The sequence below is a fragment of the Cupriavidus necator genome (assembly GCF_013141915.1).
GTDB classification, from domain to species: Bacteria; Pseudomonadota; Gammaproteobacteria; order Burkholderiales; family Burkholderiaceae; genus Cupriavidus; species Cupriavidus necator_B.
The window spans coordinates 112,358-1,020,640 of sequence record NZ_SROX01000001.1 but is presented as its reverse complement, the minus strand read 5'-3'; the positions used below and the strand labels follow the sequence as shown (position 1 = coordinate 1,020,640).

796 protein-coding genes, 2 tRNA genes, 9 pseudogenes and 1 riboswitch (2 of these 808 only partly in view) are annotated in these 908,283 nt (G+C 67.7%); of the genes and pseudogenes, 400 read left to right on the top strand and 407 right to left on the bottom strand.

Going from position 1 to position 908,283, the window contains the following annotated elements; all coding sequences use genetic code 11:
- Positions 1-580, top strand: the 3' portion of a protein-coding gene (locus tag E5S69_RS04535; protein WP_171513792.1) for an MFS transporter. The gene continues 725 nt to the left of window position 1, outside the view; the window shows 580 of its 1,305 coding nt (coding positions 726-1,305); its start codon lies off the left edge, out of view; the stop codon is at positions 578-580.
- A 28-nt stretch (positions 581-608) separates the two neighbouring features.
- Here E5S69_RS04535 and E5S69_RS04530 read toward each other — a convergent pair whose 3' ends face one another.
- The 8 genes from E5S69_RS04530 to E5S69_RS04495 all read right to left on the bottom strand — a co-directional run bounded on the left by E5S69_RS04530 (position 609) and on the right by E5S69_RS04495 (position 9,996).
- Positions 609-1,379: a sulfite exporter TauE/SafE family protein gene (locus E5S69_RS04530; RefSeq protein WP_171513791.1), complete on the bottom strand. Its 771-nt coding sequence runs from the start codon at positions 1,377-1,379 to the stop codon at positions 609-611.
- Positions 1,376-2,410: a phosphate acetyltransferase gene (gene pta / locus E5S69_RS04525; RefSeq protein ID WP_171513790.1), complete on the bottom strand. Its 1,035-nt coding sequence runs from the start codon at positions 2,408-2,410 to the stop codon at positions 1,376-1,378. Before pta ends, E5S69_RS04530 begins: the two co-directional genes overlap by 4 nt.
- A 127-nt stretch (positions 2,411-2,537) precedes the next feature.
- The gene (xsc, locus tag E5S69_RS04520) at positions 2,538-4,304 is read right to left on the bottom strand and encodes a sulfoacetaldehyde acetyltransferase (RefSeq protein WP_171513931.1); all 1,767 of its coding nucleotides are present in this window, start codon (positions 4,302-4,304) and stop codon (positions 2,538-2,540) included.
- Positions 4,305-4,702: 398 nt separating this feature from the next.
- The gene (locus tag E5S69_RS04515; RefSeq protein ID WP_171513789.1) at positions 4,703-5,881 is read right to left on the bottom strand and encodes a c-type cytochrome; all 1,179 of its coding nucleotides are present in this window, start codon (positions 5,879-5,881) and stop codon (positions 4,703-4,705) included.
- A 40-nt stretch (positions 5,882-5,921) separates the two neighbouring features.
- The gene (locus E5S69_RS04510; protein ID WP_236901198.1) at positions 5,922-6,764 is read right to left on the bottom strand and encodes an ABC transporter ATP-binding protein; all 843 of its coding nucleotides are present in this window, start codon (positions 6,762-6,764) and stop codon (positions 5,922-5,924) included.
- Complete coding sequence (locus E5S69_RS04505; RefSeq protein WP_171513788.1) at positions 6,758-7,816, bottom strand: ABC transporter permease; 1,059 nt, start codon at positions 7,814-7,816, stop codon at positions 6,758-6,760. The genes E5S69_RS04510 and E5S69_RS04505 overlap by 7 nt, the downstream gene beginning before the upstream one ends.
- A gap of 4 nt (positions 7,817-7,820) precedes the next feature.
- Entirely contained in the window at positions 7,821-8,837 is a 1,017-nt protein-coding gene (locus E5S69_RS04500) for an ABC transporter substrate-binding protein (RefSeq protein ID WP_171513787.1), read from the bottom strand.
- A gap of 61 nt (positions 8,838-8,898) precedes the next feature.
- The gene (locus E5S69_RS04495; protein WP_171513786.1) at positions 8,899-9,996 is read right to left on the bottom strand and encodes an LLM class flavin-dependent oxidoreductase; all 1,098 of its coding nucleotides are present in this window, start codon (positions 9,994-9,996) and stop codon (positions 8,899-8,901) included.
- Between the two features lie 191 nt (positions 9,997-10,187).
- Here E5S69_RS04495 and E5S69_RS04490 point away from each other — a divergent pair, with 191 nt between their 5' ends.
- From E5S69_RS04490 to E5S69_RS04475, 4 genes are all read left to right on the top strand, one after another.
- Positions 10,188-11,399: an acyl-CoA dehydrogenase family protein gene (locus E5S69_RS04490; RefSeq protein ID WP_171513785.1), complete on the top strand. Its 1,212-nt coding sequence runs from the start codon at positions 10,188-10,190 to the stop codon at positions 11,397-11,399.
- A 108-nt stretch (positions 11,400-11,507) separates the two neighbouring features.
- Positions 11,508-12,125 carry a cysteine dioxygenase gene (locus E5S69_RS04485; RefSeq protein ID WP_171513784.1) on the top strand — a complete coding sequence of 206 codons (618 nt, stop codon included), beginning with the start codon at positions 11,508-11,510 and terminating at the stop codon, positions 12,123-12,125.
- Entirely contained in the window at positions 12,122-13,744 is a 1,623-nt protein-coding gene (locus E5S69_RS04480; RefSeq protein WP_171513783.1) for a rhodanese-related sulfurtransferase, read from the top strand. Before E5S69_RS04485 ends, E5S69_RS04480 begins: the two co-directional genes overlap by 4 nt.
- A gap of 384 nt (positions 13,745-14,128) precedes the next feature.
- Positions 14,129-14,749 (top strand): hypothetical protein, encoded by a 621-nt coding sequence (locus E5S69_RS04475; protein ID WP_336510565.1) that lies wholly within the window; start codon positions 14,129-14,131, stop codon positions 14,747-14,749.
- A 139-nt stretch (positions 14,750-14,888) separates the two neighbouring features.
- Here E5S69_RS04475 and E5S69_RS04470 read toward each other — a convergent pair whose 3' ends face one another.
- Positions 14,889-15,185, bottom strand: coding sequence for a hypothetical protein (locus E5S69_RS04470; RefSeq protein WP_171513782.1), 297 nt, complete (start codon positions 15,183-15,185; stop codon positions 14,889-14,891).
- Between the two features lie 482 nt (positions 15,186-15,667).
- Here E5S69_RS04470 and E5S69_RS04465 point away from each other — a divergent pair, with 482 nt between their 5' ends.
- The 5 genes from E5S69_RS04465 to E5S69_RS04445 all read left to right on the top strand — a co-directional run bounded on the left by E5S69_RS04465 (position 15,668) and on the right by E5S69_RS04445 (position 23,154).
- Positions 15,668-16,201, top strand: a complete 534-nt coding sequence (locus tag E5S69_RS04465; protein WP_171513781.1) for a hypothetical protein — start codon at positions 15,668-15,670, stop codon at positions 16,199-16,201.
- A gap of 590 nt (positions 16,202-16,791) precedes the next feature.
- On the top strand, positions 16,792-17,202 hold the full coding sequence (locus tag E5S69_RS04460) for a cobalt-zinc-cadmium resistance protein (protein WP_171513780.1): 411 nt from the start codon (positions 16,792-16,794) through the stop codon (positions 17,200-17,202).
- A gap of 214 nt (positions 17,203-17,416) precedes the next feature.
- Positions 17,417-18,868, top strand: a complete 1,452-nt coding sequence (locus tag E5S69_RS04455; RefSeq protein WP_171513779.1) for a TolC family protein — start codon at positions 17,417-17,419, stop codon at positions 18,866-18,868.
- Positions 18,869-18,870: 2 nt separating this feature from the next.
- Positions 18,871-20,031, top strand: coding sequence for an efflux RND transporter periplasmic adaptor subunit (locus tag E5S69_RS04450; RefSeq protein WP_171513778.1), 1,161 nt, complete (start codon positions 18,871-18,873; stop codon positions 20,029-20,031).
- A gap of 6 nt (positions 20,032-20,037) precedes the next feature.
- Positions 20,038-23,154, top strand: a complete 3,117-nt coding sequence (locus tag E5S69_RS04445) for an efflux RND transporter permease subunit (protein ID WP_171513777.1) — start codon at positions 20,038-20,040, stop codon at positions 23,152-23,154.
- Between the two features lie 178 nt (positions 23,155-23,332).
- Here the strand turns inward: E5S69_RS04445 and E5S69_RS04440 are convergent, their stop codons facing one another.
- From E5S69_RS04440 to E5S69_RS04410, 7 genes are all read right to left on the bottom strand, one after another.
- Entirely contained in the window at positions 23,333-23,917 is a 585-nt protein-coding gene (locus tag E5S69_RS04440) for a methyltransferase domain-containing protein (RefSeq protein WP_171513776.1), read from the bottom strand.
- 11 nt (positions 23,918-23,928) lie between these two features.
- Positions 23,929-24,276, bottom strand: coding sequence for a mechanosensitive ion channel protein MscS (locus tag E5S69_RS04435; protein ID WP_171513775.1), 348 nt, complete (start codon positions 24,274-24,276; stop codon positions 23,929-23,931).
- 170 nt (positions 24,277-24,446) lie between these two features.
- Entirely contained in the window at positions 24,447-25,565 is a 1,119-nt protein-coding gene (locus E5S69_RS04430; RefSeq protein ID WP_171513774.1) for an NAD(P)H-dependent flavin oxidoreductase, read from the bottom strand.
- A 55-nt stretch (positions 25,566-25,620) separates the two neighbouring features.
- The gene (locus E5S69_RS04425) at positions 25,621-26,508 is read right to left on the bottom strand and encodes a LysR family transcriptional regulator (protein WP_171513773.1); all 888 of its coding nucleotides are present in this window, start codon (positions 26,506-26,508) and stop codon (positions 25,621-25,623) included.
- Positions 26,509-26,639: 131 nt separating this feature from the next.
- Positions 26,640-27,257, bottom strand: a complete 618-nt coding sequence (locus E5S69_RS04420; RefSeq protein WP_171513772.1) for an FMN-dependent NADH-azoreductase — start codon at positions 27,255-27,257, stop codon at positions 26,640-26,642.
- Positions 27,254-27,715 carry a GNAT family N-acetyltransferase gene (locus tag E5S69_RS04415; RefSeq protein WP_171513771.1) on the bottom strand — a complete coding sequence of 154 codons (462 nt, stop codon included), beginning with the start codon at positions 27,713-27,715 and terminating at the stop codon, positions 27,254-27,256. Before E5S69_RS04415 ends, E5S69_RS04420 begins: the two co-directional genes overlap by 4 nt.
- The gene (locus tag E5S69_RS04410) at positions 27,712-28,212 is read right to left on the bottom strand and encodes a carboxymuconolactone decarboxylase family protein (protein ID WP_171513770.1); all 501 of its coding nucleotides are present in this window, start codon (positions 28,210-28,212) and stop codon (positions 27,712-27,714) included. The genes E5S69_RS04415 and E5S69_RS04410 overlap by 4 nt, the downstream gene beginning before the upstream one ends.
- A gap of 66 nt (positions 28,213-28,278) precedes the next feature.
- Between E5S69_RS04410 and E5S69_RS04405 the strand changes: the two genes are divergently transcribed.
- Positions 28,279-28,791, top strand: a complete 513-nt coding sequence (locus tag E5S69_RS04405; protein ID WP_171513769.1) for a MarR family winged helix-turn-helix transcriptional regulator — start codon at positions 28,279-28,281, stop codon at positions 28,789-28,791.
- An 18-nt stretch (positions 28,792-28,809) separates the two neighbouring features.
- Here E5S69_RS04405 and E5S69_RS04400 read toward each other — a convergent pair whose 3' ends face one another.
- Complete coding sequence (locus E5S69_RS04400; protein WP_171513768.1) at positions 28,810-31,275, bottom strand: DUF3772 domain-containing protein; 2,466 nt, start codon at positions 31,273-31,275, stop codon at positions 28,810-28,812.
- Between the two features lie 471 nt (positions 31,276-31,746).
- On the opposite strand from E5S69_RS04400, the gene E5S69_RS04395 reads away from it, so the two are divergent.
- Positions 31,747-32,415 (top strand): alpha/beta hydrolase, encoded by a 669-nt coding sequence (locus E5S69_RS04395; RefSeq protein ID WP_171513767.1) that lies wholly within the window; start codon positions 31,747-31,749, stop codon positions 32,413-32,415.
- 153 nt (positions 32,416-32,568) lie between these two features.
- Complete coding sequence (locus E5S69_RS04390; RefSeq protein ID WP_171513766.1) at positions 32,569-33,273, top strand: BON domain-containing protein; 705 nt, start codon at positions 32,569-32,571, stop codon at positions 33,271-33,273.
- 12 nt (positions 33,274-33,285) lie between these two features.
- Here the strand turns inward: E5S69_RS04390 and E5S69_RS04385 are convergent, their stop codons facing one another.
- The 3 genes from E5S69_RS04385 to E5S69_RS04375 all read right to left on the bottom strand — a co-directional run bounded on the left by E5S69_RS04385 (position 33,286) and on the right by E5S69_RS04375 (position 37,201).
- Complete coding sequence (locus E5S69_RS04385) at positions 33,286-34,008, bottom strand: GntR family transcriptional regulator (protein ID WP_171513765.1); 723 nt, start codon at positions 34,006-34,008, stop codon at positions 33,286-33,288.
- A 77-nt stretch (positions 34,009-34,085) separates the two neighbouring features.
- Positions 34,086-35,414 carry an MFS transporter gene (locus E5S69_RS04380; RefSeq protein WP_171513764.1) on the bottom strand — a complete coding sequence of 443 codons (1,329 nt, stop codon included), beginning with the start codon at positions 35,412-35,414 and terminating at the stop codon, positions 34,086-34,088.
- A gap of 131 nt (positions 35,415-35,545) precedes the next feature.
- On the bottom strand, positions 35,546-37,201 hold the full coding sequence (locus E5S69_RS04375) for a GMC family oxidoreductase (protein WP_171513763.1): 1,656 nt from the start codon (positions 37,199-37,201) through the stop codon (positions 35,546-35,548).
- Between the two features lie 130 nt (positions 37,202-37,331).
- Between E5S69_RS04375 and E5S69_RS04370 the strand changes: the two genes are divergently transcribed.
- Positions 37,332-38,156, top strand: coding sequence for an IclR family transcriptional regulator domain-containing protein (locus E5S69_RS04370; protein WP_171513762.1), 825 nt, complete (start codon positions 37,332-37,334; stop codon positions 38,154-38,156).
- A 22-nt stretch (positions 38,157-38,178) separates the two neighbouring features.
- Here the strand turns inward: E5S69_RS04370 and E5S69_RS04365 are convergent, their stop codons facing one another.
- Complete coding sequence (locus E5S69_RS04365; RefSeq protein WP_236901197.1) at positions 38,179-39,222, bottom strand: LysR family transcriptional regulator; 1,044 nt, start codon at positions 39,220-39,222, stop codon at positions 38,179-38,181.
- A gap of 135 nt (positions 39,223-39,357) precedes the next feature.
- Here E5S69_RS04365 and E5S69_RS04360 point away from each other — a divergent pair, with 135 nt between their 5' ends.
- From E5S69_RS04360 to E5S69_RS04350, 3 genes are read left to right on the top strand one after another with little or no spacing between them, the layout of a single operon-like run.
- Complete coding sequence (locus E5S69_RS04360) at positions 39,358-40,347, top strand: Bug family tripartite tricarboxylate transporter substrate binding protein (protein WP_171513761.1); 990 nt, start codon at positions 39,358-39,360, stop codon at positions 40,345-40,347.
- Positions 40,348-40,373: 26 nt separating this feature from the next.
- Entirely contained in the window at positions 40,374-41,873 is a 1,500-nt protein-coding gene (locus tag E5S69_RS04355) for a M81 family metallopeptidase (protein ID WP_171513760.1), read from the top strand.
- Positions 41,874-41,904: 31 nt separating this feature from the next.
- Positions 41,905-42,897: a tripartite tricarboxylate transporter substrate-binding protein gene (locus E5S69_RS04350; RefSeq protein ID WP_171513759.1), complete on the top strand. Its 993-nt coding sequence runs from the start codon at positions 41,905-41,907 to the stop codon at positions 42,895-42,897.
- 47 nt (positions 42,898-42,944) lie between these two features.
- Here E5S69_RS04350 and E5S69_RS04345 read toward each other — a convergent pair whose 3' ends face one another.
- Genes E5S69_RS04345 through E5S69_RS04310 form a run of 8 tightly spaced genes read right to left on the bottom strand, consistent with a single transcriptional unit; the run spans position 42,945 to position 51,981 of the window.
- Entirely contained in the window at positions 42,945-43,580 is a 636-nt protein-coding gene (locus tag E5S69_RS04345; protein WP_171513758.1) for a uracil-DNA glycosylase family protein, read from the bottom strand.
- Between the two features lie 3 nt (positions 43,581-43,583).
- Entirely contained in the window at positions 43,584-44,408 is an 825-nt protein-coding gene (locus tag E5S69_RS04340; protein WP_171513757.1) for an IclR family transcriptional regulator domain-containing protein, read from the bottom strand.
- A gap of 37 nt (positions 44,409-44,445) precedes the next feature.
- The gene (locus E5S69_RS04335) at positions 44,446-45,603 is read right to left on the bottom strand and encodes an alpha-hydroxy acid oxidase (RefSeq protein ID WP_171513756.1); all 1,158 of its coding nucleotides are present in this window, start codon (positions 45,601-45,603) and stop codon (positions 44,446-44,448) included.
- Between the two features lie 13 nt (positions 45,604-45,616).
- Entirely contained in the window at positions 45,617-46,531 is a 915-nt protein-coding gene (gene dapA, locus E5S69_RS04330) for a 4-hydroxy-tetrahydrodipicolinate synthase (protein WP_171513755.1), read from the bottom strand.
- Between the two features lie 13 nt (positions 46,532-46,544).
- Positions 46,545-48,314 carry an ABC transporter permease subunit gene (locus E5S69_RS04325; protein WP_171513754.1) on the bottom strand — a complete coding sequence of 590 codons (1,770 nt, stop codon included), beginning with the start codon at positions 48,312-48,314 and terminating at the stop codon, positions 46,545-46,547.
- Positions 48,311-49,402 carry an ABC transporter ATP-binding protein gene (locus E5S69_RS04320; protein ID WP_171513753.1) on the bottom strand — a complete coding sequence of 364 codons (1,092 nt, stop codon included), beginning with the start codon at positions 49,400-49,402 and terminating at the stop codon, positions 48,311-48,313. The genes E5S69_RS04325 and E5S69_RS04320 overlap by 4 nt, the downstream gene beginning before the upstream one ends.
- Before the next feature lie 37 nt (positions 49,403-49,439).
- On the bottom strand, positions 49,440-50,525 hold the full coding sequence (locus tag E5S69_RS04315) for an ABC transporter substrate-binding protein (protein ID WP_171513752.1): 1,086 nt from the start codon (positions 50,523-50,525) through the stop codon (positions 49,440-49,442).
- Between the two features lie 19 nt (positions 50,526-50,544).
- Positions 50,545-51,981, bottom strand: a complete 1,437-nt coding sequence (locus tag E5S69_RS04310) for an FAD-binding oxidoreductase (RefSeq protein WP_171513751.1) — start codon at positions 51,979-51,981, stop codon at positions 50,545-50,547.
- 283 nt (positions 51,982-52,264) lie between these two features.
- Here E5S69_RS04310 and E5S69_RS04305 point away from each other — a divergent pair, with 283 nt between their 5' ends.
- Positions 52,265-53,746 carry a PQQ-dependent sugar dehydrogenase gene (locus E5S69_RS04305; protein ID WP_171513750.1) on the top strand — a complete coding sequence of 494 codons (1,482 nt, stop codon included), beginning with the start codon at positions 52,265-52,267 and terminating at the stop codon, positions 53,744-53,746.
- Positions 53,747-53,776: 30 nt separating this feature from the next.
- Here E5S69_RS04305 and E5S69_RS04300 read toward each other — a convergent pair whose 3' ends face one another.
- On the bottom strand, positions 53,777-54,787 hold the full coding sequence (locus E5S69_RS04300) for a tripartite tricarboxylate transporter substrate binding protein (RefSeq protein ID WP_171513749.1): 1,011 nt from the start codon (positions 54,785-54,787) through the stop codon (positions 53,777-53,779).
- Between the two features lie 24 nt (positions 54,788-54,811).
- Positions 54,812-55,993: a M20 aminoacylase family protein gene (locus E5S69_RS04295; protein ID WP_171513748.1), complete on the bottom strand. Its 1,182-nt coding sequence runs from the start codon at positions 55,991-55,993 to the stop codon at positions 54,812-54,814.
- A 159-nt stretch (positions 55,994-56,152) separates the two neighbouring features.
- On the opposite strand from E5S69_RS04295, the gene E5S69_RS04290 reads away from it, so the two are divergent.
- The 3 genes from E5S69_RS04290 (at position 56,153) to E5S69_RS04280 (ending at position 58,763) form a co-directional block, all read left to right on the top strand.
- A complete protein-coding gene (locus E5S69_RS04290; protein ID WP_171513747.1) occupies positions 56,153-57,061 on the top strand; it encodes a LysR family transcriptional regulator in 909 nt (302 codons plus the stop codon).
- 151 nt (positions 57,062-57,212) lie between these two features.
- The gene (locus E5S69_RS04285; RefSeq protein WP_236901196.1) at positions 57,213-57,785 is read left to right on the top strand and encodes an AraC family transcriptional regulator; all 573 of its coding nucleotides are present in this window, start codon (positions 57,213-57,215) and stop codon (positions 57,783-57,785) included.
- Between the two features lie 75 nt (positions 57,786-57,860).
- Positions 57,861-58,763 carry a LysR substrate-binding domain-containing protein gene (locus tag E5S69_RS04280; RefSeq protein ID WP_171513745.1) on the top strand — a complete coding sequence of 301 codons (903 nt, stop codon included), beginning with the start codon at positions 57,861-57,863 and terminating at the stop codon, positions 58,761-58,763.
- 5 nt (positions 58,764-58,768) lie between these two features.
- On the opposite strand, the gene E5S69_RS04275 is transcribed toward E5S69_RS04280, so the two are convergent.
- The 3 genes from E5S69_RS04275 to E5S69_RS04265 form a co-directional block, all read right to left on the bottom strand.
- Entirely contained in the window at positions 58,769-60,301 is a 1,533-nt protein-coding gene (locus E5S69_RS04275) for a class I adenylate-forming enzyme family protein (RefSeq protein WP_171513744.1), read from the bottom strand.
- 82 nt (positions 60,302-60,383) lie between these two features.
- Positions 60,384-61,592: an acetyl-CoA C-acetyltransferase gene (locus E5S69_RS04270; protein ID WP_171513743.1), complete on the bottom strand. Its 1,209-nt coding sequence runs from the start codon at positions 61,590-61,592 to the stop codon at positions 60,384-60,386.
- A 37-nt stretch (positions 61,593-61,629) separates the two neighbouring features.
- Positions 61,630-62,943 carry an acetyl-CoA hydrolase/transferase family protein gene (locus E5S69_RS04265; protein WP_171513927.1) on the bottom strand — a complete coding sequence of 438 codons (1,314 nt, stop codon included), beginning with the start codon at positions 62,941-62,943 and terminating at the stop codon, positions 61,630-61,632.
- Positions 62,944-63,266: 323 nt separating this feature from the next.
- Between E5S69_RS04265 and E5S69_RS04260 the strand changes: the two genes are divergently transcribed.
- Positions 63,267-64,433 carry an acyl-CoA dehydrogenase family protein gene (locus E5S69_RS04260; RefSeq protein ID WP_171513742.1) on the top strand — a complete coding sequence of 389 codons (1,167 nt, stop codon included), beginning with the start codon at positions 63,267-63,269 and terminating at the stop codon, positions 64,431-64,433.
- 218 nt (positions 64,434-64,651) lie between these two features.
- Complete coding sequence (locus E5S69_RS04255; protein WP_171513741.1) at positions 64,652-68,614, top strand: autotransporter outer membrane beta-barrel domain-containing protein; 3,963 nt, start codon at positions 64,652-64,654, stop codon at positions 68,612-68,614.
- Positions 68,615-68,968: 354 nt separating this feature from the next.
- Here E5S69_RS04255 and E5S69_RS04250 read toward each other — a convergent pair whose 3' ends face one another.
- The 3 genes and pseudogenes from E5S69_RS04250 to E5S69_RS32135 all read right to left on the bottom strand — a co-directional run.
- Positions 68,969-69,619, bottom strand: a complete 651-nt coding sequence (locus E5S69_RS04250; protein ID WP_171513740.1) for a DUF1345 domain-containing protein — start codon at positions 69,617-69,619, stop codon at positions 68,969-68,971.
- Positions 69,620-69,670: 51 nt separating this feature from the next.
- Positions 69,671-70,648: a Dyp-type peroxidase gene (locus E5S69_RS04245; RefSeq protein WP_171513739.1), complete on the bottom strand. Its 978-nt coding sequence runs from the start codon at positions 70,646-70,648 to the stop codon at positions 69,671-69,673.
- A 94-nt stretch (positions 70,649-70,742) separates the two neighbouring features.
- Positions 70,743-71,170 (bottom strand): annotated as a pseudogene (locus E5S69_RS32135) (formate dehydrogenase-N subunit alpha); the annotation flags it as partial.
- A gap of 271 nt (positions 71,171-71,441) precedes the next feature.
- Between E5S69_RS32135 and E5S69_RS04240 the strand changes: the two are divergent.
- Positions 71,442-71,627: a hypothetical protein gene (locus E5S69_RS04240; protein WP_171513738.1), complete on the top strand. Its 186-nt coding sequence runs from the start codon at positions 71,442-71,444 to the stop codon at positions 71,625-71,627.
- Between the two features lie 214 nt (positions 71,628-71,841).
- A complete protein-coding gene (yedA, locus tag E5S69_RS04235; RefSeq protein WP_171513737.1) occupies positions 71,842-72,717 on the top strand; it encodes a drug/metabolite exporter YedA in 876 nt (291 codons plus the stop codon).
- Between the two features lie 8 nt (positions 72,718-72,725).
- Here the strand turns inward: yedA and E5S69_RS04230 are convergent, their stop codons facing one another.
- From E5S69_RS04230 to E5S69_RS04220, 3 genes are all read right to left on the bottom strand, one after another.
- Complete coding sequence (locus E5S69_RS04230; RefSeq protein WP_171513736.1) at positions 72,726-73,418, bottom strand: GntR family transcriptional regulator; 693 nt, start codon at positions 73,416-73,418, stop codon at positions 72,726-72,728.
- Between the two features lie 127 nt (positions 73,419-73,545).
- Positions 73,546-75,159: a glucan biosynthesis protein gene (locus E5S69_RS04225; protein WP_171513735.1), complete on the bottom strand. Its 1,614-nt coding sequence runs from the start codon at positions 75,157-75,159 to the stop codon at positions 73,546-73,548.
- 107 nt (positions 75,160-75,266) lie between these two features.
- Positions 75,267-76,022 carry a TerC family protein gene (locus E5S69_RS04220; RefSeq protein ID WP_171513734.1) on the bottom strand — a complete coding sequence of 252 codons (756 nt, stop codon included), beginning with the start codon at positions 76,020-76,022 and terminating at the stop codon, positions 75,267-75,269.
- Positions 76,023-76,223: 201 nt separating this feature from the next.
- Here E5S69_RS04220 and E5S69_RS04215 point away from each other — a divergent pair, with 201 nt between their 5' ends.
- The 10 genes from E5S69_RS04215 (at position 76,224) to E5S69_RS04170 (ending at position 89,507) form a co-directional block, all read left to right on the top strand.
- Positions 76,224-77,201 carry a 2-dehydropantoate 2-reductase gene (locus E5S69_RS04215; RefSeq protein ID WP_171513733.1) on the top strand — a complete coding sequence of 326 codons (978 nt, stop codon included), beginning with the start codon at positions 76,224-76,226 and terminating at the stop codon, positions 77,199-77,201.
- A 260-nt stretch (positions 77,202-77,461) separates the two neighbouring features.
- On the top strand, positions 77,462-78,181 hold the full coding sequence (locus tag E5S69_RS04210; protein WP_171513732.1) for a GntR family transcriptional regulator: 720 nt from the start codon (positions 77,462-77,464) through the stop codon (positions 78,179-78,181).
- 313 nt (positions 78,182-78,494) lie between these two features.
- Positions 78,495-79,727 (top strand): formyl-CoA transferase, encoded by a 1,233-nt coding sequence (gene frc, locus E5S69_RS04205; protein ID WP_171513731.1) that lies wholly within the window; start codon positions 78,495-78,497, stop codon positions 79,725-79,727.
- Between the two features lie 141 nt (positions 79,728-79,868).
- Positions 79,869-80,651, top strand: a complete 783-nt coding sequence (locus E5S69_RS04200) for a fumarylacetoacetate hydrolase family protein (protein ID WP_171513730.1) — start codon at positions 79,869-79,871, stop codon at positions 80,649-80,651.
- A 38-nt stretch (positions 80,652-80,689) separates the two neighbouring features.
- Positions 80,690-82,249: a Re/Si-specific NAD(P)(+) transhydrogenase subunit alpha gene (locus tag E5S69_RS04195; protein WP_171513729.1), complete on the top strand. Its 1,560-nt coding sequence runs from the start codon at positions 80,690-80,692 to the stop codon at positions 82,247-82,249.
- Positions 82,250-82,265: 16 nt separating this feature from the next.
- Complete coding sequence (pntB, locus tag E5S69_RS04190) at positions 82,266-83,663, top strand: Re/Si-specific NAD(P)(+) transhydrogenase subunit beta (protein WP_171513728.1); 1,398 nt, start codon at positions 82,266-82,268, stop codon at positions 83,661-83,663.
- Positions 83,664-83,983: 320 nt separating this feature from the next.
- On the top strand, positions 83,984-85,330 hold the full coding sequence (oxlT, locus tag E5S69_RS04185) for an oxalate/formate MFS antiporter (protein WP_171513727.1): 1,347 nt from the start codon (positions 83,984-83,986) through the stop codon (positions 85,328-85,330).
- Between the two features lie 552 nt (positions 85,331-85,882).
- Positions 85,883-87,622 (top strand): oxalyl-CoA decarboxylase, encoded by a 1,740-nt coding sequence (gene oxc, locus E5S69_RS04180; RefSeq protein WP_171513726.1) that lies wholly within the window; start codon positions 85,883-85,885, stop codon positions 87,620-87,622.
- A gap of 40 nt (positions 87,623-87,662) precedes the next feature.
- Complete coding sequence (frc, locus tag E5S69_RS04175; protein ID WP_115664039.1) at positions 87,663-88,913, top strand: formyl-CoA transferase; 1,251 nt, start codon at positions 87,663-87,665, stop codon at positions 88,911-88,913.
- Between the two features lie 156 nt (positions 88,914-89,069).
- The gene (locus E5S69_RS04170) at positions 89,070-89,507 is read left to right on the top strand and encodes a PAS domain-containing protein (protein ID WP_171513725.1); all 438 of its coding nucleotides are present in this window, start codon (positions 89,070-89,072) and stop codon (positions 89,505-89,507) included.
- A gap of 161 nt (positions 89,508-89,668) precedes the next feature.
- Here the strand turns inward: E5S69_RS04170 and E5S69_RS04165 are convergent.
- The 8 genes and pseudogenes from E5S69_RS04165 to E5S69_RS04130 all read right to left on the bottom strand — a co-directional run.
- Positions 89,669-90,184, bottom strand: a pseudogene (locus tag E5S69_RS04165) (cytochrome b/b6 domain-containing protein); the annotation flags it as partial.
- Between the two features lie 24 nt (positions 90,185-90,208).
- Entirely contained in the window at positions 90,209-90,475 is a 267-nt protein-coding gene (locus E5S69_RS04160; RefSeq protein WP_171513723.1) for a PepSY domain-containing protein, read from the bottom strand.
- 117 nt (positions 90,476-90,592) lie between these two features.
- Entirely contained in the window at positions 90,593-91,363 is a 771-nt protein-coding gene (locus tag E5S69_RS04155) for an HpcH/HpaI aldolase family protein (protein WP_171513722.1), read from the bottom strand.
- On the bottom strand, positions 91,350-92,582 hold the full coding sequence (locus tag E5S69_RS04150; protein ID WP_171513926.1) for a type III PLP-dependent enzyme: 1,233 nt from the start codon (positions 92,580-92,582) through the stop codon (positions 91,350-91,352). The genes E5S69_RS04155 and E5S69_RS04150 overlap by 14 nt, the downstream gene beginning before the upstream one ends.
- Positions 92,583-92,584: 2 nt before the next feature.
- The gene (locus tag E5S69_RS04145; protein WP_171513721.1) at positions 92,585-94,414 is read right to left on the bottom strand and encodes an IucA/IucC family protein; all 1,830 of its coding nucleotides are present in this window, start codon (positions 94,412-94,414) and stop codon (positions 92,585-92,587) included.
- 28 nt (positions 94,415-94,442) lie between these two features.
- Positions 94,443-95,618 (bottom strand): MFS transporter, encoded by a 1,176-nt coding sequence (locus E5S69_RS04140; RefSeq protein WP_171513720.1) that lies wholly within the window; start codon positions 95,616-95,618, stop codon positions 94,443-94,445.
- Positions 95,615-97,435: an IucA/IucC family protein gene (locus E5S69_RS04135; RefSeq protein WP_171513719.1), complete on the bottom strand. Its 1,821-nt coding sequence runs from the start codon at positions 97,433-97,435 to the stop codon at positions 95,615-95,617. Before E5S69_RS04135 ends, E5S69_RS04140 begins: the two co-directional genes overlap by 4 nt.
- Positions 97,432-98,637, bottom strand: a complete 1,206-nt coding sequence (locus tag E5S69_RS04130) for an ATP-grasp domain-containing protein (RefSeq protein ID WP_171513718.1) — start codon at positions 98,635-98,637, stop codon at positions 97,432-97,434. Before E5S69_RS04130 ends, E5S69_RS04135 begins: the two co-directional genes overlap by 4 nt.
- Before the next feature lie 420 nt (positions 98,638-99,057).
- Here E5S69_RS04130 and E5S69_RS04125 point away from each other — a divergent pair, with 420 nt between their 5' ends.
- From E5S69_RS04125 to E5S69_RS04120, 3 genes are all read left to right on the top strand, one after another.
- Positions 99,058-99,564: a helix-turn-helix transcriptional regulator gene (locus E5S69_RS04125; protein WP_171513717.1), complete on the top strand. Its 507-nt coding sequence runs from the start codon at positions 99,058-99,060 to the stop codon at positions 99,562-99,564.
- Between the two features lie 259 nt (positions 99,565-99,823).
- Complete coding sequence (locus E5S69_RS32590; protein ID WP_272871699.1) at positions 99,824-99,949, top strand: hypothetical protein; 126 nt, start codon at positions 99,824-99,826, stop codon at positions 99,947-99,949.
- 19 nt (positions 99,950-99,968) lie between these two features.
- On the top strand, positions 99,969-101,249 hold the full coding sequence (locus tag E5S69_RS04120; protein WP_171513716.1) for an Nramp family divalent metal transporter: 1,281 nt from the start codon (positions 99,969-99,971) through the stop codon (positions 101,247-101,249).
- A gap of 19 nt (positions 101,250-101,268) precedes the next feature.
- Here the strand turns inward: E5S69_RS04120 and E5S69_RS04115 are convergent, their stop codons facing one another.
- On the bottom strand, positions 101,269-102,168 hold the full coding sequence (locus tag E5S69_RS04115; protein WP_171513715.1) for a manganese catalase family protein: 900 nt from the start codon (positions 102,166-102,168) through the stop codon (positions 101,269-101,271).
- A 288-nt stretch (positions 102,169-102,456) separates the two neighbouring features.
- Positions 102,457-102,990: a hypothetical protein gene (locus E5S69_RS04110; protein ID WP_236901194.1), complete on the bottom strand. Its 534-nt coding sequence runs from the start codon at positions 102,988-102,990 to the stop codon at positions 102,457-102,459.
- A 12-nt stretch (positions 102,991-103,002) separates the two neighbouring features.
- On the opposite strand from E5S69_RS04110, the gene E5S69_RS04105 reads away from it, so the two are divergent.
- The gene (locus tag E5S69_RS04105) at positions 103,003-104,280 is read left to right on the top strand and encodes an SDR family oxidoreductase (protein WP_236901193.1); all 1,278 of its coding nucleotides are present in this window, start codon (positions 103,003-103,005) and stop codon (positions 104,278-104,280) included.
- A complete protein-coding gene (locus tag E5S69_RS04100) occupies positions 104,262-104,720 on the top strand; it encodes a DUF2269 family protein (RefSeq protein WP_171513713.1) in 459 nt (152 codons plus the stop codon). The genes E5S69_RS04105 and E5S69_RS04100 overlap by 19 nt, the downstream gene beginning before the upstream one ends.
- A 55-nt stretch (positions 104,721-104,775) precedes the next feature.
- On the opposite strand, the gene E5S69_RS04095 is transcribed toward E5S69_RS04100, so the two are convergent.
- Positions 104,776-105,081, bottom strand: a complete 306-nt coding sequence (locus tag E5S69_RS04095) for a LysR family transcriptional regulator (RefSeq protein ID WP_171513712.1) — start codon at positions 105,079-105,081, stop codon at positions 104,776-104,778.
- Positions 105,082-105,185: 104 nt separating this feature from the next.
- Positions 105,186-106,127 (bottom strand): LysR family transcriptional regulator, encoded by a 942-nt coding sequence (locus tag E5S69_RS04090; protein ID WP_171513711.1) that lies wholly within the window; start codon positions 106,125-106,127, stop codon positions 105,186-105,188.
- A gap of 309 nt (positions 106,128-106,436) precedes the next feature.
- Here E5S69_RS04090 and E5S69_RS04085 point away from each other — a divergent pair, with 309 nt between their 5' ends.
- From E5S69_RS04085 to fdhF, 5 genes and pseudogenes are all read left to right on the top strand, one after another.
- Positions 106,437-107,360 (top strand): LysR family transcriptional regulator, encoded by a 924-nt coding sequence (locus E5S69_RS04085; protein WP_171513710.1) that lies wholly within the window; start codon positions 106,437-106,439, stop codon positions 107,358-107,360.
- 136 nt (positions 107,361-107,496) lie between these two features.
- Positions 107,497-107,715: a hypothetical protein gene (locus E5S69_RS04080; RefSeq protein ID WP_171513709.1), complete on the top strand. Its 219-nt coding sequence runs from the start codon at positions 107,497-107,499 to the stop codon at positions 107,713-107,715.
- Between the two features lie 632 nt (positions 107,716-108,347).
- The gene (gene oxlT / locus E5S69_RS04075) at positions 108,348-109,667 is read left to right on the top strand and encodes an oxalate/formate MFS antiporter (protein WP_171513708.1); all 1,320 of its coding nucleotides are present in this window, start codon (positions 108,348-108,350) and stop codon (positions 109,665-109,667) included.
- A 174-nt stretch (positions 109,668-109,841) separates the two neighbouring features.
- A pseudogene (locus E5S69_RS04070) lies at positions 109,842-111,546 on the top strand (NADH-ubiquinone oxidoreductase-F iron-sulfur binding region domain-containing protein).
- A 26-nt stretch (positions 111,547-111,572) separates the two neighbouring features.
- Positions 111,573-114,395: a formate dehydrogenase subunit alpha gene (gene fdhF / locus E5S69_RS04065; protein ID WP_171513707.1), complete on the top strand. Its 2,823-nt coding sequence runs from the start codon at positions 111,573-111,575 to the stop codon at positions 114,393-114,395.
- 81 nt (positions 114,396-114,476) lie between these two features.
- On the opposite strand, the gene E5S69_RS04060 is transcribed toward fdhF, so the two are convergent.
- From E5S69_RS04060 to E5S69_RS04045, 4 genes are all read right to left on the bottom strand, one after another.
- A complete protein-coding gene (locus tag E5S69_RS04060) occupies positions 114,477-115,523 on the bottom strand; it encodes an AI-2E family transporter (protein ID WP_171513924.1) in 1,047 nt (348 codons plus the stop codon).
- Positions 115,524-115,572: 49 nt separating this feature from the next.
- Positions 115,573-115,797, bottom strand: coding sequence for a DUF2188 domain-containing protein (locus tag E5S69_RS04055; protein ID WP_171513706.1), 225 nt, complete (start codon positions 115,795-115,797; stop codon positions 115,573-115,575).
- A gap of 164 nt (positions 115,798-115,961) precedes the next feature.
- Entirely contained in the window at positions 115,962-116,255 is a 294-nt protein-coding gene (locus E5S69_RS04050) for a GYD domain-containing protein (protein WP_171513705.1), read from the bottom strand.
- Positions 116,256-116,491: 236 nt separating this feature from the next.
- Positions 116,492-117,013 (bottom strand): MarR family winged helix-turn-helix transcriptional regulator, encoded by a 522-nt coding sequence (locus tag E5S69_RS04045; protein WP_171513704.1) that lies wholly within the window; start codon positions 117,011-117,013, stop codon positions 116,492-116,494.
- Between the two features lie 138 nt (positions 117,014-117,151).
- On the opposite strand from E5S69_RS04045, the gene badH reads away from it, so the two are divergent.
- Genes badH through aliA form a run of 4 tightly spaced genes read left to right on the top strand, consistent with a single transcriptional unit; the run spans position 117,152 to position 121,590 of the window.
- The gene (badH, locus tag E5S69_RS04040; RefSeq protein WP_171513703.1) at positions 117,152-117,919 is read left to right on the top strand and encodes a 2-hydroxycyclohexanecarboxyl-CoA dehydrogenase; all 768 of its coding nucleotides are present in this window, start codon (positions 117,152-117,154) and stop codon (positions 117,917-117,919) included.
- 30 nt (positions 117,920-117,949) lie between these two features.
- Positions 117,950-118,732, top strand: coding sequence for a 2-ketocyclohexanecarboxyl-CoA hydrolase (gene badI, locus E5S69_RS04035; protein WP_171513702.1), 783 nt, complete (start codon positions 117,950-117,952; stop codon positions 118,730-118,732).
- A gap of 12 nt (positions 118,733-118,744) precedes the next feature.
- Complete coding sequence (aliB, locus tag E5S69_RS04030; protein WP_171513701.1) at positions 118,745-119,896, top strand: cyclohexanecarboxyl-CoA dehydrogenase; 1,152 nt, start codon at positions 118,745-118,747, stop codon at positions 119,894-119,896.
- Positions 119,897-119,946: 50 nt separating this feature from the next.
- Positions 119,947-121,590: a cyclohexanecarboxylate-CoA ligase gene (gene aliA, locus E5S69_RS04025; protein ID WP_171513700.1), complete on the top strand. Its 1,644-nt coding sequence runs from the start codon at positions 119,947-119,949 to the stop codon at positions 121,588-121,590.
- 154 nt (positions 121,591-121,744) lie between these two features.
- Here aliA and E5S69_RS04020 read toward each other — a convergent pair whose 3' ends face one another.
- The 3 genes from E5S69_RS04020 to E5S69_RS04010 form a co-directional block, all read right to left on the bottom strand.
- Positions 121,745-122,050, bottom strand: a complete 306-nt coding sequence (locus E5S69_RS04020) for a DUF2917 domain-containing protein (RefSeq protein ID WP_236901191.1) — start codon at positions 122,048-122,050, stop codon at positions 121,745-121,747.
- A 35-nt stretch (positions 122,051-122,085) separates the two neighbouring features.
- Positions 122,086-123,105 carry an alpha/beta fold hydrolase gene (locus tag E5S69_RS04015; protein ID WP_336510564.1) on the bottom strand — a complete coding sequence of 340 codons (1,020 nt, stop codon included), beginning with the start codon at positions 123,103-123,105 and terminating at the stop codon, positions 122,086-122,088.
- 165 nt (positions 123,106-123,270) lie between these two features.
- Positions 123,271-123,885, bottom strand: coding sequence for a TetR/AcrR family transcriptional regulator (locus E5S69_RS04010; protein ID WP_171513697.1), 615 nt, complete (start codon positions 123,883-123,885; stop codon positions 123,271-123,273).
- A 339-nt stretch (positions 123,886-124,224) separates the two neighbouring features.
- Between E5S69_RS04010 and E5S69_RS04005 the strand changes: the two genes are divergently transcribed.
- From E5S69_RS04005 to fahA, 3 genes are all read left to right on the top strand, one after another.
- Positions 124,225-124,611: a helix-turn-helix domain-containing protein gene (locus tag E5S69_RS04005; RefSeq protein ID WP_171513696.1), complete on the top strand. Its 387-nt coding sequence runs from the start codon at positions 124,225-124,227 to the stop codon at positions 124,609-124,611.
- Between the two features lie 405 nt (positions 124,612-125,016).
- On the top strand, positions 125,017-126,336 hold the full coding sequence (gene hmgA / locus E5S69_RS04000; RefSeq protein WP_171513695.1) for a homogentisate 1,2-dioxygenase: 1,320 nt from the start codon (positions 125,017-125,019) through the stop codon (positions 126,334-126,336).
- Positions 126,337-126,464: 128 nt separating this feature from the next.
- Positions 126,465-127,727 carry a fumarylacetoacetase gene (gene fahA, locus E5S69_RS03995; protein ID WP_171513694.1) on the top strand — a complete coding sequence of 421 codons (1,263 nt, stop codon included), beginning with the start codon at positions 126,465-126,467 and terminating at the stop codon, positions 127,725-127,727.
- 24 nt (positions 127,728-127,751) lie between these two features.
- On the opposite strand, the gene E5S69_RS03990 is transcribed toward fahA, so the two are convergent.
- The 9 genes from E5S69_RS03990 to E5S69_RS03950 all read right to left on the bottom strand — a co-directional run bounded on the left by E5S69_RS03990 (position 127,752) and on the right by E5S69_RS03950 (position 137,686).
- A complete protein-coding gene (locus tag E5S69_RS03990; protein ID WP_171513693.1) occupies positions 127,752-128,231 on the bottom strand; it encodes a hotdog family protein in 480 nt (159 codons plus the stop codon).
- Positions 128,224-129,036, bottom strand: coding sequence for a beta-ketoacyl synthase chain length factor (locus E5S69_RS03985; RefSeq protein WP_171513692.1), 813 nt, complete (start codon positions 129,034-129,036; stop codon positions 128,224-128,226). Before E5S69_RS03985 ends, E5S69_RS03990 begins: the two co-directional genes overlap by 8 nt.
- 9 nt (positions 129,037-129,045) lie before the next feature.
- Positions 129,046-130,248, bottom strand: a complete 1,203-nt coding sequence (locus E5S69_RS03980) for a beta-ketoacyl-ACP synthase (protein ID WP_171513691.1) — start codon at positions 130,246-130,248, stop codon at positions 129,046-129,048.
- Positions 130,249-130,312: 64 nt separating this feature from the next.
- Positions 130,313-131,161 carry a polysaccharide deacetylase family protein gene (locus E5S69_RS03975; RefSeq protein ID WP_171513690.1) on the bottom strand — a complete coding sequence of 283 codons (849 nt, stop codon included), beginning with the start codon at positions 131,159-131,161 and terminating at the stop codon, positions 130,313-130,315.
- Positions 131,158-133,563: an MMPL family transporter gene (locus E5S69_RS03970; protein WP_171513689.1), complete on the bottom strand. Its 2,406-nt coding sequence runs from the start codon at positions 133,561-133,563 to the stop codon at positions 131,158-131,160. Before E5S69_RS03970 ends, E5S69_RS03975 begins: the two co-directional genes overlap by 4 nt.
- Positions 133,560-134,186 (bottom strand): LolA-related protein, encoded by a 627-nt coding sequence (locus E5S69_RS03965; RefSeq protein ID WP_171513688.1) that lies wholly within the window; start codon positions 134,184-134,186, stop codon positions 133,560-133,562. Before E5S69_RS03965 ends, E5S69_RS03970 begins: the two co-directional genes overlap by 4 nt.
- 17 nt (positions 134,187-134,203) lie before the next feature.
- Entirely contained in the window at positions 134,204-135,178 is a 975-nt protein-coding gene (locus E5S69_RS03960) for an acyl-CoA synthetase (RefSeq protein WP_171513687.1), read from the bottom strand.
- Positions 135,172-136,893 carry an AMP-binding protein gene (locus E5S69_RS03955; RefSeq protein ID WP_171513686.1) on the bottom strand — a complete coding sequence of 574 codons (1,722 nt, stop codon included), beginning with the start codon at positions 136,891-136,893 and terminating at the stop codon, positions 135,172-135,174. Before E5S69_RS03955 ends, E5S69_RS03960 begins: the two co-directional genes overlap by 7 nt.
- Before the next feature lie 49 nt (positions 136,894-136,942).
- Positions 136,943-137,686: an acyl carrier protein gene (locus tag E5S69_RS03950; protein WP_171513685.1), complete on the bottom strand. Its 744-nt coding sequence runs from the start codon at positions 137,684-137,686 to the stop codon at positions 136,943-136,945.
- A gap of 264 nt (positions 137,687-137,950) precedes the next feature.
- Here E5S69_RS03950 and E5S69_RS03945 point away from each other — a divergent pair, with 264 nt between their 5' ends.
- Positions 137,951-138,211 (top strand): phosphopantetheine-binding protein, encoded by a 261-nt coding sequence (locus E5S69_RS03945; RefSeq protein ID WP_171513684.1) that lies wholly within the window; start codon positions 137,951-137,953, stop codon positions 138,209-138,211.
- A 39-nt stretch (positions 138,212-138,250) separates the two neighbouring features.
- Positions 138,251-139,084 carry a glycosyltransferase family 2 protein gene (locus tag E5S69_RS03940; protein ID WP_171513683.1) on the top strand — a complete coding sequence of 278 codons (834 nt, stop codon included), beginning with the start codon at positions 138,251-138,253 and terminating at the stop codon, positions 139,082-139,084.
- Positions 139,085-139,149: 65 nt separating this feature from the next.
- On the opposite strand, the gene E5S69_RS03935 is transcribed toward E5S69_RS03940, so the two are convergent.
- The 4 genes from E5S69_RS03935 to E5S69_RS03920 form a co-directional block, all read right to left on the bottom strand.
- Entirely contained in the window at positions 139,150-139,326 is a 177-nt protein-coding gene (locus E5S69_RS03935) for a glycine zipper 2TM domain-containing protein (protein WP_171513682.1), read from the bottom strand.
- Between the two features lie 170 nt (positions 139,327-139,496).
- On the bottom strand, positions 139,497-140,375 hold the full coding sequence (locus E5S69_RS03930) for an NAD(P)-dependent oxidoreductase (protein WP_171513681.1): 879 nt from the start codon (positions 140,373-140,375) through the stop codon (positions 139,497-139,499).
- 359 nt (positions 140,376-140,734) lie between these two features.
- Positions 140,735-143,023 carry a cation:proton antiporter gene (locus E5S69_RS03925; RefSeq protein ID WP_171513680.1) on the bottom strand — a complete coding sequence of 763 codons (2,289 nt, stop codon included), beginning with the start codon at positions 143,021-143,023 and terminating at the stop codon, positions 140,735-140,737.
- Positions 143,020-143,958: a LysR family transcriptional regulator gene (locus E5S69_RS03920; RefSeq protein WP_171513679.1), complete on the bottom strand. Its 939-nt coding sequence runs from the start codon at positions 143,956-143,958 to the stop codon at positions 143,020-143,022. Before E5S69_RS03920 ends, E5S69_RS03925 begins: the two co-directional genes overlap by 4 nt.
- Before the next feature lie 136 nt (positions 143,959-144,094).
- On the opposite strand from E5S69_RS03920, the gene E5S69_RS03915 reads away from it, so the two are divergent.
- Together E5S69_RS03915 and E5S69_RS03910 are read left to right on the top strand one after the other, a co-directional pair.
- Positions 144,095-145,072: a 3-hydroxyacyl-CoA dehydrogenase family protein gene (locus E5S69_RS03915; protein ID WP_171513678.1), complete on the top strand. Its 978-nt coding sequence runs from the start codon at positions 144,095-144,097 to the stop codon at positions 145,070-145,072.
- Positions 145,069-145,953, top strand: coding sequence for a 3-keto-5-aminohexanoate cleavage protein (locus E5S69_RS03910; RefSeq protein WP_171513677.1), 885 nt, complete (start codon positions 145,069-145,071; stop codon positions 145,951-145,953). The genes E5S69_RS03915 and E5S69_RS03910 overlap by 4 nt, the downstream gene beginning before the upstream one ends.
- Before the next feature lie 24 nt (positions 145,954-145,977).
- Here E5S69_RS03910 and E5S69_RS03905 read toward each other — a convergent pair whose 3' ends face one another.
- Entirely contained in the window at positions 145,978-146,253 is a 276-nt protein-coding gene (locus E5S69_RS03905; RefSeq protein WP_171513676.1) for a hydroxyquinol 1,2-dioxygenase, read from the bottom strand.
- A gap of 251 nt (positions 146,254-146,504) precedes the next feature.
- Here E5S69_RS03905 and E5S69_RS03900 point away from each other — a divergent pair, with 251 nt between their 5' ends.
- On the top strand, positions 146,505-146,810 hold the full coding sequence (locus tag E5S69_RS03900) for an H-NS family nucleoid-associated regulatory protein (RefSeq protein ID WP_171513675.1): 306 nt from the start codon (positions 146,505-146,507) through the stop codon (positions 146,808-146,810).
- A gap of 20 nt (positions 146,811-146,830) precedes the next feature.
- Here E5S69_RS03900 and E5S69_RS03895 read toward each other — a convergent pair whose 3' ends face one another.
- Positions 146,831-147,250 (bottom strand): hypothetical protein, encoded by a 420-nt coding sequence (locus E5S69_RS03895; protein ID WP_236901189.1) that lies wholly within the window; start codon positions 147,248-147,250, stop codon positions 146,831-146,833.
- A gap of 231 nt (positions 147,251-147,481) precedes the next feature.
- On the opposite strand from E5S69_RS03895, the gene E5S69_RS03890 reads away from it, so the two are divergent.
- From E5S69_RS03890 to E5S69_RS03880, 3 genes are all read left to right on the top strand, one after another.
- Positions 147,482-148,171 (top strand): heavy metal response regulator transcription factor, encoded by a 690-nt coding sequence (locus E5S69_RS03890; RefSeq protein ID WP_116340733.1) that lies wholly within the window; start codon positions 147,482-147,484, stop codon positions 148,169-148,171.
- Complete coding sequence (locus E5S69_RS03885; protein WP_171513673.1) at positions 148,168-149,619, top strand: heavy metal sensor histidine kinase; 1,452 nt, start codon at positions 148,168-148,170, stop codon at positions 149,617-149,619. Before E5S69_RS03890 ends, E5S69_RS03885 begins: the two co-directional genes overlap by 4 nt.
- 118 nt (positions 149,620-149,737) lie before the next feature.
- Positions 149,738-150,148: a VOC family protein gene (locus E5S69_RS03880; protein WP_171513672.1), complete on the top strand. Its 411-nt coding sequence runs from the start codon at positions 149,738-149,740 to the stop codon at positions 150,146-150,148.
- Between the two features lie 118 nt (positions 150,149-150,266).
- On the opposite strand, the gene E5S69_RS32585 is transcribed toward E5S69_RS03880, so the two are convergent.
- Positions 150,267-150,389, bottom strand: coding sequence for a hypothetical protein (locus E5S69_RS32585; RefSeq protein ID WP_272871703.1), 123 nt, complete (start codon positions 150,387-150,389; stop codon positions 150,267-150,269).
- A gap of 66 nt (positions 150,390-150,455) precedes the next feature.
- Between E5S69_RS32585 and E5S69_RS03875 the strand changes: the two genes are divergently transcribed.
- On the top strand, positions 150,456-152,627 hold the full coding sequence (locus tag E5S69_RS03875) for a heavy metal translocating P-type ATPase (RefSeq protein WP_236901225.1): 2,172 nt from the start codon (positions 150,456-150,458) through the stop codon (positions 152,625-152,627).
- A 68-nt stretch (positions 152,628-152,695) separates the two neighbouring features.
- Here E5S69_RS03875 and E5S69_RS03870 read toward each other — a convergent pair whose 3' ends face one another.
- Genes E5S69_RS03870 through E5S69_RS03840 form a run of 7 tightly spaced genes read right to left on the bottom strand, consistent with a single transcriptional unit; the run spans position 152,696 to position 159,921 of the window.
- Positions 152,696-153,601, bottom strand: coding sequence for a polysaccharide deacetylase family protein (locus E5S69_RS03870; RefSeq protein ID WP_171513670.1), 906 nt, complete (start codon positions 153,599-153,601; stop codon positions 152,696-152,698).
- A gap of 12 nt (positions 153,602-153,613) precedes the next feature.
- On the bottom strand, positions 153,614-154,666 hold the full coding sequence (locus E5S69_RS03865) for a bifunctional UDP-4-keto-pentose/UDP-xylose synthase (RefSeq protein ID WP_171513669.1): 1,053 nt from the start codon (positions 154,664-154,666) through the stop codon (positions 153,614-153,616).
- Positions 154,663-155,604, bottom strand: a complete 942-nt coding sequence (locus tag E5S69_RS03860) for a formyltransferase (protein ID WP_171513923.1) — start codon at positions 155,602-155,604, stop codon at positions 154,663-154,665. Before E5S69_RS03860 ends, E5S69_RS03865 begins: the two co-directional genes overlap by 4 nt.
- The gene (locus E5S69_RS03855) at positions 155,604-156,596 is read right to left on the bottom strand and encodes a glycosyltransferase (RefSeq protein ID WP_171513668.1); all 993 of its coding nucleotides are present in this window, start codon (positions 156,594-156,596) and stop codon (positions 155,604-155,606) included. The genes E5S69_RS03860 and E5S69_RS03855 overlap by 1 nt, the downstream gene beginning before the upstream one ends.
- Positions 156,575-157,747, bottom strand: coding sequence for a DegT/DnrJ/EryC1/StrS family aminotransferase (locus tag E5S69_RS03850; protein WP_171513667.1), 1,173 nt, complete (start codon positions 157,745-157,747; stop codon positions 156,575-156,577). Before E5S69_RS03850 ends, E5S69_RS03855 begins: the two co-directional genes overlap by 22 nt.
- 53 nt (positions 157,748-157,800) lie before the next feature.
- Positions 157,801-158,172 (bottom strand): EamA family transporter, encoded by a 372-nt coding sequence (locus E5S69_RS03845; RefSeq protein WP_171513666.1) that lies wholly within the window; start codon positions 158,170-158,172, stop codon positions 157,801-157,803.
- 18 nt (positions 158,173-158,190) lie between these two features.
- Positions 158,191-159,921: a glycosyltransferase family 39 protein gene (locus tag E5S69_RS03840; protein WP_171513665.1), complete on the bottom strand. Its 1,731-nt coding sequence runs from the start codon at positions 159,919-159,921 to the stop codon at positions 158,191-158,193.
- Between the two features lie 463 nt (positions 159,922-160,384).
- On the opposite strand from E5S69_RS03840, the gene E5S69_RS03835 reads away from it, so the two are divergent.
- Positions 160,385-161,299, top strand: a complete 915-nt coding sequence (locus E5S69_RS03835; protein ID WP_171513664.1) for a hypothetical protein — start codon at positions 160,385-160,387, stop codon at positions 161,297-161,299.
- Positions 161,300-161,366: 67 nt separating this feature from the next.
- Here E5S69_RS03835 and E5S69_RS03830 read toward each other — a convergent pair whose 3' ends face one another.
- Both E5S69_RS03830 and E5S69_RS03825 read right to left on the bottom strand, forming a co-directional pair.
- Positions 161,367-161,678 carry an amino acid ABC transporter permease gene (locus E5S69_RS03830; RefSeq protein WP_171513663.1) on the bottom strand — a complete coding sequence of 104 codons (312 nt, stop codon included), beginning with the start codon at positions 161,676-161,678 and terminating at the stop codon, positions 161,367-161,369.
- A 186-nt stretch (positions 161,679-161,864) separates the two neighbouring features.
- A complete protein-coding gene (locus E5S69_RS03825; protein WP_171513662.1) occupies positions 161,865-162,800 on the bottom strand; it encodes an amino acid ABC transporter substrate-binding protein in 936 nt (311 codons plus the stop codon).
- Between the two features lie 274 nt (positions 162,801-163,074).
- Here E5S69_RS03825 and E5S69_RS03820 point away from each other — a divergent pair, with 274 nt between their 5' ends.
- The 7 genes from E5S69_RS03820 (at position 163,075) to E5S69_RS03790 (ending at position 169,962) form a co-directional block, all read left to right on the top strand.
- The gene (locus E5S69_RS03820; RefSeq protein WP_171513661.1) at positions 163,075-164,199 is read left to right on the top strand and encodes an acyltransferase family protein; all 1,125 of its coding nucleotides are present in this window, start codon (positions 163,075-163,077) and stop codon (positions 164,197-164,199) included.
- 277 nt (positions 164,200-164,476) lie between these two features.
- Complete coding sequence (locus tag E5S69_RS03815; RefSeq protein WP_171513660.1) at positions 164,477-165,715, top strand: GTP cyclohydrolase II; 1,239 nt, start codon at positions 164,477-164,479, stop codon at positions 165,713-165,715.
- On the top strand, positions 165,712-167,010 hold the full coding sequence (locus tag E5S69_RS03810; protein WP_171513659.1) for a URC4/urg3 family protein: 1,299 nt from the start codon (positions 165,712-165,714) through the stop codon (positions 167,008-167,010). Before E5S69_RS03815 ends, E5S69_RS03810 begins: the two co-directional genes overlap by 4 nt.
- A 72-nt stretch (positions 167,011-167,082) precedes the next feature.
- Positions 167,083-167,778: a uracil phosphoribosyltransferase gene (gene upp / locus E5S69_RS03805; protein ID WP_171513658.1), complete on the top strand. Its 696-nt coding sequence runs from the start codon at positions 167,083-167,085 to the stop codon at positions 167,776-167,778.
- A complete protein-coding gene (locus E5S69_RS03800; protein ID WP_171513657.1) occupies positions 167,778-168,458 on the top strand; it encodes a TetR/AcrR family transcriptional regulator in 681 nt (226 codons plus the stop codon). The genes upp and E5S69_RS03800 overlap by 1 nt, the downstream gene beginning before the upstream one ends.
- 34 nt (positions 168,459-168,492) lie before the next feature.
- The gene (locus E5S69_RS03795; RefSeq protein ID WP_171513656.1) at positions 168,493-169,779 is read left to right on the top strand and encodes an amidohydrolase family protein; all 1,287 of its coding nucleotides are present in this window, start codon (positions 168,493-168,495) and stop codon (positions 169,777-169,779) included.
- A 96-nt stretch (positions 169,780-169,875) separates the two neighbouring features.
- Positions 169,876-169,962: transfer RNA gene (locus E5S69_RS03790), tRNA-Leu, on the top strand.
- Between the two features lie 154 nt (positions 169,963-170,116).
- On the opposite strand, the gene E5S69_RS03785 is transcribed toward E5S69_RS03790, so the two are convergent.
- On the bottom strand, positions 170,117-171,955 hold the full coding sequence (locus tag E5S69_RS03785) for a GGDEF domain-containing protein (RefSeq protein WP_171513655.1): 1,839 nt from the start codon (positions 171,953-171,955) through the stop codon (positions 170,117-170,119).
- A gap of 252 nt (positions 171,956-172,207) precedes the next feature.
- On the opposite strand from E5S69_RS03785, the gene E5S69_RS03780 reads away from it, so the two are divergent.
- Positions 172,208-173,122, top strand: a complete 915-nt coding sequence (locus tag E5S69_RS03780; RefSeq protein ID WP_171513654.1) for a hydrolase — start codon at positions 172,208-172,210, stop codon at positions 173,120-173,122.
- A 107-nt stretch (positions 173,123-173,229) separates the two neighbouring features.
- Here E5S69_RS03780 and E5S69_RS03775 read toward each other — a convergent pair.
- Both E5S69_RS03775 and E5S69_RS03770 read right to left on the bottom strand, forming a co-directional pair.
- Positions 173,230-173,306 (bottom strand) — tRNA-Arg (locus E5S69_RS03775).
- An 80-nt stretch (positions 173,307-173,386) separates the two neighbouring features.
- Positions 173,387-175,084, bottom strand: coding sequence for an MBL fold metallo-hydrolase (locus E5S69_RS03770; RefSeq protein WP_171513653.1), 1,698 nt, complete (start codon positions 175,082-175,084; stop codon positions 173,387-173,389).
- A gap of 247 nt (positions 175,085-175,331) precedes the next feature.
- On the opposite strand from E5S69_RS03770, the gene E5S69_RS03765 reads away from it, so the two are divergent.
- From E5S69_RS03765 to E5S69_RS03740, 6 genes are all read left to right on the top strand, one after another.
- Positions 175,332-175,709, top strand: coding sequence for a short-chain fatty acid transporter (locus E5S69_RS03765; RefSeq protein WP_171513652.1), 378 nt, complete (start codon positions 175,332-175,334; stop codon positions 175,707-175,709).
- A 198-nt stretch (positions 175,710-175,907) separates the two neighbouring features.
- On the top strand, positions 175,908-177,248 hold the full coding sequence (locus E5S69_RS03760; RefSeq protein WP_171513651.1) for a short-chain fatty acid transporter: 1,341 nt from the start codon (positions 175,908-175,910) through the stop codon (positions 177,246-177,248).
- 36 nt (positions 177,249-177,284) lie between these two features.
- A complete protein-coding gene (locus E5S69_RS03755; RefSeq protein ID WP_171513650.1) occupies positions 177,285-177,581 on the top strand; it encodes a YciI family protein in 297 nt (98 codons plus the stop codon).
- Between the two features lie 47 nt (positions 177,582-177,628).
- Entirely contained in the window at positions 177,629-177,913 is a 285-nt protein-coding gene (catC, locus tag E5S69_RS03750; RefSeq protein WP_171513649.1) for a muconolactone Delta-isomerase, read from the top strand.
- 50 nt (positions 177,914-177,963) lie between these two features.
- Positions 177,964-178,743 carry a 3-oxoadipate enol-lactonase gene (gene pcaD / locus E5S69_RS03745; RefSeq protein WP_171513648.1) on the top strand — a complete coding sequence of 260 codons (780 nt, stop codon included), beginning with the start codon at positions 177,964-177,966 and terminating at the stop codon, positions 178,741-178,743.
- 232 nt (positions 178,744-178,975) lie between these two features.
- Positions 178,976-180,388: a DUF1254 domain-containing protein gene (locus E5S69_RS03740; protein ID WP_171513647.1), complete on the top strand. Its 1,413-nt coding sequence runs from the start codon at positions 178,976-178,978 to the stop codon at positions 180,386-180,388.
- 99 nt (positions 180,389-180,487) lie between these two features.
- Here the strand turns inward: E5S69_RS03740 and metE are convergent, their stop codons facing one another.
- Positions 180,488-182,866 carry a 5-methyltetrahydropteroyltriglutamate--homocysteine S-methyltransferase gene (gene metE / locus E5S69_RS03735; RefSeq protein WP_171513646.1) on the bottom strand — a complete coding sequence of 793 codons (2,379 nt, stop codon included), beginning with the start codon at positions 182,864-182,866 and terminating at the stop codon, positions 180,488-180,490.
- A 129-nt stretch (positions 182,867-182,995) separates the two neighbouring features.
- Between metE and E5S69_RS03730 the strand changes: the two genes are divergently transcribed.
- A complete protein-coding gene (locus E5S69_RS03730) occupies positions 182,996-183,919 on the top strand; it encodes a LysR family transcriptional regulator (protein ID WP_171513645.1) in 924 nt (307 codons plus the stop codon).
- Between the two features lie 15 nt (positions 183,920-183,934).
- Here E5S69_RS03730 and E5S69_RS03725 read toward each other — a convergent pair whose 3' ends face one another.
- Positions 183,935-184,276 (bottom strand): AsnC family transcriptional regulator, encoded by a 342-nt coding sequence (locus tag E5S69_RS03725; protein ID WP_171513644.1) that lies wholly within the window; start codon positions 184,274-184,276, stop codon positions 183,935-183,937.
- Between the two features lie 152 nt (positions 184,277-184,428).
- Between E5S69_RS03725 and E5S69_RS03720 the strand changes: the two genes are divergently transcribed.
- Positions 184,429-184,899 (top strand): Lrp/AsnC family transcriptional regulator, encoded by a 471-nt coding sequence (locus tag E5S69_RS03720; protein WP_171513643.1) that lies wholly within the window; start codon positions 184,429-184,431, stop codon positions 184,897-184,899.
- A 17-nt stretch (positions 184,900-184,916) separates the two neighbouring features.
- Here E5S69_RS03720 and E5S69_RS03715 read toward each other — a convergent pair whose 3' ends face one another.
- Positions 184,917-185,447 carry a riboflavin biosynthesis protein RibA gene (locus E5S69_RS03715; RefSeq protein ID WP_171513642.1) on the bottom strand — a complete coding sequence of 177 codons (531 nt, stop codon included), beginning with the start codon at positions 185,445-185,447 and terminating at the stop codon, positions 184,917-184,919.
- A 260-nt stretch (positions 185,448-185,707) separates the two neighbouring features.
- On the opposite strand from E5S69_RS03715, the gene ribA reads away from it, so the two are divergent.
- The 4 genes from ribA to E5S69_RS03695 all read left to right on the top strand — a co-directional run bounded on the left by ribA (position 185,708) and on the right by E5S69_RS03695 (position 189,726).
- Positions 185,708-186,304 (top strand): GTP cyclohydrolase II, encoded by a 597-nt coding sequence (gene ribA, locus E5S69_RS03710; RefSeq protein ID WP_171513641.1) that lies wholly within the window; start codon positions 185,708-185,710, stop codon positions 186,302-186,304.
- A gap of 68 nt (positions 186,305-186,372) precedes the next feature.
- Positions 186,373-187,716, top strand: coding sequence for a hypothetical protein (locus E5S69_RS03705; protein WP_171513640.1), 1,344 nt, complete (start codon positions 186,373-186,375; stop codon positions 187,714-187,716).
- A 167-nt stretch (positions 187,717-187,883) separates the two neighbouring features.
- Positions 187,884-188,321, top strand: coding sequence for a MarR family winged helix-turn-helix transcriptional regulator (locus E5S69_RS03700; protein WP_423766610.1), 438 nt, complete (start codon positions 187,884-187,886; stop codon positions 188,319-188,321).
- Positions 188,322-188,364: 43 nt separating this feature from the next.
- On the top strand, positions 188,365-189,726 hold the full coding sequence (locus tag E5S69_RS03695) for a serine hydrolase domain-containing protein (protein WP_171513638.1): 1,362 nt from the start codon (positions 188,365-188,367) through the stop codon (positions 189,724-189,726).
- Positions 189,727-189,807: 81 nt separating this feature from the next.
- On the opposite strand, the pseudogene E5S69_RS32245 reads toward E5S69_RS03695, so the two are convergent.
- Positions 189,808-189,939, bottom strand: a pseudogene (locus E5S69_RS32245) (type II toxin-antitoxin system RelE/ParE family toxin); the annotation flags it as partial.
- Between the two features lie 179 nt (positions 189,940-190,118).
- Between E5S69_RS32245 and uvrA the strand changes: the two are divergent.
- From uvrA to E5S69_RS03670, 4 genes are all read left to right on the top strand, one after another.
- Positions 190,119-195,980 carry an excinuclease ABC subunit UvrA gene (gene uvrA / locus E5S69_RS03685; protein WP_171513636.1) on the top strand — a complete coding sequence of 1,954 codons (5,862 nt, stop codon included), beginning with the start codon at positions 190,119-190,121 and terminating at the stop codon, positions 195,978-195,980.
- 102 nt (positions 195,981-196,082) lie between these two features.
- Complete coding sequence (locus tag E5S69_RS03680; protein WP_171513635.1) at positions 196,083-196,451, top strand: endonuclease; 369 nt, start codon at positions 196,083-196,085, stop codon at positions 196,449-196,451.
- A 33-nt stretch (positions 196,452-196,484) separates the two neighbouring features.
- On the top strand, positions 196,485-197,372 hold the full coding sequence (locus E5S69_RS03675) for an endonuclease/exonuclease/phosphatase family protein (RefSeq protein ID WP_171513634.1): 888 nt from the start codon (positions 196,485-196,487) through the stop codon (positions 197,370-197,372).
- Positions 197,359-198,081: a BON domain-containing protein gene (locus E5S69_RS03670; protein ID WP_171513633.1), complete on the top strand. Its 723-nt coding sequence runs from the start codon at positions 197,359-197,361 to the stop codon at positions 198,079-198,081. Before E5S69_RS03675 ends, E5S69_RS03670 begins: the two co-directional genes overlap by 14 nt.
- Positions 198,082-198,158: 77 nt before the next feature.
- On the opposite strand, the gene E5S69_RS03665 is transcribed toward E5S69_RS03670, so the two are convergent.
- From E5S69_RS03665 to E5S69_RS03655, 3 genes are read right to left on the bottom strand one after another with little or no spacing between them, the layout of a single operon-like run.
- Complete coding sequence (locus E5S69_RS03665) at positions 198,159-198,557, bottom strand: hypothetical protein (RefSeq protein WP_171513632.1); 399 nt, start codon at positions 198,555-198,557, stop codon at positions 198,159-198,161.
- Between the two features lie 38 nt (positions 198,558-198,595).
- Positions 198,596-198,826 (bottom strand): hypothetical protein, encoded by a 231-nt coding sequence (locus E5S69_RS03660; protein ID WP_092315677.1) that lies wholly within the window; start codon positions 198,824-198,826, stop codon positions 198,596-198,598.
- Positions 198,827-198,870: 44 nt separating this feature from the next.
- Positions 198,871-199,242, bottom strand: a complete 372-nt coding sequence (locus E5S69_RS03655; RefSeq protein ID WP_171513631.1) for a BON domain-containing protein — start codon at positions 199,240-199,242, stop codon at positions 198,871-198,873.
- Between the two features lie 483 nt (positions 199,243-199,725).
- Here E5S69_RS03655 and E5S69_RS03650 point away from each other — a divergent pair, with 483 nt between their 5' ends.
- Complete coding sequence (locus E5S69_RS03650) at positions 199,726-200,406, top strand: malto-oligosyltrehalose synthase (protein ID WP_171513630.1); 681 nt, start codon at positions 199,726-199,728, stop codon at positions 200,404-200,406.
- Positions 200,407-200,416: 10 nt separating this feature from the next.
- Here the strand turns inward: E5S69_RS03650 and treY are convergent, their stop codons facing one another.
- The 8 genes from treY to E5S69_RS03610 all read right to left on the bottom strand — a co-directional run bounded on the left by treY (position 200,417) and on the right by E5S69_RS03610 (position 221,532).
- Entirely contained in the window at positions 200,417-203,086 is a 2,670-nt protein-coding gene (treY, locus tag E5S69_RS03645; protein ID WP_171513922.1) for a malto-oligosyltrehalose synthase, read from the bottom strand.
- Positions 203,083-205,080, bottom strand: a complete 1,998-nt coding sequence (treZ, locus tag E5S69_RS03640) for a malto-oligosyltrehalose trehalohydrolase (RefSeq protein ID WP_171513629.1) — start codon at positions 205,078-205,080, stop codon at positions 203,083-203,085. The genes treY and treZ overlap by 4 nt, the downstream gene beginning before the upstream one ends.
- Before the next feature lie 219 nt (positions 205,081-205,299).
- Positions 205,300-207,843 carry a glycogen/starch/alpha-glucan phosphorylase gene (locus E5S69_RS03635; protein WP_171513628.1) on the bottom strand — a complete coding sequence of 848 codons (2,544 nt, stop codon included), beginning with the start codon at positions 207,841-207,843 and terminating at the stop codon, positions 205,300-205,302.
- Positions 207,844-207,999: 156 nt separating this feature from the next.
- Positions 208,000-210,255: a 4-alpha-glucanotransferase gene (gene malQ / locus E5S69_RS03630; protein ID WP_171513627.1), complete on the bottom strand. Its 2,256-nt coding sequence runs from the start codon at positions 210,253-210,255 to the stop codon at positions 208,000-208,002.
- On the bottom strand, positions 210,252-212,447 hold the full coding sequence (gene glgX / locus E5S69_RS03625) for a glycogen debranching protein GlgX (protein ID WP_171513626.1): 2,196 nt from the start codon (positions 212,445-212,447) through the stop codon (positions 210,252-210,254). Before glgX ends, malQ begins: the two co-directional genes overlap by 4 nt.
- On the bottom strand, positions 212,444-214,738 hold the full coding sequence (gene glgB / locus E5S69_RS03620; protein WP_171513625.1) for a 1,4-alpha-glucan branching protein GlgB: 2,295 nt from the start codon (positions 214,736-214,738) through the stop codon (positions 212,444-212,446). Before glgB ends, glgX begins: the two co-directional genes overlap by 4 nt.
- The gene (gene treS, locus E5S69_RS03615; RefSeq protein WP_171513624.1) at positions 214,735-218,088 is read right to left on the bottom strand and encodes a maltose alpha-D-glucosyltransferase; all 3,354 of its coding nucleotides are present in this window, start codon (positions 218,086-218,088) and stop codon (positions 214,735-214,737) included. Before treS ends, glgB begins: the two co-directional genes overlap by 4 nt.
- A 21-nt stretch (positions 218,089-218,109) precedes the next feature.
- Complete coding sequence (locus tag E5S69_RS03610) at positions 218,110-221,532, bottom strand: maltotransferase domain-containing protein (protein WP_171513623.1); 3,423 nt, start codon at positions 221,530-221,532, stop codon at positions 218,110-218,112.
- A 341-nt stretch (positions 221,533-221,873) separates the two neighbouring features.
- On the opposite strand from E5S69_RS03610, the gene E5S69_RS03605 reads away from it, so the two are divergent.
- Genes E5S69_RS03605 through E5S69_RS03595 form a run of 3 tightly spaced genes read left to right on the top strand, consistent with a single transcriptional unit; the run spans position 221,874 to position 223,390 of the window.
- Entirely contained in the window at positions 221,874-222,254 is a 381-nt protein-coding gene (locus E5S69_RS03605; protein WP_171513622.1) for a hypothetical protein, read from the top strand.
- 36 nt (positions 222,255-222,290) lie between these two features.
- Positions 222,291-222,743, top strand: a complete 453-nt coding sequence (locus E5S69_RS03600; RefSeq protein ID WP_171513621.1) for a PA2169 family four-helix-bundle protein — start codon at positions 222,291-222,293, stop codon at positions 222,741-222,743.
- 29 nt (positions 222,744-222,772) lie between these two features.
- Positions 222,773-223,390 carry a diguanylate cyclase gene (locus E5S69_RS03595; protein ID WP_171513620.1) on the top strand — a complete coding sequence of 206 codons (618 nt, stop codon included), beginning with the start codon at positions 222,773-222,775 and terminating at the stop codon, positions 223,388-223,390.
- Between the two features lie 85 nt (positions 223,391-223,475).
- Here the strand turns inward: E5S69_RS03595 and E5S69_RS03590 are convergent, their stop codons facing one another.
- From E5S69_RS03590 to E5S69_RS03580, 3 genes are all read right to left on the bottom strand, one after another.
- Complete coding sequence (locus tag E5S69_RS03590; RefSeq protein WP_171513619.1) at positions 223,476-223,817, bottom strand: hypothetical protein; 342 nt, start codon at positions 223,815-223,817, stop codon at positions 223,476-223,478.
- A gap of 81 nt (positions 223,818-223,898) precedes the next feature.
- Positions 223,899-224,465 (bottom strand): CinA family protein, encoded by a 567-nt coding sequence (locus E5S69_RS03585; protein WP_171513618.1) that lies wholly within the window; start codon positions 224,463-224,465, stop codon positions 223,899-223,901.
- Positions 224,462-225,055 (bottom strand): DUF421 domain-containing protein, encoded by a 594-nt coding sequence (locus E5S69_RS03580; RefSeq protein ID WP_236901187.1) that lies wholly within the window; start codon positions 225,053-225,055, stop codon positions 224,462-224,464. The genes E5S69_RS03585 and E5S69_RS03580 overlap by 4 nt, the downstream gene beginning before the upstream one ends.
- Before the next feature lie 258 nt (positions 225,056-225,313).
- Here E5S69_RS03580 and E5S69_RS03575 point away from each other — a divergent pair, with 258 nt between their 5' ends.
- The 4 genes from E5S69_RS03575 (at position 225,314) to E5S69_RS03560 (ending at position 227,780) form a co-directional block, all read left to right on the top strand.
- Positions 225,314-226,468, top strand: a complete 1,155-nt coding sequence (locus E5S69_RS03575) for a flavodoxin family protein (protein ID WP_171513616.1) — start codon at positions 225,314-225,316, stop codon at positions 226,466-226,468.
- A gap of 56 nt (positions 226,469-226,524) precedes the next feature.
- Positions 226,525-227,079 (top strand): BON domain-containing protein, encoded by a 555-nt coding sequence (locus tag E5S69_RS03570; RefSeq protein WP_171513615.1) that lies wholly within the window; start codon positions 226,525-226,527, stop codon positions 227,077-227,079.
- A 24-nt stretch (positions 227,080-227,103) separates the two neighbouring features.
- Positions 227,104-227,376, top strand: coding sequence for a BON domain-containing protein (locus E5S69_RS03565; protein ID WP_171513614.1), 273 nt, complete (start codon positions 227,104-227,106; stop codon positions 227,374-227,376).
- Positions 227,377-227,462: 86 nt separating this feature from the next.
- Complete coding sequence (locus E5S69_RS03560; RefSeq protein WP_171513613.1) at positions 227,463-227,780, top strand: hypothetical protein; 318 nt, start codon at positions 227,463-227,465, stop codon at positions 227,778-227,780.
- Positions 227,781-227,812: 32 nt separating this feature from the next.
- Here E5S69_RS03560 and E5S69_RS03555 read toward each other — a convergent pair whose 3' ends face one another.
- Both E5S69_RS03555 and E5S69_RS03550 read right to left on the bottom strand, forming a co-directional pair.
- The gene (locus E5S69_RS03555) at positions 227,813-229,189 is read right to left on the bottom strand and encodes an erythromycin esterase family protein (RefSeq protein ID WP_171513612.1); all 1,377 of its coding nucleotides are present in this window, start codon (positions 229,187-229,189) and stop codon (positions 227,813-227,815) included.
- A gap of 57 nt (positions 229,190-229,246) precedes the next feature.
- A complete protein-coding gene (locus E5S69_RS03550; RefSeq protein ID WP_116358764.1) occupies positions 229,247-229,468 on the bottom strand; it encodes a DUF2188 domain-containing protein in 222 nt (73 codons plus the stop codon).
- Positions 229,469-229,641: 173 nt separating this feature from the next.
- Here E5S69_RS03550 and E5S69_RS03545 point away from each other — a divergent pair, with 173 nt between their 5' ends.
- Positions 229,642-229,950, top strand: a complete 309-nt coding sequence (locus E5S69_RS03545) for a hypothetical protein (RefSeq protein WP_010814535.1) — start codon at positions 229,642-229,644, stop codon at positions 229,948-229,950.
- Between the two features lie 55 nt (positions 229,951-230,005).
- Here the strand turns inward: E5S69_RS03545 and E5S69_RS03540 are convergent, their stop codons facing one another.
- The 4 genes from E5S69_RS03540 to E5S69_RS03525 form a co-directional block, all read right to left on the bottom strand.
- Positions 230,006-231,364 carry an MFS transporter gene (locus E5S69_RS03540; protein ID WP_171513611.1) on the bottom strand — a complete coding sequence of 453 codons (1,359 nt, stop codon included), beginning with the start codon at positions 231,362-231,364 and terminating at the stop codon, positions 230,006-230,008.
- A gap of 152 nt (positions 231,365-231,516) precedes the next feature.
- Positions 231,517-231,741 (bottom strand): DUF2783 domain-containing protein, encoded by a 225-nt coding sequence (locus tag E5S69_RS03535; RefSeq protein WP_171513610.1) that lies wholly within the window; start codon positions 231,739-231,741, stop codon positions 231,517-231,519.
- A gap of 28 nt (positions 231,742-231,769) precedes the next feature.
- Positions 231,770-233,512 (bottom strand): FAD-dependent oxidoreductase, encoded by a 1,743-nt coding sequence (locus E5S69_RS03530; RefSeq protein ID WP_171513609.1) that lies wholly within the window; start codon positions 233,510-233,512, stop codon positions 231,770-231,772.
- A gap of 60 nt (positions 233,513-233,572) precedes the next feature.
- Positions 233,573-234,532, bottom strand: coding sequence for an MBL fold metallo-hydrolase (locus E5S69_RS03525; RefSeq protein WP_171513608.1), 960 nt, complete (start codon positions 234,530-234,532; stop codon positions 233,573-233,575).
- Positions 234,533-234,838: 306 nt separating this feature from the next.
- Between E5S69_RS03525 and E5S69_RS03520 the strand changes: the two genes are divergently transcribed.
- Both E5S69_RS03520 and E5S69_RS03515 read left to right on the top strand, forming a co-directional pair.
- A complete protein-coding gene (locus tag E5S69_RS03520) occupies positions 234,839-235,666 on the top strand; it encodes an IclR family transcriptional regulator (RefSeq protein ID WP_171513607.1) in 828 nt (275 codons plus the stop codon).
- Positions 235,663-236,493, top strand: a complete 831-nt coding sequence (locus E5S69_RS03515) for an IclR family transcriptional regulator (RefSeq protein WP_171513606.1) — start codon at positions 235,663-235,665, stop codon at positions 236,491-236,493. The genes E5S69_RS03520 and E5S69_RS03515 overlap by 4 nt, the downstream gene beginning before the upstream one ends.
- A 9-nt stretch (positions 236,494-236,502) precedes the next feature.
- Here the strand turns inward: E5S69_RS03515 and E5S69_RS03510 are convergent, their stop codons facing one another.
- On the bottom strand, positions 236,503-237,483 hold the full coding sequence (locus E5S69_RS03510; RefSeq protein WP_171513605.1) for a Bug family tripartite tricarboxylate transporter substrate binding protein: 981 nt from the start codon (positions 237,481-237,483) through the stop codon (positions 236,503-236,505).
- A 115-nt stretch (positions 237,484-237,598) separates the two neighbouring features.
- Positions 237,599-239,572 (bottom strand): PAS domain-containing hybrid sensor histidine kinase/response regulator, encoded by a 1,974-nt coding sequence (locus E5S69_RS03505; protein WP_171513604.1) that lies wholly within the window; start codon positions 239,570-239,572, stop codon positions 237,599-237,601.
- Between the two features lie 251 nt (positions 239,573-239,823).
- Here E5S69_RS03505 and E5S69_RS03500 point away from each other — a divergent pair, with 251 nt between their 5' ends.
- The 3 genes from E5S69_RS03500 to E5S69_RS03490 are packed head-to-tail and all read left to right on the top strand — an operon-like array spanning position 239,824 to position 241,837.
- Complete coding sequence (locus E5S69_RS03500; protein WP_236901185.1) at positions 239,824-240,621, top strand: Crp/Fnr family transcriptional regulator; 798 nt, start codon at positions 239,824-239,826, stop codon at positions 240,619-240,621.
- 1 nt (position 240,622) lies between these two features.
- Positions 240,623-240,976 (top strand): flagellar transcriptional regulator FlhD, encoded by a 354-nt coding sequence (flhD, locus tag E5S69_RS03495; protein WP_171513603.1) that lies wholly within the window; start codon positions 240,623-240,625, stop codon positions 240,974-240,976.
- 3 nt (positions 240,977-240,979) lie between these two features.
- Entirely contained in the window at positions 240,980-241,837 is an 858-nt protein-coding gene (locus E5S69_RS03490; RefSeq protein ID WP_236901184.1) for a hypothetical protein, read from the top strand.
- 12 nt (positions 241,838-241,849) lie between these two features.
- Here the strand turns inward: E5S69_RS03490 and gabD are convergent, their stop codons facing one another.
- The 7 genes and pseudogenes from gabD to E5S69_RS03455 form a co-directional block, all read right to left on the bottom strand.
- Positions 241,850-243,298, bottom strand: coding sequence for an NADP-dependent succinate-semialdehyde dehydrogenase (gene gabD, locus E5S69_RS03485; protein ID WP_171513602.1), 1,449 nt, complete (start codon positions 243,296-243,298; stop codon positions 241,850-241,852).
- Between the two features lie 75 nt (positions 243,299-243,373).
- The gene (locus E5S69_RS03480) at positions 243,374-243,583 is read right to left on the bottom strand and encodes a DUF3079 domain-containing protein (protein WP_171513601.1); all 210 of its coding nucleotides are present in this window, start codon (positions 243,581-243,583) and stop codon (positions 243,374-243,376) included.
- A gap of 78 nt (positions 243,584-243,661) precedes the next feature.
- Positions 243,662-243,877 carry a hypothetical protein gene (locus E5S69_RS03475; protein WP_171513919.1) on the bottom strand — a complete coding sequence of 72 codons (216 nt, stop codon included), beginning with the start codon at positions 243,875-243,877 and terminating at the stop codon, positions 243,662-243,664.
- Between the two features lie 100 nt (positions 243,878-243,977).
- Positions 243,978-245,216 (bottom strand): AI-2E family transporter, encoded by a 1,239-nt coding sequence (locus tag E5S69_RS03470; RefSeq protein ID WP_171513600.1) that lies wholly within the window; start codon positions 245,214-245,216, stop codon positions 243,978-243,980.
- 218 nt (positions 245,217-245,434) lie between these two features.
- Positions 245,435-246,856, bottom strand: coding sequence for an aldehyde dehydrogenase family protein (locus E5S69_RS03465; protein ID WP_171513599.1), 1,422 nt, complete (start codon positions 246,854-246,856; stop codon positions 245,435-245,437).
- Positions 246,857-246,885: 29 nt separating this feature from the next.
- On the bottom strand, positions 246,886-247,797 hold the full coding sequence (locus E5S69_RS03460) for a TauD/TfdA dioxygenase family protein (protein WP_171513598.1): 912 nt from the start codon (positions 247,795-247,797) through the stop codon (positions 246,886-246,888).
- A gap of 38 nt (positions 247,798-247,835) precedes the next feature.
- Positions 247,836-249,507 (bottom strand): annotated as a pseudogene (locus tag E5S69_RS03455) (GMC family oxidoreductase).
- A 173-nt stretch (positions 249,508-249,680) separates the two neighbouring features.
- On the opposite strand from E5S69_RS03455, the gene E5S69_RS03450 reads away from it, so the two are divergent.
- On the top strand, positions 249,681-250,391 hold the full coding sequence (locus E5S69_RS03450) for a UTRA domain-containing protein (protein ID WP_171513597.1): 711 nt from the start codon (positions 249,681-249,683) through the stop codon (positions 250,389-250,391).
- Positions 250,392-250,507: 116 nt separating this feature from the next.
- Here E5S69_RS03450 and E5S69_RS03445 read toward each other — a convergent pair whose 3' ends face one another.
- The 3 genes from E5S69_RS03445 to E5S69_RS03435 all read right to left on the bottom strand — a co-directional run bounded on the left by E5S69_RS03445 (position 250,508) and on the right by E5S69_RS03435 (position 253,832).
- The gene (locus E5S69_RS03445; protein WP_171513596.1) at positions 250,508-251,032 is read right to left on the bottom strand and encodes a host attachment protein; all 525 of its coding nucleotides are present in this window, start codon (positions 251,030-251,032) and stop codon (positions 250,508-250,510) included.
- A gap of 219 nt (positions 251,033-251,251) precedes the next feature.
- Entirely contained in the window at positions 251,252-252,820 is a 1,569-nt protein-coding gene (locus E5S69_RS03440; protein WP_171513595.1) for a sulfatase-like hydrolase/transferase, read from the bottom strand.
- A 34-nt stretch (positions 252,821-252,854) separates the two neighbouring features.
- Positions 252,855-253,832: a tripartite tricarboxylate transporter substrate-binding protein gene (locus E5S69_RS03435; protein WP_171513594.1), complete on the bottom strand. Its 978-nt coding sequence runs from the start codon at positions 253,830-253,832 to the stop codon at positions 252,855-252,857.
- A 96-nt stretch (positions 253,833-253,928) separates the two neighbouring features.
- On the opposite strand from E5S69_RS03435, the gene E5S69_RS03430 reads away from it, so the two are divergent.
- The gene (locus E5S69_RS03430; RefSeq protein WP_171513593.1) at positions 253,929-254,480 is read left to right on the top strand and encodes a MarR family winged helix-turn-helix transcriptional regulator; all 552 of its coding nucleotides are present in this window, start codon (positions 253,929-253,931) and stop codon (positions 254,478-254,480) included.
- A gap of 26 nt (positions 254,481-254,506) precedes the next feature.
- Here the strand turns inward: E5S69_RS03430 and E5S69_RS03425 are convergent, their stop codons facing one another.
- Complete coding sequence (locus E5S69_RS03425; protein ID WP_171513592.1) at positions 254,507-255,796, bottom strand: hypothetical protein; 1,290 nt, start codon at positions 255,794-255,796, stop codon at positions 254,507-254,509.
- A 45-nt stretch (positions 255,797-255,841) separates the two neighbouring features.
- Entirely contained in the window at positions 255,842-256,831 is a 990-nt protein-coding gene (locus E5S69_RS03420) for a Bug family tripartite tricarboxylate transporter substrate binding protein (protein WP_171513591.1), read from the bottom strand.
- 144 nt (positions 256,832-256,975) lie between these two features.
- Here E5S69_RS03420 and E5S69_RS03415 point away from each other — a divergent pair, with 144 nt between their 5' ends.
- On the top strand, positions 256,976-257,875 hold the full coding sequence (locus tag E5S69_RS03415; protein ID WP_171513590.1) for a LysR substrate-binding domain-containing protein: 900 nt from the start codon (positions 256,976-256,978) through the stop codon (positions 257,873-257,875).
- A gap of 26 nt (positions 257,876-257,901) precedes the next feature.
- Here the strand turns inward: E5S69_RS03415 and E5S69_RS03410 are convergent, their stop codons facing one another.
- Positions 257,902-258,594, bottom strand: a complete 693-nt coding sequence (locus E5S69_RS03410) for an alpha/beta hydrolase (RefSeq protein ID WP_171513589.1) — start codon at positions 258,592-258,594, stop codon at positions 257,902-257,904.
- Positions 258,595-258,769: 175 nt separating this feature from the next.
- The gene (locus E5S69_RS03405) at positions 258,770-259,711 is read right to left on the bottom strand and encodes a LysR substrate-binding domain-containing protein (protein WP_171513588.1); all 942 of its coding nucleotides are present in this window, start codon (positions 259,709-259,711) and stop codon (positions 258,770-258,772) included.
- 173 nt (positions 259,712-259,884) lie between these two features.
- On the opposite strand from E5S69_RS03405, the gene E5S69_RS03400 reads away from it, so the two are divergent.
- The 3 genes from E5S69_RS03400 to E5S69_RS03390 are packed head-to-tail and all read left to right on the top strand — an operon-like array spanning position 259,885 to position 263,167.
- Entirely contained in the window at positions 259,885-260,877 is a 993-nt protein-coding gene (locus tag E5S69_RS03400; protein ID WP_171513587.1) for a Bug family tripartite tricarboxylate transporter substrate binding protein, read from the top strand.
- 45 nt (positions 260,878-260,922) lie between these two features.
- Positions 260,923-261,942, top strand: coding sequence for a DUF1338 domain-containing protein (locus E5S69_RS03395; RefSeq protein WP_216621191.1), 1,020 nt, complete (start codon positions 260,923-260,925; stop codon positions 261,940-261,942).
- A gap of 13 nt (positions 261,943-261,955) precedes the next feature.
- Complete coding sequence (locus E5S69_RS03390; protein WP_171513586.1) at positions 261,956-263,167, top strand: PLP-dependent aminotransferase family protein; 1,212 nt, start codon at positions 261,956-261,958, stop codon at positions 263,165-263,167.
- Positions 263,168-263,201: 34 nt separating this feature from the next.
- On the opposite strand, the gene E5S69_RS03385 is transcribed toward E5S69_RS03390, so the two are convergent.
- Positions 263,202-264,032, bottom strand: coding sequence for a FadR/GntR family transcriptional regulator (locus E5S69_RS03385; RefSeq protein WP_171513585.1), 831 nt, complete (start codon positions 264,030-264,032; stop codon positions 263,202-263,204).
- Positions 264,033-264,433: 401 nt separating this feature from the next.
- Here E5S69_RS03385 and E5S69_RS03380 point away from each other — a divergent pair, with 401 nt between their 5' ends.
- From E5S69_RS03380 to E5S69_RS03350, 7 genes are all read left to right on the top strand, one after another.
- Positions 264,434-265,636, top strand: a complete 1,203-nt coding sequence (locus E5S69_RS03380) for an ABC transporter substrate-binding protein (protein WP_171513584.1) — start codon at positions 264,434-264,436, stop codon at positions 265,634-265,636.
- A gap of 111 nt (positions 265,637-265,747) precedes the next feature.
- Positions 265,748-266,605 carry a branched-chain amino acid ABC transporter permease gene (locus E5S69_RS03375; protein WP_171513583.1) on the top strand — a complete coding sequence of 286 codons (858 nt, stop codon included), beginning with the start codon at positions 265,748-265,750 and terminating at the stop codon, positions 266,603-266,605.
- Positions 266,605-267,600, top strand: coding sequence for a branched-chain amino acid ABC transporter permease (locus E5S69_RS03370; RefSeq protein ID WP_171513582.1), 996 nt, complete (start codon positions 266,605-266,607; stop codon positions 267,598-267,600). Before E5S69_RS03375 ends, E5S69_RS03370 begins: the two co-directional genes overlap by 1 nt.
- Entirely contained in the window at positions 267,597-268,373 is a 777-nt protein-coding gene (locus E5S69_RS03365) for an ABC transporter ATP-binding protein (protein ID WP_171513581.1), read from the top strand. Before E5S69_RS03370 ends, E5S69_RS03365 begins: the two co-directional genes overlap by 4 nt.
- Entirely contained in the window at positions 268,370-269,074 is a 705-nt protein-coding gene (locus tag E5S69_RS03360) for an ABC transporter ATP-binding protein (protein WP_171513580.1), read from the top strand. The genes E5S69_RS03365 and E5S69_RS03360 overlap by 4 nt, the downstream gene beginning before the upstream one ends.
- A gap of 48 nt (positions 269,075-269,122) precedes the next feature.
- Entirely contained in the window at positions 269,123-270,406 is a 1,284-nt protein-coding gene (locus E5S69_RS03355; protein WP_171513579.1) for a Zn-dependent hydrolase, read from the top strand.
- Positions 270,407-270,425: 19 nt separating this feature from the next.
- A complete protein-coding gene (locus E5S69_RS03350) occupies positions 270,426-271,916 on the top strand; it encodes a M81 family metallopeptidase (RefSeq protein WP_171513578.1) in 1,491 nt (496 codons plus the stop codon).
- Positions 271,917-272,484: 568 nt separating this feature from the next.
- Here the strand turns inward: E5S69_RS03350 and E5S69_RS03345 are convergent.
- Entirely contained in the window at positions 272,485-273,351 is an 867-nt protein-coding gene (locus E5S69_RS03345) for a LysR substrate-binding domain-containing protein (protein ID WP_236901182.1), read from the bottom strand.
- Positions 273,352-273,494: 143 nt separating this feature from the next.
- Between E5S69_RS03345 and E5S69_RS03340 the strand changes: the two genes are divergently transcribed.
- The 3 genes from E5S69_RS03340 (at position 273,495) to E5S69_RS03330 (ending at position 277,322) form a co-directional block, all read left to right on the top strand.
- Entirely contained in the window at positions 273,495-273,980 is a 486-nt protein-coding gene (locus E5S69_RS03340) for a (2Fe-2S)-binding protein (RefSeq protein WP_171513576.1), read from the top strand.
- Complete coding sequence (locus E5S69_RS03335) at positions 273,977-276,121, top strand: molybdopterin cofactor-binding domain-containing protein (protein ID WP_171513575.1); 2,145 nt, start codon at positions 273,977-273,979, stop codon at positions 276,119-276,121. Before E5S69_RS03340 ends, E5S69_RS03335 begins: the two co-directional genes overlap by 4 nt.
- Positions 276,122-276,290: 169 nt before the next feature.
- On the top strand, positions 276,291-277,322 hold the full coding sequence (locus E5S69_RS03330; RefSeq protein ID WP_171513574.1) for a patatin-like phospholipase family protein: 1,032 nt from the start codon (positions 276,291-276,293) through the stop codon (positions 277,320-277,322).
- Here E5S69_RS03330 and E5S69_RS03325 read toward each other — a convergent pair.
- The 3 genes from E5S69_RS03325 to E5S69_RS03315 form a co-directional block, all read right to left on the bottom strand.
- Positions 277,303-277,947, bottom strand: a complete 645-nt coding sequence (locus E5S69_RS03325; protein WP_171513573.1) for an HD domain-containing protein — start codon at positions 277,945-277,947, stop codon at positions 277,303-277,305. The genes E5S69_RS03330 and E5S69_RS03325 overlap by 20 nt on opposite strands.
- Positions 277,944-281,414, bottom strand: a complete 3,471-nt coding sequence (locus E5S69_RS03320) for an adenylate/guanylate cyclase domain-containing protein (protein WP_171513572.1) — start codon at positions 281,412-281,414, stop codon at positions 277,944-277,946. The genes E5S69_RS03325 and E5S69_RS03320 overlap by 4 nt, the downstream gene beginning before the upstream one ends.
- Positions 281,415-281,584: 170 nt before the next feature.
- The gene (locus tag E5S69_RS03315; RefSeq protein ID WP_171513571.1) at positions 281,585-282,511 is read right to left on the bottom strand and encodes a LysR substrate-binding domain-containing protein; all 927 of its coding nucleotides are present in this window, start codon (positions 282,509-282,511) and stop codon (positions 281,585-281,587) included.
- 102 nt (positions 282,512-282,613) lie between these two features.
- Here E5S69_RS03315 and E5S69_RS03310 point away from each other — a divergent pair, with 102 nt between their 5' ends.
- The 5 genes from E5S69_RS03310 (at position 282,614) to E5S69_RS03290 (ending at position 287,974) form a co-directional block, all read left to right on the top strand.
- Complete coding sequence (locus tag E5S69_RS03310) at positions 282,614-283,816, top strand: MFS transporter (RefSeq protein ID WP_171513570.1); 1,203 nt, start codon at positions 282,614-282,616, stop codon at positions 283,814-283,816.
- A 141-nt stretch (positions 283,817-283,957) separates the two neighbouring features.
- The gene (gene dkgB / locus E5S69_RS03305; protein WP_171513569.1) at positions 283,958-284,764 is read left to right on the top strand and encodes a 2,5-didehydrogluconate reductase DkgB; all 807 of its coding nucleotides are present in this window, start codon (positions 283,958-283,960) and stop codon (positions 284,762-284,764) included.
- A gap of 75 nt (positions 284,765-284,839) precedes the next feature.
- Complete coding sequence (locus E5S69_RS03300) at positions 284,840-285,955, top strand: alkene reductase (RefSeq protein ID WP_171513568.1); 1,116 nt, start codon at positions 284,840-284,842, stop codon at positions 285,953-285,955.
- Between the two features lie 334 nt (positions 285,956-286,289).
- Positions 286,290-286,679, top strand: a complete 390-nt coding sequence (locus E5S69_RS03295; protein ID WP_171513567.1) for a hypothetical protein — start codon at positions 286,290-286,292, stop codon at positions 286,677-286,679.
- 323 nt (positions 286,680-287,002) lie between these two features.
- Complete coding sequence (locus E5S69_RS03290) at positions 287,003-287,974, top strand: Bug family tripartite tricarboxylate transporter substrate binding protein (RefSeq protein ID WP_171513566.1); 972 nt, start codon at positions 287,003-287,005, stop codon at positions 287,972-287,974.
- A gap of 4 nt (positions 287,975-287,978) precedes the next feature.
- Here the strand turns inward: E5S69_RS03290 and E5S69_RS03285 are convergent, their stop codons facing one another.
- The 3 genes from E5S69_RS03285 to E5S69_RS03275 all read right to left on the bottom strand — a co-directional run bounded on the left by E5S69_RS03285 (position 287,979) and on the right by E5S69_RS03275 (position 291,523).
- Positions 287,979-288,881: a LysR substrate-binding domain-containing protein gene (locus E5S69_RS03285; RefSeq protein WP_171513565.1), complete on the bottom strand. Its 903-nt coding sequence runs from the start codon at positions 288,879-288,881 to the stop codon at positions 287,979-287,981.
- A 76-nt stretch (positions 288,882-288,957) separates the two neighbouring features.
- Positions 288,958-290,196: a metal-dependent hydrolase family protein gene (locus E5S69_RS03280; protein WP_171513564.1), complete on the bottom strand. Its 1,239-nt coding sequence runs from the start codon at positions 290,194-290,196 to the stop codon at positions 288,958-288,960.
- 1 nt (position 290,197) lies between these two features.
- Positions 290,198-291,523: an MFS transporter gene (locus E5S69_RS03275; protein WP_171513563.1), complete on the bottom strand. Its 1,326-nt coding sequence runs from the start codon at positions 291,521-291,523 to the stop codon at positions 290,198-290,200.
- 443 nt (positions 291,524-291,966) lie between these two features.
- Between E5S69_RS03275 and E5S69_RS03270 the strand changes: the two genes are divergently transcribed.
- On the top strand, positions 291,967-292,680 hold the full coding sequence (locus tag E5S69_RS03270) for a hypothetical protein (RefSeq protein ID WP_171513562.1): 714 nt from the start codon (positions 291,967-291,969) through the stop codon (positions 292,678-292,680).
- Here E5S69_RS03270 and E5S69_RS03265 read toward each other — a convergent pair.
- The 8 genes from E5S69_RS03265 to E5S69_RS03230 all read right to left on the bottom strand — a co-directional run bounded on the left by E5S69_RS03265 (position 292,637) and on the right by E5S69_RS03230 (position 303,524).
- The gene (locus E5S69_RS03265; protein ID WP_171513561.1) at positions 292,637-293,587 is read right to left on the bottom strand and encodes a carbohydrate kinase family protein; all 951 of its coding nucleotides are present in this window, start codon (positions 293,585-293,587) and stop codon (positions 292,637-292,639) included. The two genes, E5S69_RS03270 and E5S69_RS03265, sit on opposite strands and share 44 nt — an antisense overlap.
- A 38-nt stretch (positions 293,588-293,625) precedes the next feature.
- Positions 293,626-295,260: a glucose-6-phosphate isomerase gene (gene pgi / locus E5S69_RS03260; RefSeq protein ID WP_171513560.1), complete on the bottom strand. Its 1,635-nt coding sequence runs from the start codon at positions 295,258-295,260 to the stop codon at positions 293,626-293,628.
- Positions 295,261-295,284: 24 nt separating this feature from the next.
- On the bottom strand, positions 295,285-296,781 hold the full coding sequence (gene zwf, locus E5S69_RS03255; RefSeq protein WP_171513559.1) for a glucose-6-phosphate dehydrogenase: 1,497 nt from the start codon (positions 296,779-296,781) through the stop codon (positions 295,285-295,287).
- 44 nt (positions 296,782-296,825) lie between these two features.
- Positions 296,826-297,764 (bottom strand): ABC transporter substrate-binding protein, encoded by a 939-nt coding sequence (locus tag E5S69_RS03250; RefSeq protein ID WP_216621222.1) that lies wholly within the window; start codon positions 297,762-297,764, stop codon positions 296,826-296,828.
- 72 nt (positions 297,765-297,836) lie between these two features.
- Positions 297,837-298,847, bottom strand: coding sequence for an ABC transporter permease subunit (locus tag E5S69_RS03245; protein WP_171513557.1), 1,011 nt, complete (start codon positions 298,845-298,847; stop codon positions 297,837-297,839).
- Positions 298,848-298,927: 80 nt separating this feature from the next.
- The gene (locus E5S69_RS03240; protein ID WP_236901180.1) at positions 298,928-300,541 is read right to left on the bottom strand and encodes a sugar ABC transporter ATP-binding protein; all 1,614 of its coding nucleotides are present in this window, start codon (positions 300,539-300,541) and stop codon (positions 298,928-298,930) included.
- Positions 300,528-301,796, bottom strand: coding sequence for an ROK family protein (locus E5S69_RS03235; RefSeq protein WP_171513556.1), 1,269 nt, complete (start codon positions 301,794-301,796; stop codon positions 300,528-300,530). The genes E5S69_RS03240 and E5S69_RS03235 overlap by 14 nt, the downstream gene beginning before the upstream one ends.
- 174 nt (positions 301,797-301,970) lie before the next feature.
- Positions 301,971-303,524, bottom strand: a complete 1,554-nt coding sequence (locus tag E5S69_RS03230; protein ID WP_171513555.1) for a winged helix-turn-helix domain-containing protein — start codon at positions 303,522-303,524, stop codon at positions 301,971-301,973.
- 126 nt (positions 303,525-303,650) lie between these two features.
- Between E5S69_RS03230 and E5S69_RS03225 the strand changes: the two genes are divergently transcribed.
- Positions 303,651-304,115: a cupin domain-containing protein gene (locus E5S69_RS03225; protein ID WP_171513554.1), complete on the top strand. Its 465-nt coding sequence runs from the start codon at positions 303,651-303,653 to the stop codon at positions 304,113-304,115.
- A gap of 295 nt (positions 304,116-304,410) precedes the next feature.
- The gene (locus tag E5S69_RS03220) at positions 304,411-304,611 is read left to right on the top strand and encodes a hypothetical protein (RefSeq protein WP_171513553.1); all 201 of its coding nucleotides are present in this window, start codon (positions 304,411-304,413) and stop codon (positions 304,609-304,611) included.
- A 108-nt stretch (positions 304,612-304,719) separates the two neighbouring features.
- On the opposite strand, the gene E5S69_RS03215 is transcribed toward E5S69_RS03220, so the two are convergent.
- Positions 304,720-306,030 carry a DUF3422 family protein gene (locus E5S69_RS03215; RefSeq protein WP_171513552.1) on the bottom strand — a complete coding sequence of 437 codons (1,311 nt, stop codon included), beginning with the start codon at positions 306,028-306,030 and terminating at the stop codon, positions 304,720-304,722.
- A gap of 91 nt (positions 306,031-306,121) precedes the next feature.
- On the opposite strand from E5S69_RS03215, the gene E5S69_RS03210 reads away from it, so the two are divergent.
- Positions 306,122-306,982, top strand: coding sequence for a LysR substrate-binding domain-containing protein (locus E5S69_RS03210; RefSeq protein WP_171513551.1), 861 nt, complete (start codon positions 306,122-306,124; stop codon positions 306,980-306,982).
- 18 nt (positions 306,983-307,000) lie between these two features.
- Here E5S69_RS03210 and E5S69_RS03205 read toward each other — a convergent pair whose 3' ends face one another.
- The 3 genes from E5S69_RS03205 to blaOXA form a co-directional block, all read right to left on the bottom strand.
- Positions 307,001-307,567 carry a DUF6036 family nucleotidyltransferase gene (locus E5S69_RS03205; protein ID WP_171513550.1) on the bottom strand — a complete coding sequence of 189 codons (567 nt, stop codon included), beginning with the start codon at positions 307,565-307,567 and terminating at the stop codon, positions 307,001-307,003.
- On the bottom strand, positions 307,564-308,229 hold the full coding sequence (locus E5S69_RS03200) for a helix-turn-helix transcriptional regulator (RefSeq protein ID WP_171513549.1): 666 nt from the start codon (positions 308,227-308,229) through the stop codon (positions 307,564-307,566). The genes E5S69_RS03205 and E5S69_RS03200 overlap by 4 nt, the downstream gene beginning before the upstream one ends.
- A gap of 80 nt (positions 308,230-308,309) precedes the next feature.
- Entirely contained in the window at positions 308,310-309,149 is an 840-nt protein-coding gene (gene blaOXA, locus E5S69_RS03195) for an OXA-1206 family carbapenem-hydrolyzing class D beta-lactamase (protein ID WP_171513548.1), read from the bottom strand.
- Between the two features lie 146 nt (positions 309,150-309,295).
- On the opposite strand from blaOXA, the gene E5S69_RS03190 reads away from it, so the two are divergent.
- Positions 309,296-310,933, top strand: coding sequence for a hypothetical protein (locus E5S69_RS03190; protein ID WP_171513547.1), 1,638 nt, complete (start codon positions 309,296-309,298; stop codon positions 310,931-310,933).
- A gap of 85 nt (positions 310,934-311,018) precedes the next feature.
- On the opposite strand, the gene E5S69_RS03185 is transcribed toward E5S69_RS03190, so the two are convergent.
- Positions 311,019-311,330 (bottom strand): zf-TFIIB domain-containing protein, encoded by a 312-nt coding sequence (locus E5S69_RS03185; protein ID WP_171513546.1) that lies wholly within the window; start codon positions 311,328-311,330, stop codon positions 311,019-311,021.
- Between the two features lie 158 nt (positions 311,331-311,488).
- Here E5S69_RS03185 and E5S69_RS03180 point away from each other — a divergent pair, with 158 nt between their 5' ends.
- Entirely contained in the window at positions 311,489-312,064 is a 576-nt protein-coding gene (locus tag E5S69_RS03180; protein ID WP_171513545.1) for a M23 family metallopeptidase, read from the top strand.
- Between the two features lie 17 nt (positions 312,065-312,081).
- On the opposite strand, the gene E5S69_RS03175 is transcribed toward E5S69_RS03180, so the two are convergent.
- The 3 genes from E5S69_RS03175 to E5S69_RS03165 form a co-directional block, all read right to left on the bottom strand.
- Positions 312,082-313,413 carry a nucleobase:cation symporter-2 family protein gene (locus E5S69_RS03175; protein WP_171513544.1) on the bottom strand — a complete coding sequence of 444 codons (1,332 nt, stop codon included), beginning with the start codon at positions 313,411-313,413 and terminating at the stop codon, positions 312,082-312,084.
- 275 nt (positions 313,414-313,688) lie between these two features.
- Complete coding sequence (locus E5S69_RS03170; protein ID WP_171513543.1) at positions 313,689-314,228, bottom strand: thioredoxin family protein; 540 nt, start codon at positions 314,226-314,228, stop codon at positions 313,689-313,691.
- A 3-nt stretch (positions 314,229-314,231) separates the two neighbouring features.
- Complete coding sequence (locus E5S69_RS03165; RefSeq protein WP_171513542.1) at positions 314,232-314,933, bottom strand: cytochrome c biogenesis CcdA family protein; 702 nt, start codon at positions 314,931-314,933, stop codon at positions 314,232-314,234.
- A gap of 227 nt (positions 314,934-315,160) precedes the next feature.
- Here E5S69_RS03165 and E5S69_RS03160 point away from each other — a divergent pair, with 227 nt between their 5' ends.
- Positions 315,161-315,901, top strand: coding sequence for a response regulator (locus E5S69_RS03160; protein ID WP_171513541.1), 741 nt, complete (start codon positions 315,161-315,163; stop codon positions 315,899-315,901).
- Positions 315,898-317,211 (top strand): sensor histidine kinase, encoded by a 1,314-nt coding sequence (locus E5S69_RS03155; protein ID WP_171513540.1) that lies wholly within the window; start codon positions 315,898-315,900, stop codon positions 317,209-317,211. The genes E5S69_RS03160 and E5S69_RS03155 overlap by 4 nt, the downstream gene beginning before the upstream one ends.
- A 20-nt stretch (positions 317,212-317,231) precedes the next feature.
- On the opposite strand, the gene E5S69_RS03150 is transcribed toward E5S69_RS03155, so the two are convergent.
- From E5S69_RS03150 to sctQ, 3 genes are all read right to left on the bottom strand, one after another.
- Positions 317,232-318,521, bottom strand: coding sequence for a phosphoribosyltransferase family protein (locus E5S69_RS03150; RefSeq protein WP_171513539.1), 1,290 nt, complete (start codon positions 318,519-318,521; stop codon positions 317,232-317,234).
- Positions 318,522-318,878: 357 nt separating this feature from the next.
- Positions 318,879-319,538 carry a type III secretion system export apparatus subunit SctR gene (sctR, locus tag E5S69_RS03145; RefSeq protein ID WP_171513538.1) on the bottom strand — a complete coding sequence of 220 codons (660 nt, stop codon included), beginning with the start codon at positions 319,536-319,538 and terminating at the stop codon, positions 318,879-318,881.
- 43 nt (positions 319,539-319,581) lie between these two features.
- Entirely contained in the window at positions 319,582-320,760 is a 1,179-nt protein-coding gene (sctQ, locus tag E5S69_RS03140; RefSeq protein WP_171513537.1) for a type III secretion system cytoplasmic ring protein SctQ, read from the bottom strand.
- Positions 320,761-320,963: 203 nt separating this feature from the next.
- On the opposite strand from sctQ, the gene sctV reads away from it, so the two are divergent.
- The 13 genes from sctV to E5S69_RS03075 all read left to right on the top strand — a co-directional run bounded on the left by sctV (position 320,964) and on the right by E5S69_RS03075 (position 333,180).
- Positions 320,964-323,120 carry a type III secretion system export apparatus subunit SctV gene (gene sctV, locus E5S69_RS03135; protein WP_171513536.1) on the top strand — a complete coding sequence of 719 codons (2,157 nt, stop codon included), beginning with the start codon at positions 320,964-320,966 and terminating at the stop codon, positions 323,118-323,120.
- 1 nt (position 323,121) lies between these two features.
- On the top strand, positions 323,122-323,388 hold the full coding sequence (locus tag E5S69_RS03130) for an EscS/YscS/HrcS family type III secretion system export apparatus protein (RefSeq protein WP_018007333.1): 267 nt from the start codon (positions 323,122-323,124) through the stop codon (positions 323,386-323,388).
- Between the two features lie 75 nt (positions 323,389-323,463).
- Entirely contained in the window at positions 323,464-325,218 is a 1,755-nt protein-coding gene (sctC, locus tag E5S69_RS03125) for a type III secretion system outer membrane ring subunit SctC (protein WP_171513535.1), read from the top strand.
- Positions 325,218-326,369, top strand: coding sequence for a BON domain-containing protein (locus E5S69_RS03120; protein WP_171513534.1), 1,152 nt, complete (start codon positions 325,218-325,220; stop codon positions 326,367-326,369). Before sctC ends, E5S69_RS03120 begins: the two co-directional genes overlap by 1 nt.
- Before the next feature lie 105 nt (positions 326,370-326,474).
- Positions 326,475-326,675: a hypothetical protein gene (locus E5S69_RS03115; RefSeq protein WP_018007336.1), complete on the top strand. Its 201-nt coding sequence runs from the start codon at positions 326,475-326,477 to the stop codon at positions 326,673-326,675.
- 60 nt (positions 326,676-326,735) lie between these two features.
- A complete protein-coding gene (locus E5S69_RS03110; RefSeq protein WP_171513533.1) occupies positions 326,736-327,188 on the top strand; it encodes a hypothetical protein in 453 nt (150 codons plus the stop codon).
- Complete coding sequence (gene sctJ, locus E5S69_RS03105; RefSeq protein ID WP_171513532.1) at positions 327,185-327,982, top strand: type III secretion system inner membrane ring lipoprotein SctJ; 798 nt, start codon at positions 327,185-327,187, stop codon at positions 327,980-327,982. Before E5S69_RS03110 ends, sctJ begins: the two co-directional genes overlap by 4 nt.
- A complete protein-coding gene (locus E5S69_RS03100; protein WP_236901177.1) occupies positions 327,979-328,818 on the top strand; it encodes a type III secretion system protein SctK in 840 nt (279 codons plus the stop codon). Before sctJ ends, E5S69_RS03100 begins: the two co-directional genes overlap by 4 nt.
- A complete protein-coding gene (sctL, locus tag E5S69_RS03095) occupies positions 328,800-329,408 on the top strand; it encodes a type III secretion system stator protein SctL (protein ID WP_171513530.1) in 609 nt (202 codons plus the stop codon). Before E5S69_RS03100 ends, sctL begins: the two co-directional genes overlap by 19 nt.
- Before the next feature lie 31 nt (positions 329,409-329,439).
- Positions 329,440-330,822, top strand: a complete 1,383-nt coding sequence (locus E5S69_RS03090; protein WP_171513529.1) for a FliI/YscN family ATPase — start codon at positions 329,440-329,442, stop codon at positions 330,820-330,822.
- Positions 330,819-331,319 (top strand): type III secretion protein HrpD, encoded by a 501-nt coding sequence (locus tag E5S69_RS03085; protein WP_171513528.1) that lies wholly within the window; start codon positions 330,819-330,821, stop codon positions 331,317-331,319. Before E5S69_RS03090 ends, E5S69_RS03085 begins: the two co-directional genes overlap by 4 nt.
- Before the next feature lies 1 nt (position 331,320).
- Positions 331,321-332,127, top strand: a complete 807-nt coding sequence (gene sctT / locus E5S69_RS03080; RefSeq protein ID WP_171513527.1) for a type III secretion system export apparatus subunit SctT — start codon at positions 331,321-331,323, stop codon at positions 332,125-332,127.
- A gap of 18 nt (positions 332,128-332,145) precedes the next feature.
- Positions 332,146-333,180, top strand: a complete 1,035-nt coding sequence (locus E5S69_RS03075; protein WP_171513526.1) for an EscU/YscU/HrcU family type III secretion system export apparatus switch protein — start codon at positions 332,146-332,148, stop codon at positions 333,178-333,180.
- A gap of 128 nt (positions 333,181-333,308) precedes the next feature.
- Here E5S69_RS03075 and E5S69_RS03070 read toward each other — a convergent pair whose 3' ends face one another.
- The gene (locus E5S69_RS03070; RefSeq protein ID WP_171513525.1) at positions 333,309-334,295 is read right to left on the bottom strand and encodes a helix-turn-helix transcriptional regulator; all 987 of its coding nucleotides are present in this window, start codon (positions 334,293-334,295) and stop codon (positions 333,309-333,311) included.
- 393 nt (positions 334,296-334,688) lie between these two features.
- A complete protein-coding gene (locus tag E5S69_RS03065; RefSeq protein WP_216621190.1) occupies positions 334,689-336,005 on the bottom strand; it encodes an MFS transporter in 1,317 nt (438 codons plus the stop codon).
- Between the two features lie 532 nt (positions 336,006-336,537).
- Here E5S69_RS03065 and E5S69_RS03060 point away from each other — a divergent pair.
- From E5S69_RS03060 to E5S69_RS03045, 4 genes are all read left to right on the top strand, one after another.
- On the top strand, positions 336,538-337,143 hold the full coding sequence (locus E5S69_RS03060; protein ID WP_171513524.1) for an SRPBCC family protein: 606 nt from the start codon (positions 336,538-336,540) through the stop codon (positions 337,141-337,143).
- 204 nt (positions 337,144-337,347) lie between these two features.
- Complete coding sequence (locus E5S69_RS03055; RefSeq protein WP_171513523.1) at positions 337,348-338,298, top strand: LysR family transcriptional regulator; 951 nt, start codon at positions 337,348-337,350, stop codon at positions 338,296-338,298.
- A gap of 118 nt (positions 338,299-338,416) precedes the next feature.
- On the top strand, positions 338,417-339,220 hold the full coding sequence (locus tag E5S69_RS03050) for a putative hydro-lyase (RefSeq protein ID WP_171513522.1): 804 nt from the start codon (positions 338,417-338,419) through the stop codon (positions 339,218-339,220).
- A 163-nt stretch (positions 339,221-339,383) separates the two neighbouring features.
- Entirely contained in the window at positions 339,384-350,069 is a 10,686-nt protein-coding gene (locus tag E5S69_RS03045; RefSeq protein ID WP_171513521.1) for an LWXIA domain-containing protein, read from the top strand.
- Between the two features lie 22 nt (positions 350,070-350,091).
- Here the strand turns inward: E5S69_RS03045 and E5S69_RS03040 are convergent, their stop codons facing one another.
- Positions 350,092-351,615 (bottom strand): Fic family protein, encoded by a 1,524-nt coding sequence (locus E5S69_RS03040; RefSeq protein WP_171513520.1) that lies wholly within the window; start codon positions 351,613-351,615, stop codon positions 350,092-350,094.
- A 1,027-nt stretch (positions 351,616-352,642) separates the two neighbouring features.
- Here E5S69_RS03040 and oxlT (E5S69_RS03035) point away from each other — a divergent pair.
- The 5 genes and pseudogenes from oxlT (E5S69_RS03035) to E5S69_RS03015 all read left to right on the top strand — a co-directional run.
- Positions 352,643-353,965: an oxalate/formate MFS antiporter gene (oxlT, locus tag E5S69_RS03035; RefSeq protein WP_171513519.1), complete on the top strand. Its 1,323-nt coding sequence runs from the start codon at positions 352,643-352,645 to the stop codon at positions 353,963-353,965.
- 212 nt (positions 353,966-354,177) lie between these two features.
- Positions 354,178-354,990 (top strand): helix-turn-helix domain-containing protein, encoded by an 813-nt coding sequence (locus tag E5S69_RS03030; RefSeq protein WP_171513518.1) that lies wholly within the window; start codon positions 354,178-354,180, stop codon positions 354,988-354,990.
- A 90-nt stretch (positions 354,991-355,080) separates the two neighbouring features.
- The gene (locus tag E5S69_RS03025) at positions 355,081-355,842 is read left to right on the top strand and encodes a dienelactone hydrolase family protein (protein ID WP_171513517.1); all 762 of its coding nucleotides are present in this window, start codon (positions 355,081-355,083) and stop codon (positions 355,840-355,842) included.
- 130 nt (positions 355,843-355,972) lie between these two features.
- A complete protein-coding gene (locus E5S69_RS03020) occupies positions 355,973-356,536 on the top strand; it encodes an HD domain-containing protein (RefSeq protein ID WP_171513516.1) in 564 nt (187 codons plus the stop codon).
- Between the two features lie 50 nt (positions 356,537-356,586).
- Positions 356,587-356,835, top strand: a pseudogene (locus E5S69_RS03015) (aldehyde dehydrogenase family protein); the annotation flags it as partial.
- A 113-nt stretch (positions 356,836-356,948) separates the two neighbouring features.
- On the opposite strand, the gene E5S69_RS03010 reads toward E5S69_RS03015, so the two are convergent.
- The 7 genes from E5S69_RS03010 to E5S69_RS02980 form a co-directional block, all read right to left on the bottom strand.
- A complete protein-coding gene (locus E5S69_RS03010; RefSeq protein WP_171513515.1) occupies positions 356,949-358,103 on the bottom strand; it encodes a porin in 1,155 nt (384 codons plus the stop codon).
- A 404-nt stretch (positions 358,104-358,507) separates the two neighbouring features.
- On the bottom strand, positions 358,508-360,613 hold the full coding sequence (locus E5S69_RS03005) for an acetate--CoA ligase family protein (RefSeq protein WP_171513514.1): 2,106 nt from the start codon (positions 360,611-360,613) through the stop codon (positions 358,508-358,510).
- A 126-nt stretch (positions 360,614-360,739) separates the two neighbouring features.
- Positions 360,740-361,138 carry a Zn-ribbon domain-containing OB-fold protein gene (locus E5S69_RS03000; RefSeq protein ID WP_171513513.1) on the bottom strand — a complete coding sequence of 133 codons (399 nt, stop codon included), beginning with the start codon at positions 361,136-361,138 and terminating at the stop codon, positions 360,740-360,742.
- Between the two features lie 33 nt (positions 361,139-361,171).
- The gene (locus E5S69_RS02995; RefSeq protein WP_171513512.1) at positions 361,172-362,338 is read right to left on the bottom strand and encodes a thiolase domain-containing protein; all 1,167 of its coding nucleotides are present in this window, start codon (positions 362,336-362,338) and stop codon (positions 361,172-361,174) included.
- A gap of 68 nt (positions 362,339-362,406) precedes the next feature.
- The gene (locus E5S69_RS02990; RefSeq protein ID WP_171513511.1) at positions 362,407-363,390 is read right to left on the bottom strand and encodes a Bug family tripartite tricarboxylate transporter substrate binding protein; all 984 of its coding nucleotides are present in this window, start codon (positions 363,388-363,390) and stop codon (positions 362,407-362,409) included.
- 31 nt (positions 363,391-363,421) lie between these two features.
- Positions 363,422-363,988: a DUF2889 domain-containing protein gene (locus E5S69_RS02985; protein WP_171513510.1), complete on the bottom strand. Its 567-nt coding sequence runs from the start codon at positions 363,986-363,988 to the stop codon at positions 363,422-363,424.
- Between the two features lie 52 nt (positions 363,989-364,040).
- Positions 364,041-364,472, bottom strand: a complete 432-nt coding sequence (locus tag E5S69_RS02980; RefSeq protein ID WP_236901176.1) for a hypothetical protein — start codon at positions 364,470-364,472, stop codon at positions 364,041-364,043.
- 310 nt (positions 364,473-364,782) lie between these two features.
- Between E5S69_RS02980 and E5S69_RS02975 the strand changes: the two genes are divergently transcribed.
- The 7 genes from E5S69_RS02975 (at position 364,783) to E5S69_RS02945 (ending at position 373,813) form a co-directional block, all read left to right on the top strand.
- A complete protein-coding gene (locus tag E5S69_RS02975) occupies positions 364,783-365,802 on the top strand; it encodes a Bug family tripartite tricarboxylate transporter substrate binding protein (protein ID WP_171513509.1) in 1,020 nt (339 codons plus the stop codon).
- A 97-nt stretch (positions 365,803-365,899) separates the two neighbouring features.
- Positions 365,900-369,208 carry a LuxR C-terminal-related transcriptional regulator gene (locus E5S69_RS02970; RefSeq protein ID WP_171513508.1) on the top strand — a complete coding sequence of 1,103 codons (3,309 nt, stop codon included), beginning with the start codon at positions 365,900-365,902 and terminating at the stop codon, positions 369,206-369,208.
- 144 nt (positions 369,209-369,352) lie between these two features.
- Entirely contained in the window at positions 369,353-370,009 is a 657-nt protein-coding gene (locus tag E5S69_RS02965; RefSeq protein WP_171513507.1) for an AMP-binding protein, read from the top strand.
- Complete coding sequence (locus E5S69_RS02960; RefSeq protein ID WP_171513506.1) at positions 369,996-370,907, top strand: SDR family NAD(P)-dependent oxidoreductase; 912 nt, start codon at positions 369,996-369,998, stop codon at positions 370,905-370,907. The genes E5S69_RS02965 and E5S69_RS02960 overlap by 14 nt, the downstream gene beginning before the upstream one ends.
- A 66-nt stretch (positions 370,908-370,973) precedes the next feature.
- A complete protein-coding gene (locus E5S69_RS02955; RefSeq protein ID WP_171513505.1) occupies positions 370,974-372,185 on the top strand; it encodes an acyl-CoA dehydrogenase in 1,212 nt (403 codons plus the stop codon).
- A gap of 15 nt (positions 372,186-372,200) precedes the next feature.
- A complete protein-coding gene (locus E5S69_RS02950) occupies positions 372,201-373,361 on the top strand; it encodes an acyl-CoA dehydrogenase family protein (protein WP_171513504.1) in 1,161 nt (386 codons plus the stop codon).
- Complete coding sequence (locus tag E5S69_RS02945) at positions 373,358-373,813, top strand: MaoC family dehydratase (RefSeq protein WP_171513503.1); 456 nt, start codon at positions 373,358-373,360, stop codon at positions 373,811-373,813. Before E5S69_RS02950 ends, E5S69_RS02945 begins: the two co-directional genes overlap by 4 nt.
- A gap of 135 nt (positions 373,814-373,948) precedes the next feature.
- On the opposite strand, the gene E5S69_RS02940 is transcribed toward E5S69_RS02945, so the two are convergent.
- From E5S69_RS02940 to E5S69_RS02910, 7 genes are all read right to left on the bottom strand, one after another.
- Positions 373,949-376,381, bottom strand: a complete 2,433-nt coding sequence (locus tag E5S69_RS02940; RefSeq protein ID WP_272871698.1) for a heavy metal translocating P-type ATPase — start codon at positions 376,379-376,381, stop codon at positions 373,949-373,951.
- Positions 376,382-376,698: 317 nt separating this feature from the next.
- The gene (locus E5S69_RS02935) at positions 376,699-377,052 is read right to left on the bottom strand and encodes a copper-binding protein (RefSeq protein WP_171513502.1); all 354 of its coding nucleotides are present in this window, start codon (positions 377,050-377,052) and stop codon (positions 376,699-376,701) included.
- On the bottom strand, positions 377,049-380,219 hold the full coding sequence (locus tag E5S69_RS02930; RefSeq protein ID WP_171513501.1) for an efflux RND transporter permease subunit: 3,171 nt from the start codon (positions 380,217-380,219) through the stop codon (positions 377,049-377,051). The genes E5S69_RS02935 and E5S69_RS02930 overlap by 4 nt, the downstream gene beginning before the upstream one ends.
- Complete coding sequence (locus tag E5S69_RS02925) at positions 380,216-381,763, bottom strand: efflux RND transporter periplasmic adaptor subunit (RefSeq protein ID WP_171513500.1); 1,548 nt, start codon at positions 381,761-381,763, stop codon at positions 380,216-380,218. The genes E5S69_RS02930 and E5S69_RS02925 overlap by 4 nt, the downstream gene beginning before the upstream one ends.
- A complete protein-coding gene (locus tag E5S69_RS02920) occupies positions 381,760-383,061 on the bottom strand; it encodes a TolC family protein (protein WP_171513499.1) in 1,302 nt (433 codons plus the stop codon). The genes E5S69_RS02925 and E5S69_RS02920 overlap by 4 nt, the downstream gene beginning before the upstream one ends.
- A gap of 67 nt (positions 383,062-383,128) precedes the next feature.
- Positions 383,129-383,647: a hypothetical protein gene (locus tag E5S69_RS02915; RefSeq protein ID WP_423766609.1), complete on the bottom strand. Its 519-nt coding sequence runs from the start codon at positions 383,645-383,647 to the stop codon at positions 383,129-383,131.
- A 17-nt stretch (positions 383,648-383,664) separates the two neighbouring features.
- Positions 383,665-384,876, bottom strand: coding sequence for an acyl-CoA dehydrogenase (locus tag E5S69_RS02910; protein WP_171513498.1), 1,212 nt, complete (start codon positions 384,874-384,876; stop codon positions 383,665-383,667).
- A 261-nt stretch (positions 384,877-385,137) separates the two neighbouring features.
- On the opposite strand from E5S69_RS02910, the gene E5S69_RS02905 reads away from it, so the two are divergent.
- Both E5S69_RS02905 and E5S69_RS32875 read left to right on the top strand, forming a co-directional pair.
- The gene (locus E5S69_RS02905; RefSeq protein ID WP_171513497.1) at positions 385,138-385,986 is read left to right on the top strand and encodes an enoyl-CoA hydratase/isomerase family protein; all 849 of its coding nucleotides are present in this window, start codon (positions 385,138-385,140) and stop codon (positions 385,984-385,986) included.
- A 226-nt stretch (positions 385,987-386,212) separates the two neighbouring features.
- Positions 386,213-389,932, top strand: coding sequence for an alkyl sulfatase dimerization domain-containing protein (locus E5S69_RS32875; RefSeq protein ID WP_171513496.1), 3,720 nt, complete (start codon positions 386,213-386,215; stop codon positions 389,930-389,932).
- A 240-nt stretch (positions 389,933-390,172) separates the two neighbouring features.
- Here the strand turns inward: E5S69_RS32875 and E5S69_RS02895 are convergent, their stop codons facing one another.
- The 10 genes from E5S69_RS02895 to E5S69_RS02850 all read right to left on the bottom strand — a co-directional run bounded on the left by E5S69_RS02895 (position 390,173) and on the right by E5S69_RS02850 (position 401,022).
- Positions 390,173-391,321, bottom strand: a complete 1,149-nt coding sequence (locus tag E5S69_RS02895) for a CaiB/BaiF CoA transferase family protein (protein WP_171513495.1) — start codon at positions 391,319-391,321, stop codon at positions 390,173-390,175.
- Between the two features lie 192 nt (positions 391,322-391,513).
- A complete protein-coding gene (locus E5S69_RS02890) occupies positions 391,514-392,254 on the bottom strand; it encodes an IclR family transcriptional regulator (protein WP_171513494.1) in 741 nt (246 codons plus the stop codon).
- 80 nt (positions 392,255-392,334) lie between these two features.
- Positions 392,335-393,606 carry a CaiB/BaiF CoA transferase family protein gene (locus E5S69_RS02885; protein ID WP_171513493.1) on the bottom strand — a complete coding sequence of 424 codons (1,272 nt, stop codon included), beginning with the start codon at positions 393,604-393,606 and terminating at the stop codon, positions 392,335-392,337.
- The gene (locus E5S69_RS02880) at positions 393,578-394,744 is read right to left on the bottom strand and encodes an acyl-CoA dehydrogenase family protein (protein WP_171513492.1); all 1,167 of its coding nucleotides are present in this window, start codon (positions 394,742-394,744) and stop codon (positions 393,578-393,580) included. The genes E5S69_RS02885 and E5S69_RS02880 overlap by 29 nt, the downstream gene beginning before the upstream one ends.
- Positions 394,745-394,783: 39 nt before the next feature.
- A complete protein-coding gene (locus E5S69_RS02875; protein ID WP_171513491.1) occupies positions 394,784-395,554 on the bottom strand; it encodes a citryl-CoA lyase in 771 nt (256 codons plus the stop codon).
- Entirely contained in the window at positions 395,548-397,707 is a 2,160-nt protein-coding gene (locus tag E5S69_RS02870) for an acetate--CoA ligase family protein (protein ID WP_171513490.1), read from the bottom strand. Before E5S69_RS02870 ends, E5S69_RS02875 begins: the two co-directional genes overlap by 7 nt.
- Positions 397,704-398,204 (bottom strand): MaoC family dehydratase, encoded by a 501-nt coding sequence (locus E5S69_RS02865; protein WP_171513489.1) that lies wholly within the window; start codon positions 398,202-398,204, stop codon positions 397,704-397,706. The genes E5S69_RS02870 and E5S69_RS02865 overlap by 4 nt, the downstream gene beginning before the upstream one ends.
- A gap of 140 nt (positions 398,205-398,344) precedes the next feature.
- The gene (locus E5S69_RS02860; protein WP_171513488.1) at positions 398,345-399,508 is read right to left on the bottom strand and encodes an acyl-CoA dehydrogenase family protein; all 1,164 of its coding nucleotides are present in this window, start codon (positions 399,506-399,508) and stop codon (positions 398,345-398,347) included.
- On the bottom strand, positions 399,501-400,250 hold the full coding sequence (locus E5S69_RS02855; protein ID WP_171513487.1) for an SDR family NAD(P)-dependent oxidoreductase: 750 nt from the start codon (positions 400,248-400,250) through the stop codon (positions 399,501-399,503). The genes E5S69_RS02860 and E5S69_RS02855 overlap by 8 nt, the downstream gene beginning before the upstream one ends.
- Before the next feature lie 31 nt (positions 400,251-400,281).
- Positions 400,282-401,022, bottom strand: a complete 741-nt coding sequence (locus E5S69_RS02850; protein WP_171513486.1) for an IclR family transcriptional regulator — start codon at positions 401,020-401,022, stop codon at positions 400,282-400,284.
- A gap of 361 nt (positions 401,023-401,383) precedes the next feature.
- Here E5S69_RS02850 and E5S69_RS32745 point away from each other — a divergent pair.
- The 5 genes and pseudogenes from E5S69_RS32745 to E5S69_RS02830 all read left to right on the top strand — a co-directional run.
- Positions 401,384-402,265, top strand: a pseudogene (locus E5S69_RS32745) (MaoC family dehydratase); the annotation flags it as partial.
- Between the two features lie 156 nt (positions 402,266-402,421).
- Positions 402,422-402,847 (top strand): annotated as a pseudogene (locus tag E5S69_RS32130) (CoA ester lyase); the annotation flags it as partial.
- 83 nt (positions 402,848-402,930) lie between these two features.
- Positions 402,931-403,710, top strand: a complete 780-nt coding sequence (locus E5S69_RS02840) for a GntR family transcriptional regulator (protein WP_171513485.1) — start codon at positions 402,931-402,933, stop codon at positions 403,708-403,710.
- 173 nt (positions 403,711-403,883) lie between these two features.
- A complete protein-coding gene (locus tag E5S69_RS02835) occupies positions 403,884-404,723 on the top strand; it encodes a universal stress protein (protein WP_171513484.1) in 840 nt (279 codons plus the stop codon).
- Between the two features lie 60 nt (positions 404,724-404,783).
- The gene (locus E5S69_RS02830) at positions 404,784-405,197 is read left to right on the top strand and encodes an ExbD/TolR family protein (protein WP_171513483.1); all 414 of its coding nucleotides are present in this window, start codon (positions 404,784-404,786) and stop codon (positions 405,195-405,197) included.
- 144 nt (positions 405,198-405,341) lie between these two features.
- Here the strand turns inward: E5S69_RS02830 and E5S69_RS02825 are convergent, their stop codons facing one another.
- Positions 405,342-406,604, bottom strand: coding sequence for a DUF445 domain-containing protein (locus E5S69_RS02825; protein ID WP_171513482.1), 1,263 nt, complete (start codon positions 406,602-406,604; stop codon positions 405,342-405,344).
- Between the two features lie 32 nt (positions 406,605-406,636).
- Between E5S69_RS02825 and E5S69_RS32235 the strand changes: the two genes are divergently transcribed.
- Positions 406,637-406,981 carry an HMA2 domain-containing protein gene (locus tag E5S69_RS32235; protein WP_236901175.1) on the top strand — a complete coding sequence of 115 codons (345 nt, stop codon included), beginning with the start codon at positions 406,637-406,639 and terminating at the stop codon, positions 406,979-406,981.
- Between the two features lie 109 nt (positions 406,982-407,090).
- Here E5S69_RS32235 and E5S69_RS32230 read toward each other — a convergent pair whose 3' ends face one another.
- From E5S69_RS32230 to E5S69_RS02800, 5 genes are all read right to left on the bottom strand, one after another.
- A complete protein-coding gene (locus tag E5S69_RS32230) occupies positions 407,091-407,438 on the bottom strand; it encodes a succinylglutamate desuccinylase/aspartoacylase domain-containing protein (RefSeq protein ID WP_236901174.1) in 348 nt (115 codons plus the stop codon).
- A gap of 70 nt (positions 407,439-407,508) precedes the next feature.
- On the bottom strand, positions 407,509-408,723 hold the full coding sequence (metC, locus tag E5S69_RS02815; RefSeq protein WP_171513481.1) for a cystathionine beta-lyase: 1,215 nt from the start codon (positions 408,721-408,723) through the stop codon (positions 407,509-407,511).
- A gap of 58 nt (positions 408,724-408,781) precedes the next feature.
- Entirely contained in the window at positions 408,782-409,783 is a 1,002-nt protein-coding gene (locus E5S69_RS02810; RefSeq protein ID WP_171513480.1) for a Bug family tripartite tricarboxylate transporter substrate binding protein, read from the bottom strand.
- Positions 409,784-409,849: 66 nt separating this feature from the next.
- Positions 409,850-411,472, bottom strand: a complete 1,623-nt coding sequence (locus tag E5S69_RS02805) for a rhodanese-like domain-containing protein (RefSeq protein ID WP_171513479.1) — start codon at positions 411,470-411,472, stop codon at positions 409,850-409,852.
- 99 nt (positions 411,473-411,571) lie between these two features.
- A complete protein-coding gene (locus tag E5S69_RS02800) occupies positions 411,572-412,159 on the bottom strand; it encodes a hypothetical protein (RefSeq protein WP_171513478.1) in 588 nt (195 codons plus the stop codon).
- Positions 412,160-412,284: 125 nt separating this feature from the next.
- Here E5S69_RS02800 and E5S69_RS02795 point away from each other — a divergent pair, with 125 nt between their 5' ends.
- Positions 412,285-413,151, top strand: coding sequence for a LysR substrate-binding domain-containing protein (locus tag E5S69_RS02795; RefSeq protein ID WP_171513477.1), 867 nt, complete (start codon positions 412,285-412,287; stop codon positions 413,149-413,151).
- 1,024 nt (positions 413,152-414,175) lie between these two features.
- Positions 414,176-415,102: a LysR family transcriptional regulator gene (locus E5S69_RS02790; RefSeq protein ID WP_171513476.1), complete on the top strand. Its 927-nt coding sequence runs from the start codon at positions 414,176-414,178 to the stop codon at positions 415,100-415,102.
- A gap of 68 nt (positions 415,103-415,170) precedes the next feature.
- Here E5S69_RS02790 and E5S69_RS02785 read toward each other — a convergent pair whose 3' ends face one another.
- From E5S69_RS02785 to E5S69_RS02755, 7 genes are all read right to left on the bottom strand, one after another.
- Positions 415,171-416,151 (bottom strand): Bug family tripartite tricarboxylate transporter substrate binding protein, encoded by a 981-nt coding sequence (locus E5S69_RS02785; protein WP_171513475.1) that lies wholly within the window; start codon positions 416,149-416,151, stop codon positions 415,171-415,173.
- Positions 416,152-416,230: 79 nt separating this feature from the next.
- Complete coding sequence (gene tcuB / locus E5S69_RS02780) at positions 416,231-417,442, bottom strand: tricarballylate utilization 4Fe-4S protein TcuB (RefSeq protein ID WP_171513474.1); 1,212 nt, start codon at positions 417,440-417,442, stop codon at positions 416,231-416,233.
- Positions 417,426-418,856, bottom strand: coding sequence for an FAD-dependent tricarballylate dehydrogenase TcuA (tcuA, locus tag E5S69_RS02775; protein WP_171513473.1), 1,431 nt, complete (start codon positions 418,854-418,856; stop codon positions 417,426-417,428). The genes tcuB and tcuA overlap by 17 nt, the downstream gene beginning before the upstream one ends.
- Positions 418,857-419,153: 297 nt before the next feature.
- Positions 419,154-419,615, bottom strand: coding sequence for a RidA family protein (locus tag E5S69_RS02770; RefSeq protein ID WP_216621188.1), 462 nt, complete (start codon positions 419,613-419,615; stop codon positions 419,154-419,156).
- Between the two features lie 35 nt (positions 419,616-419,650).
- Complete coding sequence (locus E5S69_RS02765) at positions 419,651-421,099, bottom strand: aminotransferase class V-fold PLP-dependent enzyme (RefSeq protein ID WP_171513472.1); 1,449 nt, start codon at positions 421,097-421,099, stop codon at positions 419,651-419,653.
- A gap of 251 nt (positions 421,100-421,350) precedes the next feature.
- A complete protein-coding gene (locus E5S69_RS02760) occupies positions 421,351-422,022 on the bottom strand; it encodes a response regulator (RefSeq protein ID WP_171513471.1) in 672 nt (223 codons plus the stop codon).
- Positions 422,019-423,485, bottom strand: coding sequence for a cache domain-containing protein (locus tag E5S69_RS02755; RefSeq protein ID WP_236901173.1), 1,467 nt, complete (start codon positions 423,483-423,485; stop codon positions 422,019-422,021). The genes E5S69_RS02760 and E5S69_RS02755 overlap by 4 nt, the downstream gene beginning before the upstream one ends.
- A 557-nt stretch (positions 423,486-424,042) precedes the next feature.
- On the opposite strand from E5S69_RS02755, the gene E5S69_RS02750 reads away from it, so the two are divergent.
- Positions 424,043-426,052 carry a hypothetical protein gene (locus tag E5S69_RS02750; RefSeq protein ID WP_236901172.1) on the top strand — a complete coding sequence of 670 codons (2,010 nt, stop codon included), beginning with the start codon at positions 424,043-424,045 and terminating at the stop codon, positions 426,050-426,052.
- Positions 426,053-426,099: 47 nt separating this feature from the next.
- On the opposite strand, the gene E5S69_RS02745 is transcribed toward E5S69_RS02750, so the two are convergent.
- From E5S69_RS02745 to ampC, 3 genes are all read right to left on the bottom strand, one after another.
- The gene (locus E5S69_RS02745; RefSeq protein WP_171513468.1) at positions 426,100-427,488 is read right to left on the bottom strand and encodes a YncE family protein; all 1,389 of its coding nucleotides are present in this window, start codon (positions 427,486-427,488) and stop codon (positions 426,100-426,102) included.
- A 56-nt stretch (positions 427,489-427,544) separates the two neighbouring features.
- Positions 427,545-427,985: a CopM family metallochaperone gene (copM, locus tag E5S69_RS02740; RefSeq protein WP_171513467.1), complete on the bottom strand. Its 441-nt coding sequence runs from the start codon at positions 427,983-427,985 to the stop codon at positions 427,545-427,547.
- Positions 427,986-428,131: 146 nt separating this feature from the next.
- Entirely contained in the window at positions 428,132-429,325 is a 1,194-nt protein-coding gene (ampC, locus tag E5S69_RS02735) for a class C beta-lactamase (protein WP_171513466.1), read from the bottom strand.
- Positions 429,326-429,517: 192 nt separating this feature from the next.
- Here ampC and phnC point away from each other — a divergent pair, with 192 nt between their 5' ends.
- The 4 genes from phnC (at position 429,518) to E5S69_RS02715 (ending at position 432,803) form a co-directional block, all read left to right on the top strand.
- Positions 429,518-430,372 (top strand): phosphonate ABC transporter ATP-binding protein, encoded by an 855-nt coding sequence (gene phnC, locus E5S69_RS02730; protein WP_171513465.1) that lies wholly within the window; start codon positions 429,518-429,520, stop codon positions 430,370-430,372.
- 53 nt (positions 430,373-430,425) lie between these two features.
- The gene (phnD, locus tag E5S69_RS02725) at positions 430,426-431,418 is read left to right on the top strand and encodes a phosphonate ABC transporter substrate-binding protein (RefSeq protein WP_171513464.1); all 993 of its coding nucleotides are present in this window, start codon (positions 430,426-430,428) and stop codon (positions 431,416-431,418) included.
- A 105-nt stretch (positions 431,419-431,523) separates the two neighbouring features.
- Positions 431,524-432,336 carry a phosphonate ABC transporter, permease protein PhnE gene (gene phnE / locus E5S69_RS02720; protein WP_171513463.1) on the top strand — a complete coding sequence of 271 codons (813 nt, stop codon included), beginning with the start codon at positions 431,524-431,526 and terminating at the stop codon, positions 432,334-432,336.
- A gap of 5 nt (positions 432,337-432,341) precedes the next feature.
- Positions 432,342-432,803 (top strand): GNAT family N-acetyltransferase, encoded by a 462-nt coding sequence (locus tag E5S69_RS02715; protein WP_236901169.1) that lies wholly within the window; start codon positions 432,342-432,344, stop codon positions 432,801-432,803.
- A 3-nt stretch (positions 432,804-432,806) separates the two neighbouring features.
- Here the strand turns inward: E5S69_RS02715 and phnN are convergent, their stop codons facing one another.
- The 3 genes from phnN to phnF form a co-directional block, all read right to left on the bottom strand.
- Complete coding sequence (gene phnN, locus E5S69_RS02710) at positions 432,807-433,397, bottom strand: phosphonate metabolism protein/1,5-bisphosphokinase (PRPP-forming) PhnN (RefSeq protein ID WP_171513462.1); 591 nt, start codon at positions 433,395-433,397, stop codon at positions 432,807-432,809.
- Entirely contained in the window at positions 433,394-434,119 is a 726-nt protein-coding gene (locus tag E5S69_RS02705) for a DUF1045 domain-containing protein (protein ID WP_171513461.1), read from the bottom strand. Before E5S69_RS02705 ends, phnN begins: the two co-directional genes overlap by 4 nt.
- Before the next feature lie 126 nt (positions 434,120-434,245).
- A complete protein-coding gene (gene phnF / locus E5S69_RS02700; RefSeq protein WP_171513460.1) occupies positions 434,246-434,980 on the bottom strand; it encodes a phosphonate metabolism transcriptional regulator PhnF in 735 nt (244 codons plus the stop codon).
- A 178-nt stretch (positions 434,981-435,158) separates the two neighbouring features.
- On the opposite strand from phnF, the gene phnG reads away from it, so the two are divergent.
- From phnG to E5S69_RS02665, 7 genes are read left to right on the top strand one after another with little or no spacing between them, the layout of a single operon-like run.
- Complete coding sequence (phnG, locus tag E5S69_RS02695) at positions 435,159-435,704, top strand: phosphonate C-P lyase system protein PhnG (RefSeq protein WP_171513459.1); 546 nt, start codon at positions 435,159-435,161, stop codon at positions 435,702-435,704.
- A 1-nt stretch (position 435,705) separates the two neighbouring features.
- Entirely contained in the window at positions 435,706-436,323 is a 618-nt protein-coding gene (gene phnH / locus E5S69_RS02690) for a phosphonate C-P lyase system protein PhnH (protein ID WP_171513458.1), read from the top strand.
- A gap of 1 nt (position 436,324) precedes the next feature.
- Positions 436,325-437,485, top strand: coding sequence for a carbon-phosphorus lyase complex subunit PhnI (locus E5S69_RS02685; protein WP_171513457.1), 1,161 nt, complete (start codon positions 436,325-436,327; stop codon positions 437,483-437,485).
- Positions 437,482-438,384, top strand: a complete 903-nt coding sequence (locus E5S69_RS02680) for an alpha-D-ribose 1-methylphosphonate 5-phosphate C-P-lyase PhnJ (RefSeq protein ID WP_216621187.1) — start codon at positions 437,482-437,484, stop codon at positions 438,382-438,384. The genes E5S69_RS02685 and E5S69_RS02680 overlap by 4 nt, the downstream gene beginning before the upstream one ends.
- Positions 438,381-439,157, top strand: coding sequence for a phosphonate C-P lyase system protein PhnK (gene phnK, locus E5S69_RS02675; protein WP_171513456.1), 777 nt, complete (start codon positions 438,381-438,383; stop codon positions 439,155-439,157). Before E5S69_RS02680 ends, phnK begins: the two co-directional genes overlap by 4 nt.
- Positions 439,158-439,162: 5 nt before the next feature.
- Entirely contained in the window at positions 439,163-439,888 is a 726-nt protein-coding gene (gene phnL / locus E5S69_RS02670) for a phosphonate C-P lyase system protein PhnL (RefSeq protein WP_171513455.1), read from the top strand.
- A gap of 27 nt (positions 439,889-439,915) precedes the next feature.
- Positions 439,916-441,133 carry an alpha-D-ribose 1-methylphosphonate 5-triphosphate diphosphatase gene (locus E5S69_RS02665; RefSeq protein ID WP_171513454.1) on the top strand — a complete coding sequence of 406 codons (1,218 nt, stop codon included), beginning with the start codon at positions 439,916-439,918 and terminating at the stop codon, positions 441,131-441,133.
- Positions 441,134-441,212: 79 nt separating this feature from the next.
- Here E5S69_RS02665 and E5S69_RS02660 read toward each other — a convergent pair whose 3' ends face one another.
- The gene (locus E5S69_RS02660) at positions 441,213-442,046 is read right to left on the bottom strand and encodes an IclR family transcriptional regulator (protein WP_171513453.1); all 834 of its coding nucleotides are present in this window, start codon (positions 442,044-442,046) and stop codon (positions 441,213-441,215) included.
- Positions 442,047-442,224: 178 nt separating this feature from the next.
- Here E5S69_RS02660 and E5S69_RS02655 point away from each other — a divergent pair, with 178 nt between their 5' ends.
- Together E5S69_RS02655 and E5S69_RS02650 are read left to right on the top strand one after the other, a co-directional pair.
- The gene (locus E5S69_RS02655) at positions 442,225-443,220 is read left to right on the top strand and encodes a Bug family tripartite tricarboxylate transporter substrate binding protein (protein ID WP_171513452.1); all 996 of its coding nucleotides are present in this window, start codon (positions 442,225-442,227) and stop codon (positions 443,218-443,220) included.
- A 104-nt stretch (positions 443,221-443,324) separates the two neighbouring features.
- Positions 443,325-445,667, top strand: coding sequence for a cytochrome P450/oxidoreductase (locus E5S69_RS02650; protein ID WP_171513451.1), 2,343 nt, complete (start codon positions 443,325-443,327; stop codon positions 445,665-445,667).
- A gap of 3 nt (positions 445,668-445,670) precedes the next feature.
- On the opposite strand, the gene E5S69_RS02645 is transcribed toward E5S69_RS02650, so the two are convergent.
- Positions 445,671-446,177: a GNAT family N-acetyltransferase gene (locus E5S69_RS02645; RefSeq protein ID WP_171513450.1), complete on the bottom strand. Its 507-nt coding sequence runs from the start codon at positions 446,175-446,177 to the stop codon at positions 445,671-445,673.
- 179 nt (positions 446,178-446,356) lie between these two features.
- Between E5S69_RS02645 and E5S69_RS02640 the strand changes: the two genes are divergently transcribed.
- The gene (locus E5S69_RS02640) at positions 446,357-446,920 is read left to right on the top strand and encodes a hypothetical protein (RefSeq protein ID WP_171513449.1); all 564 of its coding nucleotides are present in this window, start codon (positions 446,357-446,359) and stop codon (positions 446,918-446,920) included.
- Between the two features lie 19 nt (positions 446,921-446,939).
- Here the strand turns inward: E5S69_RS02640 and E5S69_RS02635 are convergent, their stop codons facing one another.
- The gene (locus E5S69_RS02635; protein WP_171513448.1) at positions 446,940-447,845 is read right to left on the bottom strand and encodes a LysR family transcriptional regulator; all 906 of its coding nucleotides are present in this window, start codon (positions 447,843-447,845) and stop codon (positions 446,940-446,942) included.
- Between the two features lie 205 nt (positions 447,846-448,050).
- On the opposite strand from E5S69_RS02635, the gene E5S69_RS02630 reads away from it, so the two are divergent.
- The 6 genes from E5S69_RS02630 (at position 448,051) to E5S69_RS02605 (ending at position 453,642) form a co-directional block, all read left to right on the top strand.
- Positions 448,051-450,042 (top strand): FUSC family protein, encoded by a 1,992-nt coding sequence (locus E5S69_RS02630; RefSeq protein WP_171513447.1) that lies wholly within the window; start codon positions 448,051-448,053, stop codon positions 450,040-450,042.
- Positions 450,043-450,068: 26 nt separating this feature from the next.
- Positions 450,069-450,287 (top strand): DUF1656 domain-containing protein, encoded by a 219-nt coding sequence (locus E5S69_RS02625; protein WP_171513446.1) that lies wholly within the window; start codon positions 450,069-450,071, stop codon positions 450,285-450,287.
- Positions 450,284-451,186 carry an HlyD family secretion protein gene (locus E5S69_RS02620; protein WP_171513445.1) on the top strand — a complete coding sequence of 301 codons (903 nt, stop codon included), beginning with the start codon at positions 450,284-450,286 and terminating at the stop codon, positions 451,184-451,186. Before E5S69_RS02625 ends, E5S69_RS02620 begins: the two co-directional genes overlap by 4 nt.
- Complete coding sequence (locus E5S69_RS02615; RefSeq protein ID WP_171513444.1) at positions 451,183-452,649, top strand: efflux transporter outer membrane subunit; 1,467 nt, start codon at positions 451,183-451,185, stop codon at positions 452,647-452,649. The genes E5S69_RS02620 and E5S69_RS02615 overlap by 4 nt, the downstream gene beginning before the upstream one ends.
- 182 nt (positions 452,650-452,831) lie before the next feature.
- Positions 452,832-453,182: a hypothetical protein gene (locus tag E5S69_RS02610; RefSeq protein ID WP_171513443.1), complete on the top strand. Its 351-nt coding sequence runs from the start codon at positions 452,832-452,834 to the stop codon at positions 453,180-453,182.
- A gap of 124 nt (positions 453,183-453,306) precedes the next feature.
- Positions 453,307-453,642: a cupin domain-containing protein gene (locus E5S69_RS02605; RefSeq protein ID WP_171513442.1), complete on the top strand. Its 336-nt coding sequence runs from the start codon at positions 453,307-453,309 to the stop codon at positions 453,640-453,642.
- Positions 453,643-453,649: 7 nt separating this feature from the next.
- On the opposite strand, the gene E5S69_RS02600 is transcribed toward E5S69_RS02605, so the two are convergent.
- Positions 453,650-454,534, bottom strand: coding sequence for a LysR family transcriptional regulator (locus tag E5S69_RS02600; protein WP_171513441.1), 885 nt, complete (start codon positions 454,532-454,534; stop codon positions 453,650-453,652).
- 124 nt (positions 454,535-454,658) lie between these two features.
- Here E5S69_RS02600 and E5S69_RS02595 point away from each other — a divergent pair, with 124 nt between their 5' ends.
- Positions 454,659-455,090: a VOC family protein gene (locus E5S69_RS02595; RefSeq protein ID WP_171513440.1), complete on the top strand. Its 432-nt coding sequence runs from the start codon at positions 454,659-454,661 to the stop codon at positions 455,088-455,090.
- Between the two features lie 22 nt (positions 455,091-455,112).
- Here E5S69_RS02595 and E5S69_RS02590 read toward each other — a convergent pair whose 3' ends face one another.
- From E5S69_RS02590 to E5S69_RS02580, 3 genes are all read right to left on the bottom strand, one after another.
- Positions 455,113-455,436 carry a thioredoxin family protein gene (locus E5S69_RS02590; protein WP_171513439.1) on the bottom strand — a complete coding sequence of 108 codons (324 nt, stop codon included), beginning with the start codon at positions 455,434-455,436 and terminating at the stop codon, positions 455,113-455,115.
- Positions 455,437-455,560: 124 nt separating this feature from the next.
- Positions 455,561-457,867 (bottom strand): ATP-dependent DNA helicase, encoded by a 2,307-nt coding sequence (locus E5S69_RS02585; RefSeq protein WP_171513908.1) that lies wholly within the window; start codon positions 457,865-457,867, stop codon positions 455,561-455,563.
- 96 nt (positions 457,868-457,963) lie between these two features.
- Positions 457,964-458,923 (bottom strand): DNA-binding protein, encoded by a 960-nt coding sequence (locus E5S69_RS02580; RefSeq protein ID WP_171513438.1) that lies wholly within the window; start codon positions 458,921-458,923, stop codon positions 457,964-457,966.
- 113 nt (positions 458,924-459,036) lie between these two features.
- On the opposite strand from E5S69_RS02580, the gene E5S69_RS02575 reads away from it, so the two are divergent.
- Entirely contained in the window at positions 459,037-460,158 is a 1,122-nt protein-coding gene (locus E5S69_RS02575) for a site-specific integrase (protein ID WP_171513437.1), read from the top strand.
- A gap of 242 nt (positions 460,159-460,400) precedes the next feature.
- Positions 460,401-460,826, top strand: coding sequence for a hypothetical protein (locus E5S69_RS02570; protein ID WP_171513436.1), 426 nt, complete (start codon positions 460,401-460,403; stop codon positions 460,824-460,826).
- Between the two features lie 15 nt (positions 460,827-460,841).
- Here the strand turns inward: E5S69_RS02570 and E5S69_RS02565 are convergent, their stop codons facing one another.
- The 4 genes from E5S69_RS02565 to cls all read right to left on the bottom strand — a co-directional run bounded on the left by E5S69_RS02565 (position 460,842) and on the right by cls (position 463,969).
- Positions 460,842-461,024 carry a hypothetical protein gene (locus E5S69_RS02565; protein WP_171513435.1) on the bottom strand — a complete coding sequence of 61 codons (183 nt, stop codon included), beginning with the start codon at positions 461,022-461,024 and terminating at the stop codon, positions 460,842-460,844.
- Positions 461,025-461,101: 77 nt separating this feature from the next.
- Complete coding sequence (locus E5S69_RS02560; protein ID WP_171513434.1) at positions 461,102-461,425, bottom strand: hypothetical protein; 324 nt, start codon at positions 461,423-461,425, stop codon at positions 461,102-461,104.
- Between the two features lie 331 nt (positions 461,426-461,756).
- Complete coding sequence (locus E5S69_RS02555; RefSeq protein ID WP_171513433.1) at positions 461,757-462,401, bottom strand: TetR/AcrR family transcriptional regulator; 645 nt, start codon at positions 462,399-462,401, stop codon at positions 461,757-461,759.
- A gap of 131 nt (positions 462,402-462,532) precedes the next feature.
- Positions 462,533-463,969 (bottom strand): cardiolipin synthase, encoded by a 1,437-nt coding sequence (gene cls / locus E5S69_RS02550; RefSeq protein ID WP_171513432.1) that lies wholly within the window; start codon positions 463,967-463,969, stop codon positions 462,533-462,535.
- Positions 463,970-464,381: 412 nt separating this feature from the next.
- On the opposite strand from cls, the gene E5S69_RS02545 reads away from it, so the two are divergent.
- Complete coding sequence (locus tag E5S69_RS02545) at positions 464,382-465,137, top strand: response regulator transcription factor (protein ID WP_171513431.1); 756 nt, start codon at positions 464,382-464,384, stop codon at positions 465,135-465,137.
- Positions 465,138-465,143: 6 nt separating this feature from the next.
- On the opposite strand, the gene E5S69_RS02540 is transcribed toward E5S69_RS02545, so the two are convergent.
- Positions 465,144-466,997 carry an EAL domain-containing protein gene (locus tag E5S69_RS02540; RefSeq protein WP_171513430.1) on the bottom strand — a complete coding sequence of 618 codons (1,854 nt, stop codon included), beginning with the start codon at positions 466,995-466,997 and terminating at the stop codon, positions 465,144-465,146.
- 244 nt (positions 466,998-467,241) lie between these two features.
- On the opposite strand from E5S69_RS02540, the gene E5S69_RS02535 reads away from it, so the two are divergent.
- The 3 genes from E5S69_RS02535 (at position 467,242) to E5S69_RS02525 (ending at position 470,196) form a co-directional block, all read left to right on the top strand.
- Positions 467,242-468,858, top strand: a complete 1,617-nt coding sequence (locus tag E5S69_RS02535; protein WP_171513429.1) for a methyl-accepting chemotaxis protein — start codon at positions 467,242-467,244, stop codon at positions 468,856-468,858.
- 194 nt (positions 468,859-469,052) lie between these two features.
- Complete coding sequence (locus E5S69_RS02530; RefSeq protein ID WP_171513428.1) at positions 469,053-469,649, top strand: HAD domain-containing protein; 597 nt, start codon at positions 469,053-469,055, stop codon at positions 469,647-469,649.
- A gap of 178 nt (positions 469,650-469,827) precedes the next feature.
- A complete protein-coding gene (locus E5S69_RS02525; RefSeq protein WP_171513427.1) occupies positions 469,828-470,196 on the top strand; it encodes a 5-carboxymethyl-2-hydroxymuconate Delta-isomerase in 369 nt (122 codons plus the stop codon).
- Between the two features lie 241 nt (positions 470,197-470,437).
- On the opposite strand, the gene E5S69_RS02520 is transcribed toward E5S69_RS02525, so the two are convergent.
- Positions 470,438-470,896 carry an HU family DNA-binding protein gene (locus E5S69_RS02520; RefSeq protein WP_116340185.1) on the bottom strand — a complete coding sequence of 153 codons (459 nt, stop codon included), beginning with the start codon at positions 470,894-470,896 and terminating at the stop codon, positions 470,438-470,440.
- A gap of 380 nt (positions 470,897-471,276) precedes the next feature.
- Between E5S69_RS02520 and E5S69_RS02515 the strand changes: the two genes are divergently transcribed.
- Complete coding sequence (locus E5S69_RS02515; RefSeq protein ID WP_171512978.1) at positions 471,277-471,414, top strand: PepSY domain-containing protein; 138 nt, start codon at positions 471,277-471,279, stop codon at positions 471,412-471,414.
- Positions 471,415-471,518: 104 nt separating this feature from the next.
- On the opposite strand, the gene E5S69_RS02510 is transcribed toward E5S69_RS02515, so the two are convergent.
- Complete coding sequence (locus E5S69_RS02510; protein ID WP_171513426.1) at positions 471,519-472,016, bottom strand: Mpo1-like protein; 498 nt, start codon at positions 472,014-472,016, stop codon at positions 471,519-471,521.
- Positions 472,017-472,214: 198 nt separating this feature from the next.
- Here E5S69_RS02510 and E5S69_RS02505 point away from each other — a divergent pair, with 198 nt between their 5' ends.
- The 5 genes from E5S69_RS02505 to E5S69_RS02485 all read left to right on the top strand — a co-directional run bounded on the left by E5S69_RS02505 (position 472,215) and on the right by E5S69_RS02485 (position 477,548).
- Positions 472,215-472,916, top strand: coding sequence for a Crp/Fnr family transcriptional regulator (locus E5S69_RS02505; RefSeq protein ID WP_423766614.1), 702 nt, complete (start codon positions 472,215-472,217; stop codon positions 472,914-472,916).
- Positions 472,917-472,943: 27 nt separating this feature from the next.
- Positions 472,944-473,810: an arylamine N-acetyltransferase family protein gene (locus E5S69_RS02500; RefSeq protein WP_171513425.1), complete on the top strand. Its 867-nt coding sequence runs from the start codon at positions 472,944-472,946 to the stop codon at positions 473,808-473,810.
- A gap of 233 nt (positions 473,811-474,043) precedes the next feature.
- On the top strand, positions 474,044-474,808 hold the full coding sequence (locus E5S69_RS02495) for an SDR family oxidoreductase (RefSeq protein ID WP_171513424.1): 765 nt from the start codon (positions 474,044-474,046) through the stop codon (positions 474,806-474,808).
- A gap of 97 nt (positions 474,809-474,905) precedes the next feature.
- Positions 474,906-476,654: a class I adenylate-forming enzyme family protein gene (locus tag E5S69_RS02490; RefSeq protein ID WP_171513423.1), complete on the top strand. Its 1,749-nt coding sequence runs from the start codon at positions 474,906-474,908 to the stop codon at positions 476,652-476,654.
- A gap of 51 nt (positions 476,655-476,705) precedes the next feature.
- Complete coding sequence (locus E5S69_RS02485) at positions 476,706-477,548, top strand: acid phosphatase (RefSeq protein ID WP_216621185.1); 843 nt, start codon at positions 476,706-476,708, stop codon at positions 477,546-477,548.
- 29 nt (positions 477,549-477,577) lie between these two features.
- Here the strand turns inward: E5S69_RS02485 and E5S69_RS02480 are convergent, their stop codons facing one another.
- The 3 genes from E5S69_RS02480 to E5S69_RS02470 all read right to left on the bottom strand — a co-directional run bounded on the left by E5S69_RS02480 (position 477,578) and on the right by E5S69_RS02470 (position 479,034).
- Positions 477,578-478,060: a CreA family protein gene (locus E5S69_RS02480; protein WP_171513422.1), complete on the bottom strand. Its 483-nt coding sequence runs from the start codon at positions 478,058-478,060 to the stop codon at positions 477,578-477,580.
- A 24-nt stretch (positions 478,061-478,084) separates the two neighbouring features.
- A complete protein-coding gene (locus E5S69_RS02475) occupies positions 478,085-478,570 on the bottom strand; it encodes an acyl-CoA thioesterase (protein ID WP_012355963.1) in 486 nt (161 codons plus the stop codon).
- 182 nt (positions 478,571-478,752) lie between these two features.
- Positions 478,753-479,034: an HU family DNA-binding protein gene (locus E5S69_RS02470; RefSeq protein ID WP_010814166.1), complete on the bottom strand. Its 282-nt coding sequence runs from the start codon at positions 479,032-479,034 to the stop codon at positions 478,753-478,755.
- Between the two features lie 500 nt (positions 479,035-479,534).
- On the opposite strand from E5S69_RS02470, the gene E5S69_RS02465 reads away from it, so the two are divergent.
- Positions 479,535-480,737, top strand: coding sequence for an ammonium transporter (locus E5S69_RS02465; protein WP_171513421.1), 1,203 nt, complete (start codon positions 479,535-479,537; stop codon positions 480,735-480,737).
- Positions 480,738-480,954: 217 nt separating this feature from the next.
- Positions 480,955-481,809: a mechanosensitive ion channel family protein gene (locus E5S69_RS02460; RefSeq protein ID WP_171513420.1), complete on the top strand. Its 855-nt coding sequence runs from the start codon at positions 480,955-480,957 to the stop codon at positions 481,807-481,809.
- A 20-nt stretch (positions 481,810-481,829) separates the two neighbouring features.
- On the opposite strand, the gene E5S69_RS02455 is transcribed toward E5S69_RS02460, so the two are convergent.
- Positions 481,830-483,053, bottom strand: a complete 1,224-nt coding sequence (locus E5S69_RS02455; RefSeq protein WP_171513419.1) for a Bcr/CflA family multidrug efflux MFS transporter — start codon at positions 483,051-483,053, stop codon at positions 481,830-481,832.
- A 386-nt stretch (positions 483,054-483,439) separates the two neighbouring features.
- Between E5S69_RS02455 and E5S69_RS02450 the strand changes: the two genes are divergently transcribed.
- The gene (locus E5S69_RS02450; protein WP_171513418.1) at positions 483,440-484,027 is read left to right on the top strand and encodes a hypothetical protein; all 588 of its coding nucleotides are present in this window, start codon (positions 483,440-483,442) and stop codon (positions 484,025-484,027) included.
- A gap of 65 nt (positions 484,028-484,092) precedes the next feature.
- Here the strand turns inward: E5S69_RS02450 and mdoH are convergent, their stop codons facing one another.
- The 3 genes from mdoH to E5S69_RS02435 form a co-directional block, all read right to left on the bottom strand.
- A complete protein-coding gene (mdoH, locus tag E5S69_RS02445; RefSeq protein ID WP_171513417.1) occupies positions 484,093-486,720 on the bottom strand; it encodes a glucans biosynthesis glucosyltransferase MdoH in 2,628 nt (875 codons plus the stop codon).
- Entirely contained in the window at positions 486,693-488,288 is a 1,596-nt protein-coding gene (locus tag E5S69_RS02440; RefSeq protein WP_171513416.1) for a glucan biosynthesis protein G, read from the bottom strand. The genes mdoH and E5S69_RS02440 overlap by 28 nt, the downstream gene beginning before the upstream one ends.
- 368 nt (positions 488,289-488,656) lie before the next feature.
- Positions 488,657-489,028: a hypothetical protein gene (locus tag E5S69_RS02435; RefSeq protein ID WP_171513415.1), complete on the bottom strand. Its 372-nt coding sequence runs from the start codon at positions 489,026-489,028 to the stop codon at positions 488,657-488,659.
- A gap of 202 nt (positions 489,029-489,230) precedes the next feature.
- Here E5S69_RS02435 and E5S69_RS02430 point away from each other — a divergent pair, with 202 nt between their 5' ends.
- A complete protein-coding gene (locus tag E5S69_RS02430; protein ID WP_171513414.1) occupies positions 489,231-489,650 on the top strand; it encodes an RT0821/Lpp0805 family surface protein in 420 nt (139 codons plus the stop codon).
- Between the two features lie 36 nt (positions 489,651-489,686).
- Here E5S69_RS02430 and E5S69_RS02425 read toward each other — a convergent pair whose 3' ends face one another.
- Together E5S69_RS02425 and ribB are read right to left on the bottom strand one after the other, a co-directional pair.
- Positions 489,687-490,265, bottom strand: a complete 579-nt coding sequence (locus E5S69_RS02425) for a surface-adhesin E family protein (RefSeq protein WP_171513413.1) — start codon at positions 490,263-490,265, stop codon at positions 489,687-489,689.
- Positions 490,266-490,368: 103 nt separating this feature from the next.
- A complete protein-coding gene (gene ribB, locus E5S69_RS02420) occupies positions 490,369-491,076 on the bottom strand; it encodes a 3,4-dihydroxy-2-butanone-4-phosphate synthase (RefSeq protein WP_171513412.1) in 708 nt (235 codons plus the stop codon).
- A 169-nt stretch (positions 491,077-491,245) separates the two neighbouring features.
- Positions 491,246-491,404: riboswitch (FMN riboswitch) on the bottom strand.
- Between the two features lie 351 nt (positions 491,405-491,755).
- Between ribB and E5S69_RS02415 the strand changes: the two genes are divergently transcribed.
- The gene (locus E5S69_RS02415; protein WP_171513411.1) at positions 491,756-492,280 is read left to right on the top strand and encodes an acyloxyacyl hydrolase; all 525 of its coding nucleotides are present in this window, start codon (positions 491,756-491,758) and stop codon (positions 492,278-492,280) included.
- Here the strand turns inward: E5S69_RS02415 and E5S69_RS02410 are convergent.
- Positions 492,255-493,148, bottom strand: a complete 894-nt coding sequence (locus E5S69_RS02410) for a helix-turn-helix domain-containing protein (RefSeq protein WP_171513410.1) — start codon at positions 493,146-493,148, stop codon at positions 492,255-492,257. The genes E5S69_RS02415 and E5S69_RS02410 overlap by 26 nt on opposite strands.
- 192 nt (positions 493,149-493,340) lie before the next feature.
- Here E5S69_RS02410 and E5S69_RS02405 point away from each other — a divergent pair, with 192 nt between their 5' ends.
- The 3 genes from E5S69_RS02405 to E5S69_RS32125 all read left to right on the top strand — a co-directional run bounded on the left by E5S69_RS02405 (position 493,341) and on the right by E5S69_RS32125 (position 496,551).
- Complete coding sequence (locus E5S69_RS02405; RefSeq protein WP_171513409.1) at positions 493,341-494,654, top strand: hemolysin family protein; 1,314 nt, start codon at positions 493,341-493,343, stop codon at positions 494,652-494,654.
- Positions 494,655-494,958: 304 nt separating this feature from the next.
- Entirely contained in the window at positions 494,959-496,275 is a 1,317-nt protein-coding gene (locus E5S69_RS02400) for an EAL domain-containing protein (protein ID WP_171513408.1), read from the top strand.
- A 144-nt stretch (positions 496,276-496,419) separates the two neighbouring features.
- On the top strand, positions 496,420-496,551 hold the full coding sequence (locus E5S69_RS32125) for an entericidin A/B family lipoprotein (RefSeq protein ID WP_010814145.1): 132 nt from the start codon (positions 496,420-496,422) through the stop codon (positions 496,549-496,551).
- An 84-nt stretch (positions 496,552-496,635) separates the two neighbouring features.
- Here E5S69_RS32125 and E5S69_RS02390 read toward each other — a convergent pair whose 3' ends face one another.
- Genes E5S69_RS02390 through E5S69_RS02380 form a run of 3 tightly spaced genes read right to left on the bottom strand, consistent with a single transcriptional unit; the run spans position 496,636 to position 499,549 of the window.
- A complete protein-coding gene (locus tag E5S69_RS02390) occupies positions 496,636-497,280 on the bottom strand; it encodes a bifunctional 4-hydroxy-2-oxoglutarate aldolase/2-dehydro-3-deoxy-phosphogluconate aldolase (RefSeq protein ID WP_171513407.1) in 645 nt (214 codons plus the stop codon).
- A 51-nt stretch (positions 497,281-497,331) separates the two neighbouring features.
- Positions 497,332-498,267 carry a sugar kinase gene (locus tag E5S69_RS02385; RefSeq protein ID WP_171513406.1) on the bottom strand — a complete coding sequence of 312 codons (936 nt, stop codon included), beginning with the start codon at positions 498,265-498,267 and terminating at the stop codon, positions 497,332-497,334.
- A 13-nt stretch (positions 498,268-498,280) separates the two neighbouring features.
- Complete coding sequence (locus tag E5S69_RS02380; RefSeq protein ID WP_171513405.1) at positions 498,281-499,549, bottom strand: amino acid deaminase; 1,269 nt, start codon at positions 499,547-499,549, stop codon at positions 498,281-498,283.
- 225 nt (positions 499,550-499,774) lie between these two features.
- On the opposite strand from E5S69_RS02380, the gene E5S69_RS02375 reads away from it, so the two are divergent.
- The 15 genes from E5S69_RS02375 (at position 499,775) to fghA (ending at position 516,395) form a co-directional block, all read left to right on the top strand.
- The gene (locus tag E5S69_RS02375; protein ID WP_171513404.1) at positions 499,775-500,677 is read left to right on the top strand and encodes a MurR/RpiR family transcriptional regulator; all 903 of its coding nucleotides are present in this window, start codon (positions 499,775-499,777) and stop codon (positions 500,675-500,677) included.
- 2 nt (positions 500,678-500,679) lie between these two features.
- The gene (locus E5S69_RS02370; RefSeq protein ID WP_171513403.1) at positions 500,680-502,134 is read left to right on the top strand and encodes an N-acyl-D-amino-acid deacylase family protein; all 1,455 of its coding nucleotides are present in this window, start codon (positions 500,680-500,682) and stop codon (positions 502,132-502,134) included.
- Between the two features lie 57 nt (positions 502,135-502,191).
- Complete coding sequence (locus tag E5S69_RS02365; RefSeq protein WP_012355941.1) at positions 502,192-502,584, top strand: RidA family protein; 393 nt, start codon at positions 502,192-502,194, stop codon at positions 502,582-502,584.
- Between the two features lie 128 nt (positions 502,585-502,712).
- The gene (locus E5S69_RS02360; RefSeq protein ID WP_171513402.1) at positions 502,713-504,074 is read left to right on the top strand and encodes a GntP family permease; all 1,362 of its coding nucleotides are present in this window, start codon (positions 502,713-502,715) and stop codon (positions 504,072-504,074) included.
- A gap of 166 nt (positions 504,075-504,240) precedes the next feature.
- Positions 504,241-504,447: a type II toxin-antitoxin system VapB family antitoxin gene (locus E5S69_RS02355; RefSeq protein WP_171513401.1), complete on the top strand. Its 207-nt coding sequence runs from the start codon at positions 504,241-504,243 to the stop codon at positions 504,445-504,447.
- Entirely contained in the window at positions 504,444-504,824 is a 381-nt protein-coding gene (locus E5S69_RS02350; RefSeq protein WP_171513400.1) for a type II toxin-antitoxin system VapC family toxin, read from the top strand. Before E5S69_RS02355 ends, E5S69_RS02350 begins: the two co-directional genes overlap by 4 nt.
- Before the next feature lie 139 nt (positions 504,825-504,963).
- Positions 504,964-505,881 carry an aldo/keto reductase gene (locus tag E5S69_RS02345; protein WP_171513399.1) on the top strand — a complete coding sequence of 306 codons (918 nt, stop codon included), beginning with the start codon at positions 504,964-504,966 and terminating at the stop codon, positions 505,879-505,881.
- 12 nt (positions 505,882-505,893) lie between these two features.
- Positions 505,894-507,261, top strand: coding sequence for an MFS transporter (locus E5S69_RS02340; RefSeq protein WP_171513398.1), 1,368 nt, complete (start codon positions 505,894-505,896; stop codon positions 507,259-507,261).
- A 150-nt stretch (positions 507,262-507,411) separates the two neighbouring features.
- Positions 507,412-508,875 carry an MFS transporter gene (locus E5S69_RS02335; protein WP_171513397.1) on the top strand — a complete coding sequence of 488 codons (1,464 nt, stop codon included), beginning with the start codon at positions 507,412-507,414 and terminating at the stop codon, positions 508,873-508,875.
- Entirely contained in the window at positions 508,872-510,422 is a 1,551-nt protein-coding gene (locus E5S69_RS02330) for an FGGY family carbohydrate kinase (protein ID WP_171513396.1), read from the top strand. Before E5S69_RS02335 ends, E5S69_RS02330 begins: the two co-directional genes overlap by 4 nt.
- 16 nt (positions 510,423-510,438) lie before the next feature.
- Entirely contained in the window at positions 510,439-512,118 is a 1,680-nt protein-coding gene (locus E5S69_RS02325) for a glycerol-3-phosphate dehydrogenase/oxidase (RefSeq protein WP_171513395.1), read from the top strand.
- Entirely contained in the window at positions 512,115-513,665 is a 1,551-nt protein-coding gene (locus E5S69_RS02320) for an FAD-binding oxidoreductase (RefSeq protein ID WP_171513394.1), read from the top strand. The genes E5S69_RS02325 and E5S69_RS02320 overlap by 4 nt, the downstream gene beginning before the upstream one ends.
- 6 nt (positions 513,666-513,671) lie before the next feature.
- Positions 513,672-514,256, top strand: coding sequence for a glycerol-3-phosphate responsive antiterminator (locus tag E5S69_RS02315; RefSeq protein WP_171513393.1), 585 nt, complete (start codon positions 513,672-513,674; stop codon positions 514,254-514,256).
- A 177-nt stretch (positions 514,257-514,433) separates the two neighbouring features.
- The gene (locus tag E5S69_RS02310; protein WP_171513392.1) at positions 514,434-515,540 is read left to right on the top strand and encodes an S-(hydroxymethyl)glutathione dehydrogenase/class III alcohol dehydrogenase; all 1,107 of its coding nucleotides are present in this window, start codon (positions 514,434-514,436) and stop codon (positions 515,538-515,540) included.
- Positions 515,541-515,552: 12 nt separating this feature from the next.
- Positions 515,553-516,395, top strand: a complete 843-nt coding sequence (fghA, locus tag E5S69_RS02305; RefSeq protein WP_171513391.1) for an S-formylglutathione hydrolase — start codon at positions 515,553-515,555, stop codon at positions 516,393-516,395.
- Between the two features lie 10 nt (positions 516,396-516,405).
- Here fghA and E5S69_RS02300 read toward each other — a convergent pair whose 3' ends face one another.
- The gene (locus E5S69_RS02300) at positions 516,406-517,419 is read right to left on the bottom strand and encodes an AraC family transcriptional regulator (RefSeq protein WP_171513390.1); all 1,014 of its coding nucleotides are present in this window, start codon (positions 517,417-517,419) and stop codon (positions 516,406-516,408) included.
- A gap of 165 nt (positions 517,420-517,584) precedes the next feature.
- Between E5S69_RS02300 and E5S69_RS02295 the strand changes: the two genes are divergently transcribed.
- From E5S69_RS02295 to E5S69_RS02270, 6 genes are all read left to right on the top strand, one after another.
- Complete coding sequence (locus tag E5S69_RS02295) at positions 517,585-518,718, top strand: acyl-CoA dehydrogenase family protein (protein ID WP_171513389.1); 1,134 nt, start codon at positions 517,585-517,587, stop codon at positions 518,716-518,718.
- Positions 518,719-518,761: 43 nt separating this feature from the next.
- Positions 518,762-520,285, top strand: coding sequence for a CoA-acylating methylmalonate-semialdehyde dehydrogenase (locus tag E5S69_RS02290; RefSeq protein ID WP_171513905.1), 1,524 nt, complete (start codon positions 518,762-518,764; stop codon positions 520,283-520,285).
- Positions 520,286-520,530: 245 nt separating this feature from the next.
- A complete protein-coding gene (mmsB, locus tag E5S69_RS02285; protein WP_171513388.1) occupies positions 520,531-521,436 on the top strand; it encodes a 3-hydroxyisobutyrate dehydrogenase in 906 nt (301 codons plus the stop codon).
- The gene (locus E5S69_RS02280; protein WP_171513387.1) at positions 521,433-522,203 is read left to right on the top strand and encodes an enoyl-CoA hydratase; all 771 of its coding nucleotides are present in this window, start codon (positions 521,433-521,435) and stop codon (positions 522,201-522,203) included. The genes mmsB and E5S69_RS02280 overlap by 4 nt, the downstream gene beginning before the upstream one ends.
- A gap of 9 nt (positions 522,204-522,212) precedes the next feature.
- Positions 522,213-523,346 (top strand): enoyl-CoA hydratase/isomerase family protein, encoded by a 1,134-nt coding sequence (locus E5S69_RS02275; protein WP_171513386.1) that lies wholly within the window; start codon positions 522,213-522,215, stop codon positions 523,344-523,346.
- 14 nt (positions 523,347-523,360) lie between these two features.
- Positions 523,361-524,026, top strand: a complete 666-nt coding sequence (locus tag E5S69_RS02270; RefSeq protein WP_171513385.1) for a cyclic nucleotide-binding domain-containing protein — start codon at positions 523,361-523,363, stop codon at positions 524,024-524,026.
- A 48-nt stretch (positions 524,027-524,074) separates the two neighbouring features.
- On the opposite strand, the gene E5S69_RS02265 is transcribed toward E5S69_RS02270, so the two are convergent.
- The 20 genes from E5S69_RS02265 to E5S69_RS02170 form a co-directional block, all read right to left on the bottom strand.
- Positions 524,075-526,039 carry a putative Ig domain-containing protein gene (locus E5S69_RS02265; protein WP_171513384.1) on the bottom strand — a complete coding sequence of 655 codons (1,965 nt, stop codon included), beginning with the start codon at positions 526,037-526,039 and terminating at the stop codon, positions 524,075-524,077.
- Positions 526,040-526,203: 164 nt separating this feature from the next.
- Positions 526,204-527,412 carry an alanine transaminase gene (gene alaC / locus E5S69_RS02260; protein ID WP_171513383.1) on the bottom strand — a complete coding sequence of 403 codons (1,209 nt, stop codon included), beginning with the start codon at positions 527,410-527,412 and terminating at the stop codon, positions 526,204-526,206.
- A 121-nt stretch (positions 527,413-527,533) separates the two neighbouring features.
- The gene (locus tag E5S69_RS02255; protein WP_171513382.1) at positions 527,534-527,926 is read right to left on the bottom strand and encodes a hypothetical protein; all 393 of its coding nucleotides are present in this window, start codon (positions 527,924-527,926) and stop codon (positions 527,534-527,536) included.
- A gap of 78 nt (positions 527,927-528,004) precedes the next feature.
- Complete coding sequence (locus tag E5S69_RS02250; RefSeq protein ID WP_171513381.1) at positions 528,005-528,832, bottom strand: siderophore-interacting protein; 828 nt, start codon at positions 528,830-528,832, stop codon at positions 528,005-528,007.
- Between the two features lie 78 nt (positions 528,833-528,910).
- Positions 528,911-529,621, bottom strand: a complete 711-nt coding sequence (locus tag E5S69_RS02245) for a PadR family transcriptional regulator (protein ID WP_171513380.1) — start codon at positions 529,619-529,621, stop codon at positions 528,911-528,913.
- Positions 529,622-529,761: 140 nt separating this feature from the next.
- Positions 529,762-531,123, bottom strand: a complete 1,362-nt coding sequence (locus E5S69_RS02240; RefSeq protein ID WP_171513379.1) for a capsule biosynthesis protein — start codon at positions 531,121-531,123, stop codon at positions 529,762-529,764.
- 134 nt (positions 531,124-531,257) lie between these two features.
- Positions 531,258-533,393: a capsular polysaccharide biosynthesis protein gene (locus E5S69_RS02235; protein WP_236901166.1), complete on the bottom strand. Its 2,136-nt coding sequence runs from the start codon at positions 533,391-533,393 to the stop codon at positions 531,258-531,260.
- Positions 533,362-534,324 carry a KpsF/GutQ family sugar-phosphate isomerase gene (locus tag E5S69_RS02230; RefSeq protein WP_171513378.1) on the bottom strand — a complete coding sequence of 321 codons (963 nt, stop codon included), beginning with the start codon at positions 534,322-534,324 and terminating at the stop codon, positions 533,362-533,364. Before E5S69_RS02230 ends, E5S69_RS02235 begins: the two co-directional genes overlap by 32 nt.
- 94 nt (positions 534,325-534,418) lie before the next feature.
- The gene (locus E5S69_RS02225) at positions 534,419-535,027 is read right to left on the bottom strand and encodes an acyltransferase (RefSeq protein ID WP_171513377.1); all 609 of its coding nucleotides are present in this window, start codon (positions 535,025-535,027) and stop codon (positions 534,419-534,421) included.
- A gap of 12 nt (positions 535,028-535,039) precedes the next feature.
- Complete coding sequence (locus E5S69_RS02220) at positions 535,040-537,268, bottom strand: glycosyltransferase (RefSeq protein WP_171513376.1); 2,229 nt, start codon at positions 537,266-537,268, stop codon at positions 535,040-535,042.
- 2 nt (positions 537,269-537,270) lie between these two features.
- Positions 537,271-539,025: a polysaccharide biosynthesis/export family protein gene (locus E5S69_RS02215; protein WP_171513375.1), complete on the bottom strand. Its 1,755-nt coding sequence runs from the start codon at positions 539,023-539,025 to the stop codon at positions 537,271-537,273.
- Between the two features lie 3 nt (positions 539,026-539,028).
- Positions 539,029-540,162, bottom strand: a complete 1,134-nt coding sequence (locus E5S69_RS02210; RefSeq protein WP_171513374.1) for a chain-length determining protein — start codon at positions 540,160-540,162, stop codon at positions 539,029-539,031.
- Complete coding sequence (locus E5S69_RS02205; RefSeq protein WP_171513373.1) at positions 540,159-540,821, bottom strand: ABC transporter ATP-binding protein; 663 nt, start codon at positions 540,819-540,821, stop codon at positions 540,159-540,161. Before E5S69_RS02205 ends, E5S69_RS02210 begins: the two co-directional genes overlap by 4 nt.
- A complete protein-coding gene (locus tag E5S69_RS02200; protein ID WP_171513372.1) occupies positions 540,818-541,609 on the bottom strand; it encodes an ABC transporter permease in 792 nt (263 codons plus the stop codon). Before E5S69_RS02200 ends, E5S69_RS02205 begins: the two co-directional genes overlap by 4 nt.
- Before the next feature lie 786 nt (positions 541,610-542,395).
- The gene (locus tag E5S69_RS02195; protein WP_171513371.1) at positions 542,396-543,484 is read right to left on the bottom strand and encodes an MBL fold metallo-hydrolase; all 1,089 of its coding nucleotides are present in this window, start codon (positions 543,482-543,484) and stop codon (positions 542,396-542,398) included.
- 157 nt (positions 543,485-543,641) lie between these two features.
- Positions 543,642-545,087: an FAD-binding oxidoreductase gene (locus E5S69_RS02190; protein WP_171513370.1), complete on the bottom strand. Its 1,446-nt coding sequence runs from the start codon at positions 545,085-545,087 to the stop codon at positions 543,642-543,644.
- A gap of 25 nt (positions 545,088-545,112) precedes the next feature.
- Positions 545,113-545,919 carry a 4-hydroxy-2-oxoheptanedioate aldolase gene (gene hpaI / locus E5S69_RS02185; RefSeq protein ID WP_171513369.1) on the bottom strand — a complete coding sequence of 269 codons (807 nt, stop codon included), beginning with the start codon at positions 545,917-545,919 and terminating at the stop codon, positions 545,113-545,115.
- 35 nt (positions 545,920-545,954) lie between these two features.
- Positions 545,955-547,427 carry an NAD-dependent succinate-semialdehyde dehydrogenase gene (locus tag E5S69_RS02180; protein ID WP_171513368.1) on the bottom strand — a complete coding sequence of 491 codons (1,473 nt, stop codon included), beginning with the start codon at positions 547,425-547,427 and terminating at the stop codon, positions 545,955-545,957.
- A 31-nt stretch (positions 547,428-547,458) separates the two neighbouring features.
- Entirely contained in the window at positions 547,459-548,982 is a 1,524-nt protein-coding gene (locus E5S69_RS02175; protein WP_171513367.1) for a UxaA family hydrolase, read from the bottom strand.
- A 23-nt stretch (positions 548,983-549,005) separates the two neighbouring features.
- A complete protein-coding gene (locus tag E5S69_RS02170) occupies positions 549,006-550,022 on the bottom strand; it encodes a tripartite tricarboxylate transporter substrate binding protein (RefSeq protein WP_171513366.1) in 1,017 nt (338 codons plus the stop codon).
- Positions 550,023-550,166: 144 nt separating this feature from the next.
- Here E5S69_RS02170 and E5S69_RS02165 point away from each other — a divergent pair, with 144 nt between their 5' ends.
- From E5S69_RS02165 to E5S69_RS02155, 3 genes are all read left to right on the top strand, one after another.
- Positions 550,167-551,102 carry a LysR substrate-binding domain-containing protein gene (locus E5S69_RS02165; RefSeq protein WP_171513365.1) on the top strand — a complete coding sequence of 312 codons (936 nt, stop codon included), beginning with the start codon at positions 550,167-550,169 and terminating at the stop codon, positions 551,100-551,102.
- Between the two features lie 99 nt (positions 551,103-551,201).
- On the top strand, positions 551,202-551,930 hold the full coding sequence (locus tag E5S69_RS02160; protein WP_171513364.1) for an SDR family oxidoreductase: 729 nt from the start codon (positions 551,202-551,204) through the stop codon (positions 551,928-551,930).
- Between the two features lie 49 nt (positions 551,931-551,979).
- On the top strand, positions 551,980-552,576 hold the full coding sequence (locus E5S69_RS02155; protein ID WP_171513363.1) for a DsbA family protein: 597 nt from the start codon (positions 551,980-551,982) through the stop codon (positions 552,574-552,576).
- Here E5S69_RS02155 and E5S69_RS02150 read toward each other — a convergent pair.
- Positions 552,573-553,337: a TSUP family transporter gene (locus E5S69_RS02150; RefSeq protein ID WP_171513362.1), complete on the bottom strand. Its 765-nt coding sequence runs from the start codon at positions 553,335-553,337 to the stop codon at positions 552,573-552,575. The genes E5S69_RS02155 and E5S69_RS02150 overlap by 4 nt on opposite strands.
- Positions 553,338-553,741: 404 nt before the next feature.
- On the opposite strand from E5S69_RS02150, the gene E5S69_RS02145 reads away from it, so the two are divergent.
- Genes E5S69_RS02145 through E5S69_RS02135 form a run of 3 tightly spaced genes read left to right on the top strand, consistent with a single transcriptional unit; the run spans position 553,742 to position 556,342 of the window.
- Complete coding sequence (locus tag E5S69_RS02145; protein WP_171513361.1) at positions 553,742-555,175, top strand: cytochrome ubiquinol oxidase subunit I; 1,434 nt, start codon at positions 553,742-553,744, stop codon at positions 555,173-555,175.
- A 4-nt stretch (positions 555,176-555,179) separates the two neighbouring features.
- Positions 555,180-556,187 carry a cytochrome d ubiquinol oxidase subunit II gene (cydB, locus tag E5S69_RS02140; RefSeq protein ID WP_171513360.1) on the top strand — a complete coding sequence of 336 codons (1,008 nt, stop codon included), beginning with the start codon at positions 555,180-555,182 and terminating at the stop codon, positions 556,185-556,187.
- The gene (locus tag E5S69_RS02135) at positions 556,187-556,342 is read left to right on the top strand and encodes a DUF2474 domain-containing protein (protein ID WP_171513359.1); all 156 of its coding nucleotides are present in this window, start codon (positions 556,187-556,189) and stop codon (positions 556,340-556,342) included. Before cydB ends, E5S69_RS02135 begins: the two co-directional genes overlap by 1 nt.
- A gap of 19 nt (positions 556,343-556,361) precedes the next feature.
- Here E5S69_RS02135 and E5S69_RS02130 read toward each other — a convergent pair whose 3' ends face one another.
- The 5 genes from E5S69_RS02130 to E5S69_RS02110 form a co-directional block, all read right to left on the bottom strand.
- Positions 556,362-557,126, bottom strand: a complete 765-nt coding sequence (locus E5S69_RS02130) for a fumarylacetoacetate hydrolase family protein (protein ID WP_171513358.1) — start codon at positions 557,124-557,126, stop codon at positions 556,362-556,364.
- 85 nt (positions 557,127-557,211) lie between these two features.
- Positions 557,212-558,660 carry an MFS transporter gene (locus E5S69_RS02125; protein ID WP_171513357.1) on the bottom strand — a complete coding sequence of 483 codons (1,449 nt, stop codon included), beginning with the start codon at positions 558,658-558,660 and terminating at the stop codon, positions 557,212-557,214.
- A 114-nt stretch (positions 558,661-558,774) separates the two neighbouring features.
- A complete protein-coding gene (locus E5S69_RS02120) occupies positions 558,775-560,295 on the bottom strand; it encodes an amidase (RefSeq protein WP_171513356.1) in 1,521 nt (506 codons plus the stop codon).
- A 93-nt stretch (positions 560,296-560,388) separates the two neighbouring features.
- Positions 560,389-561,693 carry an MFS transporter gene (locus tag E5S69_RS02115; protein ID WP_171513355.1) on the bottom strand — a complete coding sequence of 435 codons (1,305 nt, stop codon included), beginning with the start codon at positions 561,691-561,693 and terminating at the stop codon, positions 560,389-560,391.
- 113 nt (positions 561,694-561,806) lie between these two features.
- Positions 561,807-563,027 carry a pyridoxal-phosphate-dependent aminotransferase family protein gene (locus E5S69_RS02110; protein WP_171513354.1) on the bottom strand — a complete coding sequence of 407 codons (1,221 nt, stop codon included), beginning with the start codon at positions 563,025-563,027 and terminating at the stop codon, positions 561,807-561,809.
- Between the two features lie 179 nt (positions 563,028-563,206).
- Here E5S69_RS02110 and E5S69_RS02105 point away from each other — a divergent pair, with 179 nt between their 5' ends.
- The 8 genes from E5S69_RS02105 to E5S69_RS02070 all read left to right on the top strand — a co-directional run bounded on the left by E5S69_RS02105 (position 563,207) and on the right by E5S69_RS02070 (position 572,379).
- Positions 563,207-563,953: a GntR family transcriptional regulator gene (locus tag E5S69_RS02105; RefSeq protein ID WP_171513353.1), complete on the top strand. Its 747-nt coding sequence runs from the start codon at positions 563,207-563,209 to the stop codon at positions 563,951-563,953.
- A gap of 174 nt (positions 563,954-564,127) precedes the next feature.
- Positions 564,128-566,182, top strand: a complete 2,055-nt coding sequence (locus E5S69_RS02100; RefSeq protein ID WP_171513352.1) for a LamG-like jellyroll fold domain-containing protein — start codon at positions 564,128-564,130, stop codon at positions 566,180-566,182.
- 98 nt (positions 566,183-566,280) lie between these two features.
- Positions 566,281-566,514, top strand: coding sequence for a hypothetical protein (locus E5S69_RS02095; protein WP_171513351.1), 234 nt, complete (start codon positions 566,281-566,283; stop codon positions 566,512-566,514).
- A gap of 50 nt (positions 566,515-566,564) precedes the next feature.
- The gene (locus E5S69_RS02090) at positions 566,565-568,721 is read left to right on the top strand and encodes a phosphocholine-specific phospholipase C (RefSeq protein WP_171513350.1); all 2,157 of its coding nucleotides are present in this window, start codon (positions 566,565-566,567) and stop codon (positions 568,719-568,721) included.
- Positions 568,722-568,877: 156 nt separating this feature from the next.
- Positions 568,878-569,765 (top strand): LysR substrate-binding domain-containing protein, encoded by an 888-nt coding sequence (locus E5S69_RS02085; protein WP_171513349.1) that lies wholly within the window; start codon positions 568,878-568,880, stop codon positions 569,763-569,765.
- Positions 569,766-569,904: 139 nt separating this feature from the next.
- Positions 569,905-570,606 (top strand): HAD family hydrolase, encoded by a 702-nt coding sequence (locus E5S69_RS02080; protein WP_171513348.1) that lies wholly within the window; start codon positions 569,905-569,907, stop codon positions 570,604-570,606.
- Between the two features lie 4 nt (positions 570,607-570,610).
- On the top strand, positions 570,611-571,630 hold the full coding sequence (locus tag E5S69_RS02075; protein ID WP_171513347.1) for a M14 family zinc carboxypeptidase: 1,020 nt from the start codon (positions 570,611-570,613) through the stop codon (positions 571,628-571,630).
- A complete protein-coding gene (locus E5S69_RS02070) occupies positions 571,627-572,379 on the top strand; it encodes an alpha/beta fold hydrolase (protein WP_171513346.1) in 753 nt (250 codons plus the stop codon). The genes E5S69_RS02075 and E5S69_RS02070 overlap by 4 nt, the downstream gene beginning before the upstream one ends.
- Here the strand turns inward: E5S69_RS02070 and E5S69_RS02065 are convergent.
- The 4 genes from E5S69_RS02065 to E5S69_RS02050 all read right to left on the bottom strand — a co-directional run bounded on the left by E5S69_RS02065 (position 572,365) and on the right by E5S69_RS02050 (position 575,313).
- On the bottom strand, positions 572,365-572,952 hold the full coding sequence (locus tag E5S69_RS02065; RefSeq protein ID WP_171513345.1) for a TetR/AcrR family transcriptional regulator: 588 nt from the start codon (positions 572,950-572,952) through the stop codon (positions 572,365-572,367). The two genes, E5S69_RS02070 and E5S69_RS02065, sit on opposite strands and share 15 nt — an antisense overlap.
- Before the next feature lie 208 nt (positions 572,953-573,160).
- A complete protein-coding gene (locus E5S69_RS02060) occupies positions 573,161-573,667 on the bottom strand; it encodes a copper resistance protein CopQ (protein WP_171513344.1) in 507 nt (168 codons plus the stop codon).
- Positions 573,668-574,053: 386 nt separating this feature from the next.
- On the bottom strand, positions 574,054-574,620 hold the full coding sequence (locus E5S69_RS02055; RefSeq protein WP_171513343.1) for a TetR/AcrR family transcriptional regulator: 567 nt from the start codon (positions 574,618-574,620) through the stop codon (positions 574,054-574,056).
- Between the two features lie 270 nt (positions 574,621-574,890).
- Positions 574,891-575,313: a hypothetical protein gene (locus tag E5S69_RS02050; protein WP_171513342.1), complete on the bottom strand. Its 423-nt coding sequence runs from the start codon at positions 575,311-575,313 to the stop codon at positions 574,891-574,893.
- A 353-nt stretch (positions 575,314-575,666) separates the two neighbouring features.
- Between E5S69_RS02050 and E5S69_RS02045 the strand changes: the two genes are divergently transcribed.
- The 5 genes from E5S69_RS02045 to E5S69_RS02025 all read left to right on the top strand — a co-directional run bounded on the left by E5S69_RS02045 (position 575,667) and on the right by E5S69_RS02025 (position 578,614).
- A complete protein-coding gene (locus tag E5S69_RS02045) occupies positions 575,667-576,593 on the top strand; it encodes an alpha/beta hydrolase (protein ID WP_171513341.1) in 927 nt (308 codons plus the stop codon).
- A 150-nt stretch (positions 576,594-576,743) separates the two neighbouring features.
- Positions 576,744-577,028, top strand: a complete 285-nt coding sequence (locus E5S69_RS02040; protein WP_171513340.1) for a hypothetical protein — start codon at positions 576,744-576,746, stop codon at positions 577,026-577,028.
- Between the two features lie 112 nt (positions 577,029-577,140).
- Positions 577,141-577,833: an alpha/beta hydrolase gene (locus E5S69_RS02035; protein ID WP_171513339.1), complete on the top strand. Its 693-nt coding sequence runs from the start codon at positions 577,141-577,143 to the stop codon at positions 577,831-577,833.
- Between the two features lie 57 nt (positions 577,834-577,890).
- Positions 577,891-578,259: a hypothetical protein gene (locus tag E5S69_RS02030; protein ID WP_171513338.1), complete on the top strand. Its 369-nt coding sequence runs from the start codon at positions 577,891-577,893 to the stop codon at positions 578,257-578,259.
- A gap of 109 nt (positions 578,260-578,368) precedes the next feature.
- Positions 578,369-578,614 (top strand): hypothetical protein, encoded by a 246-nt coding sequence (locus tag E5S69_RS02025; protein ID WP_171513337.1) that lies wholly within the window; start codon positions 578,369-578,371, stop codon positions 578,612-578,614.
- Positions 578,615-578,778: 164 nt separating this feature from the next.
- Here the strand turns inward: E5S69_RS02025 and E5S69_RS02020 are convergent, their stop codons facing one another.
- Positions 578,779-579,906, bottom strand: coding sequence for an AGE family epimerase/isomerase (locus tag E5S69_RS02020; RefSeq protein WP_171513336.1), 1,128 nt, complete (start codon positions 579,904-579,906; stop codon positions 578,779-578,781).
- Between the two features lie 132 nt (positions 579,907-580,038).
- Here E5S69_RS02020 and E5S69_RS02015 point away from each other — a divergent pair, with 132 nt between their 5' ends.
- Complete coding sequence (locus E5S69_RS02015) at positions 580,039-580,287, top strand: hypothetical protein (protein WP_171513335.1); 249 nt, start codon at positions 580,039-580,041, stop codon at positions 580,285-580,287.
- 240 nt (positions 580,288-580,527) lie between these two features.
- Positions 580,528-580,806, top strand: a complete 279-nt coding sequence (locus tag E5S69_RS02010) for a hypothetical protein (protein WP_171513334.1) — start codon at positions 580,528-580,530, stop codon at positions 580,804-580,806.
- A gap of 34 nt (positions 580,807-580,840) precedes the next feature.
- On the opposite strand, the gene E5S69_RS02005 is transcribed toward E5S69_RS02010, so the two are convergent.
- Complete coding sequence (locus E5S69_RS02005; protein ID WP_171513333.1) at positions 580,841-582,475, bottom strand: acyl-CoA synthetase; 1,635 nt, start codon at positions 582,473-582,475, stop codon at positions 580,841-580,843.
- Between the two features lie 209 nt (positions 582,476-582,684).
- Between E5S69_RS02005 and E5S69_RS02000 the strand changes: the two genes are divergently transcribed.
- The 5 genes from E5S69_RS02000 (at position 582,685) to E5S69_RS01980 (ending at position 588,766) form a co-directional block, all read left to right on the top strand.
- Positions 582,685-583,401 (top strand): Crp/Fnr family transcriptional regulator, encoded by a 717-nt coding sequence (locus E5S69_RS02000; RefSeq protein ID WP_171513332.1) that lies wholly within the window; start codon positions 582,685-582,687, stop codon positions 583,399-583,401.
- A gap of 119 nt (positions 583,402-583,520) precedes the next feature.
- Positions 583,521-584,165, top strand: coding sequence for an AraC family transcriptional regulator (locus E5S69_RS01995; RefSeq protein ID WP_171513331.1), 645 nt, complete (start codon positions 583,521-583,523; stop codon positions 584,163-584,165).
- A 207-nt stretch (positions 584,166-584,372) separates the two neighbouring features.
- A complete protein-coding gene (locus tag E5S69_RS01990) occupies positions 584,373-585,986 on the top strand; it encodes a hypothetical protein (protein WP_171513330.1) in 1,614 nt (537 codons plus the stop codon).
- 309 nt (positions 585,987-586,295) lie between these two features.
- Positions 586,296-586,928, top strand: coding sequence for a response regulator transcription factor (locus E5S69_RS01985; protein ID WP_171513329.1), 633 nt, complete (start codon positions 586,296-586,298; stop codon positions 586,926-586,928).
- Positions 586,925-588,766 (top strand): ATP-binding response regulator, encoded by a 1,842-nt coding sequence (locus tag E5S69_RS01980; protein ID WP_171513328.1) that lies wholly within the window; start codon positions 586,925-586,927, stop codon positions 588,764-588,766. Before E5S69_RS01985 ends, E5S69_RS01980 begins: the two co-directional genes overlap by 4 nt.
- A gap of 30 nt (positions 588,767-588,796) precedes the next feature.
- On the opposite strand, the gene E5S69_RS01975 is transcribed toward E5S69_RS01980, so the two are convergent.
- The 10 genes from E5S69_RS01975 to E5S69_RS01930 form a co-directional block, all read right to left on the bottom strand.
- The gene (locus E5S69_RS01975) at positions 588,797-588,964 is read right to left on the bottom strand and encodes a hypothetical protein (RefSeq protein ID WP_010812488.1); all 168 of its coding nucleotides are present in this window, start codon (positions 588,962-588,964) and stop codon (positions 588,797-588,799) included.
- Positions 588,965-589,227: 263 nt separating this feature from the next.
- A complete protein-coding gene (locus E5S69_RS01970) occupies positions 589,228-589,650 on the bottom strand; it encodes a VOC family protein (RefSeq protein WP_171513327.1) in 423 nt (140 codons plus the stop codon).
- A gap of 40 nt (positions 589,651-589,690) precedes the next feature.
- Positions 589,691-590,806, bottom strand: coding sequence for an NADH:flavin oxidoreductase/NADH oxidase (locus E5S69_RS01965; RefSeq protein ID WP_171513326.1), 1,116 nt, complete (start codon positions 590,804-590,806; stop codon positions 589,691-589,693).
- 89 nt (positions 590,807-590,895) lie between these two features.
- Positions 590,896-592,131 (bottom strand): YbfB/YjiJ family MFS transporter, encoded by a 1,236-nt coding sequence (locus E5S69_RS01960; protein ID WP_171513325.1) that lies wholly within the window; start codon positions 592,129-592,131, stop codon positions 590,896-590,898.
- Positions 592,132-592,292: 161 nt separating this feature from the next.
- Positions 592,293-592,901, bottom strand: coding sequence for a TetR/AcrR family transcriptional regulator (locus tag E5S69_RS01955; RefSeq protein ID WP_171513324.1), 609 nt, complete (start codon positions 592,899-592,901; stop codon positions 592,293-592,295).
- Positions 592,902-592,997: 96 nt separating this feature from the next.
- Complete coding sequence (locus E5S69_RS01950) at positions 592,998-594,341, bottom strand: T6SS immunity protein Tli4 family protein (RefSeq protein WP_171513323.1); 1,344 nt, start codon at positions 594,339-594,341, stop codon at positions 592,998-593,000.
- A gap of 89 nt (positions 594,342-594,430) precedes the next feature.
- Positions 594,431-595,831 (bottom strand): T6SS immunity protein Tli4 family protein, encoded by a 1,401-nt coding sequence (locus tag E5S69_RS01945; protein ID WP_171513322.1) that lies wholly within the window; start codon positions 595,829-595,831, stop codon positions 594,431-594,433.
- 17 nt (positions 595,832-595,848) lie between these two features.
- The gene (locus E5S69_RS01940) at positions 595,849-598,842 is read right to left on the bottom strand and encodes a phospholipase D-like domain-containing protein (RefSeq protein WP_171513321.1); all 2,994 of its coding nucleotides are present in this window, start codon (positions 598,840-598,842) and stop codon (positions 595,849-595,851) included.
- A 6-nt stretch (positions 598,843-598,848) separates the two neighbouring features.
- A complete protein-coding gene (locus tag E5S69_RS01935) occupies positions 598,849-602,151 on the bottom strand; it encodes a type VI secretion system Vgr family protein (protein WP_171513320.1) in 3,303 nt (1,100 codons plus the stop codon).
- Positions 602,152-602,303: 152 nt separating this feature from the next.
- Positions 602,304-603,131, bottom strand: coding sequence for a hypothetical protein (locus tag E5S69_RS01930; protein ID WP_171513319.1), 828 nt, complete (start codon positions 603,129-603,131; stop codon positions 602,304-602,306).
- A gap of 276 nt (positions 603,132-603,407) precedes the next feature.
- Here E5S69_RS01930 and E5S69_RS01925 point away from each other — a divergent pair, with 276 nt between their 5' ends.
- From E5S69_RS01925 to E5S69_RS01900, 6 genes are all read left to right on the top strand, one after another.
- A complete protein-coding gene (locus E5S69_RS01925; protein ID WP_171513318.1) occupies positions 603,408-604,265 on the top strand; it encodes a M15 family metallopeptidase in 858 nt (285 codons plus the stop codon).
- Between the two features lie 87 nt (positions 604,266-604,352).
- Positions 604,353-604,622, top strand: a complete 270-nt coding sequence (locus E5S69_RS01920) for a PAAR domain-containing protein (RefSeq protein WP_115664769.1) — start codon at positions 604,353-604,355, stop codon at positions 604,620-604,622.
- A 58-nt stretch (positions 604,623-604,680) separates the two neighbouring features.
- Entirely contained in the window at positions 604,681-606,174 is a 1,494-nt protein-coding gene (locus E5S69_RS01915) for a hypothetical protein (RefSeq protein ID WP_171513317.1), read from the top strand.
- An 81-nt stretch (positions 606,175-606,255) separates the two neighbouring features.
- Positions 606,256-610,215 carry a type VI secretion system membrane subunit TssM gene (gene tssM, locus E5S69_RS01910; RefSeq protein WP_171513316.1) on the top strand — a complete coding sequence of 1,320 codons (3,960 nt, stop codon included), beginning with the start codon at positions 606,256-606,258 and terminating at the stop codon, positions 610,213-610,215.
- A complete protein-coding gene (gene tagF, locus E5S69_RS01905) occupies positions 610,212-611,201 on the top strand; it encodes a type VI secretion system-associated protein TagF (protein ID WP_171513315.1) in 990 nt (329 codons plus the stop codon). Before tssM ends, tagF begins: the two co-directional genes overlap by 4 nt.
- 110 nt (positions 611,202-611,311) lie before the next feature.
- On the top strand, positions 611,312-612,082 hold the full coding sequence (locus E5S69_RS01900) for an OmpA family protein (RefSeq protein ID WP_236901215.1): 771 nt from the start codon (positions 611,312-611,314) through the stop codon (positions 612,080-612,082).
- A gap of 55 nt (positions 612,083-612,137) precedes the next feature.
- Here E5S69_RS01900 and tssA read toward each other — a convergent pair whose 3' ends face one another.
- Positions 612,138-613,229, bottom strand: a complete 1,092-nt coding sequence (gene tssA / locus E5S69_RS01895; RefSeq protein ID WP_171513314.1) for a type VI secretion system protein TssA — start codon at positions 613,227-613,229, stop codon at positions 612,138-612,140.
- Between the two features lie 250 nt (positions 613,230-613,479).
- Between tssA and E5S69_RS01890 the strand changes: the two genes are divergently transcribed.
- Positions 613,480-613,719, top strand: coding sequence for a hypothetical protein (locus E5S69_RS01890; protein ID WP_171513313.1), 240 nt, complete (start codon positions 613,480-613,482; stop codon positions 613,717-613,719).
- Between the two features lie 85 nt (positions 613,720-613,804).
- Here E5S69_RS01890 and E5S69_RS01885 read toward each other — a convergent pair whose 3' ends face one another.
- From E5S69_RS01885 to E5S69_RS01825, 13 genes are all read right to left on the bottom strand, one after another.
- Positions 613,805-614,470 carry a hypothetical protein gene (locus E5S69_RS01885; protein WP_171513312.1) on the bottom strand — a complete coding sequence of 222 codons (666 nt, stop codon included), beginning with the start codon at positions 614,468-614,470 and terminating at the stop codon, positions 613,805-613,807.
- Positions 614,471-614,534: 64 nt separating this feature from the next.
- Positions 614,535-615,674, bottom strand: coding sequence for a DUF6708 domain-containing protein (locus tag E5S69_RS01880; RefSeq protein WP_171513311.1), 1,140 nt, complete (start codon positions 615,672-615,674; stop codon positions 614,535-614,537).
- Positions 615,675-615,700: 26 nt separating this feature from the next.
- Positions 615,701-618,373 (bottom strand): T6SS effector BTH_I2691 family protein, encoded by a 2,673-nt coding sequence (locus tag E5S69_RS01875; protein ID WP_171513310.1) that lies wholly within the window; start codon positions 618,371-618,373, stop codon positions 615,701-615,703.
- A complete protein-coding gene (locus E5S69_RS01870; RefSeq protein WP_171513309.1) occupies positions 618,370-619,395 on the bottom strand; it encodes a DUF4123 domain-containing protein in 1,026 nt (341 codons plus the stop codon). The genes E5S69_RS01875 and E5S69_RS01870 overlap by 4 nt, the downstream gene beginning before the upstream one ends.
- A gap of 77 nt (positions 619,396-619,472) precedes the next feature.
- The gene (locus E5S69_RS01865) at positions 619,473-622,268 is read right to left on the bottom strand and encodes a type VI secretion system Vgr family protein (protein WP_171513308.1); all 2,796 of its coding nucleotides are present in this window, start codon (positions 622,266-622,268) and stop codon (positions 619,473-619,475) included.
- Between the two features lie 40 nt (positions 622,269-622,308).
- Positions 622,309-625,038, bottom strand: coding sequence for a type VI secretion system ATPase TssH (gene tssH / locus E5S69_RS01860; RefSeq protein ID WP_171513307.1), 2,730 nt, complete (start codon positions 625,036-625,038; stop codon positions 622,309-622,311).
- Between the two features lie 69 nt (positions 625,039-625,107).
- A complete protein-coding gene (tssG, locus tag E5S69_RS01855) occupies positions 625,108-626,199 on the bottom strand; it encodes a type VI secretion system baseplate subunit TssG (protein WP_171513306.1) in 1,092 nt (363 codons plus the stop codon).
- Positions 626,163-628,010 (bottom strand): type VI secretion system baseplate subunit TssF, encoded by a 1,848-nt coding sequence (gene tssF, locus E5S69_RS01850; protein ID WP_171513305.1) that lies wholly within the window; start codon positions 628,008-628,010, stop codon positions 626,163-626,165. Before tssF ends, tssG begins: the two co-directional genes overlap by 37 nt.
- 116 nt (positions 628,011-628,126) lie before the next feature.
- Positions 628,127-628,600, bottom strand: a complete 474-nt coding sequence (gene tssE, locus E5S69_RS01845) for a type VI secretion system baseplate subunit TssE (RefSeq protein WP_116339950.1) — start codon at positions 628,598-628,600, stop codon at positions 628,127-628,129.
- A 60-nt stretch (positions 628,601-628,660) separates the two neighbouring features.
- The gene (locus E5S69_RS01840) at positions 628,661-629,164 is read right to left on the bottom strand and encodes an Hcp family type VI secretion system effector (RefSeq protein WP_012355844.1); all 504 of its coding nucleotides are present in this window, start codon (positions 629,162-629,164) and stop codon (positions 628,661-628,663) included.
- Positions 629,165-629,258: 94 nt separating this feature from the next.
- Positions 629,259-630,749, bottom strand: coding sequence for a type VI secretion system contractile sheath large subunit (tssC, locus tag E5S69_RS01835; RefSeq protein WP_171513304.1), 1,491 nt, complete (start codon positions 630,747-630,749; stop codon positions 629,259-629,261).
- Entirely contained in the window at positions 630,742-631,257 is a 516-nt protein-coding gene (gene tssB, locus E5S69_RS01830; protein ID WP_012355842.1) for a type VI secretion system contractile sheath small subunit, read from the bottom strand. Before tssB ends, tssC begins: the two co-directional genes overlap by 8 nt.
- 36 nt (positions 631,258-631,293) lie before the next feature.
- A complete protein-coding gene (locus E5S69_RS01825; RefSeq protein WP_423766608.1) occupies positions 631,294-631,920 on the bottom strand; it encodes a tetratricopeptide repeat protein in 627 nt (208 codons plus the stop codon).
- Positions 631,921-632,178: 258 nt separating this feature from the next.
- Between E5S69_RS01825 and tssJ the strand changes: the two genes are divergently transcribed.
- From tssJ to E5S69_RS01775, 10 genes are all read left to right on the top strand, one after another.
- The gene (gene tssJ / locus E5S69_RS01820; protein WP_236901163.1) at positions 632,179-632,871 is read left to right on the top strand and encodes a type VI secretion system lipoprotein TssJ; all 693 of its coding nucleotides are present in this window, start codon (positions 632,179-632,181) and stop codon (positions 632,869-632,871) included.
- 35 nt (positions 632,872-632,906) lie between these two features.
- A complete protein-coding gene (tssK, locus tag E5S69_RS01815; protein WP_171513303.1) occupies positions 632,907-634,253 on the top strand; it encodes a type VI secretion system baseplate subunit TssK in 1,347 nt (448 codons plus the stop codon).
- Positions 634,250-635,044 (top strand): type IVB secretion system protein IcmH/DotU, encoded by a 795-nt coding sequence (gene icmH / locus E5S69_RS01810; RefSeq protein ID WP_171513302.1) that lies wholly within the window; start codon positions 634,250-634,252, stop codon positions 635,042-635,044. Before tssK ends, icmH begins: the two co-directional genes overlap by 4 nt.
- 78 nt (positions 635,045-635,122) lie before the next feature.
- Positions 635,123-637,948 (top strand): type VI secretion system Vgr family protein, encoded by a 2,826-nt coding sequence (locus tag E5S69_RS01805; protein WP_171513301.1) that lies wholly within the window; start codon positions 635,123-635,125, stop codon positions 637,946-637,948.
- 148 nt (positions 637,949-638,096) lie between these two features.
- A complete protein-coding gene (locus tag E5S69_RS01800; RefSeq protein ID WP_236901162.1) occupies positions 638,097-639,509 on the top strand; it encodes a hypothetical protein in 1,413 nt (470 codons plus the stop codon).
- Between the two features lie 7 nt (positions 639,510-639,516).
- Positions 639,517-640,590 (top strand): Imm71 family immunity protein, encoded by a 1,074-nt coding sequence (locus tag E5S69_RS01795; protein ID WP_171513299.1) that lies wholly within the window; start codon positions 639,517-639,519, stop codon positions 640,588-640,590.
- A gap of 137 nt (positions 640,591-640,727) precedes the next feature.
- Positions 640,728-640,895, top strand: coding sequence for an Imm71 family immunity protein (locus tag E5S69_RS32870; protein ID WP_171513298.1), 168 nt, complete (start codon positions 640,728-640,730; stop codon positions 640,893-640,895).
- Positions 640,820-641,365 (top strand): Imm71 family immunity protein, encoded by a 546-nt coding sequence (locus E5S69_RS32865; protein WP_171513297.1) that lies wholly within the window; start codon positions 640,820-640,822, stop codon positions 641,363-641,365. Before E5S69_RS32870 ends, E5S69_RS32865 begins: the two co-directional genes overlap by 76 nt.
- On the top strand, positions 641,262-641,705 hold the full coding sequence (locus tag E5S69_RS32860) for an Imm72 family immunity protein (RefSeq protein WP_423766607.1): 444 nt from the start codon (positions 641,262-641,264) through the stop codon (positions 641,703-641,705). The genes E5S69_RS32865 and E5S69_RS32860 overlap by 104 nt, the downstream gene beginning before the upstream one ends.
- A gap of 100 nt (positions 641,706-641,805) precedes the next feature.
- Complete coding sequence (locus E5S69_RS01775) at positions 641,806-642,243, top strand: hypothetical protein (protein WP_171513295.1); 438 nt, start codon at positions 641,806-641,808, stop codon at positions 642,241-642,243.
- A gap of 71 nt (positions 642,244-642,314) precedes the next feature.
- Here the strand turns inward: E5S69_RS01775 and E5S69_RS01770 are convergent, their stop codons facing one another.
- The gene (locus tag E5S69_RS01770) at positions 642,315-642,713 is read right to left on the bottom strand and encodes a hypothetical protein (protein ID WP_236901161.1); all 399 of its coding nucleotides are present in this window, start codon (positions 642,711-642,713) and stop codon (positions 642,315-642,317) included.
- 125 nt (positions 642,714-642,838) lie between these two features.
- On the opposite strand from E5S69_RS01770, the gene E5S69_RS01765 reads away from it, so the two are divergent.
- Positions 642,839-644,677 (top strand): bifunctional metallophosphatase/5'-nucleotidase, encoded by a 1,839-nt coding sequence (locus tag E5S69_RS01765; protein WP_216621180.1) that lies wholly within the window; start codon positions 642,839-642,841, stop codon positions 644,675-644,677.
- A 25-nt stretch (positions 644,678-644,702) separates the two neighbouring features.
- Here the strand turns inward: E5S69_RS01765 and E5S69_RS01760 are convergent, their stop codons facing one another.
- Complete coding sequence (locus tag E5S69_RS01760; protein WP_171513899.1) at positions 644,703-646,043, bottom strand: MFS transporter; 1,341 nt, start codon at positions 646,041-646,043, stop codon at positions 644,703-644,705.
- A gap of 271 nt (positions 646,044-646,314) precedes the next feature.
- Between E5S69_RS01760 and E5S69_RS01755 the strand changes: the two genes are divergently transcribed.
- Positions 646,315-646,908, top strand: a complete 594-nt coding sequence (locus tag E5S69_RS01755) for a TetR/AcrR family transcriptional regulator (RefSeq protein WP_171513294.1) — start codon at positions 646,315-646,317, stop codon at positions 646,906-646,908.
- Positions 646,909-647,016: 108 nt separating this feature from the next.
- Complete coding sequence (locus E5S69_RS01750; protein ID WP_171513293.1) at positions 647,017-648,321, top strand: MFS transporter; 1,305 nt, start codon at positions 647,017-647,019, stop codon at positions 648,319-648,321.
- A 12-nt stretch (positions 648,322-648,333) separates the two neighbouring features.
- Here the strand turns inward: E5S69_RS01750 and E5S69_RS01745 are convergent, their stop codons facing one another.
- Both E5S69_RS01745 and E5S69_RS01740 read right to left on the bottom strand, forming a co-directional pair.
- Complete coding sequence (locus tag E5S69_RS01745; protein ID WP_171513292.1) at positions 648,334-648,972, bottom strand: CDP-alcohol phosphatidyltransferase family protein; 639 nt, start codon at positions 648,970-648,972, stop codon at positions 648,334-648,336.
- Between the two features lie 7 nt (positions 648,973-648,979).
- Positions 648,980-649,270 carry an antibiotic biosynthesis monooxygenase family protein gene (locus tag E5S69_RS01740; protein WP_171513291.1) on the bottom strand — a complete coding sequence of 97 codons (291 nt, stop codon included), beginning with the start codon at positions 649,268-649,270 and terminating at the stop codon, positions 648,980-648,982.
- A 155-nt stretch (positions 649,271-649,425) separates the two neighbouring features.
- On the opposite strand from E5S69_RS01740, the gene E5S69_RS01735 reads away from it, so the two are divergent.
- Positions 649,426-651,246: an ExeM/NucH family extracellular endonuclease gene (locus tag E5S69_RS01735; protein WP_171513290.1), complete on the top strand. Its 1,821-nt coding sequence runs from the start codon at positions 649,426-649,428 to the stop codon at positions 651,244-651,246.
- Here the strand turns inward: E5S69_RS01735 and E5S69_RS01730 are convergent.
- From E5S69_RS01730 to E5S69_RS01700, 7 genes are all read right to left on the bottom strand, one after another.
- Entirely contained in the window at positions 651,198-651,665 is a 468-nt protein-coding gene (locus E5S69_RS01730; protein ID WP_171513289.1) for a DUF2127 domain-containing protein, read from the bottom strand. The two genes, E5S69_RS01735 and E5S69_RS01730, sit on opposite strands and share 49 nt — an antisense overlap.
- Positions 651,666-651,752: 87 nt before the next feature.
- Positions 651,753-652,232 (bottom strand): YbhB/YbcL family Raf kinase inhibitor-like protein, encoded by a 480-nt coding sequence (locus E5S69_RS01725; RefSeq protein ID WP_171513288.1) that lies wholly within the window; start codon positions 652,230-652,232, stop codon positions 651,753-651,755.
- Positions 652,233-652,304: 72 nt separating this feature from the next.
- Positions 652,305-652,847 (bottom strand): SRPBCC family protein, encoded by a 543-nt coding sequence (locus tag E5S69_RS01720; protein ID WP_171513287.1) that lies wholly within the window; start codon positions 652,845-652,847, stop codon positions 652,305-652,307.
- 106 nt (positions 652,848-652,953) lie between these two features.
- Positions 652,954-654,498: an efflux transporter outer membrane subunit gene (locus E5S69_RS01715; RefSeq protein WP_236901160.1), complete on the bottom strand. Its 1,545-nt coding sequence runs from the start codon at positions 654,496-654,498 to the stop codon at positions 652,954-652,956.
- Positions 654,499-654,509: 11 nt separating this feature from the next.
- Positions 654,510-657,695: an efflux RND transporter permease subunit gene (locus E5S69_RS01710; protein ID WP_171513285.1), complete on the bottom strand. Its 3,186-nt coding sequence runs from the start codon at positions 657,693-657,695 to the stop codon at positions 654,510-654,512.
- 344 nt (positions 657,696-658,039) lie between these two features.
- A complete protein-coding gene (locus E5S69_RS01705; protein WP_171513284.1) occupies positions 658,040-659,281 on the bottom strand; it encodes an efflux RND transporter periplasmic adaptor subunit in 1,242 nt (413 codons plus the stop codon).
- Between the two features lie 248 nt (positions 659,282-659,529).
- On the bottom strand, positions 659,530-660,450 hold the full coding sequence (locus E5S69_RS01700) for an alpha/beta hydrolase (RefSeq protein ID WP_171513283.1): 921 nt from the start codon (positions 660,448-660,450) through the stop codon (positions 659,530-659,532).
- 420 nt (positions 660,451-660,870) lie between these two features.
- Here E5S69_RS01700 and E5S69_RS01695 point away from each other — a divergent pair, with 420 nt between their 5' ends.
- From E5S69_RS01695 to E5S69_RS01685, 3 genes are all read left to right on the top strand, one after another.
- A complete protein-coding gene (locus E5S69_RS01695; RefSeq protein WP_171513282.1) occupies positions 660,871-661,806 on the top strand; it encodes a LysR family transcriptional regulator in 936 nt (311 codons plus the stop codon).
- 133 nt (positions 661,807-661,939) lie between these two features.
- Positions 661,940-662,512 (top strand): superoxide dismutase family protein, encoded by a 573-nt coding sequence (locus tag E5S69_RS01690; protein ID WP_171513281.1) that lies wholly within the window; start codon positions 661,940-661,942, stop codon positions 662,510-662,512.
- 126 nt (positions 662,513-662,638) lie between these two features.
- On the top strand, positions 662,639-664,216 hold the full coding sequence (locus E5S69_RS01685; RefSeq protein WP_171513280.1) for a phospholipase D family protein: 1,578 nt from the start codon (positions 662,639-662,641) through the stop codon (positions 664,214-664,216).
- Positions 664,217-664,228: 12 nt separating this feature from the next.
- On the opposite strand, the gene E5S69_RS01680 is transcribed toward E5S69_RS01685, so the two are convergent.
- Together E5S69_RS01680 and E5S69_RS01675 are read right to left on the bottom strand one after the other, a co-directional pair.
- Entirely contained in the window at positions 664,229-664,492 is a 264-nt protein-coding gene (locus E5S69_RS01680) for a hypothetical protein (protein WP_171513279.1), read from the bottom strand.
- Positions 664,493-664,620: 128 nt separating this feature from the next.
- Entirely contained in the window at positions 664,621-665,880 is a 1,260-nt protein-coding gene (locus tag E5S69_RS01675; protein ID WP_171513278.1) for a M20/M25/M40 family metallo-hydrolase, read from the bottom strand.
- A 184-nt stretch (positions 665,881-666,064) separates the two neighbouring features.
- Here E5S69_RS01675 and E5S69_RS01670 point away from each other — a divergent pair, with 184 nt between their 5' ends.
- Positions 666,065-667,156: a GlxA family transcriptional regulator gene (locus E5S69_RS01670; protein ID WP_171513277.1), complete on the top strand. Its 1,092-nt coding sequence runs from the start codon at positions 666,065-666,067 to the stop codon at positions 667,154-667,156.
- Positions 667,157-667,174: 18 nt separating this feature from the next.
- Here E5S69_RS01670 and E5S69_RS01665 read toward each other — a convergent pair whose 3' ends face one another.
- Positions 667,175-667,906, bottom strand: coding sequence for a BON domain-containing protein (locus tag E5S69_RS01665; protein WP_171513276.1), 732 nt, complete (start codon positions 667,904-667,906; stop codon positions 667,175-667,177).
- Positions 667,907-668,059: 153 nt separating this feature from the next.
- Positions 668,060-669,724, bottom strand: a complete 1,665-nt coding sequence (locus E5S69_RS01660; protein ID WP_171513275.1) for an AMP-binding protein — start codon at positions 669,722-669,724, stop codon at positions 668,060-668,062.
- A 232-nt stretch (positions 669,725-669,956) separates the two neighbouring features.
- Between E5S69_RS01660 and E5S69_RS01655 the strand changes: the two genes are divergently transcribed.
- The gene (locus tag E5S69_RS01655; RefSeq protein ID WP_171513274.1) at positions 669,957-670,643 is read left to right on the top strand and encodes an SOS response-associated peptidase; all 687 of its coding nucleotides are present in this window, start codon (positions 669,957-669,959) and stop codon (positions 670,641-670,643) included.
- 56 nt (positions 670,644-670,699) lie between these two features.
- Here E5S69_RS01655 and E5S69_RS01650 read toward each other — a convergent pair whose 3' ends face one another.
- The 4 genes from E5S69_RS01650 to E5S69_RS01635 all read right to left on the bottom strand — a co-directional run bounded on the left by E5S69_RS01650 (position 670,700) and on the right by E5S69_RS01635 (position 676,088).
- Complete coding sequence (locus E5S69_RS01650; protein ID WP_171513273.1) at positions 670,700-672,913, bottom strand: TonB-dependent siderophore receptor; 2,214 nt, start codon at positions 672,911-672,913, stop codon at positions 670,700-670,702.
- A 221-nt stretch (positions 672,914-673,134) separates the two neighbouring features.
- A complete protein-coding gene (locus E5S69_RS01645) occupies positions 673,135-673,701 on the bottom strand; it encodes a TetR/AcrR family transcriptional regulator (RefSeq protein ID WP_171513272.1) in 567 nt (188 codons plus the stop codon).
- Between the two features lie 105 nt (positions 673,702-673,806).
- Positions 673,807-675,207: a dihydrolipoyl dehydrogenase gene (locus E5S69_RS01640; RefSeq protein ID WP_171513271.1), complete on the bottom strand. Its 1,401-nt coding sequence runs from the start codon at positions 675,205-675,207 to the stop codon at positions 673,807-673,809.
- 149 nt (positions 675,208-675,356) lie between these two features.
- A complete protein-coding gene (locus E5S69_RS01635; protein WP_171513270.1) occupies positions 675,357-676,088 on the bottom strand; it encodes a glutathione peroxidase in 732 nt (243 codons plus the stop codon).
- Positions 676,089-676,340: 252 nt separating this feature from the next.
- Here E5S69_RS01635 and E5S69_RS01630 point away from each other — a divergent pair, with 252 nt between their 5' ends.
- Positions 676,341-678,113, top strand: a complete 1,773-nt coding sequence (locus tag E5S69_RS01630) for a dipeptidase (RefSeq protein ID WP_171513269.1) — start codon at positions 676,341-676,343, stop codon at positions 678,111-678,113.
- A gap of 127 nt (positions 678,114-678,240) precedes the next feature.
- Here E5S69_RS01630 and E5S69_RS01625 read toward each other — a convergent pair whose 3' ends face one another.
- A complete protein-coding gene (locus tag E5S69_RS01625; protein WP_171513268.1) occupies positions 678,241-678,720 on the bottom strand; it encodes a DUF1348 family protein in 480 nt (159 codons plus the stop codon).
- A 212-nt stretch (positions 678,721-678,932) separates the two neighbouring features.
- On the opposite strand from E5S69_RS01625, the gene E5S69_RS01620 reads away from it, so the two are divergent.
- Positions 678,933-679,646 carry a 2OG-Fe(II) oxygenase gene (locus E5S69_RS01620; protein WP_336510566.1) on the top strand — a complete coding sequence of 238 codons (714 nt, stop codon included), beginning with the start codon at positions 678,933-678,935 and terminating at the stop codon, positions 679,644-679,646.
- Between the two features lie 8 nt (positions 679,647-679,654).
- Positions 679,655-680,752 carry a bifunctional DNA-binding transcriptional regulator/O6-methylguanine-DNA methyltransferase Ada gene (ada, locus tag E5S69_RS01615; protein ID WP_171513267.1) on the top strand — a complete coding sequence of 366 codons (1,098 nt, stop codon included), beginning with the start codon at positions 679,655-679,657 and terminating at the stop codon, positions 680,750-680,752.
- Here ada and E5S69_RS01610 read toward each other — a convergent pair.
- Positions 680,749-682,485, bottom strand: a complete 1,737-nt coding sequence (locus E5S69_RS01610; protein WP_171513266.1) for an FAD-dependent oxidoreductase — start codon at positions 682,483-682,485, stop codon at positions 680,749-680,751. The two genes, ada and E5S69_RS01610, sit on opposite strands and share 4 nt — an antisense overlap.
- Before the next feature lie 208 nt (positions 682,486-682,693).
- On the opposite strand from E5S69_RS01610, the gene E5S69_RS01605 reads away from it, so the two are divergent.
- The 3 genes from E5S69_RS01605 to E5S69_RS01595 all read left to right on the top strand — a co-directional run bounded on the left by E5S69_RS01605 (position 682,694) and on the right by E5S69_RS01595 (position 685,235).
- Positions 682,694-683,425 (top strand): YceH family protein, encoded by a 732-nt coding sequence (locus tag E5S69_RS01605; protein ID WP_171513265.1) that lies wholly within the window; start codon positions 682,694-682,696, stop codon positions 683,423-683,425.
- Positions 683,426-683,614: 189 nt separating this feature from the next.
- Positions 683,615-684,517, top strand: a complete 903-nt coding sequence (locus tag E5S69_RS01600) for a patatin-like phospholipase family protein (RefSeq protein WP_171513264.1) — start codon at positions 683,615-683,617, stop codon at positions 684,515-684,517.
- A 118-nt stretch (positions 684,518-684,635) separates the two neighbouring features.
- Positions 684,636-685,235, top strand: a complete 600-nt coding sequence (locus E5S69_RS01595) for a TetR/AcrR family transcriptional regulator (RefSeq protein ID WP_171513263.1) — start codon at positions 684,636-684,638, stop codon at positions 685,233-685,235.
- 9 nt (positions 685,236-685,244) lie between these two features.
- Here the strand turns inward: E5S69_RS01595 and E5S69_RS01590 are convergent, their stop codons facing one another.
- From E5S69_RS01590 to E5S69_RS01580, 3 genes are all read right to left on the bottom strand, one after another.
- On the bottom strand, positions 685,245-685,751 hold the full coding sequence (locus tag E5S69_RS01590) for a hypothetical protein (RefSeq protein ID WP_171513262.1): 507 nt from the start codon (positions 685,749-685,751) through the stop codon (positions 685,245-685,247).
- Positions 685,752-685,960: 209 nt separating this feature from the next.
- Positions 685,961-686,671, bottom strand: a complete 711-nt coding sequence (locus tag E5S69_RS01585; protein ID WP_336510563.1) for an Hpt domain-containing protein — start codon at positions 686,669-686,671, stop codon at positions 685,961-685,963.
- 1 nt (position 686,672) lies between these two features.
- On the bottom strand, positions 686,673-687,296 hold the full coding sequence (locus E5S69_RS01580) for a response regulator transcription factor (protein ID WP_171513261.1): 624 nt from the start codon (positions 687,294-687,296) through the stop codon (positions 686,673-686,675).
- A gap of 465 nt (positions 687,297-687,761) precedes the next feature.
- Here E5S69_RS01580 and E5S69_RS01575 point away from each other — a divergent pair, with 465 nt between their 5' ends.
- Positions 687,762-689,747 (top strand): PAS domain-containing sensor histidine kinase, encoded by a 1,986-nt coding sequence (locus tag E5S69_RS01575; RefSeq protein WP_336510562.1) that lies wholly within the window; start codon positions 687,762-687,764, stop codon positions 689,745-689,747.
- A gap of 9 nt (positions 689,748-689,756) precedes the next feature.
- Here the strand turns inward: E5S69_RS01575 and E5S69_RS01570 are convergent, their stop codons facing one another.
- Positions 689,757-690,230 carry an Lrp/AsnC family transcriptional regulator gene (locus tag E5S69_RS01570; RefSeq protein ID WP_025581629.1) on the bottom strand — a complete coding sequence of 158 codons (474 nt, stop codon included), beginning with the start codon at positions 690,228-690,230 and terminating at the stop codon, positions 689,757-689,759.
- A gap of 237 nt (positions 690,231-690,467) precedes the next feature.
- On the opposite strand from E5S69_RS01570, the gene hppD reads away from it, so the two are divergent.
- The 8 genes from hppD (at position 690,468) to E5S69_RS01530 (ending at position 700,606) form a co-directional block, all read left to right on the top strand.
- Positions 690,468-691,547 (top strand): 4-hydroxyphenylpyruvate dioxygenase, encoded by a 1,080-nt coding sequence (gene hppD, locus E5S69_RS01565; RefSeq protein WP_171513260.1) that lies wholly within the window; start codon positions 690,468-690,470, stop codon positions 691,545-691,547.
- Positions 691,548-691,731: 184 nt separating this feature from the next.
- A complete protein-coding gene (locus E5S69_RS01560; protein ID WP_171513259.1) occupies positions 691,732-693,126 on the top strand; it encodes an amino acid permease in 1,395 nt (464 codons plus the stop codon).
- Between the two features lie 106 nt (positions 693,127-693,232).
- On the top strand, positions 693,233-694,429 hold the full coding sequence (locus E5S69_RS01555) for an amino acid aminotransferase (protein ID WP_171513258.1): 1,197 nt from the start codon (positions 693,233-693,235) through the stop codon (positions 694,427-694,429).
- Between the two features lie 243 nt (positions 694,430-694,672).
- Complete coding sequence (locus E5S69_RS01550) at positions 694,673-695,245, top strand: 2Fe-2S iron-sulfur cluster-binding protein (RefSeq protein WP_171513257.1); 573 nt, start codon at positions 694,673-694,675, stop codon at positions 695,243-695,245.
- A gap of 8 nt (positions 695,246-695,253) precedes the next feature.
- On the top strand, positions 695,254-696,252 hold the full coding sequence (locus E5S69_RS01545) for an FAD binding domain-containing protein (protein WP_171513256.1): 999 nt from the start codon (positions 695,254-695,256) through the stop codon (positions 696,250-696,252).
- On the top strand, positions 696,249-698,450 hold the full coding sequence (locus tag E5S69_RS01540; protein ID WP_171513255.1) for a xanthine dehydrogenase family protein molybdopterin-binding subunit: 2,202 nt from the start codon (positions 696,249-696,251) through the stop codon (positions 698,448-698,450). The genes E5S69_RS01545 and E5S69_RS01540 overlap by 4 nt, the downstream gene beginning before the upstream one ends.
- A 109-nt stretch (positions 698,451-698,559) precedes the next feature.
- Positions 698,560-699,432, top strand: coding sequence for a MipA/OmpV family protein (locus tag E5S69_RS01535; RefSeq protein WP_216621212.1), 873 nt, complete (start codon positions 698,560-698,562; stop codon positions 699,430-699,432).
- Positions 699,433-699,604: 172 nt separating this feature from the next.
- Positions 699,605-700,606, top strand: coding sequence for a Bug family tripartite tricarboxylate transporter substrate binding protein (locus tag E5S69_RS01530; RefSeq protein ID WP_171513254.1), 1,002 nt, complete (start codon positions 699,605-699,607; stop codon positions 700,604-700,606).
- A gap of 81 nt (positions 700,607-700,687) precedes the next feature.
- Here the strand turns inward: E5S69_RS01530 and E5S69_RS01525 are convergent, their stop codons facing one another.
- Positions 700,688-702,913, bottom strand: a complete 2,226-nt coding sequence (locus E5S69_RS01525; protein WP_171513253.1) for a TonB-dependent receptor — start codon at positions 702,911-702,913, stop codon at positions 700,688-700,690.
- 222 nt (positions 702,914-703,135) lie between these two features.
- Here E5S69_RS01525 and E5S69_RS01520 point away from each other — a divergent pair, with 222 nt between their 5' ends.
- The 12 genes from E5S69_RS01520 to arsH all read left to right on the top strand — a co-directional run bounded on the left by E5S69_RS01520 (position 703,136) and on the right by arsH (position 710,915).
- Entirely contained in the window at positions 703,136-703,573 is a 438-nt protein-coding gene (locus tag E5S69_RS01520) for a helix-turn-helix transcriptional regulator (protein ID WP_171513252.1), read from the top strand.
- A gap of 73 nt (positions 703,574-703,646) precedes the next feature.
- Entirely contained in the window at positions 703,647-704,054 is a 408-nt protein-coding gene (locus E5S69_RS01515) for a VOC family protein (RefSeq protein ID WP_171513251.1), read from the top strand.
- A gap of 63 nt (positions 704,055-704,117) precedes the next feature.
- A complete protein-coding gene (locus tag E5S69_RS01510) occupies positions 704,118-704,687 on the top strand; it encodes an isochorismatase family cysteine hydrolase (protein WP_171513250.1) in 570 nt (189 codons plus the stop codon).
- Between the two features lie 62 nt (positions 704,688-704,749).
- Positions 704,750-705,124, top strand: a complete 375-nt coding sequence (locus E5S69_RS01505) for a VOC family protein (RefSeq protein WP_171513249.1) — start codon at positions 704,750-704,752, stop codon at positions 705,122-705,124.
- A 181-nt stretch (positions 705,125-705,305) separates the two neighbouring features.
- Entirely contained in the window at positions 705,306-705,761 is a 456-nt protein-coding gene (locus E5S69_RS01500) for a universal stress protein (RefSeq protein WP_171513248.1), read from the top strand.
- 21 nt (positions 705,762-705,782) lie between these two features.
- Positions 705,783-706,796, top strand: a complete 1,014-nt coding sequence (locus E5S69_RS01495; protein WP_171513247.1) for a zinc-dependent alcohol dehydrogenase family protein — start codon at positions 705,783-705,785, stop codon at positions 706,794-706,796.
- A 383-nt stretch (positions 706,797-707,179) separates the two neighbouring features.
- Entirely contained in the window at positions 707,180-707,515 is a 336-nt protein-coding gene (locus tag E5S69_RS01490) for an ArsR/SmtB family transcription factor (protein WP_171513246.1), read from the top strand.
- Entirely contained in the window at positions 707,512-707,994 is a 483-nt protein-coding gene (locus E5S69_RS01485) for an ArsI/CadI family heavy metal resistance metalloenzyme (RefSeq protein ID WP_171513245.1), read from the top strand. The genes E5S69_RS01490 and E5S69_RS01485 overlap by 4 nt, the downstream gene beginning before the upstream one ends.
- 9 nt (positions 707,995-708,003) lie before the next feature.
- Complete coding sequence (locus E5S69_RS01480; protein ID WP_171513244.1) at positions 708,004-708,498, top strand: arsenate reductase ArsC; 495 nt, start codon at positions 708,004-708,006, stop codon at positions 708,496-708,498.
- Between the two features lie 36 nt (positions 708,499-708,534).
- Positions 708,535-709,029: an arsenate reductase ArsC gene (locus E5S69_RS01475; protein WP_171513243.1), complete on the top strand. Its 495-nt coding sequence runs from the start codon at positions 708,535-708,537 to the stop codon at positions 709,027-709,029.
- A 2-nt stretch (positions 709,030-709,031) separates the two neighbouring features.
- Complete coding sequence (arsB, locus tag E5S69_RS01470) at positions 709,032-710,117, top strand: ACR3 family arsenite efflux transporter (RefSeq protein ID WP_171513242.1); 1,086 nt, start codon at positions 709,032-709,034, stop codon at positions 710,115-710,117.
- Between the two features lie 33 nt (positions 710,118-710,150).
- Entirely contained in the window at positions 710,151-710,915 is a 765-nt protein-coding gene (gene arsH, locus E5S69_RS01465; protein WP_171513241.1) for an arsenical resistance protein ArsH, read from the top strand.
- Positions 710,916-710,963: 48 nt separating this feature from the next.
- Here the strand turns inward: arsH and E5S69_RS01460 are convergent, their stop codons facing one another.
- The 5 genes from E5S69_RS01460 to imuA all read right to left on the bottom strand — a co-directional run bounded on the left by E5S69_RS01460 (position 710,964) and on the right by imuA (position 718,720).
- Complete coding sequence (locus E5S69_RS01460) at positions 710,964-711,614, bottom strand: hypothetical protein (protein WP_171513240.1); 651 nt, start codon at positions 711,612-711,614, stop codon at positions 710,964-710,966.
- Positions 711,615-711,625: 11 nt separating this feature from the next.
- Positions 711,626-712,579: a 5'/3'-nucleotidase SurE gene (locus E5S69_RS01455; RefSeq protein WP_171513239.1), complete on the bottom strand. Its 954-nt coding sequence runs from the start codon at positions 712,577-712,579 to the stop codon at positions 711,626-711,628.
- A gap of 285 nt (positions 712,580-712,864) precedes the next feature.
- Positions 712,865-716,317 (bottom strand): error-prone DNA polymerase, encoded by a 3,453-nt coding sequence (locus E5S69_RS01450; RefSeq protein ID WP_171513238.1) that lies wholly within the window; start codon positions 716,315-716,317, stop codon positions 712,865-712,867.
- Complete coding sequence (locus E5S69_RS01445; RefSeq protein ID WP_171513237.1) at positions 716,314-717,879, bottom strand: Y-family DNA polymerase; 1,566 nt, start codon at positions 717,877-717,879, stop codon at positions 716,314-716,316. Before E5S69_RS01445 ends, E5S69_RS01450 begins: the two co-directional genes overlap by 4 nt.
- Positions 717,812-718,720 carry a translesion DNA synthesis-associated protein ImuA gene (imuA, locus tag E5S69_RS01440; protein WP_171513236.1) on the bottom strand — a complete coding sequence of 303 codons (909 nt, stop codon included), beginning with the start codon at positions 718,718-718,720 and terminating at the stop codon, positions 717,812-717,814. The genes E5S69_RS01445 and imuA overlap by 68 nt, the downstream gene beginning before the upstream one ends.
- Before the next feature lie 300 nt (positions 718,721-719,020).
- Here imuA and E5S69_RS01435 point away from each other — a divergent pair, with 300 nt between their 5' ends.
- The 3 genes from E5S69_RS01435 to E5S69_RS01425 all read left to right on the top strand — a co-directional run bounded on the left by E5S69_RS01435 (position 719,021) and on the right by E5S69_RS01425 (position 721,609).
- Positions 719,021-719,308: a helix-turn-helix domain-containing protein gene (locus E5S69_RS01435; RefSeq protein WP_171513235.1), complete on the top strand. Its 288-nt coding sequence runs from the start codon at positions 719,021-719,023 to the stop codon at positions 719,306-719,308.
- Positions 719,305-720,624, top strand: a complete 1,320-nt coding sequence (locus E5S69_RS01430) for a type II toxin-antitoxin system HipA family toxin (RefSeq protein ID WP_171513234.1) — start codon at positions 719,305-719,307, stop codon at positions 720,622-720,624. Before E5S69_RS01435 ends, E5S69_RS01430 begins: the two co-directional genes overlap by 4 nt.
- A 76-nt stretch (positions 720,625-720,700) precedes the next feature.
- Positions 720,701-721,609, top strand: coding sequence for a DMT family transporter (locus tag E5S69_RS01425; RefSeq protein WP_171513233.1), 909 nt, complete (start codon positions 720,701-720,703; stop codon positions 721,607-721,609).
- Positions 721,610-721,636: 27 nt separating this feature from the next.
- Here the strand turns inward: E5S69_RS01425 and E5S69_RS01420 are convergent, their stop codons facing one another.
- The 4 genes from E5S69_RS01420 to E5S69_RS01405 all read right to left on the bottom strand — a co-directional run bounded on the left by E5S69_RS01420 (position 721,637) and on the right by E5S69_RS01405 (position 726,681).
- On the bottom strand, positions 721,637-723,916 hold the full coding sequence (locus E5S69_RS01420) for a xanthine dehydrogenase family protein molybdopterin-binding subunit (protein ID WP_171513232.1): 2,280 nt from the start codon (positions 723,914-723,916) through the stop codon (positions 721,637-721,639).
- Positions 723,913-725,013 (bottom strand): FAD binding domain-containing protein, encoded by a 1,101-nt coding sequence (locus tag E5S69_RS01415; RefSeq protein ID WP_171513231.1) that lies wholly within the window; start codon positions 725,011-725,013, stop codon positions 723,913-723,915. Before E5S69_RS01415 ends, E5S69_RS01420 begins: the two co-directional genes overlap by 4 nt.
- Positions 725,010-725,552: a (2Fe-2S)-binding protein gene (locus E5S69_RS01410; protein ID WP_171513230.1), complete on the bottom strand. Its 543-nt coding sequence runs from the start codon at positions 725,550-725,552 to the stop codon at positions 725,010-725,012. The genes E5S69_RS01415 and E5S69_RS01410 overlap by 4 nt, the downstream gene beginning before the upstream one ends.
- Before the next feature lie 154 nt (positions 725,553-725,706).
- Entirely contained in the window at positions 725,707-726,681 is a 975-nt protein-coding gene (locus E5S69_RS01405; protein WP_236901210.1) for a helix-turn-helix domain-containing protein, read from the bottom strand.
- Positions 726,682-726,919: 238 nt separating this feature from the next.
- Here E5S69_RS01405 and E5S69_RS01400 point away from each other — a divergent pair, with 238 nt between their 5' ends.
- Genes E5S69_RS01400 through E5S69_RS01385 form a run of 4 tightly spaced genes read left to right on the top strand, consistent with a single transcriptional unit; the run spans position 726,920 to position 729,792 of the window.
- Complete coding sequence (locus E5S69_RS01400; protein ID WP_171513228.1) at positions 726,920-727,264, top strand: hypothetical protein; 345 nt, start codon at positions 726,920-726,922, stop codon at positions 727,262-727,264.
- Positions 727,254-727,913, top strand: coding sequence for a Dabb family protein (locus E5S69_RS01395; protein ID WP_171513227.1), 660 nt, complete (start codon positions 727,254-727,256; stop codon positions 727,911-727,913). Before E5S69_RS01400 ends, E5S69_RS01395 begins: the two co-directional genes overlap by 11 nt.
- On the top strand, positions 727,910-728,788 hold the full coding sequence (locus E5S69_RS01390) for an SDR family NAD(P)-dependent oxidoreductase (protein ID WP_171513226.1): 879 nt from the start codon (positions 727,910-727,912) through the stop codon (positions 728,786-728,788). Before E5S69_RS01395 ends, E5S69_RS01390 begins: the two co-directional genes overlap by 4 nt.
- A 5-nt stretch (positions 728,789-728,793) precedes the next feature.
- Positions 728,794-729,792, top strand: a complete 999-nt coding sequence (locus E5S69_RS01385) for an NADP-dependent oxidoreductase (protein ID WP_236901159.1) — start codon at positions 728,794-728,796, stop codon at positions 729,790-729,792.
- A 26-nt stretch (positions 729,793-729,818) separates the two neighbouring features.
- On the opposite strand, the gene E5S69_RS01380 is transcribed toward E5S69_RS01385, so the two are convergent.
- The 9 genes from E5S69_RS01380 to E5S69_RS01340 all read right to left on the bottom strand — a co-directional run bounded on the left by E5S69_RS01380 (position 729,819) and on the right by E5S69_RS01340 (position 738,425).
- Positions 729,819-730,442, bottom strand: a complete 624-nt coding sequence (locus E5S69_RS01380; RefSeq protein ID WP_171513225.1) for a 2-hydroxychromene-2-carboxylate isomerase — start codon at positions 730,440-730,442, stop codon at positions 729,819-729,821.
- Positions 730,439-731,761: an MFS transporter gene (locus E5S69_RS01375; protein WP_171513224.1), complete on the bottom strand. Its 1,323-nt coding sequence runs from the start codon at positions 731,759-731,761 to the stop codon at positions 730,439-730,441. The genes E5S69_RS01380 and E5S69_RS01375 overlap by 4 nt, the downstream gene beginning before the upstream one ends.
- Positions 731,762-731,800: 39 nt before the next feature.
- The gene (locus tag E5S69_RS01370) at positions 731,801-732,580 is read right to left on the bottom strand and encodes an aldolase (protein ID WP_171513223.1); all 780 of its coding nucleotides are present in this window, start codon (positions 732,578-732,580) and stop codon (positions 731,801-731,803) included.
- A gap of 116 nt (positions 732,581-732,696) precedes the next feature.
- Complete coding sequence (locus tag E5S69_RS01365; RefSeq protein WP_171513893.1) at positions 732,697-733,590, bottom strand: LysR family transcriptional regulator; 894 nt, start codon at positions 733,588-733,590, stop codon at positions 732,697-732,699.
- A 166-nt stretch (positions 733,591-733,756) separates the two neighbouring features.
- Positions 733,757-734,674 (bottom strand): SMP-30/gluconolactonase/LRE family protein, encoded by a 918-nt coding sequence (locus tag E5S69_RS01360; RefSeq protein WP_171513222.1) that lies wholly within the window; start codon positions 734,672-734,674, stop codon positions 733,757-733,759.
- Between the two features lie 70 nt (positions 734,675-734,744).
- Positions 734,745-735,725: a Bug family tripartite tricarboxylate transporter substrate binding protein gene (locus E5S69_RS01355; RefSeq protein ID WP_171513221.1), complete on the bottom strand. Its 981-nt coding sequence runs from the start codon at positions 735,723-735,725 to the stop codon at positions 734,745-734,747.
- A 50-nt stretch (positions 735,726-735,775) separates the two neighbouring features.
- Complete coding sequence (locus E5S69_RS01350; protein WP_171513220.1) at positions 735,776-736,723, bottom strand: hydroxyacid dehydrogenase; 948 nt, start codon at positions 736,721-736,723, stop codon at positions 735,776-735,778.
- Positions 736,720-737,403 (bottom strand): RraA family protein, encoded by a 684-nt coding sequence (locus E5S69_RS01345; protein WP_171513219.1) that lies wholly within the window; start codon positions 737,401-737,403, stop codon positions 736,720-736,722. Before E5S69_RS01345 ends, E5S69_RS01350 begins: the two co-directional genes overlap by 4 nt.
- Before the next feature lie 41 nt (positions 737,404-737,444).
- The gene (locus E5S69_RS01340; RefSeq protein ID WP_171513218.1) at positions 737,445-738,425 is read right to left on the bottom strand and encodes a tripartite tricarboxylate transporter substrate binding protein; all 981 of its coding nucleotides are present in this window, start codon (positions 738,423-738,425) and stop codon (positions 737,445-737,447) included.
- 96 nt (positions 738,426-738,521) lie between these two features.
- Here E5S69_RS01340 and E5S69_RS01335 point away from each other — a divergent pair, with 96 nt between their 5' ends.
- Positions 738,522-739,289: an IclR family transcriptional regulator gene (locus E5S69_RS01335; protein ID WP_171513217.1), complete on the top strand. Its 768-nt coding sequence runs from the start codon at positions 738,522-738,524 to the stop codon at positions 739,287-739,289.
- Positions 739,290-739,333: 44 nt separating this feature from the next.
- Here E5S69_RS01335 and E5S69_RS32225 read toward each other — a convergent pair whose 3' ends face one another.
- Positions 739,334-739,813, bottom strand: a complete 480-nt coding sequence (locus tag E5S69_RS32225) for a hypothetical protein (protein ID WP_236901158.1) — start codon at positions 739,811-739,813, stop codon at positions 739,334-739,336.
- A 179-nt stretch (positions 739,814-739,992) separates the two neighbouring features.
- Positions 739,993-740,496, bottom strand: a complete 504-nt coding sequence (locus E5S69_RS01325; protein WP_171513216.1) for a hypothetical protein — start codon at positions 740,494-740,496, stop codon at positions 739,993-739,995.
- A gap of 339 nt (positions 740,497-740,835) precedes the next feature.
- Between E5S69_RS01325 and E5S69_RS01320 the strand changes: the two genes are divergently transcribed.
- The 4 genes from E5S69_RS01320 to E5S69_RS01310 all read left to right on the top strand — a co-directional run bounded on the left by E5S69_RS01320 (position 740,836) and on the right by E5S69_RS01310 (position 742,186).
- On the top strand, positions 740,836-740,997 hold the full coding sequence (locus E5S69_RS01320) for a hypothetical protein (protein WP_171513215.1): 162 nt from the start codon (positions 740,836-740,838) through the stop codon (positions 740,995-740,997).
- A 58-nt stretch (positions 740,998-741,055) separates the two neighbouring features.
- On the top strand, positions 741,056-741,184 hold the full coding sequence (locus E5S69_RS32580; protein WP_272871697.1) for a hypothetical protein: 129 nt from the start codon (positions 741,056-741,058) through the stop codon (positions 741,182-741,184).
- 184 nt (positions 741,185-741,368) lie between these two features.
- Positions 741,369-741,737, top strand: a complete 369-nt coding sequence (locus E5S69_RS01315; protein WP_171513214.1) for a hypothetical protein — start codon at positions 741,369-741,371, stop codon at positions 741,735-741,737.
- Positions 741,738-742,048: 311 nt separating this feature from the next.
- Entirely contained in the window at positions 742,049-742,186 is a 138-nt protein-coding gene (locus E5S69_RS01310; RefSeq protein WP_171513213.1) for a hypothetical protein, read from the top strand.
- A gap of 134 nt (positions 742,187-742,320) precedes the next feature.
- Here the strand turns inward: E5S69_RS01310 and E5S69_RS01305 are convergent, their stop codons facing one another.
- Positions 742,321-745,890 carry an indolepyruvate ferredoxin oxidoreductase family protein gene (locus E5S69_RS01305; protein ID WP_171513891.1) on the bottom strand — a complete coding sequence of 1,190 codons (3,570 nt, stop codon included), beginning with the start codon at positions 745,888-745,890 and terminating at the stop codon, positions 742,321-742,323.
- Between the two features lie 118 nt (positions 745,891-746,008).
- Between E5S69_RS01305 and E5S69_RS01300 the strand changes: the two genes are divergently transcribed.
- A complete protein-coding gene (locus E5S69_RS01300; protein WP_171513212.1) occupies positions 746,009-746,944 on the top strand; it encodes a LysR substrate-binding domain-containing protein in 936 nt (311 codons plus the stop codon).
- Positions 746,945-747,045: 101 nt separating this feature from the next.
- Here E5S69_RS01300 and E5S69_RS01295 read toward each other — a convergent pair whose 3' ends face one another.
- From E5S69_RS01295 to E5S69_RS01285, 3 genes are all read right to left on the bottom strand, one after another.
- A complete protein-coding gene (locus E5S69_RS01295; RefSeq protein ID WP_171513211.1) occupies positions 747,046-750,168 on the bottom strand; it encodes an efflux RND transporter permease subunit in 3,123 nt (1,040 codons plus the stop codon).
- Positions 750,165-751,280, bottom strand: a complete 1,116-nt coding sequence (locus tag E5S69_RS01290; protein WP_171513210.1) for an efflux RND transporter periplasmic adaptor subunit — start codon at positions 751,278-751,280, stop codon at positions 750,165-750,167. Before E5S69_RS01290 ends, E5S69_RS01295 begins: the two co-directional genes overlap by 4 nt.
- Before the next feature lie 87 nt (positions 751,281-751,367).
- Positions 751,368-751,982, bottom strand: a complete 615-nt coding sequence (locus tag E5S69_RS01285; protein WP_171513209.1) for a TetR/AcrR family transcriptional regulator — start codon at positions 751,980-751,982, stop codon at positions 751,368-751,370.
- Between the two features lie 86 nt (positions 751,983-752,068).
- Between E5S69_RS01285 and E5S69_RS01280 the strand changes: the two genes are divergently transcribed.
- A complete protein-coding gene (locus tag E5S69_RS01280; RefSeq protein ID WP_171513208.1) occupies positions 752,069-753,529 on the top strand; it encodes an efflux transporter outer membrane subunit in 1,461 nt (486 codons plus the stop codon).
- Between the two features lie 34 nt (positions 753,530-753,563).
- Here E5S69_RS01280 and E5S69_RS01275 read toward each other — a convergent pair whose 3' ends face one another.
- Both E5S69_RS01275 and E5S69_RS01270 read right to left on the bottom strand, forming a co-directional pair.
- Positions 753,564-754,550 carry a tripartite tricarboxylate transporter substrate binding protein gene (locus tag E5S69_RS01275; protein ID WP_171513207.1) on the bottom strand — a complete coding sequence of 329 codons (987 nt, stop codon included), beginning with the start codon at positions 754,548-754,550 and terminating at the stop codon, positions 753,564-753,566.
- Between the two features lie 106 nt (positions 754,551-754,656).
- Positions 754,657-755,568 carry a LysR family transcriptional regulator gene (locus E5S69_RS01270; RefSeq protein WP_171513206.1) on the bottom strand — a complete coding sequence of 304 codons (912 nt, stop codon included), beginning with the start codon at positions 755,566-755,568 and terminating at the stop codon, positions 754,657-754,659.
- Positions 755,569-755,751: 183 nt separating this feature from the next.
- Here E5S69_RS01270 and E5S69_RS01265 point away from each other — a divergent pair, with 183 nt between their 5' ends.
- From E5S69_RS01265 to E5S69_RS01255, 3 genes are all read left to right on the top strand, one after another.
- Complete coding sequence (locus E5S69_RS01265) at positions 755,752-757,734, top strand: aconitase family protein (protein ID WP_171513205.1); 1,983 nt, start codon at positions 755,752-755,754, stop codon at positions 757,732-757,734.
- Positions 757,735-757,954: 220 nt separating this feature from the next.
- Positions 757,955-759,925 (top strand): alkyl/aryl-sulfatase, encoded by a 1,971-nt coding sequence (locus E5S69_RS01260; RefSeq protein ID WP_171513204.1) that lies wholly within the window; start codon positions 757,955-757,957, stop codon positions 759,923-759,925.
- Positions 759,922-760,509 (top strand): hypothetical protein, encoded by a 588-nt coding sequence (locus tag E5S69_RS01255; protein ID WP_171513203.1) that lies wholly within the window; start codon positions 759,922-759,924, stop codon positions 760,507-760,509. The genes E5S69_RS01260 and E5S69_RS01255 overlap by 4 nt, the downstream gene beginning before the upstream one ends.
- A gap of 52 nt (positions 760,510-760,561) precedes the next feature.
- Here the strand turns inward: E5S69_RS01255 and E5S69_RS01250 are convergent, their stop codons facing one another.
- The 5 genes from E5S69_RS01250 to E5S69_RS01230 all read right to left on the bottom strand — a co-directional run bounded on the left by E5S69_RS01250 (position 760,562) and on the right by E5S69_RS01230 (position 765,568).
- Positions 760,562-761,935, bottom strand: coding sequence for an MFS transporter (locus E5S69_RS01250; RefSeq protein ID WP_171513202.1), 1,374 nt, complete (start codon positions 761,933-761,935; stop codon positions 760,562-760,564).
- Between the two features lie 227 nt (positions 761,936-762,162).
- Entirely contained in the window at positions 762,163-762,789 is a 627-nt protein-coding gene (locus tag E5S69_RS01245; RefSeq protein WP_171513201.1) for a pyridoxamine 5'-phosphate oxidase family protein, read from the bottom strand.
- Complete coding sequence (locus E5S69_RS01240) at positions 762,692-764,167, bottom strand: adenylosuccinate synthetase (RefSeq protein ID WP_171513200.1); 1,476 nt, start codon at positions 764,165-764,167, stop codon at positions 762,692-762,694. Before E5S69_RS01240 ends, E5S69_RS01245 begins: the two co-directional genes overlap by 98 nt.
- A gap of 2 nt (positions 764,168-764,169) precedes the next feature.
- Positions 764,170-764,634 carry a RidA family protein gene (locus E5S69_RS01235; protein ID WP_171513199.1) on the bottom strand — a complete coding sequence of 155 codons (465 nt, stop codon included), beginning with the start codon at positions 764,632-764,634 and terminating at the stop codon, positions 764,170-764,172.
- Positions 764,635-764,782: 148 nt separating this feature from the next.
- Positions 764,783-765,568, bottom strand: a complete 786-nt coding sequence (locus E5S69_RS01230) for an AraC family transcriptional regulator (RefSeq protein ID WP_171513890.1) — start codon at positions 765,566-765,568, stop codon at positions 764,783-764,785.
- Positions 765,569-765,706: 138 nt separating this feature from the next.
- Between E5S69_RS01230 and E5S69_RS01225 the strand changes: the two genes are divergently transcribed.
- On the top strand, positions 765,707-766,564 hold the full coding sequence (locus E5S69_RS01225) for an alpha/beta hydrolase (protein WP_171513198.1): 858 nt from the start codon (positions 765,707-765,709) through the stop codon (positions 766,562-766,564).
- Between the two features lie 48 nt (positions 766,565-766,612).
- Here E5S69_RS01225 and E5S69_RS01220 read toward each other — a convergent pair whose 3' ends face one another.
- The 10 genes from E5S69_RS01220 to hisD form a co-directional block, all read right to left on the bottom strand.
- Positions 766,613-767,353 carry a UTRA domain-containing protein gene (locus E5S69_RS01220; protein WP_171513197.1) on the bottom strand — a complete coding sequence of 247 codons (741 nt, stop codon included), beginning with the start codon at positions 767,351-767,353 and terminating at the stop codon, positions 766,613-766,615.
- 138 nt (positions 767,354-767,491) lie between these two features.
- Complete coding sequence (locus tag E5S69_RS01215; protein ID WP_171513196.1) at positions 767,492-768,508, bottom strand: Bug family tripartite tricarboxylate transporter substrate binding protein; 1,017 nt, start codon at positions 768,506-768,508, stop codon at positions 767,492-767,494.
- 56 nt (positions 768,509-768,564) lie between these two features.
- A complete protein-coding gene (locus tag E5S69_RS01210; protein WP_171513195.1) occupies positions 768,565-769,587 on the bottom strand; it encodes an Ldh family oxidoreductase in 1,023 nt (340 codons plus the stop codon).
- Positions 769,584-770,519, bottom strand: a complete 936-nt coding sequence (locus E5S69_RS01205; RefSeq protein ID WP_171513889.1) for a hydroxyacid dehydrogenase — start codon at positions 770,517-770,519, stop codon at positions 769,584-769,586. Before E5S69_RS01205 ends, E5S69_RS01210 begins: the two co-directional genes overlap by 4 nt.
- A complete protein-coding gene (locus E5S69_RS01200) occupies positions 770,519-771,694 on the bottom strand; it encodes a UxaA family hydrolase (protein ID WP_018007439.1) in 1,176 nt (391 codons plus the stop codon). Before E5S69_RS01200 ends, E5S69_RS01205 begins: the two co-directional genes overlap by 1 nt.
- Positions 771,695-771,778: 84 nt before the next feature.
- Complete coding sequence (locus tag E5S69_RS01195) at positions 771,779-772,060, bottom strand: UxaA family hydrolase (protein ID WP_092312927.1); 282 nt, start codon at positions 772,058-772,060, stop codon at positions 771,779-771,781.
- A gap of 124 nt (positions 772,061-772,184) precedes the next feature.
- Positions 772,185-773,198 (bottom strand): galactitol-1-phosphate 5-dehydrogenase, encoded by a 1,014-nt coding sequence (locus E5S69_RS01190; RefSeq protein ID WP_171513194.1) that lies wholly within the window; start codon positions 773,196-773,198, stop codon positions 772,185-772,187.
- 75 nt (positions 773,199-773,273) lie between these two features.
- Positions 773,274-774,638: an MFS transporter gene (locus tag E5S69_RS01185; RefSeq protein WP_171513193.1), complete on the bottom strand. Its 1,365-nt coding sequence runs from the start codon at positions 774,636-774,638 to the stop codon at positions 773,274-773,276.
- Positions 774,639-774,727: 89 nt separating this feature from the next.
- Positions 774,728-775,513, bottom strand: a complete 786-nt coding sequence (hpsO, locus tag E5S69_RS01180) for a (S)-sulfopropanediol 2-dehydrogenase HpsO (protein ID WP_171513888.1) — start codon at positions 775,511-775,513, stop codon at positions 774,728-774,730.
- Positions 775,514-775,515: 2 nt separating this feature from the next.
- Complete coding sequence (hisD, locus tag E5S69_RS01175; protein ID WP_171513192.1) at positions 775,516-776,826, bottom strand: histidinol dehydrogenase; 1,311 nt, start codon at positions 776,824-776,826, stop codon at positions 775,516-775,518.
- Positions 776,827-777,070: 244 nt separating this feature from the next.
- Here hisD and E5S69_RS01170 point away from each other — a divergent pair, with 244 nt between their 5' ends.
- Both E5S69_RS01170 and E5S69_RS01165 read left to right on the top strand, forming a co-directional pair.
- Positions 777,071-778,084: a LacI family DNA-binding transcriptional regulator gene (locus E5S69_RS01170; RefSeq protein ID WP_336510560.1), complete on the top strand. Its 1,014-nt coding sequence runs from the start codon at positions 777,071-777,073 to the stop codon at positions 778,082-778,084.
- A gap of 73 nt (positions 778,085-778,157) precedes the next feature.
- Positions 778,158-779,132 carry a tripartite tricarboxylate transporter substrate binding protein gene (locus E5S69_RS01165; RefSeq protein ID WP_171513191.1) on the top strand — a complete coding sequence of 325 codons (975 nt, stop codon included), beginning with the start codon at positions 778,158-778,160 and terminating at the stop codon, positions 779,130-779,132.
- 51 nt (positions 779,133-779,183) lie between these two features.
- Here the strand turns inward: E5S69_RS01165 and E5S69_RS01160 are convergent, their stop codons facing one another.
- On the bottom strand, positions 779,184-780,134 hold the full coding sequence (locus E5S69_RS01160; RefSeq protein WP_171513190.1) for a LysR family transcriptional regulator: 951 nt from the start codon (positions 780,132-780,134) through the stop codon (positions 779,184-779,186).
- 92 nt (positions 780,135-780,226) lie between these two features.
- Here E5S69_RS01160 and E5S69_RS01155 point away from each other — a divergent pair, with 92 nt between their 5' ends.
- From E5S69_RS01155 to E5S69_RS01145, 3 genes are read left to right on the top strand one after another with little or no spacing between them, the layout of a single operon-like run.
- Positions 780,227-781,450: a CaiB/BaiF CoA transferase family protein gene (locus E5S69_RS01155; RefSeq protein WP_171513189.1), complete on the top strand. Its 1,224-nt coding sequence runs from the start codon at positions 780,227-780,229 to the stop codon at positions 781,448-781,450.
- Positions 781,447-782,457: an NADPH:quinone oxidoreductase family protein gene (locus tag E5S69_RS01150; protein ID WP_171513188.1), complete on the top strand. Its 1,011-nt coding sequence runs from the start codon at positions 781,447-781,449 to the stop codon at positions 782,455-782,457. Before E5S69_RS01155 ends, E5S69_RS01150 begins: the two co-directional genes overlap by 4 nt.
- Entirely contained in the window at positions 782,454-783,458 is a 1,005-nt protein-coding gene (locus tag E5S69_RS01145; protein WP_171513187.1) for a tripartite tricarboxylate transporter substrate-binding protein, read from the top strand. Before E5S69_RS01150 ends, E5S69_RS01145 begins: the two co-directional genes overlap by 4 nt.
- A gap of 39 nt (positions 783,459-783,497) precedes the next feature.
- Here the strand turns inward: E5S69_RS01145 and E5S69_RS01140 are convergent, their stop codons facing one another.
- Positions 783,498-784,559, bottom strand: a complete 1,062-nt coding sequence (locus E5S69_RS01140) for a VWA domain-containing protein (protein ID WP_171513186.1) — start codon at positions 784,557-784,559, stop codon at positions 783,498-783,500.
- A 74-nt stretch (positions 784,560-784,633) separates the two neighbouring features.
- Here E5S69_RS01140 and E5S69_RS01135 point away from each other — a divergent pair, with 74 nt between their 5' ends.
- Genes E5S69_RS01135 through E5S69_RS01120 form a run of 4 tightly spaced genes read left to right on the top strand, consistent with a single transcriptional unit; the run spans position 784,634 to position 788,649 of the window.
- Positions 784,634-785,554 carry a S1C family serine protease gene (locus E5S69_RS01135; protein WP_171513185.1) on the top strand — a complete coding sequence of 307 codons (921 nt, stop codon included), beginning with the start codon at positions 784,634-784,636 and terminating at the stop codon, positions 785,552-785,554.
- 11 nt (positions 785,555-785,565) lie between these two features.
- Positions 785,566-786,579: an AAA family ATPase gene (locus tag E5S69_RS01130; RefSeq protein ID WP_171513184.1), complete on the top strand. Its 1,014-nt coding sequence runs from the start codon at positions 785,566-785,568 to the stop codon at positions 786,577-786,579.
- Positions 786,557-787,582: a DUF58 domain-containing protein gene (locus E5S69_RS01125; protein ID WP_171513183.1), complete on the top strand. Its 1,026-nt coding sequence runs from the start codon at positions 786,557-786,559 to the stop codon at positions 787,580-787,582. The genes E5S69_RS01130 and E5S69_RS01125 overlap by 23 nt, the downstream gene beginning before the upstream one ends.
- The gene (locus E5S69_RS01120; RefSeq protein ID WP_171513182.1) at positions 787,579-788,649 is read left to right on the top strand and encodes a VWA domain-containing protein; all 1,071 of its coding nucleotides are present in this window, start codon (positions 787,579-787,581) and stop codon (positions 788,647-788,649) included. Before E5S69_RS01125 ends, E5S69_RS01120 begins: the two co-directional genes overlap by 4 nt.
- Positions 788,650-788,658: 9 nt before the next feature.
- On the opposite strand, the gene E5S69_RS01115 is transcribed toward E5S69_RS01120, so the two are convergent.
- From E5S69_RS01115 to E5S69_RS01075, 9 genes and pseudogenes are all read right to left on the bottom strand, one after another.
- Positions 788,659-789,255 carry a hypothetical protein gene (locus E5S69_RS01115; RefSeq protein ID WP_171513181.1) on the bottom strand — a complete coding sequence of 199 codons (597 nt, stop codon included), beginning with the start codon at positions 789,253-789,255 and terminating at the stop codon, positions 788,659-788,661.
- A 126-nt stretch (positions 789,256-789,381) separates the two neighbouring features.
- A complete protein-coding gene (locus E5S69_RS01110; RefSeq protein WP_171513180.1) occupies positions 789,382-790,398 on the bottom strand; it encodes a transketolase family protein in 1,017 nt (338 codons plus the stop codon).
- Positions 790,395-791,240 (bottom strand): transketolase, encoded by an 846-nt coding sequence (locus E5S69_RS01105; protein WP_171513179.1) that lies wholly within the window; start codon positions 791,238-791,240, stop codon positions 790,395-790,397. Before E5S69_RS01105 ends, E5S69_RS01110 begins: the two co-directional genes overlap by 4 nt.
- 49 nt (positions 791,241-791,289) lie before the next feature.
- Positions 791,290-792,618 (bottom strand): annotated as a pseudogene (locus E5S69_RS01100) (MFS transporter).
- A gap of 82 nt (positions 792,619-792,700) precedes the next feature.
- A complete protein-coding gene (locus tag E5S69_RS01095) occupies positions 792,701-793,450 on the bottom strand; it encodes an SDR family NAD(P)-dependent oxidoreductase (protein ID WP_171513178.1) in 750 nt (249 codons plus the stop codon).
- 160 nt (positions 793,451-793,610) lie between these two features.
- Positions 793,611-794,498 (bottom strand): LysR substrate-binding domain-containing protein, encoded by an 888-nt coding sequence (locus tag E5S69_RS01090; RefSeq protein ID WP_171513177.1) that lies wholly within the window; start codon positions 794,496-794,498, stop codon positions 793,611-793,613.
- A 105-nt stretch (positions 794,499-794,603) separates the two neighbouring features.
- A complete protein-coding gene (locus E5S69_RS01085; RefSeq protein ID WP_171513176.1) occupies positions 794,604-794,927 on the bottom strand; it encodes a hypothetical protein in 324 nt (107 codons plus the stop codon).
- A gap of 177 nt (positions 794,928-795,104) precedes the next feature.
- Complete coding sequence (locus E5S69_RS01080) at positions 795,105-796,103, bottom strand: tripartite tricarboxylate transporter substrate binding protein (RefSeq protein WP_236901156.1); 999 nt, start codon at positions 796,101-796,103, stop codon at positions 795,105-795,107.
- Positions 796,104-796,271: 168 nt separating this feature from the next.
- Positions 796,272-797,753: a PLP-dependent aminotransferase family protein gene (locus E5S69_RS01075; RefSeq protein ID WP_171513175.1), complete on the bottom strand. Its 1,482-nt coding sequence runs from the start codon at positions 797,751-797,753 to the stop codon at positions 796,272-796,274.
- Positions 797,754-797,836: 83 nt separating this feature from the next.
- On the opposite strand from E5S69_RS01075, the gene E5S69_RS01070 reads away from it, so the two are divergent.
- A complete protein-coding gene (locus E5S69_RS01070) occupies positions 797,837-798,460 on the top strand; it encodes an FMN-binding negative transcriptional regulator (RefSeq protein ID WP_171513174.1) in 624 nt (207 codons plus the stop codon).
- A 90-nt stretch (positions 798,461-798,550) separates the two neighbouring features.
- Here E5S69_RS01070 and E5S69_RS01065 read toward each other — a convergent pair whose 3' ends face one another.
- The gene (locus E5S69_RS01065) at positions 798,551-800,047 is read right to left on the bottom strand and encodes a M81 family metallopeptidase (protein ID WP_171513173.1); all 1,497 of its coding nucleotides are present in this window, start codon (positions 800,045-800,047) and stop codon (positions 798,551-798,553) included.
- A 29-nt stretch (positions 800,048-800,076) separates the two neighbouring features.
- On the bottom strand, positions 800,077-801,396 hold the full coding sequence (locus E5S69_RS01060; protein WP_171513172.1) for an MFS transporter: 1,320 nt from the start codon (positions 801,394-801,396) through the stop codon (positions 800,077-800,079).
- A gap of 171 nt (positions 801,397-801,567) precedes the next feature.
- On the opposite strand from E5S69_RS01060, the gene E5S69_RS01055 reads away from it, so the two are divergent.
- Complete coding sequence (locus tag E5S69_RS01055; protein WP_171513171.1) at positions 801,568-802,500, top strand: LysR family transcriptional regulator; 933 nt, start codon at positions 801,568-801,570, stop codon at positions 802,498-802,500.
- 34 nt (positions 802,501-802,534) lie between these two features.
- Here E5S69_RS01055 and E5S69_RS01050 read toward each other — a convergent pair whose 3' ends face one another.
- The 4 genes from E5S69_RS01050 to E5S69_RS01035 all read right to left on the bottom strand — a co-directional run bounded on the left by E5S69_RS01050 (position 802,535) and on the right by E5S69_RS01035 (position 806,569).
- A complete protein-coding gene (locus E5S69_RS01050) occupies positions 802,535-803,533 on the bottom strand; it encodes a Bug family tripartite tricarboxylate transporter substrate binding protein (protein ID WP_171513170.1) in 999 nt (332 codons plus the stop codon).
- 88 nt (positions 803,534-803,621) lie between these two features.
- Complete coding sequence (locus E5S69_RS01045) at positions 803,622-804,680, bottom strand: 3-keto-5-aminohexanoate cleavage protein (RefSeq protein ID WP_171513169.1); 1,059 nt, start codon at positions 804,678-804,680, stop codon at positions 803,622-803,624.
- Between the two features lie 53 nt (positions 804,681-804,733).
- On the bottom strand, positions 804,734-805,576 hold the full coding sequence (locus tag E5S69_RS01040; RefSeq protein WP_171513168.1) for a TauD/TfdA dioxygenase family protein: 843 nt from the start codon (positions 805,574-805,576) through the stop codon (positions 804,734-804,736).
- 12 nt (positions 805,577-805,588) lie between these two features.
- Entirely contained in the window at positions 805,589-806,569 is a 981-nt protein-coding gene (locus tag E5S69_RS01035) for a quinone oxidoreductase family protein (protein ID WP_171513167.1), read from the bottom strand.
- A gap of 161 nt (positions 806,570-806,730) precedes the next feature.
- On the opposite strand from E5S69_RS01035, the gene E5S69_RS01030 reads away from it, so the two are divergent.
- Positions 806,731-807,729 (top strand): AraC family transcriptional regulator, encoded by a 999-nt coding sequence (locus E5S69_RS01030; RefSeq protein WP_171513166.1) that lies wholly within the window; start codon positions 806,731-806,733, stop codon positions 807,727-807,729.
- A 10-nt stretch (positions 807,730-807,739) separates the two neighbouring features.
- On the opposite strand, the gene E5S69_RS01025 is transcribed toward E5S69_RS01030, so the two are convergent.
- Complete coding sequence (locus E5S69_RS01025; RefSeq protein ID WP_171513165.1) at positions 807,740-808,171, bottom strand: PaaI family thioesterase; 432 nt, start codon at positions 808,169-808,171, stop codon at positions 807,740-807,742.
- A 225-nt stretch (positions 808,172-808,396) separates the two neighbouring features.
- Between E5S69_RS01025 and E5S69_RS01020 the strand changes: the two genes are divergently transcribed.
- A complete protein-coding gene (locus E5S69_RS01020) occupies positions 808,397-809,803 on the top strand; it encodes a selenium-binding protein SBP56-related protein (RefSeq protein WP_171513164.1) in 1,407 nt (468 codons plus the stop codon).
- 77 nt (positions 809,804-809,880) lie between these two features.
- On the top strand, positions 809,881-810,465 hold the full coding sequence (locus E5S69_RS01015; protein ID WP_423766613.1) for a hypothetical protein: 585 nt from the start codon (positions 809,881-809,883) through the stop codon (positions 810,463-810,465).
- A 9-nt stretch (positions 810,466-810,474) separates the two neighbouring features.
- Here the strand turns inward: E5S69_RS01015 and uraD are convergent, their stop codons facing one another.
- Positions 810,475-810,993: a 2-oxo-4-hydroxy-4-carboxy-5-ureidoimidazoline decarboxylase gene (gene uraD / locus E5S69_RS01010; protein WP_171513162.1), complete on the bottom strand. Its 519-nt coding sequence runs from the start codon at positions 810,991-810,993 to the stop codon at positions 810,475-810,477.
- A gap of 122 nt (positions 810,994-811,115) precedes the next feature.
- A complete protein-coding gene (locus tag E5S69_RS01005; RefSeq protein ID WP_171513161.1) occupies positions 811,116-812,060 on the bottom strand; it encodes a LysR family transcriptional regulator in 945 nt (314 codons plus the stop codon).
- A 391-nt stretch (positions 812,061-812,451) separates the two neighbouring features.
- Between E5S69_RS01005 and E5S69_RS01000 the strand changes: the two genes are divergently transcribed.
- Genes E5S69_RS01000 through uraH (E5S69_RS00990) form a run of 3 tightly spaced genes read left to right on the top strand, consistent with a single transcriptional unit; the run spans position 812,452 to position 814,678 of the window.
- Entirely contained in the window at positions 812,452-813,801 is a 1,350-nt protein-coding gene (locus E5S69_RS01000; RefSeq protein WP_171513160.1) for an MFS transporter, read from the top strand.
- 1 nt (position 813,802) lies between these two features.
- Positions 813,803-814,312: a hydroxyisourate hydrolase gene (uraH, locus tag E5S69_RS00995; protein WP_171513159.1), complete on the top strand. Its 510-nt coding sequence runs from the start codon at positions 813,803-813,805 to the stop codon at positions 814,310-814,312.
- Between the two features lie 30 nt (positions 814,313-814,342).
- Positions 814,343-814,678: a hydroxyisourate hydrolase gene (uraH, locus tag E5S69_RS00990; RefSeq protein ID WP_171513158.1), complete on the top strand. Its 336-nt coding sequence runs from the start codon at positions 814,343-814,345 to the stop codon at positions 814,676-814,678.
- Positions 814,679-814,745: 67 nt separating this feature from the next.
- On the opposite strand, the gene E5S69_RS00985 is transcribed toward uraH (E5S69_RS00990), so the two are convergent.
- Positions 814,746-815,192, bottom strand: coding sequence for a winged helix-turn-helix transcriptional regulator (locus E5S69_RS00985; RefSeq protein WP_171513157.1), 447 nt, complete (start codon positions 815,190-815,192; stop codon positions 814,746-814,748).
- Positions 815,193-815,294: 102 nt separating this feature from the next.
- Here E5S69_RS00985 and E5S69_RS00980 point away from each other — a divergent pair, with 102 nt between their 5' ends.
- The 11 genes from E5S69_RS00980 to E5S69_RS00930 all read left to right on the top strand — a co-directional run bounded on the left by E5S69_RS00980 (position 815,295) and on the right by E5S69_RS00930 (position 825,930).
- Entirely contained in the window at positions 815,295-816,539 is a 1,245-nt protein-coding gene (locus E5S69_RS00980) for an MFS transporter (RefSeq protein WP_171513156.1), read from the top strand.
- Positions 816,540-816,666: 127 nt separating this feature from the next.
- On the top strand, positions 816,667-817,221 hold the full coding sequence (locus E5S69_RS00975) for a hypothetical protein (RefSeq protein WP_171513885.1): 555 nt from the start codon (positions 816,667-816,669) through the stop codon (positions 817,219-817,221).
- Between the two features lie 340 nt (positions 817,222-817,561).
- Positions 817,562-819,001, top strand: a complete 1,440-nt coding sequence (locus tag E5S69_RS00970; protein ID WP_171513155.1) for a hypothetical protein — start codon at positions 817,562-817,564, stop codon at positions 818,999-819,001.
- Positions 819,002-819,105: 104 nt separating this feature from the next.
- Positions 819,106-820,086 carry an ABC transporter substrate-binding protein gene (locus E5S69_RS00965; RefSeq protein ID WP_171513154.1) on the top strand — a complete coding sequence of 327 codons (981 nt, stop codon included), beginning with the start codon at positions 819,106-819,108 and terminating at the stop codon, positions 820,084-820,086.
- A 226-nt stretch (positions 820,087-820,312) separates the two neighbouring features.
- Entirely contained in the window at positions 820,313-821,320 is a 1,008-nt protein-coding gene (gene tauA, locus E5S69_RS00960) for a taurine ABC transporter substrate-binding protein (protein ID WP_171513153.1), read from the top strand.
- 81 nt (positions 821,321-821,401) lie between these two features.
- Positions 821,402-822,178 carry a taurine ABC transporter ATP-binding protein gene (locus tag E5S69_RS00955; protein WP_171513152.1) on the top strand — a complete coding sequence of 259 codons (777 nt, stop codon included), beginning with the start codon at positions 821,402-821,404 and terminating at the stop codon, positions 822,176-822,178.
- A gap of 10 nt (positions 822,179-822,188) precedes the next feature.
- Positions 822,189-823,064, top strand: coding sequence for an ABC transporter permease subunit (locus E5S69_RS00950; protein ID WP_171513151.1), 876 nt, complete (start codon positions 822,189-822,191; stop codon positions 823,062-823,064).
- A 90-nt stretch (positions 823,065-823,154) separates the two neighbouring features.
- On the top strand, positions 823,155-823,490 hold the full coding sequence (locus E5S69_RS00945) for a hypothetical protein (protein ID WP_171513150.1): 336 nt from the start codon (positions 823,155-823,157) through the stop codon (positions 823,488-823,490).
- Between the two features lie 98 nt (positions 823,491-823,588).
- Positions 823,589-824,266, top strand: coding sequence for a ProQ/FinO family protein (locus E5S69_RS00940; RefSeq protein WP_171513149.1), 678 nt, complete (start codon positions 823,589-823,591; stop codon positions 824,264-824,266).
- A gap of 234 nt (positions 824,267-824,500) precedes the next feature.
- Complete coding sequence (locus tag E5S69_RS00935; RefSeq protein ID WP_171513148.1) at positions 824,501-824,842, top strand: hypothetical protein; 342 nt, start codon at positions 824,501-824,503, stop codon at positions 824,840-824,842.
- Positions 824,843-824,922: 80 nt separating this feature from the next.
- A complete protein-coding gene (locus tag E5S69_RS00930; RefSeq protein WP_171513147.1) occupies positions 824,923-825,930 on the top strand; it encodes a ribonuclease Z in 1,008 nt (335 codons plus the stop codon).
- 30 nt (positions 825,931-825,960) lie between these two features.
- On the opposite strand, the gene E5S69_RS00925 is transcribed toward E5S69_RS00930, so the two are convergent.
- Positions 825,961-827,100: an acyl-CoA dehydrogenase family protein gene (locus E5S69_RS00925; RefSeq protein ID WP_171513146.1), complete on the bottom strand. Its 1,140-nt coding sequence runs from the start codon at positions 827,098-827,100 to the stop codon at positions 825,961-825,963.
- Positions 827,093-828,310, bottom strand: a complete 1,218-nt coding sequence (locus E5S69_RS00920; RefSeq protein WP_171513145.1) for a CaiB/BaiF CoA transferase family protein — start codon at positions 828,308-828,310, stop codon at positions 827,093-827,095. Before E5S69_RS00920 ends, E5S69_RS00925 begins: the two co-directional genes overlap by 8 nt.
- Positions 828,311-828,396: 86 nt before the next feature.
- Here E5S69_RS00920 and E5S69_RS00915 point away from each other — a divergent pair, with 86 nt between their 5' ends.
- Together E5S69_RS00915 and E5S69_RS00910 are read left to right on the top strand one after the other, a co-directional pair.
- Positions 828,397-829,323, top strand: coding sequence for a LysR substrate-binding domain-containing protein (locus tag E5S69_RS00915; protein WP_171513144.1), 927 nt, complete (start codon positions 828,397-828,399; stop codon positions 829,321-829,323).
- Between the two features lie 57 nt (positions 829,324-829,380).
- Positions 829,381-829,605, top strand: a complete 225-nt coding sequence (locus E5S69_RS00910) for a DUF3820 family protein (protein ID WP_171513143.1) — start codon at positions 829,381-829,383, stop codon at positions 829,603-829,605.
- A gap of 18 nt (positions 829,606-829,623) precedes the next feature.
- On the opposite strand, the gene garD is transcribed toward E5S69_RS00910, so the two are convergent.
- Positions 829,624-831,189: a galactarate dehydratase gene (gene garD, locus E5S69_RS00905; protein WP_171513142.1), complete on the bottom strand. Its 1,566-nt coding sequence runs from the start codon at positions 831,187-831,189 to the stop codon at positions 829,624-829,626.
- Positions 831,190-831,574: 385 nt separating this feature from the next.
- On the opposite strand from garD, the gene E5S69_RS00900 reads away from it, so the two are divergent.
- Both E5S69_RS00900 and E5S69_RS00895 read left to right on the top strand, forming a co-directional pair.
- Entirely contained in the window at positions 831,575-832,630 is a 1,056-nt protein-coding gene (locus E5S69_RS00900) for a cyclase family protein (protein WP_171513141.1), read from the top strand.
- Positions 832,631-832,673: 43 nt separating this feature from the next.
- On the top strand, positions 832,674-833,915 hold the full coding sequence (locus E5S69_RS00895) for an ABC transporter substrate-binding protein (RefSeq protein WP_171513140.1): 1,242 nt from the start codon (positions 832,674-832,676) through the stop codon (positions 833,913-833,915).
- Between the two features lie 216 nt (positions 833,916-834,131).
- On the opposite strand, the gene E5S69_RS00890 is transcribed toward E5S69_RS00895, so the two are convergent.
- The 6 genes from E5S69_RS00890 to E5S69_RS00865 form a co-directional block, all read right to left on the bottom strand.
- Complete coding sequence (locus E5S69_RS00890) at positions 834,132-835,634, bottom strand: tripartite tricarboxylate transporter permease (RefSeq protein ID WP_171513139.1); 1,503 nt, start codon at positions 835,632-835,634, stop codon at positions 834,132-834,134.
- 8 nt (positions 835,635-835,642) lie between these two features.
- Positions 835,643-836,149: a tripartite tricarboxylate transporter TctB family protein gene (locus E5S69_RS00885; protein WP_171513138.1), complete on the bottom strand. Its 507-nt coding sequence runs from the start codon at positions 836,147-836,149 to the stop codon at positions 835,643-835,645.
- A 71-nt stretch (positions 836,150-836,220) separates the two neighbouring features.
- Positions 836,221-837,216, bottom strand: a complete 996-nt coding sequence (locus E5S69_RS00880) for a Bug family tripartite tricarboxylate transporter substrate binding protein (protein WP_171513137.1) — start codon at positions 837,214-837,216, stop codon at positions 836,221-836,223.
- Positions 837,217-837,285: 69 nt separating this feature from the next.
- Complete coding sequence (locus E5S69_RS00875; RefSeq protein ID WP_236901153.1) at positions 837,286-838,452, bottom strand: DSD1 family PLP-dependent enzyme; 1,167 nt, start codon at positions 838,450-838,452, stop codon at positions 837,286-837,288.
- Complete coding sequence (locus tag E5S69_RS00870; protein ID WP_171513136.1) at positions 838,445-841,486, bottom strand: FAD-binding and (Fe-S)-binding domain-containing protein; 3,042 nt, start codon at positions 841,484-841,486, stop codon at positions 838,445-838,447. The genes E5S69_RS00875 and E5S69_RS00870 overlap by 8 nt, the downstream gene beginning before the upstream one ends.
- A 153-nt stretch (positions 841,487-841,639) precedes the next feature.
- Positions 841,640-842,860, bottom strand: coding sequence for a pyridoxal-phosphate-dependent aminotransferase family protein (locus E5S69_RS00865; RefSeq protein WP_171513135.1), 1,221 nt, complete (start codon positions 842,858-842,860; stop codon positions 841,640-841,642).
- A 168-nt stretch (positions 842,861-843,028) separates the two neighbouring features.
- Here E5S69_RS00865 and E5S69_RS00860 point away from each other — a divergent pair, with 168 nt between their 5' ends.
- The 5 genes from E5S69_RS00860 (at position 843,029) to E5S69_RS00840 (ending at position 847,286) form a co-directional block, all read left to right on the top strand.
- Positions 843,029-843,781, top strand: coding sequence for a GntR family transcriptional regulator (locus tag E5S69_RS00860; protein ID WP_171513134.1), 753 nt, complete (start codon positions 843,029-843,031; stop codon positions 843,779-843,781).
- Between the two features lie 121 nt (positions 843,782-843,902).
- Positions 843,903-844,187: a hypothetical protein gene (locus E5S69_RS00855; RefSeq protein ID WP_171513133.1), complete on the top strand. Its 285-nt coding sequence runs from the start codon at positions 843,903-843,905 to the stop codon at positions 844,185-844,187.
- A gap of 127 nt (positions 844,188-844,314) precedes the next feature.
- Positions 844,315-845,418 carry a malate/lactate/ureidoglycolate dehydrogenase gene (locus tag E5S69_RS00850; protein WP_171513132.1) on the top strand — a complete coding sequence of 368 codons (1,104 nt, stop codon included), beginning with the start codon at positions 844,315-844,317 and terminating at the stop codon, positions 845,416-845,418.
- 76 nt (positions 845,419-845,494) lie between these two features.
- On the top strand, positions 845,495-846,403 hold the full coding sequence (locus E5S69_RS00845; protein ID WP_171513131.1) for a 2-hydroxy-3-oxopropionate reductase: 909 nt from the start codon (positions 845,495-845,497) through the stop codon (positions 846,401-846,403).
- A gap of 13 nt (positions 846,404-846,416) precedes the next feature.
- The gene (locus E5S69_RS00840) at positions 846,417-847,286 is read left to right on the top strand and encodes a DMT family transporter (RefSeq protein WP_171513130.1); all 870 of its coding nucleotides are present in this window, start codon (positions 846,417-846,419) and stop codon (positions 847,284-847,286) included.
- Positions 847,287-847,475: 189 nt separating this feature from the next.
- On the opposite strand, the gene E5S69_RS00835 is transcribed toward E5S69_RS00840, so the two are convergent.
- Positions 847,476-847,619, bottom strand: a complete 144-nt coding sequence (locus E5S69_RS00835) for an entericidin A/B family lipoprotein (RefSeq protein ID WP_042881786.1) — start codon at positions 847,617-847,619, stop codon at positions 847,476-847,478.
- 313 nt (positions 847,620-847,932) lie between these two features.
- Here E5S69_RS00835 and E5S69_RS00830 point away from each other — a divergent pair, with 313 nt between their 5' ends.
- The 4 genes from E5S69_RS00830 (at position 847,933) to E5S69_RS00815 (ending at position 851,586) form a co-directional block, all read left to right on the top strand.
- Entirely contained in the window at positions 847,933-848,205 is a 273-nt protein-coding gene (locus E5S69_RS00830) for a DUF2188 domain-containing protein (RefSeq protein WP_171513129.1), read from the top strand.
- 203 nt (positions 848,206-848,408) lie between these two features.
- Complete coding sequence (locus E5S69_RS00825) at positions 848,409-848,606, top strand: hypothetical protein (RefSeq protein ID WP_171513883.1); 198 nt, start codon at positions 848,409-848,411, stop codon at positions 848,604-848,606.
- Between the two features lie 156 nt (positions 848,607-848,762).
- The gene (locus E5S69_RS00820; RefSeq protein ID WP_171513128.1) at positions 848,763-849,101 is read left to right on the top strand and encodes a hypothetical protein; all 339 of its coding nucleotides are present in this window, start codon (positions 848,763-848,765) and stop codon (positions 849,099-849,101) included.
- Positions 849,102-849,273: 172 nt separating this feature from the next.
- Positions 849,274-851,586, top strand: coding sequence for a VTT domain-containing protein (locus E5S69_RS00815; protein WP_171513127.1), 2,313 nt, complete (start codon positions 849,274-849,276; stop codon positions 851,584-851,586).
- Here the strand turns inward: E5S69_RS00815 and E5S69_RS00810 are convergent.
- The 3 genes from E5S69_RS00810 to E5S69_RS00800 all read right to left on the bottom strand — a co-directional run bounded on the left by E5S69_RS00810 (position 851,568) and on the right by E5S69_RS00800 (position 853,409).
- A complete protein-coding gene (locus tag E5S69_RS00810; protein WP_171513126.1) occupies positions 851,568-852,050 on the bottom strand; it encodes a DUF1579 domain-containing protein in 483 nt (160 codons plus the stop codon). The genes E5S69_RS00815 and E5S69_RS00810 overlap by 19 nt on opposite strands.
- Before the next feature lie 151 nt (positions 852,051-852,201).
- Positions 852,202-852,558, bottom strand: coding sequence for a DUF2880 domain-containing protein (locus E5S69_RS00805; RefSeq protein ID WP_171513125.1), 357 nt, complete (start codon positions 852,556-852,558; stop codon positions 852,202-852,204).
- A gap of 113 nt (positions 852,559-852,671) precedes the next feature.
- Positions 852,672-853,409, bottom strand: coding sequence for a GntR family transcriptional regulator (locus E5S69_RS00800; protein WP_171513124.1), 738 nt, complete (start codon positions 853,407-853,409; stop codon positions 852,672-852,674).
- Positions 853,410-853,558: 149 nt separating this feature from the next.
- Between E5S69_RS00800 and E5S69_RS00795 the strand changes: the two genes are divergently transcribed.
- From E5S69_RS00795 to E5S69_RS00775, 5 genes are all read left to right on the top strand, one after another.
- A complete protein-coding gene (locus E5S69_RS00795) occupies positions 853,559-855,742 on the top strand; it encodes an acetate--CoA ligase family protein (RefSeq protein WP_171513123.1) in 2,184 nt (727 codons plus the stop codon).
- The gene (locus tag E5S69_RS00790; RefSeq protein WP_171513122.1) at positions 855,742-857,055 is read left to right on the top strand and encodes a DUF1254 domain-containing protein; all 1,314 of its coding nucleotides are present in this window, start codon (positions 855,742-855,744) and stop codon (positions 857,053-857,055) included. Before E5S69_RS00795 ends, E5S69_RS00790 begins: the two co-directional genes overlap by 1 nt.
- Positions 857,056-857,067: 12 nt before the next feature.
- On the top strand, positions 857,068-858,384 hold the full coding sequence (locus E5S69_RS00785) for a DUF1254 domain-containing protein (RefSeq protein ID WP_171513121.1): 1,317 nt from the start codon (positions 857,068-857,070) through the stop codon (positions 858,382-858,384).
- Positions 858,381-859,361, top strand: a complete 981-nt coding sequence (locus tag E5S69_RS00780; RefSeq protein ID WP_171513120.1) for a Bug family tripartite tricarboxylate transporter substrate binding protein — start codon at positions 858,381-858,383, stop codon at positions 859,359-859,361. The genes E5S69_RS00785 and E5S69_RS00780 overlap by 4 nt, the downstream gene beginning before the upstream one ends.
- A 67-nt stretch (positions 859,362-859,428) precedes the next feature.
- Positions 859,429-860,451, top strand: coding sequence for a Bug family tripartite tricarboxylate transporter substrate binding protein (locus tag E5S69_RS00775; protein WP_171513119.1), 1,023 nt, complete (start codon positions 859,429-859,431; stop codon positions 860,449-860,451).
- 13 nt (positions 860,452-860,464) lie between these two features.
- On the opposite strand, the gene E5S69_RS00770 is transcribed toward E5S69_RS00775, so the two are convergent.
- From E5S69_RS00770 to E5S69_RS00760, 3 genes are all read right to left on the bottom strand, one after another.
- The gene (locus E5S69_RS00770) at positions 860,465-861,655 is read right to left on the bottom strand and encodes a M24 family metallopeptidase (protein WP_171513118.1); all 1,191 of its coding nucleotides are present in this window, start codon (positions 861,653-861,655) and stop codon (positions 860,465-860,467) included.
- A gap of 9 nt (positions 861,656-861,664) precedes the next feature.
- Positions 861,665-862,633, bottom strand: a complete 969-nt coding sequence (locus E5S69_RS00765; protein WP_171513117.1) for a Bug family tripartite tricarboxylate transporter substrate binding protein — start codon at positions 862,631-862,633, stop codon at positions 861,665-861,667.
- Positions 862,634-862,789: 156 nt separating this feature from the next.
- Positions 862,790-863,395, bottom strand: coding sequence for a TetR/AcrR family transcriptional regulator (locus E5S69_RS00760; RefSeq protein ID WP_171513116.1), 606 nt, complete (start codon positions 863,393-863,395; stop codon positions 862,790-862,792).
- 128 nt (positions 863,396-863,523) lie between these two features.
- On the opposite strand from E5S69_RS00760, the gene E5S69_RS00755 reads away from it, so the two are divergent.
- Positions 863,524-864,015: a flavodoxin family protein gene (locus tag E5S69_RS00755; RefSeq protein WP_171513115.1), complete on the top strand. Its 492-nt coding sequence runs from the start codon at positions 863,524-863,526 to the stop codon at positions 864,013-864,015.
- A gap of 24 nt (positions 864,016-864,039) precedes the next feature.
- Here the strand turns inward: E5S69_RS00755 and E5S69_RS00750 are convergent, their stop codons facing one another.
- The 5 genes from E5S69_RS00750 to E5S69_RS00730 all read right to left on the bottom strand — a co-directional run bounded on the left by E5S69_RS00750 (position 864,040) and on the right by E5S69_RS00730 (position 869,054).
- Positions 864,040-864,990: a Csu type fimbrial protein gene (locus E5S69_RS00750; RefSeq protein ID WP_171513114.1), complete on the bottom strand. Its 951-nt coding sequence runs from the start codon at positions 864,988-864,990 to the stop codon at positions 864,040-864,042.
- Between the two features lie 8 nt (positions 864,991-864,998).
- The gene (locus tag E5S69_RS00745) at positions 864,999-867,398 is read right to left on the bottom strand and encodes a fimbria/pilus outer membrane usher protein (RefSeq protein ID WP_171513113.1); all 2,400 of its coding nucleotides are present in this window, start codon (positions 867,396-867,398) and stop codon (positions 864,999-865,001) included.
- A gap of 8 nt (positions 867,399-867,406) precedes the next feature.
- Positions 867,407-868,195 (bottom strand): fimbrial biogenesis chaperone, encoded by a 789-nt coding sequence (locus tag E5S69_RS00740; protein WP_236901151.1) that lies wholly within the window; start codon positions 868,193-868,195, stop codon positions 867,407-867,409.
- 13 nt (positions 868,196-868,208) lie between these two features.
- Complete coding sequence (locus tag E5S69_RS00735) at positions 868,209-868,655, bottom strand: Csu type fimbrial protein (protein ID WP_236901149.1); 447 nt, start codon at positions 868,653-868,655, stop codon at positions 868,209-868,211.
- A 150-nt stretch (positions 868,656-868,805) separates the two neighbouring features.
- Positions 868,806-869,054, bottom strand: coding sequence for a hypothetical protein (locus tag E5S69_RS00730; protein ID WP_171513110.1), 249 nt, complete (start codon positions 869,052-869,054; stop codon positions 868,806-868,808).
- Positions 869,055-869,209: 155 nt separating this feature from the next.
- Here E5S69_RS00730 and E5S69_RS00725 point away from each other — a divergent pair, with 155 nt between their 5' ends.
- Together E5S69_RS00725 and E5S69_RS00720 are read left to right on the top strand one after the other, a co-directional pair.
- The gene (locus E5S69_RS00725) at positions 869,210-869,482 is read left to right on the top strand and encodes a hypothetical protein (RefSeq protein ID WP_171513109.1); all 273 of its coding nucleotides are present in this window, start codon (positions 869,210-869,212) and stop codon (positions 869,480-869,482) included.
- A gap of 59 nt (positions 869,483-869,541) precedes the next feature.
- Positions 869,542-870,366 (top strand): SDR family NAD(P)-dependent oxidoreductase, encoded by an 825-nt coding sequence (locus E5S69_RS00720; protein WP_171513108.1) that lies wholly within the window; start codon positions 869,542-869,544, stop codon positions 870,364-870,366.
- A gap of 7 nt (positions 870,367-870,373) precedes the next feature.
- Here the strand turns inward: E5S69_RS00720 and E5S69_RS00715 are convergent, their stop codons facing one another.
- Together E5S69_RS00715 and E5S69_RS00710 are read right to left on the bottom strand one after the other, a co-directional pair.
- Positions 870,374-871,180: a BON domain-containing protein gene (locus E5S69_RS00715; protein WP_171513107.1), complete on the bottom strand. Its 807-nt coding sequence runs from the start codon at positions 871,178-871,180 to the stop codon at positions 870,374-870,376.
- Between the two features lie 185 nt (positions 871,181-871,365).
- Positions 871,366-871,569: a hypothetical protein gene (locus tag E5S69_RS00710; protein ID WP_171513106.1), complete on the bottom strand. Its 204-nt coding sequence runs from the start codon at positions 871,567-871,569 to the stop codon at positions 871,366-871,368.
- 404 nt (positions 871,570-871,973) lie between these two features.
- Here E5S69_RS00710 and flhC point away from each other — a divergent pair, with 404 nt between their 5' ends.
- The 3 genes from flhC (at position 871,974) to E5S69_RS00695 (ending at position 874,389) form a co-directional block, all read left to right on the top strand.
- Positions 871,974-872,591 (top strand): flagellar transcriptional regulator FlhC, encoded by a 618-nt coding sequence (gene flhC / locus E5S69_RS00705; RefSeq protein WP_171513105.1) that lies wholly within the window; start codon positions 871,974-871,976, stop codon positions 872,589-872,591.
- Between the two features lie 113 nt (positions 872,592-872,704).
- Positions 872,705-873,091: a hypothetical protein gene (locus tag E5S69_RS00700; RefSeq protein ID WP_171513104.1), complete on the top strand. Its 387-nt coding sequence runs from the start codon at positions 872,705-872,707 to the stop codon at positions 873,089-873,091.
- Positions 873,092-873,510: 419 nt separating this feature from the next.
- A complete protein-coding gene (locus tag E5S69_RS00695) occupies positions 873,511-874,389 on the top strand; it encodes a lipid A biosynthesis lauroyl acyltransferase (RefSeq protein WP_171513103.1) in 879 nt (292 codons plus the stop codon).
- A gap of 6 nt (positions 874,390-874,395) precedes the next feature.
- Here E5S69_RS00695 and E5S69_RS00690 read toward each other — a convergent pair whose 3' ends face one another.
- A complete protein-coding gene (locus E5S69_RS00690) occupies positions 874,396-875,232 on the bottom strand; it encodes an IclR family transcriptional regulator (protein WP_171513102.1) in 837 nt (278 codons plus the stop codon).
- A gap of 107 nt (positions 875,233-875,339) precedes the next feature.
- Between E5S69_RS00690 and E5S69_RS00685 the strand changes: the two genes are divergently transcribed.
- From E5S69_RS00685 to E5S69_RS00670, 4 genes are all read left to right on the top strand, one after another.
- Positions 875,340-876,110: an enoyl-CoA hydratase/isomerase family protein gene (locus tag E5S69_RS00685; RefSeq protein WP_171513101.1), complete on the top strand. Its 771-nt coding sequence runs from the start codon at positions 875,340-875,342 to the stop codon at positions 876,108-876,110.
- 13 nt (positions 876,111-876,123) lie between these two features.
- Positions 876,124-877,314, top strand: a complete 1,191-nt coding sequence (locus E5S69_RS00680; protein ID WP_171513100.1) for a CaiB/BaiF CoA transferase family protein — start codon at positions 876,124-876,126, stop codon at positions 877,312-877,314.
- 20 nt (positions 877,315-877,334) lie between these two features.
- Complete coding sequence (locus E5S69_RS00675; protein WP_171513099.1) at positions 877,335-878,501, top strand: acyl-CoA dehydrogenase family protein; 1,167 nt, start codon at positions 877,335-877,337, stop codon at positions 878,499-878,501.
- A 68-nt stretch (positions 878,502-878,569) separates the two neighbouring features.
- A complete protein-coding gene (locus E5S69_RS00670) occupies positions 878,570-879,568 on the top strand; it encodes a tripartite tricarboxylate transporter substrate binding protein (RefSeq protein ID WP_171513098.1) in 999 nt (332 codons plus the stop codon).
- Between the two features lie 4 nt (positions 879,569-879,572).
- Here E5S69_RS00670 and E5S69_RS00665 read toward each other — a convergent pair whose 3' ends face one another.
- Positions 879,573-880,472 carry a LysR family transcriptional regulator gene (locus E5S69_RS00665; protein ID WP_171513097.1) on the bottom strand — a complete coding sequence of 300 codons (900 nt, stop codon included), beginning with the start codon at positions 880,470-880,472 and terminating at the stop codon, positions 879,573-879,575.
- Between the two features lie 134 nt (positions 880,473-880,606).
- Between E5S69_RS00665 and E5S69_RS00660 the strand changes: the two genes are divergently transcribed.
- From E5S69_RS00660 to E5S69_RS00625, 8 genes are all read left to right on the top strand, one after another.
- Complete coding sequence (locus E5S69_RS00660) at positions 880,607-882,160, top strand: acyl-CoA synthetase (RefSeq protein ID WP_171513096.1); 1,554 nt, start codon at positions 880,607-880,609, stop codon at positions 882,158-882,160.
- A 27-nt stretch (positions 882,161-882,187) separates the two neighbouring features.
- Entirely contained in the window at positions 882,188-883,369 is a 1,182-nt protein-coding gene (locus E5S69_RS00655) for an acyl-CoA dehydrogenase family protein (protein WP_171513095.1), read from the top strand.
- A gap of 67 nt (positions 883,370-883,436) precedes the next feature.
- Positions 883,437-884,429, top strand: coding sequence for a tripartite tricarboxylate transporter substrate binding protein (locus E5S69_RS00650; RefSeq protein WP_171513094.1), 993 nt, complete (start codon positions 883,437-883,439; stop codon positions 884,427-884,429).
- A gap of 79 nt (positions 884,430-884,508) precedes the next feature.
- A complete protein-coding gene (locus E5S69_RS00645) occupies positions 884,509-885,609 on the top strand; it encodes a CaiB/BaiF CoA transferase family protein (protein ID WP_171513093.1) in 1,101 nt (366 codons plus the stop codon).
- A 471-nt stretch (positions 885,610-886,080) separates the two neighbouring features.
- Complete coding sequence (locus tag E5S69_RS00640) at positions 886,081-887,322, top strand: NAD(P)/FAD-dependent oxidoreductase (RefSeq protein ID WP_171513092.1); 1,242 nt, start codon at positions 886,081-886,083, stop codon at positions 887,320-887,322.
- A 314-nt stretch (positions 887,323-887,636) separates the two neighbouring features.
- Positions 887,637-888,101 carry a tripartite tricarboxylate transporter TctB family protein gene (locus E5S69_RS00635; protein WP_171513091.1) on the top strand — a complete coding sequence of 155 codons (465 nt, stop codon included), beginning with the start codon at positions 887,637-887,639 and terminating at the stop codon, positions 888,099-888,101.
- Positions 888,102-888,113: 12 nt separating this feature from the next.
- Positions 888,114-889,616 carry a tripartite tricarboxylate transporter permease gene (locus E5S69_RS00630; protein WP_171513090.1) on the top strand — a complete coding sequence of 501 codons (1,503 nt, stop codon included), beginning with the start codon at positions 888,114-888,116 and terminating at the stop codon, positions 889,614-889,616.
- 124 nt (positions 889,617-889,740) lie between these two features.
- Entirely contained in the window at positions 889,741-890,076 is a 336-nt protein-coding gene (locus E5S69_RS00625) for a PadR family transcriptional regulator (RefSeq protein WP_171513089.1), read from the top strand.
- Positions 890,077-890,190: 114 nt separating this feature from the next.
- On the opposite strand, the gene E5S69_RS00620 is transcribed toward E5S69_RS00625, so the two are convergent.
- On the bottom strand, positions 890,191-890,898 hold the full coding sequence (locus tag E5S69_RS00620) for a DUF899 family protein (protein ID WP_171513088.1): 708 nt from the start codon (positions 890,896-890,898) through the stop codon (positions 890,191-890,193).
- Between the two features lie 794 nt (positions 890,899-891,692).
- Between E5S69_RS00620 and E5S69_RS00615 the strand changes: the two genes are divergently transcribed.
- Positions 891,693-892,178, top strand: coding sequence for a DUF883 family protein (locus E5S69_RS00615; RefSeq protein WP_236901148.1), 486 nt, complete (start codon positions 891,693-891,695; stop codon positions 892,176-892,178).
- Between the two features lie 185 nt (positions 892,179-892,363).
- Positions 892,364-893,053 (top strand): phosphatase PAP2 family protein, encoded by a 690-nt coding sequence (locus E5S69_RS00610; protein WP_171513087.1) that lies wholly within the window; start codon positions 892,364-892,366, stop codon positions 893,051-893,053.
- Here the strand turns inward: E5S69_RS00610 and E5S69_RS00605 are convergent.
- A complete protein-coding gene (locus E5S69_RS00605) occupies positions 893,046-893,174 on the bottom strand; it encodes a hypothetical protein (RefSeq protein ID WP_423766606.1) in 129 nt (42 codons plus the stop codon). The two genes, E5S69_RS00610 and E5S69_RS00605, sit on opposite strands and share 8 nt — an antisense overlap.
- A 69-nt stretch (positions 893,175-893,243) precedes the next feature.
- Complete coding sequence (locus tag E5S69_RS00600; RefSeq protein ID WP_171513086.1) at positions 893,244-894,623, bottom strand: serine hydrolase domain-containing protein; 1,380 nt, start codon at positions 894,621-894,623, stop codon at positions 893,244-893,246.
- A gap of 254 nt (positions 894,624-894,877) precedes the next feature.
- Between E5S69_RS00600 and E5S69_RS00595 the strand changes: the two genes are divergently transcribed.
- Positions 894,878-895,783 carry a YihY/virulence factor BrkB family protein gene (locus E5S69_RS00595; protein ID WP_171513085.1) on the top strand — a complete coding sequence of 302 codons (906 nt, stop codon included), beginning with the start codon at positions 894,878-894,880 and terminating at the stop codon, positions 895,781-895,783.
- A gap of 32 nt (positions 895,784-895,815) precedes the next feature.
- On the opposite strand, the gene E5S69_RS00590 is transcribed toward E5S69_RS00595, so the two are convergent.
- From E5S69_RS00590 to E5S69_RS00575, 4 genes are read right to left on the bottom strand one after another with little or no spacing between them, the layout of a single operon-like run.
- Positions 895,816-896,769: a CobW family GTP-binding protein gene (locus E5S69_RS00590; RefSeq protein WP_171513084.1), complete on the bottom strand. Its 954-nt coding sequence runs from the start codon at positions 896,767-896,769 to the stop codon at positions 895,816-895,818.
- A complete protein-coding gene (locus E5S69_RS00585; protein ID WP_423766612.1) occupies positions 896,766-898,430 on the bottom strand; it encodes an amidohydrolase in 1,665 nt (554 codons plus the stop codon). The genes E5S69_RS00590 and E5S69_RS00585 overlap by 4 nt, the downstream gene beginning before the upstream one ends.
- A gap of 12 nt (positions 898,431-898,442) precedes the next feature.
- Complete coding sequence (locus E5S69_RS00580) at positions 898,443-899,825, bottom strand: sodium:solute symporter family protein (protein WP_171513083.1); 1,383 nt, start codon at positions 899,823-899,825, stop codon at positions 898,443-898,445.
- Between the two features lie 14 nt (positions 899,826-899,839).
- The gene (locus tag E5S69_RS00575) at positions 899,840-900,046 is read right to left on the bottom strand and encodes a DUF3311 domain-containing protein (protein WP_171513082.1); all 207 of its coding nucleotides are present in this window, start codon (positions 900,044-900,046) and stop codon (positions 899,840-899,842) included.
- 145 nt (positions 900,047-900,191) lie between these two features.
- On the opposite strand from E5S69_RS00575, the gene E5S69_RS00570 reads away from it, so the two are divergent.
- Both E5S69_RS00570 and E5S69_RS00565 read left to right on the top strand, forming a co-directional pair.
- Positions 900,192-901,127, top strand: coding sequence for a LysR family transcriptional regulator (locus tag E5S69_RS00570; protein WP_171513081.1), 936 nt, complete (start codon positions 900,192-900,194; stop codon positions 901,125-901,127).
- A gap of 83 nt (positions 901,128-901,210) precedes the next feature.
- Positions 901,211-902,248 carry a LacI family DNA-binding transcriptional regulator gene (locus E5S69_RS00565; protein ID WP_171513080.1) on the top strand — a complete coding sequence of 346 codons (1,038 nt, stop codon included), beginning with the start codon at positions 901,211-901,213 and terminating at the stop codon, positions 902,246-902,248.
- Here E5S69_RS00565 and E5S69_RS00560 read toward each other — a convergent pair.
- The 3 genes from E5S69_RS00560 to E5S69_RS00550 are packed head-to-tail and all read right to left on the bottom strand — an operon-like array spanning position 902,245 to position 905,772.
- Positions 902,245-902,952, bottom strand: coding sequence for a sulfite exporter TauE/SafE family protein (locus tag E5S69_RS00560; RefSeq protein ID WP_171513880.1), 708 nt, complete (start codon positions 902,950-902,952; stop codon positions 902,245-902,247). The genes E5S69_RS00565 and E5S69_RS00560 overlap by 4 nt on opposite strands.
- 2 nt (positions 902,953-902,954) lie before the next feature.
- Positions 902,955-904,403 (bottom strand): amidohydrolase family protein, encoded by a 1,449-nt coding sequence (locus E5S69_RS00555; protein WP_171513079.1) that lies wholly within the window; start codon positions 904,401-904,403, stop codon positions 902,955-902,957.
- 19 nt (positions 904,404-904,422) lie between these two features.
- Complete coding sequence (locus tag E5S69_RS00550) at positions 904,423-905,772, bottom strand: uracil-xanthine permease family protein (RefSeq protein WP_171513078.1); 1,350 nt, start codon at positions 905,770-905,772, stop codon at positions 904,423-904,425.
- Positions 905,773-906,077: 305 nt separating this feature from the next.
- Here E5S69_RS00550 and E5S69_RS00545 point away from each other — a divergent pair, with 305 nt between their 5' ends.
- From E5S69_RS00545 to E5S69_RS00535, 3 genes are all read left to right on the top strand, one after another.
- A complete protein-coding gene (locus E5S69_RS00545) occupies positions 906,078-907,349 on the top strand; it encodes a molybdopterin-dependent oxidoreductase (protein WP_171513077.1) in 1,272 nt (423 codons plus the stop codon).
- 10 nt (positions 907,350-907,359) lie between these two features.
- On the top strand, positions 907,360-908,016 hold the full coding sequence (locus E5S69_RS00540) for a c-type cytochrome (protein ID WP_171513076.1): 657 nt from the start codon (positions 907,360-907,362) through the stop codon (positions 908,014-908,016).
- A 125-nt stretch (positions 908,017-908,141) separates the two neighbouring features.
- Positions 908,142-908,283, top strand: partial view of a metalloregulator ArsR/SmtB family transcription factor gene (locus E5S69_RS00535; RefSeq protein WP_171513075.1) — the 5' end (the start) only. Its footprint extends 215 nt past the window's final position; only the first 142 of its 357 coding nucleotides appear in the window; the start codon lies at positions 908,142-908,144; its stop codon lies beyond the right edge, outside the window.

Genomic DNA, 908,283 nt, shown 5'->3' with positions numbered 1-908,283 from the left:
CGCCATTGCGACGTGGCTGCCTACCTTTCTCAAGACCGAGCGCGGCTTGTCGGTGTTCGGCACCAGTTCCTACCTGGCGGTCACGATCATCGGCTCGCTGGCGGGCTACGTGGCGGGCGCCTATGCCACCGACCGCTGGGGCCGGCGGCTGACGTACATCGTATTCGCCGCCGGTGCGTTCGTCGCCGCGCTGGTCTATATGGTGATCCCGGTGTCGAACACGTCCATGCTGTTCCTGGGCTTCCCGCTGGGCGTGCTGATGCAGGGCGTGTTTGCCGGCATCGGCGCGACCATTGCCGAGTCTTATCCCAACGATATCCGCGCCACCGGCTATGGCGTTTCCTACAACGCCGGCCGCGTGATCGGTTCACTGTTTCCGCTGTCGGTCGGCTGGCTCAGTTCCGGGCACACCTCGCTGCCGACCGCGATCGCGATCGTCGCCGGGGTGGGCTATGCGATGGTCGTGATCGCCGCGGCACTGCTGCCCGAAACCACCGGCATGGACCTGGAGCAGGCTGGCGGCAGTGGCGGGCAGGAAGCGGCCGTGCCGCTGGCGCAACCAGCGGGAACGGTGGCCTGAACGTGCCGTCAGGGCGCCGCCGGCGCGGTCAGCGCACCCACGCCGACAGCGCCGGCAGCATCAGGCTGACCCCGATCCCGATCAGCACGCCGAACGCGACCCGCCGCGTGGTGGTGGGCGAGAACGGCGGCGGAAAGCGCCGTCCCAGCAGCGTGGCAAGCACCACCACCGGCACCCCCACCGCGGCCTGCAGCCAGATCGCGGCATCGAGTTGTCCCTGCCAGGCCGAGAACAGCGTGCGCACGGTCGACGTCACGGTAAAGACCAGGATCAGCGCGCAGCGGATTTCCACCGGCTTCATCGGCTGCCGGTAGAACTGGAAGATCAGCGGCGGCCCGGACACGCCGAACATGCCGCTCAGCAGGCCGCCGAAGACGCCGCTCATGAAGAAGCTGCCGTCGCCGGAGCGTTGCGGCAGCGGGTCGGGCCTGAACGCCGCGCTCAGGCCGCCGTACAGGATCACCGCGCCCAGCAGCAACTGCAGCAGCGTGGCAGCGGTGCTGCTCAGGTATTCCAGCACCAGCACGCCGACCAGCACCGACGGCAGGATGCCGATCGCGGCGGCGCCCACCGCGCGCCAGTCGATATGCTGGAACTTGCCGGGCAACGCGCACGCGCTGTTGGCCAGCGTCACCAGGCTGACCACCGCGGCCACGGTGGCCACGGGCGCCAGCCCGAGCCCGCTGGTCGCGCCCATCACGATCATGCCGAGGCCAAAGCCGGTCACCGTCTGGAAATAGGTGCCGGCGCCGAGCAGGGCCTGCAGGCCCAGCAGCGGCAACAACAGTTCTGCCTTCATGCCGCCGCCTGCTCGCCCTTCGGCGCCTGCGCCGCGGTGGCTTGCGCCTGGACCACGGTGACGGCGATGACATGGAACACATCGTCGGCGCTGCAGCCACGCGACAGGTCGTTGGCGGGCTTGTTCAGCCCCTGCAGCATCGGCCCGATCGCCTTGGCGCCGCCGACGCGCTCGGCCAGCTTGTAGCCGATATTGCCGGCCTCCAGGCTGGGGAACACCAGCACGTTGGCGTGGCCGTTGACCTGCGAGTGCGCCACCTTGCGCGCGGCGATCTCGGCGACGATGGCGGCATCGAGCTGCACGTCGCCGTCGATGGCCAGCCCCGGCCGCTGGGCGCGCACGCGCTCGGTGGCGGCGACGACCTTGTCCACGGCGGCGTGATGCGCGCTGCCGCTGGTCGAGAACGACAGCATCGCCACGCGCGGCTCGTCGTTCAGCAAGGCGCGCGCGCTGTCGGCGGCGGCCATGGCGATGTCGGCGAGCGCCTCGGCATCCGGATCGACCACCAGTCCGCAGTCAGAGAAGATCAGCCCGCCCTTGAGTGTGTGGAACGGCTCGCACAGCATCATCAGGAAGAAGCTCGACACCAGCCGGAAGCCCGGCGCCAGCCCGATCAGCTGGATCGCGTTGCGCACCACGTCGGCGGTGGTATGGGCCGCGCCCGCGACCGAACCGTCGGCGTGGCCCAGGCGCACCATCAGGTTGGCAAAGCACAGCGGGTCCAGCACGGCGCGCTTCGCCTCGTCGAGCGTCATCCCTTTCTTCTGGCGCAGCGCAAAGAGCTGCTGCGCGAACGAAGGCGTGAGCGCCGAGGTGGCGGGGTCGACCAGCGTCATGCCGTCCAGCGCAATGCCGTGGATGGCCGCGGCGGCGTTGATCTGGCGCGTGTCGCCCACCAGCACGATGCGTGCGATGCCCTCCTGCGTGGCGCGCTGCGCGGCCAGCAGGATGCGCGGGTCATCGCCCTCGCACAGCACGATGCGGCGAGGCGCGGCGCGGGCGCGCTCGATGATGCGGAGGATGGGTTTCATGGTGGTTGGCTTTGTAGAACTGAAAAAAGGGCCGGAGCCCTTGTCATGCTTGCGGTTTGCTTCCCTCTCCCGCAAGCGGGAGAGGGAGCACACTGCCCGCTAGCGAGAGGCCTGTGCAGACCCAGACTCAGACATAGTCCTTGTACTTGTCCAGGTAGCGCACCGGCTTGGCCAGCGCATCGCGGCGGAACGGGTCGCCCAGTTCGCGGGTGCACATGATCTCGATGATGGTGGTCTTGCCGTGGTTCATCTGCAGGTCGATGGCGCGCTTCAGTGCCGGGCCCACGTCTTCCAGGCGGTCCACCACGATGCCTTCCGCACCCATCGCCTTGGCGATTTCGGCGAAGCTCTGGTTGTCCAGCTCGCCCGCGACGAAGCGGCGGTTGTAGAAGTCCACCTGGTTCTTCTTCTCCGCGCCCCACTGGCGGTTGTGGAACACCACCGCGGTCACCGGGATGTTGTGGCGCACGCAGGTCATGGTTTCCATCAGGCTCATGCCCCAGGCGCCGTCACCGGCGTACGACACGGCCGGGCGATGCGGTGCCGCGACCTTGGCGCCGATGATGGTCGGGAAGGCGTAGCCGCAGTTGCCCCAGCTCATTGCCGCGAAGAAGCTGCGCGGCTTCTCGAAGCGCAGGTAGCTGTTGGCCACCGAGTTGATGTTGCCGATGTCGGTCGACACCATCACATCTTCCGGCATGGCCTTTTCCAGCTCGCGCAGCACCTGGCGCGGATGCAGGTAGTGGCCGCCGGTGGGCGTGCGCTCGTTCTTCTGCTCTTCGATCATGTCCAGGCTGTACGGGTCGCGCTCATGCGTCCACTCGTCCAGCTCCTTCTCCCACGCCGCCTTCTCGTTGGCGATTTCGGTGGCGCGGCCGTCGCGGGTGGCGTCGCAGGCCAGCGTGCGGCCAGCCAGGCGCTGGGTCAGCGCGACCGCGGCGGCCTTGGCGTCGCCGCAGATGCCGACCGAGATCTTCTTCACCAGGCCCAGCATCTTGTGGTCGGCGTCGATCTGGATGATCTTGGCGGTCTTCGGCCAGTAGTCCATACCGTGCTGCGGCAGCGTGCCGAACGGCCCCAGGCGCGAGCCCAGTGCCACCACCACGTCGGCGCGTGCGATCAGCTTCATCGCCGCCTTCGAGCCCTGGTAGCCCAGCGGGCCGCACCACAGCGGGTGGCTGGCCGGGAACGAGTCATTGTGCAGATAGCTGTTGACCACCGGCGCGCCCAGGCGCTCGGCCAGTGCCTTGCACTCTTCGATGGCATCGGCCATCACCACGCCGCCGCCGGAAATGATCACCGGGAACTTGGCATTGGCCAGCAGTTCGGCGGCTTCGTTCAGGCTCTGCTCGCCACCGGGGCCGCGGTCGAGATTCTGCGGCTTTGGGATCTCCGCGGTGATCTTGCCGTAGAAGTGATCGCGCGGAATGTTCAGCTGGGTCGGGCCCATTTCGGCCTTGGCGCGGTCGAAGCAACGGGCGGTGAACTCGGCCATGCGGGCCGGGTTGGTGACGTGGCCCTGGTACTTGGTGAACTCCTGGAACATCGGCAGCTGGTTGGCTTCCTGGAAGCCGCCCAGGCCGATGCCCATGGTGCCGGCTTCGGGGGTGACGATGACCACCGGGCTGTGGGCCCAGTAGGCCGCCGCGATGGACGTCACGCAGTTGGAGATGCCGGGGCCGTTCTGGCCGATCACCACGCCGTGGCGACCGGACACGCGGGCGTAGCCGTCGGCCATGTGGCCGGCGCCTTGCTCGTGCACCACCGGGATCAGGCGGATGCCAGCCGGTGCAAAGATGTCCATGGCATCCATGAAGGCCGAGCCCATGATGCCGAACATGTCGGTCACGCCGTTGGCGGCGAGCGTTTCGACAAAGGCTTCGGACGGGGTCATGGTCTGCGGGCCAGCCGGCACCTGGCTCTCCTTCGCGGCGGCGGAGCCACCGGAAACGGCGGGATGCGAGGTGGTTTCGAGGTCGCGCATGGCGTTGTCTCCTGATGAGGGTCTTATAAAGTGGAACTACGCGTTCCGGAAAATTGCTTGTTGGGGGAAATGTAGGCGGAAGACTTCCGTTGGTCAATAGAAAGTTTTGGTTTACGGAATGAATTCGATAAAAAATTGAGACAAATAGGCTTTGTGAGTGCTCTTTGAGGCATTTAGTGCAGCCGGAAACGTGGCAGGCAGCGCGCGGCGGCCCACGGTGCGGGCAAAGAGGCTCAGTTGTGATGGGAAAAAGGGAGATGTCGATCAGGCGGGCCGCAGGCGTCCGCCCGCGGCCCGGCGATGGCGGCTTAGTGAACGAAGCCGCCCTTGACGAAACGCACCGGCTCGGCGTCCATGCGCAGCAGCAGCGTCGTCAGCCCGTCGGTGACAGTCGAGGGCGCGCGTTGCGTGCCGGCTGACGGGCCCGACACGCAGACCAGGTCTGCGTCGGACCAGGGTTGTCCAGGCGTGCCGCGGGCACGCAGCCAGCCGGCGCGGTCAGCCAGCAGTTGCGTGCCGGCCAGACGCGCAGGCGCCTGGCCGGAAATCGCCGCGAGCATCTGCCAGGCCTGCGCGGAGGCCGCGGTGCAGCCGGCGCGGAAGGTCGGCACTTGCGCCGGCGGGCGGCCGTCCGGCGTGACCAGCACGGTCAGGAAGCGCGGATCGTCGAACGGCAGCGCGGTGGCGCTGTCGACCGCCACCAGCCGCACGCGCTGCCCGCCGCGCCATGCGGACAGTGCCACTGGCGCGGCGCCGGCGCACCGTACCGCCAACTCCGGCAACGGCAGCGGCACCGGCCAGTTGCCGGCGCTGCTGCTGCTTCCGGCCGACAGTGCCTTCATGTAATCGATCACGGCCCAGGCCTCGCTGTCACCCAGCCGGTCGCCGAATGCAGGCATGGTGGTCCGCCCCTGCCGGTCGCGCATGCCGTCCAGCACGTGCCAGAACAGTTCGCCGTCAGCGCGGCGCGCCAGCAGCGGGCTGGCCAGCGTGGGCGGCCATTGCGCCAGGCTGGCGGCGAGCGGTCCTTCGCCGCGTCCGTCGATGCCGTGGCAGCCGGCGCAATGCTGCGCATAGACCCGCGCGCCCAGGGCAATGGTGTCGACCGAAAAACCGGCCGGGCTGGCGTGGAAGCTTGTTGGCGCGGCCGGCACGAACAGCAGCGCTGCGCTGGGCCACGGCGCCGCCGCCAGCGCCAGCGCGCCGACAGCCAGGACCACGCCGCGGCGGCGGCGCCAGGCCAGGGCCAATGCCGTGGCCAGCAACGCCACGGCCAGGGCGCACAGGGTCAGGCCGACTTGGCGTGCCAGGCCGAGGTCGATCAGCAAGGTCTCGCCGGCCACGCGCCTGGCCCATGGCCACGCGGGCTGGCCGTGGCTGTCACCGGTCAGGGCCAGCGCATGCCACAGCGACAGCAGGCCGCGCTGCAGCGCCTCGATCAGCACCAGCAACACATTCAGCCATGCCTGCGGCGGCGGGCCGCTCATCGGCCGGCCCGCGCGGGGAGGTACGGCGCCGGCCGTTGCATCACCAGCTGGCGTCGAGCCCCAGGTGGCTCAGTGCTTGATGGCGCAGCGCGGTCAGCCGCGCATCGCCGCGATGGCGCGGATAGGGCAGGTCGACCCGAAGCTCGGCCGCGATGCGCGCCGGGCGCTGGCTGAACACGATGACGCGCTGCGCCAGGAACAGCGCCTCTTCCACATCATGCGTGACCAGCAGCGCCGAGAAGCGCGAGCGCTGCCACAGTTCGGCCAGGTCGCTCTGCATCGCCAGCCGCGTCAGCGAATCCAGCTTGCCCAGCGGCTCGTCCAGCACCAGCAGCCGGGGCTCGTTGACCAGCGCGCGCGCCAGCGCCACACGCTGCGCCATGCCGCCGGAGAGCTGGTGCGGGAACGCACGGGCGAAGTTCTCCAGCCCCACGCGGCGCAGTGCATCGTCGACGCGATGGCGTTGCTGCGCAAGGATGCCCTGTGCCTGCAGCCCGAGCGCGACGTTGTCCCAGACGCGGCGCCACGGGTACAGCGTGGGATCCTGGAACACCACGATGCGCGAGGGATCCGGCTCGGTGATGGGCGTGCCGTCCTGCAGGATGGCGCCCGCCGCTGGCTGGTCCAGGCCGGCGACCAGCCGCAGCAGCGTGGACTTGCCGCAGCCGCTTGGGCCCAGCAGGGCAACGAATTCGCCGGGCGCGACATTGAGGTCGACGTCGTCGAGCACCTGCAAGCGCTCGTTGCCATGGCCGAACCAGTGGCTGACCCCATGGATGTCGATACGGGCGCCGGCCAGTCCTTGCGCATCATCTTCCGCCGCCGCCTGTTGCGCGCGTCCATCCGTCCCGGCAGCTTTCCATCGCTCGACCACGCTCACCATTTCACCGTCCCCTTCTGCCAAGACAGCACGCGGTCGCGCGCGGCGAACAGCAGCGTGATCACGCCCGAGAACAGCAGCGCCATCACGATCAGCGCCGCATACATGTTGACGTACGAGGCCCAGCCCTGCGCCCAGGTCAGATACCACCCCAGCCCGGATTTCACCCCCATCATCTCCGCTGTCACCAGCACCGAGAACGACGCCCCCAGCCCCATGAACAGGCCGACAAACACCTGCGGCAGCGCTGCGGGAATCGCCACGCGCAACACCAGGAACCAGCCTGACGCACCCAGCGTGCGGGCCACGTCGTAGTAGCTCTTGTTGACGCCGGCGACACCGGACCAGGTCAGCACGGCCACCGGGAAGGCGGTCGCCAGCGCGATCAGGAACACCGCTGCCGAGTAGCTCGACGGGAAGAAGTAAAAAGCCAGCGGCAGCAGCGCGGTCGACGGCAGCGGCCCCAGCACGCGCAGCACCGGATGCACCCAGTAGCCGATGCGGCGCGACCATCCGATCGACACGCCCACCAGGAAGCCCGCCAGCCCGCCATAGGCGACGCCCAGCCCGAGCAGTTTCAGCGTGTTCAGCGCGCTCTCGCCGAGTCGCCGCCAGTCGTCGGCATATACCTCGATCAGCGCCTGCGGCGGCGCGAAGAAAGGCGTGGGCAAGATCGCGGTCTTGGCGGTCAGGACCTCCCATGCCGACAGCGCCACGGGCAGTGCCACCAGCCACGGGCCGGCGGTCCGCAGCGCCGCCAGCGGGCGTTGCGCCGCCCGAGCCCGCGGGCCGGCCAGCGCCACCAATGCCAGCGAGGCCGCGCCCGCCAGCGCCGCGATGCCCAGTTCCGCGGTATAGGCCCAGTCGCTGAAGCCCACCGCCTGATTGGGCCATTGCCACGTCAGCGCGCCGAATGCGGCCCACGCGAGCGCGGCGAGGATGCCGGTGGTCCAGACCGGGCCAGGGTTGCGTGTCGCGGCGGGCGCGTGCGGCAGGGGCGCCGCGGATGGCTGGCCTCCGAGGCCAGGGTCGAGAGCGCTTTGGCTTGTCGTCATGGCATTACCCCAGCACATTGGCGTAGACGTGCTGCGCCAGGCGTTTGGCATCGGTCGACTTCTTCAGCACGCCGATGCGGCGGAAATCATCGGCGTAGAACGCAATCTCGTCGCGCAGGTCGACGCCGGTCGGGTGGTGGGTATACGTCAGTGTGCCGTAGAGCTTGCGCAGGTCGTCCGGGTTGATCTTGGGCGAATACCTGGCAAACACCCTGGCGGCCTCGTTGGGGTTCTCGCCGACATAGTCGGTGGCCTGCACGATGGCGCGCGCCAGCGCGGTGGCGGCGGGGCGGTCGTTGCGAACCAGTTCGCCGCGCGCGCCGACCACGCAGCAGACCTTGCGCGCATATTCGCCGGTGAGGTTGGTGGCCAGCTCCACATAGGCACCGTTGGTGCGCTTTTCCAGCAGATAGAGATTGGGGTCGCCGTCGGCAATGGCCTGGATCTCGCCCTTGTCGACCGCTACGCCCAGCAGATCGGCCGGGTACTGGCGCCAGGTGACGTCCTTGTCGGGGTCGATGCCGTGCTTGGCCAGCAGGATGGTGAAGAAGTGCTTGCCCGGCGCCGCCAGGTCGCTGACGCCGACGGTCTTGCCCTTGAGTTGCTGCAGCGTGGTGACCCCCGCTGCCTTCGCCCCCACCAGGCGCACGCAGCCGCCGTGCGAGCTGCCGATGATCTTGACATCGAAGCCGGCTTCGAGCGGCTTGAGCCAGCGGTGAATCATGCCCACCGCGGCATCGGCCTTGCCGGTGGCGATCGATTCCAGCAACTGGTCGGTCGAACCGCTGTAGTTGATCAGGTCGACCTGCAGGCCGTTCTTCTCGAAGAAGCCCTTATCCTGCGCCACCACGACCGGCGTCAGGCAGAAGGAGTTCTGGTTCCACGCAAAGGTCAGCTTGCGCGGCGCCGACCAGGCCTGCCGGCCCAGGATCAGCGCGGGCGCCGCTACGGCCGTGGCGCCGGCAAGCCGCAGCACGCGGCGTCGGCGCGGGTCGGCCTGCTTGTCGTTGTTCTGGCTCATGTGGGATCCCTGTGTCGTTGTATCGTCGTTGTGTCGTCGTTGTGTCGGGCACGAGATGTGTTCACGCGGCCTTGCGCTGCGCCGCTTGCGCAGCGTCGTGCTGCGCCACCAGGGCGCGCACGCGCGGGATCAGTTCGCGGCCGTAGTCGAGCGCGTCTTCGAGCGGATCGAAGCCGCGGATCAGGAAGGTGGTGACACCGAGTTCGTAATAGGCCAGCAGTGCCTGCGCGACCTGCTCGGGCGTGCCGACCAGCCCGGTGGAATTGGAACGGCCACCGGTCTCGCGCGCGATCGCGGTCCACAGGCGCTGGTCGACGCGGTCGCCCTGTTCGGCCGCCGCCAGCAGGCGGCGCGCGCCTTCGCTCTGCTGCGGACCGCCACGGCTGTAGCCGGCCTGCACGCGCAGCGCGCGGGTGCGTTCGAGGATGCGGTCGGCGCGGGCCCAGGCTTTTTCTTCGGTCTCGGCCAGCACCGGGCGGAACGACACCGAGAAGCGCACCGTGCGGCCGTGCCGCGCGGCTTCGGCGCGTACGCGCGCGGTCAGCTCGCGCACCTGGTCGAGCGACTCGCCCCACAGCGCATAGACATCGGCATGCTTGCCGGCGACGGCCAGCGCCGCGGACGAGGCGCCGCCAAAATAGATCGGCACATGCGGCTGCTGCGCGGGCTTGACCTCGGAGAAGCCCTGGGTAAAGCGGTAGAACTCGCCTGCGTGGTCGAACGGCGCGGATTCGGTCCAGATGCGGCGCAGGATATGCAGGTACTCGTCGGTGCGCGCATAGCGCCGGTCGTGGTCGAGGAAGTCGCCGTCGCGCTGCTGCTCGCTGTCAGAGCCGCCGGAGATGAAATGCACGCCCAGGCGGCCGCCGCTGAACTGGTCGAGCGTGGCGATCTGGCGCGCGGCCAGCGTCGGCGCGGTAAAGCCGGGCCGGTGCGCCAGCATGAAGTGGATGCGCTTGGTCACGCTGGCGGCATAGGCAATGGTCAGCGTCGCCGACGGCCCGGTGGAGTGGTGCGGCACCAGGATACGGTCGAAGCCGGCCTGCTCGTGCGCCTGGGCAAACGCGCGCACATAGTCGCGATCGATCACCGGGCCTGACGGGGGATGGATCTCGGACTGCTTCTGGCTCTGGATCATGCCGATGAAATCGACGCTCATGTGCGTTCTCCTGAAATCGGTGTCGGGTGGAATGGGCTGAGGCAGAAAGTACGACAGCGGCGCCGCTTCGCTAACGAATAAAAACGACGCTCCATATTCAATAAGCATCGTTTTCGCCGGCCGGCGACGGCGCTACGCTAGGCAGCACTCGGCGCGCACCGTGCGCGCATCTTTTCCCGGAGTCCTGTCCCATGTCTTTGACGTCTGCCCTGCACCGGCTGCCCGGCAGCGATGCGCGCCCTGGCGAGGCGCTCGCGGCGCTGTCCGCGCGCTTTGCCGGCACCGCGGGCGCGCACGATGCCGCGGCGAGTTTCCCGCACGACAACTTTGCGCAGCTGCACGCCCATGGCCTGATCGCCCAGGTCGTTCCGCACGCCTACGGCGGTGGCGGCGCGAGCCTGGCGCAGGCGCGCCGCGTCGTGGCCGCGCTGGCGGGCGGCGATGCCGCGACGGCGCTGGTGCTGACCATGACCTACCTGCAGCACCGCGCGATCGCCCGCGCCGACTCGCACTGGCCGGTCTCCGTGCGCGAGCAGGTCTTTGCCAGCGCGGTGCGGGAGGGCGCGTTGATCAACGCGCTGCGCGTGGAACCGCAGCTGGGCTCGCCCGCGCGCGGCGGCCTGCCGGCCACGGTGGCGACGCGCGTGGCCGACGGCTGGCGCCTCAGCGGACGCAAGCTGTACAGCACCGGCATCCCGGCCCTGCGCTGGCTTGCGGTGTGGGCGCGCACCGACGAAGCGCAGCCGCGCGTGGGCGTGTTCCTGGTGCCGGGCCCTGCGGCCGGCATCGCCGGGGTGCGCATCGTGGAAAACTGGAACCATCTGGGCCTGCGCGCCTCGGGCAGCCACGAGACCGTGCTCGACAATGTCTGGATTCCGCCGGACCACGCGGTCGATATCCGCCCGCCCTCGGCCTGGGCCCCGACCGGGTCCAGCCAGGCGGATCTCGACGCCAATGCGGACCAGCAGGCGTGGATGGTGGTGCTGCTGGGCAGCCTCTATGACGCGGTGGCGCGCGCGGCGTCGGCCTGGCTCAATGCGTTCGTGCGCGAGCGCGCGCCCGGCAGCCTGGGTGCGCCGCTGGCCACGCTGCCGCGCGTGCAGGAGGCCATCGGCGAGATTGCCGCGCTGCTGCGGGTCAACCAGGTGCTGCTCGACGACGCCGCCGCGCGCACCGACGCGGGCGATGCGCCGGCAGGTGCCGACAGCGGCCTGCTTAAGTTCACCGTGACCGGCAACGCCATCCGTGCGGTGGAACTGGCGCTGCAGTTGTCGGGCAACCATGGCCTGAGCCGCAACCACCCGCTCGAGCGCCACTATCGCGACGTGCTGTGCAGCCGCATCCATACGCCGCAGAACGATTCGATCCTGCTCGCCGCCGGGCGCGCGCAGCTTGGCGTGTAAGCGCTGCCGCGCTGGCCATGCTATGTTTGCGGGGCAGCGCCCCGCAGAGGGCCGCGCGGCCGGCGCGTTGCGCCCGGCAACCACCACGAGACAATCCGGAGCATTCCCATGGGTAGTTCCTGCACCCCCAATGCGCTGGCGCCACTGCGCGATTTCATTACCGGCCTGGCGGCGCTGCTCGACCAGTATCCCGACGAGCCGCGCATCCTGCGTGAAGGCGGGGCCTTGCTGGCAACGCTGGTCGCGCGCGATGACTGGCTGCCCGAAGCCTGTGCCCGGCCGCACCCCGAGTACTACCAGCAGCACCTGCTGCATTGCGATTCCGCCGAGCGCTTTTCCATCGTCAGCTTCGTCTGGGGACCGGGCCAGCGCACGCCGATCCACGACCACACCGTGTGGGGCCTGATCGGCATGCTGCGCGGCGCGGAAGATGCGCAGCCGTTTGCGCTCGACAGCGCCGGACGGCCGGTTGCCAGTGGCCCGAGCGTGCGCCTGCTGCCCGGCCAGGTCGAAGCCGTGTCGCCGGCGGTTGGCGATATCCATCGCGTCAACAACGCCTACGACGACCGCGTCTCGGTCAGCATCCATGTCTACGGCGGCAATATCGGCGCGGTGCGCCGCTCGGTCTACGCCGAGGACGGCACCTGCAAGCCCTTTGTCTCGGGCTATTCCAACCAGACCCTGCCTAACCCGTGGGACCGTTCCCGCGAACTTGCCCAGTCATGACCACCATTACCGCTACGCCGGCCGCGCCGGCAATCCCGACGTATGCTCCCGAAGCCGTGCGCGAGGCGCTGCGCAACCGCGATGAGATCGCGCTGATCGACGTGCGCGAGGAAGACCCGTTTGCGCGGGAGCATCCGCTGTGGGCTGCCAACTTCCCGCTGTCGAGGCTGGAACTGGACGCGTGGGCGCGCATCCCGCGCCGCGACACGCTGATCGTCGTCTACGGCGAATACGCCGGCACTGACCTGGCGCCGCGTGCGGCAACGGTGCTGCGTGAACTGGGCTATTCCCGCGTGCATCGGCTGGAAGGCGGGCTGCGCGCGTGGATCGACGGCGGCGGCGAGGTGTTCCGCGACGTCAACGTGCCGAGCAAGGCGTTCGGCGAAGTGGTGGAGGCAAAGCGCCACACGCCGTCGCTGGCGGCCGAGGAGGTGCAGGCCTTGATCGACAGCCAGGCCGACGTGGTGATCGTCGACGCGCGCCGCTTCGACGAATACCAGACCATGAGCATCCCCACTGCCACCAGCGTGCCCGGCGCCGAGCTGGTGCTGCGCGTGCGCGAACTGGCCCCCGATCCGCACACGCGCGTGATCGTCAACTGCGCGGGCCGCACGCGCAGCATCATCGGCACGCAGTCGCTGGTGAATGCAGGGATCCCGAACCCGGTGGCGGCGCTGCGCAACGGCACCATCGGCTGGACCCTGGCCGGCCAGCAGCTGGACCATGGGGCCAGCCGCCGCGCCCCGGCCGCGGTCAGCGACGCCAACCGCGACAGCGCTCGCCGTGGCGCGCGCGAGATCGCCGACCGGGCCGGCGTGCGGCGCATCGCCCTGGCGCAACTGGACTCGCTGCAGCAACCGAGCCGCACCGTGTACCGCTTCGATGTGCGCACGCCCGAGGAATTTGCCGACGGCCACTTGCCCGGCTTCGTCAACGCGCCGGGCGGGCAACTGGTGCAGGAGACCGACCACAATGCGCCGGTGCGCGGCGCGCGCATCGTGCTGGCGGACGACGATGACGTGCGCGCCAGCATGACGGGGTCCTGGCTGGCACAGATGGGCTGGGAGGTGTGGGTGGTGGAACCGGTCGCCGCCGCGGCGCGCAGCGAAACCGGCGCCGTGGCCGCGCCGGTGCCGTCGTCCGCGCCCGTACCCAGCGTCGGCGCGGCGCAGCTGGCGGCCTGGCTGGCGTCCGAAGATGGCGCCACCGCCGTGCTGGATTTCACCGCCAGCGCCAACTACGTCAAGCGCCATATTCCTGGGGCGCACTTCGTCATTCGCGCCCAGCTGGCCGACGCGCTGCCCCGCATCGGGCAGCCGAAGCGCTATGTCCTTACCTGTGGCACCAGCCTGCTGGCGCGCTTCGCCGCCGCCGACCTGCGGCGCCTGACCGATGCGGAGGTGCTGGTGCTGGAAGGCGGCACCCAGGCCTGGATTGCCGCGGGCCTGCCGCTGGAGCACGGCGAGACGCGTCTGGCCTCCGAGCGCACCGACCGCTATCGCCGACCCTATGAAGGCACCGACAACCCGCGGGAGGCGATGCAGGGCTACCTGGACTGGGAATTCGGCCTGATCGCGCAGCTTGAGCGCGACGGGACACATGGGTTCACGGTGGTCTAGGGCGGCTGCATGCGATGCAGTAACGGCATTCCAGTGATGGGAGGCCGGCTTGGCAGTCGGGAGCACGGAGAATGACGACAAGGGACTGATACAGCGCGTTGCTCTCAATGAGACCTGTTTGCAGGCAGACATGGCAAAAATATCGCTTGGCGACGCGCGCAAGGCGACCCGGCTTAGCCATGGTGCCAGTCGGATCCCATCCAGAGCACGATGGGTAAGCGGGCCGAAGGGCGGCAGCCCAGTGAAAGGACTCGCAGCCACTACCCCTCAGATGCTCCGCCACGGCATGGTCATGTACGAGGTGCTCTACGCCTGGTGCGAGTGCTGTCAGGCAGAGCAGGGCAATTGGCTGCCGCAGATGTGAATGGGTACCCGGAGAAGGACGTGAAACGCATCATCGCCACATTGTTTTCTGCGCTGCCGGTCGTGACATTCGCAGCGACGACAGTCAACTTTGACGGCGACGCCGTCGGAGCACTCCCCCCTGGTTGGACTATCGGCTCAACGGGTGGTGGCTTTCCGAAATGGTCTGTGGAAGCAGACTCGACGGCCCCGAGTCCACCCAACGTCCTGAAGCAGAGGGGAGCGGGGACGTTCCCCTGGTGTGTGAGGAGGGGCGTTGCAATCGCTGACGGCTTCGTCGAGGTCAAGCTCAAGCCGCTCAGCGGAAAAGAGGACCAGGCCGGCGGTCTTGTGTGGCGCTGGACAAGCGGCGAGAGCTACTACCTGGCGCGCGTGAACGCTCTGGAAAACAACATTACCTTCTACTTCGTCGAGCGTGGAAGGCGAAGAGAACTCAAAGCTGTCGACGTAAAAGTGCGTCGTGGTGCCTGGCAAACGCTCCGCGCGGAATTTAGCGGAACGCACGTCCGCGTGCTTTTCAACGGCAAGCCTTACATCGAAACCGACGACCGCCATATTGCCGGGCCTGGCGCCGTCGGGGTCTGGACGAAAGCCGACAGCGTGACGGCGTTTGACGACTTCAGCTATGACGGAACGTACTAACGAGCATCGGGTGCTCAAAAGCCGGTGTACAAGTGTGAGCCGAGAAAGCGAGCACACAAGGGCTTGCGCGATGCACCCGTACCCAATTAAGGCCGTATGCGCGCGCGCCCCAGGTCGATTCGCCCAATTCTACCCAGCGTCAGTGTTTTTTGGCGTGTCTGGTAGTGTTGCGATGCATGCGATTGTCTTGGGCCTTTTCGTGACTTGAACCCTCCAAACTCCTTCGGTCCTCAGCACGCTGCAAGCCTTTGTCGCGGTCGCTGGAAAAGGAGCCATTGGAATTTATCGTAGCCGAGTTGCTAGCGTGACCAAGCGTTGCTCCACCGAAGTTGCCACCGTTATTGCCGCCCCCGCCGCCACCGCCCCGCGCAAAGGCACCAAAACTCAGGCCAATCAGCAGACTTCCGACCGCAATTACCAGTGTCTTCTTCATCATGACGTTTCCTTGTAGGTATCGAGGCTAATCCTCGTTTCGCTTCCAATATATCTTGGTGCGACTTCGGTCAGCGTAACAAACGGTAAGGGTCCGGTTGCTTCGTGCCGCCTTTCGTTGCAATGAGTGCTGCAGGTAGGGAGGGGGCTTGCGGACCTGCAGAATGTTGCTGGTCATCCAAAAGGGCTAAACCCGATACCTACGTTAACCAAAAACTTCTGCGTCAAGCGAGCGTCTTCAAAAATCAATGACTGAAAGACTTTGCGTTAATTGGGCGGCAAACGCCTTGCGCCAGAGCGTCGTTTGCCCGCGACCTGCGCGCATTCCGCGCCGGCCAGTTTCGGACCGTCATTTGCGCTAACACGCCTCATATGTGAGCCACCGACTCAGGACTGATGCTTATCAAGGCGCTTTTTATATCTGCGGCCTAGACTGACAAAAGCGCACTATCGCGCATCCTGAACACTTTGCGAAGGGACGACATCATGCAAAAGAATCGGCTGGCCCCCCTTGTTATCGCGTTATCTGCACTTGCGTGGACGCCGTTTGCGTTTTCTGCCGGCCCGCAGCAAGGCGGTCCGGAGCACGACCACAGCCACGGCGAAGCGGCTGCTGCAAGCTCGCAAAAACCACACAAATCACAAAGCCCGCAGAAAGCGCAGAGGGATGCAGCCGTGGACGCCCAAATTGCGCATCTGCGTGCCTTGCACGAGCGGCTTTCCAGAGCCAAGACGTCTGAGGAACGTCAGGCGCTGATGGCAGAGCAGGCCAAGGTTATGCAAGAGAGCATGACCATGATGCGGGCCATGCACGCAGCTCAGGCTCAAGATGGAATGAAGGGTGGCATGCAGGGCGGAGGTGGAATGCAGGGCGGCATGGGTATGGGGCAGGGAGACATGTCTGCCCACATGGGCATGCACCACGACATGATGGTCCAACACATGGAATTGATGCAGGAGATGATGCAGACGATGGTGGACTATATGGGGATGACCAGCGGCGGCATGATGCGCCGTTAGCCCCCGGGCAAATGTCGGCTGGGCGCTCCCACCGGGCGAGGCCCGAGCGGTCTTCTGATTGTCCGCGCCAGTTGCTCACCGCCCGTTGCCGGCCAGTTTCGGTCGCTCATGGGAAGGGCCCAGAGGTCCGTGTGGTCGGCTTCTGCCGCCCGTTTGGTTTCCTATGCGGCGGCGGCCGGCGCGGTAGCGGAGCTGGTCCTCGTCTCGTCAGGCACGCATAGCGGAACTAATGGGCTGCCGCCGACTTGACAACAATGCTTTTGTGGCCGCGATACTCCACGCGGACACCAGACTTTTCCCCTAGATGACTGAGTTCAGAAGCGTCTTGCCAGCCAGATTCTAGTCCAGTTCAACGAGTCCGACCCCCTTTGCCTGCAGGAGCCTGATGGCTTCATCTCTGGTTCCAGCTCTAGCCGTGGTCATTTTCGCCTCCGCTTACAACTATGTCTCGGCACAGCCTTCTATTGTCATTCTCCAAGGGAACGAACGTAACGATTCCCTGTCAATCGTAATCGTTCAGTTACAATGCTGTCCTGCAGCATCCCGGCCGGCCAAGTTCGCCCCGGTGATGCCGTCAATGCCCCGATCCCATGCGACTGTTGTTCCTGCTGCTGACCGCCATGTGCTTGTCGCTGCTCTCCTTTGGAGCAGCGGCGGACGCGCGCGCGGCGTTGCCGGGGCTGCAGCAGGCGGGGGCAGATTTGATCGACATGGCGGCGGCCCAACCTCTCGATGACCTGGGCCGCATCGTGGTGCCCGGCGATGACGGCCTGCACGACGACGATATCTGCGATGACCCGCCGCCCGGGTACTGCAATATCTGGTCGGCCGACCTGCTCGATCCGCTCGACCTGCTCGACGAGATCGAGGAATCCAGTGCGCTCTTTGCCTTGCCGCCAGTGAAGTTGCTGCTGCCTAGCGGCAACGTGGCCCAGCACCCGCCGGGCCGCGCGGACCCCCCGCCTTCGGCCTTTTTCCGGCCACCCATAGCCCTCGCCTGATCGTTTCCTGCGCCCGTGTCGCCTCGGCTGCCGCATGCAGCCGCGATGCCGCGGGCCGCGCCCCCTTGCCTGATATCGCCAGCCTGCCCGCGGCCTGACCGCGGGCAAGCGCCGCCGTTGTGCGTCCTGCCGTGATGGCGTCCCCGTGACGGCATCGCCGCGGGGCGTGCGTCAGCGTGGCGAGAGGCAGTCGTATTGCTTGCTTTCCCGACTCATGACAACAACCAAGCTGACCCTGATCGCGTCGCTTTCGCTGGCGCTTGCCGCCGCCCCGGCCCAGGCCGGAGCCCAAGGCGGGGCGTCCGCGCAGGCGACGGACGTGGCCGGTGCCGCGCCCGCTGGCCGTGCACCGCTGTCCAAACCTGCCGCCGCGCCCCTGCCGGGCGCCGCCATCCTGGCGGCCGCCGCCGTGCCGAAGCCCGCCTCCGCCGGTGCCGCCGGCGCCGTGGCGGGGCCTGCCTACTCGCTGCCCCAACTGCTCGATCTGGCGCAGTCCACCAATAAGGGCGTGGCGGCCGCCGAGGCCAATGTCGATGCGGCCAGCGCCGCCATCAGCAGCGCCAGGGCCTATCCCAATCCGCAGGTCGAGGTGATGTATGGCCGCCTGTCCGGCAAGCAGCCGGGCGTGACCAGCGGCAATGCGCCCAGCTATGCGGTAGTGCAGAAGTTCGATTACCCGCACCAGCGCAGCCTGCGCGAAGCCATGGCGACCCGCGGGCTGGAATCGTCGCAGGCGGTGCGGCAGGGCTTCCGCGCCGACCTCTCCGCCCGGGTGAAAACCGCTTACTACGACGTCCTGCGCCGCGAGAGCGAACTGCACGCCGCCGAGGAAGACCTGGCGATGATGCGCCAGATCCATTCGCGCGCACGCCTGCGCGTGGAAGTGGGCGAGGCCCCGCGCTACGAGCTGATCAAGGCCGAGACAGAATTGCTGGCGTCGCAGAAGAGCCAGCAGACCGCCGAGCTGCGCGTCAACCAGGCCAAGGCCGCGCTGCGCCAGCAGGTGGGCGGCGCCATGCCCGGCCAGTTTTCGCTGGCGGGCACGCTGGGCCAGTCGCCCGACGTGCCGCCGCTGCCGGTGCTGCGCGACACCATGACCGCCGGCAACGCCGAGCTGGTCCAGCGCCGCATGGAATTGGAGCGCGCGCAGCTGGGCGTGGATTACCAGAAGTCGCTGCTCTGGCCCGAAGTGGCGCTGCGCGCCAGCACCGACCGCCAGCCTGACAACAACGTCTCGCAGATCGGCCTGATCCTTACGATCCCGCTGTGGGATCGCCGCAGCGGCCCGGTGGGGGAGGCCACGGCGCAGGCCACGCAGGCGCGCAGCGCGCTCGAGGCGCGCGAGTTCGAGTTGACCCAGGAACTGGAAGCGGCCTACCGCCAGTACGAGATCAACCAGGCCCAGGTGACGGCGCTGGAATCGGGCATCGTGCGCGAGGCCGAGTCGGCGTTGGGCGTGGCCGAAGCCGCCTACCGCTTCGGCGAGCGCGGCATCCTGGACTACCTCGATGCCCAGCGCGTGCTGCGTGGCGCGCGCAATGAACTGATTGCCGCGCAGTACGACCTGCAGCTGGCCGCGATCCAGATCGAAAAGCTTATGTCGACTGCCCCCGGCGCCACCGCCGCGCCGGGCCTGCAGCCGACATCCAACCTCGAACAGAAATAACCATGCGTCCCAATTTCCTGCTTTCGCTGACGGCCGCCGCCGTCCTGACGTTCAGCCTGGCGGCCTGTTCCGACCAACCTGAACCGGTCGCCGAAGCGCCCAAGCTGCCGCCCGGCGTGATCCAGCCGGAGGGCAACCTGCAGAAGGGCCTGAAGGTGGCGCCCGTATCGACCTCACCGTTCAGCGAGATGCTGCGCGTGTCCGGCCGCATCGACTTCGACGAACAGCGCGTGTCGCGCATCGGCGCCAGCGTGACCGGCCGCGTGACCGACCTCCATGCCACGCTGGGCCAGGAAGTGAAGGCCGGCCAGGTGCTGGCGCGCCTGCACAGCAGCGAGCTGGGCGCGGCGCAGATGGCCTTCCTGAAGAGCGAGGCCCAGACCGAGCTGCAAGGCCGCAACGCCGAGCGCGCACGCCAGCTGTTTGCCGCCGACGTGATCGGCCGCGGCGAACTGCAGCGCCGCGAGAGCGAACTGGCGATCGCCTCGGCCGAGATGCGCGCCTACCGCGACCAACTGCGCGTGCTGGGCATGTCGGCGGCGTCGATCGCCCAGCTGGCCAAGAGCGGCAGCATCAATTCCCATTCGCCGGTGTATTCCAGCATCAGCGGCACCGTGGTCGAGCGCAACGTGGCGCAGGGCCAGGTGGTGCAGCCGGCCGACGCACTCTACACCGTGGCCGACCTGTCGCGCGTATGGGTGGTGGCCGAGGTGCCCGAGCAGCAGGCCGCGCAGGTGGCCGAAGGCCAGAGCGTTGAGATCGAGGTGCCGTCGCTGGCCAACGGCGCCGGCCGCCAGACCATTACCGGGAAGCTGATCTACGTGGGCCGCACGGTCAATCCGCAGTCGCGCACGGTGCTGGTCCGCACCGAGCTGGAGAACCGCGAAGGCCGCTTGAAGCCGGCCATGCTGGCCAGCATGCTGATTGCCGGCAAGCCGGTCGACCAGCTGGTGGTGCCGGCCGCGGCGGTGGTGCGCGACGGCAACGACGAGCTGGTCTACGTCGAGATGCCCGGCAACAAGTACCGCCTGACCAAGGTCAAGCTGGGCGCCGAGAGCGACGGCATGCGCGTGGTGCAGAACGGCGTGAAGGCCGGCGACCGCATCGTGGTCGATGGCGCATTCCACCTGGACAACGAGCGCAAACGCCTCGAGCAAGGGTAATCGACCATGATGAAATCCCTAGTCGAAGCCGCCATCAAACAGCGGCTGGTGGTGTGCGTGATCGCCGTGGTGCTGTTCTTCTTCGGCCTGCGCGCTGCCACCAAGCTGTCGGTGGATGCGTTCCCGGACGTGACCAACGTGCAGGTGCAGATCGCCACCGAAGCCGCGGGCCGTTCGCCCGAGGAAGTGGAGCGCTTTGTCACGGTGCCGGTGGAAATGGCGATGACCGGCCTGCCCGGCCTGGAAGAGATGCGCTCGCTGAACAAGGCGGGCCTGTCCCTGATTACGCTGGTGTTCACCGATGCCACCGACGTGTATTTCGCGCGCCAGCTGGTGATGGAGCGCCTGATCGAAGTAGGCGGGCGCATGCCGGAAGGCGTGTCGCCGGTGCTGGGCCCGGTTTCCACCGGCCTGGGCGAGGTCTACCAGTACACGCTGGACCGCGCCGACGACGGCAACCGCGAACTGACCCAGGAAGAGCTGGCCGAGCGCCGCATTGCCCAGGACTGGGTGGTGCGTCCGCTGCTGCGCTCGATTCCTGGCGTGGCCGAGATCAACTCGCAGGGCGGCTACGTGCGCCAGTACCAGGCGCTGGTCAACCCCGAGCGCATGCGCCACTACCAGATCTCGATCCAGCAGGTCTATGAGGCGCTGGCGCGCAACAACGCCAACTCCGGCGGCGGCGTGCTGCCGCACTATGCCGAGCAGTACCTGATCCGCGGCGTGGGCCTGGCCCGCGGCGTGGACGACCTCGGCAGCATCGTGCTCAAGGAGATCAACGGCACGCCGGTGTACCTGCGCGACGTCGCCAACGTCACCATCGGCCATGAGGTGCGCCAGGGCGCGCTGGTCAAGAACGGCCAGACCGAGGCGGTCGGCGGCATCGTCATGATGATGCGCGGGGGCAATGCCAAGGAGGTGGTCAGCCGCGTGAAGGCCCGCGTGGCCGAGATCAATGAGCGCGGCATGCTGCCGGGCAAGCTGCAGATCGTGCCGTACTATGACCGCAGCGAACTGGTCGACGCCGCGCTGTGGACCGTGACCAAGGTGCTGCTCGAAGGCGTGGTGCTGGTGGTGATCGTGCTGTTCCTGTTCCTGGGCGATGTGCGTTCATCGGTGATCGTGCTGGCCACGCTGGTGCTGACGCCATTGCTGACCTTCATGGTGATGAACGAAGTCGGCCTGTCGGCCAACCTGATGTCATTGGGGGGGCTGGCGATCGCCATCGGCCTGATGGTCGACGGCTCGGTGGTGGTGGTCGAGAACGCGTTCGAGCGGCTTGGTCACAAGGAGCCCGGACTGAGCAAGACCGAGATCCTGGTCAAGGCGGTGCAGGAAGTGGCCACGCCGGTGATTGTCGGCGTGGGCATCATCATCCTGGTGTTCCTGCCGCTGATGACGCTGTCGGGCATGGAAGGCAAGATGTTCGCGCCGCTGGCGTTCACCATCTCGATCGCGCTGGCGATCTCGCTGTTCCTGTCGATGACACTGTCGCCGGTGCTGTCGTCGTACCTGCTCAAGGGCGGCGCCGAGCATGACACGCGCGTGATCGCCTTCATGAAGCGCCACTACCTGCGCCTGCTGCACTGGGCGCTGGGCAACAGCCGCAAGACCGTCATCAGCGCGGTCGCGGCCTTCGTCGCCACGTTGCTGATCGTGCCGCTGCTAGGCACCTCGTTCATTCCGGAGATGAAGGAAGGCTCGATCGTGCCCGCGATCGACCGCGTGCCCAACATCTCGCTGGAAGAGTCGGTCAAGCTGGAGAAGGAAGCCAACAGGCTGGTGCTGGAGGTGCCGGGCGTGAAGTCGGTGGTGTCGGGGGTGGGCCGCGGCGAAAGCCCGGCGGACCCGCAGGGCCAGAACGAATCGACCCCGATCGCCAGCCTGAAGGACCGCGACCAGTGGCCAGACGGCTGGACCCAGGACGACATCGCCAATGCCATCCGCGAAAAGCTCAAGGCCATTCCGGGCGTGCAGATCGTGATGGCGCAGCCGATCTCGGACCGCGTCGACGAGATGGTCAGCGGGGTGCGTTCGGACGTGGCGGTGAAGGTGTTCGGCGATGACCTGGACAAGCTGCGCGAACTGGCGGGCGAGATCGCGCGCGTGGCCGGCGGCATTCAGGGCTCGCAGGACATCCGCATCGAGCGCGTGTCGGGCCAGCAGTACCTGTCGATCGAGATCGACCGCCAGGCGATCGCGCGCTACGGGCTCAATGTGTCGGACATCCATGACGTGATCGAGATCGCCATCGGCGGCAAGCGCGCCACCGACATCTTCGAGGGCGAGCGCCGCTTTGCCGCGGCGGTGCGCCTGCCAGAGGAGTTCCGCAACAACGTGCAGGCGATCCGGCAGCTGCTGGTCAACACCCCAGACGGCATGCAGGTGCCGCTGCAGAGCGTGGCCCGCATCGAAGTCAACGACGGTCCCGCGCAGATCAGCCGCGAAATGGCCAAGCGCCGCGTGGTGGTGATGATCAACGTGAAGGACCGCGACCTCGGCGGCTTTGTCGCCGAGCTGCAGCAGGCCGCCGGCGCCAAGGTGAAGCTGCCCGAAGGCTACTACCTCGAGTGGGGCGGCCAGTTCCAGAACATGGAACGTGCCATGGGCCACCTGAAGATCATCGTGCCGGTCACCATCGCCGCGATCTTCTTCCTGTTGTTCCTGCTGTTCAACTCGCTGCGCTTTGCCACGCTGATCATCACGGTGCTGCCGTTCGCTTCCATCGGCGGCATCATCGGGCTGTTCGTCACCGGCGAATACCTGTCGGTGCCGGCCTCGGTGGGCTTTATTGCGCTGTGGGGCATGGCGGTGCTGAACGGGGTGGTGCTGGTGTCGTATATCCGCACGCTGCGCGATTCGGGCTTGTCGCTCGATGAGGCGGTGGTGCAGGGCGCGACGCAGCGTTTCCGGCCGGTGATGATGACCGCGACCATTGCGATGCTGGGCCTGGTGCCGTTCCTGTTCTCTACCGGCCCTGGCTCCGAAGTGCAGCGGCCGCTGGCGGTGGTGGTGATCGGCGGACTGATTACCTCGACGCTGCTGACGCTGGTGATGGTGCCAACGCTGTATCGCTGGTTTGACGACCGCAAGCCGGATCCGACGCGGGATGTGCCGGTGTGAGGCGGGCTCGCTGATCTGGATAGACAGCCTGTTCGCTCCCCTCTCCCGCAAGCGGGAGAGGGAGTACCCAGGCGGTCAGTCAGGAGCCGGTGCGCTTCGCCAGTCGCTTCGCCAAAGACAACGCCCCATGCAAGTATTACCTTGCATGGGGCGTTTCTCTTTTTATAGTGCCGTGACTCTACGCCAGCCGCATCTCCAGCTGCCGCGTCCACAGTTCCAACACGAAATCCGGCTCATCGTGACTGATATGCCGATGCAGCCCAGGCTGCGCGCCGATGGCTTCATGCACGGCCTGTGCCGTGATCTGCTGCTCCGCGAACGGATGCCGGAAATGGCAGGCGACGATGACGCCGTCATCGGCCAGCGCGCCGGCCGCCATCGCCGCGACCTCGTGCCAGTCCGGCTTGGGAAAGTAGTAGCCCAGTTCGGAAAACACCATCAGGTCGAAGCTGCCTTCGGGCCACTGCTGCGGCAATTCGCCGGTCAGCACGCGCGCCTGCGGGAATGGCGCCAGCCGTTGCCGCGCCTGCTCGGCGGCGGACTCGGCCAGCTCCATCGCCACCAGCGCATCGCAGCGCGGCGCCAGCGCCGCGCTCAGGTGGCCGCCGCCGCAACCGGGCTCGAAGGCGCGGGCAAAGCGCTCGCGCGGCAGCGTGGCCAGCAGCAGGGCGCGCTTGCGCGCTTCGTACCAGCGCGTGCCGATGCCCCAGGGGTCCTGGTTGCGGCCGTACAGGCCGGCGAAATAGTCGCGGTCGACCGGCATGGCGGTAGGCCTCAGTAGCCGTAGTACGGTGCCTCGCGGTAATAACCGGAAGGCTGCGGTCCGCACGGCACGTAGGCGCGATCGTAGTCGCGGTAGCAATAGCCAGGCGGCACCGCCGGCGCTGCGTAAGAGACCGGCGCGGGGGCGTAGGTGACGGGCGGGGGCGCCACCGGTGCCGCCACCACCGGTCCCGAGGCCAGCATGGCGCCCAGCGCCAGGCCGGCCAGCGCGCCGACCGCGAGCACAGCGCCGCCGTTGGAGCCGCCATGGTGGTGGCGGCCGTGTGCGGAGGCGGAACCGGCGGCTACCAGGGACGCGGCCAGGACCGCCGCGGCGACGATGCGGGTGGAGGGGCGCATTTCGGACTCCTTGTCATGCACAGCTTGTGTTCCTGAATGATGGACGCAAATTGGCGCGCAAGGTGTTTCGGCGCCCGGGCCGACTTGTTAGCTTTGTAACCGCGGCTTTTCAGATCTGTCTTTTTTAACCCGGTGTAAGACGCGGTAAAACGGCCCGTGTCCGAAACGGCTTACCCGAAGGTTTCGGCCAGCGCCCCGAGCCCGCGCGCACTGGCGGCGAGTTCGCCAGCCAGCGCCGCAACCAGCTGCGCCGCCGGCAACGCGCGCGCCAGCGGCGCGGCCTGGCCGGCCCACTGCGCGGCAAAGTCGGCGCTGCCGTGCGCCTTGGCGGCCGCGTTAAGGGCCTTGCCGGCATCGTAGGCGGTGGGGTAGTCGGGCGCGGCGGGCGCGCCGGCCGCCGCGCCCAGTTCGGTAAAACGGTTGGCCAGGCCGCGCGCGTTGCGGCCCGAGATGGCCCGCGTCAGCACCGTCGGGCGCGTGCGCGCCTGCAGCAGGGCTTCGCGGTAAGGGACGTCGGCCACGGTCTCGGGGCAGGCGATAAAGGCGGTGCCGAGCTGCGCGGCCTGCGCGCCGAGCGCCAGCGCGGCGGCAATGCCGGCACCGTCCATGATGCCGCCTGCCGCGATCACCGGCAGGCGGGTCTGCGTCGACAGTACGCGTACCAGCGCAAAGGTGCCGAGTCCCTCGTCGGCGGCGGCCGGGTCGAACACGCCGCGATGGCCGCCGGCCTCGATGCCCTGCGCCACCACCGCGTCGATGCCGGCCGCCTCGATCGCGCGCGCCTCGTCCAGCGAGGTCGCGCTGGCCAGCAGCACCATGCCGGCTTCGCGCAGCGCGCGGATCCGGCCCGCATCGGGCAGCCCGAAATGGAAGCTGACCACGGCCGGGCGTTCTTCCAGCAGCATCGCGTGCATGGCGTCGTCGCTGACGTAGCTGCGATAGATTTCGCGCAGCGTGGCAGGCGGGGTGGCGCCGAATTCGGCAAAGCGCGGCGCGAGGTAGGCCAGCCAGGCCTGCTCGCGCGCCGCATCGGCGACCGCCGGCGCATGGCAGAACACATTGACGTTGAACGGCCCGCTGGTCAGCGCGCGGGTCTCGCGGATGGCCTTGCGCGCGGCTTCGGCGTCCATGGCGCCTACGCCAAGCGAGCCCAGCCCGCCGGCATGGGTGACGGCCGCGGCCAGCGCGGGCGTGCTGACACCGGCCATGGGCGCCTGGATGATCGGGGTGCGGATGCCGAGCCTGCGCAGCAGTGGCAGCCGGTCAGCGGTGTGGGTCGAGTCGGTCAATTTGAAGCTCCTGGGCAGGGTCGATGGCGCTGGCGCGGCGGGCGCGATGGCGGGATCAGCCATCGCGCAGTTCGCGCACGAAGGCGTCGCAGGCGTGTGTGGCATAGCCCGCACGCTTGACGATATAGGTGTGCACCGCCCGCACCGGCACGGCCTGCACGTCGACGGCGTCGCGGTGCAGCGCCAGCAGCGAGCGCGGCAGGATGGCCATCGCCGTGCCCGCACTGACGCAGGCGAGCATGGCGTGGTATGACGGCATCTCGGTGACGGCCAGGCGCTGGCGCATGTCGTCGCTGCCCTGCGCCAGCCAGTCTTCCACGCACTGGCGGTAGGTGCAGCCCTTGGGGAAGGCCGCCAGGCGGCGCAATGCCACGTCCCGCGGCCCGCGCACCTTGGGATGGCTTGCCGGCAGCACCAGCTGCAGATGTTCCGTGAACAGGTAAGTGCCTTCCAGCCCGGGGCCCAGTTCGTCCAGATCGGCCGCGCGCGCCGGCCCCGCGCCCGGATGCGCCACCACGGCGCAGTCCAGCCGGTGGTCGAGCACGGCATCGACCAGCGCGCGCGTGGTGCCGGTCCGGATCTCGATTTCTACGCCGGGCCAGGCCGCGTGGAACCGCGCCAGCGGCATCGGCAGGCGGTTGGCGGCGGCGCTTTCCATGGTGCCGATGCGCAGGCGACCCGACGGTGCGGCGCCCTGCACCGACTGCCGCGCCTCTTCCGCCAGGGCCAGCATCTGGTTGGCATAGGCGAGCAGCCGGTGGCCCTCGGGCGTCAGCAGCATGCGCTTGCTGTCGCGCTGGAACAGGGCCACGCCGAGTGCTTCTTCCAGTTGCTTGACGCGCGTGGTGACGTTGGACTGCACCCGGTCCAGCAGGCGCGCGGCGCGGGTGACGCTCTGCTCCGTGGCGACGGCGCGGAAGATTTCAAGTTCAGCCAGTTCCATCGGGTCGGGCGTGGAAGGGACAAGCGAATCGCTTCGATATTCTCGTTTAGAGAATATATCAATACAAAAAATCTTTCCACGAGAATAACGCGAGCCGCGCCCCGGCGCCGCGCAAGCCGGCTTCGCCTGCCTCAGGCCCGCGCCGTCTCCCTGGGCCAGCCTGCCGGCACCCGTACGCTGTCCAGCCCCATCTGGGCGAAGTCCGGGCCCCAGTTCATGCGTTCCATGCGCATCACTTCCACCTGCGTGATGCCGATCGCCGCGAACACGTACTTCAGGTAGGGCGTCAGGAAGTCCTGCTGGCTCCCCGGACCTTCCCGGAACGGGCGGCCGCACGAGACCACCGCCAGCACCGGCCGGTTCGCCAGCATGCCGACCTTGCCGGCCGGCGTATTGCGGAAGGTGCGGTTGGGCCGCACTACCAGGTCGATCCATGCCTTGAGCGCCGAGGGCACGGTGAAGTTGTGCATCGGCGTGGAGATCAGCACGGCGTCGGCGGCCTCCAGTTCGGCGATCAGCGTTTCGGACAGCGCCAGCGCCGCATGGTCGGCCGGGCCGCGCTGCTCAGGCGGCATCAGGCTGGCTTCGACCGTGGCACGATCCGGATGCGGCAGCGGCTGGCCAGCCAGGTCGCGCTCGATCACGCGCAGCGAGCGGTTGCCGCGCTGCCCCAGCAGGCGCGCGGCGGCCTGCCGGCTCCATGAGGCCTCGCCGCGGCTGCTGGCGCTGAGGTGAAGCAAGGTGGTCATCGGTGGTTGTCCTCCAGCGGGAAATGGAAGTGGAGCGCGCTCGCCAGCAGGCCGTTGCGGTAGTAGAAGCGGTGGCCCAGCACGTTGGCGAGCGGCGTATCCAGAACCAGCGCGTGGCAGCCGGCCTGGCGCGCCTCGTGTTTCAGGCGGTCCATCACCTGCTGCCCGTAGCCGCTGCTGCGCGCGTCCGCGTCAGTGACGAGGTCATCGACGTAGGCGTGAACGCCGCGGACCAGGTTGTCCTGCACCCGCCAGCCGGCGAGCGCAACCGGCTTGCCGTGGTCCCATAGCACCAGCAGGCGATAGCCTGTCTCCGCCTGGCGGCGCCAGCGCGCCACCAACTCATCGGCCGAGGCCAGGTGCGGGCGCAATTGCCGCATCAGCGCAAAACAGGCGGCCACTTCCGTGTCATGCTCGACATGCCGCAGTTCGGTCTGTGGGGCGGTGGCGGTGTTCATGCGGCGCTCCCTGCCGCTTGCGCGGGCGGCGGCGGGAACTGCAGGCCGGCGGCAATCCGGTTCCATGCCTGGATCGCGGCGATCGCAGCGGTCAGGTAGGGGATCTCGGCCTCGCTGAACTGCTCGCGCACCCGCGCCAGCGCCTGCTGGCGGGCGTGTTCGGCGCCAGCGCCCGCGGTGGCGCCCAGCACGGTCAGCGCCTCGGCCCAGGCCAGTGCCGCCTGCTCGCGCGCGCCATGGACGCCGGCCTCGCGCCAGACCGCGACCAGGTCTAGCTTGCGCGCGTCCACGCCATGCCGGCGCGCCAGGTTCAGGTGGAACTGCAGGCAGAAGGCGCAGCCGTTGAGCTGCGACACGCGCACCTTGATCAGCTCGGTCAACGGCTTGTCGAGTCCGGAGTCATCCACGGCGGCGCCCAGCGCGCGCAGGGCCGTGTACACGGCTGGCGCGGCGCGGATGAAGGATTCGAACGTCATGCTGGCATGCGGGTCTGGCATTCCGGGCCTCCTTGGCGGAACTGGGTTAATATCAGAGCACGAACATAATATAAGAGTTCTGACATTATGGGCAAGACCACCACCAGGCGCGGCGTCGCGGCCGCGGCTTCTACTGCGGTTCCCGCGCCCGGCGAAGGCAAGCGGGGCGAGAGCGGCCACCTTGGCTACCTGCTGCGCCAGGCCGGCGCGGCCAACCGCCTGCGCATGGAGCGGGCGCTGGCCGACCTGAACGTGACGCCGCCGCAGTTCGTGGTGCTGACCATGCTGGGTGCGTATGCAGGGCTGTCGGGCGCCGACCTGGCGCGGCTGGCGCTGCTGACGCCGCAGACCGTCAGCGTGATCGTCGGCAACCTGGAGAAGGCCGGCCATATCGAGCGCGCGCCGCATCCCGTGCACGGCCGCATCCAGACCATTGCGCTGACGGCGCAGGGCAAGGCCTTGCTGGGCCAGTGCCGCGAACGGGTCATGGCCAACGAGGCGCGCCTGGCGGCGGGCCTGACGGCGCAGGAAGAGCAGGTGATTCGCCGCTGGCTGGTGTCGCTGGCGGTGGAAGACGCCGCCGGCCCGGCCAAGGCATAGCGGCATTGCCGCGCGGCGTCAGCCGGTCGCCAGTGCGCGCTCCGGTTCCGCGCCGAACGGCGGCATGTTCTCCAGCCGCAGCGATTGCGGCACCGACAGCGAAATGCCCGCGGCGCGCAGCCGCTTGAGGATCTCGAACAGCAGGTCGCTGCGCGTGGCCGCGGCGATGCGCGGGCTGCCGACATAGCCGGTGACCGACAGCGTGATGCCGTTGGGCGCCAGCTGGCTGAACATCACCGACGGGGCCGGCACGTCGAGGATGCTTTCGTTCTCGCGGTAGACGTCCAGCAGCAGGTCGCGCAGCTGCTCGGGATCGGTGTCCAGCGGGAAGGTGAGCTGAAGCGAGGCCACCCCCTGGGTGCTGTTGCTCATGGTGACGTTGCGCAGGTTCTGCGAGATCAGCTGCGAATTGGGCACGATCACCGTGGAGCGGTCGCCCAGCTGGATCTCGGTGGCGCGCACGTTGATGCGGCGGATGTCGCCCTCGACCCCGGCGATGCTGACCATGTCGCCGACCTTGACCGGGCGCTCGGTCAGCAGGATCAGCCCCGAGACAAAGTTCTTCACGATCTCCTGCAGGCCGAAGCCGATGCCGACCGACAGCGCGCTGACGATCCACGCCAGGTTGTCCCAGCGCACGCCCAGCAGCGACAGCGTCAGCAGCACCAGCAGCACGTAGCCGACATTGCTGAACAGCGTGATCAGCGACGCGCGCAGCCCTTGCTCCATGCACAGCTTGGGCAGCAGTTCCGCATCCAGCCAGCGCCGCACCGTGCGCAGCAACCAGATGCCGACCCCCAGCGCGACCAGCGCATTCAGTATGCGCTCGGGCATGATGTTCAGGCTGCGCAGTTTTTCGCCGCCCAGCACGGTGACCAGGCTGTCTACCAGGTCAGCGGGGGTGGTGCCGAAGCCGCCGGTCAGCAGCGCCACCACGGCCAGCAGCAGCAACAGGCTGGCGCCGATGCCAGACAGGATGGTGGCGGCCTGTTCCAGGCGCGCATCGTCGACGCCGAACAGCTGCTTGATCACCTGGCCGCTGGCATGCTGGGTCGAGAACACGCTTTCGAATGTGTCGCGCGTGACCTGGGTCAGCAGGTACAGGCTGCACAGCACGATGTCGAACCAGACCAGCTCATAGGTCAGGAAGCGCGCAAAGCTGATATAGCCCGCCAGCAGCGCCACCAGCGACACGATCACGATCAGGCTGACGCCGGCGTGGATCATGCCGGCCAGCGTGGCGCGCGCTTCCGGCTGCTCGCCCGCCGCCGCCAGCTCGCTGCGCACGCGGTTGGCGCGCAGCAGCGCCGCGCCGATGGTCAGCACCACCACCAGCGAGACCAGCCCGCGTCCCAGCAGCGTGACCTGCACGCTGGTATCGGCAATGCGGTTGAGCTGTTCCAGCGTACCGGCCAGCAGCAACAGCCCGGCCAGCACCGCGGGGAACGGCTTCATCGCCAGCGCCACCGGGTCGGCCAGCGCGGGCAGCCGCCAGGACGGGTGGCGCGTGCACAGCAGGGCGCGCCCGAGGCCCGCGATCAGCGCGCTGGTCAGGGTCAGCTTGAGCAGCCCGCCGTACAGCGTCATCAGGTCCGGCGGCAGTTCATAGTTGCGCGCGAAAGCGTTGTAGACGATCTGCACCGCCAGCCCCGTGGTGGCCACGGTCGCGAGCGTGGTGGCCAGCGCCAGCGCGCTGCGCCGCAGGCGCGTGGGCGGCAGCCGGTTCAGGCAGAACCAGGCCAGCGCGCGTTCGGCCAGGCGCTTGCCCAGCAGCCACACGCCCAGCGAGAGCAGCAGCAGGGCGATGGTGGCGGCGCGCTGCGACGGCTGCCAGGCCAGTTGCGCCATCGGCACCACCTGGTCCAGGAACGCGGCCATGCGCGCCCGGTCCTCGGCGGCCGGGCTGACTATCGGCTTCCAGAACTGCGGGTTCAGGATGCTGTCCGAGCGCAGCGCCAGCTGGTCTTTCATCTGGCTGCGCTGCAGCCGCCCGATCTGGCCGCTCAGGTTGGCGATGTTCTCCTTGCTTTCGGCGGCCTGCTTCAGTTGCGCATCGAGCTGCATGCGGCGCGCGTTCAGTTCGGCGCGCTGCCGTATCACCGCCGGCGCTTCCCGGGTCATGCCATCCGTCGGCGGCGGGCCCAGCACATCGAGCTGCGCCTGCAGCTGGGCGCGCTGCGGCGTCAGCGCGGCGGACAGGCTGTCGACGTCGGCATCGAGCTTGTGCAGGGTATGGTCCAGCTCGTCCAGCTTGGTGGTGCCGTCGGGGTCGGAGGCCTGCTGCTTGATGCGGTCCTGCTCGGTCTGCAGGCGCTTGAGTTCTGCAACGGCTTCAACGTGGGTGATGGCGGGTGCTTGCTGCGCCTCGGTGGCCGAAGCGGCCTCGGATGCCGGCGCTGCCACCGCGGCGGGCAAGCTGGCTGGCATCAGATGGCATAGCGCGGCGAGCGCAAGGCCCAGTGCGAGCCGTGAAACGTTGCTCATGGCGGAATCTCGTCGATGGTGACGGCTCGCGGCGCTCCGGCATCGCCAAACGGGATGGACACGCGCGCCGCTCCAGTAGGGACGGCGGCGATCCGATGCGGGAACGGCCGGGACACCGGCGATGAACAGGCGAGGGGACCGCTGCTCGCTGGCGGTCCCTTCGGCGCATGGTGCGGCCAGCGGCCGAGGCACTCGTAAGCGGCCCTCGACTGCGGCTGGCCGGGCGGCGGGATCCGGGGCAACCGGCCGCGCCGCGACTCGCGGAATTATAGGAAAGCGCATCCGCCACCTCGCGCGATGCTGCGGCGGATCGGGCACACGGTGACAAATTGATACGCATCCGTGCGCGCGCCGGCCGGGGTGCGGTCGCCATCGCCGACATCGTTGCTGCCATCGCAGTAACATCACGGACTTCGGGCCGAGCGCGGCCCTTTGTCATCCTCTGTCTTCCTCAATATCCCAGGAGATCGCATGGCGGTTGCGTCAGGCACCGAAAAGGCAATGCTCGACGGCGAGGCCGGGCCGATTGAACTGCTGGTTGACCGGCCGGCGGGCGCTCCGCGCGGCGTCGCCGTGGTGGGCCATCCGCATCCGTTGCTGGGCGGCTCGGCCACCCACAAGGTGCCGCATCAGTTGGCCAAGGCGCTGGTGGCGCGCGGCTACCTGACGGTGCGGCCGAACTTTCGCGGCGTCGGCGGGTCCGGCGGCGCCCATGACCAGGGCCCCGGCGAGGCGCAGGACCTGCTGGCGGTGGTGGCCCACCTGCGCGACGCCCATGCCGGGCTCCCGCTGGCGCTGGCCGGCTTTTCCTTCGGCGCCTTTGTCATGGCCCATGTGGCCGCGGCGCTGGCGGCGCAAGCCGTGCCGATCCGCCACCTCGTGCTGGCCGGCACTCCTTATGGCCTGGTAAAAGGCCACCGCAGCTATGACACGCCGCCGGTGCCCGCCGATTGCCTGGTCGTCCATGGCGAGCGCGACGAGCGCGCGGAACTGGCCGCCTTGTTCGAATGGGCGCGCCCGCAGGCGCTGCCGGTGGTGGTGGTGCCCGGCGCGGATCACTTCTTCACCGGCAAGCTGCCGTTGCTGGGGCGCATCGTGGGTGGCTATCTCGACCGGCCCGCACCAGCGGCAACCGTGTAAAAACTTCGATCTTTGCCGCCGTTGCGCAGTCCGCGCCGGACGCGCGGCCGTGCCGTCGCGTGCCGCTGCGTTGCGCGCGGGTCCAACGCGAGGCATGGATGATGCTACCGATACCAGACACCGCGACACACGCGTTCAGATCGGAGGCAATCCATGAAAGACTATCCACCGTCGGAAATCAGGGAAACGTGGCGCAACCGGGGCTACGGCGAGCCCGGCGATATCCGCCAGGCGCACCACTGGCGCAGCGGCAATCCGGGCGGCTCGGGGTTTGGCTACGGGCAGGCGCGCTATGGCACGGAAGGCGGCGAGGGCCCGGAAGACCGGTACCGCCCGGGCGCCCCGGCGCGGACCGGATCGCGCCGGCTGCCCAAGAACTACCAGCGCACCGACACGCGCATCCGCGACGACCTGTGCGAACGGCTGGCGCATGCCGATGACGACGTCTCGGACGTCACGGTCGACGTCGGCTCGGGCATCGTCACGCTGACCGGCACCGTGGCCGACCGCGGCATCAAATACCGTATTGAAGAGCTGGCCGAGGACGTGCTGGGCGTCAACGAGGTCCGCAACAACCTGCAGGTGGCGCGCGGCGCGGGCGCCGCGGGTGGCGGGGTACCGGGCCAGCGGCGCCTGGGCCAGCCCGCTGGCCGGCGTCAGCCGGTGGGAGAAGTCGCCTCCAACGTGCTGTATATCGTCCAGGCGCGCGACGGGCGCTTCCTGGGCGCGGAAGCGGGCGAGGCCGTGATGGTGCCAGGGATTGCGCAGGCTGGCTTGTTCGACGATCCGGATGAAGCCCGTGCCGCCGCCCAGGAGCACTGTGCCCGCGGCTACCGCATCCTGGCCACGCGGCGCTGACGGCGCGCGCAATCAGGCGTTGGGCACGGCAGGCGCGCTGGCCGGATCCGGGTGGATCTGCATCACGGCGGCGCGCTTCTCCAGCAGGTGCTGGCGCAGGATCGACGCCAGGCGCTTGCCGTCGCGGGCTTCCAGCGCGCGGATCATCTCTTCGTGGTCATGCACGGCGCGGTCCCACTTGTCGGTCTGGTGGTTCGAGCGGAAGCGCATCGCCTTGAGCCGCCGGTTCAGCGTCAGGTAGGTCTGCAGCAAGGTCTGGTTGCGCGCCGCCGCGGCGATGCGGTCGTGAATTTCCTGGTTGCGGCTGTAGTAGCCCGGCAGGTCATTGCGCGCATGGCAGGCCAGCATGGCGTAATGCAGCGCCTTGATCTCGGCCAGTTCCGGCGCGGTGATGCGTTCGCATGCCAGCTCGCCGGCAAAGGCCTCGAGGCCACTCATCAGCTCGAACGCCTCCCATGCCTCGGCCTCGCTCATGCGCGAGACGCTGGCGCCGCGGTTGGGCGAGATCTCGATCAGCCCCTCGGCAGCCAGCACCTTGAGCGCCTCGCGCAGCGGCGTGCGCGAGATCCCCAGCGTTTCGCACAGTTCGCGCTCGTTCAGCTTCATGCCGGGCGCCAGCACGCCTTCGACGATGAAGTTGCGCAGGTGGTCGACCACGGTGTCGTGCAGCCGCTGGCGCACCACCTTGGGCAGGAGCGGGGCGGCCGCGGCGCCGGAGCCCTCCGTAGGTTGCATGCAATGTCCCTGTCATTAGCGTGGTGCCATTCTAAGACATTGCCGGCTTGCCGCAACGCTGGCGGCAAGCCGCCGGTTCAGCGCGCGGGCCCGCGCAGCGGCACGCCGCTTTCGCGCCGCGCCTCGGGGTCCGCGCGCCGCCCGATCAGCGCCACCGACAGCGCCGACACCAGTCCCGCGAAGGCCACGTAGGCGCAGATCTGCCAGGGTTGGCCGCCACCGGACTTGAGCAGCGCCGTGGCGATGATGGGCGTGATGCCCGACGCGAAGATGCCCGAGAACTGGTAGACGAACGAGATCCCGGTGTAGCGCACCCTGGCATCGAACAGTTCGCAGAACAGCGCCGCCTCCGGCCCGTACACCGCCGCGTAGAGAATGCCGAACGGCACCACGATCGACAGCCACAGCAGCATGGTGTTGCCGCCGCTGTTCAGCATCAGCCAGAACGCGGGGAAGGCCGACAGCGCAGTGATCAGCGAACCCCAGAAATACACCCGCGTGCGGCCGATGCGGTCGGACAGGTAGCCGAAGAACGGAATGAAGAAGCACATCGCGATCGCCGCCGCCATCACCCCCAGCAGCGCCTGCGTGCGGCTGATCTGCACGGTCTGGGTCAGGTAGGTGATCGAGAACACGCCGAAGATGTTGAAGAAGACCCCATCGATATAGCGCGCGCCCATGCCCTTCAGGATATTGCCGGGGTAGCGCCGCATCATGTCGACAAAGGGGATCTGCGTTTCCGCATTGCGCTGCTTGATCACAGCGAATTCCGGCGTTTCCTTGACGTTGAGGCGGATATACATGCCGACGAACACCATCCCTGCCGAGATCAGGAACGCCACACGCCAGCCCCACGCCAGGAACTGCGCATCCGACAGGGTCAGCGACAGCAGCGCGACCACGCCCGAGGCCAGGCACAGCCCGATCGCCAGCCCGATCTGCGGCAGCGACGCATAGAAGCCCTTTTTGTCCGGCGGCGCGTACTCGTACGCCATCAGCACCGCGCCGCCCCATTCGCCGCCCAGGCCGATGCCTTGCAGCACGCGCAGCAGCAGCAACAGTATCGGCGCCGCGATGCCGATGCTGTCATAGGTGGGCACCAGCCCGATCAGGAAGGTGGACACGCCCATGATCATCAGCGTGATCACCAGCATGCTCTTGCGCCCGACCTTGTCGCCGAAGTGCCCGAAGATCACGCCGCCGAGCGGGCGCGTGACAAAGCCCACTGCAAAGGTGGTGTAGGCCAGCATGGTGGCCACCAGCGGGTCGTTGCCGGGGAAATACAGCTTGTTGAAGACCAGGCCGGCGACCACGCCGTACAGGAAGAAGTCATACCACTCGATGGTGGCGCCGATCACGGACGCCAGCGCGACCTTGCGGATCGCCTTTTCGTTGGGGCTTGTCATGCTTGTCTCCTCGGGTGATGGGCGGCGTCCTCTGGAAGGATGGTTATGGACGCCGGATGCACTGCAGGGTCTGGCCTGGTTGTTATCGGCGCCTGGCCTTGGCGCTTTGCAAGCGGAACCTGCCGGGGGGCTCAGGCGGCGGTCGCCATGGGGGCCGCGAGGTCGGCGTGGTGGAACTCGCGCCGCGCGTCTGCGCGGATCAGGTCCGCGGCGCGCTCGGCCATCATCACCACCGGCACGTTGGTGTTGCCCGATACCAGCGTCGGCATCACCGAGCAGTCCACCACGCGCAGCCCGCCGATGCCGTGCACGCGCAGGCGCGCGTCGACCACCGCGAGCGGATCGGCTGCCGGGCCCATTTTTGCCGTCCCCGACGGATGGAAGATGGTGGCGCCGTACTCGCGGCAGAAGTGCAGGATTTCGTCGTCGCTGCGCACGTCGTCGCCCGGGCGGAACTCCCGCTTCATCAGGCCGCGCATCGGTTCGGTCTGCGCCACGCGCCGCGCATAGCGCACCGCCGCGATGGTGCAGCGCCGGTCCAGTTCGGCCGACAGGTAGTTGGGCTGCATCGACGGCGCCTCGAACGGGTCGGTCGAGCGAATCCGCACGGTGCCGCGCGATTCCGGACGCAGCTGGCATACGGAATAGGTGCAGCCCGAGAACGGGTGCACCATGCCGCCGGCCATGTCGGCCGACAGCGTCGAGAAATGGAACTGCGTGTCGGGCGTGGCGCTTTCCTGCGGCAAGGCCCGGCAGAACATCGCGCCCTGGTTGATGCCGATGGCCAGCGGGCCCTTGCGCATCAGCAGCCATTCCAGGCCCATGCGCGCCTTGCCAGTCAGCGTGCGCAGCTGGTCGTTGGTGGTGATGGGCCGGCTCACCTCGTAGATCAGCCGGATCTGCAGGTGGTCCTGCAGGTTTTCGCCAACGCCCGGCAGCGCATGCACCACCGGTATGCCCAGGTCTTGCAGCAACGGCGCCGGGCCGATGCCCGAGAGCTGCAGCAACTGCGGCGATTGCAGCGCGCCGGCACAGAGAATGACTTCGCGCCGCGCCCGCAAGATATAGGGCTGGCCATGCTGGGTGTAGCGCACCCCCACCGCGCGCTTGCCTTCGCACAGGATGCCGGTGGTATGCGCCTCGGTTTCCACGCGCAGGTTGGCGCGCCCGCGCGCCGGCCGCAGGTAGGCCACCGCGGTGGAGCAGCGCCAGCCGTTGCGCGTGGTCAGCTGGTAGTAGCCCACGCCCTCCTGGTCGCCGCCATTGAAGTCGGTCTTGCGCGGCAGGCCCAGCGCCTGGCCGGCGCCGATGAAGGCATCAACCAGCGGATGGCGCCGGTCGATTGAGGTGGCATTGAGCGGGCCTTCGGTGCCGCGCGTGGGCCCGGCGCCGAGGTCATTGTTCTCGAGCTTGCGGAAGTAGGGCAGGCAGTCGTCCCAGCCCCAGCCCGGGTTGCCCAGTGCCGCCCAGTGGTCGTAGTCCTCGCGCTGGCCGCGCACGTAGATCAGGCCGTTGATGGCGCTGCTGCCGCCCAGCGTGCGCCCGCGCGGCCAGTAGATGCGGCGGTTCAGCATGTTGGGATCGGGATCGGTGTAGAAGCCCCAGTTCACCTGCTTGTGGAACATGGTCTTGCCATAGCCGATCGGGATATGGATCCACGGGTAGCGGTCGGGCGGGCCAGCCTCGAGCAGGCAGACCGAATAGCGGCCGTCTTCGCTGAGCCGGTTGGCCAGCACGCACCCGGCCGAGCCGGCGCCTACCACGATGTAGTCAACGGTTTGCGACATCGTCGCTGTCTCCTTTTTTGGCCGGTAGCCGCGCAGCTAGCCGGCTTGGACCTATAATTTGAAACGTTCTGTTCCGGATTTTATTTTTCAATGCCGGAATGGAAAGCCCAATCGCGAGGAGACGCCGGTTGTGAAACAGAACATGCCAATCCCGTTTCAGAATCGCACTGCAGCAGAAGACGGGGCGGTCGAGGACGATGCCCGCAGCCTGCGCGTGCTGGCGGTGTTGACCAGCCTGGCCCGGGCGCAGCATCCGCAGACGCTGTCTCAGCTGGCGCAGCGCCTGCATGTGCCCAAGGCGACGCTGATGCGCCTGCTGGCGGCGCTGGAGCGCAGCGGCTTCGTGGTGCGGATGCCGGCGGAGCGTGGCTATGTGCCCGGGCCCGCCGCCGCGGCATTGTCGCTGCAGACGCTGCGCAGCCCGCCGCTGCTGCGCGAATGCCGCGGCATCCTGGCCCGGCTGGTGGCGCGGCTGGGCGAGACCTGCAATCTCACGGCGCTCGACGGTGACCGGGTGCTCTACGTCGAGCGCGTGGAAACGCACGAGCCGCTGCGGCTGCAGCTGTCGCCCGGCATCCATGTGCCGCTGCACTGTACCGCCAGCGGCAAGCTGTTCCTGTCAGCGATGAACCGGCTCGAACGCCAGCAGACGCTCAGCCGCCTGGAGCTTGGCGCGCACACGCCGCGCACGCTATCCGACCTGCCCGGGCTCAACGCCGAACTGGACCGGCTGGCCGCGCGCGGCATCGGCGTGGATCATGAGGAGTTTGTGCGCGGCATGTGCGCGGTGGCGGTGCCGGTGCGCGAGCCCGATGGCGCGGGGCCGGGCCGGGTGGTGGCCGCGATCGCCTGCCATGCGCCGACGGCGCGGGCCTCGCTGGAAGCGTTGCTGGCGGCGGTGCCAACGCTGCACGGCGCGGCCACGGAGATGGCGGCGGTGCTGTGCGCGCACTGAGGCGGGCCGCAAGGTTGCCCGCTCAGCGCTTGCCCACGCCAGCCGCAGCCACGGCGCGCGCGGCCAGCAGCGGCGCTGGCTCGGCCATGACAGCCTCGCCGGCCCGGCGCATGACGAGTTCGCGAAACAGGCGGGTCGGCGTGCGAGCCGTGAGTTCGTCGTTCCAGACCGCGACCACCGGCTCGACCCGGCTACCGAGTTCGAAGCGAAGCACTTTTCCTACCTTGGCGAGAGTGAGTTGCGCGGCGATGCGCTCCGGGAACACCGCCAGAAAATGACCCGCCTGCAACAGGCTGGCCGTGGCGGCCACATCGCTGGTGCGGATACCCAGCGAAGGCGCTGGCACGCCCAGCATATGGAACGCCGCATGCAGCAAGTGAAGCATGCGCGAGCCGGCCACCGGAATGCACCATTGCTGCCCGGACAGTTCACGCGCCGACAGCTTGCGGCGCGTAAGCAGCGGATGGTCCGGGCTTGCGACGATCACCACTTTCTGCGCCGGGACCACCGGCGCCGTGCGCAGTGCGGGTAACGACAGGCGCGGATCGTCATAGGCGAACAGCAGGTCCAGCGAGCCACCCACCAGCTGATCCGCCAGTTCTCCCATACCGCCTTCGATCACGCTGATCTCCACGCGCGGATGATCACGGTAGAACTCGCTCATCGCCCGCGCCAGGAAGGGCTGCACCGACATCGTCCGGAACGCGATGCGCAAGGCCCCCTGGGTGCCGGCACGCACTGCCTGCAGTGATTCGGCGAGCCGTTCGAGCTGTGCCAGCAAGACCGCCGCATGGGCCGCCATCTCCCTTCCGGGCTCGGTCAGGTGCAGGCCGCGGCGGCTGCGCTCGAACAGCGGCATGCCCACGATGTCTTCGATCTCGGCCAGGGTCTTGGACACCGCGGCGGGGCTGACATGAAAGCGTGCGGCGACGGCGGCGGCGGTTGGCATCTCGCTCAGCGCCAGCATGATGCGCAGATGGCGCAGCTTGAGGCGGCCAAGCAGGGTATGGGCGAAGGCTTCGGCGGGCATGGGACAGGTGATCACGGGCGGGGATCGGAGGCTCATTCTACAAGTTAACCATTTGCTCAACGAACAGCGATTTTTATTCGCTTTTGGTGTCGGAGCGGATCCCATATAGTCGGCGCATCACCTGATTCGTTCCAAGCCATCACGAGGCAATCAGACCTCAGGAGGAGACCCATGGAAGCCATGAGCCATTTGCGCTCGATCATGCGCGGCATGCTTGCCGGCGCAGTCTTGCTTGCGGCCACTTGCGCAAGTGCCGCACCCGCGTGGCCCGACCGGCCGCTGCGCCTGGTGGTGCCGTTTCCGGCCGGCGGTTCCTACGACATCATCGGCCGCACGCTCGCGCGCAAACTGGAACAGCGGCTGGGGCAGCCGGTGGTAGTGGAGAACATCGCCGGCGGCGCGACCGTGCCGGGCGTGTCGTCGGTGCTCAAGGAGAAGGCCGACGGCAATACGCTGCTGCTGGCCAGCGACGGCACGCTCAGTATCAATCCGTTCACGATCAAGGGCCTGCGCTATCGCCCCGAGACCGATCTGACGCCGGTGACCATCGTCAGCACCGTGCCGCACTGGATCATCACGCGCGCCGACCGCAAGGAGATGACGCTGGGTGAGCTGAAGACGCATATCCAGCGCAATCCCGGCAAGGTGTCGATCAGCATCAACGTCGTCGCGGGGGCCGCGCACCTCGGCCTGGCCGACTGGAAGCGCCGCAATGGCCTGGATTTCACTATCGTTCCGTACCGCGGCTCGCCGCCGGCCATGGCGGACCTGATCGGCGGCCAGACCTATGCGCATGTCGATGTGATCGGCTCTTCGGTCAACTACGTCCAGGATGGCAAGGCCCGGCCTCTGGCCACGCTGCAGGCGGAGCCCGTCACGCAGTTTCCCGGCCTCGAAACGCAGAAGGCGGGCGGCACGGATGCGCTGCAGGTACGCGGCAACCTGGCGCTGATGGTTAAGGCGGGCACGCCGGCTCCGGTCATCGACCGGCTCTACAAGGAAGTGAAGGCCAGCGTGCAAGAAGCGGATTTTGCCGCGCGCCTGCAGACGCTTGCCTATGAGCCGGTCCTTTCCACCCCCGAACAGGCCCGCCGCTTCCTGCAAGCGGAAACGATCCGCTACGGCGCCATTGCGCGCGCGGTCGATCTCGAATCCAACTGAACCCTTCACGCTGCGGGAGCCAGTCCATGCGTTTTGTCATTGCCCTGATGCGGCATGAAACCAATACCTTTTCGCCGATTGCCACGCCATTGAGCGCCTTTAACCGCGGCAGCACCGCCGGCCCGCTTTACGGCGACGACGCGGTGCGTGCGTGCCAGGGCACCAACAGCGCCGCGGCTGCGTTCATCGACCTGGTACGCTGCCAGGGCGACGAGTTCGTGATGCCCCTGATGGCCAACGCGGTGCCCAGTGGCATGGTGACCGCGCAGGCATTCGAGTCGATGGCGGCCAGCATTGTCGAGGCAGTACGCGCGGGCTGCGATGCGGTGATGCTGGACCTGCACGGCGCCATGGTGGCCGATGGCTATGCGGATGCCGAAGGCGAACTGCTGGCACGCATCCGTGCCGTCGCGCCCGAGGTGCCGATCGCGGTATCGCTGGATTTCCACGCCAACTTCAGCGCTGCGCTGGTTGACAACGCGACTGTGATCGCCGGCTACTGCACCTATCCCCACGTGGACGTGTACGAGACCGGCGCACGCGCCGCCCGTACCCTGATGGCGGCGCTGCGAGGCGAGGCCCGGCCGGTGTTGCTGTGGCGCACGCTGCCGATGCTCACCCACATGCTGCGCCAGACCCCGCGCGCGCAACCCATGAAGGACATCATGGAGCGGGCCATGACGGCCGAGCGCGATGGCGAAGTGCTCAACGCTTCAGTGTTCGGCGGCTTTCCGCTTGCCGATATCCCGCATACCGGCCTGGCAGTGGTGATCGTGGCGGATGCCGCCAGGATCGAAGCTGGGCGGCGCCTGCTCGACGAGCTCTGCGGCATGGCATGGGAACGCCGGGCGGATTTCGTCTTCCCGATCGAGCCGATGGCGGAATCCATCGCGCGCGCCAAGACGCTCAGCCAAGGCCCGGTCGTGCTGGTGGACCATGGCGACAACTGTGGTGCCGGCGGACCGACGGATGAAATGACGGTGCTGGGCGAAGTCCTGCGCCAAGGGCTCGAAGGCGTGGTCGCCGGGCCGTTCTGGGACCCGGGCGCCGTGGCGGAACTGATTGCCGCCGGCGTCGGGCAGTCCGTCACGCTGGATGTGGGCGGCAAGACCGACATGCCCGCGCTGGACCTGAAGGGCCGCCCGCTGCGGCTGAGCGGCCGGGTGCAGTGCATTACCGACGGCAACTACCAGGTCACCGGCCCGATGTTCACGGGCATGAAGCTGAGCCTGGGCCGCACCGTGGTGCTGGATGTCGCGGGCACGCTGGTCGTGATCTGCGAGAAGCCGCAGGAGCCGTTTGATACCGGCGTGTTCACGCACGCGGGCATCGACCTGTCGCGCCGCAAGTACATCCTGATCAAGTCGCGCCAGCACTTCCGCGCCGGGTTCGAGCCGATCGCCAGCGAGATCGTGCTGGTGGCCGGCCCCGGTGTCTGCAGCTCTGACTACAGCCAGTTTCCGTTCCGCAACCTGCGCCGCCCGATCTATCCGCTGGAAGCGCACACCGTGCCCGAAGCTGCCTGAGCGCATCCGCCGCCATCAACCGGAGTACCGCATGACCTGTTCGACCCCCTTGCGACGGCTGGCCGCCGCGCTGGCATTGGCCCTGGGTGCCAGTGCGGTTCCTGCCATGGCCGCCCCCGCCAGCGGCGACGCGCCCGTGCGCATCGTCGTCGGCTTCGCGGCCGGTGGCGCGCTGGACATCTTCGCGCGCACGCTTGCTGAAAAGCTGCGTGTCTCGCTCGACACGCCGGTCCTGGTCGAGAACCGCCCCGGGGCATCGGCGCGGCTGGCGCTGGAGAACGTCAAACGCGCGCCGCCGGACGGCAAGACGGTGCTGATCTCGCCCGCGCCGCCGTTCACTATCTTTCCGCTGACCTACAAGCGCCTGGCCTATGACCCCGACAAGGACCTGGTTCCGGTCGCCTACCTGGCCGACGTGCCGCTGGTGGCGTCTGCCAGCGTCAACCAGCCCTATCGGACCATGCCGGAATACCTGGCCTGGGTGAAGCGCAACCCGGACCAGGGAGGCGTCGGGCTGGTCACACTCGGTGGCAGCATTCATTTCGGGGTGCTGTCGCTCAGCAAGTCGATTGGCGTGCCCTTGCTGCCCACTGCCTATCGCGGCGCCGTCATGATGCTGACCGATGAGATCGGCGGCACGCTGCCGCTGGGCATCGATGCGGTGGGGGGCCAGATGGAGCTGTACCGGGCGGGCAAGATCCGTTTCCTCGGCGTCACCGGGACCCGCCGGTCGGCGCTGCTGCCTGATGTGCCAACGCTGGCGGAGGCGGGCGCGCTGGGTTTCGAGGCGGCGTCCGGCTGGTACTCGGCCTTTGTGCCGGCGGGGACGCAGCCGGCGACGGTGGCAAGGATCGAGAAGGCGCTGCTGGATGCCGTCAAGGATCCCGTGGTGCGCGACAAGATGTCGGCGCTGGGCATGGAAATGAACGGCAAGCCAGGGGATGCCCTGCGCAAGCTCATCCAGGCGCAGCGCACGCAGTGGGGCCCGGTGGTCGCGGCTTCGGGCTTTACGGCCAGCGAATGAGGCCAGTCGGCCAGGCGGGAGGGAGGGCGGCGAGTATCGCTTGCTACCTACCCCGGCTGCACAGCGCCGTGCCGCAACAGCCGGCCAACCCGCTCACGCAACATCGGCAGCACCTCGCCCTCAAACCACGGATGCTGCTTGAACCACGGCTGGTTGCGCGGCGACGGGTGGGGCAGCGGCACGAAATCGGGCGCGTAGTCCTGCCATGCCCTGACGGTCTCGGTCAGCGTCGGCTTGCGGCGCGCCCCCAGGAAATGGCGCTGCGCATACTGGCCGACCAGCAGGGTCAGTTCGATCGACGGCAGTTGCGCCAGCAGCCGGTCCAGCCACAGTGGCGCGCATTCGGGGCGCGGCGGGTTGTCGCCACCCTTGCCGCGGCCGGGATAGCAGAACCCCATCGGGATGATGGAGAACTGCGAGGCATCGCAGAACGTGGCGTCGTCGACCCCCAGCCATTGCCGCAGCCGGTCGCCGCTGGCATCGTTCCATGGAATGCCGGTTGCGTGCACGCGGCTTCCCGGCGCCTGGCCGACGACCAGGATGCGCGCGCCCGGGCCGACGCGGACGATCGGGCGCGGGCCCAGGGGCAGGTGCTGCGCACACGCGCGGCAAGCTCGCACTTCCGTGAGCAGTGCGTCAAGCGTGGCGGATGGGCCCTCAGGCGCTGGCTGGTCTGCTGGCATCGCTCATGCCGTCTGGAAACTCATCCGCTTCGCCTGCGAAATCGACATGGCCGCCACCTGCACATGCGGGGCAAGCTTGGCCTGGGCGGTTTCCAGCGTCCAGCGCGTGGACGGGACGGAGATGTTGATGGCCCCGACCGGCAGGCCGCGATGGTCGGTAATCGCGGCCGCGACGGAGATGTCGCCGACCACGGTCTGGTTCATCACCACGGCATAGCCGCGCTCGCCGGCCTCGCGCATCGCCGCCATCAGGTTGTCCGGCTGCGTCTCGGTAAAGGGCGTGATGGGCGTCAGCGCGGTGGCCCGCACCACGTCCCAGCGCTGCGCCTCGCTCAGCTTGGACAGGATCGCTATCCCGGAGGCCGTGTACACCGCGGGCAGCCGGAAGCCCACCCCGAAGTCGACATTGATCAGGTGCTGGCCGGGGAAGCGCGCCAGGAACACGATCTCGTGCCCGTCCAGTTCCTGCAGGTTGGCGGTTTCCCCCAGCGTGCGGCTGATATCGAGCAGGTACGGCGAAGCGCGCTCGACCAGGTCGTTGGAGCGCAAATAGTTGTACGACAGGCCCAGCACCTTGGAGGCCAGCCCGTACATCGCCGAATCGGGCACGCGCCGGATATAGCCGAGCTGCTCCAGCGTGTGCACCAGCCGCTGCGTCGCGCTGCGGTCAAGATCGGCCGCCCGCGCGATCTCCGCCATCGACATCAGGCGGCGGTCCGGGCCGTGGAAGGCTTCCAGCACCTGAAACGCCTTCTCCACCGAACCGACGAACAGGGACGAACGTTCGCGCCGGGCGCGCAAGCCGTTGCCTTCATGCGTTGCATCCACAAAACCTCCTGCTCGTCCTTGCTATTGTCTTGATGGTTCACAGCGCCGCCAGCCGCGCCGCATGGTCGTCCGCAAGCGCGGCCGGGTCCAGCTGCGCGGCTCGCGGTATGCCCAGCAGCCGCAGCGTGGTTTCGAATTCCGCATGCAGGATCGCCAGGACTTCGGCCACGCCGCGCGGACCGCGCGCGGCCAGCCCATACAGCGGCGCGCGTCCCGCCAGAACGCCGCGGGCGCCCAGCGCCAGCGCCTTGGCGATGTCGGCGCCACGCCGCACGCCGCCATCGACGAACACCTCCATGCTGCCCGCCGCCGCCACAATGGCCGGCAGCATTTCGAGCGCGCTGGGAGCGCCTTCCAGCTGGCGGCCGCCGTGGTTGCTGACCACGATGCCGTCCAGGCCCTGGCGCGCGGCGATTCCAGCGTCGGCGGGCGTAAGGATACCCTTGATGATGACGGGCCCGTCCCAATGCCGGCGGACCCAGGCGATGTCGTCCCAGCATAGCGCCATGTCCATCTGCCGGCTCAGGCCCGCCGCCTGCGTCTTCAGGTCTGTCGCCAGCCCGCTGCTGCGGGCCAGGTTGACCAGCTGCGGCGAGCCGCCCTGGCGCAGCATGCGCAGGCACCAGCGCGGGTGGGCCGCGAGGTCGGCCAGCAGCCGTGGCGTCCACGGCACCGGCATACGGAAGCCGTTGCGGACGTCATGGTCGCGCTTGCCGTGCACCATGGTGTCGACGGTCAGCACCAGGGCGCTGAAACCGGCGGCGCGCGCGCGCGCCATCATGCTCTCGGCGATGGCGCGGTCGCGCTGCACATAGAGCTGCAGCCACAGGTCGCCGTCGCTGGCGGCGCGCACGTCTTCGATCAGCGAAGTCGATGCGGTCGACATCACGAAGGGCAGGCCGGCGGCATGCGCGGCCCGCGCCAGCGCTTCTTCTGCCTTCGGCCAGTACAGCCCGTTCAGTCCGGTGGGCCCCACCAGCAACGGCAGGCGGTACTTGCGGCCGAAGACCTCCATGCCCGGATCGGTCTGCGTGACGTCGCGCAGGACGCGCGGGCGGAACAGCAGGGCCTGGTAGGCGGCCAGGTTGCGCGCCAGCGTGCGCCCGTCCTCGGCGCCACCCTCCAGGTAGTCGAAGGCGAAGCGCGACAGGCGGCGCCGTGCCAGTTCCCGATAGTCCTTGATCGCGGGCAGCATGGGCGTTCGCGCGTCAGGCGAAGGTGGCCTCGGCCTGCAGCCGCTGCGCCAGTTCGGCGCGCAACTGCGCCTGCAGCGCGGGCGCGGGGGCCAGCAGCGGTGCCAGCACCTTCGGCGCGGTCACGCCCACCAGGTCGAGCACGGATTTCAGCGGACCCGGGTTGGTCTCGGAGAAGGCCAGGTCCAGCAACGGAATCAGCTCGCGGTGCAGGCGCACCGCTTCAGCGGCCTTGCCGGCCACGCCGAGGTCGTAGAGGGCCCGCCAGGTGCGCGGCAGCACCGAGGCGGTTACGACCACGCCGCCCCTGGCGCCCGCCGCCATGTGCAGCGGGAACAGGCTGTCCTCGCCGCTGAACACGCTGAAGCTGTCGTCGACGCCCGCCACCACCTTGAGGAAGTGGTACATGTCGGTGTTGCAGGCCTTCATGCCGATGATGTTCTCGTGGTGCGACAGTTCGTGCAGCACCTCGGGCGCGATCGCGATCCGCGTGCGGTACGGGATCTCGTAGATCATGACCGGCACCGGCGCGGCATCGGCATAGCGCAGGAAATAGTCGCGGATGCCTTGCTGCGTCGGCGAGGTGTAATAGGGCGTCAGCACCATCAGGGCCGAGGCGCCCGCGTTGGCAAAGGCCTTGCCCGCGTCCAGTGCATCGTGGAAGCCCGGGTCGAGCACGCCGGGAATGACGGGCACCTTGCCCGCGGCGGCTTCCACGCAAACGGCCGCCATGCGGACCCGCTCCTCGCGCGACAGGGCGCCGTATTCGCCGGTGCCGCCGAGCGGCACCACGCCGGAAATACCGTTGCCAAGCAGGTAGGCCATCAGCTTGCGCGTGGCGTCCTGGTCGATCTTGTCGTCCGCCGTCACCGGCGTCGGGATGGCGGGGAAGATGCCGCGCAGGTTGGCGGCGGTAAGCTTGTGGTTCATGGGTAGGGGTATCTCAGCGCTCGGCGCTCTTGCGGCGCAGGCGTTCCGCGCAGGTGATCAGGATGGTGACGAAGACGAACAGGCAGGTAGACACCGCGGCAATCACCGGTGAAAGCTGCAGCGTCACCTCGTCCCAGAACTGCTTGGGCAAGGTGGCGCTCAGTCCGCCAGAGGCAAACAGGGCGATCGTCAGCTCGTCGAACGAGGTGGCGAAGGCGAACAGGAAGGACGAGAACAGGCCCGCGGCCAGGATCGGCAGCGTGACGTAGCGCAGCGTCTGCCACGGCCGCGCGCCCAGGCTTTGCGCCGCGAGATCGAGCCGCGTGTCGTAGTTGCGCAGTACCGCCATCATGGTCATGACGACGTAGGGCACGGCGATGACCGTATGGCCGATCATCAGGCCCAGCGAGGTGCCGACCAGCCCGACCCGGGCGAAGAAGTAGAACATCCCCACCGCGATGATCATGCGCGGAATGATGATCGGCGACAGCACGAACGCCAGCAGCAGCGACTTGGCCCGCATCTGCGAGCGCACCAGCAGGAAGGCAACCGGCGTGCCGACCAGCAGCGCCAGCACCGCGGCGCCGAGACCGACCAGCAGCGAGCGCAGCCCGGCCTGCATCCACAGCGGCGAAGCCAGCATGTCCTGGTAGTGCTGCAGGGTGAAGCCCCGCGGCGGCCAGTTCAGGCCAGAGTTCCCGGCGAACGACAGCGGGATCATCAGCAGCGCCGGCACGCTCAGAAACAGCAGCACCATCAGCACGATCGCGCGCAGCGGCAGCGAGTCGCCCGGCTGCGGTTCGCGCCGTCCGCGCGGCACCAGTGCCAGCAGCTTGTCGCTGACGGTGCCCAGCGCGCCCAGCACGTGCTCGCCGAGGCGATACAGCATGCCATCGTGCGCGCTGGGGGAGCGGGTACGGCGTTCCGCTCCCCCAGCCATCGACGATAGCCCGAGCACCTTGTCGTACAGGGCGAAGACGGCCAGCACCACCAGCAGCAGCAACACCGAGATCGACCCGGCGAACCCCCAGTTCATGGTCTGCTGCACCTGGTCGATGATCAGCTGGGCCACCATGATCTCTTTGCGTCCGCCCAGCAGCGCGGGCACGATAAAGAAGCCGACCGCGGTCACGAACACCATGATGGCGCCAGCGGCCACGCCCGGCATCGACAGCGGGAAGTAGACGCGCCAGAACGCGGTGCCGGGCCGGGCTCCCAGCGTCAGGGCCGCGCGCGGCAGGTTGCGATCGATGTTCTCCATCACCGACAGCATGGTCAGCACCGCCAGCGGCATCAGCGCGTGCACCATGGCCACTAGCACGGCCCCGAGGCTGTACAGCAGGTTCGAAGGCGCGTCCTGGATACCCGCGGCGGTCAGCAACTGGTTGACCACGCCGTTGCGGCCCAGCATCACGATCCAGGCAAAGGCCCGCACCAGGAAGCTGGTCCAGAACGACAGCAGCACCCAGAACAGCCATTTTGCCTTCCTGTCCTTGGACAGCGAAGAAATCAGGTAAGCCACCGGATAGCCGGCAACCACCGAAAGCAGCGTGGTCCACAGCGAGATCTTCAGCGTGATCAGCATCACGTCGACGTACACCGACGACGCAAACAGCTGCCGGTACTTGGCCAGCGTGAAGGCACCGTCGCTGTAGACGCTCAGCAGCAGGAGCTGGCCGACCGGATAGACCAGCAGCACCAGGAACAGCAGCACCAGCGGCGCGGCCAGCAAGGCAGGCCGCAGCCACGGGCGGCGTTGCAGGGCAAGGGCGAGGGCGGTCATACGGAATCCGGGACGGCGACAGCGTCGCCGCGCTGCCAGGTGAGCGTGACCTGCTGCCCGACCGCATGCCGCGAAGCGTCCATCGAGGTGGGGTAGGACAACACCACCGGGGTCTTGCCAGCGGCTTCGGACGCCACGTACAGCTTGGTCAGGCTGCCGGTGATCATGCTGTCCAGTACCCTGCCGCTGACGGCATTGGCGGCGGCGGTGCCATTGGCCATGGCAATGTTCTGCGGCCGCACCATGACGCGCACCTTGCCCCCGGCAGCCACCGGTGCATTGGCGACCGCGTGGGCGAGCCCGCCGCCCTGGGCCAGCGCGACCTCGACGTGGTCGCCGCGCACTTGCGTGACCGTGCCCTCGAACAGGTTCGATTCGCCCAGGAAGTCAGCGACGAACAGCGTGCGCGGGCGGAAGTACAGGTCCGACGGCGTGCCCAGCTGCTCGATCTTGCCGCCGTTCATCAGGCAGATGCGGTCCGACATCGTCATCGCCTCTTCCTGGTCGTGGGTGACATAAACGATGGTCGTGCCCAGTTCACGGTGGATGCGCTTGATTTCCAGCTGCATGTGGTCGCGCAGCTTCTTGTCCAGGGCGCCCAGCGGCTCGTCCATCAGGATGATCGAGGGCTTGTAGACCAGGCAGCGCGCCAGCGCGATGCGCTGCTGCTGGCCGCCCGAGAGTTCCTTCGGGAAGCGCGCCGCGACGTGAGGCAGGCGCACCATGTCCAGCGCTGCCAGCGCCTGGCGCTTTGCCGTGGCCGCGTCGACGCGCCGCATCTTCAGCGGAAAGGCAATGTTCTCCGCAATCGTCATATGCGGGAACAGCGCGTAGTTCTGGAACACCATGCCGATATCGCGCTCATAGGGGGCGCCATAGGTCACGTCCTTGCCATTGATCAGCAGCTGGCCGCTGTCCGGCACTGTCAGCCCTGCGATCAGGCTGAGCAGCGTGGTCTTGCCCGAGCCCGAAGGGCCCAGGAGAGTGAGGAACTCCCCTTCGGCCACTTCAAGGTCGGTGGGTGCCAGCGCGACGAAATCTCCGTAGCGCTTGCTCAGCCCGGCAATCTTGAGTTTGAAGTTCGGCATCGTGTCGTTGCTTCTGGTATCCGCTGCAGGATTCAGATCACTTGAGGATCCAGCCGTTGAATTTCTCCATCACCGCGGCCTGGTTATCGAGCCAGTATTTGGCGTCGATCTGCACGCCCGCCTTGAGGTTGTCGGCGTGGGTCGGGCAGTTCTTGGCGACGTCGGGCTTGATGTACTTAAAGGCATCGGGCTGTGTCACGCCCGCCGGGAAATATTCCACCAGCGAGGCCATGCGCTTTGGGTCGGAGGCGAACTTGATGAATTCGCGGCAGGCTTGCGCATTCGGCGTGCCGGCCAGGATGGACCAGTTGTCGACCCCCCACAGGTTCTGGTTCCAGACAATGCCGACCGGCGCGCCCGAGGCGGCAGCGCTCTGTGCGCGCGACACCCACGTTGCCACCATGTCGACCTCGCCGGACTTGAGCATCTGCTCGACCTGCGCGCCTGAGTTCCACCACACGTCGACGTTGGCCTTGATCTTCTCCAGGTTGGCGATGGCGCGGTCGACATTGAGCGGATACAGCGACGCGGTCTGCGTGCCGGCGGCCATCAGCGACTCTTCCAGCGTGTCGAACGGATGCTTGCGCAGGGCGCGGCGGCCGGGGAAGTCCTTGACGTTCCAGAAGTCGGCCCATGACGAGGGCGCCTTGCGGCCCTTGAAGGCCTCGGTGCGATAGGCCAGCACCGTGCTGTAGACGTTGGTGCCAACGCCGTAGGGCGACATGAAGTGCGCCGGAATGGTCTTGACGGTGGCATCGCCCTCCAGGCCATGCTTCTCCAGGTAGACCTTGCCGCCCTGCGTCAGCAGCAGGATCGCCGGCTGGCTGATCTTGGCCATGTCCCAGGTGTAGTTCCTGGTCTCTACCATGCTGCGGATCTGCGCCACGGGCTCGGCGTTGGCCTGCACGCCTACCACCTCGATGCCGGTCTTCTCGGTGAACGGCTTGTAATACACCGCGCTGTACGCCTTGGTGTAGATGCCGCCGTCGTCGCGCACCACGATGCGCTTGGACTGCGCGCGCGCGTATTGCAGCACGGCGGGCGCGGCCAGTGTGCCGACGCCGGCGGCAGCGACTTTGAGGGCGCGCCGGCGCGAAGCGTTGATGTGGCTGTGGTCGTTCATGCAAGCTCCCTGGTTTGCGTCAAGGTTGTGAGGGCAGGGCGGCCGGCAGCAGCCGGCCTGGGTTGAACAGGTCCGCGGGGTCCAGCAGCTGCTTGATGCCGCGCATCATGGCGATCTCGACTGCCGGCTTGAACTGCGCCATTTCGCCGGTCAGCACCTGGCCGATGCCGTGTTCGGCACTGAAGGTGCCGCCCAGTTCGTACGCCACCTGATCGATGGCATGCTTGATGCGCGCGGCGACCGCGTCGCGCTCGGGCAATGCCTGCCATTGCGCGAAAGGCACCAGCGGGATCAAGTGGACGTTGCCGTCGCCCAGGTGGGCAACCACGATGATCGGCAGGTCCGGCAGCACCGCATGCGCCGCGGCGGTGGCGCGCTCGATGAATTGCGGTACGGCCGAGACCGGCACTGCGCAATCGGTGTTCAGGCCCATGCCCGCTTTCTTGTTGCCTTCGGAGACGCTATGCCGCACCTGCCACATGGCCTCGCGCTGCCCGCCGCTGGCGGCAACCACGGCATCGTCGACCAGGCCCTCGGCCACGCCTTGCTCCAGCACTTCCTGCAACACCTGGTCGAGCAGGTCGCGCCGGCCGGTATCGGCCAGCTCCACCAGCACGTGCCACGGGTGCCTGGCAGGCAAGGGTGCGCGCCGGCCGGGCACGTGATCGAGCACGATCTGCAATTGCACGGCGTTGAGCATTTCGAAGGCGGACAGCGTGGCGCCGCAGCGCTGCTGGAAGCGACCCAGCATTTCCAGCGCCGCTTGCGGCGTGCGCACCGCCAGCCACGCCATGGCGTGCGCGGTAGGCAACGGATGCAGCTTGAGCGTGGCGGCGGTGATTACGCCCAGCGTGCCTTCGGAGCCGATAAAAAGATGCTTGAGGTCGAGGCCCGTGTTGTTCTTGCGCAGGCGGTACAGGCCGTTCCAGACCTCGCCGTCGGGAAGGACCACTTCAAGGCCGAGTACGTTGTCCCGCGTATTGCCATAGCGCAGCACGCCGGTGCCGCCGGCATTGGTGGCGATGTTGCCGCCGATCTGGCATGAGCCTTCGGCGCCCAGGCTGACCGGGTAGAGGCGGCCCTGTTCCGCCGCGGCCTGCTGGATCGCGGCCAGCACGCAGCCGGCCTCGACTTCCATCGAGTTGTTGGCGGCATCGATGGCGCGGATGCGGCGCATGCGCGCCAGGCTGATCACAACTGGTGGCATGCCCTCGGCGGCCGGCACGGCGCCGCCGCACAGGCTGGTATTGCCGCCTTGCGGCAGCACCGGTACACCGGCCACGGCGGCGGCCCGCACCACGGCCGCGACTTGCGCGGTGGTGGCGGGGAGTACCACGCACAGTGCGGGGCCGCCGTAGCGGCCGCGCCAGTCCTCGGTATAGGCGGCAACATCGGCGGGCGCGGTCAGCACCGCATCCTGTCCCAACAGGTCTTTCAGCTGCAAAACAAGCGACATGGCATGTGTCCTCGGGGCCGGTGAGAAAAATACATTCGATTGTCATAAGCATAAACATAGGTGAAATCCACATATACATAATCGCAATGCGATTAACTCAGGAAGTCGCGATTTAGGGGCGGTGCGCACGGGCGACGTACAAATGGAAGGCCGTGCCCCGCGCAGCGGCACTTTTTTCAAGCGGCGTCGGGCCCTGCGGCGAGCACCATCGATGGCAGTTGCACAGGGCTGTGGATCGGTTCTTGCGTGGCAGGCTTTGCCCGAGCCGTCACAGGAGCGCGCCATGCCGGAAGCCTTTCGCAATTCGCTTTGCCGATTCATCGTCGCCTGCTGCGTGGGCCTCGCAGCCTGCGGAGGGGGCGGAGGCGGCAGCGAGGGGGCGGGCCAGGGCGACGGGGCGGGCGGGGGCAGCGCTGGCGGCAACGGCTCGCTGGCGCTCTCGATCTCGGGCCTGCCAGCCGGTACCTCGGCGGCCATCACCGTATTGGGGCCTGGGCAGTTCCGCCAGACCGTAACCCAGTCGACCACGCTGTCCAACTTGGCGCCAGGCAGCTATACCGTCAGTGCCGCCAGCGTGCTGACGGGCAGTTCTCTGTTCAAGCCGCAGCCGCCGTCCCAGAGCATCGGGGTGGCCGCGGGCGCCCGCGCGGTGGCGAACGTGGCCTACGGTTCGCCGGAAACCGTGCAGTTGTCGCTGACGCAGGTGGCAGGCGAGTTCGCCGCGCCCATCTTCCTGACCGCGCCCGCCGGCGATGCGCGCCTGTTCGTGGTGGAACGGGCCGGCCGCATCCGGATCGTACGCGACGGCGCATTGCTGGCCACGCCCTTCCTCGATATCGCGGCGCTGACGACGACCGACGGCGAGCGCGGGCTGCTGTCGATGGCGTTCGATCCCGACTACGCGGCCAACGGCCGCTTCTACGTCTATTACACCGACACCAGCGGGGCCATCACCATCGCCCGCTACCACGTCTCGGCCGCGAATCCGGATCTCGCCGATGCCGCGGGCACGGTGCTGCTGTCGATCCCGCACCCTACCTTCTCCAACCATAACGGCGGCCAGCTCGCGTTTGGCCCGGACCGCATGCTCTATATCGGCACGGGTGACGGCGGGGGCGGTGGCGATCCGGCGGGGAACGCCCAGAACGCGGCAACGCTGCTCGGCAAGATGCTGCGCATCGATGTCGGCGGCGCGTCGGGCTACGGCGTGCCAGCCGGCAACCCGTTCATCGGCCAGACCGGCAGCCGCGGCGAGATCTGGGCGCTCGGGCTGCGCAATCCGTGGCGGTTCTCGTTCGATGCGGGGTCGTTGTATATCGCCGATGTCGGCCAGGACCTGCGCGAGGAAGTCGACGTCGCGCCGTCCACCAGCGCGGGCCTGAACTACGGCTGGAACCGGACTGAGGGCACCGCGTGCATGGGCGCGGCCACTTGCGACAAGAGCGGGCTGACCATGCCCGTATTCGAGTACGGCCACGAGGCAGGCGGCTGTGCCATTGTCGGCGGCTACGTGTACCGGGGCAGCGCCAGCCCGGCGCTGCAGGGCCGCTATTTCTACTCCGATCTTTGCACGGGCAAGCTGCAGAGCTTCATGTATCGCGACGGCATCGCCACTGAGCCGGTCGACTGGAACGTCACGGTGCCGGGCAGCGTGTTCTCGTTCGGCGTGGACAGCACGCAGGCGCTCTATGTGCTGGCCGACCCGGGCACCTCCGCGAACAGCGGGCGGGTCTACCGGATCGATGCCTCGGGCGGCACGCCCTGACGTCGCAGGGCTACCGCATCTGGCCCCGCTTCAGGCCGCGTTGGTCTTGCGGCCGACGCCCTGGATCAGCTTGTTCACGCGCGCCAGGTACTGGTCGAACATCTTGTTGGCCTGTTCCTGGCTGTCGATCGGCTGCAGCACGGTGCGGCCTTCGGCTTCCAGTTTGGCGCGGATCTCGGGCTTGGCCAGGGCTTCGCCGATCGCCTTGCGCAGCACCGCCACGCGGTCTGCCGGCGTGCCCTGCCTGACGAAATACCCGCCGCCGATGGTGTATTCGAAATCCGGCACCAGCCGGCTTTGCGAAATCAGCGGGACCGACTTGAGCGCGGGCGGCAAGGCCCGCGAGAAGCTGGTCAGGATCTTCAGCCGGCCCTGCTGCTGCATGCTGTCGAAGCTGGACTGGTAGGGCAGGATGGCGAAGTCGACTTCGCCGCCGGCCAAGCCTTGCAACGCTGGGGCGCCGCCCTTGTAGGGCACGTGCAGGAAGGTCACGCCGAGGCGCGCGGCCAGCGCATCGCCCATCAGGTGATAAATCGAATCGATGCCGACGGTGGCGTAGGTCAGCGGCTTGCCCTTGCTCTGCCGGGCGAACTCGATGAACTTGTCGAGGGTGTCCGCGGCGATGCCGTTGCGCACCATCAGCACGATGTTGGCGTCGCTGATCGGCGCGGCCAGCAGGAAGTCCTGCGGCTTGTAGCGCGCCGCGGGGTTCAGCAGCGGCGCCAGGAAGACCTCGTTGATGGAGCCATGGAAGAAGGTGTAGCCGTCGGCCGGCGCCGCCAGCACCTTGTTGGCGCCGATCAGCCCGGTGCCGCCGCCGTAGTTCTCCACCACTACCTGCTGGCGCACGCTCTTGCCGATCGATTCGCCGAAGATGCGGGCCGACGCGTCGCTGGCGCCGCCGGCGGGGTAGGGCACCACCAGCGACAGGGCCTTGGCGGGAAAGGCGTCCGCCGCAAACGCCGGCAGGCCGGCCAGTACGGATGCGCCGGCGGCCAGGCCGGCGTGTTGCAGGAAGCGGCGGCGGTTCAGTGTAGTCATGGCGATGTCTCCTCGATTCTTGTCTTAAACCAGATAGCTTTGCGCCAGGTGCGCCCACAACGCGGCGCCGACCGGCAGGGCCTTGTCGTTGAAGTCGTACAGCGGGTTGTGCACCATGCAGCCGCCGTCTTCGCCCAGGCCGTTGCCGAGCCGGATATAGGCGCCTGGCCGCTGCTCCAGCAGGTAGGCGAAGTCCTCGCTGCCCATCACCGGCGGGCGCTCGACCACGTTGTCGGCGCCCACCAGCCGGATCGCGGCCTGGCGCGCGAATTCAGTCTGCGCGGCGTGGTTGACCAGCACCGGGTATTTGCGCTCGTAGACCACCTCGGATTGCAAACGGAAGCTCTGCGCCTGCGCGGCGACGAAGGCCTGGATGCGCTCCTCGACCAGGGTGCGCACGCGCGGGTCGAGCGTGCGCACGCCGATCTTGATCGTGGCCGTGTCGGGGACCACGTTGTAGGTGGTGCCGGCCTGCAGGGCGCCGACGGTGATGACCGCCGACTTGAGCGCGTCGATCTCGCGGCTGACGATGGATTGCAGCCCAAGCACCATGCTGGCGGCGCCCTGCATCACGTCGATGCCGTGGTGCGGCATGGCGCCGTGGGCGCCGCGCCCGCGCAGCGTGACCGTGGCGCGGTCGAACGAGGCCATCGCGGGGCCGGCGATGACGCCGATCTGTCCCACCGGCAGCCCCGGCGAGTTGTGCAGGGCGTAGACCTCGTCGCACGGAAAGCGCTCGAACAAGCCGTCTTCCAGCATGCGCAGCGCGCCGCCTTCGTTCTCTTCGGCGGGCTGGAAGATCAGGTTCAGCGTGCCGTTGAAGTCGGCCGACTCGGCCAGGTAGCGTGCCGCGCACAGCAGGATCGCGGTGTGCCCGTCATGGCCGCACGCATGCATCTTGCCCGCAATGGTGCTGGCATAGTCCAGGCCGGTCTGTTCCTGGATCGGCAGCGCATCCATGTCGGCGCGGATGCCCAGCGCCTTGCCGCCTTGGCCCTTGCGCAGCGTGCCCACCACGCCGGTGGTGCCCAGGCCGCGATGCACCGCGTAGCCCCATGCCGCCAGCTGCTCGGCGACGAGATCGCTGGTCTGGCGCTCTTCGAAGGCCAGTTCGGGATGCGCGTGGATTCTGCGACGGATCGCGACGAACTCCGGCGCGAGAGTCCGGATGGATCGCTGCAGGTCGGCGGGGAGCATGGGGGTCATGGGGGCATGGGAAGGTGGTGGTTCACCGCATTCTCGCTGCAGGCGCGCGCCGAAACCATGACAACGATAGCGGTAAATCGTTGTATAAAATGCAACGATAAAAGAACGCGTGGCGCTTCCTTCAGGCGCCGCTCAACCGCCGCCGCAGGAGACCGAGACATGGAAGACGTGCTGGACCGCAAGCGGGCACTGTGCCTGCTGCAGATCATCGAAACGGGCTCGGTGCGCGGCGCCGCCGACGTGCTGGAGCTGGACCCCTCGGTGGTCAGCCGTGCCGTGGCCAAGCTGGAGCAGGACACCGGCCTGACCCTGCTTGAACGGCGCGGGCGCGGCGTGGTGGCCACCGACGCGGGACGGCTGCTGGCGCTGTTTGCGCGGCGCCAGCAGGACCTGAACGACACCTTCCTGGCCGAGGTCAACAACCTGAAGAACGCCCAGCGCGGCCACGTCGAGCTGTCCTTCGGCGAAGGCTTTGTCGACCTGGTGCTGGAACCCGTGCTGCAGGGCTTCCTGCGCAAGCACCCCGACGTCACCTGCAGCATCCAGGTGGCGGGCACCGACGAGACCGTGCGCCTGCTGCTAGAGGACCTGGCCCATATCGGCTTCGTGTTCCAGCCGCCCGACGATGCGCGGCTGCACTCGCATTACTCGCGCCTGTCGCCGATCCGCGCGCACGTGCACAAGGACCATCCGCTGGCGCGGCGCCGTCGCGCGCTGACGCTGTCGGACCTGGCGCAGCACCAGGGCGCGTTCCTGTCCGGTTCGTTCGGCGTGCGCAAGCATGTGCAGGCGGCGGAGCTGGACGAGCACATCACGCTCAAGCCGATGCTGGTGACCAACTCGTTCAAGGTGCTGTGGGAATACGCGGCGATGGGGCTGGGCTACATCCTGACGGCCCGTTCGGTGCCGCTGAAGGAACCGCAACTGCGGCAACTGGTGTCGCTGCCCATGGCCAATCCCATCCTGAACAACAGCCGCATCCATATCCTGACGCGCGCCGGCCGGCATTTGTCGCCGGTCGCGGACGGCCTGCTGCGGCACCTGGTCAAGGCGTTTCCGGCGGCGTGAAGTCGCACTGGCATGCGGCGGCGGCGAACGGAGCATTCGGGAATGGCAGAGGCGGCCAGCGCGGATTGCGGCGATCATATCTGTTGATGCCGTCCGGCCCGAGATCCGTCATATCCCCCTATCCGCCATGCACGTCCATCTGCAGTCTTCCATGCACGCCAGCCTGCAGCAGCTGTTGCTGGCGTTCCCGCTGTCGGTCGGCGCCGAGCGCGGCAGGGTGGTGGTCAGGCGGCGCGGCTACGAGCGGGTGCTGCTGCCCGGCCAGCAGGCCATCCTTGACCCGTTCGAAGCCTTTGCGCTGCACCTGGAAGGCAGTAGCGCCAGGCCCGCGGCATGCACGCTCGAGATGCTGGGGCTGAGCCCGGCACAACCGTCGGAATGCCTGCATCACCGCATTGCCAAGCGGGTTTTCCTGCAGCCGCAGTACGCCTGGAACGCGGCCTTTATCGCCGAGCGGCTCGGCATGTCGGCGGCGCAACTGCGGCGTGCGTTGTTCGCCCAGGGGACCGCGCTGACCGACCTTTGCCGCACGCAACGGCTGATGCGCCTGCTGTTCGACGTCATGGCCGGCGACGCGGCCCCTGGCGAGGCCAGGCGGCGGGTCGGGTGGCCCGCCAACGGTGATTTGGACAGCGCATTCTATGACCGCTTCGGCGTTTCGCTGGAAGCCGCGCGGCGGCTGTCCGCCGGGCACGCCGTGCCGCGGCAGCGCTCGGTGGCGTGACCCCGCGGCGCGGGCCGCGGGGGTGCAGCGCCGCGGTTTGCGAGATAATCCGGTGTTACGCCCGGGAAGGATGTCATGCGCTTTGATCTGGTCGACCTGAAACTGTTCACGCATATCGCGGAGGCCCAGAGCCTGACCGGCGGTGCGCAGCGTTCCCACCTGTCGCTGGCCGCGGCCAGCACCCGCATCAAGAACCTGGAGGAACACGTCGGGGTCAAGCTGCTGAGCCGCAGCAGCCAGGGCGTGAAGGTGACCGGGGCGGGCGAGACCCTGCTGGCCCACGCGCGCCGCGTGCTGCGCCAGCTGGAGCAGCTGAGCGGCGACCTGCAGGAATACGCGGCCGGCGTCAAAGGCCATGTGCGCGTGTTCGCCAATACCACCGCAATGAGCGAATTCCTGCCGGCGGTGCTGCGCAGCTATCTGGTCAGCCATCCGGACGTGACCATCGACATGCACGAACGGCTCAGCCCGGATATCGTGCGCGCGGTGCAGGAGGGCATCGTCGACATCGGCATCATCGCCGGCAACGTGCGCACCGAGGGGCTGCAAGTCATGCCCTACCGGCGCGACCGGCTGGTGCTGGCCACTGCGCTGAGCCACCCGCTGGCCGAGCGCGGGCGCGTGGATTTCATCGATACGCTGGACTACGACTTCATCGGCCTGCCTGAAGACAGCGCCATCCACAACTTCCTGAAGCGGGCCGCGGCGGACTTGCAGCGCAGCCTGCGCTGGCGCGTGCAGGTCAGCAATTTCGAGACCGCCTGCCGCATGATCGAGGCCAACGTGGGCGTCGGGGTGTTGCCGGAGACCACCGCGCAGCGCCATGCCAGGGCCATGGCGCTGCGCATCGTCCAGCTCGATGATGACTGGGCCGAGCGCCAGCTGCAGATCTGCGTGGCCGACCTCGACGCGTTGCCGCTGTTCGCGCGCAAGCTGGTGGACCTGCTGGTGGAAGACGGCCAGGGGCGCCAGGACTGAACTGGCTACGCCTGGCCTGCCATCAGCTGCCGCAGCTGGTGCTTCAGCAGCTTGCCGCTGGCCGTGGCCGGCATGGCCGCCACGCGCACGATCCGCTCCGGGCGCTTGTAGGGCGACAGGCGTTCGACCAGGTAGTCATGCAACGCCGGCGCGTCGAAACGCTCGCCTTGCCGGAGCTCGACGAAGGCGATCACTTCCTCATTGCCGTCCTCGGCGGGCTGGCCGATCACGGCCGACACCCGTACCGACGGGTGGGTGTTGAGTACCGATTCGACTTCGATCGGATAGACGGTGAAGCCCGAGCGGATGATCAGGTCCTTGGTGCGGCCGACGATAAACAAGGCGCCGTCGGCATCGAGCCGCCCGATATCGCCGGTGTTCAGCCACCCACCCGGCCGCAGCGCGTCGGCGGTCAGTGCCGGCGCGCGGTAGTAGCCGCGCATCACACCCGGCCCGCGGATCCAGAGCTCGCCAGTTTGCCCCGTTGGCAACGGCTTGCCGTCAGCGCCCACCACCTGCAGCTCAGCGCCCGTGACGATCTCGCCCGCGGCGCAATCGGTGCGCGGGTGGTCCATGCGTGTCACGAACATCGACCCCGCGTACTCGGTCATGCCGTACCCATGGTGCAGCGGCTGGCCGAACGCCGCTTCGACATCCTGCTTGAGCGTCGGGTCGAGCGGCCCCCCGCCGGTGTAGAGATAGCGCAGGCGCGGCGACGGCTGCAAGGCCGCGCCGGTGGCCCGCAGATGGGCCAGGATGCGGCTGAACATGGTCGGCACGCCCTGCAGCAGCGTGATCGCGCCGTCCCGGATGGCGGCGGTCAGGTCCGCCGCATTGAAGCGCGCGCACAGGTACAGGCTGGCGCCGGCGTGCAGGGTAGAGACCAGCAGCGTGCCCAGCCCGAACACATGCGACATCGGCATCACCGCGTAGGCGCAATCGTCGGCCCGCATGCGGCGCGACGCCACGGTGACATCGGCGAAGTGCAGCAGGCCGCGATGGGTGACCATCACCCCCTTGGGCTGTCCCGTGGTGCCCGACGTGTAGATCAGCGCGGCCACGTCGCGCGCCAGCGCTTCGGGCTCGCGCGCGGCGGTCCCGTCGGTGGCGCCGGCCATCAGCGGGCCCAGGCCAGGTGGGGCAATCTCCCTGGCCCGGTAATGCACGCCGTGGCGCAGCGCATCCGGCGACGCGGCGTGGGTGAACAACATCAGCCGCGGCTGGCAGTGGGCGCGGATCACTTCGATTTCGCGCTCGGACAAGCGCGCGTTGACGACCACCGGCCATGCGCCCAGCTCAGACAACGCGAATACCAGCGTGATCACGGCCAGGCAGTTCTCGGCCACCACCAGCACCCGGTCGCCGGTGCCCACGCCCTGCGACTGCAGATAGCGCTGCGCGTCCCCGATGCCGGCCCACAGTTGCGCGTAGGTGGTGGTCCGGTCTTCTTCGAAGACGGCGACATGGCCGGGGCTGTGCTCGGCCCAGTGGCGCGGGATATCGCTGATTCTGGCTTGGGGGTCGCGGTCCGGTGGCATCTTGCGGGAATCCATATAAAGGGCGGACCGTCCGGCGGGCGTGCGGCAGGAACGGGCCGGGCCGCACGCCGCCGAAGCGGGCTCAGTAGCGTTCGAACACCGCGGCAATGCCCTGGCCGCCGCCGATGCACATGGTTTCCAGGCCGTAGCGGCCGCCTCGGCGCTGCAGCTCATGCAGCAGCGTGGCCAGGATGCGCACGCCGGTAGCGCCGATCGGATGGCCCAGCGAGATGCCCGAGCCGTTCACGTTGAGCTTCTGCTCGATGGCGTCCTGGTCCTGCCAGTCCCAGCCCTTGAGCACGGCCAGCACCTGGCAGGCAAAGGCCTCGTTCAGCTCGACCAGGTCCATCTGGTCCAGGGTCAGGTTCAGGCGCGCCAGCAGCTTCTTCACCGCCGGCACCGGGCCGATGCCCATGTGCGAAGGCTCGCAGCCGGCAGCCGCCCAGCCCACCAGCGAGGCCATCGGCGTCAGGCCGAGTTCGGCGAGCTTGTCCTCGGCCACGATCAGGCAGGCGGCCGATGCATCGTTCTGCTGGCTGGCGTTGCCCGCGGTGACGGTGCCGTTCGGCATCAGCACGCGCAGCTTGGCCAGGCTCTCGAGCGTGGTCTGCGGGCGGAAGCCTTCATCACGCGTGAACGGCACCGGCTCGCCCTTGCGCTGTGGCACCTGCACCGGCACGATCTCGGCGTCGAAGCGCCCGGCCTCCCAGGCCGCGGCGGCGCGCTGGTGGCTGCGCACGGCAAAGGCGTCGGCGTCGTCGCGGCTGATGCCGTAGTCGCGCGCCAGGTTCTCGGCGGTCTCGATCATGCCGGAGATCTTGCCGAAGCGTTCCACCGGCTGCGAGCGTTCGCGGCCGCGGTCGAGGCGGTCGAAGAAGCGCACGTTGCCGGAACGGGCGCCCCAGCGCATGTCGGTGGTGTAGTACTCGATATTGCTCATGCTTTCGACACCGCCGGCGATCACCACGTCGGCGGCGCCGCTCTGCACCATCATCGATGCGGTGACGATGGCCTGCAGGCCGCCGCCGCAGCGGCGATCTAGCTGCATGCCCGGCACTTCCACCGGCAGGCCAGCCTGCAGCGCGGCCCAGCGGCCCACGCACGGCACTTCGCTGTTGGCGTAGGACTGGGCAAAGACCACGTCGTCGATGCGCGCGGGATCGATGCCGCTGCGTTCCACCACGGCGCGCACGGCGGTCGCGGCCAGTTCTTCGACCGGTACCGGGCGCAGGCTGCCGCCGAAGGTGCCGACGGGGGTGCGAAGGGGGGTGACGATTGCAGCTCTGCGCATGGAAGTCTCCTTGGAATTCGGGGGATAAATCATCAAGTTAGTCGGTCGACGCCTGCCGGGGAAGGGCAGAGACGGCGACGAAGGCCGCGCCGCACTGGCGCAGCAGCGCATGGGCCTGGCGCTCCAGGTCCGCACGGTGTTCGGGGGCAGCAAGGTCCAGCATGCGGCGCACGCGCTGCGACAGGGTCTGGCCGCGCAGGTCGGCCACGCCATGCTCGGTGACGATCAGCCCGGCATCGGCGCGGGGCGTGCTGACCGGACCGGACAATTGCGCGACGATGCGGCTCGCGCCCCTGGCGGTTGCCGGCAGTGCCACGATCGGCAGCCCGCCGCGGCTGCGCGCGGCGCCGCGCAGGAAGTCCACCGCGCCGCCCACCGCGCCGACATAGACGCCGGCGGCCACTTCGGCATTGACCTGGCCGGTCAGGTCGACCTCGATGGCGGAATTGATCGCGGTCAGCCGGTCGATGCCGGCGAGCACTTCTGGGTGGTGGGTATAGGCGGTCTCGCGCAGCTGCAGTTGCGGATTGCGATGGGCCCAGCGCCGCAGCCGTTCGCTGCCCATCAGGATGCCGCCGATGCCGATGCCGGTATCGATGCTCTTGCGTGCGTTGGTCAGCACGCCGGCTTCGGCCAGCGCGGCAATGCCGTCGCCGACCGCGCCGCTGTGCAGCCCCAGGTCGCGGCGGTCATGCAACGCTGCCACCACTGCCTCGGGCAGGTTGCCGATGCCCATCTGCAGGGTCGCGCCGTCTTCCACCCAGCCGGCGATGTGGCGCGCAATGGCTTGTTCGGCCGGGCCGGGAGCGCCGCGTTCCAGGCTGATGGGCCCGTAGCGCGCATCAACCTGCAGGTCGATCTGCTCCGCGGTGAGATAACGGCTGCCATGGGTCCACGGCACCTCGGGGTTCACTTCGGCAATGATGACGCGGGCCCGGTCGAGCGCCGCCGGCAGGTATTCATGCACCAGGCCCAGGCTGTGGCGCCCTTGTTCATCAGGCGGCGAGACCTGCACCAGCACCACGTCGGCGCGCAGCGTGCCGTGCCGGATCAGCCCCGGCAGGTGCGAATAATGGCTCGGCACGATGTCCAGCACGCCGGCACTGGCCAGCCGGCGATGCGGCCCGCTGGCGGCATAGCCGAAGAAATCGATGACGTCGGCCTGCTCCGGCTGCAGCGTATCCGACTGCCCGATGCCGACAAAGACGCTGAGCCGCCCGCCCTGCGCGAGCGCATGGCGGTGTGCCACCAGCGCGCGCGTCAGCGTCAGCGGCTCGGCGGTGGCTTGTCCCCACCAGAGGTGGTCGCCGGGGCGGATCAGGCTTTGCAGTCGGGAGGCCAGGTCGTGCATGTCCACGGGGAAACGTTAGGGCGGCACACGGCCGGAAGTGAGCCGGCATGCGCCGGATAGCCCGAAGCATGTCGCCAAAGCCGTGTTTGCGCTATTCGACAATGCCAATGGCCGGCTTTGGCGATTGCGAAAAGGCCGGAAGCGCGCCACCCGACCCGACTTAAGCCGCGTGGAAGGCGCGCTTTCGGAAAGGCTGATTGTCCAGCCGGCCGAACGCCGCGACCATTGCGGCTATCGCGAGGCATCGGCCATCCGCCGCGGCCGCCACATACCGATCGCCAAGACTGATCGCCACCGACACAGACCGACCGCAAGGCAGCGCCATGATCGAACACACCCTATCGAACAATTTCCACGAAATCCGCGATGCCATCCGTGCGCTGTGCGCGGAGTTTCCCGACGAGTACTTCCGCAAGGTGGATGAGCAGCGCGCCTATCCCGAGGCCTTCGTCAATGCGCTGACCGCGGCGGGCTGGCTCGCGGCACTGATTCCACAGGAATACGGCGGCTCCGGCCTGGGCCTGACCGAAGCCTCGGTCATCATGGAAGAAATCAACCGCTGCGGCGGCAATTCCGGCGCCTGCCACGGCCAGATGTACAACATGGGCACGCTGCTGCGGCACGGATCGACGGCGCAGAAGGAGAAGTACCTGCCGAAGATCGCCTCGGGTGAATGGCGCCTGCAGTCGATGGGCGTGACCGAGCCCACCACCGGCACCGACACCACCAAGATCAAGACGTCGGCGGTAAAGAAGGACGGCCGCTACGTCGTCAACGGCCAGAAGGTGTGGATCAGCCGCGTGCAGCACAGCGACTTCATGATCCTGCTGGCGCGCACCACGCCGCTGGCCGAGGTGAAGAAAAAGAGCGAGGGCATGTCGATCTTCATGGTCGACCTGCACGAGGCGCAGAAGAAGGGCCTGACCGTGCGCCCCATCCCCAACATGGTCAACCACGAGACCAACGAACTGTTCTTCGAGGACCTGGAGATTCCCGAGGAGAACCTGATCGGCGAAGAGGGCAAGGGCTTCAAGTACATCCTCGATGGCCTCAATGCCGAGCGCACGCTGATCGCCGCCGAGTGCATCGGCGACGGCTACTGGTTCATGGACCGCGTCACCAAGTATGTCAAGGAGCGCGAAGTCTTCGGCCGCCCCATCGGCCAGAACCAGGGCGTGCAGTTCCCCATCGCCGAGTCGTTCATCGAACTCGAGGCGGCCAACCTGATGCGCTGGAAGGCCTGTGAACTGTTCGACAAGCACGAGTCCATGGGCGCGCAGGCCAATATGGCCAAGTACCTGGCCGCCAAGGCCAGCTGGGAGGCCGGCAACGCCTGCCTGCAATTCCACGGCGGCTTCGGCTTTGCCTGCGAGTACGATGTCGAGCGCAAGTTCCGCGAGACCCGCCTGTACCAGGTGGCCCCGATCTCGACCAACCTGATCTACTCCTTCGTTGCCGAGCACGTGCTGGGCCTGCCGCGCTCGTTCTGAGGGGGGGCAGCAAAAAATAACTTAAATGGCAGGCAAGAAACAATAAATTGATTTTCGGCGTTCTTAGTGCATGCTACAGGTGGCGAATGCGGAACCCCGCTTCGCTGCCGCCTGCCGACATTCGGCATCCATCCCAGCGCTGACATTGCGGTCTGGCGGTCGCCCGCCCGCAGTGCTGGCCGCTTCTGGGACCGTAGCGTCCGTCAAGGATATGCACTATGTCAAAGGAGCAGAAGCGCCGCTGCGCCGCCCGCGATAGGAATGCCGGCACACCATGGCGGCTGACGCCGCTGGCTGCCGTGATTGCGGGGCTGGTGTACGCCGGCGGTGTGCCGGCGCAATCCAACGTCACGCCGTCAGGCACCTACGGGCCCGGCTCTTTCGATGCGGCCTTCCAGTTTTTCGGCACCGACGGGGTGATCCAGGGCAACACCACGATTTATCCGCAGCCGCCGTATCCGTTCGGCTTCGGTGGCGCCGGGGTGTCGGTGGCATCGCGGGGTTCGGCGATCATCAATCCTGACCTGGGTCCTGCGCCGGGTGCCATTGTCATCGAATCCGACTATCGGGCAGGCGCGCCCAACACCGCACTGTATGTGGCCAACGGAACGCTGACCGTCGTCGGCAGCAGCGATCCGGGGCGCCTGACCTATGTACGCGGGCATGGCCAAAGTGCGCATGGCATCTACATCCCGGGCGAGACCGGTCCCTCGCTCTTCACCGGCGCCGGCATGGTGATGTCAGCCGATGGCCCCGATGCCAACGCGATCCGGGCCTACGGAGGGTTCGCGTCGGCGGACGTGCGCAACGCCACGCTGCAGACCACCGGCAACGGGCATGGGGTGCTGGCCTGGGGCGGCGCACTGGTGAAGCTGACCGACACCGATGTCACGGTGCAGGGCGCCGGGGCCTACGGTATTTTTGCCTTTAGCGGCGCCAGGATCGAAACCGCCGGCGGCAACGTGAACACCAGTCTTGCCGGCGCCCGCGGGCTCTACCTGAACGGCGCCACGGGCACGCTGGCCGGCACCGATGTCACCACGCAGGGCACAAGTGCATACGGCATCGAGGCCGCCGGCTCGACCTTGTCCGTGACCGGCGGCACCGTCCGCACGCAGGGCAACACCGCCTACGGCCTCTACCTGTATGGCAATACGGCCACCACGCTCGACGGTGCCGCGGTCACGACCGCCGGGACCAGCGCCCACGGCATCTTTGTCAGCAGCGGCACCCTGAACGCGCTGGCCGCCACGGTGACGGCCACGGGCCCCAGTGCCCGTGGCCTGTACGTTGCGGGGGGCGCCACCGTCGTGGCGAGCCAGAGTCAGTTTGCCGCGCAGGGCGACGCCGGTATGGGAACCTGGGTCAATGGCGCCGGATCGTCGCTGACGATGACCGGGGGCGGGCTCAGCGGCGCCCTCGCCAACGGCCACGGCGCGTACGTCAGCGCCGGCGGCAGCCTGCGCGCCACCGATACGGCGATATCGAGTGCCGCCGCGGTCGGCCTCTATGCCGTCGGCACCACGGTGGAACTGACCCGCGGCACGGTGCACGGCGGCGCCTATGGTGTCTATCTGAGCGACGGCGCGACCCTGCGCGCCACCGGCACGGCAATCACCAGCGGAAGCGGGGCCACGCGCGGGGTGCAGGCCACGGCCTCGACGCTGGACTTGACCGATGTCTCGGTCAGCACAGCCACGGCGGACGACCACGCCATCTATGCGTACAACGGCTCCACTTTGCACGCGCGCAACCTCATGCTGGCGACCCAGGGCCAGAACGCCTATGGCTTGCGGCTGATCGGCGCGCCATCGGCGCAGATCGACGGCATGGCGGTGCGCACCGCCGGGGCCGGCGCGCACGGGGCCGTGTTCGAGGGCGGAGCCACTGCCTACACCGGCAGCAACTTCGATATCGGTACCAGCGGCGGCGGCATTGGCATCTATGCATGGCAAGGCACCGCACTGAGCCTGGCGGGTGGCCGCGTCGATACCGGTAGCGCCGCCAATGCCCATGGCATCTATATCAACGATGCCACGGTCGACCTCGCGCCCAACGCGCAGGGGACGGGCGTGTCCGTCACCACCGGTGGTGCCGGCGCGCATGCGGTTCGGATCAGTTCCGGTGGCCGCTTCAGTGCCGCGGGCGCATCGCTGCATGCCGCCGGGCCCGGTGCCGCCGGCATCCATCTGCTGGGTGTCGCCGACGCGGCGTCGGCCAGCGCCATTGCCAATGCCGCACCGGCACCGGCTCCGGTTGCGCCGCCGAACGACGACGGCGCGCCGGCACCGGTTGTGTCGGCGCCGCCGGTGCCGGCGCTGGCGCAAGCGTTGGGAACGACCGAGACCGTGACGCTTGCGAACAGCTCGGTGGTGTCGGACGCCGGCGCGGCGATCAGCGTCGCGGGCGGGGCTGCCACCATTGCGGCGAGCGGCACCACCATTCAAGGCGTGGCGGCGCTGCAGGTGATGGGCCGTCAGGATACGTCCGCTGGCACGCCGGTCAATGTGCCGGGCGTGGCGACGCTGAACGCCAGCGCGTCGACGCTGACCGGCGCCGCCCTGACCGGCAGCGACAGCCAGTCGACCCTGAACCTCGCGCAGGGCAGCCGCTGGAACGTGACCGCTAGTTCGGTGCTGACCAACCTCGGCAATGACAGCAGCGTGATCGACGTGCAGGCGGCGCCAGGCTTGCCGCTCGGCCGGCGGCGCTCGCTGCGGGCAAGCCCGATCCCAGGCAATGCGTACCACACGGTTACCGTCAGGGGCGACTATGCCGGCAGCAGCGGCGTGGTGGCCCTGAATACCTTCCTCGACGAGGGCGGCAGCCGGGCGCAGCAGTTCACCGATCGCCTGCTGGTCCATGGCACGGCAAGCGGCACGACCGCCATCCAGGTCAAGCCGGTCGCCACCAGCCCGGGCGCGATCACCTCGCCCACGGGCGTGGTCAATGCCAGCGAAGGGATCTCGGTGGTCCAGGTCGCCGGCAATTCCACGCCGGACGCGTTCGCGCTGAAAGGGGGCTATGTCACCGCCGCCAATTCGCCCTATGCCTATCGCCTGTACGCCTATGGCCCCGGTTCGTCGATCAGCGCGGCCGATGCCAATGCGTCGCTGGTGGGCAATGCGTCGTCGTACTGGGACTACCGTCTGCAGAGCGCCTATGTCGAGCCCGATGGCCCGGTGGTACCCGACCCCGACCAGCCGATTCCGCCCGATGCGCGGCCCGCGGTGGCGCCGCAGGTGGCGTCCTATGTCACCGCGCCGGCCGCCTTCCTGCATGCGGGCATGCTCGACCTCGACTCCCTGCACCGGCGCCTCGGCGAGGTGCGCGACGACCGCGCGCTGGCGCGGGACCAGGGGCCCGGCGAGATGTTCTTCCGCGCCTACGGCGGCAACTTCCGCTACACCAGCAACCAGCCGTTTGAACGCTACGGCTATAACGCCAGCGGCGATTACGCTGCCATCCACCTGGGCGGCAACCTGTTCCGCCAGGAAGACGAGACCGGACTCTGGCGGTTCGGCCTGGCCGGTTCGATCGGCTGGCTCCACTTTTCGCCGCACGCCGCCGACGGGCCGAGCAGCACACGCGCGACCATCTACCGCATCAGCGGCTACGGCACCTACCAGAGCAACCAGGGCTGGTACGTCGACGGGATCCTGTCAGGCGGATGGTTCGATGGCGACGTGTCGACGCAAGCGCGCGGCAAGGCCGGCGCGATGGACGGCAGCCTGTTCGCCGCGTCGATCGAAGCCGGTTATCCGTTGGCCATGCCATATGGACTGAACCTGGAGCCGCAGTTGCAGCTGATCGGGCAGCATGTCAGCTTCCGGAACAACATCGACATCGATGATCTGGAAGTCAACATCGGTTCGCAGAACCAACTGGTGGGCCGCGCCGGCGTGCGCCTGACGCGGCCGGTGACCGTCGCCGGGGGCCGCGTCACGCCATACCTCGGCTTTGACCTGTTCCATGCCTTTACCGGCGGCACCAACGTGCATGTCGGCGAGGTGCAGTTCGACTCCGGCAAACTGGGCGACGCCTACCAGTTGTCGCTTGGGGTCAACGGAATGCCGACCGGGCGGCTGTCGCTGTATGGCCGGGTCTCGTACCAGCATGCGATGGGGCGTGGCGGCATCCAGGGGTGGCTGTTCAATGCCGGCGCTCGCTATGTGTTCTAGCTTTGGCGGTTGTGCGTCGATCCGCGCCTGTCAAGGGGAATTGGCTGAGGGGTGACGTTGGCCGCGGTGGCGCTTACTTTGGCGGCGCCGTGCAGTTGTTCAATCTGCTGCGGTGTCAACTCGGCTTCGCGCGGGCAGCGGTCTGGAGCCGGTATTCCCTCGCGAACACTGTGCTCACTTTCCACCCCCCGCTTTGTACACACCGGCCAGCCCGCCGGAAATCTACTCTGGTGTCACCGCAACGATCCGGCCGCACCCGTGGGTAATCCCGCCATGCGCGGCCGCGCTTGCGCCGGAGGGATCGCGGCCGCACGACAGATGCCCCGGCAAGCGCCGCCAGCCGCGGCCTTGCCATTACAAGCCGCCCAGCGCGTTGACGGTGAAGGCCAGGATCCCCATGTTGAAGAGGAACGCGGCAAAGCAGTGGCCCAGCACCACCTTGCGCATATGGGCGCCGGTGATGGTGACGTCGGAAGTCTGGAAGGTCATGCCCAGCGTCAGGCTGAAGTAGAGGAAGTCCCAGTAGTCAGGCTCGCGCACACCCGGCACCTCCAGGCCACCGCGGTCGCCGCTGGCGCACTGCAGGTAGTACAGGTGGGCATAGTGCAGCGTGAAAACGGTGTTGGCGAACAGCCACGCGAGGGCGAGGGTGGCCACGATCAGCACGACATCGACCCAATGTGGCGTCTCGGGACGAGCGATCAGCGTGCCGATCGCGAACAGGATCACCAGCGACAGCAGCACCGAGATCGTGAGCAGCGCCGCGCGGTTGGCATCGTTGCGTTCCGCCGTGCGCCGCATCGCCGCAGGATCGGCCCGCAACAGCGGCAGCGCGGCGCCGAGGAAGACCAGCGCGGCGAGGTCGAAGCCAATCAGCAGCGCGATGCGTGCTTCCGCGCCAAGCGCCCACGCCGCGGCCGTCGCGACCAGCAGCAGGGCGCCGCACAGCAGGAAGCGTGGCGGCGCGATGCGCCCGCCGATGCCGGTTTCAGCGGAAGAGGTCATATGGCGACGCGGATGCGCGTTGCGGCAAGGCACCCAGGGTGTGCGGCATGGTCACGCTGATGCGCGGGAAGCGCCATCGGCAGGCCCCTTGCGCTCCGCCGGCGCTTCGAGCAGGTCCGCCGACGGAACGAAGAACAGGCCGCCGGTGACGGCCCGGCTGAAGTCGAGCAGCCGGTCGTAGTTGCCGGGCGGCCGGCCCACGAACATGTTCTCGAGCATTTGCTCGATCGGTGCCGGCGAACGGGCGTACGCGATGAAGTAGGTGCCGAACTCCCCCGCACCGGGGCGGCCAAACATCATGTTGTTGCGCAGGATCTTCACTTCCTGCCCGTTCTCGTCGAGCGTGGTCAGCGAGCTGTGCGAGTTCGACGGCTTGACACGGTCGTCCAGTTCAATGTCCGACAACTTCTTGCGCCCGATGATCAGTTCCTGGGCCTCGACCGGCAGCGCGTTCCATCCGGCCATGTCGTGCAGGTACTTCTGCACGATGACGTAGCTGCCGCCTGCGAACCCTGCGTCTTCCTCGCCGATCACGGTGAAGCCGACGGCTTCGCTGCCGGTCGGATTCTCGGTGCCATCGACAAAACCGATCATCGCGCGCATGTCGAAGTTGCGAAAGCCGTGCACCTCGTCGACCACCCGGACCGCGTCCCCCAGCTTGCCGAGCAGTTGCGTGGCAAGCTCGAAGCAAAGGTCCATCGATTCGGCGCGGATGTGCAACAGCAGGTCGCCCGGCGTTGCCGGGGCCATGCGCGCACCGGCGCCGAACTCGCGGAACGGATGCAGGGCGGCGGGCCGGGGCGCGCCGAAGAGCCGGTCCCAGGCCTGCGAACCGAAGCCGCAGACACAGGACAGGTTGCCGTCCGGCACGCGATGGCCGACGGCGCGCACCACCGCGGCAATGTCGGCACACCATGCGCGCACGGTGTCGGCGTGGTCGCCGCCATCGGCAAGCGTCGCCACGAGGAAGATCGCGCTGCGGGTGACGGCACTTGAAACAGCCTGGGATTCGGGGAGACGGGTGGGCATGGGAATCGGTGTGTTGGCCGGGCCAATCCGCTTGCGCGCAAACGGTAGAGCATTTCACGCGTAAGAGTACACGAACTGCCGGGCCTCTCTTGGGCCGTCTTGCCGCATGGCCGGGCAGAATTGGCTTCCTCGAAACCGAATCTTCCCGCACGATCAGCGACGCGTTGGTGTATGCGCGCACGTCATCGCGCTGGTCTTGTCGTGCTGTAGCAGCCGGTTGACCAGGCCCATCAGGAAGGACCGTGTCCGCTCCCGCCCGGATTGGCGAGAAGATGTCGACTACTGCGGCCGTGCGGCTGAAGCGGGGAGCGATGACGATGACCTTGGCCTTGTTCTTGATCTTGGCCTCGATGACCCACTTGAAGCCGACCGGGTGCGCCTCGGCCGGGTAGCCGACCAATGACGACATTGGCATGGTTGATGTCCACCCAGTGGTAGGTGTCATCGCCCCGCGTCCGAACGACGGGACTAGGGTCGAAACCGGGGCCCGTGGCAGAGCTGCGCTTGGCAGTCCAGTGCGAGGAAGCGCTGGCGTCCAATACTGGTGGTTGTCGTCATCGTAGTCTCATCGCCATTTTTTCCGCTGGCCCCCCTTGAATTGGGCCGGGGCTCTCCGCCATTTTTATGTCCGACAAGGACTGAATGCGCGCGCAGGAGACGCTGCGCAGGGGGTTGCGCAGCGGCAGTGAGTGACGTCCCCGCGTACGTACTTTCACCTAATGCTGCATTGCGACAATTCCTCTGCTACAATCAGGGAAAACCCCATGAGGGTAATCCCGAAAGGAAGGACGCCATGAACACCCAATCCGATATCAAGCTGACCGATCAACTGGAACGCCAACTCATCGAGCGCGAGCTCGGCACGCAAAGCCTGGGCTTCGCCCACGACGTAAAGCGCGCCATCGCCGCCGTGCAGTCGGTGGTCGAGCGCCTGCAAAGCCAGGCCCGCCAGGCCAAGGTGGTTTACGCCAACGGCTGAGCCCTGGCAGCAGTACGGTAGTTGCGGCCCTGCCGGGCTGCGTTGAAGAACCGGCCATACGTGCGCCCGCCCGGGTGAACGCGGCCGGTTTTGTTTTGCCTGCAGCGCTTGAGTGCTTTGTGAATAACTCTCGCAACGCTTGCCAGCGCTTTTCGTTTTGTCGCGGCGACGGACACGGCTATCTTGGATGCCTTTGCCGAACACCGTCCGACCCATGTCCCCACTGGTCCTGCTGTGCCTGCTGATCACCTATGTGGTCTGGGGCACGACTTACCTGGCGATCCGCTTTACGCTGGAGAGCTTTCCGCCGCTGTTCATGATGGGCACGCGCTTCCTGTGCGCGGGCCTGCTGCTGGCCGCCTGGCTGGCATGGCGCGGGACGCCGATGCCCTCCGCGCGGCAGTTGCGCCATTGCGCGGTGCCGGCGTTGTTTCTGCTGGTGGGCGGCATGGGCCTCACGGCCATTGCCGAGCAGACCATTTCCTCTGGCGCCACCACGGTGATGATCGGGTCGATGCCGATCTTTGCGCTGATCTGGGGGGCCTGCTTTGGCAACCGGCCGAAGTGGTTTGAGTATGTGGCGATCGCCATCGGCAGCGCCGGCATCCTGGTGCTGACCGCGGGCGCGGAGTTCCAGGTCAGTGCCGGCGGTGTGGTGGCGCTGTTGCTGGCGGTGGCGAGCTGGTCCTTCGGCTCGCAGCTGGCGCGCCGGCTGGAGTTGCCGCCAGGGGCGGCGGCATTTGCCGCCGAAATGGTGATCGGCGGCGCGGTGCTGATGGCGCTGTCGATGCTGCGGCAGGAGCCGTGGCCGTCGTCGGTCAGCGTGCAGGCCGGCTGGGCCTGGGTCTACCTGGTGGTGGCGGGCTCGCTGGTGGCGTTCTCCGCCTATATGTACCTGGTATCGACGGTCAGCCAGACCCTGGCGGCGAGCTATGTCTATGTGAACCCGCCGGTGGCGCTGGCCATGGGCGCTTGGCTGGGCGGCGAGCAGATCGCGTCGCAGACGCTGGGTGCGATGGTGCTGATCCTGGCGGCACTGGTCGTGCTGAGCCTGGGCACGCTGCGCGCGGCGCGGGCCCAGGCCGCCTGAGCGCGGCCTCAGCTACCCGACTGCTCCTGGATCCAGAGCGACAGCCGCACCTTGTAGGCCTGCTGGATGTGCCGGCGCGCGATCTGCTCGGCCAGCGCGGGATCGCGCTGTTCCAGCGCTTCCACCAATGCGATATGTTCTTCGTAGGAGCTGCGCGCGCGCCCCGGCACCGCCAGCGTGGTGCGTCCGAGCAGCGCCATGGACTCATGCAGCGAGCGCAGCGTCTTCAGCAGGTAGCGGTTGTGGGCGCAGCGGTGCAGGGTTTCATGGAACAGCCGGTTGTTCAGGGCGAGCCGGTCCGGATCGTCGGCGATGGCGAGGTCGCGCTCGACGATATCGCGCAGCAGCGAGATCTCGACGTCGGTGGCGTGGCGCGCGGCCAGCGCGGCGGCGGTGCCTTCCAGCACTTCGCGCATCACATACAGCTCGCTGACCATGCTGGCATCGAGCTGCGTGACCATCATGCCGCGGTTGGGCTCATTGACGACCAGCCCTTCGGACTCCAGCCGGGACAGCGCTTCCCGCACCGGCGTGCGCGACAACCCCAGCGATTCGGCCAGTTCCACCTCGCGCAGGCGAGTGCCGGGGGAAAGCTGGCCGGCCTGGATGGCGGCGCGCAGCTGCTGGTAGGCGCGCTCCGAGCGCGGGAGCGATGCAGCCTGGCCGCCCTCGGCGGCGCCGGCGAACTCTTGAGAAATCATGTGAGGCTGACGGATGCAGTGGAACTGTCGTAACCAGCCATCATACCCGCTCGCGCCAGCCTGACATCACGGCGTCGCAATAACGTGTAAAGCGGGCGGCCCGGCGCCAGCCCGCGCGCTCGGGGCCTCAGCCGGCGGGCGACTGGAACGGGTGGTACTGGTACAGCCAGGTTTCCGACAGCGGCTTGCCGTTCAGGCGCAGGAACAGGCGCAGGTCGACCGGCTGGGCGCCCTCGGTGGTCAGGTCGAACTGCGCGCGCCAGTGGCCGGCCACGCCGTTGGGCACGGCTTCGGTAAAGACATAGGAAAAGGTGCCGCGCGAGGCGGTCAGCACGGCTTCGGGTTTGACGCCGAAAGGCAGTTTCTCCAGCGGCGCGCCCTTGAACTCCACCATGAACTTGCGCACGCCCTTGGGCCGCGGCTGGCCGGGCTGGCCGCCGTTGCCCAGCCGCGTGGCGACGCAGCGTGCCAGCGGCGATGGGTAGGGCTCGTCGGCCGCCCAGTGCAGCCGGTAGCGCAGGCGGTAGGTGCTGCCGGCCTTGGCCGGCGCCTTCGGCACCCACATGGCGACGATGTTGTCGTGGATCTCGTCGTCGGTGCGCAGCTCCACCAGCTGCACCGAGCCGGCGCCCCAGCCATCGCGCGGCTCGACCCACAGGCTTGGACGGCGCTCGTAGTTGACGCCGTCCTGGTAGTGGTCGAACAGCCGGTCGCGCTGCAGCAGCCCGAAGCCCTTGGGGTTCTCGTCGGCGAAGGCCGAGGCGGTGGTCTGCGGCGGGTTGTTCAGCGGGCGCCAGATATGCTCGCCGGCGCCGTTCCACAGCGCCAGCCCGTCGGAGTCATGCACTTCGGGGCGCCAGTCGACGGCGGTGCCCTTGATGCTTTCCGAGAACCAGTACATCGAGGTCAGCGGCGCCAGTCCCAGCCGGGACACATCCTTGCGCAGGAACAGCGCGCACTCCACGTCCATGATCACGGCCTTGCCCCGCTGCATGACGAAGCGGTAGGCACCGGCGATGCTGGGTCCATCCAGCAGCGCGTAGACCGTGACGGTATCGCCGTTGCCCTCCGGGGTTTCGAACCAGAAGTGGGTGAAGGACGGGAATTCTTCCTGCCTGCCCGCCTCGGCCACGTCGATGGCGATGCCGCGCGCGGACAGGCCGTACTGGTACAGCTCGCCGATGGCGCGGAAATAGGAGGCGCCGAGGAAGGCGACCCAGTCGTTCTTGCGCCAGTCGCGCGTCTTCTGGTCGCCCAGGCGGCTTTCCTGGAAGCGGAAGCCGGCAAAGCCGCTGCCCGGCGGCAGCTTGTGCGCGGGACTGTCGGCCGGCATGTCGAAGTAGGCCTCGTCATAGACGATCTCGCGGGCCTTGCCGGTGCCGCCCTTGGCGCGCTCGATCACATGCATGCGCACCGGCGTGCGGAAGTAGGTGCCGAGGTGGAAGAACGTGACCGGGAACTGGCCGGGGCCGTTGGCAAAGAGCGCGTCCTCGGTGCGGAAGCGGATCTTGCCGTGGGCGTCGTAGTCGATGCGGGACAGCACCTCCGCGGGCGGCGCGGGCGGCGGCGCGTAGGGCTTGGCGGCCAGTCCGCGGGCGCGGTCGATCAGGGCGTCGAAGCCGAACGGCTGGGCCTCGCCCAGCTTGATCCGGCCGGCTGCCAGCACCGAGGGGGTGATGCCGAGGGCGGCAAGCGCGGCGGAGGCGGTGGCGGAAACCAGCAGGGTTCGGCGGTTCATCATGTGCTGAAAGCGTCCTTTTATTGTCCGGGGTTGTGCAGAACTGTAAAAGACGCCGCCGCTGCAGAAAAGTTCGGACACCCTCTGTTACAGGGGAGGGCCCCCGCGCCTCAATGTGCACCGCCTGCGGCGCGGCGCCGCCGGCGCCGCTGCCGCGCCAGCATGTTCAGCCCCTCGACCGCGGCCGAGAACGCCATCGCCGTATAGATGTAGCCCTTGGGCACGTGCGTACCGAGGCCTTCGGCAATCAGCGTCATGCCGATCATCATCAGGAAGGCCAGCGCCAGCATCACGATGGTGGGGTTGCGGTTGATGAAGTTGGCCAGCGGTGTCGCCGCGAACAGCATCGCCATCACCGCCGCGATCACGGCGACGAACATGATCTGCACATGTTCGGTCATGCCCACCGCGGTGATGATGCTGTCGATCGAAAACACCAGGTCCAGCACCAGGATCTGGCCGATGGCCGAGGCAAAGCTCTGCACCGCCTTGGCGGTGCCGCCTTCCTCGCCTTCTTCGTCCGCGGTGACATGATGGTGGATTTCGCGCGTGGCTTTCCACACCAGGAAGGCGCCGCCCGCGATCAGGATGAGGTCGCGCCATGACAGGCCCTGGCCCAGGATCGTGAATACCGGCTCGGTGAGCTTGACGATGATGGCGATGGTGGCCAACAGCGCCAGGCGCATCAGCAGAGCCAGGCTGATGCCGATCTTGCGCGCCTTCTCCCGCATCGCTTCTGGCAGCTTGTTGGTCAGGATCGAGATGAAGATCAGGTTGTCGATTCCCAGCACGATTTCCATGGCCACCAGCGTGGCCAGTGCCGCCCAGGCGGCGGGGTCCTGCAGCAATGCCAGCGACGCTTCCATGAAGGCTCCGGGATGTGAGGGCAGGGCGCGGCGGTGACTCGCTCCAGGCGCACGAAGACCTCATGTTAGCGCAGCGTCGCTTCAGCGGGCAGCTTTACGCGCGCTGACCCATGCGCGTTTGCCGAGGTTGCCATGTGCAGTCATGGAATATAGTATGTGATATATCAAAAGATCCAATCAAGCCATCAAGGAGACAGCAATATGAAAGTGTGCATCTATGGCGCCGGTGCCATCGGCGGTTATGTCGGGGCCCAGATGGCGCGGGCCGGGGCCGAGGTCAGCTTCGTCGCGCGCGGTCCCCATCTCGCGGCGATGCAGGAGCACGGCGTCAAGCTGCTGATCGACGGCGAGGAGCGCATGGCCAAGGTGCGCTGCACCAGCGATCCGCGTGAACTCGGGCCTCAGGACTACGTGTTCATCACGCTCAAGGCGCATTCCGTGCCGGGGGTGGTGGAGCAGATGCAGCCGCTGCTCGGGCCAGAAACCGCGATCGTGACCGGCGTCAACGGCATTCCTTACTGGTACTTCTACAAGCACGGAGGCGAACTGGCCGGCCGCACGCTCGAAAGCGTCGATCCCGGCGGGCGCCAGTGGCAGCGCCTGGGGCCGGAGCGGGCCATCGGCTGCGTGGTCTATCCGGCCGCCGAAATCGTCGCGCCGGGCGTGATCAAGCATGTCTACGGCAAGAAGTTTCCGCTCGGCGAGCCTGACGGCAGCCGCTCCGCCCGGGTGACAGCGCTGAGCGAGATGATGATGGCGGCCGACCTTGACGCCCCCGTGCGCGACAACATCCGCGACGAGATCTGGCTCAAGCTGTGGGGCAACCTGTGCTTCAACCCGATCAGCGCGTTGACCCACGCCACCCTGGATGTCATCACCGCCGATCCCGCCACGCGCGCGCTGTCGCGCCAGATGATGGTGGAGGCGCAGGGCATTGCGCAGCGCTTCGGGGTGAAATTCCGTGTCGACGTCGAGCGGCGCATCGACGGCGCCGGCGCCGTTGGCGCACACAAGACCTCGATGCTGCAGGACCTGGAGGCGGGGCGGGCCATGGAAATCGACCCTCTGCTGACGGTCGTTCAGGAAATGGGAAGGCTGGTGGGCGAGCCGACGCCGATGTGCGATGCCGTGCTCGGGCTGATCAAGCAGCGGGATGCGATGGCCAAGCTCGCCGCCTGAGGGGCGGGGGGCGCGACGGGTCTGCGTCCCCGTGGGCCGGGCAAGCAAAGTGGCGCTTGCCCGGCTCGCGAAGTCGGAAGGCAGGGCGATAGTGATATACCATATACGACAGACCGCGCACTGCTATTGTGCCGATGCATGTGGACCGCGCATCGTTTGATGCGTTTTCATAATGGGTCAGGCGTTTTTGCTAAGCTGTGCAGCGATGCGCAGGGCAGCCATTCCGGCCGCCTGGGCGCCGGTCTCACACGAGCTCATTCATGTCTGCGCAAAGCCAATCCATCGTCCAGCCCAACGGGCTGGCCCTGTCGGTCCAACCGATCAACGCCGGCGCCAGCCTGCGCGACCAGGCCTACGCCATGCTGCGGCAGGCTATCGCCGACGCCGACATCTACCAGTCGCGCGACGAGATCCGCCTGGACGAGCGGGTGCTGAGCGAGGCCATGGGCGTCAGCCGCACGCCGATCCGCGAGGCCATGACGCTGCTGGAGCAGGAGGGCTTCCTGCGCACGGTGCCGCGGCGCGGCATCTACATCATGCGCAAGACCAAGCGCGAGATCGTCGAGATGATCCAGATGTGGGCCGCGCTGGAAAGCATGGCCGCACGGCTGGCCACCAAGAATGCCACCGACGCCGAGATCGCGCAGCTGCGCAGCATGTTCGACAGCTTCCGCGACTCCACCCCGGCCGAGCACATCGAAGAGTATTCCGACGCCAATATCGTGTTCCACCAGGCGATCGTGCAGTTGTCGAAGTCGCAGATCATCATGGACACGATCCGCAATATCTTCATCCACGTGCGCGCAATCCGGAAGATGACCATCTCCCAGAGCGACCGCGCGGCACGGTCCATCGTGGATCACCTGCGCATCATCGAGGCGCTGGAGAAGCGGGATACCGACCTGGCGGAACGGCTGGTGCGCCAGCATTCGCTCGACCTTGCCGATTACGTGGAGAAGCACTGCGATTTTCTCGACTGAAGCGGACGGCAACGCGGGCGTGCAAAGCGGCGGACTTGGTCCGCCGCTTTGCTTTTGGGGCCGCCTCGGCGTGGTCAGCGTCATTTCGCTAAATGGTGTGTGATATATCAATGTGAAAAGCGCCTCTCTCTTTATGCCGTAGCGGCATGGAATGGCCTGCTTTTATGCCAATCCGCAGAGGTCAGCGGCGTTGTGTTGCGTCGCCTCGTCGGTATTTGCCCCTGATGCGCCAAACTCCTCTTGCTCTCTTCTGATATATCACATACCGTATGTCATCAGAGACTACAAATAGCGGAAGAGGAGACCCTTCGCAATGGAAACCAAGGCCCTGCAAGGTGTGCGCATCCTGGACATGACCCACGTCCAGGCAGGCCCGTCGGCGACGCAGTTGATGGCGTGGCTGGGCGCGGACGTGATCAAGGTGGAGATGCCGGGACGCGGCGACATCACGCGCAGCCAGCTGCGCGACGTGCCGAACGCCGACAGCCTGTACTTCACCATGCTCAATTCCAACAAGCGCAGCCTGACGCTGAACATGAAGACCCCCGAAGGCAAGGCGCTGCTCGAAGACCTGGTCCAGCGCAGCGACGTGCTGATCGAGAACTTCGGCCCGGGCGTGCTGGCGCGCGCCGGCTTCGACTGGGACCACCTGCAGGACCTGAACCCGCGCCTGGTCTATGCCTCGATCAAGGGCTTCGGCCCGGGCCCGTACGCCGACTGCAAGGCCTACGAGAACGTGGCGCAGTGCATGGGCGGCTCGGCCTCGACCACGGGCGATGCCGACGGCGTGCCGACGGTGACCGGCGCACAGATCGGCGACTCCGGCACCGGCGTGCATGCCGTGGTCGGCATCCTGGCCGCGCTGCTGCAGCGCGAGCACACCGGCCGCGGCCAGCGCGTGGAAGTGGCGATGCAGGACGCGGTGCTGAACCTGTGCCGGGTCAAGCTGCGCGACCAGCAGCGCCTGGCCAATGGCCCGCTGCGCGAATATCCCAACCAGGACTTCGGCGACCACGTGCCGCGCGCGGGCAACGCCTCGGGCGGCGGGCAGCCGGGCGCGGCGCTGCGCTGCGCGCCGGGCGGCCCCAACGACTATGTCTACGTCATCATCCAGCCGCAGGGCTGGGAGCCGCTGATGCGCCTGTGCGGGCGCGAAGACCTGATCAACAACCCGGACTACGCCACGCCCGAAGCGCGGCTCAAGCACCTGGCCGACTGCTTTGCCGTGATCGAGAAATGGACGCGCGGCATCAGCAAGTTCGACGTGATGGCGGCGCTCAACGAGGTCGACGTGCCGTGCGGCCCGATCCTGTCGATGAAGGACCTGATCGAAGACGAGTCGCTGTACCAGCGCGGCTACCTGGTCGAGCTGGAGCATCCGCAGCGCGGCAACTACGTGCAGCTGGGCTGCCCGATCACGCTGTCGGCCTCGCCGGTGCAGGTCGAGCGCTCGCCGTTGCTGGGCGAGCATACCGAGGAGATCCTCGAGTGGCTGGGACGCACGCCTGCGCAGATCGCCGCGATGAAGCTGGCCGGGGCGGTATGAGGCTGGGCTGACGTCATTCCCGCGCGCGCGGGAATGACGACTGGCGTCGCGCGCCGTCCTGCTTTTCCCTTTCTCCAAGATTCCCTGCAAACCGACATCGGCGCAGGCGGGGTCTCCCTTTGCCTGCGCAAGGAGCATGCTGTGCAAACCTGGATACGTTTTCGCCGCGCCGACGGCAGCATCGGCCATGGCTGCATCGATCCGGCCGCCCCCGACCGCGTGGTCGAATACGACGGCGACGGCTACGACGGCCCCAGCCCCACCGGCGCCGTGCATGACCGCGCCGCATTGACCCTGGTCGCGCCGTGCGCGCCAGGCAAGGTGGTGGCGTTGTGGAACAACTTCCATGCGCTGGCGCGCAAGCTGGAAAAGCCGGTGCCGACGCATCCGCTGTTCCTGCTCAAGCCTGCCACGTCGCTGGCCGGTCCGGGCGATGCCGTGCAACGCCCGAAGAGCTATGACGGCAAGATCGTCTACGAGGGCGAGCTGGGCATCGTCATCGGCAAGAAGGCGCGCAACGTGACGGTGGCGGAGGCCGGCGCCCATATCTTCGGCTACACCATCGTCAACGACGTGACCGCGGCCGAACTGATCACGGCCGATCCCAATTTCCCGCAATGGACGCGCGCCAAGGGCTTCGACACCTTTGGCTGCATCGGTCCGGCCATCGTCACCGGCTTCCACTGGAAAGCCGCCAGCGTGGTCACCCGGCTGGACGGGGTGGAGCGGCAGAACTATCCGCTGTCGGACATGATCTTCTCGCCCGAGGAACAGGTCAGCCGGATCTCGCAGGACCTGACGCTGATGCCGGGCGACGTGATCGCCGTCGGCACCTCGCTGGGCGTGGGTTCGATGAAGGACGGCGCCGTGGTCGAGGTGTCGATCGCCGGCATCGGCTCGCTGGTCAACCATGTGCGCGGCTGAGCCGGGCGCCCGATTCATTTCCTGAAACGGTGAATGCCATGCCAATGACAATCGGTGTGCCGCGCGAAGTCCACCCGGGCGAGCGGCGCGTTGCCGCCACCCCGGATTCGGTCAAGGAACTGCTCAAGCTCGGCTACCAGGTGGTGGTCGAGACCGGCGCGGGCCAGGAGGCTTCGTTCTCGGACGACGACTACCGCGCCGCCGGCGCTGCCATTGTCGACGCGGCCAGCCTCTGGGCCTCGGTCGACGTGGTGGTCAAGGTGCGCCCGCCGCAAGTCCACCCCAGCCTTGGGGTAGAAGAGGCGGCGCTGCTGAAGAAGCACGCCGCGCTGATCGGCTTTGTCTGGCCGGCGCAGCAGATGGCCATGCTGGAGCGGCTGGCGCAGCGCGGCGCCACGGTGCTGGCGATGGACTGCGTGCCGCGCATCTCGCGGGCGCAGAAGCTGGATGCGCTCAGCTCGATGGCCAATATGGCGGGCTACCGCGCGGTGATCGAAGCCGCGCATGCCTTCGGCCGGCCCTTTGCCGGCCAGATCACCGCCGCGGGCAAGATCCCGCCGGCGCGCGTGCTGGTGATCGGCGCGGGCGTGGCGGGGCTGGCGGCGATCGGCGCGGCGCGCAGCCTGGGCGCGGTGGTGCGCGCGTTCGACACGCGGCCGGTGGTGCGCCAGCAGATCGAGAGCCTGGGCGCGGAATTCCTCACCGTCGAGATCGAAGAGGACGGCAGCGGCAGCGGCGGCTACGCCAAGGAGATGAGTCCGGCCTTTATCGAAGCCGAGATGCGGCTGTTTGCCGAGCAGGCGCGCGCGGTCGACATCATCATCACCACCGCGCTGATCCCGGGCAAGCCGGCGCCGAAACTGCTCGAGGCCGCAACTGTCGGGCTGATGCGCGCCGGCAGCGTGGTGGTGGACCTGGCCGCGGAGCAGGGCGGCAATTGCGTGCTGACCGTGCCGGGCGAAAGCGTGCGCCGCGAGGGCGTCACCATCATCGGCTACACCGACCTGCCCAGCCGCATGGCGGCGCAGGCGAGCCAGCTCTACGGCACCAATATCCGCCACTTGCTGGCCGAGCTGACGCCGGGCAAGGACGGCCAGCTGGTGGTTGACATGGCCGACGAGATGATCCGCGGCGCGACCGTGCTGCACCAGGGCGCGGTGACCTGGCCACCGCCGCCGTTGACGGTGGCGGTACCGCAGCAGCAGGCGCCGGCGGAGGTGCCGCCGCCGGCCGAGGCCGTGCCGCCGCGCAGCCGCACCGGTACCACGCTGGCCGCGCTGGCGCTGGCGGCCGCCGCGCTGCTGGGCCTGGGCGCGGTCGCGCCACCGGCTTTCATGGCGCATTTCACCGTGTTCGTGCTGGCCATCTTTGTCGGCTACCAGGTGGTGTGGAACGTTACCGCCGCGCTGCACACGCCGTTGATGAGCGTGACCAATGCCATCAGCGGGATCATCGTGGTGGGGGCGCTGGTGCAGCTAGGCAAGCCGTCGCTGCTGACGGCAGTGATCGCGGGCTGCGCGGTGCTGGTGGCCACCATCAATATCGCCGGCGGCTTCCTGGTGACGCAGCGCATGCTGAAGATGTTTCAGCGAGACTAAGGCCAAGGAGACAGCCATGCCATCCGGAATCAGCAATATCGCTTACCTCGCCGCCAGCGCGCTGTTCATCCTCAGCCTGAGCGGGCTGAGCCATCCCGCCAGCGCCCGGCGCGGCAACATGCTCGGCATCGCCGGCATGGTGATCGCAGTCATGACCACGGTGCTGGCGGGCAGTCCCGACGGCATCGCCATCATCATCGGCGCGATGCTGGTGGGCGGCATCGCCGGCGCCATGCTGGCCAGGCGCGTGGAGATGACGCAGATGCCGCAACTGGTGGCGGTGCTGCACAGCTTCGTCGGCCTGGCCGCGGTGCTGGTCGGCTACGCCAACTACCTCGAGCCGACCACGCTGGCCGGCGCCGAGAAGGCAATCCACGAGGTCGAGACCTATCTCGGCATCCTGATCGGCGCGGTCACCTTCACCGGGTCGATCATCGCCTTCCTCAAGCTGCAGGGCACCATGGGCGGCAAGCCGATGCTGCTGCCGGGCCGCCATGCGCTCAACGCCGGCGCGCTGGTGGTGTGCGTGTGGCTGGGCTATGCCTTCCTCGGCGCGCCGGATCCGCAGCAGGGGCTGGTGCCGCTGGCCGCGATGACGGTGATCGCGCTGCTGGTCGGCGCGCACCTGGTGCTGGCCATCGGCGGCGCCGACATGCCGGTGGTGGTGTCGATGCTCAACAGCTACTCCGGCTGGGCCGCGGCGGCGACCGGCTTCATGCTGGGCAATGACCTGCTGATCATCACCGGCGCGCTGGTGGGCTCGAGCGGCGCCATCCTCAGCTACATCATGTGCAAGGCGATGAACCGCAAATTCCTGTCGGTGATCCTGGGCGGCTTCGGCGCGGTGCAGGCCCAGGGCGCGGCGACCGAGCAAGGCGAGGTGCTGCCGGTGTCGAGCGAGGAAGTCAGCAGCCTGCTCAAGGACGCCAGCGAGGTCATCATCGTGCCGGGTTACGGCATGGCGGTGGCGCAAGCGCAGGGCACCATCAGCGAGATCGCGCGGCGGCTGCGCGCGCAGGGCGTCAATGTCCGCTTCGGCATCCACCCGGTGGCCGGCCGCCTGCCGGGGCACATGAACGTGCTGCTGGCCGAGGCGAGGGTGCCGTACGACATCGTGCTGGAAATGGAAGAGATCAACGATGACTTCGAGAAGGCCGACGTGGTGCTGGTAGTCGGCGCCAACGACATCGTCAATCCCGGTGCGCTGGACGACCCCGCCAGCCCGATTGCCGGCATGCCGGTGCTGGAGGTGTGGAAGGCCAGGACCGTGGTGGTGTCCAAGCGCAGCATGGCGGCGGGCTACGCCGGCGTGGACAACCCGCTGTTCTACAAGGACAACACGCGCATGTGGTTTGGCGATGCCAAGGGCAGCGTCGATGCGCTGCTGCGGCAACTGGAGGAAGCCCCGGCCTGAGCGGCCTGGCGCGACTGGGACTCGCGCCGTGCAAGCCACCGCAGCCCGCTGCCCGCGGGCTGCGGTGGCTTGCTGCGTTGTGAAACCGCGTTGCTCCGCCGCCTGCCGAGGCGATTCATACCACTTCCGCTATCTATAAACGATCGTGAATAGATACGATAAAAAACTTTAAGACTAGTCAAATTAAGCTTCAGGTAGCATCAATCCACGACTTCATGTGCCGCAATGCCAGGCGACGGTCTAGTTGCGAGAAGGGCGATCCCACAACGCCCTGATGTGCCCGCCGGGGCACAAACAATACGTATCAGGAGACAAGACAGATGGCGCAATTGGAAGCATCGGCCCCCGCCGGTCACCACGACGTGAACGGGCGCGGGCTGCAGAACCGCTGGATCCAGCTTGCAATCGGGGTGGTGTGCATGGGGCTGGTGGCTAACTTGCAGTACGGCTGGACCCTCTTCGTGTCACCGATGGACGCAAAACATCACTGGGGCGCGTCCGCCATCCAGGTGGCATTTTCCATTTTCATCGTGACCGAAACCTGGCTGGTGCCGCTGGAAGGCTGGCTGGTGGACAAGTTCGGCCCGCGCCCGGTGGTGGCGGGCGGGGCCATCTGCGCAGGGCTGGCATGGGTGATGAACGCCTACGCCACCACGCTGCCGGAGCTCTATGCGGCCGCGGTGATCGCGGGCATCGGCGCGGGTGGCGTTTACGGGACCTGCGTCGGCAACGCGCTGAAGTGGTTTCCGGACAAGCGCGGCCTGGCTGCCGGCCTGACCGCGGCAGGGTTTGGCGCGGGTGCGGCCATCACCGTGATCCCGATCGCGAACATGATCCAGAGCGCGGGCTATGAGAAGGCCTTCCTGTTCTTCGGCATCCTCCAAGGCGTGTGTATCTTTGCGCTGGCGTTGCTGCTGGTGAAGCCCAGGGCGCCCAAGGGGGCAGTGGCGGCCAAGGCGGTGCTGACCAATCCGGTGGAATACACCCCGGGGCAGATGGTCAAGACGCCAGTGTTCTGGCTGATCTATGCAAGCTTTGTCGCGGTGGCGGCGGGCGGCATCATGGCGACGGCGCAACTGGGGCCGATCGCCAAGGACTACGGCTTTGCGTCGATGCCGGTGACGCTGCTGGGGCTGACCTTGCCGCTGCTGACGATGACGCTGTCGATCGACAACCTGTGCAACGGCTTTACGCGGCCGCTGTGCGGGTTCCTGTCGGACCGGTTCGGGCGCGAGAACACGATGTTCGTGATCTTCATCGGCGAGGGGCTGGCGCTGCTGGGGCTGATGCAGATGGGGCACAACCCGTATTGGTTCATGTTCTTCGCGGCGCTGACGTTCCTGTTCTGGGGCGAGATTTTTTCGATCTTCCCGGCGTTGTGCGCGGACACGTTCGGCAGCAAGTTCGCGGCGTCGAACGCGGGCACGCTTTACACCGCGAAGGGGACCGCGGCGATGCTGGTGCCGCTGGCCTCGGTCCTGTCCGCTCGCGGCGGTTGGGAAGCGGTCTTCACGGTCGCGGCAGTGGTGACGATCGCCGCGGGCCTGTCGGCGAAGCTGGTGCTGGCGCCGATGCGCAAACGATTTATCACGGGCCATGCGGCGCCCGCCATGCCCGTGGCGGAAGCGGGCCTGATTGCGAATGCATCGGCCAGGCATGGGGAGTAGGCGGGCCATCGCCGTGTCGGGTTGATGCATCGAAGTTGCTGACGGCCGGGCGCTTGCGCCAGGCCGTCAGTCGCGAGCGATAGAAGCGATGAGGCCCGGAAGGTTTGGCATGGCTGGACTGCGCTCCTAGCCTCATAGTGCCAAAATACGTTGTATGTAATATATCTATAGGCTGGCATCGCTGTCCCATACGCTCCAGCGTGCAGACCCGCGTCTGTGCGAAATGCGAATAAATGGCGCTCGAGTAAGCAATTGCGCTGATATGAGCGCAGATCCAGCCGGGATTGCTGCAGTGCACTGACGAAAGTTTGTCGCACAGGTGGAAAATAGCTTGCCGTTCTCTGATATATCACATACCGTATGTCATCAAGACCGGTCGATCAGAACCGGCACAGATCGAAGCAGGGCACAGGGCCCGCGCACCACGAACACAAGTCCAACAAGGAGACCAAGCATGTCGGAAGTCGTAGCGAAGCGGGCCCAGAGCACTCCCGCGGCAGCCTGAATCAGAAAAATTCCAACCCCAGTCAATTTGCATAGAAGGAAGCAACCATGGCAGAAGTCGGAAACGAGCTGCAGCGTCACGCCGCGGAAGAACATCAGGCACAAACCGATGGGTTTCATCTGGTCATCGAAGCGCTGAAGCTGAACGGCATCGAAAACATTTACGGCCTGCCCGGCATTCCGGTGACGGACCTGGCTCGCCTGGCGCAGGCAAACGGCATGCGCGTCATCAGCTTCCGTCACGAGCAGAACGCCGGCAACGCCGCGGCGATCGCTGGCTTTCTCACGCAGAAGCCGGGCGTTTGCCTGACCGTGTCCGCGCCCGGCTTCCTGAACGGCCTGACGGCACTGGCGCATGCGACCACCAACTGCTTCCCGATGATCCTGATCAGCGGCTCGAGCGAGCGCGAGATCGTCGATTTGCAGCAAGGCGACTACGAAGAGATGGACCAGCTGGCGATCGCCCGCCCGCACGCCAAGGCCGCCTTCCGCGTGCTGCACGCGGAAGACATCGGCGTCGGCGTTGCGCGTGCCATCCGTGCCGCCGTGTCGGGTCGTCCTGGCGGCGTGTACCTGGACCTGCCGGCCAAATTGCTGGGCCAGTCGCTGGAAGCCGAGAAGGGCCGCAAGTCGCTGATCAAGGTGGTGGACCCGGCCCCGCGCCAGCTTCCCGCACCGGACTCGGTCGACCGTGCCGTCGCGCTGCTGAAGACCGCCAAGCGGCCGCTGATCCTGATCGGCAAGGGCGCCGCGTACGCACGCGCCGAGGCGGACCTGCGCACGCTGGTCGAGAAGACCGGCATCCCGTACCTGCCGATGTCGATGGCCAAGGGCCTGCTGCCCGATACGCATCCGCAATCGGCCTCGGCCGCACGCTCGTATGTGCTGGCTGAAGCGGACGTGGTGCTGCTGGTTGGTGCCCGCCTCAACTGGCTGCTGTCGCACGGCAAGGGCAAGACCTGGGGCAAGCCCAAGCAATTCATCCAGATCGACATCGCGGCGACCGAGATGGACAGCAACGTCGCCATCGCCGCGCCGGTGGTGGGTGACATCGGTTCGTGCGTCACCGCCATCCTCGACAGGATCGGCAACGACTTCGCCAAGCCGGGCGCCGACTGGCTGAACGCGGTGGCCGACCGCCGGGACACCAACCTGGCGAAGATGGCCGAGACCCTGGCCAAGTCCAGGGATGCCGCGCCGATGAACTTCCACGGCGCGCTGAGCGTGCTGAAGGATGTGGTCAAGGCCAACCCAGGCATCTCGTTCGTCAACGAAGGCGCCAACACGCTCGACTACGCCCGCGCCGTGATCGACATGTATGAGCCGCGCAAGCGCCTGGACGTGGGCACCTGGGGCGTGATGGGCGTGGGCATGGGCTACGCGGTGGCGGCGGCGGTCGAGACCGGCAAACCGGTGCTGGCCCTGTGCGGCGACAGCGCGTTCGGTTTCTCGGGCATGGAGGTCGAGACCATCTGCCGCTACAACCTCCCGGTCTGCATCGTCATCTTCAACAACAACGGCGTCTACAAGGGCATCGACGTGAACCCGACCGGCGGCAAGGATCCGGCGGTCACGACTTTCGTCCCCGGCGCGCGCTACGACAAGATGATGGAAGCGTTCGGCGGCGTGGGCCGCAACGTCACCACGCCGGCGGAACTCGAAGCCGCGGTGAACGAAGCGCTGCGCTCGGGCCAGCCCACGCTAGTCAACGCCGTCATCGATCCTGCCGCCGGCACCGAAAGCGGCCGCCTGACCAACCTGAATCCGCAAAGCTCGGCCAAGAAGTAATCCACCCGAATTTCACTCCCTAATCCAATAGGAGACGAACGTGAACCTCCCACTCAATGGCATCAAGATCATCGACTTCACGCACGTCCAGGCGGGTCCCGCCTGCACGCAGTTGCTGGCTTGGTTCGGCGCCGACGTGATCAAGGTCGAGCGCCCCGGTTCCGGCGACGTGACCCGCACGCAGCTGCGCGACATCCCGGATGTCGATGCGCTGTACTTCACCATGCTCAACTCCAACAAGCGCAGCCTGACGCTCGACACCAAGAAGCCGGAGGGCAAGAAGATCCTGGAGCAGCTGATCCGCGAGTCGGACGTGCTGGTCGAGAACTTCGGCCCGGGCGCGCTGGACCGCATGGGCTTCTCGTGGGAGCGCATCAACGAGCTGAACCCGAAGATGATCGTGGCTTCGGTCAAGGGCTTCAGCGACGGCCATCACTATGAAGACCTGAAGGTCTACGAGAACGTGGCACAGTGCGCCGGCGGCGCGGCCTCGACCACCGGCTTCTGGGACGGCCCGCCCACGGTGTCCGCCGCGGCGCTGGGCGATTCCAACACCGGCATGCACCTGGCGATCGGCATCCTGACCGCGCTGATCGGCCGCGACAAGACCGGCAAGGGCCAGAAGGTGGCCGTGTCGATGCAGGACGCGGTGCTGAACCTGTGCCGCGTCAAGCTGCGCGACCAGCAGCGCCTGGACCGCCTGGGCTACCTGGAAGAGTACCCGCAATATCCGCACGGCACCTTCAGCGACGTAGTGCCGCGCGGCGGCAACGCGGGCGGCGGCGGCCAGCCGGGCTGGGTGCTGAAGTGCAAGGGTTGGGAGACCGATCCCAACGCCTATATCTACTTCACCATCCAGGGCCATGCCTGGGAGCCGATCTGCAAGGCGCTGGGCAAGCCGGAATGGATCGACGATCCCAATTACGCCACCGCCAAGGCGCGCCAGCCGCACATCTTCGATATCTTCAACACCATCGAGGAATGGCTGGCCGACAAGACCAAGTACGAGGCGGTAGACATCCTGCGCAAGCATGACATTCCGTGCTCGCCGGTGCTGTCGATGAAGGAGATCGCCGCGGACCCGTCGCTGCGTGCCAGCGGCAGCATCACCGAGGTGCCGCACAAGGAACGCGGCTCCTACCTGACGGTGGGCAGCCCGATCAAGTTCTCGGACCTGAAGCCGGAAATCACCGGGTCGCCGCTGCTGGGCGAGCATAGCGAAGAGGTGCTGGCCGGCCTGGGCTATGGCGCGGAAGACATCAAGCGCCTGCGCGAGTCCCAGGTAATCTGACGCCGCCCGCCGGCACGTGTGCCGGTGCGTACGCCGGGGCCTCGCGCACAGCGGGCCCCGGCGTTTTTTGCTTGCGGCGCGGCCATGTGGCACGCTACCTTGGTGGCAACGACAGGCCGGCACCGCCGGCGCTGGTGATAACGAAAGGGAATCCCCATGACAGAGCAGATCGACTACGCGCAACTGGTGTCCGCCATCGGCGACGCCATCATCATCTCTGACGCCAAGGGCGCCATCACGCTGTGGAATCCCGCGGCCGAGCGCATGTTCGGCTTCACCCAGGCCGAGGCCATGGGCCAGTCGCTGGACTTGATCATCCCCGAGCGCCTGCGCGGGCGGCACTGGGAAGGCTATGACAAGACCATGGCGACCGGCATCACGCGCTACGGCCATGACTTGCTCAAGGTGCCGGCGGTCGACAAGGACGGCAAGTCCATGTCGATTGCCTTCACCGTGTCGCTGCTCAAGGACGCCGCCGGCGCGGTGACCGGCATCGTCGCCGTGATCCGCGACGAGACCGTGCGCTTCCAGGAAGAGCGGGCGCTGAAAAAGCGGCTGGTCGAACTGGAAAGCCAGGTCAGGGAGCAAGCCTGAGGCGCCTGCCGCGGCCGCGCCGTTGCCGGCTGCACTTCATGGTCGCGCTACCCGCGCCGTCCCGGTGAGCGATCAGCGGAGTCGACGCCGGCTGGCGGGGCCGATGGGTTCGGGGATTCGCCTGTCCCGACGGAAGGACTGCCCGCAGCGGGCGCCGCGGGCTTCTTTCCTGTGACCATGGACAGTATCAGGTTTTCCTTGTGGACCAGGCTCATCAGGATCGCGGCGGCAATATGCAGGCCTACCAGGGCCAGCAGCAAACGGGCGAGCACGCCATGGATGTCCTTTGGCCAGTCTTCGCCCCAGAGCATATCCAGTCGCGACATCCAGCCGGTGGCGGCCAGCGCCAGGATGAGCGCCCACAGGACCAGCATCATCAGCGCGCCCAGCGGGGTGTGGCTCAGGTAGCGGGGCGCCTGTCCGGTGACGGCGGCCTTGAGATACGCAACCACGCCGCTGCGGTCGGGAAGCCAGGCGCGGAAATTCCCGGCGCCGGGTCCGGCCACGCCCCAGGCCACGCGCACAAGCACCACGCACACGGCGGCGTAGCCGAGGTTGCGGTGCAGGGGCCCGCCGGAATCCTCGTAGAGGTCCCACAGCACCAGTGCCGCCACGGCCCAGTGCGTGATGCGGACGACAGGATCCCAGACCAGGATGGACTGGCGCGAGGACTTCATTGCCCGTTGGGAATCTGGCTGGCGCTATTTCTCGATTTCGGCCTTGACGATGTCCAGCGTCTTGGTGTCGAAGTAGATTTCCGCCTTTTTTCCCTCTTTGGTCTTGCCGTAGATCTCGTAACAGTTCCCATCCACCTTGAACTTCCTGATCTGGTAGCCCTGCGCTTCGATCCTGGCGCGGGCATCGCTCTCCTTGATCCATTCGCCCCTGGGATGCGCGGGACATTTCGCGCTGGCCAGCGCGGCACCGGACAACAGCACCATGACCAGCAGTGCGCCAATTTTCAGCATGAGGGCTCTCCGTATCGGGGCGAGAATTCAGCATAGTGCACCCCATAATGATTCGCAATCCGCCGCAGCACTAGCCGCCAGCCAGCGCCGGGCCGGCGCGGCGCGCGCGGCCCGGCATCAAGGTTCACGCCGATAGCATGCCGCCAGCTGCTTCATGGCGCGAAAGGCAGTGGCCCGGTCGTCGCCGAGCAGGAAGGCGTGTACACCTTGCTCGCGCCATTGTTCGCATTGCCCGGCCGCGCGCGGCATGGCACAGAACGGCACGCCGCGCGCCCGGCAGGCCTGCGCAATGCGGCGGATCGCGGCCTGCACGGCGGGATGGTGCGCGTCAGCGGGCACGCCAAGGCTTTGGGACAGGTCGATCGCGCCTTCCAGCACCATGTCGATGCCGGGCACGGCTACGATCTCCTCGATCGCGTCGACGCCTTCGCGATCCTCGATCATGGCCACCACCATCAGCTCACGGTTGGCCCGCTCCATGTAATCCGGCAGCGTGAGCGTACCGAAGCCGGTGGTGCGGCCGCCGGCGATGCCGCGGCTGCCGAGCGGGTGATAGCGCGCGCTGGCGACCGCCAGCTCGGCCGTGGCGCGGCTGCGTACGTGCGGCACCACGATGCCCTGCGCGCCGGCATCCAGGACGCGCAGGATGATGGCCGGCTCCGCCGCGGGAACCCTGACCAGCGCGGTGATGCCGGCGCATTCCGCCGCGCGGAGCATGTTCTCGAGCGTCTGCGGGTTCACGCCGACATGCTCGAGGTCCAGGATCACGAAGTCGAAGCCGGCGTAGCCGATCATCTCTGTCATCAGCGGCAAAGGCAGCGAGTTGATCAGCCCGAACACGTCGCGCCGGGCCGCGAGCACGGCCTTGAGTTGGTTAGGCTGCAGCATGGGTATGCTCCACCGGAAGGTAGCAGTGCCGCGGATGCGGGTGGCGCAGGAAGTCATGGTGGGAGATATGCCAGGCGTAGGCGCCGGCGTACGGGAACACCACCAGGTCGCCGGCGCGCACGCTGTCCACGGGCGTGTCGTGGGCCAGGATGTCCTTGGGCGTGCAGAGTTGCCCGACCACGCTGACGCGCGCGTCGCGCACCGCCGGGCGGGCGAACGGATAGCGCCACGACGCCACCGGCAGCACCCGGAATGGATGGCTGTGCCCTTGCGCATAGGGCGTGCGGAAGTGGTGCGTGCCGCCGCAGGCCACGACGAAGGCGCGGTCGAAGGCGTGCTTGATGTCGATCACCTCCATGGCGTAGTAGCCGCAGAACGCGGTGATATAGCGTCCGCATTCAAAGCGCACGGTCAGCCCGTCGCGCCGTGCCGACAGTGCCGGCAGGCCCTCGGCAAAGGCGGCCCAGTCGAACTGACGGCCGGGTTCGCGATAATTGACGCCGATGCCGCCGCCGACGTTGACCTGGTCCAGCGCGTCGAGCCCGTACTCCGTGCGCCAGCGCCTGACCTGGCTCAGGTAGGCATCGAGCAGGCGCAGGTGGGCAGCGGCGTCGAGCTGATGGGACATCAGGTGGAAATGGAAACCGCGCAGCCGGATCTCCGGATGGGCGCGCAGCCACGCCAGGCACGCGGGCAGCTGGTCGCCGGCGATGCCGAACGGCGTGGGCTTGCCGCCCATCATCAGCGTGGTGGCCTGCAATCCTTCGATGGCCAGGTTGACGCGCAGCAGCACCGGTGCCGTAGCGCCGCGCTCGCGCGCCAGCCAGGCCAGCCGCTCGAGTTCGTGCAAGCTTTCCACGTGCAGCGCCTCGACGCCGAGCGCGAGCGCGCTGGCCAGTTCTCCATCGGTCTTGCCGGGGCCGCTGAAGATCAGCGGCACCTCGGCAAAGTGCTCGCGCACCCAGGCCAGTTCGCCGCCGGAGGAAATCTCGAAGCCATGCGCCAGCGGCGCCAGCGTCTGCAGGATCGGCAGGTCGGAATTGGCCTTGATGGCGTAGAACAGTTCGAAACCCGGCGGCAGGCCGCGCGCGATGGCATCGGCGTGGCGCCGCAGCGCCTCGAGGTCATAGACGTAGGCGCTGAGCGGGGCTGCCGCGCTGGCGAGTGCCTGATGCAGGTGTTCGGTGACGCGCGACCAGCGCAGTTCCGGAGTGTGCATGGTCATGCCGCCTCCATGCCGGCGAAGGGAATGGGATTGGCCACGGACACGTAGGTCGAAGCGCGATCGGCGCGCTGGAAGAAGCGGTTGCTGAAATTGGTCTTGGCAGGGAAGGGGTGGCCAGCGAGCAGGCCGTTGATGCGCCGCGCCGATGCGGCATCGCCATGGCGATGCTGGTAGTCATGCAGGTGCTGACGGACCACCGACCACAGCCGCGTGGTCAGGACCTGCCTGCCGGCACCGAGCTGGGCGATGACTTCGCACAGGTTGTTGACGAACAGGCAATAGGCCACGCGGTTCCAGCCTTGTTCTTCGTCATACCACAGCGAAGCCCGCGCGCGTTCGCTGAGCCCGGGCATGGACGACGCGGGATGGCGCGAAGGCGTCAGCTTCACGCCCTCGAAGTCGCGCAGGAACAGCTGCGCCGGCATGTCCTGGCGCAGACCCAGCACCACATTTTGCAAGTGCGGCTCGAACACGATGCCGTGCGCGAAGAAGAGATGGAAGACCGGGTAGAGCAATTGCGCCACATACGCGGAGAACCAGCGCTCGGCCATGGCATCCACCGTGGTCCCGGCTTGCGCGGCCTGCGCAGCGAGCAGACGCTGCATGCGCGCTGCGCCGTAGTGATGATTGCCGAACAGCGAGCCGGCCAGCAGCGGCACGCAATCCGGCGCGCGCAGCGTATCCACGCTCTGGCGCAGGATCAGGCCGAAGCCTTCGATGACCTGGCGGTTCTGCTCGAGATCGGCGTCCTTGAGGTCCACCGACAGGAACGCCGGCTCCTCCATCAGCGCCAGGCCCGGGAACCGCCGCGCCAGATCCGGCAGCAGCGGACGCAGCACCCGGTTGACATGCATGGCGCTCTCCAGCTCGTACCATGCGTTCTTGCGCACGCAGTTGGTAATGCGGATGTTCAGCGACAGCTTGTAGAAATACGGATTGCCAGGCTGGTACAGGGTCCGGATCGATGAGGTGGGAAAAAAGTCGGCGCCCTGCGTGCCCAGGTCGAGCATGCGACCGCTTGCCAGTGCGGCGCGCACGAGCGGATGCTCGCGCAGGTATCCCGCCTGCCAGGGATGGACCGGCACCGGCACGCGCTCGGCGCACACCGCCGGGGCTTGCGCCGCGATCAGCTGGTCGCAACTGGCGCCGAGCAGCGACTGCTGCGCGATGTCATCGCGGGGCACCGCGAACCACGCCAGCGCAAAGCGCGTGCGCAGTTCCGGCGAATAGCGCAGCAGGTCATCGTCGGAGAAGCCCTGCCGGCTTTTGGGGGTGGGATGGAAGGGATGGCCAAAGGTCAGCGATTGCTCCGAATCGATATAGGCCTCCACCGGATCGGCCGGGATCGTCGCGGGTACCGGCACGGACAGCACTTTCGTGCTGACCGCGACGCTGTTGCGGATCTGCGCCATCAGTTCGGTGTTGGGTGGGAGCTGGTGCTGTTGCGCCATCTCGCGCAACAGCAGCACGGCCAGCGCTTCCCAGTCCAGCAGCGCCCATGGCTTGTTCTCGGCCTTGTGGAAGACCGGCGACAGGTAGCGGTAGTTGCCGGTCAGCCAGGCACCGCCGACAACGGCCAGCAGGCGGTCATGGTTATGCGGCAACCGCACCTCCAGCACCTGGGCCGGCTCGCGCTGCAGGGTCATGGCGATGGTCGCCGGCCAGTCGTTCTGCGCGGCGGGCGGGCCGACGCGCAACTGGCCGGCGGGGGACGCGACTTCACGGCAGTAGCAGTTCAGCAGCGTTTCCTCGCAGCGCCGCGCCGCGGCGAGTTCTGCCAAGGGGCGGCGCGTGGCGATATCTTCGATCTTGCCTTGCACTTGCATAGTCTTGTGACCTCGTTCTCGGAAGGGATCAGAGTGTGCCCATCCGCTGTCGGGCGGTAAGGACCAGGTAGGTGACGACTGGCGCGAGCAGCGCGGCGCCAAGCAGGTACGGGGCGCGCTGGCCGGCCAGGCTGATCGCCGCGCCGGCACCAAGGCCGGCCACGACGCCACCCCATTTCGAACTGCTTTCGAACCAGCCGAAGGTGCGGCCGGCATTGCCTGCGTGCACCACGCTTGCGACCAGCGCATGCAGGGCGATAAAGCCGACGGTCATGGCAAGGCCCATCAGCAGCCGCCACGCCACCAGTGCCGCCAGGCCCAGCGGCGCCGCCTGTGCCATCAGGGCAAGCGCCAGCGTGCCGTAGGCGGTGGCAAGCAGTGCCAGCGACGGGGCCAGCCCCAGCCGCCGCGACAGCAGCGGCGCCGCGACCAGGTACACCAGGTGTGGCAGGCCGAACAGCAGTCCGGCAGTGGCCGCGGAAATGGCGGGCATGCGCTGCTGCATGTCCGGGATGAAGTAGGGGAACGTCACCACGGTGGAGAACACGAAGGCAAACTGCAGCACATAGATCTGCCGCGGCGTGGCGGGCGCCGGCGCGCTTGTGCCACTGGCGCCTGCCGCCGGCCGCTTTGGCGCGCTGCCGGCTTTGCCCGCTGGCAGCCAGGCGATCAGCACCGCGGCGGCCATCGGCAGCAGCGCAAGCCAGCGGTACAGCAAGATCGGGGTTTCGGCACCCATCCACCAGCCGAGGCAAGCGGGTGCGGCCACCAGCGCGGCGCGCGCCGACCACTGCATTGCCGTCAGGCTGCGCGTCAGGGTGGTGCCGCTGGCGACCGTGGCCAGGTAGGCATTGGAGGCCGAGAAGGTCCCGCCCAGCACGCCCTGCAGAACCAGCGCCGCCAGGAACGCAAACGAGTTGGTCGCGTAGCTGGCCAGCAGGAAGCTGGCCGCCAGTCCCAATTGCGCGCGCATCAGCAGCGGCTTCTTGCCGAAGCGGTCCGCGAGCCGGCCCCACCATGGCGCCGAGACCGCCGCAAGCAGCGTTGGCACCACGTAGAACGCGCCCGCGAGCCACGGCACGTCGTTATGCAGCGAGCGCTGCAGGATCAAGGCGAAGAACGGCGGCATCCCCAGGGCCGCGAACGCGGCGATGAAATGGCACAGCATCACCACCGCGACAACCTGCCGCGTGCCGGCGCTCACGCGGCCACCCTGAGGAAGTTGGGCGCCCGCTTGCCATAGAACTTGTTGACGTCGGTCGCGCCGGTCTGCGCCTTTTCCGCCAGCGACGCGGCGGTCAGCAGGTACTTGAGGTGCAGCCGGTCGTCATCGAGCAGTACCTGGCGTGCGAAGGCGGTATCCGCGCCGGCGGCAGCCAGGTCGGCAAGCACGGCCTCCACGTGGCGGCGCACGCGCGCGTAGCCGGCGCAGGCATCGGTGCCACGGCGCTGCGCGAGGCCTTCCACCAGCGCCGCGATGTTCAGTTGCAGCGTGATGGTGACGAACATCTGTGCCAGCGGCAGCGCCGAATCCACGCCGATCCGCTGGTCTTGCAGGCCTTCCAGGCAGGCTGACAGGGCAGGCCAGCGATGGGCGAGCATGGAGCGGTCGATGCGCGCGGCATCGTTGTCCTTGAGCATCAGGCGCAGGCCGTCGCTGCCGTAGACCAGCATCGAGTTCTGCTGGTTGGATTCCAGCGCCACGCCATAACGCAGCCACAGCGTCAGGTGCAATTGCAGGGTCAGCGCCAGGTAGGCGTCCAGCCAGGCATCGACATCGCCGCCGTGATAGCGGCCAGCGAGTTCCTCGGCCACGCACAGGCCACTGGCGGCATCAGCCAGCAGCCCCGCCACCGGGACCACCGTCTTGTCCGCCAGCTGTGCTTCGGGATAGCGGCGCAGGATATAACCCAGGAACGGTCGCTGGTCGACATGGGCGCCGTTGGCTTCGTCGGTCAGCAGCACCCGCCCGTGCAGCCCGGGTTCCTGGCGGACAATCTCGCCAAGCAAGGTCTGGATGCGATCGCCGTCGCCGATGGTGCTGGGCTTGATGGTGCGGATGTTCTTGGCGCCCAGCGTGCGAATCGTGAGCGGCAGCTTGATATGCCACGCGGGGGCGTCGAGCACCACCAGCGAACGCACCGACAGGGTGGGCGACACGCGCAGGCAGGCGCGGGGTGCGCGGATGACCTGGCGTTCGAGCCCGGCTTCGGCGAGGAAGCCATCGAGATGATGCTGCCAGACGAAGGGATGAACCGGTACCAGCGCATGCGAGCGGGCAAGTGCGGGATCGAGGCCGACCTCGGCGCAATCGGGCCAGTTCGGCGGCAGCGCGTCGCCGCTGGGATGATGAAGCTCGCGCGGGACGGCAAGCCAGTTCAGCGCAAATGCCGGCTGGAACTCGGGCGCGTAGCGGGCCAGGTCGTCGGCGGAAAAGCCGAGCTTGGCGCGCGCGGTGGGGTAGTACGGGTGGTCGAGGAAGCTCGCGACGCGGTCGTAGTGGAGCATGCGCTGGTGCCAGGCAGGCAGCGCGTGGCCGGCAGCGCCGCCACCCTGCGCAAACCAGCGTGCGCGCTCGGCCATCGATACGGTGCGGTGCTCGGCCGCGGCACGGCATTCGTCGCCGTAGGCCGCGAACAACCGGGCGTCTTCATCGGGCAGTCCGTCGGCAAAAGCCGCCAGGATGGTGTCGAGGTCATGCAGCGCGGCAAACTCGCCGGCCACTTCGCGCAGCACGGGCAGCCGGGTCAGGCGCCATTCCTGCATGTAGCGCGTTGGCGTTACCGGGAGCCACAGCGTGCCGGCGCCAAAGCGCGGGATGCGCAGCCACTGCTGGCCGGCGTCGAAACCATGCGCGTCGGCGGCCGGCACCGCTGCGCCGCCGTACACCTCGCCACGGCTGGCACATGCGCGCACGTCTTCGCGCAGCAGGGTATCGACGACGCGAACGCAGACATAGTGCACGTCCGCGTCGGCCGCGGTGGCGGACCGGGCCGCTCGCTCGGGCAGGCGGGCGCTCATTGTGCGATCTCCCAGGCGAGCTGGCTGCTGGCCAGCTCGACCGCGGCGGCAAGCCCGGCGGTGTCGGGGCCACTGCCGCGCAGCACCCCCAGGTAATCCTTGTTGGAGTGGGTCAGCGCGATGGCGTCGCCCACCTTGCGCAGGGGCTGGTAGGTCAGCCGCACGCCGCCGTCTTCGTGCTGACTGTGCGCGGGCGCGTGTCGCAGCATGCCCTCTGCCTGCGCGGTGAAATAGCGGATCCAGGCCGCCCGCCGCGGCACCTCGAGCGCTGGCAGCGCCTCGCCAAGGTGCAGTCGCAAGATCTGCTCGAACAGCGGGAACTGCAAGGTGTCGGCAAGCAGGAACTCGCGGTAGTCGCCGATGCTGCGGTAGTTGATCTCGATAAGCCGCGGGCCTTTCGCGGTCAGCACGTATTCGGTATGGCAGGCGCCGAAACCGATGCCGAAGCGGCGGATGGTGTCCAGCACCTCGGCTTCGACCGCGGCCGGCAGGCCGGTGCCCCATACCGCTTCCAGCTCAACGAAGTACGGCGGGGGCGACAGGGTCACACGGAAGCCGCCCAGCGCCCGAAGCTGCTTGCCATCGCCCAGCGTTTCCAGCGTGTACAACGGGCCCTCCAGGTATTCTTCCAGCAGCAACACCTGGCCCGGGTGGCGGGCCCAGATCGCGCCGCAATGCTCGGCCAGTTCGGCGTGGCTGCGCGCCAGGCTGACCTGCTGGCTGGCCACGCCTTCGCGCGGCTTGACGATGCACGGCATCGGAACGTGGGCCAGCGCGGCCAGGCCGGCGCGGTCGCAGACGACCGCGTGCCACAACGTGTCGATGCCAGACTCCTGCAGCCGCCGGCGCATCTCTGCCTTGTTCTTGGCGGCGTAGGCGGTGCGCCAGTCCTTGCCCGGCAGGCCAAAGTAGGCCGATGCGATCGCCGTCGCCGCCTGCAGATGGTCGCTATTGGAAAATACGGCCGCGGGTTTGCCGCCGCGGCGAGTGATGGCATCGATTATCGCCAGCGGGTTGAAGACATCGCACGCGACGATGTCATCCGGATAGGCGGGCAGGCCAACGCCGGCAAAGTGCGCGCGATGGGCATCGGCACAATCGGTCAACAACACCACGGAGCGTCCGAGCGCGCGCGCCGCCGGCAGGAATCCTTCGTTGACGGCGGTGGTCGGTACGTGGGCGAGTACGAAGATCTCTTGCATGAGTCGAGCCTCAGAGGGATGTACGGGTGGGAGCGCTCAGTCGCTCCAATGACGGTGCGCGGTGCACGGCGTCTTCGGGTTGCCGCGCATGCCGGGCGAATAGCCATGGCCGTGCGCAGGGGGCGACTGGTCGAAACATGCTAATGCGACTCATTCTCAAATTCAACGCAACCTTGGCTGCCTGGCGACATTTGCCATGGACGTTCAGGCCATTTGTCCCCTCTCTGGATGGCGCAAGGTCCACATATTCGGCCTTGGGACATATGTCCCAGGTCGGAATTATGTAAATTAAGTCACATCAGATCGTGTTCCTCGCGACAGGTCTTGGCCATGTATTGAGAATCAGTTACATTACGCGTCCGCCGTTATGCTCGTTTTTTCCCAGCCGGCGTCTCATCGCTGGCCGAAAACCGAACACCTATGCCGCCAAAGTTCTTGCTGCTGCTTGCCGTCTTCCCGCTTTATCAAGCATGGGACCTGTACCAGCTGGTCGGCAGCGGGCCGTCCTTCCACTTCTATGCCGAAACCGCGGCGACGGTTGCATTCCTGGCCATCCTCTGTGTCGTGATCTGTGAGCGCCGGCGGGCCTTGCGCGCGTTCGAAACGCTGAAGCATTCGGCGGACGCCGCCACGCGCGCAGCGGCGGAACGCGACGCCGTCGCACAGCAGTCCACGCGCGATTTCCTGCAATCGATGCAGGAGCAGTTCGAGCGCTGGAGCCTGACTCCCGCCGAAAGGGACGTCGCATTGCTGCTGGTCAAGGGCTTGTCGCTGGAGGAAATTGCCGGCGTGCGCGAAACCGGCGCGAAGACCGTGCGGCAGCACGCCGCCAACCTTTATGCCAAAGCCAAGGTGAGCGGGCGCCATCAGCTGGCGGCCTTCTTTTTCGAAGACCTGCTGGCGCCCCGTTCTTCGCGGGAATCGTAGTTAAACCCCTTGGCGAGCGCCTTTGCGGGGGCCTTCAGGCGGCCCAGTGCGCCGCCGGCCTCAGGGGTCATCGTTACAACCGGGAACCAGGCACGTAAAGCTTGCAAGCCGGCGCGTAAACGGCTGCGCCGGATTTACCATGCAGCGCGCCGCGTGCGCCGCAGGCCGTGCATGAGCGGTCCTTGCCGGGCCGGAACGATCCTTGCGCCGCGGCAAGTCTGCCGGCACCGCGGTGGTCCGGCCCATCGGGAGAATGGCGATGGATCGAGACGGCTCGTTCTGGCGGCGCTGGCGCTGCCATCCGGTGCGCATGGCACTGGGCCTGTTCATCGTCGCAGCGGGAGCCGCTTCCCTGCTGGCGCGGCTGTTGCCGCAATCGGTGTAGCGGTGCCGGCCGTGCCCTGATGCCTCCCGAACTCGCCGCCGCGCCACCGGCTTACGCGTGGCGCGACTTCGCCCGCTTTGCCGGGCCCGGCTATCTGGTCGCGGTCGGCTATATGGATCCGGGCAACTGGGCCACCGATCTCGCCGGCGGCTCGGCCTACGGCTATCGCCTGCTCTGGGTGGTGGCGATGGCCAGCGCCATGGCGATGCTGCTGCAGGTCATGGCCAGCCGCCTCGGGCTGGTCAGTGGCCTGGACCTGGCGCAGGCCTGCCGCAGGCACGCCTCGCCGCTGTCGGCCTGGGCCCAGTGGGTGCTGTGCGAAGTGGCGATCTGTGCCGCCGACCTGGCCGAGGTGATCGGCACCGCGATTGCGCTGAACCTGCTATTCGGGATGCCGCTGCCCTGGGGCGTGGCGCTGACCGTGCTCGACGTGCTGCTAGTGCTGGTGCTGCAGCAGCGCGGCTACCGGCGGCTGGAGGTCTTTGTCATCAGCATGGTGGTGCTGGTGCTGGGCTGCTTCGTGCTGATGCTGGCGCTGGCGCAGCCCGCGTGGCCGGACCTGGCGGCAGGCCTGGTGCCGCGCATGGCGCTGCTGGGCGATGCCGGCGCGTTGTATATCGCCACCGGCATCATTGGCGCCACGGTGATGCCGCACAACCTGTACCTGCACTCCGCCGTGGTCAAGACGCGCCTGCCGCACGCTGGCCCGCAGGGCACCGGGCGCGCGCTGCGGTATATCGCCTTCGATACGGTCGCCGCGCTGGCGATTGCCTTCGTCATCAACAGTGCGATCCTGGTCACAGCCGCGGGCGTGTTCCATGCGGCCGGCCATACCGACGTCGCCGAAATCCAGGATGCCTATCGGCTGCTCAGCCCGCTCACCGGCGCTACCTGGGCCAGCGTGGTGTTCGGTGTCGCGCTGCTCGCCTCGGGGCAGTGTTCCGCCGTGACGGCAACCCTGGCGGGGCAGGTGGTGATGGAGGGTTTTATCCGCACCAGGCTGCCGCCGTGGGCGCGCCGCCTGCTCACGCGCTGCGTGGCGATCGTGCCCGCGCTGGTGGTGGCGATCCTCTATGCCGAGCGCGGCATGGCGCAGCTGCTGCTGGTGAGCCAGGTGATCCTGAGCCTGCAGTTGCCGTTCGCGGCAATCCCGCTGCTGCGCTTTACCAGCGACCACAGGCTGATGGGCCGCTACGCCAATTCGCGCACGGTGTTCGTGCTGGCCACGCTGGCCGTCGGCATCATCGTCGCCATGAACGTGGCGATGGTGGCGATGATGCTGACGGCGTGGCGGCCATAGCGCGGATTGCGCGCGCATCTCAGCGCTGCGGGACCTCCTGCTCGTCATCGCCTTCGGCTCCGCCCGCACCCAGTTCCGCCCCCGTCAGCGGATCGCTCTGCGGATCAGAGGCGCCGCGCATCGCAAATGCCTCCAGCGTGTCCTGCTGCTCGGCGGGCAGGTCGACCTGGGCGGTGCCGTCGCCGCCGTCCACCGCGGGCGTCGGGCTTTCGACAAAAACGAAGGTACGGTCCGCATTCCACGGCCCGCGCATCGCCTCGCCCTGCGACATCTTGAAATAGACGTTGGCGAACTGCGGGTCGCCTGGCGTCTTGCCCGGCGGGAAGTTGGGGGTGATCGAGTACAGCGCCTTCTCGAACGACTTCTGGTGCGAGATCTCGCGCGTCATCAGGAAGCCCAGCGCCTCTTGCACGCTGGGGTCGTCGGTCACGTTCATCAGCCGTTCGTAGATGATCTTGGCGCGCGCCTCGGCGGCAATGTTGGAGCGCAGGTCCGCGGTGGGCTCGCCGATGGTATCGACATAGGCGGCGGTCCACGGCACGCCGGCGGAGTTGACCAGCGCCGGTCCGCCGCCGAACAGCACCTGGGTCACGTGGCTGTCGTTGCCGGCGCCCTGCAGCGAGCGGTAGAGCTCGGCTTGCTGGTCCAGCCCTTCAGCCAGTTCGCCCTTGGCGCCGCGGTTGAGCATGGCGATGATCGAGCCGATCACCTCGAGGTGGCTCAGCTCTTCCGTGGCGATATCGAGCAGCATGTCCTTGCGGCCGGGGTCTTCCTCGGCCAGGGCCTGCGTGAAATAGCGGCAGGCCGCGGCCAGCTCGCCCTGCGGGCCACCAAACTGCTCCAGCAGCAGATTGGCCAGGCCGGGGTCGGGACGCGATACGCGCACGGTGTACTGCAGTCGCTTGTTGTGCATGAACATGGTGGTCTCTCCGGTTGAGGTGAGCCGGGGGCGCGCCGGTGCGGCTGCCGCAGGCGGGTGGAGGAACGACGGCCCGGCCGGGCGCTCGCGGTCGCAACGATCATGCCCGCGGGGGGCGCAAACTGCGCGCGGTGGCGTGGAGCTTGCACGGCTGCATGCAGCGTGTTGCCCGGCGCAACGCGCTAGGCCCGCCCGGCGCGGCGGAGACGGTAAAACCGGGAGAGCCGTGTGAAAATTACTGGCGCTGCGTGCAGCAGGACGGGCGTTCCCGGAGGATGCAGGTGGGCCTTAGCCGCGCTTTCCGGCCGCGTGCCGCAGCAGCATCGCGCCCAGCGGCAGCGCCAGCCCGAACGCCAGGTAGACCAGCGTCAGCATGCTGGCCGAGAGCCGGCGCTCAAAGCCGGGAGTGAGGCGGTGGGGCGTGCACTTCAGGTCGACGAAGCACGCAATGCCGGCCACCGCGAGGCCGCCGAGCACCCGCCCCGGCACGCGCTGGCGCTGGCCGCCCTGTGCCTCGGCACAGGCCATCGCCGCTTCGTAGAAGGCCGCCCAGAACACCGACATCGAATGATGGATGACATAGCCCAGCACGGTATGCCGGACCGAGGCACGGTTGACATGCATGGCACGCTCGCCCCAGACCCAGTGGCTGACGGCGTTGACGGGTGCGAAGGCGCTGCCGCAGTCGACGCTGCCGCCGCAGGCCAGCATGCCGGTGGACATCAGGCTGGCGCAAGTGCCCGAGACCACGGCGCGGCGCAGCACCGTGGCCGCATCCATCGGGTGCTGGTGCTCGGCGCCAGCGGCTTTATCGGCCGCCATGCCTGTGCCGCAATGCTGGCTGGAGGATTCCATGTGATAGCGGGCGTGCGGCGCGTGCCCGCGCGCGATGCACCCGAAGCGCCGCATGACGGCCATGCCAGCACGGCAAGCGAATTCCGTGCCGTCGATTTTGCGCGCATGACGGCGGCGGCCGACTGGACGCCGTTGCTGGCGGATGTCGATGCGGTGGTGAACCTGGTCGGCATCTTCCGTGAAACGCCCTCGCAGCGCTTCGACGTGCTGCATCGCGCCGCGCCGCAGGCACTGTTCGACGCCTGCCTGCGGCAGGGCGTGCGGCTGGTATTGCAGATGTCGGCGCTGGGGGCCGATGAACATGCGCTTACCGAATTCCATCGCAGCAAGCGCACGGCCGACCAGCACCTGCTCGGCCTCGGCATCGATGCCATGGTGCTGCAGCCGTCGCTGGTGTTTGGCGCCGATGGCACCAGTGCGCAGCTGTTCTGCGCGCTGGCGACGCTGCCCTGCCTGGCACTGCCGGGAGGTGGCAGGCAACCGGTGCAGCCGGTCCATATCGACGACGTGGCGCAGGCCATCGTCGCGCTGCTGGCCGAGTGGGGCGAGGCGCCGTGGCGGTCCGGCCGGCTGGCGCTGGTGGGGCCGGCACCGATGCCGCTGGCCGGCTACCTGGATGCGCTGCGGCACGGCCTGGGTGTGCGCGGCAGCGCCTGGCTGTTGCCGCTGCCGCGCGCGCTGGCCCAGGCGGTGATGCCGCTGGCCGAACGCGCGACCGGCGGCGTGCTGGGACGCGATGCGCTGACCATGCTGGACCAGGGCAGCGTGGCGGATCCGTCGGGGCTCGCGCGCCTGCTGGGGCGGCCACCGCTGGCCGTGCCAGCATTCATTCCGCCGGGGCTGCGCGGCGCGTTGCGCGCGCAGGCGCTGCAGCGCTGGATGCATCCGGTGCTGCGCTGGAGCGTCGCCGTGGTGTGGATCATCACCGCCGCGGTCTCACTGGGGCTGTACCCGGTGGCCGAAAGCTATGTGCTGCTCGCGCGCGCGGGGGTGCCGCCGGCCCTGCAGCCGCTGGCGCTCTATGGCGCCGCGCTGCTAGACCTCGCGTTCGGCGTGCTGTGCGTGCTGCCGCGGCGCCCGCGCTGGCTGTGGCTCGCCCAGATCGCGCTGATCCTGGGCTACACGGCGATCATCAGCGTGCGCCTGCCGGAACACTGGCTGCATCCCTATGGCCCGCTCAGCAAGAACCTGCCGATGCTGGCCGTGCTGTGGTGGCTGCACCTGAGCGAGGAGCGGGCATGGACTACGTCACGCTGAAATGGCTGCATATCCTGTCGTCGACGTTTCTGTTCGGCACCGGCGTGGGCAGTGCTTTTTACCTGGTCGGGGCGACGCTGACGCGCAACGTCCGTACCGTCGCCGCGACCGCGCGCATGGTGGTGATCGCCGACTGGATTTTCACTGCGTCCACTGTCATCTTGCAGCCGCTGACCGGCTATGCGCTGGTGCGGATGGCAGGGTTCTCGTGGTCGGCGCCGTGGCTCAAGTGGTCGGTGGTGCTTTACGCGGTTGCCATTGCCTGCTGGCTGCCAGTGGTCTGGCTGCAGAAGCGCATGCGCGACGTGGCGCTGGGCTGCGCCGGGCCGCGGTTGCCGCGCGCCTACTGGCGCCTGTTCTGGTGGTGGTTCGGGCTGGGCTTTCCGGCGCTGATCTCGTTCCTGGCCATCTTCTACCTGATGGTGGCCAAGCTCAGCTAAACAAAAAACGGCGAGGCCGCTGCCGCGCGCCTCGCCGCGAAGCGATCGGGCCCGCTCAGTTGAGATGGCCGACCGCGCGCAGGTACTCGTTCTTTTTCTCGAAGATCAGCGCGCTCAGGAACGCGGCGTCGTAGGCGGCCAGCAGGTGCGGGTGGTGTTCCTCGATATAGCGGGCCACCCGTCCCTTTTCGCATTCAATGCCGCACAACCACTCATACATGGCGGCATCCCAGCGAAAGCGCAGACCCAGTTCAATAAACGCGGCGTTATACGCGGCGAGCTGGGTGTCGCGCGGGATGGGCTGGTTGTTGGCGCCAACGGTGATGGCGGCGTGGCGGCTTTCCTGCTGGGCGGGGTTCATGCTGGTCTCCTCGGATGCGCGCTGGCAGTTGGGTTGAGACAAGCATAGGGAGATCGGATGATTTACGATAATTAAAGTTTCATAGCAAAACCATAACTCATCGTTTATGTATCGTGGCGTATCAGTCCTTCCACGCCCGTGATCTTCTGGATCAGCCCGGCGCCTTCCTCCATCAGGAACTGCTTGAACGCCAGTGCCACCGGCGGCAAGCGCTTGTTCTTGCGATGCACGACGTACCAGTTAAGCATCACCGGGAAGCCCTCGATATCGAGCACGGCAAGCTTGCCGGCCTGCAGTTCGAGCCCCACGGTATGGGCCGACAGGAAGGCGATGCCCATATTGGCGATCACAGCCTGCTTGATGGTCTCGGTGCTCTTGATCTCCATGGCGATGCGCAGGTTCGACAAACGCCCGGCAAAGCCTTCCTGCATCGAGTTCCAGGTGTCCGAACCTTTCTCGCGCGCAACAAAGGCTTCGTCGGCCAGTTCGGCCAGCGGGATCTTGCGCTCGCCCACCAGCGGATGGCTGGGCGCGGCGACGATCACATAAGGGTGGGGCGCAAAGGCCTCGTTGATGGTGTCCATGCCCTCGGGGGGGCGCACCATCACGGCCAGGTCGGTCAGGTTGCCGGCCAGCTGGTGCAGCAATTCCTCGCGGTTGTGCACGGCCAGGTTCAGCGTCACGCCGTCATGGCGGTCCATGAATTCTGCCAGCAGGCGCGGGAAGAAATAGTCGCCGGCGCTGATCACCGCGACATTGAGGCGGCCGCCGGAGATGCCCTTGAGCTGCGACATGGCGTCCTCGGCTTCGCGGAACTGCTGGATGATGCTGCGGCTGTAATGCAGCATTTCATGGCCGGCCGGGGTTAGGTAAATCTTCTTGCCGAGTTGCTCGAACAGCGGCAGTCCCACGTGGTGCTCCAGCTGCCGCACCTGGGTCGACACCGCCGGCTGCGTCAGGTGCAGTTCCTCGGCGGCGCGGGAAAAGCTCATATGGCGGGCAACGGTCTCGAAGACCTTGAGTTGCCGCAGCGTGGCGTTCTTCATCCTGCTCCGGTCCTATAAACGATCCGCTATATAAACGATAAAAAACTTTATGCAATGTAGATCTTAGATTCAAGTAGCATCAATCGGCGGACTTCCCTGTCCCGCCCCAATCCGGCACTCCGGTAGCGCAGGAGCCCGCCCCCGGCCATCGGCACGGCCGCTTACAACGATGGCTGTCCACAGCCACGACCAAACCAAGGAGACTACCGTGACCGGACCGAACGCAACCGTGCGTGCCCCGCGGCGCCATGCCATGCCTGAAGACCGGCTTCGCCTCAGCCATGCCGGCGCAGGGCAGGGGGAGAGGTCATGAATATCTCGCTCCCGCAACTGAAAGCCTTTGCCGCGGTGGCGCGGCACAAAAGCTTCACCCGCGCCGCGGTGGAACTGGGCCTGACGCAGTCGGCGGTCAGCCGCAGCGTGCGCGAGCTGGAAGAAGAGATCGACCAGCGGCTGTTCGACCGCACCACGCGCCAGGTGGAGCTGACCGACGCGGGCCAGCACCTGTCCCAGCGCATCTGCCACCTGATCGAGGAAGTCGAGCAGACCTTGCGCGACAGCCAGAGCGCCAGCCGGCCATGCCAGGGCCTGGTGCAGATCGCGTCGGATCCGGTGCTGAGCTCGATGTCGCTGCCGGCCTGGCTCGCCGGCTGCCGCCAGGCCTGGCCGGCGATCGCCATCCACCTGAAGGACCGTTCGCAGGAGTCGGTGCTGCAGAGCGTGCGCAGCGGCGAGGTCGATTTCGGCATCGCCACCGATCCGCGCGCTGGCGACGACCTGTATTGCGAGCCGTTGTGCGTCGACGCTTATCACGCCGTGCTGCCCGCCAAGCATCCGCTGGCCCAACACGACACGGTAGGGTGGGGCGACCTGTCCGATGCCAGCGTGCTGACGCTGGATCAGCAATGCGGCATGCAGCCGGCGGTGGAAAAGGCGCTCAGCAGCTATCACGTGCGCGCGGGTTCGCTGCAACTGCTCGGCCATTTCGCCGCGGTGTTCGGCATGGTGGCGCTGGGGCTGGGCATCGGCGTGGTGCCGTCGCGGGCGCAGGCCGGAGGCATGCATCCGGCCGCCGTGATGCGGCCGCTGCGGCCACAGGTTACCTCGACGGTCATGCTGGTGCGGCGCAAGAGCCGGTCGTTGAAGCCGAATGCCGCCGCCATCTGGGACGCGCTGCGCGGCCAGGAGTATCAGGAGCCGCCTGTGCGCGGCCGTGAAACGACGACGGTTTGACCACAACCCCCCGGGGCTGCTGACGTGTTGGATTAGTGCAAATCTTCTACTGATATATTACATACAGGATATTTACACATAGTGCGGCGCAGCATATAATGAAAACTCCTGATCACAACGCTACTGGAGTTTTCAAATGGAAGTCGCTCTTCTCGTCGCCCTTGGCCTGTCCCTGATCGCTGTCGGTGTGGCCGTGACCACGCTGCTGGCCACGCGCCTGCCCATGGACATGCTGGTCACCGCGCAGGACCATGGCCGCTTCGCCGGACTGGGCTCGAACCAGCACAGCGACGGCGTGGGCCGTGCCAGCCCGTCGCGCATCGTGCCGGCCGCTGGCGAACTTGCTTACGCCTGAGGCCAGCACGCGCGCGACGCTTGCACGCTGAGACGCGCATCAGGCAAGGGCTGTAGCGGCCGGCATCCCTTGCGACAAGCACGCCAATCACGGCGTGTACGGCCGCCTTCCTTCCTTCCTCCCTCCATCCGTTCGCAACGGCGAACAGCGGCACGCATCCTCCACGTCCCCTGTGCGCAAGCCAGCGCGCCCTCCCTGTCCAGTCCCCGCGGTAAGGATTCATCGTCCATACGTACACCGCCAGGCATCCATGTCTGCATCTAGGGACTTTCCCGAACCGATCGTTTTCCCGGTTTTTCGATGGGGCGATCCCCGGCATGCTTGCGGGTGCGTTGTGTCGGCCGATTGATCTGCGGGCGCACGCCAACTGCTTGATTTCCAACGACTCCGGATGCTGCCGGCACGGCCTTTGATGCAGTCTGCGCACTAGTCGCATGCTGTCGGGGAAGGCTCCGGCTCCAGGTAACGCGGCAGGATGCTGCATAGCCGCGAAGAATACGCTTGACTTACCTGATATATCACATACCGTATAGCACTAGAACGGCTCAGCTGTTCTTTGACCGAGAGTCACGCAGAGGCGTCTACAGGCGCCCATCTTCCACCTTGGCGGTTCGCCGCTATAAGGAGACATCATGGAATTGCAGCAGAGGGAGTCCACGTCGCGCTTTGCGTCGCCGTGGGTACAACTGGTATTCGGCGTGATCTGCATGGCGATGATCGCCAACATGCAATACGGCTGGACCCTGTTCGTCAACCCCATCGACGACAAATACGGCTGGGGCCGCACCGCGATTCAGGTCGCCTTCACCATCTTCGTGGTGACCGAAACCTGGCTGGTGCCGATCGAAGGCTACCTGGTCGACAAGTACGGCCCGCGCCCGGTGGTGGTGGGTGGCGGCCTGCTGTGCGCGGTGGCCTGGGCCCTGAACTCGGTGGCCTCTTCGCTGCCCATGCTTTACTTCGCGGCGGCCATCGGCGGCCTGGGCGCCGGCGCGGTGTATGGCACCTGCGTGGGCAACGCGCTGAAGTGGTTCCCGAATCGCCGCGGTCTGGCGGCGGGGATTACCGCGGCCGGCTTCGGCGCCGGCTCGGCGCTCACCGTGGTGCCGATCGCCAACATGATCAAGACCTCCGGCTATGAAGCTGCCTTCCTGTGGTTCGGCCTTGGCCAGGGGCTGGTGGTGTTCATCCTCGGCATGGCCCTGTACCCGCCGTCGGCCAAGATCCTGAGCGACGTCAAGACCACGCTGAAGGCTGCGGCCACCTACAACGCTTCGCCGCGCGAGGTGCTGAAGTCGCCGATCTTCTGGGTCATGTACGCGATGTTCGTGATGATGGCCGCCGGCGGCCTGATGGCCACCGCGCAGCTGGGCCCGATCGCCAAGGACTTCGGCCTGCACGAGGCGCCGATCTCCATCCTCGGCCTGACCCTGCCGGCCCTGACCTTCGCGCTGACCATCGACCGCGTGCTCAATGGCCTGACGCGTCCGTTCTTTGGCTGGATCTCCGACCATATCGGTCGTGAACGGACCATGTTCTTTGCCTTCGGCGTGGAGGCCATCGGTATCCTGCTGCTGTCGAAGTACGGCCACCATCCGGTTGCCTTCGTGATCCTGACCGGCGTGGTGTTCTTTGCCTGGGGCGAGATCTACAGCCTGTTCCCGGCCACCTGCGGCGACACCTTCGGGCCCAAGTTTGCCGCCACCAATGCGGGCTTGCTGTACACCGCCAAGGGCACGGCCGCCTTGCTGGTGCCGTTCTCCAGCGTGATCACCGCCGCCACCGGCAGCTGGCATGCGGTGTTCATGGTGGCCTCCGGCATGGCGGCGCTGACCGCGGTGATGGCGCTGTTCGTGCTCAAGCCGATGCGCGAGGCCCATGCCCGCAAGTTCGTGCATGCCAACACCGCCGCGCCAATGGGCTACCGCACCGTGCCGGAAGACCTGACCTGATGAAGAAAGCAGTACGGCGCCGGCCGGCGCCGGCAGTACCCGGGCGCGGCGGCTGCGATGCCTGCACAGCGGCCACGCCTGGTAGCACAATACGACAACAACAAAGCGCGACAGGAGGGCGGCCCGCCGGGCGCCTTCCTGATCGCACCTAGACAAACAATATCCAGGCACGCCATGAACCAGGTTGTCATTCCTCTCGAGGCGACGGGGCTCAGCCGGCAGCGCAAGCGCCGCCAGCCCAAGGGCCGGCAGGTCGACGCGGCCGCGCTGGCCGAAGTGCGCGTGGCGCTGGGCGACATGCCCCGCCGGCGCGACCTGCTGATCGAACACCTGCACTGCATCAACGATCGCTACGGCCAGCTCGCCATGCCGCACCTGGTGGCGCTGGCCAGCGAGCTGCGGCTGTCGATGACCGAGGTCTACGAGGTCGCCACGTTCTATCACCACTTCGACGTGGTGCGTGAGGATGCCGACGGCCAGATCGCGCCGCCGCCCGCGCTGACCGTGCGCGTGTGCGAAGGCATTGCCTGCGAACTGGCCGGTGCGCAGGCGCTGATCGACAAGCTGCCGGCGCTGCTCGGCACCGACGTGCGCGTGGTGGCCGCGCCCTGCATCGGGCGCTGCGAGAAGGCGCCCGCCGCGCTGGTCGGGCAGAATCCGGTCGATCGCGCCAGCGCCGAGTCAATCGGCGCCGCCGTGCAGGCCAAGGCGGTGCGCCATGCGCCCGAATCCCATATCGACTACGACGCATACCGGCGCGACGGCGGTTATGCGCTGCTGAAGTCCCTCGCCGGCGGCGAGCTCGACGCGGACGCCGTGCTCGCCACGATGGAGGATTCCGGCCTGCGCGGACTGGGCGGCGCCGGTTTCCCGACCGGGCGCAAATGGCGCATCGTGCGCAGCGAAGCCGCGCCACGGCTGATGGCGGTCAATATCGACGAGGGCGAGCCCGGCACCTTCAAGGACCGCGTCTACCTGGAACGCGATCCGCACCGCTTCCTTGAAGGCATGCTGATTGCGGCGCACGTGGTCGATGTGTCGGCGATCTACATCTACCTGCGCGACGAGTACGCTGGCTGCCGCGCCCTGCTGGCCGAAGCCTTGCAGCAACTGCAGCAGGACCCGCCGATCCCGGGCCTGCCCCGCATCGAGCTGCGCCGCGGCGCGGGCGCGTATATCTGTGGCGAAGAATCGGCCATGATCGAATCGATCGAAGGCAAACGCGGCATGCCGCGCCTGCGCCCGCCGTATGTGGCGCAGGTGGGGCTGTTCGGGCGGCCGACGCTGGAGCACAACTTCGAAACCCTCTACTGGGTGCGCGACATCATCGAAAAGGGCGCCGAGTGGTTTGCCGCGCAGGGGCGCAACGGGCGCAAGGGTCTGCGCTCGTTCTCGGTTTCTGGCCGGGTCAAGCGCCCCGGCGTGCACCTGGCGCCGGCCGGGATCACGGTGCGCGAGCTGATCGACGAATACTGCGGCGGCATGCTCGACGGCCATGCGTTCTACGGCTACCTGCCGGGCGGGGCGTCGGGCGGCATCCTGCCGGCGTCGCTGGGCAATATCCCGCTCGACTTCGACACGCTGCAGCCCTACGGCTGCTTTATCGGCTCGGCGGCGATCGTGATCTTGTCCGACCATGACAGCGCTACCCAGGCGGCGCGCAACCTGATGCACTTCTTCAAGCACGAGTCGTGCGGGCAATGTACGCCGTGCCGCACCGGCCAAGACGCTCGACCTGATCCGCCAGCCGAAATGGGACCTGGCGGCGCTGGACGACCTCTCCGCGGTGATGCGCGACGCATCGATCTGCGGCCTGGGGCAGGCCGCGCCGAACCCGGTCGACTGCGTGATCAAGTACTTCCCGCACGAACTGGCCTGATGCTGGCCCGAGCCTGAGAGACAGACATGAATGCACTGACCCGCGCCGAACGCGCGCTAGTCGAATTCGCCGAGCCCGCCGTCACCTTTACCCTGAATGGCCGCGAAGTGAGCGCGCAGCCGGGCGAAAGCCTGCTCAAGGTGGCGCAGCGCGAAGGCTTTGACGTGCCGCACCTGTGCTACAAGGACGGCCTGGAGCCGGCCGGCAATTGCCGCGCCTGCATGGTCGAGATCCAGGGCGAGCGCGTGCTGGCGCCGTCCTGCTGCCGCTACCCGGCCGCCGGCATGCAGGTGCAGACCGAGTCCGAGCGCGCCCGCCGGGCCCAGCGCACCGTGCTGGAACTGCTGCAGTCGGACATGCCGGAGGCCGACTACACCCGCCACAACGAACTGGACCAGTGGGCCGCCAAGCTGGAGGTCGGCAAGCCCCGCTTCGCCCCGCGCGAGCGCGTCGCGGCGGACCTGTCGCACCCGGCCATCGCGGTCAACCTGGATGCCTGCATCCAGTGCACCCGCTGCCTGCGCGCCTGCCGCGACGAGCAGGTCAACGACGTGATCGGACTGGCGCTGCGTGGCGACGAAGCCCGCATCGTGTTCGACATGGACGATCCCATGGGCGCTTCCACCTGCGTCGCCTGCGGCGAGTGCGTGCAGGCCTGTCCCACCGGCGCACTGATGCCGGCGCGCGACGTGGCGCTGGCCGTTCCCGACAAGCAGGTGGAATCGGTGTGCCCGTATTGCGGCGTGGGTTGCCAGCTGACCTACAACGTCAAGGACAACCGCATCCTGTTCGTGGAAGGCCGCGACGGCCCCGCCAACCACCAGCGGCTGTGCGTGAAGGGCCGCTACGGTTTCGACTACGTGCAGCACCCGCAGCGGCTGACCGTGCCGCTGGTGCGCCGCGAAGGCGTGGCCAAACGCGGCGATTTCGTCATGGACCCGGACCACGTCATGGAGGTGTTCCGCGAAGCCTCGTGGGAAGAGGCGCTGGCGCTCGCCGGCGGCAAGCTCGCGCAGATCCGCGACTCGCATGGCAAGCGTGCGCTGGCCGGGTTTGGCTCGGCCAAGGGCAGCAACGAAGAGGCTTACCTGTTCCAGAAGCTGGTGCGCACCGGCTTTGGCAGCAACAACGTCGACCATTGCACGCGGCTGTGCCATGCCTCGTCGGTGGCGGCGCTGCTGGAAGGCATCGGCTCGGGCGCGGTGTCGAACCCGGTGATGGATGTCGACAAGGCCGAGGTCGTGATCGTGATCGGCGCCAACCCGACCGTGAACCACCCGGTCGCGGCCAGCTGGATCAAGAACGCCGTGAAGAACGGTACCAGGCTGATCGTGGCCGATCCGCGCCGCTCCGACCTGGCGCGCTTCGCCTGGCGCTTCCTGCAGTTCAAGCCCGATGCCGACGTGGCGCTGCTCAACGCGATGATGCATGTGATCGTCAACGAGGGCCTGGTCGATCGTGGCTTCATCGACAGCCGCACCATCGGCTTCGACGAACTGCAGCGCAACGTCGCCGCCTACAGTCCCGAGCTGATGGCGCCGGTCTGCGGCATCGACGCCGAGACCATCCGCGAAGTCGCGCGCGTCTATGCCACCTCGAAGGCCTCGATGATCCTGTGGGGCATGGGCGTGTCGCAGCACGTGCACGGCACCGACAACGCGCGCTGCCTGATCGCGCTGGCGCTGATGACCGGGCAGATCGGCCGGCCGGGCACCGGCCTGCATCCGCTACGCGGCCAGAACAACGTGCAGGGCGCATCCGACGCCGGCCTGATCCCGATGATGTACCCGGACTACCGGCGCGTGGATGATCCGCTGGCGATCGCCAGCTTCGAGGCACTGTGGGGCATGCCGCTGGACCACCAGCCCGGCCTGACCGTGGTCGAGGTGATGCAGGCGATCGAGCGCGGCGAGGTACGCGGCATGTACATCATGGGCGAGAACCCGGCGATGTCCGACCCCGACGCCGAGCATGCGCGCGCGGCGCTGGCGTCGCTCGACCACCTGGTGGTGCAGGACATCTTCCTCACCGAGACCGCCTACCTGGCCGACGTGGTGCTGCCGGCCTCGGCCTTCCCCGAAAAGACCGGCACCTTTACCAACACCGACCGCACCGTGCAGCTCGGGCGGCAGGCCCTCGAGCCGCCGGGGCAGGCGCGCCAGGACCTGTGGATCATCCAGCAGATGGCGGCGCAGCTGGGGCTGGACTGGCATTACGCCAGCGTGGCCGAAGTGTTCGACGAGATGCGCCACGCCATGCCCAGCATCGCCGGCGTGACCTGGGAGCGGCTCGAGCGCGAGCACGCCGTGACCTATCCGTGCAAGGAAGAGGGCGACCCGGGCGAGCCGGTGATCTTTGTCGACAGCTTCCCCACCGCCACCGGCCGCGGGCGCTTCGTGCCGGCCGACATCATCCCGGCGGCCGAGCGGCCCGACGCCGACTACCCGATGGTGCTGATCACCGGGCGCCAGCTCGAGCATTGGCATACCGGCAGCATGACCCGACGCGCCGGCGTGCTGGACGCGATCGAACCCGATCCGGTGGCGCTGGTGCACCCGCTTGACCTGGACGCGCTCGGCGGCATGCCGGGCGGCGTGGTGACGCTGGCGTCCCGGCGCGGCGAGGTCACGCTCTACGCGCGCGCCGACGCCGGCACCCCGCGCGGTGCCGTGTTCGTGCCGTTCTGCTATTACGAGGCGGCGATCAACAAGCTGACCAACGCGGCGCTGGATCCGTTCGGCAAGATCCCGGAGTTCAAGTACTGCGCGATCAGGATGACGGCGGGCGGGCAGGTGCCGGTGCAGTCCAGCTACGGGGGCGGGCAGATCCTGGAGCCTGCTTCGGTCTAGGCGCAAGCAGGGTGGTGTTTCGCATGGCGGGCGAGACGCCACCTCGTTGCCGAGGCAGGTGCGCGGAGGGCTCGCCGCCGGTCACATGGGCTGGTCGCGATCCTCGATCACCGACATATCCCAGCAGGAAATAAACAGCGCAGCAATCAGCGGACCGATCACAAAGCCGTTGATGCCAAAAACTGACATGCCGCCCAAGGTGGATATCAGGACCACCCAGTCCGGCAACTTGGTGTCCTTGCCGACCAGCACAGGACGAAGCAGGTTGTCCACCACGCCAATGACAAGGGTGCCGATGACAATCAGCGCGATGCCTTTCCAGGCAGGGCCCGCCAACAGGAAATACACCGCGGCCGGACCCCAGACCAGCGCAGCGCCAATCGCCGGCAGCAGGGAGAGAAACGCCATCAGCGTGCCCCACAGCAACGCGCCGTTGATGCCCAGCAGCAGGAAAGCCAGGCCCCCCAGTATTCCCTGCACCGCGGCCACGACGACGTTGCCCTTGACCGTGGCGCGGACGACCGTGGTGAAGCGGCCGACCAGCCGGCGGGTGTGCGCGTCGTTCAGCGGCAGGGCCTTGCGGATGCGATTGGAAATGGCCGTACCATCGCGGAGCAGGAAAAACACCAGGTACAGCATGATGCCGAGGCCGACCGCGAACTGCAGCGTGTTCTGGCCAATGGTGACAGCCTGCGCCGCCATGAACTGGCTGATCCGGCCGGCACCTTCGGTCAGTTTCGCCTGCAAGCCCGCTACGTCGGCCAACCCCATCTGGTTCAACCACGTCTCGACGGAATCCGGCAGCGCCTGCACGGCGGTGCGGAAGTACTGCCCGAAATCCCATTTACCAGTCTTGATCTGCTGGTAGGCAAGTGCCACTTCTTGCGCAAGCGTGGCAATCATCAGGAACACCGGCACAATCGCCATCAGAACGCAAACCAGCAGCGTCGTCAGCGCTGCAAGGTTTTCCCGGTTGCCAAAGCGCACCGTGAGCCTTCGGTTCATGGGATGAAACAGGATAGCCAGTATGGTGCCCCACAGAATCGCGCTGTAGAAGGGCAGCAGTATCCAGATGAACGCAACGGTGACGGTGACCAGGAGGATGTAAAAACCTTTCAGATTGCGCATCGTATTTTTCAGGTTCGCCGAAGCAACGATGCCGATGGTACCCCTGCCACTACCCGTCGAGGTCGCCCGGAGCGTTTCCAAAGGCGTTCCGCTCCAGGATCTGATGGTCTCTGCCGTGGATCAGCAATTCAACCTTGGCGCGCCTGGCCTTCTCCCTGCCGGTGGCAATCGCATGAGCCATTGAGGTGAATCGCTGCTGGCTGCCGGAGCGTCCTTCCGCTTCGACTGCCCAGCCGTTGTAGGTGGGCACGACGTGGATATTCTTGCCTGGCATGGCGCTCTCCCGAAGTTGGCAGTCTGAGTGTCGACTTCGGCGCGCCGGCGAGATATCGGGCGCCGTCTGACACGGCCGTCGGAAATCAGGAAGCATGCCACCAGCCAGAAGCGACAACGCCCGCCATGAACCATGACGGGCGTGTTTCAGGACGGGCAGCCGGCTCAACTCATCTTGTCGAGAATCTCCTGGATCTCGTCGGCATTGAACGCCCTCAGCGTTTGCGTGCGCACGTTGCCAAGCGCGCCGACCGCCAGGCCGAACGCGGTCATGCTGGCGTCATCTTGTGCCTCGACGGTCAGCACGACGTCGTATTTGCCCAGGGTCCAGTAGATGTCTTTCATCTGCACCCCGAAGCGTGCGCCCATTTCGCGCACCGCGACGGCGCGCTTTGCGGTGTCCTTGACGGCGCGGATGCCCTGGTCGGTGAAGCTGGCTAGCACGATATAGCGGGTCATGGCGGGATCTCCGGTAAAGGATCGATCGAACGCCGTCCCGGTTGCGCACGCCTTTCATCGCAGCAAGCCGGGGCAGTGGTTCAGGGCTTTCCGGCGCAGCACCGGAGGCTCCGAGCAACCCCATACCGATGCATTTCGCGCGCCAGCCGACGTGGGGGGCCGCAGAGCGGGAGATGCCGCCGTGCCGGGCATGCCGGGCGGCACCGTTTGTATCAGCCATGAAACAGCGGCCCGCCTCAGTCCTGTGCCGGGCCGCTGTCGCCGCCGTCCGGCGTATCGAGCGCGCGCATGTTGTCCAGCAGTTTCAGCAGGTAATGCAGCGTGTGCGTCAGGTCGTTGGTCGAGAACCCGTCCAGCGCCTGCTCGTAGTACTGCCGGATCTTCGGCTGCGCCTGGTGCAGCCAGACCTCGCGTCCGGTCTCGCTCATCCGCACCAGCCGCGAGCGGCGGTCGCGCCCGTCGGGCGCCAGCGTCAGGTGACCGTCCCGTTCCATCCGGCTGACCAGCCCGGACAGGTTCTGGCGGCTCACCATCAGATAGCGGGCGAGGTCGCCGACGCTGATGCCGGCGGCGGCTTCGGGGCGTGACAGCGCGCCCAGCACGGCCCATTGCTGCGTGGTCAGGCCTTCCGCTTCGACGGCGCGCGAGCCGGTTTTATGCAACATATTTGCGCATTGGTACAGGCGGAAGAACAGCCGATTGGCCAGTTCCATGCGGGCATTCGTGGGGAGATCGCCTCCCTGCTCGGGGTTAACCATGGTCGTTTCCAAAGATTGAGGCCTTGCGCACGGCACCGGTCGAACCTATTATACGTCAACATATTTACGTATATGACGGCACGTGTGGCGGCTGCTTCGCCGGCACGATAGCACTGGAACCCTCGAAGGAGAACGGCTGTGCAAGGACTCGAAGGCAAGACGGTCATTGTGACCGGCGGTGGTGGCGGTATCGGCGGCGCAACCTGTTTGCGCTTTGCGCGCGCCGGTGCGGCGGTGGGCGTGCTCGACCTGAACCCGGAGGCGGGCGAACGCGTGGCGGCGCGGATCCGCGATGGCGGCGGCCGCGCCCTGTCCGTGCGCTGCGACATTACCGATCGCGCCAGCGTCGACGCGGCGGTGGCAGCGGTAGAGCAGCAGCTGGGCCCGATCGACGTGCTGGTCAACAACGCAGGCTGGGACGTGTTCCGTCCGTTCGTCAAGACCGAGCCGGCGCAGTGGGAGCGGCTTATCGCCATCAACCTGACCGGCGCGCTGCATATGCATCACGCGGTGCTGCCCGGCATGGTCAGCCGCAAGCGCGGGCGCATCGTCAATATTGCCTCCGACGCCGCACGCGTGGGTTCTTCCGGCGAAGCGGTGTACGCCGCGTGCAAGGGCGGACTGGTGTCGTTCTCCAAGACCATTGCACGCGAGCATGCGCGCCACGGCATCACCGTGAACGTGGTGTGCCCGGGGCCGACCGAGACCGCGCTGTTCGAGGACTACAAGCAGGGCGCGGGCAACCCCGACAAGCTGGTCGAAGCCTTCACCCGCTCGATCCCGCTGGGCCGCATCGGCCAGCCCGATGACCTGCCCGGCGCGGTGCTGTTCTTCGCCGGCGACGATGCGGCGTTCATCACCGGACAAGTGCTGAGCGTGTCGGGCGGACTGACCATGCACGGCTGAGCGCAAGCCAATCACACCTCGGAGACGACCATGCAATACGAAGACATCCGCTATGAAGTGCGCAACGGCGCGGCCTGGATCATCATCAACCGCCCGGAAAAGATGAACGCCTTCCGCGGCCGCACCTGCGACGAACTGATCCACGCCATCAACCGCGCCGGCTACGACCGCGAGATCGGCGCCATCGTGCTGGCCGGCGCCGGCGACAAGGCCTTCTGCACCGGCGGCGACCAGTCCGCGCACGAAGGCCAGTACGACGGCCGCGGCACCATTGGCCTGCCGATGGAAGAGCTGCATAACGCCATCCGCGATGTGCCCAAGCCGGTGATCGCGCGCGTGCAGGGCTATGCCATCGGCGGCGGCAACGTGCTGTGCACGATCTGCGATTTCACCATCGCTTCGGAGAAGGCCGTGTTCGGGCAGGTCGGGCCGCGGGTCGGCTCGGTCGACCCAGGCTATGGCACCGCCTTCCTCGCGCGCGTGGTTGGCGAGAAGAAGGCGCGCGAGATCTGGTACCTGTGCCGCCGCTATCCCGCCGCCGAGGCCTTGGCGATGGGGCTGGTCAATGCCGTGGTGCCGCACGAGCAGCTCGACGCCGAAGTGCAGAAGTGGTGCGACGAGATCCTGGAGAAGAGCCCGACCGCCATCGCCATCGCCAAGCGCTCGTTCAACATGGACACCGCGCATCAGGGCGGCATCGCCGGCATGGGCATGTACGCGCTCAAGCTCTACTACGACACCGAGGAGTCGCGCGAGGGCGTGCGCGCCTTCCAGGAAAAGCGCAAGCCGGATTTCCGCAAGTACGCGAAGTGAGCGGAGGCGGCCATGAATCCCTACCTTGACGAAGACCTGTCGGCGTTGGCCGAACATGCCCGCCGCTTTGCCGACGCCCGCGTCGCGCCCGCCTACCTGGAGCGCGACCGTACCCGCGTGCTAGACCGCGCGCTGATGCGCGAGATGGGCGAAATGGGCTTTATCGCGCCCGAGTTGCCGGAGCAGTATGGCGGGCAGGGCATGGGCTCGCTGGCGGCCGGCGTGATCCACGAAGCGGTGGCGCGCGCCGACCTGAGCCTTTCGTATATCAACCTGCTCGCTTCGCTAAATGGGCAGATCCTGGCACACCATGCCCGGCCGGAGATCGCCCGCCCGTGGCTGCAGCGCCTTGCGCGCGGCGAAGCGCTGCTGGCGATCGCGCTGACCGAGCCGCGCGGTGGCTCGGACGCGGCCAGCCTGCGCCTGCGCATGGAGCGCGATGGCGACGACTACGTGCTCAATGGCGAGAAGACTTCGATCTCCGCCGCCGACCAGGCCGATGCCGCGGTGGTGTTCGCGCGCAGCGGCGCCGTCGAGGCGGGGGCGCGCGGCGTCTCGGCGATGCTGGTGCCGATGGACCTGCCGGGCATCACGCGCAACCGCTTCGACTGCCATGGCCAGCGCGCCATCGGGCGCGGCTCGATCTTCTTCGAGAACGTGCGCGTGCCGGCAAGCCATCTGCTCGGCAAGGAAGGCGAGGGCTTCGTGCAGGTGATGCAGGGCTTCGATTTCTCGCGCGCGCTGATCGGCCTGCAGGTGCTGGCGGTGGCGCAGGTGGCGCTGGACGAGACCTGGCGCTACGTGGCCGAGCGCCAGGCCTTCGGCAAGCCGCTGTCAGCGTTCCAGGGCGTGTCGCATCCGCTGGCCGACTTCGAGACCCAGGTGCAGGGGGCGCGCCTGCTGTGTTTGCAGACGCTGTGGCTGAAGGACCGCGGCCTGCCGCATACCGCCGAAGCCGCGATGTGCAAGTGGTGGGCGCCCAGGCTGGCGTATGACGTGGTGCACCAGTGCCTGCTGTCGTTCGGCCACGGCGGCTACGACCGCGGCGTGATGGAGCAGCGCCTGCGCGACGTGCTGGGTTTCCAGATCGGCGACGGCACCGCGCAGATCATGAAGACCATCATTGCGCGCGCGCGCGCGGGGCGCGAGGCGGTACCGGCCTGACGCGCGCTCCGCCGCAACGGCTGGCAGCACACAACAACGAGGGGACCGCCATGGATTTCGACGCCGTACTGATCGCGCCGCGCCGTGCTGCCAGCATTGCCGCCGGGCACTGGCATGACCGTACCATCAATGATTATCTTGCCGCGTGCGTGCGCAACCGCCCCGACGCGCCCGCGCTGACCGCGCTCAGCCTCGACCGTCAACACGTAACGCGCTTCTCCTGGCAGCAGCTCGCGCGCATGGCCGATCGCGTGGCGGTGGGCCTTGCCCGCCTCGGCATCGTTGCCGGCGACGTGGTCTCATGCCAGCTGCCCAACGGCTGGCACCTGAGCGTGCTGTATCTGGCCTGCGCGCGACTGGGCGCGGTGTTCAACCCGGTGATGCCGATCTTTCGCGAGCGCGAGCTGTCGTTCATGCTGGCGCACGCGCAAAGCAAGGTGGTGGTGGCGCCCGAGGTGTTCCGCGGTTTCGGCCATGCGCGGATGCTGCGGGGTTTGCGCGATGCGTTGCCCGCGCTGCGGCACATCGTCGTGGCGGATGGCGATGGCGACGACAGCTTCGAGGCGCTGCTGAGCGGGCCACGCTGGGAAGAGGCGCCCGACGCCGCCACCATCCTGCTGCGCAGCCGACCGGGGCCGGATGATGTCACGCAGCTGATCTACACCTCCGGCACTACCGGCGAGCCCAAGGGCGTGATGCATACCGCCAACACGCTGTTCTCCAATATCGTCGCCTATGCCGGCCGGCTGCATCTCGGCGGCGACGACGTGGTGCTAATGGCTTCGCCGATGGCGCACCAGACCGGCTTCATGTATGGCTTGCTGATGCCGGTGGTGCTCGGGGCGCATGCGGTGCTGCAGGATATCTGGGACCCCGCGCGCGCCGCGGCGCTGATCCGCGACGAGGGCGTGACCTTTACCATGGGTTCCACGCCTTTCCTCACCGACCTGGCGCGCGTAGTGACGGAGTCCGGCGCACTGGTGCCCAGCCTGCGCATCTTTCTGTGCGCTGGCGCGCCGATTCCGGGTGCGCTGGTCGAGCAGGCACGGCAGGCGCTGGGCGCGAAGATCGTATCGGCGTGGGGCATGACCGAGAACGGCGCCGTCACCACGACGCTGCCGGAGGACGGCGACGAACGCGCGTCGACCACCGACGGTTGCCCGCTGCCCGGGGTTGAAATCCGCATCGTCGACGGTGCCGATGAAGACGTGCCGGTGGGCGTGACCGGCCGGCTGCTGGTGCGCGCCTGTTCCAATTTCGGCGGCTACCTGAAGCGCCCGCATCTGAACGGCACCGATGCCGCCGGCTGGTTCGACACCGGTGACCTGGCGCGGTGCGATGCAAGGGGGTATTTGCGCATCGCCGGCCGCAGCAAGGATGTGATCATCCGCGGCGGCGAGAACATACCCGTGCTGGAGGTTGAGACCCTGCTGTATCGGCACCCCGCGGTGGCGCAGGTGGCGATCGTGGCCTATCCGGATGCGCGGCCGGGCGAACGCGCGTGCGCCTTTGTCGTGCCCAGGCCGGGGCACGCATTCGACATGGACGGCATGGTGGACTGGCTCAGGCAGCAGAAGATGGCGCTGCAGTACATCCCTGAGAGGCTGGTGGTGCGGCAGGCGCTGCCGTCAACGCCCGCCGGCAAGGTGCAGAAATTCCGGCTGCGCGAGATGCTGGTGGGTGAATCCGCCTGAGGCCGCGTCGGCGCTGGCGCGTCCGGTAGGCACGGCTTAAACACCTCGATTGTGCAATTAACCGCCATGAAACCTCCCCGTTCGCCTGCGCAGTGGGCGGCCAGCTTGCAGGGTGGGGTCTTCGGAGGGCGGCGACCGCAACGGCCTGCGCCTATCAGCCTGCGCCGCCATAGCCGTGGCTGCGTGCGCCCAGCCAGCGCCATAGCCGCTGCCGCCAGGCGCCATGCGCAGCGCACGCGGGCTTGCAGCGCGTGACATGCAGGAAGGCGGCGGTGATCGCATACAGCTCGATGTAGCCGGTATCGGCCAACGTGAAGCACTCGCTCGGCGTCAGCGCCGTGTCCTTGGGATCGCCATCGCGGATCAGCCAGAGTTCGCCTTCGGTGCAGCGCACCGCAACCTGCTCGCCAGTCCCGGCCACGAGCCGCAACGAACTGCGGGCGGGCAGGGTGGCGGTCATATCGTTGCTTACCAGATACATGGCGGTCTCCTGGCTCAGGCCATGGCCGCCAGGCCGGCCGGTACGGGTCTCTGGCGCGGCTCGGAGGGCGGCCGGATGAATCCGGCGATGCGCTGGATCACGGCGGGATCGCGCAGGATGCGGCGATGGCCCAGGCCCGTGGTGGTCTCCAGCCGCGCGCCCGGCCAGGCGCCGGCGATCGCCGCGCCGTCTTCCCAGCGCACTTCCTTGTCGTCGCGGTCATGGATGACGAGCGTCGGCGGCACCGGGCGGGTGCGGCCCAGGTCCGGCACATTGAAGGCCGACCATGGCGTGCCCAGCCAGCGCTCGCTGCGGCGTTGCATGCGTCCGAGCACGGCCGGTGACGCGCCTAGTTGCCACGCCAGCGCCGCGCACGCCGCGTGCATGTCGGCGGGCGCGCCAACCAGTATCGCGGCGCGTGCCGGCAGGCCTTCGCGCAATGCCAGCGCGGCAGCCGCACCGCCAAGCGAATGCGCCACCACGGCATGAACCGGGCCAGCATGCCACGCCGTCGCCAGCAGCGAGCGCGACATCTCCAGCACGGAAGTTTGCGCGGCGCCGCGCGCGCCCGCATCGGACGCACCATGCGAGAGCGCATCGAAGGCCACCACCCGCATGCCCGCTGCCAGCAGGCCGTCGATCACCGCATGCCACTGGCCGGCATGGCCGCCCCATCCATGCGCGAGCAGTACCACCGGCCCGGCACTGCCCCAGCGGTAGACCCGCACGCGCCGGCTGGGGCCATGGCCTGTAACCAGGGCCCAGTCGGCGCGTGCGCGGTCCAGCGCGTGGCGTGCCGCGGAAGTGGCCACCCCCCGCGGCGGGCGGAACCAGATGTGCTCGAGCTTGCGTGCCGTTGCCGCAGGCATCAGCACGCTGCTGGCTTGCCAGCGCATGCGCTGCAAGCCCATCAGTGCGCGCTCGAAGGTACCGCCGCGGCTGGCGGGGGGCGACGCATCGGTGGTACGCACTGCCGCGGCCGCAAGTGCGGGCGACCGGGAAACCGGAGAAGGAGAAGAGACTGCTTGCGTCACGACCTGCACCTCCATTGGATTCTGGATTGCGCGGCGTCATCGGAACCGGGCTGGCCGGAGGCGTCTCGCGCTTTTAAAAGACCGACCAGTCGTGCTTTTCTGCGTGCAAAAAAAGCCCGCCGGAGCGGTTTGCTGCCCGCCGGCGCGGTAGCGCCGGCGCCGATATCATGTCCTGGCGGGATGGGCCGCGCCTGCCGCGGCGCGCTCGACCAATGCCGTAAAGGCGTGCCGTGCCATGGTTTCCGCATCCTGCCGCCCCAGCAACTTGAATGACTGCTGGAAGGCCATGCCAATGCCCGAAAGCTCGAAGGCGAACTGGCGCGGATCGACGTGCGGCCCGAACTGGCCTTCTTCGATGGCGTCCCCGACAACGCGCGCGATGGTGCTGTGCCAGTCCTTCAACGACTGCACCACCAGGTCGCGGATCGAGCCCGGCCGGTCGCGGTATTCCTGCCCCAGCGCCGTAAACAGGCACCGTCCCTGCGTCACCGTGCCGCCCAGCCATTCCAGGTAGCCTTCGAACAGGGCCTGCAATCGCGGCATGCCGCGCGACTGGCGCATCGCCGGCCGGATCACGATCTCGCCGAAGCGCTCTACCGCCAGGTCCAGCACCGCCTGCTGCAGCATCTCCTTGGACTTGAAGTGTGCATACAGCCCGCTCTTGGACATATTGGTGTCGGCCGCCAGCGTGGCCAGCGACAACTGCTCGAAGCCAACCTTGGCGGCGGCGTCGAGCGCCTGCTCGATGATGGCCTTGCGGGTGAGGTGTCCTTTCTGCATGCAGCGAAGAATAGCACGACCGGTCGGTTTGTCAACGAAACCGGATGCATGGTAGTTGCCCCGACTTGCGTCGTTGTGCTCGCGAGGCCATAACGTCATACAGCTAATGCATGTGACGTCAACGCAAACTGTGGGGCCCCGTTACTGTCAAGGCAGCGCGAAGGCGTTGGGCACTTTCCGACGCCTGGATAGGCCACTTCCGGCGGATGCCGGCGCAAGATGACGGGCAAGCAAGAAATCTGCACAAAGTGTTTCGGCGGTTACATACGGAACGCTTTGCGTGCTCTATACTCGAATGCACGTCCGCGCACTTTTTTTAATTGGTGACTGGAGACCGACATGAACAGTACAGCCGTGCCAAGAGGCGCTAGCGAACCGTTCCGGCAATTGCGGGCGCTGCGCCGCGCGCGCAAGCTCAAGCAGGAGGACGTTGCCCGCAAGGCGGGTATTTCACGGGAAGCCTACCTCCGGGCAGAATCCGGGCAGGCCGATCCCCGCATGTCGACCTTCCTGGCGGCCTGCGAGGCGCTGGGCCTGGAAGTCGTGCTGGCCCCGCAGCACCTTGCCGCCGACGTCAACGCTTTCATCGCCAGCCGCAATGGCGGCGTGACGGCTGCCTCGATGGCCGGCCAGCCGGCCGGCAGTGCGCCGGCACCGGCCGCGGCCCCGGCGCAAGGGGGCGGCGGTTTCGGCCCGGGCACCGGCGAGGGCCACAAGCCCGTCTGAGCCGCCTTCTGCCGGACGCCCGCAAGCTGATGCGGGCCGGTCCGGTGGCTGGCCTCCAGGCCACCCTCTGCAACGGCGCGTGCCTGCTGGCGCGCGCCGAGCCGCTTTCGTCCGCAGAGCCGTTTTCGGCTTTCGCCCGTGACGCCGCTGGCTGACTGCCTGATCCGGCGCTCGCAGGCCGCTCCGCCCTGCGCCAGTCGCGCCTCGGGCGCGTGCGGCTTTCTGCCAATTTCCTGATTTGTTGCCTACAACGGCAAGAGCACTGCTCGTCGGCGCTCGCCGCCTCGGTTTGACACGTCCCGCGTTGCTGATTACGATATGGTAAATTCATTGCACAATACGTAATTCACTGCGCCGTGCCGCCCGTACTGCGCCAGATGACCCTCCGGAGACGCGGACCCCACCATGGACCTCACCCACACCCAGCTCGCCGAGCACGGCTATATGTCCGGCTTCGCCAACGAATTTGCCAGCGAGGCACTGCCCGGCGCGCTGCCGGTGGGCCGGAACTCGCCTCAACGCGCGCCCTATGGCCTGTATGCGGAGCAGTTGTCGGGCACGGCGTTCACCGCGCCGCGTGCGCACAACCGTCGCTCGTGGCTGTACCGCATTCGCCCTGCAGCGATGCACCAGCCGTTCACCCACATCGAGCAGTCGCGCTTCCTGAGCCGCTTCGACCAGGTGCCGCCGTCGCCGAACCAGATGCGCTGGAGTCCGCCGGCGATGCCGTCGGCGCCGACCGACTTTATCGACGGCATCGTCACCATGGCCGGCAATGGCGGCCCGGAAGCAATGACCGGCTGCGGCATCCATTTGTATCTGGCCAACCGGTCGATGCAGGGCCGCTTTTTCTACAACGCCGACGGCGAGATGCTGATCGTGCCGCAGCAGGGCAGGCTGCTGATGGTGACCGAACTGGGCCGCCTGGAAGTCGAGCCGCACGAGATCGTAGTGATTCCGCGTGGCGTGCGCTTCCGCGTGGAGTTGCCCGATGGTGAGGCGCGCGGCTATATCTGCGAGAACTACGGCGCGCTGTTCCGGCTGCCTGACCTGGGCGTGATCGGCTCGAACGGGCTGGCCAACCCGCGTGACTTCCTGTCGCCGGTGGCGAGCTACGAAGACCGCGAAGGCGCGTTCGAACTGGTGGCCAAGTTCCAGGGCAACCTGTGGCGCGCCGATATCGGCCACTCGCCGCTCGACGTGGTGGCCTGGCACGGCAACTACGCGCCGTACAAGTACGATCTGCGCCGCTTCAACACCATCGGCTCTATCAGCTTCGACCATCCGGATCCGTCGATCTTCCTGGTGCTGCAGTCGCCGTCGGATACGCCGGGCGTCGACACCATCGACTTCGTCATCTTCGGGCCGCGCTGGCTGGCGATGCAGGACTCATTCCGCCCGCCCTGGTTCCACCGCAATATCGCCAGCGAATTCATGGGTCTGATCTCCGGCGTCTATGACGCCAAGGCCGAAGGCTTCGCGCCGGGCGGCGCCAGCCTGCACAACTGCATGAGCGGCCACGGTCCCGATGCGGAAACCTTCGAGAAGGCCAGCGTCGCCGACACCTCGACGCCGCACCACATCGAAAACACCATGGCGTTCATGTTCGAAACGCCGGGCGTGCTCCGGCCGACGCCGTACGCCGCGCAATCGGCCTCGCTGCAGCAGGAGTACTACACCTGCTGGCAGGGCCTGAAGAAGCATTTCAACCCGAACGTCCGCTAAAGCGCTGGCGTCTGCCCTCCCGCCGTTGTTCTTCCCTGTGCCGGGAAGAACGGGAGACGGGGCAGACGCCGGGCAGCAACACAAGCCCGCACGCCACCCGTGCCGGCCAAATTTCCCGGAGCCACCCGATGACCGCCCCCCAAACCAGCTGGATCGACAGCGCCAACGACGGCAAGAGCCATTTTCCGCTGCAAAACCTGCCCTACGGCGTGTTTTCCACCCAAGGCCAGACGCCGCGTGTCGGCGTCGCCATCGGCGACCAAGTCGTGGACCTCGCCGCACTGGACCAAGCCGGCCTGCTGCCTGAAGCGGCCCGGGGCACCTTTGCCGCGGCCAGCCTGAACCGCTTCATCGCGCTGGGCCAGCCGGTCTGGAGCGAGACGCGCCGGCGCCTGACGGCGCTGCTGTCCGGTGCGGACGCGGCCTTGCGCGACAACGCCGCCTTGCGCCACCAGGCGCTGGTGCCGATGTCGGCCGCAACCCTGCACCTGCCGGTCGAAATCCCGGGCTACACGGACTTCTATTCGTCGAAGGAGCATGCCACCAACGTCGGCCGCATGTTCCGCGATCCGGACAATGCGCTGCTGCCGAACTGGCTGGAAATTCCCATCGGCTACAACGGCCGCGCCAGCTCGGTGGTGGTGAGCGGCACGCCGCTGCATCGCCCCAATGGCCAGATCAAGCTGCCCAACGAGGCCCGCCCGGTCTTCAGCGCCTGCCGCAAGCTGGATTTCGAGCTGGAGATGGGCTTTATCGTCGGCAAGGCCTCGGCCCTGGGCGAGCCCGTCAGCACCGCCGACGCGCCGGCGCATATGTTCGGCATGGTGCTGCTCAACGACTGGAGCGCGCGCGATATCCAGCAATGGGAATACGTGCCGCTGGGGCCGTTCAACAGCAAGGGCTTCGGTACCTCGATCTCGCCCTGGGTGGTCACCATGGAGGCGCTCGAGCCGTTCCGCCGCGACAATCCCGCGCAATCGCCCGAGCCACTGGCCTACCTGCGGCAGCAGGACAAGAATGCCTACGACATCGCGCTGGAAGTCGCGCTGCAGCCCGATGGCGCAGCGGCCCCCAGCACCATCTGCCGCACCAACTTCAAGGCGATGTACTGGACCATGGCGCAGCAGCTGGCTCACCACACCGTGTCGGGCTGCAATGTGCGCGTGGGCGACCTGATGGGCTCGGGCACGATCAGCGGCACCACGCCGGACTCTTACGGCAGCCTGCTGGAGCTGACCCGCAACGGCGCCGAGCCGCTGACGCTGGCTGATGGCAGCCAGCGCGGCTTCCTGCAGGATGGCGATGAGGTGATCATGACCGGTTACTGCCAAGGCGACGGCTATCGCGTCGGCTTCGGTACGGTGGCGGGCAAGATCCTGCCGGCGCGCTGAGGCAAGGGCGCCGGTCGGGGCGCTTCAGTTGGTGTGATCGCCCAGCGCGGCGGCATCCAGTATGACCGTCGCGCGGCCTGACAGCAGCGTACGTCCCGCGGCGTTGACGGCAAAAGCGTAGAGCACGGTGGCACCCTCGCCGCTGATGCGCTCTGCCGTGACCTCCAGCGGCGCCGGGACGTCGTCGAGCCGCTCCACCTGCAGCACCAGCCTGCGCACGCTGGCAAGATAGCCCCTTCGCGGGCGCTGCTGCACGCCGCAGCCTGGCGCGGCCTCGCTCAGCAGGGCGCCATGCACGGCCATGGCCTGCGCGGCATATTCGATACCGCACACCGCCGCCAGCCGGCCGTGCGCGCGCAACGGATTATCCGGGTGCGTGTGGCTCACTGCCGTGCAGCGGATCGATGCCGTATCCCATGCCACCACGCCGTCAAGCAGGCACATGCTGCCTTGATGCGGAATGCGCGCCGCGATCCATGCGCGGTCCCTGATCCAGTCAGGCATGGGCCTGGCTGCCCGGGCCAGCCACGTTGGCTTCAATCCGCAACGTGTCCAGATACTCCAGTACCACCGTGCCGGTCTCGCCGCGGGCAATGGCTGCCAGCAGCGGCAGCACGCGCGCGGCGGGGGCCGAGTTGCGCAGCGCTTCCAGCGCGGCGTCCGGCATTGCGGTGGCGGGCGCCTGCGTCAGCGCCACCGCGATGCGCGCCAGCGAGTGCGGGGTCGGTCGTGGCGTGAGCAGCAGGGCCACCCCAAACGGATCGGGAATCGGCCGGCAACTGTGCAGCGGCTCCGGGTAGCCGGTGTCATAAGCGATCAGCAGGCAGGGCTCCGCATCGGCGCCAACCTGCAGCACGCCTTCCAGCAGCCCCGCGCCAAGGCTGCCGTCCATCGCGCACAGCACGTTCGACGCGCGCATCGCGCCGGCGGCGATCGACCAGTAGCCGGCGGTCGCGTTGTGCACCGAGTTGTGGAAGCGCGTGGGCGACATCAGCGGCTCAGGCTGTGCCAGTCCTTCGCAGATGGCGTGGAAGTTGTGGCCATCGCTGCTGGACGAGGTAAAGATTGTCGGCAGTTGCGCGGCATCGCAGCCACTGGCCGCCACCGCCTGCTGGCCCACGCCCAGCGCCAGCCGGACGGTGGGGCCGGTGCGGCGGCGCTCGGCCGGGGGCAGGCCCGCGGGCAGCGGCAGCTCGGTGGCAGAGTACGCATAGGGCGTGCGCCCCGCGAGCACGGCGCTGGCTTGCTGCCAGCTGTTCAGTCCGGGGCCGAGCAGGCCGATGCTTTCGATATAGACAGGGTGCGGCATGGCGCTGGCTCAGTGAGCAACCGCGTCCGCACGGGCGAACAGCAGGCTGCAGTTGGATCCGCCGAAGCCGAACGCATTGCTCATCGCGTAGCCCAACGGCGTGTCCCGGTTGGCGAGCTGGTAGTTCACGTTGAGCGCGGGGTCTACCTGCGTGGTATTGATGCCGGCCGGCACCAGGCCGTGGCGCAGCGCCAGCGCGCAGATCACCGCCTCGAGCGCGCCGGCCGCGCCCAGCGCATGGCCGGTGGCGCCCTTGGTCGAGCTGCATGGCGTGCCCGGCAGTACCGCAGCCATGGCCAGGGCTTCGGCGGCGTCGTTGCTGCGCGTGGCGGTGCCGTGCAGGTTGACGTAGCCGACCTGCGCCGGCGCGATGCCCGCGCCGGCCAGCGCCTGCGCCATCGCCATGCGCGCGCCGAGCCCTTCCGGGTGTGGCGTCGACATATGGTGGGCGTCGCTCGATTCGCCGATGCCTGCGAGCAGGATGGCATCGTCCGCCACCGTCCCGGTCACGCGTTCAAGCAGGCCGAACACCGCGCCTTCGCCGATCGAGATGCCGTTGCGCGCAACGTCGTAGGGGCGGCACGGCTGGCGCGACAACAACTCCAGCGCATTGAAGCCGTACAGCGTGGTGTGGCACAGCGAGTCGACGCCGCCGACCACGGCCGCATCGATCAGCCCTGCCTCCAGCAGGCGCCGCGCCGAGCTGAACACCTTGGCCCCCGACGAGCACGCCGACGACACTGCCGCCGCCGGCCCCGACAGGCCCAGATGCTGCCGCAGGAACGCCGGCAGCGAATAGGGATTGTGCGTGCCGCCATAGTGGAAGTCCGGCGGCAGCGCGCCGCTGGCCGGATCGCGCTGGCGGTAGCCCAGTTCCGTCTGTAGCACGCCCGCGGTGCTGGTGCCGAGAAAGACACCGATGCGGTGGCTGCCGTAGCGTGCCGCTGCCTCGCGCACCCGTGCGGCAAAGTCGTCCTGCTCCAGGGCCAGCAGCGCCAGCCGGTTGTTGCGGCAGTCGAACTCCGCCAGGCCGCCCGGCAGCGTGACGGCATCGAGGCCGGCCACTTCGCCGACGTAGGTGTCGAGCGCGACGTCGCCGAAGCGGCAGGGCGCCAGGCCGCCGCGCTGCGCGCGCAGCGCCGCCAGCGTGGCGGCGATGCCGGCGCCGAGGCAGCTGGTGGCCGTGAAATGCGATAACAGGAGCGGGGACACGGCTTGGATGAGGCGAATGGAAGGATTCTCGGAAAGCAGCGTCAATTGTAACAAGCCGCCGGACTCAGGCTGCCGGCACCGCCGAGCGCAGCGTCACGCAGCGCAGTCCGGCACGGTCGATGGCGTCAAGCAGGCCCGGCAGCACGGTGGTGCAGTGGGGGTGGCCGGCAGGGTCCAGGCCGGGGTTGCCGTCATGCAGCAGCAGGATGTCGCGCGCGGCCAGCCCGCCGGCAAGGCGCCGCGCCACGCGCGCGGCATTGTTGCCGCTGCGGGTATCGAAGCCGCGCCGGGTCCAGGCCGCCAGTTGCAGCCCGAGCCGGCACAGCACCGGCTCCAGGAAGGGATTGCGCAGCCCCGCCGGGGCGCGGAAGAAGCGCGGCGCCTGGCCGGTGATATCCGCCAGCACCTGCTGCGCGGCGGCGATATCGCGCTGCATGCGGCCGGGCCCGAACGTGGAAAAGTACATCCGGTGGGACATGCTGTGGTTTTCCACGGCGTGGCCGCGGCGCACGATCTCGCGCACCAGCTCGGGATGCGCCGCGGCGCGCTGGCCGATGCAGAAAAACGTCGCGCTGGCGCCGTGCTGGTCGAGCAGGTCGAGTACCCGCGGCGTCAACGCCGGGTTGGGGCCGTCGTCGAAAGTCAGCGCCACGCAGCCTTCGGCCGATGGCGGCAAGCGCAGCAGGTTGGGGCCGAGCCAGGTGCTGCGCGGCCACAGGCCAGCCGCGCACATTGCCGCATGGGTTGCGCCGATGCCACCGAGGGCCCAGCCCAGGCTCTGCGGATAAGCGAGCATCGCGCCGATGGCACCCACATGCACGGCGGCGGCACCATAGAGCATGGGGCTTGGCCGCCATGGTCGGCTGGGGCAAGCTTCGGGCATGGCTACGCCCGGTGCGGATAGCGGTTTCATGTTGCGCTCCCGGCCTTCCCCGGTGCTGAGGCGGGCGCAAGGATGGCCGAAAACCACAGAGCCAGCACGGCGCCGGGACCGACTGTCAGGCCAAACGCCTGCAGCAGCGGCAAGCTCGACAGCGCCAGCAGGCCGAACGCGGCAACCGTGGTCAGGTTGGCCAGCAGCAGCGACACCAGCGTGTGCGGTGAAGCGCCGGCCACCCGGCCGTCCGCTGCCGGGCCATTAAAGAATAGTGCGTAGTTGGAACCGACCGCGGCCAGCAGCAACAGGCCCACCAGGTGCAGCAGCGTCAGCGGCTGGCCCAGCGCCGCCAGCCCGCCCAGCACCACCACCGCCGCGGCGGCCAGCGGCAGCACCGTGGCCAGCACCCGCCGCGGTGAGCGCAGCGCCACCGCCAGCAGGGCGATGATCGCCAGCAGCCCGCACAGTGACAGCAGCATGGCCTCGCGCAGATAGCCGGCATAGAGCCGGTCCGATTCGCCTTTCAGATCGACGAACAGGGTATCGGGCACGCCGGCCCGCTGGATGGCGGCCCGCACCCCGGCGCTGTCTACGCCGTCGGCGGCGCCGGCTTCTTGCGGCGCGTGCACCGGCGCGCGCAGCGGCAGCGTGGCGCTCCAGCGGCCGTCGCGCTGCAGCAGCAGGGCGTCGACCGCGAGGGCCATCGAGGTGCCGCGCAGGCTCTCGCGCTGCAGTAGCGGCCCGGTGCGGGCCGCTTCGACCTGTGCCAGGAAGGGCGCGAACAGCGACGCGCGCACCGGCTGGGTGGCGATGGCGGCATGCAGCCGCTGCGCCAGCACGTCGGGCGGCGGCAGGCTGGCCTGGCGTTCGCGCTGGGTGGCCGCGCTGGGCAGGTAGCGCGCCGGACTCTCGTAGCCGCCGATGAAGTTCTGCGCCACCAGCGTTTCCAGCTCATGCGCCACGCGCTCGGCGCCCTGCAGCACGGATTCCTGGTCCGGCCCCGACACCACCACCAGGTAGCGCACGTCCGGTGCGCCCAGGTTCTCGCGCAGCGACGTATCGAGGGCCTGGTCGCTCGCCGATACCGGGCTCAGCGCCTGCAGTTCCCGGCCCCACAGCGTGCCGCGGTGCAAGGCCAGCGCCACGCAGGCGCCCACCACCAGCAGCAGAACCACCCAGCGCAGCCGGTGCGCGCGCACCGCCAGCCATTGCAGCTTGCGGCCCAGTGGCGCGACGTCGCGCAGGTGCAGCGTGGCCGGCACCAGCTGCGGCAGCACGAAGCGGGTGACCAAAGCCGCGGTGGCAAGCCCGGCGATCGAATACAGGCCCAATTGCGCCAGTCCCGGGAAGCCCGACAGCAGCAGCGAGGCAAAGCCGCAGACCGAAGTCAGCACGCCCAGGCGCACCGTTGGCCAGAAGCCGCCCAGCCAGGCGCGTTCGTCGCGCTGCCCATTGCGCGTGTACTGCGCGGACTGCACGAACAGGTAGATCGAATAGTCGACGGCCTCGCCGATCAGCGTGGTGCCAAAGCCGAGCGTCAGGCCATGCACCGAGCCACCGAAACCCAGGCTGACCGCGGCGATGCCGGCCAGCGCGCCGCTCAGCACAGGCACCAGCCCCAGCACCAGCAACGGCACCGATCGGTACACCGCCAGCAGCAGCGTGACGATGATGGCCAGGCCGATGGTCGAGAGCCGCTCGACATCGTGCCGGATGGTGTCGCGCGCCTTGACCGAGAACACGCCGGGACCCGTCATCACCAGTTGGTACGGACCGGCCGCTGCGGCGCGGGCAAATGCTTCCCGCACGGCGGCGATCGCCTGTGCCTGCGCATCCGTATCCGAGCCTGCGCTGGCCGTCTGCGCCAGCAACAGCGCGCGCTTGCCGTCGCGCGAGGCCCACGCCCCCGCATGCATCGGCACGCGCTGGCCGGCATCGAGCTGCGCCAGCATCGCCGCGACCTCGCCGGTGGGATCGCGCGGCAGCAATGACTTGGTGAAGAGCCCGGCGGAGGAGGCCAGCAGCGCGAACGAATCGTTCACCGCCTGGGCAAGCCCGCGTTCGCTGAAACGCTCCGGCGTGACCGCGGGGCTGAGCAGGTAGCGGTGGGCGAAGACGTACTCGCGGTCTGCCGCCTGGTTGATCGGCTCGCCGTTCTGCACCGACGCGAAGCGGCGGTCGGCGCGCAGTTGCGCCGCCATCGCGCGCGCGATCCGGGCCCGGCTGTCGGCGTCGCCGCCTTCGATGCCGACCAGGATCAGGCGCGAGACCAGCCCGTCGCGCAGCTGGTTCACCAGCAACTGCTGCTCGGCGCTGGGCAGCCGCGGCAGGAAGGCGGAGAGGTCGGCGGTGAAGGTGGTGCGGCTGACGACAGCGGCGCAGGCCAGCAGCGCCAGCACCCACAACGCCAGCGCCAGGCGGCGCGGTGCCGCGCTCATCGGTTCGCGGCCGGCCCGATCTTCATCACCGAGCGGTCACCGTCGGCCTGGCGGATCTCGATCTGGTCCAGCACGTCCTGCCTGCCTTCGATGCGCACCTGGCTGACCGCCGCGGCCATGCGCGAGTCCGCCGGCGTCAGCGTCAGCGTCCAGCGGCTGGCACGGCCCTCTACGCCGAGCTCGTAGTAGCGCTCCAGCGTATCGCGGTTGCCGGCCAGCGTGGCACGGATGCTTTCGATAAAGGCGGCGATCTCGGGGTAGTTCTGCAGCGGCATGGTGTAGCGCTTGCCGTCGCGCTCGACGGTCAGCATGTCGCCGTCCAGCACCAGGTTTTCCGCCCGGGGCGAGAGCGTGCGCTTTTCCAGGTGGTCGGGCGCGGTGAAGCGGAGCTCGCCCGAGGAATGCACCGGCTTGTCGAGCAGCGCCAGGTACTTGGTCTCGGTAAACCGCACGCGCCCGGACTTGCGCTGCGCCAGCGTGGACATCAGCTGGTCGACACCGAACGCGGCGGAAGTTGTGGGCGCAGCGGGTGCGGCCGCGCCAGCCAGCGGCGCCAGCGCAAGCATGGCGCTTGCCAGCAGGGTCGACAGCGGATAGCGGAAAGGACGCGCGGAGAAAAACATCAGTGGCGGCTCACGGGTCAAGGCTCGTTCCCCGGCGGCGGCTGCTCGGACAGCGGCGGACCGGCGTGCCAGAAGTCATAGAAGTTGAACCAGTTGTACGGGGCGCTGCGGCAAAACCGCTCCAGCAGCTGCACGTAGTCGGCCAGTGCCGCCTGCACCGCCGTTTCGCGCTGCCCGCGCGCCGTCTCGGTGAAGTCCGCCAGCGGCACGAAATGGACGTCGTAGCGGTTGCCGCCGCGGTACAGGCCGGTGATGAAGAACACCGGCCGCCGCAGCATTGCCGCCATGCGCAGCGGGCCGGTGGGAAAACCGGTTTGCGCACCGAGGAAACTGCATTGCTGCACCGGGTCGGTGGCGCGCTGCGACAGCGTGCGGTCGGCCAGCATGCCGATCATATAGCTCCGGTCCAGGTAGTCGCGCACGCGCAGCATGGTGTCGAAGCGGCCCAGCGCGATCACGTCCTGGCGCATCGCCGGGTTGATCGACTGGAGCACATCGTTGAGCTTGTGCGCGTTCTCTTCGTACATGGTGATCGCGACCTCCATGTCCGGGTGGCGCCGCCCCAGCGCGCGCACCACCTCGAAGCTGCCCAGGTGCGCGCCCAGCAGGATGGCGCCGCGCCCGCGCGCCATCGCGGCTTCCAGGAGGCCCTCGCCATGCAGGCGGATGTCGAACAGGTCGAAGCGGCCGTTGAGCAAGTAGATGCGGTCGTGGATGGTCGAGGCGAAGGTGAACACATGCCGGTAGCCGTCGCGCCAGGTGGCCTGGCGTCCGAGCACGCGGTCCAGGTACGCGCGCGACGCATGGCGCGCCGCCGGCGCGAACAGCATGAAGTAGGCAGCAATGGCCCGCAGCACCACGCGCCCCGCGGCCCGGCCCAGCGCCAGCGACAGCCACGTCATGATGCGCAGCAGCGTGATGCTGCCGCGCTCTTCGCGGCTGGACCATTCCGCATCCAGCGGCGCCTGGCGCCGCCACCGCCAGCTCAGCATGGCAAGGCCTCCGCATGTGGCGCGCTGCCGCGTACCTGCAGCGTGCCGCTGGCGACATCGCGCCCGGCGCTGCGCAACGTGAAGCGGATGGTCTCGTCGCCACCGCTGGCCGCCTCGGACTGGTGCAGCACCTCCACGCGCTCGCCCGGGCGCACCGGGCTCAGGAACTTCAGCATGCTGGCCTGCGCGACGGCCAGCGGGCGGCCCAGCGCGGTGCCGAGCGCCAGCACGGCATGGTCCAGCAGCACCACGCCCGGTACGATCGGATGGCCGGGGAAGTGGCCGGCCATGGCCGGATGGCCGGCGTCGATGACAAAGCCTGGTGGTGGCGCGGGTTGGCCGACCTGGGTGCCGGACAGTCTTGCCACCAGCGCGGCCAGCGCCGCGCGCGGCAGCTTGCCGGCGGCATCGCGCGGCAGGCATTCGGCAAAGTACAGGGGCCGCGGCATGAAGGCCGGATCGATCCGCTCGCGCAGTGCCTGCTGCAACCGGGCCGGCGCCAGGCCCGGAGCCACCACCACGGCTACCAGCCGCACCACGTGCCCTTGCGCGTCGCCTTCATGCGCGTCGCCGGGCATGAAGAACGCGCCGTCGCGCACGCCGTCGATGGCAGTCAGCTGGTGATTCAGGTAAGCCAGCGACGACCGCTTGCCGGCGATGTTGAGCAGGTCGGCCTTGCGCCCATGAAGCCGGAAGCGCTGCGCGTCCATTTGGGCGATCGCATCGCCCAGCGGCACCGGCTGCTCGATATGGCCGCCCTCGGCCCAGGTCTCGGTATCGTCGCCGGCGGCATTGGGGCGGGCTTGCAGCCGGGCCCCCGGCACCAGCGTCCAGGCGTCGTCCCGGGCGGTGCGACGGGTGGCGAGCTGGCCAGTCTCGGTGCTGCCGTAGATTTCGCACAGCGGGGCGGCGAACAGCGCCTCGGTCTCTACGGCCAGCTCGCGCCCAAGCGGCGCGGTGGCGCACAGCACCAGGTCCGCCGCGGGCATGGCCAGCCCGGATTGCACCAGCGTGCGCAGATGCACGGGTGAGCTGACCAGCGCGCGCGGCGCCGGCACCGCGGCCAGCGCCGCGCAGACATCGGCCGGATAGAACGCCGGCGCGGCCACCAGCGCCGCACCGCCCTGCAGCACCAGCATCACGGTGGCTTCAAGGCCGAACATATGCTGCGGCGGCACCGTGCCGACCAGCGTCCACGCACGTCCGTCGAGCAGGCCGAGCCGTTGCGCCGCGGCGCGCGCGCAGCGGGCCATGGCGCCCCAGGTCTTGCGGTGCGGCACCGGCGTGCCGGTCGATCCGGAGGTGAACACGTAGGCCATGACCTGCGCCGCCGGGACCTGCGGAATCTCGACCGGGCCGTCCGCCGCGGTGGCCGCCGGGCCATCGGGGTAGTGCATCGCCGGCATCTCGAAGGCAGCATCGGGCTGGTCGTGCAGGCAGAAGGCGTCGGGCGCGAAGGCAAGCAGCTGGCGCACCGTCTCGGGCGTGTGCGACGGCGGCAGCAGCGTGGGCTTGCCGGCCAGCAGCGCCGCGCACAGGCCCACGGTAAAGCGGTAGCGGTCGGTGCAGGCGTTGAATACATGGCCGCCAGCCGGCAGGGCTGCCGCCAGGCGGGCCGCATCGGCCAGGAATTGGCTTACGGTCACTGGCCGTCCGTGCGCCCAGGCGATGATGGCGTCGGGCGTAGCGTGGGCAACGATGGGGAGCGTGGTCATGGACGGAGCCTGTGCGCAGTTCGCGGTGCCGGGGCCGGATGGCGGCGCGTCAGCGCGGCAGCCCGAGCCGGGCCGCACGGGCCGTCATGAGCGCGCGGTAGCCATGCACCGCGTCGAGCAGGCCGCCGTGGCGCACGCCCGGTAAGGCAATGCGGCGGCACACGGCCTCGCCCGCGAACATCAGGGCGATCAGCAGCGGCGTGGCAAGGTTGGCGAAGCTGGACCAGGCCGCCACCGGCGCCAGCACGAACAGCAGCGTCGATACCCCCACCATTGCCGCGAAGAACAGCGTCCAGGCCTGGGTCACGCGCACCGTATAGCGCGCATGCGCGGGGGATAGTGTGCCGTGGATGACCGTGGCGATCTGCGTGCAAAGCGGGGTGCGGCCGCGGCGCAGGCTGAGCGCGAACATCGCGCCCAGCGCGGCATTGGCGCCCGCATGCTGCAGGTAGTAGGTCCAGCCGAAATGACCAGCCAGCGGTGTGCGACAGAGCCACAGCGCGGCGCATGCGGCCAGCAAGGCCAGCAGGGCCGGGACACGCAGGATAGGCGCCGCCAGCCGGCGGCAGGCCACGAAGCCGACCAGCAGGAACGGCGCCGCGCCGAGCAGCAGCGCCGCCACCTCGGCGCCCGGCTGGTGTGCCGCGCGATGCAGGGCCGATTCGTAGGCCACGAAGGCCGCCACCGCGCCAATCCAGGCATGGCGCCGCCACCGCGGGGCTGCGGCGTCCAGCGCGGGCGGGACCCCGGCGGCGGGCGGAGAGAAGCGGTCAACGGGCTGGCTCGGCGGCATCTGTGGAAGCTTGGTGTGTTGCGTAAGTCGCTTGGCCCGCGGTGCGCCGGACAGGCGCACCGGGCAGGCGAAGCGAACGGTTTATACCCCAAAAGACCTTCAGGGCGCGATGATGATTCCCGAATAGGGTGTTGATGTTGTTACTAAACTTCTCTCGACTGGCCCGTGAATGCCCCGTTTGATAGCATTCGGGTGCCCGACGCGCGCACCGGGATTGACTTGCCCCGGCACGGGGGTGCAGCGGCGTTCCAGCCATCTAGCAACATGACCGAACTCGAAACCGAACTTGCCCGCCTGATCCTCGACGAACTCGACATCGCCGAACTGCGGCTGGAGGACATCAACGCCGCCACGCCGCTCTATGGAGAAGGCTTCGGGCTGGATTCCATCGACATTCTCGAGATCGCCCTGCTGGTATCGCGCAAGTACGGCGTCGAGCTGCGCTCGGACAATCCCGACAACAAGACCATTTTTACTTCACTGGGCAGCCTGGCCGCCTACCTGGCGGAACACCGCGCGCGCTAGCCCAGCCATCGTTTTCTTCAGCCCGGACAGGATCACGACATGCCGCAGCAAGCCACGCCCGCGCCGGCGCTGGTGGACGGCAGCGCCGGGCCTTCAGCGACCCACCTGGTGCTGATTCCCAGCTATAACCCCGGCGTGCGGCTGCATGAGGTGCTGCGCGGCGCGCGCGCGGCCTGGAACCCGGTATGGGTAGTGGTCGACGGCAGCACTGACGGCAGCGCGCAGTGGCTGCAAGCGCAGGCCGCCACCGACCCCGGGCTGCAGGTGCTGGTGCTGCCGAGCAACCAGGGCAAGGGCGCCGCCGTGCTGCACGGCATCGAACGGGCCGCGGCAGCAGGCTATACGCATGTGCTGGTGATGGATTCCGACGGCCAGCATCCGGCGCAGCTGATTCCGGCATTCATGGCGGTATCGCAGCGCGACCCCGGCGCGATGGTGCTGGGCCGCCCGCGCTTCGACGCCAGCGCCCCGCGCGAGCGGGTGTACTGGCGGCGCATGTCGAATTTCTGGGTGGACGTGGAGACGCTGTGGGCCGGCATCGGCGATTCCCTGTTTGGCTTTCGCGTCTACCCGATCGCGCCGCTGCGCGCGGTGATGCGGCATAGCCGCTGGATGCGGCGCTTCGATTTTGATCCGGAAGTTGCCGTGCGGCTGTGCTGGCGCGGCGTGCGCCCCATCAACCTGGACGCGCCGGTGCGCTATTTCAAGCCGCGCGAGGGCGGGGTTTCGCACTTCCGCTACCTGCGCGACAACCTGCTGTTGGCCGGCATGCACCTGCGGCTGCTGGCCGGGTTCGTGGCGCGGCTGCCGGTGCTGGCCTGGCGGCGGTGGCGCCGGCCCAGGGGCGGCCCGGCGTCCGCGCACACGGACTAAGCGCCGCACGCGTGAAGGCCGCGCGAAGGGGCCTTCAGGTCCGGCGGCAGGCGGGTACAGGCGGGCTACTTGCCCAGCTCGTGGCCCACCACCCCGCCCACGACGGCGCCGCCGATGGTTCCGGCAGTACTGCCGTCGGTCAGTTCATGCCCGGCGACACCGCCGGCTACCGCGCCTGCCGCCGTACAGCCGGCCAGCGCCATGCTTGCGCCTACCAGAAGCGCGCCTGCGAGTTTCCACATGATGGTCTCCTGCCTGGTTGCCGGGCCCGCCGCACGACATCGAAGCACCACATCGAAGCGGCCAGGCCCTCATGCGTCCACTTTAGCCGCGTGACGCGGCGTGGCCCGTCCGTGCGGCGCCGATAGCCCGGTAGGAATCGGACGACGGCAGGGGTGGCGCGCCCGTGGCCTCAGCCCTTGTCGCTGTGCTGGCGCAGCCGCTTGACCAGCGACGAGGTGTCGGCACGGCCACAGCCCATCTGCTGCAGGTCGGCGTAGAACTGGTCCACCAGCGCTGTGACCGGCAAGCCCGCGCCGTTGCGGCGGGCTTCGTCCAGGCACAGGCCAAGGTCCTTGCGCATCCAGTCAACCGCGAAGCCGAAGTCGAACTTGTTGTCGATCATGGTGGGACCGCGATTCTCCAGCTGCCAGGAACCGGCCGCGCCCTGGCTGATGACGTCCAGCACCAGGCGCATGTCCAGGCCCGCGCGCTCGCCGAAGGCAATGGCCTCGGACAGGCCCTGGATCAGGCCCGCGATGCTGATCTGGTTGACCATCTTGGCCAGTTGCCCCGCACCGGATTCGCCGATGCGGGTCACGGCGCGCGCGTAGGCGGCGATGACCGGCTCGGCCTGCGCAAAGGCCTCGGCGTCGCCGCCGCACATGATGGTCAGGATGCCTTTTTCCGCGCCCACTTCGCCGCCCGAGACCGGGCCGTCGACAAAGTGCAGGCCGCGTTCGCCGGCCGCTGCGTAAAGCTCGCGCGCGACGTTGGCGCTGGCGGTGGTGTGGTCGACAAAGATGCAACCGCTGGGCGCGCCGAAGAAGGCGCCGTCGCGCCCGGTCAGCACCGCGCGCAGGTCGTCGTCGTTGCCGACGCACGAGCACACCACCTGCGCATCGCCCACGGCCTGCGCGGGGGTGGCGGCGGACTTGCCGCCGAACCGGTCGACCCAGGCTTGGGCCTTGGCGGCGGTGCGGTTATAGACCGTGACCTCGTGGCCCTTGGACACCAGGTGGCCGGCCATGTGGAAACCCATGACGCCCAGTCCGAGGAATGCGACACGCATGCTGCTGCTCCGTTGCTTGTTGATGTTCGGGATCGGTGAGGGGCGGCCGCCCAAGCCGGGCAAGCGCCCCGCCTGCAACCCGCCACGAGGTGACGGCGCCGCGCCGGTCCCGCGAGTATACGGGCCGGGTGGCGCCGCGGACAGATACAGAACCGTCGGCAATGGGGCACGACAGCGCCGGGGGGCCGGCATGGGCCGTGCCGGTCACAAGTGGGGCACAAGCGGGGCACAAGCGGGGCACCAGCGGGTCAGAACCCGCCTACGCCAGCATCCGCCCTTGTCCTATCCCTTGCGCCGTGCACGCTGCCTACATTGAACACAGGTTGCACCCCCGAAGGAGCCGACTCATGTCATTCGCGCTATATATCATCGGCCTGCTGGTCCTGGTAGGCGGCATTGCCTGGGGCCTGTCGACGGCCGGGCTGGCGCCGGTCTACATCGGCATCGCCTGCCTGATCGTGCTCGGTATCGGCATCATGGCGGCGGTCTCGCGTACCCGCACCAAGGATCCCTCCTGAAGCCCGCTGGCCCGGCGCCGCGCCGGGCTCGCCCGCATGGTCGGTCACGCCGCGCAAGGGCGGGCGCACCAGGCTGCCGTGCCACGCCTGCTGGATCACCTGGGCGATCTGGTTGAACGCTTCCTTGGAAATCACCGCTTCTTCGCGCATGGTCTGCAGCGACAGCCTGCCCCGGCGCAGCGCGAACAGCGTCAGCAGGCGCCGCTCCAGCGCCACGGTGTAGGCGCCGAACCTGGAACGCATGTCCGCCAGCCCTTCGGCAGCCGCCCGCGAGCGGTCTTCCAGCACCCCGTCGAGCACGGTGGCCATGCGTGCGCCGAACACAGGGGTCAGCATCGAGCGGTTGTAGCGGCGCAGCCGGTCCAGCACGGTCTGGCGGCAGATCAGCAGCTCAAAGCGGTCGGCCAGCGCGCGCGCCAGCGGGCGGTCGATGCCGAGCCGGCGGTGCAGGAACAGCGCCACCTTGAAACCCAGGTGATAGTCCAGGATATGCCGTGCGGCACGGTTGTAGCCGATGCGCCCCTGCTCGCGCGCCGCGTCGATCATCTGCGCGGTGTTGCGCATCATCGCGTCCAGGTTGGCCACCGAGATCACGCCGTCGCCATATTCGGGAATCAGTTCCCGCTCGCGGGTGGCCAGCGTGACCAGGCCGATGGTCAGGCGGTCGCGCTCGGACAAGGCCGTGTCGAAGTCGAATTCTGCCGAACCGAGTTCAATGCCGCGCCGATACGTCTGCGCCGCCTCGCGCGCGATGGCGGGCGGCAGGTCGAACGAGTCGGCCACGCGCGCCAGCATCGCCTCGACTTCTTCGGTGGAAAGGCGGATCGCCTGCAGCTGCAGCGCCCGCTCCTGCGGCGACAGCTGGTCCAGCCCGAGCCGATGGATCAGCGCGCGCAGCGTGGTGCCGTTGAGCAGCAGGCTGACCAGCACGAAGCCGGTAGCCAGGATGGCGACAAAATGTCGCGTTTCGAGGGGCAGGGCGCTGTTCTCGGCGATGCCCAGCGCCAGCACCAGGGTCACCGCGCCGCGCAGCCCGCCCCATGCGATGGCCAGCTTGAAGGCGCCGTTGATGGGCGCGCTCAGCCGCAGCCAGGACAGCAGCGGCAGCAGCCCGAACAGCGTCGCCAGGCGCGCCGCCAGCGCCGCCAGCACCAGCACCAGCAGCAGCCAGCCATGATGCCCGGTCACGCCCGCCAGCATTGCGGGCACGCGCACGGCGGCCAGCAGGAACACCACGGCGCCCGCAATCCCCGCGAACTGCCCCCACAGCATGCGCAGGTGGCGCCAGTTGGGCGGTGCCAGCCGCGTCGGGCCCAGCGCGCTGACCATCAGGCCCGCGCACACCACCGCGACCACGCCCGATACGCCCAGCAGTTGCTCGGCCAGCAGGTAGAGCGGGTAGGGCAGCGCCAGGGTCAGCGCGCTTTCCGCCATGGCCAGGCCGGCCAGCCGGGGCAGCAGGTCGGACACCAGCCGCCCGGCCAGCGCGCCGCACAGCACCCCGCCGGCAAAGGCCCAGGCCAGCTCGCGCAGGCCCGCCGCCAGCGTCGCCTGCGCACCATGCCCGGTCAGCATGGCCACCAGCACGCCGACGATGGCGATCGCGGCGGCGTCGTTGAGCAGGCTTTCGCCCTCCACCAGGCGGATCAGCCGCGCCGGCGCGCCCACGTCGCGGAAGATCGCGATGACCGCGGCCGGGTCGGTGGTGGCCACCACCGCGCCCAGCAGCAGGCACACCGCCAGCGGCATGCCGCTGGCCGCCGCGGTGGCCACGCCGATGACCCCGGTGGCCACCACCACGGCAACCACCGCCAGCAACAGGATCGGTGCCGCGTCCGGCAGCATGCCGCGCACGTCGGCGGTCAAGGCGGCGTGGAACAGCAGCGGCGGCAGGAAGATCCACAGGTAGGCTTCCGGTGGCAAGGCCGGGTCGATCAGCGGATGCAGGAAATGCCGGGCAAAGTCAGGGTGGGCGGCGTCGATGGCGACATAGCCGGCGCCGATGGCGATGCCGATCGCCGACAGCAGCGTGGATTCCGGCAGCACCAGCCGTGCCGCGGCCACCTGCACCACGGCGACGATGGCTAGCAATACGCCGGCCAGGATCAGGATATCGACGATGATGCTCATGCGCCGGCCTCCGTGTCCGCCGCGGCCGGCAGCGGCGGGCTTGCCAGCCGCGCGCGCACGGCCGCCGCCAGTTCGGCCGCCGCTGGCGACAGGCTGCGGTTGCGCGCGGTGACCAGGCCGATCGAGCGCTCGGTGACCGGCGCGGTCAGCAGCCGTTCGACAATGCCGGGCTGGCGCACGGTGCCGGCCGCGATCTCGGGAAGCGCCGCCACGCCAAAGCCGCATTCGACCATGGCCGCGATGGTGGCCAGGCGTTCGGCCTCGAACACCGGCTGGAAGCGGATGCGGTTCTGCAGGAAGGCCCATTCCGCGTACTGGCGCACGCTGCTGGGATGCGTCATCGACACATGCGGCGCATCGGCCGTATCCGCCCAGCGCAGCGGGCCGGGGCGGCGCGCCAGCGGGTGCGCCGACGGGATCAGCAGCACGAAGCGGTCCGACAGCAGCGGCTCGTACTGCAGGTCGGCCTGCTGCGGGTTGGCCGCGGTCAGCGCGAAATCCACCTCGCCGGCGCGCACTAGGTCGAAAGCCGGCCCGGACAGCGTGTCGAACACCTTCAGCGCAACCTCGGGGCGTGCCTGGTGGTAGGCCATCAGCACGCGCGGCAGCACCCGCGCCGCCAGCGACGGCAGCGCCGCCACCGCTACCCGGCCGCGTTCGGCGCTGGCGATCCCGGTTACGGCGTCGATGGCGCCGCGGAACGCCGCCTGCAGCAGCGCGGCCTGCTGCATGAAGACCTGGCCCGCGGCGGTCAGGCGCACGGTGCGGGTGGTGCGGTCGAACAGGCGCACGCCGAGGGATTCCTCGATGCGCAGGATCTGCGTGGACAGGGCGGACTGCGACAGGTGCAGCTGGCTGGCGGCCTGGCGGAAGTTCAGCGTGCGGCCCAGCACCAGCGTGGTCTCGATGTCGCGCATCGACAAGTTGATGTTCATGAGAAACGGCGGTCCGGCGGCATCCGCGGCCGCGACGGTTCAGGCGATTGATCTGGTTTGTGGATCATTTTATCCAGAGAATCGATTTCTTCAATCAAAGCGGGTTCTCTACACTGGCGGGATGCCAGGAGAAACCATGCCGAACCCCAGTCCTCCGCCCTCATCAGCGATGCTGAGCCGCCCGGGTGCCGCCCATGCCGTGGTGGTAGGCGGCGGCACCATGGGCGCCGATGTCGCCGTGGTGCTGACCCGTGCGCTGTGCCGCACCACCATTGTCGAGCCGGACGCCGGGCGTGCCGGCGGTTTGCCCGCGCGCGTGCGCGCCAACCTGGCCGCGATCGGCCGCGAAGCCGGCGCGGAGCGGCTCGGCGTGGCAGCGACGCTGGAGGCCGTGGACTGGGCCTCGGTCGACCTGGTGATCGAATGCATTCCCGAGGACCTCGCACTGAAGCAGGCCCTCTTTGCCGAACTGGTGACGCGTGCGCGCCCGGACACGCTGCTGGCCAGTAACAGTTCCAGCTTCCCGATCAGCGCGATCGGCGCCGGCCTGGGCACGCGTGCGCGCATGCTTGGCCTGCACTTCTTCATGCCCGCGCACCTGGTGCCGCTGGTGGAGGTGGTGATGGGCGAGGCCAGCGACGAGCGCGGCGCCGACGCGCTGGCGGCCTTCATGCGCCGCTGCGGCATGGTGCCGGTGAAGGTGCGCAAGGACCTGCCGGGTTTCCTCGCCAACCGGCTGCAGCATGCGCTGTCACGCGAGGCCTTCAGCCTGATCGACCGCGGCATTGCCTCACCCGAGGACGTCGATGCGGCGGTGCGCTTCGGCTTCGGCTTCCGCTTCCTGGCGGCGGGGCCGGTGCTGCAGCGCGACCACGCCGGCATCGACGTGCATGCCGCCGCTGGCGCCACCATGTACCCGACCTTCTGCAACGACGACCATCCGGCGCGCTGCCTGTCCGAGCGGGCCGCCGACGGCCGCCACGGCATGAAGCGCGGCGCAGGCTTCTACGCGTGGACGCCTGACACCATCGCTGCCGAGCGTGCGCGCTATGACCAATTGCTGCGCGCCGGCCTGGCGCTGATCGCGCCCGAACTGCCCGAGATCCAGCCATGACCGACACCCCATCCCAAGCCGCCCAGGTGGCTGCGCAGCGCGCGGCGCTGGCCGACTTGCCGCTGATCGTCACCGTGGCGCCCAACGGCGCCTACAAGCGCGCCAGCGACCACCCGGCGGTGCCGCTGACCGCGGCGGCGCTGGCGGCGGAAGCGCGTGCCTGCCTCGATGCCGGCGCCGCCATGATGCACATGCACGTACGCGATGCCGAGGGCCGCCATTCGCTCGACGTGCAGGCTTATCGCGAGGCCCTGGCGGCGGTCAGGCAGGCGGTTGGCGACGCGCTGCTGGTGCAGGTGACCAGCGAGGCCGCCGGCGTGTACCAGGCCGCCGAGCAGATGGCGATGGTGCGCGCGCTGCGTCCCGAGGCGGTTTCGGTCGGCCTGCGCGAAGTGGACGTGCCGGAGATCCCGGACAGCGAGCTGGCGGCGTTCTTCGCCTGGCTGGCGCGCGAACGCGTGATGACGCAGGTGATCCTGTATGACGCGGCCGACGTAAGGCGCTGGCAGCGCATGCGCGAGTGCGGCATGGTGCCGCCGGGCGCGTGGTCGGTGCTGTATGTGCTGGGCCGCTACGCGGCCGGACAGGTGTCGTCGCCGCACGACCTGCTGCCATTCCTGCAGGCTGCGGCCGAGGGCGGCGATGCGCTGCCGTGGGCCATCTGCGCGTTCGGGCGCGAGGAGAATGCCTGCGTGACCGCGGCCGCCGCGTTTGGCGGCCATGTGCGGGTGGGCTTCGAAAACAACCTGCTGTTGCGCGACGGCAGCCGTGCGCCCGGCAACCATGCGCTGGTGGCGCAGGCGGTGCAGGGCGGGCTGACGCTGGGCCGGCCGATCGCGGATGCGGCCGATGCGCGCCGCATCTACGGCGCGGTGCGCTGAGGCAGGCGCGCTGGCGCGGCGCCGTCAGGCGCCGTCGGTGAAGCTGTCGCGCGGGGCGTTGGGGTTGTGGGCACCGTCGGCAAACGGGTCGCGCGCACCGGTCGCGGTGTGCGCGCCGTCGGTAAAGCTGCTGCGGGTGCCGGTCGCGGTGTTGGCGCCATCGGTAAAGGCGCTGCGCGGGCTGGTGACGCTGCGCGCGCCATCGCTGAACGGATCGACGCTGCGTGGCGCGGCTTGCGCGGCGCCGGCAACGCCGGCAATAAGGGCGGTGGCGACAAAGACTTGCCTGAGTGCATGCATGGATCGCTTCTCCGTAAGGTTGCCGGCCCGGTATGGGCGGCGGTGTGGCTAGTCTAGGTGGCGGCCGCCCACGCGAGCATGACCGCCACATGACAATGCCGTCATCCCGCGCGCTGCCGCGGACCCCACCTGCACGCCAGAGCAGCTGCCGCCCGGCAAAGGCTGTAGAATCATGGCTGTCCGACCGGCCTGTGGTTCCATCGCCGGTTTTTCATTGCCCGCGGAAATGCAGCGGGCCTCTCACAAGAGTCATGTCCGAGTCTGATTCAGCCAAACTCGCTGCGGTGGCGTGGATCCGCGAGCAAATGGACCGTCATGCCCTGAGCATTGACGACCTCGTCGAGGCCGGATGCTTCGACCACGTTTCGACACCGTCGGCAGGCGCCGGCGAAGCTGCGCCGTCGACGGCCACCGCCGCGGCGCCAAAGGCCGCGGGCGCGCGCCCGCTGTACCGCAATGCCATGGGCCAGAGCTGGGACGGGCAGGGCGAGTATCCTGACTGGCTGCAGCGGGCGGTCAATGCCGGGCAGTCGATCGAATTCTTCCGCGTCAATTAAGTCCGGCCTGAGCCTCGCGCTCAGCAGTGCGCGGGCAGCAGCGGCAAGACCGGCAGCACTGGCAGGTTGCCGTTGAATGCCGCCGGCGTAGCCATGGGCGCCACCCGCGCGCGGTGCACGAACACCTCGGCGGGCAGCTCGCGCAGCACGTTCGAAGCCGCGGCAGGCTGCAAGGCGGTGTCCGGGGCTGTGTCCTGCGCAGCATCCGGCTCGCCCGACTGCAACGGCGCGCCGCCGCCGGCCGGCTCGGCCATCACGCGGACGGCGCTGCCGCCGCAACCCGCGTCGGCGGCGCCGCCCAGCGACGCTTCAACTGCCAGCTTGGCCGCGACATGCCGATCCGGCAGCGACAGGCCAGCCGCCTGCACGGCGCCGCACGCCGCGGTCCCTGCCGCCGCGGCGCCCGCAGCGGGCAGCGCAAGCAGGACAAGAGACAGCAACAAGGAGCTAGACAGGCATTTCATCGCAGGGAAACCGGCAGAATGGGAGATGACGCGCGCGGGCCAGTCGCGCACGGGAGATGAGCGCGCATTCTACCGGTGTTTTGCGCGGCCATGCCGTGGCAAGGCGTTGGCATGGCGATGACATTTCTGCAATCTTTACCCATTTGCCGCCATCCTCGGCTAGCGTTACGCCATGGCGGCACTGGGCCGCCGGAAAGTGATGGAATCATGCGTATCCTGATTGTCGAGGACGAACCCAAGGCGGGCGACTACCTGCACAAGGGGTTGACGGAATCCGGCTTTGTGGTGGACCTGGCGCGCGACGGCGCCGACGGCCTGGCCCACGCGCGCGAGCATCCCTATGACCTGATCGTGCTGGACGTCATGCTGCCCGGCCTGGACGGCTGGGAGGTGCTGCGCGAACTGCGCCGCGAGCGCGACACGCCGGTGCTGTTCCTGACCGCGCGCGACGAGCTGTCGGACCGCCTCAAGGGCCTGGAGCTCGGCGCCGACGACTACATGGTCAAGCCCTTTGCCTTCGCCGAACTGGTGCTGCGCATCCGCACCATCCTGCGCCGCGGACCGCTGCGCGAGAGCGAATTCATCGAGGTGGCCGACCTGCAGATCGACGCCATTCGCCGCCGCGTGGTGCGCGCCGGCCAGAAGATCGACCTGACCTCCAAGGAATTCGCGCTGCTGTACCTGCTCGCGCGCCGCCGGGGCGAAGTGCTGTCGCGCTCGCTGATCGCCTCGCAGGTGTGGGATGTCAATTTCGACAGCAACACCAATGTGGTCGACGTGTCGATCCGGCGCCTGCGCGCCAAGGTCGACGACCCGTTCCCGCGCAAGCTGATCCATACGCGCCGCGGCATGGGCTATGTGCTGGACGATGGCGACGACCGGGTACACGACGCATGATGCGGCTGCCGTCTTCGCTCACCACGCGGCTGGCGCTGGCCTACGGGCTGGCCACGGCGGCGATCCTCGCCAGCGTGGCGGCGTACCTGTCCGGCGCGCTGTCGGCCCAGCTGGAAGGACGCGATGAAAGCGAGCTAGTGGGCGAGGTGCTGCTGGTGCGCCACCTGCTGCGCGAGGTGCGCAGCGAAGCCGAGATCCGCGCCGATACCCATCGCTTTGCCGATATCGCGATGGGTCACGAGGGCCTGATCCTGGTGGTGCGCACGCGCCAGGGCGAGCCGCTGGTCACGCTGAACCCGCGCAACGAAAGCGTGCCGCCGCTGCGCGTCTTGCCCGCCACCACGCAGCCCGAGAAAAGCATGCTGCAAACCTGGCGGCCCAAGAACGGCGTGCCGTCGCGCGGCATTGCCGCGCTGGGGCAACTGGGCGATTCGGACAAGGCCGTGGAGATCGTGGTGCTGCGCGATGCCGGCTACCGCGTGGCGCTGATGCGCGAGTATCGCCACCAGTTGCTGTGGGCCACGCTGTGCGGCGCGGCGGTGGCGGCCGGGCTGGGCTTTGTACTGGCGCGGCGCGCGCTGCGGCCGCTGCGGCGCATGGCCGCCGATGCCGCCGCGGTGACCACCAGCCGCCTGGCCACGCGGCTGGACGTGGGCCGGGCGCCGGCGGAACTGCGCGAACTGGCGGCCGCGCTCAACGACATGCTGGCGCGCCTGCAGGACAGCTTTTCGCGGCTGTCAGAGTTCTCGGCCGACCTGGCCCATGATTTCCGCACGCCGATCAGCAACCTGATCGGCCAGACCCAGGTTACGCTGGCGCAAAGCCGCAAGACGGCCGAGTATGAGGCCCTGCTCGAGTCCAACCTGGAGGAGTACGAGCGCCTGGCCCGCATGATCGAGAACATGCTGTTCCTGGCGCGCGCCGACCATGCACAGGTGGCGCTGGACGTGCGCACGCTGGACGCGCGCGAAGAGCTCGACAAGATGGCCGAGTACTTCGAAGCCGTCGCGGCGGACCGCGAGGTCGCGCTCACGGTTTCCGGCTCCGCGCCGGTGCAGGCCGACCAGACCCTGCTGCGGCGCGCCGTGACCAACCTGCTGGATAACGCGCTGCGCCATGCGCCGGCGGGCAGCACGGTGCGGGTCGACGTTGCGCGCGCGCCCACGGCGGCCGACGCCGGCACCAGCATCCGCGTCAGCAACCCGGGCCCGGCGATTCCGCCGGAGACGCTGCCGCATATCTTCGGTCGTTTCTACCGCGCCGATCCGTCGCGGCGCAACTCCGCGGCGTCGACCGGGCTGGGGCTGGCCATCGTCGACACCATCATGCGGCTGCATGGCGGCAGCGTGACGGTGCGCAGCGTCGACGGACTGACCGTGTTCACGCTGAAGTTCCCGGCCGAGCCGGTGCCGATGCCGGCGGCTGCCGCTGCCGTCGCGGTGTCCTGAACCTGCCCTTGCACTGGCCGCGCGCGCGCGGATAATGGCGCGCGTGCCGGCCGCGTCCGCTCCCGGAGCGTCCGGCAGTTCCATGTCATGCAACCCGATGGACAACCAGGAGAGCAACATGCAGGTGCAACCCTATCTGGATTTCGGCGGTCGCTTTGACGAGGCGGTGGCCTTTTACGGCACGGTGCTGGGTGCCCAAGTCACGTTTGCGATGCGCTACAAGGAAGCCCCGCCGGACCAGGGCATGGCGGTGCCCGATGACTGGAAAGACAAGGTGATGCACGCCAATCTCCAGATTGGCGAAAACCAGGTGATGGCCTCCGATGGCCGTCCCGGAGAGCGCCCGGCTTTCAGCGGCTTCAGCCTGTCGGTAAGCGGGGTCAGCCGCGACGAAGGACGGCGCATCTTCGAGGGCCTGAGCGAAGGCGGCCAGGTGGTGGTGCCGTACCAGAAGACCTTCTGGGCCGAAGGCTTCGGCATGCTGGTGGATCGCTTCGGCATGTCATGGATGGTCAACTGCGAGCACTAGCGGCGCGCGACGGCCCGGCCGGCATCGCGGCCGCCGGGCCGCTTGACTCTGTAGCCGCTACAGGGTCTTCAATGTCATCAGGTCAAACCAGCGGGAACAACAAGACATGGCTCGCACGTCACCTGAAGACGCTCTTCCACACGATCACGCAGCCCGGCACGGCGGGCCGCATGGCGCCTGCCATGCGCATGAGCAAGATCACCACGCCCACGCGCATGAACCCCAGGCTGCGCCCGCGCATGCCGGCGAGCCGCCGGCACCGGCGCCGGCCGCGTGTTGCGGCAGCGGGTGCGCGTCCCCCGTCGCGCTGACGCCGCCGGCACCGGTCGAGGTTCCGGCAGGCGCCAGCACCGTCGCCTGGCGCATCGACGCCATGGATTGCCCCACCGAGGAAACGCTGATCCGCAACAAGCTGGGCGGCATGGCTGGCATCGCCGCGCTGGAATTCAACCTGATCCAGCGCGTGCTGACGGTGCACCACACGCTGGCGTCAACGGAGCCGGTGGCCAGGGCGATCGAAAGCCTCGGCATGCGGCCGGTGCCCCTCAGCGCCGAAGCCGCGCACCGGGTCTGGCCCGAAACCGCCGCGCGCAAGCCGTGGTGGCCGCTGGCGCTGGCCGGTGTGGCCGCGCTGGGAGCCGAGGCGACGGAATGGCTGGGCCTGGGGCTGCCATGGCTGCCGGCGGTGCTGGCGCTGGCCGCGGTGGCGCTCGGCGGGCTGACTACCTACCGCAAAGGCTGGATCGCCCTGCGCAACGGCAACCTGAACATCAACGCGCTGATGAGCATCGCCGTGACCGGCGCGCTGCTGCTGCGCCAGTGGCCGGAAGCGGCCATGGTCATGGTGCTGTTCGCGCTGGCCGAGCGCATCGAGGCGGCGTCGCTGGACCGGGCCCGCAATGCTATCCGCGGCCTGATGGCGATGGCGCCGGAGCAGGCCACGGTGCGGCGCGCCGATGGCAGCTGGGAGACCGTGCCGGCCGCCGGCGTGGCCGTCGGCACGCGGGTGCGCCTGCGCCCGGGCGAGCGCGTGGCGCTTGACGGCAAGGTCGTGCGCGGTCAGTCGGCGCTGGACCAGGCGCCCATCACCGGCGAAAGCGTGCCGGTCGACAAGGCCGAAGGCGATGCGCTCTACGCGGGCTCGATCAACCAGTCCGGCGAGCTGGAGTACACCGTGACCGCGCCCGCGAGCGACTCGACGCTGGCACGCATCATCCACGCCGTGGAGGCCGCGCAGGGCAGCCGCGCGCCGACGCAGCGCTTTGTCGACCAGTTCGCGCGGATCTACACGCCCACGGTGTTCGCGATCGCGCTGGCGGTGGCGGTAGTGCCGCCGCTGGTGGCCGGCGGCGGCTGGGTCGACTGGATCTACAAGGCGCTGGTGCTGCTGGTGATCGCCTGTCCGTGCGCGCTGGTGATCTCCACTCCCGTCACCATCGTCAGCGGGCTGGCCGCCGCCGCGCGGCGCGGCATCCTGGTCAAGGGCGGGGTCTACCTGGAACAGGGCCGCGAGCTGGCCTGGGTGGCGCTGGACAAGACCGGCACCATCACGCACGGCAAGCCCGCGCAGACCGACCATGCGCTGCTTGCCGACGAAGCGCCGCACGCGCGCGCCATTGCCGCCAGCCTGGCGGCGCGCTCTGACCATCCGGTCTCGCGCGCGGTGGCCACGGCGGCGCGGGCCGACGGCATCGCCGCGCTGCCGGTGGAGGCGTTCGAGGCGCTGGCGGGGCGCGGCACGCGCGGCATGGTGCAAGGCGTGGAATATCGGCTCGGCAACCACCGGCTGGTGCATGAGATGGGCGCGTGCTCGCCGGCGCTGGAGGCGCGGCTGGAAGCGCTGGAACGCGAGGGCAAGACCGTGGTGCTGCTGGCGCGGGTAACTGGCCAGGGCGCGGCCACGGCGCTGGCGCTGTTCGCGGTGGCCGACACAGTGCGCGACACCAGCCGCCAGGCGATTGCGGAGCTGCATGCGCTGGGCGTCAAGACGCTGATGCTGTCCGGCGATAACCCGCATACGGCACAGGCAATCGCGGCGCAGGTCGGCATCGACGAAGCCCGCGGCAATCAGTTGCCGCAGGACAAGGCCGACGCCATTGCCGCGCTGGCCGCCGCAGCCCATGCGCGCGGCGGCCGCATCGGCATGGTCGGCGACGGCATCAACGACGCTCCGGCGCTGGCCCGTGCCGATGTCGGCTTTGCCATGGGCGCCGCGGGCACCGACACCGCCATCGAAACCGCCGACGTGGCGCTGATGGACGACGACTTGCGCAAGATCCCGGCCTTCGTGCGGCTGTCGCGCCGCACCGCCATCATCCTCAGGCAGAATATTGCGCTGGCGCTGGGCATCAAGGCCGTGTTCCTGGTGTTGACGGTGCTGGGGATGGGGACGATGTGGATGGCAGTGTTCGCCGATATGGGGGCGAGCCTGCTGGTGGTGTTCAATGGGTTGAGGGTAGGGGCGCGGCGCGGGGCTTGATTACCGCTTACAGTCTGCTTCCTCTCCCGCGAGCGGCGAGCCGCGTTGATACGGCGTTGGCCTGCGGTTCAGCGCAATGCCACGTCGGGCTGCACAATCAATTCCCCGCTCCGCCCCGGAATCTCGCCCCACGTCACCGGCAGTTCCGGCAGCATCTGCCGATCCAGCCCGCGATACCACGTCGCCATCGACACCAGCTCGTGCCCCTGGGCACGCCAGCCTGCCAGCAGCCGTTCGAACACGGGCGCCAGCTTGCCGCCTTCCAGCTCGGCATGCAGCGTGAACACATGGTCGCGCGTGCCTTCGGTCAGCTTCAGCAGGGCGGTGTGGACGTTGTCCTCGGTCAGGTCGTCGGTGCCGATCAGCTCATCCAGTGTCGGCAGCGTGGTCGGCATCTGCACGTGCCGGCAGGGCACGCCGCCAATGGTGGGGATGTACGGTGCGGTGCCGCGGCCGTCGGAGGCGTAGGCCATGCCCCAGATGTCGATCTGGCGGAACGCGGCCTCGTTCATCTGCCAGCCGGCGGCGCCGTGCGTGGACGGGGCCTCGCCGAAGATCTCGCGATAGCGCGCGAAGGCGCGCTGCATCTGGTCGCGCGTCCAGGCGTCATCGCGCTCGCGCACGTTGTCCTGCCAGTAGACGTGGTCCCAGGTATGGATGCCGCATTCATGTCCGGCGGCGCGCGTCGCGCGCATCTCGGCGGCGCCCTTGCGGCCGATATCCGGGCCGGGCAGCAGCACGCCGTACATCAGCGTGCGCAAGCCGTAGTTCGAGACTACCGAGGTGCGCGATACCTTCCGCAGAAAGCCGGGACGGAACACGCGCCGCAGCGCCCAGCCGGTATGGTCAGGACCCAGGCTGAACAGGAAGGTGGCCTGGGCCTGCGCGGCCGCCAGCATCGACAGCAGCCGCGGCACGCCTTCACGCGTGCCGCGCAGCGTGTCGACGTCGACCTTCAGGGCAATGCGAGCCATGTGGGGTGCGCCTCAGTCAGCCGAATCGACCAGGGTGCGGGCCTCGACCACCTTGCCCCGGTACGCCTCGAAGATGCGCCGCAGCGCCGCTTCCATGCTGATCTCCGGGCGCCAGCCCAGTTCTTCGATGGTGTTGTCGATCTTCGGCACGCGGTGCTGCACGTCCTGGTAGCCCTTGCCGTAGAAGTCGCCCGACGAGGTCTCGACAATTTTCGTATGGCGCGCTTCCTGCGCGTATTCCGGATAGTCGGCGGCCATCTTCAGCATCATCTCGGCCAGCTCGCGCACGGAATGGATATTGCCCGGGTTGCCGATGTTGTAGATCTTGCCGCTGGCCACGCCGCCGGGGTTTTCGATGATGCGCATCAGCGCGCTGATGCCGTCGGCGATGTCGGCGAAGGCGCGCTGCTGCGCGCCGCCGTCGACCAGCTTGATCGGTTCGCCGCGCACGATGTGGCCCAGGAACTGCGTCACCACGCGCGACGAGCCTTCCTTCGATTCGAAGATCGAGTCCAGCCCCGCGCCGATCCAGTTGAACGGACGGAACAGCGTGTAGTTCAGGCCCTGCTCCATGCCGTAGGCGTGGATCACGCGGTCCATCAGCTGCTTGGAGCAGGCGTAGATCCAGCGCGGCTTGTTGATCGGGCCGTAGACCAGCGGCGAGGCCTCGGGGTCGAATTCGTCGTCGCTGCACATGCCGTAGACCTCGGAGGTCGACGGGAACACCAGGTGCTTGCCGTACTTGACCGCGGCGCGCACGATCGGCAGGTTGGCCTCGAAGTCCAGCTCGAACACGCGCAGCGGCTGGCGCACGTAGGTTGCGGGGGTGGCGATGGCGACCAGCGGCAGCACCACGTCGCACTTGCGGATGTTGTACTCGATCCACTCCTTGTTGATGGTGATGTCACCTTCGAAGAAGTGCATGCGCGGATGGTCGACCAGGTCGCCCAGGCGGTCCGTGTTCATGTCCATGCCGTAGACCTCCCACGGCGTGGTTTCCAGGATGCGGCGCGTCAGGTGGTGGCCGATGAAGCCGTTGACGCCAAGAATCAGGACCTTTTTCATCGGTTTTCCTCGTTGGACTGTTCGGTATGGAGATACTGGGCAAGCGCCTGCGGCGTGACGGCCGAGCCGTCCTGCGCCAGCAGTTGCGTGATGATGACCAGGGCGCCGTCGCCGCACAGGCCGACGATATGGTCGTCACGCACATGCAGGCCTGGCGTCGTGCCGGCGGGCAGCGCGCGCGCGGCATCCGGCAGCGGCCGGCGCGCCTGTGCCGCGATCAAGCGTTGCCCGGCGATTTCAGTGAAGGCGCCGGGATAGGGCGGCGCGACCGCGCGGATCAGGTTGTAGACTTCGGCGGCGGGCCGGTTCCAGTCGATGCGGCCGTCCTCGGGCTTGCGCCCGGAGTAGTAACTGCCTTCGGCCAGCTTGTTGGGGCGGCGCGGCGTCTGTCCCGCCATCATCGCGGGCAGGGCGCGCCATAGCGTCTGCTCGGCCGCCACGGTGACCTTCTCGAACACTTCGCCGGCCGTGTCGTCGGGAAGGATCGGCACGGCGGTCTGGTCGACGATATCGCCCGCGTCAGGCCTGGCTTCCATGGCGTGCAGCGTGGCGCCGGTCTCGGTTTCGCCATGCAGCACCGCCCAGTTCACCGGCACGCGGCCGCGGTATTTCGGCAGCAGCGAGCCGTGCATGTTGAAGGCGCCCGCGGGTGCCAGCGCCAGCACGCCGGCGGGGATCATGGCGCGGTAGTAGAACGAGAAGATGACGTCCGGACGCGCGGTGCGCACTGCCTCGGCGATGGCCGGATCGGCCGGATCCTCGCCATAGACGAAGGGGATGCCCAGTTCGGCCGCGGTATCCGCCACGCGGCGGAACCAGATGTTCTCGTCGGGCCGGTCGCGGTGCGTGACCACCAGCGCCACCTCCACGCCGCGCGCATGCAGCACGCGCAGGCAGCGGTCGCCGACATTATGGTAGGCAAAGACCACGGCGCGCATCATGGCTCCACGCCCGTGCGGGCCGGTGCGGTGCGTGCCGGGTCGGCTTCCAGCACGGCCTTGATGCGATAGCGCGGGCGATCGCGCACTTCCTGGTAGATGCGGCCGACATACTCGCCCAGCAGGCCGACGCCGAACAGCAGGATGCCGATCAGGAAGAAGTTCATGGCGAACAGCGTGAACACACCCTGCACTTCCGAGCCCAGCACGAAGCGTCGCACCAGCAGCACCACGAACAGCACCCCGGATAGCAGCGACAGGATCGTGCCGATGGCCGAGAACCACTGCAGCGGCACGATCGAGAAGCCGGTGACCAGGTCGAAGTTCAGGCGGATCAGCTGGTACAGCGAGTACTTGGATTCGCCGGCGTGGCGCTGCTCGTGGCCGACCTCGATCTCGACCGGATTCGAGGCAAAGGTGTACGCCAGCGCCGGAATGAAGGTGTTGACCTCGCGGCACGCGTTGATGGTGTCGATCACGTTGCGGTCATAGGCGCGCAGCATGCAGCCCTGGTCCGTCATGCGGATCTTGGTGATGCGTTCGCGCAGCCGGTTCATCGCGCGCGAGGCATAGCGGCGGAACGCGGTGTCGTTGCGCTGGCGGCGGACGGTGCCGACGTAGTCGTGGCCGGCGCGCATGGTCTCGACCAGGCGCGGGATTTCCTCGGGCGGGTTCTGCAGGTCCGCGTCCAGCGTGATCACGATCTTGCCGCGGGTGTGTTCGAAACCCGCCAGGATCGCCATGTGCTGGCCGAAATTGCCATTGAACAGCACCACCCGGGTCACGTCCGGGCGCTTGTGGAACTGCGCTGCCAGCATTTGCGCCGAGCGGTCGACGCTGCCGTCGTTGATGAAGATGATCTCGTACGATTCACCGAGGCCATCCAGCGCCGGATAGAGGCGGTCGAACAGGGCTTGCAGCCCGTCTTCTTCGTTGTAGACCGGAATGACGACCGAGACTTCGACCGGGCTCATTGGGAAAGACGTTTGCATGTTTCGCTGAGGGTTGCGCAGACCCGCTCCACGTCGGCGGCTTGCATCGCCGGGAACAGCGGCAGGGTGACAATGCCGCGCCCGATGCGTTCGGCATGCGGCAGCATGCCTTCGCGCCAGCCGAGTGAGCGGTAGTAAGTGAAAAGATGGACCGGCGGATAGTGCACGCCGGTGCCGATGCCGCGCTCGCGCATGGCTTCCATGACCCGCTGCCGCGCCTGCGCCGGGCCGCCTTGCAGCCGGTCGGTGGGCAGCACCACCTGGAACATGTGCCAGTTGGTCGTCGCGGCCAGCGGATCCAGCGGCTGCGGCAGTTCGATGCCCAGGGCTTCCAGGCCGCTGTCGGCGGCGCAGCGGAAGTAGGTGTCGGCCAGTTCAGCCCGGCGCGCGGTGATCGCGTCAAGCCGTTCCAGTTGTGCCAGGCCGACCGCGGCGTTGACGTCGGTCAAGTTGAACTTGCCGCCGGGCTCTTCGACATCCATGCCATCCATGCCGGTGCGGATCACGCCCTGCAGCCGCAGGCGCTCAGCGCGCACGGCTTCCTCGGGCGTGTTCATCACCAGGCAGCCGCCTTCGATGGTGGTGATGTTCTTGTTGGCCTGGAAGCTGAAGCTGACCAGGTCGCCGAAGGCGCCGATGCGCTGGCCGCGCCAGCGCGAGTCGATCGCCTGCGCCGCGTCTTCGATCACGCGCAGCCCATGCCGGGCGGCGATCGCGTACAGGCGTTCCATGTCGACCGGCAGGCCCGACAGGTAGACCGGCATGATGGCGCGCGTGCGCGGCGTGACCGCGGCCTCGACCGCGTCGAGGTTCAGGTTGCGCGTGCGCGGGTCGATGTCGACGAACACCGGCTTCGCCCCGACGGCCACCACCACGTTGGCGGTGGCGACCCACGTGATCGGCGTGGTGATGACTTCGTCGCCGGGGCCGACGCCGGCGATGCGCAGCGCGATCTCCATGGTCGCCGAGCCGTTGGCGAAGGTGCGCACCGGGCGCCCGCCGAACAACGCCGACAGCGCGGCTTCGAAAGCCTGCATTTTGGGACCGGAGGTGATCCAGCCGGAGGCCAGCACCTTGCCGACTTCGGCAATGGTGGCGGCGTCGATATCGGGCCGGACAAAAGGCAGGAATGCGGGAGCGGATGCGGTCATGGCAAGGCGAAGGGGACGGCGATGGTCAGGCCTGGCAAAGGCACGGGCAGCCTTCAGGAGCGGGCGATCAGGAAGACGCCCGCCAGTATCAGCAGGATGCCAGCCACGCGCAAGGGCCCGATGATCTCGCCGAACAGCCACCAGGCCGCCAGCGCGTTGACCACATAGCCCAGCGACAGCATCGGATAGGCGATCGACACATCGACCCGCGACAGGCCCACGATCCAGACGCCCACGCTGACCACGTACAGCGTGAGCCCCGCCAGCACCGGCCATTGCGTCAGCACGCGCAGCGCCGTGAGCAGCAGCGTGCCGCGATCGAGGGTGATGGCGCCGATGGCGTTGACGCCGGCCTTGAGCAGCAGCTGCGCGGCCGCATTGAGCAGCACGCCGGTCAGGATGAAAGCGAAAGTGGAAAGCGTCATGGCACTGCGGTTGGCGGATTACGGTGCTTGCGTCGGGATGGGTCGGCCCGGCACGGCGAAATTGGCGACCGCCACGCGCCGGCGGTCAGCGGCGATCTGGTGCATCGGCACGCCGCGCGCGGCCAGCGCGGCGTAGGTCTGCGGCGCCATGATCGCCACCGCGCGCTGGCCATCCTGCCAGCGCGCAATGAACTGGTCGACGGTCGGGATCCACTTCTGCGGTTCCTGGTTGACGCCGAACTCGAGTTCGTCCGGATGCTCAACGAGGATGGTGGTGCGGCGCAGGTAAAACGGCAGCGTGTGGTCCAGCAGCCGCACGCTGTACAGCGGCATGTCCGGCGTCAGCACGGCCTGGATTGCGGGCACCAGGTCCGCGCCGGAACTCGGCCGGCCCATGGCCTCGTGGGCGCGCAGCCCCACCGTGGCGCACACAAACATTGCCAGCGCATAGGCCACCACGCTGGGGAACACCCCGCGCGTGCGCAGCAGGCGGCGTGCCAGCAGCGCGCCGCCCAGCATCACGGCAAAGGCGAGGGCAAGCCATGCGGCAAATTCACGATACACCGCATTGGGCGTGCCCGGCTTGTCCATCATGCCGACGAAGGGGCTCGCCACCAGCCCGATCACGCCGAGCGCGATCATGGCATTGACCTGCCAGCGCCACGCGCGTTCCGTGGTGGTGCCCAGCGCCACGCCGGCGAGCAGCGCCAGCGCCGGGAAGACCGGCACGATATAGCCCGGGAGCTTGGAGCCGGACAGGCTGAAGAAGACAAAGATCGCCACGGCCCACAGCCCGGCCAGCAACGCCGGCTGGAACGGTCGCGGTGCGTTGCCGCGCGCCACGCCGGCGCGCTCGCGCACCGCCTGCCACATCTGCGGCGCCAGGCCCAGCCACGGCAGGAAGCCGCCCAGCAGCAACGGCACGAAGTACCAGACCGAGCCCTCGCGGTGGTGCACGTTGGAGGTGTAGCGCTGCCAGTGTTCGTGGATAAAGAAGAAGCGCAGGAATTCAGGATTGCGTTCGGATATCAGCCAGAACCACGGCACCGTGACGACCAGCAGCACGGCAATGCCGGCCAGCAGGTGCAGGCGGCGCCACAGCTTCCAGTCGCGCGTTGCCAGCGTGTAGGCCACCAGCACCAGCCCGGGCAAGGCCAGCCCGACCAGCCCCTTGACCAGTACCGCCACACCCATGGCCGCCCAGCAGGCCAGCATCCAGTTGCGCCGCGCGGCCGGCGTGGCCTCGGGATGCTGGGCCAGCAGCATGCAGGCGAGCACGCAAGCCATGGCCCCGGAAAGCGTCATGTCGAGCGAATTGAAATGACCGGCGACATTCCACATCGGCGCCGAGACCAGCACCAGCCCGGTCAGCATCGCCACGCGGCAGCCGTACCAGCGCGCCGCGGCCAGCATCGAGACGCCGATGCCCAGCATGCCGGACAACGCCACGCACAGGCGGGCCTGCCAGTCGCCGACGCCAAACAGGTTGTAGGCGAGCGCCGTCACCCACAGGTGGAACGGTGGCTTCTCGAAATACTTGAGTTCGTGGTAGCGGATCGTGACCCAGTCGCCGGTGGCGGCCATCTCGCGGGCAATCTCGGCGTAGCGGCCTTCATCGGAGCGCAGCAGGTGGCGCATGTCCAGGGTACCGAACCACACCAGCAGGATCAGCACGCTGACCAGCATGACGGCGCTTGCGGTGGCTCCGACGAACGGCGCGGCAACCCGCGGGGTCGATGAACTACGCATGGATCTCCTGGAAAAGCGCGGCGGGCCAGGTCTCGGGCGGCGCGGGTGGCGGGGAAGCCATCACAACGCAGAGCCGGCGCTGGCGGTGGACACCGGACGGGAATGTCGACGCCCGGCGTGCCTCAGCGAGCCCATGATACCGCCAGGCGCCTGGGTCGCCACAACCGCTGGGACAAGCAAGGCGGAATACGCAAGGCGCGCAATGGTAGCACGCCGGCCAAGTGACTCGAAGCGGTCCGGGGGCGCGCGCAGCGCCAGACCGGAGCGCATGAGCTGTATAGAGCATATGCAGCGGGTGGGATGCGCGATCGTCCCGGCTGCTAGGCGGCATGTCCGTCAGTCCGACGCAGGCGTGAAATGACCAGTTACATGCGCAACAAAAACGCGATAATTCCGATGTCAGTCAGTGGCCGTCAGGCGGGGCGCTGATTCCGGGACGGAACCATCCAAGACGGGGATCGATGTGAAGAGAAAGGTTCAGCAGAGCCGGCGGGCGGGCCTGGTGGCGTTCACGGTGCTGACGGCCGGGCTGTCCGTGGCGCTATCCGCGGTGCCACCCGCCAGCGCCCAAGGCATGGCGGTGCTGCCGGGCACGGGTGGGGTCGCCCAGGCTGCGGCGAGCCAGGCGCAGGCCGCCGCCGCGGCGGTGCTGTGCAATGCGCCGTGGTTCCGCTCCGGGTCGCATGTGCAGATGGAAGGCGACGGCGTGATGCCGATGTCGATCCGCATGACCTTGCGCGACGTGGTGCGCAGCCCATCCGGGTGCCGCGCCCAACTCGAGGTCAATTCCAAGTCGGCGCTGTCCGCGCTGATGGGGCCGCCCGTGATCACCAACCAGGTGCATGAGGTGGTGATCGAACGCGGCGCGCCCGAGGCGCAGACCAGCATCGAAAGCCAGCATGCGGTCATCAACGCGCGCGCGCGCTATGCCCGCATGTATGGCGAGGCTGCCTTCCGCGGCAAGGGTGTATTCAACTATGCCGGCCTGGACCTGCGCGAAGGCACCACGCTGGAGGGGGAAACCTTCGAATCCAGTGTTTCGCTGAAGGTCTATCCGCTGGGTGCCGATGAAGCGGTCAGCACCATGGACGCGCAGCGCGCGACCATCCATATCGGGTCGCGCCACGTGGGCAAGCGCCAGCTGATCGATACCCTGATGGGCCGCAAGGAATGCCAGCCGATTTCGTACGAGAAGCGCACCTCGCTGGGACAGTTGATGATCGGTGGCGAGCTGGTGCAGGCCGAGCCTACCGTGATGCACGTGACCGACTGGTATTGCCCGGCCGACGCCTTCGTGCTGCGCACCGAAGTGCGCCAGGGCGATAAGGTCCAGCGCGTCGACGTCACCGCGCTGGAGCGCGACACGCAGGCGCCGTAAGCCGCAGGTTGTCCGAGGCGACAAAAAACCCGCCGAAGCGGGTTTTTTGTTTCCGACCGCTGCCAGGTCAGCTGGCAGCCGGTGCGGAGGCGGCTTTCTTCTTGCTCTTTTTCTTGCTGGCCTTCTTGGCCGGCTTCTTCTCGGCCGCCGGCGCCGAAGCGTCGGTCAGGTCGGTGCGGGTGCTCTTGTTCGCGCCCTGGCTGTACGGGTCGAATTTGTCGCCGGCCTTGGCTCCCTGGCTGTACGGGTCGAACTTCTCGCCCGACTTGGCGCCCTGGGAATACGGATCGAACTGCTGCTTGCCGGCGGCTTGTGCCTGCACCGCCAGCGATGCGGCGCCAAGGCAGAGTGCGATCGCGGTCGCGACGAACTTGTTCATGGTTTCTCCTCAGATATGCCGCCGTCGGGCGGTCGTGTCTATGGCCCGCCCTGCACAGGGATGGCGCGGGCCAGTGTCGCTAACATCATTGATCACTGTCAACTTGGGGCTTGCCCGGCACCGCGCCCTCATGGAAACCCTGAATTGCGGCGCTGGCGCGATTGCGCTCTGCGCCGCCGGCATGCCTTATTCGGTGACCGCGTCAGAGGGGTGCTTCCACGCCGCGCGCACCTCGCCCGAGGGCGCCAGCGCCAGGTTGATGGCGCGGCTGCCGATGGGCTGCTGGAACCAGCGCTGCTGCAGCGCCGTTACCTCGGGGCCGGCAAAGGTCTTGGCCAGGGTCTGGTCGACCAGGCGCTTCCATTCCGGATCGGCCTTGGACAGCATCAGCGCGTTTTGCTCGACGGACAGCGCCGGGCCGACGATGACATATTGCGACGGGTCCTTGGCGCGTGCGCGCAGCCCCGCCAGCAGCACGTCGTCCATCACGAAGGCCTGGGCCCGGCCCGACTCCAGCAGCAGGAATGATTCGCCGTGGTCCTTGGCGTAGACGTCGTGATAGCCGTACTGGCCCTTGAAGCGGCGCACATGGCGGTCGCCGGTCGAGCCCGCACTGGTGACCACGGTCTTGCCGCGCAGGTCGCCGAACGAGCGGATGCCCGAGTCGGCCCGCACCAGCATGCGCACCGTCGACACATAGTGCGAGACGCTGAACGCGACCTGCTTCTGGCGTTCGAGCGAGTTGGTGTTGGGCGCGCAATCGAGGTCGACCAGCCCGTTCGCCACCGCCGGGATGCGGTTCTGCGGCGTCAGCGGCATCCAGCGCACCTTCAGGTCTTTCAGGCCCAGCTTCTGGCGCGCCGCCTCGGCCGCGCGCAGGCACAGGTCGACGGCATAACCGGCCGGCTGCCCCTTGTCGTCGGCAAACGAGAACGGCAACGCGGATTCACGGTAGCCCAGCACGATGGTGCCCGAGTCGCGGATCTTGTCGAGCACCGGGCTCTGGGCGCGGGCGGCGGCCGGGGCCAGCATGGCCGCGGGGCCGGCAGCAAGCGCGATGGCGATGGCCGCGAACGGATGGCGGACGCGGGCAAGGCGGAGGGGGAAGGCAAAGACAGGCATGCGAAAAGAACCGGGAAGCGGCCGGCAGTGCGGCAAAGACGCTAGGGTATACCCGGGGCGGGGCAAGGCGAAGGACATTGTCGTCATAAGCAAATTCCCGCCGGAACGCCGGGCCGGCCCGCATGGGCTCATTGACCGCGCCCGTACAGGCGAAGTCGCAACAAGCCCCGCCACTGTGTAACCAAACTACAAAAAGTATGTAATGGCGCACATTATATGGCTGAGAAGCAGGTAGAATCGCGCCTTCCGTGGCCTTTGCATCATTCTTATAACAATGAGCCCCCGCCCGTCGCGCCTGCCATGCATCGACGCCCTGAAAGCCGTCAGTTCGCAACTGATCGTGCTGCACCACCTCGCCTTCTATGGACCGATGTCGGACGCCGCCTACCCGCTGGCGCCCGGGCTGGTGGGCTGGCTGTATGACTATGCGCGCATCGCCGTGCAGGTGTTCCTGGTGATCAGTGGCTTCCTGGCGGCGCGCAGTCTGGCGCCGCACGGACGGCTGGAGACCCGCCAGCATCCGCTGGGAATGCTGTGGCGCCGCTACCAGAAGCTGGTGGTGCCGTTTGCGGCGGCGATCCTGCTCAGTATTGCCGGCGCCGCGGTGGCCCGGCACTGGATGGCGCATGACTCGATCCCCGCCTCGCCGACGCTGGGCCAGTTCCTGGCGCACCTGACGCTGCTCCATAACATCCTCGACGTTGACGCCTTGTCGGCCGGCGTCTGGTATGTGGCCATCGACCTGCAATTGTTCGCGCTGCTGCTGGGCACGTTATGGGCCGCGCGGGCGCTGTCGCGGGGCAAGGCATCGGCCGGCGTGGTGGTCAGCATCGGCCTGGTGGCGCTTGCGGCCGTGGCGTCGTTGTTCTGGTTCAACCGCGACGCCGCGTGGGATATCTGGGCGGTGTACTTCTTCGGCGCCTATGGCATGGGTACGCTGGCCTACTGGGCGTCCGCGCCCGGCCGGCCGCTGCTGCCGCTGCTGCTGATGGGCGCGGTGGCGCTGGCCGCGCTGATGCTGGACTTCCGCCTGCGTATTGCCGTGGCGCTGGCCACCGCGCTGCTGCTGGCGCTGGCGCGCCGCGACGGCTGGCTGGAACGATGGCCGCGGGCGCGCATGGTCGGCTACTTCGGGCGGATTTCCTATTCCGTGTTCCTGGTGCATTTCCCGGTGTGCCTGATGGTCAATGCGCTGGTGTCGCAGCTCGCCCCGGGCCAGCCGGTGCTGAATGCACTGGGCATGGCGGCGGCCTGGGCGCTCAGCAATGTGGCGGGGGCCCTGTTCTACCGCTACGTGGAAAGCGCGCAGCCGCTGGCCGCGCTGCGCGCGCTGCTGGCCAGCCGCGGCGACTCCGCACGCGACGCGGGCGCCGGCTCGGCGCGCCGTCCGACCATGTAACCGTTGCAAGCAGCGCTGCGCGACCCCGCCGCGAACTACGCCGGCCGTGCCCGCGGCCGCTGGCCGCGCGCCGCATGCTGGCAGTGCATGCGTGCCGCCAGCATGGTGCTGCCGGCACGCCCGGCGTGCATGCCCCGGTGGCGGACTTGCGTTGGACGCCACACACACTGCCGCAACACTGGCGTAAACGGGCATTGGGCGATGGCATAAAGGTTGCCTACTATGGAATCGTAAACCTGACCGTCTGGTCAGGATTCCATCGGGAACCGAGGGTGCCATGTCCGACCATATCGTCCTGACTTCGCATGCGCGCCGCGACAAGCCGGCCGAGCCCATCCACTGGGGCGCGCCGACCGCGGCGGAGCGCGGACCGGTCATCGCCAGCCTGGGTAACCCGGCGCAGCGCAATGTGATCGGCACCCATGCGGGCGCCTACGCCATCTACCGTGCCCTCGCGGTAGCGTCCGGTACGCTGCAGCGCGACCATCGTCCCGACCTGACCGACACCGCTCCCGCCGAAGCCATCGGCCCCCACCCGCAATGGGGCGATGCGGACAAGATCGTTTCGCTCGATCCGTGGGGCCATCTGGTTTCCACGGTCTTTGCCGACCGCATCGCCGCCGGCGTCGACATCCGCCCGACCATCGCCGTGACGCGCGCGCACATCAATATGCCGGAACTGGTCTCGGCCATTGCCGCGGGACGGCTCAGGCCCGATGGCAACCTGCTGCATGCCAATGGCGACGTGTGCGTGACCAAGGCGGCGGTCGACCCGGTGTGGTACCTGCCCGGCATGGCGGCCCGTTTCGGCATCAAGGAAAGCGTGCTGCGCCGCAGCCTGTTCGAGCAGACTGGCGGCATGTTTCCGGAACTGGTGACACGGCCGGACCTGAAGGTATTCTTGCCGCCGATCGGCGGCATGACGCTGTATTTCTTCGGCGATGTCAGCCAGCTGGGCCAGCCCGAAACCCGCGTGGCCTGCCGCGTGCACGATGAATGCAACGGATCGGATGTGTTCGGGTCAGACATCTGTACCTGCCGGCCGTATCTGGCACATGGCATCGAGGTGTGCATCGAGATGGCGCAGCAGGGCGGTGTCGGGCTGGTGGTCTACAACCGCAAGGAGGGGCGCGCGCTGGGCGAGGTGACCAAGTTCCTGGTCTACAACGCGCGCAAGCGCCAGGTTGGCGGCGACCGCGCCGAGACTTATTTTGCCCGTACCGAATGCGTGGCGGGCGTGCAGGACATGCGTTTCCAGGAGCTGATGCCGGATGTGTTCCATTGGCTGGGCATCCGCCGCATCGACCGCTGGGCGTCGATGAGCAACATGAAGCATGGCGCGCTGGTGGCGCAGGGCATTGAGGTGGTCGAGCAGGTGGCGATCCCCGAGGCCCTGATCCCGGCCGACGCACGTGTCGAGATCGACGCCAAGGTGGCTGCCGGCTACTTCACGCACTACACGCCGCCGGATGCGAATGAACTGGCCCTGGCAAAGGGCAGGGGGTTGAACGAATGACGATGTATCCCGAGGACGGCAGTGCCGGCAGCGAGCGCCATGGCAATGGCTGGCTGAGCCCGGTGCCGGAAGGGCATCCCGCTGCGGCGCTGCTGTGCGCCGAGGCGGTGCGCACCCATTGCGCGGCGGTCACCGAACACGTGGCCAGCGGCGCGTCCGAACTCTTTACCTGGCATCCGGACCGCGTGCATGCGATTGCCGATTACGTCGCCAGCACCATCCGGCAGCGCTACCCGGACCTGCAAGTCCCCTATCACAGCCGCTGGCGCCATTTTGAAAGCGGCGGTGCCGACCAGCGTGCTGACCGCTGGCAGGTGCTGTGCGAGCGCGCCGGGCTGAGCGGGCCCGAACATCGCGAGGAGCGCGCCCGCATCGGCATCGACCTGGTGATCCCCAGCGTGCTGCTGGACGCGGGCGCCGGCCCGGAGTGGCGTTATCGCGATCCGACCAGCGACCTGGTGCTGACACGCTCGGAAGGACTGGGCGCGGCCAGCTTCGACCTGTTCGCGCGCGGCGGTTTTTCCGCGGCGCCGGGCGATCCGCTGCGTGCCGATGCCGAGCGCCTGCAGCGCATCGACGCCGATAGCATTGCCCACGCCTTCCAGGTCGCGCAGCACAACCCGCTGGTGGGGCTGGAAGGCCGCGCCGGACTACTGCGCCGGCTGGGCGAGGTAATGGAAGCGACCCCGGCGCTGTTCGGCCGGCCGGCGCGGCTGGGCAATCTCTACGACTACCTGAAGGCGCATGCCGTCGGTGGCGACCTCGATGCCAGCTTCCTGCTGCGCACACTGCTGGTGGGGCTGGGGCCGGTGTGGCCGGGCCGGATCGTGCTCGAGGGCGTGTCGCTGGGCGACTGCTGGCGCCATCCGGCGGCGCCGGGCGGGCTGGTGCCGTTCCACAAGCTGACCCAGTGGCTGACCTATTCGCTGCTGGAGCCGCTGGAAGACGCCGGCCTCACCGTGACCGGCCTGGATGCGCTGACCGGCCTCCCCGAGTACCGCAACGGCGGCCTGCTGTACGACTTCGAGCTGATGGTGCCGCGCGCTCCCGGCTTTGCCGCCGAGCCGCATGCGGTGGATGAGCCCGTCATCGTCGAATGGCGCGCGCTGACCGTGAGCGGCCTGGACCTGGTGGCCGACTGCGTGCGCCAGGCGCTGGGCCTGGAGGAAGCGCAGTTTCCGCTGGCGCGCGTGCTCGAAGGCGGCACCTGGGCGGCAGGGCGGCGCATCGCCGCCAAGCGTCGGCCCGGCGGCGCGCCGCCGTTTGCCATCGTCAGCGACGGTACGGTGTTCTGAACGCGCCGCCCGCGCCGCGGGCGGCTTTGCCGGCAGGGATGGCTTGTGCAACGTGGCATCAGGAGCGTCACCATGAACGACATGTCCGCTGTTCCCGCAGTTGAGCCCCGCGTGCCGGATTCCGCCGACCTTGCCTGCCTGCCCGGCGTGATGGTGGTCGACCACCCGCTGGTGCAGCACAAGGTCACGCTGGTGCGCAGCGAAGACACCACCACCGACAATTTCCGCCGGCTGGTGCGCGAGATCAGCCAGCTGCTGACCTACGAAGCCACGCGCGACCTGGCGATGGAAACCATCGCGATCCGCACGCCGATCGCCGCCACCCAGTCGCGCGTGCTGTCGGGCAAGAAGCTGTGCCTGGTGTCGATCCTGCGCGCGGGCAACGGCTTTCTCGACGGCATGCTCGACCTGCTGCCCGCGGCGCGCGTCGGGCATATTGGCCTGTACCGCGACCCCGAGACGCTGGAGCCGATCGAGTATTACTTCAAGATGCCCGAGGACATCCAGGAACGCATGGTGATCGTGGTCGATCCGATGCTGGCCACCGGCAATTCGGCCATCGCGGCGCTGAACCGGCTCAAGGAGGCCGGCGTCACCACCATGAAGTATGTGTGCCTGATCGCGTCGCGTCCCGGCCTGGGCGCGCTGCGCGCCGCGCATCCGGATGTGGGCATCGTCACCGCGGCCATCGACGAGACGCTCAACGAGCACGGCTATATCGTGCCCGGCCTGGGCGACGCCGGCGACCGCCTGTACGGCACGCGCTGATGGACTCAAGCGCCGGTCTTGCGCCGACACTGCGTGCGCCGCCTGTACGCGCGGCGGCGGGCGGCCGCATCCGGCAGGAGAACCAGGCCATGATCCTGCGCGCGGCCGAGCATGTGTTTGCGCGTGCCGGGTTTGCCGGCGCCACCATGGCCGAGATCGCGGTGCGCGCGGGCGTGCCGAAGTCCAACCTGCATTACTACTTCCGCACCAAGCAGGCGCTGTACCGCGCGGTGCTGGCGCACACGCTGCAGCTGTGGCTGTCGGAAGCCGACGTGATCCGCGCCGAGCTGCCGCCCCAGGTGGCGCTGGAACAGTACATCCGCGCCAAGATGCGGCTGTCGGCCAGCCATCCGGATGCGTCGCGGGTGTTCGCCAACGAGTTGCTGCACGGCGCGCCCGAAATCGGCGAGATCCTGCGCCATGCCCTGCGCGAACTCGTGTCGCGCAAGGCCGCGGTGGTGCAGCAGTGGATCGATCGCGGCCAGATGGCGCCGGTCGACCCGCAGCACCTGTTCTTTACCATCTGGGCCGCGACGCAGACCTACGCGGATTTTGAGACGCAGGTTTGCGCGGTGCTCGGTGTCAGCCAGCTCAGGCAGCAGGACTACGCGCACGCCACCGAGCATGTGGTGGTGATGCTGCTGCGTGGCTGTGGCCTGGCGCCGGTGCCGCTTGCCTGAGCCCCGACCGAAACCGGATACCACGACACCCCTCATGCTCGACCTGATCCTGCGGCATTGCAACCTGCCCGACGGGCGCACCGGCATCGACATCGGCATTGCCGATGGCCGCATCGCCGCAGTAGAGCCGGCGCTGGCCGCGCGCGCGGGCGAAGAGATCGACGCCGCCGGCCAACTGGTGACGCCGCCGTTCGTCGACGCGCACTTCCATATGGATTCCACGCTGTCGTACGGGCTGCCGCGCGTGAACCAGTCGGGCACGCTGCTGGAAGGCATTGCGCTGTGGGGCGAGGTCAAGCCGCTGCTGACGCAGGAGGCCATCGTCGAGCGCGCGCTCGCCTATTGCGACTGGGCCGTGGCGCGCGGGCTGCTGGCGATCCGCTCGCATGTGGATGTGTGCGATGCGCGCCTGCTGGCGGTGGAAGCGCTGCTGCACGTGCGCGAACGCGTGCGGCCATACCTGGACCTGCAGCTGGTGGCGTTCCCGCAGGACGGCGTATTGCGTGCGCCGGGCGCGCTTGCCAACCTGAAACGCGCGCTGGACCTGGGCGTCGACGTGGTCGGCGGCATTCCGCATTTCGAGCGCACCATGGCGCAGGGGGCGGACTCGGTGCGGCTGCTGTGCGAGCTGGCGGCGGAGCGCGGCCTGCGCGTGGACATGCATTGCGACGAAAGCGACGATCCGCTGTCGCGCCATATCGAGACCCTTGCCAGCGAAACCGTGCGGCTGGGCCTGCAGGGCAGGGTGGCCGGATCGCACCTGACCTCGATGCATTCGATGGACAACTACTACGTCTCCAAGCTGATCCCGCTGATGTGCGAGGCTGGGGTGGCGGCGATCGCCAATCCGCTGATCAACATCACGCTGCAGGGGCGGCACGACACCTACCCGCGGCGCCGCGGCATGACGCGCGTGCCCGAACTGATGGCGGCCGGGGTGCCGGTGGCATTCGGCCACGACTGCGTGATGGACCCGTGGTACGGCCTGGGTTCCGGCGACATGCTGGAAGTGGCGCACATGGGCCTGCACGTGGCGCAGATGACAGGGCAGGCGGCGATGCGCTCCTGCTTTGACGCGGTGACCGCCGCGCCGGCGCGCATCCTGGGGCTGGAGGGCTATGGCCTGGCGCCGGGCTGCCGCGCCGACCTGGTGCTGCTGCAGGCGCGCGATCCAGTCGAGGCGATCCGGCTGCGCGCCACCCGGCTGCGCGTGCTGCGCGCCGGCAAGACCATTGCCACCATGCCGGCGGCGACCGCGGCGCTGGCGCTGCCCGGCCGGCCGGCGCAGGCGGATTTCCTGCGCGGCGGCGGTGCGGCATAGCGTGCACAGAGTTTTTTGCTCGCGGGTGTTGACAGTGCCCGCAGCACTCGGCATAATTTCCTTCTTCGCATCGCAGCAGCAATGCAGCGAAACGAAGCCCAGATGGCGGAATTGGTAGACGCACTAGGTTCAGGTCCTAGCGGTGGCAACACTGTGGAGGTTCGAGTCCTCTTCTGGGCACCAAAATTCGGAAAGGCTCGCGCAAGCGAGCCTTTCTTCGTTTCCGCCCCACCGCACGAGAACGGGCAACGGAACGGGGGCAGGCAACGGCAAGGCGGTCCGCGCAAGCGGGCTTTTTTTTCGTCCGCTGTTTTCGTCCATTCTCCGAGGCGGCGACTCAGCGTGCCGGCATCCCTTCCAGGTCCTGCGCCTCGCGCACGCAATTGCGGCCCTCCGCCTTGGCGCGGTACATGGCCGCGTCGGCCGCGCTGAACAGGCGCTGCCAGTGGTCCGCGCCGCCATGGCCGACGGCCACGCCGAAGCTCGCGGTCACGCCAAGCTGCGTGGTGCCGGACAGGTAGACAGGCCGTGACGCGATCGCCGCGCGCAGCGTTTCGGCCAGCGCCGCGGCGTCGCCGGGCCGCCCGTGCGGCAGCCATAGCGCAAACTCCTCGCCGCCAAAGCGGGCCAGCACGCTCTCGGAAGGCACCAGCCCGCGCATCTGCGCGGCGATGTTGCGCAACACCTGGTCGCCGGCGGCGTGGCCGTGGCGGTCATTGATCTGCTTGAAACGGTCGACGTCGATCAGCACCAGGCTGGCGGTCTCGTGTGCCCCATACTGGGCCGCCACCAGTTCCAGCGCGCGCCGGTTCAGCAGGCCGGTCAGGCTGTCGGTGCGGGCCTGCTGCTCCAGTTGCGCGGTCAGCGCGGCGCGCTCGCGTAGCTTGCGGCGCAGGATGTCGATGGCATCGAACAGGCGCCGCATCTCGGCGGCCTGGCCAATGCGCGCGGCCTGCGCCGCGGACACGGACATGGCGTCATCGTGCGGGTGGCCGCGGTCCTCGGCCAGCGCGATCACCTCGACCCGCGCGCGCAGCAGCGGCAGGAACACTGCGCGCCGCGCGAACACCAGCATGTAGCCCAGTATCGCCAGGATCAGCGCGGAGGTGCCGCACGCGGCCGCAAGCCGGCGCAGCGCGCGCTCGCGCGTGGCGGTGAAATGCGCCACCACTTCATCCAGGAACACGCTGCGCAGCCGCTCCAGCGGCTCCAGCGTTGGCACGTAGCGGTTGGTCAGCTCGGTGGGCGTCATCGAGTAGTTGCCGGAGATCCGCCCCTGCGCGACCAGGCTGTCGACCATGGCCACGCCGCGGCCGAAGAACTGGTGGCCGGCGTCGGCGTAAGCCTGTTCCAATGCGGGCGCGGCGCCGAACATGTTGTACGCCGGCCCGGCCAGTTGCCACAGCTCCAGCAGCCGTCCGCGCGAGCGCGTCGCGTCGACCAGGCTCTGCACCGGCATCGGCTGGCGCGCCGCCACCGGCGCCATGATCTGCGATGCCATGCGCCCGGCGTACTCGCGCAGGTCTCCCAGCATCTTGCCGGTCAGTGCAGGGGCGGCGAGGCCGTCATCGCACACCGAAAGCTCGCGCACCTGCCAGGCGATGGCTGGCTGCAGCGCGTCGACCGCCTCGAACATGCTTTCGATGGCATGGCGGATCTCCTCCATGTCGCGCTGCTGTGGCGGGCGCGCGGCCAGTTCGTCGATCTCGGTGCGGGCTCGCGCCAGGCGCTCGCGTACGCGCTCGATCATCAGCGGCGGCAGCTGGTGGCTGTGCAGGCCGAGGGGGGCGGGCGGCGGCGCGGCCATTCGCGCCAGCGCGGCGTCGCTGCGGGCGCGGAATGCCTGCAGGCGCGCGCGCGCCGCGCTGTGGGGAGAGGGTGGCTCACCCAGCACGCTGTTGGCCGGGCCGCGTTCCGCGGACAGCGCGTTGGCGGTGTCCAGCACGTCGCGATACGCCGAGATGTCGTAAAGGTTCTGTCGGGCCGCGGCGAAGTCGCCGTACGATCCGGCGATCACCAGGGCCGCCAGCACCACCGTCCCAAGGCCGCCCACCGCGGTGGCCACCGCCAGCTTGTACTGCAGGCTGCGGCGCGGCCAGTTGCGCGGCGCGCGGCCGGCGCTCAGGGCAATGTCGTTGCCGGGATCAAGCCGTCGGGTGCGTTGCCGCAGGGCCATGCTGTCTCCACCCGGCAGCCAGCGGCCGGGCCATGCGTGGAAATTTTGTCATTGCCGACATTATTGACGAAAAGGCTGCGGCACCTGTCCAAAACTTCCGCAATTCGCGCCAGCCACACCCCCGTGCGGCGCTGTGCCGCAGGCTTGCCGGGGCGCGCGCCGCCGAACATTCCCGGCTAACGCTGGCAGGGCATTTTGACCTATGCTCAAGCTCATCGGGCAGGCTCTTATAACGTCCCGAAGGTGGTTGCCATGACTGTGGTCTTGTCATCATCGAGAGAAAGGGAGGCGGGGACGAACCCCGGATGGCACGGCTGTGCCGCGCACCCCGGCATCGTCCACCATCACCTGCATTACTGCGCCATCCTGGCCATGCTGATGTGTACGCTGGCCCACGCAGACGAAGCCTTGCCTGATTACCAGGGCGCTTCCGGTTCTGATCCGCCGTTGCAGGCCAGCCTGGCGCAGCCGGGGCTGGCGGAAGCGGCGCAGGCTTTCAAGCAGCTGGCCGACGGCTCCGAAGCGAGCGGCTGGATGGTCCAGCCCGTGGAGCCGGTGGTCGTCGAATACGCGGCGGTGCCGCCGCCATCCCCATCTGCTTCCGCATTGCCGCGCGCCATCGGCGCCGGGCCCGATGACGATGCCCCAGGTCTTGCCGCCGTGGACCGCGAGACCGCGGCCATGCCGGAGCGTCCGCGCCGGCTGTCGCTGCATCTCGATGACATCACCACTGCCAGCGGCTTTGCCGACAATCGGGTGCGCACCATGGCGCTCGCTGTCGATGCCGTGGTGGCGCGCGCCGGCGGGCTGACCATCCAGCCGCGGCTGCAACTGGCCTACCAGCCAGGCATGAGCGCGGCCCCGGAGATGCCGCCGCAAGCCATGCCCGGCGATGCCAGTGCCACCGGCATCGGCGTGCGCCTGTACGGCGCGCAGCCCACGCGGCTGGCCGGCATCTATCCGTTCGTCGAGGCCGACTGGTGGCAGGACAGCCGCAAGCAGGTCATCAATATCAACGGCACCAAGATCGATGCCGACCTGCTGCGCGGATTGTTCTCGTTCAATATCGGCGCGCATGGCAATACCAAGACAGGCATGAAGCTGTGGTTCAAGGTCCGGGCGGGGCGCAACCCGAGCGGCACTGTCGGCGCGCGCTATCGGTGGTAAGGATGGTCGGGTGGTCGCAGGAGCGGTGGGGGCAGCGGCGCGCGACGGACGCGCGGCAATGAAAAAAGGGCTTCCGTTTCCGGAAGCCCTTTTTCTTTCTGCATAGGTGGCGCGGCTGGCAGGATTCGAACCCACGACCCCTTGGTTCGTAGCCAAGTACTCTATCCAACTGAGCTACAGCCGCACACGAGAGGCGCAATTGTATCGCAATTATTCATTTGCGCAAGCCCCCCGCCGAAAAATCCTCATCCGCCGCCGCCGGCATCAGCCCGCGGCCTCCGACCAGACGCCATCCGCCTCCTGCGCCCTGCCTTCGTCGCGCAGCTTGAGCAGGTGCGCCAGCAGCGAGCGCTGCGCGACCGGATGCAGGCGCGGCGGCACATCGTCATAGACGCGCAGCACAAGGTCGCCGAGCGGAGCAGGGCCAAACTGGCGCAGCGCGCCGGCCACCTTGGCCTCGCGCTGCTGGCGGTGTCGCACCAGGATGCGGATGGCGTCCTGCGGGCGCGCGATCAGGAAACCGTGCCCTGGCGCCAGCCACTCGAGGTCTTCTTCCTGCAGGGCCGCGAGCGAGTCGAGGTAGGCGCGCATGTCGCCGTCGGGCGGGCCGATCACGACCGTCGATCCCTGCATCACGTGGTCACCGGTGAAGAGTGTCTTTTCTTCCTCCAGCAGGTAGCAGAGGTGGTTGGACGCATGGCCGGGGGTGTGGCAGACCCGCAGGGTGCAGGCTTCGGCCAGCGCCAGGCGCTCGCCGTGCACCAGTTCGCGCTGCGGTGCGAAGCTGGCGTCCTGCCACGGCCCCGCGGGAGCAGCACGTCCCAGCACGGTGGCCCCGGTGGCGGCCTGCAACGCCGCCGCCGCGGGAGAATGGTCCAGGTGCGTGTGCGTGGCGAGTATCCAGCGGATCGGGCCGGGCGCCGCTGCGAGGATGGCGCGTACATGCTCGGCATCGTCCGGGCCCGGATCGATCACGGCCCATTCGTTGCGAGCGCCGCCACCGACCAGGTAGGTGTTGGTGCCGGGGCCGGTCATCACGCTGCCATTGTTGGCGGTGACGCGCCATACCCGCTCTGACAACTGCACCGGCACGCCAGGTGCAAGCTCGTAGCGCCCGTGCACCGTGCCGTCAGGGTCGATGCGGCCGATCTCGGCGTAGCACGGCTCGTTCGGCATCACCGGGCGTACCCCCGCCGCACCGGTGGCGAGGCGCGGCATGATGCAGGCAATGCCGCGCAACTGCGAGAAATAGGCGAAGCACGTGGCGGCGGTGTCGAACTGTGCGATCGAGCTCAGCGTCCGGCGCGTGACGTGCATCATCGGCAGGCCGCTGGCCGGGTCGGCGGCCTCGGCCGGGCGCACCCAGCGGTGCTCTACGATCTCGGTGCCGTCGGGCACGGCAAGCTGGCCTTCGGGAGCGATGGCGACAAAGAAGCGGGTATCGAAACGCTTGGGCAGGCCGGGCGGCGTCAGCCAGTAGCTGTGATAGGCCAGGCGGTCAGTTGCCAGGCGCAGGCCCAGCTGCTCGCAGGCGTGGGCCAGTCCCGGGCCGCCGCGCTGCACGGCCTCGCGCAGCAGGGCTTGCTGCGCGGCGTCGAGCTCGTGCGGCGCGCGCAGGCGCCCTTGAGCATCGCAGGCGAACAGCAGGCCGGCCTCTTCGAAGCATTCGCGCACGGCAGCCAGGTAGAAGTCCAGCCCGCTGGCAGGCAGGCCCAGGCGTTCGCTGGCGAGCACGTCATCGAGGCCGTGGGCGTGCGCGTGCAGGTGCCGGTCTTGCGCATCGAGGGTGCCGCCGGGAAAAACATAAGCACCGCTGCTGCGGTCATTGGCGCGTTCGACGCGGCGCACCAGCAGCACTTCCATGCCGGCGGACGCGTCGCGCACCACCAGCAGGCTGGCGGCCGTACGCAACAGCGGCGTGGGGGTGGCAGGGCGGTTGCCGCTTGTCTCTGTGGTTGTCATTGTGTCGGCATCGTGGGTTGTATGCGCGGCGCGCCAGGGTGCATGGCACGGCCGCGTGCGCTAGTTTAGCCGCGTTCGCGGATTCGAAAGTCCGGGCAATCCCGGCGCCGCGGCCGCTTCGGCGGCCGTGCCGGGCCGGCGGCGGCGGCGGGCGGGCTTTGGCTTTTCCGGCCACACGCAGTAACCTGATGGCTCCGCTTCACTTTCTGGAGCGCCACCGCCGGCGTTCCTATTGGAGGAGGTCCGCGTGATCCGAGCTTCTTACCTGTGCCTGCCGGTTGCGTGCCTGCTGGCGGCCTGCGCGACGCCGCCGCAGCTGGCACCGCGCCCAGCGCCGCCGCCCACCACCCGCATCACCGTCGACGCCCAGGCCATGTCCCGGGCGGCATCCGCGGCCTGCGAGCCCGCGGTGGCGGAAGCCCTCCAGCGCCGCTATCCGCAGCCTGGCAGCATCATGCTGATGGCCGACCGCGAGCAGTACTACCAGCGCCCCAATGCGCAGACCTCGGTCAACGGCGAAGGCGTGTTCGAGCCGGACGACAGCTCGTCCGCGATTGGCTTCCACTACGCCTGCCTGTACAACGCGCGCACCGGCAAGGTCGACGATGTACAGATGCGGTACTGAGCCGCGCAGTCGCTTTCGCGAAAATACCGGGCCCACCAGCGAGTAACTATTGCGCTAAATAGCGGTAATAGCGGCTTCCCATTTCCTTGACCTACCGGTCGACCGGCCATTAGCATAGCCACGCGCCGTTTTGAAGTTCGCATATAGAACCGTAGTTCGAATGGCGTAACTTTAGTCGACTCTGTAGACAAGGAAGCCATGAACAAGATCGCCGGGTTCTTCACCGAACTCATGCGCCGGTACCTGCCGGATCCCTTCGTGTTTGCCATCGGCCTGACGCTGCTGACGATGGCCTTGGCGGTGCTGGTGCAGGGACAAGCGGCCCCGGCGGTGATCGCCAGCTGGGGCAAGGGCTTCTGGAACCTGCTGGCCTTCACCACGCAGATGGCCGTGATCCTGGCGATGGGCTACGTGCTGGCTACCGCGCCGCTGACCGACCGCATGCTCGACCGCATCGTCGGCGCCGTGCATACGCCGCGCACGGCGATCATCGTCGCCACGCTGGTGGGCGGCATCGGCAGCTACCTGAACTGGGGCTTCGGGCTGGTCATCGGCGGCATCATCGCCAAGAAGCTGGCGCTGAAGGTTCGCGGCGTGCATTACCCGCTGATCATCGCTTCCGCATACAGCGGTTTCACCCTGTACGGGCTGGGCCTGTCGGCCAGCATCCCGGTGCTGATCTCGACTCCGGGACACCCGATGGAAAAGGCGATGGGCGTGATCCCGCTGTCTGAAACCATCTTCTCGACGCCGATGCTGCTGACCAGCCTGGCGGTCATCGTCACCCTGCCGCTGCTCAACGCCTGGCTGCACCCACGCCTTCCGGCCGAAGTGGTCGAGATCCGCCGCGACCAGGAACCGGCCCAGGCCGAGGCCGGCGCGGCCCACAGCATCGGCGGCGAGAACACCCTGGCCGGGCGCCTGAACAACAGCCGCATCCTGAGCCTGGCGATCGGGCTGTGCGGCATGGCCTATGCCGTCATCTACTTCACCCAGGGCGGCTCGCTGGACCTTAACCTGATCAACTTCCTGATCCTGTTCGGGGGCGTGCTGCTGCTGGGCACGCCGGTCAACTACGTGGCCAAGCTCAACGAAGGCATCAAGACCATTTCCGGCATCATCCTGCAGTATCCGTTCTATGCGGGCATCATGGCGATCATGGCGGGCTCGGGGCTGGTGGACACCATCTCGCGCGTTTTCGTCGATATCGCCACGCCGCAGACGCTGCCGTTCTGGGGCCTGGTCAGTTCCTTCGTGATCAACTTCTTCGCGCCGTCGGGCGGCGGCCACTGGGTAATCCAGGGCCCGTTCATGGTCGATGCGGCCAAGGCCATCAACAGCTCGGTCAGCCAGACCTCGATGTCGGTGATGCTCGGCAACGCCTGGAACGACCTGGTGCAGCCGTTCTGGATCCTGCCCGCGCTGGCGTTGTCGAAGCTGAACCTGAAGGACGTGATGGGCTACACCGTGATCATGATGTTCTGGGTAGGCCTGATCTATATCGCTGCGATGCTGCTGTGGGGCGCGCAGATTGCCTGACTTTGACGCCGGCCGCAAGGCTGACAGGAGGAAAGCATGCCGTACCTGATCGAAACCTTTGACAAGCCTGGCCACCAGCACGTGCGCCAGGCCAACCGCGCCAGCCACCTGGACTACCTGGACGCCAACAAGGCGCTGCTGCTGGCGTGCGGCGCCAAGCTCAACGATGACGGCTCTGATGCCGGCGGCGGCGTCTATATCGTCGATGTCGACAGCCGCGAGGCCGCGCAGCGGTTTATCGACGCCGACCCGTTCGCCGCGGCGGGCCTGTTTGCCGAAGTGCGCATCATGCGCTGGCGCAAGGCCTATCTCGACGGCACCTGCCGTCTCTGACGCGCCGCGCAAGCCGCCCCATCTCAACCTCAACACCAGGAGACCCCATGCTGTTCATGGCCGAAATGACCGTCAAGATTCCCGCATCGCTCGACCCGAAGCTGGTCGAGCAGCTCAAGGCCGATGAAAAGGCCATGTCGCAGCGCCTGCAGCGCGAAGGCAAATGGCGCCACCTGTGGCGCGTGGTGGGCCAGTATGCCAACGTCAGCATCTTTGACGTCAGCGACAACGATGAACTGCACACCTTGCTGACCGCGCTGCCGCTGTACCCGTACATGGAGATCCAGGTCACGCCGCTGGCCCAGCACGGTTCCGCCATCGCGCAGAACTGAGCCGGCCCGACCGCTGCAACACCGCCCGTGATCCCTGACTGACCAACGCCATGCCCTTCGCAGATCTTCCCGACGTCCGCCTGAACTACCGCCTCGATGGCGCCGAGCACCTGCCGGTGCTGGTGCTGTCCAACTCGCTCGGCACCAACCTGGACATGTGGGCACCGCAGGTGGATGCCTTCAGCCAGTATTTCCGCGTGCTGCGCTATGACACGCGCGGGCATGGGGCGTCGTCGGTGCCGCCCGGTCCTTACAGCATGGCGCAACTGGGCGGCGACGTGATCGCGCTGCTCGATCATCTTGGCATCGCGCAGGCCAGCTTCTGCGGCCTGTCGATGGGCGGTATCACCGGCATGTGGCTGGCGCTGAACCACGGCGCGCGACTGCGCAAGCTGGTGCTGTGCAATACCGCCGCGTATATCGGCCCGCCCGAGAACTGGACTAATCGTGCCGCGGCGGTCGAGCGCGACGGGGCGGCGTCGATCGCCGCGGCGGTGGTTGACAAGTGGCTCACCCCGGACTACGCAGCCGCGCATCCGGAACTGGTGGCGTCGCTGCGCGCCATGCTCAGCGCCAGCCCGGCCGCGGGCTATGCCGCCAACTGCCTGGCCGTGCGCGATGCCGACCTGCGCGCCGACATTGCCGGCATCGCCACGCCGACGCTCGTGATTGCCGGCTCGGGTGACCTGCCTACGCCCCCGCGCGACGGCGTGTACCTGGCGCAGACGATTCCGGGCGCGCATTACGTCGAGCTGGAAGCCGCGCATATTTCCAACCTGGAACAGGCACAGGCGTTTGCTCAGGTCGTGCTCGATTTCCTGAGTCGTTGACCTGGCGCCGCCCGGGGCCTTTTCGCGGCCCGGCGGCGTGGCTTATCATGCACCCTTTGCCGTTGCGTTCCCCCGTTGGTGCGCCCGGCCTCCGATCCCCGCATTCGAGGAATTGACAGGCCGGGAGCGTCCGGACAAGATGCGGACGGACAGATGCGCCTTCGGGACGACATGCCGGCAGTCATAGCCGCAATGCCCGGAGAACACGCAAGAACTTTGGGAAATCGGGGTCATGAAGCCTATCCTTCGTCAACTGGCGGGCGCGGTCACGCTCGCCGTCATGCTCTCTGGCTGCGCTACCGGGCCTGACTATGCCGGCAACCCGGCGGCGACCGAGCAGCCGCCGTCCGACCAGGCCATGAAGACCTTGTCCGCCGAGGTCTTTACTTTCGCCTATCCAATGGTGCTGATGGACGTGACGCGCGAGCTGATGACGCTGCGCACGCCTGCCAACACCTTCAGCCACAAGCGCACTTTCCCCGACGCCAGCTTCACCGAGGTGGTCAGCCCTAATGCCGACACGCTGTACTCGTCGGCGTGGCTGGACCTGTCGCGTGAGCCGGTGATCCTGTCGGTGCCCGATACGCGCGGGCGCTATTACCTGATGCCGCTGATGGATGCGTGGACCAATGTGTTTGCCGCGCCGGGCAAGCGCACCACCGGCACCCGCCGCGGCAATTTCGCCATCACCGGTCCCGACTGGCGCGGCACGTTGCCCAAGGGCGTGCAGGAGATCCGTTCGCCCACGTCGATGGTCTGGCTGATCGGCCGCACCCAGGCCAGCGGCAAGCAGGACTTCCCGGCAGTGCACCGGCTGCAGGACCAGTACCGGCTGACGCCGCTGTCGGCCTGGGGCGGCGGCCGCCGCGTGCCGGACAAGACCGCCCCGCGGCCTGCGCTGGATCCGGACAGTTCTCCGGTGGAGCAAGTGGCGGCCATGGACGCGCAGGCATTTTTCTCGCGTTTTGCCGCACTGCTGCCGGCCAACCCGCCGGCGCCGGCCGACAGCGCCATGGTGGAAAAGATGCGCCGCATGGGGATCCGCCCCGGCGTGCCGTTCAAGACTACGGTGATGGAACCTTCCACCGCGCGCGCGGTGCAGGAGGGCGCCACTACCGCGCTCGCGGCGATCGTGCAGGCTGCGCGCAAGGGCAACGCCGACGCCGGCAATGGCTGGGTCATGCATCGCGACCTGGGCACGTACGGCACCAGCTATGGCCGCCGCGCGGTCACGGCGTGGGTAGGCCTGGGCGCCAACCTGCCGGAGGATGCGATCTACGCCTCCACCCGTACCGATGCCAACGGCAAGCCGCTGCAGGGCGGGGCGCGCTACGTGCTGCACTTCGACAAGGACCAGCTGCCGCCGGCGCGGGCGTTCTGGTCGCTGACGCTGTACAACGAACGCCAGGCGTTCGTGCCGAACCCGATCCAGCGCTATGCCATCGGCAGCCGCGACCGCCTGCGCTACAACCGCGACGGCTCGCTCGACATCTACATCCAGCATGAGCGCCCGGCAGGCGCCAGGGCTGCCAACTGGCTGCCGGCGCCGCCCGACGGCCTGAACATGATGCTGCGTGCGTACTGGCCGGAACAAGCGCTGCTGGACGGCACCTGGATGCCGCCGCCGGTGATGCGGGTGAACTGATCCGCCAGGCGCTGGAAGGCAAAGAAACAGGCCGCATGTCCCTGACGGACATGCGGCCTGTTTGCTTGCGCTGTGGCGCTGCGCCTCTTGCCGGCGGTGTCAGTGCGCGTGCGTGGCGCAGGCGGTGCAGGCCCCGGCAGCGTGCGCTACCGGTGCGGTGCCGGCCGCGGGAGCGCGGTTGACGCGCTTCCAGGCCGCCACTTCCGGCGCCGACAGGCGCTGGCGCAGCGCGCGGGCCGCACTGACCATATTGGCCAGCGCTGCTTCGGTTTCTTCCCAGCCGCGCGTCTTCAGCCCGCAGTCCGGGTTGACCCACAGGCGCTGCGGCGGCACCACTTCGCAGGCGCGGTCCAGCAGCCGCTCCATGGCCTGCACCGACGGCACGCGCGGCGAGTGGATGTCATAGACGCCCGGGCCGATCTCGTTCGGGTAGTCGAAGTCGCCAAAGCCCTCCAGCAGTTCCATCGCCGAGCGCGAGGTCTCGATGGTGATCACGTCCGCGTCCAGCGCCGCGATCGCGGGCAAGATGTCGTTGAATTCGGCATAGCACATATGCGTGTGGATCTGGGTCTGGTCTTGGACTCCGCTGGCCGACAGGCGGAACGCGGTCACGGCCCAGTCCAGGTAGCTGTCCCAGTCGGCGCGGCGCAGGGGCAGCCCTTCGCGCAGCGCCGGTTCGTCGATCTGGATCACGCGGATGCCGGCCTGCTCCAGGTCGCACACCTCGTCCCGAATTGCCAGCGCGAGCTGGCGCGCGGTGGTAGCGCGCGGCTGGTCGTCGCGCACGAAGGACCACTGCAGCATGGTGATGGGGCCGGTCAGCATGCCCTTCATCGGCCGTTCGGTCAGCGACTGCGCGTAGCGGGCGGTGTCGACCGTCATCGGTTCCGGGCGGTACACGTCGCCATAGATCACCGGCGGCTTGACGCAGCGCGAGCCGTAGCTTTGCACCCAGCCGTTCTCGGTGAAGCCGTAGCCGCACAGTTGCTCGCCGAAGTATTCGACCATGTCGTTGCGTTCGGCCTCGCCGTGCACCAGCACGTCCAGCCCAAGGGCTTCCTGCTTGCGCACGGCCAGCGCGATCTCGGCGCGGATGCGCTCCAGGTATTCCAGCGCGCCGATCTCGCCACGCTTGAACGCGGCCCGGGTCTGGCGGATCGCCGCGGTCTGCGGGAACGAGCCGATCGTGGTGGTCGGCAGCAGCGGCAACGAAAGCGCCTGGCGCTGGCGTTCGATGCGCTCGGCGAAGGGGCTGGCGCGGTCGGCCATGGCGGCGTTGACGCCGGCCAGGCGCTGCTGCACGCGCGGATTGACCACGCGGCGCGAGGCCCGGCGCGAAGCCTGCGCGGCATCCGATGCGGCCAGCGCTTCGGCGACGGCCGCATCGCCCTGGTTCAGCGCGCGGGCCAGCACCGACAGTTCGTCGAGCTTTTCGGTGGCGAAGGCAAGCCAGGACTTCAGTTCGTCGTCGAGCCGTGTTTCATGCGCGAGCGACACCGGCACATGCAGCAGCGAACACGACGGCGCCAGCCACAGGCGCTCGCCCAAGGCGCCGTGCAGCGGGCGCAGCGTGTCCAGCACGCGGCGCAGGTCGGTGCGCCAGATATTGCGGCCGTCGATCACGCCCAGCGACAGCACCGCATGCGCCGGCAGCGCGGCCTGCCATGCCGCCAGCTGTGCGGGGGCGCGCACCAGGTCGATATGGAAGCCGTCGACCGGCAACGCGGCGGCGCGCTGCGCGTGGTCGGCGGCCGTATCGAAGTAAGTGGCCAGCAGCAGCTTCGGGCCCGCCTCGTGCAGCGCGGCATAGGCGGTGTCGAAGGCATCGAGCCAGGCCGGTTCCAGGTCCAGGCATAGCGCCGGCTCATCGATCTGCACCCATTCGATGCCGCGCGCCTTGAGCTGGCCAAGGATGCGGCGATAGGCCTGCAGCAGTCGCGGCAGCAGCGTCAGCCGGTCAAAGCCGGGCACATGGCTCTTGGACAGCCACAGGTAGGTGACCGGCCCGATCAGCGCCGGACGGGCGCGCAGCCCCAGCGCCAGCGCCTCGTCGGTTTCCTCGAGGAACCATGTCGGCCCGCCGTCGAAGGTGGTGTCGGCATCGAGTTCCGGGACCAGGTAGTGGTAATTGGTGTCGAACCATTTGGTCATCTCCATGGCCGGCTGCTCGCGGTTGCCGCGGGCAAGTTCGAAGTACTGGGCCAGTGTCAGTTGCGCCGGGTCGAAGCCGAAGCGGCGCGGCAGCGCGCCGAGCAGCGCGGTCAGGCCCAGCATCTGGTCGTAATAGGCAAAGTCGCCGGTGGCGACCGTGTCGAGGCCGCGCTCGGCCTGCAGCTGCCAGTGCCGGCGGCGCAGTTGCGTGGCCACCTCGCGCAACTCCGCTTCGGTGCGTTCGCCGCGCCAGAACGCTTCTTGCGCGAATTTGAGTTCACGGCGTGCGCCGATGCGGGGAAAGCCGAGGATATGGGTGCGTGCCATGGTGTTGTTCCAGTAGAAGTCTGGCGCACAGTGTCGGTTTGCCCATAAAATGAATCAAGCGACAAGTTTTAAACAACGTATGAATCTGTTTCATATCACCCCGGGCTGCCGGCACTGCGGGGACGCTGCATGATCGAAGTCCGCCATCTGCGTTCGCTGCTGGCCATTGCCGAATCCGGCAAGCTGGCCACCGCGGCCGAACGCGTGCATGTCAGCCAGTCAGCGCTGTCGCACCAGATCAAGGCGATTGAGTCGCACTACGCCGTGCCGCTGTTCGACCGCACGCGCCAGGGCCTGCGCTTCACGCCGGCGGGCGAGCGCCTGCTGGCGCTGGCGCGCGAGGTGCTGGCCGCGGTCAGCGCGGCCGAGCGCGATATCGAGCGGCTCAAGGGGGATACCAGCGGCGAGTTGCGCGTGGTGCTGGAATGCCATACGTGCTTTGACTGGCTGATGCCGGTGATGGACGAATTCCGGCGCCGCTGGCCCGAGGTGGAGGTGGACCTGGTCGCGGGCTTCCATGCGGATCCGATTGCGCTGCTGCGCAACGGCCGCGCCGACATGGTGATCGGGTCGCAGCCGGCGGCGCGGCGCGGGCTGGAGGTGGCCCCGCTGTTCCGCTTCGAGATCCTCGCGGTCATCGCCAACGAACACCGGCTACGCAACAAGCGCCGCATCGAAGCCGCCGACCTCGCCGGCGAGACGCTGATCACCTACCCGGTGCCGGAATCACGCATCGACCTGATCCGCGAGGTGCTCGAACCCGCCGGCATCCACCTGGAGCGGCGCACCGCCGAACTGACGGTGGCCGTGCTGCAACTGGTGGCCAGCCGCCGCGGCGTGGCGGCGCTGCCCAACTGGGGCGTCAAGAACTACGTCGACCACGACTACGTGCTGGCCAAGCGCATCGGCGCCAGGGGGCTGTGGAGCGAGCTCTACGCGACCGTGCCGGCAGCGATGGCGCGGCGGCCCTACGTGGCGGATTTTGTCGCGATCGTGCGCGATATCTGCGCGGCGCAGCTCGACGGGATCGAGTTGCTGGCGCCGGCAGCGTAGCCGCGATCGACCGGTTCAGGCCGTCAGCATGAGCGCCGCGGCGCTGTCGCGGCGGATCGCGGCGCGTGGCGCCGGCTCGGCCGCGGCGTCATCGTCCGGATCCTCCACGTCCGCAACCAGCAGTTCCACATCGAAGCCGTTATCGAGGCGGCGCAGGAACAGCCACAGCAGTCCGGCGTCGTTTGCCGTCAGGGTGGCATGCAGCACCGGCTGCGGTGCAGCCTCGAAATCCAGCTGCTGCGGCGCGAGGCCGGTACGGCGCCCATTGGCCAGCACCCATTCCATGGCGCCAAACAGGTCGGCGGGATCGAGACGCAGCGAAAGGCGCAGGGTGGGGACGGAGGGGGAGGCTGGCATGGGATGTTTCCGGCAATCAGTCTATGCAGGTGAATTTACCAGCCGCGGCGCAGAATGAGCTTTCTAAGTTTCTCCAGATTGGTGGGCGTGAAAGGATAAACATCCGATTTTGATAGAATGCCAAGGAGATTATTCTTTATAGATGCAGCTTGATGGCACAGTCACCCAAACTCGATGGCACCGATCGGCGCATTCTCCGCGAACTGCGGCGCGATGGACGGCTGTCCAACGCGCGGCTGGCCGATCAAGTAGGTCTCTCTGCCACCCCATGTTGGAACCGGGTGCGAGCGCTGGAAGACGCCGGCGTGATCGAAGGCTACGCCGCGCTGCTGAACCAGAAGGCGCTCGGCCTGCCCGACACCGTGCTGATCGAAGTCACGCTGGAGCGGCACGACGACGACATGCTGTACCGCTTCGGCAAGGCCTTGGCAGAACTGCCCGAGGTGATGGAGGCCTACCTGCTGACGGGCGAATACGACTACCTGATCAAGGTGGCGGTCGCCGGCACCCAGGGCTATGAGGAGTTTTTGCGGCACAAGCTCTACAAGCTGCCCGGCCTGCGCCACAGCCGCTCGACCTTCGTGCTGCGCACGCTCAAGCGTGAAACTTCGGTCGAGCCGTGATCCGGCAACCGCCCTGATCAGGCGGTCCTGAGCACCTCGGCGGTGGTATTGCGCAGCGCGCGCAGGGCCTCGTTGCATTGCTGCGGCGTGGTCGGGTGCACCAGCACGGCCCACCGGCCATGCTGCACCGCCTCGCGCACCGGCGTGATCACCAGTTGATGATCGGGCCTTGCGGTTATCAACCCGGCCAGCAGCATGCCGAACATCACCCCAAGGAAAATTGCCGCGCCGGCGGCCAGTCCGGGGCTCTGCATCACCGCCTCGATTTCCTGCCGATGCAGGATACCCACCACCGCAAGGCCGATTACGGCGCCGAGCGCGGCCATCATCAGGTGCGAACGCAGCGCGGTTTGCACGATGCCATCGTTCTCAGGCTCGAGCTTGCGGCCAAAATGGGCTTCGTAGGGGTGCACCAGCCGCACCTGCCCGCGCTTGAGGTGCGCCTCATAGCACACGCGCTCGGCGGCGCTGCTGGCCGCCAGCTTGGTGTCGAACAATGCTGCGATCTTGGTGCTGGCTGCCTCGGCGTTCAAGGGATTGGCTGTCATAGCGAACTCCGGCTGCGGCCGTACCCCCGCGGCGTTGCATCGATGCATCCCAGCCCGCCGGGGACGACCAGTGTCCTGTAAACCGAGTCTAGAGATCCGTTTGAAGCGGCTGCATAAGTGGACTGCGCTTACGCTTGTAGGAATTGGCCGACCCCCCGCGGCACCAGGCCTGGCGGGGAATCCGAGCGCGAACGCCCGATTCCGCTCATAATGTCGGCGGTGCCGGGCTGCGCCCCCGCCTTTTGACCAAGAATTCCGGTATGAATGACACAGAAATTGAGCTGATCGACTCGGCGCGCCTGCCCACGCGATTCGGCGACTTTACGGCGCACGCCTTCAAGGGCGCCGATTCGGGCATCGAACACCTGGCCCTCAGCGTTGGCGAGGTGGCGGGCGACAATGTGCTGATCCGCATGCATTCCGAATGCCTCACCGGTGACGTGTTCGGCTCTTGCCGGTGTGATTGCGGGCCGCAGCTCGAACTCGCCATGGAAAAGATCGCCGCTGAGGGGCGAGGCATCTTGCTGTACTTGCGCGGCCATGAAGGGCGCGGCATCGGCCTCGCCGAGAAAATCCGGGCCTACCGCCTGCAAGACGGCGGGCTCGACACCGTGGACGCCAACCTGGCCCTGGGCCAGGCCATCGACGCCCGCAACTATGCGTTTGCCGCGGACCTGCTGCACCAGTGGGGCGTCAAATCCGTGCGCCTGATGAGCAACAACCCGCTGAAGGCCGCGGCGCTGGAGAAGGCGGGCATTACGGTCTCGGAGCAACTGCGCCACATCGTGCCCTCCAACGCCGAAAACGAGAAATACCTGGCGACCAAGCGCACGCGCATGGGGCATCTGCTGGACTGATCGCTTGAGGCGGCGCCTGGCCGGCAGACTGCCCGCGCCACGCGCCATTTTCTTTCGCGGAACCGCCCATGCATTGGATTCTCGCCGCGATCGCCGTGCTGGTGGCAAGCCAGGCCGTGTCTGGCTGGTGGGTGCCGGTGCTGGCCGTCGCCGTGTGGGCCGGCGAGGTGCTGCTGATTATCCTGGCGGGCCGGTTGGCTGGCGACGCCGGTAGTCGGCAGCTCTCGGTCTCCCCGGGCTCGTCAAGTCCAATGCCTTGCGACAAGGCGCCTCTGGATGTGGTGCACACATCCGCACCGAGCCTTGTGCCGGCTTCCCAGGCGTTCATGACGGCGGCCACCGCCGCCCAACCAGCCCCGGAGGGCAACGGCTGGTATCTGCCCCTCGACGTCCTGGGCATTTCCTTCAACGAGCGCTGGCCGCGCCCGGACATCTGCGGCACCCGCGAGTACTTCCTGCGTGGCGGCGACCGCCTGCTGCTGCGCTATGCGCCCCCGGCCGACGCGCCGCCCGGCCAGTCCTGGCCCTGCGACATCTCGGGACGCTGGCGCGACGGCGGCCTGCCGCGTCGCGCAATCCAGTTGAACGCCTCGCGATTCGAGTGCATTCCCATCACGCATGACGGCGTCTATGAGATCGGCGTGGGCCAGGGCGACCCGTCCGGAGCAGAACACGGCGAGATCGAGGCGTGGCTAGGATCGGACTCTCCCGACCGCCTTGCGCAGAGCAATGTGCCCCAGCAGCAGAGCGGTGCAACGTGGACCTGCGACGCCGCGGGTCAATGGCGCGTCCATATTACCCACGAGTCGACGGCGCTGGACCGCGCCGCCATGCCGGAACGGCACGAAACATCGGTGCCGCGCAGCGCCCTGGTGCTGTTCGACCCCGAGCATCAAGCGTGGGACGAAGCCGGTATCGCCGATCCCACCACGGCCTGGCAGGCCGAGCGGCGCCACATATTCCGGTACTACCTGCAACTGTGCCAGGGCGATGTCCTGGCCGTCGAACATACCTGGCAGCCCTCGTTGTTCGGCGCGCCCATCGAGGAGCAAAACGGCGTTTCCTTTACTCACGCAGAACTGGAACTGACGCAGTTCGTGCGTTCGCCGACGTTGCTGAGCGTGCATACCGGATGGGGCGAAATCAGCAAGGAAACGCCGCGCGTCACGCTGCTGACCTGTCCCGACGATGGCTTCTTCCAGGTTGAGCTTGCGCTCTTCGGACCACCGTCATGGCGGACACGGCCTTCGCCGGAATTCTTGCAGCTGCGTGTGTGGGGCGTGCGGTTGCGCCGCCCGGCCCAGGTTCGGGATTTCAGCCTGGTCGAAGGTTGGGTCGAGGACTGGTACCGCCGCACGATCCCGGTTCCGCGCGATGCGCTTGCCGGGCGTGGCGAGCCTTCCAGCACCTAGGATGCGCCACGGCCGCTGACCATATCGGTGTTTTAGCACGTGGGTGCCGGCCGGATTTTGCCGAAATAGTTGCCGAGGGCAACTATTGCTCATAGAATGCATTCGCCGCCTGACTTCCTGCTTCCATGTCTAACCCAGACCATTCCACCCACTCGATTCTCGAATTCATGTCGTTTCGCCTGAACCGGCTGTGCGAGATGACAAAGAACTCGGCATCCGGCTTCTACGAGCGTGAATTCGGCATCGGCCTGCGGGAACTGCGTGTGCTGCGTTTCGCCGGGCTGGAACCCGGCTTGACGCTGACGCGGTTGATGGAGCTGGTGCTGCTGGAAAAGACGGTGACATCGAAGCTGGTCACCGCGCTGGCGAAGCGGGGCCTGCTGCGTCGTGAAGTGGGCGAAGCCGATGCCCGGCAATTGAACCTCTACCTGACGCCTGACGGCAAAGCCCTGGTGGCGCGGACGTACCAGCGCGGCGACGTGCTGGAGAAGATGTTCCTGTCGGTGCTGACCGAGGCAGAGGTGCGGACGCTGGACCGTTGCATCGACAAGCTCACCGCAGCGCTGATCGCGCATCAGCAAGGCGCGGGGGTATCGACGGACTGAGGCAAGTGCGGCAACGCCGACCAAAATAATCCAAGGAGACAGCATGTTCTTGAAGCCCCATCGGAAATCCCCGCGGCCATGGCGTCGCCTGGCGGGCGTGGCCGTGTTCGCGGCGAGCCTTCCGGCGTGGAGCCAGCCTGCTGCCAGTGCTGCGTCCGCGCCGGCCGCACCGGCGACGACCGTGGCCGCGGCGCTGGCCACCGACCCGAACCGCCTAGGCTGGATGCAGGGGTTTCCGCCGCCGCCCGACAAGCTGATCAAGCATGAGCCGGGAGGCAACAGGTTTCCGCGCAACCGCTGGCTGTTCTCGCATGTGCGTGAACTGGGGCCGACCGCATCGGTATGGCGCGGAGCCGGTCCGGCCAGCGTGCTGCCGCGCGCGGAACAGGACATCGGCGCGATACCGTTCACAGATGCCGACGGTACGCGCCGCACCTTCGACGAGATGCTGGCGCTGACCTATACCGACGGCATCCTGGTGATGCACAAGGGCAAGGTCATCTACGAGCGCTATTTCGGCGCGCTCGACAGCCATACGCCGCATATCGCGATGTCGGTGACCAAGTCGTTCGTCGGCACGCTGGCCGCCATGCTGGCGGCAGACGGCAAGCTGGACCCGGCCGCCCCGGTGACGCGCTACCTGCCCGAGATGGCCGGCACCGCCTACGGCGATGCGACGGTGCGGCAGGTCATGGACATGACCATCGGCGTGCGCTACTCGGAAGACTATGCCGACCCCAAGGCCGAGGTCTGGGATTACGCGCGCGCGGGCGGCATGCTGGCCCGTCCGGCCGGGTACAACGGCCCCGACACCTTCTACGATTTCCTGAAGACGCTGCGGAAGGACGGCGACCACGATGCCGTCTTTGCCTACAAGACCGTCAATGCCGAGGTGCTGGCGTGGATCGTGCGACGCGCGTCGGGCCAGTCACTGGCGAAGCTGCTGTCCGAGCGGATCTGGCAGCCGATGGGCGCCGAGCAGGACGCGTACTTCACCGTCGACAGCATCGGCACCGAGTCCGGCGGCGGCGGCCTGAACACCACGCTGCGCGACCTCGCGCGCTTCGGCGAGACCATCCGTGGCAACGGGCGCTTCAACGGCAGGCAGATCATCCCGGCGTCGGTGGTGGCCGATATCCGCCGCGGTGGCAGTCGCGAGCAATTTGCCCGCTCCGCGAGCGCGCCGGTATTGCCGGGCTGGAGCTACCGTGACATGTGGTGGGTCTCGCACGATAGCCATGGCATGTTCCAGGCCGCCGGCATCCATGGCCAGCGCATCTACATCGACCCGGAGGCCGAGTTGACCATCGTGCGGTACGCCTCACATCCAGTGGCCGGCAACGCGGCCAACAATGCGATTACGTTCCGGGCCTTCCGGGCGGTGGGCGAAGCGCTGTCGCGCTAGGTTGGCGCACGGGGCGGCGGCTGCGCCGCCCCGTGCGCCTTTATTTCCCCGCCTGGGTGGAGCGCCTGTGCCGCCGGGTCGCGCGGTCCAGATAAAGCAGATCCGCCATTGGTTGTTGACGCGAATGCTGTAGCGGCCCTTGTGCTCGCCGCTTAGCCGCTCCAGCCTGTTGCCCGGCGGCGAGCGCAACATATCGAGCGTTGTTGCCTCATGCTGCGGAAGAGTGAAAGCAGCCATGAAAACCCCGGGCACATCCGGCCGCACCGTCAGTTGTCTGATTCGCGACTACCGGATCGATACGAATTCCTTTCCAACCTGATAGACTGTATGGATGTACAGTGGTCGGGACGTTTCCCGCCCTTTCCTTAACGTCCTGATCGGAAAGAGAAATCGTGTCGAGCCAGCAGCTAATCCGCATTCGCGGCGCCCGCCAGCACAACCTCAAGGATGTCGATCTCGACCTGCGTCCCGGCGAGATGACCGTGGTGACCGGGCCGTCCGGCTCCGGCAAGTCCAGCCTGGTGTTCGACACGCTCTATGCCGAAGGCCAGCGCCGCTACGTCGAGACCTTCAGCGCCTACGCCCGCCAGTTCCTGGACCGGATGGACCGGCCCCAGGTGGAGCGCGTGGACGGCGTGCCCCCGGCCATTGCCATCGACCAGACCAACCCGGTGCGCAGTTCGCGTTCGACGGTCGGCACGATGACGGAGCTGAACGACCACCTGAAGCTGCTCTACGCGCGCGCGGCGGAACTGTTCGACAAGCAGACTGCGCTGCCGGTGCGCCATGACTCGCCTGAAACCATCTATGCCGAACTGCTTGCGCGCACGGCCGCGGGCCAGCCGCACCATGACGCCCGGCTGGTGGTGACGTTCCCGGTGGAACTGCCGGAATCGGCCACCGACGAGGAAGTCCAGCAATGGCTGTCGGTCAGTGGCTATACGCGCGTGCAGGCGCAGCGCGTGGTGCAGTCGTCCACCGGCGCGCGCAAGCTGCTCGACGTGGTCGCCGACCGCTTCCGCCTCGGCAATGCCGAAAAGGTGCGCGTGGTCGAGGCGATTGAAGCGTCGCTCAAGCGCGGCGGCGGGCGCGTCAATATCTACGTGCTGACCGACGGTGACGACGGCCCGGTGTGGCGCTACTCCACCGGCCTGCATAGCCCGGACAGCGACCTGCGCTACGCCGACCCGCAGCCGGCGTTGTTTTCCTTCAACTCCGCCTACGGCGCCTGCGAAACCTGCCGTGGCTTCGGGCGCGTGATCGGCGTCGACCTGGGCCTGGTGATTCCCGACGCGCGCAAGACCTTGCGCGGTGGCGCGATCAAGCCAATGCAGACGCCGGCGTGGAAGGAATGCCAGGACGACCTGATGCGCTATGCCGGCAAGGCCGGCATCCCGCGCGATACGCCCTGGGCGGAGTTGAGCGACGCCGAGCGCGATTGGGTCATCCATGGCTCGCCGGAGTGGAATGGGCAGTGGAACAAGCAGTGGTACGGCGTGATGCGGTTCTTCAGCTATCTCGAGTCGAAGGCCTACAAGATGCACATCCGCGTGCTGCTGTCGAAGTACCGCAGCTATACGCCGTGCGAAACCTGTGGCGGCGCGCGCCTGAAGACCGAGTCGCTGCTGTGGCGCCTGGGCTCGAAAGAGAACGCCGACGCCGTGCTGGCCCCGCAGCGCCGCTTCCTGCCGCGCGGCGTGGACTGGGGCCGCACGCAGCTGGAGGCGCTGCCGGGCCTGACCGTGCATGACCTGATGCTGCTGCCGATCGAACGGATCCGCCGCTTCTTCGACGCGCTGACGCTGCCCAGCGCGATGCTGGACGATGCGCTCAAGCTGTTGCTGGCGGAGGTGCGCACGCGCCTGAAGTACCTGTGCGACGTGGGCCTGGGCTACCTGACACTGGACCGCCAGAGCCGCACGCTGTCCGGCGGCGAGGTGCAGCGCATCAACCTGACCACGGCGCTGGGTACTTCGCTGGTCAACACGCTCTTTGTGCTGGACGAACCCAGCATCGGCCTGCACCCGCGCGACCTGAACCGCATTGTCGAAGCCATGCACCGGCTGCGCGACGCGGGCAATACGCTGGTGGTGGTGGAGCACGACCCGTCGGTGATGCTGGCCGCCGACCGCCTGATCGACATGGGTCCCGGCCCGGGCGAACGCGGCGGCAACATCATCTTCGACGGCACGCCGGCGGCGATCCGCCAGGCGGGCACGCTGACCGGCGAATACCTGGCCGGGCGCCGGCGCGTGGCCGATGCCTCGCACTGGCAGCGCCGGCCGGTCGAGCCCGGGCAGCCGCGCATCGTGCTGGAGGGTGCGACCGAGCACAACCTGCAGGACGTCACGGTGGAGATCCCGCTGCAGCGGCTGGTGTGCGTGACCGGTGTGTCCGGCTCGGGCAAGTCCACGCTGCTGCAGGATGTGCTCTATCCCGCCATGGCGCGGCACTTCGGCAAGGCCACCGAATCTCCGGGCGCGTTCCGCCAGTTGACGGGCGCGGAACTGGTCGACGACGTGGTCTTTGTCGACCAGTCGCCGATCGGCAAGACCGCGCGTTCCAACCCGGCCAGCTATGTCGGCGCCTTCGACGAGATCCGCAAGCTCTTCGCCAAGGCGCCGCTGGCGCTGCAACGCAGCTATACCGCGGGCACTTTCAGCTTCAACTCCGGCGACGGGCGCTGCCCCACCTGTGGCGGCTCCGGCTTCGAGCACGTGGAGATGCAGTTCCTCAGCGATGTCTACCTGCGCTGCCCGGACTGCGACGGCACCCGCTACCGCCCGGAAGTGCTGGAGGTAAAGATCGAGCGCGCCGCACCCGGCCAGGCGCCACGCCTGCTCAGCATCGCCGACGTGCTGGAACTCACCGTCAGCGAGGCCGCGGCCTGCTTTGCCGGCGACGCCGCGGTGCTGCGCGTGCTGCAGCCCATTGTCGATGTCGGGCTGGAGTATATGAAGCTGGGACAGCCGGTGCCGACGCTGTCGGGCGGCGAGGCCCAGCGGCTCAAGCTGGCCGGCTTCCTCGCCGAAGCCGCGCAGGCCGTGCCGTCGCGCACTCGGGCCAGCACCATGCCGCGCCGGCTGTTCATGTTCGACGAGCCCACCACGGGGCTGCATTTCGACGACATCGCCAAGCTGATGCAGGCCTTTGGCAAACTGCTCGATGGCGGCCATTCGCTGATCGTGATCGAGCACAACCTGGATGTGATCCGCGCCGCGGACTGGCTGATCGACCTGGGTCCCGAAGGCGGCGACGCGGGTGGTCGCGTGGTCTGCACCGGCACGCCCGAGGACGTGAAGCGCTGCCCCGATTCGCATACCGGCCAGGCGCTGATCCACTATGACGCGGCGCTCGGCGAAGCCGGCACGCTGGCCGCCGAACGCGCCGAGATGGAAGGCGTGCCGCTGCAGGCCGCGCTGCAGGCGCGGCGCGCGCGCCGCGAGGTGGAAGGCGAGGATGTGGTGCGCATCGTCAATGCGCATGAGCACAACCTGAAGGCGCTGAACGTCGACATCCCGCACGGCAAGTTCAACGTGGTCACCGGCGTGTCCGGTTCCGGCAAGTCGACGCTCGCGTTCGACATCCTGTTCCATGAGGGGCAGCGCCGCTACCTGGAATCGCTCAACGCCTATGCGCGGTCGATCGTGCAGCCCGCGGGCCGGCCCGAGGTGGATGCGGTCTACGGCATCCCGCCCACGGTGGCGATCGAGCAGCGGCTGTCGCGCGGCGGCCGCAAGAGCACGGTCGCGACCACCTCCGAGGTCTGGCACTTCCTGCGCCTGCTGTACGTCAAGCTGGGCATCCAGCACTGCGTGCATGACGGCGCGCCGGTGACCTCGCAGAGCCCGGATTCGATCGCCGCACAGCTGCTGCGCGACCATCGTGGCCAGCACGTGGGACTGCTGGCGCCGCTGGTGGTCAATCGCAAGGGGGTCTACACGGACCTGGCCAAATGGGCCAAGGCGCGCGGCAATACGCACCTGCGCGTCGACGGCGAGTTCCTGCCGGTGGACCCGTGGCCACGGCTGGACCGCTTCCGCGAGCACACCATCGAGCTGCCCGTCGGCGACCTGGTGGTGTCGGCCGAGAACGAGGCTGAACTGCGCGCGCTGCTGGCGCAGACGCTCGAGGCCGGCAAGGGCGTGATGCACCTGCTGGCGCCGCTGGACGGACTCGACCATGCCATGCACAACGGCGGCACCGCGCACGTCGGCGAGGTCAAGGTATTCTCGACCAAGCGTGCCTGTCCGCAATGCGGCACCAGCTATCCGGAGCTGGACCCGCGCATGTTCTCGTACAACAGCAAGCACGGCTGGTGCACCACCTGCGTCGGCACCGGGCTGGCACTGACGCGCGAGCAGCGCGCCGCCTTCGACGATACCGTGCTGGCCGATGACAACCGCGGCCGCGAGCAGAGCCTGCCGTCGGAAGAGCAGGAGCCCGAAGGCGTGGCCGACACGCCGTGCCCGGACTGCCATGGCACGCGCCTGAACCCGGTGGCGCGCGCGGTCACCTTCGACGAGAACGCCATCGTCGACGTGGCCCAGTGGACCGTGTCCGATACCCGCCGCTGGGTCGATGGCCTGCGCCTGGCCGGGCGCGACGCCGAGATCGCGCGCGACGTGGTCAGCGAGATCGGCAGCCGCCTGCAGTTCCTGGAAGAAGTCGGACTGGGCTACCTCAGCCTGGACCGCGCCGCGCCCAGCCTGTCCGGCGGCGAGGCGCAGCGCATCCGGTTGGCCGCGCAGCTGGGCAGCAATCTGCAGGGCGTGTGCTACGTGCTGGACGAGCCCACCATCGGCCTGCATCCGCGCGACAACCAGATCCTGCTGGACGCACTGCGCAAGCTGGGCGACAAGGGCAACACGCTGGTGGTGGTGGAGCATGACGAAGACACCATCCGCCGCGCCGACCACATCATCGACATCGGCCCGGGCGCGGGCAAGCGCGGCGGCACGCTGGTGGCGCAGGGCGGCGTGGCCGAATTGGCCGCGGCGACGGCCTCCACCACCGGCCAGTTCCTGGCCAACCCGATCGTCCATCCGCTGCAGCCGCGGCGCGCGGTCAGGCCCGGCGCCGCGGGCAAGCCGGCGGAGCCGCCGCAATGGCTGACTGTGCATGGCGCGTCGCTGCATAACCTGCGCAACGTGACGGCACGCATTCCGCTGTCGCGGTTGGTGGCAATCACCGGCGTGTCTGGTTCGGGCAAGTCCACGCTGGCGCGCGATGTGCTGATGACCAACCTGCTCGATGCGGTCGGGCGTTCAGTGCTGTCGTCGCCGGCGACCCGGCGCGCGCGCAATGCGGCCAAGGATGCGAGCGGCGCGGCGAAGGCCTCAGGCAGGAAGCCGCTCAACGTCCAGCACAACTGGCATGGTTGCGACGCCTTCACCGGCTGGGAATCAATCGACCGCGTGCTGGAAGTGGACCAGACCCCGATCGGCAAGACGCCGCGCTCATGCCCGGCAACTTACATCGGCGTGTGGGACACCATCCGCAGGCTGTTCGCCGATACGCTGGAAGCGCGCGCACGCGGCTACACGGCCTCGCGCTTCTCGTTCAACACCGGCGACGGGCGCTGCCCGGCTTGCGAAGGGCAGGGCGTGCGCACCATCGGCATGAGTTTCCTGCCGGACGTGAAGGTGCCGTGCGACGTCTGCCACGGGCAGCGCTTCAACCCCGAAACCCTGGCGGTGACGTGGCGTGGCAAGAATATCGGCGAAGTGCTGACCATGGAGATCGACGAGGCGGTGGAATTCTTCGCGGCCATGTCGAACATTGCCCATCCACTGCAGCTGATGAAGGACGTGGGACTGGGCTACCTGACGCTGGGGCAGCCCTCGCCGACGCTGTCCGGCGGCGAAGCGCAGCGCATCAAGCTGGTCACCGAGCTGAGCAAGGTGCGCGACGACATCACGCGCCGCGGCCAGAAGCCACCGCATACGCTGTACGTGCTGGACGAACCGACCGTGGGCCTGCACATGGCCGACGTGGCGCGCCTGATCCGCGTGCTGCACAGGCTTACCGACGGCGGCCACAGCGTGGTGGTGATCGAGCATGACCTCGACGTGATTGCCGAGGCAGACTGGATCATCGACCTGGGCCCCGAGGGCGGCGCGGGCGGCGGCGGCATTGTGGGCGCCGCCGATCCCGAAGCCCTGTCGCGCAACCGCGCCAGCCACACCGGCGCGGCGCTGGTGCCGGTGCTGGCGCGGGGCAACGCCGACGCGGGTAAGGTCGGCATCGCCTGAGGCAAGCCGCGGGGCAAGCGTGGCGATGCGAAAGGCGTACGGGCACGCCTTTCGCTTGCCCATGGTTACTGGCGCGCACATCGCGCCCTAACGGAGGTAACCATGAAGCATATCCGCACCAGCCAACTCCTCGCCGCCATCGCCGTGGCTGCGGCTGCCCTTCCCGCCATGGCGCAGACGCCGGGTACGCCGCGCGGCTCCTACGACCCGTATTCGCAGGGCGCGCGCAGTACCGACAAGTTTGATCCTTACTCGCAAGGCGCGAACGCGCCGACGCGTACTGACCTCGCACCGACGGCTCCCGCGGCAACCGCACCGGAGGCCCAGCCGTCGACTATGCCGGCGCAGCCTGGCATGCCCGGCACGACCATGCAGCGCACACCGGATCCCTACATGGATGGCGCGCGCTGGGAAAGCCCTGACCTGGGCCGCCGTATCGGCAAGCCCAACAAGTTCCTCGACGGGGCCTGAGGGCCGCGCCCCCAGCCCTCATCGAGACCGGCCATGCGAATGCAACCGGACTTACCGTCCTTTGTAAATCCTGCCCACGCGCGTGAACCCGGCGACACCCCGGCCTTGGCCGAGGCGCCGGCGGCGCTGCACTGTCCACCGACGCGCGCGGCAGGGCTGGCCCAGATGACGGTGGTCAGCTACAACATCCATCGTGCCGTCGGCACTGACCGCCGCTACCGCCCTGACCGGATCGCGGCCGTGCTGCAGGAACTCGACGCCGATATCGTCGCGCTGCAGGAGGTGGAATCGGGCAGCAGCAACGACCATACGCTCGAATATCTGGCCGGCCACACCGGCATGCACGTGGTCTCGGGCTTTACGCGGGTGCGCGGCAGCGCCGACTACGGCAATGCGCTGCTGACACGCTTCGCCCCCGAGGCGGTGAACCAGATCGACCTGACCGTCAAGGGCTGCGAGCCGCGCGGCGCGATCGACGCGACAGTGGCCTGCACCGCGTCAGGCTGCGCGAATCCGCTGCGCGTGATCGCCACGCATCTGGGGCTGCGCCCCGGCGAGCGCCGCCACCAGGTGCAGCAGTTGCTCAACTACGTTGCGACTGCACCGCCGTTGCCGACCATCCTGCTGGGCGACGTCAATGAATGGTTCTTGTGGGGCCGGCCGCTGCGCTGGCTGCATGCCTATTTCGAGCACACGCCGCATACGGCGACGTTCCCGTCGCGGCTGCCCCTGTTTGCGCTGGACCGCATCTGGGTGTCGCCGCGCGCGCATCTGGTGTCGGTGGCAAGCCACCGCTCGGCGCTGTCCCGCGTGGCATCGGATCATTTGCCGCTGGTAGCCTGTTTCGAGCTGCCGGAAGGCGGATGGGACGAGCGGCGTACCACGGCGCACGCGAAGGAGGACTTCAATGAAACACCGTGACGACGATTACCTGCGCAGGCGACCCGATCACCAGTACGGCAGCAACGACCAGGGCTACAGCGGCATTTCCGCGCAGGCGCGCAACCGCAGGCAGCGCAACCTTACCGCGGGCCGCTATGGCAATACCGCCGAGCGCCTGCCGCGCGATGAGAGCCGGCCGTTCGAGGCCGAGGCGGAAGGCCGGTACGGCAGGGTGGGGGAGTCTTGGCCCTGGCAGGCCGAAGCGGAAACCTCGGGACGCTGGGACGAGGCCCGCTACGAAGAGGAATGGTCGCGACGCCGCGCACCGGGTCACGCTTCGGGCCACGACCCGCGCCTACCGTATAGGGGCGAGCGCTGGGCGGAGGGCCGGGGCGAATGGTACGGCGGCCCTGCCGGCGCGCCCTACCGCAGCGCAGGCGGCTACGGTCCGGAGGACTGGGATGCGCCGGTGTACCGGGGCAGCAGCCGGGCCGGCGGCCCGAAGAACTACCGCCGCGGCGACGACCGCATCCATGACGAAGTCTGCGACCGGCTCGCGCATGCGCATGAACTCGATGTCAGCGAAGTTACGGTGCGGGTGCAGGAAGGCCTGGTGACACTGGAGGGGCATGTCGGCGATCGCCGCAGCAAATACGACATCGAAGACATTGTCGAGCGCGTGTTCGGAGTGCAGGACGTCATCAACCATATCCGCGTGCGTCCGTACGGCATCCTCGCCTCGGAATGACAAACGGCGGTGCCCGACCGGCGCGGCACCGCCCGACTTATCCTGACTTATCGGTTCGTCACAAGGGCGAGGCAAGGCTAATCCAGCCGCGGCGCCCGTGGCGGATTTTCTTCACGGTCGTCGGTGCGGTCCGCTTTGTCGACCGGCACATCGGCGGGCAGGGCCTCGGCCGCGCGGACCACTTCATCGGCGATCTCTTCTTCCGGGGTTTCCTCTTCTTCGGGGCTGTGCGCGTCTTCATCGCGCTGATCGAGTTCGTTCTCGATATCGTTGGTTTCCTGGTCCAGGTCGGGGTCCAGCGTGCTGGGGATATTGCCGGCATCGGCACGGGCTGCTCCGGTGGCCGTGTTCTCGCGCGAACGGCCGCGGCCGGAGGCGGCCTGCGCGGCTTCGCGGCGGCCCGCGGGCGCGCTGCCCGGGCGATCATGACGGGTGCGGGCATGCCGGGTGGGGCCGGTACGTACGGTCTTGCTCATCGTGCCTCCTGTTCAAGGGATTGCGGTCTCGCTGCCGTTCAATAGTTTTCCACCGGCGGTTCGCTTTCCTCCGGCTTGCCGCCGGGGCGCTTGACCGAGGGCGGTTCGCCGTTCTCGTCCGGGATGTCGTGCTCGCGCTCGACATCGTGACGCCGGTCGCGTCCGGGCTTGCCGCGCTCGTGCTCGGTGTCCGGGCCGCCCTTGTGCGGATCGCGGGGCTCGCTGCGGCGGCGGGTAGTGTCGTGGTCGGGCTGGCGATGGGTACTCATCACGTCTCCATCAAGGGTGGCATGGCTGCCGGTCAAACGACAGGTCAATCGGTGCCGGCGCGCAGTTCGTCCGATACGGCGCTGACGCCGCGCACCGAACGCGCCAGTTCCATGGCCATCGTACGCTGTTTGTCGTCGCGCACGGTGCCTTCCAGCTTGACCACGCCGTCGGTGGTCGATACCCGGATCCGGGCTGGATCGAGCGTGCGCGCGCTGGCCAGCCGCGCCTGGACCTCGGCTGTGATGGCACGGTCGCTGGCGGCAGCGGTGTCGCGCGGCGCGGCGGTGCGGCCGGTAGAGGACGGCGCCGCCGGCGCGTCGGTCGCGGCCGCCGCGGCCGGCAGCGAGGCAGCCATGGCCAGCACGGCCAGCGGCAACGCCAGGCCGGCCAGGCGAGAGCGGGAGCGTGCGGTCATAGGGTCCTCCTGTGCATGCAGGCAGGCTGCGGGGCAGCCCGCATCTGCCATTAGCCTGCAAGCTCCGTTCCCGCCAGCGCCCTGGCACCGGCATTGCCAGCGGCCGTCCCGCGCTGTGCCACGGCCCCGGCTGTGCGCCATGCGGCGCTGGGCCACGTGCCGCGCGGGTGCCGCATGCGCCGTAGTTTTTACAGGCGCTGCAGAAACTGCACGGCGCGCGCGGCCGGCCGGGCACAGCGCGCCGGCGGGGCTGCGCAGGGGTGGGGCGCGGCGCCTTGGCGTGCCGCTTGCGTTCCGTCCTGTGCTTGCGTGCGGTCCTGTCTTTCCTGTCTATAGTGAAGGAAATGCTGGCAACAACTGGCGTGCGGCATGTGCCGGCGAGCACAGCGCGCAACGCCGGCCTTCCCGCCGCGGCGCAGCTTGCCGCCGCGTGCTGCCGGGCCCGACAGCGCGGGGGAGCGTATCAGCCGTTGCGAGGAAGCGATGAACCTAGCCAGCATTCTGTCCACCGTGGTCCTGGCCTCGTCGGTATCGGTGTCATCGGCACCGGTCGAGCGCCAGCTGCTTGCGATCACGCCTTCGGACTTCGCCCAGCGTTTCAACACCGTCGCGCAGGACACCGGTTCGGGCCTGGCGCTGCCCAGCTTCAAGGTCAAGCCCGGCTGGCACCGGGCCGCGCCCAGTACAGGGGTTTCGGTGCTGGTGCGCGCCAGCCGCGCCGGCTACGCCATTGATGAAGTGGTGGTGGTGTGCCGCGAGGTCGAACGCTGCTTCCTGACCATCTGCACCGCCGCGCTTGCGATCGACGACAGCGTCAACCCGATGCTGCTGCAGCGTTTTATCGTGGCGCGCATCGCTACCGAACTTGGTGAGGTCGGCCTGGTGATGTCGGGGCTCGCGTACATCGTGGTGACGCCCAAGGAAGACGACTACGTCGCAGTGGTGATTCGTCCCTATCTGCCGCAGGAGCGCAGCGCCTCGCCGACGCAGGCGTCGCGCGAACCGCAGCCCGGCCATGCCATGCCGAACGCCGCGCCGCGCGATTCGGACAGTCCGCATGGTTGGTACGGTCCGCATGGTCCGCATGGTCCGCATGGTCCGCGCGGTCCGCGCGGTGCGCTCACGCCGATCGTATTGCAGTCCACGGCGCCGCCGCACTCCTGACCCCGGCGCCTCAGGGCTCGCGCAGCAGCAGCGCGACCGGCAGGCCGCCCAGCACGTCGCGCAGCCGCAAGCGGCCCATGGGGGCGTCGATGACATGGCCGGTGAGGGCGTCGGTCCAGCGGCTGCGTTGTGGCGCGCCCACGTTGAGCGTGGTATCCGCCCACGCCGATTGCGGAATGCGCGGCATGGCGGGGTCGACGCGCGCGGCGGCAAGCCGGGTCACCACGGTGATGGCCTGCCGTCCCTCTGCAGTGCGGGCGAATGCCAGCACCTGCGGCGCCAGCGCACCCTGCGCGGCCAGCATGCTGTATTGGCCGTCGGCGAAGAGCGCCGCATGCGCGCGGCGTACCGCCAGCACCTGGCGCACCAGCTGCTGCTTGATGCGGCCGTCGCGCCAGTGCGCCAGCCAGTGGGCCCAGCCCGCGCTGCAGCCCAGCCGGGCCTGCAGCCGGGCATAGTCGGGCGGGCGCCGGTTGTCGGGATCGACCAGGCTCAGGTCCCAGCCTTCGCAGCCCTGGTAGCGGTCCGGGATGCCGGGTGCGGTCAGTTGCACCAGCACCTGCGCCAGGCTGTTGACCGCGCCGGCCGGGGCAATGCGCTGGGCGAACTGGCCGATCTGCGCCAGCACGCCGCCGGGCCCGTCTTCTGGCCCCCCGGCGGCGATGCCGCGCAGGAAGGCCTCGCACCCGGCTTCGTAGTCGAGATCGGGGCAGGTCCAGTTGCCATGGCGCTTGGCTTCGCGGATGGCCTTGTGTTGCCACGCGCCGACGCGCTCCAGCAAAGGCTGCGGGGCGCCGGCGTCGTCGCCAGGACTGGGCTCCTCCATTGGCCAGGCGCCGATCAGGGTCTGGTACAGCATCAGCCGGTCGACGGGGTCGGGCACTTGCGGCAGCGTCGCCCGCAGGGGGGCCGATGCGGCCTCCCACGCGGCCACGGCATCGGCCCATGCACCCGGCACTTCGCTCAGCACCGCCAGGCGCATGCGCGCGTCTTCGCCACGCTTGTGGTCGTGGGTCGCAGTGGCCAGCATGGCGTGGGGGCAGGTCAGGCGCCGCTCCGCCATGCGGGCGTGGAACTGCGCCGGCGGTATCGCCAGCCGGGCCGGATCGCTGCCGACTTCATTGCGCGACAGCAGCCTGCCGTAGCGGTAGAACGCGGTGTCCTCGCCGGCCTTGGCGGCCAGCGCGGGCATCAGTTGCTGCAGCCTGCGGCGCAGTGCGCCGGTCTCGCTGTCCGCTGGCGCGGTGGTGCGCAGGCAGCCGCCGATAAAGGCGAGGGCAACGGCTTCGTCTGGCGCCAGGCCGGCGCGCGCAGATTGCATGGCGTGGTCAAGCATGGCATCGTCGGCAAGGGCCGCGGCGGTATCGCGTTCGGCGGGGCGCGCATCGAAGTAGCTGCGATACACCGGCACCGCCGCCATCAGTGCCGCCAGCGCGCGCCGCAGCGCCGCCCGGGTCAGGTCGCGCGTGCCGGGCTCCTGTTCGGCGCAGTCGCGCAGGCATGCGGCGGCGCCTTCGAATTCCGTCACCAGGTGCCGCTCCAGCACCTGGTGCCGCGCGGCCTCGACCTGTGCGGGAAAGGCGCGCGCATCGCCGCTGACTGTGGCCCACAGCGTATCCAGCGCCGCCTCGCCGCCGCCGTCATGCAGCACCGCGGCCACCTCATCCATGAAATCGTAGCCGGTGGTGCCGTGCACCTGCCAGTCCGGCGCCAGGCGCTCGCGCGGGCCGAGGATCTTCTCGACCACCAGCCACGGACGCTCCAGCCGCAGCGTTGGCGGACGCGCGGCGGCATGGCGGTCCAGTTCGGCGCGCAGCCGGCGGCAGTAGCCGGCGGGATCGGCCAGGCCGTCGACATGATCCACGCGCACGCCGTCGATCCAGCCCTCGCGCAGCAGGCGCAAGACCAGGGCATGGACTGCCTCGAACACCCGCGGCTCTTCCTCGCGCACCCCGACCAGGTCGCTGATCTCGAAGAAGCGGCGCCAGTTCTGCGCGGCCGCAGCGGTGCGCCACCACGCCAGCCGGTAGTGCTGGCGCTCCAGCAAGGCATGGAGCCGGCTGCGCCCGTCGGGACGCGTGGCGTCGTACCAGGCCGCGCCGTGGCGCCCGGCTTCGGCGTCCAGGCTGCCTGGCGCCAGCGGCAGCGTGTGATCGAAATAGCGCAGGTGGGCAGGCGCGTCGTCGCTGGCCGGGACCCAGCGCAGTTCGCCGGCCACCACGGTGTCCCAGTACGACTGCCCCAGCATCGGCAGCAGCACCTTGCCGTGCAGGGCCGTGTCGCGCGGGGTCCAGTCGATGTCGAAGCTCGCTGCGTGGGGGCTGCCGCGGCCATGCGCCAGCACGTCGCGCCACCAGCTGTTGTGGGTGGGATCGGCCGCCATATGGTTGGGCACGATGTCGACGATCAGGCCGAGGCCGGCCTCGCGGGCGCGCGCGGCCAGCGCCTTCAGGCCGGGCTCGCCGCCCAGTTCGGCGCGCACGGCGGTGAAATCGGTGACGTCATAGCCGTGGGTGGAAGCGGGGCGCGCGCCCCATACCGGCGACAGGTACAGGTGGCTGACGCCCAGCCGGGCGTAATAGCCGACCACCGCGGCGGCATCGGCAAAGGTGAACCCCGGATGCAGCTGCAACCGGGCCGTCGCGCGCGGCAGGGCTTGCGGCGCGCCGTCCGGCATCATCGGGCGCGCGCCACGGCGGGCTCGCACACGGTGGCCACGCAGCACCGCTGCGGCAGCAGGCCGGCCGACAGCGCGGCGGCCGCGCCGGCGCTGCTTTCATGCAGCGCCGTGCTTTTGTCGTGGCACGGACGCGTGCATGGCACGGCTTCGTTGCCCAGGTTCAGCCACAGGCTCAGTTCCACGCCGTCCATCAGCCGCCAGCGCGCGCACAGCGCCGCCGGGCCCAGCACATCGACCCCGGCGCTCTGGCAGCCGGCCAGCCGGTGCAGCAGTTCGCGGCGACGCACGGCGAGCAGCTCGCGGTAGTACGGCGTCCAGTCGCCATCATCCTCGAAGGCCGGGCGCGACGCGTCGAACGTGGCCGCGTCGTTGGGATCGGGGATGGCAGCCGCGCGGGCGTCGTCGCGGAACGCGGCGGTCGCGGCGAACTCGCGCCGGCGGCCGTCGCGCACGGCACGGGCTAGCTCGGGCGGATGGCTGGTGAAATACAGGAATGGCTGCGCGGTGCCGGTTTCCTCGCCCATGAACACCAGGGGCACCTGCGGGCACAGCAGCTGCATGGCGATCGCCGCGCGCAGCGCGTCGCGGTCGGCCAGTTGCGCCAGCCGTTCGCCGAAGGCGCGGTTGCCGGTCTGGTCATGGTTCTGCAGGAAGCAGACAAAGGCGGTGGGTGGCAGGTGCGCGCTGGGCTGGCCGCGCCGTACACCCTCCGCCACCGCCGGCAGGGCGTCGGAGCGGAAGGCCGAGCGCTCGCCCTGGTAGGCAAAGCCCTCGCCAAGCACCCGCGCGAGGTGGCGCAGCGCAGGCAGCCCGCGGCCGGCGTTGTCGGCACGGTCATCATCGCCGGCATCGGCGGCCGCGGTGTAGTCCCGGTAGTAGCCGTCGCCCTCGCCGGTCAGAAGCACGTGCAGCGCGTGGTGGGCGTCGTCGTTCCACTGCGCATCGTAGCCCGCGGCCAGCAGGGCGGCATCGTTGTTATCGTTCTCCAGCACCAGGTGCACATGGCGATGGGCGCCATTGCCGTTGGCCAGCGCGCTGCGCACTTCGCCCGGCAGCGCGGCCAGCCAGCCTTCATCCTCGATGGCATGCACGGCGTCCAGGCGCAGGCCGTCGAAGCGGAATTGCTCGAGCCAGTAGCGCGCGTTCTCGGTAAAAAAGCGCCGCACTTGCGGACGGCGGAAATCGATGGCCGGACCCCATGGGGTCTGGCGGTCCGTGCGGAAGAACGCGCTGGCATAGTGGTGCAGGTAGTTGCCTTCCGGCCCGAAATGGTTGTAGACCACATCCAGCAGCACCATCATGCCGAGCTGGTGGGCGCGGTCGACCAGCGCGCGCAGTTCGTCCGGCGTGCCGTAGCCGGACTCCGGCGCGAACGGCAGCACGCCGTCATAGCCCCAGTTGCGCGTGCCGGGAAACTCGGCGACCGGCATCAGTTCGACCGCGGTGAAGCCCAGCGCCGCAAGCCGCGGCAGTTGCTGCGCGGCACCCGCATAGCCTCCGCATAGGCCAACGTGCATTTCATAGATGATGGCCTCGTGCCAGGGGCGGCCGCGCCAGTCGGGGCAGGCCCACGCAAAGGCACTGGCGGCGTCGCGGTCGGGCACGATGCTGGGTCCATGCACATCGTCGGCCTGCCAGCGCGAGGCCGGATCCGGCACGGTGGTGCCATCGTCAAGCCGGAACCAGTAGCGGGCGCCCGCGCAGCCCGGCACGATGGCTTCGAACCAGCCGTTGGGCCCGCACGCCATCGGCACCGGACCCAGCCCGGCGATCTCCACGCGCACCGCCTGGCCCTGCGCGGCGGCGTCGGGCGCCCACAGGCGGAAGCGTACCCGGCCATCGGGCAGCCAGGCCGGCCCGAACAGGTAGTCCTGTGCGGATTCATCGTTGGAGCAGAAGGCCGATGCCGACGGCGCGGCAAAGCAGTCGAACGGCGCCAGCCGCGGCACAGCGGAGCGGGTGCCGGGGGCGGGGAGAAAGGGGTCGGCGTTCAAATTTCGGCTCCTGCCTTCTGGTGGTAGGGGAGGCGCAAGCGGACCGGCCAGGCGGCGGTCCTTGCGCGATGCGAACTCCATGCCAGCAGAACGGCGCATTGGCGGTGCCCGCCGGCGCGCGGGTGGTGCGGTGCGGCGCGGGCTTTGTTACCTGTGGCATTGTAGAAACTACCCTGCGTGCTACGCCCGTGCCAGCGCCGTGCGCAGGGTTGCGAAACCTCAGGCCGCGCGCGGCCCGCTGACCCCGGACTCCACCTGCCCGGGCGCGCCACTGGCGCGGTGCAGCAGCCGAACCGGCACTGGCGCGACATGCCAGATGCGCTCGCAGTATTCGCGAATCGCCCGATCCGACGAAAAGCGCCCGGAGCGCGCGCACGACAGCACCGACATGCGCTGCCAGCGCGCCGGGTCGGCAAACGCGGCCGATACCTGCTGCTGGCACTCGATATAGGAGGCAAAGTCCGCCATCAGCAGGTAGGGGTCGTGGCCCTGCTGCGGTGCGAACAACGGGCGGAACAGCCCGGGTTCGCCGCGCGAGAAAAAGCCCTGCTGGACCAGGTCGATCACGGCGCGCAGTTGCGGGTTGCTGTGGTAATACGCCGCCGGGTCGTAGCCGCTGTCGCGTAGCGCATAGACCTCCGGCGCAGTCAGGCCGAAGGGGAAGAAATTGTCATGGCCCACCGCTTCGCGCAGTTCGATATTGGCGCCGTCCATGGTGCCGATATTCAGCGCGCCATTCATCGCGAACTTCATGTTGCCGGTGCCGGAGGCCTCCTTGCCGGCCAGCGAAATCTGCTCGGCCAGGTCCGCCGCGGGGTAGATGCGCTGTCCGTAGGTGACGTTGAAGTTGGGCAGGAACACCACCTTCAGCCGGTCGCGCACCTGCGGGTCGCGGTTGACCACATCGGCGACCGAGGTGATAAAGCGAATCATCAGCTTGGCGTAGGCGTAGCCCGGCGCGGCCTTGCCGCCGAAGAGGAAGGTGCGCGGCTGGACCTGCGCGCCGGGGTCGGACTTGATGCGGTGGTACAGCGCAATCACATGCAGTACCGCCAGGTGCTGGCGCTTGTATTCGTGAATGCGCTTGACCATCACGTCGAACATGGAAGACGGGTCCACCACCACGCCGGTGGTTTCGCGCACCAGTTGCGCCAGGTCGGCCTTGTTGGCCAGCCGCGCCGCCTGCCAGGATTCGCGGAAACCGGCGTCGTCGGCATAAGGTTCCAGCGCGCGCAGCTGCTCCAGGTCGGAGATCCAGCCATCGCCGATCGCATCCGATACCAGCCGGGTCAGGCGCGGGTTGGACAGCGCCAGCCAGCGCCGCGGCGTCACGCCGTTGGTGATGCTGGTGAACTTCTCCGGCCACATCTCGTAGAAGTCCTTCAGCACGTCCTCGCGCATCAGGCGCGAGTGCAGCTCGGCGACGCCATTGATGGCATGGCTGCCGACGCACGCCAGGTTGGCCATGCGCACATGCCGCTGGCCATGCTCGTCGATCAGCGACAGCCGCGCCAGGCGCGATTCGTCGCCGTAGAAGCGGATCCGCACCTCATCCAGGAAGCGCGCGTTGATCTCCAGGATGATCTCCAGGTGGCGCGGCAGCACCCGGCCGAACAGCGGCAACGGCCACTGCTCCAGCGCCTCGGGCAGCAGGGTGTGGTTGGTATAGGCGAAGGCATTCTGGGTGATGTGCCAGGCCTCGTTCCACGGCAGGTCATGCTCGTCGACCAGCAGCCGCATCAGCTCGGCGATGCCGACGGCGGGATGGGTGTCATTGAGCTGCACCGCGAATTTTTCGTGGAAGCGCGTGACCGGGATGCCATCGACCGCGAGCAGCCGCAGCATGTCCTGCAGCGAGCAGGCGACGAAGAAATACTGCTGCTCGAGCCGCAGCTCCTTGCCCTGCGTGGTTTCGTCGTTGGGATAGAGCACCTTGGTCAGGTTCTCGGAGGTCACCTTCTTGCTGACCGCGCCAAGGTAGTCGCCGCGGTTGAAGGTATGGAAGTCGAACGCCTCGGTGGCATCCGCGCGCCACAGACGCAGCGTATTCACGGTATTGACGCGGTAGCCCAGGATCGGCGAATCGAATGGCACGCCGACCACGGTCTTGGCCGGCACCCAGCGCACGCGGTAGTGGCCGCGGTCGTCGGTGTAGTGCTCGGTGTGCCCGCCCAGGCGCACCTGCACCGCCCATTCGGAGCGCTGGATCTCCCACGGGTTGCCGTTGCGCAGCCAGGTATCGGTCTTCTCCACCTGCATGCCATCCATGATGATCTGCTGGAAGATGCCGTATTCGTAGCGGATGCCATAGCCCAGCGCGGGGATCTCGAGCGTGGCCAGCGAATCCATGAAGCACGCCGCCAGCCGGCCCAGGCCACCGTTGCCCAGGCCCGGCTCGACCTCTTGGTCGAGGATGCGGTCGAGGTCCAGCCCGGCCGCATCCATGGCCTCGCTGACCTCGTCGAAGATGCCCAGGTTGATCAGGTTGTTGCCCAGGTGCGGGCCCATCAGGAATTCGGCGGAGAGGTAGGCTACGGTGCGCGACGGCTGGCCCAGGTAGGCTTCGGCGGTGCTGATCCAGCGCTGCACCAGGCGGTCGCGCACGGTATGCGCGGCGGCCTGGTAGAGGTCGTTCTGGCTGGCGTGCCCGGGCAGCTTGCCCTGGGTATGGAACACGTGGTCGAGAAAGGCCTGGCGCAAGCTGGCGCCGGACAGGGCGGTGCGGGTGTCATCGGCATGCTCGGGCCGGAGGGCTTCGTTCATGGCGGGGCTCCTGCGCATGGGGGGTGGGTCAAGCTTAGCGGATCGGGAGAGGGATGCACGATCGACGCTGGCGTCGGTTCCGGACTCTGCACATCTGCGGCGTTCGCGGCGTTCCGGGTCTTGTCTGTGGGCTGGTCAGGGGGGTTGTTGGGCCCGTTATGTGCGCCCCGGCGGATGGCGTGCGCCGTGGCGGGCGCCGCGCCATGCGTCGGCGCGCGCGCGCAGCGCCGGGGTGCCGAACCACGCACCCACCTCGGTGTCGAGCCGGCGCTGCCAGTTGGGGTGGACCCGCGTGGTTCCCGGCAGGTTGGGCTGCTCGGCCAAGCCCAGCAGGTCTTCCACCGGCAGCAGCCGCATGGCGGCGGGCACCGTGCCCAGCCACGCCAGCACCGCGTCCAGCGGCGCATGGTCTGGTGCGGGCACGGCGCCGCTGCATAGTCCCGCCTCGCACAACGCCTGCCATAGCGCCACGCGCTCGCGCGCGCGGCCGGCCTGCGCCTGCGCGAGGGTTTCGCCGGGCGCCAGCAGTTGCAGCCGGTCGCGCCACGCCAGGTCCTGGCCGGCCCACCAACCGGCGACGGTGGGCAGGTCGTGCGTGGTGGTGGTGGCGACAGCGTCCGGGGGCCACGCTTGTGGCGGCAGGAAGGCCGCTGCCTCGGGCGCCGGGCCGGCCATGGAGCCAGCGTCTGCGCGCTGAGCGTCGTCCTGCGTGGCCTCCAGCACGTCGTCCTGCGCGCGCGCTTCACGCTGGAACCACAGCACGTCGATGCCGAGCACGCCGCGCGCCGACAGTGCCGCATTCAACTCCGGCGGCACCGTGCCAAGGTTCTCGCCGATGATGATGGCGCGATGCCGCCAGGACTCCAGCGCCACCAGCCGCAGCAAGTCTTCCAGCGGGTAGCGCAGGTAAGCGCCGTCGCTGGCGGGTGCGCCGGCTGGCACCAGCCATATGCGCGCCAGGCCCAGCACGTGGTCGATGCGCAGTCCGCCGGCGTGGGACAGGTTGGCGCGCAGCATCTCGAGGAACGCAGCGTAGCCGTGCCGGCGCAGCCCGCGCGGGGAGAACACCGTCACGCCCCAGTCTTGCCCGAGCGGGTTGTAAAGGTCCGGTGGCGCGCCGGCATGGAAGCCGGCCAGGGTTTCGGGCTGGCGCGTCCAGGCCTGGCTGCCGCCGGGGTCGGCGCCCACGGCGAGGTCGCGGATGATGCCGATGGCCATGCCGGCGTCGCGCGCCGCACGCTGCGCACGCGCCAGTCCGTCGTCAGCCAGCCACTGCAGGAAGCCATGGAACGCCACGTCGTCGGCATGAGATTGCGCAAAGGCGGCCACCGCGGTATCCGTCGGGGCGCGCAGCGTGACCGGCCAGCAGCGCCAGTCCGGCGCGGCATGGTGGTTGCTGCCATTGGCGCTGTCGCTGAGCCGTTGCGCCTGGATCGCCTCATAGCACCCATGCGCATGCAGCGCCGTGCCGCCGCGCGCGCGAAAGGCGGCGCAGGCGTCCAGCGCGGCGCGCGGCAGCAGGGTTTCGCGGCATTGCCACAGCCAGCGCAGGACGGCGTAGCGCAGCGGCGCCAGCGCGATCCAGTCGATCTCGCGGCGGGCGTCCAGTGCCGGCAGCGTGTCGCCTGCGCCCAGGTCATGGATGGCGGCATCCACGGCCGCCTGGCCGAACACCGCGGCGGGGTCGGCATAGAGCGGGTTCAGGAACAGCCGGCTGGAAGGCGCATACGGGCTGTAGCGCTCAGGCAGCGCGGCGAAAGGCGCATGCAGCGGGTTGATCGCAACGGCGTCGGCGCCCGCGCGGGCGGATATGGCGCAGGCCTCGGCCAGCGCGGTCAGGTCGCCCATGCCGCAGGGCGCGGCGCGGCGCAGGCTGTAGAGCTGCAGCGCCAGTCCCCACGGCGGCGTGCCCGCGCCGTCGCCGCCGCGGCCGGCATGCCGCAGCGCGTCGGCCACGCCGTAGCAGCGCCGCGGCGCCACCGCCAGCGTGGTATGGCCATCGCCCAGGTCCAGCCGGTGGTAGCCGCAGACATCAATGGCGGGCAGTTGCATCAACCCCCCGCTGGCGCCTGCGCAGCGCACCGCGGTACCGGTGATGATCGCGCCGTCTTCCAGCGTCAGCCGGTAGGCACGCTGCGGCGAGGCATGGGGCCACGGCACCGCCACCGGCTGGCCGCGCTCCGCGGTCACCAGCGGCGGCAGCGCATGGGCCGCGTCATCGGCAGCCAGCCACGCGTGCGAGGCGGCGCATTGGCCGGGGGTGGCGCAGGGCAGTCCCAGTCCGTCCAGCACGCGCCGCAGGGCCGCCTCGCTGACCTCGCGGGGCTGGTCCCAGGCATCGGTCCAGTGCGGCTGCAGGCCGGCGCGCAGCGCCAGCGCCTGCAGCGGCGAGGGTTCGCCAGCGCGGCTCACGTGTGGTCCTCCGGTGGCGCGGGGGCCTGCGCGGCCAGCAGCACCAGCGAGTGGGCGGCGACCGCCTGGGCCTCCTGCACCGGCGCGCCAGCCAGTTCGGTGTCGCTGGCCTCGGGCCGGCTGCTGTCGAACAGCAGGGCCCACGGCAGCGCGGGCTCGGGCAGCTGGAAGGTGGCGTCGCTATCACCGGCGTTGAGCAGCAGCAGGATGACCTGCACCGCGCGCGAATCGCCTGGAGCGGGTTCCGCCAGCGAACCCAGTGTCGGGCGCTCCGGTTGCGGCGGGCTGGCCGCGCGGCGCAGCGCGATCGTGCGGATCTCCGGATCGGCCCATTCTTCCGGCGTGGGGGGCTTGCCGTCGGTATCGAACCAGGCGATGTCGGCAATGCCCGGCGCCGGCGCTTCACGCCCGTGGGCAAAGCGGTCGCCGGTCAGCGCATAAAGCTTGCGGCGCAGCGCCAGCAGCCGGCGCACCATCTGCTGCAGCGGCTGCGCGTCGGGCCCCTGGGCCTGCTTCCAGTCCAGCCACGACAGCTCGTTGTCCTGGCAATAGGCATTGTTGTTGCCGTGCTGGGTGCGGCCCCATTCGTCGCCGGCGGTGAGCATCGGGGTGCCTTGCGCCAGCAGCAGCGTGGCCATCAGCGCCTGCGCCACGCGCTTGCGGCGCTCCAGGATCTCGGGATCGTCGGTGGGCCCTTCGACGCTGCCATCGGGGCTCCAGTTAGCGCTGGCGTTGTCGTCGGTGCCGTCGCGGTTGTCCTCGCCATTGGCCTCGTTGTGCTTGCCGCTGTAGCTGACCAGGTCGGCCAGGGTGAAGCCATCGTGCGCGGTGATGAAGTTGATGCTGGCCCAGGGCCGCCGGTGGCGGCGGTCGAACAGGTCGGCCGAGGCCGCCAGCCGCGCCGCCAGCTCGCCGCGGTGCCCGGCGTCGCCGCGCCAGAAGCGGCGGCTGACGTCGCGGAACTTGTCGTTCCACTCGGCAAATCCGGGCGGATGATTGCCCAGCTGGTAGCCGCCCGGGCCCAGGTCCCAGGGCTCGGAGATCAGCTTGACGCGGCTCAGCACCGGATCCTGCATTAGTGCATCGAAGAACCCCGAGCCGGCGTCGAAGCCATTGCCTTCGCGCCCCAGCGTGCTGCCCAGGTCGAAGCGGAAGCCGTCGACGTGGTAGCACTGCACCCAGTAGCGCAGCGAATCCAGCACCATCTGCAGCACGCGCGGGTGCGACAGGTTGAGCGTGTTGCCGCAGCCGGTGTCATTGATGTAGTGGCGCTCGTCGCCGGGCACCAGCCGGTAGTAGCTGGCGTTGTCCAGCCCGCGCCACGACACCGTCGGCCCCAGCTCGTTGCCCTCGCAAGTGTGGTTGTAGACCACGTCCAGGATGACTTCGATGCCGGCGGCGTGCAGGCGCCGCATCGCCACCTTGCACTCCTGCAGCTGCCCGGTGCCGAGATAGGCCGGCTCGGGGGCGAAGTAGGACAGCGTGTTGTAGCCCCAGTAGTTGCGCAGGCCACGCTCCAGCAGGAAGCGGTCCTGCAGGATGGCGTGCACCGGCAGCAGCTCGACGGTGGTCACCCCCAGCTGCACCAGGTGGTCGACAAAGCGCGGGTCGCACAGCGCGGCGAAGGTGCCACGCAGGTTGGGCAACAGGTCGTCGCGCAGCATCGACAGGCCGCGCAGGTGGGCTTCGTAAATGATGGTGGAGGGCCAGGGCACGGCCGGCGGCCGGTCGTCGCCCCAGTGGAAGCTTTCGTCCACCACCACCGCCTTGGGCATGGTCGGCGCGCTGTCGCGGCGGTCGAGCGTGAGGTCGGCGCGCGCGCTTTGCAGCCGGTAGCCGAACAGCGCGTCGGACCAGCGCACGGGGCCGCTCAGCTGGCGCGCATACGGGTCCAGCAGCAACTTGTGGGGATTGAAGCGGTGGCCGTGGCCGGGGTCGTAAGGCCCATGCGCGCGATAGCCATACAGCGTGCCCAGCGCCGCGTTGGGGAGGTAGCCGTGCCAGATCTCGTCGGTGCATTCCGGCAGCGGCAGCCGCGCCAGCTCCTTGCGGCCGTTGGCGGAGAACAGGCACAGCTCGATGCGCGAGGCGTGGGCCGAGAACACCGCGAAATTGACCCCCAGCCCGTCCCAGTGGGCACCGAGCGGAAACGGCTTGCCTGGCAGCAGCCGGTCAGCGAACGGGCGGGTCATGTCGCAGCGCCTTCGGTATCGTCACCCTGTTCGAAGCGCAGCACCAGCGTGGCCAGCGGCGGCAGCGTCAGCGTCAGCGACGCCGGCTGCCCGTGTGAAGGCACCTCCACCGCCGCCACGGCGCCGCCGTTGCCGACATTGCTGCCGCCGTACACGGCGGCATCGGTATTCAGGCATTCCCGCCATGCGCCGGCATAAGGGACGCCGACGCGGTACCCGTAGCGCGGCACCGGCGTCATGTTGGCCACCACCAGCACTACCTCGCGGCGCTCCGGCCCCGCGCGGCGCAGCCACGCAAACACGCTGTTGTGGTTGTCGTCGCCGACCACCCACTGGAAGCCGTCGGGACTGTGGTCCCGCGCATGCAGCGCGGGCAGTTCGCGGTAGAGCCGGTTCAGGTCGCGCACCAGCGTGTGCACGCCGCGGTGCATGGGCTGGTCCAGCAGCGGCCAGTCAAGCTCGGCATCGTGGTTCCATTCCTGCCACTGCGCCAGCTCGCCGCCCATGAACAGCAGCTTCTTGCCCGGATGGGCCCACATGAAGCCGTAGTAGGCGCGCAGGCCGGCAAAGCGCTGCCAGTCGTCGCCCGGCACCTTGCCGATCATCGAGCCCTTGCCGTGCACCACCTCGTCGTGCGACAGCGGCAGCACGAAGGCTTCGGACCAGGCGTAGACCAGGCCGAAGGTCATGTTCTGGTGGTGCCAGGCGCGGTGAACCGGCTCATGCGCCAGGTAATGCAGGGTGTCGTGCATCCAGCCCATATTCCATTTGAAGTCGAAGCCCAGCCCGCCGCTGGCGACGCTGGCGGTCACGCCGGGCCACGCGGTGGACTCTTCGGCGATGGTCAGCGCCCCGGGGCAGCGTTCATGGACCACCGCGTTGAGTTCGCGCAGGAAGTCCACCGCTTCGAGGTTCTCGCGGCCGCCGAAACGGTTCGGCACCCACTGTCCGGGCTCGCGGCTGTAGTCGCGGTAGAGCATCGACGCCACCGCGTCGACACGCAGCCCGTCGGCGTGGAAGTGCTCGAGCCAGTGAAGCGCGCCGGCCAGCAGGAAGCCGCGCACTTCGTTGCGGCCCAGGTTGTAGATCAGCGTGTTCCAGTCCTGGTGGAAGCCTTCGCGCGGATCCTGGTGCTCGTACAGCGCGGTGCCGTCGAACTGCGCCAGCCCGTGCGGATCGGTTGGGAAGTGCGCAGGCACCCAGTCCAGGATTACGCCGATGCCAGCCTGGTGGCAGCGGTCGATAAAGGCGGCAAAGGCCTGCGGCGGTCCCAGCCGCGCGGTGGGCGCATACAGCGACAGCGGCTGGTAGCCCCAGGAGCCGCCGAACGGATGCTCGGTGACAGGCAGCAACTCGATATGGGTGAAGCCCAATTCCTGCACGTAGGGGACCAGCCGGTCGGCCAGGATGCTCCAGCCATGCTGCCCGTCGTTGGCCGCGCGCAGCCACGACAGCACGTGCACCTCGTACACCGACATCGGCGCGGCATACGGGTCGGCGGCCTGGCGGCGCGCCATCCAGTCGGCGTCGTTCCAGCTGAACGGCGGCGCGCCCTGGCCGGGACCGGCCACGACCGAGGCGGTGGCAGGCGGCGCCTCGGTGGCCAGCGCCAGCGGATCGGCCTTGTCTGGCAGCTCGGTGCCGTGCGGGTCGAGCAGGTCGTACTTGTAGCGGCTGCCTGGCTGCGCCCCGAGCGCGGCGGGGACGAACAACTCCCAGATACCGCTGGGATGGCGCAGCCGCATCGGATGCCGCGCCGGATGCCAGCCGTTGAAGTCGGCAATCACCGAGACCCGTCGCGCATTCGGCGCCCACACCGCAAAGCGCACGCCGTCGATGCCGTCCACGCGCTGGCATTGCGCGCCCAGGCAGGCGCCCAGCTCGAAGTGCCGTCCCTCGGCGATCAGGTGCAGGTCCAGCTCGCCCAGCAGCAGGCCAAAAGCGTAGGGGTCGGCGCTGCACTGCTCGGTGCCGTCGGACCATTGCACGCGCAGGCGGTAGGCCGCAGCGCCGGTGTCGGCCCCATGCGGCAGCCGGCCGGCGAACACGCCGCCGCCGTGCAGCCGCTCCATCTCCGCCAGCGGCGCGCCGCTGGCATCGGCCAGCTGCACCGACGCCGCCCCGGGCAGGCAGGCGCGCACCAGGGTGGCGTCGCCATCCGGGTGCGGTCCCAGCACGCCGAACGGGTCGGGATGGCGGCCGCCCAGCAGGGCATCGAGTTCATGGCCTGGCAGCAGGCCCGCCTGCTGGCCGGCGCGCGTGCCGCCGTCGGTGCTGGCGGGGGGGCTCATGCCGGTTCTCCGGTCGCGGCCAGCTTGCGCAGCAGGCGGGCCAGCCCGCTGGCCGGCAGGTCGATCCACGTGACGCGGTTGGCGGCTTCGTATTCGACTTCATACGCCGCGCGTTCCAGCAGGAACAAGTCAAGCAGGGGCTGCAACTGGTCGGGCGCCACCCATGGTACTGGCGCGGCCTCCATGTGCTGGCGGTAGCAGTTCAGGAAGGCCTCGTTGGCGGTGCTGCGGAAGCGCTCCAGCAGCACCGCGCGCCGTTCGGCCAGCTGTGGCGGCAGTTCGCTGTGGGTGCGTTCGCTGCGGTCGGTGCCGACCGTGGCCGCGGCATAGTCGAGCGAGCGCAGCAGCCCCGCCACATCGCGCAGCGGCGAGGTCTTGCGCCGGCGCCAGTCCAGCGGCAGCCCGGGTTCGCCTTCGAAGTCGACCAGGTAGGTGTCGTTCTGCGCGATCAGCACCTGCCCCAGGTGGAAGTCGCCGTGAATGCGGGTCTGCAGGCTGCCCGGCGCCGCGGCGGCGAGCTGCTCGACCAGCCGGGGCAGGCTATCGCGCGCAGCCAACAGGGTTTGCACATCGGCCTCGAAGGCCGGGCTGGCCGGCTCGGTGCCGGGCCGTGGCTGCAGCCGGCTCAGGGCGCGCTGCAGCGCCTCCATGGCCTGCCCGGCCCATGCGCGTGCCTCGTCTTCGGTGGCCGGCAAGGGCGCGAAGGCGTCGTCTTCGCTGGGACGCGCCAGCACCGCATGCAGTTCGGCCAGGCGCCGGCCCAGCGTGCCGGCCAGCGCGGCGTAGCCGTTCATGGCTTCGGCGAACTCGTCCTCGCTCTCCTGCGACGGCAGTGCATCGTCGATGGCACGGCCCAGGTAGTCCAGGGTCCAGTCCCAGCCGTTGCCCTGGTTCAGGATGTAGCCCTGCAGCAGCATCATCGTGTGCGGCACGCCGTCCGGTCCGGTGCGCACCACCTCGCCCAGCAGCGCCGCGGCGTGCGCATAGCCCTGCGCGGTGAGGTAGCGCGTCATCTCGGCTTCAGGGTGAATGCCGCCCGAAAGCCGGCGCACCAGCTTGAGCACGGCGGTATTGTTGTACGACAGCGAGCTGTTGGACTGCTCGGCCGACATGTATTCGATCGGGTCGCGCTCCAGTTCCAGCGCCGCCAGTCCGGGCTCGGCGCGGAAATGGATGACGTCGTGCCCGGCGTGGACCTGTACATCGTTGCGCAAGGCGCGCACCACCTCGCGCGCGAACGGTTCGATCACGAAGCCGTCGGTGGCCAGCCCGACGCGGCTGCCCTGGCGCACGCGCGCCATCGACAGCCCATGCGCCAGTTGCGAGACCCCGTCGGCGCTTTCGCGGTCCCACAGGATGCCAACCGGCAACTGGTAGCGCTCGGTGCGCCCGGGCAGCGCCACTTCGACTTCGCCCAGGTAGATGTCTTCGCCGGCACTGCCGCGTGCAAACGGCAGCAGGTAGGCCAGCCCGACGCGCTCGATGCGCTCATGCTTGGCGCCGAACCAGCGGCGCCGGCCGATGTAGTGGGGCAGCACCTCGCTGGCCATCAGCCGGCGCGAGGCCTCGGTCAGTTCGGGCCGGCCGGTGTTCTGCATCACAAGGGTGATCTGGTCAGGCATTTGTTCAGGCGCCTCCACGTGCCACGACGGCGGCTGCGCCTCGTCGCTCAGCACGAACCAGTAGAAGCCATAGGGCGGCAGCGTCAGCAGGTAAGTCAGCGTGCCGATGGCCGGGAACGGCGTGGCGCCCATCATCTCCACGGGGACGCGGCCGTTGAAGGCGGACAGGTCCAGCTCCACCGCCTGCGGCGCGCGCGACAGGTTGGCCACGCACAGGATGTGCTCGCCCTCGAACTCGCGCAGGTACGCCAGGATCTTGCGGTTGCCGGGAAACAGGAAGCGCAGCGTGCCGCGGCCGAAGGCGCGGTGCTTGCGCCGCAGCGCCAGCATGCGCCGCATCCAGTTCAGCAGCGAGTGCGGATCGCGCGCCTGCGCTTCGACATTGACCGCCTCATAGCCATACAGCGGGCCCTGCAACGGCGGCAGCACCAGCCGCTCGGGATCGGCATGCGAGAAGCCGCCATTGCGGTCGGGCGACCACTGCATCGGCGTGCGCACGCCGTCGCGGTCGCCCAGGTGGATGTTGTCGCCCATGCCGATCTCGTCGCCGTAGTAGATCACCGGCGTGCCCGGCATCGAGAACAGCAAGCTGTTCATCAGCTCGATGCGGCGGCGGTCGCGTTCCATCAGCGGCGCCAGCCGGCGGCGGATGCCCAGGTTGATGCGCGCGCGCCGATCGGTGGCGTAGACCTCCCACAGGTAATCGCGCTCGCTGCTGGTCACCATCTCCAGCGTCAGCTCGTCATGGTTGCGCAGGAAGATGGCCCACTGGCAGTTGGGCGGCACCTCCGGCGTCTGGCGCATGATGTCGGTGATCGGAAAGCGGTCTTCGCGCGCGATCGCCATGTACATGCGCGGCATCAGCGGGAAGTGGAACGCCATGTGGCATTCGTCGCCTTCCGGGTCGGGGCCGGTCAGGCCGAAATACTGCTGCGCGTCTTCCGGCCACATGTTGGCCTCGGCCAGCAGCATGCGGCCGGGGAAATGCTGGTCGAGGTGAGAACGGATGCTGCGGATCACGGCATGGGTCTCGGGCAGGTTCTCGTTGCTGGTGCCTTCGCGCTCGACCAGGTAGGGCACCGCGTCCAGGCGCAGGCCGTCGACGCCCATGTCCAGCCAGAAGCGCATCACCGACAGCACTTCGTTGAGCACCTGCGGGTTGTCGAAGTTCAGGTCCGGCTGGTGCGAGTAGAAGCGGTGCCAGAAATATGCGCCCGCCACCGGGTCCCAGCTCCAGTTGGATTTCTCGGTATCGCAAAAGATGATGCGCGTGCCGGCGTAGGCCTGGTCATGGTCCGACCACACGTAGTAGCGGCGCGCCGCGGAGCCGGGCTTGGCCTTGCGCGCGCGCTGGAACCACGGATGCTGGTCCGAGGTGTGGTTGATGACCAGCTCGGTGATCACGCGCAGGCCGCGCGCGTGCGCCGCCGCGATAAAGCGGCGCGCGTCCGCCAGCGTGCCGTAGTCGGGGTGGACGTTGCGGTAGTCGGCGATGTCATAGCCGTCATCGCGGCGCGGCGACGGGTAGAACGGCAGCAGCCATACCGTGTCGACGCCCAGGTTGACGAGATAGTCGAGCTTGCCGAGCAGGCCGGCGAAGTCGCCCACGCCATCGCCATTGGCGTCGGAGAAGGACTTGATGTGCAGCTGGTAGATCACTGCATCCTTGTACCAGAGCGGATCGGCGTTGAGCAGGGCGGCGCTGCCGGTTTCGGTAAGGCGTTTCATCCGTGTCTCCACGTATGCCTGTCAGGCGCCGTGCGGGTCGGTCGAGACCGGCGCAGCAGGTGGGCGGGGGGCGGGACGTTCCAGCGGCTGCACATGCCAGACCGCGAACGGCAGCTGCGCCGGGTCGAGGCGGATGCGCTGGTGCTTGCCGCGCAGCGTGAAGCGCTGGCCGCGCATCAGGTCGTGCACCGTCAGGCCGGCCTGGTCGGGCAGGCCCCATTCCCACAGCGGGATTTCAATGTCGGCGTCGTGCGCGGTGCGCGGGTCAAGATTGATCGCCGCCAGCAGCACGTCGTCGCCGAACAGGTAATCGGTCCCCGGCACGAAGCGCGCGAACCACAGCACCGCGTCGCTGCCGGCCTGGTAGAAGCGCAGCCCCAGGTGGTTCTGCAGCGCGGGGTGGCCGGCGCGGATCTCGTTGAGCCGCGAGATCTCGGCGACGATATTGCCCGGCTGCTGCCAGTCGCGCACCCGCAGCTGGTATTTCTCGGAGTCCAGGAATTCCTCGCGCACCTTGCCGTCGAGTACGAACGGCGCGCTCTCGCACAGCTCGAAGCCGCTGTACATGCCCCACAGGCCGGACAGCAGCGTTGCCAGCGCGGCGCGGATCAGGAACGCCGGGCGGCCGCCGTGATGCAGGAAATAGGGATTGATGTCCGGCGTGTTGACGAAGAAGTGCGGCCGGAAAAAGTCGCGCAGCGGGCTCTGCGTCAGTTCGGTCAGGTACTCGGTCAGCTCCCACTTGGTGTTGCGCCAGGTGAAGTAGGTATACGACTGGCTGAAGCCCAGCTTGGCGAGCCGCGCCATCATCTTGGGCCGGGTAAAGGCCTCGGCCAGGAAGATAGTGTCCGGGTGGCGCGTGCGCACGTCGGCGATCATCCATTCCCAGAACGGCAGCGGCTTGGTGTGCGGGTTGTCGACGCGGAAGATGCGGATGCCGTGGTCGGCCCAGAACATCACCACGTCGCGCAGCGCCTGCCACAGCGCGGCACCGGCCGGCGGCGCGGCGTAGAAATCGACGTTGACGATGTCCTCGTACTTCTTCGGCGGATTCTCGGCATAGCGCAGCGAGCCGTCGGGCCGGTGCGCGAACCACTCCGGGTGGTCCTTCAGCCACGGATGGTCGGGCGAGCACTGGATCGCGAAGTCCAGCGCCAGCTCCAGGCCGTTGGCGGCGGCGGCGTCGATCAGCCGGCTGAAATCCTCGAAGGTGCCAAGCTCGGGATGCAAGGCATCATGGCCGCCTTCCGCGCCGCCGATCGCGTAAGGGCTGCCGGGGTCGCCGGGCTCGCTGCGCAGGCTGTTGTTGCGGCCCTTGCGATGGATGCGGCCGATCGGGTGGATCGGCGGGAAATACAGCACGTCGAAGCCCATCGCGCGGATCGCGGGCAACCGCGCGATGACGTCGTCGAAGGTGCCATGGCGCTGCGCATCGTTGCTTTGCGAGCGCGGAAAGAGCTCATACCAGCTGGCGAAACGCGCGGCCAGCCGATCCGCCTCGACCGGCATTGCCACCGGATGGCGCGAGGCGAACGGCCTGCCGGCCGCGGTCTTCATCACGGCGCGCATCGCCACGGCGGTGCGTTCGGACAGCAGCAGTTGCAGGCGGCGTTCGTCGTCGCCGGCGGCCGCGGTCAGTTCGTCGACGATGGCGGCGAGCTCGCTGTCCGTGGCTCCCTGGTTGGCCTTCTTGCCGTTCTTCCTGCCGTTGCCCTTTTTTCCGTTCCCTGCCGGCAGCAGCGCGTCCGCCACCAGCCGCGCACCTTCCTCGGTTTCCAGCGCAACGTTGAGTCCCGCCGCGCGCTTCTTGCCGATCTCGTCGAGCCAGCTGGCGAAGGTGTCGCGCCAGGCCTCGACGGTGAATTCATGCCGGCCCAGCGCCACCAGCGGGAAGCTGCCTTCCCAGCGGTCGTTGATGCCGGGCTGCATCGGCGCTTCATGCCAGTCGCTCTCGCCCGGCGCGCGCCACAAGACCGCGGCGGCCAGTTTGTCGTGGCCATCCATCCAGATATCGGCGCTGACGGTAACGCGTTCGCCCACCACGCGGCGCACGGCGAAGCGGCCGGCGTCGCAGGCGGGCTCGACCCGTTCGATGGCGATGCGCGGTGCCTCGATGGCGGCCACCACGCTGCCCAGGCCCGTGACCGCCAGCGTTTCGTGGCCATGCGGCGCAGTCGCGTCGGGCCGCGGCATGCCGGGCCGGCTCAGCGGCACCGGCGGCACTTCGTAAAGGCGGATGTCCGCCGGCGCCAGCGTGATGCTGGAGAGCGCATCGAGCCGACTGGTGCCGTCGATCGTGCCGCCGGGACCTCCCACTGCGGGTTCCAGGCGCGCACTGGCATGCGGCATGGCACTGAGCACGCGGTCGGCGCCCAGGCTGGCCGGTTCCATCGGATCGGGGTTGAGCACCACCGCCAGCGCCGGGCCGCCATCCGGCACCGCCGGATCATCCCGGCGCGGCGTGGCATCGGCACTGCTGCAGTGCCCGTTGGGTGCGGGCAGGCGCGCCAGTACCGTGAGCGGCGCGTCGGGCCCGCTCAGCAAACGCACCGCCAGGGCCGGCGCGGGGTCGCGCGCGGCCAGCCAGGTGTTGGCCTCGAGCACTTCATGCGTAATGTCGTAGGGCACGCCGTCATGCACGTGGCCGTCCGGGGCCAGCGGGTCGCGTGCCTGCGCGCCGCCGGTCTCGAATCCCGCCGGCACCAAAATGCCGTCACCGATCGCCGCGGCAGTCCACAGCGCGCGCCGCGCGCTGAGCGCGTCATGGCGGGCGGGCGCCAAGGCCGGCGCCGCCAGCACCCGGCCCAGGCGGCGCAGCCGCGCCATTTCCTCGGTCAGCCAGGCGCTGCGGTAGTCCCACCATGGCAGCGAGCAAAAGGCGCCGTCGAAGCCGGCGGGCGCCAGTTCGTCCAGCTGTGCCGGCGTCAGCCCCGGGGTCCAGGCGAGAAAGCGTGGCGTGCCCCGCGCCGTTTCCGGTACCGCATCGCCGCGCAAGGTGGCCAGCAGCGTGGCCCAGCACTGGCCGGGCACGCGGGCCGGCGCGCGGCAGCAGAAGCCCGCCGCGCCCGCGGCCCAGGCCATGCGCAGCCGCGCCGCCCACCATTGCACCAGCGCTTCGGCAATCTGCCGGTCATGCCAGCGCAGGCGCGTGCCGGGGATGTGGTTGTCGGTCTCGTGCGGCGCGAAGGCGGGCGCCGCGGTGTCGATCCAGGCGGCATCGGGGAGGTCGTCGGTCCCCGCGGCGCCATCCGCCATATAGCGGTCCAGTGAAATGTCGAGCAGGGGGGCCAGTCCATGCCGGGCGCACGCAGCGAGCGTGTCGTCCCCAGGCAGGTGCGGCCAGCCGCCGATCAATACGTGGTCGAACCCCAGCGCCGCCACGCGCTGCAGCGCGTGCTGATCGGCTTCGGGCGTTCCGGTCAGGTCGATCTGGCAGATCCGCACATGTCCTCCCGGTGTTTCGCTCCGGCGGAGCAACAAAAAACCCGGAGCGGCGCCTTGCGGCCAGCCGCCGGGATGGCACTGCCATGCGAAGTGCGTGCCAGCGCGCCTGCGCGCCAGCACGGGGCAGTTCGGCGAGGCCCTGCAAGGCCGTGCGGCGCGACAGCGCATGTGCCGGTTGTGCCGCAGCTTGTAAAAACTACTGGTGGCTGCCGTGCCGATGGAAATATCGCGCAGGGCCACGCGCCCGGTGCAGGCCCGGTGCGTTCCCGGTATGTTTCTTGCCCCTCTGCGCCTGTGCGTGCCCATTGCCGGCACGGTGGCAAGCCATCAAAAGGGGGCCCATGGATCAATGGCTAGAGGCGGCGCAATGGCCGGCAATGGTGGTGACGGTACTGGCGACCTGGCTGGTCGGTTCGCGATCGATCGCGCGGCGGCGCGCCGGCTTCTGGGTGTTCCTCGCCAGCAACGTGCTGTGGATTGCGTGGGGCTGGCACGGCGACGCCTATGCGCTGATCGCGCTGCAGCTGGCCCTGATCGCCATGAACCTGCGCGGCATGCGCGAGGCGCGCAAGGCGTGGCAGGCCGCCGCGCGGCGCGCCTTCCCTGCAACGGGCGCAACTGGCGCCACGCGGGCCGAGCCGTTATCCTTGGACCAGTCCGGCATGCGCCGCATGCCCGGCGCCAACGCGCAGCCGCCGGCAGCCGCCGGCTCCGATCGCTGACTTCACGGTCCGCCTGCGGACCAGGGCAGGTGTGCCATGGCGAAGAAAAAAATCGTGTTGCTCAACGCGCTGCTCGCAGCCTCGCGCGAGGGCGAGCTGGGCTGCCGCCGCGCCGCCACGGCGGCGGCGAACCCCCACCTCAAGTCCGTGCTGACCAGCCGCGCCAATGCGTTCGCACAGGCCGCGCATGAGCTGCAGGCGTGCCTGCTCGACCTGGGCGAGGTGCCGCAAGCATTGCCCGCGCCGGCCGCTTGTGCGGCCTCCGCGGCGGGCGGCATCGGCAAGCACAGTTCCGACCGTTCCATCGTGCAGGCCATCAGCAAGCGCGAGCACGCCGTGCAGCGGCGCTATGCGCGGGCGCTGCGCACGCATGTGCTGGGCTCGCGCGTGCGCGCCGTGGTGCGGCGCCAGTATCGCGGCGTGCAGGTGAACCACGAACTGTTCCGGGTGCTGCGGCAGCAGTACCGCGCGCCGCAGGCGCGGCCCTAGCCCGGCCTGCATCGGGCCACAGTACTGCCATGCCGGCCGACCTCCATGCCTTCGAACATGCTGCCCGGCTCGTACTGATGTACGGGCTGGTGCCGCTGTGGCTGCTGGCGGGCCTGGGCGACTGGCTGTGCCACCGGGCCACGCAGATCGAACGCAACGCCGGCGTCGCCGAGTCTCTGCTGCACATGCTGATGCTGGCCGAAGTGGGCCTGCCGCTGCTACTGGTGCTGTTCCTGGAGGTCAACGCGCTGGTGATCGCGGTGGTGCTGGCGGCGCTGGTGGTGCATGAGGTCACCGCATGGTGGGACGTGCATTACGCCAGCACGCGCCGCCACATCGCCCCCGTCGAGCAGCACATGCACAGTTTGCTCGAAGTGCTGCCTCTGGCCGCGGCGTCATATGTGGTGGTGTTGCACTGGGACCAGTTCCTGGCCTTGTTCGGACGCGGCACCGAGCCGGCGCGCTTGGCGCTGGCGTTGAAGGCGGAGCCGCTGCCGCCGGTTTATCTGGCGGGCCTGCTGGTGGCCGTGGTGCTGCTGGCGGGTTTGCCCTACCTGGAGGAGCTATGGCGCTGCGTACGCTGGCGCCGGCGCGAACGCGAGGCCTTGCTGGCGCAGGCGACGCGGGCCATGCGCGGCGGCGGCTGAGTTCCCGCGGCGCCCGGCGACCGGATCATCCCATCCGGCTGCGGGCGCGGCGGGTTAAGTGGCAGGTAAAGACGCTTCGGGGCGCTTACTGCTTCGGCGCCGGATTCGGCGAATCGCCCTTGGGCCCGCTTGGCGCGTCGGCGGTCGGTGCGGGCGGCGCGCCTTGCTCGCGTGGCTTCTTGCTGCGGGCGGTGTTCGATGTCTTGTCCGATTTGGACTTGGACTTCTTCATGGTGTCCTTGGCACCCGGGCCGGAAGCGGCGCCCATGTCGGTGGCGGCCGGCTGGTTGCGCGTGGCCGGGGCGCCTTCGATCGGCGGCACGCTGGGGTTCGGCGCGTTCGGTGAAGCGGGTGCTTGTTGGGCAAAGGCCGGCAGGCAGAGCGCGGTGCCGACGACCAGTGCCGTGGTAGCGAGAGTGCGTTTCATGATGGTCTCCATTGCAAGACTACGTCGGTCGGGCCCAGGGCCCTCGGGGTTGCCAGCGTGCCGTTTCGGCGCGCCGGCGATTCATGCGCGCGCGTCACGGCCTTGCCCGCTGCGCGCCAATTCGTGGTAATGGCAGATTCGGGCCAGGGCCCAGTCGGCGGCGGCTTCACGCACGGCATTGCGCGCGCCGGCAAAGCGGCGTGTTTCGGTAAAGGCCGCAATTCCCGCCGCGTGCGACACGACGTCGTGCGCGGCATGGCCGTGGCGGCGGAACACCCAGGCAAAGCATTGCGTGCCGGCGGGGATATCGCCGTCGCCGCCGCCATCGGCAACCCCGGTGTTGGCGATCGCGAGGTCCGCGCCGGTCAGTTGCATGGCCCCGCGCGCCATCGCCAGCGACACCGCCTCGCTGGTCAGGCCATGGCGCCGGATAGTCTCGCGCGGGACGTGCAGCAGTTGCTCCTTGGCTGACGGCGAGTAGGCCACGATCGCGCAGCGCAACACGTCGCCGCAGCCGGGCACCTCGGCGATACGCGAGGCGATCAGGCCCGCGGTGCAGGATTCCGCCGTGACCACGCGCAGCCCATGGCGCAGCAGGTAGCGTGCGATGCCGAGGTTGTCGCTGCCGCCAGCGCTGCCATGGCTCATCGCCGCGCTCCCGATGCCCGCGCCGGCACGCCGTTGCCGCGTGGGACCGAACCGGTGGCCGTGCGTGGCGGCGCGGACGCGGGTTCCGCCCGCTGCGCGCGAACGAACGTGACCTTGCCATCGCGCTCCAGCACCACCCGCCTGAGATCATCGAAGCTGTCGGTCTGCAGCGTCGCGCGCAGATTCGCCTTGAGGTCTTCCTCGGTGAGCATCGCGCCGCGGATGCGCTCGCGGTCCAGCTCACCCGCGCGCATCAGGTCCAGCGCGTCGCCAGCGGTGGCCCGGTCGAATGCGGGAGAGCGGCTCGACAGCCAGCCGACGGCCCGGTGCAGCAGCACCAGCACCAGCGCCGCGGCAAAGGCCACCGAGAATGACGTCGCCCCGACCACCGCACGCGAAAGCACCGCGCCCAGCAACAGCACGATGCACAGGTCGAACGAGGTCTTCTGCGCGAAGGCACGCCTGCCGGCCAGCCTCAGCAGGGCCCAGGTGCCGGCGAAAACGAGGGCGGCGCGTACGCCGGCCTGCCACCAGGCCAGGTCGTCGCCGTCGCCCAGCACTCCGCGCATCGCCTCGGCAATCACTTGCATGCTCTCCATTGCGGTATCCGCAGTCGATTTCCCGGCAAGGCGGCAGGTTTCGTGCCAGCACCGTCGCTGCCACACCCAGCTGTGCTGCAGGAATGCACGCGACCGGGATCGGCACCGGCGGATTGAAATGCGGGGAAAAATGTACATGCAGCGGCGGCCCGCGCCTGTAAAAGCTGCGCGCCGCGCGCAGCGCACACGTGGCGCGGCGGTGGCGCTCATCTTGCATGTCTGCGCGCAATGACCTGTACGGAGACCGCCATGCCTGATCAGCCGCCAAAGCCGCGCACGCCCCCCGACCGGCCCTCGCGCGATGCGCCGCGCGCGCCGCGCCACGCTGGCGACCCCGAGGACGTGCGCAAGGGCCAGGTAACCAGTGCGCTGCCGCGCGGGGTCTTTCGCCAGCGCTTCCTGGCCCGTTTTACCGATGCCGCCTACCGTCAGGAGGACGAAGCCCTGGATCGCCTCGAGGGCATTGCGTGGCAGGCCTACCAGGAAGGCCGCAAGGCACCGCTTACGCACAAGGCGGGCGCGGGCTATGCCGACCCGGATTACGACCTCTCCGACGAATGGCGCGCCGCCAGCGAGGCGGTGCGCGTGGCCCAGCAGCGCCAGACCGATCCCGCCACCCGCTCGCGCGTGCTGCTGGTCTGCGCCGGCTCGCGCAATGACTACACGTGCCCGGGCGAGATGTCGAAATCCTGGCGCCTGGCGGGGCGCGCGCGCGAACGGCTGGAAGCGCAGGGCGTCGAGGTCGACCTGCTCGACCTGAGCCGCCTCACCTCCGACGCGCACCTGCACATCCATCCGTGCAAGGGGTGCGTATCGACCGCGATGCCCTTGTGCCACTGGCCGTGCAGCTGCTACCCCAATCATGCGCTGGGCCAGGTCAATGACTGGATGAACGAGATCTACCCGCGCTGGGCGGCCTGCCACGGCGTGCTGATCGTCACGCCGGTGTACTGGTACCAGGCCAGCAGCCCGCTCAAGCTGATGATGGACCGGCTGGTGTGCGCCGACGGCGGCAACCCGGACCCCACCACCACGCATGGCAAGGACGTGGTGCGCGCCAAGGCGATCGAGCTGTCGGGCTGGGACTATCCCAAGCACCTGTCCGGGCGCGCCTACGGACTGGTGGTGCATGGCGACGTCGCCGGCATCGAAGGCGTGCGCCGCGCGCTGTCGGACTGGCTGGACTGGATGGGACTGGTCGATGCCGGCGCCCAGGCGCGGCTGGACCGGTATATCGGCTACTACGAGCCGTATGCCACCAGCCACGTCGCGCTGGACCACGACACCGGCGTGCAGGACGAAGTCGACAACGTGGCGCGCGCACTGGCCTGCGCGGTGGCGCAACTGCGCCGGGGCGAACTGCGCCAGCCCGACCGGGACCTGGTGCCGCCGCGGCAGAAATAGCGCAACCGGTGACAGCAAGCCCGCTGGCCGTTGCGGCGGGACCAACGGAGGCAACGATGGATCGCAGAGACAACTGGCGCGACCGCCCATGGCACGAGAGTGCCGTGCCCGAGGCCGATATGCGCAGCCACTACGTGGGTGCCTATGGCGTCTATGACTATGACCAGCCGGTGGACCCCGGCGAGTTTGGCCCCGGCCGCGATGCCGGAGCATGGCGGCCGCATGATACCCAGACCGCGCGACCGCGGGACATGACCGATCCCTACCGCCAGTTCACCGGCTACAACGAGCGCATGGACCTCTACCGCGGTGGCACGGAGCACCGGCGGCCGGTCGGGCCGCGCAACTACCAGCGCAGCGATGAACGGATCCTGGAAGACCTGTGCGAGCAGCTGACGCGCAGTGGCCGGCTGGACCTGAACGAGGTCGAGGTGCGGGTCGAGCAGGGCGTGGTCACGCTGGAGGGCAGCGTCCCGGGGCGGCACCAGAAGTACCGCATCGAGGATATTGCCGATGAGGTCTTCGGCGTCAGGGACCTCGTCAACCACTTGCGCGTGGCACGGCCGGCCGGGTCGGAGGCCCACCCCGGCCACGGCATGCGCATGTATTGAGGCCGTCGCGCGGAAACTTTGCCCATGCCCGATTCGCTGAAGACGGACAATCCGCGCGGCAACGCCGCGGGCGCGGCGGACACGGCCTTGCAGGCATCGCTGTGCGCGCGCCTGTGGGAGACCGGACTCGACCTCAGCGAGATTGCGCTGGACGTGGCGCAAGGCCGCGTCACGCTTCGCGGCGCGATCGGCAGCGCCGCCGACCGCGACGCGGTCGAGGCCTGCGTGCGCGCGAGTGCCGGCGTGCGTGACGTCATCAATCACATCGAGGTCGCGCCTGACCGCACCGGGGGCTGAACTGGCGCGCTGGCATGGGATTCGCAACGGAGCCAGTTCCGGCCGCTGCCACACGCCGCTGGCCGTTCACGAGGAAGGAGACTGTCATGAGACACACTGCGATCTTTGCGCTGGCCGCGCTGCTCAGCGTTCCAGTTTGGGCCCAGACCACCACCACGCGCCCTGGCGCCGACACGCGCGCGCCGGGCACGTCGGCCTCCGATGTCATGCCGGGCCAGGGCGACACACGCCGTGCTACGCCCGCTACGCCGGCCACGCCCGCCACCCCGGGCGGCCCCGGCACCCGCGCCACGCCGGCCACGCCCGCCACCCCGGCCAGCCCCGCCGTCAACGAGGGGCCGCAATCGCAGCAACGGTATGACTATCCGGCTTCGGAGCCCAAGGCGCCGAAGACCCGCAAGTAACCTACGCCAGCAGCCGGGGCCGGGCAAGCGTCTCAGAGACCGGATGGCCAGGTCTCTGCCGCGCCCGGCGCAGGCGGTGCCGGCAACGCCGGCACCGCGCTGGTGCGGTCGAACCACGCCAGCACGTCGAACTGGCGCGGCAGGATGGCGTGCGCGTAGTGGCTCTGCAGCTCAGTGTCCGGACGGTAGATCACGCCGATGAAGCGTTCCTGCCGCGCCGGCATCAGCAGCTCGCGCAGTTCGGCCTGCACGGCGCTGCCGTCACTGCCATCACCACGCAAATCAGTCCAGCCCTGCGCATGGCCGGCCGCGTGGAACAGGTGCTCGTAGCTGTCCGGCCGTGCCGGCCTGACCTGCTTGATTTCCATCGGCCCGTCCCAGGAAGTTGCCGCCGCCACGGTGCCGTCGTAGGTGCTGAAGCCGACCAGTACGGCGGCGTCGCCGAAGGCTTCGCGGCATAGCTGGCCGATATTCAGCTGGCCCTGGCTGATGCCCATCTCGGTGTGCGCGGCATCCCCGATATGCGAGTTGTGCGCCCAGACCACGGCGCGCGATTCCGGCCCCTGGGCGTGCAGCAGTTGCGCCAGGGTCTCGAACATATGCGTGTCGCGCAGGTTCCAGCTGTCGTCGCTGCCGTGGTACATGACGCGGTAGTAGCGTTCTGCCGAGGCGACCAGGCGCGCATTCTGCGCGGCATCGAGGAAGTCTTCATGCCCCGCGCGCGCATAGGCCAGGCGTTTGTCGAGCAAGGCCTGCAGCTGTTCGACCACCGCGTCCTCGCAATCCGCATGGGTGCCGTGCAGCACGGCGCGGCCATAGCGTGCCGGGTCGCGCCGCCAGGGCTCCAGGCATGCGTAGCGTTCGCGCGCGGCCTGCGCGGCGCGGGGATCGACGCCTTCCAGGTAAGCCAGCACCGCCGCCATCGAGGCGGCCAGGCTGTAGATATCGAGGCCGAAGAAGCCGGCGCGCCGGGGGGGCGCTTGCGCGGCATTGTGCGCGTGCAGCCAGCGGATAAAGCGCGCCACCTCCAGGTTGCGCCACATCCAGACCGGGAAGCGCGTAAAGGCCGCGGCAGGCGATTCGGCAGGCTGCGCCTGGCGGCCGCGCACGTGGCGGTCCACCGCCGCGGCGTCGGGCCAGTCCGCTTCCACCGCGATGATGCTGAAGCCGTGCCGCGCCACCAGGTGCGCGCTCAGCGCGGCGCGGGCGTGATAGAACTCGGCGGTGCCGTGCGTGCTCTCGCCCAGCAGCACCAGGCGGTGGCCGGCGAGCCGATCGGCCAGCGCTGCGGCAGCGTGGGCAAAGGGGCCGGTGAGAGGGCTCGCGGCCGCCTGGTCGACCGCCGGCCACGGCACGGTCGCGGCCGCGATCGCGGCCACGGCGTGTGGGTCGGCGCGGTGTTGTGGCATGGTCGCGCAGGCGCGCTCAGCGTGCCGGCACCTCGACGTTACGGCAACCGCCGCGGATCACCCGTGAATGGCGCGGGGATCGTGGCCAAAGCTGTTGCGCGAGCGGATCTGGCCGTCGCGGCCATGGATCAGCAATTCAACGTGCTCGCGCTGCGCCTGCGTGGTGCCGGCGGCGACCGCCTCTTCCTGGGTGGCGTGGTGCGATTCGGCGTAGCGTGCGCCCTCGTGGATGACGTCCCAGCCCTCGTCGTGCGGAACGACGTGTATGTTGCTGCCCATGTCGGGTCTCCTCGGATATCGGTCTTTCTATTGTGGTCCATCCGCGCGCGCTGTCTATCCGGCGGCGTCTGACAGGCGCGAAGCGCTTCTGGTTCCACTTTCCGGTGGAAATCCCTGGTTATTTATGCGGCCTCTTGTAAGCTGGACTTGGATCGCAATCAGAGGAGCGGACCATGCGTGCAAGATTTGCCAGGGGGCTGACGCAGTCGCCGGTGACCGTGGTGGCCCGGGCGTTCGACGGAGAAGCGGTGCGCACTCCCCAGGTGGGCGACCTGGTGACGGTGTATAGCCAGGACCAGGACACCGAATTCAATATCCGCCTGTGCGAGGCCGTGGAGCCCGGCCGCTGGCGCGGCGTGGTCTACGCGATCGGCCGCGGCCAGGACGTGCTGGTTACGGCCGAAGGGCTGGAAATCGACGATGTGGTCGAGGTGATGCGGGAGGAGATCGCCTCCGTGATTCCCTGCGGCCGATCTCACTGAACGCCGCACCCGGCGGGTGCGGACTATCCGGTATTGCGCTTCCCCGAGGCCGTTTTCACGCCGGCCGCGCGGGCGGTTTCGGCACGCCCAGCCACATGGCCAGGCCGCTAGCCAGCAGCAGTGCCGCCAGCAGGTAGAGGGCATGGTCGAGGCTGCCCGTGCGGGTCTTGATCTGCCCGATCACCCACGGGCTGACGATGCCGCTGGTGATGCCGATGCTGCTGATGAAGGCGATTCCGGCGGCGCTGCCGGCGCCGGGCAGGTAGCCCGGCGGCAGCGCCCAGAACACCGGCAGCGCGGCAAAGATCAGCACCGCCGCCACCGACAGGATTGCCAGCATTGCAGCCAGCCCCGGCAGCGGCAGCGTCAGCGCCGCCAGCGCCAGCGCGCCGCCCGCCGTGCACAGCAGGAAATGGCGATGGCGCTCGCCGGTGCGGTCCGAGTGCCGCGCGATCACGACCAGGCCGACCGCGCCGACCGCATTCGGCACCACCGAATACAGGCTGACCGATATCACGTCGGTCACGCCGAAATCGCGGATCATCAGAGGCATCCAGAAGCTGAGCGCCAGCGAGCCGCAGGTCAGCGAAAAATAGATGAAGGCGAATACGTACACGCGCGGGTTGCGCAACACCTGGCGCAGCGCGTGCATCGAATGGCCGCCGGCATGGGCCTGCGCGGCGGTGTCGCGCAACAGGTAGGCGCGTTCGTGCTCGCTCAGCCAGCTGGCCTGCTGCGGGCCGTCGACCAGCACGCGCGCGGCCGCCAGGCCCAGCAGCACCGCCGGCGCGCCTTCGATCGCGAACATCCACTTCCATCCCTGCAGGCCCAGCACGCCCGCCATGTCGCGCATGATCCAGCCGGACACCAGCCCGCCCAGCACCCCTGCCACCGCCACCCCGGCGAAGAAGATCGCCATCACCGCGGCGCGCCGGCGCGCGGGGAACCAGTAGGTCAGGTAGAGCACGATGCCGGGGAAGAAGCCCGCCTCGAATACGCCCAGCAGGAAGCGCAGCGCGTAGAACTGCGCGGGTGTCGACACGGCCATCATCGCCACCGATGCCGCGCCCCACAGCACCATGATGCGGGTGAAGGTGCGGCGTGCGCCAAAGCGCGCCAGCAGCATGTTGCTGGGCACTTCGCACAGCACGTAGCCGACGTAGAACACGGCGGCGCCGAGGCCGTACATGGCGTCGCTGAAGCCCAGGTCATGCTTCATCTGCAGTTGCGCGAAGCCGATGTTGATGCGGTCCAGGAACGACACCACGTAGCAGACGAAGAGGAAGGGAATGATGCGCAGCCAGACCTTGTGGTAGAGCGCGTCCTCGTCGCGCGCGGCCAGGGTTGCGGGGGCCGGGGCGGGAGGCGCCAGGCTGGATAGGGACGAAAGCTCCCCTGAGACCGGATGGCTCATCGATGTTGTCTCCGTGCGGTGGTGGCTGCGGCGGCAGGCAGCCGGGCGGATGCCGCCAACGGGCCGCGTCTGGTGCGCGTTGGCCCGGGATGTCAGAAGAAAGTTGCGTGGCGCACGCGCGGACCCGTCCGCGCGTGCGCCGGGCTATCCGATCAGGTCGGCGTCGTGTCGGGGCTGGCGACAACGCCCTCGCGCGCTTCGGCCATTGCCGCCAGCAGCACGTCGTGGTCGCCGATATGGTTGGCCAGCAGCAGGATCAGTTGCGCGTTGGCGGCCTGGCTCTGGGTCTCGTCGAGGTCGCGGTGCATCTCGATCAGCGCTTCATAGAAGTCGTCGGGCCGCGCCAGGTTGGGTTGGGTGTTGAGCAGATGGGGCATGGCAATCTCCGTGGGTCTGGGCAGGCGATCAGGCGGCGATGCGGCCCGGCTGCGGCGCGCGCAGGTCGGCGCCGGTGGCGCGTGCCAGCGCGGCGCGGATCGCGGCGGGGTCGGGACGGTGCCAGCGCGCGCACACATGCTGGTCCGGACGGACCAGGTAGCAGGTGCCGGGCGCGGCGCCGTAGCGCGCGGCCGCCAGGCCTTCGTCGTCGCGCAGCACGGTGGCGTGGGTGCAGGTCATTGGCGGCTGCGCGGCGTCGGTGACGTAGACCAGCTGCAGCGGCGCGCCGGCTTGCTTCAGTGCGGCAAGGTCGGCCAGCGTGCCGGGATCGATCGCCTCGGGATTGGCGAACACCAGCACCGTGAAATCCCCGCCCAGGTAAGACAGCAGCCAGCCCGCGCCGTCGACGCCGGACACCGGCGCATCGCAGCAGACCGCGCCGGGCACCAGCTTGCCGGCAGCATCCGGCGCGGCATCATCGGTGTTCAGCGGCGAGCCATGCAGCACCGCCGGCACCGACAGCCTGCCGCTGTTCACCAGGGCGCGCGCGAACGCATGGCGCCGCGACAGCGCCAGCACCGCGTCGCGGAACACGCGGCTGGCGGCGCTCTTGGGCGTGATGAAGTCGGTCGAGCGGCTGGAGTTGCGGATGTTCTCGTCGGCGGCGAATTCGCGCTCGCTGGCGTAGGTGTCCAGCAGCCGGTCGCTGGCATGGCCCTGCAGCACGTAAGCCAGCTTCCACGCCAGGTTCTCGGCGTCCTGGACGCCGCTGTTGGCGCCGCGCGCGCCAAACGGCGAAACGCCGTGCGCGGCATCGCCGGCGAACAGGATATTGCCGTGGCGGAAGCTGTCCATGCGCTGGCAAGAGAAGGTATAAACGCTGACCCATTCCAGCTCGAACTTGACGTCCTTGCCCAGTAGCGCCTGCACCCGCGGGATCACGCGTTCAGGGGTTTTCTCCAGCACCGGGTCGGCGTCCCAGCCCAGCTGGAAGTCGATGCGCCAGACATTGTCCGGCTGGCGATGCAGCAGCACCGACTGGTTGGGGTGGAAGGGCGGGTCGAACCAGAACCAGCGCTCGGCCGGGAAATCCGCCTCCATCCTGACGTCGGCAATCAGGAAGCGGTCGCGGAAGGTGCGGCCCTTGCTGTCCAGGCCCAGCAGCTTGCGCATCGGGCTGCGCGAGCCGTCGGCAGCCACCACATAGCGCGCGGCCAGCGGGTAGCAGCCATCGGGCGTCTCGACGGTCAACACCACGCCGGCGTTGGCGCTGCCGCGGGTGTCCACCCCGACCACCTTGTTGTGCCAGCGGATCTCGATATTGGGCAGCGCCTGCGCGCGCTCCAGCAGGAAGCCTTCGAGGTAATACTGCTGCAGGTTGATGAACGCGGGGCGGCGGTGGCCGCTTTCGGGCAGCAGGTCGAAGCTGTAGACCTGCTGGTCGCGCAGGAACACCCGGCCGACATGCCAGCGCACGCCCTTGTCGACCATGCGCTCGGCGCAGCCCAGGCGGTCGAAGATATCCAGCGTGCGCTTGGAAAAACAGATCGCGCGCGAACCGGTGGACAGGGTGCAGTCATCATCCACCAGCACCACGCGCACGCCGCGTTGCGCCAGGTCGATGGCGGTGGCCAGCCCGACCGGGCCGGCCCCGACCACGACCACCGGATGCACTGCCGCGGGCGCGGCGTCAGCGGATTGCCCGGCGCGCTGCTGATCCGCGCAGGGCTGGTATGCGAACGACAGCCGCTGGTAGTCGATGCTGCTCATGCTTGTGTCTCCCTCCACTCTGGTTGCTCTGATGCGCGATGGCTTGTTGGCGGTCCGGCGTCAGTCCTGCAGCGCGGCCCACATGTCCTGGTCGCGCTGGGAGGTCCAGATGCGCGGATGGCGCAAGCCGCTGGCCTCGTCGTAGGCGCGCGAGACATCGAAGGGCAGGCAGTGCTCGTAGATAAAGACGTGGCCGAACTTGGGGTCCATGGCGCGGCGCGTGTGCGCCATCGCGGCCTTCAGGTCGAGCTTTTCCGCCACCGCTTCCTGGCCAGCCTGGTACAGCGTGGTGACGAAGTCCTTGGTGTAGGCGATGCCCTTCTTCACGTCATCGGGCGTGGTCAGCGCGGGGCCGCGACCCGGCACCAGCTTCTCGGGGTTCAGCGCTTGCAGGGCATCCAGCGTGGCGGGCCATTCGGCCAGCTGCGCGTCGCCGCAGTAGCAGGCGGCGTCGTATTCGACCAGGTCGCCGGAGAACAGGACCTTCTGCTGCGGCAGCCAGACCACGGTATCGCCCTTGGTGTGGCCCGAGCCCAGGTGGGCGATGCGCACTTCCAGCTGGCCCAGGAACAGCGTGATCTCCTTGTCGAACACCAGCGTCGGCCAGGTCAGGCCGGGCACTGTCTCCACGCCGGCGAACAGGCGCGGGAAGCGTTCGATCTCCGACTTCATGTCGGCCTCGCCGCGCTCGACGATCATCTCGTAGGTGCCGCGGCTGGCGATGATCTGCTGCGCCCCCTCGGCAAAGTAGGCCGAGGCGCCGAGCACGCGCACGGCGTGGTAGTGCGACAGCACTACGTACTTGATCGGCTTGTCGGTGATGGTGCGGATGCGCGCGATCAGGTCTTGCGCCATCGCCGGCGTGGCCGTGGTGTCGACGATCAGCACGCCGTCATCGCCGATGACCACGCCGGAGTTGGGATCGCCCTCGGCGGTATAGGCCCATGCGTTCTCGGACAGCTGGGTGAAGGTGATCTGCTTGGCTTCCAGGTCGGCCTGCGATGCGAATGCCTTGGACATGGCGTCTTTCCTTTTGTGGGGGAGGCAAGACGGCACGGCCGCGGAAGGCGGGCGGCATGGCGCTGGCTGTCTCGCCCCCGTTCGTTTGGATTTCAGGATGTCGCACGGCTGGGTGAGCCGTGTCGCGACGGGGTAATGCCATCTTAGGAAAGGTTGAAAAATTAATCAATAGCGAAATGATTCGTCTATGACAAATACAGGAGCGATGCAAAACCCGTTGGCGCGAAGGGCCGGGTAAACCCGCGCCGGGCCGGATCGGGGAGGCGTTCGATTAATATCCGGGTTTTCCGATCACACAGGACGGCAATGGGCAGACCGAGGACGGAGGCAGCGGCAACGCCGGCGAGCGGCACGGCGCCACGTGCCGACAAGGCGCAGCGCGGCATCCAGAGCGTGGAGGTGGGCGCGCGCCTGCTGGCGGCGCTGGCCGCGGCGCGCGCGCCGATGCCGCTGGCGGCGCTGGCCGATGCCGCGCAGCTGGGCCCGGCCCAGGCGCATGCCTATCTGGTCAGCCTGGCGCGGCTGGGCCTGATCAAGCGCGACCACCTGTCCGGCCGCTACGAACCGGGACCGCTGTCGCTGCGCCTGGGCCTGCTCCACCTGGAACAGGATTCCGCCTGGCGCGCCGCGCTGCCGCGCGTGGACGCGCTGGCGCAGGCGCTGGGCTTCAGCGTGGCGATCAGCCTGGCCGGGCCGCAGGGGCCGACCATCGTGCGCTATGTGCCGGCCAGCGCGCCGCTGCACGTCAACCTGCACGTCGGCACGGTGATGGCGCTGGGCGCCACCGCCACCGGCCGCGTGTTCTGCGCGTTCCAGCCGCCGGCGCAGTGGCAGCCGTTGTGGCACGCGCAGCAACCGGATGCCACCGAGGCAGACCTGGCGGCGTTCAGCGCCAGGCTGGCGGAGATTCGGGCACGCGGCATCGAGCGCAGCATCGATGCTCCCAGCCCGGCCGTCAGCAGCCTCAGCGTGCCGGTGCTCGACGGTGCCGGCGCGCTGCGGCTGGTGCTGACGCTGGTGGGATCGACCGGCGCCATCGATGTCGACTGGCACGGCGCGGCGGCGCGGGCGCTGCTGGCGGCGGGCGCCGAGATCGGCGCAGCGCTGCGCCAGGCAAAGGGGGAGCCGGCATGAGCGGCGGGAACGAAAGCCCGCAGGAGATCGAGGGCGGCAAGCCGCAGCGCGGCATCCAGTCGCTCGACAGCACCGGCCAGTTGCTCGGCGCGCTGGTCGCCGCCGGGCGGCCGCTGCCGCTGCGCGACCTGGCGCTCGCCGCCGGCATGCCGGCGGCCAAGGCCTTCCCGCACCTGGTCAGCCTGCAGAAGACCGGCCTGCTGGCACGCGATGCCGCCGGCAACTACCTGTGCGGACCGCTGGCGCTGGAGCTGGGGCTGATCGCGCTGCAGCGGCTGTCGCCGACGCGCGAGGCGGAACCGGAGGTGATCGAGCTGGCGGGCACCACGGGCCTGAGCGTGGCCATGGCGGTGCTGGGCCCGCTGGGGCCTACCGTGGTGCGGCTGGAAGAGTCGGCGCGGCCGCAGCATGTCAGCCTGCGGGTGGGTACGGTGCTGTCTCTGGTCCATACAGCCATCGGCCGCACTGTGGCGGCGTACCTGCCGGCCAACGTGCTGGCGGGCCTGCTGGAGCATGATGCGCTGCGCCTGGCGGGCACTGCCCCCGCCACTGTGCTCGGGGCCGGCGGCAAGCTGGCGCCGGCCTACGCCGCACGGCTGGCGCAGGTGCGCGCGGCGCGCATCGACAATGCGCTGAGCCACCCGGTGCCGGGCATCGACACCCTGGCGGCGCCGGTGTTCGACCACACCGGCAGCCTGGCGCTCGTGATCGCGGTGATGGGTTCCAGCGGCAGCTTTGACAGCGGCACCGAAGGCGCCACCGCCGCGCTGGTGCGGCAGGCGGCGGCGCGGCTGTCGTGGCGCTTCGGCGCGCCGGACGGCGCCTGAGGGCAGGCGTCAGTTGTCCAGCTTGATATTGGCGGACTTGATCAGGCTGTCCCACTTCTCATACTGCGCGCGGATATAGCTGCCGAACTGCGCCGGCGTCGCGGGGAACGGCACCGTGCCCTGGCTGGCCAGCTTGGCGGCCAGGTCCGGCTGCTTCAGCGCGGCCACGATCTCGCCGTTGAGGCGGTCGATCACGGGCTTGGGCGTGCCCGCCGGGGCGGCCACGCCAAACCATGCGGTCAGCTCGTAGCCGGGCACGCCGGCAGCGGCCAGCGTGGGCACGCCGGGCAACTGCTCGGACGGCTTCTGCGTGGTCACCGCCAGCGCGCGCACGCGCTGGTCGCGGATATACGGCAGTGCCGTCGAGACGCTGTCGAACATCATGGTGATGCGCCCGCCGATCAGGTCGGTCATCGACGCGGCGCTGCCCTTGTACGGAATGTGCGTGATATTGACACCGGCCAGGTGCGTGAACAGCTCGCCCGCCAGGTGCGACGACGAGCCGTTGCCGAACGAGCCGTAGGTCAGCTTGCCCGGCTCCTTGCGCGCCAGCGCCAGCAGTTCGGGCACGGTGCGCGCGGGCACGCTGGGATGCACCACCAGCACGTTGGGCAGGTAAGCCACGGACGCCACCGGCGCAAAGTCCTTGAGCGGGTCGTAGCCGGGCTTGTCATACAGGCTCTTGTTCACCGCCAGCGAGCCGAAGGTGCCGAACAGCAGCGTGTAGCCGTCGGCCGGCGCCCGCGCCACGGCGATTGCCGCCAGGTTGCCGCCGGCGCCGGGGCGGTTGTCGATCACCACCGGCTGGTGCAGCCGCGCCGACAGCGCGTGGCCGATCTCGCGCGCCAGCAGGTCGGTGGCCCCGCCCGGCGGGAACGGCACCACCAGCCGCACCGGCTTGTCGGGATAGTCCGCCAGCGCGGTGCCGGCGGCCGTGGCCGCCCATGCAAACAGCAGCCCCGTGGCCGCACGCCTGATCCAACCCTGCATCGCTGTCTCCTTTCTGTCGTCGGTTGCGATGGAACGGGCGTCAGTGTGTCGCAGCGGCGGCGCGGGCGTGTTCGGGATTGGCGAAGGTCGCGTTCGGCCCCGCTGGCCGCGCCGGTCAGTCAGGCTGGCGCAGCCGCGCGATGGTGCCGAACAGGGTTTCCAGCTCGACCGGCTTGACCAGGTGCGCATCGAAGCCGGCCGCTTCGGTATGCTGCCGGTCGGCCGGCTGGCCGAAGCCGGTCAGCGCGACGAAACGGGTGGACTCGGTGCCGGCCACGCCGCGCATGGCGCGCACGACTTCATAGCCGTCCATGCCCGGCATGGCCAGGTCGATCAGCGCGATATGCGGACGGCAGCGCGGCGCCACGTGCAGCGCCTCGGAGCCGTCGTAGGCAATGGTTACCTCGTGGCCGCACATTTCGAGCAGCATGGCCAGGCTGTCGGCGGCGTCGCGGTTGTCGTCGACCAGCAGGATGCGCTGCGCCTGCAGGTCAGGCTTTTCCGGCACGGTGGCGGAAAGGATGGTGCCGTGCGGGTCGTCGGACTGGCGCGCGGCCGGCAGCGGCAGGCGTACCGTGAAGGTGCTGCCCAGCCCTGGCCCGGCACTGCTAGCCGCGATGGTGCCGCCGTGCAGTTCCACCAGCGAGCGGCACAGTGACAGGCCGATGCCCAGCCCGCCCTGCACATCGGTGCCCGGCCGGCTTTCCTGCACGAACAGCTGGAAGATTTCCTCGAGGGCACGCGGCGAGATGCCCCGGCCCTGGTCGGTCACCCGGACCTCGAGGGTACGGTTCTGCGCGGCGGTGGTGATGGTCACGACCGTGCCGGGCGGCGAAAACTTTGACGCATTGAGCACCAGGTTCTGCATCACCTGCACCAGCCGGGTCCGGTCCGCATCCATGCGGATGGTGCCGGATGAGCCTTGCAGGTCCACGCGCTGGGCCTTGGCATCGAGCGCGGGTCGCGCCCCCTCGAGCGCCAGCGCAATGATCTCGTTGAATTCGACCGGGCCGGTACGCAGTTCGATCCGGCCCGAGGTGATGCGGCCGATATCGAGCAGGTCGTCCACCAGCCGGCTCAGGTGTGTCACCTGCCGTTCGATCAGCGCCAGGCTCTGGTTGGCCAGCGCGCCGTCCGCAGGCGCCAGCCGCATGGCCGTCAGCGCGTTGCGCACCGGCGCCAGCGGATTGCGCAGCTCATGCGAGAGCGTGGCGAGGAATTCGTTCAGGCGCTGGCTGGAGCGTTCCAGTTCCTCGCGGCGGCGGCGTTCGCTCATGTCGCGCGTCACCTCGGCAAAGCCGCGCAACGCGCGTGAATCGTCGTAGACCGCGGTCAGCGTGACATTGGCCCAGAACAGCGAGCCGTCCTTGCGCACGCGCCAGCCCTCGTCCTCTATGCGCCCGGCGCGCCGGGCCAGGTCCAGGTGCCGGGCCGGCTTGCCCGCGGCAAGGTCTTCCTGCGGATAAAACAGCGAAAAATGCCGGCCGATGATTTCGTCGCGGCGATAGCCCTTGATATAGGACGCGCCTGAATTCCAACTGACGATATGGCCGCCGGGATCGAGCATGAAGATCGCGTAATCCTTGACGCCCTCCACCAGCAGGCGCAGCGATTCTTCACTCTGCCGCAGCGCCTCGGCGGCACGGCGCTGCTCGGTCAGGTCGCGCGTAACCTTGCCGAAGCCGATCAGCCGGCCATCCGGGTCGTGCAAGGCGGTGATGACGACGTTGGCCCAGAAGCGGCTGCCGTCCTTGCGCACGCGCCAGCCCTCGTCCTCGAAGCGGCCCAGCTCGGCGGCCGCCTTCAGCTCCGCGTCGGGCCAGCGCCGGGCCACGGCGTCGGGCGTATAGAACTGCGAGAAATGCTTGCCCAGGATCTCCTCGCGCCGGTACCCCTTGATGCGGGCCGCCCCCTTGTTCCAGCTGGAGACATGGCCGCCCACGTCGAGCGTGAAGATGGCGTAGTCCTGTACGGATTCCACCAGCGTCCGATAGGGGGTGTCCGCCGCGTGGCGGTCGTCCGGGCCATCCGGCTGGAGGCTGTTGGCGTTGCCGGCACGGGGTTGCGGATCGTCGGGGCGTCTTGTCATGGAGATGGTTTGGGCGGCGTGCCGGCCTACGGCGGCGCATCGGATCCTTGTAGTGCGGTAAGGATACCCCCGCTTGCGCGTCCCTTGCACCCGGCCGGATGGCCAAGTGCAGCACGGACGTCCCGGCGGCCCGCAGACCCGAAGCGTCAGACGCTTCCGTGCCGCGAATCGGAATGTACGGATTGTTTGGCCAGAGCGGCTCCATAAAATGGACGCACGAGGTTTCCCAGTTCTTCCATCCCCCAGCGCCGATGACACAGTCCGATGATCGCCCGCCGCAGCGCGAAGCCATGCCGTGCAGCACGTGTTGCCAGATGGCCGGCTCTTGCCCGGAATGCGGACTGGGGCAGAAGGCTTGCGGCCGGGCCGGTGCCGACACCGCGCAACGCATGGTCCGCCTGCGCAAGGGGGAGTTCCTGTACCTGCTGGGAGATCCCGTGACCGCGATCTATGCCATTCGCGTCGGCACGGTCAAGACCCATGTCACCACCGAAGACGGACGCACCCAGGTGCTGGCCTTCCACTTTCCCGGCGACATGGTCGGGCTGGATAGCCTGGTGCGCCCGCACTATGCGTCTTACGCCACCGCGCTCGAAGATACCAAGCTGTGCCTGTTCGCGGTGGACGCCTTGCACCAGAACGCGGCCAGCCTGGCACCGCTCGGCGCGCAACTGCTGCTGGCACTGGACGGCCAGCTGCAGCGCGCGCGGGCAGTGCAGACCATGCTGGCGCTGATGACGGCCGAAGAGCGGCTGGTAACGTTCCTGCTGTGGCTGGCGGACGGCTTCGCGCTGCGCGGCTTTTCGTCGTCGGCCTTTGTGTTGCGCATGAGCCGGGAGGAGATCGGCAGCTTTATCGGCCTGACGCTGGAAACGGTAAGCCGGCAGTTCTCGCGGCTGGCGGAAGTCGGATTGATCACGGTACGGCACCGCACCATCACGCTGCTCGACAAGCCCGCCCTGCGGGCCATTGCTTCGCGCCCGATGATCGTGGCGCAGGCGCCCCAAGCGCCCATCGGGCGCCGGGCGTCACTGCAGGACATCGGCTGACATGGAACCAGCCAGGCCAGCCGGCGCCTCCGTTCCGGAGGTGGCCCAACCACCCGACGCAGACCGCCTGCGGCAGAGCGAGGCGCTGAACCTGTCCTACCTGCTGCTGGCACAGCGGCTGCTGCGCGAGAACGAGGCCGAGGCGCTGTTCCGGCTCGGCCTTGGCCCGGAGGTGGGCCGCGTGCTGGCATCGCTGACGTCGCCGCAAATCGTGGCGCTGGCGCGTTCCAACCTGATGCTGTACCGCTTCCGGCTGGAGAACAGCTTGCTGGTGGCCGCGCTGACCGGACCCGAGCCGCTGCACGCGTTGCAAGGCATGCACGCCGCCATCGTGATGGCGTCGGCGCAGGATTAGGACATGACTTCTGGAATCGGAGGGTATATGACGGGCAATGCGATGACGCATGTCGATCTGAAGCGGATGACCACGACCGCTGATCGCCGGGGCGGGTGGCCGCCCGCGGCAGAGCGTACCGAACTTGCCGGCACGCTGCAGATGCAGGACATCGTCCAGGCGCTCGGCGCCGAGGCCGCCGAACAGCGCTGCATCGAAGCCGGCCTGGAAACGCTGGCCATGGCGGGGCTCCCGCCGGTGCGCGCGGTGGTTTCGGCCGGCCCCGGTCGGCAGCCGGCGCTCGACTTCTATGTCGACGCCGACATCCAGGCGTGCTGCGCGCTGGACCGGGCCTTGCAGCAGGCCATCGCCAGCCGCTTCACCAGCGTGCTGCCACCCGGGCTTTCGGTGTCGGTGCTGCCGCTGTCCATCCATGTGCGGGAAAGCAGCGGGCAGGACCATGGGCTCGAGGCGCATGCCTGGAGTCGCTGTGCGCGCCAACTGTTGTCGGGCGGCGAGATGCACCAGCGCCTCGCGGTCGTCTGTGCTTATCTGTCAGCGCTGCATGACGCGCAGGGCCTTGCCGAGCGGCTCGGCTACCTGCAGCAGAACCTGCTGGACCAGGGCCAGGAAGCCCTGTCGTGGCGCCTGCGCCGACATCGCAGCGTGGAGGGGCGGGCGCTGGCACAGGCGCTCGAAGGCTTGTCCCGCGCCGCGGACGGGGCGCTGTATGAGTTCGGCACCCGCTACAGCGCCGAGCGCGCCATCTATCAGATCGAACAGATGCAGCACGTGCACGACCAGATCGCGCGCTTTCGGGACAACTGCCGGCTGGCCGCCGCGCAGGCCAAGTCGCGCGGCGCCGGCGGCGCGCCGCGCTGACGCTAGGCCGCCTCAGATGCCGGCCATGCAGGTGTACTTGATCACCAGATAATCGTCGATGCCGTAGTGCGAGCCCTCGCGGCCCACGCCCGATTGCTTGACGCCGCCGAACGGCGCGACCTCGTTCGAGATCAGGCCCGTGTTGACGCCGACCATGCCATATTCCAGCCGTTCCGAGACACGCCAGACCCGGCCCAGGTCGCGCGCATAGAAGTAGCTGGCCAGGCCGAACTCGGTATCGTTGGCCATGGCCACCACGTCGTCCTCGGTGTCGAAGCGGAACAGCGGCGCCAGCGGGCCGAAGGTTTCCTCGCGCGCGACCAGCATGCCGGGCGCGACGTCGGCCAGCACGGTCGGCTGGAAGAAGGAATGCCCGAGCGCGTGGCGCTGGCCGCCCTGCAGCAGGCGGGCGCCCTTGCCGAGCGCATCGGCGATATGCTCCTCCACCTTGGCCACGGCCTTGTCGTCGATCAGCGGGCCGATGCGCACGCCATCCTCCATGCCGTTGCCCACCTTAAGCGCCGCCACCGCGGCCACCAGCTTCTGCGCAAACGCCTCGTACACGCCGGACTGCACGTAGATACGGTTGGCGCAGACACAGGTCTGGCCGGCGTTGCGGTACTTGGAGACGATCGCGCCTTCCACGGCGGCGTCGAGGTCGGCATCGTCGAACACGATAAAGGGCGCGTTGCCGCCCAATTCCATCGATACCTTCTTGATGGTGGAAGCCGTCTGCGCCATCAGCACGCGTCCGACTTCGGTCGAGCCGGTGAAGGTCAGCTTGCGCACCAGCGGATTGCTGCTCATCTCGCCGCCGATCGCGCTGGCCGAGCCGGTCACCACCGACAGCACGCCAGCGGGAATGCCGGCGCGCTCGGCCAGGGCCACCAGTGCCAGCGCCGTCAAGGGTGTCTGCGAGGCGGGTTTGAGCACCATGGTGCAGCCTACTGCCAGCGCCGGCCCGGCCTTGCGGGTGATCATGGCGGCGGGAAAGTTCCACGGCGTGATGGCGGCACAGACCCCGACCGGCTCCTTGGTCACCACGATGCGCTGGTTGGTGACTGGCGCGGGAATGGTATCGCCATAGACCCGCTTGCCTTCCTCCGCAAACCATTCGATGAACGAGGCCGCGTAGGCGATCTCGCCGCGCGCCTCGGCAATCGGCTTGCCTTGCTCCGCGGTCATGATGCGGGCCAGGTCTTCCTGGCTGGCCAGGATCAGCTCGAACCATTTGCGCAGCAGCGCCGAGCGCTCCTTGGCGGTACGGGCGCGCCACGCCGGCAGCGCGCGATTAGCGGCCTCGATCGCCTGACGGGTCTCCGCGGCGCCCAGTTGCGGCACCTGGCCCACGCGCTCGCCGGTGGCGGGATTGGTTACGTCGATGCGGCGCTCGCCATCGATCCAGCGGCCGTCGATAAAGCACTGCTGCCGCAGCAGCGAGGAGTCCTGAAGGTTCAGCATGGTTGTCTCGGTGGATGCCGGCGGTGGCGCCGGGTCTTATCGTTAAGCCGGAGACAACGATTGTAATCCTGCTCCCTAGGGGGTGGTCCCGGACGGTGCCGCGGGCGACGGCGCCTCGATGCCCCAGTCGCCGTATTCAAGCCAGTCTTCGCCGAGCAGTTCAACCGGATGCTGGGTGCGGCTGGAGCCATTGCCGCAGCGCATGGAATCGACCGGGCAGTATTGGTCGCAGCCCCAGCAAATGCGCTCGGGGTGGCTGGGGTAGAGAGGAAATTTCTTGGCCATGATGGCCCATTATGTCGGCGCTGCCGGCGGTCGGGTTTGCGCGGGATCAAGGCGGCGCCAGCAGGGCTGTGGCGCCCGTCAGCGCCAGCCGTCGGCGTCCAGCCGTGTCCAGCGGTCCGGCGCGTCGCCGTCGTGGGACGCAAGCAGCAGTGTCTCGCCGCAGTGGCCGCAACGGTACACGAACGCATTCTGGCCGCTCGCCATGCGCAGCGTTGCCGAGATCGCCAGCCGCGGATGCGGCGGCACATGGCCGGGACGGTCCAGTTGCGACTCGCACAGGTCGCATAAAGACATCATGGTTTCCTCCGCGCGAACCGCCTGCACCAAATGCTGTGGTGCAGCATCCGCACATCCAGTATAGCGGCGCAATCCCGCGGCGGTGTGGCGGAAAAGGTTATTCGCCCAGGAACTCGGCGACCACTTCCATGCCCTCGATGTGATCGGCGACCACCTTGGCGATGGTGATCAGCGGAATCGCGAGCAGCATGCCCCACACGCCCCACAGCCAGGTGAACAGCAGCAGGGCGACGAATACCGCCACCGCATTCATGCGCGCCATGCGGCCGGTCATCCACGTGGTGATGACCGAGCCGATCAGGGTTGCGATCAGCAACGAACCGCCGGCGGCCACCGCGGCCATGCCGAGCGTGCCGAACTGCATGAACGTCACCATGCCCAGGCATAACGCGATCGCCAGCGCGCCGAAGTAGGGCACCAGGTGCAATGCCGCCGCCGCAATCGACCAACTGCCGGCATTGTCGACCCCAAGCCATTTCAGCAGCAGCCAGGTGCAGACGCCGAGGCCGGCGTTGGTCACCAGCAGCATGCCCATATAGCGGCGGATGGAACGGTTGACCTCGTCCAGCATGTGCACGCTGATCTTCTTTTCCGAGATGGTGGTGCCCACCATCTTGATGAACTTGCGCTTGAAGGTGTCCCCCGCAAGCATCAGAAAGTACAGCAGGAACACCACCACCACCGCCTGCGCCGCCATGGTGAAGATGCTGACCGAGCCGGCCAGCAGCATGTTGTTGATCTGGCCTGGCGACTGGTCTACCACCACGTGGGTGCCGCGCGCCGGCGGCGGCTGGCCGGTGCCGCTGAGCACGGTGGCGGCGCGGCGTATCTTCTGCCACATCGAGTCATCGCCGCTGAGCAGCGCGCCGATGGAACGCGACAGTTTGCTGGCCATTTCCGGCAGGCTGTTGATCATCGATTCGACCTGCCCCTGCAACAGGTACGCGCCGCTCAGCAGGGCGCTCAGCAGCGCCAGCAGCACGATGGTGCTGGCCAGCGTGCGCGGCAGCCCCAGCCGCTGCAGTGCCGACACCAGCGGATCCAGCAGGTAGGCCATCACCACCGCGATAATCACCGGCACCAGGAAATCGCGCGCGATATGCACGGCGTACAGCGAGAACAGCACGGCCAGCACCATCAGCGCGGTGCTGGCGCGATGCAGCGCGCCGGCAACGGCTTCGTCGGTCAGCAGGGCCGGCGCGGGGGCGGATACTTCGTCCGCGGCGTGGCCCGGCGGCGCGGCGTCGCCGGCCGCGGGCCTGCCGTGGTCGGTCAGCAGCGGGACGGGCGGCGCTGGCGGCAGCGCAGAGGCGGTGGGATCGGGCAGGGTCGACATAGCCGGGCGCTTCGGCAAAAGGCCTGGCGCTACCCTCGAAGATAGCGTGCCGGCAGGCGTTGGCTGTCGGACGCTTCCGACTGCGGGTGTCAGACAAGCGCGGCAGCGTCGCCGCGGCTGGCGTCATGCGCCCCACAAGCGACACCGCCCGGCCGCAGCGGGGCGCTGCGAGCCGGGCGGTGGCGGGGTGAGCCGTCGCAAGCGACGGGCTCGCGGCCTCAGCCGGTCACGGTCTTGGTCTCCAGAAACTCGGCGATGCCTTCAGGGCCGTACTCGCGGCCGTTGCCGGAAGTCTTGTAGCCGCCGAACGGCGCGGTGATATCCATCATCGCCCCATTGATGCGCACGTTGCCGGCACGCAGCCTTGCCGCCAGCTTGCGTGCGCGCGCCGGGTCGGACGAGGCAATATAGGCGGCCAGGCCGAAGTCCGTGTCATTGGCGATGGCCACGGCTTGCTCTTCGCTGTCATACGGCAACAGGCACAGCACCGGCCCGAAGATTTCCTCGCGGGCGATGGTCATGTCGTTGCGCACCTCGGCAAAGATGGTCGGGCGGGCATAGAAGCCGCGCTCCAGCCCCTCGGGGCGGCCCGGGCCGCCGGCAGCCAGCCGCGCACCCTCCTCGATGCCGACCCTGATCAGGTGCTGCACCTTGTCATACTGGCCGCGGTTGGAGATCGGCCCCATCTTGGTCTCGGGATCCGACGGATCACCGACCTTGACCGCATTGGCCACCGCCGCCGCGATCTGCACCGCTTCCTCGTAGCGAGCGCGCGGAACCAGGACGCGCGTTGGCGCCACGCAGGTCTGTCCGGAATTGACCATGCACTGTGCCACGCCGCTGGTCACAGCGGCCTGCAGGTCGGCATCGTCCAGGATGATCAGCGGTGACTTGCCGCCCAGTTCCTGCGCCACGCGCTTGACCGTGGGGGCCGCGCTGATGGCCACTTCCACGCCAGCGCGGGTCGAGCCGGTGATCGACACCATGTCGACATCGCGATGCGACGACAGCGCGGCGCCCACCACGCGGCCTTCGCCATAGAGCATGTTGAACACGCCCGGCGGCGTGCCGGCGGCATCCATGATCTCGGCGAAGATCTGCGCATCCAGCGGCGCGATCTCCGACGGCTTGAGCACCACGGTGCAGCCTGCCGCCAGCGCCGGCGCCACCTTGGCCGCGATCTGGTTCAGCGGCCAGTTCCACGGCGTGATCAGCGCGGCCACGCCGATGGCTTCACGCAGGATATGGCTCTTGCCGCGCGGGCTTTCGAAGGCAAAGTCGCGCAGGGCCTGCAGCGTCGCCTGCAGCTGTGCCAGCCCGATGGCGGCCTGGAGGTTGGTGGCCAGCGTGATCGGCGCGCCGATCTCCTGGCGCACCGCCTGCGCCAGGTCGGCCATGCGTGCCTGGTAGGCGGCGATGATGCGCTCGAGCAGCGCGATCCGGGCTTCCCGCGTGGACGTCGACCACGCCGGGAAGGCGGCGCGCGCGGCCGCGACGGCGCGGTCCACGTCCGCGGTGGTGCCCATGGCGAGCTTGCCGGCAACCGCTTCGGTGGCCGGGTCAATGATGTCGGCCTGGGTGGCGCCCGCCGCGGGCGCCACCCATTTGCCGTCGAGATAGAACTTGTCGATGCAATGCATGCCGTTTGCCTCAATGGGTTGGCGTTCGGTCAGACCGGACGGTCGCCGATGATGGTGGCGCGGTTCATGTGGCGCACCGCGGGGAAATAGTCCTGCACGGCGTAATGCTGGGTGGAGCGGTTGTCCCACAGCGCGATCGTGTCCGGTTGCCAGCGCAGGCGCACCTGGTACTCGGGCGCGGCGGCCTGGCGGTACAGGTATTGCATCAGGTCGAGTTCCGCGGGCCGGTAGTCCGAGCCGAAGCGATATGGCTGTTCCTTGGCGAAGTTGGCGAAATGCATGGTGAAGGCCTCGTTGACGAACAGGATCTTCTCGCCGGTTTCCGGATGGGTGCGTACCACCGGGTGCACCATGGGCGGATACTTGGCGCGCATCTCGGCGTACTTCTCGTCGCTCAGCGCGGCGCCGAACGCCGGCATGGCGTCGTGCACGGCCTTCAGCTTGGCGATGCGGTCCTTCACGTCCTGCGGCAGGTTGTCGTACGCCGCGGCCATGTTGACCCAGATGGTGTCGCCGCCTACCTCGGGACACTCCAGGCAGCGCAGCATCGAGCCCATCGACGGGATCTCGCGCCAGGACACATCGGAGTGGTAGAGGTTCTCACGGCCACGGGTCTTGTCGTTGCGGCCGAACACCACCAGTTCCGGGTGCTCCGGATGGTTGGTGAACATCGGGTGCACTTCCAGTTCGCCGAAGCGCCGCGCCACGGCCACATGCTGGGCCGGCGTGATGGCCTGCTTGCGGAAGAACAGGACCTTGTACTTCAGCAGCGCGCGGCGCAGCGAGAGGTAGGTGTCGTGATCCAGGGTCTCGCGGAAATCGATGCCCTCGACTTCGGCGCCGATGGTCGGCGTGCAGCGACGCACGGTGAAGGGAAAGGGCGCTTGCTCCAGTTCCCGGTAGTCTTGCGGGCTGATGCTGGCAGGTGCGGTGGCTTGCATGGGTTGTCTCCTTGGTGTGGTATGCCAATGCAGGGGGTTCAGCGGCACGCGGCCTTGATCAGGTCCGCGGCCTTTTCGCCGATCATGATGGCGGGCGCGTTGGTGTTGCCGCCGATCAGGGTGGGCATGATCGAGGCGTCGGCGACGCGCAAGCCTTGCACGCCGCGCACGCGCAGTTCGGGGTCGACCACCGCCATGTCGTCGACGCCCATCTTGCAGGTGCCGACCGGGTGGTAGACGGTATCGGCATGGTTGCGCACAAAGTCCTGGATCGCCGCCTCGTTGCTGCTGTCGGGGCCGAATGCGTCGGTCAGGACCTCGCGCCCGCCATACTGCGCCAGGGCCGGCTGGGCGAAGATGCGGCGAATCGCCCGCACGCCTTCGACCATGCCAGCCATGTCTGCCTCGGCCGAAAGAAAGCGCGGGTCGATCAGCGGCGCTTGGCGCATGTCGGCGCTGCGCAGGCGCACGTGGCCACGGCTCTTTGGGCGCAGCACGCAGGCATGGCAGGAGTAGCCGTGGCCGAGGTTGCCGAGGTTGCGGTTGCCCAGCAGCGCCACCGCGAAGTGCAGCTGCACGTCGGGAATCTCCCGTTCGGGACGGCTGCGCAGGAACGCGCCGGCCTCGGCGATGTTCGACGTCACCATGCCGGTGCGACTGCGCCGGTAGCGCAGCACCTCGCGCGCCAGCCGCAGCATGCCGCGGCCGGTCTTGCCGAACAGCTCGGTGGTCTGCAGCTGCTTGTTGACGATGATGTCGAGGTGGTCTTGCAGGTTCTCGCCCACGCCCGGCAATGCGTGGACCACGTCGATGCCGACTTCGCGCAGCTGTGCGGCTGAGGCCAATGCCGGAGGCCAGCAGCAACTGCGGTGAATTGAACGCGCCGCCGCTGACTACGATCTCGCGCCGTGCGCGCAGCACCTGCACCGTGCCGCCACGGACCACCTCGACGCCGGTGGCGCGCTTGCCGTCGAACAGGATGCGCAGCGCCTGCGTATCGGTCAGCACCGCCAGCCCGCGGCGGCCGCCGTTCAGCGCCGCGTCTGCCGCATTGCCGCTGTGCAGGTAGGCACGCGCCGCGTTCCAGCGCTCGCCATTGCGCTGCGTCACCTGGTACAGGCCCACGCCTTCCTGGGTGTGCCCGTTGAAGTCGTCGTTGTGCGGCAGTCCCGCCTGCATCGCGGCCTGGACAAAGCGCTGGGCGAAGGGGTTGGGCGAGCGCAGGTCGCTGACGTGCAGCGGTCCGTCGTTGCCGTGCAGCCGATCAGCCTGGCCGCCCAGGCGGGGATTGCGCTCGCTGCGGCGGAAGTAGGGCAGTACGTCGTCGAAGCCCCAGCCGCGGCAACCCAGCGCGGCCCAGTCGTCATAGTCACGCCGGTGGCCACGGATATAGACCATGCCGTTGATCGAGGAACTGCCGCCCAGCCCGCGCCCGCGCGGCTGGTATGAGCGGCGGCCGTTCAGCCCCGCCTGCGGCTCGGTGTAGTACGCGTAGTTGCGCGGCCCCGCCCTGGGCACCACGGCGGCGATGCCTACCGGTGCCCAGATGGCGTAGTGATGGTCATGCGGCCCCGCTTCCAGCAGCGCCACCGTGGCGCTGGCGTCCTCAGCCAGGCGTGCGGCCACGGCACATCCCGCCGATCCCGCGCCGATGACGATGTAGTCGAACTCCGCCGGCGCGCTGGCGGTGTCATTTGCCCTGGTATCCAATTGTCGTGTCTCCTGAGTTGCCAGCCTGCGTGATCGTGCGGGGCGCAAGCAGCTGGTGACCACGGATACTGCCATTACCTGTTATAACAGGTCAATAGGTTGCGACGCCACCTGTCATGATAGGTATAATCCGCCCCACTGAGTTAGGAGCCGCCCGCCGGGGCGGAATGCACGTGGCACTGCCCAGGTTCAAAGAGATCGAAAGCGAGATCCGCCAGCGGATCGCCAGCAATACATTGGGCCCCGGGGCCAAGCTGCCATCTGAGGCGGAATTGATGGCCGAGTTCGGCGTCAGCCGGATCACCGTGCGGCAGGCCCTGTCCGGCCTGCACAACGGGGGCCTGATCGAAAAAGTGAATGGCAAGGGCAGCTTCGTGACGCGCCCGGCCGATACCCCGAGCCTTGGCGCGCTGACCGGCTTCTACGAAACCGCACGTGCGCGCGGCCAGTTGGCCTACGGCAAGCTGGCTTCGGTGCGACTGCTGCGGGCACCGCCCCATGTCGCCGCGGCACTGAGCCTGCAACCCGGCGAGAAGGTCTTGAGCGTCGCCACGGTGCGCTACTGGGACGACGTGCCGGTTGCATATTTCAACCTGATGGGTCCCGAGCCGCTGATGCGCCGCCTGGCGCAGGAAGACCTGGAAACCAACGACGCCATGGCGTTGTTCGAAAGCCGGCTCGGGTATCGCTTTCGCGATGTGGCGATGGAAGCCAGTGCCATTGCGGCGCCTGCGGACGTGGCCCGCAAGCTCGGCGTCGCGGCAGGGTTGCCGCTGTTGCGATTGCGCTGCACGCCGTACGACATCGACGGCACGCCGCTGTTCTGCGCCGACCTGCTGTTCCGCTCGGAACGCTACGCCTACAAATGGAAGTTAACGCGGTAACGCGACCGCGGGTGCTGTGCCGCAAGGCTTGCCGCCAACCTGCCCGATGTATGAAAAGATGAAAGCGGCGCAGCCGCCCGCGCCGGCCCAGGCGGCTGCCGGTTGATCGGATCCCGCTAGCGGTCGCGGCCGGTATTGACGCGTTGGTCGCGGCGCGCGGGCACGATGCCTTCGTCGGCCAGCCGCTGCTGCAGGTCGTTATTGGGCACGTGGATGAAATCCTTGCCGATTTCCTTGGTGACGACTCCGGTGACGGCCGGCGGAAGGGTCTTGCGCAGCAGTCCGAGGAAGCGCGGCGCCGCGATCAATGCCAGTTCGTCGAAGCGCTGCTTGTTGCGCGCATCGCCCAGGTAATGCGCCACGCGCCGGGCAAACAGTTGCGCTTCCTGGTGCAGCTCGTCCTCGCCGGCCGAAGACGTTACCGTGGCAGTCCCCACCTGATGGGCGCCGGGGTGGCCCGCGTCGCCTTGCGCCGGTGCCTGGGCGCGGCGGCCGTAGGCATCGCGGCGCAGGTCGGCGCGGTCCGCGTGCGCAGCCGCGTCGGTGATTTCCTCGATCACCTCCAGCGGAGCGCTGTCGGCATGCGAGGCGAAAATTCGGGCGACGGATTCGTCCGCCACCAGGATCCAGATGTTCTTCATGATCGCTCCGGTTGCCGGCCCGAACTGAGGGCCCTCCAGCCCCTGTTGCAAGGGATACGCCATCCGCGCCGACGCCGGTGTCGGGCCTCGGGCGGCGGCGGGTGCGGCCTGATATGCCGGCTGCGTCACGCGGTTGCAGTATCGACAGGCACACCGTGCAACTTTTTCAGGCGTCCGGCGCCGGCCGCCGCGGCGGTTCTTTGCACGGCTGCGATCCGGTTACCAGACACCGAAGAAGACGCCGGCCTGCTTGTACACATTGGTCTTGGCCGCGACTTCTTCGTTGGTCACCGTGACGCGTGGCTTGAGCGTGCAGAACCAGTCGAGCAGGCGCAGCCGCATGGCGCTGCGCACGGCTTCGTGTGCGGGGTCGGTGCCCAGGTCGAAAAACTCCTGCGGATCGTTCAACAGGTCGAACAGCTGGGGCCGGAAGCCCTGCCAATGCACATACTTCCAGCGCGCGTCGCGCACCATCCAGGCGCGGCATTCGCCGGGATGGCGGCCCAGCGCGACACGCGCGCCGCGGTAGGCGTAGTCGAGCTCCGAGACCACGGCATCGCGCCAGGCGCCGGCGCCGGTGCGCTCGCCGGCGCGCGTCAGGTCCAGCAGCGAGCGGCCTTCGACGCGGTGGTCGGCGGGCGGCAGGCCCAGCGCATCCAGCACCGTGGGCACCACGTCGACCGCGCTGACCAGGCTGTCCTGCGCCGTGCCCCGGGTGGCATCGGCCTGCGGCGAGGGGTCGTAGACGATCAGCGGGATGTTCTGCACGGTGTCGTAGAACTGTTCCTTCTCGCCCAGCCAGTGGTCGCCAAGGAAATCGCCATGGTCGGCCGTGAAGACGATCAGCGTGTCGTCCCAGCGGCCCAGGCGCTCCAGTTGTTCCCACAGCAGCCCCAGCCGGTCGTCGATCTGCTGGATCAGGCCCTGGTAGGCGGGGCGAACCGTGTCCGACACCTCGCGCCGCATGAAGTTGGCGCATTCCTCCTGCGTGCGATAGGCCGTCAGCACCGGATGCGGGTCTTCCAGCTCGGCCTCGTGGCGCTGCAACGGCAGGCAGTCGTCCAGCGCATAGGCGGCGTGATACGGTGCGGGAGCGAGGTAGGGCCAGTGCGGCTTGACCAGCGACAGGTGCAGCACCCACGGCTCGTCGCCGCGCGCGCCGATGTACTGCATGGCCTGGTCGACGGTGTAGGCGGTCTCGGAATGCGGCTCGGCCACGCGCGCGGGCAGCCCGGCATTGCGCATGTGCCACCCCGAAACGATCTCGCCGCGCGCGTTCTCCGCGCTGATCACGTAGTCGGTCCAAGGGTCGGCGCTGTCGTAGCCTTGCTGGCGCAGCCAGTCGGCATAGGCGCTGCGCGGCTCTGCATGATGGCCGTCATGGCGGTCGACTTCGGTGAAGTGGCCGCTGCACAGCAGCGTCTCCAGCTCGGTGCCGCCGTCCAGGTGCAGCCGCTTCAGGTTGGCGTTGTCGGGCATCACGTGGGTCTTGCCCGCCAGCGCCAGCGCGCGGCCGCTGTCCTTCAGGTATTCACCCAGCGTGATTTCACCGACCGACAGCGGCACCCGGTTCCAGGTAGCGCCGTGGCTGCTGACGTAGCGTCCGGTGTAGAAGCTCATGCGGCTGGGGCCGCAGACCCCGGAAGTGACATAGGCGCGGTCGAAGCGCACGCCGCGCGCGGCCAGTGTGTCGATGTTGCGGGTGCGCAGCGTCGGGTGGCCGTAGCAGCCCAGGTGGTCGCGCCGCAGCTGGTCGCACATGATGAAGAGGGTATTGCGGATCGTCATGGTCAGAAGGTCGCGGAAAGCGGGGTGGCGGGCATCAGTCGCCGGTATAGCCGGACGCCTTGACCACCGGTGCCCACTTGGCGGCGTCGGCCTTCAGCACCCCGGCGAAGGCGTCGGCGGGGCCGGTGGCGGGTTCGAGCCCGAGCTTCAGGAATTTCTCGCGCAGGTCGGGCGACTGCACCGCCTTGACGATGGCGGCATTGAGCCGCTCCAGCGCCGCCCGCGGCGTGCCGGCGGGCGCCAGCACGCCATAGCGGCCTTCGCCCTCGATGCCCCGGTAGCCGAGTTCCGTGAATGTCGGTACCTCCGGCAGCGCCACCGAACGGTGCGAGCCGGAGGTGGCCAGCACGCGGATCTTGCCGGCGCGATGCATCTCGGTCAGGTCGGCCAGGGTATCGACCGAGGCCGGCACCTGGCCGCCGACCAGTGCGCTCATCAGCGGCGCCGAGCCGTTGAACGGCACGTGCAGCATCTCGACGCCCACCTGCTTGCCGATCATCAGCCCGAAGAAATGTGGAATGCTGCCCAGCGCGGGCGACGCGTAGGAGTTGTTCTGCGCACCGGCCTTGAGCCAGGCCACGTAATCCTTCAGCGTGCGCGCCGGGCTGCCCGGACCGGTGGCCAGCGCGAGCTGGAAGTTGGCAGCCTGCGCCACCGGGATGAAATCGCGCTGGATATCGTAGTTGAGCTTGCGGTAGACCAGCGGCGCAATAGTCATCACCGCTGAGTTGGCGACGACCAGCGTATTGCCATCGGCCGGCTGCGTGCGCGCGTAGTCCATCACCAGTCGTCCGCCGGCGCCCGGTTTGTTCTCGATCACCACGGTCTGGTTCAGGGTCTCGCGCAGCTTGTCGCCAACCAGGCGCGCGGCCAGGTCGGCGGTGCCGCCGGCGGGGTAGCCCACCAGGATGCGCAGCGGCCGGTCCGATTGCGCGCCGGCCGGTGCGGACCAGGCCGCGGCGACGGCCAGCAAGCATGCGGCAAGGTGGGGGAGGAAGTTGCGAGGTCTCACGGTGTCTCCTGTCTGTTATGCGCCGGCGGCCGGCATGGACGGGAAGCTAACACCGGCCGATATAATTGACAAAGTCAACTAAATTTCGGGCGTGGCATGGCACACGACAACGGCGGCACCCGCCTGCAGCGGCCGCGGCGGCTGGCCGATTTCATCAACTACCGGGTCTATCACCTGAACCGCGTCGCGCTCGGCGCGGCCGCGCTGCACCTGCGCGCGCGGGCTGGCGTGACGCGGCGCGAATGGCGCATGATTGCCTTCCTGGGCGAGCAGCCCGGCACGCGGCTGACCGAACTGGCCGACAGCGCCGGGCTCGACAAGGTGCTGGCCAGCCGCGCCGTCCACGCGTTGGTGGAACGCGGCCTGGTGCGCCGCGAAACACGCGCGCAGGACCGGCGTGCGGCGGCCTTCACGCTGACCGAGGCCGGCACAGCGGTTTACCGCGCCGCCTTCGAGCAGGCGCGTGACTTCAATACGCGGCTGGCCGCCTGCCTGTCTGCCGAAGAGGCCCGGGTTCTGTCACGCTGCCTGGACAAGCTGCAGGCACAGGCCGGCGCCATGCTGGCCGAGGCCCAGGCGTTGCCGCAGCCGGCGGGCGAGGCGCCGGCGTGGGAACTGCAGCAGTTGTGGCGCGCGGAGAAAAAGTAGCGCTGCGGTCTTGGGGCGGTGCGCCGTCATGCAGCCACGAAATCGGCGTCGAGGACGTACATCTGCCGGTCGCCTTCATGGATCGAATCGATGCAAATCTCCGTGCCATGGCGGCTCCAGCGTGGATGCAGATCACACCGGTTCTCTTTCTTCAGGTCGGGGCTGGTGTAGAACGTGCCGATGTCGTAGCGCACATCGCGCTCGACATGGTAGAGGAACAGCACACGCTCGTTGGTCTGCGCATCTGGGTAGGTATCGCTGAGCAACCATTGCGGATGCGTGCGCGAGAACGTCATGTGGCCGTTCTCGGTCAGCAAGCCCGCGCCGATTACCGTGACCTCACCGCCGGCCCGGTCTTCGTACAGGTGGTAGTGGATGCTGCCGTCATGCGGGCCCCAGACGATGATGTGCGTGTCGTTCTTCCATAACGGATGCGAGATCTGGTACTCCGACTTCTCGTAGTCGAAAGTGCCCACTGCATCCGGATCGAAGTGCCCGGCCAGTTGTGGCAACGGATGGTCGGAACACTCCAGCAGCCGCATGTCCGAGCCGTCCGGGTTGACGGTGATCAGGCGATGCAGGAAGCAGGTCTCGTCCTCGACGCGTTCGGTCCAGCGGTGCAGGAACAGTACGCGCGAAGACGACGGATTGATCTCGATGTGGCTGACCCAGTGGATCGCCTTGTCCATCGAAGCCACGGGATGGAAATCGCGGAGATCCTGGTAGCTGACGATCAGGCGCGACTGCCCGGTTTCGATCTCCATGGCATGGATGCCATCGTGCGCCGGCGCCAGTTCTGGCGACGGCCGCGCGCGCAGCGAGCTTTCATCGCTGTAGCCGATGGTCGGGTGCGTCACGTAGAGCCGGCGGTAGTCGACACATAACGCATAGCGGCTGTCTGGCGCGACGACGTACACGGGCATGGGCAGGTAGCGCAAGGAGCCGTTCTCGACGTCGCAGACCGCAGCGCCCAGGCCGGGATAGAAAACCGATTCGTCATCGATGCGGCAGTTGTAGATCACCTGCCGGCCGGGCGCGCCGTCCAGCCATTGCAGCTGCGCGCCCATCTGCCAGTTCCAGGCCCGGGTTTCGCCAACGGTGACGAAACGGTCCTGATCGTGGGTGTCGAAATAGCCGATCTGCGCCACTAGGTCGGGCGTTAGGTCGGCGTCGGCCATGGGGACCCGGTGCGCGAGCATGTAGCGGTCACCGCGATCCCACGGGCTCTTGTTGTAGTAGCCGAAGAAGTGATGGTACTTGCCGTCGCCAAGGCGGCGGCAAGGAAGGGGCAGGCGTTGAATGGCTGGGTGTTGCATGGGCATGCGCGAAGTTGACGATTGTGAAGCCGATGCGGTGTCGGTTTATTCAGCGTTGAGCTTTGCCTTCTTGATGACCTCGTCCCAGCGCGCCTTCTCCGCGCCAATGAATTTCGAGGCCGCATCACGGGTATTGGCGACCGGGGTCATGCCTTGCTCGGCGAGTCCGTTGCGGAACTCTGGCGCGGTGACAATGCCGCGGATGTCGGCATTCAGTTTGTCGGCAATGACGTCGGGCACTTTGGCGCCTACCGCGATGGTGGTCCATGAGGTTGCCACCAGGCCGGGCACACCCGATTCCGCCGCGGTGGGCACCTCGGGCAGCGCCGGCAAGCGCGTCTTGCCGGTCACGGCGATGGCGCGCAGCTTGCCGGCACGGATGTAGCCCAGCGTGGTCGGTGGATTCTCGAACATCATGTCGATCTGGCCGCCCAGCAGGTCGGCCATGGCGGCCGAACTGCCCTTGTAGGGCACGTGCGTCAGCGGTGCGCCCGTGGCAACCCGGAACTGCTCGCCGATCATGTGCACCGACGAACCGACCCCGGCCGAACCGAACGTCATGCCCTGCGGCCGCTTGCTGGCGGTCTCGGCAAGCTGCTTCAGGCTCGTCACCTGGATCTGCGGATTGACCACGACCACATGCGGCATCTCCGCCAGCACGGTCACGACCTTCAGGTCGGCCGCCGGGTTGTAGTTCAGCTTGGGGTAGGTGCCATAGGTCGCGTGCAGGCCGATGGAGCCGAGCAGCAGCGTATAGCCATCGGGCGGGGCGTCGGCGACGGCCTTGCCGCCGATATGTCCGCCCGCACCCGGGCGGTTCTCCACCACCACGGTCTGGCCATACAGCTTGCCCAGCCGGTCAGCCAGCATGCGTGCCTGCAGGTCAGAGCTGCCGCCCGCGCTGAACGGGACGATCAGGCGGATGGCGTGGTCCGGGTAGGCGGCGTGGGCGCTGCCTGCGAGCAGGGACAGGGTGCCGGCAAGCAGGGCGGTGATCGGGGGCAGGCAGCGTGCTTTTTTCAGCTGGCGCGGCATCGGGAGTCTCCTGAGTCAGTCTGGCCAAGCGGCCGTTGGTCGGAGCCAAGTGTAGGCGTGGCGCCCAATGCCGAAAAATTCAATTTTGCGCAGTGTCTATGCGCGTTTGATATACACTCGGCCGGCTTGCCACGACTTGCCCCTATGCCGCGCCCGCCCACTTTCCGCGAAATCGAAGCGTTTCGCGCCGTCATGCTGACCGGCACGACGACCGCCGCCGCAGCCATGCTGCACACCACCCAGCCATCGGTGAGCCGGCTGTTGACGCAGATGCAGTCCGGCGCCGACCTCAAGCTGTTCGATATGGACAAAGGCCGCTTGCGCCCGACGCCGGAAGCGCAACGGCTGTTCGAAACGGTGCAGGGCCATTTCCAGGGGCTGGCACGTATCGGCCAGGAGGTGGACCTGCTGCGCCGGTCCGGTACGGGATGGCTGCGGCTGGGGTGCACGCCGGCGCTGGGGCTCGGGCTGATGCCTGGCATCCTGGCCAGGTTCATCGCGCTGCATCCCGAGGTCCATGTCGACTTGCAAACGGTGGGCAGCCACCAGCTCAGCGAAGGGCTGTTGCATGGACGCTTCGACCTGGTGCTGGCGACCGGGCGGCTGGATCATCCGCAATTCGACATCCAGGTGATGCACCGTGCGCGCGCCGTTTGCGTGATGCACGCGGGGCACCCGCTCGCTGCGCGAAAGCGCCTCCATGCCTCCCACCTGGCGGGGCAGCGCCTGCTGACGCTGAATGCGGATGACGAACTCTCGATCGCGCTGTGGCAGGCGTTGCGCGATGCCGGGGCCGAACCGGCCGCGACGCTGCAGACCACTTACTCCGGAACGATCTGCGGCCTCGCCGCGGAGGGCGCAGGCATCGGCATCGTCAATCCTTATGCGGCACGTGTCTTCGCGCAGGCCCTGCGCGTGGTGCCGCTCGAGCCTGCGTGCGTGGTGGAGGTGCGCATGGCCCGCCCCAGTCACCTTGCCAATTCCGGCATGGCGGACGCCTTTGCCGAACTGGTGGCGCAAGCGCTGGCGGCGGCGCCGGCATGAACGTGCCGGCGCCCGGCGCAGAGCGCCTATTGCAGCGCCGATGCCGCTTCGTCGATCAGTGCCGCGACTTCCGCGGCCCTGGATGAAAGGGAGGCATGGCTGGCATCCAGCGTGATGACGCGCCTGGCATGCATGCGCTCCGACATCATCTTCTGGTTCTCCGGCGCGATCATGCGGTCCTGGCTCGAGAGCTGGTACCACGAAGGCTTGCTCTTCCAAGCCGGCGTAGTAATGGTGTCGCCGAAGGTGCCGGCCAGTGGCGCCTTCTGGGTGACGGCCATGACCAGCGCTTCATCCTCGGTAAGGTCCTGGCAGAAGCTCTCCTGGAACTTCGCGGCCTTGAGCCACAGGTAGCCGTCGCCGTCGGGCTCGAGATTTGGCGCCGCAACTGGCAAATGTTGCTGGGTCAACGCACCGGGACTCTCGCCTGCATCCGGCGCAAAGGCGGCGATGTACACCAGGCCCTTCACGTTGGCGGCATTGCCTGCCTCGGTGATCACCGCGCCGCCATAGGAATGCCCTGCGAGCAGCACCGGGCCGTCGACGCTCGCCACCATCTTTTGCGTACGTTCGACATCGTCTGCGAGGGAAGTCAGCGGAAGTTCCACTGCACGCATGCCGCTATGTCCGAGCCGAGCCAGCTCGACGATGACCTTGCCCCAATGGGCGGCACCTCCCCAAAAACCGTGCACCAGGACGACTGTCGGTTTGTTTGCCATGGCATGACTCCTGAAGTTGAGTATGTATTCCGCCGTTGCTCTCGCCCGCGGTGCGCCGGTCCGTCGCGGCACGCGCCAGCGTGTGCGGCTGTATGGATATAGATGATGATCCGCGAAAAAAATAGCGCGGCCGGGCCGCTTTTTTGGGGGGAGGCGCCGGGCGAGCGCGGCGTCCTCAAGCCGCCGTGGCTGGCTCCGGTGCTTCGGAACCCGTAGCCTGCCCCCGGGCAAATGCCGCGGCAGCCTCCTGCAGCCAGGTACGCAGGTGCTGCATGGCAGGGCTCACCGGGCGCGTATCGGGCAGGACCAGGTAATACGCGCTGGTGGAGCGCAACGACCGCGCCACGGGGCTCACCAGTTGCCCGCTCGCCAAGTATTCCTCTACCAGGAAGCGCGGCACCAGCCCGATCCCCAGGCCGGCGCGCGCCGCCGCGATCACCATGCTGTGGTGGTCGAAGCGGGCCCCGCGCATGGCGTTGACGTCGTCGATGCCGGCCGCCTCCATCCACTGCTTCCAGCCAAAACTGCGCGTGGCCAGGTGCAGCAGCGGCGCGTGCGCGATGTCATGCGCGTCGATGCGCGGCTTGCGGCCAAACAGCTCCGGATGGCATACCGCGACGGACTCTTCGCCGAACAGCAGGTCCGCCCGCGCGCCGGGATAGACGGCTTCGCCGAAGTGGATCGCTGCGTCATAGGGCGTGCCATCGAACAGGAACACGTCCGACTGGGCACTGATATTGACCACGACCTTGGGATGCCGTGCGTAGAAGTCGGGCAGCCGCGGGATCAGCCATTCCACGGCAAGAGTCGGCACGCAGGCCAGCTCGACGGTGCCGCCGGCTCCCTCATGCGCCATCACCTCGAGGGTATCGCGCTGCAGCTTGCGCAGCATCTCGCGCACCTGCGCACTGTAGAGCGCACCGGCCGCGGTCAGCGTGATGCGCTGGTTGGCGCGGTGAAAAAGCTGCACGCCGAGCAGGCTTTCCAGCGCGGCAATCTGGCGCGAGACCGCGCTTTCCGTGATGAACAGGTCGGCGGCCGCACGGCGCAGGTTCAGGTGCAGCGCGGCCGCTTCAAAGGCGCGCAGGCTGGAAAGACTGGGAAGGCGTTGCCGCATTGCAGGGACGTCGGGCTGTAGTTGATGACATAAAGTCATCATCCTATACCGAAATCTCGCTTGAACCGGTGCACTTGATGAGAAATGATTCGGTCCTGGTCCCGCCGCGTGCTCCTCGATCCCCCGGTCGCGGCACCGCCATAACGACAACCACCAGGTAGACAGGAGATTTCATGAAACGCTTGTTCAGCGCGCTGGCCGCCGGCACCTTTGCCGTCGGCATGACGATGTCCGGCATCGCTGCCGCCGAGGATTTCCCCGCCAAGCCCGTGCGCATCATCGTGCCGTATCCGCCGGGCGGCACCACCGACATGGTGGCGCGGCTGGTCGGCGAGCGGCTGGCGGTGCAGTGGAAGCAGTCCGTCGTGGTGGACAACCGGCCCGGCGCGGGCGGCATCGTCGGCACCGGCGCCGCTGCCAAGTCCACGGCCGACGGTTACACGCTGCTGATGGGCTCGGTGGGCGAATTCGGCATCAACCCGACCTTGTACAAAAAACTGCCCTATGACGCCGCCGCTGATTTCGCGCCGGTGTCGATGGTGGCGCGCGTGCCCAACGTGCTGGTGCTGTCGCCGGCATTTGCCGAGCGGGCCCGTGTGCAGACGTTGGCGGAGTTCATCGCCTACCTGAAGGCCAACCCGAAGCGCGTCAATATGGCGTCGGCGGGCAACGGCACCTCTACGCACCTGGCCGGCGAGCTGTTCCAGCGCATGACCGGCACCGAGATGAGCCATGTCGCCTACAAGGGCAGCAGCCCGGCGATCGCCGACCTGATGGGCGGCAGCGTCGACGTGATGTTCGACAACCTGCCGGCGTCGCTGCCGTTCATCCGCTCCGGCAAGCTCAAGGCGCTGGCGGTGACCACGCCAGCGCGCTCATCCGCACTGCCCAATGTGCCGACGGTGGCCGCCGCCGGCCCCGTGCAGGGTTTCGACGCCAGCCCGTGGTTCGGCCTGCTGGCGCCGCGCGGCGTACCCAGCGCGGTGGCGCAGAAGATCAGCCAGGACCTGGCGCTCGTGCTCGGCGATCCCGCGGTACAGGCGCGCATGCGCGACCTGGGCGCGGAACCGGCGCCAGGCACCCCTGAAGCCTTTGCCGAGGTGCTGAAGAAAGACCGCCAGAAGTGGGGCGAGATCGTGCGGCTGTCCGGCGCGTCGGTGGACTGAACGCCGTTGTTGATTTCCTTCTTGTTTGCGAGCTTTCCCTTCATCATGAGCCACATCACCCAACTCGTTTCCCTGCACCTTGGCGCCGCCGGCGCTGAACGCCTTGCCAGCCTCGTGGACGCGCCCACGCAGCTGCCGGCCGCCGAAGCCGGGCGCCCGTCGCGCGCCGAGATCGCCCACGCGCTGAACCTGGTGCTGTTCGCCGGCATCCTCGAGCGCGTGCCGACCGGCAAGGCCTACACCGAAGACGTGGCCGCAGCGGGCGGCAAGGTCCACTTTGACCATGGCGCGCTGCGCACGGTGCGCTGGCCTGACCACGGCGCGCTGCCCGCCGGCGAGGCCGCCTTCACGCGCATCCTGCGTCCGCTGGGCTACCGGCTCAACGGCACCTATCCGCTCGACCGGATCGGCATGACGGGCCGCTCGTACGCGCATGAGGATGCGCCGGAAGAGATTGCGCAGTTCTTTGTCAGCGAGCTGCATCCCGAGCGTTTCAGCGAAGGGTTCCAGCAGGCCGTCGGCCGCGTCACGCGCACTTCGGTGGATCCGCTCACGCCGCGCGCGCAGGCATTGCTGTGGGAACTCGAGCGAGACGGGGCGCTGCCGCTGGCGGAGGCCGGCGAACTGATCGGTGCGCTGGCGCGCTGCTTCGAGCGCCAGCACGCCACGCCCACGCTGGCCGACTATGAGGCCCTGCTGGCCGAATCGGCGGAGATGGCGTGGATCGCCACCGAGGGCAATGCCTTCAACCACGCGACGGACCGCGTCGACGACGTGTTCGCGCTGGCTGAGGCGCAGAAGCGCCTGGGGCGGCCGATGAAGGACAAGGTGGAAGTGTCCCGCAGCGGCCGCGTGCGCCAGACCGCCTTCCGCGCCGACCCGGTACGCCGCGCCTTTGTCGGCGCGGACGGCGCCGAGGTGGTGCGCGAAGTGCCTGGTTCGTTCTACGAGTTCATCACCCGCGACCGCTACGTGGACGACGCGCAGGCGGTCACGCGCACCGACCTGGGCTTCGATGCCGGCAATGCGCAGGGCATCTTCAAGATGACCGCCGCCGCATGCTGAGGCCGACCCGACCATGACCACCTACCCGTTCGTTCCCGCCCTGCGCGAGCCGCAAGGCTCACCGATCCGCGAGTTGTTCAAGTATCTGTCGGATCCGGAGATGATCTCCTTCGCGGGCGGCTACCCCTCGGCCGCGCTGTTCGATGCCGAAGGCATCGGCGCCGCATCCGCGCAGGCGCTGCGCGAACGGCCCGCCGAATGCCTGCAGTACGGCGCGACCGAAGGCGTACCCGCGTTGCGCGACGCGCTCGCGGCGCTGATGGCGGAGCGCGGCGCCGCGGTGGCGCGGGACGAACTGCTGGTCACCAGCGGCTCGCAGCAGGGCTTTGATTTCCTGGTGCGCGTGCTGGTGGAGCCGGGCAGCGTGGTGCTGGTCGAGGAGCCGACCTATTCGGCGACGCTGCAGGCGCTGCGCCTGGCGGGCGCCGACGTGCGCGGCGTACCGTCCGACCAGCACGGCATGGACGTCGACGCGCTCGCGGCCATGCTGGCCGATGGCGTGCTCCGCCCGCGGCTGATCTACACGGTGCCGACCTTCGCCAACCCGACCGGTGCCACGCTATCGCACGCGCGCCGGCTGCGCCTGCTGGAGCTGGCGGCCCGGCACCAGGTGGTGCTGGTCGAGGACGATCCCTATGGTGCGCTGAGCTTCGACGGCGCCGCGCCGCCCGCGTTGCTGGCGCTCAGTGGCGAAGTGCCCGGCGCCCGTCCGTGGCTGGTACACCTCGCCAGCCTGTCGAAGACGCTCGCGCCCGGCCTGCGCATCGGCTGGATGGTGGCTGCCCCGGAAATCATCCGCCGTGCCGTGATTGCCAAGCAGGTATCGGATCTCTGCACGCCGCCGTGGATCCAGCTGGCGGTCGCGCAGTACCTGGCAGACGGCCGCTTGCCTGCGCAGGTGGCGCGCGAGATCACGTTCTACCGCGACAAGCGCGACCGGCTGGCCGAATCGCTGCGGCTGGCCTTCGGCGGCCGCATCCGTTTTGCCTTGCCCGCCGGAGGCATGTTCCTGTGGGCCTCGCTGGACGGCATTGATGACGCCGCCGCGCTGCTGCCGCATGCGATCGCGGAGAAGGTGTTGTTCGTCCCCGGTGCCGGCTTCTATGCGGCGGGCCGCGCGCGGCCAGCGTTCCGTCTTTCGTTTGCCGGCGCGGCCCCGGCCCAGATCGCCGAAGGCGTGGCGCGGCTGGCGCGGGCGGCGGCGCGGCTGGACGCAGCCGGTTGACGCGATAGCAGGTGCGTCGTTTGCACCCGCCGCCTCATGCAGGCGCGTCGTCTGCCGGCAGCATCCGGCCGCGCCGCGGCATTTCGGAGTCGAGCACCAGGCGCCCATGGACGCGTCCGTTCATGCGCGTGACGTAATGCGTGCACTCTTCCATATGGGCTGACATCAGCGTGCGTACGGTCTCGGCGTCGCGCTGGCGCGCCGCCTTGACAATGCGCTTGTGGAACTTGACGTTGGCCGCGCCGAATTTCTCGTGCTCGCAGGCAGGCGTGTCGTTGCCGAACACCACCAGCTGGCGGATCATCTCGTTGATCAGTTCGCAGGAAAACCGCAGCATCGGGTTGGGATTGGCCGCGGCCAGGATGTCGTGGAAGGTCAGGTCTTCCTGGCGCTGGTCCAGCAGCGGCGTCGCGGCCGCGGCCGATGCCGGGTCGCACAGGTCGATGGTGCGTTCCAGCGCGTTGAAGTCGTCCTCGGTGAGGTGCGGCACCGCGCCGGCGGCCAGCTCGGGTTCCAGCAGCCGGCGCACGGTATAGATGTCGGCAATGCCGACGTCCTTGAAGAACAGGTAGTTCTGCATCAGCTGGAAGGTGCGGTCCAGCGGCACTTCCACGATCGTGCCCCCGCCCGCCGGCCCGGTGCTGACCCGGATCAGGCCTTGCACTTCCAGCGACTTGAGTGCCTCGCGGATCGTGCTCTTGCTGACCGAGAACATCTGCTGCAGCTTGACCTCGTGCGGCAGCTTGTCGCCAGGACGCAGGTTGCGCTGGGTAATCAGCCGCTTGAGCTCTTCCGCCACCAGGTCCGCGCGCTTTTGCCTGCGGATCTCGATGGCCCCGGTCTTGCCCTCCCGAAACATCGCCATTGCTCTTTCCTTGTCATGCGCCCGGGCCTGGAGGCCTGGGCGCTTGCATTCTAGCCAAGCGCGGCTGCCGCTGGCTTGCCCCAGCGCCGTGCATGTTGCCCCGTTGGCCGTCATGGCTGGTGCGCCCCGCACCTTTTTGTCCCGCCCCCCCGCAACTCAGGGGCGCCGGGGCCTGGAGCTTGCGTAAACCCTGATCTTCCCTTTGTTGACAACGGTTCCGGCCGACTTCTAAGATGATTCTATTCTATTTATACGTATAAATAGAATAAACAGGTTCGATTCTTGCTCGGTCATGCCGGCGCCGGGCGAAGTCACCAGCATGTCGGGGAGATGGTGCAGCGCCACCTGGCGTTGGCCAGCCTTTCGCCCCGCGCCCCATCCCACAGACCGAGGAGTGAGCCTTGAATCGTCGTGACCTGCTGAAACTGGCGGCGCTGTCCGCCGTCCCCACCTCGCTAATCCATGGCCGGAGCGCCGTTGCCGCGGGCGAGGCGCTGGAGTTTGGCTGCCCGGTGCCCATGTCGGGCGCCTTCGCCGCCAACGGCAAGTTTGCCGACCTGGGCATGCGGCTTGCCGTTGACCAGTACGGCCAGGTGCTGGGCCGGCCGCTGCGCTACAGCGTGCTCGATACCGAAGGCAAGCCCGCCACCGCGGTGCGCAAGGTGCAGGAGCTGGCGCAGCAGAAGTCGGCACGCTACTTCGCCGGCGGCATCCTGTCGTCAGAGTCGCTGGCGATGGGCAAGGAGGCGGAAAAGTTCGGCGGCGTGTTCGTAACCACCGCGGGGGCCGACGAGATCACCGGCAAGGACTGCAACCGCGCCACCTTCCGCTGGTCGGTGCCGACCTTCGGCGCGATCGAGCGCACCGTGCGGCCGCTGGTCGAAGCGATGCCCAAGGCGAAGCGCTGGTACACCATCACGCCGCAATACGTGTTTGGCGACGGGCTGCTGTCTGCCGCCAAGGCGATCTTCAAGGAGAAGGGCATCGAGCACGTGGGCAACAGCTACCACGCCCTGACCGAGAAGGAATTCAGCGGCTACCTGACCAATGCGATGGCCGCCAAGCCGGACGTGCTGCTGATCCTGAACTTCGGCTCGCAGTCCGCCGACACGCTGCGCCAGGCGGTCAGCTTCGGCATGAAGAAGAACACCACCATCCTGCTGGCCTGGGCTTCGGGGCTGGAACAGTTCGAGTCCCTCGGCGCCGACCTGTGCGAGGGCGTTTATTTCGGCGCGCAGTACTGGCACGGCGTCGATACGCCGCTGAACCGCGACCTGGTCAAGCGCACCCAGGCCAAGTTCAAGGCCAATCCCAACTACAGCCTGGCGGGCTCGTACATCTGCACCAAGATCATGGTGGACGGCATGATCAAGGCCGGCAGCGCTGACCCGAAGGCCGTGGTCGCCGCGCTCGAAGGCATGAAGTACGAGGGCCTGACCGGGCCCGAGGAAATCCGCGCCGCCGACCACCAGGTGCTGAAGAACTATTACCTGCTCAAGGGCAAGGCCAAGTCCCGCATGAAGGACAAGGACGACTACGCCGAGATCGTCAGCGTCGGCAAGGCCTTCCTGCCGGTCGACCAGACCCAGTGCAAGATGGCCTGAGGCCATGACACTGCGGGGCCGCCGCCCCGGCAGACAGCACCCTGAAGCACACCGAAGCACCATGCCAAGCAGTGTCGCGCGGCATGGCGGCTTCCTACATCCGTACGACTCATGAACGTCTATCTGTTGCAGGTGATCAACGGCGTCGGGATCGGCATGCTCTACTTTTTGCTCGCGGTAGGGCTGTCGATCGTTTTCGGGCTGTTGCGCTTCGTTAATTTCGCCCACGGCGCGTTCTATGCGCTGGGGGCCTACCTCTGCTTCCAGGCGCTGCAGTTCGGCATGAATTTCTGGATGGCGCTGGTGCTCGCCCCGGTCGTCATCGGCGCGCTGGCATGGCTGACCGAGAAGCTCATGCTGCGCCACGTCTACGCGCAGCCGCACGAGTTCCACATCCTGGTCACGGTCGGCCTGGCGCTGGCCATCCAGGAACTCATCATCGTCGGCTGGGGGCCACTCGGCGTCGACGTGCCGCCGCCGGACGCGCTGCAGGGGGTGGTGATGTGGGGCGACTTCATCTACCCCAAATACCGCCTGTTCGTGATCGGCTTTACCGGCCTGCTGGCCATCGGCCTGTGGTGGTTGCTGGAAGGCACGCGGCTGGGCAGCGCGGTGCGCGCGGGCAGCGAATCCACCGAGATGGTGTCGCTGCTCGGCATCAACGTGTTCCGCCTGTTCAGCCTGATGTTCGCGCTGGGGGCCGCCACCGCCGCGCTTGCCGGCGTGCTGGCGGCGCCGATCCGCGGCGCCGAGCCGTTCATGGGCGTCGAGGCGCTGGGCGTGGCCTTCATCGTGGTCGTGGTGGGAGGCATGGGCAGCTTCACCGGCGCGCTGGTGGGCGGCTTGCTGGTCGGCGTGGTGCAAAGCCTGATGAGCACGCTGTGGCCCGAAGGCGCGCGGCTGATGATCTATGTCGCCATGGCCGCGGTGCTGCTGCTGCGTCCGCATGGCTTGCTGGGGAGGGGATGATGGCTATGGAAAGACAAGGGTTCTTGCGCTACCGCTTCTGGTGGCTGGCGCTTGGTGTCGCGCTGCTGCTACCGCTGACCATGCGCTCCGGCACGCTCGCCACCGAAGTGCTGATCTACGCAATGGCCGCGATGGCGTGCAACCTGCTGCTCGGCTACACCGGCCTGCTGTCATTCGGCCAGGGGATCTTCTTCGGGCTGGGCAGCTACGCGGTGGGGCTGGCACTGACCCGCGCCAGCCTGCCGATGCCGCTGGCGCTGCTGCTGGCAGTCGCGATCGGCGCGGCGGCGGCGGCGCTGGTGGGCTGGTTTGCAATCCGGCAGCGCGGCACCTACTTCGTGATGCTGACGCTGGCGTTCGCGCAGATGTTCTACTTCCTCGCCTATACGGCGCCCGGCCTGACCGGCGGCGACAACGGGCTGCTCGACATCCCGCGTCCGCCGCTGTCCGTGGCCGGCCACGCGCTGGTGTCGCTGGCGTCGCCGTGGCAGTTCTATGGCTTTGTCGCGGTGCTGTTCCTGGCGGTCTTCCTTGCGGTGCTGCGCGTGACCGAGTCCGTGCTTGGCCGCACGCTGCTGGCGATCCGCGACAACGAAGAGCGCGCCCTGGCGGTCGGCTACAACGTCAAGGCGTTCAAGCTGCTGGCGTTCATGGTCTCCGGCGCGGTCACCGGATTGGCCGGCGCGCTGCACGCGATGCTGACCGGGATCGCGCCGCTGGCCAATATCGACTACCACGCCAGCGAGATGATCCTGGTGATGACCGTGATCGGCGGCACCGGAAATATCTTCGCGTCGGTGCTGGGCGCGGCCTTCTATGTGCTGCTGGCGGACTGGCTGTCGACGCTGTGGCCGCGCTGGCTGATGCTGCTGGGCTTTCTGCTGATCGCCGTCAGCCTGTTCATGCAGCGCGGGCTGTGGGGGCTGGGCGCCACGACATGGGAGCGACTGCGCGGCGTGCGCCGCGCGCCCGCCACGCAGGAGGAACGCGCATGAGCCCCACCACCATCCCCATCCTCGAAGCCACCGGCGTCGTCAAGCAGTACGGCAAGTTCATGGCGCTCGGCGGGGTCGACCTGCGCGTGATGCCGGGCACGATCCATTCGGTGATCGGCCCCAACGGCGCCGGCAAGACCACGCTGTTCCACATGCTGACTGGCACCAAGGAAGTCAGCGCCGGACGCATTCTCTTCGACGGCAAGGACGTCACTGCGGAAGCCGACTACCAGCGGGTCCAGCGCGGCATCGCGCGCTCGTTCCAGGTCACCAGCCTGTTCCCGAGCCTGCCGGTGCGCGAGAACCTGCGCCTCGCCGCGCTGGGCACGTCGCCGCGCAAGGCCATGAGCGGATGGCGCTTGCCGGTGGGCGCGCTGGCCTGCGGCGAGGTCGTCGACCAGGTGCTGGAGCGGCTGGAACTGACGCGCGTCGCAGACAGCGCGGCGGGCGTGCTGTCGCACGGCCAGCAGCGGCGCCTGGAGGTCGGCATGGCGCTGGCCGCGCGGCCGCGCGCGATCTTCCTGGACGAGCCCACCTCGGGCATGGGCGTCGACGACCTCGGCGCGATGAAGCGGCTGATCCGCGGGCTGGCGCAGGACCACACGGTCGTGCTGATCGAGCACAACATGGACATCGTCATGGATATCTCGGACACCGTCACGGTGATGCAGCAAGGCAAGGTGCTGATGGAAGGGCCGCCCGCGGCGGTGCGCGGCGATCCGCGCGTGCGCGCCGCCTATCTCGGCAACATGATCACCGGAGGCAAGGGATGATGCTCGACGTACAGGAGATACATGGCTACTACGGCAAAAGCCATGTGCTGCAAGGCGTATCGCTGGCGGTCGGCGAAGGCGAGCTGGTCACGCTGCTGGGGCGCAACGGCGCCGGCAAGTCGACCACGCTCAAGGCCATCGCCGGCGTGGTGCGGCCCAGGGGCGGGCGTGTCGTCTTCCGCGGCCGGGATGTGGCCGGCATGGCGCCGCACCGGATTGCCGCCGACGGCCTGTGCCTGGTGCCCGAGCACCGCGGCATCTTCAAGCTGCTGACGGTGGAAGAGAACCTCAAGCTGGCCGCGCGCCGCGATTCGCCGTGGCAACTGCAGGACATCTACCGCATCTTCCCGCGCCTGCGCGAGCGGCGCGGCAACGGCGGCGCGCAGCTCTCCGGCGGCGAACAGCAGATGCTCGCCATCGGGCGCGCCATGATGAACCATCCGCGCCTGCTGATGCTCGACGAGCCGGTCGAAGGGCTGGCCCCGGTGATCGTCGAAGAGATCGTGGCGCAGCTCAAGGTGATCAAGGCGGCCGGCGTGCCGATCCTGCTGGTGGAGCAGAACCTCGAGGTCTGCACGCAGCTGGCCGACCGGCACGTGATCATCGAGCAGGGCAGGGTGGTCTACACCGGCAGCAACGACGCGTTCCGTGCCGATGAGGCGGTCAAGGACCGCTATCTTGGCGTCGGCCTGGCGGCCTGAACTGGTTCATGCAGGCCGCAATGCCGGCCTGCCGATACGAGGAATGACATGACGACTTTGCAAGCTGCGCGCGAGGCGGTTCCGGCTGCCGGCGCGCGCGCCGACCTGCGCATCGACGGCGAACGCCTGTGGGACACCCTGATGCGCCTGGCCACCATCGGCGCCACGCCCAGGGGCGGCGTATGCCGGCTGGCGCTGACCGACCTGGACCGCCAGGGCCGCGACTTCTTCGTCGCCGAGGCCAGGGCGGCCGGGTGCACGGTCCGCGTCGACGCCATCGGCAATATCTTTGCGCGGCGCGCCGGGCGCGATGATGCCTTGCCACCGGTGATGACCGGCAGCCATATCGACACCCAGCCGACCGGCGGCAAGTTCGACGGCAACTACGGCGTGTTCGCCGGCATCGAAGTGCTGCGCACGCTGGCCGATGCCGGCATCGTCACCGATGCCCCGCTAGAGGTCGCGGTCTGGACCAACGAAGAAGGCTCGCGCTTCGTCCCGGTGATGATGGGCTCGGGCGCGTTCATCGGCGAATTCGCGCTGCCTGACATGCTGCAGCAGCGCGACCGCGATGGCATTTGCGTCGGGCAGGCGCTGCAGGCCATCGGATATGCAGGACCGGAGCCGGTCGGTGCGCGCCCGGTCGGCGCCTACTTTGAAGCGCACATCGAGCAGGGCCCGGTGCTGGAGGCAAACGACACGACCATCGGCGTGGTCACCGGCGCGCTCGGCCAGCGCTGGTACGACGTGGTGCTGACCGGGATGGAAGCGCATGCGGGCCCCACGCCGATGGCGCTGCGCCAGGATGCGCTGCTGGCGGCGTCGGAGCTGGTCGGCATCGTCAACCGCATCGCGCTCGATCATCCCCCGCATGGCCGCGGCACGGTGGGCTGCCTGGCCGTGCATCCCGATTCGCGCAACGTCATCCCCGGCAAGGTGACAATGACGGCGGACCTGCGCGCTGGCGACGACACGGTGCTGTCGGCGATGGACGCGGCGCTGCGCGCGCAGGTTGCCGCATTGGCCGCGCGCAGCGGCATCGCCATCGATTTGCGACAGGTGGTGTACTTCCCGCCGCAGCCGTTCGATGCGCGGCTGGTCGAGGCGGTGCGCAGCGGCGCGCGGCGGCTCGGCCATTCCGCCATGGAGGTAATCAGCGGTGCCGGCCACGACGCGGTCTACCTCGCCCGCGTCGCCCCGGCCGCGATGATCTTCGTGCCGTGCAAGGACGGCATCAGCCACAACGAAATCGAAGACGCGCGGCCCGAGCACCTCGAGGCCGGCTGCAACGTGCTGCTGCACGCCATGCTCGATGCCGCCACGCGGCCATGACACCTGGACGGACTGACCGATGAAGATCCTGATTGCCCGACTCAATCACGAGACCAATACCTTTTCACCGGTGCCGACGCCGCTGGCTGCGTTCGCGCCGGCCTATGGCGATGCCGCCTATCGCGCCGCCAAGGGCACCCGCACCGCGGCCGCTGCCTTCATCGACCTGGCCGAGACCGCCGGCGCGGAGCTCCTGGTGCCGGTGATCGCCGCGGCCAACCCGAGCGGACGCGTCGCCGCCGACGCCTACACGCATCTGTGCGACACCATCATCGCCGCCGCGCACGGCTGCGACGCGGTGATGCTCGACCTGCATGGCGCGATGGTGGCCGAGAACAGCGACGACGGCGAGGGCGACCTGCTGCGCCGCCTGCGCACGGTGCTGCCGCATGCGCCGGTCGCGGTCGCCCTAGACCTGCACGGCAACGTCACGCAGGCGCTGGTCGACCATGCCGACATCGCGGTCAGCTTCAAGACCTACCCGCACGTGGACATGTATGAAACCGGCGCGCATGCCGGCCGGCTGCTGCTGGACATGGTTGCCGGGCGCGTGCGGCCGGTGATGGCGTGGCGGCGCCCGCCGCTGATCACGCACACCTTGCGCAGCCGCACCGATGAAGGCGCGATGCAGCGCGCCGTGGCGCTGGCACGCGAGGCCGAGCGGGACGGCATGCTGGCGGTGTCGGTGCTGGCCGGCTTTGGCCTCGCCGATATCGCCGCGCCATGCTTGAGCGTGATCGTGGTCGGCGATGGCGATCCGGCCAGGGCGGATGAGGTCGCCAGCCGGATCGCGGCGCAGGCATGGGCCGAGCGCGATGCCTTTGCCTACCAGGCGGAGCCGCTGGCCCGTTCCATCGCGCGCGCGGCGCAGCTTGCTGACAGCGCGGACGGTGCTGACGCAAGGCCAGTGCTGTTGCTCGATCACGGCGACAACTGCATGTCCGGCGGCACCTGCGACAACATGGCGGTGCTGCACGAGGCGCTGGCGCAGGGCCTGACCGGCATCGCGGTCGGACCCGTGTGCGATCCGGAGGCGGTGGCAGCCATGGTGGACGCCGGCGTCGGGGCCAGCATCACGCTGCCGGTCGGCGACAAGGTGCCATTGCCCCAGCTGGAGGTCTATCCGCAAAGCCGGCCGCTGACCGGCACGGTGGCGGCGATCAGCGACGGCGAGTACACCATCACCGGGCCGACCTACACCGGGCAGCGCATCCGCATGGGGCGCACCGCCTTGCTCGATATCGGCGCGGCGCAGGTGATCGTGACCGAGACCCCGCAAGAGCACTGGGACCTGGGAATCTTCACCCATATCGGCATCGATCCGCATCGGGCCAGGTTCCTGCTGCTGAAATCGCGCATGTACTGCCGGCCGGTGTTCGTGCCGATCGCCAGGGCAGTGGTGGAGTGCGACGGGGAGGGCGTCACCAGTTCACGGTACGAGCGGTTTCCGTTCCGGCGGGTCAGCCGGCCGGTTTATCCGCTGGACGATACTAGTGCGTGGGCGGGATAGGGACGATTGCGCGAGACATCAAGAGGACTCCGGGAGCGGGAGGGTGATGTCGGCCTGCACGGACCGATGCGGCTGACTTCGTGGATGCGCCGGCCCTCACCCCCGCCCCTCCCCCGCAAGCGGGAGAAGGGAGCAAACAAGCGGGAAGGCAATACGCTGTTGGGCTCGCACGCGATAACACTGTGCGAGCGCAGCGATGCACTCCGTGCCACAGCATACGACCTGAGATGGTGAGCGCGCGAAGCGCAGCCGAAGGCGTCCCACCAACAACCTGGTTAGCAGGCTGCCACCGACCTAAAGTCGGGTTCGTCCATCCGATCCCGGACGCCAGGCACCTCCCGGTAGCGTCAGCAGGGTCGAACCACCGGACCCCTGACCGCAAGAAGCCACCACCCGAATGACCAACGCCGCCTTGGCCAGCCGCCCAGAGGCGACGCGTTTTTCTGCTTACTCTTTTGTCGCTCGGACAAAAGAGTAAGTCGCCGGCTGCGCCGGCGAAACAGCCGCGCCCGCCAAGCACGACAACCGCACGCAGCCCCCCCGTCAACTCGTCAGTACGAATACCACCTCACCCCCGCACCGCCACCTCGCGCAGCCACTGCGCGAAGCGCCGGATCAGCGCCTGCTTGGGGTTGTCGCCGCGCCAGACGATGTAGCAGTTATGGCTGGCCGGAAAGCTGCCCATCAGCGGCTGCACCAGCCGCCCCGCGGCGATGGCCTCGCGCGCCAGCAAGGCGCGCGTGAGCGCCAGGCCCATGCCACTGGCCGCGGCTTCGATCAGCAGTGCGCGGCAGTCGAAGACGATGCCGTCCTCGGGCTCATCCAGAACAACGCCCGCGGCGGCGCCCCACTGCGACCAGCGGAAGCGAGCGTGCCGCAGCCGTGGCAGATGCGCGGCGTCGGCCGCGGTCATGCCGGCGTGCCGTTGCGCGAAGCCGGGGCTGCATACGGCGATGATGTCGTCGTCCAGCAGCTTCAGGCACTGGTAGCCAGTGAAGGGCGCTGGCCCATAGCGCAGGCTGACGTCCAGGTCCGACCGGGCGAAGTCGGGGTCTTCGGTGCTGGCGGCGATGGACAGGTCCACGCCAGGCAGCGCCTCGCGCAGCTGCGGCAGCTTGGGCACCAGCCATGCACCGGCCAGTTCCGGGCTGACATTGACATGCAGCGACTGCCGTTGGCGCGCGCGCCGCTCGGCCGCGCCGGCCAGTGACAGTTCCACCGCGCGCAGGGCGCGCTCGAGGTCGTCGGCCAGTTCGCGGCCGGTGGCGGTCAGCTCCAGTTGCCGTCCGGCACGCAGGAACAGGACGCAGCCAAGCTGTGACTCCAGCGCACGGATATGCCGGCTGATGGCGCCATGCGTCACGCACAGCGCATCGGCGGCACGCGTCATGCTGCCCGTGCGCGCGGTGGCGGCAAAGGCCTGGAGCACTTGCATCGAGGGGAGCCGGCGGATCATGGCTGTGATCTTGCCTCACAGGTGATGGCAAAACAAGTCGATTGTCCTGCCATGCAGCGCGGCCGATACTGGGCCGCACCCGAACCGGCCGCTGCGAAGCCGGTGCGCAACGAGGAGACCCCATGAAACTGCAGTTGAAGATCAACGGCAAGCGCCACGCCGTCGATGCCGAGCGCGACATGCCCCTGCTGTGGGTGCTGCGCGATTACCTGGGCTATACCGGCACCAAGTTCGGCTGCGGTGCTGGCCTGTGCGGCGCCTGCACCGTGCATGTCGACGGCAAGGCCGTGCGCGCCTGCATCACGCCTGTCGGCACCGTGGCGCGCGCCGACATTACGACCATCGAAGGATTGTCGGCCGACAATTCGCACCCGGTCCAGCGCGCCTGGATTGCCGAGCAGGTGCCGCAGTGCGGCTATTGCCAGTCGGGCATGATCATGGCCGCGTGTGCCTTGCTGAACGACAACCCCTCACCACGGCCGGAAGATATCCGCGCCGGCATCACCAACCTGTGCCGCTGCGGCACCTATCCGCGCGTGGAACGCGCCATCCTGCGTGCCGCCACCGCGCAGAACGCGGGCGACCCCAAGGGGAGGGCGTCATCGTGAGCCATCTCCACACAAGCCGCCGCCGCTTCCTGCAAGCCGCCGGCGCGGTGCCGGCGGCGCTGGTGCTGGGCTTTCACCTGCCGCTGGCGAAGGCCGCCGATGCCAGCGTGCCCGCGCGCGATCCGGATGACATCAACGCGTGGCTGCGCATCGATGCCGACGGCAGCGTAACCATCATGGTGCCGTCGGCCGAACTGGGGCAGGGCGTGATGACCTCCGCGCCGATGCTGGTCGCCGAAGAGCTGGAGTGCGACTGGCGCCAGGTGCGCGCTGAGTTGGCACCGACCGACCCGGTCTACAACAACCGCATGTTCAAGGTGCAGGCGACCGCCAGCAGTACCTCGGCGCGCTGGTCGTTCGAGCCGCTGCGCCGCATCGGCGCCACCGCGCGCGAGATGCTGCGCGAGGCCGCCGCGCAAAGCTGGAGCGTGCCGGTGGCGCAGTGCCGCGCCGTGCAAGGCGTGGTGCGGCATGAGTCCAGCGGGCGCACGCTCGGCTATGGCGATCTCGCTGCGCGGGCTGCGTCCCTGCCACGCCCGGCCAGCGTCACGCTGAAGGATCCGCGCGACTGGAAGGTGCTGGGCCGCCCGACCGACCGGCTCGACATTCCGCTGAAGACCCGCGGCGCGGCGGTGTTCGGCGTCGACGTCAAGGTGCCGCGCATGCTGGTGGGTTCGGTGATGGCGTGCCCGGCCTTTGGCGGCACGCTGCGCCGCGTCGATGCCCGGCCGGCGCTGGCGGTGCGCGGCGTGCGGCGCGTGGTGCTGCTGGACGATGCCGTGGTGGTGCTGGGCGACAGCTACTGGAGCGCGCGCAAGGCCCTGGCCGTGCTGCAGCCCGACTGGCAACTGCCGCCGGGCACACCCGCCGGCGACGCGGCACTGATGGCCGGCTACCGGGACGCTGCGCGCGGCGCATCGGCGGTGGCGCTGCGCCACGGCGATCCGGACGCGCAGATGCAGGGCGCCCATGCCTACACCGCCGAATACGAAGTGCCGTACCTCGCCCATGCCACCATGGAGCCGATGAACGCCACCGCCGACGTTCGCGCCGACCGCGCCGAGATCTGGGGACCGACCCAGGTCTGCGGCGAGATCGCGCAGCGGCTGTCGGGGGTGCTGGGCCTGCCGGCCGAACGCATCGCCGTGCATGGGACTTTCGTCGGCGGCGGCTTTGGCCGGCGCGAGGAATTCGATGTCTTTATCCAGGCCGCGCTGGCGTCGAAGGCCGCGGGGCAGCCGGTCAAGCTGATCTGGTCGCGCGAGGAAGATCTTCAGCACGACTTCTACCGGCCCGCGGCGGCGGCGCGCTTCAGCGCGGTGCTGGCACCGGACAAGGCGGGCATCCATGCGCTGGAGGCGCGCCTGGCCTGCTCATCGATCTATGTCCGCAATTTTCCGGACCGGGTCAAGGGCGGGGTCGACCCCAAGTCGGTCGAAGGCGTGGTGGACCTGCCCTACGCGCTGCCCCATCTTGCCGTGCGCCATGCCATGGTCAATACAACCGTGCCGGTCGGTTTCTGGCGCGGCGTGGGCTATACCCAGAACACCTTCTTCGCCGAGAGCTTTATCGACGAACTGGCGCATCACGCCAGGGCCGACCCGCTGCAGTTCCGGCTTGGCCTGCTGGCGGAGCGGCCGCGCCCGGTGCGCTTGCTGCAGCGCCTGGCGCAGCAGATCAACTGGGGCAGTGCGCTGCCAGGGCGCTGCCACGGCGTGGCGCTGTCGCAGGCGTGGGGCTCGCTGTGCGCCACGGCGGTGGAACTGTCGGTGCAGGGCCGGCGCATCACGCTGCATCGCATCGTCAATGCCATCGACTGCGGCACCGTGATCAACCCCGCAACCGTCGAGCGCCAGTTGGAAGGCGCCAGCATCTGGGCCCTGAGCGCGGCGCTGTCGGGCGTGATCACCATCGCCGACGGGCGCGTGCAGCAATCCAACTTCCATGACTATCCCCTGCTGCGCCTGGCCCAGACGCCGCGCTTCGAGGCGGTGCTGGCGCCCAGCGGCGAGCGCATTGGCGGCGTGGGCGAGTCGGCGGTGCCGACGCTGGCGCCGGCGCTGGCCAATGCGCTGTTTGCCGCCACCGGCGAGCGTATCCGCTCGCTGCCACTGGCGCGGCATGGGTTCGAACTGGCGTAGCGGGGCGCCGGCACTAGCCAAGTGATGCCGCTGCCACGACGGCCGCTCCGGTGCCGTCGTGGCCCGCACGCCAGTGTGTGTCACACCACGCATGCAGCCCTACGCTGCCAGCCCGGTTCTTCCCTACACTGGAGCATGGCGCCTTGCCGCCGCCGAAGGGAAAACACCTATGCCGCCCGAGCGTGTCCAAGCCAAGCCCGTGGCGCTGGCCTTGCAGGGCGGCGGCATGCACGGCGCGTTTACCTGGGGCGTGCTGGACCGTCTGCTGGAGGATGGCCGGCTGGAAATCGAAGGTGTCAGCGCCACCAGCGCCGGCGCCATGAACGGCACGGTGCTGGCCTATGGCCTGATGCAGGGCGGCAGCGACGGCGCGCGCCTGGCCTTGCATGACTTCTGGCAGGCCATCGCGCACTCGGCGCAGCGCTTCAACCCGTTGCGCTGGCTGCCGTGGTTCAAGGGCAGCCATACGCTGGGGCTGAACCACTCCCCGCTGTATGCCATGGCCGACATTACGCTGCGCCTGCTGTCGCCGTACCAGTTCAACCCGGGCAATGCCAATCCGCTGCGCGACGTGCTGCGTAGCCAGGTGGATTTTGCGGCGCTGCGCGAGCATTGCCCGATCCGGCTGTACCTGTGCGCGACCAATATCGAGACCAGCCGGATCCGCATCTTTGCGCAGGAAGAGTTGAGCGTCGACGCGGTGCTGGCCTCGGCCTGCGTGCCCACGCTGTTCCAGGCAGTCAGCGTCGACGGCCAGCATTACTGGGACGGCGGCTATGTCGGCAACCCGGCGATCTTTCCGCTGATCTATCACTGCGAGACGCACGATGTCGTGATCGTCCATATCAACCCGATCGTGCGCCGCGGCGTGCCGACCACGGCCGCGGAGATCCTGAACCGGGTCAACGAGGTCAGCTTCAACTCGTCGCTGATGCGTGAGATGCGCGCGATCGGCTTCGTCACCACGCTGATCCAGCAGGGCAAGATCGACCGCAACGAGATGAAGGAGATGTGGATCCATTCGATCCGTTCGGACGAGACCATGGCCGCGCTCGGGGTTTCGACCAAGTACAACGCCGACTGGGACTTCCTGTGTTCGCTGCGCGACAAGGGCCGGCAAGCCGCCACGCTCTGGCTGGAGCGCAACTATGACTGCGTGGGGCAGCGCTCCAGCATCGATATCACGGGCGAGTTCCTGTAGGCAGCGCGGGCTGGGCCAGCCGCCAGGCAAGGTTGGCGCGCGCCTGCGCCTCGTAGCGTGACTGGAACAGGTCGGTGGCATAGATGCGGGGGCTGTCCAGCAGGCGGCGCAGGAAGGCGCGCTCGGCGGCGTCATAGGCGGCGTCGTCCAGGTCGGTGCGCTCGGCGCGCAGGCGCGCGCCGTTGTCCTGGAAGCGCGCCCGGCTGTATCCCAGCGCGGCCAGGTCGATGTCGGCGGTGAAGCGCCCGGCCAGGCTCGCCGGCACGTCGGCGTGCGTGGTTTCCAGGATCAGCGCGGCAACGCGCCCGGCGGCGACGACCGTGCCGGCCGACCAGTGCCGCAGCCAGGCGGCGCTGCGTGCTTCGTTGTCGGCTGCGCCGGGCACGTAGATGACGTCATGGCACCACAGCGCCAGTTCCACGTCGGCGGCATCGGGTATCGCACTGCGCGCCCAGTCGAGGTCTTGCAGGCAGCGGCGCACATGGTCCAGGGTGTGGTAATGCCGGGTCGGCTCGCCGTAGCAGCGCGCCAGGTCGGCATAGGCGTCCGCCGCGCGGGTGCCGCCCGCCAGCGTCCAGAGCGCGACAAAGCGCTCTTGCAGCGGGCAGGCGGGGGCGGTGGTCATGCGCGCGCGGGGCCCGTGTCGCGGGACGGCTGGCCGGAAAGCTCGGCAAGCAATGCCTGCGCCTGCAGCCAGTCGGCGCTATCGGTGCCCTCGCTGAAGCTGCCGTGGATGCGCGCCAGCGCTTCGCGCGCGGCATCGCTCTTGCCCTGACGCTGCCACAGCCGGGCCAGGCTGAGCGCGGCCTGCAGTTCCAGCGGCCTGGCGCCCTGGCCGTGCGCCACCGCGATCGCCCGCTGGAAGCAGGCCTCGGCCTCATGGCTGGCGGCTGCGCCGGCATCCGGCGCAGCCAGCTGCAGCAGCATGTCGCCGCGCAATCGATACACGACGGCTTCATCAAGCCGTTCGCCCGTCTCTTCCACCATGGCCTGCGCGCGTGTCAGCACATCCAGCGCCGCGGCGGGCTGGCCCGCATTGCCGCAGGCCTCGGCCAGCATGGCCAGCAGGTTGGGCATGCCGAGTTCGCCGCCGGTGGCCTCGTAGGCGGCCAGGCCCCGGTGCATCAGCGCAATGCCTTCGTCGTGGTGGCCCTGTTCGGATACCGCCCAACCCTGCAGCACGGTGCCCCAGGCGAGGTAGATGGGGAAGCCCTGTTCGCAGGAAAGGGCAATGGCGGCTTCCGCATATTCCCTGGCCTGCGCGGGATCGCTGCGCCACCGGTGCTGTTCCGCCGCGAACACCAGGCACAGCGCAAGGTTGTAGGCATCCGGGCGCGCGCGCGCCAGCGCCAGCGCTTCGCGGCTGCGCGCCAGGGCCTGGTCGGCAAAGCCCTGGTACCACAAGATCCAGGCCAGCGTACCAGTGGCATGGACCATCGGGTCGCGGCCGTAGCCGGTCAGGAAGTCGTAGGCGGAGTGCTCGGGGTGCGGCACGGCCAGCACGGCCTCCATATGCGCGCGCGCCTCTTCCAGCAGGCCCAGGCGGAACAGCGTGGCGCCCAGCGCGCGATGGCCCTCGGCCAGCTGCTTGGTCTTTTGCGACTCCATGGCCAGCGCAAGCAGGCGCCGGGCCAGCGGCAGCGACACCTGGTATTGCGCACGCAGCTGGTAGAACGCCCACATGCCCAACTGCGCCGAGAACACATAGGGCGTCTGCCGGCCTTGTTCGCACAGCGACATCGCGCGCCGGTAATTGGCCTCGACTTCGGGCGAAGCCTGGCCGCGCGCGGCAATCAGCGCGGGCCCCAGCGTCAGCAGCAGGGTCAACTCCAGGCGCGCCCGTTCAGTACTGTCGGGCTGGCGCTTGAGCAGGGCGATGGCATCGCTGAGATGCCGGATCGCTTCCTCCTGCGCCGAGCGCTGCAGCGCCTGCTGGCCGGCGCAGTGCAGGTACTCGACCGCCTTCGCGACATTGCCGCTGTGGCTGTAGTGGTGGGCCAGTTCGCTGCAATAGTCCTTGAGCCGGCCGTGGAACAGCGCCTCGATGGCCTGTGCCGAGCTTTCATGCAGCGCGCTGCGGCGCTCGGTCAGCAGCGAGCTGCCGGCTACCTCCTGGGTCAGCGCGTGCTTGAAGGCGTACTCCACCTCGGGGAAGGCCGGGCGTTCGTAGATAAAGTCAGCGGTCTCCAGGTCGCGCAGGAGCGGATGCAGCTGATCCTCGGGCAGGCCGGTGACGCGCAGCACCAGACCCAGCGGAAACTCCTTGCCGATCACGGCGAGAGTCTGCAACAGCTCTTTTTGCGCCAGCGGGAGCCGGTCGATACGGGCGGCCAGCACGCCCTGCACCGTGGTGGGAATGTGCAGCAGCGCCGGCGCCTTTTCGATGCGGTAGCCGCCCGGGTGGCCGAGCAGGGCGCCTTCCTCGGCCAGGGTCTGGACCACTTCCTCCATGAAGAAGGGATTGCCCTCGGTCTTTTCGAGGATCAGGCGCTTCAGCGGCCCCAGGCTGGGGTCGTCGCCCAGCAGCGCGGTCAGCAGCTCCTGCGCCTCGGCCTGTCCCAGCGGCTGCAGGCGCAACTGCGAGTAATGCCCGCCGTCGTCCCAGCGATGGCTGTACTCCGGCCGGTAGTTCACCAGCAGCACGATGCGCGCGCCGGGAACGTGGTCGACCAGCATGTTGAGGAAGGCCTCGGTCTCGCCGTCGAGCCATTGCAGGTCCTCGAAGATGACGTGCAGCGGCTGGTTCTGGCTTTCGCGCACCAGCAGCCGCGCGATCGCGTCAAAGGTGCGCTGGCGCCGGATGGCCGCGTCCATGGTCGGCAGCGGCGAGTCGGGCTCGACCACGCCGAGCAGGTAGAGCAGGTAGGGCAGGTGCTCTTCGAGCGAGCGGTCCAGCGTCAGCAGCCTGCCGGTCACCTTCTCGCGGCAGCCGCGGTCGCCGTCGTGCGCCGTGATCTGGAAGTAGTTCTTCAGCATCTCGATCAGCGGCAGGTAGGCAAAGGCCTTGCCATGCGAGACCGAGAACGTTTCCAGCGCCAGGCAGTCCCGCTGCGACCTGACCTTGAACTCATGGAACAGCCGCGACTTGCCGACGCCGGCCTCGCCCACCACCGCGACAATGCGGCCGTGGCCGGCCTTGGCCTGCTCCAGCGCTGCGTTCAGGTGCGCGAGCTCGTCCTGGCGCCCGACAAAGCGGGCCAGGCCCCGGTGCGCCGCCACCTGCAGCCGCGTGCGCAAGGCCCCCGGCCCGATCACCTCATACACCGCCAGCGGCTCGCGCACGCCCTTGACGTTGGTGGTGCCCAATGCCGTGAACTCGAAATAGCCTTCGGTCAGCTTGTGGGTCGACTCGCTCACCAGGATCGACGCCGGCGTGGCGATGCCTTCCATGCGCGAGGCGATATGGATGGTGTGTCCGACCGGATCGTAGTCGGTGTGTAGGTCGTCCTTGCGGATCGAGCGCACCACCACCTCGCCGGTATGGATGCCGATGCTGACCTGCAGCGGAATGCCTTGCTCCAGGCGCACGCGGTCGCTGTGCCGGTGCATCGCATCCTGCATTCGCAGCGCCGCGTACAGCGCGCGCAGGGCGTGGTCTTCATGCGCGATCGGCGCGCCGAACAGCGCCAGGATGCCGTCGCCGAGAAACTTGGCCACGTAGCCCTCGTAGTGGTGGACCGCTTCCATCATCAGTGTCACCACAGGATCGATCAGCCGGCGCGCGTCCTCCGGGTCCAGGTCCTGGGTCAGCGCGGTGGAGCCGGCCATGTCGGCAAACAGCGCGGTGATGGTTTTGCGTTCGCCGGCGGTTTCGCCGCGGGCCTCCATCGCCGCCTGCTCGGCCAGGATGCGTCCGGCAAGGTGCGGCGGCGTGTAGTGGACCGGTGCAGGGCTGTCCTGGCGCGGGGCGGCGGGCGCAGGCCCGGCGATAGCGGGTGCGTCCGGCAGGCCAGCGCCGCAGACGCGGCAGAACCGCGCCGCCGCGGTGGCTTCGGCGCCGCATTGCGGGCACGCGCGGGCAAGCCGCGCCCCGCACGCCTCACAGAAGTTGGCGCCAGCAAGGTTGCCGAAGCCGCATTGGCTGCAGCGCATGTCGCCTCCTGGCCGTCGTTGCCAGCCTGACGGTACCTGGATCTATTAGAGGCGGGATGAGGGGAGGTGGCAAGGCGACCCGCACGTGGCGGGGAGATTCCCGGTGCTGGCGCCGTCGGTCCCGCTGAAGGCCCGGCTGGATCCAGGATCCGTAGTGGGCCAGCAGCCTGTCAGGGCCGGGCCCATGCCGCCGCCTGGCGCGACCCGACCTTGCCGCCGAGCGCTTCGACCAGATAGTCAACGAACGACGCGATTCGCGCCGAGATCGCGGTATTGCGGTAATAGACCGCATGGATCGGCTGGCGCACATCCTGGGTCTGGCGCGCGAGCACCTGCGCCAACCGGCCGGCCTCGCGATCGTGGGCGGTCATGAAGTCCGACAGGCACACGATCCCCGCGCCCTCCAGCGCAAGCTGCCTGAGCGTCTCGCCGCTCGACGACCACACTGCCGGTGCGATCCGGCAGGGCTCGCCGTCCGGGCCCAGGATCGGCCACACGTTCAGCGATTCGGGCTGGTTGAAGCCCAGCAGCGTGTGCTTGCCGAGATCCGCGGCCTTGCGCGGGTGGCCGTGCGCGTCAAGGTAGGCGGGGCTGGCCAGCATGCGCACCCGGCTGTTGCCGATCAGCCGGCTATGCAGCGTCGAGTCCTTCAGGCGGCCGATCCGGATGGCCACGTCGGTGCGCCGCTCGAGCAGGTCGATGATGCCCTCGTTGCTGTTCAGTTCAAGCTCGACCTGCGGAAAGCGCTCGCGGTAGCCGCGCACCAGCGGCACGATCACGTGCAGCATGAACGGCGACGCGGCGTCGACGCGCAGGCGCCCGGACGGCTTCTCGCGCCGCGCCAGCATCTGTTCTTCCGCGCTTTCGACCGAGTCGATGATGGCACGCGCATCCTGCAGGAAAGCCTGGCCTTCCTCGGTCAGCTCAAGGCGGCGCGTGGTCCGGCGCAGCAAGGTGGTCTTGAGCTTTTCCTCGAGGCGGGCGAGGGTGCGGCTGGTGGCTGAGACGGTGAGGTCGAGCTGTTGCGCGGCGGCGGTGATCGAGCCGCTGTCGACCACGGTCGCGAACGCCAGCAGTTCGTCGAGCGTGATTTTCATTATTGAATTGGAATCAAGACAGTTTGGTTTATAGACCACTTTTTACGCAAAAGTAAAGCGGGCACACTGCGCTCCATTCCGTACCGGACCTGGAGCCTCGTCATGCCACTTGCCTTACTCGCGCTGACCCTCAGCGCCTTCGCCATCGGCACCACCGAATTCGTGATCGTCGGGCTGATCCCTACCATTGCCGCGGATCTCGGCGTCAGCCTTCCTGGCGCCGGCCTGCTGGTCAGCCTCTACGCGCTCAGCGTCGCGATCGGCGCGCCGCTGCTGACGGCGCTGACCGGGCGCGTGCCGCGCAAGCTGCTGCTTGCCGGCCTGATGGCCCTGTTTACGGTCGGCAACCTGGTGGCGTGGCGCGCCCCCGGCTATGAAGCGCTGATCGTGGCGCGCGTGCTCACGGGCCTGGCGCACGGCGTGTTCTTCTCGGTCGGCTCGATCATCGCTACCACGCTGGTGCCGAAGGACAAGGCGGCAAGCGCGATCGCGACCATGTTCAGCGGCATGACCGTGGCGTTCGTCGCCGGCATCCCGCTGGGTACCTTCATCGGCCAGCATGTTGGCTGGCGCGCGACCTTCCTGGTGGTAGCGCTGTTCGGCCTGGTTGCCTTCATCGGCGCGGTGGCCTTCGTGCCGCGGCGCCTGCCACATGCAGAGCCGGCGCCGCTGCTGCGCCAGTTCCGCGTGCTGGCGCAGCCGCGCCTGCTGCTGGTGTTTGCGATGACGGCGGTCGGCTACGGCGGCTCGCTGATCGCCTTTACCTACATGGCGCCGCTGCTCGAGCAGCGCGCCGGCTTCACGCCGTCGCAGGTCAGCCTGGTGCTGGTGGGCTACGGCGTTTCGGTGGCGTTCGGCAATGTGTGGGGTGGCAAGCTGGCGGACCGTGTCGGTCCGGTCAAGGCGCTCAAGCACATCTTCCTGCTGCTCGCGCTGGTGCTGCTGGTGTTGACTTTCACCGTGCAGCACCCGTGGCTGACCGTGCTGACCATGCTCGCATGGGGCGCGGTGGCGTTTGGCAACGTGCCGGGGCTGCAGGTTTACGTGGTCAAGCAGGCGCGGCATTTTGCGCCCGACGCCGCCGACGTTGCCGCTGGCTTCAACATCGCGGCGTTCAACCTCGGCGTCGCGGGCGGCGCTTCGCTGGGCGGGCTGATCGTCGCGCACGGCGGCCTTGGCCATACGCCGTGGATCGCGGCGCTCGTGACCCTCGGCGCCTACGCCCTGACGGCGTTCAGCGGCGCGCTCGACCGGCGTGCGGGCCTGCCGGCACGCACTGCCGAACCGGTGGAGTTTGCCCATTGAACCGCGGCGGCCAGGTTGCCATCCTTGATTTCAGATCAATTATTTATGTCCGGTAAAGGCGTTTATTTCATCAGTGCCGGCCGGCACAATGCCTGGCATAGCGAACGCCTCGGCAGGCGTTCCCTCTCCAAGGATCACACCATGAGCAAGCTTCCCGCCTTCGGCCTCGGCACCTTTCGCCTGCAAGGCCAGGTTGTCATCGACTCGGTCCGCAACGGCCTCGAGCTGGGTTACCGCGCGATCGACACCGCGCAGATCTACGGCAACGAAGCCGAAGTCGGCGCGGCCGTCGCGGCCTCGGCCGTGCGCCGCGACGAGCTGTTCCTGACCACCAAGATCTGGGTCGACCACTACGCGCCGGACAAGCTGGTGCCCAGCCTCGAGCAAAGCCTGGCGAAGCTGCGTACCGGCTACGTCGACCTGACGCTGATCCACTGGCCGGCGCCCGGCAACGGCGTGCCGCTGGAAACCTTCATGACCGCGCTGGCCGAGGCGAAGGAAAAGGGCCTGACGCGGCAGATCGGCATCTCGAACTTCAACATCGCGCTGACACGCCAGGCCATCGCCGCGGTCGGCAAGGACGCGCTCGCGACCAACCAGATCGAGCTGAGCCCGTACCTGCAGAACCGCGAGCTGGTGGCCTTCCTGCAGCGCGAAGGCATCCACGTGACCTCATATATGACGCTCGCTTACGGCAAGGTGCTTGGGGATCCGGTGATCGGCGCGATCGCGCGGCGGCACCAGGCCACGCCCGCCCAGATCGTGCTGGCGTGGGCGCTGCAGCTGGGCTATTCGGTGATTCCGTCATCGACCCGGCGTGAACACCTGGCCAGCAACCTGCTCGCGCAGAGTCTGCGGCTAAGCGACGACGACATGGCGCGGATTGCCGCGCTGGAGCGCAACGGCCGCGAGGTCAGCCCGGCTGGCCTGGCGCCGCAATGGGACTGAGCGACCCAACCTGCCAATCATTCCCGAAGACCCCATTCGCGGCCCGCCGGCCGCGGACCTGACAGGACCCGCACCATGAACAAGGATCCGCTGTTTCAACCGCTGCAACTGGGTGGCCTGACGCTGCCGAACCGCATCGTCATGCCGCCGATGACGCGCTCGCGCGCCAGCCAGCCCGGCGACGAGGCCAACGAACTGATGGCCGCCTACTACGGGCAGCGCGCCGGCGCCGGCCTGATCGTCAGCGAGGGCACCTATATCGCCCCGCTCGGCAAGGGCTACGCCTGGACGCCGGGCATCCATACGCCGGCGCAGGTGGCCGGATGGCGCAAGGTGACCGGCGCGGTCCACGCCGCCGGCGGCCGCATCTTCGCGCAGCTCTGGCACGTCGGCCGGCTCAGCCATGCCAGCCTGCTTGGCGGCCGGCAACCGGTCTCGTCGTCGCCGATCCAGGCGCAGGGCGTCAATGTCTTCATCGCGGAAGAGGACGGCAGCACCCCGGGCTTCGTCCAGGCGTCGGTGCCCTGCGCCCTGACGGTCGACGACATCCATGAGATCGTCGACCAGTACCGTGCCGCGGCCCGCAACGCGATCGCGGCGGGCTTTGACGGCGTCGAGCTGCACGGCGCCAACGGGTATCTGGTGAACCAGTTCATCGACTCGGGCGCCAACACCCGCACGGACGAATACGGCGGTTCGCTGGAGAACCGGCTGCGCTTCCTCGGCGAAGTGACCCAGGCATTGATCGAAGGCACCGGGGATGCCTCGCGCGTCGGCATCCGCCTGGCGCCGCTGACCACGCTCAACGGCTGCGTCGATGACGATCCGGAAACCACCTACCTTGGCGCCGCCAAGCTGCTGGGGCAGCTCGGCGTTGGCTACCTCCATATCGCGGAAGCGGACTGGGACGACGCGCCGCTGATGCCGCTGTCGTTCAAGCAGAAATTGCGCGAGGCGTTCCCAGGAGTGCTGATCTATGCCGGCAAGTACACCGCGGAGCGTGCGCGCGCAGCCGTTGCCGCGGGCTGGGCCGACCTGATCGCGTTCGGCCGTCCGTTCGTGGCCAATCCGGACCTGCCCGAGCGCCTGCGCGTCGGCGCGCCGCTGGCGCAGCACCAGCGCGACACCCTGTTCGGCGGCGGTGCGCAAGGCCTGATCGATTACCCAACGCTGGCGCAAGCCGCGGCCTGAGCGGTTCACCAACGGATGGGACGAGGATGGGACGAGCCGTGATGGCCTGCGCCGTCACTGCCGTACTGCTTCAGAGGGATATGCTGCGCGCAGCATAGTTAGGCAATATCGACACCGTCCGGGCACATCCGCCCGCGGACATCTCGCCCGCCAGGCTTGTCCGGCGGGCGCTTTCGTTTGACGGGTAGCAAAACGATATGAAGGCGCGAATCATTCGCGTTTGTTGGGGTGAAAGCCGTGGGCGCGCGAGGGGGAGGTTGCGACAGGCCACGGCAGCAAGCTTTGCCCATGCGCTTCGGTGCGCGAACATAACTATCAGAAGAGGAGTGAGACCGTGCCTGTCCACCAGTCGCCAGACCACAGCCTTGCGCCGGCATACCCGGATGTTCATCACCTGTCGCGTGGCCCCGGCCTCGGCGCGCCACCGCGCGACACTGACCCCACCCACCCACTGAGCGGCCCGGAAAAGCTTGCCCTGGCGCTGTGCGCGCGCGCTTGCCGGCTCGCCGACGTGGGGCCGCCGTTCGGGGCCGCAACGATCGCGTGGAAGGGCAGCGTCTACGTTTATGTCTTCGGCTGGGACAGCGACGGCGAGCGCCGCCTGTTCGAAGTGTTCCGGGACAAGGACCAGACACTGGAGCCGGTGCTGGCGTTCCAGTATCCGCTCCTGCTTCGGAAGCTGTTCCGGCACGATTTCGAACCACTGTACAACGATCGACGTTGACGGTCGGCGTTGAAATCCGGCACGCGGGCATGCGGGGCGGTCCCGCTACCTGCCCAAGTGCCGGGCGACGGCTTCGGACAGTTCCGTAGCGGTGCCTTGCGCCCAAGGCGGTCAACGCTTTCCCCCCGCAACCACGCATCCTTTCCAGACGTCGACGTAAAGCGTTGCGCCCGCGTCGTCCGCCCTGGCGCTCGTCCGCATATACCCTTGGTTGACGTAGAAATTTACGTAGGTAAAATAAAATTCATAACTATGAATAAAGGCGGGCGCTCGCCTGGATGCCGGCACCGCCTCCGACCACTGACATCCAGGAGACAACACCGATGAAACCCAACCCGCGCCGTCGCCTGATGCTATGCGCTGCCATGCTGGGCGCGATGCCCGCGCTGGCCTGGAGCGACACCTACCCCAGCAAGCCGATCCGCATGGTGGTGCCGTTCGCGCCCGGCGGCGCCACCGACGTGGTGGCGCGGCTGATCTCGCAGAAGCTGGGCGACGCGTTGAAGCAGCCGGTGGTGGTAGAAAACCGGCCCGGCGCCAACGGCATCATCGGCACCGACGTGGTCGCGCGCGCGGCGCCCGACGGCTATACGCTGCTGCTTAACTCCGCGGGCGCGCAGACGCTCAGTCCGGTGCTGTACAAGGCTGGCTATGAGCCGCTGAAGAGCTTCGCGCCGATCTCGCAGATCAGCAATATCGGCTTCGTCATGGTGGTGCATCCGGCCGTGCCCGCCAGGACGGTGCAGGAGTTCGTGGCGCTGGCCAAGGCCAAATCCCGGCCGCTGAGCCTGTCGGCCGGCAGCAGCATGATCGAGCTGATCGGGGCCTCGTTCAAGAGCGCGGCGGGCACGCCCGACGTGGTCAGCGTGTCGTACCGCGGCACCGGCCCGCAGATGCAGGCGGTGGTTGCGGGCGAGGTCGACATGACCATCGATCCGTTCAACGGCATGGCGATGATCAAGGCCGGCAAGCTGCGCCCGCTGGCGGTGTTCGCATCGAAGCGCTCGCCCGCGCTGCCGGATGTGCCGACCATGCATGAGGCCGGCTTTGATGGCATGGCCTTCAATTCCTGGGCGGGCCTGCTGGCGCCGGCGGGCACGCCGAAGGAGATCGTCACGCGGCTGAACCAGGAGATGAACCGCATCCTGGCGCAGCCCGACATCAAGCAACGGCTGGCCGCGATCGACTACGAGGTGGTGGGCGGCACCCCTGAACAGTTTGCCGCGACCATTGCCGAGGATGCCGCACGCTGGGCGAAGATCGTCAAGGAGACCAACTACAAGGCGGGGTCCTGAGCGTTCACGGGGCGGGGCTCGCCTGCCGCACCAGCCAGCTGCGGAACGCGCGCGCCGCGGCCGGCTCCATGCGGTCGCGCGGCCACACCGCATAGTAGCCGCCGCCCAGGCTGGCGCTGGCGTCGCAGGCGCGCACCAGCAGTCCGTCACGCAGGCAGGCATCGATCATGTGGCGCCAGCCCAGCGCGATGCCCTGGCCCTCCATGGCCAGCTGCAACAGGATCGGATACTGGTTCGAGGTCAGCACATTGCGCAGCGTGGCGTCCGGCAGGCCCTGGTGGGCCAGCCAGGTCTGCCAGGACATCCACTGGCGCTGGCCGTCGTCGAGCATCAGCAGGGTCTCGCTGGCGAGGTCGGACGGGGCCAGGGTGCGGCCGCCCAGATAGCCAGGCGTGCATACCGGGAACACTTCCTCGCCATACAGCCGGCGCGCGGCCAGCCCGGGCGGCGGGCCTTCGCGCAGGTAATACAGGCCGATGTCGAACTCCGCCGGCGACAGCGCGGCCAGGCTGTCGTTGACGGTCAGGCGCAGCTGGATTTCGGGATGGGCCGCGCGGAACGAGGCCAGCCGCGGCGTCAGCCACAGCACCGCGACGCCGCTGGAGCAGGCCACCGTCAGCGCGGTGTGGCTGCGCACCTTCATCACGTCTTCGGTGGCTTCGGCGCAGCCGACCAGCAGCCGCTGCACCACCTCGGCATAGCGTTGCCCGCTGACGGTCAGGCGCAGCGCGCGCGGTTCGCGGATAAACAGCTTGCGCCCCAGGAAGCGCTCCAGCTGCGCCACCTGGCGGCTGATCGCGCTCTGCGTCAGGTGCAGTTCGGCCGCGGCGCGGGTAAAGCTGCCGTGCCGCATCGCGGCTTCAAAGGCGACCAGGTTGGGCAGGGGCGGGAGCGGGGCGATGCGCATGGGGGCGTCCGGAACGGCGATGCCGCCATGATAGACCGCCGGCCCGCAACCGCGGCATGCGGGTGGCGCAGCCGGATCAGGCGGCGCGGCGGTGGATGCGGCCCGCCTGCATCACCACGCTCAGGCGTTCGCCCTGGCCGGCAATCAGGCTGATGTCGGCGAGCGGGTTGCCGTCGACCAGCAGCAGGTCGGCCAGCGCGCCGGCCCGCGTGGTGCCAAGTTCTCCCTCGCGCTGCACGATGGCCGCGGCGATGGATGTCGCCGAACGGATCGCTTCCAGGTTGCCCAGCAGTTCGGCGCGGATGCGGAACTCGTCGGCCTGGTAGTCATGCATTTCGCCGAGCAGGTCGGAGCCATAGCCCATCGGCACGCCGGCATCGGCATAGAGGCGCAGCGAGTCGCGGCCGGCCTGGCGCACGGTCTCGATCTTGGCCACCGACTCGGCCGGCAGGCCCAGGCGGGCGCCGTCGCGCGCCAGCGCGTCGTAGGTGACCAGCGTCGGCACCACGAAGGCGCCGTGCTTGCGCATTTCGTCGGCGGCGGCGCGGTCGACCAGGTTGCCGTGCTCGATGGTACGGACGCCGCAGCGCACCGCGCGCGTGATGGCGCGGCCGGTGTAGGCGTGGGCCATCACATAGGTCTGCGCGGCCTCGGCTTCGGCGACGATGGCGCGGATCTCGTCCTCGCTGTACTGGGTGTTGCCGATCGGGTCGGTGGGCGAAGCCACGCCGCCGGAGGCCATGATCTTGATCTGGGTCGCGCCCTTCTGGATCTCTTCGCGAACCGCGAGGCGCACCGCATCGACGCCGTCGGCCACGCGCGCGATGGCGCCGGCGCGGAAGGCACACGAGCAGGGCTCGAGCACATCGGAGCGCGGGCGGAAATCGCCATGGCCGCCGGTCTGCGACAGCGCCTTGCCCGAAGCAAAGATGCGCGGGCCGGGCACCAGGCCGGTGGCGACCGCCTGCGACAGGCCCCAGTCGGCGCCGCCGGCATCGCGCACCGTGGTGAAGCCGCGCTCCAGCATGCGTTGCATGATCGGCAGGGCCCGGATCGCCACCAGCACATTGGGCTGCAGCGCGTTCAGGCCGAGGTTGGCCAGCGACGCCAGCACGTGCACATGGCAGTCGATCAGGCCGGGCATCACGGTCTTGCCGCGCGCGTCGATGCGCTGGGCGTTGGGTGCATCGATGGCCGGCCCGACCGCGGCGATGCGCTCGCCTTCGACCAGCACGTCGTGGCCGCGCAGCAGCTCACCCGTGCCGGGTTCAAGCACGTCGCCACCGTGGAAAAGGATCTGGGAATTCTGTGACATGTCAGCGTGGTTGCAGATAAGAAGGTTCGCGCACGAAGCGGGTGCCGACCAGGCTGATGGCGGCGGCGATCATCACATAGATGGCCGGCGCCATGCTGCTGCCGGTGGTGGCGATCAGCCAGGTGATGATGAACGAGGCAAAGCCGCCGAAGATCGTCACCGCGAAGTTGTAGGCCACCGACAGGCCGGTCGACAGCACGCGCGCCGGGAACAGCTCGGAAAAGGCCGCCAGGATCGGGCCGGTATAAGTGGCGATCAGCACCCCGAACACCAGCTGGAACACCAGCAGCGACGCCAGCCCCGGCGCGTGGTTGATGTACACGAACATCGGCCACGCCAGCACCAGGATCAGCAGCGCGGAGCCGCTCAGCAGCACGCGCCGGCCGATGCGGTCGGCCAGCAGGCCTACCAGCGGCGCGAACACCATGATGGCGCAGCCGCCCGCCATGCCGGCGACAAAGCCGTCGGCCTGCGGCACCTTCAACACCTTGACCGCGTAGGTCGGCATGTAGAACAGCAGCACGTAGGTGCACACCGTCCACAGGATCACCATCGAGAAGCTGGCCAGCGTCTCGCGCGGATAGGCCTGCACGATCTCCTTCAGCGGCGAGTCGGCGCGCTCGGCGCTGTCGCGGAAGGCCGGGGTCTCATCCAGGTGGTGGCGGATGTAGTAGCCCACCGGGCCGATCACGATGCCCAGCAGGAACGGCAGGCGCCAGCCCCAGCTGTTGAGTGCCTCGGGACTCAGCGAGCTGGTGACGAAGGTGCCGACCGCGGCGCCCAGCAGCACGGCCACGCCGATGCTGGCCTGGATCCAGCTGGAGTAGTAGGCGCGCTGTCGCGCCGGCGCGTATTCGGTCAGGAAGGCGGTGGCGCCGCCCATTTCGCCGCCGGCGGAGAAGCCTTGCATCAGGCGCGCCACCACGATCAGCAGCGGGGCAAAGATGCCGATCTGGTCATAAGTCGGGGCGATGCCGATCAGCGTGGTGCCCAGCGCCATCAGCAGGATAGTCAGCGACAGCGCCGCCTTGCGTCCGACGCGGTCGGCGTAGATGCCCAGCACGATGCCGCCCACCGGGCGCATGAAAAAGCCCACGCCGAAGGTTGCCACGGCCAGCAGCAGCGAGCTGAGGTCGTTGCCGGTGGGGAAAAACAGCTTGGCGATGATGACCGCAAAGAAGCTGTAGACGGTGAAATCGAACCACTCCAGGCCGTTGCCGATCACCGTGGCGATGATGGCGCGCCGGCGCTGGCTGGGCAGGATGGCGGGCGCCGCTGGGGTCGGCGGCGTGTAGGGCGCGCTCGTGGGCGCGGCACTGTTTGGCATGGTTTCCTCCTCTGTGTCAGCTGCCGGGGGCAAGGGCCGGTGTCTTCCAGGCCGGCCGGGCAGATGGTGCAACCGATGTTAGGAGAAGGCGGGCCGCCGACGTTAGCGATATCTCCGCATGCAGCCATGCGCGTGGCGCATGGGTCGGGTTGACCGTGCCACGGCCCGGCATTACACTGCGCCCCGTTCTTGCCAACGGAGCTTTCCGTGGACAGTTGTCCCAGTCATTCTTGCGCAAAGGGAGTTTCCCCGGCCGCGCCGGCGCGCTGAGACACTGCGGTCTTTCGCTGCAGTGCCGCCGCCCGGCGCTGCCATGCCCCAAGCGGCCAGGCCCCACGCCCGTGCCCGCCGGTGCCAGATCTCCCGTGCTGCCTTTCGATGTGTTGTCATGGCCCGCGCGTATCGTCGCCGGCCATGTGCCTGTAATTGCTCAGGAGGTTGCCATGGTGTGGCACCAGTTCTTCGTACGCCTGGCCGCGCTGGCCATCGTGGTCGCGGCGTACCGCCCGGCGCTGGCGGCGCGGCCGCTGATCACCGACGATGCCCGCATCGTCGACCCCAAATCCTGCCAGCTGGAATCCTGGATGCAATTCCAGTCCGGTGGCAATGAACTGTGGGCGCTGCCCGGCTGCAATCCGACCGGCAACCTGGAACTGACGCTGGGCGGTTCGCTGCAGCGCGTCGATGGCGGGTGGGATGGCACCAACGTGCAGTTCCAGGCCAAGACGCTGCTCAAGCCGCTGGAAACCAATGGCTACGGCATCGCGCTGTCGGGCGGCGTGATCCACCATCCCGATGCCGAGCCGCGCCGGGCGGTGGGCAACCTGTATGTCAATGTGCCGGTGTCGTTCTCGTTCGCGGACGACCGCTTTATCACGCACCTGAACGTGGGCGCCAACCGCGACACCGCCAATCGGCAGACGCGCCTGACATGGGGCCTGGGCACCGAGACCGCGCTGCACCCGCGTGTGTTCCTGATCGCCGAGACCTTTGGCGCAAGCCAGGGCAAGCCATCGTTCCAGGGCGGCCTGCGCTTCTGGGTGGTGCAGGACCGCGTGCAAATCGACACCACCTACGGCAACGTGTTCGGCGGCGGCACGGGCACGCGCTTCTTTACGGTCGGTCTGCGGCTGCTGTCGCCGGCGTTCCTGCCGTAGCGGCCAGCAACGCATCGACCTCGCGCCGCAGCGGCGGATAGGGGCCGGCGCGGGTCGCCGCGACCGCCGCCGCCGCGCTGGCAAGGCGTGCCTGGGCGGCGAGATCCGCCGCGCCATCGCCGAGCACGCTGGCCATCCAGCCCCCCATGGCCGCATCGCCGCAGCCCACGGTATCGGCCACGTCGACGCGCATGGCCGCTTGCTCGACCGCGGTATTGCCCTCGAGCAGCGTCATGCCGTGCTCGCCGCGCGTCAGCATCACCGTGGCGCCGGGCGCCATCTCGCGCATGCGCGCCAGCGCCGCGCCGGTCTCCAGGCCGGGAAACAGCCCGGCCAAATCTTCGTCGGAGACCTTGACGTAGGTCGCCAGCGCTAGCATATGCGCGAGCACCCCGGCATAGCCCGGGGTGCGCATCAGGTCGCGGAAGTTTGGGTCGAAGGCAATGCGCTTGCCGGCGCGCGCAGCTTGGGTGGCTTCCTCGCACAGGCGCGCCGCAAGCGGCTGGCGTACCAGGCTGATCGAGCCGAAATGCACTATCTCGGCGGCCTCGCGCCAGCCGGCGGGCAGGCGCGCCGGATCGAAATGCAGGTCGGCGCTGTCGTCGCCGACAAAAAAATACCGCGGCGGATGGCGCGAGGCGACAAAGGCCAGCAACGGCGAGCGTGCCAGGCGCTGCAGGAAGCGGCCATCGAGACCGGCTTCGGCGCCGGCCCGTGCCAGCTCGTCGCCGAACAGGTCCTGGCTGACGGCCCCGGCAAAGGCGGTGGCAAGCCCGAGCCGGGCGGCCACGCGCGCCACGTTCCAGCAAGAGCCGCCGGGCAGGCCCAGCCAGCTGCCATCGGCCTGGCGCACCATGTCGGTCAGCGCTTCGCCCAACACCACATAGCGGGGAAGAGGCATGGCCATCGGGGTCTCCTTGGTAGTCGAATGTGGATGGCTGCGGCTCAGCGTGCTGCGGCGGCCTGCGCCGCGCGCGCACGGCGGATGAGTGCCGCGGTGGAGGCATCATGCGCCGCCGCGCCCGCCGTGCCTTCCAGTTCGCGCTGGATCGGCGCGGCCAGCTTCTTGCCGAGTTCCACGCCCCACTGGTCGAAGGAGTTGAGCTGCCACAGCGCCCCCTGCACGAAGGTGCGGTGCTCGGACAGTGCCAGCAGCGCGCCCAGGTGGTATGGATCCAGCCGCTGCAGCAGCAACGTGTTGCTGGGCCGGTTGCCGTCGAACACCAGGTGCGGCACCAGCGCTTCGTCGCGCACGCCTTCGGCGCGCACCTCGTCGGCGCTGCGCCCGCGCAGCAGCGCCTCGCCCTGCGCAAAGCAGTTGGCCAGCAGCTTGGTATGGTGGCCGGGCAGGGCGCTGACCGGCTCGAGCGTGGCGATAAAGTCCACCGGAACCAGTTGCGAGCCCTGGTGCATCATCTGGAAGTAGGCATGCTGGCCGTTCGTGCCGGTGGTGCGCCACACCACCGCGGCGGATCCGCCGGCGAGCGTGCTGCCGTCGAGCCCTACCGACTTGCCGTTGCTTTCCATTTCCAGTTGCTGCAGGAAGGCCGGCAGCAGTGCCAGCGGCTCGCAGTAGGGCGCCACGCAACGGCTGGCCGCGCCGAGGAAGCTGCGGTACCACACGTCCAGCAGGCCCAGGATCATCGGCAGGTTCTGCCGCGGCGGCGTGCCGGCGAAATGCAGGTCCATCGCGCGCGCGCCGTCCAGCAGTTGCCGGAAGCGTTCGAAGCCGATGGCCACGGCGATCGACAAGCCCACCGCCGACCACAGCGAAAAGCGCCCGCCGACCCAGTCCCAGAACGGGAACATATTGGCCGGATCGATGCCGAACCCGGTCACCGCCTCGCGGTTGGTCGACACTGCCACGAAGTGTCGCGCCAGGCCGGCACCGGTCACGCCCTGCCGCAGGAACCAGTCGCGCGCGGTGTGCGCGTTGGCCATGGTTTCCAGCGTGGTGAAGGTCTTGGAGCAGACGATCACCAGCGTGGTCGCGGCATCGAGCCCGGTCAGCGTGCGTGCCAGGTCGCTGCCGTCGACATTGGCGACGAAGTGCATGCGCGGACCCGTGGCCTGCGCGTCAGCCAGCGCGCGGCACACCATGCGCGGGCCCAGGTCCGAACCGCCGATGCCGATATTGACGACGTCGGTGATCGCGCGGCCATCGAAGCCGGTCCAGGCGCCGCTGCGCACCGCATCGGCAAAGCGCGCCATCTGCGCCAGCACGGCCTCGACTTGCGCGCCGACCGGCTCGCCCTGCGCGCGATAGCCATCCTCCGGATAGCCGCGCAGCGCGATATGCAGCGCGGCGCGGTGCTCGGTGACGTTGACCGGGTCGCCCGCGTACATGGCGTCGCGCCGCTCGGCCACGCGCGCCTGCGCCGCCAGGGCGAACAGCAGCGCGAGGGTCTCGTCGGTGATGCGGTTCTTGGCGTAGTCCAGCGTCAGGCCGCAGGCTTCGGCGGTGAAGCGCTCGGCGCGCGCCGGCCCTTGCGGGCCGTCGAACCAGTCGCGCATATGGGTGCCGCGCAGCGTGTCGGCATGCGCGCGCAACGCTTGCCAGGCAGGTAGGGAAGTGCTCATCTCGGGTGCTCCGCAATACGTGGACTACATCTCTTCATGCCAGGCCATGCCGTCGCGCGATAGCAGGGCGCTGGAGGCCGCCGGGCCCCAGGTGCCGGCGGTGTAAGGCTTGGGCGGCGTGGGCGAGTGCTCCCAGGTCTGCAGGATCGGCGCGACCCAGCGCCACGCCTGCACCTGCTCGTCGCGCCGCACGAACAGGCCGAGCCGGCCGCGAATCACGTCGAGCAGCAAGCGCTCGTATGCGCCCACGCGCCGCACACGCGGCGCCGCGCTGGTCAGCTGCAGGTCCAGCGAGGCGGGAATCAGCGCCTGCGTGTCGCCCGGCTGCTTGGTCAGGAAATACAGCCGGATGCTCTCTTGCGGCTGCAGCGTGATCACCAGCCGGTTGCCAGACATGACCCCGAGCGGATGCGGGAACAGCGGGTAGGGCACATCGTGGAAGTGGATCACGATCTCCGCCACGCGCGACTGCATGCGCTTGCCGGTGCGCAGGTAGAACGGCACGCCGGCCCAGCGCCAGTTGGCGATCTCGGCGCGGATCGCGACGAAGGTTTCGGTGCGGCTGTCGGGCGCGATGCCGGGCTCGCTGGCATAGCCCGGTACCGGGTCGCCGCCGGCAGCGCCGCGCGCGTACTGGCCGCGCACCACTTTCTCGGCCACGTCTTCGGGCCGGATCGGCCGTAGCGCCTTCAGGATCTTCAGCTTTTCGTCGCGGATGGCATCTTCCGAAAGGCTGGTGGGCGGCTCCATCGCCACCATGCACAGCAGCTGCAGCAGGTGGTTCTGCACCATGTCGCGCAGTGCGCCGATGCCGTCGTAGAAGTTGCCGCGGCGCTCCACGCCCAGCTCCTCGGCAATGGTGATCTGCACCTGGCGCACCCATTCGCGCCGCCACAGCGGTTCGAACAGCACGTTGCCGAAGCGCACCGCCATCAGGTTCTGCACCGACTCCTTGCCCAGGTAGTGGTCGATCCGGTAGATCTGGTCCTCGGAAAAATGGCGCGCCACTTCGGCATTGATGGCCTCGGACGAGGCCAGGTCGTGGCCGAGCGGCTTCTCCAGCACGATGCGGCTGCGCTGGCCGGTCAGCCCCACGCGCGCCAGTTGCTCGCACACGGTGACGAACAGGTGCGGGGCCGTGGCCAGGTAGAACACCACCACCGCTGCCGCGCGCGCGTTGACCAGTTCGGCCAGCGCATCGAAGCCGGCATTGGCGTTGGCATCGACCTGCAGGTACAGGATGCGCTCGACAAAGCCCTGCCACGCGGCCGCAGCGGCATGGCCCGACAGTGCGGGCAGCACTTCTTCGTCGAGCATGGCCAGGTAGGCGTCATGCGTCAGCGGCTGGCTGCCCAGCGCGAGGATACGGCCGCGCGGATGCAGCGACCCGGCCGCATGGGCGTCGAACAGCGCCGGCAGCAGCTTGCGCCGCGCCAGGTCGCCAGTGGCGCCGAACAACACGAAATCGAACTCCGGGGCAGAGTCGGGCGCCGGTGCTCCGGCAGGAAGGCTAGCCATCATGGATCAGCAATAAGGGGAAAGGAGCAGGAACCGGGCAAGGCCGTTCAGCGTGGTGCGGCCCAGCCTTTGTACTGGCCGACATTGGCGCGCGTGACCAGCGTGGAGGGCAGCAGCACGGTCGGGTTGGGCGGGCGCTGGCCGTTCATCATGCCCACGCCCAGCTGCACCGCGGTGCGCGCAATGGCCCACGGGTCCTGGCTGGCCGAGGCCTGCACCAGGGTGTCGGCCTTGAGCGCGGCCTCGATGTCGGGCGCGCCGTCGACCGAGGCAATCAGGATGCCGTGGCGGTTGAGCTGGCGCGCGGCCAGGTCCGCCCCCACGGCCTGCGGGTCGTTGATGGTGAAAACCGCATCGACCTTGGGAAAGCGCGTCAGGTACAGCTGCATCACATTGAGCCCGCCTTCGCGCGAGCCCTTGCCATCCTGGTCGTCGGACAGGATGCGGATGGCGGGGTGGCGCGCCAGCACCGTCTTGCAGCCCTTGACGCGGTCCAGCACCGCCGACACCGGCGGGCCGTTCTGGATGATGACGTTGCCGCGGCCCCTGAGCCGTTCGGCGATGAAGCCGCAGGCCAGCTCGCCGGCCTGGGTGTTGTCGGTCTGCACGGTGGCGTCGGCGCCGGCCGCGGCCACGTCGACCGCCACCACCACGATGCCCGCCTTGCGGGCCTTGCGCACCGCCGGCTCGATGGCGCGCGCGTCGGCGGCGTTGATCAGGATCAGGTCGACGCCGGCGACGATAAAGCTGTCGATATGCGTGAACTGCTTGTTCAGGTCATAGTCGGCCGACAGCACGGTGACCTTTACCTTGGGGTTTACCTGCCGGGCGGCGGCCTCGGCACCGCGGGCCAGCGCGACGAAGTACGGGTTGCCCAGCGAGCCCAGCGTGACGCCGACTTTCTTGAGCGGGCGTGGCGCGGCCGGCGCAGCGGAAGCCGGCGCGCCTTGCGCGGGCGCCTGGGCCAGGGCCGGCACCGCGCACAGTGCTGCCAGCGCGAGCGCGGCGAGGGCGTTGAGGATGGATGGGATCACGGCTTGTCTCCGGTGCGCAGCAGGTCAGGTACGGGCCGAGCCCTTCTGGCGATAGCGGTCGAGCGCGACCGCGCCGATGATCACCAGGCCCTTGATGATGTATTGCCAGATATCCGACACGCCCAGCAGGATCAGCCCGTTGGACAGCACCGCGATGATCAGCGCGCCCACCAGCGTGCCGGCGATCGAGCCGACCCCGCCGACAAAACTGGTACCGCCCAGGATCACCGCGGCGATCGCGTCCAGTTCGTAGGACTGGCCCAGCTGCAGGCCGTTGGCCGCATACAGCCGCGACGCCGACATCACGCCGCCCAGCCCCGACAGCAGGCCAGAGACCGCATAGACGAACAGCAGCACCACCCAGACCTTGATGCCCGACAGCCGCGCGGCCTCGGCATTGCCGCCGACCGCGTAGATCTGCAGCCCCAGCACGGTGCGGCGCAGCACCCCCCACGAAACCGCCACCACGGCCACGGCGATCACCACCAGCCAGGGCACGCCCAGCAGGTCGCCATTGCCGATGAAGGCAAACGCGATGTCCGGGTTGTAGACCGTGCTGTCGTTGCCGACCAGGCGCGCCAGCCCGCGCACCGCGGTCAGGCTGCCCAGCGTCACGATGAACGGCGGCAGCTTCATGAACGCGATCAGCGCGCCGTTGACCAGGCCGAACAGCAGCCCGCACAGCAGCGCCGCGGGGACGCTCAGCGCGGCCAGTTGCGGCATCAGCGACACCAGCATCGCCACCACCGCGGATACCGAGAGGATCGATCCCACCGACAGGTCGATGCCGCCGGTCAGGATGACGAAGGTCATGCCCGCGGCCAGCACCAGGTTGATCGAGGCCTGCTGGGCGATGATCGATAGGTTCTGCAGGCTGGCGAAGTTCTCGGTCAGCAACGTGAAGCCCGCACACAGCAGCACCAGCACCGGCAGCATGCCGAGGGCGCGCAGGCGTTCCTGCGTGGTGGCGCGTCCGGCGGCGCGCGCCAGCGGGGCGGCGGCCGTGGGGGAAAGGGGATTGCTGGGATTGCGCATCGGTGTCTCCTGTTGCAGCGAGGCGGCAGGCCGCCCCGGCTCAACCGTTCTTTGGCCGGCTTGTCTGGGGATTCAAGGGGTCAATGCAGGACCGCGGGGGCGGATTCGCCGGCGCCCGTCGCCAGCGCGATGATCCGTTCCTGCATGGCGGCGGCATCGGCGGTGCCGGGCACTTCGCCGGCCAGTTCGCCCTCGCGCATCACCAGCACGCGGTCGCACAGGCCAACCACCTCGGGCAGTTCGCTGGAGATCAGCAGCACCGCCACGCCGGAGCGCGCCAGTGCGTTGATCAGCCGGTAGATCTCGGCCTTGGCGCCGATATCCACGCCGCGCGTCGGTTCATCCAGAATCAGCACGCGCGGGCGGGTTTCCAGCAGGCGCGACAGCATCACCTTCTGCTGGTTGCCGCCGGACAGGGCGCCGACGTTGACCTGCGGGTGCGCCACGCGGATGCCGAGCGAGCGGATAGCCGCGGCGGTGCGCTGGCGCGCGCTGGCGCGGTTCAGGCGTCCGCCGCGCAGCGCATCGCGCGCGGCCACGATCAGGTTGATGTTCTCGTGCACGCTCTGGTCCAGGAACAGGCCCTGCAGCTTGCGGTCTTCGGTCAGGTAGGCAATGCCGGCATCGATCGCCTGGCGCGGGCCACTGACAGCCAGCGGCGTGCCGGCCACGAACACCGCGCCGTCGGTGCGCGCGTCGGCGCCGAACACCAGCCGTGCCAGCTCGGTGCGGCCGGCCCCGACCAGCCCTGCCAGCCCCAGCACCTCGCCGGCGCGCAGGTCGAAGCTGCAGCCGCGCACGCGCTGGCCGTCGGACATATTGCGCACCGACAGCATGACCTCGCCGGGCGCGCTTTCGCCGTGGGACTTGGTGTAAAAGCCGGACAGGTCGCGCCCGACCATCATCTTGACCAGCGCCGCCTGCGTCAGCGTGTCGCGCGTGAGCGTGCCGACCAGGCAGCCGTCGCGCAGCACCGTGACGCGGTCGGCCAGCTCGTCGATCTCGGCCATGCGGTGGCTGATATAGATGATGGCCATGCCTTCGGCGCGCAGCTGCCGGATCAGCGCGAACAAGCGGTCGGTCTCGCGCGTGGACAGTGGCGTGGTGGGCTCGTCCATGACCAGGATGCGGGTTTCGAAGTGCACCGCGCGCGCGATCTCCACCAACTGGCGCTGGGCGATCGACAGCGTGTGCACCGCCGCGCGCGGGGTGAAGTCCGCGCCGAGGCGGGCCAGCGTGGCCTCGCAGGCGCGCGCCATGGCGCGGCGGTCGACCATGCCGCGATGGTGCAGGTGGCGACCCAGGTAGATGTTCTCTGCCACGCTCAGGTTAGGGGCCAGGCTCAGTTCCTGGTAGATCACGGCCACGCCATGGGCGCGCGCCGCGGCCGGGCCGTCGATGGTCACCGGCTTGCCGGCGATGCGGCACTCGCCGCCGGGGTCGGCGACGTAGGCCCCCGACAGGATCTTCATCAGCGTGGACTTGCCGGCGCCGTTCTCGCCCATCAGCGCATGGACCTCGCCGGGGTAGACGGCCAGCGACATATGGGTGAGCGCCTTCACGCCGGGGAAGGTCTTGGAGATGTTATGCAGTTCGAGCAGGGGCGCAGGGCCGCCGTGGCCCGCATGACCCGCAAGGCCGCCCCGCAAGGGCGTTGGCGTCGGCGCGGGATGCGCTGCTTCAGACAGTGGCATGGCTGGCCTCCGGTACGATGGCCGACGCACCCCGTAGCAACTCGGCGCGCGGCGAGAAGTTCATGAACATCGGCAGCGACGCGGCCCCGACCGCGCCGGCGTTGGCGCCAAAGCAACCGCGCACCACGCTGGCCGGCGCGCGGGCTTCGGGGGCGCTTTCAGCGAGGGCCTGCTGCAGGCGCGCGATCAGCGTGGCGACCAGGCCGCCGTCGATATCGGCGTCGAAGATCACCAGCGGCACGTCGAGCACCGCCAGCGCCGACTGCAGCGCAGGTGCGAGCGCATCGACGCAGTCCGCCACCCATTCATCGACCGCCTTGTGCCCCAGTTCGACCTGGCGCTGCAGGTCGGCATGGCTGTCGACCACCACGCCATGGTGGCGCAGGTGGCGCGTCAGCGCGTTGAGCGACGCGCGCGAGAGCAGGATGTCGCGCCGCTTGCCCTGGCCAGTTGCCGGCGGCGCGGAGGGCAGGGTGCTGCGCGGCACCGGCATCATCGCGATATCGCCGGCATTGCCGGAAACCCCGCGCACGCAATCGCCGTTGAGTACTACGCCGCCGCCGATGGCCGGGCCCAGGAACACGTAAAGGAAATGCTGGGCATGGTGGCGCCCGTAGAACAGCTCGGCCACCGCGGCGGCGGTGCCATCGTTCTCGCCGAACACGGGCAGGCCGGTGGCGCCGTTGAGCATCGCCGGGAAATCGGCCTGGTCCCAGGCACGGAAGCTGGCCTGGAACGCTTCGCCCTGTACGTCGAGCTCGCGCAGCCAGGCGCCGAGGTTATAGGGCTGCGCCACGCCGATGCCCAGCAGCCGCTTCTGTTCGGCCGGGGCGAGCAGGGCGCGCAGCTCGGCGATATCGTGCCGCACCAGTTCGAGCGCCTGGTCGGGGTGCGGCAGCACCAGTTGGTGGGCGCGGCTGGCCAGGACATGGCCGGCAAAGTCCACCATCACCACCTCGATGCTGCCCCGGTCCAGCCGCACGCCCAGGCCGAAGGCGCCCTTGGGCTGCAGCCGGATCAGGCTGGCGGGCTGTCCGCGCTGGCCTTCGGTGCGGCGCCCGGACTGCTCGACCAGGCCTTCGTCTGACAGGGTTTGAACGATGCTGCCGACCGCCGTATTGGTCAGTTGCGCCATGCGCGCCAGCTCCGCCTTGGAGGCCTCGCCGGCACGGCGCAGCGCCAGCAGCAGCGCGCGTTCGTTGTAGAGGCGCAGGCTGGCGGAATTCACGCCACGGCCCGCCTTGGATGCGGTCATCTCGTCTCCGTGCTGTTGGCGAGCCCGCGCTAAAGGGGCTTGCCTATTAATTAATTCATGTTGAATTAAATGATAGGACGACGGAGAACTCAATTGCGGGGAAACCCGGAGGGCGAATGCATCACACGTGGCGCCTGCGAAACGCCGCGGGGGGGCCAGGGGCCAGTGGGACCGCTACGCCGGCAACCCGGCGATGCCAAGCGCCTCGCCAAGCGATGCTGCCAGCGCGGGCGCACAGTTGACGCCCAGGAACTGGCGACCATAACGAAACGTAGGATGCAGTGCCAGAACGCTTGCCGCGGCTTCCCTGGCCTCGTCGAGCCGACCGAGTCTGGCGAGCGCCGCCGCCAGTTGCACATAGGTGATGCTATGGGCGGGGTTGGCCTGAACGGACCTGTAGGCCGCTTGAGCGGCTTCTTCATAGCGGCCCTGGTGGAAATGACCCAACGCCTGCGCATCGAATGCGGCCCAACTCCAGGTATCGAACGGGCTGAGCCGCAAGCCCCGCTCGCTCCACGCTATCGCGCGCTCGGCTTCCCCGCCCCAGCCAAGCATGACGCTGCCGAGAATGTAGGTCAGCGCGGATGACGGACTGATGGCGAGAGCCGCTTCCAGCGCCGTGAACGCCGCGCCGCGGTCGTGTCCGTCCATGCCGATGGAAAATCCGGCCCAGGTCAGGGCAAGCGCATCGTCTTGTCCATGGAGGATGGCCAGGCGGGCATGGCGGATCGAAGCGGCGCGGTCGGCTTCGTAAAGGCCGGCGCGCAGGAACAGGCAATGGTGGCACATCGCGGCGTTACCATGCGCAAGGGCGTAAGCAGGCTCGAGTGCGATCGCGCGTTCAAGCAGCGCAAGCGCCCGGGTCACCTGCTGCGGCATGCCGGAATCGACGTCGGGCTGGGCCCGCAGGACAAGGTCATAGGCATCGAGGCTTTCGGGGCGTTTGCGGTTGACTCGCCTGATTTCGGCGCGTCGCAGGTTTGGCGCGATGGCACCGACCACCGACAGCGCGATGTCGTCCTGAAGCGCGAAAATGTCGTCGGTCCGATGGTCATAGCGCTCGGCCCACACATGCGCTCCGCTGGCAGCGTCGATCAGTTGAGCGCTGAGACGCACGCGCCCAGGGGCCTTGCGCACACTGCCTTCCAGCACGTAGCGCACGCCCAGCTCTCGGCCCACCTGCTTCACGTCCACCATGCGACCCTTGTAGGCGAATGTCGAGTTTCGCGCGATGACAAACAACCAGTTGATGCGCGACAAGCCGGTGATGATGTCATCGACAATGCCGTCGATGAGGTAATCCTGATCGGTGTCACCGCACAAGTTCGAGAACGGCAGAACGGCGACCGACGGCTTGTCGGGCAGTGCCAGGGCCGGCGAGGCCAGCGCCCCGGCGGCCCGGTCCCGATGATTTACCATGACGGCCGGTCCGACGTAGCGGTAGCCCCGTCGCGGGAGGGTCTCTATCCAATCGGCCCCTGCCGCCATCTCGTCGAAGACTCGCCGCACGGCGGCAATCTGGACCGTCAGATTGCTGTCCTCGACGGCCAGACCGGGCCAGGTCCCCTTGATCAGGGTTTCCTTGGATATCGGCGCCCCCGCCCGCTCCGTGAGCAAAACCAGGAGCGCAACGGCCCGCTGCCCGAGCGGCGTCGGCTCGGCGCCGTGGAACAGTATCCCTGCATCAGCGTCGAGGCGGAACGGACCAAACTCCAGGATCGTCGCCATGGCTAAAGACAATACCGTTTGGAAATATTTCGCAAGTCTTTCGGAACGGCTTCACGACTTGCCGGCGCCACGGGCTGATCATCAGGACGGAGCTTCAGGAACGAAGCAGCGAACATGGAGGATCACATGAGCGCCACACCTGTCATTCGCATGCCTGCCGAGAACGAGGGCGTCACGCTGCGCGGCTATCCGATGGTCTTCCTCGTGACGGGAAAAGACACCAGGCACACCAGCATGTTCGACTGGACCATCGCACCCGGATTTGCCACTGGCCTCCACGTTCATCGCGTGCAGGAAGAGACCTTCTACATGCTGGAAGGCGAGTGCGAATGGCGGGTCGGCGACCAGGTGGTGCGCGCCACGCCGGGAACTTTCTTGTTCGTCCCGCCAGGGGTAGCGCACAACATCGCCAATGTCGGCGCCGGGCCGGCCCGCGTGCTCATGACCGTCTCACCGCCGGGACACGAGCACTACTTCGAAAAACTTGCCGAGCTGGCCGCGCGTGGCGGTCACGCGGACGCGGCGGCCGTGGGCGAATTGCGAGCCCGCTACGATACCGATCAGTTGTCGGCGTTGACGGCGAAATCGTAAGGCCGGTCCGCGCAAGGGCGGCTGCGCCTTCATCGGCGCGCCCGCATGGCACGGCCGCCATTCCGTCGCGCCGAGCGACTGTCTGCCCGGTGCCAACATATCAGGCCGACCTGTTGGGATTCCGACGTATTCGCGGCGCTCGAAATGTCGCCCCTCGCGAGCTTTTTCCGCCGAATGGTGGTGCCATCAGCACACCCACGCCCTGGCATGTGTTATGCGAAAGCACTAGCGAGCAAGGGATGCCGCAACAGCTGACCGGAGCTCACCAACACGATCTGACCAAAGGAGCTCGATCATGGCAAACGCACTCACTATTGCTGACCTGCATCAGGAAGAGGAACTGTCCTCTGCCACGATGACCCGTGTCGTGGGCGGACACGATGTGGCCAAGGAAAAGGCGCTCGTGGAGGCTTACCGGGTGATCCACGACATCGACACGCTATTGAACGCGCCGGAGCCGGCGCCCGGCCACGTGTCGATGAAGCTGCCCGGGTAATCTCCCGGCGTCGACAAACGGCATCAATCCGGCACCGTCGGCAACGCCGGCCCCGCCCTGCATGGGAGCGGGGCCGGAACCGTTGTGCAGTACTGCCTGGTGTGGGCGCTACGCGGCCTGATTAGCAGCCTGTTGCCGCGTTGCCGCTCTTTCCGCGGCATGTTTGCTGCGCCGGGTAGCTCGCAGCACCAGCAGCACCACCGGCAGGATCAATATCCCCTTGGCCAGTTCCGGGTCCAGCGGCAGATGGAAGGCATGCAGCGCCTTGAGTCCGGTGCCGGCGAGCGACAGCACGTAGTAGGAAATGGCGGCCACCGACAGCCCTTCGACCGCATGCTGCAGCCGCAACTGGTTGCGCGCGGTCTGGTCCATGCCCTCCAGCAGGCGCGTGGTGTCCTGCTCCTGGGCCAGGTTGACGCGGGTGCGAAGCAGGTCGAGCGCGCGTGCCACGCGGCTGGCAAACTGCTCGTGCCGCGCCCACACCGACCTGCATGTCTCCATGGCCGGCGCGAAGCGGCGCTCCATGTATTCGGCGATGGTCGGGATGCCCTCGATCCGCTCTTCACGCAACTCCTGAATGCGCGCCAGCACCAGCTTCTCGTAGGCACGCGACGCGCTGAAGCGGTTGCCGGATTCTGCCAGGGCTTCGATGCGGACTGCCAGGTGTGTCAGGCGTTCCAGCACCCCGGCATCGTGGCGGCCGCCCTGGCTGGTGTCCATGCTGCGCATCAGCGGCGCCAGCGCGCTCTGCAGGTGGTCGACGCTACGCCCCAGTTCACGCGCCACTGGCAATGACAACAGCGCCATCATCCGGTACGTCTCGATCTCATACAGCCGCTGCAGCAGCCGCCCGCCTTGCACTTCACGAAAGCCATTGTCGATGACAAGGAAGCGGGTAAAGCCGTCGGGGGGAATGGTCCAGTCGCAAAACACTTCACCGCCGCCCAGCACGTGGCTGCCCGCCAGGATGGGGCCATCGATCCACTGCCTCACGTTGTCGCGCGCATGCGCGGCGGCGTCGCCCGAGACCAGTTCCATGCGCAGCGCCACCAGGCGCTTGCCGGCGAAGCGGTCGAACCATTGCGCAGGGATATGCGAGGTGGCCAGCTCGGAGAAGTAGTCGGTGTCCTCGCGCCGGGCCACGAAGGTGAAGGTGGAGAACTCGGTGTGCCGCTCCCACTTCAGTTGCGTGCCATGGCTCCAACGCGCTGAGTAATGGGTCGCGCCATCGGCCGGCTGGTCGAGCCCGGTCAGCCTGCACAAGTCGGCCAGCAGGGTGTGGTGGATGGTGGTGTCGCCCTCGGCATAGATGGCAAAGTGCGTCAGCGAGGCCGATCCGCCGATGCGCAGGAAGGGACGGGCATGCAGTTCGCGCGCAAGGCTGTCGCGCAGGGGGTGGTCCAGGTTCGGATATGGCATGGGCGTTCAACGTTTCCGCTCAGTATGCCGGGGATGGACCATTAAGAAAAACGCGTAAAATTGATCCGTTGCTTCAGGTTAACTGATACCAATGAAAGCGCTTGACCTCGATGTGTTGGCCATGGTGGTCGCCGTGGCGGATACGGGCAGCATTTCCCGCGCGGCCGAGCTCGTGCACCGCTCGCAGTCGGCGGTCAGCATGCAGGTCAAGGCGCTCGAGCTGGCGTTGGGCAAGCCGCTGTTCGTGCGCAAGCCGCGGAACCTGACGCTGACTCCGGAAGGCGAGGTGCTGCTGGGCTTTGCGCGCCGCATGCTGGCCCTGCGGGACGAGGCCTGGGCGGCCGTAGTCCGCCCGGATGTGACCGGGCGCGTGGTGCTTGGCATGCCGGATGACTATGCCTCGTCGTTGCTGCCCGCGATCCTGAAGAAGTTTTCCGCGACCTACCCAAAGGTGGAGATCCAGGTCATCGGCCTGCCGAGCGTGGCGCTGGCGCCCCTGGTCAAGGACGGAACCGTTGACCTGGCCTGCGCCACGCGAGTGAAAGGCTTGTCCGGTGAATTCATCCGGCTGGAACCGATGGTATGGGCGGCTTCGCCGTCGGCGCAGGAAATCTGGAGCGAGCGGCCGCTGCCCATTGCCGTGTTCCAGCCGGGCAGCGTCGCCCGCAGCAATGCCATCCGCAGCCTGGAACAAGCCGGCATTGCCTACCGCATGTCCTATGAAAGCCCGAGCCTGCTTGGCCTGCTCAGCATGGTCGAAGCCGGACTGGCGGTGGCGCCGCTGGCGCGATGCGCGGTGCCAGCGCACTTCACGATCCTTGGCCAGCCCCAGGGGTTGCCCGAGCTGGCTGCGCTGGAGCTGTTGCTGGCGCGCAGCGCAAAATCGAAGCGGCCGCCGTGTGACTTCCTTGCCGAACAGATCCTGTCAGGGTTGCGGCGCAGGAACGGGTAACGGCGCCGGAAGGAAGTTTCAAGCTTCGTCCGGGGCAACCGCGTGGCCGTGGTCTCGCAAGGTCTTCGTCCATCGCTTGATGCGTGCACGCAGTCGGCCCTGAGCGGCTCTTTCGATCGGCATGTCCTCGACCCGAGCTATCGCGGTAAGCGGCGAGACGTAGCCGTGCTGGATCAGCGCCATACAGAAGACGCGGTCTTTATCGCGATCCGCTACCGCCTTCGCCATAAAGAGGTCAACCACATCCAGGCAATAGCCGACGCGTCCGTTAGTGCCCGGCGTTTGGATGCGCTGCAAGCGGCTTTGCCACCCGGCAGGCAGGCATGCGGTCTCCGGCCCGACGCCCTGCGCGTAATAACCGTATGTCTCGTGAAAGCGCGAACCTTCTCCAATGGCCGCATCAATCGCATCCGCCTTGTCGATGGCATTGAGCGGGTAGATATCAGCCTCCGCGGACATCGTGAAAATCGCCGGGGGATTGGGGATGGGTCCAAGGATTGATTGGCTGCCAACGACCACGAATTCATACTCGTTCGTAATGTCGGCCGCAGCCCGAATGATGTGTTCTAGATTTTCCCGGTTCATTCCTGATCCCCGAGCACAACCCCCTTCTTCAACGACTGGATCTGCGCAAGCACGTCCTGCCGAAGGGCCTCGGGCAGAATCGTTGGCAGGGGAGAGGCCTGGCGAAGTTCCTGGGCACGACGAGTCCGGCCAAGGACTTTGCGCCACGACTGTTTCGCAAGAATGGCCTCCCATTCGGACCACAGTGAATCTGACCGAGAGTCCCCTTGCAAGCGCCATCGCCTGAGAACCTCACGGGCGCGGTCCAGTAGCGCAGGATCATTCTGAATCATGCGAATCGCCTCTTTGTGAAGCGCCATGCTTTGCAGGTCTTGTGCTTCATGGCGGCTTGGATCCGTCCTGACCATGACCTGCACATGGGGTCTGGCACGCGTGGATGCACCGGCCGCGGAATTCGGGGGCGGGGGCTGGAACGTGTCACTGACCAGCAGGGCTAGATCGCCGGCTACGCCGAGCACCGACATCACCCGCAGGTATGTGCCCATGGTTGGCGCAGGATCGCCGGCCTCGACGGCCGCGAGCGTCGTTCGGGAAATGCCGACGCTTTTGGCCATCTCGACCGCGCTGAGTTTTCTGGCCTTCCGCAGCCGTTTGAGACGGTCGCCCAACTGCAGGAGCAAGTGACGTTCCAGGACTGTAGTGGTGTCGGTGAAGGCTGGCATATGTCCAGTATTCTAGTCAAAAAATTACTCTTTGCCTAAAATATTGGACATGTGAACCGTCCATCCCGATGGTCGCACCCTCAGTCCGCCAACGCCCCGGCCCGCCGCAGCGCCGCGCGCGCAATGTCCATCCGCGCCTTGGCATGTTCCGGCCGCAGGATGTCCAGATTGAGGGCGAACAGGTAGTCGTCGTTACCGCGCTCGACCCAGCCCACCAGCCATCCCACCGCCGGCCTGGCCGAATCCGCCCAGCCGGTTTTGGCGTGCAAGGTATAGGCGGCGGTGCGCTCCAGCACCGTGATGTCGTCGACGGCGTTGAAGGTGGCGGGCGAGAACGGCAGCGTGCGCTGCACCAGCCCCTTCAGGAAATCGATCTGCTGGTAGGCGCTGATCTGCAGCTTGCCGTTCAGCCAGAAGCGGTCCACGGGCCCGGAGCTGACGGCATTGCCATAGTGCGACGCGGTCAGGTAGCGCTGGTAGGCCGCGCTGCCGACCCGCCGCGCCAGCGCCTGGTAGGCCGGCACGCAGGAGTTGGGCAAGGCCACGCGCAACGGCACGTCGGCGTTGCAGGCCGCGGGTAGCACGGCCTTGCCGCCGACCAGCCAGACCTTGCCGTCCCAGGGCAGCTTGTCGTGGTCGACGTCGGCCACCGCGCCGGTTTCCAGCCCGATCATGGAGTTCAGGATCTTGAAGGTCGATGCCGGCGAGTAGGGCGTGGCGGCGCGCGCCGGGTTGTAGGTCATGATGCGGTCGCGGCGCAGGTCGTAGATCACCATGGTGCCGGTGGTATCGGCCTGGCGGAACAGTGCCTCGGCGTCGAGCGGCACTTCCTTGGGCGCGGCCAGCGCGGGCAGGTGGGCGGCAAGCAGGCTGAGGCCGAAGGCCACCGGCGTCAGCAGTCGGGCAAGACGATAGGTCATGGTTGTGCAGGGGTAAGTTAAGGGGATGACAATCCAGGCCCGGACCGTGATGCGCAGCATAGGAGAGGGCGTGCGCAGCGCCAACCGCGCGCGCCGTAACTTGCGTAACATGGCGAGCGTTTCCGCAATGTTCCCGTGCGCATCCGATGCCAGCCTCGCCTGCCCAGATCCATATCGATGTGTCGTCGCCCTACCAGGTCGAGGGCCAGCCCGCGCGCTACCAGTCGGTCTGGCTGCTGGCGCGCCTTTGGCATGCGTATCGCAGCGGTGAGGGTGTGGTCAGCGCCGCGGCGGTACGCGGCGCGTTTCCGACGGCGGCCAACCTGCGCATGCTGGTGTCGCGCGCATTTGCCGATTTCGGGCGCTGGGGGATCACGGTGGGGTGGGGCGCGGACCGCGCGCGCGATCCGGCCGCGGCCAACCCGGCGCATCGCAGCCGCGGGCCGTTCTGGCTGACGGCGGCCAGTGCGCGCCGGCTGCGCTTTGTCGCCAACGGGCGCACGCTGGGCCCGGTCGGGCTGGCGCGGCTGCTCGGCTTCCATGCCAGCGCGCAGGCGGCGGTGCCGGGGCAGCAGGACGGCACCGGCTACGTGATGCGCGACATGGCCTTCTGGAGCGAACTGACCCAGGCCATGCGCAGCGCGCAGGACGGCCATGCCGGCGCCCACGGCTTCGCCGTGGCCCAATCCTTCGGCGCGGCGCGCCGGCTTGCCGGCGACGGCTTCCAGCAGGCCTTGTCGCTGCTCAAGGAAAGCCAGGCCTGGCGCCGCTGCGGCCGTCTCGACCAGAGCCGGGCCGCGCTGCGGCGTTTCGACAAGCTGGCGCATGCGGCTGACGCCGGTGCGGCGACGCCGGCATTCCAGGCCATGGCGCAGGTGGTGCGCGCCTGGGAGCGCTATACCCGCGGCGACGGCGAGGGCGCGCGCGCCGGGCTGGAACACCTGCACGCCGATGCGGAACTGCGCCTGGTGGTGCGCTATAACCCGCGCGTGCGCTTCGAGGTGCTGAACCTCGAAGCGCTGCTGCACAAGGCCGATGCCATGCGTCCCGCGCATGCGGGCGCTGCCGGCGCGGCGCAGCGGGCGCTGGACGCGTTTTCTGGCGCGCTGCAGGCGGCTTACGAGGCCGACTCGGTCGATGCCGTGCAGCATGCCGCGGCCAATATCGGCCTGTGCCTGTGGCTGTTCTGGCGCCACGGGCTGATCGATGCCGGGCGCAGCCTGTTAGCCAGCGCGGTGCAGCGGCAGGCGATGCGCTGGCTGGGGCTGTCGGAATGGATCTGCGACCGCTTCGGCGTCGGCGGCGGCACGGCGTGGAACGCGATCTTCCTGCTGCGCATCGCGCGCGGCAGCTGCGGCCCCGACGCGCCGCCGCTGGACCGCCCGGCCAACGCCAGCGACAGCATGGCCGTGTTCCGCCGCCAGCGCCCGCTTTCGGTCGCCGACGCGGTCGACGCGCTGCGGCCGTTCCACGCGCCGTTCGCGCCGGCCAGGGGTTTCGTGCGCTGGTCGGCCGTGGCCGCCTTTGCCCTGGAAGACCACGACGCCGGCCATGTCCGGCTGGCGCCGCTGCAGCTGGCCAACCTGCTGCTGGAATCGGCCTGGTACCTGACCCATGAGCAAGGCGCCACCGCCGCCGCCTGCGCCGCGGTGGAGCGGCTCGCCGAGCAGCTTCACGCGCTGCGTCCGGCGGAGCGGGCTTTCTTTACGGCCGAGGTGCGCGCGCTGCCGCCGGCGTTGCGCGATGCCGCGGCAGAAGCGGCGCGGCGGCGCACACGCGCTTGATGCCGCGCTAGCGGCCGCTGGGCGGCGGCGGCCGCAAACGAGAAAAGGGCGACCGTGGTCGCCCTTTTTTTAATGTCTGGCCGGATTAGTCGAAAAGCTCGTGCCAGATGCTCTTTTTTCGATAGTGCTTCTGCTCGCGTTCGTAGTGGCGGTCGCGATCATCGTAGCCGCGCTGGTAGCCTTGCTGCGGCGGTGCGCTGTGCATCGGTGCCTGCTGCTGTAACGATGGTTGCATGGGAGTTTGCTGCGCCGGGGCGGCCGCCGCGGAGCGTTCCAGGATCTTGTCGAGTTCGCCGCGGTCGAGCCAGACGCCGCGGCATTTGGGACAGTAATCGATCTCGATGCCCTGGCGTTCGGACATCACGAGCTGGGTTTGCGGGCACACCGGACAGTCCATGGGTTCTCCTGTTGCTAATGAAAACGGTCCAGGTATGACTGGTGCCGGCGCCGATGGTTCGGCCAGGTGTGCCGCGAGAAGTGGTGCGCAGGGCCCATGACGCGGTGTGCGCGCCAGCGGGAGCGGGAATTCGCGCGCCGCGCTGCCGTCGAAGGCATATGGCCGCGTCGCGTCTTGCTACCCCTTTGCTTGTGTTTTTCCGCCGTCTGGCCTGGCTGGCGGCATGGGTCGTCATGGCCTGGCTTGCCTGGCCCTGGGTGCAGCCGCAGGTGGAGCGTGCCATCTACGCGGCGCGCCTGTCAGCGCGGCCTGCGCCGGCGGCGCTGCCGGTCCCGGTCGCGGGCGTGGCTTCCCGGGCGCTGCGCGATACCTGGCACGGCTCGCGCGCAGGCGGGCGCAAGCATGAGGGCATCGATATCTTCGCGCCGCGCGGCCGCGAAGTGGTGTCCGCCACCGAAGGCATTGTCACGCGCGTGGGGACCAACGACCTTGGCGGGAAAGTGGTGTGGGTGATGGGCCCCGGACGCCAGCTGCACTACTACGCCCATCTTGACGACTACGCCGCCGTGCGCGCCGGCGACATCATCGCCGCCGGCACGGTGCTGGGTTATGTGGGCACCAGCGGCAATGCGCGAGGCACGCCGCCGCACCTGCACTATGGCATCTACACGGCAGGCGGGGCGATCAATCCTTATCCGCTGCTCAGGCCGTCGGTGCCCGCCGGCGCGCACTAGCGCCGGGGGCCTGCGGTTCAGGCCGCTTCGCCAACCGTGCCGTGGCCGGCTTCGTCGGCCGCGGCTTCCTTGCCGCCGGGCAGCAGCAGGTTCAGGATCACCGCCGACAGCGAGCCCACCGTGATGCCGGAGCCGAAGACCTCATGGACAAAGGCCGGCAGCTTCGACAGCAGTTCCGGGCGGAAGGTCACGGCCAGGCCGCAGCCGATCGACACCGCCACGATCAGCGTATTGCGCTGCGTGAACCGCACCGTGCTGAGCATCTGGATGCCGCCCGAAACGATCATCGCGAACATCATCAGGCCGGCGCCGCCGAGCACCGGCTGCGGGATCGTCACCACCAGCGCGCCCAGCACCGGGAACAGCCCGGCCAGCAGCAGCATCACGCCGGTCAGCGCCACCACATGGCGGCTGGCCACGCCGGTCAGCGACACCACGCCGACGTTCTGCGCGAAGGTGGACAGCGGCGGGCTGCACACCAGCGCCGCGAAGGCCGAGCCAAAGCCGTCGCACAGGATGCCGCGCGACAGGCATTTGCCCGAGACCGGCCGCTGCGTGGCCGAGCCCAGCGCCATGAACGTGCCCGTCGATTCGACGATGGTCACCAGGAAGGCGATCGACATGGCGACGATGCCAGAGACCGGAAACGACATGCCGAAGTGCAGCGGCTGCGGCACCGCGAACACCGGCGCCTGGTGGAACTGGGTGAAGTCGATCAGTCCCAGGGCCAGGCACAGCAGGTAGCCGCCGGCAATGCCGACCACGATGGCCGAGGCCGACAGCATGCCCTTGCCCCACTGGACCACGGCCACCACCAGCGCTAGGACGGCGACGGCAATCGCCAGGTTGCCAGGCGCGCCATAGCGGCTGCTGCCCTGGCCACCGGCGGCCCAGTCGATCGCCACCGGAATCAGCGACAGGCCGATCATGGTGACGACCACGCTGGTGACGGTATGCGGGAACAGCTTGCGGATCGCCGGCATGAAGAAGCTGCCCAGGATCATTACCAGCGAGCCGGCCAGCGCCGAACCCAGGATGCCGGCCACGCCGTGCTCGACGCCCACGCTGATGGCCGCGCCGACGAAGGCAAAGCTGGTTCCCATCACGCACGGCATGCGGATGCCGACCGGGCCCACGCCCTTGCACTGGATGATGGTGACGATGCCGGAGCCCAGCAGGGCGGCATTGACCAGCGCCACCACCTGGTCGGACGGCAGCCGCAGCGCGCCGCCGATGACCAGCGGCACCGCGATGATGCCGCCCAGCGCGGCCAGCAGGTGCTGGAGCGCAAGCAAGAACGTTGTCAACCGAGGGGGGCGGTCTTCCACCTGGAATAGCAAGGGCGCCATTCGAGTCTCCTGTCGTCTGTCCGGATGGTCCGGACTGTCTTGTTCTTCTGGCGCCGGGCGGGGAGCCCGGCGTCCTCGTGCACACTCGCGGGCCAGAGGCGATGGCTCCGCGAGCGAGGCGGGCAGGCTATGCATCCCGTCTCAACAGGCGTGCAAGAATAACAGGGATCAGCGAACCGTGATACAAAGATTGCATACAATTTGTATCAACTCCCATGCGCCGGAAGACAAGGAGGGCGCCCCGAAAGCCTCCCGGGAGGCGGCTTTCGCGTGCGTCAGCGGCGCTGCGCCAGGGCCTTCTGGATCGCTGCCTCGGTCTCGGCGTACTGGCCTTCGCCAAAGTGCTGGTAAACCACGTTGCCGTTGGCATCGACCAGGTACAGCGCGGGCCAGTACTGGTTGTGCCAGGCGTTCCAGGTGGCATAGGCGTTGTCCTGCGCCACCGGGTAGCGGATATCGAAACGCTTGAGCGCGGCCTGGACGTTGCTGGTGGACTTCTCGAACGCGAACTCGGGGGTATGGACGCCCACCACGACCAGCCCTTGGTCGCGGTATTTGTCGTACCACTTGCGCACATGGGGCAGCGTGTTGATGCAGTTGATGCAGCTGTAGGTCCAGAAGTCGACCAGCACGACCTTGCCGCGCAGCCCGGCAATGGTCAGCGGTTCAGAGTTCAGCCACTTGCCGACGCCGGTGAATTCAGGCGCCTTGCCATAGTCGGCGGGGGCGGCGGTGGCGGATTGGATGGCGAAGGGGGCGGCGGCAAAGCTGGCAAAGGCGGCCACGGCGAACAGGGTGCGAAGGATGCGGGGCATGGTTCAGGCTCCAGGTTGGGTAGCAGGGAAAAGCGAGGTCAGCCAGGCGACGGCGAGGGTGTCGTACTGGAAGTACATGGCGACGGCGGTGGCTACCACCAGCACGCCGAAGGCCTGCTGCAGCCGCGGCGTATAGCGTGCCAGCCGGCGCACGTGAGTGGTGGCGAACTGGCCGCCGTAGGCGATGCCCAGCATCGGCACGGCCGCGCCGGCGGCAAACAGGGCCAGCAGGCCGGCGGCACGGTGCAGGTCCTGCGCCTTGGCCACCAGCGCCAGGATCGAGGCCAGCACCGGCCCCGCGCAGGGGGTCCACACCGCGCCCAGCGTCATGCCCAGCACAAAGCCGCCCGCCAGGCCGTTGCCGGCGCGGCTGCCCGCGCCGGCGGCGCGGTCGGCCAGCCCGGCGAACGGCGCCGCCAGCCGCCCGAAGCCGGCCGGCCACAGCCGTGCCATGCCCGCAGCGAACAGCATGGCGATGGCGACGTTGCGCACCACGCCTGGCGCGTCGCTGAAGGCGCTGGAAAGCGCGCCGAAGACAATGCCCAGTACGGAAAAGGCGGACACGAAACCCAGTGCGATCGCCAGCGGGCGCAGGCGGCTGGTTTCGCCCAGCGACGCGCCCAGCAGCATGGGCAGCACGGGCAGCACGCAGGGCGACGCTATCGTCAGCACGCCGGCGGCAAAGGCAAGGTAGGCATCGATCATGTTGGTGGACTCCCGAATTGGTATGGCTGCATTGCACCGCGCCGGCGTATCCGCGGTGTTTCAGCATCCGTCCCGGCGTGCAATGTTTCTTGTCCGGCGCCGGTCCGGATACACAGCGATACAAAGCGCGCCGGCAGCGCCGCATAATGGCGGCACCGGGCCACGCGCCGGCCATGATTGCCGGCGCCGGCCGCCCCCCATTTCCTTCTTCGATTCCGGGACCCTCCATGACTGCGCAGGACCATATCCTTATCGTTGACGACGACCGCGAAATCCGCGAACTGGTTGCCGCCTATCTGGAACGCAGCGGCATGCGCGTGTCGCTGGCCGCCAACGGGCGCGAAATGCGCGCCGCGCTGGACAAGGGCTCGGTGGACCTGGTGGTGCTGGACCTGATGCTGCCCGGCGAAGACGGCCTGGCGCTGTGCCGCGACCTGCGCGCGGGCGAGCGGCGCAACCTGCCGGTGCTGATGCTGACCGCCCGCAACGAGGAAGCCGACCGCATCCTGGGGCTGGAGATGGGTGCCGACGACTACCTGGTCAAGCCGTTCGCCGCGCGCGAACTGCTGGCGCGGATCCGCTCGGTGCTGCGGCGCACGCGCATGCTGCCGCCCAACCTGCAGGTCACCGAGGCGGCCACCATGCTGGCGTTCGGGCCGTGGCGGCTCGACACCAACGCCCGCCACCTGCTCGACGAACAGGACGTGATCGTCGCGCTCAGCGGTGCCGAATACCGGCTGCTGCGCGTCTTCGTCGACCATCCGCAGCGCGTGCTGACGCGCGACCAGTTGCTGAACCTGACGCAGGGCCGTGACGCCGAACTGTTCGAGCGCTCGATCGACCTGCTGGTAAGCCGGCTGCGCCAGCGCCTGCGCGACGACGCGCGCGAGCCGCGCTACATCAAGACGGTGCGCAACGGCGGCTATGTGTTCAGCGCCACGGTTGAAATCCGCGAGGAGCGCGCATGAACGGGCGCGCGCACAAATTGCTGGCATGGCCGCGCACGCTGTTCGCACGGCTGATGGTGATCTTGCTGGTCGGGCTGGTGCTGGCGCAGAGCCTGTCTTACAGCCTGGTGATGATGGAGCGCAAGAGCGCGGCCGACCGGCTGATGCTGGGCAACCTGGAGCGCGACGTGGCCAGCTCGGTGGCGATGCTCGACATGCTGCCTGCCGAGCAGCGCGCGCCGTGGCTGGAACGGGTGCGGCGCGAGAACTACAGCTACCGGCTCGACGCCGGCACGCCTGGAGAGCCGCCGCGCGCCGAGCTGGCGCGCAAGGCCGTCGATACCATTGCCGAGGCCCTGCAGGGACGCTATCCGGTCTCGGCCAGCACCCAGCCCGGTGGCGGATTCCAGGTGCACCTGCGGCTGCACGATGGCAGCCCGCTGACGATCGACGTGCAGCCCAGGCGCGCGCTGGTGTCTCCGTGGCTTCTGGCCATGTTGGCCGCGCAGCTGGCGCTGCTGGTGGCCTGTGCCTGGCTGGCGGTGCGCGTGGTCACGCGCCCGCTCAGCCAGTTGGCGAGCGCCGCCGAGAACCTGGGCCCCGACCTGAAGGCGCAGCGCGTGCCGGAAACCGGGCCGGCCGAGGTCGCCCATGCCGCCGCCGCCTTCAACGCCATGCAGGCGCGCATTGCCGGCTACCTGGATGAACGCATGCAGATCCTCGCCGCGATCTCGCACGACTTGCAGACCCCGATCACGCGCATGCGCTTGCGCGTGGACCTGATGGAAGCGTCCGCCACCCAGCAGAAGCTCTACCACGACCTGCGCGAGATGGAGCATCTGGTCCGCGAGGGCGTGGCCTATGCGCGGACCTTGCAGGGGGGCACGGAGACCCCGGCACGGATCGATCCCGATGCGCTGCTCGACAGCCTGGCCGGAGATTACCTGGACGCCGGCCATGCGATCGCCATCGAGGGCCAGGCCGGCGCGCCGCTGCTGACACGCCCGCAGGCGCTGCGGCGCATCCTGACCAACCTGATCGACAACGCCCTGAAGTTCGGCGCGGAAGTCACGCTGGCGGTGGCGCGGCAGGAAGATGGCTGGCTGCAGATCGCCGTGCAGGACCGCGGGCCCGGCATACCGGAAGCGGAGCTGGAACGCGTGATGCAGCCGTACTACCGGCTCGAAACCTCGCGCAATCGCGGCACCGGTGGTACCGGCCTGGGGCTGGCGATTGCGCAGCAACTGACGCAGGCGCTGGGGGGGACCTTGCAGCTGGCCAATCGCGCGGGAGGGGGGTTGCAGGCGACGTTGAGGTTGCCGGCGGTGTGATGGAGTGCGGTCGCGTCGCCTTACTTGCGATAGGCCAGCATCCCGGGTGCCTGGGCGGAAAATCGCAGGGCAAACCAGTCAGCCGTCAGGCTGGCAATGCTGGCCAGCGCGGGGCTGTCTTCAAAGGCGCGGCCGCAGGTCGCGATCAGCCGCAATTGCCGCGGGCCATGCATCTGGCCGAAGGCGATGTCATTGACCTCGATGCTCGGCGGATCGCCGCTGGCGCACAGCAGCAACACCGGCAGGCTCAGTTGTGCCAGCGCGGCGCGGCCAGCCAGGTCTGCCCGGCCGGCAACGAAGACCATGCCGCGCAGCTGTCCCGGGTCGGCCGCGACCGCCCGGACCGCCGCCGCGGCAGCGGTGCCGGTGCTGAGCAGCCCGGCCGGCAACCTGGCAAACGGCGTGCGCGCGCGCAGGAAGTCCAGCGCCTGCCGCAGGCGCGCCGCCAGGCCGTCGAGGTCGGATGACGGGGCGTCGTCGAAGCGGCTGTCGGGGCGAAGGTCTACCAGCATGGTGGCGAAACCTCTGGCGCGGAGCTTGCGCGCCAGGTAGTGGCTGCGTGCGGCGCGTCGTTGTGCGCCGCCGGCGTAGGCCATCAGCACCACGCCCTGCGGTTCCGCCCCGGACTCGAGCATCGCGGGTAACCAGCCACTGCCGTACGGCACTTGCGCGGCCAGGCTCAGCGGCGGCATGCCGGCGCCGGCGGGGGCCGCAAGCAGTTGCCGTATCCGGTCATCGCTGTCGAGCTGGAACTCGCGATAATGGTGCGCCAGATCGCTGATCCGCTCTGGCGTATCCAGGCAGACGACTTCGTCTGCCAGCGCACGTACCTGCTCCAGCCCGTGCCGCGCGGCCACCGGCAGCGCGCACACAATGCGCGCCGGCCCGCGCTTGCGCAACCGCCTCAGCGCCGCGTACATGGTGGCGCCGCTGACCAGGCCGTCGTCCACCACGATCACGACCCGGCCACGGGGATCGCAGCGCGCGCGGAAGGGCGCGTAGACCGCCGCTTGCCGGCGCAACTGGTCGAAATGGGTACCGCGGCCGGGCACCTCGTCCGCGCAGGGTTCACCGTTGCCGGCATGCCAGGCGATGCCGGTTTCGTCGAGCGCCACGCCCGCGCCTATCCTGCGCGCCATGGCCAGGTCGAAATCGGCTTCCAGTGCCGTGGCCACGACCCGGCCGACCCGCACGCCGCCGCGCGGGATCGCCAGCACCAGCGCGCCGGTTCCGCGATACGCGCGCAGCGCCCGGGCCAATTCACTGCCTGCGTGCTCGCGGGACTGGAAACGCGTCCGATTGGGGCTCATGGAAATCACTGATCAAGCAGAGGGGGGCGGGGACGACGCGGCCCGCTCCCGGCAATGCGGTTGCGGCGGTCGGGTGCGTGCAATGCGGGTCTTGCGGAGGCTGTGCGGGTCATCGGGGGGCGCGTGGGTGCGGTAGCGGGCATCTGCCGGGGTGGGCCCGGCGGCTCCGGGGGCCCGTAGAGGGCGCCTGAAGCGTCGTGCGACGCAGGCTCTCTGGTCGTTGTCGCCAGCGTAGCGGCAGACCGCGAAACGGATTTGATATGGATCAACTGGCCGTAGACAGACCAGTGGTGGAGATCATGGACGCACTCCGTCGGCGGCCGGGAGTGACCGTGGCGGAACCTGGCGCTGCGGCGCTTACCGGTACGACAGGACCAGCCCCTGGATCAGCTGGGTCCACCCCTCCAGCATCACGAACAGCAGCAGCTTGAACGGCACCGAGATCGTGGTCGGCGCCACCATCGACATGCCCAGCGCCAGCAGGATGGCGGCGACGATCAGGTCCACCACCACAAACACCAGATACACCACGAAGCCGATCTGGAACGCCCGGGTCAGCTCGGACAGCGTGAAGCTGGGGATCAGCACCATCATGTCGTCGGACTTGAGATCATCGGCGCGGCCCTCGGGCCAGATGCGCTTGGCGGACTGGACGAAGAAGGTGCGGTTGCGCTCTTCGGTGTGCTTGACCAGGAATTCCTTGAGCGGACCGCTGACGGCGTCGTAGACGGTGACCACGTCGTTGACGTTGAAGGCAGCATTGGCGTCGGCGCGGCGCTTGATGGCGTCGAAGGCGTTGGAGCCGATCGGCGCCATGATGTAGGCGGTCAGGATGATGGCGATGCCGTTCAGCACCATGTTCGGCGGCACCTGCTGCAGGCCCAGCGCGGCGCGCAGCAGCCCGAACACGATCACCAGCTTGGTGTAGCTGGTGACCATCAGCGCGACGAAGGGCGCAATGCCGAACGTCAGGATGATGGTCAGGATCAGGACCGGATTGTAGAGTCCGCTGTTCATCGCATTCACCGGGCCGGAACGGGACGGGGCTGCCTGCCGCGGTTCATGCGTCGCCACCGGCGAAAGTGGTGATGCGCACGCCCAGCCGGTTGCCGACCGCGATCAGCGTGCCGGTGCCGATGCGGTTGCCGTTGGCGACGATGCGCACCTCGCTCTGCTTGAGCGGCTGCGGCAGTTCGAACACGTAGCCGGGGGCGACCGCGCGCAGTTCGGCCAGCGGCACCGCGACGTCGCCCACTTCGAAGCGCAGCGTCACTTCCAGGCGGTCCAGGTGCGACAGCGGTGGCTGTGCGGCATCGGGATGGGGAATCGGCTCTCGCCGTGCAAGGTCTTGCTCTTCCATGTGCGCTCCGTTTGAAACATCCGTTCTGGCGGCGCCGGGCTGCACCACCAGTCGCCGGCCCTCGGCCAGCGCGGTCCAGCCCGGGCCGTTGCGCGCGGTGGCGCAGCGCACCAGTAGCGCGCTGCCCTGCGAATGCCAGTCGTCAATGCCGAGGATGTCGCCGGGCTCGATGCCGCGCATCTCGCCCATGGCGAGCCGCGTGGTGCCGATGCGTACCGCAATCGGTACCGGCAGGCGCTCGGTCCACGCCGTGCGTGCCGGCGGCGGGCCGGCCGGCAGCGCGGCGAGGCGCTCGGGCTGGTCCAGCTGCAGCGTGCCGCGCAGCCGCGCCGGCGGCGTGTCGCGTGTCAGTTCGAAGCCGAAGGCATGGGCCGTTGACGGTGCCTGTACGCGCGCGGCATCGGGTTGCCAGCTGAAGGCGTCGGGCATGGCGTGACCCAGTGCCGCCACCGCTTCGGCCAGGGCGTCTGCCATCAGCGCGTGGCGCAGCAGCGCGGGCAGCGTTTCTGCCGCGCCAGGCGCCCCAAGCAGCAGGCGTTCGCTGGCCACGTCCCAGCGCAGCACGCCGTGGCCGCTGCCGAGCGTAAAGGCATAGCCCGCCCCGGCGCGCGCGGCAATCGCCGGATCGGCCGGGACGAAGCGCAGTTGCCAGTCCTGGCCGCCGACACGCACGCTGAGGGCAGCCGCGCGGCAGGTCAGCCAGCCGGACAGCCGCGCGGTCTCCGGCTCCATGTGCGGCAGCGCCGGCGTGGCATCGAGCCCGGACGTGGCCAGCCGGGCCGCTGCCGCGGCGCTGTGCACCAGCACGCGTGCGGTGGCCCCCGGCGTGGTCGCCGTGGGCGCCGGGGCGTACGGATCGCGATGCAGGACGGAAGGCATGGTGGGCGGCTCGGTTGCTCGACACGCAACGATAAGCAGCGGGGTGCTGCGACGTCCACTACGAGGCCTTGTAGGCCCCGGCATGAACCGGCCTGGCGCGGCCGGCCGGCGGCGCATGTGCGGCACCCGCTACGAATCCTCGGTACTGGTCGCTGTGCGGGGCCGGCCATACACTGCGCCCACTGATCCCACCGGCAAGGACGATGGCGAAACTCCCGGCAAACCTCACAGCGTTCCCGCGCGGCTTCGGCCCGGGCGCGCCGGGCCTGCAGCAGATGGCGGCCGCGGCGTCGCGCCAGTCAGACCTGGCGCTGACGCTGCTGCTGTTTGCCGTGATCGCGCTGTTCGTGCTGCCGCTGCCGACCTTCCTGCTGGACCTGCTGCTGACGATCAACCTGGGCATGAGCCTGACCCTGCTGATCGTGGCTACCTATATCCCGTCGGCGCTGTCGCTGTCGACCTTCCCGTCGCTGCTGCTGTTCACCACGCTGTTCCGGTTGTCGCTGAACATCGCCTCGACCAAGCTGATCCTGCTGCACGCCGACGCGGGCCACATCATCGACACCTTCGGCAAGCTGATCGTCGGCAACAACGTGGTGGTGGGCGGCGTGGTGTTCCTGATCATCGCCATCGTGCAGTTCATCGTCATCGCCAAGGGCTCGGAGCGCGTGGCCGAGGTGGGCGCGCGCTTTGCGCTGGATGCGATGCCGGGCAAGCAGATGAGTATCGACGCCGACGTGCGCGCCGGCACCATCACCGCCGGGCAAGCGCAGGAGCGCCGCCGCGCGCTGGAGCAGGAATGCCAGCTGCACGGCGCCATGGACGGTGCGATGAAGTTCGTCAAGGGCGACGCCATCGCCGGCGTGGTGATTGCGCTGGTCAATATCCTGGCGGGCATCACCATCGGCACGCTGATGAAGGACATGAGCATCGGCGAGGCGCTGCAGCGCTACGCCATCCTGACCATCGGCGACGGCATGGTGTCGCAGATTCCGTCGCTGCTGGTCTCGATCGCGGCAGGGGTGGTGATCACCCGGGTGTCGTCCGATGAAGACCGCGCCGGCTCGCCCAACCTGGGCAACGTCATCGGCAAGCAGATCCTGGCGCAGCCCAAGGCGCTGGTGGTATCGGGCCTGGCCATTGCCGTGTTCCTTGTGGTGCCGGGCTTTCCGAAATGGACCTTCGGGCTGATGGCGCTGGTGGTGGCCGGCGGCGGCTACGTGCTGCTGCGCCGCGCGCAGCGCACCGCCGGCACCGTCACGTGGATCGAGATGGCCGATGCGGACGACCCCGCCGCGGCCGCCGGCACCCAGGCCGCGGTGGCGCCGGCGCTGGCGCTGGAGCTGGACGAAGGGCTGCGCGGGCGAGTCGACCTGCGCCTGTTCGAGCAACGCATGACCACCGCCAAGAGCGAGGTCGAGGCGGAGCTGGGCATGGTATTCCCGCGGCTGCGCATCCAGCACCGCGCGCTGGCCGAGCGCGATGCGTATGCCATCCGCGTGCAGGACGTGGTGGCCTCCGGCGGCGTGCTGCGCCCCGGCAAGCGACTGCTGGAGCCGGGTGCGCGGGCGCGCGTCGACCAGGGCGTGGCCGAGCCCGGCGCACCCTTCGGCCCGTTCCAGGAAGTGGTATGGGTGCCGGCCGAGCCTGGCGGCGATGTCGCCGACAACGTGCGCACGCTGTCGTGCGAGGAAGTGCTGGCGGTGCATGTGGGTGCGGTGATCAAGCAGCATGCGGCGCCGCTGCTCGGCATCCAGGACGTGCAGTCGATGATCCACGTGATCCAGGCCGAGGCCCCCGACCTGGTCATGGAGCTGGCGCGCGTGGTGCCGCTGCAGCGCATCACCGACGTGCTGCGCCGGCTGCTGCAGGAAGGCGTGCCGATCCGCAACCTGCGCACCATCTTCGAGAGCCTGGTGACCTGGGCGCCCAAGGAAACCGATGCGATCGCGCTGACCGAGCTGGTGCGCGTGGACCTGGGCCGGCTGATCACCAGCCGCCACGTCGGCGCCAACCGGTCGCTCGACGCGGTGCTGTTCGAGCCCGCGTTGGAAGCCCGCGTGCAGGGCGCGATCGAGAAAGCGGCGCGCGGCAACCTGCTGCTGCTCAGCCACGACGTCACGCGCGATATCCGCGAGCAGGTGCGTGTGCTGCTGGAGAAGGCCGCGGAGAAGGCGGGCGCGGCCGGCGGTGCCGGTGCCGCGCGCGTGGTGGTGGTGGTCAGCGTCGATGTGCGCCGCTATATCAAGCGGCTGATCGAGCCGGTCGCGCCGCGCATCCCGGTGCTGTCGTACCAGGAGGTCGATGAAGACGTGACGCTGGTGCCGGTGGGCTGGGTGCAGAACCCGGCCGGAGAGTGAAATGGGCGCCGACACCATCCTCGATATCACGCGCCAGGCGCTGCTGGTGGTGCTGTGGGTCACGCTGCCGGTGGTGCTGATCGGCACGCTGGTGGCGCTGGTGGTGGCGGTGCTGCAGGCGGTGACGCAGATCCAGGACCAGAGCATCGGCACCTCGGCGCGGCTGATCGCGGTGCTGGTGTCGCTGGTGCTGCTGGGCGGTTGGCTGGGCGGCGAGGTGATGCGCTTTGCGCAGCGCGCGCTGCAAACCATGCTGACCTTCCTGTAGCGGCGCCGGCATCGATGCGGATGCAAGAACCCATGCCAATGCATGAACGCAAGAACAACGGACAAGCAAACTGACATGACGCTGGGGCACCACGGGGAATTCGGATCGACTGGTCGCGCCGCGCGCCTGTCTCTGGGGCGGCCATGGCGCGCCGCGGCAGCGCTGCTGTGCCTGGCGGGCGCGCTGCTGTGCTGCACCCAGGCGGCGCGCGCGGCGGACCTGCGCTGGCCCAACAAGCCGTTCCAGGCCTCGGCCAGCGACAAGCGGCTGGCGGACTTCCTGCGCGAGCTGACGGCTTCGCAGGGGACCACGGCGGTGATCGATCCCAAGGTGGAAGGCACCATCAGCGGCAAGTTCAACGAATCCGCGCAGCACGTGCTCAAGAGCGTGTGCTCGATGTTCGGCCTGACCTACTACTACGACGGCTCGCTGCTTTATATCGACGTTGCCAGCGAGGCGCGCAGCGAGGTGCTGCCGATCGCGCGCGGCTCCGGCGCGCGACTGCGCGATTCGCTGGAACGCATGCAGGTGCCGGACTCGCGCTACCCGATTACCATCAACGATGCGGAAGGCACGCTGATGGTGTCCGGTCCCAAGCGCTACGTCGAGACCGTGCGCGCCGCGGTGCGCGCGGTGGATGACCGCTCGATCGCCGATGAGCGCGCCGAGATCCAGCTGTTTCCGCTCAAGTACTCGTGGGCGTCGGACTTCCGCATCAACCGCGCCGGCAAGGAGATGACCGTTCCCGGCGTGGTCACGGTGCTGCGCAACCTGTACGGGCGCAACCGGACGCTGGCCGGCGGCACCGGCCCCAGCCTGGGCACCAGCCGCGGCGCCACGCGCCAGGCCAAGCTGCGCATGGGCGAGGGCGGCGGGGGCGGCATGGGCATTCCCAGCGCCGACCCGTCGCAGATGCTCGATGCCATGGGCGGTGGCACGGGCTTGGGGCCGGGCATGCAGAACAACTGGGGCAGCGGGCAGCTGCCGCAGTTCCAGGCCGATACCCGCCTCAATGCGGTGATCGTGCGCGACACCCCGGACAAGATGGCGCAGTACCGGCGCCTGATCGAATCGCTCGACATCAAGCCGCGCCTGGTGGAGATCGAAGTCACCATCATGGATATCAGCCAGGCCGACCTCGACAGCCTGGGGGTCGACTGGCGCCTGCATACGCGCCATGTCGACCTGCAGCTGGGCGGCGGCAACGGCAATGCCGGCCTGAGCTTTGGCAATCTCGCCAATGAAGCCGGCACCACCGCGGCGACGATCGGCAGCGGCCTGCAGTTCACCGGCGCTATCGGCAGCGACGTGACCCGCTACCTGCTCACGCGCGTCAAGGCGCTGGCCGAGCGCGGGCAGGCCAACTTCGTGGCACGGCCCAAGGTGCTGACACTCGACAACACCGAGGCGGCGCTGGAGAACCTGCAGGAATTCTATGTGCGCGTCGACGGCTTCCAGGATGCGGGCCTGTTCAACGTGACCGCCGGCACGGCCGTGCGCGTGACGCCGCTGGTGGTCGACGAGCAGCAGAGCCGCGCGGTGATGCTGACCATCGATATCGCCGACGGCAACCTGTCGGGCGAGACCGTCGACCGCATTCCGGTGGTGCGGCGCCGCTCGATCACCACCCAGGCGATGGTGGAAGAGGGCAAGAGCCTGCTGATCGCCGGCTATACCACCGAAGAAAAGATCAACGCCTCATCCGGCGTGCCGCTGCTGCAGGACGTGCCGATCATCGGCAACCTGTTCAAGTTCCAGGAGAAGCGCCAGAACAACATGGAGCGCTTCTACCTGCTGACGCCGCGCCTGGTGATCCCGGGGATGAGCTGATGGCCGATTCCCGCAATCCTCGCCACGACCCCGCCCCGGCTGCCTCCGGCTGGACCCTGCGCTTTCTCGGCGGCGACGTCTACGGCCGCCAGGTCACGCTGCGGCGGGGCGCCAATGTGCTCGGCAACGCCGCCGACGTGGACATCAGCGTGCCCGGCGCCGACGTGCAGCCGCGCCACCTGGTGCTCAACGTGGGCGAGCTGGCGGTTTCGGCCGAGCGCGTCGGCGAGGCCGCGGTCAACGTCAACGGCCGCGCCACCACGCAGCGCGCGTTCGCGCTGGCGGGCGGCGACATCCTGACCATCGGCGCGCTCGACGTGGAGTTGCTGCGCGCGCAGCCGGGCATGTCCGAAGCCACCGACACGCTGTTTGCGTGGGCCGAGTCCGGGCGGCGCGCGGCGCGCGATGCCGACGCCCAGCATGAGGGCGGGCGCCGCCCCGGCCGCGTGCTGCTGGCGGCGCTGGGCGTGGCAGGTGTGGTCGTGCTGGTCGGCGCCGGCTGGCTGGGCGCCACCTATGCCAACGGCGGCGCACCACGCACGCAGCAAGTCGACCCCGCAGCGGTGCGCAAGACCGTGGCCGCGTACCCGGAACTGGAGGTGGTGTCGCTGCCCAACGGTACGGTCACGGTCAAGGGCTTCGTCAATTCGCGCGTGGACCGGCAGCGCATCGTGCAGGCGCTGGCGCCGTTCGGCCGCGCCGTGCAGCAGCAGGTGCGCTCCGCCGACGACCTGATCGAGCATATCCAGCGCTATCTCGACGAACCCGGCGTCGGCATTGCCTACCAGGGCCAGGGCCGGGTGCTGCTGAGCGGCACGGCCGACCCCGTGGCCGGGCGCGACAAGGTGCGGCGCGTGATCGAGGACCTGCATCCCGGCGTGCTGGTGTCCGACAAGATCGATTACCGCGAGACCGCCGACAGCCGGCGCCGTCAGGTCCGCGACGGCCACATGGACAACTGGCAGGGCGTGTTTCCCGCGCGCGTGGTCAGCATTACCGAGGACGGCAACGGCACGCGCTCGGTGCAGCTGGCCAACGGCGCGCGCTATTTCGAAGGGGCGGTGCTGAAGAACGGCGCCGAGATCGAACGGATCGACGCGGACGGCGTGGTGCTGAAGGACAGCCCGGTGCCGCCGCAGGCACGGCGATGACCGCGGCCGCGCGCGCCGTGCCGATGAATTTGCGCCCGCGGGCGCAGATGCCGCTTGCCCCCGGAGGGCAGGTGTTTGACGCCAACCTACCTGAAGGAGATTGTCATGGCTGAAGTCGACCTCAATGCCAAGATGCAGGAAATCCAGCAGAAAGCGCAGGAGTTCTCCGTGAACATCCTGGGCCTGCAGGACACGCTGACGCGCCAGAACGCGGTGGTCAGCAGCGAGATGGCCCACAACACGCAGAAGGCCAACCTGGTGCAGGGCGCGATGCAGGACGTGAAGCAGACCTCGCGCACCAACTGACGGCAGGCCGTCACGCGCCCCGGCCTGCCGGGGCGCCTAACGCATTGCAAGGAGAGCCATATGGACCCGACCGCCATTGCCGCCGCCGGCGCCGTTTCCGACAGCGCCACCGTCGCCGCGCACCAGTCGCCGGCCGCGGCCCCCGCCGCGCAGCCTGACCCGGCCGATGCCCGGCAGTTCGCGCAGATGGTCCAGCAGGGCCACGCTGCCGACGGCTCGCGCACCGCGCACGTGACCCAGGCGGCAGACCCGACTTCGACCACGCTCGGCAACGCCATCCGCGCCAGCTATGTCTCGGCCGGCGAGGAATCGGCGCGCCAGGCGGCGCGCCTGCAGGAACTGCGCGACGGCATGTTCGCGTCGATCTATGAGGGCAGCACCAACGAGGTGGTGTACCAGGCCATGATGCTGCAGACCCAGTCGCTGGAGCTGTTTTCGTCGATCCACGTGACCTCCAGCATCGGCAGCGCCGGCACCAACCTGTTCAACAGCCTGCTGAAGAACCAGCAATGATGTCCAAGCCACCGCTGTGCCAGCGCCTTGCGCGCGCGGCCCGGCTGGCGCCGGCGCTGATGGCGCTGGCGCTGGCCGCGTGCAAGGTCGACCTGTACGCGTCGCTGAACGAACCCGAGGCCAACCAGGTGCTGGCCGCGCTGACCGCCGAGGGCATCGACGCGGAGAAGGCGCGCGCCGACACCAGCGGCGGCACCGGCGAGGGCCAGTGGCGCGTGCGCGTCGAGGAATCGCAGCTGCCCGCCGCGCTGGAAGTCCTGCGCAGCGAAGGCCTGCCCGGCGAGCGTTTTGCATCGCTGGGGCAGGTGTTCCAGAAGCAGGGACTGGTGGCCACGCCGACCGAAGAGCGCATGCGCTACATCTTCGCGCTGTCGCAGGAGTTGTCGGAGACGCTGCGCAATATCGACGGCGTGGTCACCGCGCGCGTGCATGTGGTGATCCCTGCCAGCGATCCGCTGTCGGACAAGGTCCGGCCTTCGTCCGCGGCGGTGTTCATCAAGCACCGCGCCGATACCGACCTGCGCCTGCTGGTGCCGACCGTCAAGGACATGGTGGCGCACAGCATCGAAGGCGTGACCCACGACAACGTATCGCTGTCGCTGGTCGAGGCGCGGCCGTTCGCACCGCAGGCAGGCGGGCCGGGGCCCGCGGCCGGCTTCGCGCTCGGGCGCTTCGCCGCGATCGCGGTCGGCGCCGCGGTGGTCATTGCGATGGCGGTGGCCGCGGTGGTGGCATGGCAGCGCGGCGCCTTGCGCTGGCCGCAGCGGCGCGGCGCGCCGCGGAGCGCAAATTGACGCCGTTGGCCGCCGAGTCCGTGGTTGGCGCCTACCTGCCTGGCGCACTGTCCGCGGCGCTGGCGCCCGCGCCGCCGGCGTTGCCGGACCCGGCGCTGGCGCGCGCGGTGGCAGACTTCGTGCAGCGGCCGCTGGCGCAGCTGCATCCCAGCTGGCTGCCGGCCGACTGGCCGCTGGCCTGGCGCGGCACGGACCGCTTTGGCGCTGCCGCCGCCGACGTGCTGGCACAGCCGCTGGGCCTGGCCGGCGCGGGCGGCAGCCGCGACGCGGTGATCGACTGCCTGCTGGATGCGACGGCCTCGCTGGCGCGGCTGGTGCTGATACCGCGCAACGAACTGCGCCTGCTGGCGTGGTGGCTGGGGCTGGCGGTGCACCAGGCCGGCTTTGCCAGCGAGCGCCGCATGCCGGCGCAACTGGCCGACAGCCTTGCACCGCTGCCGGGCGCGCTGGCCGCGCCGCTGATCGGCAGCGCGCCGCGCGCGATGCGCCGTGCCGCGCGCCGGCTCGACCGCCACGCCGTGGCCTTTATCCTGAAGCGCGTGCCGGCGCTCCCAGCGCTGCCGATGAACCTGGCACCGCTGCGCGCGCACCCGCCCGGCGCCGGGCGGCTGATGGCCGAGCGCGGCTATCGGCTGCTGTGCGGGCTGCTGGCCGCCGAGGCGCCACACGCCGAACACGCTGAGCCGTTGCTGCAAGCGCTGCGGCGCAAGTTTCCACGGCGGCTGGCGGCCTTGTCGCCGGCGCCGCTGACCCCGGCACAGGCCGCGCAGTTGCGCGAACTGTTGCTGCTCAACCTGATACCCGAACGGTTCCCCGCATGGCACTGGCTTTTCTGATCACCAGCGAAAACCTGCAGCTGCTGTCCGAGCGCAAGGTGCTCAAGGAGGCCGAGTATGCCGCCTTGCTCGACGCCGCCGCGGTGATCGAGTCGGCGCGCCAGGAGGCCATGCATATCCGCACCGAAGCCCAGCGCGAGGCCGAGGAGCGGCGCCAGCAGGGCTACCGCGAGGGCTGGGCCCGCGCCCACGCCGACCACGCCGCCGCGCAGGTCAGCACCGCTGCCGAGGCCGAGCGCCAGCTGGGCGCGATGCGCCGCACCATGGCCGAGATCGTGATGAAGGCGGTGCAGCAGATTGCCGGCGAACTCGACCCCGACATCATCCTGGAGGTGGCGCTGCAGCGCGTGGAGGCGCTGGTGCGGGCCGAGCCTTTCATCACCCTCCAGATTCCGCTGGGCCGCGAGCAGGCCGTGCGCAGCCTGCTCGACCGGCTGGCCGAGACGCAGGAGTGGCCGCGCCGCGCCAACGTAGTGGTGGAGCCGGGGCTGGAACCCGATGCCTGCCGCATCCAGACGCCGTCGGGCACCATGGAAGTGGGCCTGCAGGCCCAGCTCGAAGCCTTTGCGCGCCGCCTGCGGGCGGGCTGATCCCTTTGGCTGATACCGCCGGCTGATACCCATGTCCACTGAACTCCCTGCCACCGATATCGAAGCCGCGCTGCAGCACGCCGCCGCCGACCTGGAACGCGCGTTCGAGCATTTCACGCCGGTGGCCATGCGCGGGCGCGTCAGCAAGGCCGTCGGCATGCTGATCAACGCCACCGGCATCCAGGCCCATGTGGGCGAGCTGTGCCAGCTGGTCACGCCCGGCGAGCCGCCGCTGCTGGCCGAGGTGGTCGGCTTCGTGCAGCAGACCGCGCTGCTCACGCCGCTGGGGCGCACCACCGGCGTGTCGGCGCTGACCGAGGTCATTCCGTCCGCGCATGGCCACCAGTGCCCCGCCGGTGCCGCGCTGCTGGGCCGCGTGCTCGACGCGCTGGGCGAGCCCATCGACGGCAAGGGCGCGCTCGACGGCGTGGCGCGGGTGCCGGTGGACAACGAGCCGCCCGATCCGCTCACGCGCCGGCTGATCCGCGAGCCGCTGGCCACGGGCGTGCGCGCCATCGACGGGCTGCTGACGCTGGGCGAGGGCCAGCGCGTGGGCATCTTCGCGCCGCCGGGCGTGGGCAAGTCCACCTTGCTGGGGATGCTGGCGCGGGGCGCGTCCAGCGATGTCAACGTGGTGGCGCTGGTGGGCGAGCGCGGCCGCGAGGTGCGCGAGTTCATCGAATACAACCTCGGCCCCGAGGGCATGGCGCGCACGGTGCTGGTGGTGTCGACCTCGGACCGCTCGCCGATGGAGCGCGTGCGCTGCGCCTATACCGCCACCGCCATTGCCGAGTATTTCCGCGACCAGGGCAAGCGCGTGCTGCTGCTGGTCGATTCGCTGACGCGGCTGGCGCGCGCGCAGCGCGAGATCGGCCTGGCCAGCGGCGAACCGCCGACCCGGCGCAGCTATCCGCCGTCGGTGTTCTCGATGCTGCCGCAGTTGCTGGAACGTGCCGGCACCGGCGTGCAGGGTTCGATCACCGCGGCGTATACCGTGCTGACCGAAGGCGAGGACGATAGCGATCCCATCGCCGAAGAGGTGCGCTCGATCCTCGATGGCCATATCGTGCTGTCGCGCAAGCTGGCCAGCGCCGGCCAATATCCGCCGGTGGACGTGCTGCAATCGGTCAGCCGCGTGATGCCGCAGGTGGCGGCCGGCGCGCACGCGCGCGCCGCGGCGCGGCTGCGCCAGTTGCTGGCGAAGCACCAGGAGATGGAGCTGCTGCTGCAGATTGGCGAATACCGGCCCGGCGCCGACCCCGTTGCCGACGCCGCCGTGGCCGCGATCCACAACATCCGCGCCTACCTGGCGCAACCGGCGGCGCGGCTCGATACCTTTGCCGGCGCGGTGGACAAGTTGGCACAGGCGGTCCGCGTGCCCGAGCCCGCACCGCTTGCAGGAGAAGCGCGATGATGCCTGGCAACGCCGACCCGCGCCTGGGCCAGCTGGAGACGGTGCGCCAGCGCCGCCACGAAGACGCGATGCGCGCGCTGCAGCAGCGCCGCGCGCAGGTGATGGCGGGGCTGCGGCAGGCTGAAGCCGCGCAGCAGGCGGTGCACGCCGCGCTGGCCGAGCGCGCGGCCTTCATCGAACGCTTGCGGCAGGGCGCGGCGCGGGGCGGGGTGTCGGTGTCGGGGCTGCTTGACGCGCAGGGCTGGCAGGGCGCCTTCGATGCCCGTATCGCCCGGGCCAATGCCCGTCTGGCCGAGGTGCTCGACGACGTGGCGCAACGGCGTGCCGCCTTCGACGAGGCGCGCCGTGCGCTGCTGCGCGCGCAGGCGCGGCTGGACGGCGCGCGCGAACTGGCCCGGCGCGAACACCGCGCGCTGCGCGCCGAGGCCGGGCGCCGCGACGACGAGGCCATCGACGAAGCCGCGGCGCGCGCCTGGCACGCCGCACGGCACGCCTGACATGCAGGGCGAGCTGCTCGATCCCGCCTTGCTGTTCCATTGGGGACGCGAGGTCATCATGCCGATCGTGATGGTGATGCCGCGCCTGCTGACCGCCTTTACGGTGTTGCCGTTCCTGTCGCAGCAGGCGATCCCCGGGGTGGCGCGCAACGGCATCGTGCTGGCGATCGCGCTGTTCGTGTCGCCGGGCGCGCGCATTGACCTCGACGCCGTCGCCGGTGGCCTGTGGCTGGTGCTGATCTTCAAGGAGGCCTTCATCGGGTTGCTGCTGGGCACGGCGTTCGGCCTGTTCTTCGTCGCGCTGCAGATGATCGGCGAGCTGATCGACTTCCAGACCGGCTCGGGCAATGCCACCTTCTTCGACCCGGTCACGCAGCAGGAGGACGGGCCGATGGAGAACCTGCTGTCGCACTTCGGCATCGCGCTGTTCGCGGCGCTGGGCGGGTTTATTGCCATGACCGGCGTGATCGTGGAGTCGTTCGCGTTCTGGCCGGTGATGTCGTTCGGGCCCGAGATGTCGCTGGCGTCGATGGGCTTTGCCAACCTCTACGCCGGCACGCTGTTCTCGTGGGTGGTCAAGCTGGCCGCGCCGATCCTGCTGCTGCTGGTGATCGTCGAGCTCGGCTTCGCGCTGATCGCGCGTTTCGTGCCGCAGTTCGACGTGTTCCAGTTCGCGCAGCCGGTCAAGATCTCGGTGGCGTTCCTGATGCTGGTGCTGATGCTGGCAGTGATGGTGGATACGCTGCAGGGCTTCCTGCGCCCGGACAATATCCTGATCGAGATGCTGCGCCGGGGCGCGGCACCGTAGCGGCAACCAGCGGCAGCCATGAGCGACAGCGAAAAGAACCTCGAGGCAACCCGGCGCAAGCTGGATGAGGCGCGCAAGCGCGGCGAGGTGCCGCGCAGCAGCGACGTCACCTCGGCCGTGGTGTTTCTCGGCGTGCTGGCGGGGCTGTGGCTGCTGGGGCGCTATTTCGTGCGGCTGTTCCAGGCGCTGTGGCACAGCGCCATGGGCAGCGTGCCGCAACACCTGGCGGACCAGCAGATGCTGGTGCTGGGCGAGGCCGCGGCGCGTTTCCTGCTGATGGGCGTGCTGCCGATGGTCGGGCTGGCTTTGGTGTGCGGCATCGTCGGCGCGTTTTTGCAGGTAGGGCCGCTGGTGGCGTTCGAGCAGATCAAGCCGGACCTGGCGCGGCTGAACCCGGCCGAGGGCCTGAAGCGCATGTTCGCCGTGCGCAACCTGGTGAACCTGGTCAAGATCCTGGTCAAGATCCTGCTGCTGGCCGGGCTGGTCTACGTGCTGGCGCTGGGCGCGATCGAGGACGGCGTGCGCACCGGCTATGCCCGCCCCGCGGAAATCCTGCTGCTGGTTGCGTACATCATCTTGCGCATGTGTTGCTGGGCCGCGGTGATCTACCTGGTGATGGCCGTGGTTGACTACGTGCACGAGCGCCACCAGTTCATGAAGCGCCAGCGCATGAGCGTCGACGAGTACCGGCGCGAGTACAAGGAGACCCAAGGCGACCCGATCATGGCCGGACGCCGCCGCGCCGCGTTCTTCGAGGCTGCGTTCTTTGGCGTCAGCGAGCGGGTGCGGGTGTCGACCGCGGTGGTGTATTCCACCCAGTATGCGGTGGCGCTGCGCTATGACGGCCCCGGCACGCTGCCGCGGGTGGTGGCCAAGGGCAGCGGCCAGGTGGCGGCGCGCATCCGCCAGGCCGCGGCCGACTACCTGGTGCCGTCGGCCTTTGATTCGGACCTGGCGCAGCGCCTGTACCTGAACGTACCGCTGGACCGGTATATCGACCGCACGCTGTTCGAGCGCGTGGCGGACTTGATGCGGTGGGCGAAAGGGGAGTGAGGCCGGTTGGAGGCTTCCCCGCTGCGGGCTTTCTCCCCTCTCCCGCCTGCGGGAGAGGGGCCGGGGGAGAGGGAGTACGCTGACGGTCGCGCCAAGGCCAACGCCACGCCCAAGCCAACGCCATCAAGCTAAGCCGCAATCACCCCCGCCGCATCCTTTTCCCTATCCACCGACAGCGGTGCCCCCGGTGGCCGCAGCAGCGTGGCCGCGCTGGCCAGCTGCACGCGGTTGCGCACGCCGAAGTGGCTGCGCAGCCGGCGCATGTGGTAGTCGACATTGAAGATCGACATCTCCATGCGCCGCGCGATCTCCTTGTCCGATAGCCCCTGCGCCAGGCAAGCCAGGATATCGCGCTGCACCTCCGACAGGCCTTCGCGATGGCGGCCGGCAAACGCGGGGATTTCCACATGGCAGGTCAGGAACTCATGCAACGCCAGCCCCATCGCCAGCGCCTGGCCCACCACCGAATCGCCGATCCAGCGCCGGCTTTCGATCCCCGACATAAAGCTGATCAGCACAAATTCGTTGTTGCCGGGCATCGGCAGGTTGAGGAAGATGCCGCTGCGCACGCCGGCGTCGCGCAGGTCTTCCAGGAAGCGGCGGCGGCGCAGCGGCGGCACGTTGCCCAGCGGCGTCTGTGCCAGGTCGTCGGCATCCCACACGGTGGGCAGGCAGAAGGTGCCGGGCTGCGGCGCGCGCGGGTCGATTTCATAGTAGCGCTCGCGGAAATAGCGCTCGCGCCAGCCCGGCGGAGAATAGCTTTCAAAGAAGGTACGCGGCTGGAGCTGGCCGCCGACCTGGGTGGCGGTGGCGTAGCCAAGCCAGTCGAAGCCGATGGCGCGGATGGCGGACTGCATCACGGCGCTGCGGCCTTCGTGGGTGGGCTCGGCCTGCAGCGCGGTCACCAGGCCGGGCGTGGCGCCGTGGCGCACGCGCTGCCTGACCGGTACCAGGTGGCGCTCGCCGAATACCTTGATGCCGTTGTTGGCCACCAGCGCCGGGGCGGTGCCTGGCGCAGGGGCCGGACGAGCCGTGGGGCGCGCGCTGGTTGCTCCGGTGCCATATCCGGACGCCCCCGCGTCACGGTACGGCACGACTTCCACATCTTTGATCATGTAGGCCTCCGACAACGAGTCTTGGCGTGCGACCACGGCCTTGTGAGCCGGTCCACGCGCGCAAATGGGGCAGGCCTGCGCGGCGGCGCTGCGGGGCGCGGCGCGTCATGCCGGTCGTGGCCGTCGCTCCCGTGCTGCAAGGGGGCGGCCATCGCCAGCGCGTATCGCGGTCTGCGCTGCATTGCCGTCGAGCTGGCGTGCCCGACTTACTGCTGACCCGATTCCCGTCGGAAGTCGATTGGGCAGGCCTCCGTAGCGGCGTTGCCCTTGTTATGTTGTCATGCGTGCTGTCATGCGCCGCGCGGCGCTGGCCGGGGCGGCGCATGGTGCGGCAGGTGCAGTGGTATCACAGCCACTTTCCCTGCCGCAGCTAGGGTTTTTGCTCTTGCACCGCTACGCTTCCAGCGCCTTGCCACGCGTTTCGGGCAGCGTCAGCGCGGCCAGGATCAGCACGCCATAGGCCGCCGCGGCAAAGATGCCGATGGCGTGGCCCAGCGACATCTGCTGGCTGACATGGCCGATCAGGAACGGGAAGAACGCGCCGATGGCACGGCCCACGTTGTAGCAGAAGCCCTGGCCCGAGCCGCGCACGCTGGTCGGGAACAGCTCGGTCAGGAACGCGCCCATGCCGGCGAAGATGCCCGAGGCGAAGAAGCCCAGCGGAAAACCCAGCAGCAGCATCACGGTGTCGTTGACCGGGATGTGCGTGTAGGCCAGCGCGATCGTCATCGAACCCAGCGCGAACAGGATGAAGTTGCGCTTGCGGCCGATGCGGTCGGTCAGGTAGGCGCTGGTGACATAGCCGATATAAGAGCCGACGATCACCATCGCCAGGTAGCCGCCGGTGCCCAGCACCGTGAGGCCGCGCTCGGTCTTCAGGAAGGTGGGCAGCCAGGTGGTGATGGCGTAATAGCCGCCCTGCGCGCCGGTGGTCAGCAGCGCCGCGCGCAGCGTGATGCTGAGCAGGCGCGGCGAGAAGATCGCCGCGAACGAGGTCTTCTCGCTGGCCTGCGACTCGCGCGCCTTGTGCTCGGTATAGACCTCGGGCTCCTTGACCATGCGGCGCAGCACGATCACGAACACCGCCGGCAGCAGCCCGATCAGGAACAGCACGCGCCACGCGGTTTCGGCCGGCAGCAGCGAGAACACCAGCGCATAGAGCAGCGCCGCCAGGCCCCAGCCCACGGCCCAGCCGGCCTGCACCATGCCCACCGCCTTGCCGCGGTCCTGCGCGCGGATGGCTTCGCCGATCAGCACCGCGCCGGCGGTCCATTCGCCGCCGAAGCCGAAGCCCATCAGCGCGCGCGCCACCAGCAGCTGCTCATAGGTCTGCGCCAGCCCGCACAGGAAGGTGAAGAAGGCAAACCACAGGATGGTCAATTGCAGCGTGCGCACCCGGCCGATGCGGTCGGACAGGATGCCGGCGACCCAGCCGCCCGCGGCCGAGGTCAGCAGCGTGGCGGTGCCGATAAAGCCCGCGTCGGCACGGCTGATGCCCCAGGTGGCGATCAGCGTGGGAATCACGAAGCTCAGGAACTGCGTGTCCATGGCGTCGAGCGCATAGCCGACCTTGCAGCTCCAGAAGGTGCGCCGCTCATTGGCGGTGATGTCGCGGTACCAGGAGAAAAAGCCACGCGACGGGGCGGTCTCGGCGCTGGCGGGGCTCGATGGTGGCTGGGGGCTCTGGATACTGCCGATCTGCGTTTCCATGCATTCCTCGTCGTGGTATGTCTGGCTCGGCCGGCAAGCCGCGGTGCGCGGCGCGCTTGCCTTGTTGTGGCGGCATGCCATGGCGGCTTGCCGCGGCCGCGCATCGGTGGCGCGGCGGTGTGCGGTTGCAGCGCGTCCTGCAGTGCCTGCGCTGACTGCATTCTTGAAAGGCACGGCGGCTCGCGTCCAACTAGTTTTTCGGGCGGCGGCCGATAAGAAAAATTGATTCCTGTGCTGAATGCCCGTGAATTCGGGCCTGGCGCGGGTTCCGGCCCGTGGCGCGAAGGCCACGGCCCGCGGGTTTTCCCCGATCCCGCGGCCTGCGCTTGCCCGGGCTCTGCCACCATGCCGGAGCCGCGCGGGCATAAGCATACGGCGCGCCAGCGCGGGCGGGTTGGCGCTGGCCCTACGGAAATACGTAGGCTGGCGCGCGGCGCTGTGCTTCGGCTACGAGCCTTCGGTAATAGCATGCACGGCCGCGCTCGGCTAGGCTTGCATCCATTCCTGTTCCCGTGCGCGTGCCGCCTTGCCGATGCCGATCCTGACCCGCCTGCCCCTGTCCACGCTGCGGCTCGCCGTGCCCGCGTTGCTGGCCGCGTGGCTGGCGCCGGCGCAGGCACAACTGATTCCGGTGGAACGCTCGGTCGAGGTGCAGGCCGATCCGGCCCGGGTCTGGCAGCTGGCGGGCAGCTACTGCGCGGTGCCGGACTGGGACACCGTCTACAAGGACTGCCGCGTGGTGCTGGGCAGCGGCAGTCCGGGCACGGTACGGCGCATGGCCCACAAGGCGGGCGGCCTGCCGGCGGTCGACGTACTGACCGACAAGGGGCCGTATTCGTACAGCTACCGCAAGCTCTCCAGCCATACCCGCGGACGGCTGCAGGCCACGGCCGGGCAGGGCGTGGGCACCACGCGCGTGACCTGGCAGATGTGGCTGGACCCGTCGGCCTTGCCCGACGGCGCGCGCGCGGAGTACCCGGCCGCGCTGGGCGAAGACATGCTGGCCGCGCTGCAGCGCATGAAGGCGCTGGCCGAAGCGGCGCAGCAAGAGGCGGAGGAAGCCGCCGCGCGCGGTCCGGCGCTGATCCCGCCGCGCCAGGCGCCGACACCGTCGCAGCCGTCGCCGCTGGGGGCGTGAAGGGGCCACGTGGGCATGCATGCGCCCGCACATCACGGCGGCAAGCGCACGAACGCCGTGCAGGCTCATGCAGGCATGAACCCTGCATCCCAAAAACAACCAAATCAAGCCGACCCTTCAAACGCTTGTTCGGTGTGCCGCCATCGCGTAGATTCTGTCGCTCACCATGCCGCCGCCGCAGCCCCGGTCCCGCACCCATCGCCCATGAACCTGCGCTTTCTCGAAACCTTTGTCTGGGTCGCCCGCCTGCGCAGCTTCCGGCTCACCGCGGAAAAGCTGTTCAGCACGCAGGCTTCGATTTCCAGCCGCATCGCGGTGCTGGAAGAAGACCTGGGGGTCAAGCTGTTCCTGCGCGATTCGCGCGGCGTCACGCTGACGCCGGAAGGCCAGCGCGTGCTGGAATATGCCGAGAAGATGGTGAACACCATGCACCATATGCGGCAGTCGCTGGACCGCTCGCGCGCCATTGCGGGGCGCGTGCGCATCGGCGCGATGGACTCGGTGATCCATACCTGGCTGTCCACCGTGGTCAAGCGCGCCATGCAGGCGTATCCCGCGCTGGAGATCGAACTGACCGCCGATGCCGCGCTGAATTTGTGCGACCAGCTGCAGAAAGGCTACCTCGACGTGATTTTCCAGACCGACCTGCTGCGGCTGGAAACGGTGCGCAATATCGAGCTGGCGCGCTACCCCATTCGCTGGATCGTCGCCACCGGCTCGGCCTGTGACCGCCCCTATGCCTCGCTCGATGAACTGGCCGCCGAGCGCGTCATCACCTTCGTCAAGAACTCGCGCCCGCACCAGGACATCCTGAGCCTGTTCCACCTGAACGGCGTGGCCTCGCCGCGCATCAACTGCGTGAACTCGGTGGCGGCGATGACGCGGCTGATCGGCGACGGCTTCGGCATCGGGGCGGTGCCGCCGGCACTGGTGCGCAAGGAACTGGCCGACGGCACGCTGTCGGTGGTCGATGTGGAGAACCATCCGCCGGCGCTGGATATCGTCGCTTCGTGGCGCATCGGTGCGGGGCTGGAGGTCAACGAGTCGATCGTGGGGCTGGCCACGGGCGTGGTGGCGGAATTCTGCGCCGAAGTGGGCGAGGACATGGCCGTGCCGGTGCAGCCGCCGGCCGCGGCGCCCCACGCGGGCTCGTAGTCATCGGATTCCTTTATCGCGCTCGATCCGAAAGATTTGTTGGACGCCGGCGCCGGCGGGCGCCCAGAATCGGCAGGTCAACCCGATTTTCGCGCCGCCCCGCGCCTGCCTGCCGACCATGAACCAGCCGCTCCAGCACGCCGCCTCGCTCCTGCCCGAAGACCCCGCCGCCTTGCGCCAGCTGATCCGCGCGGACCGCTACCACGGCCACACCAGCGGCCTGGCGCGCGGCCATGTGCAGGCCAATATCGTGATCCTGACGCGCGACTGGGCCTATGACTTCCTGCAGTTCTGCGCGCTCAACCGCAAGGCCTGCCCGTTGATCGACGTGACCGATCCGGGCGACCCGGTGTTCCGCAATCTCGGGCACGACGTCGATATCCGCACCGACGTGCCGATGTACCGGGTCTACCGCGACGGCAAGACCTACCACGAGACCACCCGCATCACCGAGCTGTGGCGCGACGACTTCGTCGCCTTTGCCATCGGCTGCTCGTTCTCGTTCGAGCAGGCGTTGATCGCGGCCAATGTGCCGCTCAAGCACATCAACCTGGGCCGCAACGTCGCCATGTACCGCACCGCCATCGAGACCCGCCCGGCGGGACGGCTGTCGGGCAAGCTGGTGGTGTCGATGCGCCCGCTCAAGGCCGCCGATGCGATCCTGGCGACCGAGATCACCGCGCGCTATCCCGACGTGCATGGCGCGCCGGTGCATATCGGCGACCCCGCGCTGATCGGCATCGAGGATATCGAATCGCCCGACTACGGCGACGCGGTGCCGCTCGACGCCGATGAAATCCCGGTGTTCTGGGCCTGCGGCGTCACGCCCCAGGCGGTAATCCGCGAGGCGCGGCCCGAGATCTGCATCACCCACGCGCCGGGCTGCATGCTGGTGACCGACCTCGACAACAACCGCCTGTAGCCCACGGGGCAGCTTGCGGGCCTACGAATTCCCATAGTTGGCCTGCGCCGCCGCGGCGCGCAGAATCGGCGGGCATGATGCCCGCGGCCTGCCCGTGCGCGCCAGGGCATCGGCCACCGTCTGACTTGCCGGCAGGCGCCGGCGTCGCCAGGAGACTTGCGTCATGCTGGATTTCATGGATGCCATCCGGGCCGCCGCGCGCGCGGCCGCCGAGGCCGCGGCCCGTGCCGCCGCCGACGCCGCGCGCGAGGCCGCCGAGCGGGCCGCCCGCGAAGCTGCCGAACGCGCCCAGCGCGCGGCCGAGGCGCGCGAGACCCAGCGCCAGCAGGACACCCAGAACACCCAGCAGGCGCAACAGCCCCAGCCAACGCAGCAAGACCCGCAGGCAAAGGCCGCGGACCAGCCCGACAAGCCGCAAGCGGTCGCCGTCACGCCCGCGCTCTACACCACCAACGCCAACGGGGTGCAGGCACCCAGGGCGATGCAGGTCGATGCGCCGGCGCCCGAGAAACCCAAGACCGACCCCGCCGAGGAAGCCCGCAAGAAGAAGGAGAGCGATGCCAAGGCGCTGACCGACGGCTGGCAGCAGGAAGCGCAGGACGCCTATGACAAGGTGGTGGCCGACCTCGACGGCCGCGCCATGACCGACAAGCAGTGGCAGCCGCTGGGCCTGAAGTACGGCAACGTGATGGGCGGCGCGCAGAACGAGCTGCGCGTGGCCGCCAACAACGCCGCGGCCACCGGCAAGGACGTCAAGGCCGCGGTCGAGGCCAAGGCCGAAGAGATCCGCAAGCGCTATGACGATCCCAATGTCGCGCTGAACGTCGAAGAGACCAAGACGCAGTTCCTGAAGAACGAGAACACGCAGCAGGCGCGCGACACCCAGGGCGCGCGCTTCAACGTGATCCTGGCGCAGGAAAAGGCGCAGCGGGCCTCGGCCAGGGTCGACGAGGAACAGGCCGCGTATTTGAAGATCCCGGGCGGCATCCGCCGCTTTGAACTCGAGGCCGACGACCAGCTGGTGGCCGCGCGCGACGCCCTTGACACCGCGCAGCAGGAACGGGTGCAGGCCGAGGATAGCTTCCTCGACGCCATGCAGAAAGAGATCGATACGATCGCGGCCAAGGGCTACAAGCAGGACGCCGACCAGGCCCTGAAGGATCTGCGCAACGCGCCGCACGACCGCAGCCTGTCGATGGCGGACCACTCGTATGACCTGACGCAGGCCAATAGCAAGGTCAGCGACGCCGACGCGCAGCTGAAGGCGCTGGCGTCGGGGCAGGGCGTCAAGGTGCCGGACAGCTATCGCGAGCAGGCGGTGCAGGACCTGAAGGCGCGCTACGGCACCGACGGCGGCATGGGCCAGCTGATCGACCGGGTCGACCTGCGTGGGCGCATCGCCGGCGAGATGGCGCACCTGACGCCATCCACCGACTTCGAGCGCGAGCTGGCGCAGAACGACCCCACCACGCTGGCGATGGCCCAGGCGCAGGGGCTGACGCTGGATCCCGAAGCCAAGACCGACCCCAACTCGGCCACGCCGCGCGACCTGCCGCAGGCCGAGCGCGCGCTGATGGAGCACAACCCGGCCGGCTACGTCATGCTCAAGTCGCTGGGCGCGGATAGCCTGGTGCCGGACGCCAAGCTGCCGGCGACCGACCCGGCCAGGGACGCCTACGACAAGGGCGTTGCCCAGAAGGGCCTGCTCGGCTACACCGTCGAGCAGGTCAAGGCGCGCAGCAAAGATCCCAAGCTCAGCCAGGCCGAGCGCGACCAGGCCGCCAACGGCCTGAACCGGATGCTCGGCTTCATGGAGGGCTCGGTGCCGCTGCGCGTGGACGCCATGACCCGCGGCATCGAGCAGAAGCTGGACAGCGGCGACGTCACCGGGGCGCTGCAGATGCGCAAGGCCGGCGCCGATGCCGCGCAGACGCCCGAGGAACGCCAGCTTTACGTCGAAGTCCACAATGACCGCTTCAGCGGCGACTTGTTCAAGGCGCAGATTGAAGCGTCGATGGACAAGGACCTGAAGGACCAGACCACTGACAAGGACGGCAAGCCCATCATCGGCCAGGAGAAGATGTATGCCGACAAGGTTGGGCTGTACCTGCAGCAGGTGGCGCCCCACCTGATCGAGGAGGATGCCGGCACGCTGCTGGAGACGGTCCGCAGCGGATACGGCGAGGACTGGCGCGGGCGCAACAACAGCATGGCGTCCGGCTACAACGACTGGGACGATTTCTACCACGGCCTGGCGGCGGTGGTGGACGCCGCCGACGCCGGTTACTACGCACGCAACCAGAACGCCGAGCCGGGCAGCGGTCCGGCCGCCACCAGCACCGCCGCATGGCTGGCGGGCAACGACGGCGACATCCGCCTGCTGCGGTATGAGAACCAGATGGGCAGTCCCCGCCAGGGCCGCATCTACGGCGGAGCCGAGGATGCGGCGGCCAAGGGGCACTTCGGCCTGTCCGCCGCCTACGAACGGGCGCTGCAAGACAGCGACGACACCCCCGCCGCAGCCGACAAGGACCTGCAGCGCGCGGTGCAGCGCGGCAGCGAAAAGTATGGCCAGACCGAGCAAGCCAACGAAGCCAACCAGCGCTTCGCGCTGGACAAGGATGAGATCCTGCGCCAGACCTTCGACAGCCTGGCGATGCGCAAGGAAGAACTCAGCGCGAAGGCCTCGGACGAGAAGGGGCTGTCCGCGGCCATCGCCCTGGGCGCGCCGCAGGGCGATGCCAAGGCGATCCAGGAGCAGATCGCGGAAGATGCCAAGGCTGGCACCACCGTCAAGGCCATCCCGATGTACGTGACCGGGCCGGGCGGGGTGCCGTACCAGACCGCGGTGTTCGAGTTCGAGGGCAAGGATGGCAAGACCCTGTGGGTCGACGACCAGGGCGCGGTCTATGGCAAGGAAGAGCTGGACGCGAAGCGCGACTTCCAGGAGAACAACCTGCTGTCCGACAAGGGCACGGTGTACTTCGCCGAGAACCTGGAACTGGGCCGCGATGGCCATGCCGGCTATGCGTCGATGGACGCGCATATCGTCACCACCAGCGAGAAAGTGTGGGGCTGGGTCAACCTCGGCGTGGCCGCGGTGGGCGCGGTCGCGGGCGGGGTGCTGGCGGTGGCCTCGGGCGGCACGCTGACACCGCTGGTGGCAGCGGCGTGGGTCGGCATGGTAGGCAGCATGGGGTACGGCGTCGGTACCTCGTGGGCCGCGCTGGACAATATCTCGGACCATGGCCGCTCGGTCAACCCCTTTGCCAGCCAGGAAGCGATGGCGCAGTGGCTCAACGTGGCCGGCTCGCTGGCGGGCATGGGCGGCATGGGCCTGGCCAAGACCGGCGCGCTGGCGATGAACGCCGGCACGCGGCTGGCCGGCAGCACCAGCCCGCTGCGCCAGATGGCAGGAGGCATGCTGACCCACAGCGCCGGCCACTACGGCACCGCCAGCCGCGTGCTCAATGGCGTGGGCTTCGGCATCGGCGGCGTGCAGACCCTGCAGCAGGCCGCCACGTTCGCCGCGCACGGCAGCGAGATGAGCCTGTCGGAGAAACTGCAGAACGGCGCCATGCTGCTGATGGGCGCCACGCAGATGCTGCCGTTCGCCGTGCAGAAGCGCATTGGCGAATCCGTGCGCGACGGCTACCAGGCGACCATGCGTGGGCGCGGCGCCGCCGCGGGCGACCCGGCCGGCATCGGCAGTCCGGGTCGTGGCGTGGCACCGGAAGCACTGGGCGAGTACCGCGAGGGCGATGGCATGCCAGCCGCGACGCGGCCCACCACGCGCCGCGGCCCGGCTGGCCGCGACGCCGAGGGCCAGCCGCTCGCGCACACCGACGCCGATGGCCAGTCCGGCCGTTCCGGCAAGCAGGCGGACGGCGAAGCCGCCCCGGGCGCGGCCAGGCCTGCGACCCCAGCGCGTAGCAACGGCAGCAGGCCGGCGACCGACGGCGGCGCCGCCCCGCCGCGCGACCTGCGCACGCCGCAGCGGCTCACGCCCTGGCAATCGGCCAGGCTCAGCACCGCCGCGGCCTTCGACATGATGGTCACGCGCGGCGCGATCCTGCAGGAACGGGTGATCCACGGCATGATGGACCGCGCCATGAACCGCGCCATGGCGCGCTACATGACCGAGTCCGCCGCCCGCAGCCAGTCGGGCGAGCGCAGCGGCGGCAGCCGCGCCGACGCGCCCGTGCCCGCCTCGCGCCGCCGCACCGCCAGCGGCACGCCGGCACTGGCGCGGGCGCCGCGGCACCACACCGTCGACGGCGAGGCCGGCGTGCAGCGGCGCACGGTCAGCCACGGCCCCGCGCCGGTGGCCCATGCCGACGGTGCCGATGCCCCCACGCGCCTGTCGCTGCGGCAGAACGCGATCTCGCCGCTGGACAACGTGCTGTGGATCGACGGCAGCATGGAAAACATCGGCGTGCCCTACGGCGCCGAGCTGGCCGCCCGCGCGCTGGTGGACCTGGACTCGGTAATGATCGTCACCGGCCCGCTGACCGCCCACGGCCGCGCCGAGACCAACGGCCCGGTCGGGGCGGCCTCGCTGGGGGCCTACCTAGCCTCGCTGGGCAAGGACGTGGTCTATGTCACCGACCGCGCCCATGCGCGCACGCTGCGCAAGATGCTGCGCGAGGACCTGAACCAGCCCAATGCGCGCGTCGAGACCTTCTCGGCCAGGGACTTTGGCAGCGCCGGGCGCCAGTCGCGCGCGCTGCTGGCGATGCACAAGCCGCAGGCGGTGGTGGCGGTGGAAGTGGCCGGGCGCAACACCAACAACGAATACCGGCTGCTGAACGGCGAGCAGGTGCGCGGCAATGCCATGCTCGACCAGCTGCTGATCGACGCCAACGACATGGCCGACATGGTCACCATCGCGGTGGGCGACCACGGCAACGAGGCCGGCATGCGGGCCGCGCGCGACCGGCTGCTGCGCGACATGGCGGTGGAAGACCAGGTTGCCGACAGCTGGTCCGACGTCGGCGCCGACCACCTGGTGACGGGCATGAACTCCAACCTGGCGGCGCAGGCGATCGGCTTCGCCGTGCAGCGCGCGCTGGGCCGCGACCGCGGCATGCCCACCACGGAAGAGGTGGGCGCGCTGCTCGATACCATGGCGCGCCACAAGGCGCGCGACGGCGTCACGCTGGAGGTCGGCGCCACCAGCGTGCGCGGCTACGACAAGACCGTGCAGCAGGGCGTCTACGAACTGCTGCAGAAGGCGGCCGAGCGCCTGCCCGCAGGCCTGGACATGGTGCAACTGTTCGAGGGCATCCAGCGGCGCTTCCTGCCCGACGGCATCGACCCGGCCGACTTCGGCATCCGCGTGCAGGACGACGCCATCGTCATTACCGCGTTCGACTCCAGCAACGGCGGCCTGCTGGCCGCGCAGAACATCGCGCGCCATACCTATGCGATGACCGGCAAGGCGGTGCAGGTGGTCGCGTTTACCGACCATGCCGCCGGCACCTACGGCGGGCGCGAGCGCGGCGACCTGGTCAACCTGGTCCACGCCGGCGTGGTGGCGGCGCAGAAGGCCAAGGGCGCGGTCGACCTGTTTGCCTGCAACACGGCCTGCACGGCGTTTCCGGAGGCGCTGGCGGGCACCCACCAGGCCAAGGTGGTCAACCTGATCATGCAGACCGCGCCCAAGATTGTCACCGAGGGCGGCCGGCGTCCGGTGGTAGTGGCCACGCCCGGCACGGTGAAGCTGCACGCTTACCTGGAAGCGGTCAGCAAGGCCAGCGGCGGCAGCGTCACGGTCAAGGAGATCGGCGCCACCGAGTGGGCCGATGCGGTCAACAACCTGATGCACCTGGCCGACGGCGCGCAGCTGGAGCAGCTCAAGGGGCTGGTGGCCAAGTACATCAACGCCGAGCAGATCCCGGCCGACGCCACCTCGCTGTGGTTCTGCTGCACCCACTATCCGGCGCTCGAGACGCTGGTGCGCCAGCAGCTCGATGCCATCGGCCGCAGCGACGTCAAGCTGATCGACCCGATGCAGTACCAGGCGCGCAAGGGCGTGGAAATGCTGGTCGACCAGGGCCTGATCGACCGCGCCGCGCTGCTGGAGCAGCCGCTGGATCCGTCGGCGGTGCCCGACGACAAGACCCTGCCGACCATTGTCTTCACCACCGGCCAGCCGTCGCGGGTGTCCGGCCTGGCCCACGCCATGGGGCGCCGCCCGGATATCCGCGTGTTCAAGACCGCATTCGGTGAGGCGGCGGACGTGTCGCCGGCGCTGGCGCTGATCGACGGCGGGCGCCACCTGTCGCCGGTCGATCGCATCAGCTTCAATTACATCGGCCGCGGCCTGCGCGAGTTCTACATGCCCGGCGGCGCCGAGCGCGCCGCGGCGTCGCTGGAAGACGCCAGCAACGTGATGCTGGTGACCGGCTTCTCGGTGGCCAAGGACATGCCGGAAACCGACGGGCCGCCGGGCACCGCGGAACTGGGGCGGGCGCTGCGGCTGCGCGGCAAGCAGGTGACCTATGTGGTCGACTCGGCCAACCGGCCGATCCTGGAAGGCATCCTGCGCGAGATGGGCGAGCCGCTCGACAATATCCGCGTGTTCGACGCGCCGATCTACGGCGCGGCCGAGCCGGCGCGCGCGCTGCTGCGCGAGGTCGGCCCCGACCGGGTGATGGCGATCGAGCTGCCGTCGCGCAGCGCGCGCGGCACCAAGCACAATATGCGCGGCATCGGCATCGACGGCTTCAACCCGGCGCTCGACCAGATCGTGCTGGAAGCCAATGCCATCGACGGCATCGAGACCCTGGGCGTCGGCGACGGCGGCAACGAGGCCGGCATGGGCGGCGTGGGCGGGCTGATCCCGCGCGCGCTCGACGGCAGCGATATCGCCGCGGTGGTGCCGGTGGACCATGTGGTCACCGCCAGCGTGTCGAACTGGGGCGCCTATGCGGTCTCCGCGCTGCTGCTGCGCCGGGGCAATATGCCGGAGCGCTTCCAGGGGCCGGAGGAACTGGGCCGCGTGCTGCAGGCCGCCGCCGATGCGGGCGCGGTCGACGGCGTCTCGCGCGAGCGGGTGGCGACGGTGGACGGCTTCTCGACCGCGGTGCACCAGGCGGTGATTACGCTGTACGGGCGCGTCGCCGCCGGCGGCCAGCCGCGCGGCCCGGGCGCCGCGCGCGCGCCGCTGCCGGGCGGGCCGGCGCTGGCGCGCACGCCGCTGGCCGACGCCGCCGAGGCGGTGGTCGCGCACGGCGGGCAAATGCCCCGCAGGGCTGCCGCCGATCCCCATGCCGAGCACGCCGGCATCCAGCCAGCGGCGGCCATGCCCGCCGCGCGGCCGGCGCTGCGCGATGGCAGCTGGTCAGTGCGCGACAGCGCGCCCAGCCCCAAAGCCATCCAGGCCACCGTCGACGGCATCCATGAATCGGGCGGGCGCCTGGCCGGCGTGCACTACGTGGTGACCCATGGCGAGGGCCTGTCGGTGCCGCTGCGCGCAGGACTGCCGGAGGCGTCGTTCACGTCGTTGCAGCAGGCCATGCGCGACCTGGGCCCGGCGCTGCAGGCGGGGGGCAACTTCCGCATCGCCATCGTCTCGCAGCGTGAAGCGGCGCGGCACGGCGCGGTCGACGCGCGCAGCGTGATCGGCACCGTGCCGCTGTCGTTGCGCGGGCACAAGCCCCACGCCGGACGCTTTGCGCTCAATCCGGACTACCACGGCGATATCCGCGCCGCGTTGCCCGACGACTTCCGCGCCGGCCTGCCGCTGGTGCGCCAGCAGGATGGGCGCCGCATCGACGTGCTGGCCCAGCTGGAGCAGTTCCCGCGCGGAAGCGCCGACCTGGACCTGGCCCAGGAGGCGGGTCACAAGACATTTGATGACGAGGCCGTGGCGGTGTCGGTGCCGCAGGTTCCCGGGCACTTCACCGTGCGCGCCGAAGGGCTGTTCGGCGGCATCGCGATGCAGGCCGGCGGCAGGCGCGGCGATGGGCCGTCGCCGTTGCTCGATGCGCCGGCGGTAATCGACCGCATCCGCGCGCATCCGGACTACCAGGAAGGCATGCCGGTGGTGCTGTACGGCTGCTATGGTCAGGACGGGGCGGTGTCGCTGGTGCAGGAGCTCGCCACGGGGCTGAACGCGCGCGTTTACGGCGCGGACGGCCGGCTGGACGTGGATGCATTCCACGCGCCCGGCAGCGACCTGGCCTATGGCGCGCGCCTGCGCGTGGCGGCGGATCCCGCTACCCTGGCCGGTTCGGGCGCGCCGGTTCACGTCCAGGATGGCGGCCGCTTCCACGGCGCGATGCCGGCGCTGCCGCTGGCCGCGGTTAGCAGCGGCGGCAAGCCGGTGCGCCAGCATGCGCCGCGCGCCGCTGGCGATCCGGTGCCGGCTACATGGCAGCACGCGCCGGACCGCTGGGCCGAGCTGGCGCTGGGCGAGCCGGCGGTGCGCGTCAACGCGCCCCGCGATCACCTGGTGGTGGTCGGCGCGGTGCGCCCGGAGGGCGGCCTGCGCGGCGACGAGGGACAGGGCGTCGGCGCCCATGAACTCGCCTTCCAGCTGGCGCACGACTGGGAGCCCGGCCAGCCCATCGTGCTGGCGCTGGACGGCGCGCATGGCCCGCAGGGACGCATGCTGGCGCAGCAGGTGGCCGACGTGATGCGCACCGAGGTGCTGGTGCCGGAGTTTGCGCTGCGCCGCGGCGCCTACGCGCAGGATCCGGCCAAGAGCCAGATCGACCTGGCGCAGCCCGGGCGCTGGCGCCGGCTGTCGCCGCAGCCTGATCCCTACGCCGGCCACAGCTTCAAGATCGACCACCACGGCAACGTGTTCCTGCGCCGGCCCGACGGCACCCGCGAACGGGTGCGGCTCGAGACCTACCTTGGGCCGCGGCTGGGCAGCGGCGGCGCCAAGACCGTGTTCGCGCTGGGCAAGGACCTGGCGGTGGGCATTGCCAACGAGGCCTGGCTGGGCGACATGGTGCACGGCGAGCGCGCCGCCATGGCAGAGGCCGCCGGCGAACACGGGCTGAATACCGTGCGCAGCTTCGGGCCGGCGTCGTTCGAGGCGTTCGGGCGCCCGGCCATCGGCTATGAACGCTACGCGGCCAGCACCAAGGACCTGTTCGATGCCGCCGGCCAGATGCGGCCCGGGCATGCCGCGTTGCTCAACGGCCGGTCGGCGCGCGATATCGCCGCGCTGGTCGACACCATGAAAACGCGCGGCTTGCACCTGGGCGACGTGGAGTTCGCGCTGTTCCCGGACGGCACGGTGAAGGTGGCCGACCTGACCCATGTCGAGACCGGCTCGGCCGCATCGCAGGGTAGCGCGGTGTACCGCATGCTGGACCGGATGCTTGAGGCTGCGCGGGCCAGAGGCGGCGAAGCCGGCCAGGGCGGCGAGGGCGGGGTAGTGCGCGCCACCATTTCGCATGGGCCCGCCGGCAACGCTCAGCCGCCCGCCGGCAATGGTCCACGGCCCTGGAAAGTGCGCACCGCGCTGGCGGTGTCGGCGGCCGGCACGTTTGCCGCCGCCTCCGGCGCCGCGGCCGTCTCGGCACAGACCGGCGCCAACCTGGTACTGACCAGCGCCGGCTGCTTCATCTACCGCGGCAGCGTGGCGATGGGGCGCACCTTGCATGCCAACAAGGTGATCCGGCGCGCCGGCACCCACGCGCCCGCCGATATCGCCTGGCTGCGCCGCACGCTGACCGAGAAGCCCGGCACCACGGTGTGGGGCATCAACGAACCGAACCAGCAGAAGTTTGCCAAGGCGCTGGACCAGCTGGAGGCCTACGCCCACCACGCCGACAAGAAGGACCTGCCCGAGGCCCCGGACAAGATCCGCGAGGCGCAGGCGGTGATCGGCACCATCGGCGCCTCGATGCTGACGCCCGACACCCGCGCCGGCCAGGTCAACGACTCGCTGCAGCTGGCCACGCTCGCGATCAACAACGGCAACACTATGCTGTGGTTCGGCGAGCACGGCGTGACCCAGATCGGCGAGCCGCTGACCTACAGCAGCGCGGTGTTCCTGGCGGCCAATTCGGTGCTGAGCACGGTCAATTTCGCTGCCCGCGCGGGTTATCACACCGGGCTGGCCCAGCCCGCGCTGCTGGGCGCGCGTTTGCGCAAGTTCGTGATGAACGCATATTCGGTCGGCGCGGTGCCGCTGGCCGTGGCCGACATGGTTCATACGGGCGGCGTGGTCGGCGCGATCGAGGCCGGCAGCCTGGCGGTGTTCGGCATCGGCGCGCACCTGCAGTCGCGCAACGAGCAGAAACTGATCAACGCCGAAAAAAACCGGCTCGCCAGGGCCGCCGATCCCGACGCCGTGGACCAGCCGGTCACGCCATGGCTGGCGCAGAAATGGGATTTCTTCGGCCGCGCCATGCCCAAGGGGCTGGTGCTGCTGGGCGGCGGGGTGATCGTCAATTTTGGCGCCAAGATCCTGATGGAGCTGCTCAAGGACGAGGACAAGGGCAAGGGCGTGCCGCCTGCGGCGCCGACGCCCAGCGGCGGCCCGTCGACCGCTCCGCCGACCGGTCCTGGCACGCCCCCGCAGGAGCCGCCGAAGGAACCGCCGAAGGAGCCACCGAAGGAGCGCCCCGCATCCGGCTCGGTACGCGTGCAGCCCTACAGCCCTGGGCAGGTTGCCAGTTCCACGCTATGGGGTATTGCCGGCGCGCATCTCGACACGCTGCTGTCCGACGGCCAGAAGGCCGAAGCGCAGGCGCAGGCGATGACGCCGGACCAGCAGGTGGCCAACTTCGCGCTGCGCGAACTGATCAACCTGAACCCGCGCTATCGGCTGGCCGACAACCCGGACCATCTGGAGCCCGGCTGGGAGCTGGACGTGACGCGATAGGGCAGGTTGCGCGCCGCGCGCTTCAGCCGCTTCCGTGGTGCTCCAGGTAGTCCGCGAACTCGTCGCGCACCACCGCTTCGATGCGCGCCAGCTCGGCGTCGGTGATGTCCTCGAACAGCTTGCGCTTGCGCCGCGACAGCTCGCCGTGGTTCTGCACGATCAGGTCGATCAGGTTCGACAGCCGCGACTGGCGCATGTCAAGCCAGCTTTCGAGCCGCGTCACGCTGGCGTCGTACGCGCGCAGGTACTGGATCTCCTGCGCCAGGTCCTGCTCGACGCACTGCTCGATGCACTCGAACACAAATTCGCACAGCGCGGTGGCGTCGAACGAGGCATAGAGCCAGTAAGGCTGCGGCGACTTGATCAGGATGGTGTCGCTATCCGCATCCAGCGCGTAATTAAGCAGCGCCGTGCGCGGCGCCGAATAAGCCTTCAGCAGGCCGGCGTAGACATCGATCTGCTTGAGCATGCGCGCCGACACCGGCAGCACCACGCCTGCGGGCGTGACGCCGGCCTGGCGCAGCAGATGGTGGATCAGGAACCGGTGCAGGCGGCCGTTGCCGTCATAGAAAGGGTGGGCAAAGACAAAGCCGAACGACACGCAGGCCGCCACCACGATCGGGTTTGCCGCCTGGGCCTGGACCAGGTCCGCCACCGCGGCGATGCCGTCCATCATTGCGCCCAGCTGCGCGGGCGGCGGGGGAATATAGTCGGCGATATTGCGCAGCCGCCCGCCGCGCGACAGCCAGTTCTGCTGGTCGCGGAAGCGGTATTCGGCGCGCAGCCCGGAAATGATCTCGTTCTGCCATTCGCACAGCTGGGTTTCGGTCAGCGGCGCACGCTGGCCGGCATATTCCAGCAGCCGCCGGAACTTGGCGACGCGCTGGTTATCCGGAATCTCATGCTCGATCGAATACGTCGAGCGGGTTTCGGCAAGGTAGAGATAGTCCACCGCCCGCGCCAGCAGCTCCGGCTCCAGGCGCCGGATGGCCGCGCCCACACGGCCGGGCAGATCCGCGGCAAGCCAGCGCGCCAGCTTTTCGGTCCGGCGCACCACCGGGCAAAACGCCGCCGGCCCGAGGTGGTTATTCTGGATGCCGAACTGCAGGTCCGGCGTTGACGGGCCCGTCAGGTATTCCGCTTCGTCCAGTGCCAGCACCCGGGGCGCGCCAGCCGGCAACCTGTAGTCGAACTGCGCCCCGGCCAGCCATTTGGCGTAGAAGGCGCTCAGCCGGGCATAGCGCGAGCTCGGCGTGGCTTGCAGCCACGCGCTTACCTCCTGCACCGCCTGGGCATGTTCGAACAGCGCCGCCAGCACGGTCAGGTCCAGCTGTTCCTTCTTCAGCGCAAAGGTGAGGTGGTCCACCGTGGTGTCGCCGCCCCGGTAGCGGTTGCGGGGATAGATCGTGCGCGTGGTGCCGTCGGGGCCGGTGTGCGTGCTGAGCACACCGGTCTTGTCAGCCAGCGCGGAGGTGCATCGCAGCGGCGGCACGCGCAGGCTGAACTTGCGGACGAGGGCGTGGTAGCCCAGTGGTGCGTGAGCCATACGGGCGTCGGTGGAGTAGGAACAGATCCCCGCGGAGCTTACCATAGCTTCTACGGGACTTACCAATATGTCTACTTTTTGTGAAGTTATAAAAATTTTATCTATGAGGGCGGACCGATGGGGGCGGGCTGGCCGACCGGTGAACCGGCTTTACGAGGTGTTCTACCGGGTTTGCTGTTTCATCTATTCCGGAGTCCGCCGATGGTGTTTTTGTCTACGCTGATCCTGAGCGGCCGCGACCGCCGGGACGCCAGTTTCATGACAGCCTTGTCATATTAAGACCGATTTTCCCATAACCGCGCTCCACGCCCTGTAAATTCGCTCAGGGTTTTCTCTGGGTTTGCCCATTAATGCTCGCCAAACCCATTTTCCCTATTTGACCGATTCCCATAATCGCCTATAACTGCAACTACATGTTGCGGCCGATGTCACGCACCATGACTCAGCCCGCCAGGTTCGCCTGCGGGCTTTTTTTTATGTTGGCGATAAATTAGTTGTCGGCATTTAGCCGGAACTTGACGGTCCGGGCGCGTCATAATCATGAAAATTCTGTAATCATGACGATTTTGTAATCATTACGTTATTGTAATGATAATCCCCCGTTCTGGCCGCGAAGCATTCAGAAAAAGTCCTCATCGATTCCCATGGCGTGCCCGTATTCCGCTCCAGCAAAGGGATTCCAGTCACCACGCGGCGGCGACGCGGAACTTTGCATACAGCTTCCGATGCGATTTTGACCTGAATATCCAGACCCCAATCAGGTCTCTCATTAATTCAGTGAAAACCCTGCCCCGCCTTTCGCTTGACTTACTTGATATATCACATACTGTGTATCCCATCGCCGCTCCTGGATAAGCGAGAGGTGAGGGCGGAGACCTCAGGTCGGCGTCGTTATAAGAGGCAAATAAATGCCAATGACATAGGAGACATGACATGCCAGCAGCCACCCCTAAGCCGAGGCGCAGCGCGTCCGCATATTCCCCCGCCCGGTCGCAAGTTAATGGCCAATCGATCCAAGGAGCGCGTAATGAGTAATCCATCGGCAGCGGGGCTCGGCGTCAATCACCAGGTCCCGGAAGGCACTCGCTGGATGCAGTTGATCGTGGGGGTGGTGTGCATGATCGCCACTGCCAACATCCAGTACGCCTGGACCTTGTTCGTCCCGGAAATCCAGGACACCTATGGCTGGTCGCGCGCCAGCATCCAGGTGGCGTTTACGGTCTTCGTGCTGGTCCAGACCTGGCTTGCACCCATCGAAGGCTACTTCATCGACAAGTTCGGGCCGCGCATGATGGTCGCGTTCGGCGCGGTGTTCATCGGCGCGGCGTGGTGCATCAACTCGCAGGCGACCACGCTGATGGGCTTCTACATCGGCGCGGCAGTGGGCGGGCTTGGGGTAGGCTCGATCTATGCCACCTGCATCAACAACGCGCTCAAGTGGTTCCCGGATCGCCGCGGCCTGGCCGTGGGCCTGACCGCCGGCGGCTACGGCGCAGGCTCGGCGGCGACCATCCTGCCGATCGCGGCGATGATCGAGTCGCAGGGCTTCCAGCACACCTTCCTGTTCTTCGGGCTGCTGCAGGGTTCGCTCGCCTTCGTCGCGGCGTGGTTCCTGCGTTCGCCCAAGGCGCACGAGGTGAAGGCGTCGCAGAAGCTGGTCCAGGCCACGCGCGACTACACGCTCAAGGAAGCGCTTTGCACCAGGCTGTTCTGGCTGATGCTGATCATGTTCGTGCTGGTCGTCACCGGCGGCATGATGGCCGTGGCACAGCTGGGCGTGATCGCCAAGGACCTGGGCGTGAAGGAGTTCAAGGTCGACCTGCACTTCTTCGTGATGGCCGCGCTGCCGCTGGCGCTGATGCTGGACCGGATCATGAACGGGATCTCCCGCCCGCTGTTCGGCTGGATCTCGGACAACATCGGCCGCGAAAAGACCATGGTCATCGCCTTCACGCTGGAAGGCCTCGGCATCATCGCGCTGGGCTATTTCGGCAGCAACCCGTACGCGTTCCTGATCCTGTCGGGGGTGGTGTTCCTGGCCTGGGGCGAGGTCTACTCGCTGTTCTCGGCACTCGCCGGCGACGCCTTCGGCACCAAGCACATCGGCAAGATCTACGGCGTGCTCTACACCGCCAAAGGCATCGGCGCGCTGTTCGTGCCGATCGGCAACCTGATGATGGAAGCGACCGGCACCTGGTCCACCGTGCTCTACACCGTGGCAGCCATGGACCTGACCGCGGCCTTCCTGGCCATCATGGTGCTGCGTCCGGTGCTGAAGAGCCACGTAGCGACGGCCAGGAGCCTGTACTCCAAGGAGACGGCGGCAGCTGGCACGCAAGTACCCGCCTGAGTGGAGCGAACCCGGCGCATGCGCCGGGCATCCAGGCGTTTCGCCGCAGAATCGGCGGGCTTCTTCGGAGGCCCGCTTTTTTTGTTGTGCGACCGGCCTGGCGGGCCATGGGGCAGAGACAGGGAGTCAGGTCGCCCGGGTTTTCTCCGCGGTGCGCCCTGTGATAAAGGTATGCCTGTGCCCACCCCATCGCGCTCCAACGCGAACCCGCCATGTTCCAGGTGCTTGCGCCTTGCCCATCCCTGTCGCCCTATGTCGACGGCTACTGGTTCGTGCAGGACCTGGAAGGGGCCTATGCGGGTAGCGACATCACCACTTGCCCGTACCCGGGCGCGGTGCTGTCGGTCAACTTCGGCCGTCCCAACGCGATGGTGGGCGGCCCGACCGTGCCCACGGTGTCGCTGCTCGGCTTCCAGTCGGCCAGCCGGCGCTGGCGATCGTGGTCCGACACGTACTTCGTCATGGCCATGCTGAGCGGCGCCGGCCTGGCGCGGCTGTTTCCTGGCATCGGGCCTGACTGCAGGGACCAGTTGCTGGATCTCGCCGGGTATCTCGGTGACGGCCCCGCCCAAGCCTTTAGCGCCGACCTGAGCGCAGCCTGGCTGCCGGCGAAAATCGTTGCGAGGCTGGATGCATGGTTGCTGCGGCGCCTCGCGGCGCTGCGGCCGCCGGCGGCACTGCAGTCGATGCGCGCGGCCCACGCGTTGTTGCGCCAGGGCCGGCAGGTACAGGAAGTCGCCGGGATGATGGCGGTCAGCCGGCGCCAGCTGAATCGCTGGTTCGAGCAGCAACTGGGACTGGGCCCGAAGCAGCTGATGGACCTGGAGCGCCTGCAGCACAGCATCCAGGCGGTCCAGCGCGGCGCAGGCGATGCGCTGGATGGCTACAGCGACCAGGCTCACCAGATCCGTGCCTGGCGCCGGCGCGTGGCACAGACGCCGGGCGCCTACGCGCGCGACGGGCAATCTGGACTGGCTGCGTCGTTCGCGCAGCGTCCTGCCGGCGCGCCCGCCTTCTACCTCTGATCGTGCGTTGCGGCGCGGACCCCGACGTCCCAAACGTTCAATACAGCGTTCCCGCGCGGCCGCATGCTAGGGGCGTGAACGGAGGGAACCATGAACGCTGAACACCTGCCGCCAGAGCGCGGCTTCGTCAACTACACCGACGGCACCACGGTGTTCGAGGGCTATGTCGCCAAGCCTGCCGGGCCAGCATCGCGCACGCCGTGCGTGCTGCTGGCGCACGAATGGAGCGGCCTCAATGCGGCGATGCGCCGCTGCGCCGACCGCTTCGCGGCAATGGGCTATCTGTGCTTTGCCGCCGACGTATACGGCAAGGGCGTGCGCGGCGACGAGCGCGGCGACAACGCGCACCTGATGGGCCCGCTGCTGGCCGACCGCGGCTTGCTGCGCCAGCGGCTGCTTGCCGGGTTCGAGGCGGCGCAGCACTTGCCGGGCGCGGATCCGCGGCGGATGGCCGCGGTGGGGTACTGCTTCGGCGGCCTGTGCGCGCTCGATCTGGCACGTGCGGCTGCGCCAGGCCTGGTGGCCGCGGTCAGCTTCCATGGCGTGCTGCAGCCGCCGCGGATCGGCGTGCAAGGCCCGATCGACGCCAGCGTCCTGCTGCTGCACGGCTGGGAGGATCCCATTGTGCCGTCCGCGGACGTGCTTGGCATCGCCACGGAGCTGACGCAGGCCGGTGCCGACTGGCAGTTGCATGCGTATGGCCATGCGCGTCATGCGTTCACGTTCGAGGGCGCGAACTTTCCCGAGCGCGGCATTGCCTATGATGCCGCGGCCGACCGGCGTTCGTGGGCGGCATGCGCGGCATTCCTGGCGGAGCGTTTCGACGTTGCCGCCACCGGCACGCCGGCATAGGCGCTCAGACTGCCTGTTGCCGCGTCAGCCGCGCGCGGCAATGGCATCAGCGTCGGCGAGACGCCCCGCGCCGACGCGATCTCTTCCCTGACGCTAAAATCCCCGGATCTTTGTCTTTCGCGAGAACAGCATGGAAGAGCTGGCCGGCCGCATCACCTTTATCAAGGAGGCGGAACGCCTGAAAAACGTCCTGCGCAGCGCGCATACGTCGACAGGGCGGCGCGAGAGCACCGCCGAGCATACCTGGCGCCTGTGCCTGATGGCGATCACTTTTGCGGACCAGCTCGGCGCCGTGGATATGGCGCGGTTGTTGAAACTCTGCGTCATCCACGACCTGGGCGAGGCCTTGCACGGCGACATCCCGGCGACCGAGCAGGCCGGCACGCCAGGCAAGTCGGAGCAGGAGCGCGCCGACCTGGTCGAACTGACCAAGACACTGCCACAGGCACTGCAGGCCGAGTTCCTGGCGCTGTGGGAAGACTATGAATACGCCGGATCCCGCGAAGCGCGGATCGTCAAGGCGCTCGACAAGCTGGAGACCCTTATCCAGCATAACCAGGGCCTGAATCCGCCGGGTTTCGATTACGCGTTCAATCTCAGCTACGGGCAGAAGCACACCGCCGCGGAACCGCTGTTCGCGGCGCTCCGGGCCATGGTCGACGAGGAGACCCGGGAGCGCGCCGCCGGAAGGTGAGCCGTAATGCGGACGGCGGCATTCGCCGACAATAACCCGGCACGCCGGCGCCGGGCCGTCCGGAGGGTATCGCGCGTGGCTTCTTGGCGCGGCCGACGGTGTTCGCCGATGTCGGCAACGGCATGGCGATCGGGTTCTGCCTGATTCCGTATGACGACGAGGAGGAAGCCATCGCCATCGCCTTCGTGCCGCTGGACCTGACCGCGCCGTTCGGCGGCTTCAAGCGCTCCGGCAATGGGCGCGAGTATGGGGCCCAGGGCATGGCCAAATTCCTGGAATGGAAGGCGGTATGCATGTGAGGGCGCACCGTTGGCAGCCAGCACCCGAGGTAGCAGGGCACAAGGGCCGCGCTCGATGCGCGGCCCTTATTTTTTGCTTCGCCGATTCGCTGCGGATGGGGTGGAGCGCGGGCTCAGAAGACGTGGCGGATGCCGGTGATGACGCCAACCATGTTTTTCTGCCCGGCCATCGACGGATAGTTGAAGGCGTACGCGGTCGCGGCGCTGTCAAAGCTCAGGCTGCCGTTATGCGCGTAGCCTACCGCCATATAGACGTCGGTCCGCTTACTGAAGTTGTAGTCAGCCAGGAAGGTGTACTGCTGCATATTGGGCGGATTGGTCGGGGCACCCGTTGGCGTAGCCGCCGACTGCTTGACATCAGCGTAGAAGTAGGCGAGCGACAGGCCCAGCGCCGGAGTGACCTGGTAGCTGGCGCCAGCCCACCAATAGTCGTCGCGAAGGAAGGTGTTCTCGTTGGCGAAGTCGGCCTTGTTCCAGCGATAGCCGGCGGTGAACTTGAACGGACCCGTGGAGTAGCTGGCGCCTACCGAAACCTTGCGCACCTTGGCAGTCTGGCCGCTGATGATGGCCGGATGCCATTCGTCATAACCGATGCCAAGGCCATACTTGCCGTCCAGGTACATGACGGAAGCGCCGTAGGCGGTGTTGTCCTTGTGGCTGGCGGGATTCTCGCCAGCGCCGCCGTTGGCCAGCAAGTTGCCGGCGGCCAGCGCCGGCACGCCGGTGCCGAAGGAGTAGTGGGCTACGGCTTGCACCGCGCCGAACTGGCCGGTGTACTTGACCATGTTGCTCTGGCGATAGTTCACGCCCATCCACCAGATGCCCGGCTCGTAGGTCGCGGCAAAGCGCAGCGGCGAGAAGTTGACCAGGCCGTCGAGCAAACTCGTGGTTTGCCGTCCCAGCGTGATCTGGCCCAGTCCCGTGTTCTTCAGCCCCACCATCGCAACACGGCTGAACAGCCCGCTGGAAAGCTGGGCGCCGGTGTCCGGATTGAAGCCACCCTCCAGCACGAACAGCGCCTCGTTGCCCGATCCCAGATCCTCCCTCCCGCGCATGCCCCAGCGCGAAGCGGAAAGGCCGCCCACGCCCGGCATGCCGAAGCGCGAGCCGCCGGCATTGGGGTTGGCCGCCGAGGTAGCCACGCGGTTGACATACTCGATCGGGACGTCGATCACGCCATACAGCGTGACGCTGGTTGCCGCGAGCGCGGCGCCCTGCCATGCTGACAGCGTACCCAGTACCGCCACTGCATAAAGTCCAGGTTTCATGTGCGGCTATCTCCTCCATCATTGTTTTAGATTCCCGGGGCCGCGCGCGAGGCGCGTCCTGCTGGGGGTTCACTTCACGCACGCTATGTACGTGATGCAAGGAAACCACGCACGCGCCGCGTCCGCGCTACCCATTTCGGGGTGCTATTTGATGAGGAAGTCTGAAACAGTCGCCCGGCAAGCAGTGGCAAGCTGCCTGACCTAAAAAGCTTACCTGGCGCCCACGGCGCGACCAAGGGACACGCATCCCAGCCAGCGCGGCAAGGTGGTCAGACACACGCACGCAAATCGGGAATCTCCGGCTGCGTCACACACGCGCCGGCACTTATGCGCGGCGGGTTAACGCCAACCCCTCTCCCGCGAGCGGGAGAGGGAGCAAGCAAGTGGCGGCTTGCCAGGACTGCTTACAGCGCTTGCTGCCCGACTTCGATCACCGCATCCGCCGCATAGGCGCCCTGGCCGTCGGGCATCGCAAACACCGGGTTCAGGTCCACCGACTGCAGTCGCGGCCCAGCGGCTTGCGCGAACGCCGACAACCGCGACAGCATCTTCGCCAGCGCGGCGATGTCGGCCACGGGCCGGCCCCGCGCCCCGAGCAGCAGCGGTGCGCCCTTGATCGAGCGGATCATCTGCTCGGCCACGTCTTCGCCGAACGGGCAGCGGTGGAACACCACGTCCTTGAGCACTTCAACGAAGACCCCGCCCAGCCCGAACATCGCGATCGGGCCGAACACCGGGTCGCGGTTGATGCCCATGATGCATTCGACGCCGCCCGACAGCTGCTTTGCCACCAGCACGCCTTCGATGCGCGCGCCGGGCGCTGCCACGCGGGCGCGTTCCAGCAGGGTGGCAAAGCCGCTGCGCACGGCGGCTTCGTCGCGCACATCGAGCAGCACGCCGCCAATCTCCGACTTGTGCAGGATGTCCGGCGACAGGATTTTCAGCACCACCGGGAAGCCGATCTCCTGCGCTGCCGCGACGGCGGCCTGCGCATCGGCGCAGGCACGCTCTGGCGCGCTGGGGATGCCGGCGTCCGCCAGCAACTGCTTGGCCTGCGCTTCGCTGGGCGTTTCGGCGGGTAGCGTCACTGGCGGCAGCGCAGGGACCGGGGCCGGCGCGCCGGCGGCAAAGGCGCGGCCGAAGCGGCCCATGGCCGCGATCGCGGCGACGGCGCGGGTGGGGTCGCCGAACACGGTAAAGCCGGCTTCCTCGTAGCGCGCCAGGATCTGCGCCGGGCCGCGCGCGACCACCACGTACAGCCGGTCGGGATAGCGGCGGCGAACCTCGCCGAGCTGCGCCAGCAGGGTGTCGGTGACCGCGGGGGACGCGGCGGCATAGCTGAAGAAGCCCAGCACGCTGCGATAGCCGCCTTCGCCGACCATGGCTTCGGTGAACGGAGTGATCAGGGTCGGGTCGTTGATGAACTGCGCGGTGGTATCGACTGGATTGCGCGGCGAGCAGATCGGCAGCATCTCCAGCATGCGCGCCTGCGCCGCGGCGGGCATTTCGGGCATCGGCAGGCCGAGTTCCTCGGCCGCGTCCGAGACGATCACGCCGGCGCCGCCGCTGACGGTGATCACGCCCAGCGAGTTGTCGGCGGGAAAGACGCCGCGCATCGCCAGGCGCAGGATGTCGAGCATTTCCTCGGTATCGCGCACGCGCACCACGCCCAGTTCTTCCAGCACGGCGCTGACCACGGCGTCGTCGCCGGCGATCGACGCGGTGTGCGAGCGCGCCGCCGCGCCCCCCACCTCGCTGCGCCCGACCTTCATCATCACCACCGGCTTGCGCGCCGCGCGCGCCGCCTGCAGCGCCGCGACCAGGCCGTCGCCGTCGTTGATGCCTTCGGAATACAGCGCGATGACATCGGTGTTGGGGTCCTCCACCAGCAGCTGCACGATGTCGCCCACGGTCAGGTCGCATTCGTTGCCGGTCATGACGATGCTGGACGGATAGACGCCGGCTTCCATCGCCGCCATCACCAGGTGGCTGCCGTAGGCGCCGGACTGGCTAACGATGCCGATGCGGCCCGGGCGCGGCTCGTTGACGGTGGCGAAGGTGGAAAAGGTGCCGATAAAGCCGGTATGCAGGTTGGCCAGCCCCAGCGAATTGGGGCCCAGCAGGCGCATGCCGCCGCGCCGCGCCGCCGCGACCACGGCGGCCTGCATGGCGGTGCCGTCGCCGGCCACTTCGGCAAAGCCGGCGCTGAACAGGATCGCGGCCGGCACGCCGCGCGCGGCCAGCGCCGCGACCACGCCCTCCACCTGCGGCGCGGGTACGGCGACGATGGCCACGTCGGGCACTTCGGGCAGGTCTTCGATCGAGGCATAGGCGGGCAGCCCCTGCACTTCGGCGCGTTTCGGATTGACCGGCAGGATGCGGCCGGAAAAGCCCTGCTTGCGCATCGAGGCAATCGGTCGGCCGCCGATGCGGCCCGGATCGTCGGAGGCGCCGATGATGGCAACCGAGCGCGGGTTCAGCAGGCAGGCGGGGGTGGTGAGCTTGGTCATGAATGTCGTACGCGGAAGAGAGCCGAGGGCACCAGCGGTCGTTCCCGGCGGATGGCCACGGCGGTAGAGAGAGCAGCCAGCAGGGCAAGTGCGGGCACATCGCACCCCGCGTTTGCCCCGTGGGGGTTAGAGGGGCCGGAACGTCGGCACCGGCGGCCCGTTATCGGTGGGCGCGAAGCTCACCTGCACGCGCTGGCCGATGCGCACCGTGTCCAGGTCGCAACCGACGATGTGGGTCATCATCGTCACGCCTTCGTCGAGGGTCACATAGGCCATGCAGAACGGGGTCGGGCCGGCGCGGCGGGTCACGCTGTACGAGTAGATGGTGCCACGGCCGCTGGCCTGCTTCCATTGCGTGGTGCCCAGGCAAAAGGGGCACAGCGTGCGCGGGTACCAGTGCGGCTTGCCGCAGCTGTCGCAATGGCGCACCAGCAGGCGTCCTGCGCGCGCGGCTTCCCAGAATTCTGCATTGTCGGGCTGTTCCGAGGGGGCCTTGTAGGTGGTCGGGGTGTAGGGTGTGGTCATGATCGGGAAAGGTGCCTTGTTGGTGCGAGGCGCTTATTCGCGCGCCAGGATCAGGGTGGCGCTGCCGTGGCGCGAGCCCAGCAGGCCGCCGGTGCCCTGCGCCAGGGCCAGGTCGCAGTCCGGCACCTGCACCGCCGGATGCGCTTCGCCGCGCAGCTGGCGCACGGCCTCGATCACCTTGGTGATGCCGCCGCGGTTGGCCGGGTGGTTGTTGCACAGGCCACCGCCGTCGGTGTTGAACGGCAGCTTGCCGACGCCCGAGATCAGGTTGCCGTCGGCGACGAACTTGCCGCCTTCGCCCTTCTTGCAGAAGCCCAGGTCTTCCAGCTGCATCAGCACGGTGATGGTGAAGCTGTCGTAGATCGACGCGTACTTGATGTCGGCAGGCGTGACGCCGGCTTCGGCGAAGGCCGCGGCACCGGATACGCGCGCCGCCGACCAGCTCAGATCGACCGCGCCGCCGAGCTGGCCCTTGACGTGCTCGCCGGCACCGAGCACCTTGATGCGGGGCCGGTTCAACCTGGCGGCAATCTCGGGGCGGGCCACGATCAGCGCACCGCCGCCATCGGAGACCACGCAGCAGTCCAGCTTGCGCAGCGGATCGGAAATCATCGGCGAGTTCAGCACGTCCTCGACTGTGACCACGTCGCGCAGCATGGCGTTGGGATTGTGCTGCGCATGGTGCGAGGCGGCCACCTTGATCCAGGCGAGTTGCTCGGGCGTGGTGCCGTATTCGTACATATGCCGCATCGCCACCATTGCATACATGTTGACGGTAAGCGGGCTGAACGGCGCCTCGAACGGCAGGTCGGGCACGTTGTCGCCCCAGTTGCGCGGCTTGGTGCCGCTGGAGCCTTCGGAGCGCGGGCGGCCTGCCAGCGTGATCAGCGCCACGTTGCACTTGCCCATGGCGATGGCCTGCGCAGCGTGCGACACGTGCGCCAGGTACGACGAGCCGCCGGTCTCGGTGGAATCGACATGGCGCACGCGCAGGCCGAGGTAATCCACCATGTTCAGTACGCCCAGGCCGGGCGCGTCGCCGGCGCAGAAGTAGCCGTCAACGTCGGCCAGCGTCAGGCCGGCATCTTCGAGCGCGCCCTTGGCGCTTTCCGCGTGCAGCTGCGCCACGCTCTTGTCCGGTGCCTTGCGGGTCGGGTGCTCGTAGGCGCCGACGATGTATGCCTTGCCTTTGATGCTCATGCTTGCATTCCTGGTGGGTCAGAGAGTGGGGTTGGGGATGGCGGTGCATCCGGGGCGGTGCGCGGCGATCATTCCGGCTCGATGCCGGCGAGCGCGATCATCCGCTTCCACGCTTGCTGGTCGTCGATGATGACCTTGCGCAGATCGGCGCCGTTGGCGGGATAGGGCACCCCGCCACGCGCCGCGTAATGGGTTGCGGCTTCCGGCGAGTTGACGAACTCGAGCGTCAGGCGCGCGAGCTTGTCGACCACTGCCGGCGGGGTGCCGGCAGGCGCGAACAGGCCCACCCAGGTGTTGAACGCGGCGCCGGGCATGCCGGCTTCGGCCACCGTCGGCACGTCCTTGAGCACCGGCACGCGCGTGGGCGAGGCCACTGCCAGCGCGCGCAGCTTGCCGGCCTGCACATGCGGCACCACCGCCGAGACCTCGAGCGCGCCATAGTCGACCACGCCCGCCATCAGGTCGGTCAGCAGGTTGCTGGCGGCCTTGTACGGCACGCTGACGGTCTGGATCTTCGCAGCGTCGTTGAAGGCCGCCAGGATGGTGCGGTAGCCGGTGCTGGAAGTGCCGTAGTTCAGCGTGCCCGGCTTGGCCCGTGCAGCGGCGACGAGGTCCGCCGCCGTGCGGTACGGCGAGGTACCTGGTACCACCACCGCCACCGGCAGCGCCGACATGCGCGCCACCGGCACGAAGTCCTTGAGCGGGTCATACGGCAGCCGCTTGTACAGGAACGGGTTGGCGGCCATGGCGCCCGAGCCCGACAACAGCAGCGTGTAGCCGTCCGGCGCGGCCTTGGCGACATGGTCGCTGGCCAGGATCATATTGGCGCCGGGCTTGTTCTCCACAACGAAGCTCTGGCCCAGCTTCCGGCCCAGGTAGCGCGCCAGCAGCCGGGTGTAGTCGTCGAGCCCGGTGCCGGCGCTGGTGACCGACACGATCCGCACCGGGCGCTCCGGGTAGGTCTGGGCGCCGGCGGGCGCAGGCAGCGCGAGCGCCAGCCCGGCCAGCGCAGCGAACAGCTTCAGGCGTGCCCGTATGGCAAGTCCATGCATGAGTCTCCTCCTTTGTGGTTGTCGAATCGGTTCAGCCAGCCGTTGCGCGCCGGCCTTCGGGCCACAGCCGCTTCGCCATCGCGCTGTCTTCGCGATAGGTGTGGCAGCTGTTGATCAGCATCGGCCGCGGGATCGGCTTGCCGTCGGCGTCGAGGCGCCGGCCATTGCGCTCGCGGCGCATCACGGCCATGGTGGTCTGCATCGCGGTGGTGGCCAGCGGCCCCAGCAGCTCGGTCAGGTGAGTGCAACCGTTGACGCCGCCGACCACCGCCTTCACTTGCTGGCGGAAGCCGCCGCGGATCTGCAGGCCCTTGAGCCCGGCATAGGCCGGCGTGATGTCGGGGCAGGACTCGGTGGGCCCGGCATCGATCTTGGCGCTGACGTCATGGATCAGCGGGTCGCGGTCGACCGTCAGCACGATGCGCATGTGGTGGATCGGCGCGCCCGGCGGCACCAGCTTGAACAGCAGGTCGGTACCGGTAGGGGTGATGTCCTGCATCTCGCCCTCGATATCGAACAGGCCGTCGCTGCGTTCGTAGCCGGTGCAGGTGATGCGGCGGACGTGGATCGGCTGGCGGGTAGGCGTGGTGTTTGGCATGGGTGCTTGGCGCCGCGGCTTGCGCCCCGGCACGCGTCGAAGAAAAGGAAGATCAGCGTTGCGGCTGCCGCCACGCGCCAGGGCTGCGCCGTGCCGCGCGCATGCGCCGGTGCGCGGCCCAGAACAGCACGCGCAGCGGAAAGCCGAGACCGCCGCTCATCGCCTGCCGGCAGTGCTCAGCCTGCAGTTCCAGCGACAGGCCCAGCTCGGCGGCGCAGGCGTAGCAGACGATCCGCATGCGCGCATCGGCGCACTGCATGCGGCTGTCGAGCAGCGCGCCCAGGGCCTCGGCATACGAACGCTGGTCGGCCTGCGCGGCCGCTTCCCGTGCGCTGCGCTGCAACTGGCGGCTGAACTGGCGCACCTCGTGCAGCAGGTCCATCAGCCGCTCCATCGGCGTGAGTGCCTGGGTAGCCGCGGCGGCCGGCCTGGTGGGGAGCTGGCTCGCTGGGGAACTGGCGTGAGCTGGGTGGGGGAACTGCATGGTGTTGCCTCGAAAGTTGCGGGGCGCAAGGATTGCCGCGCTGTGTGGCCCAGTGTCGTGCTGCGGCCCGGTAATGGCCCCACTCGACCAAGGGGGGTAGCCCGGACGCGTGCGGCATATGGGCCGCTTGCAGTGAAACAAATAAGTGCTTTGTGGCGAGAAGTTATCTACGACATACGGTAGATATCTACGTATTGGCGTAGTGACAAGTTATGGGCTACGATATACCAAAAGTCAATACAGTATTTCGTAGGTCATCTGCCATGCAAGGGCAGTGATCGGCACTTAAAGCAGACAGGAGACGTAGTCCATGACCCACCGAACCCCCCGTATCCATAGGTTGCTGGAGCGCGCAGCGGCTGGCGCGCAAGCCCTGCTGCTGGCATGCGGCGCACTGGCGCTCGCGGCACCGTCGGCGCTGGCCCAGAACGCTTATCCATCGCGGCCCGTGACGCTGGTGGTACCCGGGACCCCGGGCGGCATTACCGACCAGCTCGGGCGCCTGGTCGCCGCCAGGATGACCAGCGACCATGGCGTGCGCGTGGTGGTCGACAATCGGCCGGGCGCCGGCGGCAACCTCGCCACCGAAGTGGTCGCGCGTGCCGAGCCCGACGGCTATACCGTGCTGATGGGCACGCAGGGCACCATGGCCAGCAATCAGTTCCTGTACCAGTCGCTGCGCTTCGACCCGGCGCGCGATTTCGTCGCGGCGCAGGGACTGGTGTCGATTCCCAACCTGCTGGTGGTGAACGGCAAGCTGCCGTACCAATCTGTCAGGGAGCTGGTGGCGTATGCCAAGGGGCATCCCGGCAAGCTGACGGTGGCATCGGCCGGCAACGGCACGGGCAGCCACCTAGCCGGCGAGCTGTTCCAGACGCTCGCCGGAGTCAAGTTCGTGCACGTGCCGTACAAGGGCAGCGCGCCGTCGATCAATGACCTGCTGGCGGGGCAGGTCGACCTGACCTTCGACTACCCGGCGTCAACGCTGGCGCAGGTGCAGGCCGGCAAGCTGCGCGCGCTGGCCGTGACCGGCGCGAGCCGGCTGCCGGCGCTGCCGCAGGTGCCGACCATTGCCGAGGCGGGCTACCCGGGCGCGGAGTCGACCTCGTGGATCGGCCTGTTCTTCCCGGCGCGCACGCCTGCGCCGGTGGTGGCGAAGTGGCAGGCGGCGGTGACAAGTGTGCTTAAGGATCCCGCCGCGATCGAGGCCATCCATCGCATGGGCGGGGTGCCGCTCGCGCTCAGCGGCGACGCCTTCGGCGCGTTCGTGCGCGCCGAGCGCACCAAGTGGAAAACCACCATCGAGCGGGCCGGCGCCACGCTCGACTGAGGCGCGCGTAGCGCCCCCGCCCGCCTTCGTTGTCCGGCCGCGCGCGCCCCGCGTGCGCGCTGCCGCAGTCCCACCCGTCAATCCGCAGAGGCTGTCCATGCGTGTTGCCCCGCCCATCCTCCTGAGCGAACAGGAGCGCACCGAACTTGAAACCCTCGCCGCCGCCGGCAGCGCATCGCGCGTGGCGCAACGCGCGCGCATCATCCTGCTGGCCGCCAGCGGCGAGCAGAACAAGACCATCGCGCCCAGGCTCGGCATCGGCCGGGCCCAGGTGGCGCGCTGGCGCGAACGCTATGCGCAGGCCGGCGTGGCCGGCATCGTCAACGACCTGCCGCGCGGCGCGCCGCCGGTCAAGGTCGATGTAGCCAGGCTGGTGGCGCTGGCGAGCGAGCGCCAGCCCGGCGCGGCGCAACCGTGGAGCACCCGGCGCCTCGCTGCCGAGCTTGGCGTCAGCGCGGCCAGCGTGTCGCGGCACTGGCGCGCGGCTGGACTGGCCGGCACGGCCGTGTCCGCGCCGCCGCGGCAGGCGATGGCGGAGGTGGCCGAAATGGCGGAGGCGACAGACCCGGCGCTCCAGCCGCCGCCTGCGGGGGCGCAGTCCGCTGCCCCGGCCTGCCTGGATGCCGGGCTGCCGGCGGGGCGCGGCGCCTGGCAGGTGGCCAGCGACAAGGTGCTGCCGCCGCGCGGCGCGCGCCAGCTGATGCCGCGCGAGGCGCTGATGGCGCGCCTGCTTGAGGCGCGCCGCCAGCGCTGCGTGGTGATCCAGGGACAGGCCGGCAGCGGCAAGACCAGCACGCTGATGGCGTGGCGCAAGGCCATGCTGCAGCTGGGCTACGACGTCTGCTGGCTGACGCTGGCGCCGGAAGACAATGAGCCCGCGCGCTTCTTCGAGTGCCTGCTGGCAAGCATTGCCGAGGTCGACCCCGCAGCGGTGCGCGAGGCCGCGCTGCTGGTTGCCGGTGCGTGCGACGACGCCGCCATCGAGCTGTGGGTCATCACGCTGGTGCAGGCACTGGCGCGGCGCCGGCGCGACCTGGTGCTGATGATCGACGACCTGCACCACGTTGCCGACCCGCGCATCTTGCAGGCGCTGCAATGGCTGCTCGACTATGCGCCGGCGACGCTGCACCTGGCGTTCAGCTCGCGCAGCGCGCTGGTGCTGTCGCAGGAACGGCTGCGCCTGCAAGGCACGCTGGCCGAATTCGACATGCGCGACCTGCGCTTTACGCCACGGGAATCCGAGCGCTTCCTGCGCGAGCAGCTGGGCGCGGTCGACAGCGGCGTGGCCGCCACGCTGCATGCGCTGACCGATGGCTGGGTCGCCGGCCTGCAGCTGTTCGCGATCGACCTGCGCACGCGCGGCGGCGCCACGCAAGCGCCGCCGATGATGCCGGCACAGGTGCGCGACGCGCGGGCTTTTGCCAGCTATTTCGAGCGTGAAGTGCTGGTGCGGATGCAGCCCGACGATCTCGACATGCTGATGCGCGTGGCGGTCTGCCAGCGTTTCTGCGCGCCGCTGTGCGCGGCCATCCTGGGCGATGCGCGCCCCTTGCCGCAGATCCAGGCGCGGCTGTGCCGGCTGGTGGCCGACAACCTGTTCATCAACGCGGTCGGCAGCCACGACCACGAGACCTGGTACCGCATCCATCCCTTGCTGCGGGAAACGCTGCTGAACCGCCTGGTCGCGCACGGCGCTGGCCAGGCGCACGGCCTGCGCGCGCTGCACGCGACCGCGTGGCGCTGGTTCGAGGCGCGCGGCGAGATCGGCGATGCGGTCTTCCATGCGGTGCGTGCCGGCGACGTCGACGCCGCCGCCGGGATGGTGCAGGGCTGCGCGCAGGCGCTGCTGGAACGCGGCGAGCTGGTCCAGCTGGGCGGCCTGCTGCGCGCGCTGCCGGTCGAAGAGGTGCGGCGGCGCTTCGGGCTGCACGTGGTGCTGGCCTACATGCAGCTGTACAGCCGCGATTTCGACGCCCTGCGCGACAGCCTCGACCGGATGGAAACCGGCCCGCACGCCCTGCGGCCGTGCGAGCGCTATTCGGTGCGGCTGCTGCGGGCCGGGCTGGCGGTGCAGCTCGACAACCAAGACGAAGCCGCCGCGCTGTTGCCCGCGCTGTGGCAGCCGCCGCCCGACGCCGACGACTTCGCCTGGCATGCGCGCGGCAATGTGGTGTCGTGGCTGCTGACCATGCGCGGCGACTACGACCTGGCGCGCCAGGTGCTGGACCAGGCCAATGAGCGCGCCCCGGCGCCGCGCAGCGGTCAGCTCGGGCGTTGCATCCAGGCCATCAGCCTGGCGCGCGAGGGCCGCCTGAAGGAGGCTTGCCGTCTGATGCGCGAAGTGATGGAAGAAGCGGAACGCTGCGGCGCCGCCTATGCCGGGCTGGCCTGCATGGCGGCCTGCCTGCTGGCCGACGCGCTGTATGAGCTGAACGAGACCGAGGCCGCGTGCCAGCTGCTGGAGCCGCGGCTGGGCCTGCTCGAGCGCGTGTCGCTGCCGGAAGTCGTGCTGCGTGGCTGCGTGGTGCTGTCCGGCTCGCACTGGCTGGCGGGGCGGCGGACGCAGGCGCTGGCGTGCCTGGAGCGGCTCGAGGCCTACGCCGGGCGCTATGGCCTGGACCGGCTGCACGCCGAGGCACTGGCGCAACGCCTGCGCCGGCACCTGCAGCAGGGCGAGACCGAGCGGGCCAACCTGGCGCTGGAACAGGTCCAGGCGCTCGCCGCGCGCTGCGCCGACGGCGGCCCGTTGCGGGCGGCCAGCACCGCTGCCGTGGCCGCGCGCGCCCGGCTCGAGATGGCGCTTTACACCCGCGACTATGCCGTCGCGGTGGAACGCGCACGGCAGCTGGCGGAGGCGCGCACCGGTGCGGAAGCGGTCGGCGCAGCCGGGCTGCGCCTGCAGATGGCGCTGGCGCGGCGGGGGCTGGGCCAGGCCCGCGCGGCGCGCCGCGATTTCATCGCGGCCATGCGCCAGGGACACCGGCTGGGGCTGACGCGCACACTGCTCGATGCCGCCGGCGGCTCGCCAGAAGGGCTGGCGCCGCTGGCGCAGGCAGGCTGCGAGGGCGACGATGGCCGTGAAGACCCGGTGCTGGCCTTTTACATCCGCCGGCTGCTGGCCGAGCAGGGCACGGCGGAGGCCTTGCCGCCGCCGGTGCGGCCACGGCAGCCGGGTCCGGATCAAGGCATCGGCGCGCTCAGCGAGCGCGAGCGCGAGATCCTCGAGCTGCTGGCGCAGGCGATGTCGAACAAGAAAATTGCCCGCGTGCTCAATGTCTCGGCCGAAACGGTGAAGTGGCACCTGAAGAATATCTACGCCAAGCTGGGAGTGGCCGGCCGCGGCGGCGCGGCCGCGCGGCTGCGTGACCTTGCGGCCTCGGCATCGGCGGCTGCCGTGGCTGCCTGAGTGCGCGGGCGGCGGCCCGCCCGCCTGCGTCCCCCCCCCCCAATAAGCTCCGTTGCACGCCTGCCACCCGCGTCGGGGAGTGCTTGCACGCGGCGGGCAGGCAATGATGGACCCATCGGCAGCACCTTCGTCCATCGCCTCGCCATGTCCACTCCGACCCGATCTCCCTACCTCAAGCCGCGCGGCAGCCTGCTGCGCGAGCTCGAAGCCCGGGCCGCGGCATGCCCCGACGAAATGGCGATGGTGTACCACGGCCGGCAGCTGAGCTATCAGGCGGTGCTCGACGCCAGCCTGTCGCTCGCCGGCTACCTGCAGCAGCACCTGGGCGTGCGGCGCGGCGACCGGGTACTGCTGCTGATGCATGACTGCCCGCAGTTCGCCATGGCATGGCACGCGATCCTGCGTTGCCGCGCCGAGGTGGTCGCGCTGGCGCCGCAGAGCAGCGCGCAGGCGGTAGCCGCCTGCGCCGCCGAAAGCGCGGCCTGCGCCGCGGTGGCGATGCAGGACGGGCTGCCGCGCGTCGCGCCGCTGCTGGGCGACGACGGCGTGCGCGGCTGCATCGTTGGCGCGTACTCGGAGTTCGCCGGCGCGCCCGGCTGCCCCGAGTGGCTGGCCGCGCCGGACTACGTGCGCGAGCCGCGCGTGCCACTGCTGCAGCCGCGCGTGCATGACTTTGCCGGTGCGCTCGCCGCCGGCATCGCGCCGGCCCCGGTCGGCGCGACGTCGTGCGCGGCATTCCCCGATGTGTCCCCACTGAGTTCAACCCATCCTTACCGGAGTACCAACCATGAGCCTGCTTGAAGGAAAAGTCATCATCGTCACCGGCGCCGGCGCCGGCGTGGGCAAGGGCATTGCGCTGGAGGCCGCGCGCCAGGGCGCGCGCGTGATCGTCAACGACCTGGGCGTCAACATTGACGGCTCCGGCGGCAGCGCCGGCCCGGCGCAGCAGGCGGTCGAGGAGATCCAGGCCGCCGGCGGCGTGGCCGCGGCCAATACCGACAGCGTGGCCGACTGGGCCAGCGCGCAGAAGATCATCCAGCAGGCGCTGGACTTGTATGGCCGCGTCGATGGCGTGGTCAACAACGCCGGCAACCTGCGCGACGTGATCTTCCACAAGATGACCGAGGATGACTTCGACGCCGTGATCCGCGTGCACCTGAAGGGCAGCTGGAACATGGCGCGCGCCGCGGCCCCGCATTTCAAGGCGCAGGAGAGCGGCGCCTTCGTGCACATGACTTCCACCTCGGGCCTGATCGGCAACTTCGGCCAGGCCAACTACGCGGCCGCCAAGCTGGGCATCGTCGGCCTGTCCAAGTCGATCGCGGTGGACATGCAGAAGTTCAACGTGCGCTCGAACTGCATCGCGCCGTTCGCCTTCACGCGCATGGTCGGCAGCATTCCGACCAACACCCCCGAAGCGGCCGAACGGATGAAGATCAACATGCGCCTCGAGGCCGGCAAGATCGCACCATTCACGCTGGCGCTGCTGAGCGACCAGGCCAAGGACATCACCGGCCAGATCTTCGGCGTGCGCAACAACGAGATCTACCTGTTCTCGCAGCCGCGCCCGATCCGCACCGCGCACAACAGCGATGGCTGGACCGTCGAGTCGTGCGTCGAGCGCGCCATCCCGATGCTGCAAGGCAGCTTTACCCCGCTGCAGCTCTCGCGCGACGTGTTCCCCTGGGACCCGGTCTGAGCGCAGCACGGCGGCGGCGCGCCTGGATGCCAGGCCACCGCCGCCATGTGTCGGAGGAGACAAGCCATGGATTTTCAACGAGACCTCGACCTGGAGGCCTTCCGCGAGGAAGTGCGGGCGTTCCTGCGCGAGAACCTGCCCGAGGAACTGTCCGGTCGCATCCGCGTCGGCACCCGTTCGCCGCGGGCGGAGCTGACACGCTGGCAGCGCATCCTGAACGACAAGGGCTGGGGCGCACCGTACTGGGCCAAGGAGCATGGCGGCACCGGCTGGAGCGTGCTGCAGCGCCTGGTGTTCGACGAGGAATGCACCGCGGTGGGCGCGCCGTCGCAGGACACCGGCGCGCAGAAGCTGCTGGGGCCGGTGCTGAACGCCTTCGGCACCGCCGAGCAGAAGGCCGAGCACCTGCCGCATATCTTCAGCGGCGAGCGCCAGTGGTGCCAGGGTTTTTCCGAGCCTGGCTCAGGTTCGGACCTGGCCTCGCTGCGCACCCGCGCCGAACGCGTTACCGGTGAAGACGGCGATCACTACGTGGTCAACGGCCAGAAAATCTGGACCAGCTACGCGCACCGCGCCGACTGGATCTTCCTGCTGGTGCGCACCGATACCGAGGTGAAGAAGCAGGCCGGCATCAGCTTCCTGCTGGTCGACATGAAGACGCCCGGCATCACGGTGCGGCCGATTGTCACCATCGACAGCTGCCACCACCTGAACGAGATCTTCTTCGACAACGTGCGGGTGCCGGTGCAGAACCTGGTCGGCGCCGAGGGCGAAGGCTGGAAGATCACCAAGTTCCTGCTCAACAACGAGCACGCCACCGCCGCCGACCTGCCGATGCTGCGCCGCTACCTGGCGCAGATCCGCGCGCTGGCCACGCGCGGCTGCGACGGCGGCAGCGTGCTGCTGGAGCGGCACGCGTTCGCGCTGCAGCTGGCGCGGTTCGAGGCCGAGCTGGCCGCCGTCGCCACGCTGGTGCAGCGCGTCGCCGCGATGGAGCAAGACCACAGCCCCGCCGCGCATGCAATGGGCTCGATCCTGAAGATCCGCGGTACCGAGCTGCTGCAGAAGATGACCAGCTTCCTCACCGAGGCGCTGGGCGACTACGCCGCGGTGGCCTACCCGGTGCCGCAGCACGGCGACGATGGCGCGCCCCTGCCCATGCAGGAGGCGGCCCGCGGCGTCGCCAACGAGATGTTCTTCCGCCGCGCCTCGACCATCTACGGCGGTACCAGCGAGGTGCAGCGCTCCATCATCGCCAAGACGATGTTCCAACTGTGAAGGCCCTGACTGACCATGAACTTCAACCTGACTGACGAACAGCAACTGTTGCAGGACAGCGTGCGCCGCTTTGTCGAGAAAGACTACGACTTCGAGGCGCGTACCGCGCGGGTCAAGTCGGGCGAGCCTTGCAACGGCCGGCATTGGGCCACCTTCGCCAACAACGGCTGGCTCGCCGCGGCGCTGCCCGAGGACGGCGGCGGGCTGGGCGGCACCGTGATCGACACCGTGCTGATCGCCACGGAACTGGGCCGCGGCCTGGTGGTGGAACCCTATCTTGGCTGCGCCGTGCTGGCGGCGCAGACGCTGGCCGCCGCGGCCACGCCGGCGCAGCGCGAGGCACTGCTGCCCGCGCTTGCCGACGGTGCCCGCCGGCTGGCGCTGGCCTACAGCGAGGCGCCATCGCGCGGCCTGCCGGCGCCGGTGGCCACGCGCGCCGAGCCGGCACCGGGCGGCTTCACCCTGCATGGCACCAAGACGCTGGTGCTGGGCGGCAGCAATGCCGATGGCTTCATCGTCTCGGCCCGCGAGCCGGGCGCGGCCGGCGACGCCTGCAGTCTGTTCCTGGTATCGGCCGATGCCGCCGGGGTCGAACGGATCGCGTTGCCGCTGCACGACGGCAGCTGGGCCGCCGAAGTGCGCCTGGACGGCGTCTTTGTCGCCGCCGACGCGCGCCTTGGCGAAGCGGGGCAGGGCCAGGCAGCGCTCAGCCACGGCTTGACGCATGCCATCGCCGCGCTGTGCGCGGAGCTGGTCGGCGGCATGGAACAGACCATCGAGATCACGGCAGGCTACCTCAAGGTGCGCAAGCAGTTCGGCGTGCCGATCGGCAGCTTCCAGGCGCTGCAGCACCGCATGGCCGACATGGCGGCGGAGCTGGAGGTAGGGCGTTCGATGCTGTACGCACTGCTGGCCTCGATCGAGAACGACGACGGCGCGGCGCGCGCACGCACCGTGTCGCAGGCCAAGGCGCTGATCGGCCGCGCCGCCCGCTATGTCAGCAGCCAGGGGATCCAGCTGCACGGCGGCATCGGCATGACCGAGGAATACACAGTTGGCCATTATTTCAAGCGTGCCGTGGTGGCGGACGCGCTGTTTGGCAACGCCGACCTGCACGAAGCGGGCAACGCCCGCGCGCTGCAGGCGGTCCTTACCGGAAAGGAAGCGCAAGCATGAAGACCTACGAACACATCAGCGACCTGCAGCCGCTAGTCGGCGAAGTCATCGGCACCAGCGACTGGCTGGCGCTGGAGCAGGACCGCATCAATCTGTTCGCCGATGCCACCGGTGACCACCAGTGGATCCACGTCGACCCGGTGCGCGCCAAGGACGGCCCGTTCGGCGTGCCGATCGCGCATGGCTTCCTGACGCTGAGCCTGCTGCCCGCGTTTTCGCACACCGCGTACAAGGTGAAGCACAGCAGCACCGGCGTGAACTATGGGCTCGACAAGGTGCGTTTCCCTGCGCCGGTGCCCGTGGGCAGCCTGCTGCGCGCGCATTTCAAGCTGCTGTCGTACGACGCGCTCGACAACGGCGGCGCGCAGCTGAAGCTGGAGATGACGGTGGAGCGCGAAGGCTCCGCCAAGCCTGTCTGCATTGCTGAATCCATCGTCCGCCGGTTCCCGTAACCGCACCCCGCTTGGACGACACCCCGGCGCGCCCGGGGCGTCGGGCATTGCCGCATAAAGAGCGGCCGGCTCTGCACGGCGGCCATGACATCAGGAGACCGCCATGACCCTTCCAGCCCAACCGCCGCCGCGTGCTCAGGCAGCAGCCTTCCTCAGCCGCAACGCATTCGTAATGACCGAGGCAGAACTCAGGCTCATCGCCAGCGCTGCAATCATTGGCGACAACAGCAGGCCTGTGATCGGGTACAGCACGCCCGCGGCCAGAGGAACGCCCAAGGCGTTATAAACGAACGCGAAACCGAGGTTCTGTTTCATGTTTCGAATGGTTGCGCGTGAGAGTTGGCGGGCACGGGCAATGCCGCGCAAGTCCCCTTTGACCAACGTGACTTGAGCACTGTTCATTGCGACGTCAGTGCCGGTGCCCATGGCAATACCGACATCCGCCTTCGCCAGCGCCGGCGCATCATTAATGCCGTCGCCCGCCATCGCGACCACCGCACCTGCCCGTTGCAGAGAACTGACAAGTTCAAGTTTGTCCGCCGGCTTCACCTCGCCGTAGAACTCGTCGACGCCGAGTTTCCCGGCCACCGCCTTTGCCGTTGCAATCCCATCGCCGGTCGCCATCACCACCCGGATGCCCTCTTCCCGGAGATGCGTCAGCGCTTCCGGCGTGGTGGCCTTAACCGGATCCGAGACGGCAAGCAGGCCTGCAAGCTTGCCTTCGACGGCGAGATACATGACGCTGGCGCCTTGCGCACGCAGTTCATCGGCCTGCGCTACGAGCGGATCGATGGCAACTCTTTCGGCTTCCATGAGTGAAGTATTCCCGATCGCAATCGTCTTGCCGCCTAGCTTGCCTCTTATCCCGATCCCAGAGCTCGACTCGAAGCTCTCTGGCTTTTCCAACCGCAGGCCACGCTCGCGCGCTGCTGCAACGATCGCGGCAGCCAACGGGTGTTCGCTGCCCTGGTCCAGGCTTGCGGCCAGGCGCAGGACGTCTTCTTCAGCATAACCGTTTGTACCGATCGTGCGCTCGAAGACAGGCCGCCCTTCGGTAAGGGTTCCCGTCTTATCGACAATCAGGGTATCGACCTTGCGCAGATTCTCGATCGCAGCGGCATCGCGAAATAGTATGCCGTTGGAAGCGCCTTTTCCGCTCGCGACCATTATGGACATCGGCGTGGCAAGACCCAGCGCGCACGGACATGCGATGATCAGCACCGCGACAGCATTGATCAGGCCGAACACCCAGCTCGGCTCGGGGCCGAAGAGTCCCCACGCGACAAGAGTCAGCACCGCAATGCCGATGACCCCGACGACAAAGACGCCGGCGACCTTGTCTGCCATCCGCTGCATTGGCGCCTTCGATCGCTGCGCTTGCGCCACCATCTGGACAATCTGCGCCAGCACGGTCTGGGAGCCAACCTTTTCAGATCGGATGACGAGGCTACCGGAGGTGTTCATTGTAGCCCCGATGACACGGTCGCCGATGCGCTTGGTGGTCGGAATAGGCTCGCCGGTTATCATCGATTCGTCGACCGCGCTGGTGCCTTCCGTAACCACGCCGTCGACTGGCACCTTCTCTCCCGGTCGCACACGCAGCAGGTCGCCAACGTGGACATGGGTGAGTGGCACGTCCTCTTCGACGTTGTCAGGGCCGATACGTCTCGCCGTTTTAGGCGCTAGTCCGAGCAGTGATTGAATGGCGGCTGAAGTCTGGGAGCGGGCCTTGAGTTCGAGCAATTGGCCCAGTAGCGTGAGCGAGATGATCACTGCCGCGGCCTCAAAATACACACCGATGCGACCATGCGCGACGAAAGCCGGCGGAAAGGCGCGAGGCGTGACGGTCGCAATGACGCTGTAGACATAGGCTGCGCCAGTGCCGATCCCAATCAGCGTCCACATGTTCGGACTGCGGTTGATGATCGACTGGAAACATCGAACGAAAAACGGCCAGCCCGCCCACAGCACCACAGGCGTCGCCAATGCAAGCTCGACCCAACTCTGCATTGGCACCGGCATCCAGCCAAAGCGATGCCCGACCATGGCCAGCATAAATACCCCACCGGTAAGCGGAAGCGTCCACCAGAAGCGGTGACGGAAATCCACCAGTTCCGGGTTCTCGTCCTGCTCCAGTTGCGGCAACAAGGGTTCCAGCGTCATGCCGCACTTCGGGCAGTTGCCAGGATGATCCTGGCGGATCTCCGGGTGCATGGGACAGGTATAAATCGTGCCCTCGGAAGGCGGCTCCGCCGAGGCTGACTTAGACGGAATCGTGTACCTGCCTGGATCGGCCTTGAATTTCTGCTGGCATGACGCGCTGCAAAAATAGTAGTGAGCTCCGGCATGCTCAGCATGGAATCGGGAATCTGCCGAGACTGTCATGCCGCAGACCGGGTCCTTGACGGGCCCGGCCGTCCCGATTCCTGTACGAGATTGTTCATGCACATGGTCATGCGCATGCTCGTGACGATGGCCGTGATCAGCCTGGTCCTCAGTCGAAGTATGTGCTCCCGCGCCGTGGCGGCCAGGCTGCATGGCATCGGGTTCATTGCTTGACCTGTTCATCCTGGCTCCTTTGGTTGTGGGGCCCGTCATCGACTGCGCCATCCGACTTGCGTGACTGTGGCCTTGCCGTGGCCGCCTTGTTGACCACGGAAGGGATGCATCGACAGACACAGCAACACTAGCCCAAAGGGCAGCATGGACGCAAAGGGGGCAGACTGGCTGTCACGAGATCGCGTGAATCCATTGCCGTGCCGGAGGCGGCAACTAAAAGGCGGCTTTGCATGAGATGCTCCTTACACGAAAATGACAACGAGCGAGGGCTGCGATATCGCGCCCGAGCGTTCTGTTCCAGTTCCGACAGGCACCGCCTCACCATCTCAACGTCGGCGCAGGTCGACAACGGTGGGCTTGCCATCCACCGTGTCGAAGGTAGCGAGCACCGAATCGCCTTCCTTGAAGTTTCTCAGCGAGGCGCGATCCTTGACCGCGAACGCCATGGTCATGGCCGACATGCCGAGGTTTCCGATGGGGCCGTGCTTGAGCGTGACCTTGCCGGCTTGCGCATCGATCTTCTTGATCTCCGCCGCAACGGGTTGGGGCACCTGTTTCGATTCGGCCGACGGCTTCATGCCCATGCCTTTCATATCCATGCCGTCCGCCGATTTCGCTGCGAATGCAGCCGGCGCGGCAGCGAGGGCAACCATGATGGCGAGAGTGTTGAGGTGTTTCATTGTGGTTCCTCTTGAAGTGAGGGGTCGGTGGAAAGTGAGCCAGGCTTTGTCTGACGCCTGCGTATCAGCAAGTAAGCCGCCGGCACTACGAACAGCGAAAGCAGGGGCGCGGTGATCATGCCGCCAACCATCGGGGCCGCAATGCGCTGCATGACCTCTGAGCCGGTGCCATGCGACCACATGATGGGAATCAGGCCGGCGAGAATGACAGCGACGGTCATGGCCTTGGGGCGGACCCGTAGCACAGCGCCTTCCTGAATGGCATCCAGTAGGGCGGACACACTGGTTTCGCCGCGGTCTTCGCGTTCGCTCCAAGCCTGCTTCAGGTAGAGCAGCATGATGACGCCGAACTCGGCTGCCACGCCGGCAAGAGCGATAAAACCGACCACGCCAGCCACGGAAACATTGTAGCCAAGCAAGTACAGCAGCCAGAACCCGCCGATAAGCGCCAGCGGCAACGTGCCCATGATCAGTAGCGCCTCATCCAGGCGGCCAAACACCAGGTACAGCAACACGAAGATGATCAGCAGCGTGAAGGGCACCACTACCTTGAGTTTCGCAGTGGCGCGCTCCAGGTACTCGAACTGTCCCGACCAACTGAGGGAATAGCCCGCTGGCATAGGAACCGCCTTGGCCACCACAACCTGCATGTCGTGGACGGCCGAGCGGAGGTCGCGTCCGCGGATGTCTACGTACACCCAGCCGGACAGGCGGGCGTTTTCGCTGCGAAGCATCGGCGGTCCCTGCTGCACCTGGATGCGTGCCACATCCGACAGAACAATCTGCTGGCCTCTGTCGGTGACGATGGGCAGGCTGCGCAGCTGCTCCACCGAGTCGCGGTAGTCGCGGGGGTAGCGGACGTTGATGGGAAAGCGTGCCAGCCCGTCCACCACTTCCCCGACGTTATCGCCACCGATGGCCGATGACACGATGCTCTGCACCTCGTCGATGTTCAGTCCATAGCGCCCGGCCGCCACGCGGTCGATGTCGACATCGATGTAGCGCCCGCCGGTCAGGCGTTCGGCGAGCGCCGACGTGACGCCCGGCACCGTCTTCACGGCTTTCTCGATCCGCGTGGCCAGCCGGTCGATCTCCTTCAGGTCCGTGCCCGCAACCTTGATGCCGACCGGACTCTTGATACCAGTGGCGAGCATGTCGATCCGGTTCCGGATGGGCGGCACCCAGATGTTGGAGAGGCCTGGCACTTTCACCACGCGATCGAGTTCCTCCACCAGCTTGTCGGTCGTCATGCCGGCACGCCACTGGTCGCGGGGCTTGAACTGGATGGTGGTCTCGAACATCTCGATCGGCGCCGGATCGGTCGCGGTATCGGCGCGGCCTGCCTTGCCGAAGACGGTGGCCACCTCTGGCACGGTCTTGATGAGGCGGTCGGTCTGCTGGAGCAGCTGCGCTGCCTTGCCTGCGGACAGCCCGGGCAGTGCCGATGGCATGTAGAGGAGGTCGCCCTCGTCGAGGGGCGGCATGAACTCGCCGCCGATTCGCAGGATCGGGCCGGCGGTCGCGACCAGGAGGACCGCGGCAATGACAATGGTCGCCCTGGGATAGGCCAGCACCCGGGCGAGCATTGGCTGATAGGCGCGGATCAGCCAGCGGCTGAGCGGATTGGACTGCTCCGTGGGAATTCTGCCGCGAATCATGTAGCCCATCAGGACCGGCACCAGCGTGACGGAGAGGCCAGCCGCGGCAGCCATTGAATAGGTCTTGGTAAAGGCTAGTGGCGAGAACAGCCGGCCCTCCTGCGCCTCCAGCGTGAACACAGGAATGAACGACAGCGTAATGATCAGCAGCGAGAAGAACAGCGCGGGGCCTACCTCGGCGGCCGCTTCGCCAGTCACACTCCAGCGCTCGTGCGCGGTCGGTTGCCGTCCGGGGTTGTCCATATGCCAGTGTTCCAAATGCTTATGGGCGTTCTCGATCATGACCACCGCGGCATCGACCATGGCGCCGATGGCGATGGCGATGCCGCCCAGGGACATGATGTTGGCGTTGACGCCCTGGTATCGCATGACCAGAAAGGCGGCCAGCACGCCGAGCGGAAGCGAAATAATGGCAACCAGGGCGGAGCGCAGGTGGAACAGGAAGGCGAGGCAAACCAACGCCACGACGATGAACTCTTCGATCAACTTGTGCGTCAGGTTTTCGACCGCGCGGTTGATCAGCGCCGAGCGGTCGTAGGTCGGCACGATCTCGACGCCAGCCGGCAGGCTCTTCCGTAGCGTGGCGAGCTTGGTCTTGACCGCCTCGATGGTTTCCAGCGCGTTCTTCCCCGACCGCATCACGATGACGCCGCCAGCGACCTCTCCCTGGCCATCGAGCTCGGCGATGCCGCGCCGCGTCTCGGGGCCGAGCTGGACCGTGGCGACATCGCCCAGCCGCACCGGAATTCCGGCATCGCTGGTCACGAGCGGAACCTGCCGGAAATCGTCGAGTGTCTTCAGATACCCGCTGGCCCGCACCATGTACTCCGCCTCGCCCAGCTCGAGCACCGAGCCACCCGTCTCCTGATTGGCGCCCTTGAGGGCTGCCAGCACCCTGGCCTGTGACAGGTTGTAGGCGCGCAGGCGGTCGGGCATCAGGACGACCTGGAACTGCTTCACCATCCCGCCGAGGGAAGCGACCTCGGCGACATTGGGCAGCGATTTCAGCTCGAAGCGCAGGAACCAGTCCTGCAGCGCGCGCAATTGGCTGAGGTCATGCTGGCCAGTCTTGTCCACCAGCGTGTATTCGTAGATCCAACCCACGCCGGTCGCGTCCGGACCCAGGGCGGGCCTGGCCGCAACTGGCAGGCGGGATTGGACCTGATTCAGGTATTCCAGCACCCGGGATCGCGCCCAGTACAAATCCGTGCCGTCCTCGAACAGCACGTAGACAAACGAGTCCCCGAAGAACGAGTAGCCGCGCACGGTCTTGGCGCCCGGCACTGACAACATCGTGGTGGTGAGCGGATAGGTGACCTGGTTCTCGACAATCTGCGGCGCCTGGCCGGGAAATGGCGTGCGGATGATGACCTGCACATCGGACAAATCTGGCAAGGCATCGAGCGGCGTGCTACGCACCGCCCACAGGCCCCATGCCGTCAGCATCACCGTCGCCAGCAGGACGAGGAAGCGATTGCGGATCGACGCGAGGATCAGCCGGGCAATCATGGCTTGGCTCCCTGGACGCCGGCGGCGGACTCTACCGAGGACAGGACGGGCATGCCGTCGCTATTCAGATGGAAGCGGAACCGAACGCGGTCGCCAGGCTTCAATGCCTTGGGCAAGCCGCTGGGTGGCGCAGCAAAATCCATCGTCATCGCGCCCCACTGGATCGAAGGAACAGGTTCATGCGATATCGTCAGACCCTCGCCAGTTACCGCCTCGATGCGCCCGACGCCCTCATGCTCGGCCGCCGGCGCCGCCGGGGCCGAAGCGCCCTGTGTTGCCGACAGGCGCTCGGCGGTTCCACGCAGGCTGGCCTCCGAGTCGATGAGAAACTGGCCCGATGTGACGACTTTTTGCCCCGCCTTGAGTCCGGACAGTACCTCGACCATGCCCGCGGCTTCGCGGCCGGTCTTGACTTCGGTTGCCACAAAGCCTGCCTTGCCCGCATCCACCATGACGAGTGTGCGCTGGCCCGTGCGGATGACCGATTCCAACGGAATCACCAGGGCTTCCTTTTGATCCGTGCTGTCAAAGCGGACCGTCACGAACATCCCGGGCAACAGGTGTCTGCCTGGGTTGGGCAGGACCATGCGGACCTTGGTGGTGCGCGTGGCCGGATTGACATCCGGCAGGATGGTATCGACTTTGCCGAGGAGGGGTTCCGGTGCGCCCGTCGACGACACCTTGACCGCCAGCCCAGGCACAATGGCACGAACCTGTGCCTCCGGCACCTCGGCAATCACCCAGACTTGACTCAGGTCGGCGAGGCGAAATAGCGTCATGCCCGGGGAGACGGTCATGCCCTCACGGACGGCAACCTCTGTTACCAGGCCATCGAACGGGCTCACGATGGCAAGATCGGGCTGGAGCCTGCCAGAACCCTCGACGGCGCTGACCTGGCCCGGCGTCATGCCGGCCTGCAGCATGCGGGCCCGGGCGGCGCTACGCAGGTCGGCTTGCTCGCCCCCAGCCATGCGAGACACGGCGAGATACTCCTCTTGCGCGGCGACCCAGTCGGGCGAGTACAAGGTCACCAGCGCTTGCCCGCGCCGCACCGGGTCAAGCGTCGCCTTGACCGCCAGATGCTGGACAAAGCCATTGGTTCGCGCCTGAAGCACCTGGACACTGCGCTCATTGATGGCGACATTGCCAGGCGCCTCGAGCACGGCGCTCAGGCGGCTCGGCTTCACCTCGACCGTGCGAATGCCAAGATTCTGCGCGACGTGGCTGTCGACCACGACACCGTTGCCGCCGCGGCTTTCGCTGTCCCCTTCCACATACACTGGCACGAGTTGCATGTCCATGAAGGGTGACTTGCCGGGCTTGTCGAAGCGCTGGCCGGGCACCATGGGATCATGCCAGTACAGGATCTTCTTGCCGGTCTTCGGATCCGTGTCGCCAGGCTTGAGCGCGGATGCCGCGACGGGCGCCGCCGACGACTGCGCTGATGGGATCCCGCGCGCCACGCCGAATCGGTAGGCGCCATAGAGCGCGGCGCCAAGCAGCGCGAGGCCCACCGCTGCCGTTGCAATGACTTGTTTCTTCACTTGAACTCCTTGGTCGCCGGCTCGGTTTGCGCAGTGGGCAACGGGACCAGGAAGACCAGGTCGGCCCATAGCTTGGCTGTTTTCGCCTCCAGTGCGAGCCGCTCCAGCTTCGTATCGATGGCGCGGTGGTTGGCCTCGGCAACGGCAAGCAGCGTTCCGGTATTGGCACGGTAGGCGGTCAAGGCCGCATCGGCCTGGCTGGTTGCGAGTGGCAGCGTTCTTTCGTCGTAGCGTTTGAGCCGTTCCAAATTGCGCTGCAATTCGCCGAGCTTGGCGCCCACCATGGCCTGGGTATTGCGCCGGATGATTTCTGACTTGGCACGCGCCGCATTGGCCTGCGCCAGCCTGGTGGCAACCTCGCGGTCCTGGCGATTGCCCTGATCCCACGGCACCGGGAAGCTCACGTTCACCGACCCCATGTTGGAGTACGCCGAGCCGCGCTGGCTGTACATCAGTTCGACGGTCACGTCCGGCTTCTTGGTTTCCCATGCCACCTGGATTTCAGCTTCGGCAAGGGCCACTTCGCGCTGCGCGGCTGCCAGCTCAGGGACTGCGTCGAGCTCGCCTTTCGCCAGTTGCTGGATGGGCTGGGGCACGTCCAGCGGTGGCCGATCTGACAGCGGGCGACTGGCTTCGGCGCCGACCCAGCGCTGCAGATTGAGCGTGGCGGTTGCCACGGCGGCCCCGCTTTCGTCCTGGCGGTCGTGCAGCTTTTGGAGTTCCAGCTCCATCGCAAGGACGTCTGCGCGCGAGCCACGCCCGCTGCGATACGCAGCAGTTGCCGCCTGGCGCGCCAGTTCGATCGGATGGCCGTGATGACCGAGCAGAACGCCGGTCTGTTCGGCGTACCACCGATCGAGCCAGGCACCCACCGCATTGCGCTGCACGGTGGCCAGTCCGACCGCGCGCTGCGCTTCGGCAGCGGCCGCTTCGGCTTCAAAGCGCGCCGCCTTCGCGCGGCGCTTGTCCGAGCGCGTGAACTCCTGCATTACGCTGATGGACCGCATCGTCATGAAATCCCGGCTGAGCGAGAACTGGTCCGGCCCGTTCACCGGGACGTTGTTGAGCCCGAGCTTGAGGATGGGATCAGGCAACTGGCCGGCGGCGACCGCCATTTGCACGGCTGCCTCGACAGCGCCGCGCGAAGATTCGGCATTGCCGGCATGGGTGGTCGCGAGCGCGACGGTTTCCTCGAGGGAAAGAGAAGGGGCGGTTGGCGCAGCCATGGCACGCGGCACCGCCAGGCCGAAGGCGGGGGCGCACAGCAGCGCCAGCGTCAGGCGACGTGGAAAAAGCATAAAGCCTCCATGAACGACGACAGCTACCCGAAAGCGGGGCAGCAGCGAATGGACGTCGATCAGGAGGCTAGGTCTGGAAACTGCAGTGAAGGATGTTCAGGGGCGGCGGGCCGCGTGCCTCCGTCTCTGCGCGCAGTGCGATGCGGATATCCGCAAGCACCACGCGCGTGGGCTCGATGACGCTCATCAGCACCGGCAGGAATACCGGAAGCTGCGGCGACACAGGGTCGGCACTCTTGGAATCGGCCTGGCAGTGCGCCAGGCAGAGCGCACCTTCATCAGCGCCATGGGCATCACTACCGGCCGCCATGTCGGCACAAGATTCGGTCATTGCCGCTGTCGTGCCGCTGCCTTGCATCTGGTAGCGGCTACCGGTACAGGCGTACGCGGCCGCTGCCAGTTGAACTGTCAGGAATACAACGAGCAGGAGGCCGGCGAAGACGGGATGCCAGCGAGCGGAGTGACGCAAAAGTTCTTTGCCTTGGCGAGTTTGTTGCCAAGGATACTGCTTTTTTGGGTCATGCAACCTGACTTTTCGGCCGATGGGATGCGGGCCGAAGACCTGCGCCAGATCGGCCCCACCCATCTAGCCCCGCAACTCCTTCAAAACTGGAACAGCGACCTGGCAATAATCGAGCGCTGCACCTCACTGGTCCCCCCATAGATCGTCGTCGCCCGACGGAAGAACATCTCGGTCGCCACGCCTCGTGCTGCATCCTCCATTGGCAGCGCCCTGCGCCCCGTATCCCTCGAGCGTGGATCCGGATAGGCCACCGCGCCATGGTCGCCCAGCGTCTCCACCAGGAACTCGCTCATCCGCTGCTGCAACTCGGTGCCGCGGATCTTCAGGATCGACCCCAGCGCATGCGCTGCCGCGCTATGGTCCTGCTCCATCGCCGCCACGCGTTGGACCATCACGGTGATGGCGCGCAGCTCGGCCTCGCAGCGCGCCAGGCGTAGCAGGAACTCGTGCCGTTGGGCCAGCCCCATGCCGCCGGCGCGCGCGCTGCCGGCCAGTGCGTGGAGCTGTGACAGGAAGCGGCGCAGCGTCGGCAGGTCGGCGGTGGTGGCGTGCTCGTTGTTGAGCAGGAACTTGGTCAGCTTCCAGCCTTCGTTCTCGGTGCCGACCAGGTTGGCCGCCGGCACCCGCACATTGTCGAAGAAGGTCTCGTTCAGGTGGTGGCAGCCATCGATGCTGATGATCGGGCGCACGGTAATGCCGGGGCTCTTCATGTCGACCAGCAGGAAGCTGATGCCGGCCTGCTTCTTTGCCTGCGGATCGGTGCGCACCAGCAGGAAGATCCAGTCGGCCTGGTGCGCGTAGCTGGTCCAGATCTTCTGGCCGTTGACCACGTAGTGGTCGCCGTCGGCGCTGGTGACGCGTTCGGCGCGCGTGCGCAGCGAAGCCAGGTCCGATCCTGAGCCGGGCTCAGAGAAGCCCTGGCACCACAGCCGGGCGCCCTGGAAGATGTGCGGCAGGTGCTCGGCTTTCTGTTCCGGCGTGGCGAAATGGTTGATCACCGGGCCCACCAGCTTGTGGGCGAAGCCATCCAGCGAAGGCGTGCCGGCGGCGGCGCATTCTTCGTCGAAGACCAGGCGCTGCGCCACGCTCCAGCCGGTGCCACCGTGTTCCTGCGACCAGTACGGCGCGCCCCAGCCATGGGCGTCGAGCAGGCGCTGCCAGCGCACCAGGTCGGCGCGCGGCGAGCGCATGCCGTCCTTGCGGCGGGGTAGGTCGGCGGGCAGGTGCTGGCGCAGGAACTCGCGGACCTCCTGGCGGAAGCTGTCCAGCGTCGGGTCGGGTTGGAAGTGCATGAAGACTCTCCGATGTCGCGCGGCCGGCGGGCTGTCGGCCTTTCTGATGCCATACACCTTAAGCCGGTGCGCGCGCGGCGGCGCCCCCCGGCGCTGGGGGTCCGGCAGCGGGCATAGGCGCCGCTTCATCGGTAACGGCACCCCCCTTGAGACGAGTGGTGCGCCGCCGGGCGCGCACCGCCACACTGGGCTTCAGAGGCGCCCGGCCGCATCGCGGCGATGCCACCCCCGCCCACCATTCGCCAGAAAGGAATCACGACCATGCAGGCCCAGCAGAACGCCCGCCAGATCGCGTTACGGCATGCCAGCCTGTGCATCGCCGATGGCGTGGCCGAGTTCACGCACCAGCGTCCCGCCGCGCGCAATGCCCTGTCGCTGGAGTTGCGCCAGGACTACCGCGACATGCTGGACCTGGTCGCTGCAGACCGCTCCATCCGCGCGCTGGTGCTGACCGGATCCGGCGGCAGTTTCTGCGCCGGCGGCGACCTGAAGTCCGCGCGCGAGATGTTCGCCGGTGGCGACGCCGCGGCGCGCGCGCCGCAGGCCGTGCGCCAGCGCATGCAGGACATCCACCAATGGCTGCCGCGGCTGCGTGACCTCGAGATCCCGGTGATCGCGGCGGTCGACGGCGCGGCGGCCGGGGCGGGATTCTCGCTGGCGCTGGCGGCGGATTTCGTGCTGGCGTCGGAGCGTGCGTACTTCAGCATGTCGTTCGCGAAGATCGGCCTGCTGCCTGACATGGGCGCGCTGTACGCGTTGCCGCGCGTGGTGGGCATGAGCGCGGCCAAGGAGCTGATGTTCACCGGGCGCCGGCTCGAGGCAGTCGACGCGAAGCGGCTCGGCATCGTCCATGCGATCCACCCGACCGGCACGCTGGCCGAGGCAGCGCACCGCTTCGCGCGGCGCTTCGTGCCGGCGCCACCGGAAGCGCTGGCGCTGGCCAAGCGCGCGCTCAACCGCAGCTTTGAAAGCAGTTATGACGCCGTGCTGGAACTCGAAGCCCAGGGCCAGGCGCTGGCCTCGGCCGTGCCGTACTACGCGCAGGCGGTCGACGCCTTCCTGAACGGGCGCCCGGCGCGCTTCGACTGGGACCGCGATGTGCAGGGCTGAACGCCGCCATCGCCCGCGGTTTGCGCATCCGGCCCGGTCCGATCACCCGGGCATGGCCCGCGCCGTGCCGGTGCACCGCTTGTCTCCACGCCCGTCAGCGCTGGCTGTAAGCGGGCTTTCGGCTCCGGCACCTGTGCCGGAGCCATTTTCTTTTCGCCGCCACGGCGCATCGGCGCTCCGGGGCCCAGCTGTTCAATCCAAAAAATCCATCCAGTGAGGAGACCTCATGCCTGATATCCATGATTACATCGTTGTCGGCGCCGGCTCGGCGGGCTGCGCCGTGGCGAGCCGGCTGGCCGACGCGCGGGTCGGGACGGTGGCGCTGCTCGAAGCGGGCGGCCATGATTTCAGCCCGGCCATCACCATTCCGATCGGCATCGCCAGTACCGTGCCGAAGGCCGGACCGTTCAACTATGGCTACGTCACCGAGCCGCAGCCGGCGCTGAACGGGCGCCGCGGGTTCCAGCCGCGCGGCCGCGGGCTGGGCGGCAGCTCCTCGATCAACGGCATGATCTACATCCGCGGCACGCCCTCGGACTACGACCGTTGGGCGCAGGACGGCTGCGATGGCTGGGGCTGGGACGATGTCCTGCCGTATTTCAAGCGCTCGGAACGCAATGAGCGGCTGGCCGGTCGGCAGGAGGACGCCTGGCACGGCGGGCGCGGGCCGCTGCATGTGGTCGATACCCGCTCGGGCAATCCGTTCGACCGGCGCTTTATTGAAGCCGCGCAGTGCGCGGGCCTGCCTTACAACCCCGATTTCAACGGCGCCTCGCAGGAGGGCGTCGGCTTCTACCAGCGCACCCAGCGCGACGGCGAGCGCTGGAACACGGCGCGCGCCTACCTGCACGGCGGCAACCGGGAGGCACTGGACGGGGGACGCGCCAACCTTGCGGTGCTGACCGACACCCAGGTGCTGCGGATCGTGTTCGAGGGCCGGCGCGCGGCCGGGGTGCTGGTCGAGCGCGGCGGCGAACAGCGGCTGCTGCGGGCGCGCCGCGAAGTGATCCTGTGCGCGGGGACCTTCGGCTCGGCCCAGTTGCTGATGACATCCGGGGTCGGCCCGGCCGCGCACCTGCGCGAGCACGGCATCGACATTGTCCACGATGCGCCTGGCGTGGGGCAGAACCTGCAGGAGCATCCCAACATAAAGCTGCAACGCCGCGTGTTCAGCACCGATCTCTACGCTGCCTCGGTGCGCGGCGGCTTGCGGCTGCTGCGCGAATGGCTGCGCTACCGCAAGGAGCGCTACGGCATGTTCGCCTCCAACATCGCGGAGACCGGGGCGTTTATCAAGAGCGATCCGACGCTGGCGGATCCCGACCTGCAGCTGCACTTTTCCACGGCCCTGAACGATCCTGCGGCGCGCCGCACCCATGGCTACGCGCTGCACGTATGCGTGCTGCGCCCGCACAGCCGCGGCCAGGTGCTGCTGGGGTCCGCCGACGCCCGCGTGCCGCCCCGCATCGACCAGAACCTGCTGGCCGATGCGCGCGACCTGGATGCCATGGTGGCGGGCCTGCGGCTCGCCAGCCGCATCCTGGACCAGCAGCCGCTGGCGCGCCTTGGCGGCACGCCGCACGTCGGGGGCCATTTGCGCTTTGACGGCAGCGACGACGCCGCCGTGCGCGAGTTTATCCGCGAGCGCGCCGACATCATCTTCCATCCGGTCGGCACCTGCCGCATGGGGAGCGATGCGCGCGCGGTGGTCGATCCGCAACTGCGCGTGCGCGGCGTCGAGGGCCTGCGCGTCGCCGATGCCTCGGTCATGCCCACGCTGATCGGCGGCAACACCAATGCCGCCGCCATCATGATCGGCGAGAAGGCGGCTGACCTGGTGCAGGGCATCTGCCGGGCCGGCGGCGGCGCCACCGGGCCGGCGCTCGTTGCGCTGCGCGAGGATAGCGCGCCGGCGCCGCGCAGCGATCCGCGCGGCGAAGCAGTGGCCGGCGCGTCGGGCAGCGCCGAACGCAGGCTGCTGGCCTGCGCAGCGGCGCTTGCGCTGAGCTGGGGCGCGCACGCCGCGCCGGCGCCGGAGATGCCCAAGCCGGCCAGCGCTGCCACCGTCGGCAGCAACGCCGCGGTACTCGGGCAATTGCCCTTCGCCGACCGCGCCGATTTCGAAGACGCGCGACGCGGCCTGGTGGCGCCGTTCCGCGGCGATATCCGCAATGCCGAAGGCCGCGTGATCTGGAGTTCGTCGACCTATGACTTCCAGCAGGCGGCGCAGACCCCGGACTCGGTCAACCCCAGCCTGTGGCGCATGGCGCAGCTCAATACGCAGGCGGGGCTGTTCCGGGTGACCGACCGCGTCTACCAGGTGCGCGGCATGGACCTGGCCAACATGACCGTGATCGAGGGCGAGCGCGGTATCATCATTGCCGACCCGCTGACCAGTACCGAAACCGCCAGGGCGGCGCTGGACCTGTACTACGCCAACCGGCCGCGCAAGCCGGTGGTGGCGGTGATTTACACGCACAGCCACGCCGACCACTTCGGCGGTGTGCGCGGCGTGGTTGACGAGGCCGAGGTCAAGGCCGGCAAGGTCGCCATCTACGCGCCCGCCGGCTTCATGCAGGAGGCGGTCAGCGAGAACGTGTTCGCCGGCAATGCGATGTTCCGCCGCAGCATCTACCAGGCTGGCGCCGGCGTGCCGCGCAATGCGCTCGGGCAGGTGGATACCGGCATCGGCAAGGGCGGCTCGTCCGGCGGCACGCTCAGCCTGATCGCACCGACCGAATCGATCAGCAAGCGCTACGAGACCCGGCATATCGACGGCGTCGAGTTCGAGTTCCAGCTGACGCCCGGCACCGAAGCGCCGGCCGAGATGAACTTCTACCTGCCGCGCCAGCGCGCGCTGTGCATGGCCGAGAACGCCACCCGCACCATGCACAACATCCTCACGCCGCGCGGCGCGCAGGTGCGCGATGCCAAGGCCTGGGGCAGGTATCTGGACGAAAGCCTGGTGCGCTACGGCGACCGCGTCGAGGTGATGCTGGCCCAGCACAACTGGCCGACCTGGGGCGGCGAGCGCATCCGCACACTGCTGGCCGACCAGCGTGACATGTACACCTACCTGAACGACCGCACCCTGCACCTGCTGAACCAGGGCCTGACGCCGATGGAGATCGCCGAGGCGATGCAGAAGCTGCCCGGCGCGCTGGAGAAGAAGTGGTACACGCGCGGCTACTACGGCTCGCTCAGCTTCAACGCGCGCGCGGTGTACCAGCGCTACCTGGGCTTCTACGACGCCAATCCCGCCAGCCTGAACCCGCCGGCGCCGCCCGAGGCGGGCCGCCGCTACGTGCGCGCGATGGGTGGCGCCGACAGCGTGCTGCGCCAGATGCGCGAGGCGATGGAGCAGGGCGACTACCGCTGGGCGGTGCAGCTGGGCAACCACCTGGTCTTCGCCGAGCCGCACAACGCAGCCGCGCGCGCGGCGCAGGCCGATGCGCTGGAGCAGCTCGGCTACCAGTCCGAGAACTCGCTCTGGCGCAATATGTACCTGACCGGCGCCAGGGAACTGCGCCACGGCGTGCTGGCCGTGGCCGCGCGCAACCCGGCCGACCTGGTGCGGGCGATGGAGCCCGCGCTGTTCTTCGACTACATGGGCGTGCGGCTCGATGCAGACCAGGCGGTGGGACATGACATGACGCTCAACTGGGTCTTCTCCGACCTGGACAAACCGTTCGCGCTGACCGTGCGCAACGGTGTGCTGACGTATCGCGAGGACAGCCGCCATGCGCGCCCCGATGCGACGGTGACGATGAGCAAGGCGACGCTGGACCGCATCAGCCTGCACCAGCTCGACCTGCAAACAGCACTGCGCGACGGCGAGGTCAGGGTCGAGGGCAATGCGCGCAAGCTGCCTGAGCTGATGGGCCTGCTGGCGGCCTTCAACCCGACCTTCAACATCGTCACGCCGCAGGCGCAGCCGCAGCACTAGCCGCGGGCCATCGATGGTGCGGGCGCCATGCCGGCTGGCGGCGCGCTGCCCGCATCGGATACAGGCGGTGTATTGATCGACATACATTGATTATTTCTCGAGCGTTTCGCTCATCACCATGGACTGCCTGATTTGGCGGATCTCCATGCGGGGAAGAAAAAAGGTCGCGCGGCATCTGCGCCGCGCGACCGACTGTGCGCGAAGGGGGCAGCAATGCCCAACCGGCATTGCCTGCCTGGCTCAGCGCGGCATGCCAGCCGCGGCCAGGAGTGCGGTCTCGATCTTGTCCGGTGCCAGCCAGCCGGACAGCACCTCGCCAAAGTGGCGCGGGTCCGGCTTGCCCGGCGGCGCGGGCGGCGCGGACGGCGTGCGGCTGAAGCGCGGCGCCGGCGCGGGTTGCGCAATACCGTCCACCTCGATAAAGGTCCCGCGCGCCTTCAGGTGCGCGTGCTGGGGCGCCTCCTCGAAGCTGAGCACTGGCGCGAAGCAGGCATCGGTGCCTTCCAGCAGCGCGCACCATTCGTCGCGGGTGCGGCTGCGGAAGACCGCGGCCAGGCGTTCCTGAGCGGGCGCCCACGTGTCGGGGTCGAGCTGCTCGCCCAGGCTGGCGGGATCGATGCCCAGCTTGTCGAGCAGCTCGCGATAAAAGCGGCCTTCGATCGGGCCGACCGAGATCCAGCGGTCGTCCTTGCAGGCATAGACGTTGTAGTAGTGCGCGCCGGAGTCAAGCACGTTGGTGCCGCGTTGCGGGCGCCACTGGCCCGCCGCGGCCATGCCGAAGAACACCGTGCCGAGCGCCGCAGCGCCGTCGACGATGGCGGCATCGACCACCTGGCCTTGGCCCGACTTGCCGGCCTCGATCAGCGCAGCCAGCACGCCGGTGACCAGGAACATCGCGCCGCCGGCGAAATCCCCCAGGTAGGCCGGCGGAATCGCCGGTCCCTGGCCGCGGTTGCCGATGGCGTGCAGCGCGCCGGTCAGCGCGATGTAGTTGATGTCGTGGCCGGCGGTGTGGGCGAGCGGGCCGGACTGCCCCCAACCCGTGACCCTGCCGTAAACAAGCCGCGGATTGCGCGCCAGGCAATCGCCGGGGCCGAGTCCCATGCGCTCGGTGACGCCCGGGCGGAAACCCTCGATCAGCGCATCGGCGCTTTCGACTAGGTCCAGCACGACTGCGACCGCCTGCGGGTCCTTCAGGTCCAGCGTAATCGACTTGCGATTGCGCAGCATCAGGTCATGGCGTCGTTCGCGCTTGACCCCGAGGTCGGTGTCGCCGGGGCGTTCGATGCGCAGCACCTCCGCACCCATGTCCGCTAGCAGCATGCCCGCCAGCGGGCCGGGGCCAATGCCGGCCAGTTCAATGATTTTCATGCCTGCGAGCGGACCCATAATTTTCCTGTCGAGTGGGATTGGCGTGCGGATTGCGCTGATCGTCTATGCGGTCGCCTGTGTCGTGCGCTTCCGGCACGCCAGCAACCGAGCCACGGCAGCATGGCTTTGATCATCCAGCCTTGCCACAAGGCTTTCCCCCCTCGACTCGGGTAGGTAGCGCGCGAGGGCGCGCGCAAGGCAGCAGGCGCCTCAGCGTTCGCCCATCAGGCCATCGCGCACTTCCATCAGCGCCGCGAGGTACGCTTCATGGTTCTTGCGCATCCGCTCCGCGGGCCCCGCCAGCGAAATACCCGCCGGCTGCCCGCCCAGCCAGCCCGCCACGGCCAGCCCGTGCACGCCTTCGCTGCCTTCCTCGTGCGCTTCATACCAGCCGCGCTCGCGGCCCTGTGCGATCTGTTCCATCAGGACGTCGGCGTCGACGATGGTATGTTCGGTGACCGCGCGCAAGGGGGTTTTTTCCAGCGCGGCGCGGGCTTCCTCCGGTGGCAGCAGGCCTAGCAGGCCCTTGCCGAGCGCCGAGGCGTGCAGCGACGCGCGGTAGCCCACTTCGATGATGTAGCGCAGCGGCAGGCGGCTGGCCTGCACCGCAACGACCTTGACCGCATTGCTGTCGAGGACGCCAAAGAACACGCTTTCATTGGTCCTGGCGCTGACCTGTTCGACCGCCTCCTGCGCCACGGTGCTGAGCGGATCGTTCTCGGCGATCTGCCGGCCCACCTCGAACAGGCGCCCGGTCGGGTAGAAGCGCCGCGTGCGCGAGGTGCGCATCAGGTAGCCGAGCGAGTGCAGCGTGTGCAGCAGGTCGGAGGTGCTGCTCTCGGGCAGCGACAGCAGCCGCGCCATGTCGGAGTTCGACAGTTCGCGCTTTTCGCGCGCAAAAACTTCGAAAACCGCCATGGCGCGGCTGGCGGCGGGGATCACAGTGGGCATGAGGTGGTGGGCAGGTTTTCGGTCGGTGGCAGTATGATACGAAATTTCGTAGCCCGCCGGAACCCTGCCTGTCGCCTGCGCTACTTCACCACGCCCGCCTCCCGCAGCCGCCGGATATCGCTGTCGGCATAGCCAGCCGCCAACAGCAGCGCGTCGGTATGCTCGCCCAGCAGCGGCGCGCGCCGGCGAACAGCCCCGGGGGTCTCGCTCAGCTTGACCGGCACGCCGGCGATCTTTACCGGGCTGGCCGAACCCGGCTGCTCGACGTCGACCAGCATCTCGCGCACCGCGTAATGCGGGTCGGCGAAAATTTCGGCCGAGGTATAGACCGGGCCGAACGGCACCTTGCCACCGAGCACCGCGGCGATTTCCTCCTTGGTGCGCACCGCGGTAAACGCCTCGATGGCGTCGATCACCTGTTGCTGGTTGCGCGCGCGGGCCGCATTGGTGGCGAAGTCGGGGTCGTGCGCCATGTCGGGGCGGCCGATGGCGACGGCCAGCTTTTGCCAGAACGCGTCGGTCGCGCAGGCGATCGACACCTGGCCATCGCGCGCGCGGAACAGGCCGAACGGGCACAGCAGCGGGTGGCGGTTGCCTTCCGGGCCGGGTACGTCGCCGGTATAGGAGGTCTGGTAGACGATGCGCTCGCACATGGCCAGCACCGCGTCGGTCATGGCCACGTCGACAAACTGGCCCTGGCCGGTCGCGCGCGCGCGGTGCACCGCGGCCAGGATGCCGATGCACAGCATCAGCGCTGGCACGGTGTCGCCCACGCCGGGGCCGATCTTGGTCGGGGTATGGCGGTCCGGGCCGGTGATGCCCATCATGCCGCCCATGGCCTGCGACACCACGTCATACGCCGGCCATTGCGCATACGGGCTCTCGCCGCTGCGCGGATCGCCGAAGCCGCGCACGGTGCCGTAGACCAGCCGCGGGTTGGTCTCGCGCAGGGTCTCCCAGGACAGCCCCAGCCGCTCCATCACGCCGGCGCGGAAGTTCTCCACCACGATGTCGGCCTGGTCGATCAGCTGGCGCACGATGGCGCGGCCTTCTTCGCTTTTCAGGTCCAGCGCGATCGAGCGCTTGTTGCGGTTGACGCTCTGGAAATAGCCGCCGAAATCGCGCAGCGTGTCGTCGGCGCAGAACGGCCCGGTGACGCGCGTGCCGTCGCCGGTGATGGCTTCGACCTTGATCACGTCGGCGCCATGGTCGGCCAGGATCTGGGTGCAGAAGGGGCCGGCCAGCATCTGGGTCAGGTCGATCACGCGCAGCCCGGCGAGGGCGCCCGCGGAGTTGGCTTGGGTCTGCACAGGGTCTCCCGGTTCAGGCAGCAATCTTGCCCAGCATGGCATCGGAGATGATGCGCATCTGGATCTCCGAGGTGCCTTCGAAGATCTTGGTCAGGCGCGCGTCGCGCCAGTAGCGTTCGGCCGCGAAGTGCGTGGTGTAGCCGGCGCCGCCGTGGATCTGCAGGCCTTCACTGGTCACGCGCTCGCACATCTCGCTGGCGAACAGCTTGACCATCGAGGCCTCGGTGTCGGCGCGGGTGCCCTCGTCGATCTTCTCGCACACGGAGTAGAGCAGGGCGCGCGCGGCCTCGATCTGGGTCGCCATGTCGGCCAGCTTGAAACGGATCGCCTGGAAGTTGGCGATGGGATTGCCGAACTGCGCGCGGTCCTTGGCGTACTGGATCGCATCCTCCAGGCTGCCCTGCGCCAGCCCGATCGAGCGCGCCGCGGTGTGGGCGCGCGCCGTTTCCAGCCCCGCGGTGGCAAGATAGAACGCCTTGCCTTCGTCGCCCACCATCTTGTCGTGCGGCACGCGGCAGCCATCGAAAGCCAGTTCCCAGGTGGTCCAGCCGTGGTAGCCGATCTTGGGGATGATGCTGCCCTTGACGCCCGCCGGCAGCTCGCCGCGCGGCTTCTCCACCATGAAGGCGGACAAGCCCTTGTGGCGCGCCCGGGGATCAACCACCGGGTCGGTGCGGCAGATCACCAGGATAAAGTCCGCCTCGTCGGCGAAGGTGCACCAGTACTTGCTGCCGGTAATGACCCAGTCGTCGCCGTCGCGCACGGCGCGGCACGAGATATTGGCAACATCGGAGCCGGCATTCGGCTCCGACAGCGAGAACGCGCCCAGCAGCTCGCCGCGCGCCATGCGCGGCAGGTAGTCGGCTTTCTTCTCCGGGGTCAGCGCCTTGAGTGCGCCGATCAGCCCGTTGCCGCGCGCGATCAGGCTGCCCACGCTCATCCAGCCGCGCGACAGTTGCTCCGCCACCAGGCAGTATTCATACGCGCCCAGCCCCAGGCCGCCGTATTCCTCGGGAATCAGGATGCCGAAGTAGCCGAGCTCGGCCATCTCGTCGATCAGCTCGCGCGGGATCTGGCCCTTCTCCGGGTCCAGCTTGTTGGCGATGGGCAGCACGCGCTCCATCGTGAACTGGCGCGCCGCCTCCTGGATCATGCGCCGCTCGTCGGTCAGTTTCTGCATTGTCTCTTCCTTCGGTATCCGATGGCCTGGAGCCGTTCGTTACGGCAGCACGTTGCGCGGATCGTCCTTCAGCACCAGCTGCCAGGCCTCGCGCGCCATCGGCTGGGTCTTCTCCTCAAGCACATGCGCCAGCAGGCCGGCGGAACGGCCCACCAGTGCCAGGCCGCGGGCGATCAGCGGGTCCAGCCCCATCGCCGCCACGATCGCGCCGATCGCGCCGACCACGTTCATCGGCAGCTTGCGGTGCTGCTCGTTGACCAGCACGTGGACGATGGCTTCCATCAGGCGCCAGTGCAACCCGTAGTAGCCATGCTGGCGCGACAGCTCGCGCAACGCCGGCACGCGCGGGTCGCCGTCGACATGGATCGGATGGCCCACGCCGTAGATCTGCTGGCGGCTCGCCTTGTAGCGCTGGATCAGCGCGCGGGCAGTTGCCAGCACCTGCTCGTCGTCGGCGTCGTCGGGCAGTTCGCGCGCGCCTTCGTTGAGCATCTCGGTCGCGTTCTGCATCGGGCCCAGGAACACGCTGCCGGCACCGAGCAGCCCCGTGGCCACCGCGCCCTGCAGCGCTTCGGGCGCGCCGATGTAGGTCAGCCGCGCCGACAGAGAGCTTGGCGTGATGCCATGGTCGGCCGTGGTCACGAGCAAGGCATTGACCATGACCTTCTCGCGCGGGGTCGGCATGCGCGACAGCGTAGTGAAGAAGATCATGTCGACAAAGTCGAACTTGCCGATGATCTCGGTGGCCAGGTTCAGGCCCCGCACCATGATGGTGTCGGTGGTGGTGTAACCGATGTCAGTCTTTACCATGTCGATGGCTCCGTGCCCTGGTACGAGAGGACGGCGTCGAGCGCGGTCACTCCCTGGCCTTGCGGGCTGACCGCAAGGGGATTGATTTCAAGTTCCTCGATGCTGCCGGCGTGCTTGGCCACAAAGCCGGACAGCCTGACCAGCGTGTCGACCAGCGCGTCGATATCGAACGGCTGCTGGCCGCGATAGCCCTTGAGCAGTTCGTAGCAGCGCGTCTCGGTAATCATCTGGCGCGCCGATGCCGGCGTCAGCGGCAGCAGCCGGCGGCTCACGTCCTTGAACAGCTCGATGCTGACGCCGCCCAGCCCAAAGGTGCAGACATGGCCGAACACCGGATCGCGATGGATGCCGACCACGGCTTCGATGAAGGGACCTGGCAGCATCGGCTCGACCAGCACGCCCTCGATCGCCGCGACGTCGCACGCTTTCATGCCGTTGGCGTGGATCTCTTCATAGGCGGCCATGGCAGCGCCGTCGGAGGCAATGCCCAGGCGCACGCCGCCGATATCGGTCTTGTGCGTGATCGCCGCGCTGACGATCTTCATCACCGCCTTGCCGTTGCCGACATTGCGGAAGGCGCGTGCGGCCTCGGTCGCGGAGCTTGCCACCTCGCCGCGCGGCGTGGCGATGCCGGCCGCTTCCAGCAGCGCCTTGGTGCGGGCTTCAGACAGGTTGGCGGTGGCGCTTTGGGTGGCGTTCTGGGTGGCGCTCGCGGCGGCGGTGTCGGCCAGCGGCTGCCATTCGCGATCGAAGTTAGCCTTCCAGCGCCCGTACTCGATCATCCGGCGCACCGCCAGCACCGCATTGCCGACCGCGCGCATCGGCATCAGCCCGCCGTCGATCATCTTGCGCTGGCCTTCGCCGGTGCGGTCGCTCATCCACACCGGCACGATCGGCGTGCCCGGTTCCTCGGCCTGCACGCGCACCATGCTGTCGGCCAGCATGGCGGTGGTCTTGCCGTACTCCACCGGAATCGGCACCAGCACCAGGTCGGTGTTCGGATCGCTGGCAGTGGCCTTCAGCGTGGCGTAGCTGACCTCGGTATTGACCAGCACTTCGGCGGTCACATCGACCGGATTGCTGAACGCGGCAAAGCCGGGCAGGGCGTCCTTCAGCGCCGCCAACGTCTGCGGCGCGAATTCGGCCAGCTTCAGCCCGGCCACGCCGACCATGTCGGACGCCAGCGCGGCGGTGCCGCCGGAGAAGCTGTACACCGCCAGCTGCTCGTTGCCGGTGGGCTTGCGCCGCGCCAGCAGCGAGGCCACGTCGATCAGCTCGTCGATGTCGTCCACTTCAATAATGCCGAGCTGGCGGAACACCGCGCTGTTGATCTCGGCCGAGCCGGCGATAGCGGCGGTGTGCGATTGGGCCGCCTTGGCGCCGTACTCGGACTTGCCGACCTTGATCGCGACGATGGGCTTGCCACGCCGCGCCGCGTGCAGCGCGGCCGCCATGAAGCGCGGGCCGTTGCGCACGCCTTCGAGCGTGGTGACGATCACCTCGATATCCGGGGCGTCGGCCATGTAATGGATATAGTCGCTGACTTCCAGGTCGGCCTCGTTACCGCCGGAGCACCACAGGCCCACGCCGACGCCGCGGTCCATTGCCTGGATGAACGAACGGCCCAGTCCGCCGCCTTGCGTGGCGACGCCGATCGGACCCGGGCGGCGGTCGATGCGCCAGGCCGGCGAGAAGGTCAGGCCGAGGCGCGCATTCATATTGTTCAGGCCCGGACAGTTGGGCCCATAGATGCGCATGCCGGTGCTGGCGACGATCGCGCGCATCTCGGCCTCGATGGCGCGGCCGTCTTCGCCGGTCTCGCCGAAGCCAGAGGTGAAGACGATGGCGAACTTGACGCCCAGCTGGCCGCAGTCGCGCAGGGTCTGGATCACCATGTCGGCGCGCACGGCAAGGATGGCCAGGTCCGGCGCCTGCTTCAGATCGCTGACCGAGGCGACGCAGGGCCGGCCGTGGATCTCGGTGCGGCCGGGATTGACCAGGTACAGGTCGCCCTTGAACTCGGAGAAGGTGGTGAGGTTCTCGAGCGTGCGCCCGCCGATGCTGTCCGGCTTCTCCGACGCGCCGACCAGCACGATCGAGCGCGGGTTGACCAGCCGCGACAGGTCGCTGAACCAGAGGTGCTGCGCGCTCATTGCGCGTCCCCGGCGGTGCGGCGCTTGAACAGGCAGGTCGCCGCCATCTCGGCCACCACTTCGCCGCGCTGGTTGATGCCCTTGCGCAGGAAGGCGATGATGCCGCGATCGGGGCGGCTGGTGGTCTTCTGCTCGACCACCTCGATTTCCACGCGGATGGTGTCGCCGATAAAGGTGGGCTTGGGGAACTTCAGGCGGTTCTCGAGCACGCTGAACAGCGAGCCTTCGAAGAACTGGTTGGGAATCGAGCGCGAGGTCAGCCCGGCCATGAACGACGCCACCAGCATGCCGTGCGCGATGCGCTGGCCGAAGATGGTGCCCTTGGCGTACTCGGCGTCGACGTGCACCTTGTTGAAGTCGCCGGTCAGCGCGGCGAAGGCGGCCACGTCGGCTTCGGTGATGGTGCGCGACGAGGTGGTGTAGGTCATGCCCGGCGTCAGGTCTTCCCAGTAGAGCGTGGTCCTGGCGATTTGGTCGAGGATGGCGGGTTGGGTCATGGGGTGGTCTCTCTCGGTTTGTTCGGTGTGTGCGATGTGGGTGTGATGACCGCTGTTTTGCTCGCCTCTCCCACTTGTGGGAGAGGGGCTGGGGGAGAGGGGAGCTCCTTTCAGACGGTGCCGGTCTTCAATTGCGCGCTTCAGGTCAGCGCGCTGATCCCCAGGATCTCCCGTCCGATGATCAGCGTCTGGATCTCGGTAGTCCCCTCCGGGATCATGCCGCCGCGCGTATCGCGGAAAATGCGCTCGATCGGATAGCCGGTGGCGTAGCCCATGCCGCCGTGCACCTGCAGCGCCAGGTTCGAGACCTCGAACGCGGCCTCGGTGGCGTACAGCTTGGCGATCGAGCATTCGGTGCGCGAGGTGCCGTTCTGCATCGAGCGCGCGGCGCGGTAGCCCAGCGAGCGCGCCGCCTGCGTCTTCATGGTCATGTCGACGATATGCTTCTGCACCAGCTGGAACGATCCGATCGGCCGGCCAAACTGCTTGCGCTGCAGCGCATAGTCCACCGACAGGTCGAGCGCGCACTGCGCCGCGCCGACCGCGCCCATGGCCACGTTCAGGCGGCCGAAGTTCAGCCCGATCAGGATCTGGCGCAGACCCTGGCCTTCCTGGCCGAGCAGGTTGGCGGCGGGTACCTCGGCGTTCTCGAAGGTGAAGGCCGCGGTGCCGGTGCTGCGCGTGAACATGGTCTCGACCGGCGTGGCGCTGTACGGCGTGACGTCGCGTTCGACCAGGAACAGCGACAGCTCGCCGTTGCAGGTTTCGCTGAAGGTGCGCGCCACCACGATGCCGAAGTCGGCGAACAGGCCGTTGGTGATCCACAGCTTGCTGCCGTTGAGCACGTAGCGGTCGCCGCGCTTGTCGGCGCGGGTCTTGATCTCGGCCACGTTGGAGCCGACATCGGGCTCCGAGATCGACACGAAGGTCTTGCGCTGGTTGCGCAGCAGCGGGCGCATGAAGCACTCCTTCTGCTCCTCGGTGCCATACGCATTGATGATGCCGGAGACGATATTCAGCCCGTTCAACAGGATGCGCAGCGACAGCCAGCAATAGCCGGCTTCTTCCATCATTACGGCCCAGGTCAGGTAGTCCAGCCCCAGTCCGCCATCGGCTTCCGGCAGGTGGCCGCCGAAGTAGCCGAAGTCGGCCAGGCCGGTCAGCACTTCGTGCGGGAAGCGCTTGTCCAGTTCGGCCTGGTCGATGCGGGGGGCGATATGCTCCTTCAGGTAGCGGCGGATGTTGTCGCGCAGCAGCCGCTGGTCGGCATCGAGGCCGTCGACGTCAACGTTCGGATCAACCATAGCGGCCTCCGGTCACGAACAGGGTGGTGCCGGTGATATAGCGCGCGTGCTCCGACGCCATGAAGGCGACGGCACCGGCGATATCGCTGGTCTGGCCCGGGAAGGTCACGGCGTTCTTCGCCATCACGTTCTCGAGGATGGTGTCGTAGTTGGGCAGGCTCTTGATGTACTCGGTCTCGATGTAGCCCGGCGCGATGGCGTTGACGGTCACGCCCTTGCGCGCGTGCTCCAGCGACAGTGCGCGGGTGAAGCCGATGATGCCGGCCTTGGCGGTGGAGTAATTGGCCTGGCCCGGGTTGCCGAACAGCGCGCGCGAGCTGATGTTGATGATGCGGCCCCATCCTTTCTCATGCATATGCGGCAGGGCGGCGCGCACGCAGTGGAAGCTGCCCTTGAGCGTGACGTTCAGCACCAGGTCCCAGTCGGCCTCGTCCATCTTCAGGATGGTGCGGTCCTTGACCAGGCCGGCGTTGTTGACCAGCACGTCGACGCTGCCGAAGGCGTCCTTGCCGGCGGCCACCATGTTGCGCACCTGCTCTTCATTGCGCACGTCGCATTGCACGGCAATGGCCTTGCCGCCGCCGGCCTCGATGCCGCGCGCGGTCTCGCCCGCGGCGTCGAGGTCCAGGTCGGTGATGACCACCGCCATGCCTTCGCTGGCCAGCATGCGGGCGGTTTCCGCGCCGATGCCCCGTGCCGAGCCGGTGACGATTGCCACGCGGCCATTCAATCCAAGATCCATCTCTCCTCCTGTTGCGTTGCGTTCAGCGGGTTCAGTGATCGGCCAGCATGGCATCGCGCACTTCACGCAATGCCGCCAGATAGGGCTGCCGATGCCTTTCGATCCGTTCGGTCGGCCCGGCCAGCGAGATCGCCACGGGGCGGTCCCCCAGTTGCGCCGAGACCGCGAGGGCGGTGACGCCGGCGGTGCCTTCGTCGTGGGCCTCGTACCAGCCCAGCTCGCGGCCGCGGGCCAGCTGTGCCATCAGTGGCTCCACGTCGACCACGGTATTGGGCGTGACCGCCGGGCGCCGGATGGTGTCGAGCCTGGCGCGCGCGTCTTCCTCCGGCAGCAGGCCCAGCATGGCCTTGCCCAGGGCCGAGGCGTGCAGCGCCACGCGCTCGCCCACGTCGAGGATGTAGCGCAGCGGCAGGCGGCTCGGCGCCGTCGCGGCAACGCGCACGGCAAGCGGTTCCAGCAAGCCGAAGAACGCGCTCTCGTTGGTGGCATCGGCCAGGCGTGCCACGGCTTCCTGCGCCATGCGCGTCAGCGGGTCGGTCTCGGCGATCAGGCGCGCGGTTTCCAGCAGCCTGCCGGTGGGATAGAAGCGGCGGGTGCGCGAGGTCCGCATCAGGTAGCCGAGCGAATGCAGCGTGTGCAGCAGGTCTGAGCAGCTGCTGTCGGCAAGCGACAGCAGCCTGGCCAGGTCCGAGTTCGACAGGTCGCGCTTTTCGCGGGCGAATGCCTCGAATACGGCCATGGCTCGGCTGACGGCGGGTACCTTCGCTGGCAAGGGTGTCTCTCCAGTATTTCGGATTGAGTTTCGATATACGGGATAAGTCTACGAAGGGCGGTAGACGCGATCAACCAATTTTTCGAGGGGGTGTAGAAGGCTACGAAATAACGGAGCATATTGGCGGCGCTGCGGGCCGTATGTCCGGCGTGAAGGCCGTGAAGTGCATGTTGCGGCACGTCATGTGCGTTTTGCGCCGTTTGATCTGAAACCGCGGGCCCTGGTAGCCAGCGCGCCCTGGAATATCGGGTGGGTACCGTTGACGCGATGCCAGTCCGTATCGACTATGTCCGGACTTACTCAAAATTGATCCGCAAGTCCGGCCGGGCAGCACGCGGCCACAGCGCACGAAGGGCAGGAAATGAGCAAGACACGCAACGGCAACTTTTTCGAAGACTTCCGCGTCGGCATGAAGCTGCGCCACGCCACGCCGCGCACCCTTACCGAAGGGGACCGCAGCCTTTATATCGGCCTGACCGGCAGCCGCGCCGTGCTGGGCACGGCGGAAACCAACGCACGCCAGCTGGGTTTCGAGCGCCGCCCGCTGGAAGACCTGCTGGTGTTCAACACCGCATTCGGCAAGACCGTGCCGGACATCTCGCTCAACGCCGTGGCCAACCTCGGCTATGCCGAGGTCCGGTTCGCCGCGCCGGTCTATCCGGGCGACACGCTGGCCGTCGAGACCGAGGTGATCGGCCTGAAGGAGAACAGCAGCCGCAAGAGCGGGGTGGTCTATGTCCGCTCCACGGCACGTAACCAGCACGGCCGCGAGGTGTTGGGCTGGATCCGTTGGGTGATGGTGCATAAGCGCGACCACGCGGCCGCCTGCGGTGAAGCGGTGGTGCCGGTAACGCAGGCGGCAGTGCCGGCTGAGCAGCTGGCGTGCGACGGCTACGACGCGCGTATCGCCGATATCACCACCATGACCGGCGTTGCCGACCTGTGGGACGACTATGCCGTGGGCGAGCGCATCCACCACCCCGGCGCGATGACCATCAACGACAGCGACCACAGCATTGCCACGCGCCTTTACCAGAACACCGCCCGCGCCCATTTCGACGGCCACGCGATGGCGGCCGGCGGCGGGCGCCGGCTGGTCTATGGCGGGCACATCATCTCGGTGTGCCGGGCATTGTCGTATGACGGGCTGGAGAATGCGCTGTCCATCCTGGCTATCAACGGCGGCAGCCATGTGAACCCGACCCATGCGGGCGACACCATCGCCTGTGCCACCCAGGTGGTCGACAAGATCGACCTGGGCCAGCGCCATGTCGCCGGCCTGCGGTTGCGCACGATCGGCGTGAAGAACGCCGGCACGCAGGACATTGCCTTTGCGGAACCAGGGCAGGGCCGGCCGACCCATCCGCCGGAGGTGGTGCTCGACCTCGACTACACCATCGCCATGCGCAGCCCGGGCCAGTTCGAGCACGCGCTGCTGGCGCGCGCCAAGGCCGACATGGTGGCCGCGGCGCTGGCCAATGGCATCGTGCCGGCGCATAACGTCTGCCTGAACCTGAAGGATGGCGACGTGGTTGCGGCGGATGCCCGGCGCGCGCGCCATGACTTCGGCTTCCTGCGCATGTGGAGCATCTATCCGGCGCAGATCCTGCCGATCGTCAACGCCATGCGGCCGGACTTCACGGAAGTCGAGGATGCCGCCGGGATCCTGGTGGCGGCGCAGGACGCCGACTGGGGACCGATCCAGTACCAGGGCGAGCTCCATGACCGCGCCACGTACCGCTACTTCTGGGAAGTGCTGGAGAAAGCCAAGGTCACCGGCATGACCTTGCCCGCGGAAGCCGACCAGCGCTTCTACGGTCGCTGACACGGCGCGGGCAGGGCAGGGAGGGCCATGCCGCGGGCGCTTACAATGCGCGGGCAAGAGACTTGACTAGCACCACATCCTCCATGGCCCCACCGAAAGCACACCGAACCGGGTTACCCGCCGCCCCCACGCGCTATGCCGAACTGGCCAGCACGCTGGTTCGGGACATCGTCGAGGGCCGCCGCGTGGTCGGCAGCCTGCTGCCGACCGAGCACGACCTGGCCGAGGAGCACGGCGTCAGCCGCCATACCGTGCGCGCATCGCTCCGGATGCTGCAGGACCTGGGCTATATTTCGCGCAAGAAGGCGGTGGGCACCATCGTCGAGAATGCCGATCCGGGCGCTGCCTATACCCAGTCGTTCGGCACGGTCGACGACCTGGTGCGCGTGGCTGCCGCCGAGATCCGCGCCATCGAGACGGTGCGCCACGTCACCCTGGACCGCGCGCTGGCGCGGCGGCTCGAAGCGCCTGTGGGCGGTGCCTGGATCCTGCTGAGCGGCCTGCGGGTGGATGCCTTGCATGGCAATACCCCGGTCGCGCGCGCGGACATCTACCTGGATGCGTCGCTTGCCGGGCTGGTCGATACCATCCAGCGCCAGCCGCACGTCATGGTCAGCGCACTGATCGAGCGCGAATGCGCGCTTGCCATGACCGAGATCCGCCAGGTGGTGACGGCCGTGCTGATCGCCTCGCCGCTTGCCGAACAACTGGGCGTGGCGCCAGGCTCGGCAGGCTTGCGGCTGATCCGCCATTACAAGGATGGCTTTGGCAGGATCCTGGAGGTCACGGACACCATCTATCCAGCCGACCGGGTGTCGGTGGCGTTTCAGCTCAAGCGCGGCAAGGCAGGTCCCGCAGGTTAGGGGCCGCAGCGCCGGCCTGGGCGTGGGTGCGAGCACGCCTGCGGATACGCTGATCCGGATCAGGCGCGAAAGAGCGAGGGAGCCAGATCAGGCGCCGATGATGCGCCAACCGGCTGCGTCTTCTAGACTGCGTAGGTACCCTGCCAACGTCGGAACTATCACGGGATCACGTCATGGACTTCACAACCATAGTTGTCGACCTGGGCGACGATGCTGCCCGGCCCGCCCGCATTGCCACCGCCGCCCGGATCGCCGCGCGCACCGCGGGCACCGTGGTTGGCCTGACGGCAACCGGAACCCGCCTTGAGCCGTTCCGCGGGGCAGGGGAACAGGCCGGCCAATACGCTTCGCTGGCCGCCAGCCATCTGCACAAGCTGGTTGCCAGTCACAAGGAAGCGCTGGACAGTCCGACCTCGCAAATCTCGCCCGGCGTAGCCACGCGGCATGTCGTCATGGATACCGAGTCCGGCTGGGCGCTTGCCGAACAGGGCCGTTACGCGGATCTCATCCTGCCCGCGCCCCCTGCGGCCGAAGCCGATGTGCCCGCGCTGATGGCAGCGGGGGCGGAGTATGCGATGCTCAATGCCGGTCGGCCGATCCTGCTGGTACCGAGCCACCGTGGCCCCGACCTCGGCGGTCACGCCGCAATCGCATGGAACGGCGGCCGCGAGGCGGCGCGGGCGGTCGCGGACGCGTTGCCGTGGCTGCTACATGCCAGCGCGGTTTCCGTCCTGGCCGTCAGCGCGGGAAAGCGTCGCCCCATGGAGGAGCAAGCCTATCGCGATAGCGCGAACCGACTGGTAGCGTGGCTTGCCACCCATGGGGTCCATGCCAGCGTGCGGACTGGCGAGGGCGACCCTGACCTGGTCCTGCCGCAGCTTGCCCGCGAAGCCGGGGCCGACCTGCTGATCGCCGGCGGCTATGGCCGCTCGAGGCTGCAGGAACTGGTGCTGGGAGGAACGACCCGCGCCTTGTTGCGGCAGCAAGGGCTGGCCGTGTTCATGTCGCATTGATGTGCGCGCGGCGCTTGGCCGTCGCGAACTACGCGTTGCTGACGCAGGAAGGACAGCATCATGTCATTCGGCAAGCTCGAGGGAGACGATGACGACGTGATGAGCCAGATCAACATGACGCCACTGGTCGACGTCATGCTGGTGCTGTTGATCATCTTCATCATCACGATTCCCGTCATGCACCAGGCGGTAAAGATCGACCTCCCGCATGCGACGAACCGACCCAACGTCTCCAAGCCGCAGAGCATCAACGTATCGATCGATGCACAGGGCAAGATGTACTGGAACCAGCACGGGGTCGACGAGGCCACGCTGGACCAACGCATCTCGGAAGCTGCGCAGCAACAGCCGCAGCCTGCGTTGCATCTGCGCGCCGATCGCGATGTGCGCTACGAGCGCGTAGCCATAGTGATTGCCGCCGCCCAGCACGGCGGACTTGGCAAGATCGGTTTTATTACCGAACCGAAGCACTGAATGGAAAAATCGGTGCGCGCGATGACGGCGGACAGTTCGCGCGCGGCGGGTGCCCATTCGATGGCTAGATTCGCGACATAGGAGGTTGAGAGTCCGGCAACGAAGGAGATGTCCACCACGACATGACGCCGCTGTAGTTGCAAATCAAGCGAAGAAGGTCAGCGCGTGCAGCGCCAGGCCAACGAGGCCGCCAATCAACGTGCCGTTGATCCGCACGAATTGGAGATCACGCCCAACCTCGACTTCAATCTTGCGGGTAACGGTTGCGGTGTCCCAACGCCGCACCGTATCCGCAATCAACTGCGCCAACTCATGGCGCTGAGCGAAAATGGTGGCGGCGAGGGTGTAGCGGGCGCGTTCATTGAGCCGCGCCTGCAATGTCCGGTCCTGAAGGGCAGCATGTGCCCACTGCGAGATGATGGCGCGCAGGCGGGCTCTGACGAGCGAATCCGGCGACTGCGTATCGGTGCGCAGCATCTGTGTCAGCTCGGCTAGCAGGTTGCGGATGCAGCGGGAGAACGCAGGATGCGCGAGCATTTCCTCGCGCAGTTTCTCCCACTGTGCCAGAAATGCTGGTGATTCAGCCAGCGTCGTGATCCACCCACGCGTCACTTCGGTAAAGCGCCCGCGCCATGGATGGTCCGGCATGTCCCGCACCTCGGCGAGCGCTTCGTCCATAACCCGGATCAGTGAATCCGAAATTTTTTCGTCCAGCGAGACACGTTGCCAGATCCAGCCGGTGCTTTCGCGCACGCGCTGCCGTATCGCGTCCTTGTTCAGGTGTAGCAGTTGCACTTGTTCTTCGAACAGCCGCGTGATTATTTTGTCGTAATCGATTCCCTTGGAAATCTGCGTCAGAACGGTCGAGGCAATGGGTGCCAGTTCGACGCGGCCGATGTGGCTTGCCAGCGTCTCGCGTGCCAGTTTTTCCAGTTCTTCACTGTCGGCCTTGGCCAGCAGTTCGGGGGCAAGTTCTGCCAGGTAATCTGCAATCTGAGCGGTCTGTGCCGGCCTGCCGATCCAGTGTATGAACGAGCCGGCCAGATCAATATCGGCAAGCTTGGCGGACACAACTTCTTTGGACAGGAAATTGGCTTCGAAGAAGGCGCCGAGGTTGCGCCCGATGCGGTCCTTGTTTCGCGGAATGATCGCGGTGTGCGGCAACGGCAGGCCGAGCGGATGTCGAAACAGCGCGGTGACCGCGAACCAGTCGGCGATGCCACCCGCCATGCCAGCTTCGGAAAATGCGCGCAGGAACCCGATCGCCGGGTGCGCATTTTCGTACCGGCGTGCGACGATGAACAGCGCGGCCATGCCGATCAGCAGCCCGGTGGCGGCCCATTTCATGCGGCGGAGGTCGCGCGATTTCGGGTTGGAGGGCGTCGGCGAGTCGGCTGGCAATTCCATGGCTTTGTCCTATGCTTGCATTTCTACGGGGCATGAGCGTGGGCTTGCAATTGCGTTATCCCACGGCCCTTTCGCACGCGGCCCCGCGTGGGCCGGTTCGCAGGAACGTCGACGCTGCGCCGGTCGTCCCCTTGCACAATGTGCGCGGCCGTGCGCGACTACATGTGTCGCGACTGTATCGCGATGAGATAGCTTGCGCAGCCCTGGCACAGCAATTGTGTAAGACGGCCGGCATTGTCGATGTCCGGGCCAATGCCTGGACCGGCAACATCGTCGTGCAGTTCGATTCCGCGTGTTCGCTGGATGCCATTATCGCCTGCATCTCCGCCCATGGCGGGGAGACGCGCGCGCAGACGCCGGCGGCCAGGCATTGGTAGTCGAGCGCGCCGGCGATATTGCCGGGCAGTTCCCCCTTGCCGCCCACATCCTGCCGGCAAGCGACGTGCGGATGGAACGGGGCCATCGCCGCCAGCACATCGGCTTCGCTCACTCTGCTGCCGGGATGCACCTTGTAGACGGTATAGGGCCGCGCATCTCGGTCATCAGCGCGTGGGCCAGGCGCTCAGACACCAGGCCGCCGGCATTGCCAGGATAGGTCTGGTCCAGGTCAAGTTCGTCGTAGGGATTGCGCTTGCGGCGCGCATCCAGGGCATGCGGGTTGCCGGTGGGCGTGACTACCACATTGCCGCGCATCGTGGCCGGGTCGAGGCTGCGTGCAAAGCGCAGTGCGGCCACCATGCCGTTGATTTCGTCGCCGTGCACCTGGCCGTGGAGCCAGAGCGTGCGGCCCGACTGTGCGCCACGCACTGCCACGTAGGGCAGCGTGACCGCCATCCCCGAGGCCATCGTCCCCACGGGCAAGTGGCCGCTGGTTCGGGCCGGGCCGGATTGCTGGTGCAGCTAGTCACCGATGATAGGCATGGCAAGTATCCATTTCTGTAGTGTCGATGTGGGCGATGGCGGCGAACGCCTGGTCGAGGTCGGCCAGCAGGTCCGGCACCGCTTCGAGTCCGATATGCAGGCGGATCACGGTACCGTGTGCGGACCAGTCGGCAACGCTGCGCGCGCGGCGCATGTCGGCCAGCACGGCCAGGCTTTCGAAGCCGCCCCACGATGCGCCAATGCCGAACAGTTTCAGGTTGTCGACAAAGCGCTCCGGGGCTACCGCGGCCCGCGACCGTAGCGAGAACGAGAGCAGGCCATTGGTGCCGTGGCAATCGCGCAGCCACAGCGCGTGGTTCGGGTCGTGGGGCAGGGCGGGGCAGAAGACCTCGGCCACCTCGGGCCGGTCGAGCAGCCACCGGGCGACGGCGAGCGCGCCCGCCTGATGCTGCGCGAGCCGCGCGCCGAGCGAACGGATGCCCCGCTGCACCAGGTAGGCATCGTCCGGGCTCACGGTCATGCCGAAGGCATCGGCCATCGTGGCCAGCGGCTGCCACGCGGCCGCCGTGGTGCACACCGTGCCCATCATCACGTCGGAATGACCGCCCAGGTATTTGGTCGCAGCCATCAGCGAGATATCGGCGCCCAGCTCCAGCGGACGGTAGAGCATGCCAGAGCCCCACGTGTTGTCCGCCGCAACCAGGGCGCCGTGCGCATGCGCAGAGGCTGCCAGCGCGGGCAGGTCGCACATTTCATAGGCGAGCGAGCCCGGCGCCTCCACATAGACGAGCCGCGTCTCAGGACGCAACTTCCCCTCGAGATCCGCGCCATTGGCCGCATAGAAGTCGGCCGAGATGCCGTGTTGCCGCAGGAACCCACTGGCCAGATTGCGTACTGGCTCGTAAACGCAGTCGGGCAGCAGCACTTGCTGGCCGGGGCGGACATAGGCCAGGATCGTCATCGCAGCCGCGGCCAGGCCCGACGGAAACAGCCGTGTCCGGTGGCCGCCTTCCAGCGTCGTGACCATGTCCTCGAGCGCGAAGCTGGTGGGATTGCCCCGCGCGCCATACGTGAACAACCGTTCGGTGTCGCGCCGCGCGCGCATTTCGCGCTGCTGCGCGACGGATTCGAACAGCACGGTGCTGGCGCGCACCACGGGCGGGTTCACGGGCTGGCCGCCTGGCACGCTGGAGGTGCGTCCGGCGTGGGCGATACGTGTGGAGAGCGCTTTCGTCATGGCTTGCCTGCAGGTTGGCGCGAGGTGCGCTAGGGTGGTCGCAAGGTGCGTGCCCGGGTCAGTCGACGTGGGCGCCCGAGAGCTTCACGATCTGCGACCACCGAGCGATGTCATCCTTCAATTGCGCGGCGAACGCATCGGGGCTGTTGGCGACCACGGCGCTGCCGCCTTCGTTGATGGTCTTCACCACGTCAGGCATCTGCAGCACCTGGACGATGGCGCGGTTCAGCAGCGCGACACGTTCCGGCGACGTGCCGGCCGGCACGAAGAAGCCGTACCAGTCCTCGAAGCGTGCGTTGCGATAGCCCAGCTCCTCCAGCGTGGGCACGTTGGCGAACACCCCCAGCCGGCGCGGGCTGGTCACGGCCAGCGCACGCATGCGGCCGGTCTGGATGAAGCCGGCCACCGACGACGTAGAGGTGATCAGCACATCGACCTGCCCGCCCAGCAGATCGTTGATGGCCGGCCCGGCGCCCTTATAGGGCACGTGCTGCAGCCCCACGCTGCTGTTCTTGTCGAGGACCACGCCCACCAGGTGCGACAGCGTGCCGTTGCCGGGAGTGGCATAGGTGATCTTCTGCGGCTGCGCCCGGGCCTGCGTGGCCAGTTCCTCGAACGTCCGCCACGGCGCATTCGTCGCGACCACGATGGCCAGCGGCGCGGCGTTGATCTGCGTGACCGGGACGAAATGCTTGACCGGGTCGAATCCGGGCGTGCGATACAGCGTCGGATTGACCGCCATGATCGACACCTGCGAAGTCAGCACCGTATAGCCGTCGGCCTTCGATTCGGCAACATAGCGAGCGCCGATATTTCCGCCCGCGCCACCACGGTTGTCGGTGACCGCGCTCTGGCCCAAGACCTGCGACAGGCGCGTGCTTACGATGCGTGACACGGCATCGTTGCCGCCGCCGGCGGGGAACGGCGACACGATCCGCAGTGGCTGCGACGGAAAGCCGTTGACAGGCGCCAGCGGCTGCGCCAGGGCGGCGGCGGAAAGCGCGAGCGTGCATGCGGCGACCACTTGCCGCGACAGGCGGGATGACATCGGACGGAACATGGGGCGACCTCGAATTTTCTATGGCGGGTGGTGGGGCCTGGCTCGTGGACTGCAGGCGCTACGGATTCAGCCCAGCGAGGGGAAACGGAACGTGGCCAGCTCCTGGGCATCGAGTTGCGCAATCAGGCCTGTTTCCCAGGCCAGGTATTGCCGCGCGGCGGCCTTGTTGCCGTCGTGGCGGTCATGCACGAAAAAGAGGTAGTCGATACACCGTGCATCGGGCAGCGTATCGGCGCCTTCGCGCACGGCATGGCCCGCATCGCGCCACGCCGTAAATCCGCCCTGGAGCCTGCGCAGGTCGCGATAGCCGAGCGCCTTGAGGTCGGCCGCGGCCAGCTCGGCGGGATCGGCGGCATCCGCGTCGCCGACCAGCACCAGCGTGGTGTCTTGCGGCACGCCGCTCAGGTCTTGCGCCAGCCGCGCGCGAGTAGACCAGAGGGAGCCGGCAATGTGGCCGGCGCGATAGGCCATGCTGCCGCGCAGGTCGAGCGCGAGCATCGACTGGTTCGCGATGCCAGCTGCCAGTTGCGTGGCGTTGACGGGGGGCAGCGCGGTGAGGTCTTGCCTTGGGCCATGCGCGGCGCGCACGCCAGTGGCCAGCCCCGCTTCGAGGCCGCCCGCGAGCACCACGGCGTCGTGCCCCATCTGACGCAGCCAGCTGGCTACCACCGGCGCTCGCACGCCGTCGGCGTCGAACAGCACGAGCCTGGCGCGGCGTACGCCGACAAACTGGTCCGTGGCCTGGATCAGCTGGCCCCCGGGCGTGTGCTGCGCGCCCGGCAGGGTCTGCGCGGCGAACTCCTCGGCGGTACGCACATCGCACAGGAACGTCGATCGGTGGGCTTCGGCCAACCAGGCCGCCGCCTGCGCCGCCTCGATGTGCGGCACCTCGAAACGCCGTGCCAGCGCCCCGGCCGCATCGCGCGCGTCATCGAGGCCGCGCGGGTTGCCGTTGTCCGGATATCGTGCCGTGCTGCCATGTTCGAGCGCGAAATCGTTCAGGTACCAGCCCTGGGTCCCGTTCTCCAGCGCATAAACCGGATTGGCGACGCCGAAATTGATCAGCGTCTGCGCACCGATGATGCTGCGCGTGCGGCCAGCGCAGTTGATCACGATGGGCGTGGTGGCATCGGGCACAAGGTCGCGCAGGCGATAGGCAAGCTCACCGTTAGGGCAGCAGATCGCGCCCGGAATGCTCATCTTGCGGAATTCGCTGGCCGGACGCCCGTCGAGCACCAGCGGCGCCCCGGGGCCCGCCTGCATGGCCGCCAGTTCCCTGGCGCTGACGCGTGGCGTGTGGTAGTGATGCTCGGCCAGTTCCCCGAAGGTCTTGGACGGCACGTTGACGCCGGCGAACAGCGTATAGCCGGCAGCCACCCATGCCGCCATGCCGCCGTCCAGCACGAAGACGTTCGTGTAGCCAAGGCGTGCCAGGGCCCTGGCGGCGGCCTGCGCCACGCCGTAGCCATCGTCTGCCACCACGATGCGCGTGCCGGGGCGGGGTGCCAGGCGTCCCACATCGAGTTCGAGCCGGCTGTAGGGCAGGGGAACGGCATAGAAGGGATGGCCCTCGCCATACTGGCCATGCTCGCGCACGTCGAACAGCGCGATTTCGTCGGCATCGTGCAGCCAGCCCTTGAGGGTGGTGGCATCCACGGCGGAACAGGCGGCTTGGGAAGCTTGGTTCATGAAATCTGGGCGAAAAGGGGGGTGTCCTCGCGCCACGCGGAGGATCCGGAGGTGTTCTCGGAAAAAGGGGGCGGGGGCGCCGCCCCGTCGGGCAGCGGTCTAGCGGCGGGTCTGTACGCCCATGTTCATGACCTGGCAGCGCCCCGTTTCCAGGTCGAACGTCAGCCGCTCGGTCAGCGTTTCCAGCGAGCGGCCGTACATGTGCAGATGGCGGATGACAGCGTCGCCGCGGATTTCCACCGCATGAATGTCGTCGGGCAGCAGCGCGATGCCGTGGCGCGGGCCGACCTCCACGGTACGGTCGTGTTCGAGCGTGCCGACACCGGGCTGGCTGCCGTCGTCCGTGCGGATATAGACATCATTGAACTCAACGCCGCTCACGCCGGCCACGCAGGCCCACGTGGTGTGGTTATGCGGCGGAATGCGCTTGCCCGGCCGCATCACGTTCAGGTACAGCGCGTAGGTCTGGTCCGGGTCCTCGGCAATCAGATAGCGCGCCTGGCGTTCGTTAGCTTCGGGTGGCGGGTAGTCGGCTTCGCCCCAGAACTCGGTGCGGGCGGCCAGATCTTCCACCAGCGGCAGTGCCTGGGCGAGGCTCTCACGGGTGACACCGCCTTTGGCTACGATATTTCTAATGGATGCGATGGTTTCGGCAACGGCTGACTGGCGCTGTGCTGCGAGGGACATGGTGCGATCAATCCTTGCAATCTCGGTTTTTCGGGGATACAACGATGCTTCGTGTTTCACTGTAATGAACCCCTGATCGGAAAACCACTTAATGCGTGACAAAAACCCATCAGCGGAACTAATGAATGCGTAATCTGGATCTCGACCTGCTCCGCACCCTGGTAGCCATTGCCGACCACGAGACGTTTGGCGCGGCCGCCGCGGCTGTGCAGCGCACGCAATCGGCGGTCACCCAGCAGATGCAACGGCTCGAAGAGCAACTGGGCCTGGCCCTGTTCGAGCGGCACGGCCGCGGCAAGCGGCTCACGCGGCATGGCAAGAAACTGCTCGAATACGCGCGCCAGATGCTCAGCACCAACGACGAGGCGCTGCGCGTGCTGCGCGAAGGTGACCTGACCGGATCGCTGCGGATCGGCGCGCCGCACGACGTCGCCGATACCATCCTGCCGGTACTGCTGTCGCATATCGCGAGGTCGTCGCCGGCCTTGCGGCTGGAAATCCATGTCGGCAGAAGCCCGTTCCTGATGGAGTCGCTGCGGCGCGGCGAGATTGACCTGACGGTGTCCACGCGCGAGGACAGTACGCTCGACGGGATTGCGCTGCGCACCACGCCGACGATCTGGGTCTGCGCCGCCGACTTCGCCTACGAGCGCGGCACGGCAGTGCCGCTGATCCTGGCCGACGAACCGAGCCTGTTCCGCAAACTCTCGCTCGAGGCGCTGACCCAGGCAGGCGTGCCCTGGCGCATCGCCTACCTGGCCCCTAGCCTGATCGGCATCAAGGCAGCACTGCGCGGCGGGCTAGGCATCACCGCGCGCAGCATCGACCTGCTGCAGGCGGATATGCGCATCCTTGGCGAAAGCGACGGCCTGCCGCGGCTTCCCGATGTCACGTACTACCTGTGGGCGCGTCCCAACGCAGTCAATCCTGTCGCGCGACATGTCTTCTCGATGCTCAAGACGGCCTTGCAGCGCGGACTGGCCGGCGCCTGACGCCATGCGAGCGTTGCCCCGGCGGTTGCCGAAGCGTGATCGTAGGGCGGGACACGCGTGCCGCAAAGGAACAAGTTCGCGTATCGATATGCGACAGGGCACTTTATTGGCTGGCGGGGACAAGCGGGCGCTGGCGGAACCCTCCCGGGCGAACAGGGATGACCAGCTCGCTCTGCCGTGGCAGCCGGTCACGGGGCCGCCAGCTACCCAGCAAACCATTCGCGCGAAGGCGGCTCGAATGCCCGCACGGGCGGCGCCACTTCCTCGAAACGTTAGACGTGCACGCGGTCAGCTGACCGCTGCAGCCCTGCGCCAGGGACGACGTGCCGTGATCCCGCGTGAAGGTCAACCCGGTGTGGCTTCCGAGCGTGTCTGGACTGCACCAATCGTCTGCTGGAGCCACAACCAGATTCGGTTGCGTGATTTAACATAAGCTTTATTATGCGAAACGTGTCCGTAGCGGCTAAGCGGTAATGTCCGGTTCTGGCTAAGTTCAAATGTCTGAGTTTGGCAGGCGTAAGCTTGACGGCTTCCAGCGCGCGGGAGCCCGTCCTGCCAGCAGGAGCCATTACCATGACGATGCGGCAGATCGACCGGCTCAAGGTGGTTCGTTCAAGCGCTGGCCCGCTTGGCCGATCGACACATTGCGAATTCACCGCCTGCCTACCGGAAATGTTCCACGTTCCTCGCGTGGATAGGCGTGCTCGGCTACATGGCAGTCAAATGCACCATTCGTTAGCCGCGGCGATGCCACCACGCTGAATCCCGCCGGGTGGCTGCGGCGTGCCTCGGGTCTTCTCCGGCGTGGCCGACTAATGATGGCTGGTGATCAGCCATTGCGAGCAAGTCCAGCGATAAGCCAACTCTTGGATTTATGGTCGGCGCCAGAGTCACGCCCTCACCCACTCCCCCGCGCGCGGCCCGCCTGCCGGGTGCTACCATTGCGCGGCATCTGTACAGAAAGACAGATAGCCAATCGCCCGTCGGCGCGGCGACCGCGTGGTGCGATGCCATCAAATATTCCATGGAACTGCGTCAACTCCGCTATTTCGCCAAGGTCTGCGAGCTCGGCAGCTTCGGCAAGGCAGCGCTCGAGCTGGGACTTGCGACCTCCGCGCTCAGCCAGCAGGTCAGCAGGCTCGAACGCGAGCTGTCCACGCGCCTGCTGCAGCGCCAGTCCACAGGCGTGGTGCCAACCGATGCCGGACTGGCATTTCTGCGGCAGGCCCAGCTGACGCTGCGCCACGCCGACGATGCGGTACGGGCCGCGCAGCAGGCGCGGCTGTCTGGCCATGTCAGCATCGGCCTGGCTTCGACTACCGCCGCGGTGCTGGGCGTGCCCCTGCTGCGTGCAATGGCTACACGTTATCCCGACGTACGGGTCCACGTGGTGGAGGCCCTGTCCGGGCATCTGAGCGAGATGCTCAATGCGCGCAGGCTGGATCTGGCCATCGTGTTCCGTACCGAGACCGCGCGCCGCTGGAGCGTCACGCCGCTGCTCGATGAAAAGCTGTATGTGCTCGGAGCTGCGGGCCTGCCGGGCCTGCCGGTCAGCCAGCGTGCCCGGCTCGCGCAACTGGGGGAGCTGCCGCTGATCCTGCCGAGCGTTACCCACGGGCTGCGCGCTCTGCTCGACGCGGCCTTTGCGCGGGTGCGCGTGACGCCGAACGTTGTGGCGGAGATAGACGGCCTGTCGATGCTGATGGACGCGGTAAGCGCTGGCTTTGGTGCCACCATCCAGCCGGGCGCGGCGACCGCGCGCCTCAATGATCCGACGCTGGTCCGCTCGCTGGTGGTCGACGCCCAGGTTGGACGGCACAACCTGCTGGCCAGCCTTTCCGATGACGAGCTATCGCCCGCGGCACTGGCCGCGCGGGTCGTGCTGGCCGACACCGCGCGCGGCCTGGTTCGCGACGGCGCGTGGTTCGGCGCGACGCTCCACAAGGATTGAGATCGGGACGACCGTGCCGCCAATCAACCGCGTCTACACGCGCCGGCGCGACGGTCCGATGGCCGGCCTCAATCGACCGTAATTTTTCGCTCCTTGACGATCGCGCCCCACTTTGCGCTCTCCTTCTTCATGAAGGCAAGCAGTTCCGGCCGCGTGGTTGGCTGCGGTGTCAGGCCATGCTTGTTCAGCGCATCTTTCACCTGCGCATCGTTCAGCACCTTGACGACCTCCTGATTCCAGCGATCGAGGACGGGCGCCGGCGTTTTGCCAGGAGCCACGAAGGCGTACCAGTTCAGCGCTTCGAAGCCGGGGTAGCCGGATTCGGCCACGGTGGGGACGTTCGGCAGGTAAGCCGGCCGTACCGGACCGGTGGTGGCCAGCGGCACCAGCTTGCCGGCCTCGACTTGCGGCATCGCAGTCGGCGGGGCCGCAAAGTAAGACGTCACCCGCTGGCCAAGCAGATCCTGCAGTGCCGGTGCACCACCCTTGTAGGGAATGTGGACCATCTCGATACCGGCACGCTGGTTGAACAGTTCTCCCGCCAGATGGGAAGCAGAGCCAGCGCCGGTCGACGCATAGTCCACGGTGCCCGGCTTCTTCTTCGCCAGCGCGACCAACTCGGCCAGGTTCTTCACGCCGGCGCCCTTGTGCACCACCAGCATATTGGGAAAGTTCACGCCGCCCGATACAGGCGCCAGATCCTTGAACGGATCGTACGGCAGCTTCATGAGATGTGGCGCGATGGTCAGCGGCCCGATCGAGCCGAACAGCAGCATGCTGCCATCCGCGGGACCGCGCGCCACCAGTTGGTGGGCAATATTGCCGCCAGCGCCGCCACGGTTGTCGACGACTACCGGCTGGCCGAGGTTGTCCGCCAGCTTCTTGGCGATCAGCCGCGCGGCGGCATCGGCGGCGCCGCCGGCGGCGAAGCCCACCACCAGCGTGACCGGCTTGCCGCCGGCGATGGGCTGCGCTTGCGCAACACCCGATGACAGGGAAATGCAGAGCGCGGCCAACAAGGTTGCGCGCAGGGTCGGTCGACGGTCCATTGAATCGGTCTCCGTATTGTCGTTCTGGAAAGGGTTATTCTGGAAAAGCGTGGGGACTGGCCAGCCGCCGGGCAGCCGCTCAGTCCGCCCCGAGCCCGATGGGGTTCGGCCGGCGCTTCTCCACCGCGTGGCGCAGCAGCGCGGCACTGCGGAACACGCCGTGGGCAAACTTGCCGTAGGGCATGGTGGCGAACAGCGCCATCACCGCGCCCAGGTGCAGGCACAAGAGGATGGCCAGCGCCGGCGTGCCGCGGCCCAGCCACAGCGCCAGGCCGCTGGCGGCGGTAAGGAACAGCAAGGCGATGAAGCCGAGATCCATCGGCCGCTGGCCGTGCGCCAGGTGCAAGCGGTGACGTTGCAGATTGAGCCAGCCAAGACCCGCGGTGCCGATCGCGAGACTGACACCGCCGATGGCGCCGAGCAGCTTGGGCAGGCTCGGCAGCGCATAGGGCGCGTGCCAGCCGAAAGCATAGTGATAGACCGTCGCCACTGCCGTTGCGGCAAAGCACAGCAGGAAGCCATAGAACGTCAGGTGATGGAAACGCCGGCGTGACAGCGTGAAGGCGTCGTCGGCATTGTTGCAGCCGGCACCATGGCCGCCGTCGAGATACTTCAGCCGCAGCACGGCGGCACCGGCTTCTGCGGCCGCGGGCGCGCTTACCGGGGCACCGCTGGTCGCGGGGGTGACTTCGCGCCAGAACCTGCGCACCCCCATTGCCAGTGCAAGCACCACGAACCCGAACACCGGCGCAAACATCGACACCAGCAGGTTATGCGGGAACAGCGCATAGAAATTGTTAGTGGCCGGACCGGGCCACAAGGTGCCGTTGCGCGTCACGGCCAACAGCAGGAACAGCGTCAGGCCGAGTGCCAGGGCCAGCGACAAGGTGAGGCCATTGCGCCGGTACAGCGTGCCGAGCTTTGGCGGCCACGCATAGTCCTGGTAGGTCTGGCCACGGACCTCCGCCAACGCTACCGGGATGTTGACGGCAAACTCGTGCGGCGGCGCGTACTGGCAGGCATGCAGGCATGCCCCGCAGTTGTGGCACAAATTGGCCATATAGTGCACGTCGGCACGGCCAAATTCGAGCCGCCGCGTCATGGCGGGAAACACCGCGCAGAAGCCTTCGCAATAGCGGCAGGCATTGCAGATCTGCAGGATGCGGGCGACCTCGCCCTCTGCAGCCGTCAGCGGCAATACGGGATGAATCGGAATCACGCGTCGGTCAGTGCCGCCCACGCCTTGCGCGTCGGCATGCGCCTGATCGACCAGCTCAGCAAGCGATGGCATTGGACTGCTCCATGTCGAAATCGGGATGTCGGAAATCACAGGCACGCGCGGCGCTCACGCCGGCGATGCGGCCAAAGGCCGTGCCGATCGCCATGCCGACGCCGGCGGTATAGCCCTTGCCCAGCACGTTGCCGGCCATCATTTCGCCGGCGACGAACAGGTTCGGGCTAGGCCTGCCATCGAAGTGGACCTGCGCCCGCTCGTTGACCTTGAGGCCGAGGTAAGTGAAGGTCACGCCGGGACGCAGCGCGTACCCGACATAGGGAGGCGTGTCGAGCGGCCGCGCCCAGTGCGTCTTGGCCGGTGCGATGCCGTCGGTGGCGCAATTGTCCAGTACCGTGTGGTCGAAGGTACCGGGCCGGCACGCGGCGTTGAAGGCTTCAACGGTCCGCACGAAGGTGGTTTCCGGCACGCCGAGCTTGCGCGCCAGTTCGTCGAGCGTAGCGGCGGTCGTACCCGGGAAGACCGGTGGCATGAAGCGGCCGATGGCCTTCTGGTCAATGATCGAGAAGCCGATCTGCCCCGGCTGCTGCGCGACCAGGCGTCCCCAGATCGCATATCGCTTGGGCCAGAAGTCCTCGCCCTCATCGTAGAAGCGCGCCCCGTCGCGATTGACGACCACGCCGAGCGAGACACAGTCGATCCGCGTGCAGATGCCGCCGTCATACAGCGGAGCGCGTGCGTCGATCGCCACCATATGGGCCTGGGTCGGATCGCCGATCGCATCGGCCCCCGCCTCGAGCATATGGCGCAGCAGCACGCCCTGATTGAAGCGCGTGCCCCGGATCAGGAAGTTGTCCGACGGCCATTCGCCGCGTTCGTTCTGGCCCCAGGCTTCCCGCAGCCAGTCCCGGTTCGACTCGAAACCGCCGGCGGCCAGCACGCAGGTCCTGGCCTCGATGCGTTCGCCGGTAGCGGTCACGGCGGCGACGAAACGGTCGCCGTCGCGCTCGATGGCGGCAACCGGGGTGTCGTAGCGGATCTCGACACCAAGTGCCTCGGCGCTGCGGAAATAGGCGTTGACCAGCGCCTTGCCGCCGCCCATGAAGAAGGCATTGGTGCGCGCCACGTGCAGCGCCCCTGACAATGGCGGCTGGAAATGGACGCCGTGTCGGCGCATCCAGCCGCGGCATCGCGACGATGCGCGGATCGTCATGCGCGCGAGTGGCTCGTTAGTGATGCCACCTGTCACCTTCAGCAGGTCCTGCCAGTATTCCTCTTCCGGGTAGGCGTCGACCAGCACATCCTGCGGCGCCTCATGCATGCAGCGCAGGTTGCGGGTGTGCTGTGAATTGCCCCCGCGCCATTCGCGCGGCGAGCCTTCCAGCAGCAGCACCGAGGCACCCGCTTCGCGCGCCATCAACGCGGCGCACAGCGCGGCATTGCCGCCTCCGATCACCAGCACATCTTTCATGGGGAATCTCCTTGTGGGCTCGACTGTATGCAAGGCCCGACGGAGACGAAAGGTGACGGTGATTAAGACGTGTTAAGTTATTGTGAAGGGTCGGGGTGGTGACCGGAACCGCCGGACCAGAGCCAAAAGCCACGAACTGGGGAATCCCTACTCCTTCACGCTCACGACCGATGTCCCCATCCAGCTTGTTCTCAGGGTCAGGACAGCGGTCTGGCCATGAGCCCTTTCCATGGCGGTGCGACCCCAACGCCAACAGCGGGGACGGCCGAACCGTACCCCGCTGGCCTCCCCTCGCCTTCAGGGCTTGACCGCGATCGCCCCGATCTCCACGGCGACATCGCGCGGCAAGCGCGCCACCTGTACCGTCGCCCGCGCCGGCGTAACGCCGGTGAAGTAAGTCCCGTAGACCTCGTTCATCTTGGCGAAGTCATTCAGGTCCTTCATATAGACGGTGGTGGAAACGACGTTGGCCATCGTCATGCCGTCGGCCGCCAGTACCGCCTTCAGGTTGTCGAGCACCAGCCGGGTCTGGGCCTCGATGGGCGCGTCCTTGAGCAATTCGCCCGTCTTGGGATGGATCGGGATCTGGCCGGCAAGATACAGCACGTTGCCGGCGCTGACCGCCTGGGAGTAAGGCCCGATGGCCTTGGGGGCTTCGGCCGACGAGACCGCGCGCAGCGTGCCGCCGTGCTGGGCGCAGGCCGAGAGCGATGCCACGCCGCCAAGCGCCGCGGCAATCAGAGCGAGAGATCGTTTCATGGACTTGACTCTTGTTTGCGGTGACACGGGCCGGATCAAGCCATGGCCCCGGACAGGGTCCACATCGAATCCACCACCCGGTCGATGTCGTTGGCGTCGTGCCACAGATGCGTGGAAATCCGGATGCCGTAGTGCTGCGCCGGCGCGCCGATCACGTCGAAGTTCACCGAACGGATCACGAAGCCCGGCGCAAAGTCGCTCAGCATGCGGTTCACGAACATGGTGGACTTCTGCTGGTTCATGACATCGTCGCGATTGCGGAACGGATTGAAGCAGGTCAGCGCGGACACCAGCTTCGGATCGTCCTTGGGCGAGTACAGCGCCTCGACGCCCCACCGTTCGACGATTTTCTCCTTCAGGTAAGCCGACAGCGTCAGGTCGTAGGTTTCGATCTTCTTCCTGCCGATGGTGTCCCACATTTCGCAGGCGCGCGCCAGCGCCCGGAACATCGGCACATGCAGGCTGCCGCAGGACGTCACCGTGGCGGCGATGTCATAGGTACCGCGCGCCTGCTTCACGTAGGAGCTGGTATGGATCGGATACCACTCCGGCAGCGGCAGCGGGTTCGACGGGCGCATCTTGTTGCGGATCACCAGGATACCGGTGGAACCGGGGCCGCATTGCCACTTGTGGCCCGCGCCGGACATGAAGTCCATGCCCAGCGCGCCATAGTCGTACGCCATCATGCCGGGCAGGTGGGCCCCGTCGACGATGCTGATCAGGCTGTGGGCCTTCACCACTTGCATCAGGTCGGCGATCGGCAGCATGGTGCCGGTCTTGTAGGTCGGCGACGACCACATCATCGCGCGCACCCGCTTGCCCTGCCCCTTCAGCGCGCGGATGCGCTCGTCGAACAGCTGGACATAAGTGCTTGCGGTCTGGTTGTTGCCGACTGGCAGCGCTATGGTCGAAACCTCGATGCCGTAGCGGTCCACCGCGATGTTGAGCGGGGTCAGGCCGCCGCCGTGTTCGTGGTTGGTGGTGACGACCACATCGCCCGGTTCCCACTTGATGCCGAGGATCGCATGGCACATGCCCGACGAGGTATTGCCGGAGAACGCCACTTCGTCGCCGTCGACGCCGAAGCCCTTGGCCACGGCCGCGCGCAGGTCGGCCAGGTTGCCATAGCCGCTGCCGGAATCGGCGGCCTTGGCCAGGTTTTCCTGGCTGAAGACATCGAGCACTACCTTGGGCATCGAGCCGCCGGTGCCGATGTTCATGTAGACCTTTTCGGGCTTGAGCACGAACATGCCTTGCACTTCGGACCAGAAGGCTTCGTCCTGCGCCAGCTGCGATCGCAGGTCTGACGACGCCGCCGACGCGTCATCCGAGCAGGCGCTGATCAGCGGCGCAAGGGCCAGCGAGCCCGCGCCGTAGGCCAGCATGCGCAGGAATTCGCGCCGCTTGGGTGTCCACCGCGCCAGGTCCTCCGGCTGCCATTGCGTCGCGACAGCCGGTCTCTGCGTTTGCTTCAGCTCGTCCATGGTGCTCTCCCGTTGTGTCCCACGATCGGCGCAGCGGCGCGTTTGCGTGCCCGCGTGCCTGGCGCCTGTTCTGGAAAAAAGTCTACGCAAACAACGGCGGCGGGAGCAGCACGACTTTCCCTTACGCAGTAATACAGAGAGCGCGTTGCGCGCTGCAATGATGGTGCATGCCACCGCCCTGCCTCGGTGCCACCGCACCGGGCATGGACACATCGCACCGGTAAAGGGCAATAAAGGGCAATAAAGGGCAATCAGCAGTCCGCCGCTAGCGCCGCGTCGGCCAGCGGGATCGCGTGGAGGTCGGAGAAGTGCACCGCGTACTTCACCAGTTCGGCGCGGCCCCCGACCTGGAGCTTGCGGCGCAGGTGCAGCCGGTGCGTTTCGACGGTGCGCACCGAGGTTCCGAGCCGCTCGGCGATCTCCTTGTTGGAGCGGCCCTCGGCCAGCAGCTTCAGCACCGTGGCCTCCTTCGGCGTCAGCGCGCGGCGCGAAGACGGCGGCGGCTCATCGGTCTGCAGGAAGGCCTGCAGTTCGGCGTTGAGGTAAGTGCCGCCGGCCGCGACCGTGCGGATCGCGTTGACCAGCTCATGCGCGGGCGCTTCCTTGAGGACGTAGGCGGCCACGCCGAGGGCAAAGGCGCGCCGCACGTACTCCGGGTCTTTGTGCATCGACAGCGCGATCACGCGCACCGCAGGGAAGCGTTCGGCAAAGCGCGCCGCAAGCTGCAAGCCGTTGGCATCGGGCATGTGGATGTCCGACACCACCAGGTCCGGACCATGCTGCCCGGCCAGGACCATGGCTTCCTCGACGCTCGCCGCTTCGCCCACCACCGTCATCTCGCCGGTGGCCTCCAGCCGCAGGCGGACGCCGTCCAGCACAAACGGATGGTCATCGACCAGCAGCACACGAAGGTTGGCGGTCATGCAGCAGGTCTCCTCGCAGGGCGATGATGGCCCAGGGCTGGTTCGGGTCGGGCCCGGATTGGTGTGTCGGGCTCTGGCTGCGGCAGGCGCAGCCGTGCTTCGACACGGGTGCCGTCGGGGCCGGTATGCATGGCAAAGTCGCTGCCTTCCAGGCTTTCGATGCGCTCGCGCATATTGCGCAGGCCGATGCCGCCCTTGCCGTCGGCACGGACCTTGTTCAGGTCGAAGCCATGGCCGTTGTCCTCGATCGTCAGCGCGACGTGATGGGCGCCGCCGGCGAGCGTGACCTGGACCCAACCGGCCTGCGCGTGCATGAGGGCGTTGTTCAACGCCTCCTGCGCGACCCGGAACAACGCGGTCCGCTGGGCCTGCGACAGCGCCGGGATGAAGCCCTGCTCGGTGAAGCGCAGGTCGACTGCGCGCTGGGGGCACAATTGCTCGACCAGCATGCGCAGCGCGGCGGCCAGTCCAAGGTCGGTCAGCAAGGCCGGATGCAGGCCGTGCGAAACCCGGCGGATCTCGACCAGGGCCTCCTGCAGGCGGCCCAGACCCTGCGCCAGCAGTGCCTGCGGCGCGTGGCGGCGCGCTCGCGGATGGTCCTTTGCCGGGTCTTTCTCCGGGGCTTTTTCTGTGTCCTGCTCCAGATGCACCTGGGCCGTTTCCAGCAAATACTTGGACGACACCAGCACCTGCACCACGCCGTCATGCAGCTCGCGTGCCACGCGGGCACGTTCCTCTTCCTGCGAACTCACCACGCGCCGCGCCAGGCGCCGCAGTTTCTCGCCGGAGATGCGGGAATTGCGCAGGTTCCACGCCAGCCACGCAAGGCTGATCAGCATGACCGAGCCGATCGCCAAGGCCGTGAGCCGTATCTGCGTATCGCGCAGCGTGCGGGCGGCATTGGCATCGAAGGCGGCCAGCTCGCGCTCGATGTCGTCCATGTAAAGGCCGGCGCCGATGATCCATCCCCAATGGTCGGCAGTCTTCACATACGACATCTTTGGCGCCTCGGCGCGTGAGGACGGCTTGATCCAGTTGTATCGGACAATGCCGCCGCCGGCGTGCGCCTGGTTGATCAGCATCCTGGCCTGGTCGCTGCCGCTATCGGCCGGGTCGCAGAAGTCCACGCCGTCGATTCCCATGCTGCCCGGGTTCAGCAGCACGTTGCCGAAGCGATCGTAGACAAAGAAGTAGCCGTCATTGCCGAAATGCATGCGCGAGAGCGCGGCCAGCACCTGTTGCTGCAGCGCGGCTTGCTCGCCGCTGCCCTGCGCGATGCGAGCCAGCGTGGCATGGCCGAGCTCGACGTAGTGGCGCAGTTCCTTTTCCTTGCTGGCCACGTAGACGGCCTGGACCTGTTTGCGGTCCTGGCGCGCATGGCAGACCATCTGGTACGAGACCGCCCAGGTCACCAACAGAAAGACCACCAGCATGAAGGCCGCCGCCAGGGCGACCGCTCTCATGCGGGTCGTCATGCTTCGCACGTGTGGGGGCAAATGGATCATCGCGGGGGCCCAGGGGAGCCGGTCATACTCGGGCTGGCAGGCCGACTGCAAGGCCGCCGACGAAACACCGTGCCGGCGTTGGCGAGAATGCCGACGCCGCCAGGACAAATCGATTCCTCCCCATTCGATTGATCGAAACCGCCCCCTGCGCGCGTTCTGGTGCCGCGCTTTGCCGGGTGGTTTCTCGACCCCTGATGCAGCCGGCGAACGGATGGGCTCAACCGATATGCATCAGGAAAACTATGACGTTTCGTGGCAAAAAGCAAGCAGCGTGCCGGAGCGGCCAACGCGGAATGCAAGCGCGATCGCACGTCGATTGGGGCGATTACCGATAACAATGCAGACATGGCCCGCGGGCGCGACAAGGCAATGCACCAGAAATATGTGCTGGCGTACCAAGCCGCGACCGGAAAGCTGGCAAAGTCCACCTGGCGGATGTTTGCGCCCCGACGAATTTACTTTGCGCTGCACAGACACTCATGCCTGGGAAACGCTTGCCATCGCACCACATTGCCATGCGTCCGGCCGCAACCCCGATGCTGGCTGCTTGCGCCCTCGTGCTGGCAATGTCGGGCTGCGAGCGAGAAGCCGATCGCCGCACTGACGCCCCGGTGCCGCCCGCCACCGCATCCGTGGCAGCCGCGCCCAAACAGGTGCCCGCGCACGCGCCAGCGCAACACCCGTTGCCGGCATCGGCGCCGGCAGCACCGCCGCGGCCATGGTTCGACGACATCCTGGATGCCCAAGGCAAGCTGGTGCGGGAAGCCTATCTGGCCATTGCCGCCGATTACAGCAGCGACGAGGCCATTGCCTATCGTTACGGCCCGGCCAATACCAGGCTGGTGGCGACGGCGCCGACCCACTGGCAGCCCGGCGACAAGACCTTCTATCCGCACGCCAATGCCTGCTACCAGAAGGAATTTCCCAAGGCCGAACTGGATTACAACCTGAAGGTCCTCTATCAGCTGGGCCAGCTGGATTGCTCGCGCAACGATTACGGCAGCAATATGGGGGATGTCATTTATCGCGCCGATGCGGCGTCGGACCCAGGCGTTACCTCGCTGCTCACGCTGGGCCTGAGTGCCGGGACGGTTGCCGAGAAGCCGCAGTTGCCGTGGGTTTACGGGCATGTCTCGACCGACCCCCAACTGAACAATCATATTGCGGCCAATGGCGGCGTATTGCCCAGGCGCCCGATTGCCATGGGGCGCTGCAGCGAACACGATTGCGCCCAGGCCCTGATCGCGTACCAGAACGGCCTGATTGCCTCGGTGGGCAGCAATACCGCCTCGCACGCCGCCGCCGTGAAATTGCCGGCGGGCAAGGTGCCGACGGCGATTGCGATCACGACCAATTCGGAATTCGCGCTGGTAACGGTATGGGATACCGTCAATTTCAAGGGCCAGGTGGCGGTGCTGGCGCTGGGCAGCCTCGCCGATGGCAGCAAGGTGGGCGGACCCTATGACCCCAGCGCGGGCTCGTGGCCGGGCCTGTACCCTGGCCTGCGCAACATGTCGAACTTTGTCTTTATCAAGCTGCTGGGCTTTATCGACCTGCCCGGGATGGTGGCGCCCACGGACATATCGGCGGTCACGGATTTTGGCGTGATGCAGGACCACAGCACGCAAGGCTGGCTGGTCGACCCGGTCGGACGCCGCGGCGCCAGCCTGACCAAGACGGAGGTGAACCCGGCCACCAGCAGCATCAACCAGAAGAGCTTCACCCGCGCCGGCATCAACGGCAAGCTGGTGTCGCGGGCGGGCGTGGCCGCGGTGATCTCGAAGTCCGAGAAAAAGGTGATCTTCCTGAACCTGAAGCCGCTGTTCGACAAGGTCAACCAGGCCTACTTCGAAGGCAGTCATGCTTCGCTGCAATCGACCCTGGCCAACACCGGCCTTGGCGATGCGCAGTGGCCACCGGTATTTGCCGTCGACAACTACGCGCCGACCATCGTCAAGTCGATCAGCCTGCCGCAAAAGCCCACGGCGGTCAGGATTTCGATCCTGCCGATCCCCGGCCGTGCCTGGGTGGCCACCGAGGAAGGCAAGATCCGCGCGTTCTCGGTGGCGGGGCTGCAGTCGGGCCGCAACCCCGATCCCAAGCGGATCGAGGAGATGCTAAGCGTCCAGGTCGGCAAGAATCCCACCAGCATGAAGCACCATGTCATCGTGGGGCTGGGCAATTCCAACACCAGGCTGTGGGTGGTATCGCGCGGCGCGCAGAAGATCCAGCTGGTCGACATGGTCGGCCTGACCGTCGAAAAGACGCTGCAGGACTCGCGCATCGTCGACCCCATCACGGTGGACGAGACCCAGCAGAGTCCCTTGCTGACCAGCGTGATCACCATTACGGATTACACCGGCAGGCAGGTGATGAACTACCGCTACGCGCCGATCGCCCTGCAAGGCGGCAATACGCCGCTGGCTATCGGCATCGGCAAGTCGGGCAATGCGCCGTTCGAGTTCGGTGGCGCCTATGACGTGCCCGGCAAGCCGTTCGATTTCACCCAGAGCAATGTGCCCTGATCGCCCTGCCGCTTTCTGCCGGCAGGATGCGCATCGCCTGGCCGCCGTTACGGCGCGCTGAGCAGCACCGCCGTGGCCGGGTCTGGCGGCGCGTTGCCCTCCATCACCACCAGTTGCACCGGGGACGGCGCCTGTGGCGACAACGTCGACACTACCTCGCGCAGCGGACCGATCGCGGTGCCATTGGCCATGCCGGCCGGATTGGTCTTGAAGCTGGCCACCGGTGTCTTCTGCGCGCCCACATAGACGCTGTAGCTGGTTTCCGGCTTCAGCTTGAACAGCGAGACCTCCAGCGCATCGACCACGCCCAGGTTACGCGCGACCACGAAGCCCCTGGCCTCGCCGCTGGGCGGCTTGAGGGCAATGTTGACGGGGTCGCTGTTCGCCCGCGCGACCAGGTTGTCGGTGCCCGCACCAGCGGGCACGGCGTTGCTGACGTAGACCAGCGCCTGCGGCGCCTGGCCCACCGGCACGCGCGCCGTGACGCGGTTGGAAGCGGTGTCGATCACGTCCACGGCGTCGCCGTTTTCCAGGCCGACATAGATACGTGAGCCGTCGTCGGCCGCCCAGATGCCATGTGGCAGCGCGCCGACCGGGATGGTCGTGGCCAGCGTGGGCGTGGCGTCGGTGGTGAACACCTTCACCACGTTCTCGCCCCCCACCGTCACGTAGGCGAGCGTGCCGCGGGCAGTGCGGGCAAAGGCCAGGTGGTTGGTGATGAAGCCGGTATCGAACACGCCCTTTACCGCCAGCTTTTCGGTATCGATGCGCGTGACCTTGCCCACGTCCTTGTGCGTCATCCAGACTTCCTTGAAGTCGGGCGTGAACTGCAGGAAGGGCGAGAACGGACTGGCCACATCGAGTCGCTTCACCACCTTGCGGGCCTTGACGTCGATCACGTCGACCACCGGATTGAAACTGGACACGACGAAGGCAAGCTTGCCCGCGGGATGGAACAGCACCATGCCCGGCCCCGCCGTGGTCGGGATGCGGCGGGTTTCACGGAACGTGGCAGGGTCGATGACCGAGATGTAGTCCTCGCCGCGCACCACCACCCATACCTCTTTCCCGTCGGCGGTAAAGAAGCCCTCATGCGGGGAGCGGCCGATATAGGCAATGCCCTTGACCCGGTTGGTGGCGGTATCGATGAACGCGACCGAGTTGGAGCCGTTGGAGATGGCGATCAGCGTCCGGTGGTCCGGGGAGAACCCGAGGCCGTGGACGTTGAGTTCGCCCTTGTACAGCGGCGACAGCACGTCGGGCCGTGCATTGCCCAGCCGGATCTGGCCCAGCAGCCTGTTGCCGGCGGGATCGATCACCGACACGGTGTTGCTGTTCTGATCCGCGGTGTACACGCGGTCCTGCGGTTGCGGGGCGGCGCCGGCCAGTGGCGCGCCGAGTGAAATGGCCAATGCGACAAGCGTTTTCTTCTTCATGGCGGTAACAGGGCTGGAATGCGATGGGTATGTGGAGCGGATCAGGCTTGGGCCGGTCAGCGCGGCGGTGTGGCACGGAGCGGCGGTGCCGGGTTGCGCTCGAGCCACGCCTGCATCAGGCGTATCTCGTTCTGCTGCTCGGTGATGATGCCCTGGGCCAGGTTGCGCAGCGCCGGGTCCTTGCCGTACAGCAGCAATGCCTTGGCCATGTCGATCGCGCCCTGGTGGTGGGGGATCATCATGGCCACGAAGTCATGGTCCGGAACGCCGTTGGTAGGGGCCTGCGTCATGCCGTGGTGCATGACGGCCATGGCGTCATCGATCAGGCCGGCATAGGGCTTTGCGGTGCTGGCAACAAAGGCGGGGGGTGCCGCCGCGTGACCGGGGTACTGGTGAGCGTTCTCGGCGGACACGGCAAGGCTCGCGGCCGACAGGCACAGCGCCGCCAGGGCGCGTGCCGCGGTGCCGGCGCCATGGCGTGAGCAAGTCCATTGCATCGCGGGTCTCCGGTTTGCCCGGCCTGGCGTGTGCCGGGCCCGGGGCGATTACCTGCATATACACGTGAGATGCTCAGTCTATTCCGTCACGGATGAAAAATTTTTCCCGGCGTGGCAGGGCCTGGCCCGCTACGGGCAAAACCCGGTCAAGGCTTCCCCTCCCCTGCGGCCTGGCCGTCCAGGTATTTCAGCACCTGGAACGCCGCCTTCACCCGCTCCGCGACTGGAAAGTTCTTGTTCGCCAGCATCACGATGCCAATGCGCTGCGACGGGACGTAGGCGACATAGGCGCCAAAGCCATTGGTCGAGCCGGTCTTGTTGACCAGCATGTCGCTGCGCGCCGCCTGCGGCGGCTCCAGTCGCGCCACCGGGTTGGCCTCGAACACCACCTGCGGCGAGCTGCCGGCCAGCACGCTGTCGCGCTGTGCCGGCCAGGCGTACATCTCCCAGGCCAGCCCTTGCACCATGTCGCCGACCTTGAAATAGCCGGTGCGGGTCGTGGCCAGTGCGCGCTGCAGGGTCTGGTCCAGCCCGGTGCTGTCGATGTTGGCCATGACAAAGCGCATCATGTCGGCCGCTGTGGTTTTCACGCCGTAGGCCTCGGCATCCAGCACGCCGGGCGTCACACGGACCGGCTTGCCATCCTTGGCGTAGCCATACGCGTAGTCGACCATGCGAGCCTTCGGCACCGTGATGTTAGTACTGCGCAGGCCCAGCGCGGGGAACAGGGTCTTTTCCATCAGGGCATCGAACGGCTGGCCCATGCTGCGGGCGGCCAGGTAGCCGAACAGGCCGATGCTGGGATTCGAGTATTGCCGGTGGGTCCCGGGGGCATAGCGGGGATGCCAGTTGCGGAAATAGTCGACCATCTTGTCCGTATCGGTGACCGACTCCGGAAACTGCAGCGGCAGCCCGCCGGCCGCATAGGTGCCCAGGTCCAGCAGGCGGGTCGCGCCCAGGCTGCTGCCGGCGAGCGCAGGTAGGTACTTCGCCGCGTTGTCGGTCAGCGCCAGGTCGCCGCGGGCCTGCGCATAGGCGGCCAGCGTCGCAGTGAAGGTCTTGCTGACCGAGCCGATCTCGAACAGCGTGTCGGCGTCGACCTTGCGGCCGCTCGCCTTGGCGGCGACGCCATAGTGGAAGTGGTATTGCTTGCCGGCGGCCGTGACGGCGACGGCCATGCCGGGCACGTCGTGCGCCTGCATCACAGGCTGGATGGCGGCGTCCACGACGCGCTTGAGCGTGGTGGCATCGACGGGCTCGGCAGCATGGGCTCCGGCGCCCCAAAGCAACGCCGTGGCGGCGGCAATGGCTTGCATTGCCCTTTCAATAGTCTTGTTCATATCAGGCCATCGGATCACGGTGTGCCGGCAAACCAAGTAGCCGGCGCTGGAACTATACGAGACTTTAGCCGGCTCCCCAGACTGGCCGCGTGGCAATCGGTTCTCGAGGCCCGATCGGGATCGGTCCGCCAGTCATCGTTCTGTCATTCACCCCGGCCAGAATGCGCAGGTCATTCAAGTCAGGGAGTCGACATGACGCACGCAATCGAAGTCCGCGGGCTGAGCAAATCGTTCCGCGCGGACCGCAAGGCGCTTGACGATGTCACGCTGCAGGTCGCACCCGGCGAGATGGTCGCCCTGCTGGGCGCGTCCGGATCCGGCAAGTCTACGCTGCTGCGCCACGTGGCCGGCTTCGTCACCGGCGATGCCGGCGCCGGCGAGATCCTGGTCAACGGGCGCCACGTGCAGCGCCACGGCCGGCTCGCGGCCAACGTGCGCAAGGTGCGCGGCGAGATCGGTTTCGTGTTCCAGCAGTTCAACCTGGTGGGGCGCCTTCCGGTGATCACCAACGTGCTGGTCGGCATGCTGTCGCGCGTGCCCAGGTGGCGCGGCCTGCTGCGCCTGTTCAGGGCCGATGAAATCCGCTGTGGCCTCGATGCGCTCGCGCAAGTTGGTATAGACGACTATGCCTTTCAACGGGCCTCGACGCTGTCTGGCGGTCAGCAGCAGCGCGCCGCCATCGCCCGCACGCTGGTGCAGAACGCCAGCGTGATCCTGGCCGACGAGCCGATCGCCTCGCTCGACCCCGAATCCTCGCGCCGGGTGATGGCGCTGCTCAGGCAGATCAACCGCACCCGCAAAGTGGCGGTGGTGGTGTCGCTGCACCAGGTCGACGTGGCCATGCGCTATTGCCCGCGGGTGGTGGCGCTGCGCCACGGCAAGGTGGTCTATGACGGCCCCTCGGCGGCGCTGACCCCCGCCATGCTGCGCGATCTCTACGGCACCGAAGCCGACGCGCTGTTGCGCGATGCCGTGCTGGACGAGGACGCCGCCAGCGCGTCCATGCCGGCGCCGGCGCTGGTCACGATGAACCTGGCGGCCGCCTGAGCGGTTGCCTGCAGACCCCTTTACCCGAAACCGCTTTCCACCGGAGTTGTGCCATGCTGCGCAGAACCTTTGTTGCCCTCGCGGCCTCGGCCGTGGTCGCCCTGCCCGCCTTTGCCCAGGAGGCCAGGAGCCTGAACATCGGCTTCATCTCGACCGAATCGTCGTCAAACCTGAAATCCGCCTGGCAGCCGCTGATCGATGACCTGAGCAAGACCTTGGGCGTGCCGGTCAAGCCGTTCTTCGCCTCCGACTATGCCGGCATCATCGAGGGCATGCGCTTCAACAAGGTGCAGATCGCCTGGTTTGGCAACAAATCGGCCATGGAAGCGGTGGACCGCGCCAGCGGCGAGGTCTTTGCGTCGGTGATCGACAAGGAAGGCAATCCGGGTTACTGGTCGGTGCTGGTCGTCAACAAGGACAGCGACCTGAAGAGCGTCGAAGACGTGATCCGGCGCGGCAAGGAGCTGACCTACGGCGCAGGCGACCCGAACTCCACCTCGGGCACGGCAGTGCCCGGCTTCTACCTGTGGAGCGCCAACAAGGTCGACCCGAAGACGCTGTTCAAGGCCGTGCGCATCGGCAACCATGAAACCAACCTGCTGTCGGTGCTGAACAAGCAGGTCGACGTGGCCGTCAACAACACCGAGAACATGGAGCGCTACCGCATCAATACGGGCAAGAACGCCTATGACCAGGTGCGCGTGCTGTGGAAGTCGCCGCTGATCCCGGCCGACCCGATGGTCTACCGCAAGGACCTGCCGGCCGATCTGAAGAAGAAGATCCAGGCCTTCTTCGTCAACTACGGCAAGGGCACTGACGCGGCGCGTGAGAAGCAGGTGCTGGCGACGCTGACCTACCAGGGCTTCCGCACAGCGAGCGACGCGCAACTGGTGCCGATCCGCCAGATCGAGCTGGCGCGGGAAAAGGCCAAGATCGAATCGGATACCACCATGGCCGCCGCCGACAAGGAAAAGCGCCTGTCCGACGTGTCCCGCCGCCTGGCGGAGCTGGACAAGGCGGCCGGCAGCGCCACCAGCACGCATTAACCGGCTCGCTGCCGCCACACGATTGCCCCTGTCTCATCGAGGCCGGCGGCCTGTCGCCGCCGGCCTGCCGCCGATTCCGTCCCGCCGTTGCATCCGGACCGCTCCATGACCGCCACCGTCACGCCTGGCCTGCCTCCCACGCCCCGAAGCCCTGTGCGCCCGCCCCGCACGTCCCTTGCCGTGCCGCTGACGTGGGCGGTGCTGCTTGCCATGCTGGCCCTGTCCTGGCAAGGCGCCGACATGCGCCCGCTGGACCTGCTGCGCGATTCCGACAACATGGCCAGGTTCGCGGCAGACTTCTTCCCGCCCGATTTCCGCGACTGGCATCACTACCTGGACGAGATGCTGGTCACCGTGCAGATCGCCCTGTGGGGCACGGCCCTGGCCGTGGTGATGGCGGTGCCGCTGGGGCTGCTGTGCTCGGCCAACATCGTGCCGGCCTGGGTCTACCAGCCCGCGCGCCGCATCATGGACGCGTGCCGCGCCATCAATGAAATGGTGTTCGCTATGCTGTTTATCGTCGCGGTCGGGCTGGGTCCGTTCGCCGGCGTGCTGGCGATCTGGATCCACACCACCGGGGTGCTGGCCAAGCTGTTTGCCGAAGCGGTCGAAGCCATCGACCCGCGGCCGGTCGAAGGCGTGCGCGCCACCGGCGCCGGGCCGGTCGCGGAGATCGTCTACGGCGTGATTCCGCAGGTGCTGCCGCTGTGGCTGTCGTTCGCGCTGTACCGCTTCGAGTCCAACGTGCGCTCGGCGTCAGTGGTGGGCATCGTCGGCGCGGGCGGCATCGGCACCGTGCTGTGGGAAATCATCCGCAGCTTCCAGTACGCGCAGACCTGTGCCGTGATGATTATCATCATCGCCTTCGTCTCGGCCATCGACATCCTGTCGGCGCAGATCCGCAAGGTGCTGGTCTGAATACCATGCTGATGCCTGACGCCTCGCCCGCCCTGCGCGAAGTGCGCGGCTCCGATGCGGAGCTGCTGCACCTGTCCGCGCTGCTGGCGGCGATGGATGGCGAAATGCCGCTGCCGCTGGCCACCATGCGCGAGCGCTATGCCACCATGCGCCGCTATCCGGACTACCGCTGCTACATGATGGTGGGCGCGGATGACGTGCCGCTGGGCACGTTCAGCCTGCTGGTGTTCCCCGTGATGGTCCACGACGGGCGCCCCGAGGCCATTGTCGAAGCCGTGGTGGTGGCGCCGACCGCGCGCGGCATGGGCGTCGGCAAGGCGATGATGCGCGAGGCGATGCGCCTGGCGCGCGAGGCCGGCGCGGCCAAGCTGGCGCTGTCATCCAATGCGCGACGCCTGCGGGCGCACCGGTTCTATCGCCAGCTCGGCTTTACCGAGCATGGGATCAGCTTCAGCATCGAACTCTGAGGCTCAGGCCCGCCCGGCCGCTGCAGGCGCCATGCCCACCACTTGCGCCAGGGCTGCCACCGCGGTCTCCAGCCCGCCGCTGTTGTCGATCTCCACCAGCCGGCATCCGGGCGGCACGGCGAACGCCTGCCGCGCACGCGCAAGCCGCCTGGCAATGGCGTCTTCCGCCTCGCGTCCGCGCTGGCGCAGGCGCGCGGCCAGCACTTCCGGATGCACCCGCACGTGTACCGCGCACAGCCTGGGGTAGCGCGCCACCGCTTGCGGCAGGAACTCGCGCGAGCCGTTGACGATGACCGTCAGGCCGCGCGCCAGCCACTGCTCGATCTCGATGCCGATGCCGTAGTGCAGCCCGTGGCTGTGCCAGTCCAGCGCCAGGCACCCCAGTGCGCGCCGACGGTGAAATTCTTCGGGCGTCAGCGCCACCGAGGCCTCGTTGGCGTCGGCGGCGCGGGTGATGTAGCGATGCGCGATGACAATGCGGTGATCGCTTCCCAGGCGGTCGCGCAGCGCGCGCAGCAATGAGTCCTTGCCGCTGCCCGACGGGCCCATCAGGTAGAACAGGCCGTGTCCGTCGGCCACGGTAAGCGTGCTCATGCGCCCAGGTACGCCGCGCCGGCGCCGTCGGCGGTGCTGCCGTCGAAGCCGTAATGGCGGCCGACGACAAAGTCTTCGCCCGCGGCGGGCTGCACGAAGACGCTGATCCGGTCCACTTGCAACGGCGCTTGCAGCAACTGGACGCTGGCTGCTTCCAGCTGGGCCAGCGCGGCGCGCTGGCCGGCGGCATCGAGCATGCCGGTCAGGGTGATATGAAAGACGAAGGTGCCGAACACATACGGGTAGCCCCATGCGTCAAGCATGCGGCGCTCTTCTTCGGTCAGCCGGTGCGGCGTACGCCGGGCCAGTTCCTGCGCCGAGGGCGGCGCCCGCAAGGGCTCGAAGGCCATGACACAGGCGTCGGCCAGCGCCTGCATCGGCGGCGAGCCGCCATCGGCGAGCCCCCACGCGATAAAGCCACGCAGCGCGCGCAGCGCCAGCGGTGCGTCGAACGGCGCCTGCCGTCGCGCAAGCTCCCGGGCGGTGGCATCGACCATCGCCCCATTGGCGCCGGCGGCAAGCCGGAACGGCGGCTTCAGGGTGGCGTGCAGGCCGTAGCGGGCCGGCTCCCTGATCCAGTCCGCGGGGGCGGCGGCCAGTTCGCGTGGCGGGGATAGCGCGGCTCCGGTGTCGGCGTCGCGGCCCAGCCACTGGCTGCCGAAGGTGCACAGCGGGCCCGATGGCGACAGGTAGATGGCGTAACGGTATGCGGCGTGAGTCATGCGGCAAGGTTACCAGCGGCGTCATGCGCGCGCGGGCGCAGGCTGCCCCGGTTTGGTGGGGTTGACCGCAAACGGTAACGCAGGCAAATGACAGCCGGATGTCTAGACCAATGCCGCACGCCGGCCTCAGTCACCGTCGGACACCGTCAGCTGCACCCAGTCGCCGGCGAAGCGCACCACGCTGTACTGAACCGGATTGCCGTCGATATCGACATTCAGCGCCTCGACCTGCAGCACCGGGCGCGTTTTCGGCTGGTTCAGCATGCGCGCCACCGGCGCACTGGGCATCGCCGCGGTAATGCGCGACCACTTGCGGGTGTAATCGGCAATGCCGAAATGCGCCAGCGCGCGCGATACGGATTGCCGGGCGCGCAGCACCTCGTCGATGCCGGGAAAGCGCTTGAGGTCGAAGTAATGTTCGGCGACGTCGATGGTGCGGTCCTCGGCCTTGCCGAGCATCTGCGCATGGAGCAGTTCAGCCGTGCGCGGCAGCCCCAGATGCCTGGCTATTTCCGGCGCGCGCACCATCTGGCTGGCAACGATCTCGGCATGCCCGCGCATGCCCTGCGCCGCCAGGTTTTGTGAAAAGCGGGTGCGCCGCCCGATGGCGTAGTCGATCGCGTGTTCCTGCACGAAGGTGCCGCGGCCCTGCTCGATGCGCACCAGCCCGCTCAGTTCCAGCTCGCCCATGGCGCGGCGGATGGTGTGGCGGTTCACGGCGAAGCGGTTGGCCAGCTCAGGCTCCGGTGGCAACTGCTCGCCGGGCAGGTACAGCTTCTTGCGGATATCGTCCGCCAGCGCCTCGCCAATCTGGCGCCAGACGGCGACGCCCGAACCCCGTTCCACTTCTCGATCAGACATCTTGCGCTGTCCTCTTGTCATCAAGCGTTCATCCATGCCGTGCGATTGTGCCTCAGTCATGCCGCGCTGGCAGCGTGCCCGAGCAACCCCCTGCCCCGTCATGAAACGTTCATTTCCCTGTGGTCTAGTGGCTGCGTGTTCGAGCCACGACATCTGAACGTATAGACGTATAGGGGTGATGATGCAAAGCGAAACCGCGCGCTCCGACGCGCCCGCCACCAAGGCCACCCAGGCCACCGGCGCCACCGACGCCACCGAGGCCCCCCATGTGGCCCGCGCCGCCTGGCTGCGGATCCTGGCGACCGCGCCCGCCGAAGCGCTCGATGGCCAGTACCAACGGCTTGCGCAAGCGCAGGCATTGCCTGGCTACCGGCTGCTACGCAAGCCGGAGTCCGGCATGGCCATGGTGCGGGCCCGCGCGGGCGGCACCGGAGCCCAGTTCAACCTCGGCGAAATCACGGTGACGCGCTGCGTAGTGGTGCTGGAGGATGGTGCGGCCGACCCTGCCGCCGGCGTTGCCTATGTGCAGGGACGCAGCGTGCGCCATGCCGAGCAGGCCGCCGTGCTGGACGCGCTGCTGCAGCATCCGGCCTGGCACCCGCGCGTGCAGGAACTGGTGCTTGCGCCGCTGGCCGACGCCCGGACCGGTCGCGCCGCGCAGGCCGCGGCCACGGCCGCCCAGACCCGCGTCGAATTCTTCACCATGGTTCGCGGGGAGGACTGAGATGATCACCACGCAACCGATGCTGTCCACGCCGGGCGCCGCGCTGCTGCCCGGCTTCAACGATCCGGTCGACAATGCCCAGCAGGTCTTCCGCGCCGCGCTGCGGGCGTTTGCCCATCCAGGCCAGTTGCAGGCGCTGCCGGTGGGCAGCGGGGTGCCCGAGGGCCTGTCGCCGGCGCTTGCGGCCCTGTTGCTGACGCTGGCCGATGCCGATACGCCGGTCTGGCTGCCGGCCGGCGTGCCGGCGGCGGCGCGGGCGTTCCTGCGCTTTCACTGCGGCTGCCGGCTGACCGACGACCCCGGCGCCGCGGCCTTCGTCTGCGTGCCAGCCGGCCATGCCCTGCCCGCGCTCGCCGACTGCGCACAAGGCGCCCCGGCCTTCCCTGACCGCTCGGCCACGCTGCTGGTGGAAGTGGCCTCGCTCGCCGAGGGCGAGACCCTGACGCTGCGCGGCCCCGGCATCGCGCACACGCAGGCGCTGCGCGTGACCGGCCTGCCGACGGGCTTCCGCGCCGCCTGGCGCGCCAACAACGCCGGCTTCCCGCTCGGCGTGGACCTGTTGCTGTCCAGTGGCGACCGGTTCTGCGCGCTGACGCGCACCACCATCGTGGAGGACTGACATGTACGTAGCCGTCAAGGGGGGCGAACGCGCCATCCTCAATTCCTATCGGATGCTCGACGCGTATCGCCGTGGCGACACCGCGGTGCCCGAACTCACGCTGGCGCAGATCCGCGAGCAGATGCCGCTGGCGGTGGCGCGCGTGATGGCCGAGGGCTCGCTGTACGACCCGCACCTGGCCGCGCTGGCGCTCAAGCAGGCCGCCGGTGACCAGATCGAGGCCATCTTCCTGCTGCGCGCGTACCGTACCACGCTGGCGCGCTTCGGCTATACGCAGCCGCTCGATACCGGCGCGATGCGCCTGCAGCGCCGGATCTCGTCGACCTTTAAGGACGTGCCGGGCGGCCAGGTGCTGGGCCCCACCTATGACTACACGCAGCGGCTGCTGGATTTCTCGCTCGAAACCGGCCGCGCGCCGCAGCCCCTGCCCGCCGGGCAGGAACCGCTGGCCGACACCATGCCGCGCGTGACCAGCCTGCTGGAAGCGGACGAGCTGGTCGAAACCGACGAGATTCCGGCCGGCGACCCCGCCCCGCCCGACCTGACGCGCGAGCCGCTGACCTTCCCCGCCGGCCGCGCCGCGCGCCTGCAGAACCTGGCGCGCGCCGATGAGGGCTTCCTGCTGTCGATGGGCTACTCCACCCAGCGCGGCTACGGCAACTCGCACCCGTTCGCGGCCGAGATCCGCTACGGCACGGCAGAGGTGGAGCTGTTCGTCGAAGAGCTCGGCTTCGCCGTCACTATCGGCGAGATCGAACTGACCGAATGCCAGATGGTGAGCCAGTTCGCCGGCAACGCCGACGAGGCGCCGCGCTTTACGCGCGGCTACGGGCTGGTGTTCGGCTACAACGAGCGCAAGGCCATGTCGATGGCACTGGCCGACCGCGCCATGCGCGCCGAAGCGCTCGGCGAGGCCGCCGACGCGCCGGCCAACGATATCGAATTCATGCTGTACCACAGCGACAACGTCGAGGCCTCCGGCTTCGTGCAGCACCTGAAGCTGCCGCACTACGTGGACTTCCAGGCCAACCTGGAACTGCTGCGCCGGCTGCGCGCACGGGACGCCGACGCGCCGGACAACGCCATGCCCGCCACCGTGGCGGCACCGGCGCAGCCGCAATCACAGTCACAGCCACAGACGCAAGAGGAGACGCTGGCATGAGCGCCGCCGACACCAGCATGGCCGCGGGCATCGCCCGCGACGCGCACTACAACTTTGGCTATCTCGACGAATCGACCAAGCGCATGCTGCGCCGCGCGCTGCTGAAGGCGGTGGCGATTCCTGGCTACCAGGTGCCGTTCGGCAGCCGCGAGATGCCACTGCCGTACGGATGGGGCACCGGCGGCATCCAGGTGAGCGCCGCGATCATCGGCAAGGACGATGTGCTCAAGGTGATCGACCAGGGCTCGGACGACACCACCAACGCCATCAATATCCGCCGCTTCTTCGCCCGCGTCACCGGCGTGCCGACCACCGAACGCACCGCCGAAGCGACCATCATCCAGACCCGCCACCGGATTCCGGAAACCCCGCTGCGCGCGGGCCAGACCGTGGTGTTCCAGGTGCCGATCCCCGAGCCGCTGCGCTGGCTGGAACCAAGCGAAGGCGAGACCCGCACCATGCACGCGCTGGCGGAATACGGCGCGATGCACGTCAAGCTGTACGAGGACATCGCCCGTCACGGCCACATCGCCACCACCTACGACTACCCCGTGATCGTCAACCAGCGCTACATGATGCGGCCTTCGCCGATCCCGAAGTTCGACAACCCCAAGCTGGACCGCAGCCCGGCGCTGATGCTGTTCGGCGCGGGCCGGGAAAAGCGCGTCTATGCGGTACCGCCCTACACCGCCGTCAAGAGCCTGGACTTTGCCGACCATCCGTTCACCGTCGAGTCATGGTCCAACTGCTGCGCACAGTGCGGGGCCACCGACAGCTACCTGGACGAGATCATCACCGACGACGCCGGCACGCGCCGGTTCGTGTGCTCCGATACCGAGTATTGCGCGGCGCGCCAGGCGGCGCAGGCCGTCGATGCCGCCGCCGGGGGCTTGCAATGAGCGCCGCGCCGCTGCTGTCGGTGCGCAACCTGACGCGCACCTGGGACGGCCGGCACGGCTGCCATGACGTCAGCTTCGACCTGTATCCCGGCGAAGTGCTGTGCGTGGTGGGCGAGTCGGGCTCCGGCAAGAGCACGCTGCTGCAGTCCCTGTCGATGCAGGCGCCGGCGCAGCGCGGCAGCGTCTGCTATGCCATGCGCGAGTCCGGCCTGACCGACCTGGCCACCTTGTCCAGCGCGCGCCTGCGGCTGCTGGCGCGCACCGACTGGGGCTTCGTGCGCCAGCACGCGCGCGACGGCCTGCGCATGCAGGTCAGCGCCGGCGCCAATATCGCCGAACGGCTGATGGCCGTGGGCGAGCGCCACTACGGCAGCCTGCGCGAAGCCGCCGGCAACTGGCTGGAAAAGATGGAAATCGACCTGGCCCGGCTGGACGACGTGCCCGGCACCTTTTCCGGCGGCATGCAGCAGCGGCTGCAGATCGCGCGCAACCTGGTCACGCATCCGCGCCTGGTGTTCATGGACGAGCCCACCGCCTCACTCGATGTGTCGGTGCAGGCGCGGCTGCTGGACCTGCTGCGCCGCCTGGTGGCAGACCTGGACCTGGCCGCGGTGCTGGTCACCCACGACCTGGCGGTGGCCAGGCTGCTGGCGCACCGCACGCTGGTGATGCAGGGCGGCCGCGTGGTCGAGCAGGGCCTGACCGACCAGATCCTCGACGATCCCCAGCATCCGTACACGCAGTTGCTGGTGTCTTCCATCCTGCAGGGCTGACCACGATGCACGCAGAACACCCACAGAAGCTGGTCGAGGTGCGCGGCCTCGGCAAGATGTTTACGTTGCACAACCAGGGCGGCATCCGCCTGCCGGTCCTGCGCGCGATCGATTTCGATGCCGCCCGCGGGGAATGCCTGGTCCTGTCCGGTCCATCCGGCACTGGCAAGAGCACGCTGCTGCGCTGCCTGTACGGCAACTACCTGGCCACCGAAGGCAGCATCCGGCTGCGCGATACCAGCACCGACGGCGCGCCGTGGGTCGAGCTGGGCGATGCCACCGAACAGCGCGTGCTGAGGCTGCGCCGCGACGTGATCGGCTATGTCAGCCAGTTCCTGCGCGCGATCCCGCGCGTGGGCGCGCTCGACGTGGTCGCCGAGCCGTTGCGGCAGCGCGGCGCCAGCGAGGACGAGGCCCGCGCCCGCGCGGCCGGGCTGCTGGCGCGGCTGAACCTGCCCCGCCGGCTGTGGGACCTGCCGCCCGCCACCTTCTCGGGCGGCGAGCAGCAGCGCGTCAACATCGCGCGCGGCCTGATCGGCGGCCATCCCATCCTGCTGCTGGACGAGCCCACCGCCTCGCTGGATGCCGACAACCGCGCCGTAGTGGTCGCGCTGATCCGCGAAGCGCTGGCCGAAGGCCGCGCACTGATCGGCATTTTCCACGACGAAGCGGTGCGCGATGCGGTGGCCACGCGCCTGCTGCCGTTGCGCCCCGCCACCGCCCTCGCCTGAACCGAACCGCCCAGAACGGAGCCAGACATGCCTGCGACCTACCTGACCCACGCCACCCTGGTGCTGCCGGACCGCGTGCTGTACGACAGCGCGCTGCTGATCGAGGATGGCCGCATCGCGGCGATCGAGCCGGCACCCGCGGCCGTGCCCGCGCACGCTGCCGTGGTTGACCTGCATGGCCACACCGTAATGCCCGGCCTGGTGGACGTGCATTCCGACGCCATCGAGAAAGAGGTCGAGCCACGCGCCAGCGTGCTGTTCCCGCTGGACTTCGCCGTGGCGCAGGTCGACCGCCGCAACGCCGCTGCCGGGATCACCACGCCCTATCACGCGCTGTCGTTCGCCGGCAACCAGTTCGGCGTGCGCAACGTCGACACCGCGGCCACGGTGGTGCGCACGGTCGCCGCCTACCGGCAGCACAGCCTGGTCGACAACCGCATCCATTGCCGCTACGAGGTCACCGACGCCGGCGCGGTGCCGGTGCTGGAAGCGCTGATGGCCGAAGGCGTGGTCGACCTGCTGTCGGTGATGGACCATTCGCCCGGCCAGGGCCAGTTCAAGACCCTGGACGCCTACCTGGCCTACATGATGGGCAACCACGGCATGAGCCGCGACGCCGCCACCGATGCCGCGCGCCAGAAGGCCACGTTACTGGAGGGCGCGCACGAGCGTGTCAACCGGCTGGTGGCCGCGGCGCATGCGCTGGGCATTCCCACCGCCAGCCACGACGACGATTCGCCGCAGCGCATCGCCGCCATGCAGGCGCTGGGCGTGCGCATGAGCGAGTTCCCGATCAACCTGGAGACCGCGCAGGCCGCTTGCTCGTGCGCGCTGCCCACCATCCTGGGCGCGCCCAACGTGCTGCGCGGCAAGAGCCAGAGCGGATCGATGCGTGCCATCGACGCCATCCGCGCCGGCGCCGGCACCATCCTGTGTTCGGACTACCAGCCTTCCACGCTGATCGCCGCCGCGTATGCCGCCGGGCGCCAGGCCGGGCTGCCGCTGAACCAGGCGCTGGCGCTGGTCACTGCCAACCCCGCCGATGCCTGCCGCCTTGCCGACCGCGGCCGGCTGGCGCCGGGGCTGCGCGCCGACGTGATCGCCGTGTCCGAGGTGGCCGGCCAGCCGATGGTCACCCACACGTGGGCAGGCGGGCGGCTGGTGTTTGCGGCGGGGTATCGGTCGCTGCGGCCCGCCGGGGATGCGGCCATGCCGCGCCAGGCGGCACTGCGCGAGGTCGCGTGACGGCGCGCTGCGGAATAAATCAGCGCCGAGGAGGCAAGCGCCTGCCCGGCGCTGCACACGGATACGTCGGTAGCCGGCGTCACGCCGCGGGATGGAACCCCAGCGCCGCGCTGACCGCGCGCGCTTCGCGCCGCACGGCGCTGCCGATAGGGCCGTCGATGGCCGGGTCGAAACCGCCGGTGGCGCCCAGCGCGGTCAGCACCGCGCAGACCCGCCCGGTGTAGTCGCGCACCGGGGCCGCCACCGCGCTGATGCCCGTGAGGTTGGTGTCGCGCACCCAGGCGCAGTCGTCCGCCTGCACGGCGCGGCGCAGCGCGCCAATGGGGTCGCTGGCATCGAGCTGCGCCAGCCGCGCCGGGCTGGCGGCGGCAAGCTCTTCGCTGGCCTGCGCGTGGACGCCCTTTTCATCGAGCAGCCCCAGGAACACGCGCCCGGTGGCGGACCACAGCAGCGGCATCACCGAGCCCGCGCGCACGTTCACCGTCACCGGCAGGCCCGGTTCCTCGAAGCGCAGGATGGTGGGGCCCTTGTTGCCCATCACCGCAACAAAGCACGTCACCTCCAGGGTCTCGCGCAGTCGCACAAGCGACGCCTCGGCCAGCCGGATCGGGTCCGCCTGGCGCATCGCCGCCATGCCGATCTGCAAGGCCTCGAAGCCAAGGTGGTATTGCTGCGTGCCCGCTTCCTGCGCCACCAGGCCTTCTTCCACCAGGCTGACCAGGTAGCGATGCACCTTGGCCGGGCTTTCGTCGATATGCGCGGCCAGCGCAGTCAGGCTGGCGCGCCCGCCCAGCCGCGCCAGTCCCTTCAGTACGGCCATGCCGGTGACGGCCGACTGCACGCGCTGGCGCCGTTCCCGCGTGCGGGTCGCGGTCTCTTCAATGATGGGTTCGGTAGCTTTGGATCGGGGCATGGCGGAGCTGCGCGACGGTTGCGGGTCTTCACGGCGACAGCGGACGATGCCACGCCGTGACACGGGGCCGGTTCAAGGTTAACCCGCATTCAATCATTACGCAATGCGTATATGATTTACGCAAATTAGAACTCGCCGGTGCCAGGACGCCGGTCCAACCCTCAGGAGACCAAGACCCATGCCCCGCCCCCGCGTTGCCTTTTCCGTGCGCCTGGCTATCGGCGCGCTGACCCTGCCGGTTCTGGCCGCCACCCCGGCCCACGCCGCCGATCCCTATCCCGCCAAGCCGATCCGCTGGATCGTCCCGTACGCCGCCGGCGGCGGCTCCGATTTCCTCGCGCGCACCATCGGCCAGGGCCTGTCGGCCAAGGTCGGACAACCGGTAGTGGTGGACAACAAACCCGGCGGCAATACCGCCATCGGCGCTGCCGAGACCGCGCGCGCGGCCGCCGATGGCTATACCGTGCTGTCGGCTGACAACGGCACGCTGATATTCAATCCCGTGCTGTACAAATCGCTTTCCTACCAACCCGCCAAGGATCTGGCCCCGGTGACGCTGCTGGGCCGGTTCCCGATGATCCTGGTGGTGGGCGCCGCCAGCCCGGTCAAAAGTGCGAAGGAATTCATCGCGCAGACCAAGGCCACGCAGGGCGGCATCAACTACGGCTCGGCCGGCGCGGGCAGCCCGCACCACCTGGCGATGGAACTGCTGAAGGTGGAAGCCGGCCTGTCGATGACGCATGCCCCGTACCGCGGTGCCGCCCCGGCGCTGTCCGACGTGGCCGCCGGCCAGGTCGCCGCGATGATGGTGGACTATGCCGCCGGCGCCGGCTTCATCAAGGGCGGCAAGGTGCGCCCGCTGGCCGTGGCCAATGCCACCCGCCTGCCGCAGTTGCCTGACGTGCCGACCTTTGCCGAGCTGGGCTACCCGCGCGTCGAAGCCGCCGCGCTGGTCGGCATGGTGGTGCCGGCCGGCACGCCGCCGGAGGTGATCAACACGCTCAACAAGGACGTAGTCGCGGCGATCCGCGAGCCCGCGGTCAACAAGCGGCTGGTCGACTTCGGCGTCGAGCCGGTGGGCAATACGCCGGCGCAGTTCAGCGAGCTGCTGCGCAGCGAGTCCGGCCGCTGGACCAGGCTGATCCGCGACCTGAAGATCACGCTGGACAACTGAGTCCGGCCGTAACCGCGGCAGGCCGTCCGGCGCGCCCGGACGGCATGGTTTTTTTGCCCGGCAGCGATGTCCTGCCGGGCTTCGATGTTCGAGGAGTACGCAGCATGGCCATCCCCTCCCCCAGCGTCGCCCGCGGCGGCTGCCCGATCGACCACAGCGCCCTGACCGCACCCAATGGCTGCCCGGTCAGCCACAACGCGGCGCAGTTCGACCCGTTCGGCGACGGCTACCAGCAGGACCCGCCCGAATACGTGCGTTGGTCGCGTGAACAGGAGCCGGTGTTCTACAGCCCGCAGCTGGGCTACTGGGTCGTCACGCGCTACGACGACATCAAGGCGATCTTCCGCGACAACCTGACCTTCAGCCCGTCGATCGCGCTGGAGAAGATCACGCCCACCGGCGACGAGGCCAACGCCGTGCTGGCCAGTTACGGCTATGCCATGAACCGCACGCTGGTCAACGAGGACGAGCCCGCCCACATGCCGCGCCGGCGTGCGCTAATGGCGCCGTTCACGCCCGCCGAACTGGCGCACCACGAGCCGCTGGTGCGCCGCCTCACGCGCGAGTATGTCGACCGCTTCATCGACGATGGCCGCGCCGACCTGGTCGACCAGATGCTGTGGGAGGTGCCGCTGACGGTGGCGCTCCATTTCCTGGGCGTGCCCGAGGAGGACATGGACCTGCTGCGCCAGTACTCCATCGCCCATACCGTCAACACCTGGGGCCGGCCGAAGCCGGAGGAACAGGTCGCGGTGGCGCACGCCGTGGGCAACTTCTGGCAGCTGGCAGGCCGCATCCTCGACAAGATGCGCGCAGACCCGTCCGGCCCGGGCTGGATGCAGTACGGCCTGCGCAAGCAGAAAGAGCTGCCCGAGGTGGTCACCGACTCCTACCTGCATTCGATGATGATGGCCGGCATCGTGGCCGCGCACGAAACCACCGCCAACGCCTCGGCCAACGCCATCAAGCTGCTGCTGCAGCATCCCGAGGCGTGGCGCGAGATCTGCGAGGACCCGTCGCTGATTCCCAATGCAGTCGAGGAATGCCTGCGCCACAACGGCTCGGTGGCGGCATGGCGCCGGCTGGTCACGCGCGACGCCGAGGTGGGCGGCATCCGCCTGCCGGCCGGCAGCAAGCTGCTGATCGTGACCTCGTCGGCCAACCATGACGAGCGCCATTTCGCCGATGCCGACCTGTTCGACATCCGCCGCGACAACGCCAGCGAGCAACTGACCTTTGGCTACGGCTCGCACCAGTGCATGGGCAAGAACCTGGCGCGCATGGAAATGCAGGTCTTCCTGGAAGAACTGACGCGCCGGCTGCCGCATATGCGCCTGGCCGCGCAGACCTTTACCTACGTGCCCAACACTTCGTTCCGCGGGCCGGAGCATTTGCTGGTGGAATGGGATCCGGCGCAGAACCCCGAGCGGCGCGATCCGGCCCTGCTCGCCGTGCGCCAGCCGGTGCGCATCGGCGAGCCCTCGGCGCACACCATCGCCCGCACGGTGGTGGTCGAGCGCGCCACCCCGGCCGCCGACGGCGTGCTCCGGCTGCGGCTGGTGGCGCCCGACGGCAAGCCGCTGCCGCGCTGGGCGCCGGGCTCGCATATCGACGTGGAATGCGGCGACACCGGGCTGTCGCGCCAGTATTCGCTGTGCGGCGATCCGGACGATGCGGCGGCGCTGGAGATTGCGGTGCTGCGCGATCCCGCCAGCCGTGGCGGCTCCGCCTGGGTCCATGGCAGCGTCAGGGCCGGCGACCGCCTGCGCATCCGCGGGCCGCGCAACCATTTCCGCTTCGACGAAGGGTGCGGGCGCGCCGTCTTCATCGCCGGCGGCATCGGCGTCACGCCCGTCAGCGCGATGGCGCGGCGCGCCCGCGCGCTGGGCATCGACTACGCCTTTCACTACTGCGGGCGCTCGCGCCAGGCCATGGCCATGCTGGACGAACTGCAGGCGCTGCACGGCGCGCGGCTGCACGTCCATGCCAGCGACGAGGGCCAGCGCGCCGACTTCGGCAAGCTGCTGGCGCAGCCTGAGGCGGGCACCCAGATCTATGCCTGCGGCCCGCAGCTCCTGCTGGACGCGCTCGCTGAATGCTGCGCCGCGTGGCCGGCGGACGCGCTGCGGGTGGAGCATTTCGTATCGAAGCTCGGCACCCTGGATGCGTCGCGGGAACAGCCCTTTACCGTCGAGCTGAAGGACTCCGGCCTGGTGCTGGAAGTGCCGGCGGGCCAGACCCTGCTGGGCGCGCTGCGCGGCGCCAATATCGACGTGCAGAGCGACTGCGAGGAAGGCCTGTGCGGTTCGTGCGAGGTGCGCGTGCTGGCGGGCCAGGTTGACCACCGCGACGTGGTGCTCACGCGCGCCGAGCGTGACGCCAATCACCGCATGATGGCGTGCTGCTCGCGCGCCTGTGGCGGCGGCCGGCTGGTGCTGGAGCTCTGAGCGTCAGCTCGTCGCATTGAAGGCGTCGTGGTATCTGACCGTTCCGGCCGGACACGCGCCATCGAATGCCAGCGCCTGGAAATACTCCGGCGGCACGCCCGGCAGGACCAGGCCAGGGCGCGCGGCAAAACCGAAGCGTCCGTAGTAGGCCGGCTCGCCCAGCACCACGCAGCCGGCCGCGCCCTGGCGGCGCAATGCGTCCAGCGCCGCGCGCATCAGTTGCGCGCCAATGCCCCGGCCCTGCCGCGGCGGCACCACCGAGAGCGGCCCCAGCCCGTGCCATCCCGCCGCGCCCGACGAGATCGCTACCGGCGAGACGGCAACGTGCCCGACCAGCGTAGCGCCGTCCTGCGCCACCAGCGACACCGTCAACTGGCCTGCCCGGCGCAGCGCATTGACGATATACGCCTCGGTGTGGCTGGCGTGCGACGCATTCAGAAACGCGGCAGTGGTCAGGCGGGCGATGGCGTCGGCGTCGGTGGGCAGTTCGGGGCGGATTTGCAGCGGCATGGCGATGGGGCGCGGCGAATGAGCGTAACGAAGGGCGATCGCGCGTGATTCTACCCCCTGACATGCCAGGGCCGGCACGGCAAGCGCGCCGTTGCGGCGTAGGACAAAGCCTGACAACGGCCGCAACGACACAGGGCTAAAGTAGCAGCGCACCCGCCGCCCCCCGTTCCGTTTGCCTCATGCCCCCTGACCCCGCCGCCGTCCACACTTGCCCCACCCATGATCACCGTCGCTGGCGCAGCGCTGCCGCGCAACTGAGCCTGTCGTTGCTGGCCACGACACTTGCCGTTCCCGCCACGCTGGCCGCCACCGTGGCCACGCCGCCGCCGTTATCAGGCCTCGCCACACTGTTGCTGGGCACGGTGCGCGGCAAGCCTACCGGCATGACGGGCGTTACGCGGCTGACCACCGGCGATGCCGACCGGGAACTGCGCCTGGCCTGCCAGGAGCTGATGCGCGCGGGCCCGGTCGACCTCGACGACACCACCCGCTTTGACGGCTGCGTGGCGCGGCCAGGCAAGATCGTCGAGTTCCACCTGAAGGTCTCCGGCGTGGACGCAACCCGCGACGATACCCGTGAGTTCATGGCCGCGGCCAAGCCGATCCTGGAGCGCGGCATCTGCCGCAATCCGGATGTGCCGGTGCTGGGCAAGCTGGGCGTCAGGCTGCGCTATCACTATGTGGCCGGACAAAAGCAGCTGGTCCTGCTTGATATCCCGCCTGACCAGTGCCACCGCAGGTGAGTCGGCGGACCTCGACGCCTCAAGCCCCCCGCCCGTCCCCCAGCATCTCGTCGCAGACCGCCAGCCAGGCCCGGGCCGCATGCGACAGGTAGCGCCCCGGCGACCAGATATGGGCCATGGTCCAGTCCACGGCGGGTTCGGTGAGGCGCGCCATGGCCAGCGTGTCCTGCGCCTGCAAGCGCTCGGCCAGCGGCTGCGGCAGGAAGGTGGTGCCCAGCCCCGCCGCCGCCATCGACGCCAGGAAATCCCAGTGCCCGCTGCGCGCCACCACCTTCGGTTCGATGCGGGCTTCCAGGAACGCCTGACGCAGCTTGCGAGTGAGCGAGAAATCTTCGGTCAGCATCACCAGCGGCTCGTCGCGCAGCGCCGCCAGCGATACCGTGCGCCCGCGCGCCCAGGCCGCCTTGCGCGGACCCACCGCCCAGATCGGATGGCGGCCGAACTGGCGTGTTTCCAGCGCCAGGCCGCTGTCCCCCGGCAGCACGGTGGCACCGACCTCCAGCTCGCCGCTGGCCACCAGTTGTTCCACCACCTGCCCGCCGTGCTCGTCCAGCGTCAATGACAAGTTGGGATAGCGCTGACGGAACGCGCTGACCGCTGGCGAGAAGAACAGGTTGACCATCGGCGGGATGCCGACCGTCAACTGCCCGCGCCCGAGCGAGGACAGGTCGGATACCTCCAGCGTCAGCCGGTGGACTACCCCCAGCGCCTCCTGGCCGCGCTCGTACACCACGCGGCCCACGTCGGTCAGGCGCACGCTCTTGCCTTCGCGGATCAGCAGCGGCTGGCCGACCTCGTCCTCGAGCTGCCTGACCATCTTGCTGATGGTCGACTGGGTCACGAACAGCGAAGAAGCGGCCTGGGTGAAGCTGCGCAGCCGGGCAGTCTCGACGAAATAGCGCAGCGCGCGGATATCGATGGGCATGGTGGCGTGGAAGGCGGCTGCCCGGCTGCTCGGCCGGCGCCGTCCTCCATGAATAAATGGAATGTGAAGGCCAATATTAAATCATGAATGGAATGCGAAAGGTGCCGCTACACTTCGCTTCCACGCATCGCCCCGCCCGGCCTTCGATGAAGCGCGCAGCGGCGGCGCGGCAGGCCGCCCCCAACTTCCCTTCAAGACCCGCCCCATGGCTAGCTGGCCAAATGCACGACAGTGGCTGTTCTCGCTGAAGGCATTCGCCGCCGCGATGCTGGCGCTGTACATCGCGCTGGCGCTGGGCCTCGCGCGGCCGTACTGGGCCATGGCGACGGTGTATTTCGTCTCGCATCCGCTGACCGGCGCGACCCGCTCCAAGGCGGCATATCGCGTGGCCGGCACGGTGCTGGGCGCGGCCGCCGCGGTGGCGACGGTGCCGCAACTGGTCAACATGCCGATGGTGCTGATGGGCGCGATCGCGCTGTGGATCAGCGTGCTGGTGTACCTGTCGCTGCTGCAGCGCACGCCGCGCAGCTATGTGTTCCTGCTGGCGGCCTACACGCTGCCGATCGTGGCCTTGCCCGCGGTCAGCCAGCCGGCGCAGGTCTTCGATATCGCCGTGGCACGCATCGAGGAGATCGTGATCGGCATCGTCTGCGCCGCGCTGGTGGGCGCGGTGGTGTTTCCGGCCAAGGTCGCCCCGGCGCTGCGCGCGCGTGCCGCCACCTGGCTTGCCGACGCGGCGGCGTGGGCCACGGACCTCCTCGGCGGCAGTCCCCGCGCCGGGCACAGCCGCCACCGGCTCGCCGCCGACATCCTGCAGCTGGACCAGCTGATCAGCCAGCTGGCCTATGACACCGAGGGCAGCCACACGTTGCGCCATGCGCGCGCGCTGCGCCAGCGCATGACCATGCTGATGCCGCTGCTGTCGTCGCTGGACAGCGTGCTGCAGGCCCTGCGCTGCCAGGCCGGCGGCATCCCGCCAGACCTGCGCCGGGCGCTGGCGGCAACGGCCGCGTGGCTCGCGGGCGATGCCGCCGCGGCGCCGCCGGCGGCGCCGGCGGGCTGGCGGCTTCCGTTCCGCCCCGACGCGAGCGGCTGGCACGACGGTCTAGCGGCCACGGCGGCCGACCAGCTGCAGCGCGTGTGCGCGCTGTACGGCGAATGCCGCGCCCTGCAGCAAGGCATCGGCGGCGCTCGGGCCGGCACGCCGCCGGCACCCGGCGGAGCCGCGCAAGAAGTTGCCGGCCATCACCATGACCACGGCATGCTGCTGTTCGGCGCCGTGTCCAGCGGACTCGCGGTGTTCTGCGCGGGGCTGCTGTGGATCTATTCGGGCTGGGAGGACGGCGCCGGCGCGGTCGCAGTGGCGTCGATCGCCTGCTGCTTCTTTGCCGCCATCGACGAGCCGCGCCGCATCGCCGGCACCTTCGTGCGCTGGAGCGCGATCTGCCTGTTGATCTCGTCCGGCTACCTGTTCCTGGTGGTGCCGCATGCGCACACCTTTGAAGCGCTGGCCGCGCTGCTGGCCCTGCCCTATCTTGGCATCGGTCTGCTCATTGCGCGGCCGGGGTTCCAGCTGATCGCGATGCTGCTGTCGGTCAACACCGCGGCGTTCGCCAACGTGCAGGCGGTGTTCGACGCGGATTTCCTTGCCATCTTCAATACCTGCCTGGCCAGCGCCGCGGCCATGGTGTTCGCGCCGCTGTGGTCGGTGGCGGCACGCCCGTTCGGCGCGCGCGCGGCGGCACGCCGGCTGGTACGCGCCAGCTGGCACGACCTGGCGCAGGCCGCCACGCTGCACGCCGCCGATGGCGATGCCCGGCTGGGCGCGCGCATGCTGGACCGACTGGGCCAGCTGGTGCCGCGCCTGGGCGCCGCCGACGATCCCTTGTCTTCGGACGGTTTCCATGCGCTGCAGGTCGGCTATAGCGCGCTGGCGCTGCACCAGGCGTTGCCGGACCTGCCGCCGGCGGCGCGCAAGCCGGTGCGCCGCGTGCTGGCCGCGGTGGCGCGGCATTTCCGCGCGCAACTGCGCGCGGGCCATCGCGTACCGGTGCCAGCGGGGCTGGCCACCGCCGTGGGCGAGGCCATGGCCGCGGTGGCGGCCAGCGGCCGTTCTGGCCAGCGCGGCACGCTTGGCGCGCTGGTGGTGCTGCAGGTCACGTTGCTTCCCGGCCCGGTCATGACCCCGTCCCGCTGATCTCCAATCGTCCCCGCTGCCGCCCCATGCTTAGTGAAATCGACCTCTACGGCGTCTTCGTGCCCGGCGTGCTGGTGCTGGCGGTGCTGGCCTTTGCCGCTGCCACGGCGCTCCGCATGGTGCTGGCCGCACTGGGTTGCTACCGGCATATCTGGCACCGCTCGCTGTTCAACCTTTCCCTCTATGTGATCGTCCTGGGCGTCGTGGCCGCCGTATGCGCCGTGGTGCCCGGACTGCCCTCATGACCTTCCGACTCCGCCCCTTGCTTCCCGTGCTGCCGACGCTGTTGGCCGCGATCGCCGCGCTGCTGGTGCTGCGCCACCTGTGGGACTACTACACCGCTGCACCCTGGACGCGCGACGGCCACGTGCGTGCCGACATCGTCCAGGTAGCGCCCGATGTTTCGGGACTGGTGACGCGCGTGCTGGTGCGCGACAACCAATACGTCCGGCCAGGCGAGGTCCTGTTCGAGATCGACCGCGACCGCTACGCGCTTGCGCTGGAGCAGGCACTGGCCGCGCTTGCGACCCAGCGTGCCGCGCTGGCGCAGGCAAGGCGCGAAGCCGCGCGCAACCGCAACCTGGACGGCGTGGTCTCGGCCGAAGTCGCCGAGCAAGGCCACGCGCGCGTCGAGCAAGGCCAGGCCGCGTTAGCGCAGGCCGAAGCGGCGGTGCGGCTGGCCCGGCTGAACCTGCAACGCACCAGCGTGCGCAGCCCGGTGGCGGGCTACCTCAACGACCGGCTGCCGCGCCTGGGCGACTACGTGTCCACCGGCCGACCGGTGCTGTCGATGGTCGACGCCGGCTCCTTCCATGTGGAAGGGTATTTCGAAGAAACCAGGCTGCACCGCATCCGCATCGGCAGCCCGGTGGACGTGCATATCATGGGCGAGCCCCGGCATCTGCGCGGCCATGTGCAAAGCATCGCCGCCGGCATCGAGGACCGGGACCGCAGCGCGGGTTCCAACCTGCTGCCCAACGTCAACCCCACCTTCAACTGGGTGCGGCTGGCGCAGCGTGTGCCAGTGCGTATCGTGCTGGAGAACGTGCCTGCCGACGTGCGGCTGGTGTCGGGCCGCACCGCCACGGTGAGGGTTCGCGAACCGGGGCCCGGCGCTGGCGATGGCGCGGGGCCGAGATCATGAGGCGCTCCAGAGTCTGGCTGGCATGCGCCGTGGCGGCCTGCCTGTGCGCCTGCACTACGGTAGGCCCCGATTATCGCGTGCCCGAAAATGCGCTGGTACGCGCGCCCGCGGCCAAAGGCTCGTTGCAAGGTGCGCACGCGCCGGGCGTGGCCATCGCACCGGTGCCCGACGACTGGTGGCGGCTTTATGAAGACGAGCGGCTCGACCGGCTTGTCGTCCGGGCGCTGGCGGCAAACACCGATATCCGCGCCGCTGCGGCCAACCTGCGCCGTGCGCTCGCGCTGCTGCACGAGGTGGAAGCCGAAAACCTGCCACAGGGCAGCGCCAGCGCCAGCGTGTCGCGCGCGCAGCTGTCGGGCGAGAGCTTCTTGCAACAGGTCCAGCCGCCAGTGTTCAACCTGGGCGACTTCGGCCTTGGCGTGTCCTACCTGATCGACTTCTTCGGCCAGCTGGCACGCGCCGACGAGGCCGCGCTGGCCGGCGCGCAGGCCAGCGCGGCGACGCTGGACATGGTGCGTGTCACGGTGGCCGCGCAGACCGTGCGCGCCTACGTCCAAGGTTGCGCCGCCACCCACGACCTGCACGCCGCCACCCAACAGCTGGCCGTGCAGCAGCGCACGCTGGACACCACCCGCCGGCTGCTCGCCACGGGCCGCGCCGAGCCCGCCGAGGTGGCGCGCGAACAGGCCCGCACCGAAGCGCTGCGCGCCACGCTGCCTCCGCTGCAAGCCGCACGCAGTGCCGCGCGCTACCGGCTGGCGCTGTTGCTTGGGCAAGCGCCGGCGGCGCTGCCGGACGCCGACGTGGCATGCGAGGCGGAGCCCACGCTGCGTGCGCCATTGCCGGTCGGCGACGGCGCCGCGCTGCTACGGCGCCGGCCCGATGTCCGTCAGGCGGAACGCGAGCTCGCCGTTGCCACGGCGCGCATCGGCGTGGCTACGGCAGACCTGTATCCGTCGATCCGCATCGGCGCCAGCGCCGGACTGAGCGGCGTGCTGAGCCATCTTGGCAGCGGGCCCACGGCGCGCTGGAGCATCGGACCGTTGGTGAGCTGGACCTGGCCCACCAACGGCGTACGGCATCGCATCCACGCCCAGGAAGCCGCCGCGGATGCCGCGCTGGCGCGTTTTGACGGCGTGGTGCTGCGCGCGCTGTACGAAACCGAGACCGCGCTGTCGGCATACACGCGCGAACTGGAGCGCCAGGCGGCCCTGCATGCCGCCAGCGACGGTGCCGCGCAAGCCGCGCGACAGCAGCGCCGGCTATGGCAGGCGGGGCGCCTGCCCTATCTCGCACATCTTGATGCCGAGCGCGACCTCGCCGCTGCGCAGACTGCACTGGCGGCCTCGGCCGGCCAGGTTGCCGCGCAGCAGGTCAACTTGTTCCTGGCCCTCGGAGGCGGCTGGCAGACCGCCCGCAATCTGACCACCGTCCCCGAATCGATAAATGAAAAAAACGACTGAATGATCTCCAGTTAAATCATCACGGGAATACATCGTCATGACTACACTTCGTCCCGTGCCCGCAGACTTTAACGCGGCCGCACCGCTCAAAAGGCGCATCCCGGACGGCGCAGGCGGCAAACCCGCCATGCCTGCGCGGCCCTTCGCGGGGTAGCCGTCCTCCTACTCAAAAAACAGCAGACATGCATAAAAAAGCTCTCAAAGCCCTTCTTGCCACGTCCCTCTCCATCGCAGCCATCGGCGCCATTGGCGCAGCCACCCCTGTCATGGCACAAGGCCTGAACGACCGCGGCGTGGCCGCTTACCGCTACGGCTACGCGCTCCACAACGGCAAGCGCGATCCATTCACCGAAGGCGCGCATGTCAACGGCAAGCGCGACCCCTTCACCGACGGCGCGCGCGTCAACGACCGGCGTGACCCCTTCACCGACGGCGCCCACCGCGCCGCCGGCCTGGAAGTTGCGGGCATGGACCGCAGCGGTGTGTCGGCGGCGCCGTCGCATCGCGGCGCGCGCGCTTCGGCCGCGGCCTGATCACGCCGACACCACGCTGCGTGCTATTGATACGCGCGCTCCGGTGCTAGATTGAGAAGGCGTGCCGCCGCCCGCCGCCGGCGCGCCTGACAAGCCACCCCACCAGAACCGCGAGGAGCCGCGCATGTCCCTTCCCCATCTTGCCTCAGGACAAATCGCCAGCGTGCTGCCACTGGGCGCGCGGCTGGACCAGACCGCCACCCAGGCGCTGTTCAAGGAAGGTCCCCTCGAAGTGATGCGTCTGGTGCTGAAAGCCGGCAAGCATATGCCCCCTCACGCGGTGGATGGCCCCATGACCGTGCAATGCCTGGAGGGCGAGGTACGCGTGCGGGTAGATGGCACCGAACGCCAGTTGCACCAGGGCGACCTGCTCTACCTGGGCCCGTGCGTGCGCTACGACGTGACGGCGGTGTCCGATGCCTCGGTGCTGGTGACGATGGTATTGCCCGGCAGCCGCTGAGCCCCGCTTATGCCTCGCTCGGCTGCCAGCGCGCGCTGGCGGCCACGAAGGCCTCGATCAGCGCCGCGACCGGTGCGCGCCGCAACGCCGATTCACGCACCAGCACGCCCACCTCGCGATAGAGCGGCCCGCCCGGCAGCGGCACCTGCACCACGCCGGAGGTCTCGCGCAGCGGCACCAGTTCGGCCGGAATGATGGCGCAGCCCAAGCCCGCCGCCACCATCTGCAGGATCACCGCCGGCTCGTCCAGTTCCATCCCTTCCCTGACCCAGAGCCGTTGCCGCTTCAGGTAGCGGTCCACCAACTGGCCGCCGGTGCTGTGACGGTTGTAGCGGATGAACGGCAACGCTTCTAGCAGGGCGCGCAATTCCGCCGGCGAGCCGGCCGGAACGATAGCGACAAAGCGCTCGCGTACCAATGGCACCCACTTCAGGTCCGGCGGCAAACCTAGCCGTGGCCGGATCAGCACGGCTACGTCAAGTTCGCGCGCATCGACCTGTGTCAGAAGCTGGGTCGACATGCCCGGCACCACGTTGACGTGCGAGTCCGGGAAGCGCTGGCGAAAATGCCGCATCGCCTCGGCGAGCAAGGTCGCCTGCACGGTAGACACGGCGCCCAGCTCAACCGGGGCGGCATCGGCGTGCGGACCGGCGCGATCCTTCATGGCGGCATAGAGCTCGACAAAGCGCCGCGCCTCGGGCAGCAACCGGCGGCCGGCTTCGCTGAGCGCGACCGACTTGCCGGTGCGCTCGAACAGGCTGCAGTCCAGGTCCTCTTCCAGGCGCCGGATCTGCGTGCTGACGGCGGACTGCGTCAATGCCAGCCGCGCCGCCGCGGCGGAAAACGATCCCGTTTCGGCAGCCGTCAGGAAGGTCTGGAAGTAGCGGATCATCTATCGAAAACTCTGATGCTCAGGGCAAAAATGATTCGCTTCATATTACGGGTTGCGCTGGCTACAATCAACCCGCAGGCCTTTCCAGGCGATCTTCAGAACCCGTCCTTTCCATCAGACCCCCATGAGCACGACTTCCCCGATCCCTTTGTTCCACCTGGCGTTTCCCGTGCGCGACCTGGCCGAAGCGCGACGTTTCTATGGCGAGTTGCTGGGCTGCCCCGAAGGCCGCAGTTCCGACGCATGGGTGGATTTCAACTTCTATGGCCACCAGGTGGTGGCGCACCTGTCGCCCGAGGAATGTGGCCACCGTGCGACCAGTGCCGTCGATGGCGACGATGTGCCCGTGCGCCACTTCGGTGCGATCCTGCCGATGGAGGAATGGGAGGCACTGGCCGGGCGGCTGCGCGCGGCCGGCACGCAGTTCGTGATCGAGCCGCACGTGCGCTTCAAGGGCCAGGTCGGCGAACAGGCCACCATGTTCTTCCTGGACCCGTCGGGCAACGCGCTCGAATTCAAGGCGTTTGGCGACCTCAGCCAGGTGTTCGCCAAGTAGTCCGCCCTGGCGCGGGCGGCCGTCAGGCGATGCGGCGCATTGCCTCCCGGATCGGCTCGGCCGCGCTCGGGCGCACCAGCCGGGCCACTTCCTGCCCGTCGCGCAGGAACACCAGCGTCGGCCATAGCTTGATGCGGAAGGACCGCCCCAGCGGGCGTCCGCTGCCGTCTTCGATCTTCAGGTGGCGCAGGTCCGGATGCACGGCAAAGGCCTCGGCCAGCGCCGGCTGGGCACGCTGGCAGTAGCCGCACCAGGGTGCGCCGAACTCCAGCACGGTGGCGCCGGACAGCGTATCGACTTCCGTGCGGGTCGGCTCGGTGGCTGCGTAGTGTTGGGTCATCGGCATGGTCTTTCCTTTACTGTGGTGTAACAGTCTGCCTGCCAGATTCATTCCAGGCGGCCAGCGCAGGGCTGGCTTGACGCCGGCCATGGCCGCAGCATGCCGCATCCGGAGCGCCACCGTGTAATTTCTACGCCGGCGGCGCGATTTCCCACCATGACGGCAGCAAGCCGCGCACCTGCGCCGCGGCAAAGCGGTCATCGATCAGATACAGCACGCCCCGGTCCTGCTGCGTGCGAATCACCCGGCCGGCGGCCTGCACCACCTTGCGCAGCCCGGGATACAGGTAGGCATAGGCGTAGCCCTGGCCGAACGCCTGCTCCATGCGCGCGCGGAACTGCTCGTTGACGGCGTTGAACTGGGGCAGCCCCAGCGTCGCGACGAAGGCGCCGATCAGCCGCTCGCCCGGCAGGTCGACGCCCTCGGCAAAGGCGCCGCCGAGCACCGCGAAGCCGATTCCCTCGCCGCCCTCGGCAAAGGCCGCCAGGAACGCTGCCTGCGCGGCTTCGTCCATGCCCCGGGCCTGGACCCAGTGCGGGATGTCCGGATGCGACCCGGCAAAGCGGGCGACGGCTTGCTGCAGGTATTCGTGGCTGCTGAAGAAGGCCAGGTAGTTGCCGCGGCGCGCGCGGAACTGGTCCGCCATCAGCGCCACGATGGCTGGCAGCGACTGCTCGCGCCGCGCATAGCGAGTGGAGATGCGCGAGGCAATCCGCACCGACAACTGCTCAGCCCTAAAAGGCGATGGCACTTGCACGCGCGCACAATCGGCCGGCAAGCCCAGCGTGTCCAGGTAATAGTCGGCGGGATCGAGGGTCGCGGAAAACAGCGTGACCGAATGTGCGGCGGCAAGCCGCGGGCGCAGGAACGGGGCCGGGATGACATTGCGCAGGCAAAGCCGGGCCTGGTGGCCGCGGCGGCTGCGTGGCGCGCGCTGGATATCGAACAGCGAATGCGTATCGAGCTGTTCGGCCAGTCTGGCGAAATGCAGCGCGTCAAAGTAGAAGCGCTGCAGCGCCGGCTCGTGCGCGCCCGGATGCTCGGTCATGTAGGCCAGTGCCGCGGCACAGCATTCGTCCAGGGCACGGCGCAAGGCCGCGGGCACTTCCGGCAGGACCTCGTAGGCCTCGTCACCCTGGCGCGCCAGTGCGTTCCACTGGCGCGCCAGCCGTGCCAGCGGCCTGGACACGGAGGCGGGCGCGCTGCGGCGCAGTTCGCGCAGCGCTTGCGGATCCAGCTCCGCCGTATACATGGCGCGGCCGCGCTCGACCAGGTTGTGGGCCTCGTCGACCAGCACGCTGGCGCGCCAGCCATTGGCCACGGTGAGCGCATAGAGCACTGCGCTGCGGTCGAAGTAGTAGTTGTAGTCGGCTACCACCACGTCGCTCCAGCGCACCAGCTCCTGTGCCAGGTAGTAAGGGCAGATGCCATGCTGCCGCGCCAGCTCGCGCACCGCGGCGCGCTCGCGCACCGGCACGGCGCGCGCCGCTTCACGCGCGGCCGGCAAGCGGTCATAGAAACCGCGCGCCAGCGGACAGGATTCGCCATGGCAGGCCAGCTCCGGATGCTCGCAGGCCTTGTCCCGCGCAGTCAGTTCCAGTACGTTCAGCGGCTGCGCGCCATGGCCGCGCAATGCGGCTGCGGCGTGCAGCGCCACCCCGCGTCCGGTGGAGCGGGCCGACAGGAAGAAAACCTTGTCGAGCCGCTGGCCCGGCATCGCCTTGAGCACCGGGAACAGCGTCCCGACCGACTTGCCGATGCCGGTGGGCGCCTGCGCCAGCAGGTGGCGGCCGGCGCGGTTAGCGTTGTAGACCGCCTGCGCCAGTTCGCGCTGGCCCGGGCGGAAGCCCTGGTGCGGAAACGTCAGCTGCGCCAGCGCGGCATCGCGCGCCTGCCGGTGCGCCAGTTCGGCCTGCGCCCAGTGCAGGAAGCGCTCGCAGGACTCGACGAAAAACGCCTCGAGCGCCGGCGCGTCGAAATGCGCCACCACCGGGTGTTCGCGCTGGCTGACGATGTCGAAATAGACTACCGCGATGTCCAGCCCGGTCAGCCCCAGCTTGCGGCACAGCAAGCAGCCGTAGATCTTGGCTTGCGCCCAGTGCAGATGGCGGTGGTTGTCCGGCACGGCGGCATCGCCGCGGACCGTCTTGATTTCTTCGAGCCGGTTGGCAGCCGCATCGTAGCCGTCGGCACGGCCGCGGACATGGAGCGGGCCGAAATCCGCGGACAGCGCCACTTCCGCCTGGTAGCCCGCGCCGCGACGGCCAGTCACGACGCCATGCCCTGCCATCCCCTCTTGCGCCGACGGCGTCGGCACGAAGCGCAGGTCCAGGTCGCCCGCCTTGGCGGTGAACTCGCACAATGCACGGACGGCGACGACGTACCGGGGCGGCGCCGGCGCAGGGGCCGGTGCGGTAGTAACGGGAGGGGGCGGGATGGGGGCGGACACAACCACAGACACGACGAAAACTGTATAAATATACAGTATCGGCTTGGCCGGCGAATGCCCTGTCGCGGAGCGGCAATCGCTTGGCTACAGCACGCGGCCGCGCCGTCGCCCTTTGCCGGCGGACAGCGCAATGCGGGCCGGACGGCTGCGCCGCAGTGGCGTCCCCGCGGCTGCGGGCCCAGCCGGCGCGGTGCCAGCCTGTTGCCGGTACTCCGCGAGCAGGCTTTCCCGCTGGCGTACCCGCTCTTCCAGTACCGCGATTGCCTGGCCGAGCTGGGTCATTTCGCTGCCCTGGCGCGACGCCGCCTCGGCGGCTCGGGTCAAGCGCTCGACCGCCGCCTTGCGTTCGGCCTCAAGCAGCTTCTGCGCTTCCTTCGCGGCAACGCGCGCCGCATCCAGTTCCAGCGCCATACGCCGCTCGTTGGCGGCAGTACGCTGCGTCAGCGTTTCGCGCTCCTGGTCCCACGCCGCCCGCTGAGCGTCGAAATCGTTCTGCATGGCATCGCGCGCGGCCAGCGCTGACGCATGCCGGGCGCGCAGCGCTTCGGCTTGCTCCTGCCACGCGGCCGCAGCCGTTTCCGCGCGCGCCGCGCGCTCCGCCGCCTCGTCGCGCGCGCGCGTCAGTTCGGCCATGGCAGCCTCCGCGCCGTCGAGCCGCGCCTGCATGACCTGACGTTCCTGCGCCAGCGCTTCGCGCTCCTGCTGCAGTGCTGCGTTGGCGGTCGCCAGCGCCGCTTCCCGCTGTGCCAACGCGGCCTCGGCCGCGGTCCTGGCGCTGTGCAGCGCCGCCTCCCACAGGTAGCGTGCGGCTTCGGTGACCGGCTCAGGGCAGCCTGGCGCTGGCGCGAAACCCTGCGGGTCCTGGATCCGCCCGCCCAGCGCGGCAAACCATGCATCCAGGTGCGGGCTGACCGTGTTCGGCGAGCCGCGCCCCAGGTGCAGGCGGATACGTTCGATGGTCGGCCGCTGGCCCGCCTTCAGCAGGCTGTCGGCGGCTTGCCAGACGTCGTCGCGGGTGATGCCTCGGCTGCGGAGTGGTTCCATGGTTGAGATCGGGCAATTTCCTGGAAAGTCACAATTAAGGTTCGATAATGAAGGCTTATCGATTGTTATCCCTATTTATTGTATGATATATTACAGAATACATCATATTTGATATGATACACATCCGAGACGCCCACGAGGCCTATTTCCCACCGATTCCCGCTGATGTCGACTTACCGGCCCCGCTCCGCACGTCCCAACTGGATCCTCTCGCCGAGCAGGCGGCCAATGCGTTGCGTCAAGAGGGAGAGTCCCATAACACCGTTGCAAGCTACCGGTCCGCATTGCGCTACTGGTCGGCCTGGTATGCCCTGCGCTACCGGCAGCCGGTGCGGCTTCCGCTTGCGCCTGCCGTCGTTATCCAGTTCATCGTCGACCACGCCACGCGCCAGACGCCGCAGGGCCCCGTCTGCGAGATGCCCGCGGCAATCGACCAGGCGCTGGTCGCTGCTGGATGCAAGGCGCGACCCGGCCCGCCCGCGCTGTCCACGCTGACCCACCGGCTCGCGGTCATCGCCAAGGCTCACCGGCTGCAGGGCCTGCCCAACCCGTGCGCCGATGCCAGCGTGCGCGAACTGATAGCCAGCACCCGCCGCGCCTACGCGCGCCGCGGCCACCGCCAGGCACGCAAGGCCGCACTCACCCGTGCGCCGCTGCTGCGCCTGCTCGATACCTGCGATGGCTCGCTGGTCGGGTTGCGCGACCGCGCGCTGCTGTTGTTCGCGTGGGCCAGCGGCGGACGCCGCCGCTCGGAAGTCGCGCGCGCCACCATGGACCGCCTCACGCGCGTGGGCCCGGGAGATTTTGTCTATGTCCTGGGGTGGTCAAAGACCAACCAGTCAGGCAGCGAGCGCTCCGAGATCGCCAAGCCCGTCACAGGCGCTGCCGGACAGGCCCTCGAGGCATGGCTGTCCGCCGCCGGGATCGGCCACGGCCCGCTGTTTCGGCGCATCCGCCGCGGCGGGCATGTGGGAGAAGGCTTGTCGGATGCGGCGGTCAGCCGCATCGTCAAGGCGCGTTGCGCGCTGGCGGGGCTGGACGGCGACTATTCCGCGCATTCGCTGCGCTCGGGGTTTGTCACGGAAGCCGCGGCACAGCAGGTGTCGCTGGCCGAAACCATGGCCATGACCGGCCATGCCAGCGTATCGACGGTGGTCCGTTATTTCCGCGCTGCCGACACTCGTCGCTCCCGCGCGGCCGACCTGCTGGCGCCAGATGCCAGCGAAGGCCCCTGAGCGACTCGCCATGTCCGCCAACCATGCGCCGGGGCCGGCGCAAATACGGGTATTTCGCTAGCCGGCGCCTCTGGCTCGCCCTGCGGGGCCTGCCTATACTGGCAGGCGCGCGGGACAGTGCCGGCACCGGCTGGACGCCGCGCGCGGAGAATCCGGCAGACAGTCACCGCGGCGCAAGCGCTGGCGGTACAGGCGCGCAACGACGCACCGCTGCCCGGACCCGATCAAGTGGAAACGCGGAGATGGGCATGCCCAACGAACAATTCCTCGCCACGCAGGAAACGCGCCGCTCGGGGCTGAAGGCCCTGCGCGCGGCCCTGCTGCAGGTACACAAGGAAGTCATCGGCTATGACCGGGCGCAGTATGAACGGCTGAACGGTCCGATTCCGGCCGGCCTGTTTGTGCAACTGGTGACTGAAGACAACTACTTCCGCTGGCTCGACCCGCTGTCGCGCCTGATCATCGAAATCGACGAAGAGCTGGAAGCCAAGGAACACCACGACGACACCTGCCGTGCCGTCGGGCGCGCTGCCGAAAAACTCTTCAGCGACGGCGCCGATGCCACATTCCGCAAGCGCTATCAGGAAGCGCTGCAGGACGAGTCCGGTGTCATCGTCGCGCACGGGCGGCTGATGTCCGTGATCGGGCAACTGCGCCAGCTGCCCTAGCGCGCCCGCTAGCTTTTACTTGCCCGGCTTCGGTTTGCCGGGCCGGCGCGGCCCCTCCGTATCAACCGCGACCGGGTCGCTGGCGGGGAAGGTGTCCTTCAGCGCCTCATCCAGCTCGCGCTCGATCAGTTCGTCCCGGGATTGCTGCTGCGCGGGCGTGCGTGGCTGGGGCTGTGGCTTCGGTGCGGGCTTGCTCATGGCGATAAAGCTCCGTTGGCGAACGTGAGCCGATGGTAATCCTGTCGGCCCAGCATTGCTATCCTGCCGCCTGCCGCTCAGCGCGCCCTTCCGCCGCCGCCACCATGCCCACCACCATGCCCGCCGCCATGCCAGCCACCGTGCCCGTGGTGGCCGTTGCCGTGCCAGTGATGACCACCGTGTCCGCCGCCATAGATGAAGGCGAAGCTGCCATAGGCAGGCCACGGACGGTAGTACGGATAGCCGTACGCCGGATAGGCTGGGTAGGCCGGGTAGGCCTGGTAGTACGGCGTCGACGCCGTGTAGACGGGATATGCCGGATACGGGTCGCTGGCATACGGATACGCCACGCACCCCGCCATGGCGGTCGCAACGACGATCACTCCGATACCGTATTGCATGATGCCCTCCCCACCGTCAGCGTTCAGCCTGCGGGAACTGCCAGGTACGGAAGTTAGACCGCGCGGCAGGGGCTCCATTCCGCAAGCCGTCCCGGCGTGACGCACCGGAGCAAGCCATGGGCGTTCAGGTGCTTATATCGGGACAAATCAAAAGGCATATTTAAGAAGTGTCCGATATTCACATGAGAAACAACGGAATACATTGTTCTTGCACCCGACCCTGGGTGCCCGACAGAGCCAGGTTGCCCCCCTTCCTGGCTCCTTGCGTTGCCACGATGGTCCCCGCCATCGTGGCATTTTTTTATGCAGCGGCTGCAGAGACAGGGCCTCGCTACAGGCCCTTCTCGACCATCTCTAGCACGCGCTGGCCCAGCACCTCCGCCTGCTCGCTGGCGCGGCTGCGCAGGGGACCGTCGATCAGCAGGATCGCCAGGCCGTGTACGGCCGACCACGCCAGGTATTCGGCGCCCGGCCGGCGCTCCGCCGGCAACACTCCCGCTTCCACCAGTTGGTCCAGCGCCGCGCCCAGTAGTTGAAACGGGTTCAGGCCACTGTTGCCCGCCTTGGCCGGGTCCGCGTCGTCCTCGACTTCGTCCGGTACCGAGAATGCGGTGCGGAACAAGCCGGTTTCGGTCAGGGCAAAACGGAGGTAGCCCGTGCCGACCGCGCGCAGGCAGGCGCGCGCATGCGCAGCGGCACCGCGCCCGGGGCGCAGCCCGCCGATTTCGGCCTCCATGGCAATCGCCAGCGAAGACAAGGCCGAGGCGCGCACCGCCTGCAGCAGGTCTTGCCGGCTGGAGAAATGGCGGTACGCGGCATTGGGCACGACGCCGGCGCGCCGCGTCGCTTCGCGTAGCACGATGGCGTCAGGGCCGCCCTCGCGCGCCAGGTCGATGCCGGCGTCGAGCAGCGCGCGGCGCAGGTCGCCATGGCGGTAGGTCGCCCGCCCGGGCGGTGCGGAGGCTTCCCGGTTCATGTGGGCCTCCTGGAAAACGAATCACGGTTCATGATGTGCAGAGTCTTATAGTGAACAGTGTACACAATCAAACCGTCACAAACTTGTTGCATCGACGATGGCAAGGACGCTGACAGCTGCAAGCGCGCGGATCACAGGATCGGCGCGAACAGCTTGGCCACGTGCATCGCCACCCGCAGCGGTGCCGGCGCCGCGAGGAACTCGTCCAGCCCGACCCGACGGGCTTGCGCGAAATCGGCCTCGAGCATTGCCGCCACCTGCGCCGCAAAGCCCGCATCGGCAGTCATCACCATCAGCTCGAAATTCAGACGGAAGGAACGGTTGTCAAGGTTCGCGGTGCCGATCGCAGCGGCCTCGTCGTCGACCAGGATCACCTTCTGGTGCAGGAAGCCCGGCTGGTAGCGATAGATCTTGATGCCCGCCGCAATGGCCTGGTGGGCGTAGAGGGTGGAGGCGGCATAGACCACCAGATGATCCGGCCGGGCCGGAATCAGGATGCGGACGTCGACACCGCGCAGTACCGCCAGCCGCAGCACCGCGAACACGGCCTCGTCCGGGACGAAATACGGCGACGTGATCCACACGCGCTGCCGCGCCGCCTGGATCGCCTCGACAAAGAACAGCGAACAGGTTTCCTGCGCATCGGCCGGCCCCGACGGAACCACCTGGCAAGTCATGCGCCCGCCCGCCTCCGGCGGCGGCATCAGCAGATGCGGCACCTCGCGCGCGGCCCAGTACCAGTCTTCGGCAAAGGCCATCTGCAAGTCCAGCACGGCACTGCCGCGCAGCGCGATATGGGTGTCGCGCCAGGGCGCCAGCGGCGGACGCTGGCCCAGGTATTCGACGCCGACATTGTGGCCGCCGACGAACGCTTCGCAGCCGTCGACGACCACCAGCTTGCGGTGGTTGCGGAAGTTGAGCTGGAACCGGTTCACGAAGCCGCGGTGGGTGGAAAACGCCTTGGCCTCGACACCAGCATCGAGCAGCGTGCGCACGTAACGGCGCGACATGGCGTGGCAGCCGATGCGGTCGAACAGGAAGTACACCTTGACGCCGGCTTGCGCGCGCTCGCACATGAGCGCCTGCAGGCGCTGGCCCAGCGCATCGTCGTGGACGATGAAGAACTGAACGATCAATACCTGCGTGGCGCGCGCCATGGCGGAAAAGATGGCTTCGAAGGTCTGCTCGCCGTCGATCAGCAGCCGCACATCATTGTTGGCCAGGCACGGCATGCCGGTCAGGCGCGGCAGCGCCCGCATGCAGGCCTGGACTGGCGCGTGGACCACGCAGGCGCTGCGGGCTTCGCGCTCGCGCGGCGTCATGCCGTGGCGGATCTCGCGCAGCCGGTCGTCGTTGAAGCGGCGCGCATCGACATAGCCGGCGAAGGTGCTGCGCCCGAAGATCAGGTAAGGCACCAGGGTGAAGTACGGCATCATCAGCAGCGAGCCGGCCCAGGCAATCGCGCCCGGCGCGGTGCGCACCGTCATGACGGCATGCAGCGCGGCCACCACGCCTACGACGTGAAAGGCCAGCACGATGATGGCGATGACGCTTGGGCTCTGCAGCATCGGGTTGGCTTGTGTCCCCTGACCGGGTCGCGATGCGCGCTATTTTGGCACAGCGCAGTCTGGTTGTAGGCGCTGGCTGCCAGTCGCCTGCCAGCGCTGCCTTCTTTTTTGGCACGCCGATGGCATCACCATGCCAGGCGGCCGTCAGGGCGTCGTCGCCCCGCTTGTCCACAGGAACTGTGGACAACTTTCCGTAGCGTCCGCGAGCCGGCCTCGATCTCCCGATGCGGACGGCTCACTCCGGGCGAATCAAGAAAATCGACAGATATTTCAGCAATGTCCGATTGTTTTTCCGACTGCACTTTTAATACGCTTTCTGGCTGGGCGCGGCGCTGCCGTTCGCCTGCCGCGGCCCAATCGTTGGTGGCCGCTTTCCCCTTTCAGCCCGTATCCTGCCCTGGGGTCCGCTTCAATGAATATTGCGCTGCTCATGGGCTTTTCGCCCCAACTCCGTACCGTGGCCGAACTGCTTGAGGGCGCCGGTTTCCGTTGCCGCGTGTTCGAGAGCGGCCGGGAGCTGATCCTCCGCGTCAGCCAGGAGCCTTACGACATGCTGCTGATCGACGATGCCGTGTCGGACTTGCCGGCCCTGCAAGTGGTGCGCGCGGTCCGCAGCGCCCGCTCGGGTGACGTACCCATTATCCTGCTGGCTGCCGACAACAGCGAAGACAAACTGGTCGATGCGCTCGATGCGGGCGCCGACGACTACGTGTGCCGCCCGCTCAATGCGCGCGTGCTGATGGCGCGCATCACGGCATTGCGCCGGCGCGTTACCGGCGAACGCGTGCGCCAGGGCCTGGTGGTGCAGGCCGGCCCTTACCAACTGAACAGCATGGGGCGCTTGGCCACGCTGCACGGCGAGCGCATCGCCATGACGCCGAAGGAATTCGATCTGGCCATGATGCTGTTTTCGAACGTCGGCCGCGTGCTGGCCAGCGAGCGCATCCAGCAGGCGATCTGGCGGCACGAACTGCCACCGCTGTCGCGGGCGCTGGCGGGACTGATCTCGCGTCTGCGCAAGACGCTGCGCATCGGCGTGGCCAACGGCATCGTCATCACGGTGGTCTACGCGCACGGCTACCGGCTTGACGTGCTCGAAGAGCGCATCGCGCCCAGGCTGCCAAAAGCCGCAACCCGGAGCACCGTGCCGGAGCCCTCAGGCAGCTGACGCACGCTACGCCAGCAGGGTCGCCGACAGCGCCAGGAAGTCGAGCACGGCCATGCCGTCGGCGGAACGCTTGGCCTCGCGCTTGGCAGCGGCCGCCGCGGCGCCGATCTGCTGGCTGCCCAGCCGCTGCAGGCTGGCCACGCCCTCGCCACTGAGGCACACCACGCCCACCGCCATCGATACCGGGGGGAAGAACACCGGCCTACCGTGCCGGTCTTCGCCGTGCATGCCGCCGGCGGCGCGGTCCGGCGGGGCATACATGGCGCGCGCCGCATCGTTGAAGCGCAGGATCGCGGCCCGCATGCGCTCGGCCCAGTCGCCACTCTGGTACAGCACCAGGAAATCGTCGCCGCCCACGTGCCCGAGGAAATCGCGGGCCGGGTCGCACGCCTCGGCCAGGATCGCGGCCGCGCCCTTGAGCATCTCGTCGCCTTTCCAGTAGCCGTACTTGTCGTTGAACGGCTTGAAGTGGTTCAGGTCGACATAGCAGGCATGGAACTCGCTGGCGGCCTCGATCAAGCGTTCGATATGCTGGTTCAGCGGGATATTGCCCGGCAGGAAGGTCAGCGGATTGGCGTAGCGCGCCGCTTCCATGCGCACCTCGGTGATTGCCCGGATCAGGTCCGCGCCGGTGCCGAGCCCGATATAGCGGCCCTGGTCGGTGATCACGAAACCCTCGGCCAGCGGGCGCGTGTTCTCGCCCGACAGGATCTGCGCCATGTCCTCCAGGCTGGCACGCTGGTCAAAGCACGCCGGATCGCGGCTGGCCATGGCGATGCACGCCTTCTTGCCATAGAGCTCGCGGTGGAACGGCGCCGCGTAGCGGTCGATAAACGCCTGGCGGCCGATGATGGCCAGCGGCCGCCCTTCATCATTGACCACCGCCACCGCCTGCAGGTCGGGCTGGTCCTGGAAGGTGCGCAGCACCGCATCGTTGCTGGCCGCAGGCGACACCGTCGGCGCCGGCCGCACCAGTCTTCCCGCGGTGATGCCCGACCAGCCGGAGCGCACCATCTGCGGAAACACCGCAATGCGACGCGATGCCAGCGCCTGCCGCACGTGCAAGGCGGCCTGCGCCACGGGTTGCGCCATGGGCCGTCCCACGTAATAGCCCTGCGCGCCGGTCACGCCCAGGTCGCGCACCACGGCCAGTTCATCTTCGTCTTCAATGCCTTCGGCGATCACGCGCCCGCCAAAGGCGCTCATCATGCGCAGCAGTGCGCGCAGGATTTCCAGCCGGCGCGAACAGGACGCGATGCCGCGCACCAGCGACTTGTCGATCTTGACGAAATGCGGCGACAGGTGGGCAAGCAAGTCCAGGTTGGCATGCCCGGTGCCGAAATCATCCAGCGCGTACTGCATGCCGAGTTCCCGCAACACCGCCATGGCCATGCCGAAGCTGACTGCGTCGCCGATGGGCGTCTGTTCGGTGACCTCGATCACCAGCCGCGACGGTGCCATGCCGGCTTCGAGCAAGGCCGCCATCAGGCGCCCCCGCTCGGCCAGCAGGTGGCGCAAGGTCTGCGGGCTGAAATTGAGGAAGAGCTTGCCGGGCAGGTCGAAGCTGCGCCACGCGACCAGCGCGGTGCGCGCCGCTTCCACCTCCAGCGCGATGGTGGCGCGGACGCCTTGCGCCAGCCGGAACAACGCGTCCGGCGCCGCCCAGGGGGAGCCCACCGGACCGCGGATCAGCGCTTCGTAGCCGAGGATGGCGCCATTGTCTGCCTGCACGATGGGCTGGAACACGGCATTGAGCGGCGGCAGGCGCATCGGGGGTGCAAACACGGTCTCGTCCGGGGCAACGCCGGTAGCGTGGGGCGCGGGATCATGCTGGAGCGTGGCGGCAGTCAGGCCATTCATAGGAGCAAGCGGGGATGGTGCGGCTGCAATCAGGAGGCGCAGCGCGGCCCATATTGCATGACATCCACATGACAGCGCGATGACAGTCCATCTACGCGAATGTCACGTCGGCGTCACGTTGATCGACGACGATCCGTGCGCCGCTGCGACTGTCCCGTATAGAGGGCAGCGCCAGCCGCGAATCGGGTCAAGCCCCGGGTGCCGCAGGCCCGTCAGGCCGGCGCGCCCGTCTGGAGTCATCTCCGTGTTGCAAGTGTTCAAGACATCCCTGCCCGGCCACCGTCGGGCCGTTGCGCCCGCGCGCGGGCTGGCCCGGCTGGGCCGCCTGCCACTGGTGGCGCGCCTGTGCGTGGCCTTTGCCCTGGTCTACCTGTTTGGCGCCGCGGTCGGCCTGACTGGCATCGCCAACCTGATCTCGATCAAGGCGCGTACCGATACCCTGTACCAGCACGACATGCACGGGGCCATCTCTGCGGAGCGGGCGCAATCAGCGCTGGCGGCGCTCGGGCGGGCCCAGCTGGCGCTGACCATGGCCACCAGCAGCACCGAGCGCGACGGCGCCGCCGACGAGATGGCGGCGGCCCTGGCGCAACTGGACGCGGCACTGGCCGGCGTGCACCGTGCCGCTCCGGCCCAGGCGGCGCCACTGCTGCGCGAACGCCAGCGCGCCAGCGAGCTGGCGCAAGCCTACGTGGCATTGCTGCGCAAGCAGCCGCTGGATCCGTTGCAGTTCGACAGCGCGGTCTCGGTCGACGGCCACTTCGTCACCGAGCACCTGCAGCGGCTCAGCAGCCAGGTTGAGGCGGTACGCCGCCAGCAGGAGCAGCAGGCCGCCGCTACGGTCGCCAGCGTGGCCACCAGCCAGCTGCGCGCGCAGGCCTGGATGGTGGCGCTGCTCGGCGCCAGCCTGCTCGCCGCCGCCGCGCTGGCAGCGATTGCCGCGCGCAGCCTGCGTGCCGAGCTGGGCGGCGAGCCGCGCGATGCCGCCGACATCGCCCGGCGTATTGCGGCAGGCGACCTGACCGCCCCGATCGCGCTGCGCCCTTCGGACCACAGCAGCATGCTGCACCATGTAGCCGGCATGCGCGACCAGTTGGCCGGCGTGCTGGCACGCATCCAGGCCAGCGCCCACGAGATCACCGCGGCCAGCCAGCAGATCGCGGCGGGCAACCAGGCCCTGTCGGCACGAACCGAGCAGCAAGCCAGTGCCCTCGACGCAACCACCGGCCGCATGCAGGTGCTGGCGGCGCACGTGGCCGCCGCGCATGCGCAGGCCACGGAATCGAGCGAGATGGCCAGCGCGGCGCGCGCCGCCACCGATGACGGCGCAGCCGTGGTGCAACGCATGCGCGGCGCGATGGATGCGCTGCATGGCCATTCGCGCCATATCGCAGAGATTGTCGGCGTGATCGAAAGCATCGCGTTCCAGACCAATATCCTGGCACTGAACGCCGCCGTGGAAGCGGCGCGTGCGGGCCCGGCAGGCCGCGGCTTTGCGGTGGTGGCACAGGAAGTGCGGGCGCTGGCACAGCGCAGCGCCGACGCGGCGCGCGAGATCGGCGGCATCGTCGGCAATGCCACGCATGAGATCCAGCAAGGCGCCAGCCTGAGCGGCAGCGTCGTGGCGGCGATGGACCGGATTGCCGCGACGGTGGGCCACAGCCATGCGCTGGCCGAGGGACTGCGCACGCTCGCGGACGAGCAGGCCGACAGCGTGCAGGGCGCCACGCAGGCCGCAGCGCAACTGCGCCAGACAGCCGAGCAGAATGCTGCGCTGGTCGACGAACTGGCCGGCCAGGCAGCGCGGCTCGACCAGCAGGCCGCCGCGCTGGCCGCAGACGTCGCACGCTTTCGCTTTTAGCAGCCCTGAGCTGGCGACTGCGCGAAAGATGTGTCGGGTCGAAACATTTGTCATGACGACGTAACCGGCATTTACGTCTTCCGCGACGAAGTTACAGATATGTTGCAACTGAACCAGCCCCGGTAACGTGACAGCCCGGTTGCGGCGAGTAATCTTGCTTCACACCAACTGAACTGGCACCTGCTCAGGAAACCATGGCTGAACGACTCATCATGCTGGACGTACCCGGCGTCCTGTACTCCGACCGCTCCCGCGCCCGCCTCGGCGGCATTCCGGATTCGGGCACGCCGCGCGACGTCAGGTTCTTCGACCCGGTCGCCCTTGGCTTGGTCCGCAGGCTGTTCGGCGTGGCTGGCGCGCGTGTGGTGGTATCCGATGCCTGGCGCCGGGGCACGCCGGCGGCCATCCTGCAGCAACTGGACCTGCAGGTCGAAGCCATGACGCCGCCGGTCGCAGGCGGCCACGGCGCCGAGATCGAAGCGTTTTTCGCCCAGGCCGCGCGCCCGGGCCATTACGTGATCCTGTCCTCCGCCCCGGCCGGGTCGATGCCCGAGGCGCTGCGCGAGCATCTGGTCACGGTCGACCCCGTGGCGGGCCTGACCCTGGAAAACTTCCAGCAGGCTCTGGATATCCTGGGCGTCGCCTGCCCGTCGACGGTGATGCCGGCGCCGAAGCTGGATGCCGGGCTCAAGGCCAAGCTGGCGCAACTGCAGCAACTGGCACGGGACAACCCCGCCCGCTTCGGCAGTGCGCTGGCACCGGCACGCGAAGTGACGGCCGTCCACGCCTGAGCTGCCGCTGCCATGCAGTCCCCGCGGGGCGCCCATGGGCGCCCCGTTTTGCATCCGGTGACCCTGAACGCGCGATACCGGCTGGCCCGCTGCGTGGGTCTGGCGTACCGGGGCCGGCGATCCCGTATCATGCTCGCTGTCGCCGGCCCCATGCCGGAGCTTTGTGCCAGGACCCGCCATGCCTCACCTCGTCATCGAACTGACTGAAAACACTCGCCTGAACTGCTCGCAGGAAGAATTGCTGGATGAGGCGAATGCCGCCCTGCTGGCTTCCGGACAGTTCCAGGAAGCAGATATCAAGTCGCGCTGTATCACGCTGTCGACCTACCGCCAGGGCATCGATGCCGTCGAGCGCGCCTTTGTCCATGCGCGCCTGTCGATCCTGGACGGGCGCGATACCGCCGTCCGCCAGTCATTGGCGCAGGCGGTCTGCGACGTGATCGCCGAAGCCGTGCGCTCGGGCGGCGGCACCGGACAGAATGTGCAGGTGTCAGTAGAAGTGTGCGAGATGGCGCGCGCCACCTACGCCAAGCAAGTGGTGGCTTGATTGCCGCCGCATCGCGCGGCCAATAAAAAGCCCGCGGCCGTTGCGGCCGCGGGCGGAAGCTTCAGGAAGACTCCGGAAGCTCTGTCATGGGGAGCGCCCCCGCACCCATGACGTAGTGGATTCTAGGTGGCGAACATGGCCACCGACTTGACCTGGATTAAACGCAGCCGGATTGATGCCGGCCGCCATAGAAAAAGGAGCCGGCAAGCGGCTCCTTTTCTTTCTCGACAACTGGTGCAGATCAGGCTGCGGCGTCCTTCAGCTTCTTCAGCGGACGGACCTTGACCTTGACGCTGGCCGGCTTGGCCGGGAACCAACGCTCTTCACCGGTGAACGGGTCCTTGCCGAAGCGCTTCTTCTTGGCCGGCACTTGCTGCGCCGTGACCTTCAGCAGGCCGGGCAGCGTGAACTCGCCTGCGCCCTTCTTGTTCAGCGCGCTGACGATGGTGTTTTCCAGATGGGCCAGCACCGTCTTCACGGTCTTGGGTTCCAGTTCCGTCTGAGCTACCAGGTGAGCGACCAGGCTCGACTTGTTGAAGGTGTCCTTCAGCGGGCGCGCAACGGGCGCAGCGGCGGGAGCAGCCTTCTTGGCCGGCGTGGCCTTCTTGGCGGCAGCCTTCACGGGTGCCTTGGTTGCCGCAGCCTTCTTGGCGGCGGGCTTGGTTGCAGTCTTCGCGGTCGGTTTCGCTTTGGTCGCCATATCGATATTCGTAGGTTGAACAGATGGATGCCGGCAGGTCTGATGCGTTGCTACTGAGCGTTGCGCAATCGCCTGATCGACGCCCACTGAATCATAGCGGAAAGTACCGTAAGTCAAGGGGTTTTCATGCACGCGAAGCGCAAAACCCGGTGAAAACCCCGGGTTTTGTCGCGGCTTTGCCTCAGTGCAAGCGCGAAAACGGCCTACGTCCCCCCACTTTGGCGCGCGCGGCCGCAGCGACGAAGCCCGGCGCGCTACGCTGTGCATGCGTCTGGACGCTACCGTTCGCGCGCAATCCCCGATGCAGATCGCCAGCAACGCGCCGGCGGCGAGCGCCCCGAACGCGATCAACGCCACGCTCAGCAGCGACAGCGGATGGCATGGCGGCGGGCGACGTCATCGGGGTGGCACTCGATCACGACGACGGCATCTGGCAATACGAGCTCAAGCTGCTGCTGCCGGGCGGCTCGGTGGCCAAGCTCGAACGCCCGAGCTGCAATGCGGCCCGGTCCGGATGACGTTACGGAGATCGCCGCCCTGGATGACGGCAGCCTGAGGCCGGTATCGCGCCCGCTGGGCGGTCGGGCCGCCCGTCTGCGGCTGCCGGCAGGGGCAGCCCTGATCAGTGCGCGCGGGCGGCCATGGCGTCGCGCGTATCGCGCGCCAGCCCCAGCGCAAAGGCCGTTTCGGCAACCAGGAACAGCGGGCCGATCAGCAGGCCGACCAGGTCGTCGACGAAGGCGGGCTTGCGTCCTTCGTAATAGTGGCCGATGAACTGGATCACCCATCCCACCACGAATAGGCCGATGCCGAGCGCGAGCCACCAGACCGTCGGCATCGCTGCGATATGCGCGCCAGCATAGAGGAACAACGCGAGGATCAGCGCCATCGCCACCCCGAAGCCTAGCGACAAGCGCAGGTAGAACAGGCACGACAGGATATACAGCAGCATGGCCGGGGTCAGCACGGCGCTGCCATCGCCCAGAGCCAGTGCCGGCCGTGCCAGCAGCGTGGTCACGGCCAGCACGATCATCGGGATGCCGAGGAAATGGGTGAAGACATTGCGCGGGTCGCGATGGTAGGCAGCGTAGGTGGCGAGATGTTCGATCAGGGTTTTCACGGGCGTCTCCTGGACTGCGCGAGGTGCGCGCGCGGCTGGCGCGAGGTGGATTTATAGTAGTGGGCGTGCATCGGCCGGTCTGTCAGGTTTTTGACATTCCGCCAGGTGCCGGGAACGGAAACCGGCATGCGACCGGCGAGCCCGCCACAGCACGCTCTCATCGCCCCACACCAGCCCAAGGCGCAGCCCGCCGATATGATGTCCAGTCCGATGCTGCCATGCAGCGACCCACTTGCCGCGGTGCGTGCTGGCGCGTGGTTCAGTCAGTTGCCACCGGCGCTGCGCCAGGCGCTGGTGGATGACGGCGGCCTGCGCCGGCTGGTCGCCGGCGAGACCCTGTTCGCGCGCGGCGATCGCTTCGATGGCCTGTATTGTGTCGCCAGCGGCACCATGCAGATCCACGCCAGCGGCGCATCGGGCAAGGCCGCGGTGCTGGGCCTGCTGGAACCCGGCACCTGGTTCGGCGAGATCTGCCTGTTCGATGGACTGCCGCGCACCCATGACGCGCGCGCGGCCACCGCCGCCACGCTGTGGCATGTGCCGCGCGCCGCGCTGGCGCAGCGTCTCGCGCAGCAGCCGGCGTGGTGGCAGGCGTTCGGGCAACTGCTGGCAGCCAAGACGCGCGAAGCCTTCCACTATGTCGAGGAAGCGCAGTTGCTGCCGCCGGCAGCGCGTGTCGCGCGGCGGCTAGCCGCGATGGCCCATGGCTACGGCAATCTGCCGCACGCGGTGGCCACGCGGCGCGTGCGCATTGCGCAAGAGCAGCTGGCGCAGATGCTGGGCCTGTCGCGCCAGACCGTAAACCACGCGCTGCGCGACCTGGAAGCGCAGGGTCTGCTGCGTCTTCAATATGGCGGCATCGAACTGCTCGATCTGCCCGCGCTGGAAGCGCTCAACTGACCGCACCATACCGGAGCCCCGCAACCCATGACTACCCTGGACGCCGCCCAACTGGACGCCTGGCTGGCGCGCCTCGGCATCGCCGCGCCGCCGTCGCCCACGCTGCAAGCGCTGGATGCCGTGCTGGCCGCGCACCTGGCCAGCATTCCGTTCGAGAACGTGGACCCGCTGCTGCGTCGCCCGGTGCGCATCGACCTGGATGCCGTGTTCGACAAGCTGGTCACCCGCCGGCGCGGCGGCTACTGCTTTGAACTCAATACGTTGCTCAGCGCCGGGCTCGGCGCGCTGGGCTATATGGTGACGCCGCTGGCCGCACGCGTGCGCTGGGGCGTGCCGGACGACGTCCCGACCATGACCTCGCACATGCTGCTGCGCGTGGAAGTGGCGCACCGCAGCTACCTGGCCGATGTCGGCTTCGGCGGCCCCACGCCGTTCCGCGCGATACCGCTGTCCGAGCCGGCCGACGACGGCTTTCCCTATCGGCTTGCGCCCTCCCCGGCGCAAGCTGCCACCGCCGCATTCCACAGCTTCGACCTGCAGGTGCATGGCGACGCGGGCTGGTTACCGGTCTACCGTTTCGACCTGACGCCGCAGCCATGGATCGATTTCGTGGCGCGCAACTGGTATGTCTCGACGCACCCCGACAGTGTCTTCCTGCAACGCCTGATGGCCGCGCGCACCGATGGCGGCACGCGGGTGACGCTGGCCAACGGCGAACTGGCCGAGCGCGCCCCCGACGGCAGCGTGCGCCGCACGCAACTGCAGCATGCCGACGCCGTGGTGCAGGCCCTGTCAGACCGTTTTGGCATCCTGTTGGACGAGGCCCTGTGCAACGACCTGAGGGCCACGCTGCCCCGTTTGCTGGCGCCTGCGACGGCATCCGCGGGCAGCTGAAGCGGGGTTGCGCGATGCAGCATCGGCGCCATGCACGGCGCGCATTGCCCGCAGAAAGAATGCTGATAAGGCCGGTAACCGCCACCCGGCGCTGTGGACTCGGCCATGGCCGCGCCACATAATGTTCCGGCGACGACGCCTTTCGGGCGTCTGCAGCACAACAGCGCGGCACCCCGCCGCCAGCACAAGCCGGCCAGCACCGCTGACGCCGGCGCAGCCATACAGGAGACTCCATGTCATTGTTCGATCTGACGGGCAAGGTTGCCATCGTCACGGGCTCTTCGCGCGGCATCGGCCGCGCCATCGCCGAGCAGATGGCCGTACAGGGCGCCAGGGTGGTGATTTCCTCGCGCAAGGCCGAGGCCTGCCAGGAAGTGGTGGATGCCATCAACGCCCGCCATGGCGCCGGCACCGCAATTGCGGTCGCGGCCAACATCTCTTCAAAGGAAGACCTGCAGCGCCTGGTCGACGAGACCAACCGCGCCTTCGGCAAGATCGACGTACTGGTCTGCAATGCCGCATCCAACCCGTACTACGGGCCGATGAGCGGCGTGTCGGACGACCAGTTCCGCAAGGTGCTGGACAACAACGTCATCTCCAACCACTGGCTGATCCAGATGGTGGCGCCGCAGATGATCGACCGCAAGGACGGTTCGATCATCATCGTGTCGTCGATTGGCGGCCTGCGCGGCTCGCCCACCATCGGCGTCTACAACATTTCCAAGGCTGCCGACTTCCAGCTGGCGCGCAACCTGGCAGTCGAGTTCGGGCCGCACAATGTGCGCGTGAACTGCATCGCCCCGGGGCTGATCAAGACCGACTTCGCCCGTGCGCTGTGGGAAGATCCCGAGCGCTACAAGCAGTCCACCCAGGGCGCCCCGCTGCGCCGCATCGGCGAGCCCGTCGAAATCGCCGGCGCGGCCGTGTTCCTGGCCTCCGCGGCCAGCACCTTCATGACCGGCCAGGCCATGGTGGTGGACGGCGGCGTGACCATCTGAGCCTTTGGCGCACGCGTTGCATGGCGGCCGGCGCTGACTGCGCCGGCCGCTTTCCTGCATTTCCCTCAACCTGCAGTGCAGTTCCGGGAGGCAGTCCATGTCGAGCAATACGCAGTTGGCCAGCCATTGGCCGGTCATGTCGCTGGCCGAGGCGCACGTCTGCCTGACCGCGCCCGGCGCGCCCTTCGAAACCGAAACGCGCGTGATCCGCGGCATCCCCACCACGGTCTGGAAGAACGCCCCGCCCACGCTGCGCGAGCTGCTGCTGGCCACGCGCGCGTTTGCCGAGCGCACCTTCGTCGTCTACGAGGATGAGCGCGTCACCTACGATGCGTTCCTGCGCGCCGCCATCGCCATGGCCCAGGCGCTGGTGCGCGACGGCGTGCGCAAAGGCGACCGCGTGGCGCTGGCCATGCGCAACTTGCCCGAGTGGCCGGTGGCGTTCTACGGCGCGCTGCTGACCGGCGCCATCGTGACGCCGCTCAATGCCTGGTGGACCGGCCAGGAGCTGGAATATGGCCTCGCCGATTCCGGCAGCCGCATCGCGATCGTCGATGCGGAGCGGCTCGACCGGATCCTCGAACACCTGCCGGGCTGTCCGGCGCTGGAACGCCTCTACGTATCGCGCGCGGGCGCTGCCCCGGCCGACCCGCGCGTGACGGCGCTGGAAAGCGTGATCGGCCCTTCGGCCAGCTGGGCGGCGCTGCCGGACCAGGCGCCGCCGGCAGTCGAACTCGACCCCGACGACGACGCCACCATCTTCTACACATCGGGCACCACCGGCAAGCCAAAGGGCGCGCTCGGCACGCATCGCAACTCCACCTCGGTGGCGGTGGCCGGCGGCTTCAGCCCCCTGCGCAACCTGCTGCGCCGGGGCGAACCAATCCCGGCGCCGGATCCGGCCGCGCCGCAAAAATCGATGCTGCTGGCGGTGCCGTTCTTTCACGTCACCGGCTGCATGGCGGTGCTCAACGGCGCCATTGCCACCGGCGGCAAGATCGTGCTGCTGCACCGCTGGGACGCGCTGCGCGGCATGGAACTGATCGAGCGCGAGCGCTGCACCGCGGCGGGCGGCGTGCCCACCATCGCGTGGCAGATCCTGGAGCATCCGGAGCGCGGCCGCTTCGACCTGTCGTCGCTGGAGAACATCAACTACGGCGGCGCGCCTGCCTCGCCCGAACTGGTCCGGCGTATCCGCGAGGTGTTCCCGCTGGCCGCGCCGGGTATTGGCTGGGGCATGACGGAAACCTCGTCCACCTTCACCAGCCATAGCGCCGAAGAGTACGTGATGCGCCCCGACAGCAGTGGCCCCGCGCTGCCGATCGGTGAAATGAAGGTGGTCGACGGCCGCGGCCGAGCGCTGCCGCCCGGTGAAACCGGCGAGCTGATGGCGCGCGGCGCCAATGTCGTGCGCGGCTACTGGAACAAGCCCGAGGCCACGGCCCAGACCTTTGTCGACGGCTGGTTGCGCACCGGCGACATTGCCCGGCTGGACGAAGAAGGTTACGTCTATATCGTCGACCGGATGAAGGACATGCTGATCCGCGGCGGCGAGAACATCTACTGCATCGAAGTGGAAAGCGCGCTGTATGAGCACCCCGCGGTCATGGACGCCTCGGTGGTCGGACTGGCGCACCGGACGCTGGGCGAGGAGCCGGCCGCGGTGGTGAGCCTGAAGCCTGGCATGCAGGCGAGCGAAACCGAGCTGCAGGATTTCGTGCGCGAGCGGCTGGCGGCCTTCAAGGTGCCGGTGCGTATCCTGATTTACCACGAGATGCTGCCGCGCAATGCCAATGGCAAGATCATGAAATCGAACCTGCGCAAGCTGTTCGACGCCGCCGCGTAAGCCCAGGCAGCGCGACCGCATCGCTCCGACCCACCAACAAGGAACCAAAAATTGACCGACCAAGCCAAGCCGGATCCCTTGCTGTTTAACGCCGTGCGGGCCCTTGGCGCGGCAGCACTGGCCGCGCTGCTGGCCGGCTGCGCCGCCGGCGGCACCAACCTGTCCGCGGTGCCCGAATTGCGTCCGGGCGTGCCGGCCGGCTACCTCGCCGCCGACGCGCGCCCCGACAGCCTGAAGCTGCTGCCCGCGCCGCCGGCACCGGGTTCGGCCGCGCTGGCGCTGGATGCGGAGTCCGCGCGCGAGGCCGGTCCGCTGCGCGCTTCGCCACGCTGGCAACTGGCGGCCGAGGATGCCGTGTTGACCTTCCCCCAGGCCGCCGGCAGCTTCTCCTGCGCGCTGGGCGTGCCCGTCAGCGAGAAAGACACCCCTTACCTGAACATCCTGCTGCGCCGCAGCCTGGTCGACGCCGGCCTGTCCACGTACAAGGCCAAGGACCATTACAAGCGCCCCCGCCCGTTCGTGGCCAACAAGACCGGGATGTGCACGCAGGCCGAGGCTGCCAAGCTGGAAAAAGATGGCTCCTACCCGTCCGGCCACAGCGCCATCGGCTGGGCCTGGGCGCTCATCCTGACCGAGATCGAGCCGGCGCGTGCCAATGAACTGCTGGCGCGCGGACGGGCCTTTGGGCAAAGCCGCGTGGTCTGCAACGTGCACTGGCAGAGCGATGTCAACGCGGGCCGCACCATGGCGGCGGCCACCGTGGCGCGGCTGCATGCCGACCCCACCTTCCGCGCCGACCTGGAACTGGCGCGCCGCGAGGTGGCTGCCGCGCGCGCCGCGGGAGCGCGGCCATCGCGCGATTGCCTGGCGGAAAGCGCGGCGCTGGCGCCGTGATACCGCCGAAATACCGCCGAGCGGGCCCGCTATTTCACCGGAATCACCGTGCCGGCCGGCACCGGTACGGCGGTCACGCTATTCTGCGGACTGCCGCTGACGATTCGATCCGAATACGTCAGGTAGACCAGCGTATTGCGCTTGCGGTCGACGGCGCGCACCACGTGCAGCGCCTTGAACAGGATCGACATGCGCTCGGAGAAGACATTGTCCTGCTGCCGGATCGGCCCCTTGAAACCGATCGGACCCACCTGCCGGCACGCGATCGAAGCCTCGGGCGGATCTTCCGCCATGCCGAGCTGGCCCTTGATGCCGCCGGTGCGGGCGCGCGACACGTAGCAGGTAATGCCGTCCACCTGCGGATCGTCATAGGCTTCGATGACGACCTTGTCGGATCCGGTCATGCGGAAATTGGTGCTGACGCTGCCGATCTCCTCAGCACTGACACCCGCAGCGGCGGCCAAGCAGGCGGCGGCCAGCAGGGTGCGGACGAATGGTTGGTTGCGCTTCATGGCGGTATCGCGAGGCATCGGCACTCAGTTCACCGACGACTTGATGTCGCCGTGGCGCTTTTCCATTTCCTGGCGCAGCGCGCGGCGCTGCTGCGCGGCGGCAAAGCGCTGGCGTTCGACCTCGTCGCGCGGTTCCAGCGGCGGCACCTCGGCGGGGGTGCCGTTGTCGTCCACCGCCACCATGGTGAAGTAGCAGCTGTTGGTATGGCGCACCAGCTTGCTGCGGATGTTCTCGGTCACCACCTTGATGCCGATCTCCATCGAACTGCGGCCGGTGTAGTTGACCGATGCCAGGAAGGTCACCAGCTCGCCCACGTGGATGGGCTGGCGGAACACCACCTGGTCTACCGACAGCGTGACCACGTAGCGGCCGGCATAGCGGCTGGCGCAGGCATAAGCCACCATGTCCAGATACTTGAGGATGGTGCCGCCGTGGACGTTGCCGGAGAAGTTGGCCATGTCCGGCGTCATCAGCACGGTCATGGAAAGCTGGTGGGACAGGTCATTCATGATGCGGGATACGAAGATTGCGGGGGCGGGATTGCCGGCATGCGGGCGCCGGCAGTTTAACCCGGATCGCCACGCGGTTGCGGGGGCGCAGCGCGCGGCGCGGCCAGGCGGCCTGCCGGCAAGGCCGGCGCATAAAAAAAGCGGCCTGCCAGGCCGCTTCTTTCACTATGGACGCAAACTGCTTACTTTTTCTTGTTCACGGCGTCCTTGAAACCCTGACCCGCCGAGAACTTGACGGTCTTGGCGGCCGGAATCTTGATGGTTTCGCCGGTGCGCGGATTGCGGCCGGTGCGGGCAGCGCGCTTGCCGGCGCTGAAGCTGCCGAAACCCACCAGCGTTACAGAATCGCCCTTTGCCACTGCCTTCTTGATACTGTCCAGCGCTGCGTTGAGCGCACGCTCGGCGGCGGCATTGCTCAATTCTGCTTCCGCGGCGATGGCCGATACCAGTTCACCTTTATTCATGGCTGATTTCCCTTGTTGGTCGTCGTCACCGATGTGCGTGCCTCGCGGCAGGCCATCGATCGGCGCAGTCTAATCTGCCCGTCGCGCGTTGAGCAATCCCCAGTGGCACCAATGCGACAAAAAAACCCGCAAATCCTTGCTTGAGGCCAGTTAGCGGGCAATTTCCCCTGCTGTTCGCGCTTGCCAGGCCCCCCCTTTTTGCCGGGCCCGAGCGGCCGCCCGGAATCGCGCCCGCCAAAACTACCCAGCATAGGACAGATTCCCCGAAATGGGGCGATGCACCACAACGGGGTCGCCCGATGCCGCCGTTCCGCTCCATGCTGGCGCACTGCGGGTCCGGCGCTGACAACGGGCCGACGGCCACCTGCTCCACGGGATCGACTACATGCCGCATGCCGGTGCGCCTTTTTACCCGGCACGGTGCAAGCGGCACCAGGATGCAGCTGTCACTGGAACGCTTTTTGCATACTGATGCGCCCATTTTGAGCATGAGGTCACTTATGGACAACTGGAAGACCGGCACCGACGCGCTCTTTATCCTGCTTGGCGCCATCATGGTGCTGGCCATGCACGCCGGCTTTGCGTTCCTGGAACTGGGTACGGTGCGCAAGAAAAATCAGGTCAATGCGCTGGTAAAGATCCTGGTGGATTTCGCCGTATCCACCATCGCCTATTTCTTTATCGGCTACACCATTGCATATGGGGTGCAGTTTTTTTCCGGCGCCGAAACGCTGGCCCAGAAAAATGGTTACGAACTGGTCAGGTTCTTTTTCCTGGCGACTTTTGCCGCCGCCATTCCGGCGATTATCTCCGGCGGTATTGCCGAACGCTCGCGCTTCAACCCGCAACTGGTCGCCACGTTCGTGCTGGTGGGTTTTGTCTACCCGTTTTTTGAAGGCATGATGTGGAACCAGCGCTACGGCGTGCAGGACTGGCTGACGCGTGTTGCCGGCGCGCCCTTCCACGACTTTGCCGGTTCGGTGGTGGTGCATGCGCTGGGCGGCTGGATTGCGCTGCCCGCGGTGCTGCTGCTGGGCGCGCGCCGCGGCCGCTACCAGAAGGACGGCCGCATCAGCGCGCATCCGCCCTCGAACATCCCGTTTCTGGCGCTGGGCGCCTGGATTCTTGCGGTGGGCTGGTTTGGCTTCAACGTGATGAGCGCGCAGACCGTCGACAAGATCAGCGGCTTGGTGGCGATCAATTCGCTGATGGCGATGGCCGGCGGCACGCTGGCCGCCTGGATGGCCGGACGCAACGATCCGGGCTTTGTCTACAACGGGCCGCTGGCCGGCCTGGTGGCGGTATGCGCAGGCTCGGACCTGATGCATCCGCTTGGCGCACTGGTCACCGGTGCCGTGGCGGGGGCGCTGTTCGTCTATATGTTCACGCTGGCGCAAAACAAGTGGCATATCGACGATGTGCTGGGCGTGTGGCCGCTGCACGGGCTGTGCGGCGCGTGGGGCGGCATCGCCGCGGGCATCTTCGGCGCGAAGGCGCTGGGCGGCCTTGGCGGGGTGTCGCTGGGCGCGCAGTTACTGGGCACCCTGCTTGGCATCGTGGTGGCGCTGGCGGGCGGCACGCTGGTCTATGGCACGCTGAAACGGCTGGTGGGTATCCGCCTCGACGCCGAGGGCGAGTTCAATGGCGCCGACCTGACGCTGCACCGGATTTCCGCGACCGCCGAGCGCGAAACCAACTGGTAATACCCGCCAGCGCATTTCCGAAATAAACAGACGAGCCGTGCAACGCGGCTTGTCTTAACAATTATTTGCTTGCACTTCCGCGCGCGGCCTCTCAATAATTGCCGTGCCCAGGGATTGCGCCGCCACGGCGCGCAGGGGCTCGCACGCAGCGGCCGGCTGGTTCGGGGATTGTTGGGTCGGCGGCTGACCGTCACACCAACATGAAAGGAATACGCCGATGGATGCCTCTACCTTCGACAACCTCAAGACCCTGGTGGTCGCCTACGCAACCGAATTCGGCGTCAAGATCCTGGCGGCCCTCGCCTTCTGGGTCATTGGCCGCTGGTTGATCCACGTCGTGGTGCGCATGGTGCAGAACGCGCTCGGCAAGCAGAAGGTCGATCCCACGCTGCTGCGCTATGTCGGCTCCATCGTCACCGTGACGCTGAACGTGGTGCTGGTGATCGGCATCCTCGGCTTCTTCGGCATCCAGACCACCACCTTTGCCGCGCTGATCGCCGCCGCCGGCGTGGCCATCGGCATGGCCTGGTCGGGGCTGATGGCAAACTTCGCCGCCGGCGCCTTCCTGGTGGTGCTGCGTCCGTTCAAGGTGGGCGACTTCGTCACCATTGGGGGCGTAAGCGGCACGGTGCGCGAAATCGGCCTGTTCGCGACCACGCTGGATACGCCGGACAATGTCCAGACCGTGATAGGCAACAACAAGATCTTCAGCGACACCATCCAGAATTTCACCGCCAATGCGTTCCGGCGCGTGGAACTGAAAGCGCAACTGGCCGGCAGCACCGACGTGGCCGACGCGGTGGCACTGCTGAAGACCCGCATCGCTGAAATTCCCAACGTGCTGGCCGAGCCGCCGGTCGACGTCGAAATCCTGGAGTTCACGCTGGTTGGCCCGGTGCTGGCGGTGCGGCCCTATTGCCACAACGACCATTACTGGCAAGTTTATTTCGACACCAACCGCATCCTTCGCGAATGCTTCGGCCAGGCCGGCTACGCCGCGCCGATGCCGGCCCACATGGTAGTGGTCCAACAGGCCGCGGCGCAGCAAGCCGCCGCGCAGCAGGCCGCCTGAACTGGCGCGCGCCGCCGATGTCAGCGGGTGCCCGGGCGCGCGGCTGCGCCCGAGCGCCCGTAATGGCGCATCAGCACCGCGCCGGCGCCGCAGGCCGCCATCACCACGCCCAGCGGCAGCGCGCTGCCGTCGCGCCACACGCTGACCGCGGCGCCGCCGAGCGTGCCGAGCGAAAACTGCAACGTCCCCATCAACGCCGAGGCCGTGCCGGCGCGATGCCCCTGGTGCGCGAGCGCCAGCGCCGATGCGTTCGGCGAGACGCAACCCAGCGCACCGATAAACACGAAGAAGCCGGCCAGCAGCACCGGCAGCACCGCCATCCCCGCCAGTGCGGCCACCGCCAGCACCGTCCCCGCGGCAAGTGCCGCCAGCAGCGTAGCCCCCAGCACCTGGTCGAGCGAACGCCCGCGCACCAGCCGGGCATTGAGCTGCGACATCGTGATCAGCCCCAGCGCATTGGCACCGAACACAAACCCATAGTGCGAAGGCGCGATGCCGTGCAGTTCGATCAGCACGAAGGGCGAACCCGAGATATACGCAAACATGCCCGCCGAGCCAAAGCCGGCCGACAGCGAATAGCCCAGGAACTCCCGGTCGCGCAGCAGTTCCGCATAGCTGCGGGCCACGGAGCCGAGCCGCAGCGGCGCCACATGGCCGCGATCCAGCGATTCCTCCATGCGCAGGTGGACCAGCAGCAGGATCAGCAGCCCGGCCCCCGCCAGCACCCAGAAGATGGCGCGCCAGCCCGATACGGTCAGGACTGCACCGCCGATGATCGGCGCCAGGATCGGCGCCACGCCCATCACCAGCATCAACGAGGAAAACGCCCGCGCCGATTCATGCGCCTCAAGCCGGTCGCGGATCACCGCCCGTGCCATCACCATGCCGGCGCAGCCCCCCAGTGCCTGCAGGAAGCGCCATAGCATCAGCGATTCCACGTTGCGCGCCAGCGCGCAGCCCACGGCAGCAACCACGTAGAGGCACAGCCCGACATAGAGCGGCGGCTTGCGCCCGAAGCGGTCGCTGAAGGGACCATAGAAGGCTTGTCCGATTGCGAGCCCGACCAGGAAAGCGCCGAGGGTCAGCTGGACCTGGCCGATGTCGACGCCCAGATCGCCCGCCAGCGTCGGGAAACTCGGCAGGTACATGTCGATCGACAGCGGCGCGATCGCCATCAGCGAGCCGCAGATCAGCAGCCAGGCAGGAAAACGCGGCGTCGAGGCGGCGCTTGGGGGATGAGGCATGGGGACAGTATCCGACGGCGATGGCGCTGCCCTGCGTGGCCGTACCGCACGGGCAGCGCAGGGAAAGACGCAATTGTTGCACAACATAACCAATGCGGCCGGCCCGGCGAAGCTCGCTTGCGGCCAGTCGCGCTGAACCACCGGCCTGCCAGTTGCCCCGCCGAAGGCGGGTCCGGCAAAGCTGGCAAACCCGGCAGGATTGGTGAATAGTGGCGTCAGGCCCTGGCGTTCATGGCCTCTGCCACGCCGCAGCGCGAAGGCGCTTGCGGGACGCGACTTTCATGCGCCACGGGGTCGAGGGTACAATGCCAGCCTGTCGGCGTAAGACTCGCCGTCGGCCTCGCAGAGAGGGACGGCAAGTACAGGTCCCCGCAACATTAGCCTGCATGAGAATACGACACACGCCGCTTTCCGCTTCGCCAGGCATCGCCGCACTCGCGGCCGTGCTGCTGCTGCCGCTGCCCCTGACGGCCAAGGCAGCGCCGGCGCAGTTGCGCAATGCCAGCGCCCCGATGCTGGTTCCCGCGGCTGATGAAGCCGACCCGGTGGCCCGCATGCTCAAGGGCGCGGCCACCGGCCAGAACACCGGCGCCGCCGGCGTGCCCGAACTGCTGCGCAACGCCACCCGCCCCGACAACGTGCTGGCGCGCGCCTGCCGACAGCTCAACGACGCCCTGCCGATCGAGATCGATGGCGAGACCCGCCTGCGCCGCTGCCAGTCGGTTCCGGGCAAACACGTATTGTTCCAGCTGGAACTGACCAACTACCGTGGGCCGATGCTGGACCTGGCCAGCTTCGAGGTGAATTACGCCGCGCCACTGCAGCGCAATATCTGTGCGAACCGCGATGTCGAGATCCTGACCAAGCTGGGCGTCAGCATGTTGTTCCGCTACATGACCCGCAAGGACCGTGGTGAGCGCCGCATCGGCGACGTCTATATCAACGGCCCGATCTGCAGCGCAGCGCTGCGCTGACAGGCGACCGCCGCAAGCAAAACGGCCCGCTCGCGCGGGCCGTTTTTTTGCCTTGTGCAACCGGCTTATGCGGCGCGCGGTCGCAGCGGCACCACGTTGGCGGCGCGCCGTACCAGCATGCGCGTGTCCTTCCAGCCGGCGTCGGCCAGCGGCGAGCCCCACACCAGTTCATGCAGGCGCGCCAGTGCGAACGGATTGCCGAGCAACACATGCTTCTGCGCCGGCGTGAGCGCGCGCGGCCCGTGCGTCAGCGCATGCTCGACCAGGGCCTCATGGCGCTTGCGTGCCGATTCGGGCTGTACCACGCGCGGCGTGGCGGTCGCGCACATCAGTGCGTTGGTGACCGGGTCTACCACGGCATCGACAAAATTCGGCGTTTCGGCGGCGTTTTCGACATGCTGCTGCGTTTCCACGATCTCGCGCGGCACCAGCGTTTCCTCCGGGATCATGAACAGCCCCACATTACGCGAAGCGCGGCCCAGCGACACCCGCGACAGCATTACCGAAAGCGGGATCGACAGCGCCAGCGACCCGACGATCGGCAGCAGCCACAGCACATAGGACGGGTTCAGCCAATACACCAGCCCGCCCCACGCCAGCCCCAGCGCGGTATGCCAGCCGTGGCGGCGGAAGGCTTCGCCCCAGGTGGTCTCGGCATCTTCGCGCGGCGGCGATTTCCAGGAAATGCCCCAGCCGCTGTACGCCGCGATCACGAACTTGGTATGGAACAGCATGCGCGTAGGCGCAAGCAGCGCGGACAACAGCACCTCGATCAGCATGCTGGCAAAGAGCTGCACCGCGCCGCCGTAGCGCCGCGCCTGCTTCATCAGCAGCGCCACGCTGGCGAGCTTGGGCAGGAACAGCAGCGTGGCCGTCGCCGAGAACAGCGCCAGTGCCTTTTCCGGATGCCATTCGGGCCAGGTCGGGAACAGCTGGTATTGCTGCGTAAAGTATTCCGGCGGCACCAGCGCGTGCTTGGCCAGCATCGCCGTGGACAGCAGCAGGAACAGCAGCCACAGCGGGGCCGACAGATACGCCATGATCCCGGTCAGGAACACCGCGCGGTGCACGACGTGGAAGCCTTGCTTGAGCCACAGCCGGAAATTCATCAGATTGCCCTGGCACCAGCGGCGGTCGCGCTTGACCTCGTCCAGCAGGTTCGGCGGCAGCTCTTCATACGAGCCCTCGAGGTCGTAGGCAATCCACACGCCCCAGCCGGCGCGGCGCATCAGCGCGGCCTCGACAAAGTCGTGCGACAGGATTTCGCCGGACAGCGGGCCGCGGCCTGGCAGCGGCGCGAGCGCGCAGTGTTCGATGAACGGCCTGACGCGGATGATGGCGTTGTGGCCCCAGTAATGCGACTCGCCCAGTTGCCAGTAGTGCAGCCCGGCGGTGAACAGCGGGCCGTACACCCGCGTGGCGAACTGCTGCACGCGCGCATAAAGCGTTTCGCGGCCCACTGCCAGCGGCGCGGTCTGGATGATGCCGGCGCCGGGGTTGGCTTCCATCAGCCGCACCAGCGTGGCCAGGCAGTCGCCGCTCATTACGCTGTCGGCGTCGAGCACCACCATGTAGCGGTACTTGCTGCCCCAGCGGCGGCAGAAATCGGCCACGTTGCCGGTCTTGCGCTTCACGCGGTGGCGGCGCCAGCGGTAAAAGATGCGGCCGAAGCCGCCGACGGCGCGGCACAGTTCCATCCAGGCATCGTGCTCGGCGGTGCGCAGGTCCGGATTGCCGCTGTCCGACAGCACGATGAAGTCGAAGTTGGACAGGTGCGGCGTGCGCGCCAGCGACTCATAGGTGGCGCGCAAGCCCGCGAAGACGCGCGTCACGTCTTCATTGCAGATCGGCATGATGATCGCGGTGCGGGCCTCGGGCGCTATCGGCGCGTCGGGCCGATCCGGCACCGCCGAGCGCGAGATCAAATGCTTGTCGCCGCCCTTGGCCAGCACCAGGAAGCCCATCATCGCCGTCCAGAAGCCGGCCGACACCCACGAGAACAGGATGGCGAACAGCACCAGGATGGCGATCTCGAGCGGATCCGTGCCGTGGTACGGCAGCACGTTGGTCATGAAGTACGTCGCCAGCACGGTCTGGAGCGCAACCAGGCCCAGCAGCACCCAGCGGCGGTGCGAGCCCGCGGGATGCCATTTGCCTTCGGCGTCGGGCCCGTCGTGCAAGGTGTCCCACGTCTCGGGCACGGGCGGGCGGCCCAGCATGCGGCGCCACGTGTTGCGCAGCCAGCCGGTAACGATATGCGGCGGCCACTGGCGCGGCACCATCGAGCTGCGTTCGGGCGCCGGGCCGGTGTCGGCCTTCACGGTGCCGTCCTGGCGCCGCCGCAGCAGCGGCGCGCCGCCAACCTGAGGATTGCCGTAAGCCATGGCGAAGCGGCGGCCCACCGAGGCGTAGGCGCTGCTGCCGTGCGCCGGCGGCGTGTCCTTGCCGGCCAGGCGTGACTGCAGGCGCGTGATGGCCTCCTGCGCGTCGCGGCCATCAGCCGTGACCGGGATCACCGGCGTCACCGAAGCCAGCGGCGTGGCAGGTGTCGCCGCGCCGGCGGCCATGCTCGGGCTATCGGCCAGCAATTCGCTGCGCGCTTCAGGCGATACGGGCAGGCGGTCGAGATAGCGCTCGCATGCCGCCGCCTGGGCCGGTCGCTGCTTTAGGCGGGGGGTAAGATGTAGCTCCACGTCTCGGACAGGGTTGTATTGCCGTTGCGAAGATAGCCGCGCAACTCTACCGGCTTGGTTTCATCCTTGCGACGCATCAACATGGTCATGCGCCAGCCGCCGGTGGCGTCATTGCGCTGCACCGACGTCTTCAGCAGTTCGCCGTTGGCATCGGCCGAAACCACCGGGTCGATGCGCACGTCTGCGGGCAGCCTGCGGAAGGCCGGGCCTTCGAAGTCCACCACCAGCGAAAAGCTCATGTCCTCCTTGCTGCGGGTCTGGCCCTGGCCCAGGCGGGTCTGCGTCACCCACGACAGCGGCGGCTCTTGTTCGCCGTCCTTCTGCCACAGCAGGCGGTACTCGTAATCGAAGGCCTGCTTCGGCTTGGGCGGGTTGTCTGGCACCCAGTACGCGACGATGTTGTCATTGGTCTCGTCCGGCGTCGGAATCTGCACCAGCTCCACCCGGCCCGAGCCCCAGTTGCCGCGCGGCTGCACCCAGCCGCTTGGCCGGCGCTCGTACCATGCGCCGATTTCCTGGTAACTGTTGAAGCTGCGATCGCGCTGCATCAGCCCGAACCCCTGCGGATTGGTCGCGGCGAACGAAGTCACCAGCAGCCGCTTGGGATTGACCAGCGGACGCCAGACCCATTCCCCGGTGCCGAGGTGGATCGACAGGCCATCCGAGTCATGCACCTCCGGCCGGAAATCCTGCGCGGGCGACGGCTGGTTCTCGCCGTACAGGTACATGCTGGTCAGCGGCGCGAGGCCAAGCTTGGTCACGTTCTCGCGCAGGTAGAGGCGCGACTTGACCTCCATCGCGGTCTCTGCGCCGGGCTTGATGGTGAAACGGTACGCCCCGCTCATGCGGCGCGAATCCATCAGCGCATAGATGGTGATGTCCTTGGCATTGGCGCCCGGGCGCTCGATCCAGTATTCAACGAAGCGCGGGAACTCCTCGCCCGAGTTGAGCGCGGTATCCACCGCCAGGCCGCGTGCCGACAGCCCGTACCACTGGTCCTTGCCGAGGGCGCGGAAGTAGCTGGCGCCGAGAAACGACGCCAGCTCGTCCTTGCGCTTGCCCTGGTTCAGCGGATACAGGATGCGGAACCCGGCGTAGCCCAGGCCCTTCAGCTTGGCGGCATCGACCTTGTGCGGGCCGTAGTTGAACGCGGCAGGGTCGAAGCGGAATTCACGCACGCTGTTACCCACCACTTCATGGATGCGCACGGGCTGGTCGAACACCATGCCCTCGTGGAAGAACGACAGCTCGAACGGCGAACGCGTGCCGCGCCAGGCGAAGCGCTCTGGCTTGTATTCGATCTCGCGGTAGCGCTCGTAAGTCAGCTCGCGCAACTCGCGCGGCAGGTTCTGCGCGGGCGCCTTGTAAGGCGACGCCGCCAGCTGGCGCGCACGCGCCGCGACGGTGTCGAAGTCGAACGCATGGGCCGCCATCGCAAACAGCCCCAGGGCCCCCACGCCGAACCAGCCCGCGATCCGTGCACCGGCCCGCGCGGCGCGGCGACGGGCACCCGGCCCCGCGGGCAAGGTAAACGGTTCGGCAATTCGTGGCGTGGCGATCTGTGACATGTATGCCCGGGTGAGCGGTTGAATCGGAGCGGCCGGCATCGGCGACCTGTACGAAGAAGGACACGGCAAGAGATGAGCCGGGCGCCGAGCGGCGAGGCCCTGACGCGGGGCAAGTTGCCCGCGGGGCACCGTGTCCGGTTTGTTGCGATGCGCAATAAACCATAGCAATTCGAGACGCAAAAGTCACGTTTCGATCACGCAAGGTTTGCAACAAAATGTTGGTGAGGTAGCCCGAAAGCCGCACCACGCCTGGCTTGCCGGACGATGAGGTCACATTGGCCCCAGGCTTCGGCGAGCGCAGTGCGCGCAGGCGCTCGCGCCCGCTCGCCGGGCCGGCCCGGCGAGCGCCCGGCCCAGTTAATACACTGTTACTTTTTGGCGCCTTCGCTGTAGGGATCAAACTTGCCGCTCTTGGCGCCTTCGGAATAGGGATCGAACTTGCCGCTGTTCATGCCGCCCTGGCTGAACGAGTCAAAAGACTTCTGCGCCCCGCCCTGGATCGGCTCCATCTGATCAGGCCGGGCACCCGGGTTCAGCGAGGTCACGTTATCGCTTTTTGCGCCGTCGCTGTACGGGCTGAACTTGTCCTGCTTCGCACCGTCGGTGTAGGTATTGAATTTGTCCTGCCTGGCGCCGTCGGTGTACGGATTGAACTGGTCGGCCTTGCCCGCGGTCTGGGCGTGCAGCGTGCCAAAGGCGCAGGCGGCGGCCAGGCCGATAGTGAGATAGCGCAGCGTCATGGGATCTCCTTTTGCAGGAATGGGGCGCCCGTCGCGCAGGCGGCACGATGGGGCAGAGATCAACGCTAGGTCAGGGTCAGGCAGGTGTCAACCGCAGCCAGGTTGCCGCGGTTGGCGTGCCGCGCCGGCAATCATCGTCCACCGCCCCGCATTGCGCTTACAATGCCACTCGAACGCCACCATGAAGCCACAAGGAACCGTCATGCTGCCTCGGCAAACCATCCCCAACGCCAGCCTCGCCCTGCGTGCCGCATTCGCAGGCGCGCTGGGAGCCGCGCTGCTGTTCGGCGCCGCTCCGGCGCAGGCGTATTTCGACAACTACCTGAGCGGCACCATCATCGGCACGCTCAACGAGAAGGAAGGCGCATCGCTGGCCAAGTCAGTGCGCACGGCGCTGAACGATACGGCCGATGGCCAGTCTGTGGCATGGACCTATCCGGCCGCGGCAAGGCGCCAGCAGATCGACGGCACCATTACCCCGGTCGAGAGCAAGACCGACAAGGGCCAGCCTTGCCGGCGCCTGAAGTCAGATCTCAAGCGCGGCAGTGCCGAAGAACACTGGAGCGGCTGGTTCTGCAAGCAGTCCAACGGGCAATGGAAGTCGCGCCACGTGGGCGAATAAGCTGGCCCGCAGCAGGCTGTGCCGGGCGGCGCCAGCTCAGCGGCAGAGCTTGCGCAGCAATTCCCCGGCGATGGTGCCGGGGCCGGCCACCTGGAAGGTGTACTGTGGCGCGCGGATGGTATAGAGCGAGTCGCCGCGCGCAAAGCGCTTGCTGTAGAGCGTCTGCTCGACCACGGCGAACATCGATGTGGCGCAGTTCAGCACCATGCGCCTGAGCGAAGAGCGGATCGGCTCGCCGCTGGCGGTGCGGATCACACCGGACGGCGAGTTGCGCATCACCACCACGCCAACCTGTGTGCCCTGGCGGCGCACTGCCGATTGATCGAAATACGAAATCACGCCATTGGCGCCCATCAGCGGCAGCCAGCGTTGCGGATCGGGAGCGCCGGGGTCCGGTGCTGCCACCAGGCGGCAACCTTCCCGGGGTGTCGAGCGGAACACGGTACCGGGGGCCCGGCACTCGTAGAGGCCAGCGGCAGCGGCCGGGCGGGCAGCGGTGACCGGCGCCGCGTCGGCGGTCGGCACGGTGCCGTCATCGGCGTGCGCCTGCGTCAGGGCCAGGCCGAACACGCAGCCAGCCAGTGCGGCTGCATGCCGAAAAATGCGGAACATCATGGAATTACCCTCATATAGACGGGAAAAAGCGATCCGCATTGTCGCACAGGATGCATGCATTGCGGCGTGCCGGGACGCCTTGATCCATGCATCCGGGCCGCCTTCAGCCGTGCAGGCGCCGCCAGGTGACCAGATCCTCGATGGTCAGCACCGGCAACTGATACATCTCGGCAAAGGCCAGCGCTTCCACGCGCCGTGCCATGGTGCCATCCGGGTTCATCAGCTCGCACAGCACCGCGGCGGGCGACAGTCCTGCCATGCGGGCCAGGTCGACTGAACCTTCGGTATGGCCGCGGCGCTCGAGCACGCCGCCGTCGCGCGCCACCAGCGGGAACACATGGCCCGGGCTGACCACGGCATCGGCGCCCGCGCCCTCGGCAATCGCCGCGCGAATGGTGGTGACCCGGTCGGCCGCGCTGACTCCGGTACTGACGCCCTCGCGGGCCTCGATCGACACGGTGAAGGCGGTGCCGTACTGGCTGCGGTTGTGCTCGACCATCGGCCGCAGGCCCAGGCGCCGCACCTTGTCCGTTGGCAGGCACAGGCATACGATGCCGCTGCATTCGCGGATCATCATGGCCATGTTGGCGTGGGTCAGGCGCTCGGCGGCAAGGATCAGGTCGGCCTCGTTCTCGCGGTCGTCGTCATCGAGCAGCACCACGGGCCGGCCCGCGCGCATAGCCTCGAGGGCCTGCTCGATGCGCAACTCCAATGCGCGCGGATCGGCGTGCGCGATGCTATCGGGCGTGCCACGGGCGGTGGCATCCGCGGACACCGCGGGGGCAATGGCTTCGGTGGAAAAGCTAGACATGAAACGCTCCTGGTTCAGCATCAATGGGCGTTCCAGGGGAAGGGTCAACGGAACCGCAAGGCGCGCGCGCTGCACTGTCGGCACGCGCACGAACCGCCGCGCCCTGCGCGCGCGCAAGGCTCGGCAAACCGCAGCGCCAGGCAAGCACCAGGCCACGCGGGCAAGCTCCGTTCATCTTCTTTCATCCGGACTATGACCGTCGGCCCTGGCCTCTCACCAGGTCTGCTGACCTCGCACGGGAATGCGAGCGCTCGCGGGCTCGCCGGACACGCGCTGCGCGTCGCGGCATACCGCCGGTGGGGACTTTCACCCCGCCCTGAAGACGTAACGTAACCGGGCCGGCCAAGCGGCCGGCACCGGCCCGCGCATGTTAGCACGATTGTCCCTGGTCACTGTGGGCCCCGCGCGAAGCTCGTATCCTGGTGCGGCCCGCGCCGCGGTGCCGGCCACGTTCTCGGCAACGTGCCTTGCGGTGTACTACAAATAGGGTAAGGAGGCAGCGCCTGGGGCTGCAAGCGACAGTTTTCCCGCGGCCTGCCTGACCACAATGCAGCCTCTTTTCAGCGTGCTTCCCATGCGCCGACCAGACCAAGAAGCCAGACAAGACAGCCATGCGCGTTGCATCCCGTTCCTGACAACCTCACCCGCGGGGCGCTGGCGGCAGCCGCGCCGCGCCGCCATGGCGGCGCTGCTTGCGCTGGCCGGGTGCCTGAGCGCAGCCGCACGCGCGGCGCCTGCCGTCCAGCTCGGCTATGGCTTCGACGACAGCCATCATGTGCAAAAGGCAGAGATCGCCATGCTGTGGGATTCGGGCCTGGCGTGGGGCAACCCGCAGGGCTGGCAGGTGGACCTGCAGTGGGAAGTCAACGTTGCGCGCTGGCTCAGCGACAGCAACAACAATCCGAACGATTTGTGGGAGTTTGGCGCGTCGCCGGTGGTGCGGATCGGATGGTGGCGGCACACGTGGGTGCCGTTCCTTGAGCTATCGGTGGGCCCGCGGCTGCTGACCGGAACGCGAACCTCGGATGACCACGTCATCTCCACCGCGTTCCAGTTCTCGGAATACGCCGGACTTGGCGTGATGGTCGGCAAGGACCGCAACTTTACCGCGGGCTACCGCATCCAGCACCTGTCCAATGGCGGCATCAAGGAGCCCAATCCTGGCACCACCTTCCACGTCATTTACCTGCGCTACCGCTTCTGACTGCGCGATCGTGCGACGCGCCCCGTGTTTCAAACACCATGCGCGTGGCGTCGTCGGCCGGGAAGAAGCATTCGATGCGCAGCTCCTGCAGCGTGACGTCCTGCGGAATGCCAAGCGTGGTCAGCGTCGAGAACAACGACGCACGGAACCCGCCCGCATGCAGCACCACGGGCAGCAGCGGCGGCGGCGGCCCATCGCTGCCGTCATCCTCGGGCAGCAGCACGCCGCCGGGCCCGACCATGTCCGGATGCCAGTGGGCAATGCGTGCGAACAGCGCGCGCGCGGTCTGGTCGTGCGCCTGCACCTGCAGCTCCTGCCATACGCGGCGCAACAGGTAACGGCCAACCTGGCGCGCATTCTCGATGACGGGCCACAGGCCGTCGGGATCGAACACGGTCAGCATCAGGTTGATCCGGTGCGGATCGTCGGCAAGCGATGCCGGCGCGCGGCCACCCAGCAACGTGTCGAACATGCGACGGTAGGCGGGATTGGCGTCGACCAGGTTCCAGAAGCGGTCCAGCACCACGGCCGGGTACGGCTCCTGCTTGGCCAGGATCAGTGCGATCGCCTGCTGCACCATTTGCAGCGGCGGCGCGGTCAGCGTGTGTTCGCTGTACGCAGGGGCAAAGCCGCTGGCGAGCAGCAGCCGGTTGCGCTGGCGCAGCGGCACGCCCAGGCGCTCGGCCAGCGCCAGCACCATCTCGCGGCTGGGACGGGCGCGCCCGGACTCAAGGAAGGAGATGTGGCGCTGCGACACCCCGGCGGCCAGCGACAGCGCCAGCTGGCTGTAGCCGCGCTTGCCGCGCCAGTAGCGCAGCAGTCCGGGGAAGTCGAGAGTGGCCTCGGAGGCGGGGGTCAGCGTTTCCATGCTGGCTATTACAGCATGGCCGCAGCCTGGCGGCGAATACCTGGCGGGTAATCGAAACGATCCAGGGCCTCGATCCATGGCTTGGAAAGCGTTCCCTTTGCGTCGGGCGCATCACAGTGGCGACGTTGTGTAACAGGCGAATGGTATGCTTGATCTTTTCAGACACCCGGCGCGCAGAGGGCGCGCACCCTGATGGAAATTGCCATATTACTGGCGCTGATCCTGCTGAATGGCCTGTTTGCGATGTCCGAGATCGCACTCGTTACGGCCCGCAAGGCACGGCTGCAACGCCAGATCGAGAACGGCGACCGCGGCGCCATTGCGGCGGCCAAGCTGGGCGAGGACCCCACCCGCTTCCTCTCGACCGTGCAGATCGGCATCACCTCGATCGGCGTGCTCAACGGCGTGGTCGGCGAATCGACGCTGGCGCAACCGCTGGGTCTGTGGCTGCAGGGTTTCGGTATCTCGGTAACCACCGCCGGCTATGTGGCCACCGCGATCGTGGTGGCAGGGTTGACCTATTTTTCCATCGTCTTGGGCGAACTGGTGCCGAAGCGCCTGGGCCAGATGGCGCCCGAGGCGATCGCGCGGCTGGTGGCGCGCCCGATCGGCTGGCTGGCGGTGGCGTCGACCCCGTTCGTCAAGCTGCTGTCGAGCTCCACGCGGCTGGTGCTGCGCCTGCTCGGCACCAAGGTCGACCGCGGCCCCGGCGTGACCGAGGAAGAAATCCATGCGCTGCTGGTGGAAGGCTCCGAAGCCGGCGTGATCGAACAGCATGAGCACACCATGGTGCGCAACGTGTTCCGGCTCGATGACCGCCAGCTGGCATCGCTGATGGTGCCCCGCGGCGACGTGGTCTACCTGGACGTGGACGCCACGCTGGACGAAAACCTGCGCCGCATCGAAGAATCCGATCACTCGCGCTTTCCGGTGGTGCGCGGTGGCATGCACGACATCATCGGCGTGGTCAGCGCGCGCCAGTTGCTGGCGCGCCGGCTGCGCGGCGAAGAAGCCGACCTGCAGGCCGCGGTGCAGCCCGCGGTGTTCGTGCCGGAAAGCGTGACCGGCATGGAACTGCTGGAAAACTTCCGCGCCTCGGGCGGGCAGATCGCCTTTGTCATCGACGAATACGGCGAGGTGCTGGGCCTGGTGACGCTGCGCGACCTGATCGAAGCCATCACTGGCGAATTCAAGGCCGAGGCGGCGGGCGAGCAATGGGCGGTACAGCGCGAGGACGGCTCGTGGCTGCTCGATGGGCTGATCCCGATCCCCGAGCTGAAAGACCGCATCGGCCTGCGCCAGGTCCCAGAGGAAGAAAAGGAGCGCTACCACACGCTGTCCGGCATGCTGCTGTTGCTGCTGGGGCGCCTGCCCCAGATTGCCGACACGGTGCAATGGGGCGATTGGCGCTTCGAGATCGTCGACATGGACGGCAAGCGCATCGACAAGGTGCTGGCCGAGCGCCTGCCCCCGCAGGCCGGACCGGAGGAAGAGACCACCGGCTGAGTACCGGAGGCTGGCAGCGCCGGCCTCTCCGCAGCGCCAACAACCTCTTCCTTTTGAATGGCGCCGCATGGTGATCCACATCAAGGGCAGTTGCGACAGAATCACTTTGGCGCAATCTGCAACGCCCCATCCATTCCCTTCGCTTATGATCTGGCTGCGCGGCCCGCATCCGGCCGCGGCACGCATGGCTGCACGAGGGGCAACGACTGCGACGGCATCGTGCCGGCGGCCTGCCGAAGAACCATTTCAGACACGGGGAGACGCGTGCGCCGCAGCCATTGTCCGGCGGCCCGCAAGACCATGCATGAATCCTGATGCCGACGACATCGTCGAGGGCGTTGCCGCGGGCGGCAGCGGCGCGATGCAACCGTCCGCGCTGGTGTGCGCGCTGACCGCGCGCCGCGCCCGGGCCGGGCAGCCGGCGGCTATCCTGGCGACCCGCCTGGACCGCTTTGCCAGCGCCTGTGCAACCCTCGGGCCGGACCGCTCTGCCAGGCTGCGCGGCATCGTGCAAGCCCGCATCGCCTGTCTGCTGCCGCCAGGCGCCTTCATGCACTGGACTGGGCCTGCCGATCTGGTGGTGATCACCGCGCTGCCCACTGGCGTGCCGGATCCTGGCCACGTTGCCAGCCGCGTGGCCGACGACCTGTCCCGGCCGTTCGCCCTGGAGGGCTTCGAGCTGCATCTGTCCTGCAGCATCGGCGTGGCCAACGACCACGCCGACATCCCGGCCGAGCGCAGCCTCCAGCAGGCGTTCGACGCCATGCTGCGGGTCAACCGCCAGGGCGGCGCTGGCCTCGCGCGCGCCGACAAGCTGGTGTCCCCGCCCGCGGCCCCGTTGCTGGCGGCGCTGCCCGCCGCGCTCGAGCGCGGCGAGATGAGCCTGCAACTGCAGCCGCGCGCCGACCTTGCCGGCGCCGCCGTCAGCGGCTATACGGTGCGGCTGCGCTGGCAGCATCCCGTGCTCGGCAGCGTGGCGCCGCAGGATTTCCTGCCCGGCGTCGAAGCGCTAGGACTGGTCGGCCGCATCGGCAACTGGCTGCTGGAAAGCGTGCTGCCGCTGGTGCGTGCCGCCGAGACCATCGCCCCGCTTCAGTTCACCCTGCTGGCTTCGAGCGCGCAACTGCATCGCCCGCAAATGGTCGAAGCCCTGGCGCAGGCGCTCGATGCAGGCGGCATCGCACCGGCGCACCTGTGCATCGAACTACCGGCCAGCACGGTGCCGACCGACGCCGACCTTATCGACCGCTTTGCCGCCCTGCGCCGGCGCGGGCTGCAACTGGCGCTAGGAGATTTCGACGACAGCCCGGCCTGCCGTGAGGCCCTGGCGGCGCTGCATCCGGACGCCGTTACGCTGGATGCGAGGGGCCTGGGCCACGCGCGCGAGCAACGCTACCATGCGGACAGCCTGCGCAACGCCTGCCGCGCCGCGCGGCGCGCCGGCGCCTCGGTCTGCGCCAAGGGCATCGAAACCCGCCAGCAGCTGGACGCGGTGCGTACCTGGGGCTGCCAAAGCGTACAGGGCTACCTGCTGGCGCAACCGTTCCCTGCCGTATGGCTGCTGCAGACCCATGCGGCGATCCAGCAGCGCGCCCAGGCAGTGCTGGCGCCGCCAGTCTGACCGGCGGACGCCTGCTGCGCGGTTGCATGATTTACAAATTGCGACATACCTGCTATCAACACCGCGCACAGCGGCGGTAAAATCTGCGGCAATCTCAAACTTGATGAATTGCTTGATTCAGAACCCTCAAAAAAGGAGCCCGGCGTGAAGAAAGGTTGGATCTGGTGCGTTTTGTTTGCCACTCTGTTGGCGGGTTGCAACACGATGGCGGGGCTCGGCCAGGACATTCAGCGCGGCGGCCAGAAGCTGGAAAGCTCGGCAGACCGCCACAAGTAAGCCGGCCAGGGCTGCATCGCAGCAAAACGGCACGCCCGAGGGCGTGCCGTTTTGCTTTGTCGCGCGCTGGCTACCGCGCGGGGCTCAGTGCTTGTCGCGCAGTGCCCTGGCCTGTTCGGCCAGCGTGCGGATGCGCCCCCAGTCGCCGCCGGCGACGGCATCCTTTGGAACCACCCACGACCCGCCTACGCACACCACATTGGGCAGCGCCAGGTAGGACGGCGCCAGCGCGGCATCGATGCCGCCGGTCGGGCAGAAGCGCAGCTGCGGCAGCGGTCCACCCAGCGACTTCAGCATCGGCACCCCGCCTGCGGCCTGCGCCGGGAAAAACTTCAGGAAAGTAAAGCCCGCTTCCAGTGCCGCCATGGCCTCGCTGGCGGTGGCAACACCCGGCAACAGCGAGATCCCCGCGCCTTGCGCGCCCTCGGCCAGCGCCGGCGTCAGGCCGGGCGAGACCGCGAACTGGGCGCCCGCGTCACGCACGGCGTGCAGTTGTTCGACGTTCAGCACCGTGCCGGCGCCTACGCACGCCTGGGGCAGCGCCGCCGCGACGGCCCGGATTGCTTCCAGCGCCACCGGGGTGCGCAGCGTGATTTCCAGCAGTGGCAAGCCGCCGCTCACCAGCGCCTCGCTGACGTGCAAGGCCTCGTCGACCGAGTGGAATTCCAGCACCGGGATCACTGGCACATCGGCAAGGCGTTGAAGCAGCGGGGAGGTCTGGTTTGACATGGCGATCTCGCGGTGGGTGGGTTCAGGGAAACATCAGGCTTGGGCAGCCGCTCAGGCAATTACCGATACCGACTGCGCCAGGCGGGCTAGCACGGTCTGCGCATCGGGAATCGGCGCCACCGCGCCATAGCCGGTGGTCGACAGCGCTGCCGCCACATTGGCATAGCGCGCCGCCTCGAACGGATCGGCGCCCGCGGCGAGCCGTGCGACAAAGCTGCCGCCGAAGCAATCGCCCGCGCCGGTGGCATCGACCGGCTTGACCGGATAGGGCGGCACCAGCGTGCGGGACTCGGGCGTGGCGACATAGGAGCCCTCCTCCCCCAGCTTCAGCGCGACCAGGCCGATGCCGCAGCCGAGCAGGTAGTCGGCGATGGCATCGCGGTCGTCCAGCCCGGTCAGCACAGTAATGTCGTCCCAGCTGGGCAGGCATACGTCAGTCATCCGGAACGCCTCACGCATGATGCCGCGCGCGCGCGCCAGCGACCACAGGCGCAAGCGCAGGTTGGTGTCCAGCGTGACCTTGGTGCCGGCCTTGCGCGCGTGCTCCATGGCATCCAGGCCGGCATCGCACGCGCTCGTGCTGATCGCCAGGCTGATGCCGGACAGATGCAGGTAGCGCGCCGCGGCGATCGCGCCAAGCGGCAACTGCTCATGCTGGTAGCGGCTGGCGGCGGAGCCTTCGCGCAGGTAATCGAAGCGGTGACCGTGGTTGTCGTGCGAGACGAAGTAGACGCCGGTGGGCGCCCCGGCGTCGATATGCACATGACGGGTATCGACCCGCTCCTGCGTCCACAGCGCGCGCAGGCGCTCGCCGAAGGTATCGGCACCGACCGCGCAGATATAGCCGGTGCGCGCGCCCTGGCGCGCAGCGGCTATGCAGAAATTGGAGGTGTCGCCGCCAAAGCCCTGCAGGTAGCGCGACGGATCGTCCGGCTGCTGGTTGAATTCAACCAGCGGCTCGCCATAGGCCAGGATGTCGATGCTCATGGGGCCGCTTGCCTCAGAAGAAAGTTTGCACGATGTCGATCACGCGCATGTCGCGATCCAGCACCGGGATATGGCGCCACTTGTCGAAAGTCAGGCACGGGTGCGAGATATCGAAGGCGATCATGTCGCCGACCTGGATGTCGTCGCCCGGCCTGACCTGCAGGTAGGCGTGCTGGTCCATCATGCCGGTGACTTCCCAATGCGCGGGCACGTCCACCGGCGCCTCGCTGCCAGGGCGGTACAGCCGTGCCGGGATCGGCATGCCGGCGTCGAAGGCGGCATCGCGCTTGCCCATGCCGATGATGACGCGGTCGGGTTCCGGGATCGACTGCACATAAGCCCACAGCTGCAGCGCCGGCAGCAAACCCTCGCGCATTTTCTGCGCCACCGGGTTGCTCGCCAGGATGCGCTGCTGCGCGGCGCGGTAGATGCCAACATCGTGCGTGAGGTAGCAGCCGGGACGCAGCACGATGTCGATCGGCGCGCCGATATCGGTGCGCGCGAATTCCTCGGCCACCACGTCGTACCACGCCGATCCCGCGCCCGACATCACCACCGGGCTGCGGCCAAAGCGGCCTTGTGCGGCCAATTGCCTGGTCACCGCCACGGTGCGCTGCAGGAACCGGCGGATATCGGCTTCTTCCTTGAGCACGCCCTCGTAGATCTCCACGCCGGCCAGCGACAGCGCGTCGGGCCAGCGCGCCAGCGCGTCGAGCACGGCCTGCTGCTGCGCGTCATCGCGCACGCCGGTACGCCCGCCTTCGACACCCAGTTCAAGCAGCACCTGCAGCGTCTGTCCACGCTGCTGGAAGAACTTGCCGAGCTGGTCGACCAGCGCCGCCGAATCCACCAGCGCGAAGAATTCAAAGTCCGGGTCGCGCAGCAGGTCCGCGATGATCTCCATGTTGCGGCGGCCGACCAGCTGGTTGGCCATCAGCACCCGCTTGACGCCGTGCGCATGCGCCGCAGCGGTCTGGTGCGCGGTGGCCAGGGTGATGCCCCACGCGCCGGCACCCAGTTGCCGGGCAAACAGCTTGGGCGCCATGGTGGTCTTGCCATGCGGCGCCAGCTGCACGCCGTATTCGTCCATGAAGCGGCGCATCCATTCCAGGTTGTGCGCGAGACGGTCTTCATACAGTACCGCGGCCGGCAGGCTCAGTTCTTCCCGCAGCAGGTTCCAACCGGTCTGGCCCGCCGCGTCCGGGGCCATCGGGGCGGCCATGCGGCCCAGCGCCTTGTTGAGCGGATCGATCACGCCGGCCTGATACTTTATTTCACGCATGCCTGTCATCACCCTGAAAAAATCTGATTGACGTAATCATAGCCCTGAAAATAAGATATTTCATCCTTGTTATAAAGTACCACGCCAGCACGGGCAGCACCAGTGCGCAGCCAGGACGAGTGGCAGGGCTCAGGCGCCAGTCACTGTTATAGCCCCTGTCCGCATTGACTGCAGCTTTCGTCACATCAGGAATCCAAACGCGCTTCGCGACGATCCACACCGACCATGACCGCGCCTTTCGACATCCTCACCCGCATCGCCGAGCGCGGCCCCGCCTTGCGCCTGGCCGAGCAGAAGGTTGCGCAGGTGGTGCTGGAAGACCTGGCGGGCGCGGCAGCCGCCAGCATCAATGAACTCGCCCGCAAGGCCGGTGTCAGCGAGGCCAGCGTGACGCGCTTTGCCAAGGCCATCGGCTGCCGCGACGTTCGCGACCTGAAGCTGCGCCTGGCCCAGGCCACCGCGGTGGGCGCGCGCTTCCTGCAGCCGGCAAGCGCCGCGGGCGAGGCCGCACCGGCCACGCTGGCCGACAGCATCCACGCCGACATCCTGGGCGCGCTCGAAGCCAACCGCGGCCTGATGGATGCGCAGCGCATCGAAGCGGCAGCGCGCCTGTTGCTTGGCGCACGCATGGTCTACGCTTTTGGCATGGGCGGCGGCTCGTCGTTCATGGCCGATGAAGCGCGCCACCGCTTGGCGCGCCTGGGCCTGCCGGTGGCCAGCTACCAGGATGCCCTGCTGCAGAAGATGGTGGCGGCCACGCTGGGCCGCGACGACGTGGTGCTGGCCTTCTCGGCCAGTGGCCGCGTGCCGGAGATGCTGGCCAGTTGCGATATCGCGCGCGAGTACGGCGCCCGCCTGGTGGCCGTGACCGCGCTGGGCTCGCCGCTGGCCGCGCGCGCCGACGTGCTGCTGCCGGTGCGCACGCTGGAGACGGATTTCATTTTCAAGCCATCGGCATCGCGCTACGCCATGCTGATGGTGCTGGACGTGCTGGCCACGCAATGCGCGCTGCTGCAGCCGGACCAGAGCAAGGAGCGCCTGCGCCGGCTCAAGTACGTGCTGGACAGCCACCGCGGCGACAGCGGCCCCGGCAAGGGCCCCGACAGTCGCCAGCCGCTGGGAGACTGACCATGCCACACCTGTTCGATACCCTGATCCGCTGCGTCACGCTGATCGACGGCTCCGGCGCGGCCGCGCGCCTGGCCGACGTGGCCTTGCGCGACGGCCGCATCGCCTGCATCGACGCACCCGGCGCGATCGATCCCGACGCGGCCGCGCATGTGGTCGAGGGCGATGGCCTGGTGCTCGCCCCCGGCTTTATCGACGTGCACACGCATGACGACACCAACGTGGTGCGCCAGCCCGCGATGACGCCGAAGCTGTCGCAGGGCGTCACCACGGTGGTGGTCGGCAACTGCGGCATCAGCGCCGCGCCGGTCACGCTGACGGGCGAGCCGCCCGACCCCATGAACCTGCTCGGCCATGCCGACGCCTTCCGCTATCCGGACTTCAAGGCCTATGTCGATGCGGTCGAAGCCGCGCAACCCGCGGTCAATGTCGCCGCCCTGGTCGGCCATACCGCGCTGCGCAGCAACCATATGGATCGTTTCGATCGCGCCGCCACGCCGCAGGAAATCGCGGCAATGCGCGCGCAGCTCGAAGAAGCGCTGCAGCACGGCGCGCTGGGTCTGTCCACCGGGCTGGCCTACGCCAATGCCTTCAGCGCGCCGACCGAGGAAGTGCTGGCGCTGGCCGAGCCGCTGGCCAACGCCGGCGCGCTCTACGCAACCCACTTGCGCAGCGAGTTCGCCGAAATCCTTGACGCCATGGACGAGGCCTTTCGCATCGGCCGCCATGCGCGCGTACCGGTGGTGATCTCGCACCTGAAATGCGCCGGCGTGGCCAACTGGGGCCGCAGCACCGAGGTACTGGACGCACTTGACGGCGCGCAGCGCTGGCAGCCGGTAGGCTGCGACTGCTATCCCTACACCGCCAGTTCGTCGACGCTGGACCTGAAGCAGGTCACCAGCGACTTCGACATCATGGTGACCTGGTCCGAGGGCGCGCCTGAGATGAGCGGCCGGCTGCTCGCCGACATCGCCGCCGAATGGCAGGTTGATCTGCACCAGGCGGCGCGCCGGCTGATGCCCGCCGGCGCGGTTTACCACTGCATGGAAGACGCCGACGTCGACCGCATCCTGAGCCACCCCGCCACGGTGGTCGGCTCGGACGGCCTGCCCAACGACCCGCTGCCGCACCCGCGCCTGTGGGGCGCGTTCCCGCGCGTGCTGGGCCATTATGCGCGCGACCGTGAGCTGTTCCCGCTGACCGTCGCCGTCAACAAGATGACCGGCATGTCCGCCGAGCGCTTCGGGTTGCACCAGCGCGGCTTCGTGCGCGAAGGCTACTGGGCTGACCTGGTGCTGTTCGATGCCGCCACCATCCGCGACGCGGCCAGCTTTACCGATCCCATGCAACCGGCCGAGGGCATTGCCGCGGTCTGGGTCAATGGCGAGCTGTCATGGCAGCAACGCCAGAGCACCGGCGTGCGCGCCGGCCGGTTCCTGCCCCGCGGCGCGGGCTGACCCGCCCGCAGCGCCGCGCTTCCCCCTCCCCTATCCCACTCATTTCCAGGAGTACTCATGGACATCAAACGATTCGGCGTCGAAGGCGGCACCGGTACTGGCGGGCAGCACATGCCCTTTGCCCGCGCGGTCGCAGCCGACGGCTGGCTCTACGTCTCCGGCCAGGTGCCGATGGTCAACGGCGAGGTCATCGACGGCGGCATCGTGCCCCAGACCCACCAGGCCATCAAGAACGTGCTGGCCATCCTGGCCGAGGCCGGCTACGGCCCCGAGCACGTCGTGCGCTGCGGCGTGTGGCTGGACGACACGCGCGACTTCGCCTCGTTCAACAAGATCTTCAAGGAATACTTCGGCGCCAACCCGCCCGCGCGCGCCTGCGTGCAGTCGAGCATGGTGGTGGATTGCAAAGTCGAGGTCGACTGCATCGCCTACAAGAAGCCGGCGGCCTGAGCCTGCTGCCGATTGCTGATTGCTGATTCCTGATTGCCTGCCCCCTCTCCCGCAAGCGGCAGAGGGGAAAAAACCAAAAATCCAACCATGCCGCCATAAGCGGCTTTTTTTCCACGCAAGGAGACAATATGGGTGCCGTCACCGGAACCACGCTCTTGGTGTATGCGCTGATCGCCGTGATCGCACTGGTGGTGCTGATCGCGCGTTTCAAGCTCAATCCGTTCATTACCCTGGTGGTCGTCTCGGTGCTGCTCGGCTTTGCCGTGGGCATGCCGATGGGCGACATCGTCAAGTCGTTTGAAGCCGGCGTCGGCGGCACCCTCGGCCATATTGCGCTGGTGGTGGGCCTGGGCACCATGCTCGGCAAGATGATGGCCGAGTCCGGGGGGGCCGAGCGCATCGCCAACACGCTGATTGATTTCTTCGGTGCGAAGAACGTGCATTGGGCCATGGCCACCATCGCGTTTATCGTCGGCTTGCCAGTGTTTTTTGAGGTGGGTTTCGTGCTGCTTGTGCCGATCGCCTTCAACGTGGCCAAGCGCACCGGCACGTCGATGGTGCTGGTGGGCATCCCGATGGTGGCCGGCCTGTCGGTGGTGCACGGCCTGATCCCGCCGCACCCGGCCGCGCTGCTTGCGGTGACCGCGTATGGCGCTGATATCGGCAAGACCATCATGTATGCGCTGATCGTGGGCATTCCCACCGCCGCGCTCGCCGGCCCGCTGTTCGCCAGGCTGATGGACCGCTACGTCAAGCTGCCCGAGTACAACCCGCTCGCCCAGCAATTCACCGAAGAGGATGAGCGCGTCAAGGCGTCGCACGAGCTGCCAGGCTTCGGCATCACGGTGTTCACCATCCTGCTGCCCGTGATCCTGATGCTGATCGGCAGCTGGGCCGACCTGTTCACCACGCCCAAGACCTTCGCCAACGACTTCCTGAAGCTGATCGGCAACTCGGTGATGGCGCTGCTGATCGCCGCGCTGGTGAGCTTCTACACCTTCGGCAAGGCACGCGGCTTCAACCGGGAGACCATCCTCAAGTTCACCAACGAGTGCGTGGCGCCCACCGCCATCATCACGCTGGTGGTCGGGGCCGGCGGCGGCTTTGGCCGCATCCTGCGCGACTCGGGCATCTCCAACGCCATCGTGGACGTTGCCACGGGCGCCAACGTGTCGGTGCTGGTGCTTGGTTGGCTGGTCGCGGTGATGATCCGTATCGCCACGGGCTCGGCCACGGTGGCCATGACCACGGCGGCGGGCATTGTCGCGCCGATCGCCGCCAGCGTGCCCGGCACCCGCCCCGAGTTGCTGGTGCTGACCACCGGCGCCGGCTCGCTGATCCTGTCGCATGTGAACGACGGCGGCTTCTGGCTGGTCAAGGAGTACTTCAACATGACAGTGGCCCAGACCTTCAAGACCTGGTCGGTCTGCGAAACCATCATCTCGGTGGTGGCGCTGCTGCTGACGCTAGGCCTGGCCACGCTGGTCTGAACTTCAAACCGGCGCGCGGGCGCCGCGCGACGCGGTCCGGGCAGATGGCGGGACGCGTGCAAGTTGCGCGTCGGGGGCATTGGCGCATGCATACGCCCACCGTTGCTCTTGCCTTGATTCCATTTTTGATGCACATTGACATCAACTTTGAAGCACGGAGCCCGGCATGCGCACAACTGTCACGATTGATGACGCCCTGTATGAACAAGCACTAGAGATGGCGGATCCCGGTATGGACAAATCTGATCTTTTTCGTGAGGCAATCAAGACCTTCGTCCGGGTGCAGGCAGCCAAGCGCCTTGCCGCCCTGGGCGGCGCCGTCCCCGACATGCAGGACGTGCCCCGTCGTACTGCCGAGCCCGATGCCAAATGAGCGTGCTCGTCGACACCTCGGTGTGGGTCGACCATTTCAGGTACCGCAATGACGCACTGGTCCGCCTGATGCAGGCTGACCAGGTGCTGACCCACCCGATGGTCGTGGCTGAACTCGCCTGCGGGACGCCTCCGGCCCCACGGGACCGGACCCTCGGCGACATCGGTCTGTTGCAGACTGCCAGGCAGGCGAGCCTGGCGGAAGTCATCGCGCTGATCGAGCACGAGAAATTGTATGCACTGGGCTGCGGCCTGGTGGACGTCTCGTTGCTGGCTTCCACCTTGATTACGCCGGGTGCCCGGCTGTGGACACTGGACCAGCGCCTCAACGCATTGTCCGCACGCTTTGGTGTCGCACATCAACCCCGGCTGCACTAGGCCCCAGCGGCCGCCACGCTGGTCCGGCATCGCCAGGCCCCCGGGCGCAGGCCCGGTGCGGAGGCTCAACGCAACGGTTTACATGGCCCGGCCCACCGCCTAAGGTCAACCAGTCAGTGACTTACCGGGAAACGCTCCCATGTCGATCGACCGTCGCTCATTCCTGGGCCTGGCCGCCGGGCTGGCCGCCACCGGACTCGGGCCAGCCGTGCCTGGCCATGCCGCTACCGTCGCGGCGCCCCTGCGCCGCAACATCCCGGGCACCACTGAAGCCCTGCCCGTGATCGGCATGGGCACCGCCGACACTTTCGACGTCGGCACCGGGGCTGACGAACGCAAGCCACTGGCGGAGGTAATGGGACTGTTGCTGCAGACCGAAGGCTCGGTCGTCGATACCGCGCCCAGCTACGGCACCGCCGAAGCCGTCACCGGCGACCTGCTGCGGGCGGCCAATGCCCGCAACCGGGTGTTCCTGGCCACCAAGATCTCGGCTCGGTCCGGCGCGCCCGCCCAGGCGCAATGGGCGCGCTCGCTGGCCGACCTGCAGGTGGACAAGGTCGACCTGCTGCAGGTCCACAACCTGATCGACTGGCAAAACAACCTGCGCTGGCTGCGCGAACTGAAGGAACAGGGCCGCATCCGCTACCTGGGCATCACCCATTACCGCGAAGACGCTCACCAGGCGCTGGAAACGATCGTGCGCAGCGAGCGCGTCGACTTTGTCCAGGTCAACTATTCCGTGGCCGAGCGCAATGCCGAACGCACGCTGCTGCCGCTTTGCGAGGCGCGCGGCGTGGCGGTGCTGGCCAACCGGCCGTTCCAGGACGGGCGGCTATTCCGTGCCGTCAAGGGCCGCCCGCTGCCGCCGTGGGCCGGCGATATTGACTGCGGCTCATGGGGCCAGTTGTTCCTGAAGTTTGTCGTCAGCCATGCGGCCGTGACCGCCGCGATCCCGGCCACCTCCAAGCCGCGCAACATGGCCGACAACCTCGGCGCCGGGCTGGGCCGCATGCCCGACCCCGGCCAGCGCGAGCGCATTGTGGCGCTGCTGCGCTAAGCTGGCCGGGCCGTGGACGATCCCGAGCGCGAGCCACCTGCCAGCGGCCTGGCCCGGCTGGGGCGCGGCTTCGGTGTCCGCACCGGCGAAGCCGGCGCGGTGGTGGCCGGTTTCCTGTTCTTCTTCTGCCTGTTCGCCAGCTATTTCATGCTGCGTCCGGTACGCGAGACCATGGGCATTGCCGGCGGCGTGAAGAACCTGCAATGGCTGTTCACCGCCACCTTCGTCGTGATGCTGGCCGCGATCCCGCTTTACGGCGCGGTCTGCGCGTGGCTGCCACGGCGCCGCTTCGTGCCGTGGGTATACGCCTTCTTCATTGCCAACCTGCTGGCCTTTGCGCTGGCCACGCGCGCCCTGCCGGACAACATCTGGCTGGCGCGTGTGTTCTACGTGTGGCTGTCTGTGTTCAACCTGTTCGTGGTGTCGGTGGCATGGAGCCTGATGGCCGATGTGTTCAGGCCCGAGCAGGCGCGCCGGCTGTTTGCGCTGCTGGCCGCCGGCGCCAGCGCGGGCGGACTCGCCGGGCCGGTGCTGGGCGGCTGGCTGGTGCCGCATATCGGCCTGACCGGCCTGATGCTGCTGTCGGCCGCCTTGCTGGCCGCCACGCTGCCGGGCGTGGGCTGGCTGTTCGGCTGGCGCCGGCGGGCTGGCGCGGGCGTGGCGCAGCCGGGCAAGGCCGCTGCCCGCGCGGTCCAGGATCCTGGCAATCCGATTGGCGGCGGGCTGCTGGCCGGGCTGTCGCTGTTGCTGCGCTCGCGCTACCTGCTCGGCATCGGCTTGTTCGTGATCCTGCTCGCCACGGCCAGCACCTTCCTGTACTTCGAGCAGGCTCGGCTGGTGGCCGAGGCCTTTCCCGAGCGCACCCGCCAGACCCAGGTGTTTAGCGCGCTGGATGCCGCGGTGCAGGCGCTGACCATCGTCGTGCAACTGTTCTTCACCGGCCGCGTGGCGCGCCGTTATGGGGTCACCATGCTGCTGACAGCGGTGCCGCTGGCAGTCACCGCGGGTTTCCTTGTGCTGGCCCTGCTGCCCACCTTCGGCGTGCTCGCGGCCGTCATGGTCCTGCGGCGCGTGGGCGAATACGCGCTGCTGCGCCCCGGGCGCGAAATGCTGTTCACCGTGGTCGATGCCGAAACCAAGTACAAGGCCAAGAACGTGATCGACACCGCCGTTTACCGCGCGGGCGATGCGGTCAGTGCCTGGGTCAAGACCGCCATCGATGCGCTGTCGGGCCATCCCGCGACGGTGGCCCTGGCAGGCGCCCTGCTGGCACTGGCGTGGGCAGGACTGGGTTGGTGGCTGGGACGGCGGCATGAGGGGCAGCTTGGCCCCCAGGAAGCCGGTCTTGGCCGTGCCACGCGAAATCCAGCGGCACGCTAGCTCCCCGGTCAAGGGTTTTCCCGGTTGACGCTGTCCCTGCGAAGCCATACATTGGCCCCGCAGATCTAGATAAGAGACCATCTGTAAGATGGTCTCTTCGCGCCTTGCAGTTGCTGCGGCCTCTTACAGAACAAGTAAAAGGAGACCGCCGTGCAACCTTCTGCGATCAAGCTTCGTGGCATCGATGATGTCATTGCCTACATAGATTCCTGCCCTGGCATACGCGGCAGGGCCGCTGCCATCTGGTGGCTCGCCCTGGGCGGACTGTTCCTCGACGCGTTTTCCAATTCGGCGCTTAGCGCCGGCCTCGGGCCGATGACGCGCGACCTCCAGCTCGTGCCCGCCAAGGTTGCGCTGCTGACGTCGTTCGCATCGTGGGTGGCCATTGCCTTCAATCCGATCGGCGGTTGGATGGCCGATCGCTGGGGCCGTGTCCGGCCGCTGATTCTGGCCAAGGTGCTCGCGGTAGTCGGCGCGGTGCTGGTCGTGTTGGCGCCCGGATTCGAGGTGATCCTGGCCGGGCGCTTCTTTGTTGGCGCGGCCTACGGGATCGACTTCGCCATCGCCATGGCCGTGCTGGCGGAGTTCACGCCGGTGAAGCTCAAGAGCCGGCTGAACACGTGGCAAGGCATGTGGTACACGGCCGTCTGCGCCAACCTGCTGCTGGCGCTGCTGTTCTACTCGTGGGACGTCGGCGATACGATCTGGCGCTACTCGGTGGCCGCCACGGCGGTTTTTGGCGTGGCCATCCTGCTGCTGCAAGGCCTGTTCCTGGTGGAAAGCCCGACCTGGCTGGCACGCAAGGAACGGCTCGAGGCCGCCGCCAGCGCCATGACGCGCATCTATGGGCGAACGTTCATTGCCGCCCCGGCCGCGGAGCGGATCCCCGTGCTCAACCAGGCGCGGCGCGGCCTGGCCAACGTGCTGCTGATCTTTCGCGGCATCTACCTGCCGCGCACCATGCTCGCGGCCACCGTGCAGATCGGGCAGTCGATCCAGTACTTCGCGATCGGCTGGTACCTGCCGCTGATCAGCGCGGCGCTGTTTGGCAAGGATTTTGTCTACGCGACCATCGGCGCGCTGGTGTTCAACGTATGCGGCATTGTCGGTGGCTTCCTGTCGCCGCTGGTCGGCCGCACGCTGGGCCTGCGCCGCGCTTCGGCGTTCGGCTTCGCGGCGGTGTTCGCCATGCTGCTGATACTCGGCCTGTTCAACGGCAAGATGCCGATGTGGATTGCCGTGGTGGTGCCGTCGCTGTTCATCCTGTTCCACTCTGCCGGCCCCGGCGCGAATGGCAAGAGCTTGTCGTCCCTGTCATTCCGCAGCGAACTGCGCGCCGGGGCCAACGGCGTCATCGGCGCGCTCGGTGCCATCGGCGCCGCACTGGGCTTGCTGGTGTTCCCGCTGTTCCGCGCGCAATACGGGTTGGAGACCACCTTCCTGATCCTTTCGGTGGTGCCGCTGCTGGCGAGCGTGGTCTGCTTTTCGATCCGCTGGGACCCGACTCGCACTGCAATCCATCCCGATAACGAAGCCGATGCGCCGCAGTTCAAGGGCGACGCGGCGGACGCGTCGGGCTTTATGCAACCCGTGATCGAAAAGGCCCGGCCATGACCCAGCGCAGCAACGTCATCCTTGCGATCGATGAAGGCACCTCGGGCACGCGCGCCGCGGTGGTGGCTGCCGACGGCCACGTGAAATGCCTGCACTACGCCGCGCTGGAGATCCACAGTCCTTGCCCCGGAGTGGTGGAGCAGGACGCCGACGCGCTGCTCGCGCGCACGCTGGCGGTTTGCCGCGCCACGCTGGCACAGGCGGCTAATGAAAACCTGAACGTGGTCGCCCTCGCCGTCGCCACACAGCGCGCCACCGCGGTGCTGTGGGACACCGCCACCGGGCGCGCATTGGTCCCCGCCATGGTGTGGCAGGACACACGCTATGCGGCCGAACTAGACCAGCTTGCGCCGGCATGGGACGCCACCCTGCGCGACACCGTCGGCCGCCCGGTCGGTGTGCGCTCGCCGTACCTGTGGGCCGCACGGCACCTGCGCGACACACCGGCGGTGGCCGAAGCCTTGCGCGCGCGCAGGCTCGCCTTCGGCACCATCGACACCTGGCTGCTGTGGCACCTGTCGACGGCGCGCGCGTGCCTTACCACGCCGACCAACGCGACCTCCTGCAATGCCTACATGCTGACCGGGCATCGCTACCGGCTCGACTGGATCGATGCGCTCGGCTTCCCACGGGAACTGCTGCCCGAGCTGCGCCAGGATGCGGACGACTTCGGCCGCACCCGGCCCGACGTGCTCGGCATCGACGTGCCGATCCTGGCTTGCGCCGGCGACCAGCTCGCCGGCGCCATCGGCCTCGGATGCCTCGATGCCGGGCAGGCGATGTGCCTGCATGGCACCGGCAGTTTCGTCGACCTGGTAGTCGGCCCGCAGCTTCCCGCGCGCAGCGGCAGGTCGGACAGCACCCTGACCATGACCGCGCGCCGCCACCACGGCGTCTCGCACTTCTCGGTCGAGACCTTTGTCGCCACCACCGGCTCGGCGCTCAACTGGGTCTGCGACAAGCTCGGCTGGTTCGACAACGCCAGGCAGATCAGCGCGCTGGCGGCCACGGTGACGTCGGCGCGGGGCGTGACCTTTATTCCGGCGCTGACGGGCCTGCGCGTGCCGCGCATGCAGCCCGAGGCGCGCGCGGCACTGGCTGGCATCTCGCTGGCAACAACGCGCGCGGAGATGGCCTTTGGCATCCTGGAAGGCATTGCCCATTCCGTAGCCTCATGCATCGAGGCGAACCAGGACATTGCAGGCGTGCCGGTGTCGGCGCTGGTGGTGGGCGGCGGGCTGTCCGGCAGCGACGCGCTGCTGCAGATGCAGGCCGATCTCAGCGGTGTTCCCGTCCACCGCATGAAAGAGAGCGACCGTGCCAGCCTGCGCGGCATCGCCTACCTTGCCGGCGCTTCCGGCCTGCTGTGGGACTCCATGCAGCAGGCGCGCGCGACCACGATACCCGACGCAGTGTTCGAGCCAACGCTCGACTCGGCTCAGCGTGCCGAGCGGCGTGCGCTCTGGCATGCGCGCGTGGCGTCCGAACTCGACCATGCCGACGCGCGCGCCGCCCGTCAGGACGACGAATGCCGTCAGGCCCATTAACCCGGAGCAACCCAAGATGGTGATTTTCCCCTCCCGCAGCGCGAACCGCGAGCGTGCCGCCTTGACCGGCACGGAGCCTTTGCGGCTGGTGCACGCAGACCAGCTCGACCGCCTGGAGGCCGATGCCTTCGACATCCTGGTGGTCGGGGGCGGCGTCACCGGCGCCTACGCCGCGCTCGATGCCAGCCTGCGCGGCTACCGCGTGGCGCTGGTCGAGAAGAACGACTTCGCCGCGGGGACCTCGTCCAAGTCGTCGAAGATGGTGCACGGCGGCTTGCGCTATATCGAACAGGGCAACCTCGGCCTGGTGCGCCATTCGCTGCTGGAGCGCCAGCGCCTGCGCCGCAATGCGCGCCACCTGGTGCAGCGGCTGCCGTTCCTGTTCCCGGTGATGGAGCGCGACGGCGTCTTCGACAAGCGCCTGGCCAAGGCCTTCGGCAGCCTGCTGTGGACCTACGACCTGGCCGGCGGATGGCGCGAGGGCATCCTGCACCAGAAGCTGACCAAGGCCGAGGTGCTGTCCCACTGCCCCACCTTCAACGAGGAACACCTGACCGGCGGCTATCTGTATTTCGATGCGCGCGTTGACGATGCCCGCCTGACCCTGAACCTTGCGCGGACCGCGGCATTCCACGGCGCGGCCGTGCTCAACCATGCCACCGTCACCGCCATCACGCGCGACGGACACGGCAAGGTCGATGGCGCCATCGTCCACGCCGGCGAACGCGAAGTCCGCGTGCGCGCCGGCGCGGTCGTGATGGCCACCGGTGTGTGGCTGCGCGACTGGACCGGCCGCAAGCCGGGCGAGGACAAGACGCTGCACATCCGCCCGGCCAAAGGGGTCCACGTTGCCATCCCATGGCTGAAGATCCGCAATGACTGCACCGTGACGATCCCGGTGCCGGGCCGCAGCCGGCGCGCGACCATCACGCGGTGGGGCAACGTGTCCTACCTCGGCACCACCGACGAAGACTATGACGGCGATCTCGACAACGTGCTGTGCACCCGTCAGGAACTCGATTTTTTGCTCGAAGGTGCGCGCTCGGCGCTGAAGGTCGACCTCTCCGCGCAGGACGTGGTCGGCAGCATCGCGGGGTGCCGTCCGCTGGTGGCCCCGCCCGGCGGCAAGACGCTGGAGATCCGCCGCAACCATGAGATTCATATCGCGCACGACGGGCTGGTGACCATTGTCGGCGGCAAGCTCACGACCGCGCGCCACATGGCCGAGCAAACCATCGATGCCGCGCAGCAGGTCATCGGCAAGCGCGGCAAGTGCGTGACCCGGTCGGCCTATCTGCTCGGCGCGGCCGGCTATGACCCGCAGGCCATCGTCGCCTCAGGCGGCATGGCCGCGCACCTGGGCGAGCGCTACGGCACCGAAGCCCGCTTCGTCAGCGACATCCTGCAGGCGGATCCCGCCCTGGCGCGGCCCATTGTCGAGGGTCTGCCCTACACCGAAGCCGAGATCGTCTATGCCGTGCGCCACGAACTGGCCGGCACGGTCGATGACGTCTTGTCACGGCGCATCCGCGCGCGCCTGATGGCGCGCGATGCCTCGGCCCGCGCCGCGCCACGGGTGGGCCAGATTCTCAAGGCTGAACTCGGCCTGGCCGAAGCCGCGGTGGCGCGGCAGGTCAGCGAATACCTGGCGGCCGTCGCCGTCGAAAAATCCGTCCTCATGGGAGACCCAGCATGATCAGCAAGGAAGCCATCAAGCGCGGCTACAACCGCGGCAACTACGTCATCGGCGCCCACACCCCGCCCGGCTATGCGGCGAACCTCCATGACACCCCGGATGCGCCGGGCCTGCAGCGCGACCCCATCGCCGTCGGTGCGGCCGATGTCGCGGCCCTGCGCAAGGTGGCCGACGAAGTGCTGACCGATACGGCCAATGTGGTGGCATGGACCCGCGACTGGTGGGCCGGTTCCATGATCACGGAGACCGCCGGCAAGCCGGCCACGCCCCGCGCTGTCATCGTGCGCGTCTCCACTGTGGAACAAGTCCAGGCCGTCATGCGCATCGCCAGCAACGGCGCCATTCCGGTCACCGTGTCGGCCGGGCGCAGCAACGTCACCGGTGCCGCCCTGCCCGTGCGCGGCGGCATCGTGCTAGACGTGTGCGCGCTCAATCGGCTGGTCGGGTTCGACCAGGCCAGCCAGATCGTCGAGGTCGAAGCCGGCATGTTCGGCGATATCTTCGAACAGACCGTGCAGCGCGAATTCGGCATGACGATGGGCCACTGGCCGTCTTCGTACGCGATCAGCACGGTGGGCGGATGGGTGGCCTGCCGCGGCGCCGGCCAGCTGTCCACGCGCTACGGCAAGATCGAGGACATGGTGTTCGGCATGGACGTGGTGCTGGCCGACGGCACCCTGGTCACCGTGGGCGGCTACGCGCGCGCGGCGCTGGGGCCGGACCTGCAGCAGCTGTTCATCGGCTCCGAAGGCATGCTCGGCGTGATCGTGCGCGTGCGCCTGAAGCTGCATCGCCTGCCCGACTACGGGCGCGCCATCGCCTACGGCTTCAAGAGCTTTGCCATTGGCCTCGACGCCTGCCGCGAGATCATGCAGCGCGGCGCCAAACCGGCCGCGCTGCGCCTCTACGATGCGCTGGAGAGCGGGGTGCAGTTCGGGCTGCCCGACACCAATGTGCTGCTGGTGGCCGACGAGGGGGCGCGCGAGATGGTCGATGCCGTGATGACGATCAGCGAGCGCGTGTGCGCGGGACTTGGGGACCAGCTCGACAGCGCGGCGATCTTCGAGCGCTGGCTAGACACGCGCTACCTGACCGGCAAGAGCGCCGAAGGCTTCAAGCGCGGCCCGGGTTTTGTCGCCGATACGCTGGAAATGTCGGGGCCCTGGCGCGACCTGGCGGCAATCTACGCCGACGTGGTCAAGGCGATCAACGCCGTGCCGGGTACCCTTGCCGGCTCCGCGCACCAGTCGCATGCCTACGTGGACGGCGCCTGCCTGTATTTTTCCTTGCGCGGCGAGGTGGCGGTGGAGGATCGCCAGCAATGGTATCGCCAGGCATGGGATGCGGCCAACGCAGTGCTGATCCAATACAATGCAGCACTGAGCCACCACCACGGCATCGGGCTGCTGCGCGCGCCATACATGGCGGCGTCGCTGGACACGGCCTTCCCGCTGCTGACGGCAGTCAAGCAGGCGCTCGATCCGCAGCATCTGCTGAACCCCGGCAAGCTGGGCCTCGGTGACCGGCTCGCCAACGAACCGAAGTAATCCCGCATGGACAGGTCCCTCGGTGCGCGCCTGGCGCGACATCCCGTCATCGGCACGCTTTATGGTGTCGACCAGATCGACGCGATCATCGAAAGCGTCGCCGAAGTCTGCATCGTCGCCAATGTCGAGTTGCGCAAGCTGCAGCCGGTCATCGCCACGCTGACCAGCGCCAGCAAGTATGTCATCGTCAATATCGACAGCTGCGAAGGCCTGTCGCAGGATAAGGGCGGAGTGGACTACCTGGCCGACATCGGGGTGACGAGCCTGGTCTCCACACGCGTGGCGACCATCCAGCGCGCCAACCGCGCGGGCATGGTGACGATGCAGAAGGTCTTTGTTACCGACCGCTCCACCTGGCCGCGCAGCGTCAAGGCGCTCGAGCAGAGCGACCCTAACCTGGTGCAGCTGATGCCGGCACCCATGCTGTCGCACCTGCCGCAAGCCGACCGCAACGCGCTCCCGCCAATCGTCACCTCGGGCTTTGTCTGCAACCGCGAGGATATCCGTGGCGCGCTTGCACATGGCGCCGTCGCGGTCTCCACCAGCGACCGCAAGCTCTGGAGCCTGGACGCGAAAGCGCTCAAGCCGTAAGGCCACCGCCGGCCTTGGCCGGCGGGATTCGCTGACCGCTGATCGGCCAAAACTGGCCTGTTAGCGCTGGAAGATCGTATAGTCATGTCCTCGGACCGGGCTTGCCGCCTTGCGCGCCGTGCTACGCCGCGCCACCCGCCAGCCACCCCCATATTCCTGATCCCGGAGGACCTCCCCATGAAGACCAAAGCCGCCATCGCCTGGAAAGCCGGCGCCCCGCTGACCATCGAAGACGTGGACCTGGACGGCCCGCGCGCCGGCGAAGTGCTGGTGGAAGTGAAAGCCACCGGCATCTGCCATACCGACTACTACACACTGTCCGGCGCCGACCCGGAAGGCATCTTCCCGGCGATCCTGGGTCACGAGGGCGCGGGCATCGTCACCGACGTCGGCCCGGGCGTGACCTCGCTCAAGCCAGGAGACCATGTCATTCCCCTGTACACGCCGGAATGCCGCCAGTGCAAGTTCTGCCTGTCGCGCAAGACCAACCTGTGCCAGGCCATCCGCGCCACGCAGGGCAAGGGCCTGATGCCGGACGGCACCTCGCGTTTCTCGATCGACGGCAAGCCGATCTTCCACTACATGGGCACCTCGACCTTCGCCAACCACATCGTGGTGCCGGAGATCGCGCTGGCGAAGATCCGCCCCGACGCGCCGTTCGACAAGGTCTGCTACATCGGCTGCGGCGTCACCACCGGCGTGGGCGCGGTGCTGTTCACCGCCAAGGTCGAGGCCGGCGCCAACGTGGTCGTGTTCGGCCTGGGCGGCATCGGCCTGAACGTGATTCAGGCGGCGAAGATGGTGGGCGCCGACAAGATCATCGGCGTCGACCTGAATCCGGGCCGCGAAGCGATGGCGCGCAAGTTCGGCATGACGCATTTCATCAACCCGAAGGATGTCGGCAACGTGGTCGACCACATCATCCAGCTGACCGACGGCGGCGCCGATTATTCGTTCGAATGCATCGGCAACACGCAGGTCATGCGCCAGGCGCTGGAGTGCTGCCACAAGGGCTGGGGCAAGTCGATCATCATCGGCGTGGCCGAGGCCGGCGCGGAGATCTCGACGCGCCCGTTCCAGCTGGTGACGGGGCGCGAGTGGAAGGGCTCCGCCTTCGGCGGCGCGCGCGGCCGCACCGACGTGCCGAAGATTGTCGACTGGTACATGGAAGGCAAGCTCAATATCGACGACCTGATCACCCACACGCTGCCGCTGGAGCGCATCAACGACGGTTTCGACCTGATGAAGCGCGGCGAGTCGATCCGCTCGGTGGTGCTGTACTGAGGGCGCGCCAACATGGAACTGATCTCGCAACATGGCTGCCACGGCGGCGTGCAGCGCTTCTACCGCCATGATTCGACGGCGATCGGGCTGCCGATGCGTTTCTCGGTCTACCTGCCGCCGCAGGCGCAGGCGGGCGCGCGGGTACCGGTGCTGTTCTACCTGGCCGGCCTGACCTGCACCGAAGAGACCTTCATGATCAAGGCCGGCGCGCAGCGTTTTGCCGCCGAGTACGGCCTGATGCTGGTGGCCCCCGACACCAGCCCGCGCGGCGCGGGCCTGCCGGGCGAGGCGGATGCGTGGGACTTCGGCGTCGGCGCGGGGTTCTATGTCGATGCCACCGAGGCGCCGTGGCACAAGCACTGGCGCATGGAAAGCTACGTGGCGGACGAGCTGTTCGAACTGGTGACCACCGCCTTGCCAGGCGATGCGGCGCGCGTTGGCATCTGCGGGCATTCGATGGGCGGGCACGGTGCGCTGGTGCTGGCGCAGCGCCACCCGCAGCGCTTCCGCTCGGTGTCGGCGTTCGCGCCTATCGCAGCGCCGTCGCGCTGCCCGTGGGGCGAGAAGGCCTTTGCCGGTTACCTCGGCAGCGACCGCGCCGCGTGGGCGCAGTATGACGCCAGCGAACTGATGGCGCGCCAGCCGGGCGCGCCGTTTCCGGCCGGCATCCTGGTCGACCAGGGCCTGGACGACCAGTTCCTGCAAAGCCAGCTGCATCCCGAGACATTCGCTGCCGCCTGCCAGGCGGTGGGCCAGCCGCTGACGTTGCGCCGGCACAGCGGCTACGACCACGGCTACTACTTCATCACCAGCTTTATCGCCGACCACATCCGGCACCATGCGGCACAGCTGTAGCCGCGCCGCTTCAGTCTTCCGCCAACCGGCGATAAGCCCCCGGGCGCGATCCGGTCCAGCGCCGGAACGCCCGGTGAAACGCGCCGGGCTCGGCAAAGCCGAGTTCGGCCGCGATATCCGCGACCGCGCGCCCGGAATGGCTGAGCGCCTCGATCGCCAGGTCGCGCCGCAACGCGTCCTTCAGGTCCTGGTAGCTGACCCCCTCCTCCATCAGCCGGCGCCGCAGCGATGATGCCGACAGGTTCAGGCTGACCGCGAGGTCTTCAAAGGTCGGCCATTGATCCGGCCGCTGGTTGCGCAGCAGCCGCCGCACGCGTGCGCCCACGCTGCTGCGGTCCGAGTACTTGACCACCACGTTGTGCGGCGCCTCGCGCAGGAATGCCTTCAGGCTGCGCTCGTCCTGGCGCACCGGCTGCGCCAGCAGCGCTGCGTCGAAGACCAGCGCCGTGGCCGGCTGCCCGAATGCCAGCTGGCGCGAATACATGACGCGGTATTCGGCGCTGTAGGGTGGTTCGGCATAGTCGAACGCCGCCAGCCGCACCGGCACGCGCCGCCGCAGCAGCCAGCTCATCAGGCCATGCAGCATGATCAGCATGGCTTCCTTGGCAAACACGCCGGGTTGCCGCCCCAGGTGGGCGGATGGGGCGGTCAGCACCAGCGCGGCCTCGTCGCCATGGCGCTCCAGCCGCACGCCGATATCGTCGAGTAGCAGCCGGAAGTACCGCGTGATGCGCTCCAGACCCTGCGCCAGCGTGCGGCTGCCCGCCACCGCATGGCACAGCATGGCGAAGCTGCCGCACTTCATGCTGCGCGAGTCCTGCCCGAAGAATTCATCGTCCAGTGCCGCGGCCACAGCCAGCCACAGCTCGCTGTAGCTGACGGCCGAGACCCGTGCCTGCGGCACGGCCAGCAGCGCCGGCGCAATGCCGGCGCCGCGCAGCACCGGATCGGGGTCGATCCCGCGCGCGCGCAGGCCTGCAATGGCGTGGTGGACGAAACAGATGGCGACACTGCCTTTTTCCATGGCGCTGGGGGTGGCAAACGAGGGTGGCAAACGAGTTCAGGAAGATTGGCGGATTTTGGCATAGGAGCGCGACCCGGGCGTTCCTACACTGGCCGCAGCTCAAACGCCGAGCGCGCATTCTGCCTCAGTTGCAGCGCCGCTCCAAACGCCCCATCCCAATCTGCCATGCACAGCGACTACACCGAAGAGCAAACCATGATCCGCGACAGCGCACGCGCCTTTGCCACCGAACGGCTGGCCGTGGGCGCCGCGCAATGGGACCGCGACGGCCGCCTGCCCGACGAGGTGGTCGCCGAAATGGGCGCGCTGGGCCTGCTGGGCATGATCGTGCCCGAGGAATGGGGCGGCACCTATACCGACTACGTCGCCTATGCGCTGGCCATCGAAGAAATTGCCGCCGGCTGCGCCGCCTGCGCCACCATGATGAGCGTGCACAACTCGGTTGGCTGCGGGCCGGTCCTGCACTATGGCACCGATGCGCAGAAAGAGCGCTACCTGGCGCGGCTGGCCAGCGGCGAGTTGATCGGCGCATTCTGCCTGACCGAGCCGCAGGCGGGCTCCGAAGCGCACAACCTGCGCACGCGCGCCCGCTTCACCGACCACGGCTGGGTGCTGAACGGCAGCAAGCAGTTCGTCACCAACGGCCAGCGCGCGGGCGTGGCGGTGGTGTTTGCCTCCACCGAACCGGAACGCGGCAAGAAAGGCATCTCCGCGTTCCTGGTCCCCACCGACACGCCCGGCTTTATCGTCCACGCCCCGGAAAAGAAGCTGGGCATCCGCGCCTCGGACACCTGCGCGATCACGCTCGAAGACTGCATCGTCCCGCACGACGCGCTGCTCGGCGAGCCCGGCGAAGGCCTGCGCATCGCCTTGTCGAACCTGGAAGGCGGACGTATCGGCATTGCCGCGCAGGCCATCGGCATTGCGCGTTCGGCCTTCGAAGCGGCGTGCCGTTATGCCTCCGAACGCATCCAGTTCGGCCGCGCCCTGCGCGAGCACCCGCCCATCGCCAACATGCTGGCCGACATGGCCACCGAACTGAATGCCGCGCGGCTGCTGGTCCACCGCGCCGCGCGCATGCGCAGCGACGGCGTGCCGTGCCTGTCCGAAGCCTCGCAGGCCAAGCTGTATGCGTCGGAACTGGCCGAGCGCGTGTGCTCCAAGGCGCTGCAGATCCATGGCGGCTACGGCTACCTGGAAGACTACCCGGTCGAGCGCCACTACCGCGACGCCCGCATCACCCAGATCTACGAAGGCACCAGCGAGATCCAGCGCATGCTGATCGCGCGCAGCCTGTGACCCCTTCTTTCCCTGCCAACGAACAATACCCTCCGGAGACATGATGACCGCCATGCCCAAGACCGACCATGCCGTGCCCACCGTACCGCTGCTGATCAACGGCGAATGGGTGGAATCGTCCGCCGCCGAGTTCCGCAACGTGGTCAATCCCGCCACGCAGGAAGTGCTGGCGCGCGTGCCGCTTGCCACCGCCAGCGAGGTGGCGGCAGCGGTGGGCGCCGCGCACCGCGCCTTTGCCACCTGGCGCCATACGCCCATCGGCGCGCGGCTGCGCGTCATGTTGCGCTTCCAGGCGCTGATCCGCGAGCACAGCAAGCGCATCGCCGCCATCCTCACCGCCGAGCAAGGCAAGACGCTGGCCGATGCCGAAGGCGACATCTTCCGCGGGCTCGAGGTGGTCGAGCATGCCTGCTCGATCGGCACGCTGCAGCAAGGCGGCTTTGCCGAGAACGTCGCCGCCACCGTCGACACCTACACGCTGCAGCAGCCGATCGGCGTCTGCGCCGGCATCACGCCTTTCAACTTCCCGGCGATGATCCCGCTGTGGATGTTCCCGATGGCGATCGTCTGCGGCAATACCTTCGTGCTGAAGCCGTCCGAGCAGGATCCGCTTTCCACCATCGAACTGGTCAAGCTGGCGCTGGAGGCCGGCGTGCCCCCGGGCGTGCTGAACGTGGTGCACGGCGCCAAGGACGTGGTCGATGCGTTGTGCACGCACCCGGACATCAAGGCAGTGTCGTTCGTCGGCTCGACCGCGGTCGGCACCCACGTCTACAACCTGGCCGGCGCGCACGGCAAGCGCGTGCAGTCGATGATGGGCGCCAAGAACCACGCGGTGGTGCTGCCCGATGCGCACAAGGAGCAGACGCTGAACGCGCTCGCGGGCGCGGGGTTCGGCGCGGCGGGCCAGCGTTGCATGGCGACTTCGGTGGTAGTGCTGGTCGGCGCGGCGCGTGACTGGGTACCCGACCTGGTGGCGCGAGCCAGGTCGCTCAAGGTGGGCGCTGGCGCCGAGCCGGGAACCGATGTCGGTCCGGTGGTTTCCGTGGCGGCAAAGGAGCGCGTCCTCGGCCTGATCGCCTCCGGCGAGCGCGAAGGCGCCACGCTGGTGCTGGATGGCCGCGGCGTTGAGGTGCCCGGCTATCCGCAAGGCAATTTCATCGGCCCGACCATCTTCACCGATGTGAAGACCGATATGTCGATCTACACCGAAGAAATCTTCGGACCGGTGCTGGTGGTGATCGGCGTCGACACGCTGGATGACGCCATCGCGCTGGTCAACCGCAACCCGTTCGGCAACGGCACCGGCGTATTCACGCAAAGCGGCGCCGCGGCGCGCAAGTTCCAGAGCGAGATCGACGTCGGCCAGGTCGGCATCAATATTCCCATCCCGGTGCCGGTGCCCTACTTCAGCTTCACCGGCTCGCGCGGCTCCAAGCTGGGGGACCTGGGGCCGTATGGCAAGCAGGTGGTGCAGTTCTACACGCAGACCAAGACGGTGACGGCGCGCTGGTTTGACGACGCTACGGTGAATGATGGGGTGAATACCACCATCAGTTTGAAGTAAGGCAGGGTGTCGGGCGTACCCGCTGCCTTGCTCCCCTCTCCCGCTTGCGGGAGAGGGGCTGGGGGTGAGGGCCGGCGCTTGCAGGACATCATCCTCCTGCAAACCATCGGTGCGCCATCGCTGAAAGCCCTGCAGTAGCACAGGCAGCAATTGACACTCCCGCCCTCTCCCCCGCCCCTCTCCCGCAAGCGGGAGAGGGGAGAAAACAAGCGGGATTCGAGATTCATCATCGAAGGAGACACCCCATGCATATCGCCTTCATCGGCCTCGGCAACATGGGCGCGCCCATGGCGCGCAACCTGCTCAAGGCCGGCCACACCCTCACCGTATTCGACCTGAACGCCGCCGCGGTGGCATCGCTGTGCGCCGAGGGCGCCGCCAGCGCGGACTCGGCGCGCAAGGCCGTCGCCGAAGCGGACTTTGTCATCACCATGCTGCCGGCCGCCGCCCATGTGCGCAGCGCCTACCTGGGCCAGGACGGCGTGCTGGCCGGTGTCCGGCCAGGTGTGCCGCTGGTCGATTCCAGCACCATCGATCCCGCCACCGTGCGCGAGCTCGCCACGGCTGCCGAGGCCCATGGCAATGCGCTGGCCGATGCGCCCGTCTCCGGCGGCACCGTCGGCGCGCAGGCCGGCACCCTGACCTTCATGGTCGGCGCCACCGAAGCCGTGTTCGCCCTGGTGCGTCCGGTGCTGGCGGGCATGGGCCGCAACCTGGTCCACTGCGGCGGCACCGGCACTGGCCAGGTCGCCAAGATCTGCAACAACCTGATCCTGGGCATCTCGATGATCGGCGTGTCCGAGGCCATGGCGCTGGGCGTCAAGCTCGGCATCGATGCCAACGTGCTGGCCGGCATCGTCAACACCTCCACCGGCCGCTGCTGGGCCTCGGATACCTGCAACCCCTGGCCCGGCGTGATCGAGACCGCGCCCGCGGCACGCGGCTACAGCGGTGGTTTTGGCGCCGACCTGATGCTCAAGGACCTGGGCCTGGCCGCCGACGCCGCGCGCAGCGTGAAGCAGCCGCTCTTCCTCGGCGCGCTGGCGCAGCAAATCTACCAGGCCGTAAGCCATGCCGGTGACGGCCAGCTCGACTTTTCGGGCGTGATCCGCCAGTACCTGTCCGCCGCGGACAAGGAGGCCACGCGATGATCGAGTTTGCCCTGCAAGGCCACGTCGCCACGCTGACGCTGAGCCGCCCGCCCGCCAACGCCTTCACCGCCGACGGCCTGCAACAGTTGCGCGAGCTGGTGGCGAAGATCGACGCCAGCCCCGAAGTGCGCGCCGTGGTCGTCACCGGTGCCGGCGAGAAGTTCTTCAGCGCCGGCGCCGACCTGAACGGCTTTGCCGAGGGCGACCGCGCGCACGCGCGCGTGATGGCGCAGCAGTTCGGCAGCGCCTTCGAAGCGCTGCAGAATGCGCGGCCCGTGGTAATTGCCGCGATCAACGGCTATGCCATGGGCGGCGGGCTTGAATGCGCGCTCGCCTGCGATATCCGCATCGCCGAGGAACACGCGCAGATGGCGCTGCCCGAAGCCGCCGTCGGCCTGCTGCCGTGCGGCTGCGGCACGCAGACGCTGCCGTGGCTGGTGGGCGAAGGCTGGGCCAAGCGCATGATCCTGACCAACGAGCGCGTCGACGCCGCCACCGCATTGCGCATCGGCCTGGTGGAAGACGTGGTGCCGCGCGGCCAGGCCCTGGCCACGGCGCTGGCGATGGCCGAGCGCGCCTGCAAGGTCAGCCCGCGTGCCGCCGCGCACAGCAAGCGGCTGGTGCACCTGGCGCGCCAGGGCGTGCCGCGCCAGGCCGCGCTGGCGCTGGAGCGCGAGCGCTTTGTCGACCTGTTCGACGATGCCGACCAGCGCGAGGGCGTCAACGCCTTCCTCGAGAAACGCGCGCCGCAATGGCGCAATGCCTAGGAGCCCGCCATGCGCCTGACTGAAGAGACCCAGGCCGCCAACCTGGATGTTGCCGAGGCGGAGGTCCTGTTCCAGGTCGTCAACGGCGTCGGCATTGCCACGCTGAACCGGCCGCGCCAGCTCAATGCCCTGTCGTACCCGATGATCGTCGCGCTCGGCGCACAGATGGAGGCCTGGGCGCGTGACGATGCCATCCGCGCGGTGGTGCTGCGCGGCGCGGGCCAGAAGGCCTTCTGCGCCGGCGGCGATATCCGCGCCCTGACCGACAGCTACCGCGACGGTACGCCGCTGCACCGCCGCTTCTTTATCGACGAATACACGCTTGACTACCGCCTGCACCGCTATCCCAAGCCGCTGGTGGCGTTGATGGATGGCATCGTCATGGGCGGCGGCATGGGCCTCGCGCAAGCCGCGCACCTGCGCCTGGTCACCGAACGCTCGCGCGTGGCCATGCCCGAAACCGGCATCGGCCTGGTGCCGGACGTGGGCGCCAGCCACTTCCTGTCGAAGCTGCCGGTGCCGCTGGCCCTGTACCTCGGCCTGACCGGCGTCACCATCGGCGCGGCCGATGCGATGCTGTGCGGACTGGCCGATGCCGCGGTGGACAGTGCCACGCTGGCGGAGCTCGAGCAGACCCTCGCCGGCATCGCCTGGGGCCATGACACGCTGGCAGACCTGCGCCATGCGCTGGTGCGCGAGCCCGTGGCCAGCGCCGCCGATGCCCCGCTGCTGCAAGTGCTGCCGGCACTGCTGCAGCATTTCCCGGCGCACGCAACCCTGCCGGAGATCGTGGCCGGCCTGGCTTGCCAGGACGACCCTGCCTACACCGCATGGGCCACGCGCACCATCGATGTCCTGCGCACCCGCTCGCCACTATCCGCGTGCGCCACGCGCGAGTTGCTGCTGCGCGGACGCCGCATGGACCTGGGCGACTGTTTTCGCATGGAGCTGGCGGTGGTGGTCAACACCTTCGCACAGGGCGATTTCATTGAAGGCGTGCGCGCGCTGATCGTCGACAAGGACAACGCCCCGGACTGGCGCGTCAAAAGCTATGACGCGGTCGACGACGCCCACGTCCAGGCGCTGTTCCGGCCGTGGTGGGTGCCGGGCGAGCAGCCGCTGCCGCTGCCCCCGCTCGGCTGAGCGGATGCCCGGCCGTGAGCCTCGACACGCTGCTGGCGTGCAGCCCCTGGGCCGCGGCCCTGACCCCGGCGCAACGCCACCGCGTGCGCGTCGAACTGCGTGTGCGCGCGGTGCCGCAAGGCGCCTATGTCAGCCGCAAGGGCGAACCGGCCGAGAGCTGGCTAGGCGTCGCCGAGGGCCTGGTCAAGGTGCATTGCGCCTCGCCCTCCGGCAAGCGCGCCACGCTCACCGGCGTACCGGCCGGCGGCTGGCTCGGCGAAGGCTCGCTGCTCAAGCGCGAAGCGCTGCGCTATGACGTGGTGGCGCTGCGCGATTCCCGAATCGCTTGCATGCCGGGAGCCACGTTCCGCTGGCTGCAGGAGACCAGCCTGCCTTTCAACCGCTACCTGCTCGATCAGCTCAACGAACGGCTCGGGCTGTTTATCGCCACCGTAGAGCATGAGCGGCTCCACGGTATCGAGGGCCGCGTAGCGCGGGCGCTGGCGACGCTGTTCCATCCGGTGCTCTGTCCTGGCCTGGGTCCGGCATTGCATCTGACACAGGAAGAAGTGGGCCTGCTGGCGGGGATTTCGCGCCAGCGGGCCAACGCGGCGCTCAAGGTGCTGGAACAGCAGCGACTGGTACGGATCGACTATGGCATCGTCCATGTGCTGGAGCTGGAAGGCTTGCGGCGGTACTGAACAGCAGGCGGTCAGCGGCGACGCCAACCGCCTGCGCACGACGCTGGCCTAGGGCACATACCGCTCGACGGCATCGAGCTCGGTGGTGCCATTCGTACCGCCGGACACCAGCACCGATCCATCCGGCAGCATGGCGGCGGCCGCGCCGCTACGTGGGACGGACATGGCGGCTGCGGCGGTCCAGGTGTCGGCCCCGGGATGGTAGATCTCCGCACTCGCCATGCCATAGCCCCCGGCGGCCAGCACCCGGCCGTCTGCCAGCAGCGTCAGGGCAGGCAACACCCTCCGTTCACTCATGGCGCTGGGAGTCCAGACCGAACCAATGGGGTCATACAACCAGGCCTGCGGAGGGCCCGCAAAATCGCCGACGACCAGTACCTTGCCGTTTGCCAGCAGGACGGATTGCGCCAGGACGTGCGAAGTGCCGGGGAACGGCACAGTGACGGTGGGGCCCATGCCGTTGATGGGGAACTGCTCCGCTAACACTGCCATGCCCCTGCTGGAAATGCCGCCGACCACCAGCACGGTAGCGCCGTCCGGCAACAGCGTGGCGGCATGCTGGGTGCGCGGCGTCGCCAGCGTCGTGCCCAATCTGGTCCAGGTGTTCAGGGCGGGATCATACAGTTCAGCTGAACCTTCGAATGTCATCCCTTGATTGCCGCCGATAACCAGCACCTTACCGTCTGGCAACAGCGTGGCGGTATGCCTGAGCCTGGGCGCTGCCATGCTCCCGGCCGGACTCCAGGTTCCGGTGGTCGGATCGTAAAGCTCTGCCGAGGCAATCGCGGTCCCTACAACCATCGCGCCGCCGGCAACAAGGACCTTGCCATTCTGCAGGCGCGTGGCGGTGTGCTCATACCGCGCAGAGGCAAGGCTGCCGGTGGCGGTCCAGGTTCTGGCGTTGCGGTCATACAGGGCGGCGGCGCCCGTTGGTCCCATGGCGCCGATGCCGCCAACGGCGAGCACCCGCCCGTCGGTCAGCAGCGTGGCGCTGTGGTAGTGCTTGGCTTGCAGCATGGAAGCCTCGGGCACCCAGCTACCCCGCGCCGTCACGGCAATCCGCACCTGCGCCTGCAGGCTGCCGGCGCGATTGGTGGCGGTGACGGTGTAGCTTGCCTGCATCTGCACCGCCTGCGGGGTGCCGGCGATGACGCCAGTCTGGGTGTTCAGGCTCAGTCCTGCCGGCAACGGCGGCGACACTGAATAGCTGGCGACAGGGCCACCCGTGACCTGCGGTGTATTCGCTACGATGGCCTCCCCCGCCACATACAGGGCAACGGGGCTGGCGTACTGAAAACTGGCAGGCGGCGCGATCGCGGCTTGCACCTCGATGCGGAGTTCCACGGTGACACTGCCTGCGGAGTTGGTGCCCGTGACAACGTAGGGTGCTGGCGCGGCGGTTGCCGCGGGCGTGCCGCTGATGACGCCGGTTTGCGCGTCGAAGGCAAGCCCGGCCGGCAACGCGGGCGTGATGCTGTAGTGCGTGATGGCCCCCCCGCTGCTGGTCGGGCCGATCGGGGCAATGGTGTCGCCAACGGTAAAGCTAACGGCCGTGACTGAATAGGCCAGGCTGACAGGCGCCGCCGTACCGTCGCGCACTTCGATCTGGATGCGGGCGGTCGCCGAGCCGGCACGGTTCGTCGCGGTCACGACGTGGTGGGCCGCGGCGGTGACGGTGGTCGGCGTTCCGATGATGGCGCCAGTGGCTTCATCCAGGCGCAATCCTGCCGGTAATGGCGGCGCCACCGAATACCGTTCGATCGCGCCGCCGCTGGCGCTGGGCAGATTCACTGCGATGGCCTCGCCGCGGACGTAGCTCGCCGCTGGCATGTGGTAACTGAGGCCGGCCGGCGGCTGCATTGGCGCTTCGACAGGCGGTGCCGGCCCATCGTCGTCCGAGCACGCTGACAGCAGCGCCGCACACAGCAGGACAAAGACAACCAGCCACGGCTGGAAGAAACGCCGCCCCTCACAAGGCTGGGACGCGTGCGCACGGCTGGCAATGGAGGTCATGAGGAGTGGGTCCGCAGGTAATGGTTTTCCGGCGGCCCATCTCCGTGGCCGCCGCGACGCGCCCACATTTAAGCATCGCATCGCGTCGTTCGGCAACGCAATCTGGCGCCTTCCATCGCGCGAGACGCATTACCTGACCCGTTCGGGGGAGTGCAACGAGCGTGTCAGGGCTTCACCAACCCATCCGCCCGGAACATCGCCTTGATACCGCGCACCGCCTGCTGGATGCGCGATTCATTTTCGATCAGCGCGAAGCGCACGTACTCGTCGCCATAGTCGCCAAAGCCGATGCCCGGGGACACTGACACCTTCGCCTTGGCAAGCAGCTGCTTGGAGAATTCCAGCGAGCCCAGCGCGCGGTACGGCTCGGGAATCCGCGCCCAGATATACATCGACGCCTTCGGTATCTCCACCGGCCAGCCGGCCTCGATCAGCCCGCGCGCCAGCACGTCGCGGCGCGACTGGTATTGCGCGGCGATCTCGCCCACGCATTGCTGGTCGCCTTCCAGCGCGGCAATGGCCGCGATCTGCAGCGGGGTGAAGGTGCCGTAGTCGTGATAGCTCTTGATGCGCGTCAGCGCCGCCACCAGGTCCGGGTTGCCGACCATGAAGCCTACGCGCCAGCCCGCCATGTTGTAGCTCTTGGACAGCGTGAAGAACTCCACCGCGATATCCTTGGCGCCCGGCACCTGCATGATCGACGGCGCCTTCCAGCCGTCAAAGACGATGTCCGCGTAGGCCAGGTCGTGCACCACGAAGATATCGTGCTTGCGCGCCAGTGCGATCACGCGCTCGAAGAAGTCCAGCTCGACGCATTGCGCAGTCGGGTTCGACGGAAACCCCAGCACAATCATCTTGGGCTTGGGATAGCTGCCGCGGATGGCGCGCTCCAGCTCGGCAAAGAAGTCGATCCCCGGCACCAGCGGCACCGAGCGGATATCCGCACCGGCGATGACCGCGCCATAGATGTGGATCGGATAGCTGGGATCGGGCACCAGCACGGTGTCGCCGCGGTCCAGCGTGGCGAGCATCAGGTGCGCCAGACCTTCCTTCGAGCCGATGGTGACGATGGCCTCGGTATCCGGATCGATCTCGACGTCATAGCGTTGCCGATACCAGTGCGAGATCGCGCGGCGCAGCCGCGGAATGCCCTTGGATGCCGAATAGCCGTGGGTATCGGGCCGCTGCGCCGCTTCGGTAAGCTTGGCCACGATATGCGCCGGCGTGGCGCCATCAGGGTTGCCCATGCTCATGTCGATGATGTCCTCGCCACGGCGGCGGGCGGCCATCTTCAGCTCGGCGGTGATATTGAAAACGTATGGGGGAAGACGATCGATGCGCGCGAAGCGGCGCTTGCCAGAAGCGGCAGTCATGAGGGAGTCCTTTACGTAAGCGCCCGGAACCGTCCGAGCGACGTCGGCAGCCTCTGTCTTGGCTGCCGGGGACTCATGTTAGCGGGGATGCGGCGATTGCACAACCGGCGTGCGCGGATGCCTAAAGCCTGCCACCCGGAATACCTGTCGGCCGCTTCGCGGGCAGATGGCGCACGATGCAGTCCAGCGCGGGAGAATCGGAGCGACCGCCCAGCGCCGCGCTGACCGAATCGCGGTACTGCTGCACAGAGATGCGCTGGTAGTACAGGCGCGAGGTCTGGTCCAGCCAGTAGACGTAGTCGTCGTCGCTGCGGCTGCCGCTGGTGCGCAGCCACTCGCTGATATTGTTCGTCCCGACCATCATGTTCGGGCACGCGGTCGGCAGCGAATCGAGATAGGCATTGAAGTCGGTGGCCTGGCGGCTGCGCACGGCGTCAGGCGCACAGGCGGCCAGCATGGCAACGGATGCCGCGGCAGCAGCGACGATGCGCAACGGCTTGGATGCAGGCAGCACGGCAGTCCTCCCGGCGGTGACGTTGCCTGCCATCTTATGGCAACGCCGCGCCCGCGTACACCGTGCCGCCGCAGCGGCTCAGTCATCGAGCGTCTCGTGCACCGCCGCGTCGCCGCGCTTCCAGTAGGCCGATGCGCGGATGTGTTTCTTGTCGATGCCACGCTCGCCGACCAGATACTGGCGCACGGCCTTCATCGCTGCGCCCTCGCCGGCGGCCCACACATAGCCTTCCCCACGCGGCAGCGCCAGCTTGCGCAGCGCGCCTTCCAGCAGGCTGCCTTCCGGCGCGTCGCCGCGATGCAGCCAGTGCACGTCGACGTTCGCGGCACTCGGCAGCGGAATCTGCGCGGCGGCATCGCCCACCTCCGCCACCACGATGGCATGAGTGCCGGCGCCAAGCTCTTCCAGCCGGCGCGCGATGGCCGGCAGCGCCGTATCGTCGCCGATCAGCAGGTGCCAGTCGAACGCCGTCGGCACCACGAACGAGCCGCGCGGCCCGCCCACGCCCAGGTACTGGCCCGGCCGCGCCTGCGCCGCCCACGTCGACGCAGGACCATCGCCATGCAGCACGAATTCCAGGTCCAGCTCCTGCTTCGCCGCATCGTAGCGGCGCGGCGTGTAGTCGCGCGCGGCCGGGCGCGGCTGGCCCTCGGGGAATGCAATGCCGTCTGCGGTGACCTGCGGCAGCACCGGCTTGTCATCGCCGGCAGCCGGGAAAAACACCTTGACGTGATCGTCGAACGACGCCGAGACGAAGTCCTGCAGGTCAGCGCCGCCCAGGGTCACGCGCAGCAGTTGCGGCGAAACCTGCGTGGTGCGCACCACCTGCAGCAGGCGCATCTTCAGCGGATGGCGCACGCGCTCGACAGTCAGATTGCGTGCGGGTTCAGTCGTGTTTTGGGTCATATCGGGATTCCTTGTATGCGTGCGCTGCGCCTGCGCGGCACGATTGCCGAAGGCCGATGCCAGGGTCAGCGCCATGGTTCAGGCCTGCGGGCCCGCTTCGATCTCTGCCGCCGCGCGCGCCAGGATCGCGGCGATGCGGCGCTGCTCGTCGGCACTTGCTTCGCTGCGCATCACTAGCGCCTGCTTCAGCGCGGCCCGCGCCTGCATCAACTCGGGCAGCCAGCCGCCCTGCTCCGGCTCGGGCTGCGGCTCGCCACGCATGGCTCGGCGCATCCAGTCCATCTTGCGCGCCACGTGTCGCAGCCGCGCCACCATGACATCGACACGCTCGCGATTGGCAGCCAGGTGCGCCTTGCCGGTCTCCGACAACTGGTAGCGCTTCTTGTTGCCTTCGGTGTCGACAGTGGCATAGCCGACTTCTTCCAGGTACGTCAGCGCGGGATAGACCACGCCGGGGCTGGGCTTGTAGAAGCCGTTGGTGCGCGTCTCCAGCGCCTTGATCAGTTCGTAGCCATGGCTGGGCTTTTCGTCGAGCAACGACAGCAGCAGCAATTGCAGGTCGTCAGCGCTGAACTTCCGGCCGCGGCGCCAGCCTTCGTCATCGAAGCCGCCGGGACCGCCGGGACCGAAGCCGTCATCGTCGCGGCCGCCCCAAACGCCGCTGCCGTGGCCGCGGCCCATGGCGTGATGAAGCAGGTGGGGGGCAAAGTGCATCAGGAGATGGCGGGCGCGGCCGAGCTGGCCTGGATGCTGCCCGGAAGCAAGGTGATCCGAATAATAGTGCCGCATAAGGCGCTCCTATATATCGTTAGACATATCTTACGATATAAATCGTAAGCGCTAAAGTCAAGGCAGACGCCTGGTCCGGCTTCCTCATCTCGCCGTCGCGTCCCGGCCCGGCCCGGCCCGGCCAACGCGGAACGTATCGCTTATCCAACCAGCAGCGTAGCCAGCAGGTTCACTGCCGAGGCGATATCCCAGCCACGACCGCTACAGGCATCGGCTGTCACCAGTCCCCCCGCAACCAGCAGCCGCGCCAGCTTTCGTCTGTGCAGGTCTTTGCGGCGCCGCTCTTGGACCGGCACCAGCATGTCGTCCGCATAGAACGACGAGTTGATTTGCGACCTCTGCACCAGGTAGTTGCGGAAGCGCGTGTAGTTCCGCATGTCGACGGCACCGGGATCATTCCAGAAGGCATCCAACGCGCCCTGATAGGTCAGGCCAGGTTTTGCATAGAAGCAGCGGCCGAGCGCAATCACCGGGACGCGGTGAAACAGCGCCTGCAGGCCGGTGGTGGAGTTGACAGTCACCAGGCCCATGCATCGGTGCAGCAGCGACGGCAGATGGGCATCGTGGATATAGACGATGCGACCGCCGGCACCAAAGCGCTCCGCGCATGCGGCAATCAAGGCGCCATAGTCGGTATGCCCGCGATCCATCGGATGATGCTTGAATACCAGCACGCTGTCCGCCGGCGCATGCTCGGCGAATGAATGCGCGGTCCATTCGATGAAATCCGCGATCCGGCGCCACGGGCTGTGCACTTGAATCTGGCTGTCGCTGTAAACCTGCAGCGGAGCCAGGAAAAAGTGAGGATGGTCATTCGCCAGCAGTTGCTCCCGCAATGACCGCTCCTGCCAGCGATAAAGCTGCTTGCGATATGCCGCGCGCATCCATTGCGCCAGTTCGTGCAAGCCGAACGGCTTGTGATGCTGGTAGTGCGGATAACGACGCGCTCCCGCCATCCCGCCGGCAAAATACAGGAACGAGTAAAGCGCCATCTTGCGGAACGCATGCCGGAATTTGCGCAACTTGACCGGCGCCTTGACCTGCGGAAGTTCTGCGATCGAAAGCGGCGCAAGCGGCGAATCGGCATTTACGCCTCCGCACTCCAGGGTGATGTAGTCGGGGCGTACGTAGCCTTCCTCAAACGCCCACAGCGCGATCCCCAAGGCTGCGGCCACGTTCGCGGCAATGCGGTGGTGGCGGCGACTGGTGCCGAACACCACGATGGCGTCAATGCGGCGAGCCGCAACCACGCTACGGAGCACGGACTCCCATACCGCCATCGGCTGTACGAACCGTACAACATCGCCGCGGCGATAAAACACATCATCGCCGCCATTGAAGTTGACTTTGGTGACCTGACAGCCCTTGGCTGTCAGCAGGTCGCGCAGGCGCGCGAAGAACGGGCCGTTCGGTCCTTGCAGCAGAAGAATGCGCCGATGCCGGGCAAGCTGGTCCAGCGAGGCCGGTCCCGTCGCGTCAGGCACGGCTGGATTCTGCGCCATGGCAGCTTCGCTCCCTTGCGACAAACTGGGGAGTTTGGTGCTTGCGGATGTTTCCCTGAACGACAACATTGCGGCATCCCTCTTGCTGCTCTCGTATTCCGTTGCTTGTGATTCTGTCCTGGATGGGAAGCGGCTTATTGTTCTGGCGCAGCAGTCTGTCGATGCGAAGCACGGTGCTGCGGATCTGGCCGAATGGCATTGGCACGCGCTCGGCTCCTGCCGCTGTCACGCACGGCGGCGCCATCACGCCAGCAAAGCCACGGCCGCAGCAGTGCCTGGATCAACCTGTGTCGGCAGCCCGAGGCACGCGCTGGCGCTTCGTCGCGCCACGACTGGATGTGATCCACGACGCTTTCCGGCGTCGCAAAGCCGCTCGTGCCATCGCGCAGGACATAGCGCGGATACAGGATCAGGGCACCGGCGACGAGCATGTCGAGGGAAAGCCTGCGACGCCGGCGCGGCATTGCGCAGCGATCGTCCGTGAGGCCCCAGCCGGCATAGAACGGCGCGCCGTGCGGGGTGACCGGCTTGCCGCGCAGCAAGGCTTCGAACCCGGCCAGCGACGTCAGGACATGGACAGCGTCGACTGCGGCGATGAGCCGGTCCATTGGACAGTCCAGCACCAGTTCGTCGCACAGCGCGGCAAGCGCCTTTTCCTCGTCGCGGTTGCCGCGCAAGCCGGTCATGACATCCGGATGTGGCTTGTAGACCAGGTACGCATCCGGTGCCTCGGCGCGCACCACATCAAGCAGCGCGCGGTTGGTGCGGATGCCAGGGGCCCCAAGACGCAGCGAGGCATCCGCCTCGACTTGGCCAACTACCAGGATCACACGACTGACGCCAGCGGGCCGGGTCCAGCTGCCTGACCCGACGTTGTACTTGGTCAGCCCGGCATGGATGATGGACTCGCGCAATCGCGCTGCGCGCGCGAGCATGGTGGAGTCGAATTCCGTATTGGCCAGCAATCGTTCGAGGTCAGACTCCCTGGTCGCGTCGTAATAGATGCCTGAGCCATCGAACACCCACGACAACGGGCGGACCAGTTCCGCGCCGAGACCGACAGACCGCAGGAATCCATCCTCCACCGTGATCATTGCGAGATCTGGCCGCACCGCTGCATCGACACACTGGCCCCAGCGCAGCAGCGTCGCGCCTTCGGGCACCGTGCGCAGGTTGCGATGAACAATGACTTCATGACCTTGCAGGAAGTCCTTCAGGAATTTCCGCTTCCACCTGGAAAAGCCTATCGCATGCAAATGCCGCGGAAACGCCTGGCCAATGCGACGTTGCAACGCCAGGTAATCGATGGCGTCCTCCACCTGGCAGCGATCGCCGGTATGCGGCTGGACATAGCGCGTATATCGGACCAGCGCGGCGAATGCCAGTTGCTCCACAGATACGGGATGCCGCCTGCCAGGGGCTGGCAACGCGTCGATGGTCAGGCCCCAGCCGGCGTAGAACGGCATGCCAAACGTGTGAACCGTCTTGCCGTGCAGGAGCGCTTCAAAGCCGACCTGCGAGGTCACCGCGAATACTGCGCGCGCGTGCCGGATCAGCGGCACCACGTGAACGTCGTCCTGCAGCCGCTGCACACGCGTATCGGTGCCCTGGTCCAGGATCCGGCCAAGATAGCCCCCCTTGCGCCCACGCGCGACCTCGGGATGCTCCTTCACCACGATCCTGCAATCCGGATACGCCTGCAACGCGGACTCGAGCATGCGACGGAAACTGTCGCCGTTCGCGAGGCCATACCGCACGGACGCATCACTCTCGGTCTGATCGACGACCAGTACGTAAGGCTGTGGCGGCAGCGATGCCGGGTCCGGGGCATAGTTGTACTTGGAGATGCCGGCGCTGCACCACCGTTCGATCAGTTTCCGTGCCCTTCCCAGCTCCGCCGGCAGCAGCGGCCTGGAGAGCAGATGCTCCAGCCGGGACGGTTGCGAGGCGTCGTAGTAGATGCCGCGATCATCGACCACGAGCGAGCAAGTCTGGAACGACGCTCCGGGCTGCAGCGAGCGCAGGAAACCGTCTTCGAGACACAGGAAGCGCTCGATGCCATGCGCTTGCGCGAATCCCAGCGCCTTGCGGGCGCTGGGCCGCCGCCCCCATGCGGCAACGCCGGACAGGGGTACTGCGGCGCCTCGCCACGGATATACCGGGACCACCGGCTCGCCAAGGAGGGTTGACAGGTGCCGAATGCGGCGAATGCCATGGGAAAGCACACCAATGGCGCCCTCAGCCGGCAGGCCCATCACTGCCCAGATCATGAATTTGCAGGATGCCGACGACGCGGTCCGCTTCATCCTTCACCACCAGCGCGCCGATCCTGGCGGCATGGATGCGCGCCTCGGCATCGGCAAAACGTTCGTCCGGCGAAACAGTCTTGGGATCGGCGGACATGATATGACTGGCCACGATCGCCTTGTAGTCGCGGTCAGAGTCAAAGGCGCGCCGCACGTCGCCATCCGTGATAACGCCCTGCAACTGGGTGCCCTCCATCACCAGCGCCATGCCCAGGCGACCCCGGTTGATGACATGCACCACGTCGCGGAACGAAGCGTCCGGGGGACAAACCGGCAGGTTTTCCTTGTGCATGACATCGGCAACGCGGGTCAGGAGCTTGCGCCCCAAGCTTCCGCCCGGGTGGAAGCGGGCGAAGTCTTCAGGCTGGAAGCGGCGCTTGACCGAAAGCACGATGGCAAGGGCGTCGCCCATCACCAGCGTTGCGGTGGTGGAGCTGGTCGGCGCCAGGTTGTTGTTGCACGCCTCGCGCTCGACCGAGACGTCCAGCACCACATCCGCGTGCCGCGCCAGCGTCGAATGCACCTTCCCCGTCATCGCGATCGCCGGATTCTTCTGATGCTCGAGAAACGGCAGGATACGAATCAGTTCTTCCGTCTCCCCACTGTTCGAGATCATCAGCACCACATCGATCGGCTTGATCATGCCGAGATCGCCATGGAAGGCTTCTCCCGGATGCACAAAAAACGCCGGTGTACCGGTCGACGCCATGGTCGCGGCGATCTTCTTTCCGATCAAGCCAGACTTGCCCATGCCGACCACCACCACCCGGCCACGGGCTTGCAGAATGATCTCGACCGCCCCTTCAAATCCCGCATCAATGCGGCCGGACATGCGGTCCAGCGCCCGGATTTCGGTGGCAACGACGTTGCGTGCCAGGGCAATGACTTCAGTCATCGTTCTCTCGCATTCCCTACTGTTCATACGGCCCAGTCATTGCGCACAGGCGACACACCGAACCAAATATTCGATTGCAAGCGGCGCAAACGACTTAACCCAGTAATGGCCGTTGCCAATTGATACCGGTCCGCAATTTCCTGGCCGGCGCCCCGCCAAGCACAAGACCCGGTTCATGGAATTTGTCTGTCACGACCGAACGGATTGACACAACGCTGTCGCGGCCGATATGGGATCCCTTCAGGATGGTGGCATGCGCGCCGATCCAGACATGATCCTCGATGACAATATCCGCGGCCGGGTTAATCCTCTCTCCCGTGACTGCATCAATGATGGCGTGGGAATCGGTGGTTCTTATCTCGAGGTTCCATGCCAGCATGCAATCATGGCCAACCGATATGGCGGTTCCCTCGCCACAGATAAAGTTGCAGCCGCCAATAGTTGTGGCTGCACCGATCACGAGGGAATTATTGTCCACCAGCTTCATGATCAGCGAAGCAGTGATTCTGCAATCGGCCCCGATCTCCACGGCATTCCCATTGCTCAGCAATTGCATCCTGACGTTGACCAGGACGGCGCCTTGACCGACGACGATCCTGTTGTTGTCCCCCGTGATGATGAATTCGCAATTTACGCATCGCTCCGCGCCGGACAAGTCCACCATGTTATCTGCTCCGGCATCCTCGAGATGAACCCCTTCCATGACCTGCTCCCCCTATTTGACAATGACGCGATCACCGATTGCCCTGAATACCGCATGCCTCGAATCGCGTAAGAACATGACCGGATTGCTGAGCAGCTTCTTGGCTTTTCTCCGCCACGACGGCTTCGGCTTTGCCGGCGCCGGCTGGGGCGCGGGGCGCACTGGCTTCGATACCTCGGTTCGCACTGGCGCAGGATGTGCCACCACTTCCTTGCTGACCTTTGCTGTGGCAGGGGCAGGAACCCGCGCCAAGGCAGCGCGATAGCGATCAAACAAGACTGAGCCGGATGACACCTCCACCGCTGACCTAAGCGTCCTGGTCATTTCAGGACGCCCGGGAAAACGAATCTTGTAGAAGTCGATCGCGGTGGTAGCCGTCATCAACGACCCATCGTGCCACTTCACTTTCCGCGTTTTGAATTTCCCGAATGAATAGAAATCGTTAACCAAGTAGCTCAGGAAACGCAGTGATTTTTCAAAATCAGGTTTTAAATTGTTCAATGCCGCAACAACCTCGCTCTCATCGAGCACCTGATGTGCGAGGCCGGCGCTACCATAGAATGCCTGCCCGCAATGAAGGACCGGTTTGCCAAACGCAAGCCCAAGCACCCCAACACCGGAGTTCACTGTGATCATGGCATCGCACAAGTCCAGCAGATCCTTGGTATTGTATTGATCGACATTCGTGGCACCCGGGATGTTGACGACCTCCGTCTCCAACGGGTGCTGCTTTACGAGCAACTCCCAATCCGCTCGCAGGGCGAAAGGAAGCCTGGCAAGCAAACGAAGAAAATTCCCGTAAGCTCCCATCGTCCCCATGAAGTTCTCGATGACGGTATCCGTAGGACGCTGCAAGAAGGCCACCAATACCTTCTTGCCACGGCCGATCTTCAACTTCCTGCGCAGCGCCGTGGCCCCAAGCCTGGCCGACTGCGCCTCGAGCGAATCTTCGTCGCTTACGGCCCCCTGGATGTACTGAAGGGTGATGTTTCTTTTTTCATCCGAAAGCGCCTTGTCCCATTTCGCCGGCAAATAACTGGCACTGTCGGCATTGAACCCGCAGGGGTCGAAGAACACTGAGTCCGGCAATGCCCCTCGCTCGACCACCAGGAACGGAAACCGGTTTGCGCGAACCAGCTCGTAAAGCGCTTTCATCCGGGAATTGGCATACGGGTTGTGAAACACCACGCGGTCGAACCCGGACTCCTGCAGGAACTCCATGAAGGTGTCCGCAGGCAGATAGTCCTCATCGATATGAACAATTTCACCCAGGAATGGAGCAACCCAGCGATTCGTCACCCAGACATTGTTTCTCAGCACCAGGGACTTCCCGCTCCCATGCATGGGCAGCGGATCCGGCTCAAGCTCCTTGTCCCTGAAGTCAGCCAGCTTCCTCTCAAACAGCTGGCGATTCCGGGCCTTGGCGGCCATGTAGTCACTTCTTTGCTCAACCGGATGCCAGGCGTGAAACAGCACCATGCCTTTCTGAAAAGTCATGTCGCCAAACAGCCGATAAATGCTCTTCCACCCCTTGTACTCGACGATGGACTGGAAGTTCCGATAGTCCAGGGCAAACTCGGATGGCAACGGAAATTTCTTTCTCCGCCGAATGGCACGACACGCGTACTCCAGGTCTTCATAGCCCCAGCCATTGAAATCGGGATCATTGCCGCCGGTAGCAAGGAAATAGTCGCGCCGCCAGACCGTGACCGAAGTCCCGGTCGAGAATTTCTCGATTGCCGACGGGTCGTTCTGCAACAGCAGTTGAATATACTTTTGCCGGCGCAAGCCGGGCGCCATCTGGCGGAAATCCTGGGTAGCGGCTTCGGTCAGGTAGATCACGCCGAACATCAGAAAATTGTCGACCGACTCATCAAGCCCATTGACATCAGCTTCGCGCAAGACATCGCGGTAGAAGCCGATATAGGGCATGAGGTCGACATCCTGGAACATGAGATAGTCGGACAAGCCACACTGCGCCGCCGCGTTGCGTGCACGCCCTATCGAAAATGGCAAGTGCTCCGTCTCCAGCCGATGGTAGGCATAGCCGTGCTTTCTGCATTCGGCCACGAGCCGATCGGCAAGATCACGCGGGGAGCCCTCATCGATGACCAGAATTTCAACCTCGGCGGGCAAATCGGTATCCATCCTTGCGAACGTCAGGCGCTCGAGGAGATCCGAACGTTCGCTCGCCCAGCGGACCGGTATTGCAACAGTGAGTTTCTTTTCGTTAGCATGCATTCTTATAGCCCCAGCACGACCTTCGCACTAATCGCAATCTGATAAAGAATCTGGAACACGTCCTTGGCAAACTGCCGCGTCTTGAAATCCACCTTCGGCAACACCATGATCTCGTCGCCCGCCCTCACCGCATCATCCTTCTTGCCATCCGAGAAACTCCCGTCCCGATGGGCAATGATGACTCGCGACGTATCCGCGTTCTGCGAGAAACCGCCGGCCTGCTGGATAAAGTCATCCAGGCCCAGGCTCTGGTCATACGCAACCGCATTGGGGAACAGCACTTCCCCGCTGACCAGGACTAGCCCGTCCTTGACTGGCACACGCAGGATGTCGCCGTTTTCCAAGAGCAAATCATTGCGAGTGGTCGGTTTCGCGATCAGCGTCTGCCCCGACGGCTCGATCTTCTTGGCGCGCTCTACCCACTGCAGCACCAGTGCCGCTTCTTCCCTGCGCAGCTGGGCCTCTTCGGCCGTGCCGGAACGCGCGGTCAGCACGCTGGATTCCAGGCTCTTGAGGGTGGTACCGAGCAGCCTTTTCTGCCGCGTCTTCACGCTCTGGCGGAAGAGCTGGAGGCTTTCCGCATCGGACTCCTGTGTGAAATGCAACTGGCTGAGCAACTGACCCATACGGCTGCCATATGGCAGCACGTATTCCTGCGGGCCGGTGTGCTCGCCTTCCACGCGGACGGTGATGGTCCCCGGCCGCTTGTCGGCGGTGAACTCGATTTCGTCGCCGTTGCGCAGGTCGATCTGGTTGCCCTGCGAGATCGGGAAGTACTCGACGTTGCGCACCGTGCCGGTATTGCGCACCACGCGGACGTTGGTGGCTTCGGGCAGCGGTTGGGCCAGGCGCATGACCTGGTCGAGCGTGGCCTGTTCGCCGAGGAATTCAAAGCGCTTGGGGTTCTCCGCCAAGCCACTGACCTTGACGGTCTTGTGGCGCGACTGGACGAAGATGACGTCGCCATTGTTCAACTGCCGCGAGGCCAGGTCGCCCTTGAGCAGGAAGTCATAGAGATTGACGACTTCCAGCGTCTGGTTGCCGCGCTTGATCGCCACGTCGAGGAAGGAGCCGCGGTCAGGGTCGATGCCTCCGGCCTGGTCGAGGTAGCGCAGCACGCTGTCGCTGGAGGTGCCGTCGTACATGCCGGGGCGGCGCACCGCGCCGGTGACGTAAGCGCGCACCGGCTGCGCCGCCAGCAGGCTGGCGTAGATCGACACCTTGCTGGCGAACACGCGGCGCAATGCGTTGCCGACCGCGGTCTGGAGATTGCCATTGGTAATGCCCTGCACGCGGAACGGCCCCACTTCTGGCAGGACAATATTGCCGCCAGCGTCGACGGTCAGCACAGTATCGACGTTGTATCCGTTCCAGATGCGCAGCTGGATGCGATCGCCAACGGAGATGACATGGCTGGGATTGAAGATGGAAGCACTGTCGCGGCTGAAAGCGCCGGTGAACAGCTGCGCGCCAAAGGCATCGCTGGCCATGTTGGCGGTGTAGTCGTTGTTCTGCGGCGCGCTGTCTGGCAGCGGCGTGTCGGCACGTGCCGGGATGTTTGCCACGGCGCCCATCGCCTCGGGATTGCTGATGACGCCGCCGCCGGGCGTGGTAGCGCCTTGCGCCGCCAGCGCGGCGTACTCCATCTGGCCGGCGGCGGCCGATCGCGACAGCCGCATGCCGCCCTGGGCATGCGCACCGGGGGCACCGGCCAGGCTGGTCGCGGCGACCGCTATAGCAAGGATTCTTCGGAGCATGGACTAGTCCCGGTGGTCGCGGATGATGGCGCAGAGCAGTTGCACGACGCCTGACAGCATCAGCGTCATCAGGACGAACACCACGATGTTGTAGATCCGCCGGGGCTGGAGCGGGTACTCCGGCCGGGTCGGGCTCTGCACGACCGCTACGTTCTTGAGCTTGCGCGTGGCCTCGATGCGGGCCTTCTCCAGGGCGCCGATCGCGGTCTTATAGATGTCGAAGGCAAATTCGGCGGCGGCCTGCAGGCGGTCGTGTTCTTCCACCACGCGGTTCAGGCCGCGGCCCTTGGTCGAGATCATGCGGCCGCGCTGCTCTGCCATCTGGCGCTCAACGGCGGCAATCTGCGCGTCGATCTGCTGGATCGCCGGCGACTGCGGCGTGAACACGTCCTTGAGCGAATTGCGCTTGACGTGCAGTTCGGCCAGGGTGGCCTCGGCATTGGCGACCACGGTGGACAGGCTTTCCACCTCGCCGCGCGGCGACACCAGGCCATTGGCGTTCTGGTAGGCAACCAGCGCCTGGCGAGCCGCCTTCAGTCGTTCGCCCTGGTCGTGTACCTGTTTCTCGATATAGACCACCTGCTCGCTGGCGATTCGATGCGTCATCTCGTTCATGAATCGTTCGCCGTCGGCGACCAGCGCCTGCGCGATGGCGTGTGCCATCTCCGAGGTGTAGGCCTGGACCCGGATCACCAGGACGCGTGCGAAGTCATCGTATTCGACGCTGACGCGTTTCAGGTAGTAATCATGGAAACGCTCGAGCGAAGCATCCTCGAACCACAAGCGCGACAGCGGATCCCGGCCCTTGTCCGCGTAGTGCTTGCGCAGCCCCAGCTTGGTGTCGAGCTTCTTGAGCATGTCCGCCGATAGCAGATACTCGCGCAGCAGCAGCAAGTCCTGGGGGGCGGTATTGCCGACCAGCAACGAAGTGAAATCTGCCGCGCTGGCGCCCACGCCGTCGCTGCGCTCCACCACCACGCGCGCTTCCGACACGTACAGGTCAGACGCGATCACGCTCCAGTACACCACAGCAAGCAGGCAGGCGACCACGGCCACCTGCCAGATCCGGTTCAGGGTGTTCACGGCTGTCCGTCGCCCGAGCTGCCCTGCGGCGCCCGACGTAATCGTCTTCATCATGCTGGAATGCTGTCCCTGTACGCGCGCAGCGCCTCTTCAACTGAATCGAACCAGTGCGCCTGACCCCGATGCAGCCAGGCTGCCGACTGGCAGAAATTCTTCAGCGTGGATTCGCTGTGCGAGACCATCACCAGCCCCGCGCGGCCGGCGAGGTCTTCGAAGGCCCGCTGCGATTTGCGCTGGAACGCTGCGTCGCCCACGGCCGTCAGTTCATCCACCAGATACGTATCGAAATCGAAGGCCAGCGACATGGCGAATGCCAGCCGCGAGCGCATGCCCGACGAATAGGTCTTGACCGGGTCATCGAAGGCGTCGTGCAGTTCCGAGAACTCGCGCACGAACTCTAGCTTCTCCGCCAGCGCGACGTGGATGCCATGGATGCGGCAGACGAACTTGGTGTTCTGGCGCCCGCTCAGCGAGCCCTGGAACCCGCCGCTCAGGCCCAGGGGCCACGACACCCGGCAGTTGCGGACGATGCTGCCGCGGTTGGGCTGGTCGATGCCGCCCACCAGCCGCAGCAGGGTCGACTTGCCCGCGCCGTTCGCCCCGATCAGCGCCACCCGGCTGTGCTGCGGAATCTTGAGGGACACGCCCCGCAGCACCCACTTCGAGCCGTGGGTGGTGCGGTAGCGCTTATGGACGTCCGTGACCTCGATCATCGCGCGGTCAGCCGGGTTGCGTACCGCATATGCATGGCCAGGCCAAGGAACACCGTGGCCAGCGCGCAGAAGCCCAGATAGCCCAGGCTGATATGTGCTTCGCCGTGGTAGGCGGCAAACCAGCCACTGCGCATGGCTTCGAGGCCGTGCGTGATCGGGTTGACCAGCACCACGCCGCGCATCCCCCGGGGCATGCTCGACACCGAGTACATGACCGCGGACAAAAAGTAGAGCGGCGTGAAGACGATGCGAATGAGCTTGCCCATGCCGGGCAACAGCGTGCCGATAACGGAGCACATCAGCCCCAGGCCCAGCCCGAACGCCCACAGCAGGAACGCTGACCACATGACGAGCAGTGGGTCGGCGGGACCCACATCGATGTCAAGCAACGCAAGGGCGGTGAGCAGCACGACGCCGACGATGACATACAGGAACGCCTCGACCGTGGCGCGCACCAGGACGGTGTCGACCGCCTGTACCTGCCGGTATGAGAACAAGGCGTGGTTGGCATTAATGGCTTCCATGCCCCGTTGCGCGATATTCCGCACCAGGAAAAATCCCCACACGCCGACGAGGATGAACACTTCGATGTTTGCGTCCTGCCTGACCTGATGCCTGATCACGCCGAACACCACCATCAGGAAAATGATGTGAGCCGCCGGTTCAAGCAGGATCCAGATCCAGGCTGCGCGCGCCCCGGCCAGGCGAGCGCTGGCCTCGCGCAGGAACAGTGCTTGCCAGACGGAAAACGCAATGGAGACGTCCGATCGGACCGGGGCCCGGTTCATCGCGGGATGTCGTGACAATGAGGCATGCTACCGCGGCAGACGCCCATGGCAACGTCGAGGCAAGGGTTCCCTGGCGCGGTGGAAGCGATTCCCATGCACGTACTGCGATCACGTTGCGCCGACCCATCAAGGCGGCCCGCCAAGCAGCGAAACGGCGGGGCTGCCATGCGGCCGTCCGCCATGGGCGTTTCGCCATTGCCAACTATTGCGTTCATTATTGGGATGTGTTCTGAGAATTTTGCGATCCGATTTTTGTGATCGCTCGTATGCTAGCCCGTAATAATAAGCAGCAAGAAAAACGATCACAATATCCAGCACAAAAATCAGAATTACCCTATAAATTGCATTAGATCTTCAACGCATCGGAACTTCAACGTCGCACTACACCGCACTTCTTTGATTTCCGCCTTGAACAAACGGCCTTCGCAGGGGATTGTAGATTTTTTAAAAAACTGATCAGCTCGCCATAAAATGGTTAATCCCGATTTGCGCTATATCAATGTTTTTTGATTACACATAGCACTGAACAGCGAAGAGTTCGTGTGGCAAAGCCGCTGCAATAGCATGGTGTGGGACCCGGTGCGGCTTACGGGGGAATGGAGAAACGAGGCGGGCGGCTGGGGGTGGCCTTCTGCATTCGGCAAAACCCAGCCGCGGTCGTCACCGCCGGACACGGCCGAGCGTCGCCATGCGGTTCGTCACCGCACATCCATCGAATTGCTCCATGGACTGCGCCTGCCGGGGGGCGGCGGCGCAGGATCAGGACTGGCGGTCGCGGCTACCGGGTCAACGCATCCGATACCAGTAGCATCCGTCCACACCAACCTCCCGCACCGCCTCCCCCCGCGCCAGCAAGTAGTTCAAATGCGCAACACTCTCCCCCGTCGCCATCCCCAGCAGCCCCCCACTCCCCGTAATCGGCCGCGAAAACAACTCCCCAAACACATCCACCGCCCGCCTGGGTTCACCCAGCGCCCCACGCAACCGGTCCAGCGCCTGCATCTGGCTGGCGCGCAGGTAGTCGATTCGCGCGTGCAGCCCGCGGAACGGTTCGTTGTGCGCCGGCAGCACCAGCACATCGTCCGGCACGGCGGCGCGCACCTTGTCGAGCGAGGCCAGCCAGTCGGCCATCGGATCGGCTTCCGGCTCGGTCGGGAACACGGATACGTTGGATGAGATGCGCGGCAGTACCTGGTCGCCCGATACCAGCAGCTTCAGCGCCGGGCAGTACAGGCAGGCATGTTCGGGAGAATGGCCGGTGCCGACGATGACCTGCCAGTCGTGCGCGCCGATACGCACGGTGTCGCCGTCGGACAGCCGGCGGAAGCTTTCCGGCAACGCGTGGACATATTTGCCGAAGCCGCCGAAGCGAGTGCGGTAGACCTCGATCGCCTCATCATCCCAGCCGGCCTTGCGATAGAACGCAATCGCGTCGTCCGGCGCGGCGCGCCCCGTATCCGCAGCCAGCACGCGGCACATCAAATATTCGAGCCGTGTCATCCACAGCTGGCAGTCGAACTTGCCGGTTAGCCAGCCGGCCATGCCGATGTGATCCGGATGCATATGGGTCACGAAGAGCCGCGTCAGCCCACCGGCGAGAGCGCCCCCTTTCCCGAACAGCGCGCGCCACGCTTGCGCAGTTTCAGGCGTCTGCAAGCCGGAATCGACCGCGGCCCAGCCTGCGTCGTCGCGGATGGCCCACAGGTTGATGTGGTTCAGGCCCAGCGGCATCGGCATGCGCAGCCACAGCACGCCGGGTGCGACTTCCGTGGCGCGGCCGGGCTCCGGCGCGTCGCCGCATGGGTAGTCGAGTTGGGGCTTTTCCAGGGAGATGGGAGCAGCAGCGAGGGCGATGTCGGGGGATTGGGCGGTCATCGGTGTCTGGGCCGGTCGGCCGGCCGTGCTATGCGCGGTGGCCCCGGGGCAGCGATGCCCCGGCCCGCGCGTTCTGGATAGCTGACACCTTAGCCCAGATGGGCGATTCCTGCTACGCGCGCCCCTGCCCCGTTCCGCCGCATGGAAGGACAGCGGGCTATTTCGCCGGAGCCGGCAGCACCTTGCCTGGATTGAGCAGGTTCAACGGATCGAGCGCCTGCTTTATCTGCCACATCAGTTCCAGTTCCACCGGCGACTTGTAGCGCGTCAGGTCGTCGCGCTTGGCTACGCCGATGCCGTGCTCGGCGGAGATCGAGCCGTTCTCCGCGTGGGCCATGCCGTCGACCAGCACGGAGACCTGCTCATACCACTGCGCCAGGAAATCCCTGGCGGGTTGATCCTTTGGCCGCAGCGGGTTGAAGTGCACGTTGCCGTCCCCCATATGCCCGTAGATCACCATGCGCGCGTCGGGCACCAGTTCCAGCACCCTGGCCGACGCCTCTTCGACAAACGCGGCGATGCGCGACAGCGGCACCGAGACATCGCACTTGATGCTGCCGCCGGTGCGGGTCTGCGCGTCGGAGATCTCTTCACGGATGCGCCAGAAGGTCTGCGCATCCGACAGGCTCGCGGCCACGGCGGCGTCCAGCACAAGACCCTGGCTGAAGCCGGATTCGAGGATCTCCATCAACGTGGCGTTGAGGCTTTCAGCGTCGGTGCCGGAAGTCAGCTCGACCAGCACCATCCAGTCGTGCCGGCCCTGCAGCGGCGCGGCGACGTTGCCGAGGTATTCCAGCACGAGGTCCAGCGCGGGCCGCGAGATCAGCTCGAACGCGGTCACCGCCTGGCCGGACAGGCGCTTGGCTTCACCGAGCAAGGCCACCGCCGCGGCAGGATCCTGCACCGCGACGAAGGCCACGGCGCTGCTGCGCGGCTGCGGCATCAGCTTGAGCACGGCGCCGGTGATGATGCCCAGCGTGCCTTCCGCGCCGACGAACAACTGCTTCAGGTCGTAGCCGGTGTTGTCCTTGCGCAGGCCGCGCAGCGACGAATAGATGCGCCCATCGGGCAGCACCACCTCGAGACCCAGCACCAGGTCGCGCATATTGCCGTAGCGCAGCACCGCGGTGCCGCCGGCGTTGGTCGACAGGTTGCCGCCGATCTGGCACGAGCCTTCCGAGCCGATGCGCAGCGGGAACAGGCGCTGCTCGGCCTCGGCGGCGCTGCGTGCTGCGCTCAGCGTGACGCCCGCCTGCACGGTCATGGTGTCGTTGACGGGGTCGATGCCGAGCACGCGGTTCATGCGGCTCAGGTTGACGACCACGGCGGTGCCGCTGTCATCGGGCACGGCGCCGCCCATCAATGAGGTATTGCCGCCCTGCGGCACTACCGGCACGCGGTGTCGGTGGCACCACTGCAGCACCTGGCTGACCTCTTCCGTCGAGGATGGCAGTACCACCACCTGCGCCTGGCCGCGATAGATGCCGCGGTAGTCGGTGACGTAGGCCTGCGTGTCAGCCTCGCCGCTGCGGCAGGCGTTGGCGCCGACAATGGCCTGCATCGCGCGCAAGGTGGTGTCTGGGGTCGGTAGCTCGGCGGTCATGGAGATATGGCGAAGAAGTTACGGGTCAGTACGCCGCGGAAGGCTTGTCGGCAGCGGCGCCTGGCTGCGGCTCGCGGAACGAAGCGGCCAGCTTGCGTGCGGCATTGGCGTACAACATCACGTCCACGCCGGTGGCCACGAAAGTGCAGCCCAAGTCTAGGTAGCGGCGCGCCAGCGCCGGGTCTGACGTCAGCGTGCCGGCGGCCTTGCCGCTGGCGATGATGGTGTGCATCGCGCCTTCGATGGCGGCCTGCACTTCGGGGTGGCCGGGGCGGCCGCGGTGGCCCATCGAGGCAGCCAGATCGGCGGGGCCGATGAAGACGCCGTCGACACCGTCCACCGCGCAGATCGCTTCGAGGTTCTGCAGCGCGGTGACGGTTTCGGCCTGCACCAGCAGGCAGATCTCATCGTCGGCCACATCGAGATAATCGGTACGCGCACTCCACTGCGAAGCGCGCGCAATGGCGCTGCCGACGCCGCGGATGCCTTGCGGCGGATAGCGCGTGGCGCTGACCAGCGCGCGGGCCTGTTCCGCGGTATCGACCATCGGCACCAGCACGCTGTGGGCGCCGATATCGAGCAGCTGCTTGATCAGCGGCACTTCGCCGGCCACGGCGCGCACCACGGGCTGGACCGGATACGGCGCCACGGCCTGCAGCGCGTGCAGCGTCGAGCGCAGGTCGTTGGGCGCGTGCTCGCCGTCGATCAACAGCCAGTCAAAGCCTGCGGTGGCCGAGACTTCGGCCAGGTACGGCGTCGCCATCGACAGCCACAGGCCGATCTGCGCCTGGCGCGCGGCCAGTGCGGTCTTGAAGGGATTGTTTGCGGGCATGGAGAATTCCTGGTCTCGAGGGATGCGGCTGGCGCTCAGCCGAGCTGGCCCTGGCAAAGGTACTTGGTATGCATGTAGTCGTCCAGTCCGTGGCGCGAGCCCTCGCGCCCGTAGCCGGATTCCTTGACGCCGCCGAACGGCGCCGCCTCGGCCGCGATTGCGCCTTCGTTGATGCCGACCATGCCGGTTTCCAGCGCCTGCGCCACGCGCCAGATGCGGCGGACATCGCTGGAGTAGAAATAGGCGGCCAGGCCGAACGGCGTATCGTTGGCGTCGCGGATCACCTCGGCTTCGTCGCGGAATCGGAAAATCGGCGCGACCGGCCCGAAGGTCTCTTCACACGACAGTGCCATCGCCGGCGTGGCATCGACCAGCACCGTCGGCGCGTAGTAGTGCGGGCCGTCGGCGGTGCGCACGCGCTTGCCGCCGGTGACCACGCGCGCGCCCCTGGCGACCGCGTCTTCGACATGGCGCGCGATCTTGTCGACGGCGCGGGCATTGATCATGGGACCGATCTGCGCAGCAGCTTCGGTCGCCGGGCCGACATGGAGCGCGCCCACGCGCTGTGCCAGGCGCTCGACAAAGGCGTCGTGCACGGCGTCATGCACGTAGACGCGGTTCGGGCAGACGCAGGTCTGGCCGCCGTTGCGGAACTTCGACGCCATCAGGCCATCGACCGCGGCGTCGAGGTCGGCATCGTCGAAGACGATGAACGGCGCGTTGCCGCCCAGTTCCAGCGAGAGCTTCTTCAGCGTCGCCGCGGATTCGCGCGCCAGGTGCTTGCCCACCGGCGTGGAGCCGGTGAACGTGATCTTGCGCACGCGGCTGTCGGCCAGCCACGCATCGACCACGCCGGGCGTATGCTCGCGCGAAGCCGTGACGAGGTTGATCACGCCCGCCGGCATGCCGGCCTGCTGCGCGAGCCATACCAGCGCCAGCGCGGTCAGCGGCGTGTCCTCGGCAGGCTTGGCCACCACCGTGCAGCCGGCGGCCAGCGCGGGCGCGATCTTGCGGGCGATCATCGCCAGCGGGAAGTTCCATGGCGTGATTGCCGCCACCACGCCCACCGGCTCCTTCAGCACCAGCAGCTTGCGCCCGGGTACCGCTTCCGCGACGATGTCGCCGCAGATGCGCGTGGCTTCCTCGGCAAACCACTCCACGTACGACGCGCCGTACTGCACCTCGCCGCGCGCTTCCTGCAACGGCTTGCCCTGCTCGGTCGAGATGATGCGCGCCAAGTCTTCCTGGTGTTCGAGGATCAGCGCATGCCAGCGCTTGAGCAAGCGGGCGCGTTCGCGCGCGGGCCGGCGGCTCCATTCCGGAAATGCCGCCGCGGCGGCATCCACGGCAAGGCGGGCATCGCCGGCATCGCTGTCGGGCACCTTGGCAAAGGCCTCGCCAGTGGCTGGGTCGGTGACCGGCAGGCCGGCGCCCAAACCGGCATCGCGCCATTGGTCGTCAATCAGGTTCTGGCTGCGCAGCAGCGCTTGCTCGGAAAGAATCAGCATCGATGTAAGAGAAGGGATTGCGGAACGCGCCTTAGCTGACGATGCCCAGGTGCCACGGCACGAACTCGTTGTCACCGAGGCCCAGTGCTTCGCTCTTGGTCGGCTCGCCGGAGGCTGCGCGCAGGATGTGTTCGAAGATCCGCTGGCCCATCTGCGGCACGCTCAGCTCGCCATCGAGCACCAGGCCGCAGTTGATGTCCATGTCTTCTTCCAGGCGGTGGTACATCGCCGAGTTCGAGGCCAGCTTGATCGTCGGCGCGGGCTTCGAACCAAACATCGAGCCGCGCCCGGTGGTAAAGCAGATCAGGTTGGCGCCGCTGGCGATCTGGCCGGTGACGGCCACCGGGTCATAGCCGGGCGAATCCATGAAGACGAAGCCGGCCTGGTCGATCGGCTCGGCGTACTCATACACCGCCTGCAGCGGCGTGGTGCCGCCCTTCATCGCGGATCCCAGCGATTTCTCGAAGATATTGGCCAGACCGCCCTGCTGGTTGCCGTGGCCGACCACGCCGTTGAACTGCGCGTTGTGGCCGGCGGTGTAGCGCTCCCACCAGGCGAGGCGGTCCAGCAGCTTCTGCCCGACTTGTGGCGTCACCGCGCGGCGGGTCAGCATGAACTCCACCCCATGGATCTCCGGCGTCTCGGACAGGATCGCGGTGCCGCCATGGCGCACCAGGATATCCATTGCCGCGCCTAGCGCCGGATTGGCGCTGATCCCGGAAAAACCATCGGAGCCGCCGCACTCCAGCCCGATCTTGAGGTGGCTGGCGGAGACCGGCTGGCGCACCGCGGCGTTGGCCGCGGGCAGCATCGATTCGATCGCGCGGATGCCGGCCGCGATGGTGGCGCGCGTGCCGCCAGTATCCTGCATCACCAGCGTCTGCACCGCGGGGCCCGACTCCAGTCCTTGCGATTCCACCAGCGACGCCACTTGATTGCGCTCGCAGCCCAGGCCGATGATCAACACACCGGCCAGGTTGGGATGGCGCGCATAGCCGGCCAGCGTGCGGCGCAGCACGTCGAAATGCTCGCTCGGCGACGACATGCCGCAGCCGCTGGTCTGCGCGAACGCCACCACGCCATCGACGTTCGGAAACGCCGCCAGCCGCTGCGGCGTGAAATGCGCGGCAATCTGGCGGATCACCGTGGACGAGCAATTGACCGACGACAGGATGCCGATGAAGTTGCGCGTGCCCACGCGCCCGTCCGCCCGGACAAAACCGTTGAAGGTGGCACGCTGCGCCTCGGGCACGTAGTCGACCGGCCGCACGTCCTGGCAGAAGGCCGGGTCGCGATAGAAATCGACCAGTGTCAGGTTATGCGAATGCACATGGTCGCCCTGGGCGATATCGCGCGCGGCCACGCCGATGACGGTGTCGAACTTGCGCACCGGTGTGCCGGCGGCGATGGCGCAGGCCGCGATCTTGTGGCCGGCCGGCACCTGCGCGCGCACGCGCACGGCGGGGTCGACCAGCTGCTGGCCCAGGCTGAGGTCGCTGCGCGCAACCAGCACGTTGTCGTGGGCGTGCAGGCGGATGACGGGATTGGGATTCACTGTGACTTGGCCTTCGACGGCAATCAGCTTTGCTGCAGCAGTTCTTTCAGCTTCAGGCGCTGGATCAGCTGGGTTTCCTGGTCATAGACGGTGGCGACGTACTTCTTGTAGTCAGGCCCGTCCAGGTACATCAGCGGCGCATCCAGGCGCGCCGCCACCTGCTTGAATTCGTTGCTGGCCACGGCGGCGCGGAAGGCGTCGCGCAGCTTCTTTTCCACGGCAGGCGGCAGGCCCTTGGGGGCGCCGATGCCGTTGGGGGCTTCCACCACCACGTTGTAGCCCAGCTCCTTGAGCGTGGGCGTGTCCTTGAAGCGGGTCGCGCGCTGTTCGCCCCAGGTGGCCAGCAGGCGCAGCTTGCCGGCTTCCACGTGCGGCGCCCATGAACTCGAGTCGGCGAGCAGGTCCACCTGCCCGGCCAGCACGTCCTGCAGCGCGGCGGCGCCGCCCTTGTAGGCGATCGCATTGAACTGGATGCCGGCGGCCAGCGCGAACTGTTCCATGCCGACATGGGTGGCGCCGCCGATGCCGGCATGCGCATAGGTGATCTTGCCGGGGCTGGCCTTGGCGGCGGCGACGACGTCCTGCAGCGTCTTGTAGCGCGAGTTGGCTGGCACCGCGATGCCGAAGGTCTGGCCCGAGGTGCGTGCCAGGTAGGTCAGCTCGGTGCGCGGGTCGAGCTGCAGCATGCCAAGCTGCGCGAAGCGCGTGACCGAGATCGGGATCTGGCCGATGGTGTAACCGTCGGGGTTGGCGCGGGCCAGCGCCTTGGTGCCGATCATGCCGGAGGCACCGGCGCGGTTTTCTACCACGATCGACTGCTTGAGGATGCCGCCGGCCACCTGGCACAGCGCGCGCATCGATTGGTCGGCAGTGCCGCCGACCGGCCACGGGCAGATAAAGGTGATGGGACGGTCGGGATAGTCGGCGGCCAGCGCCCGTGCCGCGGGCAACAGCACGCCGGCAGCGCCGGCAGCGGCACCCGCTGCGGCGCCAATGAGCAGGCGGCGGCGCTTGGCATCGATGGGGAATCGTTGAGTCATTTGCGGGTGTCTCCGATGTCTTGATTATCGGCGCGACCGGCGTTGCCAGCCTCGTCATGCCCGCATTCTGTGGCGGTCAAACATAACAATCCAATCGAAAATCGGCATTGCTTCATAACCTTCTGGTTAGGTAGACTGCGGGCCATGGTACAGATCGACCGTGCGCTGCGCTCCAATATCAAGCTGCGCCACCTGCAACTGCTGGTGGCGCTGGACGAGTTTCGCCACCTCGGGCGCACCGCGGAATTCCTGTCGGTGAGCCAGCCGGCGGTGTCCAAGGTACTGACCGAAGTCGAAAGAATGCTGGGGCTGGCGCTGTTTACACGCTCCACCCGGGGCACCGAGCCGACCCCTGCCGGCGAGTCGCTGGTGCGCTTTGCGCGATCGGTGCTGGCGCAGTACGAGCAGACCCGCGACGAGATCGCGGCGGTGCAGAGCGGTGCCTCCGGCCGCATCCGCGTGGGCTCGATGGGCGCGGCGCTGCCGGTGCTCCTGGCACAGGCCGTGGGCACGCTCAAGCAGCGCCACGCGCACGCCACCGTGCTGGTCGAGGAAGGCGACCTGACCCACCTGCTACCCAAGCTGCGCCTGCGCGAACTCGACCTGATCGTGGGCCGGCTGGAGCCGGGCTACGCCGCGCCAGACCTGCTTACTGAAGCTCTCTATGAAGAGCGCATGGTGGTGGTGGTCCGGCGCGACCACAAGCTGGCGCGCAAGGCCCGCCCCGGCTGGGCCGATCTGGCCGCGATGCCATGCGTGCTGCCGCCGCCCTGGGCATCGCTGCGGGTGAAGATCGAACAGGCGTTCTATCGCTACGGCCTGCAGCCGCCGCAGGATGTGATCGAGACCTCGTCCTACCTGGCCCAGGCCACCTTTGTCGGGCAGCGCGGGGCAGCCGGCTTCATGGCCGAATCGGTGGCCATGGCGCTGCAGGAGGAAGGCAGGCTGCAGGTGCTGAAGCTCGAGGTGCCGGTCGAGCTGCCACCGGTCGGCATCATCACGCTGCGCGAGCGCGCACCGTCGATCGGCACCGATCAGCTGGTGGCATGCCTGCGGGAAGCCGCGGCGGCGCGTGTGTAGCGATTACAGCGGCATCCGGCGCGCTTGCGCCATCGCTGTTGGGATCATGCTCCGAGAGGCCACGCGCCAACCAGGCAGGCCCCGAGCCAGGAGACATCCATGCCCGAGAAAAAGGCCATCCTAGTCGTCGGCGCCGGCGACGCTACCGGCGGCGCGATTGCGCGGCGCTTCGCGCGCGAGGGCTACATTGCCTGCGTCACGCGCCGCCATGCCGACAAGCTGCAGCCGCTGGTGCAGCAGATCCGCGCCGACGGCGGCGAAGCCCACGCTTTCGGCTGCGACGCGCGCAAGGAAGACGAGACGGTCGAGCTGATCGCGCGCATCGAGCGCGACATCGCGCCGCTGGAGGTGGCGGTCTTCAATATCGGCGCCAACGTGCAGTTCCCCATCGTCGAGACCACCGCGCGCGTATATTACAAGGTGTGGGAGATGGCCTGCTTCGGCGGCTTCCTGATGGGGCGCGAGGCCGCGCGCGCGATGCTGCCGCGCGAACGCGGCTCGATCTTCTTTACCGGGGCCACCGCCAGCCTGCGCGGGCGCGAGAACATGGCCGCGTTTGCCGGGGCCAAGCACGCGCTGCGGGCGCTGGCGCAAAGCATGGCGCGCGAACTGGGGCCGAAGAACATCCACGTCGCACACCTGGTGATCGATGCTGCCATCGACACCGAATGGATCCGCGAGAACTTCCCGGAGCGCTACGCCGCCAAGGCGCAGGACGGCATCGTCAATCCCGAGCATATCGCCGATACCTACTGGATGCTGCACCAGCAACCGCGCGATGCGTGGACCCATGAACTGGATATCCGCCCGTGGATGGAACGCTGGTAAGGCCAAGCCCCAGCCACGTACACAGACCTACGACAACAGGAGACAGGCCGTGACCAAGCAAGTGGAGTTCTTCTTCGATTTTGGCAGCCCGTATTCGTACCTGGCATGGAAAGAGTTGCCGCGCGTTGCGCAACGCACCGGCGCCACCATCGTCTGGCGTCCCATCCTGCTTGGCGGCGTGTTCAAGGCCACCGGCAACCACAGCCCGGCCGAGGTGCCTGCCAAGGCCGGCTGGCTGCATGGCGACACGGCGCGCTGGGCCAGGCGCTATGGCGTGCCGTTCCGGCAGAACCCGCATTTCCCCGTGAATACGCTGATGCTGATGCGCGGGGCCACCGGCTACCTGCGCCATGACGAAGCGACCTTCCTGCGTTATGCCGACGCCATGTTCAACGCGATGTGGGAGCACGGCCGCAACCTGAACCATCCGGCCGAGATCGGCGCGGTGCTGACGGCCGCCGGCTTCGACCCGCAGGCCGCACTGGCGCTGGTGGATGACCCGGAGGTCAAGCAGGCGCTCAAGCGCGACACCGAGCACGCGGTCACGCGCGGCGTGTTCGGTGCGCCCAGCTTTATCGTCGGCGACGAGCTGTTCTGGGGCAACGACCGGCTGTTGTTCGTGGAGGAAGCGCTGGCACAGGGCTAGCCCGCACCGCGCGCCAGCAGCGCCGGCACGGAAGTAGCCAGCAGAGCCACGCCGGAGCCAGTCAGCAGCGCCAGCACGATCTTGCGGAAGGTGGCCTCGCTGATGCCGAGGTAAAGCCGCGTGCCCAGCAGCGTCGGCACCAGCATCGCGGGCGCCACCACCAGGAACATCGGCAGCATCTCGCGCGTGACGATGCCCTTGCCGACATAGGTGGCCATGGTCATGGCCAGCGTGGCAAGGTTGAAGTTCTGGATCACGGCGCGCTGCTCATCCTTGTCGAAGCCGCGCAGCGTGCACCACAGCGTCGGGATCACGCCGGTAAAGCCGCCGATGCCGCCCATCACGCCGCCGGCCGCGCCGGCGACGCCGTCCGCCACGCGCCCGCCCACGCCGATATGCGGCAATTGGCGCGCCATCAGCATCACCGGACACCACAGTGTCAGGAAGCCGCCGAGCACGGCCTTGAACCACTGCGCATCGAGCATCGGCAGGATCGCCACGCCCAGCGGAATGCCCGCCAGGCCGCCGGCCACGAACGGCCAGAGGCGCCGCCACGACAGGCCGCGCCGCACCGATGCGGCGGCCAGCAACTGGCCGGTCAACGCCCCGAACACCGTCATCGCCGCGGCCAGCCGCGGCTCGATCGCCCACGCCCAGAACGACATCGCCACCATGCCGAAGGCGAAGCCAGACAAGCCCTGGACAAAACCGGCGACGGCGGCGCCGGCAATGACGATCAGCAAGGTGGAATCGAGTGGCACAGTGAGGGGGATGAACGGTACAGGGCGGATAACTATGCACTTTCCCCGCGGCGTTGTCAGCTTTCCGTCCTGTTGCAACGCGCAAATCTGATACGGTGTTTTTCCGCTAAGTTGATGCTGTTTCGACGGCCGCTCCTCCGCTACGATCATGTCGCATGAGCAACGGCCTGCGCGGCGAAACACGGGTGGCGCGGCCCCCGCGGGTGCGGCGATATGTCGCCCGGCCGCCGTCGGATGGGACGCTGCCCTTTGCGACGCGCGCGGCGTACACTACGCTTACCGCACGCGCCTACGCCCCCGCGCCCCCGGCGCGCCCTGTCACGTGTCGAACCCGCCCGGCCCCTGCCGGTGCAGTCCGCACGCGTCCAAGGCATGCGCCAGGCCAGCGCCACGGAGAACACGACATGTTTGGTTTGACCGCGCTAGACCTCGCCCGCATCCAGTTTGGCTTCACCATTTCCTTTCACATTGTCTTTCCCGCGATCACCATCGGCCTGGCCGCCTACCTGGCGGTGCTCGAAGGCTGCTGGCTGCGCACGCAGCGCCCGCTGTACCGCGACCTGTACCACTTCTGGTCCAAGATCTTCGCCGTCAACTTCGGCATGGGGGTGGTATCCGGCCTGGTCATGGCCTACCAGTTTGGCACCAACTGGAGCTTCTTCTCCGAGTTTGCGGGCAGCATCACCGGGCCGCTGCTGACCTATGAAGTGCTGACTGCCTTCTTCCTGGAAGCCGGCTTCCTGGGCGTGATGCTGTTCGGCTGGAACCGGGTCGGGCCGGGGCTGCATTTCTTTGCCACGGTGATGGTGGCGCTGGGCACGCTGATCTCGGCCACGTGGATCCTGGCCTCGAACAGCTGGATGCAGACGCCGGCGGGCTTCGAGATCATCAACGGCCGCGTGGTGCCGACCGACTGGTTCAAGGTCATTTTCAATCCGTCGTTCCCCTACCGCCTGGTGCACATGAGCGTGGCGGCGTTCCTGGCCACGGCGCTGTTTGTCGGCGCCTCCGCCGCCTGGCACCTGCTGCGCGGGCGCGACAATCCCGCCATCCGCAAGATGCTATCGATGGCGATGTGGATGCTGCTGATCGTGGCGCCGATCCAGGCGGTGATCGGCGACCTGCACGGCCTGAATACGCTCAAGCACCAGCCCGCCAAGATCGCCGCCCTGGAGGGCCATTGGGAGAACAAGGGCAACGAGGCCCTGCCGCTGCTGCTGTTCGGCTGGCCCGACATGGCGCGCGAGGAGACCCGCTTTGCGGTCGAGGTGCCGCACCTGGGCAGCTTGATCCTGACCCACAGCTGGGACGGGCAGATCCAGGGGCTGAAGGAGTTCCCGCCGCAGGACCGGCCCAATTCCACCATCCTGTTCTGGTCGTTCCGCGTGATGGTGGGCCTGGGGCTGCTGATGATCCTGCTAGGGCTCTGGAGCCTGCTGTTGCGGCGCCGGGACCGGATGTACCGCGTCCGACCCTTCCTGCATATGGCATTGTGGATGGGGCCGGCCGGCTTGATCGCCATCCTGGCCGGCTGGTACACCACCGAGATCGGCCGCCAGCCGTGGGTGGTGTACGGGCTGCAGCGCACCGCGGACGCGGTGTCGCCGCACGGCGTGCCGGAGCTGGCGACAACGCTGGCGATCTTCGTGGTCGCGTACTTCTTTGTGTTCGGCGTAGGCATCGCCTACATGATGCGGCTGGTGCGCAAGGGCCCGGCCATGGAAGAGCCCAAGCCACACGGCGGCCCGGGCCGCGAGCACACGCCGGCGCGGCCATTATCGGCGGTGGACGACAATGAAGTGCTCGCCCCCACCACCATTGCACGCACGCGGAGCTGACACCATGGGCATCGATCTCTCGCTTCTCTGGATCGTCATCATCTTCTTCGGCGTGATGATGTACGTGGTGATGGACGGCTTCGACCTCGGCATCGGCATGCTGTACCCGTTCGTGCCGGACCGGCATGACCGCGACGTGATGATGAATACGGTGGCGCCGGTCTGGGACGGCAACGAGACCTGGCTGGTGCTGGGCGGCGCCGGGCTGCTGGCCGCGTTCCCGCTGGCGTATTCGGTGGTGCTGAGCGCGCTCTACCTGCCGCTGATGCTGATGCTGCTGGGCCTGATCTTCCGCGGCGTGGCGTTCGAATTCCGCTTCAAGGCCAACGACCGCGAGCGCCCGGTATGGGACGCCGCCTTCATCCTCGGGTCGGCCACGGCCACGTTCTTCCAGGGCGTGGCGCTGGGCGCCTATATCAACGGCATCAAGCTGGAAGGCCATCGCTTTGCCGGCGGCCCGCTGGACTGGCTGGCGCCGTTCCCGCTGTTCTGCGGCGTGGGCCTGATCGTCGCCTACACGGTGCTGGGCAGCACCTGGCTGATCATGAAGACCGAGGGCGACCTGCAGCATCGCATGATCAAGCTGACCGGCACGCTGGCATGGCTGCTGCTGGCGGTGATCGCCGTGATCAGCCTGTGGACGCCGCTGACACACCCGGAGATTGCCGAGCGCTGGTTCAGCCTGCCCAACCTGTTCTGGTTCTCGCCGGTGCCGATCCTGGTGGCGCTGTGCATGTTCATGCTGATGCGCGCGCTGCGGCACGAGCCCGATCTCTCGCCCTTCATGTATGCGTTGGGGCTGGTGTTCCTGGGCTACAGCGGGCTGGCGATCAGCGTCTGGCCCAATATCATCCCGCCCGGGATCTCGATCTGGGAGGCCGCGGGGCCACCGCAAAGCCAGGGCTTTGCACTGGTGGGGGCGCTGTTCATCGTCCCCTTCATCCTGATGTACACGGTGTGGGCCTATTACGTGTTCCGCGGCAAGGTCCGCCACGGCGAGGGCTATCACTGATGAACGCGCCGCACATGGAAACCGGCACCCGCTCCGGCACCTGGCTGCGCCGCGTCGGCTGGCTGGTGCTGATCTGGGCCGCCAGCGTGGCGGCACTGGGCGTGGCCGCGTGGCTGCTGCGGCTGATCATGCGGGGGGTGGGGTTCCACAGCTGACGCCCCGCTGCGAGCCGCTTCAGAGCTGTACCGAAGCCTCGCCGATGCCATCGAACGCCACCTTCACCAGGTCGCCCGCGGATGCATCCAGGATGCCGACCCAGGTACCGGTAGTGACCACCGTGCCGGCCTCGACACGTACCCCATCGCGCGTGGCATGGCGCAGCCAGGCAACCAGTCCATAGGCCGGGTCACCGAGCGCATGGGTGCCGCAGCGCTCGATCGTTTGCGCGCCAATCTGCACGCGGCAAGCCTGGGCGGACCAGTCGCGCGGGGCATAATCCCGCCACGCTCCCAGCACCAGCGCCCCATGGGCCTGCAGGTCAGCCAGCTTCAGCAGCGCGGGCGCGGCCACATACTGCTGCCAGCGGGAGTCCACGACTTCGATCGACACCGCCATCGCCTCGACCAGCGCAGCCGCGCCGGCGTAGTCAAGGCTTGCGGCTTGCTCGGCGTCCACGCCCTGCCCCAGCCGCAGCGCAATCTCCGCTTCGATGCCGCGCCACGTGAAGGGCCAGTCGCCGGCCTGCGCGGGACTGGTCCAGACCCCGGCCGATGGCAACCGCGCATGGGTCAGCGTGGCCTCGCGCGAAGGGCCGCCGGATTTCCAGTACGCGGCGCCCGGCGCTTGCCAGCCCAGCGAATGCGCGACGATGGCTTGCACGGCATAAGCCTGTTCGGCGCTCTCGAGCGCGGTGGCAAACGACTGCGCATCGGCGCAACGGTGGTCGCGCCTTGCGCTCAGCAGGGCCTGGGCGACCTGATCGATCTGGGTGGATGTCATGCCTTGTGTCATTCCTTGTGAAAGTTTGGGTCATGGCCTGGCAAGCCGCGCCCGGCACGCACCACGCTGCCGGGCGCCGCTTGGCTCAGGAAGCGCTGGCGTTGGCGGCCTCGCCACCGACCGCGCGCTGGCCGTCATCGTCCCCGTCCGCCTCGCCCATGGCGCGGCCGAAGGTTTCCGGGGCAAACTGCACCGCCAGTGCAAACACGCCGTACATGGCCGCCAGCATGCTGAACATGCCGCCGACGCCGTAGGTTTCGAACACGCGCCCGCTGACCAGCGGCGTCAGCGCCCCTGCCAGCGTGCCAAGCGCCAGGATCAGCGAGGTGCCGAACGCGCGCACGTGGGTAGGATACTGTTCCGGCGCGAAGATCCAGATCGAGGTATTCAGCAACACCACGCAGAAGGTAAAGGCCGCGCCGAACAGCAGCACCAGCGCAACGTTATACGTCAGGAAGCCGAAGCACAGCCCTGCCGCGCACGCCAGGGCCGCACCGACGGTCAGCACCCGCTTGCGCGGAATGTGATAGCCGCAATACGACGCCGCCAGCGCGCCGAACAGGCTGCCGCTCTGCATCACCATGGTGAAGAGAAAACTCTTGGAGATGGTATAGCCCTGCGACATCAGGATGGTCGGCATCAGTGTAAGCACCGAGATCTGCGCGCCGTAGGTCATCGACACCGCAATGCCCAGCGCGATGGTGCGGCGCCCCAGCCGGCCCTTGAAGATATCGCTCAGCCGCACCTTGGTGCGGGGCGCTTCGTCCTGCAGCGCCGCCTTGATATAAGGCGTTGGCTCGCCGTCGAGCTTGCCCAGCCGGCCCGATGCCAGCACCGACAGCACCCGGTTGGCCTCGTCCACGCGGCCCTTGGACAGCAGGAAGCGCGGCGTCTCCGGGATAAAGCGCCGGTAGAACACCACGAAGAACGCCGGCAGCACCAGGCAGCCAAACAGCCAGCGCCAGGCGTCCGGCCCCGGGAACATGGCGAAGACCGCGAGGCCGAAGGCGGGCGCCAGCATGTTGCCAAACCCGCCGCTACCGACGCTGACCAGGCCCACGGCGGTGCCGCGGAAGCGGGTCGAGCACAGTTCGGCCAGCATCGTCACGGCGATCGAGATTTCCCCGCCCAGCCCGATGCCGACGATAAAGCGGCCCGCCGCCAGCACGCCGTAGTTCGGCGCCAGCGCGCAGATGACGGCGCCCAGCGTGAACAGCAGCAGGTTGGCGCTCAGCATGGTGCGCCTGCCGTAGCGGTCGGCGATATAGCCGGAGCCGATGCGCCCCAGTGCGGCGGCACTGAACGTCAGCGTGTTGAGAAAGCCGATCTGCGCCACCGAGATCCCCCACTGCTCGCGCAACATCGGGCCGATCAGGCCGACGGCGTTCTGCTCGAATACATCGAACATCACGCCCAGCATGATCATGAAGATGATCTTCTTGTGCGAGGCCGTCACCCCGATGCCATCCATGGCACGGTCCAGCTCATGCTGCTGCGGCGAATTCGCCGATTGAACCACGGTTTCTGCGCCCATCTTTGTCTCCTCCTCGGGTCGAGGTTGTCGCGGTGCGGCCGCGACCTTGTCGCCGCCAGCGAGCGAGCGGGCGGCATTTGTAGAGCAGCGATAAAACGTCGGTCCGGTGCGCGCCTATTCCAGCGCAGGCGTCGAATGCGGCGGCCGGCGCGCGCGCAAGGCTTGCTCGGCCGCAAAGGCCAGGCGGATCAGCACGGGTTCCGTAAAGGGCAGGCCAAACAACTCCAGCCCGACCGGCACGCCCTGCGGTGCATTGCGCTCCGGCGCCGAGAATCCGGCCGGGATGACGATGGCCGGGAAGCCGCTGGCCGATGCGAGCACACCGTTGCGCTCGGCCTGGGTCTCGCCGATCGGCACCACCAGGCGCCGCTGGTGCGGAAACGCCAGCGCATCGAGACCATGCCGCGCCATCAGGTCCTGCAGCCAATGGCGCAACGCCTGCTGGCGCTGCAGGCGCTCGCGGTATTCGTGGTCTTTTCCGCTGAGCGCGGCCGCGGTGGCCAGCGTGCCGGCCACGCTGGGATGCACGGTGCCCGCGGCGATGATGTCCTGCATGGATCGCACGCGCACGCCCGGTGCCAGCCGCGCCAGGTAGGCGTCGAGATCGCGCTCCATCTCGTAGTGGTGCACGAGCGTGGAGGCGAGCAGCTCGTCCGGGCTGATCGCGTCTTCGATGTCGACCAGTTCGGCGCCTTGCGCAGCGATGACCGCCAGCGCCTGCTCCATCACCGCGTTGACGGGACGGTGCACATCCTGGCGGCCGAAGAAGTGGCGCAGCACGCCGATGCGCGCGCCGCTGAGCCCGTCACGGTCGAGGCTGGCGGCATAGCTCGCGGGAATGTGGGGCACCCCTTGGCTGGTGACCGGGTCCGCCGGGTCATGGCCGGCGATCACGTCGAGCAGCAGCGCCGTATCGGCGACCGTGCGCGTGATCGGGCCGATGGTGTCCTGCGCCAGCCCGCAAGGGATCAGCCCCGCGCGGCTGACCAGCCCCATGGTGGGCCGCAGGCCGACCAGGCTGTTTGCCGAGGCCGGCGAGCGGATCGAATTGATGCCGTCGGTGCCGATGCCAAGCACGCCGAAGCTGGCTGCGATGCCTACCGCGGTGCCGCCGCTGGAACCGCCGGGCGTACGGGCCAGGTCATAGGGATTCAGGGTCTGCCCGCCCAGGGTGCTGACGGTCTCGCCGCCAGAGGCCAGTTCGTGCAGGTTGGTCTTGGCCAGCACGATGGCGCCGGCCGCGCGCAGGCGGCGGATGACGAAGGCGTCGTCGTTGGACAGGTTGCCGCGCAGGCATTCGGCGCCCGCCGTGGTGGCCATGCCGGCGCATTCGATGTTGTCCTTGACCAGCACCGGGATGCCGTGCAGCGGCGCCAGCGATGGATGGTGCGCCGCCATGGCGTCGATTCGGGCGGCCTGTTCCAGCGCCTGCGGGGCGATCTGCAGGATGCTGCGCAGCGCAGGGCCACGCTGGTCATAGGCGGCGATGCGGTCGAGGCAGGCGCCGGTCAGCTGGCGCGCCGTCAGCGTGCCGTCGCGCATCGCGGCATGTGCACCGGCAACCGTGGCTTCCACGACATTGAACGGCGCGTGCTGGCCAGGCTTGTCCGGCACCGGTTCATAGGAGGTTTTCATGAGAAGGTCCATGCGCCGGCAAGGGCGCGAAGGTTTGGCGAAGGAATGGGGAAGCGGGGCTGCGGCGCCGCGCCCGCGCCCCCTTTTGTCCCGCTAGCGGTTGACCAGCCGCGCAGGGATGGTCCAGATGCAGAAGGCGCCCAGCATCAGCATCCCCGCGATCATGTAGTAAGCGCTGTTGCCGCTCTGGGTCATGTCGCGCAGATAGCCGATCATGTAGCCGCTGGTAAAGCCGGCAAGATTGCCGATCGAGTTGCTCATGGCGATCGCCGTGGCCGCCGCCGCGCCGCTCAGGAATGCCGTCGGCAGGGACCAGAACAGCGGCGTGCAGGTCAGGATGCCGGCCGCGGCGAGCGATAGGAAAACCAGCGACAGCGCGGTGTTGTGCATGACCCAGGGCAGCGCCAGGAAGCCGATCGCGCCCATCATGCAGGGGATGATCAGGTGCCAGCGCCGCTCGCGATGCTTGTCGGCACTACGCCCGAAGCAGTACATCGCGACAATGGCGGCCATGTACGGAATCGCGCTCAGCAGGCCGATATGGAACGGGTCGCTGACGCCGGTCGACTTGATGAACGTCGGGAGCCAGAGCGTGATGCCGTACTGGCCCGTGACATAGCAGAAGCAGATCAGGCTGATCAGCCACACGCGTGGATCGGTAAACACCTTGCCGACGCGCGCCTGCGGGTCCGCCGCCTTGACGTCCTCCGCCTTGGCTTGCTCAAGCACCTGCTTCTCGTCGCTGGTCAGCCACCGTGCCTTCGCAATCGAGTTGTCCAGGTAATAGAAGCAGAAGCAACCTAGCAGCACCGCCGGCACCGCCTCGACGATGAACATCCACTGCCAGCCGCCCCAGCCCCCTACCCCGGCCATGCTGCCCATCAGGTAGCCGGACAGCGGGTTGCCGATGATGCCGGACAGCGGCGAACCCATGCAGTAGATCGCCATGATCTTGGCGCGCCGGTGCGACGGGTACCAGCACGACAGGTAGTACACGATGCCAGGCGTGAAGCCGGCCTCGGCCAGGCCCAGCAGGAACCGCAGCGTGTAGAACTGGGTTGGCGTCTGCACGAAGGCAAAGCACGCGGAGAGTATCCCCCAGGTGATCATGATCCGGCCGATCCATACCTTGGCGCCGAACTTGTGCAAAGCCAGGTTGCTCGGCACCTCGAACAGGAAGTAACCGATGAAGAAGATCCCGGCACCCAACCCGTACACGGTTTCGCTGAAGCCCAGTTGCTGCGACATCTGGAGCTTGGCAAAACCTACGTTGACACGATCGAGATAGGCGATCAGGAAGCAGACCATCAGGAATGGCACCAGCCTCCAGCTCACCTTGCGATAGGTCGCATCCTCGAACGTCCTGATCTTTGTTCCCGCCTGCAGGGTCGTATCCACAGCGTCTCCTCTGTATTTTTGTCAGGTACGGCAGTGCTGCGCTGATCCGTTGCGATCAGTCCGGCCAGGGCGGCGTATACGCCCGCCCCGGCCCCGGGTGAAACAGGGCTGCGTCAGGCGGCAGCCTTGAGCGACAGCGGCACAGTATGCGCGGCGAGATAGTCCATGGCGGCAACGGTGCCGCTTGCGGCAACCGGCACGCCAGAGATCTTCAGTCCCATCTCGCAGCCGGCCAGCGTGGCCATCAGCGTGAGGTCGTTGCAGTCGCCCAGATGGCCGATACGGAACATGCGCCCCTTGACCTTGCCCAGGCCGGCGCCCAGCGACATGTTGAAGCGCTCATAGATATGCCGGCGGACCACGTCCGCATCGACGCCCTCGGGCATCATCACGCCGGTCAGCACCGGGCTGTAGACCGCGGGATCGGCGCACTGGATCTCCAGGCCCCAGGCATTGACGGCGCGGCGGCACGCTTCGGCCAGGCGCTGGTGGCGGGCAAACACGTTATCCAGTCCTTCCTCCAGGATCATGTCGAGGGCTTCGGACAGGCCATAGAGCAGGTTCGTGCTGGGGGTATAGGGCCAGTAGCCGGTCCGGTTCATCTCGATGATCTCGTGCCAGCCCCAGAAACTGCGCGGCAGCCGGGCCGAGCGGGAAGCTTCGATGGCCTTGGGCGATACCGCATTGAAGCTGATGCCCGGCGGCAGCATCAGGCCCTTCTGCGAGCCCGACACAGTCACGTCCACACCCCACTCGTCATGGCGGTAGTCGGCAGAGGCCAGCCCGGAGATGGTGTCGACCAGCAGCAGCGCGGGGTGTCCGGCCGCGTCGATGGCGCGGCGCACCGCGGCGATATCCGAAGTCACGCCGGTCGAGGTTTCGTTGTGCACCACGCACACGGCCTTAATGGCATGCGCGGCATCGGCGCGCAGGCGGGCCTCGATCATGTCGGCCCGGACCCCGTGGCGCCAGCCCTCCACGCCCGGCAAGCCAAGGAATTCAGGCTTGACGCCCAGGCTCTCGGCCATCTTCTTCCACAGCGTGGCGAAGTGGCCGGTTTCGAACATCAGTACGGCGTCGCCGGGGCTCAGCGTGTTCGACAGCGCCGCTTCCCACGCGCCGGTGCCCGAGGCCGGATAGATCACCACCGGGTGTTCGGTCTTGAAGATCTTCTTGATCCCGTCCAGCACCTTCAGGCCCAGCTCGCCGAATTCCGGGCCGCGATGGTCGATGGTCGGGTAGCTGATGGCGCGCAGGATGCGGTCAGGGACGGGACTCGGCCCGGGGATCTGCAGGAAGTGGCGGCCAGCGGGGTGGAAGTTGAGTTTCAGCATGATCTCCCTCGATTGAGTTTTGAATGCAAAATACTCTACCAAAGGAACGTAGAAAAAACAGGTGGAATCTGATGAACTTCCGGTAGTGTTTACCCGGCCCAGGAACGGATACAGCGCAGTCTTGCGCTCTATTAAGCGTCTGCTAAAATTGAATTCAATTTCGTAATAGGCAGTTTTGAATGCAAACTGATGCCAATTCCACAGCGGCCGTCCCCGCCCGGCTTCTGCCCAAGGTCGAACGGCAACGCCTGCACGACACCGTGGTCAGCCACCTGCGCACCCTGATCGTCGAGGGCGCGCTGGCGTCCGGGCGCAAGCTCAATGAACGCGAGCTGTCCGAGACCCTGGGCATCTCGCGCACCCCGCTGCGCGAAGCCCTGAAGGTGCTGGCGGCAGAAGGCCTGATCGATATCTCGCCCAACCGCGGCGCGAGCGTGGCGCGCCTGTCCGCAACGGAAATCCGGGACACCTTCGAGCTGTTGAGCAACCTGGAAGCCTTTTCCGGCGAACTGGCCTGCGAGCGCATCACGGCCGTCGAACTGGCCGAGCTCAAGGCGCTGCACTATGCAATGCTGGCCTGCCGGGCCAACGAAGACCTGCCGGGCTACTACCGACTGAACCACCAGATCCACGACCGCATCAACCTGGCGGCCCGCAATGCGGCGCTGCGCCAGACTTACCTGTCAGTGAACCGGCGGCTGCAGGCGCTGCGCTTCCGCTCCAACTACCGCAAGCCGAAGTGGGACAGCGCCATCCACGACCATGAAGAAATGCTGGCCGCACTGGAAGCCCGCGACGGCAAGCGCATGGCCGCGATCCTGCGCCAGCACCTGCTGGACAAGCGCGACGCGGTGCTGTTGATGCAGGCGGGCGCGAGCGTCGAGGCCATCGAGGCTGGCGAGGCCAACGACACGCCGCAGGCTTAGCATGCCATCGTGTTGGTCTTCTCAAGAATCCGAATAGCCCCATCAGCATTCTTTGCCCCTCTGTCACCACGGTGACAACCCCGCTTCTTACTCTGCGAGCGCATTGCGGCAAACGCAATCCGCCAGGCGGCCCTCGCCGGCGCACAACAACGCAGATGAACAGGGGAATGAAAGATGGCAGGGAACCTTGCACCCGTCGGGCTGGCGGGGATGGCACGCGCCCGCGTGCTGGCCGGCACCGCGGTCGTCATGCTGGCCGCGACGCTGGCGGGCTGCGGCGGCGATGACAGCGCGCCGGCCGCCGTACCCAATGACGCCAACACCAGCAAGCCAGGCCCCGAGCCCGACCGCGCCAGCGGCCCGCGCGTACTGCTGGTCGGCGTGGACGGCGCCACCTACGCGCAGGTGCAAGGCGCGCTGCTGCGGCGCGAGCTGCCCAACCTCGCCAGCCTGAACCTGGTGCCGACCGCCACCGGCGGCATGCCCGGCACCATCACCGCCCAGCCGCCGCTCGACGCCCCCAGCTGGGCCACGGTACTGACCGGCGCCTGGGCCAACCGCCATGGTATCGACGACGATACCGGCAGCACCGCGCTACGGGCGCCCACCGTGTTCCAGTATCTGCGCGCGGCCGGCAAGCCAGGGCTGCAGCAAGGCGCTTCGACCAGTTCACCAACGCTGCCGGGCCTGCTCAAGACCGGGCAGGAAACGGGCATGCTCGATACGCTGGTTGATTGCGCCGGCGTGGATAGCTGTGTCACACAGAATGCCGTGCAACAGGTGCGGTCAGGCTACGGCGTGGTCTTCGCGCAGTACAGCGCACCGGCCCGGGCGGCGCAAGACAGCGGCTTCGGCAACGGCGCCTATGCCACGGCGCTCGGCGCGATGGACCAGGCGCTTGGCGAACTGCTTGCCGCCGTGGCCGCGCGCCGCCAGGCGCACCCAGGCGAAGACTGGCTGGTGATGGTCACCACCAGCCACGGACTCGATGCCACCGGCGCCACCACCACGGTGCCCACCGTGGAAAACCGCACCGCGTTCCTCGCCACCAACAAGACCCTGAATGACGCCCTGGCCAGGCCCGGCGCCGCGGCGCCGGATACGCCGGCAGACCTGTCCGCACTGCCGACCGAGGCCGATATCGTCCCCACCGTGCTGGCCCACGCCGGCGTGGCGCTCGACCCCGCGGCGATGCGGCTGGACGGCTCCGCGCTGACCGCCACCGCCGCCGGCGTGCGTGCCATCGGCGCCACCATCGGCCAGTACAACGACGCCATCACGCTGGCGTGGCAAAACCCGAGCCCCGCCTTCGGCATCACGCGCGTGCTGCGTGACGGCGTGCAGATCGCCGCGCTGGGGCCGGAGGTGCGGCAGTTCACCGACAAGGCCTTCGACATGCCCACCGGCCTGTACCAGTTCAACTACACGCTAGTGCGCAATGACGTGCCGGTGTCGTACCTGGCGCAGATCCACTATGTCAGGCCGGTCACGCTGGCGCCTTCGCTGCTCAATGGCCTGGCCACGTACTTCAGCCTCGACAGCAAGCCGTTCGCCGACGCCAAGCACACGGCCACGCTGGGCCCGTGGGCGGCAGGGATCGACGGCGGCACGCTCACTGCCGACAACTTCAGCGGCCAGTCGCTGCGGCTGGACTCGCGTATCGACAGCTACCAGCTGGCGCACAACGGTGCCGATATTGCGCAAAGCCCGCAGTTCAGCATCGGCCTGTGGTTCCGCACCGATTGCACCCAGGGCAATGGCACCGGCGCGCCCATCCTGTCGAACAAGAACTACATCTCCGGCGGCAACGCGGGCATCGCCATCGCCCTGTTCGGCAGCTGCGAGATCCGCTTCAACCTGGGCAGCGGCGGCGGCAAGCGCGACGACATCAACGGCATGAAGGTGTCGGCCAACCAGTGGGCCTACCTGGCGCTGTCGGTGGACGCGGCGGCGAAGCGCTTCAGCGCCTACGTTATCGATCCGGTGCTGGGCCTGCAGAAGACCGAGAACAAGGCGATCGCCAACACCGACGTCACCAAACTCGCCGGGCTCGGCGCCGGCTGGGGCGTGAACGACGATGCCACCCACAACTACGTCGGCAACAACCCGGGCGCGCTCAAGGGCGTGATGGGCCTGAACGACCTGGCGATGTGGACGCGCGTGCTGACGCTCGACGAGCTGAAGGCCATCACCGGCGCACGCCAGCCGCTGTCGACGCTGAACCCCTGAATCCCCGAATCCGGCGGCGCACCCGTTTCCTGAGCAAATGGGTGCCGGCCGGCCTCCCCCCTCCCCGCACCCCGATCCCCCTGCAGGAGATTGACACCATGAACTTCCGACCATCCACCCTGGCACGGCCGCACTGGCTGGCCGCCGTGCTGCTGAGCGCGGCGCTCGCCGGCTGCGGCGGCGACTCCGGCGAGAGCGCCAGCGGCGCGCCCGCCGGGGCGCCGACCGTCCCCGGCGCTCCCGGCACCGGCGGCAACCCCGGCCAGGGCACCGGCAGCGACCGGCCTGGCGAGACCCCGGCGGTCAAGCCGCAGCTGCGCTGCGCGCCCTGAACCCGGCCCGGCCCGTCTCCCCCCTCCCGCAACCATCCGGCACCGCTTCCATGAACCCCCAAAGCAGACGCAACTTCCTCAAGCTCGCCGGCGGCAGCGCCGCCGCCACCGCCGCGCTGGCGGCCTTCCCGCCGTCCATCCGCCGTGCCCTGGCGATCCCGGCCAACAACGCCACCGGCACCATCCGCGATGTCGAGCACGTGGTCATCCTGATGCAGGAGAACCGTTCGTTCGACAACTACTTCGGCACGCTGCGCGGCGTGCGCGGCTTTGGCGACCGCTTCCCGATTCCGCTGGCGGGCGGCCTGAACGTCTGGCAGCAGACCTATACCAACGGCAGCACCACCCGCACCGTGCTGCCCTACCACCTGGACAGCAGCGCCGGCAACGCGCAGCGCGTCAGCGGCACCCCGCACTCCTACCCGGATGCGCAAAACGCCTGGGACCTGGGCCGCATGAACAAGTGGCCCACCTACAAGCAGACCCAGTCGATGGGCTACTACACCGAGGCGGAGCTGGATTTCCAGACGGCGCTGGCCAATGCCTTCACCTTGTGCGACGCGTACCACTGCAGCTTCCATGGCGGCACCAACCCCAACCGACTGTTCCACTGGACCGGCACCAATGATCCCGGCGGCGACTTCGGTGGTCCGGTGATCGACAACAGCGGCGACTCCTTCACGGGCTCGAACACCCCCTATACCTGGAAGACCTACCCGGAGCGCCTGGAGAGCGCCGGCGTCAGCTGGAAGGTCTACCAGAACATGCCGGACAACTTCACCGACAATCCGCTCGCGGGTTTCAAGCAGTTTCGCGACGCCAATGCCGCGCGCGGCAACCAGGCCAACGGCAGCCCCTATCCGCCATACACCAGCGCCGACGACGCGGTCAGCCCGCTGCTCAAGGGTGTGGCCAACACCATGCCTGACGGCGGCTTCCTGCAGGCACTGCGCGACGATATCGCCGCCGGCAAGCTGCCGCAGGTGTCGTGGATCGTCGCGCCGGCCACGTACTCGGAGCACCCCGGGCCGTCCAGCCCGGTGCAGGGCGCCTGGTACACGCAGGAAGTGCTCGATGCCCTGACCGCCAATCCCGCGGTCTGGAGCAAGACCGTGCTGCTGATCAACTTCGACGAGAACGACGGCTATTTCGACCACGTGCCGCCGCCGTGCGCGCCGGCCTATGATGGCGACACGCTCGCTGGCGCCACCACGCTCGAACCGGAACAGGTCAGGCCGGAATACCACGTCGACAAGCATCCCTACGGCCCCGGCCCGCGCGTGCCGATGTACGTGGTGTCGCCGTGGAGCCGCGGCGGCTGGGTCAACTCGCAGGTGTTCGACCACACCTCGGTGCTGCGTTTCCTGGAAGCGCGCTTCGGCGTGCAGGAAACCAACATCAGCGGCTTCCGCCGCGCGGTGGCGGGCGACCTGACCTCGGCCTTTAACTTCATCAGCCCCAACACCAACCCTCTGCCCGAGCTCCCCAGCCGCGACAAGGCCACCGCCGACGCCATCCGCACCGCCCAAGGCGTGCTGCCGCAAGTGCCGCTGCCCCCGGCCGGCAGCCAGGAGATGCCGCAGCAAGACGCCGGCACGCGCCCGTCCCGCGCCCTGCCCTATGAACTGCACGTCAGCGCGCGCGAAGACGCGCGTGACCAGCGCGCGCTGTGGCTGCTGTTCAGCAACACCGGTACCGCGGCGGCCGTGTTCCACGTCTACGACCGGCTGCACCTGGACCGCGTGCCGCGCCGCTATATGGTCGAACCGGGCAAGGAACTGCATGGCAGCTGGGACGTCTTTGCCACCGACGGCGGCAAGTACGACCTGTGGGTGCTGGGCCCGAACGGCTTCCACCGCGCCTTCCGCGGCGACGTGGCGGCGGTGACGGCAGCGGGCGCCAGCGCACCGGAAATCCGGGTCTGCTATGACATCGCCAACGCGGCCGTGTACGTGGACATGATCAATACCGGCAGCGCGCCCTGCACCTTCACCGTCCAGCCCAACGCCTACCGCGCCGACGGCCCCTGGAGCTACGAGGTACCCGCCGGCATGCAGCTGCAGCAGCACTGGCCGGTGGCCCGCCAGGGCAACTGGTACGACTTCACCGTCACCACCGCGCAGGGCGGCTTTACGCGCCGCTTCGCTGGGCGCATCGAAACCGGCCAGGACGGCGTGTCCGATCCGGCGATGGGCTTGGCCGGCTGACGCAACCGACGGCGCCTGCCCGCAACACAGTCCCGCCCCGGCCGATCCCGAACGGAGCCGGCCCGGGCGGGCGTAGCCGTTTTGTCATATTGGGCCGCTAGACTGCGCGGTCGTCCGGCCGGTCCGGACGTTTCCCCCAACTCCGTGCGGATAACCATGCTAGGCGACCTGCTGATGACCTTTTTCGAAGTGGCGCGCCAGGGCAGCATCACCATGGCGGCCCGGCAGCTGCGCGTGAGCCAGCCCACCGTCACCGGGCGCATCCGCCAGCTGGAGGAAAGCTACGGCGTGGAGCTGTTCCACCGCCGCGCCAGCCGCGTCGACCTGAGCGACGTGGGCGTGGCGCTGATGCCGGTGGTCGAGCAGCTGATGCAGCAGGAAGGCAATGCCGACTACCTGCTGCGCAACGCCGGCAACCTGCGCTTTGGCAACCTGCGCATCGGCGCCACCGGGCCGTATTACATCCTGCGCGCGGTGGCGGCGTTCCGGCAGCGCTACCCTGCGATCGACGTGAGCCTGGATATCGGCAATTCGCAGCAGATGCTCGAAGCCCTGTTCGAATACCGCATCGATGCCGCAGTGTCTTCACATCCGGTGGACGATGACCGCCTGGCCTGCATCCGGCTGGCGAGCGACCCGATGGTGCTCGTGACGCATCCCGACCATGCGCTGGCGCGCCTTGCGCAGATCGACCTGCCGCAGTTGCGCGGCAGCCACCTGCTGGTGCGCGAGCATGGCTCGATGACGCGCAAGACCACCGAAACCGCGCTGGCCGCGTGCGGGCTGGAGTTGCCGCCACATACCGTGATCGGTAGCCGCGAGGCCATCTACGAGGCGATCCGCCAGGGTCTGGGCGCCAGCGTGGTGCCGCTGGGCGAGGTGCCGCGCGACCCGCTGCTGCGCGTGGTGCCGTTTGCGTCGGGTGCGCCGGTCTTGCACGAATACCTGTACTGCCTGCAAAGCCGCCGGCAAACGCATCTGGTCGGCGCCTTCCTGGACTGCGTGGCGCTGGATGACCCGGCCACCACGGCCCATGCTGCCTGAAGCGCGCGCTGGTGAAAGCGCGTCTGGGCTTGCGGCCTTGATGGCGCCGATGCCGGCATCGGAAAACTTCAGTCCTTCATCACCGCGCGGTCACCGCGCCGCGCCAAGCTTGGCGGTTTCGCCTTCGGAGCCCTCCTGCATGCCTGCCGCACCTCGCGTTGCCCTGTTCGACCTCGACCACACCCTGCTGCCGCTGGACAGCGAGTATGAATGGGCGCGCTACCTCGTCGCCGTGGGCGGCGCCGATGCCGCCGAGATCGACGCGCACAACGCGCGCTGGCTGGCCGCCTACCAGGCCGGTCGCCTGGACTTCGCCGCCCATGCGCGCTTTGCGCTGGGGCTGCTGGCGCGCCATCCGCGCCAGCGCCTTACGCAATGGCGCGCGGAGTTCATGCGCGACGTGATCGTGCCCGTCATCCCGCCCGCCACGCGCGACCTGCTGGCCCGCCATCTCGGCGCCGGCGACCTGTGCTGCATCGTGACCGCCACCTGCCGCTTCATCACCGAACCGATCGCACGCGAGCTGGGCGTGCCGCACCTGCTGGCGGTGGAGGCCGAGCATGACGTGCACGGCGAGTTCACCGGCGCGCTGGCCGGGGTGCCCGCCTATGGACCGGGCAAGGTACTGCGCGTGCTGGCCTGGCTCGATACGCTTGGGCTTGCGCACACGGCGCTGGCCAACGCCACCTTCTACAGCGACTCGCGCAACGACCTGCCCCTGCTGGAAAGCGTCGGCCATCCCGTCGCCGTCAATCCGGACCCGACCTTGCTGGATGCGGCCGGGGCGCGTGGCTGGCCCGTCATGCAGCTGTTCGCGGCGCCCGGCATGCCGGGCGCCTGAACCCATGCACGCGCGCGCCGGCTTTCCTGAATATGACCAGTTGCTGACCTTGCTGGATGCCGGCAGCCACGTGCTCGATACGCGAGTGGTGTGCGAGACCACGGTGCAGGGCCGCCGCTTTGGCGTGCATGTCGCCACGCTCGGCAGCCGCGACCCGGGCGCGCCGGCCATCGGCATCTTCGGCGGCATCCACGGGCTCGAGCGCATCGGCACGCAACTGGTGCTGGATTACCTGCGCGCGGTGCTGTGCCGCCTCGCCTGGGATGAACTGCTGCACCGCGAACTGCAGTCAGTGCGGCTGGTATTCATGCCCATCGTCAATCCCGGCGGCATGTGGGCCGGCACGCGCGCCAATCCCAACGGCATCGACCTGATGCGCAACGGCCCGCAGGATGCCGACGCCCCCGTGCCTTTTCTGGCCGGCGGGCAGCGCATCGGCGCCTGGCTGCCCTGGTACCGCGGCGCCGCCGGCGCGCCGATGGAGGCCGAAAGCAGCGCCTTGCTGCGCGTGGTCCAGCAGGAACTGCTGCCGCGCCCGCTCAGCTTTGCGGTGGACTGCCATTCCGGCTACGGCTGGCGCGACAGCATCTGGTTTCCGTACGCGCGCACGCGCCGGCCGATGGCCCACCTGCCGGAGATGTACCTGCTCAAGACCCTGTTCGAGCAGGCCCACCCGCACCATGGCTACACCTTTGAACCGCAGAGCCATCAGTACCTGCTGCATGGCGACTTGTGGGACCATGCCTATGACCTGGCCCCGCGCGGCAACCTGTTCCTGCCGATGACGCTGGAGCTGGGCTCATGGCTGTGGATCAAGAAAAACCCGCGCCAGCTGTTCTCGCGCGAGGGCATCTTCAACCCGATCAAGGCGCACCGCACCGCGCGCGTGCTGCGCCGGCACGTCAGCCTGTTCGACTTCCTCGGCCGTGTCGCCTTTGCCTCGGACCGCTGGCTGCCGCGCGGTGCACAGCGCGACGAACTGCTGCAGCAGGCACGCGCGCACTGGCACACGGAGCCGCCATGAGCCGATGGGTATTCTTGCGGGGACTGACGCGCGAAGCGCGCCACTGGGGAACACTGCCGGCGCAGTGGGAGGGGGCCGGGCTGGGACGTCCACTGTTGCCGGACTTGCCCGGCAATGGCGCGCTGTCGGCGCAGCCGGCGCCGTGGAGCGTGCGGGAGATGGTCACCACGATGCGGCGCCAGCTGGCGGCCGCCGGTGTGCCGGGACCTTACCGTGTGCTGGCCATGTCGCTGGGTGCGATGGCCGCCACCGAGTGGGCCAGCACCTGTCCGGGAGAAGTCAGTGGCCTGGTGCTGGTCAATACCAGCATGCGCCCCTTCTGCACGCCGACGCAGCGCCTGCGCCCGCGCAACTGGGCCAGCCTGCTGCGCATGGCACGGCACTGGCAGGATCGCGCCTATTGCGAGCGGACCATCCACGCCATCACCTGCGCGCGTACCGACACGCTGGCCAGCGACCTTGCGCACTGGCAGGCCATCGCGGCGGACGCTCCGGTCAGGCGCCAGGCGGCGCTGGCGCAGTTGCTTGCCGCTGCGCGCTACTGCGCGCCCGCGGAGCCACCGCGTTGTCCGGTATTGCTGCTGGCCTCCGCGGCGGACCGACTGGTCAACCCGGCCTGCTCGGCGCGCATTGCGCAGGCCTGGGAAGTGCCCTTGCAGATGCACCACTGGGCCGGTCATGACCTGCCGCACGACGATCCGCAGTGGCTATGCGATGCGGTCGCACGCGCCGCATCACGCTTCGGCTAGCGCCGCCTCTACCGGCATGGCGCTGGCCAGCAGCGCCGCCGCGGCATCGACTCGTTCCCACGTACCGAACAGCCGCGCACTGGTCAACCCATTCTGCAGCGCGCCGAATATCACCTGTGCCAACTGTTGCGGCGGCAGCGGAAACGGCGCCGCGCCCCGCGCGGCTGCCTGTTCAAGCAGGCGCGCCAGCCACTGCTCGTTAAGGCGGGTGAAGTCCTGCATCGCGACGCGCACGGCCTCAGGCATGGCCAGCACGTCGGCGGACAACATGCCCACCACGCAGGCCTGGTCGGCGCAGGCGCCGCCGCGCAGCGGCTCGAGGTATCGCCGCGCCTGCTCGGCGCACGGCAGGGTGGTATCGATGGCCTGCAGCCGTGCCCGCTTGCGCGCGCTGTATTCGCGCACCGCTTCGAGCACCAGGTCGTCCTTGGATGGGAAGTAGTAATGGATGCTCGAGGTCTTGACGCCGACCAGTTCGGCCAGGTCGCGGTAGCTGAAGCCATTGAATCCCCTGCGGCGTATCAGCACCAGCGCGTGTTCGACCAGTTGCTCGCGTACGGTTGGGGTGTTCATGGCATCCACTCCTCGGCTTGCCGCCGCGCCATTCAGGCCGGCAGCGTTTGTGCGATCAGCGTGATGAGCGACCCGCTTGCAAGGCAAAGGCCTACCCATCCGCCCAGGATCAGCGCAGTGTCACGCCAACGCATGATCAACTCCTGAAGCGGGGCCGCACCGTGGCGGCCCTGTGGTTTTCGATGGCCGGCGCGTGGCCGGCCGGCTGTCAGGCGATGGCGCCGTCGGTATAGGGGTCGGCCTTGCCCACGCGAGCACCGTCCGTGTACGGGTCGAAGCTGCGGGCCGGCTCGGCCGATACGCCGCTGCGGTCCAGGCCGGCTACCGTGCGGGCCCCATCGGTGTACGGGTCGAACTTGCCAACGCGGGCGCCGTCGGTGAACGGGTCGGCCTGGCCGCTGCGGTAGTTGTAGCCGTAGCTGTCGGCCGGCACCGTGGCCGCGACCGTGCGCGCGCCGTCGGTGTACGGGTCAATCTTGCCGACACGTGCGCCTTCGGTGAAGGGGTCGAACTTGCCGCTGCGCGCGCCTTCCGTGAACGTGTCGAACTTCCCGGTGCGGGCACCGTCGGTAAAGGCATCGGCCTTGCCGACGCGATAGCTGTAGCCGTACTTGTCCCCGGCGTTGTCCTGCACGCTGGCCGCCTGCGCCACACCGCCGACAAGCGCGGCGGCAAGGGTGGCGGCGGTGATCAGGGTCTTGGTGGTCTTGGTCATGATGGGCTCCTGGGGCGATGGTTCGGTATCGCGTCAATTCGGTTGTTCGAGCAGCCTCTTCTTTGATTCCGCATCTATCAGTAGATAGATGGACGGTCTCAAAAAAATGACCGCTGCCGGTCGTGCAATGGGATCGCCAGTGCCGCCTGGTGTTGCTGGTTGCTGACGGTGCTGCGCTTCCATGGACTGAATACTATCTACTACTAGGTAGACAGTCAAGGAAAAACTTTTCTATGGTCCCGATAGCGATCCTCGATGACGCGTCAAGTCGTTGTTTTCAAATGGTTTTCAAGACTGCGCCCGCTAACCATGCGTACATAAAAAAACCGTCATGCGGCTTGCACCCCATGACGGCTTCCGACGCGCTACGGATAGCGCGCGCAAATTTAACCGGCTACGGCGGCCATCAGCGTATCGGCAGCGGCCTCGACACGGTCCGACGTGCCGAACAGCCGTGCCGCAATCAGCCCGCTCTGCAGCGAGCCGAACACCACTTGGGCCAGCCGCGCCGGCGGCACCGGGAACGGCGTGCTGCGGTGTGGCTGGGCGCGCTCCAGCAGCCCGGCCAGCCATTGCTCGTTCAGCAGGTAGAAGCCCTTCAGCATCTTGTGCACGGTCTCGGGCAGGCACAGCGTCTCGGTCGACAGCATGCCGCACAGGCAGATCTGGTCCGAGCCGCAGCTGGCGCGGAATGGCGCCAGGTAGATAGCCGCCTGCTCGGTGACCGGCAAGCTGGTGTCGATGGCATTGATGCGCTCGGCCAGGCGGGCGCTGTATTCCTTCACCGCTTCCTGGACTAGGTCTTCCTTGGTCGGAAAGTAATAGTGGATGCTGGAGGTCTTCACGCCGACCAGCTCCGCCAGGTCGCGGTAGCTGAAGCCATTGAAGCCGCGCCGGCGGATCAGGATCAGGGTGTGCTCGAGCAACTGCTCGCGTACGGATTGAGTCTTCATGCGATCAGTTTATCTACGCGAAGATAGACGCTCAAGTTGAAATGCCCCGAGGCTGGGGTAATTCCCTAGCCTCGGGGCACTGTGCACAACATGGGGTTAGCCAGGCAGGACCTGCGCGGCGAAGGTGATCATCGAGCCACTCGTCACGCAGAGTACCAGCCATCCGCCAAGCAACAGGATGCTGTCACGCAAACTCATGATGGACTCCATCGGACAGCGGCCACCGGCCGCCATCGTAAAGTGTGGGCCGCCGGCCAGCGCCGGCAGCAATCAGGCGAGGGCGCCGTCGGTATAGGGGTCGGCCTTGCCGACGCGCGCGCCGTCCGTGTACGGGTCGAAGCTGCGGGCCGGCTCGGCGGAGATGCCGGTGCGGTCCAGGCCAGCCACGGTGCGGAAGCCGTCGGTGTAAGGGTCGGTCTTGCCGACGCGTGCGCCTTCGGTGAACGGGTCGAACTTGCCAACGCGGGCGCCTTCCGTGAACGGGTCGAACTTGCCAACGCGGGCGCCTTCCGTGAACGGGTCGAACTTGCCGGTACGGGCACCGTCGGTAAAGGCATCGGCCTTGCCGACGCGATAGCTGTAGCCGTACTTGTCCCCGGCGTTGTCCTGCACGCTGGCCGCCTGCGCCACACCGCCGACGAGCGCGGCGGCAAGGGTGGCGGCGGTGATCAGGGTCTTGGTGGTCTTGGTCATGATGGGCTCCTGGGGTGCGATGGTTCGGATCGCGTCAATTCGGTATCAGTAGCTATTCGGGGGTCGCTTTTCAGGCTCGCATCTACTAGTAGATAGATTTGCGGGCCTGAAAAAATGACCGTCTAGGTCATGCCATGGAATCGCCACATCTTGGTGCCTTTCGCTGTCGCTGGACAGTGCAGCGGTGCCATGGAGTGAATGCTATCTACTGGTAGGTAGATAGTCAAGGAAAAAGATATCTATCGGAGCGATAGCGGGGATATCCGACAAGCAGAAGCGCATTCAAATGAACCGTTCTTCACTCGCCGTCCACTGCCTGCTAGCCTGAAGAGAATCCTTTCCCGGCGCCATCCATGAGCCTTGACCCCAGCCACCCTCCTCGCCCGGCCCGTCACCGCTGGTTGGCCGCGGCCGCGGGCATGGCCGTGGCGGCCGGTGTGGCGCGGCATCTGCTGTTTCGTGCGCTGGAGCGCAAAGCGTTTGTCACGCCGAAGGATGAGACAAGCAACGCGGGCACCCCTGACAATTCCACCCCTACGGTGCGCCACGCCACCTTCGCCAGCGGGGACCGCACCCTGCACGCGGCCTTCATGCCGGTGGCTAGCTCCGAAGCGCCGGCACTGATGGTGTGCCATGGCGACAACGAATGCGTGCCGGACTGGGCGCCGGTGCAGGCCATGCTGGCCGATGCGGGGATCGCTTCCTACGTGTTCGATTACAGCGGCTATGGGCGCAGCACCGGACGGCCAAGCGTGCGCCGGCTGCGGCAGGATGCACTGGCTGCCTACGGGCAGTTCATCGCCGCCACCCCGCAATCGAAACGGCGCGTGGTGCTGGGACATTCGTTGGGCTCGGGCATCCTGCTTGACGTGGCGCGGCGTTTCGCTCCGCAGCCGGATGGCTATGTCATTGCCGCAGGCTTCAGCTCGGCGCGGCTGGCCGCGGTGCAAACTGGCCGTATCCCCGCATGGGCCGCGTGGCTGCTGCCGGATCCGTGGAACAACGCGGCGCGCGCAAGCAAGCTGGAACGGCCGCTGCTGGTAGTACACAGCCGTGACGACGTGGTCATCGTGCCGCCCCATGCTGAGCGCGTTGCAAGCGCTGCCAGGCATCTGCATGCGCTGGTCATGCACGATGCCATGCCGCACGATGCGGCCATACTGCCCGAGCATATCGACACGTTCTGGCCGCCGATCCTGCGCTTCATGCATGCTCAGGCGACCAGCGCGCAAGCGCCGTCGCAGCAAGCGCGCGATGCCGGCAGCATCATGGCCGATTAATCTAACGTAGAGTCCGGCAAGCGGCAATCATCCTTGTGGGCGAGGCGCCACGGCCAAGTGTCCGAGGGACGCGTTATCGATTTCTTGTCTATATTTGTCCTCATGGCGAAAGCACGCAAACTCGCTGTTGACAGCACTGGAGGTACTGCCATGCGTTGGCTTGCAAACTTGTTCAGTCCACCGACCCCGGAAAAAATCGCCGAAAGGGAACTGCAAGACATGAGGCTGACGCTATTCCAGGCCGAACGGCGCTTGCTCGAGGCACAGATGCAGGTGGCCTACTACCGCGACATGGTGGCGTTCCTGGAGGATGTCGCGGCCAAGGGCGTGGAAGACGTGGTCGACAAGCGCCGCGCCACGCCTCCGGCGATCCCCGAGCTGCCGGCGCGCACGCCGGGCCTGACCACGGTGCCGATCGTTCCGTCCGCGGCCTGACGCGGGTCCATGCCGGGGCAGCATGCGGTAAAGGCAGGCCCCGGACCTGTGCGATACTCGCGCTGCCTGACGCCCGCATGGCGCAGGCAGACCCTCCACAGGAACCGGCCCCATGAGCGAACTGCTGCCCGCGATCGAAATTGAAACCGCGCCCAATCCCGGCTGCGCCGTCATCTGGATGCACGGACTGGGCGCCGATGGCAGTGACTTCGCCCCGGTGGTGCCGGAGTTGCGGCTGCCGGCCTCGCCCGGCGTGCGCTTTATCTTTCCGCATGCCCCGGCGATTCCGGTGACCTGCAATGGTGGCTATGTCATGCCAGCCTGGTATGACATCGTGTCCCTTGATCAGGCAGGCCGACGCGCCGACGAGGCCGGCATCCGCGCTTCCTGCGATGCCATTCGCGCCCTGATCGCACGAGAGAACGCGCGCGGCATCCCGAGCGGGCGCATTGTGCTGGCAGGCTTTTCGCAAGGCGGCGCCATTGCCTACACGACGGGACTGACCCACGCCGAGCCGCTGGCCGGTATCGTCGCGCTATCCACGTACATGCCCGCACCGTCGACGCTCGCTGCCGAAGCCAGCGCGGCCAACGCGGCTACGCCGGTGTTTGCCGCCCATGGCACGCAAGACGAAGTGGTGCCGCTGGCCCTCGGCGTGGCCGCACGTGATTTCGTGCAGGCGCGGACAAATCCGGTGACCTGGCACACCTATCCGATGGGCCATTCGGTCTGCCTGGAAGAGATTGCCGCTATCGGCGCCTGGCTAGCTTCGCGCTTTGCGCAGGCCGGCACCGCCTCCGCCTGATCCCCTTCGTCAAGTCCACGGCCGGCCTGCTGCGCCGGCCCGCACCAAGCCGCAAGCATGACCCTCGCCCCACCCCGCCGGATCGATTTCAATACCCGCAAGGCGCTGCTGTTCGCGCTGGCCGCGGAACGCCTGTCGGCCTACTACGAACACCGCAAGTGGCTGACCGACGCCCAGGGCGCCACGCTGGCCGGCGAATGGCTATCGCGCTCGAAACTGCAGCTGCCGCTGTCAGAGCGGCGCCTGCTGTCTGAATTGAGCGACCAGTTTGCGCGGCAACTCGCCGAGACCCTGTCGCGCGAGGCCGGCCTGTACGCCGCGCACGAAATGATGGAAGCGCTAGACCCGAACTACCAGTCTGCGTTCGCCTACGACATGCTCGAGGAATGCGAGCGCCTGCTGCACGAGCACGGCGTAACGGAATAAGGGCGGCCGGCGGGCAGCTGCACGCCGGCTGCGTTTGCAAAGGTTGACAATCGCCCGGCGCATGCGCGCTTAAACTGCGCGCACTGATGACGCCCCACTGTCCGCCCCCATGGAACGCAAGCACTGCCTGGCCTGGATTGCGCTGAGCATGATCACAGCAGCCTTGCTGACGCTGCTGTGCCTGATCCTGAACGACCATGCCGAAACGCAGGCCCAGAAGCGGGTCCAGCAAATGGCCGTCCGCGTCAAGCCGGCAGGCGTTGGCCTGATCCAGGCAAATACCCCCGCGCCATCACTGCAACGACTCCAGCCGGCCCAGCACGCCGAGCGGCTGCAGCAGGCCAGCGCCCGCTGAGCCAGGGCCGCGCCCCCGCCCGCAACTTCAGAACGACGACCAGGTAGTTAAGAAGGATTGCGATGCGGGCTGGAGCGCGGGCTCGAGTGTAGACGCGCGCCCTTCCGGCAACTGCAAAGAATTGACAACGCACGGGTCCGCGCCGGCATGCCGCCCGGGCCGGATCATGCCGCCTGCGCGGGCCATGGCAGCCCTGCCAGCGCGGCCAGTGCCTGGTAAGACGTGGCCAGGTGATAGGGAGAGGTCGAGGGCATCTCCGCGCGCACCACGTCGCCCGTCGGCGCCAGGCACTCATGCCAACCCTGCGCAGACAGGAAACGGCTGCGGAACTGCGCGGCCCAGTCTGCCAGCACGGCCAGCGACCGCGCCGAGCCATCCACCGCCAGCGCTCGCGCGAACTCGGTCTGTGCCCAGATGCGCTCGGTGCCGTCGATGCGTGCGCCGCCCGCATCCAGCGCCGCGCAGACACCCAGCGTGCCCGCTGCCACGCCATGCTGCTGCGCGAAGGCAAAGGCGCGGCGCAGGTCGTCCGACAGCGGCAGATCGCCAAACAACGCCGGCCGGCTGGCCACCAGCGAAAACCACTCAAACTGGTGCCCGGGCTCGATGCGGTTGTTCGCGCTGCCTTGCGGCAACTCCGCCACGCAGCCGCTGGCGGGATCGACAAAGCGCTCATGCACCGCCATCGCGATCTCGCGCAGGCGTTCGGCGTACCACTCGTCACCCGTCGCATCCAGCGCGGCCAGGTAGGCCTCGGTGAGGTGCATGATGGGGTTCTGCAGCACGCCGGCGCCCTTGGGCCGGAACTGTTCGGTCAGCGCGGCGTGGTACAGGCCCTGTCCGTCTGCGAAACGGTCCTCGACGATATCGACGGTTTCATCGAGCACCTCCAGGGCATCCGCGTTGCCGCCCCGGGCGTAATAGACGGCGCAGGCGAAGATCACGAAGGCATGGGTGTAGAGGTCGCGCGCGCTGTCGAGCGGCGCGCCGGCCGGATTGACGCTATAGAGCCACGCGCCCTCGCCACTGCTGAAGTAGGCCTGCAGCGAGCCGAACAGCGTATCGGCGTGCGCCTGGTGGCCGGCCAGCGAGAACACGTACAACTGGCGCGCACAGGCCATGGCGCGATAGCGCGACGGCGGCAGCGGCGCGGCGCTGCCGCCGTCGAGCGCTTCATAGGGCAGCAACAAGTCTGGATTCCAGCCGGAGGCGGTCCACAGCGGCAACACGACGGCATCGTAGTGCGCCGTCAGCGCGGCGACCCGTTGGTTGAACTCGGGCGAAAGAGGCATATTCAGGCGAAGATCCAGCGCGGCGATTGCCGCAAAGGCCGTATCTTGCCACGGCGCGTCCGAAATCCCCCATGGCAATTGCGGCGCGCTGTTGCTAGCATCAATGCGCCTACCTGCGAACGGGAGAGACCCATGTCGACTTTGCCTCTCACGCTGACCGACGACCACCGTACCCTGCTGCTCCATGTCCTGGAGGACGCACCGGGCCAGTTCACCTGGCGCATCGTCATGGAGGAACGCTGCGGCGCCGCCGACGAGGACTGCACGGTCGCGGCAACGGACACCTACAGGTCTTATGCGGAGGCCGAAGCCGCGTGCTGGGCCGCTGGCAATGGCATCCTGAACGGCCCTCGCGCCGCAGGCGAACTGCGCGTCACCTGAACCCGCAAAAAATAGCGCGATTCACTTGCACTACGCGCCGCGTAACCTAGTCTGAAAGCGTGGCAGTGGCAACGCGGGCGATGCATTGCCCGCGCTTCTTCATTCCGGCCACGTCCCGGGCAAGCGCTGCTGCCCGGTGCGCTTTTATGCCACCTGCCTGCCATCTTCCTGGCCTCTACTGACCTGGTCGCCATGCCGCCCCAAGAAATGGGTACGGTGCCAAGGCCGCAGGAGCATGCAATGGACAAGCCGGTCGTCACGCCCCAGCGCTTCGTTGAACTGATGAACGAACGCCTTACCAAGCACCCCCTGTTCCGCGAGGGCATGCGGGTCTATGCCATTCCGCAGCACAGCGACCATCCACGCAGTCTGGTCTGCGTGGGGCCGCGCGGCACCGAATGTGTATGCGCCACCATTGAAAGCATCGTACGCGGCGAATGCGAGGTGTTCCCCGACATCGGACCGGACTGGCACCAACCGCCCAGAACGAGAACGCCGCCCGAGGTACGGGTGCGCTGAACGGACGCGGCGCCGGGATGGCGCCGCTTGCATCTCAGACGTCGATCGCCGAATCTGACTTCACCTTGCGGCGCAGTTCGAATTTCTGGATCTTGCCGGTGGAGGTCTTGGGCAAGGGGCCGAAGTAGACCGCCTTGGGCACCTTGAACCCCGCCAGCAGCGTGCGGCAATGCGCAATCAGTTCCTCCGCGCTGACGCTGGCCCCGTCCTTCAGTTCGACAAAGGCGCACGGCGTCTCGCCCCACTTGGCATCGGGCTGGGCCACCACCGCAGCGGCGAGCACGGCAGGATGCCGGTAGAGCGCGTCTTCCACTTCCACGCTCGAGATGTTCTCGCCGCCGGAAATGATGATGTCCTTGCTGCGGTCCTTGATCTTGATATAGCCGTCGGGCATGCACACGCCCAGGTCGCCGGTATGGAACCAGCCGCCGGCGAAGGCTTCGCGCGTGGCCTTCTCGTTCTTGAGGTAGCCCTTCATGCAGATGTTGCCGCGGAACATGATTTCGCCAATGGTCTCGCCATCGGCCGGTACCGGCTGCATGGAATCGGGATCGAGCACCGCCACCTGCGATTGCAGATGGTAGCGCACGCCCTGGCGGGCCTTCTTGACCGCACGGTCCTGCTCGGACAGGGTGTTCCAGTCGTCCTGCTCGGCGCAGACCGCGGCCGGGCCGTAGACCTCGGTCAGACCGTAGACGTGGGTCAGTTCGAATCCCATGGCCTCCATCTGCGCCAGCACCGCGGCCGGCGGCGGCGCGCCGGCCACCATGCCGCGCACCGGCCCGCGCACGCCCTCGCGCCACGCCGCGGGCGCATTGACCAGCGCGGTATGCACGATCGGCGCGGCGCAGTAGTGCGTCACGCCCTCTTCGCGCATCAGGTCGAACACCAGCTTGGGCTCGAACTTGCGCAGGCACACATTGACGCCCGCGCGCGCCGCCACCGTCCACGGGAAGCACCACCCGTTGCAGTGGAACATCGGCAGCGTCCACAGGTAGACCGGATGCTTGGGCAGGTCCCATTCCAGGATATTGGACACGGCATTGATGGCCGCGCCGCGGTGATGGTAGACCACGCCCTTGGGGTCGCCGGTGGTGCCCGAGGTGTAGTTCAGCGCGATCGCATCCCACTCGTCGGCGGGCATTTGCCAGGCGTACGCCGGATCGCCGCCGGCGAGGAAGGCTTCGTAGTCGGTATCGCCGAACGGTGCTTCCTGCGGACCCAGCATGTCATGCACGGCAATGACCTTCAGGCCGGGGAGCTCCTGCGCCATCTGCTTCGCGACGTCGGCAAACTCGGTATCGGCCAGCAGCACGCGCGCCTCGCCATGGCGCAGCATGAAGAGCAGGTTGGCGGCGTCAAGGCGGATATTCAGTGCATTGAGCACGGCACCGGCCATCGGCACGCCGAAATGCGCTTCCACCATGGCGGGCGTATTGGGCAGCAGCGCGGCCACGGTATCGCCCTTGCCGATGCCGGCGCGTGCCAGCGCGCTGGCCAGGCGCCGCGCGCGCGCGCAGGTGTCGCGCCAGTTCTGGCGCAGCGGGCCATGCACGATGGCCAGGCGGTCGCCGTACACCTCGGCGGCGCGGACCAGGAAATCAATGGGCGTAAGCGGCACGAAATTGGCCGCGTTGCGGGCCAGGCCGCTGTCGAAATCGGTGGGCATTGCTTGTGTCTCCGCCTTATCGGGGTCATCCCGGGTCATTCGGGGCGCTGTCATTGGGGCGCCTTGCGGCGCTGTCACTTTTTCTGGCACAAGGCTATCATCGCACACGCCGGCGCACTGTCGTCGAGACGACAAACCTGCCGCAAACCCGCGCCAGGCAAGGCTTACACGATTCTTACAGGATGCGGCGCGATGCGCCCGTCCAGGCCATGAGCGAACCCGCAGACTCCACTTCCCTCCCCGTCCCGGCTTGTGCCGCGGTGCTGGCCGGCCATGCCTGGTACGGCGCGCTCGCGCCGGCGCATCAGGCCCTTGCCGCGCGCGAAACCCTGCTGCAGTCCTTTGTCGCGGGCAGCTTCATCGCGCGGCGCGGCGAGCCCTCGCGCCACTGGATCGGCGTGGACAGCGGCCTGATCAAGCTGGCGGTGTACACGCCCGACGGCCGCGGCTGCACCTTCTCGGGCGTGCCGGCCGGCGGCTGGTGCGGCGAAGGCAGCGTGATCAAGCGCGAAGACCGCCGCTATGACGTGATTGCGATCCGCGACGCGCAGGTGCTGCTGGTGCCTGAGCCGGTGTTCAACACACTGCTGGCCCAGAGCCTGCCGTTCGCCAGCTTTGTCGTGCGCCAGCTGAACGAGCGCATGGGCCAGTTCATCGCCACCGTGCAGAACGACCGGCTGCTGGGGGCGGATGCGCGCGTGGCGCAAGCCATCGCCCAGCTGTTCCATCCGGACCTGTATCCGCGCACCAGTCCGGTACTGGAGCTGTCGCAGGAAGAAATCGGCCTGCTCACGGGGCTCTCGCGCCAGCGCGTCAACCAGGCGCTGCGCCGACTCGCCGATGCGGGCATGGTGCACTTGTCGTACCAAAGCATCCGCGTGACCGACCTGCCACGGCTGCGCCACTTCGGGATGTCGGACCTGTAACGCCGCAGGCGCCGGCGGCTGCGCTGGCTTCGAACGCGAGGTCCGCGGCCTTGCGCTGGCCACCGAATCCTGCGACAGTTACCCGCCGCAACGCCGCCAGCTTCCGGGTCGTCCTCCGCATGCCGCTTGTCAGCCGTCACCACGTCCGCTTTGCCCGCCTGCGCTTTCCCTTTGCCGTCCATGTGCAAGCCCTGCACGGCACGGCCAGCCTGCGCGACGCCAACGCGCGGCGCGAAGTGCGGCCCGGCGATCCGTTCGTGGTGCACGCCTTCGCCCACTTTGACTGCGACCTGCCCGGCACCTGGCAGCAACCCTGCGCCGTCGTCCTGACTGCCGTACCGGACAGCGCATGCCCGCGCCTGGCCGGCAAGCCCGCCGAGCGCCCGTGGTCGCGCCAGTTTGCCGGCCTGGTCTTTGCCCGCCCCGAGACCGACTGGAACGCCGAACGCCTGGCCGCGCAATGGCAAGTGCCGGCGCGCCTGGTCCGTGCGCGGCTCTTTGCCGAAGGCGAAGCGCTGCATCCGCTGCTGCGCGAGCAACGTGCCGCCCTGGCGCTGCATGCGCTGGCCAGCGCCGGCGGCCCGGTGCCCGCGCTGGACCACCTGGCCGCACAGGCAGGCCTGCGGTCCGCCAGCGCCCTGGCACGCGGGTGGCACGACTGGTTCGGCATCGAGGCCATGCGGCTGCTCGAAGATTGCCGCGCGGGTGGCCGCGCGCTTGCATCGCGGCCAACGTGGCCGGGGCTCGCCCAGGCGGCAGCCTGACTCCTTTCTTCCCTCGGCGGCAAGCCATCCCCCACGCCTCGCGCACTTTGTCAATCACCTCAACGCGGGTTGGGCAGGTTGAGGCGTTTCAAGCAAAATCGCGCCCGCAGAGCGGGTCAGCCGCCCTGTGGGCGGGGTCCTGCATGAGCCAGTGTTCCACCACGCAGCGCCCTGCCATAACAAGAAACCACAGAAAACAATACAGGGATGAAAACAAAACATCTGTTCTTGACGGGTCTGGCGGCGGCCGTACTGACGGCCTGCGGCGGCGGCGGCGGCGGAGACTCGACGCCTACCACGGCGCCCGCTGCCACGAAGATCAGCGGCACCGCGGCCGTGGGTGCCGCGTTGGGGGGTGCCACTGTCCAGGCCAAGTGCGCATCGGGCAGCGGCACGGCCACCACCGCCGCCGACGGTACCTTCGCGCTCAGCATCGAAGGTGCCACGCGCCCGTGCGTGCTCAGCGTCAAGACGCCTGACGGCACCACGCTGCATTCGGTGGTCGAGGCCGGCACCGGCACCACGGCGGTGGCCAATATCACCCCGCTGACTGAACTGGTGACCGCCTCGCTGGCGCAGGGCAGCACCACGGCCTTCTTCGATCAGTTCGACGCCAGCGCGCAGGCCAAGCTGACTTCCAATGGCCTGGCCAGCGCCACGGAGGCGGTGCGACTGGTGCTGACCGGCGTGGTCGACCTGACCAGCGTCGACCCGCTCAAGGATCCGCTGGTGGCCGCCAATGGCGCCAACGCCGGCAATGCGCAGGACAAGCTGCTGGACCAGTTGGGCGATCGCCTGGAGGCGTCAAAGACGACGCTGGGCGAGTTGTCTTCCGCGGTGGCATCCAATGCCGACGCGGCGGCGGTCCAGACTGCGCTGCAGCCGGCAGCGTCGAGCTGCGCGGGGCTGAAGACGGGCAAATACCATGTGATCGGACTGGGCTCCGCGGCAGCGGAAGCCGGCGACCTCGACGCGGCCGCGCTGAAGCTGCAGATCGGCAACGAGACCATTCCCTTCACCGCCAATACCAACGAGGCGTGCCGCTTCACCGTGCCGGGCGCGAACGGTGCCACCAACACCGTGCTGGTCGCCAAGTCCGGCATCGCCCTGGCAGTGCCGCCGGCAGGAGCCCTGACCGACCTGCCGACCTTGCTGATGCCCGCACAGGCCGTTGCCCTGGCCGACCTCGCAGGCGACTGGAACGGTCTCGGCATGGAGCGCGACAACAACGCATCGCCGTACGCATCGCGTCGCGTGACCTTCAGCATCGATGCAGCGGGCAAGCTGACCAAGGGTGCCGACTGTTCCGGCGTCAATACCTGTGCAGCATGGCTGCCGGAGGAACTGCCGACGATCAGCGCCAACGCCGACGGCAGCTTCAAGATCGTCGACGGCTTCGGCTCCCAGCTTGCCTATGCATTCAAGGGCACCGACGGCCAGGTGACGGTTGTCATCACCCACGATGATGGCTTCATGCTCGCCACCAAGCAGGTGGTACGTCCCGTGCCAGTGGTGGGTGCGACCAACTCGTACTGGGACACGGTAATGTTTGGCGGCCTGGTGCCCAGGCTGGAAAACGCCGGCACCTGGTCGACCATCGTGACTGTGGTGGATGCCCAGACGGGCAGCTACACGCGCAAGCGCGTGGAAGACGGCCGCCTGGACAGCTGGAAGGTTAACAGCCCGGCCAACGGCCTGCGCTACCGTGCCGCCACCAGCATGGCTTCCGAGATGATCTCGCTGGTCCCGGGGAATATCGGCCTGAGCTGGGGGATCGCCGTGAATGGATCGTACTACGATATCTCGGTGAACCGCCCGTAACCGCCGCGCGAGGCGCAGGCCCGGGCGGCTTGCGCCCGGGCGTGTCAAGCCGGTGCCGCCATGCGGTGCCGGCTTTTTTCTTTTACGCCGGCACCTGACGGGGTTCAGCAAAAAAATACCCACAGCCGGGTGGTAGTGGGTAGCAAAAGTGGTGCGGGCACGTCGCGGAACTGCCCACGGCTCGCATCTTTGCATCGACTGTCCAGGTCGCCAATAATCTTTCCGGACTAGTGGCGTCCCCACACCGGTTGCATGGACAAGCGCCCGCGATTCTTGTCCAATGGATCGCCCTTCGCACCGGCCCCTTCGATGCCCGACGCCCGACTGCTGCTGATCGACGACCATACCCTGTTCCGCACGGGCTTGCGCCTGGTGCTGGCCGACAGCCCCAGTGTGGCGCATATCATCGAGGCCGGTTCGGTCATGCAGGCAGTGCAGGACCACGGCGGCGCGTCGGTCGACATCGTGCTGCTCGATATCCAGATGCCCGGCCTGAACGGCATCGAAGGCGTCAAGGTGCTGCGCCGGCACTTTCCCGCGGCGCGCATCGTGATCGTGTCGGGCACGTCCGGACTGGAAGTCATTCCGCCCGAGGTCCGGCGCGAGATTGCAGGCTTCCTGCCAAAGTCCGCCGACGCGCGCGAGATCGAGGAAGCGATTGCGTGCTGCCTGGCCGGAGGCTCGCATTTTTCCGGCGAGGCGGATGCCGGGGCACCGTCCCAGGCGTCCTACGCGGCCAGCACGCTCACGCCGCGCCAGCTGGAGGTGCTGCATCAACTGACGCTGGGCCGATCGAACAAGGTCATTGCCTACCATATGGGCCTGTCGGAAAACACTGTGCGCGTCCATGTGGCGGCCATCCTTGATCATCTGGGCGTGGTCAGCCGCGTAGAAGCCATCCTCGAAGCCCAGCGACGCGGCCTGGTGCAGGCGGCGCGATGACAGCGCAGACAACAGACCCGGCCGCTGCGGCACGCCCGCGGCTGCGCTGGCTGCCGCGCTACGATGCGCCGCGGCTGCTGGCCGCGCAGATGAGCCTGATCGACCAGAGCTTCGGCATCGCGATGGTGGGCTGTTCGCTGGCGGCGGTTATCCTGGCCGCCGGCCTGATGCTGATTGGCGATCGTCCCGGCGCCCTGCCATGGGCTTGCGCAATGGTGGCGGCATGCGCGATGGCGTACTTCGGACGCCTGCGGCTGCCCGGCCGGCTGACCGAAGCCGGCGCGGCGCGCTATGCGCACGGCATGACCGCCATGCTGGCGCTGATCGGCGCCCTGTGGGGACTGGTCGCATGGCTATACCTGGATGTGCGCCTGCCTGCGGTGGTGATCTGCATCCTGTCGCTGATTGCCGGCATGAGCGCGGCGGCGCTCGCGGTGTTCTCGGCATGCCTGCCGGTGGCGATCGCTTTCTTCCTGCCGGCGATCGTGCCGGTATGGGTGGTGTTCCTTGCCACCGGCGATGTCGAATACCTGCCGATGTTCCTCGGCACGCCACTGTACCTGTGCGTGCTGATGGTGTTCGCGCGCAACTATGCGCGCGTGGCGCGGCAGTCGATTGCGCTGCGCTTCGAAAATGTGGAACTGATCTCGCAACTGCGTGAGCAAACCGCACGCGCCGAAGCCGCGCAGCATGCAGCCGAGGATGCCAGCCGGGCCAAATCGGTGTTCCTGGCATCGGCCAGCCATGACCTGCGCCAGCCGCTGCACGCGATGGGCCTGTTCCTGGTATCGCTTGGCCGCACTTCGCTGGATGATCGCCAGCGCCAGTTGCTGGCGCATATCGAAGCGTCGTCCGGCGCCGCGCGCGAGATGCTGAACTCGCTGCTCGACTTTTCCAAACTCGAAGCCGGCGTGGTCACGCCACGCGCGCGCCCATTCCGCCTGCAACCGCTGCTGCGCAAGATGGAAAACGAGTTCGCGCCGCAGGCCGAAGCGCGCGGGCTGGTGTACCGCACGCGCGATACCACCGCCACGCTGCATGGCGACCCCACGCTGGTCGAACTGGTGCTGCGCAACCTGATCGCCAACGCCATCCGCTATACACAGCGGGGTGGCGTGCTGGTGGCCTGCCGCCAGCGCGGCGCGCGTGCGGCCATCGAAGTCTGGGACACCGGCATCGGCATCCCCGCGGCGCAGCACCGCGACATCTTTCGCGAATTCCACCAGCTCGGCAATCCGGAGCGCGACCAGCGCAAGGGGCTTGGACTGGGGCTGGCCATTGTCGACGGGCTGGCCCGTACGATGCAGACGCGGGTGACACTGGTCTCGCGCCCCGGACGTGGCTCAGTGTTCCGCTTCGACATGCCGCAAGCCTGGGACGTGCCGGAAGACACCCCGCGCCCGCTGCCCGCCCACTCGCTCGATGGACTGCGGGTGCTGGTGATCGACGATGACGAGGCCATCCGCGGCGCCATGTCCGAACTGCTGTCGGCATGGCGCTGCGAATGCCGCACGGCTGAATCCGAAGAGCAAGCCCTGGCGGCGCTGGCCGCGTTCACGCCGGGGCTGGTGCTGGCGGATTACCGCCTGCGCGGACACCGCACCGGCCAGCAGGCGCTGGATGCGATCCGGCAACAGATGGGCCGACATGTACCGGCCATCATCATCACTGGGGACACCGCCGCGGACCGCCTGCGCACCGCGCACGCGACCGGCACCGCACTGCTGCACAAGCCCGTGGTGCCGCAAGAGTTGCAGGCGGCCATCGACACCCTGCTGCGCGAGGCCGCGACGCAGGGGAAAGGCGCTCCGGACCGCCAGGCGGCGGTGGCGAAATGAACCGCGCCCGGTCACACCGGGCCGGGCCTGTCAGCCGCCCGAATGCAGCGGCGACAGCGAATAGGCCAGCACCAGTCCCGCAACGATTGCCGGGGATCCCAGGCGGATCGCCGTGCTGCGGGAAAGCACGCCGAGATAGACATACAAACACACCAGCACCATCGCAGTCACATACAGCAGGCTGTCATAGACTTGCATGGACGTCTCCCTTGCCATTGTTCTTATTGCTTTACTTCGGTGGGCTGACGACGGGGCGAATGCGTGGGGTGTTGCGGAACTGCGTGGGGGCGCTCCGTCGCCAGCATGCTATGGCTGTCTCTTGAAAGGATAGTCACCACTTCGACGGAGCGTGGCAATCATGGAAATCCCTTTGCGGCGCTGCACCAGTCGCGGTGCAGCGTCCGTGATCATGTCTTGATACATTGGCCGCGGCCCCAAGCCGGGCGGCGCAGCGGGCAGTCTCAATCCGCGGGCAGCATCTCGGGGTTCCAGGCGATTTCCCACAGATGCCCGTCGGGATCGTGGAAATAGCCGGCGTAGCCGCCCCAGAACGTGTCCTGCGCCGGCTTGACCACGCTGGCGCCCGCGGCCAGCGCCTGCGCCATCACCGCATCCACCTCCGCCTTGTCGCTGACGTTGTGGGCCAGCGAAAAATCGGTCTGCGCGCGCGGCGTCACTTGCAGCCCGGCGTCATGCGCCAGGCTGGCCCGCGGCCACACCGCCAGCTTCAGGCCGGCCTGCAGGTCGAAGAAGGCCACCGCGCCGTGCTCGAACTGCTCGCCCACAATGCCCGCGGTAGGCAGGCCTAAGCCGTCGCGATAAAAGCGCAGCGCACGCGGCAGGTCATCGACACCCAGCGTGATCAACGTAATCCGTGGCTTCATGGCAGTACCTCACTTGTCGCTCACTTGTCGACCAGGCAGCCTAGCGCTGCCCGAAGGCCGCGCCGGCGAACAGGTCCTTCAGCTCGCGCGGCTGCGACCGCCAGTATTGCTTGGGCGCCTGCACGCTGGCACCCAGCCGCGCCGCGGCATGCCACGGCCAGCGCGGGTCGTACAGCATGGCCCGGGCCAGCGACACCGCGTCGGCCTCCTGGTTGGCGATGATGGCCTCGGCCTGCTCGGGCTCCGTGATCAGGCCTACCGCGATGGTCGGCAAGCCGACCTCGGCCTTCACGCGCTGCGCGTAGGGTACCTGGTAGCCCGGTCCCAGCTTGATGGCCTGCTGCGGCGACACGCCGCCGGTCGTCACATGGATCGCCGCGCAGCCGCGCGCCTTCAGCGCCTTCGATAGCGCCACCGTTCCTTCGATATCCCATCCGCCCGGCACCCAGTCCGTTGCCGAGATGCGCATCCACACCGGCCGCTGCGCAGGGAACGCCTCGCGCACCGCATCGAACACCTCGATCGGGAAGCGCATGCGGTTTTCCAGGCTGCCGCCGTATTCGTCGTCGCGATGGTTGGCCAGCGGTGACAGGAACTGATGCAGCAGGTAGCCGTGCGCGGCATGGATCTCGATCCCGTCGAGCCCCAGCCGCGCCGCGCGCTTTGCTGCGGCGACGAAGTCATCGCGCACCTTGTCCATGCCGGCACGATCGAGCGCGACGGGTGCGACTTCTGTCGCGCCATGCGGCACCGCCGAAGGCGCCACCGCATGCCAGCCACCGGGCGCATCCGGCGCGATCTGCTGGCCGCCATCCCATGGCGCCTGGCTCGACGCCTTGCGGCCGGCGTGTCCGAGCTGGATCGCAATGGCAATCGGCGAATGCGCGCGCATCGCGTGGATCACGCGGCCCAGCGCCACCTCGTTATCGTCGGAATACAAGCCCAGGTCTTGCGGCGTGATACGCCCTTCCGCTGAGACCGCCGTGGCCTCGACGATCAGCATGCCCGCGCCCGACAGCGCCAGCGAACCCAGATGGATCATGTGCCAGTCGCCGGCATTGCCGTCCTGCGCGGAATACTGGCACATCGGCGCGATGGTGATGCGGTTGGCGATTGTGAGATTGCCGATGGCTAGCGGCTCGAACAAATGGCTCATGCGTGATGCTCCTTGCAAGGAATCTTGCTGCCCCTCGGGGCCCGAACTCCGGATTCTAGGCCGATGCCGGATTTGCTGCCGGCCGCCGCTCAGCGCCCCGTGCGCCGCTCCGCAAGCGATCCCACAGCCAAGGCCAGCGCCACCGCCACCGCGCCACAGCCGAAGATCAGTGCGTAGTTCTCGTGCGAATGCGCAAACATCCATGCATAGCCATAGCCCGCCAGCGCCTGGAACAGTGCAAAGGCACTGGTGGCATGACTCCACGCCGCACGCTGCGCCGCCGGATCGTGCGGCAGCAGTTCCTGGATTCTGCCCAGGCCCAGCGGCGCAATGCCTGGCGTAAACGCGCCAAGCACCACCGCGCCCACGCCGAGCGCCACCGGATGGCCGGACAGCGCCAGCACCGCCGTGGCCAGTCCCTGCAACAGCAGCGCGCCCCGGTACGTGGCTCCAAAGCCGAGCCGGTCCCCGGCAAGGCCGCATGCCATCGGCCCCGCAATCGCGCCGATGCCATACAGCACCCAGTAAGACGCCCCCACACTGCTGCCACGGCCCAGGCCGCGCGCGACCATATCGACCAACAGCATCATCGCCGGCACCAGCCCGATGGCATTGATGGCGTACTGGGCGTAAAGCACGCGCAGCCTGCGGCGCGTGGCGGGCGCGATCGGCATTGACGGGTTCGGCGTCGTGCCCGTGCTGCCCGCGAGCTGCGGCAACTGTCCTGGCCAGCCGAACCAGCTCAATGCCGTCAATACCAGCGCCAGCGCCCCCAATCCCAGCCACGTTTCACGCAAGCCGAACTGCAGCAGGCGCGGCACCAGCGTGCCGGATGCGGCAATGCCCAGGCCAAGGCCCACAAAGATCGTGCCCATCGCCAGGCCGCGGCGCGGCGCGGGGATATGCGGCAGGATCGACGTCGCCACCAGCACCATGATCCCGCCGCCGGCCACGCCCGAAATAAAGCGCCACGCAAAGAACCACGCCACCGACAGCGGCCACGCGCAGGCAAAGAACGCCACCGTGGCCGCCAGCATCAGCGCGCGCAGTACCGCCCGGTTCGACCAGACCGACACCAGCGGTCGCCCCAGCAAGGCCCCGGCGAGATAGCCGGCGAAATTGGCTGCGCCCAGTGCCACCGTTTGCCCCGCGGGAAACCAGTGCGCCTGAATCAGCGGCGGCACCAGCGCGGTATAGGCAAAGCGCGCAAGACCGATCGCCACCAGGCTGGCACAAAGACCGGAGAAAGCCGCGTAGAGGTCGCGCAGGCTTAGCGGTGCCGCGGCGATGGCACATGGCCGCGGCGCAGAGAGAGGTCGGGACATCGTGTTCTCCAGTGTCCGCTTGCCTTGCAGCAGGCAAGACGGGGCCACCGGCCCCGGAGACATGGGGCCGAAAAAAGAATGCAGCTCACCCGCACGTGGCCCGGGCCGCGTGCATGGCGTCTACGGATGAAAAATCAGGGAAAAAAAGGGGTTGGAAAAGCTCAGCCGGAGTCGGAGGTCAATGGCGGCAAGCCCAGCAACGCCAGCGTCGGCCGCACCCCGCCCTCCAGCAGTTCGCGCTGCGGCGCGACGCGCGCCAGCACGCGCACGCCAAGCAGAACGGCAAGCAATTGCGCCGAAACATCGTCTGCCGACAGGCCGTTATCCACCTCTCCGGCTTGCTGTGCAGCGGTGAACTGGCGGCGGAAGAAATCACGGATCTCCGCGAAGGCGCTGGCCACCGTCTGTTGCAGGTCAGTGGCGTCGGGCGTGACCTCCAGCGCCGTGTTCACCAGCAGGCAACCACGGTGCAGCGGATCGGCCAGGGACCGCTCGATACTCTCGGAGAAATAAGCGGTGATGGCCCCTGCTGGAGGCAAGGTTGCCTCCAGCCGCGCCATGCGCTCCCGCACCGTACCGTCGAGATAGCCATCCAGCGCTGACAGGAACAGCGATCGCTTGTCGCCGAACGCGTTGTAAAGGCTCGGCTGGGTCATGCCCATTGCAGTGGTCAGGTCGCGCGTGGATGTGGCTTCATAGCCGCGCGCCCAGAAGGCGTCCAAGGCGGCGGTGAGGGCAGCCTGTTCGTTGAATTTGCGGGGGCGGGCCATGGTGGATGGTTTTGTATCGATCTGTATGGAATGGGATTATAGATCGATCGATACAAAACACAAGAAATTTGCCGGGTAGGCTTCTCGCTCCGCCCGCTATTGCACGCCCACCAACTCCGGCATAGGCGGCGTCGTCGGCCGCAACCGAATGCTCTTGAGCAAGGCATCCAGTCGTGGGCGTGCCTGCTCATAGGGCGGTGCATCCATCGTTAATTTGGGGTAGGCAGCACGCGCTGCAGACTCCATCGTCACCTCGATGGTCGGCAAGATCTGTGACCCCGCCCAACCGGCATATCCGGTATAAACGTGATAGCCCTCCCGCGGCGGCTGGCCTGGACGCTTGGCTTCCACCATGATGCCGCCCTGCTCCGCGGTCAATGCACCGATCTTGGCAGGACGAGGACCCAAACGTTGCTTCACCGTCGTGTTCTCAGGCAGTTGGCTCAGGATGCCGGTTGCCGAGCGGCCAGTTGCATTCAGTATCGTGGTTTCCGATGCCCCACCGCCGGGAATCGAGGCAACACTGAGCGTGTAGATCACTGCCGGGCTGTCGGCAAAGCGGAAGGAGGTGGAGATCTTGTTGCCATAGGTGCCGTCGTCGCGCAGGAAGGCATAGGGCAGGCAGAAGCCTCGGTCCTTGGGGATCTCGTAAAGGTCGCGGGGTTGGAGTTGGCTGATCAGTTTGCGCAGGGCGTTCTCTGCGGCTTGCCATTGAGCTTCGGTCGGCTCTTCGAACTGCGGAATGTCTGCCCTGAGCATCGACTCAAAAGCGACCAAATGATTGCCCAAAATGATAGCGCCCCGTAGGTAAGAAACCCCGCCTCGACGCTGATCATGGCGAAACGCAACGCTGTGGGGACGGCGAAGATCAATCGCTTTTCGGTAATGGTCTGCCTTGAGATCGGCGATGCGCTTCTCCGACTTGGCAATATCCTCTTCGACACTTGCGATCGTATCAGGATCCACATGGTTCGCTCGAAAACGCTCATTCCGCTCTTTCTTCTCCTTTAGTAATCGCTGCAGATTGTCCAATAAAGCAGTATTGCGGCGACTTCTATAGGAAAATACCTCCTCGCGCAACTCAGGTGAAACTGGGCCATAAACTGCGAACGTGGTGCGTAGTTCTTTGGTCTCAATCTCGATGTACCCCTTTCCGGTGCCGTCATTAAAATGCTGGGAAAGTCCCTCGAAAGCTCCCATATCACTGGTCTCAGCTGGAATAGCCCATTCCAATGACATCTTTTCCGGCACATCGATACTTAGCCGCCCGAAGCACTCTATATGGGTACCCACCGGCATGACATGACTTGTGGCCATGGCCTTCAATCGATCTTCACGACTTGGGTTCGGTACCTCGACACGATTGCCGAAACGATCAGTACCCATCGTGGTCTTGGGTTCATGCACCTGTCCGCTTTGCCCGCACGCAGCCGTTGTCATGGCCGCAATGCACACGAGGCCAAAATGCCATGCGCGCTTGGATCTCGATGCTGGATGCCATTTCAGGAATTCGCAACTTGGAGACCACACTACTGGATGCCCACCAATTCCGGCATCGGCGGCGTCGTCGGCCGCAGCCGAATGCTCTTGAGCAAGGCATCCAGCCGTGGGCGTGCCTGCTCATAGGGCGGTGCATCCATCGTCAGCTTGGGGTAGGCAGCACGCGCTGCAGACTCCATCGTCACCTCGATGGTCGGCAAGATCTGCGAGCCCGCCCAACCGGCATATCCCGTATAAACGTGATAGCCCTCCCGCGGCGGCTGGCCTGGACGCTTGGCTTCCACTACGATGCCGCCCTGCTCCGAGGTCAATGCACCGATCTTGGCAGGTCGGGGACCTAAACGCTGCTTCACCGTGGTGTTCTCAGGTAGTTGGCTCAGGATGCCGGTTGCCGAGCGACCCGTTGCATTCAGGATCGTGGTCTCCGATGCCCCACCACCGGGAATCGAGGCAACGCTGAGCGTGTAGATGACTGCAGGATTATCGGCCAGCCGGAAGGACGTGGAGATCTTGTTGCCAAAGGTGCCGTCGTCGCGCAAGAACGCATAGGGCAGGCAGAAGCCTCGGTCCTTGGGAATTTCGTAGAGGTTGCGGGGTTGGAGTTTGCCGATCAGCTTGCGTATGGCGTCTTCAGCCATCGCCCATTGCGCTTCGGTGGGCTCAACATAATTCTCGAAGCCTTTCAGCATAGATTGGAAAGCGACAATGTGCTTATCCAACACAATGGCGCCGCGCAGATATGGCTTGGCGGCCTTGAGATCAGCGCGAAGCGCCATACTATTAGGACGTCCTAGATCGATCGCTTTCTCATATTGATCAGCTTGGATATCTGCCAGTTCCTTCTCTAGTGCAGCACGATCTTTTGCCAAAGTTTCCTTAATACCAGGCCCAAGAAGCTCCGGCCGTCTCTTGTACATCTCTTCGTATTCTTTCTGCCGCTTCAAGGCGTCCAATAACCCACTGAGCGATGCGGCTTGCATGCGGGTTCTGTACCCAAGAAATTCCTCGCGCAATTCAGGGCTAACTGGCCCGTACACCGCGAATATTGTTCGCAATTCTCGGGTTTCAATCTCAATATAGCCCTTACCCGTTCCATTCTCGAAATGCTGCGACAAATTCTCGAACACTCCTTGATGACTCGTCTTTCCGGGAGTGGCCCATTCTAATGTCGTCGCCACAGGAACATCGAAGGTCAACCGACCAAGGCATTCGGCCCGAAGCCCATCGCTGGAAATATACTCGGGCGCGGTAGCTTTCATCCGATCTTCTCTGGTCGGGTTGGGTATTTCTACTGGATGGCCAAAGCGATCAGTACCGGTCGTCGTTTTAGACTCTTGCGCCTGACCACTCTGTCCGCAGGAAATCAATGCCATTACAGCCATCAATATGGCCTGACCTCGCAAGCCCAGAGTAAATATTTGCATTTTCATCAAAATCAATCTTTGGACTAGGTGTCGGCTCGACCAGATTGCGATGGATTCACCGATGCAGTTTGCAGCCCCCAGTTTACTTCCCCCTCCGATTCAACATGTGCGAGCGTGGTCAGATTCATTTTGGAGTCATTATTTTCCCCGACTGTCCACATAAGCGGTAGGGATACAATGAATCCACGTACACCACTGGGCATGATTTCGGACAATATCTGCTTCGCATCCCACGTAAAGCTCTCGTCCCTCGGACGCGCCTCGCGCCAGAATCGCTCGTTAAATGGCATGTAGCCGCTGAGCCTACCATGGCTGTCATCCCAAGTAGGCCAAACCGAGCTGTGACTTTTCGACCTGGGCACATAAGGAAAAGCTCTTTCATAAGCTTCGGCATTAGTCTGCGCCACTTTCTGAATAGCTTGCCAAGTTATAGGATCCCCAGGCCCATCAAGTACATGGGACATGCCCAACTCCGTAGCCGGCGCAACATTACCCATCAGCCCAAAATGCTTTTTCCACAATGCCTTGCGCAAACTATGCGCTAACGTGCCGACCGGCTGCGCGAGCTGACCATCCACGCGTACAGATAATGCCCTATCATCATGAATGACAACCGCTAATTCAGAATCTCGGTCACCTAGTTGGCTTCTATCGTTGATATTTGCACTGCCTAATACTACAACACGATCGTCTGCGATCAGCAGCTTGCTGTGAACATAGATCTGCTCGGTTACAGGTCTCCGATTCAACACGTCCCAGTTACGCAAGTTGAGTAGCGTCAGATATTGTTCCCATTCTCCCGCCCGGATGTTCCGATCGAGATATTCTATCTTGGCGTTTTGCGCCGCTTCCCTCGCCTTCTTCACCTCCATCTTCCGCTCACGCACATACTTCATCGCCAACAGCGCGCGCCGGATCCGATTCACCAGACTGTGGCTGCCAAACACCAGCGACTGCATCGTCAAATGCTGCTGCGTCATGATGTTGATTGTGTCCAGTGTCCCTTCTGGATGTACGGGCAGCACCATGTAAACATGGAACGGCTTGCCATCGTAAATGGCACGCGTAATACGATCACCCAATGCCTTGCAAATCGGATTCGTCAGGGACTTCTGAGACGGCCCCAGAGCGGCAAAGCCGGCAATTTGCGCCTGCGTGGCCATGACCCGCTTCAGGTCATTGACAAAATCGGCACCGCCGCCCTTGATGTCGCGCTGGACATCATCGATCTGGCTCCATTTGAGGGACTTGTAGATCTGGCCCGGCGGCACGCCAAGAATACCGAGCTGCGCGGCGTACTTTTGATATCCCGGTGAGCCCTTGACGTCCATCAACGCGCGCATCGGCCCTGACATGGGCGCACCGCCGCCTGCCTCCTCTTCCCCGATCATCGTGCTCCCATGATCGGACTGAAAGAACTGGCCCTCAATATAAATAAAATGCGATGCGCCCTCGATGTTCTTCAGCATTGCGCTCAGGCAGCCGCTTTCCGCTACGCTCGGGGTAGTCTTTTCCGCCTCGCCGGCAGCCTCGGCTGCCCTCATCTTTTTCGGGGCGCTTCGGAGCACCTGGACCCAGCATGACCCCGGCAAAGTCTTCGATCGGACGGGCCGGTGTGCAGCCCCGATGCGGGGTGCCTTGAGACGGGCCGTGATGCCGAGTTGTCGCAGCAGCGCGTCGACCGTCCTGCCATCGCTGCGCTCATACTGCAGGGCCACGCCATTCCAGCGCCGTACGAAATTGCGGCTCAGGTCATAAACCGATGGCCCTTCGATTCGGCAATGCACGTCATGCCAGGGCATCCGGGGCTGTACGTTGCTGTCATGGCACTTTCCGCCGGCTGGCAATAGCTTGCCGAGCTTCTCCAGGTTCGCGTAGCACTGCTTGCGCTGGCTGCCTTCGGCCTGCAGGGCGAGCACCAGGCGCATGACAAAGGCCTGGATCGTATCGGCTGTATTTTGCAGCAAGCTGGGCGGCAAACTGTCAAGGGTGGCGCCATTCAGCCAGGCCATCAGTGCGGTGGTTGCATCGGCCAATTGCGCGCCGCCGTATTCGCGCAATTTTTCCACCTTGGTCTGCAGGGTTGCGCCCAGCTGCTGATAGGCCCACTTGCTGGCATCGGCTGCGGTTTCCTGGGCTACGTCGATGACCTTGTCCTGGGCTTTTCGCACGAACTCCGGCACAACGTCGCTGGTGACCCACCAGTCAGAGATCTGCTTGTTGACGTCCTTGACCTTGTCGCTCGCCGCGGAATATACGTCCATCGCGCCAGCCAGCGGCTTCATTGGAGCAGAAAGCAGGAATTGCGCCGCACGGCCGGCCTTGTTGTCGAAGCAGGCGGCCACCAGTTCGGCGCGTGTCAGGTATGCCGTTTGTTCTACGCTGCTCAGGCTATGGATCGGCGGCACGCAAGTGTTATAGAACTCGCTGCCCTGCCGCCCCTCTGCCTTGAGCGAATACTTGCCATCGTCCCGCCTGCCGTAAGCGAGGTCGATGCCGCCCACGAACGCAAACTTGTTGTCGATAACCACCAGCTTCTGGTGGTGCGAGAAGGCAATGCCCAGGGCGCCAGGCTGATCGCACTGCGACACCGCCGGCAGGACGAAGGCGCGGGGCGCCGGCAGACCGGCGTTGAGCTGGATCACCGTTAGCGCGGTTTCCAGGTCTCCCGTGTCGACGCCAACCTTGGGAGACATCCAAGGCATGACATAGACACTGGCCCCGTTCTTGACCGCAGTACGCAAGCAGGTCCAGAGCGTTTTCTTGCCGGTCAGCACGACATCGAAATTCACTTGCCAGCCGGTGATGAAAACACTGGACCGCGCCCCCTCGATCGCCGCCGCAACGTTGTCGAAGTACTCGGTGCCCGTGACAAAGAACTGCACCGCGTTGCCCTTCAAGGGCTCGGAGAAAACATCCTTGTCGTGCACGAAGCAGCCGGGCGCGGAAGTCGCCGTCTTTGCGGCCTTCTGGTCTTCACCAAGGATCTGATACACCTGCTTGTCTGGCGCACCCATAGCTTCTTATTTACTGAGTTTCTTGTAGATCTGATTGGACGACCCGGCGGCGAGCGCATCGCGCGCATAGCGTAGCCGTTGCTGCGTATTGTCGTCCGACATGGATTGCGGCAGTCCACCACTGAAGTCACCGGCATTGAGTGCGTGGCGTGCTGCCTCCGCATCCGTCCACGCCGGATCCTGCTCGGCAACGTGCACGCGTACGGTCTGGCCGGGATATACCAGCCAGGTATTGGCTGGACTGGCGCAATAGGCGCGCGCAAGGGCTTCCTGCTGGGCCTGGCTGAGTGTCACGTTACCGTCAGCATCGGTGACTCCATGTGCCACCAATTCGTCGTCACCCACCATGCCGAGTCCCAGCGGCGCCTCCCCGACAGCGATCTTCCAGGGCGCGTGTGCCAGCGCGTGCCCCCCTTCACCCGGGGTATTTGCCAGGCGCATGCGGAACTCCATGGGCTTGTAAGGCATCGGGGCTTGGGGAAACTCGGGAAGCGGGTAGGCAGTATTCACCGCCCCCTCAAACTTCCTCTGCGCCGCCTTATAAGTAATCGCCCCCGGACACTCCACCGTAATATTCCCGCCCTCGATCAGGATCGAAGCTCCACCCGCGGTGGCAATGCGGATCCGCTTCGCCGCGGCGAAATCCACATTCATATTGGCCGACACCACGATCAAATCATCCCGCGCCGCCAGCTTCAGCAGATCGTGCTGCGCCTGGATATCGATATCATCCTCGCCCGCCGTCAGCTGCAGGCCAATGTTGTTATCCCCCGCGCCCAACAACCCCGCGGCCACGCCGATCGCCTGCCCCGCATGGACGCGGGCCTGGCCGGCAACCGCGATGTTGCTGTCCAGGCCGCTGGCCAGCGCCACGCTTTCGCCGTTGGCGATCTGCAGGTCCTGGCCGGCGACCATGGCCAGCCCGGCCCGGCCGTTCAGGTGCACCATGGCCACGGCCTGGTGCGGGACCTTGCCTGGGGTCGTGGTGTTGCCACCGGAGGCGTCGTCCTTGGCCGTTTCCAGCGATTGGCCGTCGACCATGCCGGACGCGGCCTGGGTCTGTTTCGGCAATGGCGCTTCGTCATCCTTGCCAGTCGACAGCGCTCGGGCCTGGTGCGTGGTCGCGCCCTGGCTCAGGGTCTTGACCAGGTCGCGCGCCTGGCGCAGCAGCGCGATGCCCGCGGCGTTGTCGCCGGTTGGCAGGGCCTTGCCAGTGGCGGCGTCGCGGTAGGTGGTCAGCAGCAACCCGGCCTGGCCGCGCACGGCGGCGTGGCCGTCGGTGCGCAGCTCGAAGCCCTGGCCGCGGAAGCTGCCGCGGCGGTTGTCTTGCTGGTGGATCAGGTGGCCGAGGTTGAGCTGGGTTGATTGCAGCGTGGTCGCCAGTTGCGTGCGCAGCTGGTTGTCGCTGTCGTCCAGCACCAGCTGGTTATAGCCCTTGCCACCATGTTCCTGGCTCTTGAAGCCAGTCAGCGCAGCGGCATTGCGATGACCGTCCGGCTGGGCGCCCAGGCCGTGCCAGGCGGGGCTGTTGCCACCGGCGAGGTTGCCTTGCGCGCTGGCAGCGCTGTCCGTGCCCTGCGCGTACAGAGACTGGCCGTCGCCGCCCGCCGCTGCGGTTTTGCCGCCGGGCGTGGGCGCGTGACCGGCTTCACCCTGGCCGTTGTACAGCGCGCCGATGACGAACGGCTGGTCGATGTCGTCGTCGGCGAACTTGACCAGCACTTCCTGGCCGATGCGCGGCAGCCACTGCCAGCCCATGCCAGGGCCTGCCTGGCGCTGTGCGACGCGGATCCAGCGGCTGCTGCGGTCGTCGGCGCGCTCGCCGCGCTGCCAGTGGAAGCGCACGCGGATCTCGCCGGCGGGGCTGGCGTGGTGTTCGGCGTTGCCTTCCGCCTGGGACCGGCCACCGGGACCGACGACGATCGCGCTATGTACCCCCAGCGGGCTGGGGCGGCTGTAAAGGCGTGGACAATCGACGTCAAGCACGCAGGCGCGCCATGGGCGGCGGGCGTCGATGGCGCGGAAAATGGCGGCGTAGCCCTGCTCCCGGGCGGCTGTCTGCAGCGCTTGGGTTGGCGCCAGGCGCACCGGCTCGGGAGCCGACGGCAGCACGCCCAGCAGGCCGGGCGTTGCCACCGCGGCGTCCGGTGCCACCGGCGGTGCTTCGAAACACAACGCTGCCTCGAGCGGCCCCATGCGATCGGCCAGCGCGGCGCTTGTGTCGGCGGCCAGGTTATTGATGCCGCAGTGCTCCACCGCGTCGAGCAGCAGCGGATAGCCCGCCGCATCGTCGTCCTGCAGCGGCAGGTGCGGGCAGCCGATGACGGTCAGGCGCATGCCGCTGCGCAACGTGCGCACGGACGCACGGCCGGTGAACAGCAGCGCGCGGGCCTCGACGGCTTCGATTACCTGCTCGGCGACACGCTGCGCGCTCGCCGCGTCCGGCGCCAATGACAGGCTGACGGACAGGTACGGATCCGGGCTCACCGCTCGGCCCGTATTGCCAACGTAGCGTGCCGGCGCATGGCCGCGGATAGCCCGCTTGGCCTCCGGGTCCCATGCCGTCACCGCCACGCCGCCAACGGTCGCGCGGGTCTCGCACGCCAGCTGCTGGATGGCGTCGGCCGATTCCTGGCTGTGCGCACGATGGAAACGAATGCCGCCGCCCGCGGCGGATTCTTCGTCTTCCGGCAACTGAGCGCTGTCGGCAAAGATCACCACGGCATGCCCGCTGGGCGATTCGTCGTCTTCGACGACGGTATAGCCCAGGCCGGCCTCGGCCAGCAGGCGCGACAGGAAGTGGTAGTCAGTCTCGCGGAACTGCGCGACATGGGCGCGCTCGCCGATGGTGGCTATGCGCGCTTCAGCACCTGCCGCGTAGCGCCATTGCGCGTGCGGCGCATAGGGCTGCAAGATGGTCTCGATGATGCTGTCGAGCTTGCGGTTCTGGAACACCTGGCTATTGCGCTGCTGCGTGGTCAGCCACAGCCACGGCACCACCGTCAGGCGATAACGTGCCAGGCTGCCGTCGGCGCCGAGCTTCTCGGCCTGCCGGATCAGGCCGGTGCGGCGCGACTGGCCGCCACCGGCGAGCGTGGTCAGCAGTGTGACCCGCTGGCCGAGCAGGCTGTCCAGCGCGATATCGGCATTGGCGCTGACCGCGACGATGCGCGACTCGCCCAGCGCGGAGACGCCTTCCCGGCCGATCCAGGCTTCGACGGCGAGCTCGCCGAGCGCGCCTTCACCTTCCAGGGCGTACAGGCGGTGAGCCGCGCTGAAAAGATGTTGATAAAGAGTGGTGACATCCATTCGCTGTCCGTTCGTGCAGCTGCAACTGCTTCAGGGGCCGACATGCCCGCGGAACCACCGTTGCTGGCGCCCGCCTTGGATTGCAAGCACGGTGTGGCGCATGCCGGGCAACCACACCGATTCTCTGTACTTGGATTGAACCGTCGCCGGGTTCAGTTGCGCGCCTTGGCAGTAGACCGCGTGCTGGCCGTCGCCGTGCTGATCGGCTTGCCCTCCGGTTGCGACAGCAGTGCGGCCAGGACTTCGGCATCGGGGTCGCCCGCCGTGGCAGGTGACTTGCGACGTGTTGTTTTTGGCTTTGCCGAAGTGCTGGCCTTGGCGACGGCTTTCTTCTCTTTGGTGTTCGCAGCCGTGCCCGTAGCACTCTTTTCCAAGGACGTCGTCGTCTTTGACTCCGATGTCTTTTTGGTACTTTTGCCGAATTCGGCAGTTTTTGGCCTGGTCACGGCTGACTGGCTACCGAGAGAGGTCAGCGCGGCCAGTGTGGTGGCCCCCGCGACGGCTCCGGCTGCAGCCGCGCCATCCACTTTGCCGAGCCGATCCAGGGCGGGGTCACTGCTATCGGCATCGACGATCGTTGCGGGCTGCGGCTGTGCAGTCTCGGCAACCGATTGGGCGGATTCCGTTGAGGCTGCGGAAGCGACCGGTGCCGATGCTTGGGCATTGGCCAGCGCCTCGCCAGGCGCTGCTGCGTCAGCGCTGGGCTGTGCCGGAGCCGCCGAACTGCCCGCCTGCACCGATACGGGTGCGTCGGCGCCCGGATCCAGCCACAGCCACCCGGCCACAGCCGCAGCGGCAACAGCGACCAGGCCCGCGCCAAGGTAGCGCCCAGTCGGCTTCCTGGCCGGAGCCTTGGCCGCCATCGGCACGCGGCCTTCCAGGCTGGCCAGGATGCGGGTCTGCCCGGCTGCGCCGGCATCAGGCTCGCTGCCGAACAGCGTTGGGGGGCCGGACGGCTTCACATCGTCGCTATTGCTCATCTGTCATCAAGAAATTTGAAATAAAATGCGCGGCGGACGCTACCGGCCGGATTTACAATTACCGACCCGTTGTGTCATATATGTCAGATTCGATCATTTTGGCCTTAGACTCCCGGATTCTACGGCTGGCCTCGTCGAAAGACAAACCCGATACGAGGCACGTCCCCCTGGATTGAGATTACATCGAATACAGATGTAAAAAATACTGAATATGCTGAGTGCCCTTGTGCAGCCTTCGCCACGGGGGGCGCAGCCAGCTAGGTCAAGCAGGAAAGCATGGTCTTTGTCGCACTGGTCCTCTATTTCGTGTTGATGGTTGCCGCTGCTGCCGTGCTGCTTCTTCCCGCAGTACGGCAGCGCTGCTTTGCGGTGGCGCGCTCGCAGTGGCGCCGCTTGAGCACCAGTGCGGCGTCAGCGGGCTCGCAGTCGGCCAGTTCGATCCGCCACTCGGTTGGCAGCGCCACCACGACGCTGGCTTCAGCCCGGGACTTCCTGGCCAAGCGCCGCGCGCTGGTGCTGGCAGCGGCGGGCGTGGTGACCCTGCCGCCGGTGCTGGCGCTGGCGTTGCGTCACCGGCAGGTCTTCCAGTTCGAGGACGATGACGGTGTGCGCGAGCCGGATCCGCAGATCGCCGCGTTGCTCAATGGGGAGCGCCTGGTGCCGCCGCTCCCGCTGCCGCCTGAAGTCTTCACCACGCGCGAAGTGGAGCTGATCCGCCCGGCGATCCGCGAAGCCAGCCGGGATTGGGATCAGCTGGATGCCGAATTCAGGCAGCGGCTGCTGCTGGTCTACAAGGTCATGCGTGACGAGCACGGCTATGAAATGGCGCTGCTGGAGGGCTACCGCAGCCCGGAACGGCAGGCCCGGCTGGCCGCGATGGGCAGCCATGTGACGCAGGCCGGTGCCTACCACAGCTACCACCAGTTCGGGCTGGCCGCGGACAGCGCCTTCTACCGCGACGGCAAGCTGGTAATCAGCGAGAAAGACCCGTGGGCCATGCGCGGGTACGAGTTGTATGGCCGTGCCGCGGAGTCGGCCGGACTGGTCTGGGGCGGCCGCTGGAAGATGATGGATCTCGGACACGTCGAGCTGCGGCGTCCGGGTGTGCTGGGCAAGCGGCCGGCACAGCAATAACGGCACGGTCGCTCCGCAACGGCGGGGCTGCCAGATACATGAATACCGGACCGGCAGCGGTTGCCGGTGCAATTTGGGGAGAGCGTAGTGGCACGTCCTTTCATTCTGCTGGGCGACAAGACTGACCACGGCGGCGTGGTGATCACAGCCTCGGGCAACACCAGCACCAACGGCAAGGGCATTGCCTGCGTGGGAGATCGTGTCACTTGCCCTCGCTCGGGCCATGGCGGCACCACCGTCATCGTTACCGGCGACCCCAACGTGATCATCGACGGCCGCGCCGCCGCGCGGCACGGCGACAAGACCGCTTGTGGCGCAACCTTGCTGTCGAGCCAGGGCGTGACCGGCAGCCAATGAAGTCCCGGCAGCGAACGGCCGTTTCAAACGCCCTCCCGCCGCTACTCGACACGAAACCATGTTTCCAAGACTGATCAAGTCCACGCTGATTCTGTTCGCGGTATTCGCCGTGGTGTGGGTCGCGACCATTGCCTGGTGGCAATCGATCAACCGGATGCCGACCACCACGGACATCGTCACGCATTTGGTGCTGATGCCGGCCGGCATGGTGGCCGCTTACCTGGCCATCAAGCGCGCGCTGGACGGCATCCGCACCAATGTTGCGGCCGCCAGCCAGCCGCCTTCCACCGTGGCGGCAGGGGCCGCCGACACTGTCGCGGATGGCGCCCAGCCGGAGTCCAACGACCCCACCCGTACCTGGCGCGCGGCGCTGCTTGCCAGCGCGGTGCGCACGCCCGCCGGCAATGCCCCCGATGCCGTGGTGGAGGCCGCCAAGGCGGGCAACCGGCCGGGCCTGGTTGCGCTGGATGGCTTGCCCGGACCTGTCTTTGCTGCCCAGGTCGAGTCGCTCGATATCGACAGTCTGCGCACCGAATTCGCGGCCCGGACGCCCGATCTTGCCTGGGATGACGAGGCCTTGCGCGCGCTGGCGCTCGCCACCGAGGTAACCGAAGAGCTCGCCATGCAGGCAGCGGTTTACGCGCCTGCCGGCCACGACATGGCCGTGCCGGACAGCAGCGCGCCGCTGGTGGCCACCATGCTGCTGCCGCGCGGCTGGCCGGAAGCGCGCCAGGCCGCTGCCGGTGACTGGCTGCGCGAGCGCTTGTCCCAGTACTGGCCAGCGGCCCGGCTCACGCTCGAAGCCACGGCCGCGCGCGGCGACGGCGACGCGCTGCTGTTGCTGGATCGGGCCACCCAGGCCGTGAACCGCCCGGTCGACGGCCAGCCGGCGTTGCGCATGCTGGTCGCCGCCGATTCGCTGATCGGCGCCAATGCTGTCGAGGCGCTGGAACAGGAAGACCAGCTCTTCAGTGCGCGCTGCCCACATGGCCGAACCCCGGGCGAGGCCGCCGCCGGCGTGCTGCTGGGCGCGCACCAGCCTGCCGCGAGCGCCACCGAGACAGGTTCTGACGGCGATGCCGACGCAGATGCCCAAAGCGCGCCGATCCTGATTACACGCACGGCGATGGCACGCCTGGACGCGCCTACGGCCGACCGCGGCCAGCCACGACTCGAGGCGCTGGCGCAGGCTGTCACGCAGGCGATCGAAACCATTGCCGGCAAGGCCGAAGCCGCGCCACAGGATGCGCCCGAAACCGCGGCGCAGCCCGGCAACGCCCCTGCGGCCGTGGCAACGATCGTCACGGACACCGGCGTCCACCCGGTCCGCACCGTCGAGATCGCCCAAGTGGTCAGCACCCGTTTCCCGACCCTGGACCCCGTCGCCGACCTGTTGGCGCTGGGCCTGCCATGCGGCCACGCCGGCGCTGCCGGTGCGCTGCTGCCGGTGGCGGTGGCCCACCAACTGGCGCTCGATGGCGGCCGACCCGTGCTGGCACTGAGCGCCGGCGACGCGCACCAGCGCGGCGCCGTCGCGATCCTGCCGGCGTGATCCAGCGCCAGACCTGCCGTGACCTGCCCCTGACCCGAACCGCGCCCCCAAATCCCGTATTGCTCCCGAGCCAAAGGCAACATGCATCGCATCCTTAACTTCCTGACCCACACACGCACGCTATCGGTGTTCGGCGTGGTCGTGCTGACCGTCTTCCTGTTGCTGATGGCGCAGACTTTCGAGATCGGCCTGGCCTGGGTCGCCATCGTCCTTGGGGTACTGCTGCTGGCGTGGCTGGCCACCTACCTGTGGAAACGCTGGCGCGCGCGCCGGGCAAGCGGCAAGCTCGAGGGCATCCTCGAGCAGCAGGCAGACATGGCCGCCAAGGCCGCGCCGCCCGACAAGCGCGACGAGGTCGAGGCGCTGCGCACGCGCCTGGCCAGCGCCGTGAAAACGATCAAGACCTCGAAACTGGGGCAGATGTCCGGCAGCGAGGCGCTCTACGAGCTGCCCTGGTACATCGTCATCGGCAACCCCGCGGCCGGCAAGAGCACGGCCGTGCTGAATTCGGGCCTGCAATTTCCGTTCGCCGACAAGAACAGCGCCGTGATCCACGGCATCGGCGGCACGCGCAACTGCGACTGGTTCTTCACCACCGAAGGCATCCTGCTCGACACCGCCGGCCGCTATGCCGTGCATGAGGAAGACCGGCGCGAATGGCTGGGCTTCCTGGACCTGCTCAAGCGCTATCGGCCCAAGGCCCCGATCAACGGCATCGTGGTCACGGTCAGCATTTCGGAGCTGACCCAGAACCGGCCGGAATTCGCCATCAACCTGGCAAAGAACCTGCGCCAGCGCGTGCAGGAACTAACCGAGCGGCTGGAAGTGTTCGCGCCGGTCTACGTCATGTTTACCAAGGCCGACCTGATCACCGGCTTTACCGAGTTCTTCGGCGACAACGAGAAGCAGGAGCGCGACCGGGTCTGGGGCGCCACCCTGCCCTTCGCCCCCGAAGAACGCCGCGATGTCGCGGCCGTGTTCGACCAGCGCTTCGACGAGCTGTGCGACGGCCTGAAGGAAATCAGCGTGGCGCAGATTGCGCAGCACCGCAACGGCAAGCTGTCGCCGGGGTTGCTGAGCTTCCCGCTGGAGTTTGCCTCGGTCAAGCCGACGCTGCGGGCCTTCCTGGTCACGCTGTTTGACGAGAACCCGTTCCAGTACAAGCCCGTGTTCCGCGGCTTCTACTTCACCAGCGCGGTACAGGAGGCCAGTACTACCAGCGTGTCGGCCGAGCGCATCGCGCGCCGTTTCGGGCTGAAGCTGGAAGGCGTGGCCGGCCACCGCGAGGTGTTCTCGAAGAATGGCTTCTTCCTGCGCGACCTGTTTTCCAAGGTGATCTTTGCCGACCGCCGCACCGTGCGCCAGTTCGCCAGCCCCGCCAAGACACGGCTGCGCTTTGCCACGTTCTTCGGGCTGGTGCTGGTGCTGGGCCTGCTGCTGGGCGGCTGGACCTGGTCGTTCCTGGGCAACCGGCAGCTGACCGCCAATGTGCAGGCCGATCTGGACAAGATCGTCAAGATGCAGCAGAACCGCGTGGACCTGCAGGCGCGGCTCGAAGCGCTGGACATCCTCCAGGACCGCATCGAACAGCTCGAGCGCTTCCGCGCCGATCATCCGCTGGCGCTGTCGCTGGGCCTGTACCAGGGCGATACGCTGCAGCACAAGCTGCTGGACGAGTACTACAACGGCTTGCGCCAGGTCATGCTGAAACCGGTCGGCGGCGCCATCGAAACCTTCCTGGCGGAAGTCAACGCGCATCCGGACCAACTCGCGCCGATGGTGCGACCGCCTGAAACCGGCGCCGTGACGGCGACCGCGCTACCGTCGTCAGCGCCCGCCTCGGCGCCGGCTGCCACGTCAGCCACGGCCACCACCACCACGCCCGCTGCCGGCAAGCGCTACACCGACGCCTCGCCCACCAACGTGGAAGACGCGTACAACGCGCTCAAGACCTACCTCATGCTGGCCGACAAGCGCCACGTCGAGGTCGCGCACCTGACTGACCAGGTGACCCGCTTCTGGCGCGGCTGGCTCGAAGACAACCGCGGCAACATGCCGCGCGAGCAGCTGATCCGTTCGGCGGAACGCAACCTGTCGTTCTTCCTGGCCCGCGTCAATGACGACAACTGGCCCCTGCTGGAAGGCAACCTGTCCCTGATCGACCAGTCGCGCGAAAACCTGCGCCGCGTGGTACGCGGCATGCCGGCGCGCGAACGCGCCTACGCCGAGATCAAGGCGCGCGCTTCCACCCGCTTTGCACCGATGACGGTGGCCCGCATCGTGGGCGACACCGGCGCTTCCGTGGTGGCCGGCAGCTACGCCGTGCCCGGCACCTTCACGCGCGAGGCCTGGCTTGGCTATGTGCAGCCCGCCATTCGCGAAGCGGCCAGCAAGGAGTTGCAGAGCAAGGACTGGGTACTCAATGTCGCCGCGCGCGATGACCTGACCCTGGAGGGCAGTCCCGAGCAGATCCAGAAGACGCTGGTCACGATGTACAAGACCGAATACGCGCGCGAATGGCAGCGCTTCATGCAAGGGGTGACCATCCAGGACTTCGGCAGCTTCGAGCAGGCCGTGGCCAGCATGAACCTGCTGGGGGACCCGGCCAACTCGCCGATCCGCAAGGTGCTGGACACCGCGTATGAGCAGACCTCGTGGGACAACCCCTCGCTGCTCAATGCGGGACTGAAGCAGGCCAAGTCCGGCATGCTCGACTGGTTCAAGCGCCTGATCTCGCGCGGCACGCCCTCGCAGGTCAGCGTCAATGTCGATGTCAGCGGCGCCAACAGCGCGGCCGGCGCGATCCCGATGGGCCCGGTCGGCAAGGAGTTCTCGGGCCTGGCGCGCATCGTCGTCATGCATGACAACAACTCGATGCTGCGCGGCTATATGGAGTCGCTGTCCAAGGTACGCACGCGCTTTAACCAGCTCAAGAACCAGGGTGATCCGGGTCCCGGCGCGCGCCAGCTGATGCAGCAGACGCTGGATGGCAATGGTTCGGAGCTGTCCGATGCGCTCAAGTATGTCGACGAGCAGATGATGACCGGCCTCACCGACAGCCAGCGCCAGGCACTGCGGCCGCTGCTGGTGCGGCCGCTGCTGCAGTCGTATGCCGTGGTGATCCGCCCCGCCAGCGTCGAGATCAACAAGGTCTGGAACGCACAGGTGTACCAGCCGTTCAGCCAGACCCTGGCCACCAAGTATCCGTTCGCCTCGGATGCCAAGATCGAAGCCAGCGCGGCCGAGATCGGCCAGATTTTCGGGCCGGAGGGCGCCATCGCCAAGTTCACCACTGCCACCGTCGGGCCGCTGTCGGTGCGCCGTGGCGACATGCTGGCCGCGCGCACCTGGGGCGACCTGGGCCTGACGCTGGCACCGGAGTTCACCACCAACTTCACGCGCTGGGTGGCGCCGCTGACGGGTGGCGCCGCCGGCGGCAATGGCGGCGCCACGGCCGCGGCGGCCCAGCAGACCGTATTCCAGATCCTGCCGACGCCTGCGACGGGCACTACCGAGTACACCGTCGAGATCGACGGCCAGCAGCTGCGCTATCGCAATACACCGGCGCAATGGGCCAACTTTGTCTGGCCTAACCCGCAGGGTTCGCCCGGCGCCAGGATCACGGCTACGACTTTCGACGGCCGCTCCGTCGAACTGCTCAACGAACCCGGCCGCTTCGGCCTGGAGCGCCTGATCGCCACCGCGGCGCGCAAACGCCGCCCGGATGGCGCCTTCGACCTGACCTGGAGCCGCGACAACATCGCGGTCAGCGTGGCACTGCGCATCATCAGCAGCCCGCAGACGGCAGGCAATGCCAGCGCTTCGGACTCGCCGCAGAGTCAGGGCCTGCGCGGCCTGCGCCTGCCAACCGCGATCGCCGACGCCAATGCGCCCCTCAATACCGCCACGCCGCCAGCCGCTTCGCCGTCGACGTCTCCCGCGGCGCCTCCGTCGGCACCCCCTGCCCCGAACCCCCAGGCCAGCGCGCAGGGCAGCGCGCAGGCCTCGGCCCATGTCAACCAAGGAGGTACGGCGCAATGAGCCAGCCGACCCAACTGCAGCTGTCCTATTTCGGCAAAATTCCCTCCCGGGGCGACTTCGTCAAAAGTGCCAACAACACCCAGCTGCTCGATACGCTGGACCGCTGGCTCGCGCAGGGCATGGAACTGCTGGCCGAGGATCCGGCCTGGAAGGCTTGCTATGACGCCTGGAAGCCCACGCACTTCGCGTTTCTCGGCTCGCAAAGCAAGCTCGCCATTGCGGGTGCGCTGATGGCCAGCAGCGACTTGTCTTCGCGCCGCTTCCCGTTCCTGACGGCAGCGGCGATGGAGGTGGAGCGCCCTCTGCAATTCATCGCGCGCAGCCCGCTGGCCCTGGCCCGCCTGTGGACGCGCGCCGGGCAACAGATGCATGCCTTGGCTCAGGCGTCCGATGCGACCGAAGGGCTGCAGCAGCTGAGCCAGGCCCAACTGGGCGTGGAAACCGGCGCCGGCGCCCAGACGCACGACGCAAGCTTTGCCGACTTCATCGACTTCCAGACCGTGGCCGGCCTGGAGCACATGCTGGCCGGCCACGGCCAGCACGTACGCTTGCGCCGCACGCTGCTGGCGCTCGGCATCCTGCTGCAGCCGCTGATGTCGTCAGGCTCCTCGCACCTGGAAAAAGGCCTGACCTTGCCGCTGCCTGCCGACCCCCTCTACCGCAGCCTGGTGGCGAGCTTCTGGCTGGAGCTGGTGTCGCGCTTCCTGCACCGGGCCGATTTCGAACTATCGATTTTCCTCGGGCAGATTGGCGGCAACGAACGGCTGGTGATCGGCTTCAACGGCGCCTCGTCACGTACGCTGCACGGCGTGATTTCGCCGCTGGCCTATGCCGAGCAGAACATCAATATCGATGACCCGGAATGGGTCGAGCAGCACGTCAACGGAGACTACGGCATGGCCAAGTTCGTCAGCTACATGGACCAGCCGCAGCTGTCACTGCGCCTGGCGCTCGACACCTTCCGTGAAGTCTTTGCCGGGGAATGAGCATGGGTTTCAATGCAGTATGTAACCAGGCAGCCAATCTCAAGGCTGCCTCCGCTACCGTTGGGGCGCGCACGCCGGCGCTGGCCGCGGGATTGCTGGCCGCGCTGGCGATGCTGCCCGCCCATGCCGCGCCGGGCGACACCGTCCCGACCACCGCCACCACGCCGGCCGCGCCCGCGGCGGCCGCTTCAGGCCGAGTCGTTGCCGGCGGCGCCGTCCCTGACGAGGCCACCAAGGCCAGCGTGCTGGCACGCCTGCGCGAGTTGTACGGCAGCGCCAACGTGGTCGACCAGATCGAAGTGGGCAACGTAGTATCTCCCCCGAACTGGTCGGCCAATGTGCAGAAGATTCTCTCGCCGCAAATCAAGCAGGTCAGCCGCGGCCAGCTCAGCATCGACGGTACCCAGGTATCGGTGCACGGCGACGTGCGCAACGAGGCCCAGCGCCAGCAGATCGCCAGCGACATGGCCACCGGCCTGGGCCAGGCGTATACGGTGAAGAACGGCCTGCGCGTGCCCGCTTCCGAACAGAACCTGCTGGACCAGACCCTGGCCAACCGGATCATCGAATTCGAGACCGGCGCCGCCACGCTGACGCCCAAGGGCCGCGCCATCCTTGATGAAATGGCAGCGGTGCTGCCGCGCCTGAGCGGCCGCAAGATCGAGATCGTCGGCCACACCGACAATTCCGGCAGCCGCGCGCTGAACCTGACGCTGAGCCAGGCACGCGCGGAAACAGTGAAGAACTACCTGATCGGCAAAGGCGGCGAGCCCGGCATGCTGACGGCGGTGGGCGTGGGTCCGGACCAACCCGTGGCGCCGAATGACAAGGAGGAAGGACGGGCGAAGAACCGGAGGATTGAATTCCGGGCCGGTCAGTAATCCGGCATTGCTGCGATGTACGCCGGCACATCGACACTGCCGGCGTGACCTGGAATTACGCGTCGTGATCAGCCGAAGGATCCGCGGTAACGCCGAGCAGCTCCTCGATCTGCGACAGCGTGGCATCGTCCTTGACCACCGTACGCAGCCACGCGTGCAGCGGCATGTCGCCCCACTTGGCAGCGCGTGCTGCCAGGTAAGCCACCGGGCTGTGCGGTTCCGTGCGTCGGAAAAAATCCGCCACCTCGCGCAATTGGGCCAGCGCCTGCGCACGCGTGCGGATGGGGCCGGACTGAACGGCGTCGGCAGCGCCCGCCGACACGCCTGCGTGTCCGTTCTGGGTATGCGCGGACGGAGCCTGATTCACCTCTGCGCCGGCGGGCCGTTCCACCGGCTTGCCGACAAAGCGCTCCACCAGCATACGCACCGCCTCCAGCGCCTCGCGCGCTTGGCGGAAGCTCGGAGCATGCTCGCCGGCCCGCTCGTCCAGCACATCGCCGAGCCGCTTCAACGCTGCTTCGCAGGACACCAGGTCGGCATGCAGCGCCGTATAGAACGCCGCCGGCGTCTTCTTCCGCGCCGCCTCGAACTGCTCCTGGCTGACCTTGCCCTGTGCCAGTTCGTCCGCCTGCTCCGGATCGCGACGAATCGCTTCCGCGAGGTGCGTCGCGACTTCCCAATCGACGTATGTATAGCCACCCGCCGATTCATCGACCAGCGGAATCTCGCGAATCAGCTGGCTCGACCGCCCCGCCAGCCACGTGACGCTGCCGGTACGGTAATCGACATCGTCAGCTTCCATCACCGGGTGCAGGTGTTCCCAGTATTGGCCGCAAAGCTCGGCTGTCAGCTGATATCCGTCGCGCAGCCCGGCAAAACCCCTCTCCTTGGAAAGTGCTTCGGTCAACCAGACCGCGAGTCGCAGATCCTTGGTGCGATCCTGCAACAGCGAGGTGGCGATGCCGATCACCTCGCGCCAGTCCGCCTCCTTGATATCCGTTACCCAGTCGCCCTGGTCCAGAGATGGATCGTCAGCGCGGCGCGCCTCCTGGATGCGGTCGAATTCAGCGGAAAAGAGCAGGTCTTCGCCGCAGGGCTGGTCGCCAGGAAGCGGAGCGAGCAGGCGGTCGAACTGGAGAGAAGCCATGGTGGTCAGTCAGCCTTGGAAACAAGGGGTAAGTGTACCGTTGGAGGTGCGGTAAGGCCATGGGCGTGGAGCCAGAGCGGGGATTTGCAACCTACCCACTCCTATATGTTGCACCCAGTCCAGGTTTCGAAGCGTGGACCTGTTGGCGTTCGGCGTCGCCCTGACCTATCCCGCGTAGATTAGACTGTGGATCCGAAAGCTGCGAAGTGACGGGGCCAGGTTCATTCTCTATCATCTGCTGCTGGTCCTGGTGACCGCATTCCTCGCGCTGATCGCCGGCGGAAATCAGCCTTCACTGACCAGGATGGTGATTCCCGCGCTCGTAGGTGCCGCCGCACTGCCCGTTGCAGCGATTGCCGCGCTGCGTGGCAACCGGCGGCTCGCCGTTACGAGCCTGGGCAGCGCCGCCATATCGCTGCCCGTCGGCGCCGCCCTGTCGTGGGTCATATTTGTTGGTGCGGCGCTTTGGTGTATGCGCGGGGGGATGTAGCTGGTGTGCCACTGAGTGCGGGTGCCGATCGGATCAAGCGGCAGTCCCGTCTGGACCAAGCCGCTCCCTGCGCTCGGCATCGTATTCAAGGGCCATCTTCACAGCGTGTTACCGCACCGCGGCTGGTACTGCCATCCATGCCGACGGCGAAGGTATCGCGCACCATGCGTTGATCGTCCAGGACATTGCAACGCAGATCGAAGGTGTAGTGGCTTTCACTCCCAGCGGCCGGCCTTGAGCGGCCGACGTAGAAGTAGGCTCTTCCCAAGGTACGGTCAGCACACCGCCCCGACCGTTGTGCCGGAAGACGTAGACCATCCTGTTCTTGCTGTTGAAGCGGATTGGGTAGTGGGTGTAGCAGAAGAAGTCTTTGAGCCAGATGAATTTGATTACGCAGAGCGTAAACACCAACCGCGCGGTGAGAAATATCCAATCGGCAGCGATGAAAGCTGCATCCCGCGCTGTGCCATCCTCCCGAAGTGTGTACATCGTTGATGCGATATGACCGGCGAATGCCAGACCCATGGCAACAAATGGTGTTGCTCCCATGGCCGCCCGACCGCGCTGCAGGAAGTGTCTGTCTGTCCACATATTCCACGAACGTGGAATTCATGGCCAACACGCCGTGATCGTTGGGTGGAAGAATTGACGCCAGTTGCTTGCTATCCAGATATTCGGCTACTTCGTATTCACGTAACGGCCGGTTCAACTTATAGCGGGTCAGCCAACCGGCGTATTCACCTTCTTTCATGTATTGGCCATCAACATGTTCGCACAGGCCGCACATCAGCCTCGTCCTAATCCAGACAACCGCGCTATCGCGCCATGGCCTCATCAAGGCCCTGTGCGGTTCCCCAGCATCGCATGAACTCCACCTCATCCTCGTTAGCGAGCTTGCCTTCTGCGCGATACACCATTGCTGTCATCACAGCGCCAGCCTGCACGGGCCGCTCCTCTGGCTCTCCAATGCCAGAATCGCTCTCCCAGTCCGTCGGAAAGCGCGCCCACGAGCAAGTGGATTGCGCCAGGGCCATATACAGGGGCAGATAGAATGACACATCCATCTCCAACCTGCATTGTGCAGCGCTTGGCATGCCGCAATAGGTGCTGTAGGCAGGTGGCAGATAGCGCGGCACTTGTTTGAACGACGCCGGGGCATTGGGTGGAATCACATCGACCGAAGGGCCTTCCTCCATATATTGGCGAATGTACTCCCACAGGCCTGCGACTCCCTCCGGGTAGTAGGCGTTTGTCGCGGACTCGATAAATATGACGTCCTCGCCTTCTGCAGATGTATCGTCTGCATTAAATGGAGGGTGGTAAAGAACCAGAGGTTGAGCTTGCTTGTAGCGGACAATTTTGGGCTCCATGCGTGCGGGAAATGGCTTCAGCACAGCCTCTAGGCGATCCCATGGGAACACCTTGTCGCCACCACAATAGCCAGGTCGCAATACGTAGACCTGGCGAGTCTTGCGGTTGAACCGGACACGGCCGCGCAACGGGCTGAAGAACGCGGTACGCGCACCCAGGCCAACGAACATCATGACGACGAGAAACACGAAACCGGCCACGAACAACAACATGACCGTCCACCCCCCAATCACCAGCGGAAGCATGGCCGATTCATAGGGTTCGTTCCAGCCGAGGAAAAACACCCTGCCAAACAGCAGCGGGTGAAGCGCCAGGCCGTACCAGACCCAAATCGTGAACAGACAACCAAGCAGTACCAGCAGCGCCCAGGACGTCACCATGCTTTGCACGCCGAAACCAGGGTTGGCAAGTTCCAGATAGGCTTCGTTCTGCGCATAGATGCAACGGCCGGGGATAAAGACGCCCTCGGCAGGACTATTTTCATCGACGCGCCAACGACGCTGTCCGTCGATGTTCAATAGCTGCCGGCTTTTTGCGATGGATCGGCGCCTGGCGCGTGCGTATTCGTATTCGCGACCGAACATAAAAATCCTTAAAAATCCGTCCCTGCTTATCCACCCTGCAATTCGGCTTGGGCGTTCGCCAGTTGCTGCAAGGTGTCCTTTAAATTATCGTGGATGGGAGCCTTACGGTCCTTGTTGCGTAATTTATTCAACGGATTGTCCTGCAGCCAGTTGACCCACGGCTCATCGCTCAGTGCCCAAATGGCAATGATGGCCACCACAGCGACCACAGCACCAATCAAGCCGAACACTGCGGCTGCAGCTGCCCACCCAGCCGAAATGCCGGCTGCCGCGCCACCAGTTATCAGCGCCACGATACTTGCTCCGGACCCCGCTATGGTAAAAAGCGTGCCGACAGCGCTGACAATCTGTGCCAACATCAGCCCATACTCCTGCCGCTGCGCCGACTTGATTGCATCCATCGAGTCCAGAACCATGGAGATCACCGCTGCCGGCGCAAGGAACTTGAATGCCGTGACGCGCAGGGCTTTGAGATGCCGTAGCTGCAGGCCTTCAAACGTACTCCGCATTCCTGGCGCCGTGAACAAATCGTGAGCTTTGACACTCTTATAGATCGTTTCCTCATATGCCTTGGCCCGCCAATCCATGACGCTGCCAATGCCTTGCAAGAGGCCACCGACCATGTCGGTCCCGCTTCGGGCATCCAATTTTGCGCCAAACTGGACCCCTTTGATGATGCCTTGCGCAACGTCCAAAACCCCTGCGAGCGCCGAGGCACGTACGTTGGGAACCGCCTTCGCGACGTTCGCCGAAAGTCCTCTTCGAACTCGCACCGTCGCGGCGTTAGTCGCATTCCTTAATCGATCCTGATCTGCGCGCGCCAGCTGTGCGGCGTAACGTTCGGCAGTGCTGCCAACCGTTGCAACAGCGGTCAGCGAAAGAAAGCGCGTTAGTGCCACTTCAGCTCGCGCTACCGGCATCCCCTGCACGGTCTGCACCATCTTTACACTCATCAGGCTGGCCACATGCGCCGGCCACGCCAGTTTCTGCAGCCTGTCGCTCTGACTGATAGACGGAAACTCATCCAGGAACGACAAGGCCTTGTCGCCCAGAGCAACACGTGCACCAAAAGGCTTGAGCAAGTTGGCTACCTTATCCGCCAGCGGTGTCGTTGGTTCGACCGCCGGGAGCGTCGCATTACTCTCTCCCATGATTTCCTGCATAGCGGCCTTCAACGTGGCATTCCCCCGCGTTAGCACCAAGGACAACGGCTTTCCATCGACAAGCTTTGCATTCTTGATCCATGCGTGGCCGGCCCCGTTGCTCTCCGTCCCCGCAAGCGCTTGCGCTAGTTGCTTGGATAGGGCGGCTCCGCCGCCAGCGGAGCCGATCCGGTCATCAGTTCCACTGTAGCAATTTGCGGCCGTAAGCAACGCCTGGCTGTTCAACCAAGCGACTTGGTCCTGACCGAGCTTGGAGCGACGTTGGGCGTCCAGCTCAACCTGCCTGCGCTGCTCCTCAAGGATCTCCTTCCCCTTTGCCTCGTCATAATACTTGGCGTACTCCTCTTCGCCGGCAGCTGCGGCGCGCGCCCGCTCGCGGGCCAATTGTTCCTCGCGCCGACGCAACATTATTTCCTGTTGCTGCCGCCGCGTTGCTTCGTCAGGATAAATCATCGGCGGCATACGCTGAATGACCTCCATGCGCCGTTTGATATCGGCCTCGGTGCGAGCAACGGTGCCTTCCTTAATTAGCTTTCGGAGACTCTGGGCGGCGACTGCGGTCTGGCACACCCACTCATTGTTGATACTCTCGTGAAGGCCGTTCACACTCCTCGCCTGCCAGGCGGTGTACGCCACTTGTGCTTCGGCTTGTAAATGCCCAAGTTCCTGTGTAATCCCGAGCGGGTCTTCGCAGGCAACGACCGCCCCTTTGCCGGACATCAGCATTTCGCGCATGGCCAGTAGCCGGGTTGCATGTGCGAGGCCATAGGTCGGCTGCTTGACAGTCATGGCCACCGTTTCCGTCGCTCCTGTATTGACGGAGTCGATCGAATAGACCGGCATCTCAACGTCTTCCAGATAGTCGCCCCAGCCGCGCTCTTTTGCATTGCTGCCCATAAGCCCGTACAACAGCGGCTCGCACGCATCGCGGACTTTGAGTTCGTTGGAAAACGCTCCATAGTCCAGCATATCCGCGTACAACTTTTCTGGCTCCGCAGTGTCCTTCTGCGCATGATTACCTGCGAACCAACCTTTCGCGTCGAAACACTGCATGTAGGTATCGAGCTTCGGCTCTACTTCACGCTTAAGGTGCCTGGGGTCCAGCAGATCCGGGTGAAACATGTACCAGACCCTCGTCACCTCGTTTGGCTTGTCGATCCAGACCAGACCATTGTTTGCCTGGCGTGGCCCGCGGGCGCATGCGACTTTCACCCTGGCCGTAGCGGGTAGCATGACGTCGAACTTGTTCAGGAATCCTTGTGGATGTACGGCATAGCCCTCCCATTCCTTGCCGCCTGCTCGCTCTATGCACAAATATAGGTACCCTGCACGCAGCATCCGTAAATTGTAAACGGCCGTTTCCAGTTTAATGCCACCCGGGCTAGCCTGCAGCTGACCCTTTGGCATATAACGACGTAGCAGTTCCATGGCGGATGTCTGCGAATGGTAGGCAACACCATACCGGCCAAACAGGATCGGCAACCCTGTACGAGAGCAATTTGAGCACGGCGTCTTGCAAGGCTGACTAGCTGTCATGGGGTATTCCTCTCCTGTACTGACTCATGAAGCAGACTACCAAACGACGCTTGCGGGTCCGCCTCCATCCGCTGCAGGACTGCAGCAAGGCCTTCGCGCAACCAGGGCTGATCCCAATTCAGCGGTGCAGATCCTGTACGTGCTCTCCAGCTTTCTTTCACAAACGCTTCAAGGTTCTCGCCAGCCAGACCCACGGCGATACCTTGAGCCAGCATGCGATCCATCGTAGATCCATCGGGTTGCAGCGCTACGCCGACTCCATCGCCTGCCAGCGTCTGCCATACCTTCCCTGCGATTGGGGACGCATCGGCCCAAGACCATTGCCTGTCATCCAGCAGATGGCTGGAGCACATGGAGTAGTCAGCCTCCCGCGTATGCGGCCTCAGTACTTTCTGCCACGCAGGCACCGCTGTGACTGGTGGGATGCCGTCTATCAATTCATCGGGATCCCATGGCTCCCACGGCTGCACCAATGACCACCAAGAATCGATCGGGCCCATCCAGGCATTTTGTTGCGCCATAGAAAGGTGACTCCAGAGTCGCTGCATAACGCGCGGATCGTGATAGCGGAACAGACGCGCGGCCTCTTCTTTTCCCCGCATCTGGAAGCCCAACCTGAGCAAATGCGCTGCGATGGCATGTCCAGAAGCACGGCTTAGTAGCAAACCGCAAAACGGCTGCGGAACCATCCGCTGCCTGGCGGCGAGCCAAGCCATTGCCACCTGGCTCGTCAGCCATTGCTGTGCCTTGGCCTCGGCGAGGGAATCTGGTACTTCGCGTTGCATGGTTTGCGGCAAAGGAACCAGGCAAGGCGCGCTATTTTCTCTGCCTTCGAAGAAGGGATCGGGCACAGCAACCCTGGCGTCTGCATGCTCCGGGAAGTCAACCTCGAAAGCTTCGCCCATGGGATTGTCTAGCCAACTGTCGAGCAAGAGCCACGCCATCGGTGCCTCACTGCTGTCGTCGTTCTCTCGTGCTTGGCAATGCCCAGCGAAGACGCGCACCAGAGCCAGCGCCTGCAAGTACAACGAAGTTCCAGGTTGTGCGAGGTCGGATAGCATTGGTAACCGGTAGTGTTTTTTGATCAGTGCGCACGCAATTATCGAGAAACTGAAGCCAAACCAAGATTGGCGGCCTCACCTTCCTGGATATCGCATCCCTTCAATGTCCCCTTCGGCAACCCCGTCCCCGCCCCACCGCCCCCCGGCCCCACAAACAAATGCTGCCCCCCCTTAAACGTAGTCATCCCCGGCGCATGCACCTCGATCGTATTCCCCAGCACCCGGATCTGCGCCCCGGCAGCATTCAACAACACATGCTCTTGCGCTTGCACATTGACCGCCCCCTGAGACGAGGACACAGTCACCAGCTTTTCCGCGGCAATGCGTCCCTGACCCTGCAAGCTGGCAACACCCACCTTCCCACTCGCCGCATGCATGGCAATCCCCGCACCGGCCTCACCCCCAGCCTTGCCATGGGTGAACAAACTCAACCCGTCAGCCACCGCCACCGACAAATTCCCGCCCGCCGCCACATTGGCATCCTTCTGCGCCGCCAGCGTCAGCTGCGTACCCGCGACCAGCACCGCGTCGGCGGGTGTGGTTGCGGCGATGCCCTTGGGTGCGGAGACCTGCAGGTGGGGCTCGTTGTACGCAGTGGCATTGGCCTTGCCATCCGCTGCCGCTTCCGTATGACGCAGGACCTCAGTGGTGTGCTTCAACTGAGCGATGGCCGGAAGTTCGGCCGGAGCGGGCTCGTCCGGCAAATCCGCCTTTTGCTTGCGCGCGACATCGGCCAGCGAGGTCAGCAGTTCAGTGCTGGCTTCTACCTGCGTTGCAGCGCCCTCGCTATCGAGCAAGGGCACGCTGGTGTCCGCACCGTGCGCGGTCAGCAGCATGCCCGAACCGCCTCGCAAAGCGCCGCTGTCCGCCGTTTCCAGCGCGGCGCCGTGGCCGAGTGCTGCCTGGCGGGCGTTGTCGCGTTGTTCCAGGTGGTGGCCCAGCGTCAGTGCCGAGGTCGCTTGCGTGCTGGATAGCAGGGTGCGGCTTTGTCCCGAGGTATCGTCGAAGACGAGCTGGTTATAGCCGCCGGTCCCGTCCTGGCTATTCCCGAGTGCCTGGGTCTTGATACCGGACAGCACCGCATTGTGGGCGTGGCCTTGCTGCCCGTTGGGCTGGGCGCCGCCGTCCTGCTTGCCATCGGCAGCCTCACTGCTGCCAGCAAACCACGCCGGGGCATTGCCGGTTGCATTGCCGGCACCGGTCTGGTTTTTGTTGTACTGGGCGCTGGCCTGGCCGCGGCCGTTGTAGGCGGCGCCGATCACCACCGGCCGATCGATGTCGCCATGCTGGAATTCCACCACCACTTCCTGGCCGACGCGCGGCAGTGCCACGCCGCCCCAGTTGGCGCCGGCAACCGGGGTGGCTACGCGGACCCAGGTGCCCAAACCAGCTTCAGCACGGGCGTTGTCATCGCCGGCCGGATGAGACAGCCGGCTGGCCGAGCGGCCACCGCGCTGCCAGTGGTACTGGACTTTTACCCGATGGTCGCGGTCGGTATGCACGGGACCGTCCGCGCCGATGACGATGGCGGTCTGGGCGCCGGTGACAGTAGGCCGCGGGTGCAGTTGCCGGCCATGTCCGTCAAGCTGTTGCGGGCGGTATGGGACCTTTGCCGGTACTACCGTGAACTGGTTGCGGTAGAACGGCACGTCCGCGGCGGCCGTAGTCCCTTTGGCAGGCGCAGCGGTGGTCTGGCCGGCCCCAAGCAATTGATCGATGACGCCCCGGAAGCGCTCGTTCAGGTTGTTGCGGGCCGCGTGCGTCACCGCCAGGACGACAAAGCGGCGTTCGTCATCTCCCTGCACGCGCTCGTAGTCAAAGTGGCCGGTCAGCATGAAGCGGCTGGCGGGCGCCAGCGTGCGTACGCTGCCTTCGCCCGAGAACGACAGGCGCCGTACTTCCAGCGCCTCCACCAGTTGCCGGGCATGGCGCTGTGCCTGCTCGCCGTCCTCGAACCAGTATTGGCCGGGGTAGTCGGTGTCTTGCAAGGCCGGCGCGGCTGAATTGCCCTCGGTCGGCGCACCGGCCTGGGCACTGCGCACCGCCTTGGCACGATAGTCCCAGCTGGCCACGGCCACCGCATTGGTCTGCAGCCTGCGCGCGCCTTGCCAGCGGTCGATCACGTCTTCGGCGGCGGTGGCATCGGCGCGGCCGAAGCGGATGCTGGCCTGTTCGTTGTCCTGGAAGACATCGTTGGCATCGGCGATCACCATGCGGTGCGTGCCAAGTGCCTCACCGTCGGCGGCTTCGTGTTCGAAGTAGTAAAACAAGCCCTCTTCGGCGAGCAGGCGCGTCACGAAATCGAAGTCGCTTTCTTCGTACTGCGTGACGATGCTGCGGCGTGGATAAGCCGCAGCGTCGCGCAGCGCCCAGCGCCACGCCGGCACCAGCTTGCCCTGGCCGTTGTAATCGCCGAACACGCTGTCCACCACCTCGACCACCGACATGTCCTGGAACAGGAAGCTGTCGCGACGGTGGCGCAGGAAGGCCAGCCATGGCTCGATCACGATCCGGTAGCGCGCCAGCCCGCCGTTGGCGCCCACGCGCTCAAAGCGTGTGACGTGGCCATGGAAGGGCCGCAACGCGGTGCGGCTGCGCTGGGTCAGCAGGTCCACGCGCACTGCCTGGCCGAGCAGGCTTTGCGCTTCGATGCCGGCGTTGTCCGATACGGCCGTCAGCTCAATGCGGAATCCGCCGCCGTCCAGCTGCTCTGCCGCCTGCAGCTGTTCGGGCATCAGCGCGTCTTGCCCAAGGGGCGTCTGCAGGCGCAGCAAGCGGTTGGCCTGCGAAAATGCGGCGCCAAGCAGTTTGGCCAGGTCGGTCGCTGAAACCATGAATTACTCCCGCGATGTCACGAGTCTGCGCATGCCGATATCAGCTGATGCGGTACTTGAACTCACCGTTCTTGCCCGTGGTGACCTTGATTTTGTCTACGCCGCCGCCCTCGGCCATGCGCACCAGCACGGTCTGCGCGATTTCCGGAAGCAGCGTGCCGTTCAGGATATGGTCGACGGCGCGCGCGCCGGCATCCACTTCGGTGCAGCGCGCCAGTACCGCCTCGATGAGCGCGTTGTCCCACTGGAATTCGGCTTTGTGGTTGGTCGCCACGCGTTCGCGGATGCGGCCCAGCTTGAGCGTGATGATCTCCACCAGCACGTCGTCCGGGATCGGGTAGTACGGCACTACCTTGGTACGCCCGAGAAATGCGGGCTTGAACGCCTTGTACAGCGTCGGCCGCAGCATCTCGGCCAGCGCGTCCGCGTCAGGAAGCTCCTCCGCGGGCTTGTTGAGGCAGGCCTGCATGATGGCCGACGAGCCGACATTCGACGTCAGGATGATGATGGTGTTGCGGAAATCGATCGGCCGTCCTTCGGCATCGTCCATCTCGCCCTTGTCGAACACCTGGAAGAACATCTCCAACACATCCGGGTGGGCTTTCTCGATCTCGTCCAGCAACACCACGCTGTAGGGGTTGCGGCGCACGGCCTCGGTCAGCACGCCACCCTCGCCGTAACCGACATAGCCCGGCGGGGATCCCTTCAAGCCCGACACGCTGTGCGCTTCCTGGTACTCGCTCATGTTGATGGTGATGAGCTTGCGCTCGCCACCGTAGAGGATGTCGGCCAGCCCCAGCGCCGTCTCGGTCTTGCCCACGCCGGACGGGCCGGCGAACAGGAACACGCCGCGCGGCTTGTTGGGATCTTCCAGGTTGGCGGTGGCGGTGCGTACACGCTGCGCGATCGCGTCCAATGCGTGGTCCTGTCCGATCACGCGAGCGGCCAGCAACGGCTTCAGGTTCAGCACGGTGCGCAGCTCATCCTTGACCATGCGGCCAAGCGGAATCCCGGTCCATGCCGACACGATCTCGGAAACCACGTGCCCGTCTACCTGCAACGGCACCATCGGGACTTCACCCTGGAGGGTGCGCAGCTCCGCCAACAGCCGGTCGAGTTCATCAGGCTCCGCGGCCGCTGCAGCGCCCTTGCGACTGCCCTTGCGAGGCATTGCCACGACATCGCTGTTCGCGACCATTGCCGGTTCAGAGGCCTCCGCATCGGCCTCGCTGCCCTGCTCCCGCGCGGTGCGCAGCGCCTGGATGCGCGCTACCAGTTCGCGCTCCTGCGCCAGGCGTGCATCGGCAGCGGTGACCCGCTGCTCCAGCTCAGTCCGCTGCGCTTCCAGCGCTTCCAGCCGCTCCGCGTGCCCGGCGCCGGCGCGTTGCTCGCGCTGCAGCGCGGCCAACTCCACGCCCAGGCGCTCCAGCGCCTTGCGGTCGTCTTCGATCGCGCCTGGCGTGGCGTTTTGCCCGAGCGCTACCTTTGCGCAAGCGGTATCGAGGACGCTGACCGCCTTGTCCGGCAGCTGGCGGCCGCTGATATAGCGATGCGACAGGCGCACTGCCTCAGTGATGGCTTCGTCCAGCACGCGCACGCCGAAATGGCGCTCCATCAACGGCACCATGCCGCGCAGCATCGCCGCCGCCAGGGTCTCGCTGGGCTCGTCGACCTTGACTACCTGGAAGCGCCGCGCCAGTGCGGCGTCCTTCTCGAAGTACTTCTTGTACTCGCTCCAGGTGGTCGCGGCGATGGTGCGCAGCTCGCCGCGCGCCAGCGCTGGCTTGAGCAGGTTGGCGGCATCGTTCTGCCCGGCCTGCCCGCCCGCGCCGATGATGGTATGGGCTTCATCGATAAACAGGATGATCGGCTGCGGGCTCTTGCGGACTTCTTCGATCACGTTCTTCAGGCGATTCTCGAACTCGCCCTTGACGCTGGCGCCGGCCTGCAGCAGGCCCATGTCGAGCGTGCGCACGGTCACGCCCTGCAGCGGCGGCGGCACGTCACCCACGGCGATGCGCTGAGCTAGGCCTTCGACCACCGCGGTCTTGCCGACACCGGCTTCGCCGGTCAGGATGGGGTTGTTCTGCCGGCGCCGCATCAGGATGTCGATGACCTGGCGAATCTCTGCGTCGCGTCCGATCACCGGGTCGATGCGGCCATCGCGGGCCGATTGGGTCAGGTCGACGGTGAACTGGTCAAGTGCCGGCGTAGCGGTCAGCGCGGGAGCCGCAGTGCCACCGTTGGCGCTTGCCTGGGCCGCACCGCCATCGGCAATGTCCACCGCCTGCTCCCGCTCTTCGGAACCCGCGGTCAGCTTGTTGAAATCGTGCTTGAGGCGCTCAGCGTCGAACTCTGCAAAGCGATGCGAGCCCCGCACCGCCAGCGGCGCCAGCTCCGGCTCCGTCAGCAGTGCCAGCAGCAGATGGCCGGAGCGGATGCGGGTGGTCTGCGAGTCGAGCGAGGCAATCAGCCATGCATGCTCGAACAGCTTGGGCAGGTAGGGAGAAAATGCCGGCGTGCGCGTGTTGCCGTTCTTGAAGCGCGCGATCTCCGCTTCCAGGTCGCGCTGCAGGGCCGAGGGGTCGATGCCGCTGGCGCGCACCGCCACCGAGAAATCGCTGCGCGCGTTTTCCAGCAACGCCAGGAACAGGTGCTCCAGGTCGACCTCATAGTTGCCGCGCGCCATGCACAGCGACGCGGCGCGTTCGGCGGCCTGCCGGCAGCTGGCGTTCAGTTTGGCGATCAACGTCTTGAGGGGAATGGCCATGGCGGCTAGGGCTCCGGTAAGTCTGAATTGCGTTGGGGGGGCGCGAGGCTGAGAAAAGCGGATCCGCGCTCAGTGCACGGGCGCAAGCGTATAGCGGGCATCGCTGCGGTCCTGGCCGGCCGGCTTCGTGTTGAGGAAGGTATCCCAGCCCAGCCTGCCGCTGCCCTCCGCGCCGAGCTCACAACCGGAAACGTCCTTTGCGCGCAGGATCAGGCCGACTTCGTATTCCAGCGTGGCGCCACACAGCACCGTGACCATCTTGCGCAGGGCCAGCGCCCCTTCGGCGCCGGGCAGGAAGTTGCGATACTGCTCGCGCCCCAGCGGCCCCATCCAGATGCGCACGCGCAGGTCACGCTGCCAGACACGCGTTCCGGCCAGTGCGGTGGCGCCCAGCAGGTTGTTGGTGCCGCCCAGCCGCGAATACTGCGACGGCGGCACCTGATACCAGCCGCCGACAAACTGCTCCACGCGCACGTCAGCCCGGAAGTAATCGGACAGCACCTGCTGCAGGTAGGCGGCCGATACCGGCCGGTGGCGCGCGGCGGTGGCATACCCGGCCAGCGCCTCGTCATGCACGACCCCTGCCGTGGCCGACAAGCCGCGCCGCATGGACTTGTCCCCCATGCCGGCCAGCGACAGCAACAGTGGCAGGTAATGCCGGTTGCGATCGACTTCGTGCTGGAACGGCAGCCGGTACTTCTTCCACGCCTGGTAGAACAGCGCGGTGGCGCGGTTGGAGAAGATATCAAAGAAGGCGCGTGCGGCGCGGTCCCGGCGCAGGGTTTCGCGTTCCGACACGAGCTCGGTGTAGTGCAGCGGCAGCGCGCCCTGCGCCCCGAGCATGCCGAAGAAGGTAGGCGTGATCGAAACCTTGTCCAGCGCGCCGTCGGCCAAAGCCTGTGCGAAGGCATCTTCGCTCTCCAGCGCCCCGTTCAGCGCAGTGGCAGGCTCGATGGATTGCAGCTCGCTTGGCGGGAACGACAGCGACAACGTATTGCGAAAGGCAACGCGCGTGGCCAGCACCTGTTCCGGAACGCCCGCGCCTTCGCGCGCATAGTGCAGCTCGAGCAACCGCACCGCCTGGAAGAACTCGAAGCGGTACGGTTGCCGCAGCAGCGTGCGGATTACACCAGGATCGATTCGCCGCTGCGGGGTGCGCATCTTGCCAGTTCCTTGCTGCCGCGGCGCGATACCGCGACCAGCTGCACAAAGCTGTTCAGGTGGACATACAGGCCAAAGAAATGGTCCATGACCCGGATAAAACGATGCAGCCCGGTGCCAACGAAGGCGTCTTCATCCAACGTCAGCTGGATCTCGAGCCCGCGTACAAAGGTGGCGAAGGGCTTGCCGGCGAGCCACTGCGTTGTCGGCTTGTAATCGAGGCCGACGATGCCTTCGATCTGCCGCGCCGAGATTGCGCTGCGGGGCAGGTCATGCAGGCGCAGCATTTCCTTGAGCGTGGCCAGGCCGTTCTGCACCAGGGACAGGTGATTCAGCGCCAGCAGCGAAACCAGCCGCCATTGCGATGAGCGCCCGCTGCTCAGCCGCATCGACGGTGTCGGCTTGCGCAGGAAACTGATGCGGCGGGCAATCGAGCTTCCCTCCATGGTCAGGTCGCCATCCGGCTGGCCAAACGCCAGCAGCGCGGGGAGGTCGCGGTTGGTGCAGGTCACGCTCAGGCTCAGCGTTTCCGTGCGCGGGCTGGCGGGATCGAAGTCCGAATCGACGATGGAGATCTCGGTCTCGAAGCCCGGGCTGCGCTCCGCGACCAGGGCATTGCGGCGGGCTATCCAGTAGTGCCCGGCCCGGCCCGGATCTTCGCCATGGTGCAATGAATAGAACGGCCGGAACTCCACCACGTCGTGGCTGGCGGCGGTTTCACGCACCAGTTGCACCTGGTCGATCGAATAGATCTCGAAGCCGTGCGCGCGGCGACTGTCTGCAACCACCGGATAGGCGGTCGCGGTATGTTCGATACGGATCGGGTCGGCCTTTTGCCGGAACAGGTTGACCACCGGTGTGCAGTGCAGGCGCAGGTGGGCAGCGCCCAGCCCTTCAAGCAGACGCGCGGTGTTGCTGTCGCTGCGAACATCGGTCAGCACCAGGTGCAGGGTCACGCGGCGCGCGGCGGCCCCGGGCAACAGCGCGCGCTGCACCGGATCCAGGTCGATATCGACGAAGTTGAACTTCTCGGCAAAGCCGAAATGTTCGCTCAGCAGGCGGTATGCCGGATGCGAGCGCGCCGGGGTGTCGATCAGCGCCTCGTCCGCGCCAAAGCCGACCTCGCGCAGCGGCACGCGCTGCAGCCGCTTCCACACACCGGGGCGCTCTTCCACATACGCCGCGGCCACGTGCAGAAACAGTGCGTCGCCCAGCGCCGCCACGAAGGACGGCTCGCCGTCCAGGTACACGCGCACCGCCTTGTGGCCCAGCGCATCGAAGCCGCCCTGCTCGCCCAGGTATTCCAGCTCGATCGAGATGGCGCCCGTGGCGCCCTTGGGCAGGTTGACCGTCGACGGCGCGGACACCGCCCGCTCGAAGCCGGCAGCAGCGACGCGCAAGGGCAGGAAGGTCACGTCATAGGCGGTACGGAACCGGCACTCCACCTTGCGCACCGGGCGCGTGGTCAGCAACGTGCCGCGCGGCACCGTGACCGGTGCGCTTAACTGCGCTGCCATGCCGGCTACGTCGAAATGCGCAATCGAGCATGACGGGAACGGGCTGAGGTAGTGCGGATACAGTACCTCCAGCAGCGCTTCCGTAAACTCGGGGTATTCGTCATCGAGCTTCTTGCTGATGCGCGCGGACAGGAAGGCGAACGATTCGATCATCCGCTCGACGTGGGGATCGTCGCAGCCATCGGCCGACATTGCCAGGCGCGCCGCAATCTTCGGATAGCGCTCGGCAAAGTCGCGCGAATACCGGCGCAGAAAGGCCAGTTCGCGTTCGTAATATGGCAGCAAGTCTTCCATTCTGTCTGGCCGGTGGGTGACGCTAATGGCGTGGTTGGCGCTGTCTTGGTGGTCGTCGGCTTCCGATGGCTGGCAACGGCTTCATTGCCCAAAGCACGCCTGCGCAACGCCGCGCTTCAGCCCCGCCCTCGCGTGACCGAATACTGCAGCGTCGATGGCTGCAGCATGGCATCGAAGCTGACCGGCTCGCGCGCGGGGCCCACCAGCAGTACCGCGCTGATGCCAAAGCACAGCACGCTGGTGGCCCGCTCGCTGACCGACAACGCAACGTTGACGTTCTGCAGCCGCGGCTCATGGCGCTCGATCGCATTGCGCAACGACTGGCAGATGTACTGGCGGTCATCGAAGCTGGCCAGGCTCAGCCCCGCGAAATCATTCAGCCCATAGGTCAGCAGCGACCGCCGGCACTCGGGCAAGCCGTTGAAATCGGCATCTTCATGGACGATGCGCGTATTCAGCAGCGACTCGATATCGCGGGCGACCGTCGCCTTCAGCTCTTCCAGCGACAATTGCCGCAGCGCGCTGGGCAGCGGCGCGTGCGGCTCATCGTCGAAGAGCTTGTCGAGCAGGCTGGGTTCAAAGCCTTTCATGGGAGCGAACAAGCAAATGCCGCGGCAACGCTGCCGCGGCAAGGCTTGACTGCAGGAACGTCAGACCGAATAGGTCTTGTCGTTTTTGGTCAGGCTCCAGGCGCCTTGCGAGTTACCGCCCTGGTTGCCGCCGATCTTCTGCTGCGTGTACTTCCACTGCACGGCAGCGTACTTCAGCGTGAAGCTGTCGCTGGGGATGCCTTCGGCGACCACGTTGGCCGACACCGCGCCCAGGATGGCGTTCTTCAGCTTGATTTCCAGGTACTTGACCCGCTTGCCTTCACCGTCGGCGCGCAGGAAGTCGATGGTGACCTCGTCGAACGTGGTGCCGCCCGACACGTGCTGGTACAGCAGCGGGCTGACCACGTCCAGATCCTTGGTGAACACCATCTCGCCGTGCTCGCAGCGCTCGGCGGTATGGCCGCCGGCGGTGGACGCGGTGGCCGAACGCGGCTGGGTGATGCTGTGCTTCCAGGTGTTGACCTCGATCCAGTCCTTGTGATCCTTGTCTTGCGATTCGCCCTTGATTGCCGGGCTGCCGAACTTGACGTAGATATCCTTCATGGAAAGACCCTCGATGAAAATCGCTATTTAGGCTTCTTGCCAGTTTCCTGGCATTGCTAGGTACTGCGCCCGCTTTCCCCCGCAGGGATTGCGGTCAGGAGTTTGCCGCTTTCGGCAAATCCGCAACCAGCCGCAGCGAGATCGACAGTTCATCAAGCTGGAAGTGCGGGCGCAGGAAGGCGACGGAGCGGTAGGTGCCCGGCTTGCCGGGTACCTCCGACACCTGGATCGAGGCTTCCCGCAACGGGAATTGCGCCTTCTGCTCCTGGCTGGCGTTATCGTCGAGCAGAACGTATTGGGAGATCCAGCGATTCAGGAAGCTCTCCACGTTCTGCGCTGAAGCAAAGCTGCCGATCTTGTCGCGCATCATGGCCTTCAGGTAATGCGCGACGCGCGACACCGAGAAGATGTATTGCAGCTGTGCCGACAGCACGGCGTTGGCGTTGGCGCTGTCGGTGTTGTACTTCTTGGGCTTCTGCACCGACTGGGCGGCGAAGAACGCGGCATAGTCCGAGTTCTTGCAGTGCACCAGCGGGATGAAGCCGAGGTCGCTCAACTCCTTCTCGCGGCGGTCGGTGATCGCGATTTCAGTCGGGCACTTGAGCGCGATCTCGCCGTCGTCGGTCTTGAAGGTATGGGTCGGCAGGTCTTCGACCAAGCCGCCGCCTTCGACGCCACGAATGGCCGCGCACCAGCCAAAATCCTCAAAGGCCGCGGTCAGGCGCGCGCCGAAGGCCCAGGCCGCGTTGCACCACAGGTACTTGCCATGGTCGGTGCCATCCACGTCCTCGACGAAATTGAAGCCCTCGACCGTGGTGCCGTCCTTCGGGTTGTACGGCAGGCGCCCCAGGAAGCGCGGCATGGTCAGGCCGACGTAGCGCGAATCCTCAGATTCGCGGAACGACTTCCACTTGGCATACTCGACGGTATCGAACACCTTGGCCAGATCGCGCGGCTTGCCGAGATCGGCGAAGGTCTCCAGGCCCAGCAGCTCCGGCGACGCCGACGCGATGAACGGCGCGTGCGAGGCCGAAGCGACGTGCGACATCTGCTCGATGAAATAGACGTCTTCGGGCTGGCGCGTGATTTCGTAGTCGCCGATCAGCGCGCCGAACGGTGCGCCGCCAAAGGTGCCGAACTCCTCTTCGTAGACCTTTTTGAACAGCGCGCTCTGGTCGAAGTCGATCGCGGTCTTGAAGTCACGCACCAGGTCGCGCTTGGTCGCGTTCAACGCCTTGATCTTGATCATCGTGCCGGTCTGCGTTTCCTTCACCAGGTACGACAGGCCGCGCCACGTGCTTTCCAGCTTCTGGAATTCCGGCGCATGCATCACGGCGCTGAGCTGGGCCGAGATCAGGCGATCCAGCTCGGCCACGCGCGCATCCAGGGTCGCCGACAGGTTGTCGGACACCACCACGGTCCCGTCCAGCACCTGGCTGACCAGCTCGCCGATGATGTCCTTGGCACGCGCATGCTCGGAATCCGACTTCGCAACCTTGCTCTGCTCGACGATCGCGTCGAGCAGGTTCAACGTGCCGACAGCCGCGCCGGGCTGGGCCACTGCAGCGGACTGGTTATCAAGCATCGTCGCCACCGTTCCTGGCATTGGCACCGAGCTTTTGCAGCGACTCGGTATTGGTCAGCACTTCCGAGAGCAGGTCTTCCAGCTTGTCATTGCCTGCCAGCTTGTTGCGCAGGTCGGCCAGCTTGGAGCGGGCCTCGAGCAGCTTGCGCAGCGGCTCGATCTGCTCGACCACGGCTTCCGGATTGAAGTCTTCGAGGGAATGGAACTTCAGGTCCACGCCAAACTTGCCGCCTTCTTCCGAAAGCGTGTTGGGCACCTGGAACGCCGCGCGCGGCTCGATGCCGGCCATCACGTCGTCAAAGTTGTCGCGGTCGATATTGACGAACTTGCGGTCGCGCAGCTTGGGCTGGGCCACTTCGGACTGACCCGACAGATCAGCCACCACGCCCACGACAAAGGGCAGTTCCTTCTGCTCGATGGCGTCGCCCTTCTCGACGTCGTACGTCAGTTGCACGCGCGGGGGACGCACCTTCTGCAGGCGCTTCTGGACACTTTCTTTCTTGGCCATCACTACTCTCCGATCTGGCGGAATCCGGTCTGAGGATCAGCGCAGGGCGCCGAACGGGTCTGCACTGCCGCCGCCCGACGCAGCGGGCTGCGCCGGTTGCGCCGAGGCGGACGCTGGCTTGGCGGTGGCGGCACGGCGGCGCGGCACGGGCTTGGCCGCCGGCGCGGCGTTCTTGTCGCGGGGGAACAGCACTTGCTCACCCAGCGTGTCGCGCAGCATCTGGGCGAGCAACTGGGCGTCGGAGCGCACGTCGCCAGCCAGGGCGCTGTCGGCGCGCAGTTCCTGCAGCGAGCGGCGTGCCACGCGCAGGCCGCTGACCGCCAGCACGCTCTTGGCCTTGCGGTCAGTGGCGTCACGCTGCAGCGCCTCTTCGGCCGCGACGATTGCTTGCGGGTAGTGCTCCGCTCCGAACTGGATCTGCGCCATGCGCGACCACGGCTCTTCGCGCGTGGGGTTGTTCTTGGCGATCTGCTCGAACAGGCTGATGGCCTGGTCGCGCTGGCCGCTGGTCAGTGCCGCCTCGGCCTCGGACATGCTTTGCTTGAACGACTCATCGCTCTGCGGTCCCGGATTGGAGGTTGCGCAGCCGGCTAGCAGCACGGCGGAGCTGGCCAGCATCACCAGGGTGCGTTGGATACCTGACTTGGGCTTGTAGTCGTTCACGGCGAGTCTCTTGTGAAAGTTCAAGATTGCGGCGGGGCGATTCGGGCTGGCTTGGCGAGATTCGCGCTGGGAAAAAATGCCAAATGCCAAGAATGCTAGAACTGTGTTGAACACGAATTGGCCGGAATAGTACACTCTGCCGCTTACGGCTGACAACAGATGGACAGATATTGTCAGCATTAGTACTTTTTGGTAGTTCTCTACCGTTTTTGTCGGATCGGTCCACAACTGCTGAATTAGATGTTTCTAAATTCTGTCATGCGCCAAATTGAATTCAGCCAGCCGCCGGGCATCGAACCAGCACCGCAACGCCGGCGTCGCAGCGCCCTGGCGGTGCCAACCAGGCTGGCTGCAGGTCTGGCGGCGGCTGCCTGCGCCGCGGTGCTGACAGGATGCTCGGTGGGCGGCACGCTGCTGGCGGGCGCGGCCAGCGGCGCGCTGGAGGCGGTAGGACTCAAGCCCTCTAACGTGCCGGAATCACAGAAGCCGCCGCGGGAAGTCCCGCTCAAGCTGTACGCCGGCAACAACCTCAATGCGGCGGCCGATAACCGGCCCGCGGCCATCGTGGTCCGGCTCTACAAGCTGAAAGATCCCACCAGCTTTCTGCAGGCGCCCTTCGATACCTTCATCGACCCGCAACGCGAGCAGAAGACTCTGGGCGCTGACCTGGTGCAAGTTAGAGAGATGACTCTAATTCCCGGCCAGCGCTATGAAATCGTGGAAAAGGTTACCCGCGAGGCCGGAACGTTCGGCGTGGTGGCGCTGTTTCGCAGCCCTGCCCCGCAGCGCTGGAAGTTCGCCTTCGATACTGCCAAGAGCGAGAAGTCCGGGTTGACCATCGGCCTGCACGCCTGCGCCATGACGCTGACCGTCGGCGATGCCATCACGCCGGCGGGCGCCGCGGCCAGCAGCAACCTCAACCTCGTATCCGCCGCGGGCTGCCGTACCTGACGCGGCGCCCGGTACCAACAACAACCAAGGCAAACGTGAGTTATTCCGCCAAGATTCTGTGGGGCGAAGGCCTGTTCCTGCGGCCCCAGCATTTCCAGCGGCAGGACGCATACCATGAGTCGCGTCTGCACGCCACCGCGCAAGTGATCCAACCCTATGGCTGGGGCGTGCGCAATGCCAGTTTCGACACGGATGCGCTCGCCAGCGGGGTGCTGCGCGTGACCGAGCTGTCGCTGTTCTTCCCCGATGGCGAGCTGTATTCCGCGCCCCAGGCTGACGAACTGCCCCCACCCGTGGTGCTGGACGCCATGCCGGCAGGCACCTCGGAACTGACCTTCTACCTGGCCCTGCAACCGCTGCACGATGCCGGCGGCAACTACCGCGACGACGTAGAAGGCTCACTGTCATCCCGCTATGTCGGCCTGCAGACCGAAACGTCGGACCTGTTCACCGAAGCGGAACCGGCAGCCATCACTTACCTGAAGAAGGCCGTGCGGCTGGTGGCCGAGACCGAGCCGCGCGACCAGTTCATCTCGCTGCCGGTCGTGCGCATCCGGCGTACCGCGACCGGCAGCTTTGAACTGGACGAGACCTTTGTCGCCCCCAGCCTGTCGATCAACGCGTCGGCGGTGCTGTACCTGCGCCTGCGGCGGCTGATCGACGCGCTCCAGGCCAAGGTCAACGCGCTGTACGGTTTCCATCGCGAACCCACCAAGAACATCATCGAGTTCCGCTCGGGCGATATCGCGTCCTTTTGGCTGCTGCACACGGCCAATGCCTCCTTCGCCGCACTGGCGCACCTGTTCCACCATCCCGAGCTGCATCCCGAGCGCCTGTTCCAGGAAATGCTGCGCCTGGCCGGCGCGCTGATGACATTCTCGAAGAGCCATACGCTGGCCGATCTTCCGGTCTATGACCACGACAGTCCGGGCCCCGTCTTTGCGCGGCTGGACAGCATCATCCGCGACCTGCTCGATACCGTCATCTCCACGCGCTACTTTTCGATCGCGCTGGACGAGACCCGTCCCTCGTTCCATCTGGGGCGGCTCGATTCCGGCAAGATCGACGACAAGACCAGCTTCTACCTGTCGGTCAGCGCCGACATGCCAGTCGCCGAGTTGGTCGACGCCATCCCCAGCCGCTTCAAGGTCGGGGCCCCCGATGACGTGGACAAGCTAGTGCTGTCCTCGATGCCGGGCGTGCCGTTGACCTACACGCCGCAGGTGCCGCCCGCCATCCCGGTGCGTCCGGGCGCGTGCTATTTCGCCATCGAGGCGCGCGGCGCACTCTACGACCGCATGCTGCAGGCACAGACCATCACCATCTACACCCCGGCCGGCATCCGGGAACTCAAACTTGAACTGATTGCGGTGACCTCATGAGCGCTACCTCCACGCCTTCGCTGTTCGGCGCATCACCGGCTGGCCAGCCATCCCCCGCCGCCGCGGGCTCCGCCGATGGCGCGATGCACGCACGCACGCTGCTCGACCTGCTCTACGACGGCTTCTTCATGCTCTTCCTGCTGCGCAATGGCCAGCAACCGGGCAGCGCCGAGGAGTTCCTGCAGAAGGTGCGCGACTTCCTCGATGACTTCGAGCGCGGCGCCAAGCGGCTCAACGTCCCGGCCGAAGACATCTTCGATGCCAAGTACGCGTTCTGCGCCGCCATCGACGAAACTATCCTGGCGTCCAACTTCGGCATCCGCAGCACTTGGGAGCGGCGGCCGCTGCAACTGGTGCTGTTCGGCGAGCAACTGGCCGGCGAAGGCTTCTTCACCAAGCTGGAAGAACTGCGCGCGCAAGGGGCCCCGCGCCTGCAGGCGCTGGAAGTGTTCCACATGTGCCTGCTGCTGGGGTTCCGCGGCAAGTACATCCTGGAGGGACCCGAAAAGCTGGCCTACCTGACCGCGCGCCTTGGCGACGAGATCTCCGCGATCAAGGGCAAGCGCGCCGCCTTTGCCCCGCAATGGCCGATCCCGGACAAGATCTCGCACGCGCTCAAGCGCGAAACCCCGCTGTGGATCTTCGGCGCGGTCTTTGCGCTGATTGCCCTGCTGGCCTTCCTGGGGCTGTCGACCACGCTGCGCTCACAGACCAGCGACACGCTGCAGGGCTACTCGCAGGTGATCAAGCTGGGGCCGCGCTATTCGCATCTGACCATCTCGCTGCCCTGATGCCGCGTTGATGCCATCGAAGGCGGTCCTGCCGCATCCAGGCCCGCATGCCGAACCTTCTAGCGCGACCTTGCTCCGATGAAGCCCTTGTCCTCTTATCCGTCATCCGCGATGGCCGCCCTGTCCGGGCTGCTGGGCCAGCGCACGCGCCAGATCACGCTGGAGACGGCGCTTACCGCCGACGACCTGGTAGTGGAGCGCTTCGTCGCGCACGAGGGTGTCTGCGCACCCTTCCAGCTGCAGATCGATTGTCTTAGCCCGTCGGCACACCTGGACACCGCACGCCTGGCCGCCGAGGAAATCACGCTGCGGCTGATGCTAGCCGACGGCAGCCGCCGCGCCTGGCACGGCTATGTCCAGAGCTGCGCGGCCATCGGCGGCGACGGCGGCCTGGCCCGCTACCGGCTGATGGTCGGCACCTGGTTTGATCGCCTGTGCGCACGCACCGATTGCTATGTCTACCAGGACAAGACCGCGCTGGAGATCATCGAAGATGTGCTGGCTGACTACCCGCTCGCCCAATTCCGCACGGCAGTGAGTCAACCGCTGCGCAAGCGCTCGGTCTGCTGTCAGTACCGCGAGACCGATCTAGACTTTGTCACGCGGCTGCTGGCGGAAGAAGGCCTCTCGTATCGCTTCGAGCATCAACAGGACGACGCCGAGACATCCAGCCAGGAGGACAAGGCCCAGTCCCGCCATTGCCTGGTGATCTTCGACAACCAGGCCGAACGCCCCGCCTGCGCGCAGCCCAGCATCCGCTTCCACCGCAGCGACGCCGCCGAGCGCGAAGACGCCATCGACCATTGGTCACTGCAAGCGGCCGCGGGCACCAACGCTGTCACCGTCGCCTCGTGGGACTACAAGTCGCTGGCCGCCACCGCCGCCGACGCCGGCAGTGAAAGCCTGGGCGAATGGCCCACGCTGGAGTCCTTCGAAACGCGCGGCACCTACCGCTTCCCCGACGCCGATGCCGCACGCCGCGCCGCGCAGTTGCTAGCGCAAGCGCATGAAAGCCGCTACCTGCGCTACGAGGGCGAAGGCAGCGTCCGCGCCCTGGGCGCCGGCGAACGCTTCACGCTGACCGGGCACTTCGACACCGCCGCGAACGAGTTCGTCACGCTGGCCGTGCGCCATGAAGCGGCCAACAACCTGGGGGCCGAGGTAGCGCTGCTGCTGGGCCTGTCCGACATCGAGGCCGGCAGCTACCGCAACCGTTTCGAAGCCGTTCGCGCCGACGCCCCGATCGTGCCGGCATACACGCCCAAGCCCACCGCACCCGAAGGGCAGCCCGCTGTCGTCATCGCCGAGGGCGGCGCCCCGCTGACTACCGAGCGCGATCACCGCGTACGCGTGCGCCTGCCCTGGCTGCGCGCGCCGATGGCGGATCCCCGGGCCGACACCGCCGCCGACCCGGCCCAGGACGACCTGACCCAGGTCACCGCCTGGGTGCGCGTGGCCACCGCCGCAGCCGGCCCCAACTGGGGCGCGCATCACCTGCCCCGCGCCGGCACCGAGGTCATGCTGACCTACCTCGATGGCGACATCGATCGCCCGATGGTGGTGGCGCAACTGCACAACGAACAGGACGCCCTGCCCTGGCCCGCCACCGAGGCCCCGCTGAACACGGCGCTGTCCGGCTGGCATTCGCACAACCTCGGCGACGGCGGCTACAACCAGTGGGTAGTCGACGACAACACCGGCCAGTTGCGCATGCGCCTGGCCAGCTCGGCCGCCGACACCCAGCTCAACCTTGGCTACGTGATCGCGCAGCCGCCCGCCAGCGGTGAACGCGGCGCCTGGCGCGGCACCGGCGCCGAACTGCGCACCGACGCCTGGGCCATCGTGCGCGCCGGCAACGGCCTGCTGCTGTCGACCACGGTCCAGGCCAGGGCCGCCGGCACCATGCTCGACATCCGCGAAGCCCGCGGGCAAATCACCGCCGCCGAGCGTACCGCCCGGCGCCTCTCCGATGCCGCCACCTCGCAGCAGGCGCTGCCGCTGGGAGCCACCGCAGCCTTCGAACCGCTGACCAAGGCCATCGACCCGCAGCAGGACGGCAGTTATCCGGACCGGGTCAACGACCAGGACGCCAAGCGCCCGGATACCGGCACCGCTGCCGAGCGCTTCGGGCAACCGTGGCTCGTCGCGGAATCGCCCAGTTCGATCGCACTGGCCACGCAGGCCACCACCAGCATCTTTGCCGGACGGCACCTGCTGGGCCTGGCACAGGCGGACTGGCATGTCGGCGCCGGCAACACCGTCGCCGCGGCGGCAGCCAAGGGCGTGAGCCTGTTCAGCCAGAACAATGGCATTCGCGCGATCGCGGCCGGCGGACCGGTTTCCATCCAGGCGCATACCGATGCGCTGGCTGTCATGGCGGACAAGGCCGTGACGGTGACGTCATCGATCGACGGCATCGAGGTGCTGGCGCAGAAGAAGGTGGTGCTGCACGGCGGCTCGTCGCGGATCGTGCTGGATGGGAATGCGATTACGTTTGAGACGCCGGGGTTGTTGTCGGTGAAGGGGGCTGGGCATCCGTTGGTGGGGGCGGGGGGGAGTCCGGCGGAGCTGGCGGCGCTGCCGGTGGGGGTGATGTCGCCCTCGACGCTAATGCTTGATCACCGCTATCACGACGACGAAGGCCTTGCAGGCGCCCAATACTTTGCGAAGTTCGCTGACGGTTCTCAACGTCAAGGAACACTCGATGCGCAGGGACGCGCCGTCATTGAAGGCATTCCTCCCGGGCCCGTGCAGGTCAGCTTTGGCCCGATGCCAGGCGCTTTTGAACGCAAAGACAAAACACCGACGCCTGGGCACGACCCTAATCCAACGGAAGCCAAGCTAGCCAGCCTGGTGGACAAATACCTGTCCACTGAGACGGATCCGGAAGCAAAGCCCGCTTAGCCTACTCCAGAAGCAAGAAAATATGCCTTCAGTTGCAAACACAACGCCACCGGGTGGCCTCACTTGGAGTCGCTTCCGTGCCATCTGCGCCGACGTCGGGAGTTGGACCTGGGGTACGGTTCAGGGCGCCTTCAATGAGAAGGCAAATTTGTCCCAGATCATCGTAGACGCCGTAATTGGCATGATCCCGCTTGTTGGCGACGTGACCGCCGTTCGCGATATTATCGCCGTCGTTATCGGCTTGGTCGACAAGCCGGAAAAGCGGGAAAGCGTCTGGGAGTGGGTGCTGCTCGTCGTGCTTGTCATTGCCTTGATCCCTGTATTCGGAGGCGTCGTCAAAGGCGTGGGCCGGATTCTCATCAAAGTTTGCAAGGAAGCCGCTGCGCTGAAGGGCGCCGCGCGGGCAGCTAAGCTACTTGAAGGTGCCAATGAAATCATCGCTTTCCTGAACCGCATAGGTGTCAAGAATGCTGAACGGTGGTTACTGAAGCTGCGTTTTGCAGATCATCAGGCCGCGATCCTGGAACGATTCGCGGCATTGATGAACAACCTGTATAAGGTGCTCGGTCAGATCAAAAGTAAGGCCGGTTCTGCGATTCCGTCGGTCCTATTACGACGGATCGACGGTTTGCGCAGTGGCCTGCGGCAACTCAAGGCCAAGGGAAATGAAATGATTCCCAAGGCTATCAAGGAATTGGATCAATATCTAAGGGAGGTCCAGGCATATGTTCGTTCCGGAGGCGAGGCCACAAGTAGGAAGGCACTCCACGAAGTAGCAACGGGCAAGCCCGCAATCACCCGAACCGACGAAGCGCGCCTTGTCGAACATGGTGTCCTACCCGCTCGATCGAAAAGAGGATGGCAGCAGAATTTTGCCCCCGCTAAACGACCAGACAAATACGAAAAATTATACAAACCAGAGCCAGGTTACCCCGATCTCACTAAAAAAGTCGATAAAAACGGTAATCTCGAGGCTGTGGCGGCATACAGCGGACGCATGATAAATCGCCCATTGAAGCAGGGCGAGGAAGTATTTCGTTTTTTCGGTCCCGAAGGCGTCACCCATGGGGAGAAAATTACATCTACGAATCCCGGAGGCGTCTGGTGGGGACTTGGATCTCCACCCAAAAGCGCTCGACAGTGGCGGGAGCGTGCCGCAGTGCTAGACGAGTTTAACCGCGATGGCTACGTTGTAGTCGGAAGGGTCGTGGGGACCAATCCGCCAAAGGCCGTCGTAGGAACGGTTGCGGAGCAAACTGGCTCCAGGCTCTCAGGACAATATTTGCCTGGAGGTGCAACACAGGCTTTCTTTATGCTGGACGAGAAAACCTCTAAAGGACTGAAAGCACTTGGGGAGGCAGTCATTGCGTCCGGCAACGCCCGTGCCTGGACTGACCCTTCGACCGGTATAACGTTTCATATTCGTCCTACTGGATGGAAAGATGCAAACGGAATTTGGGGATATGCACGAATGCCTGGGCCGGCGTCGGTGCAAACAGCTCGCCTTGGAAGTCGCGAACAAGCAACCAAAAAGAACCGTGAAGTAGTAGTTACGCCATAAGGGAAAGATGGGACTGAACAACCAAACTTCTACGTCATACGACGAACGGAAAATGCTGTTTTTGTGGCTGAAGCAAATCAGCTCATATACTGCCTGGAACAGAGTCCTTTCCTATTACAAATTGTGGGCGGATGCCGCTGAGAACTGCCGGCGAATGGCGTGCGCGACAGGATGTGATGACACCTCGAGAGTTTCTGACTCCGACTATGTCTCCATATTGAAAGGATTCGCGCATTGCGAGGATGGCGTTCTTCGCCTTAGGTCTGGAGACAAGCGAGTATTCAAATTCGATGCCAATGGTGATTTGGCCATGGCGGATCGCCCCCTAACGTACTGGGACAAATATTTGATCAGAATTGAGTGGGGCGAGCACCCTCCTATCAGCGAACAAGACACCCCTGGGTGGACCGATTTCCACAGGGCATTTGTAGAGCTTTCCGAAGCATGGGGCGAAATCGCGCCAGATGTGCTTGAGCCCTGGAATGCCAACGCAGAATCGCACACGTTCTACAACGAGGATCTAAAGAGTACATTACAGAAAATGAGGTATTCTTTGCCACTTCCTGAAGTACCGGATCCTGAAAATAATACCTTCGTGCGCTCGGGAAGGATCGTCCCCTGCTCAGGAATCTGGGAGCCGGTAGAAGTACCGAAACCCAACGTATTTAGTTTATTCCAGCAAAAACAAATTCCAAAAGGTCCATTTTCGATTGTTGGCACAATGAGCTATCTTCATGCCGAGTCCGAAGCGCCTAACATGGCAGCATATGGGGAGGAAAGGGGGCTTCCTGCAACCTGGCGACTTCTTTGGCGGGATTCGCGATACGAGGACGGATTATTTCCTGATGAAGAAAATCGCTACCGATTTTTGATGCCCGAGACAAGGAGTAAGTTCGAAAGGACGGCAGTTTCGAAAGACATAAGTGACACTCTCGTTTGGGCAACATCTGGCCAACCCGCCCCGCGAGCAGGCCGCTGGCTGGCTGAAAACGATTTAAACATTAGCATTATCACAGGCATCGGCGATATATTACCCTTGCATCAAGGGCGGCCCACCAGATGGATACTAGAAGTAGATTAATCAAACGTCTACATAAATTGCGTAGACGTCAGCCTGGGGCTGCAACGATTTGGCATTGGGATATGGATCATATCTCGTCCAATTTACCAGTAATCCGACTATTGGACTAAAGGAAACCGAAAAATATCGATGAAGCCGTGACTAGCCAATCTAACAATATCCACCTTCCAAACGATGATGAGCGCCGAAAATCCTTTCATTGGCTCAAACGAATCAGTTCGTACACGGCATGGAAACGCATTCTTGGGTACTACCAGGGCCTGGACGCTCGCTATCGAAAATTGCAGACAACTGCGGCGAATTAGGTAAGGAACATTCTTCTCAAATTACGGAATCTCACTATATCGATGCCTCGGAAGGGCTCGCGCACCTCGAGGACGCAATATTCCGACTTAAAAATGGCGATAAGTTAGTATTTAAGTATGACGTTAATGGTCAATTTTCACTGGCAGATCGGCCTCGCTCCTATTGGGGGAATTACCTGATTCGTATAGAGTGGCGGGAGCACCCAGCGATCGAGGAAGTTAGCACCCCTGGGGCGAACAGATTTCTCGATACCTTTGATGATCTCTCACAGGCTTGGGGAGCGTGTTCAGACATACTCGAAAGCAAGTGGCTTGATGACGCCGCCCCATATAGCTTTGGCAACTGGCTGGGTCCAACTCGTCAGTATGCATTTCCCCAATCTTCTCGTCGATGTACCGACTCCGAAGGCCCCAGTGCTTATCTCGACCGGACATGCCATTCCCTTTTCTGGCATATGGGAGCCTGTTGAGGTTACGAAATCAGGCGGATTTTCGCTATTCAGGAAAGAAAAAGGAGAGCCCAAGGGACCATTTCCGATTATCGGATGCATGAATTACTCGCACGCGGGATCGCCAGCGCCAGCGGCAAGGTATGAAGATGAAAATGAAAGTTCTTCCGAACCTGTGACGTGGTGTCTCCTATGGAAGGATATGCGTTATGAGGATGGCTCCATCCCCGCGGAGGAAGAGGAGTATGTCTTCCAGAAACCAACTGGAGCCAAAAATAATCCTGCCCCGCCAAGTGGAACGGATAGCCCCATGATTTGGTTTGAAACAGGGCAACCTGCCCCCAAAGCGGGACGTTTGTAGCCTACGCCAGAAGCTTGCGTGATACGAACCTTGTCACCACCGACTTTGACGCACCAACTGACGCGACCGAATGAGCGCGCCTGCCGGATTGGACAACACCATGAAGCGCCTACTGACCTCGATCCTCTCCGCGGTCATCGGAGCCATAGCTGGCGCATCCCTGGTACACAAACTCGAGCCCGAAGAAGTCCCCAGGGTACACAAGCTGCAGTATCCATTGCTGCTCACCGGGGGCAGTTCGGACAGCCCTGCCGCTATCCTGCCCCGCGGCACATCTCTGTATCTTGATCGCGCTTTCGCCGAGGGTTTTGTCCGATACAAGGTCTACATCAATGTGGAGGGCACAAAGCTGGACACTCGGGAAGCAACGGAGAAATTCTGGCTGGATCCGCTGACCGCTACGCCCTTGGACAAAGAGAGCCTTCACTCGCTGCTCGCGCGCTTTCCGCTGGGGAAGGAAGACTTTTCGGCCGCGCTCGCCTCTGGCCAGTTGACCAAAGAGGATATACGTGACTTGCTCCGGGCCTACAGCGACTAGTAGCGCTCCACTTTCGCGCCAAGCAATTTCCCAACCCATTCACAGCCCCTTCTCCCCCTCCAGCTTCTCAATCACCCCCCCCGCTGCCCACAATCCCCCGGCACCGCCTTGCACAACGTCTTGTCATCCACCCCCAGCTTGCGCTGCAAAGCACGAAATTCCCGCAGATAGACCTGCGCCGCCGCCTCGGCCCCGGGCAACGACAAACGCGCCGAGCTATTGGCTCCGACCCACGCATAGTAGTAATGCCCGAGCAACCGCGCCGCCGTATCCTTGCGCCCCCGCGGAATCTCGCGGGCAATGGCGTCGATGCAGGACCGGTATTCGTCCGCATCGTCATGCATGAATTCCTGGCAAGCCGCCATGGCATGCCGGCTTGCCTGCGTCACGGCTGGAGGCAGTTCCGCGGTGGCGGCCTGCGCAATTCCCGCGCAACCGGCGAGCGCGCAGGCGATCAGGTAGGGATGCATTGGCATTCGGTGCATGGCGTTGATGGCGTTTCAGGTTAGCGCCATGGCGTGACATCCCTGCGTCATGAAGCAGTCACGATCGGCTCATAGAGTGGGCGCCTGCCGCTTCCCAAAGGATGGGCCACATGACACGCAAACGGTATGTCGTCGCGAGCCTGGGTGCGCTCGCTCTTGCAGGCATCGTTGCCGCCTGCGGTTCCGGCAGTGACGAGGGCGCTCCGGCGCCGGTCGGCCCGACGCCGGCCGCGGACGCCCCGGTATCGGTCAAGATCATCGGGCTCAATGATTTCCACGGCAACCTGGAAGCGCCCGGTGGCAGCGTGGTGGTGCAGGATGCCGGCAACCCGGCCGGCACCCGCGTTTCCGCCGGCGGTGCCGCGTATCTGGCCTCGCTGATCCAGAACCTGAAGGCGAAGAATCCGAATAACGTGGTGGTGGCGGCCGGAGACATGGTTGGCGCTTCGCCGCTGGTTGCCGGGGCGTTCCATGAGGAGCCGGCCATCGATGTGCTGAGCCAGATGGGCCTGGAGATTTCCTCGGTCGGCAATCATGAGTTCGACAAGGGACGCGATGAACTGCTGCGGCTGCAGAATGGTGGCTGCTTCCCGAGGTCGGCGGATGGCCGGCGCGGCATTGTCGGCGTGGACACCTGCATGACCAACGGTGCGTACGCCGGGGCCAAATTCCAGTACCTCGCGGCCAATGTCATCGACCAGGCGACCGGCAAGCCGCTGTTGCCGGCCTACCGGATCAAGACCTTCGACTGGGCCAAGGTGGCCTTTATCGGCATGACGCTGAAGGACACGCCGTCGGTAGTGACGCCCGCGGGTACCGCGGGCCTGACCTTCGAGGCCGAGGCGGACACGGTCAACCGGCTGATTCCTGAACTGCGGCAGCAGAACGTGAATGCCATCGTGGTGTTGCTCCATGAAGGCGGTTCGACCACGGCGGGCACGGTGAACGACAAAAGCTGCCCGGGACTGAACGGTGCCATCGTGTCGATCGTCGACAAGCTGGATTCCGCCGTCGATATCGTGATCAGCGGACACACCCACCAGGAATATGTCTGCACCCGGCCTGACGGCAAGCTGCTGACGCAGACGGGCTTCTATGGCCGGCTGGCCTCGGAAATCGATATCACGATCGATCCGGCGACACGCAAGGTCTCCACCAAGGTGGCCAACAACCGTGTCGCGGTCAATGATCTGGTGATCAAAGATAACAACGGCACTCCGATTGCACTGCCCGCGGGCTACACGGCGCTTGCCAGGGACAGCGCCGTCGATGGGATGGTCAAGCGCTACGTGGAGCTGACCGCGCCGATCAAGAACGCGGTGATGGGCGCCATCACCGCCACCATCGATCGCACCCAGACTGCCGCGGGCGAGTCGGCACTGGGCGACCTGGTGGCGGACGCCTACCTGGCCGGCACTTCCGATGCCTCGTTCGGGCCGGCCGTGATCGCATTCACCAATCCCGGCGGGCTGCGCCAGAACCTGGCGTACGACGCCGCCACCAGTGGCCAGACCACGTTCGGGCAGCTCTATGGCGTCATGCCCTTCGGCAACAGCATGGTGACGATGAACCTGACCGGTGCGCAGATCCTGCGCCTGCTGGAACAGCAGTGGGAAGCGCCGCAGCCGGCAGGCGGCCGGGTACTGCAGGTTTCCAGCGGCTTCACCTATACCTGGGACGCCGGCAAGCCTGCAGGCGCTGCCGCGGGCCAGGGCAATCGCGTCGATCCGGCTTCCCTCAGGCTCAACGGCGTCTCCATCGACCCGGCCAAAACCTACCGCGTCACGGTGAACAACTTCATGGCCTCGGGCGGCGACAACTTCACGGTGTTGAAGCAGGGCACGAACCAGCAGGCCGGGCCGGTCGACATCGATGTCTTCGAAGCCTACTTCAAGGCGAACTCGCCAGTCAGCCCGCCCCCGGCGAGCCGGATCACCCGCCTGAACTGATCCGCATGCGGGGGGCGTTCCCCGCCTACGCCCTCGGTTGGGCTGCCGCCAGCCGCATCCAGCTGGCCACGGCGCCGGCGCCCGCAAACGCCGCGCCCAACGCCAGCGCCAGGCCGGGGCCGTGGTCGCCGGCGAGGCCAAAGCACAGCGCCACCAGCGCTGCGCCGGTGGCCTGCCCGATCAGCCGCGCCGTGGCCACCACGCCGCTGGCGCCGCCGCTGCGCTCACGCGGGGCGCTGGTCATCAGGGCCTTGAGGTTGGGCGACTGGAAGAAGCCGAAGCCGGCGCCGCAAATGCACATGCGGATGCCGATATCGAGCGCGCTGGGGTCGGCCGGCAGCAGGGCCAGCGACAGCATGCCGGCACTCAGCACCGCCAGCCCCACGCCGCCGAGCACGGCCGGTGGGTAGCGGTCAGACAAGCGCCCGGCCAGCGGCCCGATCAGCGCCACCACCACCGACCACGGTGTCAGCAGGAAGCCGGTTTCCACCTGCCCTCGTCCCAGCACGTGCTGGAAATAGAACGGCAGCGAGACAAAGGCCAGGCCCTGCGCGGCGAAGGAACACACCGCAGTCAGCGTCGACAGCGCAAACATCGGCCGCCGGAACAGGTCCACCGGCAGCATCGGCGCCGGATGGCCGCGCTCGCGCCACAGCAGCAGCGCGAATGCCACCACGAAGATGCCGGCCGCGGCCAGCGACAAATGCAACGGCGCGCGCTGTGCCCCCTCTCCCAGCGCAAGGATCAGCGCGGCGAAGGCAATCACGCTGAGCACCGCCGCTACGCGATCGAAGCCGTGCGTGCTGCGCGCGGTCTGCGGCAAGGCGCCGCGCCCGATCGCCAGCGCCAGCAGGCCGATCGGCAGGTTCACGGCGAACAGCCATGGCCACGTGCCGAACGACAGGATCACCGACGCCACCGTCGGCCCCACCGCAAATGAAACGCCCACCACCAGCGCATTCAGCCCCAAGCCGCGCCCGAGCCGGTGCGTGGGAAAGATGGCGCTGATCAGCGCCGTGTTGACGCTCATGATGGCCGCCGCGCCGATGCCCTGCAGCACCCGCGCCGCGGCCAGTGTCGGCAGCGACCACGCCAGCGCGCATACCACCGAAGCCGCGGTGAACAGCAGCACACCGCCGAGGTAAATGCGCCGGTGGCCCAGCACGCCGCCCAGCGCCGCGAACGGCAGCAGCGTCGCCACCATGGCCAGTTGATAGGCATTGATGACCCATACCGAGGCGGCCGGCGTAGCGCGCAGGTCGGCCGCAATCGACGGCAACGCCGTGTTGGCGATGGCGGTATCGAGGGTGGCAAGGGCGACGGCGATGAGAATCGCGGCCATGCCGCGCCGCTCGCGCGAAGTCATGGCGTCAGCCGTGGAGGCGGTCTGCAGGGGGGTTGTACTGGACACTGTCTTTACCGGTTGCCGCCCAGCCGGGCCGGCGGCGCAAGGGCGTCGCGCTGGCGGGGCGATCATCAGGCGACACGATACGGGAAAACCCTTCACTTTGCTGAAGACGACTTCATATGTATGCACATATTCGCGCGCAGCCTTAATAGATGATACTCGACATCTATTGAATAAATGATATCCATCATCTAAACTACGCGAAAACCGAGTCCCAAGGAGCCTGGTAATGGCACGCGCATCACGTGAGCAAACCGACAAGAACCGCGAGGCGATCGAACAAGCGTCGTCGCGGCTGTTCCGCGAGCGCGGCCTCAACGGGGTGAGCGTGGCGGAGTTGATGGCCGGTGCCGGCCTCACCCATGGCGGCTTCTACGGCCACTTTGCTTCGAAGGACGCACTGGCGGCCCAGGCCTGCAAGCGCGCATTCGAGGAATCGACGGCGCGCTGGGAGCGCCGTCTCGCCCGGGCGAACGGCGACCGCAAGGCCATGCTCGCTAATCTGGTCGAGCCCTACCTGACCCCCGCGCATTGCGCCAACCCCGGCGTCGGCTGCGCGGCCGCCGCGCTTGCCGTCGATGTCGCGCGCGAGCCCGCCGGCAAGCCCGTGCGCCAGGCCTATGCGGAGGGGCTGCGGACCATGGTCGACGACATGGCGCAGACCGTGGCGTCAGACGATCCGCAGCAACGCCACGACGAAGCGCTGGTGCGCATGGCCCTGCTGGTCGGTGCGGTCACGCTGGCGCGCGCCACGGAAGGCAACCCGCTTTCCGACGAGATGCTGCACGCGGTGCGGGCCCGCCTGCTCGGCAGCAGCGGATAGTTCAAAGCTTTTCCCGAAACAAGACCACACCCCGCCGCCATGCGCAGCGGGAATGCCCTTCCTTTGCCCTGTTCCATCCCACCCTAAAATCCGGATCACGAGAGCCCCATGTTCGCGCAAGCCCTTTCCCGCCGGCTCGACCGGCGCGGCATCCACTACGCGTGGCTGATCGCCGCCCTCACCTTCCTGGTGATGCTGACCACCTCGGCCGCACTGGGCCTGCCCGGTGCCTTCCTGAAGCCGCTGACCAGGGAGATGGGCTGGAACACCGACCAGATCTCGTCGATCCTGGCGTTCCGCTTCGCGCTGTTCGGGCTGATGGCGCCGTTCTCGGCGCTGCTGATGGATCGCTTCGGCGTGCGCAACGTGGTCTGCGTCGCGCTGGCGCTGATTGCCGGGGGCATGGCGCTGGCCACCGTGTCGACCGAGCTGTGGCAGCTGTTTGTGGCGTGGGGCCTGATGCTGGGCGTCGGCTCCGGGCTGACCGCGCTGGTGCTGGCGGCCGTAGTGGCCAACCGCTGGTTCAGCGCGCGGCGCGGCCTGGTGATCGGCATCCTGACGGCCAGCGCCGCCACCGGGCAGCTGGCGTTCCTGCCGGTGGCCGCCTGGCTGATCGAGCATATGGGCTGGCGCGTGGCCGTGCTGCCGGTGCTGGCGGCCTGTGCGGCATTGGCTCTGCTGGTGTTCGGGCTGATGCGCAACCGTCCCGCCGATGTCGGCCTGGCCGCGTTCGGCGAAGTGCCGTCCCATCCGGCCACGCCGCTCGCCGCACCGCCGGCCACGCCATTCACGCTGAGCGGACCTTTCCGCGTGCTGCGTGAGGCCGCGCGTACCCAAACCTTCTGGGTGCTGGCGGGCACCTTCTTCATCTGTGGCCTGAGCACCAATGGCCTGATCCAGACCCACTTCATCGCACTGTGTGGCGACTTCGGCATGGGCCCGGTGCCCGCCGCCTCGGCGCTGGCAATGATGGGCGCATTCGACTTTGTCGGCACCATCTTGTCGGGCTGGCTGTCCGACCGCTACGACAGCCGCAAGCTGCTGTTCTGGTACTACGCCCTGCGCGGCCTGTCGCTGTTCTGGCTGCCGCATTCCACCTTCACGCTGTACGGGCTGTCGATCTTTGCGATGTTCTACGGCCTCGACTGGATCGCCACGGTGCCGCCCACCGTCAAGCTGGCGGCCACCGCTTTCGGGCGCGAGCGTGCGCCGATGGTGTTCGGCTGGATCTTCGCGGCGCACCAGATCGGCGCCGCCGTGGCAGCGTTCGGCGCGGGGCTGAGCCGCACGCTGCTGCTGACCTATACGCCGGCCCTCTACGCGGCAGGGGCAGCGTGCCTGGTGGCGGCGCTGATGGCGCTCATGGTCAGCCGGCCCCGTACGGCCGAGCGGACGGAGCCTGCACCCGCATGATGGCGGGCGCCTTCAGAACTTGGGGATGCGCAGGGTCTTGCTGACCATCAGCGTCCCCGACAGCGCAAACAGCAGCACCAGGGGATGCAGCACCGTGGGCCCAAGCACCCATGCGCCGCCGGGCAGTTCGCCGCCGAGCTGGCCCCGCCATGCGCACCATGTCAGCACGGCGGTCAGCAGCACGCTGGTGGGAATGGGTGTGCCTTCGAAGTAGGCCACCTTGCCGCTGCCGCTACCCGCCGCCAGCGATTCGGCGGTGACGTTGAAGCGCGCCAGCCGGCTGACGCCGCAGCAGACAAAGTAGACCAGTATGGCCAGGTCCCAGCCGCCGCGCATGCCGGCGGCGAAGGCCAGCGTGGCGGGGCCGACGCCGAACGAGATCACGTCGGCCAGCGAGTCCAGCTCGCGCCCCAGCGCGGAATGCGCGTGCCGCCAGCGCGCGATGCGCCCGTCGAGCACGTCGAAGATAAAGGCCAGCGGGGCCAGCGCCGCGGCCGTGTAGAAATGCGACAGCTGCTGGTCCGCGACGAAAAACATCGCGAAGAACACCGACCCCATGCCGCAGGCCGCGTTGCCGAGCGTGAAGACATCGGCCAGCTGCAGTTCACGCAGCATCGAGAAATGGCGGGGGCGTTCGGGCCGGGTATTCATGGCGCGCTTACAGGACCTTGGACACGTGGTGCACGTTGGGCGGCGCGGCAAAGGTCTCCGCAACCAGGCCGCGCCATTGCTGGAACTCCGGCGATTCGCGGAACAGGACCATATGGTCGTCCACGGTTTCCCAGTCCACCACCAGCGTGTACTGGTCCGGCTGCTCGATCGAGCGGAACAGTTGCACCCCGTGGCACCCGTGCGAGCGCAGGAACAGCGGCGTGGCCTGGCTCACGCCGTGCTCGAACTGCTTCTCCATGCCGGGCTTGATGGTGATTTGCGCGATTTCCTTGATCATGACGTGGTAAGCGATGAGGTTTATGCCGGCGCCGGTCGGGTACCGGCGGGTCTTTACTACCTTAGCACGATCGCGGCGTCACATCCCGGCAGCAAGCATTCCGTTACACGCGGGGGTTAGCATCGTCCACCTTGCCACGACCTGCCGAAACCGCCATGCCTCCGTCACCGCCTGTTTACAGCAACCTCCTGAAGGCGCTGCTTGCCCTGCCGCTGGCTTGCCTGCTGGCCCTGCCTGCCGGCGCCGATGCTGCAATGCAGCCATGCGGCAGCCCCGCGACCGCGCTGGCCGATGTCCGCGCCCCCGGACAGGCCTCGCCGCTTGCGGGGCGGATGGTCGAAGTACAGGCCATCGTCACGGCGGATTTCGGCGGCGACGGCGGCCTGCGTGGTTTTTTCCTGCAGACAGCGGACGCGCAGCGCGTACATCGGCCAGGCCGCTCGGAGGGGCTCTTTGTCTATGCGCCACGCGCGCGCGCCAAGGTCGGCGACATGGTTCGCGTGTCCGGAAAGATCGAGGAAAAATTCGGACAAACGCAGCTGGTGCTGGCTGGCTCGCCGGTGGTGTGCACACAGGGCCTGCCCGTCACGCCGCAGTCGCTGACGCTGCCACTAGCCAGCGAGTCCGACCTGGCAGCGATGGAGGGCATGCTGGTGCGCCTGCCGCAGACACTGACTGTCAGCGATACACACGAACTGGGCCGTTATGGCACGGTGGTGCTGAGCCACGGGCGCCCGATCGCGCCCACGCAACAGGCCCTGCCGGGACCAGCCGCGCGGCAGGCCGCGGCGGACAATGCCCGCAACCGATTGTTGCTCGACGACGGCTCGTCGCGCCAGTTTCCCGCCGTGGTGCCCTACCCGCCCCCGCGACTGTCGGCGGAACATCCGCTACGCGCCGGCGATACCATTACCGACGTGACGGGCGTGCTGGAGCAGCGCCACGGCCAGTGGCGGCTGCAGCCGGTGCGCGGCGCCGGGGCACCGGTCTACCAGCGCGCCAACCCGCGTCCCACTGCGCCAACGCGGCATCCCGCCACCGCACTGCGGGTGGCAGCCTTCAACCTGCAGAACTATTTCAATGGCGACGGCCAGGGCGGCGGTCTCGAAGCCCCCGGCAACCGCGGCGCGCAGGACGCGGCAGCGCTGGCACGGCAGCAGGCCAAGCTGATGGCCGCGCTGCGCGGCCTGGACGCCGACGTGATCGGCGTGATGGAAGTCCAGAACAATGGCTACGGCCCGTCCAGCGCCATCCGCCAGCTGGCGGCGATGCTGGGGCCTGACTGGCGCGTGGCCGATCCCGGCACGCCTGCGCTCGGCACCGACGCCATCGCGGTCGGGCTGCTGTATAACGCCCGCACCGCGCAGCCCTCCGAGCGCGTAGCCACCACATGGCTGGCCGAGCGCAGCCGGCAGCCGCTCGCGGCCACGTTCCGTGCCGTGGCGAGCGGCGCGCTGGTGACAGTGGTAGTCAATCATTTCAAATCCAAGAACTGCGTCGAGGCCACTGGCGCGCAGGCCGACCAGCGCGATGGCCAGGGCTGCTGGAACCCGGCGCGCGTGCAGGCTGCCGACACCCTGGCCCGCTGGCTGGCCACCGCGCCCACCGGTGTCGCGGACGCGGGCGTGCTGGTGATCGGCGACCTGAACAGCTACGCGATGGAAGACCCGCTACGCCTGCTGGCACAGCGCGGCTATGCCGACATGGTCGCGCGGTTTGCCGGGCCGCAGGCCTACAGCTACGTCTACGAGGCCCAGGTGGGATACCTGGACCATGTGCTGGCCGATACCGCGGCGGCGGCGCATGTCGTGGCCGTCCACGCCTGGCATATCAATGCCGACGAGCCGGCGGCCTTCTCCTATGCCCCGGCCGCTGGCGCCGATGGCACGCCCGCCCGCTATGCGCCGGGCCCCTACCGCTCATCCGATCACGACCCGCTTGTGGTCGACTTTGCCATCAGCCCGCGCGCGAGGTAGAGCACCACCAGCAGGTTGGCGGCGGCCAGCCCGCCATGCAGCCAGCTGGGGTGAACAAAGGCCTCGTACAGTTCCAGCGGGATGTAGATACCGCCCGACCACACGCCGAGCCAGTTGCCCCAGGCCAGCCCGCGCCACAGCCCGTAGGCCTCGGCAAAGCGCATCAGCGCATAGACCGCCGCGGATCCGCCAATGGCCCACAGGCGGGCATTGTCGGGATGCTTCAGCAATGACAGGAAGATGGTGGGATAGCGGCTGGCGGGATTGACATGCCAGCGCTGGATGATGGCTTCGGCCAGCGCCTGGGCATCGCGATGCAGCAGCGCGGCCAGCCCCAGGCCGGCCACGATCACGAGCAGCCCCTTGGCGGCCTCGAACAACGCAATGCCCCTGAGGCCCAGTGCGCCCTGCTTTGCCATGCGGTATCTCCGGTCGATGCAAGGATTGCAAAGCCGGTATTGTGCAACAGCGGCAAAGGCCAGGGCCGGGGCCTGCGCACCGCCACGCTATCGCTGCAGCTTCTGGTAAGTGCCGATCAGTTCCGCCTTGGCCAGCACGTGGCCTTGCATTGCCCGCTCCAGCGCCGCCTTGTCTGGCGTGCCGAGGTCCGGCAACGCCACGTCCAGCGCATAGAGCTTGAAGACGTAGCGGTGCCGGCCGATCGGCGGACACGGGCCACCATAGCCGGTGCGGTGCCAGTCATTCAAGCCTTCACCGGTGCCGGCTGGCAGCCCGGACCTGGCGATATCCGCTGGCAGTGCTCCGGCATGGGCCGGCAGGTTGTAGAGCAGCCAGTGGACCCAGGTCATTTTCGGCGCGGCGGGGTCCGGCGCATCGGGGTCGTCAACGATCAGCGCCAGGCTGGCCGTGCCGGGCGGCAGGCCCGTCCAGTCCAGCGGCGGGGAGATATCGGCGCCTTCGCAGGTGTGCTCTGCCGGGATCTCGCCCCCGGGCGTGAATGCGGTGGATTGCAGCTGGAACGGCATACGGGCCTCGCTGGACGCACGGTGGGATGGCTCCAACTTAGGCCGGATCGGTGCCTCGCGCAAGGCGCCGCGCTATGACGGCGGCTGGGTCTCCAGCAATGTCTTGAGCCGGCGCACGGCTTCGGTGGACTCGGCCTGGACCTGCTCGCGCAGCGTCAGGCGGTTGATCAGCGCAAACAGCAGCGTCGGCGAGCGGTAGCGGAACTCGCGCTCGAAGCGCGTGCGTTCGGCCGATGGTGTCATCCGGTAGATGATGGTGCCGACGCGGTGGCCCGCGGCAACACCCTCGATCACCCACGTGCGCGGCGGCTGGCTTTCGATCACGGTCCAGACCACCACGCCGCCGCGCTGGGCCAGCATGAAGGTCTCGGCCACGCGCTCGCCGCGCCCGAGCGGATGGTCGGTCGCGCCCGCCACCGCCAGCGATGCCGGATGCCACGCGGGCCAGTGGCGCGGCGTTGCAACAAAGTCGAAGACTTGCGCCGCCGGGCGCGCGATCACTACCTCGTCATGGATGGCGGTGCGGTCCAGCCATGGCAGCGGCGCCAGCAGCGCGCCCACGGTGAGCGCGGCGAAGATGAACCCCGAGAGCAGTTTCCTGTGTCGGACAAGCATGGCGGCGGGACAGGACGCAACCGGGGCGCACCCGTGCATCCTGTACGCATGGCGCGATGCTTACAGTGTAGTGACTGCCAGGCATCGCGCCAGTCCCTTGCGTGGCTCAGCGCGCCACCGGGGCGGCAGCGCCCTGCGCCGCAGGCGCCGGCGACGCGGCGACGGTAGCCGGCAGTGGCCCCCAGCCCCCGCCAAGCCGCCGCACCAGCGATACCGTGGCGGCGGCGCGCAGGCCTGCGACCTGGTTGGCCTCGCGCTGCGACTGCAGCACGGTGCGGTCGGCATCGATCACCGTCAGGTAGTCGACCGCGCCCGCGTCATAGCGGCTGCGCGAGATGCGCGCCGCGCGCTTCGCGCCACCGAGCGCGCTGTCGAGCGCACCGGCCTGCTGGCTGAGCCAGCGCACGTCTGCAAGACTGTCTTCCACCTCGCGGAAGGCCACCAGCACGGTCTGCCGGTAGCTTGCCACCGTTTCCTCGTGCGCGGCGCGGGCGCCGGCGAGGTTGGCGCTGTTGCGGCCACCGTCGAACACGGTCTGCGCGATGCTGGATCCGATCAGCGGCCCCAGCATCCAGGTGCGCGAAGACCACTTGAACAGGTTCGACAGATCGGCCGATTCAAAGCCGAACAAGCCGGTCAGCGTGATGCGCGGGAAGAACGCCGCCTTGGCCACGCCGATGCGCGCATTGGCCGCCGCCATCTGTCGCTCGGCCGCGGCGATGTCCGGACGCCGCTCCAGCAGTTCGGACGGCAGCCCGGCGGGGATCGCGACCGGGCTGGCATCGAATGGCCTTGCCGGCAGCGCGAACGCCGCCGGCGGCACGCCGGTCAGCACGGCCAGCGCATGCTCCTGGTTGGCGCGGCGGCGCTCGATGCCGGCCAGGTCCGCGCGCGCGGTGCCGAGTTCCGCTTCGGCGCGGGCGGGGTCGAGGTCGGTGGTTTCGCCGGCGTCATAGCGCTTCTTCAGCAGCGACAGCGCATCCTCGCGCAGCCTGATGGTGGCGTTGAGCAGGTCGCGCTCGCTGTCGAGCGTGCGCAGCGCGAAATACGCCTGCGCCACGTCGGCCTGCAGCGCCAACTGCACCGAGCGGTACAGGTCTTCCGCGGCCTCGCCCTCGGCGCGGGCGGCATTGACGCTGGACGCGACGCGGCCGAACAGGTCCAGCTCATAACTGGCGAAGGCGCGGGCCTTCAGCACCGTCTGCGGCGGCACGCGCGTGCCGTCCGGCAAGCCCTGCGAGGCAGCCGACGGCTGCGAGCGGGTCGGGTCCAGCCCCACGCTCAGTTGCGGGTAGAGGTCGGCCTCGGTCGCGCCGGTGAAGGCGCGCGCCTGCTTGAGGCGCGCCGCGGCGATGGCAAGGTCCTGGTTCGATTCGCCGGCGGCGGCGATCAGGCGGTCCAGTTCGGCGTCGCCGAAGATCTTCCACCATTCGCCGCGATGCTGGCCCTCGGCCGGCGTCGCGGTCTTCCATTGCGCGCCTTCGGCCTGGGCGGCCTCGGCTTCCTTGAAGGCCGGCACCGTGGCGGTTTCCGGCACCTTGTAGGTCGGGGCCAGCGAGCAGCCCGCGAGGACTAGCGCGGAGGCCAGCGTTGCCAGCCTGGGCAGCCATTGGCCAGTCGAAAATACGTTCGAAATTGCAGGGGCATTCATGTTGATCACCATTATTCAGCCGATGCAGTCAAGTGCGCGCCTTGTTCTTGCGCGGCCGCGCGGCGCTGGCCGCGCGTGGCAAACAACCGCAGCGCCACATAGAACACCGGCGTCAGGAACAGCCCGAAGAAGGTCACGCCCAGCATGCCGGCGAACACCGCCACGCCCATCGCATGGCGCATCTCGGCGCCGGCACCGGTGGAGATCACCAGCGGCACCACGCCCATGATGAACGCGAACGAGGTCATCAGGATCGGGCGCAGGCGCAGGCGGCTGGCTTCGATTGCGGCCTGCACCACGGTGCGGCCGTGATGCTCGAGCTCGCGCGCGAACTCGACGATCAGGATCGCGTTCTTCGCTGACAAGCCCACCAGCACGATGAAGCCGATTTGCGTGAAGATGTTGTTGTCGCCACGCGTGAGCCATACCCCGGTCATGGCCGCCAGCAGGCTCATCGGCACGATCAGGATCACCGCCAGCGGCAGCGTCAGGCTCTCGTACTGGGCCGCCAGCACCAGGAACACCAGCAGCACGCACAGCGGGAAGATCCACACCCCCGCATTGCCGGCCAGGATGTCCTGGTAGGTCAGCTCGGTCCATTCAAACTTCATGCCCTTGGGCAGCGTCTCGGCGGCAATGCGCTCGGCCGCGGCCTGTGCCTGGCCCGACGAGAAGCCGGGCGCCGGCCCGCCGTTCATGTCGGCGGCGGTGAAGCCGTTGTAGCGCACCACGCTGTCCGGACCGAAGCCTTGCTTGACCTGCACCAGCGACGACAGCGGCACCATGTCGCCGGCGGCGTTGCGCGTCTTCAGTTGCAGGATGTCCTCGGCATGGGCGCGGAACGGCGCGTCGGCCTGCACCTTGACCTGGTAGGTCCGGCCGAACTTGTTGAAGTCGTTGACGTACGCAGAGCCCAGGTAGGTCTGCAGCGTGTCGAACACCTCCGTCACCGGCACCCCCAGCTGCTTGGCCTTGACGCGGTCCAGCTTGACGTCGAGCTGCGGCACGTTGACCTGGTAGTTGCTGAAGATGCCGGTCAGCTCGGGCGTTGCGCGCGCCTTGTTGGCGAACGCGTTGGTGGCCTCGAACAGCGCGTCATACCCCAGCGCGGCGCGGTCCTCGATCATCAGCTTGAACCCGCCGATGGTACCCAGGCCCTGCACGGGCGGCGGCGGGAACACCGCGATAAACGCATCCTGGATCGCGGCGTACTTCTGGTTCAGGTCGGCGGCAATGGCTGCGCCCCCGAGTTCTGCGCTCTTGCGGTCCTCGAACGGCTTGAGCGTGGCGAACACGATGCCGGCGCTCGGGCTGTTGGTGAAGCCATTGATCGACAGGCCCGGGAAGGCGACGGCCGATTCCACGCCCGGATGCTTGAGCGCAATGTCGCTCATCTTGCGGATCACGTCTTCGGTCCGGTCCAGCGTGGCACCGTCAGGCAGCTTGGCGAAGCTCACCAGGTACTGCTTGTCCTGCGCCGGCACGAAACCCTTGGGCACCAGCTGGAACACGCCCCAGGTCAGCGCCAGCATCACCGCGTAGACGCCGAACACCGAGCCCTTGCGGCGGATCACGCCCTTCACGCCGCGGCCATAGCTCTCGGCGCTGCGGCCGAAGAACCGGTTGAAGCCCTTGAAGAAGCCGCCGAAGACGCGGTCCATCCAGCGCGACAGCCAGTCCTTGGGCGCATCGTGGCTCCTGAGCAGCAGCGCCGAAAGTGCCGGCGACAGCGTCAGCGAGTTGAACGCCGAGATGATGGTAGAGATCGAGATGGTCAGCGCGAACTGCTTGTAGAACTGCCCGGTCAGGCCGGTCATGAAAGCCAGCGGCACGAACACGGCGATCAGCGTCAGCGCGATCGCGATGATGGGGCCGCTGACCTCGCGCATGGCCTTGTAGGTGGCCTCCTTCGGCGTCAGCCCTTCCTCGATGTTGCGCTCGACGTTCTCGACCACCACGATCGCGTCGTCGACCACGATGCCGATCGCCAGCACCAGCCCGAACAGCGACAGCGCATTGATCGAGAAGCCGAACGCATGCATCAGCCCGAAGGTACCGACGATCGACACCGGCACCGCCAGCAGCGGGATGATCGACGCGCGCCAGGTCTGCAGGAACAGGATCACCACCAGCACCACCAGCGCAATCGCCTCGAACAGCGTGTGCGTGACCGCCTCGATCGAGTGCCGCACGAACTGCGTGGGGTCGTAGACGATGCTGTAGTCGATGCCGTCCGGGAAGTTCTGCTTCAGCTCTTCCATGGTCTTGCGCACGTCATCCGAAATCTGGATGGCGTTGGAGCCCGGCGCCTGGAAGATGGGGATGGCCACCGCTGGCTTGTTGTCCAGCAGCGAGCGCAGCGCGTATTCCGAGGCGCCCAGCTCGATGCGGGCCACGTCCTTCAGGTACGTGACGGCACCGTCGGCGGAGGTGCGCACGACGATATCGCCGAATTCTTCCACCGTGCTCAGGCGGCCCTGCGCATTGACCGACAACTGCAGGTCAGCCCCTGGCAGCGACGGCGACTGGCCGATCACGCCGGCCGCGACCTGCACGTTCTGCTCGCGGATGGCCTTGATCACGTCGCTGGTGGCGAGCTGGCGTTCGGCCATCTTCTCGGGGTTGAGCCACACGCGCATGGCGTAGTCGCCCGAGCCGAACAGCTGCACCTGGCCTACGCCCTGCAGGCGCGCCAGCCGGTCCTTGACGTTGATCACCGCGTAGTTGCGCAGGTAGGTCATGTCATAGCGGTCGTTGGGCGAGACCAGGTGGACCACCATGGTCAGGTCCGGCGAGCTCTTGACCGTGGTGATGCCCAGGCGGCGCACGTCCTCGGGCAGGCGCGGCTCTGCCTGCGAGACGCGGTTCTGCACCAGTTGCTGGGCCTTGTCCGGGTCGGTGCCCAGCTTGAAGGTCACGGTCAGCGTGAGCAGGCCGTCGCTGTTGGACTGCGACGACATGTACAGCATGTCCTCGACGCCGTTGATCTGCTCTTCCAGCGGCGACGCCACGGTCTCGGCGATCACCTTGGGATTGGCGCCCGGATACTGCGCGCGCACCACCACCGAAGGCGGCACCACTTCCGGGTACTCCGAGATCGGCAGCTTGAACATCGAGATGGCACCGATCAGGAAGATCAGCACCGACAGCACCCCCGCGAAGATAGGGCGGTCGATAAAGAATTTTGAGAGATTCATCTTGGTCTCTGCTAAAAGCGCCCCCCTGGCGGCCCGCTTGTGGCGGGCACCATCAACAACCGGGGGCGATACAAACTAGGGGCGCTGGCAAGGCACCACATCAAGCAAGCCGACGGTTTTGGTTTTGGATGCGCCAAAGCCGCCCGAGCTTGTCTGGGCCTTGTACTCCCTCTCCCCTCATGGGAAGAGGGCCGGGGTGAGGGGTGGTTCAGCCAGGAGCCAGGACCAGCGAAGCCAACGGTTTAAACCCACTGGCCTCAGCGTTGGACGCTCCTGTCCTCACCCACTGCCCCTCTCCCGCAAGCGGGAGAGGGGCGCAAACCCTCGGCAAGCTTTCACGGCATTCAACTCACCGGCTTCGCGTCCACCTCACCCTTCTCGCTCGCGGCCTGCTTGCGGTCGGGCGCGGTGCCGCGCGGTTCCAGTTCGGTGCGGAACGCCATGGCCACCACCTTGGGCTGCACCGTGTCACCCGGCCGCACGCGCTGCAGGCCATTGACCACGATGTTCTCGCCCGGCTTCACGCCCTTGCGGATCACGCGCAGGCCGTCGTGGTTGGGTCCCAGTTCCACCTCGCGGTAGACCAGCTTGTTGGCCTTGTCGACCACCAGCACGAACTTCTTGCCCTGGTCGGTGCCGACCGCGCGGTCATTGACCAGCACCGCCGCATGCGGCGCGCCGCCGCCCATCTTGACCTTGGCGTACAGGCCCGGCAGCAGGCGGCCGTCGTCGTTGTCGAACACCGCTCGCACGCGGATGGTGCCGCTGCGGGTATCGAGCCGGTTGTCGACCGACTGGATCTTGCCCTGGTGCGGATGGCCGTCTTCATTGGCCAGGCCCAGGAAGACCGGCAGGTTGGCCTGCCCGCCGCCGGCGCCGGGAGCGGTGTAGCGCAGGTAGCTCTGCTCGTCGATCTCGAAGCTCGCGTAGATCGGCGACACCGACACCACTGTGGTCAGCGGCGGCGTCGCCACGCCGGGCGCCACCAGGTTGCCCACCGTGATCTCGGCGCGCGAGACGCGGCCGGACACCGGCGCGGTAATGCGGGTGTAGGCCAGGTTCAGGCGCGCGGTTTCCAGCTGCGCCTGCGCGGCGCGCACGTTGGCGCTGGTCTCACGCGCGGCGTGGATGCGTTCGTCGAACTCGCGCCGCGAGATGGCGTTGTCATCCAGCAGGCGCTGCGCGCGTTCGCCTTCGCTCTTGGCGTGCCCCGCGCGCACTTGCGCCGCCGCCAGCGCGGCTTCGGCGCGGGCCACTTCCGCGGCATAAGGACGCGGGTCGATGGTGAAGAGCGGATCGCCCTTCTTCACCAGCGCGCCTTCGCGGAAGTGCACGGCGTCGATGGTGCCGCCGACGCGCGGGCGGATTTCCACCCGGTCCACCGCTTCCAGGCGGCCGGAGAATTCGTCCCACTCGGTAATGGTCTGCCCCACCACCGCGGCCACTTCGATGGCGGGTGCGGGCGGCGGCGTGTTGGCGTGGGCTTCGCCGCTGTGCCACGGGCGCAGGATCGAACCGGCCACGCCGGCACCTAGCACCACGACGATGGCGAGGGCAATCAGGGTACGTCGTTTCTGCTGCTGCATTTCTCAAACTCCTGGATCGGGTTTTCTTCAACCGGAAAAGCAAATGGCCGAACGCCGCCTGCCGGTCCGCGCGAGCGGATCGGAACCATGGTCAAACTGATGGTCGGACTTGGGACCGCATGCGCATGACGGCGCGCGTTGCGATCCTGGCTCTGGCCGAAACAGAGCCGGCTGGCGGTGGTCTGGAGCGGCTCAGCCGGCGGGCTTGGCTCCAGGCCGGCTGGCGTTGGCGCCAGCGCGGCGTTCAGTCAGGGTGAGGTAGCGTCGGCCACGGCCAGACATCGCCGCAGGAACCGCGCCCCTTCGTCGACCCATGCCTGACAGCCGTCATGGGTCTCTTCCACGCCGTCGCCGCAGGCGCCGGGCATGATCATGGCCTGGGCCGGCACGCCGGCCTTGCTCAGGCGCCCGGCGAAGGCTTCGCCTTCGGCACGCAGCGCGTCGTATTCCGCCACCTGCACCAGCGTGGGCGGCAGCCCGGCCAGGCGCGAGGCCAGTGCCGGGGCGGCATACGGATGCACCGTATCGGCCGGCGTCGGCAGGTAGTCGCGATAGTTGTCGGCCAGCCGGCGCAGCGTTTCCATTGGCACCGTGCCGCCGTCAAAGCCCGCGCAGGAGGCATGCTGCAGGCACGGGTCGGTCACCGGGCGGATCAACCACTGGCCGCGCGGCTGGGCGGTGCCGCGGTCACGCAGCATCTGCGCCAGCGCGATCGCCAGGTTGCCGCCGGCTTCTTCGCCCACCAGCGCAAAGCGGGTCTTGTCCAGCTTCAGGCGCCGGGCATTGCGCAGCACCCATTGCACCGTGCTGTGCGCATCCTCGGGCGCTGCCGGGAACGGGTGGTCCGGCGCCAGCGAGTAGGCCGGCGTCACCACCACCGCGGGCACCGTGGTGGCCAGCCCCTGCACCAACTGGCAGGCGTGCTCCAGGTTGCCGTCGACGAAGCCGCCGGCATGCAGGTACACCAGCCAGGGCAGCAGCGCGGCGCTGTCGGCACCCGCCGCCGCGTGGCTGGCGGGGTAGCCCGGCGGGTAGCACACCCGTACCAGGATCTCGCGCCCATCGCTGGTCACCGTGTGCTCGGCCACGCGCGCCTGTCCCGGCCCGGCTGCCGTGGGGGCAGTGGCGGCGCTGGCGGCTGCGGAGCGTTGGCCTGGCTTCTGTGACATGGCGTTGGCGCACGGCAAAGACAATGCGCTTGAGTGTTGCGATGCAACGGATTATGGTGATTGACGAGGATGGGATAAAGCGAGAGATCGCCAATGCACTGTTCCGCGATTGGAATAATCGCAAACCGGCCTGTCATGTGTCTGCAAACCGAAGCCCCCACGCATGACAAGGTCTTGGTTTTTGTGATTCACTCCCGCTCTCGGCACGCGCGGCGGTTTGGCCAGGCCGTTGCGCGCCCGGCCAGTCGGCACACCTCCCCGCGGCGCCGGACACCTGACTGAAACCCACGCCGGCATCGCGCCCAGCCAGCGCGCATCCCGTGCCAGCAGCCGGCAGACTCCCCCTCACAACAACAAGACAGGCCGCGAGCGCCACGAGCGCGGGCGGCACGCCGTTCGGATCTATCGTCGGAACTCATCATGGACCGTCTCGTATCAATGCAGGCATTCACCCGGGTCGTCGACGTCGGCAGCTTTGCGCGTGCCGCCGAGTCGATGGACTTGCCCAAGGCCACGCTGACCCGCCTGATCCAGAACCTGGAAACCCACCTCGGCGTGAAGCTGCTGCACCGGACCACGCGCCGCATCAGCGTGACCAACGACGGCGCCGCATACTACGAGCGTTGCGTGCGCATCCTGGCCGATGTCGAGGAGGCCGAGCAGTCGCTGACGCGCCAGAACAATTCACCGCGCGGCACGCTCTCGGTCGATACCACCGCCGGGCTGGCGCAGCTGGTGCTGGTGCCACACCTGCATGAATTCTTCCAGGCCTATCCGGACCTGAAGCTGGAACTGACCATCAACGGCAAGCCGATCGACCTGCTGCAGGAAGGCGTCGACGTGGTGCTGCGCGTCGGCATTCCGCTGGACGAAGCCATGGTGGCCCGCCGCATCGGCCACGTGCAGCTGGCGTTTTACGCCTCGCCGATCTATCTAAACCGCAACGGCACGCCGCGCGACCTGGCCGAGCTGGCGCAGCACAAGGCGGTCAATTTCCTGTCCAACCGCAACGGCCGCGAAATGCCCTGGCCGCTGGCCCGCGGCATGGAGCGCAGCGAAGTGCTGCTGCCGTCCGCCATTTCCACCAACGACGCCGATGTCTACTTGGGCTGCGCGCTCGAAGGCCACGGCATCGCCCGCATCTCGCGCGCCATGGCCGAGCCTTACGTGGCCAGTGGCCGGCTGGTGGAAATCCTCACCGACTGGCAGACCGACGAACTGCCGATCTCGGCAATGTATCCGCAGAACCGCCACCTGTCGGCCAAGGTGCGGGTGTTTGTGAACTGGGCCGCGGAGCTGTTCTCGCGCCATCCGCATTTTGGTGCGGCACGGCAGCCGCTGGCCGTAGCGGCCTGAACGGAAACCGTGCGCTGGCGCGAACCGCCAGCGGCGCGTATCCCGGGCCGCATGTAGGACAAAACCGGAAATCGGTTCGGCGGGCGCCGACCTATACTGTTTCATCCGAAATCACGACAAGAAGAGGATTCCGATGAAACAAGTGCTTCCCTCCCTGGCGGCCTGCATTGCCGCAACCGTTGCACTGGCCGGCTGCGCCGGCTCCGGCATGCCCTCGTCGTCGACAGCCCAGCCGTCCGCCACCGGCGCCAGCAGCGGCGCCCGTGCCTCGGCCACGCTGCAGCCCAAGAGCGGCGCCAACACCGCCGGCACCGTGACCTTCCAGCAGCAGCCGGGCGGCGTGATGATGACTGCAGCGATTACCGGGCTGCCGCCCAATTCGGTTCACGGCTTCCACGTCCATGAAAAGGGCGACTGTTCCGCGCCCGACGCAATGAGCGCCGGCGGCCATTTCAACCCGACTGGCCAGCCGCATGGGCAAATGACCATGCCCGACCACCATGCCGGCGACATGAACAACGTCACCGCCGATGCCAACGGCAACGTGCGCGTCAGCATGCTGCTGCCGTCGCTGTCGGTGGGCACCGGCGCCAACAGCGTGATCGGCCGGGCGGTGGTGGTGCACAAGGATCCGGACGATTACAAGACGCAGCCCACCGGCAATGCCGGCGGCCGCATTGCCTGCGGCGTGGTGGCGGCGTCCTGACTTCCGCGCGCAGGGCCGGTGGGCTTTGGCGCCGGCCTGCGCGAATCGCGACGCCCGCGGCGCGGCATGGCAACATGGCAGCATTGCCGCAACCACGGGGCCCCGCCACGGCGCCGCCCGGATCCCATGCCATTGCCGTCAGACGCCGCGTTCGCCCCACACCGCCGCCTGCGTGCCAGTTCGCTGATGCTGTGCTGCGCCGCCCTGCTCGGCGGCTGCGCCCTGCCCACCCTGGATCATCGCACCGAATCCTTTGCCCTGACGACGGCCGACGCCCAGGCCACGCGGCTGGGCCAGGCGCTCGCCGGCGAAGTGGCGCGCCACCCGGGGCTGAGCGGCATCCATCCGCTGGAAAACGCCTACGCCGCCTTTGCCGCGCGCGTGCAGCTGGCGCGCACCGCGCAGCGCACGCTCGACGTGCAGTACTACATCTGGCGCGACGACCTGACCGGCACGCTGCTGCTGGAAGCCTTGCATGAAGCGGCCGAGCGCGGCGTGCGCGTGCGCCTGCTGCTCGACGACAACGGCATTGCCGGCATGGACGAACGGCTGGCCGCGATCGACGCGCACCCGCATGTCGAAGTGCGGATCTTCAATCCGTTCGTGATCCGCCACCCCAAGGCGCTCAATTTCCTGACGGATTTCCGCCGCCTGAACCGGCGCATGCACAACAAATCGTTCACCGCCGACGGCGTTGCCACCATCATCGGGGGGCGCAATGTCGGCGACGAATACTTCGGCGCCACCGACGGCGTGCTGTTTGCCGACCTTGACGTGATTGCCGTCGGCCCTGCGGCGGGCGACGTCGCGCAGGACTTCGACCGCTACTGGTCCAGCGCCTCGGCCTATCCGGTCGACCGGCTGGTGCCACCGGTGAGCGCGGAACGGCTGCAGGCGCTGGTGGGCCATGCCCGCGCGGTTGAGCGCAACCCGGCCGCGGCGGCCTACCTGGCGGCAGTGCGCGAACTGCCTGACGTGCAGCGAATGCTGGACGGCACGCTGCAGTTCCAGTGGGCCGCCACGCGCATGGTCAGCGACAATCCCGGCAAGGCGCTGGGCGAAGCCTCGCGCAGCACGCTGGTGGCGCACCAGCTGCGCGAAATCCTGGGCGAGCCGCAGCGAGAGCTCGACCTGGTCTCGCCCTACTTTGTACCGTCGACCGGCGGCACCTCCTATTTCGCCGACATGGCCAGGCGCGGCGTCGCGGTACGCGTGCTGACCAATGCGCTGGAGGCCACCGACGTGGCCGCCGTGCATTCGGGCTATGCCAAGCGGCGCAAGGCCTTGCTCGAGGCCGGCGTGGACCTGTACGAACTGCGGCGCTCAGCCACGCCCCACAAGAAGGAAGAGCGCGCCGGACCGTTCGGCAGTTCAGGCTCCAGCCTGCACGCCAAGACCTTCGCGGTCGACGGCAGCCGGGTCTTCGTGGGGTCGTTCAACTTCGATCCGCGCTCGGCCAAGCTCAACACTGAACTGGGCTTCATCATCGACAGCCCGGCGCTGGCGGGCCGGATCGAATCCACCTTTGCCAGCGTGGTCCCGCGCGCGGCCTACCAGGTCAGGCTGGACGAAACCGGCCAGCTGTACTGGCTGGAACGGCGCGGCGACGAAATCATCCGCCATGACACCGAGCCGAATACCAGCTGGTGGCGCCGGCTTGGCATCTGGTTCCTGTCGATCCTGCCGATCGAATCGATGCTGTAGGCGCGCGGCCGCTCAGATCTGGTCGATCAGGCTGCGCACCACGTCGGCCAGCCGGCCGGCGCGCTGGCGACCCTTCGCGTCGAGCGCCATGCCGCTGCCGCCGGCCAGAGCCTTCAGGCCGAACAGCGCATCGCCCACGTCGCGCCAGGCCGGGAAATCGGCATGGATCTTCTCCAGTGCGGCGGCGCCCGCCGCCACCTGCGCGGGCGCCGGCGTGTTGCCCGCCGCCAGGTCTTCCAGCGCCGTGGCGGCATCGACCAGGCCTTTGCGATTCATCTGCTGTCTCCCCAGAATCTCTTTTGTCATGGCCGCCTGCGGTGGCGGCCATGACACTGTAGCAGGGCCGCAGAGGGCCTTTGGCGGATATGGGGAAAGCCCGGATGCGGACGCTCAGTCGCGACCGCTCAATTCCGGCCGATATCCTGCAGCATGCGCGTCATCAGGTACAGGCGCGGCACGATCGAATCCAGTTCGACATACTCGTCGCGCGCGTGATAGCCGAAGCCCGCCAGGCCGAAGCTCTCGACCACTGCGGGCTTGCCCGAGCGGGCGGCATAGCCGGCGTCGGTGGCGCCGCCGGTGCCTTCGGCCAGCGCCAGCGTGCGGCCGTCCAGTTCGGCATAGATTTCCTGCGCGCGCCTGGCGAGGGCGCGGCCGCGCGCGTCGGCCACGAACGGCGGGCGGCCCTCTTCCATCGTCACCGTGGTCTGCGTGTCCGGCACCAACTGGCTGGACTTGACCTTGTCCTGCAGCGCCGCCTTCAGCTTCTCGGCGGCACCGGCTGCCGTGGTGCGCACGTCGCCGTAGGCGACCGCGCTTTCCGGGATCTGGTTGCGCACCATGCCGGCCTGTGCCTGGGTCCAATTCAATTGCGAGCCTGGCACCTGGCTGGCCGTGTCGCGCGTCTGCTGCAACTGGTGGGCGAGTTCGAGCAGCGCATTGCGGCCGCGTTCCGGTGCGGCGCCGGCGTGGGCGGCGCGGCCCTTGACCTGCATGGTGGCGGTGGCGGTGCCGGAGGCGCCCAGCAGCAGCGCCTCGGCCTTGACCACATCCTTGGCCGCGGTGGGCTCGCATGACAGCACCACGTCATGCTGCGCGGCCAGCGTGGCGATGGTTTCACCGGAACCGACCGAGCCGACTTCCTCGTCCGGATTGAACAGCACCGTGATCTGCGCGTAGTCGCGCCAACCCTGCTGCTTCAGGATCTCAAGCGAATGCAGGATCACGGCGATGCCGCCCTTGTCGTCGGCGATGCCCGGACCATAGAGCCGGTTGCCTTCCTGGCGGATCGGCTGCGTCGCCAGCGTGTTGTCGGGATACACGGTATCCAGGTGGGCAATCAGCATGACGCGGCGCTTGCCGGTGCCGGTGAAGGTGGCCTTGACCATGGTGCCCGGGCCCTTGTTCACGGGCAGGCGCTCGACCTTTGCGCCCAGCGCCTGCAGGCGCTTCTCGGTGTAGCTGGCCATCTGCGCCAGCCCGGTGGCATTGGCGCTGCCGGATTCGATCGACACCATCTCCTTGAGCGACTGCACTACCTTGGGCTGGGCCGCCTGCGCGGCGGACAGCAGCGCGGCGTCTGGCTGCGCGGCGCTGGCAAGGGTGCCGGCCCCGGCAAGCGTCAGGGCAGCAGCAACGGCAACGTGGCGAACGGAAAACGGCATGGAATCTCCTCGGTATGGTCTTGTTGGCAGTGCCGCGGGCCTAGCCGTTCGCCGCGGCACAACGGCAAGATGCTAGTCCTTGCCAGTAACTATGGGGAGGTTCAATATCGCCAATCCGGATGCCGATCCCGCCACGGCGTGCCGCGGCCCCGGCCACCTCCAACCATTCGAACCGCCCCAAGGCATGCCAGCCCCCACCGCTTCCATCGCGCCATCGTCACAGAACGTCCCGCTGCATGTGCGCCTGCTGTGGCTGCCGCAAGCCATGCCCGGCAGCCTCTTCACCACGCTCGACGTGCTGCGCACGGTGGCCGGCGTGGCCAGCCTGCAGCGCCCCGACGCCGCCCCGACACTGAGTTGGCAACTGTGCCGCGCCAACGGCCGCACGCTGGCCACGGAACTGCCCGGGCTGGTGTCCTCGACGCGGCGTGCGCGTGCGCCGGGCAGCCGCACGCTGCTGGTGATTCCCGCGCTGCTGGCCAGCAATGCGCCGCAACTGGGCGAGCTGGCGTTGCGCGATGCCGCGGCGCTGCGCCTGGTGGAGCGCCACGCGCGCGCGGGCGGCTGGATCGCCGCGTGTGCGTCGGGCATGGTGCTGCCGCTGCAGCTGGGTCTGCTGAATGGCGCCAGCGTGGGGGCGCCATGGATGTTCCAGAGCTGGATGGCGCGCCAGTACCCGCATTGCGACTTCGGCAGCGACGCGGCCATGAGCCTGCACGGGCAAGTGTTTTCCTGCGTGGCGCCCGCGCTGCAGGTGGAATTCATGCTGCGCGTGCTGGGCCATCTGCACGACCCCGACCTGGCGCAGGCTGCGTCGCGGCTGATGCTGTTCCAGCCCGAACGCCAGCGCAGCGTGCCGGCGCTGGTATCGCAACGCTGGCTCGACCGCACCGCCGACAGCCCGGTCTACCGCGCCATCCAATGGCTGCGCGACCATGTGTCCAAGCCCTACCGGCTGGCCGCCGTGGCGCAGGCGGCGGCGGTCAGCGAACGCACGCTGCTGCGGCATTTCCGCCAGGTCACCGGCAACACGCCGCTGGACTACCTGCACACGCTGCGCGTGGAGCGCGCCCGCATGCTGCTGGAAGTGACGCTGCACGGTACCCATGCCATTGCCGAGGCGTGCGGCTACAGCGACGCCGCCGCGTTCCGCCGGCTGTTCCAGCGCGCCACGGGCATGTCGATGTCGGACTACCGCGCCCGCTTTGCGCTGCGGGCGCGGCGGCGCTACTGGCGCATGGAAGACGCCGCCGCGCAGCGCGGTGCGCACCGATAGCCCGCCGCCTGCCCGCGCTCAGGGGCGCAGCGTGATGTGGTTGACCACGTCCTCCACGCCCTGCACGTACCACGCATCGCGCTCGGCCTGACGGCGCGTGCCCTCGCTGCTGACACAGCCCTCCAGCGTTACCACGCGGTCGTGGGTATGCGCGCTGACCTGCCCGGCATCGACGAAGGGGTCGGTCTCCAGCACCAGCATCAGGGCCTCGGTGATTTCATCGTCGCGATCAGCCTCGGCGGGGGCCACCACCAGTTCGTTGACCACGCAGCGGCAGCCGCCCGACCACCACGCCAGCACGCCGGCCAGGCGCATGTGCGAGAGGCTGATCACCTGCCCCCACAGCGTCACCACGCCGTCCTGGACCGCGACTTCGATCCAGCCGTTGCGATCGCTCACCGGTTCGCGCATGGCCTCTGGCTTGCCCTTGACGCGCGCGCAGATCTTGCAATTGTGGAATTCGACGGCATTAAGCAGCCGCTCGCACACGGCGTCGCGCAGTTCGCCGTCGCCCACCGGCGCGCCGCCGTCGGCCACGCGCAGGTGGTCGATCACGCTGGTGACGCCGTCCACGCGCCGCAGCGTCGCCGCGGCTCGGGTCTTGTCGACGATATCGGCCACCTCGCCTTCCAGGATCAGCGCCCCGTCGGAGAGCCGCAACTGGATGGTGGGATGGAGGACATGGCCCTGATAGGGCACATGGGCCAGGGCTGCGCGCGCCTGCGTCAGCACCGCTTCGCTACTCTGCATGTTGTCGCCTCGCCGGTTGGTCTGGAGATGGAGGATGCGCGCCCCTGCCTGCAGGCGCGCGGGAGCGGCGCCGCGGCCTCCTTCACCCCCGGGACCCGGCAACCGCTTCCTCATTATAGGAAGCGGTCCGCCGCGGGCCCGGCGCGCACCGGCTCAGGCGCCGGCCGCTTCGCGCGCCCGGGCCACTTCCTGATTGCGCAGGATAAAGCGCTGGACCTTGCCGCTGGGGGTCTTGGGCAGTTCGGCGACGAACTCGATCTCGCGCGGGTAGGCGTGGGCGGCCAGGCGCTGGCGCACGTGCAGGCGCAGCGTCTCGGCCAGTTCGGGCGAGCCCTGGTGGTGCGGGTCCAGCACCACGAAGGCCTTGATCAGTTCGGTGCGCTCCGGGTCGGGCTTGCCGATCACCGCGGCCTCGACCACTGCGGGATGCTCGATCAACGCGCTTTCCACGTCGAACGGCCCAACGCGGTAGCCGGACGTGGTGATGACGTCGTCGGCGCGGCCGATAAAGCTGATGCTCCCGTCCTCGTTCAGTTCGGCGGAATCGCCGGTCAGGTAGTAATCGCCGGCAAAGGCGCTGGTGGGCGTGCCGTGATAGCCGCCGAACCAGCACATCGGCGAGCGCTTCAGGTCCAGTGCCAGTGTGCCCGGCTGGCCGGGCGGCAGCTCGCGCAGCGCATCGTCGACCACCACCACGCGGTGCCCCGGGCTGGCAAAGCCGGCCGCGCCCATGCGCACCGGATGGGACAGGGCGTGGTGATTGCACAGCACCATGCCCAGCTCGGTTTGGCCATAGTGGTCGTGGATGGTGACACCCAGCTCGCTGGCGAACCAGCGGATCACTTCCGGGTTAAGCGGCTCGCCGGCGCTGCTGACGGCGCGCAGTTGCCCGCGCAGCGGGCCGGACACGGCCGCGCCCGCGGCGATCAGCAGCCGGTAGGCGGTAGGCGAGCCGGCCAGGTTGGTAATGCCGTACTTGCGGATCACGCGGCAGGTGCTGTCTACGTTGAAGGGGCCGTCGTAGAAGGTGGTGGCATGGCCCAGCGACAGCGGGCCGGTGACGGCGTAGTACAGGCCGTAGGCCCAGCCCGGATCGGCCAGGTTCCAGAATGCGTCGTCATCGCGCAGATCGACCGCGTCGCGCATATAGCCGGCAAACGCGGCAATCGCCTTGAGCGGCACCAGCAGCGGCTTGGCCGGGCCGGTAGTGCCGGAGGTAAACATCATCAGAAAGGGGTCGTCGCCGCGCCGCATCACCGGCGCGAACGACGCCGGCTGGTGCGCCAGCTCGGCCCAGAAGCTGAAGTCGCCCGCGTTCAGAACGTGTGACTCGGCGCTGCCCTGGGTGCCGGTCACCGTGACGATGGCGGGACAGCCGGCCACCTCGTCCAGCTTGGGCCGGTTGGCGGTATCGGTCACCACCACCTTCGCACCCGACGCATTGAGCCGGTGTTCGATGGCCTTGGGCCCGAAGGCGGTAAACAGTGGCTGGTACACGGCTCCGGCGCGCCAGGTGCCAAGGATCGTCACCAGCAGTTCCGCGTTGCGCGGCAGCAAACCCGCGACGCGGTCCCCGGGCTGCACGCCTTGTGCCGCCAGGAAGCCTGCGAACTGCGCCGAAAGCGCCTGCAGCTCGGCAAAGGTCCAGCTGCGCGCGTCGCCATTGCGTCCTTCCCAGTTCAGCGCAATCCGGCCGGGCTGCGCGTGCCGGTCGCAGCATTCGACGCAGGCGTTGAGCGCCGCCAGGCTGCCGTGCAGTTGCCGTGCCACGGCGTCGTCATAGGAAAATCCGTCGAAAGCTTGGGCGTAGTCGCGCATGGTGTCTCCTGAATCTGGCTGGTGCCTTGTAGTCGGTGGCCGGTGCGCGGTGGCGCGCATCGGCTGCCGCAAGAGTGTGCGCCACGGCGCCGCCATCCGGCAATAACCGTTTCCGCCAGCGCGGCTGACGGTTTTTGCCATCCCTGCCATGCGGCTTGAAGGGGGTCGAAGCGGCCTTGACGCGGCGCCGCCGGCCCCACACGATATGGGCATCACCTTCGAGAGACAGCGCATGTGCACCAACTATGCCCCGGTCCAGCGCCGCATCCTGCGTGAAATCTTCGGCGTCGAGCCGCCAGCGGGCGTGTACAAGGCCGAGACCTACCCCGACTACGTCGCACCGATCGTGCGCGCCAGCGACGACGGTGCGCGCAGCGCCGAGCTGGCCTCATTCGGCATGGTGCCGCGCCAGCGCATTCCACCGGGCACACGGCGCTATGACACCACCAACGCCCGCAGCGAAACCGTGGGCGAGCGCGCCGCCTTTGCGCGCTACTGGCGCCAGGGCCAGCTCTGCCTGATCCCGGCAACGGCGTTCTATGAATTTGCGTACCCTGACAGTGCGGCGGATGGTGCGTCGCCAGGCAGCTCGCCGGGCAAGCCGGTGCGCTGGCGCATCTGGCTGCCCGGCGAGCCGGCCTTCGGCATTGCCGGCCTGTGGCGCGGCTGGCCCGACCAGGCGTTGTCGTTCACCATGCTGACCGTCAGTTCGGCACAGCATCCGCTGATGCAGCGCTTCCACAAGCCGGGGGACGAGAAGCGCTCCGTGGTGATCGTGCCGCGCGCGCAGTGGGACGACTGGCTGACGTGCCGGGATGCCGAGGTCGCGCGCACCTTCCTGAGGCTGTTGCCGCCAGACGCCATGCAGACCGAGCCGGCGCCCAAAGTGCAGGGAGCGCCCATTCCCGACGCGGATTAGCGCGGCGTGCGCGACGGCAGGCAGGGCCTGCGCGCTCCTTGCCATGCCGATGCTGCTCAGAAGCGATACGTGACGCTGCCCACCACCGTGCGGCGCGCGCCGAAGTAGCAGTCGCCACGCGCGAGGCAGGTGGTCAGGAACTGCTTGTCGAACAGGTTGTTGGCATTCAGCGCGACCCGCAGCGGGCCGTGGTCATAGGCGATCATCGCGTCGTACAGCGTCACGCCGCCCACCTGGTTCTGGTCGGCGCCGTCATAGCTGGGACCGATATAGCGCAGCCCGCCGCCCGCCACGAAGCCCGGCATCCCGAACAGCTTGAAGCGATAGTTGGCCCACAGCGACGCCATGTTCGACGGCGTGCTCGCCAGCTTCTTGCCGACTTCGGCGGCGGTGCCGTCGGTCACGCGCGCATCCAGGTAGGTGTAGGTGGCAATCAGGTCCAGCCGGTTCGTCAGCGACGCCAAGGCCTCGACCTCGATGCCACGCGTGCGCGCTTCGCCCACCTGCACCGAGTCCGGTATGCCGTTTACCACGCCAGCGGTCTTGCGGTTCTTCTCGCGCATGTCGAACGCCGCGATGGTCAGCGTAGCATTCTTGCCCGGCGGCTGGTACTTGATCCCCGCCTCCCACTGCGAGCCCCGCAGCGGCTTGAAGGCCTGGTTGGCCTTGTTGAACCCGGCCAGCCCCTGGAACGACTCGGAGTAGCTGACATACGGATTCAGGCCGATGTCGGAACGGTACATCAGGCCGGCGCGCTTGGTCAGCTCGCTGTCGTCGCGGCTGGCCGAAGGCGTGTTGTCCTGCGCGGCGCGCGACCAGTCATAGCGCAGCCCCAGCATCAGCAGCCACTGGTTCCAGGCCAGCTGGTCCTGCACATACAGGCCGGTTTGCGCCTGCGTGGCGGGATTCAGGGCGCGCGTGCCGGGCGCCGTGAAATTGCCGTAGACCGGGTTGAACACATCGAGCGGCGCGGCGGAGCCGCCCACGCCGGTGTTCCCTGTAATTTCCGCGTGCTGGTAATCCACGCCGGTCAGCAGCGTGTGCTGGAGCGGGCCGGTGCGGAAGTTGGTCTGCGCCTGCGTGTCGACGGCAAACGAGTTCAAGGTCGGCTGGTTCACGTAGACCGTGCGGTTCATCAGCGTGTTGCTGCCCGGCACCCAGCCTCGATTGGCATCGTTGAATCTCGCATAGATGCTGCGGTAGTCCACCGAACTGTGCGAGTAGCGCAGGTTCTGTCGCACCGTCACGGTGTCGTTGAACTTGTGCTGGAACTCGTAGCCGACCGACTGCTGCTCCGCGGTGTAGCGGTCAAAGCCCGGTTCGCTGATGAACAGGTGGTCGAGAATCTGTCCGCCCGGGTTCGGATACAGCGTGCCGCGCCACGGGAAGAAGCCGACCGAGGTCCCGCTCACATCGCGCTGGAAGTTGGCCAGCAGCGTCAGCGAGGTGTCCTGGCTCGGCCGCCATGTCAGCGAAGGCGCCAGCAGATAGCGGTTGTCCTGCACGTAATCCACCTGCGTGTCGCTGTCGCGCGCCAGCGCAACCAGGCGGTACAGCCATTTGCCCTCCGCATCGAGCGGGCCCGTCAGGTCGGCCTGCACCTGCTTGCGGTGGTAGTTGCCGAACTGCACGCCGATCTCGCGCGCCGCTTCCGCTTGCGGGCGCTTGCTGACCAGGTTCAGGATGCCGCCGACCGCGCCCTGCCCGAACAGCATCGACGACGGCCCGCGCAGCACATCGATGCGCTCGAGGGCGTACACGTCGGGGCGCACGTTGTTGTAGAAGCCGACCTGGTTCAGCAAGCCATCGCGATACTGCGTGAAGTCAGTGCCGCGGAACTTGCCCCAGTCCCCGCGCGCGTCATTGCCGAAGGGGCCGGCGTAGACCCCGGCGCTATAGCCGATGGCCTGCTGCACGGTCTGCGCACCCTGCGCTTCCATGCGGTCGCGCGTGATCACGGTGATCGACTGCGGCGTCTCCATCACCGGCGTGTCCGTCTTGGTGGCGGTGGCACTGCGCTTCGCCACAAAGCCATGGACGGGGCCGTTGGCAGTTTCGTCTTCGCTGGTCGCGCGCACCGTGACCGCCGGCAACTCCGCGGCGGTGGCCGTCGCGGCGGGCGCGGCGGGCGTGAGGGCTGGGCCTGACTGCGCTGACGCGCCGCCGGCCTGCAGGCTCAGCACAAGGGTGGTCAGGGAAAGACGGCACGGGGTGACAAGCGCGGAGCAGGCAAAGCGTCGCTTCGCCCGCGGGTTCGGGTGCAGAGGCATCACTCAGGGTCGGAAGATAGTGATGCCGCAAAGGGCATCACAAGTGGAAAATTTTGATTGCGAATACGAATGATTCGTGATTACATCAGAATTGTAGCCTCAATGTGTCCGAACCGATACATTTAGCTAAAAAATTTAGGGCGGTTGTTGGAGCTGGGACGGGTTTTCCGCGTAATGGCGCTGCGCGACTATGCGACCGTGCGCCGGACGCTGCCCCGGCGCTAGGCGGGCCGAGCCGACCCGTTGTCCTGAAGCCGGCCCAGCAGGCGCCGGCCTGCCTCGATCACCGCGCTATCCGGCTGCATCTGGTAGCGCACGATCATGCCCTCGATGCACAGCATCGCCTCCGCTGCCACCGCTTGCGGCGGCTCCAGACCCAGGCGCGCGGCGATGTCGGCAACGAAAGCTTCCAGTTCGGCCTTGTGGGCCGCCGCCTGCTGCTGCGCCTCGGCGTCGCCGCCCGCCTCGGCCACCACGTTGATGAAGGCGCAGCCGCGGAAGTCGCGCCCAAACCAGTCGGCCAGAGTGTCGGCGATCACGTCCAGGCGGGGCCGATCAGCCAGGCGGGCCTCCACATCCTGGCGGAACCACGCCATCCACTCTTCATGCCGGCGCGCGAGGAACGCTGCGATGAGCGCGTTCTTGGAGGCGAAATGCCGATAGAGCGACATCTTGGCCACGCCGGATTCGGCAATGATCCGGTCGATGCCGGTGGCGCGGTAGCCCTCCTGGTAGAACAGGCGGGCGGCAGTGTCGAGGATGCGGTCGCGGGCAGAAGGCGTGGCCATGTGACAGGTGTTGGGATAACGGGTGCGGCCGGGAAACGCATCGCGCCGCCCGGCCCAGTGCTTCGATACTATGACAGACAGACCTGTCTAGCAAACCGCGCGCATTCAGCCTTCAAGCCTCGCGGCCGCATCGCGCAGCGCGGTGCGCAGGCCTTCCTCCACCACCGGATGGTAGAACGGCATGGTCAGCATCTGCGCGATGGTCAGGCCCTGCTGGTACGACCAGGCCAGCAGGTGGGCAATATTCTCGGCACGCGGGCCGGTCCATTCGGCGCCCAGGAAGCGGCCCGTGGCCCGGTCGGCATACACGTGCATCAGGCCCCGGTTCTTCAGCATCACGCGGCTGCGGCCCTGGTCTTCAAAGCTGACCGCGCCGGTCACGAAGGTGTCTTCGCCGCGGGCGACCAGGTCGGCATGGCGCTGGCCGACCATCGCGATCTGCGGATCCGTGAACACCACCGCGATCGGCGCGCGGCGCGCCAGCGACTGCACCTGCGGATAGCTGGCGGCGTTCTCGCCGGCGGCCTTGCCTTCGTCGGCGGCCTCATGCAGCAGTGGCAGGATGTTGTTGGCATCGCCCGCGATAAACACCGGCGCATTGCCGCACTGCAGGGTCTGTGCGTCGAACAACGGCACGCCGCGCGCATCCAGCGCCAGGCCGGTGTTCTCCAGGCCGAGGCCGCGCACATTGGGCGCGCGGCCGGTAGCGGCCAGCGCGTAATCAAAGCGCTCGGTCACGCAACGGCCTTCGCGGTCGAGGTAGGTCACCACCACGTGCTCGCCATCGCGCGCCATGCCGGTCACCTTGGCGTCCGGATCGAGATAGAACTCCTGATTGAAGGTGCTGGCGGCATGGGCGCGAATCACCGGGTCGGTCAGCGGCCCGAGCGAGCCGCTGACGCCGAACACGCGCACCCTCACGCCCAGCCGCGACAGCGCCTGGCCCAGCTCCAGCCCGATCACGCCGGGGCCGAACACCACCACGCTGCCGGGCAGGTCCTGCCACGAGAACACATCGTCATTGACGATCAGGCGGTCGCCGAACACCTGGAACGGCGCCGGCAGCACCGGCGTGGAACCGGTGGCGATGACCACGCGGCTGGCGCGCACCGTGGTGTGCCCGTCCACTTCCAGCGTAGTGGTATCGATAAAGCGGGCATAGCCGCGAATGCGGTCCGCCTGCGCAATGTTCTCCACGCCGCGCACCACGAAGCCGACAAAGCGGTCACGCTCGCTGCGCACGCGCGCCATCACCTCGCGGCCGTCGATGCGGATCTGGCCGTCGACATGCACGCCGAACGGCGCGGTGTGGCGCAGTTCATGCGCAGCCTCGGCGGCGGCGATCAGCAGCTTGGAAGGCATGCAGCCCACGCGGGCACAGGTGGTGCCATAGGGGCCGCCTTCGATGATCACGGCGCGCTTGCCGGCGGCAATCGCGGCACGGTAGGCGGCAAGGCCGGCGGTGCCTGCGCCGATCACGGCGACATCGGTCTGGATAGTGGTCATGGCGGTCGGTTCCTTGGTTTTCTGAAGCGTCGGACTGAGGTCAATCAGCGGGCTGGATGGCGCCGCCCTGCGCGTCATCGCGGGCAAGGCGGCGCCATCGGGTCCGGCGACTGCCGGCCCCGGGGTTGGGGGCAAAAGCGGGAAACGGCTTACTTGGCCAGGTACTGCTGCAGCGCCTCGGCGCCGCCGATCAGCTTGCCGTTGATAAAGACCTGCGGTGCGGTCATCTCGCCCGACACCGCGCCCAGCACCTTGCCGCGCACCTTGTTGTCGAGCGGCACGTCGATATAGTCGAAGCCGTTTTCGTCGAGCAGTTGCTTGGCCTTGGCGCAGAACGAGCAACCGACCTTGGAAAACACCACCACTTGGTCAGGCTTGCGCGCGTCCGGAGCGATGTGGGCCAGCATGGTGTCGGCATCGGACACCTTGAACGGGTCGCCCGGCTCTTCCGGCTCGATGAACATCTTCTGCACCACGCCGTCCTTGACCAGCATGGCATAGCGCCAGCTGCGCTTGCCGAAGCCCAGGTCGGCCTTGTCCACCAGCATGCCCATGCCTGCGGTGAATTCCCCGTTGCCATCGGGAATCATGGTGATGTTCTCGGATTCCTGGTCCTTGGCCCATTCGTTCATCACGAAGGTGTCGTTCACCGACACGCACAGGATGTCGTCTACGCCGTGCCGGGCGAAGACCGGCGCCAGTTCGTTGTAGCGCGGCAGGTGGGTCGAGGAACAGGTCGGGGTGAACGCGCCGGGCAGCGAGAACACGACTACGGTCTTGCCGTCAAACAGTTCGCCGGTGGTGACGGTCTTCCACTCGTTGTCTTCACGCACACGGAAAGCGACATTGGGAACGCGTTGGCCTTCGCGGGATTGCAGCATCAGTTCACTCCTGGTTCTGGATTGGTGGGTTCGGCTGCCGGTTGCAGCGAAGGCCCCATTTTGTCGACCCCGATGTGATTTGTACAATTCATCGTTTTAACCACGATGATTGCGTAAAGCTATGAGCCGGGCATAGACGCTGCCTTCGGCCCGCATGCGGCCCTCCGCGAGGACGGAAAAGCATATTTTTTCGGGAAGACCCCGGTTAGTGCCCTATCATGCGGCATCTCCCTGACTTCCCTTTTGTCCGCAATGACCCGACCTTGCCGCCTGCCGTACTGCCATCGGTGGGCATCACTGCTTGCGCTATCGCTCGCGCTGGCCCTTCCCGCGCAGGCCGAGACGCTGAAGAAGCCGGCGCTTGAAGCCCTGGCCGGCCATAGCCCGGCCGCGGCCAAGGCGGCCCAGTCTGACCTGCCGGCCTTCATGGCGGCGGCGGCCAAGGCCGAGCCCATGGTCGCGCCCGCGGTGGCGGCGTGGCAGTCGAAAGCGCCGCTGTCAGGCGACAACCTGGTCAATGTCGCCCGGCTGCTCGGGGTTTACAACCGGCTGCGCAACGAGGCCGCCGCCATCGATGTGCTCGGCAAGATGGTGGCGCTGCGCACCGTGCGCGACGAAAAGATCGCCCAGCACGAGAACCCCGCCATCGTCGAGTTCGGCAAGATGATCGAAGGCCTGGCGCGCGAGTTCGGGCTGGCCTATCGCAATGTCGACAACCGGGTGTTCGAAGTGACGCTGCCCGGCGGCGGCAAGGACACCTTCGGCATCCTGACCCATGCCGACGTGGTGCCGGCCGTGGCGGACGAATGGGTGCTGGACGATGGCACCCGGCTCGACCCGTTCCGCATGACGCGCGTGGGCGACCTGCTGTACGGGCGCGGCACCATCGACGACAAAGGCTCGATCGCCGCCGTGATGTACGCCATGAAGACCGTCAAGGAAAGCGGCGTGCCGCTCGAGCGCAGCATCCGGCTGATGATCGAGACCACCGAGGAAACCGGCGGCGACGGCATGAAGTACTATCGCCAGCACACCACGCTGCCCGAGTACAACGTGGTGCTCGACAGCAAGTATCCGGCGGTGGTGGCAGAGAAAGGCGCGGGCACGCTGACCGTCTCGTTCGGCATCAAGGCCGCCGACGACAAGCGCGCCCCCGCCCAGGCCGACAGCAAGGGCCCGGCCATTGTCGGGATGCGCGGCGCGGCCTCGGCCAACGCCATCCCCGAGACCGCCACCGCGCGCATCGCCGGCGGCGATGCCGCGGCTGTGGCTGCCGCGCTGGAGCAGGCGCGCGCGGAATTCCTGCGCCGCTACACGCCGCGCGGCAAGTTCTCGATCGACATCAAGCGTGCCGGCAACGATGTCGAAGTCAAGGTGACCGGCGCCTCGGCGCACGGCTCGCGGCCGGAAGAAGGCGTGAATCCGCTGCCGCGGCTGGCGCTGTTCCTGCAGGCCAGCGGCGTGCGCTTTGCCGAAAACCACTACCTGAACGCAGTCCGCTACCTGAACGATCTGTACGGCCTGGACTACCTCGGCAATCGCATGGATGTGGCCTACCGCGATCCGTTCATGGGCCCGCTGACGATGTCGCCCACGCTGGTGCGCGAGCGTGGTGAATACGTCGATGTGGTCACCAACGTGCGCATGCCGCGCGGGCGCACGCCGGACGAACTTGGCGGCAAGATCACCAAGCGCATTTTCGGCTGGGCCGCCACCCATGGGCCGGTCGAGATCAAGTACGACCAGGGCAACTGGATGGCGCGCGATCCGAAGGGAGCGTGGCTATCGACGCTGCTGAACATCTTTGGCGATACCACCGGGCTGGAAGCCAAGCCGGTGTCCACCGCCGGCAGCACCACTGCCAAGCTGATGCCCAACGCCATCAACTTCGGGCCGGCCATGCCGGGCAAGAAGTACACCGCGCACAACGCACGCGAGTACAAGGAAGTGGCCGACCTCAACCTCGATATGCAGATGTTCACCGAGATGCTGGTGCGGATCGGGAACCTGGACAAGATGCAGTAGGCGAAGCGCCCAGGCTACGCTTGTTTGCCCTCCTCTCCCGAGCGCAGGAGAGGGGCCGCGGGAGAGGGCAGGCGCGGGCCGACCGACACGCCATGCTTCGTCGATACTCGCCCCCTCTCCCCCAGCGTCACAACCCCAGCTCGCTCAAGCCCGGATGCCCGTCCGGCCGGGGGCCCAGCGGCCAGTGGAACTTGCGCTCCGCCGGCTGGATCGGCGCGTCGTTGATGCAGGCAAAGCGCTTGCGCATCAGTCCCGCCTTATCGAACTCCCAGTTCTCGTTGCCGTACGACCGGTACCAGTGGCCGGAATCGTCGTGCCATTCATAGGCAAAGCGCACCGCGATGCGGTTCTCCTCGTGTACCCATAGCTCCTTGATCAGGCGGTAGTCCAGTTCCTTCTGCCATTTGCGCTGCAGGAACGCGACGATATCGGCGCGGCCGTTGACGAACTCGGCGCGGTTGCGCCACGCGCTGTCGACGGTATAGGCCAGCGCCACCCGCTCCGGATCGCGGCTGTTCCAGCCGTCCTCGGCGGCGCGGACTTTGGCGATGGCGGTGTCGCGCGTGAACGGGGGCAGCGGCGGACGGGTTTCAGTGGCTGCGGACATACGTGCTCCTTTTACGGGGAAAGCTGGAAGTCGAAGGGTGGCGAAACAAGCTTGCGGCAAATGATACAGAGTTGTCTCATTATTGGTAGACAGATCTGTCTTGTCAAGCCACGATAGCGGGCAGAATTCAAAAGCAAGACACGGAGTGTGTGAGCCACGCCAGCCGTCTAAAGTTGGCACCATGCAAGCGAAACAGGAGATCTGCAGTGAGCATCGAGCAAGCTATTGCCACCCGCGTCGACGGCACCGACTGGTCCGCCGTCGCACGCGCTCTCGATGGCTACGGCTGCGCCGCCGTCCCTGGCGTGCTGTCGGCCGGCGAATGCGATGCGCTGGCGGCGGGCTATGACGACGACGCGCTGTACCGCGCGCGCATCGAGATGCGCCGGCACGGCTTCGGCCAGGGCGAATACAAGTACTTCCGCTATCCCCTGCCCGGCCTGGTCGCCGGACTGCGCACGGCGCTCTATCCGCACCTTGTGCCGGTAGCCAACCGCTGGAATGCCGCCATGGGCGTCGACGTCCGTTACCCTGCCGCGCACGGGGACTTCATTGCGCGCTGCCACGACGCCGGCCAGTCGCGGCCGACGCCCTTGCTGCTGCGCTACGGCCCGGGCGACTACAACTGCCTGCACCAGGACCTGTACGGCGAGCATGTGTTCCCGCTGCAGGTCGCGATCCTGCTCTCGGAGCCCGGCCGCGACTTCACCGGCGGCGAGTTCGTGCTGACCGAGCAGCGCCCGCGCATGCAGTCGCGGGCCGAGGTGGTAACGCTGCGCCAGGGCGATGCCGTGGTGTTCGCGGTCAGCCAGCGGCCGGTGCCAGGCAGCCGCGGCAGCTTTCGCGTCAACCTGCGGCATGGCGTCAGCCGGCTGCATGCCGGACAGCGCTATACGCTCGGCATCATCTTCCACGACGCTACGTGAGGCCTGCCATGACCCGATCCATCCCCCGTCCCGCGCAGCTTGCCGAAGCCAGCCCCGTCGAACAGGACCCGCGCTGGGCGCGCGTGCTGGCGCGCGACCCGGGCGCCGACCGCGACTTCGTCTATGCGGTCAGGACTACCGGCGTGTATTGCCTGCCGAGCAGCCCGTCGCGCCTGCCGCATCCGGCCAATGTCGAGTTCTTCGACAACGCCGCCGCGGCCGAAGCCGCCGGCTACCGGCCCAGCCGCCGCGCGGCCACGCCCGCACTGGCGGCACGACACGCGGCCATCGTGGCCGAGGCCTGCCGCCGCATCGAGGCTGCCGACGCCGTGCCCACGCTGCCGGAACTGGCCAGCGCGGCGGGCCTCAGCCCGTATCACTTCCACCGCCTCTTCAAGGCGGCCACCGGACTGACGCCGCGCGCCTACGCCGCCGCGCATCGCGCCAGCAAGCTGCGCGAGCAACTCGGCACCAGCGACTCGGTGACCGAGGCGATCTACGACGCCGGCTTCGGCTCCAACAGCCGCTTCTATGAAACCGCGGACGCCGTGCTTGGCATGACCGCGTCGCGCTACCGCGCGGGTGGCGTCGACACCGATATCCGCTTTGCTCTCGGCCAGTGCTCGCTGGGCGCGATCCTGGTGGCGCAAAGCGAGCGCGGCGTCTGCGCGATCCTGCTGGGCGACGACCCGCAAGCGCTGCTGCAGGCGTTGCAGGACCAGTTCCCGCGCGCCAACCTGATCGGCGCCGATGCACAGTTCGAGCAGTTGGTGGCGCAGGTGGTGGGCTTTATCGAAGCGCCTTCGATCGGCCTGGCGCTGCCGCTGGACGTGCGTGGCACCGCGTTCCAGCAGCGCGTATGGCAAGCGCTGCAGCAGATCCCCGCCGGCAGCACCGCCAGCTACGCCGAAATTGCGGCCCGCATCGGCGCGCCGCGGGCGGTGCGCGCGGTGGCGCAGGCCTGCGCGGCCAACCACCTCGCCGTGGCGATTCCGTGCCATCGCGTGGTACGCAGCGACGGCGACTTGTCGGGCTACCGCTGGGGCGTGGCGCGCAAGCGCGAGCTGCTGGAGCGCGAGGCGCAGGGCTCGCCCGCGGCTGTTTAGCGGGAAGCAGCCGCCGGGATGCGTGCCAGATAATCATGGATTTGCGCGACCACCGCCGCGCCTTCGCCGACCGCGGCGGCGACGCGCTTGGTCGATCCCGCCCGCACGTCGCCGATGGCGAACACGCCCGGCACGCTGGTCTGCAGCGGATAGGGCACCGCCGACGCGCAGCCCAGCGCGCCGCCGCCGGTACGCACGAAGCCCTTGTCATCGGCCTCGACCCGGCAGCTGTGCAGCCACGCCGCATTGGGATCGGCGCCGATGAACAGGAACAGGTGCCGCACGGCCATCGTGACCGGCACCGGCCGTTCGGCGCGGCAATCGTAGTGGACCGCGCTGAGCCATCCGTCCCCCTCCAGTGCGCTGATCTGTACATGGGTATGCAGCGTGATATTCGGCAGCGCGGCAATGCGGTCGATCAGGTAGCGCGACATGGTGGCGGCCAGGCCCGGGCCGCGCACCAGCATATGCACGTGCGCCGCATGCGAAGCCAGGAAGACTGCCGCCTGCCCGGCCGAATTGCCGCCGCCCACCAGCATCGCCGGCTCGTTCTTGCACAGCTTGGCTTCCACCGGCGAGGCCCAGTAGTAAACGCCGCGGCCTTCGAAATGCTCGAGCGCATCTATGCGGGGGCGGCGGTACTGCGCGCCGGTTGCGATGACAACGGTGTGCGTCGGGACCATGCGGCCATCGGCCAGTTCCAGCCGGATCGGGTCGGCGCCGCAGTGCAGCGCCTTGACCTCCAGCGGGATGGCGATGTGCGCGCCGAACTTGAGCGCCTGCACGAACGCGCGCCCGGCCAGCGCCTGCCCCGAGATGCCGGTCGGAAAGCCCAGGTAGTTCTCGATCCGCGCGCTCGCGCCCGCCTGCCCGCCCGGCGAGCGGCAGTCGATCACCGCCACCGACAGGCCTTCGGAAGCGGCATACACCGCCGTGGCCAATCCCGCCGGCCCGGCGCCGACCACCACCACATCATAGACATGGTCCGGATCGAATTCCGGCAGCAGGCCAAGGCACGACGCCAGCTGCCCTTCGTCCGGGGCGCGCAGCACGCGGCCGTCGGCGCAGATCACCAGCGGAAAGTCGCTGGCGGGCGCGTTGGCGTAGTCGAGCAGCAAGGAGCAGTCGCGGTCCGCGTCGATATCGATGACGGTATGCGGATAGCCGTTGCGCCGCAGGAAGGCCTGCAGCGCCAGCAGTTGCGGCTCGGTGCCATGGCCCACCAGCACCGGGCCGCTGCCGAACTCGATCAGCCCGACGCGGCGCAGGATCAGCGCGCGCATGATGCGCTCGCCCAATTCGGCTTCGGCCACCAGCAGCGCGCGCAGCCGGTCCGGCACGATCACGTAGCCATGAGTCTCGGTGACGGCGACGCCGTCGACCAGCGCGGGCCGGCCTGCCAGGGTCCCGACCTCGGCCAGGAAGTGCCCTGGGCCCTGCTCGGTGATCTGGTGTTCGCGCCCGAGGCCGTCGCGCCGCATCACCCGCACGCGGCCGCTGGTGACCAGATACATGCCGCGCCCGGCCTCGCCGATGGCAAACAGCTTCTCGCCCGCGCGCCAGCTCTGCGGCGTGCCGAAGCGCCGCACGCGCGCCATGTCGTCGGCGTTCAGCTGCGGAAACATCTGGTGCCAGCGCGATTCCAGCGTGGAGTACGGTGCCTCCAGCCCGCCGCCGGCTTCCGGACCCGGCTCTACTTCGGCTGCCACGGCATCCGCCTGCAAGTTCGCCATGCTGCCTCCCCGATTGCATCAGTGAACGCCGGAGCGCTGCGATCCCGGCTGCCGCGGCGCGGCCTATCGATAGTAGACGGCGCAACGCGGAATGCGAGGCCGCCCGCGCCGACAGTTGCGCATTGCGCCCGCTTGGGATTGAATGGTCGCCTCGGCGGTCCGGCAAAGCGCTGTCACCGCCGCCACCCGTCAGAAGACCCAAGCCTTGATGCCATCTACCCCTGAATCCGATTCGACCCCGTCCGCCGACCGTCCCGCGCGCCCGCTGCAGCGCCCGCTCTCGCCAGTAGAAGGCCGCGTGCTTGGCGTGCTGGTTGAAAAGCAGCACACCGTACCCGATACCTATCCCCTGTCGCTGAACGCGTTGGCTTCCGGCTGCAACCAGAAGACCGCCCGCGCACCGGTGATGAACATCAGCGAGGCCGAGATCCTGGAGGCCATCGACGGCCTCAAGAGCCTGAGCCTGGTCTTTGAAGGCAGCAGCAGCCGCGTGCCGCGCTTCGAGCACAATATGCAGCGTGCGCTGGGTGTGCCCAGCCAGTCCGTCGCCCTGCTGGCGATGCTGCTGCTGCGCGGCCCGCAGACGGCGGCCGAACTGCGCCTGAATACCGCGCGCCTGCACAACTTTGCCGACATCTCATCGGTCGAGGCATTCCTGGACGAACTGGCCAGCCAGACGCCGCCTCGCGTGGTCAGGTTGCCACGGGCGCCCGGCGCGCGCGAAAACCGCTGGATGCATCTGCTGAGCGGCGAAGCCAGCGCCGCGGCGGCCGCCGAAGACAGCGGGCGCATTTCCGATGGCGATATCGCGGCGCCGGCAGAACTGGAACAGCTGCGTGCCGAACAGCAGGTCCTGGCCGAGAAGGTGGCACGGCTGCAAGGCCTGGTCGAACACATGGCCGCGCAGCTTGGCATCTCCGCGGACGAGTTTCTCGGCTAGACCCTGCAAGACCGCCTCCTGCCCCACCTTTGCTGGCTCAAGCCGAAAGATGGGGTGGATTTATGGCGGTTAATTGCGCAATTGATCGAAGCAGGCACCGCCGGCGGTGCCAGGCGGGCACTGCCGGATGGCGCGGGCGTCGCCTATGCTTTTGCTCAGGACAAGCAAGACCCGGAGACCGGCGCAGCCATGGACAAGACAGCCTTCGTATTTGCCGGCGGCGGCAGCCTGGGCGCGATCCAGGTCGGCATGCTGCGCGAGCTGGCGGCGTGGGGCGTGATGCCCGATATCGTGATCGGCGCCTCGGCCGGCGCCATCAACGGCGCCTACTTTGCCTGCAATCCGGGCGTGGCCGGCGCGCAGCGCCTCGACGCGCTGTGGCGCGGCATCCGGCGCACCGACATCATGCCGTGGGGCTGGCGCAGTGTCTGGAACATGTTCGGCGGCAGCCGCGGCCACCTGGTGGAAGCGACCGGATTGCGCAACCTGCTGGCGCGCCATTTTGGGCCGCGCCGCCTGGAGGCGGCGGAACTGCCACTGCACGTGGTGGCCACCGACATGCAGAGCGGCGACGAGGTGGTGTTGTCCAGCGGCAGCATCGTCGAGGCGGTGCTGGCCAGCGCCGCCATCCCCGGCGTGTTCCCGCCGGTGCAGGTCGCGGGCCGCACCCTGATCGACGGCGGCGTGGCCAACAACACGCCGGTGTCCACCGCGGTCGGCCTGGGCGCCACGCGCGTGGTCGTACTGCCGGCGGGCTTTACCTGCGCCGAGCGCCGCCCACCGCGCGGCGCGCTGGAGCACGCCTTCAACGCGCTCTCGCTACTGGTGGCGCGCCAGTTGGTGCATGACCTGCAGCACTTCGCCAACCAGGCTCAGATCAGCGTGGTGCCACCGCTATGCCCGCTCGATATCTCCCCCTACGACTACTCCCGCTGCGGCGAGCTGATGGACCGCGCCGCCGCCACCACGGCTGAGTGGCTGCGCGGCAAGGGCCTGGACAGCCCGCGCATACCCAGTGCCCTCACCCCGCATTCGCACGACGAAACGGCGCCGAACTGCAGTACCGACATGCCGGCGGCAGCGCCCCACTGACGCGGCTGGCTCACGGCCGCCAATCCACCACAGGGACACAGCCGTTGGCCCGGATCTAGGCGCCGCCGTCCCCCGGGACGGCGAGCCCGCCCCCCGCGCCATTGCTACAATCCGGCCCATGCCCAGCCAAGCCGAACGCAGCGCCAGTACCCGCCAGTCCCTGATCGACGCCGCCGCGACCCTGCTCATCGAGCAAGGCTACGCAGCCTTTTCCGAAGCGCGCGTGTGCGAGCTTGCGGGCACCAGCCGCGGCTCGCTGCGCCACCACTTTCCGGAAGGGCGCTACGACCTGCTGCCGGCGATGCTGCACTTCCTGCTGGAGCGCGAAGCGGCCCGCCTGGCCGCGCTCGGGCCGCTGAGCCCGTCACTGCGCCTGCACCTGATGCTGCATGTGCTGGCCAACCGGCCGCAGCGGCATGCCTCGCTTGCGATCCTGGAGGTGTGGATGGCAACACGCGGCGACATTCGCCTCGCCCGCGCCGTGCACGCGCCGCTGGCGGCGGTGCCACAGGCGCTGTTCGGGCAGCCGCCCGACGCGCCGCCCCAGCCGGAATGGCTGGCGCTGCGTTGCTTCCTGCATGGCGCCACCTTGCACAGCTTCGCGCCGGACTACGACGCGCAGCAGCTGTCCGAGGCCGTGCGCTGGCTGATCGCGCAACTGCCGCGGCCCGACGGCCTGGACGCAGTGCTGGCCCGCATGCAGGCCCAGCCGCGCTAGCCCACGCGCTCAAGGCAGGCGCGCCAGCAGCCGGTCATGCAGGCCAGGCGGCAACGCCAGCCGCCCCTTGCGCCCCGGCGCAGCCAAGTCGAACACCACGGCCTGCCCATCCCAGGTGAGCCGCACCGGCCCGGCACTGGTGAAGGTGCGATGGGCCAGCACCTGGTTGCGTTCCGCGCCGTAGATCCGCAGCAAGATGCGCTCGCCGCCCAGGTAGCAGTATTCGGCGGCATAACGGGCCGCGGCATCCACCGCGGGCAGCCGGCGGCAATTGTGCGCGCCGGCCCGCTCGCTGGCGCCGTGCCCGTAGACGATCGCGGTCCAGATGCCGCCCACCGCCAGCACCCGCCCGGTGCTGACCAGCATCATCTGCCGCGCACGCGCCTTGCGCCCGTGCGGCGACGCCACGACATAGGCCACCGCGCGGAACGCGGCCAGCCCCAGCAGCAACAGGGCCACCGCAGCCAGGTGGAAATAGAACGCCGATTCCGGCATCGATGCCATGACCTGGGCCATTACCGCCCTCCTTCCCCGGAAATCCGGCTGCCGCTGAAACCAGGCAGCCGCCCGCATGCGCCATTCAATCAGTCCCGAATAAAATCAATCGGCACGATTTATTCTCGGCAAATATAATGCCCGCCTTATTTACACAGGATAATCAAGCGCCGCGCTGGCGCCAATTCGGTATATTCCCGCTCCGCTATTTTGTTGGGGGTTTGGCCGCGCTATTCTGCCGCAGCCAGGCGGGTCAGCAGGCTGAGCAGCCGTGCCACCGTCGACGCCACGATCGTCGCCAGCGCAGCGGCCATGGCCGCATCGCCATCGCGGGCGGCATGCTCCAGCCGTTGCGCCATCATCCGCAGCCCATGGCAAGCGACATAGTGCGCGGAAGCCTTGAGCCGGTGGGCGACACCCCGCACCGTATCCAGGTCGGCCCCCGCCGCGCGCAGTTGCGCGAGGTCGTCCCGGGTCGAGGTCACCAGGGCCTGCAATAGTTCGTCGGCAAACACCGGATTGCCAAAGGTCTGCCTGGCAATGGCCGGGGCAATGCCCGCGGCCTCGCGCGCGGACAGCGCCACGTAGTGCTGGCTGGCCAGCATGGCCAGCAGCGCCGCTTCGGTCAACGGCGGGCGCAGCCTGGCCACCGCGGCGCTTGCGCCGGTCACCGTCGGCGCTGCGCCGGCCGGCAGCACCACGGCGCAGACCGCGCCGCGGGCGCACCATGCCTGCCTCGTGGAGAAAGGCATCGCGGCAGCAGCATCCGCAATGAGCAGGTCGCAATCGGCGTCGATGCCGGCCACGGGCGCCTGCAAGCCTGTCTGTACCGCAAAGCCGAGACCGCGCAGGATCCGGCCCGCATCCGCGACCCAGTCCGACTTGCCGGGGGGCGCCAGCAACAGCGCGCGGGGGCGGGACTGCGCTTGGGCGGCGTCCACGCTATCCCACCGCAATATGGTGGCGTCGCGCAAAATCAATGAGATCGACGATCGACCTTGCGCCCAGCTTTTCCATGACCCGGGTCTTGTGTGTGCTTACCGTCTTGTTGGAAATAAACAGGACCTCACCGATTTCCTTGTTCGACATGCCCTTGGCAAGCATCTGCATGACCACCAGTTCCTTGTCCGACAGCGTGGCGAGGCGCTCGGCTTCGTCAGCCAGCCCGGACTTGCCGTGGTCGATCTCGGGCATGACCGTATAGCCCGCCAGGACGGACTCGGTGCAACGCACGATTTCGGCCAGTTCCTGCGTCTTGCTGACAAAGCCATGCGCACCGGCCTGGCGCGCACGAGGCGCAAACGCGTTCTGGTCCTGGCCCGAGATGACCAGGATGCGCACCGCGGGATGACTGGCCTTGAGGCGCGGAATCACGTCCAGCCCGTTGATCTTCGGGATGTCGAGATCCAGGATAACCACGTCGGGCAGGTATTGCCGCACGATCTCGATGGCTGCCTGGCCGTTGTCGGCCTCGAGCACGTGGGTCACGCCCAGCACCTGGGAAAAATGCGTCTTCAGTACGGCGCGCACGGGCGGGTGGTCATCGACGATCAGGATGGTGGTCAAGCTTGTACTCCATTGCAAACATCGCGTTTTCGGCGCGACCAGGCACATCATTGTGCTCAGCATTTGCGCCATTCGAAACCCGAAATTTCCGAGGCCCCGGTGGTTTCTTCCGAAACGTCGGGCGTTTCGCTGCGCTGCCTCCGTCCATGTGATGCCCGGCCGGCGTGCCGGAAAATGGGCGCTGCGGTCATGCTTGCGGAGCCCGGCAAAGCGCGGCCCAGATTGTGTTCGATATGGGACGCCACGGGCGGCGCGGCGCCTGTGATTTCGAAATTTCCCTATCAATTTCAGATTCGTCCTAATGAGAAGGCCGGCCCGCCCTCCTAGAGTGAAGGCACATCACTGACCTTGCCCACCCGCTTGCCGTTCCGCCCGCCTTCCTTCGCCGCCTCACCCCGCACTGCCACGCGCCTGCTACGTGCCGTTGGCGTTCTCCTGCCACCCGCCGCGCGCGCGCGCCGTTGGGTGACACGGGGGCGCCGCCTCGCCTGTGCCGCGGCGTTGTTTGCCGGCCTGTCGCTGTGCGGCGCCGCCGAGCTGCCGGCGGCCGCCGTGCCAGCCTCCGACACCACCGGAGCCATCTCCGCGCCGTCGATGGCGCCGCCGCGCCAGTGGCTGCCGGACTGGTCCACTGCGCTGTTGTGCGTGGTCACGCCGTGCCTGCTGCTCTGGATCGCGGCGCTGTACCGCGAGGTGCGCCGGCGCCGGGCCGCCGAGCTTGCGCTGCAAGACAACGTCGCCATCCAGTCGGCGCTGCTCGACGGCATTCCCCAGCCGGTCTACTTGCGCGACGCCGCGCTGCGGCTCATCGCCTGCAACCGCAGTTATGAAGAACTGTTGGGCGCCTCGCGCGACACGCTGCGCGGGCAACCGCTGGAAGCCGCCTTGCTGGCGCATCCGCTTGCGGTCGACATGGCGGAACTCGCGCGCGACTACCTCACCGTCCTCGAATCCGGCCAACCCCTGCTCAAGGACCGGTGCCTGCGCCTGGGCGATGGCACCCGTCATGTGCTGAACTGGCTTACGCCACTGCGTGGCGCCGACGGCACCATCAAGGGCCTGGCCGGCGGCTGCGTGGACTTGACCGAGCGCCACGAGATGCTGGCCGAACTGGCCCAGGCCAAGACCGCGGCCGAGGCTGCCAACCACGCCAAGTCCACGTTTCTCGCCTCGGTGAGCCACGAGATCCGCACGCCGATGAACGCCATCACCGGCATGCTCGAGTTGACCCTGGCAAGCGGCCAGCTGCCTGACGACCAGCGGCTGCAACTGGTTACCGCGCACAAGTCGGCGCTGGGCTTGCTGGCACTGATTGACGACATCCTGGACCTGTCCAAGCTCGAGGCGGGCAAGTTCAGCATCCACCAGGCACCGGCGTCGCTTCCCGGGCTGGTCGAGGACACCTTGCTGATTTTCCGAGCGGTGGCCGCGCAAAAAGCCTTGCCCTTGACCAGCGGGACCGGTGCGGCACTGGCGCCGATGCACCAGGTCGATCCGCTGCGGTTCCGGCAAATCCTGGCCAACCTGGTGTCAAATGCGGTGCGCTTTACCGACCGCGGCACGGTGCATGTGCGGCTGGATGCGCAGCCGCCCTGCGACGGCGTACAACAGGTCATGCTGAGCGTCACCGACACCGGCGTCGGCATTCCCGCCGAGTCCCAGGCCCGCTTGTTCGAGCCGTTCGAGCAAGTCCATGACCGCCATCGCGTCCACGTGGGCGGCACCGGGCTGGGCCTCGCCATCTGCCGGCGCCTGGCCGGCGCCATGGGTGGGCGCATCACGCTGACCAGCCAGCCGGGCCGGGGCACGCGCGTGGTGGTATCGCTGCCGCTGGCCGTCGCCAACGCGGCGGCGCCGGCCGATCCGGTGCCACCGTTGCCGATGACAGGTTGCGCACGGCGCGAGGCCAGCATCCTGGTAATCGATGACCACGCGCCCAACCGCCTGCTGCTGCAGCGCCAGCTTGAACACCTGGGCCACCGCGTGAGCACGGCATGCGACGGCCGCGAAGCACTGGCCACGCTGGACCGTGCCAGCTTCGACCTGATCGTCTGCGACTGCGCCATGCCGGTCCTGGACGGCCTCGCCTTCACGCGCGCGGTGCGGGCCCGCGATGATGCCCACCGCAGCGTGCCTATTGTCGGCTGCACCGCCAGTGCCGTTGCCAGCGACCACGCCGTGGCCCTGGCGGCGGGCATGAACGCCGTGGTGGTTAAGCCGGTGGGCCTGCAGGCACTGGATGCCGCTGTGTCGCAGGCCTGCAGCGGCAGGCCCGCCACGGCATCGACTCCGGAACCCGAGGCGCGCCGTCAGGACATCGCCGCGTCGACCGGCAAAGTCAGGGGGGACACTTCCCGGTGCCAGGCCGGCCCCGGCGCGCGGGCCTCGTGGTGCGCGGTCTGCCGCGCGATGAACGTGCAGTGCGACCGCATTGACCTGCCCGAGGACTGACCGGCCGCTTCAGGGCTCCATCGGCACCGCGCTGGTGCACTTGATCTCGTCGAGGCACACACTGGACTTCACGCCGCTGACACCGGGGATGCGCATCAGCGTATCCAGCAGGAAGTCGGACAGCGATTTCAGGTCCCGGGCAACCACCTTCAGCACGTAATCGATATCGCCGGTCACCGAGAAGCACTCCTGGATCTGCGCAAGTTCCGCCACCAGGCGCTTGAAGTTGGACAGGTCGCGGATATGCCCGCGCTCCATCGTCACATGGATAAAGGCGACCACGCCGAAGCCCAGCGCCGCGGCGTCCAGGCGCGCCTCATAGCGCTTGACCAGCCCGGCTTCCTCCAGCCGGCGGTGGCGCCGCAAGGTCTGCGCCGGCGACAGGGCGATGGCCTCGGCCAGTTCCAGGTTGGATGCCCGCCCGTTTTCCTGCAGCACCCCGAGCAAGCGGCGATCGGTGCGGTCCAGCTCGATTGATTGCACTTCGGTTTCCTTATTTTGGCGTTTCAAGAAATCAGATTTCATAATCTAGGGTTTCCCTGCCTGTTTTACGAAATCCAATTTTGCCGTGCCGAATATACACTGCATCCCAAGCCAGCGCACCGAAAGCCCATGCTGTCATGGTTCTGGTGCCGAGCCGGCTGGCCCCGGCGCGACTGCGCAAGCAAGTGCTGAAGCCACAATATTATTTCCCGCCCCTACGTTCTTACCGAGAAAGCCATGGCCGACCTGTTTGACAATCCGATGCAGCTGATGGGCTTCGAATTCGTGGAATTCGCCTCGCCCACCCCCAATGTGCTCGAGCCGCTGTTCGAGCAGATGGGCTTCACGCTGGTGGCAAAGCACCGTTCCAAGGACGTGGTGCTGTACCGCCAGGGCGAAGTGAACTTCATCGTCAACCGCGAGCCGCACAGCCACGCCGCCTACTTTGCCGCCGAGCACGGCCCCAGCGCCTGCGGCATGGCTTTCCGCGTCAAGGACTCGCATAAGGCCTATGCCCGCGCGCTGGCGCTGGGCGCGCAGCCGGTCGAGATCCCGACCGGCCCGATGGAACTGCGCCTGCCCGCGATCAAGGGCATCGGCGGCGCGCCGCTGTACCTGATCGACCGCTTCGAGGAAGGCAAGTCGATCTATGACATCGACTTCGAGTTCATCGAGGGCGTCGACCGCCATCCGGTCGGCCACGGCCTCAAGCTGATCGACCACCTGACCCACAACGTCTATCGTGGCCGCATGGCGTATTGGGCCAATTTCTACGAAAAGCTGTTCAATTTCCGCGAAATCCGCTACTTCGACATCCAGGGCGAGTACACCGGCCTGGCCTCCAAGGCCATGACCGCGCCGGATGGTAAAATCCGCATTCCGCTGAACGAGGAATCGTCCAAGGGCGCCGGCCAGATCGAAGAGTTCCTGATGGCCTTCAACGGCGAGGGCATCCAGCACATCGCCTTCCTGACCGACAACCTGATCGAAGTCATCGACCGCCTGCAGCTGGCCGGTGTGCCGCTGATGACCGCGCCGAACGACTACTACTACGAGGCGCTCGACACCCGCCTCCCCGGCCACGGCCAGCCGGTCGAGCAACTGAAGTCGCGCGGCATCCTGCTGGACGGCACCACCGAAGGCGGCAAGCCCCGCCTGCTGCTGCAAATCTTCTCCAAGACCGCGCTCGGCCCGGTGTTCTTCGAGTTTATCCAGCGCCAGGGCGACGAAGGCTTCGGCGAAGGCAACTTCAAGGCACTGTTCGAGTCGCTGGAACGCGACCAGATCGAACGCGGCACGCTCAAGGTCGAGGCCTGACCGGCATCGGCCTTTCCTGACCGGCCGCCCTTGACGGCGCGCCGGCCCCGGAAACGCGCACACCCCGGCGCGGCAGTGACCCTGCCGCGCGGGCGGTGACGACCCCCAGGCCCAAGCGTCCGACTCAGACCACAGCCAGAGACGCGGGCCCGCATTCCATGAGAATGGGTAGAGGAAACACTGCATGCATTCCAGCAACAATGACGGCACGCTCAAGCGTGGCCTGAAGAACCGGCACATCCAGCTGATTGCCCTCGGCGGCGCCATCGGCACCGGACTTTTCCTGGGCATCGCCCAGACCATCAAGATGGCGGGCCCTTCGGTCCTGCTGGGTTACGCGATCGCCGGCATCGTGGCGTTCTTCATCATGCGCCAGTTGGGCGAGATGGTGGTGGACGAGCCCGTCGCCGGCTCGTTCAGCTACTTTGCCGACAAATACTGCGGCCACTTCGCCGGCTTCCTGTCGGGGTGGAACTACTGGGTGCTGTACATCCTGGTGAGCATGGCCGAGCTCTCGGCGGTCGGCATCTACGTGCAGTACTGGTGGCCGGAAATCCCCACCTGGGTTTCCGCGCTGGCGTTCTTCGTCATCATCAATGCGATCAACCTGGCGAGCGTAAAGTCCTTCGGCGAGATGGAATTCTGGTTCTCCATCATCAAGGTCGCGGCGATCGTCGGCATGATCGGTTTCGGCGGCTACCTGCTGGTCTCCGGCAACGCCGGACCACAGGCCAGCGTGACCAACCTGTGGCAGCACGGCGGCTTCTTCCCCAACGGCATGGGCGGCCTGGTGATGGCCATGGCGGTGATCATGTTCTCGTTCGGCGGCCTGGAGCTGGTGGGCATTACCGCCGCGGAAGCGGACGCGCCCGGGAAGACCATCCCCAAGGCCACCAACCAGGTGATCTACCGCATCCTGATCTTCTACGTGGGCGCGCTGGCGGTGCTGCTGTCGCTGTACCCGTGGGAGAACGTCGTCACCGGCGGCAGCCCGTTCGTGCTGATCTTCCATGCGCTGAACAGCAACTGGGTCGCCAACGTGCTGAACGTGGTGGTGCTGACCGCGGCGCTGTCGGTCTACAACAGCGGCGTGTACTGCAACAGCCGCATGCTGTACGGCCTGGCCAAGCAGGGCAACGCGCCCAAGGCGCTGCTCAAGGTCAACCAGCGTGGCATCCCGCTGACGGCGCTGGCGTTCTCGGCCGTGGCCACCGCGGCCTGCGTGGTGATCAACTACTTCATGCCGGGCAAGGCCTTCGAGCTGCTGATGGGGCTGGTGGTGTCGGCGCTGATCATCAACTGGGCCATGATCAGCCTGATCCACCTGAAGTTCCGCGCCGACAAGCGCAAGGCCGGCGAGGCCACGGCGTTCCAGAGCTGGGGCTATCCGCTCACCAACTACCTGTGCCTGGTGTTCCTGGCCGGCATCCTGGTGGTGATGTACCTGACCGAAGGGCTGCGCATCTCGGTGTACCTGATCCCGGTGTGGCTGCTGGTGCTCGGCGTAAGCTACCTGGTGCGCCAGAAGAAGGCCGGCGCCGCGCTGCAAGCCGGCGCGGCCGCGCAGCCGCTGCGCTGACCCGGCCCGGCGGCGCCTGCAGGCTGCGGGCGCCGCCGGTTAGAATCGAGGCTGCGCGGCGCCCTGCGCCGCGGCAGCTGCCCCCGACCCCACTCCATCGCATCCCATGTTTGCACACATCGAGGCCTTTCCCGGCGATCCGATCCTCTCGCTCAACGAGGACTTCCAGCGCGACCCGCGTACCGACAAGGTCAACCTGAGCATCGGCATCTACTTTGATGACGATGGCCGCCTGCCGGTGATGCAGGCCGTGGCGCAGGCCGAGGCCGCGCTGCTGGCCGACATGGGCCCGCGCCCTTACCTGCCGATGTCGGGCCTGGCGGCCTACCGCAACGCGGTGCAGGCGCTGGTGTTCGGCGAAGATTCACCGGCGCGCGCCGCCGGTCGCATCGCCACGCTGCAGACGCTGGGCGGCTCGGGCGCGCTGCGCGTGGGCGCCGATTTCCTCAAGCGCTACTACCCGCAGGCGCAGGTCTGGATCAGCGACCCCAGCTGGGAAAACCACCGCGTGGTGTTCGAGCGCGCCGGCTTCACCGTCAATACCTACCCGTACTATGACGAGGCCACCGGCGGCCTGAAGTTCGACGCCATGCTGGACGCGCTGCGCGCCATCCCGGCCGGCAGCATCGTGCTGCTGCACGCCTGCTGCCATAACCCGACCGGCGTGGACCTGAACCAGGACCAGTGGCGCCAGCTGATCGCGCTGCTCAAGGCCAACCAGCTGCTGCCGTTCGTCGACATGGCCTACCAGGGCTTCGGCGCCGGCCTGGAAGACGATGCCTTCGCCATCCGCGAACTGGTGGCGCAAGACGTGCCCTGCCTGGTGGCCAACTCGTTCTCGAAGAACTTCTCGCTCTATGGTGAGCGCTGCGGCGGCCTGAGCGTGTTCTGCAACACCGCGGCCGAAGCGTCGAACGTGCTGGGCCAGCTGACCGGCGCGGTACGCGCCAACTACAGCAACCCGCCCACGCACGGCGCGCGCGTGGTGGCCAAGGTGCTGACCACGCCCGAGCTGCGCCAGCTGTGGGAACAGGAACTGGCCCAGATGTGCGGCCGCATCGCGCGCATGCGCGAGGCCATCCACCACAACTTGCGCGACCATGTCAGTGGCGAGGCGCTGTCGCGCTACCTGACCCAGCGCGGCATGTTCACCTACACCGGCCTCACCGCCGACCAGGCCGAGCGCCTGCGCGAGCAGCATGGCGTGTACCTGCTGCGCTCGGGCCGCATGTGCGTGGCGGGGCTGAACGAGCGCAATGTCGGCATCGTAGCCACGGCCATCGGCAGCGTGCTGAAGGGCTGACGGCCCCGCACCAGCGGGCCGGAGTTTCAATCAATCTGACGGCGCCTTCGGGCGCCGTTCTTGTTTTTGCGCCAGCGTAATTTCTACAAGCACCGCGTGGCGTTTTTGGCGCTTGCCACACCGCCAGCTCGTGCCGGGCGCGGGGGGAGGGCCCATGCGAGGCCCCGGCACTGAACTTGCAGCCTTTCGGTATTCCAGGCACCACCTGAAGATGTGCCGGTACTCCCACAGGAAGGCTCGCCCATGTCCGAAGACAACGTTCCGGCCCATTGCAGCGCCACTGCGCCGCCGGGTGCAGCGGCCCGCGCGGTGACGCTCCACGTCAACGGCGAGCCGTGCACGCTGCAATTGGAAGCGCGCTGCACGCTGCTTGACGCGCTGCGCGAAATCCTGCAGCTGACCGGCGCCAAGAAAGGCTGCGACCGCGGCCAGTGCGGCGCGTGCACGGTGCTGGTCGACGGGCGCCGCATCAACGCCTGCCTGACGCTTGCGGTGATGCAGGAAGGTCGCCAGATCACCACCATCGAAGGCCTGGCCAGCGGCGACACGCTGCACCCGATGCAGCAGGCCTTCGTCGCGCACGACGCGCTGCAGTGCGGCTTCTGCACCCCGGGCCAGATCTGCTCAGCGGTGGCCATGCTGGCCGAGGCCCGGGCCGGCCATGCCAGCGCGGTGCGGCCGCTGAACCCGGCGCCACTGCCCCTCGGCAACGACGAGATCCGCGAGCGCATGAGCGGCAATCTGTGTCGCTGCGGCGCGTACCCCAATATCGTCGCCGCGATCCGCGCAGCCTGCGGCAAGGGCGACGGCAGCTAAGGCGGGCCATGAATCCTTTCGCTTATGAACGGCCCGGCTCGGTTGACGAGGCCTTGCGCCTGGGGAGCCAGCCGGGCGCGCACTATGTTGCTGGCGGCACCAACCTGCTGGACCTGGTCAAGGCCGGCGTGGAAGCGCCACGGCTGCTGGTCGATGTCAGCCGGCTGCCCCTGGCCCAGGTCACGGCGCTGCCCGATGGCGGCCTGCGCCTGGGCGCGATGGTCAGCAACACCGATGCGGCCAACCATGCGCTGGTGCGCCAACGCTACCCGCTGCTGGCGCAGGCGCTGCTGTCCGGCGCCTCCGGGCAACTGCGCAATATGGCCACGGTGGGCGGCAACCTGCTGCAGCGCACCCGCTGCCATTACTTCTACGACCTGGGCTTCCCGGCCTGCAACAAGCGCAAGCCCGGCTCGGGCTGCGGCGCGCGCGACGGGATCAACCGTATCCACGCCATCCTGGGGGCGAGCGAACACTGCATTGCCGTGCATCCGTCCGACATGTGCGTGGCACTGGCCGCGCTCGAGGCCGTGATCGTGGTGCGCGCCACCACCGGCGAGCGCCACATCCCGATCGGCGACTTCCACCGTCTGCCCGGCGAGACCCCGCAATGCGACACCATGCTGGCGCCCGGCGAGCTGATCGTCGCCGTCGACCTGCCGCCCTCGCCTTACGCCGCCCACGCGCACTACCTGAAGGTGCGCGACCGCTCCAGCTTTGCCTTTGCTCTGGTCTCGGTCGCCGCGGCACTCGACCTCGATGGCAACCTGGTGCGCAGCGCCCGGCTGGCGCTGGGCGGCGTGGCGCACAAGCCGTGGCGCGTGCCGGCGGCAGAACGGGCCCTGGCGGGCCGCCCGCTGAGCGCGCACAGCACCGCCGAGGCAGCGCGGCTGCTGCTCGACGGCGCGCACCCGTACGCGCACAACGCGTTCAAGATCGGCCTGGCGCAGCGTGCCGTCGCCCTTGCGCTGCAAGGGGCCAGCCGCCCGCAAGGAGCCCAGCCATGAGCGTAACCGGCAGCCCGCTCGACCGCGTCGACGGCATTCCGAAGGTCACCGGCCGCGCCCGCTACACCGCCGACCACACGCTGGCGGGGCTGGTCCATGCGGTGATGGTGACCAGCACCATTGCGCGCGGCGAGATCGTCGCCATCGACGCTGCCGCGTGCGAACGCATGCCCGGCGTGCGGCTGGTGCTGACGCCGTTCAACGCCCCGCACCTGCCCAAGGGCGGCAAGGCCGCCGCGGACGTCCCCACGGCAGGCCACATCATGAGCCTGCTGCAGGACACCACGGTCCACTACAACAACCAGCCCATCGCCGTGGTAGTGGCCGATACGCTCGAGCAGGCCCGCGACGCCGCCCGCTGCCTGCCCGTGCAATACCGGCCGGCCGATGCCGTGCTGGATTTTGCGCAGGGTCGGGCACGGGCCCGCAAGCCTGACGACGCTGGCGACAGCCACCGCGGCGATGCCGACGGCGGCCTGCGCGGCGCCGCAGCCGTTATCGACGCGGTGTACACCACACCGATGGAGAACCACAACCCGATGGAGCCGCACGCCACGCTCGCCGCCTGGGACGGCGACCAGCTCACCCTGTACGACGCGACGCAATACGTCACCGGCGTGCGCAAAGCCGTCGCGGCCGCGTTCGGCATGGCCCCCGACAAGGTGCGCGTGATCTGCCCGTACGTGGGCGGCGGCTTTGGCTGCAAGGGCTCGGTGTGGTCGCACGTGGTCCTGGCCGCGATGGCGGCGCGGCAGGCCGGCCGGCCGGTCAGGCTGGTGGTGGAACGGACCCAGATGTTTGGCCCGGTCGGCGCACGGCCACTGACCGAGCAGCACTTGGTGGCTGCCGCGGCGCAGGATGGCACGCTGCGCGCCCTCCGCCATGACGTGATCACGTGCACTTCCACGGTTGAAGAATGGCTGGAATCCGCCGCGCTGATCACGCGCCGGCTCTACGCCTGCCCCAACGTGCAGACCCGCCACCGGCTGGTCGAACTGAACATCGGCACGCCCACCTTCATGCGCGCGCCGGGCGAAGCCACCGGCAGCTTTGCGCTGGAATGCGCGCTCGACGAACTGGCCGAGCGGCTGGGTCTCGATCCGCTCGCCCTGCGCCTGCGCAACCACGCCGATACGGATCCGGAGAAGCAGCTGCCCTTCTCGAGCAAATCGCTGCGCGAATGCTATCGCGACGCCGCCGAGCGCTTCGGCTGGGCACAGCGTGATCCCGCCCCACGCTCGATGCGCGCCGACGGCAAACTGGTGGGCCTGGGCATGTCCACCGCCACCTACCCGACCTACCGCTCCGCGGCCAGCGCGATGGTGCGGCTGCTGGCCGACGGCACGGCCCTGGTGCGCTCAGGCTCGCAGGACCTGGGCACGGGCACGTATACGGTCATGACCCAGGTCGCCGCCGATGCGCTGGGCCTGCCGCCGGCGCGCGTGCGCTTCGAACTGGGCGACACGGCCTTCCCCGGGGCACCGGTTTCGGGCGGCTCGCAGTCGGTGGCCAGCGTCGCGCCCGCCGTGCAGCAGGCCGCCGCAGCGGCACGGCTGCGCCTGATCCGCCTGGCCGTGGCCGATACCGCCTCGCCGCTGTCCGGCGCGCCGCTGGAAGATGTGGAAATCGTCGATGGCTGGCTGCAACGCCGTTCGGATCCGGCGCAGCGCGAACCCATGTCCGCGCCGATCCACCGCGCCGGCGGCCGTGCCGTCGAAGCCCGTGCCAGCACCAAGCCGGGCAAGGAACGCCAGACTTATTCCATGCACGCCTTCGGCGCCGTCTTTGCTGAAGTCCGGGTCGACCCGGAGCTGGGCGAGATCCGCGTCCACCGCGTCGTTGCCAGCTACGGCGCCGGCCGGCTGCTGAACCGCAAGACCGCGCACAGCCAGCTGATGGGCGGCATTGTCTGGGGCATCGGCATGGCGCTGCACGAGAAAACCGAACTGGACCTGGCCACCGGGCGCGTCGCCAACGCCAACCTGGCCGAGTACCACATCCCTGTCAATGCCGACGTCGGCGCGATCGAGGTCACGGTGGTGGACGAGGACGATCCGCATATCAACGCGCTGGGCACCAAGGGCATCGGCGAAATCGGCATCGTGGGCGTGGCCGCGGCGATTGCCAATGCCGTGTACCACGCCACCGGCCGGCGCGTGCGGGACTTGCCGATCACGCTGGACAAGCTACTGGACTGAGGCCTTGCGCCCGCGCGCGGCCCGTCGGGTGGTTGCGCTGGCCGCCATCCAGTGGAAAGATGTCAGCCACGGGCCCCGCGCCCGCAACCTGACTGCCCGCCATGCGGGGATGGAGGCTGCCGTGACCGAGCGAAATCCCAAGCGTCCGTCCGCGCGCATCGCGCTGCTGCTGGCCGCGGGCGCCGTGCTGGCGCCGCGCCTGGCCAGCGCCCAGACGCCGGCACCGCTGGCCGAATGGCAGTTCTCCGCCGGTATTCCGCTGCAGAAGCTGTTTCAGGACGACATCCCCGTCTGGCAAGTGCGGCTCGGCGCCGCCGCCATGCTGCGGCCACGCTACGACGGCTCGTCCGAGTACATCGTGGTCGGCGGCCCCAGCATCGATATCCGCTACCGCGACCTGGCCTTTGCGTCGATCGGCGAAGGGCTGGGCGTGAACCTGCTGCGCGGCAAGAACTGGCGCGCCGGCATCGCGCTGACCTACAACCTGGGCCGGCGCGGGCACGAAGATTCGCCGCACCTGGATGGCATGGGCAATATCAACCCGGCGCCGGAAGGCAAGCTGTTCGCCGAATACGCAATCTCGAAGGAATTTCCGCTGGTGCTGCGCATCGACGCGCGCCGCAGCCTGGGCGGCAGCGACGGGTGGATCGGCGATATCGGCGCCTACATGCCGCTGCCCGGCAGTTCGGAGCGATTCTTCTGGTTTGCCGGACCCACCGTCACGCTGGCCGACTCGCGCTACATGAACGCCTGGTACGGCGTCAGCGCCGCGCAGGCCCGCGCGGGACGGCCGCAGTACCACGCCAGCGGCGGCATCAAGTCGTACGGCTTTGGCGTAACCTCGGTGTGGTACTTCGCCAAACACTGGTTTGCCAGCTCGGATGTGGCCGTTTCACAGCTGGCGGGGGACGCCGCCGACAGCCCCATCACGCGCAAGCGGACCAACGCGGTGTTCGACCTGTCGGTCAACTACGAATTCTGAAGATCGTCGCGGCCAGCCTGGTTCGGCTATCGCACATTGGATGGCCGGCGCCCGGGATTCAGCCGTGTCGGCGCGTTACCGTGCCGACTGCGTCCCGCATAATTGGCCGGCCGGATCTCCGGCCGCAGGCCCCGCAAGGGGATTGCCAAGCATGCCAAAGAAGGAGACGTAGTTGAAGTCCAGCATCAAGCATCGCGTTGCGCGCAGCGCGCGTTCCATTGCCATCGCCGTCACCGGCCTGGCCGCCGCCCACACCGCCCCCGCTGCCCATGCCGCCGAGGCGTGGCCGGCCAAGCCGATCAAGGTGATCGTGCCCTACACCCCGGGCGGTTCCACCGACACGGTCTCGCGGGTCGTGTTCGAGCAGGTCTCGCAACGGCTGGGCCAGCCCATCATCATCGAGAACAAGCCCGGTGCCAACAGCACCCTGGGTGTCGGCGTGGCCGCGCGCTCGGCGCCGGACGGCTACACCTTTGTCTCGGTGCTGGCCGCCTACAGCGCCAACATGTCGCTGTACTCAAAACTCAGTTACAAGCCCGCGGACCTGGTGCCCGTGGCGGAAATGGCGGAACTGCCGTTGTTCCTGTTCGCCAGCAAGAAGCTGCCGGTCAAGACCGTGGCCGAACTGGTCGACTACGGCAAGAAGCATCCCGACACGCTGACCTTCGGCTCCAGCGGCGTCGGCAGTTCCGCGCACCTGACCGGCGAGCGCCTGGCGATGGAATCGAAGCTCAGGCTGACCCACGTGCCGTACAACGGCAGCGCGCCGATCCTGCCGGCCCTGGTGTCCGGAGAAGTCTCCGTGGCGTTCGACCCGCTGCTGGTGCCGATGCCGCACGTCAAGTCCGGCAAGATCAACGTGCTGGCCGTCGCTTCCGCCAAACGCTGGCCGGGCGAGCCCAATATCCCGACCATGGAAGAAGCGGGCTTCCCCGGCTTCGTCATGAGTTCATGGACCGGCCTGCTCGCACCGGCCGGCACGCCGCAGCCGATCGTCGCGCGCATGGCAAAGGAAATCGCCGCGGCCACGCGCAGCCCGGAAGTCACGAAGAAGCTGACCGAGCTGGGCTTTGTACCGGTGGGCGGAACATCCGAGGAATTCCGCAAGCTGATCGAGCGCGATACCAAGCGCTATGCGGAGATCGTGAAGGCGGGGAAGATTACACTGGACTAAGGCAGCGGCTTGCCACCCCCGGCGCGGTGGCGAGGTTGCCGGCGGCTAGCGCCGCCGAATGACCCGCCACGCGCGCCACGCTTACCAGCGGTGCTGGTACATCGCCGTCAGCGTAATGCCCGCGGCCGGCAGCCGGCTGGTATTGTTGCTGTTGCGCAGCAACTGGCTGTACAGCGGGTAGTAGTTGCGGTTGAGCAGGTTCTCGATGCCGACCGTGATGGTGTCCTTGCGCGTCAGTTCATAGCGGCTGATCAGGTCCACGGTGGTATAGCTGGTGACCTCGCGCCGGCCGAAGCTGTTCTGGCCGTTGAGCCGGTAGTCGCGGCTGGCGTAGTAGGTCATCTGCACGCGGTTGCTCCACTGGCTCACGGGCCGGAACTGCAGGTAGGCCGTGAGCTTGAGCGGCGGAATGCGGTAGCCGGTCATGTCCTGCAAGCCGGTGCTGCCTTGCGGCCGTTCGCGCCCGTTGATCCAGGTGATGGTGCCGCCCGCACCCCAGCGTTCGTCATCGGAGCGGTAGTCCGCCGCCGCTTCCACACCCGCGATGCGCTCTTCGGTGCGGGTCAGGATCAGCCCGTTGTTAAAGCTCTGCACGTCGCCCAGTTTGGACGTGGTGTAGAACACGGCCACGCTCGCCAGCGTATTGCCCAGCGCGCCGCGCCAGCCCAGTTCGTAGTTGTTGGTCTTGACCGGATCCAGGCTGGACGAATTGATGTCGAAGCCGGCGCGCGCGTTGCGGATCTGCAGGCCGATATCCGGCAGCTGGAAGCCCTGGCTGAACGACGCATAGAACTCCTGGCCCTTGACCGGCGCATACGCCGCGCCGAGGTTGAACAGCCACGCGCCATAGTTGACCGTGCCGCCCTTGACCGTGGCCGGGTTGCTGGCGCGCGCTTGCGACAGCGGTACGAAATCATCGAAGCTGGCGCTGGCGCGCTCATAGCGCAAGCCGCCCTCGGCCGACCACTGCTCGCTGAACTTGTGCTGCAGCTGGCCGAAGATGCCGCCACTGCGCGTGGTCAGCGGCGGCATATAGGTGGCCGTGCCGATGCGGTTGAAGACCAGCCCCCCGCTGCTGTCATAGACGCGCGGATCGAACAGGTCCAGCGGCATGTCGCTGCGCTCCTGGTTGTAGTCCGCGCCCCACAGCAGCTTGGTGGCCCTGGCCTGGCCCAGCGGCGTGCTGATGGTCAGCCGGCCGCCGAACACGTCGCTGTTCTGGCTGATCTGGTCGACATTGCCGCCGCGCGTGGCCACGGCGCGCGCATCAAAAGGCGGAAAACGCGTGAAATAGTCGCGGTAATAGAACTGGCTCGACACCGTGCTGCCGAACAGGTCCTGGTGCTGGTAATCCAGGTTGACCACGGTATTGCGCAGCTCGTTCTGGTGCTCCAGCTGCAGGCCGCGGATGGCGCGCGCGGCGGTGGAGCCGGCCGGCGCGCGCGCGACCGACGGGTCGGAGGCATAGTCGGTGTTCTGCTTCGCCTGGTACTGGCTGACGCTCAGCTGCAGCCGCTGCTGGCCGTCAATGCGCCAGCCCAGCTTGCCGCTCACGTTGTAGACGTTGGAATCAAAGAGATCACCCTGGCTGGGCTCCGGCGCAATGCGATGGCCTTCGGCATCGTAGGGGCTGCCAATGCGCTGCGCGCCCAGGTGGAAGGCATAGTCGATCGGTCCCTGGCTGCCGGAAAAATGCTGCTGCACGTTGGCGCTCAGCCCTTCCTTGCTCAGGCGCGTCAGCGGCGTGCCCAGCGTGACCGTGGTGTCCGCGCTCGGCGGCCCGCCGGCCTGGCGCGTGGTGATCGAAATGATGCCGCCGCTGGCGCCCGCCCCGTAGAGCGCGCTGCTGCCGCGCAACACTTCGATGCGCTCGATATTGCTGGGGTCAATGGTCGCCAGGTTGCGCGCCGAGTCGCGGTTGGTGTTCAGCGGGATACCGTCGACCAGCACCAGCGCGCTGCGTCCGCGCAGCGTCTGGCCGAAATCCGTCACGGTGCGGCTGGAATCGGCCATGCCGGGAATTACCTTGCTGAGCATGGTGGCAAGGTTGGTGGACCCCGTGCGCAGTTCCTCCAGCTCCTCGCGCTCGATCACCGTCACTTGCCGCATCGGGTTCACCAGGTCGCTCTTGATGCGGTCAACGCGTACCTCGACAGCATCCAGGCTGCCACCCTCCACCGACGCGGCCGGCGCCTGGGCCTGTGCGGCGGCGATCAGCGGCATCGTGCCCGCGATGGCACAGATCAGCAGGGACAAAGGGCGGGGACGAAGAGCAAAGCGGATACAGGTGGCCGGAAGGGGTTGCATGGCAGCAGCAGGCGCGCAGCGAGCTTTAGTGGTTTGTAACAAAACCGTGAATGATAATGATTCTTGATTGTGTCAGCAAGCACGTGGCTACACGGGTTATGTTTTCGATGGCACAAATTCATCGCTTCGCTGCGAGGTGCAGCGCGCCAGTTCGCCACCCCTGTTTTACTGGGCGGTCGGCGCCAGGTTGAACAGGCCTCGCGGGGATGGCAGGATACGTCGATGACCGCCGCCCCTGACACCATCCTCCGTGACCTGGCCCGCCTGCGCCGCGTGCGCGACCGCATTGACCGCGACTACGCCCAACCACTGGACGTCGAGGCGCTCGCCCGGGGCGTCCATATGTCGGGGGGCCACCTCAGCCGGCAGTTCCGGCTGGCCTATGGCGAGTCGGTCTATTCGTACCTGATGACACGGCGCATCGAACGCGCGATGGCGCTACTGCGCCGCGGCGACCTGAGCGTCACCGAGGCCTGCTTCGAGGTCGGTTGTTCATCGCTGGGCACCTTCAGCACCCGGTTCACCGAGCTGGTCGGGGTCGCGCCAAGCGTTTACCGCCGCGATCATGCGCGCGCCGCCGAGGGCATGCCCTCCTGCATCGCAAAGCAAGTGACGCGACCGATCAGGAATCAAGAAGCACCGGAGAAAGCCTCAGCCTAGACTGCGTTCCATGGTTCGGGACCCAGCGCGGCGACGGCCGCCACCGCTGCTTTTCCAATTTCGGAGACCGCTCATGGACATCACCATCCACTCGACTTTCCTTCCCCACACCGATCCGGACGCCTCGCTCGCGTTCTACCGGGACGCGCTCGACTTCGAAGTCCGCAAGGACGTCGCCTTCGGCGGCAACCGTTGGGTCACCGTTGGCCCGAAGGGCAAGCCCGGGACCTCGCTGGTCCTGTACCCACCGAACGCCACGCCCGGCGTCACCGACGCAGAAAAGCGCACTATCGCCGAAATGATGGCCAAGGGCACCTTCGCCATGCTGCTGCTTGGCGCGAACGACCTCGACGCCGTCTTCCAGCGGCTGCAGCAGTGCGAAGCCGAGATCGTCCAGGAGCCAACCGACCAGCCCTACGGCGTGCGCGATTTCGGCGTGCGCGATCCGGCCGGCAATATGCTACGGATCCAGCAGCTGTAATGCGTTGAAGCCAGACTGACGCCCCGACGGGCATCACGAATCCCTGACCATGCATCCTTGATCATGCAGATTCCGGCAATCGTCCCCGCGCAAACCGCCCTGGTGGTCATGCACTACCAGACCGACATCCTCGCCTTGTTTCCATCGGTCGCGCCCACCTTGCTGTCCAATACCCGCAAGCTCTGTGACGCCGCGCGGGCCGTGGGCGTCGGCGTCTATTTCGCCAAGATCCACTTCAGCCCGGGCTATCCGGAAGTGAGCCCGCTGAACCGGAACGGGCAAGGCATCAAACAACTGGGCCTGTTCACCGACGACCAGGTCTCGCCCGAGCTTGGTCGGCGGGACACTGAACCGCTGATCATCGCGCATCGCGCGAGTGTGTTCTTTGGTACCGACCTGCAGCTGCGGCTGTCGGCGCGGGGTATCGATACGCTGATCCTGGCGGGCATTGCGTCGACCGGCGTGGTGTTGTCATCGGTGGCGTATGCGAGTGATGCGGACTTCCGCTTGTTCACGGTCAGGGATTGCTGCTACGACCCAGACCAGGTTGTGCACGACCATCTGTTTTCAACGGCGTTCGAGTCCCGCACGACGGTGCTGTCGCTCGCCGATGCCTTGTCACTACTCGCCTGACCGTGGCCGGGCTTTCGACAGCCGAGGGACAATGCAGGCATATCCGTGCTTCGGGAGAACCCATGTTTGACCACGTCAAATTCGGCGTCAGCGACTATGCAGCGAGCAAGGCGTTCTTCCTCAAGGCGCTGGAACCGCTCGGCGTAGCCATCGTGTCGGAGGGACCGCCGGCCTACGGTGTCGAGCTGAGCGCGCAGGGCAAGGCATCGTTGTGCCTGTTCGAGACCAGGGAAAAGCCTGCGCATCTGCACCTGGCGTTTACCGCCGAGACCCGGCAGCAGGTAGACGCGTTCTATCGCGCAGCGCTGTCAGCGGGCGCCAGGGACCATGGTGGACCGGGTCTGCGGCCGCACTACCACGCGAACTACTATGCGGCGTTCGTCATTGGTCCTGACGGGCACAATATCGAGGTGGTCTGTCACGCACCGGGGTCGTGACCCTTCCTTCGAAAGCAGGACCAGAGTCTGGTTGCCATCACCCCGCTCCCTGGCTGGAATCAAGGCGGCGGCTGCGCCGCGGCGTCGGATTGATGCACGTCAAACGCGTACCCACGCGGGCATCTACGCTGAAGGCAGCGCATCGCCACGTGGATTCCACCCTTTCGCCAGGAGACTCATCATGTACCAGCGCATCCTGCTCGCCGTCGATGGCAGCCGTTCGTCGGACCTCGCCCTGAGCCAGGCCATCATCATCGCCAAGGCAACCGGCGCCGAGGTCAAGGCCTTGTTCGTGGTGGACGACAGCGATGTCTTCTTCGAGGCGAGTTACTTCAACCCGAAGGAACTGGTGGACAGTCTTATCATGCATGGCCGCAAGGCGCTGGATGCGGCTTCTGTCAGGCTCAGCGAGGCAGGCGTGCGGAATCTGGTGCAACTGGACGAAAAGCCGGTGGGACCGGGCAAGATCTCGTCAACCATTGTTGCTGACGCCGATGCCTGGAACGCGGACCTGATCGTGCTTGGCACGCACGGCCGCCGCGGAGTACGGCGCCTGCTGATGGGCAGCGTGTCGGAAGGCGTGCTCGCCAAAACGAACAAGCCCGTACTGCTGGTCCGTAGCGAGATCGAAGGCTAGCCCGGCCCGGCACAACACGCCATGCCGCACCCAACCATGCGAGCGATGGTCTTCGAGGGCGCAGGCTTGCCGCTGCGCCTTCGTGAGGTACCCGTTCCAGACCCCGGCCCCGGCGAAGTCCGCATTGCCGTAGCGGCCTGCGGCGTATGTCGGGCCGACTTGCATATCGTCGACGGTGACCTGCGCCGACCCAAGCCGGCACTCATACCGGGTCATGAGATTGTCGGCCGGGTGGACGCGTGCGGCACGGACGTCACCGACCTCAGGCCCGGTGACCGCGTAGGCGTGCCATGGCTTGGACATGCCTGCGGCGCTTGCCGCTACTGCCTGAAGCATCGCGAGAATCTTTGCGGGGCGCCGCTGTTCACGGGCTATACCCGCGATGGCGGCTACGCCGAGTTTGCCGTTGCCGACGGCGCCTTCTGTTTCCGGATCCCGTCCGGCTACGATGACGAGCACGCCGCGCCACTGCTCTGCGCCGGTCTGATCGGCTACCGCACGTTGCGGATGGCGGGCGCGGCCATTCATGCACGCCGCATCGGCATATACGGGTTCGGTGCCGCCGCGCACCTGGTGACGCAGATCGCAGTGGCGCAAGGGCGCGAGATCTACGCCTTCACCCGCACAGGCGATGCTGGCGCCCAGCAACTCGCCTATCAGACCGGTGCTTGCTGGGCCGGTTCGAGCGAGTTGGAGTCCCCCCTTCCGCTGGACGCGGCGCTGATCTTTGCCCCGGTCGGGGCACTGATTCCCAAAGCGCTGCGCGCCGTAGACAAGGGCGGCGTCGTGGTCTGCGGCGGGATTCACATGAGCGACGTGCCAAGCATGCCTTACCGGTTGCTCTGGGAAGAAAGGCGCCTTTGCTCGGTCGCCAACCTCACGCGCGAGGACGGCCGCACGCTGATGGATATTGCCACGCGGACCACACTGGTGACGCACACCACCGTCTATCCGCTGGAGCAAGCCAACGAGGCACTGGCCGACCTGCGCGAAGGCCGCCTTACCGGTGCTGCCGTCCTGAGAATCCTTCCATAGATCGCCGCCAGGCATTGGGATGAGCCGATACCAGTCCCACAGGCTGGACACGCCACCTTGCTGATGTGCGCAAGCGGCAACCCGGAAAGCGCTCGGCTTCACCCTCACGCCTTCGCGCCTTGCACTCTCCTCGGCAACTGTCGTTCGTGCACGCGAGCGGATGCGGATTTGATGACCGCAAGGCCCTGGAGGAAGTCGCGACACTCGCGGCGGACTGGTTCGAACAGTCCTGGTGATGCTATCGCGCCCCAGCCCGGAGCACGAAGCGGCACGGTACCGAGCGGTGACCCGGACGGCGTCGAGAGGCATCCCCAGCGCCTGGTACGCCAATCGTCACAGAAACTTCGCTTTACAGATTTCCATGTTTCGAATATCTTCGAAACATGGAAACTAACCACGCCCTTGAAGCGCTTGCCGCGCTTGCCCATGCGATACGCCTCTCCGTCTTCCGGATGCTGGTGCAGGCCGGTCCGGCCGGAATGCCGGCCGGCCGGATTGCCGAACTGTTGGAAATGCCGGCGTCATCGTTATCGTTCCATCTGAAGGAGCTGAACCGCGCGGGCTTGCTGTCCAGCCGCCAGGACGGTCGCTCGATCATCTACATGGCCCGTTTCGAGACCATGAACGCCTTGCTCGGTTACCTCACGGACAACTGCTGCGGCGGTAATCCGTGCTCCCCTGTCTCCACCTGTTCCGTCGCCCTGGAGCCCAAATCATGAAGCGCTTCCACGTTCACGTCAGCGTTGCCGACCTGTCTGCCAGCATCCGTTACTACTCAGCGCTCTTCGCCGCCGAACCGTCGTTGGTCAAAGACGACTACGCGAAGTGGATGCTGGAGGATCCACGCGTGAACTTCGCCATCTCGGCACGTGGCGCGGAACCCGGCGTCGATCACCTGGGCTTTCAGACGGACGACGCCGCAGAACTGGCCGAGCTGAAGCAGCGCGCCGAAGCCGCTGACATGGCGCTGCAGGATGAGGGCGAAACCACCTGCTGCTATGCGCGTAGCGACAAGTACTGGCTGACCGACCCGCAGGGCATTGCGTGGGAGCACTTCCACACCCTGGGCGACGTGCCCGTGTACGGAGAATCCCGAAGGATCGAAGCAGAAGGCCAGCCATCGGCCTGTTGCGCGCCCCGGGCGCCGAAGGGCAAGCCGGTCGGCGTTGCGGTCAAATCCACGCCGTCTTGCTGCTGAGAGCGCGCCATGAGCGAAAGGACCTACCACGTACTCTTCATCTGCACCGGCAACTCGGCCCGCTCGATTCTGTCGGAAGGCCTGATGAACCATCTGGGCCAGGGACGCTTCCGCGCCTACTCGGCTGGCAGCCACCCTGCCGGGGTCGTCAATCCCCTCGCATTGGCCGCGCTGGCACGCCACGGCCTGAAGACTGACGGGTTTCGCAGCAAGAGCTGGGACGAGTTTTCCCGGGATGACGCACCGGCGCTCGATTTCATCTTCACAGTCTGCGACAAGGCCGCGGGAGAAACCTGCCCGGTCTGGCCCGGCCAACCCATGACGGCGCATTGGGGCGTGCCCGACCCTGCCGCCTGCGAGGGCACCGAAGCCCAGAAGCAGCAGGCCATCAACGACGCCGTCATTTCGCTCAAGCGCCGTATCGAACTGTTCCTGTCCCTGCCGCTGCCCAAGCTAGACGCCATCGCGCTGCAGAAGGCCATCCAGGACATTGGCACCCGCTAAAACGCCCCACATCCAGAGCCTGTTGTTGCCACGCACATGACTACCAACGTACTGATCCTCTGTACCCACAATTCCGCCCGTAGCGTTCTCGGCGAGGGCATGCTCAACCACCTCGCCAGGCAGGTCGGCCGGGACGTGCGTGCCTACAGCGCCGGAAGCTCCCCCAGTGGACGTATCAACCCGTTCGCTATCGAGGCCCTCGAGAATGCCGGTGTCGAGGTCGGTAACTTCCGCAGCAAGAGCTGGGATGAATTCGTCGGCGAAAATGCGCCGCCCATGCGCGTCGTGATCACGGTGTGCGACAGCGCGGCCGAAGAAGCATGCCCGTACTGGCCGGGTAGCCCGGTGAAGGTGCACTGGGGCTACCCGGACCCGTCCAACACGGAAGGCGGCGATGAAAAGAAGCGTCAGGCATTCGAGCTGACCCGGCAGGCGATCGCGTACCGCATGCTGCAACTGCTGCTGCTGCCGATCGAGGACATGGGCAACGCCGAGTTGCAGGAGGCGCTGCAGCGCCTGGCGAGGATCTGATCATGCCGAGCCACAACGTAGCCGCCGCCAGCCAGCCCGCAACCAAGCCTGCCATCGGCTTTTTCGAGCGATATCTGACCATTTGGGTCGCGCTGTGCATTGTCGCCGGTATCGGGCTGGGGCAGGTGTGGCCAGGCGTTTTCCAGGCGATCGGACGGATGGAATACGCGCAGGTCAATCTGCCAGTGGGCATCCTGATCTGGGTGATGATCATCCCCATGCTGGTCAAGATTGATTTCGGCGCACTGGGCCAGGTGAAATCGCACTGGCGGGGCATCGGCGTGACGCTGTTCATCAACTGGGCGGTCAAGCCGTTCTCCATGGCGCTGCTCGGCTGGCTCTTTGTGCGCCACCTGTTCGCGCCGCTGCTGCCCGCCGACCAGCTTGACAGCTATGTGGCCGGCCTCATCCTCCTGGCCGCGGCGCCATGCACTGCCATGGTCTTTGTCTGGAGCCAGCTCTGCAAGGGCGATCCGTACTTCACGCTATCCCAGGTGGCACTGAACGACGCCATCATGGTGGTCGCCTTCGCGCCGGTGGTGGCGCTGCTGCTGGGCCTGTCGTCGATCACCGTGCCGTGGGATACCCTGCTCACGTCGGTGGCCCTGTACATCGTCGTGCCGGTCATCCTCTCGCAACTGCTGCGCAAGATGCTGCTGGGCCAGGGCGTTGCCCGCTTCCAGCGGGTCGTGCAACGATTGGGGCCGTACTCCATCACGGCGCTGCTCCTTACCCTGATTCTGCTGTTCGCATTCCAGGGCAAGGCCATCATCGACCAGCCGCTGGTGATCGCGCTGCTCGCGGTACCGATCCTGATCCAGGTCTTCTTCAACTCGGGGCTGGCCTACCTGCTGAACCGGAAACTTGGCGTGGCCCATTGCGTGGCGGGCCCGTCCAGCCTGATCGGCGCCAGCAATTTCTTCGAACTCGCGGTCGCCACCGCCATCAGCCTGTTCGGCTTCCAGTCGGGCGCGGCGCTGGCGACAGTGGTAGGGGTCTTGATCGAAGTGCCGGTCATGCTGCTGGTGGTCAGCATCGTCAACCGCTCGCAGTCATGGTACGAGGCCAGGGCCCACCAGGTAAGGTAAAAGGGCTGCCCGCAACGATCTACCGCTACTGCCATGACCAAGGATATGCCCAACATCGTCCCGGAGGTGCTCGACACCCCGGATCTCCGCAAACTGGAATCGGCGCGTCCCAGTACCCACCCGCCACGCATCCTGTTGCTCTATGGATCCCTGCGCGAGACATCGTACAGCCGCCTGCTGGTCGAGGAAGCCGAACGGATCCTGCAGCACTTCGGTGCAGAGACTCGCGTGTTTGACCCGCATGGCCTGCCGGTTTGCGACAGCGTCCCCGCCGATCATCCCAAGGTGGCCGAACTGCGCAAGCTTTCGGAGTGGTCGGAAGGCCAGGTGTGGTGCAGCCCCGAGCGTCACGGCACGCTGACGGCGGTCTTCAAGAACCAGATCGACTGGCTGCCGCTGGAAATGGGCGGTATCCGTCCCACCCAGGGGCGCACGCTGGCCGTCATGCAAGTTTGCGGCGGCTCGCAATCCTTCAATGCCGTCAATGCACTGCGCGTGCTCGGACGCTGGATGCGGATGGTGACGATCCCCAATCAGTCGTCGGTTGCCAAGGCCTACCAGGAGTTCGACGCGAATGGCCGCATGAAGCCCTCCTCTTACTATGACCGGGTGGTGGACGTCATGGAGGAGCTGTTCAAGTTCACGCTGCTCGTACGCGATCGCAGCGACTACCTGACGGATCGCTACAGCGAGCGCAAGGAAGCCGCACCGGCTGCCGCCACCACGCTCGCGGCGGCGGCCATGAGCCATGAGCAGGACGCCCAGGTCAGCGATACCGACAGCGGCGAAGTCGAATAGCGAACGCGCCGGGCAGCCTGGCGCTGCGCTAGCGCCAGGCTGCGTCGCTCAGTCGCGATACGCCCACAGGTCCACCACGCGGCCGCCGTCATCGGCAAGCAGGCGGAACGCGGCCGGCTGGTAGTCGGCATCGATCGCCAGGACCCCGGTGGCGCTGGCGGGCAGCGTGCCGCAGGCTGACGTGGACAGCTGCAGGCGCAGCGTATTCGGCATGGCCTGCGCGGCGAGCGTTCCCGATAGCTGGCACGCCGAAGCGCCGGGCGCAAGCTTGCCCTCGGCCGTGACCGTGAAGCTTGCGCTGGCGCCGGACGGCAGCACCGTGGTGTAAATACCAGCCACGCTGGCGGGATCGACGCTGGTTGCGGGCACCGACGCCTGACTCAGCAGCTTGACGCTGGCGGACGTGTCCGCGCCCGGTGCGGCGAGCCAGCTGCCGTTCTGGTCGCGGCGGTAGATGGTGGTGGCCTTGTCCTCGGCATCGGCCAGGGCCAGGTAGCGGCTGCCGTCCGTGCCAGCGTAGTACTTGCCGACGGTCGGGTTGTCGGCATCGCCCACGCTGACGACGTAGGCGCCGGGATCCAGGTCGGTGACTGACAAGGCGGCGGCGGGCGGTGCAGTGTGGTCCGGCGCGTCGCTGCCGCCGCAGGCGGCGAGCCCCAGCACAGCGGCCAGGGGAAACAGGGAAATGAGGCGTTTCATCGGGACCTGCCTCACTGGCCGAACAGTTCACCCAGGCGCAGGCGCAGCCATTGCTGGCCGGCGGGGCGCTGGTCGAAGCCGATCTGCATGGCAGTGACGGCGGTCCTGGTCTTGTAGACGACGGACTCGTCCTCGGCCTGCGCGGGGGTCGGCGTGCCGCTGCCGGCGCCGATGCCGAGCCCGTACGGTGCCGTGCCGCTGAACTTCAGCGCATAGGCATCGAAGGTGCCATGCCGCGAGAACGCGAACGGCGTGGCGGCCGTTGGCGCGTTCGGGAAATTGACGTTCAGCGCCAGCCCCGCGGGCAGTAGCGGGCCGCCATTGGCCTTGGCCTGCAGTGTGTTGATCAGCTTGATGGTCAGCTGCGCCACTACGCCGGACACCGGATTCGCCAGTCCGGCATTGTCGACCGAATCCGTACCCGCGCTCAGGGCAATCGACGGAATGCCGCGCGCTGCGCCGAACTGCGCATTGCTGACGGTGCCCGAGCTGTTGACGATGCGGCCGACGTTCTGCCCTTCGTTGGGGCCGGACAGCACCAGGTCGGGCGCCTTGCCCCAGCGTGCCGGCGCCAGCACGTCCAGCCCGTACATGGTCGCCATTACCGGCGTGCCATGGGCGTAGTGGTAATCGCCGTTGGTGTAGCCCGCCTTGGTGAAGGGCCCCACCGCGGGCTCGCCGGTCTTCGCCGCGCCGTTGTGGCAACCGCCTTCGGCCTCCACCTGGGTCTTGTCGTTGTCCGGCACGATGACCGTGGTGCTGTACATCACGATGCCGGCGCCGCGGCCGCTCTGGCCGGTGCAGGGGACGCTGACGATAACGTTGTGGCCGGCGCCCTTGAGGGCGTCGTACAGCGCCTTCAGGTTGCTGGTCAGGCCGTCGTCGTTGGTCAGCAGGATGTTCAGGGCGAAGGCAGGACTCGCCGTGGCGGCCAGCAAGGCCGCGGCGATCAGGCGGGATTTCATGTCGATGGTATGTCGAGGCGGTTCAGGAATGCGGGACTGGCGTGCCCCGCGCGGCAGGCATGGAACTTCAGCAGCCCGGTGAGGCTGGCAGGCTCTCGCGCCGGCAGCGCCGGTGTAGGAGGCGCGGGCCGGGCGCAGCGCCCTGTGTATCCGCTGGCGGACGGACGCTACCTTACCCGCGACGCATGACAGTTGCGTGAACAACAGAAGCACCTGGCGATAAACCAGGCCTGCCCGCAAACCGCTTTACGCACCACGCATGGGCTGGCTGGCCGGCCATGCGGCTCAATGAAAATCCCGGCTTCCCACCAGCAGCCGCCCCAGCATCGGGCTCAGGTCCACCAGTTCCTTGGCCACCAGATGGCGCACGTCGCCCTGGCGCTGCCAGGTGCCCACCACGCCCAGCAGCGTGGCGCCCAGCACCTCCTTGCGCTGGCGCTCGACCAGGTCGGGCCACAGGATCAGGTTGATGCTGCCGGTCTCGTCCTCGATGGTGGCAAAGATGGTGCCGCTGGCCGTGGATGGACGCTGGCGCACGGTGACGATGCCGCAGGCACGCACGCGGCGGCCGTTGGCGCAGCGTTCAAGCTGGCTGGCGGTGGCAAAGCGCATGGCGGCCAGCTTGTGCCGCAGCAGCGCCAGCGGGTGCGACTTGAGCGACAAGCCCAGGCTGGCATAGTCCGCGGTCACGTCTTCGCCCAGGCGCGGCGGAGGCAGCGCCAAAGCGGCTTCCGCGGGCGGGGCTTCATACAGCAGGTCACGGTGCGCGGCATGCGCGGCGGCGGCGCGTGCCTGCCAGCGCGCCTGGCGGCGGTTGCCGGCCAGCGGTGCCAGCGCGTCGGCGGCGGCCAGCACGTCGATGTCGTGTCGGTCCAGGCCGGCGCGCAGCGCCAGGTCTTCGACGCTGTCGAAGGCACGCTGCGCGCGCGCGGCCTCGATGCGTAGCGCGGCGGCCTCGCGCATGCCCTTGACCCGGCCCAGGCCCAGCCGCACGCGCGGATGCGGCGGCCGCTGCGGTCCGGCGCTGGTCCGCGCGCTGGCCCGCACGTTGGCAACATCGGCCTCCTGCGCCGGCTCCAGCGTGCTGTCCCAGCGGCTGATGGTGACGTCCACCGGCAGTACCTGCACATCATGGCGGCGCGCATCCTGCACCAGCTGCGACGGCGAATAGAAGCCCATCGGCTGGCTGTTCAGCAGCGCGCACAGGAAGGCCGCCGGATGGTGGCACTTGAGCCAGGAACTCACGTACACCAGCTTGGCAAAGCTGGCCGCATGGCTTTCAGGGAAGCCGTACTCGCCAAACCCCTCGATCTGCTTGCAGATCGCCAGCGCGAAGGATTCCGGATAGCCGTTGCCGGTCAGCGCGCGCACCAGCGCGTCCTGGTGCCGGCGCAGGTCGCCGCGCCGCCGCCATGCCGCCATCGAGCGCCGCAGCTGGTCCGCCTGCCCCGGCGAGAACCCCGCCGCGTCGATCGCCAGTTGCATTACCTGTTCCTGGAAGATCGGCACGCCCAGCGTGCGGCCCAGCACTTTCTCGATGACCTGGTTGAAGTAGACCGGCAGCTTCTGCGTGCGGCGCAAGGCTTCGCGCCGCTTCAGGTAAGGATGGACCATGCCGCCCTGGATCGGGCCCGGCCGCACGATCGCCACTTCCACCACCAAGTCGTAGTACTGGCGCGGCTGCAGCCGCGGCAGCATCGACTGCTGCGCGCGCGACTCGATCTGGAACACGCCGATGGTGTCGGCCTTGCAGATCATGTCGTAGGTCTGCTGGTCTTCCTTCGGGATGTCTTCCATGCGCGCGGGCAGCCCCGCACGCGCCGGCTCGTCGCTGGGATTGGGGATCATCTCCAGCGCGCGCCGGATCGCCGACAGCATGCCCAGCGCCAGCACGTCGACCTTGAGCAGGCCCAGCGATTCCAGGTCGTCCTTGTCCCACTGGATCACGCTGCGGTCGGCCATGGCCGCATTCTCGATCGGCACCAGCCGCGACAGCTTGTGCCGCGCGATCACGAAGCCGCCCACGTGCTGCGACAGGTGGCGCGGAAAACCGCGCAGCTGCGCGGTCAGGCTGGCCCACTGCTGCACCGCCGGCGAGTCGGGATCGAGCCCGTAGCGGGCGATCTTGTCGACAAAACCCGGCCCGCCGTCCCACCACGCCTGGCCCTTGACCACCTGCTCGACCACGCTGGCATCGATGCCCAGCGCGCGGCCCACGTCGCGCAAGGCGCTGCGCGAACGGTAGGTGATCAGCGACGCCGCCAGCGCGGCGCGATGGCGGCCGTATTTGTCGTAGATGTACTGGATCACTTCTTCGCGCCGCTGGTGCTCGAAGTCCACGTCGATATCGGGCGGCTCATCGCGCTCACGCGACAGGAAGCGGCCGAACAACAGGTTGGCCTGCTCGGGGCTGACCTCGGTCACATACAGGCAGAAGCACACCAGCGAATTGGCGGCCGAGCCGCGCCCCTGGCACAGGATGCCGCGCGAGCGCGCAAAGCGCACGATGTCGTGCACCGTGAGGAAGAACGGCTCGTAGTGCTTTTCCTCGATCAGTTCCAGTTCTTCTTCCAGTTGCTTGTCCCACTCCGGCTTGAGGCCGTTGGGAAAGCGCTCCAGCTTGCCGCGCTCGACTTCCTTGCGCAGGTAAGAGATCGGCGTCTCGCCGGCCGGCACCAGTTCCTCGGGATACTCGTAACGCAGCATGCCCAGCGAGAAATCGCAGGATTCGGCAATCTTCAGCGTCTGCGCCAGCGCCTCGCGCGGGTACAGGCGCGACAGCACCTGGCGCATGCGCAGGTGCTGCTCGGCATTGGGCGCCAGCGCCATGCCGCATTCGGCCAGCGGCTGGCCCAGCCGGATCGCGCTCAGCACGTCGGACAGCGGCTTGCGCGAGCGCACGTGCATGGTGACTGCGCCGGCGGCGGCCAGCGGCACGCCGGTCTGCGCCGAGACCGCTTCCAGGCGCGCGCGGTGCAGCGCATCGGCATGGCCCTGCAGCTGTTCCAGCGCAATCCAGGCGCGTTCGCCGAACACTGCGCGGCACCACTCGGCCTGCTCGCGCAACCGTTCAGGCTCGGCGCAATAGTCGGGCAGCAGCAGCGCCACGCAGCCGGGCATGCCGCGCAGGTGCGCTTCGTCAGCGGCAGGCGCGGCCAGGTCTTCGGGATGGAGCCGGTAGCTGCCCTTCTGCGCGCGCCGGCGGCCCAGCGTGATCAGCTCGCTCAGGTTGCCGAAGCCCTCGCGGTGCTGCGCGATCAGCACCAGCCGCAGCGGCGCTTGCGCCGAACCATCGGCCGGGGTCAGGCTGAAGCGGCTGCCGATCAGCAGCGAAAAAGCATCGGCGGCGCGGGCCAGCGCCTGCAGCCGCTGGTGGCGGCTGGCGTGGACGTCGGCATCGGCATCGCCTGCACCAAAGGCATCATCGTCGTCCAGCAGCGGCTCGTCCACACCTTCTTCGCCGCGTGCGGCGCTGCGCGCCACCGCGTCGTGCAGGCGCTTGCGCAGCGTCTCGATGGCATCGTGCGCGCGCGCGGTGCCGGCCACCGAGCATTCATCGGTCAGCGCCAGCCCGCTGTAGCCCAGGCCGAAAGCACGCTCGATCAGCTCGCCCGGGTGCGAGGCGCCGGTCAGGAAGGTGAAGTTGGAGATGCAGTGCAGTTCCACGTAATCCGGCAGCGCCGGCAGCAAACCCGGCAACGAGGCGGACAGCGAGGTGGATAAAGGCGGCGCGCTCATGCGAACAGCCCATGCAGGAACCAGCGGTACTCGCCGCCCTCGTCCTGCGCGGCATGGCCCGGACGTTCACGGAAGATCCAGCAGCGCAGGCCGTCGGCGCGCTCGGCGATAAAGTAGTCGCGCGTGGCCAGCGCGCCGTCCCACCAGCCGGATTCGATGCGTTCGGGCCGGCTCAGCAGCGCCAGCGGACCGCCATGGCAGGGCCGGTGGCGCTGCACCGGCAGCGGCAGCGGTTGCGGCAGCAGCCACAGCGGGCGCTCCGGCTGCGGGCCTGGCAGGCTGGCGGCCTTGTTGCCGCCGGGCTCGTCGACCGGGCACCAGCGGTTGGCGCGCTCGGGCCGGTGGTCGGCCAGCGGCCGCGGCTGCAGCACGTTGTCGCGGCCCAGCCGCGCCATCAGCGTATCGAGCAGGCGGCCCAGGTCTTCCGGGGTGCCGCCAGGCTCCGGGAACAGCGCATCGCTGTGCGGCACGCATGCGGCCATGGCCTCCACGCGCAGCGCCAGGCCGGTCACGGGGGCATGGAAGCTGAGCTTGTCGAGCTTTTCGCGCAGCAGCCGCGACAGGTGCGCGGGGTCGCGGCTGGGCTGGGCCAGGCCCAGTTGCACCGGCGTGCCTTCGGTAGCCACGCCGCGCCGGTAGCGCTCATGCTCCAGCACCAGCACGCAGCGCGTGACGCCGGCCTGCTGCACCGCCAGCCAGCCCGCCAGCGCCAGCAGCAGGCGCTGCGCGCCGGCCAGCACGCCCTCGGCCGATTCGATGCGGCCCGGCAGGTCCATGCGTTGGGCAAACACGGGCGGCGCCACAAACCAGATGAAACGCGCCGGCGCCTCGCCATAGGCCTGGTCCAGCCGTGCCAGCAGCGCCGGGCCCAGCCGGCGCGTCAGGCCCGCGCGCGGCAGGTGCCGCACCTCGCCCAGCGTGCGGCAGCCGATGCCATCCAGCCAGGCCGGATCGGCCAGCGTATGCAGCGCCTCCACCGACAGGCGGTCCAGCAGCCGGTGCAGGCGCGCCATGCCCACTGCCCGGCGCGCGGGCCGCACCACGCCGCGCCGCGTGCGCCGCAGCGGCTGGCGCGCCAGCCACGCGGCGCCGTGCGCGGTGGGCCCGGAACCCACCTGGGCAATGGTGCCGAGCTGGCGCACACAGGCACGCACCGCGCGGCACAGCGCGCGGTGGCCGCCAAACAGGCGCAGGCTGGCACTGACATCGAGCATCAGCGTGGCCGACTCCGGCTCCTCGTCGACGCTCACGGCTGGCGTGAAATGCAGCAGGGCCAGGGCCACCGCTTCCATCAACGAAGCTTCCGCCGCCAGGTCGCGCTCCAGCTGCACGATATCGGCCGACAGCGCCTGCACGCCGCCGCGGCGCATGCCGTAGCGCACCCCAAGCTGCATCGCCGGGCCATTGGCCAGCACCACCTGCTCGCGCGCCATCACCGCCACCGGCAGCGCATGGTGCAGGGTGGCGGCGGACAGGCTCTCGGCGGACGCCAGCTCAGGCCAGTTGGGCTGCAGGGCGTCCAGGGGCAGGCGCGGCAGGTGCACCGCGATCCAGTACGGCATCGGAAGAAAGCTGAGAAGACTGAGCCAGCGGTTCAGGCAAGGCTGGCGCCCCCGCCGGAACCGGCCAGGCGGCCGTGCGCGTGGCCGCCGCCATGCCGTCAAGGCGCAGCAGCAGCGGCGTGTCCCGCACCGGGCCGCGGCGCTTGTGGAAGGTGATCGACAGCACGTTGCCGGGCAGCGGCGCCAGCAGCAGCCGCAGCACCGCGGGCGACGACTCGCGCAGCGCCGCGGCCGGTCGCATCGCCCAGGCCACCGCGTCGCCGGCCTGCGCCAGCACCTGCAGCCGCCGCAGCGCCTCGGGGCGCGCCGCCGGCAGCCAGACCAGCACGCCGCCAAAGGCCTGGCTGCGCAGCACCTGTTCGGCCGCCCACAGCATGTCGGCCTGCTGCGCGGCCCGGGCCGAGCCGGCCGGGGGCCGCACCCAGTAGCACTGCCGCGCCGGCAACCCGGCCGCGGCCAGCCCCATCGCATTGGGCAGGTAAGGTGGCGCCACCAGTGCGATGCGCCGCCCCGCTTCGGCCAGCGTGCGCAGGGCCGGCAGCAGCAGGCGCATTTCTCCCGCGCCGCCCTGCGTGGTCAGCAATTCGGTCAAGCCACCGGCCGGCCATCCGCCGCCGGGCAGTTCCGCCGACAGCGCGTCATACCCGGTCGGGCACACCGCCGCCGCCCCGGCTCGACCCAGCTGGCCGGCCCGCCACAGTCCGGGATAGCGCTGCTCGAGCGCCGACAGCGCCTGCTGGCGCGCACCCGCCTCAGGCAAGGCAGGCGGGGACGGCGGCGGCGCAGGGAAAAGACAACCCTCTGCCGCCCGGGGCGGGGCTGCGTGCAGTGGCGCAGTCATGTGAAGTCGGTATCGCTCGCCGGCAGCGGCAAGGATTTAGGATGTTTACGATAACTGTATGTTTATACAGTATCGGTGACAAGGCAAGAGGTAACGACGCAAGGTGGTTTCCCCGGCACGGCAAGAACGCCTCCTCAAGGCTTCTCATGCGGCCCGTCCGCCACGGCTTCTTGATCCCTGACGTTACTATCATTCTTTGGAATGATAGTAGGCAAAAAATGCTTCTATCGAATTAAGGATGACGAAGTGACCACCAACGGGTATCATGCTATCGAATGAACCTCATTGTAAAATAATGCTATGTCATTAATTTCACAATGCCGTCAATTGCGCGAAGCCCGGGGCAAGAGCCTGACTGACCTGGGACGGTTGCTCGGCATGGCAACGCAAAACCTTTCAGCCATCCTGCTTGGCAAGAAGGACAGCCGCGCGTCCACCCTCGAAGCGCTGGCCGCCGGCCTTGACGCCCAATGGGTGCTGGTGCCCAACGAGCGCCTCGCCGAGGTCCGGCAAGTGCTGGAAGGCAAGGGCAGCGGCCCCGACCGCGGCGCCCGCGCCGCGCTCGACATCTTCCTGGAACAGGAATGAGCTACGAACTCCACCCGCGCTTCCTTGAGGTCCGTTTATACGACCGGCTGTGCGGTTATCTATGCGAGGCCGGCGGCAATGTCCGCTTCGTGCCCGCCGATGAATTCCGCGGCGACACCGACCGCCCTACGCTGAGCCTGTCGATCACGGTGCCGACCGAAGCCGGGCGCCGCGCCACCGCCGAGGTGCTGGACAACCCCTTCCATCCCGCGGTCTACAGCACCGGCCATGAACTGCCGCCCTACTTTGCCGGCCTGCTGCCCGAAGGCGAACTGCGCAAGCGGCTGGAGGCCACGCGCAGCAACCCCGAAGACAAGGATGACTTCGGCATCCTGGCCTCGGCCGGCAATGACCTGCCGGGGGCCGTGGTGGTCCGCCCCGCTGACGCGGGCGCCTTGCCCGCGTATGCCCGCGCCTATGGCGTGACCGGCGGCGCCGACAACCTGGAAATCGCCGTGGTCGAGGGCGCCACGCAAGGGGCCGCGTCGGTCTCCGGCGTGCAGAACAAGCTGGCGCTGTCGACGGTGCAGGAAGGCAAGCGCTACACGCTGCCGACCCACGGCAAGCTGTCCGACATCATCGCCAAGCTGCCCGCCCGGAACGATGACGCGCAGGTGTTCAATGAATCGATCTCGATGCAGCTGGCCGCCGCCGCGGGCGTGCATGTCGCCGCCACGCGGGTGCTGCCGCTGTCGACCATCGCGGTGGAGGGGCTTGCCGAATCGCTCGGCGAGCCCCTGCACTATCTCGCGGTCGACCGCTTCGACCGCACCCCGTCCGGACGCGTGCATGCCGAGGATGGCTGCCAGATGCTGGGCCGGATGCCGGCCAGGAAGTACGCCAGCCTTGACGGCTACGTCCAGCTGGTGGCCACGCTGTACCGGCTGAGCCCGAGCGGGGTCGAGCATGTGCGGCAGTTCTTCCTGCGCCAGGCGGTCAATACGCTGATCGGCAACAGCGACGCGCACCTGAAGAATTTCTCGGTGATCTATCCCAACGGCGTGCTGCCGGTGTTGTCGCCGGCGTACGACATCGTCTGCGTCGCGGCGCTGCCCGGCTTCGCCTCGTACGGCCAGAACGTCGCCATCGACCGGCTGCAGCGCAAGGAAACCCTGGCCACCTACGAATCGATCGCCGAGCAAGCCGGCGTGCCGCGCCGCATCGCCACCGCGGCGGTCAAGGAAGCGGTGGCGCTGGCCCATGCCCACTGGCCGCGCCTGCTGGACGAACTCGACGCGCCGCGCGCGCTCCGCGAGGTGGTCACCGGGCGCCTTGGAACGTTGCCGCTGGCCAGGGCCGGCCGGCCAGGCAGATAGCTGGCCCGCACGAAGCGCAAGCAACGGCGACACCGCAATCGCGGATAATGCGCCTTCCACCAGCCCGCCTCGCCCCATGTCCGCCAGCAGCCCCAGCACCCGACGCATCGACTGGACCACCCTGTTCCTGCTGACCTTCCCGCCGCTGAGCTGGGCCGGCAACGCCATCGTGGGCCGGCTGGCCGCCGGCACGGTGCCGCCGGTCACGCTGAACTGGGCGCGCTGGGTGCTGGCCGGCATGCTGCTGGCGCCCTTTGCCTGGCGCGGCGTGGTCGAGCACCGCGCGGTGCTGCGCCGGCACGCGGGCGTGATCACCGCCATGGGCATCCTGTCGATTGCCAGCTATAACGCGCTGCAGTACCAGGCGCTGACTAGCTCGACGCCGATCAACGTGACGCTGATCGGCGCCTCCACGCCGCTCTTCCTGATCGTGATCGGCGCGCTGTGGTTTGGCGAACGGGTCAGGCCGTGGCACGTCGCCGGCGCGCTGCTGTGCATGGTCGGCGTGACTTTCGTGCTGGTGCGCGGCGAACTGTCACGGCTGGCCCAGCTGGACCTCGTGCCGGGCGACCTGTTCATGCTGGCGGCCACCATCGCCTGGAGCGCCTACACCTGGCTGCTGCGCAAGCACCGCCCCGCGCTGCCCCTGCCCGTGCTGCTGTTCGCGCAGATCGTCACGGGCGTGCTGGCCAGCGCGCCGGTCACGGCCTGGGAACTGATGACGCTGGACCAGCCGCTGCAATGGAACGGCAAGGTCGCGGCCATCCTGCTGTATGTGGCAACCATCCCGTCGCTGCTGGCCTACTTTGCCTGGGACCGCGCCATTGCGCGCGCGGGCGCCCAGCTGCCGGTGTTCTTCATCACGCTGACGCCGGTGTTCGCCGCGCTGCTGTCGACGGTGCTGCTGGGCGACTGGCCGCGCTGGTATCACGCGGTCGGGCTGGCCGCGATCGCGGCAGGGATCTGGCTGGCGCAGCGGCGCTGACGGCAACCGCCACGCGCGCCACGCCGGTCAACGGGCCATCACCTTGTCCGGCGTCATCGGCGTGCTGCGCAGCCGCTTGCCGGTGGCGTGATAGATCGCATTGCTGATCGCGGCGGCAACCCCTACCAGCCCGATTTCACCGACGCCCTTGGCGCCGAGGCTGCTGACCACGCGGTCGTCCTCGTCGACAAAGATCACGTCGAGGTCGCCGATGTCGGCATGCGAGGCGATGTGGTACTCGGCGATGTTGCGGTTCATGAAGCGGCCCAGCGCATGGTCGCTGTGTGTTTCCTCGTGCAGGGCCTGGCCGATGCCCCAGACCATGCCGCCGAGGATCTGGCTGCGCGCGGTCTTCGGGTTGATGATGCGCCCCGCCGCGACCGCGCTGACCACGCGCGCGACGCGCACGGTGCCGAGGGCTTCGTCCACGCGGACTTCGCAGAACACCGCCGAGTGCGCGGCGCGCGTGTATTTTTTCTGCTCCAGGAGATTCGGCAACTGCAGGAACGAGGCTTCGATCTGCGTACGCCGCGCCGCCTCCATGATGCCGGTCAGCGGCAATGACACATCGGGGCTGGCGCGCAGGCTGACCGTGCCCTGGTCGAACAGCAGGTCCTCGTAGCGTGCCCGCTCAAAGCCGGATCCCTGCATGCGCCGCGCCATGTGCCACAGCATCCGGCGCAACTTGTCGCATACGCCGTCGACCGCCGTGCCCACCGTGGCCACATGCGCCGAGCCGCCCTCCACCGTGGCCAGCGGCAGGTCCGAGTCGCCCAGCACGAAGGTCACCTGCTCCAGCGGCAGGCCCAGCGACGCGGCGGCGATCTGGCTCATCACGGTCAGCGTGCCGGTGCCGATATCGGTGGCGGCGCTGGCTACCTCGAGCCGGCCGTCGGCACGGAACACGGCGCGCGCGCGGCTGAACATCTGCAGCGCGTCCCAGGTGCCGGTGGCCATGCCCCAGCCGATCCACTCGTGGCCATCGCGCATCGAGCGCGGCCGTGGCGGCCGGCCGGCCCAGCCGAACCGTTGCGCGCCCTGCTCGTAGCAGGCCCGCAGTGCCTTGCTCGAGAACGGCAGGCCGGTGGCCCCGTCGCATTCCGCGTAGTTCCTGAGGCGCAGCGCCAGCGGGTCCATGCCGACCGCATAGGACAACTCGTCCATCGCCACCTCGATCGCATGCACGCCGTGGGCGGCGCCCGGCGCGCGCATGTCGGCGGGGGTGGGCTGGTCCAGCTCGACCAGCTTGTAGTCCTGCCGGCTGTTCTCGGACGCATAGAGCTGCGTGGACCAGTTGACCACTACCTCGACGTAGTGCTCCATGCGCGAGGTCTCGGCCACGGCTTCGTGGATCACGCTCACCAGCTTGCCATCCTCCCGGGCCGCCAGCCGCACGCGCTGCCAGGTCTCGGGCCGGTGGCAGAAGGTGAACATCTGCGGCCGCGTCAGCACCACGCGGACAGAACGCTCCAGCGCCAGCGACGCCATCACCGCCAGGATCAACTGGTACTGCGGCCGCAGCCCCGAGCCAAAAGCGCCGCCGACGTACTCGTTGCGCACCGTGACCTTGCGCCCAGGCAGCCCGAACACGCGCGACACCATCCAGCGCACGTTCTGCGAGCCCTGGGTCTTGTCGTGGATGGTCAGGTGGCCGTCGCCGCCGCGGACCACCGTGGTGGCGTGCATCTCCATCGGATTGTGGTGTTCCACGCCGCTGTAGAACGCTGCGTCGACCTTGCAAGGCGCGCGCGCGAAGGCGGCGTCGGCATCGCCACGCGGCTTCGGCGGGCTGGAATAGCCCATCTTGAAGCGCTTGGGCTTGCCGGCGCGGTCAAGGTGTTCCAGCAGGCTGGTCTGATGCGGCCCTGCCTCGTAGTGCGCGCGCACCAGCGTGGCGGCATAGCGTGCCGCCTCGAAGGTCTCGGCCACCACCAGGGCGATGGGCTGGCCGCTATACCAGATGCGCGCATCGTGCAGCGGCTTGAAGGGCGAACCGGCGGGGGCGGCCATGTCCTTGTAGAACAGGTCGAGCGAACGCACGCGCGGGTGGCGCTCATGGGTCAGCACGTCGATCACGCCCGGCACCGCCAGCGCGGCGCTGCAATCGATCGACACGATGCGCCCGCGCGCAATGGTGCTGTTCACCACCACCCCGTGCGCGAGGTCGAACGCGGCATGCTCGGCGGCATAGCGGGCCGTGCCGGTGACCTTGGCCACGCCGTCGATGCGTGATACCGGCGCGCCGATGGCGACGGGGCCCGTGCCGGGCCGTGCGCGCGGCGCGCATTGCGGGATCGGATCGTTCATGGCAGGTCCTCCTCGCGCAACGCGTCTTCGCCGGTATTGCTCAGCACGCCGGCCGCGGCCATCTCCAGCGCGCGCACGATCGCGCGCTCGGCCAGCGCAATCTTGAAGCCATTGCCGGGCAGGCTCTCCGGCAGCGCCGGGCCGCCGCAGGCGCGCGCATCGCGCAGCAGGAAGCGGGCCGTGGATTCGAAGTGCTCCGCGCTGGCGCGCCCACTCTGCAGCTGCGCCTCGGCCCCGGTATCGCGCCACGGCTTGTGTGCCACCCCGCCCAGCGCCAGCCGCGCGGCGCGCACGGTGCCGTCGCCGGCCAGGTCCAGCGCGGCCGCCACCGACACCAGCGCGAACGCAAACGACGCGCGCTCGCGGATCTTCAGGTAACAGGCATGGCGCGCAAACTCGGCGGCGGGCGGCAGCACGATGTGGGTGACCAGTTCATCGGGACGCAGCGTGGTGTCAATCTCCGGGCGATCCCCCGGCAGGCGATGGAACTCATGAAACGGAATCTCGCGGCGGCCGCTGGCCGACGCCACGTGCACCACCGCTCCCAGCGCGGCCAGCGCCACGCACATATCGGACGGATGGGTCGCGACGCAATGCTCGCTCGCGCCCAGGATGGCATGCTGGCGCGCCAGCCCGGTCGCCGCCGGGCAGCCGGTGCCAGGCTCGCGCTTGTTGCAGGGCACGCCCGGATCGTAGAAGTAATAGCAGCGCGTGCGTTGCAGCAGGTTGCCGCCGTTGGTGGCCATATTGCGGATCTGCGGCGAGGCGCCTGCCAGGATCGCCGCACGCAGCAGCGGATATTGCGCGCGCACCAGCGGGTGCTGCGCGGTATCGGCGTTGCTGGCCAGCGCACCGAGCTTCAGCCCGCCTTCCGCGGTGGTTTCGATCATCCGCAGCGGCAACTGCCTGACGTCGACCAGCGCGGCCGGATGCATCATGCCGCCCTTGACCAGGTCGATCAAATTGGTACCGGAGGCCAGGAAGTGCGGCGCGTGGTCATCGCCAAGGCTTTGCGCGCCGGCGGCCTGCTGCGCCGCGGCGATCGACTGCAGCGCGGCTTCCACCGTGGTCGCGCGCTCATAGCGGAACGGGTTCATGACAGCTCCTGGTCGCGGTCGGCCAGCCGCGCGACTTCGGCAATCGCTGCCACGATCTGCGCATACGCGCCGCAGCGGCACAGGTTGCCGCTCATGCGCTCGCGAATCTCCTGCCGGCTCGCCGGCGGATGCTCGTTCAGCAGGCCCAGCGCGGAGCACAGCTGCCCGGGCGTGCAATAGCCGCACTGGAACGCGTCGTGGTCGATAAAGGCCTGCTGCAGCGGATGCAGCGCGCCGCTGTCGCGGTCGGCCAGCCCCTCGACCGTGGTGATGTCCGCGCCGTCATAGGACACCGCCAGGCACAGGCAAGACTTCATGCGCTTGCCGCCGATCAGCACCGTGCACGCACCGCACTGGCCGTGATCGCAGCCCTTCTTGGTGCCGGTGAGTTGGAGCTGCTCGCGCAGCAGGTCGAGCAGGATCACCCATGGCGCCAGCAGCAGGTCGTGGGTGATGCCGTTGATGTGCAGGGTGGTTGGGATCTGTTGCAGTGCGCCGGCCTGCGATGCCGGGGGAGCAAGCGGGTCTTCCAGTGCCATGGGCGGCCTCCGCTGGGTCACGTGCCAAGGGAAATGAACGGAGGCAGCAAGCGTCATGCCATCGGCGGCGAAAGCTGCGCGGGGTCGCATCCGGTCAGTGCGTGCCGCCGTGCCGGGGGCGTTTGCACATATTGCCTCCCGGCTTGTGCACGAATTACCGCAGTCCGGGCGGTTTCCCTGCGCTCGCGCGCCTGAACTGCGTTGGCGCAAGTCCGGTCCAGCGCTGGAAGGCGCGGCGGAACGCTTCTTCGCTGGCAAAGCCCAGTTGCTCGGCGATCCTGCCCACGGTCCAGCCGGTGGTCCGCAAGCATTGCTCGGCATATTCCTGCAAGCTGTGTTCGCGCAACTGCCGGTAGCTGCTGCCGTCCGCCGCGAGCCGGCGGCGCAGCGTCGGTTCGCTGACTTCGAAGCGAACTGCCAGCTCGCCCAGCGTCGGTAGCCGCGTGCCATGCACCAGCGCTGCATGCAGCGTGCCGCGCACTTGCTGGCTCAGCGAAACCACCTCGACCGGCGCCCCGACCAGCCGGTAAGGCAGGTCATGCAGGAACGCATCGAGCTCCGCAGGCTGGCGCACGACCGGCCGCTCGAGCAACGCCGGGTCGAATTCGAAGCCGTAGGCGGGGCAGCCCGCCATCACGGGCGCATGGAACCAGCCCAGGAAAGGCAAGGCATCCTCGCGCCGCGGATGCGCCAGACAGACACGGCTCGGACGGATCGGCTGGCCCACCAGCCAGCCGAACAGCAGCAGGTAAAAGAAGAGCCCGGTCAGGTCCACCAGGCAGGCCGCGGACGATTGCACACGCCGCCGCGAATCCATGTGGAAGACCGCCTGGCCGGCGCGTTGCCCGAGGCTGAGCACGCCGGCGCGCGGATACAGCATCGCGCAGAAATCGGCCGCGCAGCAGATTGCCTGCCGCAGCGTCTGGCAGCTCAATACGCACCGGCACAGCAGATCCACTTCCTGCTTGCGCATGGGCGGATGGCCGTCGCCTTTGGCGACCAGCGCCTCCAGCCGCTCGATCGCGGCGCGATAGAGGGCGGTGAACTGCGCGGGCCGCGGCGGATCGGCACCGCCAGCCGGGACCTCGAGGCCCTGTCGTTTCAGTTCATCCAGCAACCGCTGCACCATGCCGTGCGGCACAGGGACGGGACTCCCCGGGATGTGGGCATTCATGGGTGCTTGTCCTGATGGCTTCGGTAGCGGTGGTTGATCGTGCGGGTAGGGGTCCGTTGCCGGCGGGCCTTCCATAATCATCCCGGCACTTCCCTGGCGCGCAGCAGGTGGCGTACGGCCCGGGCCATGGAGGTTGCCATGCGCGCCCCGCCATGCCTATACGGGACAACCCATGAGATGACGCCACACCGCCATGATCCACATACTCGATGAAATCGTGCTTGCGCCCGGCAACCTGCCCGCCGTGCTTGACCTGCTGGAATGCCAGTACCTGCCGGGCAGCGCCGCCAGGGGCCTGGCGCTTCTGCATCGCTGGGTTGCGCCGCCGGTGGCGCTGGAGGATGCGCCCAATACCTTGTGGCTGCTGTGGCAAGTGCCGGATGCGCCAGCCTACTACGCCATGCGCGCCGGCATTGACGGCCCCGCGCTCGCTTTCTGGTCGACCGTCGGCTCCCTGTGCGAAGCGCGCCGCCGCCACGTGATGGCCCCGGCGACTAACGCGCTCCCGCAGCCGAAGGAGTCTTGCGATGCGCCTTGAGACTGCCCAGCTCCGCTTGCTCGCCGGCATGCCCGCCGCGAGCCATGCGCCGGAGCAAGCCCTGCTTGAGCGCGTTGCAAAGCTGCCCGGCCTGCAGCGTGCGGCGGTCAGCCGCAACCTGCCGGGAAGCTGGGGCGCCGGCGACTACACGCTCGACCTGCACTTCCACCCCGCCCCTTCCGGCGCGCCGGCGGGTGCCGCGGGCCTCGCCGCCGCGCTGGACGGCATCGCAACGGTCGATCACGTCGCCTATCGCGCGATCTCGGCTGGAACGCGCGCCCCGCAATTGCGCGACGGCATCTGGCGCACGCTGATGTTCCGGGTCCGCCCCGCAGCCCCGGACCGGCAGGTCCGCGCCCTCGAGCAGGACCTGCTGCGAATGCCGGCGTACATGCCCGGCATCCGCAACTGGCGGCTGGCCCGGGTGGTGTCGCCGGGCACGTGGACCCATGTCTGGCAGCAGGAGTTCGCCAGCGTGGACGACCTGTTGGGCGAATACCTGATGCACCCGTTCCATTGGGGACGGGTCGACCGCTGGTTCGACCCGGAGTTTCCGCAATGGACGGTCGAGGCGATCTCGCATGCCTTCTGCCCGCTGGCGACCAGCCTGATCGCCAACCCCAACCGCAAAGAGGAAACCGCACCATGAACGGACCCGGGAAACTGACAGGAAAGATGGCGCTGGTGACCGGCGCCAGCCGCGGCATCGGCCGCGCCATCGCGCAGCGCTTCGCGGCCGAGGGCGCACTGGTCGTGGCGAGCGCACGACACGTCGGCCGCTCCGCGGACGAGCCTGGCACGCTGGCCGAAACGGTGGCGCTGATCAGACAGCAAGGGGGCCGGTGCATGGCGCTGGCGGCGGATCTCGAGGATCCCGCGCAACGCGACCGCCTGGTGTCGGAGGCAGCCGAGGCAGCGGGCGGACTGGACATCCTGGTCAACAATGCCGGCCTGGCGGATTACAGCCCCATCGACGCGATGCCGCTGGACACCTTCGACCGGACCGTGGACCACTACCTGCGCATCCCGTTCGTGCTGAGCCGCGCGGCGATCCCGCTGATGCGCGCACGCGGTGCGGGCTGGATCCTGAACCTGGGCTCGGTCACGGCGCTGTCGCCGGCGCGCCCCTACCAGGTCTTTGACCGCACCGGCGGCGTTACCGCATACGCCGCCGTGAAGGCGGCCATCAACCGGTTCACCGAAGGCCTTGCCGCGGAACTGGAGATGGACGACATCGCGGTCAATTCCGTGGGGCCAAGCACCGCGATCCGCACGCCAGGCAGCGCCCGCTATATCCCCGAAGGCTATCCCACCGAGCCCGTGGAATACTTGGTGGAAACCGCGCTGGCGCTTTGCAGCGTGCCGGCACGGCTGCATACCGGCCGGATCGCCCATAGCCTGCACTTCCCCCGTGCGCACGGACTGGAGGTGCGGACGCTCGATGGCAAGGGCGTGCTGCCGCCGCCTGTCATCCCGGCCTGGGCGCATCCGGCGCTGAGCCAGCCCGAACTGTCGTCAAGGTAAGACTCATGGAAGACAACATGCGCGCGGTCCTGATCGACCGGCACGGCGGTTCCGATGTGATCCGGCTTGGGGAGGTCGCAAGGCCAACGCCAGCGGCCGGCGAAGTCCTGATCCGCGTCGCCTGCGCCGGCGTGAATCCCGCGGACTGGAAGTGCCGCGAGGGGTATCTGAGCCACTTCATGCAGCCCCGCTTTCCGTTCGTGCTCGGCTTCGATGCCAGCGGCGTGGTGGCCGCGGTGGGGGCCGGCGTCACCGACTTCGTCCGCGGCCAGCGCGTGTTCGCGCAAACCGGGGTCGGCGCCGGCAAATGGGGATCGTTTGCCGAGTACGTTGCCGTCGGTCAGGATTGCGTGGTGCCGATGCCCGACAACCTGGACTTCGCCGAAGCCGCAGCAGTCCCGACGCCGGCCCTGGCTGCCTGGACCGGGCTCTTCGACGACGGCGGACTCGGCCCAGGCCAGTCCGTGCTGGTGCATGGCGGCGCCGGTGCGGTCGGCACCTTTGCCGTGCAACTGGCCAAAGCCGCCGGCGCAACCGTCGCCGCCACCTGCAGCGCGGCACGCCGCGACGAACTCATGGCGCTCGGCTGCGACCTGGCCATCGACTACCGCGGCAGCGATATCGGCGCCGCCATGCGGGCATGGGCCCCGGCGGGCGTCGACCTGGTGCTGGATACGGTGGGCTGCGGCAGCCTGCCGATGGGGCTGGACCTGCTCAGGCCGGGCGGCATCCTCGTGGCCGTCCTGACGCTGGTCAGCGGCGACCCCGGCCCCGACACCGCCGAGGCCGCGCGCCGCGGCCTGCGCACCGCCGTCGCCTTCAGCAAGATGCCCAGCGGCGCGCGCCTGGGGGAGATCGCGGCGCTGCTCGACCGCGGGCGTTTGCGGCCGCCTCGCATCGCATGCCTGCCGCTGGAGCAGGCCGGGCAAGCGCTCGACCTGGTCCAGTCAGGCAAGGCAGCCAGCAAACTGGTGCTGCGCGTCGCCGGGCCGTGGCATGGGTGAAGGACCGCGCCGGGCGGCGCGGCGGCTCATCCCGCGCGGGCGGGCCTGCGTGCCCGTACCGCATCTTCGAGCATGTCGAGCCGGTCCTGGCCCCAGAACAATTCGCCGTCGAAGATACAGCTGGGAGAGCCGAAGACGCCTGCACTGACGGCCTCATCCGTGTAGCGCCGGTAAAGCATCCCCGTTTCCTTCGCGCGTGCCAGCTTTATGACGCCGCTGCCATCGAGGCCGAGGCGGGCAAGGATCGCTTGCAGCGTGTGCTCGGAAGCGATGTCCAGCTCCTCGCACCATTCCGCCCGGAGAATCGCCTTGTAAAGCTCCAGGACGGGCAGCCCCAGTTCATCGGCAGCGATGACGATACGAGAAGCGAGTTCCGCGTCAGGACACATGTACCTGGGCATGGGGTTCACGTAGATCCCCAGCTTCCTGCACCATCGCTCCAGTTCGACGATCCGATATCGCTGCCGTTCCGGTGAACGCTGTCCCAGTTGCAGGCCTCCCGTACGCGCATACACCGCGGGAAGATCGACGGGCTTGTACCGGATTTCCACACCCGTGCGGCGTGCCAGTGCCTCCAACCTGTCGGCGCCAAGGTATGCCCAGTCGGAATTCAGCCAGAAGTAGTAGTCGATATGCGCACGCACGTTCATACATGCTCTCCCTTGGCCAGCGCGACAGCATGGCTTGCCCCGTTCACATCGCGCATGAGTGCCGTACTGACAAAGGCAATCACGCTGAGTGCACCCAGGTACCAGACGATGTACGAGGGATCGCCGCCGCCATGGTTCAACAGAGACGTCGCCACGATGGGTGCCAGGCCTCCGCCGATCGCACCCGAAACCTGCACCGCGATCGAGATGCCGCTATAACGGACTTCGGCGGGAAACTGGGCAGAGAACAGGCTGCCTTCAGGTCCGTAAAGGCAGGCGTAGACCAGGCCGATTGCGACGGCCATGGCAATCGTGATATTGCCTGGCTCGAGCGTCTGCAGCAGGGCGAAGAACTGCGGCGCAAAGACCAGGATCCCTGCTGTGCCGGCCATGAATACCCACTTGAAACTGAAGCGGTCACCCAGGATCCCGAACAGGGGCATGGTGAACATCGCGACGGCAGCGCCCCAGACCGTGGCGTCGAGCATCACGGTCTTGGGTATGCCGAGCGTTCCCGTAGCGTAGGCCAGGGCAAAGGTCACAACGGTGTAGAACCACGTGACTTCCGCCAGGCGCCCCCCGATCACGGTCAGGACCTGGCGCGGATAGCGGCGCAACACGACCAGGGCCGGCATTTCGACCTTCTCGCCAGACTTTTTCATCTGCTCGAAGTCCGGAGACTCGCTCACCTTTGCACGGATGAACCAGCCTACCGCGAGCAGGACCACACTCGCCAGGAACGGCACGCGCCACCCCCATGTCAGCATGTCCTGCTCCGGCAGCGTGGCGACCATGCCCAGCGCCAGCGAGGACAGGATCAGGCCTGGCGCCACCCCGGCCTGCGGCAGGCTGCCAAAGAAGCCCTTCTTGCCTTCGGGTGCGTGCTCGACCGCCATCAGTACCGCGCCACCCCACTCGCCCCCCACGGCGACGCCCTGCAGAAAACGAAGCAGTACCAGCGCCACCGCGGCCCAGTAACCGATGCTGTCGTAGGAAGGGATGAGGCCAATGAGGATGGTCGGGATCCCCATCATGAACAGTGTGATCAGCAGCATGGATTTGCGTCCGACCCGATCGCCAAAATGACCAAAGACGATGCCGCCCAGGGGACGCGCAAAGAAGCCGACCGAGTAGGTGGCGAAGGCCGCCAGGGTCCCGGTCAGGGGATCGAACGAGGGAAAGAAAACCTTGTTGAAGATCAGGGCTGCGGCGGTTCCATAGAGGAAGAAGTCATACCATTCGATCGTCGTGCCCATCATGCTGGCCAGCCCAGCGGTAATGTAGTCACGGCGCGAGCGCCTTTTTTTTGTCGGGGTCATCGTCTTGTTCTCCTTGTCTGTCTAGCGGGTCTCGGCGCGTCATGGCTTTACGTAAGGCGCGATGCCATGCGTCTGGCGGGCCCAGTACGAGAACGTGGAGTTGACAATGGACGGCTTCAGCAGGTAGTCGTGCGCCTCCCTCGCCAGGTCGTCATTGACCGGCGTGAGTGGGCCGAAAGCCTGGGCCCGGATTTGCATACGGGCGGCGCGTTCCAGATAGACCGACAGATAGGTCGCCTCTTCACAGGTCTTGCCCGCCGTCAGATAGCCGTGGTGCGCGAGGATGATCGCCCGCTTGTCACCCAGGGCCTCCGAGATGATGACGCCCTCCTGGTCTGCAATGGGAACCCCCGGCCAATCACCGAGGAACGCGCAGTCGTTGTGCAGGGGCGTCATGTCCATCTGCGCGATGACCAGGGGCTGGCGCGCGGCAGCCAGGGCGCTGGCCCACGGCGAATGGGTATGGATGATGGCGTTGACGTCTGGCCGGGCGTCGTAGACCCACAAGTGGAAACGCGTCGCCGGGTTGGGCATGCCGCCGCCACGCAGCGTGTTGAGGTCGCGATCGACTTCGATAAAGTCTTCCGGCGTCGCTTCGTCGAAGCCGAGGCCAAAACGCAGCGTCCAGTAAGCGCCCGGCCTCTCGGAACGGACACTGATCTGGCCTGCCAGGCCGGCCTCCTGCTCCGTCATGGCCAGGATGCGGCAGGCATAGGCCATGGTTTCCTGCGTGGTGCGCGACTGGCTCGGCAGGTGCTTCGCCATGTCGCGGGTGGCGCGCTGGTCGAAATACGACTTGTCTCTCAATGGGGCGTTCATACTGGTTGTCTCCGGATTTTCCCTTCGGCGAAATCTCCGAAGGGATCGGGAGCCAGTATGGGATTGGGGTCCCTGGCGTGCTATGGAGCCGCTTTCATAGCAGCTATTTCATGGCTTCACGTGTCCAGCGCCTTTGCAACCTGGAGCGCACATGCGAGCAGGGCCGCGGCCAGCGGAAATGGCTCGCGCCCGGCATGCGTCATCGCCACCATGCGCCGTTTCAATAGCGGCGCTTGGATCTTGACCTTGCTCAGGCCATATTCGGCCAGCAGCTTGTCCGGCAGGCGGCTGGGCAGGATGCAGGATCCAACCCCGGCGGAAACCAGCTTCAGCATGGCGTCCACGGTCTCCGCCTCCGCGACATAGGATCCCTTCAGTCCGGCGCTCTCCAGCATCCGTCTCAGGGCATATCCATGGGGGAAGGCAACCAGGCGAAGGTCGCGCTCGCGCAGGTCGACGCCCGGATCGTCCGGCACCTGGGCCATATCGCCCTTTTCCACCAGGCACATGGTATCGTCGAAGAGCGGATAAACCGCCAACGAGGCAGTGTCTACCGCCGTATCGTAGGCCACCCCCAGATCCGCCTTGCCGCTTTCCACCAGGGCCACGACCTCCTGCGAGCTGCGCCCCATCATCGAGAGATTGACGCCGGGATGCGCACTGACGAAGCTCGCCACCACATCGCCGATAAAGTAGTAACTGACCGTGTGGACCAGGGCCAGCCTGACCGTCCCCTCCGTACTGCCATACGCGTCCCGGATTGTATCCACGGCGTGGTCGATGGCGCGATAGGGTCCTTCGATCGCTGCCTGCAGCTTTTGTCCGGCTTCCGTCATGGCAACGCCACGCCCCGTTCGCGTAAATAACGCCTTGCCAAGGTGGGCTTCCAGCGCAGCCAACTGCTTGCTGACGCCGGATTGGGTCTGGTTCAGGTCATCCGCAGCCTTCGACAAGGATTTCAGCGAGGCAATACGCAAAAAGCTGCGCAGCAGGCGGTCTGGTGTTTCCATGTCGGGGCAGGTGGTTTTGCTGCAATTCTGCATTCAGCCTGGCCTTGGCCGCAACCGCGCTGCGGCGACGGCGCGGCGCGCTATGCAGTCGGGCAAGGCAGCCAGCAAACTGGTGCTGCGCGTCGCCGGGCCGTGGCTCGGGTGAAGGACCGCGGGTCCACCCATGTCAGAGCGGCCGCGGCAGCGTCACGCCAGGCACCGACATGCCGATGCGCAGGATCTCGCCCGCCGTGGAATCCGTGATGTAGAGCGTGCGCCGGTCCGGTCCGCCGAACGCCACATTGGTCAGCGAATGGCCGGGCGTGCCGCGGATGACCTCGACCGGCTCGGCGCGGTGGTTCAGCACCCAGACGTAGGCCAGGCCCGGGTTGGCAACCAGCAGGCGGCCATCGACGTCCATGGCAAGGCCATCCGGTCCGCTGGGCCCGTATGAGGTGAAGAACTGCCCGGCCTTCGACACGCTGCCGTCTTCCTGCAGCGGCATGCGCCAGACGCAGTTGCCGCGCGTGACGGCCACGAACAGGAAGCGCCCGTCCGGCGACAGCACGATGCCATTCGGGCTCGGGACATTGGCCAGCAGCAATTCGAGCCGGCCTTCGCGGCTGAGCCGATATACCCTGCCGGTGGGATCGTGCAGGCCGGTCTGGCCCTGATCGGTGAAATAGACGTTCCCGCGCGCATCCAGCGTCAGGTCGTTGACGCCCTTGAAGCTCTCGGTATTGCGGCGTGACAGGTATGGCCGGACGGTGCCGGCGCGCAGGTCGACTTCCATCAGCCCGTTACGGTAGTCCGTGACCAGCAAGGACTCCGGACCGAGGAATTTCATGCCGTTGGGTTCGCCGTCCCATTCGGCAACCAGGTCCCAGCCACCTTTGGGGTCGATCCTGAAAATCCGCCCGTTCGGGATATCGGTCACATACAGGTTGCCCTGATCGTCGGTGACGGGGCCTTCGAGGAAGGCGTCGATCTCGCGGCCGCCCTGGTTCGCGCGGGACCAGTCGCTTTGCCGCGGACGGCGGTAGCGGGCCGGAAGGCTGGAAAACGGCTCAGCTTCCCGGATGACCGGTGGATTCAGCAGAAACATCTCGTGACCTCCGTGGATTGTCGCGCAGCCTTGCCAGGCCTGGGGCCGATCCCGGCCTGGCTGCCGGAGCCTACTGCTTCTGGAACCCTGTACCTTGTGCCACCTTGCCCCAGAATGCGGTCCGGCTGGCCACTTCGGTGCGGAAGGTGCCAGCGTCCCAGTAGCCGGGCTCGGCGCCGATGCTGTCAGCATAGGCGCGCATGTCCGGCGTGGCCATGGCCCTGGACACTTCTTTCTGCAAGCGCCCCATCACTTCGGCAGGCGTCCCCTTGGGTGCCCACAGCCCGGTGAAGTTGGTCACGCCGAACCCGCCGACCCCGGCTTCGGCGAAGGTCGGCACGTTTGGCAGCGCAGGCAGGCGTTTGGTGCCGCTGACGGCCAGCACCGACAGCTTGTTGCCCTTGACCTGCCCGATCACGCCCGGAATGGAGGCCATCTGGAAATCGACGGTGCCGCCCAGCAGCGCGACGGTGGCCTCGCCCGCGCCCTTGAACGGCACGTGCATGAAGTGCGCCCCCGCGGCGAGGCCCAGCGCTTCGCTGGCAAAGTGCGGGGTCGAGCCCGCGCCGCCGGAACCGTATGAGACCTTGTCGTCGGCCTTCGCCGCGGCAATCAGGTCGGCCAGCGTCTTGTACTTGCCGCCGGCCTTGACCACCACGCCCATCGGCGCGAACACGTATGCCGCCACGGGCTGCAGGTCCTTTGCCGGATCGAAAGGCAGCGCCTTGAAGATGTGAGGCAGCAGAGCGTAGGTCGTATCGTTGGCCAGCAGCGTATAGCCGTCGGGCGCGGCGCGCGCGACCTGCGCCGTGCCGATCGTGCCGGTCGCGCCGGCCTTGTTTTCCACATAGAAGCTCTGGCCGGTCTGCTCCGAGAGCCGCTGCGCCATCTTGCGCGTGACCACGTCGACGGCGCCGCCCGGTGGATAGGGAACGATGATCCTGACCGCCTTTGCCGGCCAGGCTTGCGCTTGCGCAACCATCGACATGGCGGCCAGGGCGGCCAATGCCAGGCCCCGGAGCTGCCAGGATGCGCGGATTCTCCTGTTCATGCTGTCTCCATTTTGCGAAGATTTTTTAAGTCCTTATCGCGGCAAGGGGGCTAGTGCTGCCCGGCCGCCGGCTCGCGAACCTGGTTCAGGACCGCGAGGGTGTTGGTCGCCGCGGCGACACCCATCTTGACGTAGGCCGCGCTGGTCACGCCACCGATATGCGGGCTCAGCACGAAGCCCGGCTGTTGCTGGAACCTGTGCGGCGTGGCCATCGGCTCCTGCGCAAAGCTGTCGAGGCCGGCAGCGGCGACGCGTCCGCACTGCACCGCCTCCAGCAGCGCCGCTTCGTCGATCAGTCCGCCGCGGGCGGTGTTGATCAGGATCACCCCGGGCTTGCAACGCGCCAGCGTGGCGGCATTGACCAGGTTCTTGTTCTCCGCCGTCAACGGGCATTGCAGCGAGATGACATCCGACGCCTCCCAGATCGTCTCCAGCGGCACGGCTTCCACATAGCCGGGCAGGTCCGTGGCGAAGGGATCGAAACCGATCACACGCATGCCGATGGCCTCGCACATGCGCGCAAAGCGCCGGCCGATGGCCCCCAGCCCGACCAGGCCCACCGTCAGGCCGTTCAACTCCAGGCTCTTGTGCGTCGCCTTGTCCCAATGGCCCGCATGCATGCGCGCATCCAGCGTCACCACCGACTTGGCGCACGCCAGCATCAGCGCCAGCGCATGCTCGGCCACGGCGGCGGCATTGGCGCCGGCCGCGGCCGTCACCGTGATGCCGCGCGCCTGCGCGGCAGCCTTGTCGATGGTATCGGTTCCGGTGCCGTGCTTGGAAATTACCTTCAGGGCCGGTGCCGCATCCATGACTTCGGCGGTAACGCTGCCATAGCGCACGATGATGCCGACCGGGTTGTGCTGCCGGGCCAGCGCCACCAGATCCGCGGTCTGGGGCGTTTTGCCCGCGAAGACGAGCGCATAGTCGCCCAGCAGCGCAAGGGCTTCGGGGGCAAGGTCCGCCCCCGTGACAAGAATGACCGGCTTGTTCGTCACAGCGCTTCTCCCTGCTTCAGCACGCCCGCCGTCACCAGCGAGGCCAGCAGCCACGGCGCGGTGGTATTGCCCTCCTTGATCTGGGCAATGCGCAGGCTTTCCGCTTCCTCCTTCCGGGCCGCGGCATCGAGCAGTGCCTCGATCTTGTCGCGCTCGACCACCACCAGCCCATCGGCATCGCCGCAGATGTAGTCGCCCGGGTTGACCGTGACGCCGCCGACGGAAATCGGGTGGCCGATACGGCCGCCGACTTCCTTGGTAGGGCCGTTGGGATTGGTGCCCACCGAAAACACGGGGAACTCCATGGCATCCAATTCCAGGCTGTCCCGCACCGCGCCGTCGATGACGACACCGGCCAGGCCGCGTTGCCGGGCGGCATGCATCATGATGGTTCCCATCAGCGCAGAGGTCTGGTCGCCCTTGCCGTCGACGACCAGCACATCGCCCGGCTGCGCCAGCGCCAGTGCGGCATGGATCATCAGGTTATCGCCGGGGCGGACCTCGACCGTGAAGGCGGGCCCGGCGACCTTCATGGTGGGGCGCAGGGCACGGATGCGGCCGTGCAGCGCGCCGCGCCGTCCGCCCACGTCCGACAGGATCGCCGGCTGGAATGCGGCGGCGCGGGCCACGATGTCGGCAGGTACGCGCTCGAACGATTTGATGATGTTTGGCAAAGTCATGATGGATTCCTGGCAATGGCAAGGGATGGTGAGAGCGGGCGTCAATCCAGCTTGGTGCCGGAGGCCTTGATGACCGATGCCCAGCGCACGATGTCCTGCCGGATCAGCGCGCTGAAGGCCTCGGGCGTGCCAGCCAGCACCGATGCGCCCTGTTCGTTCAGCTTGCTGGCAAGCGCTGGCGACCTGAGCGCCTTGTTGAACTCGGTGTTCAGGCGAACCACGATGTCCTTCGGCGTCGCGGCGGGCGCGACGAAGCCGAACCACGTCGCGGTATCGAAGCCGGGATAGCCAAGCTCAGCCACGGTGGGCACCTGGGGCAGGTCGTGCACGCGCTGGGGCGATGTCACCGCCAGCGGCCGCAGCCGATTGTTCTTGATATGGCCGAGCAACGTCGGCACCGATGCCATGTAGAGATCGACCTGTCCACCCATCAGGTCGTTGACCGCCTGCGCAGCGCCCTTGTACGGCACGTGGGTGAACTTCACTTTCGCGGTGCCCTGCAACTGTTCGCCGCCAAGATGCGCGACCGTGCCGTTGCCAGGCGAGGCGAAGTTGATCACGCCCGGCTTTGCCCTGGCGGCCTGCACCACATCCTTCAGCGTCTTGTAAGGCGAGTTGACATGCGTGACCAGCACCAGCGGCGCCGACGCGACCAGGCCGATCGGCGCGAGGTCCTTCAGCGGGTCATAGGGCAGCCGTTCGTACAGAGAGGGATTGATCGCCAGGTTGCTGGTCTGGCCCATCACGATGGTGTAGCCGTCGGCAGGCGCCTTGGCCGCGGCGTCCACGCCCAGATTGCCGCCCGACCCCGGCTTGTTCTCGACCACGAAGACCCAGCCGGTGGACTTGGCCACGGTATTGGTCACTTCGCGCGCGATGATGTCCGTGCCGCCGCCCGCGGGGAACGGCACGATGACGCGGATCGGCTTGGCGGGGTACGGGGGCGCTGCGTGGGCCGCGGCGCATACCGCAATCAGGCCCGTGGCAAGGATAGACAGGCACCGACGGGAAATGGCGTTCATCAGGGTCTCCGAATCTCGTTTCGTTGTGAGCCGGATTGTGGTGGACCGTTTCAAGGCATACAATGGCGTTTCATTCCGTGCAACGCAGTCCATGCCATGAACCGTAGAAGTGAAACTGGACGCACTTCCAGTGACGAAGCCTCTGGCTCCGTGATCGCCGTTACGCGTGCGTTGCGCGTGTTGGAAGCGTTCGGTGTCAACGATCCACAGCTGTCCCTGGCGGAACTGAGCCGCCGCACCGGCATCCACAAGACCACGGTACTCCGGCTCGCCCGCACGCTGGCGGCGGATGATTACCTGGTGCAGAAGGAAGACAGCAACTGGCGCCTCGGCCGCGCGGCGGGATGGCTTGGCGCGTGCTATCAGGCAACCTTTAACGTGCAGGAAGTGGTAGAGCCGGTGCTACGGGCCCTGACGATCCAGACCGGGGAAAGCGCTTCGTTCTATGTCCGCGAGGGACAGCAGCGCACCTGTCTCGTCCGGGTCGAAGGACCGCAGGCGATCCGCCATCACGTCAGGATCGGGGCCGCGCTGCCGCTGGACAGCGGCTCGCCCGGCCGCGTTATCCTGGCGTTCTCGGGAGAGCCCGGCGAACTCTATGAAATGATCCGCCGCCGGGGTTTTCACCTGTCGCTGGGCGAACGGGAACCCGAAGTCTCCAGCGTATCGGCGCCGGTGTTCGGCTTGCACTGGCGCCTGCTGGGCTCCATGTGCATTTCCGGGCCGACCGCCCGGCTGAACGAGGCGCGCTTGCTGGAGCTGGCACAGACCGTCGTCGATGCGGCGAACAAGCTCTCCTATGCCATGGCGGGAAGCCAGCGGCCGGCGCTGCAGGTGGAAAGACCGTCGACCTGGCATCCCTGACCGGTCGCGGCCACCGCGATGAATAGGGACGGATCCGGCAGCGGTTACTGGCGCTGGCTTACCGTGACCGGGACGATTTTCTCCAGGCGGTCCAGCAACAGCTCTTTTTGCTGCTCAGGCAACGTGACCAGACTGGGGTACATGTTGATCAATGCCATCCGTTGCGCAGGCGACCTGGAAGGCAGCAGCATGAGCAGCCCCGCCTTCTCGCGGTCGGACAACGAAGACAGATGCGGCAGCGCGCTAAGTTGCGCCAGCTGGGGCGACCCTGCCGAAGGTACGGCAGGTTCGTCCGTCACCGCCGGCGGTGCCGGGGTTGCCCGCCCTCGCGGGGTGCCTTGCGCGGCTAACGGGCTTTGCTCCGCCGGCGCTTGCTGCGGGGTCGCCATGGATGCCGGGGCCGAATCGCCGCCGCATCCGCCGAGCAGCAGGCTCAAGCCCAGCATCCACCCGGCATGCAGGAAATGGCGCGGTGCAGGCAGGACAGCCCGCGCGCGGTAATTGAGGTGAACGTCTTGTCGCATGGCGCATCATCCAAGAATTCAGGACAAGGCAGGCGTGGTACCGCAAGCAATGACGGTACCAGCCGTAACCGATTGCGACGTGCCAGCGGTGCCGGCACGTCCTCCCGATGGCTCAGGACGCGCTCGCCGGTGTCGGATCTTCCGTATCAGCCGAATGTGCCGAAGCCTGTGCTAGTCGATCAGGGACCCACAATGCTGATATAAGGCTGGGTGAAGCCGGCGAAGGTGACCGTATACACGAAATTCACCAGCGTGGGCGACCCGAGCAGCAGCTTGGTCCAGTTACCGTTGGGGCAGACCGCCGCGTTCTGCAATTCGGTGGCGGTCGGCGCCGTCGTGCTGAGCGGCGGCACGACCAACTGTCCGTTCTTGGTGGGCCTCAGGGTACCCGACGAAGTCGCCTCCGTGGTCTGCGTCTTCACCTCGACGATCTGGCCACCACGGTTCTGGCACTGCACGGTGCCTGAATAAGTCGCTGACAGAACCGCTGTCGCATTCGTGTTGCCGACGCCGCCGATGGTGGTCCCGGTACAGTTGACGTCCAGGGACTCCACAGTACAGACGGGCTCGGCAGAACCGCTTGCATAGTGCGCCCCGCTCGGCCCATTCGCGGCGATGGTGTCGGCCCAGGCTGCGGGCGCGACCAGCACCGCAGTCAATGAAACCAGGACTAGATTCTTCATGTTGGTCTCCAGAGAATCTATTGCGCCCCGGATGAGAATGCCCGACTTGGTGTGTTACGCTGCGCCGCCTTAACAAAATGAGGGCGATGCAACGTTTTCGAGCGCGACTGTTTTGTAATTACCTACTACCAAATACAGTTTCCTGCGGGTAATTTTCCCGGCCCGCAACGGGCGCCCCAGGACAAAGCAACAGTGAAGTGCTATGCCATAACTCCGTGAATCGTCCGTCCCGGGGTCAAAAAATTATAGTTAAAGCATGGCATTGAGCCTGCAATCTTTTTTTCCTCATTGTGTGCATTTCCGCACGATATCCTGACACCCGCTGCTGCCACACCACCTATGCTAAAAGCCTTTGCCCGCGCGCTGGTGCCGCCGCCGGACTATTTTTTTGGCGCGCTTGAGTATCCCGAGCGCGAGTGCAAGGCCGCGCTGACCCAGCGCGCTCCCGCCGAAAACGGCCTGACAAAAAGGCAAGCCGGACCCTCCCATACCCAAAATTGATGATGGAACTTCGACGTTGCCAATCTAACCTTTTGGTGTAAATCGACGGACCGAAACCATGATTACTTTTGACGACGGCAAAACGCGAATCAAACGCAACTATCCATCCGTTCTTGCCATCTTGTTTTCACTGCGCCTGACCGCGCGTGGTAGCGATGGCGAGGGGCCTGAAGGCCATGCTGAATGATTCAATTAACAATTCCCTTAATCAGAAAGGAGGCACCGATTTAATGGAAGAAGCCAGACCCACGCTCAGCGGCGCGTAACCCGGCAAGAGCCGCCGGTTCGTACGTCGTGCGCGCGACGGTGTGGAGAGCGCAGTCGCAATCAGCGTGTTATTGCAAGGCTCAGGAATCCCGGAGCAAATCAAAATGAACAAGAAGAATGTTGCCCAAGCCATCCTCAGTGCCATCTTGCCATTTGCGGCGGCCTTTCCGTCCGGAGAGGCCATCTCGGCCGGCCAGAACGGCACCACGCTGGCGGCCACCAAGACACTGGACATCTGCGCGGTGCCGGGTACCGGCAACTGGCGGTATTCCGGCGTGGTGTCGGTATGGAACCAGGGCGCCATCGACACGGTTGGACTTACCATTGACGACTGGATCCAGAATAAGGTCTCGGGACCCAATTTCCTGGACGTCTATCATGCCCTGTATGCGACCGGCACTGGGGCGACAAGCCCGACGTGGTCTGGCCACTGCCCTTCAGCCGGAGTGCGGCATTCTTCAACAGCGGTGTGACCTGGCAGCAAATCCTGGATACGCCAGCCGGACTGAGCGATGCGCAAAGCTTCTTCTCTGGTACCAGCACCCCCGACGTGGCGTGTCCGGCCGCAAACTCCTGCGGCACGCAGAAGACCTGGGGCGGAACCCTGGATTCTTACAACAACGGCGTCTATCCCGGCGGACCGTCACATTGCGATTGACGCCAGGCCTCTCTTAGGCCATTGCTGCAGAACCCGCCCTCTTCCGGCCGTTCCGCCTGCTGCCCAGTGCAGCGGGCGGAAAATTTTTGTCCAATGGACTCGTCGCCAGGTCGTGGCTGAGATCCCATGCAGATCGGTCGCAAGCGTGCGCTGACAGCAGCGCAGGTAAGCGTCGCGACGATCCGGACGCAAGTAAAGTCAATCTACGCCAAGACTAATATGCAGTGGCATGGCGATCTGGTGCGGCTGGTGCTGTCGCTCTGAGGACTCCGGCCGAGCAGGCCCAGGGCGCTAACGCCTGTTGGTCGCGCCGGCGAAAGCTCGCGCCAGCTCCGGAAGGCGCGCCTCGCTCCTTACCGGGCAAGGCTCGGCCTGCCGGCCGGCGCGAACTAAGCCGTTCAGGCCGCATCCCGCCGTGCCGCACCGCGATACTGTGCCAGCAGCGCCTCGCGCCGTACCGCCGCGGCCGTCATGCTGGCCTCTTTCACGTGTCCATAGCCGCGGATATCGTCAGGCAGCGCGGCAAGCGCCAGCGCGGTGTCGAGGTTGTCCGCGCTCAGTGAGGCGGCAAACTCTTCCACCATGGCCAGGTAGTCGCTCACCAGCGCCCGCTCGGCGCGGCGTTCCGCGGTCTTGCCGAACACGTCCAGCGCGGTGCCGCGCAAACCCTTCAGGCGCGCCAGCAGGCGGAACACCGTCATGGTGCGCGGACCGAAGCGGCGCTTGAGCAGCTGGCCCTTGTCATCGGCTTTGGCCAGCAGCGGCGGCGCCAGCCAGAAATTGAGCTGGTAGTCGCGCCCGGGCTCGCCTTCGAACTGTGCGCGCAGCTTGTCGAGGAAAGCGGGATCGGTGTAGAGGCGGGCCACCTCGTACTCGTCCTTGTAGGCCATCAGCTTGGCCAGGTTGCGCGCCACGGCCTCGGTCAGCGGCAGCTTGCGGTCGATGCCGAGTTGCTGTTCAGCGGCGCGGATGCGCGCGACGGCATCGCGATAGCGGGCTGCATAGGCGGCATTCTGGTAATCGGCCAGCATTGCCTCGCGCTTGCGGATCAGGGTGTCGAGCGTCTGCGGCATCGACACCACCTGGGCCGAAACCGCTGCTGGCGCATTCGGCAACAGAGCTCTGACCGCGGCCTCACCGTGGTGGGCCAGATACCGGCCCCATTCGAAGGCGAGGCGGTTCTTTTCAACCGACACCCCATTGAGTTCGATGGCACGCACCAGGCTGGCATGCTGCAGCGGGATCCAGCCCTTCTGCCAGGCAAAGCCCAGCAGCAGCGGGTTGGAGTAGATCGCGTCGGCCAGCAGGGCCACCGCCCACGCGCTGGCGTCGAGGAAGGCGCAGGCCTCGCCAACGCCGGCGCGCAGGTCCTGCTCGGCGCTGGCGCCGGGGAACTTCCACTTCGGGTTCTTGATGAATTCCGCGGTGGGCGTGTTGGCGCTGTTGACCACGGCGGCGGTCAGGCCGTGCCGGACCTTCGACAGCACTTCGGCCGAGGCCGACACGATGGCGTCGCCGCCGATCACCAGGCGCGCCTCGCCGGTGGCGATGCGCGTCGCATGCAGATCAGCCGGCGCCGGCGCGATCTGCACGTGGCTGATCACCGCCCCGCCCTTCTGCGCCAGGCCGGCCATGTCCAGCACGGTCACGCCCTTGCGCTCCAGGTGCGAGGCCATGCCGAGCAGTCCGCCGATGGTGACCACGCCGGTGCCGCCAACGCCGGTGACCAGCACGCCATACGGCCGCTCCAGGGCCGGCAGCCGCGGCAGCGGCAGCGCCGCGAAATCAGCGCCGGTGCCGTTGCCTCCGGCCGCCGCGGGCTTGCGCACCTGTGCGCCCTCGGCCGTGACAAAGCTCGGGCAGAAGCCGTTGACGCAGGAGAAATCCTTGTTGCACGACGACTGGTTGATCCTGCGCTTGGTGCCGAGCTCGGTCTCCAGCGGCTCCACCGACAGGCAGTTGGACTTGGCCGAGCAATCGCCGCAGCCCTCGCACACCGCATCGTTGATAAAGGCGCGCCTGGCCGGGTCCGGATAGGTGCCGCGCTTGCGGCGGCGGCGCTTCTCGGTGGCGCAGGTCTGGTCGTAGATCAGGATGGTGACGCCTTCGGTGGCGCGCAGCTCCAGTTGCACGGCATCGAGCTGGTCGCGATGGAGCACCGCCACGCCGGACGGCAGCATCGCGCCGTCGCCATACTTTGCGGGCTCGTCGGTGACCACCACCAGCTTCTTCGCGCCCTCGGCCAGCACCTGGTGCGCGATCTGCGGCACCGTCAGCACGCCGTCGATGGGCTGCCCGCCGGTCATCGCCACCGCGTCGTTGAACAGGATCTTGTAGGTGATGTTGGCCCTGGCCGCGATCGATGCGCGGATCGCCAGCAGCCCCGAGTGGAAGTACGTGCCGTCGCCCAGGTTGGCGAACACGTGCTTGTCGTCGGTGAAATGCATCTGCCCGGTCCACGCCACCCCCTCGCCGCCCATCTGGCTGAAGGTCTCGGTATTGCGGTCCATCCACAAGGTCATGTAGTGGCAGCCGATGCCCGCCAGCGCGCGCGAGCCTTCCGGCACGCGCGTGGAAGTGTTGTGCGGGCAGCCCGAGCAGAACCACGGCTTGCGCTCCACCGCGATGCGCGGCTGCGCCGCTTCGCGCTCCTTGGCCTCGATCAGCGCCACGCGCGCGGCAATGCGCGCGCGCACCGCGTCCGGCAGGTCGAAGCGTTCCAGGCGCCGGGCGATGGCCTTGGCGATCCGCGCAGGCGACAGCTCGTAGTGCGCCGGCAGCAGCCAGTCGCCGCGCGGCACCGACCACTCGCCGCCGTCGTTGCCGCGCTGGTCGAACTTGCCGAAGACCTTGGGCCGCACGTCCTCGCGCCAGTTGTACAGCTCTTCCTTCAGCGCGTACTCGAGGATCTGGCGCTTCTCTTCCACTACCAGGATCTCTTCCAGGCCGGTGGCGAACTCGCGCGCGCCGTGCGCCTCCAGCGGCCACACGCAGCCCACCTTGTAGACGCGGATGCCGATGCGGGCGCAGGTGTCGTCATCCAGGCCCAGGTCCGCCAGCGCCTGGCGCACGTCCAGATACGCCTTGCCGGCGGTCATGATGCCGAAGCGTGCGTTCGGCGAATCGAGCACCACGCGGTTGAGCCGGTTGGCGCGCACATAGGCCAGCGCCGCATACCACTTGTGGTCGAGCAGCCGCGCTTCCTGCTCCAGCGGCGAATCGGGCCAGCGGATATTGAGGCCGCCCGCCGGCATGGCAAAGTCCTGCGGCAGCACGATCTGCACGCGCTCCGGATCGATCTCGACCGAGGCGGTCGACTCGACCACGTCGGTGACGCACTTCATCGACACCCACAGGCCCGAGTAGCGGCTCATGGCCCAGCCATGCAGGCCATAGTCCAGGTACTCCTGCACGTTGGCGGGATACAGCACCGGAATGCCGGCCGCCTGCAGCACGTGTTCGGACTGGTGCGCCACGGTCGAAGACTTGGCGGCATGGTCGTCGCCGGCCAGCAGCAGCACGCCGCCATGGCGCGACGAGCCGGCCGAATTGGCGTGTTTCAGCACATCGATGGAGCGGTCGACGCCGGGCCCCTTGCCATACCACATCGAGAACACGCCATCGCGCTTTGCGCCGGGGAACAGGTTGACCTGCTGGCTGCCCCAGACCGCGGTGGCGGCCAGGTCTTCGTTGACGCCGGGCTGGAATACCACGTCGCTGGCCGCGAGGTGCTGCTTGGCCTTCCACAGCGCCTGGTCCACGCCGCCCAGCGGCGAGCCGCGGTAGCCCGAGATGAAGCCGGCGGTATTGAGCCCGGCAACGCGGTCGCGCGCCTTCTGCAGCATCGGCAGGCGCACCAGCGCCTGCACGCCGCTCAGGTAGACGCGGCCTTTCTCCAGGGTGTACTTGTCGTCCAGGCTGGCGCTGGACAGGGCTTCGAGCAAGGCGGGGTTCAGCGGGGCATTCACGATGTGGGTCTCCGGCATTTTTTCTGGTGTCCGGAGCAGTGTAGAAACCGGCGCAGTCATCGTAAAATCAAGAATTCCCACACCTGATATCTGCAAAACGGATACCTAGGAGACCCCCATGTTCAAGGCCCGCGAAGGCTCCGAAAGACTGGCCAAGGAAGTCACGCTGCGGCAGTTCCGCTATTTTGTCGCGGCGGCGGAAACCGGGCAGTTCTCGATGGCGGCGACCGCCGAGCACGTGTCGCAGTCCGCCGTCACCAATGCCGTGCTGGCGCTTGAACAGCGCCTGGGCGTACGCCTGTTCGAGCGCCGCCCGCATGGCGTGACGCTGACGGCGGAAGGCCACCTGTTCTTCCAGCATGCGCGCCAGATCCTGGATTCGGTCGAGGATGCGCTGCGCGAGCCGCGCTTCCAGGTGCACGGGCTGCAAGGCAGCGTGCGGCTGGCGGCGTCATATACGGTGCTGGGATATTTCCTGCCCGGATTGCTGGCGCGCTTTCGCACCAACTATCCGGATATCGAACTGGATCTGCTCGACATGGACCGCCCCGACATCGAGCGGGCCGTGCTGGCGGGCGAAATCGAGCTGGGTATCGCGCTGCTGTCCAACCTGGAGCGGCCGCAGCGCTTCCAGCGCCATACGCTGATGCGGTCACGGCGCCAGTTATGGACCTCGGCCAGCCATCCGCTGCTGGCGGTGGAGCGGCCTTCGCTGCGCGACATCGCGGCATATCCGTACCTGCTCATCACCGTGGACGAGGCCGAGGAGTCGACCCTGCGCTACTGGCGCAGCCACCGGCTTGCCCCCAATATCGCCTTCCGCACCGGCTCGATGGAAGCACTGCGCGGGCTGGTGGCGCATGGCTTCGGCGTCACCGTGCTGTCCGACATGGTGTACCGCCCCTGGTCGCTGGAAGGCAAGCAGATCGAAGCCCGGCCGATCGCCAATGCGGTGCCGGACATGGAGGTCGGCATGCTGTGGCAGCCCGGGCGCAAGCTGGCCAAGCCGGCCGATGCGCTGCGCGAATTCCTGATTCACGCTTGCGGCAGCTGAAGCGGGCATCCGTGTTGCGGGCGCCGCGCACTTGCGCTTGGCGGCGTCCACATGTGGAGTGGATGTAACCTTTGGGGAGCACATGCCCATGCCGGTCGGCATTACTCGGTCACCAGGGCTGCGTCCGGCTGCGCTTGCCCGTGCCGATGCCGTTGGGCGTCGGCCGCATTGCCAGGACGGATCCTGAACCAGATGGCGTACATGGCCGGCAGGAACACCAGGGTCAGGATCGTCCCGGCAAAGGTCCCGCCGATCAGCGTGTAGGCGAGCGCGCCCCAGAACACCGAATGGGTCAGCGGAATGAAGGCCAAGATGGCCGCCAGCGCGGTAAGGATCACCGGCCGCGCACGCTGGACAGTGGCTTCCACAACGGCCCGGAACGGGTCCAACCCTTCGTCCTTGTTGTGCTGGATCTGCCCGATCAGGATCAGCGTATTGCGCATCAGGATGCCCGACAGCGCGATCAGGCCGACCAGCGCATTGATGCCAAACGGCTGGCCGAACAGGATCAGCGTCGGCACCACGCCAATCAGGCCGAGCGGGCTGGTCAGGACCACCATGACCATTGCCGGGATCGACCGTACCTGGAAGATAAGGATCAGCAGCGTCACCGCCAGCATGATCGGGAACAGCGGCAGCATGGCCTGGGTCGCCTTGCCCGATTCTTCGATGGCGCCGGCTTGCTCGATGCGGTATCCGCCGGGCAGTTTCTCGATGATGGGCTGAAGCTGCTTGCTGATGGCCGTCGACACGTCGGGCGGTTGAAGGCCATCGGCAATATCCCCGCGCACCGTGATGGTGGGCATGCGGTCGCGCCGGCGGATGATGGGCTCCTCCATGCGCACCTCGATCTTGCCGACTTGCGACAGCGGAATGCGTTGCCCGTTGGCGCCGGCCAGCGTGAAGTCACCAATCCTGGCCGGATCCAGTCGGATCTCGCCGGCCGAGCGCGCGGTCACCTGCACGGTGCGGATGTCCTCTCGCACGGCCGTCACCGGAATGCCGTTGAGCAGGAATTGCAGTTGTTGCGCGACGGCGCTGGAGGTCAGCCCCACGGCCTGCAAGCGGTCCTGCTGCAAGGTGAAGTGCAGCGTGGGTACGCGCATCCCCCAGTCGGTGTTGACCGTACGCATCATCGGGCTCGCGTCCATGACTTGCCGGACATCGGCGGCGATGTGGCGCAACGTCTCTCCATCCGGACCGGACACGCGATAGGCCACCGGGAACGGCGAATACGGACCGAACACGAGCTGCGTGACCCGTACCCGCGCCTCGGGGGCGAGACCGTCGGCAATGGCCCGGCGCAGGCGCTGCTTCAACACGTCACGCGCTTCCTGGCTATCGGTGCGGATCACGATCTTGGCGAACGATGGATCCGGCAATTCCGGCCCCATCGCCAGATAGAAGCGCGGCGCGCCCTGGCCGACGTAAGCCGTCACGATCCTGGCTTCCTTCTGTTGGGCGAGCCACGCTTCAAGCTTCGCCGTGGCGGCGCTGGTCTGGTTGATCGACGTGCCATAGGGCATCTGCACCTCGACCAGCACTTCGGGCCGGTCCGAGATCGGGAAGAACTGTTTCTTGACCACCGCCATGCCCAGGATGGCCACGACGAAGAGCCCGACGACCGAACCCGCGACCAGCCATTTGCGCGCAATCACACGCCCGAGCAGCGCACGGAAGCGGTGGTAGCGCGGCGTATCGTAAATGGCATCGTGGCCGCCTTCCACCTTCTTGAAGGCGGGCAGCATCCTGACGCCCAGGTAAGGCGTGAACACCACCGCAACAACCCAGGACGCAATCAATGCAATGCCCACGATCCAGAACATGTTGCTGGTGTATTCACCCGCGGTGGAGCGGGCAAAGCCGTTGGGCATGAAGCCCACGGCGGTCACCAGCGTGCCCGACAGCATGGGCGCCGCGGTGTGGCTCCACGCATAGGCCGACGCGGACACGCGGCTGTAGCCCTCTTCCATCTTCACCACCATCATTTCGATGGCGATGATGGCATCGTCCACCAGCAGGCCCAGCGCCAGTATCAAGGACCCGAGGGTGATGCGGTCGAAGCTCTTGCCGGTCGCGGCCATCACCACGAAGACCACGGCCAGGGTCAATGGCACGGCCGCGGCCACCACCATGCCCGCGCGCCAGCCCATGCTGACGAAGCTCACCAGCATGACCACCAGCAGCGCAGCGAAGAACTTGAGCATGAACTCATCGACGGCGGCCCTGATGTTGACCGCCTGGTCGGTCACCTTGGTCAGGCTCATGCCGAGCGGCATGGCGGCGTTGATGGCGCCGACCTCCTGGTCCAGCGCCTTGCCAAGCGCCAGGCCGTTCCAGCCTTCGCGCATGACGATGCCCAGCAGCAAGGCAGGCTGCCCATCGTTGCGCACCATGAACGTGGCCGGATCTTCATAGCCGCGCTTGACCGTGGCAATGTCCGACAGCTTCAACGTGCGGCCCTGCGATACCACCGGCGTATCGCGAATCTTCTGCAGTTGGTCGAACGCGCCGTCCAGGCGGATGAAGACCTGCGGCCCTCTGGTTTCTACCGAGCCGGCAGCCGTCAGGGCATTCTGGCCGTTGAGCGCGGCAAACACCTCTTGCGGACTCACGCCCAGCGTCGCCAGCCGGTCATGTGAAAACTCGGCGTAGATGCGCTCCGGCTGCTCGCCGATGATGTTGACCTTTTTTACGCCGGGCACGTGGAGCAGGCGCTGGCGCAGGGTCTCCGCGTCGCGCACGAGCACGCGTTGCGGCTCGCCCTGCGCCTTCAGTGCAAACAGGGCAAAGGTCACATCCGCATATTCATCGTTGACCATCGGCCCGATCACACCGGGCGGCAGGTTGGCGACCTCGTCGCCGACCTTCTTGCGCGCTTGATAGAACGCTTCCTGGACTTCGGACGGCGGCGTGCTGTCGAGCAGGGACAATGTCGTGAACGCCAGGCCCGGCCGGGTGTACGTTTCCGTGCGGTCATACCAGCGCAGCTCCTGCATGCGCTTCTCGATCTTCTCGGCCACCTGGTCCTGCATTTCCTGTGCGGTCGCGCCGGGCCACGCGGTGATGATGGTCATCACCTTGACAGTAAACGCCGGATCTTCTGCACGACCCAGCTTGAAGAAGGCAATGAGCCCAGCCAGGGAGATCAGGCAGATGAGGAACAGCGTGACGGCGCGCTCGCGCACCGCGAGCGCCGACAGGTTGAAACGACCTTGGCTCACAGGCGCACCCCCGCCATGTCAGTCCCGGCACCCTGACTTGCCACGCGGACTCGCTGTCCTTCTCGCAGCAGTTGTGCGCCAAGTGCGACGATCCGCTCCCCTTGCCTGACCTGGCCCGCAACCCGGGCGCCTTCGTCGTCGAGGTGCAAGATGCTGACCGACCGCCACGACACCTTGGCCGGATCTCCCTGGATGACCCACACGCCAGGGCCCTTGCCGGCATCGAACACGGCGCCCAGCGGCACCTGCAGATCGCCTTGTGCAGTGGCAAGCCGATCGGCGATCTGGATCGTCACCGTGGCGCCCAGCGGCGCATTGGCCAGCACCCCCTCCAGCACATAGCGCGCTTCGAACGTGCGCGTAAGCCGATCGGCAGCATCCGACAACTGCCGCAGCCTGGCAGGCACGCCCGCATTTTCCCCACCGAAAAGCGTCGCCTGTGCGACCGACCCGATTGCCGGTCGCAGCGTTTCGGGCAACTGAACGACCGCTTCGCGGCGGCCCGCATGCGCCAGGCGCACCACCGCCTGCCCCGCGTTGACGACCTGGCCGGGCTCGGCCAGCGTTTCCATCACCACGCCGTCGCCATCGGCAAAGAGCTCCGCGTAGCGGCTGGCATTTCGCGCAACGTCTGCCTGCGCTTGCGCCGCGCTCAACTGGGCTTTGGCTGCGTCCGCAGCAGCCTTGGCCTGGTCATAGGCCGAGGCGGAAATGGCTCCGGTGCCGCGCAGATCGCGGTAGCGGGCTTCGTCTTCCGCCGTCTGTTGCGCGCGTGCCCGTGCCGCGCTCACCGCTTCTTGCTGTGCATGCGCGGCGAGCTTCAGATCGACCGGATCGAGGCGCATGAGGGGCTGCCCGCGTTGGACGGTTTGCCCCGGATCCACCAGCCGTTCCAGCACCTTGCCGGGCACGCGGAACCCCAGGTCGCTCTGCACCCTGGCCGCGACGACGCCCGTGAACGAACGCGCCGCGGAAGTGGCTGGCTGGACCAACGCGGCGCGCACCAAAGGCGCCTCGGTGCGGGGATCGGCAGGGGCCTTTTCGCCGCAAGCGCCCAGCGCGAGCGTCAACGCACAAATAACGGCAGGGATAACAAAGCGACGCGCAAGCATGACAGCCCCATCGACAGGATGATCTGGGCTTTCATTCTGGTTCTAGTGACCATTTTAGTCAACAGTCACAAACAAAAAATCTACGCATCAGGGTGAAAGGCTTCGGAGCACGAGGCTGGAGAGCAGCGCCGGAGCGCCTTCCGTGTAGTCCAGGCTGTGCTGCAACAGCAACGGATTAAGGTACGGCCGCATGACCAGGTAGATGGCCATCGTGGCTTCGTCCAGCGGCGTCTTGCGCTCGAAGTCCCCGGACTCCCGACCCTCCTGCAGCACACCGCGCAGCACCTTTTGGATGCGTTCTTCGTAGGCCAGCACCGCTTGCCAGCGCTCAGTCGCTGCCGAGGCCGCAATCTCGTAGAGCTTGCGGTCCTGGAAAAACAGCCGCAGGCTGGCCTCTGTCAAGGCCTTGAACAGGCGCCGGAGCTTTTCCGGCGGGGAATCGGCCTCCACCAGAGCGGCGCTGACCTCGACCTCGATCTCCCGCAGGCAGTTGGCGCAGATCATCTCGCCAATGGCCTGCTTGGACTCGAAGAACTTGTAGATATAGGCCTTGGAAAAACCAATGGCCTTGGCCAGGTCGGTAACGGCGGTCTTCTCGTAGCCGTAGCGGCTGAAGTGTTCGGTAGCGGCGGCCACGATCTGGTCTCGCACGTCATGGTCCGCCGGGCCACGGGCGGGAATGGGATAAGGAGTGGTCTTCATGGGCGCCAGCTTACGCGAGTCGCAAAAGTTGAACAACTTGTGACCGTTTTATATTATAGTCACTAGAAATTCGATGGAAGACCGCCATGTCGCGAAAACACCTCCTTTCGGCTCTCGTCCTTGCCAGCGTGGCGACGGGCTGTGCCGTGGGCCCCGACTATGCGAAGCCCGATGAGCCGGTTCCGGAACGCTTCCTCGGCCAGGCCGGCGTTGCGCAACGCGCTGCCAATGCCGAAGCTGATCTGTCCGCATGGTGGGCTGACTTTGGCGACCCGCAACTGACGCGGTTCGTGCGACTGGCGCTGGCGCAGAACCTGGACCTCGCCCAGGCCTTCGCCCGCGTCACGCAAGCGCGTGCGGGCCTGGGCGCCGCCAATGCCGCCTTGCTTCCCTCCGGCAATATCACGGGCCAGGCCGCGCGCACGTACCAGTCTGTCGAAACCCCGTTGGGCCGGGTCTTGAACTCCAGCCCCGGTTTCGATCGCTACGGCAACGCTTACGAGGCCAACCTCAATGCGAGCTGGGAGTTGGATGTATTCGGTGGCCTGCGCCGTGGTCGCGAAGCCGCACTTGCCGACTACCACGCTTCCCGGGCCGGCGCGGTCGCCACGCGCCTGGCCGTGGCCGCACAGACCGCCGATATCTACATCACCGTCCGTGGCTTGCAGGCGCGCCTGAAGGTGGCCCGGCACCAAGTGCAGACGCAGCAGGAATTGCTTTCCACCATCAACCTGCTGTACGGCAAGGGTCTGGCGGCCGACCTTCAAGTCAGGCAGGCCGAAGGCGCGCTCGCCCAGGTGCGCGCGTCGGTCCCGCAACTTGAAGCCGGCCTGGACGCGGCGATGAACGCGCTGGACGTGATGCTCGGCTCGCTGCCGGGCACGCACCGGGCGGAGCTTGCCGAGGGCGGCGAAGTCCCGGCCGCTCCGCAGATTGCAATCAGCGGTTCGCCCGGCCAATTGCTGAGGCGCCGCCCCGACCTCATCGTCGCCGAGCGTCGCCTGGCGGCATCCAGCGCACGCATCGGCGTCGCCATGGCGGAGTACTACCCGAAGTTCTCGCTAGGCGGGCTGCTTGGCAGCGCCACAACACTGGGCGCCAGCAGCCTGTTCAGCAGCGGCGCCAGTCAATTTGCCCGCGTGCTTGGCCTGCGCTGGCGCCTGTTCGACTTCGGCCGAATCAATGCGCAAATCGAGCAGGCCAAGGGGCAAGAGGCCGAGCTGCTCGCTGCATACCGGCTCGCCGTGCTGCGCGCCACGGAAGACGTGGAAGACGCCTTCTCTGCCCTGGTCAAGCGTGAGGAGCAGACGGCCTTGCTCGCGCAAGGCGTGGATTCACTCGGCCGTGCCCGAAACGCGTCGTTTGCCGCCTACCAGAAAGGCGTCGTCAGCCTGATCGAAGTTCTGCAAGCCGACGAAAACCTGTTGCGTGCCTCGGACGCGCGGGTTCAGGCGCAAACCGAATCCGCCCGCGCTGCCGTGGCGGCATTCAAGGCGCTGGGCGGCGGCTGGCAGCCCGACGAATCCACCGCCGTTGCAAGCAAATAGTCATCGCGCGAACGAGGCGAGACATTGGCGCGACTCAGTTCAGCGTCGCCCCCGCCTGCCGGACGATGCGCGCATGCTTGTCCAGCTCGCTCTTGAAGAACGGCACCGCCGCATCGGCGCCGGTGCCGGTCACCACCAACCCTTGCGCGGCCAGGTGCTCCTGCACGTCACGTTCCTGCAGCGTGGCCTGGATCTTCGACTGCAGGTCTTGCACACCTGCCTTCGGCATCCCCGCGGGGCCGACGATGGCCAGCCAGGCGTCGAAGCTGTAGCGCGGCACCCCCGATTCCGCCAGCGTCGGCACCTCGGGCAACGCCGGCACCCGCTGCGCCGTGGACACCGCAATCGCCCTGAGCTTGCCCGCCTTGAGCAGCGGCAGCACCGCCTGCACGGTCAGGAAGCCTATCTGCACCTGGCCGCCGATCAGGTCGGTGGTGTAGTTGCCGGCGCCCTTGTACGGCACGTGCCGGATGTCGACCTTCGCCTCGCGGGCGAAGAGCTGGCCGGCCAGGTGCAGCACCGTGCCGTTGCCCGACGAGCCGTAGTTCAGCTCGCCCGGCTTCGACTTCAACAGCGCGACCAGTTCTTTCGTGGTGTGCGCGCCCACCGCGGGATTCGCCACCAGTACCAGTGGCAGCGTGCCGATCACGGTAATCGGCGTGATGTCCTTCAGCGCGTCATAGGGCAGGTTCTTGTAGATGAACGGGTTGATGACATGGTTCGACGAGATCAGGCCCAGCGTCGACCCGTCTTTCGGCGCCCTGACGATCTGCTGGGTGCCCGGCACGCCGCCGGCGCCAGCGATGTTCTCGACCACCACCGACTGGCCGAGCTGCTTGCCCAATGGCTGGCTCAGCGCGCGCGCCACGGCATCAGCCTGCGAACCCGGCTGGGTCGGCACGATCAGCCTGACCGGCCTGGCGTCCTGCGCATGGGCCGGAAAAGTGTGGCCACCGAGCATTGCCAGCGTGGCCAGGGCTGCAAGCGCCTTGCACGCGCGTCGAATCAGCGAGGTCTGCATCTCTTGTCTCCGTTTTATCGAATCGCACCGTGGACGGTGGCTTTGGCACGGAGTGTAGGGTTGCGACGCGGCCGTGGCCGAGTGCTAATCCGCTGGACCGGGTATCTCAGCCCGGCATAGCTGCGGTCCCTCCCTCCGGCTGCAATGCGTCGATCATGGCGGCGATGGCCCGCAGGCGCGGCTGCTTGAACGGCGCATAGAACCGCAACTGGCGCTGGCGCCACGGCTCATCCAGCGGCACGCGCACAAAGCGCCGCGTTCCCGCATAGGCGGCGCCGGCACTTGCTGGCAGCACCGCGATGCCCAGCCCCGCCTCGACCATGCGGCAGGCAGCCTCGAAGCTGGAGACGGTCACGCCCTGGTTGAACGGCAGGCGCAGGTTGGCCGCCTGCTCGCGCAGGTCCTGGTCGAGCGCGCCGCCCGGCTGCACCACCACCAGCGGATGCTCCAGCACCTCGGCATAACGGATGCGTTTGCGCCGGGCCAGCGCATGCGTCGACGGCACCACCACGTTGAGCGGATCGCTGGCAAAGGCCCACGATTCCAGCCCGCCCGGCGTCTTGGCCGCGACCCCGATGCCGACGTCGGCCCGGTCATCGAGGCAGGCGCGCAGGGTTTCGGCGGTAGAGCGCTCGTACAGCGCGATCTCGACCAGCGGATGCGCCGCCTTGAACGCATGCAGCCGCTCGGGCAGGAAGCCGATGATGGCCGACGGGCTCGCCGACACCCTCACCACGCCCGCGACCCGGTCGCCAAGGTCCTGCACCTCGCGCGCAAAGCTGGCGATGTCCTGGTTCAGCTTGCGGCCCAGTTCCAGCGCGCGCGCCCCGGCATCGGTCAGCACCACGCCGGCGGGCGAGCGCACGAACAGCACCACGCCCAGGCTGCGCTCCAGTTCAGCGATGCGCCGGCTCAACGCCGACTGGGCAATATGCTCGGTTTCAGCCGCGCGCTTGATCGAGCCCTCGCGCGCGGCGGCCAGGAACAGCTGGATATTGACGGGATCGATGCGGTGCATGGGTCAGTAGCCCGTGTGGGCAGGCCGGAATGTCGCCCGATACTAACCTTGCCGCGCGCACCGCGCATCGACTCCGCGTTTACCCTGATATGTCTGGCGCAGATAGCCGCGATGCCGCATCAGCGCTTCGCCCGCGCGCGCCATGGGCGGTAGAGTGGCACCGAATTGCCATCGGAGACCTGCATGAGCGCCATTGAGGCCACGGCCCGCACCCTGTTCCTTGCCGACTCCGCGCCGGTCATGAGCGCGCAACTGCAGGGGCAGCCCATGACCCTGGCCGGGGCCGGCGCGCTGCGCGACGACGTTTCAACGGACGAGATCACGCCGGTGCCGATCCTGACGCACTACGACGACGCGCTGGGCCGCTTTCCCTATACCGGCTACAAGGTCGACGGCATCTGCCCGGTCGCGGCCAACGCGATCCGCAACGGCGGATTCGCCGTAACTGTTGCCGGCAGCCGCTACGGCAAGGGGTCGTCGCGCGAGCATAGTCCGGCAGCGGAAAAGCTGGCGGGCATCCGCCTCGTCATCGCCCGCAGCTTCGAGCGCATCTACCGCCAGAACGCCGACAACATCGGCCTGTTCACCTCGACCGACTTCAGCCTGCTTACCCGGCTGGAGCAAGGCGAAGCCATCGAAGCCGACACGCTGGTGGCCGGGCGCGACGCGCTCGCCGCATCCATCCTGCGGCACGGCGGGCTGCTGAAATTCGGGCAGGCCTACCTGGGCAAGGTCGAACCCGCGGCCACGGGCCTGCCCGCCGGCCCGCAGACCTTGTTCGAGAAAATCGTCCAGCGGCATTTGCTGGCCACGCCGGTAACACCGGCGCGCCCGGTACCAGGCGACGGCATTTTCGTGCGGGCCGACTGGCGCTTTATCCACGAGTACTACACCGGCATGTGCGCCCACATGCTGCATGAAGCGTTCGGCAAGCCGCTGCGGCTGAGGGACGCGGATCGCATCGTGGTGTTCGAGGATCACACCTCGTACGTCAGCGAAAGCCCCGCGCACCTGCGCGCCGGGCTGGTCGACAACGTTGCGCGCATGTGCGCGGCGCAACGGGACTTCGTGCGCGACTACCAGCTCCGCTGCCATCGCACGCTGACCGAGGAGGCGTCGCTGGGGGCGCCCGCCAGCCATGCGGCCGGCATCTCGCACGCAATGATGGCCGAGCGCTATGCGCTGCCCGGGCAGGTCGTGGTCGGCACCGACTCGCACACCCCGCACAGCGGCGCGCTGGGATGCGTGGCGTTCGGCGTCGGCACCACCGACATGGCCAATGCCTTCGTGACCGGCGCCGTGCGCATGACGCTGCCGCAATGCATGCTGGTGCGCCTGGACGGCGTGCTGGCGCCGGGGGTCACGGCCAAGGACGTCGTGCTGCACCTGCTGGCACGGTCGGACATCAAGGCCGGCGCGGGCGTCGGCAAGGTATTCGAGTTCACCGGGCCGGTGGTCAGCGCGATGTCGATCGACGAGCGCGCCACGCTGACCAATATGTGCGCCGAACTGGGCGGCTTCACCGGCATCGTCGCACCCGACGCACAGACCGTGCGCTTCCTGCGGGAACGGCGCGGACTCGATTTCGACATCGAGCCATGGATGCGCAGCGACGACGGCGCCGCGTTTGCCGCCACGCTCGACATCGACTGCGGCGCGCTCGGCCCCATGGTGGCGAGCCCGGGCGATCCAGGCAACGGCGTGCCGCTGTCCGCGCTGACGCAGCACGTACCCGTGGACATTGCCTACGGTGGTTCTTGCACGGCCGGCAAGCGCGAGGACTTCGACGGGTACCACGAGGTCCTGCACTGGGCGGTGCAGCGCGGCCTGCGCATTCCGCCGCATGTCACCCTCTACCTGCAGTTCGGCACCACCGACGTGCGCGACTATTGCATCCACGAGGGCTACATGGAAACGTTCGAGGCTGTCGGCGCACGCATCCTCCAGCCTTCCTGCGGCGCCTGCGCCAATTGTGGTCCGGGGTCGTCGGAACGGCCTGACCAGGTCACGGTCAGCTCGATCAACCGCAACTTCCCCGGGCGCTCGGGGCCGGGGCAGGTCTGGCTGGCCAGCCCGCCCACGGTGGCCGCCAGCGCGGTGTGCGGGGAGCTGGCGTCGTTTGAAGATTTGCGGCGGCGCTACATCGCCGGCGCGAGTGCGGCGTAGACGGGCCCGGCACAGCGTCAATCCCGGATTTCTTTTTCGATTTCTTTTAATTCGAGGACAGAAAGTTTGACTTCCACCCGGTGAACGGATGCAACAGGATAGACGGCGCGCCAAAGTCGCCCGGCGGACGCTTGCCCGCCCTCGGCCGGCCAGCGTTCCGAGCAGGCATGGCTGATGCTGCGCGCCTCCTTCCTGTCTCTTCCAACCGGGAGAATCAACGATGAACGTAGCAATAGTCCTGACAACGACGCTGGCCGTCGCGTTGGCTTCACCGGCTTGGGCACAGGCCCAGCCGATCGCCGGCAAGCCTGCCACCGCGGCCACCAGGGCGGCGAATGCTGCCGTACTGAACGAGCTTCCTTTTCACGACAAGGCGGATTTCGAGGATGCGCAGCGCGGGCTGGTGGCCAAGCCCGACACCCTGACCATCCGCAACGCCAAGGGCGACGTGGTGTGGGACCTCGAGGCCTACAAGCAGTACATCGGCCTGGACAAGCCCGCACCGGACACGGTCAACCCCAGCCTGTGGCGCAACGCCCAGTTGAACATGCAGCATGGCCTGTTCAAGGTATCGGAGCGGATCTACCAGGTGCGCGGCTTCGACCTGTCGAACGTCACGTTCGTGCAGGGCGACACCGGATGGATCGTGCTGGATCCGCTGATTTCGGCGGAAACGGCAAGGGCCGCCTATGACTTCGTCAGCAAGCACCTCGGACAGAAGCCGGTAAAAGCCGTGGTCTACAGCCACTCGCACGTGGACCACTACGGCGGCGTGCGCGGCATCGTGAACGAGGCCGATGTGCGGGCAGGCAAGATCAAGGTGTTCGCCCCCGAAGGCTTTACCGAGCATGCCATCAGCGAGAACGTGATCGCCGGCAACGCCATGGGCCGCCGTGCCGTCTACATGTATGGCGCGCTATTGCCCCGCAACGCTCGCGGTGGCGTAAACGGCGGGCTGGGCCAGACGGTCTCGACCGGCGAGGCCGGCCTGATCGTGCCGACCGACATCATCGGCAAGACCGGCACTGAAGTCACGGTGGACGGTGTCAAGATGGTGTTCCAGATGACGCCCGGGACCGAAGCGCCCGCGGAAATGAATACCTTTTTCCCGCAGTTCCGGGGCATGTGGATGGCCGAGAACACGACCAACACCATGCACAACATCCTGACCCTGCGCGGCGCGCAGGTTCGCGATGCGCTGAAGTGGTCGAGCTACCTGAACGAGACCATCGATACCTATGGCAAGGACGTCGACTTCAAGTTCCAGGCGCATCACTGGCCGATGTGGGGCAATGCCCGGATCATCGATTACTGGAAGAAGCAGCGCGACCTGTACAAGTACACCCATGACCAGTCGGTCAACCTGATGAACAAGGGGTATACCGGAGAAGAAATCTCCGAGCTGATCAAGCTGCCGCCCGAGCTCGACAAATTCTGGCCTAACCGCGGCTATTACGGCACGCTGCGCCACAACTCGCGCGCGGTCTACCAGCGCTACATGGGCTGGTATGACGGCAATCCGTCGGACCTGAACAACCTGCCACCGGAGATGGCCGCCAGGAAGTACGTCGAGTACATGGGCGGCGAAGCGGCGGTACTCAGGCGCGCCAGGGCGGATTTCAGCAAAGGCGATTACCGCTGGACCGCGGAAGCGCTCAAGCACGTGGTCTTTGCCAATCCCGACAGCAAGGCCGGCAAGGAACTGCTGGCCGATTCGCTCGAGCAGATGGGCTACCAGGCGGAAAGCGGCCCGTGGCGCGCGGTCTATCTGATGGGCGCTTATGAACTGCGCAACGGCGTGCCCAAGGCCGGCGGCACCACGACCGCAAGCCCGGACACCATCAAGGCGATGCCGCCCGAAATGCTGTTCGACTACCTCGCGGTGCGCCTTAACGGACCGAAGGCCGCCGGCAAGAAGATCGGCCTGAACATCGACTTCACCGACCTGAAGAAGCAGTACGGGCTGCAAGTGGAGAACGCGGTGCTGAACTATGGCAAGCCGCTGCCGCAAGCCGATGCCAGCCTCACGCTGTCCAAGGCAACGCTTGACGCGATCCAGTTGAAGGAAACCACGATCGAGAACGCCATTGCCAAGGGCGACATGAAGGTGGAAGGCCGCCGCGAAGCGCTGGGTGAATTCCTCGCGCTGCTCGACACGTTCCCGTTCTGGTTCAACATTGTGACGCCATGAAGCCCGCCACCGCAATTCTGACGGCCGCGTTCGCGGCCTGGCTTGGATCGGTCTCGACGCTCGCGGCGGCTTGCGGGTCAGACTTCGTGCTTGGCGACGAAGTCTCGGCCGCGCATCCTGCCTCGCTCGGCGTGGCCTTCGCGCTGCATGACGCAACCGGTGCGGGCAAACTGCCCCTGACCGACAGCGTCAGCGGCGTGCAGGCCCGGCAACGGGCCGATGAAACCGCGCACAGGCTCGAGCAGCAGCTGGCCTCGGCACGGCCGGCGTTGCCGCCCACGGCGCTGCTGCTGGTGGAGTCGCGGCTCTGGACCCGCTATGCCACCGCGGCCAGTGCGCGGGCGCAAGTCGAGGCCGGCCACGACGCCGGCCCGGCCCAAGGCGATGTGGTCGTGGTCACCGCCGAAGCCGTGTTGCGCGCCCTGCTCGATGGGCGGATGGCATGGCAGCAGGCGGTGGACGCAGGTCTGGTGGTGGTGGCCGGAAAGCCTGCCGCGAGCACGCGCGTGGCAGCGATACTGGCTGCACGCCTCGCCGCGCCGGCTTCCGCGCTGGCCGGCCCGGCGCCGCGCGCACGCTCCTAGCCGGCTGGCTTGAAGCATTGCGGCGGCAGATCCACGGTGTTCCGGACAACGCTTAGTCGGCGATGGTTTCCAGCGCACGGCCGCGGGTTTCGATGCCGAACCGGAAGACAATCGCCGCCGCGGCAAGGAAACACAGCGCGCCCAGACCAAACACGCCAGCCTGCCCCGCGACGGGCAGCACCAGGCCCACCAGCGCCGGACCCAGCAGCGAGCCCAGGCGCCCGACCGTCGACGCCATGCCGCAGCCCGAGGCGCGCGCGCGCGTGGGGTACAGCTCCGGCGTGTAGGTGTAGAGCACCGCCCACATGCCAAACATGAAGAACTGCATCATGCCGCCGGAAAGGAACAGCGCCAGCGGCTCCGGTGCCGCGCCGGCGACGCGGCCATAGACAAAGACCATGCACGCTCCGCCGACCAGCGTCGCCACGCAGGCCGGCTTGCGTCCCCAGCGCTCCACCGCCCACGCCGCCCACAGGAAGCCCGGAATCCCCCCGATCGAGATATAGACCGTGTACAGCACGGACTGGGTCACGCCCAGACCGGATTGCTGCAGCAACGCGCCTATCCATGTATTGAGGCCATAGAACCCCAGCAGGGCAAAGAACCACAGCCCCCAGACGGTCAGGGTCCGGCTGCGGTACGCCCGCGACCACAGCACGCGCAGCCCCGATGCGGCCGGCTCCGCCGCAGCGACCGCGGGGGTGACTTCGGGCAACGTGTCGAGCTTCATCCGCCGCATCACCGACTGCTCGATACGGTCGACGATCTCGGCAGCTTCCGCGTGGCGTCCCTGCGATTCCAGCCAACGGGGAGACTCTGGCACGAAGCGCCGCACCACGATCAGGAAGAGCGCCGGCACCGCGCCGAGCAGGAACATGGTGCGCCAGGTATAGGCGCTCAGCACGTAGTACGACATCAGGCCCGCGCAGATAAACGCGATCGGCCAGTTGCCGTCCATCAGCGCCAGATATTTGCCGCGCTGCCGCGCCGGAATGAATTCCGACATCAGCGTCTGCGCCAGCGGCAACTCCATGCCCATGCCGATCCCAAGCAAGAGCCGATATGCGCCCAGTTCCATGGGATGGCTCGCGGTGGAACAGAGATAGCTGCCAACGCCCCAGATGATCATGCTGACCTGGAACACGGGCTTGCGCCCGAACTTGTCGGCGATCATCCCGGAGCTGAGCGCACCGAGGGCCATGCCGACAAAGCTGGCGCTCCCCAGCATGCCCGCCTGCGCAGCGGTCAGGCCGAACTCCGAGCGGATCGAGCCCAGCAGGTACGTCATCATGGCCAGGTCGAGGTTGTCGAAGAAAAACGCCAGCGCAATGATGGCAAACAGAAGGCGGTGATAGCCGCATACGGGCAGCCGTTCCAGCCGGTCGCCGGTGCGCACGCGCATCAGCTCGAGAGGGGTGTGCTTCATCTTGTCTCCATTCGTTCTAGAGCCAGCGCTCTGGGGCACTGGCGGCAGGCGACAGCGCGTGGTTGCGCTATCGCTTGCTACTGTCGCGTGCGGACGCCGGCGCGACGCGTGCCGCAACGCCAAGGTCTGTCTCGCAGGTGCCAAAGCCGTGGCCAGGCGCATGCAGCGCCCCGGGGCAAAAAAAAAGAGGTGCCGAAGCACCTCTGCGTGTCACCCGATGGCGAGCCTCACTTTCCCGCAAACCGGTGGGAATCGAATGCCTCCGGCGGCAAGCCGGACAGCGTGGCCCCGGACTGGAACGGATAGCGCAGGTATGGCGCGCGCGGCTGTCCCGGCGGCGAGTACTGTCCGTCAGCCAGGATGCGCTTTTTCGCACTCATCTCACGGATCTCGCAGCGATAGGCAACGATCTGGCTGGCGGCCCCATCCTCGATCGGCGTGTAGTCCTTCTCGGGCCGGAACTTGTCCAGCGCCTGGTACTGGTGGGCACGCACCGCTTCGGTACTGTCGCGCAACCGGACTTCACAGCGCGCGATGACGCTGAAATACTCGAGACTCGTGTTCTGGCCCTTCGGCGCCTTCAGCAAGGCCACGGGCCGGTCGACTTCGATCGTGACCAGCGGGTTCGCCCGGATCGCAGCGGCAAGCTTGCCGAACCTGGAACTGTGGATCAGGAACGCGTCGCCAGTGAAGGTGAAGCTCTGCGCCGTAATGTAGGGGTACGGTGCGTCATGCACCGCAACCCGGCAGATCAGTTCATTTTTCAGGAAGGCTTCGATGGCCGGCCAGTCGGTCCAGGCCAGGTCGGTCCGGCGCATTTCGTTGCGCAGATAGGCAGGGGTCGTGCTTGTCATGGTGTGGTGTGGTGTGCTGGTTGGGTTCAAGAAGCCGCATCTGCGCGCGTTCCGGTCCTAGCCCGATGCCGCGCAAGGGCCGGCCGATGGCCTGCGCGAGCCATTCGAGCAGCGCTTCAAGTTGCGGGGGCAGCGGCGAGGCGGCACCGGTCGGGATGGCGTGCTCGCCGAACGCCGGAAAGCGCAACACGCGCTGACCTGTGCCGCCCGTCTCGCCGACGACAACCGGAATGCAGTGCTCGGGTGTGTGGGCGAAGGCCGCCAGGCTGTCACATTTGTTGAGATACACCTCGTCGACGCCGGCCTGCTGTATCGCCAGGCGCAGTTGTGCAACGTCGAGCAGCCCCACGCGCCGGGGCCTGCCGGTGCCGGTGCCATATTCTTTCGCCAGCATCCGGATAGCCACGCCGGTGGCGAACGCATCCCCTTCGGCGAGCAGCGCCAGCGGATCGTGGCTGGCCGCTTCGTCGGCGCGGCCGCGGCCCGCGTGTGCCGCCGCGGCGCAATACGCCTCGGAACGGGGCCCGCCCAGTTCGGTGGGCAACGGGCCGCCACCGACACGTGAGACGATGGCCTTGGCCACGCCGATGGCCTTGCGGTGATATCGGCACGGCAGATCGCCCCCCACGTAGGCATAGGCGGGCAGCGTATGGCTGGACGTGACCCACGGCTGAACGCCGTGCACCACGTCCAGCATCACCGACTGCGCGCCCTCGAACAGGACCCGGGCACCGGCTTCGACCCGCCGCAACAGCGCGACAGCATCGTCCGTCACGAACGGACGAATCGCTGCCCAAGCGCGGCGCATACCGTCCACCATCGCCGCGATGTCGTCCCCATCGTCACCGTCCCGGCCCGCCAGCCGGGTCATCTGTTCGAACACGCGGCTATCGTCGCACAGCAGGTCGCGCAACTGGAATGCGACGCGCTCGGAGCCCTGCATCCGCGCCGCCAGATCGGCATAGCAAGGACCGATGCCATTGCCGGTGGTGCCGATCCGCGCGCCATCGCGGCGGTCCGCCAGCACGTGGCGCGGCTGAACCAGCGGACACCGGTCGCTGATGGTCAGCCGCCCGTCAAGGCTGATGCCTTGGGCGGCCAACATCGCGATCTCGGCGGCCAGCTGCTGCAAGCCGACCACGCAGCCCGAGCCGATGTAAAGCGCAACGCCGGGATGCAGCACGCCGGAAGGCACCTGCCGCAGCCGCAAGGGGCCGTCGGGCGTGGCGATGGTATGCCCGGCGTTGGCCCCGCCGTTGAAGCGCGCAATCACGTCATACCCGGCGGCGAGGTGATCGACGACCCGGGCCTTGCCCTCGTCGCCATACTGCAGGCCGACCAGGACGTCGGCGTAGCCGGCCTTTGTCGCGGCGCCCATGGCTAGGCATCCAGCGCAAAGGTGGCTTCGATTTCCACCGGGACCCCGAACGGAAGACTCGCCACGCCGAGCGCCAGCCGGGCATGGCGGCCCCGCTCGGCAAAGATCTGGTTGAGCAGTTCCGACGCAGCATTGATCACCCGCGGCGCATCGTCGAAGCCCGGGTCGGCTGCGACGTAGCCGCCTACCCGCACGATGCCCCGGATCCGCTCCAGATTGCCATCGGTCGCGGCGGTGGCCCAGCCCAGCAGGTTGGCCAGGCAAAGCCGCGCCGCCGCTTGCGCCGCTTCAACGCTGACCGTGCCGGGCACCTTGCCGACGAACATGGGCTTGCCGTCCTGCAGCGGCAGCTGGCCTGAGATCGTCAGCAAACCATGGTGCAGCGTGTACGGGACATAAAGTGCCCTGGGCATTTCTGCGGCGGGCAGGACGATGCCTGCCGCCCGGATACGATCCATCACTGACATATTCACTCCTCGACTTGAACAAATGCCGACGGAGCGAGCACGGTGCGGGTCATCCGGCGGCATCCAGACTGTGCCGCACGGCCCTGCCCTCGATGCGCGTCCTGACGCCAGTTGATGTCTGGCAGATGCCAACCCGCAGCGAATACGCCTAGTCGCCGGCCCGGTCGCGGAAATACTCGGTGGGGGTCATGCCAAGCGCTCGCCTGAACATGGCGCTGAATGCGCTCGGACTTTCGTATCCGAGCTGCAGGGCGATGTCGGTGACATGGCAGCCCTCGGCAAGCAGGCGGACCGCGGCCATCAACCGGGCCTGCTGCTTCCAGCGGCTGTAGGTCATGCCCGTTTCTTCCGGAAACAGGCGGATGATGGTTCGTTCGCTGGCGCCAACCGAGCGGCTCCACGCCTGTACCGAGGTCTCGTCCGAGGGATCCTCGAGGATCTTCGCGCAGATCTTGCCCAGGCGCGGATCCCTGGGCATCGGGAGATGCAGCGGGACCACCGACAGCGGACGCAGTTCGTGCAGCAGAAGCTGCACCACCAGGCCGTCGCGGCCGATTTCTTCATAGTCCAGCGGCATGCGCACCGCGGCCGAGATCAGCTCGCGCAGCAGCGGCGGCACCGCGACCACGCAACAGCCGCGCAACTCGGCGGGAACAGCATCTGCGCGGACATAGACCGTGCGCATCTCCACGTCGCCGCACGCCTGCATGGCGTGTTCGACGTTGCACGGCACCCAGACGGCGCGCTGGGGCGGGACCACCCAGGAGCCGAAGTCGGTGGTCACCAGGATGGCTCCGACATAGGCATAGATCAGCTGGCCGCGCGGATGCGAATGCGCGCCGATATAGAGGCCGTCCTTCAGCTTGCGCGCCATGCCTCCGACCGGCCGGTCGATGGCCTGGTAGTCGTCGCGGTTTTCGCTCTTTCCGAACATGGCGTCTTTGCGATAGGGGTTGTCATCTGGCGGCGCGCGCAGCAAGACGCGGATACGTATCTTTGGCCGGACGCGACAAGCGTCGCAACGACCCCCATGGAATCGAAGCCCCGATCCCACAGTCTGGAGCCAAATGTAATGTCAGTGTATCGAAACTTCAATCAGGAAGAACTGGACAACCAGTACAACGTCAGGGCCGGAATCCCCGGGTTCCAGGACATCTTCAAGCGATGGGACGATACCAGCGCCGCGTTCCGTCGCGACCATCCGGTCAAGCCGGATCTTGCCTATGGCATGCACGCCAAGCAGTCGCTGGACTTCTTCCCCGCGGCCTCACGCGAGCGCCCGTTGCTGGTCTTCATTCATGGCGGCTATTGGCAATCGCTGGACAAGTCCGACTTCAGCTTCGTTGCCGCCCCTTACCTGCAGCGCGACATCAACGTTGCCGTGGTGAACTACCGCCTGGCTCCGGACGTGGGCATGGCCGAAATCGTGCGCGACAACCAGGAGGCCGTGGCATGGCTGTACCGCCATGCCGCCGAACTGGGATTCGATCCGCGGCGCATCTTCGTGTCCGGCCATTCAGCCGGTGGTCATCTCACCGCCACGCTGGCGGGAACGGAGTGGGCCGCCTTCGGCGTTCCGGCGGACATCCTCAAGGGTGGATGCGCGATCAGCGGGTTGTATGACCTGGAGCCGATCCGGCTGTGCTATCTCAACCAGGTGGTCGGCCTGACCGCGGCGGACGTCGCCCGTTACAGCCCTGTCCACCATGTGCCGAAAATCAGGCTGCCCATGATCCTTACCGTCGGCGGCGATGAATCGCCGGAGTACCACCGGCTGCAGCGCGAATACCAGGCGCTGCTGGGCGAATGCGGCTTCGACGTGCAGGTGGTAGTGCAGGAGCGCGGCCATCATTTCGATGCCGTGGATCTGCTCGGCGATCCCAATGGGGACCTGGCGGCTGCGGTGCTGCGCATGATCTCCCTCGCCTGAGTCATCGGGCGCAGGATCCGGGTGCTTCCCGCCCTGCGCTTCACGCCCTCACGGCTGCGACAGCGCGAACTCGTAGTCCGACGTATCCAGCCGGGAGACGCGGTACTCGATCCGCTCGTTCTGGTAGGAAGACGCCACCCGCAGGATCTTCAGCATCGCGGTGCCGACCGGGACGCCCAGCAGTTCATGGTCTTCCTCGTCGGCCAGCGCCGCGCGCAGGCGCTCTTCGGTGCGGATGATGTTGATGCCGAAGACGTCCTGGTAGAAGTTGTAGAGCGTGTTCGGGCGCTCGCGCAGCAGCTTCTCGGTAAGCGCCTTGAAGCGCTCCGCCGGGACGGTGATGGCGTCGATCATGACCGCGCGCCCTTCCAGCGACAGCACGTTGGTAAAGCGGAACACGGCCTCCCCGACCGGCAGCCCCAGTGCCGCCGCTTCGTCCTTGTCCGCCCTGGCGCGGCGGAACCGGGCCAGCTGCACGGTCGGGTACTCGCGGTAGCCGTCCTGGCGCACGATGCGGAAGAAGCGGAAGAAATGGTCTTCCTGCCGATGCGTGGCGACGAAGGTGCCCCGCCCCTGGTGGCGGATCATGATGTTCTCGGCCACCAGTTCGTCGATGGCCTTGCGCAGCGTGCCGATCGAAACGCCGAAGCGCTCGATCAGCTTGCGTTCGGACGGGATGGCTTCACCCGGCTTCCACTCGCCCGCGGCCAGGGCGGCCAGGATGGCGTGCTTGACGTCCTTGTACAGCACGCCGCCAATGGCTGCGCCGGCATCGAATCTGGAGCCCACGTTAATGTCCTTTGCAACGCCGCCTGCGGGGCGGCCGGCCGATCCATGACTGACTCATATAGATAACACGAATCATACTAAAGCCGGTCGCCAACGCCGCCAGGCCGTGCGCATGCCGTCCCCGCACGGGGCGCCGCGTCATTCGACCCGGATTTGCTTCTCCTCGATCAGCCGGGCCCAGCGCGTCACCTCGCCGCTGAAGTAGTCGGCGAAAGGCGTGCCGCCGGCCGCGGGGCTGAAGCCCGCGGTGACGATGCGCCCGCGCACCGACTCGGCGGCCAGCATGCGCGCGACCGAGCCGGCGACCTTGTCGACGATCGGCCGGGGCGTGCCGGCCGGCATCATCAGGCCGGTCCAGTTCTCGACGATCAGGTCCGGATAGCCGGCCTCGGCGACGGTGGGGACGTCGGGCAACAGCGGATGGCGCTCGCGCGTGGTCACCGCCAGCGCGCGCAGCTTGCCGCCCTTCACATAGGCGAGCGACTCGGGAAAGTTGGAGAAGACCACGTCGATCTGGCCGCCGATCAGGTCGGTCATCGACGGCGCCCCGCCCTTGTACGGCACGTGGGTGAAGCTGGTCCGGGTCTGGCTTTCGAACAAGGCCAGCGTCAGGTGCGGCGGGGTGCCGTTGCCGCTGGAGCCGGCGTTGAGCTTCGACTTCTGCGCGGCAGCGGCCAGGTCTTTCATCGACTTGATCGGCGAATTCGCGGGCACCACCACCATCATCGGCGACGAGGCGATGCGCGCCACCGGCACCAGGTCCTTCTGCATGCTGAACGGCAGCTTGGGAAACAAGGTCACGTTGGACGCGTGCGTCAGCGTGACCGCGAGCCAGGTGTAGCCGTCGGGCGGCGCCTTGGCAACCTGCTCGGCGCCGATGTTGGCATTGCCGCCGGGTCGGTTGTCCACCACGATGGGCTTTTTCCACTCTTCGGAGAGCTGGTGGCCGACCATGCGCGCCATGATGTCGGTCAGGCCGCCGGCCGCGAAGGGCACGACATACCGGATCGGCTTGTTCGGATAATCTGCGGCGGCATCGCTGCCGCCCTGCGCGGCGGCGGGCGGCGCCAGCGCGGCCAGGGCCGATACTGCGGACAAGGCTAGGAGCGCGCGGGCCAGGTGCCTGCGCGCGCCGCGAATCAAGCGTCGATCCATGGTTTGTCTCCGGTAGTTGTGGTCGGCCCCTCTGGCGTGGGTCCGTTGTGAGGAAATCAATGCGGCGCGCCAGCCTCCACGCCCGCGAGCGATTGCAGTTCGCGCCACAGTGCATCGGGCACTTCAGCGCCGCGCGCAGCGGCCTCGGCCTGTGCCGACTCGCGGCGGGCGCCGGGCACGCGCGTGCCCTCGTCTTCCAGCATCACCGCCAGCAGCGCTTCAACCCGCGCGGCGTAGACCTGCGAGCCGGCGAAGGCGCCCGGGTCCATCACGAAAAACAGCTGGCCGATGCGCGGCCGGTTGCCCGCATCGCTGAAGAAAGAGTCCGCCTCGGCGCCGAACTGCGCGCCGGCCAGCGACGTCACCAGCAATTCGACCAGCAGCGCCAGCATCGCGCCCTTGACGCCGCCGGCCGGCAGCATCGAGCCGCGCAGCGCAGCCTCGGCATCGGTGGTCGGCTGCCCTGCTTCATCGAGCGCCCATCCGAGCGGAATCGGCTTGCCCTGCTTCGCCGCCACCATGATCTTGCCGCGCGCGACCTCGGACAGCGACAGGTCGATCACCACCGGCGCATGGCCCTGGCGCGGAAATACCGCCGCAATCGGGTTGGTGCCGAACAGCGGCCGCTTGCCGCCCCAGGCCGGCATGGCCGCGGGCGAGTTGCCCATGGCGATGCCCACCATGCCGGCGCGCGCCACGGCCTCGAGCGGCAGCGCGGCAGCGCCGAAGTGGTGGCTGTTGGTCACCGCGGCCACGCCGACGCCGGTCTCCCGCGCGCGCTGCATCGCCTCGGCGATGGCAAGGTCGCACGCGGCGAAGGCAAAGCCGCAGCCGGCATCGACGACCACCGCGCTGGCGCGCGTGCCGCGCACCGCCGGCTCGGCGTTGCCGTCGACCCGGTCATGCCGCAGGTGCGCCACGTACATCGGCACGCGCGAGACCCCGTGCGACGGCAGTCCCGCCGCATCGGCCCGTACCAGCGCCGCCGCGGTCGCCTGCGCCTGCCGGGCGCTGGCCCCGGCACGACGCAGGCCGGCGGCGGCCACGCGCTCCAGTTCATGCAATGCAATCCGGCTCATGGCATCTGCTCCAGCGACTGGCGCACCTCGCGCGCGATCATCATCGACACGCGCGCATTGGCTTCGCGCGTCACGCCGCCGATGTGGGGGGTCAGGATCAGGTTGGGCACGCCCCGCAGCGTGCTGCCGGCGGGCAGCGGCTCGCTGGCAAACACGTCCAGCGCCGCGCCGCCCAGGTGCCCGGCGCGCAGTGCGTCGGCCAGCGCTGCCTCATCGACCACGCCGCCGCGCGCGGTGTTGACCAGCACCGCGCCGGACTTCATCACGGCCAGGCGGCCGACATCGATCAGGTTGCGGGTGGCCTCCACCAGCGGCACGTGCAGGCTGACCGCGTCGGCCCGCGCCAGCAGCGCGTCGAGCGGCACGCAGGCCACGCCGGTGGCGGACCAGACCGGATCATCGGCCGGCAGCATCGGATCGCAGGCAATCACTTCCATGCCGAAGGCGCGCGCCAGCGCCGCGGTCTGGCGCCCAATATCGCCAAAGCCGATCAGGCCAAGCGTCTTGCCGAGCGCCTCCCTGCCCTCCGACAGCCGGGCGCGCGGCCACTGGCCATCGGCCACCTCGGTGCTGGACAGATAGGCGCCACGCAGCAGCACGGCGGCCGTGGTCACCACGTACTCCGCCACTGAGCGCGCATTGGCGCCGGCGGCGGGAATCACGCGGATGCCGCGATCGCGGCAGGCGGCGACGTCGATGTTGTCCAGCCCCACGCCGAGCCGCCCGACCACCCGCAAGGCCGGCGCGTGGGCCAGCAGCGCCGCGTCCACCTGGGTGCGGTTGCGCACCACCAGCGCGTGCGCGCCGTCCAGGACCTCGAGCAGGTCGGCGCGGCGATCCACCCAGCCCGGCTCGTAGCGCAGGTCGAAGCCGGGGGTCAGCGCCTGCACCGCGGCCGGGTCCATGAACTCGCTGATGCAGATGCGCTTCATCATGCCGACTCGTGGATGCGGGTCAGCACGAACTCGCGATGCCCGAGCGCCTCGGCCGCGGTCCAGCGGCCGTTGATGGTGGCCAGCATGCATTCCAGCAGCTTGTCGCCGGTCTGGTCGAGGGTCTGCTCGCGCTGCAGCAGGCCCGAGCAGTCGACGTCCATGTGCTCGCTCATCAGGCGCACGGTGCGCGGGTTGGCGCACAGCTTGATCACCGGAACGATCGGATTGCCGATCACGTTGCCCTGCCCGGTCGGGAAGAAGTGCACCACATAGCCGGCGGCCGCGCACAGCGTGACCATCTCCGCCGCGGCGGAAGACGAGTCCATGAACCACAGGCCCGGATGCGTCGGCGCCTCGGCCTTGTCGAGCACGCCGTCGACGGTGCATTTCTTGCCGATCTTCTGGATATTGCCCAGCGCCTTTTCTTCGATGGTGGTCAGGCCGCCGGCGATATTGCCCTTGGTCGGCTGCGACTCGGACAGGTCCGACGTCTTCCAGCGGTCAATCATGCCCTGGTAGCGCTCGAACATCGCCATGAACTGGTGGCGCACATCGTCGTTGGCGCAGCGTGCCGCGACGATATGCTCGCCGCCGGTCAGCTCCGAGGTCTCGCCGAACACCAGCGTGGTGCCGAGCGGGTGCAGTTTGTCGAAGGCGTTGCCGACGGTAGGGTTGGCGCCGCAGCCCGAAGTGGTGTCCGACTCGCCGCACTTGGTCGAGACCCACAACTCGTTGATCGGGCACTCGACGCGGTGCAGCGCGGTGGCGTACTGCACGAATTCGCGCGCCGCCTTCGAAGCGCGCATGATGGTGTCGTGGTCGCCGTGGCCCTCGATGCCGAATCCGACCACCGGCTTGCCGGTCTGGGCGATGCCGTCGACGACTTTCTTGGTCCAGCCGTCCTCGATGCCGATCACCACCACCGCGGCGACGTTGGGATTGCTGCCGGCGCCGATCAGCGTGCGGAAATGCAGGTCTAGGTCCGGCCCGAACTGCAGGCGGCCGTAGGGGTGGGGAATCGCCATGGTGCCCTTGATGGCGGCGGCGACGGCCTCGGCGGCGGCGTTGGACAGGTCGTCCAGCGGCAGGATGATGACGTGGTTGCGGACACCGACGCGGCCATTGTCGCGGCGGTAGCCCCAGAAGGTGGTGTTTTGGTCGATCACGGACATGACGTGGATCCTCGGGAAGCGGATGGAAGCGGGATGGAAAGCGGGCAGGAAGCGTCGGGCGGCCGCAGGGGCGGCGCGCCGGGCTTACCAGCGCTTGGTCTTGATGTTGTGGACGTGGGCGTGTTCGCCGGCCTTGATCGGGGCGACCACCTTGCCGATGTCGATGCCGTACTTGTAGACCGTCTCGTTCACATCCATGTCGCGCAGCGCCACCTTGTGGCCGATGGGAATCGGCTGCAGTGCGGTCACCGTGACGACCTTGTCTTCATCCATGATCCAGGCGTTGAGCTGCGTGCCCGGCTGGATCCCTTCCACCACGGCCACTGCGACGGTGTCCTTGGCGTCATGAAGCACTACGTGAATCATCGTTGTCTCCTCTCTGTGGGTCGTGCGTGAAGTCATGTTAGGCGCTCGATTCATCCATGTCAACCAACTCATATATATGAATTTTGGCGGCTGCCGGCGGTGCGCGCCGCAGCTGGTCCGGCACTCAGGCCGGTTCAGGGATCAGCACCACCTTGCCGGCGGCAACGCGGCCCGCGGCCAGGTCGGCAAAGGCCGCCGGGCCGTCGGCCAGCGCGCGCGTCTCGACCCATGCCAGCGTGCCGAAGCTGCCCTGCTCCAGCGCCGCCACGGTGGCGCGCAGGTCGGCCATGGTGTAGGTGTAGGTTCCCAGCAGGGTCAGTTCCGCCAGCGTCAGCTTGCGCATGTCGATCTCGCTGGCCCAGTCCTGCAGGCCGATATGCATGACCACGCCGCCGGGCCGGGCGGCGGCGATGGCAAGCTTGCGCGTCGGTCCCGCGCCCACCGCATCGATCACCACGTCGAAGGCAGCGTCGGGCGGCGGCCCGGCCAGCGGGTCCACCGCTTCGCAGCCGAGATGCCGCGTCACAGAAGCGCGGCGCAGCGCATTGGTCTCGGCCACCTGCACCTGGCGGCAGCCATACGACCTCACCAGCGCCGCGGCGAGCATGCCGATCGCCCCGCCGCCGATGACCAGCACGCGCGCCTCCGGCAGCGGCCTGGCCATGGCGCGCATGGTCAGGTTGACCGCATGCAGCGCGGTGGCCGCAGGCTCGGTCAGCGCGGCGCTGACGCTGGCGAGCGCGTCGGGAATGGGAATCGCGCAACGGAGCGGGATCGCCAGGTACTCCGACAACGCCCCCGGCCGGCTCATGCCGACCATGCCGCGGTTGGCGCACAGGTTGTCGCGGCCCTGCAGGCAATAGTCGCAATGGCCGCAAGTCACCAGCGGGTTGGCGGTCACGCGCTGCCCCACCGCCAGCAGGCCCTCGTCCGACGAGGCCACCACCGTGCCGGCAAACTCGTGGCCAAGCACCAGCCCGGGCTTGCGCCGCGGATCATGGCCGTGATACGCGTGCAGGTCGGAGCCGCAGATGCCGCTGGCATCGATGCGCAACAGGGCCTCGCCGGGCGCCAGCTCCGGCATGTCGCGCTCCAGGATCGCGACGGCGTTGGGTTCGGTATAGACGATGGCTTTCATGGCCTTGCCAGTAGGAGACATGGGAGAGGGAAATGACGCGGACGGGCAGCGCATGCCGCCCCGGGGAGAAAACAGTCAGGCGCCAGCCTTGGACGGTGCCAGCGCCGGCGCGCCGGCCGGGGCCGAGCGCAAGCCGATCCATAGCGTGCAGGCCGCGCTGAGCACGCCGATCGCCAGCACATAGCCGCACAGGTACCACGGCTCGCCGCCGGCCCGCGCGCTCAGCCAGGTGGCGATGATCGGCGTCAGGCCGCCGGCGAACACGCCCGCGAACTGATAGACGAAGGAAATCCCGGTATAGCGCACGCGCGCATCGAACACCTCCGAGAACATCGACGCCATGGTGCCGAACACGGCGGCATGGAAGATGCCGAAGGGAATGATGATCGCCGCCCACACCAGCAGCACGTTGCCGCCCGAATGCTGCATCAGCCAGAACGCGGGAAACGCCGACAGCCCCGCCAGCAGCGCGCCGGTGCCGTAGACCAGCGGCCGGCCGAGGCGGTCGGATACGGCGCCCCACAGCGGGATGAACAGCGTCATCACGCCGGCGCCCAGCAACACGCCCAGCAGCGCCTCGTTGCGCGAGAGCTTCAGGGTCTGGGTCAGGTAGGCAAGCGAGAACACCCCGAACACGTTGAAGAAGACGCCGTCGATAAAGCGCGCGCCCATGCACGCCAGCACCACGCCGGGATACTGGCGCAGCATGGCCAGGAACGGCAAGCCATGCGCCTGCTGCGGGTTGCGCTGCGGCTGGCGCTGGGCCGCGGCAAATTCCGGCGATTCCTCGACGTGCGTGCGCAGGTAGGAGCCGATAAACACCATCACCGCGCTCAACAGGAAAGCGATGCGCCAGCCCCATGCGAGGAAGTCCTGGTCCGACAGCATCAGCGACAGCAGCGCGATCACGCCGCTGGCCAGCACCAGGCCCAGCGACATGCCGGTCTGCGGCAGGCTGGCGAAGAAGCCGCGGCGCCCCGGCGGCGCGCTCTCGAACGTCATCAGCACGGCGCCGCCCCATTCGCCGCCGAGGCCGATGCCCTGCGCGATCCGGCACAGCAACAGCAGCACCGGCGCCCCGATGCCGATCTGCTCATAGGTGGGAATCAGGCCGATGGCGGTGGTGGCGATGCCCATGATCAGCAGGGTCAGCACCAGCATGCGCTTGCGCCCCAGCGTATCGCCGAAATGGCCGAAGATCACGCCGCCCAGCGGGCGCGCGACAAAGCCGGCGGCAAAGGTGGCGTAGGCCAGCAGCGTGCCGACCACCGGGTCGGCGGAGGGAAAGTACAGCTTGTTGAACACCAGGCCGGCGACCACGCCGTACAGGAAAAAGTCATACCACTCCACCATGGCACCGATGGTGCTGGAGGTTACGATCTTCCTGAGCTTGTGCGCGGGGTCTTGTGCCGGCGGCTGCGCCGATAGCTGTCTCGTCATGCTGGTCTCCTGTCGGGTCTGGTTCGGCGCGTATGGCGCTCTGAATGTCGGTCACCGCGCGGGGCCAACGATGCGGCCCGCGGCGGCGGTCATCTTGCCGTGTAGCCGCCGTCGACCATGAAAGTCTGCCCGGTGATATACGCGGCCATGTCGCTGGCCAGGAACGCGGCCAGTCCGTGCAGGTCCGGCAACGCGCCGTTGCGGCCGATGCAGGTGCGCGCGGCATGGTGCTGCGCCAGCGCGGCGTCAGCGAACACGGGGCCGGTCAGCGCGGTGGGGAAAAAGCCCGGGCCGATCGCATTGCAGGTGATCCCGTGCGGCGACCACGCCTCGGCGATGGCGCGCGTCAGCTGGACGATGCCGCCCTTCGCCGCGCCGTAGGGCGCACTGTTGGCGAAGGCCCGGTACGACTGCAGCGAAGCAAGGTTGAGCACGCGCCCCCATCCTTGCGCCTGCATCGCCGGCGCCAGCGCCTGCGTCAGGAAGAACGGCGCCCCCAGATGCGTGTCCAGTTGCAGCCGCCACGACGCCGGCGTGACACTGGCAAACGGCTCGCGCAGGTTCATGCCCGCGGCATTCACCAGGATATCGATGGTGCCGCAGCGGCGCTGCAAGGCCGCTGCGGCGGCGGGAATGGCATCGAGGTCGGATACGTCCAGCACCTGCGTGTCGACGGCGATGCCCATCGCATCGAGCCGCGACGCCGCGGCATCGAGCTGCGGCTGGCGGCGCGCCGCCAGCACCACCCTGGCGCCGGCCCGGCCAAGCGCCTCGGCCAGGCTCTCGCCGATGCCGGAACTGCCGCCGGTCACCAGCGCCTGCCTGCCGCGCAGGTCGGGTCCGCGACCGTCGGCCGCATGCTGCAAGGGCGCCATCATCAGACCTCCACCGCGGCGCCCATCTCGAAGCGGGCGTTCGGAAAGTACTTTGCCATGCGGTCGTCCGCGGTGCGCGCGTGCGCCTCCATGCCCTCCAGGCGCGAGATGCGCGCGGTCACCTGGCCGATCTGCCGCGTGGCCTCGCGCGTCATCTTCTGCCACGTCAGGGTCTTCATGAACTTGTGCACCGAGAGCCCGCCCGAATAGCGCGCCGCGCCCTTGGTCGGCAGCACGTGGTTGGGGCCGCTGGTCTTGTCGCCGAAGGCCACCGTGGTTTCTTCGCCAAGGAACAGCGAGCCGTAGCAGGTCAGGTTGGCCAGCCACCAGTCCAGGTCCTGCGCGTGCACCTCCAGGTGCTCGGAGGCATAGCGGTCAGAGACCGCGGCCACTTCCTCGCGGCTGTCGCAGACGATGACCTCGCCGTAGTCGCGCCATGCCGCCGTGGCTGCGTCGCGCGCGGTGGGCGGCAGCGCGGCGATCAGCGCGGGCACCCGTGCCATGACCTGCTCCGCCAGCGCGCGCGAGGTGGTGAACAGCCACGCCGGTGACTCGTGGCCGTGCTCGGCCTGCCCCACCAGGTCGCTCGCCACGATGGCCGGGTCGGCGCTGTCGTCGGCGATCACGGCAACCTCGGACGGCCCCGCGAACACGTCGATCCCCACCTGCCCGTACAGCGACCGCTTGGCCTCGGCGACAAACTTGTTGCCCGGGCCGACCACCACGTCGGCGGGCTTGCCGGTGAACAGGCCATAGGCCATCGCAGCCATCGCCTGCACGCCGCCGAGCGTCATGATCACGTCGGCGCCGGCGGCCTGGAAGGCATAGAGCACGTGCGGATGGATGCCCTGGCCGCGGAACGGGCTAGAGCATGCCACCACGGTGCCGACGCCGGCAGCCTTCGCCGTCGCCACCCCCATGTAGGCCGACGCGATATGCGCATAGCGGCCCGCCGGGGCGTAGCAGCCCACCACGTTGACCGGGATCACGCGCTGCCCCGCGGTCACGCCCGGGTGCAGCCCGACCGAGAACTCGCGCAGCGATTCGCGCTGCGCCAGCGCAAACGCCCGCACCTGGCCGATCGCGAAATCGATGTCGGCGCGCACCGACGCGGGCACGTCGCGGGTCTGCTGCCGGACCTGGTCCGGGGTCAGCACGATCTCGCCGTCCCAGCCGTCGAGCTGGCTGGCGTACTGGCGCACCGCAGCCTCGCCATGCGCCTGGATCTCGGCCAGCATGCCGGTCACCACTTGCTGCGCGGTGGCGGTCTCCGTCTGCGGTGTTTTCCTGGCTTGCTTCAGGTAGGTGATCATCAGGGTTCCTTTCGGGGATTGAAATGTAAGCGCTATCATTTGGAGGCCAAATCTAGCTGGCGTGCTGCTTCAGCACTCAACTTCTTAAATGAAAGCGCTTTCATAAAAGATTAGTAGGCGTACCGCGAACTGCAAGGCAGGGTTTTCCCTTGAACATCGCGCTTGGCGGCGCGCCGTTCCCGGCATAGTCGTGTGCAGCGCACAGATAGGTGACAATGTCGAAACTGCAAAGAGGACAGCAAACGTGCGGCGGACCAGACTCGAAGACGTGGCGAAGCTTGCCGGTGTATCGATGGCGACGGTGTCGCGCGCGCTGTCATCGCCCGCGCTGGTACGGGAAGACACCTTGCAGCGGGTGCGCCAGGCCATCGATGCGCTCGGCTATGTTCCGGATGCGTCGGCGCGCACGCTGGCATCCGGCAAGTCGCGCACCGTCGCCGCGGTGGTGCCGACCCTCGACAACGCCATCTTTTCCCATGCGATCCAAGGCATGCAGGGCGTGTTGGCGGCCAGCGGTTACCAATTGCTGCTTGGCTCCCACAACTACGACCCTGACACCGAGACCGACGTGGTGCGGGCCCTGTCCGAGCGCGCGGTCGATGCCATGGTGCTGGTCGGCGCCGACCATTCCCCCGAAACGCTGGCGCTGCTGCGGCAATCCGGCACGCGCACGATGCTGACCTGGTCCTTGTCGAACCAGTACCCGTGCATCGGCTTCGACAACTTCGAGATCGGCGCGCAGGCCGCGCGCCATCTGTTTGACCTGGGCCACCGCCGCCTTGGCATGATCTCCGGCATCGGCGCCCATAACGACCGCGCGCGGCTTCGCACCGAAGGCTTCCTCGGCACGCTGCGCGCCCTGCGCGCGCCGCTGCCCGCCGGCGCCATCTGCGAGCAGCCGTACACCTTTGCCGGCGGCCGGGCCGGCTTGCGCGCGGTGCTGGCCAGTGCCCCGGAAACGCCGACGGCCATCTTTTGCGGCAACGACGTGCTCGCGCTCGGCTGCCTGTTCGAGGCCGGCGCCATCGGGCTGGACGTGCCGCGGCAGCTGTCCATCGTCGGCTGCGACGACCTGCCGATTTCCGCCGAGGTCACTCCCGCGCTGACCACCATTGCGCTGGAAAGCAGCGAACTGGGCCGGCAAACCGCGCTGGCGCTGCTGCGATGGCTGCAGGAAGGCATCGAGCCCGGACGGACGGAAATTCCGGTAGCGCTGGTGCAGCGCGGCACCACGGCGCCGCCGGCTGAGCCGGGCTAGACGCAGCCCGCCCTTTCATCCCCGCCGGCGCAGGCAAGCCGCGCCGGCGCTTCACAACCCCAGGAGACATAGCATGACGATGCCACACCGATTCCAGCTGGGCCTGCTGGCCGCGGCAGCCCTCATCGCCGCCAGCCCGGCCGGCGCGCAGGAACAATGGCCGGCGAAGACCATCCGCTTCGTCGTGCCGTTCGCCGCCGGCGGCGCCAATGACCTGATGGCGCGGGCGGCCGCCGAAGGCGCGACCAAGGCGCTGGGCCAGACCGTGCTGATCGAGAACCGTCCCGGCGCGGGCGGCACCGTGGGCGCGGACCTGGTAGCCCGGAGCGCGCCGGATGGCTACACCTTCCTGATCAGCGCCGCCGGCGTGATCTCCAACAGCATGATCAAGAAGTCCATGCCGTTCAAGGATGACGCGCTGGTGCCCGTGGTCATGATCGGGCTGGCGCCTTCGGTCATCGTGGTGCCGAAGAACGCGCCCTACAAGGACCTGCGCGACTTCGTCGAGGCCTCGAAAAAAGGCAGCGGCTTCAATTTCGCCACCGCCGGCACCGGCAGCACGCCGCATTTCGTGGCGGAGATCCTGAATGTGAAATACGGCGCGAAGCTGCAGCCGGTGCCCTACAAGAGCGGGTCGGAAAGCACCACGGCGGTGCTGGGCGGCCAGGTCGAAGGGACGTCCGAAGCCAGCATCATCGCGCTGCCGCATATCCTGCACGACGGCAAGTTCAAGGCGCTGGCCACCACCTGGACGCAGCGCATCTCGGCCTACCCGCAACTGTCCACCGCGGTGGAGCAAGGTTTCCCGGACCTGCAGATCGCTCATTGGGCCGGCGTCCATGCGCCCAAGGGCACGCCCGACGCGATCCTCGACAAGGTCGCCGCGGCGGTCGACAAGGCCATGAAAGACCCCGCCGCCGCCGCCAAGCTCAAACAGGTGGGCATCGAGCCGGTCGGCGGCACGCGCGCGGACTTCGTCAAGTTTGTCGACGCGGAACGGCGGCGCCTGGGCGAGATCGTCAAGGCCGCCAAGATGCAGGAGAAGTAGCCGCGCTTGCCGCCACGCTGCCTCCGGCTCACGACGCCGGGGCGGCCTGCGTCAGCTGGACGTCGCCGCAGCAACGTTGCGGCTGCCCCAGTTCTCGGCCTGCCGCTCCAGGTGCAGGCGGATAAAGTCCATCAGCGTGCGCGTGGCCAGGGTCGGATAGCGGTTGGGTGCGGTCAGCATGTAGACGCTGTCGCCGACGCCTTCGGCTTCGCATTCGGCCAGCACCTCGCGCATCTGCCCGGACTGCAGTTGCCGCCAGACCGCATAGCGCGGCAGCAGCGCCACGCCCAGCCCGCCCATCACCGATTCGAACAGGAACGGATAGTCGCCTGACTGGATCCGCGGCGACACGCGCAATGTCATGGGCGTGCCGGCCAGCCATACCTTCAGCGTAAAGCGGCGTCCCAGCGATGCCGGCGCAATCATGTCGCAGCGCTCCAGGTCGGCCACGGTGCGGACCGGCCCATGGCTGTCCAGAAACGAGGCCGACGCGCACAGGCACCAGCCGACCGCGCAGATGCGTCGCGCCACATGGTCGTCGGGCGGTTGCGAAGTAATTTTCAGCGCCACGTCGACCTCGGCCGGGATCAGGTCGCCGATGTTGTCGTTGATCACCACGCGCAGCGAAATCTGCGGATAGTTGCGCGCGAATTCCAGCAGCAGCGGCGTCAGGTAGCGGTGGCCGAGCCCGGTCGGCAGGCGGATCCGGACGTCGCCGCGCACCACTTCGCCCAGGCTGTCGATCGCGGTGTTGGCGGACTGCAGTTCATCCAGCATGCGCAAGCCATGCGCATACAGCAGCTGCCCCGCCTCGGTCAGCTCGACATGGCGGGTGGTGCGGCGCATCAGCTGCGCGCCGAGATGCTGCTCCAGCAGCTTCAGGCGGCGCGACACGTTGGAGCGCGTCATGCCGCTGCGCTGCGCGGCCGCCGTCAGCGTGCGCGACTCGACCATGGTCACGAAGAGCCGCACCAGGTTGAGATCGAAGTTATTGTCAATCATCAGTCAACACCATTGGCACAAGTCGGGGGATTGTTTCGGCGGGAGGCCAACCCTAGCATAAAGCTCTCCCGTTTATCGCTGCCGCCCAACTCATGCCCCCTTCATTCCCTGCCAACCCGCCCGACGCGGATCTGCCCTTTGCCGGCCTGCGCGTGCTCGACATCAGCCAGGGCATTGCCGGACCGTATTGCGCCCACATCCTGTGGCAGCAAGGCGCGGAAGTCATCAAGGTGGAGCCGCCCGCGGGCGACTGGGGCCGCAAGGTGGGCGTGGTGCGCGGCGATACCAGTGCGCTGACGCTGGCCTACAACGGCGGCAAGCGCAGCGCCTGCATCGACGCCACCACGGGGGCCGGCAAGGCCGTCCTGCTCGGCCTGGCGCTGCAGGCCGACGTGGTGGTGCAGAACTTCCGCCCGCAAGTGGCCGAGCGGCTCGGCGTGGGCTATGGCGCGCTGGCCGCGCAACGCCCGGAACTGGTTTATGTGTCGATCAGCGGCTATGGGCCGGATGGTCCGTATGCCGACTACCCGGCGTCGGATTCGGTGATGCAGGCCGATTCCGGGCTGATGTTCGCCAACCGCGATGCCGGCGCCGGCGCGCGCCGCATCGGCATGCTGCTGGCCGATGCGGCCACCGGCCTGTATGCCGCGCAGGCCTGCGCGGCGGCGCTGTGCCGGCGCTTTCGCAGCGGGCGCGGCGGCCATGTCGAGCTGAACCTGTTCGAGGCCTGCTGCGCGCTGCAGGCCAACAACCTGCTCGAGCATGCCCTGGGCGGCCCCGCCGCCGCGGGACCGGTAAGCGCGCCCAACGGCGTCTATGCCAGCCGCGACGGCAGCGTGACGCTGCTGGCGCTGAACGACGCCCAGTTCGGCAAGCTGTGCCGCGCGCTGGACCATGCCGACTGGCTCGATGATCCGCGCTTTGCCGACAACGCCGCGCGCATGGCGCATGCCGCGCTGCTCAACCAGCTGGTGGCCAGCCGGATCGCCACGCGCACCACCGCGCAATGGCAGGAGATCCTCAGCCGGCATGACGTGCTGCATGCCCCGGTACGCAGCTATGACGACGTGCTGTCGCACCCCCAGGCGGTGCATCGGCAGAGCTTCCAGGCGCTTGCCCAGCCCGGGCTGGGGCCGCTGCCCTTTGCCGGCATCCCGGCGCGCGGCATGCGCCGGGATGCCGGCGCGGCGCCCGCCAACGGCGAACATAGCGTCGAGATCCTGCGCGAGGCGGGCTTCGGCCAGCCCGCCATCGACGACTGGCTGCGGCAGGGCGTGGTGCGGCAGGCCCCTGCGGCCAGGGCAGGTGTCCAATGAAGGCGCTGGTATGCGAGCGGTTCGGCAGCGTGCATGACGTCGCCGTGCAGGCGATTCCGGAGCCGGCGCTGGCAGACGCGCATGCGGTAACGATCGCCGTCGAATACGCCAGCGTCAGCCACGCCACCGGCCTGATGATCGCCGGGCAGTACCAGCGCCGCCCGCCGCTGCCTTTCGTGCCGGGCACGGAAGCCGTCGGCCGCGTGCTCGCCTGCGGCGATGCTGTCACGCGGCTGCGCCCCGGCGACCGCGTGGTGGCGATCGCGGACTGGGGCTGCTTTGCCGAACAGGTCACGTTGCCCGAATACACGGTCTACCGCGTGCCGGACGAACTGCCGCCAACGGTGGCGCTGCCGGTGCCGATCTCCTACGGCACGGCGTATTGCGGGCTGGTCTGGCGCTGCGCGCTGCAGGCCGGCGACACCGTGCTGGTGCTGGGCGCCGGCGCCGGCGTGGGCCTGGCCGCCGTGGAAATCGCGCGCGAACTCGGCGCCACCGTGATCGCCTGCGCCAGCACCGCAGCCAAGCGCGCCGACGCGCTGCGGCGCGGCGCCACGCACGCGCTCGCGCCGGCAGACCTGGCGCCCGCGGTCAAGGCCCTCACCGGCGGCCGCGGCGCGGACGTGGTGGTGGACCCCGTCGGCGGCGACCTGTTCCAGCAGGCGCTGCGCGCGGCAGCGGCCAATGCCCGCATCCTCAGCATCGGCTTTGCCAGCGGCACCATCCCGCAGGCGCCGGTGAACCTCCTGCTGGTCAAGAACCTGACGCTGCACGGGTTCTTCTTTGGCCGCTACATCGGCTGGACCCCTGCCAATGAACGCGCGCAGCACGCGTCGGCGCTGCAGGGGGTCATGGCGACGCTGTTCGACTGGGCCGCGCGGGGCAAGCTGGCGCCCACCGTGTCGGCGACGTATCCGATCACCGGCCTGGGCGATGCCCTGGCCGCGCTGGAATCCCGCCAGGTGGTGGGCAAGGTAGCGATAAAAATCAAGGAGACAGAGACGTGAACATTCCACACCCTAAACCCCGTGCCGCGGGTACGCGGCTGCGCGCGGCGCTGCTACTGGCGGCCGCAGCCGCGCTGCTCCCGGCTGCCGCCGGCGCGCAGGAATTCCCGCAGCATCCCGTGCGCATGGTGCTGCCCTACCCCGCCGGCGGCCCCACCGACCTGCTGGCGCGCGTGGTCGCGGTCAAGATGGGCGAGAGCCTGGGCCAGGGCGTGGTGGTCGACAACAAACCCGGCGCCAGCGGCATGATCGGCGCCGAAACCGTGGCGCGCGCGCCCGCTGATGGCTACACCATCCTGGCCAATGCCTCGCTGCATGTGATCAACCCCAGCATCCAGCCGAAGATGCGCTATGACGCGTTCAAGGACTTCGTGCCGATCACGCAGCTGGCCGACGTACCGCTGGTGCTGGTGGTCAACAACGCTTCACCGGTCAAGACCGTGCAGGACCTGATTGCTTATGCCAGGCGCGTGGGCGGTGCGCTCAACTTCGGCTCGGCGGGCAATGCCTCGGCCCAGCACCTTGCCGGCGAATCGTTCAAGCTGGCGGCAAAGGTACCGATGCAGCATGTCCCGTACAAGGGCAGCGCCCCGGCGCTGACGGACCTGATGGGCGGCCAGATCCAGCTGATGTTCGATTCCATGCCGTCGGCCATGCCCTTCATCAAGTCCGGCAAGCTGCGTGCCGTCGCCGTCACCACCACGCGCCGCGCCAGCGCATTGCCGGACATCCCGACGGTTGCGGAATCCGGCTTGCCCGGCTTCGACATCAGCACCTGGTATGGCCTGTGGGCGCCGCGCGGCACGCCGGCGGCGGTGGTGGAAAAGCTGGCCACGCACGCGGCCGCCGCGCTGAAGCGCGCGGATGTGCGCCAGCAATATGCCGACATGGGCGCCGAGCCGGTGGGCTCTTCGCCCGCCGACTTTGCCCGCTACAACGCCGCCGAAGGCAGGAAATGGGCGGAAATCGTGCGCCGTTCGGGGGCCAAGGCGGATCAGTAGTGACCGCGGCACGCGATGCCGCCGGTGCGGCAGCCGCCCTCACCGCCGGAACCACAGCATCGACAAACCGCACGCCACCGCCAGCAGCAGCACCGCGCCGGCGGCGAAGAAGGCACCCAGCTCGGTTTCCCTGCGCTCCAGCGCAAAGCGCGCGCTGAGCTGGCGGTAGACCTGGGTCAGGTCGGCCGCCGAGCCCGCCTGGAAATATTCGCCGCCGGTGATGGTGGCGACCGCGCGCAGCGCCGGCTCGTCGAGCTGCATGAAGTAGGACAGGCTCGATTCCGGCGCGCCCGTGACCTGCGGCGACCCAAAGCCCACGGTGTAGACGCGCACGCCCCGCTGGGCGGCCATGCGCGCGGCGTCAAGCGGGTCCGGGCCGGTCGTGCGCCGGCCATCGCTGAGCAGGATCACGGCGCCGTGCCGGTATGAGCCGGGCTGCGCCGCCTGCTGGTTCTGTTCGCGCCGGCGCGCGGCATCCGCCGCGGCGGCTTCGTCCAGCGAGGTGCCGCGTCCGGCGCGGTCCGAGCGGCTGCCGAACAGGATCACTTCGAGATCGATGCCGTCTTCGGGAAACAGCACCGCGAGCGCCTGGAACAGGCCGCTGCCGGTGGCCGTGCCGCGCTGCAGCTGGAAGCGTTCGATTGCGTCGAGCATGTCCTGCCGGTTGTCGGTGGGCGGCAGCACCACCGCCGCGGTGCCGGCAAAGGAGACGATGCCCAGCCGCACGCTGGCCGGGAGCCCCACGACGAGGTCGCGGGCGGCCTGCTGGGCCGCGCTGATGCGGTTGGGCGGGACGTCGGCGGCCTCCATGCTGCGCGAGGTGTCCATCGCCAGCACCAGGGTCACGGTGTCGGCCGGCAGTGTGATGGTGGCGGTGGGGCGCGCGCAGGCCAGCAGCGCCGCGGCCAGCGCGAAGAAGAACAGCAACGGCGGAATGTGGCGCCGCAGGCGTTGGCGCGGGCCCAGCGCGGCCCGCGGCAATGCAAGGCTTGCATACAGCACCGCGGCCTTCTTGCGTCGCGCCAGCAGGTACAGGTAAGCGGCTGCCAGCACCGGCAGCGCAAGCAGCAACCAGAGCATCTGCGGCCAGAGAAACTGCATGCCCTGCTCCTTGGCGCGTGGGTAAGAGGATGGTACTGTATTTTCCACGGCGGGACGGGACCTCGGGGGCAGCGATGAAACGGGTGACGATCTACGGATGGGTCTCGACGGCCGTCGCGCTGGTGCTCGCCGCCGGGGTAGGCTCGGCATGGCTGATGCAGCCCAGGGCGCGCGCGCTGACGCAGAAGGACATCGACGCGGCCGTGCTGCACACGCTCGAGACCAAACCCCTGCCCTCTCGCACCGCCATGGCCGCCGAGGCCGTGCGGGAATCGGTGGTCGAAATCCGCAACTTCCCTGCACCGGAGAAAGCCGCCGATGCGGCTTCCGCGCCGCAGGCCGGGCGTGACGGCCCGGCCACGCCGCCCGAGTCCTCACCTTCGACGCCTCCGGCCCCGACCGTCCCGTCCCTGCCTGACGAGCGTTCGCCTGGCAACGGCGCGGAAAGCAAGCCGGAATCCCGCCACATCGGCTCAGGCGTGGTGGTTACCGAGCGCGGCTTGATCCTCACCAGCCTCCACGTTGTCGCCGGAGCGCGCCGGCTGGAGCTGACCTTCCATGACGGACACACCTCCGAGGCGACCCTGCTGCAGGCGATTCCCGAGAAGGACCTCGCCGTGATCCAGGCCAAGTCGATCCCTGACGACCTGCCCGCGGCAACGCTGGGATCCAGCCGTGACCTGGCACCCGGCTCCGGGGTGGTCGCGGTGGGCTTTCCATTCGGCATCGGCCCGTCGGTGTCGGCCGGCGTGGTGTCCGGGCTGGACCGCGAATTCGTCGCGCCGGACAACAAGCGCACCCTGGACAAGCTGATCCAGTTCGACGCCGCGGTCAATCCGGGCAACTCGGGCGGCCCGCTGGTGAACATGAACGGCGAGGTAGTGGGGATCGTCACCGCCATCCTCAATCCGGGCAACAGCGGCACTTTCATCGGCATCGGCTTCGCCACCACGATCGAAAGCGCCGGCGTATCCATCGGAACTTCTCCTTTCTGACGCGGGGACCTATGAACGACCAAGCACGAGGCGCTGCCGACAGCGCCAACTTGATGGAACGCCTGCTGTACGAGGTGAAACGCGTGGTGGTCGGGCAGGACCACTTTCTCGAACGGGTGCTGGTGGCGATCCTGTCCGGCGGCCACCTGCTGGTGGAAGGCGTGCCGGGGCTGGCCAAGACCCTCACCGTCAACACGCTGGCGCGGACCATGAGCGGCACCTTCAAGCGCATCCAGTTCACCCCGGATCTGCTGCCGGCCGACCTGGTCGGCACGCGCATGTACAACCAGGGCACTGGCGAGTTCTCCACGGTGCGCGGCCCGGTCTTTGCCAACCTGCTGCTGGCCGACGAGATCAACCGCGCGCCGGCCAAGGTGCAGAGCGCGCTGCTGGAAGTCATGCAGGAAAAGCAGGTCACCATCGCCGGCGAAACCCATCGCGTGCCCGCCCCGTTCCTGGTAATGGCCACGCAGAACCCGATCGAGACCGAAGGCACCTACCCGCTACCCGAGGCGCAGGTCGACCGCTTCATGATGAAGGTGCTGGTGGGCTATCCGTCGGAAGAGGAAGAGGTGGTGATCGTCAACCGCGTCACCGGCCCGCGCGTGGGCGTGAGCGCGGTGGCCACGCCTGAGCACCTGACCGCGCTGCAGGAGGCCTGCCGCAAGGTGTATGTCGACCCCAGCCTGGTCCAGTACGCGGTGCGCGTGGTCGCGGCCACGCGCAAGCCGGGCGACTACGGCCTGGCCGACCTGGACCGCTACGTGTCGTTCGGCGCCAGCCCCCGCGCCACCATCGGCCTGATCGAAGGTGCGCGCGCGCTGGCCTATCTGCGCGGCCGCCACTATGCGCTGCCCGAAGACGTGACCGACCTGGTGCCGGACGTATTGCGCCACCGCCTGTCACTGTCCTATGAGGCCATGTCCGACGGCGTGACCGCCGACCAGCTCATTACCCGCATCTCGCAGGCGCTGCCGGTTCCCGAGCGGCCCATGGAATCCCATGTTCGGGCGGCGGCGGACTAAGCGCCGCGACGAGCCGGACACCGCGCCCGAGGCCGTCGCCTCCGGCGCGGCATCCGGCGTGGCACTTGCCGGCGTCGGCGCGAGCCAGACCGACGCCTTGCTGCGGCGCCTGGAATGGACCGTGGTGCGCCGCCTCGACGGGTTGCTGCAAGGCGACTACCGCACGCTGTTCCGCGGCTTCGGCCTGGACCTTGCCGACCTGCGCGAATACCACCCCGGCGACGACGTGCGCCACATCGACTGGAACGTGACCGCCCGCCTGCAGACGCCCCATGTGCGCGAGTACCAGGAAGACCGCGAAGTCGCGGCCTGGTTCTTGCTGGACCTGAGCGGATCGATCGACTTCGGCTCCGGCAGCGTGCGCAAGCGCGACCTGCTGAGCGACTTCACCACCGTCATGGCGCTGCTGCTGACGCGCTATGGCAACCGGGTGGGAGCCGTGCTTTATGGCGGCGCCACTGACGTGGCCGCCACGGTGGTGCCCGCGCGCGCCGGGCGCCGCCAGTTGCTGCACCTGCTGCACCGCATGCGCGCCACGCCCGCCGCAGCGCCGGGCGACACCCGCCTGCACGACCTGCTCGAACGCGCCCGCGCAGTGGCCAGGCGGCGCTCGGTGGTGTTCGTGGTGTCGGATTTCATCAGCGCGCCCGGCTGGCAGGCGTCGCTGGGCATGCTGGCCCGGCGCCATGAAGTCGTCGCGGTGCGACTGGTCGATCCGCTGGAAACGGCGTTGCCCGACCTGGGACTGGTGGTGCTGCAGGATGCGGAGACCGGCGAGCAACTGTTCGTCGACACCCATGACCCAGCCTTCCGCAAGCGCTTCGCCGCCGCCGCCGAGGCGCGCGAGGCGGAGCTGCGCCAGGCCTTCGCGCGCGCCGGGGTGGCGTGCCTGACGCTATCGACCTACGCCCGGCTCGACCTGGCGCTGCTGAGCTTCGCGCGCCAGCGCCGGCGCCAGCAAGGCAGCGCCAAAGCGGCGAGCATCGCCAGGGGGGCAGCATGATCGATGCAATCAGCCGCCTTCCCGTGTTCAGCTTCCTGTGGCCGGGCATGCTGTGGCTGTTCGCGCTGGTCGGGGTGCTGGCGGCGGGCTATGTCTGGCTCGATCGGCGCAGGCGGCACGCGGCCGTGCATTTGCCGGCGCTGAAGACGGTGGGCGTTGCCACCCGCAGCGGCGCAGGCTGGCGCCGCCACGTGGCGCCGGTGCTGATCCTGCTGGCGCTGGCCGCACTGATCGCGGCGATCGCACGGCCCCAGGCCGTGATGATGCTGCCCTCGCGCATCGAGACGGTGGTGATGGTGCTGGACTTGTCCGGCAGCATGCGGGCCCAGGATATCAAGCCCAGCCGCCTGCGCGCCGCGCAGCAGGCCGCCACCATCCTGATGGACGCGCAGCCCGCCGGCGTCAGCGTCGGCGTGGTCGCCATGGCCGGCACCGCCGCCGTGGCACAGGCACCCACACGTTCCAGGGAAGCCGTCACCACCGCGATCGAGCGGCTGCAGCCGCAAGGCGGCACCGCACTTGGCAATGGCCTGCTGATTGCGCTGACCACGCTGCTGCCGCAGGTCGCGCCCGATGCCGAGCGGCTGATGAACGACGACACCCCGCCCCCGCGAAAACCACCGGCCCTGGCCAATCCGCCCGCCGACACCGAGCCGGTGAAGCCGGGCTCCTATACGTCCGGCGCGATCGTGCTGTTCTCCGACGGCGAAAGCAACGCCGGCCCGGCCGCGCTGCGGGCGGCACAGCTTGCCGCCGAGCAGGGCGTGCGCATCTATACCGTGGGCGTGGGCACGCCCGAAGGCGTGGTGCTCTCGGTCGACGGCTGGTCGGCCCGCGTCAGGCTGGACGAGAAAGTGCTGAAGGAAGTCGCCGACGCCACCGGCGCCGAGTATTTCCGGCTGGAAGACGCCGCGGAACTGAAACGCGTATACCGGGCGCTGAACGCGCGGCTGGCATTCGACAAGCGCAGCCAGGTCGAGATCACTGCGCTGTTCGCCGCGCTGGGCGCGCTGCTGGCGGCCTGCGCGGGGCTATTGTCGCTGTGGTGGTTCGGGCGCGTGCTGTAGCCAGCGAATTCAGCGCGCATTGCGCGGCGTGACCGAGATCGCAATGGCTTCGGTGTAGACCGCCTGCACCTGCTCGCCGGCGCGGACCGCCTTCAGCTGCTTCGGATCCGCGACATGGACGTCCACCATTCTGCCCCGCGGGCCCTTCAGCGTGACCATGCCAGTCTTGGTGTCGACCGCCACTACGTCCGCGGTGACGGTCACCTCGCGCCCGACCATGCCGCCGGGCTTGGCACCGGGCGGGGCCCGGTCCGCAATCTCGCGTTCGGTGCTGGAGCGGATGCCGCTCTGCCGGTTCAGGCTCACCGACAAGGCCTGCGTATATTCCACCGTGACCGCGTCACCCACACGCAGCTGCGCGAAGTTGCGCACGTCGTCGCCCACCTGCACGTCGGTGACTTTGCCCTGCTCGTCCTTGAGGGAAATGGTGCGCGTGGCGGCATCGATGGCCACCACCGTGGCCGTGGCCTTTACCGTGCCGGTGGTGCGCGACGCGCCCACGCCGGAGACAGCGTCAACGCGGGTCTCGGGTTGCGCCACCGCCGTAACGGACGCGGCGCAAGCGGCGGCAAGCGCCGCCGTCACGATTAGCTTGCCGGGTTTCATGCCGTTCTCCCTGGTTGCGATGTCGCCGTGGCCCGTCGTACGCGGCAGCGGCACCGGTGCCGCGCGTGACGGACAGGCCTGTTAACCATAGCAGAGGGAAAGGCAGTCCGTTGGCCAGCCCTTGGGCTAGGCGAGCCAGCCCCTGATCGTGTCCGCCATCACGCCCGCCGAGATGCCGTAGCGATCGTGCAGCGTAGGCAGCGCCCCGGCATCCAGGAACGCGTCCGGCAGCCCGACCTGGCGGAATGGCACGCAGGCGCCGGCGCGCATCAGCGTGGCCGCCACGGCTTCTCCCAGGCCGCCGATGACGGTATGGTTCTCGGCCACCACCACCAGGCGGCCAGTGCGCCGCGCCTCGCGCAGGATGGTCTCGGTATCCAGCGGCTTGATGGTCGGCACATGCAGCACCGCTACGCCGATGCGGTCCTGCTCCAGCGCCTTGGCCACCTCCAGCGCGCGCATGGTCATGATGCCCGACGAGATCACCAGGACCTCGGCGCCGTCGCGCAGCAGCGCGGCCTTGCCAAGCTCGAACTTGTAGTCGTACTGGTCCAGCACCACCGGCACGTTGCCGCGCAGCAGGCGCGCATACACCGGGCCGTTGTGCGCTGCAATGGCCGGCACCATCTGTTCGATATCGATCGCGTCGCACGGATCGATCACGGTCATGTTGGGCATGGCGCGCATCAGCGCCAGGTCCTCGGCGGCCTGGTGGCTGGGGCCGTAGCCGGTGGTCAGCCCGGGCAGCGCGCAGACGATCTTCACGTCGAGGTTGTCCTCGGCGATGGCCTGGTGCATGAAGTCGTACGCGCGCCGGGTCGCGAACACCGCGTAGGTGGTGACGAAGGGCTGCGCCCCTTCATGCGCGAAGCCGGCGGCGGCGCCCATCAGCAGCTGCTCGGCCATGCCCATCTGGTAATAGCGCTCGGGGAATGCCTGGGCAAAGATATGCAGGTCGGTGTACTTGCCCAGGTCGGCGGTCATGCCGATCACGTCCTGCTTGTGGCGGCCCAGCTCCACCAGCGCGTGGCCGAACGGGGCGGACCGGGTGGCCTGCCCTTCGCCGGCGATGGAGGCGATCATGGCCGAGGTCTTCAGCTTCGGCCCGGCATTGGTGGTGGCGGTTGCGGTGGTATTGCTCATGCTTGTCTCCCGGCTTCCAGGGCCTGCAGTGCGAGTTGCCATTCGTGGGCATCGACGCGGATAAAGTGGTTCTTCTCGCGCTGCTCGAGGAACGGCACACCGCACCCCATGCGCGTATCGCAGACGATCATGCGCGGCTGCGCGCCGCGGTGCTCGCGCGCCGCGCGAAAGGCGGCGGCGACGGCGTCGATGTCGTTGCCATCGACACGCTGCGTGAACCAGCCGAATGCTTCCAGCTTGGGCAGCAGGGGCTCGAACGCCATGACCTGCGTGGTAGGCCCGTCGGCCTGCTGGTTGTTGACGTCGACGATCGCGATCAGGTTGTCCAGCTTCCAGTGCGCCGCCGACAGGATGCCCTCCCAGATCGCGCCCTCGTCCAGCTCGCCGTCGGAGAACAGCGTGTAGACGAAGTTGCCGGAGCCCTTGCGCTTGAGGCCCAGGCAGCGGCCCACGGCGATGGTCAGGCCCTGGCCCAGCGAGCCCCCGGACATTTCCATGCCGGGCGTGTAGCTGGCCATGCCCGACATCGGCAGGCGGCTGTCGTCGCTGCCGTAGGTCTCCAGCTCGTCGGCGGGCAGGATGCCGGCCTCCAGCAGCGCCGCGTACAGCGCGATGGCATAGTGGCCGTTGGACAGCAGGAAGCGGTCGCGCCCTTCCCATTCCGGGTCTTCGGGCCGGTAGCGCATGGCATCGAAATAGGCCACGGCCAGCACGTCGGCGATATCGAGCGCCTGGCCGATATAGCCCTGGCCCTGGACTTCGCCCATCAGCAAGGCGTTGCGGCGGATGCGGTAGGCGCGTTCCCGCAAGGACACGGCCTTGTCGGTGGTGGCTTGTTGCATGGTGTCTCCAGCAATCGTTCGGATCATCATTTCAGGAAAGGAAGGGGCATCAGCGGTTCACGGACCTGGCCGGAACCTTCAGCACCAGCACGGCACCGAAGACCACGGTGGCCGAGATGAACACCAGCCCCGCGGTGGACTTGCCGGTCAGGTCGTTGAGCCAGCCCACGATGGCGGGCGAAAAGAAGCCGGCCAGGTTGGCCACGCAGTTGACCGCGGCAATGCCTGCCGCTGCCGACATGCCGCCCAGCAGCGCGGTGGGCAGCGCCCAGAACTGCGACGACTAGGCCAGGATGCCGGCCGCGGCAATGCACAGGCATACCAGCGACGCGCTGACACTGCCCAGCAGCGGCAAGGTGGCAAAGCCGGCGGCGGCGACCAGCATCGGCACGATCAGGTGGAAGCGGCGCTCGCGGCGGCGGTCGGCGCTTATGCCCACCAGCGGCAGCGCGACGATGGCGCACAGGTATGGCAGCGCGGTGTAGATGCCGACCCACAGCGGATCGGCCACGCCGGCCTTGCGGATGATCGTCGGCAGCCAGAAGGTCAGCCCGTACTGGCCCAGCACCACGCAGAAGTAGATCGCGGCCATCAGCCACAGGCGGCGGTCGCCCATGAAGGCGCGGATCGACATGTGCTCCATCTTGTGCGCGTTGTCGCCCTCGATATTGCGCTTGAGCAGCGCCTTCTCCGCGTCAGTCAGCCAGTGCGCCTGCTCGATGCCGTTGTCGAGGTAGGACAGGATCGCCACGCCCAGGCACAGCGACGGCAGCGCCTCGATCAGGAACAGCCACTTCCATCCGGCCAGGTCGCCCACGCCGTGGAAGGCATGCATGATCCAGCCCGACAGGGGCCCGCCGACGATGCCGGCCAGCGGGATCGCCATGAAGAACATCGATAGCGCCTTGGCGCGCCGCTCCGACGGGAACCAGTACGTCATGTACAGGATCACGCCCGGCGCGAAGCCGGCCTCGGCCACCCCCAGCAGAAAGCGCAGCACGTAGAACTGGGTCGGGGTGGTGACAAAGGCGAAGCACGCCGAAATCACCGCCCAGGTCAGCATGATGCGCGCCAGCCAGCGCTTGGCGCCGACCTTGTGCAGGATCACGTTGCTCGGCACCTCGAAGATGAAATAGCCCAGGAAGAAGATGCCGGCACCCAGGCCATATATGGTTTCGCTGAACTGCAAGTCGCCCAGCATCTGCAGCTTGGCGAAGCCGACATTGACCCGGTCCAGGTAGGCGCCCAGGTAGCACAGCATCAGGAACGGGATTAGCCGCTTCACCACCTTGGCGTAGGTGCGGGTCTCGAAGCTGGCGGCATCGGCGTGCAGCGTCGCTTCGCCGCCGATGGGCGAAGCCGCGTATTTGGTCTTCATCGTTGTCTCCTGCCTGGTGGCGCCGCGCTGCGGCGCACCGGCGGTTGAAGGCGCCGCCTCTGTCGGGCGGCTTCCTTTGAATTTAGTGGATCAGCATGCCGCCGTTGACGTCGAGCGTGATGCCGGTCAGGTAGGCGGACATGTCGCTGGCCAGGAACACGCAGGCGTTGGCGACGTCGGCGGCGTTGCCCAGGCGGCCCAGCGGGATGCCCTTGATGATGTCGGCGCGCATCTCCGGCGTGAGCTTGTCGCCGGTGATGTCGGTCTGGATCAGGCCCGGCGTGATCGCGTTGACGCGGATGCCGTCCGGCCCGAACTCACGCGCCATGGCGCGCGCCAGCCCCAGCACGCCGGCCTTGGCGGCACTGTAGTGCGGCCCGCCGAAGATGCCGCCGCCGCGCTGCGCCGACACCGACGACATGCAGACAATACTGCCGCGCTGCTGCGCGCGCATCTGCGGCAGCACCGCCTGCGACATGTACAGCGTGCCGCGCAGATTCACATCGAGCACGGCGTCGTAGTTGGCGGCCTGGATATCGAGGGTGCGTACCGGCTGGGTGATGCCGGCGTTGTTGACCAGCGCGTCGATGCGGCCATAGCGCTGCAGCACGGCCTGCGCCGCGCGCTCGCAGGCGGCCTTGTCGGTCACATCGCACGCCAGCCCGAGGTGCTGGTCGCCGAGTTCGCCCGCGGCGGCCTGGGCGTCTTCGAGGCGCAGGTCGAGGATGACCACGGCGGCGCCCTGGGCGGCAAATGCCCTGGCGGTGGCCTTGCCGATGCCGCGTGGCGAGGCGGCGCCGGTGATGATGACTACGTTGTTCTCGACCAGCATCGTTGTCTCCTTTGAGTTTGGAATCGATGGGTCGAGTTTTGTCGCTGGGAGCCTTCCGATCAACGCGGTCTGGCTCAGCCATTGCTGAGAAATTTTCAGGCAATCGCTGGCGCGAACCTCAACCAGGCGGCGCCAGCGGCACTTGCAGTGCCTGCGGGCTTCAGGCAGGCGCCGGCAATTGCCGTTCCATCCAGGCGAGAAAGCGCGCGACCCGCGGCAGCGCCGCGTTCTGGGGCGGATAGACCAGATGGTGGCTGCCGACCTCGATGGCGTGGGCGTCGTCGAACACGGGCACCAGTGCGCCCTTGCGGATCAGGACCGATGCCAGCAGGGTGCTTTCCAGCGCCACCCCCAGCCCCAGCGCCGCGGTCTCGAGCGACATGTAGGAGCGGTCGAAGGTGAAGTCGAAGGTCTTGTGGGCCGCTCCCACGCCGAACCGCGCAAACCATTGCTGCCATTGGACCAGCGGCGACTCCGAATAGATCAGGCGCTGCGCCAGCAGGTCGGCCGGCGACGCGATCGGATGCTTCGCCAGGTAAGCGGGCGCGGCCAGCGGCACAATGGTTTCCCGGCGCAGCGTCCTGACCTCGATATCGCGCCAGTGCGCGTAGCCATGGCGGATATCCACGTCGTAATACCCGCTCGTAAACGAAACATCCTCATAGGAGCAGGACAGGTTCAGCTGGATGTCGCCATTGTCGGCCTGGAACGATTCCAGCCGCGGCAACAGCCACATCAGGCCAAAGCTGGGGCTGGAATGAACCCGCAGGATTTCGATGTTGGCCGGGCTGGAAGCGCGCTCGGTGGCGCGGTTCAGGTCCGCCAGCACACCCGTGACATCGCGCAGGTACTGCGCGCCCACGGGCGTCAGCACCAGCCCGCGCCCCTGCCGGAAAAACAGCGCCTGCCCGAGCGCATCTTCGAGATTGCCAATCTGGTGGCTGACCGCGGACGCGGTAAGGCCCAGCTCCTCCGCGGCACGGCTGACGCTCTTGGTTCTGGCGACGCTTTCGAAGGCGATGATCGCCTTCACGGGTGGGATGCGCATGGACGGAGAGGATCGCAGCGGAGCACGCCGGGACGCGCTCCCGCGCGATCGCGGTCGGGAACATCCGGGGATTCTACTTCGGCTTCGTCAGCGTGCCGGCACGGCTTACAGCGGCCCCGGCAACGTCTTCAGGCCGACCCACAGCACCCCGATGACCACATTGACCGGCACGCACAGCGCGCCGGGCACATAGAACAGCGCTGACAGGGCCGGCGCGGACAGCATCAGCTCCACTGCGCTGCCCAGCCCGTAGAAGAACACCCCGCACCAGAGCCAGCGCCGCATGTAGGTGAGCAGCCAATGCGCGCGCGCCTGGTTGAAGTGCCAGGCGCGCGCGCGTTCGGCGCGGTTGCCCCGGCTCGCGTCCCGGAACAGCCAGCCGAAGAAAAAATAGCGATACAGCAGGGCGCTAAAGGTCAGCTCTTGCATGGTCACTCCTTTGGCCGCGGCCAGCCGTGGAGTGCAATAGTCACCGGCGCTCAGGTGCATGCAGGGATGGCAGCGGCAGGTATACCGCCAGCGTACCAAAGAAGCGGCGAGAACCGGAGCCGCGCGTGCCCCGGCATGACCGGCCGCACTAAGTCAGTGCAACCCGCCGCACGGTGATCACTGGAGACTGATATCGAGTTGCTGCACCACGCGTTTCTCGCGCTCGAACTGTTCGGCCGCGAACCTGGCGTAGTCCGCGCTGTTGAGGTGGACCGGCTCCAGGTCGATGGCCTCGAGCGAGCGCAGGTATGCCGGGTCCTGCGCGGCCCGGAAGAACGCATCGTGCAGCTTCCTGACCACCGCCGGGTCCATGCCGCGGGGACCGACGATACCCACCAGCGAGCTGGCGGTGATGTCGTAGCCCCGCTCTTTCAGGGTCGGCACCTCCTTGAAGCGCGCAAAGCGCGCGTCGCCGACGATCGCCAGCGGCCTCACCTTGCCGGCCACGGCATATTGCCCCCAGCCCGGATCCAGCACCGCATCGATGTCGCCGCCCAGCAGCGCCATCATTTCCTCGGCGCCGCCCTTGTAGGGCACGAAGGTGAATTTCGCGCCGGCGGCGCGGCCGAGCTTTTCCATGGAGATATGCCCCGAACTGCCGATGCCGACGGCACCGTAGGTCACTTTGCCCGGGTTCGCCTTGGCGTAGGCCAGGAATTCTTCCAGCGTCTTCCAGCGCGCGTCCGCGCGCACCACCAGGCCATAGCGGTAGTTGGTCAGGCCGATGATGTAGGTAAAGTCCTTGAGCGGATCGTATGGCGTCTTTTGCAGGTGCGGCATGCGGAAGATGTTGGCCGCGACCATGGACAGCGTGTAGCCGTTCGGCGCCGCGGTCTGGGACATCACCTGGGCCGCCAGCGTAGCGCCCGCGCCAGGCTTGTTGATCGGCACCACGCGCTGGTCGAGCTCTTTGCCGGCGGCCGCGAGCAGCGTGCGCAGCGAGCCGTCGGTAGGACCGCCGGGCGGGAACGGAATCCAGAATTCGATCGGCTTGGCCGGGAACTCCCCTGCCGCGATCGCGGCCGGCGCCGCCGCCGCGGCGATCGCCACTGCCGCCATGGCCCTTGCCACGGCGGATAGCACGCGTCTGCACCTGCCTTGCTTTGTGATTGCCATGCGCTGTCTCCAGGTTGTCATGCCGGTCCGGGCGCACGGTGCGCTGGTGCGCCGGACGCCGCCGTTTTCGACAGACCTTAGAGCGTCGCGCGAGGCGGGCCAATTGCCGTTCTGTTCAATGTCATTGGCAGAAACGCCCGGTGCGCGGGGCAGCGCGCACCGCCCGGTTCACGGGGCCATCGACGCAACCACCGCGGCCAGCACGCGCACGCCCTGCTCTATCTGCGCCACCGACAGGCTGGCATAGCCCAGCACCAGGCCGGCCGCGCGGCGCCGGCCGGCCCGATGCGGCGTGGCGTACAGCGCCGATACCGGGTAGACGCCCGCGCCGTGGCGGCGCGCGGCGGCCACCAGCGCCGGCTCGTCCTGTGGCCGCAGCGACGGCAGCCACAGCACCACATGCAGCCCCGCCGCCGTGCCGCTGACCTCGGCATCGCCAGGCAGGTGGCGCGCAATGCCATCCAGCAGGGCCGCGCGGCGGCGTTCGTGCTCGCGGCGCATGCGGCGAACGTGGCGCTCGTACGCGCCGCTGTCGATCAGCGCGGCCAATACGCGCTGTTCCAGCACAGGCGCATGGCGGTCGGCGAGCCGCTTGGCCTGCCGGAACACCGGCACCAGTTCCGGCGGCAGCACCAGGTAGCCAAGCCGCAGCTGCGGCGACAGCGCCTTGGAAAAGGTGCCGACGTAGATCACGCGGCCATCGGCGTCGATCGCGCGCAGGGTGTCGATCGGGCGCTGGCCGTAGCGGAATTCGCCGTCGTAGTCGTCCTCGACAATCCATGCGTCATGGCGCCGGGCCCATTGCAGCAGGGCCTGGCGCCGGCCGATCGGCAGCACGCCGCCCAGTGGGAACTGGTGCGACGGCGTCACGTAGGCCAGCCGCACCCGCTTATCCGCGGGAAGGCTGGCGGTATCCATGCCATGCCCGTCCACCGGGACCGGCAGGCACCTGGCGCCGGTGGCTTCGAAGCAACGCCGGGCCATCAGGTAGCCCGGATCTTCAAAGACAAAGCCATCGCCGTCATCCAGCAACAGCCGCGCGCACAGGTCGATGGCCTGCTGCGAGCCATGGACCACCACGATTTGTTCCGCCTCGCAGGCAAGCCCGCGGGCGCGGCGCAGATAGCCCTGTAGCGCGCGCCGCAGCGACGCCTCGCCTTCCGGGGCGGCATAGCACAGGTTGTCCTGCTGGCGCAGCAGCTCGGCCTGCCAGGCGCGCCGCCAAGCCAGCGCCGGAAAGTCCCGCCAGGCCACCGCGCCGTACAGGAAATCGAAGCGAACCGGTTCCGGCGGCGGCGGCGGCAGAGCCAGGCCCGCCACGCGACGGCCGAACTGCGACAACACCGGCACCGCCCGGGCGCGGCGCGCGACAGCCGGCCTGGCGGGCGTGGGAGCCGCCAGGGGGCTGGCAATCCGGGCTGCCCGCCCCCTGGCCGTGACCAGGAAGCCCTCGGCCGCCAGCTGTTCGTAGGCAGCGGTCACGGTGGTGCGCGACACCCCCTGCTCGGCCGCCAGGCTACGTGTGGATGGCGCCGGCGCACCCGGCGGCAGCGTGCCGTCCGCAATCTGGGCACGCATGAGATCGTAGATGCGGCGTCCCGCGCCCGTGGCGCCGGGCCGGCGGCTGGCTGGCTGGTCAGACTGGCCCATTGAAATTCCCGGAAACTGGTTCTTCCGATTATGCCAGTTGTGGGCGACAGTATCGAGCATCAGAACGCGCCCAACACCCCGCGATGTACATACCCGAACATTTCGCCGAGCCATGCCCCGAAGCGCTCGCCCGCATCATCCACGCGCACCCGCTGGGCATGCTGGTCACGCACGGCCAGAACGGCCTCGATGCCGACCATATCCCGTTCGAATTCGATCCCGGTGCGGGCGCCGGCGGCGTGCTTACCGCTCATGTGGCGCGGGCCAACCCGGTCTGGCAGCGGTGCCCGACGGGCACGCCCGTGATGGTCGTGTTTCGCGGCGCCGAGGCCTATATCTCGCCGAACTGGTACCCCAGCAAGCATGAGGCGCACCGCCAGGTGCCGACCTGGAACTACGAAGTGGTGCACGCGCACGGCATCCTCACCGTGCGCGACGACGACCGCTTCGTGCGCGGTCTGGTCGCGCGCCTGACACGACGGCACGAGGCCACCGAACCGCGGCCGTGGAAGATGGGCGACGCCCCGCCCGAATACCTGGACGCCATGCTGCGCAGCATCGTCGGCCTCGAGATCGCGGTCACGTCGCTGGTGGGCAAGCGCAAGCTCAGCCAGAACAAGGACGCGCGCGACCGCCTTGCCGCGGCCGACACGCTGGACACGCGCGGCCACCACGACCTGGCGCAGTCGATGCGCAACGCGGTCTGAGCGGGTGTCACGATGCCGAGCCTGGGGGCGTTCCTGGCACTGGCCCGGCGCGAGGCATAAAGGGCCCCGCTTCCTCCTGCCGGCCCGCTGTCAGCCCCCGAAGGGCGGGCCCATCGGCTTGAGCCGGATGCCCGGGGCGAGCCGGGTCCAGGGCAGGTCGGCCGGATCGGCCGTCATCGGGCCCGGCGCCTTGGCCACCAATACGGCCTGCGCGATGCCTTCGAAATCGGCGCGGAAGTGGACCGAGCTCTTGTTGACCAGGATCTTCATCGCCTCGGGCTCGACCCCGCCTACGCGGAACAGGTTTCGGTCGAGCATCTGGGCCTTGCCGGCACTGACGACCACCTGCACATCGTCGATGCGCAACAGCGCGACAGGCCCGATATCGGCCAGCATGCCGTGCATCATCGGCCCGCCGTAGCGGCACACGCCGTCGGACAGCTTCAGCACCTCGAAGCGGCCCCGCAGCGGCGCATCGCCGGGCACCCCGGATACCCCGCCGAGCGCGACCTCGATCACCGCGCCCACGCCGGCACGGAGCGCCTCGGCCGCCACGGCCGGGTCCCAGATCAGGCCGATGGCCGCCTGCCGCGCGCCGTGGCGCAGCAGCGCGCGCAGCATGCCCATGGTGTTCGAATCGCCGCCGGCCCCGGGGTTGTCCTGGGTGTCGGCGATGACCACCGGGCGCGTGGCCCCATCGGCCAGCCGCATGGCTTCGAGCACGGCTTCGTCAGGCGAGAGGAACGGCACCTCCCAGGCAGGCTCGTCGGCCAGCATCCGCTCGTACAGCGCCTGCACCGCCGCTTCGGCCGAATCGGCGTCTTCGCCATAACCCCAGATCACCGGACCGCATTCCGGAAAATCGGCGGCCGGAAAGCCCGGCGCGAACGACAGCGACACCACGGTGCCGCGCTCGCGCTGCTGCAACAGCGCATACATGGCGCGCGCCGGCTCCAGCATCGTGCACATGCCATTGATCGGGATCAGGAACGGCAGCCGGCGCACCGCGCGATGCAGCGGCCCCGTCTCCTGCAGCAGGCGCTGCAGCAATGCCGCGGCGCGTGCGCCGGTCTCGGCCATGTCCACGTGCGGATAGGTGCGGTAGGCCACCAGCGCATCGGCCGCCTGCAGCATGGCCTGCGTGACGTTGGCGTGCAGGTCGAGCGAAGCCACCACCGGCACGCCGGGCCCTACCGCCGCGCGGATGCGCGCGAGCAGCGTGCCCTCGCCGTCGTCGGTATGCTCGGCCACCATGGCGCCGTGCAGGTCGAGATAGACCGCGTCGAAGCCGCCCGCGCGCGCCGCGCCGACGATCTCTCCGGCGATGCGCTCGTACGCGTCCTCGGTCACGTGCGCGGACGGGCTGGCGCCGGCCCAGATCACCGGCAGCAGCGTCCAGCCGTGCCGCGCCGCGGCGGCCATGAAGCCGCCGGCCGGGATGTTGACGTCGCGCAGCGCGCGCATGGCATCGCCGCGCACCATCGCCGGAAAGCCTTCGCCGCGCTCGAAGCTGGCGTAGGTCGCCTTTGACGGGGCGAAGGTATTGGTCTCGTGCTGGAAGCCGGCGACCAGGATCCGTGTTGCCAAGGTTTTCTCCGTGAAATGAAGGTCCGGCCTCAGGCCGGCGCCACCGCGCCCTCGGGCGACGGCATCCGGTTGGCCACCAGCACCGCCGCGCCGGCCACCAGCAGCGCCACCATCACCAGCAGTCCGGCCTGCATGCTGCCGGTGGCGGTGCGCACGGTGCCGATGATGGTCGGGCTGAGGAAGCCGCCGACCAGGCCGATGGTGTTGATCAGCGCGATGCCGCCGGCCGCGGCATCGCCCTTCAGGTATTGCGACGGAATCGCCCAGAACACGGTATAGGCGGCCCACATCATCGCCGTGGCGATGGTCATGCACAGCAGCGACACCGGCAGGTTGCCACTGGACAGCGTGGCGCCGGCCAGCGCCACCGCGCCGACAAAGGCCGGCACTGCGCTATGCCAGCGGCGCTCGCCGCGGCGATCCGAGCTGCGGCCGATCACGATCATGGCAAGCGCCGCCGCGATATAAGGAATCATCGAATACAGCCCGATCTGCATGGTGTCGGTGACGCCGTCCGCCTTCAGAATGGACGGCAGCCAGAAGCTCACCGCGTAGATGCCGCAGATCATGGTGAAGTAGGCAAAGGCCAGCAGGTAGACGCGCGGATCGCGCGCCACCTCGCCGAACGACTGATGCCCGCCCGGCGGCGCCTGCAACTCGGCGGCGAGCATGCGCTTTTCCGCGTCGCTGAGCCAGCGTGCCTCGGCCGGCCGGTCGGCCAGCACGCGCAGCGCCAGCACGCCGAGCAGCACGCAGGGCAGCCCTTCGACCAGGAACATCCATTGCCATCCGGCCAGGCCGTGCGCGCCTGACAGGCCCGTCATCAGCCAGGTGGACAGCGGCGAGCCGAAGATGCCGCCGATGGGGCCGGCCAGCATCACCACCGCCATCACCCGGGCCATGCGCCGCTGCCCGTACCAGTAGGTCAGGTAAAAGATCATGCCGGGGGCGAAGCCCGCCTCGAACACGCCCAGCAGGAAGCGCAGCACGTAGAAGGTGGTCTCGTCGCGCACGAACATCATGCCTGCCGAGGTCAGCCCCCACAGCACCAGGATGCGGCTGATGGTCTTGCGCGCGCCAATCCGGGGCAGCAACAGGTTGCTCGGGATCTCGAACAGCACGTAGCCGAAGAAGAAGATGCCCGCGCCCAGTCCGTACACCGCATCGGAAAAGCCCAGCTCGCTCTGCATCTGCAGCTTGGCAAAGCCGATGTTGACGCGATCCAGGTAGGCAAAGGTGTAGCACAGCAGCAGGAACGGCAACAGGCGCCAGTTCAGCTTGCGGTACAGCGCCTGCTGCGCGGCGCTGCCGCTTTCCGTCGGGGTGCGTGGGGGCAGGATTGCGGACATGTCGATCTCTCTCCGGTGGTCGGCTCTGGTGGACGCGATGTCTGTCGGTGGCAGGCGTTGATCGTCTGGCATCTGAAAAAACAGAGCAAGAGCAACTTAAGTCGGCTATCGTTGCCCAGCCGGCAACACTACGACGCCCGGCTCCTTCCACGCCGAACATTGAGATCCGACATGCGGGAACTGAACCAGCGCAGGCTGCGCTATTTCCACGAGGTACTGACCCACGGCTCGATCCGCGGCGCTGCCGACAGCATCAACACTTCGCCGTCGGTGATCACGCGCCAGATCCGCCTGCTGGAAGAAGAAGTCGGCGCGCCACTGTTCGACCGCCATGCGCGCGGCGTGCAGCCGACCGAAGCCGCGCTGCACCTGCTGGAGTACTGGCGCGGCTGCCGCGCCCAGCAGGAACTGTTCGAGGACCGCCTGCAGGCCTTGCGCGGGCTGCAGCACGGCCAGGTGCGCATCGCCACCAGCGAGGGCTATGTCGACGGCCTGATGGATGAAGTGCTGACGGACTTCTGCGCACGCTATCCGCGGCTCGACGTGACCGTCGACATCCTGCCGGTGAACAACGTGCTGCAAGAGGTGGCGGAAAGCCGCGCCCACATCGGCCTGGCCTACAACCCGCCCAGCCATGCCGACATCGCCTGGGTGGCCACGTCATCGCAGCCGGTGGTGCTGCTGGTGCATGCCGGGCATGCGCTGGCACGCCGCGGCGGCAAGGTCGACGTGCACGAGCTGGCGGACTACCCGCTGGCGATGATGCCGCCGGCGTTCGGACTGGGCCAGGTGGTGCAGATGCTGGCCTACGCCGAGAACATCCAGATCCGCCCGACGCTGACCACCAACTCGCTGGCGGTGCTGCGCCACTTCGTCAAGCGCCATGACGGCATCACGCTGATCGGGGGCTTTGCCGCCTACCGCGAACTGCAATCCGGCGAACTGGTGACGCTGCCGATCGCCCATCCGCTGTTCGAAGCCGCCAAGGCGCGCCTCCTGGTGAAAGCCGGACGGCCGCTGGGCGTGGCGGCCAATACGCTGCTGGACGGCATCCTGCGCGACATGTCGATGTTCGCGGGCACGCGCCGACGCAGGAAACGATAGGTCCCATGCCGGTCGCGGCCGGGCCCGCTGGCGGCTACTCCGGCACGAAGTGGATCGAGCGCAGCAGTTCCGCCTGCCGTTCGTAGGCCGCGCGCGCTTCCCGGGACAGCGCCTCGCTGCTGAGCGGCTGCCCGTTGTCCATGCCCATGTCTTCCACGTGCTTGCGGTAACCGGGCTGCTGCACGATGGCCAGCGTGGCGTTGCGGATCTTTTCCTGCACCGCCGCGGGCACGTCCGGCGGCAGCCACACGCCCATCCAGCCGGGCTCCGTCATCGCCGGGAAGCCGACCTCGGCGAAGGTCGGCACATCCGGCAGCGCGGGGATGCGCTTCGGGTAGGCCACGGCATAGGCCTTTAACTTGCCGGCCTTGATCAGCGGCAGCGAGGTGGCCAGGCCGTCGAACATCAGCGGCACATGGCCGCCCATCACATCCTGCAACCCCGGCGGCGATCCCTTGTAGCCGACATGGCTCATGTTCACGCCCGCCAGCCGATTGAACTGGACCCCGAGCGTTTGCCCGCGCATGCCGGCGGCATACGAGGCATAGTCGATCTGCCCCGGCTTGCTCTTGATGTAGGCCAGCAGTTCGCTGAAGTTCTTCGCCGGCAGCCTGGGGTTGCCCACCAGTACCAGGCCGGTGCGCGCCACCTGGGCAATGGGCTTCAGGTCCTTGAACGGATCGAACGAGACCTTCAGCGCCAGCGGCGTCTCGGAGACGATGCCGCCCTGGATCAGCAGCAGCGTATGCCCGTCGTGCGGCGCCGACAGCAGCGTGCTGACCGCGATCGCGCCGGCGCCGCCGGGCTTCTGCTCGACAATCACCGGCTTGCCCAGCGACTGCGTCAGCCCCTCGGCCAGCAGGCGCCCGAGGATGTCGGCGGTGCCGCCGGCCGGGCCGCCGACCACGATCCTGACCACCTTGGTCGGCCACGCCTGGGCCTGGGCGACCGCCGGGAACGCGGCCGGCAGCACCAGGCCGAGCATGCATGACAACAACGCCTTGCGGCGCGACGACGATTGTGCTTGCTTCATGGTTGTCTCCGAATATGCGAGGGTCAGGGGCAACCAGCCGGCGCCCCTGCCCTTCTGCGGGCCGCTTGCCAGTAGCAGCCGGCGCGGATCAAGCGGCCTTGCGCAGGAAGCCCTGATTGCCGCCGTTGCGGTTCGGCGCGAAGCCGTTGGCGGCCAGCGTCTCCTCGACCGTGTCGTAGAACACACCGAGCTTCTGGATCTCGCGCGCTTCCTGTGCCGTTGCCACCTTGCGGCCGAATTCGCCCGCGATGCGCACCAGCTGCTCGATCTGCTTCACCGTGCTCATCTTGGCCGTGCGCGACTGGTTCCAGAGGCAGTCCTCGGTCCCGCAGCGCACATGCAGCCCCAGCGCGATGCCCATCATGTTCACGGGCAGCACGTTGCGCACGGAGCTTTCGACGGTCAGCACGGCGCCGTCCGGCACGGCCCGGACGATGTTGGCAAGGTTGAACACGCTTGGCGCATCCATGCCGCCGCTGATCGCGACCCAGTTCATCACCAGCGGGCCCTTGTAGATGCCGCGCCGGATCAGCCGCTCGACGGATTCGAAGCTGTTGACGTTGTAGCACTGGAATGCGCTCTGGATACCGGCCGCGGAAAGACGGCGGATGTGCTCTTCGACCCAGCCGGGCTGGGCGGGAACCGTCATTTCCTTGTACGCGTTGAAGATCGCGGGATTCTCGCGCGAGGTGCCCTTGAAGTCCGCCAGTTCGGCATGTTCGGTCACGTTCATCTGCGAGGTGTTCACCGTCACGGTGACCTGGTCGGGCACGGGATCGAGTTCGGCCAGCATGTGGCGCGTGTCGTCGGACAGCCACTTGGCGGCTTCGCCCTCGTTCTCCGGGGCGAAGCTGATCGACCCGCCCACCTGGATGATCATCTCCGGCACGGCCTTGCGCACCCCGGCGATCAGTTCGTTGAACTTGGACAGGCGCTTCGAGCCTTTGCCGTCGAGCTCGCGCACGTGCAGGTGCAGCACCGTCGCGCCCGCGTTGTAGCAGTCAACGGCTTTCTGGACCTGGTCTGCCATCGTCACCGGGATGTCCTCCGGAAAATCGGAAGGCAGCCAGCCCGGCGCATACGGTGCCGCGGTGATGATCAGCGGCTGCTGGTTTTCGGGGAACAGGGATCCATCGAGGTAATTCACGGCATGTCTCCATTGGTCATGGCGCCGGCCAGGCCGGGCGGCGCTGGCGCGGCTCAGAACGGCTTGTCGCCGATGATGGCGGCGCGCTCCATCTTGCGCGGCGCCGGCCAGTAGTCCTGCACCGCGTAGTGCTGGGTGCAGCGGTTGTCCCAGATGGCCACGCTGTTGGGCTGCCAGCGGAAACGCACCTGGTATTCGGGAATCGCCGCCTGGCTGATCAGGTAGTTCAGCAGATGGCTCGCGCCCGGGGTCTTGTCCTGCCCGTAGCGCACGTTCTCGGGCGTGTGGAAATTGACAAAGTGGGTGGAGAAGCCACAGACATAGAGCACCTTCTCGCCGGTCTCCGGATGCGTGCGCACCACCGGGTGCTCGACCGCGGGGTACTGCGCGGCAAGCTTGGCGCGGTTCTCCGGGCTCATCGCGGCGCCGAAGGAATGCTCGATGCCGTGCTTGGCGCGCAGGCCGGCGATGCGCTGCCTGATTTCCTCGGGCAGGTTCTCGTAGGCCGCGGCCATGTTGACCCAGATGGTGTCGCCGCCGACCGCCGGCGACTCGATGCAACGCAGCACGCAGCCCATCGGCGGGCATTCGCGCCAGCTGCCGTCGGTGTGGTAGCTGTTCTCGTAGTTCTCGCGCTTGTCGCTGCGATAGATCTGGACCAGCCCGGGATGGTCGGGATCGCTGCCGGCCACCGGATGGTCTTCCAGTTCACCGAAGCGCCGCGCGAACGCCACGTGGTCCGCGCGCGAGATGTCCTGGCCGCGCAGGAACAGCACCTTGTGCGCAAGCAGCAGGGACTTGATCTCGGCAAACAGCGTCGCATCGCGCGCGGCGTCGGCCAGGCTGACGCCGCTCACTTCGGCGCCGATGGTGCAGGTAAGTTGTTGGACTCGCATGGGCACGCTCCTTTACAGCGCAAAGATCGAAGACCCGGTGGTCTGGCGCGACTCCAGGTCGCGGTGGGCCTGGGCCGCATCGTGCAGCGCATAGCGCTGGTGGATCTCGATGCGGATCCGGCCAGCGGCCACATGGCCGAAGACTTCCGCGGCCAGTTCCGCCTTCTCGGCGGGATCAGCGATGTAGTCGGCCAGCGCCGGGCGGGTCAGGTAGAGCGAGCCCTTTCTGGCCAGCAATTGCGGATCGAACGGCGGGATCGTGCCCGAGGCCGTGCCGACGCAGACCATCAGCCCGCGCCGCTTCAGCGAATCCAGCGAGCCCTGGAAGGTGTTCCTGCCGACGCTGTCGAACACCACCGAGACGCCGGCGCCGTCGGTCAGCTCGCGCACCCGGCTGGCCACGTCCTCGCGGCTGTAGTCGATGATGTGAGCGCAGCCATGGGCTCGCGCCAGCTCGGCCTTGGCCGCGGTGGACACCGTGCCGATCACGGTCAGGCCGAGCAGCTTCGCCCACTGCGAGACGATCAGCCCCACGCCGCCGGCAGCCGCGTGCAGCAGGATGGTCTCGCCGCCGCTGAAGGGGTAGATGCGGCGCATCAGGTAGGCCGCGGTCAGCCCGCGCATGGTCATCGCGGCGGCGGTCTCGAAGCCGATCGCGTCCGGCAGGCGGATCAGCGGCGCGGCGGGCACCAGCCGCTCGGTGCTGTACGCGCCCAGCGTGTTGGTAAAGCCGGTATAGGTGACGCGGTCGCCTTCCGCGATATGGCTCACGCCGGCCCCGACCGCCTGCACCACGCCGGCGGCCTCCACGCCCATGCCGCTGGGCAGCGGCACCGGATACGTGCCGTTGCGGAAGTAAGTGTCGGCATAGTTCAGCCCGACCGCGACGTGGCGGATCCGTACCTCGCCCGGACCCGGATTGCCGACTTCGGCGTCCTCGTAGCGGAGGACCTCGGGTCCTCCGGTCTCGTACATGCGAATGGCTTTTGCCAAGGCTGTCTCCTGATTGTGGTGTCCTGCCCGCGCCGCTATCATTGGCGCGGCGCAAGACCATTGTCAGACAGCCGGCGCGCAGCGCCCTTGACCGATCGCGCCACGATTTGCCATTTGACGACGGACATCACCAACGCCCCTACCCACTCCCGCAGCAGCCTATGACCGTCCTCGTTCGCAGCGCATCGCTGACCAAATACCTGGCAATTGCCCGGGGCGCGGGGCTGGACCCGGTGCGGATGGTTGCCCAGGCCGGCCTTGACCAGGCCTGCCTGTACACGCCCGACCTGCGCATCCCCGAAGCGCGCCTGGCGGAAGTGCTGGAAGCGTCGGCGCGGATAACGGGCTGCCATTCGCTTGGGCTGATGGTGGGGGAATCGTGGCGGCTGTCAGACTTCGGCCCGGTCAGCCTGCTGTTGCAGCACCAGCCTACGCTGCGCGACGCGCTGGCCGAGATCGAGCGCTACCGCCACTGGCTCAGCGATTCCATCGCGATCCTGGTCACCGAGTATCCCGGCATCACGGTGCTGCACGTGACCTTGCAGACCGGCCGGCACCAGCCCGGCAGGCAGGCCATGGAACTGACCGTGGCCGCCTTGCAGAGCCTGATCCGCGCCATCCTGGGCGAGTCGTGGATGCCGCACAGCGTGCATTTCGCGCATGCGGCGCCGGCCGACCTGCGCATCCACCGGCGCCTGTTCGGGCAACGCCTCGCATTCGGTTCGGACTTCGACGGGCTGGTGCTCGCCAGCGGCGACCTGGACCGCGTCAACCCGCTGGCCGATGCCAGCCTGGCCGGCTACGCCCGCAGCTTTCTCGACCTGCAGCCGGGGGCCGGCAAGCCTTCCATCGCCGCGGAGGTGCGGCGCACCCTCAACCAGCTGCTGCCGCGCGGACGCGGCGCGGTGGAACAGGTCGCGCAAAGCCTCGGCACCAGCCCGCGCACCCTGCAGCGCCAGCTTGAGCAGGATGGCGTGACCTTCTCCGCGCTGGTCAATGAAGTGCGGCGCGAGCTTGCGCAGCGCCATCTGCGGGATCCGCGGCGGCCGCTGGCGCAGGTGGCGACGCTGCTGGGGTTTTCGGAACCGAGCGCCTTCTCGCGCTGGTTCGCGGCGCAGTTCGGCAAGTCGCCGACGCGCTGGCGCCAGGACGGCGCCTGAGACGGCGCGCCTACTTCAGGTACTTCATCGTGGCAACGCCGGTTGCCACCAGCAGCTCGCCATCCAGCCACACCTCGGCGCGCGAAAAGAAGATCGAGCGCCCGCGGCGGTCGACCTTGCCCTTCGCCGTCAGCCGCTTGCCGGTCCCGTTGCTGAGGAAGTTCGAGGTCAGCGAGAGCGTGACCGCGTGGCGCGGCGTCTCGCCTGGCGCGGCGTAGAGGCCGGCATAGCCGGTGGCGGCATCGAGCAGCGTGCAGATCGTGCCGCCATGCACGACGCGGCTGCGGTTGAGCATGCTGGGCGCCAGCGGCAGCTCCAGCTCCACGTAGTCGTCGCGCCAGTGGGTGATGCTGACGCCAATGCTTTCCAGTGCCGGATTGTCGAGGCTGTATGCCGCCTCTGCGTGTTCAGCTTTTGCCGCGTCCATCGATTGGATTTCCATTTCACTCGCCAGGCCTCATTTCTGCGGGATCCACGGGTTTCGGGCAATCTGTATTTCGCAAACCACACCTTCCGCCTGCATGAATCCGGCCGGCACGGCGGCACGCGCGGCTTTGACTCGGAAATCAGAACGACCTAGTCTAGGTAGGCTTACCGCACAGTCGGCCAGGCGCCAAGTGACGTACCGGCGATGTCGCGAGGTCCGCCAGGACCAGGAGGGCTCACCATGAACATGCGGCCAGACTCGACGTTTCACGCCTCGCCGGAGCTTGCGAGCCGCGCGCCAGCGGAATCCTTCGCCTATACGGTGCTGCTCAGCCCCGGCGGCGCGCAGCCCGACGCGCTCGCGGTGATCGACGTCAAACCCGGATCGCCGACCTACAGCCAGGTGGTGCACACGGTGCCGATGACCCACCACGGCGACGAACTCCATCACTTCGGCTGGAACGCCTGTTCGTCGGCGCTGTCGCCGCTGACGGGCCATGCGTTCCTGGAGCGGCGCTACCTGATCATTCCAGGGATGCGCTCGTCGCGGCTGTATATCGTCGACACCAAACCGCACCCGACCCAGGCTCGCATCCACAAGATCGTCGAGCCGGACGAGATCTTCCGCAAGACCGGCTATTCGCGGCCCCATACCGTGCACTGCGGCCCGGAAGGCATCTATGTCAGCACGCTGGGCGGCAGCGGGCCGGATGGGACGGACGGCGCGCCCGGCATCTTCATCATGGACTGCGAGACCTTCGAGGTGCTGGGCCGCTGGGAGATCGACCGCGGCGAGCAGCAGAAGCACTACGACTTCTGGTGGAACCTGCCGCGCGACTACATGGTGTCCAGCGAATGGGCCCTGCCGCCGCAATTCGAGAACGGCCTGGTGCCCGAGGACCTGCTTGGCAACCGCTACGGGCACAAGCTGCATTTCTGGGACCTGCGCGCGCGGCGCAACGTGCAGACCATCGACCTTGGGGCGAATCACCAGATGGCGCTGGAAGTCCGGCCCGCGCATGATCCGGTGCGCGAGTACGGCTTCGTTGGCGTGGTGGTCGACACCACCAACCTGGAAGGCTCGATCTGGACGTGGTGGCGCGAAGACGGCAAGTTCCACGCCGAGAAGACGGCAACGATCCCGGCGGAACCCGCCGAGGCGAGCCAGCTGCCGCCGCTGCTGCAAGGCTTCGGCGCGGTGCCGCCGCTGGTGACCGATATCGATCTGTCGCTGGACGACAGGTTCCTCTATGTGTCCTGCTGGGGCACGGGCGAGATGCGCCAGTACGACGTTACCGAGCCACGCAAGCCCCGGCTCGCCGGCTCGGTCCATCTCGGCGGCATAGTCCGCCGCACCCCCCACCCCAACGGCAAGCCCTTCGCCGGCGGTCCGCAGATGGTCGAGATCAGCCGCGACGGCCAGCGCGTGTACTGGACCAATTCGCTGTATTCCACCTGGGACCAGCAGTTCTACCCCGGCGGCGTTCCCGGCGCGCAGGTCATGGCGCAGGCCGGGCCGGACGGCGGCCTGACGCTGGCCGACGATTACTGGGTCGAGTTTCCGGAAGGCTATCGCGCGCACCAGATCCGGCTGGAAGGCGGCGACTGCTCGACCGATTCGTTTTGCTATCCGTCGGTCAAGGCTTGACCGGCCACGGCTGGGAACAGATCGGCCTGTGGTCGGCGGTGCTGGCCAGCGGCCTCTATCACGGCATCAACCCGGCGATGGGATGGCCGCTGGCGGTCTCGAACGGGCTGCTGGCGCACAGCCGCCGCGCCCTGGTGGCCGCACTGGGGTATCTGGCCGCCGGGCACGCGCTCGCGGTGCTAGCGGTGACGCTGCCGTTCGGCATGCTGGCAGCGCTGGTCGCCTGGCAGGCGCAGATACGCATCGGCGCGAGCGTTTTGCTGGTCGGCTGCGGCATCGCGCTGCTGCTCATGCGCGGCCATCCGCGGGCACTGGCGCGCATCGCGCCATCGCGGCTGGCGCTGTGGTCGTTCGCGGTGGCGATCGCGCATGGCGCCGGGCTGATGCTGGTGCCGATCTATCTGGGGCTGTGCCGCGCCGATCGCGAGCCGGGGCACCAGGCGGCCGCCACGCTCGCCAGCGCCAACCTGGGCATGGCGCTGGTGGTTGCCCTCCTCCATACGCTGGCCATGTTTGCCGTGGGCGGCACCATGGCGTGGCTGGTCTACCGCTACCTGGGGCTGCGCTTCGTCTCGCGCAGCTGGTTTAACCTGGACGCGGTCTGGGCCCTCAGCCTGATCCTGGTGGGCCTGCTCGCGCTGGGCCTGGAAGCCTTTGGCTAGCGGTTGCGCTCAGCTGGCCACGCGCGCCGCGAGCCGGCCACGGGTGATGGCCGCGATCTGCGCCAGCGCCTCGTCGAGTTCCTGCTGCGTGCTGCGGCCGATGCGGCGTTCGAATGCGGCAAAGATGCCTTCGCGCGTGTAATGGCGCACGCAGATGATGAAGGGAAAGCCGTGGCGCGCCTGGTAATCGGCATTGAGCTGGTCCAGCGCGGCCTCCTGCTGCACCGACAGCGCATCCAGTCCGGCGCTCTTCTGCTCGGCGTTCGAATCGGCCGTCATGGTCCCCGCGCGGATATTGCGCGCCGACAGCTGCGGGTGCAGGTTTAGGAAGGCGCGCTGGCGCGGCTCGTCCAGCTTGCGCACCACGTCCATCATGGCGCCGTGCAGCGCCGCCGTCGAGGCGAAGGGCCGCCGCGCCCAAGCGCCTGCCGCGGCCTGCGGAAAGTGTTCGAACACGCTGCCGAAGGCGTCGGCAAAGGCCGCTTCGTCCAGCGCATTGACCGACGCCAGGTCGAGTGGTTGAGACATGGAGGCTGCTCCCGTAGGGATCCCGCGCATCGGGATGATTGAATACGGGCCGAGTATAGGAACGCCCCGCCGCAGCGGCGAGAGCCCGCGCCCTATAGATCGCATAACAGAAACCGATACCGCTAACGGCGCATATCGCGCAGCTCGCGCAGCTCCTGCGAGGCCGCCGTCAGCATGCCGCGCAGCCAGACATGCGCGGCCGAGCGGTGGCGCGACGGATGCCATAGCTGGTAGAAGCGCATGAAGGGGAACTCGATCGGCGGCTCGAGCACTGCCAGCGGCACATGCTGCGCATGGTAGTTGGCGAAGTGGCGCGCGGTGGTCAGGATCAGGTCGGTCCCCGGGATCAGGCTGGGGGCGAGATTGAAGTAAGGACAGCTGACGCGGTTGTCACGGTGCACGCGCATGGTGCTCAGGCCCGCGTCGACCAGGCCGCGCTGGTCGCGCGAATACGGGGTCGGCACGATATGCGACGCGCCCAGATAGGCCTGCGCGGTGAACTTGCCGGGCTGCGCATGCACGCTGTCCTGCGACACCACGCACACCACCTCGTCTTCCAGCAGCACCGACAGGTGCAGGTGCTCGGGCGGGTTGGGCCAGTTGCCGATCACGATATCGACCGCGCCCGCCGACAAGGCCTGCTCATAGTCGAAGGTTGCCCCAAGCGGCAGCGCCGACAGCCGCGCATGCGGCGCCGCGCGCCGCACCGCCCGCACCACATGGGCAAAGAACGGCGGCGCCAGGTAGTCCGGCATCGCCACCACGAAGCTCTGCTCGGTGGTGGCGGGGTCGAAGCGGTCGTCCGAGACCAGCAGGTTGTCGAGCGCGCTGAGCGCGGCCTGGGCATTGCGGGCCAGCTGCAGCGCGCGCTCGGTCGGCACCATCACGTTTTTCTCGCGCGTCAGCAGCGGGTCATTGAAGATCGCGCGCAGGCGCTTGAGCGCGGCGCTGATGGCCGGCTGCGACTGGTTCAGGCGGATCGCGGTGCGCGACACGCTCTGCTCGGCGATCAGGATGCACAGCACGCGCAGCAGGTAGGTATCGAACGGGTCGTCGGCGCGAATCATGTTGGGTCCATGGAAGGAATCGGGAAAGGCCAGGCGCGTGCGGTTGCCACCGCTCCCGGCGGCGCCGGTGCGCCGGCCAATGGCGACTTTGTAGCGTGTCGGGCACCGCACGGCAACCGGTGCAACCCGGACAAGCGCGGCCGGCCAGCCCGCGCGGGTGATCCCGAACGGCCTGCTCAGGGTAATCCATAGGTCGGTGCAAGGCCGCCGCCGATCGCCGCAAACCCGCGCCAGGCAAGGCATTGCAGCCCATATCGACGCTGCTATGGGGCCTATACCAGCCCCCTCGTTTCGCATCGGCGGGCCATTCATATACTTGCTCCCAACCCGGCGAGCCGCATGCACCGCCGCAAAGGCTGGACCTGGCAGAACACACAAGACAGGAGACATCATGTCGATCACGAAACAAGGCGTCCCGGTATTCACGGGCACCGCCGACGACGCCGAGGACAGCGTCTACCGCAAGGTAACCTGGCGCCTGCTGCCCTTCCTCGGGGTGCTATGGGTGCTGGCCTGGCTGGATCGCGTCAACATCGGCTTCGCCAAGCTGCAGATGCTGGATTCGCTGGGCTTCAGCGAAGCCGTGTACGGGCTGGGGGCGGGCATTTTCTTCCTGGGCTACTTCTTCTTCGAAGTGCCGTCGAACATGCTGCTGCAGAAGATCGGCGCCAAGAAGACGATCATGCGCATCACCATCTGCTGGGGCGTGATCTGCATGCTGCAGACCTTCGTCACCACGCCCACGCAGTTCTACATCCTGCGCTTCCTGCTGGGCGCGTTCGAAGCGGGCTTCTACCCCGGCGTGATCCTGTACCTGACCTACTGGTACCCGTCGCAGCGCCGCGCGCGCGCCTTCGGCACCTTCATGTCGGCGTCGGCCATCGCCGGCGTGCTGGGCGGCCCGCTGGCCGGCTGGATCATGACCAGCATGGGCGGGCTCAACGGCATGCACGGCTGGCAGTGGCTGTTTATCCTGGAGGGCATCCCGTCGGTGCTGGCCGGCATCTTTGCCTGGTTCTACATGACCGACAAGCCCGAGCAGGCGCGCTGGCTGTCCGACGCCGAGAAGCGCGTGGTGCACGACGCGCTCAAGCGCGACCACGCCGCACAGGGCGAGCGCGGCCATGACTGGCGCACCCTCTTCACCAATCCCAAGGTGTGGCTGCTGATCGCGATCTTCTTCTGCCTGCTGTGCGCCAACTCGACGCTGACCTTCTGGATCCCGACCATCATCAAGGACGTGGGCTTCACCACGCCGATGGCGGTGGGCTGGATCGCGGCGGTGGCCTACCTGTGCGGCGCCGCCGGCATGATCGTCAACGGCGCGCATTCGGACCGCCGCAATGAAGTGCGCTGGCATTTCAGCGGCGCGGCGCTGGTCGGCGGCGGCGCCATGGCCGTGCTGGCCGTGCTGCTGGGCGCGCAGGTGCTGTCGCCGGTGATCGCGCTGCTGGCGATGACCGCCGCGCTGGTCGGCACCATGAGCGCAATCCCGGTGTTCTGGCAGCTGCCCAATCGCTACCTGGCGGGCAGCGCGGCCGCGGTGGGCGTGGCACTGATCAACTCGGTCGCCAACCTGGCCGGCTTCGGTGCGCCTTACGTGATGGGGCTGATCAAGAACACCACCGGCAAGCTCACCTCCGGGCTGTATCTGGTGGCGGTGATCGAAGTACTGGCCGCGGTGCTGGTGCTGGTGGGCATCCGCCAGCTGCGCGGCAAGCCTGCCCGTCAGGGAGCCTGAGATGGACGACCACACCGTTGATCCCGCCCGCCGGCGCTTCGCGCTGCAATCGATCACGCTGGGCGGCGGCGCGCTGCTGGCCGGCGCCAGCTGGGGCGCCACGCCGGATGCGGCGGCCACCAACCAGACCGCCGCACCGGTGCAGCAAGGCGGCCTGAGCCCGCGCCTGACGCTGCATGCGCTGGACACCTACCACGGCACGCCGGCGGCCGGCATGCGCGTGGAAATGTTCCGCATCGACAATGGCCAGCGCACGCCGCTGCAGACCGTCACGCTGGCGGCTAACGGTCGCAGCGAACCGCCGCTGCTGATCGGCGACAGCTACCGCACCGGCACGTATGAACTGGTCCTGCACGCCGACGAATACTTCGCCGCGCGCAAGGCCTGCCTGCCGCAACCGTCGTTCCTGTCGAAGATCCCGCTGCGCGTGCGCGTCACCGACGCCAGCCAGCGCATCCACCTGCCCGTGCTGTTCGGGCCGTGGAGCTACAACTACTACCGCGGCAGCTGAGCCCGCCGCCCCACCCGGAGACATCGCATCATGGCAGGTATCAGCACGCATGTGCTCGACGTATCCCTGGGCCGACCGGTGGCCGGCATGCAGGTAGAACTGTTCGACGTCGCGGTGCAGCCGCCGCGGCTGCTCGCGCGCACCCGCACCAACCACGACGGGCGCACCGATGCGCCGATGCTGCCGCCGACGCAGGCGCGCACCGGCGAGTTCGAGCTGCGCTTCTGGGTGGCGGACTACTTCCGCACCCCGGACGTCTTCGCCGACATCGTGCCGGTACGCTTTACCATCGCGGATGCCGCGCAGCACTACCATGTGCCGCTGCTGTGTTCGCCGTGGAGCTTCGGGACGTATCGGGGCAGCTGAACCTCAGGCCCGCTTGCCCGTGCGGCAAGCGCGGGCAAGCGCGCCGCCCCTCAAAGCGCAGGCTTGCCTACCGCGGCTTGCGCACCTCCGCCTCCTCGGGCAATAGCACCGCCCCATCACCGCGCCGGGGCATCATCAGCGGCACCGGCTTGCCGGTGCGCTTTTCCACCATCTGCGAGCGGCGCTCGCCGCGCGCGAACAGGTGGCGTTCGCCCCATTGGCGCAACGCCAGCACGATGGGGAACAGGCCCTCGCCCATTTCCGTCAGCACGTACTCCTGATAAGCGCTGCCGTCGGAGGCAGGGCGGGTCGCCAGGATGCCGGCGTCCACCAGCCGGCGCAGGCGGTCCGACAAGATATTGCGCGCCACCGCCAGGCTGCGCTGGAAGTCGCTGAAGCGGTGCATGCCGTCGAAGGCATCGCGCACGATCATCAGCGACCAGCGGTCGCCGACCAGCGCCAGGGTGCGCGCAACGGGGCAGGTATCTTCGCTCGGATCCTTGCGGGTGGCCATGTCTGGTATGCCTTAGGCACATCGCCTTGTCAAAGTGGTTGCATTTTAAAACCGATACGCTTACGCTTCAACTGGTTTTATTTTGCAACCACTTGGAAGCGTATGGAAACCTGTTCCTCCACGCCGGACACCGCACCGCCCCCATCCCGCCCCGCCGCAGTGCCGGCACCCCTGCCCCGCCCCGCCGTGCTGCTGTTCGCATGCGCCAGCGGTCTGAGCGTGGCCAACGTCTATTACGCGCAGCCGCTGCTGGATGCGCTGATGGACGATTTCCACATTGGCGCCGCGGCTATCGGCGGCGTGGTCACCGCCACCCAGGCCGGCTGCGCGCTGGCGCTGCTGTTACTGGTGCCGCTCGGTGACCTGCTGCCGCGCCGCCGCCTGATGCTGGCGCAAGTGCTGGCGCTGGCCGGCGCGCTGGCCGCCGTGGCGCTGGCGCCGTCCGTGACCGTGCTGCTGGCGGGAATGCTGCTGACCGGCCTGCTCGGCACGGCCATGACGCAGGGACTGATCGCCTATGCCGCGGCCGCGGCGGCGCCGCGGGAACGCGGGCACGTGGTCGGCACCGCGCAGGGCGGCGTGTTTGCCGGGTTGCTGCTGGCGCGCGTGGTGGCCGGCGGCGTCAGCGACATCGCCGGATGGCGCAGTGTCTATGTCTGCGCCGCCGCGGCAATGCTGGTGCTGGCCTTGCTGCTGTGGCGGTCGCTGCCGGTGGTGGCCGCTCGCGCGCAGCGGATGCGCTATACCAGCCTGGTGGCATCGATGTTCGCGCTGCTGCGCCGCGACCGGGTCTTGCAGGTCCGCGGCACGATCGCGCTGCTGATGTTCGCCGCGTTCAACATCTTCTGGAGCGCGCTGGTGCTGCCGCTGAGCGCCCCGCCCTACCGGCTTTCGCACACCGCCATCGGCGCCTTCGGACTGGTCGGGGCCGCCGGTGCTCTGGCGGCGGCGCGCGCGGGACGCTGGGCCGACCAGGGCTTGGGCCAGCGCACCACGCTCGCGGCCCTGGTGCTGCTGGTGGCCGCCTGGCTGCCGCTGTCATGGCTGGACCACTCGCTGTGGCTGCTGGCCGCTGGCATCGTGCTGCTCGACCTGGGCGGCCAGGCCATCCATGTCACCAACCAAAGCATGATCTTTCGCGCCGATGCCACCGCGCACAGCCGGCTGGTCGGCGCCTACATGCTGTTCTATGCGGCGGGCAGCGGCCTGGGCGCCATCACCGCCACGGCGACCTACGACGCGGCCGGCTGGCGCGGCGTCTGTACGTTAGGCGCCGGGGTCAGCTTGCTGGCGCTGCTGTTCTGGGCGGGCACGCGGCGATGGATGCCGGCGCCGGCCACGCCATAGCCTGGCTCACCCATTCAGGCGGCAAAGCGGCAGACAAGCCCATCGCGGGCCAATCGCGGGGCAATAAGGCCTTAGAATCCTGCCACCAACCCGATTCCTTACCGTGACAGCCCTTTCCCGCCTCAAGATGAAGCCGTTTGCCCTGTTCTGCGCCGCACTGCTGGCCTCCGTTTCCGTCCACGCCGCCACCACCGCCGCCCAGCCAGAGGCGGCCGGCAACACTGCGGCGCCCCTGGGGCTTGAGCTGGGCAAGGCCAGGTGCTCGCGCCTGGCGCCGCCGCAGAATCATGCAAAAACCGGCACGTCGGAGTGGGCCGGTGGCGATACGGTCGAACTGAAGCACCTGGAACGCTTCCATCTGCCGGGCCTGACGCGCGTGGTGCTGAACTGCGACGCCCAGGATGCGGTGGCGCTGATCACCATGACGTTCGAGCGCCCGGCACTGGAAGACGTGCGCAGGAAGCTGGACGAACGCTATGCCGCCCTGCGCAAGACCGAAGGCGCGGCCGAGAACGGCTACGCCGAATGGGGCGCGGCCAATGGCAGCCTGGAACTGCTCTACGGGCGCGACAGCAAGCACTTCACCGTGGCTTACTGGGCCAAGGGTGCCAAGGCCCGGTACTTCGCTTACAGCGGCGGCGGCAAGAAGCCCGCGGCGCCGCCCCAGCCGGCCCCGCTGTAAGGGCAGGCCTGCGGCGCGGGCTGCCTGGCGCTCGCGCCGCAGGCTTGCGGGAGCCGAGATCATCACTGCCGCGCCTGGTTGCGCAGCGCTGGTGATTGTGCCCGGCATGCTGGATTCCTTTGTAAGGACGCCGCCGCGTCGCCTATCCTGTCCAGTGCGGCGGAAGAAAATCCGCGCAGCGTTCAGACCAGACTGAAAAAAAGAAGGGGAAAGTCCCCCAAACGGGTTGCGCCACCCTGCTGGCGCTTCCCGTGCGTTTGCCTTGGCCTAGTCACGGGGTGAGACGATCGCACACGAGCTTGTTGGGGGCTCATGGGCGGGGTACACCGTTGACGACAACATGACAGACGAATTCCTGTTCAGTAAGCCGTTCACGTTTCTCGCCTGCGCCGGCATGACGGAAGTCAGGGACGGCATCGAGGCACTGGAAGCGCTTCCGGGCCATTTGTTCTGGCTCGAAAACGAAGATTTCATCCGACGGGTCTATGTGCCCGATTTCCTCGAGCAGAGCCGCGCCGCGCTCGAGGCGGCGATGCCGGGAGGCCAGGCGCTGATCGACGCCATCGCTCCCGAGATGCGGCGCACCGCGGCCGTGTTGCCAGCCCTGCGGCGCCTGTCCGCGGAACAGGCCGCGGCAGCCCGCTCATACTGCTACTGGGCCTATTGCGCCGACGTGGTCGGACGCGCACAGGGCATTCCGCGCAGCGCCATCGCACGCCAGTTCGAGCGCGCCGTGGCGCCGCGCGACGGCGCCCACAAGCTGCAATGGCTGTGCCCATGCTGCGGCGGGCGGGCGCACTACCAGGTCGACGGACTGCTGGCGACGCAGCGCCCCGGGCGCCAGGGCGGCTTTTCGCTGGAATGCGCGCATTGCGGACACCAGGAACGGCTGTATGCCGGCTTCCTGCACGCCGGCCGGCTTGAATGCCGCTGCGCGCTATGCACCGGTTTTGTCCAGTCGCTGGCCGGCCAGCTGGCCCGCGCCGCGCGCAAGCTGTGTGCCAGCCTGGAGGACTACGCCTGGATGCACGCGGTGGATACCGCCGCGGAAATCGGCGAACGCAAGGACGCATCGCTGCAACGGCTGGCGCACGGCGACAAGCCCTCGGCCAATGCAATGGCGTTCGCCGCGGCCGCCCAGTCCGGCGAGGCGCGGACCATGCCGGACCTGCTGGCCCGCATCGACCCCACGCTGGAAAGCCGGCTCGACAAGAACCCCAGGGCCTGGGCGCTGCTGTGCGAGCTGCTGGGCGAAGGCGTGGTCGATGGCGAATGCTCCATCTATGACCACGACGGCCGCAAGCACGTCGCGCTCGAGATCGCCTTGCTGGAAGATGACCCGACGCTCGACGGCAGCACGGCGCAGGGCTATCTCGAGACGCTGCTGCGGGGCTACCCGCCGACCGAGACGGAGGCCTTCGTCGCCTGGCTGACGGCACTGAAGCGGCTGCGTCTTTGCACCGGCAGGTTCAATGCGGCCGTCGACGTGAAGTGGAAGCCCAACCTGGAGCACTGCCGCATCCTGACCGCGCGCTGGCTGCAGGACACGGCGCCGTCGTCGCCATTGTCGCCATTGTCGCCATTGTCGCCATCGGCGCCGCTGGGCGCGCACGGCAGCGCCGCGTGGCCGACGCAGCGTGCCCGCGCCCCGGAACGCCCGGTGTATCTCGACGCCGAACTGGAAGCGGTGCAGTTGCTCAAGTCGCTCGGCTATATCCTGCTCAGCCCGGAAGACATCCGTTCGCAACGGGATCCCGCCGAGTCCACCAGGCTCGATTGAGGGCGTCGGCGCGTCGCGCGCATATCGAATCGCGGATTTGTTCGTTGGAGGCCGGGCGCGGCCCGCGTAAGTTCGGGATCCTGATATCGATTTTCCCGAAAGCCATGACCGCTTCCCGACGCCAGTTCCTGCGCCGCGGCGCCGCCGCCACGGCGGCGCTTGCCTATGGCCCCACCGTTGCCTTCACCACCCTTGCCGCCGGCCCTGCGCACGCACAGGGACGCCCGGTGCTGAAGGCCGGCGACCAGAAGGGCGGCCTGCGTGCGCTGCTTGAGTCCGCCAACGCGCTCGAGGGCCTGGGCTACGACATCCAATGGACCGAGTTCCCCGCCGCGGCACCGCTGGCCGAGGCGCTGAACGCGGGCGCGGTCGACAGCGGCCCCATCGGCGATGCCCCGGCCATCTTCGCGCTGGCCGCGGGCACGGGCATCAAGCTGATCGGTGCAAACCGCTCGGACCCCTACGGTACCGCCGTGCTGGTGCGGCCCGACTCGCCGCTGCGGCACGCGGCCGACCTGAAAGGCAAAAGCATCGGCACCAACCGCGGCTCGATCGGACACCTGATCGCGCTCAAGGCGCTGGAATCCGCCGGGCTGAAGCCTGAGGACGCCAACCTGCGCTTCCTGCCGCCCGCGGATGCCAAGCTGGCGCTTAGCAGCGGCTCGATCGATGCCTGGGCGACGTGGGAACCCTATACTGCGATGGCGGAAACCAGCCAGCACGCACGCGTGCTGGTCAGCGGCCGCGGGCTCTGGTCCGGCCTCAGCTACCTGGCCGCGACCGACGCCGCGCTGGCGAGCAAGCGCGCCCTGCTCCAGGATTTCCTGCACCGCGTGGTGCGCGCGCAGCAGTGGTCCTACCAGCATGTGCCGGCGTTCTCGGCGGCGCTGGCGCGCATCATCGGCATCTCGCCGCAAGCGGCGCGTCTGCAGTTCGAACGGCGCCGCACCCAGTGGCGCCCCATCGACGCCGGACTGATCGCCGAGCAGCAGCGCACCGCGGATTTCTACCTGAAGGCGGGCCTGCTCAGGCAGCGGCTCGACGTGCGGCAGACCTTCGACTCCGGGTTCTCCCTGAGCGCCTGACCGCGGGAGCGCCTCCGGCGAGACCCCGGCGCCCGCCGCGGCCGGTACAGGAATTCCATGATTGACGCAGCCCCCCGCCACCGCTCCCCGCGGCCCGGCGCGGCCTGCGCGCGCGCGGCCGGTTCTGGCCCCAGCGAATCCCGGCAACTGGTCCTATAGGCCCGGAATCGGGCTCACCTATAAAGCCGTGACCCCCAATCCGATTTCTCATCCGAGGAGCACAACCATGCGGTGGATCAAGCAGATGGCGATGTATTTCGCCCTGGTGGCGGCGCTGGCACCGGCCGCACAGGCCGTGCAGGCCCAAGGCAAGAATGTAGTGATTGCTTACCAGGACATGGTCGTGCCCTGGCGCTATGCGCAGGACATGAAGGAGCTGGAAAAGCAAACCGGCTATACGGTCTCGTTCCGGCAGTTCGGCGGCGGCGGCGATGTGATCCGCGCCATGGCGTCGGGCCAGATCGCCATTGGCGAGGCGGGCACCTCGCCGATCGCATCGGCCCTGTCGCAAGGGCTGGATGTCGAGCTGTTCTGGATCCTCGACGACATCAACGCGGCCGAAGCCATGGTCGCGCGCAACGGCAGCAAGATCGCCAGCATTGCCGACCTGAAGGGCAAGCGCGTCGGCGTGCCGTTCGTGTCGACCACGCACTACCACACGCTGGTCGCACTGGAGCGCGCCAAGATCAACCCGAAGGATGTGCGCATCGTCAATATGCGCCCGCCCGAGGTGGCGGCCGCATGGGAGCGCGGCGATATCGACGCCACCTTCATCTGGGACCCGGTGCTGGCCAAGCTCAAGCAGTCCGGCACGGTGCTGACCACCTCGGGGCAGATTGCCGCCGACACCGGCAAGGCCACGTTCGACGGCATGATCGCCAACAAGAAATTTGCGCGCGAGAACCCCGAGTTCATGGTCAAGCTGGTGCGCGTGCTGGCCGCGGCGGATGAAAACTACCGCAAGAACAAGGCGGCCTGGACCGCCGATTCGCCGATGGTGAAGGCCGTAGCCAAGATCTCGGGCGCCAAGCCCGAAACCGTGCCCGCGAGCATGGCGCTGTACAGCTTCCCGACGCTGCAGGAACAGGTCTCCGAGCGCTGGCTCGGCGGCGGCGCGGCGCGCGCGCTGCAGTCGGCGGCGCAGTTCCTCAAGGAGCAAGGCACCATCCAGGCCGTGCTGCCCGACTATGGCCCGGGCGTCAACGCGGAATGGGCCAAGCGAGCCTTGCGCTGAGACCGCGCCGCGTCACTGAAGCCGGCCGCCGCGCGCTGTTTGCAGCGCGACGGCCAAGCAAGTCCTGTTCGGGGAGCCATCATGTACCAACTCGAAATCGATAATGTCAGCGTCAATTACGGCACGGCGGGCGGCGCGAAGACGCTGGCCCTGTCGCAGGTCAATCTCACCATGGAGCGCGGCGACTTCGTGGTTGCGCTGGGGGCCTCGGGCTGCGGCAAGACCACCTTGCTGTCGTGCATCGCAGGCTTCATGGAGCCGTCGGAAGGCGAGATCCGGCTGAGCGGCAAGCCCGTGCACGGACCCGGCGCCGAACGCGGCGTGGTGTTCCAGAAGCACGCGCTGATGCCCTGGCTCAGCGTCGAGGACAACGTTGCGCTGGGCCTGCGCGTGCGCGGCGTGGCCCGCGCCGAGCGGCTACGCGTCGCCCATGAAAAACTGGCTGCGGTCGGGCTGGAAAGCGTCGCCGCCAAGCCGGTGTACCAGTTGTCGGGCGGCATGCAGCAGCGCGTGGGGATTGCCCGCGCGCTCGCCTGCGATCCGGCGGTGATGCTGATGGACGAACCGCTGGGCGCGCTCGACGCGCTGACGCGCGAGTCGATCCAGGCGCTGATCCTGAAGCTGTGGGCGCGCGAGCAGAAGATTGTCTTCTTCATCACGCACAGCGTGGAAGAGGCGCTGTTCCTGGCCACGCGGCTGATCGTGATGACGCCCTCGCCAGGGCGCATCGCGCATACCTATGAACTGCCGTTCGCGCGCCGCTTCATCGAATGCGGCGACGCCCGCGCGGTCAAGTCCGACCCGGAGTTCATCCACTACCGCGAAGAGATCGTCGACCTGATCCATGCCACCGCCTGAGGAGAAGCAGATGTCCGCTACCGTCCAACGCATCGAACCGCCGCCGCATGCGCCCGCAGCGTCAGCGGCCGCGCCCGCCCGCCCCATGAAGACCGTGTCGGGCTACCGCCTGCCTGGCGAAGGCTCGAGCTCGCGCATTTCCACCATCACCGTGGTGCTGCTGCTGGCGCTGTGGTGGGTGGCCAGCCACCTGCGCTGGCTGCCGCCGCTGTTCCTGCCCACGCCCGAGTCCATCGTCACCGCCTTCATCGATGCCTGGCAGGGCAACCTGCAGGGCGGCCAGCCGCTGACCGAGCATTTCGCCGCCAGCATGCTACGCGTGTTCGGCGCCTTCGCGCTGGCGGTCGCCACCGCGGTGCCGATCGGCGTGATGATGGGCGTCTCGCGCATCGCCCGCGGCATCTTCGATCCGCCCATCGAGTTCTACCGTCCGCTGCCGCCGCTGGCCTACCTGCCGCTGATCGTGATCTGGTTCGGCATTGACGAGACCTCGAAGGTGCTGCTGATCTTCCTGGCCTGCTTCGCGCCGCTGGCGATGTCGGCGCAGGCGGGTGTGCGCTCGGTCACCATCGAGCAGATCAACGCGGCGTATTCGATGGGCGCGAGCCCGTGGCAAGTGGTGCGCCATGTGGTGATTCCGGCGGCGCTGCCCGATATCCTGACCGGCATGCGCATCGCCATCGGCTTCGGCTGGACCACGCTGGTCGCCGCCGAGATGGTCGCGGCCACCGCCGGGCTGGGCCAGATGGTGCTCAATGCCTCCAACTTCCTGCGGACCGACGTGGTGATCATGGGCATCGTGCTGATCGGCCTGATTGCGTACGTGTTCGACCTGCTGATGCGCAAGCTGGCCAAGTGGCTGGTGCCCTGGAAGGGACGGATGTGAAGCCGGCGGCCCGGTCCCGTCATGCGGGGCCGGGCAGGCGGTAACATGGCGGGACTTTCGCCGGAACGGATCCGGACCCCGCCAACTGCCATGACCCGCTGTTCGCCCTTCGCTCGCGCTTGCCTGGCCGCCGCCGGCCTGATCTGCCTTGGCACCGCCCGGGCCTCCGACATCGACTGCGACCCGGCCGCCACGCCAGCCGCCGCCACCCAGGCGCAGCGGCTGATCTGCGAATCCGCCCTCTTCTCCATGGGCTACCAGCGCATCCACGCCGACCAGCAACGGCTGCTCAAGGCGGGCGCGATCACCGCAGCCGATATCGCGGCGTTCCGCACCAAGCGGGATCAGTGCGGCACGGCCGCCTGCCTGGATGCGGTGTTCCGCGAGTGGCGGGCCTTCGCGGCCCAGGCCCGTGCCCGGCCCTAGGCGCCGCATCCTGCGCCCGCGCCCGATGCCGCCGGATGCGCCGGAGATGCTTGCGGCCCGGCCTTGATACAATCCCGGTTCACACAACGGCAGACATCATGGGCTTCGAACAACTGGCAGCACTCAGGGACCAACTCGCCAAGAAGGCGGCCGCCGAATCACCGAAGGGCGAACGCAAGGGCCCGCGCAAAGGCGCAGGCAGCGGCGCGTCCAAGGGCGCGCCCAACCGCCCTCGTGACGGCGAACGTACCGGCGCGGGGGCAGACGCGCCCACGGGCGCCAAGGGCCGCCGGCCGGCCCCGGCTGCCGCGCAGGGCAAACCGGTCGATCCGGTGGTGCATTCCATTGCCCGGCTGCAGAAGCACTTCCCCAAGGCCTTCCCGAAGAACCCCGCGCCCAAGGTGCCGCTGAAGATCGGCACCTTCGAAGACCTGACCCAGCATGCGGCCAAACTCGCCCTGAGCGAGGCCGAGCTGCGTGAAGCGATCCGCACCTGGTGCAGCGGCACGCGCTATTGGTCATGCATGGTGGAAGGCGCCAAGCGCCTGGACCTGGACGGCAACGAGGCCGGCGTCGTTACCCTGGCCGACGCCAAGCGCGCCCAGCAACTGAAGGCGCGCCGCGCCGGCGGTGCCCGCCCCGCGAAAGCCAAGCCGGCCGCGGCGGCCGCCCCTGCCACCGCAGAAGCGCCGGTTACGCCTGAAACGACCGAATCGCCTGCATCGTCCGTAACGCCTGAAACGCCTGAAACGCCTGCCACGCCTGCCACGCCCTGACCCCCGCAGCTGGCCCCCGCTCCGGGGGCCAGCATCGCCTTGTGTGCGCCGGTTCGCGGAGGTTAAATAGACTGGCTGCAGGGCAGCGTTGAAGTTACGCCTGCGTCGCGGGTGGCAGCCCTGCAGCTTGCCCGGCAGGTCCAGCCCATCGATGGCCGGCTTCACGTATTCCCGGCCGGCTTGCCGTCGATTCCGCGTGGCACTCCGGCCACTACCGCTTGGAGGTGGCATGCGATGAAGCCTCGTCAGGGTCCACGGGAATGGCGCCGCTTCTATATCCTTGACGACAAGAACCGGCCGATCCAGGTGACCGACCATGACGCATGGTCGCGCTGGATGTCGGAGAACGACCTGGTATTCCGTCGCACCGTGCTGGAGGCATCCGGCGGCATGGTGACAACCCGGTTCCGGGGCGTATCGGAGGCCGCACCGACGGACACGCCCTTGTTCATCACGCGCGTGAGCGGACTGGCCAGTCAGGACAATGAGAGTTATGGCGCGCAGACGCTCGAAGCCGCGCTGGAAGAGCACGAACGGATCGTGCAGCGACTGCTGCGGCGGCTATCCGGGCGCTGAACGGTTGCCCGGACATGCGCGCATCGCTACCCGAGCCCTGTAGCCAGCGCACCCATGTAGCCAGCGCACCGCGAGTGATCATGCGCCCCTTGCTGGAAGCCCGCCTTGTCAACGATGCCTTCGGCGACCCGGGCCTGTTCGTCGACTTCGTCGACGAACGGCGCGCGCTGCTGTTCGACCTGGGCGACATCGCCCGGCTGATGCCGCGCGAGCTGATGCGCGTGTCGCATGTGTTTGTCACGCATGCGCACATGGATCATTTCTCCGGCTTCGACAAGCTGCTGCGGGTGCTGCTCGGGCGCAAGCCAGGCATCGTGCTGGTCGGCGGGCCGGGATTCGTGGCACAGGTGGAGCACAAGCTGCTCGCCTATACGTGGAACGTGGTGCATCGCTACACCACCGAACTGGTCATTGAAGCGGTCGAGCTTGGACTGGGCGGGCAGCTGCGGCGCGCCGGCTTTTCCAGCCGCCATGGCTTTGCCAGGGAAGACCGGGCGGCCGCCGCAATCACCGGCGATGTCGTCCACGACGAACCGGCATTTCGGGTGCGTGCCTGCTTTGTCGATCATGGAATTCCATGCCTGGCTTACCTGCTGGAAGAAAAGGCCCGACTCCGCATCGACAAGGAACGCCTGGCCGAATCGGGCCTGACCACTGGCGCCTGGATGCGCGAACTCAAGCATGCCGTCTTGACCGGGGCGGCCGCCGATGCACCGGTTCTGGTGCAGTGGCGGGACCGCAGCGGCGATCATGCGGCGACGCACACCGTCGGCGAGCTAAGCCGGCTGATCCTCGAGGTCCGGCCCGGCCGGCGCATTGGCTACGTGACCGACCTGCGCGATACCAGCGCCAACGTGCAAGCGCTGTCGCAACTGATGCCAGGTGTCGACCAGCTGTTCATCGAGAGCGTGTTTCTGGAGGTCGACCGGGCGCACGGCCTGCGCAAGCACCACCTCACTGCTGCTCAGGCCGGGCGGATCGCGCGCTGCATCGGCGCCCGCGCGGTGATCCCCTTTCATTTCTCGCCCCGCTACCAGGGGCGCGCCGACGAACTGGCTGCGGAAGTGCGGGATGCCTGGGCATCGTGAGCGCCGGCGCCGTCGGCGATCCGGCGGCGCCTACCCCAGCACCGTGCGCGCGATCACCGTCCGCTGGATTTCGGACGAGCCCTCGTAGATGCGCAGGATGCGCGCATCGCGCACCAGCCGCTCCAGCGGCATTTCCCGCGTGAAGCCGTAGCCGCCGTGGATCTGCAGCGCGGCATCGGTGACAAACCCCACCATCTCTGACGCATAGAGCTTGGCCATCGACGCCTGCTCGGTAAAGGGTTCGCCGTCCCGGCGCCGCGCCGCGGCCTGCAGCGTCAGCAGCCACGCCGCCTCCAGCCGCGTGCGCATGTCCGCGAACATCCATTGCAGCCCCTGCTTGCGCGCCAGCGGCTCGCCGCCCACCTGGCGCTGCCTGGCCCAGTCCACCGCGCAGGCCAGCGCCGCCTCGGCGATGCCCAGGCTGGTGGCGGCCACGTCAAGCCGGCTGTTGTCCAGCACCTTCATCGCGGTACGGAAACCCGTGCCCTCGGCTCCGAGCCGGTGGGCGGCGGGCACGAAGCAGTCGAGCGCCACCTCGTGCGCCGGCGCGCCGTGGATGCCCATCAGTTTCTCGGCCGGCGCCACCTGCACGCCGTCGCTGTGCCGGTCCACCACGAAGGCGCTGATGCCACGCGTGCCCGCGGCCGGGTCAGTCTTGGCATAGACCACGATAAAGTCCGCCGCCTCGGCGTTGGAAATGAAATGCTTGACCCCGCGCAGCCGGTAGCCATCGCCTTGCGGCGTGGCGCGCGTGGCCATGTCGGCCGGGTTGGAGCCGGCACGCGGCTCGGTCAGCGCGAAGGCGCCCAGCCGGGCGCCGGCCGCGGCGCCCGGCAGCCAGCGCGCGCGCTGGCTGTCGTCGCCGCCGATCAGGATGGAATCGGTGGCCAGGTAATGCGCGCCGAGCATCGATGAGGTGGAGGCACAGGCCCTGGCGATCTCCACCAGCGACAGGATCAGCGCCACCGGCGAGGTGTCCGTCCCGCCCCAGCGTTCCGGCAGGTTCATCCCCATCAGGCCAAGTTCGGCCAACTGCGGCACATAGCGCGTGGTAGACGTCTCCGCGCGATCCACTTCGGCCGCCTTCGGCGCCAGTTCGCTCTGCGCGAAGCGGCCAATGGCATCGGCGATCTCCAGGTCGCCGGGCTCGACGCCCAGTCGTTTAAGCATGCTGTGTCTCCTTGGTGAAATCGTGCGCGGCCAGGATGGCCTCGGTGTGCTGTCCCAGCGCCGGCGCGGGCGTGACGCGGTTGGGGCCATACGCCGAGAACTTCACCGGCTGCGACGGCAGCCGCACGGTGCCCCCATCCGGCCCGGCCACTTCGGTCAGCAGGCCGCGATGGACGGCATGCGCGCTTTCCATTGCCTGCCTGACATTGCGGATCGGCGCGACCGGAATGCCCGCCGCGCCCAGCAGGCGGTTCACCTCGGCGACGGAGCGGCCTGCCGACCAGGCTTCCAGGCCGGCGCGCAGTGCGGGCTCGAAGCGGCAGCGCGATTCGTCATCGGCAAAGCGCGGGTCGTGCGCCATCTGCGGGCTGCCGATGGTCTCGGCCAGCGTATGGAACAGCTTGTTGTTGAGCACCGCCACCACGTAGAAGCCGTCCGCGGCGCGGTACACGCCGAACGGCGCGGACGAGGGATGCCGGTTGCCCACCCGTTGCGGCGCCCGCCCGGTGGCCGCATAGCGCGCAACCAGCGTCGCGCTCAGGCTCAGCGTGGCGTCGAACATCGACACATCGACATGCGTGCCCCGCCCGTTCTTCTCGCGGGCCAGCAGCGCGGCCAGCACGCCCCATGAGGCAAAGAGGCCGCTGACCACATCGGATACGGCCTCGCCGAGCATGGTCGGGGCACCGTCCGGCGCGCCGGTGGCGTCCATCAGCCCGCACATCGCCTGCAAGATGATGTCGTAGGCCGGCCGGTGCGATTCCGGCCCGGTCTGGCCAAAGCCCGACACGCTCGCATAAACCAGCGACGGATTCAGCGCCCGCAGCGCCTCATAGCCGATGCCGAGCTTGTCCGCCACGCCCGGACGGAAGTTCTCCACCACCACGTCGGCGCGCACGCATAACGTGCGGGCCAGTTCCAGGCCAGCCGCCGTCTTCAGGTCGATCACGATGCTCTGCTTGTTGCGGTTCATCGCCGAGAACAGCCCGCTGCGGCCATCGACGAAGGGCCCCACCGCGCGGTAGTCGTCGCCGCCCGGCGGCTCGATCTTGATCACCTCGGCCCCCAGGTCGCCAAGCAGCGCCGTGCAATAGGGGCCGGCCAGCACCCGCGAAAAGTCGATCACGCGGATGCCGGCGAGCGGCAGGTCGGAATGGCTGGTATGGCTGGAATCGTCCAAGGCTGGCTCCTCGATGGCTGGCAAGCGCATGGGCTTGCGTTTCAGTGGCTCGATTCTGCGCAGCGCAAGCTATCAAGTAAAATATGGAATTCGACTAGCACCTATAGGATTTCCTGATGCGTGTCTCGCTGCGGCTGTTGCGCTACTTCGCCGCCACCGCGGAAACCGGCAGCACCACCGCCGCGGCGCGGCTGCTGAACGTCTCGCAGCCATCGATCTCGGTCGCCATCCGCGAACTGGAGACGCTGTTCGACGAAGCGCTGTTTGCCCGCGATGCCGGCGCGCGGATGACCCTGACCCGCTTCGGCGTGCGCAAGCTGGCCGAAGCGCGCCAGATCCTCGGCGCGGCCACGGCCTTTGAAGTCGACAAGAGCGGCGACGGCGCCGCCGGCGAAGTGCAGATCGGCGTCTTCCGCACCTTGGCGCCGGTCTACCTGCCGCTGGTGCTGCGGATGGCGCGCGAGCGCTATCCGGGGTTGACGGTGCGTTTTGTCGAGGGCGACCTGGCCCAGCTGGAAGACTGGCTGCATGGCGGGCAGATCGAACTGGCGCTGAGCTACGACGTCGGCATGCCCGATGACCTGGAGCGCGAACTGCTGGCTGAACTGCGGCCCTACGGGCTGGTGCCCGCGGGCTCGCGGCTGGCCCGGCGCCGCGGCAGCGTGTCGCTGCATGAGCTGGCGCAGGAGCCGCTGATCCTGATCGACCTGCCCCACAGCCGCGAATTTTTGATGGCGCCGTTCTGGCAATACGGGCTGCAGCCCGAGGTGCGCTACCGCGCCACCTCGCTCGAACTGGCGCGCGGCATGGTGGCCAACGGCCTGGGCGTGGCCTTGCTGATCACACAGGCGCCCGCGTCATCCCAGATCACTGCCGTGGTGGAAAAACCGATACGGGAAGACACCGTGCGCCAGCCGCTGGTGATTGCCCGCGCGGCGCGCGCAACCCGGTCCCGGCCCGCCGAGCTGCTGGCCGGGTGCGTGCGCGCCGCCGTGGCCGAAGCGACGGCCGCAAGCGCCCAGGCGCGGCCACGCACTACCTGACCCCGCGCTCGCGGCCGCCACTGTGGTAGCGTGGCGCTTTCCGACTGGCTCGCTCCCATGACCGATTTCGACGCAGACGCCCTGAAACGGCTGGTCACCGTCACCATGCCCTTTGGCAAGCACAAGGGCACGCTGATCGCCGACCTGCCGGGCAACTACCTGAACTGGTTCGCGCGCGAGGGTTTTCCGCCGGGACAGCTCGGCGCGCTGCTGGCGCTGATGCATGAACTGGATCACAACGGGCTGTCGCATTTGCTGAAGCCGTTGCGCGGGCGGTCATGACACGCCCTGGCCAATGGCTCAGGTCACCGGCGCCGGATTGAACAGCACCAGTGCATTGCGGATCTTCCAGTGTTCCGCCCACGACTTCTTGCCGCTGGCCACGGCCAGCAGCGTGTGGAACAGCTCCCAGCCCACATCCTCGATGGTGGCTTCGCCGGTGGCGATGCGGCCGGCGTTGACGTCCATCAGGTCATGCCAGCGCCGCGCCAGGTCGTTGCGGGTGGATACCTTGATCACCGGCACCTCGGCCAGCCCGTACGGCGTGCCGCGCCCGGTGGTGAACACGTGCAGGTTCATGCCGGCTGCCAGTTGCAGCGTGCCGCAGACAAAGTCGCCGGCGGGCGTGGCGGCGTAGATCAAGCCTTTCTGCGTGACCTTTTCGCCGGGGCCGCTGACGCCATGGATGGGGCCGGTGCCGGACTTGACGATCGAGCCCATCGCCTTCTCGACGATGTTGGACAGGCCGCCCTGCTTGTTGCCCGGCGTGGTGTTGGCGCTGCGGTCGACCTGGCCCTGCGCCAGGTAGCGGTCGTACCAGGCCATCTGCTGCACCAGCGCCTCGGCCACCTCGGGCGTGGCCGCGCGCGCGGTGAGCTGGTCGATGCCGTCGCGCACCTCGGTCACCTCGGAAAACATCACGGTGGCCCCGGCGCGCACCAGCAGGTCGGTGGCAAAGCCCACCGCCGGGTTGGCGGTGACGCCGGAGAACGCGTCGCTGCCGCCGCACTGGACGCCGACCACCAGGTCCGATGCCGGGCAGGTCTCGCGCCGGCGCGCGTTCAGGCGCGCCAGATGCTTGTCCGCCGTGGCCATGATCGATTCGATCATGGAGGCAAAGCCCACGTGCTGCGCGTCCTGCAGGCAGACCACGTCGGGCTCGCCCGCCTGCTGGATCGGAATGGTGCCCGCGCCGATCAGGCGCGCGGGCTGCAGCTTCTCGCAGCCCAGGCTGACGATCATGACCTCGCCGCCGAAGTTCGGGTTCAGCGCGATATTGCGGATGGTGCGGATCGGGATGCCCGCATCGGGTGCGTCGATCGCGACGCCGCAACCATAGGTATGCTCCAGGCCGACCACATCGTCGACATTGGGATACTTCGGCAGCAGTTCTTCCTTGATGCGGCGCACCGCGATCTCGACCACGCCCTCGACGCACTGCACCGTGGTGGTAATGCCAAGAATATTGCGCGTGCCGACCGAGCCATCGGCATTGCAGTAGCCTTCGAAGGTATAGCCGTCCAGCGGCGGCAACGGCGCCACCCGCGTGCCGACCGGCAGGTGGTCCAGTCCGGGCGCGGCCGGCATGCGGATCACGCGTTCGTTGACCCAGCTACCGCGCGGCAGGTCCTTCAACGCATAGCCGATCACCACGTTGTAGCGAATCACCGCGTCGCCCTCGCGCAGGTCGGCCAGCGCCACCTTGTGGCCTTGCGGCACGCCCTCTGCCAGCACCAGACCGCACGGGAACGTGGTGCCCGCCGGCAGGCCACCGTCATTGGCGACGATGGCCACATTGTCGTCCGCGTGCATCGCGATATAGAGGGGACGCGCCGCCTGCGCGACTGCCGTGGGGCTTGCTGCCATGTCATCTCCAGCCCGATGGCTTGCATCGGGTCAGTGTTACGTTGTCTGACAACATTCTACCCGCATATCGACGGCGACGAGGGCGGGAAAACCCTAGGATTGGTCGCCAAACAGGCCCGACAATGGCTACGAAGTCCGAACGTTGTATGACAACAAGGCATGTGCTCCCTTCGGCATGGCCCCGTCAGGTGAGGCTTCGCTACCCGATCTGCTGCACCGCAAAATGACCGCTTCGGTCGAGATGGCCTATAAGGGTGCAACCGGTTTCATGGCGCACATGGGCCGGCCCGCCGATGCGCCGGTAATGAAATACGTCGCCCGGCCGCTCACGAATCCCTTCGCCGGCCGCTTGCCGCGGCCTGCCACACCACAGGAGGCACGACTCATGCGCTGGAAGCAACGTCCGCAAGGTTCCAACTGGGGAGACTTCGGCCCCGATGACCAACTGGGACGCATCAACCTGATCGGGCCCGAACAAGTCATCAAGGGCGCGCGCGAGGTGCAGGCCGGGCTGAGCTTCTGCCTGTCGCTGCCGCTGGACTACCCCGGTGGCAACAAGCTCAATCCGCGCCGCCATCCGCCGGTGCTGCGCCCGACCTTCCGCGACGACGCGCCGTACACCAACTTCCCGCTGGCGAAGATGGACCCCGCCGCGACCGATGTCATCAGCGACGACCAGGTGCTGATGTGCCTGCAGTACAGCACGCAATGGGACGCGCTGGCGCACGTGGGCGCACTGTTCGATGCCGATGGCGATGGCCGGCCCGAGCGCGTCTACTACAACGGCTACCGCGCCAACGAGCATGTGGTCGGCCCGGTCGACTATGCCGAGGACGACAACTTCGCGGCGCATCCATGCGGCCACGACCACAGCGCCGCCCACGCGCTCGGCATCGAGAACTTCGCCGTCAAGGGCATGCAGGGCCGCGGCGTGCTGGTCGACCTGGCGCACGTGTTCGGCATGGACTTCCGCAACGTTGGCTACGACGACCTGATGCGCGCACTGGAGGCCGGCAAGGCGGAAGTCGAACCGGGCGACATGCTGCTGCTGCGCACAGGCTTTGCCGAGGTGGTGCTGTCGATGCAGCGCGAGCCCGATGAAGCCGTGCTGCACCACAGTTGCTGCGCGCTCGACGGCCGCGACGACAAGCTGCTGAACTGGATCACCGATGCCGGCATCGCCGCGCTGATTGCCGACAACTACGCGGTGGAGCGCTACCCTGCCCGCCCCGCGCCCGAGGGCGAGGCCCACCACCCGCTGCTTCCGCTGCACCACCACTGCCTGTTCAAGCTGGGCCTGCCGCTGGGCGAGCTGTGGTACTTGCGCGAACTGGCGGACTGGCTGCGCGCCAACCGTCGCACGCGCTTCCAGCTGACCGCGCCGCCGCTGCGCCTGCCCGGCGCGGTAGGGTCGCCGGTGACGCCGATCGCCACGGTCTGAGGCAGCCACAATAAAGCCAACCACAATAAACCAGGGAGACACCATGAACCATCGCCACGCCATCCGCCGCATTGCCGCCGGCGCCCTCGCCTTCGCCGCGGCGCTGGCCTGCGGCACGGCCCAGGCCCAGCCCAAGGGCGCCGTCTCCGACGACGTCGTCAAGATCGGCATGCTGCTCGACATGAGCGGGCTGTATGCCGATGTCACCGGCCGCGGCAGTGCCACGGCGGCACAGATGGCGATCGACGACTTCGGCGGCAAGGTGCTGGGCAAGAAGATCGAGCTGGTCGTGGTCGATCACCAGAACAAGGCCGACATCGCCGCCAACAAGGCGCGCGAATGGTTCGACACCGCCAACGTCGACGCCATCCTCGACGTGGCCGCGTCGGCGCCGGCGCTGGCAGTGCTGGAGGTGGCCCGGCAGAAGAACCGCATCGTGGTGTTCTCCGGCCCGGGCACCGAGCGCATCACCAACGACCTGTGCACGCCGGTGTCGGTCCACTACGCCTACGACACCTACGCGCTGGCCAACACCACCGCGCGCGCGATGGTGCAGCGTGGCGGCAAGTCATGGTTCTTCCTGACCGCCGATTACGCCTTCGGGCACACGCTGCAGGACTCGGCCACCGCGGTCATCAACGAGACCGGCGGCAAGGTGCTGGGCGCCGCGCGCCATCCGCTGGGCACGAGCGACTTTGCCTCTTACCTGCTGCAGGCGCAGGCCAGCAAGGCACAGGTGGTGGGCCTGGCCAATGCGGGCGGCGACACCGTCAACGCTATCAAGGCCGCGTCGGAATTCGGCCTGACCCGCAACAATGCGCAGCGCATGGCGGGCCTGCTGCTCTATATCAACGATATCCATGCCATCGGGCTGAAGACGGCCGCCGGACTGGTGCTGACGGAAGCGTTCTACTGGGACATGAACGACGCCACGCGCGCCTGGTCGCGCCGCTATTTCGACAAGCTGAAGAAGATGCCCAACATGAGCCAGGCCGGCGCGTATTCCTCGGTGACGCACTACCTGAAGGCGGTGCAGGCGGCCGGCACCGACGACACCGCGGCGGTGATGAAGAAGATGAAGTCGATGCCGGTCAACGACTTCTTTGCCAGGAACGGCCGCATCCGCGAGGACGGCCGCATGATCCACGACATGTACCTGTTCGAAGTCAAGACGCCCGCCGAATCCAAGTATCCGTGGGATTACTACAAGGTGCTGGCGACGGTGCCGGGAGAGCAGGCGTTCATGCCGGTGGCGAAGTCGCAGTGCCCGTTGCTCAAGCGCTGATGGCAGTAGTGGCAGGGTGCAGGGGCGGCCGGTTACAGGGGAAAGTGCATGCCGATCTTTGACCGACTGCGACATTGAGCATCCCAGCGATCCGTGTCCGATCGTTTCGTTAATGCTGCCGAGCCACGACTTGGCTCGGCAGCAGTGTTCCCGGATGAGAAATGAACGTCGCCCTCGACGATCGCAACAGCCCACCTGCCGGCTTGTGCCAGCGCCTCACGCCATCTTCTTCGCCCTTGCCCGCACGCGAAGGTCACTCACCAGCGGCCACACCAGCACGAAAATCGCCAGCCCCATGATGGTCCCCACCAGACCGTTGGACCAGAAGATATCCAGCGCGCCCGACGACACCAGCATGGTCTGGCGGAAGGCATCCTCGGCGCGATCGCCCAGCACCAGCGCCAGCACCATTGGCGCCAGCGGATAGTCGAGCTTCTTCAGCACATACCCCACCACGCCGAAGCCGAGCATCAGCCAGACATCGAACAGCGCACCGTTCACGGTGTACGCGCCGATTGCGCAGATCACCAGGATCAGCGGCGCGATGATCGAGAACGGGATGCGCAGGATCGCCGCGAACAGCGGTACAGTCGACAGCACCACGATCAATCCGACGATGTTGCCCAGGTACATGCTGGCGATCAGCCCCCACACGAACGGCCCTTGCTCGGCGAACAGCAGCGGCCCTGGCTGCAGGCCCCAGATCATCAGGCCGCCCAGCAACACCGCGGCGGTGGCGGAACCGGGAATGCCCAGTGCCAGCATCGGCAGCAGCGCGCTGGTGCCGGCCGCGTGCGCGGCGGTCTCGGGCGCGACCACGCCTTCGACATTGCCTTGCCCGAACGATCCCGGATCCTTCGCCATGCGCTTGGCCACGCCATAGCCCATGAACGAGGCCGCGGTCGCGCCGCCGGGCGTGATGCCGAGCCAGCAGCCGATCACCGACGAGCGCAGCACGGTCAGCCAGTAGCGCGGCAGTTCGGCCCAGGTCTTCAGCACCACCTTCAGGTCGATACGGGCCTGCTTGCCGCGGAAGGCCACGCCCTCTTCCATGGTCATCAGAATCTCGCTGATGCCGAACAGGCCGATCACCGCCACCAGGAAGTCGAAGCCGCGCAGCAGCTCAGTCGAGCCGAACGTCATGCGCAGCGTGCCCGATACCGTGTCCATGCCGACCGCGGCCAGCACGAAGCCCAGGCACATCGCGATCAGGATCTTGGGCTTGGACTCCTTGCCCATGCCGACAAAGCTGCAGAACGTGAGCAGGTACACCGCGAAGAACTCGGGCGGGCCGAAGCGCAGCGCAAACTTTGCCACCATCGGCGCCAGGAAGGTGATCAGCAGCACGCCGGCCAGCGCGCCCCGGCAGGAACCGGTGAAGGCCGAGGTCAGCGCCTTGCCGGCTTCGCCGCGCTGCGCCATCGGGTAACCGTCGAAGGTGGTGGCGACCGACCAGGCTTCGCCCGGGATATTGAAGAGGATCGAGGTGATGGCCCCGCCAAACAATGCGCCCCAGTAGATGCACGACAACATGATGATGGCCGATACCGGCTCCATCGAGAATGTCAGCGGCAGCAGGATGGCCACGCCATTGGGGCCGCCCAGGCCGGGCAGCACGCCCACCACGATGCCGAGCAGGATGCCGGCGAACATCAGTCCGACGTTATGCCACGACAGCGCCACGGCAAAGCCGCCCATCAATGCATTGATTTCATCCATGACCTCTCCTAGTAGCCCAGCGCCGCTTCCAGCGGGCCTTTGGGCAGCGGTACACGGAACTGGATCTCGAAGATCCAGAACAGCAAGGCATTGACGCCGATCCCGATCAGGGCCGCCTTCCACCATGCTGACTTGCCGACCCAGACCATGAAGCCTGCCATGAAGGCGGCCGACGCCACATAGATGCCGAGCACCCCGATCAGCCCGACATACACGGTCAGCGGCACCAGGATGACGCCCACCTGTCGCAACTGCTGCCACGTCACGAACACTGCCGTGCCATCCGCGCGCAGCGCCTGCATGCCCACCAGCACGCTGCATACCAGGATGATGATGCCGACCCGCATCGGGAAATAACCCGCTTCCGGCCCGTCGGGCGCCCAGCCGGCGCCGATGCCGTAATTGCTGACGATCACGACCAGCGCGCCGGCCAGCAGGCACAGCGCCACCGCCAGTTCCACCGCCTTGACCGAGAGCCCGGCGCCCGCATGCGCCGCTACCTGTTGAGAATCCATGTTGTCCCCCGCCTTCCTTCAGGCCATCGGCTGCGCCGCGCGGCGCAGCCCCTTGGTGATCCGTGCCAGCGTCAGCGCGAGGCGACGAAGCCGGCCTCCTTGATGATGTCGCGGTGCGCGGCTTCATCGCGCGCCAGGAAGTCGGTCAGCGCCTTGCCGGTGAGGAAGTCGTTCTTCAGCGCATTCTTTTCCAGATACTCCTTCCATTCCGGCGTGGCCACGATCTTCTGCATCAGCTCCACGTAGTACTTCTGCTGTTCGGGGGTCACGCCGCCCGGCATCATGAACACGCGCAGCATCTGGTATTGCACGTCGAGCCCCTGCTCCTTGCAGGTCGGCACGTCATGCCAGCTCTGGGTCTGCGTGACCTTGCCGTTGTAGGCCATGCGCTGCGGCGCGAACACGCACAGCGCGCGATGCTCGCCGGCGCGCCACTGGCCGATCGACTCGGACGGATTGTTCACGTTGGCGTCGATATGCTGGCCAGACAGCTGCGTGGCCGCCTCACCGCCGCCCTTGTACGGCACGTAGATAAAGCGGGTGCCGGTCTTCTTCTGGACCAGCGAGGTGATGATCTGGTCTTCGCGCTTGGAACTGGTGCCGCCGACCTTGATCTTGCCGGCGCTGGCCCTGGACGCGTCGATGAACTGCGCGACGGTCTGGTACGGTGCCGCAGCATTGGTCCACAGCACGAACTCATCCTGCGCAATCATTGCCACCGGCGTGAGGTCGCGCCAGCTGAACGGCAGGTGGCTCACCATCGGCACCGTGTAGAGCGCCGACGAAGCCACCAGCAGCTTGTGCGGATTGCCCTGCGATGCCTTGGTATCCATCAACCCTTCGGCGCCGCTGGCGCCCGCCTTGTTCAGCACGATCACCGGTTGGCTCATCAGCTTGTGCTTGGCGATGATGCCCTGGATCGACCGTGCCATCTGGTCCGAGGCGCCACCGGCACCGAACGGCACCACGATCTCGACCGGCTTGGCCGGCTCCCATGCCCATGCGCTGAGGCAGGCCGTGGCGCCTACCACGGCCGCCAGGGTCTTCCTGACTGTATTGCGTTGCATCGTTGGTCTCCTTTGGCTTTGACTACCCGGTGCCGCTTGCCGCGGCTCTTCTTTTTTCTACCTGCGGCGTCAGCGGCTCAGGCCGCGCGCCGCGATGTCCCACAACTCGGCCACGTACCCGTCGCGGCAGCACACGTACTGCGCGTGCAGGTTCGCGGTGGGATCGCAGTGGCCTGGCACCAGCCAGAGCTTGTTCCCCAGCAGGGCCGGGCCGTCTTCTTGCAGCACCTGCAGCACGCCGTGTTCATCGTTGGCCGCGACATAGCGCAGCCACTCGCTGCCCTGGCCGGACCACAGCCGCGGCAGGCCGGAGTCCACCGCGACCGACTTCAACCCCGCATCGCACACCGCCCCGCCGGCGCGCGCGGTGCTCATCACCGTGGTCGACAGGAAGAGGGCGTGGCGGGGCTGGAAGCGCCCGGGCCATTCGCTGGCGCCATAGTGGCCGTCGAGGAACAGGTAGCTGCCGGGCTGGATCTCCGTATAGACACCGCTCTCGCAATCGAACTCCGCGCTGCCGCTGCCGCCGCCGGTGACGACCGCGCAGGCGATGCCGCGGGCATCGAGATGGCGCACATAGGCGTGCGCCAGCTCGGCGGCGTGGCGCGCGGCGTCCCGACGCTGGGTCCAGTGCGGCAGGTGCTGGGCGCCGCCGTGATACGCCTGCAGCCCGCCGAAGCGCAGCGACGGCGCCGCGCCGATGGCATCGGCGAGCCGGCTCAACGCTTGCGGACTGTCGACCCCGCAACGCCCCTGCCCCACGTCGACTTCCGCGAGCGCGGTGATACGCACCCCGCCGGCCGCCGCAGCGGCTGCCATCGCCGCCACCTGGCGCACGTCGTCGACGCAGATGCTCAGGTCCACGTGCCGAGCCAGCTCCACCGCCATGGCCAGCTTGTCGGCGCCGACGAACTCGTTGCTGATGTGGATGCTGGCAATCCCGGCGGCGGTAAACGGGTACGCCTCGCTGAGCTTCTGGCAGCAGATGCCCACCGCGCCGGCGGCGATCTGCCGCTGCGCGATCGCGACCGACTTGTGCGCCTTGGCATGCGGGCGCAGGGCCACGCCGCCGGCATCGGCGAGGGCCTGCATCCGCGCGAGGTTATGGTCGAAGGCATCGAGATCGACCAGCAGCGCGGGCGTGCCCACGTCCTCGACACGGTCGCCGATTCTTGCCGGCGCGGGCGGCCGCAGCAGGGCGCGGTCCTGGGCCGGGTTGCGCATCGGCTCAGACATGGCGCCCCCCTTCCAGCGCCATCGCCAGCACCCGCGCCACGTGCAGCGCCTCGGTGTCGGCACCGTCGCGGATCTGGTGGCGGCAACTGGTGCCGTCCGCCACCACGAGGGCGCCAGCCGCGCGCCGGCGCACCGCCGGCAGCAGCGACAGCTCGGCCATCGCCTGCGACGCCGCGAAGTGCTCCGCCTCATAGCCGAAGCTGCCAGCCATGCCGCAGCATGACGACTCCACCGGCGCCACCTTCAGGCCCGGGATCCAACCCAGCACGGTCTGCACCGGCGTGAACGCATCGAACGCCTTCTGGTGGCAGTGGCCATGCACGATGGCCTCGGATACCTGCAGCGGCTGCAGCGGCAGGTCCAGCCGGCCGGCCTGCCGCTCGCGCACCAGGAACTCCTCGAACAGGAACGACAGGCCGGCGAGCTTGCGCGCCTCGTCGCCATAGCCATAGCCCAGGAATTCGTCGCGCAGCGACAGCAGGCACGACGGCTCCAGGCCCACCACCGGCACGCCGCGCTCGACGAACGGACGCAGCGCATCCAGCAGCCGGCGTGCCTCGGCCTTGGCCTGCTCGACCAGGCCCGCGGCCAGGAAGGTCCGGCCGCAGCACAGCGGGCGTTCGCCCGCGCGGGTGTTGAAATGCACCGTATATCCGGCGGCTTCCAGCACGGCTTGCGCGGCGCGCGCGTTGTCGGGCTCCATGTAGTTGCTGAAGGTATCGACGAAGAGCAGCACTTCGCGGCCATCGGTCTTGCGGCCTGCGTCATGGCCCGCGGCGCGCCCCGCCAGGAACGGCGCGGTGAAACGCGGCAGCGACCGATGCGGGGCAAACCCCAGCGCGCGCCGGATCCAGCCAGAAACCCCGGGCACGCGGTCGGCCAGCGCCAGCAGTCCCGACACGCGGCTGGCCAGCGGCGCATAGCGCGGCAGGAACGCCACCATGCGCTCGCGCAGGCCGACACCGTGCCGGCTGGTCCATGCGTGGCGCGCCTCGATCTTGAACCTGGCCATGTCGACGCCGGTCGGGCAGTCGCGCTTGCAGCCCTTGCAGGACACGCACAGGTCCAGTGCCTCCTTGACCTCGGCACTGGCCAGCCCGTCGGTGCCGAGCTGCCCGGACAGCGCCAGCCGCAGCGTGTTGGCGCGGCCGCGCGTCAGGTGCTGTTCGTCCTTGGTCACGCGATAGCTGGGGCACATGGTGCCGGCGTCGAACTTGCGGCAGTGGCCGTTGTTGTTGCACATCTCCACGGCCGAAGCCAGCCCATGCGTGGCGGTATCGTTGCCGGTGCCGGGCGCGGTCTCGACCCCCGTGATCGGGTCGCGCCGCACGTTCCACGCCGACCAGTCCAGCGCGGGCGTAAGCGGCAGCGCGGCGTAGCCGGGCGCGAAGCGGAAGTTCTCGCGCGCGTCCATTTTGGGCGGCCGCACGATCTTGTCGGGGTTGAAGCGGTTGTCCGGATCGAACAGCGCCTTGATCTCGCTGAACGCGGCGTTGATGCGCGGGCCGTATTGCCACGCCACCCACTCGCCGCGGCACAGGCCGTCGCCGTGCTCGCCGGAGTAGGCGCCCTTGTACGCACGCACCAGTTCGGCCGCCTCTTCTGCAATCTCGCGCATGCGCAGCGCGCCGTCGCGGCGCATATCCAGGATCGGCCGCACGTGCAGCGTGCCAACGCTGGCGTGGGCGTACCAGGTGCCCTCGGTCTTGTGCTTGTGGAAGACTTCGGTCAGCCGGCGGGTGTATTCGGCCAGGTGCTCGAGCGGCACCGCGCAGTCCTCGATAAACGATACCGGCTTGCCGTCGCCCTTCATGCTCATCATGATGTTCAGGCCGGCCTTGCGCACCTCCCACAGCGCCTTCTGCGCCTTCTCCTCGGGCATCTTGACCACCGAACCGGGCAGGCCGAGGTCCGCCATCAGCTCGGCAAGCTGGTCCAGCTGCGCCAGCAGCGCCTGCCGGTCGTCACCGGCAAATTCCACCAGCAGGATGGCTTGCGGATCGCCCGTCAGCGCGCGCTCGACCACCGGGCGGAAGGCGGGGTTCTCCATCGACAGGCCGATCATGGTGCGATCGACCAGTTCCACCGCCACCGGGCGCAGCCTGACGATATGCTGCGTCATGTCCATGGCCTGGTAGAACGTGGGAAAGTTGACCACGCCCAGCACCTTGTGCGCCGGCAGCGGCGCCAGCTTCAGCGTGAGCTGGCGGCTGCAGGCCAGCGTGCCTTCGGAGCCCACCAGGATATGCGCCAGGTTGGCGTGGCCGTCGTCGGTATAGGCGCGCGGATTCTGGCAGTCGAACAAGTCGATGTTGTAGCCGGCCACGCGGCGCAGCACCTTGGGCATGCGCTCCGCGATCTCGTCGCGCTCGCGCGTGGCGATGCGCTGCAGGCCGCGCAGAATGCCCTCGGCGCGCCCTGGCGCCACCGGCTGCGCCAGCGAACCGAAGTGGCATGCGCTGCCGTCCGCCAGCACCGCATCGATCGCCAGCACGTTATGCACCATGTTGCCGTAGGCGATCGAGCGCGAGCCGCACGAGTTGTTGCCGGCCATGCCGCCGATGGTGCACTGCGCCCCCGTGGAAACATCGACCGGAAACCACAGCCCGTGCGGCTTGAGCCAGGCGTTCAGGTGGTCCAGCACGATGCCGGGCTCGACCGTCACCGTGCGCGCGCCGGCATCGAAGGCGACCACGTTGTTGAGCCATTTGCTGGTGTCGATGACCAGGGCCTCGCCCACGGTCTGGCCGCACTGGCTGGTGCCGGCGCCACGCGCCAGCACCGGCACGCGCTGGTCCCGCGCGATGTCGAGCGCGCGCACCAGGTCAGCCTGGTCGCGCGGCACTACCACGCCGACCGGCATGATCTGGTAGATCGAGGCATCGGTGGCGTAGCGGCCGCGCGCGGCGCGGTCGAACAGCACGTCGCCACGCAACTCCTTGCGCAACAGCGCCGACAGCGGCGAGTTGGCCCGCTGCTGCGCTGGCACCAGGTGGATCGGCTTGACCAGCAAGGGAGACGAATTCATGTTCATGGCATGCAAGAAACAAGGGGCTGCGCGCCCATGGCGATGCATGCGGCAGCCTGCCCGGCGGACGCATGCGCTGGTAACGCTCCGGCCCCGATGGCAGGCGGCAGCGCACCGCGCCGCCTCCTGCCCGGATCGGCGCCGCTCAATCGACGCCGCTCACGCTGCGGCCTTGAGCACCGGCGTGTCAGCGTGCGCGGCCAGCGACGCCATCGCCGCGGCCACGCCGCTGCCGGCAAGCGGCACGCCCGCCAGCTTCAGCCCCATCTCGCAACCGGCCAGCGTGGCCATCAGGGTCAGGTCATTGCAGTCGCCCAGATGGCCGATGCGGAACATGCGTCCGCGCATCTTGCCCAGCGCCTGTCCCAGCGACATGTCGAAGCGTTCATAGATCAGCTTGCGCACCGCATCCGCGTCGACCCCGTCGGGCATCATCACGCCGGTCAGCACCGGGCTGTACACCGCGGGATCCGCGCACTGGATTTCCAGGCCCCAGGCGCGCACCGCGCAGCGCGTCGCTTCCGCCAGGCGCCGATGGCGGGCAAAGACCTGTTCCAGGCCCTCGCCCAGGATCATGTCGAGCGCTTCGGACAGGCCATACAGCAGGTTGGTATTGGGCGTATAGGGCCAGTAGCCGTTCTGGTTGGCCTCGATGATCTCGGTCCAACCCCAGAACGCGCGCGGCAGCCTGGCATGCTGGCTGGCGGCGATCGCCTTGGGCGAGAGCGCGTTGAAGCTGATGCCCGGCGGCAGCATCAGGCCCTTCTGCGAGCCAGACACGGTCACGTCCACGCCCCACTCGTCATGGCGATAGTCGGCCGAACCCAGCCCCGAAATGGTGTCCACCAGCAGCAGCGCCGGGTGCCCGGCGGCATCGATGGCGCGGCGCACCGCCGCGATATCGGAAATCACGCCGGTCGAGGTCTCGTTGTGCACCACGCAGACCGCCCGGATCGCGTGGCCAGCGTCCTGGCGCAGGCGCGCTTCGATCATGTCCGGCTGCACCCCGCGGCGCCAGCCTTCGATGCCGGGCAAGCCCAGGAATTCGGGGCGCAGGCCCAGCGCTTCGGCCATCTTCTTCCACAGCGTGGCGAAGTGGCCGGTCTCGAACATCAGCACCTGGTCGCCCGGGCTGAGCGTATTGGTCAGCGCCGCTTCCCAGGCGCCGGTGCCCGAGGCGGGATAGATGATCACCGGATGCTGCGTCTTGAAGATTTCCTTGATACCGGCCAGCACCTTGCGGCCCAGCGCGCCGAACTCCGGCCCACGGTGGTCGATGGTCGGGTAGCTCAGCGCGCGCAGGATGCGGTCGGGCACGGGGCTCGGGCCGGGGATCTGAAGAAAGTGGCGGCCAGAGGGATGGAAATCGAGGTGAACCATGGAATCGCGCCTCCTGTTGGATTATGAATTTTGAATTCAATCGAATATAGCAGGCCGGCTGGGGCGAACCAAGGTGGAATTTGCGCATTTTTGTTGTGGTTAACCCGCGTTTTGGAGACGAATGAGCGGATGCAGTAGAATCTGCGCCAACTGCATAGAGGACATTGAATGCAAAACTCACACAACGACGGCGTGGCAGGCCAGCCAGCCCCCCCTGCCACCCTGCCCCGGCTGGCGCGCCCGCGCCTGCATGACACCGTGGTCGAGCACCTGCGGCAATTCATCGTCGAAGGGGTGTTCGCCCCGGGTACCAAGCTCAATGAACGCGAGTTATGCGAAACCCTTGGCATTTCCCGCACGCCGTTGCGCGAAGCGCTGAAGGTGCTGGCGGCCGAGGGCCTGATCGATCTGTTGCCCAACCGCGGCGCCAGCATCTCCCGCATGAGCGAGGCAGAGGTCAGGGAGAGCTTCGAGCTGATGAGCGGGCTGGAGGCGTTTTCCGGCGAACTGGCGTGCGAGCGCATCACGGCGGCCGAACTGGCGCAGATCAAGGCCTTGCACTACGGCATGCTGGCCTGCCGCGCACGCAACGACCTGCCGGGCTACTACAGCCGCAACCAGGAGATCCATGACCGGATCAATGAGGCTGCGCGCAATGGAGCGCTGCGCCAGACGTACCAGTCGATCAACCGCCGCCTGCAGGCCCTGCGTTTTCGCTCCAACCAGCAAAGCGGCAAGTGGGACGAAGCCGTCGAGGACCATGAAGAGATGATCCAGGCGCTGGAAGCCCGCGACGGCAAGCGGCTGGCGGCAGTACTGAAACGTCACTTGCTGGAAAAGCGCGATGCGGTCCTCCCACTGGTGTCGGGCGACGGCGCTATAGGTGCTACGGCCAGGCCTTCTGAAGACAGATCTTTCTGAAATCGACACCAGCGTGACCGCGGCGCGGCATTTACACCCGCCAGGGCCGGATTTTTCTTGCCTCCACACCGATACTGTATATATTTACAGTACCTGTATGGATGAACAGTGGAGCCCCGGCATGGAACACCTGATCCGCGTGCAAAACGACTATGACCGCCAAGTCCTGGCATGGCTGCGCGGGCGCATCGGCGACGCCGCGCTGCAGGCCGCGGCGCAACGCCTGGCTGGCCCGCGCAAGCCCTATCTGTCCACCATTTGCCGCAGCCTGGGCATCCGCCCACCCAGCAGGCGCCAGTTCGCCGCCGAGGCGGGACGCCTGCACCGCGCGGTGGGCGACAGCTACCTGGCCCGCATCCGGGAAATCCTGGCACAAGCCCCTGCGCACGAAGCCCCGCACCAGTAGGGATTTGCCCGATCACCGGCCACGCCCGCGCCAGCGAACGCGTGCCGCAAGTATCATGAAAGCCCCGTTGCCGTCACACGGCACGGGGCTTCTTGCTTCGCAGCGTTTTCATCCTTCCAAGGCCGATATGAGCGAACACCGCATTCCCACGGACGCCCTGCACCAGTGGGTGACCGAACTCTGGCGTGCCGCCGGCAGCAGCGCACAGGAGGCACAGCTGACCGCCGACCACCTCGTCGGCGCCAACCTGAGCGGGCATGACTCCCACGGCGTCGGCATGATCCCGCGCTATGTACTGGCATGGCAGGCCGACGAGCTGCAACTGAACCGGGAGGTCAGCGTGCTGCACGACGCCGGCAGCCTGCTCAGCCTGGACGGCAACCGCGGCATGGGGCAGGCGGTGACGGCGCAAGCCATGCAGATGGCCATCGCCCGCGCCCGCGAGCACGGCGTCTGCGTGATGGGGCTGCGCCAGTCGCACCATCTGGGGCGCGTCGGCCACTGGGCCGAGCAGGCCACGGCCGCGGGCATGATCTCGATACACTTCGTCAACGTGCTGTCCAAGCCGATCGTGGCGCCCCACGGCGGCTACGACGCGCGCTATGGCACCAATCCGTTCACCATCGGCGTGCCGATGGCGGGCGAGCCGCCGCTGGTGCTCGACTTTGCCACCAGCGCCGTGGCGCTGGGCAAGGTGCGCGTGGCCCATAACAAGGGCGCGCCGGTGGCGCCGGGCTGCCTGCTCGATGCGCTGGGCGAGCCCACCACCGATGCCGCCGTGATGTACCCGCCCGCCGGCACGCCGCAGGGCGCCTTGCGGCCCTTTGGCGAGCACAAGGGCCATGTGCTGGCGGTGATGTGCGAGCTGCTGGGCGCCGCGGTCACGGGCGGCCATACCATCCGCCCGGACACACTGCGGCATCAGCACGCGGTCTGGAACAACATGCTGGCGATCGTGTTCGATCCCGCGCGGCTCGGCACCAGCACCTCGTTCGGGCATGAAGTGGCCGCCTTCGCCGACTGGATGAAAAGCTCGCGCCTGCAGCCCGGCCAGCCCGGCATATACCTGCCGGGTGAACCCGAACGCGCCTGCCGCGCGGCCCGCGCCACGCAGATCCCGGTCGATGCCGGCACGCTGGCGCAACTGGACGACGCCGCGGCCCGCGTCGCGGCGGCGCGCGCTGGCACGCATCCGGCGCCCGGTCCGCTGTCTGCGCTGGCGTGCGACTGACTATCATCAGATATGCGCCCGGCGCGGTGCGCGACGCACTCCCAGGCCGGCGCCTGAACCCCAACCGGACATCGACATGAGCAAGATCGGCTTTATCGGGCTTGGCGTGATGGGCAAGCCCATGGTGCGGCACCTGGTCGACGGCGGGCATACCGTGTTGTCCCATAGCCGCAGCGGCGTGCCGCAAGACCTGCAGGATGCCGGCGTGACGGCCTGCGCCAGCGCCGAGGACGTGGCCAGGCAGTCGGAGACAATCATCCTGATGCTGCCCGACACGCCCGACGTGGAAAAGGTGCTGTTCGGCGAGCGTGGCGTGGCCGACGGCCTGGCCGATACCACGGGCGGCGTCACGGTGATCGACATGAGCTCGATCTCGCCGATCGCCACCCGCGAGTTCGCCCGCTGCATCGAGGCCATCGGGGCCGACTACATCGACGCGCCGGTGTCGGGCGGTGAAGTCGGCGCCAAGGCCGGCACCCTGTCGATCATGGCCGGCGGCAAGCAGGAGGTGTTCGACCGCGTGCTGCCGATCCTGCAGCTGATGGGCAAGAACATCACGCGCGTGGGCGCGGCCGGCGATGGCCAGGTCGCGAAGGTGGCCAACCAGGTGATCGTGGCGCTGACCATCGAGGCCGTCAGCGAAGCCCTGGTGCTGGCGGCCCGCGCTGGCGCCGACCCGGCCCGCGTGCGCGAGGCATTGATGGGCGGCTTTGCCAGTTCACGCATTCTCGAAGTGCACGGTGAGCGGATGATCCGGCGCACCTTCGACCCTGGCTTTCGCATCGCGCTGCACCAGAAGGACCTGGAGCTGGCACTCTCCACCGCGCGCCAGCTTGGCGTCGGCCTGCCCAATACGGCGTCGTGCCAGCAGCTGTTCAATGTCTGCAGCGGGCTGGGCGGTGCGGCCTGGGACCATTCCGGGCTGGTCCGGGCGATCGAGCATTTGTCCTCGTACGCTATCGGCGACGCGCCGCCCGCCGGCTAAGCGCCAGGCCCGCATGCCGCACGCAAACACCGCGTTGCTGACCGCGCTGGCGATGCTGGCATTCGCCGGCAATTCGCTGCTGTGCCGGCTGGCGCTGAAAGGCACCACCATCGACGCCGGCACGTTCACGCTGGCACGCGTCGCCGCGGCGGCGGCGGTGTTGTGGCTGATCGTGATGGCGCGGCGGCAGGCCGGGCGCAACGGCGCGGGCGCCATGGCGCTGGGCGGCAACTGGGTGTCGGCGCTGGCCCTGTTCTGCTATGCCGCCGCGTTTTCGTTCGCGTATGAGCGCCTGAGCGCCGGCACCGGGGCCTTGCTGCTGTTTGCCGCGGTGCAGGCCACCATGATCGGCTACGGGCTCTACACCGGCGAGCCGCTGCGCCCGCAGCAGTGGGTCGGCCTGGCGCTGGCGCTGACCGGCCTGGTCTGGCTGATGCTGCCGGGCCTGGCGACACCGCCGCTGGCCTCGTCGTTGCTGATGGTTGCCGCAGGCATTGCGTGGGGCATCTATTCCCTGCGTGGCAAGCGTGCCGGGGATCCGGTCGAGACCACCGCGGGCAATTTCGTGCGCGCCGTGCCCATGGCGCTGGCCCTCGGTGCCGCGATCCAGGCGCAGCGCTCGCTCGATGTCCCGGGGCTGGCCTATGCGGTGGCTTCTGGTGCCCTTACCTCGGGACTCGGCTATGTGATCTGGTACACCGCGGTGCCGCGCCTGCGGGCGGCGACCGCCGCCACCGTGCAGTTGAGCGTGCCGGTCATCGCCGCGGTGGGCGGCATCGCGTTGCTGGGGGAAGCCCTGAGCTTGCGGCTGGCGTTGAGCGCGGCAGCGGTGCTGGGCGGCATTGCGCTGGTGATCTTCGGCAAGCAGGCCGAGCCCGCCTAGCTGCGCCGCGCGGCGGTCGGCACCGTGGCTGGCGGCGCGCGGCAATGGCGGTGCCAGGCACAGCGCGAATTCGGTCCGCCGCCGCCAGCTGGAGCGCCAACTGCACCGAAGCGGCGCACCCGTGAACGAAAACGGCCCGCGCATGGGGCACGGGCCGTCGCGACTGGCCACGGTGTGGCCACCAGCGGCTTACATCTTCTGCTTGGTGTTTTCCGCCGCGCCCTGCACCTTCTCGCCGCCGCGCTCGATGTCCTTGCCTGCGCCTGCCATGGTGTTGCAACCCGTGACCAGCAGCATGCCAGCGAGGGCAAACAGTGCGTATAGCTTTCTCATGATGATCTCCTTGCTTCGTGTGGATGCGGCATGCGCCGCCGGGATGGAAGAGCTCGGAATGGCTTGACCGGGCAGCCTGTTGCCCAACCGGCAATTGGATCGTAGCAATCCGCGGCGGGACGAAAAGTCGGCATTCGTCCTACCCCGATGTCAGCAGAACGCGCGACATGGCGCGACGGCGCGCCGCACGATGGCGGTGCGGCGTGCCGGGTGCGGGCTGGTCCCGAATATGCTTGTAGGACAGCGACCGATAGCCCGCCGGCGCGGGATCGCTTAAAACCTAGAGTCACTGCCAGCCATCACGGAGAACACCATGACGTCACGCAGCATCCACGTGCTTCCCGCCACGACCGGCGACGCCGAATACGCCAGCGCGGGGGAATGGGCGCTTACGATCGAGGGCCTGGAGAGCGGCCCCGACAGCGCGGCACTGCACTTCCCGACCCAGGAAGCCGCCATCGCCGCCGGCTGGATGCGTGCCCGCGAAGACGGCGTGTCGCTGTGCATCCACGGCCGTGACGGACTGGTACGTGAACGCAGGATTTACTGCCGCGACACCCGCGGTGATACCCGCCTCGGCCGCTAACGCGACCCCCGGCTGGCCGGCCCGTCGAGGTGCCGGCTGCCTTGCCTTGCGTGCCCGCTGACACGATGGGCCGCAACGACTCATTGCGCCTGATGCATTGCGTCGCATCAAAGTTTCTGCGCATCTTCTACTGAAAACCACGGGTTCACCGCCAATACTGGAGTCAGGCCGCCGGCCGACGACCAGGACAACCGAGACCCGTGATGCGCTTTCTTCTCCGATACCGTCCGCTGGACATCTATCCCGACCCGCTCGACGCCAGGGTGGCGGAACTGCATGATCTTGCCGCGGACATCGAGGTTCGCCACGCCCGCAAGTGGCGCCGGCACGGCTCCATGCTGACCCGGCATGACGGCACAGCGGCCGCGTTTCCCACCGGCGACCCAAAAACGCGGCACTGATGCGCCATGGCCAAGGTAATGCCCTACCGTGAGACGAATGTGAACAAGTGTCATATCGGGTTGGCAAGACCATGACCCCTGCTAAAGAATGGTTATCCGCAGGCAAGGAACCCGATCGGCGGGTTCGCTGCCGCGCCATTTTTCTGACGCAGCGACATGAATCGAACCACCCGGGAATGCGTGACGGCGTTGATGTCCAGCCTGCGTGCCAATGGGCCCATGCCCCGGCACCGGCTTGCCGCAGCCAGCCGCCTGAGCGCCGCGGAACTGACCCGCGCGCTCAAATCCGCCCGCCAGATGGGCGTCGTGGCCTATGAAGGCGAGCCCGAGTTGCCGGCCGAGGCCGATACGCTCCTCATGCTGACCGGCCGGCCCTTGCCACCTCCACGGCGCGTCACGCCTGCGCCGCGCGAAAACACCCCGCACTTTGAGCCGCTGCTCGATGTCTGGGGCATCGCCCGCCCCGCCGGCCTGCGGCGCGGACACGCCTCCTGACCTGCCTCTCGCGCTCCCGGCACCCCGGCTCGCCCGCGTGCCGATCTTACAAAGGCAGGTAAGCCGCACACGCACAAGCCAAGCCTGGCAACCGCTCCGGCCGGCTCTTGCGCAGGGTACGGAACTTGCGCGACGCTTCGGGCTATGGCTTTCGCTTCCCTGAGCGTGCGCAATGAGGCAATACGATCCGCCCGGCACCACGGCGCCCCCCGCGCCCGCGACGTCGCCACCACCGCATGATCCCACCTCGCCGCCCGGCTTCGAGCTCAAGCCCGGGCGCAACTGCTGGCGCGTCGAATCGTGCCGGCGCTTTGCCATGCTGGTCGACGCCGACGCCTATTTCCGCGCGCTGCGCGAGGCCTTGCCGCTGGCCGAGCACACCATCTTCATCCTGGGCTGGGACATCGACAGCCGCATGGAATTGGTCCCCGCCGGCGCGCAGGACGGGCTGCCGGCCGGGCTGCGCGACTTTCTGTGCGCGCTGGCCGACCGACGCCCTAACCTGCGCATCTACATCCTGAGCTGGGACTACGCCATGGTGATGGCGATGGAGCGCGAGTGGCTGCCTTCGGCCAGCGCGCACTGGCAGGCGCACCGGCACCTGTCGTTCCTGCTGGACGGCAATCACCCGCCGGGCGCGTCGCACCACCAGAAGGTGGTGGTGCTCGACAACAAGGTGGCCTTTGTCGGCGGGCTGGACCTGACGCTGCGCCGCTGGGACGACAACCAGCACGCGCCCGGTGCGCCGCTGCGCATGGCCGAGGGCCGGCCCTACGCCCCCTTCCATGATGTGCAGTGCGCGCTCGATGGCAACGCGGCGGCGGCACTGGGCAAGTTGTGCGCGCAGCGCTGGCTGCGCGCCAGCGGCAGCCAACCGCGGCCGGTGGCGGCAACCGCGTCCGATCCGTGGCCGCCCAGCCTGGCGCCCGAGTTGACCGACGTGCGGGTGGGCATCGCCCGCACCATGCCCATGTGCGAGGACGAGCCCGGTGTCAGCGAGATCCGCCTGCTGCTGCGCGATGCCATCGCCTCGGCCCGGCACAGCATCTACATGGAGAACCAGTACTTCAGCTCAGGCGAGATCGCCAAGGCGCTGGCCGCCCGGCTGGGGCACGAGGACGGCCCGGATATCGTGCTGGTGTCGCGCCGCAACGAAAGCGGCTGGCTCGAGGCACACAGCATGGGCGTGCTGCGCGCACGCCTTTACCGGCAACTGCGCGCGGCCGACAAGTTCGACCGCTTCCGCCTGTACTGCCCGACGATTCCCAACCTGCTGCCCGACTGCGTCAACGTCCACAGCAAGGTGACGGTGATCGACGACGACTTCCTCACCATCGGCTCCTCCAACCTCAGCAACCGTTCGCTGGGGCTCGACACCGAGTGCAATATCGTGGTGGTCTCAGGCGGCGAGCCGCGCGTCCAGGCGGCCATAGCCGCCATGCGCGCGCGGCTGCTGGGCGAACACCTGGAGGTGGCGCCCGCAGCGTTCCAGGCCGAGGTGGCCGCCACGCGCAGCGTGCTCGGGGCGATCCGGCGCCTGCAACGCAGCGACGGGCGCTCGCTGGAGGACTATGTGCCGCCGCTGCCCGACGATGTCGATGCCGCGTTACCGGCCGCCAACCTGCTGGACCCGATCGAGCCGATCGACAGCGACCAGGTGCTGGCCGAGTTCGTCAGCCACGAGGCGCGCCCGCGCGTGCTCGGGCGCGTGGGAGTGATGGTGGCGCTGGCACTGCTGGTGGCGGGGCTTTTCTTCGCTTGGCGCTATACGCCGCTGCGCGACTGGGCAGATTTCCGCGCCCTGCTCGGCGCCATCGAGCGGGTGGACGAAATGCCGCTGGCCCCGCTGGCCATGATGGGGGTCTATCTTGCCGGTGCGGTGACGCTGCTGCCCGTGACGCTGCTGATCCTGGTCACGGTGGTGGTGTTCGGCCCGCTCTACGGCGCCGTGCTGGCCCTGTGCGGCACGGCGCTGAGCACCGGCGCGGGCTACCTGGCCGGCCGGCTGCTGGGGCGCAATGCCGTGCGCCGCTTTGGCGGCAGGCGGCTGAACCGCGTCAGCCACCAGTTGCGCAAGCACGGCGTCATCGCCATGGTGGTGCTGCGGCTGGTGCCGCTCGCACCCTTCTCGCTGGTCAACCTGCTGGTGGGCGCCTCGCGCATCAGCCTGCGCGATTGCCTGATCGGCACGGCACTGGGGATGCTGCCGGGCATCGTGGTCAGTGCCTTGCTGGTGGACCGGGTCGCCGCGGCGGCGAACGACCCCGGGCTGCTCACCTTTGCACTGCTGGCACTGGTGCTGCTGGTGCCCGCATCGCTGCTGCTGTTGCTGCGGCGCCGGCGCCGGCGCAATGCGGCGCGGCCGCGCCGCGGCCGCCACGACGATCCGCCCGGCCCCGACTCACGCTCGTCGCGCTCGTCGCGCCTCTCGCGCCTGTCGCGGCTGGCCGGGAACCCCAGTGAAGCTCAGGGCTGGCGGCGGTAGCTGGCCTTCACGATCTGCGTCCACTCGCCGTTTTCCCCCTGCATGTACGAAGTCAGTTCGCGGTGGTCGTTGTCGCGCAACGTGATCACGTCGCGGTACTGCACCATGCGGCCATTGCCCGAGCAATCCGGCCCTTCGGCACGCAGCGTCAGCTGCTGGCCGCTTTCGTCGAGGTCGCCCTCGTAGACCCACAGGTGGGTCATCATCGAGCCGATAAAGGTACCCACAAAGTGCTTGCGCGCCGGATCGTAGCCCAGCGTCATGACCGTCGTGGCGGGACCGCAGCCGGGCATGTCGCCTTGTGACACGCACTGTACCCAGACCTCGCCGATACCGCTGACTCGCTCCGGCATTTGCCAGGTCTGCACCGGCTGGTCCGGTCCCATCGCGGCCTCGCCCAGCGCCGTCCAGTTGCCAACCAGGCGTTGCAGCCAGCGATGTTCCTTTTGTGCTTCGATTTGCATGTTCGGTCTCCAGTAAGGGGGTACGGCCTGGGTTCGGCCGAGCACCGCGATGGCCACGAGCATTTGTGGATGCTGTACACATAGACTAGCAAATGAAATGGACAGCGTCCACATTAAATTGCAGCTACGCGCGGACGGGACCGGCGGACGATTATTGCGGCAGACGCAGCTTGGGCACGACGAAGCGGTTGCCCTGCGCGCGGCGTACGTCGCACTGGACCTTGGCTTCGCGCACGGCGCCGTCCTGGGCCAGGTATTCGACATCGGCCACCACGCTGTAGTTGTCCGTGTCAATCTGGCGCAAAGTGGCGCCCACCCACTTGAAGCTGCCGGGGTTGGGCAGCGCCGCCTTGACCGCATGCTTGCACGCGGCCTCGGGCGCGCCCTCCTTGCCGGGCGGCCGGGACGCTTCCTGCCGGGCCGCGGCCAGTGCGCCCGAAGCGCCCGCCGCGGACAACGCCACCGCGAGCGCGGTGGACAGCAAACGTGGGGAAAGCGGCGAAAGCATCCTGGACTCCTGCGACTGGGGCGGCGCCGGACGGACCACGCTGGCGCCGGCGCCGATGCAGTTCAGGCCACGGCGTGCGGGCGAAAGTTCCCTTGCCGCCACAGCCAGCGGCCCTAACGCCGCACGCAGGCCTTGTAGGTGAACTTGTCGCCCCGGAACAGGAATTCCGAAAACGCCAGCGGGCGGTCGTCGATGTCGTGCGGCGTGAAGCGGATCCGCAGCAGCGGCTGGCCCGGCTCGACCTTCAGCCGGCGCGCGGCTTCGGCGGTGGCGGGAATCGCCGCGCTTTCCGTGTGCAGGTACTTGAGGCGATAGCCCAGGCGCGCCTCGACGATCATCAGCGCATCGTGGTTTTCCAGGTCGTGCTCGAGGATCGCGCGCATCAGCGCTTCGGGCGCCATGGTCACCCCCACCGCCACCGGCGCGCCGGCCACCGACTTGAGCGTGGTCACGCTCAGCAACTTGGTGCCGGGCGGCACCCGCAGCGCATCGGCGGCGATCGCCGGCGCGGTGACCAGCCGCGTCGACAGCAGCTTGCCGTGCGCTTCGTGGCCGCGAGCGCGCATGTAGTCATAGAAGCCGGTCAGCGGCCCCAGGTCGGCCTGCCCCGCGGGGCGGCTGACAAAGCTGCCCTTGCCATGCACCGTTTCGATCAGCCCCTCCGCCAGCAGCGATGCCAGCGACTGGCGCACGGTGATGCGGCTGACGCCGAATTCGGCCATCAGCTCGGCCTCCGACGGCAGCTTGATGCCCGGTGTCCATTGGTTGTTGACGATGCGTTGGCGCAGCGCGCCTTCGATCTGCTTGAAGCGGGGCAGTGAGCTGGTTGTCACGAGATTCGGCGAGTTCATGGGGAGGCCCATGCGGGCATCTACTTATCATAACAACGTTGACTCATCATAACATGTCATGACAACATGCACCGACACAACCATGACAAGACTCGCGGCGCCGGCCCCTGCCGGACTGACTGTGACGGCGCACGCATACGGAGACACCCATGCCAGACCTGAGCGCACTGCTGCAACCGCGCACTATCGCCGTGATCGGCGCTTCGACCCAGCCCGACAAGGTGGGCGGCATGCCGGTGCGGCTGCTGAGCGAACTCGGCTACGGCGGACGCATCGTGCCGGTCCATGCCACGGCCAGCGAAGTGCAGGGACTGGCCGCGGTGCCCACGCTCGACGCGCTGGATGCGCCGGTCGACCTTGCCATCGTGGCGCTGCCGGTCAGTGCCAGCCTCGACGCCATGCGCCAGCTGGCGCGCAACGGCACGCGCGCCGCGGTGTTCTTCACCTCGGGCTTTGCCGAAACCGGCGGCAACGGCGTCGCGCTGCAGGCCAAGTTGGCGGCGCTGGCGCAGGCCCATGGCATCACGCTGCTGGGGCCCAACTGCCTGGGCGCGATGAACCTGCGCGAGCGCGTGTTCGCCACCTTCTCGCCGATCCCGCTGAGCGGGCTGCCGCCGGTCGGCGAGGTCGGCCTGGTCAGCCAGAGCGGCGCCTTTGGCGCCTATGCCTTCGCGCTGGCGCGCGAGGCCGCGCTGGGCCTGAGCCACTGGGTCACCACCGGCAATGAAGCCGGCCTGCACGTGGCGGACGTGATCGAATGGATGGCCCGCGACGATGCCACGCGCGTCATCCTCGCCTATCTGGAAGGCTGCCGCGACGGCAACCGCCTGCGCCAGGCGCTGGCGGCCGCGCGGGCGGCGGGCAAGCCGGTGGTGGTGACCAAGGTCGGCACCACCGAAGCCGGCGCACGTTCCGCGCAATCGCATACCGCCAGTCTGGCGGGCGAAGACGCGGTCTACCAGGCGGTGTTCGACGAGTACGGCGTGTTCCGCGCGGATACGCTGGATGACTTCTTCCGGCTGGGCTACGTGCTGTCGCGCGGGCGCCGGCCGACGCGGTGGCAGCCTGCGGCGAAGGAACCGGCCCATGCGGTCACGCCCGTCGCGCTGGTGACGGTCTCCGGCGGCGTCGGCATCATGATGGCCGACCAGGCCGAGGCGCTGGACCTGCCGCTGCCGCCGATGCCTGAAGCGGGGGCGGCCGCGCTGCGCAGCGCGATCCCGTTCGCCAGCACCGCCAATCCCATCGACGTCACCGGCCAGGTGGTGGCGCAGCCGGAGGTATTGCTTGACGCCATCGCCGCCGCGGCACAAAGCCCGGATTACGGCAGCGTGGTGGCGTTCCTTGCCGGCGGCGTGGGCGCGCCGCGGATCTGGCCCGGGCTGCAGCAGACCGTCGAGACCCTCGGCCGCAGCGACAGCGCCGCGCCGCTGCTGTTCAGCGGCCTGGTCGATGACGACAAGCGCCGCTGGCTGGAAGCGCGCGGTGCGCTGGTATTCCGCGAACCGGCGCAGGCGGTGCATGCCGTGGCGGTGCTGGCCCGCGCCGCGGCGCAGGCGGCGGCCCGCGCGACAGCCCCCGCATCGGCCGCTGCCGCGCCCATCCCGCCCGTTCCGCAGGCGCCGCCCGGCACCACCGCCCTATCCGAGTTTGAAGCCATGCAATGGCTCGCCGCGTGCGGCATCCCCACCGCGCCGCATGGCCTGGCGCGCGATGCCGACGAGGCCGCGCGCATTGCTGAAGCGATCGGCTACCCGGTGGCGATCAAGCTGTGCTCCCCGGACATCCTGCACAAGAGCGATGTCGGCGGCGTGGTGCTGAACGTGGCGGACGCGCAGGCGGCCCGCGCAGCCTTTGCGCAAGTGCAGGCCGCCGCGGCCAGCCACGGCACCCCCGCGCGCTTTGACGGCGCGCTGGTCGCCGGCATGGTGCGCGGCTGGGGCGAGCTGATGGTAGGCGTGCGGCGCGACCCGGTGTTCGGCCTGGTGGCGCTGGCCGGCATCGGCGGCACCGCGGTGGAGATCTTCCGCCAGACCGCGTTCGGCCTGGCGCCGCTGAGCCACGCCCGCGCGCGCACCATGCTGCGCGCAAGCCGTGCCGAGGCACTGCTGTCCGGCCACCGCGGCCATCCCGCGATCGATGCCGATGCGGTCGCGGAAGTGCTGGTGCGCGTCTCGCAAGCCGCGGCCGCGCTCGGCCCGCGGCTCGATACGCTCGAGATCAATCCGTTGATCGTCACGGCCGGTGGCGTGGTCGCCGCCGATGCCGTGGTGACCTTGCATGCGGCGGCGCCGGACCGCCTCTCAAACGAACCGACCGAGGAGACCACCTGATGAACCAACCCGTTGCGCCCTTCCTTGCCGGCGCCCCGATCGACACCCCGCAGGAAGCCCTGACGGCGGCGGCAGCACTGCCGCTGGTGCTGGCCACCTACCCGTTGTTCGAAAGCCTGCGCACCTGCAGGCTGCAGACCTCGGTGGCGCAGGCCACCGGCTATGGGCGCGCGCCAGTCAACACGCTGTCGGCCAGCACGCAGCCGTGGACGCATCGCGACCGCGACATCGTCACGCCGGCCAATGACCTGCTCTACTTCTGCGCCTGGGTCAACCTCGCCGACGGTCCCGTCACGCTGCACGTGCCCGCGCTGCCCGATGCGCGCCGCTACTACGTGGTCGAATTGCTGGACGCCTGGACCAACAACTTCGAGAACCTGGGCCCGCGCAACGTGCCTGCCGCGGGCGCGGACATCGTGCTGGCCGGCCCCGGCCAGCATGCCGACGGCGGGCATGTGGTGCATTGCCCCACCTCGCTGGTCTGGCTGCTGGGCCGCGTGCTGGTGACCGGCCCCGACGACCTGCCGGCCGCCAGCGCCTTCGAGAACGGCTTCCGCCTGTCCGGCGGCACCGCGCGCCAACCCGCCTGCGTGCGCGACTGGCAGGAAAGCGGCGAGCCCGCGCTCGACTACTTCGCCAACGTCTTCAACGCGCTGCGCGAATATCCGGCCGAGACCTCCGCCGCCGGCTTGCTGTCGCTGCTGCGCAAGTGCGGCATCCGCGCCGGCGAGGCGGTCGACGTGGGCGCGCTGCGCCCCGCGGTGCAGCAGGGCCTGGTGCGCGCGTGGCACGAAGGCATGGCGCTGATCGAAGCCAACACCCGCAGCCATGCGCGCAAGAGCTGGACCTACAGCCTGCTGCTGGGCCGCTACGGCGACGACTGGATGCAGCGCGCCGTGACCGCGATGAAGGGCCTGGGCGCACTGCGCGCCGACGAAGCGGTCTACGCCGCCGCCGACTATGATGCCGATGGCGAGCTGCTGCATGGCCGCCACACCTACACGCTGCACTTCCCCGCCGGACACCTGCCGCCGGCGCAGGCATTCTGGTCGGTATCGCTCTACGGCGCCGACCGCTTCTTCACCGACAACGCGATCGGCCGCTATGCGCTGGGCGACCGCAGCCCGGGGCTGCAATACGACAGCGATGGCGGCCTTACGCTGACCATCTCGCACCAGCGCCCCGCCCAGGCACAGGAGAACTGGCTGCCCGCACCGGATGCCCCGTTCTACCTGATCCTGCGCCTGTACCACCCTACCGACGGCTTCATGGCCGGAGACTACGTGATCCCGCCGCTGCGGCGCATCGCCTGAAGGAGCCAGCGCATGGCCATCCACGACACTTCCCTCGACGCGCTCGCGCGCGACGCGGTGCGCTACACGCTGCCGCTGTACGAAATGGCGCGCATGCGTGCCGCCACCTGCCCGCGCCGCGACAGCGCCGGCGTCTTCGCCGGCGACGGCCCAGAGTCCACGCTGCGCTGGATCAACACCGTCACGCACGTGCGCACGCTGCTCGGCCCGCAACACCGGCAGGTCGTCACGCCGAACAACGACACGCTCTACACCAACGCCTGGCTCGACCTGTCCCACGGACCGCTGCTGCTGGACGTGCCGGATTGCAACGGCCGCTACTACGTGCTCGGGCTGCTGGACGCCTATACCAACCCGTTCGGCTACATCGGCACTCGCACCACCGGCACGCAAGGCGGCACCTGGCTGCTGCACGGGCCGGACTGGCAGGGCGAGGTGCCGGCCGGCGCCACGCCGCTGTCGTGCCCGACCGACGCGGTCTGGATCATCGGCCGCATCCTGGCCGACGGCGAAGCCGACCTGCCGGGCGCGCATGCGCTGCAGGACGGCATCCGCCTGCGCCGGCCCGACGGCAAGCCAGCCGCGACGGTCATCGACGCGGGCATGCACGCCGGCGAGCGGCCATCCGATCCCGACCGCTACGCCGCCATCGTCAACCGCATGCTGAGCGAGAACCCGCCGCCGGCGGCCGAAGCCAGCCTGGTGCGCGGCTTCGCCGAGGCCGGCATCGGCAGCGCGGCGCCGCTGACGCCAGCGCAACGCACGGCGCTGGCGGCGGCACTGGTGCAGGTCGATGCCGAACTGGCCGCGCCCAGGGCTTCCGCACTGGGCGGTGGCTGGTCCCTGCCGGTGGACATCCGCACTTCGTTCGGCGCGCACTACGCGCTGCGCGCCGAGGTGGCGCGCAACTATATCGGCGCACTGGGCGTCGAGGAAGCCATGTACCTGATGGCCGACTGCGATGCCGACGGCTTGCCGCTGGACGGTACGCACCAGTACGAGCTGGTGTTCCCGGCGCAAGGCTTGCCGCAGGTGGGCGCGTTCTGGTCGCTGACCATGTACCGCAAGTCGGACTGCATGCTGGCGGAGAACCCGCTGCAGCGCTATTCGCTGGGTGACCGCTCGCCGGGCCTGCGCGCGGCGCCGGATGGCAGCCTGCGCATCGTGATGGGCGCGCGCGGCCCGGCGGACCCGACTTGCGCCGGCAACTGGCTGCCCGCCCCGCCCGAACCGTTCTACGTGGCGTTGCGCCTGTACGTCCCCGGCACCGCCCACCTGGAGCGCACCTTCTGCTACCCCGCCATTCGCCGCATCAAGGAACCCTCATGAACCGAACCGTTGTCTTCGCCCGGGCCGTGCTGACGGCCAGCGTGGCCCTGCTGTGCCTGAGCGGCCAGGCGCAGGCACAGGCGTATCCGGCGCGCCCGGTCAAGCTGGTTTCGCCCTACGGCGCCGGCGGCTCCAATGACATCTCGGCGCGCATCCTCGCCGACGCGCTGGGCAGCAAGCTGGGCCAGCAGGTGGTGGTCGAAAACAAGCCCGGCGCCGGCACGCGGCTGGCCACGGAGCATGTGGCGCATGCCGCGCCGGATGGCTATACGCTGCTGTGGGCGGCCGCGCCCTTTGCCATCAATACCGCCGCGGGCATTGCGCAGCGCTACGACGTGCACAAGGATTTCGTCGCGGTGGGACCGCGCGTGCTGGGGCCGATCTTCCTGATCGTCAATGCCAGTTCGCCGGCGCGCACGGTGGCGGATTTCGTACGCATGGCCAGGGAAAAGCCGGACGGCGTAACGGTGGCTTCGCCCGGCGCGGGCTCGGGTCCGCACCTGACCGCCGAGCTGTTCGGGCAGGTCGGCAAGTTCAAGCTGCTGAGCGTCCACTACCGCGGCGACGCCACCGCTTATACCGAACTGCTGGCAGGCCGCGCCGACGCCACGCTGACCGCCATCACGTCGGCGCTGCCCTTCATCAAGGCCGGCAAGCTGCGCGTGCTGGCGGTGGCCTCGGAACAGCGCACGCCGGTCTATCCCGATGCGCCCACCTTCGCCGAACAGGGCTATCCGGGCATGGTCGGCTACGGCTGGTTCGGACTGGTCGCGCCGGCCGGCACGCCGCCTGCCGTCACCGAGCGGCTGAACCGCGAAGCGTCGGCCGTGCTGGCCGATGCGCAAACCCGCAACAAGCTGCTTGGCCTTGGCCTGGAGCCGCATCCCGAGCGCGGCAGCGCGTTCTCGGCCTTCATCGACCAGGAGATCGGCAAGTGGGGCAAGCTGATCCAGGCACGCGGCATCAAGCTGGATTAGCGGTCGCGCGCAAGACTTCCCAGCAAGACCACCCGTGACATCGCACGAGAAAGGAGACCACGCCATCATGATGACCGCTGTCCGTTCTTCGCCGCGGCCGCGCCGCGCACTGCTGCAGGCCGCGCTGCCCTGGCTCAGCATCGCGGTGCTCGCCGTCATGCCGGTCGCGGCGGCCGCGCAGGGCGCCTACCCGGCCAAGCCCATCCACCTGATCGTCGCCTATCCGCCGGGCGGCCTCACCGATACGCTGGCACGCGCCGTCGGCAACGGCTTGTCGCGCCAGCTGGGCAAGACGGTGGTGGTCGAAAACAAGGGCGGCGCCGGCGGCATCATCGGCACCGACTATGTCGCCAAGGCGGCGCCAGACGGCTATACCCTGCTGATGACGATTCCGGGCCCGATTACGTCCAACCTGGCGCTGTACAAGAAGCTGCCCTACGATCCCCGCACCGACCTGCGCCCGGTCTCCGACATTGCCACCGCGCGCACCGTGCTGGCCGTCCACAGCAGCGTGCCGGCGAAGACGGTGGCCGAGCTGCTGGCCTATGCCAAGGCCTCGCCCGGCAAGCTGCGCATGGGCTCCTGGGGCGCGGGCACGCAACCGCATACCATCCAGACCTATTTCGCCAGGCAATACCAGGCCGACATGCTGCACGTGCCCTACCGCGGCGAAGGACCGATGGTGACCGACTTGCTGGCCGGCCAGGTCAACGTGACGGTAGGCTCGGTGACGGCGCTCAAGCAGCATTTCGCCACGGGCAAGCTGCGGCCGCTGGCGGTCACCGGCACGCGGCGCGCGCAAGCGCTGCCGGAAGTGCCGACCTTCACCGAAGCCGGCTATGCCGACGAACCGTTCCGGCTGACCGGCCCGCTCACGCTGATGGCGCCGGCGAAGACCCCGCAGGAAATCATCGACCGCCTCGGCCGCGAGACCGCCAGCCTGGTCGCCAGCGCCGACATGCAGCGGCGCATCGCGGACATGGGCGCGGAGCCGCTGGGCACCACGCCGGCGCAGGCAGAGGCGGCCTACAAGGCCTACCTGCCTGTGGTGCTGAAGCTGACCGCGGATACCGGCGTGACGCTCGACTGAAGCGGCCTGGTGCCTACGCGACGGTGGCGTACTCCAGCGTCTTCGGCGTCTTGATGATGACTTCCGGTTGCTCGCCGACCACCACGGTATCGTCGAGCCGGAAGCCACCGAGGCCGTAGACATAGAGCCCCGGCTCGGCCGAGTACACCTCGCCGGCCAGCAGCGGGCGCGGATTGAACGCCATGTCTTCCGGGTATTCATGCAGCATCAGCCCGACCGCGTGTCCGGTGCGGTGGAACACATAGTCGCCGCAGCTGGCCTGCTCGATCACGGCCTGCGCGGCGGCATCCATGTCGCACACGCGCTTGCCCACCACGGCCGCCGCCACCGCGGCATCGGTGGCTCGTGCGGCGACCTGGTAGAAGCGCGCCTGCGCGTCGCTGGGGCGCCCGCAAAACCAGGTGCGCTCATTCTCGACATAGAGCCCGTTCAGCCGCGGCAGCACCAGGTTGACGATGGTGTCGCCGGCGGCGATGCGGGAACCGCATGCGGCACCGTCGCCGTGCGGCGATGCCGACGCGGGACCGCTCAGCGTCCAGCACTTGAGGATGTCGAAATCCTCGCCCGGGAAGCGCTTCGCCGCTTCTTCCACCATCAGCGCGGCCATGGCATGGTCCAGCTCCTGCACCAGGCGGCCGGGACGGATGTTCTCCCTGTAGCGGTCCTGCACCCAGTCGGTCAGCGCGCCGAGTTCACGCATGGTCTGGAGTTCTTCCGCATGCTTGACCCAGCGCAGGCTGCGCAGGTCGGCCAGCGACGGGCGCAGCGACAGTTCCGGCAGATGGCGTTGCGCGCCCACCAGGATGGGATGCTGCACGTCGACGGCGATGCGCGACATGCCGAGCCCCTTTGCGCTCAGCAATGCCGCCACCACCTCCGGCAATTGCGCCGGCAGCGGCAGGCGGTTCGACACCCGCGGATGCTCGGCATAATAGGTCACGTCGCGCAGCCACACCGTGCCCTTCTCGGTGGCAAAGCGCATGTGGTTGGTCGACAGTTCGTTCATCACCGCGAAGGTCTCGCCATTGCGCGGCACCACCACGAACACGGGGCGCTCCCACGGCCAGACATCGAGCTGGAAGTTGGTGGCGTACTGGAAGAAGTCGGGCGTGCCGAACACCAGCGCATCCACGCGCAGCTTGTCCATCAGCTTGCGCATGGCCGCCAGGCGACAGTCGTGTACAGCTTGGGTGAGACGGGGCATGGCGGGCTCTCAGAGGGAAATGTTCAGGCGCTTGATGATCGGGCCCCAGGTGTCGGCGTCGCGCTTCATATAGCGCTCGACCTCGGACGGCGGCCCCTTGATGGCATCCAGGAACTGGACGCCGAGCTTTTCCTTGAATTCCGGGTCGTCGAGCACCTGGTTGATGTCGGCATTGATTTTCTGGATCACGCTGGCCGGGGTGCCGGCGCGCGCGACGATGGCATACCAGCCCGGCACCTGCACGTCATAGCCCAGCTCCTTGAAGGTTGGCACCGCCGGCAGCGCCGTCAAGCGCTTGTCGCCGGTAACCGCCAGCGGCAGCAGCTTCTTGCCCACGATCATCGGATGCACACCGGCCACCACATTCATCATCACCGGCGTCTGCCCGGTCAGCAGGCTGGTGGCACCGCCGGGGCCGTTGAAGGGAATATGCTGCATCCGCACGCCGGTGCGTTCCGCGACCAGCTCCATGGCCAGGTGGGTCGAGTTGCCGATGCCCCCCGACGCATAACTGATCTCGCCAGGCCGCGCCCTGGCGATGCGCACGAAGTCCTGGAAGGTCTCAGCCTTCAGCGATGGCGCCGCGACGAAAACGAACGGCGAGTTGGCCAGCATCGCCACGCCGGTCAGGTCCCGGGTCGGGCTGTAAGGCAGCTTCGGATACAGGAAGGGGTTGAAGCTGAGGTTGGACACGCCGGCGAAGAACAGCGTGTAGCCATCAGCCGGCTGGCCGCGCACGTAGCTGATGGCCAGCGTGCCGTTGGCGCCCGGCTTGTTTTCCACCACCACTGGCTGGTGCCAGGCGCGGCCGAGCTTGTCCGCCAGCGCGCGCGCCAGCACGTCGTTGCCGGTGCCGCCGGCTTGCGGCACCACCAGCCGCACGGCTTTGGCAGGGAAGGCCTGGGCCTGCGCGGTTGCCGGCAGCGCCAGCGCCACCGCGGTTCCGGCCAGCCCGGCCAGTAGTTGTCTCCGATCCATCTTGCACCCCATTGGTTTTGCCACGATACGCACCCGCCTGTGCAGGCGTGGAGCGCAATGTACCATGTGGTACATACATGCGCAAAATCGGGGTTTACGCCGATGTGGGCGCGACTTCCAGCGTAAATCCCAGCGTAGGGCGCTGTTGCGTTCCGGCTAGCTGCCGGCGTGTGGCGGGGCCGCCATCATGGCGGCAAAGTACTTCAGCGCCGCGGTCGTGCCCTTGCGATCACCCGTGGTCACCAGGTCCAGCAGCAACCCGCGCACGGTAGCCAGTTCTACCCGTGCGCGCAGCCTGGCCTCGGCCGCGTCCAGGCCCAGGTCGCGCTGCAGGCGCGCCGCCAGCATGGTGGTCCAGCTGCCGACCACATCCTCGAGGAATTCGCTGAAACGCTCGCGGTCGCGGATGGCGCGGCCGTAGATCTCGAACATCAGCTGCATGATGGGCAGGTAACCGGGCGCGGAATAGCGCTGCCACGCCGCCTCTATCGCGGCCCGGGGGTCGCTGGCTGAAGGCTCGGCGCGCTGGCGCGCGGCTTGTTCGGCATGGCGGATGCGGTGCAGCAGCGCCTGCCAGAAGCCGTCGCCGGAGCCGAAGTAGTAGATCAGCATGCGGTGGCTGGTGCCCAGCGCCTCGGCAACGCTGCGCAGCGACAGGTCGCCCAGGCCGTGCGCAAGCACGTGGTCGGTGGCGGCATCCAGCAGCTGGATCGCCTGCTCGGTGGCGGAGCGGTCGATGGCGGGGGTCTTGGCTTTCGGCATGGAAGGATGGCAGGTTTGCCAGCCGGATTCTACGACACCCGTCGTCGCCGGCGCCCTGCCCTCGCGCGCGGCTCGCGTGCTACAGTGCCGCGACGTGCGGCACCCGGCCGCGCCTGCACCCTGCACGGATGAAAACGCTGCTGATCGTCTATCACACCATGACCGGAGGCACGCGGCAGATGGCCGTGGCCGCGGCCGATGCGGCCCGCGGGCAGCCCGGCGTCACGGTCGTGCTCAAGACCGCCGCCGAAGCCGGGCCCGACGATGTGCTGGCCGCAGATGGCTACCTGTTCGCCACGCCGGAAAACCTGGCGGCGATGGCGGGCATGATGAAGGACTTCTTCGACCGCTGCTATTACGCCGCGCTGGACCGCATCAACGGCAGACCCTACGCCGCCATGATCTGCGCCGGCAGCGATGGCCAGAACGCACTGCGCCAGCTCGAGCGCATCGCCACCGGCTGGCGCCTGAACCGCGTTGCGCCCGGGCTGATCGTCTGCACGCAGGCACAGACGCCCGAGCGGATCCTCGCCCCCAAGCAGATCGACGCGCCCGACCTGGCGCGTTGTGCCGAGCTTGGCGAGGGGCTGGCGGCAGGGCTGGGCCTGGGTGTGTTCTGAAGCCTGCCCTGCCTTCAGACCGCTTCAGTAAGTGATGGTGACCGTGATCGTATCGGCATAGGTGCCCGCCACCGGCGTCGCCTGCGCCGGCACGCGGCCATAGACGGTGTAAGCCTGGCTGAGCCCGGTGCCAGTGCCGCCCTGCGTGGCGGTGCCGCCGGTGCCGTCGCCCCACGGCAACGCATAGGCCGCGTCGCTATAGAGCTGGTATTCCACCTGTTCGGTGCCACCGGTGCGCTGTAGCCGTCGGCTGGCGACGCTGCCACCGGCCGACGTGCCCGCGCCCAGCGCAATGGTGTAGTTGCTGCCATTGGTGCAGCGCGCGGTCAGCGTAGCCGTGCCGGTACGCGCGGCGGTCAGCGTGCCGGCGGTGCCGAAGTCCAGGTCGGTCGCCGTGATCACGCAATCCGGGATCACCGTGGCGCTGACCGTAAACGGAAACCGCGCCACCGGCGATGTGACCGTGGTGCAGCTGGGCGCCACCAGCGCATAGCCGGCGTAATTCATCTCGGTATGCGCGCCACCGAAGCTGGATTGGTAAGTCCCAGCGCTGAGCGTGGTCTGCCCGGCGGCGATGCGCCCGTACACGTTCACCGTGGCGCTGCCCACGCCCAGCAGCATCGGGATATCGACCTGGACAATGCTGGTCGACGTGGCCGTGCGAGTGCCCCACGTCGGCGACATGGTGCTGGACGGCGACAGGTTGTAGTTCAGCAGCGACGTGCCGTTGGCCAGCGTGCGCGGCGCATAGCCCGTGCCAGAGCTGCCGGTGCCGATGCTCAGGCATACCCGCGCGTTGGACAGGATGAAGCCGGTGCAGGAGATCGAGATCGTGCTGCTGGCATTGACCTCCGCGGCGACCACCGGGCTGATATTGCCGAAGTTGAGCGCCGCCGCGGTGGCGGTGCAGGTTTGCGCGAGAGCGGTGCCGCCACAGGCGAGTATCGGCGTCAGCACCAGCCATGCCGTTCCCATCGCCGCCTTCATCGCTGCGCCCCGCGGCACGTGATGCGGCCCAGCGACGGGATCGGGCCCACCGGCGCGGCGGGATAGGCAAAACTGGCGGTGCAGCGCCGCTGCGGCTCGCCGGCGACGAGGTGGTTGTGCGCCGCCAGGTTGTCGAAGAACACCATGCCGTCGTAGCCGACCACCGAGGTGGCGCCCGACTCCACGTGCATGACCGGCGTGCCTGCGGCGACGGGCTCCCCGGCGGCCGTCACCAGCGACAGTTGCGCGCCGCGGAAGCGTTCTACCCGGAAGCGTGCCAGCGCGCCGGCGTGCCATGACGGCACCACGTACTGCGACGGCTTGTCCAGGCGCGCGTCGGCAGGCAGCACCAGCGGGTCGATGGCAATGCGGTTGGCCTGGTAGGGCATCAGGTCTGGCACCAGGTAGTGGCCGTTGCCATCGGTGGCGCCGATGCGGCGGTTTTCCACCAGCACCGGCACGCCGGCCATGCCGGTGGACACCAGCGCGAAGCTCTCGTTGATGCGCCGCGCGGGCAGCACGGCGCCGTCCATCACCACCACCGAACCGGTCACGTCGATGGCGCCGGTGACGTCACGCTCGTTCGACTGGGCCGCCGCGAACATCTCGCCATAGCGGCCACGGTAACGCGCCTGCGCCAGGTAGCGGCGCACGCCGTCGGTCTGGCTGGCCTGCGCCTGCCAGCCCCAGCCGCCCGCGTAGGGCGTGCTTTGCGATGCGCTGGCGTACAGGCTGGCCTTGCCGCCATCTACGCCGGCCGCGACGCTGGCCGAGGTATCGTGCCCCAGCACGGCTGTCAGCGTCACCAGTGCGCCGGACCCGCCACCGCCGGCAAAATCCTTGTACGCGCTGAGATTGACCGAGTAGCGCCCCCCAAGCTGCGCGGTGTATGCCATCGAACCGATCTTCGAGCTGCCCAGCTGCGCATCGTCGAGCTGCACGTAGCTGAGCGCCAGGCTGCCGTTGCGCGCCATTGGCCACGACAGCGTGGCGCGGTACAGGCCATCCGGATACGGCGCGCCGCTGCGCGCGGCCAGGTCCTGGTAGGTGGCCGCCGTGCGTATGCCCTGCAGGTCCACGGTGATGGCCGGCGTGCGCAGCTGGTAGCCGAGCGAGAACAGCGCGCCGCGCTCGCGCCCCGCGCCCAGCGACGCCGCCGCGCTGAACACGCCGAGGCCGCCGGCGCTGGCCAGCACGCCCCCGCCAACGGTGTAAGTGCCGGGCATGGCTTCGGCATGGCCTTCCAGCGTCAGGGCCTCGCTGAGCCCGTGGCGCACCGAGGCGCTGCCGGCCGGCTGGCGCCCGTAGCCCGCCCAGCGCAGGCCATAGTCCTCGCGCAGGAATCCGGCCTCCACCGAGAAGTCGGTCAGGCCGGCCGCGAGCAGGCGCGTATCGATATACAGCGGGATGGTGGTCGAGATATCGCGCCCGAGCGCGTCGCGCACCACGATCACCGCCTGGCCGGCGCCGTTGACGGCGGGCGTGTTGTTCAGCACGAACGGTCCGGACGGCACCTCGCCGCTGTACTGGCGCACATTGTTGACGTAGAGGTCGACCGCGCTGGGCACCGCCGCCGACGCGCCCAGCAGTGGCACGGGATACGTCACCAGGTCCGGCCGCACCGTGAAGTTGCGGCGGTACTGCAGCCCGCCCAGCCGGACGGCGCGCGACCAGTTCAGCGCGCCGGAGATGGCGTCACCCACCTGCACGGAAGAGAGCGTCTCGGCATTGGTGTAGGTCCAGGCGGTATCGAGCCGGACATAGCGGTCCTGCGCCTCGCTCCAGGTGGCCACGCCGCTGTTGGAGAGTACCCCCTGGCCGTGGAACACGCGCTGTTCGCTGTAGAGCCCCAGATGGCGCCCGCGCCCCGTCTCACCGTAGAGGTCGTAGCTGAACACCAGCCCGGTGCCGCCGGAAAGCCGCGCCACGGGCCGCGCCAGCGTGCCGATGATGGCCGGCGCCAGCAGCGCATCGGGCGCGTCGAGCGCGGCTTCCTGGCTGGACTGGCGGTACCTGGCACGCAGCCCCGGGATGGCGTCGAGCCAGACCAGGCCATTGCGGTCAAGGGGCAGCACCTCCGCGCGCAGGCCGATCTGGCGCAGTTCCTCAGGCGTGGTGGCGAGCATGCCGTCGCGCAGTTCGAAGCGCGCCACCAGTTCGCGCGGCACGCCGTTCAGGGTCACGGCAAGGTAGACCACCTGTGTCCCCGGCCCCGCCACGGCAATGTCCGGGCCCGGGACCTGGCGCGGCGCGGCAAGCGGCGCCGACAGCGGCGGCGCATCGGGCACTGGGGGCTGTGCCAGCCCGTGGGGCGACGCCAGCAGCAGGCATGCGCCCTGCCAGGCGACGCGGCGCCAGCCGCGCGCCGCCGGCACGGGCCCGACGACCGTACCCATGATGTCCCTCACGAACCGCCGCGCCGCGCATCTCCACCTATATCCAGCGGCAGTTGCACCGGATCGCCATTGACGACGGCGCGCACGGTGATGGCACCCGGCCGGCCCGGCGCGCGCGCGGCCAGCCGCTGTATCTGCGCGGTCAGCGCGCTGTCCAGCCGCCATGAGCGCCCGCTGTTGCGCAGCGCATAGCCCAGCAACCCGGGCGCCAGCGTCACGGCGTGGCCGTCGGCCGTACTCAGCTGCACCTGGCTGATCTGCGCGTGCATGCGCCCGGTGTTGCGGGCCGACAGCACCCACGCATCCTGGTCGCGCGCCAGCGCAAATTGCAGCGGCGGGCGCGGGGCATTGGCGGGCGTGCCGGCGAACACCGGCACGGAATAGCGCAATTGCACCCGCACACCGGTGGTGGCCGGTGCGTCAGCCGCGCCGGTCGCGTCGGGCAGTTCGTCGATCAGCAGCCGGTAAGTGGTTTCGCCATCGGCCGCCGTGGTGCCTGGCCGCACGATGCGCACCAGTTGTTCGTCGCCCGCGGCAATGCGCACCAGCGGCGGACTGGCCACGGCTTCGGAGGTGGCTTCCAGCACGTCGTCGCCATCGCGCTGCTGCCAGCGGAACACGCGCACCTGGGCGTGGATGGGGGTATCGCCGCGGTTGCGCAGCGTCAGTGCCGCAGCGCCGGGGCCGGCGGGCAGGTCGGCGCGGATGGGGGTGATCTGCAGCGACGCCGCGGACACGGCGCCAGGCGGCACGCCCAGCGCGAGTGCCGCGGCAAGCCACCAGGCCCGCGCTGGCAAGCGGGGCGCCATCCTAGAAGGTGATGGTGGCTGTGACGGTGGAGGTATAGGCGCCGGCCGCCGGCGTGGTCTGCGGCGGCACGCGGCCGTACACCGGGATGGTCTGCGCGGTGCCGTTGCCGGTGCCGCTGATGGTATCGGTGGCCGGCGTGTTGCCCCACACCTGCGCGCGTGCCGAATCCCGGTACAGCTGATAGCCCACCGTGGCGGCGGCCGGCCCGATCAGCAGGCGGGTGGCAATGGTGGAACCCGTAGCGCTGCCGGCGTCCAGCCCAACGGTGTAGGCAGCGCCGCTGGTACAGGTGACGGTCAGGTTGCTGGACTGGTCGATGTTCGCGGCCAGCACGCCCTGCGAGCCGAAATCCAGGTCGGTCACGCTGATGGCGCAGTCATTGGCGAGCGTCAGACGTACCTGGAACGTGGTGGTCTTGGTCGCGGCGCCCAGGCTCAAGGGAAGCATGGCACTGAGAGCGCACGCAACGCCGCGGAGCACAGCGGTGGGTCGCATGGGGAGGACTCGGTGTTCTTCTTAAGGCGAGTCTAGGTACGCCGAGTGCATTCCTGCAAACATGTTTCACAAATGTTACATTTTTGGCGAATTTAAGGCAGATTAAAAAAAGACTTCAAGCATCGTCAGGGGTCGACCCGCAGGCGTCGCGGTCAGGCCGCCAACCGCCTGGATGCGATAGGGCGAGCGCAATGCACAGGTGACACCAACGGTGGAGGCCTGGATCACCGTGCAGGCCTCCACCACTTGCAGCCGTACCCGGAACTGCTCTGCCGTGGCAGCCGTGGCGGCGGCGTTTGCCGCTGCCAGCCACGCCGCCGCCATCAGCGCCGTGTGTATGAACCTGTTCATCTCGCCCCGCCCTTTAACTTCACCGGACCCTATATCGGCATCGCCTGGCAACTTTGAAGTATCGCGCCACCCAATCATGGTGGCACGCCGGGCGTGACACAAGGCTCGGGAACGGGACTTGCACGTCCTGCACAGACTCTTTGCCGGCCCTAGCCATGGACGATCCCGAAATCACCGCTTCAGAAGCCCGGCGCGATCCGCTTGCCGGCACGGCGCGCGGCCTGATGCGCGTGGTCGATGCACTGACGCAGACCGCCCTGGTGATCGCCACCGCCACCCTGGCATGGGTGCTGTGGCGACGCTCCGATGCCTATGCCTGGTTCGGCGGGCTCGGCCCCGGCACGGCGGTGACGTTGGCGGTGCTGGTCACGCTGGTGGCGCTGCTAGGCGTATGGATGGGCGTGCGCACCTGGCGGCGCGTGGGGTGAAGCGTCGCTAAACCTTACAACGGCACAGTAAAAAAGGCCCACATCCCCAAGGAGGTCCGGTGGCTGACACTCCGCTTCGCCATACTCGCCCGCTTGCCGTCGTCACCGGCGCGTCCTCCGGCATCGGCTACGAACTGGCTCGTTGCTGCGTGCGCCGCGGCTATGACGTGGTGATTGCCGCCGACGAACCGCAAATCGACATCGCCGCGCAGCAGCTGCGCAACGAAGGCACCGAGGTGACAGCGCTGATGGCAGACCTGTCGACGCCCGGCGGCGTGGAGCAGGTCTGCGCCGCGCTGCGCGGCCGCCGCGTTGACGTGCTCTGCGCCAACGCCGGCCGCGGCCTGGGCCATGCCTTCCTGGACCAGGACTTTACGGAAATCCAGCGCGTGGTGGAGACCAACGTGACCGGCACCTTGCACCTGCTGCACCGGGTTGGCCAGATCATGCGCGCGCAGCACGAGGGGCGCATCCTGATCACGGGCTCGCTCGCCGGCTTGGTCCCGGGCACCTGCCAGGCCGTGTACAACGCGACCAAGGCTTTCCTCGACTCCTTTTCCTATGCGCTGCGGCATGAGCTGCAGGACAGCGGCGTGTCTGTCACCTGCCTGATGCCGGGTGCCACGGAAACCGATTTTTTCGAACGCGCGGATCTGCTCGATACCCGGCTCGGCCAGCAGAAAAAGGCCGATCCCGCCGAGGTGGCGCGGACCGGCTTCGATGCCATGATGCGCGGCGAGGGCGAGGTGGTGCCGGGTTGGCAGAACAAGCTGCGCGCCGCCATTGCCATGGTCACGCCCGCGGACGTGCTGGCCGAGCGGCACCGCCGCCTGGCCGAGCCGCAACCTGACGAGGCGCCGGCGGGCGCGCCGCCCGCGCCCTAGCGCTGCGTCAGCCCATGCGCGTGGTGCCGCCGGTAGTGTCGCGGCCGGCACCAGGCCCGCCGCTGCCGGTTTCCATGCCGCCGCCATAGCTGCTGGCGCTGGACCCGGTGGCGCTGCCGGAACTGCTGACGCCGCTGACATGCCCGGGGCCGGAGCGCCCGGACTGCGCCCCAGACTGCGCGCCTTCCGTAATGCCGGACACGCCGAACGCGCCTGGCGCCCCCAGGCGCACCGCGTTATGGATCTCCTGCACGCCGAAGACATCGTCAACGATGTCCTCGATGCAGTACTTCTGGCGCCGGTCGCGCACGTTGCCGGTCAGGCGCACCACGCCGCCCTGGACTTCGACTTCCACGTCGCGCACATCCACATGGCGCGCATGCGCAAGCCGTTCGCAGATGTCTTCGCGGATGCGCTCGTCGCTGCGCTGGTAGCCCTTGGGCCCGACACGGTCGCGCCCGCGGGGCGCCGGGCGCGCGGCGCTGGCGCGGCTGTCGCCCCATTCGTCGCGGACCTCGCTGCCGCGGCGCCAGGCTTCATCTTCTTCCCACGGCGGGCGCTGGTCGGATGATTCCCAGACTCGCTGCGCCGGGCTGGCGCGGCCGCCGTAGTAGCCGGGCTCACGCGCGCCGCTGTCATGCCGCTGGCGCCCTTCGTAGCGGCCCTCGCCGTAGTCGCGTGCGGGGCCGCCGCGCTGGCCATAGCGCCCCTCACCGTAGCCGCGCGGGTCGTCGCCGCGGCTGCGGCGCGGTTCATCGGCGTCGCGATCCTCGCGCCACCAGGAGCCGCCGCCTTCATTTCGGAATGGATGCATCGCTGTCTCCAGGGGGTTGAACATGCCGCGCGGCCTGGCCGGCCGCGCGGCCGTCTCCGGGGCGCAAACTCCATACCATTGGCCGGCATGGACGGCGGCACGCATGCCGCGCGCCCCGCACCAAAGCAAAGGCGGGCGCCGTCAGCCGAGGGCGCCCGCCGTTGTCAGGCAATCGGGTGGCCGCGTCACGCGGCCAGGGAGGCAAGGCCGTTGGGGGCATCGTCCTCGTCTTCGTCGACGATCAGCACAACCCCGCGCCGTTTGGCCGCGGCCATGCCAATGTTGACAGCGACGTCGCGGTCGTCGCATTGAACCAGGCCCTTGCGCGCGCTTTCGACCGTCAGCTCCCAGCCTTGCGCGGTCTGCCTGATCAGGAAGTTTGCAGCCATGGGTTGCTCCCTGTCATTGGTGTTCTTGCAGCGTAGCCCATGGGCAGAGCCGTTAAATCGGCGTCTGTCCGATACCGTGTGGGCGCTTCTCCTACAGCCCGCGGATGGCGCCACAACGCCAGCCCGGCACACCGGCCAGGCACTGACAAAATGCGCCAACAGCGGCTCCGACAATCCAGACCAGTCAATTGTTGAATAGCGATTGTTGATAAAAATCACGGATATAAGCGTGCCCCCGATCCAACAATCCTTTCCTATTACGAAAAACCTGACCCCGGGCGCCAATGCGGACCGCACCGCGCCGTAGCGCGCCCGGCAGGATCCTCGGAGACAGGGGCGGCTCGCAGCATGGTCCATCGGACTTTTCCAGTCCCCGTCACCCCCATTCCTGCCAGGAGGAGACCATGGACATACCCCCTCTTGCCGCCCTCGGCGGCCCTGCTGCGGCGGCTGCCCGCCCGTTGCTCGCACCCGCTGCCAGAAGCGTGGTGCATGACATGGAGCAGACCCGGCTGGCGATCGAAATGATCGGCCTGGGCGCGCGCCTGCAGGTGCTGGAATCGGAAGTAGCGCTGCCGCGCGTGCGGCTGGTCCGCCTGTACAAGGAACTTCGCGGGGTGTCGCCGCCCAAGGGCATGCTGCCGTTCTCGACCGACTGGTTCGTGACCTGGCGCCCCAACGCCCATGCCTCGATGCTGCTCGGCGCCTATCGCTTCATGACCGGTGCCGGCCACCTGAACGGGATCCGCGCCACCCTGGCCAGCTTCCGCATGTATCGCGAGCACCTGTGCGTCACGGGCGAGGCCCCACAACTCAGCTTCACCCGCGCCTGGATGCTGGTTCGCTTCTATGAGCGCGGCATGCTGCAACTGGCGCGCTGCCAATGCTGCCGCGGCGAGTTCGTGGTGCGCGCCCACGATGGGCGCCAGCGCTACACCTGCGGGCTATGCCTGCCGCCGGCGCGCGCGGGCAAGGGCCGCAAGCCCGGGCCGACCGGCGACGGCGTGCCGGCTGGCGCATGAGCACCCCACCTGCCTTCTCTCCATTGTCTGCTGGCGCACAGTCCGGCCTCTCCCGCCCTTCCATCATGAATACACCCGAACACCCCGCCCCCGGCGCTCCCGGAGCCTCGCCCATGTTCAAGATCCCCATGCTCGGCAAGATGCTGGGCAGTTCAGCGCCCGACCCCGGCGGCCAGGCTCGCGGCACCGCGCCGCCGGCTGCGCCCGGCGCCCCGTCCAGCGCTGCGCGCCAGGGCATGCCGGAACAGCTGGCGCAGAACCTCAAGACCCAGGGCGACGCCATGATCCAGTACGGCGCGCGGCTGCTGGTGATGCGCGAAATGCTGTGCGCCATGGCCGTGGCGCTACCGCCCGATGCGCGGGCGAGTGCCCAGCGGCAGTTCCGGCAGCGTATCGACCAGTTGCTGTCGCTGACCGACGACCATGTGCTGCCGGCCGAATTCCACACGGCGCTGCTGGCGGAGGTCAACTATTACCTCAACGAACTGAGGCAACGCTGACTGCACCGCGGCCGCCGCAACGGCGGGTCCGGGTTTTCGCGCTATCCCGCCCGTATTTTCCGCCGCGGCCTCTGCGAGCCGGTTTGATACCGGTCGTAACCGCCATTCCTCGGCCCCCTGCCATCGTGCTACAGTGCGCCCTCAGCACAAAGCCTGTGTCTGCGGCGCATGGCGCACCCTACGACGATCGGATCGCCGGCGTCGCACGGGATGGCGTCCCGGCTTGCCGTCCGGCTTTGTTACCCCGACGCGCACACGGTGCGCACCAGGCGCCGGGCATGTGCCGGGTGCCGGCCATCGCTCTTCGCGCCTTGCCCCGCGCTTGCCGTTCGCCACCCGCGTGGCGCCGAACCATCGCCGCGCGCAGCCGCCTGCCTTCGGGCCCGTCCCGAGCGCCGCTGCCGCTCTCCAGGATCTTCATGACCCACCGGCTCCAGGCTGCACTGACCATCGCAGCCTTCAAGCTCTTTGCCGCCTTGCCATATGGCGTGACCGCCCGCCTCGGCGACGCCATCGGCAAGCTGCTGTACCGCATTCCCAGCCGCCGCCGGCGCATCGTCCATACCAACCTGGCGCTGTGCTTCCCGGACATGGACCCCGCCCGGCGCGAGCAACTGGCGCGGGACCACTTTGGCCATGTCCTGCGCAGCTACCTGGAGCGCGGCGTGCAGTGGTTCGGCAGCGCCAAGCGCCTCGGCAAGCTGGTCGAGCTGGATTCGCGCATCGACCTGGCCTCGTGCGCCGAGCACCCGACCATCTTCATGGGCTTCCATTTCGTCGGCATCGAGGCCGGCTGCATGTTCTATTCGATGCGCCACCCGGTGGCGTCGCTGTACACGCGCATGTCCAGCCCGCTGCTGGAGCAGATCTCGCGCACCCAGCGCGGGCGCTTCGGCGCCGAGATGATTCCGCGCAACGGCAGCGGCAAGCAGGTGGTGCGCACGCTGCGCGCCGGCTGCCCGGTGATGCTGGCGGCGGACATGGACTTCGGCATCAACGATTCGGTGTTCGTGCCGTTTTTCGGCGTGCCGGCGTGCACGCTGACGTCGGCCTCGCGCCTGGCCAGCCTGACCGGCGCGCGCGTGGTGCCGTTCACCACGGAAGTGCTGCCCAACTACCGCGGCTACCGGCTGCGCGTGTTCGACCCGCTGGAAGGCTTTCCATCCGGCAGCGTCGAAGAGGATTCGCGCCGCATGAACGCCTTCCTGGAAACGCAGATCGCCACCATGCCGGAGCAGTATTACTGGATCCACCGGCGCTTCAAGAACCGCCCGGAAGGCATGCCGCCGGTGTACTGACACCGGTTAGCCCGCGGCGCGCCGCCAGGCCTGCTGGATCTCGGCCACCAGCCGCGCCAGTTGCGCCGCATGGCGCGCATGGTCGCGGCGGCGCTCGGCCTCGCTGAACGGATAGCTGATATTGAGCCCGTACAGTTGCTGGTCGGGGCCCGAGAATGCCGCGCCCACGGCCAGCAGGTGCCCCGGCTGGTAGGCGGCGGTGCAATGGCCATGGCGCTGCGCCTGCGCGATGCCGCGCAGCACGCGCGCCTGCATGCCGGGCCAGGCCGCGCCCTGGCGCGCGGCGATGCCGGCAAGCAGGTCGTTGCGCACCCCCTCCGGCTGCGCCGCCAGCCATGACAGACCGATCGCCGTCAGCTCCATCGGCACGCGCGAGCCCGGCACCACGCGTCGCGTGCGCGACACACTGTCGCGGCTGTGCCGGATCGACGCCAGGTACACCATATCCAGCTTGTCCCCGACCGCCAGCCCTACGTTGACCTTGCCCGCCTCGGCCACCTTGCGCATCAGCGGCAGCGCAATGTCCGGCGCGCGGCTGGACTGGTGGAAGGCATCCGCCAGACTCAGCACCACCGGCGCCAGCCGGTAGGCGCGCTCGTTGACGTCATAGCGCAGGAAGCCGGCATCGACCAGCGAGCGCGTCAGCCGGCTGACGGTGGGGCGCGGCAGGCCGGTGCGCGCCGCCAGTTCCGCATTGCTCAAGCTGGTGGTGCCGACGCGGAATGCGCGCAGCAGCACCAGGCCGCGCTCGAGCGACTGGCTGCCCGCGGTATCGCGGGTAAAGCGGCCGGTCTGGTGCGTCACGCGGCGCGTGGAAGGCTGCGGCGGGATGGCGTCGGGCATCGCCCTCAATTTCGGTTAGTGAAATTCGAGTATAGCGGCGCGGCGGCGCGGCGCGAATACTGTGTGCACCCGGCCCCGAGCCGACCGAACCCAGAGGAGCGCCCCGCATGTCATCCGATGCCGAAATCCAGGTCACCCGCCACGGCCACGTGGCCCGCGTGGTGCTGTCCCGCCCGCCGCACAACTTTGTCGATGCCGAGGTGATGCGGCGCCTGGCCGATACCCTGCTGGCGCTGGACGAGGACCACGGCTGCCGCGCCATCGTGCTGGCCTCGGGCGTGGGCGCGTTCTGCGCCGGCGCAGACTTCAGCGGCAGCAGCCAGGGCGACGTCGCGAGCGACCCGGCCGCCTTCTACGTGCACGCGATGAAGCTGTACCGCAACCGCAAGCCCATCGTCGCCGCCGTGGCGGGCGCCGCCATCGGCGCCGGGCTGGGCCTCGCGCTGGTGGCCGATTTCCGCGTGACCTGCGCCGAGGCCCGCTTCAGCGCCAACTTCAACCGTCTGGGCTTCCATCCCGGCTTCGGCCTGAGCGTGACGCTGCCGCGCCTGGTGGGCGAGCAGCACGCCGCGCTGCTGTTCTATACCGGCCGGCGCATCACCGGGGCCGAAGCGGTCAACATCGGCCTGGCCGACGAACTGGTGGCCAAGGCCGAGGTCGACGCGCGCGCCATGGCGCTGGCGCAGGAGATCGCCGCCTCCGCCCCGCTCGCCGTGGAAACCACGCGCGCCACGCTGCGCGAAGGGCTGGCCGACCACATTGCCGAGGTCAACCAGCGCGAGCTGGCGATCCAGCGCGGCCAGTTCCACAGCGAGGATTTCCGCGAGGGCGTGGCGGCCATGGCCGCGCGCCGCACCCCGGTTTTCCAGCGCCGTTGAAGGAGCGGTCCCGATGAGCGAACAAGACATCCGCGCCACGCCGGCCGGCCCGCTGGACGGCATCCGCGTGCTCGACCTCACCGCGGTCGTGCTGGGCCCGCTGGCCACGCAGGTGCTGGCCGACTTTGGCGCCGACGTGATCAAGGTCGAAGGGCCGGAGGGCGACCTGATGCGCGCCAACGGCGTCTCGCAGCACGCCGGCATGAGTTCGATCTACCTGGCGCTGAACCGCAACAAGCGCTCGGTGGTGCTTGACCTGAAGACCCCTGACGGCGCCGCGGCGCTGTGCGCGCTGATCGCCGGCGCCGACGTGCTGGTGCACAACATGCGCGTCGCCGCGATCGAGCGGCTGGGCTTTGGCTATGCCGAGGTGGCGCGCCTCAACCCGCGCATCGTCTACTGCATGGCCACCGGCTTTGGCCAGGACGGCCCGCACCGCGACAAGCCGGCCTTCGACGACATCATCCAGGCCGGCTGCGGGCTGGTCGCGCTGGGATCGGCCACCGGCGAGCGCCCGGAATACGTGCCCAGCCTGCTTGCCGACAAGACCACCGGGCTGGCGCTGGCCAATGCCGTGCTGGCCGCGCTGCTGTACCGCGAGCGCCACGGCGTGGGCCAGCTGGTCGAGGTGCCGATGCTGGAAACCATGACCGCCTTCGTGATGGCCGAGCACCTGGGCGGCCTGACCTTCGAGCCGCCGCCCACCGGTGCCGGCTACGCGCGCCTGCTGCAGGGCGGACGCCGCCCCGCGCCGACCCGCGACGGCTGGATCTGCGCGCTGCCCTACACCGGTCGCCACTGGCAGGCCTTCTTCCGCGCGGTGGGGCGCGACGACCTGGCCGAACGCTACGACGTGGACGACCGCGCGCAGCGCAACGCCAATATCCGCGCGCTCTACGGCCACCTGGCCGAACTGACGCCGGCGCGCACCACCGGCGCATGGATGCAGCTGTTCGAGTCGCTCGACATCCCCGCCACACCCATCTACGGCCTGGACGCGCTGGTCGACCACCCGCACCTGCGCGCGGTCGGCCTGTTCCAGCAAACGCAGCATCCCACCGAGGGGCCCTTGCGCGAAGTGCGCCCGGCCGCGCGCTTCTCGGCCACGCCGCTGTCGCTGCGCCGCCATGCGCCGGCGCTGGGCGAGCACACCGCCGAGGTGCTGCAGGAACTGGGCCTCGCGCCGGAAGCGCGCCAGCCATGACCCATCAGGAGGAGACACGCATGAACTTTGCACTCGACGAAGAACACCGGATGCTGAAGGACCTGGTCGCGCGCTTCGTGCGCGAGCAGCTGATTCCGCTGGAACCGACGGTGCTGGCGCGCGAAGCGGCCGGCGGGCAAATGACGCTGCTGCCGGAAGAGCAGGCGCGGCTCGATGCCATGTCGCGCGAGCTGGGCCTGTGGGGCCTGGATGCGCCGACCGAGCTGGGCGGCGCCGACCTGCCCACGGTGGCGATGGTCGGCGTCAATGAAGAACTGGGCAAGACCATCACGCCTTACGACCTGCCGCCGGATTCGCCCAACCTGCGCATGCTGATGCTGAGCGCCAGCGCGGCCCAGCGCGAGCGCTACCTGGCGCCGTATGCGCGCGGCGAGACCGTGTCGGCGATCGCCATTTCCGAACCGGGGGCCGGCGGCGACCCCGCCATGATGACGACGCGCGCCGAGCGCGACGGCGACGACTGGGTGCTGAACGGCCGCAAGATCTGGATCAGCCGCGCGGCGCGCGCCGACTGGACCATCGTCATGGCCGTGACCGACAAGGCGCGCGGCGCGCGCGGCGGCATCTCGGCCTTTATCGTCGAGCGCGGCACGCCGGGCCTGCGGGTCGAGCGGCGCATCCCGATGATCGGCGGGGCCTCGACCTATGAAGTGGTGCTGGAAGACTGCCGCATCCCCGCCACGCAGTTGCTGGGGGCCGAGGGCCAGGGCTTTGCGCCGATGCAGGCGCGACTGTCGACGCGCCGGGTGCAGATGGCCGCGTGGTGCATCGGCCGCGCGCAGCGGGCGCTGGACATGATCTGCGAATACGCGCCGCAGCGCCAGACCTTCGGCGCGCCGCTGGCGCAGCGCCAGGCGATCCAGTGGTGGGTGGCCGACGCCGCCACGCGCATTCACGCCTGCCGCCTGATGACCTATGAAGCCGCCAGCCGCATCGACGCCGGCGACGAGGCCCGCACGCAGGTGTCGATGATCAAGGTGTTCGCCACCGAGATGGCATGGGACGTGATCGACCATGCCATGCAGACCTTCGGCGCGATGGGCATGACCAAGGAGCTGCCGCTGCAGCAGATGGCCAACGAGACCCGGCTGATGCGCATCTACGAAGGCCCCAGCGAAGTCCATCGCTGGGTGATTGCCCGCGACCTGCTCGGACTGCGCCGCTGAGCCGGGGTTTCATTTTCTTCCATGCACCGGCGGGCACACGCCGGGCCTTGTTCTGTCAGGAGACCACCATGCAACAGGCTTTACGTTCCCGCCGCCGCTTCCTGCTGGCCGCGGCCGTGCTGGCGATGCTCGGCGCGGCCACGCCGCCGGCGGCGCGCGCCGCCGATGCCGATGCCTTTCCGGCGCGGCCGCTCCGCTTTATCGTGCCGTTCCCGTCCGGCAGCGGCACCGATACCACCGCGCGCATGTTTGCCAAGAAGATCGGCGAACTGACCGGCCAGGGGGTGGTGGTGGAGAACAAGCCCGGCGGCAACGGCTTTATCGGCGTGCAGACCGCGCTGAACGCGCCGCCCGACGGCTACACCGTCTTTATCGGCAGCAATTCCACGCTGTCGACCAATGCCGCCACCTTCCGCAAGCTGCCGTATGACCCGCTGACCGACTTCGCGCCGATCACGCTGCTGTCGCGCGGGCCGTGCGTGATCATCGTGCCGGCCGGCTCGCCGTACCGCACGCTGGCCGAGCTGCTGGAAGACGCGCGCAAGCGTCCGGGCGCGCTCAACTACGGCTCGGGCTCGATCTCCTACACGCTCTATTCCGAATGGCTCAACGAGCTGGCCCGGATCAAGACCACGGCGGTGCCGTACAAGGGCGCTGGCGACGCCATCAATGGCGTGATGGCGGCCAATGTCGACTTCGCCGTGGTCGATGCCACCGGCGCGATCGAGCTGGCCCGCGGCGGCAAGGTACGCGCGCTGGCCTACACCGCGCCGCAGCGCTCGCCGCTGCTGCCGGACGTGCCATCGATCGTCGAAGCCGGGCTGCCCGACTTCCTCGCCTACAACTGGGTGGCGGCGGCAGTGTCGGCCAAGACCCCGCCCGCGGTGGTGAAGCGGCTGCAGGACCTGTTCACGCAGGCCGGCAACGCGCCGGATGTGCGCGACTACTACACCCGACAGTCGACCAAGTTGATCCTGTCGTCGCCGGCCGAAATGCGGCAGTACCAGAAGGACGAGATCCAGCGCTGGAAGCGGCTCGCGGCGGTGGCGAAGATCCCGTTGCAGTAGTCGCCTAGGCCTGGCTGCTGTGCTCGCGCAGCAGCACCGTCAGGCGCTGTGCCAGCGGCGACAGGTAGGCGCCTTCGCGCGTGACCACGCCGATGCGCCGGCGCAGGTCCAGTTCCTCGACGCCCAGCGGCAGCACGCGCAGGCCACGCTGCATGGCGTCGCCGCTGGCATTGGCGATGCTGAGCATCTGCGTGCCCTGCATCAGCGCGAACAGCGAGGTGCTGCCGAAATCGATCTCGATGCGCGGCTGCGGCTCCGGCAGGCCGCGCTGGCGGAACGCCGCGTCGACCTGCTGGCGCAGCGTGATATGGCCTTCCGGCAGCAGCCATTCCTGCTCAGCCAGGTCAGCCAGGCGCAGCTTGCGCCGCCGCAGCAGCGCGTGGCCCTCGTCGGCCACCACCACCAGCCGGTCGTCGAACAGCGGTTGCACCGCGAAAGTGGCCGCCAGCGCGCCCGACGGCGTGGGCGCCACCGCCATGTCCAGATCGCCGGCGGCCAGCAAGTCCAGCAGATCACGCGCCAGCCGGCGGCGCAGCCGCAGCCGCGCCACGGGCCGCTCGCGCACCAGCTGCCGGCACGCGCCCAGCATCACATTGCCCGGGATCGATGGCGAATAGCCCACGCGCAGGATGCCCTGCTCGCCGGTGCGGATGCCCAGCATCTCCTTGATGCCGTCCTCATACTCCAGCTGGATGCGCCGTGCGCGTTCCAGGAAGCGCGTACCGGCGTAGGTCGCCGTCATGCCGTTGGCGGTACGCTCGAACAGCGGCAGCCCCGCATGACTTTCCACCCGCTGCACCGCCTTGGTCAGCGCCGGCTGGCTGATGCCCAGCGCCTCGGCGGCCCGGCCGATGCCGCCGTGCGCCGCCACGGCGAGGATGTATTCGATATCGCGCGTCTCCATGTCTTCACATTCCCCACGGTTATGGCTTTATAGCCATCGCGTCATTGTGGTGATGCCCGCCATCTTACAGACTACAGCGTGAGAGCACACCACCCAGCGTGCGCCAGAATCAATCCAGCCTTCACGGAGACAGCATGGGTTTCGCGTATTTCCTGCGCCGCGCCGCGCGTTATTGGGGCGACCAGCCCGCCATCCTCTACCAGGACCAGGTGGTCACCTATCGCCAGCTGGACGAACGTTCAACGCGCCTGGCCAATGCCCTGTTGGCGCTGGGCCTGCGCCCCGGAGACCGCGTTGCGGTGCAGTCGCGCAACCGGCCTGAACTGGTCGAGCTGGAGTGCGCGCTGTACAAGGCGGGGCTGGTCAAGGCCGCGCTCAACCCGCGCTTCACCGCGGCCGAGGCCAGCGACGTGGTCGAGAACTGCACCCCGCGCGTGCTGATCGCCGGCCCGGGCTACACCGGCTACACCCGCACTACGGCAGGCTTTGGCAGCATCGAGACCTTTATCGCCATCGGCGACGCCCCGGCCGGCTACGTCGAATACGAGGCGCTGCTGGCCAACGCCGGCACCACGCCGCCCGACATCACCCCCGCCGCCGACGACCTGGCCGTGCTGCACTTCTCGTCGGGCTCCACCGGCAAGATCAAGGCCGCCATGCAGAGCTACGGCAACCGCCTGGCGGCGCTGCGCAAGGTGGTGTCGGGCATGGACCGCCCCGCGCGCCCCGGCGACCGGCTGGCGCTGATCGGCCCGGTCACGCACGCCTCCGGCATGCTGATGCAGCCGTACCTGTACGTGGGCGCGACGCTGGTGCTGTTCGAGAAATTCGAGCCCGCGCACTTCCTGGCCGAGGTCGCGCGGCTGCGCATCACCCATGTCTTCATGGTGCCGGCCATGATCAACATGCTGCTGGCCGAGCCCACGCTGGCGCAGGCCGACCTATCGAGCCTGAAGACGCTGGCCTACGGCGCCGCGCCGATGGCGCCGGCGCGCATCCGCGAGGCTTGGGAGCGCATCGGCCCGATCCTGTCGCAGGGCTATGGCGCCAGCGAATCGACCTCGGGGGTCACGCGGCTGTCGACCAGCGACCATGCCGACGCCATCGCCAACCACCCTGAGCGCCTGGCCTCGTGTGGCCGCGCGCTGGGCGAGACCGAAGTGCGCGTAGTCGACGAGCACGGCAACGAAGTCGCGGTGGGCGAGATCGGCGAACTGGTGATCCGTGGCGAAGACGTATTCCAGGGTTACTGGAACGAGCCCGCCCTGACCAGCGAGACCCTGGTCGACGGCTGGCTGCATACCGGCGACATGGCGCGCGTGGACGAGGCCGGCTACCTGTACCTGGTCGACCGCAAGAAGGACATGATCATCTCCGGCGGCTTCAACGTCTATCCGACCGAGGTCGAGGCCACGCTGTACCAGCACCCCGACGTGCTCGAAGCGTGCGTCATCAGCGTGCCGGACGAAACCTGGGGCGAAAGCGTCAAGGCCGTGGTGACGCTGCGCCCCGGGCGCGAGGCCACCGCGCAGCAGCTGATCGCGCACTGCCGCGAGCGCATCGCCGACTACAAGTCGCCGCGCTCGGTGGACTTTGTCGCCGAGCTGCCCAAGAACGCCAGCGGCAAGCTGGCCCGCAAGGTTGTGCGCGAACGCTACTGGCAAGGCGTCGGCCGCCGTGTCAACTGAACCCGGAACCGGACCGAGGAAACCGCCATGTTCGACCACCTGACCAACCCCATCCTGCTGGAAACCCGCGCCGGCATCCGCCGCTTTATCGACGAAGAGCTGCGCCCGCTCGAACACGAGTTGGGCCTGGGCTCGGAAGACCCGTGGCCGCGCGAGACCCTGCGCCAGGTCTGGCGCCGCTCCAGCGAGCTGGGCTTCTACGCCGCCTGCCTGCCCACCGCGCTGGGCGGCAAGGGCCTGAACATCCAGGAACAATGCGCGCTCAAGGCCGACCTGGCCGCCAGCGGCTCCACGCTGGCCGCGCACGTGCTGGGCGACCTGGGCGGCCCGCCGCGCGTGGGCAACATGCTGAAGTACGCCACCCCCGACCAGCTCGAGCGCTACTTCAAGCCCGTGATCCGCGGCGAGAAGTCGACCTGCTTCGCGCTGACGGAAACGCATTCCGGCTCCGACGCGCAAAGCATCAAGACCTCGGCCGTGGCCGATGGCGATGACCTGGTCATCAACGGCGGCAAGCACTACATCAGCGGCGCGCCGTTCGCCGACTTTGCCATCGTCATGTGCGTGACCGACGCCAGCGCCACGCCGCCGGCGATCACCGCGGTGCTGGTCGACCTGGACCTGCCGGGCGTGACCGTAACCAACGAGTACGTGCCGATGTCGGGCCAGCATATCGATGGCGACATCCGCTTCGACCATGTGCGCGTGCCGCGCGCCAACATCTTTGGCGGCGAAGGCAACGGCTTCAAGCTGGGGATGTCGCGCATCAATGTAAACCGCCTGCTGCACTGCCCCAGCATGCTGGGGCTGGCCACCCGGGCCTATGAGTCGTCGCTCGAATATGCCGGCCAGCGCCGCCAGTTCGGCGGCCCGATCGCGCGCTTCCAGGCGATCCAGCACATGCTGGCCGACATGGCCGCCGCGTTGTGGGCCTGCGAAAGCATGATCGCGCATACCGCCGCGCTGGCAGATGCCGGCGCCGACCTGCGCATGAAGGCCGCGGCGTGCAAGCTCTTTGTCTCGGAGCGCTGCTTCGAGGTGGCGGACAAGGCCGTGCAGATCCACGGCAATGTCGGCGTCACGCGCGGCCATCCGGTGGAGCAGACTTTCCGCAAGCTGCGCATGTTCCGCATCTTCACCGGAACCAGCGAGATCCAGCGCAACACCATCGCGCGGGCTATCCTGGAACCGCTGCAGCAGAAAGGCTGACCGTGCCGGCGGCACGGTCGCCGCCGGCAACCCACAGCACCCTACGACAAGACCACGGAGACCAAGCATGAACCGCCGAAACTGGCTTGCCACCGCCGGCGCCGCCGCGCTGGGCAGCCTGCTGCTGCCGGCCCGCGCCGCCAGCGCCTCATCCACCTACCCCAACCGCCCGATCCGGCTGATTGTTCCCTTCATCGCCGGCAGCACGCCCGACAGCACCGCCCGCACGCTGTCGGCGGAACTGGGCAAGAAGCTGGGCCAGCCGGTGGTGGTCGAGAACATGCCCGGCGCGGGCGGCATCATCGGCGCCGGCGCACTGCGCCGTGCCGCGCCCGACGGCTACACGCTGGGCATCCTGGCCAATTCGCACGTCATCAACGTGCACATGTACCGCAAGATGCCGTATGACCCGGCCCATGACTTCACGCCGATCACTGCGCTGTCAGGCGGGCCGTCCGCGCTGGTGGTGCCCATGTCCTCGCCCTACAAGACCGCCGCCGAACTGGTCGCGGCGATGAAGAAGGCGCCGGGCAAGTTCAACTACGGCTCCGGCGGCAAGGGCAGCATCGCCCATCTGGCGGTGGAAACCATGCTGCACCAGACCGGCTGCGACGCCGTGCACGTGCCTTACAAGGGCGCGCCGGAGATCATCACCTCGATGCTGACCGGGCAAACCCAGTTCGGCATGCCGGTGCTTGGCACCGCGACGCAGTACGTGCGCAACAACCAGGTCAGGGTGCTGGCCGTCACTGCCGCGGCCCGTTCCCCCTATTTCCCCGACGTGCCGACCATGGCCGAAGCGCTGCCGCCGGGCTTCGTCATCGACAACTGGAGCGGCCTGTTCGCGCCGGCCAATTTCCCGGCCGAGCTGACGCAGAAGCTGCACGCCGCCGTCAGCGCGCTGCAGGCCGCCGGTGTGTTCGACGCCCAGCTCAAGGCCAACGCCGGCGAACTGCGCCGCAGCGCCTCGCCGGCGCAGTTCGGCACCATGGTGGCCAGCGACAACGCGCGCTACGGCGACCTGATGAAGTCGATCGGCATGACCGGCGACCTCGGCTGAGCAAACCGCCCTGCCCCGCGCCGCACGCCACCGCGCGCGTGCGGCGCCTGTATTGCCTCCCAGCCTCCAAAGGCCGCGCATGAAGCCAGAATGGTCTTGCCTCAAGGACGTCACCATCATCGACGTGAGCCAGTTGCTGCCCGGCCCGCACGCCTGCAGCCTGCTGCGCCAGCTGGGCGCAGAGGTGATCAAGGTGGAGCAGCCCGGCACCGGCGACACTGCGCGGCAGCTGGGGGCGCATGTGTATGCCCAGTTCAACCGCGGCAAGCGCTCGGTCGCGCTGGACTTGAAAACCGACGCGGGCCGCGCGGCCTTCCTTGACCTGGTGCGCGATGCCGATGCCGTGGTCGAAGGCTTCCGCCCCGGCGTAATGGCACGCCTGGGGCTGGGCTATGACGCGCTGGCGGCGGTCAATCCCGCCATCGTGCTGTGTTCGATCTCGGGCTTCGGCCAGACCGGCCCGTACGCCAGCTACGCCGGGCACGACCTGAACTACCTGGCGCTGGCCGGATACTGGGCCACGCCGGTGCAGGTGCACGACCAGGTCTCGCGCCCGCGCGTGCGCGTGTCGGACTACGCCGCCTCCGGCTACGCCGCGTTGTCGCTCGCCGTGGCGATCATGAGCGCGCGCCAGCACGGACAGGGCCAGCACCTGGATGTATCGATCCACGATGCCATCCTGTCGTGGACCGCGCACGGCGCATGGACGGCGCGGGCCCATGAAACCTCGCCCCAAACATCGCCCACCGTGATGCCGGAAAACGACCTCTTCGAAACGCGCGACGGCCGGCACCTGGCGATGGGCATCCTGGAGAACAAGTTCTGGGACAACCTGTGCGCAGCGCTGGGGGACGCCTTTCCTGCCTTGCGCGATCCGCGCTTCGCCACGCGCGCCGGGCGCGGCGGGCACAAGCGGGAAGTCAATGACCTGATGGCGGCGGTGTTCCGCACGCGCGACCTTGCGGACTGGAAGGCCTTCTTCGCCCCGCTCGATATCCCATTCTCGCCGGTGCTTGGGCCGAATGCGCTTTTTGAAGATCCGCATGTGCGGGCGCGGGAGGTGGTGCGGCGGGTGCCGGAGGAAGGCGGAATTGCGGTGAATTTTCCGGTCAGGTTTTCGTTGGGGTTGCCGGAGGGGGAGGATTTTGTGGCGGGCGTTGGAGAACACAATCCGCAGTAGGCCGCGGCTCAGCACCATCGGTCCGCATGCCGGTCCGTGACGTGGCGGAGTCTCAGGACTCTGCGGTTTCCCACTCACTTGCGTTTGCACCCAAGACCTTCCGCAGGAACTGACCTCGCTTCGGCGCGGTTTCCCTATACAGCTAAAATCTCCGCTGCGTGCCCCCTGCACCATTACCCGGCGCCGCCGTGACAATGGAGCACAGCGCAGGCGTGGCTGCACGATCCTGGACAGATCCGGCACCGGCCGCCTCAATTCAAGGCGACGCGGCAAACGCCGTCTCCATGCCCTGTGCCGCAACCGGACTCTCCAGACGTCGCGGACAAATGATCAGCAACACAACCGGATTCGATTGCCGGAGCAGCCACCGATCATTCAGATAATTGCTGCCGATGCCAGTCCCGCCAGGCACGCCGCCGGTGCAGAATCGGGGCATCGGATCAACGCTGCAAGAAAGAAGGGCCCTACCGCATGAGCAAAGACATCCTGGTACTCGGCGCCGGCATGGTCGGAGTCTGCACGGCGCTGGCGCTGCGCCAGCGCGGCCACGCGGTGGTGCTGGTGGATCGGCAGGCGCCTGGCCGTGAAACCTCCTACGGCAATGCCGGCATCATCCAGCGCGAGGCGGTGCAGCCTTATGCCTTCCCGCGCGAGTGGAGCGCCGTGCTGCGGGTGATGGCGCGCCAGGGCAACGATGTCCATTACCATCCGCGGGCGCTCGCCGGCCTGTTGCCGGCGCTGGCCCGCTACTGGCACGAGTCGGCACCCGGCCGCTATTCGGTGACGGTCGCGGCATATAGCGCGCTGATCCGCCATTGCCTGACCGAGCACGAACGCCTGATCGCGCTGGCGGGCGCGCATGACCTGGTCAGCAAGCAGGGATGGCTGCAGGCTTATCGCACCAGCGCGGCGTTCGACCGCGAGGCGGCAAAGGCGGCCGCGCTTTCGCGCGAGCACGCCCTCGATTGCCGCATCCTGGACGGCGCCGCCCTCGCCGCCGCGGAGCCGGCCTTGCACGGCGCGCTGGCAGGCGCCGTCCATTGGCGCGATCCGTGGACCGTCGCCGACCCCGGCGAGCTGGTCCACCGCTACGCCGCCTGCTACGAGAAAGCCGGCGGCATCTTCAGCCTTGGCGACGCCACCACGCTGAAGCCTGCCGGCAGCGGATGGCGCGTGTCGACGAACGACGGCATGGTAACGGCGCAGCATGCGGTCATTGCGCTGGGCCCGTGGGCGCCGTCGCTCACCCGGCCGCTCGGCTATCGGATTCCGCTGTTCGTGAAGCGAGGCTACCACCGCCACTACGCAGCCCCGGCGATGCCCAGCTTGCCGCTCCTCGATACCGAGAATGGTCTGTTGCTGACGCCAATGAAGCGCGGCCTGCGCCTCACTACCGGCGCGGAATTCGCCCGCCACGATGCGCCGCCCACGCCGGTGCAACTTATGCGCGCCGAGCGTTATGCCAGCGAACTGGTGGAACTCGGCACAGCCGTCGAGGACACGCCCTGGCTGGGCGCCAGACCCTGCGTGGCCGACATGCGCCCGGTGGTGGGCCGAGCCCCGCGCCATCCTGGCCTGTGGTTCCACTTCGGACATGCGCACCAGGGCTTTACCCTTGGCCCCGCCACGGCGCGGCTGCTCGCCGAACTGATCGACGGCGAGGCGCCTTATGTGGATGCGCGCCCGTACGATCCGGCCCGCTTCGGCAACTGACGTTGCAGATTGTCCCCCTGTTCATCGCCGCGAATGGCGAGGAACGGCTAAGCCGGCTTCGTGAAGCAGAGAGCGACGTCATCACGTCACGGACGGCGCTCGAAGCCGCCGCTGCCATGTAGAGGCTGGGCGCCGGCCGTGCTGAGGCCGACTGCGTGACACGACCCTCGGTGAATACCCCAACGTCCATACAACTGAAAGGCGGCTGAAAGTTCGGACTTCTACCGTTTGAGCGTTTCATCGCGTCCGTCCGGGCAGAGGTGGAGCGCTGGAGGCAGCGTGCGCTGAAGCACACAAAACAACAGAGGAGAATCATGTTTCGCATACGTAGCCAGAAGGACTTCGCCTCCGGCCTGATGTTCATCCTGGTCGGATTCGGCTTTTCCTGGGTCGCACGCGGTTATTCCATGGGAACCGCCGCAAAAATGGGACCGGGATACTTCCCGTTCTGGCTCGGCATCGTGCTCGCCCTGCTGGGCGCGCTGGTGCTGTGGGGCTCGCTGTCTTCCAGGATGGAACCGGACAGCCTGGCCCGCTGGGACATCAAGACGCTGCTGTGGATCCTCGGCGCGGTGGTGCTGTTCGGCCTGCTGCTCAAGCCGCTGGGCATGGTGCTGTCGGTGCTGGTGCTGGTGCTGGTGTCGTCGATGGCCAGCCACGAATTCAGCTGGAAGGGTGCGGTTCTCAACGCGATCATCCTGGTGCTGATCAGCCTGGGCGCGTTCGTGTACGGCATCAACCTGCAGATGCCGGTGTGGCCGGCTTTCCTGGCAAGCTAAGGAGCCGCCAACATGGAACTACTCACCAACCTGGGCCTCGGCTTCTCCACCGCCCTGACCTTCCAGAACCTCGCGTACGCCTTCCTGGGCTGCGTGCTGGGTACCCTCATCGGCGTGCTGCCGGGCCTGGGGCCGCTGGCCACCATCGCCATGCTGCTGCCGGTGACCTACACGCTGCCACCGGTCGCCGCGCTGATCATGCTGGCCGGCATCTACTACGGCGCCCAGTACGGCGGCTCGACCACCGCCATCCTGGTGAACCTGCCCGGTGAGTCGTCGTCAGTGGTGACCACCATCGATGGCTACCAGATGGCCAGGCGAGGACGAGCGGGCGTGGCATTGGCGACAGCCGGCCTGGGCTCGTTCTTCGCCGGCTGCGTTGCCACGCTGATCCTGGCCGCGTTTGCCGCGCCGCTGTCGGAACTGGCGTTCAAGTTCGGTCCCGCCGAATACTTCTCGCTGATGGTGCTGGGCCTGATCGGCGCCGTGGTGCTGGCGTCGGGTTCGCTGGTCAAGGCTATCGCCATGATCGTGCTGGGCCTGCTGCTGGGCCTGGTCGGCACCGACGTCAACTCGGGCGCCGCGCGCTTCTCGTTCGACGTGCCGGAACTGACCGACGGCCTGAACTTCGTCTCGGTGGCAATGGGTGTGTTCGGCTTTGCTGAAATCATCGCCAACCTGGAGCAGAAGGAACACCGCGAGACCTTCACCGACCACATCACCAACCTGTTCCCGACCAAGGAAGATTTCAAGCGCATGATCCCCGCGGTGCTGCGTGGCACCCTGCTGGGCTCGGCGCTGGGCATCCTGCCGGGCGGTGGCGCGGCACTGGCTTCGTTTGCTGCGTATTCACTGGAAAAGAAGACCTCCAAGTACGCGCATGAATTCGGCAAGGGCGCGATCGAAGGCGTGGCCGGTCCGGAGTCGGCCAACAACGCCGCGGCGCAGACCTCGTTCATCCCACTGCTGACGCTGGGCATTCCGCCCAATGCGGTGATGGCGCTGATGGTCGGTGCGATGACCATTCACAACATCCAGCCGGGTCCGCAGGTGATGACCAGCAACCCGGCGCTGTTCTGGGGCCTGATCGCCTCGATGTGGATCGGCAACCTGATGCTGATCGTGCTGAACCTGCCGCTGATCGGCATCTGGGTGAAGCTGCTGAAGGTGCCCTACCGCTACCTGTACCCGGCCATCCTGGTGTTCTGCTGCATCGGCGTGTACTCGGTCCAGAACACCACCTTCGACGTGTTCCAGACCGCCGCCTTCGGCGTGATCGGCTACCTCTTCATCAAGTTGCGCTGCGAACCGGCTCCGATGCTGCTCGGTTTTGTGCTGGGGCCGATGATGGAAGAAAACTTCCGCCGCTCGCTGCTGCTGTCGCGTGGTGCCTTCAGCGTGTTCGTGACGCGGCCGCTGTCGATGGGCCTGCTGATCGCCGCCGCGGTGCTGGTTGCGGTCGTGGCGATGCCCTCCATCAAGTCCAAGCGAGAGGAAGCCTTCCAGGAGGAATAGCTTCCAGTGATGCCGGGCCTCATCCGGGACAAGCTACGTTGGGGGGTGCAGTTGCCTCCCAATTGCCTCGCAATATCAAAAGGATTGCATTCATTCCAGCCCGCAGGCATGTAGGCGCATCGGCATGAAAGCCCCGAATCTCAAGCGCGTCTTGTCGCGTTTGTATATTCTCAAGATCGTCCAGGCGAACCCTGCGACGGTGCTTACCTTGGCGGACCGTCTGCGCGAACGGGGCATTGAAGAAAATATTCGATCATTGCGCCCCATTTTGCGCAGCCTTATGATGGCGCGCGCCATTACGGCGCAACTCGTCGAAGGCAGTGGACGGGTTTACCGCATTACTGACGAAGGGCGAGAGGAGCTCGAGGTCTATCTGTCCCACCTTGACGTCTTGCAGAAGGATAGCCAAGCCGTGGAACATCAAAGCGACAAAGACCCCGTCTCGGACCACCGGGAATAGTTTCAGCAGCCACGCCACCCGGCTGGCCACGGATGGCGCGAAGCGCTTGGATGCGTACCGGCGTAGCTTTGATCCCGGTTATGTATCGACCCACCCGCATGCCGAACGCCCTGCTTAATCCTTCCCCCCATACTCCAGTTCCGGATACCAATCCCCCCTCCCCCCCGGCGTCGTATCCAGCAACGTCCACAACGGGTCCAGATCCGGCGCCCCGCGTGGATCCTGCCCCGGATCCGTCGTCAGCGCATACATCTCGCTACTCCAGAAATGCCGGATCTTCCCATCGCGTCGCGTAAAGACCGTATACCCCGGAACATCCGCATCCTCGGCGCTGACATAATCGCGTGTGAAATCGCCGTCAACGTCCGCATAGACCTTCAGCTTGGTCCAGCCTCGCGCCTGCTTTGCCGCAACCAGGCGATCGACAGGCGAGCGCGCGACCATCGCCAGCGCGACGCGCTGCTCGATATCCGGAACCTTGTGGTCCCATGACCCCATGATCGATGTGCACATCGGACAAGGCCGCTCCCGCTGCGGTCCGAACATATAGCTGTAGACGACAAGTGTGTCCTTGTCGGCGAACAGTTCGTCGAGCGTGACAGGCCCATGTTCTCCCTGGAAGGTATAGCGCTTCGTCACCTCGCCGCCGGGCGGCAACGCGCGGCGCTGTTCAGCGACGCGTTCAATATGCCGGCGCAGTTCGATTTCCTCAGCCAGCAACGCATTGCGCGCCTCGCGGTACGCCGCGCTTTCATTCGGAAAGTGAACAGGATTCTGGCGTGCCAGTTCAGGTGATGGGACAAGCTTTGCCGGGGTGTTCATGTCGGTCCTCCTGAATGTCGGGTGCCGTGCGCGGCCCGCGCCATGCGGCGATGGCCGATTCGCCCGGCATGTTCATTCGTTCCCTCGCAGGAAGAATCGTTCCGGCGCGACGGGGGGTCTTGCGGTGTCCTGAAACTGAGACGGCGGTTCACAGTTGCTGTGAACCGCCGTCTATCCGGGCCTTGCGGCCGGCCGGCCCTACGCGGTGCCTGGTTTACCTACCTCCTCACGTGTATGGCGGAAGCCGCATGCGAGGAAAGGGAACCGCATCGCTACTGCTGCATACACCATGGCGGCGGCCGTCGGACATCCACCTGTCCCGGCTGGCGCGGTGGCTTGCCGAGACCGTCCTCATGCCTGGGCGGCAACTGCTCCTCACTGTCCCGGGAGGGATCTGCCGGCGGCACCTCCGGTACATTCGGCCCTTCACCCGGCCGTGGAATTTGATGTTCCATGATGCCTCCTGCTTGCAAATTGCGGCACCCATGAAGATGCAACGGCCATGCCAACGCAAGCGGCAGAAGCATGGCGAGATTTTGTGCGCGCGGACCATCCTGGGGCGCGCGTTGCCGGGTGCGTGCGGACCGACGGCGCAATCTCAGCGCGCAAATCTGCCTGACTTTGTAATGCGGCACGCGGTGGGGGTCTCGCCCCGGGCTGCCCCAGTCACCACGTCAGCCATGGCACACCGGGGGATAGCGGCAGTGGCCATCGCGGGCACGAAAGGTGCACCGCTCTACCTTGGCGCGCGGGGCAGACCCGGTGCGCCCGATACTTCAATGCGGAGGCGGACCATGGAACAGACGGAAACGAAAAGCACACCGGGCACCGGATCAGAAACAAGCCAGCAGCCGGCGCGGGGGTTCTCAAACTTCTCGGGCCCGGATTCCGGCAGCGGCGGGCCGTCCCGGGTGACGTCCGCGTCGACGGGCTCGACCGGATCGACGCGATCGACGGCATCGCAGGATCTCGCCAGCGAACTGGACAAGCTGCTCGATCGCATTCCCATGCTGTCCGGCGAGAATCTCGAAAAGGCCAAGGCGGAATTCGTCGAGCTGGCGGCAAAGTCGGGCAATGCCGCAACGGAACTGGCGGCCAAATCGGCGGAGGTCGCCAAGCGCGTGAGCGGGCGTGTCAAGAGCGAATGGAAGACCGGGCTTGAGCGTACCGAAACTTTCGTACACGCCAATCCCATCCGGGCGCTGGGTATCGCGCTGGGGGTCGGGGTGGTGTTGGGCGCGCGGCTGTTTGGCGGGTCGCGCCGACCCGACGGCATGTAATTCGGCGGGCGCGAAAGTGGCGTGCCAGGACGGTTCCTGGCACGCTTGCTTTTGTGCGCGCACCGCTTATGTGTGCCAGCCAACCGAAACGAGACCCGCCCTATTGGCGAGCGGTGCGCCAACCCTATACTCTGCCGATATAAGAGATAAGTGACTGCCAGTCACCATTGCGCAGGGCCACAGGGATGAACGCTTTCGATAGCAGCATCATTCAATTCCTGAACCAGTTCTCTTTCCGCTGGCCCGTCGTCGACCACGCGGTGCTGGCCATGACCCAGTTCTACATGCTGCGCGGCTTGCCCATGATCGCGTTGCTATGGTGGCTCTGGTTCCGCGACGGCGTGGACAAGCAGCGCGACCGCGAAATCGTGGTCGCGACGGTCGTAGCCGCTTTTTGCGCGTTATTGCTGGGGCGCTTCCTCGCGTCCGGGCTACCGTTCCGGCTTCGTCCCATGGCCAATCCTGAGGTAGGACTGCGCTTCCTGCTCGCCGCTGACGACGGCATGCGCACCTGGAGTTCTTTCCCCAGCGACCACGCGATGCTGTGGTGCGCCGTGGCTACCGGCGTGCTGGTCGCATCCCGGTGGCTTGGCCTGCTCGCGCTGGCCTATGCGGTGCTGATGATCTCCATGTCCCGCGTGTTCGTCGGGCTGCATTATCCGACCGACGTGATCGCCGGCGCCCTGCTGGGCGTGCTGACCTGCCTGATACTCACCCGGCCCTGGTCCCGCGAGCGGATCGCGGCGCCCTTCCTGTTCCTGTGCGAGCGTTACCGGGGCTTGTTCCATGTCGGCATGTTCCTGCTCAGCTTCGGGCTGATCACCAATTTCGACGAGATCCGCACGGTGGCTTCGTCGCTGATGAAGGTCAGCTGAAGCCGTTGCTCGGCACCGCGGTGCCGAACTGCTTGCGGTAGGCCGATGGCGACACGGCCAGCGCCTGGGTGAAGTGCTGGCGCAGGGAAACGGCCGAGCCGAACCCGACCAGCGCGGCCACCAGGTCAACGCCCTTGCCGCTGGCCTGAACCTCCTCGCGCCGGTACGTTTCGGGCGTACTCGGCGTGGCTCAGTGGCCGGCGGCGCGCAGGATGGCGTGCGCCGCTGCCACCATGGCCTGGGAGGATTCCAGCACGCGCGCCGCCGGATCGTCGCGCTTGCGCACGCCGGCGGCGCTGGTTGCGCGCGCGGCGCCGTCCGGGCTGGCGGAAAACTTCACCACGGTCAGCCCCCTTGCGGGGTTGATGTAGATCTTCTGGCCGAAGCGGCCGCTGGCCTCGACGCTGCCGTCGCCGTCGTTGCGCTGGAACCAGTAGTTGCGGTAGCCGTAGCCATCGCGCCCTGCCGTGGTGTTGCCGCGCGCGAAGCGGGCCTGGTTGCTTGCCGGCTGCAGCGCGATCCGCACCGCCTGCGGCGATATGCCAACCGTGGCATCGCCGGCCGCGGCGCGGCGCACTGCCTCGGCAAAGCGGGCGGCATCGCGCAGCGTGGAATTCATGCCGCCGCTGGCCATCTCTGTAACCTGGCGGTCGACCTGGGCGTAGGCGTCGTCATCGGCAAGGCGCGACCAGAGCCGCTCGGTCACCATCTGCGCCCAGCTCTGGCCGGTGATGCGGCGCAGTGCCCACGCCACCGCCTCCGGCGAGCCGTTCTGGTAGTACCAGATCCCGCCCTCCGCGCCCGCTCCCGCGGTGCCGGTGGCGTGCACGACCTTGAGGAAGTCATAGATGGTGTCGGGCGCATCCGCCTTGCGCGGCACGATCCCCACCGCGCCGAACAGCCCCAGGTCCGGCGGCAGCGCCTGGGGGTAGCCCACCGGCACCTCCATGTCCAGATTCTGCTGCACCGTGGCCTCGCCGAACGGGTTGCCGGCCAGTTCCGGCACATACTGCGCCAGCCGGGCATGCGGATCGAGCTTGCCCTCTTCGACCAGCATGGCCGCCAGCAGGCCGGTCACGGACTTGGTCATCGAGGCCCAGATATGCGGCTGGTGCGGGCCAAAGCCGGCGAGGTAGCGCTCGTACACCACCTTGCCCTGGTGCAGCACGATAAAGCCGTCGGTGTGCGTGTCGCGCAGGTAGTCCGCCAGCCCCACCGTCTGGCCCGCGACGGTAAAGCTGAGCGCGTCCAGCGCCGGTGCCGCCTGCCCCGGCAGCGCCAGCGGCTGGCTGGCATGGCGGATGCCCACAGTGGGCGACATCTCGCGCGCATGACGGAAGGCCCAGCGCATATAGGGCGGGCGCAGCCCGCTGCCGCGACTGACCTGCTTGTCTGGCGGCGGCGGAAATCCCTGCATGACTTCGCTCTCGGCCACCGCCGCGGGCTGGTCCGCGCCCTGCGCGCGCGCCACGCCCGCCGGCGCCGCCATCAACGCCACCAGCGGCGCCACCGCCCACCATCCCCGCACGCCTCCGGACCCCGCACTGCGCGACTTCGTCTGTTCCTGCATGCTGCCTCCGTCCTGGTCGAAGCGGCTGCACGCGCGGCGCGCCGCCTTCTATGATGAGATGCAGGCCTGCCGGGCAGGCCGCGGGCGCCATGTTGCCGGCCTGCGCCCATGGCCACAATGATCTGTCCGGAATACAGCCATAACCCTTGGGAATGTCAGCGCAGGCGCGGCCTTCCGACCGCCCAGGTGGGGTTGTGGCCGTGCGCTCCCGGCGCGCCGCATAATGTCGTCATCCGATACTTCCGGTGCCCGCCATGCAGCTTCCCGACGCCCGCGTCAGCGACCTGCTCCGCCGCCCCCGGCGCTTTGCCTGGCATACGCTGCGCCAGTTCCGCGCCAACCAGGGCCTGCTGCTGGCCGGCGCGGTGGCCTATTACGCGCTGCTGTCGATCGTGCCGCTGCTGATCCTGATGGTGATCGCGCTGTCGCACGTGATCGAGCCCGCGTCGCTGCTGTCGACGCTGGCGCGCTACCTCGAGTGGGTGGTGCCCGGGCAATCGCGGGCGCTGGTCACCGAGCTGGCCGCCTTCCTGCGCAATCGCGGCACCATCGGCTGGGTGCTGCTGGGCACCATGCTGTTCTTCAGCTCGCTCGCCTTTACGGTGCTGGAGAACGCCATGTCGGTGATCTTCGAGCACCGCGTGGCGATCCGGCGGCGCCATTTCCTGGTATCGGCGCTGCTGCCCTATTGCTACATCGCCGTGCTCAGCGTGGGCCTGCTGCTGGTCACCGTGGTCTCGGGCGCGCTGCTGGCGATCGCCGAACGGCACGTGGAAGTGCTGGGCCACGACTGGTCGCTGGACCGCCTCTCCACCGGGCTGCTTTACCTGCTCGGTTTTATCGGCGAGGTGCTGATGCTGACCTCGATCTACATGGTGATGCCGGTCGGCCGGCTGTCGCTACGGCATGCGCTCAGCGGCGCGGTAGTCGCCGCGGTATTGTGGGAGATCTCGCGCCACGTGCTGGTGTGGTACTTCGCCACGCTGTCGCAGGTAGGGCGGGTCTATGGCTCGCTGACCACGGCCATCGTGGTGCTGCTCAGCCTGGAGATCGCCGCGACCTTGCTGCTGTTCGGGGCGCAGGTGATCGCGGAATTCGAGCGCGGCGTCTGGCACAAGCTGCGTGGTGGCAGCGGCGACCCCGAGGAATTCCATACCTGAGTGCGCCGCACAGCAGTGCGGCCAGGTGCGGCTCAGGCCAGCGCCGCTTCCATGCAGGCACGCAGGCGCGCTTCCGCCCCCGCATCGAAGGCGCCGATGAAGACCAGCGCGGAGCCGTCGAAATCGGCGTGCCCCGCCGGTCCCAGCCGCATCTTGCCGCCGACAAGGTGGACCTCATGCAGCCGCGGGTCCGCGGCGAGCCGGACCAGTCCCTTGGCGCGCAGCAGGCGCACCGGCAAGGTCGCCAGCGCCTGGCGCAGGCGCGCCTTGTCGAAGCTGCGCGCAGTCTGGTAAGCAACACTGCGAATGCCGGCGTGGCCCGCACCGGCTGCCCCGCGCTGCCAGCCCCGGGCGCCCGCCAGCGCCGCGCCGCCCCGCGCGGGCACCAGGCCTGCATCGAGGAACACCGACAGCGGCAGTTCGCCAGCGCGCGCCGTCAGCACGGTCGCGTGCGGCGCCAGGGCAGCTGCCGTGGCGCCGGCCCGCGCCACGGCTTCGGCGCCGGCCAGGTCGGCCTTGGTCAGCGCCAGCACCGACGCGCCTTCGACCTGCCGCCGCACCATGTCGCCGACCAGCGGGTCGCGCAGGCCCTGGTGCAGGCCGGTCGCGTCGACCGCGACCAGCACCGCATTGAGCCGGAAGGCCGGATCCAGCAGGCCGACCTGCGCAATGCGCCGCGGGTCCGAAACACCGCTGGCCTCGATCACCAGCAAGTCCGGCCGCTGCGCCCGCGCGGCGATGGCCACCAGCGCCTCGGCCAGCCGGCTGCCGATCGAGCAGCAGATGCAGCCGTTCTCGAGCTCGATCACATCGTCGCTGCGCGCGCGCACCAGCGCGGCGTCGATATTGACCGCGCCGAAGTCATTGACCAGCACCGCGATGCGACACCCCTGCGCATTGGCCAGCAGGCGGTTAAGCAAGGTGGTCTTGCCCGCGCCGAGGTAGCCGCCCACGACCACCAGCGGGATCGGCGTTGGCGCGTTCATCGTGCCGGCGCCGGAAACACGCGCCCGCCCAGCACCGTGCCCCAGACGCGCACGTCCTTCAGGCGCTCGGGCGCCACGGCGGTGGGGTCGTCCTCCAGCACTGCAAAGTCGGCCAGCTTGCCGGGCGCGATACTGCCGATGCAGTGCTCCAGCCTCAGCGTATAGGCCGCACCCATGGTGATGGCATAGAGCGCGTCGGCCAGCGGCAGGCGCTCGGCTTCGCCCAGCACGTGCCCGCACGCGGTCTGGCGCTGCATCGCGCACCATGCCGTGAACAACGGGTTCAGCGGCGTGATCGGGGCATCGGAATGGATCGCGAACGGAATCCCCAGCCGCCGCGCGCTGCCGGCCGGGTTCATGCGCGCGGCCCGCGCCGGGCCCACGGTCTGGCCGGCATGCGCATCGCCCCAGTAGTACAGGTGGTTGGAAAAGAAGTTGATGCACAGGCCGAGCCGCGCCGCGCGCGCCAGTTGCGCCTGGTCGGCCAGCTGGCAATGCTGCAGCGTATGGCGATGGTCCGCGCGCGGATGGCGCGCCAGCATCGCTTCCAGCACGTCGAGCACCACTTCGGTGGCCTCGTCGCCGTTGGTGTGGATATGCAGCGGCAGGCCGGCCAGGTGGAACGGCGTGAACGCATCGAGCAGCTGCTCCGGCGGAACCAGCCACAGGCCGTTGGGCTGGCCTCCGGCATAGCCTGGCGCGCGCAGGCGCGCGGTAAAGCCCTGGATCGAGCCGTCGATGATGAACTTGACCGGGCCGAAGTGGAGCTTGTCGGTCGCGTCCGCCATTGCGGCTTGCACGCGCGCGGGCCCACCCTGTGCATTGCGCTGCGGCGAGAACGCCGGGACAATGCGCAGCGGAAAGCCCGGATCTGCCGTGACCGCGCGCAGCGTCTCCAGCCCCTTGGGCGAGAGGTCGTTGACCAGGTCGGTAGCCGTGGTCACGCCCGCCAGCTGCGCCACGCGCCCGAAGCGGCGCACCGCCTCGGCGTTCTCGGCAGCGGCCAGCGACAGCCCGCTGCCCAGCACGCGCTGCACCGGGAACATCGCCGCGAACTCCTGCAGCTCGCCGGTGGGCAGGCCCTGCGCGTCCTTGTGCACGCCGTCGATCTCGGTATCGGCGTCGATGCCGGCCTGCGCCAGCATCGCGGAATTCACGTTCATCAGATGCACGCTGGCATGCATCACCACGATCGGGCGCGTCGCCGACACGCGGTCCAGCTCGCGCACCGACAGCCGGCTGGCACCAAAATAGATCGGGTCGAAGCCCCACGCCAGCAGCGGCGCATCGGCGTCGCGCATCTGGCTGGCGGCGCCGGCAAGGCGGTCGATCACCTGCTCCAGCGTGCGCAGGCCGCGCCACAGCCTGCCGTCCGGATCGCGGCGGTCGAAGTAGCCGACGTAGACTGCGTCCCACATCGCGCCCTCCATCAGGTGGCAATGGCCTTCCACCAGCCCGGGCATCAGCACCTTGTCGCGGAAGGTGTCGACCTGCACCGCATCGGGCCAGGCGGCCATTTCGGCGGGGCCGCCGACGGCCATGATCTTGCCGTCGCGTACTGCGACATGGGTCGCTTCGGGCCGCGCGGCTTCCATCGTCAGGATCTTGCGCGCCACGAATACCTGCGTGCGCGCCGTGTCGTCTTGTGTCATCGATTGCATGAGTGCGTTCATTCAGGCAGCCTGCACGCGGGCCAGCCGCGGCGCGTAATGCACCAGCGCGGTCACCAGCAGGTTCACGGCCAGGCTGACCAGGCCAAGGTTGATGCCGCCGAAATCGGCCTGCTGCACATACAGCGCGATCGCCAGCAACTGCCCGGTGACGATGCCCAGCGCAATCGCCAGCGGCCGCACCTTGAGCGAGAACAGGATCACCAGCACCCCGGGGAAGAACTGCGTCACGCCGTAGTAGGTGGTGTTGATCAGCGTCAGCATCAGGTTGGGCGTGGCCAGCGTCATGGCGATCGACAGCACCAGGTAGATCACGATCACCACTTTGGCGCCCTGCTTCTGGCGCGCCTCGGGCAGGCCGGGCAGCAGGTTGCGGGTGACGATGGGGCCGATCGCCAGGCAGATGCCGGCCAGCACCAGCAGGCCCGACAGCGCCGCACCCGCGGCGACCAGTCCCAGCAGCCAGCCCGGCAGCAGCCGTACCGCCGCGGCGAAGAAGGCCTCGTTGGGCGACGCCAGCTGCAGGTTCTGGCTGATGGCGTAGTACGACGCCAGCACCAGGAACGGATACATCAGCATGTACAGCGGCATCGCCACCTGCGTGCGCCGGATGGTGTTGGCGCTTTTGGCGGTAAAGAAGTTCTGCACCGCGAACGGCATCACGTAGAAGCCCAGCGCCTGGAACAGCATGGTGCTCATCGAGAAGCGCAGCTGCGTGTCGCTCATCTGGTTGCTGACCTGCAGGCTGGCGGCGTGGAACACATCGCCCACGCCCGCCTTCAGGCCCACCGCCACGCCGGTGGCGACGATCGCAACCACCATCAGGATGTCCTTGAGAATGGCGATATAGGCCGAGGCGCGCACGCCGGAGATGGCGATGTAGCTAAAGGCCAGCGCCGCCGAGATCATCACCAGGTAGACCGGGTCGAAGTCCCAGCCCAGCCCCTTGAGCGCCGCCACCAGCCCGGTGAACTGCAGCTGGCCCCACGGCAGCAGGAACAGGATCGACGAGCCTGCCACGATCAGCTCGAGCGCGCGGCTGCCATAGTGGCCCTTGAACAGGTCCGGCAGCGTGATCGCGTTGTAGCGCGCCCCGGCCTGCCAGATTTTCGGCCCCAGGAAGTACCCGAGCGGATAGGCCAGCAGGATATAGCCCAGGAACCAGACGCCATAGGTCGGCCCCTTGGCATAGATGCCGCCCGGGAAACCCACCATGGTGCCGATGCTGTAGATCTCGCCCGCGGCGAGGAAGAACACCAGGAACGCGCCGAACTGCCGCGACGCGACAAAGAAGTCGTGCATGCTCTGCGCGCCATGCCCCTTGCCGGAGCGGATGGCGAGATAGAGCGAGAACACGATGAAGCCGAGGAATACCGCTGTGGTCATGGCCGGCCCCCGCGTCAGGCTTCATGCGCCGCGTCGGCGGCGTGGCGGTCGAACAGCAGCCAGCACGCCAGCATGCAGCCCGAGGTCAGCACAAACCACGCAAAGATCCACGCGTAGATGAAGGGCACGCCGAGCACGAAGCGCTCCACCGATGCCACCCACGGCAGCATCCCGATCACGCCGATATACGGCAGGCCTAGGCCGATCAACAGCTTGAGCATGTCTTGTCTCCGATGTCCGATGGACGGTTGGCGGTATCCCGCGGCGGGGTCCGCTCTGTTGTTCCGCTCATCATAGGGACCGGCAAGGTATGATTCAAATGCAAATGTTGAACCGATCCCATAACCAACGCGCATGGTTTTCCGCATGGACACCCAGAAACTTCTGCACCTGCTCGCGGTGGTCGAGCACGGCACCTTTTCCGAAGCGGCGCGCGCGGTGCACCTGACCCAGCCGGCGCTGAGCCGCAGCATCCGCGCGCTGGAAGACGAGCTGAAGGCGCCGCTGTTTGACCGCGGCGCGCGGCGCGCGACGCTGACCGTGTTCGGCGAACTGGTGGCCGAGCGCGCGCGCCGCATGCGGCTGGAAGAACGCCAGCTGCGGCGCGACCTGGACCTGCTGCGCGGCGGCGAGGAAGGGTCGCTCGCGATCGGCGTGGCGCCTGCGCCTGCGGCGCTGCTGCTGACGCCGTTCCTGATCCACATGGCGCAGGCCCATCCGCGCATCAAGGTGCGCACCGAGACCGGCGCGACCAGCGCGTTGCTGGAGGCGCTGCGCAACGAGACCATCGATGCCATCGTCGGCGATGCCTATGTGCTGCGCGCGGCCGACGACGTCGAGGTCGAGCCGCTGGGCGAACTGCCCGCGGGGCTGGTCTGCCGCGCCGGCCATCCGATCCTGCGCAAGCGCCGCATCGACATCGACACCATCCGCGCCTATCCGGTGGCCACCACCACGCTCAGCACCGTGGTCAGCCGGCAGCTGGCCGAGCTGTGGGGTCCCGACGCCGCGCCGGACAAGCTCTTCACGCTGCATTGCGACAACCTCGACATGCTGCGCAGCGTCACGCTGGCAAGCGATACGCTGCTGTTCGGCGTGCTCTCGATCACGCGGCAGGAGCGCGCCGCCGGGCTGATGGCCGAAGTGCCGATGCCGCCCGATGCACGCCGCTGCGGGCGCTACGGCATGGCGCGCATGGCGGCGCGCTCGCTGTCGCCGGCGCTGGAAGTGCTGTACCGCTTTACGCGCGAACACTGGAAGGCGCTGTCGTCAGAGGCCGGCGGTGGCAACGGGCGCCGCTGAAGCCGGCGCTGCGATCGCCACGACGCCGTTGCGAGGCGGGCCGCTGCGGTATGCTCCCGCCTGAGCCCTCGACCTTGTCCCGCATGACCGAACCAACGCCCGACCGCCCCCGCCGCATCACCATCCACGACGTCGCCCGCGCCGCCGGCGTGTCGCTGACCACGGTGTCGCACGCGCTCAACGACCGCGGCGTGCTGGACCCGGCCACGCGGGCGCGCGTCAAGCGCGTGGCCGCCGAACTGGGCTACCGGCCCAGCGTGCGGGCGCAGCGGCTGCAGTCGGGCCGCGCCAACTGCATCGCGCTGCTATCGTCGATGCCGTTCGCGGTGGCGGGCGGCACCTCGCGGCTGGGTTTCATGATGGAGGTGGCCGCGATCGCGGCCGAGGCGGCGATGGCCCGCGGCCTGGGGGTGGTGCTGGTGCCGCCGCTGGAAGGCGCCGGCGGCCTGCTCGATACGCTCGATATCGACGGGGCCATCGTGATCGAGCCGATCGCCGGCGATCCGCATATCGCGCGCCTGCGCGAGCGCGGCGTCAGCATCGTGTCGATCGGGCGCGAGCCGCTGACCGACACGCCGGTGCCCTGCGTCGACCTGCAATCGGCCGAAACCGCGCGCCTGCTGCTGGCGCACCTGCACGGCCACGGGCGCCGGCACATCGGCCTGATGATCGGCGCGGCGCCGCGGCAGTCGTATGTGGAAACGGAACGCGCCTACCGCGCGTTCACGCAAGCGCTGGGTCTTCCCTGCCATGTCGTCAAGGCAGCCGAGGAACATGGCGAAGCCGCCGGCGCCGAGGCCTGCGCGCAGCTGCTGGCGCAGATGCCGGGGCTGGATGCGCTGTGCGCGCCGGTGGATGCCTTCGCGGTCGGCGCCATGGCGCACCTGCAAGGGCTGGGCAAGCGCGTGCCCGACGACGTGCTGGTGGTGACGCGCTACGACGGCATCCGCGCGCGCAGCGCGCAGCCGCCGCTCACCGCGGTCAACCTGCACCTGGAGCGGGTGGCGTCGCTGGCGGTGGAACTGCTGTTCGCGCACCTGTCGGGCGAACGCAGCCGCAACGTCATTGCGGGACCGGCGCCCGAACTGGTGGTGCGGGCGTCGTCGACGCCCGATGCCTAGCCGCGCAGCAGCACCACGGCCCCGGACACCAGCGCGAACACCAGCACGCCGATGCGCAGCATGCGCTGGTTGATGCGCTTGTGCACCAGGTGGCTGGCCACCATGCCGACGCCCAGCACCGGCAGCAGCCCCACGGCATAGAACACCTGCTCCATGCCGAGCCGGCCGTTCAGCGCCAGCACCACCAGCGAGATCACCTCGCCCACCAGGAAGCACAGCGCCACCGTGGCACGCAGCGTGGCCACCGGCGCGTGCTGGTAGGCCAGCGCCAGCGGCGGGCCGCCCACGCCGGTGGCGGTCTCGGTCACGCCGGTGATCAGGCCGGTGGAAGCAAAGGTCAGCCGCCCGGGCGTGAACGCCGGCGCCAGCAGCGAGACCACCGCCGCTGCAATGGTGCTGCCGCCGACCAGCGCGTTGAGCCACGCCATCGGCATCGCCACCAGCACCCACAGACCGCCGAAGGTGCCGGCCACCCTGCCCGCGCTGATCCAGCCCGCGCCGCGCAGGTCGATGGCATGGCGCTCGCGCCAGGCCACGTAGGCATTGAGCGGCAGCATCGCCAGCAACAGCGCGCCGGGCAGCATCGCCGGCGCGGCCAACGCCAGCACCGGCACCACGATCAGCGCGAAGCCCATGCCGGTCGCGCCCTGGATCAGCGCGCCGGTAAATACCGCGACGCCGACGCTGAACAAGGTCATGTCCATGCTCATGCGCCCTCCGTGCCGGCGTGGCGCGCCCGGTGCACGTCCGCCGCGTCATGCAGCTTGCGGATCGGCGCGCCGGCGACGGTGTGCTCGGCCATCGCATGGATGTCGCGCATCAGCGCGCGCGCGTCCCAGTCGGTCGGCCAGCCCTGCCACAGGCGCAGGCTGCCGTCGACAAAGACCGCGCGGATCTGGTCGCGGTTGGCCAGCCGCACCAGTTCCCAGGTCAGGTCCCACGACGGCGTCAGTTCCGGCACGTCCAGGTCAACCAGCAGGAAGTCGGCGCGCTTGCCCGCGGCAATCTCGCCGGTCAGCGCACCGAGGCCGGCCACGTCGGCTGCGTCGTGCGTGGCCATGTCGACCCAGCGCCAGCCCGCGCCGCAGGACGAATCGCCGACGCCGATGCCGAAGGCAAAGCGCTGGGCGGCCTCGGCATAGTCCAGCAGGCGAAAGCCGTCGCTGCGGGTGCCATCGGTGCCCAGGCCCAGGCGCACGCCGAAGGTGGCCATGGTCTCGGCCGGCGCCACGGCGTTGCCCTTCCAGGCGCTGGCCACGGGGTTGTAAGCGACGGCCGCGCCGCTGTCGGCGAGCAGGCGGATTTCCTGCGGCGTCACCAGCGTGGCATGCGCCAGCAAGGCCGCCGGGCCCAGCGCGCCAATCGCGGCGAGATGCTCGATCGGCCGGCGCCCGCACGCATTGAGCGAGCGCTCCACCGCCACCAGGTGCTCGTTGGCGTGGGTCTGGAAGATGCGGCCGGCTTCGGCGCACAGCTGGTAGACGTGATGCAGCATCGCGTCCGAGGCTACTTCGGGGATCGAGATCGCCAGCGACGGCGCTACCAGCGCATCGCTGGCGTAGCGGTCCAGGTGCGCGGCGGCGCGGCGCAGGATCGGCGCGGCATCGAGCGTTTCAGCGCCCGGCTTGTCGTTGCAGATCAGCCCCAGCACGCAGCGAACGCCGGCATCGCCGACCGCGCGCGCCACCGCATCCAGCCCGGCCTCGCTGCGCGTACCGGCATCGACCACGGTGGTAAAGCCGCCGCGCAGCGCTTCCAGCGCCGCCAGCTTGGACGACAGGTACAGGTGCTCCGCCTTCAGGCTGCCCTCCAGCGGCACCCACACGCGCCGGAAGATCTCCGACGGCTCGCCGAACACCAGCGACTTGCCGAACGACTGCGTCAGGTGGTGGTGGGTGTCGATCATGCCCGGCATCAGCAGCATGCGCGGCAGCGGCACGGACTCCAGTTCGGGAAAGCGCGCGGCGACGTCCGCGGCGGGGCCGACCGCGGTAAACCCGCCGCCCTCCACCACCACGGCGTGGCCGCGTACGGCGCCCTGGCGCAGCAGGGTCCATTCCGGCAGCAGGATGCGCGGGCGCTGGAAGCTTTCCGGCGCCAGGGGCGGGTTTATCTCGCCGGGCCAGGCCGGCGTCGAAGCATAAGGTTCAGTCATGGCAATGCAGTCAGCGGGGTCAGTGCGTGGCCGCGGCATCGTCGCGCGCAATGGCGCCCGCGGCCGCGGTCCGCAGACCCGTATGGAAAAACAGGAAGTTGAGCAGCGCCGCGGTGATGGCGCCCATCGCCACGCCATTGCCCACCAGGATGCGCAGGTTGGCCGGCAGGCCGCCATAGATGCCTGGCACCAGGATCGGCAGCAGGCCCACGGCCAGCGCCACCGCCACCACGTACATGTTGGCGTGGTCGCGCAGATCCACCTTGCGCAGCATGTCGATGCCCATGGTGCCGACGATGCAGAACACCACCAGGCCGGTGCCGCCGACTACGGCTTCGGGGATCGCGCTGATCAGAGACGACACCGGCACCAGCAGCCCGAACGCCACCAGGATCGCGCCCGACATCGCCGTGACAAAGCGCGAGCGCACGCCGGTGGCACGGACGATGCCGATGTTCTCGCCGCTGGTGATGATCAGCGAGGTGCCGAACATCCCGCCCAGCAGCGAGGTCAGCGCATCGCCGCGAATGGTGCGCGGCACGTCGCGCTGCTGGTCCACCGGACGGCCCACGGCATCGCTGATCGCCAGGGTCTGGCCGGTGGCCTCGACCATCGAGATCACGGCGAACACCATCAGCGGGATCGCGGCGACCACGTCGAAGGTCGGCCACCCGAACGGGAACGGCGTCGGCAACGCCAGCACCGGCGACAGCGACACCTGGCCGAGGTGGAACGCGCCGGCCAGCCCCGCCACCACCGCACCGCCCAGCAGACCGAGCAGGATCGCCAGCTGCGCCAGCATGCCGGTGAGCCAGCGCGAAGCGGCCACGGTGCAGGCGATGGTGACAAAGGCGAGCAGCAGGTTGAGCGGATCCACCGCGCTGCCCGCGGCGGGGTGGCCGGCCACCAGCTTGCCCGATACCTGCGCCAGGTTGATCGCCACCAGCAGCAGCATGGTGCCCACCACCACCGGCGGGAAGTACTGCAGGCAGCGCCGGAACACCGGCAGCACCAGGAAGTAGAACACCCCGGTCAGGATCACCGCGCCGGCCGCGGTCTGCACGTCGGTCTGCTGCGCGATCAGGATAAACAGCACGATCGGCGCGCCGCCGGGCAGCATCACGAACGGCAGGCGCGCGCCGATGCCGCGCTGGCCGAGCGACTGCAGCAGCGTGCCGAGGCCGCAGATCACAAAGGTGGCGCTCAGCAGCTGCACCGCCAGCGCGGGCGGGAAGTTCAGCGCCTTGCTCATCAGGAAGACCGACGCAATCGGCGAAGCGGCCATGACCAGGACATGTTGAAGCCCGAAGACGAACAGGCGCCGCCATGGCAGCCGTTCATCCACCGGTGCGGGGGCGGGGTGGGACATGCTTTTGCTCCTCGTTTGGTGTGTCGGGCGTAATGCCGGTAGGCCTTGGCTCCCGGACGCGTCTGTGCGCAATTCGCCTCAGATACTATCGATTTCCGCTAACAAAAACGTTTTGGTAAGTTTAGGGAAAGGGCATTAGCGATGCAAGGGGTTTACACCGCCGCCACCCCGTGGTCTTCCCCTATATCGAATTAATCGATAAAGACTAGCGGCAAAACCCGTTTCACAAGTTGATACGCCGGCGTCAAAGTACTCGCCACAGCGCCTTGCGCGCCACAACACGCCCCCCCGAAGGAGACGCCCTCATGCGAGACAAGAACCGTCCGGCGCAATCTGCCGACCCTGCCCGGCCGCAACCCGCCCGGCGCCGCCTGGTGCAGGGCGCGGGCCTGCTCGCGCTCGGCGCGTCGCCACTCGGCGCGTTGGCCGCGCAAGCGGCGCGCGCGACCGACGGCGTTACGCTGGCCGACGGGCCGCGCCCGCTGGTGCGCTATCCGGGCAAGCGCCCGCTGGTGCGCGTCAGCACCCGCCCGCCGCACCTGGAGACGCCGTTCCCGGCCTTCAACGAGGGGCCGATCACCGCCAACGACGCCTTCTTCGTGCGCTACCACCTGGCCAACATTCCACTGTCGGTGGATCTGGCCACCTTCCGCCTGAGCGTCGCCGGTCACGTCAACAAGCCGCTGCAGCTGTCGCTCGATGAACTGAAGCGGCTGGCGCAACCGGTCGACGTGGTCGCGGTAAACCAGTGCTCCGGCAACAGCCGCGGCTTCTCCGAGCCGCGCGTGTTCGGCGCGCAGCTGGCCAACGGCGCGATGGGCAATGCGCGCTGGACCGGCGTGCCGCTGCGCAAGGTGCTGGAGCATGCGGGCGTCAAGGCCGGCGCCAAGGTGGTCACGTTCAACGGGCTCGATACGCCGGTGTTGCCGAGCACGCCGGACTTCCGCAAGTCGCTCGATATCGCCCACGCGATGAACGGCGAGCCGCTGCTGGCCTGGGGCATGAACGGTGCAGACCTGCCGCTGCTCAACGGCTATCCGCTCAAGCTGGTGGTGCCGGGTTACTTCGGCACCTACTGGGTCAAGCACCTGTCCGAGATCGAGGTGCTTGACCATCCGTTCGAGGGCCATGACGCGTTCTTCATGACCAAAGGCTACCGCGTGCCCGACAACGATTGCCAGTGCGTGGCCCCCGGTACGCCCGCGGCCAAGACGCGGCCGATCTCGACGCTGGCCGTGCGCAGCTTCATCACCAGTGTCGAGAGCGGCGGCAGGCTGCCGGCCGGCCGCGCCGTCGAGCTCAAGGGCATGGCCTTCGACGGCGGCTCCGGCATCCGCACGGTCGAGGTTTCCGTCGATGGCGGGCAGAACTGGCTGGCCGCGCAGCTCGGCGAAGACCTGGGCCGCTTTTCGTTCCGCGCGTGGCACTTGCCGGTGAAGTTCGCCCGCAAGGGCCCGGCGGTGCTGATGGTGCGCGCGACCAGCAATAACGGCGAGACCCAGCCGGCCAAGGCCAACTGGAACCCCGCCGGCTATCGCCGCAATGTCATCGAAGCCACGCCGGTCACCATCGCCTGAGGAACGCGCCATGAAAACAATCATCGCCCCCGCGCTGCTGGCGCTCGCCATGCTTGGTGCCGGCCACGCCGGTGCCGCGCCACAGGACATCAAGCTGCCGGCGGAGAACGTCAAGCTCAAGCCGGCGAAGCTGCCGGGCTACGGCATCGCCATGCAGAAATGCGCGATCTGCCATTCGGCCGACTACGTCTCGTACCAGCCGCCCGGCCTGAGCCTGACGCAGTGGACCGCCGAGATGAAGAAGATGCAGCAGGCCTACGGCGCGCCGATCGACGATGCCGAGGTCGAGCAACTGGGCGCCTATCTTGCCGTGGCCTATGGCTCGGCCAAGGCGAAGGATCCGGAGATCGTGGCGATCGCACAGAAGGCTGGCAAGCCCGCTGCCTCCGAAGCCGCGGCGGCGCCCGCCCCCACCGCGGTCGACGTGCAGGGGCTGCTGGCAAAGAACGCCTGCCTGAGCTGCCACAGCGTGACGCAGAAGGTCGTGGGCCCGGCGTATCACGAGGTTGCGGCGCGCTACAAGGGCGACCCGCAGGCGCAGGCCAGGCTGGAAGCCAGCATCCGCGGCGGCAGCAGCGGCAAGTGGGGCGCGGTGCCGATGCCGCCGTTTGCCGGGTTGAAGGCGGAGGAAATCAAGGCCCTCGCCGCCTACGTGCGGCAGCAGTAGACCCGCCCTGCTGGTCTCCCGCGACGCCCCGGCATGCCCGGGGCGTCGTGCATTTTGCCCTTGCAAGTTCGGGGCGCCTCCCTATACTTAGCTGCGTGGCTAACCATTGTGCCGAGTTTGCAGGCGTGTCCCAGGCTGTCGATCTTTCCCCGCTGTCCGGCGTGTTCTACGCGCTGGCGGACCCGACCCGCCGCGCCATCGTCAGCGCGCTCGGCCGCGGGCCGGAAACGGTTTCCGCGCTGGCGGCACCGTTCGCGATGGCGCTGC

Excerpts from the sequence above, each read along its gene's own strand:
- E5S69_RS00985 (WP_171513157.1), bottom strand. The coding sequence starts at position 815,192 with ATGGCCACCCGCAAGGATCCGAGCGAAGATACCTGCCCCGTTGCGCGC.
- E5S69_RS02330 (WP_171513396.1), top strand. The coding sequence starts at position 508,872 with ATGACCCAGCGCAGCAACGTCATCCTTGCGATCGATGAAGGCACCTCG.
- E5S69_RS04280 (WP_171513745.1), top strand. The coding sequence starts at position 57,861 with ATGCGCTTTGATCTGGTCGACCTGAAACTGTTCACGCATATCGCGGAG.
- dkgB (WP_171513569.1), top strand. The coding sequence starts at position 283,958 with ATGAGCAAGCTTCCCGCCTTCGGCCTCGGCACCTTTCGCCTGCAAGGC.
- E5S69_RS02080 (WP_171513348.1), top strand. The coding sequence starts at position 569,905 with ATGCCTGCCGCACCTCGCGTTGCCCTGTTCGACCTCGACCACACCCTG.
- E5S69_RS02865 (WP_171513489.1), bottom strand. The coding sequence starts at position 398,204 with ATGACCCAACCCGCCATCCTCGACCAAATCGCCAGGACCACGCTCTAC.
- E5S69_RS01965 (WP_171513326.1), bottom strand. The coding sequence starts at position 590,806 with ATGAGCCATTTGTTCGAGCCGCTAGCCATCGGCAATCTCACAATCGCC.
- E5S69_RS03655 (WP_171513631.1), bottom strand. The coding sequence starts at position 199,242 with ATGACCGCACGCTCCCGCTCTCGCCTGGCCGGCCTGGCGTTGCCGCTG.
- E5S69_RS02595 (WP_171513440.1), top strand. The coding sequence starts at position 454,659 with ATGAGCACGACTTCCCCGATCCCTTTGTTCCACCTGGCGTTTCCCGTG.
- E5S69_RS02840 (WP_171513485.1), top strand. The coding sequence starts at position 402,931 with ATGGCCCCACCGAAAGCACACCGAACCGGGTTACCCGCCGCCCCCACG.
- E5S69_RS04240 (WP_171513738.1), top strand. The coding sequence starts at position 71,442 with ATGAACACCCAATCCGATATCAAGCTGACCGATCAACTGGAACGCCAA.
- E5S69_RS02515 (WP_171512978.1), top strand. The coding sequence starts at position 471,277 with ATGGCGGCGGGCGACGTCATCGGGGTGGCACTCGATCACGACGACGGC.
- E5S69_RS02765 (WP_171513472.1), bottom strand. The coding sequence starts at position 421,099 with ATGGACGAGCTGAAGCAAACGCAGAGACCGGCTGTCGCGACGCAATGG.
- E5S69_RS04400 (WP_171513768.1), bottom strand. The coding sequence starts at position 31,275 with ATGAGCAACGTTTCACGGCTCGCACTGGGCCTTGCGCTCGCCGCGCTA.
- E5S69_RS01940 (WP_171513321.1), bottom strand. The coding sequence starts at position 598,842 with ATGGGTGCGCCAGACAAGCAGGTGTATCAGATCCTTGGTGAAGACCAG.
- E5S69_RS01105 (WP_171513179.1), bottom strand. The coding sequence starts at position 791,240 with ATGCAACAAGCCACCACCGACAAGGCCGTGTCCTTGCGGGAACGCGCC.
- E5S69_RS01725 (WP_171513288.1), bottom strand. The coding sequence starts at position 652,232 with ATGCCGTTCCAGCTGCAATCCACCGCATTCACGCCCGGGGGCGAGATC.
- E5S69_RS02215 (WP_171513375.1), bottom strand. The coding sequence starts at position 539,025 with ATGCTCCGAAGAATCCTTGCTATAGCGGTCGCCGCGACCAGCCTGGCC.
- glgB (WP_171513625.1), bottom strand. The coding sequence starts at position 214,738 with ATGAGCCCCCCCGCCAGCACCGACGGCGGCACGCGCGCCGGCCAGCAG.
- E5S69_RS02205 (WP_171513373.1), bottom strand. The coding sequence starts at position 540,821 with ATGATCGAGGTCACGGACGTCCATAAGCGCTACCGCACCACCCACGGC.
- E5S69_RS04435 (WP_171513775.1), bottom strand. The coding sequence starts at position 24,276 with ATGCGCCCCTCCACCCGCATCGTCGCCGCGGCGGTCCTGGCCGCGTCC.
- E5S69_RS00665 (WP_171513097.1), bottom strand. The coding sequence starts at position 880,472 with ATGGAGACGCGCGATATCGAATACATCCTCGCCGTGGCGGCGCACGGC.
- E5S69_RS04020 (WP_236901191.1), bottom strand. The coding sequence starts at position 122,050 with ATGACCGCCACCCTGCCCGCCCGCAGTTCGTTGCGGCTCGTGGCCGGG.
- E5S69_RS04360 (WP_171513761.1), top strand. The coding sequence starts at position 39,358 with ATGGAAGCCATGAGCCATTTGCGCTCGATCATGCGCGGCATGCTTGCC.
- E5S69_RS00920 (WP_171513145.1), bottom strand. The coding sequence starts at position 828,310 with ATGCGCTTGCCAGCCATCGAGGAGCCAGCCTTGGACGATTCCAGCCAT.
- pcaD (WP_171513648.1), top strand. The coding sequence starts at position 177,964 with ATGCCCTTCGCAGATCTTCCCGACGTCCGCCTGAACTACCGCCTCGAT.
- E5S69_RS02715 (WP_236901169.1), top strand. The coding sequence starts at position 432,342 with ATGCTGATGCCTGACGCCTCGCCCGCCCTGCGCGAAGTGCGCGGCTCC.
- E5S69_RS02660 (WP_171513453.1), bottom strand. The coding sequence starts at position 442,046 with ATGCCCCGATCCAAAGCTACCGAACCCATCATTGAAGAGACCGCGACC.
- E5S69_RS02145 (WP_171513361.1), top strand. The coding sequence starts at position 553,742 with ATGTTTGGTTTGACCGCGCTAGACCTCGCCCGCATCCAGTTTGGCTTC.
- E5S69_RS00675 (WP_171513099.1), top strand. The coding sequence starts at position 877,335 with ATGAACTTTGCACTCGACGAAGAACACCGGATGCTGAAGGACCTGGTC.
- gabD (WP_171513602.1), bottom strand. The coding sequence starts at position 243,298 with ATGCTGAACCTTCAGGACTCCTCGCTGCTGCGGCAGCAGTGCTTTATC.
- E5S69_RS04325 (WP_171513754.1), bottom strand. The coding sequence starts at position 48,314 with ATGACCGCCCTCGCCCTTGCCCTGCAACGCCGCCCGTGGCTGCGGCCT.
- E5S69_RS03185 (WP_171513546.1), bottom strand. The coding sequence starts at position 311,330 with ATGGACTGTCCGGTGTGCCCGCAAACCCAGCTCGTGATGTCCGAACGC.
- E5S69_RS01760 (WP_171513899.1), bottom strand. The coding sequence starts at position 646,043 with ATGACTTCGCGCGAGCGGCGCGGCATGGCCGCGATTCTCATCGCCGTC.
- aliA (WP_171513700.1), top strand. The coding sequence starts at position 119,947 with ATGGATTTCGACGCCGTACTGATCGCGCCGCGCCGTGCTGCCAGCATT.
- E5S69_RS03650 (WP_171513630.1), top strand. The coding sequence starts at position 199,726 with ATGAACCTAGCCAGCATTCTGTCCACCGTGGTCCTGGCCTCGTCGGTA.
- E5S69_RS01755 (WP_171513294.1), top strand. The coding sequence starts at position 646,315 with ATGGCACGCGCATCACGTGAGCAAACCGACAAGAACCGCGAGGCGATC.
- ribA (WP_171513641.1), top strand. The coding sequence starts at position 185,708 with ATGAATGACACAGAAATTGAGCTGATCGACTCGGCGCGCCTGCCCACG.
- E5S69_RS03395 (WP_216621191.1), top strand. The coding sequence starts at position 260,923 with ATGAGCCACATCACCCAACTCGTTTCCCTGCACCTTGGCGCCGCCGGC.
- E5S69_RS02430 (WP_171513414.1), top strand. The coding sequence starts at position 489,231 with ATGCTGCCTCGGCAAACCATCCCCAACGCCAGCCTCGCCCTGCGTGCC.
- E5S69_RS01680 (WP_171513279.1), bottom strand. The coding sequence starts at position 664,492 with ATGAATCGCAAAGGCCTGGTCGATGCCGCCACGGCGCTGGAAGACCTG.
- E5S69_RS04045 (WP_171513704.1), bottom strand. The coding sequence starts at position 117,013 with ATGGTTAACCCCGAGCAGGGAGGCGATCTCCCCACGAATGCCCGCATG.
- E5S69_RS02855 (WP_171513487.1), bottom strand. The coding sequence starts at position 400,250 with ATGGATCTTGGATTGAATGGCCGCGTGGCAATCGTCACCGGCTCGGCA.
- E5S69_RS03890 (WP_116340733.1), top strand. The coding sequence starts at position 147,482 with ATGCGTATCCTGATTGTCGAGGACGAACCCAAGGCGGGCGACTACCTG.
- E5S69_RS04100 (WP_171513713.1), top strand. The coding sequence starts at position 104,262 with ATGGACTACGTCACGCTGAAATGGCTGCATATCCTGTCGTCGACGTTT.
- E5S69_RS01150 (WP_171513188.1), top strand. The coding sequence starts at position 781,447 with ATGAAGGCGCTGGTATGCGAGCGGTTCGGCAGCGTGCATGACGTCGCC.
- E5S69_RS00760 (WP_171513116.1), bottom strand. The coding sequence starts at position 863,395 with ATGCCGAAAGCCAAGACCCCCGCCATCGACCGCTCCGCCACCGAGCAG.
- E5S69_RS03325 (WP_171513573.1), bottom strand. The coding sequence starts at position 277,947 with ATGACCACCGCCCCCGCCTGCCCGCTGCAAGAGCGCTTTGTCGCGCTC.
- E5S69_RS01000 (WP_171513160.1), top strand. The coding sequence starts at position 812,452 with ATGTCGATCACGAAACAAGGCGTCCCGGTATTCACGGGCACCGCCGAC.
- phnG (WP_171513459.1), top strand. The coding sequence starts at position 435,159 with ATGATGCAAAGCGAAACCGCGCGCTCCGACGCGCCCGCCACCAAGGCC.
- E5S69_RS01190 (WP_171513194.1), bottom strand. The coding sequence starts at position 773,198 with ATGAAAGCCATCGTCTATACCGAACCCAACGCCGTCGCGATCCTGGAG.
- E5S69_RS01080 (WP_236901156.1), bottom strand. The coding sequence starts at position 796,103 with ATGGCAATCACAAAGCAAGGCAGGTGCAGACGCGTGCTATCCGCCGTG.
- E5S69_RS03510 (WP_171513605.1), bottom strand. The coding sequence starts at position 237,483 with ATGCAGGGTTGGATCAGGCGTGCGGCCACGGGGCTGCTGTTTGCATGG.
- E5S69_RS00685 (WP_171513101.1), top strand. The coding sequence starts at position 875,340 with ATGTCATCCGATGCCGAAATCCAGGTCACCCGCCACGGCCACGTGGCC.
- phnD (WP_171513464.1), top strand. The coding sequence starts at position 430,426 with ATGCTGCGCAGAACCTTTGTTGCCCTCGCGGCCTCGGCCGTGGTCGCC.
- E5S69_RS03290 (WP_171513566.1), top strand. The coding sequence starts at position 287,003 with ATGAAACCCAACCCGCGCCGTCGCCTGATGCTATGCGCTGCCATGCTG.
- E5S69_RS04305 (WP_171513750.1), top strand. The coding sequence starts at position 52,265 with ATGCCGGAAGCCTTTCGCAATTCGCTTTGCCGATTCATCGTCGCCTGC.
- E5S69_RS03000 (WP_171513513.1), bottom strand. The coding sequence starts at position 361,138 with ATGACCACACCCTACACCCCGACCACCTACAAGGCCCCCTCGGAACAG.
- E5S69_RS01280 (WP_171513208.1), top strand. The coding sequence starts at position 752,069 with ATGTCGCGAAAACACCTCCTTTCGGCTCTCGTCCTTGCCAGCGTGGCG.
- flhD (WP_171513603.1), top strand. The coding sequence starts at position 240,623 with ATGGAACCAGCCAGGCCAGCCGGCGCCTCCGTTCCGGAGGTGGCCCAA.
- E5S69_RS03830 (WP_171513663.1), bottom strand. The coding sequence starts at position 161,678 with ATGAACAAGTTCGTCGCGACCGCGATCGCACTCTGCCTTGGCGCCGCA.
- E5S69_RS02365 (WP_012355941.1), top strand. The coding sequence starts at position 502,192 with ATGGACATCAAACGATTCGGCGTCGAAGGCGGCACCGGTACTGGCGGG.
- E5S69_RS01875 (WP_171513310.1), bottom strand. The coding sequence starts at position 618,373 with ATGACAGCTAGTCAGCCTTGCAAGACGCCGTGCTCAAATTGCTCTCGT.
- tagF (WP_171513315.1), top strand. The coding sequence starts at position 610,212 with ATGAGCCAGCCGACCCAACTGCAGCTGTCCTATTTCGGCAAAATTCCC.
- E5S69_RS03970 (WP_171513689.1), bottom strand. The coding sequence starts at position 133,563 with ATGAGCGCGGCACCGCGCCGCCTGGCGCTGGCGTTGTGGGTGCTGGCG.
- E5S69_RS04320 (WP_171513753.1), bottom strand. The coding sequence starts at position 49,402 with ATGCCGAACTTCAAACTCAAGATTGCCGGGCTGAGCAAGCGCTACGGA.
- E5S69_RS01975 (WP_010812488.1), bottom strand. The coding sequence starts at position 588,964 with ATGCAAGTCTATGACAGCCTGCTGTATGTGACTGCGATGGTGCTGGTG.
- E5S69_RS01355 (WP_171513221.1), bottom strand. The coding sequence starts at position 735,725 with ATGAACAGGAGAATCCGCGCATCCTGGCAGCTCCGGGGCCTGGCATTG.
- E5S69_RS01950 (WP_171513323.1), bottom strand. The coding sequence starts at position 594,341 with ATGACAACGGCTGCGTGCGGGCAAAGCGGACAGGTGCATGAACCCAAG.
- E5S69_RS03405 (WP_171513588.1), bottom strand. The coding sequence starts at position 259,711 with ATGCGGCAACGCCTTCCCAGTCTTTCCAGCCTGCGCGCCTTTGAAGCG.
- E5S69_RS01735 (WP_171513290.1), top strand. The coding sequence starts at position 649,426 with ATGCCTCCGTCACCGCCTGTTTACAGCAACCTCCTGAAGGCGCTGCTT.
- E5S69_RS02560 (WP_171513434.1), bottom strand. The coding sequence starts at position 461,425 with ATGCAATACGGTATCGGAGTGATCGTCGTTGCGACCGCCATGGCGGGG.
- E5S69_RS01750 (WP_171513293.1), top strand. The coding sequence starts at position 647,017 with ATGTTCGCGCAAGCCCTTTCCCGCCGGCTCGACCGGCGCGGCATCCAC.
- E5S69_RS02940 (WP_272871698.1), bottom strand. The coding sequence starts at position 376,381 with ATGAACAGGTCAAGCAATGAACCCGATGCCATGCAGCCTGGCCGCCAC.
- E5S69_RS03320 (WP_171513572.1), bottom strand. The coding sequence starts at position 281,414 with ATGCGCTGCAGCCAATGCGGCTTCGGCAACCTTGCTGGCGCCAACTTC.
- E5S69_RS03880 (WP_171513672.1), top strand. The coding sequence starts at position 149,738 with ATGCAGGTGCAACCCTATCTGGATTTCGGCGGTCGCTTTGACGAGGCG.
- E5S69_RS01985 (WP_171513329.1), top strand. The coding sequence starts at position 586,296 with ATGCCCGACGCCCGACTGCTGCTGATCGACGACCATACCCTGTTCCGC.
- E5S69_RS00700 (WP_171513104.1), top strand. The coding sequence starts at position 872,705 with ATGTTCAAGATCCCCATGCTCGGCAAGATGCTGGGCAGTTCAGCGCCC.
- E5S69_RS01405 (WP_236901210.1), bottom strand. The coding sequence starts at position 726,681 with ATGGTGCAGCGGTTGCTGGATGAACTGAAACGACAGGGCCTCGAGGTC.
- E5S69_RS03365 (WP_171513581.1), top strand. The coding sequence starts at position 267,597 with ATGAGCCCCACCACCATCCCCATCCTCGAAGCCACCGGCGTCGTCAAG.
- glgX (WP_171513626.1), bottom strand. The coding sequence starts at position 212,447 with ATGACCCGCCCGTTCGCTGACCGGCTGCTGCCAGGCAAGCCGTTTCCG.
- E5S69_RS01925 (WP_171513318.1), top strand. The coding sequence starts at position 603,408 with ATGGTCTTTGTCGCACTGGTCCTCTATTTCGTGTTGATGGTTGCCGCT.
- E5S69_RS00950 (WP_171513151.1), top strand. The coding sequence starts at position 822,189 with ATGTCCGCTACCGTCCAACGCATCGAACCGCCGCCGCATGCGCCCGCA.
- E5S69_RS02460 (WP_171513420.1), top strand. The coding sequence starts at position 480,955 with ATGGATGCCTCTACCTTCGACAACCTCAAGACCCTGGTGGTCGCCTAC.
- E5S69_RS03940 (WP_171513683.1), top strand. The coding sequence starts at position 138,251 with ATGCCGCAGCAAGCCACGCCCGCGCCGGCGCTGGTGGACGGCAGCGCC.
- E5S69_RS03590 (WP_171513619.1), bottom strand. The coding sequence starts at position 223,817 with ATGAAACGCACTCTCGCTACCACGGCACTGGTCGTCGGCACCGCGCTC.
- E5S69_RS03340 (WP_171513576.1), top strand. The coding sequence starts at position 273,495 with ATGAAACTGCAGTTGAAGATCAACGGCAAGCGCCACGCCGTCGATGCC.
- E5S69_RS00850 (WP_171513132.1), top strand. The coding sequence starts at position 844,315 with ATGAGCGAACACCGCATTCCCACGGACGCCCTGCACCAGTGGGTGACC.
- E5S69_RS03160 (WP_171513541.1), top strand. The coding sequence starts at position 315,161 with ATGACTGCGCAGGACCATATCCTTATCGTTGACGACGACCGCGAAATC.
- E5S69_RS02300 (WP_171513390.1), bottom strand. The coding sequence starts at position 517,419 with ATGGAAAAAGGCAGTGTCGCCATCTGTTTCGTCCACCACGCCATTGCA.
- E5S69_RS01285 (WP_171513209.1), bottom strand. The coding sequence starts at position 751,982 with ATGAAGACCACTCCTTATCCCATTCCCGCCCGTGGCCCGGCGGACCAT.
- E5S69_RS02170 (WP_171513366.1), bottom strand. The coding sequence starts at position 550,022 with ATGACTCAACGATTCCCCATCGATGCCAAGCGCCGCCGCCTGCTCATT.
- E5S69_RS01020 (WP_171513164.1), top strand. The coding sequence starts at position 808,397 with ATGAACATGCGGCCAGACTCGACGTTTCACGCCTCGCCGGAGCTTGCG.
- E5S69_RS03530 (WP_171513609.1), bottom strand. The coding sequence starts at position 233,512 with ATGAGCAGCATCGACTACCAGCGGCTGTCGTTCGCATACCAGCCCTGC.
- E5S69_RS02795 (WP_171513477.1), top strand. The coding sequence starts at position 412,285 with ATGCGTAATCTGGATCTCGACCTGCTCCGCACCCTGGTAGCCATTGCC.
- E5S69_RS04255 (WP_171513741.1), top strand. The coding sequence starts at position 64,652 with ATGTCAAAGGAGCAGAAGCGCCGCTGCGCCGCCCGCGATAGGAATGCC.
- E5S69_RS03740 (WP_171513647.1), top strand. The coding sequence starts at position 178,976 with ATGAAGCCTATCCTTCGTCAACTGGCGGGCGCGGTCACGCTCGCCGTC.
- E5S69_RS03605 (WP_171513622.1), top strand. The coding sequence starts at position 221,874 with ATGGATCAATGGCTAGAGGCGGCGCAATGGCCGGCAATGGTGGTGACG.
- E5S69_RS01250 (WP_171513202.1), bottom strand. The coding sequence starts at position 761,935 with ATGAAGCACACCCCTCTCGAGCTGATGCGCGTGCGCACCGGCGACCGG.
- E5S69_RS00640 (WP_171513092.1), top strand. The coding sequence starts at position 886,081 with ATGAGCAAAGACATCCTGGTACTCGGCGCCGGCATGGTCGGAGTCTGC.
- E5S69_RS03595 (WP_171513620.1), top strand. The coding sequence starts at position 222,773 with ATGCCGGCCGACCTCCATGCCTTCGAACATGCTGCCCGGCTCGTACTG.
- E5S69_RS02955 (WP_171513505.1), top strand. The coding sequence starts at position 370,974 with ATGGATTTTCAACGAGACCTCGACCTGGAGGCCTTCCGCGAGGAAGTG.
- E5S69_RS04495 (WP_171513786.1), bottom strand. The coding sequence starts at position 9,996 with ATGAGCGTCGATTTCATCGGCATGATCCAGAGCCAGAAGCAGTCCGAG.
- flhC (WP_171513105.1), top strand. The coding sequence starts at position 871,974 with ATGGACATACCCCCTCTTGCCGCCCTCGGCGGCCCTGCTGCGGCGGCT.
- E5S69_RS04500 (WP_171513787.1), bottom strand. The coding sequence starts at position 8,837 with ATGAGCCAGAACAACGACAAGCAGGCCGACCCGCGCCGACGCCGCGTG.
- E5S69_RS00780 (WP_171513120.1), top strand. The coding sequence starts at position 858,381 with ATGAACCGAACCGTTGTCTTCGCCCGGGCCGTGCTGACGGCCAGCGTG.
- E5S69_RS03420 (WP_171513591.1), bottom strand. The coding sequence starts at position 256,831 with ATGCCGCGCCAGCTGAAAAAAGCACGCTGCCTGCCCCCGATCACCGCC.
- E5S69_RS03275 (WP_171513563.1), bottom strand. The coding sequence starts at position 291,523 with ATGCCAAACAGTGCCGCGCCCACGAGCGCGCCCTACACGCCGCCGACC.
- E5S69_RS02860 (WP_171513488.1), bottom strand. The coding sequence starts at position 399,508 with ATGGTTGATCCGAACGTTGACGTCGACGGCCTCGATGCCGACCAGCGG.
- dapA (WP_171513755.1), bottom strand. The coding sequence starts at position 46,531 with ATGAACCACAAGCTTACCGCCGCCAACCTGCGCGGCATCTTCCCCGCC.
- E5S69_RS02120 (WP_171513356.1), bottom strand. The coding sequence starts at position 560,295 with ATGAAAACCTCCTATGAACCGGTGCCGGACAAGCCTGGCCAGCACGCG.
- E5S69_RS02880 (WP_171513492.1), bottom strand. The coding sequence starts at position 394,744 with ATGCAGAAACTGACCGACGAGCGGCGCATGATCCAGGAGGCGGCGCGC.
- E5S69_RS04445 (WP_171513777.1), top strand. The coding sequence starts at position 20,038 with ATGATGAAATCCCTAGTCGAAGCCGCCATCAAACAGCGGCTGGTGGTG.
- E5S69_RS03725 (WP_171513644.1), bottom strand. The coding sequence starts at position 184,276 with ATGCCAGCCTCCCCCTCCGTCCCCACCCTGCGCCTTTCGCTGCGTCTC.
- E5S69_RS03860 (WP_171513923.1), bottom strand. The coding sequence starts at position 155,604 with ATGCGCGCCGTGGTCTTTGCCTACCATAATGTCGGCGACCGCTGCCTG.
- oxlT (WP_171513727.1), top strand. The coding sequence starts at position 83,984 with ATGGCGCAATTGGAAGCATCGGCCCCCGCCGGTCACCACGACGTGAAC.
- upp (WP_171513658.1), top strand. The coding sequence starts at position 167,083 with ATGAACGACATGTCCGCTGTTCCCGCAGTTGAGCCCCGCGTGCCGGAT.
- E5S69_RS02790 (WP_171513476.1), top strand. The coding sequence starts at position 414,176 with ATGGAACTGCGTCAACTCCGCTATTTCGCCAAGGTCTGCGAGCTCGGC.
- E5S69_RS01315 (WP_171513214.1), top strand. The coding sequence starts at position 741,369 with ATGAACAAGAAGAATGTTGCCCAAGCCATCCTCAGTGCCATCTTGCCA.
- E5S69_RS00625 (WP_171513089.1), top strand. The coding sequence starts at position 889,741 with ATGAAAGCCCCGAATCTCAAGCGCGTCTTGTCGCGTTTGTATATTCTC.
- sctT (WP_171513527.1), top strand. The coding sequence starts at position 331,321 with ATGCAGGGCGAGCTGCTCGATCCCGCCTTGCTGTTCCATTGGGGACGC.
- E5S69_RS01265 (WP_171513205.1), top strand. The coding sequence starts at position 755,752 with ATGAGCGCCATTGAGGCCACGGCCCGCACCCTGTTCCTTGCCGACTCC.
- E5S69_RS00575 (WP_171513082.1), bottom strand. The coding sequence starts at position 900,046 with ATGCTCAAGCTGTTGATCGGCCTAGGCCTGCCGTATATCGGCGTGATC.
- E5S69_RS04005 (WP_171513696.1), top strand. The coding sequence starts at position 124,225 with ATGAACAGTACAGCCGTGCCAAGAGGCGCTAGCGAACCGTTCCGGCAA.
- E5S69_RS00545 (WP_171513077.1), top strand. The coding sequence starts at position 906,078 with ATGCGAGACAAGAACCGTCCGGCGCAATCTGCCGACCCTGCCCGGCCG.
- E5S69_RS02665 (WP_171513454.1), top strand. The coding sequence starts at position 439,916 with ATGCCTGCGACCTACCTGACCCACGCCACCCTGGTGCTGCCGGACCGC.
- E5S69_RS02385 (WP_171513406.1), bottom strand. The coding sequence starts at position 498,267 with ATGAGCATCGACATCCTGGCCTATGGCGAGCCGCTGGTTGAATTCAAC.
- E5S69_RS02450 (WP_171513418.1), top strand. The coding sequence starts at position 483,440 with ATGAGAATACGACACACGCCGCTTTCCGCTTCGCCAGGCATCGCCGCA.
- E5S69_RS04115 (WP_171513715.1), bottom strand. The coding sequence starts at position 102,168 with ATGTTCATGCACAACAAGCGACTGCAGTACACCGTGCGCGTATCGCGT.
- E5S69_RS03180 (WP_171513545.1), top strand. The coding sequence starts at position 311,489 with ATGGCCGCGTCGCGTCTTGCTACCCCTTTGCTTGTGTTTTTCCGCCGT.
- E5S69_RS02610 (WP_171513443.1), top strand. The coding sequence starts at position 452,832 with ATGCATAAAAAAGCTCTCAAAGCCCTTCTTGCCACGTCCCTCTCCATC.
- E5S69_RS03410 (WP_171513589.1), bottom strand. The coding sequence starts at position 258,594 with ATGGCAAACAAACCGACAGTCGTCCTGGTGCACGGTTTTTGGGGAGGT.
- E5S69_RS32230 (WP_236901174.1), bottom strand. The coding sequence starts at position 407,438 with ATGGCGGTCACGCTGCCCTACGTGGCAGTGCGTGGCGCACAGTCGGGC.
- E5S69_RS01740 (WP_171513291.1), bottom strand. The coding sequence starts at position 649,270 with ATGATCAAGGAAATCGCGCAAATCACCATCAAGCCCGGCATGGAGAAG.
- treY (WP_171513922.1), bottom strand. The coding sequence starts at position 203,086 with ATGATGCCGGACGGCGCGCCGCAAGCCCTGCCGCGCGCGACGGCCCGG.
- E5S69_RS02600 (WP_171513441.1), bottom strand. The coding sequence starts at position 454,534 with ATGATCCGCTACTTCCAGACCTTCCTGACGGCTGCCGAAACGGGATCG.
- E5S69_RS02355 (WP_171513401.1), top strand. The coding sequence starts at position 504,241 with ATGCGCACAACTGTCACGATTGATGACGCCCTGTATGAACAAGCACTA.
- E5S69_RS03400 (WP_171513587.1), top strand. The coding sequence starts at position 259,885 with ATGAAACGCTTGTTCAGCGCGCTGGCCGCCGGCACCTTTGCCGTCGGC.
- E5S69_RS04440 (WP_171513776.1), bottom strand. The coding sequence starts at position 23,917 with ATGCCGGTCGACCGCGACTATTTCGCCGGCCTGTACGGCCGCAACCAG.
- E5S69_RS03425 (WP_171513592.1), bottom strand. The coding sequence starts at position 255,796 with ATGCAACACCCAGCCATTCAACGCCTGCCCCTTCCTTGCCGCCGCCTT.
- E5S69_RS00680 (WP_171513100.1), top strand. The coding sequence starts at position 876,124 with ATGAGCGAACAAGACATCCGCGCCACGCCGGCCGGCCCGCTGGACGGC.
- E5S69_RS01370 (WP_171513223.1), bottom strand. The coding sequence starts at position 732,580 with ATGAACGCCCCATTGAGAGACAAGTCGTATTTCGACCAGCGCGCCACC.
- E5S69_RS01200 (WP_018007439.1), bottom strand. The coding sequence starts at position 771,694 with ATGTCCGTGATCGACCAAAACACCACCTTCTGGGGCTACCGCCGCGAC.
- E5S69_RS00645 (WP_171513093.1), top strand. The coding sequence starts at position 884,509 with ATGAAGCCAGAATGGTCTTGCCTCAAGGACGTCACCATCATCGACGTG.
- E5S69_RS01600 (WP_171513264.1), top strand. The coding sequence starts at position 683,615 with ATGGACAAGACAGCCTTCGTATTTGCCGGCGGCGGCAGCCTGGGCGCG.
- E5S69_RS01125 (WP_171513183.1), top strand. The coding sequence starts at position 786,557 with ATGTTCGGGCGGCGGCGGACTAAGCGCCGCGACGAGCCGGACACCGCG.
- xsc (WP_171513931.1), bottom strand. The coding sequence starts at position 4,304 with ATGACCCCGTCCGAAGCCTTTGTCGAAACGCTCGCCGCCAACGGCGTG.
- E5S69_RS02065 (WP_171513345.1), bottom strand. The coding sequence starts at position 572,952 with ATGAACACCCCAACCGTACGCGAGCAACTGGTCGAACACGCGCTGGTG.
- E5S69_RS01670 (WP_171513277.1), top strand. The coding sequence starts at position 666,065 with ATGCCAGCCCCCACCGCTTCCATCGCGCCATCGTCACAGAACGTCCCG.
- E5S69_RS00580 (WP_171513083.1), bottom strand. The coding sequence starts at position 899,825 with ATGACCACAGCGGTATTCCTCGGCTTCATCGTGTTCTCGCTCTATCTC.
- badI (WP_171513702.1), top strand. The coding sequence starts at position 117,950 with ATGCAATACGAAGACATCCGCTATGAAGTGCGCAACGGCGCGGCCTGG.
- E5S69_RS03065 (WP_216621190.1), bottom strand. The coding sequence starts at position 336,005 with ATGGAAACGCAGATCGGCAGTATCCAGAGCCCCCAGCCACCATCGAGC.
- E5S69_RS03525 (WP_171513608.1), bottom strand. The coding sequence starts at position 234,532 with ATGTCCAAGGCATTCGCATCGCAGGCCGACCTGGAAGCCAAGCAGATC.
- E5S69_RS03550 (WP_116358764.1), bottom strand. The coding sequence starts at position 229,468 with ATGGGCAGCAACATACACGTCGTTCCGCACGACGAGGGCTGGGACGTC.
- E5S69_RS04505 (WP_171513788.1), bottom strand. The coding sequence starts at position 7,816 with ATGACGACAAGCCAAAGCGCTCTCGACCCTGGCCTCGGAGGCCAGCCA.
- E5S69_RS03515 (WP_171513606.1), top strand. The coding sequence starts at position 235,663 with ATGAGCGGCGGGAACGAAAGCCCGCAGGAGATCGAGGGCGGCAAGCCG.
- E5S69_RS01805 (WP_171513301.1), top strand. The coding sequence starts at position 635,123 with ATGAAGCCCTTGTCCTCTTATCCGTCATCCGCGATGGCCGCCCTGTCC.
- E5S69_RS02530 (WP_171513428.1), top strand. The coding sequence starts at position 469,053 with ATGGCTGAACGACTCATCATGCTGGACGTACCCGGCGTCCTGTACTCC.
- E5S69_RS01945 (WP_171513322.1), bottom strand. The coding sequence starts at position 595,831 with ATGAAAATGCAAATATTTACTCTGGGCTTGCGAGGTCAGGCCATATTG.
- sctQ (WP_171513537.1), bottom strand. The coding sequence starts at position 320,760 with ATGCCTTCCGTCCTGCATCGCGATCCGTACGCCCCGGCGCCCACGGCG.
- E5S69_RS01715 (WP_236901160.1), bottom strand. The coding sequence starts at position 654,498 with ATGAATGCCCCTGCAATTTCGAACGTATTTTCGACTGGCCAATGGCTG.
- E5S69_RS01115 (WP_171513181.1), bottom strand. The coding sequence starts at position 789,255 with ATGAAACCCGGCAAGCTAATCGTGACGGCGGCGCTTGCCGCCGCTTGC.
- hpaI (WP_171513369.1), bottom strand. The coding sequence starts at position 545,919 with ATGCCCGCAAACAATCCCTTCAAGACCGCACTGGCCGCGCGCCAGGCG.
- E5S69_RS02970 (WP_171513508.1), top strand. The coding sequence starts at position 365,900 with ATGCGTGTTGCCCCGCCCATCCTCCTGAGCGAACAGGAGCGCACCGAA.
- E5S69_RS00555 (WP_171513079.1), bottom strand. The coding sequence starts at position 904,403 with ATGACTGAACCTTATGCTTCGACGCCGGCCTGGCCCGGCGAGATAAAC.
- E5S69_RS01720 (WP_171513287.1), bottom strand. The coding sequence starts at position 652,847 with ATGCTTGTCCGACACAGGAAACTGCTCTCGGGGTTCATCTTCGCCGCG.
- E5S69_RS00815 (WP_171513127.1), top strand. The coding sequence starts at position 849,274 with ATGAGGCAATACGATCCGCCCGGCACCACGGCGCCCCCCGCGCCCGCG.
- metE (WP_171513646.1), bottom strand. The coding sequence starts at position 182,866 with ATGGCACGCACCCATATCCTCGGCTTTCCCCGCATCGGCGCACGCCGT.
- E5S69_RS00890 (WP_171513139.1), bottom strand. The coding sequence starts at position 835,634 with ATGGATGAAATCAATGCATTGATGGGCGGCTTTGCCGTGGCGCTGTCG.
- E5S69_RS02250 (WP_171513381.1), bottom strand. The coding sequence starts at position 528,832 with ATGACCCAAAACACGACTGAACCCGCACGCAATCTGACTGTCGAGCGC.
- E5S69_RS02265 (WP_171513384.1), bottom strand. The coding sequence starts at position 526,039 with ATGACCTCCATTGCCAGCCGTGCGCACGCGTCCCAGCCTTGTGAGGGG.
- E5S69_RS03170 (WP_171513543.1), bottom strand. The coding sequence starts at position 314,228 with ATGCCCCGCATCCTTCGCACCCTGTTCGCCGTGGCCGCCTTTGCCAGC.
- E5S69_RS03935 (WP_171513682.1), bottom strand. The coding sequence starts at position 139,326 with ATGTGGAAACTCGCAGGCGCGCTTCTGGTAGGCGCAAGCATGGCGCTG.
- E5S69_RS00745 (WP_171513113.1), bottom strand. The coding sequence starts at position 867,398 with ATGGGTACGGTCGTCGGGCCCGTGCCGGCGGCGCGCGGCTGGCGCCGC.
- E5S69_RS01450 (WP_171513238.1), bottom strand. The coding sequence starts at position 716,317 with ATGAGCGCGCCGCCTTTATCCACCTCGCTGTCCGCCTCGTTGCCGGGT.
- E5S69_RS01900 (WP_236901215.1), top strand. The coding sequence starts at position 611,312 with ATGCTGCCCGCCCATGCCGCGCCGGGCGACACCGTCCCGACCACCGCC.
- E5S69_RS02415 (WP_171513411.1), top strand. The coding sequence starts at position 491,756 with ATGGCGGCGCTGCTTGCGCTGGCCGGGTGCCTGAGCGCAGCCGCACGC.
- E5S69_RS02965 (WP_171513507.1), top strand. The coding sequence starts at position 369,353 with ATGTCCACTCCGACCCGATCTCCCTACCTCAAGCCGCGCGGCAGCCTG.
- E5S69_RS03055 (WP_171513523.1), top strand. The coding sequence starts at position 337,348 with ATGAACCTGCGCTTTCTCGAAACCTTTGTCTGGGTCGCCCGCCTGCGC.
- E5S69_RS01535 (WP_216621212.1), top strand. The coding sequence starts at position 698,560 with ATGGAGGCTGCCGTGACCGAGCGAAATCCCAAGCGTCCGTCCGCGCGC.
- E5S69_RS01960 (WP_171513325.1), bottom strand. The coding sequence starts at position 592,131 with ATGTCCCGACCTCTCTCTGCGCCGCGGCCATGTGCCATCGCCGCGGCA.
- E5S69_RS00800 (WP_171513124.1), bottom strand. The coding sequence starts at position 853,409 with ATGAACTCGCCGAATCTCGTGACAACCAGCTCACTGCCCCGCTTCAAG.
- E5S69_RS03815 (WP_171513660.1), top strand. The coding sequence starts at position 164,477 with ATGTCCGACCATATCGTCCTGACTTCGCATGCGCGCCGCGACAAGCCG.
- E5S69_RS03520 (WP_171513607.1), top strand. The coding sequence starts at position 234,839 with ATGGGCAGACCGAGGACGGAGGCAGCGGCAACGCCGGCGAGCGGCACG.
- pta (WP_171513790.1), bottom strand. The coding sequence starts at position 2,410 with ATGAAACCCATCCTCCGCATCATCGAGCGCGCCCGCGCCGCGCCTCGC.
- hisD (WP_171513192.1), bottom strand. The coding sequence starts at position 776,826 with ATGATCACCTACCTGAAGCAAGCCAGGAAAACACCGCAGACGGAGACC.
- E5S69_RS01360 (WP_171513222.1), bottom strand. The coding sequence starts at position 734,674 with ATGTTTCTGCTGAATCCACCGGTCATCCGGGAAGCTGAGCCGTTTTCC.
- E5S69_RS01675 (WP_171513278.1), bottom strand. The coding sequence starts at position 665,880 with ATGCCGTTTTCCGTTCGCCACGTTGCCGTTGCTGCTGCCCTGACGCTT.
- E5S69_RS02935 (WP_171513502.1), bottom strand. The coding sequence starts at position 377,052 with ATGAAACACCTCAACACTCTCGCCATCATGGTTGCCCTCGCTGCCGCG.
- E5S69_RS03310 (WP_171513570.1), top strand. The coding sequence starts at position 282,614 with ATGCCACTTGCCTTACTCGCGCTGACCCTCAGCGCCTTCGCCATCGGC.
- E5S69_RS03205 (WP_171513550.1), bottom strand. The coding sequence starts at position 307,567 with ATGAACCGGGAAAATCTAGAACACATCATTCGGGCTGCGGCCGACATT.
- E5S69_RS02400 (WP_171513408.1), top strand. The coding sequence starts at position 494,959 with ATGAATCCTGATGCCGACGACATCGTCGAGGGCGTTGCCGCGGGCGGC.
- E5S69_RS02405 (WP_171513409.1), top strand. The coding sequence starts at position 493,341 with ATGGAAATTGCCATATTACTGGCGCTGATCCTGCTGAATGGCCTGTTT.
- E5S69_RS02945 (WP_171513503.1), top strand. The coding sequence starts at position 373,358 with ATGAAGACCTACGAACACATCAGCGACCTGCAGCCGCTAGTCGGCGAA.
- hpsO (WP_171513888.1), bottom strand. The coding sequence starts at position 775,513 with ATGGCGCCCTTGCAGCATGCGGCCGACGGTCGCGGACCCGACCTGCGC.
- E5S69_RS02470 (WP_010814166.1), bottom strand. The coding sequence starts at position 479,034 with ATGAATAAAGGTGAACTGGTATCGGCCATCGCCGCGGAAGCAGAATTG.
- E5S69_RS01455 (WP_171513239.1), bottom strand. The coding sequence starts at position 712,579 with ATGAAATCCCGCCTGATCGCCGCGGCCTTGCTGGCCGCCACGGCGAGT.
- E5S69_RS03230 (WP_171513555.1), bottom strand. The coding sequence starts at position 303,524 with ATGGCGACGATCCTGGAGTTTGGTCCGTTCCGCCTCGACGCTGATGCA.
- E5S69_RS03535 (WP_171513610.1), bottom strand. The coding sequence starts at position 231,741 with ATGCCCCATCTGCTCAACACCCAACCCAACCTGGCGCGGCCCGACGAC.
- E5S69_RS01300 (WP_171513212.1), top strand. The coding sequence starts at position 746,009 with ATGTTCAAGGCCCGCGAAGGCTCCGAAAGACTGGCCAAGGAAGTCACG.
- E5S69_RS02755 (WP_236901173.1), bottom strand. The coding sequence starts at position 423,485 with ATGAGAGCGGTCGCCCTGGCGGCGGCCTTCATGCTGGTGGTCTTTCTG.
- E5S69_RS03955 (WP_171513686.1), bottom strand. The coding sequence starts at position 136,893 with ATGACCACGCTCCCCATCGTTGCCCACGCTACGCCCGACGCCATCATC.
- E5S69_RS00885 (WP_171513138.1), bottom strand. The coding sequence starts at position 836,149 with ATGGATTCTCAACAGGTAGCGGCGCATGCGGGCGCCGGGCTCTCGGTC.
- tssG (WP_171513306.1), bottom strand. The coding sequence starts at position 626,199 with ATGCGCACCCCGCAGCGGCGAATCGATCCTGGTGTAATCCGCACGCTG.
- E5S69_RS00930 (WP_171513147.1), top strand. The coding sequence starts at position 824,923 with ATGCGCCCCTTGCTGGAAGCCCGCCTTGTCAACGATGCCTTCGGCGAC.
- E5S69_RS04425 (WP_171513773.1), bottom strand. The coding sequence starts at position 26,508 with ATGGAACTGGCTGAACTTGAAATCTTCCGCGCCGTCGCCACGGAGCAG.
- E5S69_RS02805 (WP_171513479.1), bottom strand. The coding sequence starts at position 411,472 with ATGAACCAAGCTTCCCAAGCCGCCTGTTCCGCCGTGGATGCCACCACC.
- tssC (WP_171513304.1), bottom strand. The coding sequence starts at position 630,749 with ATGCTTGATAACCAGTCCGCTGCAGTGGCCCAGCCCGGCGCGGCTGTC.
- E5S69_RS03050 (WP_171513522.1), top strand. The coding sequence starts at position 338,417 with ATGAACCAGCCGCTCCAGCACGCCGCCTCGCTCCTGCCCGAAGACCCC.
- E5S69_RS00925 (WP_171513146.1), bottom strand. The coding sequence starts at position 827,100 with ATGCTTAAACGACTGGGCGTCGAGCCCGGCGACCTGGAGATCGCCGAT.
- E5S69_RS03770 (WP_171513653.1), bottom strand. The coding sequence starts at position 175,084 with ATGACAACCACAGAGACAAGCGGCAACCGCCCTGCCACCCCCACGCCG.
- E5S69_RS01245 (WP_171513201.1), bottom strand. The coding sequence starts at position 762,789 with ATGACAAGCACGACCCCTGCCTATCTGCGCAACGAAATGCGCCGGACC.
- E5S69_RS02950 (WP_171513504.1), top strand. The coding sequence starts at position 372,201 with ATGAACTTCAACCTGACTGACGAACAGCAACTGTTGCAGGACAGCGTG.
- E5S69_RS03845 (WP_171513666.1), bottom strand. The coding sequence starts at position 158,172 with ATGACGCTTTCCACTTTCGCTTTCATCCTGACCGGCGTGCTGCTCAAT.
- aliB (WP_171513701.1), top strand. The coding sequence starts at position 118,745 with ATGAATCCCTACCTTGACGAAGACCTGTCGGCGTTGGCCGAACATGCC.
- E5S69_RS01090 (WP_171513177.1), bottom strand. The coding sequence starts at position 794,498 with ATGCGCATCCCACCCGTGAAGGCGATCATCGCCTTCGAAAGCGTCGCC.
- E5S69_RS01140 (WP_171513186.1), bottom strand. The coding sequence starts at position 784,559 with ATGCAGTTTCTCTGGCCGCAGATGCTCTGGTTGCTGCTTGCGCTGCCG.
- E5S69_RS00715 (WP_171513107.1), bottom strand. The coding sequence starts at position 871,180 with ATGCATCCATTCCGAAATGAAGGCGGCGGCTCCTGGTGGCGCGAGGAT.
- E5S69_RS01160 (WP_171513190.1), bottom strand. The coding sequence starts at position 780,134 with ATGATTGACAATAACTTCGATCTCAACCTGGTGCGGCTCTTCGTGACC.
- E5S69_RS02995 (WP_171513512.1), bottom strand. The coding sequence starts at position 362,338 with ATGAGCATCAAAGGCAAGGCATACATCGTCGGCGCCTACGAGCACCCG.
- E5S69_RS03545 (WP_010814535.1), top strand. The coding sequence starts at position 229,642 with ATGCGTGCAAGATTTGCCAGGGGGCTGACGCAGTCGCCGGTGACCGTG.
- E5S69_RS01665 (WP_171513276.1), bottom strand. The coding sequence starts at position 667,906 with ATGCAGAGTAGCGAAGCGGTGCTGACGCAGGCGCGCGCAGCCCTGGCC.
- E5S69_RS04315 (WP_171513752.1), bottom strand. The coding sequence starts at position 50,525 with ATGAACGACCACAGCCACATCAACGCTTCGCGCCGGCGCGCCCTCAAA.
- E5S69_RS00770 (WP_171513118.1), bottom strand. The coding sequence starts at position 861,655 with ATGCCCCGTCTCACCCAAGCTGTACACGACTGTCGCCTGGCGGCCATG.
- yedA (WP_171513737.1), top strand. The coding sequence starts at position 71,842 with ATGTCCCCACTGGTCCTGCTGTGCCTGCTGATCACCTATGTGGTCTGG.
- E5S69_RS01075 (WP_171513175.1), bottom strand. The coding sequence starts at position 797,753 with ATGGGCCAGTCTGACCAGCCAGCCAGCCGCCGGCCCGGCGCCACGGGC.
- E5S69_RS02135 (WP_171513359.1), top strand. The coding sequence starts at position 556,187 with ATGAACGCGCCGCACATGGAAACCGGCACCCGCTCCGGCACCTGGCTG.
- E5S69_RS03810 (WP_171513659.1), top strand. The coding sequence starts at position 165,712 with ATGACGATGTATCCCGAGGACGGCAGTGCCGGCAGCGAGCGCCATGGC.
- E5S69_RS01310 (WP_171513213.1), top strand. The coding sequence starts at position 742,049 with ATGCAGATCGGTCGCAAGCGTGCGCTGACAGCAGCGCAGGTAAGCGTC.
- E5S69_RS01775 (WP_171513295.1), top strand. The coding sequence starts at position 641,806 with ATGAAGCGCCTACTGACCTCGATCCTCTCCGCGGTCATCGGAGCCATA.
- E5S69_RS02960 (WP_171513506.1), top strand. The coding sequence starts at position 369,996 with ATGAGCCTGCTTGAAGGAAAAGTCATCATCGTCACCGGCGCCGGCGCC.
- E5S69_RS01225 (WP_171513198.1), top strand. The coding sequence starts at position 765,707 with ATGTCAGTGTATCGAAACTTCAATCAGGAAGAACTGGACAACCAGTAC.
- E5S69_RS02045 (WP_171513341.1), top strand. The coding sequence starts at position 575,667 with ATGAGCCTTGACCCCAGCCACCCTCCTCGCCCGGCCCGTCACCGCTGG.
- E5S69_RS02060 (WP_171513344.1), bottom strand. The coding sequence starts at position 573,667 with ATGACCAAGACCACCAAGACCCTGATCACCGCCGCCACCCTTGCCGCC.
- E5S69_RS01320 (WP_171513215.1), top strand. The coding sequence starts at position 740,836 with ATGCTAAAAGCCTTTGCCCGCGCGCTGGTGCCGCCGCCGGACTATTTT.
- tssJ (WP_236901163.1), top strand. The coding sequence starts at position 632,179 with ATGCGCCAAATTGAATTCAGCCAGCCGCCGGGCATCGAACCAGCACCG.
- tssA (WP_171513314.1), bottom strand. The coding sequence starts at position 613,229 with ATGGCTTCTCTCCAGTTCGACCGCCTGCTCGCTCCGCTTCCTGGCGAC.
- E5S69_RS03285 (WP_171513565.1), bottom strand. The coding sequence starts at position 288,881 with ATGCGCATCGCCCCGCTCCCGCCCCTGCCCAACCTGGTCGCCTTTGAA.
- E5S69_RS03865 (WP_171513669.1), bottom strand. The coding sequence starts at position 154,666 with ATGAAAAAGGTCCTGATTCTTGGCGTCAACGGCTTCATCGGCCACCAC.
- E5S69_RS02985 (WP_171513510.1), bottom strand. The coding sequence starts at position 363,988 with ATGCCAAACACCACGCCTACCCGCCAGCCGATCCACGTCCGCCGCATC.
- phnF (WP_171513460.1), bottom strand. The coding sequence starts at position 434,980 with ATGTCTGATCGAGAAGTGGAACGGGGTTCGGGCGTCGCCGTCTGGCGC.
- zwf (WP_171513559.1), bottom strand. The coding sequence starts at position 296,781 with ATGATGGCTAGCCTTCCTGCCGGAGCACCGGCGCCCGACTCTGCCCCG.
- E5S69_RS01110 (WP_171513180.1), bottom strand. The coding sequence starts at position 790,398 with ATGAGCAATACCACCGCAACCGCCACCACCAATGCCGGGCCGAAGCTG.
- E5S69_RS03240 (WP_236901180.1), bottom strand. The coding sequence starts at position 300,541 with ATGCCACTGTCTGAAGCAGCGCATCCCGCGCCGACGCCAACGCCCTTG.
- E5S69_RS03245 (WP_171513557.1), bottom strand. The coding sequence starts at position 298,847 with ATGCGCAATCCCAGCAATCCCCTTTCCCCCACGGCCGCCGCCCCGCTG.
- E5S69_RS04420 (WP_171513772.1), bottom strand. The coding sequence starts at position 27,257 with ATGACCACCTTGCTTCACCTCAGCGCCAGCAGCCGCGGCGAGGCCTCA.
- E5S69_RS03060 (WP_171513524.1), top strand. The coding sequence starts at position 336,538 with ATGCCGATCCTGACCCGCCTGCCCCTGTCCACGCTGCGGCTCGCCGTG.
- E5S69_RS03475 (WP_171513919.1), bottom strand. The coding sequence starts at position 243,877 with ATGTCTTTATGCGACCTGTGCGAGTCGCAACTGGACCGTCCCGGCCAT.
- E5S69_RS01235 (WP_171513199.1), bottom strand. The coding sequence starts at position 764,634 with ATGTCAGTGATGGATCGTATCCGGGCGGCAGGCATCGTCCTGCCCGCC.
- E5S69_RS00595 (WP_171513085.1), top strand. The coding sequence starts at position 894,878 with ATGCAGCTTCCCGACGCCCGCGTCAGCGACCTGCTCCGCCGCCCCCGG.
- E5S69_RS03920 (WP_171513679.1), bottom strand. The coding sequence starts at position 143,958 with ATGAACATCAACTTGTCGATGCGCGACATCGAGACCACGCTGGTGCTG.
- E5S69_RS02055 (WP_171513343.1), bottom strand. The coding sequence starts at position 574,620 with ATGAAGACTCAATCCGTACGCGAGCAGTTGCTCGAGCACACCCTGATC.
- E5S69_RS00695 (WP_171513103.1), top strand. The coding sequence starts at position 873,511 with ATGACCCACCGGCTCCAGGCTGCACTGACCATCGCAGCCTTCAAGCTC.
- pgi (WP_171513560.1), bottom strand. The coding sequence starts at position 295,260 with ATGAGCACTTCCCTACCTGCCTGGCAAGCGTTGCGCGCGCATGCCGAC.
- E5S69_RS03270 (WP_171513562.1), top strand. The coding sequence starts at position 291,967 with ATGGTGTGGCACCAGTTCTTCGTACGCCTGGCCGCGCTGGCCATCGTG.
- E5S69_RS01595 (WP_171513263.1), top strand. The coding sequence starts at position 684,636 with ATGCCCAGCCAAGCCGAACGCAGCGCCAGTACCCGCCAGTCCCTGATC.
- E5S69_RS03300 (WP_171513568.1), top strand. The coding sequence starts at position 284,840 with ATGAACAAGGATCCGCTGTTTCAACCGCTGCAACTGGGTGGCCTGACG.
- E5S69_RS03720 (WP_171513643.1), top strand. The coding sequence starts at position 184,429 with ATGGCACAGTCACCCAAACTCGATGGCACCGATCGGCGCATTCTCCGC.
- E5S69_RS03960 (WP_171513687.1), bottom strand. The coding sequence starts at position 135,178 with ATGCTGAGCTGGCGGTGGCGGCGCCAGGCGCCGCTGGATGCGGAATGG.
- E5S69_RS01260 (WP_171513204.1), top strand. The coding sequence starts at position 757,955 with ATGAACGTAGCAATAGTCCTGACAACGACGCTGGCCGTCGCGTTGGCT.
- E5S69_RS01915 (WP_171513317.1), top strand. The coding sequence starts at position 604,681 with ATGTTTCCAAGACTGATCAAGTCCACGCTGATTCTGTTCGCGGTATTC.
- E5S69_RS01415 (WP_171513231.1), bottom strand. The coding sequence starts at position 725,013 with ATGAACCCGTTCCGCTATGAGCGCGCGACCACGGTGGAAGCCGCGCTG.
- E5S69_RS03850 (WP_171513667.1), bottom strand. The coding sequence starts at position 157,747 with ATGACCGCATCCGCTCCCGCATTCCTGCCTTTTGTCCGGCCCGATATC.
- E5S69_RS00755 (WP_171513115.1), top strand. The coding sequence starts at position 863,524 with ATGAAAACGCTGCTGATCGTCTATCACACCATGACCGGAGGCACGCGG.
- E5S69_RS01710 (WP_171513285.1), bottom strand. The coding sequence starts at position 657,695 with ATGAATCTCTCAAAATTCTTTATCGACCGCCCTATCTTCGCGGGGGTG.
- tauA (WP_171513153.1), top strand. The coding sequence starts at position 820,313 with ATGCGGTGGATCAAGCAGATGGCGATGTATTTCGCCCTGGTGGCGGCG.
- E5S69_RS02165 (WP_171513365.1), top strand. The coding sequence starts at position 550,167 with ATGGTACAGATCGACCGTGCGCTGCGCTCCAATATCAAGCTGCGCCAC.
- E5S69_RS03755 (WP_171513650.1), top strand. The coding sequence starts at position 177,285 with ATGCCGTACCTGATCGAAACCTTTGACAAGCCTGGCCACCAGCACGTG.
- E5S69_RS02575 (WP_171513437.1), top strand. The coding sequence starts at position 459,037 with ATGATACACATCCGAGACGCCCACGAGGCCTATTTCCCACCGATTCCC.
- E5S69_RS00565 (WP_171513080.1), top strand. The coding sequence starts at position 901,211 with ATGACCGAACCAACGCCCGACCGCCCCCGCCGCATCACCATCCACGAC.
- E5S69_RS02345 (WP_171513399.1), top strand. The coding sequence starts at position 504,964 with ATGTCGATCGACCGTCGCTCATTCCTGGGCCTGGCCGCCGGGCTGGCC.
- E5S69_RS04335 (WP_171513756.1), bottom strand. The coding sequence starts at position 45,603 with ATGCTGCCCGCGATCAAGGACTATCGGGAACTGGCACGGCGCCGCCTG.
- E5S69_RS01730 (WP_171513289.1), bottom strand. The coding sequence starts at position 651,665 with ATGGCAAAGCAGGGCGCACTGGGCCTCAGGGGCATTGCGTTGTTCGAG.
- E5S69_RS02360 (WP_171513402.1), top strand. The coding sequence starts at position 502,713 with ATGGGTGCCGTCACCGGAACCACGCTCTTGGTGTATGCGCTGATCGCC.
- E5S69_RS01700 (WP_171513283.1), bottom strand. The coding sequence starts at position 660,450 with ATGTCACAGAAGCCAGGCCAACGCTCCGCAGCCGCCAGCGCCGCCACT.
- E5S69_RS01490 (WP_171513246.1), top strand. The coding sequence starts at position 707,180 with ATGGAAACTAACCACGCCCTTGAAGCGCTTGCCGCGCTTGCCCATGCG.
- E5S69_RS03155 (WP_171513540.1), top strand. The coding sequence starts at position 315,898 with ATGAACGGGCGCGCGCACAAATTGCTGGCATGGCCGCGCACGCTGTTC.
- sctV (WP_171513536.1), top strand. The coding sequence starts at position 320,964 with ATGGCGAAACTCCCGGCAAACCTCACAGCGTTCCCGCGCGGCTTCGGC.
- oxc (WP_171513726.1), top strand. The coding sequence starts at position 85,883 with ATGGCAGAAGTCGGAAACGAGCTGCAGCGTCACGCCGCGGAAGAACAT.
- E5S69_RS03570 (WP_171513615.1), top strand. The coding sequence starts at position 226,525 with ATGGATCGCAGAGACAACTGGCGCGACCGCCCATGGCACGAGAGTGCC.
- E5S69_RS02910 (WP_171513498.1), bottom strand. The coding sequence starts at position 384,876 with ATGCACTTCCAACCCGACCCGACGCTGGACAGCTTCCGCCAGGAGGTC.
- E5S69_RS03840 (WP_171513665.1), bottom strand. The coding sequence starts at position 159,921 with ATGCGTAGTTCATCGACCCCGCGGGTTGCCGCGCCGTTCGTCGGAGCC.
- E5S69_RS03505 (WP_171513604.1), bottom strand. The coding sequence starts at position 239,572 with ATGACAAGACGCCCCGACGATCCGCAACCCCGTGCCGGCAACGCCAAC.
- E5S69_RS03680 (WP_171513635.1), top strand. The coding sequence starts at position 196,083 with ATGAAGCATATCCGCACCAGCCAACTCCTCGCCGCCATCGCCGTGGCT.
- E5S69_RS02475 (WP_012355963.1), bottom strand. The coding sequence starts at position 478,570 with ATGAATGACCTGTCCCACCAGCTTTCCATGACCGTGCTGATGACGCCG.
- E5S69_RS03600 (WP_171513621.1), top strand. The coding sequence starts at position 222,291 with ATGGCGAAGAAAAAAATCGTGTTGCTCAACGCGCTGCTCGCAGCCTCG.
- E5S69_RS02905 (WP_171513497.1), top strand. The coding sequence starts at position 385,138 with ATGCAGGCCCAGCAGAACGCCCGCCAGATCGCGTTACGGCATGCCAGC.
- E5S69_RS03115 (WP_018007336.1), top strand. The coding sequence starts at position 326,475 with ATGGCTGAAGTCGACCTCAATGCCAAGATGCAGGAAATCCAGCAGAAA.
- E5S69_RS03210 (WP_171513551.1), top strand. The coding sequence starts at position 306,122 with ATGAAAGCGCTTGACCTCGATGTGTTGGCCATGGTGGTCGCCGTGGCG.
- E5S69_RS03200 (WP_171513549.1), bottom strand. The coding sequence starts at position 308,229 with ATGCCAGCCTTCACCGACACCACTACAGTCCTGGAACGTCACTTGCTC.
- E5S69_RS03905 (WP_171513676.1), bottom strand. The coding sequence starts at position 146,253 with ATGCATGCACTCAGGCAAGTCTTTGTCGCCACCGCCCTTATTGCCGGC.
- E5S69_RS04480 (WP_171513783.1), top strand. The coding sequence starts at position 12,122 with ATGACCACCATTACCGCTACGCCGGCCGCGCCGGCAATCCCGACGTAT.
- E5S69_RS02625 (WP_171513446.1), top strand. The coding sequence starts at position 450,069 with ATGCTTAGTGAAATCGACCTCTACGGCGTCTTCGTGCCCGGCGTGCTG.
- E5S69_RS01485 (WP_171513245.1), top strand. The coding sequence starts at position 707,512 with ATGAAGCGCTTCCACGTTCACGTCAGCGTTGCCGACCTGTCTGCCAGC.
- E5S69_RS32860 (WP_423766607.1), top strand. The coding sequence starts at position 641,262 with ATGCATTTCCCCAATCTTCTCGTCGATGTACCGACTCCGAAGGCCCCA.
- E5S69_RS02480 (WP_171513422.1), bottom strand. The coding sequence starts at position 478,060 with ATGAAGCGCAACCAACCATTCGTCCGCACCCTGCTGGCCGCCGCCTGC.
- E5S69_RS03075 (WP_171513526.1), top strand. The coding sequence starts at position 332,146 with ATGAGCGACAGCGAAAAGAACCTCGAGGCAACCCGGCGCAAGCTGGAT.
- E5S69_RS00825 (WP_171513883.1), top strand. The coding sequence starts at position 848,409 with ATGCGCTTTCTTCTCCGATACCGTCCGCTGGACATCTATCCCGACCCG.
- E5S69_RS03390 (WP_171513586.1), top strand. The coding sequence starts at position 261,956 with ATGACCACCTACCCGTTCGTTCCCGCCCTGCGCGAGCCGCAAGGCTCA.
- E5S69_RS04380 (WP_171513764.1), bottom strand. The coding sequence starts at position 35,414 with ATGACAAGCCCCAACGAAAAGGCGATCCGCAAGGTCGCGCTGGCGTCC.
- E5S69_RS00855 (WP_171513133.1), top strand. The coding sequence starts at position 843,903 with ATGGAACACCTGATCCGCGTGCAAAACGACTATGACCGCCAAGTCCTG.
- E5S69_RS02410 (WP_171513410.1), bottom strand. The coding sequence starts at position 493,148 with ATGGAAACGCTGACCCCCGCCTCCGAGGCCACTCTCGACTTCCCCGGA.
- E5S69_RS03120 (WP_171513534.1), top strand. The coding sequence starts at position 325,218 with ATGGCCGATTCCCGCAATCCTCGCCACGACCCCGCCCCGGCTGCCTCC.
- E5S69_RS01475 (WP_171513243.1), top strand. The coding sequence starts at position 708,535 with ATGACTACCAACGTACTGATCCTCTGTACCCACAATTCCGCCCGTAGC.
- E5S69_RS00610 (WP_171513087.1), top strand. The coding sequence starts at position 892,364 with ATGAACGCTTTCGATAGCAGCATCATTCAATTCCTGAACCAGTTCTCT.
- E5S69_RS02750 (WP_236901172.1), top strand. The coding sequence starts at position 424,043 with ATGCGTCCGGCCGCAACCCCGATGCTGGCTGCTTGCGCCCTCGTGCTG.
- treS (WP_171513624.1), bottom strand. The coding sequence starts at position 218,088 with ATGAAACGCCTTACCGAAACCGGCAGCGCCGCCCTGCTCAACGCCGAT.
- E5S69_RS02455 (WP_171513419.1), bottom strand. The coding sequence starts at position 483,053 with ATGCCTCATCCCCCAAGCGCCGCCTCGACGCCGCGTTTTCCTGCCTGG.
- E5S69_RS01515 (WP_171513251.1), top strand. The coding sequence starts at position 703,647 with ATGGACATCACCATCCACTCGACTTTCCTTCCCCACACCGATCCGGAC.
- E5S69_RS02615 (WP_171513444.1), top strand. The coding sequence starts at position 451,183 with ATGAGGCGCTCCAGAGTCTGGCTGGCATGCGCCGTGGCGGCCTGCCTG.
- E5S69_RS02875 (WP_171513491.1), bottom strand. The coding sequence starts at position 395,554 with ATGGTAAAGACTGACATCGGTTACACCACCACCGACACCATCATGGTG.
- E5S69_RS32590 (WP_272871699.1), top strand. The coding sequence starts at position 99,824 with ATGGATCGAGACGGCTCGTTCTGGCGGCGCTGGCGCTGCCATCCGGTG.
- E5S69_RS01795 (WP_171513299.1), top strand. The coding sequence starts at position 639,517 with ATGGGACTGAACAACCAAACTTCTACGTCATACGACGAACGGAAAATG.
- E5S69_RS32225 (WP_236901158.1), bottom strand. The coding sequence starts at position 739,813 with ATGCGACAAGACGTTCACCTCAATTACCGCGCGCGGGCTGTCCTGCCT.
- E5S69_RS02380 (WP_171513405.1), bottom strand. The coding sequence starts at position 499,549 with ATGCGTGAAATAAAGTATCAGGCCGGCGTGATCGATCCGCTCAACAAG.
- E5S69_RS04300 (WP_171513749.1), bottom strand. The coding sequence starts at position 54,787 with ATGACTACACTGAACCGCCGCCGCTTCCTGCAACACGCCGGCCTGGCC.
- E5S69_RS01690 (WP_171513281.1), top strand. The coding sequence starts at position 661,940 with ATGAAACAAGTGCTTCCCTCCCTGGCGGCCTGCATTGCCGCAACCGTT.
- E5S69_RS02325 (WP_171513395.1), top strand. The coding sequence starts at position 510,439 with ATGGTGATTTTCCCCTCCCGCAGCGCGAACCGCGAGCGTGCCGCCTTG.
- E5S69_RS03045 (WP_171513521.1), top strand. The coding sequence starts at position 339,384 with ATGCTGGATTTCATGGATGCCATCCGGGCCGCCGCGCGCGCGGCCGCC.
- E5S69_RS01865 (WP_171513308.1), bottom strand. The coding sequence starts at position 622,268 with ATGGTTTCAGCGACCGACCTGGCCAAACTGCTTGGCGCCGCATTTTCG.
- E5S69_RS01240 (WP_171513200.1), bottom strand. The coding sequence starts at position 764,167 with ATGGGCGCCGCGACAAAGGCCGGCTACGCCGACGTCCTGGTCGGCCTG.
- E5S69_RS00735 (WP_236901149.1), bottom strand. The coding sequence starts at position 868,655 with ATGCTTCCCTTGAGCCTGGGCGCCGCGACCAAGACCACCACGTTCCAG.
- E5S69_RS02030 (WP_171513338.1), top strand. The coding sequence starts at position 577,891 with ATGACCCTCGCCCCACCCCGCCGGATCGATTTCAATACCCGCAAGGCG.
- E5S69_RS00820 (WP_171513128.1), top strand. The coding sequence starts at position 848,763 with ATGAATCGAACCACCCGGGAATGCGTGACGGCGTTGATGTCCAGCCTG.
- sctR (WP_171513538.1), bottom strand. The coding sequence starts at position 319,538 with ATGAACAGCGGACTCTACAATCCGGTCCTGATCCTGACCATCATCCTG.
- E5S69_RS03315 (WP_171513571.1), bottom strand. The coding sequence starts at position 282,511 with ATGAAAATCACGCTCGACGAACTGCTGGCGTTCGCGACCGTGGTCGAC.
- phnL (WP_171513455.1), top strand. The coding sequence starts at position 439,163 with ATGCACGCAGAACACCCACAGAAGCTGGTCGAGGTGCGCGGCCTCGGC.
- E5S69_RS02500 (WP_171513425.1), top strand. The coding sequence starts at position 472,944 with ATGACTACCCTGGACGCCGCCCAACTGGACGCCTGGCTGGCGCGCCTC.
- E5S69_RS00830 (WP_171513129.1), top strand. The coding sequence starts at position 847,933 with ATGACGTCACGCAGCATCCACGTGCTTCCCGCCACGACCGGCGACGCC.
- E5S69_RS00775 (WP_171513119.1), top strand. The coding sequence starts at position 859,429 with ATGATGACCGCTGTCCGTTCTTCGCCGCGGCCGCGCCGCGCACTGCTG.
- E5S69_RS04385 (WP_171513765.1), bottom strand. The coding sequence starts at position 34,008 with ATGCAACCTACGGAGGGCTCCGGCGCCGCGGCCGCCCCGCTCCTGCCC.
- E5S69_RS04010 (WP_171513697.1), bottom strand. The coding sequence starts at position 123,885 with ATGCAGAAAGGACACCTCACCCGCAAGGCCATCATCGAGCAGGCGCTC.
- E5S69_RS04080 (WP_171513709.1), top strand. The coding sequence starts at position 107,497 with ATGGAAGTCGCTCTTCTCGTCGCCCTTGGCCTGTCCCTGATCGCTGTC.
- E5S69_RS01055 (WP_171513171.1), top strand. The coding sequence starts at position 801,568 with ATGCGGGAACTGAACCAGCGCAGGCTGCGCTATTTCCACGAGGTACTG.
- E5S69_RS00620 (WP_171513088.1), bottom strand. The coding sequence starts at position 890,898 with ATGAACACCCCGGCAAAGCTTGTCCCATCACCTGAACTGGCACGCCAG.
- E5S69_RS04125 (WP_171513717.1), top strand. The coding sequence starts at position 99,058 with ATGCCGCCAAAGTTCTTGCTGCTGCTTGCCGTCTTCCCGCTTTATCAA.
- E5S69_RS03715 (WP_171513642.1), bottom strand. The coding sequence starts at position 185,447 with ATGACAGCCAATCCCTTGAACGCCGAGGCAGCCAGCACCAAGATCGCA.
- E5S69_RS04485 (WP_171513784.1), top strand. The coding sequence starts at position 11,508 with ATGGGTAGTTCCTGCACCCCCAATGCGCTGGCGCCACTGCGCGATTTC.
- E5S69_RS00585 (WP_423766612.1), bottom strand. The coding sequence starts at position 898,430 with ATGCAATCGATGACACAAGACGACACGGCGCGCACGCAGGTATTCGTG.
- E5S69_RS03540 (WP_171513611.1), bottom strand. The coding sequence starts at position 231,364 with ATGAGCCATCCGGTCTCAGGGGAGCTTTCGTCCCTATCCAGCCTGGCG.
- E5S69_RS03795 (WP_171513656.1), top strand. The coding sequence starts at position 168,493 with ATGCTCGACCTGATCCTGCGGCATTGCAACCTGCCCGACGGGCGCACC.
- E5S69_RS01640 (WP_171513271.1), bottom strand. The coding sequence starts at position 675,207 with ATGACCACTATCCAGACCGATGTCGCCGTGATCGGCGCAGGCACCGCC.
- E5S69_RS04195 (WP_171513729.1), top strand. The coding sequence starts at position 80,690 with ATGCCAATGACAATCGGTGTGCCGCGCGAAGTCCACCCGGGCGAGCGG.
- E5S69_RS01610 (WP_171513266.1), bottom strand. The coding sequence starts at position 682,485 with ATGGCGAACTTGCAGGCGGATGCCGTGGCAGCCGAAGTAGAGCCGGGT.
- oxlT (WP_171513519.1), top strand. The coding sequence starts at position 352,643 with ATGAGTAATCCATCGGCAGCGGGGCTCGGCGTCAATCACCAGGTCCCG.
- E5S69_RS03020 (WP_171513516.1), top strand. The coding sequence starts at position 355,973 with ATGGAAGAGCTGGCCGGCCGCATCACCTTTATCAAGGAGGCGGAACGC.
- phnE (WP_171513463.1), top strand. The coding sequence starts at position 431,524 with ATGACCGCCACCGTCACGCCTGGCCTGCCTCCCACGCCCCGAAGCCCT.
- phnN (WP_171513462.1), bottom strand. The coding sequence starts at position 433,397 with ATGAGCACGCTTACCGTGGCCGACGGACACGGCCTGTTCTACCTGATG.
- E5S69_RS00940 (WP_171513149.1), top strand. The coding sequence starts at position 823,589 with ATGGGCTTCGAACAACTGGCAGCACTCAGGGACCAACTCGCCAAGAAG.
- E5S69_RS02370 (WP_171513403.1), top strand. The coding sequence starts at position 500,680 with ATGCCACACCTGTTCGATACCCTGATCCGCTGCGTCACGCTGATCGAC.
- E5S69_RS04110 (WP_236901194.1), bottom strand. The coding sequence starts at position 102,990 with ATGGCGGCCGATAAAGCCGCTGGCGCCGAGCACCAGCACCCGATGGAT.
- E5S69_RS02290 (WP_171513905.1), top strand. The coding sequence starts at position 518,762 with ATGACCGCCATGCCCAAGACCGACCATGCCGTGCCCACCGTACCGCTG.
- E5S69_RS02195 (WP_171513371.1), bottom strand. The coding sequence starts at position 543,484 with ATGACCGCCCAATCCCCCGACATCGCCCTCGCTGCTGCTCCCATCTCC.
- E5S69_RS02230 (WP_171513378.1), bottom strand. The coding sequence starts at position 534,324 with ATGACTGAAGTCATTGCCCTGGCACGCAACGTCGTTGCCACCGAAATC.
- E5S69_RS01685 (WP_171513280.1), top strand. The coding sequence starts at position 662,639 with ATGCCATTGCCGTCAGACGCCGCGTTCGCCCCACACCGCCGCCTGCGT.
- E5S69_RS01255 (WP_171513203.1), top strand. The coding sequence starts at position 759,922 with ATGAAGCCCGCCACCGCAATTCTGACGGCCGCGTTCGCGGCCTGGCTT.
- E5S69_RS00750 (WP_171513114.1), bottom strand. The coding sequence starts at position 864,990 with ATGGGAACGGCATGGCTGGTGCTGACGCCGATACTCGCCTGTGGCGGC.
- E5S69_RS03090 (WP_171513529.1), top strand. The coding sequence starts at position 329,440 with ATGTCCACTGAACTCCCTGCCACCGATATCGAAGCCGCGCTGCAGCAC.
- E5S69_RS00600 (WP_171513086.1), bottom strand. The coding sequence starts at position 894,623 with ATGCAGGAACAGACGAAGTCGCGCAGTGCGGGGTCCGGAGGCGTGCGG.
- E5S69_RS03370 (WP_171513582.1), top strand. The coding sequence starts at position 266,605 with ATGGCTATGGAAAGACAAGGGTTCTTGCGCTACCGCTTCTGGTGGCTG.
- E5S69_RS04145 (WP_171513721.1), bottom strand. The coding sequence starts at position 94,414 with ATGCAAGTGCAAGGCAAGATCGAAGATATCGCCACGCGCCGCCCCTTG.
- E5S69_RS03705 (WP_171513640.1), top strand. The coding sequence starts at position 186,373 with ATGCATTGGATTCTCGCCGCGATCGCCGTGCTGGTGGCAAGCCAGGCC.
- E5S69_RS02315 (WP_171513393.1), top strand. The coding sequence starts at position 513,672 with ATGGACAGGTCCCTCGGTGCGCGCCTGGCGCGACATCCCGTCATCGGC.
- oxlT (WP_171513708.1), top strand. The coding sequence starts at position 108,348 with ATGGAATTGCAGCAGAGGGAGTCCACGTCGCGCTTTGCGTCGCCGTGG.
- E5S69_RS03225 (WP_171513554.1), top strand. The coding sequence starts at position 303,651 with ATGAGCGCCACACCTGTCATTCGCATGCCTGCCGAGAACGAGGGCGTC.
- E5S69_RS01095 (WP_171513178.1), bottom strand. The coding sequence starts at position 793,450 with ATGCTGGTCGAGAACAACGTAGTCATCATCACCGGCGCCGCCTCGCCA.
- cydB (WP_171513360.1), top strand. The coding sequence starts at position 555,180 with ATGGGCATCGATCTCTCGCTTCTCTGGATCGTCATCATCTTCTTCGGC.
- hppD (WP_171513260.1), top strand. The coding sequence starts at position 690,468 with ATGGCCGACCTGTTTGACAATCCGATGCAGCTGATGGGCTTCGAATTC.
- E5S69_RS01590 (WP_171513262.1), bottom strand. The coding sequence starts at position 685,751 with ATGGCCCAGGTCATGGCATCGATGCCGGAATCGGCGTTCTATTTCCAC.
- uraH (WP_171513158.1), top strand. The coding sequence starts at position 814,343 with ATGGCAGGTATCAGCACGCATGTGCTCGACGTATCCCTGGGCCGACCG.
- E5S69_RS04155 (WP_171513722.1), bottom strand. The coding sequence starts at position 91,363 with ATGCTGCAGCCTAACCAACTCAAGGCCGTGCTCGCGGCCCGGCGCGAC.
- E5S69_RS00725 (WP_171513109.1), top strand. The coding sequence starts at position 869,210 with ATGGACGATCCCGAAATCACCGCTTCAGAAGCCCGGCGCGATCCGCTT.
- E5S69_RS03190 (WP_171513547.1), top strand. The coding sequence starts at position 309,296 with ATGCCAGCCTCGCCTGCCCAGATCCATATCGATGTGTCGTCGCCCTAC.
- E5S69_RS01705 (WP_171513284.1), bottom strand. The coding sequence starts at position 659,281 with ATGCAGCAGCAGAAACGACGTACCCTGATTGCCCTCGCCATCGTCGTG.
- E5S69_RS02810 (WP_171513480.1), bottom strand. The coding sequence starts at position 409,783 with ATGTTCCGTCCGATGTCATCCCGCCTGTCGCGGCAAGTGGTCGCCGCA.
- E5S69_RS03695 (WP_171513638.1), top strand. The coding sequence starts at position 188,365 with ATGTTCTTGAAGCCCCATCGGAAATCCCCGCGGCCATGGCGTCGCCTG.
- E5S69_RS04490 (WP_171513785.1), top strand. The coding sequence starts at position 10,188 with ATGTCTTTGACGTCTGCCCTGCACCGGCTGCCCGGCAGCGATGCGCGC.
- E5S69_RS03635 (WP_171513628.1), bottom strand. The coding sequence starts at position 207,843 with ATGAACGAAGCCCTCCGGCCCGAGCATGCCGATGACACCCGCACCGCC.
- E5S69_RS03820 (WP_171513661.1), top strand. The coding sequence starts at position 163,075 with ATGAGCCCCCGCCCGTCGCGCCTGCCATGCATCGACGCCCTGAAAGCC.
- ribB (WP_171513412.1), bottom strand. The coding sequence starts at position 491,076 with ATGTCTAGCTTTTCCACCGAAGCCATTGCCCCCGCGGTGTCCGCGGAT.
- E5S69_RS02745 (WP_171513468.1), bottom strand. The coding sequence starts at position 427,488 with ATGAAGAAGAAAACGCTTGTCGCATTGGCCATTTCACTCGGCGCGCCA.
- E5S69_RS01185 (WP_171513193.1), bottom strand. The coding sequence starts at position 774,638 with ATGACGAGACAGCTATCGGCGCAGCCGCCGGCACAAGACCCCGCGCAC.
- hmgA (WP_171513695.1), top strand. The coding sequence starts at position 125,017 with ATGGACCTCACCCACACCCAGCTCGCCGAGCACGGCTATATGTCCGGC.
- E5S69_RS01275 (WP_171513207.1), bottom strand. The coding sequence starts at position 754,550 with ATGCAGACCTCGCTGATTCGACGCGCGTGCAAGGCGCTTGCAGCCCTG.
- E5S69_RS03330 (WP_171513574.1), top strand. The coding sequence starts at position 276,291 with ATGCCGCCCGAGCGTGTCCAAGCCAAGCCCGTGGCGCTGGCCTTGCAG.
- E5S69_RS00670 (WP_171513098.1), top strand. The coding sequence starts at position 878,570 with ATGCAACAGGCTTTACGTTCCCGCCGCCGCTTCCTGCTGGCCGCGGCC.
- E5S69_RS02570 (WP_171513436.1), top strand. The coding sequence starts at position 460,401 with ATGGGCATGCCCAACGAACAATTCCTCGCCACGCAGGAAACGCGCCGC.
- E5S69_RS02100 (WP_171513352.1), top strand. The coding sequence starts at position 564,128 with ATGGCAGGGAACCTTGCACCCGTCGGGCTGGCGGGGATGGCACGCGCC.
- E5S69_RS03040 (WP_171513520.1), bottom strand. The coding sequence starts at position 351,615 with ATGGCTCACGCACCACTGGGCTACCACGCCCTCGTCCGCAAGTTCAGC.
- E5S69_RS03025 (WP_171513517.1), top strand. The coding sequence starts at position 355,081 with ATGAACGCTGAACACCTGCCGCCAGAGCGCGGCTTCGTCAACTACACC.
- ada (WP_171513267.1), top strand. The coding sequence starts at position 679,655 with ATGACCCGATCCATCCCCCGTCCCGCGCAGCTTGCCGAAGCCAGCCCC.
- E5S69_RS01120 (WP_171513182.1), top strand. The coding sequence starts at position 787,579 with ATGATCGATGCAATCAGCCGCCTTCCCGTGTTCAGCTTCCTGTGGCCG.
- E5S69_RS02705 (WP_171513461.1), bottom strand. The coding sequence starts at position 434,119 with ATGACTCACGCCGCATACCGTTACGCCATCTACCTGTCGCCATCGGGC.
- E5S69_RS03950 (WP_171513685.1), bottom strand. The coding sequence starts at position 137,686 with ATGCCGCCGAGCCAGCCCGTTGACCGCTTCTCTCCGCCCGCCGCCGGG.
- E5S69_RS02975 (WP_171513509.1), top strand. The coding sequence starts at position 364,783 with ATGACCCACCGAACCCCCCGTATCCATAGGTTGCTGGAGCGCGCAGCG.
- E5S69_RS01365 (WP_171513893.1), bottom strand. The coding sequence starts at position 733,590 with ATGGAAACACCAGACCGCCTGCTGCGCAGCTTTTTGCGTATTGCCTCG.
- E5S69_RS02040 (WP_171513340.1), top strand. The coding sequence starts at position 576,744 with ATGCGTTGGCTTGCAAACTTGTTCAGTCCACCGACCCCGGAAAAAATC.
- E5S69_RS01885 (WP_171513312.1), bottom strand. The coding sequence starts at position 614,470 with ATGAAAGAAGGTGAATACGCCGGTTGGCTGACCCGCTATAAGTTGAAC.
- E5S69_RS01070 (WP_171513174.1), top strand. The coding sequence starts at position 797,837 with ATGTACATACCCGAACATTTCGCCGAGCCATGCCCCGAAGCGCTCGCC.
- E5S69_RS04230 (WP_171513736.1), bottom strand. The coding sequence starts at position 73,418 with ATGATTTCTCAAGAGTTCGCCGGCGCCGCCGAGGGCGGCCAGGCTGCA.
- E5S69_RS01545 (WP_171513256.1), top strand. The coding sequence starts at position 695,254 with ATGAATCCTTTCGCTTATGAACGGCCCGGCTCGGTTGACGAGGCCTTG.
- E5S69_RS03235 (WP_171513556.1), bottom strand. The coding sequence starts at position 301,796 with ATGACCGCATCCAAGGCGGGCCGTGGCGTGAATTCCGCCAGCCTGCGC.
- E5S69_RS01635 (WP_171513270.1), bottom strand. The coding sequence starts at position 676,088 with ATGCTGCAATCCCGCGAAGGCCAACGCGTTCCCAATGTCGCTTTCCGT.
- E5S69_RS02520 (WP_116340185.1), bottom strand. The coding sequence starts at position 470,896 with ATGGCGACCAAAGCGAAACCGACCGCGAAGACTGCAACCAAGCCCGCC.
- E5S69_RS02630 (WP_171513447.1), top strand. The coding sequence starts at position 448,051 with ATGGCTAGCTGGCCAAATGCACGACAGTGGCTGTTCTCGCTGAAGGCA.
- E5S69_RS01050 (WP_171513170.1), bottom strand. The coding sequence starts at position 803,533 with ATGAAGCAAGCACAATCGTCGTCGCGCCGCAAGGCGTTGTTGTCATGC.
- E5S69_RS01770 (WP_236901161.1), bottom strand. The coding sequence starts at position 642,713 with ATGCATCCCTACCTGATCGCCTGCGCGCTCGCCGGTTGCGCGGGAATT.
- E5S69_RS00630 (WP_171513090.1), top strand. The coding sequence starts at position 888,114 with ATGGAACTACTCACCAACCTGGGCCTCGGCTTCTCCACCGCCCTGACC.
- E5S69_RS03990 (WP_171513693.1), bottom strand. The coding sequence starts at position 128,231 with ATGCCTGACTGGATCAGGGACCGCGCATGGATCGCGGCGCGCATTCCG.
- E5S69_RS00840 (WP_171513130.1), top strand. The coding sequence starts at position 846,417 with ATGCCGCACGCAAACACCGCGTTGCTGACCGCGCTGGCGATGCTGGCA.
- E5S69_RS00655 (WP_171513095.1), top strand. The coding sequence starts at position 882,188 with ATGTTCGACCACCTGACCAACCCCATCCTGCTGGAAACCCGCGCCGGC.
- E5S69_RS02885 (WP_171513493.1), bottom strand. The coding sequence starts at position 393,606 with ATGCCATGCTGGGCAAGATTGCTGCCTGAACCGGGAGACCCTGTGCAG.
- fdhF (WP_171513707.1), top strand. The coding sequence starts at position 111,573 with ATGAATGCACTGACCCGCGCCGAACGCGCGCTAGTCGAATTCGCCGAG.
- E5S69_RS03730 (WP_171513645.1), top strand. The coding sequence starts at position 182,996 with ATGATCGAAGTCCGCCATCTGCGTTCGCTGCTGGCCATTGCCGAATCC.
- E5S69_RS03480 (WP_171513601.1), bottom strand. The coding sequence starts at position 243,583 with ATGGCCAAGAAATTTCCTCTCTACCCCAGCCACCCCGAGCGCATTTGC.
- E5S69_RS03585 (WP_171513618.1), bottom strand. The coding sequence starts at position 224,465 with ATGAGCCATGGCAGCGCTGGCGGCAGCGACAACCTCGGCATCGCACGC.
- E5S69_RS02025 (WP_171513337.1), top strand. The coding sequence starts at position 578,369 with ATGGAACGCAAGCACTGCCTGGCCTGGATTGCGCTGAGCATGATCACA.
- tssH (WP_171513307.1), bottom strand. The coding sequence starts at position 625,038 with ATGGCCATTCCCCTCAAGACGTTGATCGCCAAACTGAACGCCAGCTGC.
- E5S69_RS02495 (WP_171513424.1), top strand. The coding sequence starts at position 474,044 with ATGTCATTGTTCGATCTGACGGGCAAGGTTGCCATCGTCACGGGCTCT.
- E5S69_RS01525 (WP_171513253.1), bottom strand. The coding sequence starts at position 702,913 with ATGCAACCCCTTCCGGCCACCTGTATCCGCTTTGCTCTTCGTCCCCGC.
- E5S69_RS02990 (WP_171513511.1), bottom strand. The coding sequence starts at position 363,390 with ATGCATGGACTTGCCATACGGGCACGCCTGAAGCTGTTCGCTGCGCTG.
- copM (WP_171513467.1), bottom strand. The coding sequence starts at position 427,985 with ATGCAATGGACTTGCTCACGCCATGGCGCCGGCACCGCGGCACGCGCC.
- E5S69_RS04395 (WP_171513767.1), top strand. The coding sequence starts at position 31,747 with ATGGCGGTTGCGTCAGGCACCGAAAAGGCAATGCTCGACGGCGAGGCC.
- E5S69_RS00805 (WP_171513125.1), bottom strand. The coding sequence starts at position 852,558 with ATGCTTTCGCCGCTTTCCCCACGTTTGCTGTCCACCGCGCTCGCGGTG.
- sctL (WP_171513530.1), top strand. The coding sequence starts at position 328,800 with ATGGCACTGGCTTTTCTGATCACCAGCGAAAACCTGCAGCTGCTGTCC.
- E5S69_RS02525 (WP_171513427.1), top strand. The coding sequence starts at position 469,828 with ATGCCTCACCTCGTCATCGAACTGACTGAAAACACTCGCCTGAACTGC.
- E5S69_RS02190 (WP_171513370.1), bottom strand. The coding sequence starts at position 545,087 with ATGACCGCCGAGCTACCGACCCCAGACACCACCTTGCGCGCGATGCAG.
- E5S69_RS03825 (WP_171513662.1), bottom strand. The coding sequence starts at position 162,800 with ATGCCTGTCTTTGCCTTCCCCCTCCGCCTTGCCCGCGTCCGCCATCCG.
- E5S69_RS04470 (WP_171513782.1), bottom strand. The coding sequence starts at position 15,185 with ATGATGAAGAAGACACTGGTAATTGCGGTCGGAAGTCTGCTGATTGGC.
- E5S69_RS32865 (WP_171513297.1), top strand. The coding sequence starts at position 640,820 with ATGGAAACGCATTCTTGGGTACTACCAGGGCCTGGACGCTCGCTATCG.
- E5S69_RS00870 (WP_171513136.1), bottom strand. The coding sequence starts at position 841,486 with ATGAACATGAATTCGTCTCCCTTGCTGGTCAAGCCGATCCACCTGGTG.
- E5S69_RS03345 (WP_236901182.1), bottom strand. The coding sequence starts at position 273,351 with ATGCAAGTGCTCCAGGCCTTTGCCGCCACCGCGCGCACGGGCAGCATG.
- E5S69_RS02375 (WP_171513404.1), top strand. The coding sequence starts at position 499,775 with ATGACCGCGCCTTTCGACATCCTCACCCGCATCGCCGAGCGCGGCCCC.
- E5S69_RS04295 (WP_171513748.1), bottom strand. The coding sequence starts at position 55,993 with ATGACCCCCATGCTCCCCGCCGACCTGCAGCGATCCATCCGGACTCTC.
- E5S69_RS02090 (WP_171513350.1), top strand. The coding sequence starts at position 566,565 with ATGAACCCCCAAAGCAGACGCAACTTCCTCAAGCTCGCCGGCGGCAGC.
- E5S69_RS02130 (WP_171513358.1), bottom strand. The coding sequence starts at position 557,126 with ATGACATCCACCCAGATCGATCAGGTCGCCCAGGCCCTGCTGAGCGCA.
- tssE (WP_116339950.1), bottom strand. The coding sequence starts at position 628,600 with ATGAAAGGCTTTGAACCCAGCCTGCTCGACAAGCTCTTCGACGATGAG.
- E5S69_RS01745 (WP_171513292.1), bottom strand. The coding sequence starts at position 648,972 with ATGAATACCCGGCCCGAACGCCCCCGCCATTTCTCGATGCTGCGTGAA.
- E5S69_RS00550 (WP_171513078.1), bottom strand. The coding sequence starts at position 905,772 with ATGTCCCACCCCGCCCCCGCACCGGTGGATGAACGGCTGCCATGGCGG.
- E5S69_RS00540 (WP_171513076.1), top strand. The coding sequence starts at position 907,360 with ATGAAAACAATCATCGCCCCCGCGCTGCTGGCGCTCGCCATGCTTGGT.
- alaC (WP_171513383.1), bottom strand. The coding sequence starts at position 527,412 with ATGACTGCCGCTTCTGGCAAGCGCCGCTTCGCGCGCATCGATCGTCTT.
- E5S69_RS03385 (WP_171513585.1), bottom strand. The coding sequence starts at position 264,032 with ATGGCGATGTTTCGGGAGGGCAAGACCGGGGCCATCGAGATCCGCAGG.
- E5S69_RS02800 (WP_171513478.1), bottom strand. The coding sequence starts at position 412,159 with ATGTCCCTCGCAGCACAGCGCCAGTCAGCCGTTGCCGAAACCATCGCA.
- E5S69_RS04285 (WP_236901196.1), top strand. The coding sequence starts at position 57,213 with ATGCACGCCAGCCTGCAGCAGCTGTTGCTGGCGTTCCCGCTGTCGGTC.
- E5S69_RS01380 (WP_171513225.1), bottom strand. The coding sequence starts at position 730,442 with ATGAACGTGCGTGCGCATATCGACTACTACTTCTGGCTGAATTCCGAC.
- E5S69_RS02000 (WP_171513332.1), top strand. The coding sequence starts at position 582,685 with ATGAGCGAACCCGCAGACTCCACTTCCCTCCCCGTCCCGGCTTGTGCC.
- E5S69_RS02680 (WP_216621187.1), top strand. The coding sequence starts at position 437,482 with ATGAGCGCCGCCGACACCAGCATGGCCGCGGGCATCGCCCGCGACGCG.
- E5S69_RS03110 (WP_171513533.1), top strand. The coding sequence starts at position 326,736 with ATGGACCCGACCGCCATTGCCGCCGCCGGCGCCGTTTCCGACAGCGCC.
- E5S69_RS04170 (WP_171513725.1), top strand. The coding sequence starts at position 89,070 with ATGACAGAGCAGATCGACTACGCGCAACTGGTGTCCGCCATCGGCGAC.
- E5S69_RS01445 (WP_171513237.1), bottom strand. The coding sequence starts at position 717,879 with ATGCCGTACTGGATCGCGGTGCACCTGCCGCGCCTGCCCCTGGACGCC.
- E5S69_RS01215 (WP_171513196.1), bottom strand. The coding sequence starts at position 768,508 with ATGGATCGACGCTTGATTCGCGGCGCGCGCAGGCACCTGGCCCGCGCG.
- E5S69_RS02095 (WP_171513351.1), top strand. The coding sequence starts at position 566,281 with ATGAACTTCCGACCATCCACCCTGGCACGGCCGCACTGGCTGGCCGCC.
- E5S69_RS03925 (WP_171513680.1), bottom strand. The coding sequence starts at position 143,023 with ATGAGCATCATCGTCGATATCCTGATCCTGGCCGGCGTATTGCTAGCC.
- E5S69_RS01155 (WP_171513189.1), top strand. The coding sequence starts at position 780,227 with ATGCCCCCTTCATTCCCTGCCAACCCGCCCGACGCGGATCTGCCCTTT.
- E5S69_RS00795 (WP_171513123.1), top strand. The coding sequence starts at position 853,559 with ATGCCAGACCTGAGCGCACTGCTGCAACCGCGCACTATCGCCGTGATC.
- E5S69_RS03975 (WP_171513690.1), bottom strand. The coding sequence starts at position 131,161 with ATGAAACCGCTATCCGCACCGGGCGTAGCCATGCCCGAAGCTTGCCCC.
- E5S69_RS02540 (WP_171513430.1), bottom strand. The coding sequence starts at position 466,997 with ATGAATGGCCTGACTGCCGCCACGCTCCAGCATGATCCCGCGCCCCAC.
- E5S69_RS04215 (WP_171513733.1), top strand. The coding sequence starts at position 76,224 with ATGAAAGTGTGCATCTATGGCGCCGGTGCCATCGGCGGTTATGTCGGG.
- E5S69_RS00865 (WP_171513135.1), bottom strand. The coding sequence starts at position 842,860 with ATGGTTCACCTCGATTTCCATCCCTCTGGCCGCCACTTTCTTCAGATC.
- E5S69_RS01970 (WP_171513327.1), bottom strand. The coding sequence starts at position 589,650 with ATGAAGCCACGGATTACGTTGATCACGCTGGGTGTCGATGACCTGCCG.
- E5S69_RS04455 (WP_171513779.1), top strand. The coding sequence starts at position 17,417 with ATGACAACAACCAAGCTGACCCTGATCGCGTCGCTTTCGCTGGCGCTT.
- E5S69_RS02275 (WP_171513386.1), top strand. The coding sequence starts at position 522,213 with ATGCGCCTGACTGAAGAGACCCAGGCCGCCAACCTGGATGTTGCCGAG.
- E5S69_RS01605 (WP_171513265.1), top strand. The coding sequence starts at position 682,694 with ATGCCATCTACCCCTGAATCCGATTCGACCCCGTCCGCCGACCGTCCC.
- E5S69_RS03675 (WP_171513634.1), top strand. The coding sequence starts at position 196,485 with ATGCGAATGCAACCGGACTTACCGTCCTTTGTAAATCCTGCCCACGCG.
- E5S69_RS01385 (WP_236901159.1), top strand. The coding sequence starts at position 728,794 with ATGGAAGACAACATGCGCGCGGTCCTGATCGACCGGCACGGCGGTTCC.
- E5S69_RS01325 (WP_171513216.1), bottom strand. The coding sequence starts at position 740,496 with ATGAAGAATCTAGTCCTGGTTTCATTGACTGCGGTGCTGGTCGCGCCC.
- E5S69_RS02770 (WP_216621188.1), bottom strand. The coding sequence starts at position 419,615 with ATGAAACGATCTCTCGCTCTGATTGCCGCGGCGCTTGGCGGCGTGGCA.
- mmsB (WP_171513388.1), top strand. The coding sequence starts at position 520,531 with ATGCATATCGCCTTCATCGGCCTCGGCAACATGGGCGCGCCCATGGCG.
- E5S69_RS32235 (WP_236901175.1), top strand. The coding sequence starts at position 406,637 with ATGAGCGTGGGCTTGCAATTGCGTTATCCCACGGCCCTTTCGCACGCG.
- E5S69_RS02590 (WP_171513439.1), bottom strand. The coding sequence starts at position 455,436 with ATGCCGATGACCCAACACTACGCAGCCACCGAGCCGACCCGCACGGAA.
- E5S69_RS01290 (WP_171513210.1), bottom strand. The coding sequence starts at position 751,280 with ATGCTTGCGCGTCGCTTTGTTATCCCTGCCGTTATTTGTGCGTTGACG.
- E5S69_RS02015 (WP_171513335.1), top strand. The coding sequence starts at position 580,039 with ATGTCGACTTTGCCTCTCACGCTGACCGACGACCACCGTACCCTGCTG.
- E5S69_RS00945 (WP_171513150.1), top strand. The coding sequence starts at position 823,155 with ATGACCCGCTGTTCGCCCTTCGCTCGCGCTTGCCTGGCCGCCGCCGGC.
- E5S69_RS01030 (WP_171513166.1), top strand. The coding sequence starts at position 806,731 with ATGACCGTCCTCGTTCGCAGCGCATCGCTGACCAAATACCTGGCAATT.
- E5S69_RS01085 (WP_171513176.1), bottom strand. The coding sequence starts at position 794,927 with ATGCAAGAGCTGACCTTTAGCGCCCTGCTGTATCGCTATTTTTTCTTC.
- E5S69_RS03555 (WP_171513612.1), bottom strand. The coding sequence starts at position 229,189 with ATGCCACAACACCGCGCCGACCCACACGCCGTGGCCGCGATCGCGGCC.
- E5S69_RS02830 (WP_171513483.1), top strand. The coding sequence starts at position 404,784 with ATGTCATTCGGCAAGCTCGAGGGAGACGATGACGACGTGATGAGCCAG.
- garD (WP_171513142.1), bottom strand. The coding sequence starts at position 831,189 with ATGGCAGCAAGCCCCACGGCAGTCGCGCAGGCGGCGCGTCCCCTCTAT.
- E5S69_RS01480 (WP_171513244.1), top strand. The coding sequence starts at position 708,004 with ATGAGCGAAAGGACCTACCACGTACTCTTCATCTGCACCGGCAACTCG.
- E5S69_RS03215 (WP_171513552.1), bottom strand. The coding sequence starts at position 306,030 with ATGCCATATCCGAACCTGGACCACCCCCTGCGCGACAGCCTTGCGCGC.
- E5S69_RS04105 (WP_236901193.1), top strand. The coding sequence starts at position 103,003 with ATGCTGGCTGGAGGATTCCATGTGATAGCGGGCGTGCGGCGCGTGCCC.
- E5S69_RS03785 (WP_171513655.1), bottom strand. The coding sequence starts at position 171,955 with ATGGCCCTGCGGCAACGCACCCGACGGCTTGATCCCGGCAACGACATT.
- E5S69_RS01135 (WP_171513185.1), top strand. The coding sequence starts at position 784,634 with ATGAAACGGGTGACGATCTACGGATGGGTCTCGACGGCCGTCGCGCTG.
- E5S69_RS03430 (WP_171513593.1), top strand. The coding sequence starts at position 253,929 with ATGGCACACGACAACGGCGGCACCCGCCTGCAGCGGCCGCGGCGGCTG.
- E5S69_RS03375 (WP_171513583.1), top strand. The coding sequence starts at position 265,748 with ATGAACGTCTATCTGTTGCAGGTGATCAACGGCGTCGGGATCGGCATG.
- E5S69_RS02565 (WP_171513435.1), bottom strand. The coding sequence starts at position 461,024 with ATGAGCAAGCCCGCACCGAAGCCACAGCCCCAGCCACGCACGCCCGCG.
- E5S69_RS04345 (WP_171513758.1), bottom strand. The coding sequence starts at position 43,580 with ATGCCAGCAGACCAGCCAGCGCCTGAGGGCCCATCCGCCACGCTTGAC.
- E5S69_RS04355 (WP_171513760.1), top strand. The coding sequence starts at position 40,374 with ATGCGTTTTGTCATTGCCCTGATGCGGCATGAAACCAATACCTTTTCG.
- phnK (WP_171513456.1), top strand. The coding sequence starts at position 438,381 with ATGAGCGCCGCGCCGCTGCTGTCGGTGCGCAACCTGACGCGCACCTGG.
- E5S69_RS02785 (WP_171513475.1), bottom strand. The coding sequence starts at position 416,151 with ATGGACCGTCGACCGACCCTGCGCGCAACCTTGTTGGCCGCGCTCTGC.
- E5S69_RS01500 (WP_171513248.1), top strand. The coding sequence starts at position 705,306 with ATGTACCAGCGCATCCTGCTCGCCGTCGATGGCAGCCGTTCGTCGGAC.
- E5S69_RS01930 (WP_171513319.1), bottom strand. The coding sequence starts at position 603,131 with ATGAGCAATAGCGACGATGTGAAGCCGTCCGGCCCCCCAACGCTGTTC.
- E5S69_RS04510 (WP_236901198.1), bottom strand. The coding sequence starts at position 6,764 with ATGGTGAGCGTGGTCGAGCGATGGAAAGCTGCCGGGACGGATGGACGC.
- E5S69_RS00860 (WP_171513134.1), top strand. The coding sequence starts at position 843,029 with ATGCAAAACTCACACAACGACGGCGTGGCAGGCCAGCCAGCCCCCCCT.
- E5S69_RS04245 (WP_171513739.1), bottom strand. The coding sequence starts at position 70,648 with ATGCCCACCCGTCTCCCCGAATCCCAGGCTGTTTCAAGTGCCGTCACC.
- E5S69_RS01230 (WP_171513890.1), bottom strand. The coding sequence starts at position 765,568 with ATGTTCGGAAAGAGCGAAAACCGCGACGACTACCAGGCCATCGACCGG.
- E5S69_RS03220 (WP_171513553.1), top strand. The coding sequence starts at position 304,411 with ATGGCAAACGCACTCACTATTGCTGACCTGCATCAGGAAGAGGAACTG.
- E5S69_RS02350 (WP_171513400.1), top strand. The coding sequence starts at position 504,444 with ATGAGCGTGCTCGTCGACACCTCGGTGTGGGTCGACCATTTCAGGTAC.
- E5S69_RS03780 (WP_171513654.1), top strand. The coding sequence starts at position 172,208 with ATGACTGTGGTCTTGTCATCATCGAGAGAAAGGGAGGCGGGGACGAAC.
- E5S69_RS00980 (WP_171513156.1), top strand. The coding sequence starts at position 815,295 with ATGGAAACCTGTTCCTCCACGCCGGACACCGCACCGCCCCCATCCCGC.
- E5S69_RS02280 (WP_171513387.1), top strand. The coding sequence starts at position 521,433 with ATGATCGAGTTTGCCCTGCAAGGCCACGTCGCCACGCTGACGCTGAGC.
- E5S69_RS01510 (WP_171513250.1), top strand. The coding sequence starts at position 704,118 with ATGCAGATTCCGGCAATCGTCCCCGCGCAAACCGCCCTGGTGGTCATG.
- E5S69_RS01655 (WP_171513274.1), top strand. The coding sequence starts at position 669,957 with ATGTGCACCAACTATGCCCCGGTCCAGCGCCGCATCCTGCGTGAAATC.
- E5S69_RS03445 (WP_171513596.1), bottom strand. The coding sequence starts at position 251,032 with ATGAAGAACATCTGGATCCTGGTGGCGGACGAATCCGTCGCCCGAATT.
- E5S69_RS04465 (WP_171513781.1), top strand. The coding sequence starts at position 15,668 with ATGCAAAAGAATCGGCTGGCCCCCCTTGTTATCGCGTTATCTGCACTT.
- E5S69_RS04290 (WP_171513747.1), top strand. The coding sequence starts at position 56,153 with ATGGAAGACGTGCTGGACCGCAAGCGGGCACTGTGCCTGCTGCAGATC.
- E5S69_RS04410 (WP_171513770.1), bottom strand. The coding sequence starts at position 28,212 with ATGCCAGACCCGCATGCCAGCATGACGTTCGAATCCTTCATCCGCGCC.
- E5S69_RS01390 (WP_171513226.1), top strand. The coding sequence starts at position 727,910 with ATGAACGGACCCGGGAAACTGACAGGAAAGATGGCGCTGGTGACCGGC.
- E5S69_RS00765 (WP_171513117.1), bottom strand. The coding sequence starts at position 862,633 with ATGGATCGGAGACAACTACTGGCCGGGCTGGCCGGAACCGCGGTGGCG.
- E5S69_RS02915 (WP_423766609.1), bottom strand. The coding sequence starts at position 383,647 with ATGGGTGGGGCCGATCTGGCGCAGGTCTTCGGCCCGCATCCCATCGGC.
- catC (WP_171513649.1), top strand. The coding sequence starts at position 177,629 with ATGCTGTTCATGGCCGAAATGACCGTCAAGATTCCCGCATCGCTCGAC.
- E5S69_RS03415 (WP_171513590.1), top strand. The coding sequence starts at position 256,976 with ATGCCGCGCCCGCCCACTTTCCGCGAAATCGAAGCGTTTCGCGCCGTC.
- E5S69_RS03165 (WP_171513542.1), bottom strand. The coding sequence starts at position 314,933 with ATGATCGATGCCTACCTTGCCTTTGCCGCCGGCGTGCTGACGATAGCG.
- E5S69_RS04210 (WP_171513732.1), top strand. The coding sequence starts at position 77,462 with ATGTCTGCGCAAAGCCAATCCATCGTCCAGCCCAACGGGCTGGCCCTG.
- E5S69_RS01015 (WP_423766613.1), top strand. The coding sequence starts at position 809,881 with ATGGGATGGCCGCTGGCGGTCTCGAACGGGCTGCTGGCGCACAGCCGC.
- tssB (WP_012355842.1), bottom strand. The coding sequence starts at position 631,257 with ATGGCCAAGAAAGAAAGTGTCCAGAAGCGCCTGCAGAAGGTGCGTCCC.
- E5S69_RS03130 (WP_018007333.1), top strand. The coding sequence starts at position 323,122 with ATGGGCGCCGACACCATCCTCGATATCACGCGCCAGGCGCTGCTGGTG.
- E5S69_RS02390 (WP_171513407.1), bottom strand. The coding sequence starts at position 497,280 with ATGTCAAACCAGACCTCCCCGCTGCTTCAACGCCTTGCCGATGTGCCA.
- E5S69_RS01195 (WP_092312927.1), bottom strand. The coding sequence starts at position 772,060 with ATGATTCACGTAGTGCTTCATGACGCCAAGGACACCGTCGCAGTGGCC.
- E5S69_RS04415 (WP_171513771.1), bottom strand. The coding sequence starts at position 27,715 with ATGAACACCGCCACCGCCCCACAGACCGAACTGCGGCATGTCGAGCAT.
- E5S69_RS01460 (WP_171513240.1), bottom strand. The coding sequence starts at position 711,614 with ATGAAACGCCTCATTTCCCTGTTTCCCCTGGCCGCTGTGCTGGGGCTC.
- E5S69_RS04275 (WP_171513744.1), bottom strand. The coding sequence starts at position 60,301 with ATGCCACCGGACCGCGACCCCCAAGCCAGAATCAGCGATATCCCGCGC.
- E5S69_RS01555 (WP_171513258.1), top strand. The coding sequence starts at position 693,233 with ATGTTTGCACACATCGAGGCCTTTCCCGGCGATCCGATCCTCTCGCTC.
- E5S69_RS01345 (WP_171513219.1), bottom strand. The coding sequence starts at position 737,403 with ATGACTTTGCCAAACATCATCAAATCGTTCGAGCGCGTACCTGCCGAC.
- E5S69_RS01340 (WP_171513218.1), bottom strand. The coding sequence starts at position 738,425 with ATGAACGCCATTTCCCGTCGGTGCCTGTCTATCCTTGCCACGGGCCTG.
- E5S69_RS01130 (WP_171513184.1), top strand. The coding sequence starts at position 785,566 with ATGAACGACCAAGCACGAGGCGCTGCCGACAGCGCCAACTTGATGGAA.
- E5S69_RS02655 (WP_171513452.1), top strand. The coding sequence starts at position 442,225 with ATGCCCCGCCCCCGCGTTGCCTTTTCCGTGCGCCTGGCTATCGGCGCG.
- E5S69_RS01660 (WP_171513275.1), bottom strand. The coding sequence starts at position 669,724 with ATGCGCGACTACGCCCAAGCTTTCGACGGATTTTCCTATGACGACGCC.
- E5S69_RS00650 (WP_171513094.1), top strand. The coding sequence starts at position 883,437 with ATGAACCGCCGAAACTGGCTTGCCACCGCCGGCGCCGCCGCGCTGGGC.
- E5S69_RS02070 (WP_171513346.1), top strand. The coding sequence starts at position 571,627 with ATGAGCCGATGGGTATTCTTGCGGGGACTGACGCGCGAAGCGCGCCAC.
- E5S69_RS00785 (WP_171513121.1), top strand. The coding sequence starts at position 857,068 with ATGGCCATCCACGACACTTCCCTCGACGCGCTCGCGCGCGACGCGGTG.
- E5S69_RS00955 (WP_171513152.1), top strand. The coding sequence starts at position 821,402 with ATGTACCAACTCGAAATCGATAATGTCAGCGTCAATTACGGCACGGCG.
- E5S69_RS02920 (WP_171513499.1), bottom strand. The coding sequence starts at position 383,061 with ATGCTTTTTCCACGTCGCCTGACGCTGGCGCTGCTGTGCGCCCCCGCC.
- E5S69_RS01025 (WP_171513165.1), bottom strand. The coding sequence starts at position 808,171 with ATGGAAATCCAATCGATGGACGCGGCAAAAGCTGAACACGCAGAGGCG.
- E5S69_RS02200 (WP_171513372.1), bottom strand. The coding sequence starts at position 541,609 with ATGAACCGGGCCCCGGTCCGATCGGACGTCTCCATTGCGTTTTCCGTC.
- E5S69_RS03460 (WP_171513598.1), bottom strand. The coding sequence starts at position 247,797 with ATGCAAGCCACCGCACCTGCCAGCATCAGCCCGCAAGACTACCGGGAA.
- E5S69_RS00615 (WP_236901148.1), top strand. The coding sequence starts at position 891,693 with ATGGAACAGACGGAAACGAAAAGCACACCGGGCACCGGATCAGAAACA.
- E5S69_RS01625 (WP_171513268.1), bottom strand. The coding sequence starts at position 678,720 with ATGTCCGCAGCCACTGAAACCCGTCCGCCGCTGCCCCCGTTCACGCGC.
- E5S69_RS03885 (WP_171513673.1), top strand. The coding sequence starts at position 148,168 with ATGATGCGGCTGCCGTCTTCGCTCACCACGCGGCTGGCGCTGGCCTAC.
- E5S69_RS03005 (WP_171513514.1), bottom strand. The coding sequence starts at position 360,613 with ATGACCAAGCTCACCACCCCCGCCTGCCTGCTGAACCCGCGCTCGGTT.
- E5S69_RS01420 (WP_171513232.1), bottom strand. The coding sequence starts at position 723,916 with ATGAACGATCCGATCCCGCAATGCGCGCCGCGCGCACGGCCCGGCACG.
- E5S69_RS32585 (WP_272871703.1), bottom strand. The coding sequence starts at position 150,389 with ATGCGCGGGCGCAGCCTGGGGTTCATGCGCGTGGGCGTGGTGATCTTG.
- E5S69_RS00790 (WP_171513122.1), top strand. The coding sequence starts at position 855,742 with ATGAACCAACCCGTTGCGCCCTTCCTTGCCGGCGCCCCGATCGACACC.
- E5S69_RS02220 (WP_171513376.1), bottom strand. The coding sequence starts at position 537,268 with ATGCATGCTAACGAAAAGAAACTCACTGTTGCAATACCGGTCCGCTGG.
- E5S69_RS03470 (WP_171513600.1), bottom strand. The coding sequence starts at position 245,216 with ATGTCGACCCTGCCCGATCCCACCGCCTCTGCGCTGCCGCCAGCGCCG.
- E5S69_RS01430 (WP_171513234.1), top strand. The coding sequence starts at position 719,305 with ATGAGCTACGAACTCCACCCGCGCTTCCTTGAGGTCCGTTTATACGAC.
- E5S69_RS04090 (WP_171513711.1), bottom strand. The coding sequence starts at position 106,127 with ATGAAGAACGCCACGCTGCGGCAACTCAAGGTCTTCGAGACCGTTGCC.
- fghA (WP_171513391.1), top strand. The coding sequence starts at position 515,553 with ATGGAACTGATCTCGCAACATGGCTGCCACGGCGGCGTGCAGCGCTTC.
- E5S69_RS03915 (WP_171513678.1), top strand. The coding sequence starts at position 144,095 with ATGCCGAACCCCAGTCCTCCGCCCTCATCAGCGATGCTGAGCCGCCCG.
- E5S69_RS01425 (WP_171513233.1), top strand. The coding sequence starts at position 720,701 with ATGTCCGCCAGCAGCCCCAGCACCCGACGCATCGACTGGACCACCCTG.
- E5S69_RS00730 (WP_171513110.1), bottom strand. The coding sequence starts at position 869,054 with ATGAACAGGTTCATACACACGGCGCTGATGGCGGCGGCGTGGCTGGCA.
- E5S69_RS01270 (WP_171513206.1), bottom strand. The coding sequence starts at position 755,568 with ATGCACCGCATCGATCCCGTCAATATCCAGCTGTTCCTGGCCGCCGCG.
- E5S69_RS01375 (WP_171513224.1), bottom strand. The coding sequence starts at position 731,761 with ATGACCCCGACAAAAAAAAGGCGCTCGCGCCGTGACTACATTACCGCT.
- E5S69_RS02605 (WP_171513442.1), top strand. The coding sequence starts at position 453,307 with ATGTCCCTTCCCCATCTTGCCTCAGGACAAATCGCCAGCGTGCTGCCA.
- metC (WP_171513481.1), bottom strand. The coding sequence starts at position 408,723 with ATGACGAAAGCGCTCTCCACACGTATCGCCCACGCCGGACGCACCTCC.
- E5S69_RS02640 (WP_171513449.1), top strand. The coding sequence starts at position 446,357 with ATGCCCCCTGACCCCGCCGCCGTCCACACTTGCCCCACCCATGATCAC.
- E5S69_RS02125 (WP_171513357.1), bottom strand. The coding sequence starts at position 558,660 with ATGGGCGCAGAAACCGTGGTTCAATCGGCGAATTCGCCGCAGCAGCAT.
- E5S69_RS01980 (WP_171513328.1), top strand. The coding sequence starts at position 586,925 with ATGACAGCGCAGACAACAGACCCGGCCGCTGCGGCACGCCCGCGGCTG.
- E5S69_RS02980 (WP_236901176.1), bottom strand. The coding sequence starts at position 364,472 with ATGCAGTTCCCCCACCCAGCTCACGCCAGTTCCCCAGCGAGCCAGCTC.
- E5S69_RS02425 (WP_171513413.1), bottom strand. The coding sequence starts at position 490,265 with ATGATGTTCCGCATTTTTCGGCATGCAGCCGCACTGGCTGGCTGCGTG.
- E5S69_RS00975 (WP_171513885.1), top strand. The coding sequence starts at position 816,667 with ATGAAGCCGTTTGCCCTGTTCTGCGCCGCACTGCTGGCCTCCGTTTCC.
- E5S69_RS00880 (WP_171513137.1), bottom strand. The coding sequence starts at position 837,216 with ATGCAACGCAATACAGTCAGGAAGACCCTGGCGGCCGTGGTAGGCGCC.
- frc (WP_171513731.1), top strand. The coding sequence starts at position 78,495 with ATGGAAACCAAGGCCCTGCAAGGTGTGCGCATCCTGGACATGACCCAC.
- E5S69_RS01495 (WP_171513247.1), top strand. The coding sequence starts at position 705,783 with ATGCCGCACCCAACCATGCGAGCGATGGTCTTCGAGGGCGCAGGCTTG.
- E5S69_RS00935 (WP_171513148.1), top strand. The coding sequence starts at position 824,501 with ATGAAGCCTCGTCAGGGTCCACGGGAATGGCGCCGCTTCTATATCCTT.
- E5S69_RS02465 (WP_171513421.1), top strand. The coding sequence starts at position 479,535 with ATGGACAACTGGAAGACCGGCACCGACGCGCTCTTTATCCTGCTTGGC.
- E5S69_RS03930 (WP_171513681.1), bottom strand. The coding sequence starts at position 140,375 with ATGCGTGTCGCATTCCTCGGACTGGGCGTCATGGGTTTCCACATGGCC.
- E5S69_RS03085 (WP_171513528.1), top strand. The coding sequence starts at position 330,819 with ATGATGCCTGGCAACGCCGACCCGCGCCTGGGCCAGCTGGAGACGGTG.
- icmH (WP_171513302.1), top strand. The coding sequence starts at position 634,250 with ATGAGCGCTACCTCCACGCCTTCGCTGTTCGGCGCATCACCGGCTGGC.
- E5S69_RS00970 (WP_171513155.1), top strand. The coding sequence starts at position 817,562 with ATGACAGACGAATTCCTGTTCAGTAAGCCGTTCACGTTTCTCGCCTGC.
- E5S69_RS00965 (WP_171513154.1), top strand. The coding sequence starts at position 819,106 with ATGACCGCTTCCCGACGCCAGTTCCTGCGCCGCGGCGCCGCCGCCACG.
- E5S69_RS02225 (WP_171513377.1), bottom strand. The coding sequence starts at position 535,027 with ATGGAAGGGGTTCATCTCGAGGATGCCGGAGCAGATAACATGGTGGAC.
- phnC (WP_171513465.1), top strand. The coding sequence starts at position 429,518 with ATGACGCACGCAATCGAAGTCCGCGGGCTGAGCAAATCGTTCCGCGCG.
- E5S69_RS03360 (WP_171513580.1), top strand. The coding sequence starts at position 268,370 with ATGATGCTCGACGTACAGGAGATACATGGCTACTACGGCAAAAGCCAT.
- E5S69_RS02075 (WP_171513347.1), top strand. The coding sequence starts at position 570,611 with ATGCACGCGCGCGCCGGCTTTCCTGAATATGACCAGTTGCTGACCTTG.
- E5S69_RS01880 (WP_171513311.1), bottom strand. The coding sequence starts at position 615,674 with ATGTTCGGTCGCGAATACGAATACGCACGCGCCAGGCGCCGATCCATC.
- E5S69_RS02010 (WP_171513334.1), top strand. The coding sequence starts at position 580,528 with ATGGACAAGCCGGTCGTCACGCCCCAGCGCTTCGTTGAACTGATGAAC.
- E5S69_RS02555 (WP_171513433.1), bottom strand. The coding sequence starts at position 462,401 with ATGAACCGGGAAGCCTCCGCACCGCCCGGGCGGGCGACCTACCGCCAT.
- E5S69_RS01765 (WP_216621180.1), top strand. The coding sequence starts at position 642,839 with ATGACACGCAAACGGTATGTCGTCGCGAGCCTGGGTGCGCTCGCTCTT.
- E5S69_RS02180 (WP_171513368.1), bottom strand. The coding sequence starts at position 547,427 with ATGCTGATTCTTTCCGAGCAAGCGCTGCTGCGCAGCCAGAACCTGATT.
- E5S69_RS01165 (WP_171513191.1), top strand. The coding sequence starts at position 778,158 with ATGACGATGCCACACCGATTCCAGCTGGGCCTGCTGGCCGCGGCAGCC.
- E5S69_RS02545 (WP_171513431.1), top strand. The coding sequence starts at position 464,382 with ATGAATATTGCGCTGCTCATGGGCTTTTCGCCCCAACTCCGTACCGTG.
- E5S69_RS01040 (WP_171513168.1), bottom strand. The coding sequence starts at position 805,576 with ATGCGAGTCCAACAACTTACCTGCACCATCGGCGCCGAAGTGAGCGGC.
- E5S69_RS32580 (WP_272871697.1), top strand. The coding sequence starts at position 741,056 with ATGATTACTTTTGACGACGGCAAAACGCGAATCAAACGCAACTATCCA.
- E5S69_RS02895 (WP_171513495.1), bottom strand. The coding sequence starts at position 391,321 with ATGGGTCCGCTCGCAGGCATGAAAATCATTGAACTGGCCGGCATTGGC.
- E5S69_RS04270 (WP_171513743.1), bottom strand. The coding sequence starts at position 61,592 with ATGCGCAGAGCTGCAATCGTCACCCCCCTTCGCACCCCCGTCGGCACC.
- E5S69_RS04055 (WP_171513706.1), bottom strand. The coding sequence starts at position 115,797 with ATGCCAGGCAAGAATATCCACGTCGTGCCCACCTACAACGGCTGGGCA.
- E5S69_RS04365 (WP_236901197.1), bottom strand. The coding sequence starts at position 39,222 with ATGAGCCTCCGATCCCCGCCCGTGATCACCTGTCCCATGCCCGCCGAA.
- tcuA (WP_171513473.1), bottom strand. The coding sequence starts at position 418,856 with ATGAAAGATGTGCTGGTGATCGGAGGCGGCAATGCCGCGCTGTGCGCC.
- E5S69_RS00690 (WP_171513102.1), bottom strand. The coding sequence starts at position 875,232 with ATGCCCGACGCCATCCCGCCGCAGCCTTCCACGCGCCGCGTGACGCAC.
- E5S69_RS00590 (WP_171513084.1), bottom strand. The coding sequence starts at position 896,769 with ATGAACGCGCCAACGCCGATCCCGCTGGTGGTCGTGGGCGGCTACCTC.
- E5S69_RS01630 (WP_171513269.1), top strand. The coding sequence starts at position 676,341 with ATGACCCGACCTTGCCGCCTGCCGTACTGCCATCGGTGGGCATCACTG.
- E5S69_RS04310 (WP_171513751.1), bottom strand. The coding sequence starts at position 51,981 with ATGTCGCTTGTTTTGCAGCTGAAAGACCTGTTGGGACAGGATGCGGTG.
- E5S69_RS01935 (WP_171513320.1), bottom strand. The coding sequence starts at position 602,151 with ATGGATGTCACCACTCTTTATCAACATCTTTTCAGCGCGGCTCACCGC.
- E5S69_RS00835 (WP_042881786.1), bottom strand. The coding sequence starts at position 847,619 with ATGAGAAAGCTATACGCACTGTTTGCCCTCGCTGGCATGCTGCTGGTC.
- E5S69_RS04225 (WP_171513735.1), bottom strand. The coding sequence starts at position 75,159 with ATGATGAACCGCCGAACCCTGCTGGTTTCCGCCACCGCCTCCGCCGCG.
- E5S69_RS01695 (WP_171513282.1), top strand. The coding sequence starts at position 660,871 with ATGGACCGTCTCGTATCAATGCAGGCATTCACCCGGGTCGTCGACGTC.
- E5S69_RS03945 (WP_171513684.1), top strand. The coding sequence starts at position 137,951 with ATGACCGAACTCGAAACCGAACTTGCCCGCCTGATCCTCGACGAACTC.
- E5S69_RS02110 (WP_171513354.1), bottom strand. The coding sequence starts at position 563,027 with ATGCTGAAACTCAACTTCCACCCCGCTGGCCGCCACTTCCTGCAGATC.
- E5S69_RS03280 (WP_171513564.1), bottom strand. The coding sequence starts at position 290,196 with ATGTCACAGAATTCCCAGATCCTTTTCCACGGTGGCGACGTGCTTGAA.
- E5S69_RS00845 (WP_171513131.1), top strand. The coding sequence starts at position 845,495 with ATGAGCAAGATCGGCTTTATCGGGCTTGGCGTGATGGGCAAGCCCATG.
- fahA (WP_171513694.1), top strand. The coding sequence starts at position 126,465 with ATGACCGCCCCCCAAACCAGCTGGATCGACAGCGCCAACGACGGCAAG.
- E5S69_RS01995 (WP_171513331.1), top strand. The coding sequence starts at position 583,521 with ATGCCGCTTGTCAGCCGTCACCACGTCCGCTTTGCCCGCCTGCGCTTT.
- tcuB (WP_171513474.1), bottom strand. The coding sequence starts at position 417,442 with ATGCCATCGCTTGCTGAGCTGGTCGATCAGGCGCATGCCGACGCGCAA.
- E5S69_RS01520 (WP_171513252.1), top strand. The coding sequence starts at position 703,136 with ATGACCGCCGCCCCTGACACCATCCTCCGTGACCTGGCCCGCCTGCGC.
- E5S69_RS03965 (WP_171513688.1), bottom strand. The coding sequence starts at position 134,186 with ATGTTTTTCTCCGCGCGTCCTTTCCGCTATCCGCTGTCGACCCTGCTG.
- E5S69_RS04130 (WP_171513718.1), bottom strand. The coding sequence starts at position 98,637 with ATGCAAGAGATCTTCGTACTCGCCCACGTACCGACCACCGCCGTCAAC.
- E5S69_RS02035 (WP_171513339.1), top strand. The coding sequence starts at position 577,141 with ATGAGCGAACTGCTGCCCGCGATCGAAATTGAAACCGCGCCCAATCCC.
- arsH (WP_171513241.1), top strand. The coding sequence starts at position 710,151 with ATGACCAAGGATATGCCCAACATCGTCCCGGAGGTGCTCGACACCCCG.
- E5S69_RS03910 (WP_171513677.1), top strand. The coding sequence starts at position 145,069 with ATGACCGACACCCCATCCCAAGCCGCCCAGGTGGCTGCGCAGCGCGCG.
- E5S69_RS04135 (WP_171513719.1), bottom strand. The coding sequence starts at position 97,435 with ATGAGCGCCCGCCTGCCCGAGCGAGCGGCCCGGTCCGCCACCGCGGCC.
- E5S69_RS04515 (WP_171513789.1), bottom strand. The coding sequence starts at position 5,881 with ATGAGCGGCCCGCCGCCGCAGGCATGGCTGAATGTGTTGCTGGTGCTG.
- E5S69_RS04150 (WP_171513926.1), bottom strand. The coding sequence starts at position 92,582 with ATGCACACTCCGGAACTGCGCTGGTCGCGCGTCACCGAACACCTGCAT.
- sctC (WP_171513535.1), top strand. The coding sequence starts at position 323,464 with ATGACGCTGGGGCACCACGGGGAATTCGGATCGACTGGTCGCGCCGCG.
- E5S69_RS03575 (WP_171513616.1), top strand. The coding sequence starts at position 225,314 with ATGCCTGATCAGCCGCCAAAGCCGCGCACGCCCCCCGACCGGCCCTCG.
- phnH (WP_171513458.1), top strand. The coding sequence starts at position 435,706 with ATGATCACCACGCAACCGATGCTGTCCACGCCGGGCGCCGCGCTGCTG.
- E5S69_RS02160 (WP_171513364.1), top strand. The coding sequence starts at position 551,202 with ATGCCCGAGAAAAAGGCCATCCTAGTCGTCGGCGCCGGCGACGCTACC.
- E5S69_RS03175 (WP_171513544.1), bottom strand. The coding sequence starts at position 313,413 with ATGGCGCCCTTGCTATTCCAGGTGGAAGACCGCCCCCCTCGGTTGACA.
- E5S69_RS02580 (WP_171513438.1), bottom strand. The coding sequence starts at position 458,923 with ATGGAACCACTCCGCAGCCGAGGCATCACCCGCGACGACGTCTGGCAA.
- E5S69_RS01645 (WP_171513272.1), bottom strand. The coding sequence starts at position 673,701 with ATGGCCACGCCTTCTGCCCGCGACCGCATCCTCGACACTGCCGCCCGC.
- E5S69_RS04260 (WP_171513742.1), top strand. The coding sequence starts at position 63,267 with ATGATCGAACACACCCTATCGAACAATTTCCACGAAATCCGCGATGCC.
- E5S69_RS03030 (WP_171513518.1), top strand. The coding sequence starts at position 354,178 with ATGTTCCAGGTGCTTGCGCCTTGCCCATCCCTGTCGCCCTATGTCGAC.
- E5S69_RS01060 (WP_171513172.1), bottom strand. The coding sequence starts at position 801,396 with ATGTCCGCAATCCTGCCCCCACGCACCCCGACGGAAAGCGGCAGCGCC.
- E5S69_RS04060 (WP_171513924.1), bottom strand. The coding sequence starts at position 115,523 with ATGCGCAATCTGAAAGGTTTTTACATCCTCCTGGTCACCGTCACCGTT.
- E5S69_RS02760 (WP_171513471.1), bottom strand. The coding sequence starts at position 422,022 with ATGACCGCCAACCTTCGTGTGCTGCTGGTCGATGACCATCCGTTTGTG.
- E5S69_RS03665 (WP_171513632.1), bottom strand. The coding sequence starts at position 198,557 with ATGAGCAAGACCGTACGTACCGGCCCCACCCGGCATGCCCGCACCCGT.
- E5S69_RS03355 (WP_171513579.1), top strand. The coding sequence starts at position 269,123 with ATGACGACTTTGCAAGCTGCGCGCGAGGCGGTTCCGGCTGCCGGCGCG.
- E5S69_RS03010 (WP_171513515.1), bottom strand. The coding sequence starts at position 358,103 with ATGAAACCTGGACTTTATGCAGTGGCGGTACTGGGTACGCTGTCAGCA.
- E5S69_RS04375 (WP_171513763.1), bottom strand. The coding sequence starts at position 37,201 with ATGTCGCAAACCGTTGACTACATCGTGGTAGGCGCCGGCTCGGCCGGG.
- arsB (WP_171513242.1), top strand. The coding sequence starts at position 709,032 with ATGCCGAGCCACAACGTAGCCGCCGCCAGCCAGCCCGCAACCAAGCCT.
- E5S69_RS03490 (WP_236901184.1), top strand. The coding sequence starts at position 240,980 with ATGACTTCTGGAATCGGAGGGTATATGACGGGCAATGCGATGACGCAT.
- E5S69_RS02645 (WP_171513450.1), bottom strand. The coding sequence starts at position 446,177 with ATGCCGCTGCAAATCCGCCCCGAACTGCCCACCGACGCCGACGCCATC.
- E5S69_RS02320 (WP_171513394.1), top strand. The coding sequence starts at position 512,115 with ATGATCAGCAAGGAAGCCATCAAGCGCGGCTACAACCGCGGCAACTAC.
- tssF (WP_171513305.1), bottom strand. The coding sequence starts at position 628,010 with ATGGAAGACTTGCTGCCATATTACGAACGCGAACTGGCCTTTCTGCGC.
- E5S69_RS01205 (WP_171513889.1), bottom strand. The coding sequence starts at position 770,519 with ATGAAGCGCATCTGCATCAGCGAGTTCATGGACCCGGCCGCGGTGCAG.
- E5S69_RS02050 (WP_171513342.1), bottom strand. The coding sequence starts at position 575,313 with ATGACCAAGACCACCAAGACCCTGATCACCGCCGCCACCCTTGCCGCC.
- E5S69_RS01335 (WP_171513217.1), top strand. The coding sequence starts at position 738,522 with ATGAACCGTAGAAGTGAAACTGGACGCACTTCCAGTGACGAAGCCTCT.
- E5S69_RS02310 (WP_171513392.1), top strand. The coding sequence starts at position 514,434 with ATGAAGACCAAAGCCGCCATCGCCTGGAAAGCCGGCGCCCCGCTGACC.
- E5S69_RS02295 (WP_171513389.1), top strand. The coding sequence starts at position 517,585 with ATGCACAGCGACTACACCGAAGAGCAAACCATGATCCGCGACAGCGCA.
- E5S69_RS01990 (WP_171513330.1), top strand. The coding sequence starts at position 584,373 with ATGAAAACAAAACATCTGTTCTTGACGGGTCTGGCGGCGGCCGTACTG.
- E5S69_RS03900 (WP_171513675.1), top strand. The coding sequence starts at position 146,505 with ATGTCCGAGTCTGATTCAGCCAAACTCGCTGCGGTGGCGTGGATCCGC.
- E5S69_RS01560 (WP_171513259.1), top strand. The coding sequence starts at position 691,732 with ATGCATTCCAGCAACAATGACGGCACGCTCAAGCGTGGCCTGAAGAAC.
- E5S69_RS04120 (WP_171513716.1), top strand. The coding sequence starts at position 99,969 with ATGCCTCCCGAACTCGCCGCCGCGCCACCGGCTTACGCGTGGCGCGAC.
- E5S69_RS03800 (WP_171513657.1), top strand. The coding sequence starts at position 167,778 with ATGGACTCAAGCGCCGGTCTTGCGCCGACACTGCGTGCGCCGCCTGTA.
- cls (WP_171513432.1), bottom strand. The coding sequence starts at position 463,969 with ATGCTGCAGAGCCCAAGCGTCATCGCCATCATCGTGCTGGCCTTTCAC.
- E5S69_RS03560 (WP_171513613.1), top strand. The coding sequence starts at position 227,463 with ATGAGACACACTGCGATCTTTGCGCTGGCCGCGCTGCTCAGCGTTCCA.
- E5S69_RS04450 (WP_171513778.1), top strand. The coding sequence starts at position 18,871 with ATGCGTCCCAATTTCCTGCTTTCGCTGACGGCCGCCGCCGTCCTGACG.
- pntB (WP_171513728.1), top strand. The coding sequence starts at position 82,266 with ATGCCATCCGGAATCAGCAATATCGCTTACCTCGCCGCCAGCGCGCTG.
- uraD (WP_171513162.1), bottom strand. The coding sequence starts at position 810,993 with ATGTCTCAACCACTCGACCTGGCGTCGGTCAATGCGCTGGACGAAGCG.
- E5S69_RS00875 (WP_236901153.1), bottom strand. The coding sequence starts at position 838,452 with ATGTCTGAGCCGATGCGCAACCCGGCCCAGGACCGCGCCCTGCTGCGG.
- E5S69_RS01650 (WP_171513273.1), bottom strand. The coding sequence starts at position 672,913 with ATGCCTCTGCACCCGAACCCGCGGGCGAAGCGACGCTTTGCCTGCTCC.
- E5S69_RS00635 (WP_171513091.1), top strand. The coding sequence starts at position 887,637 with ATGTTTCGCATACGTAGCCAGAAGGACTTCGCCTCCGGCCTGATGTTC.
- E5S69_RS03985 (WP_171513692.1), bottom strand. The coding sequence starts at position 129,036 with ATGCCGCACCCTGTCTATATCGAAAGCATCGGCCTGCTCGGCCCCGGA.
- E5S69_RS32875 (WP_171513496.1), top strand. The coding sequence starts at position 386,213 with ATGCCTGATATCCATGATTACATCGTTGTCGGCGCCGGCTCGGCGGGC.
- E5S69_RS00915 (WP_171513144.1), top strand. The coding sequence starts at position 828,397 with ATGCGTGTCTCGCTGCGGCTGTTGCGCTACTTCGCCGCCACCGCGGAA.
- E5S69_RS04250 (WP_171513740.1), bottom strand. The coding sequence starts at position 69,619 with ATGACCTCTTCCGCTGAAACCGGCATCGGCGGGCGCATCGCGCCGCCA.
- E5S69_RS03350 (WP_171513578.1), top strand. The coding sequence starts at position 270,426 with ATGAAGATCCTGATTGCCCGACTCAATCACGAGACCAATACCTTTTCA.
- tssM (WP_171513316.1), top strand. The coding sequence starts at position 606,256 with ATGCATCGCATCCTTAACTTCCTGACCCACACACGCACGCTATCGGTG.
- E5S69_RS04220 (WP_171513734.1), bottom strand. The coding sequence starts at position 76,022 with ATGGAAGCGTCGCTGGCATTGCTGCAGGACCCCGCCGCCTGGGCGGCA.
- E5S69_RS03465 (WP_171513599.1), bottom strand. The coding sequence starts at position 246,856 with ATGCATTGCATCGACAAGTTCTATCTCGACGGCAAATGGGTGGCGCCC.
- E5S69_RS04390 (WP_171513766.1), top strand. The coding sequence starts at position 32,569 with ATGAAAGACTATCCACCGTCGGAAATCAGGGAAACGTGGCGCAACCGG.
- E5S69_RS02835 (WP_171513484.1), top strand. The coding sequence starts at position 403,884 with ATGGACTTCACAACCATAGTTGTCGACCTGGGCGACGATGCTGCCCGG.
- imuA (WP_171513236.1), bottom strand. The coding sequence starts at position 718,720 with ATGACTGCGCCACTGCACGCAGCCCCGCCCCGGGCGGCAGAGGGTTGT.
- E5S69_RS02490 (WP_171513423.1), top strand. The coding sequence starts at position 474,906 with ATGTCGAGCAATACGCAGTTGGCCAGCCATTGGCCGGTCATGTCGCTG.
- blaOXA (WP_171513548.1), bottom strand. The coding sequence starts at position 309,149 with ATGACCTATCGTCTTGCCCGACTGCTGACGCCGGTGGCCTTCGGCCTC.
- E5S69_RS03760 (WP_171513651.1), top strand. The coding sequence starts at position 175,908 with ATGAACAAGATCGCCGGGTTCTTCACCGAACTCATGCGCCGGTACCTG.
- E5S69_RS02245 (WP_171513380.1), bottom strand. The coding sequence starts at position 529,621 with ATGCGGCACTATTATTCGGATCACCTTGCTTCCGGGCAGCATCCAGGC.
- E5S69_RS03855 (WP_171513668.1), bottom strand. The coding sequence starts at position 156,596 with ATGCAAACGTCTTTCCCAATGAGCCCGGTCGAAGTCTCGGTCGTCATT.
- E5S69_RS04460 (WP_171513780.1), top strand. The coding sequence starts at position 16,792 with ATGCGACTGTTGTTCCTGCTGCTGACCGCCATGTGCTTGTCGCTGCTC.
- E5S69_RS01395 (WP_171513227.1), top strand. The coding sequence starts at position 727,254 with ATGCGCCTTGAGACTGCCCAGCTCCGCTTGCTCGCCGGCATGCCCGCC.
- E5S69_RS01210 (WP_171513195.1), bottom strand. The coding sequence starts at position 769,587 with ATGAGCCGGATTGCATTGCATGAACTGGAGCGCGTGGCCGCCGCCGGC.
- E5S69_RS00810 (WP_171513126.1), bottom strand. The coding sequence starts at position 852,050 with ATGCAAATCGAAGCACAAAAGGAACATCGCTGGCTGCAACGCCTGGTT.
- E5S69_RS01005 (WP_171513161.1), bottom strand. The coding sequence starts at position 812,060 with ATGATTCGCGCCGACGACCCGTTCGATACCTACCTGCTGCGCGTGCTG.
- E5S69_RS01505 (WP_171513249.1), top strand. The coding sequence starts at position 704,750 with ATGTTTGACCACGTCAAATTCGGCGTCAGCGACTATGCAGCGAGCAAG.
- E5S69_RS04405 (WP_171513769.1), top strand. The coding sequence starts at position 28,279 with ATGGGCAAGACCACCACCAGGCGCGGCGTCGCGGCCGCGGCTTCTACT.
- E5S69_RS02825 (WP_171513482.1), bottom strand. The coding sequence starts at position 406,604 with ATGGAATTGCCAGCCGACTCGCCGACGCCCTCCAACCCGAAATCGCGC.
- E5S69_RS02650 (WP_171513451.1), top strand. The coding sequence starts at position 443,325 with ATGGCCATCCCCTCCCCCAGCGTCGCCCGCGGCGGCTGCCCGATCGAC.
- E5S69_RS03870 (WP_171513670.1), bottom strand. The coding sequence starts at position 153,601 with ATGGCTCGCATTGCCCTGAAGGTCGACGTCGACACGCTGCGCGGCACG.
- E5S69_RS04160 (WP_171513723.1), bottom strand. The coding sequence starts at position 90,475 with ATGCTGAAAATTGGCGCACTGCTGGTCATGGTGCTGTTGTCCGGTGCC.
- E5S69_RS02685 (WP_171513457.1), top strand. The coding sequence starts at position 436,325 with ATGTACGTAGCCGTCAAGGGGGGCGAACGCGCCATCCTCAATTCCTAT.
- E5S69_RS02635 (WP_171513448.1), bottom strand. The coding sequence starts at position 447,845 with ATGCCCATCGATATCCGCGCGCTGCGCTATTTCGTCGAGACTGCCCGG.
- E5S69_RS01550 (WP_171513257.1), top strand. The coding sequence starts at position 694,673 with ATGTCCGAAGACAACGTTCCGGCCCATTGCAGCGCCACTGCGCCGCCG.
- E5S69_RS03070 (WP_171513525.1), bottom strand. The coding sequence starts at position 334,295 with ATGATCAAAGATGTGGAAGTCGTGCCGTACCGTGACGCGGGGGCGTCC.
- E5S69_RS00660 (WP_171513096.1), top strand. The coding sequence starts at position 880,607 with ATGGGTTTCGCGTATTTCCTGCGCCGCGCCGCGCGTTATTGGGGCGAC.
- E5S69_RS02105 (WP_171513353.1), top strand. The coding sequence starts at position 563,207 with ATGCAAACTGATGCCAATTCCACAGCGGCCGTCCCCGCCCGGCTTCTG.
- ampC (WP_171513466.1), bottom strand. The coding sequence starts at position 429,325 with ATGAACAAGACTATTGAAAGGGCAATGCAAGCCATTGCCGCCGCCACG.
- E5S69_RS01435 (WP_171513235.1), top strand. The coding sequence starts at position 719,021 with ATGTCATTAATTTCACAATGCCGTCAATTGCGCGAAGCCCGGGGCAAG.
- E5S69_RS02435 (WP_171513415.1), bottom strand. The coding sequence starts at position 489,028 with ATGACGCTGCGCTATCTCACTATCGGCCTGGCCGCCGCCTGCGCCTTT.
- E5S69_RS02930 (WP_171513501.1), bottom strand. The coding sequence starts at position 380,219 with ATGATTGCCCGGCTGATCCTCGCGTCGATCCGCAATCGCTTCCTCGTC.
- E5S69_RS04265 (WP_171513927.1), bottom strand. The coding sequence starts at position 62,943 with ATGCACGACCTGGCCTCCCGACTGCAAAGCCTGATCCGCCCCGGCGAC.
- E5S69_RS04530 (WP_171513791.1), bottom strand. The coding sequence starts at position 1,379 with ATGAAGGCAGAACTGTTGTTGCCGCTGCTGGGCCTGCAGGCCCTGCTC.
- E5S69_RS03150 (WP_171513539.1), bottom strand. The coding sequence starts at position 318,521 with ATGAGCCCCAATCGGACGCGTTTCCAGTCCCGCGAGCACGCAGGCAGT.
- E5S69_RS02020 (WP_171513336.1), bottom strand. The coding sequence starts at position 579,906 with ATGCCTCTTTCGCCCGAGTTCAACCAACGGGTCGCCGCGCTGACGGCG.
- E5S69_RS03440 (WP_171513595.1), bottom strand. The coding sequence starts at position 252,820 with ATGACGATCCGCAATACCCTCTTCATCATGTGCGACCAGCTGCGGCGC.
- E5S69_RS04350 (WP_171513759.1), top strand. The coding sequence starts at position 41,905 with ATGACCTGTTCGACCCCCTTGCGACGGCTGGCCGCCGCGCTGGCATTG.
- E5S69_RS04085 (WP_171513710.1), top strand. The coding sequence starts at position 106,437 with ATGAATATCTCGCTCCCGCAACTGAAAGCCTTTGCCGCGGTGGCGCGG.
- E5S69_RS02620 (WP_171513445.1), top strand. The coding sequence starts at position 450,284 with ATGACCTTCCGACTCCGCCCCTTGCTTCCCGTGCTGCCGACGCTGTTG.
- E5S69_RS00560 (WP_171513880.1), bottom strand. The coding sequence starts at position 902,952 with ATGGACATGACCTTGTTCAGCGTCGGCGTCGCGGTATTTACCGGCGCG.
- uraH (WP_171513159.1), top strand. The coding sequence starts at position 813,803 with ATGGACGACCACACCGTTGATCCCGCCCGCCGGCGCTTCGCGCTGCAA.
- E5S69_RS00570 (WP_171513081.1), top strand. The coding sequence starts at position 900,192 with ATGGACACCCAGAAACTTCTGCACCTGCTCGCGGTGGTCGAGCACGGC.
- E5S69_RS03660 (WP_092315677.1), bottom strand. The coding sequence starts at position 198,826 with ATGAGTACCCATCGCCAGCCCGACCACGACACTACCCGCCGCCGCAGC.
- E5S69_RS00910 (WP_171513143.1), top strand. The coding sequence starts at position 829,381 with ATGACCGATTTCGACGCAGACGCCCTGAAACGGCTGGTCACCGTCACC.
- E5S69_RS03500 (WP_236901185.1), top strand. The coding sequence starts at position 239,824 with ATGACACAGTCCGATGATCGCCCGCCGCAGCGCGAAGCCATGCCGTGC.
- E5S69_RS02890 (WP_171513494.1), bottom strand. The coding sequence starts at position 392,254 with ATGCCCACTGTGATCCCCGCCGCCAGCCGCGCCATGGCGGTTTTCGAA.
- E5S69_RS02210 (WP_171513374.1), bottom strand. The coding sequence starts at position 540,162 with ATGATGAAGACGATTACGTCGGGCGCCGCAGGGCAGCTCGGGCGACGG.
- E5S69_RS02505 (WP_423766614.1), top strand. The coding sequence starts at position 472,215 with ATGTCCAGTCCGATGCTGCCATGCAGCGACCCACTTGCCGCGGTGCGT.
- E5S69_RS01840 (WP_012355844.1), bottom strand. The coding sequence starts at position 629,164 with ATGAAGGATATCTACGTCAAGTTCGGCAGCCCGGCAATCAAGGGCGAA.
- E5S69_RS01955 (WP_171513324.1), bottom strand. The coding sequence starts at position 592,901 with ATGGCCCGCCCCCGCAAATTCAACGAACAGGCTGCCCTCACCGCCGCC.
- E5S69_RS01400 (WP_171513228.1), top strand. The coding sequence starts at position 726,920 with ATGATCCACATACTCGATGAAATCGTGCTTGCGCCCGGCAACCTGCCC.
- E5S69_RS03580 (WP_236901187.1), bottom strand. The coding sequence starts at position 225,055 with ATGCAAGTGATTGCCGAGGCGATGCGCGGAGTGCTGGGCGACGGCGAC.
- E5S69_RS02005 (WP_171513333.1), bottom strand. The coding sequence starts at position 582,475 with ATGCCCACCGATTTCGACAGCGGCCTGGCCCGCAACGCGGCCAATTTC.
- E5S69_RS02440 (WP_171513416.1), bottom strand. The coding sequence starts at position 488,288 with ATGTCACAGATCGCCACGCCACGAATTGCCGAACCGTTTACCTTGCCC.
- E5S69_RS00895 (WP_171513140.1), top strand. The coding sequence starts at position 832,674 with ATGAACCATCGCCACGCCATCCGCCGCATTGCCGCCGGCGCCCTCGCC.
- E5S69_RS02870 (WP_171513490.1), bottom strand. The coding sequence starts at position 397,707 with ATGAGCGCGCAGCACCTCTGGTTCAGCGACCTGTCGCGGCTGGTCAAC.
- E5S69_RS03565 (WP_171513614.1), top strand. The coding sequence starts at position 227,104 with ATGCCCGATTCGCTGAAGACGGACAATCCGCGCGGCAACGCCGCGGGC.
- E5S69_RS03700 (WP_423766610.1), top strand. The coding sequence starts at position 187,884 with ATGTCGTTTCGCCTGAACCGGCTGTGCGAGATGACAAAGAACTCGGCA.
- E5S69_RS02085 (WP_171513349.1), top strand. The coding sequence starts at position 568,878 with ATGCTAGGCGACCTGCTGATGACCTTTTTCGAAGTGGCGCGCCAGGGC.
- E5S69_RS04095 (WP_171513712.1), bottom strand. The coding sequence starts at position 105,081 with ATGAACCCCGCCCAGCAGGAAAGCCGCCACGCCGCCATCACCGTTGGC.
- E5S69_RS03670 (WP_171513633.1), top strand. The coding sequence starts at position 197,359 with ATGAAACACCGTGACGACGATTACCTGCGCAGGCGACCCGATCACCAG.
- E5S69_RS00900 (WP_171513141.1), top strand. The coding sequence starts at position 831,575 with ATGCGCTGGAAGCAACGTCCGCAAGGTTCCAACTGGGGAGACTTCGGC.
- E5S69_RS01540 (WP_171513255.1), top strand. The coding sequence starts at position 696,249 with ATGAGCGTAACCGGCAGCCCGCTCGACCGCGTCGACGGCATTCCGAAG.
- sctJ (WP_171513532.1), top strand. The coding sequence starts at position 327,185 with ATGATGTCCAAGCCACCGCTGTGCCAGCGCCTTGCGCGCGCGGCCCGG.
- E5S69_RS02240 (WP_171513379.1), bottom strand. The coding sequence starts at position 531,123 with ATGGCGCAGAATCCAGCCGTGCCTGACGCGACGGGACCGGCCTCGCTG.
- E5S69_RS04050 (WP_171513705.1), bottom strand. The coding sequence starts at position 116,255 with ATGACCCGCTATATCGTGCTAGCCAGCTTCACCGACCAGGGCATCCGC.
- E5S69_RS03265 (WP_171513561.1), bottom strand. The coding sequence starts at position 293,587 with ATGGCCATGCCTCTTCCCCGCTATGTGGTGTTGGGCGAAGCGCTGACC.
- E5S69_RS01410 (WP_171513230.1), bottom strand. The coding sequence starts at position 725,552 with ATGGCACTGGAAGACCCGCTTGCTCCCCCGGCATCGCAGGCCGGCGCA.
- E5S69_RS00710 (WP_171513106.1), bottom strand. The coding sequence starts at position 871,569 with ATGGCTGCAAACTTCCTGATCAGGCAGACCGCGCAAGGCTGGGAGCTG.
- E5S69_RS02235 (WP_236901166.1), bottom strand. The coding sequence starts at position 533,393 with ATGATCTGGGCAGTGATGGGCCTGCCGGCTGAGGGCGCCATTGGTGTG.